Origin of the sequence: Sphingomonas sp. (assembly GCF_024508665.1) — a bacterium.
Taxonomy (GTDB): Bacteria; Pseudomonadota; Alphaproteobacteria; order Sphingomonadales; family Sphingomonadaceae; genus Sphingomonas.
Window position 1 is genome coordinate 503,530 of sequence record NZ_JANINP010000007.1, and the last position, 756,864, is coordinate 1,260,393.

General features: G+C 64.6%; 707 protein-coding genes, 10 tRNA genes, 2 other RNA genes, 4 pseudogenes and 1 riboswitch. Of the genes and pseudogenes, 433 read left to right on the plus strand and 290 right to left on the minus strand.

Features of this window, described 5'->3' with window-relative positions; translation table 11 throughout:
• Positions 1-296: 296 nt before the first annotated feature.
• Entirely contained in the window at positions 297-1,166 is an 870-nt protein-coding gene (locus Q0L25_RS17640) for a CDP-alcohol phosphatidyltransferase family protein (RefSeq protein WP_296616545.1), read from the minus strand.
• 464 nt (positions 1,167-1,630) lie between these two features.
• On the opposite strand from Q0L25_RS17640, the gene Q0L25_RS17645 reads away from it, so the two are divergent.
• Positions 1,631-2,845, plus strand: coding sequence for a glycosyltransferase (locus Q0L25_RS17645; protein WP_296616547.1), 1,215 nt, complete (start codon positions 1,631-1,633; stop codon positions 2,843-2,845).
• Here the strand turns inward: Q0L25_RS17645 and Q0L25_RS17650 are convergent.
• The 11 genes from Q0L25_RS17650 to Q0L25_RS17700 form a co-directional block, all read right to left on the minus strand.
• Complete coding sequence (locus tag Q0L25_RS17650) at positions 2,842-3,966, minus strand: polysaccharide biosynthesis/export family protein (RefSeq protein WP_296616549.1); 1,125 nt, start codon at positions 3,964-3,966, stop codon at positions 2,842-2,844. The two genes, Q0L25_RS17645 and Q0L25_RS17650, sit on opposite strands and share 4 nt — an antisense overlap.
• Positions 3,956-5,068 carry a hypothetical protein gene (locus Q0L25_RS17655; RefSeq protein ID WP_296616551.1) on the minus strand — a complete coding sequence of 371 codons (1,113 nt, stop codon included), beginning with the start codon at positions 5,066-5,068 and terminating at the stop codon, positions 3,956-3,958. Before Q0L25_RS17655 ends, Q0L25_RS17650 begins: the two co-directional genes overlap by 11 nt.
• Entirely contained in the window at positions 5,055-5,783 is a 729-nt protein-coding gene (locus Q0L25_RS17660; protein ID WP_296616554.1) for an ABC transporter ATP-binding protein, read from the minus strand. Before Q0L25_RS17660 ends, Q0L25_RS17655 begins: the two co-directional genes overlap by 14 nt.
• On the minus strand, positions 5,773-6,954 hold the full coding sequence (locus tag Q0L25_RS17665) for a hypothetical protein (protein ID WP_296616556.1): 1,182 nt from the start codon (positions 6,952-6,954) through the stop codon (positions 5,773-5,775). Before Q0L25_RS17665 ends, Q0L25_RS17660 begins: the two co-directional genes overlap by 11 nt.
• 3 nt (positions 6,955-6,957) lie before the next feature.
• The gene (locus tag Q0L25_RS17670) at positions 6,958-7,740 is read right to left on the minus strand and encodes an ABC transporter permease (protein ID WP_296616558.1); all 783 of its coding nucleotides are present in this window, start codon (positions 7,738-7,740) and stop codon (positions 6,958-6,960) included.
• Positions 7,741-7,748: 8 nt separating this feature from the next.
• Positions 7,749-8,801 carry a hypothetical protein gene (locus tag Q0L25_RS17675; protein WP_296616560.1) on the minus strand — a complete coding sequence of 351 codons (1,053 nt, stop codon included), beginning with the start codon at positions 8,799-8,801 and terminating at the stop codon, positions 7,749-7,751.
• 83 nt (positions 8,802-8,884) lie between these two features.
• Positions 8,885-10,399, minus strand: a complete 1,515-nt coding sequence (rfaE1, locus tag Q0L25_RS17680) for a D-glycero-beta-D-manno-heptose-7-phosphate kinase (protein ID WP_296616561.1) — start codon at positions 10,397-10,399, stop codon at positions 8,885-8,887.
• The gene (locus tag Q0L25_RS17685; RefSeq protein WP_296616563.1) at positions 10,396-11,616 is read right to left on the minus strand and encodes an AGE family epimerase/isomerase; all 1,221 of its coding nucleotides are present in this window, start codon (positions 11,614-11,616) and stop codon (positions 10,396-10,398) included. Before Q0L25_RS17685 ends, rfaE1 begins: the two co-directional genes overlap by 4 nt.
• Positions 11,617-11,622: 6 nt before the next feature.
• Complete coding sequence (locus tag Q0L25_RS17690) at positions 11,623-12,687, minus strand: methyltransferase domain-containing protein (protein ID WP_296616565.1); 1,065 nt, start codon at positions 12,685-12,687, stop codon at positions 11,623-11,625.
• Positions 12,688-12,851: 164 nt separating this feature from the next.
• The gene (locus tag Q0L25_RS17695) at positions 12,852-13,481 is read right to left on the minus strand and encodes an HAD family hydrolase (protein WP_296616567.1); all 630 of its coding nucleotides are present in this window, start codon (positions 13,479-13,481) and stop codon (positions 12,852-12,854) included.
• Positions 13,478-14,620, minus strand: a complete 1,143-nt coding sequence (locus Q0L25_RS17700) for a glycosyltransferase family 9 protein (RefSeq protein ID WP_296616569.1) — start codon at positions 14,618-14,620, stop codon at positions 13,478-13,480. Before Q0L25_RS17700 ends, Q0L25_RS17695 begins: the two co-directional genes overlap by 4 nt.
• 141 nt (positions 14,621-14,761) lie before the next feature.
• Between Q0L25_RS17700 and Q0L25_RS17705 the strand changes: the two genes are divergently transcribed.
• Together Q0L25_RS17705 and Q0L25_RS17710 are read left to right on the plus strand one after the other, a co-directional pair.
• Complete coding sequence (locus Q0L25_RS17705; RefSeq protein ID WP_296616571.1) at positions 14,762-15,241, plus strand: hypothetical protein; 480 nt, start codon at positions 14,762-14,764, stop codon at positions 15,239-15,241.
• Between the two features lie 392 nt (positions 15,242-15,633).
• Entirely contained in the window at positions 15,634-17,337 is a 1,704-nt protein-coding gene (locus Q0L25_RS17710) for an SH3 domain-containing protein (RefSeq protein ID WP_296616573.1), read from the plus strand.
• A 40-nt stretch (positions 17,338-17,377) separates the two neighbouring features.
• Here Q0L25_RS17710 and Q0L25_RS17715 read toward each other — a convergent pair whose 3' ends face one another.
• Positions 17,378-18,112, minus strand: a complete 735-nt coding sequence (locus Q0L25_RS17715) for a LuxR family transcriptional regulator (RefSeq protein ID WP_296616574.1) — start codon at positions 18,110-18,112, stop codon at positions 17,378-17,380.
• Between the two features lie 461 nt (positions 18,113-18,573).
• Between Q0L25_RS17715 and Q0L25_RS17720 the strand changes: the two genes are divergently transcribed.
• Genes Q0L25_RS17720 through Q0L25_RS17830 form a run of 23 tightly spaced genes read left to right on the plus strand, consistent with a single transcriptional unit; the run spans position 18,574 to position 50,802 of the window.
• Complete coding sequence (locus Q0L25_RS17720) at positions 18,574-18,918, plus strand: hypothetical protein (protein ID WP_296616576.1); 345 nt, start codon at positions 18,574-18,576, stop codon at positions 18,916-18,918.
• Positions 18,918-19,511, plus strand: coding sequence for a DUF4255 domain-containing protein (locus Q0L25_RS17725; RefSeq protein WP_296616578.1), 594 nt, complete (start codon positions 18,918-18,920; stop codon positions 19,509-19,511). Before Q0L25_RS17720 ends, Q0L25_RS17725 begins: the two co-directional genes overlap by 1 nt.
• On the plus strand, positions 19,504-20,403 hold the full coding sequence (locus Q0L25_RS17730; RefSeq protein ID WP_296616580.1) for a hypothetical protein: 900 nt from the start codon (positions 19,504-19,506) through the stop codon (positions 20,401-20,403). Before Q0L25_RS17725 ends, Q0L25_RS17730 begins: the two co-directional genes overlap by 8 nt.
• A 32-nt stretch (positions 20,404-20,435) precedes the next feature.
• Positions 20,436-22,664: a phage tail sheath subtilisin-like domain-containing protein gene (locus Q0L25_RS17735; RefSeq protein ID WP_296616581.1), complete on the plus strand. Its 2,229-nt coding sequence runs from the start codon at positions 20,436-20,438 to the stop codon at positions 22,662-22,664.
• A gap of 11 nt (positions 22,665-22,675) precedes the next feature.
• Positions 22,676-23,128: a phage tail protein gene (locus Q0L25_RS17740; protein ID WP_296616583.1), complete on the plus strand. Its 453-nt coding sequence runs from the start codon at positions 22,676-22,678 to the stop codon at positions 23,126-23,128.
• Positions 23,129-23,135: 7 nt separating this feature from the next.
• Positions 23,136-25,937 (plus strand): phage tail sheath C-terminal domain-containing protein, encoded by a 2,802-nt coding sequence (locus tag Q0L25_RS17745; protein WP_296616584.1) that lies wholly within the window; start codon positions 23,136-23,138, stop codon positions 25,935-25,937.
• Positions 25,937-26,419 carry a phage tail protein gene (locus Q0L25_RS17750; RefSeq protein WP_296616585.1) on the plus strand — a complete coding sequence of 161 codons (483 nt, stop codon included), beginning with the start codon at positions 25,937-25,939 and terminating at the stop codon, positions 26,417-26,419. Before Q0L25_RS17745 ends, Q0L25_RS17750 begins: the two co-directional genes overlap by 1 nt.
• Positions 26,416-27,273 (plus strand): peptidoglycan-binding protein, encoded by an 858-nt coding sequence (locus tag Q0L25_RS17755; protein ID WP_296616587.1) that lies wholly within the window; start codon positions 26,416-26,418, stop codon positions 27,271-27,273. Before Q0L25_RS17750 ends, Q0L25_RS17755 begins: the two co-directional genes overlap by 4 nt.
• A 10-nt stretch (positions 27,274-27,283) precedes the next feature.
• A complete protein-coding gene (locus tag Q0L25_RS17760; RefSeq protein ID WP_296616588.1) occupies positions 27,284-27,445 on the plus strand; it encodes a hypothetical protein in 162 nt (53 codons plus the stop codon).
• Between the two features lie 18 nt (positions 27,446-27,463).
• Positions 27,464-28,531, plus strand: coding sequence for a phage late control D family protein (locus Q0L25_RS17765; protein WP_296616591.1), 1,068 nt, complete (start codon positions 27,464-27,466; stop codon positions 28,529-28,531).
• A complete protein-coding gene (locus Q0L25_RS17770; RefSeq protein WP_296616593.1) occupies positions 28,528-29,250 on the plus strand; it encodes a phage baseplate assembly protein V in 723 nt (240 codons plus the stop codon). The genes Q0L25_RS17765 and Q0L25_RS17770 overlap by 4 nt, the downstream gene beginning before the upstream one ends.
• The gene (locus tag Q0L25_RS17775) at positions 29,247-31,379 is read left to right on the plus strand and encodes a hypothetical protein (RefSeq protein WP_296616596.1); all 2,133 of its coding nucleotides are present in this window, start codon (positions 29,247-29,249) and stop codon (positions 31,377-31,379) included. Before Q0L25_RS17770 ends, Q0L25_RS17775 begins: the two co-directional genes overlap by 4 nt.
• Positions 31,376-31,756 (plus strand): GPW/gp25 family protein, encoded by a 381-nt coding sequence (locus Q0L25_RS17780; RefSeq protein ID WP_296616598.1) that lies wholly within the window; start codon positions 31,376-31,378, stop codon positions 31,754-31,756. Before Q0L25_RS17775 ends, Q0L25_RS17780 begins: the two co-directional genes overlap by 4 nt.
• 13 nt (positions 31,757-31,769) lie before the next feature.
• Positions 31,770-34,043, plus strand: coding sequence for a baseplate J/gp47 family protein (locus tag Q0L25_RS17785; protein WP_296616600.1), 2,274 nt, complete (start codon positions 31,770-31,772; stop codon positions 34,041-34,043).
• On the plus strand, positions 34,043-36,850 hold the full coding sequence (locus Q0L25_RS17790; protein WP_296616602.1) for a phage tail protein: 2,808 nt from the start codon (positions 34,043-34,045) through the stop codon (positions 36,848-36,850). Before Q0L25_RS17785 ends, Q0L25_RS17790 begins: the two co-directional genes overlap by 1 nt.
• Before the next feature lie 34 nt (positions 36,851-36,884).
• Positions 36,885-38,183 (plus strand): hypothetical protein, encoded by a 1,299-nt coding sequence (locus tag Q0L25_RS17795; protein ID WP_296616604.1) that lies wholly within the window; start codon positions 36,885-36,887, stop codon positions 38,181-38,183.
• Entirely contained in the window at positions 38,183-39,472 is a 1,290-nt protein-coding gene (locus tag Q0L25_RS17800) for a hypothetical protein (protein ID WP_296616606.1), read from the plus strand. Before Q0L25_RS17795 ends, Q0L25_RS17800 begins: the two co-directional genes overlap by 1 nt.
• Positions 39,473-39,500: 28 nt before the next feature.
• Positions 39,501-40,778 (plus strand): IPT/TIG domain-containing protein, encoded by a 1,278-nt coding sequence (locus Q0L25_RS17805; RefSeq protein WP_296616608.1) that lies wholly within the window; start codon positions 39,501-39,503, stop codon positions 40,776-40,778.
• 30 nt (positions 40,779-40,808) lie between these two features.
• Entirely contained in the window at positions 40,809-42,827 is a 2,019-nt protein-coding gene (locus tag Q0L25_RS17810; RefSeq protein ID WP_296616610.1) for a hypothetical protein, read from the plus strand.
• A gap of 4 nt (positions 42,828-42,831) precedes the next feature.
• Positions 42,832-44,661 carry a hypothetical protein gene (locus tag Q0L25_RS17815; protein WP_296616612.1) on the plus strand — a complete coding sequence of 610 codons (1,830 nt, stop codon included), beginning with the start codon at positions 42,832-42,834 and terminating at the stop codon, positions 44,659-44,661.
• Positions 44,658-46,637 (plus strand): ATP-binding protein, encoded by a 1,980-nt coding sequence (locus Q0L25_RS17820; RefSeq protein WP_296616613.1) that lies wholly within the window; start codon positions 44,658-44,660, stop codon positions 46,635-46,637. Before Q0L25_RS17815 ends, Q0L25_RS17820 begins: the two co-directional genes overlap by 4 nt.
• Positions 46,638-46,640: 3 nt before the next feature.
• Positions 46,641-50,204 (plus strand): DUF4157 domain-containing protein, encoded by a 3,564-nt coding sequence (locus Q0L25_RS17825; protein ID WP_296616615.1) that lies wholly within the window; start codon positions 46,641-46,643, stop codon positions 50,202-50,204.
• Between the two features lie 16 nt (positions 50,205-50,220).
• Positions 50,221-50,802: a GAD-like domain-containing protein gene (locus tag Q0L25_RS17830; protein ID WP_296616616.1), complete on the plus strand. Its 582-nt coding sequence runs from the start codon at positions 50,221-50,223 to the stop codon at positions 50,800-50,802.
• A gap of 902 nt (positions 50,803-51,704) precedes the next feature.
• On the opposite strand, the gene Q0L25_RS17835 is transcribed toward Q0L25_RS17830, so the two are convergent.
• From Q0L25_RS17835 to Q0L25_RS17860, 6 genes are all read right to left on the minus strand, one after another.
• A tRNA-Glu gene (locus Q0L25_RS17835) sits at positions 51,705-51,779 on the minus strand.
• 72 nt (positions 51,780-51,851) lie between these two features.
• A complete protein-coding gene (gene recJ / locus Q0L25_RS17840; RefSeq protein WP_296616618.1) occupies positions 51,852-53,606 on the minus strand; it encodes a single-stranded-DNA-specific exonuclease RecJ in 1,755 nt (584 codons plus the stop codon).
• Positions 53,607-53,759: 153 nt separating this feature from the next.
• A complete protein-coding gene (locus Q0L25_RS17845; RefSeq protein WP_296616620.1) occupies positions 53,760-53,906 on the minus strand; it encodes a hypothetical protein in 147 nt (48 codons plus the stop codon).
• A 263-nt stretch (positions 53,907-54,169) separates the two neighbouring features.
• On the minus strand, positions 54,170-54,853 hold the full coding sequence (locus tag Q0L25_RS17850; RefSeq protein WP_296616622.1) for a 2OG-Fe(II) oxygenase: 684 nt from the start codon (positions 54,851-54,853) through the stop codon (positions 54,170-54,172).
• Positions 54,854-54,937: 84 nt separating this feature from the next.
• Entirely contained in the window at positions 54,938-55,912 is a 975-nt protein-coding gene (locus tag Q0L25_RS17855; RefSeq protein WP_296616623.1) for an RcnB family protein, read from the minus strand.
• Between the two features lie 110 nt (positions 55,913-56,022).
• Positions 56,023-56,562, minus strand: a complete 540-nt coding sequence (locus Q0L25_RS17860) for a (2Fe-2S)-binding protein (RefSeq protein ID WP_296616625.1) — start codon at positions 56,560-56,562, stop codon at positions 56,023-56,025.
• A 77-nt stretch (positions 56,563-56,639) separates the two neighbouring features.
• On the opposite strand from Q0L25_RS17860, the gene Q0L25_RS17865 reads away from it, so the two are divergent.
• The 3 genes from Q0L25_RS17865 (at position 56,640) to Q0L25_RS17875 (ending at position 59,288) form a co-directional block, all read left to right on the plus strand.
• Positions 56,640-57,440 (plus strand): class III extradiol ring-cleavage dioxygenase, encoded by an 801-nt coding sequence (locus tag Q0L25_RS17865; RefSeq protein WP_296616627.1) that lies wholly within the window; start codon positions 56,640-56,642, stop codon positions 57,438-57,440.
• 108 nt (positions 57,441-57,548) lie between these two features.
• The gene (locus Q0L25_RS17870; RefSeq protein WP_296616628.1) at positions 57,549-58,856 is read left to right on the plus strand and encodes a sugar MFS transporter; all 1,308 of its coding nucleotides are present in this window, start codon (positions 57,549-57,551) and stop codon (positions 58,854-58,856) included.
• A gap of 57 nt (positions 58,857-58,913) precedes the next feature.
• Positions 58,914-59,288, plus strand: a complete 375-nt coding sequence (locus Q0L25_RS17875) for a protease inhibitor I42 family protein (protein WP_296616630.1) — start codon at positions 58,914-58,916, stop codon at positions 59,286-59,288.
• 18 nt (positions 59,289-59,306) lie between these two features.
• On the opposite strand, the gene Q0L25_RS17880 is transcribed toward Q0L25_RS17875, so the two are convergent.
• Positions 59,307-59,501, minus strand: a complete 195-nt coding sequence (locus Q0L25_RS17880) for a hypothetical protein (RefSeq protein WP_296616632.1) — start codon at positions 59,499-59,501, stop codon at positions 59,307-59,309.
• 110 nt (positions 59,502-59,611) lie between these two features.
• Complete coding sequence (locus tag Q0L25_RS17885; RefSeq protein ID WP_296616633.1) at positions 59,612-60,796, minus strand: acyl-CoA dehydrogenase; 1,185 nt, start codon at positions 60,794-60,796, stop codon at positions 59,612-59,614.
• A 60-nt stretch (positions 60,797-60,856) separates the two neighbouring features.
• Here Q0L25_RS17885 and Q0L25_RS17890 point away from each other — a divergent pair, with 60 nt between their 5' ends.
• The 5 genes from Q0L25_RS17890 (at position 60,857) to Q0L25_RS17910 (ending at position 66,838) form a co-directional block, all read left to right on the plus strand.
• Positions 60,857-61,669: a CoA ester lyase gene (locus Q0L25_RS17890; RefSeq protein ID WP_296616635.1), complete on the plus strand. Its 813-nt coding sequence runs from the start codon at positions 60,857-60,859 to the stop codon at positions 61,667-61,669.
• Positions 61,666-62,547: an ROK family protein gene (locus tag Q0L25_RS17895; protein WP_296616640.1), complete on the plus strand. Its 882-nt coding sequence runs from the start codon at positions 61,666-61,668 to the stop codon at positions 62,545-62,547. Before Q0L25_RS17890 ends, Q0L25_RS17895 begins: the two co-directional genes overlap by 4 nt.
• A gap of 92 nt (positions 62,548-62,639) precedes the next feature.
• Positions 62,640-64,520: an EAL domain-containing protein gene (locus tag Q0L25_RS17900; protein ID WP_296616642.1), complete on the plus strand. Its 1,881-nt coding sequence runs from the start codon at positions 62,640-62,642 to the stop codon at positions 64,518-64,520.
• Entirely contained in the window at positions 64,520-66,388 is a 1,869-nt protein-coding gene (locus Q0L25_RS17905; RefSeq protein ID WP_296616644.1) for a CHASE4 domain-containing protein, read from the plus strand. The genes Q0L25_RS17900 and Q0L25_RS17905 overlap by 1 nt, the downstream gene beginning before the upstream one ends.
• An 81-nt stretch (positions 66,389-66,469) precedes the next feature.
• Entirely contained in the window at positions 66,470-66,838 is a 369-nt protein-coding gene (locus Q0L25_RS17910) for a hypothetical protein (protein ID WP_296616646.1), read from the plus strand.
• Between the two features lie 96 nt (positions 66,839-66,934).
• Here Q0L25_RS17910 and Q0L25_RS17915 read toward each other — a convergent pair whose 3' ends face one another.
• The 3 genes from Q0L25_RS17915 to Q0L25_RS17925 form a co-directional block, all read right to left on the minus strand.
• Positions 66,935-67,069: a hypothetical protein gene (locus tag Q0L25_RS17915; protein ID WP_296616648.1), complete on the minus strand. Its 135-nt coding sequence runs from the start codon at positions 67,067-67,069 to the stop codon at positions 66,935-66,937.
• A gap of 102 nt (positions 67,070-67,171) precedes the next feature.
• On the minus strand, positions 67,172-68,530 hold the full coding sequence (locus Q0L25_RS17920; protein WP_296616649.1) for a PLP-dependent aminotransferase family protein: 1,359 nt from the start codon (positions 68,528-68,530) through the stop codon (positions 67,172-67,174).
• Positions 68,523-68,954 carry a DUF983 domain-containing protein gene (locus Q0L25_RS17925; protein WP_296616651.1) on the minus strand — a complete coding sequence of 144 codons (432 nt, stop codon included), beginning with the start codon at positions 68,952-68,954 and terminating at the stop codon, positions 68,523-68,525. The genes Q0L25_RS17920 and Q0L25_RS17925 overlap by 8 nt, the downstream gene beginning before the upstream one ends.
• A gap of 277 nt (positions 68,955-69,231) precedes the next feature.
• Between Q0L25_RS17925 and Q0L25_RS17930 the strand changes: the two genes are divergently transcribed.
• Positions 69,232-69,705 carry a hypothetical protein gene (locus Q0L25_RS17930; protein WP_296616653.1) on the plus strand — a complete coding sequence of 158 codons (474 nt, stop codon included), beginning with the start codon at positions 69,232-69,234 and terminating at the stop codon, positions 69,703-69,705.
• Positions 69,706-69,753: 48 nt separating this feature from the next.
• Here Q0L25_RS17930 and Q0L25_RS17935 read toward each other — a convergent pair whose 3' ends face one another.
• The 4 genes from Q0L25_RS17935 to Q0L25_RS17950 all read right to left on the minus strand — a co-directional run bounded on the left by Q0L25_RS17935 (position 69,754) and on the right by Q0L25_RS17950 (position 74,324).
• Positions 69,754-71,784: an SPFH domain-containing protein gene (locus Q0L25_RS17935; RefSeq protein ID WP_296616655.1), complete on the minus strand. Its 2,031-nt coding sequence runs from the start codon at positions 71,782-71,784 to the stop codon at positions 69,754-69,756.
• Between the two features lie 73 nt (positions 71,785-71,857).
• A complete protein-coding gene (locus Q0L25_RS17940) occupies positions 71,858-72,529 on the minus strand; it encodes a hypothetical protein (RefSeq protein ID WP_296616657.1) in 672 nt (223 codons plus the stop codon).
• 79 nt (positions 72,530-72,608) lie between these two features.
• The gene (locus tag Q0L25_RS17945) at positions 72,609-73,745 is read right to left on the minus strand and encodes an SET domain-containing protein (protein WP_296616659.1); all 1,137 of its coding nucleotides are present in this window, start codon (positions 73,743-73,745) and stop codon (positions 72,609-72,611) included.
• 192 nt (positions 73,746-73,937) lie between these two features.
• Positions 73,938-74,324, minus strand: a complete 387-nt coding sequence (locus tag Q0L25_RS17950) for a helix-turn-helix domain-containing protein (protein WP_245661884.1) — start codon at positions 74,322-74,324, stop codon at positions 73,938-73,940.
• A gap of 136 nt (positions 74,325-74,460) precedes the next feature.
• Here Q0L25_RS17950 and Q0L25_RS17955 point away from each other — a divergent pair, with 136 nt between their 5' ends.
• Positions 74,461-75,015, plus strand: coding sequence for an NAD(P)H-dependent oxidoreductase (locus tag Q0L25_RS17955; protein WP_296616663.1), 555 nt, complete (start codon positions 74,461-74,463; stop codon positions 75,013-75,015).
• Between the two features lie 75 nt (positions 75,016-75,090).
• Here Q0L25_RS17955 and Q0L25_RS17960 read toward each other — a convergent pair whose 3' ends face one another.
• A complete protein-coding gene (locus Q0L25_RS17960) occupies positions 75,091-78,519 on the minus strand; it encodes an autotransporter domain-containing protein (protein ID WP_296616665.1) in 3,429 nt (1,142 codons plus the stop codon).
• Positions 78,520-78,858: 339 nt separating this feature from the next.
• On the opposite strand from Q0L25_RS17960, the gene Q0L25_RS17965 reads away from it, so the two are divergent.
• Positions 78,859-79,908: an acyltransferase gene (locus Q0L25_RS17965; RefSeq protein WP_296617796.1), complete on the plus strand. Its 1,050-nt coding sequence runs from the start codon at positions 78,859-78,861 to the stop codon at positions 79,906-79,908.
• Here Q0L25_RS17965 and Q0L25_RS17970 read toward each other — a convergent pair.
• Genes Q0L25_RS17970 through Q0L25_RS17995 form a run of 6 tightly spaced genes read right to left on the minus strand, consistent with a single transcriptional unit; the run spans position 79,905 to position 82,084 of the window.
• Positions 79,905-80,150 carry a hypothetical protein gene (locus Q0L25_RS17970; RefSeq protein ID WP_296616667.1) on the minus strand — a complete coding sequence of 82 codons (246 nt, stop codon included), beginning with the start codon at positions 80,148-80,150 and terminating at the stop codon, positions 79,905-79,907. The two genes, Q0L25_RS17965 and Q0L25_RS17970, sit on opposite strands and share 4 nt — an antisense overlap.
• Positions 80,137-80,595, minus strand: a complete 459-nt coding sequence (locus Q0L25_RS17975) for a hypothetical protein (RefSeq protein WP_296616668.1) — start codon at positions 80,593-80,595, stop codon at positions 80,137-80,139. Before Q0L25_RS17975 ends, Q0L25_RS17970 begins: the two co-directional genes overlap by 14 nt.
• Positions 80,595-81,260: a glycosyl hydrolase 108 family protein gene (locus Q0L25_RS17980; RefSeq protein WP_296616670.1), complete on the minus strand. Its 666-nt coding sequence runs from the start codon at positions 81,258-81,260 to the stop codon at positions 80,595-80,597. The genes Q0L25_RS17975 and Q0L25_RS17980 overlap by 1 nt, the downstream gene beginning before the upstream one ends.
• Positions 81,253-81,537: a hypothetical protein gene (locus Q0L25_RS17985; protein WP_296616672.1), complete on the minus strand. Its 285-nt coding sequence runs from the start codon at positions 81,535-81,537 to the stop codon at positions 81,253-81,255. Before Q0L25_RS17985 ends, Q0L25_RS17980 begins: the two co-directional genes overlap by 8 nt.
• Before the next feature lie 32 nt (positions 81,538-81,569).
• Positions 81,570-81,818, minus strand: coding sequence for a hypothetical protein (locus Q0L25_RS17990; protein ID WP_296616674.1), 249 nt, complete (start codon positions 81,816-81,818; stop codon positions 81,570-81,572).
• The gene (locus tag Q0L25_RS17995) at positions 81,818-82,084 is read right to left on the minus strand and encodes a hypothetical protein (protein WP_296616676.1); all 267 of its coding nucleotides are present in this window, start codon (positions 82,082-82,084) and stop codon (positions 81,818-81,820) included. Before Q0L25_RS17995 ends, Q0L25_RS17990 begins: the two co-directional genes overlap by 1 nt.
• 113 nt (positions 82,085-82,197) lie before the next feature.
• Between Q0L25_RS17995 and Q0L25_RS18000 the strand changes: the two genes are divergently transcribed.
• The 3 genes from Q0L25_RS18000 to Q0L25_RS21830 all read left to right on the plus strand — a co-directional run bounded on the left by Q0L25_RS18000 (position 82,198) and on the right by Q0L25_RS21830 (position 84,223).
• The gene (locus Q0L25_RS18000; RefSeq protein WP_296616677.1) at positions 82,198-83,325 is read left to right on the plus strand and encodes an acyltransferase; all 1,128 of its coding nucleotides are present in this window, start codon (positions 82,198-82,200) and stop codon (positions 83,323-83,325) included.
• Positions 83,326-83,374: 49 nt separating this feature from the next.
• A complete protein-coding gene (locus tag Q0L25_RS18005) occupies positions 83,375-83,716 on the plus strand; it encodes a hypothetical protein (RefSeq protein ID WP_296616679.1) in 342 nt (113 codons plus the stop codon).
• A 159-nt stretch (positions 83,717-83,875) separates the two neighbouring features.
• On the plus strand, positions 83,876-84,223 hold the full coding sequence (locus Q0L25_RS21830) for an FkbM family methyltransferase (protein WP_367184170.1): 348 nt from the start codon (positions 83,876-83,878) through the stop codon (positions 84,221-84,223).
• On the opposite strand, the gene Q0L25_RS18010 is transcribed toward Q0L25_RS21830, so the two are convergent.
• From Q0L25_RS18010 to Q0L25_RS18035, 6 genes are read right to left on the minus strand one after another with little or no spacing between them, the layout of a single operon-like run.
• Entirely contained in the window at positions 84,181-85,128 is a 948-nt protein-coding gene (locus Q0L25_RS18010; RefSeq protein WP_296616681.1) for a hypothetical protein, read from the minus strand. The two genes, Q0L25_RS21830 and Q0L25_RS18010, sit on opposite strands and share 43 nt — an antisense overlap.
• The gene (locus Q0L25_RS18015; protein ID WP_296616683.1) at positions 85,125-87,251 is read right to left on the minus strand and encodes a hypothetical protein; all 2,127 of its coding nucleotides are present in this window, start codon (positions 87,249-87,251) and stop codon (positions 85,125-85,127) included. The genes Q0L25_RS18010 and Q0L25_RS18015 overlap by 4 nt, the downstream gene beginning before the upstream one ends.
• A 34-nt stretch (positions 87,252-87,285) precedes the next feature.
• Positions 87,286-90,282, minus strand: coding sequence for a phage tail protein (locus Q0L25_RS18020; RefSeq protein ID WP_296616685.1), 2,997 nt, complete (start codon positions 90,280-90,282; stop codon positions 87,286-87,288).
• Positions 90,282-90,710 (minus strand): NlpC/P60 family protein, encoded by a 429-nt coding sequence (locus tag Q0L25_RS18025; RefSeq protein WP_296616687.1) that lies wholly within the window; start codon positions 90,708-90,710, stop codon positions 90,282-90,284. Before Q0L25_RS18025 ends, Q0L25_RS18020 begins: the two co-directional genes overlap by 1 nt.
• Positions 90,707-91,573, minus strand: coding sequence for a DUF2163 domain-containing protein (locus Q0L25_RS18030; RefSeq protein ID WP_296616690.1), 867 nt, complete (start codon positions 91,571-91,573; stop codon positions 90,707-90,709). The genes Q0L25_RS18025 and Q0L25_RS18030 overlap by 4 nt, the downstream gene beginning before the upstream one ends.
• Before the next feature lie 2 nt (positions 91,574-91,575).
• Positions 91,576-92,232 (minus strand): DUF2460 domain-containing protein, encoded by a 657-nt coding sequence (locus Q0L25_RS18035; RefSeq protein ID WP_296616691.1) that lies wholly within the window; start codon positions 92,230-92,232, stop codon positions 91,576-91,578.
• A 303-nt stretch (positions 92,233-92,535) separates the two neighbouring features.
• Here Q0L25_RS18035 and Q0L25_RS18040 point away from each other — a divergent pair, with 303 nt between their 5' ends.
• Positions 92,536-93,156: a hypothetical protein gene (locus Q0L25_RS18040; RefSeq protein WP_296616693.1), complete on the plus strand. Its 621-nt coding sequence runs from the start codon at positions 92,536-92,538 to the stop codon at positions 93,154-93,156.
• Between the two features lie 32 nt (positions 93,157-93,188).
• Here the strand turns inward: Q0L25_RS18040 and Q0L25_RS18045 are convergent, their stop codons facing one another.
• The 10 genes from Q0L25_RS18045 to Q0L25_RS18090 all read right to left on the minus strand — a co-directional run bounded on the left by Q0L25_RS18045 (position 93,189) and on the right by Q0L25_RS18090 (position 102,796).
• Positions 93,189-96,134 (minus strand): hypothetical protein, encoded by a 2,946-nt coding sequence (locus tag Q0L25_RS18045; protein WP_296616694.1) that lies wholly within the window; start codon positions 96,132-96,134, stop codon positions 93,189-93,191.
• A gap of 310 nt (positions 96,135-96,444) precedes the next feature.
• Positions 96,445-96,816 (minus strand): hypothetical protein, encoded by a 372-nt coding sequence (locus tag Q0L25_RS18050; protein ID WP_296616696.1) that lies wholly within the window; start codon positions 96,814-96,816, stop codon positions 96,445-96,447.
• A 1-nt stretch (position 96,817) separates the two neighbouring features.
• The gene (locus Q0L25_RS18055) at positions 96,818-97,579 is read right to left on the minus strand and encodes a hypothetical protein (RefSeq protein ID WP_296616698.1); all 762 of its coding nucleotides are present in this window, start codon (positions 97,577-97,579) and stop codon (positions 96,818-96,820) included.
• Positions 97,580-97,645: 66 nt separating this feature from the next.
• Positions 97,646-97,879, minus strand: coding sequence for a hypothetical protein (locus tag Q0L25_RS18060; RefSeq protein WP_296616699.1), 234 nt, complete (start codon positions 97,877-97,879; stop codon positions 97,646-97,648).
• Positions 97,880-97,897: 18 nt separating this feature from the next.
• On the minus strand, positions 97,898-98,329 hold the full coding sequence (locus Q0L25_RS18065) for a hypothetical protein (RefSeq protein ID WP_296616701.1): 432 nt from the start codon (positions 98,327-98,329) through the stop codon (positions 97,898-97,900).
• Entirely contained in the window at positions 98,326-98,814 is a 489-nt protein-coding gene (locus Q0L25_RS18070) for an HK97 gp10 family phage protein (RefSeq protein ID WP_296616703.1), read from the minus strand. Before Q0L25_RS18070 ends, Q0L25_RS18065 begins: the two co-directional genes overlap by 4 nt.
• A complete protein-coding gene (locus Q0L25_RS18075) occupies positions 98,811-99,371 on the minus strand; it encodes a phage head-tail connector protein (RefSeq protein ID WP_296616705.1) in 561 nt (186 codons plus the stop codon). Before Q0L25_RS18075 ends, Q0L25_RS18070 begins: the two co-directional genes overlap by 4 nt.
• Before the next feature lie 4 nt (positions 99,372-99,375).
• Positions 99,376-99,570, minus strand: coding sequence for a hypothetical protein (locus tag Q0L25_RS18080; RefSeq protein ID WP_296616707.1), 195 nt, complete (start codon positions 99,568-99,570; stop codon positions 99,376-99,378).
• Between the two features lie 168 nt (positions 99,571-99,738).
• Positions 99,739-101,268 (minus strand): hypothetical protein, encoded by a 1,530-nt coding sequence (locus Q0L25_RS18085; RefSeq protein ID WP_296616708.1) that lies wholly within the window; start codon positions 101,266-101,268, stop codon positions 99,739-99,741.
• A 64-nt stretch (positions 101,269-101,332) separates the two neighbouring features.
• Positions 101,333-102,796 carry an HK97 family phage prohead protease gene (locus tag Q0L25_RS18090; RefSeq protein ID WP_296616709.1) on the minus strand — a complete coding sequence of 488 codons (1,464 nt, stop codon included), beginning with the start codon at positions 102,794-102,796 and terminating at the stop codon, positions 101,333-101,335.
• Positions 102,797-102,914: 118 nt separating this feature from the next.
• Here Q0L25_RS18090 and Q0L25_RS18095 point away from each other — a divergent pair, with 118 nt between their 5' ends.
• The gene (locus Q0L25_RS18095) at positions 102,915-103,178 is read left to right on the plus strand and encodes a YrhB domain-containing protein (protein WP_296616711.1); all 264 of its coding nucleotides are present in this window, start codon (positions 102,915-102,917) and stop codon (positions 103,176-103,178) included.
• Here the strand turns inward: Q0L25_RS18095 and Q0L25_RS18100 are convergent.
• Positions 103,175-104,497: a phage portal protein gene (locus Q0L25_RS18100; protein ID WP_296616712.1), complete on the minus strand. Its 1,323-nt coding sequence runs from the start codon at positions 104,495-104,497 to the stop codon at positions 103,175-103,177. The genes Q0L25_RS18095 and Q0L25_RS18100 overlap by 4 nt on opposite strands.
• A gap of 84 nt (positions 104,498-104,581) precedes the next feature.
• On the opposite strand from Q0L25_RS18100, the gene Q0L25_RS18105 reads away from it, so the two are divergent.
• Positions 104,582-104,842 carry a hypothetical protein gene (locus Q0L25_RS18105; protein ID WP_296616714.1) on the plus strand — a complete coding sequence of 87 codons (261 nt, stop codon included), beginning with the start codon at positions 104,582-104,584 and terminating at the stop codon, positions 104,840-104,842.
• 298 nt (positions 104,843-105,140) lie between these two features.
• Here the strand turns inward: Q0L25_RS18105 and Q0L25_RS18110 are convergent, their stop codons facing one another.
• The 5 genes from Q0L25_RS18110 to Q0L25_RS18130 all read right to left on the minus strand — a co-directional run bounded on the left by Q0L25_RS18110 (position 105,141) and on the right by Q0L25_RS18130 (position 110,228).
• Positions 105,141-106,835, minus strand: a complete 1,695-nt coding sequence (locus tag Q0L25_RS18110) for a hypothetical protein (protein ID WP_296616715.1) — start codon at positions 106,833-106,835, stop codon at positions 105,141-105,143.
• The gene (locus tag Q0L25_RS18115) at positions 106,832-107,191 is read right to left on the minus strand and encodes a hypothetical protein (protein ID WP_296616717.1); all 360 of its coding nucleotides are present in this window, start codon (positions 107,189-107,191) and stop codon (positions 106,832-106,834) included. Before Q0L25_RS18115 ends, Q0L25_RS18110 begins: the two co-directional genes overlap by 4 nt.
• A 362-nt stretch (positions 107,192-107,553) precedes the next feature.
• Positions 107,554-109,071: an FAD-dependent monooxygenase gene (locus tag Q0L25_RS18120; protein ID WP_296616718.1), complete on the minus strand. Its 1,518-nt coding sequence runs from the start codon at positions 109,069-109,071 to the stop codon at positions 107,554-107,556.
• Between the two features lie 215 nt (positions 109,072-109,286).
• Positions 109,287-109,937 (minus strand): hypothetical protein, encoded by a 651-nt coding sequence (locus Q0L25_RS18125; RefSeq protein WP_296616720.1) that lies wholly within the window; start codon positions 109,935-109,937, stop codon positions 109,287-109,289.
• A gap of 123 nt (positions 109,938-110,060) precedes the next feature.
• Positions 110,061-110,228, minus strand: a complete 168-nt coding sequence (locus Q0L25_RS18130) for a hypothetical protein (protein ID WP_296616723.1) — start codon at positions 110,226-110,228, stop codon at positions 110,061-110,063.
• Positions 110,229-110,312: 84 nt separating this feature from the next.
• Here Q0L25_RS18130 and Q0L25_RS18135 point away from each other — a divergent pair, with 84 nt between their 5' ends.
• The 11 genes from Q0L25_RS18135 to drmB all read left to right on the plus strand — a co-directional run bounded on the left by Q0L25_RS18135 (position 110,313) and on the right by drmB (position 128,383).
• A complete protein-coding gene (locus Q0L25_RS18135; protein ID WP_296616724.1) occupies positions 110,313-110,648 on the plus strand; it encodes a helix-turn-helix transcriptional regulator in 336 nt (111 codons plus the stop codon).
• A gap of 224 nt (positions 110,649-110,872) precedes the next feature.
• Entirely contained in the window at positions 110,873-111,232 is a 360-nt protein-coding gene (locus Q0L25_RS18140; protein WP_296616726.1) for a hypothetical protein, read from the plus strand.
• A gap of 66 nt (positions 111,233-111,298) precedes the next feature.
• Positions 111,299-111,964, plus strand: a complete 666-nt coding sequence (locus Q0L25_RS18145; RefSeq protein ID WP_296616727.1) for a hypothetical protein — start codon at positions 111,299-111,301, stop codon at positions 111,962-111,964.
• Positions 111,965-113,509: 1,545 nt separating this feature from the next.
• A complete protein-coding gene (gene drmD / locus Q0L25_RS18150; RefSeq protein WP_296616729.1) occupies positions 113,510-116,728 on the plus strand; it encodes a DISARM system SNF2-like helicase DrmD in 3,219 nt (1,072 codons plus the stop codon).
• The gene (locus Q0L25_RS18155) at positions 116,725-119,559 is read left to right on the plus strand and encodes a DNA methyltransferase (RefSeq protein ID WP_296616731.1); all 2,835 of its coding nucleotides are present in this window, start codon (positions 116,725-116,727) and stop codon (positions 119,557-119,559) included. The genes drmD and Q0L25_RS18155 overlap by 4 nt, the downstream gene beginning before the upstream one ends.
• Complete coding sequence (locus Q0L25_RS18160) at positions 119,474-120,661, plus strand: type IIL restriction-modification enzyme MmeI (protein WP_296616732.1); 1,188 nt, start codon at positions 119,474-119,476, stop codon at positions 120,659-120,661. The genes Q0L25_RS18155 and Q0L25_RS18160 overlap by 86 nt, the downstream gene beginning before the upstream one ends.
• Before the next feature lie 8 nt (positions 120,662-120,669).
• Positions 120,670-121,419: a hypothetical protein gene (locus Q0L25_RS18165; protein ID WP_296616733.1), complete on the plus strand. Its 750-nt coding sequence runs from the start codon at positions 120,670-120,672 to the stop codon at positions 121,417-121,419.
• Positions 121,420-121,458: 39 nt separating this feature from the next.
• Positions 121,459-122,562 (plus strand): XRE family transcriptional regulator, encoded by a 1,104-nt coding sequence (locus tag Q0L25_RS18170; protein ID WP_296616734.1) that lies wholly within the window; start codon positions 121,459-121,461, stop codon positions 122,560-122,562.
• Positions 122,563-122,565: 3 nt separating this feature from the next.
• Complete coding sequence (locus Q0L25_RS18175; RefSeq protein WP_296616736.1) at positions 122,566-123,069, plus strand: hypothetical protein; 504 nt, start codon at positions 122,566-122,568, stop codon at positions 123,067-123,069.
• On the plus strand, positions 123,066-126,512 hold the full coding sequence (gene drmA, locus Q0L25_RS18180) for a DISARM system helicase DrmA (protein ID WP_296616737.1): 3,447 nt from the start codon (positions 123,066-123,068) through the stop codon (positions 126,510-126,512). The genes Q0L25_RS18175 and drmA overlap by 4 nt, the downstream gene beginning before the upstream one ends.
• Complete coding sequence (gene drmB, locus Q0L25_RS18185) at positions 126,509-128,383, plus strand: DUF1998 domain-containing protein (RefSeq protein ID WP_296616739.1); 1,875 nt, start codon at positions 126,509-126,511, stop codon at positions 128,381-128,383. Before drmA ends, drmB begins: the two co-directional genes overlap by 4 nt.
• Positions 128,384-128,465: 82 nt before the next feature.
• Here drmB and Q0L25_RS18190 read toward each other — a convergent pair whose 3' ends face one another.
• From Q0L25_RS18190 to Q0L25_RS18210, 5 genes are all read right to left on the minus strand, one after another.
• Positions 128,466-131,588 carry a helicase-related protein gene (locus Q0L25_RS18190; RefSeq protein WP_296616741.1) on the minus strand — a complete coding sequence of 1,041 codons (3,123 nt, stop codon included), beginning with the start codon at positions 131,586-131,588 and terminating at the stop codon, positions 128,466-128,468.
• Positions 131,578-133,434: a phospholipase D family protein gene (locus tag Q0L25_RS18195; RefSeq protein ID WP_296616743.1), complete on the minus strand. Its 1,857-nt coding sequence runs from the start codon at positions 133,432-133,434 to the stop codon at positions 131,578-131,580. Before Q0L25_RS18195 ends, Q0L25_RS18190 begins: the two co-directional genes overlap by 11 nt.
• Positions 133,427-134,602: a DUF6361 family protein gene (locus Q0L25_RS18200; RefSeq protein ID WP_296616744.1), complete on the minus strand. Its 1,176-nt coding sequence runs from the start codon at positions 134,600-134,602 to the stop codon at positions 133,427-133,429. Before Q0L25_RS18200 ends, Q0L25_RS18195 begins: the two co-directional genes overlap by 8 nt.
• A 777-nt stretch (positions 134,603-135,379) precedes the next feature.
• Positions 135,380-136,009 carry a hypothetical protein gene (locus Q0L25_RS18205; protein WP_296616745.1) on the minus strand — a complete coding sequence of 210 codons (630 nt, stop codon included), beginning with the start codon at positions 136,007-136,009 and terminating at the stop codon, positions 135,380-135,382.
• Positions 136,006-136,215 (minus strand): hypothetical protein, encoded by a 210-nt coding sequence (locus Q0L25_RS18210; protein ID WP_296616747.1) that lies wholly within the window; start codon positions 136,213-136,215, stop codon positions 136,006-136,008. Before Q0L25_RS18210 ends, Q0L25_RS18205 begins: the two co-directional genes overlap by 4 nt.
• A gap of 364 nt (positions 136,216-136,579) precedes the next feature.
• On the opposite strand from Q0L25_RS18210, the gene Q0L25_RS18215 reads away from it, so the two are divergent.
• Positions 136,580-138,142 carry a recombinase family protein gene (locus Q0L25_RS18215; RefSeq protein WP_296616748.1) on the plus strand — a complete coding sequence of 521 codons (1,563 nt, stop codon included), beginning with the start codon at positions 136,580-136,582 and terminating at the stop codon, positions 138,140-138,142.
• A 53-nt stretch (positions 138,143-138,195) separates the two neighbouring features.
• Here the strand turns inward: Q0L25_RS18215 and Q0L25_RS18220 are convergent.
• Positions 138,196-138,271, minus strand: a tRNA-Ala gene (locus Q0L25_RS18220).
• Between the two features lie 252 nt (positions 138,272-138,523).
• Between Q0L25_RS18220 and Q0L25_RS18225 the strand changes: the two genes are divergently transcribed.
• On the plus strand, positions 138,524-139,522 hold the full coding sequence (locus Q0L25_RS18225) for a DUF2171 domain-containing protein (RefSeq protein WP_296616750.1): 999 nt from the start codon (positions 138,524-138,526) through the stop codon (positions 139,520-139,522).
• Between the two features lie 51 nt (positions 139,523-139,573).
• Here the strand turns inward: Q0L25_RS18225 and Q0L25_RS18230 are convergent, their stop codons facing one another.
• On the minus strand, positions 139,574-140,707 hold the full coding sequence (locus Q0L25_RS18230) for a citrate synthase (protein ID WP_296616751.1): 1,134 nt from the start codon (positions 140,705-140,707) through the stop codon (positions 139,574-139,576).
• 78 nt (positions 140,708-140,785) lie between these two features.
• Between Q0L25_RS18230 and Q0L25_RS18235 the strand changes: the two genes are divergently transcribed.
• Entirely contained in the window at positions 140,786-141,850 is a 1,065-nt protein-coding gene (locus tag Q0L25_RS18235; protein WP_296616753.1) for a citrate synthase/methylcitrate synthase, read from the plus strand.
• Here the strand turns inward: Q0L25_RS18235 and Q0L25_RS18240 are convergent.
• Both Q0L25_RS18240 and Q0L25_RS18245 read right to left on the minus strand, forming a co-directional pair.
• The gene (locus tag Q0L25_RS18240; RefSeq protein ID WP_296616754.1) at positions 141,847-142,869 is read right to left on the minus strand and encodes an oxidoreductase; all 1,023 of its coding nucleotides are present in this window, start codon (positions 142,867-142,869) and stop codon (positions 141,847-141,849) included. The genes Q0L25_RS18235 and Q0L25_RS18240 overlap by 4 nt on opposite strands.
• 110 nt (positions 142,870-142,979) lie before the next feature.
• Positions 142,980-143,762 carry a M15 family metallopeptidase gene (locus Q0L25_RS18245; protein WP_296616755.1) on the minus strand — a complete coding sequence of 261 codons (783 nt, stop codon included), beginning with the start codon at positions 143,760-143,762 and terminating at the stop codon, positions 142,980-142,982.
• A 71-nt stretch (positions 143,763-143,833) separates the two neighbouring features.
• Between Q0L25_RS18245 and Q0L25_RS18250 the strand changes: the two genes are divergently transcribed.
• From Q0L25_RS18250 to Q0L25_RS18295, 10 genes are all read left to right on the plus strand, one after another.
• A complete protein-coding gene (locus Q0L25_RS18250) occupies positions 143,834-144,487 on the plus strand; it encodes an RluA family pseudouridine synthase (RefSeq protein ID WP_296616757.1) in 654 nt (217 codons plus the stop codon).
• Positions 144,480-144,899, plus strand: coding sequence for an alternative ribosome rescue aminoacyl-tRNA hydrolase ArfB (arfB, locus tag Q0L25_RS18255; protein WP_296616758.1), 420 nt, complete (start codon positions 144,480-144,482; stop codon positions 144,897-144,899). The genes Q0L25_RS18250 and arfB overlap by 8 nt, the downstream gene beginning before the upstream one ends.
• An 11-nt stretch (positions 144,900-144,910) precedes the next feature.
• Complete coding sequence (locus Q0L25_RS18260; protein WP_296616760.1) at positions 144,911-145,588, plus strand: hypothetical protein; 678 nt, start codon at positions 144,911-144,913, stop codon at positions 145,586-145,588.
• Between the two features lie 82 nt (positions 145,589-145,670).
• A complete protein-coding gene (locus Q0L25_RS18265; protein WP_296616761.1) occupies positions 145,671-146,156 on the plus strand; it encodes a GAF domain-containing protein in 486 nt (161 codons plus the stop codon).
• Positions 146,157-146,289: 133 nt separating this feature from the next.
• Positions 146,290-147,225: an RcnB family protein gene (locus Q0L25_RS18270; RefSeq protein ID WP_296616763.1), complete on the plus strand. Its 936-nt coding sequence runs from the start codon at positions 146,290-146,292 to the stop codon at positions 147,223-147,225.
• 331 nt (positions 147,226-147,556) lie between these two features.
• Complete coding sequence (locus tag Q0L25_RS18275; protein WP_296616765.1) at positions 147,557-149,809, plus strand: TonB-dependent receptor; 2,253 nt, start codon at positions 147,557-147,559, stop codon at positions 149,807-149,809.
• A gap of 13 nt (positions 149,810-149,822) precedes the next feature.
• Positions 149,823-151,007 (plus strand): MFS transporter, encoded by a 1,185-nt coding sequence (locus tag Q0L25_RS18280; RefSeq protein WP_296616766.1) that lies wholly within the window; start codon positions 149,823-149,825, stop codon positions 151,005-151,007.
• Positions 151,004-151,690: a TetR/AcrR family transcriptional regulator gene (locus Q0L25_RS18285; protein ID WP_296616768.1), complete on the plus strand. Its 687-nt coding sequence runs from the start codon at positions 151,004-151,006 to the stop codon at positions 151,688-151,690. The genes Q0L25_RS18280 and Q0L25_RS18285 overlap by 4 nt, the downstream gene beginning before the upstream one ends.
• A gap of 24 nt (positions 151,691-151,714) precedes the next feature.
• Positions 151,715-152,995 (plus strand): D-arabinono-1,4-lactone oxidase, encoded by a 1,281-nt coding sequence (locus tag Q0L25_RS18290; protein ID WP_296616770.1) that lies wholly within the window; start codon positions 151,715-151,717, stop codon positions 152,993-152,995.
• Positions 152,996-153,000: 5 nt separating this feature from the next.
• Positions 153,001-154,146, plus strand: a complete 1,146-nt coding sequence (locus Q0L25_RS18295) for a DSD1 family PLP-dependent enzyme (RefSeq protein WP_296616772.1) — start codon at positions 153,001-153,003, stop codon at positions 154,144-154,146.
• Positions 154,147-154,179: 33 nt separating this feature from the next.
• On the opposite strand, the gene Q0L25_RS18300 is transcribed toward Q0L25_RS18295, so the two are convergent.
• Positions 154,180-155,475, minus strand: coding sequence for a M20/M25/M40 family metallo-hydrolase (locus Q0L25_RS18300; protein ID WP_296616774.1), 1,296 nt, complete (start codon positions 155,473-155,475; stop codon positions 154,180-154,182).
• Positions 155,476-155,680: 205 nt separating this feature from the next.
• Between Q0L25_RS18300 and Q0L25_RS18305 the strand changes: the two genes are divergently transcribed.
• A complete protein-coding gene (locus Q0L25_RS18305; protein WP_296616776.1) occupies positions 155,681-155,872 on the plus strand; it encodes a hypothetical protein in 192 nt (63 codons plus the stop codon).
• 6 nt (positions 155,873-155,878) lie between these two features.
• Here Q0L25_RS18305 and Q0L25_RS18310 read toward each other — a convergent pair whose 3' ends face one another.
• Positions 155,879-156,334 (minus strand): universal stress protein, encoded by a 456-nt coding sequence (locus tag Q0L25_RS18310; protein WP_296616778.1) that lies wholly within the window; start codon positions 156,332-156,334, stop codon positions 155,879-155,881.
• 142 nt (positions 156,335-156,476) lie between these two features.
• Here Q0L25_RS18310 and Q0L25_RS18315 point away from each other — a divergent pair, with 142 nt between their 5' ends.
• The 8 genes from Q0L25_RS18315 (at position 156,477) to Q0L25_RS18350 (ending at position 163,388) form a co-directional block, all read left to right on the plus strand.
• Positions 156,477-157,784, plus strand: a complete 1,308-nt coding sequence (locus Q0L25_RS18315; protein ID WP_296616780.1) for a pyruvate dehydrogenase complex dihydrolipoamide acetyltransferase — start codon at positions 156,477-156,479, stop codon at positions 157,782-157,784.
• Positions 157,785-157,794: 10 nt separating this feature from the next.
• Positions 157,795-158,007, plus strand: coding sequence for a hypothetical protein (locus Q0L25_RS18320; RefSeq protein ID WP_296616782.1), 213 nt, complete (start codon positions 157,795-157,797; stop codon positions 158,005-158,007).
• A gap of 56 nt (positions 158,008-158,063) precedes the next feature.
• Entirely contained in the window at positions 158,064-158,399 is a 336-nt protein-coding gene (locus tag Q0L25_RS18325) for an acyl-CoA thioesterase (RefSeq protein WP_296617798.1), read from the plus strand.
• Complete coding sequence (locus Q0L25_RS18330) at positions 158,396-158,758, plus strand: hotdog domain-containing protein (RefSeq protein ID WP_296616784.1); 363 nt, start codon at positions 158,396-158,398, stop codon at positions 158,756-158,758. The genes Q0L25_RS18325 and Q0L25_RS18330 overlap by 4 nt, the downstream gene beginning before the upstream one ends.
• A complete protein-coding gene (locus Q0L25_RS18335) occupies positions 158,755-159,237 on the plus strand; it encodes an endonuclease domain-containing protein (RefSeq protein ID WP_296616786.1) in 483 nt (160 codons plus the stop codon). Before Q0L25_RS18330 ends, Q0L25_RS18335 begins: the two co-directional genes overlap by 4 nt.
• 19 nt (positions 159,238-159,256) lie before the next feature.
• Positions 159,257-160,654, plus strand: a complete 1,398-nt coding sequence (gene lpdA / locus Q0L25_RS18340; protein ID WP_296616788.1) for a dihydrolipoyl dehydrogenase — start codon at positions 159,257-159,259, stop codon at positions 160,652-160,654.
• An 82-nt stretch (positions 160,655-160,736) separates the two neighbouring features.
• Complete coding sequence (locus Q0L25_RS18345) at positions 160,737-161,930, plus strand: S41 family peptidase (RefSeq protein WP_296616791.1); 1,194 nt, start codon at positions 160,737-160,739, stop codon at positions 161,928-161,930.
• Between the two features lie 48 nt (positions 161,931-161,978).
• Positions 161,979-163,388 (plus strand): hypothetical protein, encoded by a 1,410-nt coding sequence (locus tag Q0L25_RS18350; protein ID WP_296616793.1) that lies wholly within the window; start codon positions 161,979-161,981, stop codon positions 163,386-163,388.
• On the opposite strand, the gene Q0L25_RS18355 is transcribed toward Q0L25_RS18350, so the two are convergent.
• Entirely contained in the window at positions 163,385-163,837 is a 453-nt protein-coding gene (locus tag Q0L25_RS18355; RefSeq protein ID WP_296616794.1) for a GFA family protein, read from the minus strand. The two genes, Q0L25_RS18350 and Q0L25_RS18355, sit on opposite strands and share 4 nt — an antisense overlap.
• Before the next feature lie 57 nt (positions 163,838-163,894).
• Between Q0L25_RS18355 and Q0L25_RS18360 the strand changes: the two genes are divergently transcribed.
• Positions 163,895-164,359 (plus strand): MAPEG family protein, encoded by a 465-nt coding sequence (locus Q0L25_RS18360; protein WP_296616797.1) that lies wholly within the window; start codon positions 163,895-163,897, stop codon positions 164,357-164,359.
• A gap of 25 nt (positions 164,360-164,384) precedes the next feature.
• Here Q0L25_RS18360 and Q0L25_RS18365 read toward each other — a convergent pair whose 3' ends face one another.
• Entirely contained in the window at positions 164,385-164,873 is a 489-nt protein-coding gene (locus Q0L25_RS18365) for a polymer-forming cytoskeletal protein (protein ID WP_296616800.1), read from the minus strand.
• A 53-nt stretch (positions 164,874-164,926) separates the two neighbouring features.
• Positions 164,927-165,691, minus strand: coding sequence for a hypothetical protein (locus Q0L25_RS18370; RefSeq protein WP_296616802.1), 765 nt, complete (start codon positions 165,689-165,691; stop codon positions 164,927-164,929).
• 352 nt (positions 165,692-166,043) lie between these two features.
• Between Q0L25_RS18370 and rpsL the strand changes: the two genes are divergently transcribed.
• From rpsL to rplQ, 33 genes are all read left to right on the plus strand, one after another.
• The gene (rpsL, locus tag Q0L25_RS18375) at positions 166,044-166,415 is read left to right on the plus strand and encodes a 30S ribosomal protein S12 (RefSeq protein ID WP_022691828.1); all 372 of its coding nucleotides are present in this window, start codon (positions 166,044-166,046) and stop codon (positions 166,413-166,415) included.
• A 31-nt stretch (positions 166,416-166,446) separates the two neighbouring features.
• Positions 166,447-166,917 carry a 30S ribosomal protein S7 gene (gene rpsG, locus Q0L25_RS18380; RefSeq protein WP_066584022.1) on the plus strand — a complete coding sequence of 157 codons (471 nt, stop codon included), beginning with the start codon at positions 166,447-166,449 and terminating at the stop codon, positions 166,915-166,917.
• Between the two features lie 121 nt (positions 166,918-167,038).
• Positions 167,039-169,132, plus strand: a complete 2,094-nt coding sequence (fusA, locus tag Q0L25_RS18385) for an elongation factor G (protein WP_296616807.1) — start codon at positions 167,039-167,041, stop codon at positions 169,130-169,132.
• Between the two features lie 98 nt (positions 169,133-169,230).
• Positions 169,231-170,427 (plus strand): elongation factor Tu, encoded by a 1,197-nt coding sequence (tuf, locus tag Q0L25_RS18390; RefSeq protein ID WP_296616809.1) that lies wholly within the window; start codon positions 169,231-169,233, stop codon positions 170,425-170,427.
• Between the two features lie 161 nt (positions 170,428-170,588).
• On the plus strand, positions 170,589-170,897 hold the full coding sequence (gene rpsJ / locus Q0L25_RS18395) for a 30S ribosomal protein S10 (protein ID WP_007406109.1): 309 nt from the start codon (positions 170,589-170,591) through the stop codon (positions 170,895-170,897).
• A gap of 341 nt (positions 170,898-171,238) precedes the next feature.
• Positions 171,239-171,997: a 50S ribosomal protein L3 gene (gene rplC, locus Q0L25_RS18400; RefSeq protein ID WP_296616811.1), complete on the plus strand. Its 759-nt coding sequence runs from the start codon at positions 171,239-171,241 to the stop codon at positions 171,995-171,997.
• Between the two features lie 2 nt (positions 171,998-171,999).
• Positions 172,000-172,629, plus strand: coding sequence for a 50S ribosomal protein L4 (gene rplD / locus Q0L25_RS18405; RefSeq protein ID WP_066584006.1), 630 nt, complete (start codon positions 172,000-172,002; stop codon positions 172,627-172,629).
• On the plus strand, positions 172,622-172,945 hold the full coding sequence (locus Q0L25_RS18410; RefSeq protein ID WP_296616814.1) for a 50S ribosomal protein L23: 324 nt from the start codon (positions 172,622-172,624) through the stop codon (positions 172,943-172,945). Before rplD ends, Q0L25_RS18410 begins: the two co-directional genes overlap by 8 nt.
• A complete protein-coding gene (gene rplB / locus Q0L25_RS18415) occupies positions 172,945-173,796 on the plus strand; it encodes a 50S ribosomal protein L2 (RefSeq protein ID WP_296616816.1) in 852 nt (283 codons plus the stop codon). Before Q0L25_RS18410 ends, rplB begins: the two co-directional genes overlap by 1 nt.
• 6 nt (positions 173,797-173,802) lie before the next feature.
• Positions 173,803-174,081 carry a 30S ribosomal protein S19 gene (gene rpsS / locus Q0L25_RS18420; protein ID WP_296616818.1) on the plus strand — a complete coding sequence of 93 codons (279 nt, stop codon included), beginning with the start codon at positions 173,803-173,805 and terminating at the stop codon, positions 174,079-174,081.
• Between the two features lies 1 nt (position 174,082).
• Positions 174,083-174,460, plus strand: coding sequence for a 50S ribosomal protein L22 (gene rplV, locus Q0L25_RS18425; RefSeq protein ID WP_296616820.1), 378 nt, complete (start codon positions 174,083-174,085; stop codon positions 174,458-174,460).
• The gene (gene rpsC / locus Q0L25_RS18430; RefSeq protein ID WP_066583990.1) at positions 174,460-175,167 is read left to right on the plus strand and encodes a 30S ribosomal protein S3; all 708 of its coding nucleotides are present in this window, start codon (positions 174,460-174,462) and stop codon (positions 175,165-175,167) included. The genes rplV and rpsC overlap by 1 nt, the downstream gene beginning before the upstream one ends.
• Positions 175,168-175,179: 12 nt before the next feature.
• Positions 175,180-175,614, plus strand: a complete 435-nt coding sequence (gene rplP, locus Q0L25_RS18435) for a 50S ribosomal protein L16 (protein WP_296616825.1) — start codon at positions 175,180-175,182, stop codon at positions 175,612-175,614.
• Position 175,615: 1 nt separating this feature from the next.
• Positions 175,616-175,819 carry a 50S ribosomal protein L29 gene (rpmC, locus tag Q0L25_RS18440; RefSeq protein ID WP_296616827.1) on the plus strand — a complete coding sequence of 68 codons (204 nt, stop codon included), beginning with the start codon at positions 175,616-175,618 and terminating at the stop codon, positions 175,817-175,819.
• Between the two features lie 10 nt (positions 175,820-175,829).
• Positions 175,830-176,102, plus strand: a complete 273-nt coding sequence (rpsQ, locus tag Q0L25_RS18445; RefSeq protein ID WP_296616828.1) for a 30S ribosomal protein S17 — start codon at positions 175,830-175,832, stop codon at positions 176,100-176,102.
• A 146-nt stretch (positions 176,103-176,248) separates the two neighbouring features.
• Entirely contained in the window at positions 176,249-176,617 is a 369-nt protein-coding gene (rplN, locus tag Q0L25_RS18450; protein ID WP_066583980.1) for a 50S ribosomal protein L14, read from the plus strand.
• Positions 176,617-176,934, plus strand: a complete 318-nt coding sequence (gene rplX / locus Q0L25_RS18455; RefSeq protein WP_066583978.1) for a 50S ribosomal protein L24 — start codon at positions 176,617-176,619, stop codon at positions 176,932-176,934. Before rplN ends, rplX begins: the two co-directional genes overlap by 1 nt.
• On the plus strand, positions 176,927-177,511 hold the full coding sequence (rplE, locus tag Q0L25_RS18460) for a 50S ribosomal protein L5 (RefSeq protein WP_296616831.1): 585 nt from the start codon (positions 176,927-176,929) through the stop codon (positions 177,509-177,511). Before rplX ends, rplE begins: the two co-directional genes overlap by 8 nt.
• A gap of 19 nt (positions 177,512-177,530) precedes the next feature.
• Positions 177,531-177,836, plus strand: a complete 306-nt coding sequence (rpsN, locus tag Q0L25_RS18465) for a 30S ribosomal protein S14 (protein WP_066583975.1) — start codon at positions 177,531-177,533, stop codon at positions 177,834-177,836.
• A 10-nt stretch (positions 177,837-177,846) separates the two neighbouring features.
• Positions 177,847-178,242 carry a 30S ribosomal protein S8 gene (rpsH, locus tag Q0L25_RS18470; protein WP_066583973.1) on the plus strand — a complete coding sequence of 132 codons (396 nt, stop codon included), beginning with the start codon at positions 177,847-177,849 and terminating at the stop codon, positions 178,240-178,242.
• The gene (rplF, locus tag Q0L25_RS18475; RefSeq protein WP_296616832.1) at positions 178,242-178,775 is read left to right on the plus strand and encodes a 50S ribosomal protein L6; all 534 of its coding nucleotides are present in this window, start codon (positions 178,242-178,244) and stop codon (positions 178,773-178,775) included. Before rpsH ends, rplF begins: the two co-directional genes overlap by 1 nt.
• Positions 178,775-179,131, plus strand: a complete 357-nt coding sequence (rplR, locus tag Q0L25_RS18480) for a 50S ribosomal protein L18 (protein WP_296616834.1) — start codon at positions 178,775-178,777, stop codon at positions 179,129-179,131. The genes rplF and rplR overlap by 1 nt, the downstream gene beginning before the upstream one ends.
• 2 nt (positions 179,132-179,133) lie before the next feature.
• Positions 179,134-179,871 carry a 30S ribosomal protein S5 gene (gene rpsE / locus Q0L25_RS18485; protein WP_296616836.1) on the plus strand — a complete coding sequence of 246 codons (738 nt, stop codon included), beginning with the start codon at positions 179,134-179,136 and terminating at the stop codon, positions 179,869-179,871.
• 6 nt (positions 179,872-179,877) lie between these two features.
• Positions 179,878-180,078, plus strand: a complete 201-nt coding sequence (gene rpmD, locus Q0L25_RS18490; protein ID WP_296616838.1) for a 50S ribosomal protein L30 — start codon at positions 179,878-179,880, stop codon at positions 180,076-180,078.
• Between the two features lie 177 nt (positions 180,079-180,255).
• Positions 180,256-180,810: a 50S ribosomal protein L15 gene (gene rplO / locus Q0L25_RS18495; protein WP_296616840.1), complete on the plus strand. Its 555-nt coding sequence runs from the start codon at positions 180,256-180,258 to the stop codon at positions 180,808-180,810.
• Between the two features lie 122 nt (positions 180,811-180,932).
• Positions 180,933-182,297, plus strand: coding sequence for a preprotein translocase subunit SecY (secY, locus tag Q0L25_RS18500; protein ID WP_296616841.1), 1,365 nt, complete (start codon positions 180,933-180,935; stop codon positions 182,295-182,297).
• Between the two features lie 30 nt (positions 182,298-182,327).
• Entirely contained in the window at positions 182,328-182,978 is a 651-nt protein-coding gene (locus tag Q0L25_RS18505; RefSeq protein ID WP_296616843.1) for an adenylate kinase, read from the plus strand.
• A 181-nt stretch (positions 182,979-183,159) separates the two neighbouring features.
• A complete protein-coding gene (locus Q0L25_RS18510) occupies positions 183,160-183,717 on the plus strand; it encodes an SRPBCC family protein (RefSeq protein ID WP_296616845.1) in 558 nt (185 codons plus the stop codon).
• Between the two features lie 69 nt (positions 183,718-183,786).
• A complete protein-coding gene (locus Q0L25_RS18515; RefSeq protein WP_296616846.1) occupies positions 183,787-184,062 on the plus strand; it encodes a hypothetical protein in 276 nt (91 codons plus the stop codon).
• A gap of 188 nt (positions 184,063-184,250) precedes the next feature.
• A complete protein-coding gene (gene rpsM, locus Q0L25_RS18520; RefSeq protein ID WP_066583942.1) occupies positions 184,251-184,619 on the plus strand; it encodes a 30S ribosomal protein S13 in 369 nt (122 codons plus the stop codon).
• A gap of 56 nt (positions 184,620-184,675) precedes the next feature.
• Positions 184,676-185,065 carry a 30S ribosomal protein S11 gene (gene rpsK / locus Q0L25_RS18525; protein ID WP_066583941.1) on the plus strand — a complete coding sequence of 130 codons (390 nt, stop codon included), beginning with the start codon at positions 184,676-184,678 and terminating at the stop codon, positions 185,063-185,065.
• 98 nt (positions 185,066-185,163) lie between these two features.
• On the plus strand, positions 185,164-186,225 hold the full coding sequence (locus Q0L25_RS18530; protein ID WP_296616849.1) for a DNA-directed RNA polymerase subunit alpha: 1,062 nt from the start codon (positions 185,164-185,166) through the stop codon (positions 186,223-186,225).
• Positions 186,226-186,443: 218 nt separating this feature from the next.
• Positions 186,444-186,866 carry a 50S ribosomal protein L17 gene (rplQ, locus tag Q0L25_RS18535; protein ID WP_296616851.1) on the plus strand — a complete coding sequence of 141 codons (423 nt, stop codon included), beginning with the start codon at positions 186,444-186,446 and terminating at the stop codon, positions 186,864-186,866.
• A 140-nt stretch (positions 186,867-187,006) separates the two neighbouring features.
• Here rplQ and Q0L25_RS18540 read toward each other — a convergent pair whose 3' ends face one another.
• Together Q0L25_RS18540 and Q0L25_RS18545 are read right to left on the minus strand one after the other, a co-directional pair.
• A complete protein-coding gene (locus Q0L25_RS18540) occupies positions 187,007-187,819 on the minus strand; it encodes an NIPSNAP family protein (RefSeq protein WP_296616852.1) in 813 nt (270 codons plus the stop codon).
• Positions 187,816-188,235, minus strand: a complete 420-nt coding sequence (locus Q0L25_RS18545) for a DUF1579 domain-containing protein (RefSeq protein ID WP_296616854.1) — start codon at positions 188,233-188,235, stop codon at positions 187,816-187,818. Before Q0L25_RS18545 ends, Q0L25_RS18540 begins: the two co-directional genes overlap by 4 nt.
• A gap of 12 nt (positions 188,236-188,247) precedes the next feature.
• Here Q0L25_RS18545 and Q0L25_RS18550 point away from each other — a divergent pair, with 12 nt between their 5' ends.
• Entirely contained in the window at positions 188,248-188,412 is a 165-nt protein-coding gene (locus tag Q0L25_RS18550; RefSeq protein WP_296616855.1) for a hypothetical protein, read from the plus strand.
• A 145-nt stretch (positions 188,413-188,557) separates the two neighbouring features.
• On the opposite strand, the gene Q0L25_RS18555 is transcribed toward Q0L25_RS18550, so the two are convergent.
• On the minus strand, positions 188,558-189,061 hold the full coding sequence (locus tag Q0L25_RS18555; protein ID WP_296616857.1) for a glycine zipper 2TM domain-containing protein: 504 nt from the start codon (positions 189,059-189,061) through the stop codon (positions 188,558-188,560).
• A 133-nt stretch (positions 189,062-189,194) separates the two neighbouring features.
• Here Q0L25_RS18555 and Q0L25_RS18560 point away from each other — a divergent pair, with 133 nt between their 5' ends.
• Together Q0L25_RS18560 and Q0L25_RS18565 are read left to right on the plus strand one after the other, a co-directional pair.
• A complete protein-coding gene (locus Q0L25_RS18560; protein ID WP_296616859.1) occupies positions 189,195-191,342 on the plus strand; it encodes a prolyl oligopeptidase family serine peptidase in 2,148 nt (715 codons plus the stop codon).
• Between the two features lie 65 nt (positions 191,343-191,407).
• Positions 191,408-193,222, plus strand: coding sequence for an NAD(P)/FAD-dependent oxidoreductase (locus Q0L25_RS18565; RefSeq protein WP_296616861.1), 1,815 nt, complete (start codon positions 191,408-191,410; stop codon positions 193,220-193,222).
• A 109-nt stretch (positions 193,223-193,331) separates the two neighbouring features.
• On the opposite strand, the gene Q0L25_RS18570 is transcribed toward Q0L25_RS18565, so the two are convergent.
• Positions 193,332-193,679 carry a hypothetical protein gene (locus tag Q0L25_RS18570; RefSeq protein WP_296616863.1) on the minus strand — a complete coding sequence of 116 codons (348 nt, stop codon included), beginning with the start codon at positions 193,677-193,679 and terminating at the stop codon, positions 193,332-193,334.
• Positions 193,680-193,845: 166 nt separating this feature from the next.
• On the opposite strand from Q0L25_RS18570, the gene guaA reads away from it, so the two are divergent.
• Complete coding sequence (gene guaA / locus Q0L25_RS18575) at positions 193,846-195,402, plus strand: glutamine-hydrolyzing GMP synthase (RefSeq protein ID WP_296616865.1); 1,557 nt, start codon at positions 193,846-193,848, stop codon at positions 195,400-195,402.
• A gap of 247 nt (positions 195,403-195,649) precedes the next feature.
• Here guaA and Q0L25_RS18580 read toward each other — a convergent pair whose 3' ends face one another.
• The 3 genes from Q0L25_RS18580 to Q0L25_RS18590 form a co-directional block, all read right to left on the minus strand.
• The gene (locus Q0L25_RS18580) at positions 195,650-196,180 is read right to left on the minus strand and encodes a VOC family protein (RefSeq protein ID WP_296616866.1); all 531 of its coding nucleotides are present in this window, start codon (positions 196,178-196,180) and stop codon (positions 195,650-195,652) included.
• Between the two features lie 93 nt (positions 196,181-196,273).
• The gene (locus Q0L25_RS18585; RefSeq protein WP_296616868.1) at positions 196,274-197,122 is read right to left on the minus strand and encodes an alpha/beta hydrolase; all 849 of its coding nucleotides are present in this window, start codon (positions 197,120-197,122) and stop codon (positions 196,274-196,276) included.
• 50 nt (positions 197,123-197,172) lie between these two features.
• Positions 197,173-197,997, minus strand: a complete 825-nt coding sequence (locus Q0L25_RS18590; RefSeq protein WP_296616869.1) for an oxidoreductase — start codon at positions 197,995-197,997, stop codon at positions 197,173-197,175.
• Positions 197,998-198,099: 102 nt separating this feature from the next.
• Between Q0L25_RS18590 and Q0L25_RS18595 the strand changes: the two genes are divergently transcribed.
• From Q0L25_RS18595 to Q0L25_RS21835, 3 genes and pseudogenes are all read left to right on the plus strand, one after another.
• Positions 198,100-198,960 carry a LysR family transcriptional regulator gene (locus tag Q0L25_RS18595; RefSeq protein ID WP_296616871.1) on the plus strand — a complete coding sequence of 287 codons (861 nt, stop codon included), beginning with the start codon at positions 198,100-198,102 and terminating at the stop codon, positions 198,958-198,960.
• Between the two features lie 370 nt (positions 198,961-199,330).
• Positions 199,331-200,062: pseudogene (locus tag Q0L25_RS18600) on the plus strand (alpha/beta hydrolase); the annotation flags it as partial.
• Positions 199,971-200,237 (plus strand): annotated as a pseudogene (locus tag Q0L25_RS21835) (hypothetical protein); the annotation flags it as partial. The pseudogenes Q0L25_RS18600 and Q0L25_RS21835, both read left to right, overlap by 92 nt.
• 202 nt (positions 200,238-200,439) lie before the next feature.
• Here Q0L25_RS21835 and Q0L25_RS18605 read toward each other — a convergent pair.
• The 6 genes from Q0L25_RS18605 to Q0L25_RS18630 are packed head-to-tail and all read right to left on the minus strand — an operon-like array spanning position 200,440 to position 209,282.
• Positions 200,440-201,792: a DUF1254 domain-containing protein gene (locus Q0L25_RS18605; RefSeq protein ID WP_296616874.1), complete on the minus strand. Its 1,353-nt coding sequence runs from the start codon at positions 201,790-201,792 to the stop codon at positions 200,440-200,442.
• 13 nt (positions 201,793-201,805) lie between these two features.
• The gene (locus tag Q0L25_RS18610; RefSeq protein WP_296616876.1) at positions 201,806-203,338 is read right to left on the minus strand and encodes a long-chain-fatty-acid--CoA ligase; all 1,533 of its coding nucleotides are present in this window, start codon (positions 203,336-203,338) and stop codon (positions 201,806-201,808) included.
• Complete coding sequence (locus Q0L25_RS18615) at positions 203,335-204,159, minus strand: hypothetical protein (RefSeq protein ID WP_296616878.1); 825 nt, start codon at positions 204,157-204,159, stop codon at positions 203,335-203,337. The genes Q0L25_RS18610 and Q0L25_RS18615 overlap by 4 nt, the downstream gene beginning before the upstream one ends.
• A complete protein-coding gene (locus Q0L25_RS18620) occupies positions 204,156-206,111 on the minus strand; it encodes a PQQ-binding-like beta-propeller repeat protein (protein ID WP_296616880.1) in 1,956 nt (651 codons plus the stop codon). Before Q0L25_RS18620 ends, Q0L25_RS18615 begins: the two co-directional genes overlap by 4 nt.
• Positions 206,098-207,078 (minus strand): PHB depolymerase family esterase, encoded by a 981-nt coding sequence (locus Q0L25_RS18625; RefSeq protein ID WP_296616881.1) that lies wholly within the window; start codon positions 207,076-207,078, stop codon positions 206,098-206,100. Before Q0L25_RS18625 ends, Q0L25_RS18620 begins: the two co-directional genes overlap by 14 nt.
• An 11-nt stretch (positions 207,079-207,089) precedes the next feature.
• Positions 207,090-209,282, minus strand: coding sequence for a TonB-dependent receptor (locus Q0L25_RS18630; protein WP_296616883.1), 2,193 nt, complete (start codon positions 209,280-209,282; stop codon positions 207,090-207,092).
• A gap of 145 nt (positions 209,283-209,427) precedes the next feature.
• Between Q0L25_RS18630 and Q0L25_RS18635 the strand changes: the two genes are divergently transcribed.
• The gene (locus tag Q0L25_RS18635; protein WP_296616885.1) at positions 209,428-210,030 is read left to right on the plus strand and encodes a TetR/AcrR family transcriptional regulator; all 603 of its coding nucleotides are present in this window, start codon (positions 209,428-209,430) and stop codon (positions 210,028-210,030) included.
• A gap of 153 nt (positions 210,031-210,183) precedes the next feature.
• On the opposite strand, the gene Q0L25_RS18640 is transcribed toward Q0L25_RS18635, so the two are convergent.
• A complete protein-coding gene (locus tag Q0L25_RS18640) occupies positions 210,184-210,882 on the minus strand; it encodes a Crp/Fnr family transcriptional regulator (protein WP_296616886.1) in 699 nt (232 codons plus the stop codon).
• Between the two features lie 319 nt (positions 210,883-211,201).
• Here Q0L25_RS18640 and Q0L25_RS18645 point away from each other — a divergent pair, with 319 nt between their 5' ends.
• From Q0L25_RS18645 to Q0L25_RS18660, 4 genes are read left to right on the plus strand one after another with little or no spacing between them, the layout of a single operon-like run.
• Positions 211,202-213,307, plus strand: coding sequence for a TonB-dependent receptor (locus Q0L25_RS18645; RefSeq protein ID WP_296616888.1), 2,106 nt, complete (start codon positions 211,202-211,204; stop codon positions 213,305-213,307).
• A 28-nt stretch (positions 213,308-213,335) separates the two neighbouring features.
• Positions 213,336-214,631, plus strand: coding sequence for a citrate:proton symporter (locus Q0L25_RS18650; RefSeq protein ID WP_296616889.1), 1,296 nt, complete (start codon positions 213,336-213,338; stop codon positions 214,629-214,631).
• Positions 214,632-214,641: 10 nt separating this feature from the next.
• Entirely contained in the window at positions 214,642-216,042 is a 1,401-nt protein-coding gene (locus Q0L25_RS18655) for an acyclic terpene utilization AtuA family protein (protein ID WP_296616891.1), read from the plus strand.
• On the plus strand, positions 216,026-216,331 hold the full coding sequence (locus tag Q0L25_RS18660) for a DUF4387 domain-containing protein (RefSeq protein ID WP_296616893.1): 306 nt from the start codon (positions 216,026-216,028) through the stop codon (positions 216,329-216,331). Before Q0L25_RS18655 ends, Q0L25_RS18660 begins: the two co-directional genes overlap by 17 nt.
• Before the next feature lie 635 nt (positions 216,332-216,966).
• Here Q0L25_RS18660 and Q0L25_RS18665 read toward each other — a convergent pair.
• On the minus strand, positions 216,967-217,221 hold the full coding sequence (locus Q0L25_RS18665) for a hypothetical protein (protein WP_296616894.1): 255 nt from the start codon (positions 217,219-217,221) through the stop codon (positions 216,967-216,969).
• A gap of 19 nt (positions 217,222-217,240) precedes the next feature.
• On the opposite strand from Q0L25_RS18665, the gene Q0L25_RS18670 reads away from it, so the two are divergent.
• The 5 genes from Q0L25_RS18670 to Q0L25_RS18690 all read left to right on the plus strand — a co-directional run bounded on the left by Q0L25_RS18670 (position 217,241) and on the right by Q0L25_RS18690 (position 222,854).
• Positions 217,241-218,413 (plus strand): hypothetical protein, encoded by a 1,173-nt coding sequence (locus Q0L25_RS18670; RefSeq protein WP_296616896.1) that lies wholly within the window; start codon positions 217,241-217,243, stop codon positions 218,411-218,413.
• 108 nt (positions 218,414-218,521) lie between these two features.
• Positions 218,522-219,628: a phosphotransferase gene (locus tag Q0L25_RS18675; protein WP_296616898.1), complete on the plus strand. Its 1,107-nt coding sequence runs from the start codon at positions 218,522-218,524 to the stop codon at positions 219,626-219,628.
• Positions 219,625-220,623 (plus strand): T3SS effector HopA1 family protein, encoded by a 999-nt coding sequence (locus Q0L25_RS18680; RefSeq protein WP_296616899.1) that lies wholly within the window; start codon positions 219,625-219,627, stop codon positions 220,621-220,623. Before Q0L25_RS18675 ends, Q0L25_RS18680 begins: the two co-directional genes overlap by 4 nt.
• Positions 220,620-221,969: a lanthionine synthetase LanC family protein gene (locus tag Q0L25_RS18685; protein WP_296616901.1), complete on the plus strand. Its 1,350-nt coding sequence runs from the start codon at positions 220,620-220,622 to the stop codon at positions 221,967-221,969. Before Q0L25_RS18680 ends, Q0L25_RS18685 begins: the two co-directional genes overlap by 4 nt.
• Positions 221,970-222,077: 108 nt before the next feature.
• Positions 222,078-222,854 carry an alpha/beta hydrolase gene (locus tag Q0L25_RS18690; RefSeq protein WP_296616904.1) on the plus strand — a complete coding sequence of 259 codons (777 nt, stop codon included), beginning with the start codon at positions 222,078-222,080 and terminating at the stop codon, positions 222,852-222,854.
• 79 nt (positions 222,855-222,933) lie between these two features.
• Here Q0L25_RS18690 and Q0L25_RS18695 read toward each other — a convergent pair whose 3' ends face one another.
• Positions 222,934-223,758: an aldo/keto reductase gene (locus Q0L25_RS18695; RefSeq protein WP_296616906.1), complete on the minus strand. Its 825-nt coding sequence runs from the start codon at positions 223,756-223,758 to the stop codon at positions 222,934-222,936.
• Between the two features lie 185 nt (positions 223,759-223,943).
• Between Q0L25_RS18695 and Q0L25_RS18700 the strand changes: the two genes are divergently transcribed.
• A complete protein-coding gene (locus Q0L25_RS18700) occupies positions 223,944-224,867 on the plus strand; it encodes a Gfo/Idh/MocA family oxidoreductase (protein ID WP_296616908.1) in 924 nt (307 codons plus the stop codon).
• A gap of 39 nt (positions 224,868-224,906) precedes the next feature.
• The gene (locus tag Q0L25_RS18705; protein ID WP_296616910.1) at positions 224,907-225,743 is read left to right on the plus strand and encodes a ThuA domain-containing protein; all 837 of its coding nucleotides are present in this window, start codon (positions 224,907-224,909) and stop codon (positions 225,741-225,743) included.
• Between the two features lie 194 nt (positions 225,744-225,937).
• Here the strand turns inward: Q0L25_RS18705 and Q0L25_RS18710 are convergent, their stop codons facing one another.
• The gene (locus Q0L25_RS18710; protein ID WP_296616911.1) at positions 225,938-227,224 is read right to left on the minus strand and encodes a sugar MFS transporter; all 1,287 of its coding nucleotides are present in this window, start codon (positions 227,222-227,224) and stop codon (positions 225,938-225,940) included.
• Between the two features lie 178 nt (positions 227,225-227,402).
• Between Q0L25_RS18710 and Q0L25_RS18715 the strand changes: the two genes are divergently transcribed.
• Positions 227,403-229,199: an IlvD/Edd family dehydratase gene (locus Q0L25_RS18715; RefSeq protein ID WP_296616914.1), complete on the plus strand. Its 1,797-nt coding sequence runs from the start codon at positions 227,403-227,405 to the stop codon at positions 229,197-229,199.
• Positions 229,200-229,243: 44 nt separating this feature from the next.
• Here Q0L25_RS18715 and Q0L25_RS18720 read toward each other — a convergent pair whose 3' ends face one another.
• The 3 genes from Q0L25_RS18720 to Q0L25_RS18730 are packed head-to-tail and all read right to left on the minus strand — an operon-like array spanning position 229,244 to position 232,548.
• Positions 229,244-229,957, minus strand: a complete 714-nt coding sequence (locus Q0L25_RS18720) for a FadR/GntR family transcriptional regulator (RefSeq protein WP_296616916.1) — start codon at positions 229,955-229,957, stop codon at positions 229,244-229,246.
• A gap of 42 nt (positions 229,958-229,999) precedes the next feature.
• Positions 230,000-230,971 carry an AraD1 family protein gene (gene araD1, locus Q0L25_RS18725; RefSeq protein ID WP_296616918.1) on the minus strand — a complete coding sequence of 324 codons (972 nt, stop codon included), beginning with the start codon at positions 230,969-230,971 and terminating at the stop codon, positions 230,000-230,002.
• Positions 230,968-232,548, minus strand: coding sequence for an aldehyde dehydrogenase (NADP(+)) (locus Q0L25_RS18730; RefSeq protein WP_296616920.1), 1,581 nt, complete (start codon positions 232,546-232,548; stop codon positions 230,968-230,970). Before Q0L25_RS18730 ends, araD1 begins: the two co-directional genes overlap by 4 nt.
• A gap of 224 nt (positions 232,549-232,772) precedes the next feature.
• Between Q0L25_RS18730 and Q0L25_RS18735 the strand changes: the two genes are divergently transcribed.
• On the plus strand, positions 232,773-235,487 hold the full coding sequence (locus Q0L25_RS18735; RefSeq protein WP_296616922.1) for a TonB-dependent receptor: 2,715 nt from the start codon (positions 232,773-232,775) through the stop codon (positions 235,485-235,487).
• 116 nt (positions 235,488-235,603) lie between these two features.
• On the opposite strand, the gene Q0L25_RS18740 is transcribed toward Q0L25_RS18735, so the two are convergent.
• Together Q0L25_RS18740 and Q0L25_RS18745 are read right to left on the minus strand one after the other, a co-directional pair.
• Positions 235,604-236,737, minus strand: coding sequence for a CaiB/BaiF CoA-transferase family protein (locus Q0L25_RS18740; RefSeq protein WP_296616924.1), 1,134 nt, complete (start codon positions 236,735-236,737; stop codon positions 235,604-235,606).
• On the minus strand, positions 236,734-237,843 hold the full coding sequence (locus tag Q0L25_RS18745) for an extracellular solute-binding protein (protein ID WP_296616926.1): 1,110 nt from the start codon (positions 237,841-237,843) through the stop codon (positions 236,734-236,736). Before Q0L25_RS18745 ends, Q0L25_RS18740 begins: the two co-directional genes overlap by 4 nt.
• Positions 237,844-237,963: 120 nt before the next feature.
• On the opposite strand from Q0L25_RS18745, the gene Q0L25_RS18750 reads away from it, so the two are divergent.
• Genes Q0L25_RS18750 through Q0L25_RS18785 form a run of 8 tightly spaced genes read left to right on the plus strand, consistent with a single transcriptional unit; the run spans position 237,964 to position 246,189 of the window.
• Positions 237,964-239,148, plus strand: coding sequence for a CaiB/BaiF CoA-transferase family protein (locus tag Q0L25_RS18750; protein ID WP_296616928.1), 1,185 nt, complete (start codon positions 237,964-237,966; stop codon positions 239,146-239,148).
• Positions 239,145-239,594 carry a MaoC/PaaZ C-terminal domain-containing protein gene (locus tag Q0L25_RS18755; protein ID WP_296616930.1) on the plus strand — a complete coding sequence of 150 codons (450 nt, stop codon included), beginning with the start codon at positions 239,145-239,147 and terminating at the stop codon, positions 239,592-239,594. The genes Q0L25_RS18750 and Q0L25_RS18755 overlap by 4 nt, the downstream gene beginning before the upstream one ends.
• A gap of 3 nt (positions 239,595-239,597) precedes the next feature.
• Positions 239,598-240,599 (plus strand): sugar ABC transporter substrate-binding protein, encoded by a 1,002-nt coding sequence (locus Q0L25_RS18760; protein WP_296616932.1) that lies wholly within the window; start codon positions 239,598-239,600, stop codon positions 240,597-240,599.
• Complete coding sequence (locus Q0L25_RS18765; RefSeq protein ID WP_296616934.1) at positions 240,581-242,083, plus strand: sugar ABC transporter ATP-binding protein; 1,503 nt, start codon at positions 240,581-240,583, stop codon at positions 242,081-242,083. The genes Q0L25_RS18760 and Q0L25_RS18765 overlap by 19 nt, the downstream gene beginning before the upstream one ends.
• On the plus strand, positions 242,080-243,240 hold the full coding sequence (locus tag Q0L25_RS18770; RefSeq protein WP_296616936.1) for an ABC transporter permease: 1,161 nt from the start codon (positions 242,080-242,082) through the stop codon (positions 243,238-243,240). The genes Q0L25_RS18765 and Q0L25_RS18770 overlap by 4 nt, the downstream gene beginning before the upstream one ends.
• Positions 243,240-244,409 (plus strand): extracellular solute-binding protein, encoded by a 1,170-nt coding sequence (locus Q0L25_RS18775; protein WP_296616937.1) that lies wholly within the window; start codon positions 243,240-243,242, stop codon positions 244,407-244,409. The genes Q0L25_RS18770 and Q0L25_RS18775 overlap by 1 nt, the downstream gene beginning before the upstream one ends.
• Positions 244,406-245,455 (plus strand): Gfo/Idh/MocA family oxidoreductase, encoded by a 1,050-nt coding sequence (locus Q0L25_RS18780; protein WP_296616938.1) that lies wholly within the window; start codon positions 244,406-244,408, stop codon positions 245,453-245,455. Before Q0L25_RS18775 ends, Q0L25_RS18780 begins: the two co-directional genes overlap by 4 nt.
• An 11-nt stretch (positions 245,456-245,466) precedes the next feature.
• A complete protein-coding gene (locus Q0L25_RS18785; RefSeq protein WP_296616940.1) occupies positions 245,467-246,189 on the plus strand; it encodes an SDR family oxidoreductase in 723 nt (240 codons plus the stop codon).
• Positions 246,190-246,236: 47 nt separating this feature from the next.
• Here Q0L25_RS18785 and Q0L25_RS18790 read toward each other — a convergent pair whose 3' ends face one another.
• A complete protein-coding gene (locus tag Q0L25_RS18790) occupies positions 246,237-247,037 on the minus strand; it encodes a FadR/GntR family transcriptional regulator (RefSeq protein WP_296616942.1) in 801 nt (266 codons plus the stop codon).
• A gap of 202 nt (positions 247,038-247,239) precedes the next feature.
• Between Q0L25_RS18790 and Q0L25_RS18795 the strand changes: the two genes are divergently transcribed.
• Positions 247,240-248,301 (plus strand): hypothetical protein, encoded by a 1,062-nt coding sequence (locus Q0L25_RS18795; protein WP_296616943.1) that lies wholly within the window; start codon positions 247,240-247,242, stop codon positions 248,299-248,301.
• A gap of 9 nt (positions 248,302-248,310) precedes the next feature.
• Here Q0L25_RS18795 and Q0L25_RS18800 read toward each other — a convergent pair whose 3' ends face one another.
• Positions 248,311-252,384 (minus strand): glycosyl hydrolase, encoded by a 4,074-nt coding sequence (locus Q0L25_RS18800; protein WP_296616945.1) that lies wholly within the window; start codon positions 252,382-252,384, stop codon positions 248,311-248,313.
• Positions 252,385-252,532: 148 nt separating this feature from the next.
• Between Q0L25_RS18800 and Q0L25_RS18805 the strand changes: the two genes are divergently transcribed.
• Complete coding sequence (locus Q0L25_RS18805; protein WP_296616946.1) at positions 252,533-254,134, plus strand: alpha-L-fucosidase; 1,602 nt, start codon at positions 252,533-252,535, stop codon at positions 254,132-254,134.
• A 70-nt stretch (positions 254,135-254,204) separates the two neighbouring features.
• The gene (locus Q0L25_RS18810; RefSeq protein WP_296616948.1) at positions 254,205-256,445 is read left to right on the plus strand and encodes a hypothetical protein; all 2,241 of its coding nucleotides are present in this window, start codon (positions 254,205-254,207) and stop codon (positions 256,443-256,445) included.
• Positions 256,446-256,598: 153 nt separating this feature from the next.
• Here the strand turns inward: Q0L25_RS18810 and Q0L25_RS18815 are convergent, their stop codons facing one another.
• Both Q0L25_RS18815 and Q0L25_RS18820 read right to left on the minus strand, forming a co-directional pair.
• The gene (locus tag Q0L25_RS18815; RefSeq protein ID WP_296616950.1) at positions 256,599-257,801 is read right to left on the minus strand and encodes an SGNH/GDSL hydrolase family protein; all 1,203 of its coding nucleotides are present in this window, start codon (positions 257,799-257,801) and stop codon (positions 256,599-256,601) included.
• The gene (locus tag Q0L25_RS18820) at positions 257,798-259,891 is read right to left on the minus strand and encodes a beta-galactosidase (RefSeq protein WP_296616952.1); all 2,094 of its coding nucleotides are present in this window, start codon (positions 259,889-259,891) and stop codon (positions 257,798-257,800) included. The genes Q0L25_RS18815 and Q0L25_RS18820 overlap by 4 nt, the downstream gene beginning before the upstream one ends.
• Before the next feature lie 196 nt (positions 259,892-260,087).
• On the opposite strand from Q0L25_RS18820, the gene Q0L25_RS18825 reads away from it, so the two are divergent.
• From Q0L25_RS18825 to Q0L25_RS18845, 5 genes are all read left to right on the plus strand, one after another.
• Complete coding sequence (locus Q0L25_RS18825) at positions 260,088-264,131, plus strand: glycosyl hydrolase (RefSeq protein WP_296616953.1); 4,044 nt, start codon at positions 260,088-260,090, stop codon at positions 264,129-264,131.
• A 136-nt stretch (positions 264,132-264,267) separates the two neighbouring features.
• Complete coding sequence (locus Q0L25_RS18830) at positions 264,268-265,023, plus strand: FadR/GntR family transcriptional regulator (RefSeq protein WP_296616955.1); 756 nt, start codon at positions 264,268-264,270, stop codon at positions 265,021-265,023.
• Positions 265,024-265,156: 133 nt separating this feature from the next.
• On the plus strand, positions 265,157-266,956 hold the full coding sequence (locus Q0L25_RS18835; protein ID WP_296616957.1) for a beta-L-arabinofuranosidase domain-containing protein: 1,800 nt from the start codon (positions 265,157-265,159) through the stop codon (positions 266,954-266,956).
• Positions 266,956-268,224, plus strand: a complete 1,269-nt coding sequence (locus Q0L25_RS18840; RefSeq protein ID WP_296616959.1) for a ribulose-bisphosphate carboxylase large subunit family protein — start codon at positions 266,956-266,958, stop codon at positions 268,222-268,224. The genes Q0L25_RS18835 and Q0L25_RS18840 overlap by 1 nt, the downstream gene beginning before the upstream one ends.
• A complete protein-coding gene (locus tag Q0L25_RS18845) occupies positions 268,221-269,495 on the plus strand; it encodes a four-carbon acid sugar kinase family protein (protein ID WP_296616961.1) in 1,275 nt (424 codons plus the stop codon). The genes Q0L25_RS18840 and Q0L25_RS18845 overlap by 4 nt, the downstream gene beginning before the upstream one ends.
• 159 nt (positions 269,496-269,654) lie before the next feature.
• Here Q0L25_RS18845 and Q0L25_RS18850 read toward each other — a convergent pair whose 3' ends face one another.
• The 15 genes from Q0L25_RS18850 to Q0L25_RS18920 form a co-directional block, all read right to left on the minus strand.
• On the minus strand, positions 269,655-271,748 hold the full coding sequence (locus Q0L25_RS18850; protein ID WP_296616963.1) for a beta-galactosidase: 2,094 nt from the start codon (positions 271,746-271,748) through the stop codon (positions 269,655-269,657).
• A complete protein-coding gene (locus Q0L25_RS18855; RefSeq protein ID WP_296616964.1) occupies positions 271,745-273,010 on the minus strand; it encodes an MFS transporter in 1,266 nt (421 codons plus the stop codon). The genes Q0L25_RS18850 and Q0L25_RS18855 overlap by 4 nt, the downstream gene beginning before the upstream one ends.
• Positions 273,007-273,675 carry an aspartate/glutamate racemase family protein gene (locus tag Q0L25_RS18860; protein ID WP_296616966.1) on the minus strand — a complete coding sequence of 223 codons (669 nt, stop codon included), beginning with the start codon at positions 273,673-273,675 and terminating at the stop codon, positions 273,007-273,009. The genes Q0L25_RS18855 and Q0L25_RS18860 overlap by 4 nt, the downstream gene beginning before the upstream one ends.
• A gap of 20 nt (positions 273,676-273,695) precedes the next feature.
• Positions 273,696-276,815, minus strand: a complete 3,120-nt coding sequence (locus Q0L25_RS18865) for an alpha-L-rhamnosidase (protein ID WP_296616969.1) — start codon at positions 276,813-276,815, stop codon at positions 273,696-273,698.
• A 2-nt stretch (positions 276,816-276,817) separates the two neighbouring features.
• Entirely contained in the window at positions 276,818-277,723 is a 906-nt protein-coding gene (locus Q0L25_RS18870) for an amidohydrolase (RefSeq protein WP_296616970.1), read from the minus strand.
• Position 277,724: 1 nt separating this feature from the next.
• Positions 277,725-278,474, minus strand: a complete 750-nt coding sequence (locus Q0L25_RS18875) for an SDR family NAD(P)-dependent oxidoreductase (protein WP_296617800.1) — start codon at positions 278,472-278,474, stop codon at positions 277,725-277,727.
• Complete coding sequence (locus Q0L25_RS18880) at positions 278,471-279,328, minus strand: fumarylacetoacetate hydrolase family protein (RefSeq protein WP_296616972.1); 858 nt, start codon at positions 279,326-279,328, stop codon at positions 278,471-278,473. Before Q0L25_RS18880 ends, Q0L25_RS18875 begins: the two co-directional genes overlap by 4 nt.
• 9 nt (positions 279,329-279,337) lie before the next feature.
• A complete protein-coding gene (gene rhmD, locus Q0L25_RS18885) occupies positions 279,338-280,525 on the minus strand; it encodes an L-rhamnonate dehydratase (protein WP_296616975.1) in 1,188 nt (395 codons plus the stop codon).
• 70 nt (positions 280,526-280,595) lie between these two features.
• Positions 280,596-281,903: a glycolate oxidase subunit GlcF gene (glcF, locus tag Q0L25_RS18890; protein ID WP_296616977.1), complete on the minus strand. Its 1,308-nt coding sequence runs from the start codon at positions 281,901-281,903 to the stop codon at positions 280,596-280,598.
• Entirely contained in the window at positions 281,903-283,042 is a 1,140-nt protein-coding gene (glcE, locus tag Q0L25_RS18895) for a glycolate oxidase subunit GlcE (RefSeq protein WP_296616979.1), read from the minus strand. Before glcE ends, glcF begins: the two co-directional genes overlap by 1 nt.
• Positions 283,042-284,535 carry an FAD-linked oxidase C-terminal domain-containing protein gene (locus Q0L25_RS18900; RefSeq protein ID WP_296616981.1) on the minus strand — a complete coding sequence of 498 codons (1,494 nt, stop codon included), beginning with the start codon at positions 284,533-284,535 and terminating at the stop codon, positions 283,042-283,044. Before Q0L25_RS18900 ends, glcE begins: the two co-directional genes overlap by 1 nt.
• 11 nt (positions 284,536-284,546) lie before the next feature.
• Positions 284,547-285,311: an SDR family NAD(P)-dependent oxidoreductase gene (locus Q0L25_RS18905; RefSeq protein WP_296616983.1), complete on the minus strand. Its 765-nt coding sequence runs from the start codon at positions 285,309-285,311 to the stop codon at positions 284,547-284,549.
• Between the two features lie 11 nt (positions 285,312-285,322).
• Positions 285,323-286,462: an FMN-dependent L-lactate dehydrogenase LldD gene (lldD, locus tag Q0L25_RS18910; protein ID WP_296616985.1), complete on the minus strand. Its 1,140-nt coding sequence runs from the start codon at positions 286,460-286,462 to the stop codon at positions 285,323-285,325.
• A gap of 38 nt (positions 286,463-286,500) precedes the next feature.
• Positions 286,501-287,481: a TIM barrel protein gene (locus Q0L25_RS18915; RefSeq protein ID WP_296616987.1), complete on the minus strand. Its 981-nt coding sequence runs from the start codon at positions 287,479-287,481 to the stop codon at positions 286,501-286,503.
• 54 nt (positions 287,482-287,535) lie between these two features.
• Complete coding sequence (locus Q0L25_RS18920; RefSeq protein WP_296616989.1) at positions 287,536-288,321, minus strand: DeoR/GlpR family DNA-binding transcription regulator; 786 nt, start codon at positions 288,319-288,321, stop codon at positions 287,536-287,538.
• 314 nt (positions 288,322-288,635) lie between these two features.
• Here Q0L25_RS18920 and Q0L25_RS18925 point away from each other — a divergent pair, with 314 nt between their 5' ends.
• From Q0L25_RS18925 to Q0L25_RS18940, 4 genes are all read left to right on the plus strand, one after another.
• A complete protein-coding gene (locus Q0L25_RS18925; RefSeq protein ID WP_296616991.1) occupies positions 288,636-289,424 on the plus strand; it encodes a transketolase in 789 nt (262 codons plus the stop codon).
• Entirely contained in the window at positions 289,421-290,377 is a 957-nt protein-coding gene (locus Q0L25_RS18930; protein ID WP_296616993.1) for a transketolase C-terminal domain-containing protein, read from the plus strand. Before Q0L25_RS18925 ends, Q0L25_RS18930 begins: the two co-directional genes overlap by 4 nt.
• Complete coding sequence (locus Q0L25_RS18935) at positions 290,377-291,864, plus strand: FGGY family carbohydrate kinase (RefSeq protein WP_296616994.1); 1,488 nt, start codon at positions 290,377-290,379, stop codon at positions 291,862-291,864. The genes Q0L25_RS18930 and Q0L25_RS18935 overlap by 1 nt, the downstream gene beginning before the upstream one ends.
• Before the next feature lie 65 nt (positions 291,865-291,929).
• A complete protein-coding gene (locus Q0L25_RS18940) occupies positions 291,930-294,986 on the plus strand; it encodes a TonB-dependent siderophore receptor (RefSeq protein ID WP_296616996.1) in 3,057 nt (1,018 codons plus the stop codon).
• Positions 294,987-295,335: 349 nt separating this feature from the next.
• Here Q0L25_RS18940 and Q0L25_RS18945 read toward each other — a convergent pair whose 3' ends face one another.
• Positions 295,336-296,220 carry a LysR family transcriptional regulator gene (locus Q0L25_RS18945; protein ID WP_296616998.1) on the minus strand — a complete coding sequence of 295 codons (885 nt, stop codon included), beginning with the start codon at positions 296,218-296,220 and terminating at the stop codon, positions 295,336-295,338.
• A gap of 102 nt (positions 296,221-296,322) precedes the next feature.
• Here Q0L25_RS18945 and Q0L25_RS18950 point away from each other — a divergent pair, with 102 nt between their 5' ends.
• Positions 296,323-297,141: an alpha/beta hydrolase gene (locus Q0L25_RS18950; RefSeq protein WP_296617000.1), complete on the plus strand. Its 819-nt coding sequence runs from the start codon at positions 296,323-296,325 to the stop codon at positions 297,139-297,141.
• Between the two features lie 451 nt (positions 297,142-297,592).
• Here the strand turns inward: Q0L25_RS18950 and Q0L25_RS18955 are convergent, their stop codons facing one another.
• Entirely contained in the window at positions 297,593-297,808 is a 216-nt protein-coding gene (locus tag Q0L25_RS18955) for a tautomerase family protein (RefSeq protein WP_296617002.1), read from the minus strand.
• 74 nt (positions 297,809-297,882) lie between these two features.
• Here Q0L25_RS18955 and Q0L25_RS18960 point away from each other — a divergent pair, with 74 nt between their 5' ends.
• Together Q0L25_RS18960 and Q0L25_RS18965 are read left to right on the plus strand one after the other, a co-directional pair.
• Positions 297,883-298,602: a helix-turn-helix domain-containing protein gene (locus Q0L25_RS18960; RefSeq protein WP_296617005.1), complete on the plus strand. Its 720-nt coding sequence runs from the start codon at positions 297,883-297,885 to the stop codon at positions 298,600-298,602.
• Positions 298,603-298,779: 177 nt separating this feature from the next.
• A complete protein-coding gene (locus Q0L25_RS18965; RefSeq protein WP_296617007.1) occupies positions 298,780-300,627 on the plus strand; it encodes a S8 family serine peptidase in 1,848 nt (615 codons plus the stop codon).
• Positions 300,628-300,848: 221 nt separating this feature from the next.
• Here the strand turns inward: Q0L25_RS18965 and Q0L25_RS18970 are convergent, their stop codons facing one another.
• Together Q0L25_RS18970 and Q0L25_RS18975 are read right to left on the minus strand one after the other, a co-directional pair.
• A complete protein-coding gene (locus tag Q0L25_RS18970) occupies positions 300,849-302,003 on the minus strand; it encodes a glycosyl hydrolase family 28-related protein (protein WP_296617008.1) in 1,155 nt (384 codons plus the stop codon).
• 399 nt (positions 302,004-302,402) lie between these two features.
• Entirely contained in the window at positions 302,403-303,353 is a 951-nt protein-coding gene (locus tag Q0L25_RS18975; protein ID WP_296617011.1) for a LysR family transcriptional regulator, read from the minus strand.
• 225 nt (positions 303,354-303,578) lie between these two features.
• On the opposite strand from Q0L25_RS18975, the gene Q0L25_RS18980 reads away from it, so the two are divergent.
• The gene (locus tag Q0L25_RS18980; RefSeq protein ID WP_296617013.1) at positions 303,579-304,361 is read left to right on the plus strand and encodes an NAD(P)H-dependent oxidoreductase; all 783 of its coding nucleotides are present in this window, start codon (positions 303,579-303,581) and stop codon (positions 304,359-304,361) included.
• Between the two features lie 104 nt (positions 304,362-304,465).
• Here Q0L25_RS18980 and Q0L25_RS18985 read toward each other — a convergent pair whose 3' ends face one another.
• Together Q0L25_RS18985 and Q0L25_RS18990 are read right to left on the minus strand one after the other, a co-directional pair.
• The gene (locus Q0L25_RS18985; protein WP_296617015.1) at positions 304,466-305,863 is read right to left on the minus strand and encodes a glycoside hydrolase family 140 protein; all 1,398 of its coding nucleotides are present in this window, start codon (positions 305,861-305,863) and stop codon (positions 304,466-304,468) included.
• A gap of 20 nt (positions 305,864-305,883) precedes the next feature.
• Positions 305,884-307,143 (minus strand): MFS transporter, encoded by a 1,260-nt coding sequence (locus Q0L25_RS18990; protein WP_296617017.1) that lies wholly within the window; start codon positions 307,141-307,143, stop codon positions 305,884-305,886.
• A 218-nt stretch (positions 307,144-307,361) separates the two neighbouring features.
• Here Q0L25_RS18990 and Q0L25_RS18995 point away from each other — a divergent pair, with 218 nt between their 5' ends.
• A complete protein-coding gene (locus Q0L25_RS18995) occupies positions 307,362-308,951 on the plus strand; it encodes a DUF5060 domain-containing protein (protein WP_296617018.1) in 1,590 nt (529 codons plus the stop codon).
• A gap of 131 nt (positions 308,952-309,082) precedes the next feature.
• Here the strand turns inward: Q0L25_RS18995 and Q0L25_RS19000 are convergent, their stop codons facing one another.
• Positions 309,083-310,891, minus strand: a complete 1,809-nt coding sequence (locus Q0L25_RS19000) for a diguanylate cyclase (protein ID WP_296617020.1) — start codon at positions 310,889-310,891, stop codon at positions 309,083-309,085.
• A 134-nt stretch (positions 310,892-311,025) separates the two neighbouring features.
• Between Q0L25_RS19000 and Q0L25_RS19005 the strand changes: the two genes are divergently transcribed.
• The 6 genes from Q0L25_RS19005 (at position 311,026) to Q0L25_RS19030 (ending at position 315,089) form a co-directional block, all read left to right on the plus strand.
• Positions 311,026-311,535 (plus strand): DUF892 family protein, encoded by a 510-nt coding sequence (locus Q0L25_RS19005; protein ID WP_296617021.1) that lies wholly within the window; start codon positions 311,026-311,028, stop codon positions 311,533-311,535.
• A 235-nt stretch (positions 311,536-311,770) separates the two neighbouring features.
• Positions 311,771-312,721 carry a manganese catalase family protein gene (locus Q0L25_RS19010; RefSeq protein WP_296617023.1) on the plus strand — a complete coding sequence of 317 codons (951 nt, stop codon included), beginning with the start codon at positions 311,771-311,773 and terminating at the stop codon, positions 312,719-312,721.
• A gap of 29 nt (positions 312,722-312,750) precedes the next feature.
• Positions 312,751-313,278 (plus strand): ferritin-like domain-containing protein, encoded by a 528-nt coding sequence (locus Q0L25_RS19015; protein WP_296617025.1) that lies wholly within the window; start codon positions 312,751-312,753, stop codon positions 313,276-313,278.
• 51 nt (positions 313,279-313,329) lie between these two features.
• The gene (locus Q0L25_RS19020; protein ID WP_296617026.1) at positions 313,330-313,596 is read left to right on the plus strand and encodes a DksA/TraR family C4-type zinc finger protein; all 267 of its coding nucleotides are present in this window, start codon (positions 313,330-313,332) and stop codon (positions 313,594-313,596) included.
• 219 nt (positions 313,597-313,815) lie between these two features.
• Complete coding sequence (gene gntA, locus Q0L25_RS19025) at positions 313,816-314,502, plus strand: guanitoxin biosynthesis heme-dependent pre-guanitoxin N-hydroxylase GntA (RefSeq protein WP_296617028.1); 687 nt, start codon at positions 313,816-313,818, stop codon at positions 314,500-314,502.
• Positions 314,499-315,089 (plus strand): urea carboxylase-associated family protein, encoded by a 591-nt coding sequence (locus Q0L25_RS19030; RefSeq protein ID WP_296617030.1) that lies wholly within the window; start codon positions 314,499-314,501, stop codon positions 315,087-315,089. The genes gntA and Q0L25_RS19030 overlap by 4 nt, the downstream gene beginning before the upstream one ends.
• On the opposite strand, the gene Q0L25_RS19035 is transcribed toward Q0L25_RS19030, so the two are convergent.
• A complete protein-coding gene (locus Q0L25_RS19035) occupies positions 315,071-316,015 on the minus strand; it encodes a LysR family transcriptional regulator (RefSeq protein ID WP_296617031.1) in 945 nt (314 codons plus the stop codon). The genes Q0L25_RS19030 and Q0L25_RS19035 overlap by 19 nt on opposite strands.
• 116 nt (positions 316,016-316,131) lie before the next feature.
• Between Q0L25_RS19035 and Q0L25_RS19040 the strand changes: the two genes are divergently transcribed.
• Both Q0L25_RS19040 and Q0L25_RS19045 read left to right on the plus strand, forming a co-directional pair.
• Entirely contained in the window at positions 316,132-316,659 is a 528-nt protein-coding gene (locus tag Q0L25_RS19040; RefSeq protein WP_296617033.1) for a hypothetical protein, read from the plus strand.
• A gap of 58 nt (positions 316,660-316,717) precedes the next feature.
• The gene (locus Q0L25_RS19045) at positions 316,718-316,972 is read left to right on the plus strand and encodes a hypothetical protein (protein ID WP_296617035.1); all 255 of its coding nucleotides are present in this window, start codon (positions 316,718-316,720) and stop codon (positions 316,970-316,972) included.
• Here the strand turns inward: Q0L25_RS19045 and Q0L25_RS19050 are convergent.
• Positions 316,938-317,750, minus strand: a complete 813-nt coding sequence (locus tag Q0L25_RS19050; RefSeq protein ID WP_296617036.1) for a LytTR family DNA-binding domain-containing protein — start codon at positions 317,748-317,750, stop codon at positions 316,938-316,940. The two genes, Q0L25_RS19045 and Q0L25_RS19050, sit on opposite strands and share 35 nt — an antisense overlap.
• A 120-nt stretch (positions 317,751-317,870) precedes the next feature.
• On the opposite strand from Q0L25_RS19050, the gene Q0L25_RS19055 reads away from it, so the two are divergent.
• The 4 genes from Q0L25_RS19055 (at position 317,871) to Q0L25_RS19070 (ending at position 319,851) form a co-directional block, all read left to right on the plus strand.
• The gene (locus Q0L25_RS19055) at positions 317,871-318,446 is read left to right on the plus strand and encodes a hypothetical protein (protein ID WP_296617038.1); all 576 of its coding nucleotides are present in this window, start codon (positions 317,871-317,873) and stop codon (positions 318,444-318,446) included.
• Positions 318,447-318,553: 107 nt separating this feature from the next.
• Complete coding sequence (locus Q0L25_RS19060) at positions 318,554-318,901, plus strand: ArsC family reductase (protein WP_296617039.1); 348 nt, start codon at positions 318,554-318,556, stop codon at positions 318,899-318,901.
• Between the two features lie 73 nt (positions 318,902-318,974).
• Positions 318,975-319,415 carry a hypothetical protein gene (locus Q0L25_RS19065; protein WP_296617041.1) on the plus strand — a complete coding sequence of 147 codons (441 nt, stop codon included), beginning with the start codon at positions 318,975-318,977 and terminating at the stop codon, positions 319,413-319,415.
• A 4-nt stretch (positions 319,416-319,419) separates the two neighbouring features.
• Complete coding sequence (locus Q0L25_RS19070) at positions 319,420-319,851, plus strand: hypothetical protein (protein ID WP_296617042.1); 432 nt, start codon at positions 319,420-319,422, stop codon at positions 319,849-319,851.
• 96 nt (positions 319,852-319,947) lie between these two features.
• Here Q0L25_RS19070 and Q0L25_RS19075 read toward each other — a convergent pair whose 3' ends face one another.
• Positions 319,948-320,175 carry a helix-turn-helix transcriptional regulator gene (locus tag Q0L25_RS19075; protein WP_296617044.1) on the minus strand — a complete coding sequence of 76 codons (228 nt, stop codon included), beginning with the start codon at positions 320,173-320,175 and terminating at the stop codon, positions 319,948-319,950.
• Entirely contained in the window at positions 320,168-320,596 is a 429-nt protein-coding gene (locus Q0L25_RS19080; protein ID WP_296617045.1) for a hypothetical protein, read from the minus strand. Before Q0L25_RS19080 ends, Q0L25_RS19075 begins: the two co-directional genes overlap by 8 nt.
• Before the next feature lie 124 nt (positions 320,597-320,720).
• On the opposite strand from Q0L25_RS19080, the gene panB reads away from it, so the two are divergent.
• The 5 genes from panB to Q0L25_RS19105 all read left to right on the plus strand — a co-directional run bounded on the left by panB (position 320,721) and on the right by Q0L25_RS19105 (position 325,930).
• The gene (gene panB / locus Q0L25_RS19085) at positions 320,721-321,593 is read left to right on the plus strand and encodes a 3-methyl-2-oxobutanoate hydroxymethyltransferase (protein ID WP_296617047.1); all 873 of its coding nucleotides are present in this window, start codon (positions 320,721-320,723) and stop codon (positions 321,591-321,593) included.
• A gap of 126 nt (positions 321,594-321,719) precedes the next feature.
• Positions 321,720-322,403, plus strand: coding sequence for a tetratricopeptide repeat protein (locus tag Q0L25_RS19090; protein ID WP_296617802.1), 684 nt, complete (start codon positions 321,720-321,722; stop codon positions 322,401-322,403).
• Between the two features lie 5 nt (positions 322,404-322,408).
• On the plus strand, positions 322,409-323,737 hold the full coding sequence (locus tag Q0L25_RS19095) for a PQQ-like beta-propeller repeat protein (protein ID WP_296617049.1): 1,329 nt from the start codon (positions 322,409-322,411) through the stop codon (positions 323,735-323,737).
• A gap of 279 nt (positions 323,738-324,016) precedes the next feature.
• A complete protein-coding gene (gene der / locus Q0L25_RS19100; RefSeq protein ID WP_296617050.1) occupies positions 324,017-325,378 on the plus strand; it encodes a ribosome biogenesis GTPase Der in 1,362 nt (453 codons plus the stop codon).
• A gap of 141 nt (positions 325,379-325,519) precedes the next feature.
• A complete protein-coding gene (locus tag Q0L25_RS19105) occupies positions 325,520-325,930 on the plus strand; it encodes an Hpt domain-containing protein (RefSeq protein WP_296617053.1) in 411 nt (136 codons plus the stop codon).
• 195 nt (positions 325,931-326,125) lie between these two features.
• Here the strand turns inward: Q0L25_RS19105 and bfr are convergent, their stop codons facing one another.
• The 6 genes from bfr to purL form a co-directional block, all read right to left on the minus strand.
• Entirely contained in the window at positions 326,126-326,614 is a 489-nt protein-coding gene (gene bfr, locus Q0L25_RS19110) for a bacterioferritin (RefSeq protein ID WP_296617055.1), read from the minus strand.
• 105 nt (positions 326,615-326,719) lie between these two features.
• Positions 326,720-326,890, minus strand: coding sequence for a (2Fe-2S)-binding protein (locus tag Q0L25_RS19115; protein ID WP_066591365.1), 171 nt, complete (start codon positions 326,888-326,890; stop codon positions 326,720-326,722).
• Positions 326,891-326,953: 63 nt separating this feature from the next.
• A complete protein-coding gene (locus tag Q0L25_RS19120) occupies positions 326,954-328,237 on the minus strand; it encodes a DUF418 domain-containing protein (RefSeq protein ID WP_296617056.1) in 1,284 nt (427 codons plus the stop codon).
• Positions 328,234-328,668, minus strand: coding sequence for a hypothetical protein (locus Q0L25_RS19125; RefSeq protein ID WP_296617058.1), 435 nt, complete (start codon positions 328,666-328,668; stop codon positions 328,234-328,236). The genes Q0L25_RS19120 and Q0L25_RS19125 overlap by 4 nt, the downstream gene beginning before the upstream one ends.
• Positions 328,669-328,683: 15 nt before the next feature.
• Positions 328,684-329,130, minus strand: a complete 447-nt coding sequence (locus Q0L25_RS19130) for a hypothetical protein (RefSeq protein ID WP_296617060.1) — start codon at positions 329,128-329,130, stop codon at positions 328,684-328,686.
• Positions 329,131-329,224: 94 nt separating this feature from the next.
• Positions 329,225-331,441: a phosphoribosylformylglycinamidine synthase subunit PurL gene (gene purL / locus Q0L25_RS19135; RefSeq protein ID WP_296617061.1), complete on the minus strand. Its 2,217-nt coding sequence runs from the start codon at positions 331,439-331,441 to the stop codon at positions 329,225-329,227.
• Positions 331,442-331,551: 110 nt separating this feature from the next.
• Here purL and Q0L25_RS19140 point away from each other — a divergent pair, with 110 nt between their 5' ends.
• Complete coding sequence (locus Q0L25_RS19140; RefSeq protein WP_296617063.1) at positions 331,552-332,205, plus strand: hypothetical protein; 654 nt, start codon at positions 331,552-331,554, stop codon at positions 332,203-332,205.
• A 298-nt stretch (positions 332,206-332,503) separates the two neighbouring features.
• On the opposite strand, the gene arsC (Q0L25_RS19145) is transcribed toward Q0L25_RS19140, so the two are convergent.
• The 5 genes from arsC (Q0L25_RS19145) to Q0L25_RS19165 are packed head-to-tail and all read right to left on the minus strand — an operon-like array spanning position 332,504 to position 335,515.
• A complete protein-coding gene (gene arsC / locus Q0L25_RS19145; RefSeq protein ID WP_296617064.1) occupies positions 332,504-332,842 on the minus strand; it encodes an arsenate reductase (glutaredoxin) in 339 nt (112 codons plus the stop codon).
• The gene (locus Q0L25_RS19150) at positions 332,839-334,065 is read right to left on the minus strand and encodes an MFS transporter (RefSeq protein ID WP_296617066.1); all 1,227 of its coding nucleotides are present in this window, start codon (positions 334,063-334,065) and stop codon (positions 332,839-332,841) included. The genes arsC (Q0L25_RS19145) and Q0L25_RS19150 overlap by 4 nt, the downstream gene beginning before the upstream one ends.
• 26 nt (positions 334,066-334,091) lie before the next feature.
• Positions 334,092-334,754, minus strand: coding sequence for a hypothetical protein (locus Q0L25_RS19155; RefSeq protein ID WP_296617068.1), 663 nt, complete (start codon positions 334,752-334,754; stop codon positions 334,092-334,094).
• 39 nt (positions 334,755-334,793) lie between these two features.
• Positions 334,794-335,045, minus strand: a complete 252-nt coding sequence (locus Q0L25_RS19160) for a hypothetical protein (protein ID WP_296617070.1) — start codon at positions 335,043-335,045, stop codon at positions 334,794-334,796.
• Positions 335,042-335,515, minus strand: a complete 474-nt coding sequence (locus tag Q0L25_RS19165) for a hypothetical protein (RefSeq protein WP_296617073.1) — start codon at positions 335,513-335,515, stop codon at positions 335,042-335,044. Before Q0L25_RS19165 ends, Q0L25_RS19160 begins: the two co-directional genes overlap by 4 nt.
• A 252-nt stretch (positions 335,516-335,767) precedes the next feature.
• Here Q0L25_RS19165 and Q0L25_RS19170 point away from each other — a divergent pair, with 252 nt between their 5' ends.
• Together Q0L25_RS19170 and Q0L25_RS19175 are read left to right on the plus strand one after the other, a co-directional pair.
• A complete protein-coding gene (locus Q0L25_RS19170; protein WP_296617075.1) occupies positions 335,768-337,363 on the plus strand; it encodes a tyrosinase family protein in 1,596 nt (531 codons plus the stop codon).
• 20 nt (positions 337,364-337,383) lie between these two features.
• Positions 337,384-338,025 (plus strand): DJ-1/PfpI family protein, encoded by a 642-nt coding sequence (locus Q0L25_RS19175; RefSeq protein ID WP_296617077.1) that lies wholly within the window; start codon positions 337,384-337,386, stop codon positions 338,023-338,025.
• 21 nt (positions 338,026-338,046) lie between these two features.
• Here the strand turns inward: Q0L25_RS19175 and Q0L25_RS19180 are convergent, their stop codons facing one another.
• The 4 genes from Q0L25_RS19180 to aroQ form a co-directional block, all read right to left on the minus strand.
• Entirely contained in the window at positions 338,047-338,556 is a 510-nt protein-coding gene (locus Q0L25_RS19180) for a hypothetical protein (protein ID WP_296617079.1), read from the minus strand.
• A gap of 31 nt (positions 338,557-338,587) precedes the next feature.
• The gene (gene accC / locus Q0L25_RS19185; RefSeq protein ID WP_296617081.1) at positions 338,588-339,940 is read right to left on the minus strand and encodes an acetyl-CoA carboxylase biotin carboxylase subunit; all 1,353 of its coding nucleotides are present in this window, start codon (positions 339,938-339,940) and stop codon (positions 338,588-338,590) included.
• A gap of 114 nt (positions 339,941-340,054) precedes the next feature.
• Positions 340,055-340,543: an acetyl-CoA carboxylase biotin carboxyl carrier protein gene (accB, locus tag Q0L25_RS19190; RefSeq protein WP_296617084.1), complete on the minus strand. Its 489-nt coding sequence runs from the start codon at positions 340,541-340,543 to the stop codon at positions 340,055-340,057.
• Between the two features lie 48 nt (positions 340,544-340,591).
• A complete protein-coding gene (gene aroQ, locus Q0L25_RS19195; RefSeq protein ID WP_296617086.1) occupies positions 340,592-341,026 on the minus strand; it encodes a type II 3-dehydroquinate dehydratase in 435 nt (144 codons plus the stop codon).
• 63 nt (positions 341,027-341,089) lie between these two features.
• Here aroQ and thiS point away from each other — a divergent pair.
• The 4 genes and pseudogenes from thiS to Q0L25_RS19215 all read left to right on the plus strand — a co-directional run.
• Positions 341,090-341,305: pseudogene (gene thiS / locus Q0L25_RS19200) on the plus strand (sulfur carrier protein ThiS); the annotation flags it as partial.
• 114 nt (positions 341,306-341,419) lie between these two features.
• The gene (locus tag Q0L25_RS19205; RefSeq protein WP_296617088.1) at positions 341,420-342,217 is read left to right on the plus strand and encodes a bifunctional sulfur carrier protein/thiazole synthase protein; all 798 of its coding nucleotides are present in this window, start codon (positions 341,420-341,422) and stop codon (positions 342,215-342,217) included.
• 45 nt (positions 342,218-342,262) lie between these two features.
• A complete protein-coding gene (locus Q0L25_RS19210) occupies positions 342,263-343,060 on the plus strand; it encodes an alpha/beta hydrolase (RefSeq protein ID WP_296617090.1) in 798 nt (265 codons plus the stop codon).
• Positions 343,061-343,151: 91 nt separating this feature from the next.
• Positions 343,152-343,355: a CsbD family protein gene (locus tag Q0L25_RS19215; RefSeq protein ID WP_296617092.1), complete on the plus strand. Its 204-nt coding sequence runs from the start codon at positions 343,152-343,154 to the stop codon at positions 343,353-343,355.
• 259 nt (positions 343,356-343,614) lie between these two features.
• Here Q0L25_RS19215 and Q0L25_RS19220 read toward each other — a convergent pair whose 3' ends face one another.
• Positions 343,615-344,520 carry an AraC family transcriptional regulator gene (locus Q0L25_RS19220; protein ID WP_296617094.1) on the minus strand — a complete coding sequence of 302 codons (906 nt, stop codon included), beginning with the start codon at positions 344,518-344,520 and terminating at the stop codon, positions 343,615-343,617.
• 186 nt (positions 344,521-344,706) lie between these two features.
• Between Q0L25_RS19220 and Q0L25_RS19225 the strand changes: the two genes are divergently transcribed.
• Positions 344,707-345,672, plus strand: coding sequence for an SDR family NAD(P)-dependent oxidoreductase (locus Q0L25_RS19225; RefSeq protein WP_296617095.1), 966 nt, complete (start codon positions 344,707-344,709; stop codon positions 345,670-345,672).
• A 62-nt stretch (positions 345,673-345,734) separates the two neighbouring features.
• On the opposite strand, the gene Q0L25_RS19230 is transcribed toward Q0L25_RS19225, so the two are convergent.
• The 4 genes from Q0L25_RS19230 to Q0L25_RS19245 all read right to left on the minus strand — a co-directional run bounded on the left by Q0L25_RS19230 (position 345,735) and on the right by Q0L25_RS19245 (position 350,772).
• Positions 345,735-346,709, minus strand: a complete 975-nt coding sequence (locus Q0L25_RS19230) for a hypothetical protein (RefSeq protein ID WP_296617097.1) — start codon at positions 346,707-346,709, stop codon at positions 345,735-345,737.
• Between the two features lie 100 nt (positions 346,710-346,809).
• Entirely contained in the window at positions 346,810-349,149 is a 2,340-nt protein-coding gene (locus Q0L25_RS19235; RefSeq protein WP_296617099.1) for a TonB-dependent receptor, read from the minus strand.
• Positions 349,118-350,074, minus strand: a complete 957-nt coding sequence (locus tag Q0L25_RS19240; protein WP_296617101.1) for a FecR domain-containing protein — start codon at positions 350,072-350,074, stop codon at positions 349,118-349,120. The genes Q0L25_RS19235 and Q0L25_RS19240 overlap by 32 nt, the downstream gene beginning before the upstream one ends.
• 74 nt (positions 350,075-350,148) lie before the next feature.
• Complete coding sequence (locus Q0L25_RS19245) at positions 350,149-350,772, minus strand: sigma-70 family RNA polymerase sigma factor (protein WP_296617103.1); 624 nt, start codon at positions 350,770-350,772, stop codon at positions 350,149-350,151.
• On the opposite strand from Q0L25_RS19245, the gene Q0L25_RS19250 reads away from it, so the two are divergent.
• The gene (locus Q0L25_RS19250; protein ID WP_296617105.1) at positions 350,771-351,931 is read left to right on the plus strand and encodes a glycosyltransferase; all 1,161 of its coding nucleotides are present in this window, start codon (positions 350,771-350,773) and stop codon (positions 351,929-351,931) included. The genes Q0L25_RS19245 and Q0L25_RS19250 overlap by 2 nt on opposite strands.
• Before the next feature lie 6 nt (positions 351,932-351,937).
• Here the strand turns inward: Q0L25_RS19250 and Q0L25_RS19255 are convergent, their stop codons facing one another.
• Entirely contained in the window at positions 351,938-352,906 is a 969-nt protein-coding gene (locus tag Q0L25_RS19255; protein WP_296617106.1) for an MlaA family lipoprotein, read from the minus strand.
• A 228-nt stretch (positions 352,907-353,134) separates the two neighbouring features.
• Between Q0L25_RS19255 and Q0L25_RS19260 the strand changes: the two genes are divergently transcribed.
• The 5 genes from Q0L25_RS19260 to Q0L25_RS19280 are packed head-to-tail and all read left to right on the plus strand — an operon-like array spanning position 353,135 to position 357,316.
• On the plus strand, positions 353,135-354,052 hold the full coding sequence (locus Q0L25_RS19260) for an SMP-30/gluconolactonase/LRE family protein (RefSeq protein ID WP_296617108.1): 918 nt from the start codon (positions 353,135-353,137) through the stop codon (positions 354,050-354,052).
• A gap of 5 nt (positions 354,053-354,057) precedes the next feature.
• Positions 354,058-354,798, plus strand: coding sequence for a glutathione S-transferase family protein (locus tag Q0L25_RS19265; protein ID WP_296617110.1), 741 nt, complete (start codon positions 354,058-354,060; stop codon positions 354,796-354,798).
• Between the two features lie 11 nt (positions 354,799-354,809).
• Positions 354,810-355,907, plus strand: coding sequence for a DUF2855 family protein (locus Q0L25_RS19270; protein ID WP_296617111.1), 1,098 nt, complete (start codon positions 354,810-354,812; stop codon positions 355,905-355,907).
• Positions 355,904-356,560: an HAD-IA family hydrolase gene (locus Q0L25_RS19275; RefSeq protein ID WP_296617113.1), complete on the plus strand. Its 657-nt coding sequence runs from the start codon at positions 355,904-355,906 to the stop codon at positions 356,558-356,560. The genes Q0L25_RS19270 and Q0L25_RS19275 overlap by 4 nt, the downstream gene beginning before the upstream one ends.
• Positions 356,561-356,617: 57 nt before the next feature.
• Positions 356,618-357,316 carry a VIT family protein gene (locus Q0L25_RS19280; RefSeq protein ID WP_296617115.1) on the plus strand — a complete coding sequence of 233 codons (699 nt, stop codon included), beginning with the start codon at positions 356,618-356,620 and terminating at the stop codon, positions 357,314-357,316.
• A gap of 247 nt (positions 357,317-357,563) precedes the next feature.
• Here the strand turns inward: Q0L25_RS19280 and Q0L25_RS19285 are convergent, their stop codons facing one another.
• Positions 357,564-358,160, minus strand: a complete 597-nt coding sequence (locus Q0L25_RS19285; RefSeq protein ID WP_296617117.1) for an outer membrane beta-barrel protein — start codon at positions 358,158-358,160, stop codon at positions 357,564-357,566.
• Between the two features lie 239 nt (positions 358,161-358,399).
• Between Q0L25_RS19285 and Q0L25_RS19290 the strand changes: the two genes are divergently transcribed.
• The 19 genes from Q0L25_RS19290 (at position 358,400) to Q0L25_RS19380 (ending at position 374,651) form a co-directional block, all read left to right on the plus strand.
• Positions 358,400-359,110, plus strand: a complete 711-nt coding sequence (locus Q0L25_RS19290; RefSeq protein WP_296617119.1) for a CoA transferase subunit A — start codon at positions 358,400-358,402, stop codon at positions 359,108-359,110.
• A complete protein-coding gene (locus tag Q0L25_RS19295; RefSeq protein WP_296617121.1) occupies positions 359,107-360,240 on the plus strand; it encodes an HAD family acid phosphatase in 1,134 nt (377 codons plus the stop codon). Before Q0L25_RS19290 ends, Q0L25_RS19295 begins: the two co-directional genes overlap by 4 nt.
• Positions 360,237-360,560, plus strand: coding sequence for a DUF5076 domain-containing protein (locus Q0L25_RS19300; protein ID WP_296617123.1), 324 nt, complete (start codon positions 360,237-360,239; stop codon positions 360,558-360,560). Before Q0L25_RS19295 ends, Q0L25_RS19300 begins: the two co-directional genes overlap by 4 nt.
• A complete protein-coding gene (locus Q0L25_RS19305; RefSeq protein ID WP_296617125.1) occupies positions 360,560-361,222 on the plus strand; it encodes a CoA transferase subunit B in 663 nt (220 codons plus the stop codon). The genes Q0L25_RS19300 and Q0L25_RS19305 overlap by 1 nt, the downstream gene beginning before the upstream one ends.
• Before the next feature lie 60 nt (positions 361,223-361,282).
• Complete coding sequence (locus tag Q0L25_RS19310) at positions 361,283-362,230, plus strand: NAD(P)-dependent oxidoreductase (RefSeq protein ID WP_296617127.1); 948 nt, start codon at positions 361,283-361,285, stop codon at positions 362,228-362,230.
• Positions 362,231-362,312: 82 nt separating this feature from the next.
• Entirely contained in the window at positions 362,313-363,752 is a 1,440-nt protein-coding gene (gene leuC, locus Q0L25_RS19315; protein ID WP_296617129.1) for a 3-isopropylmalate dehydratase large subunit, read from the plus strand.
• Positions 363,753-363,861: 109 nt separating this feature from the next.
• Positions 363,862-364,491: a 3-isopropylmalate dehydratase small subunit gene (gene leuD, locus Q0L25_RS19320; RefSeq protein ID WP_296617130.1), complete on the plus strand. Its 630-nt coding sequence runs from the start codon at positions 363,862-363,864 to the stop codon at positions 364,489-364,491.
• Positions 364,454-365,455: an NADPH:quinone oxidoreductase family protein gene (locus tag Q0L25_RS19325; RefSeq protein ID WP_296617132.1), complete on the plus strand. Its 1,002-nt coding sequence runs from the start codon at positions 364,454-364,456 to the stop codon at positions 365,453-365,455. Before leuD ends, Q0L25_RS19325 begins: the two co-directional genes overlap by 38 nt.
• A gap of 234 nt (positions 365,456-365,689) precedes the next feature.
• Positions 365,690-366,013, plus strand: coding sequence for a DUF1476 domain-containing protein (locus Q0L25_RS19330; RefSeq protein WP_296617134.1), 324 nt, complete (start codon positions 365,690-365,692; stop codon positions 366,011-366,013).
• Between the two features lies 1 nt (position 366,014).
• Complete coding sequence (locus Q0L25_RS19335; RefSeq protein ID WP_066590447.1) at positions 366,015-366,245, plus strand: BolA family protein; 231 nt, start codon at positions 366,015-366,017, stop codon at positions 366,243-366,245.
• A 13-nt stretch (positions 366,246-366,258) separates the two neighbouring features.
• The gene (gene grxD, locus Q0L25_RS19340; protein ID WP_296617136.1) at positions 366,259-366,591 is read left to right on the plus strand and encodes a Grx4 family monothiol glutaredoxin; all 333 of its coding nucleotides are present in this window, start codon (positions 366,259-366,261) and stop codon (positions 366,589-366,591) included.
• 30 nt (positions 366,592-366,621) lie between these two features.
• Positions 366,622-367,908 (plus strand): glycosyltransferase, encoded by a 1,287-nt coding sequence (locus Q0L25_RS19345; protein WP_296617138.1) that lies wholly within the window; start codon positions 366,622-366,624, stop codon positions 367,906-367,908.
• Between the two features lie 624 nt (positions 367,909-368,532).
• Positions 368,533-368,901, plus strand: coding sequence for a BlaI/MecI/CopY family transcriptional regulator (locus Q0L25_RS19350; protein ID WP_296617140.1), 369 nt, complete (start codon positions 368,533-368,535; stop codon positions 368,899-368,901).
• On the plus strand, positions 368,898-370,433 hold the full coding sequence (locus tag Q0L25_RS19355; RefSeq protein ID WP_296617142.1) for a M56 family metallopeptidase: 1,536 nt from the start codon (positions 368,898-368,900) through the stop codon (positions 370,431-370,433). The genes Q0L25_RS19350 and Q0L25_RS19355 overlap by 4 nt, the downstream gene beginning before the upstream one ends.
• Before the next feature lie 143 nt (positions 370,434-370,576).
• Positions 370,577-371,431, plus strand: coding sequence for an MBL fold metallo-hydrolase (locus tag Q0L25_RS19360; RefSeq protein ID WP_296617143.1), 855 nt, complete (start codon positions 370,577-370,579; stop codon positions 371,429-371,431).
• The gene (locus Q0L25_RS19365) at positions 371,416-372,129 is read left to right on the plus strand and encodes a DUF4230 domain-containing protein (RefSeq protein ID WP_296617145.1); all 714 of its coding nucleotides are present in this window, start codon (positions 371,416-371,418) and stop codon (positions 372,127-372,129) included. Before Q0L25_RS19360 ends, Q0L25_RS19365 begins: the two co-directional genes overlap by 16 nt.
• A gap of 261 nt (positions 372,130-372,390) precedes the next feature.
• Positions 372,391-373,110, plus strand: a complete 720-nt coding sequence (locus Q0L25_RS19370; protein ID WP_296617146.1) for a hypothetical protein — start codon at positions 372,391-372,393, stop codon at positions 373,108-373,110.
• A 51-nt stretch (positions 373,111-373,161) separates the two neighbouring features.
• A complete protein-coding gene (gene nadA, locus Q0L25_RS19375) occupies positions 373,162-374,160 on the plus strand; it encodes a quinolinate synthase NadA (RefSeq protein ID WP_296617148.1) in 999 nt (332 codons plus the stop codon).
• Between the two features lie 2 nt (positions 374,161-374,162).
• Complete coding sequence (locus tag Q0L25_RS19380; protein WP_296617150.1) at positions 374,163-374,651, plus strand: hypothetical protein; 489 nt, start codon at positions 374,163-374,165, stop codon at positions 374,649-374,651.
• Positions 374,652-374,669: 18 nt separating this feature from the next.
• Here Q0L25_RS19380 and ppk2 read toward each other — a convergent pair whose 3' ends face one another.
• Positions 374,670-375,425, minus strand: a complete 756-nt coding sequence (ppk2, locus tag Q0L25_RS19385; protein ID WP_296617152.1) for a polyphosphate kinase 2 — start codon at positions 375,423-375,425, stop codon at positions 374,670-374,672.
• Between the two features lie 35 nt (positions 375,426-375,460).
• Here ppk2 and Q0L25_RS19390 point away from each other — a divergent pair, with 35 nt between their 5' ends.
• A complete protein-coding gene (locus tag Q0L25_RS19390; protein WP_296617154.1) occupies positions 375,461-376,597 on the plus strand; it encodes an acyltransferase in 1,137 nt (378 codons plus the stop codon).
• Between the two features lie 13 nt (positions 376,598-376,610).
• Here Q0L25_RS19390 and Q0L25_RS19395 read toward each other — a convergent pair whose 3' ends face one another.
• Positions 376,611-377,126, minus strand: coding sequence for a DUF1697 domain-containing protein (locus Q0L25_RS19395; protein WP_296617156.1), 516 nt, complete (start codon positions 377,124-377,126; stop codon positions 376,611-376,613).
• Positions 377,127-377,306: 180 nt separating this feature from the next.
• On the opposite strand from Q0L25_RS19395, the gene Q0L25_RS19400 reads away from it, so the two are divergent.
• From Q0L25_RS19400 to Q0L25_RS19415, 4 genes are read left to right on the plus strand one after another with little or no spacing between them, the layout of a single operon-like run.
• On the plus strand, positions 377,307-378,401 hold the full coding sequence (locus Q0L25_RS19400) for an acyltransferase (RefSeq protein ID WP_296617158.1): 1,095 nt from the start codon (positions 377,307-377,309) through the stop codon (positions 378,399-378,401).
• A 41-nt stretch (positions 378,402-378,442) separates the two neighbouring features.
• On the plus strand, positions 378,443-379,294 hold the full coding sequence (gene nadC / locus Q0L25_RS19405; RefSeq protein ID WP_296617160.1) for a carboxylating nicotinate-nucleotide diphosphorylase: 852 nt from the start codon (positions 378,443-378,445) through the stop codon (positions 379,292-379,294).
• Positions 379,295-379,329: 35 nt separating this feature from the next.
• Positions 379,330-379,740 carry a hypothetical protein gene (locus Q0L25_RS19410; RefSeq protein ID WP_296617162.1) on the plus strand — a complete coding sequence of 137 codons (411 nt, stop codon included), beginning with the start codon at positions 379,330-379,332 and terminating at the stop codon, positions 379,738-379,740.
• Positions 379,737-380,447, plus strand: a complete 711-nt coding sequence (locus tag Q0L25_RS19415; RefSeq protein WP_296617163.1) for a ribonuclease T — start codon at positions 379,737-379,739, stop codon at positions 380,445-380,447. The genes Q0L25_RS19410 and Q0L25_RS19415 overlap by 4 nt, the downstream gene beginning before the upstream one ends.
• 230 nt (positions 380,448-380,677) lie before the next feature.
• On the opposite strand, the gene Q0L25_RS19420 is transcribed toward Q0L25_RS19415, so the two are convergent.
• The gene (locus tag Q0L25_RS19420; RefSeq protein WP_296617165.1) at positions 380,678-381,100 is read right to left on the minus strand and encodes a DUF4112 domain-containing protein; all 423 of its coding nucleotides are present in this window, start codon (positions 381,098-381,100) and stop codon (positions 380,678-380,680) included.
• 8 nt (positions 381,101-381,108) lie between these two features.
• Positions 381,109-382,572 (minus strand): ABC transporter substrate-binding protein, encoded by a 1,464-nt coding sequence (locus Q0L25_RS19425; RefSeq protein ID WP_296617167.1) that lies wholly within the window; start codon positions 382,570-382,572, stop codon positions 381,109-381,111.
• A gap of 593 nt (positions 382,573-383,165) precedes the next feature.
• On the opposite strand from Q0L25_RS19425, the gene Q0L25_RS19430 reads away from it, so the two are divergent.
• On the plus strand, positions 383,166-384,071 hold the full coding sequence (locus Q0L25_RS19430; protein ID WP_296617169.1) for an OmpA family protein: 906 nt from the start codon (positions 383,166-383,168) through the stop codon (positions 384,069-384,071).
• Positions 384,072-384,270: 199 nt separating this feature from the next.
• Here the strand turns inward: Q0L25_RS19430 and Q0L25_RS19435 are convergent, their stop codons facing one another.
• Positions 384,271-384,639, minus strand: coding sequence for a VOC family protein (locus Q0L25_RS19435; RefSeq protein ID WP_296617171.1), 369 nt, complete (start codon positions 384,637-384,639; stop codon positions 384,271-384,273).
• 108 nt (positions 384,640-384,747) lie between these two features.
• Between Q0L25_RS19435 and Q0L25_RS19440 the strand changes: the two genes are divergently transcribed.
• Positions 384,748-385,311, plus strand: a complete 564-nt coding sequence (locus Q0L25_RS19440; RefSeq protein WP_296617173.1) for a TetR/AcrR family transcriptional regulator — start codon at positions 384,748-384,750, stop codon at positions 385,309-385,311.
• Between the two features lie 161 nt (positions 385,312-385,472).
• Here the strand turns inward: Q0L25_RS19440 and Q0L25_RS19445 are convergent, their stop codons facing one another.
• Positions 385,473-386,192: a Crp/Fnr family transcriptional regulator gene (locus Q0L25_RS19445; RefSeq protein WP_296617174.1), complete on the minus strand. Its 720-nt coding sequence runs from the start codon at positions 386,190-386,192 to the stop codon at positions 385,473-385,475.
• Entirely contained in the window at positions 386,189-386,434 is a 246-nt protein-coding gene (locus Q0L25_RS19450) for a hypothetical protein (RefSeq protein WP_296617176.1), read from the minus strand. Before Q0L25_RS19450 ends, Q0L25_RS19445 begins: the two co-directional genes overlap by 4 nt.
• A 231-nt stretch (positions 386,435-386,665) precedes the next feature.
• Between Q0L25_RS19450 and Q0L25_RS19455 the strand changes: the two genes are divergently transcribed.
• Positions 386,666-386,938, plus strand: a complete 273-nt coding sequence (locus Q0L25_RS19455) for a hypothetical protein (RefSeq protein WP_296617178.1) — start codon at positions 386,666-386,668, stop codon at positions 386,936-386,938.
• Between the two features lie 496 nt (positions 386,939-387,434).
• Here the strand turns inward: Q0L25_RS19455 and Q0L25_RS19460 are convergent, their stop codons facing one another.
• From Q0L25_RS19460 to aroA, 10 genes are all read right to left on the minus strand, one after another.
• Entirely contained in the window at positions 387,435-387,773 is a 339-nt protein-coding gene (locus tag Q0L25_RS19460; RefSeq protein ID WP_296617180.1) for a transcription initiation protein, read from the minus strand.
• Between the two features lie 258 nt (positions 387,774-388,031).
• Positions 388,032-389,135 carry an acyltransferase gene (locus tag Q0L25_RS19465; protein WP_296617182.1) on the minus strand — a complete coding sequence of 368 codons (1,104 nt, stop codon included), beginning with the start codon at positions 389,133-389,135 and terminating at the stop codon, positions 388,032-388,034.
• A 72-nt stretch (positions 389,136-389,207) separates the two neighbouring features.
• Positions 389,208-389,293: transfer RNA gene (locus tag Q0L25_RS19470), tRNA-Leu, on the minus strand.
• A 164-nt stretch (positions 389,294-389,457) separates the two neighbouring features.
• On the minus strand, positions 389,458-389,739 hold the full coding sequence (gene ihfB / locus Q0L25_RS19475; protein WP_066812710.1) for an integration host factor subunit beta: 282 nt from the start codon (positions 389,737-389,739) through the stop codon (positions 389,458-389,460).
• A gap of 212 nt (positions 389,740-389,951) precedes the next feature.
• Positions 389,952-391,664 carry a 30S ribosomal protein S1 gene (gene rpsA / locus Q0L25_RS19480; RefSeq protein WP_296617186.1) on the minus strand — a complete coding sequence of 571 codons (1,713 nt, stop codon included), beginning with the start codon at positions 391,662-391,664 and terminating at the stop codon, positions 389,952-389,954.
• Between the two features lie 286 nt (positions 391,665-391,950).
• Positions 391,951-392,697 carry a hotdog domain-containing protein gene (locus Q0L25_RS19485; RefSeq protein ID WP_296617188.1) on the minus strand — a complete coding sequence of 249 codons (747 nt, stop codon included), beginning with the start codon at positions 392,695-392,697 and terminating at the stop codon, positions 391,951-391,953.
• Entirely contained in the window at positions 392,697-395,012 is a 2,316-nt protein-coding gene (gene metE / locus Q0L25_RS19490) for a 5-methyltetrahydropteroyltriglutamate--homocysteine S-methyltransferase (protein ID WP_296617190.1), read from the minus strand. The genes Q0L25_RS19485 and metE overlap by 1 nt, the downstream gene beginning before the upstream one ends.
• Positions 395,013-395,119: 107 nt before the next feature.
• Positions 395,120-395,338, minus strand: a riboswitch (cobalamin riboswitch).
• A gap of 191 nt (positions 395,339-395,529) precedes the next feature.
• Complete coding sequence (gene cmk / locus Q0L25_RS19495) at positions 395,530-396,171, minus strand: (d)CMP kinase (protein ID WP_296617191.1); 642 nt, start codon at positions 396,169-396,171, stop codon at positions 395,530-395,532.
• Positions 396,172-396,194: 23 nt separating this feature from the next.
• Positions 396,195-397,187, minus strand: a complete 993-nt coding sequence (locus Q0L25_RS19500) for a proline iminopeptidase-family hydrolase (RefSeq protein WP_296617193.1) — start codon at positions 397,185-397,187, stop codon at positions 396,195-396,197.
• Positions 397,184-398,515, minus strand: a complete 1,332-nt coding sequence (gene aroA / locus Q0L25_RS19505; protein ID WP_296617195.1) for a 3-phosphoshikimate 1-carboxyvinyltransferase — start codon at positions 398,513-398,515, stop codon at positions 397,184-397,186. The genes Q0L25_RS19500 and aroA overlap by 4 nt, the downstream gene beginning before the upstream one ends.
• A 100-nt stretch (positions 398,516-398,615) precedes the next feature.
• On the opposite strand from aroA, the gene Q0L25_RS19510 reads away from it, so the two are divergent.
• The 3 genes from Q0L25_RS19510 to Q0L25_RS19520 all read left to right on the plus strand — a co-directional run bounded on the left by Q0L25_RS19510 (position 398,616) and on the right by Q0L25_RS19520 (position 400,529).
• Entirely contained in the window at positions 398,616-398,936 is a 321-nt protein-coding gene (locus Q0L25_RS19510; protein WP_296617197.1) for a TIGR02300 family protein, read from the plus strand.
• A 90-nt stretch (positions 398,937-399,026) separates the two neighbouring features.
• A tRNA-Ala gene (locus Q0L25_RS19515) sits at positions 399,027-399,102 on the plus strand.
• Positions 399,103-399,665: 563 nt separating this feature from the next.
• Positions 399,666-400,529, plus strand: a complete 864-nt coding sequence (locus tag Q0L25_RS19520; RefSeq protein ID WP_296617199.1) for a PAS domain-containing protein — start codon at positions 399,666-399,668, stop codon at positions 400,527-400,529.
• Between the two features lie 209 nt (positions 400,530-400,738).
• Here the strand turns inward: Q0L25_RS19520 and Q0L25_RS19525 are convergent, their stop codons facing one another.
• Positions 400,739-400,981, minus strand: a complete 243-nt coding sequence (locus tag Q0L25_RS19525; RefSeq protein WP_296617201.1) for a hypothetical protein — start codon at positions 400,979-400,981, stop codon at positions 400,739-400,741.
• Between the two features lie 198 nt (positions 400,982-401,179).
• Here Q0L25_RS19525 and Q0L25_RS19530 point away from each other — a divergent pair, with 198 nt between their 5' ends.
• Entirely contained in the window at positions 401,180-401,848 is a 669-nt protein-coding gene (locus tag Q0L25_RS19530) for a Crp/Fnr family transcriptional regulator (protein ID WP_296617202.1), read from the plus strand.
• 127 nt (positions 401,849-401,975) lie between these two features.
• Here Q0L25_RS19530 and Q0L25_RS19535 read toward each other — a convergent pair whose 3' ends face one another.
• On the minus strand, positions 401,976-402,227 hold the full coding sequence (locus Q0L25_RS19535) for a hypothetical protein (protein WP_296617204.1): 252 nt from the start codon (positions 402,225-402,227) through the stop codon (positions 401,976-401,978).
• Positions 402,228-402,573: 346 nt separating this feature from the next.
• Here Q0L25_RS19535 and Q0L25_RS19540 point away from each other — a divergent pair, with 346 nt between their 5' ends.
• The 8 genes from Q0L25_RS19540 (at position 402,574) to Q0L25_RS19575 (ending at position 411,931) form a co-directional block, all read left to right on the plus strand.
• On the plus strand, positions 402,574-403,332 hold the full coding sequence (locus Q0L25_RS19540) for a nucleotide-binding protein (RefSeq protein ID WP_296617206.1): 759 nt from the start codon (positions 402,574-402,576) through the stop codon (positions 403,330-403,332).
• 126 nt (positions 403,333-403,458) lie between these two features.
• A complete protein-coding gene (locus Q0L25_RS19545) occupies positions 403,459-403,989 on the plus strand; it encodes a hypothetical protein (RefSeq protein ID WP_296617209.1) in 531 nt (176 codons plus the stop codon).
• A gap of 101 nt (positions 403,990-404,090) precedes the next feature.
• The gene (locus tag Q0L25_RS19550; protein ID WP_296617211.1) at positions 404,091-405,233 is read left to right on the plus strand and encodes a helix-turn-helix domain-containing protein; all 1,143 of its coding nucleotides are present in this window, start codon (positions 404,091-404,093) and stop codon (positions 405,231-405,233) included.
• Positions 405,234-405,506: 273 nt separating this feature from the next.
• The gene (locus tag Q0L25_RS19555; RefSeq protein ID WP_296617213.1) at positions 405,507-407,315 is read left to right on the plus strand and encodes an AAA family ATPase; all 1,809 of its coding nucleotides are present in this window, start codon (positions 405,507-405,509) and stop codon (positions 407,313-407,315) included.
• A 329-nt stretch (positions 407,316-407,644) separates the two neighbouring features.
• A complete protein-coding gene (locus Q0L25_RS19560; protein WP_296617215.1) occupies positions 407,645-409,795 on the plus strand; it encodes a TonB-dependent siderophore receptor in 2,151 nt (716 codons plus the stop codon).
• The gene (locus Q0L25_RS19565; RefSeq protein ID WP_296617218.1) at positions 409,795-410,100 is read left to right on the plus strand and encodes a ketohydroxyglutarate aldolase; all 306 of its coding nucleotides are present in this window, start codon (positions 409,795-409,797) and stop codon (positions 410,098-410,100) included. The genes Q0L25_RS19560 and Q0L25_RS19565 overlap by 1 nt, the downstream gene beginning before the upstream one ends.
• The gene (locus Q0L25_RS19570) at positions 410,097-411,617 is read left to right on the plus strand and encodes a PepSY domain-containing protein (RefSeq protein ID WP_296617220.1); all 1,521 of its coding nucleotides are present in this window, start codon (positions 410,097-410,099) and stop codon (positions 411,615-411,617) included. The genes Q0L25_RS19565 and Q0L25_RS19570 overlap by 4 nt, the downstream gene beginning before the upstream one ends.
• Entirely contained in the window at positions 411,614-411,931 is a 318-nt protein-coding gene (locus tag Q0L25_RS19575; RefSeq protein WP_296617222.1) for a DUF3325 family protein, read from the plus strand. The genes Q0L25_RS19570 and Q0L25_RS19575 overlap by 4 nt, the downstream gene beginning before the upstream one ends.
• 159 nt (positions 411,932-412,090) lie before the next feature.
• On the opposite strand, the gene Q0L25_RS19580 is transcribed toward Q0L25_RS19575, so the two are convergent.
• Positions 412,091-412,444, minus strand: a complete 354-nt coding sequence (locus Q0L25_RS19580) for a RidA family protein (RefSeq protein ID WP_296617224.1) — start codon at positions 412,442-412,444, stop codon at positions 412,091-412,093.
• Between the two features lie 29 nt (positions 412,445-412,473).
• Positions 412,474-413,379 (minus strand): dihydrodipicolinate synthase family protein, encoded by a 906-nt coding sequence (locus Q0L25_RS19585; RefSeq protein ID WP_296617225.1) that lies wholly within the window; start codon positions 413,377-413,379, stop codon positions 412,474-412,476.
• Positions 413,380-413,519: 140 nt separating this feature from the next.
• Here Q0L25_RS19585 and Q0L25_RS19590 point away from each other — a divergent pair, with 140 nt between their 5' ends.
• From Q0L25_RS19590 to Q0L25_RS19620, 7 genes are all read left to right on the plus strand, one after another.
• The gene (locus tag Q0L25_RS19590) at positions 413,520-414,215 is read left to right on the plus strand and encodes a GntR family transcriptional regulator (RefSeq protein WP_296617227.1); all 696 of its coding nucleotides are present in this window, start codon (positions 413,520-413,522) and stop codon (positions 414,213-414,215) included.
• A 59-nt stretch (positions 414,216-414,274) separates the two neighbouring features.
• Positions 414,275-415,306, plus strand: a complete 1,032-nt coding sequence (locus Q0L25_RS19595) for a proline racemase family protein (protein ID WP_296617229.1) — start codon at positions 414,275-414,277, stop codon at positions 415,304-415,306.
• Between the two features lie 242 nt (positions 415,307-415,548).
• A complete protein-coding gene (locus tag Q0L25_RS19600; RefSeq protein ID WP_296617231.1) occupies positions 415,549-416,340 on the plus strand; it encodes a pyrroline-5-carboxylate reductase in 792 nt (263 codons plus the stop codon).
• A complete protein-coding gene (locus tag Q0L25_RS19605; RefSeq protein ID WP_296617233.1) occupies positions 416,337-417,065 on the plus strand; it encodes a LuxR C-terminal-related transcriptional regulator in 729 nt (242 codons plus the stop codon). The genes Q0L25_RS19600 and Q0L25_RS19605 overlap by 4 nt, the downstream gene beginning before the upstream one ends.
• A 341-nt stretch (positions 417,066-417,406) precedes the next feature.
• Positions 417,407-418,507 (plus strand): pyridoxal phosphate-dependent aminotransferase, encoded by a 1,101-nt coding sequence (locus tag Q0L25_RS19610; RefSeq protein ID WP_296617235.1) that lies wholly within the window; start codon positions 417,407-417,409, stop codon positions 418,505-418,507.
• Between the two features lie 19 nt (positions 418,508-418,526).
• A complete protein-coding gene (locus Q0L25_RS19615; RefSeq protein ID WP_296617236.1) occupies positions 418,527-419,489 on the plus strand; it encodes a threonine/serine dehydratase in 963 nt (320 codons plus the stop codon).
• Positions 419,490-419,802: 313 nt separating this feature from the next.
• On the plus strand, positions 419,803-421,494 hold the full coding sequence (locus tag Q0L25_RS19620) for a hypothetical protein (protein WP_296617238.1): 1,692 nt from the start codon (positions 419,803-419,805) through the stop codon (positions 421,492-421,494).
• A gap of 187 nt (positions 421,495-421,681) precedes the next feature.
• Here the strand turns inward: Q0L25_RS19620 and Q0L25_RS19625 are convergent, their stop codons facing one another.
• Positions 421,682-422,113, minus strand: coding sequence for a hypothetical protein (locus tag Q0L25_RS19625; protein WP_296617240.1), 432 nt, complete (start codon positions 422,111-422,113; stop codon positions 421,682-421,684).
• 284 nt (positions 422,114-422,397) lie between these two features.
• Between Q0L25_RS19625 and Q0L25_RS19630 the strand changes: the two genes are divergently transcribed.
• Entirely contained in the window at positions 422,398-422,808 is a 411-nt protein-coding gene (locus tag Q0L25_RS19630; RefSeq protein ID WP_296617242.1) for a VOC family protein, read from the plus strand.
• A gap of 112 nt (positions 422,809-422,920) precedes the next feature.
• On the opposite strand, the gene Q0L25_RS19635 is transcribed toward Q0L25_RS19630, so the two are convergent.
• The 4 genes from Q0L25_RS19635 to Q0L25_RS19650 all read right to left on the minus strand — a co-directional run bounded on the left by Q0L25_RS19635 (position 422,921) and on the right by Q0L25_RS19650 (position 428,749).
• Positions 422,921-423,178 carry a hypothetical protein gene (locus tag Q0L25_RS19635; RefSeq protein WP_296617245.1) on the minus strand — a complete coding sequence of 86 codons (258 nt, stop codon included), beginning with the start codon at positions 423,176-423,178 and terminating at the stop codon, positions 422,921-422,923.
• 149 nt (positions 423,179-423,327) lie between these two features.
• Positions 423,328-426,387, minus strand: coding sequence for an efflux RND transporter permease subunit (locus tag Q0L25_RS19640; protein ID WP_296617247.1), 3,060 nt, complete (start codon positions 426,385-426,387; stop codon positions 423,328-423,330).
• Positions 426,384-427,409 carry an efflux RND transporter periplasmic adaptor subunit gene (locus tag Q0L25_RS19645; protein ID WP_296617249.1) on the minus strand — a complete coding sequence of 342 codons (1,026 nt, stop codon included), beginning with the start codon at positions 427,407-427,409 and terminating at the stop codon, positions 426,384-426,386. Before Q0L25_RS19645 ends, Q0L25_RS19640 begins: the two co-directional genes overlap by 4 nt.
• The gene (locus tag Q0L25_RS19650) at positions 427,406-428,749 is read right to left on the minus strand and encodes a TolC family protein (RefSeq protein WP_296617251.1); all 1,344 of its coding nucleotides are present in this window, start codon (positions 428,747-428,749) and stop codon (positions 427,406-427,408) included. Before Q0L25_RS19650 ends, Q0L25_RS19645 begins: the two co-directional genes overlap by 4 nt.
• A gap of 137 nt (positions 428,750-428,886) precedes the next feature.
• Between Q0L25_RS19650 and Q0L25_RS19655 the strand changes: the two genes are divergently transcribed.
• The 4 genes from Q0L25_RS19655 to Q0L25_RS19670 are packed head-to-tail and all read left to right on the plus strand — an operon-like array spanning position 428,887 to position 432,519.
• Positions 428,887-429,552: a response regulator transcription factor gene (locus tag Q0L25_RS19655; protein ID WP_296617252.1), complete on the plus strand. Its 666-nt coding sequence runs from the start codon at positions 428,887-428,889 to the stop codon at positions 429,550-429,552.
• Between the two features lie 2 nt (positions 429,553-429,554).
• Positions 429,555-430,922, plus strand: a complete 1,368-nt coding sequence (locus Q0L25_RS19660) for a HAMP domain-containing sensor histidine kinase (RefSeq protein WP_296617253.1) — start codon at positions 429,555-429,557, stop codon at positions 430,920-430,922.
• Positions 430,923-430,957: 35 nt separating this feature from the next.
• Positions 430,958-431,692 (plus strand): hypothetical protein, encoded by a 735-nt coding sequence (locus Q0L25_RS19665; protein ID WP_296617255.1) that lies wholly within the window; start codon positions 430,958-430,960, stop codon positions 431,690-431,692.
• 56 nt (positions 431,693-431,748) lie between these two features.
• Complete coding sequence (locus Q0L25_RS19670; protein ID WP_296617256.1) at positions 431,749-432,519, plus strand: hypothetical protein; 771 nt, start codon at positions 431,749-431,751, stop codon at positions 432,517-432,519.
• A gap of 194 nt (positions 432,520-432,713) precedes the next feature.
• Here Q0L25_RS19670 and Q0L25_RS19675 read toward each other — a convergent pair whose 3' ends face one another.
• Positions 432,714-433,562: a hypothetical protein gene (locus Q0L25_RS19675; RefSeq protein ID WP_296617258.1), complete on the minus strand. Its 849-nt coding sequence runs from the start codon at positions 433,560-433,562 to the stop codon at positions 432,714-432,716.
• 304 nt (positions 433,563-433,866) lie between these two features.
• On the minus strand, positions 433,867-434,472 hold the full coding sequence (locus Q0L25_RS19680; RefSeq protein WP_296617259.1) for a hypothetical protein: 606 nt from the start codon (positions 434,470-434,472) through the stop codon (positions 433,867-433,869).
• Positions 434,473-434,856: 384 nt separating this feature from the next.
• On the opposite strand from Q0L25_RS19680, the gene Q0L25_RS19685 reads away from it, so the two are divergent.
• Positions 434,857-436,308 (plus strand): hypothetical protein, encoded by a 1,452-nt coding sequence (locus Q0L25_RS19685; RefSeq protein WP_296617260.1) that lies wholly within the window; start codon positions 434,857-434,859, stop codon positions 436,306-436,308.
• A gap of 281 nt (positions 436,309-436,589) precedes the next feature.
• On the opposite strand, the gene Q0L25_RS19690 is transcribed toward Q0L25_RS19685, so the two are convergent.
• On the minus strand, positions 436,590-438,284 hold the full coding sequence (locus tag Q0L25_RS19690; RefSeq protein ID WP_296617261.1) for a hypothetical protein: 1,695 nt from the start codon (positions 438,282-438,284) through the stop codon (positions 436,590-436,592).
• A 358-nt stretch (positions 438,285-438,642) separates the two neighbouring features.
• Here Q0L25_RS19690 and Q0L25_RS19695 point away from each other — a divergent pair, with 358 nt between their 5' ends.
• The gene (locus Q0L25_RS19695; RefSeq protein ID WP_296617805.1) at positions 438,643-439,659 is read left to right on the plus strand and encodes an alpha/beta hydrolase; all 1,017 of its coding nucleotides are present in this window, start codon (positions 438,643-438,645) and stop codon (positions 439,657-439,659) included.
• On the opposite strand, the gene acnA is transcribed toward Q0L25_RS19695, so the two are convergent.
• The gene (gene acnA / locus Q0L25_RS19700) at positions 439,660-442,230 is read right to left on the minus strand and encodes an aconitate hydratase AcnA (RefSeq protein ID WP_296617263.1); all 2,571 of its coding nucleotides are present in this window, start codon (positions 442,228-442,230) and stop codon (positions 439,660-439,662) included.
• A complete protein-coding gene (locus Q0L25_RS19705; protein WP_296617265.1) occupies positions 442,227-443,510 on the minus strand; it encodes an MFS transporter in 1,284 nt (427 codons plus the stop codon). Before Q0L25_RS19705 ends, acnA begins: the two co-directional genes overlap by 4 nt.
• 91 nt (positions 443,511-443,601) lie before the next feature.
• Between Q0L25_RS19705 and Q0L25_RS19710 the strand changes: the two genes are divergently transcribed.
• Positions 443,602-444,777 carry a lactonase family protein gene (locus tag Q0L25_RS19710; RefSeq protein ID WP_296617266.1) on the plus strand — a complete coding sequence of 392 codons (1,176 nt, stop codon included), beginning with the start codon at positions 443,602-443,604 and terminating at the stop codon, positions 444,775-444,777.
• Positions 444,778-445,056: 279 nt separating this feature from the next.
• Here the strand turns inward: Q0L25_RS19710 and Q0L25_RS19715 are convergent, their stop codons facing one another.
• The gene (locus Q0L25_RS19715) at positions 445,057-446,742 is read right to left on the minus strand and encodes a tannase/feruloyl esterase family alpha/beta hydrolase (RefSeq protein ID WP_296617268.1); all 1,686 of its coding nucleotides are present in this window, start codon (positions 446,740-446,742) and stop codon (positions 445,057-445,059) included.
• Between the two features lie 83 nt (positions 446,743-446,825).
• Here Q0L25_RS19715 and Q0L25_RS19720 point away from each other — a divergent pair, with 83 nt between their 5' ends.
• Positions 446,826-447,746, plus strand: coding sequence for a Gfo/Idh/MocA family oxidoreductase (locus Q0L25_RS19720; RefSeq protein WP_296617269.1), 921 nt, complete (start codon positions 446,826-446,828; stop codon positions 447,744-447,746).
• 74 nt (positions 447,747-447,820) lie between these two features.
• On the opposite strand, the gene Q0L25_RS19725 is transcribed toward Q0L25_RS19720, so the two are convergent.
• Both Q0L25_RS19725 and tcuC read right to left on the minus strand, forming a co-directional pair.
• Positions 447,821-448,192 carry a hypothetical protein gene (locus Q0L25_RS19725; protein ID WP_296617271.1) on the minus strand — a complete coding sequence of 124 codons (372 nt, stop codon included), beginning with the start codon at positions 448,190-448,192 and terminating at the stop codon, positions 447,821-447,823.
• 228 nt (positions 448,193-448,420) lie between these two features.
• Positions 448,421-449,713, minus strand: a complete 1,293-nt coding sequence (gene tcuC, locus Q0L25_RS19730; RefSeq protein ID WP_296617272.1) for a tricarballylate/proton symporter TcuC — start codon at positions 449,711-449,713, stop codon at positions 448,421-448,423.
• 166 nt (positions 449,714-449,879) lie between these two features.
• Here tcuC and Q0L25_RS19735 point away from each other — a divergent pair, with 166 nt between their 5' ends.
• The 18 genes from Q0L25_RS19735 to Q0L25_RS19820 all read left to right on the plus strand — a co-directional run bounded on the left by Q0L25_RS19735 (position 449,880) and on the right by Q0L25_RS19820 (position 472,301).
• Positions 449,880-451,031: a C45 family peptidase gene (locus tag Q0L25_RS19735; RefSeq protein WP_296617274.1), complete on the plus strand. Its 1,152-nt coding sequence runs from the start codon at positions 449,880-449,882 to the stop codon at positions 451,029-451,031.
• On the plus strand, positions 451,024-452,619 hold the full coding sequence (locus Q0L25_RS19740; RefSeq protein WP_296617276.1) for an ABC transporter substrate-binding protein: 1,596 nt from the start codon (positions 451,024-451,026) through the stop codon (positions 452,617-452,619). The genes Q0L25_RS19735 and Q0L25_RS19740 overlap by 8 nt, the downstream gene beginning before the upstream one ends.
• On the plus strand, positions 452,616-453,560 hold the full coding sequence (locus Q0L25_RS19745) for an ABC transporter permease (RefSeq protein ID WP_296617280.1): 945 nt from the start codon (positions 452,616-452,618) through the stop codon (positions 453,558-453,560). The genes Q0L25_RS19740 and Q0L25_RS19745 overlap by 4 nt, the downstream gene beginning before the upstream one ends.
• A complete protein-coding gene (locus Q0L25_RS19750; RefSeq protein ID WP_296617282.1) occupies positions 453,557-454,363 on the plus strand; it encodes an ABC transporter permease in 807 nt (268 codons plus the stop codon). Before Q0L25_RS19745 ends, Q0L25_RS19750 begins: the two co-directional genes overlap by 4 nt.
• A complete protein-coding gene (locus tag Q0L25_RS19755; RefSeq protein WP_296617285.1) occupies positions 454,363-455,976 on the plus strand; it encodes an ABC transporter ATP-binding protein in 1,614 nt (537 codons plus the stop codon). The genes Q0L25_RS19750 and Q0L25_RS19755 overlap by 1 nt, the downstream gene beginning before the upstream one ends.
• Before the next feature lie 124 nt (positions 455,977-456,100).
• Positions 456,101-458,341, plus strand: a complete 2,241-nt coding sequence (locus tag Q0L25_RS19760) for a TonB-dependent siderophore receptor (protein WP_296617287.1) — start codon at positions 456,101-456,103, stop codon at positions 458,339-458,341.
• An 88-nt stretch (positions 458,342-458,429) separates the two neighbouring features.
• A complete protein-coding gene (locus Q0L25_RS19765; protein WP_296617290.1) occupies positions 458,430-459,791 on the plus strand; it encodes an amidohydrolase family protein in 1,362 nt (453 codons plus the stop codon).
• 97 nt (positions 459,792-459,888) lie between these two features.
• Positions 459,889-460,143: a hypothetical protein gene (locus Q0L25_RS19770; RefSeq protein WP_296617293.1), complete on the plus strand. Its 255-nt coding sequence runs from the start codon at positions 459,889-459,891 to the stop codon at positions 460,141-460,143.
• Between the two features lie 31 nt (positions 460,144-460,174).
• Complete coding sequence (locus Q0L25_RS19775; protein ID WP_296617295.1) at positions 460,175-460,543, plus strand: hypothetical protein; 369 nt, start codon at positions 460,175-460,177, stop codon at positions 460,541-460,543.
• A gap of 93 nt (positions 460,544-460,636) precedes the next feature.
• Positions 460,637-460,912, plus strand: a complete 276-nt coding sequence (locus Q0L25_RS19780) for a hypothetical protein (protein ID WP_296617297.1) — start codon at positions 460,637-460,639, stop codon at positions 460,910-460,912.
• 100 nt (positions 460,913-461,012) lie between these two features.
• Entirely contained in the window at positions 461,013-462,272 is a 1,260-nt protein-coding gene (locus Q0L25_RS19785; protein ID WP_296617299.1) for a TolC family protein, read from the plus strand.
• The gene (locus Q0L25_RS19790) at positions 462,269-463,498 is read left to right on the plus strand and encodes an efflux RND transporter periplasmic adaptor subunit (RefSeq protein ID WP_296617301.1); all 1,230 of its coding nucleotides are present in this window, start codon (positions 462,269-462,271) and stop codon (positions 463,496-463,498) included. The genes Q0L25_RS19785 and Q0L25_RS19790 overlap by 4 nt, the downstream gene beginning before the upstream one ends.
• Positions 463,495-466,635: an efflux RND transporter permease subunit gene (locus tag Q0L25_RS19795; RefSeq protein WP_296617303.1), complete on the plus strand. Its 3,141-nt coding sequence runs from the start codon at positions 463,495-463,497 to the stop codon at positions 466,633-466,635. Before Q0L25_RS19790 ends, Q0L25_RS19795 begins: the two co-directional genes overlap by 4 nt.
• 11 nt (positions 466,636-466,646) lie before the next feature.
• On the plus strand, positions 466,647-467,012 hold the full coding sequence (locus Q0L25_RS19800; RefSeq protein WP_296617304.1) for a copper-binding protein: 366 nt from the start codon (positions 466,647-466,649) through the stop codon (positions 467,010-467,012).
• A gap of 376 nt (positions 467,013-467,388) precedes the next feature.
• Positions 467,389-468,312: a GntR family transcriptional regulator gene (locus Q0L25_RS19805; RefSeq protein ID WP_296617306.1), complete on the plus strand. Its 924-nt coding sequence runs from the start codon at positions 467,389-467,391 to the stop codon at positions 468,310-468,312.
• A 230-nt stretch (positions 468,313-468,542) separates the two neighbouring features.
• On the plus strand, positions 468,543-469,550 hold the full coding sequence (locus tag Q0L25_RS19810; protein WP_296617308.1) for an ornithine cyclodeaminase family protein: 1,008 nt from the start codon (positions 468,543-468,545) through the stop codon (positions 469,548-469,550).
• Positions 469,543-470,586 carry a proline racemase family protein gene (locus Q0L25_RS19815; protein WP_296617309.1) on the plus strand — a complete coding sequence of 348 codons (1,044 nt, stop codon included), beginning with the start codon at positions 469,543-469,545 and terminating at the stop codon, positions 470,584-470,586. Before Q0L25_RS19810 ends, Q0L25_RS19815 begins: the two co-directional genes overlap by 8 nt.
• Before the next feature lie 23 nt (positions 470,587-470,609).
• Positions 470,610-472,301 carry a hypothetical protein gene (locus Q0L25_RS19820; RefSeq protein WP_296617311.1) on the plus strand — a complete coding sequence of 564 codons (1,692 nt, stop codon included), beginning with the start codon at positions 470,610-470,612 and terminating at the stop codon, positions 472,299-472,301.
• Between the two features lie 161 nt (positions 472,302-472,462).
• Here Q0L25_RS19820 and Q0L25_RS19825 read toward each other — a convergent pair whose 3' ends face one another.
• Together Q0L25_RS19825 and Q0L25_RS19830 are read right to left on the minus strand one after the other, a co-directional pair.
• The gene (locus tag Q0L25_RS19825) at positions 472,463-472,924 is read right to left on the minus strand and encodes a carboxymuconolactone decarboxylase family protein (RefSeq protein WP_296617313.1); all 462 of its coding nucleotides are present in this window, start codon (positions 472,922-472,924) and stop codon (positions 472,463-472,465) included.
• Positions 472,925-473,095: 171 nt separating this feature from the next.
• Positions 473,096-473,785 (minus strand): hypothetical protein, encoded by a 690-nt coding sequence (locus Q0L25_RS19830; protein WP_296617315.1) that lies wholly within the window; start codon positions 473,783-473,785, stop codon positions 473,096-473,098.
• Between the two features lie 213 nt (positions 473,786-473,998).
• Here Q0L25_RS19830 and Q0L25_RS19835 point away from each other — a divergent pair, with 213 nt between their 5' ends.
• The gene (locus Q0L25_RS19835; protein ID WP_296617317.1) at positions 473,999-474,454 is read left to right on the plus strand and encodes a pyridoxamine 5'-phosphate oxidase family protein; all 456 of its coding nucleotides are present in this window, start codon (positions 473,999-474,001) and stop codon (positions 474,452-474,454) included.
• Between the two features lie 64 nt (positions 474,455-474,518).
• Here Q0L25_RS19835 and Q0L25_RS19840 read toward each other — a convergent pair whose 3' ends face one another.
• Positions 474,519-475,970, minus strand: coding sequence for a serine hydrolase (locus Q0L25_RS19840; protein WP_296617319.1), 1,452 nt, complete (start codon positions 475,968-475,970; stop codon positions 474,519-474,521).
• Between the two features lie 172 nt (positions 475,971-476,142).
• Here Q0L25_RS19840 and Q0L25_RS19845 point away from each other — a divergent pair, with 172 nt between their 5' ends.
• The 4 genes from Q0L25_RS19845 to Q0L25_RS19860 are packed head-to-tail and all read left to right on the plus strand — an operon-like array spanning position 476,143 to position 480,063.
• A complete protein-coding gene (locus Q0L25_RS19845; protein ID WP_296617321.1) occupies positions 476,143-477,279 on the plus strand; it encodes a PepSY domain-containing protein in 1,137 nt (378 codons plus the stop codon).
• Positions 477,276-478,316 (plus strand): isocitrate/isopropylmalate family dehydrogenase, encoded by a 1,041-nt coding sequence (locus Q0L25_RS19850; protein WP_296617322.1) that lies wholly within the window; start codon positions 477,276-477,278, stop codon positions 478,314-478,316. The genes Q0L25_RS19845 and Q0L25_RS19850 overlap by 4 nt, the downstream gene beginning before the upstream one ends.
• Positions 478,313-479,674 carry an NAD-dependent succinate-semialdehyde dehydrogenase gene (locus Q0L25_RS19855; RefSeq protein ID WP_296617325.1) on the plus strand — a complete coding sequence of 454 codons (1,362 nt, stop codon included), beginning with the start codon at positions 478,313-478,315 and terminating at the stop codon, positions 479,672-479,674. Before Q0L25_RS19850 ends, Q0L25_RS19855 begins: the two co-directional genes overlap by 4 nt.
• Complete coding sequence (locus tag Q0L25_RS19860; RefSeq protein ID WP_296617327.1) at positions 479,671-480,063, plus strand: cupin domain-containing protein; 393 nt, start codon at positions 479,671-479,673, stop codon at positions 480,061-480,063. The genes Q0L25_RS19855 and Q0L25_RS19860 overlap by 4 nt, the downstream gene beginning before the upstream one ends.
• Before the next feature lie 158 nt (positions 480,064-480,221).
• Here the strand turns inward: Q0L25_RS19860 and Q0L25_RS19865 are convergent, their stop codons facing one another.
• Complete coding sequence (locus Q0L25_RS19865; RefSeq protein WP_296617328.1) at positions 480,222-480,641, minus strand: Lrp/AsnC family transcriptional regulator; 420 nt, start codon at positions 480,639-480,641, stop codon at positions 480,222-480,224.
• Between the two features lie 118 nt (positions 480,642-480,759).
• Here Q0L25_RS19865 and Q0L25_RS19870 point away from each other — a divergent pair, with 118 nt between their 5' ends.
• The gene (locus Q0L25_RS19870; protein WP_296617329.1) at positions 480,760-481,821 is read left to right on the plus strand and encodes an ornithine cyclodeaminase; all 1,062 of its coding nucleotides are present in this window, start codon (positions 480,760-480,762) and stop codon (positions 481,819-481,821) included.
• A 109-nt stretch (positions 481,822-481,930) separates the two neighbouring features.
• Positions 481,931-482,095, plus strand: coding sequence for a hypothetical protein (locus tag Q0L25_RS19875; RefSeq protein WP_296617331.1), 165 nt, complete (start codon positions 481,931-481,933; stop codon positions 482,093-482,095).
• Positions 482,096-482,258: 163 nt separating this feature from the next.
• Here the strand turns inward: Q0L25_RS19875 and Q0L25_RS19880 are convergent, their stop codons facing one another.
• Positions 482,259-483,545 carry an MFS transporter gene (locus Q0L25_RS19880; RefSeq protein WP_296617333.1) on the minus strand — a complete coding sequence of 429 codons (1,287 nt, stop codon included), beginning with the start codon at positions 483,543-483,545 and terminating at the stop codon, positions 482,259-482,261.
• Positions 483,546-483,698: 153 nt separating this feature from the next.
• Here Q0L25_RS19880 and pgsA point away from each other — a divergent pair, with 153 nt between their 5' ends.
• Genes pgsA through Q0L25_RS19895 form a run of 3 tightly spaced genes read left to right on the plus strand, consistent with a single transcriptional unit; the run spans position 483,699 to position 484,944 of the window.
• Positions 483,699-484,250, plus strand: coding sequence for a CDP-diacylglycerol--glycerol-3-phosphate 3-phosphatidyltransferase (gene pgsA / locus Q0L25_RS19885; RefSeq protein ID WP_066585217.1), 552 nt, complete (start codon positions 483,699-483,701; stop codon positions 484,248-484,250).
• Positions 484,250-484,504, plus strand: a complete 255-nt coding sequence (gene moaD, locus Q0L25_RS19890) for a molybdopterin converting factor subunit 1 (RefSeq protein WP_296617335.1) — start codon at positions 484,250-484,252, stop codon at positions 484,502-484,504. The genes pgsA and moaD overlap by 1 nt, the downstream gene beginning before the upstream one ends.
• A complete protein-coding gene (locus Q0L25_RS19895; RefSeq protein WP_296617336.1) occupies positions 484,501-484,944 on the plus strand; it encodes a molybdenum cofactor biosynthesis protein MoaE in 444 nt (147 codons plus the stop codon). Before moaD ends, Q0L25_RS19895 begins: the two co-directional genes overlap by 4 nt.
• 240 nt (positions 484,945-485,184) lie before the next feature.
• On the opposite strand, the gene Q0L25_RS19900 is transcribed toward Q0L25_RS19895, so the two are convergent.
• Together Q0L25_RS19900 and Q0L25_RS19905 are read right to left on the minus strand one after the other, a co-directional pair.
• On the minus strand, positions 485,185-485,814 hold the full coding sequence (locus Q0L25_RS19900; RefSeq protein WP_296617338.1) for a fasciclin domain-containing protein: 630 nt from the start codon (positions 485,812-485,814) through the stop codon (positions 485,185-485,187).
• Between the two features lie 97 nt (positions 485,815-485,911).
• Positions 485,912-486,814: a hydrogen peroxide-inducible genes activator gene (locus Q0L25_RS19905; RefSeq protein ID WP_296617340.1), complete on the minus strand. Its 903-nt coding sequence runs from the start codon at positions 486,812-486,814 to the stop codon at positions 485,912-485,914.
• Positions 486,815-486,973: 159 nt separating this feature from the next.
• On the opposite strand from Q0L25_RS19905, the gene Q0L25_RS19910 reads away from it, so the two are divergent.
• Both Q0L25_RS19910 and Q0L25_RS19915 read left to right on the plus strand, forming a co-directional pair.
• On the plus strand, positions 486,974-487,519 hold the full coding sequence (locus tag Q0L25_RS19910) for a peroxiredoxin (protein WP_296617342.1): 546 nt from the start codon (positions 486,974-486,976) through the stop codon (positions 487,517-487,519).
• Between the two features lie 165 nt (positions 487,520-487,684).
• Positions 487,685-488,206: a carboxymuconolactone decarboxylase family protein gene (locus tag Q0L25_RS19915; protein ID WP_066812277.1), complete on the plus strand. Its 522-nt coding sequence runs from the start codon at positions 487,685-487,687 to the stop codon at positions 488,204-488,206.
• A gap of 173 nt (positions 488,207-488,379) precedes the next feature.
• Here the strand turns inward: Q0L25_RS19915 and Q0L25_RS19920 are convergent, their stop codons facing one another.
• On the minus strand, positions 488,380-489,150 hold the full coding sequence (locus Q0L25_RS19920) for a sulfite exporter TauE/SafE family protein (protein ID WP_296617346.1): 771 nt from the start codon (positions 489,148-489,150) through the stop codon (positions 488,380-488,382).
• Positions 489,151-489,311: 161 nt separating this feature from the next.
• Here Q0L25_RS19920 and epsC point away from each other — a divergent pair, with 161 nt between their 5' ends.
• Both epsC and Q0L25_RS19930 read left to right on the plus strand, forming a co-directional pair.
• Positions 489,312-490,001, plus strand: coding sequence for a serine O-acetyltransferase EpsC (gene epsC, locus Q0L25_RS19925; protein WP_296617348.1), 690 nt, complete (start codon positions 489,312-489,314; stop codon positions 489,999-490,001).
• Positions 490,001-490,345 carry a DUF2794 domain-containing protein gene (locus Q0L25_RS19930; protein WP_296617350.1) on the plus strand — a complete coding sequence of 115 codons (345 nt, stop codon included), beginning with the start codon at positions 490,001-490,003 and terminating at the stop codon, positions 490,343-490,345. Before epsC ends, Q0L25_RS19930 begins: the two co-directional genes overlap by 1 nt.
• Positions 490,346-490,379: 34 nt before the next feature.
• Here the strand turns inward: Q0L25_RS19930 and Q0L25_RS19935 are convergent, their stop codons facing one another.
• The gene (locus Q0L25_RS19935; RefSeq protein ID WP_296617352.1) at positions 490,380-490,976 is read right to left on the minus strand and encodes a hypothetical protein; all 597 of its coding nucleotides are present in this window, start codon (positions 490,974-490,976) and stop codon (positions 490,380-490,382) included.
• Between the two features lie 87 nt (positions 490,977-491,063).
• On the opposite strand from Q0L25_RS19935, the gene Q0L25_RS19940 reads away from it, so the two are divergent.
• The 7 genes from Q0L25_RS19940 to Q0L25_RS19970 all read left to right on the plus strand — a co-directional run bounded on the left by Q0L25_RS19940 (position 491,064) and on the right by Q0L25_RS19970 (position 495,728).
• Positions 491,064-492,140 (plus strand): transcriptional regulator, encoded by a 1,077-nt coding sequence (locus Q0L25_RS19940; protein WP_296617354.1) that lies wholly within the window; start codon positions 491,064-491,066, stop codon positions 492,138-492,140.
• A 54-nt stretch (positions 492,141-492,194) separates the two neighbouring features.
• Positions 492,195-492,518, plus strand: coding sequence for a helix-turn-helix transcriptional regulator (locus Q0L25_RS19945; RefSeq protein WP_296617356.1), 324 nt, complete (start codon positions 492,195-492,197; stop codon positions 492,516-492,518).
• Positions 492,515-492,925, plus strand: coding sequence for an SRPBCC domain-containing protein (locus tag Q0L25_RS19950; RefSeq protein WP_296617358.1), 411 nt, complete (start codon positions 492,515-492,517; stop codon positions 492,923-492,925). Before Q0L25_RS19945 ends, Q0L25_RS19950 begins: the two co-directional genes overlap by 4 nt.
• Before the next feature lie 33 nt (positions 492,926-492,958).
• Positions 492,959-493,186: a hypothetical protein gene (locus Q0L25_RS19955; protein ID WP_066585175.1), complete on the plus strand. Its 228-nt coding sequence runs from the start codon at positions 492,959-492,961 to the stop codon at positions 493,184-493,186.
• An 18-nt stretch (positions 493,187-493,204) separates the two neighbouring features.
• Entirely contained in the window at positions 493,205-493,603 is a 399-nt protein-coding gene (locus Q0L25_RS19960) for a DUF1801 domain-containing protein (RefSeq protein WP_296617361.1), read from the plus strand.
• A gap of 180 nt (positions 493,604-493,783) precedes the next feature.
• On the plus strand, positions 493,784-494,215 hold the full coding sequence (locus Q0L25_RS19965; protein ID WP_296617364.1) for a hypothetical protein: 432 nt from the start codon (positions 493,784-493,786) through the stop codon (positions 494,213-494,215).
• Complete coding sequence (locus Q0L25_RS19970) at positions 494,208-495,728, plus strand: hypothetical protein (RefSeq protein ID WP_296617366.1); 1,521 nt, start codon at positions 494,208-494,210, stop codon at positions 495,726-495,728. Before Q0L25_RS19965 ends, Q0L25_RS19970 begins: the two co-directional genes overlap by 8 nt.
• Positions 495,729-495,737: 9 nt before the next feature.
• On the opposite strand, the gene hmgA is transcribed toward Q0L25_RS19970, so the two are convergent.
• On the minus strand, positions 495,738-497,027 hold the full coding sequence (gene hmgA, locus Q0L25_RS19975; RefSeq protein WP_296617369.1) for a homogentisate 1,2-dioxygenase: 1,290 nt from the start codon (positions 497,025-497,027) through the stop codon (positions 495,738-495,740).
• Positions 497,028-497,216: 189 nt separating this feature from the next.
• Positions 497,217-498,281: a 4-hydroxyphenylpyruvate dioxygenase gene (gene hppD / locus Q0L25_RS19980; RefSeq protein ID WP_296617371.1), complete on the minus strand. Its 1,065-nt coding sequence runs from the start codon at positions 498,279-498,281 to the stop codon at positions 497,217-497,219.
• A gap of 202 nt (positions 498,282-498,483) precedes the next feature.
• Here hppD and Q0L25_RS19985 point away from each other — a divergent pair, with 202 nt between their 5' ends.
• The 4 genes from Q0L25_RS19985 to Q0L25_RS20000 all read left to right on the plus strand — a co-directional run bounded on the left by Q0L25_RS19985 (position 498,484) and on the right by Q0L25_RS20000 (position 507,177).
• Complete coding sequence (locus Q0L25_RS19985; protein WP_296617373.1) at positions 498,484-498,945, plus strand: MarR family winged helix-turn-helix transcriptional regulator; 462 nt, start codon at positions 498,484-498,486, stop codon at positions 498,943-498,945.
• 74 nt (positions 498,946-499,019) lie between these two features.
• Positions 499,020-501,233, plus strand: coding sequence for a BamA/TamA family outer membrane protein (locus tag Q0L25_RS19990; protein ID WP_367184184.1), 2,214 nt, complete (start codon positions 499,020-499,022; stop codon positions 501,231-501,233).
• A complete protein-coding gene (locus Q0L25_RS19995) occupies positions 501,233-505,441 on the plus strand; it encodes a translocation/assembly module TamB domain-containing protein (RefSeq protein ID WP_296617375.1) in 4,209 nt (1,402 codons plus the stop codon). The genes Q0L25_RS19990 and Q0L25_RS19995 overlap by 1 nt, the downstream gene beginning before the upstream one ends.
• Before the next feature lie 272 nt (positions 505,442-505,713).
• A complete protein-coding gene (locus Q0L25_RS20000; protein ID WP_296617376.1) occupies positions 505,714-507,177 on the plus strand; it encodes an NAD(P)/FAD-dependent oxidoreductase in 1,464 nt (487 codons plus the stop codon).
• An 81-nt stretch (positions 507,178-507,258) separates the two neighbouring features.
• Here the strand turns inward: Q0L25_RS20000 and rsmD are convergent, their stop codons facing one another.
• Together rsmD and Q0L25_RS20010 are read right to left on the minus strand one after the other, a co-directional pair.
• Positions 507,259-507,795, minus strand: a complete 537-nt coding sequence (rsmD, locus tag Q0L25_RS20005) for a 16S rRNA (guanine(966)-N(2))-methyltransferase RsmD (RefSeq protein WP_296617378.1) — start codon at positions 507,793-507,795, stop codon at positions 507,259-507,261.
• Positions 507,796-509,031: a pseudouridine synthase gene (locus Q0L25_RS20010; protein ID WP_296617380.1), complete on the minus strand. Its 1,236-nt coding sequence runs from the start codon at positions 509,029-509,031 to the stop codon at positions 507,796-507,798.
• A 130-nt stretch (positions 509,032-509,161) separates the two neighbouring features.
• Between Q0L25_RS20010 and Q0L25_RS20015 the strand changes: the two genes are divergently transcribed.
• The 5 genes from Q0L25_RS20015 (at position 509,162) to Q0L25_RS20035 (ending at position 513,680) form a co-directional block, all read left to right on the plus strand.
• Complete coding sequence (locus Q0L25_RS20015; RefSeq protein WP_296617381.1) at positions 509,162-509,602, plus strand: response regulator; 441 nt, start codon at positions 509,162-509,164, stop codon at positions 509,600-509,602.
• Between the two features lie 241 nt (positions 509,603-509,843).
• A complete protein-coding gene (gene gatB, locus Q0L25_RS20020; RefSeq protein ID WP_296617383.1) occupies positions 509,844-511,331 on the plus strand; it encodes an Asp-tRNA(Asn)/Glu-tRNA(Gln) amidotransferase subunit GatB in 1,488 nt (495 codons plus the stop codon).
• A 96-nt stretch (positions 511,332-511,427) separates the two neighbouring features.
• On the plus strand, positions 511,428-512,099 hold the full coding sequence (locus Q0L25_RS20025) for a peptidylprolyl isomerase (protein WP_296617385.1): 672 nt from the start codon (positions 511,428-511,430) through the stop codon (positions 512,097-512,099).
• Positions 512,100-512,202: 103 nt separating this feature from the next.
• Positions 512,203-512,817, plus strand: coding sequence for a hypothetical protein (locus Q0L25_RS20030; protein WP_296617387.1), 615 nt, complete (start codon positions 512,203-512,205; stop codon positions 512,815-512,817).
• Positions 512,814-513,680 (plus strand): hypothetical protein, encoded by an 867-nt coding sequence (locus Q0L25_RS20035; RefSeq protein WP_296617388.1) that lies wholly within the window; start codon positions 512,814-512,816, stop codon positions 513,678-513,680. Before Q0L25_RS20030 ends, Q0L25_RS20035 begins: the two co-directional genes overlap by 4 nt.
• Before the next feature lie 23 nt (positions 513,681-513,703).
• On the opposite strand, the gene Q0L25_RS20040 is transcribed toward Q0L25_RS20035, so the two are convergent.
• Both Q0L25_RS20040 and Q0L25_RS20045 read right to left on the minus strand, forming a co-directional pair.
• Positions 513,704-513,928, minus strand: coding sequence for a hypothetical protein (locus Q0L25_RS20040; protein WP_296617390.1), 225 nt, complete (start codon positions 513,926-513,928; stop codon positions 513,704-513,706).
• Positions 513,929-513,933: 5 nt separating this feature from the next.
• The gene (locus Q0L25_RS20045) at positions 513,934-514,101 is read right to left on the minus strand and encodes a hypothetical protein (RefSeq protein WP_296617392.1); all 168 of its coding nucleotides are present in this window, start codon (positions 514,099-514,101) and stop codon (positions 513,934-513,936) included.
• A gap of 108 nt (positions 514,102-514,209) precedes the next feature.
• On the opposite strand from Q0L25_RS20045, the gene Q0L25_RS20050 reads away from it, so the two are divergent.
• The 3 genes from Q0L25_RS20050 to Q0L25_RS20060 all read left to right on the plus strand — a co-directional run bounded on the left by Q0L25_RS20050 (position 514,210) and on the right by Q0L25_RS20060 (position 517,147).
• A tRNA-Leu gene (locus Q0L25_RS20050) sits at positions 514,210-514,294 on the plus strand.
• 63 nt (positions 514,295-514,357) lie between these two features.
• Positions 514,358-516,019, plus strand: a complete 1,662-nt coding sequence (gene tig, locus Q0L25_RS20055) for a trigger factor (protein WP_296617393.1) — start codon at positions 514,358-514,360, stop codon at positions 516,017-516,019.
• Positions 516,020-516,220: 201 nt separating this feature from the next.
• Positions 516,221-517,147 (plus strand): glycosyltransferase family 2 protein, encoded by a 927-nt coding sequence (locus tag Q0L25_RS20060; protein WP_296617395.1) that lies wholly within the window; start codon positions 516,221-516,223, stop codon positions 517,145-517,147.
• Positions 517,148-517,276: 129 nt separating this feature from the next.
• On the opposite strand, the gene Q0L25_RS20065 is transcribed toward Q0L25_RS20060, so the two are convergent.
• Positions 517,277-518,176 (minus strand): AraC family transcriptional regulator, encoded by a 900-nt coding sequence (locus Q0L25_RS20065; RefSeq protein ID WP_296617397.1) that lies wholly within the window; start codon positions 518,174-518,176, stop codon positions 517,277-517,279.
• A 95-nt stretch (positions 518,177-518,271) separates the two neighbouring features.
• Here Q0L25_RS20065 and Q0L25_RS20070 point away from each other — a divergent pair, with 95 nt between their 5' ends.
• On the plus strand, positions 518,272-519,021 hold the full coding sequence (locus Q0L25_RS20070; protein ID WP_296617399.1) for an SDR family oxidoreductase: 750 nt from the start codon (positions 518,272-518,274) through the stop codon (positions 519,019-519,021).
• Between the two features lie 48 nt (positions 519,022-519,069).
• The gene (locus tag Q0L25_RS20075) at positions 519,070-519,237 is read left to right on the plus strand and encodes a hypothetical protein (RefSeq protein WP_296617401.1); all 168 of its coding nucleotides are present in this window, start codon (positions 519,070-519,072) and stop codon (positions 519,235-519,237) included.
• Between the two features lie 36 nt (positions 519,238-519,273).
• Here the strand turns inward: Q0L25_RS20075 and Q0L25_RS20080 are convergent, their stop codons facing one another.
• Both Q0L25_RS20080 and Q0L25_RS20085 read right to left on the minus strand, forming a co-directional pair.
• Positions 519,274-519,663 (minus strand): DOPA 4,5-dioxygenase family protein, encoded by a 390-nt coding sequence (locus Q0L25_RS20080; protein ID WP_296617402.1) that lies wholly within the window; start codon positions 519,661-519,663, stop codon positions 519,274-519,276.
• Positions 519,660-520,685, minus strand: a complete 1,026-nt coding sequence (locus Q0L25_RS20085) for an aldehyde reductase (protein WP_296617404.1) — start codon at positions 520,683-520,685, stop codon at positions 519,660-519,662. Before Q0L25_RS20085 ends, Q0L25_RS20080 begins: the two co-directional genes overlap by 4 nt.
• 175 nt (positions 520,686-520,860) lie before the next feature.
• Here Q0L25_RS20085 and clpP point away from each other — a divergent pair, with 175 nt between their 5' ends.
• From clpP to Q0L25_RS20110, 5 genes are all read left to right on the plus strand, one after another.
• On the plus strand, positions 520,861-521,538 hold the full coding sequence (gene clpP, locus Q0L25_RS20090; RefSeq protein ID WP_296617406.1) for an ATP-dependent Clp endopeptidase proteolytic subunit ClpP: 678 nt from the start codon (positions 520,861-520,863) through the stop codon (positions 521,536-521,538).
• Between the two features lie 21 nt (positions 521,539-521,559).
• Complete coding sequence (locus Q0L25_RS20095) at positions 521,560-521,871, plus strand: ribosomal protein L7/L12 (protein WP_296617408.1); 312 nt, start codon at positions 521,560-521,562, stop codon at positions 521,869-521,871.
• Between the two features lie 104 nt (positions 521,872-521,975).
• Complete coding sequence (gene clpX / locus Q0L25_RS20100) at positions 521,976-523,247, plus strand: ATP-dependent Clp protease ATP-binding subunit ClpX (protein WP_296617409.1); 1,272 nt, start codon at positions 521,976-521,978, stop codon at positions 523,245-523,247.
• A 75-nt stretch (positions 523,248-523,322) separates the two neighbouring features.
• Positions 523,323-523,568: a DUF1272 domain-containing protein gene (locus tag Q0L25_RS20105; RefSeq protein ID WP_296617410.1), complete on the plus strand. Its 246-nt coding sequence runs from the start codon at positions 523,323-523,325 to the stop codon at positions 523,566-523,568.
• Entirely contained in the window at positions 523,565-524,146 is a 582-nt protein-coding gene (locus tag Q0L25_RS20110; RefSeq protein WP_296617412.1) for a GNAT family N-acetyltransferase, read from the plus strand. The genes Q0L25_RS20105 and Q0L25_RS20110 overlap by 4 nt, the downstream gene beginning before the upstream one ends.
• Before the next feature lie 140 nt (positions 524,147-524,286).
• On the opposite strand, the gene Q0L25_RS20115 is transcribed toward Q0L25_RS20110, so the two are convergent.
• Together Q0L25_RS20115 and Q0L25_RS20120 are read right to left on the minus strand one after the other, a co-directional pair.
• Positions 524,287-524,892, minus strand: coding sequence for an isoprenylcysteine carboxylmethyltransferase family protein (locus tag Q0L25_RS20115; protein ID WP_296617413.1), 606 nt, complete (start codon positions 524,890-524,892; stop codon positions 524,287-524,289).
• A 41-nt stretch (positions 524,893-524,933) separates the two neighbouring features.
• The gene (locus tag Q0L25_RS20120; RefSeq protein ID WP_296617415.1) at positions 524,934-526,631 is read right to left on the minus strand and encodes a M1 family metallopeptidase; all 1,698 of its coding nucleotides are present in this window, start codon (positions 526,629-526,631) and stop codon (positions 524,934-524,936) included.
• Positions 526,632-526,725: 94 nt separating this feature from the next.
• On the opposite strand from Q0L25_RS20120, the gene lon reads away from it, so the two are divergent.
• The 3 genes from lon (at position 526,726) to Q0L25_RS20135 (ending at position 529,959) form a co-directional block, all read left to right on the plus strand.
• A complete protein-coding gene (gene lon / locus Q0L25_RS20125; RefSeq protein WP_296617417.1) occupies positions 526,726-529,122 on the plus strand; it encodes an endopeptidase La in 2,397 nt (798 codons plus the stop codon).
• A 369-nt stretch (positions 529,123-529,491) separates the two neighbouring features.
• Positions 529,492-529,764 (plus strand): HU family DNA-binding protein, encoded by a 273-nt coding sequence (locus tag Q0L25_RS20130; protein WP_066585106.1) that lies wholly within the window; start codon positions 529,492-529,494, stop codon positions 529,762-529,764.
• A gap of 120 nt (positions 529,765-529,884) precedes the next feature.
• Positions 529,885-529,959: transfer RNA gene (locus tag Q0L25_RS20135), tRNA-Val, on the plus strand.
• A gap of 59 nt (positions 529,960-530,018) precedes the next feature.
• Here the strand turns inward: Q0L25_RS20135 and arsH are convergent.
• From arsH to Q0L25_RS20165, 6 genes are all read right to left on the minus strand, one after another.
• On the minus strand, positions 530,019-530,747 hold the full coding sequence (gene arsH / locus Q0L25_RS20140; protein ID WP_296617422.1) for an arsenical resistance protein ArsH: 729 nt from the start codon (positions 530,745-530,747) through the stop codon (positions 530,019-530,021).
• Positions 530,744-531,811 (minus strand): ACR3 family arsenite efflux transporter, encoded by a 1,068-nt coding sequence (gene arsB, locus Q0L25_RS20145; RefSeq protein ID WP_296617424.1) that lies wholly within the window; start codon positions 531,809-531,811, stop codon positions 530,744-530,746. Before arsB ends, arsH begins: the two co-directional genes overlap by 4 nt.
• 11 nt (positions 531,812-531,822) lie before the next feature.
• Positions 531,823-532,251: an arsenate reductase (glutaredoxin) gene (gene arsC, locus Q0L25_RS20150; protein ID WP_296617425.1), complete on the minus strand. Its 429-nt coding sequence runs from the start codon at positions 532,249-532,251 to the stop codon at positions 531,823-531,825.
• On the minus strand, positions 532,248-532,601 hold the full coding sequence (locus Q0L25_RS20155; protein ID WP_296617427.1) for a helix-turn-helix transcriptional regulator: 354 nt from the start codon (positions 532,599-532,601) through the stop codon (positions 532,248-532,250). The genes arsC (Q0L25_RS20150) and Q0L25_RS20155 overlap by 4 nt, the downstream gene beginning before the upstream one ends.
• A 186-nt stretch (positions 532,602-532,787) precedes the next feature.
• Positions 532,788-535,412 (minus strand): TonB-dependent receptor, encoded by a 2,625-nt coding sequence (locus Q0L25_RS20160; protein WP_296617429.1) that lies wholly within the window; start codon positions 535,410-535,412, stop codon positions 532,788-532,790.
• A gap of 197 nt (positions 535,413-535,609) precedes the next feature.
• Complete coding sequence (locus Q0L25_RS20165) at positions 535,610-536,287, minus strand: 2OG-Fe(II) oxygenase (protein WP_296617432.1); 678 nt, start codon at positions 536,285-536,287, stop codon at positions 535,610-535,612.
• Positions 536,288-536,367: 80 nt separating this feature from the next.
• On the opposite strand from Q0L25_RS20165, the gene Q0L25_RS20170 reads away from it, so the two are divergent.
• The 8 genes from Q0L25_RS20170 to Q0L25_RS20205 all read left to right on the plus strand — a co-directional run bounded on the left by Q0L25_RS20170 (position 536,368) and on the right by Q0L25_RS20205 (position 542,571).
• Positions 536,368-536,444, plus strand: a tRNA-His gene (locus Q0L25_RS20170).
• 104 nt (positions 536,445-536,548) lie between these two features.
• The gene (locus Q0L25_RS20175; protein ID WP_296617433.1) at positions 536,549-537,601 is read left to right on the plus strand and encodes a Glu/Leu/Phe/Val dehydrogenase dimerization domain-containing protein; all 1,053 of its coding nucleotides are present in this window, start codon (positions 536,549-536,551) and stop codon (positions 537,599-537,601) included.
• A gap of 104 nt (positions 537,602-537,705) precedes the next feature.
• Positions 537,706-538,428, plus strand: a complete 723-nt coding sequence (gene ccmC, locus Q0L25_RS20180; protein WP_296617435.1) for a heme ABC transporter permease CcmC — start codon at positions 537,706-537,708, stop codon at positions 538,426-538,428.
• Positions 538,429-538,534: 106 nt separating this feature from the next.
• Positions 538,535-538,969: a cytochrome c maturation protein CcmE gene (ccmE, locus tag Q0L25_RS20185; RefSeq protein ID WP_066585634.1), complete on the plus strand. Its 435-nt coding sequence runs from the start codon at positions 538,535-538,537 to the stop codon at positions 538,967-538,969.
• Positions 538,966-540,900: a heme lyase CcmF/NrfE family subunit gene (locus Q0L25_RS20190; protein WP_296617440.1), complete on the plus strand. Its 1,935-nt coding sequence runs from the start codon at positions 538,966-538,968 to the stop codon at positions 540,898-540,900. Before ccmE ends, Q0L25_RS20190 begins: the two co-directional genes overlap by 4 nt.
• Positions 540,897-541,424, plus strand: a complete 528-nt coding sequence (locus Q0L25_RS20195; RefSeq protein WP_296617441.1) for a redoxin family protein — start codon at positions 540,897-540,899, stop codon at positions 541,422-541,424. The genes Q0L25_RS20190 and Q0L25_RS20195 overlap by 4 nt, the downstream gene beginning before the upstream one ends.
• Positions 541,425-541,543: 119 nt before the next feature.
• Positions 541,544-541,927 carry a cytochrome c-type biogenesis protein gene (locus tag Q0L25_RS20200; protein WP_296617808.1) on the plus strand — a complete coding sequence of 128 codons (384 nt, stop codon included), beginning with the start codon at positions 541,544-541,546 and terminating at the stop codon, positions 541,925-541,927.
• Positions 541,927-542,571, plus strand: coding sequence for a hypothetical protein (locus Q0L25_RS20205; protein ID WP_296617443.1), 645 nt, complete (start codon positions 541,927-541,929; stop codon positions 542,569-542,571). Before Q0L25_RS20200 ends, Q0L25_RS20205 begins: the two co-directional genes overlap by 1 nt.
• A gap of 37 nt (positions 542,572-542,608) precedes the next feature.
• Here the strand turns inward: Q0L25_RS20205 and ald are convergent, their stop codons facing one another.
• Positions 542,609-543,715: an alanine dehydrogenase gene (gene ald / locus Q0L25_RS20210; protein WP_296617445.1), complete on the minus strand. Its 1,107-nt coding sequence runs from the start codon at positions 543,713-543,715 to the stop codon at positions 542,609-542,611.
• A 124-nt stretch (positions 543,716-543,839) separates the two neighbouring features.
• On the opposite strand from ald, the gene Q0L25_RS20215 reads away from it, so the two are divergent.
• From Q0L25_RS20215 to Q0L25_RS20245, 7 genes are all read left to right on the plus strand, one after another.
• Positions 543,840-544,283: an Lrp/AsnC family transcriptional regulator gene (locus tag Q0L25_RS20215; RefSeq protein WP_066585647.1), complete on the plus strand. Its 444-nt coding sequence runs from the start codon at positions 543,840-543,842 to the stop codon at positions 544,281-544,283.
• Positions 544,284-544,443: 160 nt separating this feature from the next.
• Positions 544,444-546,360: a potassium transporter Kup gene (locus Q0L25_RS20220; protein WP_296617810.1), complete on the plus strand. Its 1,917-nt coding sequence runs from the start codon at positions 544,444-544,446 to the stop codon at positions 546,358-546,360.
• 119 nt (positions 546,361-546,479) lie between these two features.
• A complete protein-coding gene (locus Q0L25_RS20225) occupies positions 546,480-546,986 on the plus strand; it encodes a 2'-5' RNA ligase family protein (RefSeq protein ID WP_296617448.1) in 507 nt (168 codons plus the stop codon).
• A gap of 55 nt (positions 546,987-547,041) precedes the next feature.
• Positions 547,042-547,118, plus strand: a tRNA-Met gene (locus tag Q0L25_RS20230).
• A gap of 512 nt (positions 547,119-547,630) precedes the next feature.
• Positions 547,631-550,657, plus strand: coding sequence for a TonB-dependent receptor (locus tag Q0L25_RS20235; protein WP_296617450.1), 3,027 nt, complete (start codon positions 547,631-547,633; stop codon positions 550,655-550,657).
• A 101-nt stretch (positions 550,658-550,758) separates the two neighbouring features.
• A complete protein-coding gene (locus tag Q0L25_RS20240; RefSeq protein ID WP_296617451.1) occupies positions 550,759-552,108 on the plus strand; it encodes an oligogalacturonate lyase family protein in 1,350 nt (449 codons plus the stop codon).
• A 163-nt stretch (positions 552,109-552,271) separates the two neighbouring features.
• On the plus strand, positions 552,272-553,057 hold the full coding sequence (locus Q0L25_RS20245; RefSeq protein WP_296617453.1) for an IclR family transcriptional regulator: 786 nt from the start codon (positions 552,272-552,274) through the stop codon (positions 553,055-553,057).
• Between the two features lie 36 nt (positions 553,058-553,093).
• Here the strand turns inward: Q0L25_RS20245 and Q0L25_RS20250 are convergent, their stop codons facing one another.
• Together Q0L25_RS20250 and Q0L25_RS20255 are read right to left on the minus strand one after the other, a co-directional pair.
• Positions 553,094-554,998 (minus strand): hypothetical protein, encoded by a 1,905-nt coding sequence (locus Q0L25_RS20250; RefSeq protein WP_296617454.1) that lies wholly within the window; start codon positions 554,996-554,998, stop codon positions 553,094-553,096.
• Positions 554,999-555,026: 28 nt separating this feature from the next.
• The gene (locus Q0L25_RS20255) at positions 555,027-557,741 is read right to left on the minus strand and encodes a Tat pathway signal sequence domain protein (RefSeq protein ID WP_367184187.1); all 2,715 of its coding nucleotides are present in this window, start codon (positions 557,739-557,741) and stop codon (positions 555,027-555,029) included.
• 278 nt (positions 557,742-558,019) lie between these two features.
• Here Q0L25_RS20255 and Q0L25_RS20260 point away from each other — a divergent pair, with 278 nt between their 5' ends.
• Genes Q0L25_RS20260 through Q0L25_RS20270 form a run of 3 tightly spaced genes read left to right on the plus strand, consistent with a single transcriptional unit; the run spans position 558,020 to position 561,023 of the window.
• A complete protein-coding gene (locus tag Q0L25_RS20260; RefSeq protein WP_296617458.1) occupies positions 558,020-558,820 on the plus strand; it encodes a rhamnogalacturonan acetylesterase in 801 nt (266 codons plus the stop codon).
• Positions 558,811-560,043, plus strand: a complete 1,233-nt coding sequence (locus Q0L25_RS20265) for a rhamnogalacturonan acetylesterase (RefSeq protein ID WP_296617460.1) — start codon at positions 558,811-558,813, stop codon at positions 560,041-560,043. Before Q0L25_RS20260 ends, Q0L25_RS20265 begins: the two co-directional genes overlap by 10 nt.
• Positions 560,043-561,023 carry an alpha/beta hydrolase gene (locus Q0L25_RS20270; RefSeq protein WP_296617462.1) on the plus strand — a complete coding sequence of 327 codons (981 nt, stop codon included), beginning with the start codon at positions 560,043-560,045 and terminating at the stop codon, positions 561,021-561,023. The genes Q0L25_RS20265 and Q0L25_RS20270 overlap by 1 nt, the downstream gene beginning before the upstream one ends.
• 37 nt (positions 561,024-561,060) lie before the next feature.
• Here Q0L25_RS20270 and Q0L25_RS20275 read toward each other — a convergent pair whose 3' ends face one another.
• Complete coding sequence (locus tag Q0L25_RS20275; RefSeq protein ID WP_296617464.1) at positions 561,061-562,977, minus strand: rhamnogalacturonan lyase; 1,917 nt, start codon at positions 562,975-562,977, stop codon at positions 561,061-561,063.
• 333 nt (positions 562,978-563,310) lie between these two features.
• Here Q0L25_RS20275 and Q0L25_RS20280 point away from each other — a divergent pair, with 333 nt between their 5' ends.
• The 9 genes from Q0L25_RS20280 to Q0L25_RS20320 all read left to right on the plus strand — a co-directional run bounded on the left by Q0L25_RS20280 (position 563,311) and on the right by Q0L25_RS20320 (position 579,670).
• Entirely contained in the window at positions 563,311-566,457 is a 3,147-nt protein-coding gene (locus Q0L25_RS20280) for a TonB-dependent receptor (protein WP_296617466.1), read from the plus strand.
• Positions 566,458-566,574: 117 nt separating this feature from the next.
• On the plus strand, positions 566,575-568,128 hold the full coding sequence (locus tag Q0L25_RS20285) for a glycoside hydrolase family 28 protein (protein WP_296617467.1): 1,554 nt from the start codon (positions 566,575-566,577) through the stop codon (positions 568,126-568,128).
• A gap of 70 nt (positions 568,129-568,198) precedes the next feature.
• A complete protein-coding gene (locus Q0L25_RS20290) occupies positions 568,199-568,513 on the plus strand; it encodes an L-rhamnose mutarotase (protein WP_296617469.1) in 315 nt (104 codons plus the stop codon).
• Complete coding sequence (locus tag Q0L25_RS20295; RefSeq protein WP_296617471.1) at positions 568,506-571,559, plus strand: beta-galactosidase; 3,054 nt, start codon at positions 568,506-568,508, stop codon at positions 571,557-571,559. Before Q0L25_RS20290 ends, Q0L25_RS20295 begins: the two co-directional genes overlap by 8 nt.
• A gap of 101 nt (positions 571,560-571,660) precedes the next feature.
• A complete protein-coding gene (locus Q0L25_RS20300; protein WP_296617472.1) occupies positions 571,661-572,776 on the plus strand; it encodes a glycoside hydrolase family 88 protein in 1,116 nt (371 codons plus the stop codon).
• A gap of 85 nt (positions 572,777-572,861) precedes the next feature.
• On the plus strand, positions 572,862-574,412 hold the full coding sequence (locus Q0L25_RS20305; RefSeq protein WP_296617474.1) for an MFS transporter: 1,551 nt from the start codon (positions 572,862-572,864) through the stop codon (positions 574,410-574,412).
• Between the two features lie 80 nt (positions 574,413-574,492).
• Positions 574,493-575,260 (plus strand): FadR/GntR family transcriptional regulator, encoded by a 768-nt coding sequence (locus tag Q0L25_RS20310; protein ID WP_296617477.1) that lies wholly within the window; start codon positions 574,493-574,495, stop codon positions 575,258-575,260.
• Positions 575,261-575,482: 222 nt separating this feature from the next.
• A complete protein-coding gene (locus Q0L25_RS20315; protein WP_296617479.1) occupies positions 575,483-577,033 on the plus strand; it encodes an alpha-L-arabinofuranosidase C-terminal domain-containing protein in 1,551 nt (516 codons plus the stop codon).
• 183 nt (positions 577,034-577,216) lie between these two features.
• On the plus strand, positions 577,217-579,670 hold the full coding sequence (locus Q0L25_RS20320) for a TonB-dependent receptor (protein ID WP_296617480.1): 2,454 nt from the start codon (positions 577,217-577,219) through the stop codon (positions 579,668-579,670).
• Positions 579,671-579,708: 38 nt separating this feature from the next.
• Here Q0L25_RS20320 and Q0L25_RS20325 read toward each other — a convergent pair whose 3' ends face one another.
• Positions 579,709-580,248, minus strand: a complete 540-nt coding sequence (locus Q0L25_RS20325; RefSeq protein ID WP_296617482.1) for a rhodanese-like domain-containing protein — start codon at positions 580,246-580,248, stop codon at positions 579,709-579,711.
• A gap of 78 nt (positions 580,249-580,326) precedes the next feature.
• On the opposite strand from Q0L25_RS20325, the gene Q0L25_RS20330 reads away from it, so the two are divergent.
• Together Q0L25_RS20330 and Q0L25_RS20335 are read left to right on the plus strand one after the other, a co-directional pair.
• Positions 580,327-581,112, plus strand: coding sequence for a quinoprotein dehydrogenase-associated SoxYZ-like carrier (locus Q0L25_RS20330; protein WP_296617484.1), 786 nt, complete (start codon positions 580,327-580,329; stop codon positions 581,110-581,112).
• 2 nt (positions 581,113-581,114) lie between these two features.
• Positions 581,115-582,062 (plus strand): quinoprotein relay system zinc metallohydrolase 1, encoded by a 948-nt coding sequence (locus Q0L25_RS20335; protein ID WP_296617812.1) that lies wholly within the window; start codon positions 581,115-581,117, stop codon positions 582,060-582,062.
• On the opposite strand, the gene acs is transcribed toward Q0L25_RS20335, so the two are convergent.
• The 4 genes from acs to Q0L25_RS20355 form a co-directional block, all read right to left on the minus strand.
• A complete protein-coding gene (gene acs / locus Q0L25_RS20340) occupies positions 582,052-584,001 on the minus strand; it encodes an acetate--CoA ligase (RefSeq protein WP_296617485.1) in 1,950 nt (649 codons plus the stop codon). The two genes, Q0L25_RS20335 and acs, sit on opposite strands and share 11 nt — an antisense overlap.
• 1 nt (position 584,002) lies before the next feature.
• Complete coding sequence (locus tag Q0L25_RS20345; protein WP_296617814.1) at positions 584,003-585,970, minus strand: TonB-dependent siderophore receptor; 1,968 nt, start codon at positions 585,968-585,970, stop codon at positions 584,003-584,005.
• A gap of 120 nt (positions 585,971-586,090) precedes the next feature.
• Entirely contained in the window at positions 586,091-587,476 is a 1,386-nt protein-coding gene (locus tag Q0L25_RS20350) for a porin (RefSeq protein WP_296617488.1), read from the minus strand.
• A 110-nt stretch (positions 587,477-587,586) separates the two neighbouring features.
• On the minus strand, positions 587,587-588,546 hold the full coding sequence (locus tag Q0L25_RS20355) for a PQQ-dependent catabolism-associated beta-propeller protein (RefSeq protein WP_296617489.1): 960 nt from the start codon (positions 588,544-588,546) through the stop codon (positions 587,587-587,589).
• A 143-nt stretch (positions 588,547-588,689) separates the two neighbouring features.
• Between Q0L25_RS20355 and pedF the strand changes: the two genes are divergently transcribed.
• From pedF to Q0L25_RS20375, 4 genes are all read left to right on the plus strand, one after another.
• Positions 588,690-589,106, plus strand: coding sequence for a cytochrome c-550 PedF (gene pedF, locus Q0L25_RS20360; RefSeq protein WP_296617815.1), 417 nt, complete (start codon positions 588,690-588,692; stop codon positions 589,104-589,106).
• A complete protein-coding gene (locus tag Q0L25_RS20365) occupies positions 589,103-589,966 on the plus strand; it encodes an ABC transporter substrate-binding protein (RefSeq protein ID WP_296617491.1) in 864 nt (287 codons plus the stop codon). Before pedF ends, Q0L25_RS20365 begins: the two co-directional genes overlap by 4 nt.
• A gap of 160 nt (positions 589,967-590,126) precedes the next feature.
• A complete protein-coding gene (locus Q0L25_RS20370; protein ID WP_296617817.1) occupies positions 590,127-591,875 on the plus strand; it encodes a methanol/ethanol family PQQ-dependent dehydrogenase in 1,749 nt (582 codons plus the stop codon).
• Positions 591,876-591,877: 2 nt separating this feature from the next.
• Positions 591,878-592,624 (plus strand): response regulator transcription factor, encoded by a 747-nt coding sequence (locus Q0L25_RS20375; RefSeq protein ID WP_296617492.1) that lies wholly within the window; start codon positions 591,878-591,880, stop codon positions 592,622-592,624.
• Between the two features lie 59 nt (positions 592,625-592,683).
• Here Q0L25_RS20375 and Q0L25_RS20380 read toward each other — a convergent pair whose 3' ends face one another.
• The 4 genes from Q0L25_RS20380 to adh form a co-directional block, all read right to left on the minus strand.
• On the minus strand, positions 592,684-594,939 hold the full coding sequence (locus Q0L25_RS20380) for a NahK/ErcS family hybrid sensor histidine kinase/response regulator (RefSeq protein ID WP_296617494.1): 2,256 nt from the start codon (positions 594,937-594,939) through the stop codon (positions 592,684-592,686).
• Positions 594,939-596,102 (minus strand): FIST N-terminal domain-containing protein, encoded by a 1,164-nt coding sequence (locus tag Q0L25_RS20385; RefSeq protein WP_296617495.1) that lies wholly within the window; start codon positions 596,100-596,102, stop codon positions 594,939-594,941. The genes Q0L25_RS20380 and Q0L25_RS20385 overlap by 1 nt, the downstream gene beginning before the upstream one ends.
• 49 nt (positions 596,103-596,151) lie before the next feature.
• Positions 596,152-596,541: a DUF779 domain-containing protein gene (locus Q0L25_RS20390; RefSeq protein ID WP_296617498.1), complete on the minus strand. Its 390-nt coding sequence runs from the start codon at positions 596,539-596,541 to the stop codon at positions 596,152-596,154.
• A 108-nt stretch (positions 596,542-596,649) separates the two neighbouring features.
• Positions 596,650-598,170 (minus strand): aldehyde dehydrogenase, encoded by a 1,521-nt coding sequence (adh, locus tag Q0L25_RS20395; protein ID WP_296617501.1) that lies wholly within the window; start codon positions 598,168-598,170, stop codon positions 596,650-596,652.
• Positions 598,171-598,353: 183 nt separating this feature from the next.
• Here adh and Q0L25_RS20400 point away from each other — a divergent pair, with 183 nt between their 5' ends.
• The 7 genes from Q0L25_RS20400 (at position 598,354) to Q0L25_RS20430 (ending at position 604,411) form a co-directional block, all read left to right on the plus strand.
• Positions 598,354-598,824, plus strand: coding sequence for a pseudoazurin (locus tag Q0L25_RS20400; RefSeq protein ID WP_296617503.1), 471 nt, complete (start codon positions 598,354-598,356; stop codon positions 598,822-598,824).
• A 173-nt stretch (positions 598,825-598,997) separates the two neighbouring features.
• Positions 598,998-599,780: a universal stress protein gene (locus Q0L25_RS20405; protein WP_296617505.1), complete on the plus strand. Its 783-nt coding sequence runs from the start codon at positions 598,998-599,000 to the stop codon at positions 599,778-599,780.
• Between the two features lie 15 nt (positions 599,781-599,795).
• On the plus strand, positions 599,796-600,464 hold the full coding sequence (locus Q0L25_RS20410; protein ID WP_296617507.1) for an NAD(P)H-dependent oxidoreductase: 669 nt from the start codon (positions 599,796-599,798) through the stop codon (positions 600,462-600,464).
• 48 nt (positions 600,465-600,512) lie between these two features.
• Positions 600,513-601,826 carry an NRAMP family divalent metal transporter gene (locus Q0L25_RS20415; RefSeq protein WP_296617509.1) on the plus strand — a complete coding sequence of 438 codons (1,314 nt, stop codon included), beginning with the start codon at positions 600,513-600,515 and terminating at the stop codon, positions 601,824-601,826.
• Positions 601,827-601,933: 107 nt separating this feature from the next.
• Positions 601,934-602,158 carry a hypothetical protein gene (locus tag Q0L25_RS20420; protein ID WP_296617510.1) on the plus strand — a complete coding sequence of 75 codons (225 nt, stop codon included), beginning with the start codon at positions 601,934-601,936 and terminating at the stop codon, positions 602,156-602,158.
• A gap of 22 nt (positions 602,159-602,180) precedes the next feature.
• On the plus strand, positions 602,181-603,524 hold the full coding sequence (gene hemN / locus Q0L25_RS20425) for an oxygen-independent coproporphyrinogen III oxidase (RefSeq protein ID WP_296617512.1): 1,344 nt from the start codon (positions 602,181-602,183) through the stop codon (positions 603,522-603,524).
• A 74-nt stretch (positions 603,525-603,598) separates the two neighbouring features.
• Positions 603,599-604,411 (plus strand): universal stress protein, encoded by an 813-nt coding sequence (locus Q0L25_RS20430; RefSeq protein ID WP_296617513.1) that lies wholly within the window; start codon positions 603,599-603,601, stop codon positions 604,409-604,411.
• Between the two features lie 51 nt (positions 604,412-604,462).
• Here the strand turns inward: Q0L25_RS20430 and Q0L25_RS20435 are convergent, their stop codons facing one another.
• Positions 604,463-605,110 carry an OmpW family protein gene (locus Q0L25_RS20435; protein ID WP_296617515.1) on the minus strand — a complete coding sequence of 216 codons (648 nt, stop codon included), beginning with the start codon at positions 605,108-605,110 and terminating at the stop codon, positions 604,463-604,465.
• Positions 605,111-605,247: 137 nt separating this feature from the next.
• On the opposite strand from Q0L25_RS20435, the gene Q0L25_RS20440 reads away from it, so the two are divergent.
• The 6 genes from Q0L25_RS20440 (at position 605,248) to Q0L25_RS20465 (ending at position 610,857) form a co-directional block, all read left to right on the plus strand.
• Complete coding sequence (locus Q0L25_RS20440; protein WP_296617516.1) at positions 605,248-606,774, plus strand: PAS domain S-box protein; 1,527 nt, start codon at positions 605,248-605,250, stop codon at positions 606,772-606,774.
• Positions 606,767-607,381, plus strand: a complete 615-nt coding sequence (locus Q0L25_RS20445; protein ID WP_296617518.1) for a response regulator transcription factor — start codon at positions 606,767-606,769, stop codon at positions 607,379-607,381. The genes Q0L25_RS20440 and Q0L25_RS20445 overlap by 8 nt, the downstream gene beginning before the upstream one ends.
• Before the next feature lie 54 nt (positions 607,382-607,435).
• Positions 607,436-607,828: a response regulator gene (locus Q0L25_RS20450; RefSeq protein WP_296617519.1), complete on the plus strand. Its 393-nt coding sequence runs from the start codon at positions 607,436-607,438 to the stop codon at positions 607,826-607,828.
• A gap of 5 nt (positions 607,829-607,833) precedes the next feature.
• Positions 607,834-608,565 (plus strand): Crp/Fnr family transcriptional regulator, encoded by a 732-nt coding sequence (locus tag Q0L25_RS20455; protein ID WP_296617521.1) that lies wholly within the window; start codon positions 607,834-607,836, stop codon positions 608,563-608,565.
• A gap of 216 nt (positions 608,566-608,781) precedes the next feature.
• Complete coding sequence (locus tag Q0L25_RS20460) at positions 608,782-609,603, plus strand: universal stress protein (RefSeq protein WP_296617522.1); 822 nt, start codon at positions 608,782-608,784, stop codon at positions 609,601-609,603.
• Between the two features lie 3 nt (positions 609,604-609,606).
• The gene (locus Q0L25_RS20465; RefSeq protein ID WP_296617524.1) at positions 609,607-610,857 is read left to right on the plus strand and encodes a DUF4010 domain-containing protein; all 1,251 of its coding nucleotides are present in this window, start codon (positions 609,607-609,609) and stop codon (positions 610,855-610,857) included.
• 26 nt (positions 610,858-610,883) lie between these two features.
• Here Q0L25_RS20465 and Q0L25_RS20470 read toward each other — a convergent pair whose 3' ends face one another.
• Together Q0L25_RS20470 and Q0L25_RS20475 are read right to left on the minus strand one after the other, a co-directional pair.
• Positions 610,884-611,462 carry an NAD(P)H-dependent oxidoreductase gene (locus tag Q0L25_RS20470; protein ID WP_296617526.1) on the minus strand — a complete coding sequence of 193 codons (579 nt, stop codon included), beginning with the start codon at positions 611,460-611,462 and terminating at the stop codon, positions 610,884-610,886.
• Positions 611,459-614,140 carry a bifunctional acetate--CoA ligase family protein/GNAT family N-acetyltransferase gene (locus tag Q0L25_RS20475; protein WP_296617527.1) on the minus strand — a complete coding sequence of 894 codons (2,682 nt, stop codon included), beginning with the start codon at positions 614,138-614,140 and terminating at the stop codon, positions 611,459-611,461. Before Q0L25_RS20475 ends, Q0L25_RS20470 begins: the two co-directional genes overlap by 4 nt.
• A gap of 165 nt (positions 614,141-614,305) precedes the next feature.
• On the opposite strand from Q0L25_RS20475, the gene hemA reads away from it, so the two are divergent.
• The gene (hemA, locus tag Q0L25_RS20480; protein ID WP_296617529.1) at positions 614,306-615,532 is read left to right on the plus strand and encodes a 5-aminolevulinate synthase; all 1,227 of its coding nucleotides are present in this window, start codon (positions 614,306-614,308) and stop codon (positions 615,530-615,532) included.
• Positions 615,533-615,538: 6 nt separating this feature from the next.
• Here the strand turns inward: hemA and Q0L25_RS20485 are convergent, their stop codons facing one another.
• From Q0L25_RS20485 to ccoN, 9 genes are read right to left on the minus strand one after another with little or no spacing between them, the layout of a single operon-like run.
• Positions 615,539-615,775 (minus strand): hypothetical protein, encoded by a 237-nt coding sequence (locus Q0L25_RS20485; protein WP_296617531.1) that lies wholly within the window; start codon positions 615,773-615,775, stop codon positions 615,539-615,541.
• A complete protein-coding gene (ccoS, locus tag Q0L25_RS20490) occupies positions 615,768-615,917 on the minus strand; it encodes a cbb3-type cytochrome oxidase assembly protein CcoS (protein ID WP_066590482.1) in 150 nt (49 codons plus the stop codon). The genes Q0L25_RS20485 and ccoS overlap by 8 nt, the downstream gene beginning before the upstream one ends.
• On the minus strand, positions 615,914-618,058 hold the full coding sequence (locus tag Q0L25_RS20495) for a heavy metal translocating P-type ATPase (protein WP_296617533.1): 2,145 nt from the start codon (positions 618,056-618,058) through the stop codon (positions 615,914-615,916). The genes ccoS and Q0L25_RS20495 overlap by 4 nt, the downstream gene beginning before the upstream one ends.
• On the minus strand, positions 618,055-618,513 hold the full coding sequence (locus tag Q0L25_RS20500; RefSeq protein ID WP_296617535.1) for a FixH family protein: 459 nt from the start codon (positions 618,511-618,513) through the stop codon (positions 618,055-618,057). Before Q0L25_RS20500 ends, Q0L25_RS20495 begins: the two co-directional genes overlap by 4 nt.
• A gap of 4 nt (positions 618,514-618,517) precedes the next feature.
• Positions 618,518-620,005, minus strand: coding sequence for a cytochrome c oxidase accessory protein CcoG (gene ccoG, locus Q0L25_RS20505; RefSeq protein WP_296617537.1), 1,488 nt, complete (start codon positions 620,003-620,005; stop codon positions 618,518-618,520).
• 1 nt (position 620,006) lies between these two features.
• The gene (ccoP, locus tag Q0L25_RS20510) at positions 620,007-620,927 is read right to left on the minus strand and encodes a cytochrome-c oxidase, cbb3-type subunit III (RefSeq protein ID WP_296617539.1); all 921 of its coding nucleotides are present in this window, start codon (positions 620,925-620,927) and stop codon (positions 620,007-620,009) included.
• On the minus strand, positions 620,920-621,081 hold the full coding sequence (locus Q0L25_RS20515) for a cbb3-type cytochrome c oxidase subunit 3 (RefSeq protein WP_296617542.1): 162 nt from the start codon (positions 621,079-621,081) through the stop codon (positions 620,920-620,922). Before Q0L25_RS20515 ends, ccoP begins: the two co-directional genes overlap by 8 nt.
• Positions 621,078-621,818, minus strand: a complete 741-nt coding sequence (gene ccoO, locus Q0L25_RS20520) for a cytochrome-c oxidase, cbb3-type subunit II (protein ID WP_296617544.1) — start codon at positions 621,816-621,818, stop codon at positions 621,078-621,080. Before ccoO ends, Q0L25_RS20515 begins: the two co-directional genes overlap by 4 nt.
• Positions 621,819-621,824: 6 nt before the next feature.
• Complete coding sequence (ccoN, locus tag Q0L25_RS20525) at positions 621,825-623,486, minus strand: cytochrome-c oxidase, cbb3-type subunit I (protein ID WP_296617545.1); 1,662 nt, start codon at positions 623,484-623,486, stop codon at positions 621,825-621,827.
• A 258-nt stretch (positions 623,487-623,744) separates the two neighbouring features.
• Between ccoN and Q0L25_RS20530 the strand changes: the two genes are divergently transcribed.
• Together Q0L25_RS20530 and pdxH are read left to right on the plus strand one after the other, a co-directional pair.
• Complete coding sequence (locus Q0L25_RS20530; protein ID WP_296617819.1) at positions 623,745-624,518, plus strand: sterol desaturase family protein; 774 nt, start codon at positions 623,745-623,747, stop codon at positions 624,516-624,518.
• A complete protein-coding gene (pdxH, locus tag Q0L25_RS20535; protein ID WP_296617547.1) occupies positions 624,511-625,086 on the plus strand; it encodes a pyridoxamine 5'-phosphate oxidase in 576 nt (191 codons plus the stop codon). Before Q0L25_RS20530 ends, pdxH begins: the two co-directional genes overlap by 8 nt.
• On the opposite strand, the gene Q0L25_RS20540 is transcribed toward pdxH, so the two are convergent.
• The gene (locus Q0L25_RS20540; RefSeq protein WP_296617548.1) at positions 625,064-626,353 is read right to left on the minus strand and encodes a hypothetical protein; all 1,290 of its coding nucleotides are present in this window, start codon (positions 626,351-626,353) and stop codon (positions 625,064-625,066) included. The two genes, pdxH and Q0L25_RS20540, sit on opposite strands and share 23 nt — an antisense overlap.
• Positions 626,354-626,472: 119 nt before the next feature.
• Here Q0L25_RS20540 and Q0L25_RS20545 point away from each other — a divergent pair, with 119 nt between their 5' ends.
• From Q0L25_RS20545 to Q0L25_RS20555, 3 genes are all read left to right on the plus strand, one after another.
• Positions 626,473-627,078, plus strand: a complete 606-nt coding sequence (locus Q0L25_RS20545) for a CGNR zinc finger domain-containing protein (protein WP_296617550.1) — start codon at positions 626,473-626,475, stop codon at positions 627,076-627,078.
• A 178-nt stretch (positions 627,079-627,256) separates the two neighbouring features.
• Entirely contained in the window at positions 627,257-630,151 is a 2,895-nt protein-coding gene (locus tag Q0L25_RS20550) for a TonB-dependent siderophore receptor (protein WP_296617552.1), read from the plus strand.
• 31 nt (positions 630,152-630,182) lie between these two features.
• Positions 630,183-631,565 (plus strand): serine hydrolase, encoded by a 1,383-nt coding sequence (locus Q0L25_RS20555; protein ID WP_296617553.1) that lies wholly within the window; start codon positions 630,183-630,185, stop codon positions 631,563-631,565.
• On the opposite strand, the gene Q0L25_RS20560 is transcribed toward Q0L25_RS20555, so the two are convergent.
• Positions 631,521-632,729, minus strand: coding sequence for a retropepsin-like aspartic protease (locus tag Q0L25_RS20560; RefSeq protein WP_296617555.1), 1,209 nt, complete (start codon positions 632,727-632,729; stop codon positions 631,521-631,523). The two genes, Q0L25_RS20555 and Q0L25_RS20560, sit on opposite strands and share 45 nt — an antisense overlap.
• Positions 632,730-632,805: 76 nt before the next feature.
• Between Q0L25_RS20560 and Q0L25_RS20565 the strand changes: the two genes are divergently transcribed.
• The 5 genes from Q0L25_RS20565 to Q0L25_RS20585 all read left to right on the plus strand — a co-directional run bounded on the left by Q0L25_RS20565 (position 632,806) and on the right by Q0L25_RS20585 (position 639,291).
• On the plus strand, positions 632,806-635,463 hold the full coding sequence (locus Q0L25_RS20565; protein WP_296617556.1) for a valine--tRNA ligase: 2,658 nt from the start codon (positions 632,806-632,808) through the stop codon (positions 635,461-635,463).
• A gap of 242 nt (positions 635,464-635,705) precedes the next feature.
• Complete coding sequence (locus Q0L25_RS20570; RefSeq protein ID WP_296617558.1) at positions 635,706-637,175, plus strand: MATE family efflux transporter; 1,470 nt, start codon at positions 635,706-635,708, stop codon at positions 637,173-637,175.
• Between the two features lie 51 nt (positions 637,176-637,226).
• Complete coding sequence (gene hemB, locus Q0L25_RS20575; protein ID WP_296617559.1) at positions 637,227-638,216, plus strand: porphobilinogen synthase; 990 nt, start codon at positions 637,227-637,229, stop codon at positions 638,214-638,216.
• Positions 638,213-638,764 (plus strand): GNAT family N-acetyltransferase, encoded by a 552-nt coding sequence (locus Q0L25_RS20580; RefSeq protein WP_296617561.1) that lies wholly within the window; start codon positions 638,213-638,215, stop codon positions 638,762-638,764. The genes hemB and Q0L25_RS20580 overlap by 4 nt, the downstream gene beginning before the upstream one ends.
• Positions 638,761-639,291 carry a GNAT family N-acetyltransferase gene (locus Q0L25_RS20585; RefSeq protein WP_296617562.1) on the plus strand — a complete coding sequence of 177 codons (531 nt, stop codon included), beginning with the start codon at positions 638,761-638,763 and terminating at the stop codon, positions 639,289-639,291. Before Q0L25_RS20580 ends, Q0L25_RS20585 begins: the two co-directional genes overlap by 4 nt.
• Before the next feature lie 240 nt (positions 639,292-639,531).
• Here Q0L25_RS20585 and Q0L25_RS20590 read toward each other — a convergent pair whose 3' ends face one another.
• Positions 639,532-640,026, minus strand: a complete 495-nt coding sequence (locus tag Q0L25_RS20590) for a hypothetical protein (protein WP_296617564.1) — start codon at positions 640,024-640,026, stop codon at positions 639,532-639,534.
• Positions 640,027-640,108: 82 nt separating this feature from the next.
• Here Q0L25_RS20590 and Q0L25_RS20595 point away from each other — a divergent pair.
• A tRNA-Arg gene (locus Q0L25_RS20595) sits at positions 640,109-640,185 on the plus strand.
• A gap of 79 nt (positions 640,186-640,264) precedes the next feature.
• On the opposite strand, the gene Q0L25_RS20600 is transcribed toward Q0L25_RS20595, so the two are convergent.
• The 3 genes from Q0L25_RS20600 to Q0L25_RS20610 all read right to left on the minus strand — a co-directional run bounded on the left by Q0L25_RS20600 (position 640,265) and on the right by Q0L25_RS20610 (position 643,483).
• Positions 640,265-640,675, minus strand: coding sequence for a MerC domain-containing protein (locus tag Q0L25_RS20600; protein ID WP_296617565.1), 411 nt, complete (start codon positions 640,673-640,675; stop codon positions 640,265-640,267).
• A gap of 132 nt (positions 640,676-640,807) precedes the next feature.
• Positions 640,808-642,979 (minus strand): TonB-dependent receptor, encoded by a 2,172-nt coding sequence (locus Q0L25_RS20605; protein WP_296617567.1) that lies wholly within the window; start codon positions 642,977-642,979, stop codon positions 640,808-640,810.
• Between the two features lie 96 nt (positions 642,980-643,075).
• Positions 643,076-643,483 (minus strand): DUF2946 family protein, encoded by a 408-nt coding sequence (locus Q0L25_RS20610; RefSeq protein ID WP_296617569.1) that lies wholly within the window; start codon positions 643,481-643,483, stop codon positions 643,076-643,078.
• Between the two features lie 172 nt (positions 643,484-643,655).
• Here Q0L25_RS20610 and rpiA point away from each other — a divergent pair, with 172 nt between their 5' ends.
• From rpiA to Q0L25_RS20640, 6 genes are all read left to right on the plus strand, one after another.
• The gene (rpiA, locus tag Q0L25_RS20615; protein ID WP_296617571.1) at positions 643,656-644,336 is read left to right on the plus strand and encodes a ribose-5-phosphate isomerase RpiA; all 681 of its coding nucleotides are present in this window, start codon (positions 643,656-643,658) and stop codon (positions 644,334-644,336) included.
• Between the two features lie 100 nt (positions 644,337-644,436).
• On the plus strand, positions 644,437-646,512 hold the full coding sequence (tkt, locus tag Q0L25_RS20620) for a transketolase (protein WP_296617572.1): 2,076 nt from the start codon (positions 644,437-644,439) through the stop codon (positions 646,510-646,512).
• A 115-nt stretch (positions 646,513-646,627) separates the two neighbouring features.
• Complete coding sequence (gene tal, locus Q0L25_RS20625; RefSeq protein WP_296617574.1) at positions 646,628-647,740, plus strand: transaldolase; 1,113 nt, start codon at positions 646,628-646,630, stop codon at positions 647,738-647,740.
• 127 nt (positions 647,741-647,867) lie between these two features.
• Positions 647,868-648,854: a phosphogluconate dehydrogenase (NAD(+)-dependent, decarboxylating) gene (gene gnd, locus Q0L25_RS20630; RefSeq protein WP_296617576.1), complete on the plus strand. Its 987-nt coding sequence runs from the start codon at positions 647,868-647,870 to the stop codon at positions 648,852-648,854.
• Positions 648,851-649,675, plus strand: a complete 825-nt coding sequence (locus Q0L25_RS20635) for an HAD family hydrolase (protein ID WP_296617577.1) — start codon at positions 648,851-648,853, stop codon at positions 649,673-649,675. The genes gnd and Q0L25_RS20635 overlap by 4 nt, the downstream gene beginning before the upstream one ends.
• Positions 649,672-650,418 (plus strand): HAD-IIB family hydrolase, encoded by a 747-nt coding sequence (locus Q0L25_RS20640; RefSeq protein WP_296617579.1) that lies wholly within the window; start codon positions 649,672-649,674, stop codon positions 650,416-650,418. Before Q0L25_RS20635 ends, Q0L25_RS20640 begins: the two co-directional genes overlap by 4 nt.
• A 157-nt stretch (positions 650,419-650,575) precedes the next feature.
• Here Q0L25_RS20640 and Q0L25_RS20645 read toward each other — a convergent pair whose 3' ends face one another.
• Positions 650,576-651,718, minus strand: a complete 1,143-nt coding sequence (locus Q0L25_RS20645; protein ID WP_296617580.1) for an aromatic ring-hydroxylating dioxygenase subunit alpha — start codon at positions 651,716-651,718, stop codon at positions 650,576-650,578.
• Positions 651,719-651,780: 62 nt separating this feature from the next.
• Between Q0L25_RS20645 and Q0L25_RS20650 the strand changes: the two genes are divergently transcribed.
• Both Q0L25_RS20650 and Q0L25_RS20655 read left to right on the plus strand, forming a co-directional pair.
• Positions 651,781-653,472, plus strand: a complete 1,692-nt coding sequence (locus Q0L25_RS20650) for an MFS transporter (RefSeq protein WP_296617582.1) — start codon at positions 651,781-651,783, stop codon at positions 653,470-653,472.
• Positions 653,472-654,233 carry a tetratricopeptide repeat protein gene (locus Q0L25_RS20655; protein WP_296617584.1) on the plus strand — a complete coding sequence of 254 codons (762 nt, stop codon included), beginning with the start codon at positions 653,472-653,474 and terminating at the stop codon, positions 654,231-654,233. Before Q0L25_RS20650 ends, Q0L25_RS20655 begins: the two co-directional genes overlap by 1 nt.
• 23 nt (positions 654,234-654,256) lie before the next feature.
• Here the strand turns inward: Q0L25_RS20655 and Q0L25_RS20660 are convergent, their stop codons facing one another.
• From Q0L25_RS20660 to Q0L25_RS20705, 10 genes are all read right to left on the minus strand, one after another.
• Positions 654,257-654,700: a DUF6628 family protein gene (locus Q0L25_RS20660; protein WP_296617586.1), complete on the minus strand. Its 444-nt coding sequence runs from the start codon at positions 654,698-654,700 to the stop codon at positions 654,257-654,259.
• A gap of 66 nt (positions 654,701-654,766) precedes the next feature.
• On the minus strand, positions 654,767-656,095 hold the full coding sequence (locus Q0L25_RS20665; protein WP_296617588.1) for a folylpolyglutamate synthase/dihydrofolate synthase family protein: 1,329 nt from the start codon (positions 656,093-656,095) through the stop codon (positions 654,767-654,769).
• 116 nt (positions 656,096-656,211) lie between these two features.
• Positions 656,212-657,069: an acetyl-CoA carboxylase, carboxyltransferase subunit beta gene (accD, locus tag Q0L25_RS20670; protein WP_296617591.1), complete on the minus strand. Its 858-nt coding sequence runs from the start codon at positions 657,067-657,069 to the stop codon at positions 656,212-656,214.
• Entirely contained in the window at positions 657,066-657,869 is an 804-nt protein-coding gene (gene trpA, locus Q0L25_RS20675; RefSeq protein WP_296617592.1) for a tryptophan synthase subunit alpha, read from the minus strand. Before trpA ends, accD begins: the two co-directional genes overlap by 4 nt.
• Positions 657,870-658,053: 184 nt before the next feature.
• Positions 658,054-659,295: a tryptophan synthase subunit beta gene (gene trpB / locus Q0L25_RS20680; protein ID WP_296617594.1), complete on the minus strand. Its 1,242-nt coding sequence runs from the start codon at positions 659,293-659,295 to the stop codon at positions 658,054-658,056.
• A gap of 93 nt (positions 659,296-659,388) precedes the next feature.
• Positions 659,389-660,024 carry a phosphoribosylanthranilate isomerase gene (locus Q0L25_RS20685; RefSeq protein WP_296617597.1) on the minus strand — a complete coding sequence of 212 codons (636 nt, stop codon included), beginning with the start codon at positions 660,022-660,024 and terminating at the stop codon, positions 659,389-659,391.
• 103 nt (positions 660,025-660,127) lie between these two features.
• Complete coding sequence (locus Q0L25_RS20690; protein ID WP_296617599.1) at positions 660,128-660,634, minus strand: GNAT family N-acetyltransferase; 507 nt, start codon at positions 660,632-660,634, stop codon at positions 660,128-660,130.
• A 10-nt stretch (positions 660,635-660,644) separates the two neighbouring features.
• The gene (pyrF, locus tag Q0L25_RS20695) at positions 660,645-661,319 is read right to left on the minus strand and encodes an orotidine-5'-phosphate decarboxylase (RefSeq protein WP_296617601.1); all 675 of its coding nucleotides are present in this window, start codon (positions 661,317-661,319) and stop codon (positions 660,645-660,647) included.
• On the minus strand, positions 661,316-661,678 hold the full coding sequence (locus Q0L25_RS20700; protein WP_296617603.1) for a hypothetical protein: 363 nt from the start codon (positions 661,676-661,678) through the stop codon (positions 661,316-661,318). The genes pyrF and Q0L25_RS20700 overlap by 4 nt, the downstream gene beginning before the upstream one ends.
• A 93-nt stretch (positions 661,679-661,771) precedes the next feature.
• Complete coding sequence (locus tag Q0L25_RS20705; RefSeq protein WP_066589905.1) at positions 661,772-662,428, minus strand: alpha/beta hydrolase; 657 nt, start codon at positions 662,426-662,428, stop codon at positions 661,772-661,774.
• Positions 662,429-662,529: 101 nt separating this feature from the next.
• Between Q0L25_RS20705 and Q0L25_RS20710 the strand changes: the two genes are divergently transcribed.
• From Q0L25_RS20710 to ffs, 5 genes are all read left to right on the plus strand, one after another.
• Positions 662,530-663,606 carry an aminotransferase class V-fold PLP-dependent enzyme gene (locus Q0L25_RS20710; RefSeq protein ID WP_296617606.1) on the plus strand — a complete coding sequence of 359 codons (1,077 nt, stop codon included), beginning with the start codon at positions 662,530-662,532 and terminating at the stop codon, positions 663,604-663,606.
• Complete coding sequence (locus tag Q0L25_RS20715; protein ID WP_296617820.1) at positions 663,603-664,682, plus strand: cysteine desulfurase family protein; 1,080 nt, start codon at positions 663,603-663,605, stop codon at positions 664,680-664,682. The genes Q0L25_RS20710 and Q0L25_RS20715 overlap by 4 nt, the downstream gene beginning before the upstream one ends.
• Positions 664,679-665,011, plus strand: a complete 333-nt coding sequence (locus Q0L25_RS20720) for a 2Fe-2S iron-sulfur cluster-binding protein (RefSeq protein WP_296617607.1) — start codon at positions 664,679-664,681, stop codon at positions 665,009-665,011. Before Q0L25_RS20715 ends, Q0L25_RS20720 begins: the two co-directional genes overlap by 4 nt.
• Before the next feature lie 111 nt (positions 665,012-665,122).
• The gene (locus tag Q0L25_RS20725; protein WP_296617608.1) at positions 665,123-665,323 is read left to right on the plus strand and encodes a hypothetical protein; all 201 of its coding nucleotides are present in this window, start codon (positions 665,123-665,125) and stop codon (positions 665,321-665,323) included.
• A gap of 50 nt (positions 665,324-665,373) precedes the next feature.
• Positions 665,374-665,471: signal recognition particle sRNA small type (gene ffs, locus Q0L25_RS20730), an RNA gene on the plus strand.
• 1 nt (position 665,472) lies between these two features.
• On the opposite strand, the gene Q0L25_RS20735 is transcribed toward ffs, so the two are convergent.
• Complete coding sequence (locus Q0L25_RS20735) at positions 665,473-665,886, minus strand: NIPSNAP family protein (RefSeq protein ID WP_296617610.1); 414 nt, start codon at positions 665,884-665,886, stop codon at positions 665,473-665,475.
• A 167-nt stretch (positions 665,887-666,053) separates the two neighbouring features.
• Here Q0L25_RS20735 and Q0L25_RS20740 point away from each other — a divergent pair, with 167 nt between their 5' ends.
• The 4 genes from Q0L25_RS20740 to Q0L25_RS20755 all read left to right on the plus strand — a co-directional run bounded on the left by Q0L25_RS20740 (position 666,054) and on the right by Q0L25_RS20755 (position 668,796).
• Positions 666,054-666,410: a hypothetical protein gene (locus Q0L25_RS20740; RefSeq protein WP_296617612.1), complete on the plus strand. Its 357-nt coding sequence runs from the start codon at positions 666,054-666,056 to the stop codon at positions 666,408-666,410.
• A 40-nt stretch (positions 666,411-666,450) separates the two neighbouring features.
• On the plus strand, positions 666,451-668,085 hold the full coding sequence (locus Q0L25_RS20745; protein WP_296617614.1) for a DNA polymerase III subunit gamma/tau: 1,635 nt from the start codon (positions 666,451-666,453) through the stop codon (positions 668,083-668,085).
• Positions 668,082-668,405, plus strand: coding sequence for a YbaB/EbfC family nucleoid-associated protein (locus Q0L25_RS20750; protein WP_296617615.1), 324 nt, complete (start codon positions 668,082-668,084; stop codon positions 668,403-668,405). The genes Q0L25_RS20745 and Q0L25_RS20750 overlap by 4 nt, the downstream gene beginning before the upstream one ends.
• Positions 668,406-668,529: 124 nt before the next feature.
• Entirely contained in the window at positions 668,530-668,796 is a 267-nt protein-coding gene (locus Q0L25_RS20755) for a hypothetical protein (protein WP_296617617.1), read from the plus strand.
• Between the two features lie 37 nt (positions 668,797-668,833).
• On the opposite strand, the gene Q0L25_RS20760 is transcribed toward Q0L25_RS20755, so the two are convergent.
• The 5 genes and pseudogenes from Q0L25_RS20760 to Q0L25_RS20780 all read right to left on the minus strand — a co-directional run bounded on the left by Q0L25_RS20760 (position 668,834) and on the right by Q0L25_RS20780 (position 673,407).
• Positions 668,834-669,259, minus strand: a complete 426-nt coding sequence (locus Q0L25_RS20760) for a hypothetical protein (protein WP_296617618.1) — start codon at positions 669,257-669,259, stop codon at positions 668,834-668,836.
• Positions 669,260-669,396: 137 nt separating this feature from the next.
• Positions 669,397-670,104, minus strand: a complete 708-nt coding sequence (mtgA, locus tag Q0L25_RS20765) for a monofunctional biosynthetic peptidoglycan transglycosylase (RefSeq protein ID WP_296617822.1) — start codon at positions 670,102-670,104, stop codon at positions 669,397-669,399.
• Between the two features lie 117 nt (positions 670,105-670,221).
• Positions 670,222-671,415, minus strand: a pseudogene (locus tag Q0L25_RS20770) (flavin monoamine oxidase family protein); the annotation flags it as partial.
• A gap of 68 nt (positions 671,416-671,483) precedes the next feature.
• Positions 671,484-672,386, minus strand: coding sequence for an RNA polymerase sigma factor RpoH (gene rpoH / locus Q0L25_RS20775; protein WP_066589889.1), 903 nt, complete (start codon positions 672,384-672,386; stop codon positions 671,484-671,486).
• Positions 672,387-672,456: 70 nt separating this feature from the next.
• Positions 672,457-673,407 (minus strand): RluA family pseudouridine synthase, encoded by a 951-nt coding sequence (locus Q0L25_RS20780; RefSeq protein WP_296617620.1) that lies wholly within the window; start codon positions 673,405-673,407, stop codon positions 672,457-672,459.
• An 18-nt stretch (positions 673,408-673,425) separates the two neighbouring features.
• On the opposite strand from Q0L25_RS20780, the gene Q0L25_RS20785 reads away from it, so the two are divergent.
• From Q0L25_RS20785 to Q0L25_RS20845, 13 genes are all read left to right on the plus strand, one after another.
• Entirely contained in the window at positions 673,426-673,899 is a 474-nt protein-coding gene (locus Q0L25_RS20785; protein ID WP_296617621.1) for a M67 family metallopeptidase, read from the plus strand.
• 1 nt (position 673,900) lies between these two features.
• Positions 673,901-674,545, plus strand: a complete 645-nt coding sequence (locus tag Q0L25_RS20790) for a histidine phosphotransferase family protein (protein ID WP_296617623.1) — start codon at positions 673,901-673,903, stop codon at positions 674,543-674,545.
• 57 nt (positions 674,546-674,602) lie between these two features.
• Positions 674,603-676,915 (plus strand): chemotaxis protein CheW, encoded by a 2,313-nt coding sequence (locus tag Q0L25_RS20795; RefSeq protein ID WP_296617624.1) that lies wholly within the window; start codon positions 674,603-674,605, stop codon positions 676,913-676,915.
• Positions 676,912-677,352, plus strand: a complete 441-nt coding sequence (locus tag Q0L25_RS20800; protein WP_296617626.1) for a chemotaxis protein CheW — start codon at positions 676,912-676,914, stop codon at positions 677,350-677,352. The genes Q0L25_RS20795 and Q0L25_RS20800 overlap by 4 nt, the downstream gene beginning before the upstream one ends.
• A gap of 91 nt (positions 677,353-677,443) precedes the next feature.
• Positions 677,444-677,809 carry a response regulator gene (locus Q0L25_RS20805; RefSeq protein ID WP_296617628.1) on the plus strand — a complete coding sequence of 122 codons (366 nt, stop codon included), beginning with the start codon at positions 677,444-677,446 and terminating at the stop codon, positions 677,807-677,809.
• 16 nt (positions 677,810-677,825) lie between these two features.
• A complete protein-coding gene (locus Q0L25_RS20810) occupies positions 677,826-678,884 on the plus strand; it encodes a chemotaxis protein CheB (protein ID WP_296617630.1) in 1,059 nt (352 codons plus the stop codon).
• Positions 678,878-679,696, plus strand: a complete 819-nt coding sequence (locus Q0L25_RS20815; protein ID WP_296617632.1) for a protein-glutamate O-methyltransferase CheR — start codon at positions 678,878-678,880, stop codon at positions 679,694-679,696. The genes Q0L25_RS20810 and Q0L25_RS20815 overlap by 7 nt, the downstream gene beginning before the upstream one ends.
• 56 nt (positions 679,697-679,752) lie before the next feature.
• The gene (locus Q0L25_RS20820) at positions 679,753-680,442 is read left to right on the plus strand and encodes an N-acetylmuramoyl-L-alanine amidase (RefSeq protein WP_296617633.1); all 690 of its coding nucleotides are present in this window, start codon (positions 679,753-679,755) and stop codon (positions 680,440-680,442) included.
• Between the two features lie 3 nt (positions 680,443-680,445).
• Entirely contained in the window at positions 680,446-680,802 is a 357-nt protein-coding gene (locus Q0L25_RS20825) for a hypothetical protein (protein ID WP_296617635.1), read from the plus strand.
• Between the two features lie 41 nt (positions 680,803-680,843).
• Positions 680,844-681,209, plus strand: an RNA gene (gene rnpB / locus Q0L25_RS20830) — RNase P RNA component class A.
• A 199-nt stretch (positions 681,210-681,408) separates the two neighbouring features.
• Positions 681,409-683,376 (plus strand): hypothetical protein, encoded by a 1,968-nt coding sequence (locus Q0L25_RS20835; RefSeq protein ID WP_296617636.1) that lies wholly within the window; start codon positions 681,409-681,411, stop codon positions 683,374-683,376.
• A gap of 40 nt (positions 683,377-683,416) precedes the next feature.
• Entirely contained in the window at positions 683,417-683,956 is a 540-nt protein-coding gene (locus tag Q0L25_RS20840; RefSeq protein ID WP_296617638.1) for a J domain-containing protein, read from the plus strand.
• Positions 683,938-684,315, plus strand: coding sequence for a (2Fe-2S) ferredoxin domain-containing protein (locus Q0L25_RS20845; protein WP_296617640.1), 378 nt, complete (start codon positions 683,938-683,940; stop codon positions 684,313-684,315). The genes Q0L25_RS20840 and Q0L25_RS20845 overlap by 19 nt, the downstream gene beginning before the upstream one ends.
• Here Q0L25_RS20845 and Q0L25_RS20850 read toward each other — a convergent pair.
• Entirely contained in the window at positions 684,282-685,433 is a 1,152-nt protein-coding gene (locus Q0L25_RS20850; RefSeq protein ID WP_296617642.1) for a glycosyltransferase family 1 protein, read from the minus strand. The two genes, Q0L25_RS20845 and Q0L25_RS20850, sit on opposite strands and share 34 nt — an antisense overlap.
• A 69-nt stretch (positions 685,434-685,502) precedes the next feature.
• On the opposite strand from Q0L25_RS20850, the gene Q0L25_RS20855 reads away from it, so the two are divergent.
• Positions 685,503-686,213, plus strand: a complete 711-nt coding sequence (locus tag Q0L25_RS20855; RefSeq protein WP_296617643.1) for a glutathione S-transferase N-terminal domain-containing protein — start codon at positions 685,503-685,505, stop codon at positions 686,211-686,213.
• Between the two features lie 71 nt (positions 686,214-686,284).
• Here Q0L25_RS20855 and Q0L25_RS20860 read toward each other — a convergent pair whose 3' ends face one another.
• On the minus strand, positions 686,285-686,665 hold the full coding sequence (locus tag Q0L25_RS20860; protein WP_296617645.1) for a hypothetical protein: 381 nt from the start codon (positions 686,663-686,665) through the stop codon (positions 686,285-686,287).
• Between the two features lie 138 nt (positions 686,666-686,803).
• Positions 686,804-687,478 carry a trimeric intracellular cation channel family protein gene (locus Q0L25_RS20865; RefSeq protein WP_296617647.1) on the minus strand — a complete coding sequence of 225 codons (675 nt, stop codon included), beginning with the start codon at positions 687,476-687,478 and terminating at the stop codon, positions 686,804-686,806.
• 131 nt (positions 687,479-687,609) lie between these two features.
• On the opposite strand from Q0L25_RS20865, the gene radA reads away from it, so the two are divergent.
• From radA to Q0L25_RS20890, 5 genes are all read left to right on the plus strand, one after another.
• Entirely contained in the window at positions 687,610-688,980 is a 1,371-nt protein-coding gene (radA, locus tag Q0L25_RS20870; protein ID WP_296617649.1) for a DNA repair protein RadA, read from the plus strand.
• Positions 688,981-688,994: 14 nt separating this feature from the next.
• On the plus strand, positions 688,995-689,636 hold the full coding sequence (locus tag Q0L25_RS20875) for a CvpA family protein (RefSeq protein ID WP_296617651.1): 642 nt from the start codon (positions 688,995-688,997) through the stop codon (positions 689,634-689,636).
• Between the two features lie 64 nt (positions 689,637-689,700).
• Complete coding sequence (locus tag Q0L25_RS20880) at positions 689,701-690,141, plus strand: iron-sulfur cluster assembly scaffold protein (protein ID WP_296617823.1); 441 nt, start codon at positions 689,701-689,703, stop codon at positions 690,139-690,141.
• The gene (locus tag Q0L25_RS20885; protein ID WP_296617653.1) at positions 690,141-691,976 is read left to right on the plus strand and encodes a cation:proton antiporter; all 1,836 of its coding nucleotides are present in this window, start codon (positions 690,141-690,143) and stop codon (positions 691,974-691,976) included. Before Q0L25_RS20880 ends, Q0L25_RS20885 begins: the two co-directional genes overlap by 1 nt.
• Positions 691,973-692,311: a DUF423 domain-containing protein gene (locus tag Q0L25_RS20890; protein WP_296617656.1), complete on the plus strand. Its 339-nt coding sequence runs from the start codon at positions 691,973-691,975 to the stop codon at positions 692,309-692,311. Before Q0L25_RS20885 ends, Q0L25_RS20890 begins: the two co-directional genes overlap by 4 nt.
• 18 nt (positions 692,312-692,329) lie before the next feature.
• Here the strand turns inward: Q0L25_RS20890 and Q0L25_RS20895 are convergent, their stop codons facing one another.
• From Q0L25_RS20895 to Q0L25_RS20910, 4 genes are read right to left on the minus strand one after another with little or no spacing between them, the layout of a single operon-like run.
• Positions 692,330-693,085 carry an energy transducer TonB gene (locus tag Q0L25_RS20895; protein ID WP_296617657.1) on the minus strand — a complete coding sequence of 252 codons (756 nt, stop codon included), beginning with the start codon at positions 693,083-693,085 and terminating at the stop codon, positions 692,330-692,332.
• 40 nt (positions 693,086-693,125) lie between these two features.
• Positions 693,126-693,557: a hypothetical protein gene (locus Q0L25_RS20900; RefSeq protein ID WP_296617659.1), complete on the minus strand. Its 432-nt coding sequence runs from the start codon at positions 693,555-693,557 to the stop codon at positions 693,126-693,128.
• A complete protein-coding gene (gene aroB / locus Q0L25_RS20905) occupies positions 693,554-694,651 on the minus strand; it encodes a 3-dehydroquinate synthase (protein WP_296617661.1) in 1,098 nt (365 codons plus the stop codon). The genes Q0L25_RS20900 and aroB overlap by 4 nt, the downstream gene beginning before the upstream one ends.
• Entirely contained in the window at positions 694,648-695,187 is a 540-nt protein-coding gene (locus Q0L25_RS20910) for a shikimate kinase (RefSeq protein ID WP_296617662.1), read from the minus strand. The genes aroB and Q0L25_RS20910 overlap by 4 nt, the downstream gene beginning before the upstream one ends.
• A gap of 100 nt (positions 695,188-695,287) precedes the next feature.
• On the opposite strand from Q0L25_RS20910, the gene Q0L25_RS20915 reads away from it, so the two are divergent.
• From Q0L25_RS20915 to Q0L25_RS20930, 4 genes are read left to right on the plus strand one after another with little or no spacing between them, the layout of a single operon-like run.
• A complete protein-coding gene (locus tag Q0L25_RS20915) occupies positions 695,288-695,425 on the plus strand; it encodes a hypothetical protein (protein ID WP_296617664.1) in 138 nt (45 codons plus the stop codon).
• Complete coding sequence (locus Q0L25_RS20920; protein ID WP_296617665.1) at positions 695,406-697,232, plus strand: hypothetical protein; 1,827 nt, start codon at positions 695,406-695,408, stop codon at positions 697,230-697,232. Before Q0L25_RS20915 ends, Q0L25_RS20920 begins: the two co-directional genes overlap by 20 nt.
• Positions 697,232-698,143: a tyrosine recombinase gene (locus tag Q0L25_RS20925; protein WP_296617667.1), complete on the plus strand. Its 912-nt coding sequence runs from the start codon at positions 697,232-697,234 to the stop codon at positions 698,141-698,143. Before Q0L25_RS20920 ends, Q0L25_RS20925 begins: the two co-directional genes overlap by 1 nt.
• A gap of 11 nt (positions 698,144-698,154) precedes the next feature.
• Complete coding sequence (locus tag Q0L25_RS20930) at positions 698,155-699,102, plus strand: acetyl-CoA carboxylase carboxyltransferase subunit alpha (protein ID WP_296617668.1); 948 nt, start codon at positions 698,155-698,157, stop codon at positions 699,100-699,102.
• 203 nt (positions 699,103-699,305) lie between these two features.
• Here the strand turns inward: Q0L25_RS20930 and Q0L25_RS20935 are convergent, their stop codons facing one another.
• Positions 699,306-699,473, minus strand: coding sequence for a Flp family type IVb pilin (locus tag Q0L25_RS20935; RefSeq protein WP_066590201.1), 168 nt, complete (start codon positions 699,471-699,473; stop codon positions 699,306-699,308).
• A gap of 136 nt (positions 699,474-699,609) precedes the next feature.
• Complete coding sequence (locus Q0L25_RS20940) at positions 699,610-699,783, minus strand: Flp family type IVb pilin (RefSeq protein ID WP_296617670.1); 174 nt, start codon at positions 699,781-699,783, stop codon at positions 699,610-699,612.
• Positions 699,784-699,876: 93 nt separating this feature from the next.
• Here Q0L25_RS20940 and Q0L25_RS20945 point away from each other — a divergent pair, with 93 nt between their 5' ends.
• Positions 699,877-700,281, plus strand: a complete 405-nt coding sequence (locus Q0L25_RS20945) for a (deoxy)nucleoside triphosphate pyrophosphohydrolase (RefSeq protein WP_296617672.1) — start codon at positions 699,877-699,879, stop codon at positions 700,279-700,281.
• Here Q0L25_RS20945 and Q0L25_RS20950 read toward each other — a convergent pair.
• Complete coding sequence (locus Q0L25_RS20950) at positions 700,252-701,088, minus strand: class I SAM-dependent methyltransferase (protein WP_296617674.1); 837 nt, start codon at positions 701,086-701,088, stop codon at positions 700,252-700,254. The two genes, Q0L25_RS20945 and Q0L25_RS20950, sit on opposite strands and share 30 nt — an antisense overlap.
• 44 nt (positions 701,089-701,132) lie before the next feature.
• On the opposite strand from Q0L25_RS20950, the gene Q0L25_RS20955 reads away from it, so the two are divergent.
• The 5 genes from Q0L25_RS20955 (at position 701,133) to Q0L25_RS20975 (ending at position 703,507) form a co-directional block, all read left to right on the plus strand.
• Positions 701,133-701,849 carry a ComF family protein gene (locus Q0L25_RS20955; RefSeq protein WP_296617675.1) on the plus strand — a complete coding sequence of 239 codons (717 nt, stop codon included), beginning with the start codon at positions 701,133-701,135 and terminating at the stop codon, positions 701,847-701,849.
• A gap of 34 nt (positions 701,850-701,883) precedes the next feature.
• On the plus strand, positions 701,884-702,141 hold the full coding sequence (grxC, locus tag Q0L25_RS20960) for a glutaredoxin 3 (protein WP_296617677.1): 258 nt from the start codon (positions 701,884-701,886) through the stop codon (positions 702,139-702,141).
• Entirely contained in the window at positions 702,138-702,971 is an 834-nt protein-coding gene (locus Q0L25_RS20965) for a carbon-nitrogen hydrolase family protein (RefSeq protein WP_296617678.1), read from the plus strand. Before grxC ends, Q0L25_RS20965 begins: the two co-directional genes overlap by 4 nt.
• The gene (locus Q0L25_RS20970; RefSeq protein WP_296617679.1) at positions 702,968-703,396 is read left to right on the plus strand and encodes a DUF1178 family protein; all 429 of its coding nucleotides are present in this window, start codon (positions 702,968-702,970) and stop codon (positions 703,394-703,396) included. The genes Q0L25_RS20965 and Q0L25_RS20970 overlap by 4 nt, the downstream gene beginning before the upstream one ends.
• 34 nt (positions 703,397-703,430) lie before the next feature.
• Positions 703,431-703,507, plus strand: a tRNA-Arg gene (locus tag Q0L25_RS20975).
• 11 nt (positions 703,508-703,518) lie between these two features.
• Here the strand turns inward: Q0L25_RS20975 and Q0L25_RS20980 are convergent.
• Positions 703,519-704,211 carry a YafY family protein gene (locus Q0L25_RS20980; protein WP_296617681.1) on the minus strand — a complete coding sequence of 231 codons (693 nt, stop codon included), beginning with the start codon at positions 704,209-704,211 and terminating at the stop codon, positions 703,519-703,521.
• A gap of 105 nt (positions 704,212-704,316) precedes the next feature.
• Between Q0L25_RS20980 and Q0L25_RS20985 the strand changes: the two genes are divergently transcribed.
• Positions 704,317-704,949: a glutathione S-transferase family protein gene (locus Q0L25_RS20985; RefSeq protein ID WP_296617682.1), complete on the plus strand. Its 633-nt coding sequence runs from the start codon at positions 704,317-704,319 to the stop codon at positions 704,947-704,949.
• Between the two features lie 69 nt (positions 704,950-705,018).
• Here the strand turns inward: Q0L25_RS20985 and Q0L25_RS20990 are convergent, their stop codons facing one another.
• On the minus strand, positions 705,019-705,279 hold the full coding sequence (locus Q0L25_RS20990; protein WP_066590217.1) for an SWIB/MDM2 domain-containing protein: 261 nt from the start codon (positions 705,277-705,279) through the stop codon (positions 705,019-705,021).
• 385 nt (positions 705,280-705,664) lie between these two features.
• Here Q0L25_RS20990 and Q0L25_RS20995 point away from each other — a divergent pair, with 385 nt between their 5' ends.
• From Q0L25_RS20995 to fghA, 3 genes are read left to right on the plus strand one after another with little or no spacing between them, the layout of a single operon-like run.
• Entirely contained in the window at positions 705,665-706,774 is a 1,110-nt protein-coding gene (locus Q0L25_RS20995; RefSeq protein ID WP_296617685.1) for an S-(hydroxymethyl)glutathione dehydrogenase/class III alcohol dehydrogenase, read from the plus strand.
• 30 nt (positions 706,775-706,804) lie between these two features.
• On the plus strand, positions 706,805-707,185 hold the full coding sequence (locus Q0L25_RS21000; protein ID WP_296617686.1) for a VOC family protein: 381 nt from the start codon (positions 706,805-706,807) through the stop codon (positions 707,183-707,185).
• Between the two features lie 10 nt (positions 707,186-707,195).
• Positions 707,196-708,029 (plus strand): S-formylglutathione hydrolase, encoded by an 834-nt coding sequence (gene fghA, locus Q0L25_RS21005; RefSeq protein WP_296617688.1) that lies wholly within the window; start codon positions 707,196-707,198, stop codon positions 708,027-708,029.
• Positions 708,030-708,585: 556 nt separating this feature from the next.
• Here the strand turns inward: fghA and Q0L25_RS21010 are convergent.
• The 3 genes from Q0L25_RS21010 to Q0L25_RS21020 all read right to left on the minus strand — a co-directional run bounded on the left by Q0L25_RS21010 (position 708,586) and on the right by Q0L25_RS21020 (position 716,473).
• A complete protein-coding gene (locus Q0L25_RS21010; RefSeq protein WP_296617690.1) occupies positions 708,586-711,900 on the minus strand; it encodes an RHS repeat-associated core domain-containing protein in 3,315 nt (1,104 codons plus the stop codon).
• Between the two features lie 1,086 nt (positions 711,901-712,986).
• The gene (locus Q0L25_RS21015) at positions 712,987-713,214 is read right to left on the minus strand and encodes a hypothetical protein (RefSeq protein WP_296617692.1); all 228 of its coding nucleotides are present in this window, start codon (positions 713,212-713,214) and stop codon (positions 712,987-712,989) included.
• A gap of 313 nt (positions 713,215-713,527) precedes the next feature.
• On the minus strand, positions 713,528-716,473 hold the full coding sequence (locus Q0L25_RS21020; RefSeq protein WP_296617693.1) for a TonB-dependent receptor: 2,946 nt from the start codon (positions 716,471-716,473) through the stop codon (positions 713,528-713,530).
• Positions 716,474-716,703: 230 nt separating this feature from the next.
• Between Q0L25_RS21020 and folE the strand changes: the two genes are divergently transcribed.
• The 4 genes from folE to Q0L25_RS21040 are packed head-to-tail and all read left to right on the plus strand — an operon-like array spanning position 716,704 to position 719,029.
• Positions 716,704-717,336: a GTP cyclohydrolase I FolE gene (gene folE / locus Q0L25_RS21025; RefSeq protein WP_296617695.1), complete on the plus strand. Its 633-nt coding sequence runs from the start codon at positions 716,704-716,706 to the stop codon at positions 717,334-717,336.
• Positions 717,333-718,112, plus strand: coding sequence for an SDR family oxidoreductase (locus tag Q0L25_RS21030; RefSeq protein WP_296617697.1), 780 nt, complete (start codon positions 717,333-717,335; stop codon positions 718,110-718,112). The genes folE and Q0L25_RS21030 overlap by 4 nt, the downstream gene beginning before the upstream one ends.
• On the plus strand, positions 718,105-718,464 hold the full coding sequence (locus Q0L25_RS21035) for a dihydroneopterin aldolase (RefSeq protein ID WP_296617698.1): 360 nt from the start codon (positions 718,105-718,107) through the stop codon (positions 718,462-718,464). The genes Q0L25_RS21030 and Q0L25_RS21035 overlap by 8 nt, the downstream gene beginning before the upstream one ends.
• Before the next feature lie 43 nt (positions 718,465-718,507).
• Complete coding sequence (locus Q0L25_RS21040; protein ID WP_296617700.1) at positions 718,508-719,029, plus strand: DUF1993 family protein; 522 nt, start codon at positions 718,508-718,510, stop codon at positions 719,027-719,029.
• A gap of 125 nt (positions 719,030-719,154) precedes the next feature.
• On the opposite strand, the gene leuA is transcribed toward Q0L25_RS21040, so the two are convergent.
• Complete coding sequence (gene leuA / locus Q0L25_RS21045; protein WP_296617701.1) at positions 719,155-720,819, minus strand: 2-isopropylmalate synthase; 1,665 nt, start codon at positions 720,817-720,819, stop codon at positions 719,155-719,157.
• A 259-nt stretch (positions 720,820-721,078) separates the two neighbouring features.
• Here leuA and Q0L25_RS21050 point away from each other — a divergent pair, with 259 nt between their 5' ends.
• Entirely contained in the window at positions 721,079-721,471 is a 393-nt protein-coding gene (locus Q0L25_RS21050) for a BLUF domain-containing protein (RefSeq protein WP_296617702.1), read from the plus strand.
• A 61-nt stretch (positions 721,472-721,532) separates the two neighbouring features.
• Here the strand turns inward: Q0L25_RS21050 and Q0L25_RS21055 are convergent, their stop codons facing one another.
• The 5 genes from Q0L25_RS21055 to miaA all read right to left on the minus strand — a co-directional run bounded on the left by Q0L25_RS21055 (position 721,533) and on the right by miaA (position 726,701).
• On the minus strand, positions 721,533-722,135 hold the full coding sequence (locus Q0L25_RS21055) for a TMEM175 family protein (protein WP_296617704.1): 603 nt from the start codon (positions 722,133-722,135) through the stop codon (positions 721,533-721,535).
• A gap of 57 nt (positions 722,136-722,192) precedes the next feature.
• Complete coding sequence (gene ilvC / locus Q0L25_RS21060) at positions 722,193-723,212, minus strand: ketol-acid reductoisomerase (protein WP_296617706.1); 1,020 nt, start codon at positions 723,210-723,212, stop codon at positions 722,193-722,195.
• A gap of 113 nt (positions 723,213-723,325) precedes the next feature.
• On the minus strand, positions 723,326-723,841 hold the full coding sequence (gene ilvN / locus Q0L25_RS21065; RefSeq protein WP_296617707.1) for an acetolactate synthase small subunit: 516 nt from the start codon (positions 723,839-723,841) through the stop codon (positions 723,326-723,328).
• A gap of 105 nt (positions 723,842-723,946) precedes the next feature.
• A complete protein-coding gene (locus tag Q0L25_RS21070; protein WP_296617709.1) occupies positions 723,947-725,695 on the minus strand; it encodes an acetolactate synthase 3 large subunit in 1,749 nt (582 codons plus the stop codon).
• An 85-nt stretch (positions 725,696-725,780) separates the two neighbouring features.
• The gene (gene miaA / locus Q0L25_RS21075; RefSeq protein ID WP_296617710.1) at positions 725,781-726,701 is read right to left on the minus strand and encodes a tRNA (adenosine(37)-N6)-dimethylallyltransferase MiaA; all 921 of its coding nucleotides are present in this window, start codon (positions 726,699-726,701) and stop codon (positions 725,781-725,783) included.
• 111 nt (positions 726,702-726,812) lie between these two features.
• On the opposite strand from miaA, the gene serB reads away from it, so the two are divergent.
• A complete protein-coding gene (serB, locus tag Q0L25_RS21080) occupies positions 726,813-727,685 on the plus strand; it encodes a phosphoserine phosphatase SerB (protein ID WP_296617711.1) in 873 nt (290 codons plus the stop codon).
• 285 nt (positions 727,686-727,970) lie between these two features.
• On the opposite strand, the gene Q0L25_RS21085 is transcribed toward serB, so the two are convergent.
• Complete coding sequence (locus Q0L25_RS21085; RefSeq protein ID WP_296617713.1) at positions 727,971-729,116, minus strand: SPOR domain-containing protein; 1,146 nt, start codon at positions 729,114-729,116, stop codon at positions 727,971-727,973.
• 179 nt (positions 729,117-729,295) lie between these two features.
• Here Q0L25_RS21085 and Q0L25_RS21090 point away from each other — a divergent pair, with 179 nt between their 5' ends.
• Genes Q0L25_RS21090 through Q0L25_RS21100 form a run of 3 tightly spaced genes read left to right on the plus strand, consistent with a single transcriptional unit; the run spans position 729,296 to position 731,988 of the window.
• Complete coding sequence (locus Q0L25_RS21090; protein ID WP_296617714.1) at positions 729,296-730,021, plus strand: ParA family protein; 726 nt, start codon at positions 729,296-729,298, stop codon at positions 730,019-730,021.
• Between the two features lie 13 nt (positions 730,022-730,034).
• On the plus strand, positions 730,035-730,640 hold the full coding sequence (locus Q0L25_RS21095; RefSeq protein ID WP_296617716.1) for a hypothetical protein: 606 nt from the start codon (positions 730,035-730,037) through the stop codon (positions 730,638-730,640).
• A 16-nt stretch (positions 730,641-730,656) separates the two neighbouring features.
• Positions 730,657-731,988: an SPOR domain-containing protein gene (locus tag Q0L25_RS21100; protein ID WP_296617717.1), complete on the plus strand. Its 1,332-nt coding sequence runs from the start codon at positions 730,657-730,659 to the stop codon at positions 731,986-731,988.
• Between the two features lie 171 nt (positions 731,989-732,159).
• On the opposite strand, the gene Q0L25_RS21105 is transcribed toward Q0L25_RS21100, so the two are convergent.
• Together Q0L25_RS21105 and Q0L25_RS21110 are read right to left on the minus strand one after the other, a co-directional pair.
• Positions 732,160-733,356, minus strand: a complete 1,197-nt coding sequence (locus Q0L25_RS21105) for a dihydroorotase family protein (protein WP_296617719.1) — start codon at positions 733,354-733,356, stop codon at positions 732,160-732,162.
• The gene (locus Q0L25_RS21110; RefSeq protein ID WP_296617721.1) at positions 733,353-734,342 is read right to left on the minus strand and encodes an aspartate carbamoyltransferase catalytic subunit; all 990 of its coding nucleotides are present in this window, start codon (positions 734,340-734,342) and stop codon (positions 733,353-733,355) included. Before Q0L25_RS21110 ends, Q0L25_RS21105 begins: the two co-directional genes overlap by 4 nt.
• A gap of 118 nt (positions 734,343-734,460) precedes the next feature.
• On the opposite strand from Q0L25_RS21110, the gene Q0L25_RS21115 reads away from it, so the two are divergent.
• Together Q0L25_RS21115 and Q0L25_RS21120 are read left to right on the plus strand one after the other, a co-directional pair.
• Positions 734,461-735,366, plus strand: coding sequence for an AraC family transcriptional regulator (locus tag Q0L25_RS21115; protein WP_296617723.1), 906 nt, complete (start codon positions 734,461-734,463; stop codon positions 735,364-735,366).
• A 148-nt stretch (positions 735,367-735,514) separates the two neighbouring features.
• Positions 735,515-736,417 carry an AraC family transcriptional regulator gene (locus tag Q0L25_RS21120; RefSeq protein WP_296617724.1) on the plus strand — a complete coding sequence of 301 codons (903 nt, stop codon included), beginning with the start codon at positions 735,515-735,517 and terminating at the stop codon, positions 736,415-736,417.
• Here Q0L25_RS21120 and ruvX read toward each other — a convergent pair.
• The gene (ruvX, locus tag Q0L25_RS21125; RefSeq protein ID WP_296617726.1) at positions 736,414-736,881 is read right to left on the minus strand and encodes a Holliday junction resolvase RuvX; all 468 of its coding nucleotides are present in this window, start codon (positions 736,879-736,881) and stop codon (positions 736,414-736,416) included. The two genes, Q0L25_RS21120 and ruvX, sit on opposite strands and share 4 nt — an antisense overlap.
• On the minus strand, positions 736,878-738,029 hold the full coding sequence (locus Q0L25_RS21130; RefSeq protein ID WP_296617728.1) for a DUF3089 domain-containing protein: 1,152 nt from the start codon (positions 738,027-738,029) through the stop codon (positions 736,878-736,880). Before Q0L25_RS21130 ends, ruvX begins: the two co-directional genes overlap by 4 nt.
• A gap of 86 nt (positions 738,030-738,115) precedes the next feature.
• Between Q0L25_RS21130 and gatC the strand changes: the two genes are divergently transcribed.
• From gatC to Q0L25_RS21145, 3 genes are read left to right on the plus strand one after another with little or no spacing between them, the layout of a single operon-like run.
• Entirely contained in the window at positions 738,116-738,403 is a 288-nt protein-coding gene (gatC, locus tag Q0L25_RS21135) for an Asp-tRNA(Asn)/Glu-tRNA(Gln) amidotransferase subunit GatC (RefSeq protein WP_296617729.1), read from the plus strand.
• Positions 738,403-739,887 (plus strand): Asp-tRNA(Asn)/Glu-tRNA(Gln) amidotransferase subunit GatA, encoded by a 1,485-nt coding sequence (gene gatA / locus Q0L25_RS21140; RefSeq protein ID WP_296617731.1) that lies wholly within the window; start codon positions 738,403-738,405, stop codon positions 739,885-739,887. Before gatC ends, gatA begins: the two co-directional genes overlap by 1 nt.
• A gap of 50 nt (positions 739,888-739,937) precedes the next feature.
• On the plus strand, positions 739,938-740,321 hold the full coding sequence (locus tag Q0L25_RS21145; RefSeq protein ID WP_296617733.1) for a hypothetical protein: 384 nt from the start codon (positions 739,938-739,940) through the stop codon (positions 740,319-740,321).
• Positions 740,322-740,338: 17 nt separating this feature from the next.
• Here the strand turns inward: Q0L25_RS21145 and Q0L25_RS21150 are convergent, their stop codons facing one another.
• Both Q0L25_RS21150 and Q0L25_RS21155 read right to left on the minus strand, forming a co-directional pair.
• Positions 740,339-740,548, minus strand: a complete 210-nt coding sequence (locus Q0L25_RS21150) for a hypothetical protein (RefSeq protein ID WP_066590278.1) — start codon at positions 740,546-740,548, stop codon at positions 740,339-740,341.
• Between the two features lie 87 nt (positions 740,549-740,635).
• The gene (locus tag Q0L25_RS21155) at positions 740,636-741,880 is read right to left on the minus strand and encodes a cysteine desulfurase-like protein (protein WP_296617735.1); all 1,245 of its coding nucleotides are present in this window, start codon (positions 741,878-741,880) and stop codon (positions 740,636-740,638) included.
• Positions 741,881-741,991: 111 nt separating this feature from the next.
• Here Q0L25_RS21155 and Q0L25_RS21160 point away from each other — a divergent pair, with 111 nt between their 5' ends.
• The 3 genes from Q0L25_RS21160 (at position 741,992) to Q0L25_RS21170 (ending at position 744,272) form a co-directional block, all read left to right on the plus strand.
• Positions 741,992-743,020 (plus strand): aspartate-semialdehyde dehydrogenase, encoded by a 1,029-nt coding sequence (locus Q0L25_RS21160; RefSeq protein ID WP_296617736.1) that lies wholly within the window; start codon positions 741,992-741,994, stop codon positions 743,018-743,020.
• Positions 743,021-743,190: 170 nt separating this feature from the next.
• Positions 743,191-743,838 (plus strand): 2-hydroxychromene-2-carboxylate isomerase, encoded by a 648-nt coding sequence (locus tag Q0L25_RS21165; RefSeq protein ID WP_296617738.1) that lies wholly within the window; start codon positions 743,191-743,193, stop codon positions 743,836-743,838.
• Entirely contained in the window at positions 743,835-744,272 is a 438-nt protein-coding gene (locus Q0L25_RS21170) for a GFA family protein (protein ID WP_296617739.1), read from the plus strand. The genes Q0L25_RS21165 and Q0L25_RS21170 overlap by 4 nt, the downstream gene beginning before the upstream one ends.
• Positions 744,273-744,282: 10 nt before the next feature.
• Here Q0L25_RS21170 and Q0L25_RS21175 read toward each other — a convergent pair whose 3' ends face one another.
• Genes Q0L25_RS21175 through Q0L25_RS21185 form a run of 3 tightly spaced genes read right to left on the minus strand, consistent with a single transcriptional unit; the run spans position 744,283 to position 747,392 of the window.
• Positions 744,283-745,860 carry a DHA2 family efflux MFS transporter permease subunit gene (locus tag Q0L25_RS21175; protein WP_296617741.1) on the minus strand — a complete coding sequence of 526 codons (1,578 nt, stop codon included), beginning with the start codon at positions 745,858-745,860 and terminating at the stop codon, positions 744,283-744,285.
• Positions 745,853-746,947 carry an HlyD family secretion protein gene (locus Q0L25_RS21180; RefSeq protein WP_296617742.1) on the minus strand — a complete coding sequence of 365 codons (1,095 nt, stop codon included), beginning with the start codon at positions 746,945-746,947 and terminating at the stop codon, positions 745,853-745,855. Before Q0L25_RS21180 ends, Q0L25_RS21175 begins: the two co-directional genes overlap by 8 nt.
• On the minus strand, positions 746,940-747,392 hold the full coding sequence (locus Q0L25_RS21185; protein WP_296617744.1) for a MarR family transcriptional regulator: 453 nt from the start codon (positions 747,390-747,392) through the stop codon (positions 746,940-746,942). Before Q0L25_RS21185 ends, Q0L25_RS21180 begins: the two co-directional genes overlap by 8 nt.
• 80 nt (positions 747,393-747,472) lie before the next feature.
• On the opposite strand from Q0L25_RS21185, the gene Q0L25_RS21190 reads away from it, so the two are divergent.
• Genes Q0L25_RS21190 through Q0L25_RS21200 form a run of 3 tightly spaced genes read left to right on the plus strand, consistent with a single transcriptional unit; the run spans position 747,473 to position 750,543 of the window.
• Positions 747,473-747,916, plus strand: a complete 444-nt coding sequence (locus tag Q0L25_RS21190) for a GFA family protein (RefSeq protein ID WP_296617745.1) — start codon at positions 747,473-747,475, stop codon at positions 747,914-747,916.
• Positions 747,897-748,658: an alpha/beta fold hydrolase gene (locus tag Q0L25_RS21195; RefSeq protein ID WP_296617746.1), complete on the plus strand. Its 762-nt coding sequence runs from the start codon at positions 747,897-747,899 to the stop codon at positions 748,656-748,658. Before Q0L25_RS21190 ends, Q0L25_RS21195 begins: the two co-directional genes overlap by 20 nt.
• A gap of 55 nt (positions 748,659-748,713) precedes the next feature.
• Complete coding sequence (locus Q0L25_RS21200; protein WP_296617748.1) at positions 748,714-750,543, plus strand: M2 family metallopeptidase; 1,830 nt, start codon at positions 748,714-748,716, stop codon at positions 750,541-750,543.
• Positions 750,544-750,763: 220 nt separating this feature from the next.
• Here the strand turns inward: Q0L25_RS21200 and Q0L25_RS21205 are convergent, their stop codons facing one another.
• The 4 genes from Q0L25_RS21205 to Q0L25_RS21220 form a co-directional block, all read right to left on the minus strand.
• Positions 750,764-751,354, minus strand: a complete 591-nt coding sequence (locus Q0L25_RS21205) for a hypothetical protein (RefSeq protein WP_296617749.1) — start codon at positions 751,352-751,354, stop codon at positions 750,764-750,766.
• A gap of 93 nt (positions 751,355-751,447) precedes the next feature.
• Positions 751,448-752,884: an AMP nucleosidase gene (locus Q0L25_RS21210; protein ID WP_296617751.1), complete on the minus strand. Its 1,437-nt coding sequence runs from the start codon at positions 752,882-752,884 to the stop codon at positions 751,448-751,450.
• Positions 752,885-752,942: 58 nt separating this feature from the next.
• The gene (locus tag Q0L25_RS21215; protein ID WP_296617752.1) at positions 752,943-753,266 is read right to left on the minus strand and encodes a hypothetical protein; all 324 of its coding nucleotides are present in this window, start codon (positions 753,264-753,266) and stop codon (positions 752,943-752,945) included.
• Between the two features lie 101 nt (positions 753,267-753,367).
• Positions 753,368-753,850, minus strand: a complete 483-nt coding sequence (locus tag Q0L25_RS21220) for a peroxiredoxin (RefSeq protein ID WP_296617754.1) — start codon at positions 753,848-753,850, stop codon at positions 753,368-753,370.
• Positions 753,851-753,961: 111 nt separating this feature from the next.
• Here Q0L25_RS21220 and Q0L25_RS21225 point away from each other — a divergent pair, with 111 nt between their 5' ends.
• Both Q0L25_RS21225 and Q0L25_RS21230 read left to right on the plus strand, forming a co-directional pair.
• Positions 753,962-754,525 carry a YqgE/AlgH family protein gene (locus Q0L25_RS21225; protein ID WP_296617756.1) on the plus strand — a complete coding sequence of 188 codons (564 nt, stop codon included), beginning with the start codon at positions 753,962-753,964 and terminating at the stop codon, positions 754,523-754,525.
• 62 nt (positions 754,526-754,587) lie between these two features.
• A complete protein-coding gene (locus Q0L25_RS21230; protein WP_296617757.1) occupies positions 754,588-755,271 on the plus strand; it encodes a GNAT family N-acetyltransferase in 684 nt (227 codons plus the stop codon).
• Between the two features lie 55 nt (positions 755,272-755,326).
• On the opposite strand, the gene Q0L25_RS21235 is transcribed toward Q0L25_RS21230, so the two are convergent.
• On the minus strand, positions 755,327-756,187 hold the full coding sequence (locus Q0L25_RS21235) for a sigma-70 family RNA polymerase sigma factor (protein ID WP_296617759.1): 861 nt from the start codon (positions 756,185-756,187) through the stop codon (positions 755,327-755,329).
• On the minus strand, positions 756,175-756,630 hold the full coding sequence (locus Q0L25_RS21240) for a carboxymuconolactone decarboxylase family protein (RefSeq protein WP_296617760.1): 456 nt from the start codon (positions 756,628-756,630) through the stop codon (positions 756,175-756,177). Before Q0L25_RS21240 ends, Q0L25_RS21235 begins: the two co-directional genes overlap by 13 nt.
• Between the last annotated feature and the right edge of the window lie 234 nt (positions 756,631-756,864).

Consider the following 756,864-nt stretch of genomic DNA (forward strand, 5'->3'; position numbering starts at 1 on the left):
TCAGTCCCCTGTTGCTCCAGATGAACACCCGGCGGACCGTTATCGAGCAAGGGGTAACCGATGTCGCGGAAAGGCGCGCAAAGCTGTTAGCAGCGGAAGGGGCGGCGCGGATGGACGCGACTGCGGTGAAATCACACCGCGACGCTTGGCAGAGCGCGGTAGACCCGTCAGGAAGCCGCGAAGATCATCCGCCACCTTGTTGGCGTGATCCGCGGTAAGCGCGAGCAGCGCAAGAGCCGTCTATGGGGGCAAGACCTGACCCAAGCGCCTCCCTTCGGCGATGGGCCAGGAACGGCTTACCTGTCGAGGATGGGTCGGAATCGCCTGGTATCCGACCAGACCTTCCACATGAAGGCCAGAAACACCAAGGACCACAAAGCGAAAATCGTAATGTCGATGCGACGCAGGCCCATGAAACTGGCGTCGATCAGCCCGGGGCCGTACCAAAGCGCGAAGAACGACCAAGCCGCCACGAGCAGGCGTAACTCGGTCGCCCCCATGCCGTAATAGGAGAGGTGATGGGTCTTGAGGATCAATACCTTGAGATAGGTGAAGCTGGTCATCAGCAGATACATGGAGAGTGCGAGCAGGCCGGAAAACACGGTGAAATAGGGTGACAGCCCCAACCCGACGAAAATGAAGGTCTGCGAAATCAGATCGCAGGAATGATCCAGGAAATAGCCGAAGTCGGGCCGTTCGATCTTGCGATGGCGAGCGAGCGTGCCATCGAGCGAGTCGCCAAGCCAGTTCAGGAAAAGCCCCAGGATCGCCAGGGACATGAACCAGGGCGAAAGGCGGCAGGCGACGAATCCCGCCATGACCAAGACGGCACCGACCAGCCCCAATAGGGTCAGATGATCGGGGGTCACTGCCGATGGCGTCCGCGCGGCCAGCCACAGCAATGCTTTGCGTTCCTGGGTTGCCAGAAAGCTGTTATTCACCCGCACATGATGAACAGGTTCAGCCGGTTGCTTGATCGGCGCAACTTCCTCGGGTTCGGCCGGCTGCGCAGAGACCGGGCCGGTTTCCTGAAGAACACGGAAGCGGATTGCAGTCGAGTGAACCAGCGGCCCAAAATCGGGGCCGAGATTTCCCCGACCTGATTCATCGATTGGGTAGTGCTTCAACTGCAAATCCTTTGAGTGTGAATCTGTGGCGGCGACCACAGGGCCTCGACATGGGTTATTGCCGGCGCATTATTCCTATCTACCAGTGCCTTATGAAGAATCTCGCTGCGCTGCACAATAGTCTGGGGGTCAGGCGGCGACAAGCTGAACAATTCATATCGGACACAAAACCGGGGCGAACCGATCCGATAAGTCGTCGCCTCCCCATGAAACATGCCGGAGCCTCAATAATAACTTCACACCTCCGGCGGCGATGAACTATGGGTCGCCCTGGAAGATCGGCCCTAATTTTCTGCTCTCCCCAACCACCTCCGTAACCGGTTGAATGTCTTAGGTTATACCCATACATCGCACGGCATATCTTTAAAAGGCATATTTTTCAATTGGTTGACGGAATTGCTACCGACGAAGTCGGCACACTAAACGCGCGTCCTGTGATAGCTTACGATGTAGTGAGACTATTTATCGGCCCGGCATTCTTGACGCCGCGCGGAATAGATAGAGTGGATCTGGCACTCGCCCGTCATATTTTCAGCAACGAATCCAGTCGGGATGTTGGCGTGTTGCCGACGCCGGCGGGTGTCTATGCTTTTTCGGCGGCACAGGTCAGGAATCTGTTGGCATATATTCAAGAGCTATGGGCGGAAGATGCCGGATTCGGCCGCGACCCCCAATTACAATCGCTGTTGGATAGAATTGCCCGCCGGCGGGGAGACGCGCTACAGCTGCCGTCGGTCCGTCGTCTTTTGTTGCGGCAGAAGGTTTGGCGCATGCTCCGCATGCTTCAGGCGACCAGCTTGTTTCCTCGGCGCTTCGCGGGCCGAGCGGTGCCTGCCAACGCTGTCTATCTCAATATCGGCCAGTTGGGGCTGGCGATGCCATCCTTCTTCAACTGGCTCGCCAAGCGCCCCGACATCAGTCGCGCCATGATGATGCACGACGCTATTCCCGTCGATTATCCGCATCTTGTCGGGGAAAATGCACCCAAACATCATCGGCAGATGATCCGCACTGCGGCTGAGCATGCGGATTGCATGATCTTCAATTCGGCATACACACGCGACAGCGTAAGTGCGGTGATGGCGGATCTGGGCCGGCCTTGCCCGCCGGCGCTGGTGCGGTCGCTGCCCCTGCCGGCAGCCTTCGCTGATGTCGAGGCCAGCGTAGCGGAATTGGCCGGCACGCGCTATTTCCTGGCGGTTTCGACCATCGAGCCGCGCAAGAATTTCGCCCTGCTCTTGCGGGTCTGGCAGCGTTTCGTCGCGGCCATGGGGGAGGAGGCGCCCCATCTCGTTATTGCCGGCTCTCCGGGGAACGATGCCGACAGCATCTTGGCGCCGTTGGAGTCCGACCCTGCTTTGGCCAGCAGAGTGCACCATGTGGCCGGCCTGTCGAGCCCGGCGCTTGCCTCGCTATTGCTGGGAGCCGCCGGCATGTTGTGCCCATCGCTTGCGGAGGGTTTCGGACTACCTCTGCTCGAGGCGAACGCCCTGGGCGTGCCTGCGATTGCGACGGACATTCCAGCGCATCGTGAATTGGCCTCCGCGACGACAGTGCTGTTGCCGGCGGACGATGAGCAGGGATGGGCACGCGCGATCGAGGCGACGCCCGACGCGGCAATGCGCCGGCGCCCGCATATACCCTTTGCCATGACCGAAGGCGCCTATTGCGCGGACATCGTCGATTTCATCACGCGCATTCGGGGCAGGACAGCTTAATTGACCGCGTTCTTGACCAGGAAAAACGGTGTGAAGATCTGTCCGATGGTTTGAAGAAGCTTTGTCGGTTCATTCGCCCTGGCACCTGCGATGTAGATCACGTCCTTGTTCTCGAGCGTGAACCTCTGCGCTAGAAAATAGCTCTCCGGCTTCATCATGTTGACGTGATAAACGGTGGGCCGGTCTTTGCCGTCCGGAGTCTTTACATAACGAAACAGGAAGACCGCGGCGGGGTCGGCGAGATTATCGTTCGGCCCTCCGGCGAGCGCCAGCGCTTCGATCAGGGAAATCTGGCGGGTTGGGAGATCATAGCGATTGATCCGATTGCTGGCACCCATCACGGAATAGCTGCGGGGTTCGCGCAGGACTTCCACCCGGTCTCCGGGCTCCATTTCCATGCCGCCGCCGTTGGAATAGTCCAGCCCTTCCAGGGGTGCTTCCGAAACTAGTCCCTGGCGATAGACGCGAACCACGAGGTCGGACATGCCCGTCCCGCGATAGCCGCCGGCGAGCGTTATAACGTCCAACAGCTTTTCGTGCGCGGGGCTGAGGCGGAAGCGCCCGGGATTAGTGACTTCGCCGCCGACGATCACCGCGCTGCCGACGGCGGTGTTCTGTCTTACGATCACCTTGGGATTTTCCGATCGTCCGGCCATGCGGGCCTCGATGTCGCGCTCCACTTCACTGGGACGTTTGCCGGCGACGGCAATCACACCGAGATAGGGCAGGCGGATGGTGCCTGCGCTGCTGACTTCCAGCGGCCCGATCTGCTGCTTGGTCGCTGCCGGATCGAAGCCGGTGTCGCTATTGGTCTGGCCGCCAGCGGAAAAGAGCCGCACGCCGACTTCGTATATCGAGATGGTGAGCTCGTCTCCCGGCGCGAAGGTATCGACGTCGGGTGATGCCCGCGGCGGCAGCGGCTGGAAAGTCGCCGGCTCCGGAGCGGCTGGCACGGCGTCGGCGCGATCCACCTCCACCAAGGTGTAGGTGCCTTTGGTCGCATCCCTGACGACCGCATGGCCCTGCGGGCCGGCCTTCGGCAGGGCGGCGCAACCCGCTAGAGACAACAGCGCCAGCGTCGCGAGGACCCGGCCTTTGCGAGGAGACAAATTACTGATCATTCGAGGTATCTGCGTTAGTTCCCTGGGCGACCGAGGGGCGATCGCGGTTGAGCCATATTCCCGCGGGCCGAAAGAAGCCACCTATCGAACCTTCCGCCAGAATAGCCCGATTTTCGACCGGCAGCCGGGATTCTTGCATGTCGAATTCGCAATCGAATCCGAATTTTCCGGCGCCCTCGACCAGAACGCGGTGCGAGACGAGCACGTTCGTGCCATTCACGATGTCGAACTCCATCAAATTGCCGGCAAGGTGCTGGTCCACCTCGAAATGATAGCGCGCATTCCAGTGGCCCGGCGGCAAATGCAGGAAAGGGCCGAAGGTCAGCATCCGAGCCGGGCCGGTCAGCGAGATCGCGTCGGCGACCGGAAAGGCCGGCTCCCCGGGTTCGAGGATGGAGTCCGCGGGCCAGACTATCGAGTCAATCCAACCGGAGCGGTAGCAGCGGCCCAGCGTTTCGAAGAGCGCGAGGGTCGCGGTGGGGAGCTGTTCCCGGTCAGCAGAGGCGGTATCGGCGAATTCGACCAAAGCATGGATCGCCGCTTCCGCGGTCGGCCAAGCGGCGTAATCGGACAGCATCTGTTGTCGGGCGGTTTGCCAGGTCGAGGGCTGAAGGTCCAGCCAAGCGGCAACCTGGTCGATCCAGTCCGCCAGGTTGGCCTTTCTGTCGACGGCGACGCAGCGGACACCGTCATGCCGATAGAGCGGCTCCAGACAGGAAAAGGATTGGGAAACGAAGCGCGCTGCCTGCAACGCATCCAGATCACGCGCAACCATGCAGAAACGGGCTGTTTCCGTGAAGTCGCCCGCTATCAGGACGATCGGTGCCTGCGTTGCCAGCAATGCCTCTCGCGCCCGGCCGTCGGGCGTGTCGAAAAACGGAATTGTTGGTTCGCCGGAATTTGCGTCGGCCATTCGCTCGGCGTCGTCTCCGGTGTTGAACGGGATGACGTTCACTTGGCCTTGTGTGCGCCGAACGATCTCCGAGACGCAATGAATCGTGAAGATACTTTCCGGGGAAGGCAGGCCACCAACCGCCAGGGGAATGGCGTCGGACCGCTGCGTGAGCACGCTCAGTTCGCCGCCGGCTTCAGAGTGTGGCATATATGCTGATCGCGAGGTCGAGGTCGTCGAATACCCGGCCATGGCCGCGTTTCAGCACCAAGCCGGAACTGCAATATTCCCGGATGATGCCGATGTCGTGGCTGACCAGGATCATCGCTGCATCCTTGCGTTCCACAAACAGCGCATCGTGGCATTTGCGGTGGAAGCGCTGATCGCCGACGGAAATCACCTCATCGATCAAATAGCAGTCGAAATCGATGGCAAGCGTCAGGGCGAAGGCCAGCCGGGCGCGCATGCCCGACGAATATTGTCGCACTGGCAACAGCAGATTGGATCCCAGTTCGGCGAAATCGTCGACCCGTTCGATCGTCTCGCGGATCGGTCGATCGTAAAGGCGGGCGATGAACCGGATATTGTCGAGCCCGGTCATCGCCACTTCGAAACCGCCGCCGAATGCCAGCGGCCAGGACAAGGACATTTTCCGCCGGATCTCGCCCCGGCTGGGCCGCTCGACTCCGCCGACGATCTTGACCAGGGTCGACTTGCCGGCGCCGTTGCGTCCCAACACCGCCATTTTCTCACCAGGGGCAATAGCGAAGCTGATGTCCGTCAACACATGTTTTGGGCCGGTCGGAGTGTCGTAGCTCTTGTAGATGCCATCGGCGATGATCCGCGCGCCGTCCTGCCGGGAGGGCAGGGCGCGCGGCCGTGACGGCGGCGTCGCAAGGAAAGGGACGGTCAACTCATTCATCATCGAATACCAATTCGGCTAACGACGAAGCGATCCACAACAGGCAGCCGGAAACCAAAATGGTCATCAGCAGGTTGAGCCAGCGACGGGGATAGCGGGCCTCATCGGAGAGGTTCGGGCGCGCGATTTGCTCGAGATAAAGCTGCTGGCGGCTGGCACCGGCCTGGGCGCTGATGAGCTGCAGGCTGGAGGCCATCAATTGCTTTTCCGCTATGTCCCGCCGTGCCGCAAGCTCTTCATAGGCGCGGAGCCGATCCGCGAGCGATCCACTGCCGCCTGCCGTCGCGCCGATCTGATGGCCGAGTTGCCTTTCCAAGGCGCTCCGGCGAGCTCGCAACTGCCCGATCAGCGGGCTTTGCGGCGCGACCCGGAGAGTTTGATCGAGCTGCACCTCGATCTGGGCGAGTTCAGCTGCGGTGCCGGATTGCAGCTTGACCGATGCCCCTGCATCCAACTCGGGCTCGATAATGCGGTCTCGATTGCGCACCTCGTTCATCTTGGCGAGCACGCTCTCAAGTTGGCGCGATGCCTGGGCGGCATCCCGTTCAGCGCCGCCAACCAGATTCGCTCGAGCCCGCTGGTTGAGCCGGTTGACCATGGCCTCGGAGGCGCCGAGCAGGCGCCGGGCTATCTCCCGAGCGTCGGCGGCCGTGAACGACTGCACCTGGACGTGAATGATGTCGGTAGCGCGATCGAAGTCGGAATGCACATAGCCCTGAAAATGCCTGTAGAAATCTTCTCTACTGGAGCCCGTCAAGAGAGACGGAAAAGCCGCGATCGGATCCAGGCCGCGGCCGCTGAAGGTGCGGGTGACGAGTCCGTCGCGATCGATACTGCTCAACACGTCGCGGGATTGCAGATAGGCGACAACGGCTTCGCTGTCGTCCGAGACGCCGACGCTCCCCCCCTGGCCAAGGCTGACTATGCTAAGCCGATCGCGCGCGCCTTGGCTGGAGCGGACAACAAAGCTGATCTCTGAGGCATAGCGAGGAGTTGCGACGATGAAATTGTAAACGATCGCGCAGACCACCGGCGCGACAAAGACAAGCCAGACCAATCCTCGCCGCAAGCGTCGCAGGCGTTGCCGGGGCGGATCGCTGTCCTCGATCGGAACATTACGCGACGAAGTGTCGTCGAGCCGGACCAGGGCGCTGGTGGAAGGGGGCCTGGCCATTGGCTATTCCATCTCGATATGTTTTTGGGCCTTGAGTACCAGAACCCAGCCTATTGCATTGGCGCCAATGCCCCACAGCAGGATGTACCAAGGGTCCCAGAACGTGGGCATGGCGTGACCGAACAACCCGGCGCGATACATCTCGCAGGCCTGGACCAGTGGCGAGAGCACCACGACCTCACGTGCGGCGGGCGGTAGCCAATAGACCATGTAGAACACGCCCGTCAGTGGCAGGATCAGGTACATGACCGGCTGAACAAAGCGTTCGATCGTCTCGGACAGGTGCGTGACCCCGGTAATGATCAAGGCCACGCCGAAGGTGAGAAAGCATATCAGTGCCCAGGCGCCAAGCAGAACGAGATAGTCGTCCACCGGATCGATGATGCCCAACAACGCCAAAGGGATGTAGGCCGCGAAGAAAGCCATCAGCACCCCGATCGACTCCAGCATGCCGCGAGCGATCAGGATATCGATTGGCTTGACCGAGCGATGAAACAACAGCCCGGATGCCTGCCGGAAGCTGTTGCTCAGGCGCGCGGTCATATGGCGCCACAAAGTGAGGTAGGTGTAACCGGTCAGCACAAGCGGGATCACCCGGACCCCATGGTTGCGCTCTCCGTAGATCAGCGACCATGACGCCATGACCCCCAGCGCCAGCACCAGAGGCTCCAGTACCTGCCACAGAAAGCCGAGATTGCTGTGCCCGAAGCGGGCCATCAGCTCGCGGATGAACAGAGCGTTGATGACCCGCATCTTGAGCCTGATGCGATCAAGATAGCCGCGCATGATCCGCCTCAGTCAAGATTGAGGTGCTCGCGGCTGCCCGATACCAGCAGGTACAGCATCAGGAACGCCCAGCAGCTCAAGAGAGCAACGGTCAAGAAGTAGCGCCAGCGTCGCGGCTCGAGCGGTTCGTCGGGCAGATTTGGGCGGACGACCGTTTCGATATAGATCTGCTGCCGCATGGCTTCCTGCCGCGCGGTTTCCATCTGCGATTGTGCGGTTTCATAGACCTTCGCCGCCAATTCCTGTTTGACCTTCAGATCCTCATAATTGCCCAGTTTTTCGGAAAGACCGTTCTTCGGCCCGGTCAAATCTCCCTGTTGTCGCGCGATCTGGCTTTCCAGCGCGGCGATCCGCTGGCGCACCGCGGGAATGGCGGGGTTGTCGGGGGCCTTGGCCAGCATCGTCTGGAGATTGACCCGCAGCATTGCCAGGCTCCGGTTCAACGTGGAGCTCCGATCGACGGCTGCTCCGGCGCTCTTCATCGGATCGACATTTTCCGAAGCGTTACGATAACGGGTGAGCGCGAGCGTGGCGTCCGTCAGGCCGGTTTCGGCTTGCGCGAGGGTCTGTTCGGCCTGACCCAACGTATCGCGGCGGGCGCGACTGTTGAGGACGTTGATCTGCTCTTCGCTCAGGGTGACCAAGGCGTCCATGATCGCCTTCGCGTCCGCTGCGCGATAGGCGCTCACCTTTACCGTGGTGATGCCGGTTTCGTCGTCCTTTTCTACGGTCAATTGTCGCTTGAAATAGCGGTAGAGCCTTTCGTCCGTATCGCGGTCGCCGGGGTGATAGCGGGTGATGGGATCGGCTCCGGCGCGGGTGTAGACGGCGCGCAAATTCACCTTGCGCATCACCCCCTTCATCACGTCGCGGGAATAGAGATATTCCTGGATCGCATAAGCGTCGTCATTGGCGCGAGCGATGCCGAAGTCGCGCAGATAGGCGGAAATGCCTTCCGATGCTGGCTTGTTGACGCTGCGAACGAGAAAGCGGCTTTCCGAAACATAGCGATCGGAGGCGATCAGGCCGTAATAGATTGCCGCCAGGAGGGTTGGCAGCACAAAAACGCCCAGGAACAGCGCCCGGCCATAGTGGCGCGTCAGATAACCGCGCCATTGTGTCCATCTAGATGCGGTGACCATCACTATACGTTCTCAGGAGCCGAGCTTTCCTGTCTCTCTCTGACTCGTGCGATCGCCGCAGTGGTGGAGAGCCCGGGCAAAAGGGCGATCAGATGCACCGCACCGCCATTCGACTTCACAATGTCAGCCCCTACGACTTCGTCCTCTTTATAGTCTGCCCCCTTTATCAGATCGGTTGGCAGTAATCGTTCGATGAGGGAATGCGGCGTATCTTCATCGAACACCACTACCAGATCGACCGCGCCCATCGCCGCCAGGACGGCGGCGCGCGAGGCCTCGCTTTGGACGGGGCGCGTCGGGCCCTTGAGCCGTGAGACGGAGGCGTCGCTATTGAGGCCCACCACGAGCCGGTCGCAACGGGCGCGGGCTTGACGGAGAATCTGGATGTGGCCGGCATGGACGATATCGAAGCAGCCGTTGGTAAAGCCTACGCGCAGGCCGTCGCGCTTCCACGCCCTCACCACCTGAACGGCCTCCTCCACCGTACAGATCGCGCCGGGAGCCGGTTGCTCAGTCTCTTTCCCAGTATCGGCCAGGTCCGCCACGGCATGGGCAAGTTCGGTGCCAGAGAGCGTCGCGGTGCCCAGCTTCCGAACTACGGCCCCGGCGCCAGCGTTGGCGACCAAGGCAGCGTCTTCCATTTCGAGCCCGCTCGCAATTCCAGCGCAGAAGATCGCCAGCGCCGTGTCGCCGGCGCCTGATACATCGAACACCTCGGTAGCGGTAGCATGGAGATGGGCGATCTCGCGGCCGGGGCGGAACAAGGCCATTCCGTCCTCGGAAAGGGTCAGCAGCAGGGCGGCGCCGGTCGTTTCCATCGCAAGCGCTGCGGCCGTCGCGCTACTTGCGAGATCGCGGCAGGGCAGGCCGCTATAGGCGGCAAGTTCGCTACGGTTCGGTTTGATGACCGTGGCACCGGCATACGCTGAGAAATCGCGTCGTTTGGGGTCTACGATCACCGGCTTGCCCATGTCGCGGCACCGCGAAATGGCATGGCGCAGCACACGATCGGTAAGTAGGCCCTTCGCATAGTCCGAAAGCGCGACAACGTCATAGTCGCCCAGCGCGCGGTCGAAATGGGCGATGATCCGATCCTCGAGGGTTTCCGGCAGCGGCGAGGAATCCTCCTCGTCGCAGCGCAGCAATTGCTGGCTACCGCTGATGAAACGTGTTTTGAGAGTGGTGGGCCGCGTGGGGCTTTCCACCAGAAGAGCTGGATCTCCACCCTTGCCAGCGATTAATTCGGAGCAAAGGCGTCCAGCGTCATCTGAGCCGATCGCTGCGATCAGTCCGGCTCGGCCTCCCAGCGACACAATATTCGCCAGAACATTGCCCGCCCCGCCCAGCATCTTTTGTTCGCGAATAATGTGCAGCACCGGCACCGGAGCCTCGGGCGAAATGCGCGAGACCGATCCATAGCGGAAGCGATCGAGCATGAGATCGCCAACCACGAGGATGCGCGCGTTCTCGAACTGATCGGCTGCGAAGGGGGTAAGGGACACGATCGCTCCGATCACCAGGGATTGCCGCTGAACGGGCCGTGGCCGCCGGTATGGCGCAGTACCTCAGCAAAACCGAACATGATGTGATACATGGTCGACGCTGGAACATGATCGCATTTGGGCTCTAGCGACGGGTGCTCAAGATAGTCAATCCATAGTCCGTCGGGCAAATGGGCCGCGGGCCCGGTCCCCCGCGGCGTGAGGAAGTGTCGGAAAATTCGCAAAAGATTCGCTGTCAGCGCGGCGTCGTCATATCCTAAACCTTCACCGAAGCGCTCGCGCATGGCGACCTGCGCCTTTAGATATTCTGTGTTGGGCCAGATGCGCAGATCAGATCCCAGGACGTTCCCCACAGGGTCGACCGCATCCCGGATCAGGCCCGTAGCCGGATCGTGCCCGTGCGCATGCGCGAACGCGAACAAGCGGTCGGCGATAGCGAAGGCTTCCGGTTCTCCTGCCAACTGACCATAACGGCATAGAAGCCAGACCCATTCATAATGATGCCCCGGCTCGACCCGGATAGGGCCCGAGTGCGCATCAGGACGCCATTCGGCATCGAAGAACTCTGCGAGCGTGCCCGTGGACGGATCGTAAAGGCAGCTTCTGGCCAGATCGAACAATTCTTCGGCTAGCATCCGGGCTTTCCGGCTCCCGGTGAAGGCGGAGAGAAAGATCGCCGCCTCGAACAAATGCATGTGCGGGTTCTGCTCATGTCGTCCGAAGTCGCCCGCGCGCGCGACAAAGCCGTGCCCCGAAGGCGAGCGCATTGTGTCGAAAAGCTGTGCAAGCGAGGCCTCGGCTATGTCCACCGCCTGCGCGTCACCGGACAGCCTGTGCCACCAGGCGAGAGCGAAGAGTCCGAAGGCAATATCGTAGAGATCGGCAGTCGCGTCGAGCATCGCGCCGGAGGTCGCCAGGCGCGATGCAAATTGGCCATCGGCACGCAGGCAGCGGCATTTGAGAAACATTGCGCCGTGGCTTGCGGCCTCATCCGCCCCGACGACGCCGCCAATTGCTGCGTGGGAAAAGACATAAGTCTGTCGCCCGGTAACCCGGATCCTCTTGAATCCGGGATCGAGTGGCGCGCCCGACCAGTCAAAGCGTTCCACATAGCCGCCCTGGTGATGATCCCGCGCAGCATCGATGAGCGCGAGAATGGCTCCGTTCGTCCATTCTCGCGTGTCACTGAGTGCATTCTGCAGGAACACATCCTGAAGGATTGCCTGTTGCATGGCGTGTTACGGCTTACGGGCGATGATACCGAAGCAGGTGGCCAAGAAACCATCCACGGCTAACTTTACGTGCGGCGTCCCGCCTGCCGCCCAACTTTCCGCTTGGTCGAAATGCCAGTCATGAGCATATGGCGGGATGTCTATAAACTTGTCCATCGGAGCACTGCCAACATCGAAATTGAGCGGCGCCACTTCATAGCCTTTAGCTTCCAGCCGTCGTGCCATTTCTCGGAAATGCTGTTTCTGGAACAACACTGTCGGCCAGTTATCGATCGTTTCCTGGTCATCGATGAAGTTGAATTCGGTGGTGTGAACGGAGACGCCGCCTGAGACGAGAACGTCCATTGAATTTTCGATGAAGCTGATTCCCTTTTCGATCGAGCCCAAATGCTCAAAGGCACAGATCGACCAGCAGAAGTCATAACCCCTGACATCGTCCGGGATAGCCGTCATGTCGACATAGCGGAAATCGACTCGCTCCTCGTAGCTGGCGCGGTCGATGAACTGTTCCTTGTAAGCCTTGTCGAGCGAGGCGAGTTGAGCAGTCGTGGCCCAGCCGGATGCTCGCTGGTCGTCGGGCGGGAGGTCAGTCACGGTAATGTGACAACCCTTTGCAGCGAGATAGGAGGGGAGGGGCTCCTCGCCGCAGCCAAAACCCAGACCTCGCTTGCCTGGGGCCATGTTGCCGCTCTGCCAAATGGTCTGTAGCACATAGGCTAGTTCCCAAAGCTTACGGTGAAAGACGTGGGCGACCCCCAACTGCGCCGTCCAGTAGCGGGTCCATTCTGCTTCCAGATCAGCTTGGGTCGAAGGTTTTGAGAGCAGCTCGATTTCGTAAGGTCCACCGGTAGGCGCGGGCGGTAATTGCTCCGCGAGCTTGCGAGCCATTTCATAGCCGAAGAATTTAATGTTGAACTTCATGGCCGTAAGATCACGCAGAACTTCGTTCAGCGCATTGATATTTGGCGTCGCGTCGGATTGCGTCAGGCGTAACAATGAGCGCAGTTCGTCCGGCAATTCGGCCTGACTTATTCCCGGGGTAGGCCGGGCAAGAAAAGAAGGGCTGCTCATCAACCGTGCTCCAATAAATGTAAATTTTATTACGAAGATGCAACAAGCGATCCCGAGAGATCAGTCGTCGTTTTATAAAGATCGATCGGGCGATCGTAGCAGATAAAGCCAATCGAGCGAGGCGCAACTTGATAGCCGCCTCTCGCTGCGAAACGACTCCGTATTCACCTGCTCACCTCTGCCGGAACGAGTTCGCTAAGTGAAGCCGTGAACGCCAATTGCGAAAAATGCCCGCTCTTCAGTTCCCTGGCCCATGCTTTGACAGCGGCCCGTTCGTCGCCGCCATGCCCGGTCCCCACGTGCCTTAGCATGCCGACCCCGGCTGCCGCTCCGGCCTTCATGTCGGCCAGCGTGTCGCCTACCATGACCGATCCGGCTAGGTGCAACCCAAAGTCCCGCGCCGCCGCGAGCAGCATCCCGGGCTCGGGTTTGCGCCAAGGGTGCTGGGCCAAGAATGGGCAGGCATAGGTAGCGTCGATCAGTCCGGGGCCAAGCGCCTCAATTACTGCCGCTTCCACTGCCCGGTATTGCTCAGGTGAGACCAAGCCGCGTGCGACGCCCGATTGATTGGTGATGACGATCACGGCGTAACCGCTGTTCCGGAACGCTGCGATCGTTTCGCGCACACCGGGGACAAGGGCGACTTGCGCGGGGTCGTTGAGATAGGGCACATTTTCGATTACGGTGCCATCCCTGTCGAGGAACAGGGACGGTTTACCCGCTAGATCGGACCAGTCACGTTCCAGGCCATGGCGCGTGGCCCAGCCGCGGTCAAGCGAGTCGGCTGTAATCATGTCGCAAGCATTTCGCCGAGTGCGGAAAGCACTTCGTCGGTGCGGATAGCGGCCATGCAAGGGCTGACCGAGCGCAGGCCAGATACTGCGCAGGCCTTGTCCTCGTTGCGCCAGCACGGCACGCAGGCAAAATTATCCTGCCGCCAGAGCGTCTTGACCCGCCGGTGATGGCGAGTCAGCGTGCGCGCGTCGGTCGGACCGAACAGCGCCACGACCGGTACGTCGAAGGCGGAAGCGGCGTGAAGGAACGCGCTGTCCACGCTCACCATCGCCTCGATACGCGAAACCAGCGCCAGCGAGTGTCCCAGCGGTAGTCCAGCGGTGGTGACGATGCCTTCGCCCTCCGGCAGTCCGTTGGCGACGTGGTGGAAGATCAGAACGTCATTGTCCTTTGCGATCGCACGGATCATCTCGGCGATATTGGGATGATCCTTATAGCTGTCGCGTGAAAAGGGTTGGACCCCCACGAGAGGACGCTTGCCTCCACCGGCCTTGCCGATCCCATGGCGCTTCAGGAAATCGTCGCAAAAAATCTCGTCGTCGGTGGAAAGGAAGTGATTGATCCTCCAGCCCTGTTTGAGCAGCCGGTTGCGGCTTACCTGCATTCCCTGTGCAAACGTCTCGACCCGGCCTTTCTTGATTTCCGGTACCCTGGGGCTTTCGTAGCGTGTCGCCGGGCACTGGCTGAGATTGAAGAAGCGGCGATACGTGGAAATGTCGATCGGCGGGCCGTCGATATCAATCAAATTGACGTGGGGATTGTGCTCGAAGATTGGAAAGAACTTCCGCGGAATAGCGAAGTCCACGGGCTGCCTATAACGGATAGCGTTGGCCTCGAGGCCGGGCTCCATCATCAGAAGATCGCCGATTCCACCCATCGCGCGCGCGACTAGCACGCGGCCGTTGGGGTTGCGCGTCAAGGAGAATGGATCGCCGGTCTTGCCACTGCTTGTTAGCGAGCGATAGCATTGGTCCAGGATCAACATCCACCATAGCAACTGAATTTTGGCGAGCACGAAGCTGAGCGGCCGCCGCCTTCCACGCAGGCAATTGAGATAACCTTGCGAGGCCCGGCGGATCAGCGCCGAACGCAGCGGCGCTGCCGGTTCGTTGCGTCCCAATGCGACGAACGGCGCCATTCGGATGCCGGCGCGGCGCGGGGACAGCCGACGGACATTGGCGGCGAACCAACGCCCCAGCGCGATGAAAGACATGCTGGTGTCCGCCAACGTGCCCTGCAGCAGATGGGCTTGTGCGAATAACTCGACGAGTTGGAGGAAATGCCCCGGATTGTCTTCCAGGGCATAGGGGCGCTGGGCGTGATACGAAACGAGTTCGAGTACGCCTTTCGCATCCCCCATGAACAGCCGAACCCGGGCGCGCAGCAAGCGCACGCCCATCGCCTCGCCGGGATAGATGCGCTGGCAGAAGTCGTGGAATTGGCCGATCAGCTCTTCGAACCGCGCGGTCAGGCTCTGGTCATGCGTTCGGAAATGGGGTCGGCTGGCTTCGAAAACATCGGCAAGGGTGACGGTGATTCGCCCGCAATCGGCGGGGCGGACGATCGGATAGCCGGCGACCGTCATCCCCTGGCTCTTCAGCGATTCTACAAGCCGTTCGGCCTTCCGGAAATCGGCAAAGGCCGCCTCATCCAGAAATTCCGAGAAGAACTCGCCCAGCAGGTTCTGATCCGGCGGGATAGGCCGAGAATCCGCCTTCTTGGCGGCAAGCTGGTTCATGGGAATTTCGAGCCATTATAAACTGATAGCGGTCGGGCCTTTATTGGCAGCAGATTCACTCTGAGGCAAGGCTGTGCGTCAAATCAGTTCAATGTCCGTCGTGCTGGATTCTCCTCAAGACCGGCCACATTTCAATGGACGCCTCATCGACAGCATTTCCCGCGGACCTGCGGGTCCACTGGGCGTCTGTTGCGGGCCTCGAGGCGGGGTTAACATCACGTCGCGGGATGGCGAACAAGAATGAATGGAAAAGTGTTCATTTCGGTAGGGTTCGGTTGAGCCGCGCGAATGGGCGTGATACCAAATAATCACCGGGCGCCGTGGAGCGTCGGCCGCTGAACGAGCGGGCGTCCCACGAAGAACATAAGTATTTTCGTCACAATTATACAAGCATTCTCGAGAGGGAAGGCCGCATGACGGATACGGGGGATATCGCCTGGTTCAAGGGTCAGTTTGCGGATGCGGTCGCGTCCGCAATTGCGGGCACGCCGCTGGACATCGACCTGATCACAGCGATTGCTTGTCAGGAGACCGGTTATATCTGGAGCCGGCTACGGCGCGACGGTCTCCCGGTCGATCAGATATTGATGCTGTGTGTTGGCGACACGATCGATGCGCGCTCCGCTTTCCCGCGCAGCCGCGCCGAACTCGAAGCGCGCGACCGCGGGCCCGAGATGTTCGCAATCGCCCGGCAGGCACTGGTCGACATTGCCAGATACGCGGCGGACTATCGCAAAGTGGCACAGCGGCCCGACAAATTCTGCCACGGCTATGGCATCTTTCAATATGACATTCAGTTCTTCCTGAAGGACCCGGACTACTTCCTCGAGCGGCGCTGGGGGCGGTTTGACGCTAGCCTGGCAAAGTGCCTTGCCGAACTCGATCGGGGTCTCAAGAATCTGGGTTGGGAAAACCGGGACAGCCTCACCGACATGGAAAAGGCCGCGCTTGCCATCGCATATAATTGCGGCCGCTACACTCCGTCTCGTGGGCTCAAGCAGGGATTCAAAGACGCCGACGGTCGTTATTATGGCGAGAACTTCTTCGCGTTCCTGCGGCTGGCACACACCGTGCCGACGCCCGGCCATCCGTCCACCCCGATCGCGTCACCCGCGGCCAATGCCGCGCCCATCGCTCCACCATCCGCGGTCACCGCGGGCGATGCGACGCATCAGGCCCGTGTCGACGCGGCCATGCTCAACGTCCGCAGCTCGCCGTCGCGCGATCCCGATCATCCGAATGCCAACGTGGTCGCGACGCTCCCGGAGGGGCAGAGGGTCGCGGCGGTCGGTACCGCTCGCCAAGGATGGATCGAGATCGAGACGAGCTTACGCGGCGCGCTCGTCCATGGATTTGTGGCAGCGAAATATCTGCAGCCGCTGGAAGCGACGACGCCGATCGAGACGGAGGAACCGGCCACGCAGATGCCGGCAAATGGCATCGTCGCTGTTGTCCTGCCGCTGACCGGTATCAGTACCGCGAAACGCGTCCTGCCCGCCAACGCGCAGTCGCTGGCGGAGCCGGGGCAGCCCGCCCGAAGCGGCGCCACCCCCGCCGAACTCACGAGGTCGCTTGGCACGCTCATCGACTGGCTCGCGGTCGATAACTCTCGATATCTGCGCTACAAGCCGCGTGGCGGTTTGACCTTCTGCAACATATACGCACACGATTATTGCCATCTCGCAGGAGTGTACCTGCCGCGGGTCTGGTGGAACGCTGCGGCGATCGAGCGGCTCGCCCGGGGTGAGAACGTGGCGCCGGCTTATGGCAGCACGATCGACGAGGTGCGCGCCAATGACCTGTTTCGGTGGCTGCGCGACTTCGGACTCCGGTTTGGATGGCGACGAACGGTCTCGCTGACCGAACTTCAGACCGAGGTGAATGTCGGCGCAATCGGTGTCATCGTGGCGCGACGCAAGGAGGATGGCCGCTCCGGGCATATCGTAGCAGTGGTCCCCGAAACCGACGACAACCGAGCGAAGCGTAACAGCGCCGGGGAGGTCATCGCTCCTCTCCAGAGCCAGGCGGGCAGTGTGAATTTCAAATACGGTACCGGCCGCACCAACTGGTGGCTCGAGGGCCAGTTCGCCGAGAGCGCTTTCTGGATTCATGCGTGAAAGGGTCTGGCAGAAGCGCGGCGTAACCAGCCGCGTTTTGTCAGCCCAGAAATAGCTCCTGCGGCCTGCCGGGGGCGCCCGATTCAGACTGCGCCGGCAGCCTCGGGTTGGGTCCATGCAGCGACGACCTGCGCAAGTCCTCGCGCCGGTTGAAGCCAAGCGATCGCCCGATCGCATTGCGCCGGGAGACGTTGAGTTTCTCCAGGATGGTGTGGACGTGGTTTTTTACCGTCGCCGGACTGATCTTGAGCGACCCGGCGATCTCCTTGTTCGACAGGCCGTGATCGATCAGACACGCAATCTCCTGCTCGCGGCGTGTCAGTGTCGCATTGGGTGGACTATGCGAATCGGATAGCGCGGCGATGCGCTGGACGAGCAGGGCTGCCAATGTCGGCGAGAGCACTGCCTGGCCCTGCAGCGCCAGCAATGCCGCCTGAGCCAGATCGTCGATCGTTCCGTCGGCGCCGACAAAGGCGCTGATCCCTGCCTCGGCACAGGCGAGCGCCTCGTCGTGGCTACCGACACCGAAACCGATGATCGGTATGCCGTCGAGCATCGGCACCAGCGTGCGCGACAGTGCCAGCGCGGTTGGCCTCGTCATATCGAGGAAAACAACGTCGGGTTCGTTGTCGGCAAATACGTCGAGCACATCGGTCGAGCCGGCGACGCAGATTGGCGCGAACGCGCCCGCGCGAGCAAGGCCCGCCGCGACGCCGTCACGATAAAGCAAGACGTCACTGACGACGATCGCCCGATGTCCAGCCTGTTGCGTCAAGTCAACGCCCCCGCCGTTCAAGCCGAATAATCGGCTCGGTTAATAAAGATTAACTCAGCATAATGACCGCGATTGTTCGCGATTCGTTGCATAAAAACGACCTGACTTCCGAATACTAATCGGAATTGGACGATTCGGAAAGGCCCTCATTAGCTTCGATCGGCTCATCTGTTGCGTCAGAGTGCCGAAATACAACCATTCTGAACCTAGTGCAGTCCATGAACTGGATCATTCGGTCCGGACCAGAAGGATTCCGGCCGGACGAAGCGAGCCGGCTCAGCGACCAAAAGCGAAAGCCGAGGCCGAGTCGACCTCAAGCTCAATGGTTGGATAGGGACCATCGCGGGGACCACCTTCTAGTCCGAAGCGCTCATGCGCGATTTGTGGCGTCTCCTAGCATCGGCCCACTGCATTGCGTCCGGGGGACGCGCCCGAGAGGTCCGATGCAAAGGATTCGCGTGATGCTTCGCGAAATGTCGCCGATGTTGTCGTCGCTCGTCGCCGAGCAGCTCGGCGACGTGGAGTTGGTCCAGCCGCGGCCGGGGGTGCCGCTGGAGGAGGCGATGGCATCCGGTGAGATCGACGTTCTGCTGATGCGCGCGGAGACCGTGACGGACTGCGAGGCCTTGCTCATAGACATCGCCCGCGCGGCCCCGATTGGCGTCGTCGCGATCAGTTGTAGCGGCCATTCGGGCACAGCCTATCGCCTCGACAGCCAACCAGTCGCCGCCTCGCCCGAAGGACGGCTCGATCTGATCGGCGCGATAGCCCTGGCCGCCGGCCGGCCAACGAGAGTCCGGCACTGATGGCAAAGCACCAGGCCTTGGCGGCGATCGGCGCCGCGATCCGCGGCCTGGTGATGGAGCGTTACCCGCGCGACGAATTCGACACGCTCGATGTCCAGCTTATCCAGTTCAGCGATATCGAAAAGGGCTTGGCGGGCGAGGGATTCGGCATCCTGTTGTGGCGCGTTGCAATCAACTTGCAGCGTCGCGCGCGCGGCCCGCGCACCGACATTTTCGGCAATCGCTTCCGACCGTCGTTGCCGGTCGATCTGAGCTTCCTCATTGTTCCCTATACCAATGATGCCGAAAAGCATTTGCGCATGCTCGGCTGGGTAATGCGCGCGCTGGAGGATGCCGGCACGCTGACCGCCAGCCAGCTCAACCATTACCTCCAGGAAAGCGACGTCTTCGCGCCGGAGGAGGATGTCGAACTGGTCTGCGACCCGCTCGCGATCGGCGACCATCTGTCGATGTGGGACCGCATGCGCAAGCACCCACCGATCGGCGCCTTCTATCTCGTGCGTATGGCGTTGCTCGACAGCGACCAGCAGATCCACGAATATCCTCAGGTTGTCGAGCGCGACTTCCAGGCCGGAGCGATGGCCAATGGATGAGTTCGCCGATCCGGCCACGGTCGACACGGTCACGCTGGCGCAGCCGGTGGCGCTGATGTTCCGCGACGCGTCGGATCTCAGCCAGGTTACCGACGGCATCCAAGTCACCGTTCACGATAGCAAATTGCCAATGACCAAATGCAATTTGCAGGTGGTGCCGTCGGGTTGGTGGACCGCGCCGCGATTGCCCGGGTTCGCTGGCTGGCCTTCCGACCGCGACCGCAGCTTCGTTGTCGAAGTCAGCGACTCCTATGGCCGCTACCTGCCCACCCGCTTCGGCTTCGACATAGGCAAGGCGCCACCGGCGGTGCGTCCCGGAGCCCCCGGCGAGATCAGCCCTTGGACCAACTGGGCCGGCCTCAATGCCGCGCGTACCCGGCCGATCCGCCCCGATGTCGCTCCTGCGGGATACCAGCCCGATTACCTCCCGCTGTTCCCTACGGTGGCACGTGCCACGGCCGGCCCGCGCGCCGAGATCCGCGCGCAATTGATGGTGCTCGCCGCCGACGATTCGCTGCGTCCGGCACGCTGGGCGGCGATGACCGTGCAGATCGGTACCAAGATCGTAGGATTGGGAGTCGCCGATGCCGGCGGTGCGCTGGTCACCGCGTTCGGCTACCCGCCTTATCCCGCGCAGACGCCATCGAGTGGCCCGCGCCCGGCCATCAGCTGGCCCGCCAATATCAGCGTCTATTTCGACGATCTGGCTGACCCGCAGCCTGATCTCGGGATGATTCTGAAACAGCTCAACGGCACCGCGGCGACTGCGCTCGCCAGTCTGCCTGCGATAGCGCTGGGGCCGCAGGACCTCACTCTCGGCCAACCCCTGGTGCTGAGGACCGCGCTCTCGCCCACCGAAACCGCCTCCAGCCTGTACCTGAAAACCGCATGAGCTGGCGCAACTGAAGACGAAGGAGACGCCGAATGCCTGAATATCTAGCGCCGGGAGTCTTTGTCGAGGAAGTCTCTTTCCGCGCCAAGTCGATCGAAGGGGTGAGTACCACCACCACTGGCTTCGTCGGCGCCACGCGCTACGGCCCGCTCGATATCGAGCCCGACATCGTCACCTCGCTGGTCGAGTTCGAGCGCGTCTATGGCGGCAAGCAGAAGCTCGCCTTCACCGACGCCGGGCTGCCGATCGACAATTATATGTGGAACGCCGTGCGCGCCTTTTTCGAGGAAGGCGGCAAGCGGCTCTACATCGCCCGAGCATTCGATTTCGGCGTCGGTGGCGACGATACGCCGCAGCAGATCATCAACAAGATCGAGGCGAGCTACGCCAAGGTCGTGAATCCGGTGCCGCCGGCGAATGTCGCGATCCGCGCGCGCTTTCCGGGACTGGCCGGCCAGTCCCGTGTGCGGCTGATGTTCGCCGTTTCGCAGAACCGGTTGACGATCAGCGATGGCAGGGCCGTGCTGCAGGCCTCCGCCAATCGCGACGTGGTCTCGGTCACCGGCGCCGATGTCAATACCGTGGCCGGAGAGGCCAAGCTCTATGTCCTCAATCGCAACGACCAGAACGACACCTGGACGTTCGACGACGAGAGCGGACTCCCCGCCAACAGCTTCGAGCTCCAGCATCTTGCGAACCAGCCCACGGCCAAGGTGCAGACTGTCACCGCCACGGTCTATGTCGAACCGACAGTTGAGGGACTGCCGTTCTTTGCCGCGGCGGATCTCGCGCTCGACACCGGGCACCGGGTCGCCGGCAAGCCGGATTCTCTGTTCGACTATTTCGCCGCCGAGCCGGCCAATCTGTCGGATTCGCGGATGATCCCCATCGTCATTCGCGCGCTGACCGTCGACGAGGCGACGGTCGAGCGCGACAATGCCGCTGCGGCACAGACGGCTGCGGGAACCGCAGTCACCGATGCGGCGGCAGTGGTGGCGCAGAAAACGCAGGACCATCAGGACGCGCTCGATGCCCAGGCGGCGCTGCCGGGCGGTGCCACGGCGCAACAGAAAAAGGACGCGCAAAAGGCGGTAGACGATACGGATAAGGCTCTCAATTTGGCTAATGCGGCAAAGGCCGCGGCCGATACGGCCAAAGCCAATGCCGATCAGATCAAGGCTGCGGCCGATGCCGCCTTTGCCGCCGCCAATGTCGATGAGAGTCCGAGCGGCCTTGCGTTCCTGAGAGGGTATGTCGTTCCCGCACCGACCGCCAACCGCTTCACATTGGAGCAGCTGTTCGCTCTGGCCGATCCGACCAAACCCGACATCGTGATGGACGCGGCCTTCTATCTGACCGGCGGCAATGACGGAGTGATCCCCCGCCAAGCCGCCTATGAGGGCGAGGAAGATCCGACGACCAACCGCAAGTCCGGGCTGGTCGCGTTCGAGGATATCGAGGACATTTCAATCGTCGCCGCACCCGGCTCGACCTTCGTCGACACCGATGCACAGGCGGTCGCCAACGTGCTGATCGCGCATGCGCAGAACATGCGCTACCGGATCGCAGTCCTCGATTCGATCAAGGGTCAGTCGATCGCCGATACGCGCGCCTATCGCGCCAAGTTCGATAGTTCCTATTCGGCTTTCTACTATCCCTGGGTGCGCATCGTCGATCCGGAAACGGGTCAGGAGAACCATTATCCGCCATCGGGATTCGTGTCGGGCATCTATGCGCGAAACGACATCAACCGCGCGGTCTACAAGGCGCCCGCCAACGAAGTGGTGACGCTCGCCCTCGGCTTCGAGAAGCAGATCAACAAGGCGCAGCAGGAAGTGCTCAATCCTGAGGGGGTCAATTGTTTCCGCTATTTCGAGGGACGGGGGATGCGCCTGTGGGGCGCGCGCACGATGTCGAGCGATCCCGAATGGAAGTACGTCAACCTCCGACGCTATTTCGCCTATCTTGAGCGCTCGATCGACAAGGGTACGCAATGGGCGGTGTTCGAGCCGAATGGCGAGCGCCTGTGGGCGAACGTCAAGCGCACGATCAGCGATTTCCTGCTCAACGAATGGCAATCCGGCGCGCTGCTCGGCGACAAGCCCGAGAAGGCGTTTTTCGTCAAATGCGACCGTTCGACGATGACGCAGAACAATCTCGATAACGGACAACTCGTCTGTCTGGTCGGCGTCGCGGCGCTGAAGCCGGCCGAATTCGTCATCTTCCGCATCGGCCAATGGACGGCCGACAGCAAGGCCTGAGGGGAAGTACCATGGCTGTCAAACGCGACCGTCCCTACGTCCAGTTCAACTTCCTGGTCGACCTGGGCGACGGCAATACCGAAGGACCCGATGCCGGCTTCCAGGAAGTCTCCGGCATCGGCATGGAGGTGACCGTTTCCGAATATCGCACGGGCAATGCGCGAGAAAATTCGGTGATGAAGATCACCGGGCTCAACAAGATGAGCGACGTGACGATGAAGCGCGGCGTGATCGGCTCGCTGAACCTCTATCAATGGCTCGACGACATCCGCAACGGCAACCAAAACGCTCTGCGCAACGTCACCGTCCAGCTCCAGAACGAGGACCATACCGCGGTCGTCGCCACCTGGAAGCTGCTGCGCGCGCGGATCATCAAGAACACCAATGGCCCGTTCAACGCCAAGGGCACCGATGTCGCGATGGAAGAGCTGACGCTCTCCTACGAACGGCTGGAAATGGAGTGAGCCACGCGTGAAGCCGCTCGCCCGCCTTCCCGGCATCTATGTCGACCGCGTCGATCCGCCGGCACCCGAAGGATTGCCGCGGATGGACGTCGCGGTCTTTGTCGGGTTGGCAGCGAGCGGACCGGTGCACCGCGCGATAGCACTCGAAAGCGTCGCCGCGTTCGAAGCGGTGTTTGGTGATGATCTGCCGCTGGCGTTCGATCCGGGGCGAGGGGAGACGATCTTTTCCAACCTCGCGCGGAGCGTGCGGGCGTTCTTCTCGAACGGCGGGCGGCGCTGCTGGGTCGTGCGCGTGGCGATGACGGCGGACCTGGCCGACCTGTGGGCAGCGACGGCCAGCGGCGCGACGCGCTCTAGCTTCGCGCTGTCGGGCATCCTCGCCCGCGCGCCGACCAGCGGCGGGGCAGGCTCGACCGTGCGTCCGGCCTTGCTGGCGGCGCGCAGCCTCGGCTCCTGGGCGGACGAGACGTCGCTATCGGCCCGCGTCCTGCGCGAAAGCGTGACGATCGACGCTCCCAAGGCGCTCGCCGCGCGCGGCTTCACTTTCGTCGATCGCAACGGGCTCGCCGCCGGCGACATGCTGGAGCTTGCTGCGCGCAACGGCTCGTCGGTGCGCTACGCCAAGGTGGTGCGCGTCGACAGCGGCATTGTCTGGGCGCTGTGGATCGCCGGCTTCGTGCCGCTCGATACCGGCGGCGCCAGCGAGACCGGCCAGGCCCAGGTGGCGGGCGATTCCCGCTTGTACGACGCGACGATCACCGAGGGCGAGGTGACGTCGCTGACGATAACCGAAGCAGTGGCGACGAGCCCGCTCGTCCTCGGCCGCTGGGTCAAGTTCGAACGCCAGGGCAAGGCCGACTGGCTGATGATCGACCGGATCGATCCCAAGGACCGCAAGACCGCGATCGGCCGCGCCTGGCGGCAGGTCGGATCGCAAATGCCGCAAGGCGATTTCGCCGCGCGCCGCTGCACGCTCGAGATTGCCGAGAATGCCGGTGATGCGCGCAGTTCCACGTCAGGTATCGGGCTTGCCCGCGAGCACCCGGCGGCGATCCAGGCGGTGCTCGACGACGATCTGTTCTACGCCCCTGCCGACAGCCGCGCCGGCGCGCGTCGCGCCGCTTTCGCGCTGACCGAGGCCGAGCGGGTGCGGCTCGCCGCCGCGACGCCGCGGCCCGAGGCTGTATCACTGTTCGGCGGTCCGGACTTCACTGCCGCCGACCGCGTGGCGCTCCGCACCGGCTGGCTGCCGCTTGGGCTCGGCGCGGCGTTCGGCGAGCCTGCGCGCGCGATCCACTCGGACGCCGACGCGCTCGCGCGCGATGGGCTGGACGCGATCGACGAACGGCTGTTCCTCGATCCGCGGCTCGCTTCTCTCACCCTGACCGGGCTTGCCGCCGAGGCCGAGCGGTTGCGCGATCTCGAAGAACAGCAATTATTCGGAATCCACGCCGCGATCGACATTCCGAGCGATCTCTACTCGCCCGCCAGCCTGATCGCGGTGCCCGATGCTGCCCAGCCGGCGATCGCGCCCGCCGCCGACCGCCATCAGCCGCCTGCGCCCAAGCCCGGCGAGCAGGACCTGCCGCGCTGGATCAACCATCTCGACGGTTGTCCGCCGGTAACGCCCGTCGGCACGCTGACCGGCCCCGACTGGAGCCGCTTCCTCGACGGCGAGACCGAGGTGCTCGCCACGCCGGTCTTGATCGATCCGCCCACATCGTCGCCCGACGGTAATTATGCGATCGAATGGCAAGCCGACGTCACGGGCACGGTCTATGTGTTCGAGGAGGCAGCCCGCTTCGATTTCGCCGACGCCGCGGAGGTGCTGCGCGCCCCCAATGCGACCAGCTACGCGGCGACCGCGCGGGCCGAAGGCACCTATTATTACCGCCTCCACGTCGAGCGAGCGGGCAACACCAGCCAATATACCGCCTGTCGAGTGGTGGTGCGCAAGACCGGCATGGTCGTCGTCGCCGACGATAGTGACGCGATCGGCGAACGGTTGCGGCGGGTCCAGGTGCCGTTGCTTCGGCTGTGTGCCGCGACCCAGGATTTCTTCGCCTTGCTCTCATTGCCGCGCGATTTCCGCGCTGCCGAAGCGGGTGATCACGCACGAGCGCTGTCGAAACTTGCCCCGGGTTTCGGCGATACCGATGCCCTCGGTGCTGCGGAAAGCCGGGTGCTCAGCTACGGGGCACTCTATCACCCCTGGCTGGCGGCGCGGCAGGATCAGGGCCTTTCCGCCACCGCGCCCGATGGCGCGATCGCCGGGCTCTATGCGCGTCGCGCAACCGCCCGCGGCGCCTGGATCGCACCAGCGAATGATACACTAGCCGATATCCTGGGGCTCGACCCGGCGATTCCGGACGGCGACCTTGCTGGCCTCGATGCCGCGCAGGTGAATGTGCTCCGCCGCCTGCCGGCGGGCTTCACCGTTCTCGACGAGGACACGCTGTCCGAGGATGCCGATTGGCGGCAGGTCCATGTGCGCCGGCTGATGATGCTGATCCGCCGCACCGCGCTGCGCCGCGGGTTCACCTATGTCTTCGAGCCCAATGGCGACGTCACGCGCCGCGCCGTCGAGCGCAGCTTTTCGACGATGCTCGACGACCTCGAGACGCGCGGGGCGTTCGCCAGCGAACAGCCGGGTGGGGCCTGGCGGGTGCAACTGCCCGAGGCGGCCAATGATCGCGACGAGGGCAGGTTGACGGTCGAGATCGCGGTCGTGCCGGCCAACGCCCTGCGCACGCTCGTCCTGCGGCTCACCCAGGTGGGCAACCGCCTGACCATCGGGGAGGTCGCCTGATGGCCGACAACGAGCCCCTCGTCTATCCGTACACCAACTTCAGCTTTTCGGTGGAGATCTACCCCGACGGCGACAGCGCGCCGCTGGTCGGCGGCGCCTTTTCCGATTGCGACGGCCTCGAGATGACGATGGACGTCAAGACCATTCGCGAAGGCGGCGCCAACGATCGCGCCTATCGCGTCGCCGGGCCGGTCAGCTACGGCAACATCACGCTCAAGCGCGGGATGACCAATTCCTACGATCTCTGGAAATGGTTCCAGCGCTCGGTCCAGGATCCGGCGCTGCGCGCGGACGCCGAAATCGTGCTGACCGCGCCCGACGGCCCGCGCACCGAACGCGCCCGTTTCCAGCTCTATCGCTGCCTGCCGATCAAGCTGAAGGCCCCACCGCTCAACGCCAAGGACAGCCAGATCGCGATCGAGGAATTGCAGATCGCCTATGAGCGGTTCGAGCTCGGCCAGATCGCGGGAGGCGGCGCATGACCACCCCCGCGCTCGTCAAGGCCCAGCTCATCGAGATGAAGGAGGATCTGAAGTCCGAACTGCCGGAAGGCGAAGGCGGCAAGAAGATCGACGTCCAGTTCAATCCCGATTCGATGAAGGTCAGCTTTGCCAACCAGCTCGTCCAGCCGTCGGGCGGCGACCAGTCGGGTGGCACCAGTGGGCGCCAGTTCGTCGGCGCGGGAACGACCAAGCTCGCGCTGACCTTGTGGTTCGACATCACCCAGCCGGCCAAGACCCCGGTCGACGACGTGCGGCGGATGACCAAGGACGTCATCCACTTCATCACCCCGCGCAAATCGAAGAAAGATCCCAAGAAGATGACGCCGCCGGCAGCGCGCTTCGTATGGGGCAGCTTCATCTTCGACGGGATGGTCGAGAGCCTCGAGGAATCGCTCGAATACTTCTCACCGGACGGCAAGCCGATCCGTGCCAGCGTCGCCATCTCGCTCAGCCAGCAGAAAATCCTGGTGTCTGATTTCAGTGCCAATCCAAACGCGCCCCAGCGTCCCGGCCAGCGGCCGATGACCCCGGCGAAGCAAGGCGATTCGATCCAGGACATGGTCAGTGGCCAGGGCACGGGGGCCGGCGGCGCCTCGGGCGACACGGGCGGCGGGGGACCGGGCGGCGGCTGGCAGGGAGTCGCGGCGGGCAACGGCATCGAGGATCCGCTGCGGCTCCAGCCCGGCGCGCTGGTCGACCTCAGCCTGACCGCCGATGTCGGCGGCGGGTTCGGGGTGGGCGGCGCGGTCGGCTCGCCACCGGCGACCGGCGCCAGCCTGCCGTCGCTCAGCATCTCGATCCAGCCGCCACGCCCACAACTCGGCCTCGCCTGAAGGAGTCACTATGTCGGTCGTCATCAACGAATTCGAAGCGGTCGCCGAAACCGTTCCGCCCGCCGGAGGTGGTGGCGGCGAGGCCAGCGGCAGCAAGGCGATCAAGCCGCACGATCTAGTTCGCCCATCCTCGCGCATCGCCCGCCGCAAGGCGCGGGTCTGGGCGCACTGAAGGGAGATCGGACCGATCATGGCGACCGCCGTCCAGAGCCAGCCGATGCAATCCTCGCGGCCATCGATCGAGATCGACGGCAAGCCGCAGCCGCGGCTCGAGGCAGCGTTGGTCTCGTACGAGCTTGCCGATCGCATCGACTCGATGGCGCGTGCCGAACTGTGCTTCGGCAATTGGGGTGGCGAGGATCAGCCGGGCTTCCAGCATTTCGACCGCAAGACGATCGAGTTCGGCAAGGCGCTGGTGGTCAAGCAGGGCGACGCCAAATTGTTCGAGGGGCGGATCACCGCGATCGCCGCCGAATATCCGGAAGGGGCGACGCCGCAAATCTCGGTGCTCGCCGAGGACCGGTTGCAGGATCTCAGGATGACGCGGCGCACGCGCTGTTTCGCGCAAGCCTCGCTCGCCGATGTCGCGCGCTCGATCGCGCAGGATCACGGGCTGACGGCGCAAGTCGACGTCAATGCGCCGACGGTGCCGTTGCTCGCGCAACTCAACCAGAGTGACCTCGCTTTCCTCACCGACACCGCACGCCGTTACGACGCGGATGTCCACGTCGAGGGGCAGACGCTGATCGTCGCCGCCGCGCGCCAGTTCACCGCGGCGAAGCTCGCCTGGGCGGGGACGTTGCGATCGTTCAGCGTGATCGCCGACCTCGCCAACCAGCGCAGCGCGGTGGTCGCGGCGGGCTGGGACGTCGCGCGCAAAGAGGGAGTCAGCCACCGCGCGGCGAAGGACGCCGCCATTCAGGAAATCGGCCAGGACGATGCGGGCGGCGATATCCTCTCTCGCGCGCTGGGCGACCGCGTCGAAACGCTCGCGCATCAGCTGCCGGCCAATGAGAGCGAGGCGCGCCAAGTCGCGGAAGCTGCCTATCGTCACATGGCGCGTAATTTCGTCACCGGCGAAGGCGTGTGCGAGACCAGCGCGCTAATCCGTGCGGGTGCCAAGCTCGAGCTCGCCGGGCTCGGTCCGTTGTTCGACGGTACCTATCGCGCGATGTCGGTCACCCACCTGTTCGACCCGGAACATGGCGCGCGCAGCGAATTCCGCTGCAACCGGGCCGGGCTGGGACGCGCGCAATGAGCGGCGGGCTTCCCCATGACGAACGCCTCTACCGGCAATGGGACGAGCGCACGCCGCGCGGCTTTGGCGGGCTTTGGCACGGCGTCGCGCCCGCGACTGTGCTCGACAATCAGGACCCCGATGGCCAGGCGCGGGTCAAGGTGGCGCTGCCCTGGACGCCTGATTCGGGCAGCGCGCGCTACGAAGCCTGGGCGCGGCTGGCGACGCTCTATGCCGGCCCCAATTGCGGCAGCTTCTTTGTCCCCCATGTCGGCGACGAAGTGCTGGTCGCGTTCGAGCATGGCGACCCGCGCCGGCCCTATGTGCTCGGCATGGTGTGGAACGGCTCGGATTCGCCGCCGGAGACAATGAACCGCCAGAACACCCACAAGACGCTCAAGTCGCGCAACGGCGTGACGATCACGTTGCTCGATCAACAGGGTCAGGAATCGCTGATGCTGGAGACGCCGGGCGGGCAGAAGATCACGCTCAAGGACGGACCGGGGTCGGTCGAGATCGACGATTCGAACGGCAATTCGGTCAAGATGGAGACTGCCGGGGTCACCGTCACCGCCGCGATCAAGCTCACCGTCAACGCCCCGATCGTCGAGGTCTCGGCGTCGATGGTCAAGGTCAGCGCCGGCATGTCGACCTTTTCCGGCATTCTCCAGGCCGACACCGTCATCACCAACACGATCATCGCCGCGACCTACACGCCCGGCGCGGGGAACATCTGGTGAGCGCGCTCGACCACCCGGTCACCTGGGCGTCGCCGCGCCCGTTGTGGCGCGGCGCGGTGCGCCCGTCGCGCGCGCCGTCGATCCTGCGGTTCGCGCAGGACGACTTCATGGAGCAATTGCTCGGCCTGCTGGCGAGCGATCCGGCGGCGCTCGGCGGGCATGTCGCGCGCTATGAGACCTGGCGCACCCCGGCTTCCGCGCTGGCGACGACCGATCATGTCGAGCGCGTGCCGCTGCCCGCGCCGATCAGGCAGGCCCGTCTCTCGCGCCTGCTCGGCCGCGCCGGCGATCCGGCGCCGGTGTCGCCCGAGCCGGCCAAGACGCTCAAACTCTATCAGCCCGCCAGCCAGCGCTTCTACGTCGCCGCCGCCACGCTCGCCTGCGCGATCCCCGGTCTGCCCGACCGTACCCCGACCGGCGGGCATGAGCGCACCGGCTTCGTACTGCGCCGCTTGCTGCCGCGGACCACCCAGGTCGCCGACCAGGGCAACCTCACCGAATTCGCCTTCGTTAAGGCGGCCGACGGGTCGCGCTGGCAGCTCGTATCGGCGGGCGATCCGGCGCAGCTGGCGCCCGGTGAGGAACTGCTCCCGGTATTCCCGCTCACGCATGGCGACAGCGCGCAAGTGCGCCGGCGGATCTGGGGCGGGCTCGTGCCGGTCGGGCGGCGCGAGGAATATATGGCGGGCAAGGTCTCGCGCGATGTCGTCAGCCTGGTGGCCGGCCAGACCGATGCGCTGCGCCCGCCGCCACCGGCCCCGCCGCGCGACAGCACGATCGCGCGGATGACCGAGTTCAAGATGGACGTCGCCGAACCGTGGAAGATGATGATCCGCACGGCGCAAAAGGCCGCCGCCGACATCGCCGCCGATCCCGACGACACCGACAATGCCAAGGTCCCCGGACCCCAGCGCCGTCAGGCGCGGGCGCGCGAGGCGAACCTGAAACTGCAGATGCAGTCTTGGCTGATCCTGCTCGACTTCGCCAAATATCTTCAGCGCAATCTGTTGACCGTCTACACTGCGGTGAAGGGCAATTCCGCGGCGGGGCTGACGGGCGGCAAGCTCACCCTGTTCAACTGGCTCAAGCAGACGCTGCCCGCGAGCGATGTCGACGCGCTCAAAAAGGGGTTCCGCGACTTCGGCAGCGCGAGCGATGCCTTGCCCTATGATACCAGCCTGTTCGACGCGTTGCGCGCGATCATCGGCAATGGCGACGGTAGTGTCGAGACCCTGCTCGAGGCGGCGGAGACCGTCTATCAGGCGAATACCGACCCGGCGGTCAAGGCGCTGTGGCCCGGTTTCCACTGCCTGCTCGCCGGCGTGGGCAGCGACGGTTTCGGTGGTGCTGCCGCCGCCAAGGGGCCCTTTACGCTCGTCGCCTCGCTGGCCGACAAGGCGACCCCGCCGCTGCCCGACTACCCGGCCGACGCCGACCCGTCGGGTATTCTGACTGCACTTCCCGAACTCGCGCCGTCGGGAACCTTCGACATCAACGACATCGACAAGGTGACGGCGCTGGTCGCCCGCGCGCTCGATCGCAGCGACGAGAGCGGCGCGCGGCCGGTTCCGTTCGCACAGTCGCTGGCCGCGGACATGGAAGAGACGGCCGCGGACGCCGGCCTGTTCGTCATCCGCTTCGTTCACTTGAACGAGGATTGCGGCCCGCTTCACCCGCCGACCTTGTCCGAGCCCACCGAGCGGTTCCAGCTCGCGAGCTATTTCGACCCCGACGCGCCGGTCCGCCCGATCCGAATCATGCTACCCGCCGACACCAGCCCGGCGGGCCTGAGGAAGCACGCTCGCGGCACCGCGTTCGTCATGTCGAACATGCTGTGCGGGCAAGTCCAGCGCGCCAAGGGCATGGGGTTCATCGACCTGGTGCTGAGCGTGTTGCCCTGGCCGCTCAACAAGGCGCTGTCCAAGAATGACGGCGGCGGCTGCAAATCCGGCACTGTCGACATCGGGATGATCTGCTCGCTGTCGATTCCGATCATCACGCTGTGCGCTTTCATCCTGTTGATCATCTTCGTCTTCTTTTTCGAGCTGATCTTCGCCTGGCTGCCGTTCTTCATGCTGTGCTTCCCGGTGCCGAAGCTCAAGGGCAAGCAGGGGGGAGGGGGCGCATGACCAGTCCCTTCGGCAAATCCCTGGCCTTCCCGCCGCGTGTCGGCGCCAACGGGCGAATGTTGTGGTCCGAGGGCGAGGACAATATCCGCGAATCGATCGCGATCATCCTCAAGACGATGCAGCGCGAGCGCGTGCAGCTGCCGGGTTTCGGCGCCAATCTCGGCGGCTATCTGTTCGAGCCGAACAATGCCGGCACCCATGCCCGCATCGCGCGCGACATCGAGGTCGCGCTGGGCCAGTGGGAGCCGCGCATCGCGCTCGACGACGTCGCGGTCGCCCCCGATGCGGGCAACGCCGTCGTCACCATCAGCTATCGGCTGGTCGCCAGCGGTGCGGCCGAGAGCATCGCGGTCGCCGTGCCGCTCGGCGCACAATAGGGGGCCCGCGACAATGCCGCTTCCCGCCCCGCCCATCGACAGCCGCCGCTACCAGGACCTGGTCGACGAGCTGATCCAGCGCATCCCGGTGCACACACCCGAATGGACCAATTTCAACGCGTCCGATCCGGGCATCACCATCGTCCAGCTGTTCGCGCACATCACCGAAAGCCTGCTCTATCGCGCCAATCAGATTCCCGAGCGCAACCGGGCCAAATTCCTTTCGCTCCTCGGAATCCAGCTCAATCCCGCGCAGGAAGCGCGCGGGCTCGTCGCGTTCGACAATGCGCAGGGGCCGATCGACACTACGCTGATCCAGGCGGACACCGAATTGCTCGCGGGCAAGATGCCGTTCCGCACCACCACCAGCCTCGACGCGCTGCCGCTCGAGGCCAAGCTCTACGTCAAGCGGCCGCTGGCGAGCGTCGACGATGCCACCGCCGACTATTACAATCTGCTCTACGCCTCGTACAACCGGCCGGCGCCACAGACGCTGTCTATGTACGAGAGTGTCGAGGTGACCGGCGGCGACGTCGTCAATCTCGGTGCCAGCGTCGATCGCGCGGTGTGGATCGCCTTGCTCGGTCGCGACGGCGACCAGGATACGGTGACCACCGCCCAGCCCGACCCCTGGCGCACGTTGCGCGGCAAGCTCGCCAACCGCGTGCTGTCGCTCGGCATGGTGCCCGAGGAGCCGATCGGCACGCGGACGCTCGGTCCCGTCGCGCAGGGTGCCGCCAACAGCAACGTCCTGCAATATCATATGCCGAGCGTCGTCGTGCCGATTCCGCGGGTCAACGACGCGCCCGCGCCCGGCTATCGCCAACTCGCGCCGCGCGCCGATTTCGATCCAATCGCGACGCCCGGGATCGTCGAGCTGACCCTGCCGCCCGCCTCGGGCATCGGCACCTGGCAGGACCTCGATCCGCTCGAAGCGGGGGTGGGCAACCTGCCGCCGTCGATCGACGATGCCAAGGTCGCCGGGCGCGTGGTGACCTGGCTCCGGATCAGTGCGAGCAGCGGCAGCGCGCCGCGCTTCACCTGGATCGGCATCAACGCGGCCCAGGCACGCCAGATCATCCACGTCACCTCCGAACGGCTCGCCGATGGCGACGGCACGCCCGATCAGATCCGCAAGCTGGGCCGGGCGCCGGTACTCGCCGGCTCGGTCAAACTGCTAGGCTTCGTCGGCTCGACCCCGCGCGACTGGCAGCCGATCGACGACATCCTCGCAGCCGATCCCGAGGTGCCCGTCTATCCGGCCAAGGCGCGCGCCGAACCGCTGACCGACGTTTTCGTGCTCGACGCCGAAGCCGGCACGATCCGTTTCGGCGACGGGCTTACCGGCCGCCGCCCGCGCGCGGGCGAAGTGCTCTATGCCAGCTACGATTATTCCGAAGGCGCCGAGGGCAATGTCGCCACGGGATCGATCACCGCCGGGCCGATGGTGCCGACCGGCATCGCCGCGACCAATCCGGTGCAGACCTGGGGCGGCGCCGATGCGGAAACCGTCGCGCAAGGTGAGAAGCAGGTGCCGCGCGTCATCCAGCACCGGGAGCGGTTGGTCACCGCCGACGACTTCCGCACGATCGCCTGGCGCGCCCCGGGGGTGTCGATCGGACGGATTGAAGTGCTCGCCGCGACGCATCCCGATATCGCGCCGGTCGCGGCCGGGACCGCGCCGGGCGTCGTCACCTTGATGGCGATCCCGCACGACGACCCGCTTCATCCCAACGCGCCGCGCTCCGACGCGCGGTTCATCGATGCCTTGTGCGCCTATCTCGACCCGCGCCGGCTGGTGACCACCGAGTTGGTGCTGCGCGGCGCCGATTATCTCGGCATCTGGCTGTCGATCGGAATCGAGGTCGAAGCGAACCATCAGACCGCCGAAGTGGTCGAGGCGGTCAAGGCGCGGATCGAGCAATATCTGAGCCCGCTGCCCGACCCGGGCGTCGCGCTACCCGACTTGCTGGTCCCGCTCTATGCCTCGGAAACAGACCCGGCGCTGCGCGGCTGGCCGCTCGGCAAGCCGGTCAATGCCCGCACATTGCTCGCCGAGGTGGCGCGCGTTGCTGGGGTCGTCTCGGTCGCCGACGTTCTGTTAGCGAGCGGCAACGGCCCGGCGGTCGACCAAGTGGCGATCAGCGGCCTGCAATTGCCCGAAATCCTCGGCATCTCGGTGGTCGCGGGCGATCCGCTGCCGCTCGACACGGTGCGCGGCACCAGCCCAGGCACGACGCAAACTCCGCCGCGCCTGCCGGTCCCCGTCGTCGCGGAGACCTGCTGATGAACGTCAACGGCTCCCGCTATCACTTGCTCTACGGCATGGAAGACTGGGGCGACTGCACCGTCATGCTCGCGGGCAAGCGGCGCAAGCTGTCGGCGCAATGGAAGCTCGCCGCCCCGCCCGAGGACGTGCCGGCGTGGAACGACGATCGCGGCTATCTCGGTCTCGCCCAGCTCGACGCGGAACTGCCGGCAACACCGGGCGAACGCGCTTACCTCCCCGCCGACCACCGCGGGCTCGCCGCCGACGCTTATGGCAACATCTACGTGGTCAGCGACAGTCGCCACGGCATCGACGTGTTCTCGCGCGACGGCAATGCGACCAGCGTGTTCTGGCCCGTCGACACGCCGACGCGGCGCGTGCGACCGGGTGACTTTGCCGCCGCTGATCCCGATCCCGGTTTCGACGGTGCCATCGCCGGGCTCGCGATCACCTCGGACAGCTATCTCGTCGCCGCCTTTGCCACCGGGTTGCTGCGGTTCGATCTGGTCGGCGGTGGGCCGCCCGAGCGCTTCGCTTTCCCCGCGTCGCTCGGCACGATCGCGCCGACCGATCTCGCTCCCGGCCCGTGCGGCGGCATCTGGCTGCTCGATGGCGCGGCAGCCAAACTCTACCGGCTCGACCGCAACCTCGCGTTCGTCGAGGCGGCGGGCAATGCGCCGGTTCCGTCGGTGTTCCAGCCGGAAACTGGTCCCGCGACGCACAACGACCGGCCGACCGGCGTCGCGATCGTGCCGCTGCCCGGCGCCATGGATCCGCTGGCGATCGCCGCCACCGATCATTTCGAGGCGATCGTGCTGTGCGCCGACGGCGATGCCACGCGCCTGCTCGTCGTCGCGCCCGGCGATACCGCCGCCAGCGTGCTGATCGACGTGCCGCATGCCTGTTATTGCCTGGCCGCGCTGCCGACCAAGGCGGGCGAGGATCTGATGCTCGCCGATGTCGACGGCAATCAGGCGCACCGCGTGCTCCTCATGCGCCCCGATACCGGTCTGTCGGCCAAGCTCGATCCGACGACGATCGCGATGCGCCGGTTCGGCGGACGCGGTCTCGTCGCCGCCAATGGTTATGTGCTCTACGATAGTGGGCCGGTCGATCCGCTGTGGGTGCCGCTGATCGCGCAGAAGCGGCAATCGTTCGCCAGCGCCAACACCTTCCTGTCGCCACGCTTCGACAGTCAGATCCCGCAATGCGTCTGGGACCGTATCCGTATCGACGGCTGCATCCCCCCGGGCACGTCGGTAACGATCGAGGCGCGCGCATCCGACGATCTCGCGCTGATGGGCGCCGCGGCGGAGATCGGCTGGACGCTGCAGCCGCGACCTTACCTCAACCGCGATGGTGGCGAATTGCCCGGCAAGCGCGACACCGCCGGCAGTGTCACCGATCCCGCCGTGGGCATCGGCTGCTGGGACCTCCTGCTCCAGGGCGTAACCGGTCGCTATTGCGAGTTGCGCATCACGCTCGGCGGTGACGGGCGCTTCACTCCGCATTTGCGCGCTTTGCGGCTATGGTACCCGCGCTTCTCCTGGCCCGCGCGCTTCCTGCCCGGCGTCTATCGCGAGGATCCGGCGCCCGCCGATTTCCTCGAACGCTTCCTCGCCAACATGGAAGGTATCGACACCGTCGCCGAAGGACGTATCGCGGCGGCGCAGATATTATTCGACACCCGCACCGCTCCGGCTGACTCGCTCGACTGGCTGGCAGGCTGGTACGACATGGCGCTCGACCCGCGCTGGGACGAAAACCGCAAGCGGCTCTTCGTACGCAACGCCGCGCGCTTCTTCGGCTGGCGCGGCACCGCGCGCGGGATCGATGCGGCGCTGCGGCTCGCTTTCGATGTGGCACCCGACGACAGCCTGTTCGCACTCGAGCAAGCGCAATGCCGGCAGGCAAACGGCGTGCGCATCGTCGAAGGCTTCTCGACTCGCGCACCGCTCCCCGCCTGGCCTGCGACCGAAGCTGACGGCAACCTTCCGACGCAGGACCTGGCGAGCGCGACCTGGTCCCCCGCCGAGGGTGCGCAAGGTCTGGCGCGTCGTTGGGCGCTGGCGACGACCGGCACGGTACCCGCGCAGCTTCCGGCCAGCGTCGATCTCGATGCCCATGCATATAGCGACGGCGATTGGGCGGCGTTCGCCGCGGCGCAGATCGGGTTCATCCCGGCGGCTGGCGCCGCAGAACGCGCTCGCTGGACCGCCTTTCAGCAGGCGACCGGCGTCGCCGCGCCGATGACGACGCTTCCGGTGGGCTCGGTACCGGCCGCGCAGCACGACGCCTGGCGCGCCTTTGTCGCGCTTGCCTCGCGCGAACGCACCTTGTGGGTACGCTGGCTGACTGAGAGCTATCGCCGAATCGACCGGCTCAACGCCGCTTGGACCACCGGCTGGGACGATTTCGATGAGATCGCGTTGCCCGATCGCGTGCCCGATACCTTGGCGGCGATCCGCGACTGGCTGGTGTTCGAGGGTCAGATCCTCGCAGTCGACGCCAGCGCCCATCGTTTCAGCGTGCTGCTGCCGCGCCGGTCGGTCGACCAGGGATATGACGAGGAGCAGGACATGCTCGCCGTCGCCAGGCGCCTTGTCGCGATCGAGAAACCCGCGCACACGACCTTCGACGTCCGCTTCTATTGGGCGATGAACCGCGTCGGCGAAGCACGCGCGGGCATCGACACGCAACTCGGCCAGGGCAGCCGCGCACCCGAGCTGGTGCCGACCGCGACGATCGGCCGCGCCTATCTCGGGGCCAGTTTCATCGGCGGGCCGGGCGATCCCGGTCCGACAAGGAGCGTGCTCGCATGTTGACGCCAAGTTCCACGCATCTGGGGGAGCGATAACCATGGGATGCGCTTGCACCACTTTCTCGCCAATTCTCGGAGTCGCTCAAGGTGACCCGTCGCGGCACGTCAATTTCGTCACCGGCATGGTGCTCGGCGTCGACGATTACGCGCAGGAATTCGCCTATCACGCCGAACGCGCCAAGCGGATCGTGCGGGAGTTTCTGGGCTATGGCACCGTCTCCGGGCTCGCGATCAGCCTGGAGGACAGCGCCGATGGTCCGCGCGTGCGCGTCGCCGCGGGGTCGGCGGCGGCACCGAGCGGACAATTGATTTGCGTCGGGCGCGATCAGTGCGGAGAGATCGACGCCTGGCTCAAGCGGCCCGAAGTCAAGGCCGAGCTCGACGCGCGCGCCGACGGCGCCAACGCGCTCGACCTCAGCATCTACCTTACCTTGTGCTACACCGATTGCGCGGTCGATGCGGTACCGATTCCCGGCGAGCCTTGCCGCAGTCCGGACAATCTGATGGCGCCGTCGCGGGTCGCGGACGATTATATCCTCGCTTTCGCCTTCGATCCGCCACGGCAAACCGAGCTGGACGCGCTTTCCGTGTTCGACGCCTGGCTCGCCGATACGGAGGCCGCGATCAATGCCGGGGGCGAGAACAGCCCGGCCAATTTCGGACCATTATTGGCGCGAGCCAAGGCGCAGATCATCGCCGCACTCGGCATCGCGCCGGGGCCGGTCGATCCCGGCGATCTCGCGCCGGTGGTGCTTACTGCAGCGGCGTTCCCGGCCTTCGTGCTGGCAATGCGCAAGGCGTGGATTACCGTGTTGCGCCCGCTTGTCCTCGCACAGAGCGGCGGGTCGCTCGATCTTCCCGCCAACGACTGCGTGCTGCTCGGCGAGCTTCGCTTCGAGGCGACGCGCGGGATCGTCCCGGACTGGGCGGCTCCTCTGATCGCGGATATCATCCTGGACGAGGACGCGCGGCCGTTCATGCTGTCCGCGATGGCCACACAGAGCTCGCTCGCGCCGCGTCTCGCACCGCCCCCCGATCCGGTTACGCTCGCTTTCTACAACGACGCCAGCCCGGACTTCAAACCGAAGTGGCCGGTCTCGGTGATCGCCGCGGCGGGCGCTGCCGACATGACCTTGGTAATGCCGGTAGGGGACGCCAGTCAGGCCAAGGGCGATACGCTGACCCTGCAGCATGCCTCCGCCAACAAGCTGACGCTTACCAACGCCAAGAGCAAGGACGCCGACCCGTTCGTGTCGACCAAACGCGGCAGCTATCGGCTCACCTATAACGGCATCGATAGCTGGTCGGTTGCCGTCCTCACCGAGGAGCAGCCCTGATGGCCGACATCCTCGCCCTACAACAGCCGGTCGGTGATGGCGGCATTGAGACGGTCAATTTCTTCAACGGCCGTCTGCTCACCGCTGCCGACATGTCGCGCGAGCAGGACGCGCGGCGTCAGGCCGATGCGCGGTTGGGCCTCGCGCTAGGCGATGGGGTCGCGTTTGGACTGGAGGTGAGCGCGGGCAGCATCGTCGACGATACCACCGGATCGCCGATGCCCTCGGTCGCGATCGCGCCGGGTCTGGCGATCAACCGCGCCGGCCAGGTGTTGCGGCTCGGTTATGACGAGCAGGTGCGGCTGTCGCGCATCGGTGCGAGCAGCCCGACGCCGGCCGGCAATTCCTTTGCCGATTGTGTTCCAGTGATCGGCGGCTCCTATGTCGCGGGGCAGGGCCTCTACATCCTGACGATCGCCCCGTCGGAGATCAGCACGGGGCGAGCCCCGACCAACGGTCTGTCGGGCGCCGCAGCCGCCTGCAACATCGACCGCGTGATCGAGGCGGTGCAGTTCCGGCTGATCGCGGTACCTCCCCACCTCTATTCCCAGCTCAACGCCGCCGCACCGCGCTTCCGCAACGATGTCGCTTATGCGTGCTTCGGCGCCGGCGTTACCGCCTCGTGGGCGACCGCCCTGTTCGGCCAGGCCGGACGCGACGAAGGCCTGATCGACAAGATGCGCGGCTATGGCCTGACCGATTACGATGTCCCGCTCGCGATCCTCGCCTTTGCCGGCGCGGCAAGCATGGTCTTCCTTGATACGTGGGCGGTGCGCCGCCCGGTCAGTGCGCCCGACACGATGCTGGGGCCCTTGCCCTCACTCGTCGCGCCCCGCCGGATCGCTACCGGCAAGGCGATGCTCCAGCAATTCCAGGCGCAGCTGTCCGAGCTCGTGGGCACCACGGGTGCACTAGGCGCGGTGACCGCGAAGACGCATTTCCCGACCTTACCTCCGGCCGGCCTGCTGCCGTTCTTCACGCTTGACATGGTCAAGGCCTTCTTCGCCGGGATGGAAGTCCGCGGGCCGCAATATATCAACGCGCCACAGCTCGAGCCATTGGTCCGTGACAGTCTTGCCGTGCCTGCCTTCTCAGCCGGCGCGCCGGAAGTGTTCTGGCTCTACGCCGTCGCCGACAATGCGATGGCGATCGAATTGCCGCCACCGCCCGACGCGCCGCTGCCACCCGTGCGCTATTACGCCTTCGCCAGCGCCAACCTCGCTTACCGCGCGGACGCGCGCTTCAACCTTCACCACTGGGATTACGCCAACCTTGCGCTGAGCGCCTGAGCCTCGTCACGAAAGGACCCCAAGTCCCATGACCGCCACCCTGTCCGAGATCCTAGATGCGGTCGGCAGCCTGCTGACCGAGGACCAGAAGGACCAGCTTGCCGCGCAATTGATCGGCTCGCAGCTCAAGCTGGTCCAGCCCGGCGACCTGATCACCGCCGATTTGTTCAACGGTATGCTCGCGAACGTCGCCGACCTTGCGATTCGCGTGTCGGCGCTCGAGGGGGCGACGGGTGGCCCGGTGATCGACCATATCGAGCCGCAGGGGATCGATATCCCGGTCGGCTCGCTGATGACCATTGTCGGCCAGAACTTCCATCCCGGCAACAGCGACACCATCGCCTATATCGACACCGTCGCGATTTCCGCATTCAACCTGGGGTCCGATCCCAATCGCTTGGTCTTCACGGTGCCCGACGCCTTCGCGCAATTGCCGCGGGTCGCGCAAGTCAAGGTCAAGGTCGGCGATGCGACATCGAACTCGGTGTCGGTCGGGATCGATCCTCAGGTGCAGACGCAAGGCGGCATCTTGGCGATCAAGTCGATCGGCCCGGCGCTCGGCACGATCACGATCGGTGCGACCTATACGATCATTTGGCAGGTGATCCCGGCGGCAAAGCTTCCCGGCAACTACACTTTCATGCCGCTGGTCACCGATGTGAACGGCACGACGGTCAAGGCCTGGACCGACAATATCCAGGTCGCCACGCCCGGCCCGATCCAGATTGCCCCGGGCATGCCGCTGCTGGTGACGATGACGGTCAAGGTACCGGCAAGCGCCGTCTCGGCCAACATCTCGCTGGCCGGCACATCGGACGACTCGATCGTCAAGGGGTCGGCATCGCCCATCGCTTTTATCGTCGGGGCGCAGCCTGAGCAGTCCGACGATCGCGCGGCGGTCAAGCTCCAGGCGATTCCACCGATTTTCAACGGTTCGCCCAATGCGCTCAAGGCAGCGACTATCGCCGGCGTTTCGGGGGTTACGCTACTCAAGAGCGCGGCGAGCGAACTGCCGCTCGAATTATCGATCAAGGCGGGCGATCCGAGCGCGCAGGGATTCTATAAATTCCGCGCCGTGGTTGAGGGAGAGACTGCGCGCTGGACGCTCGGCGCACCCAATCCGCCGAGCCAAGCCAATGTCACCTCGGCCAATCGCCCGACCATCACGATCCCGATCCAGTCGAACAACTCGGCCGACACGACGACCGTGTCGAACATCGTCGTCTACGCCGAGAAGTACACCAATCAGGGCGACCCGGCGCCCGCGTTCAAGTCCTTCGTTCGTTTCCCGATCAAGGGCGCGTGAGCGCCGCAGTACAAAAAAGGAGCCTTCACCATGGCCGCTCATGACACACTCATTTTTCGCGATTGCGACGCCGGTGTTGCCGGCAAACCCAATGTCGACGGTTATGTCCACGACGACCAGGGCGTCTTCACCGGTGAGACCGCCGAAACCGGCTATGTCAACGGCTCGCGCATCTATCTCGGCGGCGCCGGCTCGGGCCTCCAGCCGGTGATCGCGCAGGTGGTCAAGGACGGCAACAGCCTGGTGTTCGGCTTCTTTTGTCGCGGCGACTTGAGTTTCGACGATTCCGACGTGGTCGTGCTGGCGCTCAGGCCCAATGCGGGCTCGGCCAATATGGAAGCCCGGCGCATCGATATCCGGCCGGTCTGGGGCGTCAATGGCGGCAATCCGAACGATATCGGCTTCGGTGCTGGCGAGCCCAATGCCGCCGATCAAACCATTCCCGAGCCATGGGTCGATAACCCGCCCTATCAGGTCCGCACCAAGAAGCATGCGCGTGCCGTGCAATTCTACAACCAGGCGTCGGGCTCGGCGAGTTGGAATCCCTACACGCCGGCGGGCTTTGTTCCGCCGGGGCCGGGAGATCCCGCGGACGACAATGGCGCTAACTACCGGATTCGCGTCCGGTCGTGGCAACCGGCGGTCGCGGCCGGTTCTCCGCTCGAGGCGGCGTGGAGCATCGAGGTCAGGCTGCCGATCGACAAGGCCACTGGCGGTGGCGACTGGATCGACCTGGCGGCTGGAGGGTTCGGACTCTATTTCAACATCGCCCGGTCGGGTCGACTGCCCGATTCAGGCAGCGATTTCCTCGACGGCTGGTATTGCACCCAGCTGCGCTTTCCTGATTTCGGCGCTGCGGTGCCGCCGGTCGGCACCAATTCGCGGCTGACCGGCAACCTCGGGGCCAGCACGCTTATCGATCCGTCATGGTATGGTACCGCGCTGATCAACCCGCCGGCCAACGCAGGTGCTGGCGTGCGTTTCAAGAACGGCGTCTGGGGCGTCGGGCGCCGCGAACATCTCGACACCACCACCGCACCGGGAAGCACGATCGCGGTCAACAAGACCAACGACATGGTCGCGATCCTTGAGAATACCGGCCCGGCGGTGAATGGCATCGAGGCGGTGTTCCGGATCGGCAAATACGGCCTTGGTAGCTGGGGCGACTTCAAGATCCCGAACGGGATGGCGACCAATGCGACCGATGCCAACCTGGCTGGCGGAACCCCCGGGACGCCCTCGCCGGAGCAGACGTCGGTACGCACGTTCGACGTCGCAGCGGCCGATAAACCCGATTATCTCGCCAATAGCCATCGCTGCATGGTGGTCGAGCTGACCAGCCCCAATCCGGTCACCTTCACGCAATCGAGCGTCCGGCGGAACATGGATTTCGCGACACTGTCGGACGTCGAAACAACGGCTGAGGTGAGCGGTCGCGGCTATCCGACTCCCGCCTCAGGCGATCATGACTTCCTGCTGTTCACGCGTTGCCGCGCGATCAGCGTGCAGCGGCTCGTGTCCTGGTATCGCGAACATCCCAACTTCGACCCTGAAACGATCGCCATGGTTGCCGGTGCGCTCCAGCACGCGGCCGACAAGGCCGATGGCGTAGCCGGCGCCATCGTCAACCACGATCACATGCGTACTACATCGGTCGATTACGGCAATGTCGTGGTCTATGCCTGGATCACCGAAGGGTATCGCCGCACCGACACCTATCTTCAGGTCGACGACAAGAAGATGGTGGTGCTCGACGAAACGCCGGGGGCCTTCGGCCTCGCTGCGCACCATGTAGGCGAGCAGGACCGGCTTTCCTGGTCGTTCGACGCGCCGGGCCTGAGCAATCATGGCAACGGCATCCATGCGCTCAAGGTTCCCGATGGCGGCGCGGTGACGCTCAACATCCGGCTGTCGGCAAGCCCCGACGGACCGGCCGGCGACGTCTCGAAGGACCCGCCGGCATCGGGCGGTCACGGCGTCGGCCCTGGCCCCGACTTGCCCAAGGGCTGTCTCGCTTTCCTGACGACGCTGTTCAAGAAGAGCAGCTGAGCCGATGACAGGCGCGCTTTCCCTCGCGGCGAGTGGCCTTGCCGTCGGCCGCGCCCGGCTGTCCGGGCCGGGGGCAAGCCGCTCGCTGCTCGAGCAGGCGCTGAGCGAGGTCGCGATCGATCGCCTCGGATTAGGGCCGCAGGAGGTGCTGTATATCCCGCATCTCACCGGTCCGGGCCGGTTACGCGCGGGTGCGACGCGGCATTTCGCCAATGGACTCGGACTCGTGCTCGGCGAAATTGTCGGGCGTGCGGCGCGCGATCCTCCCGGTGGTGCCGCGACCGGCCATCCATGCCGATTCAGCAGCCGTGCCGCCTTTGCCGCCTGGCTGATTGGTTCGGTAATCGAAACCGGATCGGCTGACGCCGTGGCGCTGGTGCGTGCCGCTACCGGCCGCGCCAGCGCACGGGATTGGTGGCGCCGCGACGTATTGGGCGAAGGTCGCGATCTGGTGCCGGTGCTCGTCCGCCTCGCCGAAACGGGGAGGGCGGTGCGCTGGCTTGCCAGGCTTGATCCGGCTGAGGTTGACCTCGCGACGGCCTCGCTCGCTCGCGATTATGGACTGGTGTTCGGGCGGCCCGCCGATCGCGAGGCGCCATCGCGCTCGCAAGGCGCGCGCTCCGTTCCGCCGGTCCGTCGTTACGATACCCCTCCCGACCGACAGGAACGCGCGGCGACCGAAGGCGTCCGCGCGGCCTGCGCTGTGCTCGTGGCGCGGGGTGAGGCGCTCGCCGACCTGCCGGTCGCGGCGCGTGGATTACTCGTCGCTGCCGTCGTCCTGGCACGAACGCCTGCCATTTCCCGAAACGCGCTGGTCCATGCGATCACCCGTCAGATCGATGAGGTTCGCCCGGCGCCGGACCTGACGCAGCGTGTCGGCGCCACTGCCGTCGCCCCCACGCCGGCAGCGGCGCCGGAGGGCGTGGCGGCGATTTCCCTGGTTCCGCGCTCGTCCGAGCAAGCGCCGTATCGGCCGATCGTCGTGTCGCCCGTACGCGACCGCGTCGCGGTGCCCACGATCGCCGACCCGCCTGCATCGGCACTACCGGCCGATTCCCGGAGGGCGGCTGCGTCCCCGGCGCCCCACGCCGCAGCCGCTCCGCAACCCGCCTGGAATCCCTTCGCCGATCCAATCGATGCACCGCGCCCGACAATATGGTCCGAGCCGCAAACGAGCTTCAACACGGCGTTCGGTGGACTGGTCTTCCTGATCAATGCGTTTCTGGCGATGGGCCTCTATCCGGATTTCACCCGGCCGCTTGACCCCGCGCTGCCATTGCCCCCCCTCGCGCTCGCCGATCGTCTGGGACTCCACTGGTTTGGCGCGCGCTACCGCCGCGATCCGCTTCATCGCTGGATCGCGCAAGGTGGACCGCAAGTGCCATTGCCCAGACGCTGGCGGGTCGAAGCAGAATGGCTGGCGCCGTTCCCGGGCGACCGTGCGTGGCACGACGGGTCGACGCTGTGGCATTCGGCCGGCTTCGCACTCGCCAACCGCAGTGCGACGCCGGCGGCACGCCGACTGGCGCGGGTGCTTGGCGTGCGGTTGGGCTCCAGCGAGGCCGGACGATCCGCGGCGCGGGCGCGACATGATCCCGATTGGCTGACCTGCCTGGCCTTGTTCCTGGCCGCGCGCTTGCGCCGCGCCGCGCCTGACGACTTGCTGACGCCGGCCGCCTTCGCGATCCCGGGGCGTGTCGTCACCGAGGAAGCGCGGCTCGATGTGCACTTCGCGCTCGCCGGGCTGCCGATCGCGTTGCGGCTTGCCGGGCTCGATCGCGATCCCGGCTGGCTTCCCAGCGAAGGGCGCGACGTCAGGTTCCACTTCGAATGACTCGCCCGCTCGCCTTTGCGCCCACCCCCGACGCCGCCACGCATTTCCGTCTGACGGTGTTCGGCGCGGTGCTTCATTTGCTCGAGCAGCGTCCGGAGGCCTGCGCCGACCTTCCCTTCCTCGTCGCTTATCAGGCCGAGATAGCGCGATTGACGGGGCGCGACACGGCGCCGCGGGCGGCGGAATGGTCCGCCGCGCTCGACGCGATCGGCACCGATGCCGCGCTCCCGTTCAGTCGCCTGGCAAGAGCCGGCTTCACGCCGCTCGCGCGTCAATTGCTGGCGACGCTGGCGATGATCGAGGAAGACCCCGCGCTCGCCTATCTGGTCGAACCCGATGGCGGCCTGCCGACGCTCGGGGGCCTGGTCGCGCAATGGCGGACCGGCGCCGAGGGCGATCGGGCCGGCGCCGTGCGCGATGCGCTGCGCGACTTGGAAGCGGCCGGACTGGTCGAGGTCGCCGATCCCGAGGCGCTGCGCGGCGATCGTCGGCTGCGCTTGCCCGGGCCGCTGCTCGATGTCCTCGCGGGAGCGCCACCGCGGCTCGATGGCGCGCGGTTCGAGGCGTGCGCCATACTGCCTCAGTCCGACGACTGGATCGCGCCCGCCATGGATGCGATCCACCCCTTGCGCCTCGGCGCCTTGATCGCGCGCGATCCTGCCCGTCTTGTTCTCGTCCGGGGGCCCGGGCGCAATGGCCGACGGATGCTGCTGCGTGCCGCCGCGCGCGTCGCCGGCCTGGACGTGCTGATCGTCCCGCAGACGATGCTGACCGATCCCGTGCAATGGCGCTGCGCGGCGGCAACCGCGCACCTTGCCGGCGCGATGCTGATAGCGGCAGTCGAGCCGGCCCCCGGCGAGACGCTGTCGATCGCCACGCATCCTCTGTTCGCCGGCCCGGTCGGCATCGCCATCGGCGCGAGCGGATCGATCCGCCAGGAAGGGCTGGCGACGACGCTGGCAATCGACTTGCCGCTGCCCGATGCCGCTGCCCGAGCCCGCCAGTGGAGCGCTTGCGGGCTCGGTTCGATCGCCGCCGAACTGACCAATTTGTCGATGACGCTCGGTAACATCGCCTGCGCTGCGCGCGGCACCGCCGCTGCCGCCGAACTGGCGGGCCGTCCGGGTGTACCGATCCGCGACGACGTGCGCGCGGCCGCGCGGTCGCTGCGCGACGCCCGGCTCGACGCGCTGGCGTCGCCGGTCGATCACAGCGGGGAACCCGAGCCGCTGTTCCTCGACCCACGCGAGCGCCAGGAATTCGACGCGCTGCTGCTGCGGAGCCGCCACCGCGAGCGGCTTGGCGCTGATCTGGGCAATGGCCGCGGCGTGCGCGCCTTGTTCGCGGGCGCGAGCGGCACCGGCAAGACGCTCGCCGCGCGCCACATCGCGGCGCGGCTCGGCAAGGACCTCTACCGCATCGATCTCGCCGCCACCGTCAGCAAATATATCGGCGAGACCGAGAAGTGCCTCGACCGCGCGCTGTCCGCCGCGGAGGAGCTAGACGTCGTGCTGCTGCTCGACGAAGGCGACGCATTGTTGGCACGGCGCACCGATATCGGCAGCTCCAACGACCGCTACGCCAATCTCGAAACCAATTTCCTGCTCCAGCGGATCGAGAGTTTCGAAGGTATCATCCTCGTCACCACCAACGATGTCGAACGGATCGATCAGGCATTTGCTCGCCGGCTCGACGCGGTACTGACCTTCCGCTCGCCCGATGCGGTGATGCGGCGCGATATCCTGGCGCGTCAACTCGGCGAACATCAGGTCAGCGCCTGGCTGATCGACGACATCGCCTGCCGCTGCGTGCTGACCGGTGGCCAATTGCGCAACGTCGCGCTGCACGCACGCCTTCTTGCCATGGAGCGCGATGGCGGCGTCGACGACTCCGCGCTGCGCGCCGCGATCGAGCGCGAATATCGCAAGACAGGCGCGTTCTGCCCGCTCAAACCCCTGCTCGCCGCAGCGGACTAATCGATGGCAACCGCCGCCGCTGCCCCGCGCACGACCGCCGAGGCCGACCATGCGCAGGAAAGCGGCGCGGCGCATGCCGCCGCCGCGGCGAAGCGGCTGCACGCGAACGTCAAAGCCAAGACCAAGCCTCTTCGCGGCAGGCTCGATCACCACCACAGAGGGGCTCGCCACGCCCACGATTCGGTGCACCCGCTGACTCATCCCGAGCGGTCGGCGTTGCTCGCGCGCACGGGCATCCAGCCGGCGCTACTGATCTCGCAGCCTGGCGACGCCGCCGAGGCGGAGGCCGATCGCGTCGCCGATCGCGTCGTCGCAATGAAGGATCCACCGGCCGCCCCGGCGCGGGCGTTGCGGGGCGATCTCCAGCGCAGCCCGCTCGTCGTCCAGCGCGCCCCGGCGCGCGCGTCGGCACCGCCCATGCCACAACCGGCCGCCGAGAATGTCGCCGACGCGGCCACCGAGACGGCGGTCAAGGCCGAACTGTCGGGCGGCGCGCCGATGGCGGCGGATGTCGCCGGCTTCTTCGGCCGCCGGTTCGGGGCGAATTTCGGCGATGTCCGCATCCATACCGACGACAAGGCGGCCAACCTCGCCACCCGGCTCGGCGCCCGCGCATTCACCTATGGCCGCCACATCTTCTTCAATGGCGGCCAATACAATCCCGACAGCGAGGACGGCACCAAGCTGATCGCGCACGAACTGGCGCACACTATCCAGCAATCGGCGGTGATCCAGCTCAAGGAGGATGCGGCGGCACCGCCGCGCGTCACGTCGCGCTCGGCGCCCCAGGCGCAGCGCGGGATCGTCTCGCGCGCACTCAACTGGATCGCCGATAAGGCCAATTACATCCCCGGCTTCCGCCTGTTCACCATCGTCATCGGAGTCAACCCGATCAACATGGCGACGGTGGAGCGATCGGGCGCCAACATCCTGCGCGCATTGATCGAGTTCATCCCCGGCGGCGGCCTGATCGTCGATGCCCTCAACAATCACGGCATCTTCGAAAAGGGCGGCAAGTTCATCGAGGATCAGTTCCGTTCGTTGGGCATGGTCGGCGCGGCGTTCCGCGATGCGCTGATGGAGTTCATCGATTCGCTGAGCTGGAGCGACGTCTTCCATCTCGGCGACGTGTGGGACCGCGCCAAGCGCATCTTTACCGCGCCGGTCGACAAGCTGATCTCGTTCGGCAAGGGCCTGGTCGTCGGCATCGCCGAGATCGTCAAGGACGCCATCCTGAAGCCGCTCGGCCGCTACGCGGCAAGCATCATCCCGAAATTCGACATGCTCGCGGGCGTGTTCGGCAAGAACCCGATTTCCGGCGAAAGCGTATCGCCAGCCAATGCGCTGATCGGCGGCTTCATGACGCTGATCGGGCAGCAGGAGATCTGGGAGAACATCCAGAAATCGGGCGCGGTCGGCAAGGCGTGGAACTGGTTCAAGGGCGCGCTGTCGGGGGCGCTGGCGCTGGTCAAGACGATCCCCGATCGCTTCATCTCGACGCTCAAGAGCCTGACGATCTTCGACATCGTCACGATCGTCGGTGCCTGGGGCAAGTTCGCCAAATTGTTCGTCGGGTTCGTCGTCGATTTCGGGGGCTGGGCGCTCAAGCAGGTGCTCAAGCTGCTCGAGATCATCCTTGAGGTCGTGGCGCCGAGCGTCATCCCTTACCTCAAGAAGGCCGGCGCCGCCTTCAACACCATCATCAAGGCGCCGGGCCGATTCATCGGCTTCCTAGTCAAGGCCGGCAAGGCCGGTTTCAACATGTTCAAGACCAATATCCTTGCGCATCTCCAGCGCGGGATACTCGACTGGCTGCTCGGCTCGCTGGCGGGTGCCAATCTCTATATCCCCAAGAGCTTCGCGCTGCTCGAACTGCTCAAATTCGGGCTCTCGGTGATCGGTGCGACATGGGAGAACGTCCGCGCGAAGCTGGTCGCGGCGACCAACGAGACTACGGTCAAGGTGCTCGAGACCACCTTCGATCTCGTCAGGACCCTGGTCACCGAAGGACCGGCCGCGGCCTGGCAGCAGCTGCTCGAAACCCTATCCAACCTCAAGTCGATGGTGATGGATGCGATCATCGATTACGTGAAGGGCAAGGTGATCGAGATCGCCATCGAGAAAGTGCTCTCGTTCCTCACTCCCGCCGGCGCCTTCATCCAGGCACTGCTCGCGATCTATCGCACGATCACCTTCATCGTCGGCAAGCTTCAGCAGATCGGCGCTGTCGTGGCAGCGCTGATCGACGGGATCGCCGCGATCGCCGCGGGCAATATCGGCCCGGCCTCGGCCAAGGTCGAAAGCGTGCTGGCGCGCGGGCTCAGCCTGGCAATCAACTTCCTCGCCAACTTCGCCGGGCTGGGCAACGTCAGCAAGAAGGTCATCGAGATCATCAACAAGATCCGGAAGCCGGTCGACAATGCGCTCGATAAACTGGTGACCTGGATCGTTGCGAAGGCGAAGGCGCTCGGCAAGATGTTGATCGGCAGCGACAACAAGCCGGTGCCCCCTGCGCAGAAGGACACGCCTGGCGATGGCGAGCTCGGAGAATCGGTGGCGTTCGAGGCCGGCGAGGAATCGCACCGACTGTGGATCAAGCAGAGCGGCGAAAGCGCGCATATCATGCTTGCCAGCACGCCCAAGCTACTCACTGCCCATCTGAGCGACTTTTCGGGCAAGGCAGCGAAGCTCAAGGATGCCGATACCAAGAAGAAGGTCACCGCTGCCATCGGCTTCGTTTCGCCGATCGCCACGCAGATCGAGGCTGACGCAAAGACGGCCGCGAGCAAGAAGATCGGTGCGCCCGATCGCGACAAGCTCGACAAGAAGATCGAGGTCAACGAAAAGAAGATCCGGCCCCAGCTGAAGGTCATTCTCGATGGGCTAGGCGTCAACGTCCCGGACAAGATCACGCAGATTCCCTGCACTTTCATCCGGGGTACCGGCGCAGCGCTCCCGGCCAATGCCGGCGAATATACGCGGCAGCTCACACGCCAGCAGAACCAGATCAATGCCATGAGTGTCCACATCTGGATGGAGCGCCGGCGGCAGTTCGCGGTCTTCAGCAAGCAGAAGGATCGCAAGTCGCTCGATGACAACGCGCGCAAGGCGGTGCGCGCGCGGATCACCAGCGCCATTGCCGAGCGGCTGACCTATCCGATCAACGAGCCGGCCACGACGCCCGCCGTCCGCAAGGTCGCCAAGATCGAAGGCGCGCAGATGATCGTGGATGCGATCTGGGCTGGCGTCGCATCGAGCACGCGGTACAAGGGTCTTTCCGCTGGAACGGCACTTGCCAAGGCCGCCGACGGCATGAAAGGCAAGGCTGTGCTGCACGAGCCCGATAAGGTCGCTGGCGGCCGCTATGATGAGATTCAGGACATCGGCTCGGGCGTCGTGAACAGCGATATCGGCGCAAATTGGGGCGGCGTATCGTTCGAACCCGCAACGGCCGGGCGTATCAACATTCCCAACATGGTCGAACAAAAGATCAAAGCTGAAATGAAGTCGAAAAAGGTCACGCAAGCGTTGTGGCGGGCGGTCAAGATGGACCTTCTGCTCCAGTAATGAACAAGAGGTGCCGATGTCCTCCAAAGCCGCGATCAAGTTCCGCAAGAAGCACAAGGCCGATCCGGCCTATCGGCCCTTTACCGACGAAGACCGCATGCGTCTCGCCGGCCGGTTGTCCGAAGCGATGCTCGCGTTGCTCGATGCAGATGGCTGGTGTTCGTATGACGGACAGGTGATCTGGTTGTGCGATCCCGATGATTGGGTGGAAGTAGGCAAAGAATGGCTACCGCGAGGACGCAAGGCGACCGATGTGATCGTGCGTTCGGCGTTCGGCGATCTCATCGGTTGGGACGGCGAGCAGTTCTGGCTGGTCCTTCCGCACGATTTGGCCCGCATCAGCCAGACCGCGGATCCGGAATGGCTGTTTGGCGTCGAGTTCGAGAATCCCGATTTCCACTTCAACGCCGATCTGTCGAAGGAAACGAAGGCAGCGCGCAAGGCTTGCGGCGATCTCGAATGGACCCAGATGTTCAACTTTGCGCCAGCGCTCGCGCTCGGCGGAGATCGTAACCTGTCGCAGATCGCGAAGGAAGACGCGCGTGTCGCGCTCGACATTCTCCACCAATTGGGGGCCATCCAATCGATCGAAATTTAGCAGACCGGCACTGAGTCACGCGGACAAGCTGCGAAAGAAGGCGTCGGCGGCATGGGGGCCTTGCTGTAGATTAGTCGCAGCCTCCGTTGCAGTAGCAATCGATAATGCGTTCGCGTCAGCCTCGCACGCCCGCAGACAGATTTTCGCGCCCGGTCCTCGAGTCGGCCAAACCATCTGCCATGGGTGAGCCGTCGCCGTTCTAGATCAAATACCTACCGCGCTTGACGATTGCAGGTTGCAGGCAATCCGCGAGAGCGTGCGTTGGGATGAATGCCGTTCGCGAGCCGCTCTTGGCGCCGATCTGGATCGACCGACGGCAAAGCGTCTGCCAATTGCCGTTCGAGCGGTGCTCGGATCAGCCTGAAATGCAGCCGCTCGAAAGGTTGTACTTCGGCCTAAAGCGATAGTGGGAATGATTCCGCCTTCGGTACGGCGCGGCACGGTGGTTGCTGCTGCAAGGGAACTGGCGAGAAAGGCTACCATCGCGCCGATTTCATCCGCCTCGATGAAGCGGCGGATGAAGGGAAGCGGTCGCACCTTTTCGAAGACAGGTGTTCCGCTCCCGCGTCCGAGTGGCTACCCGCAACACGCTCTTGACGAAATCGACGATGCTTTTCGGATCGGGTGCCGGGGCATCACCAAATTGACGGTCACGCCGGCGCCTTTGGCCTGGGCGGCTAAGCCTCGGGCGATTGCAAGCTGGGCCGTTTTGGTCATGCCGCGGTGGATCATTTCCTCGGGAATGGCGAGGCTGCTTGAGAGGGCGTCGTTGATGCAGGCGGCGCCCGACGCGACCACAACCGCACTCAGGAGAAGCCGCCCACTGCTGTGTCGGAACTGGCGGCGCCGTCCGGCGACATCGTCGTCGTTATTGCGCAAATCAATGCGATAAATCGCTTGATTGGTGACCCCTACGGGAATCGAACCCGTGTTTCAGCCGTGAAAGGGCCGCGTCCTAACCGCTAGACGAAGGGGCCGAGCGTGTCGGCGCGGGGGAGCGGTTAGGGAAAGCGAGGCCTTCGGTCAAGCGTTGTGCGCGTTTGCCGTGTTCAATCCGCCCAGGCGGCATCATCGAGATGCAGTTCGGCGGCGGGACGCGACCCCCAATCGTCGACCTTGGGGCGGCCGGCGAGCCATAATTTCCGATCCCGCGGCGCCTGTAGCAGCGTCTGGCCGAGCAACGTGTCGGCGGAGCGGAACGCCATGGCCTTCAGGCTGCGGCCGTCATCGCCGGCGACGATGGCACGGACATGGCCATTGCCGACGACGTCGACACGGACGATTCGGAATGGCCCCGCCGCAACGCGCGGCGCGGGCCAGCCCATACCATAAGGGCCGCCCGCCTCCATCGTCTCGCACAGGTCTGGAGTCACCCCGCCCGGCGCGAGAAGGGCGTCGACCAGCAAGGCACGATCTTCGCGCGCATTGGCAACTGCCGCAGCGAGGCGCTCTTCCAGGAATGCGGCGAATTCGGGGATACGATCGACGTCGATCGTCAGCCCGGCCGCCATGGCATGACCACCGCCGGCGACGAGCAGACCCATCTCCTTCGCGGCCAGAACGACGGCGCCGAGATCGACACCGGTAATCGACCGGCCAGATCCCTTACCCGTGCCGCTATCATCGATGGCGATGACGATTGCCGGAATGCCAAGCTTCTCCTTGAGCCGCCCAGCAACAATGCCGATCACGCCGGGATGCCAGCCCCGGCCAGCGACCACCGCGACGGCGCTCCCATGCGGCAGCAGTTCTGCTTGTTCCTGAACCATGGCCTCGATCGCGCGACGCTCTTCATTGAGCCGGTCGAGTTCGGCGGCGATGCTGCGCGCTTCGTTCACGTCCTCGGTAGTGAGCAGCCGCACGCCGAGATCGGCGCGGCCGACGCGGCCACCCGCGTTGATTCGCGGCCCCAGCGCAAAGCCGAGATCGCTGCACGTCGGCGCACGCGTCAGCCGGGATGCTTCGACCAGCGCTGCCAGGCCGATATTGCCACGCTGCGCCATAACCTTCAGGCCTTGCGCGACGAACGCGCGATTGAGGCCCTTTAGCTGTGCGACATCGGCGACCGTGCCGAGCGCGACCAGGTCGAGCAGGTCGAGCAATTTCGGCTCGGCCCTCGGGGCGAAAAAGCCGCGTCCGCGCAACTCGCGCAGCAAAGCAGCCCCGAGCAGAAAGGCGACTCCAACCGCCGCGAGGTGGCCATGGGCGGCGCCGTCGCCTTCATCGAGCCGATTGGGATTCACCAGGGCGTGCGCATGGGGCAAAGCGGCGGCGCATTTATGATGATCGACGACGATGACGTCGACTCCGGCATCGCGCGCCATATCAAGCGCTTCGAACGCCTGCGCGCCGCAATCGACCGTGACGATCAGCGTGGCGCCGCCACTGGCGATCCGCACCAAGGCTTCACCCGATGGGCCATATCCCTCCATCAGCCGGTCGGGGATATAGACTTGCGGTGCGAGCCCCAGATCGCGCAGCAAGCGGATCATCAATGCCGCAGACGTCGCGCCGTCGACGTCATAGTCGCCGAATATCGTGATCTGCTCACCGGACTGGACGGCGTCGGCTAAGCGGCGGGCGGCCTTGTCCATGTCGTTGAAAATCGACGGATCCGGCATGAAACCCCGGATGCTCGGCGTTCGATTGGCCTGGAGCGCATCGCGTCCCACGCCACGCGCGAGCAGCAACTGGGTCACCATATCATCGGGTTGGAAGCCCGCATCGCGGGCGTCGGCTGCCAGCGCCCGCCAACGCCAGGCCTGGCCGAGAAACGATCGGGTGATGCCGGCGACATTGTCCATCGCCGCTCGTTTAGCCGCGCCCGCTCGGCTACGCTAGGCGGCTCTCGGCGCGTTTAGCGTCACCCCAAAATGGATACCGGCCATCCACGAAAGCCGATGCGGCCGCGAATACCGGGGGCACATTCCCGAGTCAGAGATCGACCTCGTGAGACCTCAAAGTTGGGTGACGCCGGCATCGCTGCGGCGGCGATCGAGTTTCCAACCCGACAGGGTCCACATCATGGGTCGGCCACAGCCGACGCATTCGCCGATATATCGGCCACCCTCGGGCCGCGAACTGGCCGGGTCGCGGCGATGCATCCCGACGGCGCATCCGAGCAATTGCATTGACATTACGCTATACCTTGTCCCGCACGATCCGCTCAACGAGTCCGAACCGGCCAAGTTCCCGCACTGCAGCAAACTCGCTCCGCCTCGTGGCGCAAACAGGGCTGTTGGTCGTGGAAAGGGTCAGGCCTCGGCCCGACCACCCGTCTTATCCGCGCTCACAGGCGCCAACGGAGGCTACGGGATCAGCGCACGGATCATCGGCGGCGACTAGCGCGCGGGTCCGCGCGGCGGGCTCAATAAACTGCCCAATCGTTCTCGCGGAACCATTTGGTGATGATGTATTTGACGCCCTTCACCACTGGCATGCCCTCGTGCAGCGTCAGCGTGTTGGGGCTGCCATCCGGGTTCATGTTGTTCCAGGCCAGCAACAGGCCGCGGCGCGGCGCGACGCGCAGGCCAGCTTGCGGGAACCAGGTCGCGCCGCCTTCCTCGACATCGTTGAGATAGATCATCGCGGTCCAGGTGCGTTGGCCGCCGGTCCGCTTCATCTCGGCCCAATATTTCTGATTTTCGTGGAAGAAATCGTGATGCGCGCGGAAATGCTGGCCGGGAGCATAACGCTGCCCCTGCATCGTCTCGCCTTTCGCCGGTGGGATACCGAGTAGATTGGCGATCGAGGTGTCGATCGGCGCGACATCGGGGGAATAACGGTCCATGTCGCAGCTTTCGCTGGTGCGGAACCCGTAATCCTCTCGATCGGCCAGCAACGTCGACGGACGGCGATTGCCGTCGATCATCCTGATCAGCATGTCGCACTGCGCAGGCGTGAGGAAGTTCATGTAGTAATAGGCTTGCGCCGCGCCGACCATCGCCGCCTGGACGTTGGGGTTGGCGTCCAACCGCGCCGCCACTTCGCTACCGACGCGGGCGCGCTCCTTGGATGCGCCGCCCGAGGGATTCTTCTTCCTGCCGAACATGGCGCGGTTTCTTCTCGCCTCGGGCGAAAAAGGCAAGGGCCCGGGAATAAATCCCCGAGCCCTCGTCCCCACGTGACGATCGTCTTACCAGAAGATGTCGTAAACCGTGTCGACCACTTCGCCCGTGTAGATGTCCACGAGCAAGGCATCGTTGTAATAGCGCACCCAGCGGTACGGCCCGTATACTTCCGGCAGACGGTAGTCGTACGGATCGTCGATCCAATAGCTCTGATTGAACAGGATCGAGTCGAGGATTACGCCGACCGAGAAGCGGCGATAGCCGTAGCTCCAGCCATAAGGCGCGTAGTAGCGCGGCAGGCGATAGGCATTGCGATTATACGAGCGGTAGCGTTGCCAGTCGTAACGCGTGTTTCCGCGCCAGCCGCGATTCCAGGTGCCGCCGCGATCGCGATCATTGTCGCGCCAGCGGCTGTCGCCGCCACGCCAGTTATTGCCGTTCCAGTTGCGGTTGTCGCCACGATTGCCCTGCCAGTTGCGGTCGGGGCGGTTGTCCCCATCGCGCCAGTTGCGATCGCGATTGTCGTTGCCGTCGCGCCCGCGCCAGCCACGATTATCGTCATTGCCACCGCGGTTACGCCAATCGCGATTGCCGTCGCGCTGCCCGTTGAGCTGAGGTGCCGGAGCAGGGACGGGGACCGCAGTCGCACCGTCGCCGCGATTGCCGCGGAAACCGCGCCAGCCGCCATTGTCGCCGCCGCGCCAATTGCGCTCGCCGCCGGCGTTCGGCACGGTCGCCCCGCCATTGCCACCGCGCCAGCCGCCGTTGTTGGCGCCGCCGTTGTTGCCGTTCCAGCGCGGCGCGGGGGCGGGCGCAGGAGCGGGAGCCGGGCTCGGCGCGGGCGAGGCATTGCCGCCATTGCCACGCCAGCCGCCATTGCCGCCGTTATTGCCACGCCAGCCGCCGCGATCTCCGCGCTGACCCGAATTCGCGTTCTGGTCGCCGCCACGGCCGCGCCAGTTGTCGCGATCCGCCGCCGAGGCGATCGCGGGCGTCATCGACACCGCCGCCATCAGCGCGAAAAGGATAGACTTACGCATTCGATTTTCTCCACTCGCCGGCGCACGAGCCGACCCTACGATAGCGCTTTTCTAGGCGAGTCGCGCTGACGGGTTTCTGAATTGGGCTGACAGCCAATTGAAAGGAATCGCTAGGGCTGAGGAGTCAGCGCCGGCACCACCCTGGCCGCGTCCTTGGGGTCGATGCCCGGACGAGGGCCGGTCGCGACGGTGTCGTCGCCGCGCTGGATGCGCCCCGCGCGCTGGATCGCCTCGACTAGCCGGGGATAGACGCCGCAGCGACAGATATTGGCGATGCTCTGGCGAATCTGCTCCTCCGAGGGACGCGGATTGTTCCGGAGCAGGACCGACGCGGCCATGATTATCCCGGGGATGCAGAAACCGCATTGGCTGACATTCTCGGCCAGGAACGCCACCTGGATCGGATGACTGCGGTCATGCGACAGGCCTTCGATCGTGGTGACGACACTGCCTTCGATCGATCCGATCGGCACCAGGCACGATTTTTTCGCCGCGCCATCGATATCGACGATGCAAGCGCCGCAATGCCCGGTGCCGCAACCATATTTGGTCCCGGTCAGGTTGGACGCGTCGCGCAACGCCCACAGCAGCGGCGTTGTCGGGTCCATGCGGTATTCGACCGGCTGATTGTTGACGGTGAACTTGGTCACGCACGAAATGTAGGCGGAAACGCGCCGTTTCCGCTAGCGGCATTGTTGGGTGTCGAGGCCGGGGCGATATTCTCTACATGACCTTACCCACTTTGTTCATTCCGCACGGCGGCGGCCCCTGCTTCTTCATGGATCCGGATGGCGGCCCGCCGGATCCGATGTGGCAGCCGATGGAGCATTATCTCGCCGGATTGATCGAGAGCCTGCCCGAACGGCCCCGCGCGATCCTACTGGTATCAGGCCATTGGGAGGAGAATGAGATCACCGTCCATACGGGCGCACGACCCGAGCTGTTATTCGACTATTACGGCTTTCCCGAACACACCTATCACCTGCGTTGGGATGCGCCTGGCGCACCTGAAGTTGCCCGGCGCGCTGCGTCGCTGTTACGTGGCGCTGGGTTCGCCACGCGAGAGGAAAATGCGCGCGGCTGGGATCACGGCGTGTTCATTCCGATGAAGGTCGCGGTGCCGGAGGCGAACATTGCACTCGCGCAGATATCGTTACGCGCCGATCTCGATCCCGCCGACCACATCGCGATCGGGCGCGCGCTGGCGCCATTACGTGACGAGGGCGTATTGATTGTCGGCTCGGGCATGAGCTTTCATAATTTGCGGGTTCGGGGTTCCGCGGCGGTCGCGCCCTCGACCGAATGGGACAGTGCGCTGACCGATGTCGTGACCGATCCTGATCCTGTGCGCCGTGCCGAACGCGTCGCCGCCTGGCGGGAATTGCCGCACGCGCAATTCGCCCACCCTCGCGAGGAGCATCTGTTGCCGCTGATGGTGGCGCTGGGGGCGGGCGGAGATGGTGCCGCCACGCGCGATCACGCGAGCAACGTGCTCGGTTGGGCGGTGTCGGGCTACCGATTCGGCTGATAACCTTCGCGGTAATACGTATTCGCAGATTGCCGCGACCGCTAAGCTGCGCCATCAAGGCATTCGAAACCGGTTCCAATTCGGTGACCCCAGCGGAGAGTGCTTTCAATGGCAATAAATACGGGCGCCGCGGCGGCAAACCCGGGCGGGACGGGCGATACGCATCAGGGGATCAACGCCCCCGGCCTGCAGGTGTTCGTCTTCGCCTTGTTCTTCATCTTCGGCGGCATCACCAGCCTGAACGATGTCATCATCCCGAAGCTGAAGGAGCTGTTCACGCTCAACTACACGCAGGCGATGCTCGTGCAGTTCTGCTTCTTCACGGCCTATGCCTTGATCGGCATTCCGGGCGCGATGCTGGTCAAGCGCATCGGCTATATGCGCGGCGCGGCAGCCGGCTTGCTGACCATGATGGTGGGCTGCCTGTTGTTCATCCCGGCGTCCAACACCGCCACTTATGGCCTGTTCCTGTTCGCCTTGTTCATTCTCGCGACCGGCGTCGTGCTCGTCCAGATCGTCGCGAACCCGCTGATCACGTTGCTCGGCAAGCCGGAAACGGCGTCGAGCCGACTCACTTTCGCTCAGGCGTTCAATTCGTTCGGGACGACGATCTTTCCGATCGTCGGCGCGATCCTGATCCTCGGAAGCCTGACCAAGGTCAGCGCGGCAGACCTATCCGGTCCCGCGCTCGACGCGTATCGTACCGCTGAAAGCCAGGCGATCGTCCACGGCTACCTCGGGCTGGCGGTCGCATTGGCGATCGTTGCGGCGGTCGTGTGGATGTTCCGCGACAAGCTGAAGGGCGAGGCGCATCAGGCGGGCGCCGGATTTGCCGGGGTCGATCTGCTCGGGCGCCCGCGTTTCGCGTTCGGAGCGTTGTGCATCTTCCTCTATGTTGGGGCAGAGGTTTCGATTGGCTCGCTGATCGTTAACTACCTGAAGCAATCCAGCGTGATGGGCTTGTCCACCGAATCAGCGGGCAAGCTGATCTTCGTCTATTGGTTCTGTGCCATGATTGGCCGCTTCATCGGCGCGGCGGTGTTGCGGTTCGTCAACCCGGGCAAAGTCCTGGCGGGCGTGGCGGTGGGCGCGATCGTTCTGATCCTCGTATCGACGCACACGACCGGCACGACGTCGGGCTACAGCTTGTTGCTGATCGGCCTGATGAACTCCATTATGTTCCCGACGATCTTCACGCTCGCTTGCGAAAAGCTGGGCGCTCGTGCGGCCGACGGTTCGGGGATCATCAACGTCGCCATCTTCGGTGGCGCGGTCCTGCCGGTCGCGACCGGTTTTCTCGCCGACACGACCGGCAGCCTCGCGCTGGCGCTGATCCTTCCGGCGGCATGCTATGCGGTTATCACGGCGTTCGGCATTTATGCGCGTAACCCCGCGCAGGATTATGCTGACGCTTGATCACGCCTAACGTGCCTTGGCGAGGGGCACGGGACGGCAAACAGGAAAGGGCGGGCGATGCGAACGGGATTGTTCATGGCGATCGCGATGTCGGTGATCGCGCCCTTGGCCAGCGCCGCGCCTGCCGACATTCCGCTGGTCAGTGCGAACAGCGGCAAGGTGACGACGCTGCGCCGCGGCCAACCCGCCAGGGTCGACCTGCAGACCAATGCCAGCACGGGCTATATGTGGAAGGTCGACGCCGATCGCGGGATCAGCGTCACGCTGGTCGCGACGGTCCCTACGCGGCCCGCTATGGTCGGCGCACCATCGGTCGCGACGTATCGCATCGTCGGCGCTAGGCGGGGCACGTACCGGATCGTGTTTCGGTATTTGCGACCTTGGGAAGGAAGAGCGGTCCGGACGGTCAGGTACACCGTCCGGATCGTCTGACCCCTTATCCGCTAATGTTCAGGCCGGCTTGGCGCCCGGTGTGCCGCATTTCACGAAGTGGCCTTTGGCGTTACGGCATTTCTTTCCGGTGACGGCGGGCTTGGGCTTTGGACAAGCAATAAAGTGCCCCTTGGCGTCACGGCAACGGTTGGCGGCGATCGATGGCGTCGCGACCATCGCGACGGCGGCAAGCGCGAAAGCGATCCGTAGCATAAACGACTCTCCTGCCCCTGAGTGGGATGTCGAGACTGCGCTCGATGCCGACCGTTCGCAAGCTTGCCTTTCTCCGCTGTCGCCAGCGGAGCGATACGACGGGTCAAGCCCTAGAATGCCGCGATACCGGTGATCGCCCGGCCCAGGATCAACGCATGGACGTCATGCGCCCCTTCATAGGTGTTGACCGTCTCCAGGTTCATCAGGTGGCGCATCACCTGATATTCGCCCGAAATGCCGTTGCCGCCATGCATGTCGCGGCTCATCCGCGCGATATCGAGCGCCTTGCCGACATTGTTGCGCTTGACGATCGAGATCATCTCCGGCGCGAACCGACCCTCGTCCATCAGGCGACCGACGCGCAAAGATGCCTGCAGCCCGAGCGCGATCTCGGTCTCCATGTCGGCGAGCTTCTTCTGGAAGAGCTGGTTGGCGGCGAGCGGCTTGTCGAACTGCTTGCGGTCGAGCCCATATTGCCGTGCCGCGTGCATGCAGAATTCGGCCGCGCCCAGCGATCCCCAGCTTATCCCGTAGCGTGCGCGGTTGAGACAGCCGAACGGCCCTTTCAGTCCCTGCACCTCCGGCAGCAGCGCATCCTCGTCGACCTCGACCTCGTCCATCATCACCATCCCGGTGATCGACGCGCGCAAGCTCAATTTGCCTTCGATCTTGGGCGCGCTGAGGCCTTTCATGCCCTTTTCGAGCACGAAGCCGCGAATGCCCCCGCCATGCGCATCGGACTTGGCCCAGATCACGAACACGTCGGCGATCGGCGCGTTGGAGATCCACGTCTTGGCGCCCGACAGCGAATAGCCATTGGCGGTCTTGGTCGCACGCGTGGTCATGCCGCCGGGATCGGAGCCGGCATCGGGCTCGGTCAGGCCGAAACAGCCGATCCACTCGCCGCTGGCGAGCTTGGGCAGATATTTATGCTTCTGTTCCTCCGAGCCGTAAGCATAGATCGGGTACATGACCAGGCTCGACTGGACCGACATCATCGACCGGTAGCCGGAGTCGATCCGCTCGACCTCGCGCGCGACCAGCCCATAGGACACGTAATTCGCGCCGACGCCGCCATATTCTTCCGGGATCGTCGGCCCGAGCAGGCCCAGCGCGCCCATCTCGCGGAAGATCTCCGGATCGGTCGTTTCGTTGGCGAACGCGTCGATGATGCGCGGTGCGAGCTTGTCCTGGGCATAAGCGCGCGCGGTGTCGCGGATCATCCGCTCATCCTCGCTCAACTGATCGTCGAGCAGGAATGGGTCCGCCCAGTCGAAATGCGCCATGCCAGCCATGATAATCTCCTTGTTGCCGTCCGCATTGTCCCGCCCGGCGGCTTGAGGCAAGGGGGTGGCATGAGCTTTCGTCCCCGCCGCAGCGCGCTGTTCCTGCCCGCGAGCAATCCGCGCGCGATCGAAAAGGCGAGGGGACTCGCCGCCGACGTCGTGATCCTCGACCTCGAGGATGCCGTTGCTCCCGACGCGAAAATAACAGCGCGCGCGGCTGCGATAGCGGCGGCCGATCAGGGGTTCGGGACGCGCGAAACGGTTATCCGGGTGAACGGCGGCGATACCGAATGGGGAGCCGCGGACCTGGCGGCAGTGCGGGATAGCGGGGCGATCGCATTGGTGCCCAAGATTCGCAATGCGGATGACGTCAGGACATGCCGCGATCGTCTCGGTTGCGGCACGCCGCTCTGGGTGATGATCGAGACGTGCGAAGCGCTCGGCCGATTGCAGGATATCGCCGAGGCCGACGTACAGGGATTCGTTCTTGGCGTGAACGATCTCGCGCTGGAGCTGGGTGCGCGGCCGGGTACGGATCGCGCCTGGCTGGCGCCGGTTCAGGCGATCGTGCTGGCGGCGGCGCGGTCACGTGGGGTGGTCGCACTCGACGGCGTCTGCAACGACTTTTCGGACGATGTACGGCTTGAGGCCGAATGCACGGCGGCGGCGGCTATGGGATATGACGGCAAGTCGCTGATCCATCCCCGCCAGGTCGATATCTGCAACGCGGCATTCGGTCCCGATGCCGCGGCGATCGAATGGGCGACCCGCGTGCGCGACGCATTCGCCAGTAGCGATGGTGGAGTGATCCAGGTCGACGGCAAGATGGTGGAAGCGCTTCACCTCGTTCAGGCGGAGCGGATTTTGGGGATGGTGTCGTGAGGATAGCAGGCGTCGAGCTCGGCGGGACCAAGTGCGTGTGCGTGCTGTCGCAGGATGGCGCGACCATCGTCGAGGCGCAACGGGTCGACACGACCGATCCCGAAACGACCATGTCGGCGATCGAGCAGGCGCTCGATCAGTGGCGCGGGTTCGACGCGATCGGTATTGCCAGCTTCGGGCCGATTGGAATCGATACCGGCGCCGCGACTTATGGCCACATCACTGCGACTACAAAGCCGGGCTGGGCTAATACCGATGTCGCGGGGCGATTGCGGCGCCGATACGGAGTCCCGACCGCATTCCACACCGATGTGGTCGGCGCCGGCTTGGCCGAGGGGCAATGGGGTGCGGCCAAAGGGCTGCACGACCACGCTTATATCACCATCGGCACCGGCGTCGGTGTTGGCCTGATCAGCCAGGACAAGCCGGTGGTCGGGCTGACTCACCAGGAACTCGGGCATGTGCGTCCGGTGCGGATGGCGGGCGATGATTGGCCTGGCATCTGCTCCTTCCACGGAGATTGCGTCGAGGGATTGGCCTCGGGTCCGGCGATCAAGGCACGCGCGGGAGTCGCCGCCAACGAGATTGCCGAGCATTCGCCGATCTGGCCCCAGATCGCGCATCCAGTGGCGCAACTCTGCCATACGCTGGTGTTGACCGGCATTCCGCGGCGGATCGTCTTTGGCGGCGGCGTGGCGCTGGGCGTGCCCTGGCTGCTGCCGATGGTACGTCGGATGCTCGATGAAAGCCTGGGCAGCTACGGCGACCGCTCGCTGCTCGGCGATCTCGATGCCTATATCGTCCCGGCTGCGCTGGGTGCCGAAGCTGGGCCGCTCGGCGCGATCCTGCTGGGGCAGCACGCGTTCGCCGCGAAATAAGATCGTTTACGGCGCCTTAACCCCGTTCGCTTACGTCTCCGCAATGACCTTGGGGCGTCGTGTACGTCCCACCAAGCGAGGGACTGCGCGCGGTGCGAATTCTGATCGTCGACGACGAACCGGCAATGCATGAGTCCTACCGGCACTGTTTCGAGCCGGTGGTGACCAATCATGACGCCCTGAGCGACATGGCCGTGGAACTGTTCGGCGATGCCTCCGTGCCGGTCGCGGGAGCAGCCGGCGCGACGTTCGACACCGTCCATTGCAATCAGGGTCTGGACGCGGTTGCCGCGGTCGAGGATGCGATCGCCGATGGCAATCCTTTCGCGGTCGCCTTTATCGATGTCCGCATGCCGCCCGGAATCGACGGCAAGGAAACCGCGATGCGCATTCGCGCACTCGATCCCAACATCAATCTCGTCATCGTCACCGGCTTTTCCGACTTCTCGCCGATCGAGATCTCGAGGGCAGCGGGGCCGGCCGACAAGATTTTCTACATCGCGAAGCCGTTCGAGATCGCCGAAGTAGTGCAGACCGCAACCGCGCTCGCCCATCGCTGGCAGGCCGATCGGGAGCTCGCCGCGGCAATGGCGAAGCTCGAGGAACAGGCGGTCGAGCTCGCCGCCAATGAGTCGAAGGCGCTGCACTTGGCGACGCACGATTCGCTGACCGAGGCGCCCAACCGATTGGCATTCCTGAAAGCTCTGACCGACAAGTCGCGCGGCGGCGGGATGTTCGCCGCGGCGATGATCGATCTCGACCGTTTCAAGATCGTCAACGACACGCTGGGGCATCTCGCGGGGGACGAACTGATCCGCGCGATTTACGCCATCCTGCAGCAATCGGCTCCGCCAGGCGCGATCGTCGCGCGGCTGGGCGGAGACGAGTTCGGTATCTTGTTCGATACGCTCGGCGAGCAGGCCGCTGTCATGGCGTGCGATCATATCATCGCCGCCTGCACCTCCAGCTTTCGCATCATCGGCCATTCGGTCCAGGCATCTGCCTCGATCGGGCTTGCGATCGCCGAAATCGACGGCAATCGCGACCCGACCGACCTTATGCGCAAGGCCGACCTTGCGCTCAACGATGCCAAGAAATCGGGTCGTGGCGTCGTCCGCGCCTATAATGACGGCATGGACGAAAGCGTCCGTTTCCGCCGTCGCATCGAAGGCGGACTGGGCCAGGCGATCGAGCGCGGCGAACTGAGCCTGGCTTATCAGCCGATCGTCGCGGGGCACGATATGGAAGTCGTTGGGTTCGAGGCGCTGTTGCGCTGGAACACCGACGAATTCGGCCCGATCAGCCCGGCGCTCTTCATTCCCATCGCCGAGGAATCAAACTTGATCCATGAACTCGGCGACTGGGTTCTGGACGAAGCGTTGAAGGTACTCGACCAATGGCCTGGGCAATATGTCTCGGTCAATTTCAGCCCGCGCCAATTCCGCCGCCTGAACTTTGTCGGCCAGGTCGTCGAACGCGTGATGCGTGCAGGCATCGCACCTGCGCGCGTCCAGATCGAGATCACCGAAACCGCGATCTTCGACAATGCCGAGCGCGCGGCCGAGACGCTCTACAAATTGCGCCAGATGGGCTTCCGCATCGCGCTCGACGATTTCGGAACGGGCTATTCGTCGCTCTACAATATCCGCAAGTTCGCGCTCGACTGCCTGAAGATCGACAAGAGTTTCATCGACGGCATGGGGCGTGAGCGTGAATCCGCCGCGATCGTCCAGTCGATCGTCCACCTCGGCCGCGCGCTGGGGCTGGGCGTAGTGGCCGAAGGGGTCGAGACCGACGCGCAGGTCCAGGCGTTGCGCCTCGCCGGGGCGAGCCATTTGCAGGGTTACTATTTCTCGCGACCGGTTTCGGCCGACATCGCGCGCGAGATCGCACACGAACGCTATATTGGCGGCGAGGACGATCTCGAGGGCGACGAATTCGCGATCCGGGCAGGCGACGGGACCAACGGCTGATGGCTTGGCTGCGCGCCACGCGCGGGCGCCGACTGTCGTTCGCATCGCTCGGCGGCAAGCTGCTCCTGATCCTCGCGTCGGTTGGGCTCATCGGCTCGATCGCACTGACTGTACTGCTCGCCCTGGTCATCACGCCCAGCTTCAATGCGCTCGAACGCCAGGCGATGGACGGACACGTCCAGCGGACGCGCGCCGCGCTCACCGATTTCGCGAGCAAGGTCGAAAGCTCGGTGCGCGATTATGGCGACTGGAATTCCAGCTACGATTATATCGTCAAGCCGACGCGCGCGTTCGAGCAGGAAAGCTTTTCGCCGCTGGCGATGGCCAATCTCGACGTCGACGCCATGGCCTATCTGCGCCCCGATCGCAGCCTGGTGATTGCGCGTTGGATCGACCCGCGCACCGGCAGGGAGAATGACGCACTACGCGACGCGATGGTCGCGGCGATCCGCCGGGCGCCGCTCGACGGCGCTATGAAGGGCAGCAATTCGGGCCATTTCTATATCCGCCTCGGCAAGATCGTGGCAGCGATTGGCGTCGCCAAGGTCAGAAAGAGCGACGGTACCGGCGTGCCGCGCGGTTATGTCGTCATGGCACGCCGGATCACGTCGGAGCAGTTGGCAAAGTTACTTCAGGTGCCGGCGCGTCTCGATCTCGACGGCGCCGGTGGTGACCTCGTCACGACCAGTTCGACGACGATGCAGATCGCGGTGCCGGTGACGGGAGCGGAAGGCAGGCCGGTGGCCGTCGCCAGCTTCGTGGTGCCGCGTGACGTTTCGCAACTCGGCCGCCACATGCTTTGGCTCGCGGTACTGGGATCGACCATTCTGCTCGCGCTCGTGCTCGCGGTGCTGAGCCGGATGTTCTCACTTCTCGTGCTCAAACCATTGGGTCTGGTCGAGGGGCATATGCAGCGCGTTCGCAACTCCGGCTCATTGACCCTATTGCCCGAGGATGTCGGTCGCCGCGATGAGATCGCCTCGCTCGGCCGCAGCTTCAACGCGATGCTGGTCCAGCTCAAGGAGCTACGCGAACAGGTCGAGGCGCAGGGTTTCGAGCTCGGTCGATCGGAAAGCGCGGTTGCGGTGATGCACAACGTCCGGAACGCGCTGAATCCGGTGTCGACGATCTTGTCGACCGGGATCGGCCAAGGCGCGCCGGTCGACCGTGCCCTGATCGAACGCGGCTTGGCCGAGCTGGCCGCCGCGGATGTCGCACCCGAGCGGCGGGAAAAGCTGGTCTCGTTCATCGCCGCCGCCCTCGATGCCGAAGACCGGCAGCGCGAAGACCGAAGCCGGCAGCTCGAAATCGGTCGCGACGCGATGCGCCAGGTGTTGGAGATCATTGGCGCGCAGCAACGACTCGCGCATGAGCGGCCGCCGCTCGAAGAATGCGATGCGACGCAGATCATCGCGCAGAATGCGACGATCGCGCGGCACTCCGGGAAGGGTGCCTCAATTGCGTTCAACTTCCCCGCGAAGAAATATCCGGTGATGGCCAATCGTGTGCTGCTGAGCCAGGTCGTCGGGAATCTGTTTTCCAACGCCGCCGAGGCTATCTCGGCGGCAGGCGGGTCGGGCAGCATCAATGTGACGATCGCCGAGACGAATGACGGCCGTGTGGAAATCGCGATCCACGATACGGGAGAGGGGTTCGATCCGGGCGGGACGCCACAATTGTTCCAGCGAGGCTTTTCGACCCGCCAGCATAAATCGGGCGGATTTGGTCTCCATTGGTGCGCCAACTCGGTGGCCGCGATGGAAGGTTCGTTGAGTCTCGAAAGCGATGGCGTCGGCCGTGGCGCGACCGCGCGATTGGTGCTTCGCGCGCCGGTAGGGAAAGCGACAAAGACCGATCTCGCTGCCTGATGGCGTCCTTGCTGTCGCGCTAAAGAAAGCGCGGCTCGCTTGCCGTTCTCACGCGTTTAAACGCCGTGAGAGGAGCAGACGATGACGGACGATCACAAGCGAGTGGTGCAACCACCGGCCCATACAGCCATGGAGAGCACACCAATCGACGTGCAGTGTGGAGAGATCGGAAACGGTCCAGGCTATTCGGGCCAGGAATATGACGCGAATGATTTCGCCGCCGACCGGGTGTCGAAGCAAAGCGCCGAAATGCCGACGCATTCCACCGAATTAGCCGACGACCGTTTCCCATCGGAAAATGGCCGCCGCGCGTCTTTCGATGCGCGAACCGGGGAAGTGTACGGAAGCGGCGTTGGCGCGGGGGGTGGCAATCCCGGAGAGGATTACGCCAGCGATCCGGCAGCCGGGGACGGCTACCCGCAGACCGGTCGCGGATCGGCGGAGAAATAACGAGGGTCTTGACGCCAAAGACGCCCGCCAGGGTGGCGGGCGTCGCATGGTAATCAGTTTCGAATGATCAGCCTCAGCTTATCGAGCGACCAAGCCTCAGAGCGGCGACACGTGAAAATATTTCAGCAAGCCGAGCACGAGCAACAGGACAGCAATCGCCACGATTACATTGGCGACATTGAAAGTGCTGCGTTCGACCACGGTGCGATCGTCGGTACGAATATCTGCCATCTGAACCTCCTACTGGCGCAATAGAACGCGATCGTAACGCCCGCGGTTCCGTTGCCGGCAGAGACCTGACTTAATCGCTGCCTGCCAGGAGCATGCTCGCTGTCAGACCAGCGGGCGTTGCTGTCGCGTATCGAAATGACCGCGTATAAGATGGAGGGCCCGGGCCAGGCGCGGTGTATCGATCAGGCCGCCCAGCGATATCCGTACCGCCTGATCCGCGCCTGGCGCGACACGGAAACGATCACCGGCGACGACCGACAAGCCACTCGGTCGCATCGCGTCGGCGAGTTCGGCCCCGTCGAGCCCGGCGGGCAGCGGAAGCCAGAGATGATAGCCTTGGCTATGCGCCCGATAGGGCAATCCTTCCAGGATATCGGCGGCGATAGCCTGCCGCCGCATCGCCTCGTTCCGCATCGCCTCGACCAACCGATCGTACCGTCCGTTGTCGAGCCAGGTTCGCACCATCGCCGCGTTGAGCGGCGGTGCCATGATCGCGGTTTCGTGAACATCGGCGGCGAGGCGGAGGGCGCTGCCGATATCGGGCGCGCGTACATAAGCGACGCGCAATGCTGGAGATATGGTCTTGGAGACGCTCGCGACATACCACGTTCGCTCGGGCGCGAGTGCGGCGATTGGCGGCGCGGGCGCGGTGCATAGCGCGCCGTACACATCATCCTCGATCACCGTCAGACCGTTCGCTCGCGCCGCCTGCGCGAGCGATTGACGCGTTGTTGCATCGAGTGTCGCCGCGGTCGGATTGTCGTTGGTCGGCACGATATACAATGCCCGGATCTGTTGCGCGCGACATGCGGCCGCCAAGACATCGCCGTCGATCCTGGGCAAGGGCACCAGCCGCAATCCCAGCCGCGCAGCCAGCACCTTGAATCCTGAATAGACGAATCGTCCGCACGCGACCGCGTCGCCGGGGCCGAGCGCTGTATTCGCGATCGCATGAAGTGCGTTTTGCGCACCGGGAGTAACGACGATTTGATCGTCCGATGCATCGACGCCGGCGCGGGCAATCAGCCTTGCCCCGGCGGCGCGGTCCGCCGTGCTTCCACCGGTAGGCTGGTATTGCATCCGCAACCCCGACCCATCGGCAAGCAAGGTCGCGATCGTGTCGCGCATGGTGCGGCCCAGCATGTCGCCAGGCAATTCGGGCGGCATGTTCATGCCGGTATCGATTCGCGCGGCATCCTCGATCTGGGCGGGCGAGGCGCCGCGCACGAAGCTGCCGGCGCGGCCATGCGCTTCGATCAGCCCGCGTTGCCGCGCCGTTTCATACGCCCTGGTTACGGTGGTGAGGTCGACGCCGAGCCGTGCCGCGAGATCGCGCTGTGGTGGCAAGCGATCGCCGCTCTTCAAATTGCCGCGCTCGATTGCCGATCCGAGCGCATCGGCTATCACGAGATATTTTGGCGCGCGCGTTTTGGTCAGGTCGGGCAGCCAGCCGTCAGTCATCGAAATTGTTGCCCTTGGTGCGGCCATGCAACTGGTTCCAGAGACGTTCGGTGCCCGCTTCCTGCGAGCGGTTCACATATTGTGATGCGACGAGCCAGCCTTTGATCGGGCGTAGCGGCAACAGGCAACCCGCCACCATGATCGGCACCGACGTTACCAAATGCACCCATATCGGCGGATTGTATGCCACTTGAATCCATACAACGATGAAGATCAGTGGTAAGGCGATCAGGCAGAGCGAGAAGAACGCCGGGCCATCGTCGGGCGCCGCGAAACGATAGTCCAATCCACAGCATTCGCAGGTATCGGTGACCTTCAGCCACGATTTGAACATATGCCCCTTGCCGCATCGCGGACAGAGCCCCTTCCAACCGGTTTCGAGGATCCAGCGGAACTTGTCGTTGCTATTCTGCGGGGGCGGCATTCGCTATCTCGGGTTATGTATGGAATGAGGTCCATACATAGTACAGCTTTGCGGCCAGCGCGAGGCCTTTCGAATTGCAAAACGCCGACATGCGGCTGCACGCCATGCACCGGGCGGATCGGACTGCGGGAGCCGGTCTCACGGTTGGTCGCGTTTAGGTCGCGATATCGGACGAACTGTGTGCGGGCGACTTGCCGGTGCAACACGCCGAGCCTATCGCTTCGGCAGCGAACCGAAAACAGCGGCGCGATCGAAGGGGTGTCTGGAAGGAAGCCCTATGCGTTTCGCATTTTCACCCACAGCCGTCTGGACCGTCATCGACAGCGCTAGGCATTGGCGGATCGCGCGGGATGCCGGCGATCCGGTTCAGCCGAGTCTGTACAGACGGCTGGAACGCTTCGGTGCCGGTCTGCTTGCACCGGTTTTCGATAGCGTGATGACCTTGTTCGAAGCAGGATTCCGGCGGCGTTTCCGTGCAGGCAGCCCGCTGGAGATCGGATTCTCGCGCGACGAACGTCATTTGGTCGCGCTGCTGGAGGGAGCCCGTACCGATGCAATCGAGCGGTTCGAACCCAGTCTCGCGAGCGCGATGCGCATAGCGCTCAACTCCGCTCGGATCATGCTGCTGTCGATCATAGGCGAGGTGGTCGGGGGCGAATCCGCATCCAACCCGGCCCCGCTCTTCTTTCCTGTGACGGCTCCACAGCGGATGCCGTCGCCTGACGTCATTCCCGTCCATTTCGGGCAATGAGCAGACGCTCGCGGCAGGGGTGCACCCAGCCGCGAGCCGTCTCGGCCGCTATTCCGCCGCAACCTCGGCGTCCTCGTCGGGCAGTGCGACGGGGCCGCGATCATTGGCCGCAGGCGTAGCCAGCATCGACATGCCCTTTTCCGACAGCAGCATGCCGATCAGCGCCTGAAGCGCGCCGCCGCCGGCACCCGCACCGGTCTCGCTGCCGGTGTTGATCTGCACCCTCGGCACGATATCGACACCCGACGTTTCCAGCGCTTGGGCCAGTCGTTCGATCACCTGACGCGTCAGCTGGAACTGCGCGCCGCCCGAAGCAGCCGCCTGCTTCTCGATCGTCTCGGCGGTGGCCAAGCCGGTCTTGGTGATACGGTCGGCCTCGGCGCCTGCAAGCGCCACGACTTTCGCCGCTTCACCCTCACCGACGATGCGGATTCGATCGGATTCGGCCTTGGCGAGCGTGCGCGTCTGTTCGGCTTCCTGCGCCGCCCGCTTTACCGCCGCCTTGCCCTGGTTCTCCTGTACAGTGATCGAGAGTTCGGATTCGGTGATGGCGGTTTGCTGATGCGCGCGCGCCTGTGCTTCACGCAGTTCCTTCTCGCCCTCGGCCGCGACGCGCTGTTTGGCATAGGTCGTGACTTGCTCTTCGGCGACTTGGCGCTCGCGCAATTGCTGCAGGACCTTTTCGATCTGGTCGTTGCCCGCGGCAGCGCGGGGTGTCCCGATCAGCACTTCCTGCAGCTCGAGATTATAGGCGGTGAATTTCGCGCGCATCTGATCGCCCGCCTGTTCCTGGATATCTGAGCGTTCCTGGAGCAACTGGATCAGCGTCTTTTTCTGCGCGACGTTCTTGAAATAGGCCGAGACCATCGGGTCGAGCGTCTGCTCGACCAGTTTCTTGATGTCGCCGAACCGCTGCACGACCAATGGCGCCTTGCGATAGTCGATATGAACGACGACCGAGAGCGGCAGGGTGGGTTCGAACGCGTCCTTGGTGATCAGCGACACCTCGGACAAATTCTCGTCGAACTTGTGCTGGCCGGTCATCTCCTGATCCCATTTCAGGATGAAGTTGGTCGTGGGTACGACCAGGATCTTCCCGGCATAGGTGTTGAACGCATATTTGCCCGGCAAGAGGGGCTCGCTCCACACGCCCCGCGTACCGCGATCGACCAACTCGCCATGGCGATAATCGTCGCCCGAAGTATCGGCACCGCTGTCGCCGGTATAGCTGATGACGACGCCGACATGGCCGACCTCGATCACGGTCTTGGCGACCATCTCGACCGTCGCGAACAGGCGGTTGATGAAATAGCTGCCCTCGACCAGCACCTGGAGTTGGCGGCCGCGCCGGCCGCCGGCCGCGATGAACTTCTCCGGATCCTGGAAGCTGTTGTGGAACGTCGCGATGTCGTCCTGGTCGGTGCCGACTTCCGGTGCGATGATCTGGTCGGCGGTCAGCGCCGGACCGTCATGCACCGTGACGATGCCGATCATGTCGGACGCGTCCTTGATCACGACCGATTCGAAACCCGATCGTTCTTCGATTACGCGTTGCATGTTGCTGAACAGATCGAAGTCGTTCGCTTCGAGCATCAGGCCGTAGAGATGTTCGCGCGTGATGATGACGAACTGCGCTAGGTTGATGGCATAGGTGCCTTCGCGCAGGATCGCGCGCTGCGGACCCTTCTGCCCTCCATCTTCCAGGAAGCGGCGCACGTCGAGGAAATCGGCGGTGCGCAAATTGCTCGCCAGCGTCTGGGTCGGCCCCAGCGGGGCGCCGTCGCGCGCGAAGACATAGCCGATCTGGCCCTGGGGAATGGTCACCAGCGGCTGCGAATGGACGCGATACTGGAACGGCATGAAGAAGTGATAGCCGCCGCGCAGGACGATCGGCTGATAGCCGGCCTCGCCATTGAGGGCGATCAGGCCGGAGGTGACGGAGCCGTTGCGACTCCACAATTTCTCGACGATCGCGACGCGGTTGTTGCGCACGTAGCGAACGCAGCGAGAGAGGACGAACAGACAAGCGACGACGAGGGCCACGACGGCCGAAGCGCCGAGCACATACATATTTGTCATCTGTGGTGGGTGTCCTTGGGACCTAAAGAAGAGCGCACGATCACGCTCCGCCTCTATTTAATGCGCCCCAAGTCTAGCTGCCAGCGAAATCGGAAGGGCCGTACCGATTTTCGACGTAGCGCGCCACCGCGCGCGCGTCACCATGGTCGAGTCTACTTTGCTCGGCGAGCAAGCCGCTCAACGTGTCTGCGATCCGTTGCAGTGACCGAGTCGCAAGTGCCAGAATGTCGGGTCGGGATTCGTCGGAAGCAGTGGCGTTCGCCACCGCCATAGCGTGGACGACTTGCGCGAGGTCGCGCGACAATGCTTGATACCTTTCGTCGTCATGGTTCCACCTTGGTTGGGCGAGGGTATCGACGAGGCGGCGAAGGCCGGCATCGGGTAGCGATCGTGCCTCGGCCAGCGCGTTTGTGACCCGCATTCTGGAGTCGGTCGCGGTGCGACTGGAATTGGTCGTATCACGGCCATGGCGGCGAAGGCCGAGCAACGGTTCGACAGCAGCCGCGGCAAATGTCGCTGCCAGCGCCAGCGTCGCATAGCCTGCGAGGAACCAGCCGCTATACCCAAGCGCGAGGCGGGCGAGTTCGCCAAGCGGGGCCCCCGCCGGCGCGGCAAACAGCGTAGCCACCGCGACTGTCACCAAGTAGACGGGCACTGCAAAATGCAGGAAAGCGCCGCCGACGATGCGCCAGGCGCGGATCGGAGCTCTAGCGATCAGGGTAGGGCGTACCGACACGCTGTTCATGGACGTTGCGGCCCTCCTTCGAGCCCGCGACCAACCGCAGCGAATGTGGGGAAAATCTGGCGGGCCGCAAGAGGGAGTCTCAGGCCGCGCGGTCGCGGCCGACGTCGTCCTTCCGCCGAAGATACGGCGCGACCAGATTGCGCGATCGGAACCATTCCTGACGCTCGGGGCTCAGCGTCGCGAAATTGCCGATCACGCGCCGGCAATCGGGCGCCCTGCACTGGCAGATCATGTGCCAGTTCGATTCCGCCAGCGTGGTCGAATAATCCCAGCAGATCTCCTCGCCCGGCGCGATGTCACGGATCGCCACCAGCACCACGCCCTGATCGGTGAAACGCAGCCCGGCATTGGGCGCGCAACTATGGTTGACCAGGTCGTCGATCCGGCCGGATGGGCCCATATAATGATCGGGCGTGACCTGGACGTACCGGTCCGATTGGCCGCGCATCAGGCTGGGAATGCGGTCGGCGCGGAAGCGGCGCCCGGTGAACGACATCAGCCGGTCGCCTTCGGCGAACGGCACGGCTGCGAACACCGCCTTGCCGAGATGGTTCTCGCCCACCGCGAACAGGTTGGTGGGAGTGCGGACCGCATCGAGTATGTAGAAGCGGCCCCTTCGGAAGCCCAGCGAGCGTAATGGATTGATCGTCGCCAGCCCGACCATGAACCAGATGCTCGCGTGGCAGACCAGTTCGATCAGGATATAGGCATATTCGCCGACCGGGCTGCCCGGTGTGCGTGCGGCGACCATCAACGTCGCGAGGTCGCCCAGCGTCCAGAGGCCCCAGGCAGGCGAGCGCTCGCGCCCGCGATCGGCGACGACGCTGGCCCAGGTCGGCCAGAAGCTCACGGGCACGGCGGCCACCACCAGCATATGCGCCCAGAAAGCATCGCGGAACATCGCCCAGATCGCCAGGGCGCCAAGGCTGGTCGCGATGCAGAATATTTCAGTGTGCGTCGGGACGGTCCAGGCGGACCTGCGCCACAAGGCGATCGTGATCGCCACACAAGCGACGGTCGCGAACAGGAACACCCAGCGCTGCAGTCCGTCGGGGTTCACCGCGGCGTAGGTCGACGCCTCGACCGCGGTCGCCGCCGACCAGATCAGCCACGATGCGCGATTGGGCTCGACCAGATCCCGCTTCAGTCCCGTCAAATAGGCCGCATAGCCCGCGAAACTCGCGGCCAATGCCAATAGGAACAGGACCTGGACCATTCACCCCCGCTCGGCATGTCCGTCATGCACAACGCGGTATTTACCATGTTGCCAGGAATCCGTCTATTCGAAACCCAAGGAGTCAGCACGAGTCGTTAAGACCCCGGTGTTCGATTCCGTTGTTAGGGGACAGGCGAAGCGGCAGGGTATTAACCGCCGACCAAGCCCGATATTGGCCGGCCCGACACAATCTCAATACGGATTGAGCTTGCCGTCGTCGCGCGCATCGGCCGCCAGATCGAAGCGCTGTTGCGCGGCCTGGATCACCGTCAGATGGTCGACCGCCCAGCGCGCGAGTTCGCCGACCGGCTGCTGCAAGGATTGGCCGAGTTCGGTCAGTTCATAATCGACCCGGGGTGGAATGCTGGGGGTGACGGTTCGCGTGACCAGACCGTCTCGCTCCAACCCGCGCACCGTCAGTGTCAGCATGCGTTGCGAGATGCCCTCGACCGAACGCCGCAATTCGCTGAACCGCTTCGGCCCATCTGCCAGCGCGTTGATCGTCAACATACTCCATTTGTCGCCGACGCGCTGGAGTACGCCGGTCACGCCGCGGCATTGCGGTCCATGGGGATTCACTATCGGACCCTTCGGTTACATCGTTGATACCGGGGCACATAATTGATCCTCATCGCCAAAAATGTGCCTTCTTGTGACGCGAATGATGACGGTTATCTAGCGTGCCTCAGTAACTAATCAATACCAGCGAGGCACCATGATCATCCTTCATGTCGACAGCAGCATCACTGCCGAAAACAGCGTCACCCGCTCGATCGGGGAGGCGGCGATCGCCAGGTTGAGGACGCTCCACCCCGATGCCGAAGTCCGGCGTCGCGACCTCGCCTCGGATCCGCTTGGGCATGTGACCCTGGGTGATCTCGGCGACGCGTCGATCGCCGAGGAATTCCTGTCCGCCGACGTCATCGTGGTCGGCGCGCCGATGTACAATTTCAGCATTCCCTCCAACCTGAAGGCGTGGATGGACCGTCTCGCGATCGCCGGCATCACCTTCCGCTACAGCGATAAGGGTGCGGAAGGATTGGCCGGTGGACGCAAGCTGATCATCGCGTCGGCGCGTGGCGGCTTTTACGGGTCGGACACCCGGCAGGCCTGGCTCGACCATCAGGAAACCTATCTCCGCGGCTTCTTCGAGTTCCTGGGCGTGACCGACATCGCTTTCGTGCGTGCGGAGGGGATTGCGATGGGCCCTGACGCGCGGGCCAAGGCGCTCGAGGATGCGAAGACCCAAGCGGCCGCGATCGCGGCCTAGCCTCGGACGGCGGACACAAAAAAAGCCGCCTTCCCCGAAGGGAAGGCGGCTCGTTTATCCAGCAATTGAACCGGATCAGAAGCGGAAGGTGATGCTCCCGCGATAGCTCTGGTTCTTCACGTCGCTGCGATCGATGGTCGTGTCGGCACCGACCGACAGCGTGACGTTCTTCATGTCGATGGCAAGCCCGCCAGAGGCTTCCCACCAATCCTTGTCGCGGCCCGCCAAAGCGAATTGCGCGGCAGGCCCGACGCCGCCAACGAAGTTCGCGCCGAACGACGCCGGCTGATTGTCGAAGTCATGGACGTAATAGCCGGTCAGATAGGGCCGCACCTTGCCCTTGCCGCCACCCAGCGTCAGGCCCAGGCGGCCTTGGGTCGAGTGCACCCCTTCGCGATCGATGCGCAACGCCATCGGGCCTCCGCTCTCGGCGGTGTCGGAAAAGCCGATATCGCCGTAACGGATTGCTGCGCGCGGCCCGAGCTTGAGCCCGCCCAGGTTCGCCGTCCAAGACACGCCCACTTCGCCGCTGACGGCCAACGCCTGATCATCCGAGCGCAGCGTGTAAGGCGTTCCGACCAGGTTGGCCGATCGCACCATATGCGTATCGAACAGGCCGGCGGAAAACACGCCATCGAGCCCGAAGCCGTTCTTCAGGCCGAGCTTGCCGTACAGCGTGCCCTGATAGAGTTCGCCCTTGGCGGTCGCGCCGGTCGTCGTGCTGCCCTGCGTGTTGGTGTAGGACAAGGCGAAGCCGATCGTCGCGGTCGAACTCACCTGCTTTTCGACACCAGCCGCACCGTACCAGCCGTCGAACGTGTCGCGCCCGCCGGCGGGGATCGCAGTCGCCATCGGCGCGCTGTTGCCGTTCAGATAGCCGCCGGCGAAGAACACGCTGACGTCGTCGGGCACCTTGCCGGTCGATATGCTGGTGGCCTGAGCTCCGCCGGCGACGCCCGGCTCGTAGGATCCCATCGGGCCGACATTGTTCAAATTGGCGGTGACGCTGAGCGGCTGACCGATGATCGCCACCGTGCCTCCCAGGTCGTCATTGCCAAGTGCCTGGAGCCGATCGCGATAGAAGCGCGCCATATTGTCGGTGGCGGCGGTGCCGAGCGCGGTCTTGAGCGTCTCCGTACGCGGCGCCCAGCTTTCGAGCGTCGAGCGGATCGTCGCCGCGTTCTGCAGATCGAGCGGCCCGTACAGCCCCGCCAAGGCGTTATAGCTGCCGGAGCGATCGCCATCGAGCAGCTTGGCATAAGCCGTCTGCACCGGCGAATTGGCCGACACCACGTCGGCATATTTGCCGGCGACGATCTTCACCTTCACGTCGTTGGCCGAATAGAGGAATTTCGGCGTCAGGATCGCGCTCAGCGCTGTCGTGCTGAACGTCCCGGTCAACTGGTTCTGCGCGGTCAGGATCTGATAGGTGTCGCCATCGCGGATCATATAGCCCGATGCGGGTGCGAACAGCACCGTGCCGCCGATCGACGCCAGCCCGTCCACCGCGACGCCCGGTGCGCTGAACTGATTGGCGACCACCGCCAGCTTATCCGACGCCCCATTGGCGCCGAGGTCGATCAGCAGGACGTTGCCCGACGACAGCACCAGATTGCCGCCGACCGTCAACATGCCGATCGTACCGGCCGTACCCGGCGCGATCATGCCGGTCACGCTGGTCAGATACGGCGTATTGATGCGGCCCCGGCCGTCCAGCGCGCCGGAGAACAACAGGTAATCGCCGACCGAGTTCATCGTCCCGTCGACCGTGATGCGGCCGTTGGTCTGGGTGATGTCGATCAGGCTGGTCAGCGATCCGCCATTGGCGATGTTCAGCCGCGCGCCGGATCCGGCGACCGTCAGGCGATCGACCGTGGCGTGGGTATCGAGCGTTGTCGTACCCGCCGCGGCCAAGGTGACGTCGAAATAGGCGGCACGGGTATGCGTCGCCGCATCCGGATCGCGGTCGTTGGGCACGAAATTGGTCGCGCCCGGCAGTCCGTTATCCAGCGTCGGATCGGGAATCGGGCTGGTGCCCGGCTGCCCGCCGGCGGGCGTGAATTGATATTCGGTCCCGTTATATGTCTCGACGCCGGTCGTGGTGTTGTAGCAGTCGCTGTTGTTGCCCTGCTGAATGCAGATCTCGCCGAACTTGCCCGACGTGCCATTGACGCCGTCGCCCAGCGTCGAGGGGACGCCGTTGACCAGATTGCCATCGACGATCGTCATGTAATTGGGATCGATGTTGGTGACCCAATGCGTCGGGTCGGCCCAGTTGGCGTCGCCAGCCTTCGAGCCGACATAACGGTAATTGTTGTTCGCCGCGATCCAGTCCCAATAGAGATAGAGCGGCTGATAGAAGGCTGACGTGCCATAGCTCGCCGAAGGCTGGCTGTTGAAATACCGGCTGCCGCCTGACAGGACGCCAATCACCAGCTTCTTCGAAAATGTGTCGTCCAGGATCAACGGCCCGCCTGAATCGCCGGGCGCGGTAATGCCTTCCTTCGGCAAGGCGTTGTCGCGGAACAGGTTGAAATCATAGATGCTCGCGTTCAGCGCACCACGGCGCGGGTCGTCGAAATCGAGCTGATAGAGATTCTGCGGCAGGCCGTCGTTGACCCCGAACAGGAATCCGTCGACGTCGTCGAGCGATCCGAGCAGGCCGATATAATTCTCCGCCACACGCCGGCGGAAATCGACCCCTCGCGTGTCGCCGGTATTGCCCGTACCGCTGTCACCATAACCGGTGATCGTGACGTGATAGCCGGTCCCCTTGGTAGCATCGATCGACGCCGGCGCCGGCAGTTGCGACAGCAGGATGGCCCAGGTCGGGACATTCGCCGCCGGGGTATCGAGCGTCGCTATCGCGATGTCGCCCTGCAGGAAGTTGTTGCCGACGCCAAGCGCGGTGGACGCCGGATTATAAGTGACCTGATTGACGTTGTAGAGATAATTGGCGACGTCGGTCTGGTACCCGCCGTACAACCAGTTGCCGAAGGCGGAATTGCCGGCGGCATTGTTGTTGGCGCGGAATCCGAAGGCGATCGGCCGGCCGCCATTGGCGGCGCCGTAACCCCAGGGATCCTGGAAACCAGTGTCGTCCGGATTCTCGTTGACGCAATGCGCGGCGAAGATGACCGTGCGGGGATTGATCAGGGTGCCGGTGCACAGACCGATAAAGCCGTTCTGCTGGTCGATGATCATCTCGCCGATGCCGGTCACGTCATTGGCGTCGAGCGCGCCATTGGGCGGCGTCGACGAATTGGGATTGCCGGGCTGTGAAATCACGATCTGCGGCTCGCGGATCGACGTCTCGGGCGGCGCCACCGACGTCGCGTCCTGCGGCGAATAATAATTGCCGGTCGGCGCGCCCGCGCTCGAATTGGCAACGGCTCCGATGGTCTGCGCGTGCGCCGTCGCGGCGGCGACCAACGAACCCAGTGCGGCGGACGTATTCAAGATGAAGCGAAGACGCGCGCTGTGGCGCGCGGAACGGTGCGACATGTTTATCCCCTTCTTGTTGGTCCTGTTTCCCGCAGGGCCAAGAAAGGATCGCTAGCGCGGGTGGCGGTCCGGTCAATGTGAATTAGACAGCAATTCGGACATATCGGACGTAGGATATATATAACCTTGGTCGATTGTTTGCCGGATGTGGCCCGCCGAACACAATCTCGATCAGGACGTGGTATCGTGTCGCGCAAACCTCTGGACGCGGCCCCATAAAGCCGCGGCTGCATGCGTTGCGCCAGGAAGGCGTATTCGGTACGGGACTGCCGCGCACATCAACGGGCGCTATGGAGGCCGATGGCGCGGGGAACGGACGGCTTTACGCTGATCGACGGTATGCGAGGTTTAGCCGCCATTGCGGTCGCCTCCTTGCATTGGCAGGCCATCAGCGCGCCCTGGTTTTTTGCCGCGAGCGGAGGCCTTGCAGTAGACTTGTTCTTCCTGCTGAGCGGCATCGTGATCGCTCACGCCTATGACGGCCGAATTGCCAGCGGAGAGCTGAACGTCGCCCGCTTCATGCTGACGCGGATCATCCGCTTCTGGCCGCTCTACGCATTGGGAACAGTACTCGGCGGTGCCGCGGTTTTCGTGGCAATCGCGACCGGACGCGGCGGCTATTACCATTCGTACGGCGAGCTTTTGTCGGCGGTCGTGTTGACGCTGATGTTTATCCCTCAAGGCTGGGGCGGGAAACTGTTCGAGCTCAATTCGCCGTTCTGGTCGCTGCTTTGGGAATTGGTAGCCAATTTCATATTCGTGCTGTTCTGGCATCGATTGTCGGCCAGGGTCATCGCCGCGATAGTCGCCATCGGGGCGGTCGGCGTGGTTGCGATCACGCTGATCCATGGCCAGCTCTCCGCGGGTAGTCTGTGGCAGACTGCCGAGGCGGGCCCAATTCGCGTCATGTTCTCGTTCTTCCTCGGCGTGGCCATATATCGAACCGTCCCGCGCGCAAGGGCGCGGTCGCAGTTGATCGGGCTGGCGTGCGCGGCGGTACTGATCGGCCTGTTCGCGTTGAGCCCCGGCAAATGGACGGCATTGTACCACCTGCTCTGCGTGCTGGTGATCTTTCCGGCGGCCGGCGTGCTGGCCATGCGGGTCGACGTGGACGGCGCCACGGCCTGGGTTTTCCAAAAACTCGGAGACGCGTCCTATGGCGTATATGTGCTCCATATGCCGGCGCTGATCGCCGTCAGCTGGATCGTCAGTCACGCCGGTCGCGCCGGCACGTTCCCGCTGCCTGTCCTGTTCCTCGTCTGCTGCCCGCTTTTGGTCGGTGCCGTCTTGCTTCTCGACCGCTGGTTCGACCGGCCCCTGCGCAAGCGAATGATGGACCGGTTCGGCCTCAGGACAAGACGGTCGGTGCCGGATCCGGAACCGATTTAGTTGGGGTTGGCCTTCGGGCAGCCCGCCGGCGTCTTGCCGGTCTCGAATATGGCTTTGACGCAGCGGTCATAGGCGTTGCGCGCGCCTTGCCGGTTGTTGAGCCGCGCCACCGCGCCGATCGCTTCGGCCAGCAGGTCCAGTTGCTCGCCATATTCGCCCTTGTCGATCAGGATCAACTCGCCCGATTTCTTGCCGGTCAAGGTCGGCAGGCGCTCGGTCCCGATAGTCTCAGCGCTCGGCATCGGCGGCATCGGCCGATCGATTCGCATCGACGACGAGAGCGTTGAGGTGGTCCCGCATGCTGTCAGCGTCGAAAGGAGCAGCGGAACGAGGATCGCCGGCGAGCGGCCCCGGCTTCGCATCGAGCGCATTGTGCATCTCCCTTATCTTGGTTCGGACGAGGATATCGGTTTTGTCGTCGGCCGCCGCGACGCGTTTGCCGATGGCATCGACGGTCGCTTGCGCCTGGCGTTCGTCGGCGCGCGCGACCTCGATCGTCTTGGCGTGCGCTTTCTCGGCCTGCACCGCGGCCTTGGTCTTGCCGATGGTTTCGCCTTGACGATAGATCAACGTGACGATGGCGCCTGCGGCCGCGACTGCTGTCAGCACCGGTGCTGCCCAGCCGAACAGGCGAGCGGCCCAGCCGGGCCATTTCCAACTGAGCGCCAGGGAAATGAGGAATCCCATCAGCCGCCTCCCTTGCCGCAGGATCGGCGATCAACATTCCCGATCCGGTTCCGTAACCATCCCTTGAGAAACGCTCGAAGCTTGGGGTTTGCGGCGGCCAGCCGGCGATATTCCGCTGCTTGCCGGCCATCGAGCGCGTCGAGCGTCGCGATGCAAGCGGGGACGACGCCGAGCTTTGCCTGGAGCATCCGATATGCCGTAACGTCGGCCGGCCCCAATGCCGCCGTGCTGTCGGGCAGCCGCGTCCGGCCGAGCACGTTCATCGTCAGCCGGTACCAGCGATTGGGTCGTCGTGGCCCCATATTGACCGCGGTGTCGATCAACTCGGCCGCAACCGCCGGCTCGATCTCCACCAGCGGCATATAGCCGGGGGCGGCGATATAGCTGCGTACATAGACGGCATCGGCGCAAATGGTCGCGGGGCCGTCGCAATGTTGCGGGAACCGGCGCATGTCGCCGCGATATCCGTAATCGCGAGCGACTTGCTCGGTGACGCCATAGCTGGTCGCGCCGCCCGGATCGCGCGGGTCTTTCACATATCCGCCCTCCACGGCATAGACGCCGGCGAGGATGACCGCGATGGCCATGGCGACGGCGCCCTTGCTCGCCCAGCCGGCGCGCGCCGCGGCGTCGCCTTCGACGAAGCTGTCGATGCCTTCAGTCATCGGGCATCGCCTTCTTCTGCGCGACGATCCGCGCAATCATGATGGCGACGAACAGGGCGACTGGAATCGAATGGAGCAACGGTGCCGGAAGATAGGCCCGCATGTCCGGCGGCACGGCGTTCCACGCGGCAGAGAGGACGTCGGGAAACCACTGCGCCAGCGCGGTGGCGACGGCGCCGAACGCAGCCAGGCGCATGCTCCAGAAACGCCACCACAGGCGTGCATCATCGATCAGGCGGGCGCGGAGCGGCGCCCACCACTTGCGTAGCAGGTTCATCATTTCCTCCACTTGCGGCAGCGCCGCGGGCGTCAGGCTTGGTCGTAGGCCTTGGCGATCGCCGCGGTCGCACGGATGAGAGGGTCGCTGGCGAGGGCGTTGTCGGCCAGGCGAACCAGCTCGCCGCGATCGGTCGCCGGCGCCGACGGCGGAACTGAATCGCGCACCATCGGCGTGACCTGAGCGATGCTGATCCGCGGCCTCGCAAAGGTCGCGTGGATCGGGGACACCATCATCAGGGCCAGTGCGAAGAGGATGAGCATGGAGCCGGGATCGAACATCAAGGTTGTCCTGTCCTGGTTTGGCCGGGTGAGGGGACGAGCACCTCGAGCTTCGCCTCGATCCGTGCGGTCCGCTCATTGATCTTGTCGAGCTTGTCGGCGTCGGACTCGCGTCGCGTTTCCAGCGCGGCCAGACGGCGCTCGTGCTCGGCCAGTTCATTCATCTTGCCGCCGCCCGCCCACAGGAAGCCCGCAATCAGGAAGATCGTCGTGACGACGGGAAGCCAGGCCAGCCATGCCGGCGGAACTTTGGCAGGGGTGGTCATTTGGGGGGTACTCGCACTGGGAAGTGGTTTGAAGGTGTTGCGATCGGACTAAGTGAGCGTCGCGTAGCGGCGCGGAGCTTTCCCCGGACCGTCGAAGCGGATACCGCGTCGACATGTCAGAAAGCGCGAATCGAGCGGCACGGCGTACGCGTCGAACGGAAGCGGGCGCCGCCAGCGCAAATCTCATTAAGCCACTGACCAGTATCCGCTTCTTCGCAGCAATTTTTGTTGTGATGTATCATTCCGGCTCTGGGTTCCTCACCGCACAGCCACATATTCCTGGCATAATTAAATCAGCGCTGTTGAACGGGTACACCGGCGTCACGTTTTTCTTCGTGCTGTCCGGCTTCATTCTGCACCACACTTACCGCTGCAGGCTGGTCACGTGGGAAGACATCAAGCGATTCGCCATTGCCAGGTTCGCTCGCATTTACCCGGTGTACTTCATCACGGTGATCGTGATGTTCCCTTTTGCGGGCGTGAACTACGACTGGCGCGATATGCCCCAGTTCTTGCTTTTGCATTGGTGGATCACAGCGCCATGGCCGCTACTCGGCATCTGGAACGGGCCATCGTGGACGATCTCGGTAGAGACGTTCTTCTACCTCTGGTTCCCTTGGCTCACGACCGTCGCGACTAGGCTGTCCACAGGATCAATCTATATGACCCTTCTGGCCCTAGTGGTACTGGACTTTGCTACCGGCAGCTCAGCATTTTTCTCGTTGCATCCGGCTTATTTCGAATGGCTCCGATGGGTACCGACGCCGATCATCCGGTTGCCTGAATTCATTATCGGCGTACTGGTCGGCGAGTTGCATTTCAGGCGTGATGGCAAACGCTTTCCCTTGCCGCCATGGGTGCCGATCGCGGTGCTATTATTGGTGCTATGTATATCGCATCAGCCGTGGGTCGCATCAGCCGTGACAGTCTTGGCGGCGCTCCTTATCTTTGCCATTGCGGGCGATCGTGGCTCGATCGTTGCTAGAGTTCTCCAACAACGCTGGCTCGTGTTACTTGGCGCGGCGAGCTATTCTCTATATCTACTGCACCAGCCGGTACACTTTTACATGACCTGGCTATTAGGCGAGAACAAATGGCTCGTGCCGCTGCAGTATTTGGTAGTCGTTGGCGGTTCCATCGTCGTTTTCCGGTATATCGAAGAGCCGGCACGCGAGTGGGTCCGATCGCGTGTGCGTATGAAGCCATCCGCGATCGAGGAAGTCGCTGACCCTCCACGTTGAGCGCAATTATCATTGGCCGACCGCGGCAGCGCTGATAGGCCATTGTGCCATGACAATCCCACTCTCTGCCAGGCTCGCTAAATCGCTCGGTTTCATGCGCCACGTTCGCGGATGGCCGGCGATTGCTACCAAACTCGCGAAGCATGATGCCGAATTCGAATGTCGGCGGGGTGAGACTCGCTTTGCAGGCAATCTCAAATCGTCTATCGATCGCGAGGCCTATCTCTACGGATCATACGACTGGCACAAAATTGCGCCATTCCTCGCCCAGGCAAGCCGGCGCGGAACAATCGCCGATGTCGGTGCGAATATAGGGAACCACGCGCTAGCATTCGCCCGCCATTTCAATCGCGTTATCTCGTTCGAGCCAATCCGCAGGTTTGGCCGCTGATCGAGCGGAATATCGCGATTAACCCTTGGGCCAAGGTAGAATTGCGCAAAGTCGGGTTGGGGGACGCGGTTGCCGACTTACCGATCTTCGTCAACGACAATCACGGCCTGTCTACCTTTCTCGACGGAGAACGCTCGTGCCCTCAGTGCGCACATTGCCGTGGGCGACGAAGAATTGCGCGGCGTAGCCGTCGACGCAATTAAGATCGACGTTCAAGGGTTCGAACCGAACGTGCTCCGCGGACTTCGCGAGACAATCACTGCTAACCGCCCACTTATTTGGGTGGAGATTAGCGAGACCACTCTGCACACGCCGACCACCTCGGCGCTCGCGGAGCTGATTCCAGTTCCGTTTCGATTAATGCTGTACACGAGTCGAAAGGGAGCGCTCCTCAATCGCACGGTGCTTGTCGAACACAAATCCGAGAGCTTGCCGGTCGGGGATTATCTGGTCATTCCTGAGGGCTATAATACCTCGCCGGCGTCGGACAAAATATCTCGCCAGTAACTAAAGGCGTCGTCCAACTCCGCGCCCGACAGCATCTTAGTATATATCGCGATCCCTGCGATCGTCGCGCTAGGCGTTGTAGTGGTATAGAGGTGCGTCCGCAGCTTGCGAGTGATACTTCCCATTGGGTTGGCGGCCCTTGTAGTCGCGAACGCCGACGAACTACGTGCCGCGCCGGACCGTTGGGTGAAGCCTTGGGCGGTGACCGTGTTATACTCCGATACGCCCATACTCCAGGTCGCGGCGCCGCTGGCGAAACCTGAGCTGGTGGAGACATTAACCACAGTGCCAACACTGTCGCGGCCGAAGGTTTGGACCTCGAACGAGCCGGGCACTAGCATGCCCAATGAACCGCCATTAGTGTCGTCCGACAAGATACCTTGGTTGATCGCAGATTTGTAGATGGCGACCAAGGTAAGTGCGCTGCCGACATTGAAGATGTCGCGCACGAACCCCGGCACCTCAAAAAAGCGGGTGAAGGCGCGCAACGACTGGGACGAGGTATTGACGCCGCCGGTGAGATTATAGGTACCGGCGCCGCCGGCCCCGGTCCCGAGCGAGGAGATGACGCCCAGAATTCCGCCCGCGCCGGTGGCCAGTTCAATCGTTTGGCCGACTGCGAGGGGATCGCCGGTCACGGTTCCGGTAACTGTCAGCAGATTGCCGCCCGTAACCGCCCCGCTAAAGGCGGTCGCCATCGGACCGCCGACTAGCCCGACAGCTCCTGGCGTGCCAATCAGCCGCCCATCGTTGGCACCAGTGAATAGGTTGACTGTGGGCGCGTCGTTGAGCGACGTGCCGAACATATAGGCGGCATAGCCTGCACCGAATGCTGGACATGACCGAGTGCGGCCAAAGCCGAACCCAGAGGCATCGACACCGCCGAAAGGAATAGCAATTCTCATGTCAGGGGCACCTCACATATAGGAAGCCAGCGATACATCGGCAGGCGCAGGGCATAGGGGTCGAAAATAAGTGTGGAGTCCGCTCGAGTTTCGGCAATGTTGGTCCACGCTTTGGTGGTGTTGCCGGTATAACCGCAGCGAAACTTCCAAGTGTTTGCTGGAGCAGCAGGCGCATCCCATACGATGCGGTCGCGTGCGACCGCGCGAGGATTACTCAGCGTTTTCGCGATTCCGTTTGCGTCGACAGCTGCGACACCCCAGTTAGAGAGAACGGTGGTGTCAGCAACTGTCAGGCCGCCAGCTATTGTGTGACCCGGACGGACTGGGAAGGTCGCGACGATCTGCGAGTTCTGCGCCGTAAATGTCGGTACCATCGGTCCAATACGCAGACCATCAAACATAAGGCGCTTGAGGTGCCATCCGAAATAAGCACCCATTTGTTTGCTGCCAGCGCCGGTCATGTGGATGTCGTTGACGCCGTTCTGCACCCCGTATTGGATGCAGGCTAGGATGAACTCTGGTTTATCAATCGCAAGCTGGAGCTGATCGAGTGCAACGTGAGGGATCGGCGCATTGAAAACTGGGTTGGTATGTGTCGCAGTTTGGCCGATCAGCAACGGTAACCGTGCGTTCGGACTAATGAGCCTGAGGGCGATTGCCTTGGCTTGGCGTTGCAGTTGAACGGTCTGAGCTCGAGTGTAGAACCATTTCGTATCCGCCCCGCTCGGATAATTTGTACTGTCGGAGGCGTTGTCGTTCGTTCCAGTGATGATCATCTGAGCTGCCGGCGCATAGGATTTGCCGAGCGCGCTATAGAGCGCCTGGGCTTGCCCAAAGCTGGCGTAGACGCGCTGCGCCGTCAGGCCAGTGAGCGTTGCATCTTCGGTCGTTATACTGCCGCCGTTGCGACCATCATCGGAAAGCAAGAAGCGCATCCCGGCCGCGAGGAAGTCGATGCCGTCTTCGTCCTTCAGGAGCTGCACAATCATCTGCGCACAGCCCGTGAGTGGCGTTTCGCCGTGACTGGTCCAGTCATCGGCGTCGGCACTGTAGCTGAGTTCAACGGCTGGCGTAAGCGCGGCACGGTTCGAGATCAGGTCGGAGTCTGACGCGCTTGAGATGTCGCCGATGTCGTCCGGGACGATGCTGGCTTTCGTAAGCTCAGCGTTGCCGAACATATCGGAGGTCGCGCTTGCGCCTACTGTGATGACCGGCGAGCCATGCCCCAGCGACAGCGATTCGCCAGACATATGCAGGCCAATCCGCTCTGCAATGATGCGCATATTGGCGATCGATGGATCAGGGGGGCCACGAAGGGCGGCCACAATCCGGTTTGACATTGCTTCGATGACCTTGTGCTGCAAGGTCGTCGGCGTGGCCTTCAGCCAGTTGTAGCCGTTGTTGTCGACTAGCGAAAAGGTCGCGGCGCCGGGCGCGCCGATTAGAGGCAGCTTGGCGGTATAGGCTTCTAGCGCCGCCAGTCGCGATTTGATCAGGTCGATCGCGACGTGCTTGATGTCTGTCAGCGTGACGTTGAGCCAGCGATAGCCCGCCGTATCAATCAGAGCGAAACCGGAAGGGCCGCGGAAGAACCACCCTATAGAGGCAGCACTAGCCGCAGCTGCCGCAGCGGAGGACGCCGCCGCTGCGGCACTGGATATCGCCTGTCTGATCAACGACGCGCCGCCCAGGGCGAGGTCTGCCGCGACCACTGCTATATTGCTGGCGCCGCTCAACAAATCCGCAGCCACCGTGCCGATCTTGCTTGCCGCGCCTAGTGCCAGATCGGCAGCAACCGCGAGAAATCCCGGAGCGGTCGTAGCAGCTGTGACCGTCGCCACCTTCGCGTCCAGCTGGGACAGGTCGTAGAGCTGCAGGTCATGAACCTTGGGCGCGAGATACGAGCCGTCTGCCGACGCTATCTGTATGTCATAGGCGCCATTGGCGGCGGCAAACCCCACCAGGCCGGAGGGCGCCGCGGTCGTTGGATTCGCCAGGCCGGCACCCGCGCTGTCATAGATCGATGCCAGCGTAGCCGTGCCCGCCAGAAACACGGTGACCTTGGCAAGCGGCAACACGGCCCCCGTGTCGCCGCGGGAGGCGATGAACTCGTAATATTGCATGGTGTGGCCAATCCTCTGGGAAGGCGTTGTGTGGTTACGCTGCGGCCCCGGTCATGGTGCCGTTGTTGGTGACGGTGACCGTGTTGCCGTTCTTGCGGACAGCGAAGCCGGCATCGCCGCCCGGCGTTCCTCCGCCCGACGCGCCACCTGCCATGGCATAGTTGCCACCGGCGCCGCCATTAGGTGAACCGCCGGCACCTCCAGCGGACCAGTTCTGACCGTCGTCCCCAGCCGTGAGGTAGCCATCGCTTCCCGCACCGCCCTGGCCGTTGGGCGCGCCGCCACCGCCGCCGCCGGTTCCGACCTTGTACGGGGACACCATCGAGTTCGATCCGCCGCCGCCGCCGCCGCCACGCACCGCCCCGCCGGCGTCGACCGTGATCCCGCCCGTCATCGGTACCCGAACATAGACGGCATCGCCGCCGGCCAACCCGGGACCGCCGCCGCTCCCGCCATTGCCGCCGCCGCCGCTGACCGATCCGCCATTCTGAACGACCAGAGTCAGAGCGATCGCATGGGACGCGGTCGGCCAGCTTCCGGTGTCGATACCGATGCCGCCGCTCGCCAGCCCGGTGACGTTGACGCCATTGGGGACATTGAACGTCACCGTCGCGTCCGAATTGCCGGTATAGCCGGCCGCGTCGGCCAGCGAACGCAGGTTCACCGCCGATCCCGACGGCACGCTGATCGTTGCGCTGAATGCCCCCGGCGGCACGGCGGGCGTCCCGGCGCTGCCGGGCGCGGCCAGCACGTCCCAATAGGCATTGGCCTGGCCGGTACCGGTCGGCGCATGGCCGCTGAACGCATCCTGCGTCGCGACATAGCTGCCGCCGCCATAGGCGACGCTGTTGTTCAGGAAATAGGTCGCGCTGCCGTCGTAATCGCCGCGGGGCGTCAGGCCGGACAGCGATTGCGGCGCGGTCCAGATGCCCAATAACGCTCCGCTAGCGGTCTTGAGTGCGGTGCTGGACCAGATCGTCGCCATGCCGGCCGGCACGCCGTCATACCAGCCGGATGGATTATCGCCGCTCGGCGTCGCGGGCTGCGCGTAGGACCGCATGAACTTGATGTCGCGATAGGCGGCGCGCGCCGGCGCCGAATTGATCGCGATCGAATAAGCGGTGGCACTCGCCAGGTCCTCGAGCCCACGGCCGTAGATGTTGAACGACGGCAGCTTGACGTAGATCGTGTCGCCGACATTGCTGGCGTCATAGCCGAACTTGAAGATCGCATCGTCGATTCGGGCGAAACTCGTTCCACTCGCATGTGCGCCGGAACCCGTACCGCGCTGACCGCGACGAAGCTGGGTCAGGGTGTAGCGATTGGCCGCTGTCAGGGTCGCCGTCTGGTAAGACACGACTTCGTCCCCGACCATGCACAAGGTCACGCCCGCGTCACGGTCGGATAGGCCGACGCTGTCGAGTTGTCCCAGGCTGGTCGACAGATCGACCGCAAGCATGTTCGTCGTGTCCGGGTCGGTGCCTGCTGCGAGCGGCGCCGTAAGCGTGCCGTAGCGCGCAGGGCCATCGATCGTGCCGACCATCGAATAATTACTATTGTCGGTACTGATCCAGACCTGACAGCCGCCCCAGGTCGGCGATGTCGACGCTGCCGCCAGCCAAACCTCCGCATCGAGCCCCGCGAGGTTCGCCGGCGCGATGGACAACCATGGCGCCGATACCGATCCCGGCGCGATATCGCTGTTCGGCTTGTATCCGTCGGAGCCGGAGTGAGGGGCATAGAGCGCTGCTGAAGCAACCCCGATGGGAACGCCTTCGGCCGTGATCGCCAGCAACCCGTCGGCGTCCTCGCCAATCTCGGTTATCCGCACCAGGGTACGGTCGAGCAGCAATGAATCGGTGGTCGTCGTCAGCGTGACGAGGTCGGTCGGTTCGAGCAGCGCGAAGTTCCACGGCAGCTTGAATGTGTATTTCTCGCGCGTGTAGAGGACCCGCTGGGCATAGAGTTGCACCGCCTTGCGCGCGATGTCCGCATCGCAGATGCAATGGACTGTCGTCGGATCCTGCTTTCGCCGCCCGAATGTGATGATATTGTTCAGGTCCTGCGCGGTCGCGATGCCGACATTATATTGCTGGCTGCGGTCGAGGAACTCGAACTGGACGATGTTATAGGCGTCGGACTGGTCGACGATCTCGATCGACACGGCGTTGCCGTTGTCGTCGACGATCAGATCGTCCTCGGTCAGGTCATAGGCAGGCGTGAGGTTAGGATTCCAGGTGACGCCGTTGCCGGATGCCGGCGCATCGCCATAGGGCCGGATCTTGAGCATGCCCTCCGACCAGAACGCCGCCGAGTTCGTCGCGGTCAGCCATTCCTCGAGGACCGACGCCGCGCCCGACTGCGATTCGAGCACGGGCGACAAGAGGAGGTTGTTGGCTCGGCAATAGAGAGAATAATCCGACAGATCGCCGATCAGGCCCGACCCCCACATCGGTACGCCATAAGCCGGGTTGATCAGGAAATCGGTGATGATGTCCCTGGGGTCGGCGTCGCCGTTGGCGGCGCCGCTCAACTGCACGCCAAAGTCGATCTCGAAACTGTGGTTGGACAGGGTCGCGCTGTCGGCAAGGTCGTAATCCTGGGCATAGACATAGGCGATGCCGCTATAGGGGATCGCCTGAGCCGGAGCCTTTGAGGTCAGGTAGCTCCACACCGCTTGCGTCGGCGTGCCGGTCGCCAGGCTCAACCCCGCCGCCGACAGCGACGTCAGCACCGCCGTGTCCTTGTAGATCGTGCGAATGCCGCGGATGCCGCCGGCGCCGCCCTCGCAAATCCCCATCATGATCGACGCGGTATAAGTGTAGGTCGTGTTCTTCGATCCACCGCCCAGGCCTTTGCCGCTGCCGGTCCTGGTGGTGTGCGCGATCGCGGTGAAGGCGCCGTACCACATCAGGTTGCACTTCATCCGGCCGCGGCCCCAGCCAAGGGAGATGGGCAGGCCCAGGGTAGACGATTGCACCTGCAGCCCGTTGAGCTTCGGTGACGTGGTCGAGGTGGTCTTGCCGCCCATCATTGATCCTCGAACAGGGTGAAGAACTTGACCGGCCGGGAGCGCAACTCCTCGTCGCGATCGGCGTTGCCGCGCACCACGCCGCCGCCGCGGATTACGGCGTGCAACACTTCGGGCAGGTCGATGACGATCGCCGAATGCGAATAGCAGCGGCCGTATTTCCAGATCGCGAGGTCGCCGGGTTTTACGGCGCCGCGCGGGATCTCGCGCGCGAACCGCGTGATCCAGCCCAGGAACTGCTCCTCGTCACGATGCAGCATCCATTGCGGCGAGTAATCGGGCTCGACCCGCGGGATCAGGCCGACCGCTTCATAAATCGCCGCCGGCAGCATCGCGCAATCGACCCCGACGCCGCGCAAGCGCGCCCGGTGATGATAGGGCGTGCCTTCCCAGCCGAGTGCCTCGCGCACCACCTCCTCGCGCGTCATCCGAACGCGGTCTCCGGCACCGGAACATAGGGTGTCGCCTTGAACCGCCCGAGGTTGTTGAAGCGGACCGAGCAGCGGCTCTGCGTCAGGTCGCATCCCGGATAAGCGGTAAACGTGTTGCCCGGGACCGGCAGCGCGGGGAGGGGCGAGACGAGCTGGAACAGGCCTGCCCCGTCGTTCGACATGATCGTCGCCGAGATGCCGGTGTTCGGTCCCGACGTGAACACGATGCGTCCTTGCGCGAAATCACTGGACGGCGGCGTCAGGCTGGTGTCGAACACCGTGCGTGTCGGGGCGGGCGACACGCCGACCATGCCCGTCACCGCGAAGGCTGCCGGATCGAGCGCGCAGCCGGAGTCGTAGACGGCATGCAGGCAGGCCGCCTGATAGAGATTGGCCGGCATGTTGGCGTTGAGCAACACGGTCCAGGACGACACCGTGATCGTCGCGCCATTGCCGGCGATCGCGCTGATCGCGGTAACGCGGCCCGAAAATCTCAGCACCGTGCCGACCACCGGCAGGTTCCAGTCGGTCAGGAAGGCGCGATCAAGCCGGACATTGGCGCCATCGAAGCCATGCCCCCGAATGAATGGGATGATCGGCACGCCGTTGATCAGATCGTCCGGACTCGCGGTGATCGCCATGTCGACGGTGGTGACGTCGAGCCCGATCTTCTCGCTGATATCCTGCCGCTCGATCATCGGGCCAAGCGCATAGACATGGCCGCCAGAGACGATCGGGACATCCCCGCCTGACCACCTGATGACGGCGCCGCCGACCAATGTGATCGTCCACAGGTCGACCATCTGAAAATCCGCGCCGCCGTTGAGCAAAGTGATCAGCGCGGGGGACGCAGCTTTCATGGTTAGCCCTTGGTCGTGGTGAAGGAGAGCCCGTCCTGCGACCACAGGCTCTGCATCATCTGGTTGAGCTCGAGCGCGTCGTCGTCGAAGCGGCACACGAACATGAAGCGCCCGGTCCAGGTCAGCACTTTGCCGGCCGCGGGCGCGCTTGCGAACGTGATCGATCCTCGCGGACCGACGGTGAAGCTGGCGATCGGCGCGGTGTCGGCAAACACGGTCGGTGTTCCGAGCACGGCTCCTACCGGCTCGGTAAAGGTCGCGCTGCCGAAAGCCATGCTCCGGCTCAGCTGGAACGAGGTCGTGATGCCGTCGCCGACACCGAACCGCTGCCCGGCAACCGTGTTGTCCCCGGGATCGAAGAAAAGGAATTCCTGATACTGCCCGGCGTGCAGCAGGAAGAACGCGGTCAGGCGTTCGAGGTCGGGTGTGGCCGGAAGGTCGCGCAGGACCTCGTACGACACCTTGAATTGCCACCGCGGATACGACCAGGTCTTGCGTCGCCGCTCGCGGCCGGACGACGCCGTCGCGATCTTCGTCGCCCAAGTCGGCGTCTTCGCGACCAGGAACGATTGCCCGATCAGCGTCGGGAACACGTCGGGATCGTCGATCGACGGATCGGATGTGACGAGCCATCGCGTCGGCAGGTAGAGCGTGGGCAATCTCGTCTCCAATCGAAATGGGCTGCGCGGACTATGACCGTGCTAGGCAATGGCGCCGTTATGGCCGGGCGACGGACGCGGTTATCACGCGTGCTCGGACGCCTCGGTTGGCATCATCTTCATTTGCGGAGGGCCACAGTCGGTGGTCGGGTGCGAAGTACGGGCACGGATGTCGTCAGTTGGCGTTCGAAGTTTTTGGGTCCGTTTTCGATCCATCGACGTGCAGATGGCCTTGCGGAGGCACCGCCGGGCGATAGTGTGGCACTTCAGCGGCGGGATCGATCCGGCGCGTGATTGGATCGGATGAAGCGCATGATCAAATGGTTGTTGTTGCCGGCGGCGTACCTAGCGGCGGGGGCGGCGAATGCGCAGGCGCTGCCGACGGTCTTCGGTGTGCAGTTGGGGACTCCGGTGACGCTGCCGGAGTGCCAACATATCGAGGGCGCCCCTCCCGGTCCGGATGGGATGCCCTTGTATAAAACCAAACAGCCAGCCACCTGCGTGACGCGCCCGCGGCAATTGACCAGGTCACCGTTCAGGGAAGCCGATATCTTCTTTCCCCACGACAAGACGCCCGAACTCAGCGTCGTCGACTTGATCGGGACCTATCTCTCGAAAAGCAGCGACAATGTCATCGCAATCGAAGCAGCGACCCCGGGATATGCCCGTGCCGACTGGATCATTGCGCAGCTGACCGCCAAGTTCGGCAAGCCCATCCAGGTCCTCGAATCCCGCAGGATCATCGACGACGTGCCGGTACCGGCCAAACATGCCGTCTGGCGGGGGAAGGGCTTTACCGTCGATTATCAGTCCTTCGCGCCCTCCGATGCGAGTTCGGGCGAACTTCTCGTTTCGACCGACGAATACGATCGGCTGGCGATCGACGATCTTGAGGCGAAGGACGCCAAAAAGACGCCACTTTAGGACGTCAGGCGGCAAACGGGGCGGTTGCCGATCTAGTTCGACGGAAGAGCGAAGCCGAGCTTGCCGGCACGGTGCGCTTTCTTGATCGCTCGGGCGAAAGCGTCGAGGTTCGCGGTAATGTCGTCTGGCGTCCGCGTGCCGGCATGGTCATGATAGTGGAACGCTGTGCCGCCGTCGTTCGCCGCAGGCGGCGCATTGTTGTTCGCCGCGCCGCCTGACAGCAGCATCTGCCGGAGCGGTATCGCGAGACTGGCCGGGAGGACCATCTCGCGGGCATGGGCGCTGATGAGCGTTCCGTCCTCGGGCACCTCGCCCAGGCCGCCTTCCGCGCTCAGCACCGACTTGCCGAGCGAATAGACGCCGTACAGCGCGGCGGCAGCGGCGGCCGGCGCCAGAACGGGGCCGACATAGGGAATGCGCGCGATGGCGGAATAAGCGCCGGCGGCGGCAACCGCGGCCTGGTGGACGATCTGCTTCAGCGCGGTGATCGCGCTCAGGGCGATCGATTTGACCGACGCCGCCTCCTCGATCCCGGACCGCGCGGCGGCGCCCGCCTCGGTCGCCGCCGTCTTCGTCGCTTCGTTGACCAGGAACCGCGTCAGGACCTTGCCCATCCACTCGAACGCTTCGGTCTCGATCGCATTGCCGATGCTCAGCAGTGCCTTGCGGAGGTTGGTCGTGCCGTTGACCATCCCCTGCAGCGATTGCGTCCAGGCCTGGGTGATCGGCTGGAAGATGCTCTGCCATTTCGCGCGGATGGCGTCGGCCTTGGCGTTGGCGTCCTTGAGCATCGCAGACGCGTTCTGTGCGCTGATCGTGCGCATCCGGTTTTCGTGCTCGGCCCGGAGCTGCTCAATCTGACGATGGATATTGGCCTTCTCGGTAACGCCGAGATGGTCGATGTTGAACTCCGCGTTCAATGCATCGAGCTTCGCCTGGTAGTCGTCGTTCTCGGCCTGCTCGTCGAGCTGTCTCAATTCGCGATTGACGTTGTTGCGCAGCGTCACCGCCTGGACCGCGCCGATCCTCTCTGCGCGAGCATCTTCGTCGATCGCCTCCAGCTTGTCCTGGAGCTTGGCCCTGGCGATCGTCGTCTCGGTCTTGGCCAGGTCGGTCTTGATCGCGAGCGCGGACTTGATATCGGCGATCTCTTCCTGCTGGGTTTCCTTTGCGACGGCGAGCTGCGCCCGTTGGACCTCGCGGTTGATCGCTTTCCACTGATCGGTGCCGGCTTTCGTGGCTGCCAGCTTGTCCTGCCAGAAATGCAGCTCGAACTGCGCGGTATCGACGCCCCAGTTCTTCTCTTCCAGCAGTTGGTCCTGGAGTTCCGTCCGATACTGGCCGACGACGTCGGGTTTGTCGCTCTTGGCTGCCCTGGATCTCGGCGCGGCCCTGGACGCGTTTCCGCTGCCGTCGCCTTCACCGTTGCCGGTGCCCTTTATCCCGCCCGAAGCGGGCGCCTTCGGCTTGCGGAAATCCACATCCCATTTGGCGTAGGCGAGGTCGACCTGAATGGCGGCGAGCACGTTCTGGGCGGCATCGGCCTTCGCTTTCGCCGCCGCCGCGGCAATCATCGCCCCGCGGCGCGTGACGACATCCTGGATCTGGGCCATGCCCTTGTCCCAGGTCGAGGCAATGTCGCCCCATTGGAAGTTCAGCGCCTGCTGCACCACCATGCCGAGCAGTTTGACCTTGGCGACGAGTTCGTCGACGCCCAGCATGAAATTGTCATAGGTCTGCCGGACGTCCGCCCACCAGGTTTCGGTGTGATAGGCGGAAAGGTAATATTGTTCTTCGCACTTGGCGACGAACCAGACGATCTGCTCGATGAGGTCCTTGAAGTCGGAGACCGCTTCGTCGATCGTGTCCTTGATCTCCTTGCCCCAGTCGACGCTGTCGCCGCCGGTGACCGAGAACAGACCCTCGAGACCGCTGAGCAGGTCGCCTGCCATCTGAAGCAACGCAGAGAACGCCTCCGCCAGACCGTCGAAGATGATCTTCGCCGCGCCGCCCGATTGATACGACTGGGTGATCGCCTTGATCAGCGAATTGAAGTCGTCGACGGCCTCCTTCAGCACTGGGCCGAAGGCGACGGTCAGCGTCTGGCCGAGCCCAGACCAGGCGAGCTTGGCCTCGTTGACGCTGCCGGCGAGTGCGAGGCCCTTCTGAACCGCATCGTCGTTGACGGCGCCATATTCCTCCGCCTTTTTCGTGAGGTCCGCGAGCCCTTGCGCGCCCTGGTTGAGAAACGGAACCATCTCCGCGCCGCTACGGCCCATCAACTGGAACGCCATCGCGGTCTTTTGCGGCCCGTCGGCGGTCTTGGCGAACTTGTCCGCGACCGCCGCCAGGATCGCCATCTGGTCTGACCCGGCCTTGATATCGATGCCGAGCCGCCTGAACCCTTCCGGGCTTTTGGCGAAATTCTTGCTGAGCGTGGAGGTGCTTTGCGCCAGTTTGTCGAAATCGGCTCCGGTCGCCTTCGACATCGCCTGGAGTGTCTGCACCTGGTGCGTCGACAGGCCGAGACGCTGGCCGAGCTGGCTCGTCTTCTCCGCCGCCTTGCCCATCTCGACCGCGATGTCGGCGACCTTCTTGCCCGCATCGAACAATTGCTCGCCGATCGCGAACGCCGCGCCGAGCGCGGTGCCGAACCCCGCGATCGCAGTCGCGGCGCTGTGCGTTTCCGTCGCGGTATCCTTGGTCGCCTTGGCGTGCGCGCTGGCCGCCTGTGTGGCCTTGTTGACGGCGGCGGCGAATTCCTCGGGCCTGGCGGCGTGCAGACTCGCGCTGAACTGGTCGATCGCCTGCGCGCCGCGCGCCGCGGCGTCGCGCATGCCGTCGAAGCCCTGCTCGAAGCCGGCGGCCATGCCCTGGACGACGCTCTTCAACTCGCCCAGGTCGCGCTTGATCCCATCCAACGCGACGCCCATGCCGGATGTGTCGGCGACGATCCGGATGAACACCGCGTCGGTCATGTCATTTCCTTCAATTTCGTCAGGATAGCGCGCGAGGCCGCCAGCGTGTCGCCTCCGGCGATCGGCATTGCGACATCTGTGGCCAACTGCGTCAGCGTGGGGCGGTCGGGGTCGAGGTCGCGAGGATCGCTTTGCGGCGCATCGTCATCGGATCGCGTCAGATCGACCCCCAGCGATCGCGCGATAGCGATCGCGGTGATGTTGAGCGGGGGGCCGGTTCGGCGCCAAGTGCGATGCTGCTCTTCGACGTCGGCCAGCCCCCAATCCTCCTCGATCGCCCGTTTGGATCCGCCCTCGATACCCGCAGCGATCAGATCGTGGACGAGGTCGGCAAGTCCTCGTTCGAGGCTCCCTCCGGCGCCGGCGCCGGGGGAGCCGTTGCTTCCCCCTTGCGCGTGAGCCCCGATTCCTCGCTCAGCGCCACGAACGCGGCTTGCAACCGGACGAACTCGTCCATCGACACGTTCGCCTCGAGATAATCGGGGGTGAGCATCGGGTCGATCTTGACCAACCCGATCGACAGCACGTTGAGCAGGTCGAGCGCTGAGTCCATGAGCCCGCTCAGCGAGCCGCCGTCGCTGTTGCGTTGGATGTTGTCGATATAGGGCGCGGCCCGGCGCAGCTCGCCGAGCTTGTAGGGCGCGATCGCGAAATCGCGCCCCAGGATGTGCATGATCGCCATGTTACTGCGCCGACCCCCATTTCAGCACGTTGCCCGACGGATCGGCGAACGCTGAGAAATCGAGTTCCGGGATCATGAAGTCGTCGATCTTGGTCTGCAGCGCGAGCTTGTTCGACACGCACGCGAACAAGGTCAATGCCAGCCCGTTACCGCCCAGCTGGTTGAAGAAGTCGGCACGGAAAGTCGGCGCCTGGCCCATCTGGATGTTCTGCACGACCGAGGTCTTCGCGACGGTCGATGTCGCGGTGTAGCTGTAATTGATGAAGACCGTCTTGCCGGTGTCGGCGGATGCGAACAGATAGGCGCCGGCAGTGACGCTATACTGGCCGGCAGTGGGGGCGGAGGCGACGCGGGTCATGGGGTTACCGGTCGCGTCTCGCACGCCCAGGTCGCCCGCCCAGGAGCCGCCGCCCGGCACGGTCGGGGTGATCGTGAATGGCGTTGCCGGAATGGCTGCCCCCGTCACGTCATTGACGATGCTGTAGAGGCTGGATGTTACCGTCTGGCCGAAGAACAGGCTGTTCATCACCGCGCCGTTGAACTGGCCGTATTTGGCCTTCCCGGTGATCTTCATCTTGCCGCGGCCGACCGCGACAGGGAACTGGTTGGAACCGTACAGCTCCTTGATGTCGCCCTGGATGTCGATCGAGACTTCCTGCGTCACCGCCAGCATCAGGGGAGTGGGGTTGGCGATCGCCGCGCCCGTCGCGTCAAAAGTCGGGGTGCCCCACAGCACCCCGGCACCGAAATTGTACATGGCCATGCCATTTCTCCATAAAAAAGCCCGCAAGAAGCGGGCATTGGCGTTCCTGTTTGAAAGTGATTCTAATCAGCTGGCGGTGAATCCCGCCCGCACGATCTGGCGTCGCTCTTCGTCGCTCAAGTCGTCGGGCGCGCTAAGCATACCGTCCTCGACGCGGATTTCGCGCGCGGTCGACAGCGTGATCGCGCTGACATGGGCGGGCGCCGTGAAGCGTAACGGCGTAGGGGAGATCGCCGGATCGCCGTCCGCCTTCGGCATCGGGGGATCGGTGTCGGCCGCGGCGGATTGCGATCGTGCCATTTGTTGCTCCATTTGTGATCAGGGAAGGATGATGGTGATCGGCACGATCAGCATGGCCTGACCGTCCAGGTCGCCATTGTCCTTTTGGATCGTGCCATCGATGAACGCCCGATAGGCGAGCTCGCCGAGCGTTTGCCGCGCGCCGGGCAGCGCCGGCCGGAACGCGGCCCCGATTGCGTCGAGGATCGCATTGCTGGTTTCGGCGGGGGTCGCCCCCTGGTCCTTGCCGCCGCGATGATAGATGATCCAGCTCGCCCGCAGGCTGTGTTTGTCGAGCTGGCCGTCGAGCGAGGCAATCGTCTCGCTGCCCTCGATCTGGTACAGGGCGGGTACCGGCGCCTTGTCCCACATCTTGAGCCGCCGCGATCGCTCGACGAACGCCTCGTCATTGCCCCAACGTACATCGGCCAGCGCGAGGAGCGCGTCGAACACCTGATTGCGAATGGTCATCCGATCGCCTCCTGCGCGGCGGTTATGGCTGCTGATTTCAACGCCGCGGCGATCTCGTCGGTCTCATCGTTCAGCGCGCTCGTCAGATAGGGACGCGCCGGGAAGTGGGATCCGGGATGGTGCACCATTCGCGCGAAGACGTGCTTGCCGCCCACAGCGAAGGCGAGCGCCTTGGCCTTGTCAGGCACGATGTCGTGCGGTGCCGTGCTGCCACCATGTTCGAGGATTGCTGCATAAGGCACGCTGTCGTTGACGAATATTTCGCCGACGATGCTGCCGCCCTTGACCTCGACCTTGCGCTCGACCGCGCTTGCCAGCCGACCGGTTCGCGCGTTCAACATCTGGCCGTGAAGCTTGTCGTCGATCACATGCCGTTGCAATTCGGCGGCCGCCGCCGCCACCTTGGCTTCGACCGCCGCCGACACTTGCAAGGGCAGACGATCCAGCGCGGCACTCAGCGCCTCCGCATCCAGCGTCACGCTCATATTGGCGCCGCCAGCATGTAATTGCCGAGCCGTGCCAGCACCGCCTGGTGCATTGCTTCGCGGCTGAACGCGACGGTGGTCGCGCCCGAACTCGCATGGCTGGTCTCGCCGATATGCGTGCGTGCCGAATAGGCTTCGCCCACCAGCTCGGTGACCGCCAGCATCAGATCGGCAGGCACCGCGTCATATCCCGCGACATACGTCACCCGTACCGGCCGGTCATAGGGCGTGCGCGATCCGACCAGAATCACGCTGCGCCCATCGGTCGCGACGCCCGATTCATTGCCGATCGCATCGACCGCATTGCCGATCCGCGTCTCGCCCCATTCGACCGACGTCACCGACTGGACCGGCCAGTTTCGCAACAAAAACCGCGACCCGCCGTTGCCGCGATAGGTTTCGATATGGGTCGCCGTCAGGATGCTACGCTGAATGGTGCTCTCGACGAACGCCGATACCTGGGTGACCAGATCGGTCAGCAATGCATCGTCATTGTCGCTCGAAATGTTGAGCCAGCGTTTGACCGCCGACAAAGTGGTAAGGTCGCCCGCCGCCATGACGTCATCCGCCCACGAAGCTGAAGCCGTGCGCGATCAGGTCGCCCGCCGCCGCGATCGGCACGGTCACGACGCCGTCGGCATCGGCGGCGAAAGATTGTCCGCGCCAGCTGCAGCCCGTGCCGTCGGGATGACGCATCGCGACGCCGTCGACGGGTGCCGTCTTGGACGTGTGGCGCCGGGAGGGATTGTCGGCCATGGGCGTCTCCTTTCGGAAAATGAAAAGGCCCCGCCGGTCATCGCGGCGGGGCCAGCATGCTGTTCCCCTCCCGCGACGCGGGAGGGGTTAGGGGAGGGCATGACCCATCGCTATCGGAACAAGCCCTCCCCCGGCCCCTCCCGCGAGCGGGAGGGGAGGGAGGAGGGCTCAGCCGTTGGCGATGTTGGCGATCACGCCCATCGCGAATGGCGCATAGACCGCCAGCGTTTCCTCGACATACACGCCCGACATTTCGGCGCGCGTCGTGATCGGCCAGTCGATCTGATAGTAATCGCGGCGCACCTTCATCTCCGCGACATTGGGCACCTCGCTCGACTGATATTGGACCGGCAAGTCGCCCGCCCAGCCCAGGATCGTCCCCGCCGACACATTGGGGTGCAGGCGGATCGGAATCTTCTTGTTGAGGTACGGATTGTAATAATATTCGACCACGCCGCCGGCGGTCAGCGCGACCTCACCCGCCTTCGGATCCTGGAAGTAATTGAGCAGCGACGCGGTGCCGGACGCCAGCACCTTCTTGGTGATGTTCCGCTGCTCCTGGCTGTTCACGTACAGCACGTCGACGGAGCATTGGTAATTGTCCCACATCGACTGCATCATGACGTCGATCTCGGTCACCGATCCCTGGCCCGAAGAGGTCAGCGTCGTGCCCGCGCCCGGCGTGCCAGTGGCGAGATAATTGACGTACGCGCCCGATCCCGGTTTCAGCGCGGTGGTCAGCAGGCCATCGAATGCGGTCGAGTTGGTCGAGCAATCCGCGCTGACCGCGCTCGCCGCCTGCCCAGTTCCGGCAAGCGGCTTGGCGAACACCACGCTGTTGGTCGAGCTGATCGCCTCGAGCTTTTCGCTGCCCGCGGTGCCGACGAACCAGGCATAACCGGCCGCGCCCTGGATGGCGGGAACGCTGCACGACAAGGCCTGGCCAGCCGTCGTCGCCTGACTTGCCGCCGCCGATTTCATCGACGACCCGCCGTTGATCGTGAAGCTCTTGCCGTCGGCGCCGGTTACCGACTTCGACGTCGCGACGCCGCTCGACACCGTGCTGTTGCGCATGCCTTCCATCGTCAGCGCGACGACGATCACCGAATAGGTCACCGATCCCGGCAAGGTCGATCCGGTACCGCCGGCGCTCAACGTTGGCGCACTCGGCGTACCGAGTGCCAGCGAGGCGTTGCCGAAGATCACGCCCGCTTCTTCCTTCAGCATCGTCTTTTGCAGCAGGCGCTGCGTCATCGATGCCTTGATGTCCTCGAACGTACGGCCGGCGGAGATCGCTTCGAACGTTGCCTGGTCTTCCTCACCAAGGGTGCGATACGGCGCCGCACGATCGGCGGTAGTGTACGCCATCTGCCCGGCGCGCTGGCCCTCGGGGACCCATGGCGTGTTGTCGAAGCCCGAACCGGTCAGCGCGGTGACCGACTTCCAGTTGGTCGCGGTGCCGCCGCCACCGCCGACGCGGGGCAGCGATTTGATGATCGGCGTGTTGATCGGATACAGGTTCTTGGCCGGCGCCTGCAGGTCATAGGCGACCAGGCCGGTGCCGGTCGAAATCGCCTTCTCGACCATGTCGGGGCGTCCGCCCGCCATCAGCATGATCGCGCGCGAGATGTTCTCGTCGGGATTGGAAAGGCTGGTGACGAGCGATTTCTTGATCTCGTCGGGAGTAAGGTTGGTCATTGCTATCCGTCCTTTGGATAGGCGCAAGGAGCGAGGCCCGGGCGCGATGCCGCGGGCGACAGGGTCAGGCGGCTGCGCGGGCCGCGTGAACCAGGGTCGGATTGGACAAGGCGATGCGCAGCAGGAACTGGCCGCGTTCCTGCTCTGGCAGCGTGTCGATCACTTTCTTCAGCTCGTCGGCGCTGATCGCCGACATGCCATTGGCGGAATTGGGGGAGGCGTCCTCGGCCTTGCTCACCGCGCGCAGCGGCCCGGCGGCGGTCTTTGGTGCGGCGGGCTCCGCCTCGACTTGTTCCAGACGCTTGGTCAGATCGCCGATCGTCGCGTTCAGCATCGCGATCGTGTCGCCAAAGCGCTTGGCCAGATCGGCCATCATGGCGTCGCCCAATGCGTAACCGCGCCGCAGCTTCTCGGTGTCTTCCTCAGGATCGGGAACGGGCGGCGCTGCCTGTGGGCCAGGGCACGCGGCCGCATCGGACGGCGGCTGATCCGCGTCGCCGCAACCGTCTTTACGGTACTGTGCACCCAGCGCGACGAGGTGATCGTGTGCAGCCTGGATGCGATCGGCATCGGCTTGGGCAGCCCCAGCATCATCGTTTCCGGCGTCGTCGCTGTCGATGCCATCTCCGCTAGCCGCGACGCGCTTTACGCTATCCTTGTCACCGGACGCTGGCTTGGTTTTAGGCTTAGGCGGCGATGCGTCGTCGTCGGCATCGGCCGGAACGTCGCTGTCGCGCGCCGCGTCGGAAGTATTCGTGTCGGCATCGCTGTCGGCTCCTTGGTCGGCTGACTTAAGTTTCGGTCGCGGCTTGGCGGAGGGCTGCTTGTCCTGATTCTCCGGCTTGCCATGGTCGACATCTGCGGCGGGAGCATCGTCGTTGTCATGGGCGTCGGCCGCCTCCGCGTCCGGCTCGCGATCCTCGTCCTGATCGTCCTCATCATCGTCGTCCGGGTCGCTCGCCAACGCCGCGGCGATCAGCCGTTCGCGCGCCTTGAACAGGAAGTCCTTGTACCGCCGCGACCCCGCGTCGTCGGCCAGCTGGCGGGCCTTTGCGACCACTTCGTCGCTGGTCGGAACATAATCCATATCGGCCTTCCACATGTTGATGACGGCATCGGGGTTGCAGGGGCTGTCGACCAGGCTGATCTCGACAAGCTTCAGCGCGGTAATCACGCTGCGATCGGCGGTGTCGCGCTTCAGCACCTTCCCGCCGATCGAAAAGCCGGCATAGACGCCGGCCCGCACCTTGGTGATTGCCAGCGGATCGACGACATGCGCGCAGATCTGGGTGACGCCGTGGTCGTCGACCTCGGCTTCGATCACGCGACCGGCGGCGCTCGGCTCGTGCATCTCGCGCAAAGCCGGAAAGCGCCCGTAATCGGGCAAGGCCGCCTTCATCGCTTCAGCGGTGATCGTCTCGCCCTGCTGGTCACGCGTCTCGGACGAGGCGACGCCCCAGACCTTGATGCTGCCGTCGTCCTGATCCTCGATCTTGGTGATCGCGCCAAACTGGCGAAACCGCGTCATGGGATGGCTGTCCTTTCGGGATGTAGGATGTGCTGGGATTGTGCAGCGAGCGTACCGACGATGAGGTGGACCGTCGCGCTCACCCACTGTATCGCTTGCACCGATCAGTGAGGGGCAGATGGAAAAGGAAAAAGCAGCTGAAGTCTTCGGCTTGTTCTTGGCGAACAAGGAGAAGCAGATCGGCCAGCAATTATCTGAAATTGCCTCGGCTGAGCGTGTGTCGGACGGATGGGCATTCTATTATCAGGCACGTGCCTATGTGGACACTGGCGACTTCAATGAAATGCTGATTGGCCATGGTCCGGTAGTTGTTCGTGACGACGGCTGCCTCATCGAAGGTGGATCTCTTGATCACCATCCGGAAGCGTTGCTGAATCGCTAAGCGACCGAAGAAGGCCCCGGGCCGACCGACAAATCGCTTAACATCGTCGCACCCTGCGTCGTGTAGATCATCGGTTTCGCCCCTAGCCCACCAGACAAGGGATCATCCCCCCGCGCATGCCGCACCTCGTCGATCGTCCGTGACCCATTCCGCAGATCGCGATCGTCGATTTCAGACTGTACCTGCGGGTCGATGCTGGTCGCCTTGACGAAAGCGAACTCCAGGTCGGGATAGCCGAACTCGATCTGGATTACGTCGTCGATCCAGCGCTTCATCCATAGCTGCAGGGGTTCGAGCCCCTCTTCGAGCGAGCGCTCCTGGTCTTCCATCGCGGTCGACCGGTTCATTTGCCGTACGAACGGGGTGGGGGGCAGGGAGAAAGCGAAGGCGACGATCCGCGCCAGCCATTCGTCGAACTCGTCCTTGATCGGGGCGGCCTTGAACGCGGTGAATTGCGATCCGTGCGGGCCCCAGATCAGCTTGTTCTGCTCGGCGGCATTGCCCGCGATCCGATCGTCGAACCATTGCTGCAATTCCTGGATCTTCGCCGCGTCCCAGCCTTCGGGCGCGTTGAGCAGCCCCGCCGGCACATTGCCTTCGGTGAAATAGCTCAATTGCGCCGCCTGCCGCCGAAGGATCGTGTTGATCGTGACGATAATCTGCTCGACCGGCCCGAAGCCATAGAGATGGTGCGGCCGCACGTTGCGGGGCACGTAGAGCAGGTCGGCATTGGTCAGGTTCGCCCACACCACGCCCTTGATCACTTGCTGATACGCGATGTGATTGGCTCCGCGCGGCCTCCTTCCGGTATCGTCGACCATCGGATGGATCGTGTCGCCCGGCACGATCTCCAGCGCGATCAGCTTGCCGCCGCGATTGCGCCGTTTCTCGAACGCCGGCGCGTCGAGCGTCAGCAGGTCCTCAAGGCTCGACCGCATGAAGGTGGCGAACGGCGTGACTCCATCAGGCTTGCGCCAGAACCGCGTCAATACGGCGATGCGCGGATCGTCGGCGACCTTGGCGGCGCCGTCGACCGGCTTGATCTGCCAGTCGAGCCGCTCGACCTGGTCCTTGCGCGTTTCGATCGCCAGCCGAACCAGCTCGACATTGGCGAACGCGCGCAGCGCCGGAAATCCAGTCTGCTCGTAAGCGCGCGGCTGCAACGTCGCGTTGATGTTCGGCTTGAAATCGTAACCGCGTACTGGCTGCTGAACGACCGGCGTGAGCGGGAAGCCTGGCGAGAACGGGCCCCAGGCATTCTCGTTGCTGCTGTTGCCCCAGCTATAGGTGACATTGGTTTGCACGCCGCCTTTGGGCATGTGTTTCTCCTTTGGCGGCGCGCAATGGCGCCGATTGTTCGTCAGGGATGGAGCAGAGGCTCGCGCTGGCCTAAGCGAAGCAACATGACCGACCGCAACCGCTGGATCCTCCACATCAAGAAGCTCCGCGCCGAACACGGTGTTGGCTTGAGCGAGGCAGAGCGCATGGCCCTGGTCGACCCTCAATGGCGTCGTTGGGTTGAACACCAGGTCAACACCGACGACCAATGCCGCCGCATGGCGCTTCGTCACATCAGAGAGTGGAGTGCCAACGCGCTAATTGAGCGCGATGGCGATCGACTTCGCGTCATCGGCGAGCCGGGCGCTGAGGTGTCGCGATGTTAGTTACCGCGACCGAAACCTACATAAGTACGGCCGGCGAACGCCGGGGCCGCGTTTGCGAGCGTGAAGATGGTCTGTGGGTGTTCGTGACCGAACATCTAACGGATGAAACCGACGAGTGCCTACCGTATTGGGTCAACGATTGCCCGCCATCGGGGCTCTATCGGAGTAGCGAGGACGCGACCGCGGCCCTCCAGTCTGATCTCGGCGAAATGCAGCGCTTGTGCGTCGGTCGGTCGCCCGCTTTCAATACTGACAGAGGGCCTTATCCCGAGCCGTGACGGCTAATCGCGCGCCGCCATCACGGGTCTACCGCATTCGCCGCACGCACCAACTCCAGAAATCCCGCCGACGCCACCGCATCTTCCGCCGGCCAAAACGCCATTACCAGCGCATCGGCCTTGTTGGGCGATCGCGTACCGTCGGGTTTCTTGTCGACCACCAGCTTCAGCGCGCCATTCACTGCTCGCGTCGCCTGGCTCAATTCCTTCCGTAGCGACGCCAGCCCCGGCATCCCGCGCGGCAGACTAATCAGGTCGGCGGGGTCATAGACCTGGCCAGTAGTTACTGCCTTGTGGGTCCGTTCGAAGCGCAAACGCAATTGCCACCAGGCTTGCGCCTTCAAATTGGCGTAGAAGTCTCCGTTGATCGGGGTCTCGCCATCCCCCGGCACGACATGCTCGCGCGGCCGAAGCGGCGCGGCGCCGGCATTCCAAGGCCGGAACGTGATCCCCGCGGGCAACAGGGCTTGCCCGTCCGCGTCGACCTCGTCGCGCAGTCGATTGGCCTCCGCCTTCACGCCCGCGCCGACGCCGATACTGTCATATTGCAGCGCCACCGTTCGTCCGCGCAGCCGGTCGACCGCGAGCCGCGTCGCCTTGCCGACATCGCCTTCGCCCCAATCGTCCACCGAATGCACGATCGATCCCTTGGCGATCGCCAGCGCATGCCGGTCGCCGCCCTCATCGGCCGGGTCGAGCGCCGCGCGCCATGCGCCCTCATCGTCGAACCCCAGCATCACGTGCGCGTCGATCGCGCTCGCTACCCAGTCGCCCGGGATGATGATCCCCTCGACCGCCGCGGTGTAATTGCGGTCGACTTCCTGCGCGAAGATATGGAGCAGCCCGTCCGCCGCCGCCTTGGCACGCCGCCCGGCATACCAGGCGGCATCCTTGGCCGGATGGTCGCGCCAGTCCATCACGAACACATTGACCCGATCGGTCGCAAGCGCGGCACCGGGCGCCCATTCGACCCCGCTCTCGCGCCGCCGATGGAATACATTGCCCGGTCCGTTGACCGAGCTGATGTCGATCTGCACGTTGGTCGTATCGGCCAGCGCCGCCTCGATCTTCTCGGGCCGCTCGTAATGCGCGCTCTCGTCTTTGAAATAGATCAGCTTGCGCCCGCCGCGCCCGATATTATCGCCGCACTCGCCGGTGATCGTGGCGCCGGTCGCGCGGTTGATGATCTTCATGCTGGGCATGTCGTCGCGCGGGTCGAACCCGGCTGGCAGCATCAGTCGCGGCAGGTGGCGGATGAGAATCCGCATCTTCTCGAAGATGCTGTCGGGGTCGCCGATCTTGTCGACCAATTGTTCCTTGCGAGAGCCCCAGCCGATCGCGGCGCCCGGCCTGTACAGCCAAAGCCACACCGAGAAAGCGCAGGCCAACCATGTCGCGCCCATGTCGCGCGCCTTCTCGATCAATCCGCTCTGCTGCTCGTCGACGCTCGCTTGCAAGAATGCGATCATCTCGACCTGCCGGGGAAAGGGCACGAACGGCATCACCGTCGGTGCATCGCTCGCCGCGTTGCGTGGGTCGTATGTCACTGCCCAATGCGCGATCCACCCGGCTGGATCGTCGCGATACCGCTCGATCAAGCCCATGCGCAGCCGTACATCCGCCTTCAGCCGCCGCAACCGGTGCTGCCGCGTCATCAGCTCGGCGACATAGTCCGGCGGCCAGGCCGGGGCAGGCGGCGCGGAAATCGCCGTCATCCCAATTCTTCCCGATAGCGTTCCGCAGCCTCTCGCGCCGACATATCGGGTGTGATCGTCTCGACGGTGCGCGAGCCGATGCCGTGCGGATCGGCCGCCGCGCCCTCGCGTCGCCCGGCACGTGTCTTTTCCCACCATAGCAACGCGGTGGTGTTCCCGTTCATCGCGGTTTCGAACAAGGTTAGCGCGATCCGCGCATTGGCCACTTCGACCCCCGCATCCAGCTCGGCGCGGCACCGCCGTTTCAATGTCGTCGCGCTCATCCCCATGATCCGCGCGATCACGGCGTAGGGCGTTCCGATCTCGGCGAAACGCCGGACGTCCGCGCGCATCGCGGCGGTAATTTCGATCGTCACCCGTGCGCTTGCACGCGGGGTTTCGGGCGAGTGCGGCAAGCCCGACCCGACAGGAGCCGCAGCGTCTTGGGCCGAATTTCCCGCCCCGGTACGTTTCCGTTCCGCCATCCGAACTCCACCCGATCGCCATCCGCCCGGCATGCCGCAACACCCCGCTACGGCAACGTTCGGACGTTGCCGAATGAGTGTCCCGGGACCGGAGAATTTTCTGCGAGAAACTGCGCGACGCCGCTGTGGTCGAACGCAAATTTGGATGATTGCCGTATACATGTTTTTTCGTGGCAGTCAAGAAGTTTTCTCTTTTTGTTCTCATTTTCTCGGGTGGATGGAGGAGCAGCCGGGCCGCCCCTCCTTCCGGTCGGTCAGGTAGTCGCCGCCGGCCCGAACCAGGTCGCCAGCGCCTCGCCCAGGCCCTCGTCGCTGCCGTCTCCTACCCAGGCGACATGGCCATCGGGCCGGACCAGCACCGCGGCAGGAGCGGGGACCACGCCGATCACCGGCAACTCCCAGATGCCTCCGTAATGCGCATCCAATAGCTTCACGCGCTCCGCCCAGGGCGCGATGTCTATCGCACCGGGTTCCCCAAGATTGATCAGCACCGGTCGCGCGTCGTGCAGCAATGCGAACACCTGTATTGGGCCGCCGGCGGCAATGAGGTCGAGGTCCGGCATCCGCCGCCCGAGCAGTGCGTGGCCCTCGCCCAGATCGTACCGCATATCCAGTCCAGACATCATCCCCGCGATCCGCCGGCGTGGTTCGCCCATGTCCAGCAGTTCGCTGACGATCTCGCGCAAAGCGCCGGTGCGCTCGTCCGCGCGCCGAAGGGCGACTTGCGCCATCGTGTTGCGCAGCACTCGCGCGGCGACGGGATGACGCTCGGCATGATAGCTGTCGAGCAGGCTGTCGGGCACCGTGCCCTTGGCGACCTGCGCCAGTTTCCAACCCAGGTTTACCGCATCGTGCAGCCCGATGTTGAGGCCTTGCCCACCGTCGGGCGAATGGACGTGCGCGGCATCCCCGGCCAATATTATCCGCCCCTTGCGATACGTCGCCGCCTGTCGCGTCATATCGCTGAAGCGCGAGATCCAGCTCGGATTGTGCACACCGTAATCGGTGCCGTAGACCGCGATCAGCCCTTCGCTCAGATCACTGAGTCCTGGGTCTCCGATGCGCCCGGCCCGCTGCTCGGTGATCATGACGCGCACCGTCTTGCCGTCGTCCATTCGGCTCAGGCCATGCAATCCGATCGCGTCGCGGCGGATGCCCCACTCGGGTTCCTCTTCCAGTTCGACCTCGGCGATCAAGTTGCTGGTGGTGGGATCCCAACCCGGAAAGTCGATCCCCGCGGTCTTGCGGATCAGGCTGCGGCCGCCATCGCAGCCGACCAGATAGCCGGTCCGTAGCGAACTCCCGTCCGACAGCGCGACGTCGACGCTTGCTTCATTCTCGACGAACCCGACCACGTCGCGCGCGCGATAGGTCGGAACGCCCAGTTCAGCGACCCATTCGGCCAGAATGCGTTCGATATGGTTCTGCCACAAAGCCAGACCGTAATTGTGCCGCGTGGGAAAGTCGCTGATGTCGAGCCGATTGAGCGCGAAGCCCGTGACCTGCATCGCCTCTCCGGCGGCCAGGAACCGGTCGGCAATGCCGCGTTGATCAAGCAACTCGATCGATCGCGCGTGCAGCCCGCCCGCGCGCGACCCCGCCAGGTCCTGGTTTGGCCGTCGCTCGACGATCGCGACATCGGCGCCTGCCAGTGCCAGTTCTCCGGCCAGCATCAGTCCGGTTGGCCCGCCGCCGCAAATCACAACCGCATGGTCGATCGCCTTCGTATCGGCGTCTTCGATCAGGTCATAAGTAGATGATACCGCCCGCATATCGCGCCTCCCTGCGAATCGATGGGGCAGGGGCTTTACGGCAAGGGGCGGGCCTTGAAGCAAGGCCCTTGCGAACTATATCTCGAAAGTGCGGGGAAGGGGTGTCTGCCGCGCACTCCCAAAATTTCGGCATGATAGGTTAGCGAATCGCCCTAATGGGCAGCTTGGCGGCGGCCGCTCGTAACCGCGTGCTGCCGGCCCATTCACCATTGCGATTACAGCAATTCGCCCGCGCCCAGCCGCGCGTACACCGCCTCGACATCCTCCCGATCCACGTCCCGCCGCGCTGCCGCCGCCATCTCGGGCCACATCCGCAATGCGGTGATCAGCCGCTTGCGCGCCGTCCGCCATTGCATGCCGTGCGCGCGCGCCAATTGCACGAACGACTGGTCGCTCAGGACCATCTCGAGCACCATTGCGCGCGGCCGAGGGATCGCTTCGCACCATGTGCGATAGGCGACTTCGAGCCGTACGCGTTTCAGGGATTCGACCAATTGATCGCGCCCCGAATTGGCGAAGTCGACACGTGTTTCCAGGGATACTGACCGGATCGATCCGGCGCGCCGGATGCGTTCGGCGACGCCGGCAATCTCTTCCGCTGCGGCGCGCTCGTCCGCGCTGATCTTGCCCAGCCGTTCCATCCGGTGGAGCGGCGATTGCCGCCGCCGCTCGGGCAGAGCATTCGCCTTTTCGTGCGTCTCGGGGGTGCCCTCGTTCTTGTGCCGCCATCGCGCGACCATTGCCTCGTGTCGCCGGTCGGCCTCCTCGCGACGGTGCAGCGCGGCGGCCAGACGATCGCCGGCGTCGGGCCGCTTGCCGACTTTTGGAAGCGCGGCCAATCGGCGCTCGGCGCTGGCACGGATCATTGCGAGCCGGTCGCTCGCGGAACCGCCATCACGTCGATCGCTCACCTGTCGGGTCTTCGCACTGCTATCCGCCAACGTCTTTTCTCCTGATAAATCGATGTCTGATTTGGCTGGCGCGAGCGTTCAGCCCTCTCGCGCTTCGACCTCGGGCCGGAGGTGAGGCGAGGGGACGATGCCGCCATAGATCGGATCGGGATGGTCGCAGATCGCGCGCCCACATTCGGCGCATCTGGTCTCCAGTTCGTCCTTCGGCGATCCGCTGGGGCGTTCGAAACAAACAGCGTTGATCATCGACGGAGTATTGGACATATTGTCCAACACTTCAATCGTCAGTTGTCGCCTTGCCTTCGATCGCGACCGTGGTACAATTTGTCCATGCCCGACCCGATCACACCCGAGGAATTCGACGCCCTTTACATCGCCAGGGTGAAGGCGCTTCGCCAGCTCAGGGGAATGACGGCCGGACAGATGTCGACGCTGTTGGGCGTCCCTGCCGAGCGCTATCGCAAATACGAATCGCGCACGCCGATGCCGCATGCGCTGATGGAGCAATTCGCCTTGATCACAGGCGTATCGGTCGAGTTTCTTCTCACCGGGCGGCGCGTGGCGGGCAAGGGGCCTTATCCTGACGTGCCCGGTCCGCACATGATCGAACAATGGCGTGCCGACCGGCTTGCCAATGGCGGCAAAAGTGCGCGGAAGCACGACTGATTTGGCCAGATCGTCCCATCTTTAGCGGCAATAGGTCTGACAGAAATCGTCAATCGCAATGTTGAATAGTTGGACAATATGTCCCACATATCGCGCTCGCCGCTTTTCCGGTGTGGGAGCAATCATTGCCGCCTGCCGCTCTTCAGCCGCCGCCCGGTCTCCATCCCGAAAGCGCGCGTTTGCTCGCTGTCGACTGTTGGACCGGCGACCCGGCGGTAGCCGCGTTGATCGACGCCGCGCGCGCCCTGATCCCGGTCGCGGAGACGCTCCGTGATCTGTGTACCCGCCGTCCTTCGGTCGATCGGCTGATCGCCGACGAAATCGGAGCGCTCGTTTGGGAAGCAACCGAAATGGGGCGGGTCAATGTCTGGCGGCGAGAACCGCGCGCCAGTGGCGTCATCGGCGCGATCTGGATCGAGCTGGAAAGCCTGCGCACGCGCTGGATCCACGCCCGATTACAGTCAGAGGAGCTTTCGCCGACGACGCAGAACATCGGGCAGTGGTATGATCGATTGCAGGCGCTCGAAGAGGAAGCGCCGACGGTCGCGGTGGTGTGGAACAACGGCCCCACGCGTCCGTGCTGACACGCAAACCGGGCGAGTTTGGCTTTATCCTCTTGCCGCTGGCCCTCGGCCGATCACAGTCTGGCCATGCCGACGCAGCGTGTCCGATCTGGCGTGGGCGGCTGGTGGACCCGGCAGGAAGAAAATGGGTACTGGTGTCTCATTGTTTCTAAACAAGATTTTCAGATTGGCGTGGATCCGTGGGGCTTCCGGCCTGGGGAACTCGCCAGCGCTGTCCGTGCCCTTGTTCCTCGGCCGCCTGAAATCATCACGTCAGCCGCAATCGCCGAGCAGCTATATCGCGACGGTGGAGAGCCCACCCGTCGGTTCATGAAGGCTATTCACTATCACCTGCGGCTCCTCCGCAAAAAAGGATTCGCTCAATCAGTGCCATATGGCGAGGCTCCGCAGCTTGGCTGGCATACGGCGGTTGCAGGCCTTGGCAGCAGGCCTCACCGGGTCATTGGGCCGCCCGCATCGCACAACCGTACGCGCGCTGTGTTGACCCCGAAGGTCGATAAGGAAAACTCAGTGGGGCCCGGCCTCCAGGGCCGAGTGCTTGCAATTATTGCTGCTTCGCCAGCCCCGCTTTCTGCGTCAAGCATCTCGGCGGAGATCGAAGCCTTTTACCGGCTGCCTGTTGGCTCGGCTCTTAAGGCGACCCGGAACGAACTCGTTGCACTTCATCGGCTCAAGCATGTCCAGATGATGGCCGGATCAAACAGTGAAGAGATCGAATGGACCCGCCTGTAGCCGACACTCAACGGTGATCATGAAGCCTCTATGTCAAGCCTACACTTGACATAGAGGCTCCTTTTTGCTATAATCATCGTCATTCTGAAATAGACGGGCACCAACCCACTGCTAGACGACCGATCGTCGCGGGAGGGTGGTTTCGTTCTCACATACATGGATATTTCAATGAGTGTCAGGTTTGTCGCTCAGCAGAGGATGCTGGGACTGTCCGAGTGCGAGCGTTTATGCGCTACTTGGTCGAGGAATACAGAAGAATTAGCCATCCGTGCTGGTTGGCGGGGCATGTCAGGGGATCGTCTCAGCGTAACTGTTGGGACTGCCGTAAACATGCTGGTTCTCTCGGTAGGAAGCAATCACGGTATCGAGTGGGCGGCGATGGGCTCTTGGCTGCCTAGCTTGCGCAACGAGGCTCTTCTGAAACTTGGTGAGGATACGTCCAATTGGTCATTTGATGGCACTGGCGAAGCAGAAAAGCAGTTCTGGCCGATTCTGTATGGGAGGCCTGAAGCCGTCCGACCGCGGATCGCCTCGCTACTTTCCTGCTGCCCGAGTACCACGGCCCGTCAGCTGCGGTTTCATACGCAAAATGATGTTGAGCTCTTGCCCAATGCACAATACAGTTCTGGCACATCCAGTCGCACGCCTCGGTTCACTATTGATGCGCACAATTTAGCGGCCCGCGTGCGCGAATCCTCCGCAGGTCCTCTGTTCACAGCGAAAGCTGCGCCGCCTTTTAGCTTGTAGTTCGCCTGGGCGTGCAGCCGCTACACTAAAGTCTAGCGTTAACTCGAATTTGGACGGTCAGTTCGCCAGGAGGCGGCAGACGCGGCAGCAATGGAAACGGACCTTCATTCAGTTAAAGGTCGGAGGCATATATCTAGAAGTGCCCGTTCGGACCTGCCTCGCCACAATTAGAAGCGGATGCTCATTCATCTCGGCAAGCACGGCCGCCAAGCACGCAGGTTCGCCTCGCGATATAACCGCAGCAGCTTCTTTTGCTTCATCACAATGCTCTCGCAGGCCAGCATGATCCCCAGCTGCCGATATCCGAACTGACGGCGCTCAGGCCCGATCTCGCGAAGACGCGACCGCTGGTCGCCATCATCACTACGCCGATATGCAAAACGCATCGACGATCGATCCACACCAAGGATGGCGCACGTCCGCCGTTTTCGACCCCGCCTCCTGCCCTCGCAGGATCCCAGTGATCTGCACCTTGGAAGACCTGCTGCTCTTCGCCATCGTCCTGCTTGGCGAAGGACCCTAGCTCAGACTGGCGGAGTTCAGGGGAGCACGTCAATTAGCGCGAGCTGGATGTGATGTAGAGCGGCGCCCTGTTGGACATCATGTGCGACCCTTGTCGCTCCGACAATAGTCTCTCAGCACTCGATCTTGGCTGGCGCTCCGACATTGCGCCACCCCTGTAGCAGCGGCTACGGTCATAAGAATTTAGTGAGCCGTCGTGCTGACCGGTTCGACACTCGATAGGGCGGCGGCAAACCTGAGAAGGATACCAGCTGCTTGGCTGGATGCAGGGGGCTGATGCGGACGGAACATATTACTGAAGGGCAGTTTGTTTCCCTTCGAGGACGGACCTGGCTGGTCGAGAAGAGTCCCCACCCGCACGCGCCTTTGGCAGCCTGCAGCCTCTCGTGTGTCGATGATGACGCTCAGGGCGAGGAAGTCGAAGTCCTACCGCCGACCGAGGTGGGCGGGACTCTCCTAGACGAGGAGGCATGGTCGCAGCTCGGCGCCCGCGGCGGCGACGATGCACGAGCATTCGCAGCTTATCTAAGGACCATCGGCTGGCGCACTGCCACGGCCGCAGATCGGGATCTGTTCCAGGCGCCGTTCCGCGCGGGAATTCGGCTGGATCCTTACCAGCTCCTGCCGCTTCGAAAAGCGCTTCGTCTCCCGCGCGTCAACATGCTGATCGCGGACGACGTTGGGCTGGGGAAGACTGTCGAGGCCGGTCTCATTCTGCGCGAGCTGTTGCTGCGACGGCGGGTTGACCTTGCGGTGGTGATCGCGCCGGCAGCGATGACCCTGCAATGGAAAGATGAGCTAGCGGCCAAGTTTGGCCTCTCCTTCGATATCGTCGATCGCGCATACCTCGAGGAGCTCAGGCGGCGGCGCGGCTTCAGCGTGAACCCCTGGGCGACGGGTTCGCGCTTCATCCTCTCACAAAGCCTCGTCAGCGACGAGACTTACGTCGGCGGTTTGCGGGACCTGCTGGAAGATTTCCGCGCCCGCTCGCTCCTGATCCTGGACGAAGCGCATCACGCCGCGCCAGCGAGCGGCGGCCGTTACGCGATCGAGAGCCAGTTCACTAAGGATCTGCGCGACTTGGCTAGCCGCTTCGAACACAGAATCTTCCTGAGTGCGACACCCCACAACGGCCATCCGAATAGCTTTGCGACGCTGCTCGAACTGCTGGACCCGCAGCGCTTTACACGCGGCATGGACATTCGGCCGGCTGACCTCGAGCCGGTCATGGTCCGCCGGCTCAAGGGCGATCTGCGCAGGCTCGGCGAGGCATTTCCGGAGCGCGTGGTCGAGCCGATCAGGTTGGCCAATCTACCGGCGGACGCGCCCGAGCTGCAGCTTGCGACAATGCTTGCAGAATATGGCATACTGAGGGAGCGAAGGATTGGCGGCCTCGCCCGCGGCAAGGCGGCGCAGGCGCGGCTCGCCTTCGTCGGGCTGCAGCAGCGGCTGTTGTCGTCGGTCCCAGCCTTCGCGCGGACGCTTGCCAAACATCTGACCGGACTCGATCGCTTACTCGCGGGCGCGGCCCCGGCTGCCCGGCCGGTCGCTGTGTCGGAACGGGAGACTGTGCCGGTCAATGCGGCCGACGAGGCCGAGGAGCTGCGGCTGCTTGACGAGGAGGAAGACCTCGCCGCCGAAGCGGCGGCAACCTTAGCCACGGAAGAGGTCGATCGCGCCCAGCTCGAGGCGGAGCGTTACCATGCCTCTGCCATGCTCGCCATTGCCGAGGCGACGCGCGGAAAGCCCGATGCGCGCATCCAGTGGCTGGAGCAATGGATACGCGCCCATCTTCTGGAAGGGGAGCGCTGGGGAAGCAGGCGGCTGCTGCTGTTCACGGAATATGAGGACACGCGCCGCTACGTCGAACGACAGCTGAGCAGCCTTCTCGCCGACGTGCTCGACGACGATCAGGATGGCGATGCTCGTATCGACAGCTTCACCGGCGCCACCTCGGCGGAACGGCGCGAGGCAATTAAACGTGCCTTCAACGATCCTAAGTCGCCGCTGCGCATCCTGGTTTGCACTGACGCCGCGCGTGAGGGCATCAACCTTCAGGCCCAATGTCACGACCTGGTTCATATCGACCTTCCGTGGAACCCGGGCCGCCTTGAGCAGCGTAACGGCCGCATCGACCGCAAGCTGCAACCGAGCCGCACCGTCACCTGTCGCTACTTCCTCTACGAGCAGCGCCCTGAGGACGTCGTGCTCGATGCGCTGGTCCGGAAGACCGAACTGATCCACCGTCAGCTCGGATCGGCTGGCCAAGTGCTGGAGAAGCGCATCGCCGATCGGCTGGAGCGACAGGGCATTACACGAGCCGACGTCGCCGCAATGGCGGAGCGCATCCGCGACGAAGAGGCCGACGAGCGGGTGCGCGCGGCTGTGCGAGACCTCGATGACGCTGAGGACCGGCGGCTGGCTCGCCTCAGACGCGAGGGTGAGGAGCTTTCGCGAGCGCTGGAGCGGGCACGGGCACGGGTGGGCGTCGCGCCTAATGAACTGATGGAGGTAATCGGCCTCGCATTGAGGCGCGGCGGCGCCGGCTGGTCGGACGAAGGAGCAGTCGGTGTTGTGCCGGTGCTTGCCCTGGATCCGGAGGCCGATGCATTCGCCCGCGATCCAAGCTGGCGGCCGGTATTCGACGAGCTGCGCGCCCGTCCCATGCGGCGGGGTGAGCGGCCTGCCCAATGGCGCGCCGCCCCCGACGCGCCTGTGCGGCGGATCAGCTTTGCGCCGGCAGTCCTACCTGACGGCAGGGATGCCGGCGATGTGGTTCAGGTGCATCTCGAGCATCGGCTGGTGCGGAGGCTTCTCTCGCGCTTCTTGTCAGCCGGCTTTCAGCAGGGGCTGGCCCGCGCCTGCATCCTGAAGACTCGTGAAGCGGGTCCGCCACGTGTGATCCTGATCGGCCGGTTGGCTCTCTATGGCGAGGGCGCGCAGCGTCTGCATGAGGAGCTGGTGACGGTGACGGCCGAATGGCGCGATCGCGCGCGCGCGCCGGGGCCGCTGCGCCCGCTTGCCGAAAGCGGCGAGGCCGACGCTCGGGTGCTTGACCAGCTCTTTGCCAACCTGTCCGACGCCGCCAATGCCGATGATGCGACGGTGGAGCGTCTGACGGGCGGCGCGGCCGCCGATGTCGCTGACCTGCGCCCGGTGCTGGAAGATCGCGCTGCCGCGCGTGCGGCCCGCGCCGAAGCTGAGCTCCGCAAACGCGGGGAAGCCGAGGCAAGAGATCTGGAGAAGCTACTGCAGGAGCAGATAGATCGCATCCGCCGCGAGCAGGGCAAGGATGATCGTCAGCTCACCCTGCTCCTCGACGAGACCGAGGCACGACAGAGAGCGGCTGATCGACGCTCTTGGGAAAGGGCCGTGACGCGCCTCGATGATGAGCTGGTGCGCGAGCCCGAGCGGCTGCGGCGCTCCTTTGATATCAAGGCGCGCCGGGTCGAGCCGGTCGGCATCGTCTATCTCTGGCCGGAGGTGGCAAATTGAGCGGCGGCCCGCACGATTGGCTTGGGCATGTGCAGCCCACCGGACTGGTGGTCGCGCCGGCCAAGCTCGACGAGCTGGGTCTCGCCCCGCTGCCGCAGCACCAGACTGACAACGACGCCGTCAAGGCGCTGCTCGGCGAAGACGAACGGTCGTTGCCAGATGCTTGGGCGTTCCTGTCAGAGGTTCTCGGCTGGCCCGAAAGTCGCGTTGCCGGCACGGCCGGGGGGCCTCCCCTCCCCGAGGAGCTCACGATCTCGCTGCGGGATGGCGAGACCGTTCTCAGCCCGACCTATGCTGTGCGCGTTTCCGACGGCGAGAATTGGCAACTGCTGGTCCGGGTTGAGGCGCCCGATGTCGTGCTCGACCGACGGGGCGCGCTGGATGGATGGGAGGCGACTCCGCACCAACGGTTCGAGCGACTGCTGCGCGAGACCGGCTTCAGCGCCGGCGTTCTGATCGGCTCGCGGGCGACCGGACGGCGCGATGAGGACGTGGCCGAGCCCGAGCTTCGCCTCGTCGTGGCGCCCAAGGGCGAGACATCCGGCTGGATCGCTTGGCCGCTGCCGAGCCTCGCCACCGTCGCCGGGCGTGAAATGCTGGGCGGACTCAAGATGCTGCTCGATCGCTCGACGTTGTGGACGAACCCACCGCAGCTGCGTCTGCCGAACATCCTCGCCGAGAGCCGGGCGAGCCAGGCCGACGTTTCGAAGGAGCTCTCCGGGCAGGTGCTCGCCGCGCTGCACGAGTTGCTGCGCGGCTTCGACGCCGCCGACCCCGCGCTCGTCCGCGAGCTAGCCGGGCGCGATCCGCATCAACTCTACGAGGGGCTGCTGACGGTGCTGATGCGCCTCATCTTTATCCTCTACGCCGAGGACCGCTCGCTGATGCCGTCCATTACCGCCCATGGCGGGGCCGAGCTCTACGAGCGCGGCTATTCGGTCGGCGGGCTGTTTGTGAAGCTCGGCGACGACGATGCGCTCTATCCGGATACGATGGACGAGAGGCGCGGCGGCTGGGGACGTCTGATTGCCTTGTTCCGGCTGGTCAGTCGGGGCCATGACGGCTTCATGCAGCGCCGTGGCGGCCGGCTGTTCGACGAGGATCGCTTTCCGTTTCTGCTCGGGAAGCGCGAGCCGAGCGATGCTGAGCGCGTGCTGCCGGTGTCGGACGGCTGCATCCTGCGCGTGCTCACCGCCCTCATGACCCTTGAGCGGCGTGGCACCCGCGAGCGGTTGTCCTACCGCACCCTAGACGTCGAGCAGATCGGGTCGGTCTACGAGACGGTGATGGGCTTCATCGTCGACACGGCCTCTGCCCCGATGCTGGCGGTCAAGGCGGGCAAGAACAACAAAGTGCCCGTCTTCGTCGATCTTGCCGCTTTGGTCGCCGACAAGCCGGCCGATCGCCCGAAGCGGCTGAAGGAGGCAACAGGGCGCGGCCAATTCCCGGCCGCCGTCTCGCGCGGGGTGCGCGACGCCGGGGACGTGGCCGCAATGGCAGCGGCGCTCGCGCCGATAGCTGATCCTCGCGGGAGCACAAGGCAGGAGCCAGTTGCTCACGGCACGCCGATCCTTCAGCCGACCGACGAGCGGCGCCGCACCGGCAGCCACTACACGCCGCGTTCGCTGACCGCCCCGATCGTGACGCATGCTCTAGAGCCGGCGTTCGAGAGAATCGGCGCTGATGCGACGCCGGCACAGGTGCTCGACCTGAAGGTCTGCGATCCGGCGGTCGGCTCCGGCGCATTTCTCGTCGAGGCGTGCCGACAGCTCGGCATCCGGCTGGTCCAGGCATGGGAAGCGCATCCTGATCTCAAGCCGCCGATCCCGGGCGACGAAGATGACGAGCTCCACGCCCGCCGCTTGGTGGCGCAACGTTGCCTTTACGGCGTCGACCGCAATCCGATGGCGCTTGATCTTGCCAAGCTGTCGCTATGGCTTGCGACGCTTGCGCGGGACCATGAGTTCAGCTTCCTCGACCATGCGCTAAAAGTAGGCGACAGTCTCGTCGGTCTTAGTCGCACCCAGATCGAGAGCGCGAGCTGGGAAGAAAATGCCGTTCCTGGCCTCTGGCGCGCGCGTGTCCGCCAGGACGTGAGCGAGGCGCTCGCACATCGCGACGCGATCCGTAACGCGCCCGACGAGGTGGCTCTGGCGATGCAGGAAGCGCAGCACGACCGCGTCGAGCGTGGCCTCGCCAATATCCGGCTAATCGGCGACGCGGTGATCGCCACGTTCTTCGCGCACGACAAGCCGCGTCCCCGCCGGAACGCGCTCGCCGAGGTCGGCGACCGCGCAGGCGGAGGTGGTTGGGAATGGCTGCGCCAGCGGGCGATCAGCCTGGAAGGTGGCGAGCATCGGGTGCGGCCGTTCCACTGGGAGATCGAGTTCCCTGAAGTGTTCGCTCGCGACAACCCCGGCTTCGACGCGATCATCGGCAACCCGCCTTTCGCTGGCAAGAACACGATTATCGCCGGCAACCGGTATGGCTATCTCGATTGGCTACAGACACTCCACTCGGACGCTCACGGCAACGCCGACCTATCGGCCCATTTCTACCGTCGCTCCTATGCTCTGCTGCGCGAAGGCGGCGTCTTCGGCCTGATCGCGACAAACACGATCCGCCAAGGCGATACTCGAGAGCGGCCTCCGTCGGATCATAGAATCGGGGGGCAGCATCTACCGCGCCGTCTCGCGTCACAAATGGGACACTGGCGATGCCGCCGTCACTGTGAGCTTCGTGTTCGTGAGCAAGGGCGACCTCGGCACCGCGATTCTCGACGGGCGCCCGGCGCAGCGGATCTCAGCCTACCTGGTCGACGGAGACCTTGACAGCTCACCGGCGACGCTGCGCTCGAACTCCGGCAAATCTTTCCAGGGCTCCATCCTGCTCGGGATGGGATTCACCTTCGACGACGTGAATGCGGCCAAGGGCAAGGCCACACGCCTCGCGGAAATCGAGCGGTTAACCGCCGTTGAACCGCGCAACGCCGAGTTGATCGAGCCGTTCCTGGGTGGCGAGGAGGTGAACAACTCCCCGACCCATGCCCATCACCGTTATGCGATCAATTTCCTCGACTTGCCCTTGTGCCGGAAATGCGACGGGCCCGGCTGGCTCGCGCTGACCGACGATCAGCGCCGAGAGGCGCTTCGGCAGGGAATAGTTGCTCATGACTATCCTCGCGAAGTGGCCGCGGATTGGCCCGACCTGCTTGCGATCGTCGAGCGCCTGGTGAAACCGGAAAGACTTAAGCAATCGGATGAGGGCGGGAAGCGCTTGTGGTGGCGATATCTACGTCCTCGGGAGGAGATGTATCGCGCGATTGAAGACCTCCCCGATGTCTTGGTGATAAATTGCGGAGCCACGCCTCACATGATGTTTGCTCAAGTACCCTCAAATCAGGTCTTCGCCCACTCCCTTTTCGTCTTCTCGACTGGAGGAATGGCGCAGTTCTGCACCCTCCAGTCGAGGGTGCACGAAATCTGGGCAAGGAGCTTTACTTCTACGCTCGAGGATCGGCTTCGTTATGCAGCGTCCGACTGCTTCGAAACCTTCCCCCTCCCGGATGGCTTCGATGATTCAGTTGCGATGAGCTCGGCGGGGCAGGCCTATCTCAGCCATCGCGCCGCTCTAATGGTCGCACGCAATCAGGGCATGACACCGACTTACAACCGGTTCCACGACCCTCAGGACAGCGCCGAGGATATCACCGACTTGCGTCGCCTCCACGCAGCAATGGATGACGCGGTGCTGCGCGCCTACGGCTGGGACGACCTCGCCGACCGCGCCGCTCCGGAATTCCTGACCGAGGAAACCGAGGACGACCACAGCTATCAGGGCCGCCTGTTCTGGCCCGCCCCCTTCCGCGACGAGCTCCTCGCCCGTCTCCTCAAGCTCAACGAGGAGCGCGCCGCCGAGGAGCGGCAGGGCTGATGCCATGCTTGAATTGCGGTGCCAATGACACGATCAGGGCTCACCTGATCCCGCAAGCGTTCGTCAGAGAGGTGCGGGGCGATGACAAGGGCTATGCGCTCACCAACCGCAATGCGTCATCTTTCCAGCCGAGCCAGAACGGCCGCTACGACGACGCCATTCTCTGCACCGCCTGCGACAATATTCTTGGCAAGGACGAGAAATATGCGGTCGAGACACTGGCGGCGATCCGCCGTTCGACCCAGCATGTCGTCGACAGGACATTCATGGTCGACGGTATAGAGGGCGACCGCCTGCTCCGCTTCGCGGCTGGAACTGTTTGGAAATTTGCGCTGACCAAGCCGCATTACGGCCGCATCGACATTGGGCCCTACGCAGCGATCTTGCAGTCGCTGCTCTATGATCGCGCTGATAGCGGTGGTGCGGTCGACGCGTTCCTGATGAAGCTGCACAGCGGCGATGACAAATCGTATTTCAACCGGGCACCCTCACCCGAACGTTACGAGGGCCTGAACTTCGTCCGCTTCGCTGTCGGCAGCTTTATCTTCCTGGTGAAGCTCGACCGGCGGCCGGCCACCAATCTGCCTGCTGCTGCCTGGCTTCGCGGGAGCACCAGCATTCTGATACCAGCCATAGCGTTCAACCAGATAGAAGAAGGGAGGACGGTCCTCAGCGCGCGGCAGGCCAATGGGCGCTTGGATGCCTATCTGCAGCGGGTCAGCGTGGCCGCAACAGCGAACAAGAACCTTGCATCTTAGGATTTGCAAGCTTACTTAGAAGGGCAGGAGCAGCCCCCCATGACCACAAACCTTATCGGACCGCGCCTCAAGGCGCTCCGCGAGACTCACGGATTCGACCAGGAGAAAGTCGCCGCCATCCTGGGGGTCGGCAGCCGCCAGATTGTCTCCCAAATCGAGACGGGCGAACGGCGTGTCTCCGGCGAGGAGCTCACGCGCCTGATCGACGGCCTCGGCGCCGACCTCGACTATTTCACCGACCCCTTCCGTCTCGAGGGTGAAGGCGCTTTCTCGTGGCGACAATCACAGTGCGGGACCGCCACGCTATCAGCCTACCAGACCAAGGCAGGCGCTTGGCTCGCGGCGTATCGCCATTTGGCTGAGCAGACCAACAAGCCATCTAGCTTTCGCCGAAGCTTGCGGCTCGACCGGAGCTCCAGCTTCGACCAAGCCGCCGCCGAAGGCGAACGCCTCGCGACCGAGTTCGACTTGGGGGATGTTCCTGCGCTGCGCCTCGGCGAGGTGATGGAACAGGCTTTCGACATTCTTGTGCTGATGGTCGATGCGCCTGCCGGAATTTCCGGAGCTGCCTGTCGCCTCACGGAGCTTGATGCCGTGCTCGTTAACCGCCTGGAGGTGCCCGGGCGGCGCTATTTCGACTTGGCGCACGAGCTGTTTCACCTGCTCACTTGGGACGCGATGCCGCCAGATCCAATCGAGGCTATCGACGCCAAGGGACACGTGGAGAAGCTGGCAAATGCATTCGCAGGCGCTCTGCTGATGCCTCGTTCAGTGATTGAAGGTGACTGGCGGAAGGCAGGTAGCGTCCCTGCGCTCGCTGCGATGATCAACGAGCGCGCCGATACTCTCCAAGTCACGGCGCAGGCGCTCAAATGGCGGCTGGTAACCGCAAAGCTCCTGTCGCGGCAGCGCGCGACCGCAATCCCTGACGAGATGCTCCGGCACAATGGTCGGTCAGCGGTAGCGGTAAACACTCAGCCGCCGCTTTATTCGCATCGTTTCATGGAGGTTCTGGGACGCGGCATCGACCACGGCTTCGTTTCACGTCGCCGGGCTGCTCGGCTGCTCGAGCTTAGCCCCCATGGCCGCGACCTTGCGGAGCTATTCGAAGCTCACGGGCTCCCGGTGCCTGAAGGCCTATGACCCGTGGCCAAGCACCGCGGGCCTATACTCCTCGACAACAATGCGATCGGCGATGCTGTCGATCTGGGCGTTTGGAATGCCCTGATCGGAGCCTACCGAGGTCAGCTCGAAACCGTTCGAGAGGTGGAAAGGGAAGCCGGCACCTACTTTCGAGAACTCAGCGATCCAGCGACGCTGATGGCAAGCCTGAAGCTGGTCCAAGTGCATGACGTTACTCCGCAGGAGCGGAACAACCTCGCTGTTCGCACCCAAGGTATCGCACTCGACCCAGGCGAGCGTGATCTGTGGGCCAATGCGCTCGGGCGGAAGCCTGGCTGGATCCTTTGCGGGCCTGACAAGGCGAGCATGCGTGCCGCAGTGCGCCTTGGACTAGCCGAGAAGCTGGTGTCACTCGAGGAGCTCCTCCAGAACGCAGGCCTTTCGACCAAGGGGCTGCCGGACAACCATACGAACAAGTGGCTGCGGCGGGTGGTGGGCGAGCTGATCGTCGAGGAGATCTTGAAGTGAACTCCATCGAAGTGCGAGACGAACTCGTCCACCGCCTCCGCCGCAATCTGGTTGGTCCGAGCGATTTTCCGCACGACGAAGACCTCGCCAGGGAAAAGCTTCCGACGGGCGAGAGCCCGTCGCGCTGGTATCTCACAGGCTTCATCGCACCTGCAGGCGACGAGATCGCTCACACTCAGGAGGACGAACAGGAAGAGGAGGAACTCACGCAACTCGAACCTGCCGGACATGGAGCCGGCGGCGCCGCGGGCGACGACGAGGAACCCGAACCGCCGGTCGCGAAGCGGCGCTTCCTGCCTTCGTCGATAGGCATCACGACCATGCTTGACCCCGGTGTGACGGAAATCGAAGCTGAGGTCCGTTGGGGCGACTATGTTCCTGAACCGCCGCTGCCCCGCGAAGTGCTGGAAGGCGACAGCGATCCGAAGCAGCCCGTCGAGTGGCGCCGCGTGCCGCGCGGCGAACGGGTCAGCCTCGCGATTCCCGGCGAACGCGAAGGGCTCCGGACCGTGCTCGTGCCCAATAGCGGCGCGACTGCGCGCCCCGTCGGTGCGCTCGAGATCGGAATCCGCGCGCGGCCGTTCACGATGTCGCTACCAGATGGCAGCACGCAGAGAGTGCGGGTTGTCACCGTATTCTTGGTGAACAAGCGAGACACACGCGTGGGCCGTCGCTTCCAGGACCTTGCCTACGCCTACCAGGTTCGCCTCGACCTGCATTGTCCGTCCGGGTTCCTGCCGCAGCACGACCTCTCACGAATAGACCGCTCTGATTGGGACGATCAATTGGCCGATCTGCACTACCGGGATGCCGCAGCCTATGCGGTGGGCCTCGGCTGCGCGACCGGGCATAAAATGGACGCAAAAGGTCTCGTCCAAACAGTCCACACAACCGCAATGCCTCGCGCCAGCGTCGAGCGGACCGTTGCCTCCAATGAGGTTGGAGAGGTTGAGCTTGGCATCGATGCCCTAGCCAATCTCGCCGCTGACAGCGGAGCCGCTTTGGCAGCGCGCCTGCAGCCTCTCATCAACGCTTATGCCGAGTGGAGCGGGCGACAGGAGCAGGCGGCCAAGGCAGATGACATCGCCCACGCGCCGCAGCGTCGCGCTACCGCCGCGACCCTGATTGCGGGGCAAGCGGAGGCCCGCGCGCGTATCGCCGCCGGGATCGACCTGCTGGCCCGCGACGACAAGGCTCGACGTGCGTTCGAGATCGCAAATCGGGCGATCGCAGATGCCGCCCGCGCACGTCGCCCAGAGGAACAGAAGCCGGAGTGGCGACCATTCCAGCTCGCGTTCATCCTCCTCAACCTCGAAGGCCAAGCCGACCGGCGCCACCGCGACCGCGACATCGTTGACCTGCTCTTTTTCCCCACCGGCGGCGGCAAGACCGAAGCCTATCTTGGGCTAGCCGCCTTCACCATCGCTCACCGGCGCCTCTGCGGGCCGGGCGTTCTCGGCGCGGGCGTTTCGGTCATCATGCGCTACACGCTGCGCCTTCTGACGCTGGACCAGCTCGGCCGTGCGGCTGGCCTCATCTGCGCGCTAGAACTGCTGCGGACCAGCGATCGCTACATAGCCGAAAATGGACGTCGCCTGCTTGGAGACTGGCCGATCGAGATCGGATTATGGGTGGGCTCGGACGCCTCGCCGAACCGGCTTGGTGGTACCGGCAATACTGGTGAGGGCACGGCCGTCACACGCGTCCGCCAGTATCAGAGCGGCCGCGACAGCCGAGCGCCCGCGCCGATCAAAAATTGCCCTTGGTGCGGTCACGCATTCGAGCCGCAAAGCTTCAGGTGCGTTCCCAACATGGCCGCGCCGACGAACCTTGAACTCCGCTGCGCGAACATTGATTGCGCCTTTACCGGGGATCGGCCGCTGCCCGTCGTGACGGTCGACGAAGCGATCTATCGGCGCCTGCCTGCTTTCATGATCGCGACTATAGATAAGTTCGCCTCACTCCCGTGGCGTGGCGACGCAGGCGCGTTCTTCGGTCATGTCGATCGCGTTGATGAAGCGGGGTTCTACGGCGCGAGCCGCCCGCGCGTCGGCCGGCCTCTCGACAATGGTCACAGGTTGGATCCGCCCGATCTCATCATCCAGGACGAACTTCACCTGATCTCCGGGCCTCTGGGAACGGTCGCGGGGCTATACGAGGCCGCCATCGACCGACTTGCCACCCGCCACGAGAGCGGCGTCCGCGTGCGGCCGAAAATTGTCGCGTCCACGGCCACCGTCCGCCGGGCAGATGCCCAGATTCGTGCCCTGTTCGATCGTAGCGAGACCCGGATCTTCCCGGCGCCCGGAATAGACCGCCGGGATAGCTTTTTTGCCGTGACAGTGCCCGAGAACGAGAGTCCTGCACGCTGGTATGTGGGCCTCGCGGCCGCAGGCCGCGGACCGAAGCTGGTCTTTCTTCAGGCACTCGTGACGGTGCTCTCCGGTGCGCAGGGTCTCGCCGACGAAGGCGGCAAGGCAGATCCCTATTTGACCGCTCTCTGCTACTTCAACGCCCTGCGGGAGCTGGGTGGTGCCCGCCGAATCGTTGAAGACGAGGTTGCGGCGCGTGTAGCGACGTACGGCTCGGAGAGACGCCGGAGCGAGCCAGCCGATGCGCCATTTGGAGATCGCGAGGTGGGCGAGCCGATCGAGCTCACTTCGCGCGTCTCCACCGATCAGGTTGCGGCGGCCAAGCGTCGACTCGAGACACTCTTCTCAGATGAAGGGGGCGAGCCGGTCGATGTAGCCCTGGCGACCAACATGATCTCGGTCGGGCTGGACATTACCCGCCTCGGCCTGATGCTGGTTCAAGGTCAGCCGAAGACAGCAGCCGAGTACATCCAGGCCACCAGCCGGGTCGGACGCGACCATGAGCGACCGGGTTTGGTCGTCGCGGTGCTCAACGTGCACAAGCCTCGCGACCGGATGCATTATGAGCAATTCTGCCATTTCCACACGACCTTCTATCGCGCGGTTGAGGCAACCAGCGTGACGCCGTGGTCGGCGCGAGCGCTCGACCGAGCGCTTGCTGCAGTGGTCGTCGCGATCGCGCGGCACCTGGACCCAGGCCTCACCCCTTCGGGCGCAGTCGCGGCGCTAGATGGCCACCCGGACACCAGGCAAGCTGTCGTGGACCATCTCGTTGCCAGAGCCCCGGGCGATATAGTCGGCGGGACGGCTGCCCTGCGGTCTCTGATCGAAGGCCTGCTGGATGACTGGATCGAAGTCGCGGCGGAGCAGACCGCGGCGGGCGGCAGCTTCACCTACGACATCGGCGCTCAGAAGCTACTGCACGCTCCGCTCGACCCCGCAATCGGCAACCTTCTTTCGCCACACGACCGGTTCCAGGCGGGCTGGAGCATGCGCGACGTGGAGCCGGGCGTGCTCGTGAAGCCACGCGATCCGTATGGCAACCCGATCAGCGGAGCCCCCGACCTGTGAAGTCATCATCGAAGCGCGTCCACCTGCGCCAATCGCAGCTCATCACGACCTTTGGTCCCGGCGCGATGGTCGACCTGCCGACGCGATCCGTCATCATCGGCGGCTTAGACCTGTGGCACATGCGCGAGAGGGGGAGTTGGCAGGCCATCCAGGAACCACGAGCGCTCAGCATTCTCGAAAAGGTCTTGAGCGAGAATGGTCGTCTCAAAGAGGGTGCCCACCTGTCTCTGCGATCGCCCCCGGTCGATTGGGGGCGCCAAACCTTTGGCGAGCCCCCTGGTATCGAGGCAAAGATCTTCCCCGCCTGGTTCGTCACGAGGGATGCAGCGGATGTCGGCGGCGGAGCACGGCGACGGCGGCTTGTCCGTTGGCGTGACCTAAACCCCAAGGGCGGGCGCGCCGACTTCACCGGTGACGACGGCAAGAGGACGCCGGTCACTCCCATTCGATTCGTGGCCGGATGCAAAAAGGGCCACATTCAGGACGTCGACTGGAGCTTCGCCGTCCACGGTGCGGGTAAGAAGTGCACAGAGGCGCTTTGGCTGGAGGAGCGCGGCACGTCCGGCGATCCTCGATCTACGCGCATCGTTTGCGGATGCGGATCTGCCTTGTCGTTGCACGACGCCCAGGCGCCAGGGCGCTTTGGGAAGTGCCGCGGCGCCCGGCCTTGGCTCGACGGGCGAGAACCGGAAGGGTGCACTGAAGATCTTCGCTTCCTAACTCGAACGGCCACCAACGCCTACTTCCCGCAGGTTCTGACAGTGATCTCCCTTCCGTCGGCGGAGGACGAGCTGACGCGCCTTGTTGAGGCCCACCTCTCCATTCTGGCGCGAGCCGCCGATCCAGCCGGCATCGGGATGGCACGATCCTTCAACGACGCTGTTCGTGCTGCCCTCGAAGGGTACAGCGACGACGATGTCTTCGCCCGCGTCCAGCAGCTCCAGGCCGTGCAGCGGCAGAATCTCGAGAAGGCGCCTAAGGTCGCCGAATTCGAGCTGCTGGCTTCAGACCTCCCCGTCATTGGTGCCAACACTCCCGATTCAAAGCTGTTCGCAGAGACACTGCCCCGCGGAGCGTGGGGCGGCGAAGATCCGCGGCTGGCGCCGATTGCCTCTGTCGTGGCCGTCCACCGGCTGCGGGAGGTGGCATGTCTCTACGGCTTCACCCGCTTCGAGGCAGCGCCCACGTCGATCGATGGCGACCTTGAGGAGCTGTATCTGGCTGTCGAAGGCGCGGCATTGGCGAGTGAGCTCGAATGGCTGCCTGCAATCGAACAGCTGGGCGAAGGGATCTTCCTGCGGTTTGACGAGGCGGCACTTACCGATTGGCTCGCTCGTGACGAGGTCAAGCACCGGGTCGCAGATCTGTCCGCGGGATATCAGGGATGGCGGGCGCACCAGCCGCAAGCGGACCGCCTGCGCTTTCCCAACGGCCCCTATTACATGATGCATGCCTTCAGCCACGCGCTCATGAATGAAATCGCGTTGGAATGCGGCTATCCCTCAACTGCGCTGAAAGAACGCATCTATCCGCTCTACGATGAGGCTGGTGGCGGTCGTTTTGGTCTCCTGATCTACACTGCGACGGCTGGCAGCCAAGGAACGCTCGGTGGGTTGCTCGCCGTATTGCCGCGCCTGAGTTCGATCATCAACGCGGCACTGGATAAGCTCGCCCTCTGCTCAAGTGATCCAATTTGCGCCGAGCACCGCCCGCCCAGCCAGACTGATGAGCGCGCCTTGGCGGGTGCGGCGTGCCATAGCTGCCTCCTGGTCGCCGAGACGAGCTGCGAGCAGCGCAATCTCTATCTGGATCGGGCGTTGGTCGTGCCATCGATTGCGGTGGAAGGCGCCGCATTGTTCGAGCAGAGGTGATCTCGCTGAGTCCCCGGGTCAGGTCTCGGGCTGCGTCATAGCCACAGCCCATGGGGTCCACGCATTGCGCTTCGTACCGCTTTTAAGGGCGCAGGCGGATCTGTAGTCCCTCGAAGGCGGTCGCGTCGGCTCCCTCGCCCAACAGGCGCACCAAGTGAGCGAGGAGGTCGTCCTGCCGCGGCTGCCCGAACGCGAGGCGGTAGACGGTCAGGCTCCGCTTTAGCCAGGCGAGCCGTGTCACCTCGCGACTGAACGGAAGCATCGGCACCCGCCGCTCGACCTTAGTCGGGCCCTCGTAGATCCAATAGGGAACGAGTTCGTCCCGACTCCGGGTCGCGCGCCGCGCTGCCTCGAACATCGCGGCCCACGGATCGGCCGGCGGCTTTCGGCCCTCGCGAACAGCGTCGGCGTGGGCAGCGGCGACGTTCAGCCGCACCGCATGCCCCTTGAAGCGGTGCACGCGCCCCTCGCGTTGTTCGAGATCCACCGGGTTGCTGGGCAGGTTCCAGTGGTACACGCGGTGGCAGTAAGGATGAAAGTCGAGCCCTTCCTGCCCAATCGAGGTTGTGGCGAGCACGAAAGGGCGGAACGGCGAGTTAAAGGCCTCTCGGACGCTTCCGAGCCGGACCGCGCCGCCCTCCTCGTCCTTGAGCTCGGCAAGGCGCATAGCGAAGCGGCCTCGCATCCTAATGGGGCTCCGAAACACGATGCGACCGTTTTCCACACCGACGTCGTCGAGCTCGATCTGAGATGGGCGGATCGAGAGCGCGTTCGCCATCGCCTTGGCCACGCCGCCGATCCGCTCGGCGGGCGCCGCGGCGGCTAACCCCTCTCCTTCCAGGAGGTAGTGCGCGTATTCGTCGAGCACGGCCTGCAGGTTGTGGGTCGCGCAATGGGTGAGCACGGAGCGCCAGTAATGCTCCTCGCTCTCCTGCCTCAGCAGCGCAATGGCCTCATGTTGATTGAACAGCGTGCGGAAGCCCCAACCGACCTGGGCTGCAGCTTCGAGCAGCACGGGGTCGTCCCAGGCGACCTCCGGGGCGATGCGGCGCAGCGCCCGGACAGCGCATACCGCCGGGCTTCCGAGCGCAATGTCGGTGAGCAGATCGAGCGCTGCGCCCTCGGTCGGGACCGGGGCGCCGGCGGCCGACGCACGCAGGAGTTCCCCAAGATGCTCTCTGAATCCAGCCTCGCCGCCGGTCCAGGCGAATGCGCCGCCGTCCGCCAACCAGCCGTACGCCTTCGTTTTCAAGGCCGCGTCGACCGATGCGGGAAGGGACCACTCCCAGTCACGTGAACCGCTCGGCTCCTCCGCAGCAGTGCAGGCCAGGCCCTTGAGCGCGTCCGCCAGTTTTTCCCTAACGGAACGGCGCGCGTCCTCAAACGAAGGACGCTCAACGGCGCCGGCGAAAATCGCGAGCGGGTCGCCCAATCTGGCCAGCGTGGGTGACGGATAGAGGAGATTGAGCGTCCTGAGCGCCCCCGGCCGGCCACGCTCGAGCTTGAACTGAAGCGGGCGCCGGCGCGTTGCCTCGGAATAAGATCCAGCTGCGGCGGCGCCCATCCGACGCTCCGCCTCGTAGGAGATCAGCGCCGCCAACGCGTCGGGCACCATCTGCCACTCGGAGAACACCAGCGCCTTGGTCTCAGATACGCCGCTCGGCGAGGGACCATAATAAGGGAGGGCCGGCGGGATCCATAGCTGCTGGTGCAGATTGGCGTCGAACAGGTCCGACATCAGTGCGCGGAGCCGGCCGTTGCCTGCCTCGATCCGATGGTAAGCCTCGATCGCGTCCCTGTGGATCGAGTGGCGCTCCGCCTCTGCGAGCGCGTCGAGAAGAGCCGGGTCGGGCTTCTCCGAGAGCTCTTTCAGCCGGCGCTTAAGCGTGTAGTCGCGCATGAAGTTTAGGAGGTAGGGCGCAGATTTCCAATATTCGGTGATACCAGGCGCATCCGCGGCTCGCGCGACCTTCGACACCGCTGCGGCATGATGGAGGTCCGCCGGCGCTATCTCCGCCACCACGATTGTCTCGGTGAGCATCGAGTCTCTCTCGCTCGTGCTGTCCACGCGCTCCGTGCGGCTCATCACGCGCCGCAGCCTGCGCTCGATGTCACCTCGCGCCCGGCGGGCGGCGCGCGTGCTGACCGGCAGTTGCTGTAGAAAGCGGCGGAACCGCCTCATCTCCAGATCCAGCTCGGCCGCAACTTCCGCTGCCTTACCGCGACCATGGAGGAAGCCGATGGTGTGGAGGAAGTCGGCGTAATGGTCGCCATCGTCAGGTGCGTCGTCCGACAGCGTCAACATCTTGTAGGGAGTCGCGGAAAGCAGGAGCGTCCGCGCGCCGGTGCTCTCGTCGCCGTATTCGAACAATGAGCGCGCAAGCTCGGCGGCGTCGCCGTCGCCCTGCAACAGCGCGCGGAAGCGCTGAAACTCGTCGAGTATGATGAGGTCAGGCTTGAGGGCGCTCACACAGGCGTGCGAAAGGAGCTTTCTGAGTTCGCCGACAAGTGCGTTTCGCGCTGCCACGGCCGCGTCCGGATAGCTTGGTCGACGGCGGGCGAACAGTCGACAGACCTCGTTCAAAGACTCGAGAAGCTGTTCGCTATCTTGAACTCCCTTCCGGAAGCGGCGCACGATGACCTGGTCGATCCCCTCGAGCGACATCTGCCGGACATGCCAGTCCCAGTTGCCGTTACCGGCACCTACCTGCAGCGCGTTCCGGAGCGGCGTGAAGCGCGCAAACGGCTCCATTAGGCGCACCAGCAGCGCGCGCTCGTCGATGACGCCTGTGGTCGAGCGGAGGTTGAACGTTGTGTTCGGCGTGAGGCTGATGAAGTTCACTTTGTTCGATCGGAGGGAGTCATCACCCCGCAGCTGCAGCGGCACGAGGGTGATACGCGTCGGCAGCGCGAGCGCCTGCTTCCCAAGCACATTCAATTTATTGAGGTTCTGCCCCGCGATTGCCTGATTGGAGCAAATGTAGAGGATGTCGATGCGCTTGGCCTCGGGCCAGAGCTTCTCAATCGTCTTGGCGATGAGGCCGCGCGCCACCATCGTCTTGCCCAACCCGACCTCGTCCGCGACGAGGAAGTGCCTGATCTGATCCGGCCCGTGGAGGCGGTCGAACACGTAGTCCACGGTCCTGCGCTGGAATCGCTTCAGCTGCGCGAGCGCCGGCGCCGCGTTGAACGGTTCACCGTGCATCGGCCGCTCCACTCAGGGCGGCCCTGAACACCTGCCAGAGCGAAAGGAATTCGTCCGGCACACCCTGCTCGCCTGTTGCGCCGCTCGCCTCCAGCCGCGCCACAAGTCGCTCGACGGCTTCGAGCCGCCCGTCGTCCGCGCAGAGAGATCGGATTAGGTCCTCCAACAGAGGCTCGTCGTCCGCTCCAGCGCCCCAGTCCTTGCCCGCGGCACCCTCGTTCGCAGCAAGCGCGGCGCCCAGCGGGTCCCCTAGTTCCGCCAACAGCAGCCGGAGGTAGCGCAAGAATGTCTCGCGGCTGTTGATAACCCACTTCAGGATGGCGCCGTCGCGCTCGGCTGGCATGCCATCAACCGGCACACCGGTGCTGAAGAGTTCCGTTCGCCCAGTCTCGGACTCAGTAATCTCGATTGCCAGGAAGCGCGTGACGTCTACGAGTGCAACCTCTCCCAAGTCGAGGACGCAGCCGGATCGAATGGCATCGAGCGCATCGCGATGATGCCCTTCTCCCAAGGTGATCAGCCAGACACGGATGCGCCCGATGCGGCCGACCTCCAGACCCCCTTCTGGAGGGACCAGCCACATCCGCCACCGAGCGTCTCCTTCCTCGTTCACCGCCTCGCAACGAAGGCGCAGTCCGCCTCGCGCCAAGACACGCCGGGCGTCGAGCAGCGCCCGTTCGGCCGAGATGTCGGTCGACTTTGGCTTCGCGACCTCCCCACGCTCGAAGGGGCGGGTCAGACGGCCAAAGCCACTCACTCCTAATATGTCGTCGATGCCGCCTAATCGCGAGCGCATGCCATGCAGAGTTGCGAACACCTCCACGTTGACGGTTGGCTTCCGGCCGGCCGCGAGAAGCGCAGCGCCCGTGGCGTTGCCGGAACCAAGCGTCAGTCGCGTCCGCCAGCCTTGCTCCTGAATATAGATCTTCGCGTGCAGACCCCGTTGCTCTCCGGCTCGGGTCTCCTCGCCGTCCTCACTCTCTGCGAGCTCATCGAGCACGGCAACTCGCTCGAACTGGTCCAACGTTTCATCGTCGACGCAGACAAGTTGGTCGGGCCGGCTGATCAGGATCGGCCGTTCACCGGCCAAGCTGGCAAGATGGTCTAGTGCCGCGCCATCGCAGAATGGCGATACGACGGCGATGCGCCTGCTCGGCTCCGGCGTCCACCTCGATCGCCCGATGCCGTTCACCGCAAACGTCACCTCGTCGCAGTTTTCGGGCGGCTCCCAGCGGGTGTGACTTAGATCCTCAGCGATTTCCGCCGTCAGCATGCGACGATGCTCGTCGACCTCGCCCACGGTCATCGTCGGCAGTGCGGCCACGAGGTTCCGCAGTGGTCGATTACTTGCGACGGGCCTCCTTCCGCGCTCACCGTCCAAGCGGACGATAGCGTCCCAGGATCTGTCACGGGTCAGATTGCGCGAAAGGATTAGCAACCGCATGAGGGTCGGTCCCTCGCCTTGAAGCGGCCGGAAACGAAGCGCCCAGAGCTTCGGGTGAAAACTCCCTCCGCCTAGAGCTTCAACCTCGACAATCACCCGTTCCAGCAGCGAGGAGAGTCGGTTGCCCGGGCCGTGTTCGGCGTGAATCTGCCCGGCGTCCACATAGACCGCCAGCTTGCCGGCTATGCGCTCGGTGCCCTCGAGCAGCGCAATCGGATGGCTAAGGATCTCGTCGCGGTTCTCTGCGGCGAACAGCGCGAGACTTACGGGGACTGCCAGGGCAGTGGCAAAGTCCAGTGAGAAGGTCGTCGCGATGCCGCCGTCGAAACGATAGCCAAGCGGCGCCTGAAGGCTTTCTCCGTAGAGCAGCCGCGTCTCTGGATCGAGCGTAGATCTAGCCACGCGCGAGATCCTGCAGGTGGCGACGGGCCTGCGGCCAGCGGAATTGCAGTCGGTACGCGCCGGACGAACCCTGCCATCGGTCGCGCGCCGCCCGGTTAGCAAATCGTGACTGGGGCCCCTTAAGTCGCCGCTCTCGCGTGACGATCGCACCGTCGGCCTGCGCTCGGCCCCGCGCGAGTCCTCGTCTTGTCCGAAGCAGGTCCACCCACTGCGTAACAAACCTTCTCGTCGGCTCGAGTATCTGGTGGGCGGGGTGGCGAATCTCGGCCCAGAAGTCATCTAACGACCAGTTGCGCAGTCGGGCAGCATCGAAAGCTTCTCGCCACCGATCGAGTTGTCCTTCGTAGCGGTCGACCCATTGTTCGTTGTTACGTAGCTCGCTGAGCAGCAAGTTGTAGAGGAGGGATGCGCCGTGCATGGCCTCGGAGAAGATCTCCGCGTGGAGAATAAGCCGGCGGACGCGGCCTGGAAAGTCCGCGAGGTGCGGGTGCGTCCAGACATCATCCGCATCTGCCCGATCGCCGCGGCCCGCCAAAAACGCCAGAAGGCTATCGGGATTGCTGTCGACGAGCCGATCTACGATGAATGCGGCTTCATGGTCCTCAAGTTCGAAGGTTGTGATTTTCAGCAGATCTGTAGGAGGGTCGGGCAGGCGCGAGTGCCATGCTGAGACCGCACGACCACCGGCACCATGATCGTCATTCGGATGATCCTTCGCGGGCACATTCCGCCAAGCGGGTAGCGAGGCGATGTAGGCCTCGATTGAGCCTGGGAACCGCCGGATCCCCCAGTTGCCCAGGCCTGACCAGTACACGCTCGCCGGTAATCTCTTCAGCTTCGGCCCGGCGTTCACCCCAATGACGCCATTGTTCTGCTTTCCGGCGACGAGAGCGTCGCGGAGCCTTATCTGGTCCACCCGTGCCTGCGCCACGATTTCGCGCGTGTCGCGTCGGCCGTGAAGGCCGGAGAAAATCCATGGGATGAAGAGCATGTAGCGCAGGCGCGTTTGAATGGTACTCGTGCCAGGGAAGAGGTGATCTGAGATTGAGTCGCGGATGGCACCGAGCCCGAGTTCGTCGCGGGTGTCCTGCTCGGTGAACAACTGCATGAGGCGCTGCGCTCGCTCACGCTCCGCCTCGTCGAAATCAACCCACGCGATTGCCGACACCCGACGCCCCCTTTCTTATTTGGTACCAAGAGGATGGTCCGGTGCATATGGTAGAGCATCCGAACCGGCCCCCGGTCCGGTGGTCTGTTGTGCTGCGACTTCGCTGAAGAAACAGTATCGGCGACATAGCCAGCATTGGTCTCGGATCGTGCATTCCCTTCGACCGATGTCAATTGGCCTGCTGAAGATCCGAGAGCTTGAGAGCCCCCCCCCCCGGGTCGCGAGAAAGAGCGGCATCTACTCCCACTTTTCGCCGTCATCTGTTGGGGGGGGCAACAGTCGAAGTCCGATCAGAGATGAAGGTGAGTTAACCGGCCGAACGATAGGCGCCTTGCGACGGGACCGTAGCCTTTTTCGCTTGGAGGGGGCTGCGGTCTAGGTCCAGATTGCGTCCACGCACCCTGGGCTGCGGACGAACCGGGCTGCGGACGAGAGGCAGAGATTTAATGCCGGCACCTGACGAGAGTAGCGCAACCTCGGTGAGCACCTATTCGATCAGATTACTGGCTGAGCATGAACGCCCGGCCACTTTCAGGAACATCAGCAACAAAGCTAATTGACCGCGTTGACGGCGCAAAGCGGGCACGGTCGTAACCCGCAGCTGTCGTCGCGCACTGCAGGCTAAAGTGGCACTCGCCGCCGCTTGCGGCTGCGCCTCGAGTTGCACAGCCCACGACCATGACCATTCCCCGGCGCTCGGGAGCCGCATACCGGTCGGCGACGCGCGCAGCTTCTGGAACGTGTTCGGCTGCGGCTGCTGGGCAGTCTGACGCGCCGCTATTTCGCCGTTCGTGCTCGTCGGCCCTGTGTCAATCGGCGAGTAGACTTGGTGCTGCCTTCTGATGGCAATGACACCGAAACGAGCGGTCGCTCGGCGCGCTCGGCTAGCTGGCTTCCCGCGGCAATCAGGTCGAGGAAGAAATGAGCGACGTACCCACCATCTTCCACGATCTGCGCGATGTCACGAACGAGGGAGGCCGCGCCACCATCGCCCCGCCAGAGATATGCAAATTGCTCTGGAGACCCGGCGATCTCGGAAGCGATTGCTTCGCTAGCCTCAAACGCAGACAGAAAATCCGATTGGGCAGCTTGATCGCCTCGGACCTCACACGCGCCGTCGTGGTTCAAGAGCGAGAAAAGCAGCACCAGCCTGGCCGCGGCCGCGCCGATCTCTCCGCTCTCTGATGGCGCAATCCCATTCAGTGACAGCAAGTAGCGCACCTGTATCTCAGCTACCTCGAGCGAATCAAACGACGCCCGCTTGCCACTACCACCGGGAAGCTGCCCTCTGGCACGCCACGCTCTTTGCAGCGGCAGCGGAATGCCCGCTATCGTCGCAAGTTCGCTGGCGGAGAACCTGGCCAGCTCCCAAGAGCCGCCTTGCTCGGCGATCGCCCGCCGCTTCATAACGTAGTAGCTTCCGCAATCATCTGGATGCGCGAAATCGGGATCAGAACGCGCACGGGTTCGTATCCGGTAGCCTCATCCGCCACACAGCCTTCCAAGAAGCGGTTGGTCTGAAACTGCCGACTCAGTTCGCCAATATCGTTAGCATCAACCTCAACGGTTGGAGCGTTCTGGGCGCCGACCAGAAAGATACGAAAAGCCGCCATGCAACGGCTTTCGCACGACTCCTCGTCACGCGCAACGCCTGATGTTGCGTGCTACTGTATCAGTATGACGCAAAGCGCTTCAGGAGCATGCTTTGCGTGCGATTGTAACGTTACAGCGATTACTGTAACGGAGTACTCGCGTCAGACGGGATTGGCCGGCTGGTCGGTAAAACGGAGGTTAACAGATGGAGCCTAACTTGCCCGTGGGTCGCCGCGAGCGCCAGCTTCTTCGGTCTCACACGTCGGCCGCTCGTCGTCGGCTCACGATCAGTTTCCCTGCCGACATTGTCGTTTCTACGGCGGAGGTGGAGGTGTTCGGCTCGCTGATTGCGGCGAATGACAATCTGCTCGTGGACCAGACGCAGTGAACGCGATTCCTGTCGCCTCGTACCTTCGCGTATCGACGGGCCGGCAGGCCGAGGAAGGTCTCTCGATCCTCGACCAGCGAAACAGCATCCAGAAGTACGTCGACGAGAAGGGCTGGCTGCTGGTGCAGGAATTCGAAGAGCGGGGAGCGAGCGGCCGCACGGACCAGCGCCCGGTATTCCAAGCGATGATCGATCAAGCGCTTCAGAAGCCGCCGCCGTTTCGCAAACTGCTCGTCCATAGCTACTCGCGCTTCGCCCGCGATGAGATGCTGTTCGAGTGGTACGGGCGCAAAATGCGCAAAAATGGTGTCGAACTAGTCTCCATCACCCAGGACTTTGGGGATGGACCCGCTGGTGACCTGACCCGCCGCATCATGGCCCTTACCGACGAGTTGAACAGCGCAGAAACCGCTAAACACGTACGTCGAACGATGCTGGAGAACCATCGTCAGGGATTCTGGAACGGCTCAGCTGCCCCATTGGGCTACCGCTCAGTGGTCGCCGAGATGCGCGGCCATAAGGCGAAGAAGAAGCTGGAGGTTGACCCTGAAGGTGCAGAGACGATCCGGCTGATCTTCCAGCTCTACCTTGAGGGTGACGGTGTCAACGGCCCGCTGGGGATCAAGAATACGGTTCGCTATCTCAACGATCATGGCTTCAAGAACGCAGCCGGTCGGACCTTCCAGGTGAGTCTTGTTGAGAAGATCCTCAAGGACGAGGTGTACGTTGGTCGGGCGTACTACAATGTCAGGGACAGCCAAACCCGCACGATCAGGCCGAGAGAGGAGTGGATCTGTCAGTCTGTGCCGCCCATCATAAGCGAAGAGACGTTCCAGCGCGTCCAAACGAAGCTGGCGCTTCAGGCTCCGGCGAATTTCGCTCCCCGGTTGGTGAATGGCAATCCTCTTCTCAGCGGTCTCGTGATCTGCGGCGGTTGCGGCTCTCCCATGAGGCGCCTGACCGCCAAATATGGACGCTTCGCATACTTCCGGTGTGGGACCCGGGCGCGGACTGGCAGTTGTCCTGGAGGAACTACGGCAGGAATCAACGAAGCCCAACTCGACGCCTTGGTGATGGAAGCACTTCTGGATCGCTTGCTGACTGCCGAACGCGTGCAGACCATCATCGGAGAAGTGTCGGCAGCGAGGAAATCAGGGGCCGAAAATGCCACAACCACGTTAGCTCGGCTGAAGTCCCAGTTGACGGAGTCCAGCAACAAGCTGGCACGTATGATGAGCGCGCTCGCCAATGGGGTGGTGCAGCCGTCCGAGACGTTCAAGAAAACTGTGCAATCAATCGAAGCGGAGCGTACGCGGGTCGCCGACCTGATTTCGGCGCAAGAACGCCTCGTCGAAACAGAGGTACGCGCGGTAACGCTCGAAGAAGCCGCCCAACTGGCCAACGTGCTTCGAGTCAAGCTAGAGGGAAGCAAGCCCGCACTGAAGAAGCGCATCGTTCGCTCATTCGTGCAGCAAATTATCGTCGGCGACGAGGAGATCGCCATCGTGGGCGCTAAATCAGACCTCTGTGAGGTCGTTACTGGAGGAGGAAAGAAGTGAGCGATTTCAATCAGCGGCAATCACCACGCCCGGTACCTACTTTTGACCGGGCGTGGTGGAGCTGAGGGGAATCGAACCCCTGACCTCTGCAGTGCGATTGCAGCGCTCTCCCATCTGAGCTACAGCCCCGCCCACGCCGCAAGGGCGCTTCCGCCCTTGGGAGCGCGAGCCTCTAGCGACCATTTTCCGGCTTTGCAACACGCGGTCTGCCGCGTTGGCCAAACAGGTCGCGCCCAGCTGACGGACAACCTCGTTAATCTGCATCAAGCGGTCGCTGAATTGCGGAACTGGCTGCCTCTGCACCCCGTTTAGGAGCGCAGGCGGGCGCGGTTCCCCCCTTTGCCGCGCCCGCCGTCCAAACCCGATGAGAGGACCCGCCAGATGGCATATGAACGCTACCCTCGCGGCAATTCGCTGCAAGGCGATTATTCCGCACCCGGCGACGACAATTACGGTCGCGATTATGGCTCGGGCCAGGATCGCACCTATACCAGCGCGCGCGAATATGAGGCCGCCGGCATGATCGGCCCGCGCCGAGGCGCGGATTATGATCGCGACGATTATGACCGCGGCTATTACAGCCGGGGCCGCAGCTCGAACTTTGCCAATCGCGAATATGATTACGGCTCGGGCTCACGCTATCGCGGCGGCTACGCGTCCGATCGCAACCGCTTCACCGACCCCGGCGATCGCCGCGACGACGATCGCGATTACGGGCGTTCCGATATGTATCGCGGTCGGCGGAGCTTTGGTCGCGGATATGACCGTGACCCCCGCGACTATAGCTATGACGACCGCAATTTCTTCGCGCGTGCCGGCGACGAAGTACGGTCTTGGTTCGGCGACGAAGAGGCTGAGCGCCGGCGTGAAGCGGATCAGCGCTATGATCAGCGTTATGGCGGTCAGGGCGGCTATCGCGGCGACGACGACTATCACAGCTGGCGCGCCGGTCAGATCGCTGCACTTGATCGCGATTATGACGAATATCGCCGAGAGAATCAGCAGCGTTTCTCGAACGAATTCGGCAGCTGGCGCAACGAACGGCAGACGCAGCGATCGAGCCTGCAGCGCGTCACCGAGCATATGGACGTGGTCGGCTCGGACGGCGAACATATCGGCACGGTCGACAAGGTCCGCGGCGATCGCATCCTGCTGACCAAGAGCGATGCAGACGCCGGCGGGCGCCATCATTCGATCCCGTCGCGCTGGATCGACCGCGTCGACGACAAGGTGATCGTGCGCAAGACAGCCGAGGAGGCCAAGGCGCATTGGCGTGACGAAGAGCGGAGCGCGTTCTTCGGCGGTGACAGCGCCGGCCGTGATCAGGAGGAGGGCGGCGATGGCCGCATCCTCAATCGCAGCTTCTCGGGCACCTATTGAGCAAGCCGCAGGGGCTCGGACAACACCGTCCGGGCCCCATTTCATGTCCCGCTATTGGCCCTTTCCAGCCGCATCGACCGTCAGCCCTTGATAATAAGCTCGCGGCCGGATCACCGCGGCGCTGGCCGATTGCTCGATGGCGTGTGCCGCCCAGCCGACCCCGCGCGCGGTGGCAAAGAGCTGGAACGGCGCGTCGGCGGGCAGGCCGGCGGCGACCGATATTGCAAGCAGGGCAAAGTCGATATTGGGCAGAGCCTCGGTCGCATCGACGACGGCGTCGCGCAGCTCGACGAGCGCCGGGTCGAGCGTGACCAGCGGCAGCAGAGCGGCGGCGCGCGGATCGCCGTGCGGGTAGAGGGGATGTCCGAACCCCGGCAGGCCGTGCCCGGCCGCCAGCCACCGTGCCACCGCCGCCTCGACACCATTCGCCCTGGCTTCCGCCGCCAGCGCGGCGAGCGCGGTACCGGCACCGCCATGTTTCGGCCCCGACAAGGTCGACAAACCTGCCATCAGGCACGCCGCCATTGGCGATCCGGTCGACGCCGCGATCCGCGCGGCAAAGGTCGAGGGATTGAGTTCGTGATCCGCGAGCAGAACCAATGCGCGCCGGACGAGGTCGGTGCCGGCCGCATCAAGCGACCAGCCGCGCGCCAGGCGCTCGTGGATCGGCCCGTCGCCGACCGCGCCGAACGTGCCGGCGATCGCCGCGATCGCAGCGGCCGCTTCCTGCGCGAGCTTGCTCGACGCGCGACCGATCATCGGCTTGGCGCCCGCTATCAGCGCCGCCAGCGCTCGGAAGGGATCGCTATCGTCCGACCCCATCGGGAACGCTGCTACCGGCCGTTCCCACAGTAACGCCGCGACGTCTTCCAGGGTCGCGTGATCGGCCAGTTCGCTTGCCCGGTGTCCGCGAAAGATCAACTGGCCGTGCGCCACGGTCGAAATCCGCGTCGGGATGACCGGCTCGCCCCAGGCCATGGCCGATGCCGCGATCGATGCCGTCCGCCGTCCCCGCGCCCGCCGCTTGGTCAGCGCCAGGATGTCGTCGCCGCGATATTCGCTGCGGCGCGGATCGGCCGCCTCGGCGCGCCGCTCGATCAATCCACGGCTGACATAGGCATAGAGCGTCTGTGGTCGCACGCTCAGCATTGCCAATGCTTCTTCGCGGGACAGCCATTCGCGCATGATTGATTCACTTGATCAAGATTGATTGACGGTTGCGACACGACCATGTGGCCCGCGTCACGTCAAGGAGGTCGATCGATGAACGGTCTGGAAGATGTCGTCGCGGCGGAAACCGTGCTCTCCGATGTCGATGGCGAAGCGGGGCGGTTGATCATTCGCGGGCATCCGTTGGAGGCGCTCGCCGGACATTGGACGTTCGAACAGACCGTGCATCTGTTGTTCGGCGGTTTCTTTGACGACCTGCCAGACCCCGAGCGCTTGGCCGCGACGCTGGGGCAAGCGCGCGTCGACGCGTTCGACCGCGCGCGTCCGTTGCTGCCGCTGCTGGCGGACCTGCCCGTTTATGATGCGATGCGTGCCGCGCTCGCGCCGCTGCCCGACGGGATAACGCTCGACGACGCGCTACGCCTGGTCGCCGCGCCTGCCGTGCTGATCCCCGCTCTGCTTCGCCAGTCGACCGGAGAGGGTCCAATGGCCCCCGATCCATCGCGCGGGCACGCCGAAGATGTGGTGCGGATGCTTGGCCGCGATACAGGTGGTGCGGCGCTTGACGCCTATCTGGTCACCGTCAGCGACCATGGCCTCAATGCTTCGACCTTTGCCGCGCGCGTCGTCGCGTCGACCCAGGCCGGGCTGACGTCGGCGGTGCTGGCGGGACTGGGTGCGCTGAAGGGCCCGCTCCATGGCGGCGCCCCCGGGCCGGTGATCGAAATGCTCGATGCGATCGCGGACGAAGGAGACGCGCGCGCCTGGATCGACCAGGCGCTCAATCGCGGCGAGCGGCTGATGGGCTTCGGCCACCGCATCTATCGCGTCCGCGATCCACGCGCAGATGCCTTGAAGGCCGCACTCCACACGATCGATCGTGTCGGCGGCCGGCTGGAATTCGCCGAGCAGGTCGAACGCGTCGCGCTCGCCGCCTTGCGCCAGCGCAAGCAAAGCCGTGTCATCAAAACCAATGTCGAATTCTACACCGCATTGCTGCTTGAAGCGGTCGGCTTTCCAAAGGAAAGCTTCACCGGCGTGTTCGCGATGGGCCGCGTGGTTGGCTGGATCGCTCATGCCCGCGAGCAAGCGCTCACCGGCCGTTTGATCAGGCCGAAGTCGGTCTATGTCGAGGAGGGCAGGGCCCGCGCCGCTTAGAGCGCAACCTCCACTCGCATGGCGGCGCTGCGCAGGCCGGCGTCGAGCACTTCCATCACCGTAGTCGCTTCGCTCGGCGGCACGGGGTTTGGGCCGTCACCACGTATCGAGGCGGCGAGCGCCCGCCAGAACTGCCGGTAATCGCCACGCTCGTTGGGAACGGATATTGTGGCGCCATCCTCGCCGATCGTAAGCGCGCCTTCGATCGGATCGACTCCCCAATCCTCTCCCTCGGGCGCGCGCCCGGCGAGTGTCGCGGCTTCCTGCGGATCGCTGCCATGCTTGATCCAACTCGCGCGGATGCCGTGCACCGCGAAGCGCAGGCCGTGTTGCGCAGCAAGCTTGGTCGCGTGCAGGATCACGCGTCGCTGCTCATAGCGCAACACGGCATGGAAATAGTCGGGCGAGGGTGCGCCCTCGCGCAGGGTCGCCAGGTCGAGGTTGATGCCGTCGGGCCGCCCGAACAGCATCACCGCCTGATCGACGAGATGGGGGCCCAGGTCGAGCCAGACACCGCCCTCTCGCGCTTCTTTCCACAGACCGGTGGGCGTTGGGCGCCAGCGGTCGAAATGGCTCTCGAACTGGACGATTTCGCCCAGCAAACCTTCCGCGATCAAGCGTCGCAATGTCAGGAAATCCGCGTCCCAGCGGCGGTTCTGGAATATGGTCACTTGCTTGCCCGCCGTTTCGCCCGCCATTGCTACCCGGCGTGCGTCGGCTAGACTGGTGGCAAACGGCTTGTCGATCAGCACATGCTTGCCGGCCTCGAGCGCCGCAATTGCATGTTGGGCATGGAGCGGATCGGGGCTGGCGACGATGATCAGATCGATCTCCGGCTCGGCCAACAGTGCCGCGACGTCTGGAACGACGGGCATGTCTGGCAGGTCGACATGAACCTTCGCCGGATCGCGCGTGACGACCGCGCGCAATGCCATCCCTGTGGTGGCACGGACATAGGGCGCATGAAAGGCCCGGCCCGCCAGGCCGTAGCCGATCAAACCGACGCCGATGTCCCGCATTGCCGTGCCCGCTCTTTCGTCAATCGTCCGTCTGTGCTCGGTCGATGAAGTACAGGAGGATCGTGTTTAGTCTCGAACCTCCGCGTATATAACCGCCGCAGATCGTGAATCTATTTCGGCCAGGTTTGCGTTGGCGCCGGCGGGACAAGCGGCGAGGGCGATGGTTGAATCGCCTCTCGCCATTCGGGCGATAGATCGGGAATGCCCGGCGATGCTGGAAAGCGCGTGCGCGCCGTGGCGAACACGGTTCGCGCCGTCGCCGCGCCCGGCACGGTCGCACTGACGCCCACCCAACGCCAGTGCCACGGCTCCCACGTCACGCCTTGCTCGTTGCCCGGCGGAAACGACAATTCGAAACCGAATTCGGTTGCATGCGCCAACAGCCATTTACCCGGCGGCGAATTGGCGATGCAATCGCTGACATCGCCGCAGCCGGGTGCCAGCGGCCGAACCGCGAAATCGAGCGCATAGCCCGTGGCATGCTCGCTATAGCCGGGCGGGGCCGAGCTCTTGGCGCGCTCGGCGGCGTCCTTGCATCTTTTGCCCGGCCCGATTTGGCTGCAGAAGATCTGGCGTTGGCGTTCGGTCGTGCGGAAACAGGATATGCCGCGCAGCCTGCCTTTGACCCCCGGCACCTGATCGGCGGCGGCGAGCAACTGGGTCACTGCGGCTGCGGCATCACGATGAAGTTGGCAGGGCCGGCCCATCCCGAAATTCCCGGGAATCGTGACCATGTCGGCCGGATTGCCATCGGGATAGGGAATATGCCCAAGTACACGGCCGTCGGGCAGCGGCTCGACAGTCTGCCCGTTGCACAAGGTAACGGGGGTCAGCGCGAGAGCCGTGGCAGGAGCGAACAGGGAAAAGGCAACCAGCAGCCACCGCAACGGCATCAACACGCTCCTGGGGAAACAAAGCACGCAACCACTGGCACGGGCGCGGCTTGAGTGGCAAGGGGTAGGCCATGCTGGCGGATAAGGTGTTGTTTCTCGACGGCGAGGCGATGGTGATCGACAAGCCCGCGGGCCTGCCGGTCGATCCGCCGCGCCGTGGCGGGATCAGTCTGGAGAACCATCTCGACAGCCTGACGTTCGGTTTCCGACGCTGGCCGATGGCGGTGCATCGGCTCGACCAGGATACGTCGGGCTGCCTGCTGCTCTCGCGCAACCCCAAGGCTCACGCCCGGCTGCAACAGGCGTTCGAGGCCAATCGCGTCGAGAAACGCTATCTAGCGGTGCTCGAAGGCGTGCCGGATGGAACGGAAGGCGTGATCGACCTTCCGCTCGCGAAGGTCTCGTCTCGCGAAGAGGGGTGGCGGATGACGGGTTCGCCCGATGGCAAAGCCGCGCGCACTGCCTGGCGCGTGCTCCGCACTGCCGGCGAACGCGCCCTGGTCGAGTTCCGTCCAGCGACCGGCCGCACCCATCAGATTCGCGTCCACGCGCTCGAGGGGCTTGGCATCCCGGTGGTCGGCGACCCGGTCTATGGCCGCGCTGACAAGGCCGGGATGCTGCTCCACGCCGCTGAATTGATCGTCCCTCGTGACGGCAAGCCGGCGATCCACGCAGTCGCTCCGATCCCCGAGCGGTTCGCTGCTGCGGGCTTCGGTCATGAGTGACGGAGACGGCTGGGTCGACCGAGTCGATACGGCCATTGTCGAAGAACGCTTCCTCGCCGCGACCGGGCCGGGCGGGCAGAACGTCAACAAGGTCGCGACCGCGGTTCAGCTTCGCGTCAACGTCTTCGCGCTCGGCCTTCCGCCTTATGCCTATGAGCGGCTCAAGGAACTGGCCGGCAGCCGGATGACCGGCGGGGGCGAACTGCTCGTCACTGCGCGGCGTTTCAGGACGCAGGAGGCCAACCGCCAGGATGCGCGCGAGCGGCTCGCCGACCTGGTCCGCTCTGCGCATGTCCGCCAGGCCAGGCGCGTGAAGACCAAACCATCGCGCGCGGCCAAGGCGCGGCGGGTCGACGAGAAGAAAGGTCGCAGCACAGTGAAGGCTGGACGCGGCAAGGTCCGCATCGACTGAGGGGATAGAGGATGGCCAAGCCCAGCCCGAGCCTGCGCCGTTACACCAGCCTGCCGGTGGCGATCGACATGCTGATGAACGAGCGGATCACGCTCGTCAGTCCGTCCGCCTGGGTCGATGCCAACGATCGCAAGGCGATGGCGGTCTATCAGGAGCATCTCGGCCACGGTTTCGTCGGCGCCGTTTGCCTGACCGAGGCGCCCGAAACCTTCCACCATTGGCAGGTATTCGCCGGCGGATCGGCCGGTGTCTGCGTTCATTTCGACAAGGCGCGGTTCTGCGCGATGTTCGACGGTCGCCCCAATTGCCTGATCGGGCCGGTCGACTATGTCCGCATCGCCGACATCGCGACGATCGACGCCAGCGACATCCATCGGCTGCCGTTCATGAAGCGCGCGGGGTTTCGCGACGAGGCCGAATTTCGCGCGGTCGCGGTCGGCGGGGACGATGAGGACGTGATCCACATCCCGCTCGACCGGAGCGCCGTCAGCCGTATCACCTTCAGTCCGACCATCCCGCCGGTGCTGGTCGACACCACGCGGCGCCTGCTCCATCAGCTCCCCGGCTGGGAAAAGCTCCGCATTGTGCAATCCCGTCTGACCGACAGCGTTTCGTGGCAGCGTGCCCTGGAGAAGTACCCGGTGCGGCATGCTGGCGGGACCGGAGGGACGGAAAAGAAACCCGCTTGAGATCCACCCAATCCCTGGCGTTCCGGGCTGGCGAACATTCCACCCCTCCCGCTCGACCGCTGCGATCGCTACATCGCGCATCATGTACGCCTTCGACATCGCCGCCGGCTCAAAGCCCGACCTCTATCGCGACCTGCTCGCCGCTTGTGACGCGGTCACGGCGGGCGAACCCGACGGCGTTGCCAACATGGCCAACGTCGCCTCTCTGCTCTGGCAATATCTGCCGGACCTGAATTGGGCGGGCTTCTACCGCAATGTCGGCGACGAGCTCGTGCTGGGACCGTTCCAGGGTAAGGCAGCATGCATCCGCATTCCGTTCGGCAGGGGAGTCTGCGGTGCCGCGGCGGCGACGCGGCAGACCCAGCTGGTTGCCGACGTCCATGCATTTCCCGGTCATATCGCTTGCGATGCCGCGAGCCGCGCCGAATTGGTGGTGCCGATCGTATCAGGCGATCGCGTCGTCGCGGTGATCGATCTCGACAGTCCCGAACCCTCTCGCTTCGATGAAGAGGATGCTGCCGGAATCGAACAGATCGCCCGATTGTTGACGGATAGGGTTAACAGCTGAATCCTGATCCAGATCGGGACAAACATAACGCTGGCGAAAAACTGGCGGAAAATCGGGGTTTTTGGTACTCATTCCCAAGATTGATCGCGCCGGCTTGGTTAATAGTCGCGCCGAGTAACAGGGAGTGTTAACCATGCGAACCCTCGTGATTGCTGCGGTTGCGGCCACTTTGGCCTTTGGCGGCGGCGCCGCCGATGCCCAGCGACTCGGCGGCAGCGGGGCGCCCGCCGGCGGCTGGAGGGGCGGCCAGGCTGCGCCGCAAGGCCGGCCCATGCCTCGCCCAAATCCCGGCCAATGGCAGGGACCGCGTCCGGCCAACCCGGGCGGCTGGAACGGCAATGGTCCACGTCCCGGCAACCCAGGAAACTGGAACAATGGCGGCCAATGGCGCGGAAACTGGAACGGCCATCACAGCCGTTGGGGCAATCGCGTCGGCGGCTATTGGTGGGCCGGCGTCCAGGCGCCCGGCGGCTGGAACGGCTATTCGCGCATCAAGCGCGGCAAGCGCATCCCGAATTATTGGCTGTCGTCCAATTTCATCATCGGTGACTGGCAGCTCTACGGGCTGATGACGCCGCCCGCCGGCTATTATTGGACGCGCTATTACAACGACGCGTTGCTCGTCGACCGTTATGGCGTGGTCTATGACGGCGCCTATGACGTCGATTGGGACCGTTATGACGACGGTTACGCCTATGACGACAGCTATGGCTATGTCTCCGGGTCGAATTTCGGCGGCCCGGCTCCGGCTTATGGCGCCGACTATGCCGCGCCGGGCTATGGCGGCAACAGCAGCTATTACGAAGAGCGTACGGATTATCGCGCCGTGCCGCCGCCCCCGCCTGCGCCGGCCATCGCCTATCGCGGCGGCTATGCCGGCACCTATTTTACGCCGCCAGGAACCACGACCACCATTGTGATCCCGGGCGCGACGACCACGACGACCACCACCGAATATATCACCGAGACGTACCGCCCGGTGGCCCGCAAGGTCTACCGCGCGCCGGTGAAGAAGAAGTGGCGGCCCAGGGTGCGGTGCACCTGCACCTGCACCTACGTCTGCCGCTGATCTGACGGTTCCTTGGGGGGACGCTGCCCGTCGTCGCTAGCGCGACGGCGGGCAGTTCCGTTTCAGGGCGGCTCCGCGCCTGCCGCGAACAGGGCAATCCGGCTTTTCGCGATCAAGCTCACGATGACAAGACGCCTGATTCGCGGACGCCATTTCGCGAGCTTTCTGATTGTGCCGACAGCAAAATTATTTGCCCCCGGTCTGCCGTCGACCCTGAACAAGCATCCGTAACATTACGTATTGCAAAGGGAATTGCGCGCAAACGTCTCCACCTTGCAGTTACGATAGTTCATGCTACCGTTAGGCGTCCTCACTCGAAAAAGGAGTGGTTATGCGTCGAGCAGTCGGGGTTGGTGTTTCGCTGGTGGCCCTTGCATGGGCTGGATCAGCTTCGGCGCAGGACGCGCCGCAGAGTAACCCTCCGGCAGCGGCGGTTGTCCCGCCCGACGATAATGCGCCGCGGGTCGGTGACATTATCGTCACGGCGCAAAAGCGCTCCGAAAATCTCCAGGACGTGCCGGTCGCGGTCAGCGCGGTGACCGGCAAGACGCTGGAGAACAAGCGCATCCTTGATCTGGTCGACCTGTCGAACGCGACCCCCGGTCTGCAGATCAAGTCGGACGATAACGGCGCCAATCCGCGCATCTTCATCCGCGGCGTCGGGGTCAACGACTTCAACCCGGCAACCGCCAGCGCGGTCGGCATCTATGCCGACGGCGTCTATGTCGGATCCCCATTGGCGCAGCGTTTCGCATTCTTCGACCTCCAGCAGGCCGAAGTGCTGCGCGGTCCTCAGGGAACGCTTTACGGTCGCAACACCACCGGTGGCGCCGTCAACGTCACCAGCCGCAAGCCGGGCAACGCAGTCGAGGCCGACTTCCTGGGCGAGTATGGCAATTTCAATTCGGTCAATCTTCAGGGCGGGGTCAGCCTGCCCCTGGCCAAGGACCTGCTGTCCGTGCGGGTGGCCGGCCTCTATCAGCGCGATGACGGCTATTCGGTCAACCGCCTGACGGGCCATCGCGGCAACGACACCGACCGTTGGGCGGTGCGTGGCAGCCTGCATTTCACGCCGTCGAGTTCGATCACCGACGATCTCGCCGTTACCTTCGGCAAGTCGCGCGGGGGGTCGATCTGGGCCTATAACCGCACCCTGTTTCCGGTCAGCCCGGACGTCGCGGGACCCGACGGCCTTTGTGCGCCGGCTTATTACGGCACCGCGAACTGTACCAACGTGCTCGGCTACGCCAATGCCAGCAAGAACCTCTATGAAGGCGATTACAGCTTCGAGGGGAAGGACAAGGTCGACCTCTTCACCGTCGCGAACACGCTGACCATCAATCTCGGTTCGGCGGACATCATCTCGGTGACAGGCTATCAGCACGCCAAGCGCAACGACCAGGAAGAGACCGACGCCAATCCGCTGCCGGTCATCACCGCCAGTTACATCGCGCGGCAGAATACGTTCAGCCAGGAATTGCGCTTGCAATCGAGCGGCAAACCGGCGCTGCGTTATGTGTTCGGCCTCTATTACGCCCATGACGATCTGACCAATAATTCCGCTTATGACGTGCTCGCGATCCTGCCCGCCGATCCATTGTCGGGGATCGGGCGTTTCGTCTGGCCGTTGGCGCAGAAGACCGACAGCTATGCAGCTTTCGGCCAGCTCGACTACGACCTGACCAGCCGGCTGACCGCGACGGTCGGACTCCGCTATTCGGCCGACCATAAGGACTTCCACTATTTCAGCGGAGAGACGAATACCGCCACGCCGTTCTTCACCTTCGACGGCTCCAAGACATTCGATTCGGTGTCGGGCAAGTTCGGGCTGCAATATCGCTTCACCCGCGACGTAAACGCCTATGCGAGTTACAGTCGGGGAACGAAAAGCGGCGGCTTCTTCAGCGGCCAGACCGGAAATATCGCCGATATCGGACCCTATAAGGATGAAACCGTCAACGCCTATGAGGCCGGCCTGAAGACCGAGTTGCTCAACCGCACCCTGCGCGCCAACCTGGCCGCCTTCTATTACGACTATCAGAACCTTCAGGTGTACACGACGGTCATCGACGGCTTCATCACGCGCCAGCTGTTCACCAACGCGTCCGCCGCGCGCATGTACGGCGGCGAGCTCGAGCTGGAGGCGACCCCGGCGCGCGGTCTGACCATCTCGATGAACGCGGCCTATCTCAACGCGACCTACCGCAACTTCGTGTCGGCCGGCGCCAATTATACGGGCAACACCCTGCCGTCGGCGCCCAAGATCAGCATTCAGACCGCGGTCGACTATACCCAGCCGGTATCGTTCGGCGCCATCGTCGCGAATGTCAGCGCGAGCTATCGCAGCAAGGTGTTCTTCGACACCGCCAATACGCCCCGGCTAAGCGATCAGGGGAGGGTCTATGTGGACGGGCGGCTGGGTGTGCAGCTCGTTCGCAACAAGCTCGAGATTGGCGTGTGGGGCAAAAACATCTTCGGAGAGACCAACATCTCCGACATCACACCGATCGCGAGCCTGGGTTTCGACGTTGTCAGTGTCGGGCCGCCGCGCACCTATGGCCTCTACCTCCGCGCGCATTATTGAGCGGCGCAACGGAATGACCGTCATCGCCAGTGAGAGCGAATATGGTTGGATCGGACCACGCCCCGGCGCGGCCCAGATCGGCGCGATTTTGTTCGCGGGCGTCGCCGGCATCCTGTTCGCGGGAGTAGGCCCGCTGCTGCTCGGCGGATTGGAAGCGTCGGGACGGATCAGCCCGGCGCAGCTGGGTCAGGCAGGAACCGCCGAATTGCTGGCGATGGGCGTTGCGGCGGGGCTGACCGGGCCGCTCTATGGCATCAGGAACCTACGGCTTCTGACCATCCTGTGCGGCTTGGCGATGGCCGGGCTCAACGCACTATCGGTCGTCGTCGACGGTTGGACAGTGGTCCTCGTCCGCGGCCTCAACGGTATTCCGAGCGGTGCGCTGATCTGGCTGATGACCGCGATGATCGTGCGTTCGGCACGCCCCGACCGCTGGGCCGCGATCTACCTGACCGTCCAGACGCTGGCGCAGGCGGTGATCGTCGCGGCGTTGGGCGCTCTGGTCGAGGGGCCGGCTGGGGTGGGGGCGGGGTTCGCCGTGCTTGCCGCGATCGGCGTCGCGACCGGGCTCGCCGGATTGCTGGTGCCCAACAGCCTGGCGGTGTTGCCGGTCGACCCCGACCAGCCGACCGGGCGGTTGAGCACGCGCGGTCTGGTCGCGCTCGCGGCCGCCTTCGCGTTCAATGCCGGCATCCTGGCGGTGTGGATCTATGTCGAGCCGTTGTCGCGCCAGTCGGGGCATCCCGCGGGCACGGCAGGGCTGGCAATGGCGCTGTCGCTCGGTGCGCAAGTCGTAGGCGGGTTGCTCGCCACCCTCGCTGCGGGGCGTATTCCGACCACACTCATGCTCGTCGTTTCACTGCTCGGCATGGGTGCCGCGATGGTCGTCTTCGCCTATCTGCCCGGCGTCACCGTTTTCCTGACCGTATCGGCGATGTTCGGCTTCCTGTGGATGTTCGCTTCGCCTTTCTTCACGCCTCTCGTGATCGATGCCGACCCGACACGGCGCGCGGCGATGTTCGGGTCGGGCGCGGCCCTGCTTGGCTGCAGTGCGGGCCCGTTCCTGGCGTCGCTGTTCGTGGGTGAGACGGAGATGCGCCAAAGCCTCATTTTGGGCGTCGGCCTTCTCGCGACGTCTTTGGTGATCGTCATGCTGCTGTACTTTGTGCGGGCGAAAAGCCACTCCCTCGTCGCATGATGACAGCCTCCTCACCTTCGCAGACCGCAGCAAAGCCGGCCGGCAAGCGCCGGCGCCGAGCGATTCCACTCGCGACCAAGCATCGCCCGATCCAGGCGCGCGGTCAGGACACGTTCGAACTGATCCTCGATGTGGCCGGCGAATTACTGCGCGAGATCGGGTTCGAACAGCTCACCACCAACCTGATCTGTCAACGTGCCGGTCTGACTCCGCCGGCGCTCTATCGCTATTTCCCGAACAAATATGCGGTGCTGAAAGAGCTCGGCGACCGCTTGATGCGCGCCCAGGACGACGAGGTGCTGATATGGGCCGCCGAGGGCGGTCTGACCGGCGCGACGTTCGAAGAACGACTCGCCAAGAGCATCGCGATTCAGGAGCGAATGGTTGCGGTCCACCGCGAATTCCCCGGCGGCATCGCGATCGGGCGCGCGTTGCGCGCCGTGCCGCTGCTCAACGATCTGCGTATCCGCTCGCGCGACATGGTGGCGGCCGCGTTCGCCGAGACGTTGCGAGATCAATATCCCAATACCGATGAGCGCCGGATCCAGGTCGCTTGCCGCCTGATCGTCGAACTCGGTTACTCGGCCAGCGAGATGGTGGTCGAGGAACCCGATCGCGACGCCGACATCATCAACCGCGAAGTGTGCGTGATGTTCGCACGCTATCTCGAGCATTTCGACTGACCGCTGCCGATGGAGAGAGCAGGCATGGAGTGGCACAATTGGTCGGGCAGCGTCGCCGCCCGTCCGCAGCGTATCGAGCGTCCGAAGACCCGGGTCGAACTGGCGGGCCTGATCCAGGCTGCCGACAAAGTGCGTGTCACCGGCGCCGGCCATTCCTTCATGCCGCTGTGCGAGACCTCCGGGACCTTGCTCAGCATGCGCGATTACGAAGGCGGGATCGACATCGCGCCCGACCGCCGCACCGCCTGGGTGCCGGCCGGCTGGGGGCTCGATCGGCTGACCGAGGCCTTGTGGGCCGAGGGGCTGTCGCTGATCAATCAGGGCGACATCAACCCGCAATCCCTGGCCGGCGCCACGGCTACCGGCACGCACGGCACTGGGGCGGAGCTCGGTAGCCTGTCGACCCAGGCCTGTGGCTTTGAGCTGATGCTGGCCGACGGCAGTCTGGTCGAGTGCGGGCCCGATCGGAATCCCGACCTCTATCAGGCGCAGCGTCTGTCGCTCGGGCTGTTCGGGGTCGCCACGCGGATCCGCATCAACGTCTTGCCGGCTTATTATCTCGAGGAACGGATCGAGCGCCGCCCGCTCGCCGAGATGGCCGAGCGCTGGGAAGAATTCGGTGCTGCCACCCGCCATTTCGAGTTCTTCGTCTTCCCGTACGCCGACTATGTGATCTTCAAGACGCTCCACCCGGTCGAGGGCAGCGGCGACTTGAAGCACACCACCGACATCGACGAATCGATCTTCCGCAATATCTGCGAAATCGGGCGCCGCGTGCCCAAGCTGATCCCGACGCTGCAGCGCTTCATGATGAGGATGAGCGCCAAGCCGACCCAGCGGACCGGGCCCGCCTGGCGCGTCTTTCCGTCCGACCGCACGATCCGGTTCGAGGAAATGGAATATGAAATGCCGCGCGCGGCCGGCCTGCCGACTTTGATGGAGGCGATCGCCTATATCCGCCGCCGCAAGCTCCCGGTCGCTTTCCCGTTCGAATTCCGCCTGACGGCAGGCGACGACATCTGGATGAGCCCGTTCCACATCGGCCCGGCCGCTTCCATCTCGTTCCACCAATATGCCAGGATGCCCTGGCGCGACCTGTTTACCGAGATGGAGCCGGTGTTGCGCAGTTCGGGCGGTCGCCCGCATTGGGCCAAGCGCCACACCATGACCGCTGACGATGTCGCTCGCCTCTATCCGCGCACCGGCGACTTCCTGCGCGTCCGCGAAACCGTCGATCCGGGCCAGAAGTTCGTCAATGACGACCTTGCCCGCCTGTTCGGCCTGACCCCTCCCGCACGGAGCTGACCTACGTGAACGATCTGGAACTGCATGCCCATTTGATCGGTCGCCAGGGGTCTCGGCGCGACCTCAACACGCCGGTACTTGTGCTCGATCTCGACCGGTTGGACAGCAATATCGCGCGGATGGCGACGTTCGCGGCCGCGCACGGACTCAAGCTTCGCCCCCATGCCAAGACCCACAAGAGCGTCGACATTGCCAAGCGCCAGATCGCGGCAGGGGCGATCGGGTTGTGTTGTGCGAAGATCGGCGAGGCCGAAGCACTGGCCGATGGCGGGATCACCGGTCTGCACATCACCTCTCCGGTCGTGCCGGCGCCGGCAGTCGATCGGCTCGCTGCGCTCAACCTGCGGTCGGCGGACCTGATGATGGTGGTCGACAATCCGGACAATGCGCGCGCCATCGCGCAAGCGGTCGAGCGGGCTGGCGACGCCAAATTGTCGGTGATCATCGATGTCGATCCCGGCATCCACCGCACCGGAGTCGCGTCTCCAGAGGCCGCGGTGGAACTGTTCGAGGTCATCCGCTCGCTCCCGGCGCTGGTCTATCGCGGTGTGCAATTCTATTGCGGCTCGCACCAGCACATCCATGCCTTCGCCGAGCGCGAAGCAGCGATGCGTGAACGCGCCGACTATCTCCGCACCATCATCATAGCCCTGGCCGAGGCCGGCGGCGCGCCGGAGATCGTCACCGGAGGCGGCACCGGGACGCACCGTATCGATGTTGGCCTCGGCATCTTCACCGAGCTCCAGGTCGGCTCCTATATTTTCATGGACGACGAATATCGCGCCTGCGATCTGACCGGCGAGGAGGGCGTAGCGATCCCATTCGAGACCTCGCTGATGATCGACACCAGCGTGATCAGCGCCAACACGCCCGGCCTTTTCACTCTCGACGCCGGGATCAAGTCGATGGCGACCGACGCGCCGCTCCCCTCCGTGGAGACCGGGGCAGCCGATGGCGCGCGCTTCTTCCTGATGGGCGACGAACATGGTGCGCTGTTGACCCTGCCGGACTCGCTCGCGCTCGGCGATCGCGTCTCGCTCCGCACGCCGCATTGCGACCCGACGGTCAACCTCTACGACAATTACCATGTCGTGCGCGGCCAGACGCTCGATGCGATCTGGCCGGTATCGGGGCGAGGGCGGTCGCGGTAGCCGAAGTCGTTCGGTGCCGGAAGGTGTCGCGCTCTACCGCCGCGGTGCCGGCCCGGCGAACGTCACCAGGCTTTCCGATCCGTCCGCCGCCACCGCTGAGACGCCGACGAAATTGTCGTCGATCGGCACGTTCTTGAGCACTAGCTCGGTCGCGCCGGCAACATCGCGGCTGGTTGTCCAATTCTGCGTATCGGCGCGGCGCCAATACACGCGATATTTCGCGGCGCCATCGACCGGTTGCCAGCGAACAGTCGTGTCGCGCGATAACGCACCCTGGACCGTCACGCCCTCCGGCGCGGCAGGCGCGGCGGCGAGCCGGCGGATCGTCGCGATGTTGATCGCCGCTACCTTGGCCAGATAGGCGAAATCCATCTTGTCGATCGTGTCGCCATAGGCGACGCCATTCTCGCTTCGGACATATTGGTGTTGGCCGTCCCAGCGCTCGGCGGCGACAGTGAAGCGCACCGCGGGATAGCCGAGCTCGAGAAAGGGCAAGTGGTCGCCGCCGCGGCCGAACCGGTCGGGCCTGCGCACGATGAACGCGTCCAGCCCGCCTGGAATGCCTGCCGCGACCTGGTCGATCGTCTTGGCCAGCGCGCGGCTGGGACCGTCATCCTCGCCGCCATTCATCCGCCGCGCGAGATCGGCCTTCAAATCCTCGCTCTCGCGAATACCCTCGGAAAATACCCGCACGCTCTTGTTGGCGATCACGCCGCCTTGACCGATCGAATTGCCGACGATGTCGTTGTTGAGCATCGCGCTGACCTTCCAGCCGCGCTCCCTGGCAGTGTCGGCGAGAAGCTTTCCGCCCCACAATCCCTGTTCCTCGCCGGAGAACACCGCATAGACGATCGTCGCGCGGAATTTCCGTTTCGACAGGATTCGCGCCGCTTCCAGAACGACCGCGACACCCGATGCGTCGTCATTGGCCCCTGGCGCGTCAGCCTTGGCGTCCATGACATCACCGACGATCGAATCGATATGCCCGCCGACGATGATCACGCGATTGGGATCCGAACCCTTTTGCACCCCCAGGACATCGACGATGTTCACCCCGTTGGGCGCGCGTGGACCGGTGAAATTGCGCGCGATCGTCTCACTCGTCAGGCATCCGCCGCATGCTGCCCCGATTGCATCGAACTGCGCTTTCGCCCAGGCTCGGGCTGCTCCGATTCCGCGTTTGGGATCGTCGGGATCGGAGAGCGAGTGTCGCGTGCCGAAGCCGACCAGCGCGCTCACGGTCGCTTTCATGCGAAGCGGAGAGGGGCGCTCGACCGCGGGAGCTGCGGAAACGACGAACAGCGGGGCGAGCATCAGGACTTTGCGCATGCGATAGCCTGACGCGATGCCATCGTCCGCGCAACGAAATTAGACGTTGGCCCCGCTAGCTGTGCCGGTCTTCTGCCGAGCAGGCGGATTCATCGAACCGCGGGGCAGAATAACCCAATATGAACAATATTTGCGCAACGCCTGCGAAACGATTGGCACTTACGTAGTTAAGATACGTTCGTCTCAATAACAGGAGGCGTGCGTTATGGCCACGGAACGCGTAGTCGCGTTCGGGTTTCTGACGAACAGGGACCTGGAATTGTTGGGTGGTGGCTTTACGCGCCATTTTCCCGTTACGGACGACGACTTGTTTGCGGAACTGATCGACAAGCTCGATCAGGTAGAAATCGCGCCGGCCGATCGCGGTATTATTTTGCGGACCAGGGATGGCGGATGAGGGCGCTCAGCTGAGCCGATCGATCGCCTCGCGATCCAGGCTTCCCGGGATCACCATGATTGGAACTGGCAGCGTTCCGGCCTCGCTTCCGGCGAAATGACTGACCAACGGCCCCGGCGATCCGCTCGGCGCGGCACCGAGCACCAGTGCGGCAATCTCCGGATTGCCTTCGATGGTCTCGCGAATGACCTTGGGCGCATCGCCTTGCTTCAGCGTGATCGCCGGCTTCAGCCCCGATTCCTCGAACAACGTGCCCGCCGCGCCGGCGATAATGGCTTCGGCATGCTGCCGCGCTTCGGCCTCGATCGTTGCCTGGACGCCGCCAAAGGCGATGAATTCTTGTGGTGCCAGGATCGACAGGATCTCGACGCCGCCCCCGGTCTTGACCGCACGCCGGGCCGCGAAGCGCAGTGCGACTTCCGCTTCGGGACTGTCGTCGACCACCACCAGATAGATGCGCATGTGCGCCCGGCTCCCCTCGTTCGTGCGATAGGTGACGCGGAACGCGCGCTCGCGCAAGCGCCGCGGTCTTGACCCGGAGCGTGTCGGGCGCGAAGGAGCCGCTTCCTAGTCCGCCTCCCCAGGACGCCCGAGAGGACGCAGAATGCCCATCGAGATCAAGATGCCCGCGCTTTCACCGACGATGGAGGAGGGCACGCTGGCAAAATGGCTGGTCAAGGCCGGCGACACCGTCAAGTCGGGCGACCTGATGGCCGAGATCGAAACCGACAAGGCGACGATGGAATTCGAAGCGGTTGACGAAGGCGTGATCGCCGAGATCGTCGTTCCTGAGGGCACCGACAATGTGAAGGTTGGCCAGGTCATCGCGATTCTGGCGGCTGAAGGCGAAGACGCGTCGGCGGCGAAGACGGCACCCAAGGCCGAAGCTCCGAAAACGGAAGCACCGAAGGCCGAAGCTGCTCCCGCTTCTGCTCCGTCACCGGCGCCAGCAGCTCCTGCGGCGGCGCCGGCTCCGACTCCGACACCCGCGACGGTGGCGCCTGGCGATCGCGTCAAGGCCAGCCCGCTCGCTCGCCGCATCGCGGCCGAAAAGGGTGTCGATCTCGCCTCGGTGGTCGGCTCGGGACCCAATGGCCGCATCGTCCGCGTCGATGTCGAAGGCGCGAAGCCCGGTGCTGCCGCTCCGGCATCGGCACCGGCCCCGGCTGCGACCGAAGGCGCCGCCGCGCCGGCTCCGGTCAAGCCTGCCACGATCCCCGATATCCCGCACGAGGCGACCAAGCTGTCGAACGTGCGCAAGACGATTGCGCGCCGCCTGACCGAATCGAAGCAGCAAGTCCCGCACATCTATCTGACGGTCGACATCCGTCTCGACGCGTTGCTCAAGCTCCGGGCCGACCTCAACAAGAGCCTCGAGCCGCGTGGCGTGAAGCTCTCGGTCAACGACTTGCTGATCAAGGCGCTCGCCGCCTCGCTGATCCAGGTGCCGAAGTGCAACGTCATGTTCACGCCCGACCAGCTGATCAGTTTCCAGCGGGCGGACATCTCGGTCGCGGTTTCGACGCCGTCGGGCCTGATCACGCCGATCATCACGCACGCCGACACCAAAGGCGTGGCGGCGATCTCGACCGAGATGAAGGACCTCGCCGCGCGGGCGCGCGACAACAAGCTGAAGCCCGAGGAATATCAAGGCGGCACCGCCTCGATCTCGAACATGGGCATGTTCGGGATCAAGCAGTTCGAGGCGGTGATCAATCCGCCCCAGGGCATGATCATGGCGATCGGCGCGGGTGAGAAGCGTCCGTACGTGATCGACGATGCGCTCGGCGTGGCCACCGTGATGTCGGCGACCGGCAGCTTCGATCATCGTGCGATCGACGGAGCCGACGGCGCCGAGCTGATGCAGGCGTTCAAGGCGCTGATCGAAGCACCGCTCGGCATGCTCGCCTGAGGCACGGGCGATGTCCGCGCGGACTCTTGCCGAGGCGTGTTACATGGTCGCGAGCGCGATCGTAACGTACCTTATCACCGCGACGGCGGCGTGGGGCTATCCGCAGGGCGCCGCCGCGATCTGGCCGATCGGCCTGATCGCGATGGCGTTCGTCATCGGCTTCGGCTTCAAGCCGTTCCTTGTTTCCTGGCGCGCCGATCGCAGCGGGCGGCGCGACGCGTGAGCGACGCGGCCTCCGTTAGCCCGCCGGCCCGCGAGCCCGCGATCCGGGTCACCGCGATGCCGGCCGACGCCAATGCCTATGGCGACATTTTCGGCGGCTGGCTGATGAGCCTGATGGACTCCGCCGCCGGCCTGGTCGCCGCGCGCCACTCGCACGGTCGCGCGGTCACGATCGCGATGGACGGCATGCAGTTTCACGCCCCCGTGCATATCGGCGACGAAGTGTCGGTCTATGCGCAACTGGCCAGGGTCGGGCGCACGTCGATGACGATCGACGTCGAATGCTGGGCGCGCGATCGCCACCGCGACGATCATCGCAAGGTGACCGAAGCGCGCTTCACCTTCGTCGCGATCGACCAGGACCGCAAACCGCGGCCGGTGGTCGTCGAATGACCGACGCTCCCATCTCGCCACCGGAGCGCATGCCCGACATCCGCGTGACGGTGATGGCCGCCGACGCCAATCCCTACGGCACCGCGTTCGTCGGCTGGCTGTTCGGCCAGATGTCGCTCGCCGGCGGCAGCCTCGCCTCACGCCGCACGGGCAAACGCGCCCCGGTCGTCGCGGCCGACGGCTTCAAATTCCTCGCGCCCGCCGATATCGGCGACGAACTCTCTGTCTGGGCCGAGGTTGTCGGCGAGGGCCGCACCTCGCTCACTATCGCCACCGAAGCCTGGAAACGCGACCGTCATGGCGAGGCGATGGCCAAGGTGGCGGAGGGGCGGTTCGTGTTCGTCGCGGTGGAACGATGAGCGAGCCGAAGCCTTCACCCTCCCCCTTTACGGGGGAGGGAGGGGCCCGCCGCCGCAAGGCGGTGGGAGGGAGAGGGCGCGCGCTCGCCAGAGCGCGCGAAATGCGACGCAACCCGACCGAAGCAGAAGCGGTATTGTGGCGCCTGTTGCGCGCCAAACGACTAGCAGGTTGGAAGTTTCGTCAGCAGCAACAACTCGATAGCTACATCGTCGATTTCGTCTGCTTCGAAGCGCGGCTGATCATCGAAGCGGACGGTTCGCAGCATATCGACAACGACTACGACGCCGAACGTGACGCCTATCTTCGGGCGCAAGGCTTTCGCATCGTACGCTACTATAACAACGACATCTTGGCGCGGCGAGAAGCCGTGCTCACATCCATTCTCGACGTGCTGAATAGCGGCGCGACCGGCGTCGAGCCGGTCCCGCCGCTAACCCCTTTCCCCGGCCCTCCCCCGCAAGGGGGGAGGGAGCAGTAAGACGAAGGACACCTCCCCAGTGGCTGAAACCTACGACCTCATCGTGCTTGGCTCGGGCCCCGGCGGCTATGTCGCGGCGATCCGCGCGGCGCAGCTCGGCATGAAGACCGCGATCGTCGAGCGCGAATTACTCGGCGGCATCTGCCTCAATTGGGGCTGCATCCCGACCAAGGCGCTGCTGCGCTCGGCCGAAATCTATCATTACATGCAGCACGCCAAGGATTATGGCCTCGTCGCCGACAAGATCAGCGCCGATCTCGACGCGGTAGTGAAGCGCTCGCGCGGCGTTGCCAAGCAGCTCAATCAGGGCGTCACGCACCTGATGAAGAAGAACAAGATCACCGTGCACATGGGCACCGGCAAGCTGACCGGAAAGGGCAAGCTGACCGTCACTGCAGAGGACGGCAAGGCAACCGAACTGACTGCGAAGAACATCATCGTCGCGACCGGCGCCCGCGCGCGCGACTTGCCCTTCGCCAAGGCCGACGGCAAGCGCGTCTGGACCTATCGCCACGCCATGACGCCGACTGAAATGCCGACCAAGCTGCTGGTCATCGGTTCGGGCGCGATCGGGATCGAGTTCGCCAGCTTCTACAAGGATATGGGCGCCGAGGTTACCGTGGTCGAGATGCTGGACCGCCTGGTCCCGGTCGAGGATGCCGATGTGTCGGCTTTCCTAGAGAAGCAGCTGAAGAAGCAGGGCATGACAATCATGACCAAGGCAGGCGTCGACAAGCTCGAGGTCGGCGCCAATGGCGTGAAAGCCTCGATCAAGGACAAGGACGGCAAGGTCACGACCGCCGACTTCAGCCACGTCATCGTCGCGATCGGCATCCTGCCGAACACCGAGAATATCGGGCTCGAGGAGCTCGGCGTGAAGACCGACCGCGGCCACATCGTGACCGACGGCATGTGCAAGACCAATGTCGACGGTATCTACGCCATCGGCGACGTCACCCAGCCGCCCTGGCTCGCGCACAAGGCGAGCCACGAAGGCGTGATCGCGGTCGAGGCGATCGCCGGCAAGCATCCGCATGCGATGGACCCGAAGAACATTCCCGGCTGCACCTATTGCCACCCGCAGATCGCCAGCGTCGGCCTGACCGAAGCCAAGGCCAAGGAAGCGGGCTACGAGGTCAAGGTCGGGAACTTCCCGTTCATCGGCAACGGCAAGGCGATCGCGCTCGGCGAGCCTGAGGGTTTCGTGAAAACGGTGTTCGATGCCAAGACCGGAGAATTGCTCGGCGCGCACATGATCGGCGCGGAAGTCACCGAGCTGATCCAGGGCTATACGATCGGCAAGACCGGGGAACTGACCGAGGCCGAGCTGATGGAAACGGTGTTCCCGCACCCGACCTTGAGCGAAATGATGCACGAAAGCGTCTTGGGAGCATACGGAAGGGCGCTGCACATCTGACGATGTGATTTATTCCTCCCCGAGCCTGTCTCGGGGAGGGGGACCATATGCGGAGCAAATGGTGGAGGGGCAGGGGAATTCGATGCGCCGTACCGCAACACTCGCGATCGTCAGCCTGTTGGTCTTGACCGCCTCCGCGCCCGCACCCGAATTCTCCGCCGCGGACTATGCCGCCGATGCCAAGGCGCTGCCCGACCTGATCCGCGACAATTACGCCTATCTCGACGATCTGCCCGGCGGGAAAGTGCCGTCCTCGCCGCAACTCGATGCCGAGCGCGACGACGTGCATGATGCGGACTCGCTGCTCCATTATGCCGAGGACATGATCACCGCATTGGCCGACAGCCATGCGCTGACCGCCAAGTCGTTCAGGGACGATTGGGCGATCGTACCGAGCTATTCGGACTTATGGATCGACGAGAACGGCGGCTTTGTCGTTGGCGCGGTTCGGGAAGGGAGCCCGGCAGCGTCGGCGGGCGTGAAGCCGGGGGACTATCTGCTATCGATCGACGGCGTCCCGCCGGAGGTCGCGGTGAAGGCGTTCTGGGATCGGCTGGGGCTGCCGCAAGTGGCGAAGGGCGGGCGCTACGACAATCCCGAGCGCTACGCCATCCAGGTGCTGGTGGCGGGACGCCGCGACCGGCCGCGTAAGCTTGTCTTCAAACGCGGCAACCAGGTGCGCGACCTGACGCTCGACAATCTCTATACTTGGTCGGCGCACCAGCCCGATCGGCCTGCGCTGACCGTCACCAGGGCCGGCGGTGTGACGACGATCCGCTTCAACAATTCGATCGGCGATCTCGACACGATCAAGGCGTTCGACACGGCGATGGCGACGGTTCCTGCGCATGCGCCAATAGTGATCGACCTGACCGACACGCCTTCGGGCGGCACGTCCGCGATCGCCCGCGCGATCATGGGCTGGTTCGTGACCAGGCCGATGCCCTATCAGATGCATCAATTGCCCTCGGAAGAGCGCGAAACAGGCATCAAGCGACAATGGGTCGAATACGTCCTGCCTCGCCCGGGCAAATATCATCCCGGCCCGGTCAGCGTCCGTGCCGGCCATTGGACGGGCAGCATGGGAGAGGGTCTGGCCGTCGGCTTCATGGCTCTCGGCAAGACCGCGTGCGGATCGAGGATGGCGGGACTGAAGGGGGCCGTCTATGATTTCGACCTGCCCCGCACCGGGCTGCGTGTGAAGTTCCCTGCGGAACGGATCTATACGATCGCCGGAAGGCCGCGTGAGAACGTCGATCTCAAGCCCTGTCGATAGCCAATCGGAGGTCGCGCCGCCGAGCATGATGTGCTGATTGCTCAGGATATGCGGACGTTAGGTCGATACTGGTTCCCATGGGCGGCTGCGTTGCTCGCCGTGACGATGGTCGCGGCGGGTTGGCCGGGGCTCGCCGAATATGACAGCGACGAGCAATTCCGGCAGGTGCTGAGCGAGCAATATGATGATTGGCATCCGCCGGCCATGGCGCGACTCTGGTCGCTGCTCCACGTCCTGGGTGGGGGCGCAGGGCCGATGATGGCCCTGCAGATCGTGCTCTATTGGTTGGGGCTGGGTTTGCTCGCTGGCGGATTGGTACGCACCGGCCGTCCGCGCGCGGGCGCGCTGGTGCTCGGCATCGGAGCGCTGCCCGGATTCGCGGTGTGGCAATGGGCCGTGCTCAAGGACGTCCAGATGGTCGCGGCGATGCTGGCGGCGGTCGGCACCGTCGGATGGTGGCGTCTTCGCGGCGAGCGCGTGCCCTGGGCGGCCGCGGCATTCGCCATCGTGCTGTTGGGCTATGCGACATTGGTCCGAGCCAATGCGCTGTTCGCGACCGTGCCGCTGGCGGTGATGCTGCTGCCGCGTGGAAGATGGCCCGTCCGGATGACGCTGGCGCTCGTCGGGATGGCGGCAATCATAGTGCTGACGCCCTTGATCGACGCGGACCTGTTCGGCGCGGCCCCCAGTGGCGTGCGCACGACCGAGCCCTTGTTCGATCTCGCGGCGATCGCGGTGCGGACCGGCGATGCCGATGCGACCGGGATAGATGTGGCGGGGATCGCCGCGCTCCGGCGCGACCGATGTGTAAAGACCTATTTCTGGGACACGCTGGGCGATGGTCCGTGTGCCGATGCCGTCGAAGATCTCGCGTCGCGACCGGTTGGCGCGATGTATCTGCAGCTTGCCCATGCCGCGATCCGCCATCCTTTGGCCTATGCCGAGCATCGACTGGCGCATTTCAACATGACGCAGCGTTGGCTGGTCGGCAGAGGGCTGATGAACGATTGGCCTCCTTCACAATCCCAACCCAATAAGCTCGGCTTGGGCGATCCCGGCCGGCTGGCGTCATGGTGGATCGTCCGGACGGAGGGTCTGGCGGATACGCCGCTCGGCTGGCCGATCGTCTGGCTGGCGCTGGCGGTGGCCGCGCTGGTCGAGGCACTGCGCCGTGCCGCTTCCCCGGCGCGCGACCTGGCCTTGGCGCTGGTAATATCCGCGCTCGCGCTCGAGGCGAGTTTCATCGCGATCAGCATCGCCGCCGATCTGCGCTATCATCTGTGGCCGATGATCGCGGTGGCGTTGGGCGTCGTTTTGCTGGTCGCCGAAGCGCCACCCTCCCGTCGCGTGCTGATCGCGAGCTTGGCTGCGGTAGGGCTGGTAGTGGCAGGCGGCATCGTCGCGCGGGCAACGCTACCGCCCGCGCCGAGCGATTATCCCGAAATGCTGACGAGCTAAAGTCGCGCGAACTCGGCAAGCAGCGGCTGATACTCCTCCATCGACGGGAACTTCTCGTACGAATGCGGAGAATCGACCAATGCCCAGGGCAGGGCCTCGCTGGTGTAATTCTGGACGAACGGCGTCACCCAGCTCGGATCGTCGAGCATCGTCGCGCGGACGTTGACGAAGCCCATGTCGGGCTCGAAATCGGTATAGACCCAGCTCTTGCAATAGTCGCAATGCTGATGATGCAGCCGCTCGCCATGCAGGCCGCCGATCACCGTCTCGCCCTTGGTCAGCGCGAAGCCCCCGCGCGGCACCGCTACGGTGGTCGAATAGGCGCCGCCGGTCATTTTCTGGCATCCCGTGCAATGGCAAATCGCGGTGAACATGGGCGCCGCGCTGACCCGAAAGCGCACTTCACCACAGCGGCATCCACCTTCCATCGGCAATGTCCACTTCGCCATTCCATTCCTCCATGCCTTGGGGCAGCCTGATGCTAACAAAAATGGGGAGCAAAGAGGATGCAGACTTTCGCGATCTTGTGGCCGGCGATCGCGCTCGCGGCGCTCAGCTTCGTGGTGATGGTGTGGGTGGCGGTCGCGCGGGCCGGCTATATGAAGACGAACCCGCCGCGCCCTGAAGACTTCGCCACCGGTGAGGCGGCGATGCGCTATTTCCAGCCGGTCGAGATGCCGGCCAACAATCTCCGCAACCTGTTCGAAGCGCCGGTCCTGTTCTTCGCGCTCATCCCTCTACTGCTGGTCACGCATCAGGCCAGCCACGTGCAAGTCGCGCTTGCCTGGGTCTATGTCGTGCTGCGCGTGGTCCACAGCGTCGGCCATGTTGTGCTGCGTAAAATCTCGATCCGAGCACCCGCTTTCTGGGTGTCGGTGATCGTCCTGATGGCGATGTGGATCGGTTTCGCGGTCGATATCGCCAGTGCCCAGTCTGCTTACGACGCGGCGATGGACAATATGACGATCTGACCGCGGGCGTACCCGCGCCTTGGTATCAGGCGGCTTCCTCCTCGCTCGGCGCGTCGATCATCTTGAATTCGCGCGGGGAGCCCAACACCGGCGTGACAGTCACCTCTGCCGCGGTGGCCTGCGCGGAGAAATGCTTGAGCCGGCCGTCGACATGCGCGCCGGTTTCGAGCGAAATCGTTTCGTATTCGACATCGCCGGTGATCCGCGCACCCGCTTCGACCGTCAACTGGCGGATCGACACCGCGCCCTCGATCCGGCCGGCGATGCGCGCGGTCTCGGCGCGGACTTGTCCCTGGATCAGCGCTTCCGCCCCGACGACAAGGCTGCCGCAGTCGAGATCGCCCTCGATCCGTCCCTCGATGTGCAGGTCGGCCGAGGCGCGGACATTGCCCGTCACGACGACATCGGCGCCGATTACCGAGAAGCCGGCGCCGGAGCTGCCGTTGGTCCGGCGCGCCGTGGTGGCCGCAGGCTGATAGGTTGGCGCCGGCGCGGCGTCACGCTTGTTGAACATCCCATACCCCTTTGTGCGAGTCCCGAGTCCCGCGCGCCAGCCTAGCCAACTCCTCATCCGGCGGGATAGGGCCGAACCGGGTTGAGCGGCAGGCCGTTGTCGTTGGCAGGCGAGACGAGCATAGGACGCAGCGAAAGCAGGGTCGCGGCAATCATCGGCACAGCGCCCAGCATTGCCCAGCCCGGCATTCCGGTCAGATGCCCTGCCAGACCCAATGATGTTCCGGCCAAGGTCAGCGCCGCGATGTGCCAGGACCTACGGTTCTCGATCAGCAGCGCCACCAACACAGTGAGGGCCGTGACTGGCAGGAAGCTGTTCCAATGCATTCCGGGCAGCAGCCCGACCAACAGGAGGCTCGTCGCCGTCCCGCTCGCGACCAGATCACGATCGCTCGGACGACGCCAGGCGAACCGCGCTGCGAGCCATGCCGCAACCCCGATCGCCGACGCGAGTGCCAGTCCGCCGAACGGCAAAAGATTGATCCAGGGCAGTGCCTGGATAATCGCCCAGAGCGAGGGGGCGTCGTTCGACAGCCGCGGCGACGTTTCGGCCTGACCGATATAGAGGTGGGACCAATCGATCCACGGCAGGCCGGCTAGCCGGAAGGCCGTCACCGCGGCCAGGCAGGTGAGGGGAGCGATCAGCCACAGCCGAAGCGGAGCACGCTTTCCGATCAGGAACCCCAGGACCAGCGGCAGCAATGTGGCGTTGATCGGACTCCCCGCGATCGCCAGCCCCACCAGCGCCAACATCGCCGCGTGGGGCAGCGGCTTGCTGGGCGCCACGATGGCGGGAAGGGAATAGCCGGGAGGTTGCACGCCCGCGCCTTAGCGGGAGGTGAGTTAGCAGCGCGTAAAATTCCGTTGACCGCATCGACCGCAATTGACCGATCGCCCTCGCGGCTTGCATCGCGTAGAGGAACCTCGCGTTTCCCGGAAGGACCGTTGACCTTTACCCGCCGCCCCCCGTTGACCGTTTCCGACTCCCCGTCTATAGGCGCGCCCGCTCACTCGGCATTCGTGCCGCGCGGGTAAGAGCTGAACGTTGCCGGAAGACGCGGACCCGGGAAGCCGAAAGGCGCTCCCTTGGTCCTTTTTCGCATTCGCTAACAATGGCTCCCGGCAAAGTAACCGCCAGAGGTTTCTGGTAACATAAAAGGTGAAGGGCTTCATGCCGACGATTAACCAGTTGGTCCGCAAGGGCCGTGACCCGCAGAAGGCCAAGTCCAAGGTCCCTGCGATGGAGCAGAATCCGCAGAAGCGCGGCGTCTGCACCCGCGTCTATACGACGACTCCGAAGAAGCCGAACTCGGCTCTGCGCAAGGTGGCCAAGGTTCGCCTGACCAACCAGCGCGAAGTCATCAGCTACATCCCCGGTGAAGGCCACAACCTTCAGGAGCACTCGGTGGTCCTGATCCGTGGCGGCCGTGTGCGCGACCTTCCCGGTGTGCGCTACCACGTGCTGCGCGGCGTGCTCGACACGCAGGGTGTGAAGGATCGCAAGCAGAGCCGTTCGAAGTACGGCGCGAAGCGTCCGAAGTAAGCTGTCTCGGTACTAAGGAAGGAATGGAGCAATGGCTCGTCGTCGTCGTCCCGAGAAGCGGGAAATCCTACCTGATCCCAAGTTCGGGGATGAGGTGCTGTCGAAATTCATGAATTCGGTGATGCTGGACGGTAAGAAGTCGGTCGCCGAAGGCATCGTCTATACCGCGCTCGACACCGTCGAAACCCGCGCCAAGAAGGACCCGCTCGCGGTGTTCCACGAAGCGCTCAACAACATCAAGCCGGGCATCGAGGTCCGCAGCCGCCGCGTCGGTGGTGCGACCTATCAGGTTCCCGTCGAGGTGCGTCCCGAGCGTGCTCAGGCGCTCGCGATCCGCTGGCTGATCTCGGCCGCGCGTTCGCGGTCGGAGAACACCATGTCGGCGCGCCTGTCGGGCGAGCTGCTCGACGCGTCGAACAACCGCGGCAACGCGGTCAAGAAGCGCGAAGACACCCATCGCATGGCCGAAGCGAACCGCGCTTTCAGCCATTATCGCTGGTAAGCAAGACTGGATCGGCCGGCTCCGCTGAGGTGGGGCCGGCGGTCTGGTATTGGTAATTTAATTACCTACATAGCGGGTAGCCGGATCGGCCGGCTCCCCACATTCCAAGGAAGCTACGACCATGGCCCGCAGCCATCCGCTCGACCGCTATCGCAATATCGGCATCATGGCGCATATCGACGCCGGCAAGACGACGACGACCGAGCGCATCCTCTATTACACCGGCAAGTCCTACAAGATCGGCGAAGTGCACGAAGGCACCGCGACGATGGACTGGATGGAGCAGGAGCAGGAGCGCGGGATCACGATCACCTCGGCTGCGACCACCTGCAAGTGGCGCGCGAATGAGGGTAAGGGCGAAGAGCACCTGATCAACATCATCGACACGCCGGGTCACGTCGACTTCACCATTGAAGTCGAGCGTTCGCTGCGCGTGCTCGACGGCGCGGTCGCCTGCTTCGACGGCGTTGCCGGCGTCGAGCCGCAGTCGGAGACCGTGTGGCGTCAGGCGGACAAGTACAAGGTTCCGCGGATGTGCTTCGTCAACAAGCTCGATCGCACGGGCGCGGACTTTTATTATTGCGTCGATTCGATCGTCGAGCGTCTCGGCGCGCGTCCGGCCGTGCTGTATCTCCCGATCGGCATCGAGGGCGGCTTCAAGGGCCTGGTCGACCTGGTCGAGAACCGCGCGATCATCTGGCTTGAAGAAAGCCTGGGCGCGAAGTTCGAATATCAGCCGATCCCCGAGGATCTGGTCGAAAAGGCTGCCAAGTACCGCAACGATCTGATCGAGATGGTCGTCGAGCAAGACGACGATGTCATGGAGCAGTATCTTGAGGGCAACGAGCCCGACGTCGCGACGCTGAAGCGCCTTATCCGCAAGGGTACGCTCGCCATGGCGTTCGTGCCGATCGTCTGCGGCTCGGCGTTCAAGAACAAGGGCGTGCAGCCGCTGCTCGACGCGGTCGTCGACTATCTGCCCAGCCCGCTGGACATTCCGGACGTGCAGGGCGTGAAGCTCGACGGCGAGACGCCGGATTCGCGTCCGGCGACCGACAACGCGCCGCTGTCGCTGCTCGCGTTCAAGATCATGAACGATCCGTTCGTCGGTTCGCTCACCTTCGCGCGCATCTATTCGGGTACGCTCAGCAAGGGCAGCTACCTGAACTCGGTGAAGGACAAGAAGGAAAAGATCGGCCGTATGCTCCTCATGCACGCGAACTCGCGTGAGGACATCGAAGAGGCGCGCGCCGGCGACATCGTCGCCATTGCGGGCCTCAAGGAAACGACCACCGGCGACACGTTGTGCGATCCGGCGGCGCCGATCATCCTCGAGCGGATGGAGTTCCCGGACCCCGTCATCGAGCTGTCGGTCGAACCGAAGACCAAGGCCGACCAGGAAAAGATGGGCATCGCGCTCAACCGGCTGGCTGCCGAGGACCCCTCGTTCCGCGTCTCGACCGATCACGAATCGGGCCAGACCATCATCAAGGGGATGGGCGAACTCCATCTCGAGATCCTGGTCGACCGCATGAAGCGCGAGTTCAAGGTCGAGGCCAATGTCGGCGCGCCGCAGGTGGCGTATCGCGAGTATCTCGGGAAGAAGGTCGATATCGACTACACCCACAAGAAGCAGTCGGGCGGCTCGGGCCAGTTCGGCCGCGTGAAGGTGACGGTGATCCCGGGCGAGCGTGGTTCGGGCTTCCAGTTCTTCGACGAGATCAAGGGCGGCAACATCCCGCGCGAATATATCCCGTCGGTGGAAAAGGGCTTCCGTGAGACGGCGGAGACGGGCTCGCTGATCGGCTTCCCGATCATCGATTTCGAAGTCCACCTGACCGACGGCGCCTATCACGACGTCGACTCGTCGGCGCTGGCGTTCGAAATCTGCGCGCGTGGCGCGATGCGTGAAGCGGCCCAGAAGGCCGGCATCAAGCTGCTCGAGCCGATCATGAAGGTCGAGGTCGTCACCCCGGAAGATTATCTGGGCGACGTCATCGGCGACATGAACAGCCGTCGTGGTCAGATCCAGGGCACCGACGCGCGCGGCAACGCGCAGACCGTCGAGGCGATGGTTCCGCTGGCCAATATGTTCGGCTACGTGAACCAGCTCCGCTCGTTCACCCAGGGCCGCGCGAGCTACTCGATGCAGTTCTCGCATTACGACGAAGTGCCGCAGAACGTGGCCGACGAAGTGAAGGCCAAGCTGGCCTAACGAGGGCTGGCATAACGTTAAAACACCCGCTATGGGGCCGCCTTCGCGCGAGTCCCATGGCGGATTTCACGAAACGATTTTCCAGAAGGTAGGAAAAAATGGCGAAGGCAAAGTTTGAGCGGACGAAACCGCACATGAACATCGGCACCATCGGTCACGTCGACCATGGTAAGACGTCGCTGACCGCGGCGATCACCAAGGTGCTGGCTGAAAACGTCGCGGGCAACGCTGCGGTCGACTTCGCCAACATCGACAAGGCTCCGGAAGAGCGCGAGCGCGGCATCACCATCTCGACGGCGCACGTCGAGTATGAGACCGCCAACCGTCACTATGCGCACGTCGACTGCCCGGGTCACGCCGACTATGTGAAGAACATGATCACCGGTGCCGCCCAGATGGACGGCGCGATCCTGGTCGTGTCGGCGACCGACGGCCCGATGCCGCAGACCCGCGAGCACATCCTGCTCGCCCGTCAGGTCGGCGTGCCGGCGATGGTCGTGTTCATGAACAAGGTCGACCTGGTCGACGACGCGGAAATCCTGGAGCTCGTCGAGCTCGAGGTTCGCGAGTTGCTGTCGGCTTACGATTTCCCGGGTGACGATATTCCGATCATCAAGGGCTCGGCGACTGCCGCGCTCAGCGGTTCGGATCCCAAGCTCGGCACCGAAGCCGTGCTCGAGCTGATGAAGGCGGTCGACGAGTACCTGCCGCAGCCGGAGCGTCCGCTCGACAAGCCGTTCATGATGCCGATCGAAGACGTGTTCTCGATCTCGGGTCGCGGCACCGTCGTGACCGGCCGCGTCGAGACCGGTGTGGTCAAGGTCGGTGAGGAAGTCGAGATCGTCGGCATCCACCCGGAAGTCCGCAAGACCACCGTCACGGGCGTCGAAATGTTCCGCAAGCTGCTCGACCAGGGCCAGGCTGGCGACAACATCGGTGCGCTGATCCGCGGCGTCGGCCGTGAGGAAGTCGAGCGTGGCCAGGTTCTGGCCAAGCCGGGCTCGATCACCCCGCACACCGACTTCAACTCGGAAGTGTACGTCCTGTCGAAGGACGAAGGCGGCCGTCACACGCCGTTCTTCGCGAACTATCGTCCGCAGTTCTACTTCCGCACCACCGACGTCACCGGCACCGTCGAACTGCCGGCCGGCACCGAGATGGTCATGCCGGGCGACAACGTCGCTCTCGGCGTGAAGCTGATCGCGCCGATCGCCATGGACGTCGGCCAGCGCTTCACCATTCGTGAGGGTGGCCGCACCGTCGGTTCGGGCATCGTCTCGGGCATCAGCAAGTAAGCTGATCCCCAAACGACCGCCCCGGCGCCCAAAAAAAGGGCGCCGGGGCGGTTGCTTTTTGTAGGAAGCGCCTGTATCCGCGCGCCTCCAGTTTAGTTTGAACAGCAAGAGGCGGCCCCCGTTTCGGGGAGCTGCCCCGCTCTTTGGCATCGGTAGGAACCATGGACAGCAATATCCGTATTCGCCTCAAGGCGTTCGATCATCGTGTGCTCGATCAGGCGACCGGCGACATCGCCGACACCGCCCGCCGTACCGGCGCCCTCATCCGTGGTCCCATCCCGTTGCCGACGCGCATCGAGAAGTTCACCGTGAACCGCGGCCCGCACATCGACAAGAAGTCGCGCGAGCAGTTCGAGGTTCGCACCTACAAGCGCATGCTGGACATCGTTCAGCCGACCCCGCAGACGGTCGACGCGCTGATGAAGCTCGATCTCGCCGCGGGCGTTGACGTAGAGATCAAGCTGGCCTAAGGGCCCGCATCCTTCGAGAATCTTCCGATTCTCGTCGTCCCGGCGAAGGCCGGGACCGCTATGTAGCTGGACGATGCGTTAAATCATCCAGCGGCCCCGGCCTTCGCCGGGGCGACGAGTGGGGCCGGAGGCCTTCTCGCTACGACATAGAGATACCGCCAGCAGCTTCGGCCGCTGGGTCAGCGTCTCCCGTCACGTTCCCTGGCTCAGGCCATCGAACAACCAGCCCGGGACGGGGGCTCGCTTCGCATTTTCCGGGCTGGATCGATCGATGCTTAGGCATCGGTCACAAGCACCCCTGGGATGGGCCCTGGGGTGCCTCTGTTTAGGAGCTACGGATCATGCGCACTGGCGTGATCGCGAAGAAGTTGGGGATGACCCGCCTGTTCCAGGACGACGGCCGCCACGTGCCGGTCACCGTCCTGTCGCTCGAAGGGCTGCAGGTTATCTCCCGTCGCGAAATGGATAAGGACGGCTACACCGCCGTTCAACTCGGGGCCGGCACGGCCAAGGCGAAGAACGTCGCCAAGCCGCAGCGCGGTCATTTCGGCAAGGCGGAAGTCGAGCCGAAGGCGATCGTCGCGGAATTCCGTGTCGACGAGGACGGTCTGCTCGACGTCGGTGCCGAAATCTCGGCCGATCATTATGTCGCCGGCCAGCTCGTCGACATCCAGGGTCGGACCCAGGGTAAGGGTTTCGCCGGCGCCATGAAGCGCTGGAACTTCGGCGGTCTGCGCGCCACGCACGGCGTGTCGGTCAGCCACCGTTCGCACGGTTCGACGGGTAACCGTCAGGATCCCGGCAAGGTCTTCAAGAACAAGAAGATGGCCGGCCACATGGGTGACAAGAACCGCACCCAGCAGAATCTCGAGATCGTCGGCACCGACGTCGAGCGCGGCCTTATCTTCGTCAAGGGCTCGGTCCCTGGCTCGAAGGGTGGCTGGCTGTTCGTCAAGGACGCCGTGAAGGTCGCGGCGCACAAGGATGCGCCGTTCCCCGCCGGCCTCAAGGCCGCCGCCAACAGCAACACCGCCGCTCCGGCCGATACGCCCGCCGAGGACGTCCAGGCTCCCGAAGCGACCGAAGGCCAGGAGGGCTGAACGTGAAGGTCAAGGTTCAATCCTTCGACGCCAAGGCGAAGGCCGCGGACATCGAGCTCAACGACGAGGTGTTCGGCCTCGATCCGCGCGCCGACATCCTGCACCGCGTCGTCACCTGGCAGCTCGAAAAGCGTCGTCCGACGGCGCGCGGCACGCGTGAGCGCGCCGACGTTGCTCGCACCGGCAAGAAGTACGGTCGCCAGAAGGGCGGCGGTACCGCTCGTCACGGCGATCGCCGCGCTCCCGTCTTTATCGGCGGTGGTAAGGCTCACGGTGCCCGCGTTCGCGACTTCAACCCGTCGCTGAACAAGAAGATCCGTGCGCTCGGTCTCAAGATGGCGCTGTCGACCCATGCGAAGGCCGGGTCGCTAATCGTCATGGACTCGATCGCGGTCGATGGCGGCAAGACGAAGACGCTGAAGGGCGACATCGCCAAGCTCGGCTTCGGCAAGACCGCATTGGTGATCGATGGCGATGCCGTCGAGAACACCTTCGCGCTCGCCGCCGGCAACCTTCGCGAGATCAACGTTCTCCCGGCCGCCGGCGCGAACGTCTACGACATCCTGAAGCATGACACGCTGGTGCTGACGCGCGCTGCTGTCGAAAAGCTGGAGGCGCGTTTCAATGGCTAAGAAGCCGACCAAGGGCGCGGTCGACATCCGTCACTATGACGTGATCGTCGCCCCGCACATCACCGAGAAGTCGACGCTCGTCAGCGAGCAGAACGCGGTGGTGTTCAAGGTTGCGCGCGACGCGACCAAGCCGGAGATCAAGGCTGCCGTCGAGGCGCTGTTCAATGTCAGCGTGTCGAACGTCAACACGATCGTCCAGAAGGGCAAGACCAAGAAGTGGAAGGGCGCTCCGTACCAGCGCTCGGACATGAAGAAGGCGATTGTCACCCTCAAGGAAGGTCAGTCGATCGACGTGACCGAAGGGGTCAAGGCGTAATGGCACTCAAGCATTACAATCCGACGAGCCCGGCCCGCCGTGGTCTGATCCTCGTCGACCGTTCGGCGCTGTACAAGGGCAAGCCCGTCAAGGCGCTGACCGAAGGCAAGCGCAAGACCGGCGGCCGCAACAACAAGGGTCATGTCACCTCGCGCGGCATCGCCGGCGGTCACAAGCAGCGCTATCGCATCGTCGATTTCAAGCGCCGCCTGTGGGACGTCGAAGGCAATGTCGAGCGGATCGAATACGATCCCAACCGTACCGCGTTCATCGCTCTGGTGAACTATGGCGCGGGTGAGGACGGCAAGGATCGTCTGGCCTATATCATCGCGCCGCAGCGTCTGGCGGTCGGCGACAAGGTGATCGCCGGCAAGAAGACCGACGTGAAGCCGGGCAACGCCATGGAACTGGCCCAGATGCCGGTCGGCACCATCGTCCACAACGTGGAGATGAAGCCGGGCAAGGGCGGTCAGATCGCACGTTCGGCCGGCACCTATGTGCAGGTCGTCGGTCGTGACCGCGGGATGGTGATCGTTCGCCTCAATTCGGGCGAGCAGCGCTACATCCCCGGCAATTGCATGGCGACGGTCGGTGCGGTGTCCAACCCGGACAACCAGAACACCAACCTCGGCAAGGCTGGCCGCAATCGCTGGAAGGGCATCCGTCCGCTGACCCGCGGCGTCGCCAAGAACCCGGTCGACCACCCGCATGGCGGTGGTGAAGGCCGGACCTCGGGCGGCCGTCATCCGGTCACCCCGTGGGGCAAGCCGACCAAGGGTGCGCGCACCCGTCACAACAAGCAGACCGACAAGTTCATCATCCGGTCGCGTCACGCGAAGAAGAAGGGCTAATTCGAAATGGCTCGTTCCGTTTGGAAGGGTCCCTTCGTGGACCTCAGCCTTCTCAAGAAGGCGGAAACCGCTCAGGAAGCCGGCACCCGCGCTGGCCCGATCAAGACCTGGTCGCGTCGCTCGACCATCCTGCCGCAGTTCGTCGGCTTGACCTTCAACGTCTACAACGGCCGCAAGTTCGTGCCGGTGTCGGTCAATGAAGAGATGGTCGGCATGAAGCTCGGCGAGTTCGCGCCGACCCGGTACTTCCCGGGTCACGCGGCCGACAAGAAGGGCAAGCGTTAAGATGTCGAAGCCTCAGGCTCCCCGCAAGGTCGGCGACAAGGAAGCGCTGGCCGTTGCCACCCAGATCCGTGGTTCGGCGCAGAAGCTGAACCTGGTTGCTGGTCTGATCCGCGGCCGCAAGGCCGGCGACGCGCTGAACATCCTCGCTTTCTCGAAGAAGGCGATGGCGGTCGATGCGCGCAAGGTGCTCGCCTCGGCGATCGCCAACGCGGAAAACAACCACAACCTCGATGTCGACGCGCTTGTCGTCGCCGAGGCGTCGGTCGGCAAGTCGATCACGATGAAGCGCTTCGCGACCCGCGGCCGTGGCAAGTCCACCCGCATCCTGAAGCCGTTTTCGCGCCTTCGCATCGTCGTCCGCGAGCAGGAAGAAGCATAATGGGTCACAAGAGCAATCCGATCGGCCTGCGCCTGCAGATCAACCGTACCTGGGACAGCCGCTGGTTCGCGGAAGGTCAGGATTACGGCAAGCTCCTCCTCGAGGACCTGAAGATCCGCAAGTACATCCTCGACACGCTGCCCCAGGCGGCGATCTCGAAGGTCGTGATCGAGCGTCCGGCCAAGCTGTGCCGCGTCTCGATCTATGCCGCGCGCCCCGGCGTGATCATCGGCAAGAAGGGCACCGACATCGAGAAGCTGCGCCGCAAGCTCGGTTCGATGACCGGCTCGGACGTGTCGCTGAACATCGTCGAGATCCGCAAGCCCGAGATCGACGCCAAGCTCGTCGCGCAGGGCATTGCCGACCAGCTCGAGCGCCGTATCGCATTCCGTCGCGCCATGAAGCGCGCGGTGCAGTCGGCGATGCGCCTGGGTGCCGACGGCATCCGCGTGCAGTGCGGCGGCCGTCTCGGCGGTGCCGAGATCGCTCGCACCGAGAGCTATCGTGAGGGCCGGGTGCCGCTGCATACGCTGCGCGCCCACCTCGATTATGCCGAAGCGCAGGCACACACCGCTTATGGTGTCTGCGGCGTCAAGGTGTGGGTCTTCAAGGGCGAGATTCTCGGCCATGACCCGATGGCGCAGGAGCGGTTGATGATGGAGGCTCAGACCTCCGGCGTGCGCCCGGCGCGCGAAGACCGCCGCTAAGGACAACAGGACATGCTGCAACCAAAACGCACCAAGTTCCGCAAGGCGTTCAAGGGCCGTATCCACGGCGACGCCAAGGGCGGCGCGACGCTCAACTTCGGCTCCTATGGGCTGAAGGCGATGGAGCCGGAGCGGATCACCGCTCGTCAGATCGAGGCGGCTCGCCGCGCGATCACGCGTCACATCAAGCGCCAGGGCCGCCTCTGGATCCGCGTCTTCCCGGACGTGCCGGTCTCGTCGAAGCCCGCCGAAGTCCGCATGGGCTCGGGTAAGGGTTCGCCCGAATTCTGGGCCGCCCGCGTCAAGCCGGGCCGCATCCTGTTCGAGTTGGACGGCGTTCCCGGTCCGCTCGCGGCCGAAGCGTTCAGCCGCGCGGCGATGAAGCTGCCGATCAAGACGAAGGTCGTGGCGCGCCTCGGCGACACCTCGCACCTCGGAGGCGAGTAAGATGGCGAATAAGATCGATTACAGCGGTATGGACGAGGCCACCCTCGACCAGGAACTGGGCAACCTGAAGCGCGAGGCGTTCAACCTTCGCTTCCAGGCGGCGACCAGCCAGCTCGAGAAGCCGAGCCGCGTGCGTGAAGTCCGCCGCGACATCGCGCGCATCAAGACCCTGCAGACCGCGCGTTCGCGCGCTGCGGCAAAGTAAGGAAACGGACATGCCGAAGCGCGTGCTGACCGGACAGATTGTCTCGGACAAGGGCGACAAGACGGTGGTCGTGAACGTGGAGCGCAAGGTCAAGCATGCGCTCTACGGCAAGATCATCCGCCGCTCGAAGAAGTATCACGCCCATGACGAGGGCAACGAATACAAGCAGGGCGAAACCGTGCGGATCGAAGAGACCGCGCCGATCTCCAAGCTGAAGACCTGGAAGGTGATCGAGCGGGTGAACACCCACGCGACGCCGGAGCGGATCGACGTCGACGCCTGAACCCAGGCGTCACCCCGGCGAAGGCCGGGGTCGCTGCGTGAGAGCGCGGTGACCGAAACCTAGCGGCCCCGGCCTACGCCGGGGCGACGATTTAGCAGGAACCGCCGGGCCCGTCCCGGTAGGCCAAACGAGAAGGAACCGGATCGATGATCCAGATGCAATCCAATCTCGACGTCGCTGACAATAGCGGCGCGAAGCGGGTGCAGTGCATCAAGGTGCTGGGCGGCTCGAAGCGCCGCACGGCCGGCGTCGGCGACATCATCGTCGTCAGCGTCAAGGAAGCGCAGCCCCGCGGCCGCGTGAAGAAGGGCGACGTTCACCGCGCGGTGATCGTGCGTACCGCCAAGGACATCCGCCGTCCCGACGGTTCGGTGATCCGCTTCGATTCGAACGCGGCGGTCCTGGTCAACAAGAACGAGGAGCCGATTGGCACCCGCATCTTCGGCCCGGTCGTGCGCGAACTGCGTGCCCGTGGTCACATGAAGGTGATCAGCCTGGCTCCGGAGGTGCTGTAATGGCTGCTGCGAAGATCAAGAAGGGTGACCAGGTGATCGTCCTGTCCGGCAAGGACAAGGGCCGCACCGGCGAAGTCATCAAGGCGATGCCGAAGGACGGCAAGGTCGTCGTCTCGGGCGTCAACGTGCACGTTCGTCACGTCAAGCCGAGCCAGACCAACCCCCAGGGTGGTCTCGATCGCTCGGAAGCGCCGATGCACGTGTCTAAGGTTGCCCATGTCGTGGACGGCAAGCCGACCCGCGTCCGTTTCGAGACGGGCAAGGACGGCAAGAAGGTCCGCGTCGCGGTCAAGACCGGGAAGAAGATCGATGGCTGACAAGTACAAGGCCCGCATGCAGGGCATCTACGAGGACCGCATCATCAAGGCGATGACCGACAAGTTCGGTTACAAGAACGCGCTTGAAGTGCCGCGGCTCGAGAAGATCGTGCTCAACATGGGCGTCGGCGAGGCGACCCAGGACAAGAAGAAGGTCGAGCAGGCCGCTTCCGAGATGGAGCTGATCGCGGGCCAGAAGCCGGTGATCACCAAGGCGAAGAAGTCGATCGCGCAGTTCAAGCTGCGTGAGGGCATGCCGATCGGCGTGAAGGTCACCCTTCGCCGTGAGCGCATGTACGAATTCCTCGACCGCTTCATCACGATCGCGCTGCCGCGCGTTCGCGACTTCCGCGGCCTCAACCCGAAGTCGTTCGACGGTCGCGGCAATTACGCGATGGGTCTCAAGGAACAGCTCGTGTTCCCGGAGATCAACTATGACCGCATCGACAAGGTGCGCGGCATGGACGTCATCGTCACCACCACCGCGAAGACCGACGACGAGGCTCGCGAGCTTCTTCGCCTCTTCGGTTTCCCGTTCCCGCAGGATGCGGACGGCGAAGCGAAGCAGGCGGCATAAGGGAAAGAGAACTTAAGTCATGGCGAAACTGAGTTCCGTGAACAAGAATGAGCGTCGCAAGAAGCTGGTGGCGAAATATGCCAACCGCTATGCGAAGCTGAAGGCGCAGGCCAACGACAAGTCGGCCGACGAAACCGAGCGTCTGATCGCGCGGCTGAAGATGGCCGAGATTCCCCGCAACGGGAATCCGACCCGCATCCGCAACCGTTGCGAAGTGACGGGCCGTCCCCGCGCTTACTACCGCAAATTCCGACTCTGCCGTGTGCAGCTGCGCGAGCTGGCCAACAAGGGCCTGATCCCCGGCGTCACGAAGTCGAGCTGGTAAGGACACGAAGATGGCAGTGACCGATCCCCTGGGTGATATGCTCACCCGCATCCGCAACGGCCAGCGCGCGCGCAAGGACTCGGTCCTTTCGCCGGCGTCGAAGCTGCGCGTCCGCGTGCTCGATGTTCTCCAGCGTGAGGGCTATATCCGCGGTTATTCCGAGGAAGAGATGGGGCCCGCCAAGGGCATCCGTATCGAGCTCAAATATTTCGAAGGCCAGCCGGCCATCAAGCATGTCGCGCGCGTCTCGAAGCCGGGCCGTCGCGTGTACAGCGGTTCGCAGGAACTGCCGCGCGTGATGAACGGCCTGGGCATCACCATCGTGTCGACGCCGCGCGGCGTGCTCTCGGATGCCGAGGCGCGCGAGCAGAATGTCGGCGGCGAAGTGCTGGCGGAGGTGTTCTGATGAGCCGCATTGGTAAGAAGGCGGTCGCGATCCCGAGCGGTGTCACCGCCACGGTCGCCGACGGCACGCTCAGCATGAAGGGCCCGAAGGGCACCCTCAGCATGCCGATGGCCGATGAAGTCGTCTATGACGTCCAGGCGGACTCGATCGGCGTCAAGCCGGCCAACGAGACCAAGCGCGCTCGCGCGTTCTGGGGCATGCAGCGCACCCTGGTGCAGAACCTTGTGACCGGCGTGACTGACGGCTTCACGAAGAAGCTGCTGATCACCGGCGTCGGCTACCGCGCCAACGCCCAGGGCAAGAAGCTGAAGCTGCAGCTTGGTTACTCGCACGATGTCGACATCGACGTGCCGGAAGGCCTGACGGTCAACACGCCCGACCAGACCACGGTCGAGATTTCGGGCGCTGACAAGCAGAAGGTCGGCCAGCTGGCCGCCGAGATCCGCCGCTGGCGTAAGCCCGAGCCGTACAAGGGCAAGGGCATCAAGTACGACGGCGAGTACATCTTCCGTAAGGAAGGGAAGAAGAAGTAATGACCAAGGGTCTTTCACTTTTCGAGAAGCGCCGCCGGCGCAACCGCACCGCTCTTCGCGCGCGTGGCGGCGGTCGTCCGCGCCTCTCGGTGCATCGTTCGGGCAAGCACATCTATGCCCAGGTGATCGACGACGAGAACGGCAAGACCGTCGCCTCGGCCTCGACGCTGGAGCAGGGCGTGCGCGACAAGTCGGGCGCGAATATCGAAGCGGCGACCGAAGTCGGCAAGCGCGTGGCGGAAGCCGCGGTGAAGGCCGGCGTCAAGCAGGTCGTGTTCGATCGCGGCGGCTTCCTGTTTCATGGCCGCGTCAAGGCGCTGGCCGATGCGGCTCGTGAAGCCGGACTGGAGTTCTGAGAATGGCTGACGAAACCAATCCGACGGTCGACGCTCCCGTCGATGCGCCTTCGGCCGAAGCGACCACCCATGACGCGCCGCAGGGCCGTGGTGGCGGTCGTGGCGGTCGTGGCCGTGGCGGCCCGGGCGGCGGCGGCGGTCGTGGTGGCCGTGACGGCGGCCGCGGCGGACGTCGCGACGACCGGCGTGGTCAGGGCAATGACGATGGCGGCGAAGAGCTGATCGAGAAGCTCGTCCACATCAACCGCGTCTCGAAGACGGTGAAGGGCGGCAAGCGCTTCGGCTTCGCGGCGCTGGTCGTCGTGGGCGACGGCAAGGGCCGCGTCGGCTTCGGTCATGGCAAGGCGCGCGAAGTGCCGGAGGCGATCTCCAAGGCGACCGCGTCGGCCAAGAAGAAGATGATCCGCGTTCCGCTGCGCGAAGGCCGTACGCTGCACCATGACGGCAATGGCCATTTCGGTGCGGGCAAGGTCACGCTGCGCTCGGCGCCGCAGGGTACCGGCATCATCGCCGGCGGCCCGATGCGCGCCGTGTTCGAATCGCTCGGCGTCGCCGACGTCGTGACCAAGTCGGTCGGCACGTCGAACCCCTACAACATGATCCGCGCCACCTTCGAGGCGTTGGGCGACCAGACTTCGCCGAAGTCGGTTGCGCAGCGGCGCGGCAAGAAGATCGCCGACCTGCTCGGCCGCGGTGGGTCGCAGACCGCCGAGGCCGATGCCGCGGCGATCGCGGAGTAAGCGAACATGGCTGCCAAGAAAGACGCCGCGACCGGTACGGTGAAGGTCACCCAGACCGGTTCGCCGATCCGTCGCACCAAGGACCAGCGTGCCACGCTGATCGGCCTGGGCCTCAACAAGATGCACCGGACCGTCGAGCTGAAGGACACGCCCGAGGTTCGCGGCATGATCAAGAAGGTCGCTCACATGGTGAGCGTCAGCGAGTAACATACTGCCGTCATCCCCGCGAAAGCGGGGACCCATCTCCCGATCGTGGGGCTGGGTTCGACGGCAGTGAGTTGGGCCCTCGCGCTCGCGAGGGTGACGAAGTTGGGGAACCGCGTCCCCCAGTTGCGCGACCCCCGCTTTCGCGGGGGCAGGCAAAAGCGAAAGCGAGTGCACGATATGAAATTGAACGAACTGCGCGACAACCAGGGCGCGCGTCATCGCAAGATCCGCGTCGGCCGTGGCATCGGCTCGGGCAAGGGCAAGACCGCCGGGCGTGGCCAGAAGGGCCAGAAGAGCCGTGAAGGCGTCTCGATCGCGGGCTTCGAGGGCGGCCAGATGCCGCTCCACATGCGTCTGCCGAAGCGCGGCTTCAACAACATCTTCGCCAAGGACCATGCCGAGGTCAACGTCGGCGCGATCCAGAAGGCGGTCGATGCCGGCAAGCTCGATGCGTCCAAGACCGTCGACCACGCCGCGCTGAAGGCGGCCAACCTTGCCCGTGGCGGCAAGGACGGCGTCCGCCTGCTCGGCAAGGGTGAGCTGACCGCCAAGCTCAGCTTCCTGGTCGCCGGCGCGTCGAAGGGCGCGATCGAGGCGGTCGAGAAGGCCGGTGGCAAGGTCGAGGTGATCGAGATCGTCTCCGCCGCCGACAAGGCTGCCGCCAAGAAGGGCGTCAAGTATCGCGAGCGGAAGGCCGACAAGGAGGCCAAGCAGGCCGCCGCGAAGAAGTAATCCACACCGGTCCGTCGCTTGTGCGACGGGCGACAGGTGACAAGGCCGAATGGGCGCCTATATGAGCGGCGGGGGCGCGGAACACGCATCTCCGCCGTTTTTATTTCGGGACGATCAAATAAATGGCATCCGCAGCCGATAGTCTGGCCTCAGGGCTCAACCTTTCCAAGTTCGCCCAGGCGACCGACCTCAAGAAGCGGCTGTGGTTCACGATCGGCGCGCTGATCGTCTTCCGCCTTTTGAGCTACGTGCCGCTGCCCGGCGTCGATCCGACCGCGCTCGGCGTGCTGTCGAACCAGACCAACGGCGGCGTGCTCGACTTCTTCAACAATTTCTCGGGCGGGTCGCTCAAGCGCATGTCGCTGACCGCGCTCGGGGTCATGCCTTATATCACCGCCTCGATCGTGGTGCAGCTCGCGACTTCGCTGTCGCCGACGCTCGCCGCGATCAAGAAAGAGGGCGAGAGCGGGCGCAAGCGGCTCAACCAATATACCCGCTACGGCACGGTCGCGCTGACCGCGGTGCAGGGCTGGTTCATCGCCGTCGGGCTCGAGGCCTATGGCGCCAATGCCGGCGTCCAGGCAGTGGTCGAACCCGGCATGCTGTTCCGCGTCGGCGCGGTGATCAGCCTGATCGGCGGCACGATGTTCCTGATGTGGCTGGGCGAACAGATCACCAGCCGCGGCATCGGCAACGGTGTCTCGCTGATCATCATGGCCGGCATCGTCGCCAACATGCCGACCAACATCTATAACCTGGTCAATGGCAGCCGCACCGGCAGCATGGACAGCTTCCAGGTGCTCGGGATCATCGTCGCTGTGGTTGCGATCATCCTGTTCATCTGCTTCATGGAGCGCGCACAGCGGCGCATCCTGATCCAATATCCCAAGCGACAGACCCAGCGCGGCGTTCAGTCGGACCGCAGCCATTTGCCGCTGAAGCTCAACACCGCCGGCGTAATCCCGCCGATCTTCGCCTCGTCGCTGCTGCTGATGCCGCTGACCATCACCCAGCTTGCGGGCAACAAGGTGAAGGGCGACACCTGGTGGGGCGATGTCGTCATCAGCCTCAACCAATATCTCCAGCACGGCTCGATCCTGTACATGACGCTGTACGGCCTCGGCATCATCTTCTTCTCGTTCTTCTACACCGCCGTGGTGTTCAATCCCGAAGAGACCGCGGATAATCTCAAGCGCTATGGCGGGTTCATCCCGGGCATCCGCCCCGGCAAGAACACCGAAGCCTATTTCGACTATGTGCTGACGCGCATCACCGTGATCGGCGCTGCCTATCTGGCGGTGATCTGTCTGGTGCCGGAATATCTGGTGTCGGCGCTCAAGATCCCGTTCTACCTCGGCGGCACCAGTCTGCTGATCGTCGTCAACGTGACGATGGACACGGTGACCCAGATCCAGTCGCATCTGCTGGCGCACCAATATGGCGACCTCATCAAGAAGGCGAAGCTGAAGGGTGGCCGCCTCCGTTAAGAGGGGCGGCGCCAACAGGGAGACAAGGGCTTGAACATCATCCTCCTCGGCCCACCGGGCGCCGGCAAGGGCACCCAGGCGGCGAAGCTCGTCGCAGACCGCGGCATGGTGCAGCTGTCGACCGGCGACATGCTCCGCGCCGCGGTGAAGGCGGGGACGCCCACCGGCTTGAAGGCCAAGGCGATCATGGACGCCGGCGAACTGGTACCCGACGAGGTGGTATCGGGCATCATCGGCGAGCGGCTCGACCAGATGTCTCCGGGGGAGGGCGCGATCTTCGACGGCTATCCGCGCACCGCCGCGCAGGCCGAAGCTCTCGACCAGTTGCTCGCCGATCGCGGCCGCAAGCTCGACCGTGTCATCGAGTTGACGGTCGATGAGGACGCGCTCGTCGAGCGCATCACCGGCCGCTACACCTGCGCCAAGTGCGGCGAGGGCTATCACGACAAATTCAAGCAGCCCAAGGCCGCCGGCGTCTGCGACGTCTGCGGATCGACCGAGTTCAAGCGCCGCCCCGACGATAATGAGGAAACCGTCCGCACCCGGATGGCCGAATATCGCGGCAAGACCGCGCCGATCATCCCGATCTACGAAGCCCGCGGCATCCTGACGCGGGTCGACGGCATGGCGGATATCGACCAGGTCAGCGCAGCGGTGGCGGCGGCGCTCGACGGGGAATAAGGCGTCGGGCTTCGGTCCGATCTCGTCCCGCGCAATAACCGTCGTCATGCCGGGCTTGTCCCGGCATCCAACGTGCAACAACGGACGGAATCCGTTGTGGAGGATTGGACCCCGGCACAGGGCCGGGGTGACGGATAGCTTGTGGCACGATAGTCTCCCTCCATCCTGAGGGGGATCCGCCATGTTCCGCACCGCAATTGCCGCCGCCTTGCTTTCCTACGTCGTCGCACCCGCCGCTGCCGACGTCGTCAAAACCGAAGCCGCGGGCTTCGTCGTCGAAAAGACCGTCACGATCGACGCCGCCCCCGACGCGGTGTGGGAGACGCTGCGCGCCCCGCAACGCTGGTGGTCGAAGGAGCACACCTGGTCGGGCGATTCCGCCAATCTCTATATCGACAGCCAGGCGACCGGCTGCTTCTGCGAGAAGCTGCCGGGCAGGGGAAGCGTCCAGCACGCCCGCTTGGTCTTCGTCGACAAGGGCAAGCTACTCCGGATGGAAGGCGCCTTCGGCCCGCTGCAAGGAGAGGCGATCGTCGCGACGCTGACATTCGAACTTTCGCCGGAAGGAGACAAGGCGACCAAGGTCAAGATGACCTATGTCGCCGGCGGCTACTCGCCGACCGGCTTCGACAAGCTGGCGCCGGCGGTCGACAGCGTCATGAGCGCGCAACTGGACGGATTGAAGGCGGCCGCCGAGGGCCCGCCGCCCGCGCCCCTGGCCCCATCCTCCGACAGGTAAGCGGCGCGGGGCGGGAACGCGAATTGCGGGTCCTGCGTTCGGTGCGGCGGGCTTGAAGGAGGATGGCCGATGCGCATCGATGGCGGCAACCGTTGGGCATTGGGACTCGGTCTTGGTGTCTTGGCGGCAATCGCCGGCGGGATGGTCGCCGCCAATGAGACGGTCGCGGCGATGAACCCGTTCTACACCAACCAATCCATCGCGTTTGACCGGTCGGCCCGCGATGCCGAGATCGTCGATACGTCCTTCGTACAGCCCAACGACGCGCTACCCGATACCGGCGATCTCAGCTATGGCCGCGGCCGGGCCGACGATATGCAATATGCCGCGCTCGATTCGCGCTGAACCGCCTGGCGCGATCCACGGGCGATGCTTGACACTGCCGCGACTCAACCCTAAGTGAGCGCCCTTCCGATACACCGGCTGACCGGCGGCGCTTGCGCGTCCGCCGCTGTCGTGCGTTTCGGGCATCGCGATGAGATGGGGTGCGTGGCAGCCATGCCGCACTCCGTGGAGCTAGGAGAACAAGGTTCATGGCACGTATTGCGGGTGTCAACATCCCGACCAACAAGCGCGTAGTGATCGCGCTTCAATATATCCACGGCATTGGCCCGGCCAAAGCCAAGGAAATCACCACGAAGCTGAACATCGCTCCCGAGCGTCGCGTTCAGGACCTGACCGACCAGGAAGTGCTGCAGATCCGCGAAGCGATCGACGCCGGCTACACGGTCGAAGGTGATCTTCGTCGCGAGACCGCGATGAACATCAAGCGCCTGATGGATCTGGCCTGCTATCGCGGCCTGCGCCATCGCAAGGGTCTGCCGGTCCGTGGCCAGCGCACGCACACCAATGCGCGCACTCGCAAGGGCAAGGCCAAGCCGATCGCCGGCAAGAAGAAGTAAGCAGGCGCGCTCGTTGCGCACCGCGACTTCCCAGCTTCGAGGGTTAGGATAGAAAAATGGCACGTGAACCGCAGCGCCTTCGTCGGCGCGAACGCAAGAACATCACCGCCGGCGTCGCCCATGTGAACGCCAGCTTCAACAATACCATGATCACCATCACCGATGCCCAGGGCAATGCGATCAGCTGGTCGTCCGCCGGGATGATGGGGTTCAAGGGATCGCGCAAGTCGACCCCGTACGCGGCGCAGGTTGCCGCCGAGGACGCGGGCCGCAAGGCCGCCGAACACGGCGTCCGCACGCTTGAGGTCGAGGTCAAGGGTCCGGGTTCGGGTCGTGAGTCGGCGCTTCGCGCGCTGCAAGCGGTCGGCTTCCAGATCACCTCGATCCGCGACGTTACGTCGATCCCGCACAATGGCGTGCGTCCGTCGAAGCGTCGCCGCGTCTGAATTCGTCTCGCCGGCGCGCGGTTGATCGCGCTGCGCCGGCATTCGCCCACGGCCGCAGGGTTTAGCCCAAGCCCCCGGCCCAACAGAGGGAAGCCCCCGTGTCTGTCAATGCAAAGAACTGGCAGGAATTGAAGAAGCCCAACGCGCTCGAGAAGAAGGGCGGCGACGGGAAGAGCAAGGCGACCTTCGTTGCCGAGCCGCTCGAGCGCGGCTTTGGTCTCACCCTTGGCAACGCGCTGCGCCGCGTTTTGCTGTCGAGCCTGCAGGGCGCGGCGGTCACCTCGATCAAGATCGAGAACGTGCTGCACGAATTCAGCTCGCTTGCCGGCGTCCGTGAGGACGTGACCGATATCGTGCTCAACGTGAAGCAGATCGCGCTCAAGATGCAGGGCGAAGGTCCGCGTCGCCTCCAGCTCGCGGCCACCGGCCCGGCAGAGGTCAAGGCCGGCGATATCGCCGTGTCGGGCGACATCGAGGTGATGAACCCCGATCTGGTGATCTGCCATCTCGACGACGGCGCGACGCTCAACATGGAACTGACCGCCGATGTCGGTAAGGGCTATGTTGCCGCGGTCGCGAACCGTCCGGCCGATGCGCCAATCGGCCTGATCCCGGTCGACGCGCTTTACTCGCCGGTGCGCCAGGTGTCGTACAAGGTCGAGAATACCCGCGTCGGGCAGGAGCTCGATTACGACAAGCTGACGCTGACGGTCGAGACCGACGGCACGGTGACCCCGGAAGACGCGCTCGCTTATGCCGCGCGCATCCTCCAGGACCAGCTGGCGCTGTTCGTTCACTTCGACGATTCGGCGATCACCCGCTCGGCGCCGATCGGCGTCGCCGCAGCGCCGTCGGACGCCGGCGTCTCGGGCGACACGCAGCAGATCAACCGTTACCTGCTCAAGAAGGTCGACGAGCTCGAGCTGTCGGTGCGTTCGGCCAACTGTCTCAAGAACGACAACATCATCTATATCGGCGATCTGGTCGGCAAGACCGAAGCCGAGATGCTGCGCACGCCGAACTTCGGCCGCAAGTCGCTCAATGAGATCAAGGAAGTGCTGTCGAGCATGGGTCTCCGTCTCGGGATGGAAATCCCGGGCTGGCCGCCCGAGAACATCGAAGAGATGGCGAAAAAGCTCGAACAGGAGATTATGGGCTGATTTTCCACCGGCACAGCGACAGCTGCGCCGGAGAGAAAATCAGCCCGGCCGGCGGGGCTGAAAGCTCCGTCCGACGGCGCGGGATTTACTCCCGCGTCGGGCCGGCAACAAAGAGATCCCAGCTTTCGCTGGGATGACGGAATAAACGGTGGGCTCATCCGTCCCCACCTGGCCCGGGGTACCTCAAACGGCCCCCTGACGAACGAGAAGGAAATACCATGCGTCATAAGGTTGGCGGTCGTAAGCTTCAGCGTACTTCCGCGCATCGCCTCGCCCTGTTCCGCAACATGGCGGCCGCGCTCATCAAGCACGAGCAAATCACCACCACCACGGCCAAGGCGAAGGAGCTTCGCCCCTATGTCGAAAAGCTGGTGACTCTGGCCAAGAAGGGCGGTCTCTCGAACCGTCGTCTGGCGCATGCGCGTCTGCTCGACGATGCGCAGCTGGTGAAGCTCTTCGACGTGATTGGCCCGCGCTACGCCTCGCGCGCCGGCGGCTATACCCGCATCATCAAGGCCGGCGTCCGCGCTTCGGACGCCTCGCCGATGGCGATCATCGAGTTCGTCGATCGCGACGTCTCGGCCAAGGGTCAGGATTCGGGCCCGGTCATGACCGACGAGGATTTCGATCAGGCGGCGTAAGCGTAGCGTAGCTACGCGCCGGAGCCGGCCTGGTCCGGCCGGCGGGCGTCAGCCCGACCGACGACGCGGCCTAGCCGCGGCGTGATCGCTAAAAAGGGGCCGCGTTCCAGTATCGGAACGCGGCCCCTTTTCTGTCAGGCTCACCGCAGCAGCGAGCGCGGTGTGGGCGACAGCATCAGCACTTGCGGCGTCCGCTCGCGGTAATTGGCCAATGCCGGCTGTATCGACCCGCGCCAGACCGCCGTGGCGCGCAATTTGCGCTGTGCGGCCTGATAGGCGGCGAGGCTCGCGACCCGTGTGAACCACACCAGCACTCGTTCGCTTTGGCGGACATAGAGGCGCGGAAAATTGTTGGGCTCGGTCTCCGGGCCGTATGCGGCAAGGATAGGGAGTCCGGCCGCGCGATAGGCGGGCGCCAGCGTGTCGCGGAAATAGGCCGCATACCCCTGGTCGGGCTGCTTCCACAGATATTCGATCGTCGCCACCGCCATGCCCGCTGGCCGTGCGGGTGCGCCGGGTGCCGGGCGCTGTCCGGTTGCCGGACCGAAGCCCGATCCCGGCCAGGCCGGACGCAACAACAGGACATCGTCATTGTCGTCGAGCAATGGGTTGGCTTCGCCGCGATGCGCTTGCCAGACGGGCCCGAAATAGAAGGCGTTGAGCGCCTTGCCGCGCGCCTCCATCGATGGGAAGGCGCGGATCCAGGTGAAGCGGTTGGGATCGTCGCGATCGCGGAACTGGCCGACCAGCCGCATGCCAAGCTCTTCCTGGCTTTCCACGAACTCGCGCTCGAACAACGCGATCATCGCATCACGTTTGCCCGCCACGATCTTGTACTGGCGCAACTCAATGACCGGATGTGGCGCCACATCGTCAGCGGCACTGCCCGGAATAGGGGCGGCGAGGGCCGCGATGCCTGCAGCGGCGCGCGTCAAAACAGGAATGCGTTTCATGCGCGGCTGAACTCCATGATCCAATTCGTTTCCCAAGTGACGCCGCCATCGGCCGAAAAAGCCTGGTTCCAGCGCGCCGTAGCCAGCGTCGGCCGCTCCCAGACGAAGCGCAGCCGAATCGGACGGCCGCGCACGCTGTCCTCGCCGAAGAAGGTGCCGACTCCGCCCTCGAATGCCCCGTAGAGCGGTGGATCGATCTTGGGATCGCGCCCGTCGACCCAATGCAGCGACCATTGCCCGGTATCGGGATGGAACAAGCGCAGGGTACAGGCTTCGTAGCGCCCCTCGGGTTGGTCGATGACGTTACGGTCGAAATTGCCCAATCCGCCCAGAATCGGATCCGCGTGCATCGTGCCGCCGAACTCGGCCCAGTCGGTACAGCCTGCAAGCCGGTCGCGCAGCTTGCGGTGACGCACGCGCCACGATCCATGGATGAAATCGAAGTCGCCGCGGGTGCTGCAAGGGAAGGCATCCCGCTGGTGGTTCGTCGCTGGCATCGTTCATCCTCCTCCCCCTCTCGTTCGCCGCAAAACAGACCGGGCAACCTGTTTTGTCAATGGCTGTTCGACGAAAGGCGTGAGGAGGTCGGATAAAAGGAAAGGCCATGCCCGGATGGGACATGGCCTCTCGTAAGTCGGGCAGCAGCGGAAACGAATTCCGCGCCATCGGTAGGGCGGCACTCCGCCCATCCGCGCCGGCGCCGGCTCATGGGCTAGCGTCCGCTAGCCCATTTGCGCTTCAACGGCAGCGATATTGGTCGTTCGACTGCTCGACCTTCTTGCCCAGGATGGCGCCCAGGGCACCACCGATCAGCGTACCTGCGACGCGGTTGCGGCCGCCGTCGATCACGTTGCCGACGATGCCACCGGCGGCGCCGCCGATAAGCAGGCCGGTCGTGCCGTCCGAGCGCTTGCAGTAATAGCGGCCATCCGAGCCGCGATAGACCTGGTCGTTGGAGGTCAGCACGCGCTCCTGATATTGCGGCCCGTCGCGATAGTAACGCGAGGCATCGTAATCGGTCGCATAGCGGCTGTCGTCGTAGCGGGGGTCGTTATAGCTATAGCGCCGGTCGCGGCGTTGGGCTGCTTCGTAATCGGCGCGGGCACGATCATAGATCGCGGTTTCGTTGTCGTAACGCCGTTGCGCGGCTTCCCAGCGGCGCTGTTCCGAATAGGTTTGCGCTGTTGCCGGAATCGCGACCGCCGATAGCACGATTGCGGCGAGCGGGAGGGAGCGGATCATTCTTCTTCTCCTTGTTACAGGGCGGACAACGCCTTTAAGCCGTTATGGGTCCGAAACGGCGCCATTTCCAGCCATTGAACGCGACGTGCCGCCTGATAGACATGATGACCCACGCTAGCTTGCGGAGCCCTGAATGCGTCCCATCTTGCCGCTTGCCCTGATTGCGCTTGCCGCACCTGCTCTTGCCCAGACGAGTTCCCCCAAAGACATGACCACCATCACCTATCCCGCGACCGAGCGAGGCGACACCGTCGACGAGCAATTCGGCGTCAAGGTCGCCGATCCCTATCGCTGGCTCGAAAACGACGTCCGCACCGATCCCAAGGTTGCCGCCTGGGTCGAAGCGGAAAACAAGGTCACCGACGCCTATCTGGCGACGCTTCCCGGCCGCGACGTTTTCAAGGACAGACTGAAGAAGCTGATCGACTATGAGCGGTTCGGACAGCCCGAGCGCAAGGGCGGACGCTATTTCTACCTGCACAATAGCGGTCTGCAGAACCAGGCGGTGCTGTTCGTCCGCGACGGTGTCGACGGGCAGGGCAGGGTGCTGATCGATCCCAATGGCTGGTCGAAGGATGGCGCCACCGCGCTCGGCGAATGGGCGCCGAGCGAGGATGGCAAGAAGCTGGTCTATGCGATCCAGGACGGCGGCACCGATTGGCGCTCGGTCAAGGTGCTCGACGTCGACACGGGGAGGGTGCTCGACGACAATGTCGAATGGGTCAAATTCTCCGGCCTGTCCTGGGCCAAGGACGGATCGGGATTCTATTATTCGCGCTTTCCGGCGCCGCCCGAGGGCAAGAAGTTCCAGTCGACCAACGAGAATCAGGCCGTCTATTTCCACAAGCTCGGCACGCCGCAATCGGCCGACGCGCTGGTCTATGCGACTCCCGATCATCCGAAATGGGGTCATGGCGCGAGCGTCACCGACGACGGCAAGTGGCTGGTCATCTACACGACGGAGGGTACCGACAACCGCAATGACGTGACGGTCATCGACCTGACCGCCCCCAATCCGACGCCGCGAAAATTGTTCACCGGCATGGCCAATATGTGGGGTCTGATCGGCAATCAGGGCGGCAATTTCTACTGGCTGACCAACAAGGATGCGCCGCGCAACAAGGTGGTGATGACCAACCTCTACGCGCGCTCGGCCGTCCCGCCCGAGGTCGAGGTCGTGCCCCAGGACAAGGCCGTACTCGACACCGCCAGTCTGATCGGCGGCAAGCTGATCGGCGAATATATGGTCGACGTGAAGAGCGAGGTCCGCCGCTTCGCCCTCAATGGCAAGCCCGACGGAACGGTTCCGCTGCCCGGCATCGGCGCGGCGGGCGGGTTCGGCGGCGAGGCCGACAATCCGGAGACCTTCTTCACCTTCACCAGCTACACCACGCCGACGACGATCTACCGCTATGACGTCGCGACCGGCAAGGCGAGCGTCTGGGCCCAGCCCCAGGTCGCGTTCGATCCGGCCGGTTATGAAGTCAGCCAGGTCTTCTATCCGTCCAAGGACAAGACGACGGTGCCGATGTTCATCGTGCGCAAGAAGGGCGTGACCGGGCCGGCGCCGACTCTTCTCTATGCCTATGGCGGGTTCAACATCTCGATGACGCCGGCCTTCTCGGCGGCGCGCGTCGCATGGCTCGAACAGGGCGGGGTGCTCGCGGTCGCCAATATCCGCGGCGGCGGCGAATATGGCAAAGCCTGGCACGACGCCGGGCGGCTCGCCAACAAGCAGAACGTGTTCGACGATTTCATCGCCGCGGGCGAATATCTCAAGGCCAAGGGCTATACCGGCAAGGATCAGCTCGCTGTCCAGGGCGGATCGAACGGCGGCCTGCTGATCGGCGCGGTGGTCAACCAGCGGCCGGATCTGTTCGCGGCCGCCTTGCCGCAGGTCGGGGTGATGGACATGCTGCGCTTCGACCGCTTCACCGCCGGCCGCTATTGGGTCGACGATTACGGCTATCCGTCGAAGGAAGCCGATTTCAAGACACTCTACGCCTATTCGCCCTATCACAATATCCGCGCGGGCAAGTCCTATCCGGCGATCCTCGCGGCGACAGCTGATACCGACGATCGCGTCGTTCCCGGGCACACGTTCAAATATACCGCTATGCTCCAGTCGATGGACCTTGGTCCGAAGCCACGCCTGGTCAGGATCGAAACCCGCGCCGGGCACGGATCGGGCAAGCCGACCGACAAGATCATCGACGAAACCGCGATCGACTGGGCGTTCATCGCCAGATGGACCGGCCTCGATGTGAAGCCGGTCGACTAAACGAAGTTCACGGTCCGGCGCTTTGCGACTTGCGCCGGACCGTTTTTCAAAGATAGGGTATGGTCATGAACGACCAGACCCCGCTCAAGAAGCCGATCGACAAAAAGGCGCTGCTCGCCAAATATCTCGCCGAGCGCGACAAGCGCCTGCGTGACGACGGCAACGCGCAATATCTCAATCTTGAGGGCCATCTGGCGCATTATGCCGCCGATCCGCACACGCCGTTCATCGAGCGCGACCCGGTCACCGATCATGTGACCTTCGCCTTTGTCGGCGGCGGGTTTGCCGGCCTGGTGACGGGGGCGCGGCTCGCCGAAGCGGGGATCAGCGACTTCCGCATCATCGAAAAGGGCGGCGACTTCGGCGGTACCTGGTATTGGAACCGCTATCCCGGCGCGCAATGCGACACGGCCTCGATGATCTACATTCCGCTGCTCGAAGAAACCGGGCACATGCCGACCGAAAAGTACGCGCATGGCCCCGAGATCCTCGAACAATGCCAGCGGATCGGACGCCAATACCATCTCTACGAAAAGGCGCTGTTTCACACCCAGATCCGCGAGATCGCCTGGGACGCCGATCAGTCGCTGTGGGTAATTACCACCGACCGCGACGACCGCTTCACCGCCAAATATGTCGGCATCGGCACCGGACCGCTCCACGTCGCCAAGCTGCCGGGCATTCCCGGTCTCACCAGCTTCAAGGGCAAGTCGTTCCACACCAGCCGGTGGGATTATGATTATACCGGCGGCGACGCCAGAGGCGCTCTGATGACCGGTTTGGCCGACAAGCGCGTCGCGATCATCGGCACCGGCGCGACCTCGGTCCAGGCGGTCCCGCACCTCGCGCGGGCGTGCAAGGAACTTTACGTCGTTCAGCGCACGCCGTCATCGGTCGATGTGCGCAACAACGTGCCGATCGACCCCGACTGGTTCGCGAGCATCGCCACGCCGGGCTGGCAACGCCGCTGGCTGGAGAACTTCACCGCCAACCAGACGCCCGGCAACATGATCGAGGAGGATTGGGTCCAGGACGGCTGGACCGATCTGTCACGCCGGATCAAGGCGCGGGTAGCGACCCTGCCGCCTGACAAGCGCAGCCTGGCCGACATCCTGTCGGTATGGGAGGATTCCGACTTCGAGAAGATGGAGGAGATTCGCGACCGCGTCGATGCGATCGTCGAGGACAAGGAAACGGCCGCGAAGCTCAAGGCCTGGTACCGCCAGCTCTGCAAGCGACCCTGCTTCCACGACGCCTATCTCCAGGCGTTCAACATACCGGGCACGCACCTGATCGATACCGACGGGCAGGGGGTCGAACGGATCGACGAGACCGGCTTCGTCGTCGCCGGCAAACATTACGAGGTCGATTGCATCATCTATGCATCCGGCTTCCATGTCGGCACCAATTTGCAGAGCTTGCTCGGCTTCGATGTGATCGGCCGCGATGGCGTGAAACTGACCGACAGCTGGGCGCAGGGGATGCGCTCGAAGCACGGCATCCACGTCCACGACTATCCGAACATGTTCGTCGTCACGCCGACACAGGGCGCGAACCTGATCTCCAACGTTCCGCACAATCTGACCGAGTCGGCGCGCGCGATCGCCGCGGTCGTTCGCCACGCCGAAGAGATCGGCGCCAAGGAAGTCGAAGTGACGCAGGAGGCGCAGGACGCCTGGGTCGAGCTGCTGCTGACCGGGCCGGGAGCGTCGTTACGCAACGCGCCCGATTGCACGCCGGGTTATTACAATAACGAAGGCAAGGATCCTGGGCCGGCTGCGGCGCTGGCGGTAGGCTATCCGCTCGGCGCTTTCGCCTATTTCCGGTATCTCGACGACTGGACGCGGTCGGGCAAGTTCGAGGGCCTGACCTTCAACTGAGAGGTTGCCTGGAACCATCCCCCTCCCGCAAGCGGGAGGGGAGCAGCGGGCCATATCGCGAAGATGCCGCTACCCGGCCCCCAGTGGAGGCCGGGTGCGCCCCGCTGAATCAGCGCGAGGACATCTGGGGGAAACGTACCAGCGCGGCGCGCGCTACGTTGCGCGACCAGACAGCGTCGCCGGTCTTGGTTTCCATCATCTCGTTGTCGAGCGTCAGCGCATGACGATACGCCGCAGCGGCGTCCGCAGGGCGGTCGGCGCGTACATAGGCCTGGGCGAGCTCGATATAGGCGCCGCCATCCTTGGGCGCCACGCGGGTAAGCGCTTCGGCCGACCGGACGTCGGCGTCGCGCGCCGTGATCCGTGCCGTGGTCGTGCCGTCATCGGAGGCCGCCGCTGCCGGAACTGCCGCCAGCGGCGACGCGACAAGCAACGAGAAAAGCACCGTCTTGATCATATCTGCATCCTTCCAAAACCACCGCTTGATCGCGATGTTACAGAATCATGACACATTTGCGTATGTTTTGTGAAACAAAAATTTCACGGCTCGTCGCGTCGTGCGCAAAGCGGCCAATTCGCGCAGGTGAACTGGCGTTCCCGGGGATCAGTCGTTATCGGGCGCCATGAACCAGCACAGCGACTCGATCCTCATCGTAGATTTCGGCAGCCAGGTGACGCAGCTCATCGCGCGCCGCGTGCGAGAGGCGGGGGTCTATTCGGAAATCGCCCCTTTCCAGTCCGCCGCGGACGCCTTCTCGCGGATGAAGCCTCGCGGGATCATCCTGTCGGGCAGCCCGGCGAGCGTATTGGACGACGACAGCCCGCGCGTCCCTCAGTCGATCCTCGACAGCGGCCTACCGATCATGGGCATTTGTTACGGCCAACAAGTGATGATGCATCAGCTGGGTGGGACCGTTGAGCTGGGCGACAGCGGCGAATTCGGTCGCGCCTTTATCGACATCGACGACGGTTGCGAGCTGTTCGATGGTTTGTGGACCGAAGGCGAAACGCACCAGGTGTGGATGAGCCATGGCGACAAGGTCACCGCGCTCGCCCCCGGCTTCCGCCCGGTCGCGGCCAGCGCCGGCGCACCGTTCGCGGTGATCGCCGACGACACCCGCCGCTATTATGCGATGCAATTCCATCCGGAAGTCGTTCACACGCCCGACGGTGCCAGACTGATCGCCAATTTCGCGCGCCATGTCTGCGGACTGACCGGCGACTGGACGATGGCCGAATTCCGCGCCGCCAAGATCGCCGAAATCCGCGCCCAGGTCGGCGACAAGCGCGTCATCTGCGGCCTGTCGGGCGGCGTCGACAGCGCGGTCGCGGCGGTGCTGATCCACGAGGCGATCGGCAGCCAGTTGACCTGCGTGTTCGTCGACCACGGACTGATGCGCGCCGGCGAGGCCGACCAGGTCGTCAGCCTGTTTCGCGGCCATTACAACATTCCGCTCGTTCACGTGAACGCGGAGACATTGTTTCTGAGCGGGTTGGCAGGCGTCACCGACCCCGAGGCCAAGCGCAAGTTCATCGGCAAGACCTTCATCGACGTCTTCGAGGACGAAGCGAAAAAGATCGGCGGCGCTGATTTCCTCGCGCAAGGGACGCTCTATCCCGACGTGATCGAAAGCGTGTCGTTCACCGGCGGCCCGTCGGTGACGATCAAGAGCCATCACAATGTCGGCGGCCTGCCCGAGCGGATGGACATGAAACTGGTCGAGCCGCTACGCGAATTGTTCAAGGACGAGGTCCGCGCGCTGGGCCGCGAACTCGGCCTGCCCGACATCTTCGTCGGCCGCCATCCGTTCCCCGGGCCCGGCCTCGCCATCCGCATTCCTGGCGAGGTGAGCAAGGAACGCTGCGACATCCTGCGCAAGGCCGACGCGATCTACCTCGAGGAAATCCGCAACGCCGGCCTCTACGACGCGATCTGGCAGGCGTTCGCGGTGCTGCTGCCGGTCCGCTCCGTAGGCGTGATGGGCGACGGCCGCACCTACGACAACGTCTTGGCTTTGCGCGCGGTGACGTCGGTCGACGGCATGACGGCGGACGCCTATCATTTCTCCGGCGAGTTCCTGTCGCGGGTCGCCACTCGCATCATCAACGAAGTGCGCGGAATCAATCGCGTCACCTACGACTATACGTCGAAGCCGCCCGGGACGATCGAGTGGGAGTGATTTTGGCCGCTTCGGGATCGGCTAGGCGAGGTCAGATCGCGGCGTAACTGGCTGCAGAAATAGTTCCTGTCGCTAACGTTCGGCGGCAATCCGGTGGTACGAGACAGGCGCTCAAGCAGGTTAGGCTCACTCGCATGAGCTGACCGCCGCCGCGATCCGTCACACCAGCCGTCGAAGTGCGCACCGTCGAACTTCGGAGAGCGCCGGCATGGCCGTGGCTCACCGCTCCTTCCTTCTTCGTGCCTGCTCAGTCCGCGTCCTGCCACCTGCGCAGATCCGTTTGGTCATGATAGCCCATGCGGTCCGGCGTGGTGATGAATTCCATCGTCGTGCCCCAGGGCATTCGGCAATAGCAGACCTTATTTCCCGGACCTTTCTCGGTTGCATAGGGAATAGCGCGCGGCGCGGTGAGCGGTGTGCCTCCCGCCTTCTCGAAGCGCTCGACCGATGCGTCGATGTCATCGGTATAGAGAGCGAAGTGCGTAATGCCGAAATCGCTCGCCCGGATTGGCTCGGCTTGCTCGGGACCATGCATTTCAAAGAGTTCGATATCGGGCCCGGTTCCGATCTTGACCATCGCCTGTGCCCGCACGACCGTTCCGGGAAAAGCGCCGACTGCCCTCTCGAATTCGGCTCCCTGCCGCGGCGGATCCTGCGGTCCGAAGGACTGATAGATCACCTGGCCGCCGAGAGCTTCTACCAGGAACGATTTTGCGGCTTCGATGTCTGGCACCGTGATGCCGATATGATTGACGCCGCGAATAACTGGTGAGGTCATGATAGTCTCCTTCGCTGCTTGTTCGAACCATTGCGATCGCTGCGAGTCCAAGCCGCCCGCAACTTCGCCGCCCGCCGGGCCGCCCCGCGAGTTTCAATTGGTCCTGAGGAACTCGATCAGGGCGGCGGCGACGTCCTCCGGCCGCTCATCGGCGACGTAGTGACTGCATCGCGCGATCGAGCCGCCCGTCACATGGGTGGCGAACTCTTTGAGCATCGGCACCATCTGCGCACCGAACCGCTGGTCTCCACCCAGACCGAGCACCGGTATCTTGAGCGGTTGCCTCTTGTACTCGAGTGCAGCCGCATGATCGGCGGCGAGGGTGCGGTACCATTCCATGCCGCCACGGGTGCGGCCGGGAAGCGCCATTGCCTTGGCGTAGATCTCGATGTCCGCCGGATCGAAGCTGCTGTGATCGTGGAACCGTTCCGCCATGAAGGCGGAAATATAGTCATATTCACGGCCATGGATCAGGCGTTCGGGCAGATCCCGGTTCATATGGAAGCCGAAGTGCCAGAGCCTGGCGGTCGTCGCTTCCCATCCGGTCCAGCCGGGGAGCGGAACGTCGAGCACGGCGAGGTGGGTAACAGCCCGTCGATAGAGGGCGGCCTGCGGCAAGGCGACCATTCCCCCGATGTCATGGCCGCATAAGGCGTAGCGTTCATGTCCAAGGGCCGCCATGACTTCATGCGCGTCGCGCGCCATCGTCGCCTTGTCATAGCCGCTCTGTGGGCAGTCGGAAAAGCCGGCACCGCGCAGGTCGATGGCGACCACGCTGAATTGATCGGCCAGCAGCGGCATCACCTTATGCCATTCCCACCATGTTTCCGGCCAACCGTGAAGCAGAAGGATCGGCGGGCCTGAGCCTCCCGTGACAGCGTTGATCTTGATTCCATTCACCGGCACCAGCTGTTGGGTAAACCCGCTCAAAGTTGCGATCATGATCGCTTTCCAGTCAGTTGATGAGGTTCGAGCAAGCGCGCGGCCAGCACTCAGGGCTGCTCGAAGTCGGTAGCGATGGTGATGTGGCGCCAAGCGTCGATATCGCGACGGAAGGCAGCCAGCTTTCGCTCGGCGATCGAGTGCGCGATGCGGCCAAGGGGTAGATGAAGCGGAGCATCATCGGCGTCGACTGCCTGCAGCATTACCGCGATCGCTTTGTCGGGATCGCCCGGCTGATTGCCGTTGCTGGTTTCGCGATAGCGCTTGCGCGAACTCCCAGCGTATTCCGGCATCTCTTTGGCCGCCATGGCGATCGAACGGCCAAGGAAATCGGTGCGAAAGGGCCCCGGTTCGACGATCAGCACGCGAATGCCAAACGGCGCCAGTTCGCCCGCGAGCGCTTCGGAAATTCCCTCTACCGCGAACTTGGCGGCGTGGTAATAACCGCCGCCGCCGCGGCCCTCGATGCCCGCACCAGACGACATGTTGACGATCGTGCCGCCCGAACGTCGCAGGACGGGTAGGGCGGCTCTGGTGGTTTCGATCAGACCAAAGACGTTCACCTCGAACATTGGCCGATATTCCTCGGGTGTGCCTTCCTCGATCGCGCCGAACAGCGCGTAGCCTGCATTGTTCACCAGCACGTCAAACCCGCCAAAGGTCTCGACCGCCTTGGCGATCGCGGCCCTGGCTGCCGCCGCATCCGTCACATCAAGGGACAAGGTGATCATCCGGCCGTCCAACGGCTCGGCCATGTCCTCAATCGTCTCGACTCTGCGGGCCGTCGCGATGACCTGATCGCCGCGCTGTGCCGCGGCGAGCGCGAGCCGCCGGCCGAACCCACTCGAGCAGCCGGTGATGAACCAGGTTTTCATTACATTGCGCCTCCAGATGATGGAGGGGATTTAGGCGTTTAGATTTGTTCTAGAACTGACAGAACTGTATTCTCTGCGTTCAATTTTGTGTGGGCAATCGCGATGGAATGGAGCGACGTCAGAATCTTTCTTGCTGTTGCGCGATCCGGCACGCTTGGCGCCGCAGCACGGTCTCTTCGGACAAGCCATCCGACTGTCGGCAGACGCCTTCGCGCCCTTGAGCAGGCGATAGGACACACGCTCTTCCAGCGCACGGCGGACGGCCTAATTCTGACCGATGAAGGCCACGGGATCATCGCCCTGGCCGAGCAAATGGAAGAAAGCGCGCTCGCCATGGAGCGCCGGCTTGCGGAGCAGGAGCGGAAACTCACAGGCAGTCTGCGCATTTCGTCAGCGGACTGGTTCGGCGCCTATGTCCTCCCACCTATTCTGGCGGATTTCTCGAAGACCTATCCGAATGTCGACGTCGAGATTCTGACCGGCACGCGTCTGTTCAGCCTTGCTCAACGGGAGGCAGACGTCGCCTTTCGGATCGTGCCGTTCGACACTGCCGATGTCGTTCAGCGGCGGCTCTTCAGGCTCGAATATGGCGTCTATATCGCCGAGGAGGCGCCTGATCCCAAATACGGCGACGGGACCGGTTTCCGGCTGATCACCCATGACACATCCACGGGTCATTTCCCTGACATCGCCTGGCTCATCGAGAGCTTCCCCAACGCGAGACCAATCTTGCGATCTAATAATCGCAACGTTCAGGCGCGCATGTGCAGACAAGGCGTTGGCATCGCTGTCCTGCCCCGGGTGATCGGCAATCAGATTCCGGGCATCCGCCGACTGGACCTGCCGAAGCCGCCGCCGGCGCGAGATATTTGGATGGGATACCACCGCGACCTACGGCGTCTTCAACGTCTTCGCGCGTTCATCTCGACGATATCGGACCATCTTGTCAACGCGACCGTATGACGTGGCGCCCGCGAATGACTCAAGGTTGCGGAGGGACTCCGGGATCGCTGCAATCTTCTCGACCGAGCGTTCTTCGGCAGACCAGCGCCGGCCTTCTTGAATTCAATCATCGTCGCAGGCAGGGAGCGCCGGACGAGACAGGTAGGCGGCGCGATCGGCAACATCGGACCTGCTATCTTGAGACTGTCACGAGTAGCGTATTGAAATGAGCAACCAGAAAAAGGGCGTCGCAGTTGAAAGCCGTCTGATCCCCTTTCCTTCGTCCATCAGCGCGGAGGCGCGCGCCAGTCTCGCACGACTGGTTAGCGACGATGGCGTTCCGCTGAATGCGCTATACGCGATGCCAATGCCCAACGATCACGCAGGCTGGATGAAGATCAAGGCGGCGGCGGACGATCAATATGCTGCGGTGGTGAAAGGGCTCGCCGGCTCGTCGCGAGCAGGCGTCGAGACGATCCGAAGCGGTGACGCCACCATCCACGTCGCGACGCCCGAAACCATCGTAGAGCCGGACTGCGCCTACCTCGACTTCCACGGTGGCGCATTCGTGTTCGGCGGCGGAGAGGCGTGTCGCGCTCAGGCGCAAATGCAAGCGGATCAGCATGGGACGCTCTGCTACGGCGTCGATTACAGGATGCCGCCCGAGCATCCATATCCGGCGGCGCTGGACGATGCGGCGGCCGCGTATCGCTATATACTGGAACGCCATGGGCCATCGCGCATCGTTATTGGCGGTCGATCGGCTGGCGGCAATCTAGCCGTTGCGATGCTTCTACGCGCCAGAGATGAAGGTCTTCCTCTACCCGCAGGGTTAGTCTTGCTCTCCCCAGAGGTCGATCTGACCGAGTCTGGCGACAGCTTTCAGGTCAACCAGATGGTCGACGTTGTGCTGCCCGGCTCGCTGATGCGGAACAACGAGTTATACGCCGGCGGGGCCGACCTTTCTGACCCCTATCTCTCGCCCTTGTTCGGTAATTTTAGCGGCTTTCCGCCAACCTTCCTCCAGTCAGGTACGCGTGACCTTTTCCTGTCCAACGCGGTACGCATGCATCGCGCGTTGCGCCGGGCGAGCGTGGACGCCGAACTGCATATCTTCGAAGCCATGCCGCACGGTGGATTTCAGGGGAACACACCGGAAGACCGCGAACTGGCGGCCGAGGCGTCCCGGTTTGTCAAAGCTTGCTGGAGGTGAGTGGCGACCAATCCCAATTAAGCCCAACCGAGCCGCCGATGCCATCGATGACGTCCCCGCTCGACAGGCAGCGACTGGGTTATGAGCAGGGTGTTCAAAGCTTCGAAGCAACGTCACGGGCCGTGTGCTGAAAATCGTTGCTGAGCGGATTGCCGAAAAGGTGCGCCAGAAGCCGGCGGCGATTGCCGCGAGCCCGGTCGGAAACCGGAATACGCGCCGCTTTCCCGTGCAACGTTCCCTGCAGGGCCAGGCTGATCCGATCCGCGCGTGCTCGGGGCGTGCCCGCCTTATGACGTCGGCATGCGCTCGAGCGGCGGCACGCGCCAGCGGCGTTCGATCAGCGCGGCGTCGGGCAGATAGGCGCGCAACGCCAGCCGCATGGGGCCCTTGGGCGCGGGCAGCCAGTTGGCGGCGAGCGGCCCTTGCGGCTTGTCGTGCTGGATCAGGATGTCGATGCTGCCATCGGGGTTGCGCACCAGACCGGGCGTGCGATCGCCGATCGAATAGCGATCGATCGGGTTTTCGACCAGGAAGTAACGCCCGTCGGGCTGCGGATCATACATCGTCAGCGACCAGAAGCCGTGAACCGGCACGCCGCCGGGCGGGACGCGCCAGCGATAGGAATGCTCCCCTGTCAGCCGCGCGCCGCCTTTTTCGAAATTGGCGTGAAAATACATCGCCTCTTTCTCACCCAGCGCGGCAATGCCGCCGAGCGCGATCATCGCGCGCAGATGGTCGTTGGTGCCGAACTCTCCGACCCCGCGCGGCTGGTAGCTCCAGCCGTCCGAAACCAGATCGCGGAACAGGAAGCCCTCACGCAAGTCGGCGATTCCAGTGGGGAGGTAGTCGCCCCAGCGCTTGAGCAATGGGGGCGAGGGCGGCGCATCCGCGCCGATGCCGAGCGGGTGAAAACGGGCGGCGCGCGCCAATTGTCCCTTGCCGCCGGGGGACCGTCGCAGCATTTCGTTGACGACGGCCAGAAACACGGCCGGATCCTGCGGCACCGTCGTTGCCGCGGTGACGAAACCCCGCGCGGGCGGGCGGCCCGGCGGCACGATCACCTTGATCTGCGCCTGGATCGCCATCGCCGCCGCCAGGTCGGCAGGGCCGTCGACGAGCACGCGCGCCAGCATCCAGACGTCATTGCCGATGGATCGGAACAGTGTGACTCCGCTTGGGGTGCGGCCCGCCCATTGCGGTCCGGCGATCCAGAAACGCCCGCCGCGTCCGTCCGTCGCGCGGGTACCGACATAGGCGAAATTGTCGGTCAGCAGGTCCATGAACGCGCACGAGAAATAACGGTCGCGCACGTCCGGCACCTGCACTTCGACCGGCCCCGACGACAGGTCGAGAAACGCGGAGGAATAGATCGTGTCGTTGTTCGGCGCGGTGACGTTCCGCGAGCTGGCGTCGGCCAGTTGCGCACGCTGCTTCAAGACGTTGATCAGCCCCGGCGCGCCGACGGATTGGGTAATCGTCTGCTCGCTGCGCGCGAATTCGTAGAGCGGATAGGCGAAATAGAAAGCGGCGCGCAGGTCGGCGTCGCCGTCGGCGGCGAGCAGCCGGCCGCCGACCCCGACCAGCGGTAGCGTCGCCGCGGCGCGCAGCATCGTCCGCCGCCCGATAGGATTGTCGATCATCGCCTCTCTCCTCTTAGCCGACCAGCCGGTCGCGGTTTTCCCAGAACGGCTTGCGGATCTCGCGCCGCAATATCTTGCCCGCCGCGTTGCGCGCGATCGTGTCGGTAAAGCGGATGGTCTTCGGGCATTTGTAGGCGGCGATCCGGGTGCGGCAGAAATCGAGGATCGCCTGGGCGTCCTCGGGCGCGTCGGCGGAAGGGACGACCAGCGCCAGGACCGCCTCGCCCCAACGGTCGTCAGGCACGCCGATCACCGCCGCGTCCGCTACCCCGCCATGTTCGAGCAAGGCATTCTCGACCTCGACCGGGTAGATATTCTCGCCGCCGGAAACGATCATGTCCTTCACCCGGTCACGGATGAACAGATAACCTTCCGCATCGAGATAGCCGGCGTCGCCGGTGTAGAGCCAGCCGTCGCGGATCGTCGCGGCGGTTGCGGCGGCGTCGGAAGCATAACCCGCCATGGTGATCGCCCCAGAGACGATGATCTCGCCCGTTTCCCCGGGCGGCACGTCGCGCCCGTCGCCGTCCACCACCCGGATCGCGATGTCGCCGGCGGCCTGCCCGCACGACAGCAACAATGTTCGGCCGGGCGCGTGGTCGTCCGGCGTCAGGATAGTGATCGGCCCTGTCGTCTCGGTCAGGCCGTAGCATTGCACGAAGCGGCAGCCGATCCGCGCCGTCGCTTCGCGCAGCACTGTCTCCGCAATCGGTGCGCCGCCATAGACGATGACGCCCAGCGCGGAGAGGTCGGCGTCGGCGAAGGACGGCGCAGCCAGGCACGCCTGGATCATCGCGGGGGCGAGCGTGGTGTAGCTGACCCTCTCGCGGGCCATTACCTCCACCGCCTCGTCGGCGGCGAAGGCGGCGCTCACCACCAGTCGTGCACCGGACTGCGCCATCCGCAGGACGGGACCGATGCCGGTGATGTGGAACATCGGTGCGGGTGCGTAGATCACGTCGCCGGGAGCGAGGTCGAGCGGCGGCCGGCTGAAGATCGCGACCGAGGCGACGACATTGGCGTTGGTCAGCATCACGCCTTTGGGGAGCCCGGTCGTGCCGCTGGTATACATTTGCAGCGCAACGTCGGCGGCGGTGCCGGATCGCGGTACCGGAACGTTTGACTGCCCATCGCGCCATGCCGCGAATTCACGGTCGATGACCATGATCGGGATCCGGCAATCGGCACAGGCCAGTTCGGCCGCCGGCAGGAACGCCTCGTCCACGAACAGCCGCGTCGCGCCCGAATGGTTCAGGATATAGGCGATCTCGGCCGGGACCAGCCGCCAGTTGACCGGCAGCACGACCTGACGCGCGCGCAGGATGCCGAACATCAGTTCGACCTGCTCGTTCGAATTGCGGCCGAGGATAGCAATGCGATCGCCGGCCTTGCCTTCTGCGAGCAGCCCGTTGGCGATGCGGTGGACGCGTGCGTCCAGCGTAGCGAAATCGATCGCCTCTCGCTTCATCCCCAATGCCGCTTCCTCCGGATATTCGGCGGCGGTATCGCGCAGCATGTCGTCGATGGCGGATGTGGAAACGGTCACGGAATCACCCGGTCGTCGTGGATGAAATCGATGTCGGGATTCTCGCCCAGGAACATCGAAACCGTGTCGTGGAAGGGAAACTTCCCGCCCCAGGACGGTGCGGTGAAACGCGGTTCGGGGGTCAGAAATGCCGCGTGCCATGCGGCGTAATCGTCGAACCACAACTCCATGACACGCGGATAGTCGGCGCGCTCCGCCACCGCCCTGTACAGTCCGAACCGCTTCAGCCCGGGCAGGGCGGCGACCTCCTTGGCGTGAACGCCATCGAACCACGTGTCGGCATCGGTCTGCGTCACTCCGGCCGGTGGGCGCAGGAAGACGATCCAGCGCAGATAGGGAAGCTCCTTGGGCGGGGTCGGCTTCGAAACGTACAGCACGTCCGGATTGACCGGTATCGTTGCGGTGGTGGTGCGGAACAGCGTGTTGCCGCGCCAGCCGCCCGGCGGCGGCGTGAAGCTCTGGAGGTCGCCGCCGTAAAGCGGGTTCTTCCGGCTCTCCCGGAAATCCTCGATCGCGTCGAAGTGGATCTCGGTCATCCGGCCATAGGCGACGCGATAGCGCTGAACCGCATCGGCCGGCGGCAGATAGGCGCGGAACGACAGGTAGTCGCGCTGCCACGCCTGATAGGCGCGCCGCACCTGTGGTGCATGGAAGGTCATATACCAGCGATCGAGCGCCAGCTGGTCGGCACCAGGCAGCAACTCGATCAAGATGTAGTGCTTGATCGCGCCGGCGGCGAAGGCGGGCGCGGCCCATAGCATCGCCGCAGCGCCCGCCGCGCCTGTCATCAGGGTGCGGCGGGTGACGCCGTAATCGGTCATGCCGTCTTCTCCTGGGGCAGGGCCAGCGCGACCAGGCGGTGCGGCGCCTTGTTGAAGCCCATGCCGCACACGATGAACTGTCGCCCGCCGGCCATGTAGGTCATCGGCGGGCCGTGGGTGTGGTCGGGCAGTGCGATCTCCGCGACGACGGCGCCCGTCGCCTTGTCCCAGGCGCGCAGAACCTTTTGCGCGACGCCCGGTCGGTGCGGTCCTTCGCCGAGGAACAGCAGCGTCTTCGTGAGCAACGGTCCGGTGCGGGCGGTGTGCCCGATCCAGCCGGGATTGTAGGGCTTGAATTGCGGCGCGTCCTTCGCCCCCGGTCCGCTGGCGTGGGTCCAGGCGATCGTGCCCTTGTTCAGGTCGATCGCGGTGATGCGGCCATAAGGCGGCTTGAGCAGCGGCAGCCCCCGCGGGCCGCGCACGATGGCGGCCTGCCCGGCGATCTCGCTCTCGCCGTCGGCGGCGTCGGTGCGCTTGCCGTTCTGGTCGAGCGCCATCGCCACCGCCGCGGTGATCGAGGGAACGTAAAGCATCCCCGTCTCCGGATCCGCCGCCGCGCCCCACCAATTGGCGCCGCCGACCCAGCTGGGCAGCACGATCGTCGGCCGGGTGCCGAGCGGGGTGAAGACGGGGCCATGTTCGTATCCCGCCAGGATCGCACGCGCCTCAGCCTTCAGTTCCGGCGTGAAGTCGATGAGATCGTCGTCGGCCACGCCCTGCCGCTCGAACGCGGGCGGTTTCGTCGGCACCGGCTGCGTCCTCGCACTATGCTCTGCGGCGATCGTCGATTGCGGGACCGGGCGCTCTTCGATCGGCCAGACCGGCCGTCCCGTGCGCCGGTCGAACACGAAGCAAAAGCCCTGTTTCGTGACCTGCGCGATCGCCGGGATGCGGCGGCCGTCGACGGTCACGTCGATCAGGTTGCCCGCGCAGGGCAGATCATAGTCCCACACGTCGTGATGGACGATCTGGAAATGCCAGCGCCGCTTGCCGGTCACGACGTCGACCGCGATCAGGCTGTTGCCGTACAGATTGTCGCCCGGCCGGTCGCCGCCGAAGAAATTGTTGGTCGGGCAACTGCCCGGCACATAGACCAGGCCGAGCTCGTCGTCCGCGCTCATCGGCGCCCATGCATTACCGTTGCCGGTGCGCGCCAGCGATCCCGGCGCCCAGCTTTGCGATCCCGGTTCGCCTTCGCGCGGGATCGGTCGGAAGGTCCATTTGTGCCGCCCGGTCGCGGCATCGAAACCCATGATCGTACCACCCGGCATCGGGGTGCGGTCGGGGCGGTCGTTGATATATTGTCCGACGATCACCGTGTCGCGGCACACCACCGGCGGCGAGGTGACGCCGATCAGTCCGGCGGGCTCGCCGGCCCGGCTCTCCCCGGCGGCGGCGCGCAGATCGGCCGCGCCGCCGTCGCCGAAGCCGGGCACGGGCCGTCCGGTCGCCGCATCGAGCGCGATCAGACGGTTGTCGCCGGTGCCGATCAGGACGCGCTTGTTCCAATAGGCGACGCCGCGGTGCAGGAAACCCTTGCTGGTCGGATAGCCCTGTTTCCAGCTGCCGGGGTCATAGACCCACAATGTCTTGCCGGTGATCGGGTCGATCGCCGCCACTTGCGACATGGCGGTCGACGTGAACAACCGCCCGTCGACCATGATCGGCGTCGCCTGAAATTCGCCGGGGCGCAGGTCGGGACGATCGGCCAGGATCGCCGCGTCGGGCGACGTCCATTCCCACGCAATCTCGAGCGCCGCGACGTTCGCAGCGTTGATCTGGTCGAGCGGAGAATATTTGGTCGCGGCGTTGGTCGCGCCATAGACCGGCCATTCGTGTGCCCTGCGCTTTGCCGGCGCCGCGTCGGCCGGCCCTGGATCGAACGCGGCCGCCGCCAGCAGCGCCGTGCCGGTCGCAAGGACCTCCCGGCGGTTGGCCTCAGGACCGGACATGGCGCTTGAAGAACGTCCAGGCGGCGTCCGTCGCGTCGATCGCGTCATAAGGCGTCATTTCCAATATCCGGCTGGCGCCGGCCGGCGCCTTCGCGCCGGGCCAGGTGTGGGTGGCGGAGGCGAGGCGATAGAACAGCACTTCCGATCCGGCCGAGCATGAGGACCAGTCCTGGGTCTGCACCTCGCCGGCTGGAGACGTCTTTGACGGAGTCGCGCAGCCATCGGCTTTCACCCAGAATGCGACGGTCTTTTCCACCGCCTGGAAATCGCGGCTCTGGGCGCTGGCGACGAAGCCGACCGGGCTGGGCCCGCCGGCGTAGGGGACGATCTGGTCCTTCACGCCGTGCATGATCAGTACCGGCACTGGACCCGCGGGGGCGGCTTCGTCGCCGAACATCGCGCCCGCCACCACCGCCGCCGCCGCGATCTTGCCGGACAGCGCGATCGCGACCTTGTGCGTCAACATGCCGCCGTTCGACATTCCGGTCACATAGACGCGCTTCGGATCTGCAACACCGCTGCGCACCAGTTCGTCGATCAGCGCGCCGATAAAGCCGACATCGTCACTCTTCGTCGCCATCGCCTGGCCGCAGCAACCGCCGGCATTCCATGTCGCCATCCGCCCGTCGCGGCCGACGCCATCGGGGAAGGCGACGACGATGCCTTCCGCCTGCGCCTTGTCGGCCCAGCGCGGCACCATCGTCTTGCCGTTGCCGCCGCCGCCGTGCAGCGCGATCACCAGCGGCGCCGGCGCCTTGTCACGCCGCGCATCGAGCAAAAGATAATCGCGCGTCGCCGCTCCCGTCGCCAGCGTTCGCCGATCGACGCCGGTCGGCAGCGACGTGTTGTCGGACGCCGCCATCCGGGCGCGTAACCGCTCGCGCAACCCGGCCCGGTCCATCTGGGCGGTGATCGGAGATCCGGTGACGACAATCGCCGTCGCCAGCAGGACATGAAGGGTCCGCATCGCGTGTTTCCTTACCATTCGAAGGATAGGGTCGCGCCGTAGGTGCGCGGCGTGTTGTAGTAATCGTTCCCGCCGACCGAGACGATGTAATAGAGGTCGTTGGTCACGTTCTTGATCGACCCGAGCAACTTCCAGTTGCGCCCGCGCACGCCCGCCGACAGGTCGAGGATCGAGTAGTTCTGGCTCTTGCGCGTCAGCGTCGCGTCGTCCCAGCCGCCCGCCGCGGTCTGGTAGCTGGCGGTCAGCATCAGGTCGATGCCGCGCACCAGAGGATGGTCGTACATCCCGTTGATGTTGACGATATAATCGCGTGTGCGCGGCGTCCGTTTGCCCGACAGGTCGAGCACCGCGCCGTTGGACAGGATCGACGACCCGTCGGTCCAGGTTCCGTGGCTGCCCGAAACGTTGGCGCTCGCCGACAGCCGGCCACCGCCCAGCGGTACGGTGCCGGACAGCTCGAACTCGGCGCCGTAGATGCGGTTGCCGCCGACATTCTCCAGCGTGAAGGCGGGATTGGTGGTCGATAGCGTGGTTGTCTGCTGCACGTTGCGCGTCCAGCTCATGTAGAACGCCAGCTGCGAGCGGAAGCGGGCGGCGCCGACGCGAAAGCTGCCCTTGGCGCCGATTTCGCCGGAGGTGACGTCTTCGGGGTCGTACGGCACGCGGTCGAAAAATCCGGTCGCCGGCGATTGATTGAACCCGCCGGCGCGATAACCGGTGGCCAGCCGGCCGTATAAAGTCAGGCGGTCGCTCGCCTTCCAGGTGAGCGATCCGGTGGGCAGGAAACGGCTCCAGTTACGCGAGAACCGGGTCAGCGGGATCGTTTCGTTGGTGGTCGCGTCGAGGTCGATCTGCTGGAAGGCGAATTGCTTGCTGTCGATTTGGTAGCGCGATTCGAGCGACACGGTGAGTGTCGGAGCCAGCTCGAAGCCCACCTGGCCATAAGCGGAATAGGACGAGACGTTTTCGGTCGATTCCTGCCGCCGCAACTGCCGCCGCAACGATATGACGGTCGCGCCGCTGCCGGTCACGCTGCCGGTGCGGTTCGAGTAGACGCGCGACACGAAGGTCAGGAAATCGACGCCGCCCAGCCAGGTGATTGGCCCGTCGCCTTTCGAGCCCCAGCGCGCCTCCGCGCCATAGCGCTCGAACTTCTCTCCTTGCGCGTCGAGCAACAGCACGTTGGGCAGGCGGATGCCAAGATAATGGTCGAAATCCGCCGGGCTGCGCGCGCCGTCGCGGCCCTTGTAATCGGCAAGCACGGTCAATTCCGACGTGCCGAAATCGTGGCGAAACTCGCCGATCGCCTGAGTCTGATCGATCGCGACGCGATCGATCGCATCAAGCCCGGTGCGCACGAAAATGTCAGGATCGAGCGTGCGGTTGCGCCCCAGCGACGTGAAGCCGGGAGCTTCCGATCGGGAATGTTCGATCGTCAGCGTGGCGCTCGTATCGGTGCCGATCCCGGCGCCGATCGCGCCGCGCACGCCCCAGTCGAGCGTATTGTCGATCACGCGGCCGGTGACCTGGTCGATGTAGAACCCGCCGCTCTGCTTCGAATAGAAGCCGCCGGCGCGGATCGCGACCGTATCGGTCAGCGGCACGTTGACGGTTAGCTGCGTGTCGAGCTTGTCGACCGAATCGTAGCCGACTTTCGCACGCAATTCGGTGTCCGCCAGCGGCTGGCGGCTGATGACGTTGACCGCGCCGCCCACTGCGTTGCGGCCGTACAAGGCGCCCTGAGGCCCCCGATACACTTCCACCCGGTCGATGTCGTAAAAGTCGATCTGGCTGTAGCTGCGCCCGCCGAAGCCGCCGCCCGCCACATAGATGCCGTCGCGGTAGATGCCGGTCGAGGATTCGGAAAAGCCGAGCCGCCCGCCGCCCTGGCCCCGCAACGCGATGTCGTTGAGATATTTGGGTCCGGAGCCAACCAGAATCGCGCCCGGCGTCAGCCGCGTATAATCGACCACGTCGCGAACCGCGAGGCGTTCCATCTCGGCACTGTCGAGCACGCTGACCGATGCCGGCACGTCCTCGATCGACTCGGAACGGCGACGGGCCTGAACGAGAATGTCGTCCGATGGGTTGGTGGCGACTGTCTCAGGAGCCGACTGCGCCCGCTCCTGTGCCAGGACTGGCGATGACAATAACATGCCTGTCAGCACGCCGATCCGCGTCATGCCGCGTCGTTCCAGACCCATATATCCCCTCCATAGATGCTGGAGGCGCCGACATCGGACGCCCCTCTGTTACTCGCCGGTAACATGTAGTATCTGCGAAGTAAACACATGATCCTCTCGAGTACGCAGGATTTGCATTCTCCGCCGTCTTGGGCGAGCAACGCGCATGGAACCGAGCTATTCCGAGATGATGGACGCCCATCGCGAGCGCCGGCGTGAGCACCTTTTGCTGGCGGCGGCCGACGTGATGGACGCGCGCGGCTTGCGCCAGGCCACGATGGACCAGATCGCCGAGGGCGCTGGCGTGTCGAAGATCGTGTTGTATCGCTATTTCAAATCGAAGGACGCGTTGGTTCACGCGGTGCTCGACGATATCGTCGACGGCATCCTCGATGCCGACTCGGCCGAACCCGGGATGTGGTGGGCCGCTCGGATGCGGTTGACCTTGAAGGTCGCGCGGACGCGCGGGTCCGCGATGCGCCTGCTCATACGCCATGCCGCACACGACCCGGTGTTCGGCGTGCATTTCGAGCGGCTGACGGCGGCACTGATCGCGCGGATCGAGGAACGCCAAGTCGAGATTCTTGGTCCCGGCGATATGGTCGCAGGCAAGATCGGGGTACTCGACGCGTCCATCGCGGCATTCATGCTCGACGCCTATGTGCGCTGGATCGACAGCGGCAGGCCGGAGGAGGATGAACGCTTCCTGGAATGGCTCGGGAAATCCGTGCGCGCGATGGTCTATTACTGGCGCGGGTTGACGCCTTGAAAATTGTGCTCGTCCATCAGGCGTGTCGGCATTTCGGTTAGCGACGAAATATTCGGTTAGCGACGAAATATCCTCGTCGCGTTGGTGTTATGCACAGGCGAAGATCCCAAACCCATCACAACTCTACGCACACGACCCGTCGATGCCCCGACCTCACATGGGCATGAAATATCGCCGCAAGCGTTCCCGGTCATGGACGATCCATTGGCCACTGACCTTGTCGATCAAGCCCAGACCGCGAAGCTCGACGAGTTCGCGATGGACGCTCTGGCGTGTCACGTCGAACAGGGTCGCGATGTCCTGCTGCGTGATCGGGAAGCCGATCGTCACGTCGTTGCCTCGCGTTGCGGCGGCGCAATCCGTCGCGAAGTTGAAGAACATCATTGCGATACGCTGGCCCAACTTCATCGTCGCGCGAGCCTCGCGGCTGGAAATCTGGCGGGTGATCGCACCGGCAAACTTGCGGCAAAGCGCTTCGGGGATGGCGGGATATCGATGGTAGAGGTCCCAGAAGTCTTCCGCCTCGAGTACGCGCAGACGGCAATCGACAAGAGCCGACGAGCTATGGTTGTAGGGGCGATGCGCGACGAGTGCCGTTTCCGCATAGCAATTGCCGGAAATGTAGATGGTGATCAGTGCCTCGCTGCCATCGACGTGCAAGCGAGACAGCCGAACATAGCCGGTCTCCACCTGAAACATGCGGTTGCACGGGTCGCCGGCGCGCGCGATCGGGGCGCCGGCCGGGACATCGAGCCGGTGCATCCGCGCGGTTATGGCGTCGTGCACTTCGACCGGCATTGCTCCGATCCAGTTCTCGCGGGTCAGGACGCTAAAAGCCGCCGCCTGATCCATCAGCAGCCTCCGAGTTTTATTTTCTGAAATGTAACATTCGCGACATCGGTTTTGCCAGCGGCCGTTGCATGACACCTCCTACACGACCGAACGGCAGCGTTTCGATCGTGCCATAGAAAGCGACTGCAATCAAAGTCGTGACATAGGGGAGGCCCGGGATATGCTTGCTTTCAGGCAGCTGTTGTTGTGCGGTATTGCTTCTATCGGGGTCGCGTACCCCAGCGCTCTATTCGCGCAAAGTTCGGGCAATACTGCCGACACTACAGAAAAGAGCGCGGAATCTAGTTCCACTGCGGCTAGTGAAGGCGATGGCCAGATCGTGGATATCGTCGTCACGGCGCGCCGCCGCTCGGAATCACTCCAGCGCACACCGGTGACTGTCACCGCGTTCGATGGCGCGGTCCTCAAGGAAAAGGGCATCACCGACTTCACCCGGCTGGCCCAGGCAACGCCCGGCATCAACTTTGACGCGTTCCCCAAGGCCGCGCCGCGTCCCTTCTTCCGGGGCGTCGGAAGCAGCAACCAGGGAGCGGGGGGCGATCCGTCGTCGGTCGCATTTCTCGACGGCGTCTATCTGGCCCGCGCCGCGATGCTGGGGATCGATTTCTACGACATGGAGCGCATCGAGGTCCTCAAGGGTCCGCAGGGAACGCTCTGGGGCAAGAACGTGGTCGCGGGGTCGGTGAACTTCATCACCGCCAAGCCAACCGACAAGGGCGAGGCGAGCGCGCAGCTCACCTTTGGCGAATATGGCCAGCGCAACGGCAACCTGATGCTCAATGCGCCCATTGCCGATGGGGTCGCTACCCGCATCGTGCTCGGCGCCGTGACCAATGACGGCTTCCGCCGAACCCTGACCGGAAAGCCGCTCGACGACGAGAACAAGGTGAGCGGGCGGATTGCGCTGCGCGCCGATCTCGGCGCATCGACGAAGTTGCTGGTGTCGGCGGACGTTGCGGACCAGGACCTGGGCGAGAATTCGCGTTACAACGTGATCGTCAATCCGTTCACCCCGGGCGTCGGCTATGCGGACTACGAGCACCCGCGCTACGCCAATCCCGATCGCCCCGGCTTTACCAAATCGCGGACCGGCGGCGCGAGGGCGGAGTTGACGACCGATGCTTTAGGCTTTGCCACTTGGACGACCGTCGCGGCGTGGCGGACGCTGAACTACGATTTCAACAGCGACCTGGACGGTACCGACCCGGCGACCAATGCACGAAACGGACTGCCGGTGACGGGTATCCAGACACTGGCTCGAGAGAAGGCCAATTCCTATTCGGTCGAGACGCGATTGACGTCGAACGACAGCGGTCCGTTCAGCTGGGTCGCGGGTCTCTATTACAATCGCGACAAGATCCACCGCGAGCGCGAGACGCAGCAATCGGCGACGCCGACCACGATCAACCGCTTCTTCGGCGATTCGACCAACGACAGCTACGCCGTGTTCGGAGAGGGGCAATACAAATTCGATTTTGGCCTGAGGCTGTTTGCCGGCGGGCGCTATACCAAGGAGAAGAAGAGCTACGCGGCGCGGCGGCTGACCGGAGCCTTAGCGTCTCCCACCGTCAGCTACGACACGGCAAGCAATCCCGGCATATTCGACAAGGGGCTCGCTACTTACCGGGTCGGTGCAGACTTCCAGCTCAGCAAGAACATCTTCGCGTTCGGAACGGTTTCGACCGGCTTCAAGTCGGGCGCGTTTCAGGAGCAGCCGACCAGCGCGGCACTGGCCCGCAGTCCGACCGCGCCCGAAAGGGTCACCAACTACGAGATCGGCCTGAAAACCGACTGGCTCGACCGACGCCTGCGCGTGAACGTTTCCGCGTTCTGGATGGATTATCGCGACTTTCAGACGATCAAGGTGGTTCCCGATGCGAGCCAGGGGCCGGTGGGCACCCGCGTGACCATCGATACCGCCGACGCGACGATCAAGGGCGTCGAGACCGAGTTCGTCGTCGCACCGGTAAAGTGGTTCGATGCGACGGTGCGCTATACGTACCTGCACCCGTTCTTCACACGGTTCATCCAGACATCGGCGTTCCTCGCCGACGGCTCTCCGGTCTTCAAGGATGGAGCCGGCAACCGGCTCAGCCGAACCCCCGAGCACGCGGTAGTCGCCGACCTCGGCGTGCAATCGGCTCGCGACGCGAGCTGGGGCTGGCTTCGAGCAGCGGTCACGATGGATTATCAAAGCGACGCTTTCGAGAACAATATCAACGATTACAAGGAGTATCGCCGCGCCAGGACGCTCTGGGACGCGAGTCTCACCTACAATATCAACGAGCGCTTCTCGGCCCAGGCCTGGGTGCACAACCTGACCAATGTCACCTATCGCATCTGGCAGACCAACGGCGGTTTCTATCAGTTCGTCCAATATGGCGCGCCGCGGCAATATGGTCTGACGCTGAGCGCGAAATTCTGACCGCGGGCCACCAACGGGAAATTAGACGATGCTGATGTGGCTGGGTTACCTGATGGTCGCGACGTTCATGATTCTGATCATGACGAAGCGGCTGTCGGCGCTCGTCGCGCTTATTCTGGTCCCGCTCGTCTTCGGCGTGCTTGCCGGACACGGTCCCGATCTCGGCACGATGGCGCTGGATGGCCTGGGCAAGCTCGCGCCCACCGCGACCTTGCTTCTGTTCGCCGTCCTGTTTTTCGCGGTGATGATCGACGCTGGCCTGTTCGAGCCCCTGGTCGACCGTGTGCTACGGTTCGCTGGCGATGATCCGATGCGGGTCGCGCTCGGCACTGCGGCAATGGCGACGATCGTGTCGCTCGACGGCGACGGCGCCACCACCGCGCTCATCACCATAACCGCGTTGCTTCCCGTTTACCGGCGGCTTGGCATGAATCCGCTGGTCCTCGCGGTCATCCTTGCGTCGGCGAACACGGTGGTCAATCTGATGCCTTGGGGAGGGCCGGTCGGCCGCGTCGCGGCGTCGCTGCGGCTCGATCCGGCCGCCGTGTTCGTGCCTCTGTTGCCGACCATCGCCGCGGGTCTCGCCGGCACGTTCTTCATCGCCTGGTCGCTCGGCCGTTCGGAACGCAAACGCCTCGCGGCAACGTCCGGGGAGGTCATAGCTTGCGAATCCGGCATGGGTGCGACGAAGCCAGTCGATTCATCGATAAGGCGACCGCGCCTCCTGCCGTTCAACCTGGCCCTGACCCTTTCGGTCCTCGTGCTAGCGGTAATTCATCTTGTGCCTTTGCCGCTGCTGTTCATGGTGGCGCTCGCGGTCGCGCTCGCCGTCAACTATCCTTCGCTATCCGATCAGCGCGCGCGGCTCGCGGCGCACGCGGAAAATGCACTGCCGATATCGATCCTGATCCTCGCCGCCGGCGTGTTTACCGGCGTGCTCGCCGGGACCGGCATGATCGACGCGATGGCCAAGGGAGCGATGGCGGTCGTGCCGCCCGGGATAGGACAGGCGCTGGGACCGATCACCGCCTGCCTGGCCGCGCCGCTGACCTTCGTGCTCTCCAACGACGCTTATTATTTCGGCGTGGTGCCGATCATCGCCCAGACTGCCACGCAATATGGCGTTACGCCGGAACAGATCGCGCGGGCCTCCCTGCTCGCCCAGCCGATCCACGCGCTGAGTCCGCTCGTCGCGGCGATCTATCTCGTATCCGGGCTGCTCGGGGTCGAGGTCGGCGCGTTGCAGCGCTTCTCGCTCAAATGGGCCTGCCTGCTCACGCTCATTCTGATCGTCACCGCATGCGTCACTCGCGCGATCATTTGAAGGACGAAGCATGATTCTGGAAGCGGGCTCGACGATTAACGTCATCGTACCGGTCGGAGCGGTCGGCGCCGGCGTGCGCTCATCGGACATGGCGGCGGGAATTGCGATGGGCGCGCACGCAATCGCGTGCGACGCCGGATCCACCGATAGCGGCCCCGCCTATCTCGCCACCGGCAAGTCGAAATATTCGCGCGACGCGGTGAAGGCCGACTTGCGCATCCTGATGGTGACACAGTCGCGGGCCAAGATCCCGCTGCTGATCGGATCGTGCGGTACCAGCGGTTGCGACATGGCGCTGGACTGGATGCTTGAAATCGCGCTGGAGATCGCACGAGAGGAAGATCTCAATCCCAGGATCACGCTGCTCTATTCCGAGCAGGATGCGGCGACGCTCGACCGCTACGTGCAGCGGGGCGCGATCCGACCGCTCGCTCCGGTCATGTCGGTCGACCGCTCGATTTTCGAACGCTGCGACCACATTGTCGCGCTGATGGGTCCCGAGCCCTATGTGGCCGCGTTGCGCGACGGCGCCGACATCGTGCTGGGCGGACGCACGACCGACACGGCGGTCATTGCGGCAGTCCCGCTGATGCTGGGCGCCGGGTCGGGGCCGGCATGGCATGCCGGCAAGACGGCGGAGTGCGGCGGGCAATGCACGGTCTTTTCGCGCGACGGGGGCGTGATGGTTCGCGTCGGGCGGGAGCATTTTGAGATCGAGCCGCTATCGGCCAACAACGCCTGCACCCCGGCGACGGTGTCTGCGCACATGCTTTATGAGAATAGCGACCCGTTTCGGCTGATCGAGCCGGGCGGCATTCTCGATGTGACGAAGTCGCGTTACCGCGCGATCAGCGACCGGGTTGTCCGCGTCCAGGCGTCGGTCTTCGAGCCCGCGCCCTACACGATGAAATTGGAAGGCGCGGCGGGCGGGCCGTTCCAAACCATCATGCTTGTCGGGATCCAGGATCCGAAAGTCCTCGCCGAGATCGATCGATTCACGGCACAGATGCATGAGCATCTGGTCGCTCGCGTCCTCGCCTCGATGGGAGACCGCGCGGGCAAATTCGACATCTCGCTTCGTCCGTACGGGTGGAACGCCATATCCGGAATGCCCGTCGAGACAGGCTCCGCCCCGCCTCGCGAGATCGGCCTGCTGTTCGTCGCGACAGCCGCGACGCAGGAGATCGCCACGCAGATCGCGAAGACCTGCAACCCGGCCTTCTTCCACATGCCGCTCGACCTAGAGCAGGAACTGCCGAGCTACGCTTTTCCCTTCTCTCCATCGGAAATCGAGCGGGGACAGGTCTACGAATTCCTGCTCAACGATATCGTCGAAGTCGCCGATCCGATGGAACTCGTTCGCGTGCGCCATGTCTTCCTGGAGGAGCCCAGCAATGCCCAAGCTAGGTGACGTCTGCCGCCACGTGCGGTCGAAAAATGCAGGGCCATATTGGATTACTGTCGATCTGTTCTTTTCGGATGTCGACGACCTTATGCGGTACGCTGACAGCATCGCGATCGACGACGCCGCGATCGGGCGGATGTTCCAGGTCGATCCCTCGCGCATCAAGCGCTTCGTCGTTCCCGATCTTGCGGTCCTCAAAATATCCTATCCACGCAGCGAGCCGCAGGGCGGTGTGCTCGAACGCGATATGCACGGCGGGCAGCAATATGTCCGCTTGCTCGATCTCGACATCTAGGTCAGCACGGCAGGCCGAGACGCCATTGCGTGCGAGACCAGCGCTGTTCCGGCAGAGTAAGTTGGTGCCGAGTTCAGGCCACAGATTCGCGGACTAGCGGGGCGCGCGAGCGCCGCGACCTTTGCCCGCGTCGGCCCAATCGTGACGGTGTGATCCGCCGTGACGACATCAACAAGGTTAGCGGTTTCGACCGCAAGCTGCCGAGAAGACGCAGCCTTTGGTCGCAGAACACGCCCAGAACCATGATGACCAAGTGACGAACGCTGAACTCAAAAGTCCCCCGACGCCGATGTTCGATCGCTTTGACACCAAACCGGCCAGCTGGCGAAGCGACGAAAAGTCACGGGTGTCGGCCGTCGCGCCTATGCCACGATCGCGCTTCCGCCGGATCAGGCGGCGCTGTCCGCGCGCCCACCATCGGCCGAAAAGCGGCGGTACCGGGGTTGCTATCCATTTTGGTGCGCTAGGTGAAATCGCCATTCGAGCCTGAATGGTGCCATCCGCGGACAATAGAGCGCCATAGAGGAGGTCGCTCTAAGACTGTTGATAATAGATATGTCCATTTCGGAGCAAAATTATTGGATTACTCGTATGTTCACTTTCTAATTGCTTGCTCGTCAATGCGATGTCTGTCATCAATTTATCCAGTCAAATCGGGCGAGTCGCTGTAGATTGTGACTATACAATGAAATATTTGTTTCGAGTTGCTTTGCGTTTGCAACGTAAATCGTAATGCTCATCTCGTTGCTGGGCAGGTCCTGCCCTGCGCGTTCCGCGAGCGTGACGAAAAAGTGCTTATCATCTTTGTCGATGGACGGCGCCGGCCGTCCAGCCTGGACGTTCCGTGCGGGGGAAACCGTGCGTCCAGTGTCACCCAGTACCGGCATCACCGGAACAAGGAGAAGGCGAATGACTGGCTTTCCTCAAGGTTATCTAAGCGGTCCACTGCAACAACATTACGGCGGAGCCGGCGCGTCCGGCGCCGACTGCTTGATGTTGACCGCGACCACGCTGTGTACTGTCGGCGCCAATATAGCCACTGCGCAGGGTGGCGTCGGCTGCAAGGACGTGATGTGGACCGCGGGCTGCACCTTCGCCGGTCAGCAGGCTGGCGCAGCGGATTGCGGCAAGGTGCTGACTACCCTGGCCTGCACGCTTGCCGCACCGCAGGGTGCGGCGCTGCTCGCGGCCGGTTGCAAGGACGTCATGTGGACCGCTGGCTGTACCTTTGCGGGCCCGCAGGGCGGAGCCGCGGATTGCGGCAAGGTGTTGACTACGTTGGCGTGTAGCCTCGCGGCTCAGCCCGGAGCCGGGGCGCAGGCTCAGGCTCAGGCGGGCTGCAAGGACGTGATGTGGACGGCGGGCTGCACCTTCGCTGGCCAGGCGGGAGCAGCGCAGGCGCAGGCTGACTGCAAACATGTGATGTGGACGGCTGGCTGCACGTTTGCCGGCGCGCAGCAGGGCGGTGGATACCAAGCCGATTGCGGGAACGTCCTCACCACGCTGGCCTGTACGCTCGATATGCCGGCGGCCGGCGAGGGTGGGCCCATGTGCATCACCCTGCTCACCGCTCACCCGACCTTTTGTTCGCCGGTCACGGCAGGCGAGGCAAAGGCAGACTGCAAGCACGTCATGTGGACCGCGGGCTGCACCTTCGCGGGCCAGCAGGTCGGCGCGGCGGGTTGCGTGCAGATCATGAACACCACCTTTTGCACCGTGGGCATGGATGCCAAGGGCACGGCGGCAGCCGATTGCGGCAACGTCCTCACCACATTGGCCTGCACCCTCGCCGCCGAACAGAGCGACAAGCTTGGCGCCGGGGCCGACTGCAAGGACGTGCTGTGGACCGCCGGCTGCACCTTCGGTGCCGCGGAATCGGCTGAGGATTGCGGCAATGTGCTGACTACTTTGGCCTGTACGTTGCTCGCTGTCCCGGAGGAAGGCGAGGCGGGTGCCGCCAATGCTGCGGACTGCAAGCATGTGATGTGGACTGCGGGCTGCACCTTCGCGGCCGTGCCGCAGCGACCGGAAACCCCGCTCGACTGCAAGCATGTGATGTGGACCGCGGGCTGCACTTTCTAGGCAGCTCGTGACGTGGGCCGCCGGGCTCCCCCGTCCGGCGGCCTCGTGTCGCGCATTTGTCCTCCAATTTTTGGACGCCTTATGGACCCAGTCGTCACACGCAATCTTGTGCGCTATCTCATCGGCAAGGGCCTGCTGACCCGCCAGGAAGTCGTCGATGGCGGCCTTGCCCTCACCATGAGCCGCAGCCGCAACCGCTTTGTCATGCTCAAGCGACGGAGCGGTGCTTCCTATTTCATCAAACAGGCGATCGAAACCGAGCCTGGCACTCGTGAGACGATCGCTCGCGAAGCAGAGGTCTATCGCGGTGCGTTCGGCGATGAGCGGTTGTTGCCGCTGCGCGAGTTGTTGCCCCGGTTCCGCCTCTATGACGGCGAACAGGGCATCCTGATCAACGACCTGATCCCCGACGGTGAGACTGTCGCCGCAGTGCATAATGCGCTCGGCGCCTGCCCGGTCGATCTTGGCGGACGGATTGGCGCTGCGCTCGCAGCCTATCACCGCGTCCGCTTCGTCGAGGGCGCGCCACAGGCCGCGCTGTTTCCGCAGCAGGAACCCTGGATCCTAAGGCTCCATGCCGAGCGCGATCTGGCCGGCATGCGCCGCAGTCCCGCGGCGTCGGCGCTTCTCGATATTCTGCTCGCGGCGCCGCGCGCCGGCGAACTGCTCGGCGCCCTGCGCGCAAGCTGGCGGCGTGACACGCTGATCCATACCGACATGCGCTGGGAGAATTGTCTTCTCGCGCCGCACGACGTGTCGCTGCCGTTGCGCCACTTATATGTGATCGACTGGGAGCTTGCCGATATCGGTGACGCCGCCTGGGACGTTGGCAGCATGCTGCAATCCTATCTTGCCTTCTGGATCGCCTCGATGCCCAAGGACTCCGACCCAGAGGCGATGCTCGCGGGCGCGAAGATTCCGCTTGCCGAAGTCCAACCGGCGATCTGCGCGTTTTGGGACGGCTATATAGCGGCGAGCGACGCTTACCGTGACCAGGAAGCACAATTCCTCGATCATTGCGTGCGGCTGCTCGCGGCGCGGATGATGGTCACCGCGTTCGAGCGCTGTGCCTGGGCCAGCCAGATCGACCCGACTGCGCTGGTATTGGTCCAGACCGCGCTCAACATCCTCGAAAGGCCCGAACCGGTTGCACTGGAGTTGCTCGGCATCACCGAACCGGGACGGGATAAGCGCCAGACGGCGAGGGCGGCATGAGCGACGCGCTGGACATGCTCGCGACGTTCGTGGCGGCGCTGGCGTTGGACGCCGATGGCACGATTCGTCTTGCCGGCGAGTCGGTTGGCCGGCTCGCCGGACCGCGAGAAGACCGACCCGCCTTAGCCACGGCGTTGACGTCGATCGTCTATGAGCATGGCTATGCCCGGGCTTTCCCGACAGCGGCCGCCGATAGTGGCGGTCCGGAAGATTTTACCGCGGCACTCGCCCGCGCCAATGCCGGCCGCGCACGCGACGAGGCGGGTTGGCGGAGCGCGGGCCTCGATGCCGGCGGTGGAGTCACCGCCACGCGTCACGGCCATACGCGCCGCTTCGCACCCGGCCAGTTCGTTGCGGCGGATGGCGAATTCCCGATCAAGCCGGGGACGCCGCTCACGGTCCATATTCCCGTCGGCTCGAAAGTCGCTCAACCGGGCTTCTATTATTGCTTCGGTGAAGCGAGCCGAGAGATCAACGATCTCAGCCCAACGGTGCGCTTCTACTGGAACGTCACGCGCGCCGGCGCGGAGCGGTTGGTCCGTACGTTGACCGCTCTGCTCAACCGGTATCGCGTCCCGTTCGAGTTCAAGATCGCGGTCCGAAGCCAGGATTATGTCCGCCGCGACAATGCCGTGCTCTATATCGCGCAGGATCTATTCCCCGCAGTGATCACGTTGCTGACGGCGGCGTGGCCGGCACTTGCCGACCTGCTGGACGACGACGTCCCGTTGTTCGCGAAATGCGTAGCGCCTGGTCTCGGCTTCGCCGAGGATCCGGGGAACGGTGAAAGCTTCGGCATGGCGCGCAGCCGCCTGGTCGCTTCCGCGCTGGCTGCGGCGCATGAAGACCAGGGCTTTGCGCCGACCCGCTTCGAGGCGGAACTCGCCTCGGGAATCGAGGAAGCCGGGCTTCGGCTCGACGCGCTATGGCGCAATCCGGGCGCCGACGACATCTACGTTTTTCCTTCGCTCACCCCGGAAAGAGCCGCGGTATGACCACTCGCAACGCCTGTCTCGAAACTGCCTTCCACATCGGCGCGCGGCTCGCCCGCGACGCGATCTGGGACGGCGAACGCTGCAATTGGTTCGCGCCGGTGTATGAGAATTTCAACGGCAGCCAGCAGCTCGCCTGCGGCACGCTTGCCGCGACGTTGTATGACGGCACGGCAGGCATCGGTTTGTTCCTCGCCGAACTGCATCGCGCGACCGGCGATCCGCTCGCCGCGCGCACTGCCGCTGGTGCGATCGAGCATGCCCTCGACCGCGCGACGGACATTCCCGAAGCGTTACATCGCGGCTTCTACACCGGCTTTCTCGGCATCGGCTTTGCGGCAATGCGCATCGGCACGGCACTCGGACGCGACGATTTCTCCGCGCGCGGGCTGGCGATGGTGCGCCGCGCCGTCGCGCTTCCGCCCGACGGAAAACTGGCGATCGACGTAATGTCGGGCAATGCCGGCATGATTCCCGTACTGCTCAGTCTGGCCGAGGTTTGCGGCGATAGCGGGCTCTGTGACGCGGCGGTCGATGCCGGCGGACGGTTGCTCGACATGGCGGAGCGCAGTGAGCGCGGGCTATCCTGGAATGCGATGGGCGAAATGGCCGAATTGGTCGACTTATCGAGCCTGTCGGACGACCTCGTTGCGGAGTTTCGCGAAAAGAGGCGCCCCAATCTCACCGGCCTGTCGCATGGCGCTGGTGGCGTAGGCTGGGCGCTGCTCGAACTGGGCGCCGCGACCGGCGAGAAACGCTTCACCGAAGCCGGGCGCGATGCCTTCTCCTATGAGGACAGCTGGTTCGACGCCGCGACCGACCGCTGGCCAGATTTGCGTAAGCATGACCATGACGATCCGGGTGGCCCGGCGCCCGCCGCTTGGTGTCATGGCGCGGTTGGTATCGGCCTTGCGCGTATCCGCGCGCTGCGGCTGCTCGGCGACCGCGCGTTGCTGCCGGGCATCGAAGCGGCACTGCGGATCAGCGCGCGCTCGGTCGTGGCGCAGCTTGCGCGTCGGAACGCCAATTATTCGCTCTGCCACGGCGTGGCCGGCGATGCGGAGCTATTTCTCGACTGGACACGAGCGACGGGCGATGCGGAAGCCTGGACGCTGGTCGAGGAGATCGCGCGGCAGGGCATGACCGAATATGGCGATTCCGGCCGCGCCTGGCCTTCCGGCACGCCGGGTGCGGGCGAGTCGCCCGGCTTGATGCTGGGTCTGGCCGGGACCGGCTATTTCTATCTGCGGGTGTTCGATCCTGCACAGGTTCCGTCAATCCTGCTCGTTGCGCCGGCGACAGTGGCTCAGAGCGATGCAAATACGCACGAAGCTCTCGTAGCGAGCTGAACGTCAAGCCAACGAACACGATTGAATTACGCTTCTATTCAGCGTCAGTCGCCGCCAATTCTGATATCGCTCTCGTCTCACCGACGCATGCCGTGAAGGAGAATCGAGATGATAAACAGGCGAACCTTCGCTGCCGGAGTGGTTGCCGGCGCTGCCGCTCCGCTGGTCGTCACTCGCGACGCGGCCGCGATCCCCGTCTCGACCAAGGCGCGCAATGTCGTCCTCGTGCACGGGCTGTTCGCCGATGGCTCGTGCTGGTCCGAAGTGATCGCGCGGCTGCAGGCAGCTGGGCTCAATGCCACGTCCGTGCAAAACCCCCTGACGACGTTGCCCGAAGCGGTCGCATCGGCACAGCGCGTGCTGGACCGGCAGGACGGTCCGACGGTGTTTGTCGGTCATTCCTTCTCCGGGATGATCCTCACGGAAGCCGGCGTTCATCCGAAGGTCTCCGCGCTCGTCTATGTGGCGGCGCGGGCGCCGGACGCCGGTGAGGATTATACGGCCCTGGCGAAGACTTATCCGGCGCCGCCGGCTTCCGCCGGGATCGTCTATGACGGCGATGAGGGGCGCCTCAGCGAAGCGGCGTTCCTGCGCGATTTCGCGGGCGACCTGCCGAAGGAAAAGGCCCGGATCCTCTATGCCGTCCAGCAGCCGTTCCAGAAGGCCTTGCTGACGGGAAAGACTACGCATGCTGCCTGGCGATCGAAACCGAGCTTCTATGCGGTGTCGACCGAAGATCGAACGATCAACCCCGACCTCGAACGCTTCATGGCCAAGCGGATGGGGGCGAAGACCATCGAAGTGAAGGCAAGTCACCTCTCCCTGATCTCTCATCCGGGCGAGATCACCCGGCTCATTCTGGAAGCCGCCGGACAAGGCGGATAAACCTAAACGGAGACCTCGGTTGGCCCTGGGGGAGGCGAAGAACGCCCGCGTTCGCCGCCTTAATCGACACCCGCCAGGGTCATTCAAACGTCAGCGGGTTGGGGCCCATCCGCCCCTCGGGATCGTCGAGAGTCGCGATCTTCGCCATATCGTCGGCATCGAGCGTGAACGCCAGAATGTCGAGGTTCTCGCGCATCCGGTCTTCGTTGATGGTCTTGGGTATGACGATCAGGCCGTTCTGCACATGCCAGCGCAGGATGATCTGCGCGACGGTACGACCGTGCTTCTCCGCCAGGCCCTTCAGCACCGCGTTGCCGAGAAGCTCTCCCTGTCCCAACGGGCTCCAGGATTGAACGGCGACCTTTCTTTTCGCATTCTCGGCGCGCGCCGAAACCTGTTGAAAGTCCGGATGGCATTCGATCTGATTGACGACGGGCACGACACCCGTCGCTTCGATCAGGCGATCGATCTGGTCGGGCAGGAAGTTGGAGACGCCGATAGCGCGTGCCAGCCCTTCCTCGCGCAGCTCGATCAGAGTCTCCCACGATTCGACGTAGAGATCGCGCGCGGGCACCGGCCAGTGGATCAGGTACAGGTCGACATAATCGAGCTTCAGCCGATCGAGACTGGCGTTGAAAGCAGCGCGCGCCGAGTCTCTGCCCTGGTCGGTGTTCCACAATTTGGTGGTGATATAGACCTCTTCGCGCGGCACGCCGCTGGCGCGCAGGCCGTCTCCGACTCCCGCCTCGTTGCGATAGATCATCGCCGTATCGATGTGGCGGTATCCGATGCCGATCGCCGCTTCGACCATCTTTGCCGTACGGTCTGCGGCCGCTTGATAGGTGCCGAGGCCGATCTGGGGGATTTCGCTGCCGTCATTGAGGGTGATGAAAGGCTGAGGCATCTCGGACTCCGATAGGGGTGCCGGCGATATAGAAGTGCCACGTCCAATCGTATAGTATGATTAATTACAAGGGGGCATCGCGTGGTGTCAGCGAATGGCGGCCCGGCCTTGCCGATACGCGGTTGCTAGCAGCACGGCCGATCGGTAGGAATATGTATGAGTATTTATTTGGGCATGGAGCAGGCATGAAGAAGTTGCGGATCGGACTGGTTGGACTCGGCAAGATCGCGCGGGATCAGCATCTACCGGCGCTCGCCGCGGACCCCGATTTCGATCTTGTCGCGATTGCCAGCCGCAACGCGACGCTCGACGACGTCGCCAACTTTCCCACGATCGAGGCGATGCTCGACAGCGATGTCGCACTCGATGCCGTATCGCTCTGCACCCCGCCGCGTGGCCGGTTCGATCAGGCGCGCAGGGCGATCGAGGCGGGGTTGCACGTGATGATGGAAAAGCCGCCCGCCGCGACCGTTTCCGAAGCGGTCGCGTTGGCCGAACTGGCGCAAGCGAAGGGCGTGGTGCTGTTCGCGACATGGCATTCACGCGAAGCAGCCGGTGTCGAGCCGGCGCGCGCCTGGCTCGTGGGGCGGCGGATCGATGCGGTGCGGATCACGTGGCGCGAGGACATCCGCCGCTGGCATCCCGGGCAGGACTGGATTCTGGAAGCCGGCGGGTTCGGCGTGTTCGATCCCGGCATCAATGCCCTCTCGATCGCGACCCGGATCCTGCCCGATCCCTGGCACGTGGACGCCGCGACGATCACCGTTCCCGCCGGGCGACAGGGACCGCTCAAGGCGACGTTGGGGTTGTCGGCGGGCGCCGTCCCGGTATCCGCCGAATTCGATTTCCTGCAGACCGGCCCACAGACCTGGGACATCGAGATCGATACCGATGCCGGCACGCTGGTGCTGTCGATGGGCGGCTCGATCCTGTGCCTTCCCGGCGAGCCGCCGCGCGAGGCGAAGGACGCCGAATATCCCAGCCTTTATCGTCGCTTCGCGGAGCTGGTCGCGACGGGGAAAAGCGATGTCGACTTGCGGCCGCTTCAGCTCGTGGCGGATGCGTTCCTGATCGCGGATCGTACGACCGGCGATGCATTCGAGTGGTGAGAGTCCGGCGACGGCGGGAAAGATTGGGGGAGTGAGGCTATGATGTTGCGTGCTGCACTGGTGTTGGCGATCGCGCTCCAGGCCACCGCTCCGGCGCCTGACGCGTCTCCGCCGCGCGATCCGCGCAACTGGCCGACGCCGGTCATGGACACCGTCCCGCCGACGGTCCCGGCATTGCGCAAAGGCGCGGTGCTGGTTCTCTCCAAGACCAACGGCTTTCGCGATCCCGATCAGATCGCGGCGGCGAACAAGGCTGTGGGCGAGATCGTTCGGGGCATCGGGTACGACATATTCGTGACCGAGAATGCCGCGGTCATGAATCCCCGCGACCTCGCCAGATTTTCGGTCGTCGTGCTGAACAGCACGAGCGGAACGATCTTCGATGACAAGCAGCGCGCGGCGTTCAAGACCTGGATCGAGCAGGGCGGTGGGGTCGTGCTGCTTCACGGCGCGGGCGGCGACCCGAGCTACGACTGGGCCTGGTATCCGCAAGTGCTGATCGGCGCGCAGTTCATCGGTCATACCGGCCGGCCCAAGCAATTCCAGCAGGGGACGATCGACGTGATCGACCGCAGCAACCCGGCGACCCGCGACCTGCCGGCCAAATGGGTACGGACCGAGGAATGGTATTCGTTCGATCGGGTACCGACCGGTTACGGCACGCGCATCCTCGCGACGCTCGACGAGACCAGCTACGAACCGTTCCCCGAGCGCGTGCGGATGGGCAGTCCGCATCCGATCATCTGGACGCGCTGTATCGGCAAAGGAAGGATGTTCTTCTCCGCGCTCGGCCACAAGGCCGAGACCTATGCCGAACCCCTCCACCGCAAGCTGATCGCCGGCGCGATCCGCTGGGCCGCCGGCCGCAAATGCTGAAGAGCTAGAATCGTTTTCAGTTTCGCTATCACGGTGCCGGCCCGCTCCCCCACCCGACCTCCCAATCAGGATATTCTATGGGAGGCCGGGTGGGGGAGCGGGCGCAGAAGCCCAAGGTTCCGGCGATGCGTAGCATCGTTGGAATGGCTGCGGAGGGCGGCACCGCGACCGTTTCAGCTTCGCTGAAACAAACTCTACGCCGGCTTGGCCGGCTTGCTCCCCCAGAGGGCGTAATAGAGCACATAGAGCTCGCACAGAGCCGTGACGATGAACGCCCATTGGATGCCGAAATTGTCGGCGACGCTACCCTGGACGAAAACCAGCGCGCCGCCCGCGATCGACATGATCAGCAGCCCCGAACCTTCCTCGGTCAACGGGCCCAGTCCGCGGATCGCCAAGGCGAAGATGGTCGGGAACATGATCGAGTGGAATAGGCCGACCAGGATCAGCGCGTACATCGCCGCGGGACCCTGTATGAAAGTGGCTCCGAGCGCGGACAGCAAGGCGCCGGCAGCGAACACCGCGAGGACGCTCTCTGGCTTGAACCGGCGCATGATCCACGCGCCGGCGAAGCGGCCGACCATCATCCCGCCCCATACGAACGTCAGGTAGAACGCGGCCTGCTCGTGGGTGATGTTGGCGATGTGCGGCTGCGAGGCGAAGTTGATGAACAAATTGCCGACACCAATTTCCGCCAGCACGTAGAGGAAGATTGCGCCGCAGCCGAGGATCAGGTTGCGGTGCTTCCACAGCGACAGATGCCTGCGCTCCTCGGCATTGGCACGCTGCGTCGCCGCGCCCAGCGCGGGCAGCTTGGCGCGCGCGATGATGACGGTCAGCACGGCAAGCACGATCGCGACGATCAGATAGGGAAGCTCGGTCGCCTGCGCGTCGGCCATGCGCTGCGCGTGGCTCAGCTGGACGCCCTCGGCCGAGGTGCCGGCGGTAGTGCGAGCGAGGATCAGATATCGGCCGAACACGATCGCCAGCACGTCGCCGGCCGTGTTGAACGCCTGAACCAGGGTGAGCCGCGCCTCGGCCGTCTGGGGCGAACCGATCACCGCGACATAGGGATTGGCGGCGACCTGGAGCAACGCGATGCCGCACGACACGATGAACAGGGAGGCGAGGGTGACGCCATAGGACGGCAGGCTGGCGGCCAGGATCATGCCCAGCGATCCCACCGTCATCACCGCGAGGCCGACCGCGAGCGCTTTCTGATAGCCGATCCGCTCGATCAGCTTGGCCGCCGGAATCGAGGCGACGAGATAGCCGACGAACCAGGTCGATTCGATCAACGTGGTCTGCAGGTAATTGAGTTCGAAGACGCTCTTCAGGTGCGGCAGCAACGTGTTGTTGATGACCGTGATGAAACCCCACATGAAGAACAGGCTGGCGAGCAGCGCGAGTGCCGGCCCGTAGCTGCCGCCCGCCGGCATTTCGACCTGCTGACGCGGGGTAGTTGCCGCGGGACCTGCCATCTTCCTCTTCCTTCAAACGAGCGCAAAGCTTGTGTGTTTGCTAATTGTCTGATTATATATCGCTCGTGCCGCGGTCAATCCGGTTGGCATCGAAAGGAGGGGCGGCATGCGTAGAGACTTGAGATTCATGACATTCGCGGCCGCCTTGCACCTCGCTCATTCTCCTCTGGAGCCCTGAATGCCCTTCGACAAAATGCCCAAGCTCCGCAGCCGCGCCTGGTTCGACAATCCCGACAATGTCGACATGACCGCGCTGTATCTCGAGCGCTACCTGAACTTCGGTCTCAGTCTCGAGGAGCTGCAATCGGGCAAGCCGATCATCGGCATCGCGCAGACGGGGTCCGACCTCAGCCCGTGCAATCGCCATCATCTCGTGCTGGCAGAACGCGTGCGTGAGGGGATACGGGAGGCGGGCGGCATCGCGCTCGAATTTCCGGTCCATCCGATCCAGGAAACGGGCAAGCGTCCCACCGCCGGGCTCGACCGCAACCTTTCTTATCTCAGCCTGGTCGAGACGCTGTACGGCTATCCGATCGACGGCGTGGTTCTGACGATCGGCTGCGACAAGACGACGCCGGCCTGCCTGATGGCGGCGGCAACGGTGAACATCCCCGCGATCGCCTTGTCGGTCGGGCCGATGCTCAACGGCTGGCACAAGGGCGAGCGTACCGGGTCGGGCACGATCGTCTGGAAGGCGCGGCAGATGCTCGCGGCCGGCGAGATCGATGATGCCGAATTCATCCGCCTGGTCGCCTCGTCGGCGCCTTCGACCGGCTATTGCAACACGATGGGCACCGCGACGACGATGAACTCGCTGGCCGAGGCGCTGGGCATGGCGCTGCCCGGATCGGCGGCGATTCCGGCCCCGTATCGCGACCGCCAGGAAGTCGCCTATCGCACCGGCAAGCGTGCCGTCGAGATGGTCGCGGAGGATCTCAAACCCTCCGACATCCTCACCAAGGACGCTTTCCTCAACGCCATCGCGGTCAATTCGGCGATCGGCGGATCGACCAACGCGCCGATCCATCTGACCGCGATCGCGCGCCATATCGGCGTCGATGTGCCGCTCAAGACCTGGCAGGACCATGGTCATGCCGTCCCGCTGCTGGTCAATCTCCAGCCCGCCGGCGAATATCTCGGCGAGGATTATTACCGCGCGGGCGGCGTCCCCGCGGTGGTCGCGCAATTGATGCAGCACGGGTTGATCGCGGAGGGCGCGATGACGGCCAACGGCCGCACCATCGGCGACAATTGCCGCGACGCCGCGATCGAGGACGAGAAGGTCATTCGCCGGTTCGAGGATCCGTTGATGCAGGATGCCGGCTTCGTCGTCCTGTCGGGCAATCTGTTCGACAGCGCGATCATGAAGACCAGCGTGATCTCGGCGGAATTTCGCGAGCGCTACCTGTCCGACCCCGACGATCCGGACGCGTTCGAAGGCCCGGTCGTGGTGTTCGACGGGCCGGAGGATTATCATGCGCGGATCGACGATCCCGCCACCGGCATCACGCCCGCGACCCTATTGGTGATGCGCGGCGCGGGACCGATCGGCTATCCGGGCGCGGCCGAGGTTGTGAACATGCGCCCGCCTGCGCACCTGATCCTCGACGGCGTCCATGCCTTGCCCTGCATCGGCGACGGCCGCCAGTCGGGCACGAGCGGCAGCCCCTCGATCCTGAACGCGTCGCCTGAGGCCGCGGCGGGCGGTGCGCTGGCGCTGCTGCGCAGCGGAGATCGCGTGCGCATCGACCTCCAGCGCGGAACCGCCGACGTGCTGATCGACGATGCCGAACTCGCCGAGCGGCGCCGCGCCCTGGAAGCAGCGGGCGGCTATCGCTATCCGGCATCGCAAACCCCGTGGCAGGAGATCCAGCGCGCGGTGGTCGGCCAGCTCGGCAGCGGCGCCATCCTGGAGGGGGCGGAGGCCTATCAGCGCATTGCCCAGACCAAGGGCCTGCCGCGCGACAATCATTGACACTCCAATTTCCCCTCCCTTGCAGGGAGGGGCGTCCTTTGGCCTCACTTTCGACCCGGCAATTCCATATCCGTCAGCGCCAGCCGCAGCAGGTCGGTCATCGCACGCCGCGCGCCCTCCGCATCCTTCGCCGCGATCGCTTCATGGACGCGGTGGTGATCGGGCAGCGGGTCACGCGGCAGGCCGCGTTGACGCTGCTTGAATTTGGTGGTCCAACTCACTGCCGCGCCGACGGTGCTGGCTAGCGCGGTCAGCGGCTCGTTGCGCGCGGCGGCCAGGATGGCGCGATGGAAACGCTGGTCGGCGGCGCGCCCGCGCTCGTCGGCCAAACCAAAGACTTCCATGCCATGGAGCGCGTCGGCCATTTCGGCCAGGTCCTGCTCGCTGCGCCGTTGCGCCGCGAACGCGGCGGCAGCTGGCTCGATCACCTCGCGCAGCTCGAACAGGTCGACGATGAACTGGGTGTCGGGCTCGCCCTCGAACGTCCAGGCGAGGATATCGGGATCGAGCAGGTTCCAGCGATTGCGCGACGTGATTCGCGTCCCCGCCTTGGGCCGGCTTTCGACCAGCCCCTTGGCGGCCAGGATGCGGATCGCTTCGCGATAGGCAGTGCGCGAGATGCCGAGCTCCTCGCTCGCCTCGATCTCGCCGTCCAATATGTCGCCCGGCCTGCGGATGCCGCCGACGATCTCGATGCCGATCTTGCGCGCGATCGTACCATGGATGCGTGGCGCGGGAGGGGGACGGTCGTCATCCATCGACCGTCCCAGCCTATGCGGTCGCGATCCGGCTGACAATGCTCACAAGCTGCGCACCGCGATCGGCACTGCCGCCGCCCGAGCGAGCGGGTTGCGGGCCGGGAGGGTGAAGGGCGGTGCTTCGACCTCGAACACATCGCCCGGCTCGGTCTGCACTCCGTCGCTGAACGACAAAGTCGCGGTGCCGAAGAAATGGACATGCAGGTCGCCGGGGCGGCGAAAGCCGGCATATTTGAAATGATGGTGCTCGAGATTGGCGATGCTGTGCGACATGTTCGCCTCGCCAGAGACGAACGGCTTCTCCCAGATCACCGTGCCGTCGCGAAGGATACGGCTGGTGCCGCGCACATCTTCGGGCAACTCGCCGAGCAGCAATTCCGGGCCGAGCGCGGCGGCGCGCAGCTTGGAATGCGCCAGCCAGAGGTAATTGCCGCGTTCGGTGACATGGTCGGAAAATTCGTTGCCGAGCGCGAAGCCGATCCTGACCGGCGCGCCGTCGGGGGCGATCAGGTAGATGCCGGCAATCTCCGGTTCCTCGCCGCCGTCCAGCGCGAAATCGGGCATGGCAAGCGGCGCGCCTGGCGCGGCCAGGATCGCGCCATCACCCTTGTAGAACCATTCGGGCTGGACGCCGACCGAACCCGTCTCCGGCTTGCCGCCTTCCACTCCCATCAGGAACATCTTCATCGAATCGGTCGGCGCCGGATTCTCGATCGCCGCGCGGTGCATCTTGTCGCGCCCCTCGGCCGATCCGAGATGGGTGAGGCCGGTGCCGCTGACCAGCAAATGCGCGGGATCGGCATGGTCGATCGGGCAGAGCAGGGGGACGCTGCCGAGATCGATCGCCTCCCCGAGCCGCCCGCCGGCGAGGTCCGCGAGCGAGACGCCGGTCGCGATCGCTTCCTCCGCCAGCGCAAGGATTGTCGTCGCACCCGACACGCGCCGCGCGCCATCGTCACCCAGCGCCGCGACGCCGCGCGCACCGTCGTCGAACTGGACCAGGGACCGGATCATTTCGGCGACTCCTCGCGCTGGCCGTCGATACGGCGGGCAATTCCCCATTCATTCGCGTCGCCGATCGCGGCGGGGATCAGGCCGGCCGGCAAATTCTGGAAACAGACCGGGCGCAGGAAGCGCTCGATCGCCTTGCTGCCGACCGAGGTGGTGCGGGTGTCGCTGGTCGCGGGGAAGGGGCCGCCATGAACCATGGCATGTGCGACCTCGACGCCGGTCGGCCAGCCATTGGCCAGGATGCGGCCGACCCGGCGAGCCAGCAGCGGCAGGATTTCGGCCGCGGCGGGTTCGTCGGCCGGGTCGATCTGGATCGTTGCGGTCAATTGCCCTTCGAGCCCGGAGATGACGTTCGCCAACTCGGCGGTGTCGCGGCAACGCACGACGATCGAGGACGAGCCGAATACCTCGTTGCCCAGCGCCGGATCGGCGAGGAACTGGGCGGCGCTCGTCTTGAACAGCGCGCCCACGGCCTGGTTGACCCCGCCGTTCGTTCCCCCGCGCGCGACGGTGCGCACTGCGTCATGTCCGGCGAGTGCGCCGACACCCTTCTCGAACGCGGCGTGGATGCCGGGAGTCAGCATGGTCGCGGAACTGGTGCCCTGGAGCGCCTGACCGGCGGCCGCGACGAAGGCGTCGAGCTCCGGACCGTCGAGCCCGATGACCAACCCCGGATTGGTGCAGAACTGCCCGGCGCCCATCGTCAGCGAGGCGACGAACGCCTCGGCCAGGGCCGGCCCGCGCGCGGCGAGCGCGGCGGGGAACAGGATGACGGGGTTGATGCTCGACATCTCGGCATAGACGGGGATCGGTTCGGCGCGTGCCGCCGCGATCCGGACCAGTGCCAGCCCGCCGCCGCGCGAGCCGGTGAAGCCGACCGCCTTGATCCGCGGATCGGCGACCAGCGCCGCGCCCAGCGCGTTGGTCTCACCGGGAAGATAGGAGAAGACGCCCGCCGGCAAGCCGCTCGATGCCACCGCCGCGGCGATTGCGCGTGCTACCAGTTCGCCCGTGCCGGGATGCGCGGGATGGCCTTTCACCACGACCGGACAGCCCGCCGCCAGTGCCGATGCGGTGTCGCCGCCGGCAACCGAAAAGGCGAGCGGGAAGTTCGACGCGCCGAACACCGCAACCGGCCCCAGCGGCAGATTCATCCGCCGAAGATCGGGGCGCGGTAGCGGCTGACGGTCGGGAAGGGCGGGGTCGATCGTCGCGTCGAGCCAGTCGCCCTGGCGGACGACGGACGCGAACAGGCGGAGCTGTCCGACGGTCCGCGCGCGCTCGCCTTCGAGCCGGGCGCGGGGAAGGCCGCTTTCCTGCATCGCGCGAACGATCAGGTCATCGCCAATGTCGAGGATCGCCTGCGCCACGGCATCGAGGAACGCACCGCGCGCCTCGGGCGTCGTCGCCGCATAGATTGGGAAGGCCGCTTCGGCCAGCGCGCAGGCCGCGTCCACCGCTTCGGCGCCGGCGGAGGAGAAATCGGGCCGCAAAGCCTCGCCGGTCGCCGGATCCACCGCGCTGAAGCGGGTGTCGGCCTGGCGCGCCTCGGCGCCGATCAGCATGGAACCGTCTATCAAGGAATCTCTCCAATAACTCAGACATAATTAGCGGTGTTGATCGGCGGCATCAAGCTTGTTCGGTGCGCCGTCGAATATCTTGGTTTATCAGATGGTAAGGCCGGGTTTGCCCGAGGGGCGGCTACGTTGTCGGCGGGATTGACAACCATATAATCATACAATATGACGTTAATTAGTAGTACAAATCAAACGCGGCGGAAAGCCGAATGCCTGGGAGGAGAGGAATGAACTATTCCGGTCAAATTCGTTGTGGAGTCGCGCTCGGCGCGATGATCATCGGCCTCGCAGCCGGTACCGCGCATGCGCAGGACGCAGCCACGCCGGCGCCCCAGGCGGCCGATCCGGCGCAGACTGCCGATGGATCGGCTCCCGCGGAGATCGTCGTGACCGGCGTTCGGGCGAGTCTTCAGTCGGCGCAGAACGTCAAGCGCAATGCCGCCTCGATCGTCGACTCGATCGTCGCCGAGGATATCGGCAAGCTTCCCGACAATAACGCGACCGAGGCATTGCAGCGCATTACCGGAGTGCAGGTGTCGCGCGATGTCGGCGAAGGCGGGTCGATCGCCATCCGTGGCCTTCCTCAGGTCGAAACCACGCTGAATGGCCGTGAAACCTTCACCGCCGGTGGCGGCCGCACGTTCAATCTTCAGGATCTTCCCGCCGAGCTGATCGGCCGCATCGACGTCTACAAGTCGCCGACCGCCGACCTCATCGAAGGCGGTCTGGGCGGCACCGTGGACATACGCACCCATTTGCCGTTCGATTTCGCGCACGCGACGGTCAGTGCCACGCTGCGCAACGTCTATGCCGACCGCATCAAGAAGTCGGAGCCGATGGCGTCGCTTCTCGTGTCGGACCGGTGGCAGACCGGGATCGGCGAGATCGGCGTGCTGGCCGCGGTTTCCTATCAGGAGCGCTCCTATCGCCAGGATCTCGATTCGACCGGCGCGCCGACGCCGCGAGTCCCCGGCCTGGCTAGCCAGATCGATCCCACGCGCACGGTCTTCGCGCCGAACGGCAATTATCAGGTGCTGATCAACGGCAACCGCCAGCGCATCGGCGCCAATGCCGCCTTGCAATGGCGCCCGGCGTCCAATCTCGAATTCTCGCTGGAAGGGCAATATCAGCGCTTCCGCACCAATCAGCAGCAATATTCGGCGAACATTCCGACGGCTGGTTCCGCGTACATCCCGGGTAGCGTCAGCTATTTCGGCAGCACCAACGACGTCAGCCAGGCCAGCTACAGCAACCAGATCATCACGGCGGGCGGCACGGAACGTGACTTGCGCGACGTCAACAAGCAGCTATCGCTCAAGGGCAAGTGGACCAGCGGCAATTTCACGCTGACCGGCGATGGCAGCTATACCAAGTCGAAGAGCGACCTCTGGTACACCGAACTCGATCTGGTGACGCACGCGCCGGTGTTCACCCAATATGCCGGCACCAATCCGCCGTCCTCGTCGACGCCGGGCTTCGATCTGTCGAACATCTCGAACTACACGGTCGGCGGCCTGACGCGGAACGAAAACCATTATGTCGGTCACGAATGGGCCGGCCGCCTGGACGGCGAATATAAGTTCGACGCAGGTCCGCTGACGGCGATCGACGTCGGCTTCCGTTTCTCCGACCGCGCCGTCGCACAGCAAAATCCGGTGCGCTATACGGGACAGACCAAGGCGACCAACCCCGCTCTCTATCCTTCGCTGTTCACCGCGAACCAGTTCGGCGATTTCTATTCCGGCGTCGGTTCGGGCTTGGATTTCCAGCGCAACTATCCGTACGCACTGCCAGCGAATCTGAAGAACAACTTCAGCGGGGTGGTGAGCGCTCTGGGCCTGGCCGCGCCGGACCCCAATTCGATCAGCAATCAGCTCGCGGGCTTCGCCGCGGACGAGAAGAGCTACGCCGGTTATGTCATGGCGAAGTTCAACTTCAACGACGTGGTCGACGGCAATGTCGGCGTGCGCTGGGTCCGCACCGAGGACAGCATCAACGGCTTCCAGCTGCGGAGGCACGCGGTCACCGTCAATAACGTTACCACTTACGTCGTGGACAGCCCGCAGGCCGTCGATCCGGTGATCGTCGACAATTCGTACGACAAGTGGTTGCCTAGCGCGAACATCCGCATCCACCTCACGCATAATCTGCAGCTTCGCCTGGCGGGTTCGAAAACGCTGACGCGGCCGGACTTCAGCCAGCTGTCGCCGGCGGTGACAGTGGTGCCGGGCCAGCTCGCCGCGTCGAGCGGCAATCCGAACCTGTCTCCGATCACCTCGACCAACGCCGATGCGTCGCTCGAATGGTATTTCGGCAAGTCGAGCTCGCTCTACGTTGCGGGCTTCTACAAGCGGGTAAAGGGGTTCATCTTCACGCGCGCCACGCCTGGGCAGACGATCGACGGAGTGAGCGGCTACACGGTCTCGCTTCCGGTCAATTCCGATCCGGGCACGGTGAAGGGCGTCGAAGTCGGTTACCAGCAGTTCTTCGACTTCTTGCCGGGGGCGTTGTCGGGCCTCGGCCTGCAGGCCAATTACACCTATGCCGACAGCAAGGCGCCGAGTTCGCTCGTCGGCTTCACCGCGCCACTGACGCAATTGTCGAAGAACAGCTTCAACATTGCCGGCATCTACGAGAAATACGGCGTCTCGGCGCGCGTTGCCTATAATTACCGGTCGAGTTTCCTGTCGAGCATCCTGGCCGGCGGCTACACGCCGCCGGGTGGAACGACAGTTTCCTATGTGTTCCCGGTCTACACCAAGGGGTATGGTTGGCTCGATGCCTCGCTCAACGTGGACGTCGGCAAGCACTTCACCTTGACGTTCGATGCGCAGAACATCCTCCGCACGCAGATCCAGCAATATTACCAGGTCGCGACGCAACCGGGTCAGTTCACGATCGACGATCGTCAGTTCATGGTCGGCGTGCGCATCAAATACTGAACCCGGACCAACTCCACCGAGCCGGGCCTTCGCGCAGGGCGGAGGTTCGGCCGGCAACTTCCCGAACCTCCGACTGGGCGCGAACCTTCCCGTTCGCGCCCATCTTGTTGCGCGACTCAGTCGTCGAGCGAGAATTCGCGAATGATCGCGTCGCTATGCTCGCCGATCCGGGGCGCCGCTGTCGAAGCGCCGACGCGCCCCCCATCCACGCGCACGGGCGCGCGCGTGGTGGTGATCGGGGTGCTGCCGCGCGCGACGCGCTGGAGCATATCGAGCCGCCTGAACGCCTCTTCGCCGAGCAAGGTCGGCCAGTCGCCGACCGGCGCGCACCAGATGCCGTCGGCGCGCAGGCGATCGATCCATCGTCCGGTCGTGCCGTCCTCGAGCCGTGCCGCGATCTCCGCCTTGATCGCATCGCGCTCGGCAAAGGCATCGCGCCCCGCGAGCGGAAGGTCGAGTGACCGTCCGAGCAGGTCGAGCGGAGTCATCGCCAGCCCTATCCAACCGTCGCTCGCCCGATACACGCCATAGGGTGCCGCCAGATAGGCATGAGCGTTGTCGACCGCCGCGCGCTGTGGGAGGCGGCCGCCGTCGTTGAGATGCGTGGTCAGGACCTCGAACTGAAGGTCGACCATCGCCTCGAGCAGGCTGGTCTCGACCGTCGCGCCGTCGCCGCTGATCCCGCGCCGGACCAGCGCGGCCAATATGCCTTCGACCAGGATATGGCCGGCGAGCATGTCGGCGACCGACAGTCCGAACGGGACGGGTCCATCCGACGCGCTGCCGCTCAACCACATCGCTCCGGACACGGCCTGGGCGAGCAAATCCTGCCCGGGAAGGGCGGCCCAGGGACCATCCTCGCCATAACCCGAAATGCTGCCGACGATCAGCCGCGGATTGCGTGCGCGGAGTGCCGCCGGTCCGAAGCCCAGGCGATCGGCGACGCCGGGGCGGAAATTCTGAATGACGACATCGGCTTGATCGATCAGCCGATGGACGCGCCGTGCGTCAGTCGGATCCTTGAGATCCGCGGCAAGGCTCTGCTTGTTGCGGTTGATCGCGTGGAAGAGAGTGGAATCGCCCGCCAGATCGGTGTCGCTGAGGTACAAGGTGCGACAGATGTCGCCGCCCTCGGGCCGTTCGACCTTGATCACCCGCGCGCCGAGATCGGCGAGGCGCAGCGCCGCCGACGGGCCCGACAGGAACTGGGCCATGTCGATGACGAGGAGGCCGGCGAGCGGTGCGGTCATCGGCTTGCGCGATAGAGTTGGTTGAGACCAGCGATCGCCTCGGCCGCGGGCTCGCCGCCGCGCAACGCGTGGTTGATCCGCTCGGACGCCGCATGTTGGAACGGCATATACCCGTCATGCCGCGGTCGCACCCAGGCTCGGTCGAGCGTCGCGCGGGTGGCGCGATAGAAATCGTTGGTCGCGGCGTTGACGCTGTCCGCGTCCCAGGCATCGGCATGGCCGGGCTGGCCACCGTGCGGCGCGATCAGGTCGCGCTGCGCTTTGCCGTTGGCGACCCAGGCGGCGAAACGCGCCGCGGCGGGCGGATTGCGGCCATAGGCCGACACCGCGATGCCGGTGCCGCCGAGCGTCGATCCCGTAGGGCCATTGCCGAGCGCCGGAATGTCGGCGAAGCGCACGGTCTCCGACCGGAAGCCGTCGATCGAATAGCTGACATAGCCGTAAATCAACGGCGCCACTGCCAGTTCGCCGGCGGGATCGGCCATTACCTCGAGCATGTCGATCGGGTCCATCGCATAGGCCTGTGCGTCGACCTGTCCGGCCAGCGTCGCGAGCAGATCATAAGCGCGCGTGGCAGCAGCCGGAAAGAGGTCGTCGCCCGCGTCCTCAAGCGTCACGCCGGTGAGGCCGCACAAGGTGAAGAGACTCATCAGGCTGTGCGGCGGCTTGAGCGGAAGCGAGGCACGCCCATCGGCGGCGAGTGCGGCAAGCGCGCGCCAGTCGGTCACCGGTGCCGCGATCCGCGACGGCACCCAGGCCTGTACCTGCGCGGCGGCGTCGATCGGGAGCGCCCATTGATGTCCCGCCCAAGTGTAGCTCTCGTACGATCCGCCGATCGAGCCCGTCGCGATCCCCTCTAGCGTGGAGCGATCGATCGCCTCGTCGATCGGCAACAGGCAGCCGCTGGTGGCGACTTGTCCGACATGCGGATGATCGATCACGATAAGGTCGTAGCGCCGCGCGAGATCCTCGACCGGATAGCTTTCGAAATCCTGGAGCGAGCGCTGGTCCCACTCGATCGTCTCGCCGGTCAGCGCCTTCCATTCGGACGATGCGGCAACCAGCGGGTCGATGCCGCGAGAATGATTCCAGGTCATGCCGCGCATGTTGCGCCTTGCTCCATCGATTTGAATCGTCGCCCGTTCGGGAAACGGTTGACTCGCCACACCGACGCCAATAGCAGTTCAGAAAAGATAATATAGTCATACTTTTTAGGAGATGATCGAGTGGAAGCGGCGGCGGGGAACGAGGGCGGGAATGAAGCGCCCGACGCGTCGCCGCTCGACGGCATCACCGTGCTCGATTTCAGTCAGTTCCTTGCCGGTCCATCCTGCGCATTGCGCCTAGGAGATCTCGGCGCGCGGGTGATCAAGGTCGAACGGCCCGACGGAGGCGATGCCAGTCGGTCGCTGTTCCTCGCCGAAACGGCGTTCGACCAGGACAGCGCGCTGTTCCACGCGATCAATCGCGGCAAGCAAAGCTACACCGCCGACCTCAAGCAGGAGGGCGATCTCGCCGCGGTAAAGGCACTGATCGCGCGCACCGACGTGCTGATCCACAATTTCCGGCCCGGCATCATGGACCGGCTCGGGCTGGGCTGGGACCAGGTGTCCGCGCTCAACCCTCGGCTGATCTATGCCGGCGTCAGCGGATACGGTCCCGAGGGACCGTGGCGCGATCGCCCCGGACAGGATCTCCTCGTCCAGTCGCTGTCGGGCATTGCCTGGTTGTCGGGCGATGCCGGCGGCGCGCCGGTGCCGGCGGGGCTGTCGATCACCGACATGATGGCGGGCGCGCAGCTCTGTCAGGGCATATTGGCTCTTCTCGTGCGGCGCGGTGTGACGGGCAAGGGTGGGCGGGTCGACGTCAGCCTGATCGAGACCGCGATCGATCTCCAGTTCGAACATCTCTCGGTATATCTCAACCGCGCCGGCGCGATGCCGGCGCGCAGCGACGTGGCCAATGGCAACGTCTATCTCGCCGCGCCCTACGGCATCTACGCTACCGCCGACGGCTATCTCGCGCTGGCGATGACGCCGGTCGATCGACTGGGTGCGGTGATCGACCTGCCCGCGCTGGCGGATTTCCCGGCGGATCGCTGGTTCCCCGATCGCGACGCGATCAAGGCATTGATCCGCGACCATCTCGCGACACGCGCGACGGCCGACTGGCTGGCCTTGCTCGAACCTGCCGGAATCTGGGCGGCGCCGGTCCTCGACTGGCCGGCACTGATAGCCGAGCCGGCTTTCGCCGCTCTCCATGCGACGCAACAGGTGCGCTCGCCCGATGGCGCCGCTCTGACGCTGACCCGCTGCCCGATCCGCGTCGATGGCGCGATCCTCACGTCCCCGCGCGCGGCACCCCGGCTCGGTGCCGACCGCGCATCCATCGACCAGGAACTTGGCCAATGATCGTCGAGCAATATTTCGAGGACTATGAGATCGGCAGCGAGCGCACGTCGTTCGGCCGCACCATCACCGAGACCGATTTCGTCGTCCATGCGGGCCACACCGGCGACTTCTTCCCGCACCACATGGATGCCGAATGGTGCGCGACGCAGGACATCGGCCAGCGCATCGCCCATGGCACGATGGTCTTCGCCATCGGCATCGGGCTGACCGCGACGACGATCAACCCGCATGCAATGTCCTACGGCTACGACCGGCTGCGCTTCATCCGCCCGGTGCATATCGGCGACACGATCACGACCATCACGCGCATCGCCGACAAGCGCGACCATCCCAAAAGGACATCGCATGGCGTCGTCACCGAGGCGGTCGACATCCGCAACCAGCGCGGCGAGACCGTGCTGGCGTGCGAGCATCTCTATCTCGTGGCGCGCCGCCCGGCGGACTGAGCGATGCGGCTGCGCCCGATCCCGACGATCCTCTGCGTGGCGGTCGCCGCGGTGGCGGCGGCGTCGCTGACCGGCGTGCGGCAGGCGGCGCGGGCGGAAGCGGGCGTGGTTTCGAGCGGTAAAGCTGCCGGGCCGCGCTACGGCCTGTCGACGGTCGGGTTGAGCTATCCGTTTGCCGCCGCGATCGCCAAGGGATTCAGCGACGCCGCGGCGCGGGCCGGGGCGAGCGCGGTGGTGCTCGACGCCAAGGGCGACGTCCAGAAACAGGCCAACGATATCGACGATCTGATCGCCCAGCACGTTGCCGGGATCGCGGTGATGCCGCTCGACTCCGTCGTCGCGCAGGGCTGGGTGCGCCGTGCCAACGCGCAAAACGTGCCGATCGCGGCGGTCGCGGCGCTGGTCGGCGATCCCAAGACGCGATCGGTCGAGGACGTCTATCCGGGCCTCATCGCGCTCGCCTCGCAGGATGAAGTGGCGGCGGGACGCGCGGCGGGGAGCCTGGCGTTGCGCTGGCTGCCGCGCGGCCGGCCGGCGCGGATCGCGATCATCGAAGGGGCCGCCGGGTTCCCCGAGGTCGAGCAGCGCGCGCGGGGTTTCCGCGCGGCGCTCGATACGGCGGGGGCACGCTATGACGTCGTCGCATCGCAGCCCGGCAATTGGACCAGCGAGGGCGGCGAGGCGGCGTGCCAGAACATCCTCGCGGCGCATCCCGATATCGACCTGTTCTACAACGAGGCCGACGACATGATGATCGGCTGCGCGCGAGCGGTCCGCGCTGCCGGCTCCCCGGCGCGGATGATCGGAGTGGGCGGATCGAAGCTCGGCATCGCGTCGATCAAGGCTGGCGCGGTCGACGGCACCGTCTGCTTCAAGCCGGAAGCGCTCGGCGCCCTGGTGTTCGCCGCGCTCCATGACAAGAACGGCGCCGCGCCGCGCTTCCGCACCTATCCGATCCCCGCGGTCACGCGCGCGACGATCGGCGAATGCGTCGGGCAATGGTAGAAGCGCCGCTCCTCCAATTGCGCGGGCTCGAAAAGGTCTGGCCCAATGGCACCGCCGCGTTGCGCGGGGTCGATCTGACCGTGCATGCGGGCAGCGTCCATGGATTGCTTGGGGCGAACGGCGCCGGCAAATCGACCTTGATCAAGGTCCTTGCCGGAGCGATCCCGGCGAGCGGCGGCGATATTATTTGGCGCGGCGAGACGGCGCGCTGGACGAATCCGCGTGCCGCCCGCGCCGGCGGTATCGCGACGATCTACCAGCATATCCCGCTCGTCCCGACATTGTCGGTGCTCGAGAACATGCTGCTCGAACAGGCCGGCGGATGGCGCATCGACCGCGCCGCGCGCGATCGGGCCGCGGCGGTCGCGCGGTCGCTGGGCGATCCGTTCGATCTCGATGCCATCGTGGGCGATCTGCCCATCGGTACGCGCCAGATGGTTGCTATCGCCCAAGGACTGATGAGCGATCCTGCCTTGCTGATCATGGACGAGCCCACCGCCTCGCTGGCCGGGGACGAGCGCGAGCAAGTCTATCGCACCATCCGCCGCCTGGCCGGCGAGGGGCGGGCGGTGCTGTTCGTGTCGCATTTTCTCGACGAGATCGTCGCGCTGACCGACGAAGTCACCGTGCTGCGCGACGGCCGCGCTGTGCTTGGCGCGCGGACGGCGGATTTGAATGAAGCAGCGATCGCGGCGGCGATTGCCGGGCGCTCGGTCACCGCGCTCGAACGGGTCGAGCGGCAACCTCGGACAGGTGGCGCTTTACTCGACGTCCGTGACCTCGCCTCGCCCGGCAAGCTCAAGCCGGCACGTTTCTCGATCGCGGCTGGGGAGATCGTCGGCGTCGCCGGCATGCTCGGCTCCGGCCGCAGTGAATTGCTTCACGCGATCTTCGGTGCCGATCCCGTGGCGCGAGGCACAATCCTGCTCGGGGGCGATAGAACAGGCCGCGATCCCGCCGAAGCGGTGGCTGCGGGCATAGCCTTGGTGCCGGAGGATCGCGCCGCACAGGGATTCATTCCCGGCATGACGATCGCCGAGAATATCGCGCTGCCGCATGACGGCTGGCTGATCGCGCCGCGCCGCGAGCATGCTGTGGCGACGGCTGCGATCGACGATCTCGCGATCAAGGCGTCCGACGCCGACGCTTTGGTCGGTGAGCTGTCGGGCGGCAATGCGCAGAAAGTGGTGATCGCCAAATGGTTGACCCCGCGCACCCGCGTGCTGCTGCTCGATGAGCCGACCGCCGGGATCGATATCGGCGCACGCACCGATATCTTGCGGCTGGTCCGTCGCCTTGCCGATCGGGGATTGGCGGTATTGCTGGTCAGCTCCGAATTCGAGGAATTGCTGGCCGTCGCCGACCGCATCCTGGTGATGCGCGACGGCGCGATCGTCGCCGAGGTCGATCCTGCCACGATCGACGAGGCCGGGCTGATCCAGCTGGCCAGTGGAACCCAATCCAGAACGGAAATCGCCGCATGACCCGATCCATCGACTGGCGCCGGACCTTCGGATTGCGCGAGGCTGGCGTCTATTACGCGCTGCTGATCCTGCTCGTCTTGCTTGCGGCGATCGCGCACTCGCGCGGCCTGCCCAATTACCTGTCGCCGCAAAATCTCGGCAACATCGTCTACCAGGCGTCCTTGGTCGGGATCATGGGCGTGGCGATGACGGTGATGCTGATCACCGGCGCGTTCGACCTGTCGGTGGCCTCGGTTGCCGCGCTCGCCGCGGCAGTGTTGGTCGGCCTGGCGCCAAGCATCGGCTTCCCGATGGCGGCCGGCGCCGCGATCGTCACCGCCATCGCAATCGGCATCTTCAACGGCGCGGTGGTCCAGTTCGTCGGGATCAATGCCTTCATCGTCACGCTCGGCACGCTCACCGCGGTCAGGGGGCTGGTACTGGTGCTGACCGACGGACGCTCGCTGATGGTCGAACGCCCCGACGTGCTCCAGCAGATGCTGGCGTTCGAAAGCACCCGCGTGCCGATCTTCTGGGCGGCTCTGCTGTTCGCGGCAACGCTGTTGGCGCTCGCGGCATGGAAGAAGCGGCCGCTGGACGCGTTGGCGGGCATTGTCGTCGGCGCGTTGGCGCTGCTCGCGGGTCGCGATTTCACCGTCGCGGCGCCCGTCGTCTATCTCGCGCTGTTCACCATCGCCGTTTGGGCGGTCCTGCGCTTCACCGTCATAGGCCGGCGCATCTACGCGGTCGGCGGCAACGCCGAGGCGGCGCGGCTGTCGGGGATCAACGTCCACGCCTACAAGCTCGGCGCCTTCGTCCTGTCGAGCGCAGCGGCCGGGTTCGCCGGCGTGCTGTTCGGTTGCCGGTTGGGTGCGATCAACCCGACCGCGCTTCAGGGCACCGAGCTCACCGTGATCGCTGCCGCGATCCTGGGCGGCACGTCGCTGCTGGGCGGCGCGGGCAGCGTGCTCAAGACCGTCATCGGTGCCCTGCTGCTGTTCACCCTCACCAACGGGTTCAACGTGCTCGACCTCGGAGCGAGCTATCAGGGGCTGATCGAGGGCGCGGTGGTGATCGCCGCTGCGGCGATCTACACGGTCGGCGGCGATCGCCGACGGGCGCGCCGCGCTACGGTCGATACGGCACCCCAGGCGCCGGCCGTGGCGGAGGCGGGTTGATGACGAAGCTCCGCATCGCGGTTCGCCGCTTCGGACCGTTCGAAAGCGCGATCGCCGCGCAATTCGCCGATTTCACGCGCAGTCATGGCGTCGAAGCCGAGCTCGAAGCGGTGGCGATGGACCTCAACCCGCTGCACGAAAGCGCGATCGCTGAGCGCGGGCTCGCGACCGGCACATGGGACATCGCCTTCCTCAACACCGATTGGCTGGCCGAGGCGGTCGCCGACGGTCTGCTCGAGGATCTGACGCCGCACATGGCCCGCGCGCCGATCGCGGACTTCCCTAACGCCTGGAGCCCGTCGCTGACCGGGCTGCAGCGGTTCGATGGCGGCTTTTGGGCCATGCCCTATCACGATGGTCCGGAATGCCTGATCTATCGCAAGGACTTGATCGCCAAACCTCCGACAACGTGGGAGGAATTTCACGCCCTCGCGCGACAGCACCATGATCCCGCCAGCAGGCGCTACGGCACCGTGCTGGCGTTGTTCCCCGACGGCCACAACAGCTTCTACGATTTCTGCATCCACATCTGGTCGCGCGGCGGCGAAGTTTTCGATGCTGCGGGCCGACCCGATTTCATCTCGCCGGCCGCGCATGCCGCGCTCGACTTCCTGCGAACGCTGGCGACCGACCAACAGGCGATCGCGCCGGACTGCAGGTCGCTCGACAGCGTCCAATCGGGTGCCCTGTTCGCAGAGGGCAAGGTCGCGCTGATGGCGAACTGGTTCGGCTTCGCGGCCTATGCCGACACCGCCGCGGACAGCAAGGTGCGCGGGCTGGTCGATGTCGCACCGCTGCCGGCGGGGCCGGGCGGGCGCAGCGTGTCGCTCAATGTCTTCTGGGTGCTGGCGATCGGGGCGGGGTCGGCGAACAAGCAACTCGCCTGGGACTTCCTGCGCCATTGCGCGACGGCGCCAATGGATCGGCTGACCACGACCGAAGGCGCGATCGGGGTGCGGCGCTCGACCTGGATCGATCCCGACATCAATGCGCGCATGCCCTATTACCACAAGCTCGAATGGCTCCACGAACATGCCCGCGAGATGCCGCTGACGGCCGATCTGGCACGGATCAGCCATATCGTCGACGACCTGATGACCGCGGCGGTGACGACCGACCGCACGACCGCCGACCTGCTCGCCGATGCACAGGCGAGGGCGACGTCATGACCGCGCTCCAGCAGCAATGGCCGATTCCGTCGAAGCCGCGGCCGATCGTGATCATCGGTACCGGCGGCATCGTCGCCGACGCGCATTTGCCCGCCTATCGCAAGGCGGGATTCGAGGTCTCCGGCCTGTTCGATCTCGATCGGGGCCGCGCGCGGTCGCTCGCGGCGCGATGGGACGTGCCGCATGTTTTCGCTTCAATCGAGGAAGCGGCACGGGCGGACGCCGTGTTCGACGTCGCCGCGCCGCCGGTTGCGCACCGCGCGATCCTTGAGGCGCTGCCCAAAGGGGCGGCGGTGCTGTTGCAGAAGCCGATGGGGCTCGACCTCGCAGAAGCGACCGCCATCCGCGATACGGCGCAGGCGCGCGGGCTGACCGCCTCTGTCAATTTCCAACTGCGTTATTCGGCGATGATGCTCGCGATTGCCGATGCGATCCGCCAAGGCCGGCTGGGCGAACTCGTCGAGGTCGAGGTGCGCATCAACCTCGTCACCCCCTGGCATCTGTTCCCGCACCTCAAGCCCAATCCGCGGGTCGAGATCGTCAGCCATTCGATCCATTATCTCGACACGATCCGCGCGCTGATCGGCGATTCGCAAGGCGTGTTCGCGCGCAGCTTCGGTCATCCGTCGAGCGAATTGGCCGATACGCGGACGTCGATCCTGCTCGATTATGGCGACAGGCTCCGGGTGCTCCTGTCGATCAACCACCATCATGATTTCGGCCGCCGCCACCAGGAAGCGAGCTTCCGGGTCGAGGGTGCCGACGGCGCGGCGCAGGCCAAGCTGGGCGTGTTGCTCGACTATCCGGCCGGCGAAGCCGACGAACTCTGGCTGGCCCGGCGTGGCGGGCCCTGGGAGCAAGTCGCGCTTGCCGGCGCCTGGTTTCCCGACGCGTTCATCGGCCCGATGGCCAATCTCCAGCGTTTCGCCGCGGGCGAGGACACGGTGCTTGCCACGCGCGTCGATGACGCCTGGCGCACTATGGCGCTGGTAGAAGCCTGTTATAGCGCGGGCATCGTGCCCGGCACTCCAATCCCCCAACCTTGAGGACCCAGACGTTGATCGACCTGACCGGAAAGACCGCCCTCGTGACCGCCGCGGCACAAGGCATCGGCCGTGCCTCGGTCCTAGCGCTCGCCGCGGCTGGCGCGCGCGTCATTGCGACCGACGTCAACGAAGCGGGGCTGGAAGGTTTGGCCGGCGAGCGGATCGAGACGCGCCGGCTCGACGTGCTCGACCCCGAAGCAGTCGCGGCACTCGCCGGCGAGACGATCGACGTGCTGTTCAATTGCGCGGGCGTCGTTCATGGCGGAACGGTGCTCGAGACGAGCGACGCCGATCTCGATTTCGCATGGCGGCTCAATGTGGTCGCGATGACGCGGACCTGTCAGGCGGTTCTGCCGGGCATGGTCGAGCGCGGCGGGGGCGCGATCATCAACATGTCGTCGGTGGCGTCGAGCGTGAAGGGTGTGCCCAATCGCTTCGCCTATTCGGTGACGAAGGCGGCGGTGGTCGGGCTGACCAAGTCGATCGCCGCCGATTTCGTCGGCAGCAACATCCGCGTCACCGCCATCTGCCCGGGAACGGTAGAGACGCCGTCCTTGCAGGATCGCCTGTCCGCCGGCGGCGATTATGACGGCGCGCGCGCCGCCTTCATCGCGCGCCAGCCGATCGGCCGGATCGGTTCGCCCGAGGAGATCGCCGACCTCGTCGTCTATCTGGCGGGGGCGACCTACACGACCGGACAGGTGCAGATCATCGACGGCGGGTGGAGCATCTGAGGTTGAGTCCTTTCCCCTCCCTGTACTGAAGGGGGCCAAGGGGCAGATCAAGTCACCAGCCCGGCATCCGCGTCCCCCACGCCGCGGACGATCACGGCGTCCATCGCCACCGCGGCGGCATGGGGGTCGCGCGCTTCGATCGCGTCGACGATCCGTTCGTGCTTGCGCACTACCGTCTCGTGCTGGGCGAGATTGCGGACCGGCGAACTCAAGGTGAAGGACTCGACCAGAGCGGTCTCGATCACCGCCGACAGGGCGCGCATCAGCATGTTGCCCGACGCGGCCCCGATCGCGCGGTGGAACTCCAGGTCGGCTTCGGCGAACTGCCGCCGGCTGTCGGTCGCGGCGCGCATGTCGGCGATGCAGCGGCGCAGCTGAGCGATGACGTCGCGATCCGCATGCTCCGCGGCGAGCGCAGCCGCGCGCGGCTCGATCGCTCGCCGTATCTCGGCCAGGTCGTTGCTCAATTTCTCGTCGAAACCCTGCGCAACCTTCCACGACAGCACGTCGGCGTCGAACAGGTTCCAATGCGTCGCGTCGAGCACTTTGGTACCGACCCGCGACTTTGACGCGATCAGCCCCTTGGCGGTCAGTGTCTTCAGCGCCTCGCGCAGCACGGTGCGCGAGATTCCGAACCGCTCGAGCACATCGGCCTCGTGGGGCAGGCGCGTGCCCGGCGGATAGACGCCCGACATGATCTCGATGCCCAAGGCGCGGGCGACCTGGTCGTGGTTCGAGCGCGCCTTGCGGTTGAATTTGTGGAAGCTGATCTCGGCTTCCATCGGGCTTGCCGGCCTGTGCGAGGCGGCGCGGGCTCGACCCTGATAGGGCATCTCGCGGTCAGACATCGACCGAGGTCCGGAATGCGATAGCGCTTGTCCCCATGTTCTTCTTCCCCCGCCGACTATGACGCCGACGACGCATAAAGCAACCGCACGCGCCCCCGCCAAGCGACAATTCGTATGATTAATTTACTTGGTCCTCGGCGAGCGGGACGATAGCGTGATTCTCGCACGGCCGGATGCGCGGCTGGGATACGGGAGCAGGATGATGGAAAGCGCCAGGTTCGACCGCCGGGGCATTCTCGGCATGACGGCGGGCGCTGCCGGCGCGCTGGCGCTGCCCGCCTTCGCGCGCGCCACTACCGATCCGGTCGCCGACTATCGCACGCCGTACAAATATCCGAAGCTGATCCTGGGCGGTTCGGGCGTTTCCGGCGATTTCGACGCCAAATCCGTCGATTGTCCATTTGTCTTCTCAGCCAATGGCAAATTCTATCTGACCTATGTCGGGTTCGATGGGCAGGGCTATCAGACCGGGATCTGCGAATCGACCGACCTGCTGCACTGGACGCGCAAGGGTATTATCCTCGCGCGCGATCCCAACGACCCGGTCACTCGCTACAATGTTGCCTGCGCCTCGATCCTGCGCGAAAATGAACTCCAGTCGCCCGCGCGGCTGATCAAGGTCGGCGGGCGCTATCTCGCCGCCTGGCATGCTTATCCCGGCGCAGGATATGAGCAGGGCGCGGCGGTGATCGGGCTCGCCTGGAGCGACGACTTCCTTCACTGGCAACGCGGCCCGGTGATCCTGCGCCCGGAAGACGGCGCCGAATGGGAACGCGGCGGGCTCTACAAGCCCTATCTCATCAAGGAAGGCGACACCTTCTACCTCTACTACAATGCCAAGACCATGGGTACGCCGTGGTTCGAACAGACCGGTCTCGCCACGTCGAAGGACTTGAAGACCTGGACGCGCCACCCCGGCAACCCGCTGATCCGCAACGGCGCCAATGGCGCTCCCGACGCGCGCTTCGCGAGCGACCCGGTCGTGGTCAAGCATCGCGGCACGTGGGGCATGTTCTATTTCGGCCGCGCCAATGACGGCCCGTGCCGCGAACTGCTCGCGCTCGGACGCACGCCGACCAGCTTCGAGAAAGTCGACGAAGTGCTGATCGACATCGGCGCGCCGGGCTCGATCGACGAGAAATTCGCGCATAAACCCGCCGTGATCTATCACGAAGGCGCGCTCTATCACTTCTATTGCGCGGTCAGCGGCAAATGGCCCAACGACACGCGGGGCCTGGCGGTGGCGCGATCCAGGCCCTGGTAGATGATGCGCTCAGCGCAATCGAACGAACCGGGCGCTTCGCAGCAGGACGGGTCCGAGCAACCCGGATTCGAGCAGCGGCGAGTCCGCCGAATAATGCTTCCAGGTCGTGAAGGCGATCCGCTGGCCCGGCGGCTTGGGACGGCCTTGGCGATACCAATCGGGTAGCCGCTCGATCCCGCCATCCCAGCCGAATGCGTTGACCGTATAGGCATTCTCCGGCGGGAAATGTTCGTCTCCGATCAGGCGGTTGGGCCACAAATTGGTCACCTGGACTTCGAGCAGATTGTCGCCGGGCCGTACCGCGTCGGTTATGTCGATGCGATAGGGCGGCTTCCACAGCGCGCCCAGCGGCCTGCCGTTGACGGTGACGCGGGCGATCACCTCGACGCGCCCGAGATCGATGTACAAGCGCCGGTCGCTGCCCAAGGAGGACGCCGGAACCGCGAACCGCGTTCGCCAGGTCGCCGTGCCCGAAAAGTGCCGGATGCCGAAATCGGCATGGCGATGGAGCGATGTGAGGCGATCGAGCGTGACCTGGGCAGGTGCGCCGAGATCGGGCGGGAAGGAAACTTGCCACGGCCCGGCGAGACCGACCGGCGGAGCGATCGCGCCGGCGTCGATCTGGCGATCGCCGAGGCTGTGGCGCCCGGTTTCCCAGATCAAAAGGCCGCCCGATACGATTTCGCTCGCCGGCGGTGCGGCGGGGGCGGGGAGCTGCCCGGCGGCGAGGCGGCTGATCGCGGCTGGGTCGAGCACTTCGCGATGCAGCGTCACCCCGGCACTGTCTCCCTCGAATAATCGCGGCTGATTGATCGTCACGTTGAGCAGCGCGTGGAGGTGAGCGTTGCTTGGCACCCCGGCGGCGATAGGCTTCCCGTCGAGGAACAATGCGGTCCGACCGTTATCGGCGGTCAATGCCAGGTGGGTCCATCCCGCGATCGGCGTCGGAGCAGCGAGCACCGCGCGATAGCTGTCGCCCTCATTGGCATAAACGATGACGCCGTTGCGGCCCGCCGAGATAGCAAGAGTGGCATGACCCGCACCATAGATCGTCTTGCCGGCGGGAGGATCGATGAGGAAACTGGCACCGGCAATTCCCAGCGTCTCCACGCTCCCGCCACGGGCGAGTGCTGTGGCGCGTGCCGCCGCCATACGGGGTTCGGGATCGGGCACGGCCATGTCGGGGCTGATCGGCCACAGCTCGACTTCGGGCTTGATCCAGGCCGAGACGCTGAAACGTCCCTCGGCTTCTTCGCGCGGGGCAATGGGATAGGCCGCCGTTCGCAGCAATTCCGCTGCCGGTCCGCGCAGCGCTGCCGCACCGGGCGCTGCGATCGGCTTGCGGAATATGACGAAGCACGAACCTGCCTCGTCGAGACGGAGCGCGACGCGAGTGAGGCCGCCCGCATCTTGATATACCGGAAGCGGGTAGGTCTCCCCGGTCATCGGGTCCCAGCATTCGGGCTGGCGGCCGGAGACGCGAAAGGTCGCGACCAGCTCTTCAGGGCGCCGGCGCGCGTTGGAGATGAAATAGATTTCCGCGTCGGCGGTGCGGCGATGGATCCAATGGATCTTGGCGTCGCTCGCGCGTGCCGAGATCGCAACGTCCGCCGCGAGTCCGGCCTCGGCCAGCACCCGTTCGAGCGGCAAGCCCCAAAAGACGCGCCCCTTGCCGCATGCGCGCGACGTTCGCGCCTTGCCGTCCAGATCGCCCCACAGCCCGCTTGCCAGCCGCTTCACTTCGGCGTCGCTGTCGGGATAGTCGCGCAGGCCGTGCGAGCGTTCCACGGGCGCGCCGACCAGCCACATGCCCGCGCGGACCAGCTCGTCGATCCGGGCCAAGGTCTCGCGCGTGATGCGCGGATCGTCGGGCATCACCAGCAACCGGTACCGCATGCTGTCGGGCAGCACGATATGATTGCCTTCGACCCGAGCGCGCTCGTGCAGCACGTCGGCGCCACAGACGTCATAATCATATCCCGGCGGCACCGAATGCGGCAGCCGCGGCCGCGGGCCGGACAGGGTCGCGGCGATCGGCTCCTCGATATCGACCGGGCATTGCACCGGCGAATTCTCGCCCGTGAAGAACAGGAGGTCGGCGGCGAAATTGCCCGAGGACAGCATGTGCTGGCAGCGCGTGGCATAGCTCAGCCACGGTCCGGCTTCCTCGAACCACGTATTGGTGCGGTCGAAATGGAATCCCCAAGGCCCCATCGTCATGCCCGGCCGCGCAGTGGGGTGCGGCTGCTGGGCGTAGCGATGGAACACGAAATGGTTGAGCCCGAGCGAGTACATCTCGTCGCCCAGGCCCTTCATCGCATAGGGATGCTCCTGCCAGCGCGATTGTGCCGGGCGGCCGGTGAAGGATTCCGCGCCGACAAAGGTCTTGCCCTGGACATGTGCGGTGGTCGCCGCGACCTTGACCGAATAAGCGGCGGCGCCCCCGCGCACCCAGAATTCGCCCATCAGACTGTCGACCTTCGCGCCGGGACGCTGGTCGTCGAACGGTCCGTTGCCATAGGGCTCGGTGAAGGAAAGCAACCCGTGCTGGCGGCAAAGATCGTGGAAACGGCCGTAATAAAGCTCTTCCATCAGGATCGCCTGAAGTCGGCGCATGTCCCAAAGAAACCGCTCGGTCCTCTCGGGATCGCCGACCACCCGCCCGGTCAAAGCAGGCATGTATCGCGTCAGGTCATAGCCGCGGCGCGCTTCGAACTCGCGCGGCATGGCCGCGGTCCAGTTCTGCATGCCGACTTCGTAACTGTCGATCAGCACGCCCGCGAGCTGGCGCTCGCCGAGCCGTTCGAGCGCGGGGAGCAATTCGCGGAAATAGGTGTCGAAATGGAAGTCGAGCGCGTCGGCGCTGAATTTGTCGCATTCCAGCCCGATGCCCGCGGTCGCGGCCGATACGTTGCGCGCGCCGGTCGGTGTGTGGCCGAAGCGCAGGATGGTCCAGGCGCCCTTGGGGGGCGTCCAGCGCAGCCGACCATCGGCATCCATGAAGCGGCTGATGTCGATCACTTGCGCCGGATCGATCGTGGCGGCGGGCGCAGGGGCGTCGGGCGTCTCGCCGATATTGGCATAGCGGCCCCAGCCGCCCTTGGCGCCAAGGTCGGTGACGCGCGGATCGGCCGATAGCCGCAGTTCCGACAGGCGACACGCAGCTGGTACGCCAATACGGTAAAAGCGCGCCGTGGTCTCGGTGAAATTGGCGACGATCGGTGGCGTGGTGTGGACGCGCCATGTCGGTACCGGCGCCTGGGCGAGCCGGCGCCAGGTCGATCCGTCGTCCGACGCCTCGATCGTGAAGGCGGCCGAAGGGGAAAAGTTGGCATTGTCCTCCGGTGGCGCCGCCTGCAGCAGAAGCGAACCGGCGCGATACGGCGCGGCGAATTCCAGCACGATCTCGGACGGCGAGTCCCCAGGTTTTATGTCGAGCGCGGTCGAATCGTCGCCGTCGGTGATCAGCCGGACGTCGGCGGGCGCGCCGTTCAACGTGGCACGGACGATCTGGCCGCGCGCGGCGGCGCGATCGCCCGGGAGCGCGGGATAGGCGATCACCATCGCGTCGCGATAATATTCGAGCCGGGAGAAGGGACGCGGCAGCACGCGGTCGACCGCGGCGCCATCCTCGACCGTCAGTTCGCTCCACACGAGTTGCTGCATTCCGCGCTCGGGTGTGATCCATGGACCACCGCTCGACGACCAGCCCGGGCAATTGTGCAGCACGAGCGTCAGGCCCAACCGGCCGCATTCGTCGGCGGCGTGGCGGATCATCGTCACCCACTCGTCGCTCAGTGTCGTGGCCGGGCCTTGCGGGATGCCGCAGCCGACATCGAACATGTGCACGCCACCGACTCCGACGCGAGCAAGCGCCTCGAGGTCGAGCGTGATTCCCTTGGCGGTGACGTTGCCGTTCATCCAATGCCACCAGGTGTGCGGGCGCGCATCGGGTCCCGGCGAGCGGAACTGGTCGAGCAGCATATCGCCGGTCGCCGCCTCGCTCGTGTCCGGCCAGTTCAACGCGACCGCGAAGCTTCCTGCAGCGGCGCCCGCCAGGAACTCCCGACGTCCGATTCCCATAATCCTCTCCCGCCCATCGCTGGCGCTAGGTTGCTGCGATAATGTAATATGATACGATAATAAAGCTTGATCGGCGCGGGCGCGCTGATTTAAGCCATGAGCCATGGCGACGCGCATCAGCCGCGCGCATTTTGACCGGGAGAGAGCGATGGGCAGGCTGATCAGGAGCGTCGCGCGTGGAGCGGCGGCATGTGCCGCACTGGCTTTGGCGGCCTCGTCGGCGTCGGCCGAAATTCCGGGCTATCAGGCGAAGCTCGCCACCAAATTGGCCAATGTCAAAGCGGGGATCGCGAAGGGGCCGTTCAAGTCCGACTGGGATTCGCTCCGCGCCGGCTATCGCACGCCCGATTGGTTCCGCGACGCCAAGTTCGGCATCTTCATCCATTGGGGAGTCTATTCGGTCCCAGCCTTCGCCAACGAATGGTATTCGCGCAACATGTACGTGCCGGGCAACGCCGCCTACGAGCACCAGGTCGCGACTTACGGCCCGCAATCGAAGTTCGGCTACAAGGACTTCATCCCGATGTTCAAGGCGGAGAAGTTCGATCCCGCCGCCTGGGTCCAGCTCTTCTCCGACGCCGGGGCGCGCTATGTCGTCCCGGTCGCCGAGCATTGCGACGGCTTTGCCATGTACAAGTCCGATCTGACCGAATGGGATGCCGCCGAGATGGGGCCGCATCGTGACGTGGTCGGGCTGATCGCTAGGGCGGCGCGGGCGCGCGGCATGCATTTCGGCCTGTCGTCGCACCGTGCCGAGCATTGGTGGTGGTATTATATGGGCCGCACGTTCGATTCCGACGTCAACGATCCGAAGAATGCCGGGCTCTACGGTCCTGCCGCGCCGATGGGGCTGCCCGCCGACGGTCCGACCAACTGGCCCGACGGCAACCAGCTCCAGGAATGGCTGCCGCCGAGCAAGGCGTTCATGGACGACTGGATGGGGCGCACGTCGGAGCTGATCGACAAATATCATCCCGAGCTGATCTATTTCGACTGGTGGACCGCCGCCCCGATGTTTGAAACGCGGATGCGCGACACCGCGGCTTATTATTACAATCGCAGCGCGAGCTGGGGGGCGCCGGGGATCATCGCCTATAAAGGCGGCCAGTTCGCCGAGGGCAGCGCCATGTTCGACATGGAGCGCGGCAAGACCGACCAGCTCCGGCTGACGCCCTGGCAATCGGACACGTCGGTCAGCCTCAAGAGCTGGGGCTATGCGAAGAACGACACGTATCGCACCCCGCAATCCTTGATCGCCGACCTGATCGACATCGTCAGCAAGAACGGCAATCTGCTGCTCAATGTCGGGCCGAAGTCGGACGGCACGATCCCCGACGAGATCGTCTCGGTCCTCAAGGGGATGGGCAGCTGGCTCAGAGTCAATGGCGAGGCGATCTACGGCACGCGGCCGTTCAAATATTTCGGCGAAGGCCCGACCAAGTCGGGCCAGACCCGCGTCGGCGGTCAGGTCGAGCAATCGGCGATCAAGGGCTTCACGCCGGCCGACATCCGCTTCACCACCAAGGGCAATGTTGTCTACGCGCTTGGCTTGGCACGGCCCAAGGACGGCGCGGTGCTGATCAAGACGCTCTATGCCGGCACGCCCTATCTCGATGCGCCGATCAAGAGCATCGAATTGCTCGATGGCGGCAAGATCAGCTGGCAGCAGACGCCGCAGGGGTTGAAGGTCAGCCTGCCTCCGGCGGCGGATGGGTCCTTCCCCTACGCGCTACGAATCCGGACGCATTGATCTCTCATTGAACGGCCGCCGGCACGGGGCCGGCCGCCATGAGCCACAACGATGGGCATCGGGGGTTGTGATGGGAAAGCAGGGCCGACTGGTAGGCTGGAGCCGTTGGGCGGCGATCGCCACGGCATTGCTCGGCGCGAGCGCGGTGGGTGCGCAGTCGGATGCGCCGGCGCTGCAGCCTTTCACCGTCGACCACGAGGTCCGGGTCGATTCCGCCGCCGATGCGCGCTTCGTTCACGACGGTCCGGCCGGCAGCCAAGGCTTCATCCGCGTCCAGGACGGCCATCTCTATCGCGGCGACGGCAAGCGTTTCCGCTGCTGGGGCTTCAACATGACCGGGTTCGCCAAGGGTTCGGCGGAATTGCCCGACCATAAGGCGGCGGAAACCTATGCGGCAGCGCTTGCCCGGCTCGGGGTCAATTGCGTTCGCCTCCATTTCCTCGACCGCCCCGATACCGCGCTGCCGCTGCGCAACGAAGGTGCTGCTATCTCGCCCCAGGCGGGGCCCTTCACCCACGCGCCGCGCGGACTGATCCGCGGCGACCTGCCCGACAGTCAGCATTTCAATCCCGACCAGCTCGACCGGCTCGATTACTGGATCGCCCAGCTCAAGAAGAACGGCATCTATGCCGACTTCAACCTCAATGTCGGGCGGGTGTTCAAATCCGGCGATAACGTCCCTGATGTCGACCTGATCAACAATGCCAAGGCGTTCACCTATTTCGGGCCCGAGCTGGTCGCGCTGCAAAAGGATTACGCCAGGCAGCTGCTCGGCCATCGCAACGCCTATACCGGGTTGCGCTATGCCGACGATCCGGCGGTGGCGCTGGTCGAGGTGGTGAACGAGAATTCGCTGCTCGAATTCTGGGCGCGCAACTGGCTGCGCGGCGAACGGACGAAGGACGGACCCAACTACCAGCTCGACATGACGCCGCATTACGAGGCGCTGCTGGTCAGGATGTACAACGACTGGCTAGCGAAGAACCGCACGCCCGCTCAGGTCGCCGAACTGCACCGCTTGGCGGGCGTTGGCGACGGCCAACCGGTGCCGTTCATGCGCCGCGGCGACCATCCCGATGCGCCGCGGCTGCGGCTCGATGCCGAGATCGCGTTCCTGACCTCGGTCGAAATCGGCTTCCACGCCGAGATGAAGCGGTTTCTGAAGGACGAGGTCGGGGTGAAGGTGCCGATCATCCCGATGGCCGACCACACCTATTTCATGGCCAACCAGCCGCTGCTGCGGACGCTGATCAAGTCCGACATCGTCGATGCGCACGTTTATTGGCAGCACCCGGCAATCTACGGTCAACGCAACGAGCCGATGGTCAATTCACCCGAGCTCTCCACCATCCTCAAGCTGGCGCGCAGCGCGGTCGCGGGCAAACCGTTCACGGTCAGCGAGGTCAACGAGCCGTTCCCGACCGATTACGGCGCGGAGATGATCCCGATCCTGGCCTCCTATGCGTCGCTGCAGGATTGGGACGCGGTATTCTTCTACACGTTCGAGACCAAGGTCGCGGGCGAGTGGACCCCGATGATCACCGACCATTTCGACATGACGCTCGATCCGGTGAAGATGGCGCAGATGCCGGTCGGCGCGATGATCTTCCTGCGCGGCGACGTGTCGGCGGCGAAGACGATGCTGACGCGCTCCTATTCGACCGATCAGATCAGCGAAGCGGCGCGGCTGCCGCGCGCGGCGATGCCCTATTACACGCCCGGCTTCGATGTGCGCATTCCGCTCGTCCACGGCTCGCGCGTGTCATGCCTCGACTGCAAGCCGAGCCTTCCGGCGCCGCTCGGGCCGATGAACCCGATCGTCTCGGACACCGGCGAGCTCAGCTGGCTGACCGACGGCGGCAAGAACGGTCTGGTCAGCGTCGACAGCCCGCGCAGCCAGGCCTTGGTCGGCTTCATTTCGGCCAACAAGGTCGAGACGCGCAACCTGTCGGCGCAGATCCGCAACAGGTTCGCGGTGATCACGCTCTCCTCGCTCGACGGCAAGCCGCTCGATTTGTCCAATCGCATCCTGATGACGACGACCGGGCGCGAGGAGAATACGGGCCAGAAATGGGACGAGCGCGGGTCGAACCTGACCGTTTGGGGCACCGCCCCGACCTTGATCGAGCCGATCACCGGCTGGGTAACGCTCAAGGGACTGGAAGGCGCGGTCGGCGTGTTCGCCCAGCCGCTCGACGGGTCCGCGCGGCCGATCGGCAAGGAGATCGCCGGCAAGATGATCGAACCCGGCTGGGAGATCCCGGTCGGCAGCCCGGCGACGACGAGCTATCTGATCCGCGTCGAACGGTGATCGCGTCGAAAGTACCGACACTTCCGTCAACGTCATGCCGGACTTGTTCCGGCATCCAACGAGCAACAACGGAGGGATTCCGTTTGGGAGGGTTGGACCCCGGCACAGGGCCGGGGTGACGAAGTAAATGAAAACTCGCCGGGAGCCGACCTCTTAACGGCAACCCTGCGCCACAATCACTGGCAGCGCGGTCTTCGCCATCCGCGCGTAGCCGGCATCGTTCGGATGCAGATGATCCCCGATCTGCTCGGTCAGCCGCATCACGGTCGGCTTGCCGGGCTCGCCCATCGCCGCGTCGAAGTCGATCACGCCATCGAACCGTTTGGCATTCGCCCGTATCCACGCATTGACCGTCTCCCGCCGCTGTTCCCCGGCCGCGTCGGCATAGGCCGCCCCTTCATAGGGTAGCAGCGTCCCGATGATCACCTTGAGCCCGCGCGCCTTCGCCCGCGCCAGCATCTGCTCATAGGCCGCGATCAGGTTGGCGGCGGGAGGCTGCCAGTCCTTTGGGTCGCGCACCTTGCCGATATCGTTGATGCCTTCGAGGATCACGACATGGGTGGCATTGGGCACGGCGAGCACGTCGCGGTCGAAGCGTGACAGGGCATCCGGTCCGCGCCCCATGCTGAGCAGCCGGTTGCCGCTGATCCCTTCATTGACGACCGCCCAGCAGCGACCGCGCGGATTGGCGGCGAGCAGGCGGCCGAGCTGGTCGGGCCAGCTCATTGCCTTGGATGCGCCGGCGCCCTCAGTGATCGAATCGCCGAACGTCACCAAAACGCGCGTCGCGGCCGTGCCGGTCACCTCCAGGCCGCTGACCACGCCCGGGGCTCGCGCGCGCTGCGGATTGGTCAACGTGACCGAATTGGTGCCATTGCCGGCGACAACGTCGACCATTTGCGCATGCGCGGGCGGCGCCGCTTCCTCCGGATAATAGACCGTGATGGCCAGCCGTTCCCCGGCCGCTACCGGATAGGCGATCGGATCGGACAGCATGGGTGCGCGCACCGGGATGACCGTATCGGTGGCGCCCGAGAAGGTCAGCGAGCGCAGGCTGCCGGCAATCGGCTTATCCTGCGCGTCGAGCCGCACGATCGACGCCGCGCCGATACGCAAAGGCTCATCCGACAGCTCATTGGAGAAGCGCACGCGGATCGCCCGGCCGGCGATCCCCGCGCGGAGATCCTGCCGGACGCTCTCGTCCTTGAACGGACGGCCGAGCGCTTCCTTGATCTTGGGCTCGTAGCCGATCGGCGGCGCGGCCCAACCGGGCACCCAGCGTTCCGGTGTTCCGGCAGCGGCGACGGCCAGCAGGCCGATCAGTGGCAAGGCGAGGGTGAGGCCAGGTTTCATCATTTTCCTCCGCGAGCGAATTCGAACAGGGCCACGCCATGCGCGGCGATCCGGCCGTCGGCCCAGTCGCTTTCGACAGGAGAGGCGCCGGCGGGCAGGGTGATCGGATGCGCGACATTGCCATGATTGATGACGATCACCAGGCGTTTGCCAGCGCCGGCGCGCTCGGCGATCTCCAGGTCGGGATCGGCGCTCGCGACGATCGGCGCGATCCTGGCATCGGCGAGCAGGTTGGCGGCGAGCTTTGCCATCGTCGCGGCATCGAGCCACGCACCGACATAGGTAATGCTGCCGCGACCGACCCTGCGCGTGACGATGGCAGGCTTGCCGTCGAGCCAGCCGCCGGCATCGCGATACGTGGCGAGCGTCCGGACGTCGGGCGCGATTGGCGTCAGCGCTTCCGCCCAGATCGAGGCGTTCCCGTCGATACTTCCGGTAATGCCGACTCCCTGATCCAGCGCGTAGAATTGCTCGACCCGCGCGCCGAGCAGATCGACCAGCGGCCCGGGCTGCCGTTGTGGCCACAAGGCGTCGGCATCGTCCTTCATCCCCGAGCGTGGGCCGAGCACGAGATGCCCGCCGGCGCGGACATAGCGTTCGAGCGCCCTGGCCTGATCCTCGGTCAGCACATTGAGATTGGGCGCGACGACCAACGGGTAGCGCGACAGATCGGCCTCCGCCGGCACGATCGCCACACCTTGCGACTGGATGCGCAGTGGGCGGTAGAAATCGGTGAACGCCTTGACCGGGTCGAAGTCGCGATGGAGCCGCTGCAGGTCGATCGCCCAGCGGCTGTCATAGGAAAAGATCATCGCGACCCGCGCGACCGGCTGAGTGTCGGCGAGCAGCGGCGCGACCTTGGTCAGTTCGTCGGCAGTCTTCGCGATCTCCGGCTGGATTGGGTTGGGCTCGCCATCCTGACCCAGGATCGCGCCATGATAGGTTTCCTGGCCGTTCGCGGCCGGACGCCATTGCCAATAAAGTACGGCATCGGCGCCATGCGCGACCGCCTGCCACGCCATTTCGCGTACCTGACCGGGATCGAGCGCGCGATTGACCGTGACCCAATCGACGCGCCCCGGTTGTGTTTCCATCAGCCAGAAATTGCGCTGCTTGTAGCCGCGGACAAGGTCGTGATTGGCGCCGTTCGCCACCCAATCGGGCCGCCCGTCGGGAATGTAATTGTCCCATGAAGCGATATCGAGGCCGCGGTGCATCGCGAAATGGTCGAACCCGGCGTTCCAGAACATCGTGTTGGTGGTGACGAACATCCGCGGATCGATCAGCGGGCGGATCGCCTGCACCTGGTTCTGGATGTAATCGATCCACGTCGCGGTGGCGAAATGCTTGAAGTCGAGCAGCAGGGCCGGGTTCTGCTGACCGGTGGCGTGGAGCGGCACCTGGTCGAAATCGTTATAATATTGGCTCCAATATTGGGTCGCCCAGCGCCGGTTGAGCACGTCGATCGCGCCATAGCGCGCCTTGAGGAAAGCGTGCCAGGCGGCCAGAGCTTCGTCGTCGAAAGAGGGCGGGCCGATCTCATTGTCGATCTGCCAGCCGACCACCGCGGGATTGTGCCCGTAACGTTTCGCCAACTCGATCGCGATGCGGCGGCTGAGGTCGCGATAGCGCTTGCTCGCGAAGGAGAATTGGCGGCGCGCGCCATGGCCGGCGCGCGCGCCGTTCTCGTCGACGCGCAGCACGTCGGGATATTTCTGGGTCAACCAGGCGGGCGGTGCTGCGGTCGGCGTGCCGAGCACGACCATCATGCCGTGGCGTTCGGCCGCCGCGATCGCGCGGTCGAGCCAGGCGAAATCGAACCGGCCCTCTTCGGGCTCCATCCGGCTCCACGCGAACTCGCCGATGCGTACCGTGTTGAACCCGGTCGCCTTCATCATGGCGAGATCGACGTCCCAGCGCGCCTCGGGCCATTGTTCGGGATACCAGGCGGTGCCGACCGCGATCGCCGGACGCGTTGCGAAGGCGGTCGCACGTTCGGGAAAGGGGAGCGGCGTTCGCTGTGGCACCGACGCGGCGGGCATGCTCGTCAGCAAGCTTGCCGCCAGCAGGGCAAAGATTCCGCGACCCGACATCCTATCCCTTTGATATTGGCTATCTGTTCTATTCGGCGCGTCAGCTTGCCGGCGCGACGGCAACCATCCTAGCGAAATCATGGCTTTGCGCCAAATAATATGTTTATATGATGTTTGCGCAGTCGCGGCAGGTGATCGCGATGGTCGGAGAGGAACGGGAATGACGGGTATCGGGCGATTCGCGGCTGGGTGCGCCATGGTTGCGCTGGCAGCGGCAGCCTGGGCGAAGGATGCACCGGTGTCCGCCCCGGTGCCTGCGGCAGCGCCAACCGATCCCGATGCGGCGACCTTTCGCAATCCGCCGGCGGACGTCCGGCCCAACACGCTCTATTTCTGGATGAACGGCAACGTCTCCAGGGAAGGGATCGACGCCGATCTCACGGCGATGCGCGATGCCGGGCTTGGCGGCGCGATGATGTTCGACGGCAGCAGCGACGTCCCCAAGGGGCCGGTCGACTATCTCAGCCCGCAATGGCTTGAGCTGATGACGCATATGATGGAGCGAGCCAAGGCGCTCGGGCTGAAGGTCGGGCTGCACAACGCGCCGGGCTGGTCGTCGTCGGGCGGGCCGTGGATCACGCCCGACCGCTCGATGCAACAGATCGTGTGGAACGAGACGACGATCGCCGGCGGCAAGCCGGTCGCGATCAAGCTCGCCCGGCCCTATGCCAAGCAGGATTTCTACCGGGACGCGGCAGTGCTCGCTTTCCCCGCGAGCGACGGCGACGAGAGCGTCTATCGTGACGCGATCGCCGCGATGCGCGTCGGCGGCCCGGTTGCGACGGGCATGTTGACCGACCGCGACCTGCACAGCTCGGTCGACATCGCCCCCGATGCGCCGCTGGTGATCGAAATGAAGGGGCCGTTCACCGCGCAGGCGGTCACGCTCTACGGCGATATCGACGCCAAGGCCTTTTCCGCGACGATCGAGGCGTCGGACGACGGCAAGGACTGGAAGAAGATTGGCGAGGTATCGGCACCGGTCCAGCACGAGCGCGGGATCGAAGCGCCGGGCAGCATCAATTTTCCGGCCGTCACCGCACGCTATTTCCGCGTCACGCCCAAGGACAAGCTCAAGCTCGCCGAGGCCCTGTTCTACGCGACGCCGCGGATCGACGATTGGGGCAACAAGGGCGAACATCTGTTTCACATGCTGCCCGCGGTCGAGGCCCGGCCGTCCGACCTGCTGGCCCGCTATGCGATCGACCCGAAGACGATCATCGACCTCAGTGCCCGCGTCGACGCCTCGGGCACGTTGCGCTGGACGCCGCCGCCGGGCCGCTGGACGATCCTGCGTTTCGGCCACACCACGACCGGGCACCTCAACGTCTCCGCCTCGGATTCGGGGCGTGGGCTCGAGGTCGACAAGCTCGACGCCGCGGCGACCGACTTCCAGTTCAAGAGCAGCGTCGATCGACTGGTCAAGGCGTCGGGGCCGCTCGCCGGCTCGACCTTCGACATGCTCGAGATCGACAGCTACGAGGCCGGGCTGCAGAACTGGACCGCCGCGCTGCCCGCCGATTTCCAAAAACGTAACGGCTATTCGATGCTGCCCTATCTGCCGGCGCTGACCGGGCGGATCGTCGGCGATCTCGACACCTCGAACCGCTTCCTGTTCGATTTCCGCCGCACGCTCGCCGACCTGATGGCCGACAATTATTACGGCCGGATGCAGGCCAATGCGAATGCGGCGGGCTTGCGGTTCCATGTTGAGGGCTACGGGCCGGGACCGTTCGACGAACTGCAGGTATCTGGTCGCGCGCAAGTGCCGATGACCGAATTCTGGACGCGGACGCCCTGGACCGACAACCGTTCGGTCAAGATGGTCTCGTCGGCGGCGCATGTTTACGGCAAGCCGGTCATCGCTGCCGAGGCATTCACCGGCGAGGCGGAGACCAGCCGGTGGCAGGATTATCCCTATGCGATGAAGCTGTTGGGCGACCAGATGTTCGCGCAAGGGTTCAACCAGATCTTCTTCCACCGTTACGCCCACCAGCCCGATCCCAATGCCGTTCCGGGCATGAGCATGGGACCATGGGGGATCAATCTCGAACGCTCGAACACCTGGTTCGCGCAGTCTAAGGCTTGGATGGACTATCTCGCGCGCAGCCAATATCTCCTGCGCCAGGGGACTTATGTCGCCGACATCCTCTATTTCGTCGGCGAGGAAAGCCCCAACGAATCCGAATATGTCCGGCCCGATGTGTCGCCCGACACCAATCCGAAGATCGGGCAATATTTCGATCCGCAGATGCCGCCGGGCTATAATTACGACCTGGTCAATGCCGAGGTGTTGCTGACCCGCGCGCATGTCGAGGACGGCGCGATCGTCCTGCCCAACGGTGCGCGTTACCGCTTGCTGGTGCTGCCCGCGACCTTGTCGAGCATGACGCCGGCGCTTGCCGAGCGGCTCCATGCCCTGGTCGAACAAGGTGCGACGATCCTGGGCCCGCGGCCGCAGCATTCGCTCACGCTCGTCGGCAAGTCGGCGGGCGACCGCGCCTTCGATACGGCGGTCGCGGCGCTGTGGGGCAGCGGTCCCGCCGCATCGCCGGCCCGTGCGGTGGGCAAGGGCAGGGTGTTGTCGAGCGGCAGCATTGCCGACGCTCTCGTCGGCCTGAAGGTGGCGCCCGACGCGCAATGCCGCACCGACAGCCCGGATGGCCAGGTGGTATGGCTGCACCGGCGATTGTCCGCGAGCGACATGTATTTCGTCGCCAACCGTCAGCGCCGTGCGGAAACCGTGCGTTGCACCTTTCGCGTCGGCAATGCCGTGCCGGCCTTATGGGATGCGGAAACGGGCAAGGTCGCCCGTCCGGCTCTGTTCGACAGCGACGCGATGGCTACCACCGTGTCGTTCGACTTGTCGCCGGCCGGCTCGACCTTCGTCATGCTCGATCCGGGCAGCATGGCGCGAAGCATCAAGTGGATCGCGCGCGATGGCCGGCGCGTCGCCGATCTCGACGCCGCGCCGGTCAAGGCGCCGCCCGCGCCTTCGGACAGTTTCACCCTCTCGCTCTGGGCCAAGCCCGACATCGATCTCCGTGTGATGCCCGACGAGAAGGTCGACGGGCGGATCAATGAGACCGGCAAGAATTATCTGATCAACGCGCGCTCGGGCCGCGACCTGCACGGCGAGGGAACGGCAGTGGCCGGGCTCGCGATCGGCCGCAACGGCGCGATGGTGATCGAACGTGTTTCGCCCGATGTCGTGCCGGCCGTTCTGGTCAGCCGTACCCCGATCAGCGGCTGGACCCACGTCGTCCTGGTCTATGACCGGGGCGTGCCGAACTTCTATCTCAACGGCAAGCTGGTGCGCACCGGCCTGAAGAGCGGGCGCCGCGTCTATGCTGGCGGAAGCGACGCGCCATCGCCGACCGGTGTGACCTATTTCTTCGAGGGCAATGCGACTCCGCTCGCGACCGTGCCGCGCGCCTTGACGCCGGCCGAAATCGCCGCGGATGCCGCGATGGGGCCGCCGCTTCCGGCCATCGGCGCCTCGCCCGTGACGCTGACGCGGCGCGACAGCGGAAAGCTCGACGCGCTGGCCTGGCAGACCGGCAAGTACACGACCGATAACGGCGCGAGCTTCACGGCCACAGTGCCGGAGCCGATCATGGTCGACGGACCGTGGGCGGTGCGGTTTCAACCGGGCAGAGGGGCGCCGGCTAGCGCGACGTTGCCGCGTCTGGACTCGCTTAGCCGCAACGCTGATGACGGCATCCGGCACTTTTCCGGCACCGCGACCTACGAGCGCGAGATCGCCATTCCCGCCACGGCGTTACGCAAGGGTCGGCGCGTCTTCCTCGACCTCGGCCGCGTCGAAGTGCTGGCCGGGGTCACGGTCAACGGCAAGGATCTCGGCGTCGTGTGGAAAGAGCCGTATCGCGTCGACATCACCGATGTCGTCCATGCCGGCGCCAACACGGTCGCGGTCGCGGTCACCAACCTCTGGGTCAACCGCATGATCGCCGACGCGGCGCTGCCCGAAGATGGCAAATATGTCGACGGCGATTGGGCGATCGGTGAGCGCGTCGGGGCCGACGGCAAGAAGGTACCGATCATGGCGCGCAAGATCACGGCCTTCCCCGATTGGTACAAGGCCGGCCAGCCAAAGCCGCCCGGCGGTCGCGTCACCTTCTCGCCCTGGACCTTCTATTCGAAGGACGAGCCGCTGGTGGATTCGGGACTGCTCGGCCCGGTTCGCGTGGTGTTCGCCGACGAGATCGAGCTGAGGTGACGCCCGTCAGGTCTCTCGGCTCCGGGGCTGCGATGCGGCTGCCGCTTGCGCGTATCGAGTTCCGGCCCTTATTGTCATACGGTTTACGACCCCGATCGGATTTCCGGCCCCGGGCGATCGCAGGAGACCAATGACGATGCAGCCCCGTCCTGATTTCGGAAGGATCGTCGACGCGACCCTGTCGAACGCGGATCAGGTCGCACGCTCGATCGGCAGCGATATCCTGTCGGGTGTCTTCCCGCCGGGGTCGAAATTGCCGTCCGAAGCGGAGATGCTGGCGCGCTTCGGCGTGTCGCGCACCGTGCTGCGCGAAGCGTTCAAGACCTTGACCGCCAAGGGTCTGATCGTTGCCCGGACACGCGTCGGCACCACTGTGCTCGACAGCGCGCACTGGAACTTCTTCGACGCCGACATCCTGGCATGGAAGGTCGCCCAGGGACTGGATGTGGACTTCATCCGCGACATTGCCGCGATCCGCATGGCGATCGAGCCGGCGGCGGCCGAAGCCGCGGCCGAACAGGCCACGCCGGAAGACATAAAGATCCTGCGCGGCTGCCTCGCCCGCATGGCCCAAGCGACGAACAGCGCGAGCGACTTCGCCCATGCCGATCTCGATTTCCACAAGGCGGTCGGATACGCCTCGGGCAACGTGCTGATGCGGTCGCTCGCGGCGGTGATCGAAACCGCGTTGCTCGCGTCGTTCCGGCTGAGCTCGCCGGTGCGCGAGGCAGAAGTGCACGAAGAGAGCGTGCAGGGCCATACCCGCATCGTCGACCTGATCGAGGCGGGCGACGGTCCCGGCGCAGCGCAGGCGATGCGCGCGATCATCACCCATGGTCTCGACCGGCTCGAGCGCGCGAGTGCGCCGCGCAAGCGCAAAGCGGCGAAATAGTCCTTCACCCGACTCCACCGCCTTGCGGCGCTAATGATACTATTATATTAGAAGATCGGACCGGCTTGGCCGCGCTGTTCGCGGATCGCCGAGTTTAGAGAGGATTGCCATGACAGGCTTGAAAAAGGCCGAAATGTCCCGTCGCGACTTCGTTCATTGCGCGGCGTGCGCGACCGCGGCGGCTGGATCGCTCGCCGCCTCGCCGATGGCACTCGCGGCGCAGCAGGCGGTGTTGCGCGGCAAGGAAGCGGTGCGCGAATTCCCCTATGGCGCGGTCCGTCTGACCGGCGGACGGATCAAGCAGCATTACGACCATATCGCCGCGCATTATCTCGCTCTCGACAACGACCGTCTGCTCAAGGTCTTCCGCCAGAATGCCGGTTTGCCAGCGCCGGGTCCCGACATGGGCGGCTGGTATGACGCGGACGGATTCGTGCCCGGCCTCGCGTTCGGCCAATATGTCTCGGGGCTCGCGCGGATCGGTGCGACTACGGGAGACAAGGCGGTCCATGCCAAGGTCGCGGCCCTGGTCGACGGCTTCGGCAAGGCGATGATCGCCGCCAAGAACCCCTATGCTGGACCCAAGGCGCAGGAGCAGTGGGCGGCCTATGTCATGGACAAATATGTCGTCGGGTTGGTCGATGCCTATCGCTTGAGCGGAGTCGAGCAGGCCAAGAGCCTGCTGCCGATGATCATCGACAAATGCATGCCGTACATCTCGCCGGTCTCGCGCGATCGCATCGGCAAGGTCGATCCGCCCTATGACGAAACCTATGTCCTTCCGGAGAATCTGTTCCACGTCGCGGACATCACCGGCGACGACAAATATCGCGCGATGGCGGTGCATTACCTGCTCAACAAGGAATGGTTCGATCCGCTCGCGGCCGGCCAGGACGTGCTGCCGACCAAACATGCCTATAGCCACACCATCGCGCTGAGCTCGGGCGGCCAGGCCTATCTCCATCTCGGCGATCCCAAATACCGCAAGGCGCTGGAGAATGCCTGGACGTTCATGGAGCCGCAGCGTTTCGCCAGCGGCGGCTGGGGGCCGGAGGAGCAGTTCGTACCGCTCCATCAGGGCAAGCTCGCCGCCAGCCTCAAAACCTCCAAGGCACATTTCGAAACGCCGTGCGGCAGCTTCGCCGACATGAAGCTCGCGCGCTATCTGACGCGTTTCACCGGCGCGCCGGTTTATGGCGACGGGCTCGAGCGCACGCTCTACAACACGATGCTGGCGACGCGGCTGCCCGACAGCGACGGCGATTATCCTTATTATTCGAATTACGGCGGCGACGCCGAGAAGCTCTATTATCAGAAGAAATGGCCGTGCTGCTCGGGCACGTTGGTCCAGGGCGTCGCCGACTATGTCCAGGGCCTCTATTTCCACGACGACAATGCCCTGATGGTCAACATGTATGCCGGATCGGAAGTCCGTTGGGATCGCCCCGGCGGCGCGGTCGAGCTGGTGCAGGAAACCGATTATCCGGCGACCGACCATATCCGCCTGACCGTGCGCAAGCCCGGCAATGGCCGCTTCGCGCTGAAGTTGCGCATCCCCGCCTGGACCAGGAACGCGTCGCTCCGCGTCAACGGCGCGCCGCAGCCGGTCGCGCCCGGCACCCTGGCCACGGTCAGCCGTACATGGAAGGCCGGCGACGTGGTCGAGCTGACCATAACGCAGCCGCTGCGCACCTTGCCGATCGACGACCAGAATCCGAACCTGGCCGCGGTCATGCGCGGCGCGGTGATGTATGTCGGGCTCAATCCCTGGGCGGGGATCGGCGATCAGGCGATCGCCTTGCCGGCCGCGCTCGAGCCGATGCCTGGCCAGAACCAGTCCTATCGTGCGCATGTCGGCGGTCGGGACCTGGTGTTCGTGCCGTATTTCAACGTCGATACCGAACGCTACAACACCTACTTCAAGACTGCCTGATGACCGAACCTCGGATCACCGCAACTTACTGGATCGAAACCGCTTTCCCGCTGCAGCAGGCGGCGGAAACGATGGCCGGCGAGCAATCGACCGGCACGTTCGTCCGGGTGCCCGGCGAGACTGACGAATTGCGCGAGGCGCATGCCGCGCGCGTCGAGGACCTGATCGAACTGGGCGAGGTCGCGGCGCCGTCGCTGCCGGGGTCGGGTCTGCCCAAATCGGGCGACGCCACCCGCCGCGCCGCACGCGTGACCTTGTCCTGGCCGGTGTCGAACATGGGGCTCTCGCTCCCCAACCTATTGGCGACGATCAACGGCAATCTCAGCGAGCTCAAGGCGTTTTCCGGGCTGCGGCTGATCGACCTGAAGCTGCCGCCCGAATTTCTCGACCGCTATCAGGGGCCGCAATTCGGTGTCGCCGGCACGCGTAGGCTGGCGGGCGTGTTCGACCGTCCGATCATCGGCACGATCATCAAGCCGAGCGTCGGCCTCTCGCCGGAAGCGACCGCCGAACAGGTCCGCACCCTGGTCGACGCCGGGATCGACTTCATCAAGGACGACGAGCTCCAGGCCGACGGTCCGCATTGCCCCTTTGATGCCCGGATCTCGGCCGTGATGCGCGTGATCAACGACCATGCACAGCGCACCGGCAAGAAGGTGATGTACGCCGCCAATCTGACCGGCGAGATCGACGAGATGCTCGCGCGCCACGACCATGTCGTCGCAGAGGGCGGCACCTGCGTGATGGCGAGCATGAATTCGATCGGGCTGCCGGCGATGAAAATGCTGCGCGCGCATTCCCAGCTGCCGATCCACGGCCATCGCAACGGCTGGGGGATGCTCGGCCGCTCGCCGGCGATCGGGATGAGCTACATCGCCTTCCAGAAATTGTGGCGCCTCGCCGGGATCGACCACACCCATGTCAACGGCATCGACAACAAGTTCTGCGAGAGTAACGAGAGCGTGATCGCCTCGGCGCGCGAGTGCCTGACGCCGATGTTCGACCCGCCGCACCCCGGGTGCGAGATCATGCCGGTCTTTTCGTCGGGCCAGTCGGCCAGACAGGCCGCGCCGACCTTCGCCGCGCTGGGCTCGGTCGATTGCATGTTCGCCGCGGGCGGCGGGATCATGGCGCATCCCGGCGGCCCAGCCGCGGGTGTACGGGCGCTACGCCAGGCATGGGAAGCGGCGGTTGCCGGCGTGCCGGTGACCGACGCCGCGCGCGATGCGCCCGAACTGGCGGCGGCGCTGGAGGCCTTCGGGGGGTGACGCCACTCTACGCCTTTTATGGCGACGATTTCACTGGATCGACCGACGTGCTGGAGCAATGCGCCGAAGGCGGCGTGCCGGCGGTCCTGTTCTTGCGCGAGCCCGATGCCGCGTTGCGCGCGCGCTTTCCCGATGCCCGGGCGATCGGCCTCGCCGGCGACAGCCGCAGCCGTTCGCCCGACTGGACGGACGACAATCTGCCGCGCGCTTTCGCTAGCCTCGGCGACGCCGCGATCGTTCATTACAAGACATGCTCGACGTTCGATTCCAGCCCGCATACCGGGTCGATCGGTCGCGCGCTGGAGCTCGGCGTTGCCGCGTTCGGCGGCCCGGCGGCGATCGTCGTCGGGGCGCCGCATCTTCGCCGCTACGTCGCTTTCGGCAATCTCTTCGCGGCGGCGGGCGCGGAGGTGTTCCGCATCGATCGCCACCCGACCATGTCGCGTCACCCGGTGACGCCGATGCACGAGGCGGACCTGATCCGCCATCTCGGCGAGCAGACCGACGCGCGGATCGCGCTGGTACCGATCGATCGTATCCATGCCGACGAAGCCGACGCCGCGTTCGCGGAGGCGGGCGATGCCGCCGGCATTCTGTTCGATGGGCTGTCGGTCGAGGACCTCGTCGCGACGGGCGCGGTCTTGCTCGGCCGCAAGGTGAAATTCGCGGTGGGCAGTTCGGGCGTCACGCGGGCGTTGGTGCTGGCGTGGCGCGCCGTCGGGATCGTCAAGGGCGAGCCGGACCAGGTTCGCGCCCCCGAAGTCGACCGGCTGCTCGTCGTGAGCGGTAGCTGCTCGCCGGTGACGGCGGCGCAAATCGCGCGCGGCACGGCGGACGGCTTCGCGACGATACGGGCGGATGTCGATGCCTTGCTGCGCGGAGAAAGCGCGGAAGAAGAGCGGTTGGTTCGTGCGGCCGGCAGCGAACTCGGCAAGGGCGGCCGTGCGGTGATCCATTCGGCGGAAGGTCCGCTCGGCGCGGTCGCCCCGGCGGCAGGCGATCGGCTCGGTTCCGCGCTCGGCCGCGTGGCGGGAGCGGCGATCCGCGAGGGCGGTCTGCGCCGTGTCCTGTTCGCTGGCGGGGACACGTCGAGCCATGGCGTCGCGCAACTCGGCATCGATGCTCTGACCTGGGCCGCGCCGATGGAACGCGGTGCGCCGCTGGTACGAGCGCATGCCCAGGATGCGGCAATCGACGGGTTGGAATTGGTCCTCAAGGGCGGCCAGATGGGCGGCGAGGGGTTCTTCGAGACGGTACGGCGCGGCGGGTAGGAGCCAATTCCTCCCCGGAACGGGGAGGGGGACCGCTCGCGAAGCGAGTGGTGGAGGGGCCTGCGACTAACGAGCAACTGGCGAGGAGGTGGCCGAAGGATGGGCCCCCTCCACCAAGCCGCTGCGCGTGTTGGTCCCCCTCCTCGTGCCGGGGAGGAATTACGGTCTCGGGCGCACTTCCCCAGACAAAACCGCAACGCCCTGCGTCTCCAACGTAACCGACCGCACCGGACCGCCTGCCAGCACATCCGTCATCGCTTCGGGCAGTGTCACCGTCCGGCTCTCGCGCCCATGATTGATCAGGATGACGATCGACCGGCCCTGGCCCTGACGCGTCATCAGCTCGACATCGGCCGGCACCGCGAAGTCGCGCACCACGCCGGCATCGCGCATCGCGCTACCGATCAGCTCGTCCATCACATGGTCGTCGATCAGCGCGCCGACATAGCTGATGCTGCCCTTGCCGACCTTGCGGGTGATCGCCGCCGCCTTGCCGTCGAGCCAGCCATTGGCCTTGCCGTACGTCAGCAGCACCCGCGTGTCCGGTGCCGTCGGCGTCAATTGCTCGGCCCAGATCGAGGCGGTTCCGTCGCCGACCGCGACCTTGTCGTCGAGCGCATAGAATTGCTCGACTCGGCCGCCCAGCAATGCGGCGAGCGGGCCCGGCTGACGCTGCGGGTCGAGGCGGTTGAATTCGTCCTTCATCCCCGATCTCGGTCCCAGGATCAGGTGACCGCCGCCGCGCACGTAATCGGCCAGCCGCTTCGCCATGGCGTCGGTAATCACGTTCAGGCTCGGCGCGACGACCAGTTTGTAGCCGTCGAGTGGCGCCGTGGCGGCCTCGACGATGTCGACCGCGCCCAGCGCGTCCTTCAGCGGGCGATAATAATCGAGCAGCACCTCGATCTGGTCGTAATCGCGGTGATGCAGCTGGAAGTCGATCGCCCAGCGGCTCGGATAATCCTGCAGCAAGGCGACAGGCGATACCGGGCTGGTGCCGGCCAGCACAGGAGAGGCCTTGGCGAATTCGCGGCCCAGTGCCTGGATCTCGGGATAGACCGGCAGCGGCTTGCCGTCGGGCCCGACCACCGATCCGTGCATCGTCTCCTGGCCGTTCAACGCATTGCGCCACTGCCAATAGAGCACTGCGTCCGCGCCATGCCCGACCGCCTGCCAGGCCATCGCCCGCGTTTCGCCCGGATAGAGGATGTTGCTGACCGGCGCCCAGTTCACGAAGCCGGGCTGCGTTTCCATCACCCAGAAATTGCGTCGTTTCCAGCCGCGGACCAGGTCATGCGTCGCGCCGTTGCGATAGGGCTTGAGATGCCCGGTCCCGACATAATCGTCCCACGAGGCGAGATCGAGGTCGCGGTTGATCGCATAACGGTCGAAGCGATCGGCCCATCCCAGCCCGCCCAGATTGACGGTGATGAACGGCTTCGGCCCGACCACCGCGCGGATCGCGTCGCGTTGGTTGCGGTGGAACTCGCCCCATTGCGCGGTGATGAAGCGCTTGAGCTCGAGCATCCAGCCCGGATTGCCCTTGTCGCTGTTGAACGGCACCTGATCCCAGGCCGTATAGGTCTGCGACCAGTAAGCCGTGGTCCACGCGTCGTTGAGCGTGTCGAGCGTGCCGTAACGCGTCTTGAGCCAGGCGATCCAGGCGGTGCGCGCCTCGGGATCGTAGCTTTCGTCGGTCGGCTCGTTGCCGATCTGCCAGCCGATGACATTGGGCTCGTCCTTGAGCGCCTGCGCCATCCGCGTGACGATGTCGCGGGCGAGTGCGCGGTACCGCTGCGACGAAATCGAGAATTGCCGGCGTCCGCCATGGCCCAGCCTCTTGCCCGTCCCGTCGACTTGCAGCGTGTCGGGATATTTCCCGGTCAGCCAGGCGGGCGGCGTATCGGTCGGCGTGCCGACCACGACCTTGATGTCATATTTGGCGGCGAGCCGGACGGCGCGGACCAGCCAGCCGAAATCATATTGGCCCTCGCTCGGCTCCATCCGGCTCCAGGCATATTCGCCGATCCGGACGACATTGGCGCCGCTCGCCTTCATCAGCCGGAGATCCTCGGGCCACGCGCTTTCCGGCCATTGCTCGGGATACCAGGCCGATCCGAGCCACAGTCGCTCGTTCGCCACCGGTACCGGCGCGGCGGCCGGTTGCGGACGGGCAAATGCGAAAGGGGTGGGGATCGTGGCGAGCATCGCCGCCAGACCGAGCGATAGACCGAGCTTGCGCACCATCGTCATGCCGCGATCGCATCGGCTTGGGGCGCGACCTTGCGATCGAATCCCTTGGTGCAATCGATCAAGGTGAAGATACCGGCTGCGATCAGCACCATGACGGCGACGCCCTGCAACGGCAGCGCGTAATTGCCGGTTGCCGCGACGACATGGCCGAACGCGACAGCGCAGACGAAGCCGCCGATATTGCCCGCCGTGTTCATCACGCCGCTGGCGGTGCCGCCATGCCGGCCGCCGATCGCCATGCACATCGCCCAGGCCGAGGGCAGCATCAGGTCCATCACCATGAAGGCGGTACCCGACAGCAGCAGAACCGCGAGCTTGGACGTCGCCAGGCTCATCGCCACCAGCAGCACAGCGGTCAGCGTCAGGCAGATGCCGGCGATCGCGCGATAGGCACGGCGAATGCCGATCCGCGTCGCCAGCCGGTCGCAAAGCACGCCGCCGGCGAGATTGCCGACCACCCCGAGCAGGAACGGGATGGCGCCGTACACGCCCATCTCCGCTTCGCTGAAATGCGCGCCCTTGACCATCCAGGTCGGAAACCAGCCGAAGAAGAACCAGCTGCCGAAGGCATAGAAGAAATAGGCGAGCGCGATCAGCCAGAGCTGCGGCAGCGAGAGCAGGCGTCGCCAGGGTGTGCCCTTATGCCCGGCGCCATCGTCGCTGCCGATCTCCGCGACTTCCTCGGCGGTGATGCCGGGCTGTTCGGCGGGGCGATCGCGAAACCAGGCGCGCCAGGCGACCGCCCAGCACAGGCCGACCGCACCCAGGACGACGAATACCGCTTGCCATCCGAAATGGCGGTCGAGCGGCACCAGCAACAAAGGCGCGAGCGCGCCGCCGAAGCGGCTCGCCGCCCAGATCACGCCCTGGCCACGCGCCCGCTCGCGCGCCGGCAGCCAGCGATAGAGCACGCCTGACATATTGGGATAGGCGCCCGCCGCGCCGAGCCCGAACAGGAAACGCGCGGCGAACAATTGCCAGAAATTGCGGCATACCGCGGTCGCCGCAGTGAACACCGACCACCAGATCGTAATCCGCGTCAGCTCCCGGCGATAGCCATGCGCGTCGCCCATCGCTCCCGAAGGGATTTCGAACACCGCGTAAGCGATGACATAGGCCCCGAGGATCCAGCCCCATTGCTCGGGCCCGATGCCGAGATCCTTCTGGATCGACGTCCCGGTGACCGCGATCGCCATGCGGTCGATGAAGGTGATGATCGACAGGAGCGCGAGCAACCCGACGACCGCATAGCGCTTTTTCACCGGCCGAGTCCGGCCAGCACGTCGCGTGCATGCAGCATGCCGAGCTCGGGGCTCGAATAGACCGGTGCCGACACCGCGCCTTCGGGCAGGCTGGCGACGACACGCGCCATCGATGCCTGGGCGAGCACGATCGCGTCGACGCCCTTCATCCCTTCGGTCAGCCCTTCGCCGACGATGCGATCGTGAGTCGCACCGTCACCCGCCATCACCGCATCGAACGCGCCCTGGCAGAGATGTTCGACGATCTCGATCTGCTTGCCCTGTTCGTCGGCGACGCGGCGGACCAGCTCCGCGGTCGGTTCGAGCGTGGTCGACAGCGTCGCGACTACCCCGATCCTGTTGCCGGTGGCGACCGCCTTTTCCGCCATCGCGCGGTCGACGCGCAGGACCGGCTGGTCGTAGAGTTCGGCGGCCATATCGACCGCGCGCCCGATCGACGAACAGGTCACCAGCGCGACATCGCATCCGGCGTCGAACGACGATCCGACCAGCCGGATGACCTGGCGCATGGTCGATTTCTGCAAATGACCCGCGGCGATCGTGTTCTTGATCGTGCTCTCATCGACGAAATGGAGCAGCCGGACGTCGGGCATTACCCGCGCGGCGATCTCGTTGAACACGGCTGCCAGCATCGGCGAATTGTGAATGAGTCCAAGCGTGGCCACGGATATGTCCTCTCGAGAGCTTATGTCGTGAAATCGTAGCGTCCGGCGCCGACCTCGAAGCGGATCGTTTCGCCGTCATTGGTGAGCGCGCGGATGGCTGGGTGGGCGTCGAGCGTCTGGCCGCTGTCGCGCCATTCGCCCGCGGGCAGTTCGACCTCCGCGACCGTGTTGGCCGGGATCGACAGAGTGAACCGGGTCAGCCGCTCGGCATCGCCTTCGGTGCTCGTCTCGATCGGACCGACCAGCGAGACGTAGCGCGCCGAGACGCGGCCGATCTGCGGCAGCCATAGCGGGCGGGCGGCGATCCGGCGGAAACCCGGCGCGGCAGGCGCGATGCCGGCGAGGCGGCGGTAGAAGAAGCCGACGATCGCACCGAAGGCATAATGGTTGTAGCTGTTCATCGACAGGTCGCCGGTGTCGCCATTCCATCGCTCCCACATCGTGGTCGCGCCCTTGCTCGGCATATAGCCCCAGCTCGGATAGCCGGTCTGGAGCAGCAGCCCGGCGACTTCCTCGAGCCGGCCGCGATCGGCCAGCACATCGAGGATATACGGCGTCCCGAGAAAGCCGGTCGACAGCTTCATGCCTCGCCGATGGATATCCGCCGCCAGCACATCGGCGGCAGCGTCGCGGCGGTCGATGGGCACCAGATCCATGAACAAGGCGAGCACCTGGCTGGCCTGGCTGCCATTGCCGGCCGTGCCATCGGCGGCGACGAATTCGGCGGCAAAGGCTTCCCCGATCCGCTCGCGCAGCGCCCGATAATGCTGGGCCTCGGCGGCGCGGCCGGTCGCTTCCGCCATTTCGGCCATCAGCGCCGCCGACCAGGCCCAATAGGCCGTGGCGCACAATATGCGCGGCGTCGTCTCGTCGTCGGGCTCGATCGCGTCGACCGACAGCCAGTCGCCAAGGTCGAGCCCGCGGTCGTTGCGCCAGATATGATCGGGATTGTTGCGCGCGACGAAGTCCATCCAGGCCTGCATCGCGTCCCAATTCTCGTCGATCACCGCGGTGTCGCCGTATCGCTGCCAAAGCTGCCACGGCAGGATGATGCCCGCCTCGCTCCAGCCGGCCGTCACCACGTCGGGGAAGGACAGCGGCTGCGGCACGACGATCGGATAAGCGCCGTCGGGCCGCTGCGCCGCGCGCGCCTCGAGCAGGAAGCGGCGGATGAAGGGATCGACCTCCATGTTGAACGCGGCGGCGTCGAGAAACACCTGGATGTCGCCCATCCAGCCCATCCGCTCGTCGCGCTGCGGGCAATCGGTCGGCACCGAGAAGAAATTGGAGCGCTGGCTCCACAGCGCATTCTGCCAGATCGTCTGGAGCAGCGGCGCGTCGGCGAAGGTCATCGTGCCGGTTTCGCGGCACGCGCTGTGAACGACGATTCCCAAGATATCGTCCGCCGTCGGCACACCGGGATAGCCGGCGACCTCGACATAGCGAAAGCCGTGATAGGTGAAATGCGGCTCGAACACTTCCTCGCCCGACCCCGCGAGCGTGAAGCTGTCGGTCGCCTTGGCGAGGCGAAGGTTGGACAGGTCGGCGGTGCCGTCGGGATTGAGCAATTCGGCGAATTTGGCGGTGATCGTGGTGCCGGCAGCACCGGCCGCGCGGATACGCACCCAGCCGGAGAAATTCTGGCCGAAATCGAAGATGTAGCGACCAGGAAGTGGCTCGCTTATCGCGACCGCGGTGCGGGTAGCGACGGCCTTCAGCGCGGGAGAAGTCTGTGCGACCAGGCGCGTGTCGGGCGTTTTCCCGACCGTAACGTCTAGCCAATTCCCGGCATCGAAGCCGGGTTCGTCCCAACCGGCCTGTTCCAGCCGAGCATCATAGCTCTCGCCGTCATAGATTTCCGACTTGAGGATAGGCGAGGGGGCGATCTTCCATCCCGGGCCGGTCGTCACCCAATCGCTCGTACCATCGGCATAATCGAGGCGCAGTTGCGCGCGCAGCCGGCGCGGCGCGGGACCGAACCCATAGCGCTCGATCCGCCAGCCGAACGGACTTGCGTACCAGCCATCGCCGACCGTCGCGGCGAGGGCATTGACGCCCGGCGCGATCAGGTCGGTCACGTCATATGTCTGGTACAGGATATGATCGCGGGCGACCGTCATCTCGGGTGCAAGCAGCGCATCCGATACTTTCCGGCCGTTGATCCGCGCGTCATAGGCGCCCAGCGCGGTGGCATATAGTCGCGCGGCAACGACCGGCCCGCGCGTGTCGAACTCGGTGCGCAGCAGCATTGCCGGTTCGGACGGACGCGGATCGTTATGGACGTTGGCGCCGCTTGGTCGAGCGGGGCCCCAATCCGCAGTATCGGCTTGGAGTGACGTCCAGTCGGCCGGCGGACTGGGCCGTACTTTCCACGCCGGCCCGCTGACCAGGCGCTCGATGCTGCCATCGGCGCGATGGAGCCGGATCAGCGCGGCGAAGGCACCGCCATCGACCGGAAAGAAGCCGGTCGTGTCTGCCTCGACCAGGGCGCAGACGCTGTTGCGGCCCGGGCGTATCTCGCCCGCATAGGGCGCCAGCGTGCCCCAGAAGGGAAGGTAGGTGTCCCAGTCGAAATGGCGGTCGAGCGGCGAGGCCGCGCCGTTGATCCACACGCCGCGCAAATGATCCTTGCCCGCCAGCAAAACCTCGGCGAAGATCAGATCTTCGGGGGCGTGGAAATCGATGCGGAAAGCGTGCGGACGCTCGTCGAGCGCCGTCTCGCTCCACACCCAGGCGAGTCCCGCGGCTCGGTCGGCGGCGGCATCGGCATCCTCGGCCTCGATCCAGTCGGCGTGCCAGGAATCGGGCGCGGTCAGTCCGGTTTCGAACCAAGCGGGCGCCGAGCGGGCGCTGGTGCCGATATCGTCCGTCGCTTCGACCGACCACCAGACGCGCTGCATCGGGGTGAGGGCAGGGCCGCCATATGCCACGTCGAACGTCGCATCGCCCGCGACCTCGCCACTGTCCCACAGCAATGCGCCGCTATCGAGCGCCTCGGCAGTTGCCGCGGCACGGACGCGATAACGCGCCTGACGCGTGCCCGCCCGGTCGCTCTCGATCCGCCACGACAGGCGCGGACGCTCGACATCCGTGCCGAGCAGGTCACGCGTATATTCGGTGCGCAGGTCGACGACGCGCATGGTCAGAGCGTCAGGCCGAGGCGGTAAAGCCGATTGGCGTTGCCTGCGAACAAGGCACGGCGCTCGTCGTCGCTGAAATCGGCGACCACGGCGTTATAGGCGTCGAGATGCTGATCGAACCCACCGAACAATTTGTCGGTCGGAAAATCGCTGGCGAACATCGCGCGATCGGTGCCGAACAGCTCGATCGTCTCGAGCACATAGGCGCGCATCTGCTCGATCGTCCACGGGCGGAAGGCGAAGCCGATGCCCGAAATCTTGACCGACACATGCGGGATCGCGGCGAGCGCCCGCATTCCCGCGCGCCACTCTTCCCGGCCGACCTCGCCGACCATCATGCCGGCATGGTTGACCATGACCGGCACCTCGGGATGGCGCTCGAGCAATGGCGCGAGGCCGGGAAACTGACCGGGATAGGCCTGCAGATCGAAGCTCAACCCGTGCTTGCCGAGCAGCGCGAAGCCCGCTTTCCAGGCTTCGTCGCCGGTCACGTCGCGCGGCGTATAGGTACGCACGGGATCGGGGTGCCAGTTGACGATGTGGCGGATGCCCCGCACCGACCGCCGCTCGGCATGCGCGGCAAGCAGCGCCTCGACCTTCGGGTCGTCCAACGCGGCGAAAGCGACGATCGCGTTCGGCATAGCGCGCGCGTCGGCCATCGCCTGCAGCCAGTCGGTTTCCTTCAACGCGTCCGCCGGGTCGGCGCCCGCGTCGATATGAACGATGCCGCGAACGTCCCAGCCGCGCGCATCGCTCAGATAATCGTCGAGCCCATAATCCCTGGCGATCGGCTCGACGCTGCCGTTCGGACCGTCCTCCGCAAAGGGCGGCGTCAGCCACGGATAGCGGATATGGGACAAGTCCCACAGATGGACGTGTGCGTCGACGAAGGGCAGCCGCTCGGTCATGTCAGAAGGTCGTGCGGCCGCCCGACGTGTCGAAGGTCGATGCCGTGGTGAAGCTGCATTCCTCGCTGGCCATGAAGCAGACCATCGCGGCGGATTCGCTCACCTCGCCCAGCCGGCCCATCGGGATTTTCGAGCGCATGTAATCGACCTGGCTCTGCGGCAGCTGCGCGAGGATCGGACTCTCGAACGTCGCCGGGGTCAGCGCGTTGGCGATCACGCCTTTCTCGGCGAGTTCCTTGCCCAGGCTCTTGGTGAAGCCGATCACGCCCGCCTTCGACGCCGAATAGGCGCTGGCATTGGGATTGCCTTCCTTGCCGGCGACCGATGCGATGTTGACGATGCGGCCATAACCATTGGCCAGCATCAGCGGCACCACCGCCCGGTTGCAATAGAACAGGCCGTTCAGATTGATGTCGATCACGCGCTGCCAGCTGTCGATCGGGAATTCGTGCACGGGAACGGTCGCGCCGGTGATTCCGGCCGAGCAGACAAGCACGTCGACCTTGCCGAGCGCGGCGGCGCTGGCCTTGGCCGCCGCTTCGACCGCGACGGGATCGGACACGTCGAGCGCCTGCGTGTCGGTCGCGCCGACTTCCTGCTTTGCCGCAGTCAGGGTCTCGGGATTGAGGTCCCAGAGTGCTACCGTGCCGCCTTCCTCGACGATACGCTTGGCGACGGCCTTGCCGAGGCCCGATGCGCCGCCGGTGACGATCGCCGCGCGCCCGGCGAAGCGGCCCGCATAGACGCTCACTTCGCGGCGTCCCACGCGACGAATTGCTGGCGCTGCTCGCCCAGTTTCTCGATGCCGAGTTCGACCACGTCGCCCGCCTTCAGATACCAGGGCTCGGGCTTCTGGCCGAGACCGACGCCCGGCGGCGTCCCGGTGGTGATCACGTCACCCGGCAGCAAGGTCATGAATTGCGAGCAATAGGCCACGATCTGCGCGACGGTGAAGATCATCGTCTTGCTGCTGCCATTCTGCATCTTCTTGCCGTTGACCGACAGCCACATGGCCAGGTTCTGCGGATCGCCGACCTCATCCGCGGTGACCATCCACGGGCCGATCGGGCCAAAGGTCGGGAAACCCTTGCCCTTGTCCCAGGTCAGGCCGCGCTCGATCTGCCAGTGGCGTTCGGACACGTCGTTGACCACGCAATAGCCCGCGACATGGTCGAGCGCGTTCGCCTCATCGACATAGGAAGCGGCAGTGCCGATCACGACGCCCAGCTCCACTTCCCAATCGGTCTTCTTGGAATCCTTTGGAATGGTGACGGGATCGTTCGGCCCCTGGATGCAGCTCACCCACTTCTGGAACACGACCGGTTCTTCGGGCACCGGCAGGTTCGATTCCGCCGCGTGATCGGCGAAGTTGGTGCCGATCGCGATGAACTGACGCGTGCCAGTCACGCAGGCGCCATAGCGTACCTCACCTTCGACCAGCGGCAGTGAGGCGGGGTCGATCGCCGCCAGCTTGGCCAATGCGTCCTTACCCAGCTCGGCCGGACCGATGTCCGCGACATGGCCGGACAGGTCGCGAATGCGACCGTCCGCGTCGATCAGACCGGGCTTCTCGGCGCCCATGGCACCATAACGGCAGAGCTTCATGGTTATTCCTCAGTTTGAATAGGGACGGTGCAGCGCGATATCGCGATTGAGCTCCACGCCAAAACCCGGTTTGTCGAGTTCGCTCGCACGGATGCGGCCGTTCACCGGCACCGGCTCGCCGAGCAATTGCGGCGCGAACATCGGCACCACCTCGGTCGGCCCCGGGTGCATCATCAGGAACTCGGCGAACGGCGAATTGTGGCGCGTGATGACGAAGTGATAGGAATAGACCGACGATCCATGCGGCACCATCAGAACGCCCCGGCTGTCGGCATAATTGGCGATCTTGATCAGCTCGGTGACGCCGCCGCACCATCCGACATCGGGCTGGATGATGTCACAGCATTCCATGTCCATCAGCATGCGGAAGCCCCAGCGCGTCGCCTCATGCTCGCCGGTGGTGACGAGCAGGCCCCTGGGGGCGTTCTTCTTCAACTGGGCATAGCCCCAATAATCGTCGGGGCTGAGCGCCTCCTCGATCCATTTGAGCCCGCATTCGTGCCAGGCGCGCTGCGCGAGCCGGGTCGCATAATCGAGGTCGAGGCTCATCCAGCAATCGTACATCAGCCAGAAGTCGTCGCCGCACTTGCTGCGCATATCGGCGAGCAAGGCGATGTTCTTCTCCATCCCTTCGAGCCCTTCGGCCGGGCCGTGATGGAGCGGCAGCTTGCCGCCGATAAAGCCCAATTGCTTCGCGACATCCGGCCGCGAACCGGTCGCGTAGAATTGCAGCTCGTCGCGCACCGCGCCGCCCAGCATGTGATAGACCGGCTCGCCGCGCAGCTTGCCGAGCAGATCCCAGAGCGCGAGGTCGACGCCCGAAATGGCGTTCACCACCAGACCCTTGCGTCCGTAATATTGGGTCGCGAAGTACATCTGGTCCCAGATAATCTCGTAATCGGCCGGGCTGCGGCCGACCAGGAAGCGCGACAGGTGCTTCTCGACGATGAATGCGGCGGGCTCGCCGCCGGTCGTCACCGCGAAGCCGATCGTGCCGTCATCGGCCTCGAGTTCGACCAGCAGGGTGCCGAGCACGTTGATGCCGAAGCTTTGCCGCGACTGGCGATATTCGGGATAGCGCGCCATCGGCGTCGAAATATGGTCGTCGATCCAATGGCCGTCGCCCTGGTCGTGATAATCGGCGCCACCGCCCCTGACGGTGAACGCGCGAACATGCTTGATCTTCGACAGGCCCATCCGAATCCTTCCCCCGCGACGTCTTGAGCGGCATCGCTTCGCGCCTGATTGTATAATATGACTATTGAAGTCAACCGTCCTTGGGGGTGTCGCGCCCTGCAAGTTGCGGCGGAACGGGGCCGCCGGTGGCCCAGTCGAGCAGCTCGATCGTATGGACGACGGGAATGCCGAGCCGCGGCGCGAGCTGCATCGCGCAGCCGATATTGCCGGTGGCAATGACATCGGCTTCCAATCGCGCCAGATTGGCCGCCTTGCGATCTCCGAGCTGGCCGGCGATCTCGGGCTGGAGGATATTGTAAGTGCCCGCCGACCCGCAGCAGAGATGCGCCTCGATCGGCGTACGCACGATATAGCCGGCACCGGCCAGCAAGCGCTTCGGCGCGTCGGTTACTTTCTGCCCATGCTGCAGCGAGCAGGCGGCGTGATAGGCGACCGTCAGGCCGCGGCCGTCGCCCAGCGGCAGGCCGGCATCGATCAACACTTCGCTGATGTCTCGCGCCAGGGCAGAGACCCGCGCCGCTTTCTCGGCATAGGCCGGATCGTGGCGCAGCATGAAGCCGTAATCCTTGATCGTCGTGCCGCAGCCCGATGCGGTGACGATGATCGCCTCTAGGCCGCCCGTCTCGATCTCGCGCGTCCAGGCATCGACATTGCGCCGCGCCGCCTCGAGGCTGGCATGTTCGCGCCCCATATGATGCACCAGGGCACCGCAGCATTGTTCGCCCGGGGCCAGCACCACGTCATAGCCGGCACGATCGAGCAGGCGGATGGCGGCGGCGCGGAATTCGGGGCGCAGCACGAGCTCGGCGCATCCCTGCAGCAAGGCGACGCGCGGGCGCGTGCCGGCGGTCGGACCGGGCTTCGGCGGAGCAGCTGGGATATTTTTCGGCGCCAGCGCCAGCATGGCGGCGATAGGGCGCAGCGCGCCGACCTTCGCGAAGAGCGGGGCCATTGGCCGACCGATCCGCGCCAGCCGCAAGGCGGTCCGGAAACGACCTGGATGGGGAAGCACCCAAGCCAGAATGCTGCGCAGCATTTGTTCGTGCCACGGGCGGTCGTAATGCTCGTTGATATAGGCCCGGGCATGGTCGACCAAGTGCATATAGTTCACGCCCGATGGGCAGGTCGTCATGCACGACAGGCAGGACAGGCAGCGATCGACATGCTTGACGACCTCGGCGCTCGGCGCGCGTTCGTTCTCGAGCATGTCCTTGATCATGTAGATCCGCCCGCGCGGGCTATCGAGTTCGTCGCCGAGCAGGACATAGGTCGGACAGGTCGCGGTGCAGAAGCCGCAATGGACGCATTTGCGGATCACGCCTTCGGACGACGCCATCGCCGGATCGGCCAATTGCGCGGGGGAGAAGTGAGTCTGCACTAGAAGCGTCCAGTCTCGAACACACCCGCCGGATCGAAGGCGCGGCGCACCCGCTCTTCCAGCGTTGCGAGCGCTTTAGGTTGCGGATGCAGCGCCGGCACGACGGCGCGGGTTTCGGCGTCGGCGCGCACGAGCATGGCGTGCCCGCCCATCTGGGCCGCGGCCGTGCGGATCGCCTGCGGGTCGTCCGCGCTCGCCAGCCAGAGCAGGCCACCGGCCCAGTCGAGCAGCCACCTGCCGCCGACCCCGGCGATCACGTCCGGCATCCGGGCGGCGGGGGCAACGATGCGCCACAGCGGCACGTCCGTGGGCAAGGGTGCGGCGGTCGTGATCGCGGGCCAGAGGCGCGCAGCTTCCGCATCGGCGACCGGCGCGACGCCGTCGATCAGTGTCGTCACTATCGCAGCGCGCGCTTCGACCGAGCTGGGGAAACCGTCGAGCCGGATCGCGGTGAGCGGGGCGCCGTTCCAGTCCTGCAGATGCGCCGCCGCGGACACCTCGGCGGCCGATCCCATAGCGCGGGCCATCACCGAGATCGCGGCGGCAGGATCCAGTCCGGCGACGCCGAGCGTGACCTGCAGGCGCGGCGCCGGCAGCACCTTCAGCGTCACTTCGGTGATCGCGACGAGCCGGCCCCAGCTCCCCGTGACCAGCTTCGAGAGGTCGTAGCCGGTGACGTTCTTGACGACTTTCGCACCCGAGACGAAGCGTTCGCCGCGTCCCGATACGCCGACGAAGCCGAGCAGATGGTCGCGCGCAGCCCCGCGGCTGACGCGGGTCGGTCCCGCCACGCCCGCCGCGACGATGCCGCCGATCGTCGCCTCGCCATCGGCGCCGCCGAGCATCGCGCCGTGATCGAAAGGGTCGAACGCCAGCATCTGGCCCTTGTCGGCGACCAAAGCCTGGATTTCGGCGAGCGGCGTCCCCGCCTTGACCGTCAGCACCAGTTCCGGCGGGTCGTAATCGACCACGCCCGAAAAGCCGCGCATGTCGACGATCCGCGCATCGGGCGTCGGCGCGCCGATCGCGTCCTTGCTGCCGCCGCCGCGCAGCCGCAACCGCGTGCCGTCGCTTGCCGCATCGGCGATGATCGCGGCGAGCGCATCGGCGCTGTCGGGACGGATCGCGTCGGCCATCATCAGAAGCGTGGCAGATCGGGAAAGGGCAGGGCGCCGCGATGCACGTGCATCCGGCCGAGCTCGGCGCAGCGATGCAGCTCTGGGAACATCTTTCCGGGATTGAGCAGCAGGTCGGGATCGAACGCGCATTTGACGCGCTGCTGCTGGGCGAGATCCACGGGCGAGAACATTACCGGCATCAGGTCGCGTTTCTCGACCCCGACGCCGTGCTCGCCGGTCAGCACGCCGCCGACCTCGACGCACAATCTCAATATGTCGGCGCCGAACGCCTCGGCCTGTTCGAGCTCGCCGGGCTTGTTGGCGTCGTAGAGGATCAGCGGATGGAGATTGCCGTCGCCGGCATGGAAGACATTGATCACCCCCAGGCCATATTGTTCGGACAGCGCGCGCATCCGCGTCAGCACGTCGGGCAGGCGGCGGCGCGGGATCGTCCCGTCCATGCAGAGGTAATCGGGCGCGAGCCGGCCTGCGGCCGGGAAGGCGGCCTTGCGCCCCGCCCAGAAGGCGACGCGTTCGGCGTCGTCGGTCGAGATGCGGATCGACACCGCGCCATTGGCCCGCGCGATCGTCTCGACCTCCTCGAGCAAATGGCTGCATTCGGCGGCGGGGCCGTCGAGCTCGACGATCAGCAATGCCTCGACGTCGAGCGGATAGCCGACCTGGACGAATGCCTCGGCGGCATGGACCGCGGGCTTGTCCATCATTTCCATGCCCGCAGGAATGATGCCGGCGGCGATCACGTCGGCGACGCAGCGCCCGGCGCCCTCGACCTCGGGGAAACCGATCAGCAGCGCGCGCGCCGTTTCGGGCCGGGGCAGGATGCGCACCGTCACTTCGGTGACGACGCCAAGCAGCCCTTCCGACCCGACGATCAGCCCGAGCAGATCGAGCCCCGCCGGCTCCAGCCCACGCCCGCCGACCCGCAGCACTTCGCCCTCGATCGTGACGAATTCGACGCCGAGCACATTGTTGGTGGTGAGCCCGTATTTCAGGCAATGCACGCCGCCCGAATTCTCGGCGACGTTGCCGCCGATCGTGCAGGCGATCTGGCTCGACGGATCGGGCGCGTAATAGAAACCCTCGTCCTCGACCGCGCGTGTGATGGCGAGGTTGGTGACGCCGGGCTGCACTACCGCGACCCGGTCGGCATAATCGACCTCGAGGATGCGGTTGAACCGCGCCATGCCCAACAGCACGCCGTCCGCCAGCGGCAGCGCGCCGCCCGACAGCGATGTGCCCGCGCCACGCGGCACCACCTTGACGCGATTGGCATGGCACCAGCGCAGGATCGCTGCGACCTGTTCGGTCGTCTCGGGCAGCACCACGACCATCGGCGGCTGGCGATAGGCGGTCAGCGCGTCGGATTCGTAGGGACGCAATCCGTCGGGAGTGTCGATCACGCCTTCGCCCGGCACGATCGCGCGCATCGCGGCGACGATCTCCCCGCGGCGCGCGAGCACCGTTTCGTCGGGGGCGGGCATTGTGATCGACATGGTGGCCGATGTTATTGCAGGTTCACGAACATGCCGCCATCGACGAGCAACGCCGCGCCGGTGACATAGGCCGCCATGTCGGACGCCAGGAAGACGATCGGACCGGCGAGATCCTCGGGCATGCCGAGCCGGCCGAGCGGGGTGCGCGCTTCCATATATTTGCGCTTTTCCGCGTCGGCGAGATCGTCCTTGTTGATCTCGGTCAGGATCGTGCCGGGCAGCACCGAATTGCAGCGGATACCGTGCTTGCCGAGCGCGATGGCGGCGGACTGCATCAGCGAATGCACGCCGGCCTTGGTCGGAGTGTAATGCGTCTGGAACTCTCCGCCGACCAGAGCCGAGATCGACGACACCGCGACGATCGCGCCGCCATCGCCCTGCTTGACCATCTGGTTGGCGGCGGCCTGGACCATGAAATAGGCGCCGTGCAGATTGACGCGGAAGGTGCGCTCGACCGTCTCGACCGGCATGTCGAGAAAGGCGTGGAACGGGCAGATTCCGGCATTCGACACCATCACGTCGACGCGGCCCAATTCGGCCACCGCGCGCGCGACGAAATCGGTCGCGGTCTCCGGCAAGGCGACGTCGCCCTTGATCGCGATACCGCGCCGGCCGAGCGCCTCGATCTCGGCGATGCACGAATGCGCCTTGTCGTCGCTCGACACATAATTGATCGCGACGTTCGCGCCATGCTGCGCGGCACCGATCGCCGCGGCGCGGCCGATGCCGGTCGATCCGCCGGTGACCAGCACCGTCTTGCCTTCCAGAAGCTTCATCTGTTTCCTCGTTATGTGATCGGCTCGGCCAGGATCGACCGGTCGATCGCGTCGATCCGGTTGACGCCGGTCAGGGTCATCGCGACCGTCATTTCCTTGGCGATCAGTTCCAGCAATTTGGCAACGCCGGCCTCGCCTTGCGCCGCCAGCGCGTAGACCCAGGCGCGCCCGAGCAGCACGCCCTTCGCACCCAGCGCCAGCATCCGCACCACGTCGAGCCCGTTGCGCACGCCGCCATCGGCCAGCACGGTCAGCGCGTCACCGACCGCATCGGCGATCGCGGGAAGCGCGCGCGCGCTCGACAGCACGCCGTCAAGCTGGCGTCCGCCATGATTGGACACGACGATGCCATTTGCGCCGATCGCCGCCGCTTCGCGGGCATCCTCGGGGTCGAGGATGCCCTTGATGATCAGCGGCCCGTCCCATTCGGCGCGGATCCAGTCGAGGTCGCGCCACTGGATCGACGGATCGAAATTGGTGCCGAGCCAGCCCATATAGTCGTTGAGCCCGCTATCCTTGCCGAGCACAGGCAGCAGATTGCCGAGCGTATGCGGCCGGCCGCGCAAGCCCACGTCCCACGACCAGGCCGGCTTGCCCATCGCCTGCAGTACGCGGCGCAGCGGTGCGTTGGGTCCCGACATGCCCGAATGCGCATCGCGATAGCGCGCGCCGGGCACCGGCATGTCGACGGTGAACACCATCGCGCTCGCGCCGGCTGCCTTTGCCCGCGCGATCAGGTCCTTCATGAAGGCGCGGTCGCGGATCACGTAGAGCTGGAACCAGAATGGATCGGCGACCCGCGCGACTTCCTCGATCGAGCAGATCGACACGGTCGAGAGACACGCGGGGATGCCCGCGGAACGGGCGGCACGCGCGGCCTGGATCTCGCCACGCCGGGCATACATGCCGCTGATCCCGACCGGCCCCAAGGCGACCGGCAGGCCGAGCTGCCGCCCGAACAGGCTGGTGCTCAGGTCGATCGTCGCGACGTCCTTGAGCACGCGCTGGCGCAGCGCGATGCCGGCCAGATCCTCGACGTTGCGGCGCAGAGTTACCTCGGCATAGGCGCCGCCATCGGCATAATCGAACAGGAAGCGCGGCAAGCGCCGCCGCGCCGCTTCTCGAAAATCACTAGCCGAAGAAATAATCATATTATTTCCCTAGCGGCGATGCGCGGCGCCGTCACCCCTCAATAAGACGTGAACAGCGCCTCGCGCGCAAGCTTGAGCGCGGTCACCGCATCATGCTCGTCCTGTGCCTTCTGCATCGCCGCGAAATCGAGCTTGTCGAGGGCGCGTTCGACGACCTTAAGGAAGTCGATCGCCGTATTGGCGACGGCAACGCAATCCTCGCGGAACGGGAATTGGTCGAGCTGCCACACGCCTTCCCATTTGTTCTTGCGCAGCGTGTAGAAGAATTCGAACAGCTCGATCGGGTGGACCGACCCGGCGATCAGGTCGTCGTCCCAGCTGCGGAAATTGTCGTTCACGTCCATGCCGAACAGCCGGCCGTGATCGATCGCCAGTTGCGCGGCGTCGGCCGGACTTTCGCCACCGTAAAGCGAATGGCCGAAATCGAGCAGGATGCCGACATTGGGCACGCCCATCTTCTCGATCCCGAGCAGGGTGCGGGCGACGCTGTCATAGCTCATATGCACGCGCGGCTCGCGCGGCTTGTATTCGATCACGAACTTGAGGTCCGGATTCTGCGACGCAAGCTCGCCGATGCCGTCGATACTGTGCCGCCACAGCGTCTTGTGGTCGACCTGGAACGGATAGTCCCAGCCGTCCTGGCCGGGCCAGAGCTTGACATAATCGGCGCCGAAACGGCGCACGACGTTGGCGGCGTCGTTGACCATCTCGTTGGCCAGCTTGCGTATGCCCGGATCGGGATTGGTAAAGGCGCCCTTGGCGAATTGGCGGGTGTAGATTTCCGGGGTGATGCCGATCACCGACAGGTTGTTGCGCTTGAGCGCTTCCTCGACCTTGTCGAACGAGGTTTCGCCGCCGGGGAAGGGATAGTTGATGTCGACCACCGAGAGATCGTCGACCTGGCCGGCGAGATCGATCATCTCGATCAGCGAGCGCGACGGCCCGTAGCCATCGGTCGCATAGCGGTCGACATAGGTTGCGAAATGCCAGATCCCGGCGCCGTACCGTTGCTTGCTCACGTTCGATCCTCACCCATTGTTTCGAAAATTTACGAAAATTACGCGCCCGAAAGCTCAGGCGACGATCACTTCCACGCCGATGTTTTCGATTGCTGCGCGATCCTCGTCGCGGATCGCGTCGTCGGTCACCAATGTGCGGACCAGTTCCAGTCCGCCCAGCGACGTGAACGAGCGCTGTCCGATCTTGCTCGAATCGGCGACGAGGATGACCGTCTGCGCGGCGTCGATCATCGCCCGCTTCACCGCGATGTCGGACATCGCCGGATAGGTCAGGCCGGCTTCGAGATCGATCGCGGCGGTTGCCAGGAACAGTTTCTGGACGAACAGCCCGCGGAAATAATCGGCCGACCGCTCGCCCGACAGCGACAGGGTAGGGGCCTTGAAATGGCCGCCGGTCATATGGACCTCGAACCCGGGTTCGGCCCCGAGCATCAGCGCGATGTTGAGCGCGTTGGTGATCACCGTCATGTCGCGCTTGCCGATCAACTGCGCTGCCACCTCGGTCGTGGTCGATCCGGAATCGAGGATGATCGTCTCGCCGTCGTTCGCCAGCGCCGCGGCGGCGCGGCCGATGCGGCGTTTGGCGTCCATATTATCGAGATGCTGGAGCGCCATCGAGCGCACCTGCTGCGTCACCGACTTGAGGAAGGCGCCGCCATGCTCGCGCACGATATGGCCATCGGTCTCCAGCTTCTCGAGATCCTGGCGCATCGTCACTTCGGACACCTCGAAGGCTTCCGCGAGCGTGCGCACGCGCGCGCTGCCTTCTTCCTGCAGCCATGCGAGGATCCTGGCGCGCCGAGCTTCGCCGAGCAGCCGCGACCGCGACCCCCCGCTCACCGGCCGGTCTCCGTTGCTTCCGTCGGGCAGGGCTGCCGACGCTGCCCTATCGGCATGGCTCTCCATGATCCTCTGCTGGCTCGCTTCCAGTTTCGAGTTCGATAGGTCGAGTTTTTGCTTTTTGTCAATCTCTTCGCCTTTTGGCGGAGAAAACGAAAGCAAACGTAAGCAAATGGCTTGTGTTTGGATATAATCACACTTATAGCCCTTCGCAGGAGAGGTAACCAATGGATCATCAGGCGCTTCGGTCTTCCGATGCGAACGCTCATACGCTGGAAGAACGCGCGGCGCACGTCCGTGGGCGTGCCAATTGGATGCGTCAGCGGCTGCTCAAGATGATCGTCGATGCCGGCCAGGGCCATCCCGGCGGCGACCTCTCGGCGAGCGACATCGTCGCCAGCCTCTATTTCGATATCCTGCGCGTCGATCCCGGCAACCCGGCCGCGCCCGATCGCGACCGCTTCATCCTGTCCAAGGGCCATTGCACCGGCGCGCTCTATACCGCGCTGGCGGGAGCGGGATTCTTCCCCGAAGCGGAGCTCGACACCTATCTCAAGCCCGAATCGCGGCTCAACGGCCATCCCAATCGCGTCTATCTACCGGGTGTGGAAACCAATACCGGCCCGCTCGGCCATGGGTTTCCGGTCGGCGTCGGCGTCGCGGTGGCGGGGCAGATCGACGGCGCCGGATATCGCGTGTTCGTGCTGACCGGCGACGGCGAGTTGCAGGAAGGCAGCATGTGGGAAGCGGCGATGTTCGCCGGCCACCGCAAGCTCGGCAACCTCACCGTGATCGTCGACCGCAACCGCTTGCAACAGGGCGCACGCACCGAAGACACCAACGCGCTCGAGCCGCTCGCCGACAAATGGCGCGCGTTCGGCTGGGACGTGGTAGAGGTCGACGGACATGACGTCGGCGCTTTGCTCAAGGCGTTCGACGACGCCGCGCAGCCGCGCGACACGCCGCGCGTGCTGATCGCCAATACGTTCAAGGGCAACGGCGTCAGCTACATGCGCGACCAGGCCGGCTGGCATCATGGCGTCCCCAGTGCGGACCAGCTTGCCCAGGCGATCGCCGAACTCGAAGCGGAGAAGAGCGCGTGAACGCCCCGGCCAACCTTCCCGGCATGTTCGACTGCCGCGACGCTTATGTTGCGGCGCTGGAGGAGCTTGCTGCCGCCGACGATCGTATCGTCGCCGTGTGCAACGATTCGGTCGGCTCGTCCAAGCTCGGCAAGTTCCGCGAGCGCTTTCCGGCCCGCCTGGTCAATGTCGGTATCGCCGAACAGAATATGGTCGGTGTCGGCGCCGGCCTGGCCAATGGCGGCAAGGTGCCGTTCGTCAGTGGCGCTGCCTGCTTCCTGACCGCGCGCGCAATGGAGCAGATCAAAGTCGACTGCGCCTATAGCCAGGCCAATGTGAAGCTGTGCGGCATTTCGAGCGGCGTCGCCTATGGCGAGCTCGGCGCGACGCATCACAGCATCGAGGACGTCGCCTGGCTGCGGGCGATCGACAAATTGACGGTGATCGTGCCGTCCGATCCGTGGGAAACCGCGGAAGCGATCAAGGCCGCCGCCGCGCATGACGGCCCGGTGTTCATCCGTATCAGCCGCATGCCGGTGCCGGCGATCGATCGGCCGGAGAGTGCGGCGTTTTCGATCGGCAAATCGGAATTGCTGCGCGACGGCGGCGACGTCGCGATCATCGCCAGCGGCACGTTGGTCCATCGCGCGCTCGATGCGGCCGACACGTTGGCCGGACAGGGGATCGCCGCACGCGTGATCAACATGGCGACCGTCTCGCCGCTCGATACCGACGCCGTTGCCGCCGCCGCCGCGACCGGCGCGATCGTCACCGCGGAAGAGGGGCTGGCGCGCGGCGGACTAGGCGGCGCGGTCGCCGAATATTGTGCGCAGCATCGGCCGGTGCCGATGCGGATGCTGGGCTTCCAGGGGTTCGCGCCGACCGGATCGGCGAGCTGGCTGATGGAGCATGCCGGGCTCAACGCCGCCGGCATCGCCGCGGCCGCGCAAGAACTGGTCGCCGGGAAAAGCTGATGGACGACCGGCTCATCCTCGCGATCGACCAGGGCACGACCAACACCAAGGCGCTGCTTGTCGCGCCTGACGGTTCGGTGCGCCTGTCGCGGTCGCGGGCGATGCGCGTCGATTATCCGCAATCGGGCTGGGCCGAGCAATCGGCCTCGGACATTTGGGAAGGCGTCGCGGCGCTGATCGCGGAACTGGCCGCCGCGGTGGAGCCGTCGATCATCGCCGCCGTCGCGATCTCCAACCAGCGCGAGACGATCGTGCTGTGGGACGCCGAAACCGGCCGGCCGGTCGGCCCCGCGATCATCTGGCAATGCCGGCGCTCGGCCAATCGCTGCGCCGCCTTGCGCGCTGCCGGGCATGAAGCGGAGATCGTCGCGCGCAGCGGGCTGGGGATCGATCCGCTGTTCCCTGCCGCCAAGATCGCCTGGCTGCTCGACACGATCCCCGATGCGCGGGAGCGGGCGGAGCGCGGCGAACTCCGTTGCGGGACGGTCGACAGCTGGCTGTTGTGGAATCTGACCGGTGGCGCGGTGCATGCGACCGACCATAGCAACGCCTCGCGCACGCAACTCTTCAACATCGGCACGCTCGAATGGGATGCCGAACTGGTCCGCCTGTTCGGCGTTCCGCTCGGCTTGCTGCCCAAAGTGATGCCGTCCGACAGCCGGTTCGGCGCCGTCGCTCCGGGATTGACCGCACTCGCCGACGGCACGCCGATCCTGGCGGTGATGGGCGACAGCCATGCCGCGCTGTTCGAGCACAGCGCCGACGGGACGCAACGGGTCAAGGTGACGATCGGCACCGGCAGTTCGCTGATGGCGGCGACCGGGGAGCGGTTGCACTCGGCGCAAGGCCTGTCGAGCACGATCGCGTGGAGCCGCGGCGACCGCGTTCAATATGCGCTCGAGGGCAATATCCTGGTCTCGGGGCACGCCGCGGCTTTCGCCACGACGATGCTCGGCCTGCCCGACGAGGCGGCGCTGACGGCGCTGGCCGGGAGCGTGGAGGATAGCGGCGGCGTCGTGTTCGTGCCTGCGCTGGCCGGCCTCGGCGCGCCGCATTGGTGCAGCGATGCCCGCGGCACGATCACCGGTCTCTCGTTGGCGACGCAACCGGCGCATATCGCCCGCGCGACGTTGGAAGCGATCGCGCTCCAGATCGGAGATGTGGTGGCCGCGCTCGATGCCGATCTCGGCGCTCCGGTGGCCGAATTGTCGATCGACGGCGGCGCCGCGCGCAACGCGCTGCTGATGCAAATGCTCGCCGATGTGACGGGCCGGCGCATCGTCCGATCCGCCATTCCCGAAGCGAGCGCGCTCGGCGTGGCGCGGCTGGCGGCGCACGGGATCGGCGTGACATTGCCGGCAAGTAACCAGGAGCAAAAGGAATTTTTCGATCCGGTGATGCCGGCGGAGCAGCGCGATCGGCTGCTTGCTCGCTGGCGTGCGGCGGTAGCCGGCGCGGTGCGCGCGGCCGGATCGAGCGAGACGTAACGCCGGGCGGAGATCCGGGAAGCTGGTGTGATTGCGAAAAACACGGACCAAAAGGGAGTGGGACAATGAAGGTATATCTGAAGAAACCGGGACTCGAACGGCGCGCCGCGCATGCCGCCTTGCTCGCCGGCGCGAGCCTGATGACGATGATCGCCGTCCCGGCATTCGGGCAGGACGCGCCGGCGCCCGCGCCGGCCGCGGACGTTCCCCAGGATACGGCCGCTGCGCCGCAGGGCGAGATCGTCGTCACCGGCAGCCGCATCAAGAGCCCGACCCTGACCTCGCCGTCGCCGCTTCAGGTCATCACCAGCGAAGACTTGCGGAAGCAGGGCACGACCAACGTCCAGGATATCCTGCAGATCAACCCCGCGGTGGGCATTCCGGGCAAGAGCCGCAACACCACCGGCAACGATACCGATCCCGGCCTCGCCACCATCAACCTCCGCAACCTCGGTCCCGACCGCACGCTGGTGCTGATCGACGGGCGCCGCACCGTGGCTGGTATTCCGGGCACCGCGCAGGTCGACGTCTCGATGATCCCGCCGTCCTTCGTCGACCGTATCGACGTGCTGACCGGCGGCGCTTCGGCGGTCTACGGGTCGGACGCAATCGCGGGCGTGGTGAACTTCATCTACAAGAAGAAGTTCGAGGGCATTCAGCTCAACGTCCAGGACGGCATTTCCGAAAAGGGCGACGACCACGAACTCGACGCCAACGTCACGTTCGGGTCCAATTTCGCCGGCGGCCGCGGCAATGTCATGGCCTATGTCGGCTGGAACCAGGCCAGCGCCGTGTTTGCCGCCGATCGTGATTTCAGCCGCTTGTCGGCCTTGAGCCTGGGTACGACCGAACGCGTCGCCGGCAAATCCGACCTCAACCTCAAGGCGGCGCAGGACATCTTCAAGCGCGCTTATGTGCCGTCGAGCGTGGGCCCGGGCGGTGCGTTCGTGATCGGCAGCAAGTCGAACCAGATCATCGGCCCGGATGGTTCGTTCCATAACTACAACGCAGCGACCGACGGCTTCAATGCCGCGCAATATGGCCAGATCGCGCCGCCCACGAAGCGCCTGACCTTTGCCCAGCGCACCAATTTCGACGTCACCGACAAGGTCAACGTCTTCCTCGAGACGACCTATGTGAATGTGCGCACCAACGGCGAACGCGAAGCATCGCCGATGCGCACCGACAGCGCGCTCGGTGCGTTCAGCGGGACCGGCGGTTTCTACCCGATCCAATATGCGGTGACCAACCCGACCACGGGCGCGACGGTGATCGTCAACAACCCGCTGGTGCCGACCGCGGTCTTCAACGCCGCGACCGACCGCTACACCAACGATGCGATCGGGTCGAAGGACCTGAGCATGCTGATCCGCACGACCGCGTTCGGCTCGCGCAAGACGCCGACCGAGCGCGACAATTTCCGGATCGCCGCCGGCGGGTCCTGGGACATTGGCGGCAGCTGGAGCCTCGATGGCTATTACCAGTATAGCTACACCAAGCAGCACCAGGAAATGACCGGACTGGCGAACCTCTACAACCTCGCCAACGCGCTCCAGGTCATGCCGGACATCTTCGACTATAATAAGAACGGCAACACCACCGAAGCGGTGTGCGTCGATGCCAATGCCCGTGCGGCGGGCTGCGTGCCGGTCGACATTTATGGCCTGAACCCGGATGGCTCCTCGAAGATCTCGGCGGCCGCGGCGAAATACCTGCAGACCAACCTCATCCGTGACTCCAAGCAGGAAATGCAGGTCGCCTCGCTCAACCTCGGCGGCAATCTGTTCAAGCTGCCCTACGGTCCGCTGCAGATCTCGGTCGGGGCCGAATATCGCACCGAATCCAGCCGCGATATCTTCGATCCGCTGAGCAACCAGGCGAAGAATGGCTACGTCCAGGAATTGAACACGTCGGGTTCGTTCAACGTCAAGGAAGCCTATGGCGAAGTGGTCGCGCCGATCCTGGCGGACTTGCCGTTCTTCAAGGCGCTGACCCTGCGTGGCGCTTACCGCCTTTCGGACTATTCCACTGTCGGCAGCTTCTCGGCGTGGAATATCGGCGGCGAATGGGCGCCGACCTCCGATATCCGCTTCCGCGCGGTCTATGCTCACGCCGTTCGCGCGCCGAACATCGGCGAGCTGTTCTCGGCCGCCTCTTCGGGCATCACTACGATCACCGACCCCTGCCAGGGCATCACCCTGACATCGACCGGCACGACCGCGGCCAATTGCCTGGCTGTCCCGTCGATCGTTGCGAACATCAACGCCAACGGCAAGTTCACGCTGACGCCGTCGGACCAGAGCGGCGTCGGCAGCGTGTCGGGCAGCAACCCGAACATCAAGCAGGAAACCGGCAAGACCTTCACCGCGGGCGTCGTGATCAATCCGCGGTCGATCAACGCCCTTCGCAACCTGACCTTCACGGCGGACTATTTCGACATCCAGCTGCAGGGCGCGATCAGCCGTCTGTCGACAACGACCATCCTCAACAAATGCTACGTGCAGGGCATTTCCGACTTCTGCCAGTTCATCACCCGGCGCGACCAGCCGTCGGGCGCGTTCAGCATCGGGTCGGTCCAGCAGATCTTCACGACCTTGGTGAATAGCGGCGGCGCATTCACGCGCGGCCTCGACTTCACGCTGAACTATCGCCAGGCGGTGTTCGGCGGGACCGCCACGTTCGAGGGCAGCTGGACGCATCTCCTGAAGAACGGTGTCGTTCCGCTCCAGGGCGACAAATACGACAATACGATGGGCGAGTTCGGCAATCCGCGCGACAAGGCCGTCCTGACCCTCGACTGGTCGAACGACATGTTCGGAGTGACGGTCACCAACCAGTATATCGGCAAGCAGATGCTGGATTATGAGAACTTCCAGACCACCTACGTGCTCGCCGATGGCTCCTTGCCGCCCAAGAGCCTCTTCACGCTCGGCGCGCGGGTCTACACCGACGTGCAGGTCCGCTTCGACGTGAAGAAGAACTGGGAATTCTACCTCGGCGCGAAGAACGCGTTCGATGTGAAGATGCCGCCGCTTTACGGCAATGTCGGCAACTTCAACCCATCGACCATCTACGATCCGATCGGCCGCCGCTTCTACGCCGGTTTCCGCATCAAGATGTAGCCGCGCGACCCGTTTCCTCCCCTGGGCGGTGGACGCAGTTTCGGCTGCTTCCGCCGTCCTTTTTTTACTGGCGCACAGGATGCCGTGGATGGCGTGCGCCTAGACGTCCCAATGGCAGTCGTCCGACCGATGAGCTGACATTCCTAAAGACGCCGTTCGTTCATCCCGCCCCACGCGCGTTCGGAACGACCGGCATGGGGACGTTGCTGCCGTGTCCAGAGCGGACCCAGCCTGGTGAGGTTGAAAGCCGCCGTGTTCAGCTGATCGGAATTACCGAGCTAGAGAAATTCCGGTTGTCGATTTGCAGGCGCTTGGAGGTGGATCGCGGGTGTTTCCGGCGCGTCGTGAGCTAATTCGCTTTCACTATGTGATTCGTCCGAGTCAGCAGCTTCTGCAGCAGACGCGAACTGTTCGCCGGGCTGTAACCCAGGGCAAGCTCGATTGTCGGGGGTGTGCCCGCCAGCGGCCGCGCGACTACGTTTGGGGTCAAAAGATCCTCAGCGTAGGCCGGGATGAGCGTAACTCCGCCACATGACACAACCACGGATATCGTCGCGGAAAGGCTTCCGGCATCGAATCTGGGGTTGAGGTCTATGCCGGCCTTCACAGCATATTTTTTGACGATTGCATCTACCGCTGGAGAGGCGGTCGCCGAACCAACGTAAATTTCTTCAGCAAGCTCCTGCGGTGTAATTGTCTCGCGTGTGGTCAAATGGTGGTTAGCGGGCAACATCACGATCAATGGTTCCGCGAATAGGCTTTTGAAGCATAGGTTGGCGACGTTCTCCTCTCGCCGCATGAGTGCGGCATCCAGACTCCCTCGTACCAATGCGAGGGCGAGTTCAGGCGAGGACTGGCTCGAAAGTTTGAATTCAACGCCGGGGGCCTCTTCCCGGAGAATGCGCATCACGCTTGGCAGCCAGGCCTCATGACCCGCGAGAAATCCGATAGCGAACACTGGCCGCTCTGGTCGGCCCGCGCGCTGGGCACCTTCGACCGCGGCTTCGACCTGCGCAAGCGCCAGTCTTGCGTGATCCAGAAAGACTTTCCCAGCTTCTGTGAGTGAGACGCCCCGCGCTTGCCGGTCCAGCAATTTCACACCGATCTCGGCCTCAAGATCGCGGATTTGACGGCTCAGCGACGGCTGTGAGGTGTTGAGCTGCTGTTGCGCGGCCGCGAGCACGCTCCCGCGCTCGGCGACCGCGATGAAATAGCGAAGATGGCGCAGATCCATGAACCACGTGCTATACCGCTCAGGCATAGCTTGGCCAGACAAGGTCTTTGTCGGCGTCGGAACCAGCAGTTATTTCGCGCCTGCCTCAACCAGGAGAGCGGAATGCCCACGATCATCACCAAAGACGGCGTAAACATCTTCTACAAGGACTGGGGATCGGGTCAGCCGATCGTGTTCAGCCATGGCTGGCCGCTGTCGGCGGACGACTGGGATGCCCAGATGATGTTCTTCCTGCAGCACGGCTATCGGGTGATTGCCCACGACCGGCGCGGCCATGGCCGGTCCGACCAACCGAGCACGGGCAACGACATGGAGCATTGGGTTGCTGACCTTGCTGCCCTGACCGAACATCTCGACCTGCGCGACGCGATCCATATCGGGCATTCGACTGGTGGCGGTGAAGTCGCGCGTTATGTCGCGCGTCACCAGGACCGCGTCGCGAAGGCGGTGCTGGTCGCCTCGCTCACGCCCAATATGTACCGGAGCGACGACAATCCGTCCGGTCAGCCGCCGGAGTGGTTCGAGACGATCCGCGCGGGCGTGCTGGGCAACCGGGCGGAGTTCTTCCGTTTCGTGCCGGAGAATCCGTTCTACGGCTACAACCTGGATGGCGCCAAGCCTTCGGAGGCGGTCATCGCGAACTGGTGGCGCCAGGGCATGGCCGGCGGTGCCCTCGCCCATTACGCGACGGTCGACTCCTGGCTTGAGGACTATTCAGAAGACCTCAAGACAATCACCGTGCCGGTGCTGGTGATGCATGGCGAGGCCGATCAGGTCGTACCCTTCGCCAGTTCGGTGCCGCGCGCGGTCGATCTGCTCGAAAAAGGGTCGCTCAAGACGTATCCCGGCTACCCCCATGGCATGCTGACCACCCATGCCGATGTCCTCAACCCAGACCTGCTCGCGTTCATCAGGTCTTGATGACGTTTCTCATTTCGCCACCGGAGAGACCACCGCGAGGTGGTCTCTTTCGCAATTGGTCGCCGCTGCTGCGTCCCGATCGCCCAACATCGCTCGCAACGCACCCCGATTCAGACGTTAGGCTGCGGCGCTACTGACCCCGAGCCCGAGCGGGGCGAGACCTCGCCGCCATGACAATGGCAGCCGAGCCGAGCAAGGCTGTCGCGATCATAACACCGATTCCCAGGAAGCCCCTGGCGGTGACCGCGCCGTCCACAGCGACGGCTTTGCCGATCCGCAAGGACATTTGCGCGTCGCTGCTCGGCTTCAGAACGTCCTGTGGCATGGCGACCTTATAGCGCATACGGTGGGATTGAACATCGTCGATGCATCGGCGGGAACCCGCCATGAAGTCGGCCGTCGGGATGGATCGTGTTCCATCCCGACGGCGGCGATCGGCTATACTCGCCGACTAGCCTCCAGCCATGTTACGTACGTCGGCCGCCTGCAGGGGCTGGCCGCCGATCGCCCAGTCGCCGCTTTCGACCTCGTTGATCTTGACCCAGGTAACACCGCGGAGATTGTCCCCTTCGACCGCGACCATCGCGTCGGTCACGCCCGCGATCATCGCCGACTTCTGTTCCGGCGTGAACACGCCTTTGATGACGTGGATATCTACGAGTGGCATCGATTTGCTCCCTTGTGCGTGGAGAACGCACGATGTCACAACGGGGCGGGCCGGCTAGTTCAGGAACTGAAGCGATGGGACAGCAGCTTGCCGAAGGATCTATCGACGAGCAATTGACGGCGCCGTCCGGCGACGGTTCGATCTATGGCCAATTCTGTCCGGTCGCGATGGCGGCCGAACTCCTGGCGACACGATGGACGCTGGTCGTGCTGGGCGAGATGCTGTCGGGCTCGACCCGTTTCAACGAGATACATCGCGGCGTGCCGCGCATGTCCACAGCGTTGCTCAGCAAGCGTCTGCGCGAGCTGACGGCGGCGGGCGTGATGACCCGGCAGGGCAGCGAGTACGTCCTGACACCCGCCGGACGCGATCTTGCACCGATCGTGCAGGGTCTGGGACGCTGGGCATTGAGGTGGGTCGACACCGACTGTTCGCTCGGCAACCTCGATGTTCGGCTGTTGATGTGGAACGTGCGCCGCAACTTGCGCCCCGATCCGTTGCCGCCGCGTCGCGTGGTCGTCGAGTTCCACTATCCCGAGCTTTCGCCGGACGAGCAGCGTTTCTGGCTGATCGTCGCGCCCGGCTGCGCCGTGGACTTGTGCTCGATCGAACCGGGCCGTGAGGTCGACGTGCTGGTAACGGCCGATCTGCGCGCGATGACGTCGGCCTGGATGGGAATCAGCACTTTCGCCGAAGAGATCGACGCGGGGCGTATCAATTTGGATGGCGATGCGAAGCTCGCGCGGAGCTTTGCGTCATGGATTGGCCGGAGTGGACTGGCGCGTGTCGAATGACGGCCAATGTTCGATCGGAGCTATGCGCCCCAATTCCTGCCATTTTTCGGTCAGCTCGCAGTTCCGTAAGCGGTCGTTCAAAATTGAATGCGCGAATAAACGCGGCCTAGCCTCGACGATATTGAAGCAAGGATGCAGTCGTCATAAGGTTGCCGACAATTGCTTTGGGGGAAAGGCATGCGTTTCATCACAGTGGTTCTCGCATTAGCTGCGGGATCGGCCGCGGCTTCGAATCGTCCCGTCATCCACACTGAAACCGATCTTCCGCAGACCCGGCTCGAATTCAGGCGGCCCCCGAGCGAAACGATGATGCACGACGAGCTGGTCGCGATGCTCCCGTCCTTGCGCGCCGAAGGGGAGCGATTGCTTCGCGACTATCAGATTGACGATAATACCGTGACGCAGCAGTTGCGCCTTGGGCTTGCCAACATCGCCATCTTGCAGGGCCGCAAGGCGGATGCGCTTCAATTGATTGCGGCGTACCGGATTGGAGAGACGAAGCCGCAAACGAAATTGCTGGGGGCGATCTGGACCGACGTCGCGGCCGTCATGCTCGACACAACCGCGGATCGGCGCTGTGCCGCGGGTGCGGCCCACGTCACCGACCTCGTATCGGGGGCCGATCCCGCCGTAATCCGCGATCAGTTTATCGGATCCTACAGCGGCATTCAAACGGTCAGCACTTCATTCCTCGCTGCTACTGCGGTCGGGATGCTCGATCCCGTCGCCAAGGAGCGTGGCTCGCTCAACGTTCTGCAGGCGATGAACCTTGTCCGGTGGCGCGTGAACGCGACATTCCTGCCGCCATGCCGCGAGCTCCTCAGCGCCGCGGCCCGCCGCTGGATCGATGCACCCGCAAACCAGCCGGTGGACATCTGGCCAGCGCGACAACCCACGGCGAGCGCGTTCGCCGGGGCAAAGCCTGTGGTGGTCGCCGTTTGGGACCGTGGCTATGATGCCACGCTGTTCCCCGGTCAACTCGCGCGCGACCCGGCTGAGCCGCTGGATGGTCGCGACAACGACGGCAACGGCGTCGCCGACGACTGGAATGGCCCGACCTATGAGGTTGATCTGAGGCCGACCGCCGCGTCGATGCAACTTCCCACGAAATTTCTTCAACGCCGCCTGGCGATACAAATGGCGCTGGACAAAGGGGAGCTCGATCTTCGCTTCGGCCTCGACACGCCGGAAGCGGCGATGTTTGCGGAGTTCGCGCGGACAGCCCCGACCGACGAGCAGGCCGACGAATATCTGGCGCAGATGGAGAACAGTTCTCGATCGCATGGCACCGCTTGCGCCAGCGAGATCGCAGACGGCGCGCCATACGTCCGCTTGTACAACGTGGCGGCACTTCCCTGGGGCCGCGGCGAAGACAAGCGCGACATACCCTATGAAGAGGCGACGATCGCCCGGTGGGCGTCGGCGATCGATCGCATTGGCTCGCGCATGCGGGGTGCCGGCGTCCGCGTGGTGAGCATGAGCTGGGGCCTGACTGCGGACGAGATTACGCAACAGCTTCTCGACCATGGATTGGAACGCGACGCGGCGCGCGCCAAGGCGCGTGGGCTTGCGATGCGACAGACGATTGCCGACGCGCTCCGACGATTGATGACCTCGTCGCCCAATATCCTGTTCGTTGTTGCGGCTGGAAACAGCGACCAGGCCGACGATGTCCAAGGAGACGCCGTCAAAGGCTTTACCCTGCCTAACCTCATGATTGTCGGCGCCACCGGGACCAACGGTCGCCCCACGGCCTTCACGGTGTTTGGCAAGTCGGTCGCGATCTATTCGCAAGGCGAGGCCGTGCCGCTTCGCTGGCCCGGTAACATTCCGGTCCGCGAATCCGGAACGTCGATGGCGGCTCCGCTTGTTGCCAGAGCCGCGGCACAGATGCTCGCGGTCCGGCCGACTTTGACCGCGGCGGCTGTCCGTGACGGCCTCTTGGCATCTGCGACCTTGGCCGACGGCGGGTTAAAGTTGGTGCACCCTGCAGCCGCCGTCTCTTGGGCGCGCAGACATCATTGATGACCGCTAGGCGCCCTGATAGCAGTCGTTAGACATCGGCTTCGCTCTTCCTGAAACCAGCCGTCGGCAAAGTTTGGACGCCGGGTTACAGCGCGGAGGGAGCCGACCCTATCCCATCGCCACCTCGTACACATGTTAGCTAACGGCCGCGGTCAGTTTACCATTAACCGACCGCGGCCACGTCTTATTGGACGTACAGTTCGCTATCTCGACAAGCCTGGCTACGCGCCCAGGCAATCGGCCAGCAGGACGCTCGTTCCCGCGCCATTGAAGGCGCCGCCAGCCTTATTTCCGCGAAGATCCATCCCGCAAATCAACGCTTGGCCTGCATATGTACCGCCAAATACGATGCCGTATTTTTGGTTATTTGCATCGCCGCTATAGCCACCGCTTCGCCCACCGGAAAAGACAACGCCGTTGCCGCCAATGACGTTCACACCGTACGTTTCGGTGGCGGCATTAGTGGCATTATTTCCCAGGAATGCTGCGTTCGAGAACTGCGCGTCCTGGACGTTGCCGATCACCAAGCCATGGCTAATGTTTTTCTCAGATCGAAGATTGGAAAACTGAAGATCCTGAGTTTGACTGCCGTCAATGACCAAGCCGCGAAAGCCGCCGAACCCAATACGACTCCCGTTCCAGTTCACGGTCGTAATGCGCCCGCCAGCCGTCCCGCTGTCGAAGACGACGCCGTCAGAAGCTGAGTTGTCGAAATCACAGGCGTTGATCCAAAGGTCCGTTACATATTGCGTCGCACCTGGCACAACCCTCATCCCGTACGATGCTCGTTGCGACACGCAGGTGTCGAACCATGCGCCGTCCGTCTGCGTAACCAGGAATGCGACAGTACCTCCACCCTGCGCGTTTCTGAATGTGGTACAGGTGTGAAGATATTGATTCCCGCCTCCGCCGATTACGAAGCCGTTGCCCAGATGATCACTGATATCGACATTGCGAATTCGACAGGCGCGATTGTCGCCCTCTAGAACAACTCCTTGAAACGGCGTCCGGATCCAAATGTTCTCGACCCCAATCGACCGCTGTCCGTTGATGCGGATTGCGGCGCCGGCGGTTGCTGAGCCGCTGACTTCGAGGGTCATGTCTCTGACGCCGCCGCCCGAGAAAGCCGGTGAAGCGTAGAAGTTTAGAATGTCAGCCGCGGTATTGGTCGATACTATCTTGGTCGCATCCACTCCTTCACCGATCAACATCACGTTGGCGGATGAGATCGTCAACGTGCCGCTGATCTTGTAGGTCCCGGCTGGGAAAGACACGATCCCCCCGGTAGCGCCGGCTGCTGTGATCGCATTGCGGATAGCGGTAGTATCGTCGGTCACGCCGTTGCCGACAGCTCCATAAGTAAGCACGGAAATCATGGGTTCTCCAGCTTTTTGAGACGGGAAGTGTCTCCCGAACAAAGCAAGAACATTTGAAATCCTACATTGCAATCGGCCTTAGCCGAGAGCGCCCCCTCCAGGCCCCGACTCATCAGCCAGATCGTTGGATTGCTATCCGCGAGCTAACTGTCGGCGACCGATTGCAAGTCAATGTGGTCCGAAGGCGATCGGTGGGGGCTGCTACGCGCCCTAATTTCGGTCGTTCAGGCGCTACCTTCCTGCTCTCAAAAGCCGTCGCGGCCGGCGCCCGGACAAATCCGCCATCCGCACATGTGTCGCCAAACGGCGGGATCAACCGAGAGCTGCCGTTCGCGAGCGTCCCGAAAAGAATCGTGTTTTGGGAAAATGGACCTAGTTTTCTATACGTTGGGCGGAACGTCATGCCAACGCAGCGAGCCTGTCACGGAGCCAGCTTTGTACCGGATGGTTGGTCGTGCGTTCGTGCCAGATGCTGGTGATGACAAATCCGGGTATCTGGAGCGGCGGTTCGAGCACCTGCACCCGGTCCGACCAACCGTCCGCGATCCGGCGTGGGATTAGCGCGATCATATCGGATCGTGACACGATCTCCGGCACAATCAGGAAGCCCGACGTGGACAACGCGACGGTACGACGGCGGCCGATCGCCTCAAGAGCCGCATCGGTCGGCCCGGTAAAGCCGCCGCCCTGAGGCGAAACGACGACATGGTCCAACGCGCAGAACAAGTCCAGATCAAGGACACCGCGTATGGCTGGATGTCCCTGTCGCGCGACGACCACATACTCCTCCTCGAAGAGTCGGCGCTGGCGCATCGCCGCCGGCGCGTGCTCGGGCGTTGCCAACGCCAGGTCCACCTCGCCACGCTCCAACTGTGTCGTGAGAGCCATCATATCGAACGCCCGCCAGGCGATGCGGATCATCGGCGCCTCGGCCCGCAAGGCGATCGAGTAGCGTGTCAGCAGCGCATACTGGACGTAGTCACTCGCCGCGATCACCACGGTCGCACGCAGGGTCTCCGGATTGATCGGCGCTCCTTGCTCCACGACGCGGCGAACACCCTCCAGCGCCTCGTGCAGCGGCTGCATCAGCTCGAGTGCCCGCTGGGTCGGGATCATTCCGCGCTGGCCCGGGATCAGGAGCGGATCGCCGAGTGCATCGCGAAGTCTTGCCAGCCGTGCCGACAAGGCTGGCTGACTGAGGTTCAGCCGGCGCGCGGCGTGCGTAACGTTGCGCTCCGCAAGCAGGGTCTCAAGCGTAACGAGAAGTCCGAGATCGAGGTTTCTGGTATCCATCGTTTCGATAACGACACGTAAAACGTTCGATTTCAATACCCAAGTTGGCCGCACCATTTACGTGGGGAGCAGGCTAAATCCTGCGGCGCTTCAATCGACGGCACGGATACCAGTTCACCTATGAAAGCTATCCAGGCTTTTCCGCACCAAGGGCTCGACTGCCCGACGCTAAGGACCTCCCCGACCACGTCGAACCCGGACCGGCTCCAGGAATCTGTCGGCCATTTTGGCGATATTGTCGTCGAATGCTGACTACCCCCCCACCATCAAGAAGAGATCATCATGAAAGTTCTCGTTGTTTACGCGCACCCCGAACCCACTTCGCTGACGCGGCAGTTGGTAGATGTGACTGCTGAGACGTTGTCGGCATCGGGGCACACCGTGATCCATTCGGACCTCTACGGCATGAAGTGGAAGGCGGTGTACGACGCCGATGACTTTCCGGTGCGCGACAACCCTGAACGGCTGTCGTTCATCATGGAATCAGGCCATGCTTACGCGAACGGGCATCAGACGGCCGACGTGATCGCGGAGCAGCAGAAGCTGGTTGAGGCCGATGCTGTGGTCTTGCAATTCCCGCTGTGGTGGTACGGCGTGCCCGCGATCCTGAAGGGCTGGATAGAGAGAGTCTATGCCTTCGGTTTTGCCTACGGGTATCAGAATGGCTCCAACGAGTTTCGCTTCGGGGACGGCATCCTCAAGGGCAAGCGAGCGCTGGTCAACGTGCAGGCAGGCGGCCCAGTGGCCGATTATGGCCCGCGGGGTATCAACGGGCCGATAGAGCAACTGTTGTTCCCGCTGACTCATGGCGCGCTGTTCTACCCCGGCATGGACGTGCTCCCCACGCACGCGGTCTATGGCGCCGGTCATGTTTCGACGGCGGAGGAAGTGGAGGCGATCAAGGCAGAATGGCGTGTGCGTCTCGCCGGGCTATTCACCGACAAGCCGATTCCCTTCCGTCCGCAAAACGACGGCGACTTCCCCGATCGCCACACCATGGCCGATCACGTTGCGCCGGGGCAAACCGGCATCGCCGCGCACTTTGCCGATCAGGTCGACGCATAAAGAGCAACACCGATGTCGCCTGCATTGTTCGCGCTTGCTGTGGCGGCCCTAGCCATCGGCACGACGGAGTTCGTCATGACCGGGCTCGCCCCGGGATAGCAGCGCTACTTCCCGGCCCCCGCCGACGCGTCGTCGAGCAGCAATGCCCAGTCGTTGCCCGGAGCCGGCTTGCCGGGCGGAGTGAACGGGCGTGTGCCGCGATTGGCGAACGTGCCGATCGCCTGTGTCCGGCCCGTACGCGGGTCGTACCACGACGCGCGTACGCGCTTGCCGGTGATCCTGCCCATCCGCACGCGGAACGGTTTGCCGGTATAGCTATAGGCGATCGCATAGCTTGTGCCGCGCGACGCCGCGACGCGGTCGTAGCGTGTGCCGTTGCCGACGATCAGCGACTGATCCGGGACCCGTTCGTAATAGGGGCGCGAAAGGATCAGGTCCTTGAGGAACCGCATCTGCCCACCGCCGGGCGTCTGCAAACCTTCCTGCCACGAGATCTTTGGCCAATAGGCGGCCTTCTCGCCCGGCGTGTGGAATTGCATCACGCTGTTCTCGCCATAGGTGTGCCCGAACGCGCCGGCGAGGACCGACCACCAGGCGTAGCGGCGCGCGTCCGCCGCCCGCCAGATCGGAAACTGCACGAAATCGAGCCCGTGCGGGATATTCTCGTAACTCGGTTCGCCGTCGATCGCCGGCTTGGCCGGGCGGCGTTTCCAGTCATCCTCGACATAGCGCCAATTGTCCTCGCCATAGGCGCAGCGCTGGGTGTCCTGCGCATAATCCTGGTGCCCCGACTGGAACATGTCGAAGTCGAGCCAGGCGGCGTCGTGGAAGACCCAGGACGAGTCCGTCCGGCCGAACGGATGGAAGGTCATCAGATGATTGTGGTCGATCGCCTTGATCGTCTCGCCCAGCGCGCGCCAGGTCAGGGTCGCCATGTCGGCATGGGTGTCGCCGCCGTTGATCCAGACGATGTTGGGCTTGTCCTTGTAGCGTTCGGCAAGGAAGCGGCCATAGATCGGGGCAGTGTCGACCGTCAGCTTGCGCATCTCCGCGAACGTGCCCCAGGCGGGCACCAACGCGATGTACAGATGATGCGCGGCGGCGCGGTCGACCACCCAATCGAGATGGTCCCAATAATCATACTCGCCGGGCTTCGCGGGATCGTTGCCCGGCGTAACCCGCGGTCGCGCGACATCGCCATCGACCAGCGCCGGTCCGGTCAGCGGGTTCGCCATTTCCGGGCGGTGGAGCACCATGATCTGGATCACGGTGAACCCCTGGCGCTCGCGGGCGGTGAAATATTGCTCGACCTGCTCGCGATCGAGCTTGGCAAGGAGAAGCCAGCCGGTGTCGCCCAGCCAGAAGAACGGCTTGCCGCCGGCTTGGAGATAGCGGCCGTTGCTCGATACCTTGAGCAGCGGCATGGGCTCCTGCGCCGCGGCCGGAAAGGAGATCGCCGCAGCTAGCGCGAGCGCCGCGGTCGCCGACTTGGTCCAGCGCATTTTCCCCTCCTCCGCGCACCTCAGCGCGCCGGCTTCATCCCGGCCTCGATTTCCTCGAGCGACTTGCCCTCGTTGCGTGGCGCGCCGAGGAAGCCGATCAACCCGCTCACCACCAGGAACCCGACCAGGATCCAGGCGAGCGTGGTGAAGCCGGTTGCCGTCAGCGCCGGGACGAAGAAGCTGAACGCGCCGAGCGACACGCGCACCACGGCGAACATCACGCCTTGGGCGGTCGAGCGCAGCAGCGTCGGGAACATCTCCGCGCTCCACAATTGGAAGAAGCTCTGCGCGCCGAACCCGCCGCCGAACGACATCAGGAATACGTGAATGATCGCGACCGGCAGGGTGAGCGGGAAGATCGCCAGCAGCGACATGCCGATCACCTGGATCACAGCCGAAATACCGAACATCAACCGCTGGTTCACCCGGTCGGAAAATTGCATGAAGACCAGGTAGATCGACATCATGCCGATGAAGAAGCTCAGCGTCTGCACGGCGACCGACGTGAATTGGCCGAAGTTGCCGACCGTCCGCAGGATATAGGGGAAGAAGAAGCCGTTGGTCCCCGCCCAAAGGTTCCAGATGCCGTACATGCCGATCAGGAACGCCATCGAACGGATGTTCTGCCAGGTCAGCAGATCGCTCAACTTGCCGCGGCGCCGTTCCTCGGCAGGGAGCGCCTGCGCTTCGAGCCAGCGCTTGGATTCGTGCATGCGGGCACGGAGAAAGGTGAGACCGACCGCGAGGATCGCGAGATGCGCGAAGACGATACGGGCGCCGAGCAGGCCCAATGGCGAGAGCGCCGCGAACATCAGCAACACGACGGTCGGGCCGAGATACCACAGCACCTGCGCGGAGCCACTATGCTTGCCTCGCGAATCGTCGGGGGCCTGTTCGGCGATCAGCGACCAGGACGCCGGAATGTCGGCACCCACCGCCAGGCCGACCAGGAAGAACCCCAGCACGACCATCCAGCCGTTGACCGCGAATACCAGCCACAACATGCCGAACGCGTAGAACAGCATATCGTATTGGTAGATCTTCTTGCGGCCGAGCAGGTCGCACAACCGCCCGCCGATCAGCGCGCCGATCCCCGCCGATATCGCATTGGGTCCGAACGCCCCGAGAATGCCGAGCGTAGTGTTGCTGAGCCCATAGGCTTCCTGCCACAATGCCAGCGCGACCGAGCCCGCGACGATCGATCCCGCGTCGATATAATTGGCCAGACCCGCCAGGATCGTGTCCCGCCAGCTTCCTGTAGCGGAGCCCCCCGTGGTCATCGACATGCTCTCCATTTAAAGCGTATGATAATATTATTTTCCAAGTGTAGCATCGGCGCCGATCGACGCAAGCCTTCACGCGGTGGCAGGGTTCGCCAAGGGCCTACCGCGTTAAATGATCATATTATAATCTCAAAATTGACTCGATCGGCGGCGCCCGATACCTCACCGAAAACCGGACCGAAATCGGCATGCGGTCGCCAGGAAGAGGATGAGCGATGGGATTTTCGCGGCGCGCGGTGCTGGCCAATGCCATGATGCTGGGAGCGGCAGCCGCCACCGGTCCGCTGACGGCGGCGACGAAGCGCTCGTCCGACGGACGCGTCGAGCGATGGGGCGTCTACGAGATCTCGCTCGACGGACCGCGCAGCGGCAACCCGTTCGACGACGTCGCGGTGTCGGCGAGCTTCACCGGCGACGGACGGACGATCCGGGTGCCCGGCTTCTACGATGGCGACGGCGTCTATCGCATCCGCTTCAGCCCGCCCGAACTCGGCAATTGGCGCTGGTCCAGCGAGAGCAACGCGCCGGCGCTCAACGGGCGCACCGGCGCGTTCGAGGCGATCGCGCCGGGTGCCGGCAATCATGGTCCGGTACGCGTCACGAAGGACGGCTATCATTTCGAATATGCCGACGGCACGCCGTTCCGCCAGATCGGCACGACCAGCTATTCCTGGGCGCTGCAATCCGACGCCAAATGCGCCGAGACGTTGAAGACGCTGGCCGGCGCGCCGTTCAACAAGATGCGCATGCTCGTCTTCCCGAACGTGGAATCGGTCGCGACCAATCCGTTCGCGCGGACGGGCGAGGGGCCCAAGGCCTGGGATCCCGCGCGGTTCGATCCCGCCTATTTCCGCCGCTACGAGGATCGCATCGTGCGGCTCGGCGCGCTCGGCATCCAGGCCGACATCATCCTCTTTCATCCCTATGACGCGACGCGCGGCTATTCCGACATGAAGCGCGCCGATGACGAGCGTTACCTGCGCTACGTCGCCGCGCGGTTCGGCGCCTATCGCAACGTGTGGTGGTCGATGGGCAACGAGTACGATGCCATCAAGACCAAGACGATGGACGATTGGGACCATCTGTTCCAGCTGCTGGTCGCCGCCGATCCGCACGACCGGCTGCGCTCGATCCACCAGATCCACACCTATTACGACGCGCGCAAGCCCTGGATCACCCATGCCAGCATCCAGAATGGCGCGGCGGTGCTCGACGATGTCCGTGCCGAACTGCACCGCGACTTCGCGCTCAAGCCGGTGATCTTCGATGAGGTCGTCTATGAGGGGAATTCGGACAAACGCTGGGGCCAGTTGACCGGCGAGGAGATGGTCGAGCGCTTCTGGTACGGGCTGATCGGCGGCACCTATGTCGGCCATAGCGAGACGTTCGACGCCAATCGCAACGCCGATTTCTCGTGGCTGGGGCAGGGCGGCAAGCTGGTCGGGACCAGCCCGCCGCGGCTCGCTTTCCTGCGCAAGATCATGGAAGAGGGGCCGGTTCCCGGGATCGAACCGGTCCAGGCGTGGTGGAACTATCACCTCGGCGGCAAGGCCGATCACTATTACCTGCGCTATTTCGGCGCCGACCGCCCGACCGAATGGGACGTCATATTGCCGGGCCGTGGCGAGGAAGCGTTGCAGAGCTATCGCATCGACGTGATCGATACCTGGAACATGACGATCACTCCGGTCGACGGCGTTTTCAGGATGGCGCGCAAGAACGATTATGACGTGCAGGATCCGGCCCGCCCAAAGGTCGCGCTGCCGGGCAAGCCCTGGATCGCGCTGCGGATGATAAGGGTCTGATCCGGGCTCCTTCGCTTACCTTGCGCAAAGGGGAGCGAACAGGGTCGTCGATCGTCCCACGCGTCGCCGCGCTTCTTTAGCGCGCGTCGGTCCGGCGACCCGAGGGACGCAGAATGGACGTCCCGATCAGGTCACGCCACGTTCCTGCCATGGCGCGTCGCGGCGACTTCCACCCGGTCGCGCCCATGGGCCTTTGCCCGCAGCAGCGCGGCGTCGGCGGTCTGCACCAGTCGATCCGCGGTGCAGTGAACCGGCACGGCCGCTACCCCGACCGACACGCTCACCGCGCCAAGCCGAGTCCCGTTATAATCCAGGGTGAGGCCCGCCACCCGTTCCCGGATGTGGTCGGCGCGCGCTGCTGCCTGTTGCGCGTCGAGCCCCGGGAGCAATATCAGGAATTCCTCGCCGCCATAGCGAAACGCCAGTTCCCGATCGCGTACACTGTCGCGTAGCGCCGCGCCGACCTCGCGCAATACGACATCGCCGGCGTCGTGGCCGAAGCTGTCGTTGAAGCGCTTGAAATGATCGACGTCGAGCATCAGGCAACTGACCGGCAGGTCGGCGCGCTGCGCGTCCGACAGCACTTGCGCGAGCGTCGCGTCCAGCTGGCGGCGGTTGCCGAGACCAGTCAGCGCATCTCCCATCGCCATCGCGCGCAACTGCTCGCGCAAGCGAATGTTGGCGATCGCCAGGCCGATATTCTCGGCAAGCATCGTCAGATAATTCTCCGATGTCGACCCTGTTTCCGGCGACCCCGGCGCGCGCTCCAGATACAGGAGGCCAAAGGTCTCGCCATGCGCGATCAGCGGCAGGCACAAGGTATCGATCGCCAGGCGATCCTCGACATCGAGATGCTCGCACGGAATATCGATCGTGGCGGCGCCCGGCCGGTGCGGCAGCCCCCGACGCAGGGCCCAGCAGGCGGATGGCGCGAATTCGTGCCGGGACTGTTTCGGGTCGAGCCAGTGACACGCTTCGACGACCGCGTTGCGCTTCGCGTCGAGCAGATAGAGGCGGCCGGCGAGATCGGGTGCGATCTCGGGAATGAATCGTCGCGCGATCTCGCCTATGTCGTGCAATGTATCGCACCCTTGCATGCGTTGCGTCATGCGCGACAGAAGATCGCGCTGCAGGCGATCGGCGTCGCGCTCCTCCTGCAATCTTTGCCGCTCGAGCCCGTTTTCGCGGAACACGCGGATCGCCTGGGCCATATCGCCGATCTCGTCGACCCGGCTGATATCGGGCGGTTCCACGGCATAATCCTGCGCCGCCAGCCGGTTGACGATGTCGCTCAGCCGGACGACGGGCTTGAGCACGCGCTGGCGGAAAACGAAGTACAGCACGAACAGGAACAGCAGGGCGGTGATGGCAAGGGCGGCCTCGGACGCTCCTTTCCACGCCCGCGCGACGGCCGTCGCGGCGGCGACCTGCGCCTCGGTCCGCTGGTCGAGCCGATATTGGAACCGCTCGATCAACGACCTGATCCGATCCAGCTCGCGCTCATATTCGCCGCCGAAGACGATGGCGCGCGCGCGTTGCTTGTCGTTGGTGTCGAAGGCAGCGATCGCCGCCCTTTGTTCGTCGCGCAGCGTGTCCGCCCAGCGAACGGCTTCCTTCAAACTATTGAGTTCGTCGGCCGTGGCGCCGACGTCGCGTATGCCGGCAATCCGTTGCTCGACGGACCCGAGCGCCGCGGCCTCGCGATAATAGACGAGGCGATAGGTCGGATCGCCCGTGTCGAGATACTGGCGCGCGCGGTCGGACAGCGCAAAGACGTCCTCGTCCAGAGTCTCGGTCGCCTGGTCCAAACGATAGCGCTGCTCGATCGCGCTCCGTTCACGCTCGCCCGCATTGGACGCGAGGATCATCGTCATGCCCGACAACAGGGTAAGGGCAACGGTGCCGCCATAGGCCCAGTTGGTGATCGTCGCGAGTTTCATAGCGCTGAATTAGCGGCATAGGGTCACACAAAGATTAAATACGGTCTCGTGAATGGCCGCAAAATTGTGGCTCGCGGACAGAGCAAACCGCTCGGCGGATGCAACCTGACGGAGACAGGTCGCGTTTGAGAGGCATGTCCCAGCTCGCCACCACGCCGCTCGATCTCTTCATTCTTGCGTTGCAGGACCTCCACGACGGCGAATGCGCCTGGACCGATCGAGTGCCGGGAATTGCCGAGCGGATCGAGGATGAGCGCTTGGCCGCGGCGCTGCAGTCCGCGACCGGACAGGGGCGCGAGCGCGCGGATCGCCTTGCGGCGATCGCCACTGCCCTGCGCGTCGACATAGCCGGCGCCGAGAATATCTGGCTGCGCGCCATCCTGGAGGACGCGCATCGCGACACGACGATGATCGAGCAAGGTCCCCTGCTCGATATCGCCCTGATCGGCGCCTTCCGGAAAGGCGTTCAGGCCGACCGCGTCAGCTACGAAACCGCCATCGCGCTCGCCCGCTCGCTCGGGCTGGGCGACGCCGAACGCGCAATGACGCTGAGCCGGGACCAATTGACGGGAACGGACGAAACGCTCGCCGGGCTGCTCCAGGAAATCGCCGCGCGATCCGTACTCCCAGCGGAGTCACGTTGATTTTGCAGGCACGCAACCCGATCGGCGCGTCTATTTCCGCGACGCGGTTGCTATCGAACCCTAACAGCCGGCTAGGGTACATGCTTTACTCGGCGACCGGCTTTTGCCGGCCCTTAGCTGCAATCTGTCAGCCCCATCATCCATCTGAAATATCGTCATAACCCACGTTAACACCCGCGGAAATCGCGGAACGTCCTGTCCCTTGGCTGGTTGCCGGTCGGACAGGAGACGATCGATGTTCATGCACAACAAGCGCCTGCAATATACCGTTCGCGTATCCGAGCCCAACCCGGTCCTCGCCTCGTTGATGCTCGAGCAATTCGGCGGGCCGGACGGCGAATTGGCGGCGGCGATGCGCTATTTCACGCAAGGCCTCGCCGACGACGATCCCGGCCGCAAGGATCTGCTGCTCGACATCGCGACCGAGGAGTTGAGCCATCTCGAAGTGATCGGGTCGATCGTCGCGATGCTCAACAAGGGCGTTAAGGCGCAATTGGCCGAGGGAGCGATGGAAGAGGCCGAGCTCTACATGTCGCTGACCAAGGGCGGCGACAGTCACACCCAGGCGATCCTCTATGGCGGCGGCCCGGCGCTGACCAATTCCTCGGGCGTGCCGTGGAGCGGCGCCTATGTCGACAGCCGCGGCGATCCGACCTGCGACCTGCGCTCGAACATCGCCGCGGAAAGCCGCGCCAAGATCGTCTACGAACGGCTGATCAACATCACCGACGATCCCGGCATCAAGGATGCGCTCGGGTTCCTGATGACGCGCGAGATCGCGCACCAGAAGAGCTTCGAAAAGGCGCTCTACACGATCGAGAACAACTTCCCCCCGGGCAAGCTTCCCGGCCTCGCCCAATTCGCCAGCACCTACGTCAACACCTCGCAAGGGGAGGGCGACGCTACCGGCGCATGGAACGAAGGGGAGCAGTGGGAGCGGATCGACGACGTCGCCGGCAGCATCCCGCTCGATGGCGGCAGCGGCGACGCCAGCGTCGAGCTGGGCGGCAGCGATGCGGAAGTAGCGGCGGCGCTGATGCAGCGAACCGCGTCGCGACCCGATTATAATCCGACGACGGGGGCGGATCTCGGAGCCGGCCCGGGCGCGGGGCGGATGACCGACGAGGATCTCGGCGGCGCGGCCGACATGGCGGACGCCACGATGATCAGCGAGCCCGCCGAGTAACGCCCCCCTCTAAGATGATGGAGTAGATGATGGCTGATACGCTGGAACGTACCGACGTGGTCCAACACGTCTTCGTCGTGGGGCTGCGCAACGCCCATGCCGTGGAGCATCAGGCGCTCGCCTTGATGGACCGGCAGATCGATCATTTGAGCCACTATCCCGAAGTGGCGCAGCGGCTGAAGGCGCACCGCGCCGAAACCGAGGGACAGATCGAACGGCTCGAGGAAATCCTCCATTCGCTCGATGAAAAGGCGTCGGCGGTCAAGGATGCCACCCTGGGATTGGTCGGCAACCTCGCTGCGCTGGGCCATGTCTTCGCCCCCGACGAGATCCTCAAGAACAGCTTCGCCAATTTCGCGTTCGAGAATTTCGAGATCGCGAGCTACAAATCGCTGATCACGGTGGGGGAAACGGGCGGCTTCGCCAACGCCCTCCCGCTGCTGCAACGAACGCTCGACGAAGAACTCGCCATGGCGCGGTTCTGCGACGAGAGCCTGCCGGCCATCACGCGCAAATATCTCGAATTGCGCGCCGAGGGCGAGACGGCGAGCCATTGAACGGCATGGCGATCATGGACACCTGGATCCGCCGCCCTGCGGAATGCAGCCATGGCTAATGGCTGGGCACCCGATTCTGCGGTCCAGGACCAGATCGAGGACAGCATTCGCGACGCCGTCTCGCGAGCCCGGTCGTTGTTGCCGAGCGGCGAAAGCGCCGAGGATTGCGAGCGATGCGGCGAGCCGATTCCGGCCAAGCGTCGCGCCGCAATTCCCGGCGTTCGCACCTGCATTGCCTGCCAGGCGGAACGCGATGCCAAACAGGCGGCCTTCGGCGGAATCAACCGGCGCGGAAGCAAGGACAGCCAGTTGCGATAATGTCCAGGCGCCTGAAGAACCGCGACACCAATGCCGGACTATGAAGCTAGTCCGGGCCGGGAATCGTACTGAGCGACGTTAGACGACCCGAAACATCTGCGGTGGCGGGGCGTTGGAAGGTGATGTGATGCTGCCCGAGTTGCATCGCACTCAGTCGCGCGTTTCTTCGCGCCGACCACCACGTGATTATTAATTTCCAAAAGGATTTGCAAAACCTCCATGTTTCATTGGACTCACACCGCCCAGGATGCGTTGGAGCGCAAACTGTTCGCCCATGTCGAAGCGGCCTCATTTCCCTGTGTCGGCGCGAAATCGGCGCTGGCGCGGGGCCGCCTGACGGTCCTTGCCTGCGACAATATCGACAGCGCCTGGGACGATCTGCGCATCCATGAGGGATTGTTGCGCTTTGCACAGGCGTATCGCGAGGATCCGGCACTGTTCCAGAGCTTCGCCGTCGTGTTCCAGGGGCCGGACGATCTCGACGAGGAAGCGTTCGAACGCGCCTTATGGGATCGTGTCCAATCGCTCCACGACAAGGACGTCTGGCGTGGTCAATCCTATGATCCGCGCGTCAGCGCCGATCCGGGCAACCCGCATTTCTCGCTGAGCTTCGGCGGCGAGGCATTCTTCATCGTCGGCCTGCATCCCAAGGCCAGCCGTCCGGCTCGACGCTTCGAACAGCCGACGCTCGTCTTCAACCTCCACGACCAGTTCGAGCGCCTGCGCGAGGCCGGCAAATACGAGGGGCTGCGCGAGAAGATCCTGGTCCGCGACGATCATCTTGCCGGGTCGCGCAACCCCATGCTGGCGCGCCACGGCGAAATCAGCGAGGCGCGGCAATATTCCGGCCGCGCGGTGGAAGAGGATTGGGAGCCTCCGTTCGAATATCGCGGCGACGCGAAATGAGCGGCGAGATCGTCATTCCCGAGCGCAGCGGCACCGCTTTTCCGCTGCCGCGCGGCGCGCAGCTGACGGTGATCGATCCCAAGGGCGAGCAAGTCGCGGACCTGCTCGCGTTCAACGCCGAGGACGTGGACGAGGTGATTTCGTCGGGCCGCACGCTGGATTATGCCGAGACGATCGCGCTGACGACCGGACACAAATTATACTCCAACCGCTCGCGCGTCCTGCTGACGATCGTCGAGGATACGGTCGGCTGCCACGATTTCCTGCTGACCCCGTGCTCGGTCGACACCTTCCACCATTTCTACCCAGATCTGCCGCCGCATCGCGGCTGCTTCGGCAATCTGGCCGAGGCGCTGGCGCCTTATGGTATCGGACCCGATCGCATCCCGGTCGCGTTCAATTGCTTCATGAACGTGCCGGTCGATGGGCGGACGGGGAAGCTGAAAGTGCTGCCGCCAAAGAGCAAAGCGGGCGACCATATTACGTTCCTGGCGGAGATCGACCTGATCATCGGCCTGACCGCTTGTTCGGCGCCGGATTCGAACGGCGGCACGTTCAAGCCGATCCATTACCGGATTGATGCCTGATCGCCCGGAGCGGCGCCTGCTCGGGGCGCCTTCACATGGTCGATGAACGCGCGGAGTTTGGGCAGCATCTGACGTTTGCCGGAATGATAGAGGAAGACGCCGGGCGTCATGACCGCGAACGGCGTCAGCAGCCTTTGCAGCCGGCCGTCCGCAATCGCTGCCTCGGCGATGGGGCCGGGGACTTGCGCCAGCCCCAGGCCCTGTATCGCGGCGCCGAGCAGGGTAGGATAATCGTGCGCGATCAGCGGCCCCGCCACCATGGCTTCGATTACCTCGTTACCGGTCGCGAACGTCCAGGGCGCGATCGCTCCGCTCCAGCGGCGCAGGCGAAGGCAGGCATGGCCGCCAAGCTCCTCGATCCGCGCCGGCGCTCCATGGCGGCGTAGATAATCGGGGCTGCCGACGACGACGAAAGGGAAGGGCGGGGTCAGCCGCACCACGACCATGTCGGCGGCAATGAGTTCGCCGAGGCGGATGCCGGCATCGAAACCGCCGGCGGCGATGTCGACCATCTCGTCGCTCGCGGCGATCTCCAATTCTATCTCCGGATAGGCGTCGCAGAACGAGGCGATCACCGGCTCGAGGATCAGCGGGACGACGGAGCGGGGCACGGCCAGGCGCAACAATCCGGCCGGGCGCTGGCCCAAATCTCGCGCCGCCTCGCTGGCGGCGACGAGCTCGTCAAAGGCGGGCCCCGCGCGATCGAGGAAGCGCTGGCCGGCTTCGGTCAGCCCGACGCTGCGCGTGGTCCGGATCAACAGCGCTGCGCCGATCCGCGCCTCGAGCGATCGTACCGACTGGCTGACGGCGGATGGCGTAACGCCGAGCGCGGCGGCGGCGCGGCGAAAACTGCGATGGCGGGCGACGCTCAGGAAGGTTTCGACGCCATCCAGCGCACCGTGCCGGACTGTGAAGTTCTGCTTCATGGTTCATAGAGATTATCGCCGATAGTCGTCCGGGGAAAGCGACCATAGATGCGATCGCGACCTCAACCGCCGGCGGTACCGGCCCCGCCGCAATCGACTCAGGATCGGAGATCGCCATGTCGACGACGCATATCTTCCAGACGCATCTCGTCCTCGGTTACGCGGCCTGGCTGTTGTGCTTCGGCGCCTATATCCTGCCCCGGCTCAAATCGATCGATCGTGTCGCGGCGCATCGCGCGATCGCGACCTTGCACAGCTTCCGCTTCTTCGGGCTCTCCTTCATCGTCCCGGGCGTGGTGGGCGGCGGCCTGCCGGCGCATTTCGCCATACCCGCCGCTTATGGCGATCTTGCCACCGGACTGCTCGCGATATCGGCGCTCGCAACTATTCGGATCCGGCCCGTTTTCTGGCTGCTCGTGGTCGCGTTCAACCTGGTCGGCCTGGTCGATCTGTTGCTTGCTTACGGCCACGCGATCCAGGCCGACCTCCCCGCGCATGCCGAGGAGCTGGGCGCCGCCTATGTGATCCCGATTCTCTATGTGCCGCTGCTGATGATCACCCATGTCGCCGCATTCTACTTGCTGGCGCGTTCTCGGCCTGGCGCGGCGTCGTCATCGTCCATGGAGTTGCATCCGCTCCGCTAAAGTCCGTTTTGCGGTGACGGCTGGACGGCGGCGGCGAACCGCGTCATCGGCGGATCGCATGACGGCGGAACGCATCATCATCGAAACGATCGGCTGGACCGGCGCCGCGCTGATCCTGGTCGCCTATCTCCTGCTGTCCGCCGGGCGGCTCGGCGGGCAATCGCGGCTCTACCAATGGATGAACCTGGTCGGGGCAGCCTGTTTCGTCGTCAATAGCGGCTATAACGGCGCCATCCCGTCGGCGGTGCTCAACGTCGTCTGGGCGGGGATCGGACTCTTCACGCTGTGGCGGATCGCGCGCCGTCCGGCCTAGGGTCCGGAAACAGACGCGCGAGCGCCGGCACCGCGCGGACCGCCGCGACGCGATTGCGGGCGACGGGAACGCTCAGGCCGCCGTCCAGCCGCAGCCTTATGTTGCGCCCGTCGCGCTCGATCGCTCGCACCGCCGACACCGCCACCCACCAGCTGCGATGCGTCCGGATCCCCACGCTGCCATAGCGCGCGATCGCCTCGGCCATCGGCATCAGTTCGAGCCGGCTGCCGCTGGGCCCGTGCACCCGGACATAATGATCCTCCATCTGCAAGCAGATGACGCCGCCATCGGCGAAGTCCCGGGGCGGTGCCTCGGTCCGAGCGCCTTGCGTCGGCGCGGCCGCGGGACGCCGCCGCGATTCGGCCGCCAGCCAGAGCCCGACGACCATTGCCTCGACCAAGGCCGTCTTCACATACCAGTCGATGAGCGACATGCGTCCCGCTTCGCCCGGCCATGCCCAGCGGCCGAACCCCGCCGCCGCCAGGCTGACCGGCAGCGCGGCGGTGAGGATCGCGATCGCCAAGGCGAGCGGCATGGGAACATCGCGGGCGCGCAGCATTCGGACCGCCGGCGGTACGATCAGTCCGGCCAGCCCGGCGCCGATCACCATCATCCCGGTCCAGTTGAACAGGCAGATCAGCAGATCGCCGCCGAGATAGCCGAGAAAACCGACCACGCCACCCGCGACCGCGCCGAAAGCGAGAAGCCGCAGCCAGCCGCCGGCCGAGCCGATCCCGGCCTCCCAATGCCCGATATCGCGCCGCGCATCGTCCGCCATGCCCACTCCCGTACCCGTTCGCCCAGTCGCGAATATCCGCTGGCAAGTCGCTGTCCCGCCGAGGTTAGCAGGCTGCGCCAGGCGGGAAAGCTCCTTTTCCCGAAGGCGAGGGAGAGAGCGATGACGAAGCTGATACGACCGGCACGGCGCGACCTGCTGACGGGAGCGCTCCTGGCCGGCGGGCTGGGCCTGGCGGGGCGAGCGATCGCCGCGCCGGCGGCGGCGGATGGCCCGACCGGCGACATCCATGATTTCGATTATCATGTCGGCCGCTGGACCGCGGTGCAGCGGCGGCTGAAGCAGCGCTGGGTCGGCAGCAAGGCGTGGGACGAGTTCCCCAGCACCACCACCTACACCCAATATCTCGATGGGCTGGTCAGCGCCGATCAGACCGATTTCCCGACCAAGGGCTGGGCCGGGCTGACCGTCCGCACCTTCCAACGCGAGCGGCGGCAATGGTTCATCTATTGGATCAACAGCCGCGACGGCGTGATGGGGACGCCGGTGATCGGCGGATATCGGGGCAATGTCGGCCTGTTCTATGGCGACGACACCGACGACGGCATCCCGGTCAAGGCCCGCTTCATCCGCACCAAGCAACCGCCCGATCGCGAACGCTGGGAACAGGCCTTTTCGCGCGACGGCGGAGCGACCTGGGAAACCAACTGGACCGCCGACTTCACGCGCGTGCGCTGACGGGTATCGGCCCACGATCGATCGGCGAGACCGGATTTCGGCGCTATATCGTGCCGGCCGGGCTTGCCCGATTGCCTGATCAGGGAGCCCGGCCTAAGGGCGCGGCCATGCTTACCCTTTACGGCATCCCCAATTGCGACACCGTCAAAAAGGCGCGCGCCTGGCTCGATAGTCATGGCGTCGCCTACGCCTTTCACGATTACAAGAAGGCCGGGATCGACGCGGCGTCGCTCGGCCGCTGGACCGATGCGTTGGGCTGGGAAACGGTGCTCAACCGCGCAGGCACGACGTTCCGCAAGCTCTCGGACGGCGACAAGGCCGATCTCGACCGGGAGAAAGCGATCGCGCTGATGCTTTCCCAGCCGTCGATGATCAAGCGCCCGATCGTCGAAGGCGACGGCGTGCTGGTAGCGGGGTTCAAGCCCGATGCCTGGCAGGCGGCCGGCATCGCTTAGGCCGGCATCGCTTGGACTTGTCAGCCACCGCAACGAGGCGCAGTCTATTCCCCGTCTGAACGGGGAGGGGATGATGGCTGATAATATCAAGCCGCCGGTCTGGTTCTGGATCGTCGCGATCCTGTTGGTGCTATGGAACGCGATCGGCTGTTATTTCTGCGTCGAGCAGTTCCGGCTCGGCGCCGCCTCGGCGATGTGGGAGCAGGATCCCTATCATCAGGCGCTCTATCAGTCGCTTCCGGCCTGGTACAATTACGTCTACGCCGTCGCCACGTTCGGCGGATTGCTCGGCGGCCTCGCCTTGCTGCTGCGCGAGCGCCGCGCGATCATCCTGTTCTGGATCTCGCTGATCGCGGTGATCGTGCAGTTCGGCTACACGTTCGCGATGACCGACCTGATCGCGCATGAAGGCGCCGCCAAGGTCGTGCCGTTCCCGGTGTTCATCGCCGTGGTCGGCCTGTTCGCGATCTGGTTTTCGGGCATGGCGGCGAAGAAGGGCTGGATCGGACGTTAGAGTGATGCGCATCTCCTATTTTATCCCGATCCTTTTAATGGGGAGCAGTGCCGTGGCGCCTGCTAGCCGGGTCGACGCCCAACCGGGCGGCAGCTGGATCAAGGACGGAAGGCGGTTGTGCACGTTCGATGACGCGTTACGAGAAGTGGAATGCATCCAATATCATCAACTTATCGAGCATCATTTGAAGTCCGGCGGAAGTTGGCGTGAGTATCGATGGTTGTGGCGCGGGCCAAATCGGGCCGAGGTGCGCTACACATCGCGCATCGGTCTCGTCGGCGTTAGCAATTTCACTATCGGCGAATTGATCGACCCCCATTCCACGCTGCCTGAGCACGCGAGTAAAAATGCGGTTTCATACGCGCCGAGCAGGGATGAGCTAATTATTGGGGTGCCGGGCGAGGGATACGAATTCTCCGTGAAAGGCGGGACCTAGCCATAAGGGCGCCGGGATCGGTCGGTATTGAGCCGACGCTGACCTATGAAGCGCGTGTCGGCAGACCGCGTCATAATTTTACTATCCAGGTAATCCTCACCCCTCCCACTGGAACACCTCGTCCAGCGGCTTGCCGAATACCTGGGCGATGCGGAACGCGGCCTCGAGCGTGGGCGAATATTTGCCCGCCTCGATCGCCGCCACGGTCTGGCGGGTCATGCCGATCCGCTCGCCAAGCTCGGCCTGGGTCATCTCGTTCGCCATGAAGCGCAGCAGGCGGATCTGGTTGACCACGCGGCCGGGAAGCGGCTTGGCCCTAACCATGCCAGCCCCTCCGATAGCTCATGACGATCACGCCGTACCGCACGATTTCCGACGCGACGAGCGCGAGCAGGGCGGCGTTGACGATGTGCCAGCCGCCGGCGCTGAACGGCATCACGCAGCCCACCACGATGATCCCGACCATCAGCACGAAATAGGCGATCGCGGCCCCGCGCCGGGCGATCGCCCGCTCGCGTTCGTCGGCCGGCGCATTGGCGTCGCGGCCGGTCTGGATCGCCAGCACGATGCTGGCGATCGCCACCAACACCGCTTGGACGACCAGGATGCCGCCGAGCAGCGCCAGGAAATACCCCGTCGATGCCCCGGCCGGCAGAAAGGCCGGGGATACCAAGGTGAAATAGACGCCATAGGCGACGACCATCGCGATCAGCGACAGCCAGGCGATCTTCTCTCTGAACGACATTGCTGACCTCATGTTCGACTCGATAGCCATCATGTTAGGTAAAACTAACATTGAGTCAAGAGGAGAGAACAATCGCATCTCTCCGCGCTGGCAGCGGGCGCGGGGAAGGGCTAGGGAGCGCGCCATGTCCACGACCTTCACGATCGACACCTCGACCAGCCGCGCCAACCCGACGCCGGCGCCGATGAAGCGGCTGACCGTGCCCGCCATCCAGCGCCGCAAGTTCGAGGGAAAGACGCAGGAACCGCTGGTCATGCTGACTGCGTACACGGTCCGCATGGCGCAATTGCTGGACCCGCATTGCGACATATTGCTGGTCGGCGATTCGCTCGGGCAGGTCGTCTATGGCTTGCCCTCGACCTTGCCGGTCACGCTCGACATGATGTGCGCGCATGGCGCCGCGGTGGTGCGCGGCAGCTATCATGCCGTCGTCGTCGTCGACATGCCGTTCGGCAGCTACGAAGCCTCGCCCGAACAGGCCTTCATGAATGCGAGCCGCGTCTTGGCCGAAACCGGCTGCGCCGCGATCAAGATGGAGGGCGGCGCGGCGATGGCGCCGACCATTCGCTTCCTGACCGAGCGCGGCATTCCGGTGATGGCGCATATCGGCCTGACGCCCCAGGCGATCAACGCGCTCGGCGGCTATGGCGCGCGCGGACGCAGCCAGGAGGAAGAGGCCAAGATCAAGGGCGACGCCCAGGCGGTCGCCCAGGCCGGCGCCTTCTCGGTGGTGGTGGAAGGCGTGGTCGAGCCGATCGCGCGCTCGCTTACCGAAACCACCGACATTCCGGTGATCGGGATCGGCGCCTCGGCGGCCTGCGATGGCCAGGTGCTGGTCGCCGAGGACATGCTCGGCCTGTTCGAACGCACCCCGCGTTTCGTGAAGAAGTTCGACGACATGGCCGGCCGCATCACCGATGCGGTCACCCGCTATGCCGAAGAGGTGCGCAATCGAACATTTCCGGGAGTGGAGCAGACCTACCTCCCAAAGACCTAAGGCGCGTTGCTTTTGAATGGCGCGCCGCTAAGGGCGGTGGCCCATTACGGCCATTGCGAGAGCCGAAGCCGGTCCCTAAGGTCCGCCGACTTATTTTTGCCCCCAATTGGAGCCTACCCCTTGGCTGTGACGCCGAACACCGATGAAGCTTTCCTGCGCGAGGTCGATGAGGAACTCCGCCGCGATCAGATCGTGGGCGTATGGAAGAATTATGGTCGCGTGATCGTCGGCCTGATCGTGGCGGCGCTGGCGATCTTCGCCGCCGTGCTCGGTTGGCGGGCATGGAGCCACGGCGCCGCCGAGAAAAAAGCAATCGAGCTGCAACAGGCCTATGATTCGATCGCTAGCGGCAATACCCAGGCGGCCAAGGCGCCGATCGACAAGCTCGCGGGCGACAGCGCGCCCGGCTATCGCGCGCTCGCCAAGATGCTGCAGGGCAATGACCTGCTCGCGGCCGGCAAGACCAAGGAAGCCGCGGCGAAATACGGCGAAGTCGCCGGCGACAGCAGCGTCGGACAGCCGATCCGCGACCTCGCCACGATCCGCCAGACCCAGACCGAATTCGACGGACTCGCGCCGCAGGTGGTGATCGACCGGCTGAAGCCGCTCGCCACCTCGGACTCGGCCTGGCTCGGCAGCGCCGGCGAGATGATCGCGGCGGCCGACCTCAAACTCAACCGCACGGCGGAAGCGCGCGCGATGTTCAAGCTGATTGCCGAGAGCGACAAGGTTCCGGACAGCATCCGTCAACGCGCGGTTCAGGCGACCCAGGCTCTGGATCCAGGCACGAACGTTCAGAAGGGCAAGTAGATAGCATGACGACCAAGTGGAGGATGCCGATTGCGCTGGTGGCGCTGACCGCGCTCGGCGCGTGCGGCGCGTTTAAGGGCGGCGGCAAGAAGACTCCGGTGCTGGGCGACCGCGTGCCGATCCTGGTTTCGGAAAGCGATGCCAAGGTCGATCCGGCGATTTCGGGGCTCGACGTTCTGTTGCCGGCGCCGGTCGCCAACGCCGAATGGGCGCAGCCCGGCGGCAATCCCGAAAAGTCGATGGGCCATCTGGCGCTGGGCGCGAACGTTTCGCGTATATGGACGGTATCGATCCCTGCCGGGTCGAACCGTCAACGGCTGGCGGCGGCGCCGGTGATCGGCGACGGCAAGCTCTACGCGGTCGACGTCGATGGCGCCCTCCATGCGTTCGATGCCAATTCGGGCGCGTCGCTGTGGACCGTGCCGATCGCCAAGGCGGAGAAGAGCAAGGCCGCGCGCTTCGGCGGCGGCGCGACCTATGATGGTGGTCGCGTCTACGCGACCGACGGTCTGGGCGACATCGTCGCGTTCGATGCCAAGACCGGTTCCGAAATCTGGCGCGCCAAGCCGGGACCACCGCTCCGCGGATCGCCGACCGTCGTCGGTGATCAGCTCTACACGCTGAGCCAGGACAATCAGCTTTACGCATTGTCGACCGCCAACGGACAGCAGGTCTGGTCGGCCTCGGGCAGCCTCGAGACGCAGGGCGTGTTCGGCGTCGCGGCGCCGGCAGTGGCCCACCAGACGGTCGTCGCCGGCTTCTCGTCGGGCGAACTCAACGCCTATCGCGTCGAGAATGGCCGCGCGATCTGGGGCGACGCCTTGTCGCGCACCAGCATTTCGACCTCGGTGTCCAGCCTTGCCGATATCGATGCCGATCCGGTGATCGACGACACCAATGTCTATGCTCTGGGGCAGGGCGGTCGCCTGATCGCCGCCAATCTCGCCACCGGCCAGCGCCTGTGGGAACAGAATTTCGCCGGTATTTCGACGCCTTGGCTGGCGGGCGAATGGCTGTTCGTGGTGACCGACGAAAGCAAGCTCTATTGCTTGCAGCGCTCGACCGGAAAGATCCGCTGGATCAGCCAGTTGCGCGCCTTCCAGGTCGAGAAGAAGAAAAAGAAGAAGAATCCGCTGACGTGGTACGGTCCGGTCCTGGCGGGGAACCGCCTGGTGCTGGTCAATTCGCTGGGCGACATGGTGTTCGCTTCGCCGAGTGACGGCACCGTCGGCCAGACGATCCCCGGCAAGGACGGTTTCAGCCTGGGTCCGGTCGTCGCCAACAACACGCTGTACGTGCTCGACGGCCGCGGACGCATTTCTGCTTATCGGTAAGAGTCGGGGGGCTTCTCCCTCCCGCTTGCGGGATAGGATTGGGGCCGCGAGCCGCTCTTACATGCAATTGTGGAGCAGCGCTGTACTTAAGCCCCTCCCCTTCAGGGGAGGGGTTGGGGTGGGGGCTAGCCACGGGCGATTAGCTTGCGGCGCTTCCCCACCCCCAACCCCTCCCCTGAAGGGGAGGGGCTAGGATATTGCTATTCCGCTTCATCCGATTGCTTTGGCCGTCCACCTGAAGGCGTTGCCGCTTGCGTGCACACGCCCTACAGCGCCAGCATGTCTCTACCCACCGTCGCCATTATCGGCCGTCCCAATGTCGGCAAGTCGACGCTGTTCAACCGGCTCGTCGGCAAGAAGCTTGCCCTGGTCGATGACCAGCCCGGCGTCACGCGCGACCGGCGCGAGGGTGACGCGAGCCTGCTCGGGCTGGAATTCCGCGTCATCGACACCGCGGGTTACGAGGATCTCGACGCCGCGACCTTGCCCGGCCGGATGCGGCAACAGACAGAGGCGGCGGTGGCACAGGCCGATGTCGCCTTATTCCTGATCGATGCCCGCGCCGGGATCGTGCCGCTCGACGAGGAAATCGCGCGCTGGCTGCGCGGCTCGACCACCCCGGTCATCCTGGTCGCCAACAAGGCGGAAGGGCGCGCGGGAGAGGCCGGCGTGCTCGAATCGCTCGCGCTCGGCTTTGGCGATCCGGTCCAGCTGTCGGCCGAGCATGGCGAAGGGATCGCCGATCTGTTCGAGGCGCTCGTCCCGTTCGTTCCCGAGCCCGAAGAGTTGGAGCAAGAGGAAGACGAAAGCCCCAACGCGCCGCTCAAACTGGCGATCGTCGGCCGTCCCAATGCCGGCAAGTCGACCCTGATCAACCGCATGCTGGGCGAGGATCGCCTGATTACCGGCCCGGAAGCGGGGATCACGCGCGATTCGATCGCGATCGACTGGACGTGGCACGATCCGAAGAACGGCCCGCGCGCGGTGCGGCTGATCGACACCGCCGGCATGCGCAAGCGCGCCAAGGTGCAGGACAAGCTCGAGAAACTGTCGGTCGCCGATGCGTTGCGCGCGGTCGATTTCGCCGAAGTCGTCGTGCTGTTGCTGGATGCCACCCTGGGGCTGGAAGCGCAGGACCTCAGGATCGCCGACCGTGTGCTGCAGGAAGGCCGTGCGCTGATCATCGCGCTCAACAAATGGGATATCGCCGAGAACGCCTCGTCGCTGTTCAATGGCGTCAAGAAGGCGCTCGAGGACGGTTTGAGCCAGGTGAAGGGCGTCATCGTCATCACCGTCTCGGCGGCGACCGGCAAGGGTATCGACCAGCTGCTGGGTGCTGCATTCGAAACGCGCGAGGCCTGGTCGAAGCGCGTCTCCACCGGCGAGCTCAACCGCTGGTTCGAACGCGCGATCGAGGCCAATCCGCCGCCCGCGCCGGGGGGCAAGCGGATCAAGATGCGCTATGTCACCCAGATCAAGACGCGCCCGCCCAGCTTCGTCATTTTCGGCACTCGGGTCGATCAGCTTCCGGCGAGCTATGAACGCTATCTCGTCAATTCGATGCGGCGCGATCTCGGTTTCGGCGCTGTCCCGGTTCGGCTGACGTTCCGCGCGCCGAAAAATCCATTTGATCGGGAATGAACTCGATTTGCGCGAAAGCCGTACGGTAGCAAGATCTTACCCACCCGCGGCGGACAACGCCATCAACCGCTCGTTTACTTAGGCAGGGTACAGCGGACACATCGGATCAGCGGCGGGGTGCCGATACCGGTGGAGGATGTGGTGACGATCGACAGCGGGCAATTGGTGGACTGGAGCGCGTTTCAGGCCGCCCGTAGCGAGCTTGGGGCGGGGTTCGTCCGTATTCTCGGCTATTTCAAGGAAGATGGCGTCAAGTCCGTCGCCGCGATCGAGGACGCGATGCGCGCGGGCAATGCCGCCGCGATCGTGCTGCCGGCGCACACGCTGAAGGGCGAGTCGCGTCAGTTCGGCGCGGAGCAACTCGCCGCCATCGCCGAGGCGATCGAAGTCATCGGGCGCCAGTGCGTGGAAACGCGCGACGCGCCCGACCAGGCGCTGGAACATGTCGTCAAGCTGCGCCCGACGTTCGAAGCGACCCTCGCGATGCTCGAGCGCGAGGCCAACCCCTTGGTCGAACGCCGCCCGGCCGCCTTCGGCCGCCGCGCGGTATAGGACGTATCTTCCCGTCGTCATCCCCGCGCAAGCGGGGACCCATCTCGTGTCCTCTCCACCATCGCACCGGCAGTTATGGCGGCAAGCGCCGGAGATGGGTTCCCGCTTGCGCGGGAATGCCGAGGTTGCAGATGGATCACTTCAAGAACAACGGCTTATCCAGGTTCTTGGCCTAAGCTCGGCTATCGGTAGCGTTCAGCCCTCGCTGTCTTCCGCTGATTTCGCGTTGAGCTGGATGTAATTCTCCAGCCCCATGCGCTCGATCATGTCGAACTGGCGCTCGAGCGTGTCGACATGTTCCTCCTCGCTGTCGAGGATGCGGCGGAACAAGTCGCGGCTGACATAGTCGCGCACTTTCTCACAATGTTCGATCGCGTCGCGCAGCAGCGGCAGCGCTTCCATCTCGAGTTCGAGATCCGACTTCAACACCTCTTCGACCGTCTCGCCGATGCGTAGCCGCCCGAGCAGCTGAAAATTGGGCAAGCCGTCGAGGAACAGGATGCGCTCCGCCAGCCAGTCGGCATGCTTCATTTCGTCGATCGATTCGTGGCGCTCGAACTCGGCCAGCTTCTGCACGCCCCAATGGTCGAGCAGACGGTAGTGCAGCCAATATTGGTTGATCGCGGTCAGTTCGTTCTTGAGCGCGCTATTCAGGAAATCGATGACCTGCGGATCGCCCTTCATCTTGCTGCCCCTTGGCTGTTTGTCGGGCATGACCATAAACCGGTGAGGTCGCCGGACATAGTCCCCAAAAACGGCTGATTTCCGCAGTTCTGGTTGCTGCAGATATTATGCGGCAGCGCGCTCTTCATCGATAATGGAGCGGGCGAAGGGCACGCACTGGCCGCATTTGGGCTGCCGCCCGAGCGAGCGATAGGCCTGACATGCGGTCATCGATCCGTTGCGGGCGGCCTCGCGCACCTCGCGTTCGCGGATCGCATTGCACACGCACACCATCATGAGACCGATCATCCCTCGCGCTCGTTGCCAGCGAGTTAGCGATAGTGAGAGCGATTCGCAATACTATTGCGACACGTTTGCAACTTGCCTCGCGCGTAGGAACGGCTGCCATTGGCCGCGCGCGGCGCTCCGCCACAGCCATTCGAACGGACCATAAGCGAATCGATCGAGCCAGGGTTTCGACCACGCGAGCATCAACAGCCACATCCCGGCGACGACGATCAAGCACTGCCAACGCTGCAGATAGCCATACCAGCCCAGGCCATAGCCGTTGAAGATCAACGTGCAGACGATCGAGGTGCCGAGATAATTGGAAAAGGCCATCCGTCCCGTGGCGGCGAACCGATCCGCCAGCCCGGGCAGGCGCCCCGATTGCACGAACAGGATCACCAGGGCGGCATAGCCTAGGCTGAGCCACGGCCGCAGCAGCGTGAGCTGGATCGCCTCGGTCGCGATCATCGTCAGCGGCGACCAGTGGGTGGCGCTTAGCCAGTCGATGAGCGGAATATAGCCCGCCCAGGCCAGCGGCACAGCGGCGGCGGTCAGCCAATAAGCGCGCCGCGACCAGGTTCCGGAAAAGAATCCCCAGCGGAACAGCGCCATGCCGATCAGCATCAGCGCCAGCGTGTCGACGAACGCGATGCGGTTGATCACCGTCTGGAAAAAGATCGCTGTCCGCGCCCGGACGGCCAGCGCGTCGGCATAGTTGTCGCGATAGCCGGCCAGTTCCCGCGCGATCCCGTCGCGATGCGGGTCGGCCTGTTGCACGAACGAACGCCAGTCGGCGACCATCTGCGGATCGGCGCCGGGTTGCGTGGACGCGACCCGGGCCGCCTCGATATGCTGATAAGCGAGCATCCCGTCGGCAAATTTGAACGCCAGCAGCAACAGGCCGATCGTCGCCAGCATCCGCGGCGGCGCGCGCCAGCCGATGAACGCGATCATCCCCGTCAGCGCGTAGAGCACCAGGATGTCGCCTGCCCAGATCAGATAGGCATGGACCATGCCGAACACGAACAGGGTCGCCATCCGCGCATAATGGACCTTGGCCGGCTGCTGGCCGCTCGACAACGCGCGATCGGCGATCAGCAGGGTCGATGCGCCGAACATCATCGTGAACAGCCCGCGAAACTTGCCGTCGCCGATCGCATAGGCGATCGCCCATTCCCACCAGTTCGCGCCGGTCGATCCGCCGTAGAAGCTGGGGTCGATCTCGGCATAGCCCGGCATCGCGAAGTCGATGATGTTGAGCAGCAAGATGCCCAGCACCGCGACCCCGCGCACCGCGTCGAGCGTGCGCAGCCGCTGCGGCGCGGCCGCGCCATCGCTCGCCGGCAGGTCGGTCACCGTCGCGCGAACCAGGAGATCGGGATGCCGACCAGAACGATATGGCTAAAGAATTGCTCGGCCAGGCCGAGCGGCGTGAACGGATGCCAGCCGAAGCGCAGCGGCAGGACGACCAGGTTCATCACTGCCCATAGGCCGATGCCATATGCAATGCCCGCGAGCAGCCAGCGCGCCTTGAGTACCGGCAGCCGGTTCGCCGCGGTCACGAAGAATGCCGCCATCACCGCCATGATCGCGAAATGCAGCAGCAGCCCGACCAAAGCCACGCCGGCCCCGCCCGTAACCGCCCCATTGCCCAGGACCGCGCTCGCCAAGCCCTTGAGCATGGTTATCGGCGCTCGTCCGGCGATCAGCGTGTAGACGCATGCCGACAGGATATCGAGCGTGCCCGCGACCAGGGTCGCCACCAGGATTTTACGGCCGGTCCCCATCATCCCGCTCCCCCTTCACCGCAATTCGCGGCGTATCACCAGTTTGAGTCCCGACCAGATCGCGTCGACCGCGCACACTTTCACGTCGACGAGCCCGGTCGGCAGCGCCACCGCGCGGATCACATCCTCGGTGACGTCGGTCGGCACCCTGGACGCCTTTTTCGGCCATGACACCCAGATCTGTCCGGCCGGAGCGATCATGGTCCGCAGTTTCAAGGTCAGCCGCTCCAGCTCGGCGCGGTCGGTCACGAATATATGTGCGGCTTCGAGCCCCGTAACCGGCGCATCGAGTTCGACCACGCCGATCGCAACGGGATCGATCTCCGCCCGCACGCCGTCCGGCATGGCGTGGAACCAGGCGCGCATACCCGGCGCGAGCGATAATTTCTTCGCCAGCGGCGTCCCCGAATAGCCCGCGGAGCCCGCATGCGGGTGCGAAGACGAAGCGTCGGGCGATGCCATGGCGCCGACGCTATCACCAACCCGCTGTTCTACAACAGCCCCATCCATTCCCCTCCCGCTTGCGCGCAAACCGGATGGGGAGGAGATCCTCCGATCAAGCGATCGTGTCGCCCATCAGTTCGGGGAAAAAGCCTTCATGCGCCGCGCGCAGATCGGCGATGGAAACGCACCAATCGCCTTCGTCGAGTTCGAAGATCAGCCGGTCCTTGATCGTCCGTCCGATCGGATCGGCGGGGACGTCGGCGGCGGCGGCATCGGCGAGGAATTCAGCCAGTCCCTCGTCGGGTACGGTGACCAGATAGAGGCCCTGATCCTCGCCGAAGAACGATCCCGCCACGCCGAACGGCTGCGCCTCGTTGATCATCGCGCCGATCCCGCTGGCCAGCGCCATCTCGGCCAGCGTCACCGCCATGCCGCCATCGGAGACGTCATGGCACGCGCTGATCAGGCCGCGTTCGATTGCCGAGCGGATGAACTCGCCGGTACGCCGCTCTGCCTTGAGGTCAACCGGGGGCGGGGGGCCGTCCTCCCGGCCATGGACCTCGCGCAGCCAGATCGACTGGCCGAGATGGCCGCCGCGCTCGCCGACCGCCAGGATCGCGTCGCCGGTATGCTTGAACGCGATCGTCGCACTCTTGGTGTAATCCTGCAGCAGCCCGACCCCGCCGATCGCCGGCGTCGGCAGGATCGCCGACCCGGTGCCGTCGTCATTCTTGGTTTCGTTATAGAGCGACACGTTGCCGCTCACGATCGGGAAGTCGAGCGCGGCGCAGGCCTCGGCCATGCCTTCGATCGCGCCGACGAACTGGCCCATGATCTCGGGCCGCTGCGGGTTGCCGAAATTCATGCAGTCGGTCGTCGCGAGCGGCTTCGCACCAACTGCGCAGATATTGCGATAAGTCTCAGCAATCGCTTGCTTTCCACCTTCGAACGGGTCGGCCAGGCAGTAGCGCGGGGTGCAATCGGTGGTGATCGCCAGGCCTTTTTGGGTGCCATGGACGCGGACCACCGCGGCGTCGCCGCCCGGGCGCTGAACGGTGTCGGCGCCGACCATGTGGTCATATTGCTCCCAGATCCAGCGGCGGCTGGCGATGTCGGGCGATGCCATCAGCTTGAGCAGGTCGCCGGTCAGGTCGGTGCATTCGGGTTCGTCCGTCAGCTCCGCCGGCGGGGGCGTGCGCACGAACGGCCGGTCATAGGCCGGGGCCTCGTCGGCGAGCGGGCCGAGGGGGATATCGCACACCGTTTCCCCGTTGAATTTCAATACCATGCGGCCGGTATCTGTCACGGTTCCGATGACCGCGAAGTCGAGTTCCCATTTGCGGAAGATCGCTTCCGCTTCCGCCTCTCGGCCGGGCTTCAGCACCATGAGCATGCGCTCCTGGCTTTCCGACAGCATCATTTCATAGGGGGTCATGCCCGTCTCGCGACACGGCACCGCGTTCATGTCGAGCTCGATCCCAACCCCGCCCTTTGACGCCATCTCGACCGATGACGAGGTCAAGCCCGCCGCGCCCATATCCTGGATCGCGACGATCGCGTCGGACGCCATCAATTCCAGGCATGCCTCGATCAGCAATTTCTCGGTGAAGGGATCGCCGACCTGCACGGTCGGGCGCTTTTCCTCCGAATCCTCCGAGAAATCGGCTGACGCCATGGTGGCGCCGTGGATGCCGTCGCGCCCGGTCTTGGAGCCGACATAGACGATCGGATTGCCGATGCCCGATGCCGCCGAATAGAAGATCTTGGCGGTTTCCGCGACGCCCACGGTCATCGCATTGACCAGGATGTTGCCGTCATAGGCGGTGTGGAAATTGACCTCGCCGCCGACGGTCGGCACGCCGACGCAATTGCCGTAGCCGCCGATGCCGTGAACCACGCCGGCGATCAGGTGGCGCATCTTGGGATGATCGGGGCGTCCGAAGCGCAAGGCGTTCAGGTTCGCGACCGGCCGCGCGCCCATCGTGAAGACGTCGCGCAGGATGCCGCCGACTCCCGTCGCCGCGCCTTGATAAGGCTCGATGTACGACGGATGGTTGTGGCTCTCCATCTTGAAGATCGCCGCCTGGCCGTCGCCGATATCGATCACGCCGGCATTCTCGCCCGGGCCCTGGATCACCCAGGGCGCCTTGGTCGGCAGCTTTTTCAGATGGATACGCGACGATTTGTACGAACAATGTTCGGACCACATCACCGAAAAGATACCCAATTCGGTGAGGTTGGGCTCACGTTCCATGGCGTGCAGGACGCGCTCATATTCCTCGGGCGACAGGCCGTGTTCGGCGACGATTTCGGGCGTGATTCCGGTCATGCCGCACGCCCTTAGCGGCCTCGCTCGCATCCGTCACCCGTCCAGACCGTTTCGGAACCGCTTCGCCGTAACGATCGTTGTGCGGCGGTTCCAAAGGACAGGAGAGTAACATGCGTTTCCCAACCATTCTGGCGTGCGTATCGGGGGTCGCACTTGTCGCCGCGTCACCGGCGTTGGGGCAGGGGAAAAAGGATCGGGCGCGCGAAGCTGTCGCCGCCGCTCAGGCCAAAGTCGATGCGGCGAGCAAGGTCGGTGCCGCGGGCGAAGTGCCCCGGTTGCTGGCCCAGGCGCAGGCCGCGCTTCGTACCGCGCAGGAGGATCTGGCGGGCGATCATAAGGAACAGGCGATCGCCGACGCCAATCACGCTTCGATGCTGGCCGACCAGGCGCTGGGCGAGGCGCAGCGCGCCAAGCTCGCTCGTGCCCGCGACGACAAGCAGGCGGCCGACGCCGCTGCCGCGGACGCCGCGCGATCGGCGGCCGATGCCAATGCCCGGGCGGCCGCGGCGGAAGCCGCCGCCGACGCCGCGCGCAACGCCCCGCCGCCGGCTCCGGTCGTGATCGCGGCGCCGCCGCCACCCCCGGCGCCCGCGCCGACCAGCACGACGGTAACGACCGAGACGGTCGCTCCCGCCGCGCCGGCGAAGGTCGTCACCAAGACGGTCCCGCGCAAACGCGTGGTGACGCGACGCCACGTCGTCCGCAAGGCGGCGCCGGCCACGGTCAAGACCAAGACCACGGTCACGACCGCCACGAACCAATGAGACATCGGGCCCGGGCTGCAGTCCGGGCCACCTAAACCAGCCAAGTGTCCCCTCTCCCGTGTGCGGGCGCATCAGGTCGGTCATGCCCCCGGCATGACCTAAACAGCGCGGGGCGCTGTTTACCTGATGCGGGAGGGGCCCGGCGCGTAGCGGTGGGAGGGTGAGGGTCTTCTTTCTTCTGTCTCGACACACGCTTGAAAGAAGAAAGAAGACCCTCACCCAACGCTCTCCCGCGTGCGGGAGAGGGCTCGAGAACGGGAAAGGCCGCACCCTGGCAGGATGCGGGCTTCGAGCGCAGTCAGAGGATCTCGCGCACCTTTTCCGGCGGCCGGCCCAACCGTACCCCTTTCGGCGTCTCGACCAGCGGGCGCTCGATCAGGATGGGATCCGCCGCCATCGCGTCGAGGATGGCGTCGTCCTCGGCGCCCTTGAGCGCCTTTGCCCCGTCCTCGCCCTTGCGCAGGCCCTCCACGGGGGTCATGCCTGCCGCGGCATAAAGCGCCGCCAGTTCGTCGCGCGACGGCGGATGCTTGAGATAGTCGATCACCTCGACCTCGACGCCAGGTGTCGCTTGCAGGATCGCCAGCGTCTCGCGCGATTTCGAGCAGCGCGGATTATGCCAGATCGTTGCCTTCAATTGGTCTTCTCCGTCAGGAAATCGACATCGGTGCGCTCGGGTCCGATCGCCGTCCATACGACCAGGACGACAACGGTAATGCCCGCCACGATCGCCATGGCGAGGCCAAAATTGCCGCCATGGCTCTCCGCGATGGATGCCTGGATCGGGCCGTTCCGCGACGCGATCAGATTGCCCAGCTGATAGGCGAAGCCCGGGAACATGCCGCGCACCAATGCGGGCGACAATTCGTTGAGATGCACCGGTACGATGCCCCAGGCGCCCTGGACCGCGACCTGGATCAGGAAAGCGCCCAGGCCGAGCATGACCGGCGTGCTGGCGAACGCCCATAACGGAATGATCGGGATGGCGAGCAGGCTGGCGATGATGATCGCGCGCTTGCGTCCGATATGTTCGGACCAGATACCGAAGGAGATTCCGCCCACGATCGCACCGACATTGCCGATCATCGCGAGCAGCCCGATCGTCTTGGTGTCGAAGTGATGCTGTTCCTTGAGGAACGTCGGATACAGGTCCTGTGTGCCGTGGCTGAAGAAGTTGAACGCGGTCATCAGGATGACGAGGTAGAGCGCGATCTTCCAGTTCCGCACCAACTCGCCGATCGGATTTGCCGGCCGTTCGTGGCGGCGTTTCTCGAACGCCGGACTTTCGTCGACATGCATGCGGATCAGGAAGACCAGGATCGCCGGCGCGATCCCGACCATGAACAGCCCGCGCCAGCCGATCGCGTCGAACAACAGGAAATAGACCAGGCTCGCGAGGAAATAGCCGGTCGGATAGCCTGACTGCAGCAGCCCGGAGACGGGACCGCGCAGCTTGATCGGGATCGATTCCATCACCAGGCTGGCGCCGATTCCCCATTCGCCGCCCATGCAGAAGCCGAACAGGGTGCGGATCACGAACAGACTGGTCAGCGACCAGGCGAAGGCCGAGGCGAACGAGAAGAGCGAGAACAGCAGGATCACGATCATCATGATCGGCCGCCGCCCGAATCGGTCGGCCATCCAGCCGAAGACGAACGCGCCGAACGGCCGCGCGGCGAGCGTCAGGAAGGTCGCTTCCGACACCGTCTTGATGTCGGTGCCATATTCCTTGGCGATCGCCGACAGCATGAACACGAGCAGGAAGAAATCGAACGCATCGAGCGTCCAGCCAAGATAGCTCGCCCAGATCGAATGGACCTGCTTGCGCTGCAATCCCTTGAGCTCTGCGACCAACGACATCCGGTTCTCCCCGATTTGGGGAGGGGCTACGCCAAACGCCGCGTCCGCGCCACCCACCAGGCGAGCACCGCGAGGACGCCATAAGCGAACAATCCCAGCCAGCCGGTGGAGGCGGGGGCGGGCCCGGCCTCGGTCGGTTGCGGAGTCGTCCAGTTGATCGCCTGCAATGCCGCCATGCCGATCGCCAGCGCCCAGGGCGACCATTTGCCCATCGCACCGGTCGCGCGCGTCCGGCTGACGAAGAACCATAGCCCGCCGAACGCGAAGGCGAGTTCGAGCGGAATCTCGATCCACGGATGGTTCCACAGCCCGAAGCCGAGCTTGGGCGGGCTGCCCGCAAGAGTCAGGTCGGGGCGATGGACCAGCAGGTCGATCACCCAATGCGATACCACCACCGCACCGCCGATCGCGCCGGTGGTCCAGCTGCCGCCCAGCGCTTTCACCGCGACGGCGAACAGCATGCCCCAGCCGATCGCCCCGGCCAGGCTGTGCGTCCAGGGCATGTCGTACAGATCCATCGCATTCATCACCGTCGCACCGGGCAGCAACCGCATCTTCTCGACGCCCAGGATCAGGAAGCTGAAGAAAGCGATGTCGACCAGCTGCGCGGCGACGAACAGGGCGCCGAGCCGCGGCGATTTGGGTGACGTCGCGGCGGCGAAGGCCGGCGCGTAGTGACCGATGAACATTGACCCCTCCCGTCCCGGCGTGCGGCCGGTGCGGCTAATCTAGGTCGGCCTGGCCTTGCGGGCCAGCCGTGTCTCGCGCGTGCAGGCGGCGTGCGCGCAGAGGCTGTGCGGGCGATCATCGCGCATGGGACGGCCAGGATCGCGCGGCACCGCTATCCAATGCGTCTCGCCCCCCGAACAGAGCGGCAGCCACAATTGCCCCGGCACTGCGGCGGTCACCGGCGCCGCCGCCAGGATCGCCAGCGCGGGCAGGCCGCCGAGCGCGGCGATTCGGCGCGGCGCGGTCGTCACGACCCGGTGGTCGCGGCGCCGCCGCCTGGTTGCGAAGTCGACGAGACATCGGATTGACGGACCGCGACGAACGAGGCGGTAACGCCGGCCGGGGCTCCCGGGCCATGCGCATGGACCCGCACCACGCTGCCCACCAGACAGGGGATCTGGTTGACGCCCTCGGGCCAGGAATAGGCCGGAACCCCGCGATAATCATATCGCCAGCCGGCGGTCGGCGTACCGTCGATGCCGAGCCCAATCAGCGCGAAGACCGGCGGAGCATCCTCGCGATCGGCGCATCCCGCGGTGCCGCTGACGGCAAGGGCATAGCCGCCGCCCATATCGAGCGTGCCCTGCACCTTGCCGGTGCCGTCCTCGGTGAAGTCGAACACGCCCTCGCCGAAGATCAGCGCCAGCGCCGCGGCGGCATCGTCCCCGACCAGGGCGGTCGAGTTGTGATAGCTGCGATAGGTCCATTTGCCATCAAGCATCGCACCACCGCTCCAAGAGAATCGAAGTAAAGATTAACATTCATATGAGCGCCAGCAAAGGTCGACACCAAAATAAATTGCCTTGTGGCTTTACATGAGGAAGTATTATGCTCGAGTCGATGTCGATATCCAGTCAAAATGGACATAATATTTATGTCTAAAATGGACATATCGACTGTAACTTGACCGTAATCGGCGTGTACCTGCCTGTATTCTGACATCGCCGTTAGGCACGTTGAGGGGATTCGACGCATGAGCACGCCTGCCGCACCCGGGATTCGCCGTTCGATCGCCGATATCCAGGCCGATTACGACGCCGGCAACACGGCCGAGCTCGAAAATCTGATGCGCGCATGGAAAGGGATCAAGGAACTTCCTCCCGGCGATCCGAACTCGTTTTTCACGCTCGGCGGCTTCCATGGCGAGCCGTTCCGCGGTCCCGGCGCTTATGCCAATGCCTGGTGGGGCGGCTATTGCCAGCACGCCACCGTGCTCTTTCCCACCTGGCACCGCGTCTATCTCTACAAGCTGGAAAAGGCGTTGCAGAGCATTCCGGGGTGCGAGAGCGTCACGCTGCCATTCTGGGACGAGTGCAGCGCCGATTCGCAGGCGAACGGCATCCCGCGCGCGCTGACCGACGAGAAGTTCGAGCTCGACGGCGTGCTGATCGACAATCCGCTGCGCTCGTTCGTGCTGCCCATGGCGATCGTCGACCAGGTGTCGCAGGACAGTGGCAGCGATCCCAACAGCCCGAGCTACAGCAAGCCGCAGGGGTATGAGACCGTGCGCTACCCGCTATCCGGCCTGGTCGGCACGCCGGCCGATCAGTCGGCGACGCAGGATCACAATGCCGGCTTCCCCAATTATGCCGCGAACGTGAAGACGCTCGACGCCAACATCATGGCGTGGCTGACCATGCCGGTCTATTCGGGCGCGGTGACGCGCGGGCTCGTCGTCAACCAATTCCAGAAATGCCTGGACGCTCCCAATTACACCTTGTTTTCGAACACGACCTCGATGCGGGCGTGGAACAAGGCCAATCCCGACAAGCCGGTGGTCGCGCTCGAATCGCCGCACAATTACATCCACCTTGCGGTCGGCGGGTTCGATATCCCGGCCTATAACGCCTCGCCGATCGCCGGTGCCAACGGCGACATGGGAGAGAATGACACCGCCGCACTCGATCCGATCTTCTTCTTCCACCATTGCTTCATCGATTACGCCTTCTGGATCTGGCAGCGGCGGCAGGGCGCTACCCGGGATTTCACGATCGACATGCAGGATCCGGGTGCATCCTATGCCAACAACCAGCCGCCGGCGGGCGCCAATCAGGGCGACATGCTGACGATGGCGACCCCGCTGATTCCGTTCCAGCGCGCCGACGGCAGTACGTTCGTCAGCAGCGATTGCGTCGATATCGAAGGCCAGCTCGGTTATACCTACGGCCCCGGCTCGCTCGACGCGTTCGCGGCCCCGTCGCCGCCGGTCGCGATGTTCGCGGCGGGCGAAGCGACGCGGCAGGTCCGGGTCAGCGGAATCGACCGGTCGAAGATCGCGGGCTCGTTCATCATCGCCGCTTATGCCGAGGTCGATGGCGCGCATCGGCTCGTGGGCGCCGAGGCAGTGCTCAGCCGCTGGAACGTGACCGGCTGCGCGAATTGCCAGACGCGCCTGAGCGCGGGCAGCGAATTCCAGGTCGCCGCCGACCGCGCCGCGAGCGGGGTCAACGTCGTCGTGCACACGCGCAACGGGCCGATCGGTGACGTACCGCCGTCGTTCCAGTCGGCCGGGCAAGTGCGCGCGCTGGCCACCCAGGCCGAGGTGCCGTTCAAGGTAGAGATCGTCTGACGCGGGCGGAGGGGGGAACCATGCGTATTCTGATGCCGCTCTATCAGGGCTTCGACCTGCTCGACGTGTGCGGGCCGTCGGAGATGTTCTCCTGGGCGGGATATACGGTCGACCTCGTCGCCGAAGTGCCGGGCAAGGTGGTCGCCAACAACGGCTTCGTGTTCGACGTGCCCAACGGTCTTCCCGCCCAGGCCATTCCCTATGATGCGCTGTGGATACCGGGCGGCAGTCCCGACCAGCTGTCGCGGATCATCCACGATCCGGCACGCGACCTGCTCGATTTCCTCGACAAGCAGGCGGCGCAAAGCAGCTGGGTGTGTTCGGTGTGCGAAGGCGCTTTGCTGGCGGCCGCGGCCGGGCTGCTCCATGGATACACCGCGACCACGCATTGGGCGTTCATCCCGTACCTGATGCAGAATTATCCCGATGTGACGGTCGCCGACGGGCATCCGCGCTTCGTGGTCGATCGCAACCGGCTGACCGGCGGCGGGATCTCGTCTGGGCTGGACGAGGCGCTCAGGCTGATCGAATTGCTGAGCGGCACCGCCGCCGCGCAGGACGTGCAGCAGACGACGCAATATTATCCCGATCCGCCGGTTACGAGCGCGATCCCCAACACGATCACTTCCCCGATGCCGCCTTACCCCCCAATGGCGGCATGAAGCGGTCGGGCAAGACCGGCGTCAGTCGGTCTTGCCCGATCTCCAGGCGTCGATCGCCCCCTTGTATTGGCTCGACCCTTTCAGTCGCGCCATGTAGCCGATCGGCCGTTTCGACGAGAGCGGGATGAAGTCGAACCCGCTAAGCGAGCCGCGCGCACCGCAATAGCTCCGGCAGCTGCCATCACCGTCATCGAGCAGCAAGCTCTTGCCTTTGGTCGTGATCGTCAGGCGGCAGGTCGGGCCGCCATCGTACGACGGTTGTTTCTCGCTATATATCAGCTTGTTGCCAGCCGTCTTTGCGATGCCGGCAATGGAGCAAGTATGGCCGTTGTAGAAAGCCAGCTCGGCGCGGAAATACGCGTGGGTCGCGTCGAGCGGCACGATCTCGATCACATCGTCGGACCAGAATTTGGATCCGTCGACCATGCCGTTCTGGAAATGCTTCGAATAGCGTCCGGCCAGCGAGGTGACGGGGGAGGCGGGGGCGGCGGCCACTGCCGCCAGGCCCAGCAGGATGATCGCCTTTCTCACGCCGCTCTCCTCCTCTCATCCCGCCGGCCGCTCAGGCCTCTTGCTTGGCCAGCCACTCCTCGAGCCATTTGATCGTATATTGGCCCTGGAGGAATTCGGGATCCTCGATCAGCGCCTGGTGGAGCGGGATGGTGGTCTTCATCCCCTCGATCACGAATTCCTCGAGCGCACGGCGCAGGCGGCGGATCGCGCCCTGGCGGGTAGTGCCATAGACGATTAGCTTGGCGATCATCGAATCGTAATAAGGCGGCACGCGATAGCCGGCATAAAGGCCGCTATCGACCCGGACGTTCATCCCGCCGGGCGCGTGATATTGCTTCACCAGCCCCGGCGACGGCGCGAAGGTGCGCGCATCCTCGGCGTTGATACGGCATTCGATCGCGTGACCGCGGAACTGCACGTCTTCCTGGCGCAGCGTCAGGCCGTGGCCCTCCGCCACGCGGATCTGCTCGCGCACCAGATCGAGGCCGGTGATCGCCTCGGTCACCGGATGTTCGACCTGCAGGCGGGTGTTCATCTCGATGAAGTAGAACTCGCCGTCTTCCCACAGGAATTCGATCGTGCCGGCGCCGCGATAGCCCATCTCGGCCATCGCCTTGGCGACGATCCCGCCCATCCGCTCGCGCTCTTCGGGCGTGATGACAGGCGAGGGGGCTTCCTCGAGCACTTTCTGGTGGCGGCGCTGCAGCGAGCAGTCGCGCTCGCCGAGATGGATGGCGTTGCCGTTGCCGTCGCCGAACACCTGGAATTCGATGTGGCGCGGATTGCCGAGATATTTTTCGAGATAGACGGTGGCGTCGCCGAACGCGGCCTTGGCCTCGCTGCCGGCCTGCTGCATCTGGGTTTCGAGCTCTTCGGGCGAGTTGACGACCTTCATGCCGCGCCCGCCGCCGCCTGATGCCGCCTTGATGATCACCGGATAGCCCGCCGCCTCGGCGATTGTCTTGGCCTCGCCTATATCGCTGATCGCGCCGTCCGATCCGGGCACCAGCGGCAGGCCGAGCGCGCCGGCGGTGCGCTTGGCCTCGATCTTGTCGCCCATCGTGCGGATATGCTCGGGCTTGGGCCCGACGAAGATGATGCCGTGCGCCTCGACGATTTCGGCGAAACGGGCATTCTCGCTCAGGAAGCCATAACCCGGATGGATCGCATCGGCATGGCTGATCTCGGCCGCCGAGATGATGTTGGGGATGTTGAGATACGATTCGGTCGCCGACGGCGGCCCGATGCAGATCGCCTCGTCGGCCAGCCGCACGTGCATGGCGTCGGCGTCCGCGGTCGAATGGACCGCGACCGTCTTGATCCCCATTTCGTGGCACGCGCGATGGATACGCAGCGCGATCTCGCCACGATTGGCGATCAGCAGTTTCTTGATTTCCGGCATCGGTCGTTTTCCTAGGCGGTGCCGGCCCGCTCCCCCACCCGGCCTCCCAACGGCAGCATCATATGGGAGGCCGGGTGGGGGAGCGGGCCGGAGCGGCACATCGGCAAAAATTGCTTACTCGACCACGACGAGCGCCTGGTCGAACTCGACCGGCTGGCCGTTCTCGATCAGGATCGCCGACACGGTGCCGGCGCTCGGCGCGGTAATCGGGTTCATCACCTTCATCGCTTCGATAATCACCAGGGTATCGCCCGCGGCAACCTTCTGGCCCACCGCGATGAATGGCTTGGCTTCGGGATTCGCCGCCAGGTAGACGGTGCCGACCATCGGCGACTTGACGGCATTGGCGCTGCTCGCGGCAGGCGCGGACTCGGCGGCCGGGGCCGAAGCGACCGGCGCGGCGGCGGGAGCGGTGGCCGCCGGCGGTGCGGCATAGCTTACCGGCGCGGCGGCGACCGAATGGACTTCGCGCGCGACGCGAATGCGCCGGTCGTTATCCTCGACCTCGATCTCGGTCAGGTTGGTTTCGTCGAGCAGAGTCGCGAGCTGGCGGACCAGCTCGACATCGACTCGCATGCCCCCATCATTCTTATTGTCTGCCATTCGACCCTTCTTCGCCCTGTTGAGGCTGACTCAAAGGCGCGCCCTCTGTCAGAGTCGGGCGGCGGCTTCAAGCGCCAGCATATATGAAAGTGCGCCGAACCCCGAAACGGTTCCGCGCGCGGCACGGCCGACAAAGCTCTGGTGACGGAATTCCTCGCGCGCCAGCGGGTTGGACAAATGCACCTCGATCACCGGCACCTTGATGCCCTTGATCGCGTCGTACAGCGCGATGCTGGTATGGGTGAGCGCCCCGGCGTTGAGCAGGATCGCCTTGACGTCCGACCCCTGCGCCTCGTGCATCCAGGTGATCAGATGCCCTTCGTGGTTCGACTGGCGCATGTCGATCTCGAGATCGAGTTCGCGCGCGCGCTCTTCGAGTCTCGCCGCGATGTCGTCGAGCGTGTCGGCCCCATAGATTTCCGGCTCGCGCGTTCCGAGCAGGTTGAGGTTGGGGCCGTTCAGCACCAGGATCGTTTCGGTCACCCTTGCCCTTTCGGTTGTGGCGCTATCGGTCTCGCCCCTATATCGCGATTTGCCATGAATACCATGCACACCGACGGAACCGTCTCGATCCGCGTCAATGGCGAGCATCGCCGCGTCTTTGCCGGGCTGACGCTCGCGCAGCTTGCCGAGGAGCTCGGACTGGCTGCCGAGAAGGTGGCGGTCGAGCGCAATCTGGAAGTCGTGCCGCGGTCGACGCTCGGCCAGGTGCTGGTCGAGGATGGCGATGAGATCGAGATCGTCCACTTCGTGGGTGGTGGCTGAAACTCGCCGTGCTCCTGCGAAAGCAGGAGCCGAGGGTGACATTACGGGCCAATGGTTGCTTGGCCCTGGGGTTCCTGCTTTCGCAGGACCACAAGCTAGCAGGACTGGACAATGAACATCGCTACCCCCGTGACCGCCGCCGCCGACACCTGGACCGTTGCCGGCAAGACTTTCCGCTCGCGGCTGATCGTCGGGACGGGCAAGTACAAGGATTTCGCGCAGAACGCCGCCGCGCTCGAGGCATCGGGGGCCGAGATCGTCACCGTCGCGGTGCGGCGCGTCAATGTCAGCGACCCCAAGGCGCCGATGCTGACCGACTATATCGATCCCAGGAAGGTCACCTACCTGCCCAACACCGCCGGCTGCTTCACCGCGGAGGATGCGATCCGCACCTTGCGGCTGGCGCGCGAAGCCGGCGGCTGGGACCTGGTCAAGCTGGAGGTGCTGGGCGAGGCGCGCACGCTCTATCCCGACATGGTCGAGACGCTCCGGGCGACCGAGATCCTGGCCAGGGAAGGCTTCAAGCCGATGGTCTATTGCGTCGACGATCCGATCGCGGCGAAACGGCTGGAGGACGCCGGCGCGGTCGCGATCATGCCGTTGGGCGCGCCGATCGGCTCGGGCCTGGGCATCCAGAACCAGGTGACGATCCGCCTGATCGTCGAAGGCGCCAAGGTTCCCGTGCTGGTCGATGCCGGAGTCGGTACCGCGTCCGATTCGGCGGTGGCGATGGAGCTCGGCTGCGACGGCGTGCTGATGAACACCGCTATCGCGGAAGCCAAGGATCCGGTGATGATGGCGCGCGCGATGAAACTCGCGGTCGAGAGCGGGCGTTTGGCCTATCTCGCCGGGCGGATGGGCAAGCGGCGTTACGCCGATCCGTCCAGCCCGCTTGCGGGATTGATTTGAACAGACTCTCCCGCTCGCCGGACTGATTTGACCCAAGGAGGCTCGATGCGCCGTTTCGTCCCGCTGATCCCGCTCGCGATCCTTGCCGGCTGTCACAAGCCCGCGCCAAAGGTCGACAATGCGCAGGCGCTGATCAACGAAAGCGCGCCGGTCGAGGAGCAAGCGCCGCAGCCGGTGACCTTGACCGCGCCCGACGGCGTTACGGTCTACGGCACCTATTACCCCGCGACCAATGCGCGCGCGGTGATCCTGCTGTTCCATCAGGCCGGATCGTCGAAGGACGAATATACGACCATCGCGCCGCAACTTCAGCGCGCCGGTTTTGCCGGGCTGGCGATCGACCAGCGCGTCGGCGGTAGCCTCTACGGCACCAATCAGACGATGGCGGCCTATAAGGGCAAGACCGATTATCTCGGCGCGCTCCCCGATCTCGAGGCGGCGCTCGCCTGGGCCAAGGACAAGGCGCAGGGCCGTCCCATCCTCCTCTGGGGATCGAGCTATTCGGCCAGCCTTGTGTTCCTCGTGGCCGCGTCGAAATCCGCGGAAGGTAGCGTCAAGGGCGTGCTCGCTTTCTCGCCGGGCGAATATTTCGACGACAAGACGATGGTCGAAAAGGCCGCGGCCAAACTGACTCTCCCGGTCTTCGTCACCTCGGCAAACACGCTCCAGGAGGAGCAGGAAGCAAAGGCGATCCTGTCGGCGACCAAGAGCACCGATCGCCAGCAATTCATCCCCAAAGCGGGCGTGCACGGCTCGTCGACCTTGATCGCCGCCAAGAATCCCGGCGGTGCCGACGATAACTGGCAGGCGGTGTTCGCCTTCCTGAAACGCGTCGCGCCTTAGCTCGCAGGAACCGCCGACCCGCCAAACCGTTCTATTTCCGCAATTTCAACGCGCCGGCGCCCCGCCGCCGCGAACGGAGAGGAACGACCCGATGGGTGAACTGACCGACAAGATCAAAGGCAATGTCAACGAAGCGGTGGGCAAGGTGAAGCAGGCGATGGCCGGCGACGCCAACGACCCCAACCGCACCCGCAAGGATGACCAATTGGAAGCCGAAGGCGCCGGCCAGGAATTGAAGGGCAAAGCCCAACAGTTCGTCGGCAAGGTGAAGGGCGCGCTGGGCGACGACATCTAGTCGCTGTCCGGCTAGCAGCGCTCACCGCGCTGACGTGGGGGCCGTGCGGTACCGCACGGCCCCCTTCTTATATGTTACAGGTACGCCATAACCAAATAGCCCTCTCCCGCTTGCGGGAGAGGGTTGGGTGAGGGTCTTCTTTCTTCTTCCAAGTGGCTGAGGTCCCAGAAGAAGAAAGAAGACCCTCACCCTCCCGCCGCCTCCGGCGGCGGGCCCCTCCCTCTCCCGCTTGCGGGAGAGGGGTTTCTGACTTCCTCGTTCACGCCAGGCTTGCCATCTCTGCGTGATCCGCTGCCGGCATGCCGCGCAGCCGCTCGGCGTCGCGCGACGGCGGCGCGCCGAACATTCGGGCATATTCACGGCTGAACTGAGAGGCGCTTTCATAGCCGACCGAATAGGCCGTGCGGCCGGCATCGTTACTCGCGACCAGCATGCGCCGCGCCGCGTGGAGCCTGAGCGTCTTCTGATATTGTAACGGGCTCATCGCCGTCGCCGCCTTGAAATGGCGGTGGAACGACGGAATGCTCATCCCCGCAATCTTCGCCAGCTCCTCGACCCGCATGGCCTGGTCGAAATGCGCCCGGATCCAATCGATCGCACGCCGCACGCGCGACAATTGGCTGTCCTCGCGCGCGATCTGGCGCAACAGGCCACCCTGTGGTCCCTGCAGCAGGCGATAGAGGATCTCGCGTTCGCGCAAGGGTGCCAGCACCCCAATATCCTGGGGCGCGTCGAACAAGGCCAGCAATTGCGCCCAGGCGTCGAGCAGATCGGGCGTGACCGGTGTCACCGCAAAGCCCGCGGTTTGCCCTTCGGGAGAGGCGGGCATGGTCGCGAGCAGATCGGTCAGGATCGCGCGATCGATCGTCAGGCTGGCGGCGATATAGGGCTTGTCGGGCGACGCCTCGACCACGCATCCCGACGCCGGCAGTTCGAGCGAGGCGATGAAGGTGCAGGCCGGATCATAGCGCACCGTCCGGTCGCCGATCATCACCTGCTTCGCTCCTTGCAGCACCAGGCAGATCATCGGTTCGTACACGGTCGCCATCGGCCGGCTCGGTCGATCCACGACGCCGATACCTACGCGCGGGATCGCGGTCACCCGCGCCAGCCCTTGCGTTTGACGCATGACGCGCCGGCTCATCTCGTCGAGTTTGTCCTGCATGATAGCCAAGATGGTCTCGGCGGAGGAAGCCGCAAGCGCTTTCGGCCGGAAATCCCGCACGACTGATAGGATTGGGCAAGCGATCGAGACGATCGGGCGCTCGTCGGAAGGGCCCGCCCCTAAATGGCTGACGAGGGCGCACGGCGATTGCGCCGCGCCCTTTGACGACATTCATGGAGAATGAAGATGACGACCCAATTCGGCGAGAAATCGACCACCGAGGACGTGCTCGCTGGCATCGACCTGTCGCGCAAGCGCATCCTGGTCACCGGCGTTTCGGCCGGGCTTGGCGTGGAAACCGCGCGCGCGCTCGTCGCGCATGGCGCGGAAGTGGTCGGCGCCGCGCGCGACGTCGCCAAGGCGGAACGCGCGACGACCGAAGTTCGCGCCGCGGCGGAAGCGGGCAAGGGCGCCTTTTCGATCGTCGAGCTCGACCTCGCGTCGCTCGCCAGCGTGCGTGCCTGCGCCGACGCGCTCAACGCCGACGGCCGTCCGTTCGACGTGATCATCGCCAATGCCGGCGTGATGGTCCCGCCGTTCGGCCACACCGCCGATGGCTTCGAAACCCAGTTCGGGACCAACCATCTCGGCCATTTCGTCCTGATCAACCGCATCGCGCCCTTGCTCAAGGACGGCGGGCGCCTGGTGAACCTGTCCTCGGCCGGTCATCGCTTTTCGGACGTCGATCTCGACGATCCCAATTTCGAGCACACGCCGTACGAGCCCTGGATCGGCTATGGCCGGTCGAAGACCGCCAATGTCCTGTTCGCCGTCGAATTCGACCGCCGCCATCGCGATCGTGGCGTCCGCGCGACGGCGGTCCATCCGGGCGGCATCCAGACCGAGCTCGGCCGCCACATGGACGAAGGGCAAATGGCCGCGCTGGTCGCCTCGATCAACGAAACCGCGGCCAAGGCCGGCACCCCGGCCTTCGAGTTCAAGACCATTCCCCAAGGCGCCGCCACTTCGGTCTGGGCGGCGGTCGTCGCCGATCCTGCCGAAATTGGCGGGAAATATTGCGAGGACTGCCACGTCGCCGAACTGCAGGAAGGCGAAGGTATCCGTGGCGGGGTGCGCGCCTATGCGCTCGACGCCGAGCACGCCAAAGCGCTCTGGGCGAAGAGCGAGGAACTGGTCGGCGAACGCTTCTGATCGTAGCCGTCAAAAATAGCCCCTCTCCCGCTCGCGAGAGAGGGGGGCAACTGTGTTGCGGATCATCCGAAGCTGGGAGCCGTTGGCGGTTTTTGGCGATGCCGGCGGGCAAGATCATGGATGCCGGTCGCGAGGCCGACGAGCGCGTGCAGCGTGAATATCAGGCCGGCGACCGTTGCGAGCGCGCCCACGATCATCGCATCGCTGCCCAGCAGCGCCAATGCGCCGCCGGCCAACAATGCGTCCTTGCCGGGGATGAGCGGGACCCGAGACAGCATCATCCGCATCGTGCCCAGGACCAGCAACATTCCCAGCGTCGCGCCGGGAATGAGCATCGCCCACAACAGCGCATTGAGCACCAGCATGACGGCGATTCGCACCATGTGGCCAAGAAAAATTCCCGCGAGCGCCGGCCGCGACAGCGAAAATTTGAAAAAAGCCTGCCGCGCCGCGAAAATGCCCAGCGAACTCACGACGATGACGAGCGTCGCCAAGACCGCGCCGTGAAGCAATGGCCCGCTCGCCACGCGGCTGAGCGCTGGATAGGCCATCGCCATCAGGATCAACGTGGCCAGATTGCCGGCCAGCGCAGACAGGATCGACATGTCACGCAGCGTCGCGAACGTTGCCTCCTGCGTCGGCATCGCACTCCGCGCCCAGCAATAGAATTGCGCGTCGCCCGAATAGCCGAGCACCAATTCGTTCGCGACCTGCTTGCGTAACAGCGGCACGAGCCCCGCGACCGGCAGCTTCCAGAGGCGTCGCAGGATCATCCAGTCCAGCGCAGGCGAGAGCATATAGGCGGCCGCGAGCAGCGCCCAGAATAATGGCGTCTTCGGAAGGTTGGCGAACAACGTTCCGACATCCAACCGCCCGAACGCCGCGGCGACGCACGCCAGGATGCCGAACGACACCGCCAGGCCAGCAAGGGCGCTCGCGCGATCGCGCACCTTGGGCCGATGCAACGGCTCGGTCAGGTCCTGGACGTTGGAAAAGCTGGAAGCGTTAGCGGCGACGGGAAGCGAGGTCGATGGCAATGCGCGGCCTTTGTCGATCGAGCCACCGCGATGGCGGCTGTTGGTCTCGATGCAACGACGCCACCAGACCGCCGCACCTCAGCCGGCACCGCGGAAATGATCAGAATTCGCGCGACAAGGTGACGGAAAACATGCGCGGGCGGAGCGGCGTGTATTGCGGCAGGGCCCGTACGGAAAAGGGATTGCCATAGGCGAAGGTGTCGGCGCGGGTGTCGAGCAGATTGTCGACATCGAACCGCACCGTCAGCGGAGATAAGATCGCGGTCGCTCCTGCGCGCAGGATCGCATAGCCATCGGTGCGTCGATCGAGCCCGTCGTCGAAGCTTAGCCGCGTGCTGCCGGTAAAATTGATTCCGGCATAAGGGCGCAATTCCATTCCTCCCAGCCGGACCGAGCGTTCGGCCGTCATGCGATAGGCGATGTCTGGCGTGATCGGCAGGCGTCGGTCCTTCGGCAGTCGCGTGCCGTCCGGGGCGGTCTGCAGCCGGGCGCGCTGCACGGTCATTCCGGCCCGGAACCGCCAGGACGCGCTCGGCCGCCAATCGAGCGAGCTCTCCAGGCCCAGGACGAAGGCGTCGCCGGCGTTGCGGGTAGCGATCAGCCCGTTCGCTTCGAGATAGTCGGACTGCATGTCGCGCCATTGCGCTACGTACAGGGCGGTATCGAGCGACAGCCGATCGCCCGCCAGGCGCAGCCGCGCGCCGAGGTCGAGGTTGCGGACCTCATCGGCTTGATACCGGCCGGTACGCGCATTGCCGGGGTCGAGGCCTCCGGGGCGAAATGCCGTGGCGATACGCGCATAGATCGTGCCCGATGCGCCGAGATCGTAGGACAGGGAAAGATTGGGCGTGAAGCCCGTCAGGCCGCGTGCCCCGGCCTTGGGCGCCGAGGGTTCGGTGCGTTCGTCCTCGGCCGCAGAGCGGAAGATCCGGAACCCGCCCGCCAGGGTCAGGCGGCCGCCGATCGGCAGCGATCCGTCGGCGAAGACCGCCGTTTCGGTCGCCCGGCGATGCAGCGTGAAATAGGGCGTCCAGCTGGCCGGCCCGACTTGCGCATCGCCCTCTGCCTTGGTCGTCGCCGAAAGATAGGACAGCCCGGCGGTCCAGGCGAACCGGTCGCCCGGCGCGGAAACCAGCCGGACCTCCTGGTCGAACACACCATAGGACCGGCGGTCGCGCCACGCGACGGCGCCCGGGATACCGAGCACGTCGGGCGCGAACGACAGGTCGAACAGGTCGTTCTGATCCTGCCAGGTCTGGCTGGTCGCGATAACCAGCTGCAGCCGTCCGATCGGGCCCTCGGCACGGAACTGGGCAAGCCTGAAGTCGGTCGCACTGGGTTCGCGCATCGCGGCGGGTCGCGCCAGATCCTCGCCCGCGCGATAGACATATTGGCTATCGGCGGAGGCACGATGCTGGATCGCGCCGGTCAGGTCGATCGACCAGCCCGCCGCCGGCGCGATCCGCAACGAGGCGCGCCCGCCGGCAAGCGTCTTGCGGTTGGCGTCGTCTGGCGCCGGCCGGTCGTCGATCCAGCCGCCGCCCAGCGCCGCATAGCCGACCAGCCGTATTGCCGCCGCGTCGGTCACCAGCGGCAGGTTGAGGACACCCTCGGCCGATCCGCCGGGACCGCCGTCGGACAAGACATTGAGCGAGAAAGCGGCGGCGCCCGACACGTCGCCCAGGATCGGACGATTGGTGACGATGCGATAGACGCCCCCCAGCGCACCGGTGCCATATAGCGGTCCTTGCGGTCCCTTCAGCACTTCGACCCGGGCGACATCGACCAGCCGCAGCGCGGGTTCGGGAGCGTCATAGGTGATGCGTCCGTCATCGACCTGGACGCTGACCGTCGTCTGGCTGAACCCGTTGAAGGGGCTGTCCGCCAGACCGCGGATGAAGGTGCGATCGCTGCCTTCGTCGCGCCCGGCGACGACCAGGCCGTCGACCGACCGCGCGACCTCGCGTTGGCCGCTCTCCGCGCCGGCCGGCGCCGTCGAATCGGGCACATACACCGCGATCGGCGCCGGGACGCGCGACAACATCTCGGGCAGTTTGCGGCCGGTGATGATGATGTCGGGTTGCGGCGACGCGGGCGAATCCATGACCAGCGCCGGGCCGCCCGATACTGGCCGGGGCGAGTGCTGGCGGCGGACCAGGCGGAACGCCGACGGGCCGATCCTGACCGCCTTGATCGGCGTGTCGCGCAGCAGCCTGTCGATCGCGTCGTGCGGCGACATCCGGCCGTTGACTCCCCGCACGCGCAGGGGCGGCAGCGCCGCGTCATAGCCGAACGAAATGCCGGTCTGGGCCGCAAGCGAGGCGAGGGCATCGGTCAGGTTGCCGGGCGGGATGGCGATGGAAACGGCGGCATCGCGAGCGGCGGCCGGACTGGTCGCCAACAGGGCGCTAGTCGCCAGTGCCGCCCAGCAATACCGCATCGCCCTCCCTTCGTACGCTCACACCGGCGAGCTGCCGGACCGACGCGACCATCGAATCGCGATCGCCCGGCGCCAATACGCCGGAGAAGCGCCGCTGCGCGACCCCTTCGGCCACCGTGACGGGATGGCCGGTATAGCGGGCGATATCGGCGGCGACCAAGGAGAGCGGAACCTGATCGTAGATGAAGCGACCGGTGCGCCAGGCGCCGACCGAGGCGGGCGCGGTCGTCTCCAGCGTGACCGTACGGCGGGCAACGTCACCAAGGACGGCGTGGCCGGCGGTGACTTCGGTCGCTGCCGCCGCGCCGGGGGCCGATACCGATACTTTTCCCTCGGCGACCGCGATGCGGATGGTCTTGCCGTCGCTGTTGATGTCGAACCGCGTGCCGACGTCGCGCACTTCGAACCCGGACACCTTGACCGTCAACGGGCGCGCCGGATCGTGGCGGACGTCGAAATAGGCCGAACCGGCGAGGGTCAATGCCGCACCTTTGGCGACGTCCAGCCGCGAGCCGCCCGCCAGCGTGGCGGTCGCGCCATCGGCGACGGCGACGGTGCGCGTCTGGCCTGCCGCGGCGGCATAGCTGGTCGTGGCGGGCGCCGACGGCCCGCTTGCCCACCAGCCTCCGGCCGTGACCGCGACCAACAGTGCCGCCGCGATTCCACCCCAGGCGAGATACGGGCGACGCGCCGGGGATCGCGCTTCGATATAATCTTCGCTCGCCTCGCCGTCGTTGGCCGGCAGGCGGGCCAGAATCGCGGTGCGTTCAGCATCGACGCGCTCGTCGAGCAGCGCGATATCGTCATAGGCTTCGCGATGGCGAGGGTCCGCCTCCAGCCACGCGGTGAAGCCGTCCCAGTCCATGTCGTCGCGCGACTGCTGTTGAAGCCACAGCGCAGCCGCCTCCAATATCCCGTCGTTCATCGTTCGTGCCGCGACGGGCCGTTTCCGGTCCGTCGTCCCTGTCCGATCGAAAGACGCCGCGTCGTTGCCATACCTCAGTCCTTCAACGCGCGACGAAGATGCGTCATCGCCACGGCGATGTGTTTTTCCACGCCGCTGCGGCTGATGCCGAGCCGCGCTGCGACCTCTGCATGCGGCAGCCCTTCCAGTTTGTGCAGGCGGAACGCGCGCCCGGCGCCTTCCGGCAGCGCCGCGATCGCCGCGGCAAGCGCCGCCGCGTCCTCGCGTTCGATGATCGCGTCCGCCGCGCTGGGCCGGGCATCGGCGGCTTCGCCGGCGACCTTGATCGTCTGGCTATCGGCCCATTCGCCGTCCCGCCGTTCGCGGCGGCGGCGTTCGCGGACGCGATCGAGCACCAGATTCTGAGCGACGCGATAGAGGTAGGCGCGGCCATTGGCGATCGGTCCCGGGTCGACGGTCGAAACCCGCAGCCACAATTCCTGGACCAGATCCTCGGCCTCGCTTCGGTCGCCGGTGCGGGCCGCAAGGAAGCGCAGGAGTTCACCGCGCAACTCCCCGAACAATTGCGTCAGACCGGATGGCGAGGTCGAGATGGGCGGCTCCTTGAACGGATCGAGGCCATGCCCGATGCGCGCTTTTTCGACAAGGTTCGGGCGGCCGGACTGCGGTTGCTCAATGCCGTGCCGTCTGTGCGGCATGAGGATCGTCGATGTCTGCGCTTTCTACACGCCCCATGGCGGCGGCGTACGTACCTATGTCGAGCGCAAGCTGAAGGTGGCGAGCGCGCTGGGCCACGAAATGATCGTGCTCGCGCCCGGCGCCGATGATGCGGTGGTCGAGCGCGCGCCCGGCGCGGTGCTGGCGACAATAAAGGCACCGACCTTCGCGCTCGATCGTCGCTATCGCTATTTCGACGACGAGGCCGCTCTCCATCGCGCGCTCGATGCGTGGCGCCCCGACGTGGTCGAGGCATCGTCGCCATGGAGCAGCGCCTCGATGGTGGCGCGCTGGCGCGGCGACGCGGTGCGCTCGCTCGTCATGCATGCGGATCCGCTATCGGCCTATGCCTATCGATGGTTCGGCACCGTGGCGAGCATCGGCGTCATCGACCGTACGTTCGAGCGCTATTGGCGGCATCTGCGCCGGCTCGATCAGGCTTTCGACCTGGTCGTGACGGCGAGCGACAATCTGACCCGGCGCCTGCGCGGCGGCGGTCTCGGCAAGGTCGCGACGATCCCCATGGGGGTCGAACCTGGCTATTTTTCGCCCGAACGGCGCGACCCGCTGCTGCGCGAAGAGCTGCTGGCGCGATGCGGCCTCGGGCCAGAGGCGACCTTGCTGCTCGGCGTCGGGCGCTATTCGCCCGAAAAGCGCTGGAGCATGGTGATCGACGCGGCGATCGCCGCGGGCGTTCACGCGCCGGTCGGCCTGGCGCTCGTCGGCGAGGGGCGTCATGGCGATCGCCTCATCGCGCGGGCAGGGGGCTCGCCGCACGTCGTGGTCGGCCAGCCGGTCAAGGATCGCGCGAGGTTGGCGGCGATCATGGCGAGCGCCGATGCGCTCGTCCACGGCTGCGAGGCCGAGACTTTCTGCATGGTGGCGGCGGAGGCCAAGGCGAGCGGGCTGAAGTTGATCGTGCCCGATCGTGGCGGCGCCGCGGATCATGCGACGGGCGAACGCGATCGGCTGTACGAGGCGGCCGATGGCCAGTCGCTGCGCGACACGATCCTGGCCGCGGCGGCCGACCGCAGACCGGTCACGCTGTGGCAACGTCCGCGGCAGATGGACGAGCATTTCGCCGAGCTTTTCGGGCGCTATTCAGCATTGTGCGGATCGAGCGACCGCGAGGCGGCCTGACCGCGCTCATTTGACCGGCTGGGCGGGCGCCGGCGTTGCGGCTGGGGGTACCGGCTTGGCGGTGACCTCCGATATCGAGCGTTTCCCGAGATCGAGATCGAACGGCGCGATCTTGCGGCCGTGCAGGCCGTCGATCTCCGCCTGGCGACGCCACAGATAATAAGAGCGCGTCGCGATATAGGGATTGCGCGCCGCTCTTAGCTGGTTGAGCTGGTCGTCGAATTCGGCGCGGCGATCGAGCATGTGGACGCCCCCCGTTCCGATATTGAAGACCGGCTTGTTGAATGGCGCGCCGAGATAGAGCGGCATCATCATGCGGTCGACGCCGCCGCCGATCAAATCGCGCAAGGTCGTCGGGCCGATCAGCGGCAGGAACAGGAAGGGCCCCGGTTTCACGCCGTAATAGCCGAGCGTATCGGCGAAACTGTTCTTGCGCCGGGGGAGGTTGATCGGGTGCCGTTTCGCGACATCCACCAGTCCGGCGACACCCACGGTCGAATTGATCACGAAGCGACCCGCCGTCTCCGCCGCCTTGCCGGGCTTCAACTGCAACAGGTAGTTCACGAACACGATCGGCTCGTGCAGGTTGATGAAGAAGTTGCGCAATCCATCGCGTGCCGGTTTCGGTACCGTGCGTTCGAACGATCGCGCGACCGGCCCGACGACGGCGCGATCGACCGCCTGGGTGGCCTCATAGGATTGCTGGTTGATCGCGGCCAGCGGATCGCCCGGGGCGTGCCGCCGTCCCGACACGACGATGTCGGTATCGGGCGTCGTGCTCTGGGGCGGCGGCACGTCGGCCTGCGGCGCGCCGGCGACCGGACTCGCGGCTGTCGGTGCCGACTGGTCCGGTGCGACCGAACCGGCGGCCACCGGTTGGGCGATCGTCGTCCCCGCTACGGCCTGGTCCGCCCCGCCCATATCGGCCGGCGGACACGTCAACATCATCACGGCAGCAAATGCGGCAGCGCTCATCGTCACCCTTGTCGGTTGTCTGTCGGGATGACGCCGCGGCGGATCCTTTCCGCAGTTCCGGGATAGGCCGATCGAGGCGATTACGTCGGTGGGCATGCCGCAACGCGCTTGTCATTGCCTGCCGGGGTTCTGTGTGGAGCGGCAGAACCGCATCCGGCCGAATTGTTCTTGGAATTGCCTTGGTCGCGGCGTACCGAGATTTCGAAATAGACCAATGAGAGGGTGTCAATGCATATCGTGGCGCAGGGTTTGCGTTTTCCCGAAGGTCCGGTGGCGATGGCCGATGGCAGCGTCATCCTGGTCGAGATCGAGGCCGGTCGCATCACGCGGGTCCGGCCCGACGGGTCGAAGGAGACGGTGGCCGAACCCGGCGGTGGCCCCAATGGCCTGGCGATCGGACCCGACGGCAAGCTCTATTGCTGCAACAATGGCGGCTTCGACTATGTCGAGAATAACGGCATGCTCGCCCCGCACGGCATTGCCCATGATTATTCGGGCGGGCGGATCGAGCGGATCGACATCGCCACCGGCGCGGTCGAAGTGCTCTACAAATCGGGCGATTTCGGCTGCGTGCTGCGCGGGCCGAACGACATCGTGTTCGATGGCGAAGGCGGCTTCTGGTTCACCGACCACGGCAAGGTCGATTATGCGAAACGCTGCCACGACATCGTCGGCATCTTCTACGGTAAGGTCGACGGCAGCCATCTCGAGGAAGTGATCTTCCCCAGCCAAAATCCGAACGGCATCGGCCTGTCGCCCGACGGCAAGCGGCTCTATGCGGCGGAGACCTATACCTGCCGGCTGATGGCCTTCAACGTCATCGCCCCCGGCAAGGTAGACGACAGCGCCGGGCCGGGTGGACCCGGCATCCCGCTCTACCGTCCCGCCGGCTACAAGTTCTTCGACTCGCTCGGCGTTGAGGCGAATGGCAACATCTGCGTCGCGACGATCGGCGAAAGCGGAATATCGGTGATCTCGCCCGCGGGCGAACTGGTCGAATTCGTCCCCACCGACGACATCTTCACCACCAACATTTGTTGGGGCGGGGACGATATGATGGATGCGTATATCTGCTTGTCGGGTACCGGGCGGCTGGCCAAGGTGCGCTGGCCGCGCCCGGGGCTCAAACTGAAATATAACGGATAGACAGCATGATCCGCATCATCGGCAACCACGTCTCGCCTTATGCGCGCAAGGTGTTCCTGGCGCTCGACCATAAGGGGGTGGAATACGAGATCGATCCGATCGTCCCGTTTTTCGGCGGCGACGAATTCACCCGGCTCAATCCGCTCAGGCGCATTCCGGTGCTGATCGACGGCGATCTCGTCATCCCGGATTCGACCGTGATCTGCGAATATCTCGACGATCGCTATCCGGAGAAGCCGCTCTATCCGGCCGATCCCGCCCAACGCGCGCGGGCGCGCTGGCTGGAGGAATTCGCCGACAGCCGATTGGGCGACGTGATGATCTGGAAGCTGTTTTTTCAGCGCAACGTCAAGCCGCGCGTGTGGAAACAGGAAACCGATGAAGAGCAGGTCGCCGCCGTCGTCACGCGCGACCTCCCCGAGATCATGGATTGGCTCGAGCCCCAGGCGCCGGTCGCCGGGTTCGTATTCGACGACCTGTCGATGATCGACCTGACGTTCGCCAGCTTCTTCCGCAACGCGGCGCTGGCCGGCTGGACGTCCGACGCCACCCGGTGGCCGCGCATCGCCGCCTGGATCGACCATATTTGGGCGACCCCGCTCTTCGCGCGATCTGTGATGCTCGAACAGATCATGCTGACCACCCGCGGCGCCGATCAGCGCGCGGCGCTGGAGGCGGCGGGCTTGAAGGTCGCGGAGTCGAGCGTGCGGGGCGACATGCCGCGGCGCGGGCCCATGTCGGTTTGATGGAGAAAATCGTGAGCCGCTGGCAGATCGAGATCGCGCGCGACGACATTGCCCAGGCCGCCATCGCCGACCTGCCCGACCGCGCGCCCGGGCCGGGCGAGGCCGAATTCGCGATCGATCTCGTCGCGCTGACCGCCAACAACGTCACCTATGCCGCTTTGGGCCAGAAGACGCCGTTCCTCGGCCCCGACGCGGGCTATTGGGACTTCTTTGCCGAGCGCGACGAGCCCGGCCGGCTGCCGGTCTGGGGCTTCGCGACGGCGACGCGGTCGGCGGCCGAGGGGATCGCTGTGGGCGACCGCTTCTACGGCTATTGGCCGCTCGCCAGCCACACGGTGCTCGCCGCCGATCAGATTCGCGGCACGGGATTCACCGAAGTTACGCCGCGCCGCGCATCCCTGCCGGCCGCCTACAATCAATATGCGCGGCTCAAGGCGCTGGGCGATCATCGTGAGGCGGATCACTATTGGTGGCCGGTCTATCGTCCGCTGTTCCTGACCGGCTGGCTGATTGCGGATCAGTTCGAGGACGAAGACGATTTCGGCGCGGAGGCGATCATCGTCAGCGGCGCGTCGAGCAAGACGGCACTGGCCTTCGCGCATGTGATGAAGGCGCGGGGCGATTGCCCGCGGCTGGTCGCGCTCGCCTCGCGGCGCAGCGCCGATTTCACCGCCGGCACCGGCTTGTACGACCAGGTCGTCGATTATGACGCGATCGACACGATCGCGGCCGAGGGCAAGGTCGCCCTAGTCGACTTCGCCGGCAATCCGGCGGCGACGCGCGCGGTGCACGAACGCTTCGGCGACGCGCTGACGGTCGATATGATCGTCGGCATCACCCATTGGGACGCGGAGCGCGGCGGCGGTCCGCTACCGGGGCCGCGCCCGATCGGTTTCTTCGCGCCTGGCAGGATGAAGAAGCGCTCGGCGGACTGGGGAGCGCATGGGTTTCGTCGGCAAACCGAAGAAGCATGGCTCGACTTCATGCCGGCAGCGAAGCGCCTGACCGCGATCGATCGCCGTTCGGGCGCCGAGGCCGCGCTTGCCGCCTATCGCGACGCCGTCGCGGGCAAGGTCGATCCGCGCGTCGGCGTGCTCATCGAACCATGACGCGCGACACCGTCATCTTCGACTTCGGCGGGGTGATCACATCCTCGCCGTTCGAGGCGTTCAACCGGATGGAGGCCGAACGCGGCCTGCCGCACAATCTCGTGCGCCGGATCAATTCGGCCAATCCCGACGGCAACGCCTGGGCCCTGTTCGAGCGCGCCGAGATCGACGCCGCGCGGTTCGACTCGCTGTTCGCTCAAGAAGCGCGCGCCTTGGGCCATGACCTTCCCGGCCGCGATGTCCTCGCCTTGCTCTCGGGCGACATTCGTCCGGACATGGTCGCGGCGCTCGATTGGCTGAAGGCGAACGGCTATCGCATCGGCTGTATCACCAACAACGTCCCCTCCGGCCATGGCGCCCAGATGTCGTCGACCGCGCAAAAGGCGGAGGCGATCGCCGCGATCATGGCGCGGTTCGACCATGTCGTCGAAAGCTCCAAGGTCGGAATCCGCAAGCCCGACCCGGCAATCTATCGCCTGGCCTGCGATGCGCTGGGCGTGGTGCCCGGCCAGTGCGTCTATCTCGATGATCTCGGGATCAACTGCAAACCCGCGGCGGTGCTCGGCATGGCGGCGATCAAGGTTTCGGCCAGCGAGCAGGCCTTGGCCGATCTTGAGATCGCGCTCGGCCTTGAAGGTGGCGCGCTAAGCTGACAGTTGGGCTGGGACGCCCGGATTGTTTCGGTCCGGGAACCATCTGCGAGGCAAGCTATGGCGATCCGACGGCACCGCGAACGGCATCTGGTCCAGCGTATCGGCTGGCTGCGCGCCGCCGTGCTCGGCGCCAATGACGGCATCCTGTCGACCGCCAGCCTGATCGTCGGCGTCGCCGCCGCCAATGCCGACCGCACCACATTGCTGCTGACCGGGATTTCCGGCCTCGCCGCCGGCGCCTTGTCGATGGCGGCCGGCGAATATGTTTCGGTCAGCAGCCAGGCCGATACCGAGCGCGCCGATATCGCGCGGGAAACGGCGGAATTGGCCGACGAACCCGAGGCCGAACGGCAGGAGCTCGCCGCCATCTATCGCCAGCGCGGGTTGGATCACGACCTGTCGCTTCAGGTCGCCGACCAACTGATGGCGCATGACGCGCTGGGCGCCCATTTGCGCGACGAACTCGGGATCAGCGAGGATCTCGCCGCGCGGCCGGTCCAGGCGGCTTTGGCCTCGGCCGCCAGTTTCGCCACCGGTGCGATCGTCCCGGTGCTGATGACCCTGCTGTTCGGCGGCCGTGCACTGGTCCTGGCTGTAATGGCCGTCACGTTGTTGCTGCTCGCGGCGACGGGGGCGATCGGGGCGCATGCCGGCGGCGCGAGCCAGATACGCGGCGCGATCCGCGTCGTGTTCTGGGGGGCGCTGGCGATGGCGGTTACCGCTGCCATCGGTCACCTGTTCGGTACGCAGGTCTAGTTTGAGAGTCACGATAAACCGTTGTTTCGAAGCGACCCGTTTCCACACGCGTCATCCCCGCGAAAGCGGGGACCCATCTCCTGCCGGCTCCAGCTTTCCTGACAGCTGTGGTGCGCTTGACTGCTCTCCGAGCTGGGTCCCCGCTTTCGCGGGGATGACGGCAGAAATATGAGCACCCCAACCAAGACGGAAAAGGCCGCGCGAGTTTCCCCGCGCGGCCCTGCTGTCCGTTCAGTCGATCGTCAGATCAGAACTTCACGCCGAAGCCGATCAGGCCCTGGTGACGGGCCAGGTCGGTGTCCGAATAGTTGGTGTAGCGATATTCGGCGCGCACCAGCATGTTCTTGGCCACCGGCAGTTCGACGCCGGCGCCGACGCGCCAGCCGTCCGAATTGCTGCCGTCCTTGGTGGTGGTGCCGCCGGCCGTGTAGGTCGCGTTGATGCGGCCATTGGCATAGCCGCCCTTGACGTAAAGCAGCGCCTTGTTGCCGACGACGACACCGGCGCGGACGCCGGCATAGAGGTCGCGGCCGGCCTTGATGCACAGGCGGTCACCTGCGGCGAAAGCATTGCTGACGCAATCCTTGGCGGTCGAACCGTCGATTTCGCCTTCGACGCCGAACACAGCCTTGCCCGACTGATAGTCGTAGCCGATGACGCCGCCATAGGAGAGGCCGGTCTGGTTATCGCCCGAGCTGGTGACATGGTCGATGCCGGTCACGGCGAGGATCTTGAAACCCTGGAACTCCTTGCCTTCGGGAGCCGAGGCGGGGGCGTCCTGCGCGAGGGCAGGGGTGGCGATGGCGGCACTGGCCAACAGGGCGGACGCGATGAGAAAACGCATGAAAACTCCTGACAAAATAAAAACCGGGAGGCTTGCGACCCCCCGGTTCGTCGCGTGTTGGACACGGTTCGTGGCGGGAATTGGGCGAATGCGATGAACGCTCGCCGCGATTTTGCCGCACATGCGAACAGATTTATCGCACTTGCGAACATCGGCTCCGGCCCTGCCGCGAGTCGGTGCGCGCGCTTGCTCCTTGTCGCGACGCCATCTATTCGGCGCGCGTCACCCAAGGAGTCCGCATGGCCCGTAAGCTTTATTCCGATGCCGCCTCGGCGCTCGACGGCGTGTTGTTCGATGGCATGATGATCTGTGCCGGCGGGTTCGGCCTGTGCGGCATTCCGGAACGCCTGATCGACGCGATCCGCGACGCCGGTACGAAGGACCTGACGATCGCCAGCAACAATGCCGGCATCGACGGGGAGGGGCTCGGCAAGCTGTTGCGCACGCGCCAGGTCAAGAAGATGATCTCGTCCTATGTCGGCGAGAACAAGGAATTCGAGCGCCAATATCTGTCCGGCGAGCTCGAGGTCGAATTCTGCCCCCAGGGCACGCTGGCCGAACGGTGCCGCGCGGGCGGCGCGGGCATTCCCGGCTTCTACACCAAGACCGGCGTCGGCACCCAGGTCGCCGAGGGCAAGGAAGTGAAGACGTTCGACGGCGAGGACTATATTCTCGAACGCGGCATCCGCGCCGACCTGGCGATCATCAAGGGCTGGAAGGCGGATGAGGCGGGCAATCTGATCTTCCGCAAGACGGCTCGCAACTTCAACCAGCCGATGGCGACTGCCGGCAAGGTCTGTGTCGCCGAGGTCGAGGAAGTGGTGCCGGTCGGCAGCCTGGATCCCGATCAGATCCATCTGCCCGGCATCTATGTGAACCGCCTGATCGTCGGCAGCCCCTACGACAAGAAGATCGAATTCCGCACCGTGCGCGAGCGGGTCGCGGCGTGACCAGGGGGCGCCTGGCGCTGCTGATGCTGCTCGTCGGCAGCACCGTGAACAGCGGCTGCGTTGCCGCCGCCGTGCCGGTTCTGGCGGCGGGAGCGATCGGCAAGAAACAGTTCTTCGGCAAGAAGGACGAGGATCTGCCGTCGGCCACCCCACCCGCGGTCGCCGCCGCCAGCGTGCAGGCCGCGCCGGCCGGAATTCCGGCCTCCGACGCGATTCCTTCTTCGGGCCCGGTGGCGGCCCCGACGCCGCCTCCGCCAGGCACCGTGCCACCGGGGATGCAATATCTCTACGGCTCCGGCGAAGCCTCGGCGGTGTCGATTCAGGCCTATCTTTCGCTGACCGACTTCCTGGTCGCGCGGGGCGGCGATTTCGCGGTCGGCCATCCGATCTCGTCGGTCGTGCTCGCCCCCGACGCGACATTGGACGCGCCCAAGTTCCTCAAATGCGGCCCCAGGCAGCGCCCGGCGGTCGTGCTCGACATCGACGAGACCGCCTTGCTGAACCTCGGCTACGAAGCCGACGACAGCCAGCGCAGCGGCGCCTATGACCAGAAACGTTGGGATCGCTGGGAAGCCAGCGGCGTGACCGCGGTCGATCCCGTTCCGGGCGTGCTGGACGCGGTACGGGCAGCGCGCGCCAGCGGTATCGAGGTGGTGTTCAATTCCAACCGCGCGTCGGCCAATGCCGCGGCGACGATCGATGCGCTTACCCTGGCCGGGCTGGGCCCCGTGGTTCACTTTCAAAACCTATGGTTGAAAGGCGACGACGCGAGCGGCGGCAGCGGCAAGGACGCCCGGCGCTGGGCGATTTCGGCCAAATATTGCGTGATCGCGATGGTCGGCGACCAACTCGGCGATTTCAGCGATCTGTTCAACCTGCCTGGCACGACGCCCGCGCAACGCCGCGCCCAGACCAATTCGCCCAAGCTCAGGATGCTGTGGGGCCATGGCTGGTTCGTCCTGCCGAACCCCGTCTACGGCACCGCGCTCAAGGGCGATATCGACGACGTATTCCCCAAGGACCGGCGGTGGACCGATCCCGGCGCGCAGCCGATTTCCGCCGCGCCGCCGTCCACACCGTCGGTGCCGACGCCCGCCGAAGTCCCAGCTTCTCCGGCGGTGAAGAAGTGAGCGAGAAGCCGATCCCGATCGACCTCGTGCCGTTTGCCGAAACGCTCGGGGACAGTCGCGAATTCCTCCGCGTCTGGGCGAAGCAAGGCGGTACCTTGTGCTTCGTCAATCCGCGCCCGCTCGGCGCCGACCCGGCCTTGTTCGGCATCGCCATGGTCGACGTCATCCGCAATGCCGCGGCGAGCTATGCGAAGGCGATCGGCGTGTCCGAGGAGCAGGCGCTCGAACGGATCTGGATGGGGCTCGATGCCGAGCGCAGCGCGCCCGCCGAAGATGATGCTTTGCCGCCCCCCGTGGTGGTTGCCAGGAAGGATGATTGATGGCCCAGGAAAACAAGGGTTGGACTCGTGACGACATGGCCGCCCGCGCCGCCAAGGAACTGCGCGACGGTTATTATGTGAACCTGGGTATCGGCATCCCGACCCTGGTCGCGAACCACATTCCGGCCGGCGTCGAGGTGACGCTGCAGTCGGAGAACGGCATGCTCGGGATCGGGCCCTTTCCCTATGCGGGGGAGGAAGATCCCGACCTGATCAATGCCGGCAAGCAGACGATCAGCGAACTGCCGCAATCGGTCTATTTCTCGTCCGCCGACAGCTTCGCGATGATCCGCGGCGGGCATATCGACCTGACCGTGCTCGGCGCGATGGAAGTCGCCGAGAATGGCGACATCGCCAATTGGATGATCCCCGGCAAGATGATCAAGGGCATGGGCGGCGCGATGGACCTTGTCGCCGGCGTCAAGAAGATCATCGTCGTGATGGAGCACACGTCCAAGAATGGCGATCCCAAGTTCATTCCGGCCTGCACCTTGCCGCTGACCGGCAAGAACGTCGTCGACATGGTGATCACCGACCTCGCGGTGTTCCAGCGGCCCGATCATCACTCGCCGTTCCGCCTGATCGAGCTTGCGCCGGGCGTCACCGAAGAGGAAGTCGCCGCGAAGACGACGGCGAAGTACGAGGCGCTGGCCACGGCGTGACGCGGGGTGCGCGCGACCGGAAGGACGCCGGAAACCGGCGCGACTGAGGACGGATAGCAGATGCGCGTGTTGCTGACGGGATCGACCGGCTGGCTGGGCCGCCATCTCGCGCCGATGCTGCGCGATGCCGGGCACCAGGTGGTCGGCATGGACGTCGCCCCCGGGCCCGATACGCGGGTCGTCGGCAGCGTCGCCGATCGCGCCCTGGTCGAGCGCGTGATGTTCAGCCATGGGATCGAGGGCGTGATCCACGGCGCCGCGCTGCACAAGCCGGACATCGTGCGCTATCCGCGTCAGGCGTTCGTCGACGTCAATGTGACGGGGACGCTGAACCTGCTCGAATGCGCGATCGCGGCGGGCGCGGACCGTTTGGTCTTCACCTCGACGACATCCCTGATGATCACCCAGGCGATCCGCGACGAAACGGCCGACGAGGCGGCGTGGCTCGACGAGAACAGCGGACCGCTCAGCCCCCGCAACATCTATGGCGTAACCAAGCGCGCGGCCGAGGAATTGTGCCGCCTGGTCCATGCCGAGACCGGCTTGCCGATTGTCATCCTGCGCACCTCGCGCTTCTTTCCCGAGGATGACGACACGCATCGCGATCTGTCGGGGGAGAATATGAAGGCCAATGAGTTCCTCAATCGCCGGCTGACCGTACAGGATTGCGCACGCGCCCATATCGCCGCGCTCGATCGCGCCCCGGCGATCGGCTTTGCGACCTATATTGCCTCGGCACCGACGCCGTTTTCGCGCGACGATGTCGTCGAGCTGAAACGCGATGCGCGAGCGGTGATCGCGCGGTTGTTCCCCGATGCCGCCGAATTGTTCGCGGCGCGCGGCTGGTCGCTGCCGGCGAGTATCGGCCGCGTGTACGACGCCTCGGCGATCGAGAGCGGGCTCGGTTTCCGCTGCACGACCGATTTCGCCGCGATACTCGCCGCGATGCGGGCAGGAGAGGAAATACCGTTCGACCACGACGCCACCTACGTCTCGCCCAAGGAATGACGGCGCCGTTTCTTTCAATCTGACCGGCTGACAGTTTTCCTTTGTTGCTTGCGATTGGGCGCGGAGCGAGTAAGCCGCCGCCATGACTGCCCGCCCACAAACCCTCTATGAGAAGATCTGGAACGCGCATGTCGTCGAACGCCGCGACGACGGAACCTGCCTGATCTATATCGACCGCCACCTGGTCCACGAAGTCACCAGCCCCCAGGCGTTCGAGGGGCTTCGCGCCGCCGGCCGTGCCGTGCGCCGGCCCGATCTCACGCTTGCGGTGCCGGATCACAACCTGCCGACGACGCCGCGCGTGGACGCTGCCGGCCACGCGATTCCGATCGCCGATCCCGAAAGCGCCAACCAGCTCGAGACGCTGCGCCGCAACGTCGCCGAATTCGGCGTGCCCTATATCGATGCGCTCGCCGCGGCGCAGGGCATCGTGCATGTCGTCGGACCGGAACAGGGCTTCACGCTGCCCGGCACGACTTTGGTCTGCGGCGACAGCCATACTTCGGCGCATGGCGCGCTCGGCGCGCTGGCGTTCGGCATCGGCACCAGCGAGGTCGAGCACGTCCTCGCCACCCAGACGTTGCTGCTCCAGCAATCAAAGACGATGGAAATCCGCGTCGACGGCAACCTCGGCTTCGGCGTGTCGGCCAAGGACGTCGTGCTGGCGATCATCGGCCGGATCGGAGCGGCGGGCGGCACCGGCTATGTCCTCGAATATACCGGCGACACGATCCGCAACCTGTCGATCGAGGGACGGCTGACGGTCGCGAACATGTCGATCGAGGGCGGCGCGCGTGCCGGCCTGATCGCGCCTGACGACACCACCTTCGCCTATCTGAAGGGGCGCCCGATGGCGCCGACGGGCGAAGAATGGGACAAGGCGGTGGCCTGGTGGCGGACGCTGCCGACCGATGCCCAGGCGGTCTATGACGCGACCGTTAGCCTCTCGGCCAGCGACATCGCGCCGTCCCTGACCTGGGGCACCAGTCCCGAAGACGTGGTGCCGATCACCGGATACGTGCCCGATCCCGACAGTTTCGCCGATCCCTCGAAGCGCGTCGCGGCGCAAAAATCGCTCGATTATATGGGCCTGACTCCCGGTACCGCGATGCAGGACGTCGGCGTCGATCAGGTCTTCATCGGCAGCTGCACCAACAGCCGGATCGAGGACCTGCGCGCCGCCGCCTCGGTGGCCAATGGCCGCCATGTCGCTGACGGCGTCCGCGCCCTGGTCGTGCCCGGCTCCGGACTGGTCAAACGGCAGGCGGAAATCGAGGGGCTCGATCGCATCTTCATTTCCGCCGGATTCGAATGGCGTGAGCCCGGATGCTCGATGTGCCTGGCAATGAACCCCGATAAAGTACCGGCTGGTCAAAGATGTGCTTCCACCTCGAATCGTAATTTCGTAGGAAGGCAGGGCCCGGGGGCGAGAACACATCTATTATCCCCGGCAATGGCGGCGGCGGCGGCGGTAACGGGCCGATTGACCGACGTCCGCGAGTTGATGGGGGATCGCCAATGAAGCGCGTACTCGTTCTGCTGGTCGCCGGTTCAATCCTCAGCGGTATCGCCGCTTATGCCGCGATGGCGATGCCCGCTCCTCCCGAAAAGCCAAGCGAAAAGCCCAATAAGTGACCCCAGTCCGCAAGGTCGAAGGCCGCGCCTATCCCTGGGGCGCGAAGAATGTCGATACCGACGTCATCATCCCGGCGCATTGGCTGAAGACGATCAGTCGCGCCGGCCTGGGGAAGGGCGCGTTCGAGACGGTGCGTGCCCAGCCCGACAACATTTTCGACGATCCGCGTTATGCCGGCGCGCCGATCCTGATCGCGGGCGACAATTTCGGCTGCGGCTCGAGCCGCGAACATGCCGCCTGGGCGCTCAAGGACATGGGGATCCAGGCGATCATCGCGCCGAGCTATTCGGACATCTTTTCGGGCAATGCGGTCAAGAACGGGATCGTACCGGTGGTTCTGCCGCAGGAGGCGATCGATCGGCTGGTCGAGGTCGCCAAGACCGACGAGGTCCATGTCGACCTGGAGACGATGACGGTGACGACGCCGTTCCAGGACCGGTTCGAATTCTCTCTCGACCCGTTTCGTCGCCAATGCCTGATGGAAGGGCTGGACGAGGTGGGATTGACGCTGGCAAGGGATACCGCGATTTCGAAATACGAATCCGCGGTCTCGTCAGAACGGCCGTGGCTGAGCCGGGAGAGAGACTATGCGGGCCTTGCTGTCGAAAGCGCCGGGCGGACCTGAAACGCTAATTATGGACGAACTGCCCGATCCCGTCGCGGGGCCGGGCCAGGTCGTCGTCGCGGTCAAGGCCTGCAGCATCAATTATCCCGATGTCCTGATCATCGAGGACAAATACCAGATGAAGCCGCCGCGCCCGTTCGCCCCGGGCAGCGAGATTTCGGGCGTGGTCGAAAGCGTTGGTGAGGGCGTGACCGAGTTCAAGCCGGGCGACCGCGTGCTGTGCACCACCGGCGCCGGCGGCCTGGTCGAGAAGATCGCGGTTCCCGCCGCGTCGCTTTACCCGCTCCCCGCCGAACGCAGTTTCGAAGAAGGAGCCTCGCTGCTCCTGACCTATGCCACCAGCATCCATGCGCTGCTCGATCGCGGTCACCTCAAGGAAGGGCAGACCCTGCTCGTCCTGGGCGCTGCAGGCGGGGTGGGCCTGGCCGCGGTCGAACTCGGCAAGGCATTCGGCGCACGCGTCGTGGCGGCGGTATCGTCCGAGGAGAAGGCGCAGGCCTGCCGCGATGCCGGCGCCGACGATGTGGTGATTTACGGCCGCGCGCCGTTCGACAGGGATCAGTCGAAAGCGCTGGCGGATCAGTTCAAGGCGGTGCTCGGCGCCGGCGGTGCCGACGTGATCTACGACCCGGTCGGCGGCGATTATGCCGAGCCGGCGTTGCGCTCGATCGGTTGGGAAGGGCGCTATCTGGTGGTCGGCTTCCCCGCCGGCATCCCGAAATTGCCGCTCAACCTGACCCTGCTCAAGAGCTGCGACGTGTGCGGCGTGTTCTGGGGCGCGTTCGCCGCGCGCGATCCCCAGGCCAATCGCGCCCATGTCGATCGCCTGTTCCGCTTGTGGAAGGACGGCAGCATCGCCCCCCGCGTGACCGAGGTCTTTCCCTTCGAGAAGGGCGGCGACGCCATTGCGAAGATGGCCGCGCGCGGCGCGATCGGCAAGCTGGTGGTGAAGGTCGCGGACTGAATCCCGCTAATTCCTCCCCCGAGCTTGCTCGGGGAGGGGGACCGCGACGCGTGAGCGTCGTGGTGGAGGGGAAATGTCCCGTCCTCGCGGCTACGCCGCTGCGGCCCCACCACCGTCCGCTCCGCGGCCGGTCCCCCTCCCCAAGCAAGCTTGGGGAGGAATAAGATGGACCCCTTCCCATACCCGCCGCGCAATCCTATCTCCCCAGGCGTAACGAAACGCCAGGGAGCAACCATGACCACCTTCGACGACCGCGAACGCGCCTTTGAATCCAAGTTCGCGCGCGATGAAGAGATGGCGTTCCGCGTCATCGCCCGGCGCAACAAGCTGCTCGGCCAGTGGGCCGCGGGGCTGATGAAGCTCACGCCCGAAGAAACCGACGCTTATTCCAAGGCGGTGGTCCAGGCCGATTTCGAGGAAGCCGGAGACGAGGACGTCGTGCGCAAATTGTTCGGCGACCTGACCGCGGCCGGGATCGAGATCGAGGAAAGCGATGTCCGCAAGGCGATCGAGGACCAGACGGTCGAAGCGCGCCGGCAGCTGATGGAATCCAGATAACATGCCGATGGCGGCCGACGATATACGCGCCCTGATCGTTGCCGGGATTCCCGATGCTCGGGTCGAGATCACCGATCTCGCCGGCGACGGCGATCATTATTCTGCACGGGTGGTGAGCAAGTCGTTCAGCGGCCTTTCACGCGTGAAGCAGCATCAGGCGGTCTATGCCGCGTTGGGCGGCCGGATGGGCGGAGTGCTCCATGCGCTCCAGCTCACGACCGCCGCCGAATGAAGGAGTGAAGACGATGACCGACGCCGCGCAGGCGCGTATAGCGGAACTGGTACAGCGTTCCGACGTACTGCTATTCATGAAAGGCAGTCCCTTATTCCCGCAATGCGGCTTTTCGAGCCGAGCGGTGGCGATTCTCCAGCATCTCGGGGTCGAGTTCGACAGTGTCGACGTGCTCCAGGATCAGGAAATCCGCCAGGGAATCAAGGCATTCAGCGACTGGCCGACCATTCCCCAGCTTTATGTGAAGGGCGAATTCGTCGGCGGGTCGGACATCATGATGGAGATGTACGAGAGCGGAGAGCTGTCCCAGCTGCTCGCCGAACAAGGAGCGGCCCCCGCCGCCTGATCGGCGCGCCAACATAAAAAGGGAATAAACATGCTACTGCAAGGCGACCCCCCGCGCCGCGCAGGAGAGAGCGGTGCGCCGCTGATCCTTTGCGATTTGACCCAGAGCTACGCGCCTTCGGGCGGCGGCGGTATCAGCACCTATCTGCGTGAAAAGCGCGATTATGTGCTGACTCACACCCCGCATCACCTGCTTCAGATCGTGCCCGGCCCGGAAGACAAGATCACGGTCAACGGCCGTCACATCTTCGCGGAAGTGGCCGCGCCGCGCGTCCATGGCAGCCCCAATTACCGCTTCATCCTGCGCACCGGCGTGGTCCGCGACATCCTGGCGAAATACCGCCCGGACGTGATCGAGTCGCTCTGTCCCTGGGTTCTCCCCTGGACCGCGATCAATCATCGCAAGAAGTTCCCGCACACGACGTTGGTTGCCGGCTATCGTACCGATTTCCCCAACGCCCATGTCTATCGCGTCGGCCGCGAGAAATTCGGCGAAACGATCGGTCGGGGCTTGCAAAAAGTGAGCTACGGCTATGCCGAGCTCACCTATCGCGAGTTCGACTGGGTCTATACGCTGAGCGAGGACGCCCGGGCGGCGCTGGGGCGGCGCAGGATCACGCGGACCGACGTGTTGCCGCTGGGCGTCGATATCGACATGTTCTCGCCCGCCAAGCGCGACCCCGCATTTCGCCAAGAGCTCGGCTTCGATTTTCGCGGTCCCTTGCTGGTCTATGCCGGACGCGTCGATAACGAGAAGCGCGCGGACCGCCTGGTCGCGATGTTCAAGCAATTGCCGCGCGATTTGGACGCGGCGATGGTGATGATCGGCGATGGCAAGCTGATGGACCGGCTCAAGGCACAGGCAAGCGGACTGCCGATCGCTTTTCCCGGGTTCGAAAAGGACCGCGCCGAACTCGCTCGCGCGCTGGCGTCGTCGGACATCTACGTCTCCGCGATGGCGGACGAGACGTTCGGCATCTCGGTGCTTGAGGCGCAGGCTTGCGCGCTGCCGGTGGTCGGTGTCGCTTCGGGCGCGATGCCCGACCGCGTGCCTCCGGGCCTCGGTTTGCTGGGTCCGGTCGACGACACGGCGGCAATGGCTGCCAACGTGGCCAGGATCTGGCGCGACGATCACCAGGCGATCGGTATCGAGGCGCGGCATCACGTCGAAACCAATTTCAGCTGGAAGCGAACCTTCGAGCGCTTGCTCGGCGACATCTATCCCAAGGCGATGGCGCGGGCCGCCGGGCGGGCGACCGCTCGAAAAAGCGGGTGGTTCGGCGGCGTGCGCGAGCCGCAACCGCTCCCTGCGGAGTGAACGCACGCTAGGTTGGGGATTCATATTTCCCTAATCCTCCCGCGGATTTTTCCGTCACCCCAGCGAAAGAACATCGGGTGGAGCATGCCCCGCATGCTCAAGGATGGTCCGGGGGGCGATCCGACTCGATGTTGGTCGCAGGTGGAGACGCGACGCGGCTTGAGATCCCAGCTTTCGCTGGGATGACGAGTTGAAATTGGATCGCTTTAAGAACGCCGGCTTATCTGGGTTCTCAACCAAAATCTGATCTGGTGGGAAGCCGGGTGAGGGCGGACCGGTGCAAGATCGGGGGAGCGACCGGTCCGCCCTGCTGAAGCGGAAGACCGCTCGGGCACATGATACTCTGCAGGGGGCGTGCCAGTCCGTGCCAGTCGCGGATTCCCGCGGGACTCGGTGGTTAATGGCCATCAGGCCGCCTCCGAGCTTGTAAGGAATCCCGACGGTTTTCCCCCAACCCTGCGACGTCACCCCGGACTTGTTCCGGGGTCCAACCATCCGCAACGGAATCCTGCCTTCGTTGCACGTTGGATGCCGGCACGAGCCCGGCATGACGGAGATGGCGCCCGCTATTGACTACACCCGTAATCAATGCGATTACATCCGTAGTCATGAGGGAGACGAGTCGTGGCCGAGCGTATCAGTGATGCCGAACATGCCGTGATGGAGGTGCTGTGGGAGGAAAGCCCGCTCACGGCGCAAGACGTCGCCGAACGCGTCCCCGCCGAGCGCGGATGGAGCGCGAACACCGTCAAGACCTTGCTCGGGCGCCTGCTCGCCAAGAATGCGATCGCGCATGAGGAAGAGGGGCGGCGCTATCTCTATCGCCCGCTGGTCCAGCGTGAGGATTATGTTGCGGGAGAATCGCAGCGGCTGATCGACCGTCTGTTCGGCGGCAAGCTCACTCCGCTCGTCGCCCATCTCGCCGAGCGCGACCAATTGACCGCGCAGGACATTGCCGAGATCGAGGCGATCCTGAAGGAGCTCAAGGCGTGATCGCCTGGGCGATCGAGGCGCTCATCGCCTCCGCGCTGCTGATGGCGGTGGTTCTCGTCATCCGCGCGCCCGTCCGCCGGCATTTCGGCCCAGGCGTCGCCTATGCGCTCTGGGCGCTCCCCGTGATCCGGCTGATCCTGCCGCCGCTCCCGCAACTCCACAGCGCGGCGCCGCAATTGCTCAGCCGCGCGAGCGATACCGTAACCATCTATGTGATCGAGCCGCTCGGAGGCTCGGCCGCCGCGCCCGTTTCCCTTTACTCCTCGCTTGGCACGGTCCTCGCCGTGCTCTGGGGGACGGGTGCGGCGGCGTTTCTCTGCTGGCACGCGCTCGGCCATTGGCGGTTCTGCCGGCGGATGATCGACGCCAGCACCTATAGCGAGCGCGCCGGGGATATCGAGGTGATCGAGACGTCGGCGGCGTCCGGGCCGCTCGCCTTCGGCATCTTCCGCCGCTACGTCGCCTTTCCGCGCGATTTCGCCGAGCGTTACGATGCCGACGAGCGCGAACTCGCGTTGCTGCACGAGCTTGGCCACCACCAGCGCGGCGACCTGATCGCCAATTGGATCGCGTTGGCGGTGCTCGCGCTCCACTGGTTCAACCCGTTGGCCTGGCGCGCCTTCCGGGCATTCCGCGCCGACCAGGAAATGGCCAATGACGCGCTGGTCCTGGCCGGCCGCTCGGCGATCGACCGCCACACTTATGCCTGCGCGATCGTCAAGGCGGCGCATGGCGGCGCGGTGTCGGCGGCGTGCCATCTCCATACCGTACAAGATCTGAAAGGACGTTTGAGGATGCTTACCACCGGACGCCGTTCGCGGCTTCGACTGACGCTGGGCGGCACCGCCGTCGCGGCGCTGATGGCCGGCGGCCTGGTCGCGACCGCCAGCGGCACGCCCGCCGCCGCCACTGTCCGTGCCGGAGTCGAAAAGGCGACGGGGATCGACATCGCGGCGATCGACGCGCGCGTCGCGGCCAAGCTGCAATCGACGCCGCCTGCGCCGTCCGCGCCGGCGCCCGCCGCCGAGCCCGAAGGCGCCGACTTGCCGCCGCCTCCGCCGCCTCCCGCCAATGTCGCGCCGCCGCAACGGCCCGACGACGCCGATGTCGCGACCAGTGACGGTGGCACCAGGAAGATGTCCAAGCGCTTCAAGATCGTCCGCGTCGACAAGGACGGCAAGGCGGTCACCGAGGATTGGGTCGGTCCGATCAACGTACCCGACGTGCGGTCGCGCAATTGCGGCGGTGGCGACGATCACAACATGGTCGTCAACAAGACCCGCGGCGACAAGCACATCATCATCATCTGCAACGACCGCATCGAACGCGTCGTCGCGATGAGCACCGCCAACATCGAGAAATCGAAGGATATCCAGCGGATGGCCTATACCCGCGCGCTGGAAGGCCTGAACCGCGCCCGCGCGCGGATCTCGAGCGACGATCGGATGGGCGCCGAAGAAAAACGCGACGCGCTGGAAAGCATCGATGAGTCGATCAAGGAGATGCAGGCCAACCTGGCCAATCCCGATTGACGGCTTTGCCCTCTCCCGCAAGCGGGAGAGGGGCTTGCAGTTCAGGGAGGGGCGGGCGGCGGCCCACAGCACCGCCGCCGCCCGACCAACCTTCTGACCGCCAAGCCTTGCCAAGCCTCGCTCCAGCCGCCATCTCGACTGGCATGGACGAGCAGAAGCCCGGCGTACCGCAGGTCCTCGAACCGCTGGTGACGCGGGTTCTCGCGGACAATCCGTCGCCGTTCACGCACACCGGCACCCAGACCCACCTGGTTGGCACTGCCGATCTCGCGGTGATCGATCCGGGCCCAGACGATCCCCGGCATATCGACGCACTGGTCCGCGCGATCGCCGGCCGCCCGGTCACCGCCATCGTCATCACCCATACCCATCGCGATCACAGTCCGGGCGCGGCGCCGCTCAAGGCGCGGACCGGCGCTCCGATCGTCGGTTGCGCGCCGCTCGCGCTCGACGATCTCGGTCCGCGCGCCGATGCCAGTTTCGACGCCGATTACGCGCCCGACGCGGTGATGGCGGAGGGCGACAGCGTGTCGGGCAGCGACTGGACGCTGACCGCGATCGCCACGCCGGGGCACACGTCGAACCATCTCGCCTTCGCGCTTCCCGAGACGAAGGCACTATTCACCGGCGATCATGTGATGGGCTGGTCGACCACCATCGTCTCGCCGCCCGATGGCGACATGGCGGCCTATATGGACAGCCTCGCCAAGCTGCAGGCGCGCGACGACCGCATCTATTACCCGGCCCATGGCGACCCGGTCGACAAGCCGCAGCGGCTGGTGCGCGGCCTGATCGGCCACCGCAAGCAGCGCGAGGGGCAGATATTGCGCCTGCTCGACGCCGAACCACGAACGATCCCGGCGATGGTGGCGAAAATGTATGTCGGCATCGACCCGCGCTTGTTTCCCGCCGCCGAGCGATCGGTTCTCGCCCATCTCTACGAACTGCGCGACCGGCACATCGTCGCCGACCGGGGGGATCTATGGCGGAAGATCTGAAGCACAGCCGGAAAGGCGCCGCGACCAGCTTCCTGATCAAGTTCGGCGGCGCGTTGGCGCTGATCGCCTTGTTCTTCGCCGGCGGATTGTGGGTGGTGCAGTCGTACATCACCGCGCGGGTCGATCCCGATCCGGTGACGATCGCCACGGCCAGCATCCAGGGCCTGCGCGAACAGAACAAGCTGTCGGCGTTCCAAGCGAGTTATGTCGCGGTCGTCACCTCGACCCAATCGCGGTTCGGCCTGTCGACCGAACGGACGGTGATCATGCCCGGCACCGTCGATTACGAGGTCGACCTCAGCAAGCTCACCCGGCGCGACGTGGTGTGGGACGCGAAGAGCAAGACCCTGGGCGTGACCTTGCCGCAGCCGATGCCGTCGGCGCCGCGCATCAATATCAACGCGATCAAGACCTATGGCCGCGACGGCGTGCTCGGCACCTTCACCGATGTCGGATCGCAGCTGGACAACACCAACCGTGTCGCGGCGCAAAAGGAACTGGCGAGCCAGGCGCTCCAACCCGAGCCGATGAAGCTGGCGCGCGACGCTACCCGGCGCGCGGTCGAGCAGAGCTTCGCGCTGCCGCTCAAGGCCGCCGGCCTCGATGCGACCGTCCGCGTGCGTTTTGCGGGGGAGGGGCGGAATGACGAGATCTGGGACATGTCGAAGCCGCTCGACGGCGTGAACTACAGAAAATAGCGCTTGGGCGCCGGATCGGGGCAATAAAATCCTCCCCGGCACGGGGAGGGGGACCGCTCGCGTAGCGAGTGGTGGAGCGGGCCCGCGATCAACGAGCGAAGGGCCGGGAGGTTAGTGCGGAGGGCCCCCTCCACCAAGCCGCTTCGCGTCTTGGTCCCCTTCCCCGTGCCGGGGAGGAATTCGCAGACCGCTCTCGCTCTCTCCCTAGTGCATCGACAGTAATACTGCTAAATCCCCACCAACATTTTCCGGGGGGAAATCATGGCCACGACAGCTGACACGCAGATGCATCCGCTCGTCCGGGAGCGCCTGTTCTTCTTCGTCATGGCGCTGGTGATCGCGGCGACGGTCGTCAGCGGCTTTTCGCTTCAGCTGGCGATGGGGCGCTCGAGCTTTGGCGCGCCCTGGTGGGTGCACGTCCACGGCCTGACCTTCATGGGCTGGATCGGCATCTATCTGGCGCAGAACTTCCTGATCTGGCGCGGGGAATTGACGCTCCACCGCCGGCTCGGGCGCGTCGCCGCTGTCTATGTCGGCTGGATGGTGCTGGTCGGGCTCAGCGTGAATACGCTGACGGCGATCAACCACCGCATTCCGCCGTTCTTCGAACCCAATGTCTTCCTGGTGATGGATTGGCTGACCGTGCTGACCTTTGCCGGACTGACTCTCGCCGGCGTGGCGATGCGCGGACGGACCGATTGGCACCGCCGGCTGATGCTGTGCGGCGCGATCCAGGTGATGACGCCGGGCGTCGGGCGCCTGTTGCCGCTGCCGTTGATGGGGACCTGGATCCTGTGGGGCATCTGGGCGGTGATGCTGGTCTATGTCGCGGTCGCGATGATCTATGACCTGCGCACCCGCGGCAAGCTGCATCCGGCCTATTTCTGGGGGTTCGGCGCAATCACGATAGTGGTGGCGTTGATGCGCCCGATCGCGTTTAGTCCGCCGATGCTCAGCTTGACTCATCACCTGATGGGTTGATCCGCTCCCCGCCCGGGGCCATGTGGGCGCCGACACTTGGCGGAGCGGATCATGGAACAGCGGACCAACCTCACGGGCCTCGATTTGCGCGCCGAAATCGATCGGCTGCGCAAGGAACGCAACGCCGTCATCCTGGCGCATTATTACCAGAAGCCCGAAATTCAGGACATTGCCGACTTCGTCGGCGACAGCCTGGATCTCAGCCGCAAGGCGCAGGCGACCGATGCCGAGGTCATCGCCTTCTGCGGCGTGCGCTTCATGGCCGAGACGGCGAAGATCCTGTCGCCGGAGAAGGTCGTGGTGCTGCCCGACATGAACGCCGGCTGCAGCCTGGAGGACAGCTGCCCGCCCGAGCAATTCGCCGCGTTCCGCGCGCAGCATCCCGACGCGATCGCGCTGACCTATATCAATTGCTCGGCGGCGGTGAAGGCATTGAGCGACGTCATCGTCACCAGTTCGTCGGCGGAAAAGATCCTCAGCCAGATCCCCAAGGACCAGAAGATCATCTTCGGCCCCGACCGCAATCTCGGCGGCTATCTCGCGCGCAAGACCGGGCGCGACCTCATCCTGTGGCCGGGCGTGTGTATCGTGCACGAGGCGTTCAGCGAGACCGAATTGCTCAAGCTCAGGGCGCAGCATCCGGGCGCCCCGGTCGCCGCGCACCCCGAATGCCCGCCGGTGATCCTCGACCATGCCGATTATGTCGGCTCGACCAGCGGCATCCTGAAATACGCCCAGGAATTCCAGGGCGACACTTTGATCGTCGCGACCGAGCCGCACATCATCCATCAGATGGAAAAGGCGCTGCCGGACAAGCATTTCATCGGTGCGCCGGGCGCCGACGGCAACTGCAACTGCAACATCTGCCCGTACATGGCGCTCAACACGATGGAGAAGCTCTACGTCGCGCTGCGCGACCTCGAGCCGCGCATCGAGATGGAGGAAGAGCTGCGCCTCAAGGCGAAGAAGAGCCTCGACGCGATGCTCGCGATGGCGAGTGGGACGGTGGGGATGGGGGACCTCGGGCCGGCGAAGGTGACGGGGGACTAGGCATGTGGGCCGCCGGTTATTCGCAAGAAGAACTGGATCGCGCCCAGGAAGAATTCGGCCTGGTCTTTCCGCCGGATCTGGTCGACCTGCTACGCGATCGTCGCCCCGCGAACGGCTATGACTGGCGTGTCGATCGAGAGAAGATCAGGGAAATGCTCGCCTGGCCGCTCAAAGGCATGCTGTTCGACATCGAACAGAATGGCTTTTGGATGGACGAATGGGGTGTGATCCCCGAACGCGAAGCCGATCGACGTGAGATCGCGACCGCCGCTGTCCGGGCAGCGCCGAACCTCATTCCGCTTGTCAGCCACCGCTATCTTCCCGCTGAGCCCAGCGAGCCCGGCAATCCGGTTTTCTCGATCTACCAAACCGACATCATCTATTACGGCGCTAATCTGGAGCACTATTTTCAAAACGAATTCGGCAGTTGGTCGTCGCTGGAAGAGACAGCCTATCGCTACATCCGCTTTTGGTCCGATATCGCGGGCTGACGGATTGACGGCCGCACGCTACCGAAACAGCCGTCCATCCTCTGCTGCCGCCGCCTCATATCCAAACAGGACCTTGATATCCGGCGCGCCGATGTTTTCGGACACCTCCGGCGTCCCCAGCGTCCGGAGCAGATACCGGATGATCGCCTTGTGCGCCTTCTTCTTTGCGTTGGCGCGGACGCACGTCCAGGGCGCGGCTTCGCAGTCTGTCATCGCGAGCATCGTGTTGCGCGCCCGGGTATAATCGTCCCACTTCTTCTGCGCGACGTCGTCGAGCGGTGAGGTCTTGAGCGCCTTGAGCGGATCGATGCGGCGATCCTTCAGCCGCGCGGCCTGTTCGTCCTTCGATATGTCGAGCCACAATTTGACCAGCCGGATACCGCTCTCGACCAGCATCCGCTCGAACCCCGGCACGTCGCGCAGGAACTGCGCCTGCTCCTCGGCGGTCGAGAAGCCGTTGACGACTTCGACGCCGGCCCGATTGTACCAGCTGCGGTTGAAGATCACGAGCTCTCCCGCCGCCGGCAGATGCGCGACATAGCGTTGGAAGAACCATTGCGTGCGCTCGCGGTCGCTCGGCTTGGGCAGGGCGACCACCCGCGTGTTGCGCACCGACAGGTGCTCGGTGATCGCCTTGATCGTGCCGTCCTTGCCCGAGGCGTCGCGCCCCTCGAGCACGAGGACCGCGCGCTCGCCGCTCTCGACCATCGCCTGCTGGAGGCGGACCAGCCCGAGTTGCAATACGTCGCCGACGTCCATCTTGTCCTTGGCCATCGCTGTCCTCCGTCGGCGCGAGCTTGTCGAACCTCATGACTTTGTACAAGCTGCGCAGCGGGCATGCGGGGGAAGCGTTCTTGGGAGAGATCACCGGACGTCGCGATGCGGTGCTGATCGCGCCGCTGACGACCACCCGCTTCATCGCTGCGGCGCTCGTGGTCTTCTACCATTCGGGCGCTACCTGGGTGCTGTCGCATCCGCAGGCGCCGGCGGTGCTCCGCACGCTGCTGCTCAACTTCTATGTCAGCGTGACCTATTTCTTTACGCTGTCCGGCTTCATCCTGCATTTCACCTATCGCGGCGGCGTGGTCGGCGCCGCGAAATGGAAGAATTATGGTGTCGCGCGGTTCGCGCGGATCTATCCCGTTTACCTGCTCGCCGTCCTGGCGATGCTGCCATTCGCGCGGTGGCGGGGGCTGAGCGACCTGCCGCAATTCCTGCTGATCCATTGGTGGCTGCCCGACCATCTGTGGCATTGGCGCGCCTGGAACTTGCCGACCTGGACTCTATCGATCGAATTCTTCCTTTATCTCTGCTTCCCGTTCCTATCGCGCCTGATTGCCGGCCTGGAGTCGCGATGGGTGTGGGCGACGATCGCGGCGGCGGGCATATTCGTGCTGGTGAGCGGAAGCGCCGCGATCTTCGCCAATAGCGAGGGGCGTTATGGCTGGATGCTGTGGACGCCGATCCCGCTATTGCGGCTGCCCGAATTCGTCATCGGCATCTGCGCGGGCGAGTTGCACCTGCGGCGTGAGGGGCGGCGGTTCCCGGTCCCGTCCTGGCTGTTGGCGCTCCTGTTGCTGGCCGGACTCTGCATCAGCCGCGCGCAATGGGTGGCGGGGTTCACGACGCTGACCGCGGCGGCGTTCATGTCGGCGGTCGCGTCCGAACGAAACACGCGGCTCGCGCGCTTCCTCAGCGTTCGGGCGTTCGTCCTTCTGGGGGGCGCGAGCTACGCTTTCTACCTGTTTCACCAGCCGGCGCACTTCGCGATGCTGCGGCTGGCCGGCGGGTCTAAATTGATCCTGGCCCTGCAATATCCGGTGCTGCTGGCGTCGGCGCTGCTGATCTTCCTGTTGGTCGAGGAGCCGGCGCGCGAATGGGTCAGGAAGCGGGCCGGCATGAAACGGTCGGTGATCGGTGAAGCGGTGGCGCTCCCGGCGGGCTGACGTGGCGCTGCCGCTAGAGCTTCCCGGCCATCTCCGCCAGCTTCGCCACCGTGTTCATGTTGCGCCCGGTGCCGGTCCTCGCGGCGGGGATTTTGAGCTTCGAATCCGCCATGCCGTGATCGGTGTAGCGGATGTAGATTTCGCGCTCGCCGAGCGCCATTTTCTCGCCGTTGATATTGGTCGCCTGCGCGATGGCATCCTTGGGCGGCGCCTCGTCCAGGAACGTGGCGACCACGCGGTTGCCCGGCGCATCCGGAAACGGATTGGCGTCGCGGACCCCCGCCATTTCCTCGGCGGTTCGCACCATCACGCCGACCGCCTTGCCGGCATATTTCTCCATCGCCGCCTCGAGCGCGGCTTTCACCGCTTTCTCGCTCTTGCTCGAGGTGAAGACGACATTGCCGCTGGCGATATAGGTCTTCACCTTGCCGAACCCGGCGGCTTCGCACATCGCCGTCAATTCGGTCATCGGCAGCTTGCCGGTCCCCCCGACATTCACCGCACGGAGCAGGGCGATATAGGCGGTCATCTCGGTCTCTCTCCCCCTCTCGATGGTCTCGGCCGCTCCCGCGCCTCGTCATCGATCTTGCCTGGAATATGGCCGGAGACAAAGGTTTTTGGCCGTGAATTCAAAATCGACCTGCGCCGATTGACCTGGATCGATGCGCACGGCACGGGATGACGCTAGTTGGGGCCGGGGGGACCACGAGTGAACGATCGGGAAGCGCGTACGGCCGTGTTGCGGCCGCTGGTGGGAATCAGGTTCATCGCCGTCGCGGCGACGGTATTTCATCATTCGGGATCGAGCTGGCTTTCGGCGCAGCCCTGGGCGCCCAAGATACTCGCCAATTCCGCCTTGCATGCGCAGATGGCGCTGGGTTTCTTCTTCGTGCTCTCCGGCTTCATCCTGCAGACACTGTATCGCGGGCGGCTGAGCGAGGCGGGGGCGTGGCGGCGCTACGGCGTCTCGCGGGTCGCGCGAATCTATCCCGTCTATCTGATCGGCGTGCTGCTGATGGCGCCTGCCTATGCCGTGATGGCGTGGAGTGCGCTGCCGCAATTCGCGCTGATCCAGTGCTGGGCGACGCTCGGCAACACTTGGGGATGGCAGAATTGGAACCCGCCGGCCTGGATGCTGTCGGTCGAGTTCTTCTTCTATCTCTGCTTTCCGCTGCTGTGCGGCCTGGTCGAACGCGCCCCGCGCTATCTTCTGTTCGCCAGCGTCGCCCTGGTGGCGGTGTTCGCCATTGTCACCGGCAGCGTCGACCCGCCCACGGAAGTGCAGCGTTTCGCGTGGATGAACTACCTGCCGCTGCCGGTGTTGCGTCTGCCCGAATTTTTCGCCGGCATGTTGCTGGCCGAGTGGCAGGCGCGCCGCGGCGTCCGCGCGCTGCCGATCCCGCCCGAGCTTTCATTGCTCGTGTTCGTCCTTGTGCTCGGCCAGGATTCCTTCGGCTTGCAGGCCGCTTGCGCCGTCATCCTGGCGACCTTGGTCATCCTGGGACTGGTCAACGCGCCGCGAGCGCCGTTCACCCGATTGATGAACACGCGCGGCTTCATGCTGCTGGGGGCGGCGAGCTATGCCCTCTATATCATCCACGAACCGGTCAATTTCGCCTTGCGCGCGATCGCCGGCGGACGGTCGCTGCTCATGCTGCAATATCCGATCGATCTCGCGCTCTCGATCGCCATCCTGTTCCTGGTCGAGACTCCGGCGCGGAAATGGATCAACGCGCGCTTCGCCACGATCGGAAGGAGGCGTCCGAACGGCGCGGTAGCGGCGGTCGCGGAAGCGGCGGCCTGACGATTATGGGGTCGCGCGCCCGATCGCGGCGCGCTACCAGCATGGTCATGTTCGCCCTGCCCGGTTTCGACCTCTCCGCTTTCGTTCGCGCCACGCTCGCCGAGGATCTGGGCGAGGGCGGGGACATTACCTCCGCTGCCGTCATTCCGGCCGAAGCGCGCTTCACCGGCGTGATGGACAGCCGCGACGCGATCGTCGTCGCAGGCCTGCCGATCGCCGAGGCGTTCTTTCGCGCGCTCGATCCCGACGTGGCGATCGATCGGCTGGTCGCCGATGGCCAGCGAGTCGCGGCCGGCACCGACCTGATGCGGCTCGAAGGCATGGGCCGCGCGATGCTCACCGCCGAGCGCTCGGCGCTCAATACCATCCAGCATCTGTCGGGCATCGCGACGATGACGCGCGCTTATGTCGACAAGATCGCCGGCACCGGCGCCATTCTGCTCGACACGCGCAAGACCATTCCCGGGCTCAGGCTGCTCGAGAAATACGCCACGCGGATGGGCGGCGCGACCAATCATCGCATGGGCCTGTGGGACGCGGCGATGATCAAGGACAATCACGTCGCGGTGGCCGGATCGGTCGCCGAGGCGGTGCGCCGCGCCGTCGCCGCCGGGATCGAGCGGATCATCGTCGAGGTCGATCGCGTCGACCAGATCGAGCCGGCGCTGGCGGCGGGCGCGACCCATTTGCTGCTCGACAATATGGACGTGCCGACCCTGCGCGGGGCGGTGACCCTGGTCGGCGGACGCGTGCCGACCGAGGCATCGGGTGGCGTCCGCCTCGACACGATCCGCGCGATCGCCGAAACCGGCGTGACCTATATCAGCGTCGGCCGGCTGACCCAGTCGGCGCCGGCGGCGGATATCGGCCTTGATTTCGCGGCGATCGGCTGACCATTATAAGGATATCAGTGGTTTAGGGGGATTTCATGGTTAGACCGAAGTCGATCCGGCTGTTCGAACTTTTCTATCTGGGATCGGTGCTGGTCGAGGCGGTTAACACTGCCATGACCTGGGCGGACACCAATACCAACCCGCAGACGATGCAGGTCAAGCAGATGCTCGGTCCGTGGTTTCCGACCTTGCTGACCGTCTTCACCTTCACTCTGTGGCTGCTGCTCTGGTATTTCACCGCGCGCGAGCGCAGCAATGTCGCGCGTTGGGCGATCGTCCTGTTCTATGCGCTCGGGTTGATCGGCTTCGTCTTTTCGCTCGCCGTTGGCGCGGCGCCGGCGGCGGTTCCGCTCGGCCTGGCGGTCGTGTCGCTGGTGTTGACCACGATCGCGGTCTTCTTCCTGTTCCGCCGCGACGCGGTAGCCTGGTTCGGAGCATCGGCATGAAACTGCGTCTGTCGTTCGCGGCGGCAATGCTCGCCTCGCTGCCGGGCGTGGCCAATGCCCAGGCCCTGGTCTGCACGCCGAGTGCCAATCCGCCGCGGCCCAACCCCGACTTGCCGACCGCCGACCAGCCCCAGCGCATCCTGCCGATCGGCAGCTATACGCTGGCGATTACCTGGGGACCGCAATTCTGCCGCAACGGCGGGTTCACGCCCTCGGCGCGCTTTCAGTGCGGCAGCGGCAACCGGTTCGGCTTCACGCTGCACGGCCTGTGGCCCGACGGCGTCGGCAAGGACTGGCCGCAATATTGCACCGCAACCGATCTCGTGCCGCCGGCCGTGATCAAGGGAATGCTCTGCACGACCCCGTCGGCGCAATTGATCCAGCACGAATGGGCGAAGCACGGCACGTGCATGGGGACCACTCCGGCCGCCTATTTCGCGCGGTCGAGCGCGATGTACGCCAAGCTGCGTTATCCCGACATGGACGCGCTCTCGCGTCGTCCGCTGACCGCCGGCCAGTTCGCGGCCGCTTTCGCCGCGTCCAATCCGGGCATTCCCGCCAGCGCGATCCGCGTGACCGCGAAAGCCGGCTGGCTCGACGAATTATGGCTGTGTCTCGACCGGCGCTTCGCGTACGAGCGCTGCAAGCCCAATACAGGCGGACTTCCCGGCAATGCGCGGCTGAAGATCTGGCGCGGCCGGCGCTAGCCGAAAACCTTGCATCTAGAGATATGGAATCGGCCTGATCCATAATCTCCCTCACCCTTCCGGCGCTTCGCGCCTCCCTCCCTCTCCCGTTGGGAGAGGGAAGGGGCCCGCCGCCGAAGGCGGTGGGAAGGGTGAGGGTGAAGGGAGCAAGTCGATTTCACCCCGCTCCAACAGTTCGTTGTTTGCGATCAGCCTTCGCCGTCATGCCGGACTTGTTCTGAGATCCAACCCTAACCCTCGACCACCGCCGTCGACGGGTGATGCTTGTCGAGATGCTTGCGGATGATCTTCAGATTGCGGCTGTTCGAACGGAAGAAGAAGTCGGGCACCGCGCCTACCCAGGGGATCAACCCCAGCGCGAAGTCGACGCCGACATTACCGAACATCCGCGCCATCTGCGCTTTCGACATGCCCAGGTTGCGCGCTTCCCACACCATGTAGGACCCCAGCGCCGCGCCGACCAAATCGCCGATGCCGGGGACCAGGTCCAGGATCACGTCCAGTCCCAATTTCTGCTTGGTGCCGGGGATCGTGAACAATCCCTCCAGCAGATGCTCCAACCCCTCGATGCGCTTGCGCACGGAGGCGGGATCGCGCCCCATCGGGACGATCTGGCTGATGTCGGGACGCGGGATACGGGTCGTGTTGGCCATGGTCTGATCTAGTTGGTGTCGTTCCGTAGTCGATTCAACGGGTGCCACGCGCGGGGGTTCCCCTGCCATTGCTGCAGCCGCAGCGACACCAGCGACCAGCGGAGCGGCGTGGCGATCGGAATGAACGCGACATCGGCGGCCAGCGCGGCGTCGGCTTCGGCGATGTGCGTGGCGCGCTCCGCCATGGTCGGAGCATCGCGCGCGGCGGTCAGCGCGGCTTGCGCATCGTCGCTGCACAACGCGCAAGCGGTGGCGAGATACCAGCGCGCGCTGTCATAGGGCGCGACCTCGTCGACCAGCCGCAGGTCCGCCTCGGCGCGCATCGCGACACGGACCGGCCGGATCCCGATCGCCGCCAGCCGCGCGCCGATCTGGCCCCATAGCAGGTTGCCGCCCGGGCTATCGGGCAACGCCACCCGCAGCGCGATCTCTCCGGGATTGGCGAGGCGATAGGCCGCCACTTGCTGGCGGGCGTCGGCCAGACGGGCATCGGACGTCAGCGTCGCCCAGGTCGAGACCGCGGGCGCGCTCGCCGAATCGAGCTTGTCGGGCAACAGGCGCTCGACCGGCTGCCCCCAATCCGGTGTGAAAGCGGCGATCAGTGCGGTGCGATCGATCGCCTCGGCGATCGCTGCACGTCCCGCCGCCGCGGCGAGAAACCCGTCGCGCCTGACGATCGCCAGGCCGAAGAGTCCTGCCGCGGGATCCAGCCGAATATTCGTCGGCGCGACCTTGGTCATCGCGATCAGCGGCCAGTCGCCGACCGACCCGCCGGCCACGAAATCCGAATCCTTGTGGGTGAAGCGCAGCACCGCGCGCGCGGCGCTTTCGCCGATCAGCTGGACATTCTGCTCGGGGCCCGGCTCGGCGACCTCGTCGTCGGGCGACCGCGCCGGATCGAAGGCGGGGCGCAGCATCACCGAATTGGCGGCGGCTGCGGAAACCCGGAACGGCCCGCTCCCGCCCGGCGGATTCTCGCGCCGCACGGCGAGTTCGGGCTGGGCGAACAGCTTGAGCAGATCGGGACGCGGCCGGCTGAGCCGCACCTCGATCACCTGATCGGTCATCGCCACGATATCGTCGATCGCGGTCAGGAACGGCTTCAGCGGATTGCGCGATTGCGGAGCGATCGCGCGCTTCAGGATGATCGCGACATCCGCCGCGGTGACCTTGCCGCCATCGCTCCATTCGGCCTCGCGCAGACGGAAGATATAGGTGCGGCCCTGGTCGACCACGATCCAGCGCTCGGCCAGCCCCGGTTCGATCTGGCCGCTGGCGTCGAAGCGCACCAGTCCCTGCGCGGTGGAGTCGAGCAGCAGGCGCTGCGTGGTGTCGGCGGGACGCTTGTTGACGTCGGGATAGGACGGCCGCCCGCCGATCGCGCTCACCACCACCGGTCCGGTGTCGGGGCGCGGATTGCACGAGGCGAGCAGCAGGAGGAGCAGGGCAGGGATGCGGCGCGGCGCGGTCATCGGCACGTTGTGCCAAACTCCGCGACGTGGCGCCATGGTGCGAACGGCGCGGCTGGAAACCCGTTGGGGCAGTGGGCAGGCACTCGGCAGCCTTAAAAGCTGAGCGCTTTCCGTTGCCTTTAAGTCATTGCAAGATTCTCCGCTCTTTCGATTGGTCCTGCCATTGCTCATGATAGTCTGTGTTCGCGATTCGATTGCAACGACAACTATCGATTTCGATTCCGATGGTTCGACATGACCGCGATTGATCGTTGAAGCTGCACTAGACTGTCATCGGCCGTCCTTCCGCCGATCGGGGTCGGCGGACCAGTGGTACCTATTGCGCCTTTGCGTTGCCCGATTTCATCGGCTCGCCGCGCAATGCGCTCCAATTATCCCTGCAATCGCCAGCATCACCGGCGCCGTTCATGTGCGCGAAAGGTTGGCCCGAACACCCAGAACGTCCCTGATGTTCGCGTACGGCGGCGCGTCGCACTTCCGGAGGGAAACTGGTGTGGCGCGCTCAAACTGCCCGATGGGCAACACGGAAAGGACGGCCGGACGATGCGTGCGATCACCAATGCCCGGCTGGTCAGATTTCAAGGAGCAATGCGATGACTGCCATTTCCCGAACCCCCAGAATGCTTTTCATGCTCGCCCTGCTTACCGGCACGGTGTCGGCCGGCGTGCATGCGCAGCAGACTCCGCAGGATAGCGCTCCGGCCCCGGTTGCGGCGCCCGCCAACCCGGACATCACCGTGAACGGCACCGTGCCCGCCGATCTGTCCGGAATGCCGGACGGCCCCGAGGTCGAAGGCTTCATTTCGGCGCGCAACGACCAGAAGATGCAAGTGACCACCGCCGGCGGAGCCAAGACGGTGGTCCTGCTCAGCGACGCGACCCGGATCAAGTCCAAGGGCGGCCTGCTCGGCATCCGCAGCAACAAGCTTGCCGCCGACCAGCTGCTCAACGGCCTGCCGGTCAGCATCAAGACCGTGCAATGGGGCGGGGGCCTGGTGGCGAACCAGATCGCGCTCAAGAGCAAGGATCTGCGCACCGCGTCGATGATCCGCAACGGCACCGACCAGCGCTTCGGCGAACAGGCAGCGGCAACCGAGGCGCTGCGCGGCCGCGTGGCCGATATCGACCAGTATAACGTCAAGGGCACGACCAACGTGACCTTCGCCACCGGCAGGGCGGATCTGTCGCCCCAGGCGAAGGCCGATCTCTGCGCCGCCGCACAGCAGGCCGAAGGGATGAACAACGCTTTGCTTCTCGTCGTCGGCTACACCGATTCCACCGGCAGCCAGGATTTGAACCAGACGCTCAGCGAAAAGCGCGCCAGCCGCGTCGTCAATTATCTCCAGCAGGCGTGCCACTGGAAGCCCTATCGCATGCTGACCCCGACCGGCATGTCGGAGGCGGATCCGGCCGCACCCAACGACACCGCCGCCGGCAAGGCGCAGAACCGCCGCGTCGCGGTGAACGTGATGGTCAGCAAGGCCGTCGACGGCATGTAAGACGCTCCGGGGTGGGCAACGCCCACCCCCGTTTCGTGGCACTTTGAGGCGGCGCGGGAGACGAACTGCGTCACGGCAATGCCATGAAAACGGAATGACGCCGGATCGGATCGATCGCGACCGGCTCAAGCTTTGCTGCGCGCCGCCTTCCTTGGGACGGCACCATCCATGAAGGCCGTTGAGGACGTGTCGGCGATGCTCAGGCCGGTGGCTTGAAGAAGTTGATCGCGTTGCCGTCCGGGTCGCGGAAAAGCATCGACCGATTGCCCCACGGCATGTCCCTGGGCTCCTGGATCCAGTCCGTCACAAAACCTTCGAGCCGCTCTCTTTCGGCGTCGACGTCCTCCACGGAAAATTCGAGGATCGCCGATCGGTTCGCCGCGGCACTCCATGATCCGCCGTGCATGAATTCCGCCGCCTTGCGGCTGGCGAGCGCAAGGATCGCGCCCCCTGGACGGAATTCGACATATTGGTCGTCGCCATGAGCCGGCGTGCCGATCACACGTTCATAGAATGCCGCGAGGCTCCCGACGTCGTCGGTGATGAGGCGTGTGTAAGCGAACTTCATGGGACACCTTCCTGACTTGCAACGCCGTTCGCTGGGTTCGATAGTGAACGGAAGCGTTCTTATAGTACGATACGGTATCGTTCTGTTTCGAGTCAAGCGGAAGGCGTGATGGAGGAAAGTGGAGTGTCGGATAAGCGGGTCGAGCGCTCCAAGGCGAAGGTTCTGGCGGAAACCTATCGCCAGATGGCGCAGAGCGGCATCGGTGGACTGAGCATAGACGAGGTGTCCAGGGCGTCCGGCATTTCGAAAACGACGATCTATCGCCACTGGCCGTCCCGTTCGGCCCTGCTGATCGATGCCTGCTCGCGTCTGGGGAGCGCGTCCGAAGCGCCCGATACGGGAAATGTCGAACACGATGTCCGGCTGCTGTTGTCGTGCCTTGCCGACCAGCTTCAAACGGCCAATTGGAGCGCGATCTATCCTTCGATCCTCGACGCGGCCGAGCGTGATCCTGAACTCTCCGCCATGCAGCAATCGTTGCACGACAGGTTCATGGACCCATTCCTTACCGTGCTGACGCGAGCGACGGATCGGGGCGAAATCTCCGCGGATCGTCCGCACCGTGAAACGATCGCGATGCTGGTCGGTCCATTATTCTTTCGACGCTGGTTTTCGAGGGAAACGATCGACGAAGCGTTCATCGACAGGCTTACAAGGACCGTTCTTGGATGATCCGGTCGACGGTCACTGACCTATGGGCAGGGCTCGCCATGGCCAAAAGTGGGTCCCTAGCGACGGGGCGCTGTGCGCCGGCTGATAAGGCGGGGCCGGGCCGCCAAGCGGGGGCAGGGGACTAGGTTTTGCCCACCCCGCGTACCGCTCGCCGCACGTGGCTATCGAGCCTCCCGGTCCAGATAGAGATATTCGGTTGAGAATTCCGCGATGCGGCGCATTCGCGCCAGATCTCGGATTACGACGCGTCTGTTGCGGAACTCGACGACATCCTGATCTCTAAGATCTTTCAGCGTGCGGTTCATATGGACGGGCGTCATTCCCAGGCACTCGGCGAGATCGACTTGCGTCAGCGCCAGGTCGAAGCCCTTGTCGTCTGCCAGCCCGACGATGCCGAGCCGGACCTGAAGCTCGCAGAAAAGATGCGCCGTCCGGGAAATGGCCGTCCGCCGGCCCAGCGACAATTCCCATTCGCGATGCACGGCAGCATCCAGGTTTGTCGTAAACCAATAGAGCCGGGTCAGGTGAGGGGCTTCCTCTGTCATCCGCTTCAGATCGGCGTGATCCACTGTCGCGATAACGCAGGGCGTCATCGCCATGATGTTGTGGTCGAGGCGCTTGAGCGTAAAGCTGTGCAGGTCAACAAAATCGCCGGCGACGTGCAATTCCGTGATCTGCCGTGACCCGTTCGCGAGGTCCTTGTAGCGGCACATCATGCCTTCGAGCAGCAGAGTAGAGCGCGACAGGCGATCACCGGCGCGAATAATGGTTTTCTTCGCGGCAATTTCGGTCGCTGGAGACACGAACGAGCGGATCAAGCTCTCCTCGACTTCGCTGACATCGTCGCGCGCTCGGAGCTTGAGCAGATGCTTGTCGATCATTTTGGCTGGTTCACCGCGACGGCATCGCTGAACGGGATCGTGAAGAGGATTTCGCGGTTCTCATTCAGTACCTCCATCCGGCCATCCAAATCGATCGATCCGTTCGCAACCTCGGCCCCCAGGACAGACCTGATGCCGACGAGGGCTTCCCTCCTCGCTTCGTCATTATCCTCCAATTCGCGGCCCTCTTCGTCACGGGTAAGCCCAGATCCGTTGTGCAAATCAAAAAAGTAGCGAGCCATGACTAATCCGCGGCCTGGTGAATCGCGCGGTCAAGGCATTCGTCGACAGCGCTTGATCCTACAACACGAATTCGGGGATCGCGTTCCTGCCCACGATCTGCCGAGGAGCTGGCGCGGGCGATGCAGGCCGGCAATCGTATTAACCCAGATGAAGTTCAGCGGCCCACTAAACTTACGTTGTTTTCCCGAACCTTAATATCGCCAAGACCGCGCCTATTGAAAGGATCGGGCATGGGTTTACTGATCATATTCGGCATTGGCGCGGGCATAGGATTGGCGATGTCACTTGCCAGGCGCGTGGGGCAGGCCCTGGCCTTCGTGTCTGTCGCTATCGGCATCGTCGGAGCGATGGTCGGCGGAATTCTTGCTCCCACTCTCGTCGGTTCCCCAGCCTTCGAGCCGGACAATTTCCATGGAAGTCTGGCCTTATGGGCCTGCGCGGGCGCCATCATGTTCGTGGCGGGTCTGACCGCTATCGATTGGTTGACCGGCAGCCGGCGCTGACGCCTCGATCTTCGATCATGCCCAGTCCTTCCGTCACCTGATCCGTACGCTGCCGGCCAGGACCATCGTCCTTAATCTAAGTGATGGAACGGCCTCCCGGAATCACAGAAATATTCTCCAGCAGGGGGTCAGGATGCCGACACGGAACGAACGTGACTATTACGCCAAGCGTGCCGCAGAAATTCGGCAGTTTGCGGACAATACACAAGACCCCGAAACCCAAAAGACGCTCCGCGCCATGGCGGAGTCGTACGACAGACTTGTCGAGGAAGCAGACCGAATCGTGACGTTGAGGGACAGGCTGGATCAAGCTTAGCCGTCTTGGTCCCTTGTCGACCTCTTCCGCGGCCCGACCTTTCCCGCGTCGTATCCGTTCCTCAGGCGAGCGGCTGCTAGGCGCCACAATATCGGTCGTTTCCCGAGCCCCTCATAGATCCCGAAAGCAGACGTCCGTTAAGGTAGGGTCGTTGGCCAAGAGCGCGCGGGGCGCGGACCGTCAGCTCGCTGGATCGTACATGAACTCGCGCAACTCTTGCGAGCAGCGGCAGGCAACGGCGATCTTCCTCGCCCACTCCACAGCATCTTGGCGCGTCGGCAATTCCAGGACAGTGAACCCGCCGGTCAGGCGGCTGCCGGCATAGGTGTCCGGCCTTACCGAGCCGTCTGCCGATACCAGCTCCGGAGCGACGCCTTCATTGATCCCGCCGCCGAAGACATAGACGCCGGACGCTTTGGCTTCATCGATCACCGCACGGGCATCGATACCGGCTTTCCTGAATTCCTCTTCGCTCAGACGCATGGCTTCGCTCGGGAACGAGATAAGGTACTTGGTCATCCCGGTATGATGGACCGCGTTCCCCATGTCGGCAACAGCGGCGGGGTCACTTTGCGTCGAGTTTGAATGGCAGCTATCGCCAAGCGGGCTCCGGAAGGCTGTCAGTCCGAAAGTCGGGCCAATTTCAGACAACGCCTTGGCAAACCCATTGCCTTTGGCTCCCGTGGCATAGGGTGTCTTGCTCGCCTACCATGGACGAGGGACGGTAGATTGGGGTCCATCTGGTCACGGGCTCGCCATGGCCAAGCAGGATCACCCCTAAGAATTGCCGTCCGCCGCCTGATAAGGCGCAACCGCGCCGCCGAGCGCCGTCACCGGATAGCGTTTGGCCCACGCGGCGCGCACAGCCCTGCGGCCGGGGCGCTCGACCAGATGGAGCGCGACATTTGCCAGCGCCAGAACGACGATCGAGAAGGTGGCATAGAGCGCGATGACGCCCATCCAGCTGGCGTGCGACTTGCCGAGCGCGGCGAAAAACAGGTTCAGGACCGGATAATGCACCAGATAGATCCCATAGCTGCGGTCCCCCAGCCACAATAGCGGGCGCGCTTCGAACGTCCTGATGCGCAGCACCAGCAAAAGCGCCGACGGCCAGGCCAGCAGATCCAGCGGCAGCAACGGGCTGTAGGAGCCGACATTGATCGTCGCGCCGGTCGCCAATGTCAGGACGAGGACGATGGTCGGCACCCGCGCCAATATTGCGCGATGCTGCCACATCAGCTGACCGATGAAGAACCCGAGCACCCCGCCGATCAGATAGTCGGCGCCCCACGGCCCGCCGGGCAATCCGAGCAGGGCGAGTTTCGCCACGATGAGCGCGACCAGGGCGACCGAGACCCAGGTGACCGCGCGCTTGCCCGAACCGGCCGCCAGCGCGAACAGGAAGTAGCAGAGGATTTCGACCGAGATCGACCAGCTCGGGCCGACAAAGCCGCTGTCGGCCCCGGGCACGATCCCTTGCAGCATGAACAAATGGCACAGGAAGATCGGGAAGGTGTTTTCCGGCCGCCCCCAATCCAGCACGGCGACGATCAGCAACATGGTGAGGTGAAGCGGATAGAGCCGCGCCACGCGCGCCACCGCGAAGTCGCCGAACTGGCGCGCGGTGCGCAGGTCCGCGCCGCCGCGATAGACATGGGCGAAGATGTAACCGGAGATCAGGAAGAACAGATCGACGAAGGTCCAGCCCCAGCGAAAGAACCAGCCGGCAACGCCGCCAAAGAAGTCGCTGAGCCCGTTATAGAAGAAGATCTGCAGGTGATATCCGGCGACGACGCACGCGGCGATCCCCCGCAGTCCGTCAAGCCGCGCCAGACGGGGAACGGCCGAGGCATTGCCGGGGATATCTGCGCGCGGCTCCATCAGCATCCGCGCTAACGACCCGACACTATTTTATGATTAACGCGGGTTGCTCGCGCGCCAGTCTTTCAAATCTGGTGCGGACGGCGGGACTCGAACCCGCACACCCATAGGGCGAGGGATTTTAAGTCCCGTGCGTCTACCAATTTCGCCACGTCCGCGTGGCGGCACAGGTCGCGCAGGCGCGCGCCTGGGTCAAGCCGAGAGTCGAGATGTAGGGTGCCGTCACGCGTAAATCGCGTGACGTCGGTCAGGCGCCGAGCGCCTGCCGGCCGGCCTGCGGCGGAGTCCTGGTTCAAGCTTGCTTGAACCAGGCCGCCTTGGCTCAGGAAACGTTGAGCCGGACGCGCATTTCCTTGCCGGGCTTGAAATAGGGAACACGCTTGGCGTCGACTTCCACTACTTCGCCCGTCCGCGGGTTGCGGCCGGTGCGCGCGCCGCGCGCGCGGGTCGAAAAAGCGCCGAAGCCCCTCAGCTCGACGCGGCCATCGGCCGCCAGGCGCCGCGAAATCTCATCGAAGAACGTCGTGACGATCGCTTCGACGTCGCGGAGCGCCAGATCTGGATTGGCTTCTGCCAGCTTTTGAATCAGTTCCGAACGAATCATACGAACACGGTCTCCCCAAAGTCGAAGGACCACCGGGACGTTTCCCGGTCTTCTCCATCGACTACCCGTTTTCCGAGAATTTCCCCCTCGCGGAAAAAGGGCCCCCACCGACGCATATCATAAAGAAAATCGGTCGAACGCAATAGGACCGATTCGACAGTCAAAGTGTAACAAAAAGGGTAGCATCCTCAGGATGCTACCCAATCTGAGCCTCACTTCTTGGTGTCGCGGGCCTTGAGCGCTTCGCCCAGGATGTCGCCCAAGGATGCGCCCGAATCGGACGAACCGTACTGAGCGACGGCCTGCTTCTCTTCGGCGATCTGCATCGCCTTGACCGAGAAGGTCGGCTTCTTCGAACGATCGAAGCCGGTGACCATGGCGTCGAACTTCTGGCCGACCTGGAAACGCTCCGGACGCTGCTCGTCGCGGTCGCGGCCGAGGTCGGTGCGCTTGATGAAGCCGGTCGCGCCATCCTCGCCGACCTGAACCTCGAGGCCCGCGTCGCGGACTTCGAGCACCGTGACGGTGACGATCGAGTTCTTGTTGAGCTTGTCGCCGGCGCCCGCGACGACCGCGGCCGACGGACCGCCACGCTCGAGCTGCTTCATGCCGAGCGAAATGCGCTCCTTCTCGGCGTCGATGTCGAGCACGATCGCCTTCACCATCTCACCCTTGCGGTGCAGGTTGAGCGCGTCCTCGCCCGAAATGCCCCAGGCGATGTCCGACATGTGGACCATGCCGTCGACGTCGTTGTCGAGGCCGATGAACAGGCCGAACTCGGTGGCGTTCTTGACTTCGCCCTCGACGGTCGAGCCGACCGGGTGCGCCGCGGCGAACGCTTCCCACGGATTGGCCTGGGCCTGCTTGAGGCCGAGCGAGATGCGACGCTTGTCCTCGTCGACCTCGAGCACGACGACATCGACTTCTTGGCTGGTCGAGACGATCTTGCCCGGATGGACGTTCTTCTTGGTCCAGCTCATTTCCGAGACGTGAACCAGGCCCTCGATGCCCGGCTCGAGTTCGACGAACGCACCATATTCGGTGATGTTCGTGACGCGGCCCGACATCTTGGCGCCGACATGGTACTTGGCGGCGGCGCCGTCCCACGGATCGCTCTCGAGCTGCTTCATGCCCAGCGAGATGCGCTGCGTGTCCTTGTTGATGCGGATGATCTGAACCTTGACGGTGTCGCCGATGTTCAGGACCTCGCTCGGGTGCTGGACGCGCTTGTAGCTGAGGTCGGTGACGTGGAGCAGGCCGTCGATGCCGCCCAGGTCGACGAACGCACCGTAATCGGTGATGTTCTTGACCACGCCGTCGATGATCTGGCCTTCATGCAGGCTCTGGATCAGGCCCGAACGCTGCTCGGCGCGGGTTTCCTCGAGCACCGCGCGGCGCGACACGACGATGTTGCCGCGCTTGCGGTCCATCTTCAGGATCTGGAAGGGCTGCGGGATGTCCATCAGCGGCTGCACGTCGCGGACCGGACGGATATCGACCTGCGAGCCGGGCAGGAACGCCACGGCGCCGTCGAGGTCGACGGTGAAGCCGCCCTTGACGCGGCCGAAGATGACGCCTTCGACGCGGGCCGACTGAACGAACTCGGCTTCGAGCTTGTCCCAGGCGGCTTCGCGGCGCGCACGGTCGCGCGACAGCATCGCTTCGCCATTGGCATTCTCGACGCGGTCGACGAACACTTCGACTTCGTCACCGACCTTCAGGTCGGCCTTCTGGCCCGGCGCGGCGAATTCACGCAGCGGCACGCGGCCTTCGCTCTTCAGACCGACGTCGATGACGGCCATGTCGTTTTCGATGCCGGTGACGGTGCCGTGCACCACGCGGCCTTCGAAGCCATCGGCGTCGCCGAGGGTCATTTCGAGCATTTTCGCGAAATCGTCGCGCGTCGGGTTTGCCGTAGTGGCCATAAAAATGTGGTTCCTGATCAACTGTTTCCGGCCAACCGGTTGTCTCCGGTGGTCTTGGCCAAAACGCCGCGGCGGCCGTATGCCGGCACGGCATCCGATGGGCAGGAAACCGCGGAGGAGGGCTCAACGCTAAAATGCGAAAAGGGCGCGAGAGGACACCTCCGCGCCTTCCTCCGCGAGAACCTGCTCGCCGGACGGGCGGGCTCTTAGCGCCAAAGGGGGACGAAGACAAGCTGGCGCACATCGTCCGGCAAGGGCTTGCGACGAGGCGAGAGGAGGGCGCGGATCAGCCGAATGGCTTCGGCCGCCCGGCCTCATCCACCGCGACCATCACGAACTCGGCCGTCGCGGCGCGGCGGCGGTCGGCGCTGAGCAGGTTCTCCGCCCAGAGCTCGACCCCGACGCGGACCGAAGAACGCCCGCTCGTCACCACGCGCGCGATCAGCTCGACCATCTCGCCTTCGCGTACCGGCGAGCGGAAGTCGATCCGGTCCGACGCCGCCATCACCATCACGGCGCGAGCGTGGCGGGTAGAGGCGATGAAGGCCGCCTTGCCCAGCATGCTCAGCGCGTCGCCGCCGAACAAGGTGCCGTAATGATTGGTCTGCGGCGGGAACACCATGTCGACCATGTGAAGCCGGTCGTCAGCCGCTTCCGCCACGCGATCGAGCGGCGGCAACGGCAGGTGCGTGTCGGGGCCCTTGACCGCGACCAGGGTGAACATCCCGCGCGTGCACAGCCGCCGGGCACCGCTCAGCAACGCCTCGGCGGTCAGCTCGACCTCGACATCGACCGACCGCGTGCCGGCACGAACGATGCGTCCCGTCGCCTCGATCAGTTCGCCCTTCAGCGCCGGAGCGGTGAAGTCGATCTGTTCCGAGGCGGCGGTGACGAAGGGCGCCCGGCCATGGCGCGAGGCGGCGAGGAACGCCACCTTGTCCATGTGTGCGAGCGCCACTCCGCCGAACAACGTGCCGTGATGGTTGGTGTCGCCCGGGAACACCATGTCGATGAGGCGGACGACCCCCGACATCAGGCCGGTTCCGCCACGCGGACCCGCAAGGCGTGTGCGGCGGCGACCATCGCATCGATCGCCGGCTTCACTTCCTCCCATTTGCGCGTCTTGAGCCCGCAATCCGGGTTCACCCACAATTGCTCGGGGCGGAGGTGGTCCTGGGCCAGCCGCATCAACGCGACCATCTCGTCGACCGTCGGCACGCGCGGGGCGTGGATGTCGTAGACGCCGGGCCCGATCGCGCTCGGGTAGCGATAGCGCGCGAAGCCTTCGAGCAGCTCCATCTGCGATCGTGCGGTCTCGATCGAGATGACGTCGGTGTCCATCGCACCGATCGAGGGCAGGATGTCGTTGAACTCCGAATAGCACATATGCGTGTGGATCTGCGTCGCGTCGCCGACCCCGGCGGCGGACAGGCGGAAGCAGTCGACCGCCCAGTCGAGATAATGCTGCCAGTCGCGCCGCCGGAGCGGCAGGCCCTCGCGCAGTGCCGCCTCGTCGATCTGGATCGCCCTGGCGCCGGCTTTCTCCAGGTCGATGACCTCGTCGCGGATCGCCAGCGCGATCTGGCGGCACGACGCTTCGCGCGGCTGGTCGTCGCGGACGAACGACCAGTTGAGGATCGTCACCGGCCCGGTCAGCATGCCTTTCATCGGCTTGTCCGTCAGGCTCTGGGCATAAAGCCACCAATCGACCGTCATCGGCCTGGGCCGCGACACGTCGCCGAACAGGATCGGCGGACGCACGCAGCGCGAGCCATAGGATTGCACCCAGCCGCTGACGGTGAAGGCGAAGCCCGACAATTGCTCGCCGAAATATTGCACCATGTCGTTGCGCTCGAACTCGCCATGGACGAGCATGTCGAGCCCGGCGTCCTCCTGCCAGCGGATCGCGCGTTCGGTCTCCTCGCGGAGGAACTGTTCATAGGCCGCGGCGTCGAGCGTCCCGCGATTGTGATCGGCACGCGCGCGGCGCACTTCGGCGGTCTGCGGGAACGATCCGATCGTGGTGGTCGGAAAGGCCGGCAGGCCGAGCGCGTCCGCCTGTGCCGTGGCGCGGACGGGGTAGGGGGAGTGCCGCTCGCGATCGGCCAGGGTGATCGCGGCCAATCGCTCGGCCACGGCGTCGTTGTGGATTCGCGGCGAGGTCTTGCGCGCAGCCGCCGCCGCGCTCGCCGCCGCCAGGTCGTCGGCGACGCTGTCGCGGCCTTCGTTGAGCGCGCGCTTCAGCATCGCGAGTTCGCCGACCTTCTGCACCGCAAAAGCCAGCCATTGCGCGACTTCCGGATCGATCTTGCGTTCGAGCGCGAGGTCGACCGGCGTGTGGAGCAGCGAGCAGGACGGGGCGAGGACGATGTCGCGCCTGGCGGCGATCGGCTCCAGCCGGTCGAGCAACGCGGCGAGATCGGCCCGCCACACATTGCGCCCGTCGATCACGCCGAGCGAGAGCAGCAGCGACTTCGGCGCCTTGGCCAGCACGGTATCGAGTTGCTGGGGCGCGCGGACCAGGTCGACGTGCAATCCCGCGACCGGCAAATGCACCGCGAGGTCGAGATTGTCTTCGAGCCCGCCGAAATAGGTCGCCAGCATCAGCTTCACGCCGGCGCGCGGCAGCTTGGCGTAAGCGCGGGTGATCGCATTGCGCTGACGCTCGCTCAGGTCGAGCACCAGCACCGGCTCGTCGATCTGCACCCATTCGGCCCCGGCCTGGCCGAGCTGGGTCAGCACGGCGGTGTAGAGGCCGAGCACTTCGTCGAGATAGTCGAACGGATCGACCCCGCGCCCCTTGGCCAGGCTCAGCCAGGTGACCGGGCCGAGCAGCACCGGGCGCGTCTCATAGCCCTGCGCCTTCGCCTCGCGAAATTCGTCGACGATCTTCGCCGAGCTCAGCGCCAGCTTCTGCCCGGCGACCAGTTCGGGGACCATATAATGGTAATTCGTGTCGAACCATTTGGTCATCTCGCACGCGGTCAGGCTGCCCTGAACTGACTGGTGCCCGTGTCCGCAGCCCGGATCCTCACCGGTCGTGCCGCGCGCCATCGCGAAATAGGTGGCGAGGTCGGCATCGCCCGCCGCCTTGCCATAGCGCTCGGGAATCGCGCCCAGCATCAGGCTGGTGTCGAGGACATGGTCGTAGAGCGAGAAATCGTTCGACGGCAGCCAGTCGGCGCCGAGCGATTTCTGCCGCGCCCAGGCGGCGGTGCGCAAGGCCGCGGCGGCTTCGAGCAGTTCGGCCTCGGACGATTGGCCCGACCAGAAGGATTCGAGCGCGACCTTCAATTCGCGGCGCGGCCCGATGCGTGGAAATCCGAGTGTGGCAACAGTGACGGTCATGGTCTTCATACCCCGATGAAGGGCAGGGCAGGAACCAGACACGAGCACGCACGGACGACGCGCGCCGACCGCAGGATGCAAGCGGCCAGCCCGGACACCCCGCCGGTGGACGTTATCGCGTCGGAGGCAGGTCTCCTGGCTCACGGGTCAACACGGACGATCCGTCTTCCCGGGACTTACGCCCCAGTGACATGAATGGATCGCCGCTCGCCGCTTACAGTTGCGGGGGCAGCGCCGGCTTTGGTTCCGCAGGGACCGCACCGGCTTCCCGTCTTAGCTTCGGCGCGGGCGAACCCGTCCGAAGAACCTCGACGCCAGCCTTATCCTGCTGAAAATGCGTCAGGTCAAGCGAGATATAAAGAATTCTTTATATCACTCCTCCCCGCATGCGGGGAGGGGGACCAAGACGCGTGAGCGGCTTGGTGGAGGGGCGGTGCGGCAAGCGAGTCCGGCGCGGCCCGGCCCCTCCACCACTCGGCTGACGCCGAGCGGTCCCCCTCCCCGGAACGGGGAGGATTTACCGCCCCTTCGCCGCCTTCAGCTGCACTTGCCGCTCGACCAGTTCGATCGCGCGCTTCACCGCGGCCTCGATCGACAGGAAGCTGGTATCTAGGATCCCGGCATCGGCGGCCATCACCAGAGGCGCCGCGTCGCGCCCCATGTCGCGCTGGTCGCGCACGCGGATATCGGCCAGCACCTTGTCGAAGCTGAGCGTGCTGCCGCGCTCCTTCAATTCGGCGTGGCGGCGGCGCGCGCGGATCTGCGGCGTCGCCTTGACGAACAATTTGGCGTCGGCGTCGGGGGCGATCACGGTGCCGATGTCGCGCCCGTCGAGCACCGCGCCGCCTTCCTGCTGCGCGAACTTGCGCTGGCGCTGCAGCAACGCCGCGCGAACCAGAGGGTGCGCCGAGACGATCGAGGCGAGCTGCCCCGCTTCGTCGGTGCGCAAGGCGGGGTCGTCGAGCAAGGCGTCGTCGAAATTGCTGGCCGCGACCGCATCGGCTTCGCGGGTCGGGTCGAGGTCCATCCGCCGCACATTCTCGCCGACCGCGCGGTAGAGCAGCCCGGTGTCGAGATGCGGCAAGCCATAATGTTTTGCCAGGGCGCGGGCGACGGTGCCCTTGCCGCTGGCGGCGGGACCGTCCACGGCGATGATCATACGCTTAACTCCATCGCGGTTCTCTAGGACTTGGCATCCTGTCGCGCCAGCCAGCCGCGGATCAACGCGACCGTTTCCAGCGTCCGGTCGGCGAAGATGCCATGCGCCGATCCCGGGATGGTGGCAAACTCGGCGCCCGGCACGCGCGCGGCGAATCCGGCCAGGGTCGTGGGGCGGGCCTCGTCATACTGCCCGCCCAGGAAGATCGTGCGCCGCCCGTCGAGCTTCGCCAGCAAGGGCTCGCCGTCATAGTCCTTCAGGCTGCCAGTGCAGGCGAATTCGCTCGGTCCCCACATCGCATTGTAGAGTTTGGGATTGAAGCCATTGGGATGCGCGCCGGCATAGGCGATCGCCGCGGGCTTGGCCGGCTCGCGGCCGTTATAGGCGCGGTAGAAGGCGTTGACGCCGTCGTCGCACGTCCGGCTCGGCCCCTTGTCGCAACTGGCGATCTCGGCCTGGACGTCGGCCGGCAATTGGCCGCGCAAGGCATTGGCGTCGGCGATCCAGCTCCGCGTCGAGACCAACGGACTGGCCAGCGCCAGCCCGCGCAGAGCCGCCGGCCGCCGCGCTCCATATTCGAGCGCGAGCGTCCCGCCCCAGCTATGCCCGAGCAGATGCCAGCGCTCGACGCCCAGCGCCTTCCGCACCAGCTCGATCTCGTCGACGAACCGCGCGACCCGCCAGTTCTTCGGATCGTTGGGCCGGTCCGACTGCCCGCTGTCGAGCTGATCGTACAGGATCACCGCGCGCTCGTCAGCCAGGGCGACCGCCGGCATGAAATGCTCGTGATCGCCGCCGGGCCCGCCATGCAGCATGACGATCGGCGGCTTGGCGCCGTTGAGCTTGCCGTTGACCCGGACATAGACGCGCCCGCCTTCGACCGGGACCATCGTCTCCAGATCGGGCGCCGGATAGCCGTCCGCCTTGCGCGCGAACAGCGGGTGGGGGAGGGCGAAGCTGGCCCCGAGCGCGAGGCCGCCCGCGAGCAATTCGCGGCGGCCGATCATCCGCGTCATGCCCGGCCCGCCAATTGCTCCAGCGTCTCGAAGAACACCGGATAGCTTGTCGCGACCGGGGCGACGTCGTCGATCGTGATCGGCCGCCGCGCGACCAGCCCCGCCACCGTCATCGCCATCGCGATACGATGATCGAGCAGCGAGGCGACCGTGCCGCCGCCCGGGATCGGCTCGCCGCCGCTGCCGGTGATCGCGAGGCCGTCGTCGAACTCCTCGACCGTCACGCCGCATGCCTGAAGCGCGTCCTTCATCGCCGCGATCCGGTCCGATTCCTTGACCCGCAATTCGTGCGCCCCGCGCGCGACCGTCCGCCCCTCGGCCAGAGCCGCGGCGACGAACAGCACCGGATATTCGTCGATCATGCTCGGCGCGAGGTCGGGCGGCACGTCGATCGCCTTGAGCGCCGCATGCCGCACGATCAGGTCGGCGACCGGCTCGCCGCCGACGGTCCGCGGATCGACCTCGGTGATGTCCGCCCCCATCATGCGCAATGCGGTGAAGATGCCCGCGCGCGTCGGGTTCAGCCCGACATTGGCGATCGTCACTTCGCTCCCCGGCACGATCGACGCCGCGACTGCCCAGAACGCCGCCGAGCTTGGATCGCCCGGCACGACGATCTGCTGCGGCTGCAACTCGGCCTCGCCATGGATCGAGATCACCCGCCCGCGATTGCTCGCCTCGACCGTCAGGTTGGCGCCGAACCCGGCCAGCATCCGCTCGCTATGGTCGCGCGTCGGCACCGGCTCGATCACGCGCGTGATCCCCGGCGTATTGAGTCCGGCCAGCAGCACCGCCGACTTGACCTGCGCCGACGCGACCGGGAGCGTGTATTCGATCGGCACCGCCGGACAGAGGCCGCGCACCATCATCGGCAACCGGCCTCCGGGGCTGGAGGTGAATTCGGCCCCCATCAGCGACAGCGGATCGATCACCCGGCCCATCGGCCGCTTGCTGAGCGAGGCGTCGCCGACAAAGGTCGCGGTGATCGCATGGCTCGCGACCAACCCGGCGAGCAGGCGCGTCGACGTTCCGGAATTGCCCATATCGAGCGCACCCGCCGGCTGCAGCAATCCGCCGACCCCGACGCCCCACACGCGCCAGATGCCGTCCTCGCTGCGTTCGATAGTCGCCCCCATCGCGCGCATCGCGGCGGCGGTCGCGAGCACGTCCTCGCCTTCCAGCAATCCCTCGATTCGGCTCTCGCCGACCGCCAGGCTCGACAGCATCAGCGATCGGTGGCTGATCGACTTGTCGCCGGGAACGGTGACGCGGCCCGACAGGCGGGCGGACGATTCGATTTGCAGGGATCTGGCGGGGGCTTGCGACATCGGTCGCGGGCTTTGACAGCCACCTTGCGCTATGGCAAGGCGCGCGCCACTTTAGGGTCCAAACCCCGACAATCGCATAAATCGAAAGGTACAAATCGGCATGGTCAAGCCGGAATGGGGCACGAAGCGTACGTGCCCGAAATGCGCAACGCGCTTTTACGATCTTGGCAAGGACGACCCGGTCACCTGCATCAATTGCGGCACCGCCTGGGCGCCCGAGCCCATCCTGAAGTCGAAGCAGCCGCTGCCGTTCGAGGTCATCAAGGCCGAGAAGCCCGAGAAGGACGATTCGGATCTCGAGGGTGACGATCTGGACATCGAGATCGAGGACGAGGGTGAACCCTCGGCCGACGACGAAGTCGATCTGGGCGGTGACGACGATCTCGGCGTAGAGACCGGCGGCAACGAAGACGACAGCTGATCGACGTAATTTTTTAAGGCAAGCGGGCTAATCACCCGCTTGTCAAAGGGACGCCGTCCGGTTAGGGGCGCCTTCCTTCCCGGAAAGTGTGGGGCCGTAGCTCAGCTGGGAGAGCGCTGCAATGGCATTGCAGAGGTCAGGGGTTCGATCCCCCTCGGCTCCACCACCCCCCTTGAAATCGCTGTTTCACCGGCCTTTGCGCGCGGTCCTGACTGCCGCGGGTCGGCCAGGTGGCCGGACGGTCGGCATGTCGGCCTGATCGCGCTTGCGATCGGTAGGCCGATGACGGCCACGCGCGAGAAGGGGAGCATCGCAGTCAGACCCTCACCCTTCCGGCGCTTCGCGCCTCCCTCCCTCTCCCGCATGCGGGAGAGGGAAGGAGCCCGCCGCCATAGGCGGTGGGAAGGGTGAGGGTCTGTCGCAACCGAGGCATCAGCCGACCTTCCCGACCATCTCACGCTAGGCGGCGGCGGGCGGCGGCGACACGTGCGTCTCGCCCTCGCCCTCGCCCTCGGCCTCGGTCGCCACGATCCCGCGATCCATCGATCAGAGGCCGGCGGATCTCGCCGCGGATTCGCCGTGCGTCATTTGATTCCAAACACATGTTATTTCGGAACCGGAACGATAGGCGCACGATAGGCTTGATAGCTTGATCGTGCCCGCAGGTGTTCGACCCAGGGTGTTCGCGCTGTCCGTTTGTTTGGCTCACGTGGCCGAAGGGGAGGCACGGTGCAGGGGATTTTCATCCGAGCGTCCGAATTTCCGCGTCAATTCGGTCATTTAAGCCAGACGGGTAGGGCGGTATTCGTTACCCATCACGGCCGCGAAACGCACGCGCTTCTTCCCATCGCCGAATACAACGAGTTCGTCGCCACGACCAAGAGTGACGAACAGCATGCGGCGGTCTCCGATCAGGATCTTGCCGACTGGCTGCCGTTGATGCTGGTCGTCGCCGACGACTCGGGCACGATCGTGATGGCCAACCGCACCGCGCATGCGATGGCGCGCAAGGCGGACAAGTCGTTGCCGGGATGCGGCTTGTTCGAGGCATTGCCCGCGCTCCGCGAAACGATGTTCCAGAGCTATTTCAACCGCACCGCGCGGACCGGCGAGCCATGCTTGTTCGAACTGCCCGCCTTGTTCGGCGCGGATACCTGGCATCGGGTCGAGACGTTTCGCGTCGGTCAGGGGACCGCGCTCCTGGCGCGCGACGTGACCGAAGAGACGAAAGCGTTTCGTCTGGCCGACAGCAAGAAAACGCTGATCGAGGCGATGCTGGCGCATGGCGGGATCGGCCATATCTGGATCAACGTTCGCGGCCGCATCGCGGAGATCAATCCGGCGATGAGCGAATTGCTCCAACTCCCGCGCGAGCGGCTCAACAACATTCCCGTCGCCGACCTCGTCCCAATCAGCCGGCGGGTCACGCTCAGGGAGACGATCGAGGACGTGCTGTCGCACGGCACCACGCGACGCTTCGAAGCCGAATTCCTGCGCAACGACGGGACCACGGTCGATACGGTGGGCGCAATCAAGGATTTGCGCGGCATTTACGGTTCCGAAGGCGCTGTCATGGTGGTGACCCGCAAATAATAATCCGCCGGCAAGGCGAAAGCTCGCCTCATGCCAACCTATGCTAGCCATGCGATTGCTGATCCAGGCCAATGCGGCGGCATCGCTTCCGGCCCATCGCTCAACGGTCGCGGCCGGGCCTCCCCCTCGTTCGGCCGCGGCATCCCACCGGACCGGCCACGCTCGCTCACTCGACGACGCCCTAATCGCGACCGTCGGAGCTGTCGGCCCTAGTCGGCCATTATTCGCACGGCATCCGCGAAACTCAGCGAATGGACCAGCTTTCCCGCTTCGTCTTCGATCTCGATCCGTTGCCGCAGGTTGATTTCCCCCTCCAGCGCTTCCTGCGAGACCACGGCACGCGCTTCCTTCAATGCCATGCGTTCGAGCTGCGCCGGATCGTCCACGTCGACGCCCTGGGGGTCGAGCAGGCGTTCGCCGCCGTCGCGTAGGTGGAAATAGTACCTCACCACGTACCTTCCCGAATGGCGCCCCGACATTTCCCGGCGCATGCTGATCAACGGCTGATCTATGATAGCCGAAAACTGTCTAACCCAAAGCGTGGCCCCGGCAACTAGCGTCATTAGGCCGAATGCATGACGATGACCGAACGAGCTTCCGATATGTCTCCGCTCGAAACGTGCGTGCGGCGCCTTCGGTTGCATTCTCCGTTGTCCGATGCCGACGCTCGGTTATTCAAGGCCTTACCGTTCAAATTGTCGAAACTGTCGCCCAATTCGCAGCCCGTGCGCGAAGGAGACCCGACGACCAGCTGCATGATCCTGGTGTCGGGCTACATGCACCGCTTTCGCCTGACCGAAAGCGGTGATCGCCAGATCATGGCGATTTATGTGCCCGGCGACCCGATCGATTTCGACCGCCTCTATCTCCCCGTCGCCGATGACAGCCTGCAGACCATCCGCGAGACCGTCGTCGCGCGCGTCTATCAGTCGGATCTTCGCGAATTGATGGCCCGCCGACCGGCGATCGCCGAGGCGGTGATCCGCTTGCTGTTGGTCGATTCGTCGATTTTCCGCGAGTGGACGCTCAATGTCGGACGCCGCGACGCCCGCGCGCGCATCGCCCATCTGTTTGCGGAGATAGCCGTGCGCCTGGACGCACAGGGGTGTGATCTCGCGCGCGTGCCGTTGCCGCTGACACAGGACCATATCGCCGACGCCACCGGCCTGACGCCGGTTCACGTCAACCGGACGCTGAAGACGTTGCGGGCGGAGGGATGTATCGAGCGGCTCGCCGGCGGGCTGGTCGTGATTCCCGATTTGGATGCGCTGAAGGCGGTGGGCGGTTTCGACGGGCGGTATTTGCATCTCGTCGAATGACCAACACGGGCGAGCCCTCGGCCGCCCATATCGCACCGGCAATACGGCAGCGGCCACCTTCACCGACGTGTCGACCGGATGGCTCGCTGCCGGGCTCCAGGCTTATCGCTGGATAACAGGAAATCGGCTAGCAGCTGCCGCGATGGTTGGCGCTGACGGCGAAGCCCCGGAACCCCAGCGGCCCGCCGACCGAAACGGTTTCGGTGCCCGGAATGCATTTGGTCGTGATGCAGGTGTGGATGCGTTTCGCCCGCTTCTTCGCGGCGGCGTTCGCGTCGGCGCAGGCGGCCTGCGGCGACTTCCCGTTAGCCCAGTGATAGGTGCCGGCAAATGCCGGTGTCGCGACGCAGAGTAAAGCGATCCCAAATACGATACGCATAGGCCCCTCCTTATGGAGGTGGTAAGTTGCCATCGCCCGCAGAGGTCGTCGATCGGAACTGCTACCGGAATGGGGGTAATGGGTTGGAATCAGAAAAGGCTAGGCGCGCATTTCCCACAGCGAGCTTTTCGTGCCCGTTTAACTGGCGCGAACCTCTTTTCCATTACGTATCGCGCGGTTATCTAGGAGCGGACAGGAGGATTTTTTGGCAAGGCAATCATCTACTCCGCTTCCCGCTGGCCCGGCATTGTTGCTGACCTCTCGCGACGATGCTCGGAACAAGCTGCTTTCCAGAATTGAGCTAGGAATTGAGTTACGTAATCGCGACATAGGATCTCAGCCGGCGTTGGACGCAGCCAACAACGACTATAAGCGCTGGTCTGAATACAATGAAGAGCTTCTCCGTCGAATGTTTTCTTCTGCCGAGTACGCTACGTCCTATAGCTCCGTTTATGGTGGTTCTATGGTCGTGGTGTGGGGTGGGCGTCAATTTCACGAGGACGTTCAAGAGTTTCGCGAGAGTGTGGACGCCAAGATCAATAACATCCGCTCTTTGGCAGAGCGACTGGATCTGATTGCGGAAGCGCCGTCGGCTGTGGACGCTGACGCAGTGCCGCAAACTCGGCGCGTGGTGCACAGCGGCGGCAAGAAGGTCTTCGTGGTCCACGGCCGGGACGAGGAAGCAAAGCAAGTTGTCGCTCGGTTTCTAGAGCGGTGCGATTTGGAACCTGTCATCCTTCATGAGCAGGCGGATCAGGGCCGAACAATTATCGAGAAGTTTGAAGATGAAAGTGACGTTGGTTTTGCGGTCATCCTGTTGACGCCGGATGACGTTGGCGGGCTCGCGGCTGCTGACGGACAGCCCGTTGGGGGCAGCCTCCAGTTCCGGGCGCGGCAGAACGTCGTTTTGGAGCTTGGGTACTTCATTGGTCGTCTGGGCCGGTCCCGTGTGTGTGCGCTAAAGCGCGGCGACTTAGATTTGCCGTCTGACATCAGTGGAGTGATTTACACTCCCTACACTGCGGATGAGGCCTGGAAAATGAAGCTTGCGCGCGAACTGAAAGCTGCGGGCTATAATGTCGATTTGAATAGCGCCCTCGGTTAGGGTCTTTCAGGAGCTTAATAGGTATGAAGCACTGGCTTGTGCCTCAGCCGAGCCAGCGAAGCGGGATGGATCGATACCGACTCAGATAGTAAGATCCTCAGCGAAATAGCCGGGGGGAGGGCGCGCGTGAAAATCGCTGGCTGGATCTTGTTGGTTGTCGGTCTGCTATGCACAGCGGCGTCGTTCTTGATGCCTACGGCGGTTGACAGTTCATCCGGTATTTCGATGTTCGGCGGCACGCTGAACCTTGGCCTGCTTCAAAACCAAATGATGGTTCTGCACGTCGGGCTAACCGGGTTCCTCGCTGGCGCGGTCTTGATGGGGGCAGGCGAGATCGCAGAGCGGCTGGGGCACTGGACAGACAGGGGGCCTGTAGCAGAAGCGCCGCCGCCTGCTGCGTCCGTCGAGGCTAAGGAGGCCACGCCAGGTGAGATCGCGATATCCGAGCAATGGGAGGCCGCGGATGGCCTAGCGATCAAGCTCATCTTGGGCCTGATCGCAGTGGGTCTTATGGTGTTGCTGTTCATTTGGTTCAGCAACCACCCTCAGCCAACGGCAGCTAGCGCAGCCTCCGACGCGGTCGCTGACAATTTGGCGGCGGAAGCCGATCGGCTTAGTAATGAGGCGAGCGCGATGGCTAATAAAACACGACCTTGAGTCAGCCCTATTCGATTTTGTGCCCCAGCGCAGAATCTATTTCGTCAGCAATCCGGTCGACCCCTCCCCTCAGGCTCTAGTACTATAAATGAGGCAGCGAGATGATTCAGGGACCCATTGATGCGGTTGACCGCGGGGCGCTTGAGCGTTTGATTGCTAATGGCGTCGTTGAAAGCCGGACGCTCGAGTATAAACGTGATCTGCCGAATCCTAAGGACAAGGACAGCAAGCGGGAGTTTCTGGCTGATGTTACCTCCTTCGCCAACGCACAGGGCGGGGACATCCTTTATGGAATTGATGCGCCCAAAGCAGTCCCGTTAGGTATTCCTGGTCTATCGGTTGAAGACCCCGACGCGGAGCTTCGACGGTGGGAGGACATTTTGCAGGACGGTGTCGAGCCGCGCTTGCCGGGCCTCCGACTGCGATGGATACCGCTCGAGAACGATCACGGAGTCATGCTGATCCGCGTGCCGCCTAGTCCGATCGGTCCACATCGTATTACGTTCAGCAATTGGAGCCGATTCTATGGGCGGCGTTCTAATGCGAAATACGAGATGGATGCGCAGGAGTTGCGTGAGGCTTTCACGGCAAGCGAGGGGCTGCCGACACGGCTTCGCGCTTTACATTTCGATGCTGTCGAGGCCGCGCAACGCGGGGAGCTTCCAATCGCCATAGGCAGCGATCCGCGCGCGATCGTATCGGTCATTCCGATGTCCGTTTTTCGCGACGCCCGCGATCTTGAAATCACGCAAGAAAACGCGCTCGCCCCGGTCAAGCCCTCGGGATATATGGACGCCGTCGATATGATCGAAGGTGTTATGCTGCACACCAACCGGGGCGAGGACGGTGGCGTCCGCTCGTACGCGATCACATATCGAGCTGGTCGCACCGACACGGTGTGGACTGTCGGACGGGTCGTCAACGAACTCAGTAAACAGGAGCTGAGGCTGGTCTGGCCGAAGCGATATGAAGACGGTTTGTTAGATTGTGCTATTTCAACCGCGGCCAAGCTTCAGCCCTTCGGCATTGAAGGGCCCTGGATCGTATTCGTCACCCTAACTGGTATTCGGAACTATTGTCTGTGCGTTAGTGAGGAGTGGCGTTCTGAACTTGCGTGGCGCGATGAAGTCTCGTTGCCGCCGCTACGAGTGGAGACGATGAACCGTGCCGCGCTGCTGCCACTGTTGAAGACTTTTTGGCTCGCCTTCGGAGTGCGCCGCCCACCCAATCCCTTTGGCGAGTAGAGACTGCGACGGTGACAATCGCGTAGTTCGCCGAAGTTCCTGTTTCGGCGCATCGGCACTGGCTGGGCTGTTTTGCCGCTGCCCGCCTCTCCACGAGGCGTAGCGGCTTTAGGCGTTCCCGGACCACCACGGCGAAATGCTCATGAGGATCGAGGCCGTCCCCGCCGAAGCATGCTATTTTGTGCCAGTCTAAACTGGCACGCATCTTCCCCATTGTGGCGTCGAGGTTGCACCTTCGCCTCAGCCACGCCAAGCTGCATTATCCTTTACGTCATGTATCAACCGAAAAGGTGGCGGCGGGTGGCAGAATTATGTAGGTTTGGGGTCGATATTACGCCGAATCCTGCGGGGTATAAGTCTATCAAAACGCTCCAATGGAGAGACATTCCAGGGTTTTCGATACTAACCGGCCGAAATGGTTCGGGAAAAACCCAGCTACTCGAGATCTTGGCTTATTATTTAACAGGTACACGACCCAACCAGGGCGGGTTTGGAGTTAACGTATCGATAGACGGCTTAGCTTTAGATGCCGATGAAGTAGGATTCGTCCCAAGTACAGGACGCTTCAGCGGTGGCGGATCATCAATAGAGCACATGCAGAATACGAGACGGAGTTTCTACCAACAAGTTCGGCAGATGCACAGTTATCAGCACGATCCGGCCCAGATGGCTAGAGCACGGCGCGCTGAGAAATTGCTGCGAGGGAAGGATTGGGAAGTTGTCACTAATAACGGGCAACGAGGTCTTTCGGAAAATGAATTTGACGATCTTTTGGTGGATGTGGATGTTTCTGCAAGTCTCGCGACTATTTTCATCGCATATAGGGTAAAGAGGGCCGAGGCAATTGAGCGCGGAACGCCTGGCATTGGCAAAGACGGGAAATCAATCGGGCCGGCACCTTGGGATATTGTCAATGAATCATTACGGGTTGCCGGATTTCCTTATATCGTTTCGGATCCAACGAAAGTATCTTTTACAGAATACTACGAACTTTCCCTTGTTGATACGGCGTCGGCATTGGAAATACGCCCGAGCGATCTCTCGTCTGGTGAGCAAGTGCTTTTGCAGCTCACGTTGTGGTTATTCAGCTCCGCAAAGGATGGCGTCTTCCCGAAGCTCTTACTCCTAGATGAGCCCGATGCCCATTTGCACCCGTCGATGACGGTGCAGTTTCTTGATGTGATATCGGAGGTGCTCGTCAGGAACCATGGAGTTCGCGTGATAATGACGACGCATTCCCCTTCGACAGTGGCGCTTGCCCCAGAAGGAGCCGTGTTTCAGATGGAGCGCGGCGGTCCAGTTGTTTCGCCGGTTACGGATCGAGCAGCTGCAATTAACTCGCTGACTGCCGGTCTTGTCACGGTAAGTGCAGCGACGCGCTTCTGCTTTGTCGAGGACGACGGCGATGTCGCGTTCTACAACGCGGTGCTCGATATCCTGTCAGATGCGGGGCCGAGCAAAGATCCGTGCGCCATAGGCAGCTCGCCATCGCTTGTTTTCATTGCTGCCTCCGTAGGGCGAGGAGTTGAAAAGATCTCTGGCGGTAAGACGATCGTCGAGAAATGGGTTGATAAGCTCGATGCCCCACCATTGAGTACAACGTTCGTAGGTGTGATGGATCGAGATCTAAGCAATCAACCGACCAACCGCGTCAGGGTGATTGGACGATACAGCTTTGAAAACTATCTGCTTGACCCGATCAACGTCTTTGGGCTTTTGCTCGAGAACGGCACCGCGCCTGCAATAGCCAGTGTCTCGGTAACCTCGGGTGATGAGCACCTCTTGCGGTTATTACCTACGATCGCATTGCAGGCAATCTCAGACGCTATTACAGAGAAGGTTCAGGCGTTGAGCACTTCCCTAATTGTAGAGCCACGTATAAAAGTTGAATACACTAGGGGAAGTGTTGTCGAAGTTCCGGCGTGGGTCGTTAATCATCGGGGGCATGATCTCTTATCGATGTACCAGCGAGCCTGGGGAGGTCATCAACTGATCAATCCGCCCAGATTGGTTCGGTCGCTAAGGCGTGTCCGACTGATACCGCGGGAATTGGCAGCGCTGTATTCAGACCTCCAATCTTAGCATAAGGTGCCGCCACTCTCCGAGCGATGCGCGCGAAACGTCTGCTTCCGACGCTGCAGGACCAACCGGTAATTCGGCAATCGGCGCAGAGCCGGCCATTAAACAAAGCTCCCAGCCTCGATTGCGCTCTCCCATCTCAAATTTTTCTGCGGCCTCCTAAGCAGCTGCAATTGCCCCGGCAAAACCAATCGGGAGTTACGCTACCTGTCGGCACTTTCGCCAACAGAGCCGCTGACATGCGGCTAGCCATTTATTGATAATGACATTGACTCGCAATAGCGACAATCATACGAGCCGCGCTTCCCGATCGCATCATGGAAGGCTCGTCGATGACCATTGCCCGCAGGCACCTCGCTCTCTCCGCCATGCTGGCGATCGCCTGGAGCCATCCGGCCTGGGCGGCGGGGCCTGAGGAAGAGGGGGACGATCAGGCCAAGCCGGAGATCGTCATCACCGGCACGCTGCCCGCCAATCAGAGCGCGTCGTCGACCGGGCTGCCGCTGACGCTGCGCGAGACGCCGCAATCGGTCACCATCATCGACCGCGGCCGGATCGACGATTTCGCGCTGACCGACGTCAACGATCTGCTCGACCAGGCGGTCGGCATCAATGTCGAGCGGGTCGAGACCGACCGCACCTATTTCAACGCGCGCGGCTTCGACATCACCAATTTCCAGGTCGACGGGATCGGTATGCCGCTGATCTGGGGGCTGCAATTCGGCGCGCTCGACACGGCGCTTTGGGATCGGGTCGAGACGGTGCGCGGCGCCAATGCGATCATGACCGGGATCGGCAATCCATCGGCGACGATCAATTACGTCCGCAAGCGCCCGACCGAGGACTTCCGGGCCTCGGCCTCGGTCATGGCGGGGTCGTGGAACCAGCTGCGCTTCGAAGGCGATGTGTCGGGGCCGCTCGACGCCTCGGGCAATGTCGCCGCGCGGCTGATCTACGCGCACGACAATCATGATTCCTGGCTCGACTTCAACAACGTCAACCGCAACGTCTATGGCGGCATCCTCTCGTGGAAAGTCACGCCGCGCCTGACCGCGACCGCCGGCTATACGCGTCAGGACAATCATGCCGACGGCGTGCTGTGGGGGGCGTTGCCGCTGACCTATAGCGACGGCACGCGGATCGATTATCCCGTCTCGGCCTCGACCTCGGCGCCCTGGACCTATTGGAACGTCACCGATCAGAGCGCGTTCGGCGAGCTCGCCTACGATCTCGGCGGCGGCTGGTCGGCCAAGGGGGTGTTCACCTACAAGCGCTTCGAGGAAGAGGCGAAGCTGCTCTACGCCTATAATTTCCCGGACCGCGCGACCGGGCTGGGCGTCGCGGGCATGTCGGGCATCTACCCCTCGACCTATGACCAATATCTCGGCGATTTCTACGCGTCCGGCCCGTTCACGCTGTTCGGCCGCCGGCACCAACTCGCGTTCGGCGTCTCGACCGCGCGCTCGCATGGCCGCGAGTGGGAGAATTTCTCGACCGACGCGATCGCCTATCCGGCGGTCGGCGACTGGGGCAAGGTGGTCGTCCCCGAGCCAAGCTATCCCGGCGCCTATCTCGCCGCCGATTATACCGACCGGCTGACTCGCGCTTACGGCGCCGCGCACCTCGATCTCACTGGTCGGTTGAAGGCGGTGGTCGGCGCCAGCGCGATGTGGCTCAAGTCGACCGGCACGTCCTACGGCACCGACCAATCGCGCGACGCCCACGCGGTCAGCCCCTATGCCGGCGCGGTCTATGACCTGACCGGCAATGTCTCGCTCTATGCGAGCTATACCGGCATCTTCAATCCGCAGAACGAAGTCGACGCCAACAACCGCAAGCTCGACCCGGCGCGGGGCACCAGCATCGAAGGCGGCATCAAGAGCGAGTGGTTCGGTGGCCGGCTCTATGCCAGCGCGTCGCTGTTCCGCGCGAAGCAGAAGGGGCTGGCCTCGGCGATCGGCGCGTTCGGCGATCCCAACGGGCCCTGCGTCAACGGGCCGGTCGGCGGCACTTGTTATGCCGGGGTCGACACGACCTCGCGCGGATTCGAGATCGAGATCGCCGGCAAGGTCACCGAGAATTGGCGCGTCAGCGGCGGCTATACCGGGCTGGAGATCGAGGACCAGGCCGGCAATCCGACCCGCACCTTCCTGCCGACCAAGTCGCTCAAGGTGTCGACCACTTATACGGTGCCGCGGCTCAACGACCTCAAATTCGGCGCGCAGCTCCGCTGGCAGAATGCGATCCGCTATGCCGACAGCACGGTGCAGGCGATGGGCGTGGTCACCGGCGACGTCCTGCTGCGTCAGGACAGTTACGCCGTGCTCGACCTGATGGCCGGCATCCGGCTGCTCGATCACGTCCGCGCGACGGTCAACCTGCGCAACGTCACCGACACCAAATATCTCGCCAGCCTGATGTGGGGCCAGGCCTATTACGCAGCGCCGCGCAGCGTGGCGGTGACGATCGGGCTAGATTTCTGATGGGCGCACGAGCACCCGATCGGCGCGGCTGGCGCTATCGCGGCAATGTCGCCGCGCGCGTGCTGGCCGGCAGCCTGGGTGCCTATGGCGTCGCCGCGTTGCTGGCGATGGCGGTCGCGCGCCTGGCCGGCGGCGGGCGGATCGACGGCGTGATCGCGGGGACCTTGAGCGCCTATCTGGCGGTGCCCGCGGTCGCGATCTGGGCGTTCCTGGCGCGCGGGCCGTGGCGCGCCTGGGGCGGGGTGGTGGTGCTTGGCGCCGCGTTCGGCGCGCTCGCCTGGATGATCGGGCCGCCGGCGCGATGAGTGCGATCCGTGAGGGCACGCGGCAGGTCATGGCCTGGCTGCACGGCTGGACCGGGCTAATGCTCGGCTGGGTGCTGTTCGTGATGTGCCTGGCCGGCACGATGAGCGTGTTCAAGCCCGAGATCGGCCGCTGGATGCGCCCGGAGGCGACCGCGAGCGCGGACCGGGTTCAGGCGATCGCGGCCGCGACGACTTGGCTGGCGAGCGACGCGCGCGGCTCGACCGGCTGGTACCTGACCGCGCCCGACGATCGCGCCAACACGGTCGAGGCGACCTATGACAGCGGCGGCGATTATGTCGCACGCGCGCTCGACCCGGTCAGCGGCGCGCCGGTCGCGCGCGAGACATTGGGCGGGGAGTTCTTCTACCGCCTCCATTTCGAGCTTCAGCTGCCCTTTCCCTGGGGCCGCTGGCTGGCCTCGATCGCCGCGCTGGCCATGCTGACCGCGCTCGTCACCGGGATCATCGCGCACCGCCGCATCTTCCGAGACTTCTTCACCTTTCGCCCGCGCAAAGGGCAGAGGTCATGGCTCGACGCGCACAATGCGCTCGGCGTGCTGGCGATGCCGTTCCATCTGATGATCACGTTCAGCGGGCTGCTCACCCTGGCCTCGCTCAACATGCCCTGGGGGATCGTCGCCAATTACGGCAGTGATCTCGCGGCGGCCTATCGCGACCTCACGCCAGGCGCGGTCGACCGGCCGGCGGCGAAGCGTGCCGCGGCTCTGGCGCCGATCGCGCCGATGCTGCGCGAGGCCGAGCGGCGGTTCGGCGGCGCGCCCTTCTCCCGCGTGGCGATCGCCAATCCGGGCGACGCCGCCTCGGTCGTCACCGTCTATCGCAGCGACGCGGCACAGATCGGCGCGACCGTGGCGGAGGTCAGTTTCGACGGCCCGAGCGGCCGGGTGATCGGCGCCTGGAGCGAGGCGCGGCCCGCGGTCCGCAGCTATGCCGTGATCTACGGCCTGCACATGGGGCGGTTCGCGAATGGGGTGCTGCGCTGGCTCTATTTCCTCGGCGGCGCGATGCTGACCCTGGCGGTGGCGAGCGGGATGATCCTGTGGGTGGTCAAGCGCCGAGAGCGCGCACCCTTGTCGCTCGCCAATCGCATCGTGGAGCGGCTCAATGTCGGCATCATCGCCGGCGTGCCCGTCGCCTTCGCCGCCTATCTCTGCGCCAACCGGTTGTTGCCGCTGGGACTGGCCGATCGCGCGCAACAGGAAGTGACGATCGCGCTCGGCACCGCCGGTCTCGCCCTGCTCGCCGCGCTCGCCGTGCCGCCGCGCCTGGCCTGGCCGCTGCTGCTGGGAGTCCTGGCGTTGCTCTGCCTCGCCGCACCGGTCGTCGGGGGCGGGCTGACCTATCTGTCGCAGGCCCTGGCCCGCGGCGACTTTGTGCTGCCCGTGACCGACGCATTGCTCGTCGCCGCCGCCCTGGCCGCGTCGGTCTGCGTGCGCACCGTAACCCGCCGGCGCACCGACGTTCGCCGCACCGCGCGGGCGAGAGCGATCGCATGACCTTCGCCCTGCTGGAATTCCTAGGCCTCTATCTGCTCGCCGCCTCGCTGCACCCGCATCGCGGCGTCCTGCTCGGCAACTGGCGCAATATCGCCACCCCCCGCGCAACCGTGATCGTCGGCTGGTCGCTGCTGGTGCTGTCGCTAGGGCTTGCCATCGTTGGGCACCGGCCGACCGAAATCGTAACCTGGTTCGGCCTGCTCCCGCTGGCGAGCGGCGCGATCCTCATAGGCCTGAGCTTCACCCCGCATCTGGTACGCGCGGCGATGATCGCCGGACTAGCGGGTGGTTTGGCCGCGATGGTCCTGCGCTGATCCCGTCACGGCAGCACGTCCTATCGTCATCCCCGCGAAAGCGGGGACCTATCTCCGAGAGAAGTCACGCGCCTCACAGCCGTTTGGCAGGTCGGAGCAAGCAGGAGCTGGGTCCCCGCTTGCGCGGGGATGACGAGTCGGAAAATGGATTGCTAGCCCTCACCCCGCCGCGATCACGCTGATCTCCACCGCATATTCCGGCCCGGTCAGCCGCGCCTCGACCGTCGCCCGCGCCGGCATAGCATCGCGCGCAACCCAGGCGTCCCACACGCTGTTCATCTCGGCGAAGCTGGCCATGTCGGTCAGATAGATGGTCGCGCTCAGGATGCGGCTCTTGTCGCTGCCGGCTTCGGCCAGCAGGCCGTCGATATTGCGCAGGATCTCCGTGGTCTGCTCGGCGACGCTCTTGCCGGCATTCTCCTCCGCGACCTGGCCGGCGGTGAAGATCAGGCCGTTATAGGCCGTCATCTGGTTCATGCGCGCGGTCGGGTGCCAGCGTTTGATCTCGGTCATGCGATTGTCCTTGGATTAGGGGGGCGGGCTCAGGCCCAGGCGGAGGCGGCGAGCTGATCGATGGCGCCGCGGACGGTGTCAATCACGAACGCCCGCTCTTCGTCGACCAGCGGCAGCCGCGGCGATCGCGTCCATTCGGGCGCGCCATAGACCAGGTTTTCCGCGAGCTTGATATACTGGACCAGCTTGACGTGCGTATCGAGATGGAAGCTCGGCGTAAGCATCCGATAGAGCTCGCGCGCCTCCGCGAACTTCTCCGCGCGGCACAATTCGAACAGCGCGACGCATTGCTTCGGCCAGACATTGGTCATGCCCGACACCCAGCCGGTCGTGCCCAGCGCCATGCTCTCGACGATCAGATCGTCGACGCCGCAGAACACGCTGAACCGGTCGCCCAATGCCACGCGCAGATCGGTGACGCGGCGGATGTCGCCGCTCTCTTCCTTGACGCAGACGATCTCGGGCACGTCGGCCAAGGTCTCGAGCACCGCCGGCGTGACGTCGACGCCATAAGCGATCGGGTTGTTGTAGATCATGATCGGCAGGTCGGACGCGCCCGCCACGCCCCGATACCATTCGGCGGTCTCGCGCGGATCGCTCTTGTAGCCCAGGCTGGGGAACACCATCAGGCCCTGCGCACCCCATGACTGGTAGAGCTTCGCATTGGCCTGCGCGGTGTCGAGCGTGATCTCGGCGAGGCCCGACAGGACCGGGACGCGCCCGGCGACGGTTTCGACCGCGGTGCGGATGACGGTCTCGCGTTCGGCGAGGGTCAGCGAGGCATTTTCGCCGAGCATCGGCAGGACGATCACGCCCGACACGCCGTTGACCACCAGCCGGTCGATACTTGCGCGAATCATGTCGAAATCGAGCTTTCCCGCTTGTGTCATTTTCGTCGTCACCGCTGGAAAAACGCCCGTCCACGCCTTGGTCATGCCATCTTGCTCCATTGCATAATTGTATTGGATACATATAAAATACAAACTAGGATGTCGATAGCGATTGCTGGAGGGGGTCGATTGCGGCAGATCGGCTCGGCGAGCGGCGGTTGTTCGCCAAGGCAAAGGACAGGGTCATGACAATGCTGGAGTCGCCATCGGAGCGGCGTGAGATCGAGCGGCGGAGCCTCCCCGAGGATATTCGCGAATCGCTGCAGGAACGGATCCTGAGCGGCGAGTTCCGCGACGGCGAGGCCCTGGTCCAGGATGTCCTCGCCGAGGAATATGGCGTCAGCCGGATGCCGGTGCGCGAGGTGCTGCGGCAATTGGAAGCGTGCGGGCTGGTGTCGATGCGGACGCACAAGGGCGCCGTCGTCACCTCGATCCCGACCGAGCAAGTGGAAGAATTGTTCGAATTGCGTGCCTTACTGGAGGCCGACATGCTGGTGCGCGCGTTCCGGCGGATGACCGATAGCGATATCGAGGAGGCGCGCGGCGTCCTGGGCGAGCTCGAACAATCCTATCGGCGCGGCGACATGGCGAGCTGGGGACGGCTCAACTGGGAATTCCACCGCCGACTCTATCTGCCCGCCGGACGGCCCCAGACCCTGTCCGTCCTCCACGGCATCAACCTCCGTGTCGAGCGCTATATCCGGCTCCATCTGCTGATGACCGACGGCCTCGACACCGCCGAGCGCGAGCATCGCGAGATCCTCCGGTTGTGTGCGCTGCGCGACGCCGAAGCCGCGGTCGCCTACCTCAAGCTGCACATCCTCGATGCCGGCCGAACGCTGGTCGCCGCGCTGCGCCAGGAGCGGGCCAAAGCGCGCTGAAAACGCATCGTCTCAAAAATTGTATCCAATATCCAATCCGACTCCCTGAAAGGTAGATTATGCGCCTGCAACAGCTCATCACGGTCGTCGGCGCGCATGCCGAGGGAGAGGTCGGCCGGGTCATCACCGGCGGCGTCATCGCCCCGCGCGCCGCATCAATGTTCGAGCGACAACAAGCACTTATTCGCGATCAGGACTGGCTCCGCGGCATGCTGCTGTCCGATCCGCGCGGCAGCGTGAACGCCGCCGTCAACCTCGTGACTCCGCCAATCGCGCCCGACGCAGAAATTGGCATGATTGTGATCGAATCTGACCATTATCCTGCAATGTCGGGCTCCAACCTGATGTGCACCGTCACCGCCGTGCTCGAAACCGGCATGGTGGCGATGGTCGAGCCGGTCACGCGCCTGATCGTCGATACCCCGGCCGGACTCGTCCATGTCGAAGCCGAGTGCGACAACGGCAAATGCCGCCGCGTCTCGTTCCGCAACGTGCCCGCCTTCGTCATGCATCGCGACGCCGCGGTCGAGGTGTCCGGCCTCGGCACCGTGACGGTCGACGTCTCCTATGGCGGAATGATCTATGTCATCGTCGACGCCGAGCGGCTCGGCTTCACCCTAGCCCGGGACGAGGCGCGCGCGCTGGTCGAGATGGGCGAGCGCATCAAGCTCGCCGCAGCCGAGCAACTGCCCTCGGTCCATCCCGAAAATCCCGGCATCCACACGATCAACCAGACCCTGTTCGCCGGGCCGCTGATCGAGCGCGACGGGGTCAAGACGGCGAAGAATGCGGTCGTCGTCTCCCCCGGCCGCATCGACCGCAGCCCGTGCGGCACCGGCAGCTCGGCGCGCATGGCGCTGATGCACGCGCGCGGCGAGCTGGGGGTGGGGGAGCGTTTCGTCCACACCTCGATCCTCGACACCGAATTCCTCTGCGGGATCGAGGCGGAGACCAGGGTCGGCGGCGTAGCCGGCGTAGTGACGCGGGTCGCGGGGCGGGCGTGGCTGACCGGCGTTTCGCATTACGGCACCGATCCGGACGACCCGTTCCCGCAGGGGTATCGGCTTAATGATACCTGGCTGGCGTGCTGATCAAATCGACTCCCCTCCCTGCAAGGGAGGGGCCGGGGGTGGGTGCGCGCGTCTGCGCGCCCAAAAAGACTGGTGTACCGATCGTCAACAGCGCCAGCCGAGGCATCGAGCCTCGTCCGCCGCTCACCCACCCCTAACCCCTCCCTTGCAGGGAGGGGAATTTATAGGGCCCTTTCGCGTTGGCATCGACAGCGCGGAAATTGTACTGTAAATATCATTAGAACAATTAGAGCGAGGCATAGGTGGCGGCAATCGGAACATTGGGCTTCGTCGGCACGGGTACGATCGCGGCGGCGATGATCGAGGGGCTGGCGCTGTCGGGCAGCGAGGCGATCGTCGTGTCGCCGCGCAACGCCGATATCGCCGCCGGCCTTGCCGCGCGCTTTCCCAACGTCACGATCGCGGCGGACAATCAGGCGGTGGTCGATGCCAGCGACATGGTGGTGCTGTCGGTCCGCCCGCAAATCGCCGACGAAGTGCTGCGGCCGCTCGCGTTCCGCGCCGATCAGCATGTGCTCAGCCTGATCGCGACGATCTCGCTCGACTATCTGCACGAAGTCACCGCGCCGGCCGCGACCGTGACCCGCGCGGTTCCGTTGCCGCCGGTCGCGCGCGGGCAGGGGCCGACCGCGATGTTTCCGCCCAACGCGGCGGTGAAGGCGCTGTACGACCGGCTCGGCACCGCGATCGAACTCACCGACGAGAGCGAGTTCGACGTGTTCAGCACGGTGACCGCGACGATGGGCGCCTATTTCGCGTTCGCGCACACCATCGCCGCGTGGATGGTCGACGAAGGGGTGGACGCGGCGCGGGCGCATGCCTTCACCGCGCAATTGCTCGAAGGCCTGGGCAGTGCCCCGCGCGCGACGCCGGGCAAGGACTTCGCCGAACTCGCCGACGAGCATCAGACGCGCGGCGGTATCAACGAGCAGGTGTTCCGCGCGATCACGCGCGACGGCGTGTTGCCCGATCTCGACGCCGCGCTCGACGGCGTGCTCGCGCGGTTGCGCGCGGGCCGCGGGATCAAGGCGTGACGCGCGCGGCCCACAGCCTGATCGGCGACGTGATCGCGACGATCGGTGCGCCCGATTTCGTGTCCGCGACGGCGGACAGCGTGCGGCGCTTCGCCGGCTTCGACCTCGCCGCGATCGTGCTGCATCCCGAGGGCGAGCGGCCGCGCGTGCTGTTCGACGATTTCGACCGGATCGGGCGGCGCGATGCGATCGAGACCTATGCGCGCGTCACGCATCGCATCAACCCGATGCTCGCGCGGCCGGGCGTGGTCCGCGCGCGCGATTTCGCCGGTACCGCGCCCGACCGCATCGCGGCATTGCGCCCCTGGCTGGTGCCGGCGCCCGAGGAGGAACTGGGCTTCCGCACCGCCGGCTGGCCCGAGCGGCAGGAAGAACTCGGCCTCCATCTGCGCGGCTGGGGCGGGACGATCGAGCTCGGCCTCTATCGCGAGCGCGGCCGCCATGCGGCGCCGGCCGCGATGCTGCGCGCGCTCGACGCCGCCGCCACGCCGATCGCCGCGGCGTTCGAGCGCCATGGCGCGCTGACCGGCGAGGGCGCCGCGTTGCGCGCCTGCCTGACGCCGCGCGAGAACCAGGTCTGCGACCTGCTGCTGCTCGGCTGTTCGAGCGACGCCATCGCGCTGCGGCTCGGGATCAGCCGGCATACGGTGAAGGACCATCGCAAGCAGATCTTCCGCAAGCTGGGGATCGCGTCGTTGGCGGAGCTGTTCGCGTCGGTGCATTGAGGCGGAGAACCCAATAAGCCGCTGTTTTTAAATCGGATCCATTCTCATAATTCGTCATCCCAGCGAAAGCTGGGATCTCATGCCGTATCGCGTCACCGCCAGAGACCCCAGCTTTCGCTGGGGTGACGGAAGGGTGCTCTGGGGCAGCAGGAGGATTCTTGGTCCGACGCTGTTTTGGCGAGTGGCTATTGAGTCTTTTAGGCGCGCGGACGCGCGCACCCACCCCCGGCCGCTCCCTGAAAGGGAGGGGAGTAAGGCACCCCCCTCCCGAGAGGGATGGCGTCGCCACCGCAATCCGGCACAATCGCGCGTGCCCGTACGGGGCCAGGAAAGGGAAGACGATGCGTTACGTCCGGATGCCGATCGAGGTCGAATCGCCCGAAGAATATGGGTACGGCAACATCCGCAACAATCTGTCCGAGAGCTCGATCGTCGATCAGTCGATCGGCAGCCTGGGCCTGACCGTCCCCGACCTTACCCTGCTGTACGGCGAGCATCGCGGCAGCGAGCGGTTGCGGTCGCTGATCATCGACGAAGCGCCGGGCCTCGCCGTGGACGACGTGCTGATCTGCGGCGGCGCGGCGGGGGCGCTGTTCATCATCGCCACGGCGTTGCTGGGCAAGGACGACCATCTCGTCGTCGTGCGCCCCAATTACGCCACCAATATCGAGACGCCGCGCGCGATCGGGTGTGGCATCGGCTTCGTCGATCTCGAGTTCGAGAGCGGTTTTGCGCTCGACCTCGACAAGGTCGCCGCGGCGATCACGCCCGCGACCAGATTGATCAGCGTCACCTGTCCGCACAACCCGACCGGCGTGATGATGAGCGAGGCCGACCTCTCCGCGCTGGTCGCGCTGGCGGCGGAGCGCAAGTGCCTGTTGCTGGTCGACGAGACCTATCGCGACCTCGCCATCACCACCAGGCTGCCGATCGCGGCGTCGCTGGGCAAGCATGTGATCAGCGTCGCGTCCTTGTCCAAGGCGTTCGGCGTCCCCGGCATCCGCGTCGGCTGGATGATCAACAGCGACCCCGCGCTGATGGAGATATTCCTCGCCGCGAAAGAGCAGATCAGCATCTGCGGCAGCGTGATCAACGAATGGGTCGCCGAGGAAATCCTCGCCAGGCGCGATGCTTTCCTGACCCCGACGCTCGCCGAATGGCGCCGCCGGCTCGATCGCGTCGCCGACTGGATGGCGGGCGAGGAATTGCTCGAATGGGTGCGCCCGTCGGGCGGCGTGGTGTGCTTTCCGCGGATGAAGGCGGACCCGCCGGGCGGCACCGACGCTTTCTATCGCCGCCTGCTCCAGAATCACGGCACCTATGTCGGGCCGGGCCATTGGTTCGAAATGTCCGACCGTTATTTCCGCATCGGCTATGCCTGGCCGACGGCCGACCAGCTCGAGGCCGGGCTCGCCGGCATCTCCGCCGCATTGCGCGGCTGACCCCAAGCCAAGGACCGACATGACCGCCCTGATCGACCGCATCCGTGACGCGCATGTCGCGATCCGCCCGCACGTGATGGTCTCGCCGCTCCAGCGCAGCGACGCGCTGTCGGAGGCGCTCGGGTGCGACGTCCGGCTGAAATGCGACCATGTCCAGCCGACCGGATCGTTCAAGCTGCGCGGCGCGACCAACATGGTGCGGCTGCTAGCGCCCGATCACGCCGAAGTATTCACCGCCTCGACCGGCAATCATGGCCGCGCGGTCGCGCATGCCGCCGCCGCGTTCGGGATCGGCGCCACCGTCTATGTCAACGACAGCGCGCCGCAGATGAAGCTCGACGCGATCCGCGCGCTCGGCGCCAGATTGGTGACGGTCGAGGGCAATTCGCTCAACGGCGAGTTGCAGGCGCGGGCCGAGGCCGAGCGGCGCGGCGTGCCGTATATCCCGCCCTATAACGATTACGACACGATGGGCGGGCAGGGGACGATGGGGCTCGAACTCATCGAGCAGGCGGACGACCTCGACGCGGTGTTCATCTGCACCGGTGGCGGCGGCCTGACCGGCGGCGTGGGGACGGTGTTCAAGGCGCTGTCGCCCGGGACGCGGATCGTCGCGGTGTCGCCCGCGGCCTCGACCTGCATGCTCGACTCGCTCGAGGCTGGCGAGATCGTCGAGACGCCCGAAAGTCCCACGCTGTCCGACGGATCGGCGGGCGCGATCGAGCCGGGATCGGTGACGTTCGAAATCTGCCGACAAGTGATCGACGAGACGGTCCGGGTCAGCGAGCTGGAAATTGCCCGGGCGATGCGCCGGCTCGCCGAGAGCGACCGATGGATGGTCGAGGGCGCGGCGGGTGCGGCGCTGGCCGGGCTGGTCCAGGTGGCGGAGCGCTATCGCGGCAAGACGGTGGCGGTGGTGCTGTGCGGGCGGAATGTGGCGCTCGATACGTATCTGGGGGCGCTGGAGATGGGGCGGGGGTGATTGGGGCGCGCGGGCCCACTAACCCGATCACTAGCCGGGCAGCGGCTCATAAAGCGGTCTGTCTGCAAGTGACCCGGTTGCGGTCGTTCGATCGCCGCCAAAAGGAATGGCAGGAAGTGGGCCGGTAGCGGACCGACCGCCTTTCGGGCGATGAACTCGAATAGCAGTCATTCCAGAAATGGTAGAGCGATGTCTGCTCCCGCCTCGAAGCGACATTTGGCCGATGCGTTCGCCTGGTTTGCTGGTGAGCCCAGCCCTATGCGAATCAGCTCTGTGATTGCCTTACCGTCAGGCCGCCGCCATCTTGCACAGCATGACAATCCATCTCGTTCAAGAGGAGATCGGACGATTCCTGTCCGATGAGCAGGCCGGGGTTCTCGTCGTTTCCGGCAAGTGGGGCGTGGGCAAGACGTTCGCTTGGGATCGATTTCTCCGCGCCGCAAAAGCTGAGGGGCAAATCTCGTTCGAGCATTATGCTTATGTGTCGCTATTCGGACTAGGAAATCTGGAAGACCTGCGCAGCGCGATATTCCAGAATACGGTCAAACGAGACGACATCGGCAAGGTGGTTGGCCTTGAGACACTTGAGGGCGTCGTAGACTCGGCGCCGCTGCTTTGGCGGAAGAGCGGTAAGCTTGCTCGTCTAATCCCAGGCGTAGACAAGTATACCGCCGCGTTCGAAAAGATCGGGTTTTTCTGGGTCAAACGCCAGATCGTGTGCATCGATGATCTCGAACGCAAGAGCGCATCCTTGGACATGCGCGATGTGCTCGGCCTCGTTTCCCAGCTCAAAGAGCAACGCGGATGCAAAGTCGTTTTGCTCTTAAATGATGAGCGCTTCCAAGGAGAGGATGAAGCTGAGTTCCGCGAACAGCTTGAGAAGGTCGCGGACGTAACGCTACGCTTCGAGCCCACGCCAGAAGAGGCTGCAGCGATCGGCGTCGACGGCGACGTTCCCTTCCGCGAGAAGCTTCGGCAGAACTGCGCAGCCTTAGGAATCGTGAACATCCGAACGATCAAGAAGATTGAGAGGATGGCGAAGCGCCTGCACGCCGAATTCGTCGATTTCGACCCGCGCGTATTTGAGCAAGCTTTGCACACACTCTCACTGCTAGAATTCGCAAGGCTGCAGCCGGCAGAAGCTCCGTCGCTCGACTACATACGGAGCCTGAACGATTTCAGCACCGCGTTTGACGAGCTCTTTGCCGAGCAGGCGCAGCCGCCGGAGCGTGCAGAGTGGCAAGCGCTACTAAGCTCCTACAGTTTTAATCAAATGGATGAGCTCGATGGCGTGATTTTCAAGGCAGTGTGCGAAGGACACGTAGACCCCGAATTGCTCAGGAAGGAAGCAGCGGCGCTCGAGAAACGTCTCAAAGCTTCGGACGCGGACCAATCGTTCCAGGAAGCTTGGGATCTGTATCACGACTCCTTCGACGACAATGCAGCTGAGGTCGCTGGCGCCCTCGCGGACGCCGTTAGGAAAACACCACATGCAATCTCGCCCATGAATCTTTCAGGCACTATAGGCTTGCTTAAAGATCTTGGGTGGGGAGGCGATATCCAAGAACTAATTGACGAATACGTAGTCGCGCGCGCTGACGAGCCTAAGGACTTCTGGGACTTGCCGCATTCTACCTTTGGTGGTGAGGTAAGAGATTCGGATGTTCGCCAAGCGTTCGCTGAGAAAGTAGCGACGTTTAGTGAAGGTCGAAATCCAGTTGCAGTGCTGCAAGAGATTTCGCGAGGGACAGGGTGGAACCCAAATGACGTGACGTTCCTCGCCTCGTTGTCAGCCGACGACTTCTATGCAATCTTCAAGGGTCTTCGAGGGATTGATTTAAGGCGTGCGATATCTGGAGCGCTTTGGTTCAGAAACGTGGGCAACGCCGACGAGACAATGACGACAGTCACCGCGAACGCCGTCGCGGCACTCCAGCGGATAGGCCAAGAATCCGAGATCAATCGACGCAGGGTCACGCAACGGGGTGTTGATGTGCCGGAGTAGGAAGATACGGGCGAGAACGGCAAATAGCGCCGAATGTTTGTTTTCCACTGTCGGAAACAGACATTCGCCGAGGCGAGCGCGAACGTCCGCTCGAGGGAAAGCGCCGACGCTCTTGGCCGGCGGCAATTGGCGCGCGAGGCTGACGGACAACCCGGAGCGGCTCACGGCCCATAGCGGACATTTGGCGTCACTCTGCCTCGTTGAGCATTTCGATAAGCTTAGTGCCTAAGGTTGATGCAGAAGCTGGAAGTGCGACTGCTACATTTGGCTGCGGCTCAAAGCCCTCTTTCCCGCCGAGGTTGCGGTATGGGGTGATCTTTAGCACGTCACCATCAAGCGAAACGCTGATGTGTTTGGACAACTTCATGAACGTTGCCCACGAACTCACACCAGCTGCCCTCAACAGCGGCTTGTCGGGTCGCGCTGTTGGCGGCGGCGTGGCAACACCATCTTGCGAGCGAGCCAGTGCCGCTTCGACGGCTCGGCCCAAATCTTCGGGCATGGGTCGATCGAGAGTGTCTACCCGCTCGTCGTCAATCCAGAATCCTGCAATTGTTCGATGGGCGGCCGTGACAAACAACGCGCCCTTTCGCTCGTAAATTGCCGCAAGTTTTCTCATTTCTTTATGCTGCGGAAGTCGGACGCCGCTGTCCAGATCTGCGGCAGCTAACTGCCCCATCACCCAATTGAAGACTCTCGTGGCCGGACCGATCTAACGACCGGTTTCGGATATGCCGCAGTCGCCGGCGAACGGCCGAAATTGAGGCGCCTTGCTGACGAACCATCCAACGCGGCTCGCATAACTACTCCCGACCAATCCTTGCCGTCCGGGCTGCCGACGCTTAGGCTCGATCATCATAGCCGACAGAGCTGCTTGCAACGAGCAGGCTGGAGATTGGGACGATGCCCGAGCTGAATGGTGTTGCGCCTTATTTCGAGGTCTTCGACATGATCTCGTCGGTTTCGTTTTACCGCGATCAACTTGGCTTCAGAGTGCTCTTCGCTTCCCCGGAGGTGGACACGAACGAAGGCCGTTTTTCGCATTTCGTGCGGCTTGGCCGGGGTGGAGCGGAGATCATGCTCAATACGGCATATGACTCCAATGAGCGGCCGGCGGACCGGCATGAGCCGCGGTGGCAAGGAACCCGGCACACGCGCCTTTATTTCGATTGCGACGATGTGCGCGCCTTGCACGAAGAGTTCACGGCTCGGGGCGTAAAGGCAGACCCGCCCGAGATGACCGGGTACGGAATGCTCGGTTTTTCGATGACCGACCCGGACGGCTATGGCCTGACATTCCATCAAGCCGTGTGACGCGGTGGGGCGAACCCAGCCGCGGTTTAGGAAGGCTGCGCTGTAGGCACGTGTCACACGTTATACCGTGTTACCATTATCCATACGATGCCGTTCAGCACGTGGCGGGTGCCTATGCTGATCTGTCGGTCGCATCGAGTTCTGTTGCCGGCACGAACTCAGTCACGAAGCCTTCCTGCCACCCGGTCACTCCGAGCGTGACCGGGTAGGTGTTGAACCCCTCGGGAAAGTCGCGAAATCCTGGCTGATCGCGCAAACGGGCGACCGCTTCAGCCGCGCCTGCTTCGGTCGCATAGATGCCGATGTGCAGTTCCGTATCCTCACGATCCGGATACGCGCGCTCGAACCACAGATCATAAACGACCGTCATAGCGACTAACTACCCGACCGTAGCCGTGTGTGACAATGAGATTGCAGCCGACCAGCACTCCTATCGACCTCGGTTTACGGGTTTACGGCGTTCGCTAAAACGCTTCCCCGGCCTTCGCCGGAGAGGCGTGAAGTTGGCGGCTTGGCGCTTTAGGCCGTCGCAGGCCGCCGCACGTTGGCGATCGACCACAAGGCGGCCGGCAGGAACAGCAGCACCAGCGGCACCGCCGCGACCAGCCCGAAGATGATCGCGGTCGCCAGCGGCTGTTGCAACCCCGCGCCGCGGCTGACGCCCAACGCCAGCGGCGCGAGGGTCAGCACCGCGATCAGCGCCGACATCAGGATCGGGCGCAGGCGCTTGGTGCCCCCTTCGCGCAGTGCCTCCAGGGTTAGCGGGGCGTCGCGGTCGATTTCGGCCAGGAAAAAGATCACGAGTTCGGTGACCATCCCGACCACCATGGTCAGCCCCATCAGCGCCGAGATGTTGAGCTCGATCCCGGTCGCCCAGAGCCCGGCGAGCACTGCGGCGGCGGACAGCAGGATCGTCGCCAGCGCCGCTCCCGTCCAGGCGAGGCGCTCGAACAACAAGGTCAGCAGCAAGGCCGTGAGCAGGACGGCGGCGGCGAAGACCAGGCTGAGGTCGGCGAAGCTCTTCTGCTGTTCGGCATAGAGGCCGCCATAATCGACGCGGACCGAGGCGGGCAGGTGGAGGCCGTCGACCGTCGCCTTCACGTCGCGCATGCCCGAGCCGAGGTCGCGCCCTTCGAGCCGCGCGGTCACGGCGATGAACGGCGCGAGATCCTCGCGGGTCAATTGCTGCTGGCCGGGATCGATCGAGACTTTCGCGATCGAACCCAGCCGGACGGCGTGGCCGTCGGGCGCGGTCAGCACGAGCGCGGCGATCTGGTCGGTGCGGCGGCGCAATTCCTCGGGCGCGCGGACGCGGACGCCGACCAGCTGCTCTCCGGCGCGGACATTGGTCGCGGCCGATCCGCCGACCAAAGCTTCCACCTGGCTCGCCACCGCGTCGGGATCGAGTCCCTGTTGCGCGGCCATGCCCGGGTCGACGCGCACGCTCACGGCATCGCCGGCGACGCGCAGGCCGTCGACCACTTCGACGACGCCGTCGATCTTGCCGATCGCGGTGCCGACCCTGGCGGCGGCGTCGGCGAGCTGTTTGGGGTCGTCGCCGAACAATTTGACCTCGATCGGCTCGGGCACCGCGGTGAGGTCGCCGATCAGATCCTCCATCAACTGGATCAGCTCGACCTCGAGCCCCGGCACCTTGGCCGCGATCTGCTGGCGGATGTCGGCCATCACCTCTTCGATCGGGCGGCGCGATCCGCCCTTGAGGCGGATGAAATAATCGCCCTCGTCGGCTTCGGTCAGGCCGCCGCCGAGCTGGAGCCCGGTGCGGCGCGAATAGCTGGCGACTTCGGGGGTGGCGCGGATGATTTCCTCGACCTGGCGGAGCAGGCGGTCGGTATCCTCCAGGCTGGCGCCCGATTGCGCCTTATAGTCGAGCACGAAGCCGCCTTCGTCCATCGCCGGCATGAAGCCCGAGGGGACATGGCTCCAGGCGAGCACGCCGAGCAGGACTAGCGCGGCGGCGACGATTCCGGCGAACAGCGCGGGTCGTTTGAGGGCGCGGTCGCCGGCCGCGGAGTACCATTTGCCCAGCCGTCCCATGAACCCGCCGGCGCGCTCGGCGGCCTCGGCGTCCTTGTCGCGCAGCCAGTGCGCGGCGATCAGCGGGATGACGTAGCGAGCATAGAGCAACGACACCGCGAGTGCCGCGACCATCGTCACCGCGAGCGCCTGGAAGAAGCCGCCGGTCACGCCGCTGACGAAGGCGAGGGGCAAGAAGACGATGATCGTCGCCAGCGTCGATCCGACCAGCGGGCGGCCCATTTCGGCGGCGGCTTCGAGCAGGGTCGGCGGCGTGGTCGCGCGGCCTTCCTGCATGCGGCGCATGACGTGTTCGAGCATCACCACCGCGTCGTCGACGACGAGCCCGACCGCGGCGGCCATGCCGCCCAGCGTCATCATGTTGAAGCTCATATGGAGCGCGAACAGAGCGAGGCAGGTCGCGGCGAGCACCGCCGGCAACATCAACCCGGTGATCAGCATCAGCCGGCCCGAGCGCAGGAACAGGAACAGGACGAGGCCGGCCAGGATCGCGCCGAGGATGATCGCGTCGCGCACCGCATCGGCGGCGCCGGTGACGAGCTCGGACTGGTCGTAGAAGGGCGTCGCCTTGACGCTCGGCGGGAGGCCGGCCTGTTTGAGCCGCGCGTCGACCGCCCTGACGATCGTCACGGTATCGCCGGTCAGCGCCTGGCGGACATTGACCAAAACGGCGTTGCGGCCGTTCGACGTGACCTTGGTGAAATCGGGCGCCGCGGCGGGGTGGATACGCGCGATCTGGCCGAGCGTGACGAGGCCGGCACCGCTGGTCTGGCCTGCCTTGACCGGGATCGCGGCGATGTCGGCGGCGGAGGCGACGCGGTTTTCGACGAGCACGAGGTAGAGCCGGTGGCGGTCCTCCAGCTTGCCGACGCCGCGCACGCTGTTGGCCTTGCCGATTGCCGTCGCGACATCGGGCAGGGTGAGGCCGAGCGCCTGGAGCCGGCCGGGATCGACATCGACCGCGAATTCGCGGGGGGAGCCGCCGAGCACGTCGACGCCGGCGACGCCGGAGACGGTCGACAGCGCGGGCAGCACCTTGAGCTCGGCGATCTGGCGCAGCGCCTGCTGGTCGAGATTGTCCGAGGTCAGCGCGATGCCGAGCACCGGGAAGATCGTCGGGTCGGAGCGGCGGACCTCGAACCGCGTGCCGGCGGGAAGGTCGGGCAGGATCGTCGCGATCGCGCCCTGGGTCGCGAGCGTGGCTTGCGCCATGTCGTCGCCCCAGTCGAAATTGAGCGCGACCTCGGCCGAGCCGCGGCTGGTGGTCGAGCGGATGCGGGTGACGCCGGGGACGGCGCGCAGAGCGACCTCGATCGGGCGCGTGATCTCGGCCGCCATCTGCGCGGCGTCGCGATCGCCGGCATCGACCGCGACGACGACGCGGGGATAATCGATATGCGGGAACAGGCTGACCGGCAGTTTGCTCGCGGCGAGCAGCCCGCCCAGGGTCAGCAAGGCAACCGCGAGCCAGATCGACCGCGCGTGGCGGGAGAGGAAAGTGGTCGTTGGGGCGGCGGTCATTTGGTGCGGACCTGCATGCCGTCCTCGAGCGCGGTGCCGCCCTCGGTCACGACCTTCTCGCCGGGCTTGACGCCCTTGACGATGACGATGCGGTCGCCGCTAACCGGCCCGGTCTCGACATCGCGGCGATGCGCGACGCCCTTGGCGACGACGAAGACATAGGGCTGGCCGGCGTCGTCGAGCAGCGCGGCATAGGGGATCGTCAGCGCCGCGCCGCCAGCCGTGCTGCCAAGATCGAGCTGGCCGTTGAGCGCGGCATTGGTGCCGATGCCCGAGCCGGCGGGCACATTGACGAACAAGGCGGCGAGCTTTGTCGTCGGGTCGACCACGGGATCGACCGACAGAACCGGCGCGGAGAAAGCAATGCCGCTCGGCGGCGTGACGCGCAGCACCATGCCGGGCCGGACGCGCGAGGCCTGGGCCGGATCCACGCCGAAGCGCGCACGCAGATTGCCCGCGCCGGCGATCGAGGCGACGGCGGTGCCGGGGGCGACGAGATCGCCCGGCGCCGACGCGACGCTTTCGACGAAACCGGCGGCCGGTGCGCGCAAGGTCAGCGCGCCGTTGCGGGCGCCGAGGCTGGCGCGGGTCGCGGCAGCGCTCCGGGCGGCGGCGCGGGCGGTCTCGACATCGGCGTCGCTGGCCAGGCCGTCGGCGCGCAGCCGCTGCGCGCGGGCATAGGCCGCCTGCGCGGTCGCGGCGTCGGTGGCTGCCTTGGCGTAATCGAGCTTGCTCGTCGGGCTCGGCGCGAGGCGGACCACCACCTGTCCGGCGGCGACCTTGGTGCCGACCGGCGCCTCGATCGCGACCACCGTGGCCTCGGCCGGCGCGGCGAGGACATGCTTGCCCATCGCCCCGGCCTCGACCGCGCCATAGACGGTCAGCGTCTCGTCGACCGCGCCCTGTTGCGCGGGCGCGAGCGCGACCAGGGCGACCGGCTTGGCCTCGCTGTCGGTGGCATCCTCGCCCGAGCCGCAGGCGGCGAGCAGGATCGCCAGGGTCAATGCCAGTCCGGCCTTCATTTCCAATCCTCCCTGGGCACGCCCGTCAGCAATTCGAGCGCGATCATCGCTTCGTCGATCGTCTGGTCCGCGGTCGCGAGTTCGACCCTCTTGTCGCGCAGTGCCCCCTCCGCGGTTTCGGCGGTGGCGCGCGACACGTCACCGCGCGCGGCAGCGGCGTGGCTGACGCGCGCGAGCCGGTCGAGTTCGGGCAATTGCGTGCGGACGGCATCCCGCTGGCGCCGCGCCAGGCTCACCGCGCTCGCGGCGGCGGCGATGTCGGCGCGGGTCTGGAACAGGCGCGCGTCATATTCGGCCTTGAGCTGTTCGCGCGTCGCGCGCTCGACCGCGATCCCGCCGCGGTTGCGGTTCCACAGCGGCAAGGTGAAGTCGACCGTCGGCCCGAGGATGTTATTGCCGCCGGTGTCGCGCGTGAAATTGAGGTTGAGCGCGAGGCTGGGGAATTGGTCGAGGATCGCCTTGTGCACCGCGGCTTCCTGCGCGTCATAGCCGGCGCGCAACGCTTGCAGATCGAGGCGGTTGTCGAGTGCGATCTGCGTCAGCTTGGCGGGATCGAGCGCTGGGGCAGTGTCGACGCTGGGGGCTAGCCGCAACTGGGTTTCGGGCGGCAGGCCGAGCAGTTTGACCAGTTCGAGCCGTGCGGCATCGAGATCGTGTTCGGCAGTGCGCAATTTGTCGGCGGTGGCGGCGGCGTCGGTCCGCACCGCCTCGACTCCGGTCGAGGCGATATCGCCGCGCGCCGCGGCGTGCAGGTTGCGCGCGAGCAGGGATTGCGCGGCGGCGTCGTCGATCCTGAGCAGGTCGATCGCGCCTTGCAGCCGGCGGATGCGCACGGCCTGCAGCCGCGCTTGGCCGGCGGTCTGCCATTCGGCCCAGGCGAGATCGAGCCGCACTTGCCGGGCCTGCGCCTCGGCGGCCTGGCGGCGGACCTTGCCGGTGCGCAGCGCATTGAGATCTAGCCCGAGCCCGCTGGCGATCTCGCTGAACGGATCCGGCCCCGACAGGATACCGCCCAGGCCGAGGCTGAAGGTCGGATCGGGCAACAGGCGCGCGGAGAAGACCTGGGCGTCGGCGACGCCGGCCCTGGTCCGCAGCGCCTTGAGATCGGGATTGTTGAGCACCGCGATCACCGCGATCGCGTTGTCGTCGAGCGGCGCGGCGAGATCGACATTGGCGGGCTTGAGATAGGGCCGGTCGATCGTCGCGGCGTCGCGACTCAGCGCGGCGATGTCGCCGTCGGACGGCGCGGTCGCGAGCGGGCGCGTCGTATAGGAAGCGCACCCGGCGAGCAGAAGCAGGGCGAGCGCCGGGCCGGAACGGGAGGCGAGCGATTGCAACATGACTCGTTCCTAGCAAAGCTCTACTGACACGGTCCTGACGAATGCAAAAATACAATCTGTCAGCCGGCTGTCAGCAAACCGGGCGTATGGGAGGCCGTGATGACGATCATTGGGCATCATCCTGAGGAGCGGCGCTGATGCGCGCGCTGGTGGTCGAGGACGACCCCGATATCGGGATCGACGTCGAAAACGGCCTGGCTGACGCGGGGCTGGTGGTCGACCGCATCACCAATGGTCCCGACGCCTGGTTCGCCGGCGATACCGAGGATTATGCGATCGTCGTACTCGACCTCGGCCTGCCCGGGCTCGACGGGCTGACGGTGCTGCGGCGCTGGCGGGCATCGGGGCGGACGATGCCGGTGCTGATCCTGTCGGCGCGCGGCGACTGGACCGAGAAGGTCGAGGGGATCGAGGCCGGCGCGGACGATTATCTCGCCAAGCCGTTCCAGCTCGGCGAATTGGTCACGCGGGCCCGCGCCTTGCTGCGCCGGGCAGGGGGCCATGCCGCGCCGGTGCTCGAAATCGGGCGGCTCAAGATCGATACGCGCCATCGCCGCCTGCTGGTGCGCGATGTCGAGACGCGGGTCTCTCCGCTCGAATTCCGGTTGATCAATTTCCTCGCGCACCAGGCCGACCGGACGATCGCGGTCGGGGAAATCGCCGACCATCTCTATGGCACGTCGGAGATCGGCGACGTCAACGCGATCGAGGCGCTGATCATGCGGCTGCGGCGCAAGATCGGCAGCGACAGTATCGAGACGCGGCGCGGCTTCGGCTATCGCCTGACCGGCGGGGCGAGCTGAGCATGCGGTCGATCCGCCTCCGCCTGATCGCCTTCGCCGCGCTGGCGATCGCGGTCGCTCTATGGGCGGCGTGGCACGTCATGGGGCTGCTGTTCGAACATTATACCGAACGCCGCATGGCCGACGCGCTGGTCCGCGACGGCAATGCGGTGGCGGCGGCGGTGCGGGTCGATGCGCAGGGGCGGCCGTCGGTCGATCCCGGCGACCTCGACGCGCGGTTCCGGCGGCGCGCGAGCGGTCTCTATTGGGAAGTGCGCGCGCCGGGCGGCATCGCGGGCTCGCCATCGCTCGGCGGCAAGACCCTGTCGGCGGACGAGGACGATCGCGCGGCGACCGGCACGGCCTGGCAGGAAGCCGAGGTGCCGGGCCCCTATGAAGACGATCTGATCGTGGTCGAGCGGCGCGTGTCGGTCGGCGGCACATCCGTGCTGGTGCGCGTGGGCGAGGATGACGAGCCGATCGATCGCGCCGGCGCGTCCTTCCAGCGCGAGATGGGGATGTTCCTGCTCGCGCTCGGGGCCGCGCTGGCGCTCGCCGCCTGGGTGCAGGTCGAATTGGGGCTGTGGCCGCTGCGTCGCGTGCGGCGCGAACTGGCGGCGATGGCGCGCAACCCGGCGCAGCGCCTGTCCGCCGACCATCCCCGCGAGATCGACGATTTGGCCCAGGCGATCAACACGCTCGCCGATGCGCGCAGCGACGATCTGGGGCGCGCTCGCCGCCGCGCGGCCGACCTTGCCCATGCGCTCAAGACGCCGCTCGCCGCGCTCGCCGCGCAAAGCCGGGTGGCGCGCGCGGCCGGCGCCACCGCCGCCGCCGATGCGATCGACCAGACGCTGAGCGCCGCCGCCGCCGTGCTCGAGTCCGAGCTCGCCCGCGCGCGCGCCGCCGCGAGCCGGGTCGGCGAGGGGGTGGCGGCGACGCGGCCGGCGGCGCTGGTCGAGGGCTTGTTCGCGGTGCTCGAACGCACCGATCGCGGCATGAGCCTGGTGTTCGACGCGGATATTCCCGGCGATTGGGAGATCGGCATCGACGCCGGCAGCTTCGCGGAGATTTTCGGCAATCTACTCGACAATGCCGCGCGCCATGCCCGCCGCGTCGTGCGCGTCGATGCCGCGCACGATGCCGGGCGCTTGCGCTTCACGGTCGACGATGACGGCCCGGGCATTCCCGCCGGCGAGCGCGACGGCGTGCTGCGCCGCGGCGTGCGGCTCGACGAGAGCGGCAGCGGACACGGCCTGGGCCTGTCGATCGTCGCCGATCTGGTCGAGGCGACCGGCGGCACGATCGTGCTTGGCGACGCGCCCGAACATGGCCTGCGCGTCACGCTGAGCTGGCCCGACACTCTCCTCACCCGCGCCGAGCCGAGCTGATCGGCACGCGCCTTTCCCCCATCAAGGAGTTCCCCATGCAGATTGCGCATATTCCGAAGGTCAACGCGCGCTATTGGTCGGCGATCACCTTTGCCAGCCTGTTCGGCACCAATATGGGCGATCTCTATTCGCACGAGCTCAAGCTCGGCATCGTGCTGGGGACCGCGATCCTGGCGGCGCTGGCGGCGGCGGTGTTCCTGGTCGAGCGGCGCGATCATGCCCCGCGCGAACTCTATTACTGGCTGGTGATCATCATCATCCGCACCGGCGCGACCAACATCGCCGACTATTTCAAGAAGATCATCTATTGGCCGGCGTTCGCCGCGATCCTGACCGCGTTGCTGGCCGGGTTCGCCTGGCTCTCGTCCCGCAGCGACGCCAAACGCGAAGCCGAATCCGAGGCGCAGGGCATGCCGATGACGGGCACCGCTTACTGGCTGGCGATGCTGAGCGCGGGCGTGTTCGGCACGTTCATCGGCGATGTCTGCTCGAAGCTGATCGGCAAGGGGTTCGCCTCGCTGAGCCTGGGCGCCTTGCTGATCGTCGCTTTGGCCGCGTGGCGGCGCGACAGCGGCAATCGCTTCTGGTTCTACTGGATCGCGCTGGCGGTCGCGCGCACCGCGGGCACGGCGATGGGCGATTGGCTGGCGGAGACCCCGGCGCTCGGCATCGGCCTGCCGCTGTCGACGCTGATCACCGGATCGATCTTCGTGCTGATCCTGCTGCTGTGGCCGCGCAAGGGCGGCGCCGCGGTGCCGATCCACGCCTGATTCCCCTGCCGCCTCGCTCGTTCGCGCGGGGCGGCTTCCTTTCGAAAGAAGACGCCATGGCTGTCCGCTCGTCCCTGTTGGCCCTCGCTCTCGCCGTCCTGGCGCTGCTTGCCGCTTTTCCCGCCGCCGCGCAGGATGAGTTGCAGGATGGCCCCAAATCGCTGGTGATCAGCTATCGCACCAGCGCCGCGCATCGCGTCGCGTTCCGGCGCTATCTCGCCACGAACCTCGCGCCGCGGCTGCGGGCGATGGAGGCGAAGGGAGAGATCAGCGATTTCCGCATCTTCTACAGCTGGTATCGCCAGCCGGCGGTGTGGGACGGGCTGGTCATCCTGCGCTTCCCGACCTTCGCCGCTGTGAGCGGGTGGAACGCGATCGAGCATAACGAACCGGGCGGACTCGACGCCGCCGGGATCGCGCTGGCCGATCCGGTCGCGAGCTATTCGAGCGACCTCGCCTGGTCGCGCAATCCCGACGAGCTGAAGGACGGCGACGTCTATTACGTCATCCCGTACGAGTACCGGAACGAGGGCGAATATCGCGATTACGTGAAGGCCTATGTGCTGCCGCAATTCGACGGCTGGATCGAGACCGGCGCGCTGCGCGGGTACGAGATCTACATGAACCGCTATGGCACCGGGTCGCCGTGGGATTCGCTGTTCATCCAGCATTATCGTGGGCTGGCGGCGTTCGGGAAGCGCCAGCAGATCACCGCGAGCGTGCGCGACACATTGCGGAACGACCCGGTGTGGAAGGCGTGGAGCGACAAGAAGGCCGGCATCCGCACCGAAAGCGAGAACAGCATCGCGGAGTTGGTTGCGCATTGAGGTGGGGGTGGGCGGAAGGCTGGGTTGGGTTGGAAGCTGTCATTCGGCGGTAGCTCGTCGCCGGCTTATCTATATCCTGCGGGTCGGGACTGGTCGTGGCGCGAAACCGGCCTGGGATGGCTGCAACGCGTCCTAATTTCAGTTGCTAGACCGTGCGTGGCAAAAGTCTGAAGGCAGCCGTTCGTTGGTACACCCTATTCGCCTTCGGGCCACCGGCGCTCGCGAATGGACGCAAACCGACGTTTAGCCCGAGCTGCGCGCTGTTCATCTGCGCGCCCTAGCAACTGCGTCAGACCGTAATGAACGTACCGCCGACGTATGATCGAGGGCCGCGGTGCAATTAGAGCGAGGACGTTTAAGATTATTGCTACCGCTACGATTAAGCGGGCAACCAAGGTCGTGGGATATGCAGTATGCCAGACTTCGATCATCAAGATGACCTGCATTGCGATGGTGCCTATCGCCCATGCTACAGCGATCAGCATTACAAGGGCGAGCGGCAGAAGTTGACCCATGTCGCTGCCAACAGGGAATAAGTCTTTCGGATATCCGATGTTGGCCCGCGAGAAAGTGAAATACTGAAACGCCTCAGGATAGCGCAGATATAACCAGGCCTTGCGCGGCGGTTTGGCTAACTTCGCCTGTTGCTCAAACCAAGTTCGCAATAGGCTAAATTTAGCGAAAATTGTTGCGAACCAGAGCGACGTTAATGCGGTTCCTATCAAGGCAACTGGTAGGAAGCCGTTCCGGCTTATTGCCACACCACCGAAGTTAGCAGATTCAACCACGCCATAGATCGATAGGAATGCCAGTGAAAAAGCAGCCACCCACAAGCCAACGGCTTTGCTTAGGCTACTGCGCAGCTGAATGAGTTCTCCGTAAATCGCATCGCGCATGTCTTCGGTAATCGGCGGGCCCTGCTCCAGCAGCATGTGCTGGACTTCTCCGTCGTTCATCTCCCGCGTTTTCGTTAGCCAATCCTCTTTAGTGCGCACCCATGGGCGCCGATCATTGATCGTTTCAAGCCAGCGAGTGATTCCCATACTTACGCCTTACACCTAAATTCGGCCGGAATGTCTATCACTCGGTACGTCATTAAGGGAGCTGTTGGGGATGGGTTTAAAGGTCAGTCGCCAACCTGCACGGCGTCTGACTTTAGACTTTGGAACATAGCCTAGGGCTGCTTTGCGCCCCAATTTCAGTCATTCAGCGATCGATCACCGATGCCCAAGACCCGCCATTCACTCACGCAGCAATCCAATGGCCGTTTCTGAGTGGCTCTCGGTCGGTCTGCTTCCAGGAAGCGCTCCGATGTAGCAGCCGTCCGTGAAGCCGGGGTGATCGGCGCTAGGCAGGCCATTCGATTAAGGCCAAGGCCTGGAGATTTCGCTGCATTTCTTCACGCCACGCACGCTCTCGATGGCGGAAAGCATAGCCGATGTGGAGCACCTCCCCGATGATGCGCGCTGCCAGCTTCGCGATCTCAGGAATCCCTGACACCTCGATTGACCAGCCCATAGGCTCAAAGTGCACGAACTGGTTCCGAACATCCTCGTGAAAACGACACAACCAACTCAGTTCGGAGTCACTGATAGCGATGCCGGCAACGTTGCTGCGGTCCCCGGCCGAATAGGGCTGCCGCACCGCTTTAAGGAGGCCTGGCAGACTCATTAAATGGGTCTTGGGCGGTTTTGCGTTCGGATTGGTACGAGAGTCCTCAAAAAAAGCCAGCCACTCGCCAGCGTTACGCTTTGTGACTGCGCCGACGGGTGTCGCTGTCGTAGTGAGGTGACACACGCATGTTCCCTGCAGAGCTGAATGCAGAGCCATTACCACCCATTTCCATTCCTGGGCATCCTCGCTTACAAATTGAGCGGCGCGTATAATGTGTCGGATCGATCCAGCTACATCCTCAGTCTCATCCGTCTGAATCCAATGTTCCGCCACCGACACCTCCCGGTCTCTTCGCTTCACTCGACCTTAGGTCAATCGATGGTGAAATGAACGCATGGCCGCTTTCGGGCGACGGGCGCACCGCTCGGCCACGCTATTCGGCATCAGCTTCGCGCCCCAGAATCGGTCGTCCGAGCCTCTCTCAGACAACCCAAAAGCAACCATTCGCTCAGTTTACGCCCCAATATCCGGTATGGATGGAGATCGGACGTTGCCCGCTGGCCAGCTGGCAAACAAGGGTCTCTTCACATGTAGTCAGCTGCTAAGGCTGTAACGGTTGCAGGTAATAGCTAAGTTAGCCCGGCGCTTCTCGCGAGCGAATGTATTTGGTCGCCGACTCCTATATGAGGTCGCTATGCATTTTCGATATCCCGAGTAACGCTGTTGCGTAAGCTGACCGGACTCTTTCTTGGCGCGGGTGCATCATACGAAGCCGGGATGCCGTTAGTCTGGGAGCTCACCGCCGAACTCAAGGGCACGTTGCTGCCTGATAGGGTTCGCGAAGAGAATGGGCGCGCCCGTGCGAGGGGCTTAGGCTTTCATGAGGCGGTCGTCGAGGACTTCTTAAACGTCCTGCAGAATGATACGATGCATTACGAGGCTGTCCTCGGTTATCTTGAAGCTCAGTTCATTCGGAAGCGCGAATTTACTCAGGATTACCGCGCTGCTTATTCGTGGATCGTCTCTTGCGTTTACGGCATGCTCTACAACAGATTGATCAATCAGAAATCTTACCTTGAACGTTTTCTGCCTTTCTACGACGGCACTGCGAGACTAGCAGCGGCGAATACTCCACTTTGGATCTTCTCGCTTAACCACGACGTAATCGTCGAGGCGATCGCAGCTCGGTTGAAGCTTCCGCTCTATTACGGCTTCGATCCGTCCAACGTCATCATTCTTCCTCGCCGTGACCCCCATGGCTGCAAGATCGGCGAACTTCGCGCCGAGGTGCTGACCCACGACGAATTGCAGAATAGTGCCATGCATTTCCCGAATCCTGGCAGGCCAGGAATCTACCTGTTGAAGTTACACGGCGCCCTCGATCAGTTTGTCTTCAACGACGGGAGTGATTTACTGCGCCTCCTCCCGGATACGCAGGATGTCGACGGTCTCACGGGAGCATTGCAGGCGGCGAACGAGGAACTGATCTACCCTCTTCCCGGAGCTCCTGATGGGATTGCCAATGCGATGAACGAGATAGCCTACGCCGATCAGGACGGGGTCATGCAGTTCCTACGCCGAAGCTTGCTTGCTGGGGCCCACAAGTTCGACACCCGGCACCGGCAGGTGCTGCCAACCGGCATGCTCAAGCACTTTGAAGGAAATATCAACTTCGTCTCCCGTTTGGTCGTGATCGGCTACAGCTTCGGAGACAATCATATCAACAAGGTCCTCTGTAACTGGCTCGAATTCTCTGAAGATCGTTCCATGCACATTGTTGACGTGGCCGAGGGAGGTGTGCCGCCGTTCCTTCTTCATCTAAGCCCACAGGTGACGAGGGAGCGCGCGACGGCAACCGAATTCCTGGATCGGGAGGCTGGAATTGAACGATCGCCCAATGAACTTCTTGAGCGGCGGCTCGCAGCCGTCACACGCAAACTCGGCAAGAAGGCTCGCGATCTGACGGAATCGTTCCTCCGAGAAGACCGAGACCGCGCGGTCGCTACGTTGGTCACGAAGCTTAAAGGTCTACCGATCCTGGACGGCCAGCCAGACTTCTCGAGCCTTGGCGAGCCTGAAATGGTCGCGCAGGAGTGGGCTTCGGCAGCAGACCTCGACAATGACGTCGCCCTCCGACGAATGGTCGACTATCTTGAAAAGGCGGTCCCCGCATAAGCGCGGGATCCAGCCCCGCGGATATCGAAATCACCGCGAGGATACTCAGGGTCTGATTTGGTGTCCCGGCCCTTCCGTAAATTTCGCTCCGCTCACCAAGCCGCTCGAAACTCGTGTGTCACCTGACGTCCCATGTCCCGGCTTGTCCGGCCAACGCCCATTCTTAGCCATTCCACCTGACTCGCAGTGACTCAAAAAAGCACCATTCGTTCACGCAGCGGCGAAATGGCCGCCATTGGTTGAGAAAGCGCTATTCAACTCGGTGAATTAGGGCTTTGTCTTTATGGTAAATCGCGCGCCGCTAGTACGTTGTCCGTCGCCACGCCGGGCACTATGAATCGGTTGCGCGCTTGGACCGGGGCAGAAAATTCGCCGCCGTTTGAGTCAAGCATCGGAATCTCGCACACACCTCCGCTGACGCCGATTAGGCCGATCCTCGACCCGCAGATACCGCACTGGCACACGAGGGTTCCGGCGGCGGTAGCATAATCGACTTGCGTACCGCAGTTGCACTGGATCCTGACTGTCATGCAGCGTTCAAGTGACTTAGACGGCACGAAAGCGCGAAGCGTTGCGTCGGTGCCCGGTAGCGGCGCCGCCGTGATTTGGGTGCCGACCTCGAGCGTGTCCACGTCACACCGGGCGAGATCGGTGATGAGTTTAAATCGAACGTCAGGCCCATCGCGTGTCGGCTTGTGTCTTCTGACAATTCGCTTGAGCTTGTCCTTGAGCGCGGGGTCGAGCTCGGCGATTTTCGGGGCGTCGTTCCCGAGCACGTCACCTGCGCCTAGGTCCGAGATGACGTAATCGACCTCATCGGGCAGTTCGAGCAACACGAAACGCGCGCCACATGAGCCGCAGAATCGGTTCCACTCGAAATGTGGTGAGATGAGGTCACAATGTCCGCCGCAACTGCACTCGATACGGGCGGTTTGTTCACCAGTGATGACGCTCGCGCGGATCGGTTCGACGAGCTGGCGGCCAAGAATGTCGCGCGTCTTGCCGATCGCGACCCGGTGACGATCGAGCAGTTCGGTCCAGTCGTCGGTCACGGTACTAAGCATGGTGCGCATGGCGTGCCCGAGCACCGGCAGGAGCAGGTCCGCATAGGCGCCCGCGCAGGTTTCCAAGACTCGCTGTTTGACCTCGGCGAAATTCTCGGCGCGCGGAACGAATGCGTCGCCGTCATAGCCGAGGATGACGGCGCCGCCGCTGTCGTCTAGCGCGAGCGTCGAGATATAGCCGGCGTGGATCATGTCCGAGCAGAAGCAGAAAATCAGTCGGATATTCTGCCGCTGCGGGCTGGGTAAAGCCGCGAGATCGGCTGCGACCTCGAGACGCTGCGGGAATTGTTTGTGCGCGTCTTTCGTGAACGCCGAGTTTGTACGGTCGCGTGATGGGAGCGCCATGAATGCGTCAAGTGCCGCCTGTATCTCCGGTGAGACGATATTGGCGTGTAATGCCGCCGGCGCAACGCCCGCGAAGCTCATCAGTGACTGCAGGAATTTGTAGTTGAGCTGGCGACCGTCGAATGTGGCAAGCTGGTAGGCAGTCTGGACGAGCGCATCAAGAAAGCTCCGCGCCGCCACCCCGAGTTTGAGGAAATCGCTGCTCAACGGGGCCGTCTCACCCGCTCGCTCGACGCCGACCGGACCGACCGGGCGGCTTTCGGCCAGTAGGAAATCCGCCGAGCGATGCACGTTATCGACTAAGGTGGGCGCGATAACCTTGTAGGGATGATTTGTCGTGCCGGGGGCGACGAAATCAGGCGCTACACGGACATCGTCGGCCAGCGCCGTGCGCCACTCGCCGACCAAACCGCCGATCTCGGCGACGGCGGCGCTGAGCGTGTCGTGGATGTTCTGTGTCTGGATCCTGAGCGTAGGATAATGGGCGTACGCTGCATCGGTACGTCTCGCTTCGATCCGGTCGGCAATCGCCTTGAGAACAGTATAGGTATCAGGTGAATTGCTCATAACGGTACCGGAATCTGCACTCTGTCGAGCGGCCGCTCAAGCCTGCTGCCATTATCGCGAACGCGAGATGTTTGGACGAACAATCTCGCAACGTCTGCTGTTGTGGACTACCGAGCCAAAAGCCGCCAGTCCCTAACCGGCCCCACTTCCCGCCATTCATTTTGGCGGCGATCGAACGACGGCACCGGGGTCGATAACCGACCGGCCGCTTCATACGCCTACTCCGAGTTGCTTGCGGCCTTCGAGCCGCTAACGTGGCCGTTTCCTTTCCCGAACCAGCTCGCGTTAACGCCATGTTTGCAGATCGTATTATTGTGCCTATGAGTGCAATATCAGGTTTGAACGCGAGGTGATCGATATGCGGTGGCGGCTCGTGGCATTGGCTTTGGCGGCTACCCCCGGCTTCGCGACGGCGGGTACGGGCAGGCAGCCGGCAATCTCGGCCAAGTCGGTGCGCGACGATACCTTTCCCGCGGTCGAGGCACGCTATCCCGGCGGGATCGTCGCGCGCGGGCATGTCGAATATGCCAATTATGTCGGCTATCGGCCGCTGCAGCTCGACCTCTATCTCCATGCCGATCGCGCGACGGCGAAGCCGCGGCCGCTGGTGATCTGGGTGCATGGCGGGGGCTGGAGCCGGGGCGATGCGCGGCAGTCGGGGGCGTTTGCCGACTGGCCGGGCGTGCTCGCGATGCTGGCGGCGCGCGGCTATGTCGTCGCTTCGGTCGATTACCGGTTGAGCGGGGAGGCGACGTTTCCGGCGCCGGTGCAGGATGTGAAAGCGGCGGTGCGCTTCCTGCGCAGCCAGGCGGGCGCCTACGGCATCGATCCGGCGCGGGTCTATCTGTGGGGAGGATCGGCGGGCGGGCATCTGGCGGGGCTGGCGACGGTGACGTGCGGGGTGGCCGCGTTCGATCCGCCGGCATCGACCGGGCGGTTGCCTGGATCGCAGGCCAGGACCGCGAAGCCGTTACCGCAGTCGGATTGCGTGCAGGGCGCGGCGCTGTGGTACGGCGCTTTCGATTTCGCGCTGGGCGGCGGGACGGCTCTCAATGCGAAGACGCTGACCGGCTTGCTGGGATGCGATCCGGCGGTGTGCCGCGATACGGCCGTGGCCGCGAGCCCGATCAGCTACGTCAAGCGCGAGACGCCGCCGCTGCTGCTGATCCACGGCACCGCCGATGAGGAAGTCGGCTTCGGCCAGAGCGAGGCGATGGCGGCGAAGATGAAGGCGGCTGGCGCCCCGGTCGAGTTCGTGCCGGTGGCCGGCGCCAATCACGGCTTTATCGACGCGACGCCCGAGGCGACGCAGCGCGACAGCCTGATGGCGCTGGATCGGACGTTCGCGTTCTTTGACCGGCTGTCGAGGCGCTGATCAGCGCCGGTGCGCTGCCCGCAAGATCAGCGGGATGATGCCGCCGGCGCGGAGGACCGACAGTTCGAGCGCGGTTTCGATCTGGGCCGCGGCCTCGAACCGCTCGACGCCGCCGTCGCGGCGATGGATCGCGACGGGCACGGTCGCGCGCGGGGTGAGCGTCTCGGCCGGCGCGTCGATCTCGATCCGGTCTTCGGGGGCCAGCGCGAGCTTGGATGGATGGCGGTCGGGCGGGAGACGCAGCGGGAGGATGCCCATGTTGACCAGGTTCGAGCGGTGGATCCGCTCGAAGCTCGCCGCCAGCACCGCGCGCGCGCCGAGCAGGCTCGCGCCCTTCGCCGCCCAGTCGCGCGACGATCCCATGCCGTAGCGCTCGCCAGCGACGATCACGATGGGCTGGCCGGTCTCTGCATAATGCGCGGCCGCGCGCCACAAGGGCAGGGGCGCGCCGCCGGTCGCCGTCACCGTGCTGCCGGGCGGGATCGCCTCGCCGAGCAGGTTGCGGACGGTGCGGTTGGTGAACAGGCCGCGCAGCATCACTTCCCAATTGCCGCGGCGCGACGAGAAGACGTTGAGATCGGCCGGGTCGGCGCCGTGCTCGATCAGCCAGCGCGCGGCGTCGCTGTCGCTGGGGATCGCGCCGGCGGGGGAGATGTGATCGGTGGTGATGTCGTCGCCGAGCACGATCAGCGGCGCCGCGGCATAACGGCCGAGCCGGTCGTCGCGCTCCATCCTGGCAAAGGGCGGCGGGCGCAGATAGGTCGAGCCGGGATGCCAGGGGAAGAGCGCGGTGTCGGGCGCGGGGAGCGCGGCCCAGGCCGGGCTTGCCTCGGCCGCATCGAACGCCGCGGCATAATCTTCCGGCCGTATCGCGAGCGCCGCGGCGGCGTCGATCTCGGCGCCGGTCGGCCATAGGCGGTCGAGCGTGACCGGGGCGCCGCCGGGGTCGTGGCCGATCACGTCGCGGGCGATGTCGATCGCGGCGTCGCCGGCCAAAGCGTAAGCGACGGTCAGCGCGGGCGAGGCGAGGAAGGCATGCTCGATCTGCGGATGGACGCGCCCGGGGAAATTGCGGTTGCCCGACAGGATGCCGACCGGGCGCGCGCCTCCGGCCTCGATCGCGCGCAGCATCGGTTCGGCGAGCGTGCCCGAATTGCCGATGCAGACGGTGCAGCCATAGCCCACGATCGCGAAGCCGACCGCCTCCAGATCCTCGAGCAAATTGGCGCGGGCGAGCATCCGCTCGGCGTTCGGCGATCCCGGCGCCAGGCTGGTCTTGACCCAATCGGGCGGCGTCAGGCCCAGCGCGCGGGCCTTGCGCGCGACCAGGCCGGCGGCGAGCAATTGGCGCGGGTCTGACGTGTTGGTGCAGCTGGTGATCGCCGCGATCGCGACGGGCCGCTCGGGCATGCCATCGCCGCGGCCTCCGCCGAGCAAGGCAGGCACGTCGGCGGTCGCGACGAGATCCTGCGGACGGCGCGGACCGGCCAGCGCAATGCCGATCGCGGACAAGTCGATCTCGACCGTCCCGGCATAGGCCGGGGAGGCCGCGGGATCGAACCATAGGCCGGTCGCGCGGGCATAGTTCTCGACCAGCGCGATCCGCGCCTCGCTGCGTCCGGTCTGGCGGAGATAATCGAGGGTCGCGCCGTCGATCGGGAAATAGCCGGTCGACGATCCATATTCGGGCGCCATGTTGGCGACCACCGAGCGCTCTCCGGCCGACAGCGCCGCCACGCCGGGACCGAAATATTCGACGAAGCGGCCGGCCAGCTCGATCTCGCGCAACCCGCGGGTGACGACCAGCGCGAGGTCGGTCGCGGTGACGCCCTCGCGCAGCCGCCCGGTGAGCCGTACGCCGACCACTTCGGGGACGCGCATCATCACCGGCATGCCGAACATCACGCTTTCGGCTTCCAGCCCGCCGACGCCCCAGCCGAGCACGCCGATGCCGTTGACCATCGGGGTGTGGCTGTCGGTGCCGATCAGCGTGTCGGGCATCGCCCAGCGCGTGCCGTCGCGTTCCTCGCTGGTGACGATCGTCGCCAGTTGCTCGAGGTTGATCGTGTGCATGATGCCGGTGCCGGGCGGGTGCACGGTGAAATTGTCGAGCGTCGCCGAGGCCCATTTCATGAAGCTGTAGCGCTCGGCATTGCGATCGAGCTCGCGCGCCATGTTGCGCGCCGCGGCGTCGCGGCTGCCGTAGACGTCGACCGCCAGGCTGTGGTCGGTCGAGACGTTGACCGGGAGGACGGGGTTGAGCGCATCGGGGTCGCCGCCGGCATCGGCCAGCGCCTGGCGCGCGGCGGCGATGTCGACCAAAGCGGGGCCGCAGGTCGTGTCGTGCATCATCACCCGGCCCGGCCAGAAGGCGATTTCGGCATCGCTCGTGGCTCGCGCGATCCACTGCTCGACCAAGGCGAGCGTCGCCGGATCGTCGCCGCTTCGGCGCAGCAAATTCTCGATCAGGATGCGGTGGACGACGGGCAGCTTGGCCAGGCCGAGCGCGGCGAGGTCGACGATCGTGTAGCTGGCGCCGTTGCTCGCCAGCGTGCGGGTCGGGACGGTCATGCGGACTCCTTGCGCGAGGTCAGCGGCGCGGCGAGCACCATCACGAACGCGACCAGGGTGAGCCCGGCCAGGAATATCAGCCCGGTCGCCGGCTTGCCGGTCGCCTTGGCGACCACGCCGACGACATAGGGGCCGACGAACCCGCCGAGATTGCCGATCGAGTTGATCGCGGCGATCGACACCGCGGCGGTGGCACGCGAGAGGAACAGGCCGGGTAAAGTCCAGAACGGCGCCTTGAAGGCGTAGAAGCCGGTCAGTGCCGCCGCGAGCAGGATGGTCGCCGGCACCGGACCGGCAACCCAGGCGACGCCGCCCAGGGTTAGGCCGGCGAGGAGCAATGGCCAGGCGGTGTGAAAGCGCCGCTCGCCGGTGCGGTCCGACCGCCGCGACCACAAAACCATGCCGATCGTCGCGACGATATAGGGCAGGGTGGCGATCAGCCCGGTCTCGACATTGCTGAGCGATTTGCCCGAATGCTTGACGATCTGGGGCAGCCAATAGCCGACGCCCAGGCTGCCGGCCTGATAGACGAAATAGATCGCCGCCAGGTACAGAACGCGCGGCTCGGTGATCGCGCGCCAGGTGTTGAGATGGCGCACGCCGGTCGCGGCATGCTCGCGCGCGATCTCCGCTTCCAGCCAGTCGCGCTCGTTCGCCGTCAGCCAGCGGGCATTGGCGGGGCGATCGACCAGCAAGCGGTACGTGAACAGCCCGCCGATCACCGCGGGCAGTCCCTCGATCAGGAACATCCAGCGCCAGCCGGCCAGGCCAAGCCCCTGGACGTGATCGATGATCCAAGTGCTGAGCGGCGTGCCGATGATGTACGATACCGGGATCGCCGCGGTGAACATCGCCACCACCGTCGCCTGCTCGCGGGCACGGAACCAGGCGGTCAGATAGATGATGATCGCGGGGAAATAGCCGGCTTCGGCGACTCCGAGCAGGAAACGCAGGCCATAGAGTTGCGAGGTCGATTGCACGAAGGCGGTGGCCATCGACACCACGCCCATGCCGATCAGGATGCGGGCAATCCAGATGCGCGGGCCATAGCGGGCCATCAGCATGTTGCTCGGCACTTCGAACAGGAAATAGCCGATGAAGAAGATACCCGCGGCGAATCCGAACGCCTCGTCCGAAATCCGCAGCTCGGCATTCATCTGGAGCGCGGCATAGCCGATGTTCGCGCGGTCGATGTACGACACGATGTAGAGCACGAAACACAAGGGCACGATCCGCCAGAACACCCGGCGCATGATCCTGCGGTCGTCGGCCTCGGTCACTGGCGGGGGTGGGGGGCTCTCCATAAATATGTTCTTTGACATTCAGAAATACAAAGAGCAAGGCTTACCTGTCTCGAGACGGAGGTAGGCAATGCAATCCAGGTCCGGACCGCCCGCGTGGCGCGCGTCGCGGCGCACGATCGTCGCCGGCCTGGCCGTCGGGGTTGCGATGGGAAAAGAGGCCGCATGGGCGGCCGGGGGAGGATCGATGCCGGGTTTCGCTTATGTCGGGTGCCGTACCAGCCGCGAGCGCAACGCGCGGGGCGACGGCATTTCGGTCTATCGGATCGGCGCGGACGGCGGCTGGACGCGCGTCCAATTGGTCGGCGACCTGGTCAATCCATCCTATCTCGCCTTCGATCGCAGCTGCAGTTTCCTCTATACCGTCCATGGCGACGGCAGCGAGGCGAGCGCGTTCCGGATCGATCCGGAGTCGGGCCAGCTGAGCTTTCTCAACCGGGTATCGACCGGCGGCCGCAACCCGGTGCATCTGATGCCCGATCCGACCAACCGCTTCATGGTGGTCGCCAACCATATCGTTGCCGACGGGGTGAAATCGGGCATCGCCAGCCTGCCGATCCATGAGGACGGGCGGCTTGGCGCGCCGGTCGATGTCGTGCCATTCGACGGCAAGATCGGCCCGCACCGCGTCGAGCAGCCCTTTCCCAAGCCGCATCAGGTCGAATTCGATCCGAGCGGCCGGTTCATCGTCGTGCCGGACAAGGGCTGCGACCGCGTATTGGTCTTCACCATCGACGCGGCGGGCAAGCTGCATCAGGCGGCCGAAACGCCGGCGCGCGAGACGTCGGGACCGCGCCACGTCGCCTTCCATCCGACCGTGCCCTACGCTTATGTCGTCAACGAGCTCGATTCGACCGTCGTCGCCTATCGGTTCGATCGCCAATCGGGCGCGCTCACCCCGTTCCAGATCGTCTCGGCGCTGTCGGAGGATTTCACCGGCAACAGCCGCGGCTCGGAAATCGCGGTGTCGCGCGACGGGCGCTATCTCTACGCATCCAACCGTGGAGCGGACACCGTCGCGACATTCGCGATCGACCGCGCCAACGGGCGGCTGGAGTGGCGGGGCTCGGTCCCCGCCGGCGGCAGGACGCCGCGCTTCTTCGCGCTGAAGGGTGACGCGATGTTCGTCGCCAACGAGGAGGGGCACAATATCGTGCGCTTCGCGATCCGGGTGGACGGCAGGCCGCGCGATCCGGTGGTGGTGGCGGAAACGGGAAGTCCGACGTCGATCGTGTTTGGCGGCTGACCGCACCTCTGCAGTCGTCATCCCCGCGGAATTCTCCCGCCACCCGAGCGCACCTCCCGTCGTGCCAGCGCACCTCCCGTCACCCCACCGAAAGAACATCGGGTTGAGCATGCCCCGCATGCTCAAGGATCGTCCGGGGGACGATCCGACCCGATGTTGGTCTCTGGCGATGACGCGATGCCGCTTGAGATCCCAGCTTTCGCTGGGATGACGAATTGGGAAAATGGATCGCCCTAGAAGAACGCCATATTCAAGTTCACCTGTGGAACGTCTCCGCCGTCAGGGAGCGCGACTTGCCGCTGACGGCACCGCGCAGACGAAGCTCGACGCCAGCTTGCTATCCCCGCCGCGATAGAGCGGCGCTTTCGGCCAGGCGCAGATCGGGCGCTGGAATGCGATCGCGCGCTTGGCGGTCGGCGTGTCGTCGCTGCCCGCGGCATAGCGCGTGGCGATCAGGCTCTGCGGCGCGCGGGCCTTCTCGACCCAGGCGTAGAGGGCCAGCGTCATGTCATGTTCCGGGTCGCGCACCGGCGGTGTGGAATCGCGCGTCGCGGTCGAGAAATTGGTTGCGCCGGGGCCGCCCGCGCAATGGTCCATGCCGGGGACCATGAACAGGCGCGCGAAGGCCTGCGTCGCGGCGAGCCCGCCGGCGCGCGCCTCGACCGCGCGGTAATAGTTGATCGCCTCGAGCGGGGTGCCGACCGGATCCTGCCAGCCCATGAACATGATGAGCTTGCCGCCGGCGCGGGCGAAGGGCGAGAGGTTGGGATCGTTGGCGTCGAAGATCGGGCCCAGCCGCGCGCGCATCGTGTCGACGTCGCTGCCCCAGTTGAAGCTCCACCAATTCCAGTCGGGATTGTCGAACACCCAATATTTGAACATGTCGGCGCGCGACGGCTCGGCCGGATTGTCGGATTCGGACCAATAGCCGCTCCACCCGGGATGCTTGTCGCCGGGGCCCGACATCACGCCTTCGGTGCCGACCGGATAGCCGGGATAGATCGCCTTGCCGGTGCGGGCGTCGCGCGGGCCGGCATAGATCTTGTCGGCCGCGGCGACCTGTTCCGGGGTCAGGCAGGAGCCGGCTGACGCGCCGGGCCGGCACAGCAATTGCGCCGGCTTGAACCCGCATTGCCGCGGGTCGGCGATCACCCCGTCCTCGACGCCGTCGAGTTTGTCGCACGCCGCGACCGCCGCGCGGTTGATCAGCAACAGGTCGCCGACCGACAGGATCGGGTGGCGGTCGTCGCCCGGGCGGTGATTGGCGAGATAGTTCCACAGGAACGACATGGTCAGGCTGGTGCGGTTGTTGCCCGGCGCGCCGGCGATGATGCCGTCGAAATCATGCGGATAGCGTTGCGCGGAGGCGAGCCCCTGATAGCCGCCGGTCGAACAGCCGCTGAAATAGGACCAGCGCGCCGCGCGGCTGTAATAGGCTCGGGTGATCGCCTTGGCCGCGACGACCGATTCATGGACCGCGCGATAGCCGAAATCCTTGATCTTCTCCGGATTCCTCCAGCCGAACTTGAGGTCGGTGCCGCTGTGCCCGGTATCGGTGCCCACCGCGACGTCGCCATCGTCGAGCCGCGGGATCATCTGCTTGTACTGCATGTTCGATACGTAGGCGCCGTTGCCGATCATATGCAGGCGACCCGACCAATCGCGCTTCGCCGGCAGCCAGATTTCGAACCCGATCTCCGATCCGCGAACCGGACGGCTGACTCCGCGCACGCGGCAAAAGGGCTTGAGACCGGTATAAGTGCGCGGCGCGCGCTCGACGACCATGTCCTCGGTGAAACTGCCGTCGACCGGCGTTGCGACCAGGATCCGGACATGAGGGATGGCCAGTTTCTTGAGTGCGGCACAGGCATCGGGCGCGGCCTGCGCCGCCGGCGCCAGCGCGATCGTCGCCGCCGATGCCGACAAGGCCGCCGCCAAGCGTTGAACCGTCCGACGTGCGACCATGTTTATCTCCCTAGAGGCTGGCAATCGCCAGAATGTCTCCTTATGATCGAAAAAACAATATCAAACACGAGGTGGACGCCTTTATGCGGATTTTCACGCGCGAGGAGATCGTGGCGGCACTCGACGAGACGGCGGCGCTGGCCGCGGTCGAGCGCGCGATCGTCGCCTTCGCGGCGGGCCAGGCGCAGAGCGGCGATGCCGGGCATTTCAGCTTTCCCGCGCCGGGCGACGCGCATGTGAAGGTCGCGCATCTGGCCGGTGAGGACGTGTTCGCGCTCAAGGTGTCGGCGAGCTTTTACGGCAATCCGGCCAAGGGGCTGTCGTCGAGCCAGGGCTTTTCGGCGGTGATGAGCGCGACGACGGGCGAGGCGCTGGCGCTGTTCGCCGATGGCGGCTGGCTGACCGATGTGCGCACCGCGATGGCCGGAGCGATCGCGGCGCGGGCGATCGGCTATGAGGGCGGTACGCTGGGGATCGTCGGCGCCGGCATCCAGGCGCGGATGCAGGCCGAGATGATCCGCCGCCATCTCGGCGCCGATCGCGTGCTGATCTGGGGCCGCGACCCGGCCAAGGCGCGGGCATTGGCGGTCGAGATCGGCGGCGAGGCGTACGGCGAGTTGGCCGATCTGGTGCGTGCGTCCGACCTTGTGGTCACGACGACGCCGTCGACCGAATGGCTAATCGACGATGCATGGGTGCAACCCGGCACGCGGATCGTCGCGGTGGGATCGGACGGCGGCGGCAAGCGCGAGCTCGACCCGCGCATTCTTGGCCGCGCGACCGTGATCGCGGACTCAGTCGATAAATGTCTGGAGAATGGCGAGGCGGGCTGGGCGGTCCGTAGCGGGCTGCTTGCCGCCGATGCTCTTGTCCCGCTCGGTGCGTTGCTCGCCGAACCGCGGGTTTTCGCGGCGGACGTGATCGTCGTCGCCGATCTGACCGGATTGCCGGTTCAGGACGCGGCGATCGCCGGCGCGGTCTGGCGCGCGCTCGCTTCCAGCTAGGTCGTTAGTTCATAAACGGGAACGTCCGAATGTGGGTGGGAAGCGTCAAGGCAGCTTTCGAGCGGTGTGATCGATTAAGGGACATGAACCGACATGATTTCCACCGTAAGCGGTTCGGTGTCGTGGAGCTTGGCGTGAAGTGTGAGATCGCTCACGTCCTCGCCCTCGGTCGTCAAATCGACCAGCATCTGCCAATATTCGCCCATCCAACGGTAGACCGCATATTCCCACGTGGACGGGTTTAGGGGGGCCAATTTGTCTCCGTAAGCCGTCACACTGTCGGCAATTGCTTTCGCCGTCAAAGGATCAACCTCGCGCACACCCCTGATCGCGTGATCGCGCAGGAAATAATCTCCGACCGCGAAGGCGGCTGCGACTTCATGGAAAGTGGCACGTAGCTCCGACGGCACGGCATGTTCGTCGTCGTCTTTTGCCAGCATACCCACTTAGCCCTCCGTCCGCTCGCGGCAGACCTGCATCGGCGCATCAACGGCGGCAAGTGGGTCGGTTCCCGACTGGCCGCTTTCATGTGTCTACGGCCAAGTACGAAGTAATCCCACCCCGGCGAAGGCCGGGGCCCAGCTGCGGCGTACTCGTAGCGGCAGGATGCCGGCGCCAATTTCATCGATACTGCGCCCCGGCCTTCGCCGGGGTGGGGCTTTTATTCTGTTGGATCAAACGCTCGCGTAACGCCGGCTATACAACGCCGCCGCCAGGCTGATCGCCGCGATCGCGGTCAGCCATACGCCGGGCATCGCCAGATTACCCGTCGCCGAGATCAGCGCGGTCACCACGAACGGGGTGAACCCGCCGATTGCGGTGGCCAGGCTGTAGGCCAGGCTGAACCCGGAGGCGCCGGCTTCCTCGGGCACGATCTCGGTCAGGTGGACGACCATCGCGGAATTGTAGCTGGCGTAGATCGCCGACAGCCACAGTTCGACGACCAGCAATTTGGTCACGCTCGGATCGGACGCGAGCCAGGCCATCGCCGGATAGGCGGTCACGATCGCCAGGACGGTGCAGGCGATCAGGATCGGCAGGCGTCCGATACGGTCTGACAAGGCGCCCATCAGCGGCAGCCAGATCAGGTTGGACAGGCCGACCCCGGCGGTGATCAAAAGGTTGGCGCGCTCGGGCAGATGGAGCAATTTGCCGAAGGTCGGGGTGTAGGCGGTGATCATGTAGAAGCTGACCGTGGTCATCAGCACCAGCGCCATACCGGTCAGCACGCGGGCGCGCGCGATCCACAAATGCCCCATGATCTGACGCATCGTCGGCCGCGTCGTGCGCGCGGCGAACAGGTCGGTTTCGCGCAAATGGCGGCGCATCAGGAACAGCAAGGGGATGATCAGGCAGCCCAGCCCGAGCGGGATGCGCCAGCCCCAGGCGGCGAGCTGGTCGACGCTCAAGGTCATGCCCAGCACAACGCCGATCATCGCGGCGAAGACGACCGCGACCTGTTGCGAGGCCGATTGCCACGACACGTAGAAGCCTTTTTTCCCCGGCGGCGCGATCTCGGCGAGATAGACCGAGACGTTGCCGAGCTCCGCACCGGCCGAAAAGCCCTGAAGCAGGCGTCCGAACAGGACGAAGAGCGGGGCGGCGATGCCGATCGCGGCATAACCGGGCGTGAAGGCGATGGTCGCGATTCCGACGCTCATCAGGGCGAGCGTGACGATCAACCCGGCGCGGCGGCCATGATGGTCGGTATAGGCGCCGAGGACGATCGCGCCCAAGGGCCGCATCAGGAAGCCGACGCCGAACGTCGCCAGCGCCTTGAGCAGCGTGCCCAGTTCCGAACTGCCGGGGAAATAGGCCGATCCGATGGCGGCGGCGAAATAGCCGAACACCATGAAATCGTACATCTCGATGAAATTGCCGCTGGCGACGCGCAGCACGTCCATCGCGCGGCCGGAACGCGGTGCCGAGTCGGTTACGGCCGTGGCCGGGCGTGGCGTGGTCGGCATGCAATTCCCCTTCCGTCGCGGCGCTGTCGGTCGCGCGCCTGATCTCCGCCTAGCCGGATTGTCGCCAAAATGCACGCAGATTTACGCATAATGCATTTTTGTCTTTTTAAACTCAGCAAGACAGTGCTACCGGTCGCTGCAACGACAAATCGGGGGATGCCGATCGATGACCAATGCTTGCCGTCTTCTCGAAATCTGGGGAAGCCCCCGGGATCGCGGCATTCGCTATGGGGAAGGCGCGGCTGTCGAGATCCGGCGTGGAACCTCGCATTATATCAACCAGATGGGAAGCCTCGGCCTGTCCGAGGCGGCGCTGGGCGATCTGGTCGAAGCCTATCTGCCGATCATCGCCGATTTCGACGCCGACCATGTCGAGGAAATGCGCGGCATCGCGGAGGGCGCGGACCTGCCGCTGTCGCACATCGTGCTGATGAACGCGCGGACCGAGCTGTTGAAGCTGGCCAAGGAGCCGGTGCTGCGCGCCGGGCTGCTCGCCGAACGCGCGTCCGAGGGATGCACGACGATCATCGTCCAGCCCGAGCGCGCGCCCGACAATGTGCTGATCCATGGGCATAATTGGGACTGGAAATCGTCCTGCGCCGATGCGTGCATCATCCTGCGCATCCGCAACGACGACGGTCCCGACATGCTGACCTTTACCGAAGCGGGCGGATTGGCGCGGTTCGGATTCAACAGCATCGGCGTCGCGATCACCGGCAATTATCTGGAATGCGAGCGCGACTATCGCAATCTGGGTGTTCCGCTGGCGCTGATCCGGCGCAAGGTGCTGCAGCAGGACAATCCCTCGCTGGCGTTCGGCGCGGCCTATGCCACGCCCAAATCGGCGTCGAACAATATCGCGATCAGCCACGCGCCGACCGGGATCGTCCACGACCTGGAATGCGCGCCGGACGAGACTTTCGTGGTAGAGCCGCGCGATGGCCTGCTCGTCCATAGCAACCATTGGCTCAGCCCCGTCGGGCTGGCGAAATTGCGCGAAACCGGCATTCCGGATTCGCCGTGCAGCTATTGGCGGCAGCAGCGCGCCGAGCGGTTGCTGGCGCCGCACCGCCGGATCGGGCTCAACGAGGTGCGAGAGGTATTGCTCGATACCGCCGGCGCGCCGCTGTCGATCTGCGTCCCGCCGCGGGCGTCATCGGTCACCGGACACACCGCGACCGTGGCGTCGTTCCTGATGCGGCCTTCACTGGGCGAGATGCAGGTGGCGATGATGCCGCATGCCGGCGCGGACTATGTCCGCTACACGCTCGCCGCCGACGCCGCGGCCGATGCGCGGCGACCGACCGCCGATGCGTAAGACGATCGCCGGCCTGATCCTGATCGCGGCCGGCGTCGGACTTGGCCTGGCGTTCCTGCATCCCAAGGCGCCGCCGCCGCCCGGATCGATACTGCGCGCGCGGCTCAATGCCGATATCGCCTCGTCCGATCCGGGAATGAAGCGCGACGCCAATACCGATGCGGTGCTCCTCCATGTCGTCGAGGGGCTGGTCGCTGTGCGCGAGGACGGATCGATCGCGCCGATGCTGGCGAGCGGCTGGACGGTATCGCCCGACGGACGGACCTATCGCTTCGCGCTGCGCCATGGCGTGCATTTCCACAATGGCGCGTTGCTGACCTCGGCCGACGTCAAATGGTCGCTCGACCGTTACCTCGCGCCGGGCAGTGCCTGGCGGTGCAAGCCCGACCTGAGCGCGAAGGGGATCGCCGCGGTGACCGCGGTCCGGACGCCCGATCCCGACACGGTCGAGATCGTGCTCGACCGTCCGGCGCCTTTATTCCTGCCGACCCTGGCGCGGCTCGATTGCGGCAGCACCGGGATCAGCCATCGCGCCTCGATCGGACCCGACGGCAAATGGCGCTACCCGATCGGCACCGGGCCGTTCCGCTGGGGCGAATGGCGGCACAACCAATATATCGATCTGGTCAAGTTTGACGGCTACCGGCCGCTGCCGGGCGGGACCGACGGCAATGCCGGGGGCAAGCACGCCCTGGTCGACCGCATCCGCTTTTCGGTGATCCCCGACGGCTCGGCGGCAAGCGCGGCATTGCTGCGCGGCAGCCTCGACGTGCTCGATGCATTGGCGCCCAACGAGCTCGGCACGATCGAGGGCGCGCCGGGCATAAAGCTCGATTCGGCGAAGTCGTCCGATTTCTACGGCATCCTGCTGCAGACCGGGAAACCGCCGCTTTACGACGTACGGCTGCGCCGGGCGCTGGCGCTCAGCCTCGACGTCGCCGCGCTGACGAGGGTGGTGACGCACGGCACCGGCGTGCCGGACAGCTCGCCGATCCCGGTGGTCAATGCCTTCCATGGGCCGGCCGAGCAGGTGCTGGTCAAGCGCGACCTCGCAACCGCGCGCGCTCTGGTCAGGGCGTCGGGCTATCGCGGCGAGCCGATCCAGTTGCTGACCAGCCACAGCCCGCCAGAAATGTATGATGCCGCAATCCTGGTCCAGGCGATGGCGCGCGACGCCGGGATCAACGTCCAGGTGGTCAGTCTCGATTGGGCGACCCAGTTATCGCAATATTCGAGCGGCGACTATCAGGCGACGATGTTCGGTTTCTCTGCGCGGCTCGACCCGTCGCTGATGTACAATGTGCTGATCGGCGACCGCGCGGTCGACCCGCGCAAGGTGTGGAATTCTCCAGAGGCGATCGATTTGCTCCACCAGTCGGTGGTGACCGGCGATCGCGCCCAGCGCCAGCAGATCCTCGACACGCTGGAGGAGAAGTTCCGCGCCGATGTGCCGGCGATCGTGCTCTACAATACGCGGCGCGTGACGGCATTGCGCGCGCCGGTGACCGGCTATCGCAGCTGGGCGGCGCAGACGCAGCGGCTGTGGAATGTCGGGCTGGCCAATGCCGGACTGGGGGGTGCGCGATGATCGCGTACATCCTGCGCCGGCTGCTGCTGGCCATCCCGACCCTGTTCATCGTCGCGTTGATGGTGTTCTTCCTGGTCCGCATGATCCCCGGCGATCCGGCGCAGGTCATGCTGGGCGAGGGCGCCGATCCGGCGGCGATCGCCGCGCTTCACGCCGAACTCGGGCTCGACAAGCCGATCTATGTCCAGTTCGCGGCCTGGCTGGGCCATGTGTTCAGCGGCGACCTCGGCAATTCGATCACGACGGGCGAGCCGGTGTCGATGTTGCTGATCACGCGCGCCGAGACGACCGGCATCGTCGTGCTGATCTCGGTCGGGCTGGCGACCTTGATCGCGATCGCGGCGGGGACGCTTGCCGCGTGGCGGCGCGGCGGGAAGCTCGATCTTGCGGTGATGAGTGGGGCGAGCCTGATCCTCGCGGTGCCGAGCTTCTGGCTCGGGCTCTTGCTGCTGCTCGTGTTCGGCGTGTGGCTGCACTGGCTGCCGGTGGTCGGCTATATTCCCTTCTCGGAGGATCCGTGGGGCGCGATGCTGTTCCTGATCCTGCCGATCGCGACGCTGACGATTTCCGAAAGCGGGGTGCTGATCCGGATGATGCGGTCGAGCGCGATCGACGTGCTGCGGCTCGACTACGTCACGCATGCCCGCGCCAAGGGGCTGAGCGAACGCGCGGTCCTGTCGCGCCATGTCTTCCCCAATGCCTTCGCGCCGACCTTGACCCTGGTCGGGCTAACGCTCGGACGGCTGTTCGGCGGAATCGCGGTGATCGAGACGGTGTTCACGCTCCCCGGCCTCGGCCGGCTGATGGTGACCGGCGTGCTCAGCCGGGATTATCCCGTGGTGCAGGGCTGCCTATTGTTCACCGCTTTAATCTATGTCGTCGTCAATCTGATCGTCGACCTGCTCTATCCCTTGTTCGATCCGCGGGTGACGGTGGAATGAAGCGCTCGGTCCACGCGCTGCTCGGGTTCGGGCTGGTCGGTGCCTTGCTCGGCGTGGTGCTGCTCGGCCTGGTCTGGCTGCCTTACGATCCGCTGGCGATCGACCTCGACCATACGCTGGCAGCGCCGTCGCTGGCGCATTGGCTCGGCACCGACGAATTCGGCCGCGACGTCGCCTCTCGTGCGATGCTCGGGGCGAGGATCAGCCTGCTGATTGCGGTACAGACCGTTGCCATCTCGGTCGTGATCGGCACCGCGCTCGGGCTGGTCGTCGGCTTCCTGCGCGGCTGGACCGAGCGCGTGATCATGACCTTTAGCGACGCCTTGCTCGCCTTTCCCGGCATATTGCTCGCGCTCGCCTTGATCGCGGTGATCGGGTCGAGCCGGCACAGCATCGTCATCGCGCTCGCCATCGCCTATCTGCCGGCGACGATCCGCGTGGTACGCGGGTCGGTCATCTCGATCCGCGAGCGCGAATATGTCGAGGCGTCGCGGGTCGCCGGCGACAGCGCGCTCTACACGATGTGGCGGATCGTCCTGCCAAACGCGCTGCCGCCGATCCTGGTGCTGGCGACCAGCCTGTTCGGATGGGTGATCCTGTCGGAGAGTGCGCTGAGTTTCCTCGGCGTGGGCGTGCCGCCGCCGCTGCCGACCTGGGGCAATATGCTGTCCTCGGCGCGGCCGTATATGTACGCGGCGAGCTGGCTGAGCATCGCGCCCGGCCTGTGCATCGTCGCGACCCTGCTCGGCATCAACATGCTCGGCGACGCGTTGCGCGACCGCCTCGACCCGCGAGACGAATGATGCCGGAGCAGCTTCTCTCCATCGACACTCTCAGGATCCGGGCGGGCGAACGGGTGTTGCTCGAAGGGCTGAGCTTTGCCGTCGCCGCCGGCGAACGGCTGGCGATCGTCGGCGAATCCGGCAGCGGCAAGACGCTGGCGACGCGCGCCATTCCCGGGCTGCTGGCGCCGGGTCTCGAGCTTGTGTCGGGGACGATCCGGTTCGAGGGCCGCGAGCTGACGGCGCTCGGCGAACGCGGCTTGCGGGCGGTGCGCGGGGCGGGGATCGGGCTGGTGTTCCAGGAACCGATGACCTCGCTCAATCCGGCCTTGCCGATCGGGGTTCAGCTGGCCGAAGGGCTCAAGCTGCATCGCGGGCTGGACGATGCCGAGGTCCGGCGGCGCAGCATCGACATGCTGGCGCGGGTCCAGATCGCCGATCCCGAAAGCTGCCTGGCGCGCTATCCGCACGAATTTTCCGGGGGCATGCGCCAGCGGATCATGCTCGCCTCGGTCCTGTTGCTCGAGCCGCGGTTGCTGATCGCCGACGAGCCGACCACCGCGCTCGATACGCTCAGCCAGCGCGAGGTGCTGCAATTGATGGTCGCGCTGACCCGCGAGATGGGGACGGCGCTGTTGCTGATCACCCACGATCTCGGGCTGGTCGCCGAATATACCGATCGCGTCATCGTGCTCGAAAAGGGCGTGATGGTAGAGGAGGGGGCGACCGCCGAGGTGCTGGCGCGGCCCAAGCACCCCTATACCGCCAAGCTGGTCGGGTCGCTGCCGCGCAAGGACGGGGCGCGCGCGGCGATCGCGCCCGACGCGCCGGCGATCCTGCGCATCGAGCATGCCTGCGTCGACTATCCGGGCAAGCCCGGCCTGTTCCGTGCGGGAGTGCCGAAGCGCGTGATCGACGATGTCAGCCTGGACGTGCGCACCGGCGAGATCGTCGCTTTGGTCGGCGCGAGCGGGTCGGGCAAGACCACGCTGGGCCGCGCGGCATTGGGGCTGAAACCGCTCGCCGGCGGACGCATCCTGTTCGACGGCAAGGATATCGCCAGGCTCGATCGCGCCGGCGAGCGGGCCTTCCGCCGCGACGCGCAATTGGTGTTCCAGGATCCCTTTTCGTCGCTGCCGCCGCATCTGCGCATCGGCGAGATCGTCGGTGCGGCGTTGCGCCACATTCCCGGGCTGAGCGCCGCCGAACGGCGCCAGCGGGTGCAGGCCACGCTCGACGATGTCGGCCTCGCCGGGTTCGAGGATCGCCGCCCGCACCAGATGTCGGGCGGCCAGCGCCAGCGCGTGGCGATCGCGCGTGCCATCGCGTCCGAGCCGCGGCTGGTCGTCGCCGACGAGCCGGTCTCGGCGCTCGACGTCACGATCCAGCTCCAGGTGCTGACCTTGCTGCAGCGGATCCAGCGCGACCGCGGTTTCGCCTGCCTGTTCATCACCCACGACCTCGCGGTGGTCGAGCAGATCGCCGATCGCGTGATCGTTCTGGAGAAGGGCCGGATCGTCGAACAGGGGCCGACCGACGCGGTATTCGCCGCGCCGACGCACGATTATACGCGCCGCTTGCTTGCCGCCTCGCCGGCGCTCGCGCTGACGGAAGCGCTCGCCGCGCAGCAATAATGTGTATTTTCCAGTTTACAAAATACAATTAAACATTATTGCTACTAAAAATACACGAATCTGACACGGAGAGGTCGGGGTTGCGGTGGGTGCTTCGGCGCCTGACTAGGGGAGTGAGACGAGCATGAAGCTTTCGCGTGTTTTGCTATTGGGCACATCGATGCTGGTTTCCGGCGCGATGCCGGGATTGGCGTACGCCCAGGCGACCGACGCGCCGCCGCAAGCGGCCCCCGCCGATCAGTCGGCGGCTACCGACAAGGACGGCGCGCCCGCCGAGGACATTGTCGTCACCGGCGAACGCAACAACCAGTTCGGCACCGACACGGCGCAATCGGGCAGCTTCCGCAACGCCAAGATCCTCGACATTCCGATGACCGTTTCGGTCATTCCCGACGCCTTGCTGAAGTCGCAGCAGGCGGTCGACCTGATCGACGCGGTGCGCAACACCGCCGGCGTCTCGTCCTCGGGTGTCGGTCCGGCCTCGTACAACAACATCACCATCCGCGGCATCACCGTCGACACGCGGTCGAGCTACAAGCTCGACGGCACGCTCAACATCCTGTCGTCGACCGCCTTTCCGCTCGAGGACAAGGATCGCGTCGAGATCCTGAAGGGTGCGTCGGCGATCTATTACGGCTTCTCGCCGCCGTCGGGCATCGTCAATTTCGTGATGAAGCGGCCGACGCCGGAATTGTATGTGGGCGTGCGCGCGTTCGGCGACAGCAATGGCGGCTATGGAGGCCATCTCGATCTCGGCGATACGGTCGGCATCTTCGGCTTCCGCATCAATGCGGTCGCCGCGCGCCAGGATACCGGCATCACCTTCGCCAAGGGCGACCGTTATCTGGCATCGGGCACGTTCGACCTCAAGCCGACATCCAACCTGACGCTGTCGGCCGATGTCGAATGGTTCAAGCGCGGCATCGTCGAGCCGGCGACGTTCATCATCCCGAACGGTGCGACCAAACTGCCGCCGCTCGCCTATCTCGATCCGAGCAAGAATATCGGCGGGCTGTCCTGGGACACCAACCGCACCGAAGAACTCAACCTGTTGTTCAAGGGCGTGTGGAAGGTCGCCAAGGATTGGGACGTCACCGCGTATTGGGGCCGCTCGCATCTGAACCGGCTGCGCTACAATCCCGGTTTCGTGCCCGGCAACGTGACCTCGCTGCAGACCGCTACGCAAATCGCGACCTATAACGCCGCGGTCACGCCCGGCAGCCCGACCTTCGGCGCGGGCGCGGTGCGGTTCGGCACCAACATCCAGAACGCCATTTACGAGAATATCAGCTACGCGGTCGAACTGCATGGCAAGATCACGACCGGCGACATCACCAACAATATTTTGATCGGCGCCTCGCGGTCGCTGCGCAGCCTGGGCGGTTCGCCGGCGACGCCGCGAACCCTGGTCACGGGCGACAATTTCCTCAACCCGATCATCGTGCCCAATCCCTATGCGCTGGTCGCCAAGCCGCCGATCCCGTCGACGATCGACGACAAGGGGCTCTACGCATTCGACGATCTGAGCTTCAAGAACATCATCCACCTGACCGGCGGCGTGCGCGTCACCGATTACACCAATGACGGGTCGACCAATTCCAACACCAAGGCGCCGTACAATGTGAAGCCGACGGCATGGTCGGGCGGCGTGATCGTCAAGCCGATGGAATGGGCGAGCCTGTACGGCACCTATATCCAGGGCCTGGAAGAGAATGCGATCGCGTCGAACAATGTCGACAATGCGCAAGCGGTGTTCCCGCCGATCTCGAGCACGCTCTACGAAGCCGGGCTGAAGCTGCAGCCGCGCAAGAACCTGCTGATCCAGCTCGCCTATTTCGACATCAAGCGCGAGGGCGCGTATAACGAACGCATCGATCCGGTAACGAAGGTGCTGCACGGTTTCGGCGACGCGACCCAGACCTATCGCGGGTTCGAGGGCAGCGTCAGCGGCTATGTGATCCCGGATCTGGCGATCAACGCCACCTTGATGCTGCTCAAGGCGCGGACGTTCCAAGCGGCCAACCCGAATTCGCCGCATACCTTCCCGGGTGGCACGCCGGACGTCAGCTGGTCGCTGTCGGGCGAATATACGGTCTCTTGGCTGACGCCGAAGCTGAAGGTGTCGGCGGGCGCGTTCCACACCGGCAAGCAGGCGGTCGACGACACCAACAAGGCGTTCACCGACCCCTATACCACCTTCGACATCGGCGCGTCGTACGCGTTCGAACTGGGCGGCCACAAACTGGTCGCGCGGGTCAACGGCCAGAACATCACCAACAAGCGCTATTGGGCCGCGGTCGGCGGCGGCGCGCTGGCGGAATCGCTGCCGAGCACGGTCAAATTCTCGCTCGCCTTCAATTACTGAGGGCGGCGATAGCGAAGCACGACACCGGGGGCGCCGAGCGCTCCCGGTTTTTTTGTGCGCATCTCAGGCCTGGTCGGAGAAACGGAAGATGAACCGGAAACGCAAGTGGATCGGCGCGCTGGCGATGCTGTCACAAGCCTGCTCTCCCGCTTTGGCCGGCCGCTACGCCATCCGCGACGTCACGATGATCGACGGCACGGGGCGCCCCGCTGTCCGGCATCGCACGATCCTGATCGACAATGACCACATCGCTGCCGTGGGCGGGCCGCGGCTGCCGATCGGCAAGGCGAAAGTCATCGACGGCCGCGGCAAATATCTGATCCCCGGGATGATCGATGCGCATATCCATCTTCGCGACACCGGCCCCGACGGCAAGAAGCACAGTATGGATGTCGCGACAGCGCAGGCCGCGCTCGCCGGCTTCCTCGCGCTTGGCTTCACCACCGTCGCCGATCTCGGCAACCTTCCGGGCACGGTGCAGATCATGCGCAATGCCGATCCCCGCATCTCGGCGCGACTGCTGATCGCCGGCCGCCTGTTCACGTCGCCGGGCGGACGCAATGCGGATATCGGCATCGCGCTTACCTCGGCCGATCCCGCGGTGCTCGCGCGCCATCGCCTGGAAGAGCATCCCGATCTGATCAAGATGGTCGAGGATAATGGCGGGTTCGGCGGGCAATCCACTGCCACCGCGCTGTCGACCGAGCTCCTGCGGGCGATCGTCGAGGAGTCGCACCGCCATGGGCTGCGCGTCGTCGTGCATGTCGCGCGCGAGACGGATGCGCGCAATGCCATCGCCGCGGGCGCCGACGGGCTGGCGCATCCGGTCTGGGCGGAGGCCGAGTCCGAGGATTTCGTGCAGCTCATGGCGCGGCGGCGCATTCCCTTCGCGACCACGCTTGCCGTCGCCGATCAATATGGCCGGCTGATGCGGCATCCCGAATATCTCGATCGCCCGGACTATTTGCTCGTGCTCAGCGAAGCCGAACGCAACCGCATACGGGCCGGGCAGCGCGCGCAATTCCTGCGCCAACCGGTCGCCGCGTGGCGCGAACAGACCCTGCCGACCGAGATGCGCAATGTGGTCCGCATCGTCCGCGCCGGGGGTATCGCCGCGCTCGGCACCGATTTGGTCTCGGGCGCGTCGTCGCATCGCGAAATGCAGTTGCTGCGTCAGGCGGGATTGTCTCCGCTCGAGGTGATCCGGATCGCCACCTTGAATGCGGCGGTCTTTCTAGGACGCGACCGCGATCTCGGCAGCATCGCGCCGGGAAAGATCGCCGATCTGGTCCTGCTCAACCGCGACCCGATGGCCGATATCGACGCGACCGAGGATATCGCGATGGTTATGCACGATGGCCTTGTCGTCGATCGCGCGGCGCTACCGGTCGCGGGAAGTAAAGAGCTTCTGCGCCGCGACCTGCGTGCAAACCAGGCTGTGAACTCATGAACGCCCGCATACGCACAACGGCTGAGCGGTTGAAAATGGGTGGGCAGCCGACAGGCAGTTTTGGTGGACGAACGGGAAAGGAGCGGGGACCCGTTATATGCCCAACGGCGAAACGCACGAGATGAAGTTTCTTATCGACGGTGAGGCCGCCGAAGTCCGAAGCTGGACCTTCAAGCACCGGCGCTTTCACGGCGGCGGCTTTCGGGCATTACGATTCGCACCAATGCGCTATTTCGAGTCGGGCGCGCCGTTTGGTATTGCGCCCCAAGCCGATGTTGACCTCGCATCATCGGACGCGATCGGAGCGAGGGTAGCCAAGCCTGTAACCTGCATCCAACGTCCGCCGAATTGACTCCGGTAACCTGAAGGAGCACCTGCGCTCTGTGCTGAAGCTGCTGCGCCACCTTTTGTGCCTTGGCATCCTGTTCGCCCTTGCGGGCAACGGGGTGGCAGTAGCTGCGCCGTGCATGTTCATGAACGATCAGGCCGCGACCAGCGCTGCGATGCCTGACTGCAACATGCCCACCGACTGCCCGGACTGCGCGTCGAAGGCCGGCAAGAGCGGAAAGGATTCCAAATCCTCGGGCTGCCTGCTGATGGTCGCTTGCGGCGCGGTACTCGGCGTGGCGGAATCTCAAGCGCCATCGCTGGCGCGAGCGATGCCGATAACGGCGGCATTCTGGCCGCGGACCGCCATTCTTGCGGGCCGCAACACCGGACCCGAACCGGAACCACCCACTTTCCTTGGCTGACTTTTGCGCGCGGGCTCGCGCCGCATGAAGCCGTGACCGGCTGACGCGGCCCGATCGCTCACGCTGGCATGTTTCAGTTCAAGGAAACCAGTGATGAAGACGTTCAATCTATCGGCCGCGGCGTGCGCGGTCGTGCTTTCCACCTTCGCTGCCATCGCGCCTGCTCAGGCGCAGAACGCCCGGATGTCGGGTGCGCGGGGCCATTATGAATGGCAGGCCGCTCCGCAGTCCGGTCCGCGTGCGGCTCTTCGAGCGCCGGTCCGCGTTTGGGTGCCCGCCGCTCAAGACATCGCCGACCGCGATTGCGCGATGATGCGCGCGAAAGCCACCGATTGCGTGAGCAGCAAGGCGATGCCCGGAAACGGCTGATGCCAGCTTAGGCGTCCATGAAGGCGGGTCGGATCGGCAATTGCCGATCCGACCCGCCCGAGGACCCAGCGCCGCTTATGCGCGGCTGAAGGGGATAACCATGAGGACTTTGCCAAGGCGTGCCGCACGCCTGATGACGACGGCTGGTGCGGCTGCGCTCGCGCTCGCCGTGGTATCGGCATCGGCCGATCCGATGACCTATGATCAGGCGCTGTCACGCGCCGCAGCAAGCGCCCCCAGCCTGAAGGCGCGTGCCGCGACGACGGCAAGCGCTCGATCCCTGGTCATAGCGGCCGACCGCCTGCCCGATCCGACGCTCGACCTCGGATTTCAGAACTTTCCGGTCACCGGCCCCAATAGCGGCAGCTTCACGCGGGATGACTTCACGACCACCACGATCGGGTTCAGCCAGACGTTTCCCAATCTCGCGAAACGGCGCGCGCGGGGGGCCAGGGCAAGCGCGGACGTCGGGATCGCTCTTGCGGCCGAGCTGACCGAAGCCCGCCGCGTTCGGCTCGAGACGGCCTTGGCTTGGATCGATCTCTATTATGGCCAGCGGCGCCTCAAACAGCTCGACCTGCTCGATACCAGTCTCGACGATCTTCAGAAGACGGTTTCGGCGCGCCTCGCTTCGGGTAACGCGCGACCCAGCCAGGCGCTCGAACCTGCCCAGCTTCGCGCTGCTATCGCCGATAGGAGAGCGGAGATGGCAGCCGTGGTCGCACAAGCCTGCACCCGGCTGGCCCGCTATACGGGCGATCCTGATCCTGACGTTTCAGGTGATCCACCGTCGTTCGACGTTGATCCCGTCAAGCTCCACGCCAATATTGATGCGCTGCCCGCGATGCGCGCGCAGGACGCGTCGATCGCGGGGGCCAATGCCGACGTCCGGCTCGCGCGGGCGGAAAAGCGTCCCGACTGGAAAGTTGGCGTAAGCTATGGCCGGCGCGATCCGAGGTTCGGCGACATGGCATCGGTCGGGGTCTCCATCAATCTGCCGTTGTTTGCCGGCAAGCGTCAGAATCCCAGGATTGAGGCCAGCGAGAGTGCTGCCAACGGCGCGCGTTTTGATCGTGATGCCCTCCGGCTGGAGTTGATCGCGGCGCTTGATGCCGATCTCGCCGATCACGCGATGCACCACGAACGGCTCCGCAATGCGCGCGAGACTCTGGTGCCGCTCGCAAAACGGCGGGCCGAACTCGACCGCGACAGCTATGCGGCCGGCAAGCTCGATCTGGGCACCGCGCTCCTGTCGACGCTGGCGCTCGCCGAAGCCGAGGTCGAGGCGCTCAACCGCGAAGCGGACGTGGCTCGCGACGCCGTTCGCATCAACATCACCTATGGGGAAGAACTGGCGTGACGCTCGAACTGAGAGCGCCGCATTGGCGCGCATTGATGCTGGTCACCGCACTCGCAGCGGGCGGTGGCGGGTTCTGGCTGGGTCATCACCAGACGGCCGAACAGACGGCCGCCTCGCCGGCCGGGTCGGGGCAACCCCTCTATTACTATGACCCGATGTTCCCGAACCAGAAGTTCGACAAGCCCGGCAAATCGCCGTTCATGGACATGCAGTTGGTGCCCAAATACGCCGACGGCGCCGCACCCGGCGGTGCGCCGGCCGTGACCATCGACCCGGCCTCGCGCCAGAGCCTCGGCCTGCGCGTGGTCGAAGCGAAGATGGGCAACCTTGCCACGACGCTCAACGTCACTGGGACGATCGACTTCAACCAACGCGATGTCGCGATGATTCAGGCGCGTTCCGGCGGGTTCGTGCAACGCGTTTATGCACGGGCGCCCGGCGACGTGGTACGCGCGGGCGCGCCGATCGCCGACCTGCTGCTGCCCGAATGGGGCGGCGCGCAAACGGAGTTCCTGAGCGTCAAACGGCTCGGCAAGCCCGATTTGACGGCCGCCGCGCGGCAGCGGCTCCGCCTGATGGGAATGTCGGAAGGGCTGATCGCGAAGGTCGAGCGAACCGGAAGGCCGAACGGCGTCGTGACTATCACATCGCCGATCTCCGGCGTGATTCAGTCGCTCGACGCGCGCATCGGCGTGACGCTGGCGACGGGGCAATCACTGGCGCAGGTGAACGGGCTCGGCACGGTCTGGCTCAACGCCGCGGTGCCCGAAGCGCAGGCCGGTCAGGTGCGGATTGGTCAGAATGCCTCGGCGATGCTCGCCGGTTTTCCCGGCGAGACCTTTGCGGGGCGGGTGATTGCAACTCTTCCGACAACGCAGGCCGACAGCCGAACGCTGACGGTTCGTATCGAATTGCCCAATCGCGGCGGTCGTCTGCGGCCCGGCATGTTCGCCCAGGTAGCGTTAGGAGGCGATGCGCGATCCGTTTTGCTCGTGCCGAGCGAAGCGGTGATCCGCACCGGCAAACGAACATTGGTGATGCTCGCCTCCGGCGATGGCCGCTATCACCCAGCCGAAGTCACGATCGGCAATGAGAGCGGGGGACAGACCGAGATCATCGCCGGCCTGTCGCCGGGCGAGAAGGTGGTCGCCTCCGGCCAGTTCCTGCTCGATTCGGAAGCCAGTCTGACCGGCATTCCGGTCCGGCCGATCGGCGGTAGCCAATGATCGCCCGGATCATTGCCGGGGCAATCCGTGCCCGTTGGATGGTGGTGCTCGCCGCCCTCGTGCTCGTGGCTGTGGGGATCGGCGCTATCCGCACGACCCCGGTCGATGCGCTTCCCGACCTGTCCGACGTTCAGGTCATCATCCGTACGAGCTACCCCGGACAGGCCCCGCAGATCGTCGAAAATCAGGTCACTTATCCGCTGGCGACGACGATGCTGTCGGTGCCCGGCGCGCGCGCGGTGCGGGGTTATTCGTTCGTCGGCGACAGCTTCGTCTATGTGCTGTTCGACGACGGCACCGACCTGTATTGGGCGCGCAGTCGCGTGCTCGAATATCTGAGCCAAGTGCAGGGCCGCCTGCCGCCGGGCGCGACTGCCTCGATCGGCCCCGACGCAACCGGGGTCGGCTGGATCTACGAATATGCGCTGGTCGATCGGACGGGGCAGCACGATCTCCAGCAGCTCCGCAGCCTGCAGGACTGGTTCCTGCGCTACGAACTCAAATCGGTGCCCGGCGTCGCCGAAGTCGCCAGCATCGGCGGCATGGTAAAGCAATATCAGGTGTTGCTCGATCCGCAGAAACTGGCTTCCTACGGCGTCACTCAAACCCAGGTCGCCGACGCCTTGAAGCGCGCCAATTCGGAGACTGGCGGCTCGGTGGTCGAAATGGCCGAAGCCGAATATGTCGTGCGCTCGGGCGGGTATCTGAAGTCGCTCGATGACTTCCGCGCCGTGCCGATCCGCACCGCCACGGGCGGGGTGCCGGTGACGCTGGGTGATGTCGCGACGGTCCAGATCGGTCCCGACATGCGGCGCGGGATTGCCGAACTCAACGGTGAAGGTGAAGTCGCCGGTGGCGTCATCGTCATGCGCCAGGGCAAGAATGCGCGCGACGTGATCGACGGGGTCAAGGCGAAGCTCGCCGATCTGCGCAAGAGCCTGCCGCCGGGAGTCGAGGTCGTCACCACCTACGACCGGTCGGGCCTGATCGACCGCGCCGTCGACAATCTGACGGGCAAGCTGATCGAGGAGTTCCTTGTCGTCGCGCTCGTCTGCGCGCTGTTCCTGTGGCACGTCCGCTCGGCGCTGGTCGCCATCATCACCCTGCCGCTCGGCATCCTCGCCGCGTTCGTCGTGATGCGGGTGCAGGGCGTCAACGCCAACATCATGTCGCTGGGCGGCATCGCGATCGCGATCGGCGCGATGGTCGATGCGGCGGTGGTGATGATCGAGAACGCGCACAAGCATCTGGAACGCTGGGAACACGAGCATCCCGGCGAAAAGCTCGCGGGAGCGGAGCGATGGGGCGTGATCGCCGCCGCTGCTGTGGAGGTCGGGCCGGCGCTGTTCCTGAGCCTGCTGATCATCACTTTCTCGTTCATCCCGATCTTTTCGCTTCAGGGGCAGGAGGGGCGGCTGTTCGCGCCGCTCGCCTTCACCAAGACCTATGCGATGGCGGCAGCCGCGATCTTCTCGATCACGCTGGTCCCGGTATTGATGGGCTGGCTGATCCGCGGCCGGATTCCGAGCGAGGAAGCGAACCCGGTCAATCGCTGGCTGACGCGAGCCTATCGTCCGGCGCTTGATTGGGTGCTGAGACGGCCGAAGACGACGTTGCTGATCGCGGCATTGGTGTTTGCATCGAGCATCATCCCGATTGCGCTGACCGGTGGCGAGTTCATGCCGGCGATGAACGAAGGCGATCTGCTCTACATGCCCTCGGCCTTGCCGGGCATTTCGACTGCCAAGGCGGGGCAATTGCTCCAGCAGACCGATCGCCTGATCAAGACCGTGCCCGAGGTCGAGAGCGTGTTCGGCAAGGCGGGCCGCGCCGACACCGCGACCGATCCCGCGCCGCTCGAGATGTTCGAGACCACCATCCGCTTCAAACCCAAGGCGCAATGGCGGCCGGGGATGACGCCGGAAAAATTGATCGAGGAACTCGACGCCCGCGTGAAGGTGCCGGGCCTCGCCAACTTCTGGATTCCGCCGATCCGCAACCGGATCGATATGCTCGCGACCGGAATCAAGAGTCCGATCGGGATCAAGGTCTCGGGCTCGGACCTCGCGCAGATCGATCAGGTGGCGCAGCACATTGAGGCGGCCGCGAAGACCGTTCCGGGGGTCAGTTCGGCACTGGCCGAGCGACTGACCGGCGGGCGTTATATCGACGTGCAGGTCAACCGTGCTGCTGCTGGCCGCTACGGGATGAACGTCGCCGACGTGCAGGACGTCGTATCTGGCGCGATCGGCGGCGCGGTGGTCGGCGAGACCGTCGAGGGGCTCGCCCGCTATCCGATCAGTCTTCGCTACCCTCGTGAGTTGCGGGACAGCCCCACGGCGCTGGTCAATCTCCCGGTACTGACGCCATCGGGGCAGCAGATCACGCTCGGGACGGTGGCGGACATCAGCGTGACCTCCGGGCCACCGATGCTGCGGAGCGAGAATGGCCGGCCGGCAACATGGATCTATGTCGATGCCCGTGGCCGGGCGCTGACCGACATCGTCGGCGACCTGCAGCGCGCGATCGCCGCCAAGGTCTCGCTGCCGCCCGGCATCGGAATAGCCTATACGGGGCAGTTCGAGTTTCTCGAGCGCGCCACCGCACGGCTGGAGATTGTGGTGCCGGCGACGCTCGCGATCATCTTCCTGCTGCTCTACCTCACCTTCAGGCGGCTCGACGAAGCCGTGCTGATCATGGCGACCTTGCCGTTCGCGCTGACCGGCGGCGTCTGGCTGCTATGGCTGCTGGGCTATAATCAGTCGGTCGCGACCGGGGTTGGCTTCATCGCACTCGCGGGCGTTGCCGCCGAGTTCGGCGTGGTGATGCTGATCTACCTCAAACATGCGCTGGACGAGCGTGGCCCGAACCCTCGCTCCGAACAGGTCGAGGCAGCGGTACGTGAAGGCGCAGTGCTTCGCGTGCGCCCGAAGGCGATGACCGTCGCGGTGATCCTCGCCGGCCTGCTGCCTGTCCTGCTCGGATCGGGCACCGGTTCCGAGGTTACGAGCCGCATCGCGGCACCGATGGTCGGCGGCATGCTGAGCGCGCCGCTCCTGTCGATGTTCGTCATCCCCGCCGCCTATCTGCTGATGCGGCGGCGCCACCGGCCCTCTTCCGGGCCCCAAACAAACTGAAGGAGACCATTATGGAAGCCCTGTATCTCATCCCGCTGGTCGCCACTGTCGCATTGCTTTCGGCCTGCGGAAAGAGCGACACGAACACCACAGCTGCTCAGCCGACCGTCGACAACGGCGCCGCAATGGGGAACATTGCGATGCCCGGCGAAGCAAGGAAGGCGAAGGGCATCGGCACGGTCACCGCGATCGACAAAGCGGCCGGCAAGATCACGCTCGACCATCAGGCCATTCCGGAAGTCGGCTGGCCCGCGATGACGATGACCTTCGATGCGAAGCCGGCAGTCTTGGGCGGCATAACGGTCGGTGATAGCGTCGCCTTCGACGTCACAATCCGCGGCAGCGCCGGGGAGATAACCTCGGTGACAAAGCGGTAGCTAAGGTAATTGGGGCGCAACACCGGCGGTAATGCGCCCCAAGCCGGTCATTCGGCTGCGGCGGGATGATTCATGTCAGCCTGGCTCGGGGCTCAATGTCGAGTGGGCGCGCGAACCGCGCCGCGCGGCTGTTGGCGTGACGAGCTGCCGACCCTCACGATCCTGTTTCAGTCGTGTGCTCAGCTGACGAGACGTCTGCTTTCGGAGGGGTTGAGTTTCGACAAGAATGCCTGCCATTGGGTCGCTTGCCGATAAACCGCTTTCCAAGTCCACAGCCCAACTCAAACCGCGAGCGCGCCGATCGCGGACTTTGCATCCTTGCGCGCGAAAGTGTAATCCGCGAAATCTGACGGACCTGGTGAAAGATCGAGAGAAAATGGCGGGAGCGGCTGCGCGCAAGATGGATATCGACAAGGCGCCGCCGCGCGCCAGCCGGCTGCAGGCCGATCTTGCCGCCAGGATCCTCAGGATGCTCAAGGACCAGGGCGCGGGCCCCGGCCATCATCTCGTCGAACTCGATCTCTGCCGGCATTTCGACGTGTCGCGCACGCCGGTGCGCGGCGCGCTCAAGCTGCTTGCCGAGCAGGGCGCGGTCGAGGCGCGCGCCAATCGCGGCTATGTCCTGCGCAGCCCGGTCACCGAGGCGCCCGATCTCGACGTCACCAATCCGGAGGACGAAGAGGACCAGCGCCTGTTCATCGCGATCGCCGAGGCGCGCAACCAGGGCCGCATGCCCGACCAGTGCAGCCAGCTGGAAGTCGCGCGGCTGTTCGACGCCAAGTTGCCGACCGTGGTGCGCGTGCTGCGCCAACTCGCCGAGCTCGGACTGGTCGAGCGCAAGCCGGGCAATGGCTGGTCGTTCACGCTGCCGATCAACTCGGCGCGGGCGCGTGCGGAGAGCTATGCCTTTCGCGCGGTGATCGAGCCCGCCGGCCTGCTCGAATCCACTTTCGAGCTCGATCGCGAATGGCTTGATCGCATTCGCGCCGAGCACCTCGCGTTTCGCAAGCGCAAATGGCGCGACACGCTGGCGGTCGAATTGTTCGCGATCAACGCCGATTTCCACGAAGGTATCGCGCGCTGTTCGGGCAATCGCTATTTTCTCGACGCGGTGCAGCGGCAGAACAAGCTGCGTTCGTTCATGAACATCCAGTGGGTCAACGGCGCCGAGCGCGTGATCGATTCGATCGACGAGCACCTCGAGATCCTGGACGCGTTGGAAGCGGGCGATAACCAGAAGGCGCATGACCTGATGAAAGCGCATCTGGTGCTGGCGCGCGACGTCGAGGCGACTGTCTGAGTAGTTCCGGAGCGGCCGGCGCCAAACGTCATCCCGGACTTGTTCCGGGGTCCAACGGGAGGCGACGGAAAGGATCGAAGCTCCAGCGATTCCGTTGCGGTTGGTTGGATGCCGGAACAAGTCCGGCATGACGATCCGGATTTAGATACCGCACTCCAAGCCGGATAAAGCTGTTGTATTTTGAAATCCAATAGGACAAAGTTGCCGCTCGATCGGGAGCGACGGCGACGATGCGATTGGACGATCCGGCGGCTGGACAGGGGAGTGATACGGGAGACGCGACGATCCCGGTGATCGGCCCGGCGGAAACGCGCCGCGCCTTGCCGTTCGATGCGCTGATTCCGGCGCTGAAGGCCGCCTTTGCGGCCGGCGCGACGGTGCCGGAGCGGCATCACCATCATATTCCGCATCCCGATGGCGACGGCGTCCTGCTGCTGATGCCGGCGTGGAATGCCACGCTTCTTGGCACCAAGATCGCCACCATCCATCCCGCGAACGGCGCGCGCGGATTGCCGAGCGTTCACAGCACCTATCTGCTCGCCGATGCCGCGACGGGCGCCCCGCTCGCCTTGCTCGACGGCAACGAGATCACGACGCGCCGGACGATCGCGGTGTCGGCGCTCGCTGCGTCGTTCCTTGCGCGCACAGACGCGGCCGATCTGCTCATCGTCGGGGCGGGGCTGATCGCGGCGCTTGCCGCCGAGGCGTTCGCGGTCGTTCGCCCGATCCGATCGGTGTCGGTGTGGAACCGTGACAGGGCCAAGGCCGAGCGGCTCGCCATGGAATTGCGCGCGAGGGGGTTCGAAGCGGAGGCGGCGGCATCGCTCGAAGCCGCCGCGCGCCGCGCCGACATCATTACCTGCGCGACGCCCTCCATGGCGCCGATCATCCATGGCGACTGGCTGCGGCCGGGGACGCATCTCGACCTGATCGGAAGCTTCACCCCCGCCATGCGCGAGGCCGACGATAGCTGCTTCGCGCGCGGGCAAATCTATGTCGACACGCGCGATGCCCTGGCCGAGGCCGGCGACCTGACCGGCCCGATCGCTGCGGGCGTCGTCACGGCGGAGGACATAAGGGGCTCGCTTGCCGATCTGTGCACCGGGCGCGTCGCGGGGCGGACGTCGGACGATGCCATCACCATCTTCAAATCGGTCGGCACCGCGCTCGCCGATCTCGCCGCCGCGGCCATGGTCCATGCGCGGTGCGGTACCTCGGGAGTCTCCGATCTTGGCTGAAGCTCGAACCCTTCAGGTCGTCGACCTGCATACCGCGGCCGAGCCGGTACGGATCGTCGAGCACGGCTATCCCGAGCTTCGCGGAGCGACGATCCTCGACAAGCGCCGCGACGCGCTGGAGCGGTTCGACGATCTCAGGCGCATGCTGATGCTCGAGCCGCGCGGCCATGCCGGCATGTACGGCGTCATCCCGACCGCGCCTTGCCATCCCGACGCCGACCTCGCGGTGCTGTTCACGCACCAGGAAGGCTACAGCACGATGTGCGGTCATGCGACGATCGCGATCGGCCGCTGGGCGGTCGATACTGGTCGCGTCGCGATGGTCGACGGGCATGCCAGCTTCGGATTGGAGGCGCCGTGCGGCGTCGTTCGGGTCGAGGTCGAGGCGGCGGCCGATGGCGGTGCGCCTTTGGTCGCGTTCGAAAGTGTCGAATCCTTTGCCAGCCATCTCGACCAGAGGGTCGATGTGCCGGGGTTCGGACCGGTCGGCTTCGATATCGCGTTCGGCGGCGCCTATTACGCGATCCTGCCGGCCTCGCGGATCGGCCTGTCGCTGATGGACACGCCGCTCGCCGAGCTCGTCGCGGCGGGCGTGGCGATCACCGGCGCGGTGCGCGCGGCGATTGCGATCGAGCACCCGACCGAGCGCGATCTGTCGTTCCTGTACGGCACGATCCTGACCGACGACGTGGCGCTCGGCGATCATAATGGCCGGCCGAGCTACAATCTCTGCATCTTTGCCGAGGGGCAGATCGATCGCTCGCCGACCGGCAGCGGAGTGACGGCGCGGATCGCGCTCGCGGCCGCGCGCGGCGAGGTGACGGTCGGCCAGCAATGCGAGATCCGCGGCGTGTCGGGCGAAGGCTTTGCCGGCACGCTGGCCCGGCACGAGCAACGCGATAACGGCGCGGTCTCGCGCGTCCGCGTCGCCGGCTGTTCCTATTATGCCGCGCGCAGCGAGTTCATCGCCGAACCCGGCGACCGTTTCGCCCATGGCTTCGAGCTGCCGGCGCGGTTCGCCGATCTGCCCCGATAGAAAATTCCGAGCTGGAGAGCGACATGAAGAGATGGACCGCTGCCTTGCTTGCCATATTGGGCGCGGTGACATGCGTGACGGCCGCCCAGGCCAAGGACCATGGCAAGCACGCCAAGCACATGAAGCCGCTGGCGGTTCCCGCGGCGATGTTCCCGCCGGCCGAGTGCGAGGCCTATGTCGCCTATGACCGCGACATGAAGCTGCCCGGCTATATCCTGCCGACCAAGGCGGGTCCCCGGACGTGCATTCCCTTCACCAGCGTCGCGGCGCACAAGCCCAAGGGCTATCGCGGCGACTTCTACGTCACCAACTTTACCGACGATAAGCTCCGCAAGCGCTGGAAGAAGTGCAAGGAGGACAAGAAGTGTCACAAGCGCGTCTATGAGCAGGTGCTCAAACGGCATCCGCCGAACAAGGAATATGCGCTGAAGGACGCGCACGCGCGGTACCTGCTCGGCAAGATCGACGAGAAGGGCGGGGATACCGACCTCAGCCAGATCCGCCGGCCCGGTTTCTTCGCGCGGGCGCCCTATAACGAGCCGATCGCGGCGGCCGATGGCGACACGCAGATCGTCGAATTCACCGCGCCGGTGGAGGCGTATGAACGCATCCACATGAAGATGACCGGCGATATCCGGCTGCGCGGCTGGTACATCCGCGGCGCCGGGATCGATGACGGCAAGGGCGGCCGCAAGCGCGCGCTGATCGTCATGAACGGCGGCGGCGGCGACCGCGTCACCGCGCTCGATGACCCCAAGGACGTCGCCTATTCCATCGACCCCAAGACCGGCGTGACCATTCCCGACGACGACTGGCCGAAGGGCGGCACCGGCGTGCAGGGCGAGCGCTTCTGGCGCCAGGCCTGGTATCGCCTGCACCAGGCGGGATTCGACGTGCTGGCGATGGACCGCCGCGGCGTCGGCATTTCGGGTGGCTATAGCGACACCAACACGCTGCAGCAGGGGCACGATCTGCTCGACATCGTCGCCGCCTTGCGGAGCGGGAAGGGGATGCGCGCGCTCGGTCCCTACGGCCGGCTGACCCGGGGCGCGGACGCCGCCGCGGCAGCCTATGGCGGCGATCCGAGCGGGGGCCTGCCGGTCTTCTTCATGGGCAGTTCGCGCGGGACCATGGCCAGCGGCTGGGCGATGACGATCAATTTCGACAAGGATTGCAGCTACGATCTGCCGAAGATCGCCTGCACTGCCCCGCGCCGCGACCCGCACATCAAGGGCGCGATCCTGGTCGCCGATTTCTCGAGCGGCGTCGGCTATCTCGAATCCGAAACCAGCCCCAAGGACGACGGACGCGGGCCGGGGCGCGATCGCGGGCTGTTCATCGGCGGGATCGAGGAAGAGAACAACATCGTCTTCTTCCCCAGCTCGGCGATCCTGGCGGGGATGCGCAAATGGCCGAGTGCCTTCTTCGCGCGCGGGCTGTGGTGCTATGCCGATGGGCTGGAAGGCGAGATCGCCTCGTACGAACGGATCAAGGGGCTGAAGGATCTCGTCGTGGTGCGTGGCCCGCACGCCTGGGAAACCTGGCCAGCGGAAGAGAAGCAGCGCGTCCAGGACCGGATCATCGCTTATGCCCGCGCGGTCGTTCTCGGCGAGCCGTCGATCCCGGGGCGGCGGACGTGGCGCAACATGAAGGAACTGGTCGCGACGAGCAGCGACGTGTGGGAGCCGTCGACCAAGCCGACTTTGGTGCCATAGGGGCGGGTTCAGGAACGGCATCTGATTAAATGCGTCCGCTACGCGGACATTCTTGGCAAAACGGAAGCCGCTGAAGCTACGCATCCAGCGGCCCCGTCCAGATTCCCGATAGCTCCCGTTCGGGCTTCGCATTCGTTGAAACGTCCGTTTCGGAAATGGGCTCAGACCCGGGCCTTGACGGGCAACCGAAACGGCACACCAAGGCGATTGAAGGCATTCATCGCCGCAATGGCGATTGTGAGATCCACCAGGTCCTTTGACTCAAATGCTGCCGATGCGGCTGCATATGCTTCGTCCGAAGCATGGGTTTCGCTGACGAGTGTAACCTCTTCGGCCCAGGCCAGCGCAGCACGATACTGCTCCGGGAAAAGATGCGGCACTTCTGCCCAGACCGGGATCAGGGCGACCTTGTCGACCGACATCGTCTTGAGCAGGTCGCGCGTGTGGAGGTCGATGCAATGCGCGCAGCCATTGATTTGCGAAACCCGCAGGAACACGAGATGGATCAGTTCCTCGGGCAGGTTGGTGCCCGTCGTGACATAGTGGTGGATGCCGAACAGCGCCTTCGCGCCCTGCGGCGCGACCTCGTGCCAGATCAGCCGTTTAGTCTCGCTCATGATCATGTCCTTAACTGCGGCGCCATCAGCGGCGCTCGCGGACGTGACGAGGCAGGACGAGCAAGTGTGACGTACTCAGGGAATTTTTCGCGAGCCTGGCCGGCATGTCGCCACTGGGCACGCCGCTTCCTCTTGGACACAAGGCGAGTGCTTAGCAGGCGTTCTCTAGGTCCGAGGCTAGACCGGCGCGCCGGCCCCTCGGGCGATCGCGGCGAAAGTATCGCCGGTCGCCCAGACCGTGCCCGCGTGAATGGTCACGAACGCCACCAGCATCACCGGAAATGGCCAGAGCCGACGGCCCCGGCGAAGGTCGAACAGGATCGCAGCCACGAGGATCGCCTCGATCGTCCACAACGCCCATGTCAAGGCGCCGGCGAGGCCATGGGCGGCCGGGATCTGTTGGGCATACAGTCGCGCGAGCGCCGGACCCAATCCGATGAGAATGGTCGAGCCCATCAGCCGCGAATGCACTCTTCGCTCGCGGCGGAACCACAAACCCGCGGCATAGGCTCCGACGAATAGAATCAGGAATCCGATATCGAGGAATGTGAGGCTCAGCCGCAAGTCGCGCGGAAAATCGGGATCGCCGACGAGTTCGATCCAGACCATGTAACTGCTGGTTCCCACCAAGATGACGACGAGTCCCAGCGATGCCCAGCCTAGGCGCCGATGCCATCGGTGCTGTCCCCGCCCGACAAGCAGCGACTGCGTTATGAGCAGGATGACCCAAAGCGTAGAGACAATGCCATGGGCCGTGTGCCAGAAATCGCTGCTGAGCGGATCGCCGAAAAAGGTGCGCCAGAAGCCGGCGATGATTGCCGCAAGCCCAGCCAGAAACCAGATGTACGCCCCGCCTCGCTTCGCCATGCAACGTTCCCCGCAGGGCCACGCTAGCACGATCCTGGGCACTCAATAAGCCCTCAGCCGAAGCGCCGATGCATTCCGGGATCAACGGCCGCCCGGAACAAAGGCGACCATAGGAGAGCGGTCCCGCCGATCAGCTGCCGCCCATGTGAACCGCCGGTGATAGGGTCTTTACGTAATGCGCCGCGGCAGATGCCGGCATACTCCATGCTCGCTATGATCGAACCGCCCATGAAAGAGAAAATCCAGTCCCTGCTGGACCAGCATCGCATCATGACGATCGCGACGCTGCGACCCGATGGCTGGCCCCAGGCGACCACCGTGGGGTACGTCAACGACGGATTGAAAATCTATTTTCTGTGCGGCCTGGAAAGCCAGAAGGCGAAGAACATCGCGTTTGACGATCGCGTGTCCCTTACCATCGATCATGACACCGCCGAGCTCACCGAAATCACCGGATTGTCGATGGCTGCTCGGGCGAGACGCGTTACCGATCGGGACGAGGCGGCCGCCGCCCTGCAGAGACTCCCGTCGAAATATCCCGAGCAACCGGAGTTGCCGGTGCCGATGCCCGGCCCCGACGACGTCTGCATCTTCGAGGTCGTACCCGTCGTGATATCCGTGCTGGATTACACGAAGGGGTTTGGCCACACGGACCTCGTCACTTGTTAGCTGCCTCGACGGACTGCTTCCGGTAGCGAAGCGCGTCTTCGCCTCGCCAGGTGCTCACCCTCAACTATCCCGCTCGTACCGCCGTCATTGTCGGCCAGGCGCGGGCGCCGGAATTGATGTTGACCGTGCGGTCCATCACCAGCCGGTCGCCGTCGACGGTGAACACGAACGTGTCGCGGAACGCCGCCTCCAGGAAGTGCACAACCAGCTCGATCCGGTTCTCTGCGATCCAGCGCAAGCCCGCTGCGGCCGGCATACCCTCCATGCGATAGCCGTGATGGAGATCGGCACCGGGCAGGTAGGTCGGGGCGATCGTCCAGCCATCGCGCCCAGCAATCAGAAGATGTTCGCCCCCGCCATCGCTTAGCGCGATGCGCGCCTCGTCTTGGTCGAAGGCGAACGCGAGTTCGGTCAGTCCCTTGTCGTTCGCCGCCATCGTCCAGCGGCCGGCGAAGGCGGCGGGCTCTGCCGGCACGGTCGAGACGAAGGAGGGGCGTTCTCTCCATCCCTTGAGGCGTTCGGCCAGCGCTGCATCGGCGGCGGCATCGGTGCCGTTCTGAAACGCCGCGGGAAAATGCCGGTCGAGATACGGTGCGACGACCTTGCTCTCGTCCATCGCGGCGTTGAACGCCAGGACCGCGTTCGATCCCGGAAACACCCGCACCATCTGCACGAACACGCCGAGCATCGCGAAATAGCCGTCGCCGACCACCCAGTGATAGCCATATTGGTCGCCAGGCTCGCCGGCGTGGATGCGCGTCGCCTCGGCCACCCAGCGTTCGGACAGGATGCGTTGGCCCTGCCACAGGCCGCGCTGGGCATGGAGGATGCCGATCTTCAGGCCGTCCGCGGTGGTGAAGCTGATGCCGTTGCCGCCCGGATTGATGCCGTCTGGCCCGATATCCCAGCGGATATTGGTGATGCCGAGCGGATCGAACAATCGCGGTTTGAGGAAATCGTGGATCGTCTGTCCGGTGATGCGCGTGACGATCGCCGACAGCATGTAGCTCGCCGCGCTCGAATAGACATAGGTCGTGCCGGGCTCGTGATCGAACGCGATGCGGAAGAATTCGGCGATCCAGCTCGTGGCGATGCCGCGCCAGATCGATCCCGACACTTCGGTGCCCTGGCCCGAGCGCATCGTCAGCAGATCCTCGACCGTCATCCGCGCGGCGCGGCTGTCCGGGTCGATCGCGATTTCGGGAAAAAGCGGCGCGACTTTCTGATCGAGCGTCAGCCGGCCGGCATCGACCAGCATGCCGATCGCGCAAGCGGTGATGCTCTTGGTCATCGAATGCGTCATGCGCAGCCGGTCGCCGCTGTAGGGCCAATGCCAACCCTCGGCGACGACGACGCCGTCGCGCCACAGCATCAGATCGTGGAGCTCGAGCCCGGCCGCTTCGATATCGTCGATAAACCCCAGGATTTCGCGCGAATCGACTCCCGCGCTCGACGGTGAACCGCGGCGCAGGCCGTCCGGGGAAGAGGATGCAACAGACGGGGAAGAAGAGGCCACGCAGGGGTCCCGGACAGGGGCTGAAAAGGTGCGGAACGGTTACCGTCCGCCCGGTCCAGCGTCAATGATTTTGTATTATTCTTGTCAATAGTTCAAAATTTGCCTATCGGGCCTGAACGGGCTCGGGCGCCCTCTCGCGCTCGTTTCCGACTTTCAGTCTTCGGGGTGCGGCGTGATCCGAAAACCAACCTATCTCAAATGGCACCGCTGGCTGGGGCTGACGGTCGGGCTGTTCCTGATGGTCCAGGGATTGACCGGCGCGATCATGGCGTTTCGCGATGCGCTCGAGCCGGTCGTCGTGCCGTCGCTGATCGTGGCGGAGCGTCCGGCGCGGTTGCCGGTACAGGGGCTGCTCGACGCGTTCCATCGCGCGCATCCCGATGCCGATCTGACGCGCGTCGAATTTCCCGACGCCGCGAACCAGGCGGTGATCGTCAAGTCCAACATCAGGAAGGCGCGCTGGCTGACCGCGATCGATCCGTTCGACGGCCATGTCGTGCATGACGGGACCGCCACCGCCTGGCCGCTCGAATTCATCTTCAATATCCACGAACAATTGCTGTCGGGACCGGTTGGCGAAACGCTCATCGGGATCGAGGGAGTTGCGCTCCTGGTCCTGACGATCATCGGGCTTTCCTATTGGTGGCCCGGCATGAAGCGGCTGAAGCAGGGTTTCCGCGTCAAGCTCGACGGGAGTGCCGATCTGCGCTGGCGGACGCTGCACCGCGCGGTGGGCGGCGGGGTCGCGGTGATCCTGCTGATATCGGCGACCACCGGCGTGCTGATGGTGTGGAAGGAACAGGTCCGCGCCGGCATGAACCTGGTGGCGAAGACCGAAAGCCGGCCGTCGCCCAAGGTCGCCAAGAGCGATGGCGCGACGATGCTGCCGGTCGATCCGCTGATCGCCCAGGCCAAGGCGAAATATGGCGACACCGCGCTGCGCCAATTGCGCTTTTCGAGCGGCGGGCGGGTCGTCGCGGTGTTCCTCGACGGCAATCACACGATCCGCGCCGACGGCACCAATCAGGTCTATTTCAATCGCTACGACGGACGCGAGCTCGCGCATTACGTTGGGGGCCGGCAGTCGGGCGGGGCGGAGTTCCTCGACTGGATCTACACCGTCCACACCGGATTGTGGGGTGGAGCACCGACCCAGGCGATCATGCTGCTCACCGGCCTCGTCCTTTTCGGCATGGCGCTCAGCGGAATGTGGCTGTGGTTCACGCGCACGCGGCGCGAGCGGGCGCGCAAAGCCGCGCGCGCCAAAGACCAACGGGAGAAAGTTCAGATGAAGGCTGTCGGCCAATGACGCGGTTGCTGGTGTTACCGGGCGACGGGATCGGGCCGGAGATCACCGAAGCGACGATCGCGGTGGTGCGCGCGGCGACGGACGGCGGCGTGACGTTCGAGGAGATGGCGATCGGCGAGGCCAGCCTGGCGGCATCGGGCTCGACGCTGCCGGACGCGGTAATGGCTGCGGTGCCGCAAGCCGACGGCGTGATCCTGGGGCCGGTGTCGCATTATACCTATCCCGCCGGCCAGCCCAATCCGTCGGCAGCGTTGCGCACGGGGTTCCAGCTCTATGCCAATGTCCGACCGTGCCGGTCGCGCGCGGGGCTCAGCATCCTGCCGAAGCCGATGGACCTGGTGATCGTGCGCGAGAATACCGAAGGCTTCTACGCCGATCGTTCGATGCATGCCGGTCCCGGCGAATTCATGCCCGATCCCGACAGCGCGTTCTCGATCCGCAAGATCACCGCGCTCGCTTCGCGCCGGGTGGCACGCGCGGCGTGCGAGATCGCTGCGGCGCGGTCGGGCAAGCTGACCGTGGTGCACAAGGCGAACGTGCTCAAGCTGACCGACGGCCTGTTCCTGCGCGAGGTTCGCGCCGTCGCCGCCGAGTTCCCGAGCGTGACGCTCGACGAAGTGATCGTCGACGCCGCCGCAGCCTTGCTGGTGCGCGATCCGGCGCGGTTCGACGTGATCGTCACGACCAATATGTTCGGCGATATCCTGTCGGATGAGGCATCGGAGCTGAGCGGCAGTCTGGGCCTGGGCGGCTCGATCAATGCCGGCGACGACATTTGCGTGGCCCAGGCGCAGCACGGTTCGGCGCCTGACATTGCGGGGAAGGGCGTGGCCAATCCGACTTCGCTGATCCTGTCGGCGGCGATGCTGCTCGACTGGCTGGGGCGGCGGAAGGCGGATGCGGCGCTGACCGACGCGGGCGCGCGGATCGAGCGCGCGGTCGACCGCGTGCTCGACGATCCGCAAAGCAGGACGCGCGATGTCGGCGGGCCGCTCGGCACCGAGGCGTTCGCGCAAGCGGTGGTGGCGGCGCTGTGACCGTTACGATCAATCCCGCGACCGGCGAGACGATCGCCGAGTTTGCGCCGCACGACGATCGCACGGTCGATGCCGCGCTCGACCGCGCGGCGGCGGCGCAGCGGGCGTGGCGCTGGACGTCGCATGACGAACGCCGGGCGTTGCTCCAGCGGCTGGCGGAAGGCTTCCGGCGCGAGCGCGATACGCTCGCCGCATTGATCACGCTGGAAATGGGCAAGCCGATCGCCGAGGCGCGCGCCGAGGTCGAGAAATGCGCGCTCAATTGCGATTTCTACGCCGATGCCGCCGCCGGCATGCTCGCTGATGCGCCGGTCGCGAGCGCGCCGGGCGCGTTCATTGCCTATGAGCCGCTGGGAGTCGTGCTCGCGATCATGCCGTGGAATTATCCGATCTGGCAGGTCGTGCGCTTCCTCGCGCCCGCCTTTGCCGCGGGTAATGGCGCGATCCTCAAACACGCCGCCAACGTCCCGCAATGCGCGATGGCGATCGAGCGGATCGTCGCCGAAGCCGGCGCGCCCAAAGGGCTGTTCGCCAGCTTGCGCGTCGAGCCCGAGACGGTCGCCCGCCTGATCGCCGACCCGCGCATCGCGGCGGTGACGCTGACCGGGTCGACCCAGGTGGGCATGATCGTCGCGGGCCAGGCGGGCCATGCACTCAAGAAGCAAGTGCTCGAATTGGGCGGGTCTGACCCGTTCGTCGTGCTCGCCGATGCCGATATCGAGCACGCCGCGGCGATGGCGGTGACCGCGCGCTTCACCAATGCCGGGCAAAGCTGCGTCAACGCCAAGCGCTTCATCGTCGACCGGGCCGTGGCCGACGATTTCGTCGAGGCTTTCGCGGCCAAGGCGAGCGCCTTGGTCATGGGCGATCCGGCCGCGGGCAGCACGACGCTCGGCCCGCTGGCGCGCGCCAATCTGCGCACGGCGATCGCCGATCAGGTCGAGCGCAGCGTCGCGGCCGGCGCCCGCGCGGTGATCGGCGGCGCGGCGGGCGAGGGGGCGGGGTTTTTCTATCAGCCGACGATCCTCGACCAGGTCGTGCCGGGCATGGCCGCGTTCGACGAAGAGACGTTCGGACCCGCCGCCGCGATCATCCGCGCGCGCGATAGCGAGGAAGCGGTGGCGCTCGCCAATCGTACCGCATTCGGGCTCGGTGCCTCGATCTGGACGCGTGATACGCAGCGCGGGCTGGAGCTGGCGCGGCGGATTGATGCCGGCGCGGTGTTCGTCAACGCGATGGTCGCGTCCGACCCGCGCGTGCCGTTCGGCGGGATCAAGGCCTCGGGCTATGGCCGCGAGCTCGGCGACCTGGGCCTGCGCGAATTCACCAACGCCAAGACCATCCGGAGCGCCGCATGACTCCGATCGTTCTCACGCCGGCCGGCCTGCCGGCCAAGGACCGCGGCGGCGGCATCGTCACCACGCCGCTCGTCACGGCCGGCCGCGGGTCGCGCGCGATGCTGACCGGGATAACGCGGATCGCACCGGGCGCCGCGGTGCCGCTCCACACGCATAATTGCGAGGAATGTGTCGTCGTGCTGTCCGGCAGCGGAGTGGCGCATATCGACGGCGTCGACCATCCGGTGTCGCCCAACGATACGAGCTGGATTCCGGCGGAGATCCCGCATTGCTTCCGTAACATTTCAGACAGCGAGGAGATGGCGATCTTCTGGACCTACGCCTCGATCGACGCGACGCGGACCATTGTCGCGACCGGGGTGACGACACGGATCGACGAGGAGAGGTAGGGGCGCTCCCGCGACCTTTTTGCCCGTCACCCCCGCGAAAGCGGGGGCCCATCTCCCGGACGGGCACCAAAACTGCCGGCCGTGATGACGGCGAGCGTCGGAGATGGGCCCCCGCATTCGCGGGGGTGACGGGTTTGGGGCGAGGTGAATCCTGTCCCTCAAGCCGAGCTCAGCAACAAGCTCGTCTCGCTGTTCAGCACGCCGTCGATCAGCCGCACTTCGCGCAGTACGCGGTCGAAATCGCCCAGGTTGTCGGCACGCAATTCGGCGATCAGGTCCCAGCCGCCATTGGTGGTGTGGAGCGTATGCAGCTCCGGGATTTCCTTCAGGTTGCGGATCACCGCGCTGGTCGCGCGTCCAGCCACTTCGATCATCATCACTGCGCGGATGCTCGACGTCTCGTCGCGCGCGCGGACGGTGAAGCCCAGGATCGTGCCGTTCTCCATCATCCGCGCCACGCGCTTCTCGGCGGTCGCGCGCGAGATGCCGATCCGCGCCGCGAGCTGCGCCATCGGTGCCCGGCCATCCTTGCGCAATTCGGCGATCAGTCGACGGTCGGTCGAGTCGAGCTCTTGCATGATCGAAATGCTCCTTGCGGCTGAGCATTTTGCATCATCGTTGTATTTTTATCCAGCAGTAATGCAATTATGCGCGGCAGTCCGCCTGCCTAGCATTCCTCTTCGAAAGGATGAGGTCATGCGCTTAGTCGAGGTAGGTCACGTGGTCGAACTGGTCCGGCGCAAGGGGTTGGGGAACCTGCTTCGCGAACTCGCCGATTATATCGCGGCGGATTATGGCCGCTGGCCCGAGTTCGACAAATCTCCGCGCTATGCCAGTCATTCGCCGGGCGGCGTGATCGAACTCATGCCGATCGCCGACCGACAGGATTTCGGCTTCAAATATGTCAACGGCCATCCCGCCAACCAGGCGGCCGGGCTGCAGACGGTGACCGGGTTCGGCGTGCTGGCCGACGTCGCGACCGGTTATCCCCGGTTGATCGCGGAAATGACGATCATGACCGCGCTGCGCACCGCGGCGATGTCGGCGCTGGCCGCGACTTATCTCGCCCGGCCCGGCGCGCGGACGATGGCGATCATCGGCCTGGGCGCACAGGCCGAATTCCAGGCCGAGGCCTTCCGCGCCTTGCTCGGCATCGACCGCCTGCGCATCTACGACGTCGATCCGGCCGCGACCGCGAAGTTCCGCGCCAACATGACCGGGCGCGATTTCGCCATCACCGTCGCACCGTCGGCGCAGGAAGCGGTCGAGGGCGCCGACATTGTCACCACGGTGACCGCGGACAAGAAGCGCGCGACGATCCTGTCGGACAACATGATCGGCTCAGGCGTGCACATCAATGCGGTGGGCGGCGATTGTCCGGGCAAGACCGAATTGCAGGAGGCTATCCTCGACCGGGCTAGCGTGTTCGTCGAATATCTGCCCCAGACGCGGATCGAAGGCGAAATCCAGCAGAAGCCGGCCGACTTTCCGGCGACCGAATTGTGGCGAGTCATCGCCGGCGAAACGCCGGGCCGCGCGCATCGCGACGAGATCACCCTGTTCGACTCGGTCGGCTTCGCGATCGAGGACTTCTCGGCGCTGCGTTATCTCGACGACGTGGTGGGCGAAGCGGGTCTCTACACCACGATCGATCTGCTCGCGCGGCCGAGCGATCCGCGCGACCTGTTCGGCGTGCTTGCCGGATCGGGATCGGCGATTGCGCACAAAACCGACGTCCTACTCGCTCGGCGAGCTTGAGTTCCCTGCTGCAACCCGAAAATTACGTCCGCGACCGTCCCATTCGCGGACAGTGGTTAACCATTCTTAACGATGGCCGAAATCGTAAACGGCGCGTTAACTACTGGCCATGCCAGGGTATCTCCAACTCGCCCCACGAGGGGCCAGCCACCCTTTCCGCCGCCGGCTCGGGCTCGACGGAACAGTCCGGCGACGCAATGACGACGGCGACCTGAAGCTCTTCGTGATGAGCTTCACCGCCTTCTTCATCTGCATCTACACGCTCATTCTCTGATCCGCACCGCGAGCGCGAGGCTGTCTGCTAGACTCTGTTTCAGCAACGCTGAAACGGTTGCGGCACCGGCCCGCTCCCCCACCCGGCCGCCCAACAGGGTATGTTATGGGCGGCCGGTTGGGGGAGCGGGCCGGTGCCGATTCAGCGAAGCTGAAAAACGACCCTAGTCGCAGGCCTTGTGCAGCTTCTGCGCGAGCCAGGCCGACACAGGACACATCGCGGCCACGACGAACAGCATGTTGGTCGGGGTCACGCCGGCATGCGACAGCGCGGTGACCATCGCCGCGCCGATCGCCATCGATCCCGAATTGACGACATTGTTGGCGGCGACCGTCCGTGACGTCTCGTCCTTGGTCACCGTCGTCGTCAGGAAGGCGTAGAGCGGCACCACGAACATCCCGCCGAAGATCGCGATCCCCATCAGCGCGCCGATCACCAGCAGCGCGCGCGGCATGGCGATGAATTCGAGCCAGCCATAATAATGGCCGACCGCGGGCGGCCACGTCTTGCACAGGATCGAGAACAAAACGACGAACGCGCCCATGATCAGCACCGAAGCGGGGCCGTATTTAGCCGAGGTATGGCCCTTGAGCAGCGAGTTGATCGCAACCGACCCGATCGCAATGCCGATCGAGAAGAGAGCGGTCAGCAAGGTGGCGACATGCTTGTCGGCGGTCAGCACATTCTTGGCCAGCGGCGTGAAGATGATGATCAGCACCGCGCCCATCGTCCAGAAGAAGCTGATCGCGCAGATCGCCAGGAACAGGCGGGGAATGTGCATCGTCCCGCTGATCAGCCGCCACGAGGCGGTGAAGGGGTTGTAATTGATCTTGAGCTCGGGACCGACGCGCGGCGCCGGCGGAACCCGCCGTCCGGCGAACCAGCCGATCGCCGCGACGACCAATGTGCCGATGACGGCATGCTCCACCTTCATGAAGCCGGCGAGCACGGTCCCGAGCAGGATCGCGAGATAGGTCGCCGATTCGACCAGCCCGGTACCACCCAGCACCTCATCCTCGTCGAGATGCTGCGGCAGGATCGCGTATTTGATCGGACCGAAAAAGGTCGAATGGATGCCGAGCGCCAGCACCGCGGTCAGCATCGATGCCATGCCGATCGTGGTATAGCCCGCCTTAGCGAGCAGCAGCCCGGCGCCGCCGACCAACATGATGACGATTTCCGCGGTCTTGACGATGCGGATGATCTTGCTCTTGTCGTTGGCGTCGGCGAGCTGTCCGGCCAGCGCGGACAGCAGAAAGAACGGTATGATGCTGATCGCGGTGGCCAGCGCGGTGAAGCTCTGTTCGTACTGTGGGTTGTTGTAAATCTGATAAACCACGACGATGACCATCGCCTGTTTGAACAGATTGTCGTTGAAGGCACCGAGGAACTGCGTGACGAACAGCGGCAGGAATCGGCGCTCCTTCAACAAGCCGAGCGCACTATGCATTACGAGTTTGGGGCCCCGTCGTGGCGAAAGAAGCCGGTCCCTTAGCCGAGCGGCATAGGCAGCGACAATCGTTCAATTGGTAAATGTGGTTTGGCGCGGGGCACTTTTGGCCGACATTGCCGGTTGAGCCTACACGCCTTAGGACGTGCGAACATGTGGACGCTGCCCAACATCCTGACCCTGTCGCGCATCCTCGGCGTGCCGCTGCTCGTCGCTTTCTTGTGGTGGCCGGGCTGGGAGCTCGGCTACGCGTTCGCCTTCGTCCTCTACGCGCTGATCGCGTTGACCGATTATCTCGACGGCTATCTCGCCCGTGCCCAGGGGACGGTGTCGAAGCTCGGCATTTTCCTCGATCCGATCGCCGACAAGATCATGGTCGCCGCGGTCATCCTGATGCTGGTGGCGACTCGCGACATCGGCGGATGGCATGTGATCGCCGCGATCATCATCCTGGTGCGCGAAATCATGGTGTCGGGATTGCGCGAGTTCCTCGGCGGGCTGCAGGTTTCGGTCCCGGTGTCGCAACTCGCCAAATGGAAGACGACGCTCCAGCTCGTCGCGCTCGGCGCGATGATCCTGGCGGGTGCGCTCCCGGCTTGGCCGATCGTCCACAGCATCGGACTGGTCGCTTTGTGGGGCGCCGCCGCGCTCACCATGGTCACCGGGTGGGACTATCTGCGCGTCGGCCTGAAGCACATGGACTGATGATCGACCTGCTCTATTTCGCGTGGGTGCGCGAAAGCATCGGCCTGGGCCAGGAACGCGTGGCGCCGCCGGACGACGTCGCCGACGTTGCCGGCTTGATCGACTGGCTCGCGATGCGAGGCGGCGGTTATGCCGAGGCGCTGGGCGACAAGGCCAGGCTGAGGGCGGCGGTCGACCAGCTGTTCGTGCCGCTCGACACGTCGATCGCGGGCGCACGCGAGATCGCGCTGTTTCCGCCGGTGACCGGCGGATGATCCGGGTGCTGGTTACCGAAGTGGCGATCGACGTGGCCGCCGAGCTGGACGTGCTCGAACGCGCCGGCGGCGGCGCGGTCGCGACCTTCACCGGACTGGTGCGGGACGACGACGGGGTGGAGGAACTGTTCCTCGAACATTATCCCGTCGCCACCGAAAAGGCGCTGGGCGACCTGGCGGTGGAAGCCGCCCAACGCTGGTCGCTGGCGGCGGCGACCGTGATCCACCGCGTCGGCGCGATGAAGCCCGGCGAGCGCATCGTCCTTGTCGGCGCAGCGGCAGCCCATCGCGCCGCGGCGCTGGAGGCGTGCGCCTTTCTGATCGATCGGCTCAAGACCGACGCGCCGTTCTGGAAGCGAGAGACGCGCGGGCAAGACGCGCGCTGGGTCGGCGAGCGCGAAAGCGATCGCGACGCAGCAGATCGCTGGAAGCGGTCATAACTGCGCCGCTCGGAGATATGTCCAGACCATTCCTTCCGCGTCATGCCGGACTTGTTCCGGCATCCAACCAACCGCACCGGAATCCTTAGAATATCTGGCTTTTCCGCTGCCGCCCGTTGGACCCCGGAACAAGTCCGGGGTGACGGAAGGCAACGACGAGAGCCTTACCACCACCCCGGTCATGTGCGATGGCCCCGTTCCTGGCGGGAGGGGGTTGGTTGAAAGTCGCTTGCGCAGCCGTCAGTTCAGCTTGGGCAGCAGCACGCCGTTGACCACGTGGACAATGCCGTTCGACTGATGGACGTCGGGCGTCTCCAGATAGCTGACATTGCCGTTGACGCTGGTCAGCGTGACGATGTTGTTGCCGGTGATCGTCACCTTGAGCGGCTGGCCGGCGACGGTGGTCAACGTGGCGGTGCCGTTGCCGGCGGTGATCTGTGCCTTCAACTGCGCGAAATCGATCGTGCCGGGGACGACGTGATAGGTCAGCACCTTGGCCAGCAGCGCCTTGTTCTCGGGCTTCATCAGCTGCGCGAGCGTGTCGGGCGGCAGCCGCGTGAAGGCGTCGTTGGTCGGCGCGAACACGGTGTACGGGCCTGGGCCCGACAAGGTGGCGGTCAAATCCGCGGCGGTAATCGCCTTGACCAGGGTCGAGAGATTGGGCGCCGCGGAGGCATTGGCGACGATCGTCTTGCTGGCATCCATCGCCGCGCCGCCGACCGACGGATTGGGAGCGGTCACAGCGGCGGAGGCAGGAGCGGCGGTCTGTGGGGCGGGCCCGGCCGGCGGCGCGGCGGGCGTGGTCTGCGCAAGGGCGGGAAGGGCAAGGACCGGCGCGAGAGCAAGTGCCGGGATACGTAACAGCCTCATTCTATGAGCATCCTTTCATCGGTGCACCCGTCCCGGGTGTCCTAAAGGATACGCTCGGATGGCCGGTAGGTTTCCCTTCGCCCGACGCGGAAAAGCGTCAGGCCGCCGCCTTGAGGATGTCGGCCAGCAGCCGGAAATCGCGTTCGCGCGGCGATGCGCGACGCCACACCAACGCGATCGTGCGCGTGGCGTGATCCCCCGCGAGCGGACGCGCCGAGATTTCGGTATTGTCCAATATGCCCGCCTGTACCGCCATTTCGGGCAGCATCGTCACACCCAGGCCATTGTCGACCATCTGCACGATGGTGTGGAGCGACGTGCCGAGCATCATCGCGTGCGCGCCGAGTTCGGGACGGTTGCAGGCGGCCAGCGCATGGTCCTTCAGACAATGCCCGTCCTCGAGCAGCAGCAAGCGGTCCTCGTCGATATCGGCCGCCGCGATCACTGAGGGAGGATTGGGCAGTTCTGCATCGGGGAAGGCGACGAACAGGCGATCGTCGAACAACGGCGCCGCGGTCACCTCGCCACAGGCATAAGGCAGCGCCAGCAGCACGCAGTCGGTGCGCCCGTTGTGCAGGCCTTCGCATGCCGTGCCCGTCGTCTCCTCTCGCAGGAACAGTTTGAGATCGGGATAATCGCGACGCAGCGCGGGCAGGATGTGGGGGAGCATGAACGGCGCGATCGTCGGGATCACGCTCATCCGCATTTCCCCCGACAACGGCCGCCCGGCGGCGCGCGCCATGTCGCCCAATTCCTCCGCCTCGCGAATTACGCGCCGCGCCTTGTCAGCGATGCGATCGCCGAGCGGCGTGAACCGCACGACGCGCCGCGTCCGCTCGACCAGCGTCACGCCGATCAGCGTCTCGAGCTCGCGAATCCCGGCCGACATGGTCGATTGCGTGACGAAACAGGCCTCGGCCGCGCGGCCGAAATGGCCATGGTCCTTTAGCGCGACCAGATATTGCAGCTGCTTGAGCGTCGGAAGGTAAGTCGTACTCATTTATCGCCTCAGTCGATCAGGACTACGTAAATAACCTATTGGATCGCTCAATAGCCAGCCTATATGCGGCCGTGACGGAAGAGGCCCGAAGGCCCGCCGATCCTCGAGAGGATGTCCAAGAAGGCCGACCCCAATTCCTTTGGCAGGAGGCCCAAGATCATGTTGACCGTCGGAGACAAGTTCCCCGCCATCACCGTTCCCGTCCAGCAGGGCACCGACGCCTTGCCCGCCGGCGAGACGATCGATGTCACCACCCACGCTCCGGGCAAGTGGAAGATCGTATTCTACTGGCCGAAGGACTTCACCTTCGTCTGCCCGACCGAGATCGTCGGCTATGCCGGGCTCAAGGGCGATTTCGAGGATCGCGACGCGGTGCTGATCGGCGCCTCGACCGACACCAGCCATGTCCATCTGGCGTGGCGCAAGTCGGATCCCGATCTCGCCGCTGCCGATTTCCCGTGGATCGCCGACAATGGCGGCAAGCTCGCCGCGGCGCTCGGCATCCTCGATGCGGATGAGAATGTCGCCTATCGGGCCACCTTCACCGTCGATCCCGACGGCGTGATCCAGGCCGTGCAGGTCAACGGCCTCAATGTCGGCCGCAACCCGCAGGAAACGCTGCGCGTGCTCGACGCTCTGCAGACCGACGAGCTCTGCCCGTGCAATTGGAACAAGGGCGACGACGTCCTCAAGGTTGCCGCGTAACGACTTCGTCTAACAGGTGCGGCCTTTGAATCAGGGGCCGTATCCCCCGGCGCGGGGTCTTTCCCCCCCCTCGGCCCCGCGCCACCTATTTTCCCAACTTTCGCCCCGGCTTCGGCCGGGGCCTCATCCCAACGCCGGCGATCATCGCCGCGAGGAGCCTATCGCATGTCGCTCAAGGATTTCGCCCAGTCGCTGCCCGATTTCGCCAAGGACATTCGGCTCAATGTCGGATCGTTGCTCAACGAAGCGTCGCTCGGCGATCAGCGTAAGTACGGCTTGATCCTGGCCTGCGCGCATGCCTCCGGCTACAAACCGCTGGTCGAGGCGGCCGAGGCCGAGGTCGCCGACAAATTGTCGCCCGAAGCCGCCAATGCAGCGCGTGCGGCGGCGGCGGTAATGGCGATGAACAACGTCTATTACCGCTTCACGCATCTCGCCGGGAACAAGGAATATGCCAACATGCCGGCCAAGCTGCGCATGAACGTGATCGGCGCGCCGGGGATCGAAAAGGACGATTTCGAGCTGTTCAGCCTGGCGATCAGCGCGATGAACGGCTGCGGCCTGTGCATCGACGCGCATGAGAATGTGCTGAAGAAAGCCGGCGTGACGGCGCAGGCGATCCAGGACGCGGTGCGTTGGGCGGCAGTGATGAAGGCAGTGGCGACGGTGCACGCCGCGGTCGCGTAGAGGCTGTTGAACTCCCCTCCCTGCAAGGGAGGGGCTGGGGGTGGGTGCGCGCGTCTGCGCGCCCAAAAAGACTCAAATGCGGTTCAACAAAACAGCATCGACGAGGCATCGAACCTCGCCGACGCTCACCCACCCCTTTATCCCCTCTCTGCGAGGGAGGGGAGTTGAAGTAATTACCTGGCCAACGCCTGATAGATCGAGAAGGCGCTGGTCAGCGTCAGCAGCACGCCGACCATCGCCATCAGCGGGCGTGCCGGCACCTTCTTGGCGAGCCAGCCGCCGAGCGGCGCCGCGAGCAGCCCGCCGATCAGGATACCGAGCGTCTGCAGGGTGAAGGCGGCGAAGCCCAGGGTGAAGATGAACGCCGCCGAGATCGTGGTGGTCAGGAAGAATTCCGCCGTGTTGACCGTGCCGATCGTCTCGCGCGGGCTGGCGCCCTGAACCAGCAGGTTGCTCGTCACCACCGGCCCCCAGCCGCCGCCGCCCGCCGCGTCGAGAAAGCCGCCGACAAGCCCCAGCGGTTCGATTACCTTGGGCGTCCGCGGCTCGACGCGGCCGCGCCAAGCGCGATACAGCAGATAAAGACCGATCGCGCTCAGATAGGTCATCACGAACGGGCGCGCGATCGAGGCGTCGATCGACGACAGCACATAGGCGCCGAGCACGCCGCCGATCATGCCGGGAATCACCAGGCGCGCGAACAGCCGCCAGTTCACGTTGCGATGCAGGACATGGCTGATGCCCGACGCGGCGGTGGTGAAAGTCTCGACCGCATGGACGCTGGCCGAGGCGACGCGCGGCGGCAGGCCCATCACGCTGATCAACAAAGTCGAATTGATCAGGCCGAATGCCATGCCCAGCGCGCCATCGACCAATTGTGCGGCGAACCCGATCGCGATGAACGGCAGGATCGCCTCGATCGAGGCCAGCGAAACATCGACCATCAACAGCGCAAACTCCTCGCGATCCTGTCCGTTGCATGACGCGTGGAGCTAATTCCTACAACAAAGATGGGCTTTTGTCCGACGAAGTTGCGACAGGCCGGTTATGGAAATCGTCGGCATGGCGTCCTAGATATAGCGAAATCGGCGAAGGGGACGCGCCAATGCTTGCTGGCCTCAGGGCTTATCTCGACTCGATTCGGGCGCGCGACCCAGCGCCACGATCGAATGTGGAAATCCTGCTGTATCCGGGCGTCTGGGCGCTCGGCTATCACCGTATCGCGCATGCTCTGTACAATGCGCGGCTGTTTTTCCTGGCGCGCTGGGTGAACCATATCGCGCGCTTCTTCACCGCGATCGACATCCATCCCGGTGCCAAGATCGGCAAGTTCTTCTTCATCGACCATGGTTTCACCGTCATCGGCGAGACGGCGGTGATCGGCGACAATGTCACGATCTATCAGTGCGTCACGCTCGGCGGGACCAATCCGGCCGACGGCGTTGCCGGCAAGCGTCACCCGACGCTCGAGGACAATGTCATCATTGGCTCGGGCGCACAGATCCTGGGTCCGATCACCGTCGCGACCGGGGCGCGTGTCGGCGCCAATGCGGTGGTGACCAAGGACGTGCCGGAAGGCGCGGTGATGGTCGGCATTCCGGCGCGGCCGACGATGGTCGAAGGGAAGGGCGAAAAGCCGTTTCTCGCCTACGGCACGCCGTGCAGCGAGATGTTCGATCCGCAGACGCAGAAGGTCGAGTTGCTCCGTTGCGAGATCGAGACCTTGCGCAAGCGCCTCGACGCGTTGCTCGCCGAACACGAGCCCAACCACCTACCGGAGCGTGACCGCGCCTGATGGGAACGGTCACTCCGTTTCCTTTGCAGGGGCGTCAACCGAGCCAGATCGGTTTCGAGCGGCTCGAACTCAACCGGATTCTCGACCTATATGGCCGCATGGTCGCCGCCGGGCATTGGCGTGACTATGCGATCGAACTTGGCCAAGCCGCGGCTGTGTTCGCCGCCTTCCGCCGCAGCGCGGAGCGCCCCGAATTCAGGATCGAAAAACGCCCCGATCTGCGCAACCGCCAGGGCATGTGGGCGCTCATCGCCGAACACGGCCAGGTAGTGAAACGCGGGCATGAACTCGGCCCGGTGCTGGCGCCGATCGAGCGGCGGCTGATGAAGCTGATCGAAGATTGAAGCCGCGCGCGATCTTGGGATGGCGGTGTCGCGGTCACCTGGGATCGGTGTTTGGATGGGAGTCATCAGACCTGCCCCCGCTTGCCGCCGCGATGCCGAACAACCACGCCGCCCCCAGAAACAGCAGGACGAAAAAGCCGTTCAGCGCGACCAGCCCGACAATGCCGGGCGGTTCATTGCGGCCTGCCGCGGCCGCTACCACGCCGACCAATGCATTGGCGATGGCCGCCACCGTCATCGCGCGCGCCGCACCCTTTGCCCGGAAGCGGGCCCAAGCCATGCCGCCGAACGCAATGGCGATGACGCCGACGTAAAGCAGGTTGAGCGGGTTATCCTCGTCGCCGATGATGCCGACCGCTCCGTTGATCCAGAGGAGCAGGAACGCGGCGGCCAGCGCGATCGCCAGGGCGCCGCGATAGGCGGTGTTGCGCGTCGCCCTTACCGTCACCTCGAACGCGATGCCGACGGCGCCGATCATCGCCGCCGCGAACGCGAAGTCGAAGGGCGTCCAGTTCACTTCCGCCGTGAAGTGCATTGCCACCAGCGGCAGCAGCAGCAGTGTCGCGGCAAGACTCCACCCTGCGATCCTCCAGGGGTTCGCTCCGCCTCTGCGCTCGATCGCCTTTGCCATCGTCTCGTCTCCATGCTTGAATAGGGCATGATCCTGACGGACTCGCCGGTCAGCGGCATGAGCAACTCCTGAGGTTTCGCTGAAAAAATGGCGTCCGGCAGCTTTCGCTTCGACCGTTTCGAGCTCGACCCGGCCCAGCGCCGGCTGTCGCGCGATGGCGTCACGGTCGAGCTCAACGCACGCTATTTCGATGCGCTCGTCCTGTTGCTGCGGGAAAGCGGCAAGCTCGTCACCAAGAATCGCTTTCTGGGGGAGGTGTGGCGTGGGGTGCCGATCACCGACGAAGCCTTGACCCAATGCGTCAAGACATTGCGGCGGCAACTCGGGGACGATGCGAGCAATCCGCGCTTCATCGAGACGATTCCCAAACACGGCTATCGCTTCGTAGCGCCGGTCGAGTGGGTGGAACAGGCAAGTATCGAGCCGGTCGCGACGACCGGGATGCCGGCAACCCCGCCCTATGCGTGGCGCGATTTCGTGTTGCTCGGCGGCGCTGGAACGATCGGGGCGGCTATTGCCGGCGCAATCGCCGGGCTGTTCTACGGCTTCGTCGCCGCGTCGCAGCCGCCGGAGTCCGGGGGCGGGGCGTCGGTGCTGTTCGTGCTGCTGTGGCTGACCATCGTCGTGGCGCTGGTCGGCGGTGCCGGCGTGAGTTTCGGGATTGCCGCGGCCGGGTTCGCCCGGCGCGGTTGGTCGATCATCCTCGGCGGCGCGCTTGGCGGCATGGCGATCGGCGGCATGGTCAAATTGCTAGGCCTCGATGCGTTCAGCTTGCTGCTCGGCCGTTCGCCCGGAGGCATCGCCGGCGCGCCTGAGGGATTGTTGCTCGGCGGCGCGGTGGGGCTCGGCGCGTGGCTGGCGGGCCGGAAGCGATCGACCTCGATGCGACGCAGGATCGCTATCGCCGGGTTGGCCGGTGCGGCGGGAGGCGTTCTGGTGCCGCTATCGGGCGGAAGGTTGATGGGCGGCAGTCTCGACTTGCTGGCGCGAACCTTTCCCGGCTCGCATCTGCGGCTCGGTGAGCTGGGGAGAGTGCTGGGCGATCACGACTTCGGTCTGGTCACACAACTCGTGACGGGGGGAGCCGAAGGCGCGCTGTTCGCCGCGTGTATCGTGGGGGCGCTCTTCCGGGCGTGCGATCGGCTCAACGTCGCGCTTGACTAACGCATAACTGGATGGTTATGGGTTCAATCCATAGCCAGTGAGTTATGCGTTTTCATGCCGACACCACACGATCTCATTTTCAGCGCTCTTGCGGATCCCACGCGTCGTGGAATTTTCGAGCGGCTGTGCCGGGGCGGCGAGCAGACCGTTGGCGGACTGACGGCGGCAGCGGGCGTCTCGCAGCCGGCGGTGTCCAAGCATCTCGGCGTGCTGAAAAAGGCCGGGCTGGTGCTCGACCGGCATGAGGGGCGGCAAACCCACTACACGGCGCAGCGGCAGGCGCTCGCGCCACTGGTCGACTGGACCAGCCAGATGACCGAATTCTGGGAAAGCCGGTTCGACGATCTCGATGATTTGCTGAAAAGGATGGACCAATGACGACGACCTCGACCGAAACGCGTTCCGTCGTGATCGAGCGCGATTTCGCGCACGCGCCGGACAAGATCTGGCGCGCGCTGACCCAGCCGCACCTGATCGCGGAATGGCTGATGAAGAACGATTTCGTGCCAACGCTCGATCATCGCTTCACGTTGACCGGCGATTGGGGATCGGTCGATTGCAAGGTCCTCGAGATCGAGCCGCAGCGGGCGCTCGCCTATAGCTGGGACGCGATGGGGCTGGAGAGCGTCGTCACCTGGACGCTGACGCCGTCGGCCGCCGGCACGCATGTGCGGATGGAGCAGGCCGGTTTCCGCCCCGATCAGCAGCAGGCCTTCGCCGGTGCCAAGTTCGGCTGGCAGAAATTCCTCGCCAATCTGGACGAGGTGGTGGCGCGGATCGACTGATCGGCGCGCGTTCGATCATTAAGGGAGGAAGAGATGAACGGGAATTCGGGTCTCCGGCAATTTCACCGCTGGACGTCGATCGTCTTCACGGCGGCGGTGATCTTCAACACGATCATGCTCGTGATCGGCCGGCAGGCGACATGGGTTGGGCTGACGGCGCTTTTCCCCTTGATCCTGTTGATGTTAACCGGTCTCTACATGTTCGCGCTGCCTTATCTGGCGAAGAGCCGCACCCCGTCGCGCGCAAGCGACGTCGCCTGAGGATCGAAAGGAAGAACGATGACCACGGCCGAAGCGGGCGCCAAATCGCCGTCCGAATTGATCGACGATCGGGTCGCGTCGCTGGACGACTGGCGCGGGGCCACGCTGGCCAGGATCCGTGCCTTGATCCACGAAGCGGAGCCCGATGTCGTCGAGGAATGGAAATGGCGCGGCGTGCCGACCTGGTACGCCAACGGCAAGATCGTCTGCACCGGCGAGACCTACAAGAACGCGGTCAAGACCACCTTCGCCAAGGGCGCGGCGCTCGACGACCCGAAGGGATTGTTCAACTCGAGCCTGGACGGAAATGTCCGCCGCGCGATCGACTTTCACGAGGGCGACACGATCGACGCGGAAGCATTCAAGGCACTGGTCCGCGAAGCGGCGGCGGCGAACGCGAGCAGCAAGAAGGGCTGATCGCCTTCCCCCGGTCGCGGATTGACTCCACGCATTGTCGTGCAATCGTCATTCGATCCGGCCATAAAGGCCGGAAACATGGGGAGAATGTCGATGCCCGCAGTCAGCACCTGCCTCGCGCCGTCATGCCGTAACCAGGTCGAGGGCAGTGTGGCCACTTGTCCGACTTGCGGCGGAAAAATGCGGACGCCCCGGACGGTGAGGGTCGCGGGCTGGGTGTTGCTGGTGTGCGGCGTCTTCCTCGCCGGGTTCATGAGCTATCTCTGGTCCGTGCTCGCGCCCTCGATGGCGCATCCTGGCGCCACCACGGGCGGCACCACCTTCACCGGCACCGCGGAGCAGGCACAGACGATCTTCACCGTATTCGCCGCCGTGATCGTGTTCGGGCTCGGCTCGATCGCTTATGGCTTGTGGATGATCGTCACGGGTCGGCGCAGCATCGCCATGATGATCGGCGTGCTGGTCCTCGCCGCGGTGTTGATCGCGATTAGCTGGCGCGCGATGGCGGTGCTGCCGGCTGAGGTGCCGGAGAACGATCACGCTTTTGCTAGGAAGTCGCCTCGCTTATCTAGCTCGCTTCGGGGGTATTTTCGGGGGGGCAGTTATGCGTAACTTGATCGTGGCGATCGGGATGATCCTGACAATGGCTTCCCCGACCCGGGCCGAGTGGCGACAAGCGCGAACCGACCATTTCATCTTGACGATCGACGACACGGAGAACGGCGCACGCGATTTCGCGATCCGGCTAGAACGATTCGATGCGGCATTACGCAAATTGTATAATGTCGGGAGCAGCGGAGAGAGGCTTCGTCCGATCACGATATACGCGTTCGGTAATGATCTGTTCAATGCAACGTGCCGCTGCCCCGGGGCACTGGCCTATTACAAGCCACGCGCCGGTGGTTCGTTCATTCTGACGCAGTTTGTGCCCAACGTCGATCGCAAGGCGAAGATCGGCGGGTGGAGCACGCAGGCGTTACTGCTGCATGAATATACGCATCATTTCACTTTCTCGAATTTCCCGATTGCCTATCCGATGTGGTTTCAAGAGGGTTTCGCTGAATTCAATGCCAACAGCAGCTTCGAGGATGATGGGTCGATCATCATCGGTTATCCGGCCAATTATCGCGCCGAAGGGCTCCAGAACGGCGGCGACTTTCTGTCGATGAAGCGTTTGCTCGCACCGGAGCGGTTCGGCTATCCGGATGGTGATACGCTCTACGGTCGCGGTTGGCTCCTTACCCATTATCTAATGCTCAACCCGGCGCGCAGCGGTCAACTCGCCACCTATCTCTCCGAAATGAACAAGGGCGTTCCAAGCCTGGAAGCTGGACAGAAGGCGTTTGGCGATCTGAAAAAGCTCGACGCTGAACTCGACGCCTATCGCAGGAGGTCTCTGTTCGCGCCGTTGCGCGTCTCGCCGAGCGGCCCGATCACCGTTACGGTGGCGACGATGAGTCCGGGAACAGGCGCGATGCTGCCGACCTACGCATTAATGCTCGACGGGGTGGAGAAAGACCGTCGGCTTGGAATCGCGATGACGGCGGAAGGAATTGCTAAACGATATCCGGACGATGCGGTCGTACAGGCTGAACTCGCTGAAATCGAATATATGGCTCAGCGGTACGATAGGGCCGACTCTGCTGCAGATCGCGCGCTCGCGATTGACCCCAAGAACATCTCGGCTCTGGTGCGCAAAGGACAGGTCGCCGTGGTACGGGCGAACGTCGCCAAGTCTAAAGATGGAGCAGTGTGGAACGCCGCTCGCGGATGGTATCTGAAGGCTAACCGGATCGACCCCAATCGGGTGATGCCACTTTATCTCTATTATCGCAGTTTCGTCGCGGCAAAAGAAAAGCCATCTGTCAGCGCGGTCAACGCCTTACGCCGGGCAATGGTGCTCGCGCCGGAAAGCACAGGCATCGCATTGGCGCTAGGTCGGCAGATGCTGCTCGATGGCGACGCAGCCTTCGCGCGCAGATTGTTCGAACCAATTGCGTTCGCACCGCATGGAATGCGCGAAAAGAACACGCCCCTGGCGGTTATCAAGCTGATCGATGCCGGCAAGATCGATGAGGCCAAAGCGCAACTGAGCGACGACAAGAATAACGACGATTCCGAGTGAGTAGGGCCCCTACGGCAATTCCGCCTTTGGAAATCCCGACCACACCTGATCGTAATCCTCGTCGAGTGCGCTCGTTTCCAGGGCGTAGTCGGTGCAGTGGAACACCCAGCGGCTCTCGATCATGAAGGCCATCGTCCCGTCGATCTTGTGCGGCTTGAGCTCGGCCTCGCTCGCGCCTTTCCATGAGGCAAGGTCGGGGCCGTGGCCGGACATCATATTGTGGAGCGACATCGCACCGGGCCGGAATCCCTCGGCCTTGGCGTCATAGGCGCCGTAGAGCAGGCCCATGCATTCGCTCATCACGTTGCGGTGGAACCAGGGCGGGCGGAACGTGTCCTCGGCGACCATCCAGCGTGGCGGGAAGATGACGAAATCCGCATTGGCGGTGCCCGGCACGTCGCTGGGCGAGGTCAGGACGGTGAAAATCGACGGATCGGGATGGTCGAAGCTGACCGTACCGATCGTGTTGAAATGCTTCAGATCGTAACGGTAGGGCGCGTACGTGCCGTGCCAGGCGACGACGTCGAGCGGACTGCGGCCGAGCTGGGTTTCCCACAACGCGCCTTCGAACTTCTGGATCAGCGCGAAGTCGCCCTCGCGATCCTCGAACCACGCGACCGGAGTCTCGAAATCGCGGGCATTGGCGAGGCCGTTCGAGCCGATCGGCCCGAGCTCGGGCAAGCGGAAGGGCTGGCCGTGATTTTCGGCGACATAGCCGCGGGCGGCGCCGTCGGGCAGCTCGACACGGAAACGGACGCCGCGCGGAATCACCGCGACCTGGCCGGGAGCAAGGTCGATCCGGCCCATCTCGGTGAGCAGGAGAAGCGCGCCCTGTTCGGGCAGGATCAGCAACTCGCCATCGGCCGAGGCGAAAGCGCGGTCGGTCATGTCGCGCGTGGCGTGATAGAGATGCATCGCCACGCCAGCCTGGGTGCGCGGGCCGTCGCCGGCGACGACCATCGTCGTCAGGCTGTCGAGCCAGTCGGCGTCGATCGCTTCCTCTAACGGGCGCCAGCGCAGGCGATTGGGGGCGAGGGGGGACTTGCTGAGGCCGGGGGCGAAGCGCTTCGCACCCTGGTAGCGGGTAAAGGCCGGGTGCGCTGCCGAGGGGCGCAGGCGGTAGAGCCAGGTGCGGCGATTCTCGTGGCGCGGCGCGGTGAAGGCGGTGCCGGAGAGTTGTTCGACGTAGAGGCCGAACGCGGGCTTTTGCGGCGAGTTGCGGCCGACGGGGAGAGCGCAGGGGATCGCCTCTGTGGCGAAATGGTTGCCGAAGCCGGTTAGGTAGTTCTGGTCAGCCATGCTTCGCTCCAAAAACCCCTCTCCCCTTGTGGGAGAGGGAGGGGCCCATCGCGTCAGCGATGGGAGGGAGAGGGGGCGAGCCGCAGGCTCGCGCGGCGCTTTGCGCCGCTCCCCTCATCCAAGCTTTGCTAGGCAGCAAGCTGCCAAGCTACGCTATCCTTCTCCCACAAGGGGAGAAGGAAGAAAGACTCAAACCTCCGCTTTCGCCGGCACCACCCCCCGGCGGATCTGGTCGAGTTCGATGCTCTCGAACAGCGCCTTGAAATTGCCTTCGCCGAAACCGTCATTGCCCTTGCGCTGGATGATCTCGAAGAAGATCGGTCCGACCATGTTCTCGGTGAAGATCTGCAGCAGCAGGCCGCCGCCGGTCTCCGGGGCACCGTCGATCAGGATGTGGCGCTTACGCATTTCCTCGACGCTATGGCCATGGCCCGGCAGGCGCTTGTCGATCATGTCGAAATAGGTGTCGGGCGCGGTCTGGAAGCGGATGCCGTTGGCGCGCAGCTGGTCGATCGTCGAGAAGATGTCGTCGGTCGCCAGCGCCAGATGCTGGATGCCTTCGCCTTTGTAATCCTTGATGAATTCCTCGATCTGCGAATGCTCGTCCTGGCTTTCGTTCAAGGGGATGCGGATCTTGTCGTCGGGCGCGGTCATCGCCTTGGAGAACAGGCCGGTCGCCTGACCCTCGATGTCGAAATAGCGGATCTGGCGGAAGTTGAAGATGCGCTCGTAATAATCGGCCCAATAATCCATCCGCCCACGGTTCAGATTGTGGGTCAGGTGGTCGAGCGTGTGCAGGCCGACGCTGTTGTCGTCGACGCCCTTGCCGGTCGGCACGAAATCGGTCTCGTAGATCTTGGACTTCTTGTCGACGAGATAGAGGTTGGCGCCGCCGATCCCCTCGATCGCCGGAATGTCGAGTTCGCCCGGGCCATGCTCGCCCTTCACCTCGGTCGCACCGCGCTCGAGCGCGAGGTCGCGCGCCTTCTCGCCGTCGGCGACGCGGAAGGCCATCGCGTTGGCGCTGGGGCCGTGCGCGTTGCGGAAGCCCGCGACCTGGCCGGCATCGTCCATGTTGAGCAGGAAATTGATGTCGCCCTGGGCATAGCGGCGCACGTTCTTCGACTTGTGCGTGCCGACATGGGTGAAGCCCATTTTCTCGAACAGATCGGCCATCTTCTCCGGGTCGGGCGAGGTGAATTCGACGAATTCGAACCCGTCCAGGCCCATCGGATTGTCGTGCGCGTCGGTCATTGGAACATGCTCCAGGGGGAAAAGTCGTTTCAGGTGAAACTATATAGCGTTTGTGCCGATTGGTCAAAACGTTCCAAAGCCGTCATGCCGGACTTGTTCCGGCATCCAAGGTGCCACAACGGCTGGATTCCGTTGAGGAAGCTTGGGCCCGGAACAAGTCCGGGGTGACGAATGGGCATGGTCAGGCTAGCGTCGCAAAACGATGGCCGATTTGAAGCTCGATCTGTTCCTGCCTTACCGGCTGTCCGTCGTGTCCAACCGCGTGTCGGCGGCGATCGCCACCGCTTACGACCGGCTGTTCGGGCTCAAAATTCCGGAGTGGCGCCTGATCGCGGTTATTGCCGAAGGACCCGGGATCACGCAGCAGGCATTGGGTGTGGCGACGCGGATGGACAAGGTGACGGTGAGCCGCGCCGCGCAGGCCCTGGTCGAGCGCGGGCTGGTCGCGCGCACGCCCAACGAGAATGACAAGAGGTCGCACCTGCTGGCGCTGACCACGACTGGCCGCACGCTCTATGATCAGGTGGCTCCCAAGGCGCTCGAGCTCGAGGCCAAGATCCTCCAACGGCTCGATCCGGCCGAGCGTCTCGCCCTGTCGGCAATGCTCGATCGCATCGAAGCGGCGGCAAGCGAAGTCGCTCCCGAGGGCGTCGGAGCGTTTTGAGCGTGAACCGATCGGGCCGCGGCGCGTTGGCACGCGCAACGGGGGCGAAGGACGACCCCCAAAAAGGGGCCGTCGTGTCGCGTCTAGTATCGCATTGTTGTCTGGCTATCGCGGCATGCGCAGTCGTTCCCGGCGCGTTGGTCGCGCAACAGGTGCGGCCCGCCGCCCGCACCGACGGCGCGCAGGCCAATGCGAAGAGCCAGGATCAGGCGCGGCAATCCGGCGAGCCCAAGCCGGTGCCGACTCCGACCAGCGATCCGCTCGGCGACAAGCCGATCGTGCCGGACGATCAGTTCGACAAGTCGCTGCCGCCTTTGTCGAACGACATCAACGCGCCGCTGGAGCCCATCCCGCAGGAAGCGCCGTTCACCCCGCAGACTGCCGACAAGGCGCCGCCCAGCGTCACGCCGCCGGCAACGCCCGCGCCCGACGTTCCGCCCGGCACGCTTCCGCCGGCGCCAGAGCCCGCGCCCGAACTCGCAGCACCTCTGCCGACGCTCGACAGCTACAATACGACGCCGGTGACCGAGGTCGCCGACGTTCCGAACGGCAAGAGCGCGGAGATACGCTACGACACCGTCGTCAACGGTTTGGGCGATCTGGGCCTTGATAACGACTTCAAAACCTTCTCGTCGTTGAAGAAAGGCGGCGGCAAGGCCGCCAATGCGGCGATGGTGGCGGCGCGCGGACGCGAGGACGAGGCATTGGCGGTCAGGCTTATGCACTCGCGCGGCTATTACGATGCGACGGCCTTGTCCTCGGTCGAGAGCGTCCCCAACCAGCCTGGCCGCGTCCGCGTGGTGGTGAACGCGGTGCCCGGCAAGCAATATACTTTCTCATCGGTCAACGTCGATTCACAGCCGGTGGTGCCGGGCGACCTCATCACCAGCAACCTGCCGCTCAAGGTCGGCGAGCCGATCGACACCGTCCGCGTCCAGGGGGCCGAAGCCAATGTCACCCTGGAGATGGGGCGCAACGGCTATCCGTTCGTGCGGCTTGGAACGCGTGACATCCTGCTCGACGAGAATGCCTTCACCGGGGATTATACCTTGCCGGTCGATACCGGACCGCGATCGAGCTTCGGCAATGTCAGCACGAGCGGCCGTCTTGCCTTCGGACCCGATCACATCCGCATCCTGCGGCGGTTCAAGGAAGGCGAACTCTACAATACCGACAAGGTCGACGATCTTCGCAAGGCTTTGGTCGCGACGGGCCTGTTCTCGACGGTGACGGTCGAGCCGGTCGATACCGGCAAGGACGCGCCCGACGGCACCCGGATCGTCGACCTGGCGGTCACCCAGCGGGTCGGGCGGACGCGCTCGATCGCGGCGACCGGCGGCTATAGCACCGGCGAGGGAATCAAGCTGGAAGGCACGTTCACCGCGCGCAACGCCTTTCCGCCCGAAGGCGCGTTCATCGTCGGCGCGGTCGCGGGCACGCAGGAACAGAGCGGCACGGTCACCTTCCGCCGGTCGGACTGGAAGCAGCGCGACCGCACATTGTCGTTCGGGCTGAGCGCAGGGCACAACAATTACGATGCCTTTGACGCCACGACCTTGTCGCTGTTCGGCCGCGTCTCCTACGATTCGACCCCGATCTGGCAGAAGCGGATCACCTACGGTTACGGCTTCGAGCTGACCGGCACCAACGAAAGCGTCTATAATTTCAACGCGGGCAAGCGTCAGCGCGGCACCTATTTCATCGCCGCGCTGCCGCTCAACATCCAATGGGACACGTCGGACGATCTGCTCAACCCGACCAAGGGCTATCGCCTGAAATTGACGCTGAGCCCGGAAACGTCGGTGCGCGGGCCGATCCGCCCCTATGCCCGCACGCAGATCGACGCGAGCGTCTATTATCCCGTGACAAGCAGTATCGTCATCGCCGGGCGCGGGCGAGTGGGATCGATCCTTGGCATTGCCCGCGACGACCTCGCGCCGTCGCGGCGTTATTATGGTGGCGGCGGCGGGTCGGTGCGCGGCTATGGCTATCAGCGGCTCGGACCCTTCGATCCCAATGGCGATCCGGTCGGCGGGCGCAGCGTCAACGAATTCGCGCTGGAGGCACGGTATCGCTTCGGCAATTTCGGCATCGTGCCGTTCGTCGATGCCGGCAATTCCTATGAAAGCTCGATGCCCAAATTCACCGACTGGAAATTCGGCGCGGGCATCGGCGGGCGCTTCTACACCAATTTCGGGCCGGTCCGTATCGACGTCGCGACCCCGCTCAACAAGCGCAAGGGCGACTCGCGGATCGCGCTCTACATCTCGATCGGCCAGGCCTTCTGATGGTCGAAGAGACGCCCGCAGGCGAAACGCCCGATACCGAGGTCGTCGTGGTCAAGCGGCCATGGTGGCTGCAGCTCGCGCGCGGCGTGGTTATCGTTTGCGTGGCGATCATCGCGCTGTTGGCGGTCGTCTATTTCGGGCTCGACACCGCGCCCGGGCATCGCTTCATCGTCTCGCGGCTGGAAAGCTACAAGACCGAGACGGGGCTGAACATCAAGGTCGGGCGGATTCGCGGCTCGATCTACGGCAAGATGGAATTGCTCGACCTGAGGGTCAGCGATCCCCAGGGCATTTTCCTGACCGCGCCGACGGCGACGATCGACTGGAATCCGTTCCAGTTCCTGTGGAACCATATCGACGTCAATTCGATGGCCGCGCCGACCGTGGTGATGCACCGTTCGCCGTCCTTGCTGCCTGGCGATCCGAACGCGCCGATCCTGCCCGATATCGACATCGATATCGGCAGGCTGAAGGTCGATCGGCTGCTGCTCAAGGCGCCGGTAACCGGGCAGCAGCATATCATCCGTCTCGACGGCATCGCGCATATCGCCGACCGGCGCGCGCAATTGATCGCCAATGCCGACGCGGTGCGTGGGCCGGGAATTGCCGGCGGCGATACGTTGCGGCTGGTGCTCGACGCGCAGCCCGACGCCAACAAGCTGGGCATTCGGGTCAGGTTCGACGCGCCCGCCGATGGCGTCGCCGCGAGCATGACCGGGGTCAAGGCGCCGATGGCGATCCGCATCGGCGGCGCCGGCGATTGGAAATCGTGGAAAGGGAAGGGCGTCGCTGCGCTCAACGGCCAGTCGCTCGCCAATCTCGATCTCGGCGCGCAGAACGGCACCTTCACCATCAAGGGCGTGACTCATCCCGGCCTGTACCTGAAAGGACCGGTCGAGCGGCTGACCGCGCCCGGCCTGAATGTCGACATCGTCTCGACCCTCGAGAAGCGCAAGGCGACGACGCGGATGACGCTCAAGTCGGATGCGCTGGCGGTGGCGGCGAGCGGGTTGCTCGATCTCGGCGAGAATAGATTCGGCAATTTCGTGATCGACGCTCGGCTGCTCACGCCCGGCGCGATGCTGCCCAATTTGTCGGGCCGCGACGTGATGACGCACTGGACGCTCGACGGCCCGTTCGCGACCCCGACGATCGGCTACAATCTCAGCGCCGCGGCAATCGCGTTCGGCGGCACGGGTCTGGAAGGGCTGACCGCATCGGGCAAGGCGACGGTCGATGCCAAGCATGTGCTGATCCCAGTCAATGCGCGGGCGCGACGCGTCACCGGACTGAACGCAGCGGCCGGCATGTTGCTGACCAATGTCTCTGCCGTCGGCGATTTCGCTTATTCGAACGGCAAGCTGCTGTCCGACAATCTGAAGCTCAAATCCGACAAGATCGACGCGACCGCGATCGTCGTCGCGGACCTGCCGAGCGGGCATTATACCGGCGCGCTGAAGGGACGGGTCAATAATTACACGATCGACGGAATCGGCATCGTCGACCTGACGACCGACGCCAAGCTCGTGTCGATGGCCAAGGGCGGTTTCGGCATCACCGGTCGGATCGCGGCCCGGACGCGCAAGATATTCAATTCAGGGGCGGAAAGCTTCCTCGGCGGCCAGGCGATCGTCACGAGCGATATCGGCTATGGTACGGATGGGGTCTTCACTTTCTCCAACGTCAAGCTCGCCGCACCGCGGCTCAGCATCTATCGCGGTTCGGGCAGCTATCGCCCCGACGGCCAGATCGCGTTCGCCGGCGACGCGCATTCGAAGGATTACGGTCCGATCAATGCACGGGTGACCGGAACCGCCGCCGCGCCGGTGATCGTGATCCATGCGCCGCGCCCGGGGGTCGGCGTCGGTCTTGCCGGGCTCGAAGCCACGATCCGCGGCAAGGGCGATGCTTATGCCATCGTCGCCAAGGGCACGACCAATTACGGGCCGTTCGCGGCCAACGTGCTGGTGCGCAGCGGCAAGACGCTGGCGATCCAGGTCAATCAGGGCAGCACCTTTGCCGGCATGAACCTGACCGGTGCGCTGCAACAGACCGCGGCCGGGCCGTTCGCCGGGAAGCTGCAGTTCGCCGGATCGGGGATCAATGGCACCGCGACGCTGGGCGCCGAGGGCAAGGTGCAGCGCGCCGACATCGCGGCGCGCGCCTATAACGCGACCATCCCGGGCAATCAGGATTTCACTATCGGCCGTGCGATCGTCAGCGCCAGCGTCGTGCTCTATCCGAACGCACCGCGCGTGTTGGCCGATATCCAGATCGGCAACATGCGCTACGGCGCAACGGTGTTCCAGGCGGCGCGCGCCAAGATCAATTATTCGAACGGCAGCGGCACCGCGCAGGCCGTGTTGGCGGGGTCGTCGGGCGTGCCGTTCAGCATGGGGATCAACGCGCGGCTGCAGCCCAAATTGTGGCTGGTGGCGGTGTCGGGCAAGGCCAATGGCATCGGCTTCCGCACGCCGCGCGCGGCGCAGATCGAGCCGCGGGACGGCGAGTATCGCCTGCTCCCGACACAGGTCGATTTCGACAAGGGCAGCGCGCGGATCGCCGGCACCTATGGCAAGGGGATGTCGCTGCAGGCGCGGCTCGACAAGCTCGATTTGTCGGTGGCCAACGCGCTGGTGCCCAATCTTAATATCGATGGCAGTGCCACCGGCAGCATCGACTACGTCCAGCCGGCGGGCGCGGCGGTGCCGAATATCGATACGCGGCTGGCGATCGCCAACTTCACGCGATCGAGCGCGGTGATCGTCTCCGAGCCGGTCGACATCCAGGTGGTCGCCCGCTTGACCGAGGCGGGCGCGGATGCGCGCGCGCTGGTCAAGCGCGGGGTGACCACGGTGGGTCGATTGCAGGCGCGGCTGGCGCCTTTGGGTGGCGGCGCGAGCTGGATGGATCGGCTCTATGCCGCGCCGCTGTCGGGCGGGATCCGCTATAATGGCCCGTCGGGCGTGCTGTTCTCGCTATCGGGTCTGGCCGGCCAGCAGGTCGCGGGCGGCGTCGTCGTGGCGGCGGATTTCTCCGGCCGGTTGGGCGCGCCGCAGCTCAACGGCATCGTGCGCGGCGACAATCTGACCTATATCAACTCGAACTACGGCACCAAGCTGACCCAGATGAAGCTCGCCGGGCGGTTCACCAACGACCGGCTCGAGATCAGCCAGTTGAACGCGAAGGCGGGCGACGGCACGGTCGAGGCGAGCGGTTGGGTCGGGCTGTCGGCCGAGCAGAATTTCCCGATGAACCTCAATGCCAAGCTCAACAACGCGACCCTGGCGAGCGGCGATGCGCTCGGAGCGACGGCGACCGGCACGCTTGCGGTCACCAACGGACCGCAGGGCGGGCTGATCAAGGGCGACCTGCGAATCCCCAACGCACGCTACGAGGTCGTCTATCAGGGGCAGGCCGAGGTCGAGGAGCTCAAGGGCATCCGTCGCAAGAGCGATCCGCCACGTCCGCATATCGCGCCCAAGCCGCCGAGCAGCTATGCGCTCGATATCCGTATCCGCGCCGACGACCAGGTGTTCGTCACCGGCATGGGGCTCGAATCCGAATGGCGGATGTTCATGCGGGTCAGCGGCACGTCGACCACGCCGATCGTCTCCGGCAACGCGACGATCGTGCGCGGCACCTATAATTTCGCCGGCAAGCGCTTCGACATCGATCGCGGCACGGTCCGCTTCAACGGCGGCGCGCTGTCGGACCCGACGATCGATATCTCGGCCTCGACCAACACCAACGGCATCAACGCGATCATCAACATCACCGGCACCGGACAGCGGCCGCAAGTCGCGTTCACGTCGTCGCCGGCACTGCCGCAGGACGAAGTGCTGAGCCGGTTGCTGTTCGGATCTAGCCCGCAGAATCTGTCGGCGACCGAGGCGATCCAGCTCGCCGCCGCGCTCAACTCGCTGCGCGGCGGGGGCGGCGGACTCAACCCGCTCGGCAAGCTGCGCAGCGCGGCGGGGATCGACCGGTTGCGTATCCTGAGCGCCGATCAGGCGTCGGGCCGCGGCACCGCGCTGGCTGCGGGCAAATACATTACCGACAATATCTATGTTGAGATCATCACCGACGCGAAGGGCTTCACCGCGACCCAGCTGGAGATCGCGCTGACCCGCAGCCTCAGCATCCTGTCGCAGACCGGATCGTTCACCGGATCGGGCGCGAGCATCAAGTATCAGAAGGATTTCTGAGCTGGTCCTCAAATCCTTCTCCCCTTGTGGGAGAAGGATAGCGTAGCTTGGCAGCTCGCTGCCTAGCGCAGCTTGGATGAGGGGAGCGGCGCGAAGCGCCGCGCGACCGCTGTGCGATCGCCCCCTCACCCTCCCACTCGGCTAACGCCGAGCGGGCCCCTCCCTCTCCCACAAGGGGAGAGGGAGTCGGAGGCTAACTGACACCTATGTCAACAAGCCTCTTTGCAACCCGCGCAAAATCGAATATCCGGTATGGCGGAGAGGTAAAGCATATGGAGCATTTCGACGTCCTGGTCGTGGGCGCGGGCATCTCGGGGATCGGCGCGGGCTATTATCTGCAGTCGCAGAGTCCCGACCGCAGCTATGCGATCCTGGAAGGGCGGCCGCAGATGGGTGGCACGTGGGACCTGTTCCGCTATCCCGGCATCCGCTCGGATTCGGACATGTACACGCTGGGCTATGCGTTCAAGCCATGGACCGATGCCAAGGCGATTGCCGACGGGCCGGCAATCCTGAAATATCTCAAGGAAACGGCGGCCGAATACGGCATCGACAAGCACATCCGTTACAATCACCACGTCAAGAAGGCATCCTGGTCGACCGAAGATGCGCGTTGGACGGTCGAGGCCGACACCGCCGACGGACCGGTCACGCTGACTTGCAATTTCCTCTTCATGTGTTCGGGCTATTACAATTACGCCAAGGGCCATTCGCCCGAATTCGCCGGCGCGGAGGATTTCAAGGGGCGCATCGTCCACCCGCAATTCTGGCCGCAGGACCTCGATTATTCGGGCAAGAAAGTGGTGGTGATCGGCTCCGGCGCGACCGCGGTGACGCTGGTCCCGGCGATGGCCGACACGGCCGAGAGCGTCACCATGCTGCAGCGGTCGCCGACCTATATCGTCGCCAGGCCGGCCGAGGATAAATTGGCCAATTGGCTGCGCGCCAAGCTGCCGGGCAAGCTGGCCTATAGTCTGGTGCGCTGGCGCAATGTCCTGTTCGGGCTGTTCTTCTTCAATCAGGCGCGGAAGCATCCGGCGAAGGCGAAAGAGCGGATCATCGACATGGTCCGCGCCGAACTGCCCGGTCAAGACATCGAGACGCATTTCACGCCGCGCTACAATCCCTGGGATCAGCGCCTCTGCCTGGTCCCCGACGGCGACCTGTTCCGCGCGATCCGCGAGGGCAAGGCCGATGTCGTGACCGACACGATCGAGCGGTTCGTGCCCGAAGGACTCCTGCTCAAGTCCGGCAAGACGCTTCCGGCCGACGTGGTCGTGACCGCGACGGGGCTGGAACTGCAATTGCTGAGCGACGTCCAATTCTCTGTCGACGGCGAGGTCAAGGACCTGTCGCGGACGATCAATTACAAGGGCATGATGTATTCGGGCATCCCGAACATGGCCTCCTCGTTCGGCTATACCAATGCGTCCTGGACGCTGAAGGCGGACCTGACCTGCGCCTATGTCTGTCGCTTGCTCAACACGATGCGCAAGCGCGGGCTGCGTCAGGCGACGCCCCAGCCGAACGCGCCCGTCGGCGAGGAGCCGTTCCTCGATTTCACCTCGGGCTATGTCCAGCGCTCGATCGACAAATTCCCGCGCCAGGGCGACCGTAAGCCGTGGCGCGTCCACCAGAATTACATCCGCGACCTGATGGCGCTGAAATTCGGATCGGTCGACGACGAGATGAAATTCTCCAACCCTGTACCGAAGCCGGCGAAGAAGGCGGCGTGATAGTCGTCGCCCCGGCGCAGGCCGGGGCCTCAGGCGAAGGCGCGGTACGGCCAGCGGCCCCGGCCTTCGCCGGGGCGACGGTCAAGCCATCCGCAGCAGGGTCACGCGGGCTTTGCCGTAAATCTTCTCCGCATCGACCTCGAACCCCGCCATCTCGACGACCTCGTTGCGCGCGGTTTCGATGCTGACCCAGGTAGCTGGCCCGACCCAGCCGAGCCGGGCAAGCTTGTCCAACGCGACCATGCCGGCGCCGGTGCCGTAAGGGGGGTCCATCAGGATCAGGTCGAGCGGCGCTCGCGCCGGACCGAGCGCCAGGACCGATTGCGCGCGGACATCGGCCTTGGCGCCGAGCCTGGCGACGTTGGCGCGCAGGGCCTCCAAAGCGGCCTTGTCCTGCTCGACGAACAGGCAGGAGGCCGCGCCGCGCGAGAGCGCTTCCAATCCCAACGCACCCGAACCGGCGAAGAGATCCGCGACGGCCAGGCCCTCGAAGCTGCCAAGGCGGCTCGTCAGCATCGAGAACAAGGCTTCGCGCGTGCGGTCCGCGGTCGGGCGAGTCGCGTCACCTTTGGGGGCGACAAGCGGGCGGCCGCGCCACTGTCCGGCAATGATCCGCATCTATCGCGGCTTTCGCGGCGGGCGCGGTCCGCCGCGGGGGCTGGATGGGCCGCGCGACCCCGGCGAGCCCGAGGGACGCGCCGGGCCCGAAGGGCGCGTGGGGCCTCGCGATGAAGTCCCAGCGGGGCGAGCCGGGCGCTCCGGCCGTTCGGTCGTATCGCGCTCGCCGCGATCCTTGCGAAAATTGCGGGAGCGATCATTGCGCGTACCGGTCGAGCGCGTTGCCAGCGTTCCGTCGGCACGCTGGCGCGGGCCGGCTTTTGGCTTACCGGGGCGACCGGGCCGAACACTTTCTCCCTCGCCTCTCGGGGGGGAGGGTTGGGGAGAGGGCGCGCGGCGGGGGGCTTCAGCCTGCCAGCGCGGCCGTTCGGGCTCCGTCCGGGATCGGGGATTTCCTTGCCGGTTTGGTCGAGCGGGACGCGACCCGGCTGAAGGCGATGACGGCGATGGGGTCGCATGCGCGCTCGTCTGCTTGCGCGCCGGTTGCGGCAGATCGAGCCGGGTCGGATCCTTGCGGAACGAATCGATGTCGTGCGCGCGGACTTCGCCGATCGCGCCGACGGGCAGGTCGCCGAGCACGAACGGGCCGTAACGCGTGCGGATCAGCCGGCTGACCTCGAGCCCGAGATATTCCAGCACGCGCCGTACTTCGCGGTTCTTGCCTTCGGTCAGTTTGAGTTCGATCCAGACATTGGCGCCGGTGCGACGCTCCATATTCGCGTCGATGGCGCCGTAACGGACGCCCTCGATCTCGACGCCATGGATCAATTCCTCGAGCTGCGTCTGGGTCACATTGCCATAGGCACGGGCACGATAGACGCGCTCGACGCCGGTCGCCGGCAGTTCGAGCTGGCGCTTGAGCCCACCATCGGTGGTCAGCAGCAACAGCCCTTCGGTCGCGAGGTCGAGCCGGCCGACCGGAACCAGCCGCGGCAAGCCTTTGGGCAAGCGATCGTAGATCGTCGGACGACCCGCCGGATCGCGTTCGGTGACGAGCAGACCCTTGGGCTTGTGATAGAGGAACAGCCGCGCGGCTTCCGCCTCGCGCACCGGGTTGCCGTCGACGGTGACGCCGGCCAGCGAGGAGAGCAAGGTCGCGGGCGTCTCGATGACGACGCCATCGATCGCGACCCGGCCTTCGGCGATCATGCGTTCGACTTCGCGCCGCGAGGCGATTCCGGCACGCGCCAACATTTTTGCGATCCGCTGATCGTCGGGAGTCTTGGAGGGAGGCATTGGCGCGCCAATATACCGATTGGCAGGGGAACGGGGGAAAATTTACACCGGACCCGTTGCCGGGCGTTAAGCCACGCACACGTAACGACGCGCGGACGAAACGATCTGCGCGCGACTGGGTTGAACGATCATGGTGTTCGGACACGCAAAAAGAGTCATTACGCGCCTCCTCGTGTGCGAGGACGAGCCGCTGATCGCGTTCGAAAACGAACATTCGCTGATCGAACAGGGGTTCGAAGTCGTCGCCACGGTCGATCGCGTCGCCGACGCCATCGCGGTGCTGGCATCGGGTGTCGATGTCCATCTCGTCCTTGTCGATATCACCCTGGCCGATGGCAGCGGCATCGACGTCGCACGAGCGGCGCACGCCCGCGGCGTCTCGGTCGTCTTCGTTACCGGCGAATGCCCGGAGGGTGGCCGCGCCTTTGCTCGCGGCTGCCTCGCCAAACCCTATCGGCCGGCCGACCTGATCGCCGCGATCGCCGCGATCGACGGCCAGATCCAGGGACGGCCGCGCCCTCGCCGCCTGCCGCGCGGCTTCTCGCTGTTCGATCAGGAAGCGGCCGCGTAAGGTCGGTAGCCAAAACCGTCATCGAGCGAAAGTTGCGGTCTCATACGGTATTGCGCTTTCGTCCCAATAGCCCGTCATCCCAGCGAAAGCTGGGATCTCAAGCGATATCACGATGCGGCGGGAGACCCCAGCTTTCGCTGGGGTGACGATAGGGGCTTTTGCCGGAACGACGATCAAGCTTTCGTTTGGATGACGGTGTTGGGCTTGATGCGTGGTGACCCAAACGTCTATCTGCGCCGGCATGACCGAACCGCTCAGCACTGCCGCTCCCTCGACCTACCGCATCCACGGCGCCACCGGCGACTGGGAAGTGATCATCGGGCTCGAGGTGCACGCGCAGGTCACCTCGCAGGCAAAATTGTTCTCCGGCGCGGCGACCGCGTTCGGTGCCGAGCCCAACACGCAAGTGTCGCTGGTCGACGCGGCGATGCCCGGCATGCTGCCGGTGCCCAACCGCGAATGCATCCGCCAGGCGGTGCGCACCGGCATGGCCATCGACGCCAAGATCAACACATGGTCGCGGTTCGACCGCAAGAATTATTTCTACGCCGATCTGCCGCAGGGCTATCAGATCAGCCAGCTCTACCATCCTTTGGTCGGGGAGGGCGCGATCGAGATCGAGCTGGAAGGCGAGGCGGAGGCGACCAAGAAGATCGGCGTCGAGCGCATCCATGTCGAACAGGATGCCGGCAAGCTGATGCACGACCAGCATCCGACGCGCTCCTATGTCGACCTCAATCGCTCGGGCGTCGCGTTGATGGAGATCGTCAGCAAGCCCGACATGCGCTCGCCGGCCGAAGCCGGGGCCTATCTGACCAAGCTGCGCTCGATCCTGCGCTATGTCGGATCGTGCGACGGAAATATGGACCAGGGCTCGATGCGCGCCGACGTCAACGTCTCGGTCCGCAAGCCGGGCGGCGAGTTCGGCACGCGCACCGAGACCAAGAACGTCAACTCGATCCGCTTCGTCATGCAGGCGATCGAGCATGAGGCGTCGCGTCAGGTCGACGTGCTCGAATCGGGCGGCCAGATCGTCCAGGAGACGCGGCTGTTCAATCCTGACACCGGCACGACGCGGTCGATGCGGTCGAAGGAAGACGCGCACGATTACCGCTATTTCCCCGATCCCGACCTGCTGCCGCTCGAGCTCGACGACGCGTTCCTGGAAGCTTGCCGCGACAGTCTCCCTGAGCTGCCCGACGCCAAGCGTGCGCGGTACGAAGCGCAGGGAATCACGCCCTACCAGGCCGCGGTGCTGACCGCCGAAGTCGAAACCGCGCGCTGGTTCGACGCTTTGCTCGACGAAGGCGCCAAGCCTGTCGCCGCCGCGAACTGGGTGTCGTCGGAATTGTTTGGGGCGCTCAACCGGCTGGGCAAGGACATCACCGAATCGCCGGTCACCCCGGGCCAGGCCGCGGAATTGCTCGCGCTGGTCGCCAACGGCACCTTGTCGGGCAGCCTTGCCAAGCAGGTGTTCGAGGTGATGCTCGAAACCGGCGACGCGCCGGGCAAGATCGTCGAGGAGCGCGGGCTCAAGCAGACCAGCGATACCGGCGCGATCGAGGCGGTGATCGCCGACGTGCTGGCGAAGAATCCGAACCAGCTGGAGCAGTATCGCGGCGGCAAGGAGGCCCTGTTCGGCTTCTTCGTCGGCCAGACGATGAAGGCGATGGGCGGCAAGGCCAATCCCGGCGTGGTCAACGAATTGCTCAAGAAGGCGTTGTCCTGAGGAGTAGCGCCGTTCGAGCCGCCGGGGGGTGCCGCTAAGGGCAGTTGCCGCCGCATGTCCGGCGAAATAGGCTGACTCTCAAAAGGAGTGAGGATTATGCGGCGACTGATCACCATGACGCTGGGCCTGTTGGCGACGCCGGTGCTGGCGCAGACAAGTCCCGCGCCTGCGCCGCAGCCCGCGCCTGCGCCTGCGCCTGCCGTCGCGCCGACACCTGCGCCTGCCTTGCCGCGCGTGAAGATCGACACCACGGCCGGCAGTTTCACGGTCGAGGTCGAGACGGTGAAGGCGCCGGTCACCGCCGCCAATTTCCTGCATTATGTCGACCAGAAGAAGCTGGACGGCATCACCTTCTATCGCACGTGCAAGGTCGCCGACAAATTCGGCTTCGTGCAGTTCGGCACCAATGGCGATCCCAAGCGGACACTGCCGCCGATCAAGCACGAGCCGACTACGATCACCGGCCTGAAGCATCTCAACGGAACGCTCTCGACCGCGCGGCTGGAGCCGGGCTCGGCGCGAGGGGACTTCACCATCAGCGTCGGCGACCAGCCGTCGTTCGATGCCGATCCGTCCAAACCCGACGACGCGCTCAAGACCAATCTCGGCTATGCCGCGTTCGGCCGTGTGGTCGACGGCATGGACGTCGTGCTGAAAATCTTCGACGCACCGATTGACCCCAATGCAACCGTGCGCGGGTCGTTCAAGGGAGAGGTCCCTGCGGCGCCGGTGCGCGTCCTGAGCGCTCGCAGGCTGCCCAAGGGCTGACCTGCCACAACGGGTCGGGCGCCTACTTGTCCGGCCTTTACCGCTGGTTATGGTGCGCCCCCGGGGGACGCGGCGATTCGCCGCATCCGAAATGGGGGATCGCATGAAAATGCATGATTTGGCCGCGGTCGCGGTCATGGTCGCGCTGCCGTTCGGCGGAACGCCGGCAGCGGCACAGGAAAAGTCCGTCTATCTCGCCGACAGCGCGTCGCCGTTCGGCGTCCCGACGGTGACCAATGCCGACGCGCAATCGGTGACCATGCCGAAGCTCGATTATACTCCGAGCGGTACCGAAGCCGCAGATTTCGACAAATATTACGTCTTTCACCGCGCCGATACGGATTTTGCCACGGCCTATGGCGACATTGCCGAGTGCGATAATTATGCGCGCGGCCTGCAGAGCGGTATCAGCGACGTGCAGGTGCCCTATCCCTATGCCGGGACGATGGCCGGCGCGCTTGGTGGCGCGATCGGCAGCGCGGTGGCGATGGCGATCTTCGGCTCGGCCGAAAAGCGCCGCCTGCGTCGCGTCAACATGCGCACTTGCATGAACTTCAAGGGCTATGACCGCTATGGTTTGCCCAAGGCGCTGTGGGACGAGTTCAACTTCGAAGAAGGTCTGTCGGGCGTCAACGAGGAGAAGCGCCAGCATTACCTCAAGCAACAAGCGCTGGTCGCTTCGTCGGGCAAGCTGCAGGGAAAGGTTCTTGGGCTGTGAAGACATTGTTGCCCTGTGCGCTGATTGCGCTCTCGCTCGCCGTTCCCGCGATTGGCAAGGAGAAGGCGCCGGTCTTCGTCGAAACCGTCGCGGTCAAGGACAAGCCCGCCGTCGCTCTCAATCCGACCAAAGCCTATGTCATGCTGCGGTCGGACATGGCTGTATCGCTCTATTTGATGAAGGTGCCCACCGCCGACGATCAGGCGAGCTACGACAAGTTTCGCGCCGACGCGCTGGCCAAGGCGCATGAGAAATACGTCAAGAAGCAGGCGCAATATGATGCGGCGGTGAAGGAAAAGGCTAGTGCCCCGAAGGGCGCGGCGCTGCCGCCTTTGCCCGACAAGCCGATCGAACCCACCGAAGCGAACTTTCAGTTCACGCCGTTCCCGTTACTGGCTGGCGTCTCGATCGGTCCGATGAATCGCTTCGCCAAGGCCGATGGTGGCCTGTCGACCTACCTCCAGGAGCTGACGCCCGGCGAATATCGCATCTACGGACCGCTCGCCATGGCGCCTAATGGCGCGGTGGGCAGCTGTTTCTGCATGGGAAGCGTGGCCTTCGCGGCGAAAGCGGGCGAGATCGTCGATCTTGGCGTCATCGCGGCCAAGGCCAATCTGACGGTCAAGCGTCCGGAGGGCGATTCTTCGGCACCCGTCATATTGGATGGACCGTTTCTGGTGCCGGCGGGCGCCAGCGTCGTAGTCGATCCGCGGTTGAGCAGTGCGCACGTCGTGCCTGCGCGTTTCCGGCCAGTCGGCAAGTTGCCCAATTATTTCGGGCTGACGATCAACCGGATGCCGGCGATTCCGGGCGTGATGCGCTATGACCGCGATCGCATCGTCGATCTGACTGCCGGGAACTGATCGATCCGCAGGGCGGCGGCGCGCTATTGCGCGTCGTCGTCCTGGTTCTTGGTCTCGCCGCCCGTGCCGGCATTGCCGGAGAACAGGCCGGGCGCGGTCATGCTGTCGGGTTCGGGGCCGCCTTCGCCGCGTTCGACCGCATCCTTGCGAGCTTCGACTTCCTGCTGGAGGTCGCTGCGGGGGTCGCCCTTGCGAGCGTCTCGTTCGCGTTCGCCGGCAGCATCTGCTTGCGTGTTTCGATCGGTCATCGGGATCATCCTTGCGGGTTGGCGGGGCCGGTCGGCTGTTCGCCGGGGGAGGGCACGTCGATGTCCGGCATCGGTGGCGCGATCTCGGGCGGAGCGGGGGTCGGTTGGGCCGGCTGACTCGGTTCGGGCGGTTGGCTGGGCGGCGGTGTTTCGGGTGGGGGATTAGTGGCCATGATGGGTTTCCTCTCAACCCATCAACGCCTTTATGCTCCCTCAGGTTGCCAAGCGGGTTGCTCCCGGTGCGGCAGTTGCTATAGACGCCGCCGACCGGCGGTCCTCTCGCGGGCGTGGCGGAACTGGTAGACGCGCTGGATTTAGGTTCCAGTATCGCAAGATGTGGGGGTTCGAGTCCCTTCGCCCGCACCAGTCCCCGCGCTTTTGGGCGGGGTTGGCCACCAACAAGATTTCCGGAAAAGAAGAAGGCCTGAAATGCAGACTGTCGAGACGTTGAACGAAGGGCTCAAGCGCGCCTACACGCTGACGATCACCGCCAAGGAGATCGACGCCAAGGTCGATGCCGAGGTGAAGCGCGTGGCCCCACAGGTCCGTATGCCCGGCTTCCGCCCCGGCAAGGTGCCCGCCAATCTGGTGCGCAAGATGCACGGCGAGGCGCTGACCCAGGACGCGCTCAACGCTGCGATTCAGGAAGGCATCCAGACGCTGATCGGCAAGGAAAAACTGCGTCCGGCGATGCAGCCCTCGGTCAAGCTCGAGAATGATTATGAGAAGGGCAAGGACGCCGAGCTCAAGATCGAGCTCGAAATCCTGCCCGACGTGCCGACGCCCGCGATCGACAAGCTCAAGCTCGACCGCCTGACCGTTCCGGCCGGCGAGGACGAGATCCAGGCGCAGCTCGAGAAGTTCGCCGCGCAGCAGAAGAATTGGGAAGACACCAAGGACGGTTACAAGGCCAAGCAGGGCGACCTCGTCACGCTCGACTTCGTCGGCAAGGACAAGGACGGCGTCGCGTTCGAGGGCGGCACCGGCACCGACATGGCGGTCGAGATCGGCTCGGGCCGGCTGATCCCCGGCTTCGAGGACCAGGTCGTCGGCGTGAAGGCGGGTGACGAGAAGACCATCAAGGTGACCTTCCCGGACGATTATCCCGCCGAGAATCTGGCGGGCCAGCCGGCGACGTTCGACCTGACCGTCAAGTCGGTGAAGACTGCGGGTGAGACCAAGATCGACGACAGCCTGGCCAAGTCGCTCGGCCTCAACGATCTCGAGCAGCTCAAGGGTCTGCTCAAGGGCCAGATCGAGCAGGAACTCAACGGCCTGACGCGCACCCATATGAAGCGCAAGCTGCTCGACCAGCTCGCTGCCGGCCATGATTTCCCGGTGCCGCCGTCGATGGTCGCCGCCGAGTTCGAGCAGATCTGGGAACAGCTCAAGCACGAAGCGACGCACGAGCCGGATCCCGAAGCGGCGCTGGCCGAGATGGAAGCCGAGCGTGAGGATTATCAGGCGATCGCCGAGCGCCGCGTGCGCCTGGGCCTGTTGCTGTCCGAGATCGGCCAGGCCAACGGCATCGAGGTCACCAATCAGGAGATGAGCCGGCTGATCAGCCAGGCGGCCGCGCAATATGCGCCGCAGGACCAGCAGCGCTTCGTCGAATATATCCGCAACGAGCCGATGGCCGCCGCTCAGCTGCGCGCGCCGCTCTATGAGGACAAGGTCGTCGACTTCCTGTTCTCGACCGCGGACATCACCGACCGCGAAGTGACTCGCGCCGAGCTCGAGGAAGCGATCGAGTCGGAAGACGGCTTCGCCACCGGCACGCATCATCACGACCACGACAATCACAAGCCCAAGGCGAAGAAGGCCGCCGCCAAGAAGGCGCCGGCCGCCAAGGCGGACAAGGCCGAGAAGGCAGACGACGCCAGGGCCGAGGAGCCGGTGAAGAAGGCAGCGACCAAGAAGGCGCCGTCCAAGTCGGACGAGAAGGTCGAGGCGCCCGCCGACGAGTTGAAGGCCGAAGAACCGGTCAAGAAGGCCGCGACCAAGAAGGCTCCGGCCGCCAAGGCGGAAGCCGCCGAGGAAGCTCCTGCCAAGAAGCCGGCCGCCAAGAAGGCTCCGGCGAAGAAGGGGTAATGGAATAATCCCTCTCCCCTTGCGGGAGAGGGATGCGTAGACTTGGGTTTCGCGCAGCGAGACCCTAGTCGGAGCTGGGAGAGGGGTGCGGTCCGCGGGACCGCGCGGAGCTACGCTCCGCACACCCTCTCCAAGCTACGCTAGGCAGCAAGCTGCCAAGCTTCGCTATCCTCTCCCGTCAAGGGAGAGGAAGGGGTGGGAATGACCGAACCACGTATCGCAGTCCTGCTACCCTGCTATAACGAGGAAGCCGCGATCGCGCAGACCGTCGCGGGGTTCCGCGCCGCGCTGCCGAGCGCGACGATCTACGTTTACGACAACAATTCGAAGGACCGCACGGTCGAGGTCGCGCATGCGGCCGGCGCGGTCGTGCGATCGGAGCGGATGCAGGGCAAGGGCAATGTCGTCCGCCGCATGTTCGCCGATATCGATGCGGACGTCTATGTCATGGCCGATGGCGATGCGACCTATGATGCCGAGGCCGCGCCACAGCTTGTCCGGCGGTTGATCGAAGAGCAACTCGACATGGTGGTCGGCAGCCGCGTGACGCAGCAGGACGCCGCCTATCGCCGCGGGCATGTCATGGGCAACAAGCTGCTGACCGGCATGCTCGCGAAATTGTTCGGGCGGAGTTTCACCGATATTCTATCGGGTTACCGCGTTTTTTCGCGACGCTTCGTAAAGAGCTTCCCAGTCCTCTCCGGCGGGTTCGAGATCGAGACCGAGATCAGCGTCCACGCGCTCGAACTGCGTATGCCGGTGGGCGAGGTCGAGACGCGCTATTTCGCGCGGCCCGAGGGATCGGCGTCGAAACTGTCGACCTATTCGGACGGCTTCCGCATCCTCAACACGATCGTCACCTTGTACCGGATCGAGCGGCCCTTGCTGTTCTTCGGCGCGATCGGCGGCCTGCTCGCGCTGCTGGCGCTGGCGCTCGGCATCCCGCTAGCGATCACCTATTATCACACGCATCTGGTGCCGCGCCTTCCGACAGCGATCATGGCGACCGGACTGATCATCCTGGCCGCCTTGTGCCTCTTTGCCGGACTGATCCTCGACACTGTGGTGCGCGGGAGGCGTGAGGTGAGGCGGCTGGCCTATCTCGGGCATCCCGCGCCGGGTGGGTGAGTCGGCTTTCGGGTGCGAAGTCGAAGCCCCGCCGACGACTGAAATTGGCTTCAGCTGTGGGTCGGTCGCTAACCTGCCAACCGCTTGTGGATGTTCGGAGCGGGTAGAAAGTGCTCGCAGGCATTGACCTCAAGCGACGGCGCGCGCGAACTTGCCGGGCGGGCATCCGACGCGCTTACGAAACGCAGTGCTGAAGGCGCTCGCCGATTCGTAGCCTATCTCTTCTGCGATCCGATCTAGCGTCTTCTCGCCGCGGGCCAGAGCGTCCTTGGCGATCGCCATGCGCCAGCGCATCAGATACTCGATTGGCGCGCATCCCAACACTTCACCGAACCGGGCCGAGAAGGCAGAGCGCGACATGCCCGCGATGCTCGCGAGTTCGGCCACCGTCCAGTTGGCGCGGACATCGGCATGGATCGCCTGTAGTGCGTGGGCGATCGCCGAGTCCTGCATCCCGCTAAGCAGGCCCGCCGGAACGGCCTCGTTGCCAAGGCTGCGCCAGCGAAGCGCTTCGACCAGCAACGCTTCCAGCATTCGCTGAATGATCAGTTCCTTGCCGGGATAATCGGTGGCGCATTCCTCGGCCAGGAGATCGATCAATCGTCCGAACCGCGTCGAACGGCCTTCCGACGCCGGGATATGGATACGCTCGGGCAAAAGCGACAGCAGGAGGGGGCTGTTCACCCGTTCGAAGGCAAAGCTGCCACCCAACGCGATGAAGTCGGGCGTACCATCGGGGTCGCCATGCCGGACGGCTTCGTGACGCGGCGCGACAGGCGTGCCGGCGATATGGGGTTCGCTCGCCAGCGAGAAAGCAGGCGTGGTCGGCAGCAACAAGAAATCGCCCTCGGTCAGGCGCAGCGGCTCTTTTCCGGGAAAGGTTAGCCATGCCTCACCCAAGAGGATGATCGTAAAGCCAGGCGCGTCATGCGCGTCGTAACGAACAGCCCAACGCCCCCTTCCCGATATCGGCTTCGAAACCGCGGCGCTCGGCCGCAACAGCGCAATGATGTCACTAAGCGGATCCATATTCTGGACGATCCATAAAGTAATTTGGAGCAATCATTATGGATCGTACGAGGCAACATGTCTATCTCCCTATCATCGCACTCAAGGAGACTGACATGACCAGGACAATCCTCATCACCGGAACCTCGTCGGGTTATGGCAAGGCGATCACCGAACATTTCCTCGCGCGGGATTGGAACGTGATCGCCACCATGCGGCGGCCCGAAGCGGCCAATTTTGGTGGCAATACCAACCGCTTGCGGGTTCTGCCGCTCGACGTCACCGACGAAGCAAGCATAGCGACGCTGTTTGAGAGCGCTGGTCCTGTCGACGTGCTGGTGAATAACGCCGGCATCGGAGCGGTCGGGGCGTTCGAAGTGACGCCGATGTCGCTGGTCCGCCAGCTGCTCGAGACCAACACGATCGGCGTTATGGCGATGTGCCAGGCGGTCATCCCGCAGATGCGTGCGCGCCGCTCGGGCATCATCGTCAATGTGACCTCGAGCGTCACGCTGGGGGCTTTCCCGCTGGCTGCCGCCTACACCGCGAGCAAACAGGCCGTCGAGGGCTTCACCGGCTCGCTTGCCCATGAGCTCGGCTATTTCGGTGTCTCGGTAAAGCTGGTTGAGCCTGGTTACGCACCGACCACCAACTTCGGCGCGAACGCTATCATTCCGTTCGACCAGCTGCTTCCGGGCGAGTACGCCGATTTTGCCAAGCCGATCATGGAAGGCTTTGCCTCACCAGCGCTGACCACCCGCGAGAGCGATGTGGCCGATGGCGTCTGGAACGCGGTGCATGATGCAAGCGGTCGGCTTCGGTTCGCCGCTGGGCCTGATGCTGTAGCGCTTGCTGAAGCACGTTGACGCCCGTCCTATGCCGCGTCGCGGAATGGCATGGCCCTACTTATTCCAATGCCTGTTCGGACGGTGGCGCGCAGCCGCCGTTATGGCCATCTGCCTGTCACTTTCCTGCATGTCATGCACGCGATGCGCCAGGACCGGGTCGCCGCGCACCCAGATTACGCAATCGAGCTCAAGCCCGTTCCGCGCGGTATCAGGATCGGCCTGGCGTTAGGGTGAACGAGCGATGGTCGCTTGCCGAGCTTGCCCCAATTCCTAGAAGTCACTGATCCCGAACCGAGCGACCCCCTGATTATGCCCCGGCGGATCGAGGACGCTGATGTCGAGCTCGAGCGGCTGACCGATCCAGTGCGCGAGTGTCGTATGGTCGGCGACATCGTCGTCGGTCAGAGGATGGACCAGGGCGCGGAGGCCGGTGGTTTCGATCGCGCGCGACACCATTGCGCCGGCGCTGGCGGAGAAATGGATCTCGAACTGCGCGATCGGATGCGGTCCGACCGGGCCGTCGGTCATCCGGCCGATGAACAGGATGGGCGCTACATCGTCGACCATCATGTCGGCAAAGGTCGCGCGCAGTCTCTCCGCGGCGCTGCGTTCCGACGCATCGTAATAGATGTGCGCATGCCAGGGCGCATTGTCGTTCATGCCACGATCCCGAGCCGGATCAGGCTTTCGCCCGAGGCAAGAATCGCTTCCTCATTCGATCGGAATTGCCAGCCGAGCAGCTCGCGCGCCTTGGCATTGCTCGCTTCGCCCTTGATGCCCAGCCGCGGCAGCGCCTCGCGCGCCAACGGATTGAACAATGCGACCACGCGAACAAGCCAGTCGGGCAGCTTGCGCAGCTTCGCCCTGGCGGCTTTCTCGCCCAGGCCGCGCTGGAGCATCTCCGACACGTCATATGCCGACACCACGTTCCCCGCGACCGCCAGGAAGCGTTGGTTCTTCGCGGCAGGGGCAGTCATCGCCTTGACCTGCAGGCCGGCGACGTCGCGCACATCGACCGCGCCGAAATAGAGGCGTGGCGCGCCGGGCACCTTGCCGAGCAGCATCTGGCGCAAGAGCTCGATCGAACTCGACAGATCCTCGTTGAGCGCCGGACCGAAGATGCCGACGGGATTGATCACCGCCAGCTCCATCGCGCCGCCCTCTCGTTCGATGAAATCCCAGGCCGCGCGCTCGGCCAGCGTCTTCGACTTCTGATAGGCCTGGACGCCCGGACCATCCACGTCGGTCCAATCCTCTTCGGTGAAGACCTTCTCGCCTTTGCCATGGCCATATCCGATCGCGGCGTAGGAGGAGGTAAGGACGACGCGCTTCACGCCGGCGTCCCGCGCCGCGCGCAGCACGCGAAGCGTGCCGTCGACCGCCGGGCGGATCAGCTCGTTTTCGTCCCTGGGCTGCTGCAGCGGAAACGGGGAGGCGACGTGCTGGACGTAGTCGCATCCCGCAACCGCGTCGGCCCAGCCGGCATCCTGGTTGAGATCGGCCGCGACGAAGCTCAGCCGGTCGAGGTTCTTCGCCCCGGCCTGCGCGAGCGTGTCGCGCACCTTCTGCTCCTTCGCCAGCGACCGCACGGTCGTTCGGACGTCATGCCCTGCGTCGAGCAATTGCAGGATGACGTGCCCGCCGACGAAACCCGATCCGCCCGTGACCAGAACCTTGCTCATATCCGCCCCTCCTTCTTATCGAGAGGGACGTGGGGCTGCGGATATGGCGATGCAAGGCTCCGAGCGGAGCGCCGAAAACCGCGCCGCGTCGCCGTTCACCATCGCGCCCCCTTGCGCCCCGCCGGACGAGCGCCGATGTAGGGCCGGCAAGGCATAAGGACCTGAGAGACTTCACATGCATAATCCGTTCGAAACCGGCCAGTTCGCTCCTCCCGGCTTCCGCGTCGACCCCGTGACCGGCGGCCTCGTGCCGATCGTCATCGAGCAGTCGAACCGCGGTGAGCGCAGCTTCGACATCTATTCGCGGCTGCTGCGGGAGCGGATCATCTTCCTGGTCGGCCCGGTCGAGGACCATATGGCCTCGCTGATCACCGCGCAGTTGTTGTTCCTGGAATCGGAGAATCCGAAGAAGGACATCTACATGTACATCAACTCGCCGGGCGGCGTCGTCACGGCGGGCATGGCGATCCACGACACGATGCAATATATCCGTCCGCGCGTCGGCACGGTGTGCATCGGCCAGGCGGCGTCGATGGGCAGCTTCCTGCTCGCGGCGGGCGAGCCCGGCATGCGGGTCGCGCTGACCAATGCGCGGATCATGATCCACCAGCCGTCGGGCGGCGCGCAGGGCATGGCTTCGGACATCGAGATCCAGGCCAAGGAGATTCTGCGCATTCGCCAGCGGATGAACGATCTCTATTCGAAATATACCGGCCAGCCGATTGACGTGATCGAGCGCTCGATGGACCGCGACAATTTCCTCGAGGCCGAGGAGGCCAAGGCTTTCGGTCTCGTCGACGAAGTGTTCGACAAGCGTCCGGCGCCGGCCGACGATCAGGCGCAGGCGGCTTGAGGTTGCGGCAGGGGCGGGGGAATGTTCGTTCCGCTGCCCCTGCTGATCCTTGCGGGACTGGTCTTTCTGGTCTTGCTGGGGATGGCGTTGCCGCGGCGCGGTCGATCGGACGATTTGATCGCGCCGCCACGGCCGCGCGAGCAGCCGGTGGCGGTCCTGGCCGGACAAAAGCTGGAATTATCCGGCGAAACGCGGGTAGAGGTCGAACGGTTGCTGGCCAACGATCAGGTAATCAACGCGATCAAATTGGTCCGCGAAGCGACTGGATCGGGACTGAAAGATGCCAAGGACGCGGTCGACGAAATGCGGCGATCCGTCCCGCTATCGCGATAACGCGGTTAAGGCGACGTGATTTTTATTGTGGGTTTACGGTGGTGCGCTAACATGCTCGCCCGAAAACGGTACGCGCCCGTATCCGCGCGTGACGAGGTGATTGAATGCCAAAGTTAGATGGCGGCGATTCGAAGAGTACGCTTTATTGCTCGTTCTGCGGGAAATCGCAGCACGAAGTGAGGAAGCTCATCGCCGGCCCGACCGTGTTTATCTGCGACGAGTGCGTGGAGCTCTGCAACGACATCATCCGTGAGGAAACCAAGTCGGCATTGGTCTCCAAGAAGGACGGTGGCGTCCCCACGCCGCAGGAAATCTGCGACGTGCTCGACGATTATGTGATCGGCCAGAAGCAGGCCAAGCGCGTGCTCTCGGTCGCGGTGCACAACCATTACAAGCGGCTCAACCACGGCGCCAAGGGCGCCGATGTCGAGCTCGCCAAGTCGAACATCCTGCTGGTCGGCCCGACCGGGTGCGGCAAGACGTTGCTCGCCCAGACGCTGGCGCGCATCCTCGACGTGCCGTTCACCATGGCCGATGCGACGACGCTGACGGAGGCCGGCTATGTCGGCGAGGATGTCGAGAACATCATCCTCAAGCTGCTCCAGGCCTCCGACTATAATGTCGAGCGGGCGCAGCGCGGCATCGTCTATATCGACGAGATCGACAAGATCAGCCGCAAGGCGGAGAATCCCTCGATCACCCGCGACGTGTCGGGCGAAGGCGTGCAGCAGGCGCTGCTCAAGCTGATGGAAGGCACGACCGCGAGCGTCCCGCCGCAGGGCGGCCGCAAGCATCCGCAGCAGGAATTCCTCCAGGTCGACACGACCAACATCCTGTTCATCTGCGGCGGCGCCTTCTCGGGACTCGAGAAGATCATCGGCGACCGCCTGCAGGGCAAGTCGATCGGGTTCGGCGCGCATGTCGCCGCGCCCGACGAGCGCCGCACCGGCGAAGTGCTGAAATCGGTCGAGCCCGAGGATCTGCTGAAGTTCGGCCTGATCCCCGAATTCGTCGGCCGCCTGCCGGTGATCGCGACGCTCGAGGACCTCGACGAGGTGGCCCTGGTCAAGATCCTGGCCGAGCCGAAAAACGCCTTGGTCAAACAGTATCAGAAGCTGTTCGACATGGAGGACGTGAAGCTCGGCTTCACCGACGACGCGCTGTCGACGGTCGCGCGCAAGGCGATCGATCGCAAGACCGGCGCGCGGGGTCTGCGTTCGATCCTGGAGGGCATTCTCCTCGACACGATGTTCGACCTGCCCGGCATGGACGGCGTAGACGAAGTGATGATCGACAAGGACGTGGTCGAGGGCCGCAAGGACCCGATCCGCGTCTATGCCAAGAAGGAAAAGGAAAAGGCTGGCGACGCCGCCTGATCCGGATTTCCGATGGTGATATAAGATACGGGCGCCGATCGTTTCGACCGGCGCCCGTTTTCGTTGGAGGGGGCGATGCTCGAACTGAGACCGAATTGCGAATGCTGCGGCCACGACTTGCCGCCCGACAGCCCCGACGCACGCATCTGCACGTTCGAATGCACTTTTTGCGCGGATTGCGCCGAAGGCGTGCTCGGTGGCGCCTGTCCCAATTGCGGCGGTAACTTCGCGGCCCGGCCGATCCGTCCGGCGGCGATGCTCGCACGCTATCCAGCGTCGACCAAGCGGGTGTTCAAACCCGACGGGTGCAAGGCGGCATGATCCGAGTCGCGACCCGGGCGGATCGTGACGCCGTCGCCGTGACGCTCGCGCGCGCCTTCGCCGATGACCCGGCGACCTCGTACATCTTTCCAGACCGCGCCGATCGCGTGAAGCGGCTGCCGCGCATGTTCCGGCTGATCTTCGACGAGGATGCGGGCGGCATGCCGCTCGTCACCGGGAGCGGCGAGGCGGCGACCTTGTGGCGCCGCCCGGGACAGGCCGAGATCGGCAAGCTCGAGATGCTCAAGCAATTATTCCCGTTGATCGGCGCGTTCGGGTCGTCGCTGGCGCGCGCGATGCGTGTGGGCGATGCGATCGACGCGCATCATCCTTCGGGGACCTATTGGTATCTGCATATTGCCGGGGTCGATCCCGCGCACCAGGGCAGGGGCCTGGGCTCGGCGTCGATCCGTCAGGGGCTCGCCAAGGCGCGCGAGGACGGTGTGCCGGCGTTCCTCGAGACCGCGACCCCGCGCAATGTCAGCCTCTACCAGTCGCTGGGGTTCGAGGTGATCGACGAATGGGATGTGCCCAAAGGTGGGCCGCATTTTTGGTCGATGCTGAATCCGAGGCCATAAGGCGCATCGCGCATCCTGCCGTCATCCCCGCGCAAGCGGGGACCCATCTCCGGCAGGAGCCCCAGATACGACCGGCTGTATGGGGGAGGGTTTTGGAGCTGGGTCCCCGCTTGCGCGGGGATGACGGTTTGACGACGCGTTCAAAAAACTCCCGGCACGAACCGTTTCACCCGCGCCGCATAATCGTCATACGCCGCGCCGAATTGCGCCCTGAGCAGGCGCTCCTCGTGCGCGACCCGCATCCAGGTGCCGAGCGCATAAAGCGGTATGCCGACGATCAGGTTGCGCGTGTGGCCGAACGCGATCGCCATCGCGATCATGAAACCGAACAGCGCGACATAGATCGGATTACGGACGACCGCGAAAGGCCCCGACTGGACCAAAGTGTGATCGGCGCGCGTCCGCGCGACCAATGCCCAATTCTTGCCCATCGCATAGGACGAGGCGTCGAACAGCCACACCGCGCCGAGCATCAGCGCCAATACGACCACGGCCTCGACGATCGCCATGGCGGATAACGGATCGAGCTCGACCTGCACCGGGCCAAAGCCCACAATGCCGATGCCGATCCCCTGGACCACGATCCAGAGCCAGGTGATCGAGGCGCGCTGCGACAAGGGGGCGGTCCCGGCTTTTGCCGCGCGATGCCGTGCCGCCATCAATGCGACGAAAAAGGCCAGGAAACCGACCATGATCGCGGCGAGGCCGGGCAGGGCGACGGCGTCGTTCGGGAAAGCGTGCTGCATCGCCCGCATTATGCTCGAAGCGTATTAGGTGCGCAATACACTTATTGGCGTTTTCGCAAGCCTGCCTGATAATCCTCGACCGCGCGCGACCTTTTGAGCACGCGCGCATAGGGATCGACCACGACATGGGCGCCCGCTGACACGTCGATCGTCGCGGTGCCGTCGGGCATGTCGACCTTCATCAGCCGGTCGTCGACCAGCACTTCGATCGGCATCGGGAAGGGGAGCTTGTCGGGCGTCAGCCAGAACAGGTTGAGCTTGTCGTCGCTCCGCGCCTCGACAAGTTCGGGCAGGTCGGCCTTGCGCAGATAGATGTCGAAGAACCAGTCTAGATTCTTGCCGGTGACCTTGCGGACATTGTCTTCATATTCCCGGGTCGAGCCGAAGCGCGGCGTGAAATTGCCGGGTTTGGGATCGGGGCGGCCATAGACTTCAAGGCGCGTGACGTCCCAGAATGCCTTGTCGCCGATCAGCCAGCGCAGGGTGTGGAGCATCCACGCGCCCTTGTAATAGATATCGCCGCCGGGGCCGCCCTTGCTCGGCTCGTACACCTCCTCCTCGGTGATCCAGCGGCCGCGCGTGATCGGCACGGCGTCGACGATCTTGTTGCGCTGATCGTCCATCATCGTCGCATAGCGGGCGTAGCCTTCGCGCCACAGGCCATAGGCGGGCTGCATATATTCGCCATAGCCTTCGTGGATCCAGTAATCGTCCCAATTGGCGGCAGTCACCTGGTTGCCGAACCACTCATGGCTGAATTCGTGCTGGAACAGCCAGTCGAAGCCTTCCGGCGCCTTTTTGTAGGCGTTGCCGTACGCGTTGATCGTCTGATGCTCCATGCCGAGATGCGGCGTTTCGACCACGCCGACCTTCTCGTCGCCGAACGGGTAGGGGCCGACATTGCTTTCGAAGAAATCGAGCGTCGGCGCGAATTCGGCGAACAGCTTCTTCGCCTGGTCCTCTTCGCCCGGCAGATACCAGTAGAACATCGGAATGGTGTTGCCGAAGCGGCTCTTGTACTCGCCCGAAATGACCTCGTAGGGCGCCACGTTGAGCGCGATCGCATAGGTGTTGGGATGCTTGATTTCCCAGTTCCACGTCTCGCGGCCGTCGGCCCCGGTGTCGATGCCCTTGAACACGCCGTTGGACGGGGCCTTGAGCCCCTTGGGAACGGTGATGTGCAGCGCGACCTTGCCAGGCTCGCCTTCCGGAAAGTCGAAGCACGGCCACAATATGTCGCAGCCATAGCCTTCGCTCGTGGTGGCGAACCACAGCCGGCCGTCCTTGGTCTTCGACCAGACCACGCCATCGTCCCACGGCGCGTTGACCGCGACATGCGGCACGCCGCCATAGGAAATCGTCGCCGTGACGCGTTCGCCCGCGGCATAGGTCCGTGGGAGCTTGATCGTCAGGCGCCCATCAGGATTGCTCCAGTCGCTCGCGGCCAGCTTTTTCCCGTCGATCGCGATCGCGCTCGGTCCCAGGTTCTTGTCGAGATCGATCACCAATTTGTCGGCCGGCGCCTTGGGCGTGAAACTTTCCACCGCAACCGCCTTGAGTTGCTCGGTTTCCGGCAGCACCTCGAACGACAGATCGGCGCTGTCGAACTGCATTTTCGCCTGGTCGGGATCGACCGGCCCACCCGATCGCTGGGTCTGCGCGGTCAGCGGCGGCTCGCCTTTCTTGGGCAGGCTGGCCGCGCCGGCGGTGGCGGCGGCGATCAGGCTTATCCCCACCAATCCGGCCGCGAAAAGGCCTGGGAGATTGATGGAACGCTCACGCTTCCCATATAGAAAGACAAAAGCGCCCCGGTTGGGCGCCCCCGGAGTATCCATGACTACCCAATCCTTCCCCGTATTGCCGCTGCGCGACATCGTGGTGTTTCCCCATATGATCGTGCCGTTGTTCGTCGGCCGCGACAAGTCGGTTGCCGCGCTGGAAAGCGCGATGGCGGCCGACAAGGAGATTTTCCTGGTCGCGCAGCTCGACCCCGCGCAGGACGACCCGCAGCGCGACGACCTGTACGACATGGGCGTCGTCGCGACGATCCTGCAGTTGTTGAAGCTTCCCGACGGCACGGTCCGCGTGTTGGTCGAGGGTAAGGCGCGCGCCACCTTGAAGACCTTGTCCGGCACCGGCGACCATCTCACCGCCGAGATCGAGCGGATCGACGAAGAGGCCGTGACGGGCGTCGAGATCCAGGCGCTGATGCGCTCGGTGGTCGAACAGTTCGAATCCTATTCCAAGCTCAATCGCAAGCTGCCGGCGGAGACCGCGGTGCAGCTGGGCGAGATCGAGGAACCGTCGCGGCTGGCCGATTCGATCGCCGGCAATATCGCGATCAAGGTCGCCGAGAAGCAGGCGTTGCTGGTCGAGCTCGACCAGTCGAAGCGGCTCGAGATGGTCTATGCCTTCATGGAAGGCGAACTCGGCGTGTTGCAGGTCGAGAAGAAGATCAAGTCGCGGGTCAAGCGCCAGATGGAGAAGACCCAGCGCGAATATTATCTCAACGAGCAGCTGAAGGCGATTCAGCGCGAACTGGGCAACGAAGCCGAGGAAGGCGACGGCGACGAGATCGCCGAGCTGACCCAGAAGATCGCCACGCTCAAGCTGTCGAAGGAAGCGCGCACCAAGGCGACTGCCGAGCTCAAGAAGTTGAAGACGATGGCGCCGATGTCGGCCGAAGCGACCGTCGTGCGCAACTATCTCGACGTCCTGCTCGGCCTGCCCTGGGGCAAGAAGTCCAAGCTCAAGAAGGATATCGCGGCGGCGCAGGCGGTGCTCGACGAGGACCATTATGCGCTGGAGAAGGTCAAGGACCGGATCGTTGAATATCTCGCGGTCCAGGCGCGCACCAACAAGCTGAAGGGGCCGATCCTGTGCCTCGTCGGCCCTCCCGGCGTCGGCAAGACCTCGCTCGGCAAGTCGATCGCCAAGGCGACCGGGCGCGAGTTCATCCGCCAGTCGCTGGGCGGCGTGCGCGACGAGGCCGAGATTCGCGGCCACCGCCGGACCTATATCGGCTCGTTGCCGGGCAAGATCGTCTCGAACCTGAAGAAGGCGGGGACGTCGAACCCGCTGTTCCTGCTCGACGAGATCGACAAGCTCGGCCAGGACTTCCGCGGCGATCCCGCCTCGGCGCTGCTCGAGGTGCTCGACCCGGAGCAGAACAGCAAGTTCAACGACCATTATCTCGAGATCGACATCGATCTGTCCGACGTGATGTTCGTGACCACGGCGAACACGCTCAACCTGCCGCAGCCGCTGCTCGACCGCATGGAGATCATCCGGCTCGAGGGCTATACCGAGGACGAGAAGGTCGAGATCGCCGAGCGGCATCTGATCGCCAAGCAGGTCGAGGCGCACGGGCTGAAGGAAGGTGAATTCACGCTGACCAACGAAGGCCTGCGCGCGCTGATCCAGCATTATACCCGTGAAGCCGGCGTCCGCACGCTCGAGCGCGAGATCGCCAAGCTGGTCCGCAAGGCGTTGCGCCAGATCCTGGAAGGCAAGGCCGAGAGCGTGACGATCACGCCCGAGAACCTCCACGAGTTCGCCGGCGTGCAGAAATACCGCCACGGGCTCAGCGAGAAGGAGCATCAGATCGGCGCGGTCACCGGGCTGGCCTGGACCGAGGTCGGCGGCGAGTTGCTGACGATCGAGAGCGTCACGGTGCCGGGCAAGGGCATGGTCAAGACGACCGGCAAGCTCGGCGACGTGATGAAGGAGAGCGTCCAGGCGGCGATGAGCTTCGTCCAGGCGCGCGCGCCGTCCTATGGCATCAAGCCGAGCCTGTTCGCGCGCAAGGACATCCATGTCCACTTGCCCGAAGGCGCCGTGCCCAAGGACGGACCGTCGGCGGGCATCGGCCTCGTCACCTCGATCGTCTCGACGTTGACCGGCGTGCCGGTGCGGCGGGAAGTTGCGATGACCGGCGAGGTTACCCTGCGTGGTCGCGTGCTGCCGATCGGCGGTCTCAAGGAAAAGCTGCTCGCCGCCCTTCGTGGGGGTATCGAGACGGTGCTGATCCCCAAGGATAATGAGAAGGATCTCGTCGAGATCCCGGCCAATATCCGCCAGGGGCTCAAGATCATCCCGGTCGAGCATGTCGACGAGGTCCTGCGGCTCGCGTTGACCGAGCCGCTCGAGGCGATCGACTGGACCGAGGCCGACGAGCTGGCGGCGCAACCGCCGGCGAACATCGCCCCGGCAAGCGAGCTGCCGCATTAAGCGTTTGCAGCTACGCTTAGACGGTGCCGCCCTCCGCAGCCATTCCAACGATGCTGCGCATCGCCGGAACCTTGGGGCTGCTCCGCCCGCTCCCCCGCCCGGCCACCCATAGAATATCCTGTTGGGTGGCCGGGCGGGGGAGCGGGCCGGCACCGCAACAGTTTCAGCTCTGCTGAAACCAAGTGACTCGTGCTGAAACGGGACGCGACGAAACCATCCGCCGCAAATTCGATCGTTACGGTCGGGTTTGGGGCGGATTTGTTTTGACTCGTTCCCCCGGAGCGGCGTTACTGCGCGCCCGGCCTCGGGCCGCGAGTCTTATTCCAGTAGCAAACGTGTAACGCACTCTAAACGGGGGTTTCGAGGACGATGAACAAGCAGGAGCTGATCAGCGCCGTTGCCGACACGGCAGGCCTCAGCAAAGGCGATGCCAGCAAGGCCGTGGAAGCCGTTTTCGACGTGATCGGGGGCGCGCTCAAGAAGGGCGACGAGGTTCGCCTGGTCGGTTTCGGCACTTTCTCGGTTTCGAAGCGCAAGGCGTCGACCGGCCGCAATCCCCGCACCGGCGAGCCGATGACGATCAAGGCGTCGACCCAGCCCAAGTTCAAGGCCGGCAAGGGTCTGAAGGATTCGGTCAACTGATCGCCGACCGGCCCTTTCGGGGGCTGGACAAGATCACGGGGATCGTCTTAAGGCGATGACAACGGGGCGGCGCTAAACGTCGCCCCCTTCCTTTTGCGATGCCGGGATCGGCTCGCGATCGGGCGCGTAGCTCAGCGGTAGAGCACACCCTTCACACGGGTGGGGTCACAGGTTCAATCCCTGTCGCGCCCACCATCGCTTTCGGCGATTGGTCGGAAGAGCGGCCCTGCGGGTCCCTTTTTCGGTGTCGCCGATCAAATCTCGGCGACAGGGTCGACCGTAGTGCCCGCGGCCTTACGTTCCGAGTAGCGATCGACCAACTGCGCCGTGTGCGGACGCAGCAAGATCGTGAAGCGGACCAGTTCCTCCATCACGTCGACGATGCGATCGTAATAGCTGGAGGGCCTCATCCTGCCCGCTTCGTCAAATTCCTTATAGGCCATAGCGACCGAGGATTGGTTGGGGATGGTGTACATCCGCATCCATCGTCCCAATAACCGCATCGTGTTGACCGCGTTGAACGATTGCGATCCGCCGGAGACCTGCATCACCGCGAGGGTGCGCCCCTGAGTGGGACGCATGCCCTTCGACTCGAGCGGCAGGTGGTCGATCTGCGCCTTCATGATGCCGGTGATCTGGCCGTGCCGTTCGGGGCTGCACCAGACATGACCTTCCGACCATAGCGACAATTCGCGTAGCTCGTTGACTGCGGGATGATCGTCGCCGGGTATTTGATCAGGCAGCGGGAGATCGGAAGGATCGAATATCCGCGTCTCGGCGCCGAAGAATCGCAACAGGCGTGCCGCTTCTTCGGTGGCCAGCCTGGAAAAGGAACGCTCGCGCAGCGACCCGTAGAGCAGCAGGATGCGCGGGGCAGGCTCGTCGGGGCCGAGTCCGACGGCGGGACGCCGATGAGCGAAACGCTGATCGAGCGCCGGGAGAAGATCGGGCTCGGGGAGCGGGCGAACGCGGTTGATCGTCATGCCGAGCTCGCTTCGTACCAGGTGCGGGTCCGCTTCACGATCGCAACCACCGAGAGCATGACCGGAACTTCGACCAGCACGCCGACGACGGTCGCCAGGGCGGCACCGGATGTGAGGCCGAACAGCGAAATCGCGGCAGCCACCGCCAGCTCGAAGAAATTGGACGCGCCGATCAGCGCTGCCGGTGCGGCAACGCACCACGCGACGCCGAATTGGCGCGATAGCCAATAGGCCAGACCGGCGTTCAGATAGACCTGGATCAGGATCGGCACCGCGATCAGCGCAATGACCAGCGGCTGGGCGAGGATCTGCTGCCCCTGGAAGCCAAACAGCAGCACAAGCGTCGCCAGCAATGCCGACAAGGACACCGGGCCGATCGCCTTGAGGAATCGGTCGAGCGCTGCCTGTCCGCCAGAGGCCAGCAATGCGCGGCGAATCACCTGCGCCACGATGACCGGGACGACGATATAGAGGATTACCGACAGCAACAGCGTATTCCACGGCACGCTGACCGAGGCGACGCCGAGCAGCAACGCGACCAAGGGCGCGAACAGGAACACCATCAGCACGTCGTTCAACGCGACCTGGCTGAGCGTGTAATTGGGCTCGCCGTCGCACAGGTTGGACCAGACGAACACCATTGCGGTGCAGGGCGCGGCCGCCAGCAGGATCAGTCCGGCGATGTAGGACGGGATCGCGCCGGCCGGGAGCAGGGGCGCGAACAGCCAGCCGAGAAACACCGTCCCAAGCGCCGCCATCGAAAAGGGCTTCACTGCCCAATTGATGAACAAGGTGACCCCGACGCCTTTCCAGTGCCGCCGAACCGAGCCCAGCGAGCCGAAGTCGATCTTGAGCAGCATCGGGATGATCATCAGCCAGATGAGGACGGCGACGACCAGATTGACCTTGGCCACTTCCATCGCGGCAATCGTGCCGAACAGGCCGGGAAGGGCATAGCCGAGCGCGATGCCGACAAGGATGCACAGCGCCACCCAGACGCTGAGATAGCGTTCGAAGAAGCCGATGCCGGGCCGTGCGCTCGGTGCTGGGGAAGCGGTCGCCATGGTCGTTTCGCTCATGGATTCGCGCGCCGGCCGTGCTTATCGACGACCTGCTCGCCGTCCTCCTTGGCAAAGGCCCCCCGCTGCGGCGTCGGCAGGATATCGAGAACGACTTCGGACGGCCTGCACAGCCGCACGCCAAGCGGCGACACCACCAGCGGACGGTTGATCAGGATCGGATGGGCCATCATCGCGTCGACCAGCGCTTCATCCGACAGGCTCGCTTCGCTAAGTCCGAGCTCCGCATAAGGCGTGCCCTTCTCGCGCAAAATTTGGCGGGGCATCAGTCCCGCACGCTCGATCAGCTGCGACAGCATCGCACGCGAGGGCGGGGTCTTGAGATATTCGATGACGTGCGGCTCGATGCCGGCATTGCGGATCATCGCCAGCGTGTTGCGCGATGTGCCGCAATCTGGATTGTGATAGATGATGATGTCGGTCACGCGGCGCCTCCCGCGCCGCAGCGCCCACGCAGCGCCACGTCCGCCAGCGACGCGCAGATTTCGGGCGATCCGCCGCAACAATCCTCCATCAGATATTCGAGCAGGGCGGTCATCGTCTCGTATCGCGCCGAGTAGATGATCGATCGCCCCTCGCGGCGGCTGTCGACCAGCCCGGCATGGCCGAGGATGGTGAGATTGGCCGAAAGCGTGTTTGCCGGCACGTCCAACCGGCGCGCGATCTCACCGGCTGGAATGCCCTCGTGACCCGCCTGCACCAGCATACGGAACACGGACAAACGGCCTTGATGCGCGAGTGCGGAGAGGGCTGTGACGGCAATCTTGATTTCCATATTTCCACGATAGTGGAATTAACGGGTGCGGGGAAGGCAAAAGATGGCCGGGGTGCGTGTTTCGACCTTGGGCGGGGCAGAAGCCGAGAAAATGGCGGCCCATCGACGATCGGGCGTTTCGGAACCGCACAAAAAAGGCGGCCTCCTTTCGGAAGCCGCCTTTCCCCTTTTATCCTGATCCGGGGATCAGAACTTCGCGCTGAGCTCGAAGCCCCAGGTCCGCGGCGAATTGAAATTGCCGTAGTCGCCCAGGATGCCGCCATAGTTGGTCGAAACCAGCGTGGTCCCGTTGTAATTGAGGACCGGCGACGAGTTCGCTGCCGAGCGACGATAGACATAGGTATGGTCGAGCAGGTTGCGCGCCCACACGGAGAGCGTGACCTTGTTGCTCGCATTGATGGCGATGTCGGTCAGCGCAAGGCGGCCATTGACGACGAAGCTCGGATCGGTCTTCGTCGGTTCAAGCTGGAAGCTGTACTGGCTGCTCGCATAATTGGCGTCGAGGTGCAGGCTGACCGCCGTGTCGCCCTTGCCGATCGGGATCGAGTAATCGATCGAGCCCGATGCGGCATTCTTCGGCGTGTAGACGATGTAGAGCTGCTGCGGCAGGCCGCCGGTGATCGAATTCACCGCGCTCGGCGCCTTCCAATAGGTATAGGCATAGGAGGCGGCGAGCGTCAGCCCGGCAACCGGCCGGACCGTCAGATCGGCTTCGATGCCGCGGATCTTGCTGTTGCCGGCATTCTGGGTCTGCTCGATGTGCGACCCGTTGGTCGGGCTTTGCGCGTTGGTGTCGTAAAGGTCGAAGTCGAACTGTGTATTGGTTCGATCCATGATGTACCCGGCCAGGTTCAGACGAACGCGGCGGTCGAGGAACTCCATCTTGGCGCCGATTTCATACGACTTCACCGCTTCCGGACCGAAGGCGTTGAAGCTCTGCGACCGGTCGTTGGCACCACCGGCGCGGAAACCGGTCGAGTATTTGGCGTAGAAGTGAATGTCCTTGCTCGCATCGAACGCGATGTTGAACATCGGGTCGAAGCGGCTGATGCTGTTCGAAAAAGTGAACGGCGAGGCGACCGTCGTAACGCCCGGATTCGCCAGGTTGGACTTGTTGTTGACGACGTAGAGTTGCCCACGGCGCTTGTCCTTGGTCCAGCGGCCGCCGGCGGTGAAGTGCAGGAAGCTCGCGCCTTCGGGTGTGTAGGTCAGATTGCCGAACACCGAGTAATTGTGATCGTACGCTTCGCTGGCGCGGGTGATGAATTGGCAGCTGTTCGCGAATTGCGGCACGGTCGCCGCCAGCGTGTTGATGCACGAGGGGTCATAGGGCTGATAGCCCGAATTCGCCGAGGTGATGGTGCCGGGAGTGATCGGGCTGCGAATAGTGTTGCCCGTGCCGTCCACGTTCCACAGATTGCTGAGCGGCGTGGCGGCGTATTCCGTCGCATGCTCGGTGAAATAATAGGCGCCGACGACATAGTCGAAGCCGTTCGAACTGCCGACCGCCTGGAATTCCTGGCTGAACTGGTGCTGGCGCAGGAACGACAGGCTGTAGCGGCTGAAATTCGCGTTCGGAGCGAAAGTGCTGCGCGCCGCGCCGCCCGAATTGTCCCATTGGTCGGTCGAAACGCCGCGCCACGCGGTGATCGAGCGCAGCTCGAGCCACGGTGCCACTGCATACTTCAGATTGGCCGAGACACCGTGAGTGATGTCGACGCTCGGTTGCTGCGGTACGCCGATATCGGCCACTGCCTGCCGATCCGGGCGAACCTTTTCCTGCGGCGCGAGCGGCGCAATGCAAATTGGCTTGGTCGAACCGGCCGCGATCGTGCCGCCGCAAGCGACGCCGCCGGTGGCGGAAGTCATCAGCGTGTAGACCGGCGCCGCACCCGCGGCGGCGGTGTTGACGTAGACGCCGACCGGATAGTGGTTCGGGTTGTAGCTCAGCAACTGGCTGTAGTTCGGCGTATTCTCGTCCTTGGCATAGTCATAGGCGAAGTCCGCCGTGAAGCCTTCGAACGGGGTCCAGCGGGCCGCCGCGCGGCCGCCCTTGCGGTCGTAGAAGTTCCAGCCGGTCGAACCCGCGAGCGGATCCTTCACGGTCGGATCCTGGTGCTGATAGACGCCGTCGAGCTTGATCGCGATATTGTAGAATGCCGGCAGGTCGAGATGGATCTCACCGGTGCGGCTGCCATAATTGCCCACGCCGCCCTCGATGCGCCCGCCGAGCTCGCCGGTCGGGGCCTTGGTCACCAGCGAGAGCGCGCCGCCTTCGGTATTACGGCCGAACAACGTCCCCTGCGGGCCCTTGAGCACCTCGATCCGCTCGATGTCGAACAGGGCGGCGTTCAGGCCCTGGGTTTTTCCGAGCGCTACGCCGTCGATATAGACGCTGACGCCGCCGTCACGGGCAGTCTGGTTCTGGTCGTAGGGGACGATGCCGCGGATGCCGATGGTCAGCGCCGACTGGCGCGCTTCGAACGTGGCGACGCGCAGCGACGGCACCGAGCCGTCGGCGAGGTTGAACAGGCTGAGAACGTGGCGCTCGGTCAGGGCTTGGCTGTCGAGCACGCTGATCGAGATCGGCGTCTTCTGAAGGTTGGTCGCGCGCTTCGTCGCGGTGACGACGATGTCGGCCAGGCCGTCATTGTTGGCGGCCTGGTCAGCAGGCGCCGGGGCGGCGTCCTGCGGCGCGGCGGCGGGCGTTGCGGCCGGTGCCTTCGGGTCTTCGGCGGCGAAAGCCGGGCTGGCGGTAACCGCGATCAGCGCGCTGGCCAGCAGCGTGCTCCGCAAGGTCGAGATCCCCATTTAAATAGCTCCACTGGGTAAGGCGGCGGCTGGTTGCCGTCCGTCCGTTCGCGACGATCGTTCTGCGAGTCGGTGATTCCCGCCCGCCACGTCGTCGCGTTGGCCCCTATGAGTGGATTGCGTCGGCGCAGTTGCACTTGCGTGACTCAGCCGTGGCGGTTCGATGAAAGTCTTGTGACAATCGGCCCCGCAGGCCCTTACTCCCAGCCCCAGGGGCGTTCCCTGAACCACTTGGTAATGACGTACTTCGTGCCGGCGCGGACTTTCATGCCCTGATGGATGGTGCTCGGATTGGGGCTGCCGTCGGGACGCAGATTGTTCCAGCAGAGCAATTTGCCGGTTTCGGGCTGGACGATCTTGTCGATCGCCTTGAACCGCGTGGCGCCGCCGGCTTCCGGCTCGTTCAGATAGATCATCGCCGTCCAGGTGCGGTTGCCCGCGACCGACGTATAGGTGTCGAAGTCGATGCCGCCGGGCTCGAAATAGTCCGTGTGCGCCTTGAACTCCTGACCCACCGCATAACGCTGGCCCTGGATGGGTTCGCCATGCGCCGGGTCGAGGCCGACGAATCGGGTGATCAACCGCTCCAGTTCGGCGACGACGGGAATCGCCGCATCGAGGTCGCAGGTTTCGCTCGTTCTAAAGGCAGCGTCGCCATTATAATCCGACACGGTCGACGGTCGCCGTTGCGCGTCGATCAACGCCATCAGCGCCTCGCACAGGTCGGAAGCGATGAAGCCGCGCCGTTGGAACAAAGTGAGCTTGGGGCTCGGCGTGCGCTGAACGCCGGGCTGCGTCATGATATGCGCGATTACGGGTTCGGAGGGATGGCCCGAGCCGAGATTGACCGGAGCCGGGGCATGTGCGGACGACATGAAGCCGATCGTAATCAAATCATCCCGCGTCGTCAGCCTTGACCTGCACCGGTCGGTGCCGCTAGGGGCGCGCGTTCACGGCGACCGTAGTTCAATTGGTTAGAGCGCCGGCTTGTGATGCCGGAAGTTGCGGGTTCAAGTCCCGTCGGTCGCCCCATCATCCCAGCCATTTTGGCGCTCCCGGCACATTCGGGCTGGCCATTGCCGCTCTAAAACAATATTACGCGGCTTAGTAATTTTCTTTGCCGGGCCGGAGCGAGCATGACATCCGTTTGGGACCTCCCCGATTTCGACGACCATGAGGGCGTCCATCTGTTCCGCGACCCCGCAGCGGGGCTGACCGCGATCATCGCGGTGCATTCGACTCATCTCGGCCCGGCGGCGGGCGGCGTGCGATTCTGGCATTATGCCGATGCCAATCGCGCCATCACCGACGCGCTCAGGCTTTCGCGCGGGATGAGCTACAAGAATGCCATGGCCGGACTTCCGCTGGGCGGCGGCAAGGGCGTCGTACTGGCGTCGAAGCCGGGCGAGGTGATCAGCCAGGCCCAGCTCGAGGCGTTCGGCGCCGCGGTCGAGTCGCTCGGCGGGCGCTACGTGACGGCCGAGGATGTCGGCATGTCCGAAGCGAGCATGAAAATCATCGCGACGCGGACCAAGCACGTCTCCGGCCTGCCGGTGGCCGCCGGCGGCGCGGGCGGCGATCCGGGCCCGTTCACGTCGAGCGGCGTCTATCAGGGCGTCAAGGCGGCGGCGAAGCGTGGCCTCGGCGTCGATTCGATGGCGGGCGTGCATGTCGCGATCCAGGGCGTGGGCAGCGTGGGCGGCGGTCTCGCGCGGCTGCTCGCCGCCGACGGGGCCAAGCTGACGCTGGCCGACGTCAACATCGACAAGGCGAAGGCGCTGGCGGCCGAACTGGGCGCCGCGACCGTGCCGACCGAAGAGATCCTCACGCTCGAAGCCGACATCGTCAGCCCCAACGCGCTCGGCGCGATCCTGACCGCCGAGACGATCGCGGCGCTCAACACCAAGGTGATCGCGGGCGGCGCCAACAACCAGCTCGCGACGCGCGAGGACGGCTCGCGACTCCATGCGCGCGGCATTCTCTACGCGCCCGATTACGTGATCAACGCCGGCGGCATCATCAATGTCGGCCTGGAATATCTCGGCCAGGGCGACCGCGCCGAGGTCGAGGCGCGGATCGCGCGGATTCCCGAGCGCCTGGTCGAAGTGTGGGACGAAAGCGACCGTACGGGCGAACCGGCATCGGACGTCGCGGATGCGATTGCCCGGCGACTGATCGGGCGGGGCTGAGGCGCGCAAGCCAAGCGCAGCGTCGTTACCGCCGCTCGTTTCGGGTCGATATAAGTAGATGGACGGGGTGACTGTCGGTCGAACTTTGCGTAGGGCCGTCAGCCGTGGCTAGTCTTCACGCCCTCGCCAATCCCGCGCGTTTCCTGCGCCTGGCACGTCCGCTGACGCCGGCCCTCCTGCTGGTGGGCGCGGTGTTGACGCTGTTCGGCTGCTGGGCCGGACTCACCCAGACGCCGCCCGATTATCTGCAGGGCGACAGCGTGCGGATCCTGTACATCCACGTGCCGACCGCCTGGTTGGGGATGGGCGGTTGGAGCGGGATCGCGATCGCCAGCCTATCCTATCTCGTCTGGCGGCATCCTTTGGCGCGTATCGCCGCGCGTGCGATCGCCTTGCCCGGCGCGGTGTTCGCGTTCCTGTGCCTCGCCACCGGATCGATCTGGGGGCGGCCGACCTGGGGTACCTGGTGGGAGTGGGACGGCCGGCTGACCAGCATGTTGCTGCTGTTCTTCGTCTATCTCGCTTATATGGCGCTGGCGCGCGCAGACGCCGATCGTGGCGGGGACGGGCGGCTGCCGGCGATCTATGGCATCGCGGGCACGGTGCTGCTGCCGATCATTCGCTATTCGGTGGTGTGGTGGAATACCCTCCATCAGGGCGAAAGCATCGGGCTGACCAACTCGACGATCGACTCCTCGATGCTGTGGCCGCTGTGGTTCACGCTCGCTGGCTTCACTTTCCTGTTCGCCGGCATCGTATTGATGCGGATGCGCGCGATGCTGGCGCGCGAACGGCGCGAGGCGAGGATGCGGAGGATGGCGGCATGAACCAGTGGCTGTTCGTGGCGGCGGCTTACGGCCTGACGCTCGGCGCGACGATCGCGCTGATCGGCTGGAGCTATGCCGCGATGCGCGCCGTGGAGCGCGAGCGCAAGTGAAGCCGAAGCATCAGCGACTATGGCTCGCGGGGCTGGCGATCCTGGCGATCGCCGGGGCAAGCGCGCTCGCCTTGTCCGGGCTCAAGGACCAGGCGGCGTTCTTCTACGCGCCGTCCGACGTGAAGAAACAGGGGCTGCCCTTGGGCAAGGCGGTACGGCTCGGCGGCCTGGTCGAGGCCGGGTCGATCAAGCGCGCCGCCGACGGCGTGACGCTCGACTTCGTGGTGACCGACGGCGCCGCCAGCACGCCGGTGAGCTTCAAGGGCATCGCGCCCGATCTGTTCCGCGAGAAGTCCGGCGTCGTCGCCGAGGGGCAGTTCCAGCCCGACGGCAGCTTCGTCGCGACCAATCTGCTCGCCAAGCACGATGAGAAATACCAGCCGCCAGAAATGGCCGGCAAGCTCCACGAGACGAGGTCGCTCAAGCAATGATCGCCGAAGGGGGACTGGCGGCATTGTGGCTCGCCGCCGTCATGGCGGTGTTGCAACTCGTGCTCGCATCGAGCGCGGTGCTTGGCGGTCGAGCGGAGATGGCGCGGGCGGTGCGTCCGGTGGCGATCGCGCAAGGCGTGCTGACGGCGCTGGCGATGCTGTGCCTGATCCTGGTGTTCGTCCAGTCCGACATGTCGGTGCTGCTGGTCGCGGAGAACAGCCATTCGCTCAAGCCGATGATCTACAAGATCGCCGGCGCCTGGGGGAATCACGAAGGATCGATGCTGCTCTGGGTGACGATCCTGGGGCTGGCCGGCGCGGCCGTGGCGATCTTCGAACGGCAGCTCGATACGCGCACGCTCAACGCGACGATCGGAGCGCAGGCACTCATCGCGATGGGGTTCTACGCCTTCCTGCTGTTCGCCTCCAACCCGTTCGCACGGCTGTTTCCGTCGCCGCCCGACGGCAACGGCCTCAACCCGCTGCTTCAGGACCCCGGCTTGGCATTCCATCCGCCGACCTTGTACGTCGGCTATGTCGGCATCTCGGTGGCGTTCTCGTTCGCGGTCGGCGCGCTGGTCACGCGCGACGTCGGACCGGCCTTTGCCCGCGCGATGCGCCCCTGGGTGCTGGGCGCCTGGATTTTCCTGACGATCGGCATCACCGCCGGGAGCTATTGGGCCTATTACGAGCTCGGCTGGGGCGGCTGGTGGTTCTGGGATCCGGTCGAGAATGCCAGCCTGATGCCCTGGCTCGCGGCGACCGCCTTGCTCCATTCGGTGTCGGTGCTGGCGACGCGCGACGGCTTGCGCGCCTGGACGATCATGTTGGCGGTGGTTGCCTTTTCGATGAGCATGATCGGGACGTTCTTGGTCCGCTCGGGCATATTGACCAGCGTGCACGCCTTTGCCGTCGATCCGAAACGCGGCGCGTTCCTGCTGGCGCTGCTGGCAATCTATATCGGTGGCGCGCTGGCGCTGTTCGCGGCGCGGATCGGCACCGTGCGGCAAGGCAATACCTTCGCGCTGGTCAGCCGCGAAGGCGCGCTGGTGGTCAACAACCTGCTCCTGTCGGTGATCCTGGGGATCGTGCTGATCGGCACACTCTATCCGCTCGCGGCGGCGGGCTGGGGCGTACAATTGTCGGTCGGCAAGCCGTTCTTCGACAAGACCGTGGGGCCGGTGGCGCTGGCACTGGTCGTGTTCGTCGCGATCGGGCCGCTGCTGCGCTGGCGGCGCGACGAGACGCAGGCATTGCTCAAGCGGATGACCTGGCCGGTCGCGGCATCCTGCGCCGCCCTGATCGTGCTGGTGCCGTTCGCCTGGGGCGCGGGCGTGTTGCCGCTGGCGGCCCTTGTGCTTGCCGCCGGGCTCGCGGTGGCCAGCGTCGCGCCGTTATGGGGACGCAATTTGCGCCGTACCCCGCTTTTCACCTGGGGCATGGTGGTCGCGCACCTGGGTGTCGCGGTGAGCCTGGCGGGGATGGCGAGCGACAGCGCCTTCACCAAGGAAACCCTGGCGGTGCTGCGGCAGGGCGAGACGCGCGCCGTCGGGCCCTATCTGGTCACCATGACCGGCATACGTCCGGTGGTCGGGCCCAATTGGTCGGCGATCGCCGCCGATCTCAGCATCCGCCGCGGCGAGAACGGCAAGCCGTTCATCCTGTCGCCGCAGTCGCGCTTCTTCGCCAGCCCGCCGACAACGACCAGCGAAAGCGCGATCGCGACCCGGCTCGACGGCCAGCTCTACACCGTGCTCGGCCAGGCCGACGGCAAGGGCGGATGGCAGGTCCGCTTGTGGTGGAAGCCGTTCGTCACCTTGATCTGGCTGGGCGGGGCATTGATCGGGCTCGGCGGCGCCTTGTCGTTCCTTGGCCGGATCCGCCGTCGCAAGCGGGCCGTCTACGACGAATATGAGGAGGCAGGGGCGTGAGGCGCATGCTGCTCTGGCTGCCGCTCCTGCTGTTCGCGGCGCTGTTCGGCCTGGTCGCGCTCGGGCTGTTCAAGCCGGCGGACCGCACCGTGCGCTCGGCGATGGTCGACAAGCCGCTGCCCGATTTCACGCTGCCGGCGATGCTGCCGAACAAGCCGGGCGTCGCGCGCTCCAGCTTCGGTGGCGGCAAGCCGCGCCTGATCAACGTGTTCGCCAGCTGGTGCGTACCGTGCATCGCCGAGGCGCCGGAATTGATGAAATTGAAAGCCGCCGGCGTGCCGATCGACGGTATCGCGATCAACGACACGCCCGAGGCGATACAGACGTTTCTCGACCGCAACGGCGACCCCTATCAGCGGATCGGCAACGACAAGGCCAGTCAGGTCCAGATCGCCCTGGGCTCGTCCGGCGTGCCGGAGACCTTCCTGATCGATGGGCGCGGGCGGATCGTACGGCAATATGTCAGCAATCTGCAGGATGATCAGGTCGACGACATCCTCAAGACGTGGCGGGGGATGAAGTGAGTCTCTCCAACCGTCATGCCGGCCTTGTGTCGCCACTCGACGAGAGGCGGGCGAGTCGCGTGAAGTCGAAAGGCCTGCGCTTGCGGCGCGATGGACCCCGCCACAAGGCCGGGGTGACGATGGCTTTGGGGCTGATGTTGGCCGCAATCACCCCCGCGCTCGCCGAAAAGGCCCCGCTCGCCGACACCCAGCTCAGCGACCCAGCCAAGGAGGCGCAGGCCAAGGCGCTGATGGAGACGATCCGCTGCGTCGAATGCCAGGGCCAGGCGATCTCCGACAGTAATGCCGACATCGCCGGCAACATGCGCTCGCTGATCCGCGAGCGGATCAAAGCCGGGGAGAGCCCGGAGCAGGTGCGCGGCTGGCTGATCCAGCGTTACGGCGATTATATCAGTTATGACCCGCCATTGGGCGGCGCGACCTGGCCGCTCTGGGCGGCGCCTTTCGTGCTGCTCGCGATCGGAATCGTCATCGCGCGCTCGAGCTTCAGGAGGAAGCGCTGATGGGCTGGATCATGCTCGCGCTGATCGGGCTGATGACGGCGGCGCTGCTCGCCGTGTTGCGCTTGCCGCGGACGCTGTGGCCGCTGGCCGGGGCCGCCTTGATGCTGGGGGCGGCGGGCTATGCCTGGCAGGGTCAGCCGGATCTCGCCGCGCAGCCGGTCGCGGCCGACGCGGTCAAGCTGCCGCCGAGCTTCGCGTACAAGAAGCTGCGCGACACCTTCTTCGGCCGTTTCGGTGGCGAATCGATGTATTTCGGCATTTCGGACGTCGCACTGGCCAATGGCGATCCCGACTTCGCCGCGCGCGCTCTGACCGGCGGGGTCGATTATGCTCCGCAGAACGCGGCGATGTGGAGCGAACTCGGCAACGTGATCGCGCTGCACGATCGCGGCGTGGTGTCGCCTGCGTCGCTGCTGGCGTATCGCCGCGCGATGATGCTGGCGCCGCAGAATCCGGGGCCGCCCTTGTTCCTCGGGCTCGCTTACATTCGCGCCGGAGAATTCGCCAAGGCGCGGCCGCTGTGGAAGCACGCGCTGGATCTGACCCCCAAGGATGCGAGCTATCGCGACGAGATCGTGCGCCGGCTGGCTTTGCTCGACGCCCTGCTTGCCGAAATCGCCCGCGAACAATCCGCCCCACGCTGAACGCGGGGCGGATCGTCAGAGAGGGCCTTCGGCCTGATCAGGCGCGCCAGGCCTCGAACGGGAGATCGAGCGCTTCGGCCACCGCCTGATGCGTGATCTTGCCCTTGTAGACGTTGAGACCGTTGGCGAGATGCGCATCGGCCTTCATCGCCGCCTCGGCGCCCAGATTGGCGAGCTTGAGCGCGAAGGGCAGGGTGGCGTTGTTGAGCGCGAAGGCCGAGGTGCGGGCGACCGCGCCCGGCATGTTGGCGACGCAATAATGGATCACGCCGTCGACCTCGAACACCGGATCTTCGTGCGTCGTCGCGTGGCTGGTCTCGAAACAGCCGCCCTGATCGATCGCGATGTCGACCAGCACCGATCCGCGCTTCATCGTCTTGACCATCTCGCGCGTGACGAGCTTGGGCGCGGCCGCACCGGGAACCAGCACCGCGCCGATCACGAGGTGCGCGTTCCTGACCGCCTGCGCGATCGCCGACTTGGACGCATATTGCGTCTTGATTTGGCTCGAGAAGAACATGTCGAGCTCGGCCAGGCGATCGTTGTTGATGTCGTAGATGGTGACGTCGGCACGCATGCCGACCGCCATCTGCGCGGCGTTGACGCCCGAGACGCCGCCGCCGAGGATCGCGACCTTGGCCGGCGCCACGCCGGGCACGCCGCCGAGCAGGACGCCGCGGCCGCCTTGTTCCTTTTCGAGATAATGCGCGCCGACCTGGACCGACATGCGGCCGGCGACTTCGGACATCGGTTTCAAAAGGGGCAGACCGCCGCGCGGCGCTGTAACCGTCTCATAGGCGATGCAGGTCGCGCCGGACTTCATCAGGCCCTCGGCCTGCGGCTTGTCGGCGGCGAGGTGGAGATAGGTGAACAGCAGGTGGCGCGGCTCGAGCATCGCCACTTCCTGGGGCTGCGGCTCCTTGACCTTCACGATCATGTCCGACTCGGCGAACACGGTCTTCGCATCGGGCACGATCCGCGCGCCGGCGTCGATATAGGCCTGGTCCTCGAAATCGATGCCCATGCCGGCCTTGGTCTCGACGATGACCTCGTGACCGGCGGCGTGCAGTTCGGCGACCGACGATGGGGTCAAACCGACGCGATATTCGTGATTCTTGATTTCCTTGGGAACACCGACTCGCATGTGAACTCTCCTGAGGGGTTTGGCTGCAAATAGCGCCGACGAGCCGAGAGAGGTTCGCAAGTTTTTTGACAGGGGCGACCCCTGGCAGGATATGTTTGCGTGATTATATCTCGGTGAGAGAAAAATGCTCGACCATCTCGATCGCAAGATCCTCAAACAGCTCGTCGTCAATTCGGACCTGACAAGTGCGGAACTCGGCGAGGCGGTAGGCCTGTCGGGAAGCGCTGCTCACCGCCGTGTCGGCAGCCTGCGCGATCGCGGGCTGATCGCGGGTTTTCGCGCGGTGCTGTCGCATGAAGCCCGGGGACATCCCGCGGTGGTCATGGTCAACGTCACGCTCCGCGACCAGCGGCAGGAGACGATGGCGGCATTCGAGGCAGAGATCAAAGAATGTCCGGAAGTACGCGACTGTTTCCTGATGAGCGGCGAGGCCGATTACATGCTCCATGTCGAGGTGACGCGCGACGACAGTTTCGAGCGGATCCATCGCGAAACGCTGTCGCGCCTGCCCGGCGTGACGCGGCTGGCGTCGCATTTCGTCATTCGCGAGGTCATCCGTCGCCCATGAGCGGCCGGCTGACCCATAACGAGTTGGCGCATCCAATGCGCCGTTGCGAGCGTTCCTGCGCAATGCTAGGGCGCCGCCACCGTAAACAGGGGCTTCATACGGTCATCATGACCTTTCGTGCGAACGCGCGGCGCGTGCCGTGAGCGCGGCCAATCCTTCCATCGCAGTAACCGACGGGCGCGACGACGACGCGCACGCCGGCCACGCGCATGCCCATGGCAATGACGGGCTGATCAAGCTCGCCGTCGGTGCGATCGGCATCGTCTTCGGCGATATCGGCACCAGTCCGCTCTATGCCTTTCGCGAGACCTTCGCCGGGCATCACAAGCTCAGCCTCGACCACGCGCATATCATGGGCGTCACCAGCCTGATGTTCTGGTCGATGATGGTGGTGGTGACGATCAAGTACGTCGCGATCATCATGCGCGCCGACAATAAGGGCGAGGGCGGCAGCCTGGCGTTGCTCGCGCTCATTTCCAGCAAGGCGCAGACCAAGAAATGGACCGCGGGCATCATCCTGCTCGGCGTGTTCGCGACGTCACTTTTCTATGGCGACTCGATGATCACCCCGGCGGTGTCGGTCTTGTCGGCGGTCGAAGGTCTCGCGGTGGCGCAGCCGGGCATGGCGCATTTCGTCCTGCCGATCGCGATCGCGATCCTGATCTTCCTGTTCGCGATCCAGCAGAGCGGCACGGCCAAGGTGGGGCTGTTCTTCGGTCCGATCATGCTGTTCTATTTCCTGGCGATCGCGCTGCTCGGCGCGCTCAGCGTCGCCAAATCGCCCGAAGTGCTGTGGGCATTCTCGCCGACTTATGCCGTCGAATTCTTCCTGCTCGATCCGGTCCGCGCCTTCCTGGCGCTGGGCTCGGTGGTGCTGGCGGTGACCGGCGCGGAAGCGCTTTATGCCGATATGGGGCATTTCGGGCGCAGGCCGATCGGCATGTCCTGGCTGTGCTTCGTGCTCCCCGCGCTGATCCTCAATTATATGGGGCAGGCGGCGTTACTGACGCGCGACGGAGCGCCCGCGCTGGAAAGCCCGTTCTATCTGCTGGCGCCGGTGTGGTTGCAGTTGCCGCTCGTCATCCTGGCGACCGCGGCCGCGGTGATCGCGTCGCAGGCGGTGATCTCGGGTGCCTTTTCGGTGACGCAGCAGGCGATCCAGCTCGGCTTCGTGCCCCGCCTCCGGATCGAGCATACCAGCGCCGCGACCGCCGGCCAGATCTATATCCCGCTGATCAACTGGCTGCTGATGTCGATGGTCATCATCCTGGTGCTGTTCTTCCGCACCTCGTCCAACTTGACCAGCGCCTATGGTATCGCGGTCACCGGCGCGATGACGATCGATACCTGCCTGTTGGGGGTCGTACTGTTCCGCCTGTGGCATTGGCCGAAATGGGCGGCGATCCCGCTGCTCGGCCTCTTCTTCCTGGTCGACGGCGCCTATCTGACCGCCAATCTGACCAAGATTCCGGATGGCGGCTGGTTCCCGCTCCTGGTCGGGCTGATCGTCTTCACCATTCTGACGACCTGGGCCAAGGGGCGGCATCTGATGATGGCGCGGTTGCGTGAGGCGGCGATGCCGATCAAGGTGTTCATCTCGTCGGCCGCGACGTCGGCGACCCGGGTGCCCGGGACAGCGGTGTTCATGACCTCGACCGCCGACGGCGTGCCGCATGCGCTGCTCCACAACCTCAAGCACAACAAGGTACTGCACGAGCGTATCGTCCTGCTGACGGTCAAGATCGCCGACGTGCCGTTCGTGCGACAGGCCGAGCGGGTCAAGCTCGATCATCTCGGCCACGGCTTCCATCGGCTGGTGTTGCGTTACGGCTTCATGGAAGAGCCCGACGTGCCCGCGGCGCTGGCGCTGGTCACTGGATGCGGCGACAAGTTCAAGATGATGGACACCAGCTTCTTCCTCGCACGCCAGACACTGTTGCCGTCGAGCAAGCCGGGCATGGCGATCTGGCGCGAGAAACTGTTCGCCTGGATGCTCCGCAACGCCGAAAGCGCGATGGAATTCTTCCGACTGCCCACCAACCGGGTGGTCGAGGTGGGAAGCCAGGTCGAGATCTGAGACTTCCGGCTACATATAGCCGTCACCCCCGCGAAAGCGGGGGGCCATCTCCCGAGGTTGCGCGGCGGATGAGGGCAGGAGATGGGTTCCCGCTTTCGCGGGAATGACGGAGGGAAAAATTGGACCCGCCAGCGCCGATAATTGTGACGGCTGTGTTGGGACGCGAGGATCAAGCGTGGCTCGATGCCGAGCGCCAAGCGCATTTCCCGCCGGAGCGCAATTTCCTCGCCGCGCATCTGACGATGTTCCACCATTTGCCGCCGTCGCTGGCGGATGAAGTGCGTCAGCGGCTTGGCGATCTCGCGCGGGAAGGGGCGCCGGCCGCGCGGATCGCGGGACCGATGTCGCTCGGCCGTGGGGTGGCTTATCGTATCGACTCCCCGGAATTGGAGGACCGCCGCGCCTGGCTCGCCGATTGCTGGGCCGATGTGCTGACGCCGCAGGATCGCGCGCCGTGGCGCCCGCACGTCACGATCCAGAACAAGGTCGAGCCGTTGGAAGCGAAGACATTACTCGATCGGCTCAGGCGCGACTTCCAGGCGCGACCCCTGGCGATCGCGGGTTTCGCCAGCTGGTATTACCGCGGCGGACCCTGGGAGACGCTTTCGCGCCACATGGTCGCTTGACCGCGTCGGGAGCGCTACTTATAGGCCGCCGCTCGCGGCAACGCGGGCCTTTCGGGGCGGAGTAGCTCAGCTGGTTAGAGCACGGGAATCATAATCCTGGGGTCGGGGGTTCAAGTCCCTCCTCCGCTACCAAGGGACGGTCTGATCGGACGTCCCACGACGAGATTTGGCGGCGGCACCGCCCCTGTCGATGCTCTTACCTTCCGCTCCCGCGCCTTCTGCCTCAACGGGGCTGCACTGCCCTACTGGGGGCGCCTTTCTCGAATTCGGATGCCTTGGCATCGGCGGCGAGCTTCGCCCCGTCGCGAGAGCCGGCCGCGACACGCCGCCACGGCTGCGCGCATTCAATCGACCGCGAGCCTCGGTACCGTGCCGTCAGGGTGGTCCCGATGCAATCACTTGCGACCGAAACACCTCAAGGCGAAAAAAGTTTACTGAATCCCACAGTATGGGACATAGACGCAATATTTGGTCTTTACAGCCTGTACCAATCTGTCTGACAATCGGATTGCGCGTGATGGCGCATGGGAGGTGATGCGAACCTCGCAGTGTTTTCGCTCTGGAGGGGCGGCTCGGCTGTCGACGGCGCATCCGAAAATGAAAAGAGAGGCGGCTCACCGAAGCTGCCCTCATCGGGAGAGGGTATGGGGATGACTCTGAAGAGCATTGGCCAGAGCCGCGCGCACATTCTGCGGCCGTCGCTATTGGCGCTGGCGACGGCGTCGATGGGCTTTTCCGGTTCCGCTTATGCGCAAGCGACGCCGCCAGCGGGTTCCGCCGAACCGGAAAAGGCGGCGTCCGGCGACCAGGACACAAGCGCCGCGAACGATATCGTCGTGACCAGCTACCGTGCCTCGCTCGAAAGCGCGATCGACAGCAAGCGCAGTTCGGTCAATATCGTCGATGTCATCAAGGCCGACGACATGGCCAGCTTTCCCGACGCCAATCTGGCGGAGTCGATCCAGCGTATTCCCGGTGTATCGATCACGCGAGACGGCGGCGAAGGACGCAACGTGACTGTTCGCGGGCTTGGCGGCGATTTCGTCCGTACCTTGCTCAACGGGATCGAGGCCTATTCGGCGACTACCGGATCGACCTTGGGCCAGGTCGCCGGCATCAACCGGACGCGCGGCTTCGATTTCTCCACCTTCGCGTCCGAATTGTTCAGCGGCGTCACCGTCAGCAAATCGCAATCGGCGGAAATGGACGAGGGATCGCTGGCGGCGACGATCGATCTCCAAACCGCGCACCCCTTCGACAAAAAGGGCTTTCGTTTCGCGGTCTCGGGGCAGGGGGCCTATTACGACAACAACAAGACCTTCGCTCCGCGCGTTGCCGGATTGATCAGCGACACGTTCGGCGATTTCGGCGCGCTGGTGTCGGTCGCCTACAGCACGCGGAAAGCGCAGGAAGACGGCTATAGCGATACGTCGCAATCGGACTATTCGGACGCGCTCAACGGCTTTTGCGGGCGCGCGACCGACGACCCCAACCAGCCCGGAAGCCAAGTGGTGAATACGCCGATCCCGTATGTGAACCCGCTTTCCGGAACGGGCAATCGGCCGGCCAACCAGTGCTTCTCCGGCCTGCCGTCGAACGACGAAGCCTATTCCAAGGTCAACCAGCCGAACGTCTTCCTGCCGCGAAATCCGGGGCTGGGGCGGTTCACGCTGGACCAGAAGCGGCTCGGCATCACGGTCGCGCTGCAATACAAACCGTCCGAGAAAACGCAGATCACGCTGGACGGCGTCTATTCGCAATTCGACCAGAATCGCAAGGACTTCGCCTTGTCGCTGGCGTCCAACAACCGCAACGTCAACGGCGCGACCGCGGCATTCCCGTTATTCGCGGGACGGGTCGATACGCAGCTGCTCGACGTCAATGTCGATCCGACCGGGCAGGTCGATTACATGAAGCTCAACAACGTCGACATCAAGCAGATCCAGGAGGTCAGCAAGACCCGCACCAAGACATATGAATTCGGACTGACGCTGAAGGAGCAGCTGTCCGACGATCTGACGTTCGATGCGAAGATCGGTGCCGCCGGATCGGACTTCAATCAGCCTTACGACGTCTTCATTTCCTATGATGGCTTCAACAAGAACGGCTATATCTATGACGCGCGCAACGACAGCCGGCGCCCGCTGATCAACTATGGCTATGACGTCAACAACGTCGCGAACGTCACGTTCACCAATGCCGGGACGGGGCTGACGCCGGACATCCGGCTGGTGAATGCGCGCGTGAAGAACAATCTGTTCACCGCCGCCGCCAACTTCACCTATCGTGCGAACAGCGCTTTGTCGTTCAAGGCAGGCGCCCAATATAAGCGCTTCAACTTCAATGCGCGTCAGAATCAACGGCCGGCGGCCAGCGGCAACAACACACCAGATCTGACGAAGTTCGGCTTTGCGCAATTCGCCGCGGACTTCCCGAACCTGTCGGCGCTCAGCACCAGCGTGACCGGATTCGGCCAGGGGCTCGGACTGCCGTCGGGCTCGGTCACCAGCTGGGTGGTGCCCGACGTGAACGCCTTCATCAGCAAGCTCGATCTGCTGTGCAATTGCGTCAACAAATATGGCGATTTCACCGTCAACAGTTCCGCCGCGCTGGCCCAGAACCGGGACGTACGCGAGGAAGACAAGGCGCTTTACGGCCAGGTCAATTTCGACTTCGACGTCCTGGGCGGCCGCTCGCTACGAGGCAATATGGGCCTGCGGTATGTTCGCACCGATGTCGTGTCGGCCGGCTTCACGGGCGCTACGCGGGTCAGCGTGCCCAACGGCTATGACGACTTCCTGCCCTCGGCGAACGTTTCGCTGGATATCACCGATCGTCTGATCTTGCGTGCCGCGGCAGCCAAGGTCATGGCGCGGCCTGGCTTGGGCAATCTCAATCCGGGCGGATCGATCAATACGACCTTCGGCGCGCAGGTCGCGACGATCGGCAACCCGTTGCTCCAACCGTATCGCGCGAAGAATTACGATCTGAGCCTGGAATATTATCCGCAAAAGGGCGCGTTCTACGGCATCGCCTTGTTCTACAAGGACGTCGGCAGCACGATCCAGACGCTGGCTTCGCTCGAGCCCTATGGGAACACCGGGCTGCCGCTCAACCTATTGCCCGCGGGGCAAGATGCGACGACGATCTACACCGTCACGCGGTCGCGCAACACGGCTGGCGGCTATATCGAAGGCGTCGAGGTCAATCTTCAGCAGCCCTTCACCTTCCTGCCCGGATTCCTTGGGCATTTCGGGGCAGCGGTGAACTACACCTATGTGAAGTCGTCCGTGCTCTACTTCCTGTCGACAGCCGCCAATGCCGCGGCAACGCACGATCAGTTCGTCAACGTGTCGCCGCACTCCGTCAACGCGACGCTGTTCTACGATGACGGACGGTTCTCGACCCATGTCTCCGCGGCCTATCGGAGCGCCTATCTGATCGGCCTGCCGTTCAAGCCCGGCGTGGCGGATGGCTATTACAGCTACGGCACCCTCAACGTCGACGCTTCGATGTCGTTCGCGGTGACCAAAAGGTTCAAGATCACGGGCGATTTCCTGAATCTCACCGATCAGAAAGGCGACCAATATAGCGGCAAGGATCGCAAGGCGCAGCGCGTCTTCAGCACGACCGGGCGCTCCATCTTTCTTGGAGCGGCCTATAGTTTCTGACCGGGCCGTGCGGGTCCTGCCACCGCGCGGGCACAGTCCGAAAACGACGGAGAGCTAGCGGCCGCGCGGCAGGGCGCGGCCGTATTGCAGAGGTGGAAGACATGAAGCTGGTGGTTGCCGCATTGCTCGCTTTGACCGCTGTCGCGGCGCCGGTCGCTTTAGCCGCTGCGGATACGCCGCGCGAATGGGTCGACGCCAAGACCGGTCACCGGGTGGTCCGGATATCGACCGGCCCCGGCATGTCGAGCCTCTATTTCCATCAGCAGGCCTTCACCCCGCAAGGGGACAAGATGGTCATCTCGACGGCGCAAGGGATCGCCGCAGTCGATATGAAGACATGGAAAATCTCGCCCATCGTCACCGGCAAGGGACTGCAATTGCTCTTTACCGGCCGCAAGACGCGCACCGTCTATTACTCCATCCGCGCCCGCTCGGGCGACGGCGCGGGTGCGGCGGATCGCGATGGCCAGACCGGCGCGATCGAGGTGTGGGCGGCGGATATCGACAGCGGAAAGGCGCGGAAGATCGCCGACGTGCCGGCGGGCGGCATCGCGACCATCAATGCCGACGAAACCTTGCTGGCCGGAGCGGTGACCGAACGCGCGATGCCGCTGCAGCCCGGCACCGCAGGCCGCGATGCCCGTTTCGATCAGGCACCTTATGCGGCGAACGGTCCTGACGGTAAGCCGCTGACGTTCGCCGAGGCCAAGGAAGTGCGGCTGAACGAACGGCTTGAAGCCAAGATACCGATGGAGATCTTCACGATCGATATCCGCACCGGCCAGCGCAAGACGGTGATCGCGTCGACCGACTGGCTCAACCACCTTCAATTCTCGCCGACCGATCCCGGCCTGCTGATGTTTTGCCATGAAGGCCCCTGGCACAAGGTCGACCGGATCTGGACGATCAGGATCGACGGCACCGGCCTGACCAAGATCCATGCTCGTACGATGAACATGGAGATTGCCGGACATGAATTCTGGTCACCCGACGGCAAGACCATCTGGTACGATCTGCAAACGCCGCGCGGCGAAGTTTTCTGGCTCGCGGGATACGATCTCGCGACGGCCAAGCGGCGCTGGTACAAGGTCGACCGCAACCAATGGTCGGTCCATTACAATATCTCGCCCGACCAGACTGTGTTCTCCGGCGACGGCGGTGACAGCGAAATGGTCGCGCACGCGCCGGACGGTAAATGGCTATATCTGTTCCGTCCCAAGGCGATCCCCGATGTCGCGGGCATCCATGCACCGGGCTCGGAGGCGCTGATCGCGCCCGGCACATTGGAGGGCGAGAAGCTGGTCGACATGTTCCGGCAGGATTATCGGCTGGAGCCCAACGCCCGTTTTTCACCCGACGGCAAATGGCTGATCTTCCGCTCGAACATGGAAGGTGAGCCGGGCATCTACGCGGTCGAGATCGCGCGCCAAGCCGTCGCAACACGATCATGAACCTCGCCGGCATCGAGGATGCGCAACGCGGGCGGCCCCTTTCTCTTCCGTTTCATGCCGCGGACAGCTAGTGAAAGGGCGGGGAGGAAACTATCTCGTTCCGCGACCCTCAGACTAATCAGCATTCACCAGTGCGCCGACGTTAGCGCGGAGATAGAATTCGATGTCGAAAGATACTGACGTCAAGGATCCCTACGCTTCGTTGAAGGGCGCGCAATCGCTGATGCGCGCGTTGGACATTCTCGACCAGGTAATCAACGGCCCGGTGAAATCGGCGGACTTGGCGCGAAATCTCGATCTCACGCGATCAACGACGCATCGACTTGCCCAAGCGCTGCGGGCGCGCGACTATCTTGCGATCACGCCGGACGGCTATTCGCTGGGTCCCAAGCTTCTCCAGCTCGGGTCGATGGCGCAAGAGCAGACCGATTATGTGCGGGTCGCCAGGCCGCATCTCGAGGCACTTTCGGCCGAAACCGGATATTGCGTGTTTCTCGGCAAGCGCGAGGGGGACTGGTCTCGCCACCTCGACCGCGTGACCGGGCGGCAGCGGCTGCGCGTGGCGACGGCGCCCGGCGATCGGCGATTGATCGTCGAAACCGGCATCGGCAAGGCGCTGCTGCTCGACCAGTCGGAAGACTCGCTCACCAAATTGTTCCAGGCCGAAAAGCCCGACGCCAGCGCGAAGAAGCTGAAGGACTGGCTCGACGCCATGCGGGCGAACAAAGAGCGAGGCGTGGTGCTGCACGAGAGTGAGGCCGGCGATTTCGTGCGCTCCGTCGCGGCGCCCGTGCGGAACGACAAGGGCAATATCGTCGTCGCCATCAGCATCGCCGGAGCAGCCGCCTATCTGACCGACAAGGTCCTCGACGAGCTCGCCGCCCCGGTGAAAGCGGCGGCGGCGAGCATCGGTGCCTCGCTTGGATATCGAGCGTCCGCGTCCGATTAGACCCGCTCTCGGCGGGTTGGAAAGAAGCGTTACCCGTCAGGGATTCGGCATCGTGAACAGTCGGTCATAATCGCGCCAATGCGCATTCATGGTGCGGACCTTTTGCCGCAGCACGGACTGGAAATTTGGCCCAAGCTTCATGATCGTCTCCTCACCGTCACTGGCGGCAAGGTCGAGCAGGGGGCGGCTGCTGCTCGACATCAGCGCGTCGAGCGCCACCGCCGTATCGATCTCGCGCCGCGCGGTGTTGATCATGTCGGCGCGCGCCCAATCGTTCTGTGTGCCCAGCACCGGATGGCCTTCGGGTTTCACGCCCAGCGCCGTGATACGGTCCAGCTGGGCCTGATAGCCGACCATGTTGTCGGCCGACTGCAATAAATAGCCGAGCGCCTGAACGCGCTTGCTCGTGAGTCGCCAATAGTCCGCCGCCTCGGGAGCGGTTGCCGAGGCCGCGAGCGCGTCGAAATCCTTCTGCGCGCGCCGGATGCGCGGCATGGATATTTCGATGGCGCGCTGGAACAGCAGGTGCGCGCCCCATCCTTCGTACATGCGCATTGCCTGGATGTCGGCCAGGTTTGACGCCGATTCTTCGGTTCCCGCCTGAAAGAGGAAACGGCGATAGCCGGCCTTTTCGGCATCGGTCAGCTCGGCCGGAAACGGCACCATCGGCCGTTCGATCCAGCGATTGAGCACGTGACCCATGCGCAGCATCGGACCGAAGTCGAGTACGTCGAGATATTTGCGGACATCGTTGAGCGCGCTCCAGGCATCGATCAGCGTGTCGGCCTTGCCGTCTCCTACTTCGGACACCGCGAACCGCCGCAGCGCCGAGAGCCGCTCGGCCGTCGTCGCCATCGGTTGATCCCGCGTCGATCGGAACAGCCGGAACGCGAAATCCTCGCTCTCGCGATCGCCGAGCAGATAGGCTTTGTGTGTTCCGCTCGATGTGGCGACCGGATCGAAACTCGGAACGACGAGGCCGATGACGGGCGAAAATGCGCCGTCATCGATCCGGGTGAGGCCGATCTCGAATGGATGTCCGTCGGGACCTTCCTTGCCGTTTACGGCGAGATCGGCGGGGAGCTTGCGCTGGATGTTTTCGAGCACGTCCGGACCAAAGGTCGCGATCATCCAGGGCCGGGGCGGTATCTGATTGATGTTGATGCGGATGCGATGACCCGACGCGGCCGCCGCCTGCTGGATGTTGGTCATGAAGCCGATCACGCGGTCCGCGAGCGGCACGTCGCGCTTGTCCGAAGCGCCATTCGCGCCGGGATACAGGCCGGGCGCCCAGTCGAAGCCCGATCCGGCATCGGTCGTGACCCACAGAAATGTTTCGACCTGGGGGCATGCCGACAGGAGTGCATTGGTCGCCTCGCGGTACATCGCCAGCACATCGGGATTGGCCACATTGGGCGCGAAATAGACCTTCTTCGATCGCGTGACCTGATCGATGCGCGGGCCGCGATATTCGGGATGCGCGGCGAAGAACGCCTCGGGCAGGACGCCGGGCTCGTTCGCGCTCCAGATGGCCTTCAGATCGTATTTGCCGAGAATGCGGCAGCGCTCCGTTACGATATGCTGGACGCGCGCCGCATAGGCCGCGTCCATGAATGGACGGACCAGGGCGGGCGGGAACATCTTGAACAAGGTGGCATGGTGCGCGAACCACGCCGGATAGGGATCCTCGGCGTCCAATTCCCAATAGGCGATCGGAAGCCCTTCGGTGACGACTACCTCCGTCGCACCCAATTCGTGCGCCATCCTGGCGCGGCGGTCGAAGTCGGCGAGATCGTCGGCATCCCGGCTCGCCATCGAAGCGCCGGTCGACTTTTCCCTTGCGGCGGGGATCTTCCGGGCATCGGCGGGCGGGGCGATCGTCGACGTCAGGGCCACCAAAAGAGGCACCGCCAAGGCGCGCCAAACCAACAGACGTTTCATAAACTTACTCCGATCGTGCGGCTGCGACCTAGTCGCGGCCGGAATCGCCCCGCCGCCGGCGTCCGGGAGCGTCGGGCGCGACAATCGGCACGCGGTCGAGCGCTTCCGGTATGAGGGCCAGGCATTGGATCGCCGCCAGTCCCCATTGTGCCGAGGCATTGGTCGACACGCCCGGCCATTCGACCACGCCATCGACCATATGCCGCGGGTCGCGCGGCCATGTCCCGAGCCCGGCATCGCCCGACAGGAACTCGCCGGCCGCGCGCGTCGCCAGCGCCGTGTCCTTTTCCTGAAACGCGGCATAAGCGGTCAGCCGCGAATGTCCCTCGCGCAGGTTGCGCGGTCCGAACGGCGGCCCGAATTTCGCCAGATATTCGGCCTGCGGCGCGTTGTACCAGCGGCAATATTCGAGCCATGCGGCGCGATAGGAAGGAACGTCGAGCAGGCGCAGCAGCTCCGAACTGACTTCCACCGCGCCGAATACGGCATTGAGATGCGACAATCCGATCCCGCGCTTCTGGTCGATGAAACGCCCCGTAGCCAGTTCGAACGGCGCGCTTCCGGTCATCCAGCCGTGCGGCAGGCGGCCGATCGTCTCCAGCCCGGCGACGATGCGATCGCGCCATTTGGTGTTGCCCGTCCGCTCCCATTCGGTCAGCCAGGCCGCGGCGAGGGGGCACCAGGTCGTGCCGAACGTCATTTCGACGGTACCGGGCGGGAGTTGCGGCTTCTTGGCGCCGGGGACCTTTCGCCCGATCTCGACATCGATCAACGCGTGATCGGAGGTGATCAGCGCCCGCATCAGGTCGCCAACCCGCTCGTCGGCGGTCAGATAATAAAAGATCCGCCGATAGGTGGCGTTGCTGACGCGCGGTTGTTTCGAGCTGTCGCCCCAATGCTGCACGCCATGGCGCGTGCCGAGGCCGGCGAAACGCCCGGTGTGATAGACGTCGACCTCGCTGGTGTGGCGGGTCATCGCTTCGGCCAGGCGCCATGTCTGGGCGTCGCCGGTCCGCAGCGCCTGGTACCAGAGCCACAGATCAGTCGACAGCTCGCTATTGTCCCAGGCGAAGCCGCCAATGTCGTAGCGCCAGCGATGGCGGTCGCTATCATAGGTGTGCATCACATCGCCATGGTTCCAAAAACCATACCAGGAGCGACGATCGACCTCTCCGGCGTAGAAATCGACCAGGTTGGACAGTTGGTTCTCGATCGCAGTGCGATTGGGAGTCGAACGGTCGGGCAGGCCATAATCGGCGAATATCCCGGCGGCATGGAGGTGGCCGGGCGCGGCCATCAATTGCGGCGGTTGCGCCTGAAAAGCGGACATTGCCGCCAACGTGTCGTGATCGGGCGTGGCGGGCAGCGCCCACAGCATCAATTCGCTGGTGCGCGCGATGCCCGAGGCGTCGTCCCAGCCCGGCTCATAATCCTCATAGGTGACCGACAGCCCCTCGTTCTGCGCGTCATACCCCTCCATGCCCATCGTGCCGTGATAGGGGCGCAGGTTCATGGCGGGCGCCTCGGGCGACCAGAGCCAGGCGGTCAGCCTTGCGGTGTCGCTCGTCGCGCCGTCGATGTGCAGCGCGGTCGGATGGCGTTGCCAGAAATAGCGCACGCCGATCGCGGTTCCTCCCTCCGGCCCGCCGACATAAGCCAGGCCGGGCGCGCGTCGTCCTTCCTCCGCGTCGATCCAACCTTGATCGGGACCAGTGCGCTTGGTCAGCGCCCAGCCATTGGCGGTCGGCTGCTCCAAGCGGAAGTCGCCCCAGGCGGGAATGCGGTTCAGCGTCGCACGGACCGCTCCCGCCATCTGGCCGAGCGGGGGGACGGCGCGGCCGGCTATCTGCGCGTCGCGAAAGGCCTTGCCGGGATCGCGGCGCAGCCCGGTCAGCGGGCGGACGGCTTCGGCGAACATCTGGCCGTCTGTTGCGACGCGGATGTGACGATCGTGAAGCTCGCCGCGCATTGGCACCGCCGCACTTATGCCGAGCGAGGAAACGAAGTCCTTGCTCGCGCTGCCGTCGAACACCACCGAATGGACGATGCGCAGGCCAGCCGATCCGGCGTAGGCGTAGAGCCGGACGGTGAACGGTATCCAGGCGCGTTTGCCCGAAATATGGTGACCATCGATCCGCACCACCGCACGAACCGGGCCGCGCTGCTCGACCGTCACCGTGTCGATCCGACCGGTGAACGGCGTATCGGCACCGTGGAGTGGTTCGGTGCGCGACGATCCGACCAATGAGACGGGGCCGAGCACCGTCTTGCCGCCCTGCGTCGCCGATCGGATCAGCGCGTCGCCGCTCTTCGCGATTTCCCAAGCGAGGTTACCGACGCGGATCGTGATTGTTGCTGGGTTCTCTGCGACTGCGACAGGCTGGGCCGGCGGGACGGGCCGGCCGCGCGTGACGGTCAGCGCGTCTGGCGATAGGTCGGCCGGGATCGCGTGCGCAGTCCACTTGACCGACCCATCGGGCCAGGTCGCGGTGATCCAGGTTTGTGATGGTACCGGCTTTCCCGCGCCATCGAGAACGGTCAGCGGCGTATCGCGCTTGACGGTCCCGCGCGGCCAGGCGACGCCAAAGGTCTGGCCGCCATGCGTGATGGGGGGTTGCCCGTCGATCCAGCGCACCGGTGCAGGGGCGACGCTGGCGCGCGCAGCGTCAAGTCTGAACGGAAGCAGGGTCGTCACGCCCGCCAACAAGCCGGCCTTCAGCGCTTCGCGACGGCTCAGATGCATCTCTCTCTCCATCAACGGCTGAGGACGGCGACCATATGGGTCACAGGGCGCGCGCCGAAGGGCATGCATGCCAGCCGGATTATACCCATCGCGTCGTCGCCCCTTCGCTTTCCTCTCCACGCTGTTATCGCGCGTTTGTTCTATTAGGTCGCGTAGCACGTCCCGAAATATAGAAGCAACGTCTACATAATGGGAAAAATTGTAGCAAAATATCGCAGCCTGTTGCGGTGTGTAGGACGTGGTCGCATAATGCGGAACAGGGTGACGAGGAGAGAAGGATGCGGGTTTCCACCGTGTTGGCCGGGGCCTTGGCCTTGTTTGTGGCGGCAAGCTTGCCGGCATCGGAGCCCGCCCCGATGCGCATCTTCATCGCCAGCGATTCGACCGCGCAGGATTACAAACCCGACAAATATCCGCAGTCGGGATGGGGCACGATGTTGCGGTGCGCGGTGGGGCCGGGCGTGACGGTCGAGAACCGCGCGATCGGCGGGCGCAGCACCAACAGCTTCATCCGCGAAGGCCGGCTCGACAAGATCGCCGCCGATCTGAGGAAGGGCGACACCCTGCTGATCCAGTTCGGCCATAACGACGCAAGCATCGACAAGCCCGAACGGTACACCACTGTCGAGCAATATATCGCCAACCTCCACCGCTTTCTCGACGTGGCGAAAAGGGCGGGAGCGAGGGCGGTGATCCTGACCCCGGTCGCACGCCGCGATTTCAAGGACGGCGTCGAACAGCGGAGCTTCCCCCTTTATGCCGATGCCGCGCGCCGCGTGGCGAGGGAAACGCGCACGCCCTTGATCGACCTGGGCAAGAGCTCGCAGGCGATGGTCCAGGCGCTGGGTCCGGATGCCGCCAAGGGTTATTATCTGCATTATGACGGCGCGGCAGGGGCGCCGGGTTATCCCAACGGCGTATCCGACGACACGCATTTCAGCGAGGTCGGCGCACGCCATATCGCCGACCTGGTGGCGACCGGCCTCAAGGCGCTGCGCTTGCCGATCTCGAAGCGGGTGACGCCGCACACCCCGGCGCTGACCCGCACTATTCCGGCGGGCGGGCCGTCATGCGTCTGATCGCGATCGTCGCGATGATCGCCGCCGCGACGATCCAACCGGCTAGCGCCCAGGTCCGCCGCTTTGCGCTGGGGGCTACGCCGGCATCCCCCGATACCGTCGCGGTCGCGCCAGGGCGCGCCTATGCCGATGGATATGGCTATGAAGCCGGCAGCGACCGGTTGTTTTCCGTCGCGGCGGCTCCGGGCAATTATCGCGTGACAGTGACGGTCGGACTGCCGAACATGGCGACCGAGACAACGATCAAGGCGGAGTCGCGCCGCCTGATGGTGGATGCGCTGAAGGTCGCTGCCGGCCGACACGCGACCGTCAGCTTCATCGTCAACGTGCGCGATGCCAGCTTGATCCCGCCGCCGCCCAATGCGCCGGGCGGATCGCTGGTGCTGCTGAAGCCGCGCGAGAAGAGCTCGTTCAGCTGGGACGACAAGCTGACGCTCGAGATACTCGGCGAGCATCCCGGCGTGACGGCCATCGCGATCGAGCCGGTAATCGTGCCAACCGTGTTCCTGCTCGGGGACTCGACGGTCACCGACCAGCCGGCCGAGCCGGCCGCCAGCTGGGGACAGATGCTTCCCGCCTTCTTCGCACCCGACATTGCCATCGCGAATTACGCCGAAAGCGGCGAAACGATGAAGTCATTCATGACCGAGTTGCGCCTCGCCAAGGTGCTCGAGCTTGCCAAGCCCGGCGACTGGGCGTTGATCCAGTTCGGCCATAACGACCAGAAGGCGAACTGGCCGCAAACCTATGCCGCGGCCGCGACGACCTATCGCGATTACTTGCGCGCCTGGATCGCAGAGTTCCGCGGGCGCGGAGTCACGCCGGTGCTGGTCACCTCCCCCGAGCGGCGTTTCTGGGCGGGGACGAAAATCCGACCGACCCTGAGCGATTATGCCGCCGCGGCGAAGGCGGTCGGTGCTGAACTCAAGGTGCCGGTGATCGACCTCAACGCCATGAGTACGACCTTTTACGAGGCCTTGGGGCCGGATCGCGCACCCATTGCCTTCAATGACAATGGCAAGGATGCGACGCATCATGACAATTACGGCGCCTGGGTGCTGGCGCGGTGCGTGGTGAAGGGATTGGCGGATGCGAAGGTAATGGTGGCGCGGCATTTGAAACCCGATTTGGGGTCGTTCGACCCGGCTCGTCCGCCCGATCCGGCGCGCTTCAAGCTGGCGCCCAGCATCGCGCACGACGCGCGCCGTCCGGACGGCAATTGATGACGACACGCCGTTCGTTGATCACCGGCTCGATCGCCGCATCTCTTGCCCTTCCCGCCGCGCTAAGCGCCGCACGGGAGGCGGCGGGCGAGGGCGCCACGGTCGATCGCTTCCCGATCTGGCCCAAGGCCCCGCCCGGCGCGCCGACACCAGCCGTGGTCGAGCAATGGGTCAAAAGATCGCCCAATGGCGGTGCCGATGACATCGCATGGCCGCACGTCGCGTCGCCGATGCTGACGATGGTCAAGCCGGCCAAACCGAACGGTGCGGCGGTGCTGATTTGCCCGGGCGGCGGCTATGCCCGCGTCGCCGTGGGCCGTACCGGCGGTGCCATCGCCCGCGACTTCGCCGCGCGCGGGATTACCGCGTTCGAGTTGCTCTATCGGCTGCCGCACGACAATTGGGCCGCTGGTCCCGACGCACCGCTCCAGGATGCGCAACGCGCCATGCGAGTGATCCGCGCCGGCGCGGGTACGCGCTGGAGCATCGATCCGGCGCGCGTCGCGGTGACCGGTTTTTCGGCTGGCGGGCATCTCGCGGCGCGGCTGGCGAGCCGATCCGGGCTTTCGACCTATCAGCCGCAGGATGCCGCCGATCGGCTGTCGGCGGCGCCTATCGTGGCGGGGCTGTTCTTTCCGGTCATTACGATGATGGACGACGGCGTTCATGCCCAGTCGCGCCGCGAGCTATTGGGCGGGCACGCTGCGGATGCGCAATGGCAGCGACGTTATTCGGCGCAATGTGATCTGCCGGCGTCGATGCCGCCCAGTTTTGTCGCCTGTAACGGCGACGATCCGGTGGTGCCGTTTCGCAATGCGATGCTGATGTTCGAGGCGTTGAAAGCGGCGCAGGTCCCGGCCGAATTGATGGTATTCGAAAAGGGTGGCCACGGGCCGCCGGTCAACCACAAGGATGGCGCGCCGGTGCCATGGCTGGACCTGTTCATCGCGTGGAGCCGCGATCACGGCTGGCCTGGCTGACGGTCGTCGACTTGAACCGAGCGCGGTGGCGACCCCGTCATTGCGCTGCCGTCTCGCTCGGTTTCAACGCGCCGGGAAAGTAGCTCAGATGGGGAGGCTGGTTGTAGGCGGTGTTCTGCCACGCCACGCCGGCGCGATAGACGGGGTCCTGCATCAGCGTGACCAAACGATGCGTGGTCGGATAGGGCGTGGTGTAGATGCGAAGCTCGCGGTTGTCGGCCGAGCGCCACACTACTTCCTCGCGCCAATCCCCCAGGATGTCGGCCTGCAAGGCAGGCGTCGCCTTGGTACCGTTGTTCGATGCGACGTCGTCGGGATGCAGCAGCGTGACGGCGGTGCTGGTCTTCCAGTCCCATTTGCTGATCGTCGTGCCGTCGAGCAATTCCTGCAGCAGATCGCCGTCCCAATAGATAGCGAAGTTGGTCTGACGCGGCGCCGGGCCGATCACATTGCCGTGGACGTCGAACAGGTCGCGGCTGTTGGATCCCCAGAATTCGTCGCCGACATAGCGCGGATCGATATCGGCGGCGACGCCGCGGCCGGTGTCGCTCTCGGCCGGTTTGGTCCACAGGATCTCGCCGGTGCGCGCGTCGAGCAGGCCCGAGCCGAGCCCACCATTCGCCTTCACTTCCTCGAACACGCCCCATTTCTCGAGGCCTGGCCGCAGCGGGTCGAGGTCGCCGACATGCATCGTGTCGCCGTGATAGAGCGGGTCGCTCCATAGCCCCTTACCGTTGTCGTCGACCGCCATCGATCCGTAGATCACCTCGTCGCGGCCATCGCCATCGACGTCGGCGATGCTGAGCTGGTGATTGCCGCGATTGCCATAATCGCCATTGCCGGGCGCCGCCGAATCGAACAGCCAACGCTCGGTCAGCTTGCCGCCGTGATAATCCCAGGCGGCGATCGCCGTCCGAGCATAATAGCCGCGCCCGAAGATCATGCTGGGATGCCGCCCGTCGAGATAGGCGGTGCCGGCCAGGAAGCGATCCGCGCGGTTGGCGTAGCCGTCGCCCCAGGTGTCGCGCAATTGTTCGAAGGTTGGATTGCCGCCGGGATAGCGGGGAGGGTCGTAGGGCGCGGTGGCCAGCGCCCGGCCGGTCCGGCCATCGAACACGGTGAGATATTCTGGGCCTTTGAGGATCCGGCCCTTCAGCGGGGCTACCTTGGTTCCGTCGGCGAGTAGCTTAGCGCCGGTGCGGTCGGGCTGCGGCACCTCGCCGTCACGGCTGCGCCAGTCGGCCTTCGCATGGCCAATGACCTTGCCTGTGCCGTCGACCGTCCCGTCGGCCGTTTTCATCGCCACTTCGGCGCGGCCATCGCCGTCGTAATCGAACACCTGGAATTGGGTGTAATGCGCGCCGGCGCGGATATTCCTGCCGAGATCGATCCGCCAAAGCCTTTTGCCGTCCAGCGTATAGGCGTCGACGAATACGTCGCCGGTATAGCCGGCCTGGCTATTGTCGTGGCTGTTGGTCGGGTCCCACTTCAGGATCAGCTCGTACCGGCCGTCGCCGTCGAGATCACCCGCCGATACGTCATTGGCGGTGTAGGTATAGGATTCTCCATCGGGCTCCGTTCCGCCCTGCGGCGGGGTCAGCGGGATCGACAGATACCCCTTGGGCAGCATGATTGCCGGCGCGCTCGCCTTTTGCCGGGCGCCAATACCAGCGACACGCACCGTATAATGCACAGCAGCCGATCCGTCGGGATCGACGAACGAGGTCGCTTCGGAGATCGGTGTGCCGTTGATGCGGCGCCCGTCGCGATAGACGTCGAAGCCGACATTTCGTGGATCACTCTTCAATAAGCGCCAGCTGACCAGCCAGCCGCCGCCCTTGGCCGGGGAGGCGATCAGCCCGCGATCGAGTCGCTCGGCCTCCCGCGGCGGCGCCGCGCCGACGACGCTCGCCACGGCCAGCAGTCCGCCAAGCGCGGCCGTCGCAATCAGCATTTTCCTGAAGCCCCGCATGACATCCTCTCTCCACCTGCGTGATATTATCCTACTTAATAGGATTGCATTCCACGTTTTGGCAACATAGAGTGAAACGACTGCTCACAATGTGGACAGCTAAAGCGAAGGCCGGACGACGGTAAAGAGCCGCGTCACGAGGAGGGATGATGATGAAGGTGCGATTTTTTCCGGCAGGAATCACTACGGGCCGTGGCCGCCCGGCCGCTACCGCCCGCATCGTCGTCGACGCCAGATAATCATAAACGCGAAAATTCGCACCGGGCCGGGAGGGCGCCGGGACAATGCGAAGCGCGGTACAGGAGAGAGACACCGATGACTGCAGATCGCCGGCGGATGGGGCGCCGCCTGACCACCACTTCCGTTCTCGCTTTGACGCTGGGCTGCGCCATCGCTCTGCCCGCGCAGGCCCAGACGGCACCTGCCACTCCGCCGCAGACCGATCCCGCACCTTCACCCGCAACCGCCGCTCAGCCGCAGACCGAAGATCAGGCCGACACGACGCCCGGCAATGACAAGGGCGAGATTCTCGTTGTCGGCACGCGCGCGTCGCTGCGCTCGGCGATCGCGCGCAAGCGCAATGCCGGGACGGTGGTCGATTCGATCGTGGCCGACGACATCGCCAGCTTCCCTGACAAGAATGTCGGTGACTCGCTCGCTCGCGTGACCGGCGTGCAGCTCAGCCGCGATTTCGGCGAAGGCGTCCAGGTGTCGATCCGTGGTGTCGAGCCGGATCTCAACCGCGTCGAAGTCAACGGGATGAGCCAGGTGTCGGCGCTCGGCACGCGTGGCGGCGACTTTCGCGAGCTGGCGACCGAACTGGTCAAGTCGATCGACGTCTATAAGGGCTATACCGTCGACCTGACCGAGGGCGGGATAGGCGGAACAGTGTCGATCGAGACGCGCAAGCCGCTGGAGCTGACCAAGGCTCTCGGCAGTATCGTGCTTTCGGAGCAGCATCTCGACACGAGCCAGGATTGGCGGCCGCGCGGCACCTTCGTGATCGGGACGCCGCACCTGTTCACCGACAAGTTGGGCGTGCTGCTGAACGTCACCTATGACGACGTCACGACGCGTCAGGATTATGCCAGCAATACCAACTACAAGCGCTTGGCCGATTTCGATCATTCGGACCAGAAGACGGTCGCCGACCCGAACTATGCCGACTTCAACACCTACGCGAGCTGCGCGAACGTCGGCTTCACCGCGAAGGCGAGCTTCGCGACGCGCCGCGCGGCGTGCGAGACGCAGTTCTTCGACTGGGTGGCGACGGTGCCGCGCTATCGCAATCTCGTGCGGCGCGACAAGCGCTTGTCGGGCGACTTCACGATTCAGTACGAGGTCGCGCACAATTTTCGCTGGTATGCCGAAGCGCAGATCAACAACCGCGACCAGCGGCTGATGGACACGAATTATTCGCTCGATATCGGGCGTTACCAGCGTTTCCAGCTCGACCCTTCGCTGGGCACGAGCTCGACGCCGCAGGTCAAGGTCGGGACCTCCACGGTCGACGGAAACCATGTGGTGACGAGCTACACCACCGCCTTGAATTCGGTGAACATCGGCACTGCCGCGGCGCCGGTCTATAGCGGTTCGAGCAACATCCTCGGCGTCCAGCGCCGCGATTTCCAATACAACCAGAAGTCGCAATATTTCACCTCCGGCTTCGATTGGGATTTCGGCCGGCTCAAGATCAAGGGCATGGGGTCGTACGCAAAGGCGACCACGATCGGTGAGACGAACCTCATCTCGCTGAGCACCGGCATCGCCGGTGCGTCGGTGGATACGCGAAACGACCTGGGCATCCCGGTGCTGACCTACCCGAGCAGCGTTGATCCCGCCGATCCCAATATCTATGTCGACTATAACCGTGCCGGAAATGTGGGGCAGGCGGGGCCGGTGCTGCAATATCGACCCTCTCAGTCGAGCAACACCGAGAAGCAGCTGAAGCTCGACGCCGATTGGCAAGTCGATCTCGGCCCCCTGAAGATGATCGAATTCGGCGGCCAGGTCCGCTGGCAGGACTATATCTCCTATACCGGCGGCGGTTCGCGCCTGATTTCCGCGCCCGGAGTTACGCCGCTCGTCTATCAGAGCAGTGCCAACGTCTCGTACACCACCAACGTGGTGGACGCGGCCACCGTGCCGCAGCGCGTGAATGGCACCACTTACTACATCACGCGTGCCGAATATGCCGGGCTGATCGATGCGCTCGGGACGGTGAGCGGCGGCGCGCCATTGTTCACTGGCCTGCAGGGCGCACCGAACACGATCCCGGGCCGCATATCCTACGCCAATTTCAATTCCGACATCCTCGGCAAATATTATGACCTGTCGGGCTTCGACCAGGATCTGGTGCTGAAGGCGAATGGTCTGCCGCAAATCCCGGCCTACCAGATCAGCGAGACGGTTGCCGCAGGGTATCTGAAGGCGGATTTCGCCACCCATGTGTTCGGCATGCGACTGACCGGCAATGGCGGCGTTCGCTATACCTTCACCAGGGACAGCGGCATCGGCACCAATATCAGCCGCGTCACTCGCTTCAACTCGACCGGGGGCACCGAGACCGTGGTGCTGGCCGCGCAACAGGCGACGCTGAAGAACAGTTATGCGGACGTGCTGCCGGCGTTCAACGCCGCGCTGGAGTTCACCCCCAATCTGGTGCTGCGCGCCAACTGGGCAAAGAACCTGGCCCGTCCGAAACCGACCGACCTCGTGCCGAACATCAACTGTCTCGACGACGCCACCGTCGCCGCGGCCGACGACGTCTGCACGGCCGGCAACCCAGATCTGAAACCGTATCGTGCCGATCAGTGGGAGCTCAACCTCGCCTGGTATCCTAACAAGGATACATTGGTCAGCCTTGGCTATTACAAGAAATACGAATCGAGCTTCGTCGTTCCGAACGTGACGCGGAGCGGAGTGGACCTGTTCCACGACGGTGTCACCTATACCGTCCGCCAGCCGATAAACGGGTTCGGCGCGCTGCTCGACGGCATCGAGGCGAGCGCGCAAACGGTCTTCAGCTTCCTGCCCAAGCCGTTCGACGGCTTTGGCGCATCCGGGAACCTGACCTACGCCCGGGCGATCCGCACCAACCTGACCAATTCGGCGACCGGCGCTCCACTGAAGGAATATCCCGGCCTGTCGACCTGGACCTGGAATGCCAGCGTCTTCTACGACAAGGGGTTCCTCAACGTCCGGATGAACTACAATTACCGGTCGGATTGGCTGGTGACGATCGCCGACTCCAACAACGGCAACCTCCCGATCTATCGCAAGGCCGAGGGGTATCTGGACGGCAAGATCACCCTCCGTTTCCCCAAATGGCACTTCAGCGTGTTCGCCGAGATGCAGAACATCAACAAGGAATATTCCAAGTCCTATGTGAAGGGCATCGGCACCTCGGAAGTCTATTATCCCGGGCAGCGCTTCTTCCTCGGCGTGCAGGCCAAGTTCTGACGCGGAAGGGCTACACTTTCCTCCCCTCGACCGGCTGCCCAGCGGGCTGCCGGTCGCCTTTTCGCGGGCGGGATCGGGCGGTTGACGCGAAAATCTGCCGCATGGACGAAGCAGGGCATGCGACGTCGTAAAAGAGCGAGCGAAGCGGCGTTGACGCGCAGGGATCTGAGCCTCGGCCTCGTCGCGGGTGCATTGCTCCCGTTTCCGGCCCGGGCTGGCCAACTGTTTGACGTTAGGGCGTTTGGTGCGAAAGGCGATGGCCGCACCATCGATAGCGGCGCCATCAACGCAGCGATCGCTGCGGCCGCGCGTGCCGGCGGCGGTGCTGTGCTGATTCCGCCCGGTCGCTATCTCTGCTTTTCGATCGAATTGAAGAGCCGTGTCACCATCCAGTTGGCGAAGGGCGCGGTAATCGAAGCGGCCGATCCGGCACGGCACGCCGGCCAATATGACCTGCCGGAAGATGCCGACCAACTCTATCAGGATTTCGGACACAGCCATTGGCGCAACAGCCTGATTTGGGGAGAGGAAGTCGAGGACGCCGCGATCGTCGGCCCCGGCCTGATTCACGGCCTGGGATTGACGCGCGACGGACCCGGCGCGCGATGGAAGGCCCAGACGGGGGAGCGTCCCTTGTCGATGCAGGGCATGACCGACGCGCAGATCGCCGCGCTTGAGCCCGCCGCGACGGCGATGCGCGGAAAAGGCAACAAGGCGATCGCGTTCCGCAACGGCCGCAACATCCGCCTGGCCGGATTCTCGATGCTGAAATGCGGGCATTTCGCGATCCTCGCGACGGGTACGCGCGACCTGACGATCCGGGACCTGACGATCGACACCGAGCGCGACGGCATCGACCTGGACTGCGTACAGGATGCGCTGGTCGATAATTGCCACGTCAATACGCCCAATGACGACGCGATTGTGGTCAAGGCCAGCTACGCGCTCGGCCGGGCGATTGCCGCCGAGCGCGTGACGATCCGGCGTTGCGCGGTATCGGGCTACGATCTCGGCACGATGCTCGACGGTAGCCGGCGTATGACGCAGGAACTGGCCCCCGACCGCGATCGCGTCACCGGCCGTATCAAGCTGGGGACCGAGAGCAACGGCGGTTATCGCGATATCCTGATCGAGGATTGCAGCTTCACCCATTGCCGCGGTCTTGCGCTGGAGACCGTCGATGGCGGGGTGATGGAGCATGTCGTCGCGCGGCGGCTGACGATGCGCGATATTACCACCGCGCCGATCTTCCTGCGGTTGGGCGATCGCCGGCGCGGACCGCCCGGAACCGGGATCGGCGCCATCCGCGACGTCACGATCAGCGACGTGGAGGCGATCGGTATCGACCACCGCTATCCAGCAGCGATTGCCGGGCTGGCCGGCCACCCGATCGAGAATGTGAGGCTCGCGAATATCCGGCTGACCTATGACGGCGGAGGCACAGGCGCCGATGCCGCGCGCCGTCCGGAGGAGCATCCCGGCGCGTATCCCGAACCGAGCATGTTCGGCCCGTTGCCCGCCTGGGGATTATGGGTGCGGCACGCGCGCGGGCTGACGATCGACGGGCTCCAACTGGCCGTGTCCGCGCCCGATGCGCGACCGCCGATCCTGCTCGACGATGCTCCGAATTCGACCATTTTCAGGACGCCGTTTTGGCGCGGTCGAGATTGACCGGCGAGGCAATGTCGGATACCAGATTTTGAACATATATACCACATAATGGGTTTTTTAGGGAGGGTTGGTGTCGGTCTGGGCGTTCAAGATGCAGCTGAATCCCGGTGCGATCGACGAATATCGTCGGCGTCATGACGAGATATGGCCGGAACTATCGGCGCTGCTGACCGAGGCCGGGATCTACGATTATTCGATCTTTCTCGATGAGGATACGCTCACGCTGTTCGCCGTGCTGAAGCTGCGCGACGACAATGATCGCGATGCGCTGCCAGACCATCCGCTGATGAAGAAGTGGTGGGATTATATGGCGCCGCTGATGGAAGTCGAAGCCGACAACCGGCCGAAGGAATGGCCGCTTCCGCTGATCTTCCACCATGCGTAGGATCGTCCGGCTATCGAACGGCCTGAGCGCACTGGCTGGGTTCCTTCTGGCGAGCGCCGCGCCGGCGCAGACCGCGCGACCGACCGAGAATTTGGGCGCGCCGGTGAAGACGTTCGGTCGCGTGTCCTATGATGCGCGGTCGCTGATGATCGACGGCAAGCGCAAGGTCATCTGGTCGAGCGAGTTTCACCCGTTTCGCCTGCCCAGTCCCGACCTGTGGCGCGACATCCTGCAAAAGATGAAGGCGAGCGGGTTCAACACCGTCGCGCTCTATTTTGACTGGGGCTATCACACCGCGAAACAGGGACAATACGACTTTACCGGCATCCGCGACATCGATCGCGTGCTGACCATGGCGGAGGAAGAGGGGCTCTACGTCATCGCTCGCCCTGGGCCGTATGTGAATGCCGAATTGTCGCGCGGCGGCTTTCCCGGGTGGCTGGTCAATCAGAAGGCGCGCGCGCGGACCGACGACCCCGCATATCTCGCGGCGGTCGACGAGTGGATGAGCAGGATCGATGCGATCGTCGCGCGCCACCAGATCAACGGTGACGGCAAGGGGCATCGCGGGACGATCATCCTCTATCAGATCGAGAACGAGCTGCCGCTGACCACGTCCGCGCAGCGGCGCTACATGGATCACCTCTATGCCAAGGTGCGCGCCGATGGCGTTACCATCCCGCTGTTCCACAACGATCAGGGGCGCAACGGCTATTGGGTGCCCGAGAGCTCGCCCGTCGCCGATGTGGTTAAGGGGCCGAACGACCTGTACGCGTTCGACGGCTATCCCGGCGGCACCTGCACCGCGACCGGAAAGGTCACGCGCGGATCGGCCGCGCCCGATTGGGGCTTCTACGGCGCCGGTGGCGCGAGGGGCGGGGCCTCGGCCTCGCCCGACACGCCCGCCTTCCTCGCCGAATTCGGCGGCGGCTGGTTCGATTATTGGGGTTCGAACGGCGGCTATGAGTGCAATTCGATCCAACGCGGCAAGCGGTTTCAGCGTGTCTTCTACGGCACCAATCTCGCCAACGGCATCGACATCCAGAGCTTCTATATGGGCTATGGCGGGACGAGCTGGGGCTGGTTGCCGGCGCCCGTGGTGTTCACCAGCTACGATTACGGCGCGGCCATTTCCGAAGCGCGCGAGCTGCGCGAAAAGGCCGAGGAATTGAAACAACTCGGCGGCCTGATCGCCGTCGTGCCCGATCTTGCCGGCATGGTCCCGGCCGGGCCGGCGGTTGCCTCTTCGCCCAATATCCAAGTGTATCACAACAAGAGCCCCGAGAGCGGCGCGCGCTTCCTGCTGGTCACGCATCGGCCTTCGAACGGCCAGACCGACGACCGGTTCACGATCGCCGCCGATCTGCCCGATGGCCGCTACACCTTCCCACAGGCCGCCCCGATGCGGCTGCACGGGTTCGACGCGAAATGGCTGCTCGCGGGAGTCGATCTGGGCGCACAGCGACTGGTCTATTCGACGTCCGAACTGCAATCGTCGATGACGGTCGACGGCGGGGACTTGGTCCTGCTTTATGGCCGGCATGGCGAGGACGGGGAGACCGCCCTGCGCTATGCGTCGGCACCCAGGGTCGAAGTGCTTGAGGGACAAGCGACGAGCGTGTTCGACGCCACGAAGGGCGACCTTCGGCTGAACTACGCCCACGACAGCCGAACCGTGGTCCGCGTGACCGGCGGTGGGCGTCCAGCGCTCACGCTGTTGCTCACTGACGAGGCCGAGGGCGTACGATATTGGCGGCGGGATACGGCCGCTGGCCCGGTGCTGGTGCGCGGTCCCGCGCTCGTTCGTCGCGCCGATGCCAGCCGCGGCCTGTTGATGCTGACCGGCGATACCAGGGCCGAGACGCCGCTCGAGCTTTGGGCCCCAGCGGCAATCAAACAAGTGCGCTGGAATGGCGCGGCGGTGGCGCTGAAGTCGGGCACGGTCGGCAACCGCCTCGCGCTGCGGCCGCTGGCCGGCCCGGCCGATTTCGCGCTTCCCGCGCTGACCGCCTGGCGGATGGCGGCAGGATCGCCCGAAACCGATCCGGCATTCGACGATCGCAAGTGGCAATCCGTCGACAGTCGCGGGACGGCGACGATCACCGCCAAGCCCGATGGTCAACCGACCCTGGACATGGACCCGTACGGCTTTCACGACGGGGACGTCTGGTATCGCGGCCGTTTCACCGGATCCCCGGAAGCGCAGCAGATCGCCTTGTTCTACGGCGCGGGCGGAGCGGGGATGTTGCAGCTCTTTCTCGACGGCAAGCTGGTCGGCCAGGACGAACTGGCGAGCGGCCTGCCGCGGCCGATCACCACCGGACTGGCGCGTTTCGCATTGCCCGATGCCGCGCGGGCGCCTGGCGAGCACGTGCTGTCCGTCATGGTGCGCAACAACGGGCATAATTGGGACCTCGGCGCCGACGAATTGCACAAGGAAGCGCGCGGGCTCGTCTCGGTCTCGGTCGAGGCACAGGGTGGGCGCAGCTTCGCGGTTCCGGTCGCATGGAAGATCCAGGGCAAGGCGGGCGGCGAGGCGCTGCCGGACCCGGCGCGCGGACCCGCCAACAATGGCGGCCAATATGGCGAGCGGATGGGCTGGCATCTTCCCGGTTTCGACGACACGAAATGGCTAGCCGCGACGGTCCCCGGGGTAGCCCCGTCCGCCGGCACCACCTGGTTTCGCACACGCTTCGATCTCGCGGTACCGAAAGGGCAGGACGCAACGATCGCGCTGGCGTTCGGCGACACCGCCACGCCGCGATCCAAGGCGCGCTATCGCGTACTGATCTTTGTCAATGGCTGGAACATGGGACAGTTCATCGCCCATGTCGGTCCGCAGCGCATATTCGCGATTCCCGAAGGCATCCTGAATCATCGCGGCAGCAACACGGTCGCGCTGGCCGTCACCTCGGATGGCGCGCCGGGCGATGCGCTGGAGGCGGTCAAGCTGGTGACGTTGCGCAACGTGGCCGGCGGGGTGCCGGTGCGACCGGTACCGGCGCCGGCAAGTCCCGCCGAACTCGATCCGGTCGCCGCGCGATGATCGGCGACGTCCTAACCCGGCGCCGGCCGTTCCATCGCCTTCATATCGCGGCGCACGGCCAGGCTCTGCCACCCTCGCGCCTCATCAACAGGAGAAATTGATTGGCCGCCGTTACCCATGACGTGCCGCACGGTGACGTCACGACAGCGATCGATAAGCTGATCGACAATTTGCTTAACATCAAGGACGAGACCGGCGAGTTCCTGCTCCACCTCGAGGATGGGCGGGTGATCGACACCAAGGGCTGGGCCGGTTGGGAATGGACCCACGGCGTCGGCCTGTTCGGCCTGTGGCGCCTGTTCGAACAAACCGGCGACAAGAAAGCGCTGGCGATCATCAAACAATGGTTCGACGATCGCTTTGCCGAAGGCACGCCGACCAAGAACATCAACACCATGGCCCCGTTCCTGACGCTGGCCTATCTCTACGAATACGAAGCGGATCCGCGGTACGTCGCCTATCTCGACACCTGGGCCGAATGGCTGATGGCGCCCGACGGGCTGCCCAAGACCGAGGAAGGCGCGTTCCAGCACCTCGTCTACAATGACGAGAATCCGGGCGAATTGTGGGACGACACCTTGATGATGTCGGTGCTTCCGCTGGCCAAGATCGGTCTGTTGCTCAACCGTCCTCAATATATCGAGGAGGCGAAGCGCCAGTTTCTCGTCCACATCAAATATCTGTACGACAAGACGACCGGGCTGTGGTTCCACGGCTGGAATTTCAACGGCCGGCACAATTTCGCGGAAGCGCTGTGGGCGCGCGGCAATTGTTGGGTGACGATCGCGATTCCCGAGATCATCGAAATCCTCGATCTGCCGCCGGACGACGCCTTTCGCATCTTCCTGATCGACACGTTGGCGGCGCAGGTCAGGAAATTGGCGGAGACACAGGATGCCGATACCGGCCTGTGGCACACGCTGATCGTCGATCCCACCAGCTATCTGGAGGCATCGGCCACCGCCGGCTTCGCCTATGGCATTCTGAAAGGGGTGCGTAAGGGCTATCTGCCACGCCATTACGAGGCGGTCGGGATCAAGGCGGTAAAGGGCGTCCTCGCCAATATCGACGCGACCGGGGAACTGAAGCAGGTCTCTTTCGGCACGGCGATGGGCGACACGCAGCAATTCTACAAGGACATCGCGCTGACCTCGATGCCTTATGGTCAAAGCCTGGCGGTGATTGCGCTGGGCGAGTTCCTGCGGACGTACATCTGATGATGGCGGTAGTAGAGTTCCGGCGCGGCGACCGCATGGCTTGCCCTCGCTCTGCCGCGTCCCTGGCACCGGGAGCGCGTTGAAGATGACCGGCGCGCCAATCGCGGAGACCCCGGCAATGCCGCTACGGCCGGTGCGCTGGTACAATTTGCTCTTCTACGGGTCGAACGACATCCTCGGCGCCGGGTCGATGGCCGTCATCAGCACCTGGATCCTGATCTTTTATACGAGCTTTTGCGGCCTTTCGGCGGCGGAAGCGACGATCATTTTCGGCGTCGCGCGCTTCTTCGATGCCTTCACCAGCCCGCTGATCGGCCATCTGTCGGACAATCTCGGTCGCACCTGGCTGGGCAGGACGTTCGGCAGGCGGCGGTTCTTCATCCTCGCGGCGATTCCGCTCCTGCCCTCGTTCGCGCTCATGTGGGTCGCGGGGCAGGGCTTCTGGTATTACCTCATCACCTATGTGCTGTTCGAGATGGTCTATGCGATGGAGATCATCCCCTACGAGACTCTCGCCAGCGAGATGGCGACCGATTACCGGATCAAGGCGAAGTTCGCCGGTGCGCGCATCCTGTTGGGGCAATGTTCGGCGATCGCCGCCGCGTTCCTCCCCGGCCAGCTGATCAATTATCTTGGCCCGGGCTCGCCGCGGACCTTTCTTTACATGGGCATCATCTTCTCGGCGATGTTCATGGCAGCCGCCGCGCTTCTCTATGCCTTCAGCTGGGAGCGCCACCGGCCGCGAGGGCTCGAGGAAGCGGAAGCCGCTGCGCGGCCGTCACTGGGTGCCGCGTTCGCGGCGCTCTATCGCAACCTGTTCTCGACCCTTCGCATCCGGGCATTCCGGCTGCATCTCGGCATGTATCTCGGCGGCTATATCAGCCAGGACATCTACAATGCGGCGTTCACCTATTTCGTGATCTTCGCCTTGGCGGGTTCGACCACGATCGTCGCCAACTTGGTCGGCGTGACCTATGTCGTCCAGTTGATCGCGGTGGTGCTGGCGATCAATTTCGCATTGCGGATGTCGCCGTCCGCCGCCTACCGGCTTGCCGCGGCGAGCTTCGCGATCGGCGTCGTCATCTTTCTGGGCATGTATTGGGCCGGTTATACCGCGACCTCGGCGCTGTTCTGGTTGCCGGTGGTGTTCGTCGGCCTGGGCCGGGGTGCGCTCAACTACATTCCCTGGGCGACGTACAATTACATGGCCGACGTCGATGAAATCGTGACCGGCCGACGCCGCGAGGGCGCATTCGCGGGAGTCATGACGTTCGTGCGCAAGATGAGCCAGGCGCTGGCCGTGATCCTGGTGGGTCAGGTGATGGAGGCGTCCGGTTTCGTGCCGAAGGCCGCGACCCAGAGTCCGCAAACGATCGTCGCGATCGCCGCAGTGCTGGGAGTGGGGACACTTGTGGTGCTTGCGTTCGGCGTATTGGTCGCCGCGCGCTTCCGCCTCGATCCGCACACCCACGCCATCCTGCTCGACGAAATCGAGCATTTCCGCGGCGGCGCGCGCAGCCCGACCGATGCGCTGCATGCGAAGGTCGTGGAGGATCTGTCGGGTTGGTCTTATGACAGCCTGTGGGGCAATAATCGCGTGGCGGGACCGGAGTCCCGAAGAGCGTCTCGACAGTAATGCGCTCCATACAATTGGTCGCTACCGTTCCTTTTTTGTAATTCGCGAGGCTCCTTATTTCCAAGTCACCGTCACCCAGGGTGCTGATCTCCGACCAGGCGATCAATGCCGCGCGCGGCATAAGGTCGATCAATATGCCGTCGACCACCAGGATCGCGCGCGCCATCGCGATGGAAATAATCGGCGGCACCCTGAAACCGGGCGACAGGATTTCGGGTGAAGAGGAAGCGCTCCAGCGTTTCGGCGTATCGCGCACGGTATTGCGTGAAGCGATCAAGATCCTCGATGCGAAGGGGTTCGTCACCGCAAAACCCAAGGTCGGCACGAGGGTCCGCGATCGTCACAGCTGGAATTTCCTCGACCCCGACGTGCTTGCGTGGCGTATTGCCGTCGGGCTCGACCCAGATCTGCTCCAGACGCTTCGCGAGGCGCGCCTTGCCGTGGAGCCGTTCGCTGCCCGCCTGAGCGCGCAACGGGCATCGATCAGCGATCTCGCCGAGATGGAGGCGAGCGTGCGGTTGATGGACGAGGCGATCGGGAACCGGCAGCTGTTTGCCGAAGCGGACCTCAAATTTCACCGGGCAGTGACCGCGAGCACGGGCAATTTCATCCTTGGGTCCTTCTCGGCCATCGTCGAGACCGCCCTGGTATGCGCGACCTTGCTTCTTCCGCTCGAAGACGAGCAGCTGCGCAGCGAAGCGGTGCGCAGGCATGCCGAGTTGTTCCAGGCGATCGTGGACCATGACGGCGACCGCGCCTTTCAGTTGATGACCGACATGATCGCCTTTGGCGGGGAGGTCGGCGAATTATCGTCCAAACCCAACCGGCCGCGGTCGGGACAATCCTAGCATCCGCTTCGGCAAGGCTGGCACGCTAGGCGAACGATGCCGATCGCTGCGGGGCGATCGCGGTCTGCACGGCCATGTTTCCACCGCGGCGGCCCGCATCGGACGAAGCAGACAGCATAATTCGCACTCAAGATCACCATTGCGTTAGATTATGTCTGAGTTAAAAAGAGCGGACCGACTGGGAGAAAGGTCCCAGCGACCCGGTTCCTAGGGGAGATGGAAATGCGCCTGTTGCTCGCCGCCTTGGCTATTTGCGTTGCCGTGCCTTCGACTGCCTATGCGGTGGGGGATGAGAATGCCGACACGGTGGTCGTTCATGGCGACCGGCCTGCTCCGAAGTTCGACCGGCATATTTTCGGCCAGTTTGCCGAGCATCTCGGCCACGGCATCTATACCGGAATCTGGGTCGGACCGCGCAGCAAGATTCCCAATATCAAGGGCTATCGCAAGGACGTGCTCGAGGCGCTCAAGGCGATTCGCGTGCCCGAGATCCGCTGGCCCGGCGGATGCTTCGCCGACGAATATCATTGGCGCGACGCCATCGGGCCGCAAGCCAATCGCAAGGTCTCGATCAACACCCATTGGGGCGGGGTCACCGAGGACAATGCGTTCGGCACGCACGAATTCATGGATTTCTCCGAACTGGTCGGGGCGGACGCCTATGTATCAGGCAATGTCGGCTCGGCGGCCCCGGTGGAGTTGGCCGAGTGGGTCCAATATATGACCTCTCCGGTCGGATCGACGCTGGCCGACGAACGTGCGGCGAACGGCCGGAAGGAACCCTGGCGGCTTCCCATGGTCGGGCTCGGCAACGAACTGTGGGGATGCGGCGGGAGCATGCGCGCCGAATATGCCGCGGACTTGACGCGGCGCTACGGCACCTTCGTGAAGATGCCGGCGGGCCAGCACGTCATGAAGATCGCCAGCGGCGCCAATTCGGGCGATACCGATTGGACCGACACGATGATGCGCATCGCCGGAAAGAATATCGACGGCATTGGCGTGCATTATTACACGGTGCCGAACAGCTGGGAGCATAAGGGAGCGGCAACCGGTTTCGACGAGGACCAATGGGCCCGCACGCTTGCCGCAACCGTCCGGATGGACAAGATCATCGCCGAACATGCGGCGATCATGGACAAATATGATCCAAGCAAGCGAGTAGCGTTGCTGGTCGACGAATGGGGGACCTGGTACGATGTCGAGCCGGGCAGCAATCCCGGCTTCCTGTACCAGCAGAACAGCCTCAGGGATGCGCTCGTCGCCAGCTTGAATTTCGACATCTTCGCGCGCCACACGGATCGTCTGCGCGGAGCCAACATCGCCCAGATGGTCAATGTGCTCCAGTCACTGCTCCTCACCCAGGGCGACAAGATGGTGAAGACCCCGACCTATTGGGTATTCGACATGTACAAGGACTATCAGGATGCGACGGTCTTGCCCGTCGATGTCGATGCGCCGACGTACAGCAAGAACGGGTCTTCGCTGAAAGCCATCAGCGCCAGCGCCGTTCGCGACGCGGCCGGGGTCGTGCATGTGGGTCTGACCAACGTCGATCCGAACCGCGCCGCAACGGTCCGCGTCAAGCTCGACGGCCTCAACGTCACCCGCATGTCCGGCCGCATTTTGACCGCCGCGGCGATGGACGCACACAACACCTTCGGCGCTCCCGACACGGTCAGGCCGGCGCCTTTTGGGGGCGCCACGATCAATGGACAGACGTTGAGCGTTTCGCTGCCACCCAAATCGATCGTGATGTTGGATTTGCACTGAGCCGGTCCCGGCTGAATTCTGACCTCAACGAAGGGCTAGGCAGAGGCCGTCCCGCTTGGGGCGGCCTCCTCTTTTTCGGCGGTAACGGAGAGCTGTTCGGAATCCGGTTTCGGCAGGATCCTCAACGCGCCACCTGCCCAAAGTAGGATTGCCACCTGAACAGAGGCGCCCGACAACGCCGGGATGGCGTGGTTCCTCCCCCTCATTGCCGCCACGACGCCGCTGCCGTCCGCTGAACCGGATCGTGAGGCGAGCGATATCGTCATCACCGCGACGCCGCTCGATAACCGCGGCGACCAGGTGCCCGCGCCGCCGGCCCAAACCGCGCTCGCTGCCGATATCGAGCGCGCGCACGCGCTCGACCTAACCGACTATCTTCGCCGCATGTCGGGCGGCGTATTCATCAACGATGTCCAGAACAATCCGCTGCAGCCCGACGTCAACTACCGCGGTTTTACCGCGTCGCCGCTGCTGGGGACGCCGCAAGGCCTGTCGGTCTATCTCGATGGCGTCCGCCTCAATCAGCCGTTCGGGGATGTCGTCAGTTGGGACCTCATTCCCAAGTCGGCCATTGCGCGAATAAGCGTCGTGCCGGGATCGGATCCCCTCTTTGGGCGCAACTCGCTGGGCGGCGCCATCGCGATCGCGACCAAGGACGGCGCGGCCGATAAAGGTGTCGAGCTGGAGGTCAGCCGCGGATCGTGGGGGCGCCACACCGTGGAGGCCCAGGCCGGCGGGCCGATCGGCGGGGGCTTGGACCTTTTCGCCAGCGGCAATTGGTTCGAGGAGCGCGGTTGGCGCGATGCCTCGCCTTCGCGGGCTTTCCAGGCGTTCGGCAAGCTGCGCTGGCACGGCGCGGACACGTCCGTCTCACTGTCGGGGAGCCATGCCGACACCGATCTCAACGGCAATGGTTTGCAGGAAATGCGGTTGCTGGCGGCCGACCGCGCCAGCGTCTACAGCCAGCCCGACACCACCCGCAATCGGGCCTGGTTGGCCAACCTGTCGGCCGAGCACCGCTTTTCCGATCGGCTGTCGCTTTCCGGCACTCTGTTTTGGCGGCGCATCGACACCGATACGATCAATGGCGACATCAATGACGATGCGCTCGGCGAGAATGTTTATCAACCCGACGCCGCCGAGCGCGCAGCGCTGGCCGCCGCCGGCTATTCCGGATTTCCCTCGAGCGGGGAGACGCAGGCGAACACCCCATTTCCCAAATGGCGGTGCATCGCGAATATCCTGCTCAACAGCGAACCCAACGAGAAGTGCGATGGGCTGCAAAACCGATCGAAGGACCGTCAGCGCGAATGGGGTGCTTCCGCGGAACTGACCTGGGCAGCGCGCCTGGCCGGTGCGCGAAGCCGAACGACGCTGGGCCTCGGTTACATCCGATCGGTGGTCGATTTCGCGCAACAGTCGCAATTCGGCTATCTCACGCCCGATCGCGGCGTGGCGATCGTCGCCGGACCCGGCGCGTTCGCCGACGGCTCGCAGGATTCGGAGAATGCGTTCGATGCCCGCGTCGATCTCAATGGCCGGACGTCGACGTTCAGCGCTTATGGACTGGAATCGATCACTATCGACACGCTGACGATCGACCTGTCGGCGCGGTACGACCGTACGGCAATCCGCAACCGCGATCGCATTTCTCCCGGCGGCGGCACCGGCAGCCTGGATAGCGATCAGGTGTTCGCGCGCGTCAACCCGTCCGCGGCCGCGCGCTGGACACCGGTTCATGGGGTGACGTTCGACGCTGCGCTCGGCCAGGCGAGCCGGGCGCCATCGGCAGTGGAACTGGGGTGTGCGGATCCCGCCAGTCCATGCCGGCTGCCCAATGCGCTGGCCGGCGACCCGCCGCTCAAACAGGTGATCGCGACGACGATGGAGACGGGAATCGGCCTGACAGTCACGCCATTCGCGCTACGGGTCGGGCTGTTCCGCACGGTCAGTCGCGACGACATCCTGTTCGTCGCCAGCGATGTTTCGGGGTTCGGCTATTTCCGCAATTTCGGGCGTACCCGGCGCCAGGGGATCGACATCGACCTGACCGGCACGATCGGTCCGCTACGCGTGTCGGCACATTACACGCTGCTCGATGCCACCTATCGCAGCGCGGAGCTGGTCGACGGGTCGGCGAACAGCAGCGCGGATGGTGTCGCCCCGGGTTTTGGCGGCACGATCGCCATCGCCAAGGGGGACCGCATCCCGCTGGTTCCGCGCAATCTATTCAAGGCGGCGATCGGCTGGGACGTCGCGCGCTTCCTCACGCTCGACCTCGACATGATCGCCTCGTCCGGCGTCTATGCGCGCGGCAACGAGAACAACGCGCATCGACCCGACGGTGTCTATTATCTCGGCCCGGGGCGAACCGCCGGTTATGCATTGCTCAATGCCGGCCTGGAATTGAGGCCGGGCAAGGGCGTGCGCTTCTTCGTCCAGGTCAGCAATCTCTTCGACAAGCGTTATGCGACCGCCGCCCAGCTCGCGGCGACAGGGTTCGACGCGCAGGGGAGTTTCGTCGCCCGGCCGTTCGCCGGACCGGTAATCGGCGGCGAGCGACCGCTGCAATATTCGACCTTCAGCGCGCCGGGCGCTCCGCGATCGCTCCGCATCGGCGCACGCATCCGCTTCTAGGCTTGGCTGCCGCGAAGCCGAGACGGGCGCGGGGCGGGCTAACGCTCGGGCGTCGCCGTAACGGTCGGCAGGTCCATGTCACGCCAGCCATCGAGCCCCTCGGCATACCAGCGCACGTCGCGGATACCGGCCCGCCGCAGCCGCAGCGCGGCGTTCCAGCTCATCCAGCAATCGGCATAGCAGAACACCACCACGGGCCTCCCGCGATGGCTCGCTTGCAGGCGGCGGACTCCCTGCGTCAGCCAGCGGTCGATTCCCTCCGCAAGCACGCCGCGTCCGCTATCCGGAAACCAATGCGCACCGGGGATCGTGCGATGCGAATCATATAGCGTCCATCGCCCGGTCGCGGCGTCGCGGACGCCTGCCACCGGGCTTGCGTCGACGAAGACAGCGCGGTGCGTACGCCAAAGCGTCCGTACCGCTGCGCCATCCGCTTGCGTCACGCCGTCGGGTGGGGCGGGTACGACGCCGCGATAATGCGTCAGGCGATACCCCTGGACGGGATCGAACAGAGGCGCGGTGTCCTGCGCCAGGCTCAATCCCAGCAGTCCCATCGCGGCGACCACGCTCCAGCTCATCCGACCCGCTCCTTGGACCAAGGTTCAATATAGCCTGGTAGGCTGGGTCGGTAACTTGGCCTTTGGGAGAAGGATAAGATGAGCAGGTTTGCGTGCTGTCTGGCGGCGGTGTTGGCGATGATCGCGGCGGCGCCCGCCCAGGCCGCATTGCCGGCCGACCCGCTCGGCTCCCCGATGTGGCAGCGTCTCGGCAAGACCCTGTTCGGCGACGCGCCGGTGCGGTTCGATCCGCGCGTCCGAGTGATTTTCCCCGACATTGCCGAAAATCAGCGCCAGTTTCCGGTGGCGATCGACGCGCGCGGCATCGTCGGCGTGAAGCGGATTCTGCTGTTCGCCGACCTCAATCCGATCCCGCTGGCGGTGGACTATACGCTGGACGCGGCGCAACCCTATTTCTCGACGCGCATCAAGCTCGACCAGCGCACGCCGGTGCGCGGGGCCGTGCAGCTTGCCGACGGCAGCTGGCTGGTCTCCGGTGGGTGGATCGACGCGGCCGGCGGTGGGTGCTCGTTGCCGCCGATCAGTCGGGTCAAAGGCGATTGGGCGGAGCATCTGGGCGAGGTGCGGGGAGTCGCCCGATGGGGCACGGGCGGGATGCGTATCCGCCTGGCGTTTCGCCACCCGATGGATACCGGATTGATCGACAATATCCCGACCTACAATCTCGAGGAGGTCGCGCTGACCGGCGGGGAGGGGCGGCGGTTCGGCGATTTGCGGATCGAGGCGTCCGTCGCGGAGGATCCGGAATTTACGATGATCGTCGACGCATCGCAGAACGAAGAGGTGGTCATGACCGGCCGCGATACCAACGGTATCGACTATGCCGCGCGCCTGACGCCGGCCGCCGCTGCCGCGCCGCGATGACCATGATCGATCGCCGTGCCGCGCTCGCCATGGTCGCGGCCGGCCTGGCGAGTCCGCTTCGTGCCGCGCCATTGCGCTACACGATCGATCCCCTGCCGGTTGCGCGGAATATATGGGTGGTGCGAGGCAAGGATGCCGCGATCGACGGGGCCAATGGCGGTGCGATCGCGAATATCTCGATCCTGCGCACAACCGTAGGGACGGTGCTCGTCGATTGTGGTCCGTCGCTGCGTTATGGTCAGCAGCTCAAGGCGGCGGCCGAAGCATTGACCGGCATGCCCGTGATCCGCGTGTATCTGACCCATTTGCACCCCGATCATATCTATGGTGCGGCAGCATTCGATCCCTCGATCGTCGCGGTGACGCCCGCTCTGGCCAGATCGCTCGAAACCCTCGGCCCGAGCTTTTCGGACGGCATGTATCGTCTGCTCGGCGATTGGATGCGCGGCACCGAGTTTGCCGCGCCTGGGAAGGTGCTCGGCGAAGATCATGAGACGTTCGGTGATCGACGCCTGGATCTCTATCCGCTCGCCGGACACAGTGAGGCCGACCTCGCGATCGTGGATAATGAAACGGGCGTGCTGATCGCCGGAGACCTGGTATTCCACGATCGCGCGCCCTCCACGCCGCACGCCGATATCGGACGATGGCTGGCCTCGCTCGATCGCTTGGGGACTATCCGCCATCGCGCAGTGATACCCGGCCACGGACCGGTCGATTCGACGCCGAGCGCGGCCATCGATCAGACGCGCGATTGGCTGTCATGGCTCCGCGAAACGCTCGATCGGGCCGTCGCCGAAGGGCTCGACCCGGTCGAGGCCGGGAATCTGCCGATCCCCGAGCGTTTCGCTGCGCTGAAAGCGGCGCGCTACGAACTACAGCGGTCGGTCGCCCATCTCTTCTCGCGGATCGAGGAACAGGCGCTTCCCCGGGTCGACCTCAAGCGGTGACCGGCTGACCGCCGACCCGGTTCGTTACCAGATCTTCGACCACTGTCGGATCGGCCAGGGTCGAGGTGTCGCCAAGGCTCGATACGTCCCCCTCGGCGATCTTGCGGAGGATGCGGCGCATGATCTTGCCCGAGCGGGTCTTGGGCAGGCTCGGCGCGAATTGCACCGCGTCGGGCGTGGCGATCGGACCGATCTCCATCCGCACCCATTTGACCAGGTCGCGTCGAAGCTCTTCCGAGAACTCCTCGCCGACATTCAGGGTGACATAAGCGTAGATGCCCTGACCCTTGATATCGTGCGGGAAGCCGACCACCGCCGCCTCCGCGACCTTCGGATGCAGTACCAGCGCGCTTTCCACCTCGGCGGTGCCCATGCGGTGCCCGCTGACGTTGATCACGTCGTCGACGCGGCCGGTGATCCAATAATAGCCGTCCTCGTCGCGGCGCGCGCCGTCGCCGGTGAAATATTTGCCCGGAAAGGTCGAGAAATAGGTCTGGAAGAACCGCTCGTGATCGCCCCAGACGGTGCGCATCTGCCCGGGCCAGCTGCGCGCGATGACCAAAGCCCCTTCGGTTGCGCCATTCAGCACGTGACCTTCGCTATCGACCAACTGCGGTTCGACTCCGGGGAGTGGCCAGGTCGCGGATCCCGGCTTGAGCGGGGTCGCACCGGGCAGGGGAGCGATCATCCCGGCGCCGGTTTCGGTCTGCCACCACATGTCGATGATCGGGCAGCGATCCTCGCCGACGACATGATGATACCAGCGCCAGGCTTCGGGATTGATCGGCTCGCCGACCGAGCCGAGCAGGCGCAGCGACTGACGGCTGGTCCGCGCGACATGCTCGTCGCCCTCACGCATCAGCGACCGCAGCACGGTGGGCGCGGTAAACAAGGTCGCGACCTTATGGCGGTCGACCACATCCCAGATCCGGCTTGGGGTCGGCCAGTTGGGCACGCCTTCGTACATCAACGTGGTCGCGCCATTCGCCAGCGGGCCATAGACGATATAGCTGTGCCCGGTGACCCAGCCGACATCGGCGGCGCACCAGAACACTTCGCCGTCGCGATAATCGAAACATTGGTCGTGAGTCAGGCTGGCCCAGAGCAGATAGCCGCCCGAACTGTGGACTACGCCCTTGGGCTTTCCCGTCGAGCCCGAGGTGTAGAGGATGAACAACGGATCCTCTGCATGCATCGGTTCCGGGTCGCACGTAGCGGGCGCCGCGGCCATGGCTTCGCCATACCAAAGGTCGCGGCCCGGCTGCATCGCGACCTGTCCGCCGGTGGCGCGGACCACGACGATCTTCTCCAGGCTGGGCGTATGCGTCGCCGCCAGGTCGGCATTGGCCTTGAGCGCGACCTTCTTGCCGCCGCGTCGGCCTTCGTCGGCAGTGATCAGGATGGTCGAATCGCAATCGACGATGCGGCCGGCCAGGGCCTCGGGCGAAAAGCCGCCGAACACGATCGAATGGATCGCGCCGATCCGCGCGCAGGCCAGCATCGCCACCGCGGCTTCCGGGATCATCGGCAGATAGATGGTTATACGGCTACCGCGATGTGCACCGAGCTCCTTGAGCACATTGGCGAAGCGGCAGACCTCCGCGTGAAGTTCGGCATAGCTGATCGCTCGCGACGGCTCGGCGGGATCGTCGGGTTCCCAGAGAATCGCGGTCTGGTCGGCGCGCGTCGTCAAATGGCGATCGAGGCAATTGGCGGCGACGTTCAGCACGCCGTCGGCGAACCAGCGGACCTGGAAATCGGCTTCGTCGAAGCTGCTTTCGTCCGCGACGGTCGGCGCGACGATCCAATCGAGCCGCCGCGCCTGGTCGAGCCAATAGGCCTGCGGTTGGGCAAGCGCCCGGGCAGCTTGCGCGTCGTAACCGGCGCGCTGCATCTTCGCTTCGCCCGCCCAACCGGGAAGTGCTACGATCTGGTCCATTCTATCCTCCGAAGCGAACGCCGACCCACAGCGTTCTGGGCGTGCCGAGGTCGATCGATCCCGCCTGGTTGCGAGTGATGACCTGGGCATCGAACATATTCTCGGCGCGGACGACCGCGCTGAAGCCGTGCGCGATCGGCAGCTTGCCGAACAGGTCGACGGTGGTCGCCGCGGCCAATTTGTCGGTCTGCAAATCGTCCTCATATTGGTCGCCGACATAGCGCAGGGTCGCGGACAGGATGGGTCCGGCCTTTGGCGACCAGGCGATCGTCGCGCTGGCCGCATGGCGGGGGCTTTGTGCCGGGGCCAGGCCGTCGAACGCATTGCCCGGCGCGCGGACCTTGCTGTCCGAATAGGCATAGGAGGCGGACATCATCATCGCGCCGCGCCGCCAGACGATGTTCGCCTCGACCCCTTTGGCTTCAACGGCGTCGACGTTGCGGCGTTGGCGCAGGTTGGTGCCGATCGTCACGTTGGCGATCGCGTCCGCCAGTTTGTTGTAGAACAGGGTGCCGGAAACGGTCAGCCCGGGTAAGGGTGTGACGTCTATTCCCGCTTCCACGCCACGCAGCCGTTCGGGTTTAAGACCGGCATTGGCTTGAGTGGTGACGGGAAAGACCGTGAAGGGCCGATAGAGCTCGTTAAGCGTCGGCAGGCGAAAACCTGTATAGGCGGCGGCGCGCAGAGCGACCGCGTCGGCGGGGTGGAAGAGCAGGCCTGCTCGCCCGGTGAACTCGGTCCCGCTGCGATCGGGAAAAGCCTTGTTGCTGGTCGCGACGCCGGCGCCGTTGCGTTCGTGGAAGAAGCCGCGGGTCAAGGTCCAGCGATCGAGCCGCACACCGCCAGTCAGCACCAATTTGCCGACCGTCCAGTCATCCTCGACGAACACTCCCGCCACGCTCGAATTGCCACCGGCATTGCGCCGCGCGGTCACCGCGCCGGCGCTGTTATAGGCATCCTCGAACAGTTCGCCATCGGCCAGCCTGACGTCGCCGCCGATCCTGACGACCTGGTCGTGACCGACCGGCGGCCGCAACTCGATCTTGCCCCCGATGCCGGTCGCGGGCGTGTTGCGCTGGTCGAGCGTCAGTTTGAAGCTGGTGGCGCTGATCACCCTGTTGGAGAAATTGCGCACCTGGACATAAGCCAGTGCGTCGACCTGCCAGCCGCCGCGATGGACCAATCGGATGCTCGCATCCTCGCCCTCCGAGCTCGAATCGGCTCCGCGGAAACGCAGCGTGCGATTGTCGCCGAACACCAGGCCGTGGAATTGCAATTCGGTTTCGGCATCGATCGGCGCTACCGCGCGTGCGGATGCCGACCAGTCGCGGTAACGCGCGGGAACGCTTGCCGCGACGCGTTGGTCGTCGGGCGTGGTGTAGAATCCATCGCCGCGCTCGAACCGGCCCGATAATGTCGCGAAGCCGCGGCCGAGGTTTGGTGACAGGCTGGCCGAAAGGCTCTCTGATTCCCGGCTGCCGTACAATGCTTCCGCGCTCAGCAGCGGCAAGTCGCGCCGCCCGGCGCTGACCAGTTCGATCGTGCCGGCAACCGCGCCCGCGCCGAACGGGCCCGATCCGCCACCCCGCGTCACGCGAATGCCCGCGAGGCGATCGGGCACCAGCGCGTTGAACGGCAGATAGCCGAAAAAGGGATCGGCGATCGGCACGCCGTCGAGCAGCACCAACGTCCGGCTCGAGGCGTTGCCGCCGAGCGCACGCAACGTCGCGCCTTGCGCCGACGGATTGGCCGAGCGGCTGTCCGAGCGGCGGAATTGCTGAAAGCCGGCGACGTCGGCCAGCACGTCCTCGACCCGGCCCGAGGCGTCGTTGGTCAGGCGGTCGCGGCCGATCGTCGTCGCGCCATAAGCCGGCGTGCCGGGCGGCAGATCGAGCCCGGTACCCAGCACCACGATATCGTCATCCGCCTTTGCCGGGGCGGCGGACTGGCTCTGCGCCTGCGCGGCCATCGGGCAGGCGATCGACGCGATGAGAGCAAAGCGCGCGGTGCGTAACGACATCGGCTGACCCTTCGAGGTTGGAGCGGCGGCCGGAGCGGTGGCCCCGGACGCCGCCCTTGGCAAGCGGGACTAGAAGAACAGGATCGCCCCGGCGGCGACCGCATTGGATGTCGCCTGGTTGGTCCCCTGCGCTTCGGCCTTGGTGTGGACGTATTCGCCGAGCAGCGTCACCCAGGAAGTCAGGCCGTAACGCGCCTGACCGACCCAGCTTGAATTCTTGCGGACCAGGATCGGATTGATCTCGCCCGGCGCCAGGTCGAGGCGACTCTCGCCATAACTGCCGCCGAGCGTGAACTTGCCGATCGTATAGGTTGCCTGGCCATAGAAGCCGTCGCTGTCGCGCTTGCGGCCGTTGGCGGCCGTGGACAGCAGGAACAGGCCGGTCGTGCCGACGCCGCTGCCGGTGTAATAATAACCGAGCGCAGTGAAGCCGGCGACGCTGAACTTGGCGCCGACATCGATGGCATTGCCGGTGTAGCTGGGGAATCCGCTGATGCCGTCATGCTTCTGGGTGATGCCCGACACCCAGAGGTGTCCGGCGACACCAGCTGCCTTGAAGTCATAGACCAGCTTCGCCTGGAACCCCGGTGTGCCGTTGACCTCGCCCGAGCCGATCGTGGTGAGCGGCTGGAACACGCCGAACGACGCCTGGAAGCCGCCGAGCTTGGGGGTGGTATAGGTGATCTGCGGCTGGAAATCGGTGTAGATATAGCCGATGCCGATACGCCCCAGTGTCGTGTTGGACGGAGCCGCATTGCCGGCGGGCGTACCGCTCGACAGCAGGGTGATGTCGTTCAGGATGGCTTCCGATCCGAACAGGCCGATGTCGCGGCCGATCTTGAATTCGCCGATATTGGGCTTGCCGAACGTCAGATAGGTCTGGCGGAAATCGATCCCGCTGGTCCCCAGGGCGGTCGGATTGCCCCCCGAATTCGCGCCGCCGACGCCGGTCACGCTGTTGATGCCCGGATACAGGCCGAAATGCGCGCCGATGTCCCAACCGGCCTGGCGGGTGGTCACGTCGACCTTGAGAAAGCCCGGCAACAGGCCGTTGCGCACCGACGAGCTGTTGTTGCCTACCGTCGCCAGCCCGCCGGCGACGGTGGTGTTGGCGGCCGACTTGTCGCCACTGTCATGGACGTAGAAGCCGTTGACCGAACCGGAGAATTTGAGCGTAACGCCGGCCATTTCGAAACCGACGCCGCTATCGCTCATCCGCACTATCTTCTTGTCGTCGAGCGCCGCTGCCGCCGCTTGCGGCGCGGGCTGGGCGGGAGCGGCCTGCGCCTGGTCGCGCGCCATCAGCTGCTGATATTCCTCATCCGACAGGATGCCCTTTTCCTTGAGCTTGAGCAGCAGATCGGCATTGGCGCTTTGCGCGAGTGCAGGCGTAGCCCCCAAGATCAAGCACGCAGCCGCGCTCGCGGCGGCGAGCCTCATGGCCCGTCCCTTCATCGAAATCCTCCCTCTGTGTCAGCGGCGGTGTAGGTCGCCGTCGAGCGGGAAGGTGCCGGTGTCGGCGATTGTCGGAAATTGAACTTTAGGTCCGTGCCGGCCGCTCGCGGTCATTCCGCGATGACGACTCCCCATGGCGCCTTGTCGACCGGGATGGTGGCGACCACCTTTCGACTGGCGATATCGACGACCGAGACATCGTTGGTCAGGCCGTTGGCGGTGAAAGCCCGCCGCCCATCGGCGCCGATCGCGAGGTGCCAGACGCGGCCACCGACCGGGACGTAGCCCGTCACCTTGCGCGACGCGACGTCGACGAACGCGATGCTATTGCCGCGTCCCAACGCGACCAGCGCGGTCTTGCGGTCAGGCGTGAAATTCACGCCCACCGGCATGATCGTGCTGCCGAGAACACCGGGCGGAGCAAAAGTAATGCGGTCGATCACCTTGCGGCTGGCGACGTCGATCACGGAGACGTCCCCGCCTATTTCGGCCGACACCCACAATTGCTTGCCGTCGCCGGTGAATTCGGCATGGCGCGGCCGGGCTCCGACCTCGGTCACCGCGACGTCGCTGCGGCTGGCAAGGTCGATCCAGTGGATCGAATTGTCGGTTTCCGAGGTGGAGATGACGGTCGTGCCGTCGGGACTCGTCGCCATCCCCTCCGGCTCGACACCGACGACGAGCTGGAAGGCCACGGACTTGCTCGGCACGTCAATCGCGGTGACCGCCGCGTCGCGTTCGTTGGCCGCGAACAGCATCCGCCCGTCGACCGATAGCGCGAATTGCTCGGGGTCTTCGCCCGAGGGCAGGTCGGCGATCACCTTGCCGTTTGCCCGGTCGATCACCTGCACGGCATTGGCGTCGCTCGCGCAGACGTAGAGATACTTGCCGTCGCGCGACAGCAACAGCCCGCGAGGCCGCTTGCCGACGGGCCAGGTGGCGGCGACCTTGAGCGTCGCGCCGTCGATCACCGAGATCGTCCCCGCCTTTTCGTTGGTGACGTAGATCGTCTCTGCGCGAGCCGTTGCCGGCAGCAGCGAGAAAGCGAGAAGAAGCGAGAGCCTGCGCATGGCACCATAGTATTACGCCCAGGGTGATCGCGCTTCACTACCAAAGTACAATATGGAGGCGGCGCAGGTTCGATAGGGTGTCGCGGGCTGGAATTCCGGCCTGTGGAGAGGGTATCATGAACAAGGTTTTCAATCGCTTGGCGATGGGCGTGTCGTTCGCGCTGTTCGCCGGCGCCACGGCGACGCAGGTCATGGGGCACGGCCCGGTCACGCCGCAGCCGGTCGACACCAGCAAGTTGCCGGACATCAAGCCCGACAATGACACCTGGCTGACGCACAATCCGTATCGCGGCAACCCCGATGCCATCAAGATCGGCGAGTTCGCCTATGGTCAGAATTGTGCGCGCTGCCATGGCCTCGAGGCGATCAGCGGAGGTATCGCGCCCGACCTGCGCTATCTCGAGCTCGGCGATACCGGCGACGAGTGGTTCGTCCAGCGCTATCACCATGGTTCGGCCCGAGACGGCAAGGTCTATATGCCGCCGATGGGTGAGATCCTCGGGCAAAAGGCCGGTTGGGCGATCCGCGCCTGGCTCGAGACAAAGCATACCGACGAGTGAGCGCTCTCCTTTCCCGTCGCCACGCGCTGGCTGCGTTGGGCGGTGCGCTCGCGGGTGCCGCCATCGGCATCCCCGGCGCCTGGGCGAGCCCGCTCGACAAGGTGAAGGCCAAGGGCGTGCTGACCGTCGCGGTCTACAAGGATTACGAGCCCTGGTCGTGGATGGCCGAGGGGCGGCTGACCGGCATCGATGTCGATCTGGCGGGGCTGCTCGCCGAAGGGATCGGCGTCAAGACGGATGTCCGCCAGTTCCTGGCGGGCGACGATCTCGGCGACGACCTGCGCAACATGGTCTGGAAGGGCACTGTCGTCGGCCAACCCCCCTGCGACCTGATGATGCACGTGCCGGTCGACCGCAAACTGCAGATCGACAACGACCGCGCGGTGATCGCCGGCCCCTATTATCGCGAAACCTTCGAAATGGCCTGCAATCGCGAAACGACCGATTGCGAAGTCCCGCCGCCCCAGCTCAAGGGCAAGCGCCTGGTGGTCGAGACCGCGAGCATTCCGGATATGTATTTGTCGGGGGCGTTCGGCGGTTCGCTGCGCGCCGACGTGCGGCATGTCTATACCGGTGCCGACGCGGTGGCGGCGGTCGCCTCCGGCGACGCCGACGCAACGGTCGCGACTCGCGCGCAGATCGAACACGGCATGAAGCCCGGAGGGCGCCTGATCGAGCGAAAGGGGCTGGTTCCGCTGATCTTCAATCCCGGATGGAATGTCGGGTTCGCGGTCAGGGATGACAGTCGCGACCTTGCGGATGAACTAGAAAGACAGTTGGCCGCGGTCATTGCCGACGGCAGAATGAAGGCGATTTTCGCAAGCTACGGGGTGGTGCACCGGGAACCCATCCTGAGCTAAGGGGCGTCTTGGGACATTCACGTAGTCCCTAGGTCCAATTGCTCCGGATACACCCGCACATAAGCATCGTCCCCGACCGATCTGGATCGGTAGACAAATGAGGGGAAGGATAATGAAGAGGCTCCACCGGCTGATAGCGACGAGCGCGCTGGCTGGCTTGATGATTTCCGGTCAAACGGGTGCGGCACTGGCGGCCGACGGCCCTGCGGATCCCCCGAAGGCGGCCGCTCCGGCACCGGCTCAGTCGGGACCGACCGACGACGACCTGATGGCCTCGGCGACCAACACCAGCTCGGTCCTGACCTATGGCATGGGACCCAAGGCGCAGCGCTTCAGTCCGCTGACCACGATCAACGCCGACAATGTCGCGAAGATGGTACCCGCTTTTGCCTCGTCGCTGGGTGGCGAGAAGCAGCGCGGGCAGGAATCGCAGCCGATCGTCTATGACGGCGTGATCTACGTCACCGGATCATACTCGCGGCTGTTCGCCTTCGACGCGCATACCGGCGAAAAGATGTGGGAATATGATGCCCGTCTGCCCGACGGCATCATGCCGTGCTGCGACGTCGTCAATCGCGGCGCCGCCATTTACGGCGACAAGATCATCTTCGGCACGCTCGACGCGCATCTGGTCGCGCTGAACCGCAAGACCGGCAAGGTGATCTGGAACAAGACGCTGGCCGATTATTGGGCAGGCTACAGCTTCACCGCCGCGCCGATGATCGTGAAGGGCAAGGTGATCTACGGCAATTCGGGCGGCGAATTCGGCATCATCGGCAAGGTCGAGGCGCGCGACGTCAATACCGGCGAGCTGCTGTGGTCGCGGCCGACGGTCGAGGGCAATATGGGGATGCTCAACGGCAAGGAGAGCACCATGACCGGCAAGCTCAACGCGAGCTGGCCGGGCGACATGTACAAGAATGGCGGTGGCGCGACCTGGCTCGGCGGCACCTATGACCCCGACACCAATTCGCTCTTCTTCGGCACCGGCAACCCCGGTCCCTGGAACAGCAACCTGCGCCCGGGCGACAACCTTTACACCTCGTCGCTGCTGGCGATCGATCCCGACACCGGCGAGATCAAGTGGCACTATCAATACACGCCGCATGACGGCTGGGATTTCGACGGCGTCAACGAGTTCATTCCCTTCGACGCGACGATCAATGGCAAGCCGATGAAGCTCGGCGCCCAGGCCAATCGCAACGGCTTCTTCTTCGTGCTCGACCGTACCAACGGCAAGTTCATCTCGGCGACGCCGTTCGTGTCGAAGGTCACCTGGGCGACAGGCTATGACAAGAAGGGCCGGCCGATCTACGATCCGGCCAATCGCCCCGGACCGCCGACCGGCGAGAAAGGCAATACGGTGTTCTCCGCGCCGAGCTTCCTGGGCGGCAAGAACTGGATGCCGATGGCGTTCAGTCAACAGACCGGCATGTTCTACGTCCCCTCCAACGAATGGGGCATGGACATCTGGAACGAGCCGATCACCTACAAGAAGGGCGCAGCCTATCTCGGCGCCGGCTTCACCATCAAGCCGCTCTACGACGACCATATCGGCGTCCTGCGCGCGATCGATCCGACCACCGGCAAGATCAAGTGGGAATATAAGAACAAGGCCCCGCTGTGGGGCGGCGTTCTGACCACGGCCGGCAACCTGGTCTTCACCGGCACGCCCGAAGGATATCTGAAAGCGTTCGATGCCAAGACCGGCAAGGAATTGTGGAAATTCAATACCGGTTCGGGCGTGGTCGGATCCCCGGTCACCTGGGAACAGGATGGCGAGCAATATGTGGCCGTGATGTCGGGCTGGGGCGGCGCGGTGCCGCTCTGGGGCGGCGAAGTCGCCAAGGCGGTCAAGGAAATCAGCCAGGGCGGGGCGCTCTGGGTGTTCAAGCTGCCAAAGCAGTGACGATGACGGGACCCCTGGGGGCGGCGCTACCGAGCGCCGCCCCAGCTTCCCCGGTCCCACCGGCTGCGGTACGCTATGCGAGCCAGGGAGGGCAGGGGTACGTGGAACGGGTCCTGATCGCAGACGATCATCCGATGGTCCGTGATGGCCTGAGAACGGTCATCGCCGTCGCCTTTGACCAATGCGAATTGTTCGAGGCCTCGTCGATCGACGAAGCGGCCGCGATCGTCGAGCGCGAAGGCGATTTCGACCTGGTGATGCTCGACCTCAACATGCCCGGCACGACGGGATTTTCGGGACTGGTCGCCATGCGCGACCGCTTTCCCTCGCTGCCGATCGTGATCGTTTCGGCCGCGCAGGAGAGGGGCCTGGCGCGATCGGCGATCGCCGCCGGCGCCGCCGGCTTCATCCCCAAGTCGCTCAGGCGCAGCGCGATCGTCGACGCGTTGAAGACGATCCTGTCGGGCGACATCTTCCTCCCCGAGGTCGAGGAGGGCGACGAGGCGGCCGACGCCGAAACGGCCGATATCCTGGCCAGGATCGCCAGCCTCACGCCGCAGCAAAAGGTGGTCCTGCGGCTGATCGTCGAAGGCAAGCTCAACAAGCAGATCGCCTATGATCTCGACGTATCGATGACCACCGTCAAGGCGCACGTCTCCGCCATCCTGAGCAAGCTGCGTGTATTCAGCCGCACCCAGGCGGTGATCCTGGTGGGCAAGGTCAATTTCGCCGCCGACGGGCGCGCTTGAGGCCTTTGCGAAAATAGCGCCGCGCGCTGATCGCCGGCGTAGAACGGAGCTCGATTGTCTCAGCCGGTCGCGAGCCGCGTCAGCAAGGCGCGCAATTGCGCCGGCTTGACCGGCTTGGTCAGCAAATGGAGTCCCCGCGCCGACAGCGCCTCGCGAAGCTCGGGCGTGCGGTCGGCGGTGATGACGACCGCGGGAACTTCGACGCCGCAATGCGCGCGCGCATCCGCGATCGCCGCGTCACCCGTCGCACCATTGTCGAGATGGTAATCGGCGACGATCACGTCAGGACGATCCGCGCCGAGCGCAGCCATGGCGGATGCGGCGTCCGTCGCCGATCGCACCTCGCAGCCCCAGCCTTCGAGCATGGCTTCCATGCCGTCGAGGATCGATTGGTCGTTGTCTATGACCAGGATCCTGCGTCGGGCGAGCTGGCCGCGCCGCAGGGGCGTGGCAAGTTGCTGCCGCGCATCGCGCGCGGTCGCCAGCGGTACCGTCACTCCGAAGCGCGAGCCCTTGCCCGGTGCGGAGTCGAGCGAGACGGGATGATCGAGCATCTTGCTGGCGCGCTGGACGATCGCCAGCCCCAGGCCAATGCCGCGATCGCGCCCGGTTTCGCCGACACGCTGGAATTCCTCGAAGATGCGCTGATGATCGACCGCCGCGATGCCGATGCCGGTATCCGCGACCTGGATCGTCAAGTCGCGGCCGGTCGTGACGCAGGTCACTTCCACACCGCCTTCGGTGGTATAGCGCAAGGCGTTGGAAATCAGATTCTGCAGCATCCGGCGCAGCAATCGCGAATCCGACCGCACCCAATGACCGCTCGGTTCGATCCTGAAGCTCAGTCCTCGGGCGCGCGCGATCGGCGCGAATTCGGCACGCATGCTTTCGAGCAGTTCGTCGAGCGCGAGGTCGACGGGCTCGGCGACGATCGACCCGGCATCCAGTCGGGAAATTTCGAGCAAGGCCTCGAGCAGGTCCTCCACCGAATCGAGCGCCGAGCCGGTCTGCCGCACCAAGGCGCGGGTCGGTAGCGCGAGCCGGCGATCGCCCAGCGCGGCGACGAACAAGCGCGCCGCATTGAGCGGTTGCAGCAGATCGTGGCTGGCGGCAGCCAGGAAGCGCGTCTTGGACAGATTCGCTTCTTCCGCGGCGGTCTTGGCGGATCGCATCGCGGCTTCGGCCGCCTCGCGTTCGGCGACCTCGCGCTGGAGCCGCGCATTGACCGCGGCGATATCGGCGGTGCGCTGGAGCACGCGCCGTTCGAGCGATTCATTGGCCTCGCGGAGCACCTCAGCCGCGCGCAGGCGCTCGGTGATGTCTTCGAAGCTCATCACCATGCCGCCGCCCGACATCGACGATCGGCGCACTTCGACCGTGCGTCCGTCGGTGTGACGGCGTTGGGTGACCATATCGGCCGAGCCCGGCGGCAGCCAATCGAGCGGCCGATCGGCCTGCATCGGACCGTTGATACGCTCGCAGGTAGCGACGAGTCCGTCATGCGTCATCACCAGCGGCATGCCGTCGGCGGGCAGGCCGATCGTCGCCAGCAGCGGGCCGTTCCAGGCGATAAGCTTGCGGTCGGCGTCGTAGACGCACACGCCGAGGCGGATATTGTCGAGCGTCGCTTGCAGGATCGCGGTCTTTTCGGCGAGTTCTAGCGTGCGTTCCCGCGCGTCGTCCGCCTTTACCTGGGTGATATCGGTATAGACCCCGACGATGCCGCCCTCGCTCGTGCGTAGTTCGTTGATCTGGATCCAGCGTCCGTCGGCCAGCGCATGGACGTGACCACCTTCGGCGACGCGATGCTGCGCGACGCGTTCGGATACCCAGCGATCGGGAGCGACGAGCGCGCCGAGCGTGGTGCCATCCTGGCCGATCAGGCGGGCAATCTCGTCGAAGCCCATGCCGGGCACGATACGATCGGCGATGTTCGGCCAAAGTCCGAGATAGGTGCGATTGCACAAGACCAGCCGGTCGTCGGCGTCGAAGATCGCGAACCCCTCGTTGATGCTCTCGATGGCGTCACGCAACCGGCGCTGCGCGTCGTCCGCCGCTTCCTTGGCGGTCGCCAGCGCGGCATTGCTGCTGGCCAGAGCATCCAGTGCCCGTTCGAGATCGAGCGTGCGCTCGCGGACCTTGCCCTCCAGGCTGATCGCGGTTTCGAACAACGAGAAGGCATTGCCCTGAAGATCGGTCGAGCGTTCGACGCGATCCATCAACGCGGCGTTGATCCGCTTGAGCTTGCCGATCTCGGCTTCGAGCGCGGCGATGCGCTCGGCATCGGTTGGCGGTTGCAATGCGCGGGTCGCCATCAGCGGCCACCCCCGATCGCCAGGCCGCTGAACGTCTGATTGACGTGGAGGGCGTGATATTGCTCGCCATAGGTGTTGAACCCGGTGACCCGATTGTCGACCATCAATTTGGACACCTTGCGGGTCAACTGGCGCTGTTCGATCTCGACCTTGTTGAGCACGCAGTCGAACCCGATGATGCGATCGATTCCGCCGACCGATCGATCGAGATCGTCGAACAGGTCGGACAGTCCCCCGACGATGTCGCTGCCTTCTCCCAATGTCAGCACGACGCCCTCGTCGATCGCGCAATAGAAGGTCAGGCTGTCGTCGGGATTGGCGCTCTGGATCGACCGGACATAATATTCGCCGCCGGCCCGGACCATCGGCGGATGCGCCGCGAAGACGTTCGATCCCAATTGGTCGACGGTCACGCCGGTCAGTCGCGCATATTCCTGCGCCGCGGGTTCGGCATTGATCTCGGTCACCACGCGTCCGACTGGATCCGCCCCGGTGATCACCATCTTGGTGCTGCCGGGGTGATAATGCTGCGCGCGGAACACCTTCAACGGCCGCGACGAAGAGAGGATGGCGACCAAGGCCGCATCGCGGCGGAACTGCCCGCTTTCGAAGATGAAGGTTTCCTTGAAGGCCAGCCCGTCGCCCGACGATCCGCCGATCAGGGGTATCTTGCCGAGCGCATCCTGAACCGTGACGGTCAACATTTCCTCGCGGTGCGACAAGCCGTCGACCAGGAAGATCGCGGCATGATCGACCGCCGGTCCCAGGCCTCGCGACGCCGCCACTGCCGAGCCTACCAGCTCTCGGACGACGCTTTGCGCCGCGCCTTCCTCGAAGGCGTCGAGCTCGTCGAACCGAGCCGAGGTCAGCGTGAAATGGCTCGCCGGGAAGCCGATCGCCGTAATGGTGCCTTCGGCGGTGCCCTCGCTCGTTATCTCTCCTGACGAGGTGCAGCCGATGACCGTGAGGCCCTCGGAACACGCGTTGATCGCGGCGGCGAGTTCGGCAAGCGGGTAGCGGCTCGAACAGAATAGCAGCACCCCGGCCAGGCTCGGCGGGTCGAGTTCGCGGAACAATTGCTGCGCAGCATCGCGCGGGTGATCGGCACAGGTCCACGCAACGCGGACTGGGTCGTCGCAAGGCGGAGCGGGTCGCGGAGCCATCGCCACCATGATGTCACGCTCCGGTCGCCTCGTCACCGTCATTCGCGCGTCAGCTATCTCCGCGCGGCGGGTCGCCGGCCGCCTCGAGCGCATCGGCTTCCTCATCGGTGAAGATGCGGCTGCGGATGACGAAGCGCACGCCTTCCGGCCCTTCGAGCGAGAAACCGGCACCGCGGCCCGGAACCACATCGATCGTCACCTGCGTATGGCGCCAATAGTCGAATTGGGCGGCGCCGATCCAGACCGGCACGTCTCCCGCTACCCGGCCGAGCAGGACGTCCTGCGTCCCCACGCGGAACTCGCCGGCCGGATAGCACATCGGCGCGGACCCGTCGCAGCATCCGCCGGATTGATGGAACATCAAGGGCCCGTGCTTGACGCTGAGCGCGGCGATCATCGCAGTCGCGGCGTCGGTGGCGAGAATGCGAGGAGGGACCATCGTTGCTCCTTGGGCGGCGAAAAGAGCGGCGGGCCGCGAAGCCCGCCGCCGGAGTCCGGACGCGATCGGAGAGTGGAGTGACCGCGTCGGGGATGGATCGCCGCCGGCTCAGAAGAAGCCCAGCGCCTTCGGCGAATAGCTCACGAGGAGGTTCTTGGTCTGCTGATAGTGATCGAGCATCATCTTGTGCGTCTCACGGCCAATGCCCGACTGCTTGTACCCGCCGAACGCGGCATGCGCGGGGTAGGCGTGATAGCAATTGGTCCACACGCGGCCCGCCTGGATGCCGCGGCCCATGCGATAGGCGCGCGTCCCGTCGCGGGTCCACACGCCGGCGCCGAGGCCATAGAGCGTATCGTTGGCGATCGCGAGCGCGTCGGCATCGTCCTTGAACGTCGTGACAGCGACGACCGGGCCGAAAATCTCCTCCTGGAACACGCGCATCTTGTTGTGGCCCTGAAGGATCGTCGGCTCGACATAATAGCCGGTGTCGAGTTCGCCGCCGAGCTGCGCCCGCTTGCCGCCGGTCAGCACCTTGGCGCCTTCGTCGCGGCCGATGTCGATATAGGACAGGATCTTCTCGAGCTGATCGTTCGAGGCCTGCGCGCCGATCATCGTCGCCATGTCGAGCGGCGACCCCTGTTTGATCGCCTGCACCCGGGCGATCGCCTTTTCCATAAAGCGGTCGTAGATCGATTCGTGGATCAGGGCGCGGCTCGGGCAAGTGCAGACTTCGCCCTGGTTGAGCGCGAACATCGCGAACCCTTCGAGCGCCTTGTCGAGATAGTCATCGTCTTCGGCCATGACGTCGGCGAAGAAGATGTTGGGCGACTTGCCGCCGAGTTCGAGCGTGACCGGGATCAGATTCTCGGTCGCATATTGCATGATCAGGCGGCCGGTGGTGGTTTCGCCGGTGAAGGCGATCTTGGCGATGCGCTTGTTTTGCGCGAGCGGTTTGCCCGCCTCGATACCGAAGCCGTTGACGACGTTGAGCACGCCCGGCGGCAACAGGTCGCCGATCACGTCCATCAGCACCATGATCGACATCGGGGTCTGCTCGGCGGGCTTCAGCACGACGCAATTGCCCGCGGCGAGCGCCGGCGCGAGCTTCCACGTCGCCATCAGCAGCGGGAAGTTCCACGGGATGATCTGGCCGACGACACCCAGCGGCTCGTGAAAATGGTACGCGATCGTGTCGTGGTCGATCTCCGCGATCGACCCTTCCTGCGCGCGCAGGCAGCCGGCGAAATAGCGGAAATGGTCGATCGCCAGCGGCAAATCGGCGGCGGTCGTCTCGCGGATCGGCTTGCCGTTGTCGATCGTCTCCGCAAGCGCGAGCAGAGACAGCTTCTCCTCCATCCGGTCGGCGATCTTGAGCAGGATGCCGGCGCGCTCGGCAGGACTGGTCTGGCCCCACTTTTCCTTCGCCTTGTGCGCGGCGTCGAGTGCGAGCTCGATGTCTTCCGCGGTGCCGCGTGCGACCGAGCAGACGGTCTTGCCGGTGACCGGCGAGGGGTTCTCGAAATATTGTCCCCTGACCGGGGCGACCCACTCGCCGCCGATGAAATTGTCGTACCGCGACCTGAAAGCGATCTGTCCCTTCAGCTCGTCGAGCGCCTGCTGCAACATCGAATTTCTCCTTGGCCGAACTTGGCCCGTCACGCACGGCGGGCACCTCTTCTGATCGCATTCTGACCTTTCCGGCGGCGCGCGCCATTGGACCAAGGACCAATTGTTCGCGGGAGCGGCCACGGCATGTTTGGAGCAGGAGTGGCGGCCGCGGAGTCGTCCGTTGAAGATTGGGAGAAGGACATGAAGTTCATTCTGGCCGCATGCGCTGCCACACTGGCGACCGCGGCGATCGGCGTCGCGGTTGCGCCCGCTCCGGCGGCGCCGGCACCGGCCGGACGCATCATCACGGTACACATGAAGGACATGGGTGCGGACGGCGCGATGGTCTTCGAACCCGGATTCGTGAAGGCGAATGTCGGCGACACGATCCGTTTCGTGCCGCAGAACGCGATGCACAATGCCGAGACGATCCCGTCGATGCTACCGGCTGGCGTCGCGCCGAGTGCCGGGGCGATGGGCAAGCAGTTCGATCTGAAGCTGACCGCCGCCGGCCTTTATGGCGTCAAGTGCAAGCCGCATTACGCGATGGGCATGGTCGCCTTGATCCAGGCCGGCAAGGGGCCGTCGCCCAACCTGGCGGCCGCCAAGGCGGTTTCGTTACCGCCTTTCGCCAAAAAGCGCATGGCCGCCTATCTGGCCAAGGCGAGCTGACCCCACGCGCCGGCAGCCGCGAGACCTCGTCGCGACAACGCTCGGCAAAAGACATCGGCAATGGGCGAGCCGAGCCCCTATCGGGGATAACGCGTATATCCGGCGCGCCTGTGCGACCAGTACATAATGACCGATCCCGGACCGCTTAGGCGGCTCAAAATCAGGAGAAAGTCATGCGCGAGGTGCTGGTGCCGATCCACGACGACGTCGGACAGCAATCCCGCCTGCAGGCCGCGTTCGACCTCGTTCGGGCAAGCCAGGGAAGGCTTCTGTGTCTCGATCTGGCCGGGACGGATGCCAAAGGGACAGGGGCGGCGGGCGGCAGTTCGCTGGTGATGGAAGCGGAGGTCGCTCCGCTCAGCACGGTGCGCGACCAAGTCGCAGCGAGTGGCCTATCGGTCCACTGGATCGAGAGCCGCGAAGAGATGCTGCCGGCGATCGCCAAATTCGCGGCGCAGGCCGATCTGATCGTGATGAGCGCGCCGCGCGCTGATCTCTTTCCTCCCACCTATGCCGCGATCAGCGAATTGTTGGTCGCTGCCAACGCGCCGATCGTTGCGGTGCCGCCGGAATCGCCCGGCATAACGCTGAACGGCGAGGTGCTGATCTGCTGGGACGGATCGCGCGAGGCGCATCATGCCATGGTGGCGGCCATCCCGCTGTTGCGGCGCGCATCCGCCGTCACGATCGTCGAGATCGACGATGGCTCGCTCAAGCTCCCCGCCAGCCAGGCGCAAACGCTGCTCGCGCAGCGCAACATCGCGGCACGCGTCCGTTCTGACCTGGCATTCGGCGAAAAGGCGGGTTTCGTGCTTCTCGAGCAAATCGAGTTGCTCAAGGCCAATTATGTGGTGATGGGCGGGTTCGGGCACTCGCGCTTGGTCGAAAACATCTTCGGCGGCGTGACCGCGCGACTCCTGCACGAAAGCCCCGTGCCGATCTTCCTCAAACACTGACGCCGGGAGCAGATCATGGCGATCGACCCTATCCGACATCTGGTGGTACTCGCCCATCCGCGACGCGGCAGCTTCAACCACCAGATCGCGCAGACCTATTGCGACGCGGTCGAGGCGTGCGGCCAGCGCGCGTTCCTGCGCGACCTGTACCTCAACCGTTTCGATCCGGTACTCGAATATCTCGGCGAAGCTCCAGAGCTCGAGGTCGTTTATGACCTCACCGAAATCCGGCATTGCGATGTCCTGGTCTTCGTCTACCCGATCTGGTTCGGCGGGCCGCCGGCGATGATCAAGGGCTATGTCGATCGTGTCCTCGGTGCCGGATTCAAACCGAGCCACGATCACGCCCAGGCTCACAATCCCTTCCTCAAGGGGCGGCACATGATCAGCTTCTCGACCTCGGCATCGTCCGAGGCGTGGCTTGGCGAGCAGGGTCAGCTGACGTCGCTGCGCGAAGGGTTCGACCGCTATCTCGGCACGATCTTCCAACTGGCAGCAACCGATCACGTCCATATCGACGCGGTCGTCGAAGGACTGAGCGCGCAATATGCCGCCGAGCAGCTCGAGCGCGTGCGCCAGGCGGCGCGCAACACTTGCGCGACCGTACTCGGCGCGGCACACCGCGCAGAAATGGCGAAGCTTACCGACGGGGAGACGCGGCAGGATGCCGCTCGCAAAGACTGAACGCCGGCTTCGCCTCTCGGGCGGGACCGGATACCGCCCTTGCAGCGGATGACGGTGCCGCCGCGGCCGGCTGAGCCGGCATCACCATTGGATGGCAATCCCACGAAGTCGCTCGACCGGCTGAAACGGCATCCGCTCGCCCATGTCGGGCCGGGATTGATCACGGGCGTCGCGGACGACGATCCCAGCGGGATCGCCACTTATTCGCAGGCCGGCGCAGCCTATGGCTTAGGCATGTTGTGGACGATGCCGGTGGCCTACCCGCTGATGTCCGCGATCCAAATCCTTGCCGCCCGCCTCGGTCGCGTGACCGGCAAGGGGCTGGCCGCCAATATGCGGCAAGCCTTCCCCGGTTGGGTCGTCACGACGCTGGTGATCCTGTTGCTCGTCGCCAACACGCTCAACATCGCGGCCGACATCGCCGCGATGGGGGAAACCGCCGAGATGGTCGGCGGCGTCAGCCGTCACGTGATGATCGCGCTGTTCGTCGCGGTGACCCTGCTTCTCCAGATATTCGTACCCTATCATCGCTACGTCTTCTTCCTGAAGTGGCTCACATTGTCGCTGCTGGCCTATGCGGCGGTGCTGTTCGCGGTGCATGTGCCGTGGGGCGAAACGCTGCGGCAGACGGTCCTTCCGCACTTTCGCCTCGACGGGGCGGCAGCGACCATGATCGTGGCGATCTTCGGCACCACCATCAGCCCCTATCTCCTGTTCTGGCAAGCGTCCGAGGAGATCGAGGACATGCGTGGCGCGCCGTCGCTGCGGGACGATCCGAGCGCCGCGGGCGCGGAGCTGAGCCGGATCGGCTGGGATACGTGGAGCGGCATGCTCTATTCCAATCTTGCTTCCTACTTCATCATCCTCGCCACCGGCGTGACGCTTCACGCTGCGGGAATCACGCAGATCGACACCGCCGCCGAGGCCGCCGCGGCGCTGCGCCCGCTCGCCGGTGCCGAAGCGTCGATCATCTTTGCCGCCGGAATCCTCGGCGTCGGCTTTATCGGCGTGCCAGTCTTGGCGGGTTCGGCCGGCTATGCCTTGTGCGAAGCGATGGGGTGGGAGTGGGGGCTCGACCGCAAGGCGACCGACGCGCGCGCCTTTTACGCGATCATAGCGATCAGCGTTCTGCTCGCGCTGGTGCTGCAATTTCTGCCGATCAGCCCGATGCGCGCCTTGTTCTGGAGCGCCGTCATCAACGGCGTCGTCGCAATCCCGCTGATCATCGTGCTGATGGTCCTCGCTTCGCGAGCCGGCGTCATGGGCGCTTTCACCGCATCTCGGCCTCTGATCTGGCTGGCCGGCGTCGCAGCCGGCTTGATGGGCGTCGCGGCTGTCGTGATGGTGGCGGGGTTCTTCTAGGCAAGCGACAGCGAAATTTCGGCACGCTGCTGGCTACGTATGATCCCCGATAGGCCCGGCGGGGAGGTGCGTCCTATCCCACGATCGCTCGACGAGGGAGAAGACCGATGGAGCAAGCCGCACCGGAAGCGCCGCCAGGCGATGTCGCCGAACAGTCTTCGATCTGCGGCGACTCGCTTTGGCTCAGCCCCCTGGAATGGTGGGTGGCGTGGTGGAACGCGTGGAGCGTTCCGACCGTGCCGCATCCTCACGCGCACCTGTCGATGACCGGCCGCCCGCTCACCGTGCCGGAGCCAATCGCGAGCGCTCCCGAGCAGGATTTGTTCGCGTGATTGCGCTCAAAAGGAAATTTTGATGGCCGTCTTTCACGCCGATCTCGCCGCCCGTTCGGTGCCGCGATACACGAGCTATCCCACCGCCGCCGAATTCACCGAAACGGTGGGCGCCGCCGAGCATCGCGCAGCGCTGGACGCGCTCCGGCCGAGCGACAAAATCTCGCTCTACCTGCACATTCCCTATTGCCATGAAATCTGCTGGTATTGCGGCTGTAATACCGGGGCCGTCGGTCGAGCCTCGCGTCTGGACGCCTATGTCGACACGCTGGTCGCGGAAATCGGCCTGGTCGCGGAGCGGACCAAGGGCAGCGTCAGCCACGTCCATTTCGGCGGCGGCAGTCCCAATGCCTTGTCGCCCGAGCAGTTCGAGCGCGTCGCCGCCGCGGTTCGAAACGGTTTCCGAGTTCAGCCCGACGCCGAATGGGCGGCCGAACTCGACCCGCGACATCTCGATGCCGATTTCTGCCGAATGCTCGCGGCGAACGGCGTGTCGCGGGTAAGCCTGGGTGCGCAGACGTTCGACCTGGGTATTCAGGCGAAGATAAACCGGCTGCAGCCCTTTCGCATGGTTGCGCGGTGCGTCGAGGATTTGCGGCGCGCGGGGATCGCGCACATCAACCTTGACCTGATGTACGGGTTGCCCGGCCAGACGCTCGACACGATCGCGCGGACGATCACCTTGGCGCGCGATCTGGCGCCCGATCGGGTGGCGATGTTCGGCTATGCCCATTTGCCGCGGATGTTGCCGCGCCAGCGGATGATCGAGGACAGTCAGTTGCCTGATGCCCATGCGCGTTTCTGGCAAAGCATCCTGGCGCGCGACCTGTGGCTGGAAGAAGGCTTTCGACCGATCGGTTTCGACCATTATGCCCGGCCCGACGACAAGCTAGCGCTCGCCGCGGGTAATGGCACGTTACGGCGCAATTTTCAGGGGTTCACCGACGACGACGCCGATGCGGTGATCGGCCTCGGCGCATCTTCGATCAGCCTGTTTCCGGGGCTGATCACCCAGACCGAAAAGCATGTCGGACGATATCGGATGAAGGTCCAGAACGGCCGCCTCGGCACCGTAAGGGGAATCCGGCGCTCGCCTGACGATCAACAACGCGGCGCGGTGATCGAGCGGCTGTTGTGCGACGGGCGCGTCGACCTGGTCGAACTTGGTTGGTCGCCCACTGCGGCGGCGCAGGCAATGGCGGACACTGAATCGGGATTGGCGCCGATGGAGGAACGAGGCCTGATCCGCCGTCACGACACCGGGTTGGTCATCCTGCCGGATGGCGAGCCCTATGCGCGGCTCGCCGCGGTCGCGTTCGATACGTTCCGGACGGCTGGCGGCGACCGCTTCAGCAAGGCGGTCTGATTACGTAGCTATCCCGATATTGCGGTCCCGCGGCCAGGGATAGCGTGCTTCCGTCCCGGACTGAGGAGGCTGTCATGAAGAACATCCTGGTGCTGGTACATGACGATTGCGGCCAGGAAGCGCGGCTGCGGGTGGCGATGGACATCACGCGAGCGATCGATGGGCATTTGACCTGTCTCGACGTCGCCATGACCTCGCTCGTCGCCCCCGACTTCAACGGCACCTATACCGGCACCGCGCTGATGGCCGAAGAGCGGCAGGCCGAGGCCGCCAATGGCGCGGCGATAAAAGCGCGGCTCGACAGGGAAGGTCTTTCCCACGTTGTAATCAATGCCACGGGCGATCCCGCGACCTGTCTTCGCCGGGCAGCCAAACTCGCCGATCTGGTGGTGGTCAATCGCGGCCTGGACGACAAGTCGGCCTATCCCAATATGTTCGACCTCGCGGGCGATCTGATCCTGGAAGGTCATACGCCCGTGTTCGCGGTGCCCGAGAAAGTACGGTCGCTCGATCTGCAGGGAAGGGCGGTGATCGCCTGGGACGGATCGAACCATGCCGCCGCCGCGCTGCGCGCCGCGGTGCCGCTGCTCAAGCTCGCGCGCTCGGTCACCTTATTCTATGCGGAGGACGGGTCGCTGGGACTGCCTCTGGAAGAAGCGGCCGCGTATCTTTCCCGGCACGGCGTCCATGCGACGATCCGCCGCGAGAAATGCCTGATGGACCGGCCGGGTTCGGTGATCATGGCTGAAGCGATGATCGAACATGCCGATTATGTGGTGATGGGCGCATTCAGCCGGTCGCGCTTTCTGGAAGCGGCCTTTGGCGGCGCCACCCAGCGGATGCTGAGCGAAAGCCCGGTGCCGATCTTCATCGTTCACCAGGCGTAACCGTGGCTTAAAAAAGGGGGCGATACGCATCGCCCCCTTTTCCTTACCTGCTCAGAACCGGAAGCCGATACCCATACCGGCGACGATCGGGTCGATCTTGACGCGCGCCGTACGCAGGGTCGCGCCGCTGGTCAGGCGAGCGGTTGTCTTCATGTCGATATATTTGATGTCGAAATTCACGAACACCTTCTTGCTCACCGGGATGTCGACGCCGGCCTGCAGCGCATAGCCGAAACTGTCGTCGATCTTGACCTTGGTCGCGCCCAGCGCGCTGTTGAGCGAAGGCGTCGCCTTCGCCGAATAGAAGACCGAATAGTTGATGCCCGCGCCCAGATAGGGGCGAATTTTGCCCTCAGGCGCGAAGTGATATTGGAGAGTCAGGGTCGGCGGCAGCACCCAGGTATTGGCGACATCGCCAAGGCCCGAGATCGTTCCGCGGCCCGATACGCTGTGCTTGGTCGTCGCCAGAATCAGCTCCGCGCCGATATGATTGGTCGCCATATAGGTGAAGTCGACTTCCGGCATGACGCTATCGCCGACTCCGACCTTGCTTCCCGGGATGCCGGATACCTCGCCGGAGCGTTCGTTCGGCGCGACCACGATGGCGCGGGCGCGGACCAGCACGTCGCCTTCTTTTGCCAAGGCCGGCGTGACGGCAAACGCCGCAGCCACACCCGCGAGCAAGATTACTTTCCTCATGAATATACCTCCAGTTGACGGCGTGTCGCTATCCGCTGGAAGCCGCGGGCACTTTGATCGCACGCAACAAATGCCGCTACGTAAATTCCCGTATGGGCGGTGCCGGCATCTTGGCCGATCAGCGACGCGTGCATGCCATGACCATCATCGATCCCGATTTGCCCGGCTCTTCGCTCGACGCCGAGCTCGCATCGTTCGTCGCCAGCGCGACCGACCGCGCGCTTTTCCTGACCGCGCCGGACGGCAGGATCGCGAGCTGGAACCGGGGTGCCGAGCTACTCACCGGGTGGCGTGCGGACCAAGTCAAAGGGCAATCGGTCGCCTTGCTCTACACCGTGCAGGATTCGGGAGCGGGCAGGCCCCTCGACGATCGCACGGCAGCCGCTGCCTCGACATCGCCACTGCGGTTCGAAGGCTGGCGAATCCGCAAGGACGGATCCGAATTCCTCGCCGATGTCACGATCTTCGCCTTGCGCAACGAGGACGGATCGATCCGGGGGTTCGGCCAGAGCGTGCAGGACGTGACCTCGCGGAAGGCGACCGAACAGGGTCTTGCCGAGCGCGAGATGCACGTCCGCTCCATCCTGGCGACCGTGCCGGACGCGATGGTGGTGATCGACGAACGTGGCATCATCGTCTCGTTCAGTGCCGCCGCCGAACGGCTGTTCGGCTTTGCCGAAACCGAGGTCGTCGGGCGCAACATCAGCATGCTGATGCCCAATCCCGACCATGACCGGCACGACGATTATATCGCGCGCTATCTGGCAAGCGGCGAACGCCGCATCATCGGAATCGGCCGCGTGGTCGTGGGGCGGCGGCGCGACGGCAGTTCGTTTCCGATGGAATTGTCGGTCGGAGAGGTCAATGCGGACGGCTATCGCATTTTCACCGGCTTCATCCGCGATCTCACCGAACAGCAGCAGTCCGAACTGAAGCTCAAGGAACTGCAATCGGAATTGATCCACGTCTCCCGGGTGAGCGCGATGGGGACGATGGCCTCGACTCTGGCGCACGAGCTGAACCAGCCCCTGACCGCGATCGCCAATTATATGGAAGCCGCTCGTGAGCTGCTCGATCGGCCAGGCGAGGATGTGCGCGAATATATCGAGGAGGCGATCGAACAGTCGGCCAAGGAAGCGCTAAGGGCCGGGCAGATCGTTCGCAGGTTGCGCGATTTCGTCGCCCGCGGGGAAATGACGCGCCGCGTCGAAAGCCTGCCGGCGATGATCGAGGATGCGAGCCGCCTGGCATTGACCGGCGCGCGCGAGCGTGGCGTTCGGGCGTTCTTCCATCTCGATCCTGCGGCGAGCGAGGCCTTTGTCGATCGCGTTCAGATCCAGCAGGTGCTGGTCAACCTCATCCGGAACGGCGTCGAGGCGATCGGCGATCGGAAGATTCGCGACATCACCATATCGACATCGCGCGAACCGAATGGAATGATCCGCTTGTCGGTAGCGGATACTGGGGCCGGACTTGATCCAGAACTGGCGCCGCAATTGTTTCAGGCGTTCGCGAGCACGAAGGAAAGCGGCATGGGCCTTGGTCTGTCGATCTGTCGCACCATTGTCGAAGCGCATGGCGGCCGGATATGGGCCGAGGACAATGCCGGCGGCGGTACGATTTTCAATTTTACTGTTCAGAGCGGGGAGACCGACGATGAGTGAGCGGCGATTGGTTCATATCGTCGACGATGAGGATTCCATCCGGCGGTCGGCAAGCTTCATGCTGCGCACTTCCGGGTTCGACACGCGGACCTATCCGTCGGGCGTCGAATTCCTGAAGGAGGCCAAGCACGCCAATCCGGGATGCGTGCTGCTGGACGTCCGCATGCCGGAAATGGACGGCATGGAAGTTCAGCGCGAACTGAACGAACGCGGTATCGGGCTGCCGGTCATCGTCCTGACCGGCCATGGCGACATTTCTATCGCCGTGCAGGCAATGAAAGCCGGCGCGGTCGACTTCCTCGAAAAGCCGTTCGAGAAGGGGCAATTGATGCTCGCGCTCGATGCGGGCTTCGCCCGGCTGGAGCGACGCGAGGAGGCGGCGACCACCACGCACGACGCAGAAGTGCGCATCGCCGCGCTGACCGCGCGCGAGCAGGAAGTATTGCAGGGGCTCGCACGCGGGCATCCCAACAAGACGATTGCCTATGACCTGGGCATCTCGCCGCGCACGGTGGAGGTGCACCGCGCCAACCTCATGACCAAGCTGGAGGTCCGCAGCCTTTCGGAAGCGCTGCGTATCGCGTTCGCGGCCGGTTTGGAAAGCTGATCTGCGGATCATTACGTAACGACGGCCCCTGACGACCATGCGACGGATGCGACCATGAACAATGGCGCATCCCCCCATTCGGACCCGGCGGTAGACCTGCAGCGAGTGGTCCTGTTGATCGAAGATGACGAAGCCGTGCGGCGATCGTTGCAGATGCTGCTCCACTGGCGTGGCTATGACGTGCGCTCGTTCGCGGGTGCGGCGCCAGTGCTCGAGGGGCATGTCATGGACGATGCGGACGTGCTGATCGCCGATTACCGCCTTCCCGACGGCGACGGCCTCAGCGTGCTGCGCGCACTCCGCAGGGCGGATTGGAAAGGCAAGGCCATTCTGATCACCGCCTTTCCTTCACCCACGCTGACGGAAGCGGCGCGCGCCGCCGGGTTCGACGCCGTACTCGAAAAGCCGTTGCGTCAGCACGACCTGATCGGCGCCCTGGCGGGCTGACCTCGATGGCATCCGTCGCTTTAGCCTGGCCCGAGACAGACGGCCGTGCAGCTCCGGCACCCGATCCGCGTTGCTTGCGATGCATCGGCCGGCAACAGTCGATCTGCGCCGACCTGCCAGCCGATATCTTGCAGGAATTGGCGCGCATCGGTCGCGTGCGCCAGTTGCGCCGCGGCGAGGTATTGTCGTGGGAAGGCGACGAAGTCTACGACGTCGGTAACGTACGCGACGGCGCGCTCAAACTTACCGCTTCGCTTCGAGACGGTCGCGAACAGATACTCGGCGTCGCCTGGCCCGGCTCTTTCGTCGGCGAATTGTTCGCGGGCCAATGGGCTTACAGGGCGACCGCGCTGGCTGCGACGACGGTCTGCGTGTTTCGGCGCACGGACCTCAATATCCTGGCGGCAGGCCGCCCCGCCGTCGCAACTTCGTTGCTGCGACGTCTTTCGAACGATCTCGACACCGCGCGCCGATCGATCCTTTTCCTCGGCCGCAAGACCGCCGAGGAACGCGTCGCATCGCTGCTGATCGACATGCGCCGATCGATGCCGTGCGATGCCACCGGAGCGACTCCCATGTCTCTGAACCGCCAGCAGATGGCGGACCTTCTCGGCCTGACGATCGAAACCGTCAGCCGAAAAATACGCCGGTTCGAACGGGCGGGGATCATCCTGCTGGTCGAGACGCGCTTGTTTCGCGTGCTCGACGATGTCGGCCTTGCCAGGTTGGCCGGCTAAAACAATGATCTGATCCGGGAATCTACGCATCGTCCCGACGGCAGGGCGGGTGCAGGATCACCAACATGCCCTGGTTGCCGGCGACGGCCTGCTTCCACCTCGCAGCGCACTCGCTCCTTCCGGGCGGGTATGTGACGGTGCGGAAGCAGCAGGCGGCGGATCTGGTGTGAATGACGCGGTAAAACGAGCTTTCCCTTTCAGCCTGAGGATGATGCGATGACCGGAACGATGCTGGCGGTGATAGACGACGTCGAGAGCGGCGCAGGCACCATCCGTACGATCGCGGCACGCGCGGAGCGTCACGATGCGCGCCTGATCATCTATCTGCTGACGCCAGGGCCGCTTGCCGCGCCGGAGCTTGCGCCCTTCGGCGTCCTCTATCTGCCGGACCAGGTGTTGCAGGCCGATTCCGAGGAACAGGTCGCGAAACTGCGTTCCAAACTCGTCGGCTCGCCGGTGGACTTGGACATTCGAGGATTGTTCGACGACGTCGCCTGGCTGGCCGGCGACGTGCGGCGCGCGCGACCGATCGCCGATCTCGCCATCATCGGCTCGCACGAAACCTGGGCGATCCCTTATCTGTACCGGCGTGTCACCGAGATGCTGGCGCTGGCTTCGGGCGGGCCGCTCGTCATCCTGCCGCCGGGCCGCTCGCTGGCCACGGTCAACCACGCGGTCCTTGCGTGGAAGCCTTCGGTCGAAGCCGTTCGCGCGCTCCACGACCTGGTCAGCCTGCTCGAGCCCGGCGCACGCGTCGATATCGTGAGTTGTGGCGACCAGCCGAGCCATGACGACGATTCACGCGGGCATGGCGTGGTCGCGGATTATCTCGAACATCACGGCTTCGAGGCGGGATCGGTCTGGCTTGAGCAGCGGTACGATGTCGCCGAGCAGCTCCAGACCTATGCGCTTGAAATGGGTGCCGACTTGCTGGCGGCCGGAGCATTCGCGCACAGTCGGTTGCGCGAACTGGTATTCGGCGGCGTCACTGCCGGCTTGATCAGCCAGACGCGAATTCCGGTTCTGCTGTCGCGATAGGTGATGACGGGCGCCGGCCAATCACTGCTGTCGCTCGGCTTCGCGGTCGCGATCGGTCTGTTGGTCGGCCTCGAAAGGGGCTGGACGGGGCGCGGCGAGGACGATGGCCACCGCGTCGCCGGCATCCGGACCTTCGGCCTCCTCGGACTTGTCGGCGGTGTCGCGGGGTTGATGGCCGAGTGGATCGGGCTCGCGATCGTCGCGTTGAGCGGCATCGTCCTGATCGTCGGTTATTGGCGACAGACGGCGGCCAGCGACGGGCAGAGCGCGACCGGAGCGGTCGCCGGACTCCTGGTTCTGGGCCTGAGCGCGCTGGCCGCGTCCGGCCAGCCCGAAACGGCATTGGCCGGCGCCGCGATCGTGATGTTCCTCCTTTCGTCGCGCCAGACTCTCCACAAGCTGGTCAGCGACCTCACGGGCCAGGAAATACGCGCGGCAGCCGAGTTCGCCATCGTCGCTCTGGTCCTGTTCCCGCTTGCGCCCGATCGCGGCATGGGCCCGTTTGCAGCGATCAATCCACATCATCTGCTGCTCGTCGTAGTGCTGGTAAGCGGCATTTCCTTTGCCGGCTATCTGGCCGGCCACCATGTCTCGCGCGCGAAAGGCCCGATTCTCACGGCAGCCGTGGGAGCGCTCGTTTCGTCGACCGCGGTGACTGCCGCCCTTGCCCGCAGGATGCGGGGCGACGGCGATGAAACGGGTGGTCTGAGGGTCTCGTTGCTGATCGCCTCGATCATCGGTGGGCTGCGGGTCCTGGTGCTGATTGCAATTCTGGCGCCGGCCGCGCTCGCCAATGCCGCCTATGCGATCCTTCCCGGTCTGGCGATCCTCGTCGCGGCGGCAGCCTGGTCCGGAGGCGGCGAAGCGCCGGCGACCGACGAAGGGCCGCCTGTCGGCAATCCGCTTGAACTCGGCGCGGCAGTGACATTCGCGGCGATCGCTGCGCTCGCGACCGTTGGTGCGCGACTGGCATCATCGACGTTCGGGTCCTCCGGCTCACTGATCGTTTACACCGCGACCGGCATGGCCGACGTGGATGCGGCGGTTCTCGCTTTCTCGTCCTTGACGATCCCCGAGCAAGCCGTGCTGGCGGGCCCGGCCTTGGCTGCCCCGGTCGCCGCCAACATGCTTTTGAAGGCAGTCGTCACCATGATATTGTCGCGCAATCGGGCCGGGGTGGTGGCGGCATTACCGCTCTTCGCCTGCGCCGCGATCATCGTGTTCGCTGCAGCAATTATTTGGTTCCGCACCTGATCGGCGCAGGCGGCGTCGAACTCACCTCAGCCGCCGCCGCTTCCCAGGACGAACATGTTGTCGAGCCATCGCTCGCGCTTCGCCGCGCTCTGTTCCACTGCGCCGTATAGAATGTGATGGACGGGCCTGATCCCGACGAACCGCAGGATGTTGCGCTCCAAGCTTTTCACGCTGTGCGAGCGGAACCACAGCGCATAGAACGCCGCGGGCATTCCCATCGTCACGACGACCGTGGCCGATTTGCCGCGCAGAAGGCCGCCGCCCAGCGACGCCTGGTCGTTCAGCGCAAATCCCGGGCGCATGACCTGTTCAAGGAACGCCTTGAGCAGAGCCGGCACGTCGCCGAGCCAGAGAGGATAGAAGAATACGATATGGTCGGCCCAGGCGATCGATGCCTGGGCGTCGACGATTGCCGGCGGCGGCTGTCGCTTTGCCCATTCGTCCCTCGATCGCAGGATCGGGACGTCTGTCTTCGCGAGATCGATCCGGCGTACCTCATGGTCCCAGGCAAGGGCCCCTTTGACGTAGCGATCGGCGAGCGCATGGATCAGTCGAGCCGGATCGGGATCGGGGTGGGCGTCAATCACCAGGATGCGCCGCTTCATTGCGCCGGCTCCATTGCCGCCGCACCAGGCTGCCGCAGCGTGCGACGCAACAATACCTCCGAGCCAAGGTCGGTGCCCGGCACCGGCGCGAAGCCGGCCTCGCGCTCGAGCATCAATGCGGCACGGTTCTCGCTACTCTCGACCGCCTCGATCGCGCCGATCCCCTCGGCCTCGGCATAGCGGACGACATGCTCGACCAGCGTCCAGCTGACGCCCTTGCCCTTGAAGTCCGCACGGACCGAAACCGCCAATTCGGCGCGCTCGCGATCCGGATCGCACGCCAGCAGCGCCGATGCGATCGCCGTGCCGTCGGGCGCAAATGCAAGGAAATGCATCGTCCGCCAATAGTCGATCTGGGTCATCGCCACGAGCCGATCGCGGCCGACATCGCGCAGGCCGGTCAGGAAGCGGAACCGCAAATCGTCGGTCGTAACGTGGTGGAAAAGATCGGCCAGCGCATCCTCGTCGTCGGGCAGGATCGGCCGCACGTGCATCGTCACGCCGCCGCGCGTCGTCAGATCGGCGGTCCATTCCATCGGCGCCGGCCGGATAACGAGCTGCGAACCCGCATCGTCGAGCGACAGCCCGATGCGGGCGTCGAGCGCGATCGCGCCATGCTCGTCGACGAGCAGCGGATTGATGTCGAGCTCGGCGATCTCGGGCAGGTCGATGATCAGCGCAGAGACCGCGCTGAGCGCCCGCACTACGGCATCCGTGTCGACCGCGGGCACGTCGCGATAGGCGCCGAGCAGCGCCGCCACGCGCGTATTCTCGATCATTTCGCCGGCCAGCACGCTGTCGAGCGGGGGTAGCCCAAATGCGACGTCGCGCGTTACCTGGACCGCCTTGCCACCAGCCCCGAAGGCGATCACCGGCCCGAAGGTCGGATCCCGCGCGATGCCGATCAGCAGTTCGCGGCCCGAAGGGGACTTGACCATGGTCTCGATCTCGAACCCGGTGATCGATGCTTCTGGATGACCGTGTTTCAACATGGCCGTCATGTCCGCAGCGGCGCGCCGCGCGTCTTCGGCAGTGGCGACGTTGAGCGCGACCCCGCCGACGTCCGATTTGTGCGGCAATTGCGGCGAGACCACCTTCACCGCATAAGGTGGCGGAAGATCGGCGCAGACTTGCGTTATCGCATCATCGTCACGCGCGAGCATCCCCCGGACTACCGGGATGCCATAAGCGCCGATCACCGCTTTCGCCTCGGTCGCGGAGAGTTGCTGGCGGCCGGCATTGCGCGCGCCGACAATGACGGCGCGCGCCCGGGCGCGGTCACTGGCGGGAACGAGTTGGTGGGCAGGGGCGCGCATCAGCGCCTCGCGGGCGGCGCTCGCCTTGGCGAGATAGCCGAACGCGCGGACGGCATCGTCCAGATTATCGAAGACGGGAATGCCGGCATCGTCGAACAATGTTCTCGCCGCTTCGGTGTTGCGCGGCCCCATCCAGCACGCGATCAGCGGCTTGACCGCGCCCGCTTCGGCGCGTGCGGCAATCACGCCCCTGGCGATCTCTTCGCCCGTCGCGACGGCGGTCGGGCAATGGATGATCAGCGCTGCGTCGACCGCCGGATCGGCAAGGACGGCGCGCGTGGCGGCCGAGAAACGCTCGGCCCGCGCGTCGCCGACGACATCGACCGGATTGGCGCGCGACCATCCCGCGGGCAGGTCCGGGTCAAGTGCGGCGATCGTACCGGCGGACAGGGTTGCCAGGCTGGCGCCGACGCCGGGCAAAGCATCGGCGGCGAGCACGCCCGCTCCGCCACCATTGGACACGATCGCCAGGCGATCGCCATAAGGCGGACGGTAGCGTGACAGAATCTGCGCGGCGTCGAACAATTCGCCCAGCGTATCGACCAGGATGATGCCCGCGCGGCGGAAGGCGGCGGCATAGACGTCGTATGCTCCGGTCAGAGCGCCGGTATGCGAGAATGCCGCCTTGCCGGCGGCGGCGTTACGGCCGGCCTTGATCGCGATCAGCGGCTTGATGCGCGATGCCGCTCGCGCTGCCGACATGAACTTGGCCGGATTGGTGACCTGTTCGACATAGAGCAGGATCGCATCGGTGTGCGGGTCGCCGGCGTAGAAGTCGATCAGGTCGCCGAGATCGACATCGGCCATATCGCCCAGCGATACGACGCCGGAAAAGCCGACATGACGGTCGGCCGCCCAGTCGAGCATTGCGGTGACGAGCGCGCCGCTCTGCGACAGGAAGGCGAGTCTTCCGGCCGCCGCATTGCGCGGCGCGAACGAAGCGTTGAGCCCCGCATGCGGCAGCAGCAATCCCAGGCAATTGGGACCGATGATACGGACGTCATGCGGCCGCGCGGCGTCGAGTATCGCCTGGCGCGTCGCGGCGTCGTGGGGGACCGTCGAAATGACGGTGACGACCCGCGTGCCGATCGCTCCCAATTGTTCGATGATTGCGGGAATGGTCGCTGCCGGCGTCACGACGATCGCCAGATCAGGCTTGCGCGGCAGGTCGGCGATCGATGCCACCCACCAGACGTCATCCAGCTCGACCTTGTCGGGATTCACCGCGAACACCGTCCCGGCAAAGCCGCCGTCGATAATATTCTCCAGCACGCGCGTGCCGAGCGAGCCGGCCTTGCTCGAGCCGCCGATAACGGCGACCGATTGCGGGTGGTTGAGCGCGTCGAGATGTCGGATCGTCATGATGCAATTTCCGCCAAAGCCAGTGGGTCGGGCGGACTGTGCCGGGCGGACCAATCGATCTCCATCCGTATTGCCCCGGATGCAAGTCGACCCATCCTACGGGTTACTACGCATTTGGATTTGGCCGGGATTCGCGCATGCCGCGCCGACACCGGGAGAGCACATTTGCCGTACCAACGATTATTCACCCAGGCGATCGACCGGCTGCATGCCGAGGGGCGGTATCGCGTGTTCATCGACATTTTGCGCAACAAGGGGATGTTCCCCAATGCGCGGTGTTTTGCCGGCCATAACGGGCCGATGCCGATCACGGTGTGGTGCTCGAACGATTATCTGGCGATGGGCCAGCACCCCAAGGTGATCGCGGCGATGGAAGAAGCGCTGCACGATGTCGGTGCGGGCTCGGGCGGCACGCGCAATATCGGCGGCAACACGCATTACCATGTCGATCTCGAAGGCGAACTGGCCGACCTCCACGGCAAGGAAGGGGCCTTGCTGTTCACCTCGGGCTATGTCTCGAACGAGGCGACCCTGGCGACCTTGGGCAAGATCCTGCCTGGCTGCGTCATCTTCTCGGACGAACTCAATCACGCCTCGATGATCGCGGGCATCCGCAATTCGGGTTGCGAGAAGCGCGTGTTCCGACACAACGACCTGGCGCATCTGGAAGAGCTGCTCGCGGCCGAGGATGCCAACGCCCCCAAGCTGATCGCGTTCGAGAGCGTCTATTCGATGGAAGGCGATATCGCCCCGATCGCCGCGATCTGCGATCTTGCCGACAAGTATAACGCGCTGACCTATCTCGACGAGGTCCATGCCGTCGGCATGTACGGCCCCAGGGGCGGCGGCATTTCGGAGCGTGACCAGGTCGCCGACCGGATCACGATCATCGAGGGGACGCTGGGCAAGGCGTTCGGGGTGATGGGTGGCTATATCGCCGCCGACCAGACGATCATCGACGTCATCCGCAGCTACGCGCCGGGCTTCATCTTCACGACCAGCCTGTCGCCGGTGCTGGTCGCCGGCGTGCTCGCCAGCGTGCGCCATCTCAAGGCGTCGAGCGCCGAACGCGACGGCCAGCAGGCCTCGGCCAAAATGCTCAAGGCGATGCTGACCGAAGCCGGGCTGCCCGTCCTGCCGGGCGACACCCATATCGTGCCACTGATGGTCGGCGATCCGGTCAAGGCCAAGCGCATCAGCGACATCCTGCTCGCCGAATACGGCGTTTACGTCCAGCCGATCAATTACCCGACCGTGCCGCGCGGCACCGAACGCCTGCGCTTCACCCCAGGCCCCGCCCATGACGAAACCATGATGCGCGACCTCACCAAGGCACTCCTCGAAATCTGGAACCGGCTCGAACTGGAATATCCCGTCCGCCTCGCTGCGTGACGGCGATTAGCAATCCGGGCAGTCTTCACTGTCGGTCGCAAGCTTCCGGCTGCAAACCGCATGGCATCCCGTAGGCGATTCCTCGCGCGGGGCTTTCTTTCGATCGAGCGGAATCGCGATCCGATGGCTGCCGTCGCCGCACAACGGCAGCGTCAGCACCTGTGATGGCGGGCAGCAAGCAATAGCCAGCGCCAGCCGGGCAATCGCCGCAATCCCCATCCAGGCCGCCACGCCCTCAGTCATCCCGGTCATCCTCGATCAGGATACGCATGGAGGCGCCGTCCAGGTCCTCGAACTGGCCGTCGCGCACCGCCCAGAAGAACGCCGCGAGACCGGCCAGGCCGAGGCCGAGCGCAAACGGAATGAGCAACAGGATACCGTTCATCGTACCGCTCCCCTCAACCGCAGCGCATTGGCGACGACCAACAGCGACGATCCCGACATCGCCGCCGCGGCGATCAACGGCGTCACGTGGCCCAGGATCGCGAGCGGCACGGCGATCGCGTTATAGCCGATGGCCAGCACGAAATTCTCGCGTACGACCCTCATCGTCCGTCGCGCGGCCGCGATCGCCAGCGGAACGGGCATCAGCCGGTCGCCGAGGAAGACGATATCGGCAGCGAGCGTGCCGACATCGCTGGCAGTGCCCGGAGCCATCGCGACCTCAGCGCTCTTGAGCGCCGGCCCGTCGTTGAGCCCGTCGCCCACCATCAGCACGTGGTGTCCCGCGGCCTGAAGCTTGCCGACATAATCATATTTGTCGCCCGGCGACATGCGCGCCTGGGCGGCGACGCCGAGCGAGGCGGCAAGCTCCGCGACCGCGGCCGGCGTGTCGCCCGACAACATCTCCACGCTCAATCGCGAACGATGGAGCCGGTCGATCGCTTCCGCCGCATCCGGCCGGGTTTCGTCCCGCAGCGCAATGAGGCGGGGTGGCTCTTCGCCGATGCGATAGGCGATGGCGGTGCGATCATGGTCGAGCGCGCCGTCCCCGGCGATCCAGTCCGGCCGACCCAGCCGGCAACGAACTCCGGCGATTTCGCCTTCGAGCCCCAGCCCGGCCTGCTCGGTCAGGTAAACGGCTGGCAGCGCCACGCCGCCGGCGTCTTGCGCCGCCGCCGCGATCGCGCGCGACATCGGATGCGTGCTGCCGCGCGCCAGAGTGAACAGGATCGACAGGGTGGTGACGTCGTCGGGCATGCCGCTGACCGGCACGAAGCGGCCCAGCGTCGTGGTCCCGGTCTTGTCGAGCAGCACGGTATCGACGCGCGACAGGCGTTCGATCGCGCTGCCGTCCTTGACCAGCATGCCCGCGCGCATGAACGCGCCCGAGGCGACGACGTGCGCGATCGGCACCGCCAGTCCCAGCGCGCAAGGGCAGGTGATGATGAGGACGGCCACCCCGATCGTTGCTGCATGATGGACGCCGGCGCCGGCGATCAGCCAGCCGAGGAAGCTGAGCGCGGCCAGCGTATGGACTGCGGGCGCATAAAGGCGCGACGCGCGATCGGCGATCCGAACGTAGCGCGATTTGACCTGGTGCGCCGACTCCATCAGCCGCGCGATATCGGCGATCGCGGTGTCATCGCCCGCTCGGGTCACCCGGACCACCAGCGGGGCGGCGACGTTGATCGTCCCGGCCAGCACCTCGCCGTCGGCCCCGACAGGATCGGGAGCGCTTTCGCCGGTCACCAGCGACCGGTCGATCACGCTGGTGCCCGTCTCGACGCGACCGTCGGCCGGGATGCGCTCGCCGGCCGCGACCAGCACGCGCATGCCCGCGGACAGTTCTGCGATAGGGCGGCGCGAGGACGATCCGTCGGCCGCCAGCACCAGCGCATCAGCGGGGACCTGGTGCAGCAAGGCGGCGACGCTGTCGCGCGCACGGGCGCGCATGACGCTGTCGAGGAAGCGCCCCGCGAGCAGGAAGAACAGCAGCATGACCGCGCCGTCGAAATAGGCATGCTCGCCGCCGGTCGCGGTTTCGTAGAGACTCATCAGCGTGGTCAGCACGACGCCGATCGAGATCGGCACATCCATATTGGTGCGGCCGCGGCGCAGCGCGCTCCACGCATTGGTGAAGAACGGCCGGCCGGCAAACGCGACCGCGGGGATTGCGATCAACGCCGACAGCCAGTGGAACAGCCCGCGCGTCGCATCATCTGCGCCCGACCAGACCGAAACCGACAGCAGCATGATGTTCATCGCGGCGAACCCGGCCACGCCGAGCGCGAGCAGCAGGCGGCGGCGTTCGCCGTCCTCTCCGGTGGTCTCGGCGGCGGCGAACGGATGCGCTCGGAAACCCAGCCCCTCGACCGTGCGGACCAGCATTTCCGCATCGATCGCCGGCACATGGGCGACATGCAGCCTATGCGTTGAGAGGTTCATCCGGGCGGTCGCGATTCCCGGCAGGGCATGCAGGCCGCCCTCTATCTTGGCGATGCACGAGGCGCAATGCACGCCCTCGACGGTCAGATCGGTCGTCGTCAGGCTGTCGTCGCGGCGGATGACGGCCAGTGCGTTCATACCCTGATCTCGTCGTCGAACGCCGCGCGCTGGGCACCGGCATTGACCTCGATGCGGACCAGCCACCGGCCGTGCGGCAAGCGCCCGTCGGAGCGATAGACGCCACCGCCCATAGCGCGCAGGCGAAGGCTCCGTTGAGCGACCAGCCCGACGGGATGGTTGGCAATGATGCTGACCGTGGCACCGTCGATCGCCTGGCCGGCGCGCGACAGGCGCAGCGAGACCGCGCCGCTGCCATCCGCCGTCGGCGTTGCCTGCCAGCCTTCGCGTTCCTGCTGCCGGCCCTCGGCAAGCCAGCGATTATAATGCGTGGTCGCGACATAGGAATTCTCGACGACCAGCCCGCCGAACGTCCGGATCGCGTCGGTCGCCATGACGGCATTGACCCCGATCACCACGCCGAAAAAGCCGATCATGATCGCCAGCATATGCCAGCCGGTGAAGCGTGCGGTCATCATCCTACTCCGGGCGTTCGAAGAAGCTGGGCGCCGATGCCGAACCGCCTTCACGGTCGAGTGCGCGCGCGGTGAAGGTGATCGTCGTGCGCTGGTCGCCCGTCGCGGGGGCCGCGGCGAACAACGATACCTTGGCGACCTGATCGGCCGGCACTGTCAGCCGGACCGTGCGCGACGCTCGCTGGCGCGAACCATCGGCGGTCCAGATGGCGGCATCCAGGCCTTGCAGGCCAAGTTCGACGGTGCGCGGCCGTGCCTCCATGTTGCGGACCTTGATCGAATAGCTGTTGCGGATGGTGCCGTCCGACAGGCGCACCCACATCGGATTGCGGGTCTGCAATGCCTCCACCGTCAGCCGCGTCCGCGTGCCGAGCGAGAAGAGCATGGCGAGCCCGACCGCCGACCAGGCAGTGAGATAGATCAAGGTGCGCGGCCGCAGCAGCCGGCGCAGCGGCGGCAATGCCGGCTTGCCCGCCGCCTCGAGCTGTCCGTCGAGTTCGGTCGTGTAGCCGATCAGCCGCGGCGGCCGTCCGACCCGCTTCATCACGTCGTCGCACGCGTCGATGCACAGGCCGCAGGTGATGCAGCCGATCTGCGGTCCTTCGCGAATGTCGATCCCGGTCGGACAGACCGCCACACAGGCGTTGCAGTCGATGCAATCGCCGATCCGCGTCGCGCCGGTGGCGAGGTCGGCCAGCACCACATTGCCGCCGCGCGCTTCGGCAGCGCGCTTGACGCCATGGCTGCGCGGTTCGCCGCGCCAGGTCTTGTAGGTCACCGCGAGCGTGCGCTCGTCCATCATCGCGCCCTGGATGCGCGGCCATGGACACATATAGATGCACACCTGCTCGCGCATCAGCCCGCCGAGCGTGAAGGTGGTGAAGGTCAGGACCCCGATCGTCGCATAAGCGACGAACGGCGCGGTGCCGTTGACGAGCTCGCGGGCGAGGGTAGGCGCGTCGGTGAAATAGAAGACCCAGGCGCCGCCGGTGGAAACGGCGATCAGCAACCACAGGACGATCTTGCTCGTTCGCTTGGCGATCTTCGCCGGGCCCCAAGGCGCGCGATCCAGACGGATCTGCGCGTTGCGATCCCCTTCGATCATCCGCTCGACATGCACGAAAAGGTCGGTCCACACCGTCTGCGGGCAGGCATAGCCGCACCACGCGCGACCGACCGCCGACGTCACCAGGAACAGGCCGATCGCCGCCATGATCAACAACCCGGCCACGTAATAGAATTCGTGCGGCCAGATCTCGATCGAGAACATGTAGAAGCGGCGATGCGCCAGATCGACCAGCACGGCCTGGTCCGGGGCGTAGGGCCCGCGGGTCCAGCGCAGCCATGGCGTGACGTAATAGATGACCAGCGCCACCGCCATCACCGCCCATTTCAACCGGCGGAAGGTGCCGTCGATTTTCCGGGGAAATACCTTGCGGCGCGCGGCGAAGAAATGCTCCTCGCCGTTGGTCAGATCGCGCGGATCGGCCATCTCACTTCGCCGCGACGGTGGCGGCGGGCGCAGCCGCCGGCGCCGGAAGTGCCTCCCCGCCACCCAGCGAATGGACATAGACGGCCAGCATCTTGAGCGTCACCGGGTCGAGCTTCTTGCCCCAGGCCGGCATGATCCCATAGCGGGCATTGGTGACCGTCTGGGTCAGTGTGTCACGATCGCCGCCATAGAGCCAGATTGTGTCGGTCAGGTTGGGCGCTCCCACGGTGCGGTTACCGCGGCCATTGGCGCCATGACAGACCGCGCAATTATTGGCGAAGATCGCACTGCCGCGCTTGGCCGACGGGCTCATCGCTTCCTGGTGCGAGATGAAGCGCACATAGGAGACGGCGTCCTGAACCTCTTCGGGCTTCAGGATCTCATCCTTACCGAAGGCCGGCATTTGCGACATGCGGGTAGCATCGTCGCCGGGGAAGCGTACGCCGTCGAGCAGGGTCTGCTGGATCGACTTGATGTCGCCGCCCCACAGCCAGTCGTCGTCGTTCAGGTTGGGATAGCCCTTGCTGCCCGCAGCGCCCGATCCGTGGCATGCCGAACAATTGATGCGGAACGCCGCGCGCCCGCCGTCGATCGCGGCTTGCTTTAGCGTCGGGTTCTTCTCGATATCCTCGATCGGCAGTCGATCGATCGCCGCGAACGTTGCCGCCTTGGCCTTTTGATCGGCGGTGAGTTCCGCCTCCAGCTGGCCCTTGCTCGTCCAGCCGAGCAAGCCCGGCGTAGCACGGGTCAATAGCGGCCAGGACGGGTAGGCGATGCAATAGCCGATCGCGAACACGATGCAGGCGTAGAAGATGTACAGCCACCACCGCGGCATCGGCGTGTCGAGTTCCTCGATCCCATCCCATTCGTGACCGACGGTGCTGGTGCCGGTCGCCTGGTCGATGCGCTTATTGTCAGCCATCGGCCTGATCCTCTTCGAAAATGCTGGTGGCGGCGCGGCGGGTGGCCGCGGCGGAATTGGGGCGGAAGGCCCAGCCGACGAAGGCGACGAAGCCGACACCCATCAGCACGAGACCCCAACTATCGGCGAATTGCCGGAGCGCTTCGTAGCTCATTTGGCGGTCTCCCGTGCCGCCGCCTTCTTGAAGTCGACCTGGGTGCCGAGCATCTGAAGATAGGCAATGAGCGCATCCATCTCGGTCAGGCGACCGGGATTGCCGTCGAAATCGCGCGACTGCGCGCCGGGATAGCGCTTGGCCAGTTCGGCCTTGTCGCCGTCGCCGAAATCGCCCTGGGTGAGGACGTCGGTGACCGCCTTTTTGATATCGTCGTCGCTATAGGGAACGCCGACATCGCGCAGCGCCGTCAGATCGCGGTCGATATGCGGCAAATCCAGATTGCGGTCCGCCAGGAAGGCATAACCGGGCATGATCGACTCCGGCACGACCGAGCGCGGATCGGTCAGATGCTGGCGGTGCCATTCGTCCGAATAGCGTCCGCCGACACGCGCCAGGTCCGGTCCGGTACGTTCCGACCCCCAAAGGAAGGGGTGGTCGTACATGCTTTCCGACGCCAGGCTGTAATGCCCGTAGCGCTCGACCTCGTCGCGGAACGGACGGATCATCTGGCTGTGGCAGAGTGAGCAGCCTTCGCGGATGTAGATGTTGCGTCCGGCGAGCTCGAGCGGCGTGTACGGCCGCACGCCGTCGACCTTGGGCACCGTCTCCTTGATCCAGAACAAAGGAGCGATTTCGACGATCCCGCCGACCGCGACGACGAGCAGGGCGAAGACCATCAGCAACATGACGTTGCGCTCGATGACCTTGTGCTTCTGAAGGAATGAAATGGCCATTGCTGCTTACTCGGCGGCAAGAGGAAGGGGAGCCATGGCGGCTGCCGGTACGACCGGACGGTCCTTGGCTGGATCGAAGGCGGCCGTGGTCATAGGCGCTTCGTCGCGCAGCTTGCCGGCGATCGTCATCCAGACGTTCCACACCATGAAGATCGCGCCGGCGAAGTAGAGCAGGCCGCCTGCGGTGCGGATCACGTAATAGGGATGGAGCGCCGCCACGACCTCGGCGAAGGAATAGACGAGGTATCCGTCCTCACCATATTCGCGCCACATTAGGCCCTGGGTGATGCCCGCGACCCACATCGAGGACGCGTAGAGGACGATGCCGAGGGTCGCGCACCAGAAGTGCCAATTGACCATGCGGAGCGAATAGAGCCGCTCGCGGCCCCACAGGCGCGGCGTCATGTAATAGATCGCGCCGAAGGTGATCATGCCGTTCCAGCCGAGCGCGCCCGAGTGGACATGGCCGATGGTCCAGTTGGTGTAGTGCGACAGCGAGTTGACGCTCTTCACCGACATCATCGGGCCTTCGAAGGTCGACATGCCGTAGAAGGCGAGCGCGAACACCATCATGCGGATGATCGGGTCGGTGCGGATCTTGTCCCATGCGCCGTTGAGCGTCATCAGGCCGTTGATCATGCCGCCCCAGCTCGGCATCCACAGCATCACCGAGAACACCATCCCGAGCGTCTGCGCCCAATCGGGCAGCGCGGTATAATGGAGGTGGTGCGGGCCGGCCCAGATGTAGAGGAAGATCAGCGACCAGAAGTGAACGATCGACAGGCGATAGCTGTAGATCGGCCGTTCGGCCTGCTTGGGCACAAAATAATACATCATGCCCAGGAAGCCGGCGGTCAGGAAGAAGCCGACCGCGTTATGGCCATACCACCATTGCGTCAGCGCGTCCTGGACCCCCGAAAAAGCGGAGTAGGATTTCGATCCCAGCCACGATGCCGGCATCGAGATGTTGTTCACCAGGTGGAGCATCGCCACGGTGATGATGAAGCCGAGATAGAACCAGTTGGCGACGTAGATGTGCGGCTCGGACCGCTTCACGATCGTGCCGACGAAGACCACCAGGTAGCTGACCCAGACGATCGTCAGCCAGATGTCGACATACCATTCGGGCTCGGCATATTCCTTGCCCTCGGTGATGCCCATCATATAGCCGGTCGCTGCCAGGACGATGAACAGCTGGTATCCCCAGAACACGAACCGGGCGAGGGCTGGCGCGAACAGCCGCGCGCGGCAGGTCCGCTGCACGACGTAGAAGCTAGTCGCGATCAGCGCGTTGCCGCCGAACGCGAATATCACCGCGGACGTGTGAAGGGGGCGCAGCCGTCCGAACGACGTATATTCGAGACCGAGATTGAAGATCGGCCAGGAGAGCTGCGACGCGATCAGGATACCGACCAGAAATCCGGCGACACCCCAGAACACGGTCGCGATTACGCCCCAGCGTATCACGTCGTCATAATAACGGTCTGGGCGTGCCGCTTCCGGCTCGCGCCCGATCTGCCGCAGCGTGTAGAAGGCCGCGATCGTCGCCGCGACGGCGCAGATCATCATATGCACGGCAAAGCCGGTGTCGGCCGCGAATCCTGCTGCGCTGACGCACAGGAATATCAATAGGAGCCAGCCCCCGGCCCTGGTCACGACGTCGTCCAAATCGACCCCCTGAAATGCGTTGTCACCCCGGTGAATGGGGATAAGCGGCGGCTTAGCCGGGGGGGTGAGCAGCGCTCTATGCGTAGTTTCCCCAAGGCCTTGCCGACGCCAGGGGCGGTGGTCGCCAATGCGCACGATTTCCTTGACCGCGATCAAATCCTCGCCGTGGGCCAGGGGTCTATCGGTCTTCGTGACGAGGCGGCAGAGGGGGCAATCGGGCCGCCTCGTCAACTTCTATCAGCCGAGGCAACACCCGCCATGCAGTCCGACGAAATGCTCGCCACGCCGTTCTGGCGCCGATCCCACTATCTCGATCGTATGACGTTGCGCGATCTCGCCGGCGCCTATTTCCACCATTATGCGATCGTGACCTATCTGCTGCTCGCGACGGCGATGGTGGGTGTGTACGCGTACCGGCCGGCCTCGCCGATCCAGACCGCTGCGACGGTCGCGCTCATCGTTCTGGCCTATCCGCTGGTCTGGTACTCGCTCCATCGCTGGGTGCTGCACAGCAATTGGATGTTCAAGGTGCCGTTCCTGGCTCCGGCATGGAAGCGCATCCATTACGACCACCATCAGGATCCCAATCATCTCGAAGTGCTGTTCGGCGCGCTCTACACGACACTCCCGACTTTGCTGCTGGTCGCGGCGTTGCCCGGGTGGCTGATCGGCGGGGTGGGCGGGGCTGCCGCCGGTTTTGCCACCGGCCTGCTCGTCACGTGCTTCTACGAATTCGCGCATTGCATCCAGCACCTGTCGTACAAGCCGCGGCTGCGGTTCCTGGCAGTGATGAAGGCGCGCCATCTCGAGCATCATTTCCACGACGAACGCGGCAATTTCGGCATCACCAATTTCGTCTGGGACCATGTGTTCCAGACCTATTACACGCGGCCGCAACGTCCCGCCAAAAGCGCCACGGTTTTCAACCTGGGCTATGACGACAGGATGGCGCAAATTTATCCCTGGGTTGCGCGCCGGTCGGGCGGAGTCGCCGCCGGTCACCCGCGATATCGGGCCGGTGCCAATGACTGAACCGTGGCCGATGCTCGAGCGATGGTTCGCCGAGGCCGAGGCGAGCGATCCGGCCCTCTACAACGCCGCGGCACTGGCGACAGCGGATCGCGATGGACGGCCTTCGTCCAGGATCGTGTTGCTGAAACGGCACGATCGGCACGGCGTGGAATTCTTCACCAACCTGGCCAGTCGCAAGGCTCGCGACCTCGCCGATCGCCCGGACGCCGCCATCTGTCTGTTCTGGCCCGGGCTTGGCCGCCAGTTGCGGATCGAGGGGCCGGTCACGCCGACCAGGAGCGAACGCAGCGACGCCTATTTCGCCTCGCGCGACCGGGACTCGCAGATAGGTGCCTGGGCGTCTCGGCAATCCGAACCGCTGGCCGATCGTGCCGCCCTGGTCGCGCGGATCGCGGCACAGGCCGAGCGGTTCGAAGGGCGAGAGGTCGCTCGGCCGCCTTTCTGGGGCGGCTATGTGATGCATCCGACGGTGATCGAATTCTGGTCGGACGGCGTGGCGCGATTACACGAGCGACAGGAATATCGTCGGCGCGGCGACGAATGGACTATTCAGTCGCTATTCCCTTGACGGCACCCATGTCCCGCCCGCCGGCGTCGTTGCTGGCCGGAGCGAGCGCAAGGCAAAGCAGCGGGAGCGCCAACGCATAGGCATATTGGGTGAGCGTCACGCCGATATTGAACGGGAACCAGATGGTGGGAATGCCCAACCGGGAAAGCTCGTTGATGAACAGCGCGGTCGCGATAACGGCCATCGTTGCGAGCGCCAGCAATCTGCGTTCGCCGCGCACGATTATCCGCACCGCGATAACCACGAACAAGACAGCGAAGACGGCGCGGCCGATAGACACCAACGCATCTGCGTGAGTAACGGCTGCAACGACCCTTAACGCCCAAGCCGCGATGGCGATCAGCAAGACGACGCGCCGGTCGCGTCCTTCCGCCCAGTCGTTCCACGCAGCCGTCCATGCCAGCATGGCGAGCGGCGACAGCAGGATGGCATTCTGCCGATCCAGGGTCGAAATACCTATCAGATCGGTCCAGGCAGCCGCGGCATTCCCCAGCCTGAGACAAGCGGTCGCCACGAGCGCGACCGCCAGCCATCGGGCAAAGCCCGGCCTGGCGGTCGACCGAGCCATGACGAGCGCGATGCCGGCAAGCAGGAACATCATGATCGGCAGCGCCAGCTCGACGATATAGCCGGCAATCGTTCGATGCCATTGGGCACTGTACAATGTGTCGCCGAACGGGGCGGAGGCGAGGGTAGGGGCGCTCCGGAGTCCGCCGCTCTGATCGTCCCGGCCCAATCCGGGCTGCATGAAGGCTCTGATCGCCAGTACGCCGGCATGCTCACCCGGCGATGGCGGAAGCCGGACCAAATAGGGTCGGGCGCCGACCACCTTGGGGTGATCGCCCAGCCTGCCGATGCCGCCGATCGGCTTGCCGTTCCAGAACATCTCGTAACCGTCATCGACCATCGTCGGGCCGAGCAACGTCCAGTCTCCGGGCGCCGGCAAGGCGACATGACGGCGATACCAGCCATAGCCCTCGAGATCGGGGTGGCCGCGCGCGTGCCAGCCCGCGAGGTAGCCGGGAAGGCCGACGTCGAAATCGCGATTGCTCGGCAGGGAAACCAGGTCGATCCGATCCCAGCCGCTATCGTCTATCCGCGGATCGGCCCAGCGCGGATCGTCGCCGGGATGGAAGCGCCATGTCCCGTCCAGCACCTTTGCCGGGCCGACCGGATCGGGGCGCCCGCCGATGGCGAGTGTCGCCACTGTGACGAGCAGCATCGCCAGGCCGAGAGAGAAGAACCAAAACCGCAGTCGATGAGGCACGTCGCTTCCCCTACAAGCTGCGCGAACGGAGGTGCATTTTTTTGGAAGTTTAAGCTGGTAGATGAGTCTGCACCAGTTAAATGAGTTTCACTGGTGTAGTCAACGGAGTGCAATGTTGGATGGCCGTTTCCCTTCCCCGTCCGGTTTCCGCGATCCGCCTGGATGGTGGCCGTCTGGCGATCGACTTCGCCAACACGATCCATGACCGGTTCGCGGCCGACGTGGAGGATTATATCGCGACGCCAGAACGCTATGTGGAATGGGCCAGGCGCTCCGGCGCGATCGCCGTCGGCGAGGCGATCGACGTGTCGCGATTGGAAGGAGAGAGTGAAGGGCTCATGGCGGACGTACGCTCGCTGCGGGATGCCACCTATCGTCTCTTGTCGGCCTGTGTCGACGTTGCCCCGCTTCCCGAGGGTCCATTGCTCGTTGCAAATGCGTGGCTGTTACGCGCTCGCCAGAGCCAGTCGCTGACCGACGACGGCCTGCTCAGGTTGCTTGCGAACCCGGAGGATTTGCGCATCCCGCTCAAGCGGATTGTCTTGGACCTCGTGGATACCATGGCCGGCGCGCGGGCCGGCGAATTCAAGCTCAAGCGTTGCGCGAACCAGAGTTCCTGCGGGTGGATATTCGCCGACACCAGCAAGAACGGCAGGCGTCGCTGGTGCGCGATGCAAACTTGCGGCACCGCCAGCAAAAGCGAGGCTCGCCGGCATAGGCGCTAACGCCGGACACGGCGCATGCTGGATTCAGGCAGGCAGTATTGAACAGCGCCGGGATCATAACTCCGGGTTATCGGCGCAAGACGTAATTGCGGATTGATTCCTCGGCCCCGCTCACGGACCTTGCACTTGCCCGGTCGGCAATACGACCGAGAGCAAAATAAACATCAGGGGGAAAATCATGGCACTTCATTCGTGTTCCCACCTCGTGCGTCTGCGCTCCGCGTACCTTGCCGGTAGCGCCGCGATCCTGCTGGTATCTTCGCCGGCATTTGCCGCGAGCGCCGACAATTCGGCACCGACCGCGCAGGAAGCGCCCCCCGCTGCCCAGCCGAGTGACGATCAGCCGCAAAAGGACATTGTCGTCACCGGCTCGCTGGTGCGCAGCACCGGTTTCACCGCACCGACGCCGGTCACCGTGCTCAATGCCGACACGCTGGCGCGGGTCTCCGCGCCCAACGTCGCCGACGCGATCAACCAGATGCCGGCGCTGCGGCCTTCGCTCACCCCGACCAGCGCGGTCAACGCCGGCGGCGGCACCCAGGTCGGCGGCAATTATCTCGACCTGCGCGGTCTCGGCTATGCCCGCACCTTGGTGCTGCTCGATGGCCGGCGCTACGTGCCGTCCAACCCGACCGGTGCGGTCAATCTCAACAACATTCCCCAGGCGTTGATCGATCGCGTCGACATCGTCACGGGCGGTGCCTCCGCCGCTTATGGCGCCGATGCCGTGGCGGGCGTGGTCAATTTGCAGACCAAGGCGAACCTGGAGGGCCTCAAGGCGACGCTGCAGGCAGGCGAGGCCGGAGCGGGCGATTACCGCAACGTGCTGATCTCGGTGGCGGCGGGGACGAAGCTGACCGACAGCATGCACCTGGTGCTCGCGGGCGAATATTCCGACAATACAGGCATCGCCCGCTTGTCCGCGCGGCGCTGGGCGGCGGCCGGTGCTGGCCTGCTCGCCAATCCCAATGCCGGAAATGGCGGTCTCGGCACGCCGAGCCAGCCGCGCCAGTTTCTCGTCACCAGCGGCCTGCGCAACAGCAATTCCACGGCCAATGGTGTGATCACCGGCGTGACGTTCCGGCCCGGCTCCGGCTCCCCGATCAATACTATCACCGGACTGCCGGCCTATCTGAAAGGCATCCAGTTCAACGATGCCGGCCAGGCGGTGCCGTTCTCCCTGGGCACCATGACGACTTCGGGCACGGCGCTGGGCGGCGACGGCGTGAACGGCATGGCCGACCAGGTCGGGGCGACGCCGATCACGCGCTACACCGCCTATGGCAAGCTGAGCGGCGACGTGGCGCCCGGCTGGACGGCGTTCATCGAGAGCTCCTACAGCCATTTCCATTCGCTGCAGGACGGTATCCCCTCGACCTTCAGCTACACGATCGCGGCGGACAATTTCTATCTGCCGACCGACCTGGCGGCGACTCTGGCGGCCAATAAGGTGTCCTCAATCACGGTCAACAAGCTCGCCGATCAGAATGCGCGGACGCTGACCAGCTACAATACCGACGTCTATCAGATCACGCTGGGCGTGCATGGCGATCTCGGCAAGAGCTGGTCGTTCGACGGCTATTACGGCCACGGCCGCAACTACAATGACAATATCAGCCGCAACAATCGCATCCTCGCCAATTACGCGCTGGCGATCGACGCGGTGGCCGATCCCGCTCACCCGGGTTCGGCGATCTGCCGGTCGACGCTGACCAAGCCGGGCAATGGCTGCATTCCGCTCAACATCATGGGCAAGGTAGATCCCAGCAATCCGGCATTGGGCTACGTCAATGGGGTCGCCGAAACGATCAACGATATCGAGCAGGACGAGCTGTCGCTTACGCTTCGCGGCGAGCCCTTCTCGACCTGGGCGGGGCCGGTCTCGCTGGCCCTGGGCGGCGAATATCGCAGCCAATCGCTGAGGGTGAATTTCGACAGCGCCTCGCGGGCCGGCGCCTATTCCGCTCCGGCGCTGCCTTATTCCGGCAGCGTCGACGTCAAGGAAGCGTTCGGCGAATTGCTGATCCCGTTGCTGGCCGATTCACCGTTCGGCAAGCGGCTGAGCGTCGATGTCGCAGGGCGCGTCACCAATTACACGACCTCCGGCACGGTCGAGACGTGGAAAGCGGGTATCGATTACACTATCAACAATTCGATCCGGCTGCGTGCGACCGAATCCCGCGACATACGCGCGCCCAACCTGGCCGAATTGTATCAAAAGAGCGGCAGTTCGTTCCTGACCGTCACCGATCTCGACCCGCGCTATCTCGGGCAAAGTTATCTGGTCACGGCGCTGACCGCGGGCAATTTGAACCTGAAGCCGGAAATCGCCAGGACCTTCACGGGCGGGGTGGTGCTGACCCCGAGCTTCATTCCGCGGCTGAGTATCTCGGTCGACTATTACAATATCGATATCAAGAAGGCGATCATTCAGCTGACGCCGGCGACGATTGTGCAGCAATGCTTCACCACCAATACGGCGGCTTGCCAATATATCACTCGCGACAATAGCGGGCTGATCACCACGGTGTTCAGCGGGCCGACCAATCTTGCTTACGCCATGACTCGCGGCATCGACGTCGAGATGAGCTACGTCCTACCGGTCGGGCGCGATCGCGTCGTCTTCCAGGGCCTGGTCAATTACCTGATCAAGACCGAGACGTATGACGGGGCGGTGCATGTGCGCCTGGACGACAGCGTGGTCCAGCCGACCGTGGCGGGCATGGGCGGCAACCCGCGATGGAAGGCGAACGCCAATATCAGCTATATCGCCGGCGACTGGCGTCTCAGCGCCACCGCGCGCTATGTCGGCGGCGGCTTCATCGACCGTACCTTGACTGCCAGCAATATCGACAAGCTGACCGTCAACGGACGGCTCTATGCCGATGTCTCGGGCGAGGTGACGATCTTCCATCCGCGTGGCGCGGGCAGCAAGGTCGCCCTGTTCGCGGCGGTCCAGAACCTGTTCGACAACGATCCGCCGATCACCGGCGCCGGCGGCTATGGCACGACGCGCGCGCTGTACGACACGATCGGCCGCCAGTTCATGGGCGGGCTCCGCGTGAAATATTGAGGCCGATGGCCGCGAAAAGGGGGAGGGTAGCGTGACTCGGATTGCACATCTGCCACTGTTCGCGCTTGTCGCGGCGTCATTTGCCACGGCCCCGGCCTTGGCCGACAGCCCGGTCGAAGCTGGGTCGGCCAAGGCGGCCGCGGTCAAGGCCGCGCTCGCCGTGCCGGCCGGCTCGGCCGCTCCCGGCTGCGCGGTCGGACTGTTTCGCGGCGGCAAGCCTGAGTTTCTGGTGAGCGACGGCTATGCCGATGTCGCGACCGGACGCCGGATCGACGGCGACACGCAATTCTACGCCGCTTCGGTCTCCAAACAGTTCACCGTCGCCGCGCTCATGCAATTGGTCGTGGCCGGGAAGGTGCGCCTCGACGACGACGTGCATCGCTATCTGCCCGAATTGCCGTCTTATCCCGATCGGCTGACGATCCAGAACCTCTTGAACATGACGAGTGGCGTGCGCGATTCGCTCGTGCTGCTGCAACTCGACGGGATCGAACCGCTTTCGCGTGCCAGCCGGGCCGAAGCGCTGGCCGAGATGTTTCAGCAGCGGGATACCAAATTCAAACCCGGCACCGCTTATGACTATACCAATGGCGGCTATCTGCTGCTGTCCGAGGTGGTCGAGCGCGTCTCGGGCGAGAAGTTCGAGGCCTATGTCAACGCGCATGTGTTGAAGCCGCTGGGGATGACCCGCAGCTACGTCATGTTGGGCAGCCGCAGTTCCGACGCCAATGCCGCGCGGGGCTATACCATGCCGGGAGGCAAGGTGACGCTGACCGACGAAATCCCGCTGTTCGGAGGGAGTGGCGGGTTGATCACCACGGTCAACGATCTCGGCAAATGGTATGCCGATATCGACAGCGGACATAAGGTCTGGACCCGGGAATTGACTCGGCTGATGACCACTCCTGGACGGTTTGCGGACGGCAGCCCGGTGCGCGATCACGGCCAGGGTCCGGTCTATGGCAATGCCTTGTTGATCGGTCCGCACTGGTTCCACCACACCGGTGCCGCGGGGGGATTCAAGACCCTTTTCGGCTATAATCGAGAGCAGCGGTTCGGCGTGGCGCTGCTCTGCAACAATGGCGACTACAACCCCGATAAAGTCGCGGATACCGTGCTTGCCGCGTTTGACAGCAGCGTGCCGCGCGTGAGCGAAGGCGCTCCGCCATCTTCGCTCGACGGCCGCTACGGCAATCCCAACCTCAAGGCGGTCTATTCGATTGCCCTGACGGAAGCCGGTGGTACGGTGACCGTGACCGATCGCAACGGCAAGCCGGGCGCGCCGCAACCGCTGGAAGCCACCGGACCCGGCCAATATAAGGGTCGAGGCTATACGTTGAGTTTCGACGACAATGGCATGGGCTTCACGCTAACGATTCCGCGCGTGGCCCTGCATTTCACGCGATTGCCCTGACGCGTTGCCATTGCCGTCGCGCGGTATCGCCTGCAGCGTCATCGTCGCGAAGTCGATCGTCAGCAATTTGAGCTGGACGATCATGTCGCTGCCGACGCGCCCGGCGCTGCTGTCATTGTCCTCGATATTGACCTTGAGCGCCTTCAGCGGAACGCCATCGATCGTATAGTCGAGCTGGGGCAGCACGCGGACCTTGGTGGTAACGAAGCCGCCGGCGCCGCCGATCGTCGCGTTACGCTCCGCCGCGCTTGCGAGCTGATCCTTGCTCAACAACGCAAGGCCCGGTCTGCGCAACGCGGTCGAATCGGCGCCGCTGTCGAATTGCGCGCCGGCGGTACCGAGCGGCGTGGTGATCGGGATGCCGAGCCCATCCTCGTGCCAATAGACGCGTACCGTCTTGCCCTTGGGCAGTGGCGCGGCGGTGCCGAGCGCGAGCTTGGTGCCGCCGTCCAACCAGGCGATCCGGCCGAGCGCGGCGAAGGCGGGCAGGCCGAGGATGGCCGGGATCGTGTAGTCCTTGCCGAGCTTGAGCATCGCGTCCGGCAGAATCAGCACGGGCAGGTTCTCGACCGTAGCGCCGCCGATCATCGCCTTGTCGATCAGGCCCATCTTGCCGGTCACGCGGGTGGTCGACGTGCCGACATCGCTAGACCCGGGCAGGATGCGCACTCCCAGCTGCGTGGCGGTGCTTTCGGTGACGACGGAAATCTCGGCGCCCGTGTCCACGAACCAGGGCAGGGTGATGCCGTTGACGGTAACGTTCGCGCTCTTGCTGCCGAGTGGATTGGCGATGGTCGGCACTGTGGTAGCGCCGCGCGCGCGGATCGGCGGCGCGTCGCGAAAGGCTTCCGCGATCTTCTCGTCGCTGGCATCCTCTCCGTCGGGAGCGAGCTTGTTCGCCTCTGCGCAGGCGGCGACGCGTTTCGCACCGCCGACCGTCACGCCATAATCGTTGCACAGGCGGTGAAACAGCATCGCGCGCACTGGAGCGGATGCATCGGCATGCGCCCGCAGCCAGGCTTCGATCGCGGCATCCTCGGCCGCACCGCCAAACTGGGCATCATAGGCTAGCCGTTCCGCCGTTCCCGGACTTGGGGGCGGCGCATAGGGATCGGGTTGGGGCAGAGCGGCCTGGGCGAGGAGCAGCGCGATCGTCGGAATCATGGGGCCCTCTCTATCGACTGTCTTAGCCAAGTGCTACACGGCTTGTGTCGCCGGGGACAGTGGGTAAAGGCGGCGCATGACCACCGAATTGCCCAAGACCTTCGACCCCGCCGAGATCGAGACGCGCTGGTATCAGCATTGGGAGACGAACGGCCAGTTCCACCCAGATCGGCCGGGCGCGGAGCCGTGGACGATCGTCAACCCGCCGCCCAACGTGACGGGGTCGCTGCATATCGGGCATGCGCTCGACAACACGCTGCAGGACGTGCTGGTCCGCCACGCGCGGCTCAAGGGCAAGGACGCGCTCTGGGTGGTCGGCACCGATCATGCCGGCATCGCCACGCAAATGGTGGTCGAGCGCCAGATGGCGGAGAAGCAGCAGAAGCGCACCGATTTCACTCGCGAGGAGTTCGTCGCCAAGGTCTGGGAATGGAAGGCCGAGAGCGGGGGCGAGATCACCCAGCAGCTCCGCCGCCTCGGCTGCTCGATGGACTGGGCCAATGAGCGCTTCACGATGGACGAGGGCTTTTCCAAGGCCGTCCTCAAGGTGTTCGTCGACCTTTACAATCAGGGCCTGATCTATCGCGACAAGCGGCTGGTGAATTGGGATCCCGGTCTCGGCACGGCGATCAGCGACCTCGAGGTCGAGACCAAGGAAGTGAAGGGCAGCTTCTGGCAGATCCGCTATCCGCTGGCGGATGGATCGGGCTCGGTCACCGTCGCGACGACGCGGCCGGAGACGATGCTCGCCGACATGGCTGTCGCGGTCCATCCCGAAGACGAGCGCTACAAGGCGATGATCGGCAAGCAGGTGAAGCTGCCGATCACCGGGCGGTTGATCCCGGTCATTGCCGACGAACATGCCGACCCGACGCTTGGCACCGGCGCGGTCAAGATCACGCCGGGACACGATTTCAATGACTTCGAGGTGGGCAAGCGCGCCGGCATGAAGGCGGGCGAGATGCTCAACATGCTCGACGCCAAGGCGCAGGTCACGCAGACCGCCGACGGGCTGATCCCCGAGGATCTGCTCGGCATCGATCGCTTCTGGGCGCGCAAGCTGGTGGTGGAGCGGTTGAAGGAAGCCGGTCTCCTCGTCCCCTATATCGACAAGGAAGGCGTCGAGCACGACGCCGAGCCGCGCACGATCCAGACGCCCTATGGTGATCGCTCGGGCGACGTGATCGAGCCGTGGCTGACCGACCAATGGTATGTCGACGCCGAGTCTCTGGCAAAGAAGCCGATCGAGGCGGTTCAGTCGGGCGCGATCAAGATCGTGCCGAAGAGCTGGGAGAAGACCTTCTTCAACTGGATGGAGAATATCCAGCCCTGGTGCGTGAGCCGTCAGCTTTGGTGGGGGCATCGCATTCCGGCCTGGTTCGCCGAGGATGGCAGGATTTTCGTCGCGCTGACCGAGGAAGAGGCGCAGGCCCAGGCCGGCGCTGGCGTTGCGTTGAAGCAGGATCCCGACGTCCTCGACACCTGGTTCTCCTCCGCGCTCTGGCCGTTCGCGACGATGGGCTGGCCCGAGGATACCGATCCCAAGCTCCACGGCCGCTATCCGAACGACGTGCTGATTTCCGGCTTCGACATCCTGTTCTTCTGGGACGCGCGGATGATGATGCAGGGCATGCACTTCATGAAGGACGTGCCGTTCCGCACGCTCTATCTGCACGGCCTGGTGCGCGCTGCCGACGGGCAGAAGATGTCCAAGTCGAAGGGCAATGTCGTCAACCCGCTCGGGCTGATCGACAAATATGGGGCCGACGCGCTGCGCTTCTTCATGGCGGCGATGGAGAGCCAGGGCCGCGACATCAAGATGGATGAGAAGCGGGTCGAGGGGTATCGCAACTTCGCCACCAAGCTGTGGAATGCCGCGCGTTTCTGCCAGTCCAACGGGATCGGCGCGTCGAAGACGATCAAGGCGCCCGAGGCGACGCTCGCCGTCAACAAGTGGGTCATCGGCGAGACGATCCAGACCGTGCAGGCGGTCGACCTCGCGCTGGCCGATTACCGCTTCGACGGCGCCGCCAACGCGATCTATCAATTCGCCTGGAGCCGGTTCTGCGACTGGTATCTCGAACTGATCAAGGGCGCGATCGACGACGAGACCAAGGCGGTCGCGGGCTGGGTGCTCGACCAGATCCTGGTCATGCTCCACCCGTTCATGCCGTTCGTGACCGAGGAATTGTGGTCGAAGCTCGGCGAGCGCGACTACGATCTGATCGTCGCCAAATGGCCGATCGCCGACGCGCGCGCGATGGACCCCGAAGCGGGCAAGGAGATCGACTGGCTGATCCGGCTGGTCAGCGAAGTGCGGTCGAGCCGCACCGAACTCAACGTGCCGCCCGGGGCGCGGCTTGCCGTGCATCTGCGCGATGCCTCCGGCGAGACGCAGGCGCGGTTCGAGCGACTGGCGCCTGCGATCGCGAGGCTCGCGCGGATCGATCGCGCCGACGGCGAAGCGTCGGGAGGCGCGGCACAGGTGGTGGTCGATGAAGCGACGTTCGTTCTGCCGCTCGAAGGCGTGATCGACCTCGCCGCCGAACGCACGCGCCTGACCAAGGCGATCGAAGCGGCGTCCAAGGAACGTGACGGCCTGGCTGGCCGCCTCAACAATCCGAGCTTCGTCGAGCGTGCCAAGCCCGAGGCGGTGGAGAAGGCGCGCGCGGATCATGCCGAGAAGGCGGCCGAGGCTGAACGGTTGACGGCGGCCCTGGCGCGGCTGGGCTAGTTCAATGACTACGTCACCCCGGACTTGTTCCGGGGTCCAATTCTCCCCAACGGATTCCAGCCGTTGTTGCGCGTTGGATGCCGGAACAAGTCCGGCATGACGTTATGGGCTGGAACAACTTGGTGCCGCGCGCTTTATGTCGCGCCTGGGCTAGGCGAACCGCCAAGCATTCCCTATCGGAATGTCCGACAGCGAAACGATCAGTACATCAGGCCGTGCGGGCCGAGGAAAGGCATCCCCACGTGGCGCAGCCGCCGCACCAGCAGCAGCGAGGCCCGGGAGGCCGCCGCGATCTGACCGTCGGGCCGATCGGCCCGACGCTGCTCGCCTTTGCTCTGCCGACGCTCGCCTCGAACATCCTCCAGTCGCTCAACGGGTCGATCAACTCGATCTGGGTCGGGCGCTTCCTGGGGGAGAGCGCGCTGGCGGCAACGTCGAACGCCAACATCATCATGTTTCTGATGTTCTCGGCCGTATTCGGCTTCGGCATGGCGGCGACGATTCTGATCGGCCAGTCGGTCGGGCGGCACGATATCGAGGGCGCGCGGCGCGCGTTCGGATCGGCGGTCGGGCTGGTGATGGGCGGCGCGGTGGTGATCGCCATCCTCGGCTGGTTGTTCGCCCCGCAGATATTGCGGTTGCTCGCGACGCCGGGCGAGGCACAGAACATGGCCCGCGACTACCTTCGCGTGATTTTCCTGGGTCTGCCCTTCTCGATGCTCGGCGTTCTCATCCAGATGAGCCTGCGCGGTACCGGCGATTCGGTCACGCCTTTGTGGTTCATGGGCCTGAGCGTGGCAATCGACAGCACGTTCAATCCCTTGCTGATCGACGGCATCGGGCCGTTCCCCAGGATGGGCATTGCCGGATCGGCGACGGCGACCTTGCTGGCGGGCATCGTCTCGTCGGCCGGGTTGCTCATCTACGTCTATTGGCGCGATTTGCCGGTGCGGTTGCGCGGTAGAGAACTGCGCTATCTGATCCCCGAAAAGGCCCTGGTGAAGACGATCATCGCCAAGGGTCTGCCGATGGGCGCGCAGATGCTGGTCATGTCGACGGCCGGCCTCACGATGATCGGCCTCGTCAACCGCCACGGCGTGGACACCGCCGCCGCCTACGCCGTCTCGCAACAGCTCTGGACCTATATCCAGATGCCGACGATGGCGATCGGCGTGGCGGTAAGCTCGATGGCGGCGCAGAATATCGGCGCGGGCAAATGGGAACGCGTCAACGCGATCACGCGGTCGGGTATCGTCTACAACACGATCATCACTTTGGTCGTCATCACCGCGATCATCCTGTTCGACCGCCAGGTGATGACGCTGTTCGTCGGCAGCGGCAGCCCCGCGATCCCGATCGCGCGGCATATCCAGCTGATCTCCAGCTGGACCTTCGTGATGTTCGGCGTGACGATGGTACTGTTCTCGACCGTCCGCGCCAACGGCGCGACGATACCGCCGCTGATCATTCTGGCGATCGCCTTCTACCCGGTCCGCCTGGGCTTCGCGATATTCGGCCAACCGCTGATCGGCGTCGATGCCTTGTGGTACGCTTTCCCGATCGGATCGCTGGTCTCGATGTCGCTTGCCGCCTGGTATTACCGCAACGGCCGCTGGCGCGAGCAATCGCTGATCGTCCCGCCCGAGCCCGAAGGGGAGGAACAGGCGCACGCTTCCGGCGAGCCGGCGGGGCGATTGCATCCGACGGGCTGACCGGTCGCTTCGCCCTTGCGTGCAGCGGCGCGCAGGCTCAAATGCGCGGCCATGAGCCACTATCCTGCGATCCGTCTCCGCCGCACGCGCGCCTCGGCGTGGAGCCGGCGGATGCATGCCGAAAACACCCTGACCGCGGCCAATCTGATCTGGCCGCTGTTCATCGCCGAAGGACAAGGGGTCGAGGAACCGATCGCCAGCCTGCCCGGCGTGTCGCGCTGGTCGGTCGACAATATCGTCGCACGAGCGAAGGAAGCCCGCGATCTTGGCATTCCCTGCATCGCGTTGTTCCCCAACACCCAGCCCGATCGCCGCAGCGATGACGGTAAGGAAGCCCTCAACCCCGACAATCTGATGTGCCGCGCGATCCGCGCGCTCAAGGATGCGGTGCCCGATATCGGCGTGCTGACCGACGTCGCGCTCGACCCCTATACCAGCCACGGCCATGACGGCTTGCTCGACGCGAGCGGCTACGTCCTGAACGACGCCACCGCCGAAGTGCTGGTCGGTCAGGCGCTCAACCAGGCCGCGGCCGGCGCCGACATCATCGCGCCGTCCGACATGATGGACGGCCGGGTGGGGCAGATCCGCGAGGCGCTGGAGGGCGCGGGCCATGTCAACGTCCAGATCATGTCCTACGCCGCCAAATATGCCAGCGGCTTCTACGGGCCGTTCCGCGACGCGGTCGGTTCGCGCGGGCTGCTTAAGGGCGACAAGAAGACCTATCAGATGGACCCGGCCAATACCGAGGAGGCGCTGCGAGAGGTCGCGCTCGATCTCGCCGAGGGCGCCGACAGCGTGATGGTCAAGCCGGGTTTGCCCTATCTCGACATCATCCTGCGCGTGAAGGATCGCTTCGAAGTCCCTGTATTCGCGTATCAAGTGTCCGGCGAATATGCGATGATCGAGGCGGCAGTCGCGGCCGGTGCGGCCGAGCGCGACGCGGTCGTGCTGGAGACGCTGCTGGCGTTCAAGCGCGCAGGGTGTTCGGGCGTGCTGACCTACCATGCGCTCCACGCGGCGAAGCTGCTGGCGAAATGATCGAGACGCCGCGCCTGATCCTCCGCCCGTGGCGCGAGGACGACAAACATGCGTTCGACGCGATCATCAACACGCCGGCGATGATGAAGCATTTCGGCGGCGTCGCGCCGCGCGAGAAGATCGACGGGCTGATCGACCGCCAGATGGAGAAGCAGGCCGCAGACGGCCATTGCATGTGGGCAGTCGAGACCAAGGCCGACGGCCAATTGGCGGGGATTTGCGGGCTGAGGCTCGGTGGGCATCCCGATACGCCGGTCGACGGCATGTACGAGCTTGGCTGGCGCATCGCCGAGAAGCATTGGGGGCAGGGGATCGCTCGCGAGGCGGCCGAGGCAAGCCGCGACTGGGGCTGGGCGAATACGCCGGCCGAAACGATCGCGGCATGGACAAATCCCGACAATGCGCCGTCCTGGGGGCTCATGATCCGGATCGGCATGACGCGGCGGCCCGACTTGGATTTCCGCCACCCGCTCTATCTCGATAATGACGACGTGATCGGCGACATGATCGTCTATGCGTTCGATCGGCCGGCAGGAGCCGGGCGATGATCGATACCGATCGCCTGGTCCTGCGCGGCTGGCGCGACAGCGACATCGCGCCGTTCCATGCCATGTGCAACGATCCGGAAGTCATGCGCTATCTCGGGCCGCCGCTGAGCCGCGAGGACGCCGAAGCCGCCGCGGCGCGGCAGAACGGCTTCGTCGCCAGCCACGGTTATTGCTTCTGGGCGGTCGAGCGAAAGGCCGACGGCGCTTTCCTGGGCTTTTGCGGGCTCAAGCCGGGGCCCGAAGGCACGCCGCTCTTCGACCAGGTCGAAATCGGCTGGCGGCTGGCGCGGGACGCCTGGGGCCAGGGCTATGCGCGCGAAGCGGCCGAGGCGTCGATCGCCTGGGGCTGGGCGAATACCGACGCCCCCGGCATCGCCGCGATGACCAATGTCGACAATATGCGCAGCTGGGGGCTGATGGAGCGGCTCGGCATGGTGCGCGATCTTGACGGCGATTTCGAGCATCCGGCGGTGCCGATCGGCGACCCGTTGCGGCCGCACATCGTCTACCGGATAAAGCGGCCCTAGGTCTCCTAGCCCTCTCCCGCTCGCGGGTGCACCGGGTAGGTCATGCCCCCGGCATGACCTGAACAGCGCGGGGCGCTGTTCACCCGGCGCAGGTTGGGTGAGGGTCTTCTTTCTTCTTCCGGGCGAATGAAATTCAGGAAGAAGTAAGAAGACCCTCACCCTCCCGCTGCGCGGGCCCCTCCCTCTCCCGCAAGCGGGAGAGGGGTGAGTTGATCGGCAGCTTTTGAAAGGCTTGAGGGCCTATTTCTCGCCCAGGATCGCCTTGATCGCGGCGATCTTCGTCTGCTGGGCGTCCAATTGCGCCTGCGCCTTGGCGCGCGCATCCTCCAGCGCGGGATAGGGCGGGTCGCCGGCGACGCCGCGCTCGCTCGTCAATTGGTCGAGATCGGTGATTGCGCCAAGCGTGTCGACGCGGAGCGAATCGAGGTCGGCCAGCGCCGATTCGGCGCGCACCCATTCGTTGCTGCCCACCGCCTGTGCGGCCGGGCTACGCGCGGCGCTCTCCGCGGTGGCGGCGCTGGCGGCGAACGCCGCGTCGGACGCGCTCAGCTTGGCGTCGATCGCCGCGATCTTCTTATCGAGTTCGGGATCCGGGGCGGCGACGGGCGTCACCACTTCAGGTTCGGCGTCGGAGCGCGATTCGATCGGCCGCAGCGCCAGCGACGGGTAGACTCCGGGCGCTTCGGTGCAGCCGACAAGGCCGAGTGTAAGGAGTATCGCGATGCGCTTTGACATGACATCGCTCTAGGCGGCGAAAAACTATGGCGCAACGCACTTGCGCTTCGCGAAACACCTCTCTAAAGGCCGCGTCTCCCAGGCGCCCGTAGCTCAGCTGGATAGAGCATCAGACTACGAATCTGAGGGTCGGACGTTCGAATCGTTCCGGGCGCGCCATTTCCCCGACAGGCTAGAAATTTCCCCGTTCGGGGGTCCTCACGCGCGAGCGGACACCGCTACGCCGTTGGCGCTGGATTCACGCGTGATGATGATGGTGCAGGTGGCGCAGCCGCCAATTGGCAATATGCGCATAGGCGAGGCACAGGCTGCCCATGATCGTCACTGGCGTCTCCCACCGCCCACCGAGCAGCAACAACGCACCAAACGCCAGCAGCATCAGCCCCGCCGCGCCAATCATCAGCGGATAGACGTGGCGATGATGGCGCCGGCCGGTGAACAGCGCCAGCGCGGAGGTTGGCACGGCAAACGCCAGCACCCAGACATGAAAGCTCTCGGGCACGGCAACCAGCGACGATAGGGCGGGCAGGGCGGCCAGCAACAAGGGCAGGCCGGCGCAATGGATCAGGCAGAGCGCCGACGCGCCGACCGCGGCGCGTTCGACCCAGTCGATCGCGGCCGCACCTGGCGCAGGGTCACTGTCGGGCATGTTGTTCTCCAATGTTCGGTACGCCCGCCGTGAAGGTCGGTCGGAAACGCGCACGAAGCAAGCCGCCGCGGACGCGCCGCGACGGCTGGCAATTCCGGCGGGGTGCGCCACCGGCACGCCCCCGATCCTTGCTCAGAACTTCTTGGTGATGCCCGCGAAGAAGCCGCGCCGCGCGCCATATTGCGGTGCACCGACGCCGACGCCGGATCCGTCGCGGATCAGGTAGCTCTTGTCGAACAGGTTCACGACATCGAAGCGGATCGACAGCCCCTTGAGCGCGCCCGGCCCGTCGAAATTCTGCGCGATCCCGATATTTGCGGTGACGTATGAGGGCAACTTGCCGCCATTGGGCACGATGCCGGCGGGATCGTCCGCGCGCAGGCCGTCGCCGTAGAGGAAATCGACCGCCGGAACGAGCGTGCCGATTCCGTCGTGGATCGTGACGCTGCCGCCGCCCGATGCAGTCCAGTTCTGCGAATGGTCGGTGAAGATGTAATGGTTGGAGATGTAGGCAAGCTCATCCGGCGCGAAGAAATATTGGCTCGAGATGATGTTGCGGCCTTTCTCCCTACCGCGGGCGACGTTGGCGTAGAGGTCGAACGGCCCCTTGGTGTAATTGGCGCTCAGTTCGACGCCCCAGGCATAGCCCTTGGCGTAGTTGAACGGCGACAGCACCAGCGAGGTGCCGAACTGGCCTTCGTCGAGCAGGTTGCGCTTGATCTTGTAGTAAGCGTCGATCCCGACCTTGAGACCTGGCAGGAGGTACTGCTCGATCCCGGCATCGAAATAATGCTCGCGCTCGGCGCGCACCGGATCGGCCACGGTGAGCGTGGGCTCCTTGGTCGTGCCGGCGAACAGCGCCAGCGTCGGCGCAGCGATCAGCTCTTGGGGCGGCGGCGTGAAGTTGCGCGCATAGCCGAGGTGGAAAGTCGTGCCGCCACCCGGTTTCCAGACGAAGTTGACGCGCGGGCTGACCTGCTGCTCGTTCGTGTAGGCCCTGACAGCATCGAAGCGGGCGCCATAATTCAGCGTCAGCGTCGGGGTCAGCGACCATTCGTCCTGGAGATAGACACCATAAAGCTGCCCGTTGCGGCCGCCCTTGTCGGTGATCGTGATCGGCGCATCCGATGTTTGGTCGCCGTCCGCATCGACCGGAAACACGCGCGACGTCACCAGCGACCGGGTGCGCTCGTTCTGGAAGAACAGCCCGAAGCGCAGCGTATGGGTATCCGACAGCTTGTAGCTGCCGTCCGCCTGGATGCCGGTGGCCAGGCTCGACAGCCGCGACCGATCGGCAACGCCGCTGAAGATCAGGTCGCCGCCTTGTGGGTCTGGCGTGAACCGCGTCTGCGAATAGCGCACGAACGGCGCGACCTGGAAATTGAGCGCCCCGCCAGCATATTGATAGGCCAGCACGCCGTAATGCGTGATCTCGCGCTGGTTCTGATCGAGCTTGGCCGAATCGAACGTCGATTGACCGTTGAGCGTGAACGCGGGCGTCTGCCCGGGATTGTTGGGAATCTGGAAGTAGCCGATCGAGGTGCCGCCGAACGCGGTGAGCCGGCTGGTATCGGAGAGAATGGCCGAGACATAGCCGAACCCACGATACTGGCGGGTGCGATCGTGGATCGCGTCGCGCGTCGCGATCGGGTTCTCGACGCCGAGATCGTTCTGCAGATAACTGCCAGAGAAGAAATAGCTCAGCGGCCCGCTCGACCCATGGAGCGACGCGCTGGGATTGATGGTGTTTCGGCTGCCGCCGTAATACCCAATGTCTCCGCCGTTCGAGAATCCGCCGGAACTCGTCTTCAGGCTTACCACGCCTGAGGTCCGATATCCGTATTGCGCGGGCAACGTGCCGGTGATCAGTTCGACCGAATCGGCGATCCTGGGATCGAACGTCTGGCCGAAGCCCGAGATGCTCTCCGGCACGATCACGCCGTTCAAGCGGTATTGCAAATTGCCGTGCTCGTTACGGACGTGCACGGCGCCATAGCTGTCGAGCGTTACGCCCGGTACCTGAGACAGGATCTGAACAAGGCTGACATTGGCGCCGCCCGGCTGCTTTGCGAGGAGCGCCTTGTCGATCGTGTACGCACTCGCGCCGAGCGAGGGGAGGATGGCGTCGCGCGCGGCGTCGAGCCGCTGCGCGGTGATCACGATGTCCCCCGGCTGGTCCGCAGACGCGGGGGCAGGCGCGGGGGAGGGGGTAGCCGGCGGCGGATTGGCCGGCGCGTCCTGGGCGTTGGCGATGGCGGGCAACAGCGCGACGGATGCCGCGCCCAGCAGGAAGAGGTGTCGCATTCGAATAAACTCCGGGAACCTTGGTCGCGGATTCACGGCGGAATCCACGGGACGCGACTGGGCACATCGTCGTGCCTTCGCGTCGCGGCGATAGTGTCAGGCCTGGAGTTGGATAGGAGGTGCGCGGCTATGCCAGCCGAGCGAGCGGCGCTCGAGGATCAGGCCGAACGCGAGTCCGGCGACGAGCCAGACGAGCATCGCGGGGGGCGCCGGAAGGACGACCGGCGCCGGCGGCAGATAAGCGGCGCTCTGCGCGATTTCCCGGCAGATCGGACAATTTGCCGGGGAATCGAACGGCGAATTCGGATCGGACGTAGGCTTCGCGGCGGCGTTCGCCGTAGAGATTTGCGCACGGGCGAAATGATTGTGGGTCTCGGCGACGAAGCTCTGCCACGAGAACACCACCAACATGGCCAGCAGCACGGCGCCCCAGCCAGCACCCAGCCGCCGCCCCGAACGGAGCGGACGCGACGTGCTGCCGATGCGCCTTGCTATAGTTGCCATAATCTCCGGCCGGTCGTTCGACGAACGGGTTGCGGTCGCATCCTGCTATGTTGCATTGTTACATAGATCAAGCCGTTTCGTTGCGGTGCACCATTCCGCTGGGTTATAACGGCGGCGCATTGCCAACGCGCCGGGCGTTTGCGTGCGCGCCGTTTCGCGCTACGCCCGTTCCATGATCGACGACGACAAAAGGATCGCCGCCGATGCGGCGGTCGCCGAAATTCGTGACGGCATGCTGGTCGGCATCGGCACCGGATCGACCGTGGCGTTCGCGATCCGCGCGATTGCCGCGCGCCTGCCGGACCTCCGCAAGACAATATTCTTCGCCACGTCGATCGCTACTGAGCAAGCAGCGCGCGACGGCGGCATCCCGATCGGTCGATTCGCGCTCGCCTCGCGGCTCGATCTGACGATCGACGGCGCCGATGAGATCGATCCGGCGCTACAGGTCATAAAGGGCGCGGGCGGCGCGCTGTTGCGCGAGAAGATCGTCGCCGAGGCGTCGGACCGGATGGTCGTGATCGCCGACGCGTCGAAACGGGTCGCTCGGCTCGGTGCCGCGCCGTTGCCGGTCGAGGTCCTGCCGTTCGCGCGGAGCTTCGTCGCTGCCCGGCTCGCGGCGCTGGGGGCCGAACCCGTCCTGCGCATGGCGGACGAGGGCGCGTGGCGCAGCGACCAGGGCAACGTAATCTTCGACTGCCATTTTGCATCCTTCCCGGAGCCGGCCGGACTAGCGGCCGGGTTACAGGCGATTCCGGGCGTGATGGGACATGGCCTGTTTCTGCGCGAAGTCGACGCCGCCTATGTCGCCGATCGAGGAACCGTTACGAAAATGGAACGCAAGATCACCTGACGGGTGGCAAGCGCGCGATGCTCCCCATATAGGGCGTGGAAATGGCGCAACCGCGATGCGGCCTGCGCGTTCCTCCACCCGAAGCGGGAGCCCGAGAAGAATGTCCGATACCCAGACCGCCGACGTGGATCAGTTGAAAGAAGACGGCTCGATCGAGCGCCTGACGATCGACACGATCCGCACGCTGTCGATGGATGCGGTGCAGAAGGCCAATTCCGGGCATCCCGGCACGCCGATGGCGCTGGCGCCGGTCGGCTATACGCTCTGGTCGCAATTCCTGCGATACGATCCCTCGACGCCGACCTGGCCCAATCGCGACCGCTTCGTGCTGTCGGTCGGACACGCCTCGATGCTGCTCTATTCGCTGATCCACCTCGCGGGCATCGAAGAGGTCGATGGCACCGGCAAGAAGACCGGCAAGGAAGCGGTCAGCCTCAACGACATCGAGAATTTCCGCCAACTCGGCTCGAAGACGCCGGGTCATCCCGAATATCGCCACACCACCGGGGTCGAGACGACGACCGGCCCGTTGGGGCAGGGCTGCGGCAATTCGGTCGGCATGGCGATCGCCGAGCGCTGGCTCGCGGCGCGCTATAACAAGCAGGGCTTCACGCTGTTCGATCACGCCGTTTATGCTTTGTGCGGCGACGGCGACATGATGGAGGGCGTCTCGGCCGAGGCGGCGTCGGTGGCCGGGCACCTCAAGCTCTCCAACCTCTGCTGGATCTACGATTCGAACCATATCTCGATCGAGGGCGACACCGCGCTCGCGTTCGACGAGGATGTCGGCAAGCGCTTCCAGGCCTATGGCTGGAACGTCATCCATGTGAACGATGCCAATGACTGCGCCGCGATGGCGCAGGCGCTGGAGACGTTCCGCAAGACCGACGACAAGCCGACGTTCATCGTCGTCCATTCGGTAATCGGCTGGGGCAGCCCGCGCGCCGGCAGCGAAAAGGCGCATGGCGAACCGCTGGGCGTCGACAACGTCAAGGCGACCAAAGAGGCCTATGGCTGGCCGCAGAAGGACTTCTACGTTCCCGAGGGCGTCGAGCAGCATCTCAACGGCGCGATCGCGGGCCGCGGCCGGCCGTTGCGCGAGCAATGGGAAGCGACCTTCGCCAAGTACAAGTCGGCTTTTCCCGATCTCGGCAAGGAACTCGAGCTGATCCTGTCGGACAAATTGCCTGAGGGCTGGGACGCCGACATCCCCACCTTCGACGCTGACGAAAAGGGCCTCGCAACGCGCGATTCGGGCGGCAAGGTGCTCAACGCGATCGTCGGCAAAGTGCCGTGGCTGCTCGGCGGTTCGGCCGATCTCGCGCCTTCGACCAAAACCGATATCAAGGGCGCGCCGTCGTTCGAGGCGGACAATTACGGCGGCACCAATTTCCACTTCGGCGTGCGCGAACACGGCATGGGCGCGATCGTCAACGGCATGGCGCTGTCGCACCTGCGCGCCTATGGCTCCACCTTCTTCGTATTCCTCGATTACATGCGCCCGCCGGTCCGGCTGTCGGCGCTGATGGAATTGGGCGCGGTCTGGGTGTTCACCCACGATTCGATCGGCGTCGGCGAGGATGGTCCGACTCACCAGCCGATCGAGCAGCTCGCGATGCTGCGCGCGACGCCGGGGATCGACACGATCCGCCCGGGCGACGCCAATGAGGTGGCGGAGGCGTGGCGTGCGCTGATGGCGGACGGCAAGCACCCGACCGCCTTGGTCCTGTCGCGCCAGGCGCTGCCGACGCTCGACCGCTCGAAATATGCCAGCGCGGCGGGCGTCGCCAAGGGCGCCTATGTCCTGGCCGATAGCGACAACCCCGAGGTAATCCTGATCGCCAGCGGGTCCGAAGTCAGCCTGGCGGTCGCCGCCTACGAACAGCTGAAGGGCGAGGGCGTCGCCGCGCGGGTGGTGTCGATGCCCAGCTGGTTCCGCTTCGAGCGGCAGGATCAGGCCTATAAGGACAGCGTGCTGCCGTCTGGCGTCACCGCGCGTCTCGCGATCGAGATGGCCGGGGAAATGGGCTGGGATCGCTATGTCGGTCCGAAGGGTTCGACCATCACCATGTCGACCTTCGGCGCCTCGGCTCCGCTCAAGGGCCTGCAGGACAAGTTCGGCTTCACGGTCGAGAATGTGGTGAAGAAGGCGAAGGCGCTGATCGGTAGCAATTAAGCCGTCATGCCGGGCTTGTCCCGGCATCCAACGCGCAACAACGGAAGGAGTCCGTTGGGGAGGGTTGGACCCCGGAACAAGTCCGGGGTGACGATCGGACCAAGTGGAGAATATTATGGGACGGATCAACGATCTGGAAAAACTCGGTCAGGCGATCTGGCTCGATTTCATCGACCGCAAGTTCTTGGCCGAGGGCGGGCTCAGGAAGCTCGTCGAGGAAGATGGCGTGACCGGCGTGACGTCGAACCCCTCGATCTTCGAGAAGGCGATGGGTCATGGCAACGCCTATGACACCGATCTCGCGGCGTTCGACAATGCGCATCCCGGCGCACCGGCGATGGCACGCTACGAGCATCTCGCGATCCAGGACATTCAGGATGCGGCCGATACGCTGCGTCCGATCTACGACCGGCTGAACGGCAAGGACGGCTATGTCAGCCTGGAAGTGTCGCCCTATATCGCCAACGATACCGACGAGACGGCGTCCGAGGCCGAGCGGCTGTGGAAAGCGGTCGACCGGCCCAATTTGATGATCAAGATTCCCGGCACCCCGGCCGGCGTGCCCGCGATCGCGACGACGATCGACAAGGGGATCAACGTCAACGTCACTTTGTTGTTCTCGATCGAGGCGTACAAGGCAGTCGCTTTGGCCTTCGTCGAAGGGCTCGAGAAACGTGCCGCGCGTGGCGAGCCGATCGATCGCATCGCCAGCGTCGCCAGCTTCTTCGTCAGCCGCATCGACACCAAGATCGACGACGCGATCGATGCCGGCACCGGCGGGGATGAAGCCAAGGCGCTGAAGGGCAAGGTGGCCATTGCGAACGCCAAGGCGGCCTATGCCTGGTACGAGGAGTTTATCGCGTCCGACCGCTGGCAGGCGCTCGCCGCCAAGGGCGCGATGCCGCAGCGGCTGCTCTGGGCCTCGACCGGCACCAAGAACCCGGATTATTCGGACGTTCTCTATCTCGACACGCTGATCGGCCGCGACACGGTCAATACCGTTCCGCCCAAGACGCTCGACGCGTTCCGCGACCACGGCACCGCGGCCGAGACGCTGACCCAGGATGTGGACGGCGCCCGGCACGTGCTGGCCGAGGCCGAACGGCTCGGGCTTGATTTGCAGGGCGTGACCGAAACCCTGGTCGAGGAAGGCGTCGCGTCATTCTCCAAGGCATTCGACGACCTGCTCGGCGCGATCGCGGCCAAGCATCCCGCCGAGGCGACCTGATCCAGCATCGTCATGCCGGGATCGACCCGGCATCCAACGGGCTTCAGGCGATATCGCTCGTGGAGGATCGGACCCCGGAACAAGTACGGGGTGACGTTGGTAGAGATCGGCGCTTCGGGAGATTTACATGAAAATCGGAATCATCGGCCTCGGCCGCATGGGTGGCAATATCGCGCGGCGGCTGATGCGCGGCAATCACGAGACGGTCGTCTATGATCGCGCGCCCGAAGCGGTGAAGGAAGTCGTGGCCGATGGCGCGATCGGCGCCGGATCGCTCGAGGAACTGGCCGGTAAGCTCGACAGCCCGCGCGTCTTCTGGGTGATGTTGCCGGCAGGCGCGCCGACCGAGAGCACGATCGAGGCACTGACCGGGCTCTGTTCGCCGGGCGATATCATCATCGACGGCGGCAATACCTTCTACAAGGACGACATTCGCCGTTCGAAAGCGCTGGCCGAGAAGGGCCTCAAATATGTCGATGTCGGGACGTCGGGCGGCGTCTGGGGGCTCGAGCGCGGCTATTGCATGATGATCGGCGGCGAGGACGCCGTGATGCGCCATCTCGATCCGATCTTCGATACCCTGGCACCGGGCCTCGGCACGATCCCGCGCACGCCCGACAGGATGGCGCAGGAAGGCGAGGACCCCCGCGCCGAAAAGGGCTATATCCATGCCGGACCGGCTGGCTCCGGGCATTTCGTCAAGATGGTCCATAACGGCATCGAATACGGGCTGATGCAGGCCTATGCCGAGGGCTTCGACATCCTGTCGTCCAAGAATTCCGACAAGCTGCCCGAGGACGAGCGGTTCGACCTGAACCTGACGGACATCGCCGAAGTCTGGCGCCGGGGATCGGTCATCTCGTCCTGGTTGCTCGACCTCTGCGCCTCCGCGCTCGCCAAGGACATGGCGCTCGATCAATTCTCCGGCCGCGTGGCGGATTCGGGCGAGGGGCATTGGACGATCGAAGCGGCGATGGAAGAAGCGGTGCCGGCGCACGTGCTGACGGCGGCGTTATTCGCGCGCTATCGTAGCCGCGTCGAACATACTTATGGCGACAAATTGCTATCGGCGATGCGCTTCGGGTTCGGCGGGCATGTGGAGATGCCGCAGTGACGCAGGTCGGTCCGGCGATCCGCCTGGTCATTTCGGACGTCGACGGCACGCTGGTCCGCAAGGATAAGTCGCTCAGTCCCCAGGTCATCGCCGCGGTCCAGCGCTTGCGTCAGGCGGGCGTCGCCTTCACGCTGATCAGCGCACGCCCGGTGTCGGGCGTGTTGCCGCTGATCGCGCCGCTGGGGATCGATATTCCGCTGGCGGCGGTGAACGGCGGCATTGTCTTCCGCCCGGACGGCAGCCTGATCACCAGGCATCGTATCGACCCCGAAACCGTGCGCGGCATGTTCGCGCTTGCCGAGGGCGTCCCGGTCGACATCTGGGTCTTCGCGGATGGCAAATGGTACGCCTCCAATCTGGCGGGTGCCCATGTCGATCGCGAGCGTGTCGCCTCGAACGAGGAGCCGATCCTGCGCGACGATTTCAGCGAATTCTACGATCGCGCCGACAAGATCACTTTCGTCAGCGACGATGCGCCGGTGCTCAAGGATCTCGCCGATCGCGGCGCTGCCCTGTTCGGACAGCGCGCGACGATCGGGCAGAGCCAGACCTATTATCTCGATGTCACCGACCTCCACGCCAACAAGGGCGATGGCGTGACCGAGCTGGCCGCCATCCTGGGCGTCGACCTCGCGCATGTCGCGGTGTTCGGCGATATGGAGAATGATATTGCGATGTTCGCCCGCGCGGGCATGTCGGTGGCGATGGGGCAGGCGCCCGATACGGTGAAGTCCGCCGCCGATTTCGTCTCGTCGAGCAACGAGCAGGATGGCGTGGCGCACGCGATCGAGGCATTCGTGCTGGCGCGGGCGGCGGCATGAAGAAGCTGGTCGCCTTCGACCTCGACGGCACGCTCGCGCTCAGCAAGCAGCCGCTCGACGAGGACATGGCAGGGCGAATCGCCGATTTGCTCGACGTCTGCATGGTCGACATCATCTCGGGCGGCGATTGGCCGCAATTCGAGAAGCAAGTCGTCTCGCGGCTGCCCGAACGCGCCAAGCTCGCCAATTTGTTCATCCAGCCGACGACGGGGACCAAGCTCTACCGCTGGTCGGGCGAGTGGAAGCCGGTCTACGCCGAGTTGTTTACCGGCGACGAGCGCCGCCAGATCGAGACGGCGCTCGACGATGCCGTGAAGGCGGAAGGGCTCGACGAGGGCCAGACCTGGGGCGACCGGATCGAGGATCGCGGCAGCCAGATCACGTTCTCGGGGCTTGGGCAGGAAGCGCCGCTCATCGCCAAGAATAATTGGGATGCCGACCGTTCGAAGCGCGAAGCGCTGCAAAAACGATTGCGCCAGGCGCTTCCCGACCTGTCGATCAATATCGGCGGCTCGACCTCGATCGACATCACCCGCAAGGGCGTCGACAAGCAATATGGGCTGACCAAGCTGCTGCCCGTCGCCGGTGTCGGCAAGCAAGAGGTGTTGTTCGTCGGGGACGCCATCTTCCCGGGCGGGAACGACTATCCGGCAAAGGAAATGGGGCTCGACACGATCAAGGTCGACGAGATCGAACAGACGCGGCTGGTGATCTCGACCGTGGCGACGGTGCTGAAGGACTAAGTAAATCCTCCCTACGCGAAGCGTGGGGAGGGGGACCGCCGCCGGAGGCGGTGGTGGAGGGGCCGCAGCCGCGTGAGCGGCGAGGACGGGGCTTTTCCCCTCCACCATCGCTTCGCGATGGTCCCCCTCCCCAAGCGAGCTTGGGGAGGATTTAAGTTTACCCCGCCAACGCCTTCTCCACCGCATCGTGGAACAGACGGATTCCGCTCTCCATGCTGCCCAAGGTCAGCCGGTCGATCGCGCCCGACATCAACCCTTCCTGACACAAGGCCGCTGCCCGAAAGTCCTCGGCTCCGAAGACGCCGCCGTCGAGCAGATTCCAGCTCTTCTCCCAATGCGCCAGCGCCTTGTCGGTCGCGGGCGGTTCGGGGATCAGCATGAAATCCTCGACCAGCACGCGGTCGACGCCGCGCGGCATCAGCGTCATGAGGTTCACATAATCCGGGCTGACGATCAGCACGGTCGCGGGGAACATCTGGTAAGTGTAAGTGATTGCGCGGCGAAGCGTCGGCCAGTCCTCAGCAGCGCAGTCGTTCGCCGACACGTCGCGCCCCACCGCCGAGCGCTGGTGCGCACCGATCGTATCGGCCGACGCCACGCCATCCTTGAAGAAGGGGCCGATCGTCGCGGCATGGAGGCGCTGGACGTGATAGCTCTCCAGAAACGCGTCCATGATCTGCTTCCAATTCGCCGCGACGTCATGGGTCCGGCGACGGAATAGATACTGGCCGGCGAGATCGAAGGCGTCGAAATCATGGCCGAGCGTCTCGGGTTCGGAGAAATCCGCGCCTTCATCGAACGCAAACCAGATCAGTCCTCCGGCCTCGAGCGTCGGCAGGCGACGTAGTCCGAATTCGCTCTTCTCGAGGTCGGGGAAGGCATCGGTGCGCGGGAGCGCCAGCAGTTTGCCGTCGAGACCGTAGGTCCAGGCGTGATAGGGGCAGACGAGCCGCGACGCACAGACTGGCTCCTGTCCTTCGACCAACCGCGTGCCGCGATGGCGGCAGACATTCATGAAAACGTGTGCCTTGCCCTCGCGATCGCGCGTGATCAGCAACGGCTTGCCATAGCCGTCGTGCGGGATCGCCATGCCGGGGTCGGGCAGCAGCGCGGACGGCGCGATCACCAGCGGGCGTTTGGCGAAGATCTTCGCGCGCTCCGCGTCGAACCGTGCCGGATCGGTATAAGCCGCGGCGTCGACAAAGGTTATTCCCCCGGCGCGGCCTTCGCCGCCCTCGGCCAGTTTCTTCGCCAGCGCGAGTTGCCCCGCGGTCGGAGCGATCCTGGTCGCCACGTTCATGGGCTTCCTCTCCCGATTTTTAAGGTTAGTGTCGGCTCTAACGAGATGGGGAGCAAGCCTGAATGAGCGGTAGTGCGGTGACACGTCCCAAGGGATGGCGGCTGTTCGTCGCCGCGCTTCGGACGCGCAAGTCGGCGTCCATGCTTGCGCTCGGCTTTTCCTCGGGCCTGCCCAATGCCTTGCTGATCGGCACACTGACCGCATGGCTGGGGGAGGTCGGGGTCAAGATGGCGACGATCGGCGTGCTGTCGTGGATCGGCCTGACCTATGCGTTCAAATTCCTGTGGTCGCCTTTGGTTGATCGCCTGCAATTGCCGATTCTCGGCAAGCTCGGCCGCCGCAAGAGCTGGATCGTGTTGTGCCAGGGGCTGATGATCGTCGCTTTGCTGGGCATCGTCGTCACCGACCCGGCGCAGCAGATCGGCACATTCGCGATGTTCGCGTTCCTCGGCTCGCTCGGTTCCGCGACGCAGGACATTGCGATCGACGGCTGGCGGATCGATGTCGCGGACGAGGATGCGCCGGTTGAGTTGCTGTCCGCGGTCAACCAATTGGGCTATCGCGCCGCGAGCATCGTCGGCGGGGCGATCGCCCTCTACATGGCCGCGCGCATGTCGTGGCCGACCGTCTATCTGGTCATGGCGGTGATCATGGGGCTGATGCTGCTGATCGCGCTCGGCGCCCCTGATACCAAACGCGTGCCGAGCGAGGCGGTGCAGGCGCTTTCGGAAGCTGGCGAGATCAGGCCGCGGACACGCGCGGTCGCGCTCCTGATCGTCGGCATCAGCTGGATTTGGGCGATCGGCTCGCTGATCGGGTTCATGATCTCGATGCTGGCCGATACCCCCCCCGGCGCGCCCCGACCGTCACCTAGCGACTTCCTCAAATATCATGGTCCGGCGATCGTGATCGCGACCGTGCTCGTGCCGCTCGCCGTCGCCGCCGTCCTCAACTGGTTGAAAACGCAGGGACGCCAGGTCCAGAGCGAGCGCGATACCGTGACGTCGCCGGCGCGCACCGCGGCCAACCATCTTTACGGGGCGCTGGTCGCGCCGCTCGCGGACCTCGTCGCGCGGCTGGGTTGGGGTGTGCTGATCGTGATCGGGCTGATCCTGACCTATGCGCTCTGCTATAACGTCTGGGGATCGTTCGCTTACCCCTTCTATCTGGAATTCATGCATTATTCGAAGGACGAAGTGGCCTTCGCGTCCAAGGTCTTCGGCATCATCATGTCGATCATCGGTGTCAGCCTGGGCGGATATCTGTTCGCCAAGATCGGGCGATTTCCGACCGTGTTGATCGGGGCGATCCTGCCGATCTTCGGCAATTTCGTGTACGCCGACCTGGCCGACGGATCGCCCCATATCGACCCGGTGATGCATGTGTTGCGGCTCGATTCGCTTGCGGTAGCGTTCGGCAGCGACGAGCGGATGGCGCGGCTACTTTTGACGATCAGCTACGAGAATATCTCGACCGGGCTTGCGCTCGCCGCGTTCGTCGCGTTCCTGTCGGGGATCGTCAGCAAGAAATTCGCGGCGGTCCAATATGCGGTGCTGTCGTCACTCACGTTCCTGATCGGCTCGCTCGGCAAGGGCATGGCGGGGGAGATGATTGACAAATACGGTTATGCCGACGTGTTTCGCTATGTCGCCGCGGTCGGCCTGCTCGCGATCCTGTTCGTCCTGCTCGAATGGTGGCGCGCCTCGCGCGTTCCGACGGTGATCGAGGCCGGCAATACCGGCGAGCCCGCCTGATGCTGTTCCTGATCCTGTCCGGCGGGACGATCATCTGCCAGATCGCGTGCGTGGTGCATTGCGTGCGCAATGGCCGCAACACCTTCTGGATCTGGCCGTTGGTGTTCTTTCCGATGGTCGGCTGCATCGCCTATTTCATCGTCGAGGTGCTGCCCGGCATGCAGGGCAATCGTCACGTCCGCACGATGCGCGCGCAGGCCGCCAGGGCGATCGATCCGGAGCGCGAAGTGCGTGCCGCGCGCGATGCGCTGGGCCTAGCCGACACGATCGCCAACCGCATCCGGCTGGCCGACGCGCTGTCGGCGGTCAATCGGCCGGTCGAGGCGATCCCGCTCTATCGCGAGGCGATCGCCGCGCAGCCACTGCCCGATCCCCGCACCGAAACCAAGCTGGCACGCGCGCTGTTCGAGGAAGGCAAGATCGACGAGGCGCAGCATGTCATCGACGCGATCGCCAAGCCGTCGGGGCAGAGCGACCGCGATCGTCTCGACCTGCTGAGGGCGCGGATCTACGACCATCTCGGGCGCAGGGACGACGCTCTGGCCATCTATCGCGATATCGTCACGCGCATGCCGGGCGAAGAGGCGCGGTGTCGTTATGCCGCATTGCTGATCGAGCTTGGCCGCAAGCGCGAGGCGCTGGGCGTACTCGAGGAAGTCGAGGACCGGATGAAGCGGCTCGATCGCCACCAACGCCAGGCGGAGGGCGACATGTACCGCTGGGCGACCGACAAATTACGCGAGTTGCGCGCGGCCGGGTAATACCCCTCCGGGAATCATTCGACCTAATCGACGACCAGCGGCAGACCCGCATCCGCAAACGCCGCGGATAAGGCCGCCGCCGTGGCCACGATCGCATCGGCGCGACGTTGTGCCATCAGGTCGGCGAGCAACAGGCGAGCGGTTTCGGGGCGCCGCTCGGCCTGGCCGATCGTGGTGATCATCGTCTGCTCTGCCCATGTCATCCGCGCACAACAGCATGGCGCGATTGGAATAGACGTGGTCGAGGTCGCGGCGAGTTCCGCCATGAAAGCGCGCGCGAGCAATAAAGGCCGGCGGAACCCCGCGCCGAATGTGCTCATGAAGGTGTTGGCGGCGATAGCGTCGTTCAGTCCATGCGCGCCCATCCGCCGAATCGCGAGCAGCAACAGGCGCGCTGCCGTGGTTTGGGGAAGGCTGTACGGCAGAGCTTCGCTGACCAGCGAGGCGGGCATTGGGGAAGGGGCCATCGGGCGACTCCGTGGTGGAGCCGCATAGTCGGAAACTCGCTATTGATAGTCAATCGCAATAATTTATCATGCCGGCGCTTCGCCGTTCCCTGCGAGCACTTGGCCTGCCAGATAAAGCGAGCCGAGGATCATCACTGTCACTTGTCCCTCGGCGTCATCGGCGATCGCGTGCAGGGCGGTCTCCACTGTCTCCGCAGCCTGCGGCCTGATGCCGATGTCGCTGGCGACCGCGCCCAGCACCTCGGCGCTATGACATTCATGGCCGGCGACCGGAACGGCGTGAAAGCTCGTGGCCAACCCCGCGAACGGGCGCAACAGTCCTGCTGGATCCTTGTTGGACAGCATGCCGACGATCATGTGCGCACCGTCGGTGCCGCGACGATCGAGCACCTCGCGCAGCGCCTCGGCAACGCTGGCGCCGGCGGCTGCGTTGTGGCCGCCATCGAGCCAGATCTCGCTGCCCGCTGGCAAGATCCGCGTCAGCGGCCCATCGCCGAGCAATTGCATCCGCGCCGGCCAGGTCGCGTGTTCGGCTGCAGCAATGAAGGCTTCCGGTGGAATGGTCAGCGTCTTCTGATGATGGAGCATGGCGATCGCCAAAGCGAGGTTGCCAGGCTGGTGCGGCCCGACCAGCACGGGCAGCGGCGTCTGCACCTTGCCCGCGGCGTCGCGATAGGTGAGGTGGCCATCGTCCGCGGCCCAGAACCAGTTCCGGCCTTCAGGCGACACGGGAGCCCCGGCGGTTCGCGCGACCGCGTTGATCCGGGCTTCGACCGACGGTGCGTAGCGCATGGTGACCAGGGGCACTTGCGGCTTCGCGATCCCGGCCTTTTCGGCGGCGATGTCCTCGATCGTCGTGCCGAGGAAACGCTCGTGATCGATTCCCAGCTGGGCAATGCCGGTCACGATCGGCTGCGCGATGACATTGGTCGCATCGAGGCGTCCGCCCAGTCCGACCTCGACGATACAGGCATCGGCGGCAGTACGAGAGAAGGCAAGGAATGCCGCGGCGGTCGTCACTTCGAAGAAGCTCGCGCCGATATCGCCGCCGGCATCCAGCACTTCCTCGAGCAGCGGCGCCAGTTCGGCGTCCTCGATCAGCGTGCCGGCGAGCCGGATACGCTCGTTGAAGCGCACGAGATGCGGGCTAGAATAGACATGGGTGGTGTAGCCCGCAGCTTCGATCGCCGCGCGCAGGAAGGCGCAGGTCGATCCCTTGCCGTTGGTGCCAGCGACATGGAGCACCGGGGGCAAACGCTCGTGCGGGTTGCCGACGCGGTCGAGCAATTCCGTGATCCGCTCGAGCCCGAGAATGTCGGCACCGGGAGAAAGAGCCCAAAGGCGGTCGAGCTGGCGCTGGACCGCCGGGTCGGAGGAGACGGCGTGGTCAGGCATAATAACTCCCTCTCCCCATCGGGGAGAGGGTGGGGGAGAGGGGCAGTGCGGCAAGCGCGTCGCCCGTGACTCCCCCTCTCCCCGACCCTCTCCCCAGAGGGGAGAGGGAGAATTGTTCAGGCCGCTTTCCGCTGCCCGCCGACATAATCGATCAGCCGCGCCAGGGTCGGGCGCAGCTCCGAGCGCGGCGTGACCATGTCGAGCATGCCATGAGCGAGCAGATATTCGGCGCGCTGGAATCCCTCGGGCAGCTTTTCGCGGATCGTCTGTTCGATCACCCGCTGGCCGGCGAAGCCGATCAGCGCGCCGGGCTCCGAAATCTGCACGTCGCCGAGCATGGCATAGCTCGCCGTGACGCCGCCGGTGGTCGGGTCGGTCAGCACGACGATATAGGGCAGCCCGACGTCGTGGAGCATCTGGATCGCGACCGTCGCGCGCGGCATCTGCATCAGGCTCAATATGCCTTCCTGCATCCGCGCGCCGCCGGCCGCGGTGAAAATGATGTAGGGCGCCCCTTCGCCGATCGCCGCCTCGACTCCGCGGACGAACGCCTCGCCCACGGCCAGGCCCATCGATCCGCCCATGAACGCGAAATCCTGGACGCCGACCACAGCCTTGCGGCCCTCGATCGTCCCGGTCGCGTTGATCAGCGCGTCGCTTTCGCCGGTCGCGGCGCGCGCCGTCTTGATGCGGTCGGTATATTTCTTCTGGTCGCGGAACTTGAGCGGGTCGTCCTGCACCTTGGGCGGCGTCAGCGTCGTAAACGAACCGGCGTCGAAAATCTGCGCGAACCGCACGTCGGGCCCGATCCGCTCATGAAAGGCGCAATTGGGGCAGACGTAGAGATTGTCGGCCAATTCCTTGGCGAACACCATCTGCCCGCACCCCTTGCACTTGTGCCAGAGATTGTCGGGACTTTCCTTCTTGGGGATGACGTACGACAGCGCATTGCGGACGTTGGTCAGCCAGCTCATGCTATTTCCTTCCTTGCGGCGCGGATCGCGCCCGCGAGACTCTCGATATAGACGCGCACCGGCTCGGCTGCATCCTTGCCATGCCGACCGACCAGTTCGACGATCGCCGAACCGACCACGACGCCGTCTGCGACGCGCGCTATCGCCGCGGCCTGATCGGGGGTGCGTACGCCGAAGCCGACCGCGACGGGCAGGTTGGTCGCGGCCTTGAGCCGGGCGACGGCGTCCTCGATCGAGGCCTGCGCCGCTTGCTGCTTGCCGGTGATGCCCGCGACCGAGACATAATAGAGGAAGCCGCTGGCGCCATCGAGCACCTGGGGCAGGCGAGCGCCATCGGTGGTCGGGGTCGCGAGACGGATCAGGTCGATGCCGTTCCCGCGGAGCGCCGGTCCGAGCGAATCATCCTCTTCGGGCGGGATGTCGACGCAGATCACGCCGTCGACGCCGGCTTCCTTGCAGCGTTCGGCGAACCAGTCGGCGCCGCGCCGGGTCATGGGATTGGCATAGCCCATCAGCACCAGCGGCACGGTCGGATGGCGCTGGCGAAACGCCATGGCGATCGCGAGGATGTCCGCCGTCGTCGTGCCCGCCGCTAGGCTGCGCAAATTCGCTGCCTGAATGGCCGGGCCGTCCGCCATCGGATCCGTGAATGGCATGCCGAGCTCGATCACATCGGCGCCGCCCTCGACGAGCGCGTCGAGAATCGGCCCCGTGGCGAACCGCCCCGGATCGCCCGCCGTAACGAAGGCGACGAGAGCTGGATGGCCCTTGGCGAAGGCGTTGGAGAGGCGATTGCTCATTCCCCTCTCCCCTTGCGGGAGAGGGAGGGGCCCGCTGCCGAAGGCAGTGGGAGGGAGAGGGGGGCGAGCGCAACGCGCTCGCGCGGCGCGAGGCGCCGCTCACCCTCTCCAACCTTCGCTAGGCAGCAAGCTGCCAAGCTACGGTATCCTCTCCCGTCAAGGGAGAGGAGGTTATTCTGGGCCGTCATATCTTCACTCCCAGCGCTTCGGCGACGGTGAAGATATCCTTGTCGCCGCGACCGCACAGGTTCGCCAGGATGATTTGGTTCTCGTCCATTTCCCGCGCTTTCTTCGTCACAGCTGCGATGGCGTGCGAAGGTTCGAGCGCGGGGATGATCCCCTCGGTGCGGCACAGGAGCTGGAAGGCGTCGAGCGCTTCTTGGTCGGTCGCGGAGGTGTAGTCGACGCGGCCGGTTTCCTTGAGCCATGCGTGCTCGGGACCGATGCCCGGATAGTCGAGCCCCGCCGAGATCGAATGCGCTTCCGCGATCTGGCCGTCCTCATCCTGGAGCAAATACGTCCGGTTGCCGTGGAGGATGCCGGGGAAGCCGCCCGCCAGGCTCGCGGCGTGCTTGCGCTCGAGCCCTTCGCCGGCCGCCTCGACACCAAGCATCTTGACGTCGGGATTGTCGAGAAACGGGTGAAAAAGCCCGATCGCGTTCGATCCGCCACCGATCGCCGCGACCAGCAGGTCGGGGAGGCGATTGATCCGCGCCAGCATCTGCGCGCGCGCTTCCTTGCCGATCACAGACTGAAAATCGCGGACCAGTTCGGGATAGGGATGCGGCCCCGCCGCGGTGCCGATGATATAGAAAGTGTCGTGGACGTTGGCGACCCAGTCGCGCAGCGCCTCGTTCATCGCGTCCTTCAGCGTGTTGGCGCCGCTGGTGACCGGAATCACTTCGGCGCCGAGCAGCTTCATCCGGAACACATTGGGCTGCTGCCGCTCGACGTCCTTGGCGCCCATATAGATCACGCAAGGCAGGCCGAAGCGGGCGCAGACCGTGGCGGTGGCGACGCCATGCTGGCCGGCGCCGGTTTCGGCGATGATCCGCGTCTTGCCCATGCGACGCGCGAGCAGGATCTGGCCAATGCAATTGTTGATCTTGTGCGCGCCGGTATGATTGAGCTCGTCGCGCTTGAACCAGATCTGCGCGCCCTTGCCGGGCTCGGAACCCGCGCGAATCGCGGCAGTCAGGCGTTCGGCAAAGTAGAGCGGGCTGGGGCGGCCGACATAATGTTCGAGCAGATCGTCGAATTCCTGCGCGAAGGCGGGATCGGCCTGTGCCGCGCGATATTCGCGTTCGAGGTCGAGGATCAGCGGCATCAGCGTCTCGGCGACGAAGCGGCCGCCGAACTGGCCGAAATGGCCGCGCTCGTCGGGCTGGGCGCGAAACGTATTCGACAAATGGGTAGAGTCCGTCATCACCGTTATTTCCTCGTCACAACATGGGTCCAATCGCTTCGAACAGCGATCAGCGCCATCGTTGCGGAATGCACAGGGCAGGGAGGATCGGCATCAGCATTGCGCCACCGCTTTAAGGAACGCGGCGATCTTGTCCACATCCTTGACACCAGGCGCCGATTCCAGCCCGGATGACGCGTCGACCAATGTCGCGCCGGTCCGCGCTGCGGCTTCCGCCACGTTATCGGGCGTGAGTCCTCCCGATAGCGCCCAGGGCATGACGTGGCGGAACCCGTCGAGCAGGCTCCAGTCGAATCGGATCCCCATGCCGCCCGGCCGGGTTGCGCCTTCGGGGGTCTTGGCGTCGAACAGAATCCTGTCGGCCGCGCCGCGATAGTCGAGCGCGCTATCCAGATCGGCTCGCGTCTTGACCGCGATGGCCACCCACACCGGAATACGTGCCTGGATAGCGGCGGCACGAGCGGGCGTCGCGCCATGGAGCTGAACCGCGTCGAGCTTGCCGGCTGCAATCGCCGCTTCGAGCAGGGCGTCGTCCGGGTCGACGAACACGCCGACGCGCGACACGCTTGCCGGTATGCGGGCGGCGAGGCCCGCAGCGGTGTCGAACGACAAATTGCGCGGCGAAGGGGCGAAGAACATCAGCCCGACATGACTCGCCCCACCGGCAATCGCGGCGTCGAGCGTTTCGGGCGTGCTGAGGCCGCAGATCTTGGCGGTGACGCGAGGCATGGCGGCGCTATATAGGCGTCGAGCGACAAATGACCATGCGGGCGCGGTCCGACGCAGGGGGCTCAATAGCCGATCGTCTCCAAGCGGCGGTTTGATACCTGGCTCAGTCGAGCCGCTTTTCCAGCACGACCATGTGAAGCGGCGGGTCGACAACGATCGGGAAATCTCGGGTGCCCGCAGTGGCGTAGCCCCGGCGCTCATAGAAGGCGATCAGTTCGGCACGCCGGTCGATCACCGCCATCTCTATCCGGTCGGCGCCGAACGCTTCGCGCGCGGTCTCTTCCGCGGATGCGATCAATTGCTTGCCATAGCCGCCCGCCTGTAATTGCGGATCGACGCAAAGCAGACCGAGATAAGCGAGCCCGCCGCCGCTGTTCGCGACCCGGACGCAGCCGATCATCCGCTCGCCATCGAACCCGACGAGCAGGCGCTCCGCCGGATCGGCGATCATCGCTTCCAGTTCGTCGATACCGATCCGTTCGCCATCGAGCAGATCGGCCTCGTGCGTCCATCCGGCGCGCGCGTCATCGCCGCGATAGGCGCGCTGGATCAGCGGCTGAAGCGTTGCGAGATCGTCGCGTCGGGCGACGTGGACCGCCAAATCGGACATCGCAGCTGACCTAGAGCGTCGCGCCGATCTCGCGCGCGGCGAGGTCGGGATCTTCCGCCGCGGTGATCGGCCGTCCCACCACCAGGATCGAAGCACCGGCATCGACGGCGGCGCGCGGCGTTACCACCCGTTTCTGGTCGCCGATGGCGCCGTTGGCCGGCCGTACGCCTGGTACGACGAAAAAGCCCTTAGGCCACAATTTGTGCGCCGCGCGGACTTCCTCGCCCGAGCAGACGATGCCGTCGACTCCCGCGTCCATGGCCAGTTCGGTTAGCCGCAACACCTGATCGTGCGCCGACCCCGCCACGCCGGTCGCGCGCAGGTCATTTTCGTCGAGGCTGGTCAGCATGGTCACCGCGACGACCTTGGTATTGCTCGGCGCCGCCGCCTTGGCATCCTCGAGCATCGCGCGGCCGCCGCTGGCATGGACCGTCAGCACCGCGGGCTCGAGCCCGCGCAGCGCCTGGATCGCCTTTCCGACCGTATTGGGAATGTCGTGCAGCTTGAGGTCGAGGAAGATCGGCAGCCCGAGGTCGTGCATTTCCAGCACACCATGACGGCCATTGGCCATGAAGAATTCGAGGCCCAGCTTGATGCCGCCGACATGGTGGCGGACGCGCGTGGCGATCGCCTTGGCCTTGTCGATATCGGGAGTGTCGAGCGCGACGTAGATGCGGCTGGTCATGGAGTCAGCTCAAGCGGCGGCTGTTTCGGCGGCTCGGGAGGGGCCGGCGGTGCGGTCGCTGCGACCGGCGCGGCAAGCGTGGGGCCCGGATCGGCGCCCATCGGCACCACGGGCTTGAGATCGGCGATGATGCGCTCCGCCGTCGTCAGCCGCTGCGTCAGGCGCCAGCGGATCGTCCGGTAATAGAGCCAGGTCGGGATTACCCCGGCGAGAAACATGAACAACATCATGAAGGGAAGGTTCACTTCCGCGACCAGCCCTCCCCAAAGGTTGATCGTCACCCAGCTCCAATTGCCATAGGTGAAGATCGCCGCGGCGAAGCTGATCAGGCACCAGAAGAGGATCTTGAGGAACTGCATGGGCGGGACGCTAGCGGGACCGGTCCAGTTTGGCCAGACTTCCCGCGATCCTCCCGTCGGCGACAGGGAGGACCGAAGGGGTTGGCTTCAGCCTCACCGAATCGGCGAGTTCGGGTCGAGCCGCATATCCAGATACTTGTCCACGCTGCCCATCAGCTCGCCCATTTCGTGCTCGAAGAAATGGTTCGCCTTGGGGATCGTGTCGTGGTGGATCGTGATGTGCTTCTGGGTACGCAACTTGTCGACAAGCTTCTGCACCGCGATCGGCGTGACGACCTCGTCATTCTCGCCTTGGATGATGATCCCCGAAGCAGGGCAGGGAGCGAGGAAAGTGAAGTCGAACATGTTCGCCGGCGGAGCGATCGAGATGAAACCGCGGATTTCCGGGCGGCGCATCAGCAATTGCATACCGATCCACGCGCCGAATCCAAATCCGGCGACCCAGGTGGTCGACGCCTCGGGGTGAAAGCTCTGCACCCAGTCGAGCGCCGAGGCGGCATCGCTCAATTCGCCGATCCCGTTGTCGAACACGCCCTGGCTCTTGCCGACGCCACGGAAATTGAAGCGCAACGTCGCGAAGCCGCGGCGCTGGAAGGTCTTGTAGAGTTCGATCACGATGCGATTGTTCATCGTGCCGCCCGACATCGGGTGCGGATGCAGGATCATCGCAACCGGCGCACGCGGCTTGGGCGCGGGGGCGAAACGACCTTCGAGACGGCCCTCGGGGCCGGGAAAAATGACTTCGGGCATCGTATCCTGTTCTTTTAGCCGCAGAGGCGCCGGTGTGGCGCTAAAGGTTGCGCGCTATATAGGCAGAAGGCCCCAACACGCAATTGGAACGAATCGGACCGATGGTCACAAAGCGCATCTATCTCGACCATGCCGCGACCACGCCGCTCCTGTCGGCGGCGCGCGACGCCATGGCCGACGGATTTGCGCGCTGGGCCAATCCGTCGTCGCCGCATGCCGAGGGCCGCGCGGCCAAGGCGATGCTGGAAAGGGCACGGACGCAAGTCGCCGCGGCTTATGGCTGGGCAGGCGAGGTCTTGTTCACCAGCGGATCGAGCGAGGCGCTGGCGATCGCCCTGACGCGCTCGACGGTGACGCGCCGATTGGCGAGTGCGGTCGAGCACGATGCGGTGCTGCGCGCCGCCTACGACATCGCGCTGGTTCCCGTAGATTCGGCGGGGCTGGTCGATCGGGCCGCGCTCGAGTCAGCCATGGCCGGCGACGGACGGGCGGTGGTTGCGATCCAATGGGCCAATAGCGAGACCGGCATCCGCCAGCCGATCGCCGAGCTGGCCGACCAGGTTCACGCCGCGGGCCACCTGTTGCTGGTCGATGCAGCGCAGATGCCGGCCGACACCGACCGCGAGGTCGCGCGGCATGCCGATTTCGTCGCGCTGTCGGCGCACAAGCGCGGCGGGCCGATCGGTGTCGGGGCGCTGCTCGTCCGCGATCTCGCGGCGCTCGATCCGACCGGCGGTCAGGAACGCGGCTATCGACCGGGCACCGAGAACATGCCCGGCATCGTCGGCTATGCAGCAGCGCTGGCTGAACCCGAGGATGTCGCCACTTATCGGCAATTGCGCGATCATCTCGACGCCGAGATCAGGGCAGCGGGCGGCGAACCGGTGCTTGCCGAGGCTTTCCGCCACCCCGCGATCGGGTCGTATCGCATGCCCGGCGTCGCGGCGACGACGCAGCTGATTCGCTTCGATATGGCCGGGATCGCCGTATCGGCGGGGAGCGCCTGCGCGAGCGGCAGCATGAAGCCGAGCCACGTCTTGTCGGCGATGGGATGGGACGTGCAGGCGTCGCAGCAAGTGGTACGGGTCAGTTTCGGACGGTCGACTACGCGCGCCGATCTCGACGCATTCGTCGCGGCGTGGCGCGAAATCGCGACATCGCTGGCGCGCGCGGCATGATCTATCTCGACTATCAGGCGACCACGCCGCTCGCGCCCGAGGCGCTGGACGCGATGCTGCCCTGGCTGCGCGACCAGCACGCCAATCCGCATTCGGCGCATGGACCGGGGCGCGCGGCCAAGGCGGCGATCGAGGTGGCACGTGCGCAGGTTGCCGCGTTGCTGCCCGCCGGGGGCGCCGTCAGCTTCACCGGCGGCGCGACCGAGGCGCTCAACTGGGCGATCAAAGGCGTCGGCGGTCCGACCGTGACCATCGCCACCGAACATGCCGCGGTGCTCGACGCCGTGGAAGCCGTAGGGGACTCGCTGGTGCTGCCGGTGCAGCGCGACGGGCTTGTCGATCTCGACGCGGCGCGTGCGGCGATTCGCCCTGGCGTGAAGCTGGTCGCGGCGATGCTGGTCAATAACGAGATCGGGGTGATCCAGCCTATCGCGGAACTGGCCGCGCTGGCGCATCAGGCCGGCGCCCTGTTCCTGTGCGATGCGGTGCAGGGCTATGGCCGCGTGGCGATTCCGGAAGGCTGCGATCTCATCGCCTTGTCGGCGCACAAGATCCACGGGCCAAAGGGGATCGGCGCGCTATGGATCCGCGAAGGGATAGAGCTGGCACCGCTGCTCCACGGCGGCGGGCAGGAGCCTGCAGGGCGATCTGGCACGCTTAGCCCCGCTCTGTGCGCCGGATTTGGCGCTGCGGCGGCACTGATGGCGGCGCGGCGCGATTCCGACGCGGCGCATGTCGAGCGGTTGTGGACGACGGCGCGTGCAACGCTGGGTGCGGACTGGATCGTCAACGGATCGGTCGAGCATCGCTATCGCGGCAATCTCAACGTCCGGCGCGACGGGCTGGACGTCGCGCGGTTGATGTCCGACCTGCGCGACATCGCCTTCTCGGCCGGCTCGGCTTGCGCCAGTGGGTCAGGGCGGCCGAGTCATGTGCTTGAGGCGATCGGGTTGAGCGATGCGCAGGCGCGCAACAGCATCCGTATCGGTTTCGGACGCTATACTACCGAGGAGGAATTGGTGGACGCGCTACAGCGCATCGACGCCGCGGCACGGGCGCAGAGAATCGCGGCATGACGCGCGTGATCTTCATCGAGCGCGACGGCGCCACGCGCGAAGTCGAGGCGCGGCAGGGCGATCGGCTGCTCGACCTCGCCCAGAATGCCGGCGAGCCGCTTGAAGGGACGTGCGAAGGCCAGATGGCCTGTTCGACCTGTCACGTTATCATCGACGCCGACGACTTCGCGAAATTGCCTCCCGCGGTGGAGGAGGAAGAGGACATGCTCGACCTTGCGGCCGGCGCCACCCGATACAGCCGTCTTGCGTGCCAGATCTGGCTGAGCGACGTGATCGAGACGCTGACCGTGCGCATTCCGGCCGACGCCAAAAACATGCAGGGACGCTGACCTAAATTTCGTCCAAAGCGGCGCGATCCATTATTATTCCGTTCCTGGAACGGCCCGCCCATGGTAAGCGTTGGCGCACGCCGGGGGGCGAAAAACATGGAGAGATACGCCATGAAATTCCTCGCTGTCGTTGCTGCCGGAGTTCTCGCCGCGTCGGCATTCACGCCGATTACGTCTGCCAGCGCGGCGCCTGCGCCCGATCGCTGGAGCCACGGTCATCATCATGGATGGAAATGGAAGAAGGTGTGCAAGGTCCGCTGGCATCATGGCCGCAAGATCCGGACTTGCCGCAACGTGCGCGTGCGCTGGTAAGCGCCGAATTCTAATCGCTTGAAAGCGCCGCCCGATCCCGCCATATGCGCGGCGGGAGTCGGGCGGACGCAATCGTCGCCAACCCGGTCAGGTCCGGAAGGAAGCAGCCGTAACGATTTCGTTGCGGGTCGTTCCGGCTCCCACCCATCTCAATGGAATGGCGGCGAATAGTCGGTCAGCCGCATCGTGCGATCCTCTATCTCGCCCATGATCGGCGCGTCGGGAGAGTTCGTCTCGCGCTTGATCCGGCTCCATTCTTCATCGGCCCGGAAGGCAGCCCACGACGCTTTCATCGTCGCTTCGTCCTTCCACCGCAGCAGATAGACGAACTCGGGTTTGCCATCGCGCGTGGCCTCCCAAGTCGCGACGATGTCGAAACCGTGCCGACGCATGATCGCCATGGCGTGGTCGCGAAACCGGGCATGGAAAACGGCCTTGCTCGGCTCGAACAATTGATAGGCGCGCAATTGATAGACAGGTGCCGGCGCGGTCTCGGCCACGGCCGCAGGAATCGTCCCGATCGCCAGGGCGAAAGACAGGATCAAACTGCGAGCCAGGATCATGTGACGTCTCCCCCTTACGGAACGCGGTGCGTGGCCGACAATGAGAGTTACATCCAGAATGCGGCTAATCAATCGACTCATGCGCCGGTTTTGATACGATATCGGAACGCGACGGCGCTTTCGCGCATTGCGACAGTGCCTCTGACCCATGAGGAAAGGAGTCCTGTATGCGTATCGCTCATTTGTTCACCGTGCTGCTGGCCGTCGCCGGCGCCTCGGCCGCTACTCCAGCCGCGGCGGAAACCGCGCTGACCCGGCCTGCCTCGATCGCCACGCCATTGGCTCAGCCGTCCGGTACCACCGCCACCGCCGATCAATATCGTGATCGTGGCCGCCATTATGGCTGGCGCAACGGCAATCGCGGGTGGCATGGCGGGTACCGCTCGGGCTGGCGTGGCGGCTATTATCGCCCGCGTTACGCCTATGGCTATGGACGCCCGTATCGTTGGCGCGGCTCGCGGCTCATGTGCCGCACCTCGTGGCGCTGGGGCCGACCGCATCGCGTGTGCTTCCGTCGCTGGTAAGGCTTCGACAATCAGGCTCGCCGACCCTAGATAAGGGGTGATGTCCGACTCTTTCGATCTCGGCGAGCCGCCGCAGCCCAAGGATACCGCGTACCGCGTGCTCGCGCGCAAGTACCGGCCGCAGAATTTCGATCAGCTGATCGGCCAGGACGCGATGGTCCAGACGCTGGCCAATGCGATCCGGCGCGGACGGCTGGCGCACGCCTTCCTGCTCACCGGCGTGCGCGGGGTCGGAAAGACCTCGACCGCGCGGCTGATCGCCAAGGCGCTCAATTGCATCGGACCGGACGGGCAGGGGGGTCCCACGATCGACCCCTGCGGCGTGTGCGAGCCCTGCGTGTCGATCGCCGAAGGGCGCAATATCGACGTGATCGAGATGGACGCCGCCAGCCATACCGGCGTCGACGATATGCGCGCGGTGATCGATGCCGCGCGCCTCGCCGCCTTCGGCGCGCGGTTCAAGATCTACATCATCGACGAAGTCCACATGTTGTCGAAGAATGCGTTCAATGCACTTCTTAAGACACTTGAAGAACCTCCTGAACATGTGAAGTTTCTGCTGGCGACGACCGAAGTGCAGAAGGTGCCCGTCACCGTCCTGTCGCGGTGCCAGCGGTTCGATCTCAGGCGCATTCCGGCGGACAAATTGGCGGCGCATTTCGCACATGTCGCCGAACTCGAAGGCGCCGAAGCGGAGCCCGAGGCCCTGGCGCTGGTCGCGCGCGCGGCGGACGGATCGGCGCGCGACGGCCTGTCGATCCTCGACCAGGCGATCGCCCATGCTGGGATGGAAGGCGGCGGCGTGACCGCCACTGCCGTGCGCGCGATGCTCGGCCTGTCGGATCGCGCCGCGATTCGGGACCTGTTCGCGCTGCTGCTCGACAGCGACGCGCCCGGTGCGCTCGCAGCGTTGCGCCGGCAATATGATCTCGGCGTCGACCCGCAATCGGTACTGCGCGGCCTGCTCGAGACCGTCCATGCGGTGACCCTGGCGAAGCTGGGCGGTGATGCCGATCCCGCGCAATCGGCGGAGGAGCGTGACGCCTATCAGGGCTGGGCGCGGTTATTGTCCTTTCCGGCGCTCCATCGCTTGTGGCAATTGATGCTCAAGGGGCATGAGGAAGTCGCGCGCGCAGCGCTGCCGATCGAGGCGGGCGAAATGGCGTTGCTCCGCGTCGTCCATGCGTCCAGCCTGCCCGATCCCGGCGAACTCGCACGCCAGATAGCGTCGGGTATTCCGCCATCCGTCGCGCCGCCCTCAACGAGCGTCGCTCCGTCGTCCGCTCCCGCTCCCGTTGCCGTCCAGACACTGCCCGCCAGCTTTGACGCAATGGTCGAGCTGGTCCGCGCCAATGGCGGCGGCTCCCTGCTGTCGCATTTGACCGCCAATGCCAGGGTGGTGCGCTACGAGGCGCCCGAACTGGTGCTCAGCACATCGCGGCCTTTGCCCGCCGACCTGCCGACGACTCTCGCCGCACGCTTGGGCGAGCTGACCGGCGCCAAGTGGAAAGTGACGACCGAGGACGCAGAGGGCGAGGCAACGCTTGCCGAACGTCGCAAGGCCGAGGAAGAGGCCGAACGCGCCGCGGTCATGGAAACCCCTATCGTGAAGGCAGCGTTGGAGACATTCCCCGACGCGGTGCTCGAACGGATCAACAAGGAAGCATTGGGATGAAGAGTCTCGAAGACATCATGGCAATGGCGCAGAACGTCCAGGCCGAACTGGCCAAGGCGCAAGACGGGCTCGATCAGATCGAGGTCGAGGGTGCGTCGGGCGGCGGCATGGTCAAGGTCAAGGCCTCGGCCAAGGGGCGGATCATCGGCATCGACATCGATCCGTCGCTGCTGCAACCGTCCGAGAAGCAGATGCTTGAGGATTTGATCGTCGCCGCGTTCAACGACGCGCGGGCAAAGGCCGATTCTGCGTCCAACGACGCGATGGCGAAGATGACTCAGGGCCTGCCGCTGCCGCCGGGGTTCAAGCTGCCGTTTTGATCGATTCGGACGAATCTAGGTAAGGCAGCGTTCGGTCCCTGCGGAGCAAGGCATGGTCGATGAGATGTCCCGTCGTGGACCTAGCGACGGCCGGCACGTTGTCCGAGACGGCGGGATAGGTTGCGTGATCGCCCTGATCGCGCTCAACGCTCTGCTAATGGGGTTGCTGGTTTCGGCGTTCGCTTTCGGCCAATATTCGAGCGTCGGACAGGAAATCTGGTATCGTTATGGTTCGTTGGGATTCTTGTTTGGCGGCGCAATACTGCCGGCCGTAGCGCTGGCGTTGGGTGCGCGCCGGTCGCAAGCGTTCATGCGGGCCTTAATATCGTGGATGCTGGCCGCTCTCTTCGCGTGTTGCGTTTACGCGATGATGTCCGGTGGCGGTGTCTGACGTTAACGAGCGGCACGGCTTGAGCGAACGCGCACCGCTATTTCGGGTCGGCGGGCGCATCTGCCGGCGGCTGGTGGAATTTCGCGGCGCGACACTTGGCAGAGGCATTTCTGACGACCTTCACCGGCCCGGCAGCAATGACCTGATAGTCGGTCAAGACCGACGCATCACGATCAAACGTCAGACGGCGCGTCTGACCGCCTCGATCGAGGTCGGCAAGCTTCATGGGGTTCGACGTCGCATCGCTGATCGCGTAGCTCTGCTCACGACGGCATTTGTCGTAGCAATATGATTTGCGCACCAAGTCGGCGCTGAAATTGAGCGAATATGCGAGCGTCTGCGGCGGCTGCGTTCCGACCTGGACAGTTTCGGTTCCGGTGCAACGTTCGGCGACCCGGTCCGCTGCGAAAAGCGAGGTTGGCCCGATCGAGACCAATGCAAGGGCCATGGCGATCAGCTTCATCGGATTTCCTCGCACACGGTAAGTCTGTGGCTATGACCGTAATTCGGTCTGACTATCCGTACCATTCGAAATTGTAGTGCGGTTATACGCCTGACCAGTTTCTCATCGAAGATGGCGGAACGCGCGTCTACGTCTGTCTATCGCACGCAGCTGTCGAGCCCGTTGCCGCGCACCACGTTGACATACCTCGCCAGCGCATTGCCGTGACGCCGCACGAAGCCGCGCGGGTCGATCGCGGCACGCTTCTTGGGCAGCGGCAGGACGGCGGCGATGCGCCCGGCTTCGGTCGGCGACATGCGCGACGCGTCGTGGCCGAAATAGCGGATCGAACCGGCATTGGCCCCGTAGGTGCCGATCCCCGTCTCAGCGACGTTGAGATAGACTTCCATGATCCGGCGCTTGCCCCACAGATGCTCGATCAGGAACGTGAACCACGCCTCGAAGCCCTTGCGGACATAGCCGCCGCCCTGGATCAGGAAGACATTCTTCGCGGTCTGCTGGCTGATCGTCGAGCCACCGCGGATGCGCCCGCCTTTCTGGTTACGCTGATAGGCCTGCCTGAGCGCGTTGAAGTCGAACCCGTCGTGCAGGCAGAAGCGCGCATCCTCGCCGGCGATCGCGGCGCGCGGCATGTTGGGATCCATGCGGTCGATCGACATCCATTGCTTGGTGATCAACTGGCCGTGCAGCACGTCGCCCAGCATCGTGAAGGTGAAGGGCGGGTTGATGAAGCGGTAGATGCCGACCCACAGCACGCTGACGACCAGGAAGGCGAGCGCGCCTTTCCAGATCCAGCCGAACAGGCGGCGTAGGAAGGAGCGTCGGGGTTTGGCTCTGGCGGGCATGGGATCGGGATCGGCCTGTGTCGTCGCGATGTCGGCGGGGTTGGGCGAAGGCGCCGTCATCAACGGCATGCTCGCCACTATGCGCGGTCGGCGGTCGGCGGCAAGAGCATCTTCCGCGGCGGCGATGCCGGTCTCGTAAGCGCCGTGGGCGGTGGAGAAATCGCTGGCCGAGCAGGCCTCGCCGGAAAAGAAGATGCGGTCGTCATGCGGCTGGGCGAGCACCCGGCGCTGCCCGGCCTGGCCGACCCGGGCATGCGAATAGCTGCCGCGAATGAAGCGTTCGGCGCGCCAGCGCGTCCGGGCGAGCGGCTGCAGTCGCAGCCGCCAGTCGTTGCCGAGCAGGCGGGCGAGCTCACCGATCGCGAAATCGGCGGCGCCAGGGTCGCTTTCGCGCTCGATCGCTTCGGCGCAGTCGCCGCCGAAAAAGGCTTCGACCACCGGCTGGCCGAGATAGCCGATCTGATAGCTGGCGGTCCATGCCGCATGCGGGTTGCCGATCACGTGAGCATTGTGCGGATAATCGTCGCCGCGAATGCCCAGGAAGATCTTGTCGGCGAGCCCCAGCGGAAGCGCGGTGGCGGCCTCGCGCTTGGCGTCGAGCGGCGGGTCGAACGTCAGGTCCCCGTCGGCAATGATCGGCGTCGGCACCGCGACGATCACGCGGTCGGCCTCGATCAGCCCTTGCGGCGTGACCAGGCGTATCCGCGGGCCACGATGATCTATCCTCGAAACGGGGCAATCGAGCCGGACGGGCAGGCGCTTGCCATGAGCGGCAATGAGCGTGCCATAGCCCTCTACCAGGCGCCAATTGTCGTCGCTCGCGGCGTCTTCATACGCCGCCCAGTCGTGCAGCGAGACGGCGCTCAGATTGGCGCCATTGGCATAACCCGAAATCGCATCGATCAGCGGGCGCCACGGATTGTCGGGCTGGATGAAGTCGGACAGCGGCCGATCGGGCCCGTCGCGATAGGCCAGAGCGCGCTCGGAGAATTGCCGATACGCCGCCTGAAACGCCTGCTGATCGGCGGCCGGGAACCCGAGATTGCGCCATTGCTCGCGCCAATGTGCCGGAGTGCGGTCGATCTGGAACCCCTCCGCCAGCGCGATCCGCGTCCAGGGATTGCGATCGGCTGAATGCAGCCAGGCACAGCCGAGATCGAGCGCCTCACGGCCGACGCGTACGCTGTGCGCCCGTCCACCGATCCGCCCGCTCGCTTCCAGCAACAGTACGTCGGCGCCGGAATCGAAGAGGCGCCGTGCGGCAGCGATGCCGGCGGCGCCTCCTCCGATGACGACGAACTTGCTGCTCATCCGCCCGGTCTACGGTCCGCGCCTCGTACCGGCAATGGCGGTAACGAAGCGTAGACGCCGGGGACGAACTAGGCCGCGATCAGCCGTTTTTCACCGGCCAGCCGCATCATCACCTTCTGCAGCTTCTCGAACGCACGAACCTCGATCTGACGGACGCGCTCGCGCGACACGCCATAGACCTGGCTCAATTCCTCGAGCGTCTTGGGATCGTCGGTCAGCCGGCGTTCGGTCAGGATGTGACGCTCGCGCTCGTTCAGGCCATCCATCGCTTCGGTCAGCAGGTTGTGGCGGACATCCGCTTCCTGCGCTTCGGCGACGACCGAATCCTGCAGGGGCGACTCGTCCTGCAGCCAATCCTGCCACTGGCCTTCCCCGTCCTCGCGCATGGAGACGTTGAGCGACGTGTCGCCGCCCATCGCCATGCGGCGGTTCATCGAGTTGACCTCGTCCTCGGTCACGCCGAGATCCTTGGCGATCTTCGCGACGTTCTCGGGGCTGAGATCGCCATCCTCGAACGCGTCGAGCTTCGACTTCATCCGGCGCAGGTTGAAGAACAGCTTCTTCTGCGCCGCCGTGGTGCCCATCTTCACCAGGCTCCACGAGCGCAGGATGAATTCCTGGATCGAGGCGCGGATCCACCACATCGCATAGGTGGCGAGGCGGAAGCCGCGGTCGGGCTCGAATTTCTTCACGCCCTGCATCAGGCCGATATTGCCTTCGCTGATCAGTTCCGAGACGGGCAGGCCGTAGCCGCGATAGCCCATCGCGATCTTGGCCACGAGACGCAGGTGTGAGGTGACGAGCTGAGCCGCCGCCTCGGTATCGCCATGCTCCGAAAAGCGCTTGGCGAGCATATATTCCTGTTCCGGGGTCAGGATCGGGAACTTCTTGATCTCGGCCAGATAGCGGTTGAGGCTTGCCTCTCCGCCGAGAGCAGGAATCGTCGCGGGGACGTTGCTGCGATTTGCCATGATCTAGTCTCCCTTACCTTAGCAGCCGTCACGCCCCTTCGAGAGGCGACGTGCCGCACTGCAACAAAACTCAATCGCTGAGTGTATCGAACAGTTCCCGCATGTCCGCTGGGATTTCACTATCGAACGACAAAGCGTTTCTTGTGATGGGGTGGATGAACCCGAGATGCGCCGCGTGCAATGCCTGGCGGCGGAAATTCAGGGTTTCCAGAACCTTCCTGTGAACCTGTTTTGTTCTACCATAAACCGGGTCGCCAATCAAGGGGTGGCCGATCGACGCCATGTGCACGCGCACCTGGTGGGTACGGCCGGTCTCCAGCTTGCACTCGACCAGATCGGCCTCATGCAAGCTTCTGATCTTGCGCCAATGCGTTACCGCCCGCTTGCCGGTACGTACGATCGCGACTTTCTTGCGGTTCTGCGGACTGCGCGCCAGCGGTGCATCCACCGTGCCGCTGGCGGATGTCAGATGACCCGAGACCAGCGCGCGATAGCGACGATCGATCGAGTGGTCGGCGAACTGCTTGGCGAGGCCTTCATGCGCGCGATCGGTCTTCGCCGCTACCATCAGACCCGACGTATCCTTATCGATGCGATGCACGATCCCGGGCCGCGCGACGCCACCGATCCCCGACAGGCTGCCACCGCAATGGTGGAGCAGGGCGTTGACCAAGGTGCCGTCCAAATTGCCGGCGGCGGGGTGGACGACCAGCCCGGCGGGCTTGTCGATCACGATCAGATGCTCGTCCTCGAACGCGATATCGAGCGGGATGTCCTGCGCTTCGTTATGCGCGGGCCGCGGGACCGGCATGGTGACGGTGAATGTTTCGCCACCCGCGAGCTTGCGCGCCGGGTCGCGCATCAGCGTACCCGACGGGTCGCTGACCGCGCCCGACGAAATGAGCGCCTTCAACCGCTCGCGTGACAGCGTAGGCACGGCATCCGCCAGCGCCCGATCGAGCCGCCAGCCTTTGGCTGTGCCCGAAACCACTGCTTCGATGATGGAAACCCCCGGAACCATTCGTGTAGGGAGATGGGGATGAGGTTGGAAATTTCAAGGTCCGCGGTGGACGCCATCGTGGTGGAAGCGGCGTCTCGTGCCGACCGCGAGGTATGCGGGCTGTTGCTGGGACGTGGAATGCGGGTCGAGCGCGTCGTGCCGTGCCGAAACGTGGCTTCTGATCCTGCGGTCGCGTTCGAGATCGACCCGGCGGCGCTGATCTCCGCGCATCGCAGCGCAAGAGAAGGCGGCCCTGCGGTGATCGGCCATTATCACTCGCATCCTTCCGGTTCGCTCGTGCCTTCTCAACGCGACGCGGAGGCTGCAGCCGCAGACGGCTCCATCTGGGCCATCGCGGCACGCGGCGCGCTTGCCTGGTGGCGCGCCGTGCCGAATGGATCGATCAAAGGCGCATTCGAGCCGATAAACTGCGACTTGCTGCCGGAAGGTTGCACGACCGTCGCCCCTCCGCCAGAAGAGCAAAGTCCAGTGCGACCAATGAAAGCATATTGAAATGACCATGACCTCGGTCGACTTCGCCAGCCTGCTCTGCTCGCGTCTCTGCCACGACCTGCTCAGCCCCGTGGGCGCGCTCAACAACGGGCTCGAATTGCTTGCCGACGAGCATGATCCGGAGATGCGCGCGCGCTGTCTCGAATTGCTCAACGAAAGTGCGCGGGCGTCGGCCAACAAGCTCAAATTCTTTCGCCTGGCGTTCGGAGCGGCCGGCGGGTTCGGCGAGACGGTCGACACGCGCGAGACGCGCTCGGCGATCGAGGGATTGTTCAGCGACAACGCGAAGCTGTCGATCGGCTGGATGGTCGAGGAAGCGACCTTGCCCAAACCGGCAACCAAGGTGTTGCTCAACCTTGCGCTGATCGCAGGCGACGCGCTGGTGCGCGGCGGCCAGCTCGATATCGGTGCCGAGGAGAATGCGGGAAACATCGAAATCGTCGTCCGCGCGGAGGGGCCGCGGCTGGTGCTCGATCAGGAATTGCGCACGACGTTGCTCGGCGAACAGGGCGATGCGACGATCACGCCGCGTGCCGCAGCCGCCTATCTGGTCCATTCGCTAGTCCGCGATGGCGACGGGAAGGTCCAGATCTCCGAACCGGATGCGCCCGTTCTGCTGTTCGGTGTGACAATTCGCGCCGGGTAAACGTCTCTTTTACCACTGTTCGTCCAAGGTCGTCCCGCGCATCAAGCCCGGGGACCCATGGACGATCTGCTCCAGGAATTCATTGCCGAAACCCGCGAGACGCTCGACGCTCTCTCGGGCGAGATCGTCGCGTGGGAAGCCGATCCGGCCGACCGCGCGCGGCTCGACGCGATTTTTCGGTTCGTCCACACCGTCAAGGGAAGCTGCGGATTCCTCGATCTGCCCCGTCTGGCGCGCCTGAGTCATGCCGCGGAAGACGTGCTTGCCGCGGTTCGTTCGGGCGAGCGGACGCCTGACCAGAAACTGGTCACCGCAGTGCTGGCGATCGTCGATCGTATCGGCGAGATCGTCGAGGCGATCGACGCCGGTGCCGCGCTCGACGATAGCGGCGAGGAATTGCTGATCGCCGCGCTCAATTCGGGCGCCGAAGCGGCTGCTCCCGCCGCTCAACAGGCCCCCAGCGGCCAGCGTGTCGGCAATCGCAGCGTGCGGCTGTCGACCGATCTGCTCGATCGCATGATGTCGGGCATGTCGGACATGGTGCTGGCACGAAACGAACTCGCGCGCCGCATGCGCGATCAGAATGTCGATCCGACGATCGAAGCCGCGCTCGACCGCCTGTCGCTGACGGTGGCGGAGATGCGCGACACCGTGACCCGGACGCGCATGCAGAAAGTCGATGCGTTGTTCTCCGCCTTGCCGCGGATGGTGCGCGATACGGCCGCTGAGGTCGGTAAGTCGGTGCAACTGCAGATCGAAGGATCCGACGTCGAACTCGATCGCGAGATGATCGAGATGATGCGCGATCCGCTCGTCCACATCATCCGCAATTCGATCGACCATGGCATCGAAAGTGCCGAGGAACGCCGTGCCCTGGGCAAGCGCGAAGTCGGGCGGCTGGTCGTTTCCGCGCGCCAGTCGGGCAATCAGATCATCCTCGAAGTCGCCGACGACGGCCGGGGAATCGATACCGATCGGCTGGTTCAGAAGCTCACCGTCTCGGGCCAGTCGCGCGGTCGCGATCTGTCGATGCTGAGCGAACGCGCCAAGCTCGACCTGATCTTCGAGCCTGGCCTGTCGACCAAGGACGAAGTCACCGCGATTTCCGGACGGGGCGTCGGGATGGACGTCGTGCGCGCCAATATCGAACAGATCGGCGGACGGATCGATCTGGTCAACGCCAAGGACCGCGGACTGCGAATCCTGATCCACGTGCCGCTGACATTGTCGATCATTCCCGCGATCGTGATCGGTATCGCCGGCCAGCGTTTCGCGGTCACGCGCCAGGCGATCGAGGAGATCGTCCACGTCTCCGGCGACACGATCCGCGTCGACCTGCTTGGCGATACGCCGGCGGCGACGGTGCGCGATCGCCGCATGCCGCTGGTCGATCTCGCCGCATTGCTCGGGCTGCGTGCCACCGATCCGATGGCGGCCGACATGCTGGCGATCATCAGTGCCAGTGGTGGCAGTTTCGCCGTCGCGGTCGATTCGGTGCTCGATCACGAGGAATTGGTGATCAAGCCGGCGTCGCCGGCGGTCATGGCGACGGGCATCTATGCCGGCCAGACCTTGCCCGACAGCGGCTCGCCGATGCTGCTGCTCGATTGCGCCGGGGTCGCCGCGGCGGCCGGCATCAACTTCGCGCGCGACACGGCGGTCGAGGAAGAGGAGGCAAGCGAGCCAGAGGCGATCTCGGCCGACGCACTGCTGTTCAACGATCTCGACGGGCGCCGCCGCGCGGTGCCGCTGGCGATCGTCGACCGTGTCGAGACGGTCCATAGCTCCAATGTGCGGTTCAGCGGTGGCCGGATGCGTCTGTTGGTCGACGATCGAATCGTGCCGCTTGCCGCGCTCGGCGAGACCGACGGTCATACCGAACTCGCGGTGCTGAGGATCAAGGATGGCGATGCGGAGATCGCTTATGCGATCGCCGAGCCGGTCGACATCGTCGCCATTCCGCCCGAAATCTCCCCGTCGGCGCAACCCGGGCCGATCCTGGGGGTCGTCGTGATCGGCGACGAACAGGTCGAACTGATCGATCCGCAATGGCTGCTGGGTCCTGATGCGGAGGACATCGTCCGACCCGGTGCGCCGCTCTGCCTGATCGACAGCCAGTCGGACAGCTGGATCGCGACCTTCCTGAAGCCGGTACTCGAACAAGCCGGGTATCGTGTTTCGACCAAGGCGAATGCGGACGAACAGCCGGCGGTGATCCTGACCACGGATGCCGCGCAGGCCGCTGCACGCGATGGCCGGGTTCTACGTCTCAGCAATGATCGGCGCGACACTGGCGGCGATGATCGCGTCTATCGCTATGACCGCGCCGGGTTGCTCGCGGCGGTCGCCAAACGGGTAAATGTGGCATGAGCGAGCAACTTTTCCTGATCGCCCATATTGCCGGCCGCGGAGTCGCGATCGACTCGGCGCAGGTCGAGTCGGTAGTCGATATCGGTGCGGTCGTCCCGACGCCGCGGGCCGCGCCGCATATCCGCGGCCTGGCCGCGTTGCGCAGCCGGGTAGTGACGGTCATCGATACGCATGCCGCGCTCGGCCTGCCCAAGCTCGCCATCGCCGGATCGCGCGCGGTCATCACGGTGGTCGACGGACATCATTACGCCGTGCTGGTCGATAGCCTGGAGGACGTCGCGCCGTTCGTCGCCGCGCCGCTGCCGTCGGGGATCGGGCTGGACGCGGGCTGGCGTGAGGCCGGTTGCGGTGCAGTCGAGCGCGACGGCGAGCCGATTCTGGCGATCGACCTCACCGCGCTCGTCCACGGGCCGTCGAACGACGCGAATGCAATCTAGGCTGCAGAGCGGATCTGCACGCTAATTAACCGAGTGATCACGGTTTGGCGGGTAAGCCCTTGGATGGGCCTAGTAACGGGGTGTTTCGGTCATGAAGACGTGTCTGGTTGTCGATGATTCCAAGGTGATCCGCAAGGTCGCCCGCCATATCCTCGAGACGTTGAATTTCGAGGTGAACGAGGCCGCCGACGGCAAGGAGGCGCTCGACAGCTGCATGACGTCGGTTCCCGACGTGATCCTGCTGGATTGGAACATGCCGGTGATGAGCGGGATGGATTTCCTGCGTGCGCTCCGCGACACCGCATTGTCGAGCCGGCCCAAGGTCGTGTTCTGCACGACCGAGAACGGCATGGCCTATATCCGCGCCGCGATCGAAGCGGGCGCCGACGAATATGTGATGAAGCCGTTCGATCGCGAAACGCTGGAATCGAAGCTGCAGATCGTCGGCCTGGCCTAAACTCACTGGTGCCGTGATGGCGAGCAAGGCTCCCGACATTCCCCATTTCGAGGCGCCACCCTCGGTCCTGATCGTCGACGATTCGGTCGTTGCACGCGCCGTGATCGCGCGGGCGATCGACAGCGGTGGCCGCTTCCTGGTGGCCGGCGCGGTCCAGGACGCCAAGGCGGCGCTCGCGTTCCTGGCGCGGCACCGCGTCGACATAATCCTGCTCGACATCGAAATGCCGGGAATCGACGGCCTGACCGCCTTGCCCGACCTGATCGCGGCGGGCCAGGGTGCCCGCGTACTGGTCGTGTCCTCGGCATGCGCCGACGGCGCCGCCTCAACGGTCCAGGCCTTGGCGTTGGGCGCCGCCGATACGCTGGTCAAACCCGAGGTCGGGGCCTTTGCCGGGCGCTTCGGCGATCAACTCAACGAACGCCTCATTCGACTGGTAGAGGCCGATGAGGTCGTCGCGCCGCGGACTCCGGCGGCGGCCATCGCGCCGGGAAACGACTATGATATCGTCGCGATCGGTGCCTCGACCGGTGGCATCCACGCGCTCAGTCAATTGCTCCGGGCAATCCCCGCCGAGTTCCGCTTGCCGATCCTGATCACCCAGCATCTGCCCGAATCGTTCATGCCCTATTTTGCCGCGCAGGTCGCGGTGCTGGCCAATCGTCCCTGCGAGGTGGCGGAGGACCGCGTTCGCATACGTCCCGGCCGCATTCTGATCGCGCCGGGCCGCGCGCATATGCGCTGCGTCGCGATGGGCGATGACGTCGTGATCCGTCTATCCACCGTGGCATCGGCCAGCGGCTGTCTGCCATCGGTCGACCCCATGCTGCAATCGGTAGCCGAGGTCTATGGCGCACGCGCGCTCGGCGTGATGCTGAGCGGCATGGGCCGCGATGGCGCGATCGGCGCGGGGCAGCTGGCCGCCGCCGGCGGCAGCGTCGTCGTGCAGGACCGCGCATCCTCGGTGGTCTGGGGCATGCCCGGCGCCGTGGTCTCCGGGGGGATCGCGGACGCGATCCTGCCGCCGGACGAGATCGGCCAATTGATCGCGCGCCGTCGGCGGCCTTCATGCTGACGCCGCGCCCCGCCGGCGCGGTCGCGGAATTCATCGCGCTGCTCGAGGCGCGCACCGGGCAGCAAATGGCGGCCAACCGCAATTGGCGCATCGAAACCGCGCTGAAGCCGGTGATGCGCGATACCGGCCACCACACGCTGGAGAAGCTCGCCGAAGCGATCCGCGCGGACCGTGGCGGACCGCTCGCCGACCGGGTGGTCGACGAATTGCTCAACCAGGAGAGTTCGTTCTTCCGCGACGCCGCGGTATTCGACATCGTCGAACAGGCAGTCTCGGCTATTCCCGATACGCGGCGTCCGCGGATCTGGTCGGCGGGTTGCTCGAACGGACAGGAGCCGCTCAGTCTGGCGATGCTTTTCGCCGAAAAACTCGACCGCCAAATGCCCGAGATCCTCGCTACCGACGTCTCCGAAGCGGCGTTGAACAAGGCACGCGCCGGACGGTACACCCAGTTCGAAATCCAGCGCGGCTTGCCGATCCGGCGGATGATGCAATGGTTCGATTCGGTCGATGGCGACTGGATCGCCAATCCCGGGCTGACGCGGATGGTTTCGTTCCGCCGGATGAACCTTGTCGCCGATTCGCTGCCAATCGGTCGCTTCGACGTCATCCTGTGCCGCAACGTGCTATTGTATTTCTCGCTCGAGATGCGTCGCGCGGTTCTCGGGCGGCTCGCGCAAGTGCTGCGTCCCGACGGCGTGTTGGTGCTCGGCGCCGGTGAGACGGTGATTGGCCAGACCGATGCCTTCCGCCCCAGCCAACGCTACCGCGGCCTGTACGAGCCGAACTGGGCCGCCGCCGCGGCTGCGTGATTCCGGAGGCGGCGGGACGGTTTACTTTCGCCGCGCTTGGCCGCAATTCAGCGCGTGTGAAGATCATCGATACCCCGTCGCCCAATTTCAACGAGCGGCAGCTGCCGGTCTCGATGATCGTGCTGCACTATACCGGCATGGAAAGCGCGGAGGCGGCGCTGGCGCGGCTGACCGATCCGGCAGCCGAGGTGTCGGCGCATTATCTGATCGACGAGGACGGGACGATCCATCGCCTGGTGGCTGAGGACAAGCGCGCCTGGCACGCCGGCAAATCGCATTGGCGCGGGATTACCGACGTCAATTCGGCCTCAATCGGGATCGAACTGGTCAATCCCGGTCACGAATTCGGCTATCGCGACTTCGCGCCCGCGCAGATCGAGGCGCTGATCCCGCTACTCGGCGAGATCAAGGATCGCCATGAGATCACGCGGGGCAATATCGTCGGCCATTCGGACGTCGCGCCGACCAGGAAGCAGGACCCGGGCGAGCTGTTCCCCTGGGGCCAGCTTGCGCGGTTGCGGCTGGCATTGCCGCGCCCGACCAAGAATCTGATGGATCCCCTGTGGAGCGACGCCGGCTTCCTGTTGGCACTCGAACGCTTCGGCTATGAAGTCACCGACAAGCTCGCAGCGGTGGTCGCGTTCCAGCGCCGTTTTCGCCCCGAACTGATCGACGGCGAGATCGATGGCGAGTGCCGGTGCCTGTTGCTCGCGCTGCTGCTGCCCAAACCGCAGGGCGACGAGTAGCGCATGACCAGACTACCTGGATACCTCCAGGTGCGCCGCTGGGTGGATCGCGATCTCTCGGATAATCGCCTTAGGTCCGTCGCGATGTCGGCGACGTTCCTGCCGATCTTCACGATTGTCCTGATAGCGCCCCTTCTTCCCGGATCATTGAAGGTTGCGGGCTGGATCGTGGCGCTCGGGACCGGTAGCTCTTGGGGGGTCTTTATCATTTGGCGGGCGTTCAAGTTGGCCAAAGCCGCGCTTATCCGAGGCGACCGCGCCTACGATCAGACCGGCAAGTTAGCCCTTCCTCCTGAATACCGTGACACCGAAAGCGCGGCGCGTGCGCTCAAGCGCCGTGGTCCCAGAGGTAAGAGTTAATGAGTAGGAATCCGGTCAGCCTTCCGCTAAGTCGGCTGGCGCCAGAGGGTCGGGCGGCCGCGGGTGCGCAAGCACGCGAGGAAAGTCCGGGCTCCGCGGAACGACGGTGGCGGGTAATGCCCGCCGGGGGTGACCCCAGGGACAGTGCCACAGAGAGCAGACCGCCAACCCGGTTCGCCGGGAGGTAAGGGTGAAAGGGTGCGGCAAGAGCGCACCGCGCTTCTGGTAACAGCGGCGGCATGGCAAACCCCACCGGGAGCAAGACCGAATAGGGGCGGCATATGGGTGTGTTCCCACCCGTCGCCCGGGTTGGTTGCTGGAGGCGGCGCGCGAGCGTCGTCCTAGAGGAATGGTCGCCCATCCGCGCAAGCGGTGGACAGAACCCGGCTTACAGACCCTCTGGCGCTCATGCGCGGCGATTAGCGGAAGCTAATCGCCGAAGCGCGATGCGCACGCATGAGCGCGGCCGGCTTCGCAAAGCGAGGACCGACGGCGCGCGATTAACTCGCGCGCCGCATCCTGCCTTTTCCATCAAAAGTCCAGTTTCCCGCCATCTTTTCCTGATATCGAATGTCGGCTAACCTGCGGCAAAAGCGGGGGGAAATTATGCGCGGATTGCTTCTCGGCGCGGCTGTGCTTGCGATGGTTCCGATGCTGGCACTGGCGGACACCACCGCGCCGCCGCTCACCATTCAACAGGCATTCGACGCCGCCACGGTGCTGCAGGATAGCGGCAAGTATGTCGACGCGTTGGCCGCCTGGGAAAAACTGGAACCGCGCGTCGCGAACAAGCCGCGCAGTCTGGCCATCGTCCGGTTGCGCAAGGGCCTCGCGCTCTATCGGCTCGATCGCCGTGACGAAGCGGTGATAGCTACGCGCGCCGCGCTCGAGGTTCTGCCGGCAACCGAGCCGGCGCTGCGCGACGATCGCATCCAGGGCTATAATGTGCTCGCCAAGGTGGCCGAAGCGTCGCTGGACTATGCGACCGCAGCCGATAATTACCGCCGCGCCGAAGCATTGGCGATTACGCCGATCGAGCATCTCGGTGCGCTGCGCGGGATTGTCGAAACGGAGACGTTTTTCGACTCCGACGCGGCGGTCGCCGACCTCGCTCGCGTCCAGCCCTGGCTCGCCGACAAGTCGGTCGAAAACGTCTCGCGGGCGGCGCTCAAGCGCGTGGAAAGCCAGTTACTGCTCAATCGCGGCGATTTCGCAGGCGCGCGGACTGCCGCAGGAGAGGCGGTCAAGTTGCTCGGCGGACTGACCAGCAGAACCGACTTGAACGATGTCGCCGCGCGATCGAATTACGCGATCGCGGCGATGATGCTGGGCGACCGCGACGATGCCCGCAAATATATGGCCTATACCGGTGCCGGGCGGGTTCAGTCCGGGTCGTTCGACCCCGCGGTGCAAATGACGCCCCCCGATTGCGGCGGCGATTCGGACCTTGGGCCCGACGACACCGCGGTTGTGGAATTCTCGATCGCCGACGATGGCGCGGTCAGCTATGCCGCGCCCGTTTATTCGTCGCGCGGAGGCAAGGTTGCGCTGCCCTTTGCCCGGGCGGTGCGCAACTGGTCGTGGACGCCAGAGCAGGTCAAAGCGCTTCCGGCTTTCTTTCGCTACCGCGCACGCGTTGAACTGCGCTGTTCGACCGAATTTCCCAAGCCGTCGCTGCTCGATTATCTCGACAAGAGGCTGTCGAAATGGCTCGATGAACGCGGCATCGATACGCCGTTGAAGCGCGACGGCGCCGATGCGGCCTTGCTGGCCGACGAGCGCAGGGAATTAGCCGATCTCGAAAAGGCTAAGGGTGCCGACGCTCTCGCCCTGGTCCCGATCCTGCACGTTTTGTCGCGCAATTCGGTGCTGCAGATCGAGGAGGCCGCAAGGTTGGCGCAGCGCGAGGCCGCGATCCTGACGGCCAATAAGGCACCGGCCATGGCGCGGCTGTCCGCCGACTTGAAGGGTTGGCAGAGCAAGAATTCCGATAGTTGGGGTGGCCGGCGCTATTTCCGGATGCTCGAAGCCGCCGCTTCGAACGGACCCTACGCCGAAGATCCAGAGGCTCGCGCGGTACTCCGGCTGATGATGTCCGACGCGTCGCGTGGGTTCGACAAGGAGCGCAGCCTGGTGTTGCTCGACCAAGTCGCCACCGACGCGGCGCTGCCCGCGGAGGATGGATTCAAAGTCGGCGCGCTCATCCGCAAGGCGTCGATCCTCACCCAGCGCGGCGACCTTGCTGCCGCCAAGGCCGTCTATGCGCAGACCGGCACGACCGCCGAACAATGCTCGCTGATCGATTCGGCGCCCCGCCTGGTCGGTGTTGGCGGGACTTTTCCCGACGAAGCCAAGATGTGGGGTTTCGAGGGCTGGGTGTCGGTGCAATTCGACGTCGGTGCCGATGGCCGGACGATCAACCAGCGCGCGGTCGTCTCCTACCCGCCATTCATCTTCACCAAGGCGGGCGACGATACGCTCAAGACCGCGCGTTACGAAAAGGCGTTTCGGCCCGACGGTGGGATAGGATGCGGTGGCGTTACCCAGCGCGTCAGGTTCACGATGCGTAACTGAGCGCGCTTGCGCTCGCACGCCCAATGCCTATGTCGCGCACATGGCGCGTCCGACCCGATCCGACAATTGGGGCTTTCCCCGCTGGGGCAGCTATGGCTCGACTCGCGAGGCGACTCGCGTACGGATGTGCGATCGCCATGGATGCGATCAACCGGGCAATTGCCCCGCGCCCAAATCCCCCAACAGCCCCGAGCGCTGGTATTTCTGCCAGGATCATGCTGCCGAGTATAATCGCGGCTGGAATTATTTTGAGGGCCTGAGCGCGGAAGAAGCCGCCGAACGCGAGGCCGCCGAAACGCGGACGGCGAACGGCTATGCCGAATCGCGACATTATGGCTGGGGCGGATCGGGCGACGGCAGCCGGTCGCGCGACGAAATGCGTGCGCTCGATGTTCTCGAACTCGATGCGGACGCCGATTTCGAAGCGGTCCGCGCGGCCTGGCGCAAGCTGGCCAAGGAATGGCATCCCGACGTGCGCCAGGGGGACGAGGAGGCCGCGAAACGCTTTCAGGCGATCCAGGCTGCCTATGACGTCTTGCGCGCCGCCGAGGAAAACCGAGCGTGGCGACCGACGAGCTAGTCGATCAAGAGCTGGGCGCGTTGGGACGAGGGCTTGCGAGTCGCTGGTCGGGCGCGATTCTGGTTTGCTCCAAATGCTCTAAGAAGCTCGGCGGCGGGTTCGGTCGCAAGGGTAAGACCAGCCTGGGCAAGGCGCTGCGCAAGCGTTTTGGCCTGAAGAAGGGGCGCAAGTCGCCGGTCGGACTGATCGAGGTCAAATGCCTGGGCGTCTGTCCGAAAGGCGCGGTGACGTTGGTCGATACCAGCCGGCCCGGCACCTGGAGACTGGTACCCGCGGGCGCCGATGTCGAAGCGATCGGCCGCGACCTGGGACTCGAACCGGGTGGTCAGGCGCCGCGACGCGCCATCACGTCGAGATAAGTCTGCAGCATCACTTCGTTGACCGGGCCCCAGACATAGGCCTGTGCCTTGGCATGGCCCGAAGCGCCGGCCGACGCGCGCAGCGAATCGTCTTCGATCAGCCGTTGAATGGCGTCGGCATAGGCGTTGACGTCGCGCGGCGGGACCAGGAAGCCGTTGACCCCCTCTTCGACCAGATCGACCGCGCCGGTCGCGCGCGCCGCGACCACCGCGACGCCGGCCGCCATCGCTTCCGATGTGACATTTCCGAACGTCTCGGTGACGGAAGGATTGAAGAACACATCCATCCCGGCCACAGCGCGGCCAAGATCGTCACCGCTCTGAAAGCCAGCGAATACCGCGTCGGGCACGCGATCGGCGAACCAGTCGCGCGCAGGGCCGTCACCGACCACCAGTACCTTGTGACGGATGCCGCGCCTGGTCAGCTCGTTGACCACGTCGGCAAAGATATCGAGACCCTTTTCGAGCACGAGCCGGCCGAGAAAGCCGACCGCCACCTCGTCATCGGCGATGCCCAGCGAGCGGCGCCAGGCCAGGTCGCGCCGGCCGGGATTGAAGCGTTCGTGATTGACGCCGCGCGACCAGATACTGACGGGCACCGTCACGCCCCACGACTTGATCAGCTCGGCGACCGAGGGAGAGGGCACGACCACTTCGTCGACGCGATTGTAGAAGCGGGTCAGCATGCTGGTCAGCAACGGCTCGACGAACCCGATGCGATAATAGCGCGGATAGGTTTCGAACCGCGTGTGGAAAGAGGCGACCGAGGCGATGTCGTGCCGCCGCGCCCAGGTCACCGCGCGATGGCCGAGGATTTCGGGCGCAGAAACATGGACGAGGTTGGGGGCGAACGCCTCAAGGTCGGCGCGCACCTTTTTCGGCAGGCCGCGAGCCAATTTGTATTCGGCGCGGCCGGCCGGCATCGGGATCGCCGGCACACTCACGAGGTCTCCGGTTGGCGCAAAGGCCGGCTCGTCGACGGTCGGCGAATAGACGCGCACCTTCACACCGCGATCGAGCAGGTGGCCGACCAACAGGTTGAGCGCCTGATTGGCGCCATCCCGCGTGTAATTATAGTTACCGCTGAACAGCGCGATACGAAGATCGCTTGGTTGCATGCCACCGCCCATAGCGGCGCGGGGGCGGCTTGCCTATCTACTCGCAATCGCAACTCGAGGAGGCGCCGCGTGGCTGATCTATCGTCCTTCCCCATCACCAGGAAATGGCCGGCGGCCGATCCGAACGTCATCCAATATTACGGCTTGCCAACGCCCAACGGGGTCAAGGTGACGATCATGCTGGAGGAATTGGGCGTACCGTACGAGGCGCATCTGGTTGATTTCGCCAAAGACGATCAGAAATCGCCCGAATTCGAAAGCCTCAACCCCAATGGCAAGATTCCGGCGATTATCGATCCCGACGGGCCCGGCGGCAAACCCATGGGCTTGTTCGAAACCGGCGCGATCCTGCTCTATCTTGCCGACAAGACCGGCAAGTTCATCCCCGCCGATCCTGCCCGACGCTGGGAAACCATCGCCTGGCTGATGTGGCAGATGGGCGGGGTAGGGCCGATGTTCGGCCAACTCGGCTTCTTCAACAAATTCGCCGGCAAGGACTATGAGGACAAGCGTCCGCGCGACCGCTACGTCGCCGAGAGCAAGCGGCTGCTCGGGGTGCTCGACCGGCGGCTGGATGGCCGCACCTGGATCATGAGCGACGAATATACCATCGCCGACATCGCCACCCTGGGCTGGGTGCGGAATCTGATCGGCTTCTACGAAGCACGCGACCTCGTCGAGTTCGACACGTTCAAGAATGTCGGGGCGTGGTTGGAGCGCGGGCTGGCGCGGCCGGCGGTGCAGAAGGGACTGACGATCCCGGCGCGGCCGGGAAGCTAAGGATAAGGCGGCAGAGACGCCCAGCTCTCATCGACGCGCCATCATTATCGTCCGGAGCCGCTGGCCTCGTGTTAATCCGGGGCCATTTGGCAATTGGGGCCAACCCATTTATTGATCGACGTATCGAGTTCGTTGTCCATCATTGCGGCCGTGCAGATCGGATAGCGACCATCCCCTCTGCGTGCCATGCTGCGGTCTCTATAGATACGCAGGAGCGTATCTCGATCGGGCGGCTGCTGTCTGTCCTGAGCCAGCGAAAGCCGCATCACGCAGTTTGCGAATGCATCTGTGCCCGGCTCGAAACCATAGTCTGCGCAACGCGCCTTGTTCTTGTCCGTTCTTTTATCTGCATGCGCTACAGTCACGGCAATTCCCGAAAATCCTACCGCCGCCAAGATCGAAAAGGATAAAGCGCGCATCGTCTGTCCCTTCGTCGAGTTAAGGCCTTCCATTTTCGAATGAATTTTGTGCTGGAAGCTATCGGCAATTGCAACAAGATCCAGGACCTTGTGGTGGCTTCGAGGCCTGGATTGCTCCGATCCGGGCACGCGTCCTTCGCGGCGAGCCGGCAAGCCGATCGCTGCGTTCGGTCATCGGCCGGTCGGCAGGTGCAAATTATATCGGTAGGCCAAGATCCTCAGGCCAAAACAGGCAGCGCCTGCGCCGATTGCGGCTAGTCTCGGCGGTAGGCCAAGCTTGCGGGCAACGATAATCATGCACGCTGCCGCTGTCGCGGCGCTGGCGTAAATATCTGTGCGCAGCACGCGGGGGACCTCGTTGATAACGACATCGCGCAGTGTGCCTCCGCCAGCGCCGCTGACGGTACCGATGAACAAGGCGACGAAAGGATGTATGCCGTGATCAAGGGCTTTCTCTGTGCCCGCGATGGCGGCAAGGGAGAGACCGGCGGCATCGAGTATGATCATCATTTCGGCAGGGATGGCGAGGATGGACGCGTTCAGCCCCCATACGGCCGCGGCCGCGATCAGGACCGTAGCACCATAATGCCAGTCCTTCACGGCGGCAGGTGGAAGGGACCCGATAAGAACGTCGCGTATCAGGCCGCCACCCAATGCGGTAAGAAATGCCAAGACCAGAACGCCCACCGGGTCGAGCCCGACTTGCAGTCCAACGAGACCGCCCTCTACCGCGAACACGAATGTTCCGCTCAAATCCGCCACACGCGTGATCGCAACCGATTTTAGTCCAGGCATTAACACCTCTTTTTGCGCGAGCCGAAAACGCGTGAGGTCGATTACCGCCACATTATGGTTGTGCCGCCATTCGGACAGGCAAAAAAGGAGGTCGCGACCCTTGCTCCTTAAAATCGCGCGAAAGCGGCAATTTATCCGATATCGATGTTCCCTAATCGTTCCGTTTCGGATAAACATCCGCCATGGCCAAACCCCAGAAGCGCTACGTCTGTCAGGCTTGCGGATCGGTCGCGAACCGGTGGCAGGGACAGTGTGTCGACTGCAGCGAATGGAACACCCTGGTCGAGGAGGTCGGTGGCAACGTCACGCCGTTCCAGGCCAAGCATAATCTGCAATCGGGTGGGCGCGCGATCGCGCTGATCGGGCTCGATGCCGAAGTGAAACTGCCGGATCGCCTGGCGACGGGGATCGCGGAGCTCGACCGCGCGCTGGGCGGCGGGTTCGTCGAAGGGTCGGCGACCTTGATCGGCGGCGATCCGGGGATCGGCAAATCGACGTTGCTGCTGCAGGCGGCGGCGTGCCTGGCGCGGCGTGGCGAGCGTGTCGTCTATGTCTCGGGAGAAGAGGCGGCGGACCAGGTGCGGTTGCGAGCGCGGCGGCTGGGGCTGGGCGATGCCCCGGTCGAACTCGGTGCGGCGACCTCGACTCGCGATATCCTGACGACTTTGGGTCAGGGCCAGCGGCCGGCATTGCTGGTGATCGATTCAATCCAGACCATGCATTCGGACCTGATCGAGGGCGCGCCGGGTACGGTCAGCCAGGTGCGCGCGTCGGCGCAGGAATTGATTCGCTTCGCCAAGGAACGCGGCAGCGCATTGGTGCTGGTCGGGCATGTCACCAAGGACGGCTCGATCGCCGGGCCGCGCGTGCTCGAGCATATGGTCGATACCGTGCTCAGCTTCGAAGGCGAGCGCAGTCACCAATATCGCATCCTGCGCGCGATCAAGAACCGTTTCGGCGCCACGGACGAGATCGGCGTCTTCTCGATGGAGACATCGGGACTGAACGAGGTCTCCAATCCCTCGGCATTGTTCCTGACTCATCGCGAGGAGGGGATGACGGGCGCGACGGTATTCCCGGCGCTTGAGGGCACGCGGCCGGTATTGGTCGAGATCCAGGCGCTGGTCGTCCGGCTCGCTTCGGGTGCGACGCCGCGGCGCGCGGTCGTGGGCTGGGATTCGGGCCGGTTGGCGATGATCCTGGCGGTGCTTGAAGCCAGATGCGGGCTCAGCTTCTCGACCTGCGAAGTCTATCTCAACATCGCCGGCGGCTATCGAGTGCAGGATCCGGCGGCGGACCTTGCCGTCGCGGCGGCGCTGATTTCGGCACTGAGCGAGCGGCCGGTGCCCGCCGATGCGGTCGCGTTCGGGGAGATCGCGCTGTCGGGCGAAGTCCGTCCCGTCGCGCATGCGCCGCTCCGGATGAAGGAAGCCGCCAAGCTGGGCTTCGACCGCGCGCTGGGACCGGCCGCGACCAAGAGCGAGAATGAAATCAAGATCAGTGGTTTCCGAACGCTGGGTCAGCTCGTTGACCATATGCTGGGTCGGGGCTAGCTGTCGGGCCGGGTATGGGGCTGACTGGATTAGATATCGCCGTCCTTCTGGGCGTCGGCGCGGCCGCGGCGCTCGGCTGGTGGCGCGGTTTCGTGACCGAAGTGCTGTCGCTGCTTGCCTGGGTGCTGGTGGTGCTCGCGCTGAAGGCGTTGCACACGCCCGTGACCGCGGCGCTGACCGGGATCGTCGGGACGAGTTCGGGTGCCGCCATTCTCGCCTTCGCGTTGATCGCGGGCATCGCCTATTTCGGTGGACGCATGCTGGCGCGAGCCATGGGGAGGCGTACCAAGCAATCGATCCTGGGGCCGCTCGATCGCGCGATGGGGTTCGGATTCGGCGCGCTCAAGGGCTTGATCCTCGCCAGTCTCGCTTTCCTGTTGCTGGTGTTGGTCTACGACACAATCGATGGTGGGCCGAAGCTGCGTCCGTCCTGGTTGACCAAGTCGCGAACCTATCCCTTGCTCAATGCGACCAGCGCATTCGTCGCCGATTTCGTCGCCAAGCGCCGCAAGGGGCAGCCGATCTTCAGCAGCGATAATGCCAGCGACTTTACTACCAACGCCGACGATGCTGCGGATGCCGGGAATCCGGCCGATGCACCGGCCCCAAAGAAGACCAGCAAGGCCGGACCGCATCGTTCACGACCCGCGCATTAGGATCGCATCCTAATTCGTCGAAGGGGTCGCGCTTTTCGTTACGCTCGCTTACATGGCGGTCAGGATGAACGCGCCGCTCTACAACACTGAAATCCTGCGGCTCGCAGCGTCGATTCCGCATCATCAGCGCCTTACCGAGCCGATGGGGTCGAGCGAGAAGCGCTCGCCGATTTGCGGCAGCCGAGTGACGGTCGACGTCAATCTGGTCGATGGCCGTGTCATCGAAGTCGGGATGCTGGTGCGTGCCTGCGCGCTGGGCCAGGCATCGTCCTCGCTGCTCGCCGCGAACATCCTCGGCAAGACCCCGGCCGAACTCGCAACGGCGCGCGACGAGCTTACGGCCTGGCTGGCGGGAGAAGGTCAGGCGCCGAGTTGGCCCGATCTCGACATCTTCATCCCTGCGCTGACCGTCACCGCGCGCCATCCGTCGATCCGCCTGGCGTTTGAAGCCGCGGCGGAGGCGGCGGCGATTGCCGCGACGTCAACGACCGGAAACGACGCCTGATGCACGGCGCTTCGATGCTCCGCGACGGCGTCGTCATGCTCGGCGTCGGGATGGTGTTCGTCCTGTTGTTTCGCCGTCTCGGCCTGGGCGCGACCCTGGGCTTCCTGGTCGCGGGTGCGCTGATCGGGCCACAGGCGCTCAACCTGATCGGCGATGCACAAGGAAAGATCAGTGTAGCCGAGCTCGGAATCACACTCCTGCTGTTCATCGTCGGCCTCGAGCTCAATTTGTCGCGCCTGTGGAAGATGAAACAGGACATCTTCGCGATCGGTCTGATCCAGGTACTGACGTGCGGCGCAGCGGTGGCCTTGATCGTTCACGGCGTCGTCGGCTTCTCATGGCAAGCCGCGTTGGTCCTGGGCCTGCCGCTGGCCCTGTCCTCGACCGCGCAGGTGCTGCCGATGCTGCAGTCGGCCGGGCGGCTGCGCACGCCGTTCGGCGAACGCGCGTTCGCGGTGCTGCTGTTCCAGGACCTGTCGATCGTGCCTTTGATCACGCTGGTCACGATCCTGTCGCGCAATCCCGCGGATCAGCAGGGTCCGCCGGGCTATCTACTGTTCATCTATACCGTCCTGGCGATTACCGGACTGGTGCTGGCGGGCCGGTACCTGCTGCGGCCGATGTTCCGCGTGATCGGCAATCTCGGCGAGCGCGAAATGTTCGTGTTCGCCGCCCTGTTCACTGTCACCGCATCGGCAGCGGTGATGGAATATCTGCATTTGTCGACCGCTTTGGGCGCGTTCGTCGCGGGCGTGATGCTGGCCGATTCGCCGTACCGCCACGAGCTGGAAGCAGACGTGGAGCCGTTCCGCTCGATCCTGCTCGGATTGTTCTTCCTCGCGGTCGGCATGTTGCTCGACCTGCATATCATCGCCGAGCGCCCGTTCTTCGTGATCGGCATGGCGCTGGCGCTGATCGCGACCAAGGGAGCGATCATCTTCGCGATCGGCATGGCGTTCCGAATGAACTGGCGCGGTGCGCTGGCGCTCGGATTGTTGCTGAGCCAGGGCGGCGAGTTCGGCTTCGTGCTGTTCGCCCAGGCACAGCGCGCGTTCCTGATCGAGCCCGCTGCGGTCAGCATCTTCAGCGCGGTGGTCACCCTGTCGATGGCGACGACGCCGTTCCTGATGATGGTGACCGCGCGATTCCGGGAAGCGCCCCAGGTTACCGGCGACCGCGAAGGGCCGCGCGCCGACGGCGCCAATGCGCTGATCGTCGGCTATGGCCGATTTGGCCAGACCGTGGCGCAGATGCTGATCGCCGCCGGCATACCGGTCACGCTGATCGATACCGATATCGAGATGATCGACGTCGCCGCCGAATTCGGCGCCAAGGTCTATTATGGCGACGGCACGCGGCTCGATCTCTTGCGCCAGGCCGGCGCGCATGAGGCGGAACTGATCCTGTTCTGTATCGATGGCGACCAGTTGGACGCCGACCTGATCGAGGGTGTGCACGAGGCATTTCCCAAGGCCGCCATATTCGCGCGCACCTACGACCGGCGGGCGCTGATCAAACTCAAGGGCTCGCCGATCGCCGGCGTGGTTCGCGAAGTGATGGAATCGGCGATCAAGATGGGGCGGATGGCGATGAATGCGATCGACATCGATCCGGCCGAAGCCGACCTCGCCGAGGACATGTACCGTGCGCGCGACAAGGAGCGGCTGAAGCTCCAATATGAAACCGGCGATCTGCGCGCCGCGCGCGACCGCATCATCACCAGCGACGAGCGCGAGGAGATTTTCGCCGCGACCCGGCGCGAACTCGCGGCCGACGCCGACGCCGCGTCCGAGCCGGTCGGCGCGGAGGAACTGGGGCGAGGGCAGGAACCATGAACTGGATTGCGATCCTGGCCACTTTGTCGGGCGCGCTGGCGGTCGGGGCGGGCGCCTTCGGTGCGCACGGCGCGACCGGGCAGGCGGCCGAGTGGCTGAAGACCGGCGGCCAATATCAGCTGGTTCACGCAGTTGCCGCGTTGGTGGCGTTGAAGATGGCAGCGAAAGGACCTGCCGCGCTGTTCGTGATCGGCGGATTGATCTTCGCCGGCACACTCTACCTGATGGCGGTCGGCGCCCCGCGCTGGTTTGGCGCGATCACGCCGATCGGAGGCCTCGCGCTGATCGGCGGCTGGTTATGGCTGGCGTGGAGCGTGGCGAAAAGCAGCGCGTGATAGGGGCGATCGCTGATCCTACAGCGACCAATGGACTGCGAGAACCGAAAAACGATCTGCCCCATCCTTGCGAACATAACGGGCATGTGCCCGCGCCACGTCACAGGTTCCCTTGTCCAGATCTGCGTCGCCCGTAGTGGCCACGATGCGGCATCCTTTTACCTCGCCGTTGGGGTCGACAGTAAGGACGATAGTGGCGTTTCCTTGCACATGCCGTCGGGCTGCTGCCGGGGGATAGTCATCATCAGTAAACCACTGGCCAGGGTTGCCTAACGGTGCCGCCCTCGCAGCCGGATCGACGCCCCAGCTTCGCATAAGGTCATCGTTGCACTTCTCCGCAGCGTCGATCACCGGTTGAAGCTTTCCCGTCTCCAGTGTTACCTCTTCCTTTCCGGCAGTGATCGCCAAGCTTGTCGCCTGCCCGATCTGAGCCATCGTGCCTGCGTCCAACGACATTTCGTAACTTCGAGCCCCATCAAGTTGGGAGTCGCGGCTGACATATCCGAGCGTCTTTTCGGTGCTAGCAGGTTGCAGCGAGATTTTAGCTGTTCCGTTCCTGACACCACTTCCTTCGATATTCGGTGCCACGAGGATCAGCTTTGCGCCTATGACATCCAGCGATACGTACGGCTGGAGCGCTATATAGGTGGCGGGTTCGGCACCGAATGGGCGCGATGCGACGCACTTGTCGGCACGATAATCGACTGTCCATTTCCCTGATGGCGCCAACCCGGCGTCGGTGCCGGCAAGTGCGAGCAAGCTCGTCAAAAGCATCGAACCCTCCTTAAGTCATGACCGCGGCGATATCCGGAAATCAGCCTCCTGTATCGAGCTTTGGTGAGGGAGCAGGGGGGGCATAAACCGGGCGAAGCCGCCCCTGGCGGTCGCGGTACAGATAGCGATCCTCGTCCTCCTCGATCGCGTGCGGCGACACGCGATCAGGCGCCGTCGCGAACTCGCCGGCGATCGCTTCGGCCTCGCGATCGGAACGCCGGCTGCGGCGAATCCAGATAATCCCGATCCACAGTAGCACGGGGCCGGTGACGATGATCGGCGCGATCTGGATCGCCGTCGCCAGCACGTTCCAACCGTTGCAATCGCCTGCGCATCGACCGGCCAACCAGTCGAATAATGCCTGGAGGTCGGTCGGCCCCGCCACCTGAATGGTCATCAGGATCATCGCCGGCAGATAAACCATGCATCCCAGCGCCAGCAGCGCCACACGAAATAGATGCTTTCTGGTCACCGCTGCTCGTCGAGGAACGCCTCGACATCGGCGAGATCGACCGAATGGTCGAGATAGGTCCGGCCGATGCCGCGCGCGAGCAGGAAAGGCAGGGTGCCCGCGTCCATCTTCTTGTCGTGGCGCATATGGTCGACCAATGTCGCGCCGCTAGCCGTTATTCCGGCGGCCTTGACCCCGTCAGGGAGGCGGACCGCGCGCAGATGCGCCGCGACGCGCTCGGCATCCTGACCCGGACACAGGCCGCGCCGCGCCGAATAGGCGAAGGCCAGAGCCATACCCGCCGCGACGCCTTCGCCATGGAGCAAACGATCGGAAAATCCTGTTTCCGCTTCCAGTGCATGTCCGAACGTATGGCCGAGATTGAGCAAGGCGCGCTTGCCGGTCGTCTCGCGTTCGTCCTCGGCAACGATCCGCGCCTTGGCGGCGACCGAATGCGCGATGGCATATTCGCGCGCCTCGGGATCGCCGGCGAGCAGCTTGTCGCCATTCGCCTCGCACCATTCGAAGAAGGCAAAATCGTCGATCAGGCCGTATTTGACGACTTCGGCGTAACCGGCGCGCGTCTCGCGGGCGGGCAAGGTGTCGAGCACGTCGGGATCGATCAGCACTAAACCGGGCTGGTGGAACGCGCCGATCAGATTCTTGCCGGCGCGCGTATTGATCGCGGTCTTGCCGCCGACCGAACTGTCGACCTGGGCAAGCAGGGTCGTCGGGATCTGAACGAAGCCGCACCCGCGCTTGACGATCGAACAGGCGAACCCGACCAGGTCGCCGATCACGCCACCGCCCAAGGCGATGACATGGTCACCACGCTCGACGCCGTGCGCGAGCAGCCGGTCGGTCAGGGCTTCGAGTTGGGCCCAGCTCTTGGTGCTTTCGCCGGGGGGCAGCACGATCGCCTCGCTCGCGACGCCGGCGGCGGCGAGCGTGGCCTGCAGCGTCGCCAGATGCGGCGCGACATTCGCGTCGCTGACGATCGCCATCGACCTGCCGCGCGACAGGGGCAGCAAATGCGCTGCCGCGCGGCCGAGCAGACCACGCTCGATCACGATATCGTAGCTGCGCGAACCGAGCGAAACGGGGACGATGGTCACAGGCCGAGGGCTTTCAGGATGGCGTTGACGGCCGATTCGTGCGGCGCCTGGTCGCTGGCGATGCGAATCGGAGCCTGGGCATAGATCGGATTGCGGACGGCGGCGAGTTCGTCGAGCACCTCGCGCGGGTTACGGTTGCGCAGCAAGGGACGCGTATCGCGGCGGCCGACGCGCTCGGCCAGGATCCTGGTCGGCGCATCGAGCCAGATCGCGATCGATTGGTCGAGGATCAGCGCGCGCGTTTCGTCGTTGATGAATGCGCCGCCGCCGGTCGCGATCACCTTGGGTTTGCCGTCGACCAGCCGGGCGATGACGCGCCGTTCGCCGTCGCGGAAATACGCTTCACCGAATTTCTCGAAAATCTCGCTGACCGTCATGCCGGCGGCTTCCTCGATTTCGGTATCGGCATCGACGAAGGGCAAATGCAGTCGCGCCGCGAGGCGGCGGCCGACGGTCGACTTGCCGACGCCCATCAATCCGACGAGCACGATCGGCTTGCCGGTCCAAGAAAGAAAGGGAGGAGCGCTTTGCAACATGGGTTTGGGGGCTATACAGCGCACCGCACGCTCGGGCACAAGCGGCGAGCCGGGCGGCGTGCCAGTTTGAGCGCCGAAAGAGTGTAAAGGTTATTGTCGCATGTCGCGAATGTTGGTGGTGCTGATCGTCGTGTTGGTGGTTCTGGTAGGGGGAATGTTCTTCCTGTCGAACCGGGCGCACGAGACGCAGCAGACACGGGTGGAAAAGGCTGTCTCGCTTGCGAATCTCCAAGGCTAGCGTTGGCGCGTCGGCGCTGGCGATAGCGCTGGTCGCCGCAGGCGGCGCCGCGCTTGCGCAGAAGAAACCCGAATCGATCCTGCCGCCAGGGTTCGACCAGCCGGTCGCGCCTGCTCCCGCGCCGCGTCCATCGCCGCGTCCCCAGACTCCTGCGCCGGCATCAACTCCGGCGCCCACGGCCGCGCCAACGACACCTCCCGCCGTTAGCGCAGCGCCGACCGCGAACCCGACGGCTCCGGCGTTGCCGCTGCCCGCGCCAGCCGCGACCGATCCGCTGACCGGCCTGCCAATCGCGGCACCGACGCCTGCGGCGACACCCGGCCAGGTGCATTACACCTTGCCCGAATCGTCACGCCGCAATCTGGCGATGATCGGCATTTTGCCGACGGCCGAGCGGATGTTGAATCCCGCGGCCTTCGGCAATGCCGATGGGCGCTATATCGAACGGCTGATGCGCGATACGCGCGCACCGATCGCCTCGCGCTGGGTATCGATCGCGCTGCGCCGCTTGTTGTTGCAGCCGATCAGTACGCCACGCAACGTCAACGGTGCGGATTTCGCCGCCGAGCGCGCCTGGCTGCTGCTGCGCATGGGCGAATCGGTCGGTGCGCGCGCGATGGTGCAGTCGGTCGATCCGCAGGATTATACGCCGAAACTTTATCAGGTCGCGATGCAGGCAGCGCTGGCAACCGGCGATGTCGGCGCGATGTGTCCGTTGGCCAACGACGCCATCAAGGTATCGAGCGAGCCGGCCTGGGTGCTGGCGCGCGCAATGTGCGCCGCTCTATCCTCGGCTCCGAGCCAGGCGACGCCATTGATGAACCAAGCCAAGCGCGTCGCCGCCGGTGTCGACTTGGCGCTCGCGCAGAAGATTGCCGGCCGCGGGTCGAACAAGGGCGACGTGGTGATCGAATGGGACGGCGTCACCAATATCAATTCGTGGCGCTATGGCCTGGCAATGGCCGCGGGCGAAAAAATTCCCGATGCGCTGTTCGAGGGCACCGGCCCGCAGATGCGCTATTGGCAGGTGCTGGCGCCGCAGGAAACACCGGTCGAGCGGTCGCAATTCGCCGATCAGGCGGCGGCTCAGGGCATTCTCTCCAACCTCGCCTTGGTCGATCTCTACGGCCTGATCGATGCGGGCGACGATCAGGGCAATCCGGCCAACGGCGTCGCCAGCGATTTGCGTAACGCCTACACGGGCGAATCGCGCGATGCGCGCCTGGGTGCGCTGCGGGGACTCTGGGGCCAGAATAGCAACGGCCTTGCCGGCTATGGCCGGTTGGTGCTGACGGCGCGGGCGGCCAAGCGCATTCCGGTCGCGACCAAGACCGACGGCAGCGACCAGCTGATCGCCTCGATGCTCAGCGCCGGCCTCGATCGCTCGGCAGCGCGATGGCGCAATGCCGTGGCGCGGGGCAGCCTGGGGTGGGCGCTGATCCTGGTATCCGATCCCGACAGCAACGCGCGCTATGGTTCGGGCGAAGTCGGCGCTTTTTCGGCCGATGCGACCAAACAGCGGATGTTCGCGGCCGCGCTTGCCGGGCTCGCCAGGCTCGATCCGGCAGTGGCGCAAAGCTATGGAGCGGACGTGCAAGGCGGCAATAGCTGGACTCGTGCGATCGATCGCGCCGCGGCGCAGCGCCATCCGGGTGAAGTGCTGGTGCTGAGCGCGGTCGGTTTGCAGACGCAGGACTGGCGCGGCGTATCGCCGGCGGCAGTATTCCACATCGTCAACGCATTGCGGGTCGTGGGACTGGGCAGCACCGCGCGGATGGTCGCGGCCGAGGCCGTGACGCGGGCCTGATGGCCGCGACCGACCTTCAGGATCATGCGCTGATCGAGCGGTTCCTCGAAATGCTGGTCGCGGAGGCCGGCGTCGCCAAGAACACGGTCGCGGCCTATGCCAGCGACTTGCGGCTGGCCTCAGAAGCGCTGAACGGGCGATTGGCCTCCGCGGACGTGAAGGACGTCGAACGACTTGGCAACGGCTGGCGCGACCTTTCGCACGCGACCGTCGCGCGCAAGGCGGCCGCGTTGCGTCGATTCTTTGCCTTCCTGGCCGATGAAGGCCATCGCGCCGACGATCCCGGCGGCGCCTTGCCGCGGCCGGGCGCACGGCGACCCCTGCCCAAGGTGCTGAGCCATCAGGATATCGACCGCCTGTTCGCCGCGATCGCCGAGCGGCAAGCGCGCGTTCCGCCCGATCCCAACGACCTGCGTCTCTCGGCGCTGATCGAATTGCTCTACGGATCGGGGCTGCGCGCGACCGAACTCGTATCGCTGCCGCGCAACGCCATCCAGCCCGACCGGCCTTATATCATCCTGAAGGGCAAAGGCGGCCGAGAGCGGCTGGCGCCGATTTCCGACCGCGCGCGCGCTGCCGTCGCGGCGTGGCGCGCACATCTCGAGAGCGACAGGCCATGGCTGTTTCCCTCGGGTAAAGGGCATCTGTCGCGCGTCCGCCTCTATCAGTTGATCAAGGCGTTGGCGGCCGATGCCGGCATTCCTCCCGACCGCATCAGCCCGCACGTGCTGCGCCACGCCTTCGCCACCCACTTGCTGGAAGGGGGCGCGGACCTGCGCGCGCTCCAGGCGATGCTGGGGCATGCCGATATCGCGACGACCGAAATCTACACGCATGTCGACAGCAAACGGCTGATCGAGTTGGTCAACACCCGTCACCCGCTCGTTGACGTTGCCCCGAGGCGGGCCTAACCCGCCCGGCCATGGCTACCTTCCTTGAATTCGAGAAGCCGATCGCTGAGTTGCAGGGTCGGATCGACGAACTTCGCGACACCGCTTCGGACGGCGCGATCGACATCGATTCCGAGGTCAAGCGGCTGCAGGCCAAGTCGGACGCGTTGCTGAAGGCGACTTATGCCAAGCTGACGCCGTGGCAGAAGACGCAGGTCGCGCGCCATCCGGATCGGCCGCATTTCGGGGATTATGTCGCCGGGCTGTTCGAGGATTTCATGCCGCTGGCCGGCGACCGCGCCTTTGCCGACGACCAGGCGATCCTGGGCGGTTTCGCGACGTTCCGCGGCCAGAAGGTGATGGTGATCGGCCACGAAAAGGGCAACGATACCGCCAGCCGGCTCAAGCATAATTTCGGCATGGGCAAGCCCGAAGGCTATCGCAAGGCGATCCGTTTGATGGAACTCGCCGACCGGTTCGGGCTGCCGGTGCTGACTTTGGTCGACACGTCGGGCGCCTTCCCCGGCGTCCAGGCCGAGGAGCGCGGCCAGGCCGAAGCCATTGCCCGCTCGACGGAGGCGTGCCTGAAGCTTGGCGTGCCGATGGTCGCCGCGGTGGTCGGCGAGGGCGGGTCGGGCGGCGCGATCGCGCTCGCGGCGGGCAATCGCGTGCTGATGTTCGAACACGCCGTCTATTCGGTGATCTCACCCGAAGGCTGCGCCTCAATTCTGTGGCGCACGGCCGACAAGGCGCCCGACGCCGCCGAGGCGATGAAGGTCACCGCGCAGGACCTGAAAGGGCTGGGCGTGATCGACACGATCGTGTCCGAGCCGCTAGGCGGCGCGCATCGCGACCCCGACACGGCGATAGCGGCACTGGGCGACGCGATGGCTGACGCGCTGAGCGGGCTGCACAATCTCGGTCCCGACGACTTGCGCCGCGACCGTCGCGACAAGTTCCTGGCGATGGGCCGGCTTTAAAATCCCTCTCCCATTGGGAGAGGGAGGGAGCCGCGCGTTGCGCGGCGGAAGGGTGAGGGTAGGCGCTTGTCGCTCCACTCGACCCTCACCTTCCCACTCGCTGCGCGAGCGGGCCCCTTCCTCTTCCAATAGGAGAGGAAACAAAGAAAGGGCGGCGGAACCGAAGTTCCGCCGCCCCGCTTTTCGGCTGTAAGCGTTGGAGCTTACGAAGCCTTCATGTTCGACGACACGTTGGTGAACGTGGTCTTCAGCTGGTTGCCCAGGCCCTGCATCGCGGCAATCGCGGCGACGGCGATGAGCGCGGCGATCAGGCCGTACTCGATGGCGGTGGCACCCTTCTTGTTGGTGAAAATCTTGCGAACGGTCTTCATATCCGGTCTCCAGTGGTTCGAACTACTTCAGTCACCCGGCTGAACCAGGATATGCCCCCGTCCAGCAGTCCGAATCAGTAGGGCAGGGCGGTTGAGAAAAGCTTAAAGCCGGAACGGATTGTTCCGGATGTCCCCATCAATGCGGATTCTGGACCTTGTCCGACACGTTGTTCCACATGCCGGTTGTCGTGCTGGCCAGCCCTTGCAAGGCGGCGAGCATCGTCAGAACGACCAGCGACAGGATCAGCCCGTACTCGACGGCGGTCGCGCCTCTTCGACTCCTGGCCAGTTGGCGTAGGACATGGATCATCGCTTTTTTGCCGCGTACGGCTCCCCAATCTAGACGGGAATGGTAGGTACGTTTCGTTAACGAATGACCAACAGCGCAAAGGGACGGCGCCAAATGGACTTGTTGCCCGTCGTTGCCGTGGCGCTGACCGACGCCCAAGGCCGCGTGCTGATCGCGCAACGTCCGTTCGACAAGGAGCATGGCGGCCTGTGGGAATTCCCCGGCGGCAAGATCGAACCCGGCGAGTCTCCTGAGGCGGCGCTGGTGCGCGAACTGCACGAGGAACTTGGTGTGACTGTCGTGCCCGAGCAACTCGAGCCATTGACGTTTAGCAGCGTCGATAGAGGAACACGGCATCTGCTCCTGTTACTTTACCGATGCGGCTCATGGCAGGGCGAGCCCCGCGCGCTCGACGCCGCCGCGATCCGCTGGGTCGAGCCCGACACGCTGGCGAATTACGACATGCCGGCTGCCGACCGCCCGTTCGTATCAATCCTTGCGGCCGAGCGCCGCGGCTAGCGAGACGGTGGCACTGCCGCGCCGAGCCGGCTTGGGCTGGTCGGGCGAAGGTGCCCAACCGGTCAGGAAGATCAGGTCGAATCGCTCCGTCGTGCGGCCATCGGGCTCGGCGCGTTCGGCAAAAGCAGCGGCGGCGGCAGCCAGCGCGGTCCGGGCGAGCGGTGTGCGTCCGCCCAGCACATTGGTCGCCGCCATGCCGCGCAGGTCGCCGATCAGGCGGAACAGGTCGGAATAGCGAACGCTGAGCGTTTCGCTGTCGGCAACCGGTAAGGCAAAGCCGGCGCGAACCAGCAGATCGCCCGCCGACCGCACGTCGATCATCGGATGGAAGCGGGCGGCAGGGCGATCGGCTTCGGCATGAAGAAAGCAGGCGCGCATCACCGGCAGGGATGTGCCGCCGACGAACGCGCCCAGAAACAGGCCGTCTGGCCTGAGCGCGCGCCTGATCTGCGCCAGCGCGCCGGGCACGTCATTGACGCTGTCGAGCACGCCCGCGGACACGACCAGGTCGAAGCTTTCCGGTTCGACCGGCAATCGATCCTCGTCCGCCTGGATGCCACCCGCTTGCGCGGCGAACAGACGGCCCGCATCGATCCGCGTAACCGCGGTGTTCGGCGGCGGCACGAATGCGCCGTCGAAGCATCCAAGATCCAACGTGTCGGCGAAGGTCCGCTTCACCCCCTCCAGCCGCTCGGCGATTCCGTCGAGCATCGCCGCGCGGAGGAAATCGTGATCGGCATAGATCGGCGCGGCACGGTCGCGGCGCAGTCGCCGTGCGGTGCGATCGAAGATTTCGGGAGAGTCCATCGGTCGCGCTTGTGCCGTCGCGGCGACCGCGCGACAAGAGCGCGATGGGGGTCAAGCAAGTCTTCGCGGATACCGTGTCGCTGGCGCTGCCGCCGCGCTGTCCGGGATGCGGCGCGGTGGTGCGGGGCGACCACAATTTCTGCGCGGCGTGCTGGGATTCGCTCGATCTGCTGGGTGCGCCGTGGTGCGCGACCTGCTGCACGCCGTTCGAGGTCGATCGCGGACCCGACGCGCAATGCGGCGCGTGCCTCGCCAATCCGCCGGCTCATGCCGGCGCGCGTGCCGCCGTCGCTTACGGCCCGGTGGCGAAGACTGTCGCGCTGCGGCTCAAATATGGCGGCCGGCTCGCCTTCGCGACGACGGCGGCGCGCCTGTTGGCGCGGCACATGCCGTCGGACGCAACCCTGCTGGTACCGGTTCCGCTACATCGCTGGCGGTTGTGGAGCAGGGGATATAACCAGGCCGCGCTGATCGCCGATGCCTTATCCGCGGCGAGCGGCATCGCGCATGATCCTATGCTGTTACGCCGGACGAAGCGAACGCCTGCGCTGCGCGGGATGAATCCGCGCCAGCGCCGCGATGCAGTTCGGGCTGCGTTCGCGGTCGAACGCCGGATAGAGGAGGGGCATGTCGTGCTGGTCGACGACGTCTATACCAGCGGCGCCACGGCGGATGCCTGCACGCGCGCGCTGCTGAAGGCGGGCGCCGGCAAGGTCACCATCCTGTGCTGGGCCCGCGTCGTCGGCGAGACCTCCGATTGACAAGCCGCGCGACGCTCTCCACCTCTCTCGGACTATGGCGAAGGTAGAAATCTACACCAAGGCGTGGTGCCCCTATTGCGTGCGAGCGATGAAGTTGCTCGCGTCCAAGGGCGTCGAGCCGATCGAATATGATGTCACGATGGGTGGCCCCAAAAAGGCCGAGATGGTCGATCGCTCGGGCGGTCGCATGACGATGCCCCAGATATTCATCGACGGAAAGCATATCGGCGGATCGGACGATCTCGCCGCGCTCGATGCGCGGGGAGGGCTCGACCCGCTGCTTGCAGCATGACCATCTCCGGCAAGATCGCCGTCCTGCAGATGACGAGCGGGATCCACCCCGCCGCCAATCGAGCGACTATGGTCGATGCCGTGGCGGACGCCGCGGCAGGTGGCGCGATGATGCTGTTCACGCCTGAAGTGTCCGGGCTGGTCGACCGCAACCGGGAGCGCGCTGCGCCGAACCTGTTCGGCGAAGCGGACGACCCTGTGCTGGCGGCGGTTCGTGCGGCGGCCTCGCAGCACGGTATCTGGGTGCATATCGGGTCGCTGCTGATCCGACGCGACGATAGCAAATTGGCCAATCGCGGCTTCGTGATCGATGCGGGCGGCGAGATTCGGGCACGATACGACAAGCTGCACATGTTCGACGTCGACCTGCCGACCGGTGAGAGCTGGCGCGAATCCGCTTCTTACACTCCGGGCGAAGGTGCCGTGGTGGTGGCGACCCCCGTCGGGCGCCTGGGTATGTCGATCTGCTACGACATGCGCTTCCCGGACCTTTACCGCGCGCTGACCAATGCCGGGGCGACGATCCTCGCCATGCCGGCGGCGTTCACTCGGCCGACCGGTGCGGCGCACTGGCACGTGCTGTTGCGCGCGCGAGCGATCGAGGGCGCCTGCTTCGTGGTCGCAGCAGCACAGACTGGCGTGCACGAGGATGGCCGCGCGACCTATGGCCATTCGCTGGTGATCGACCCTTGGGGCGAGGTACTATTAGATATGGGAGAGGCGCCAGGACTCGGTTTTGCCGAGATCGATCCGGTCCTGCAGCAAGATGTGCGCACGCGAGTGCCCGCGCTCAAGCACCGCCGAGCCATTCCCGAGGTGGTGTTGGCATGATCGTATTCGACCTCAAATGCGGTAGCGGCCATGTGTTCGAGGCCTGGTTCGGCTCGTCGTCGGACTATGACGACCAGCGCACGCGCGGTCTGGTCAGCTGTCCGATGTGCGGCAACAGCGCGGTGGAAAAAGCGGTGATGGCGCCCAACGTCGCCGCCAAGGGCAATCGCCAGGCGGAAGTCACGCCCGCTGCCGTGAAAGCGGCGATGGCGACTCTGGCCAAGGCGCAGCAACAGGCGCTGGCCAATTCCGAATGGGTCGGCACCGCCTTCGCATCGCGGGCGAGGGCGATGCATTCGGGCGAAGAGGATCATGCGCCGATCCATGGTCAAGCCTCGATCGAGGAAGCCAAGGCATTGGTCGAGGACGGTGTTCCGGTCGCGCCCTTGCCCTTTCCGGTCGTCCCCCCCGAAGCCTGCAATTGACCCTTTCCCTCGCGCTCGGTACCAGACCCGGCGTGGTTCCGTAGCTCAGCCGGATAGAGCGCCACTTTCCTAAAGTGGGCGTCGGGGGTTCGAGTCCCTCCGGGACCACCACCTCACCATCGCTAGGAATGATGCGCCTGCGCCAACCCGCGCTTCCAGCGCGATCGCAATTCGCCCGGACGTGCGGGATAGCGTTCGTCGAGAAACTGAGCCGCGACGACGCGGTCGGTGCGGAAGTGGCGGAAATCCTCGCGCAGTTCGCACCAGGCGGCAATCACGCGCGCCTGATCGAAGAAGCCGATGATTACCGGCCAGATCACGCGATCGCTGATCTGGCCGCGTTCGTCGCGATAGTCGATGCGGATCTTGCGGCCTTCCCGAATCCAGGTGCGGGCAATCCCCAGGTCGATCGCGTCGGGCGGCGCCTTTGATCGGGGCGGCGTGCCGATGGAGGGATCGGCGAGGAAGGGGCGCAGCCGTTCGGGCACGACGGACGTGATCTTGGCGATGAGGTCGCGCGCGGCCGCGGCCAGTGCCGGATCGCCGCGCCCGGCCACCCATTGGGCGCCGAGCACGGCCGCCTCGATCTCGTCCGATGTCAGCATGAGCGGCGGCATGTCGAACGCATCGTCGAGAATATAACCGAAACCCGCTTCGCCGCGGATCGGCACGCGCTGGCCGATCAGATCGGCGACGTCACGATAGACCGTGCGCGGAGAGACTTCGAGTTCTTCGGCGATATCCTGCGCCGTGATCGGGCGCGACGATCGCCGCAGAATCTGGATGATCTGGAACAGCCGATCGGCACGACGCATGGGTTTCGACCTCCTGCTGACAGAATGCTGTCAGCAGGGTCCGCCTACAAGCCTTTTCATCGGGAGCGGCGATGGGCCGCCGCTACGAGCGAAGGAGCCGCTATCATGATCACACTCTACCATGCCCCGCAATCGCGGTCGTCACGCATCATCTGGCTACTCGAGGAAGTGGGCGCGCCGTATGAGATCCGCCCGGTGTCGATCTTCCGGCCAATGACGGGGGAGGGCGTCCCCGATCCCGCCAATCCGCATCCGGACAAGCGCGTGCCCGCGATCGAACATGACGGCGCTTTGGTCGCCGAATCGGTCGCGATCCTGCAATATCTCACCGACGCATTTCCCCAAGCCGGCCTCGGGCCGCGCGTCGGGGCGCCGGAACGTGGCGCCTATCTCACCTGGCTCGCCTGGTACGCCGCCGAGATGGAGCCGGCGATGTTCGCGGCAATGATGGGCGAACTGGTCGGCGCGCCGAACAAGCAGCGTAATTACGATGCGGTCGTCGCTCGGCTGGAACGGGCGCTGGCGGACGGCCCTTACGTGATGGGCTATGCTTTTTCGGGTGCAGACTTGTTGATCGGCAGCGCGCTGGCATTCGCGCGCCACGCTTTCCCTGAGAGCGCGGCTATCGATGCCTATATCGAACGGTGCCGTGCCCGGCCGGCGGCGGAGCGAGCAGGAAAGCTGGACGATGCGTCGGGCATTCAAATCGTGACGACGGCGGAGCCTGTCCCGGCCTGATTTGCTCCTGACAATAAAAAGGGCGTCGCGCGGTCTCCCGCGCGGCGCCCTTTCGGTTTGAGGTCCGGCTTACGCCTTGACGTGCTTGGAGATGTGCTTGTTCATCTCGAACATCGTGACCTTGTCGGTGCCGAAGACCTTCTTCAGCTTGTCGTCGGCCAGAATCTCGCGCTTGTTGGCGGGGTTCTGCAGATTGTTCTTCTTGATGTGGTCCCACACCTTGCTGATCACCTGGCTGCGCGGCAGCGGCGCCGTCCCGACAATCGCGCCCAGTTCGGGCGACGGGGTGACGGGCGCATGAATTCCGCCGGTCTTGGGTGCAGTAGCCATTGCATTCCTTCCTGTTCATTGGGCCGGTGTTCCGGCCCCAGACTCGTTACGCCTCATGGAGCGCGCGCCTCTTGTGCGCTGCCTTTTTGCGCTTGTCACGCCTTAGGATAGGGCTCGGAGCGACTTTTGACATGCGGATGACGTGACCCGCCGCTTGCGGCGCGCTGCTTTGCGTCGACTGAGCGCGAAGATGGCAGGCGCCCATATCGAATCCGCCGACGCTCGACGGGCGGCGTGCGGCGCCATGCATTCGCGGCGGCGACGCGGCCAATTTCGACCGCGCGCGCAGGCACGACGGACGGTGATCGAATTGACGGTATGCTGGAGGTTGCCCCCGCCGCGCCAGTGATTAGAAGCGGGCGCGACAATCAGGGAGCCGATACCGATGAAGACCCGCGCCGCCGTCGCATTCGAAGCGAAGAAACCGCTGGAGATCGTCGAGGTCGACCTGGAAGGTCCCAAGGCGGGCGAAGTCCTGGTCGAGATCATGGCCACCGGCATTTGCCATACCGACGCGTACACGCTAGATGGCTTTGATTCTGAAGGGATTTTTCCGTCGATCCTGGGGCATGAAGGCGCCGGGATCGTGCGCGAGGTCGGTCCGGGCGTGACCAGCGTCAAGCCCGGCGACCACGTCATCCCGCTCTACACCCCCGAATGCCGGCAATGCAAAAGCTGCCTGTCGGGCAAGACCAATCTCTGCACCGCGATCCGCGCGACCCAGGGCAAGGGCTTGATGCCCGACGGCACGACGCGCTTTTCGTATAAAGGGACGCCTATCTTTCATTATATGGGCTGTTCTACTTTTTCGAACTTCACGGTCCTACCGGAGATCGCGGTAGCGAAGATTCGCGAGGACGCACCGTTCCAGACAAGCTGCTATATCGGCTGTGGCGTGACCACCGGCGTAGGGGCCGTGGTGAAGACCGCGAAGGTCCAGGCCGGCGACAATGTAATCGTGTTCGGATTGGGTGGAATCGGCCTCAACGTCATCCAGGGCGCAAAAATGGTCGGTGCCGACAAGATTATCGGCGTCGATGTGAACGATTCGAAGGAGGAATGGGGACGCCGATTCGGCATGACCGACTTCGTCAATCCGAAGAAGGTGGAGGGCGATCTGGTCGCGCATCTGGTCGCGCTGACCGATGGTGGGGCCGACTACACGTTCGACGCGACCGGCAATACCGACGTCATGCGCGTCGCGCTCGAGGCGTGCCACCGCGGCTGGGGCACCAGCATCATCATCGGGGTGGCGGAGGCCGGCAAGGAAATCTCGACGCGTCCGTTCCAGCTGGTCACTGGGCGCAACTGGCGCGGCACCGCGTTCGGGGGCGCGAAAGGTCGCACCGACGTGCCCAAGATCGTCGACTGGTACATGCAGGGCAAGATCGCGATCGATCCGATGATCACGCACGTCCTCAAGCTCGACGAGATCAACAAGGCATTCGACCTGATGCATGCGGGCGAGAGCATCCGCAGCGTCGTGGTCTTCTGAAAATCACTTTCATCCGGGGAGGAAAAAGACATGTTTTCGCACATGATGGTCGGCAGCAACGACCTCGATCGATCGAAGAAATTCTACGACGCGTTGTTCGGCGCGGTCGGCGGGAAGCCGGCGATCGTCGACCCCAAGGGTCGGCTGATGTATCTGCACAATGGCGGCATCTTCATGGTCACGGCGCCGATCGACGGCCAGCCGGCGTGTCACGCGAATGGCGGTACGATCGGCTTCGCGATGGAAACGCCTGAACAGGCGGATGCCTGGCATGCCGCCGGCGTCGCCAACGGCGGCACCGCGATCGAGGAGGATCCGGGCGTGCGGGAAGGGAGCAGCATGAAACTGTATCTTGCCTATCTGCGCGATCCCGACGGCAACAAGCTCTGCGGGCTTCACCGGCTGGGCTGATCGCGTGTCGTTGACCGTCAAATCCACCAATCGCGCGTTCGGCGGCGTCCAGGGCGTGTACGAACACGCCTCGGCCGCCACCGGCACGCCGATGACGTTTTCGGTGTTCGTGCCGGACCACGAAGCGGGCACGCGGCTGCCGGTGCTCTGGTATCTGTCCGGACTGACCTGCACGCACGCCAACGTCACCGAAAAGGGCGAGTATCGCCGCGCCTGCGCCGAGCATGGCGTGATCTTCGTCGCGCCCGACACCAGCCCGCGCGGCGACGACGTGCCCGACGACGAAGCCTATGATTTCGGCAAGGGCGCGGGTTTCTATGTCGACGCGACCCAGGCGCCCTGGTCGACCAATTTCCGGATGCGGTCCTATATCGAGGACGAGCTCCCCGGGCTGATCGCGGCCGAATTCGCGATGGCGGACATGGCGCGGCAAGGCATCACCGGCCACTCGATGGGCGGCCACGGCGCGCTGACGATCGCGCTACGCAACGCAGGGCGCTTTCGCAGTGTATCGGCCTTTTCGCCGATCGTGTCGCCGCTGCATTGCCCCTGGGGCGAGAAGGCGCTGTCAGGCTATCTCGGCGAGGATCGCGCGGACTGGCGCGCCTATGACGCCTGCGCGCTGATCGATGACGGCGCGCGCGTGCCTGAGATCCTGGTCGACCAGGGCGACGCCGACGCATTTCTCGCCGACCAGCTCAAGCCGGAATTGCTGGCGGACGCATGCCACCGCGCAGGGATCGACCTGACGCTGCGACTGCAGCCGGGCTATGATCACAGTTACTATTTCATCTCGACCTTCATGGCCGATCACATCGCCTGGCACGCGGCGCGGCTGGGCTAAGCCTGTCCGGCGAAGCAGAGCAATGCTTCCTAAAAGTGCAGTCTAGACACCGAGCCGGTGGCGCGGGCGAGACTAGCACTAAATAATATTTAGTTTTTATAAAAACTGTCTATCGACAAAGCGTAAGTTCTGCATTTGTATAACTTCGCCTAAATGTTATCAAGCGTTAATATAAATCTAGCGCCTATGATAGAAACTTCCCTTAGTAAATCGTTGCTTAAAGATATATACGACAAATCACGATCATTGCGAATAACGATCTCTATGTATAAATCCAGCACGTCTTCATTATACATCATCATTTTAATTGATTCTCTTCCGCCCCATTGTTCAATTAGCTTTCTAATAGCATGATCCAAATCTTCACATTGAACATTGTCTATACAATTAAACACATATGATTTAGAATTACTAGTATTTGGTCTGTTTCGATACGGGCCGGATTTTGATCCATGATGTCTATATACTAATTTATACTTTTCAACGATTCGACCGGAATCTTCTTGAAAATCTCGCATTGTTATCGAGAGTTTTATCGTCATAGTTTGCTCGATTGTTATAGTTCATCTTTTTCTGAGCCCGGTTCCCCGTCCCAGACCCAATATTTCCCTGTTGTCTTATCTCGGAAAATGTCGATTTGTCCACCACCTCTGCCGTCTTTTGCATCATGTGCGTCGTCATAACCATGATCCTGCGCAACGCCGTTAGCGTCGCGATCTTTTACCTTAACTAAATCTTTTTCGTCGGGCTGCTCCAAAAACGATTTAATCCAGTTGACCGCATTTCGCAAAAACTGGGGTGCTCGAATTTTGAGTTTCGGTAACGTTGGCGTCGCGTGAGCTGGAATGGGCGGCATTATACCGGCATGACATTGCATGCATTGTTGAGGTTGCGCCATTGTTTGATTTCTACTGGCGCTGACGATGATATCGCTTTGATTTCCCTCGTTGGTCGCCGACGATCGAGTTCCGGTCACCACAATATCCGGAATGCTCTTAATTTGAACTCCGGATATGGATGCTAAGCTCTGCACAAAAGTAAAGGTTGTTAACCTTGTACTCATCTTTGTGCCTGTTATGACAATTTCAGGACCTGGATCGGGCGCAGGAACGGCTGCGCCAGGGCCTTTATCTAGATAGTTTTCGGTACCCGTCGGATCTGATCTATTGGCTGGATCACCTCCGACATAATTATACCAATTCATTCCATCGACATAGCCGATCGGATCGGTCTGCATGAACCGCCCGAGGGTCGGTGAGTACATCCGCGCCTTGTAGGAATAGAGGCCAACCTCCGAGAGCCAAGCCTGCCCGGTATATTGGAACCGCCCCAGATTGCTCGCGGCCGGGATGCCATATTCGTCATAGGTGTTGATGTTGGTGGCGCTGCCGCTGGCATTGGTGACAGCGACCACGGAGCCGCGCTCGTCGGCTACCAGCCAGCGCTTATCGCTCGTGCCGTTGCCTTCGTACCAGACCAGCGGCTCGTCCGCACTTGCCCCATAAACATAACGGCGTTGTAGGGTAATCGGCGATCCCCACAGGTATTCTGAAACGATATTGCCGCCGTCGCTGGCGAACCGAGGATAGCTCGACGGGAGATTGTATCCCTGCAGCTCGTCCAGCGAGCCATATTCCAAAAGGCTAGCCGCGCCGTTCGTCGTGGTGAGGTGGTTGACCGCATCATAGCCGTAGGTCGAACTGCCCGACGCGTTGAGATTGCCCCGCCCATCATAGCCCAGCGCCACGCTGCCCGAGGCGGTATATTGATTGAGCCCGTTCGCAGTGTAGACGCGGTTGACGTTTACGCTACCCGTCCAGGCGTAAGCGGTGTTTGCACTGGTGCGTGACACGATCTGGCCTGCAGGATTATAGCCGAAGGTGATCGCATTGTCCTGGCCGCTCGCCGTCGGATTACAGTCGAGCGTGCCACCGCCGGCAAGATCGAACCGCAGGCAGGTCAGGCGCGAGGCGCCGTCATAGCTGTAATACGTAGCGGTGCCGTTGCCTCGCGTCAGGCTCGTACGGCGGCCGAAATCGTCATAGCCGTATGTGGCGAGCGTCGTCGACCCGTTCTCGAGGACGGTCGTCATCTCGTTCAACAGGTCGTAATTATAACTGGCATATAGGCCATCGGGCCAGGTTACGCGCGTGCGACGGCCGGCGGCATCATATTGATAGCTCAGCGTCGTGTAAGGCTCGGCGCGCGAAGTCAGCCGGCCCAACGCGTCATAGGTCAACGTTTCGGGTGAACCGCCGTTCGGCCAGCTTGAGCTCGTGAGCTGACCGAAGAGATTATAGCCGTACTGCCTGGCCAGCGAGCCGTTCTCAGTGCGCGAGGTCACCCGGTTGAGATTGTCAATGCCAAAAGCGATCGGGATGCCATCTCTCGCGCGCTTGTTCGTGACGTTGCCATTGGCGTCGTACGTCAGCTGCTCATAGTCCGTCGTGGAACTGGTGCCTGAACCTTTGGTGGTCGATGGATAGTTGGTTTTCCACAGCCGGTCGAATCCATCATAGGTATAGGTGGTCTTGTTGCCATTGGCGTCGGTCGCGGTCGCGACCTTGCCGTTATCGGTGTAGGTTACCGTGGTATCGTCCGATGCGTCCGCCGTTCCGTAGGCCGAGGTGGTCTTGGCGACGCGATTAGCATTGTCATAAGACATCTTGGTGATGCGGTCGATGTCGCCGGGGCCGCTCGTCGCCGTGCAGGCCGAGGGAAGTGAACCATAGGCGCTCGGCTTCATCCGCATCGCCGTGCAATCTAACCGGCCATCGGTATCGTAGTTGTACTGCGCGAGGCTATATGTCGTACCATTGCTGCTAATCCTGTCAGTCTCCCTTCGCGCATTGACGTCATAGGTCGTGGCTTGCTGCTGAAGCGAAACGAACGCCGACCAGTCACTATCCGTAGTGCCGTTCACCGTCCCAGCTTCGATGAGGGTTGGCTGTCCATTATTGTTGTAGGTCGTTCTTATGGCGCGTCGCTTGAGCGCGCCGGCGCCGTCAGGGTCGGGCGAAATCGCCCCAACGCGCTCGCGATCGGCGTCATAGCGATAAGTCACGGTGTCACTGCTACCGGCCAGAGGGCCGTCAATGCTGGCCACGTTACCAACATCATCATAGGTGAACGCTGTGGTTGCGCTCACCGATCCGTCTCCGGCGGCGTCCGTCTGCGAAGTTAATGTCAAATTGTTTGTGATGCCGTTTCCAGCGTATGCAAGGGTCGTACGCGTTTCGTCGGCTGTGCCGATGCAGCTCGACAAAGTCTGGCAACTGGAAATCGACGTCCGCTTGTAGGTGGGGAACCCAGAAGTAACAATTGCGCCCGTGCTATTCTTATACACTGCCTGCAACGCGGTGTAGCCGTACCGCGTTTGAGGGTTCACACCCCCCGAGCTGGCAGCAGGCGAAGTAACGGTAAGCACGCCTCCGTGGGTGGCATCATAACTGAACGTGGTGGTGTTGCTCTTGGCATCGACGACCGTCAGAGGTTGATTGCATGTAAGAGCGTTGGTGCAATTGCTCGGATAGGTCGCTGACAATACGATATTAGCAAGACCGGAGCCGGGTTTGGCCGCTTCGGTTACGCTAAGGAGGTTGCCCCGCCCATCGTATGCGTAGGTTTTGGTATCACCTTCTGGATTATGTACAGACGTCAAGCGCCCGGCGACATCATAACCATAGTCCGTTTGGTGGGATAGTGGATCTATCACGCTGGTGATTCGACCCGAATTAGCCACGAAATCCGCCGCTTTATAAGTGATACTCGCGCCGGTCGGATTCGTCCTGACTATGGTGCGTCCAGAAACGATTAGAAATCCCTGGTCGGCGCCTGTATAGGTATCGGTGGTGCTATAGTTGTATGTCACACCATCGTTCGTAATCGAGGTCACTCTATCTGGATTATTAGAATCTCCGTAGGTAACGGATGTGGAATTACTTACATCGCCTGGCCGAAGAATACCGATAATCCTATTGTAATAGGACGGAGATACAAAATATTGATTTAAGGTGTAAGTCGTCGTTCTGCCCATTGCATCCGAGACATTAACGTACCATGGGTCGCCGTATTGGGCCGGTGGGCTGGAATAGACGTATGACAGTCTAGGAAGATTCGTTGGCGGAGCAGAGCAGTGATCAGCTTGAGGATCGCAGTAATTAGTCGCCAGATTGTATCCGGTAACACTCTTAATTCTGTTATAGTCTGTGTCGCTGCTAAGTGAAAATGAGGGGATATCAGCCACATATTCGAATTTCAATTCGTAGCCGTTACTGCTAACGGCGCTGGATATTCTATGCCCGATATCAAAATAGTAAGGTGGTGTTCCTGGATTGACTTTATAGTATAAAGTTATATGTTCTCCGGAAGGTTTAATAATTGCGCTCGCTATAAATTGATGGCCCGATGATCCGGAATTACATCCACAAGTTATGTCTCTATCGAATACTATCTTTGTACCATCTTTAAGAGTTATGATATATCCTGTTCCAGAAGGAGTGACGGTGTTTCCCGATTCGGAAGAATCAAGGTAGTTCGTTCCATCCCAGTAAAAGTTCACTCTATTCTTGCCGATCACGCCTGATATGGAGCCCAAGTTCCGATATTCCGGACTGGCATATGGAGGTGCAACGGATAGCTCAAAGTTATAATTGTGAACCCATGCCCCGTTAGTCCAAGTTCTTTGAAAAGTTAGGCCCGTGTCGGCGTCACCAACAGTTAGCGATTCCGCCTGTTTCTGGTAGCTTGTCGACAGCAGATCGAAGCCTTGATCATCAGCGACCAACTCATCAGGTACTGATGGCAGGGAGGTAGTCTGAGCTCGCGACGGTGCCGCGAGGCATCCTCCCGCTAACGCAGTCGATGCGAGAATTACGCGCGCGAACTTATGGCCGAACATCGTTCGTCCTCCCCAGTTAGCCCAATAAAGGTTGAAAGCGAGAAGCTGCCGGTGCGGTTATGGCGCGCCGGTCACGTTCACATTGACGCGGTTATCCGCCTTGTCGAAGCTGTAGTTCGAGACGACGTTGTTGTTGACCGTACCGGTATGCACGACCTTCACCAGGCGTCCCTTGGCATCGTAGGTGTAATTGACCGTTTCGGAGGCACCGGCCATGCCGGTTGCCATCGCGGCGAGCACCATCGAACCGGCGCAGACAGTCAGCGCCGTAGCTAGTCGAGCCATGATTGCCCCCTGATTCGGAACTTGATTGAGGCTGCTCTAGATTACTCCGATTGGCAATTGACGAAACGAAGTAAATCCAAAATTTCGTATTCATTTCGGATAGATACAGTCTCTCGCCGTCGAATTGGGAGTGGAGACGAAATTCTTCTACGCGGCTAGCTGCGGTGGAGCGATATTGCCTATGCCCGCCGCAGGTATGTCGGGACAACCGGAGGCGGGGATAGAATTAAAAAAGGCCCCGGATTAAACCGGGGCCTCAGGTGGTGCGTGCTGCGCCGTTAGGCGTAAGCGATGGTGCTGTTTCCGCGTCGCCTCAGAACTTGAAGCCGGCGGCGAGGCCGTAGCGGCGCGGTTCGAGCGTGAACGCGTTGGTGAACAGGCCCGACGACTGGTCGGTCACGTAGAGACCCGTGATCGCGTTGTTGTTGGCCAGGTTCTGGATGAACGCACGGACATAGAATTTGTCGCTCGGCCCGTTCAGCTGGACCTGGGCGTTAATCACTTCATAGCCCTGGATCCGGTTCACGTTGTTGTTGAAGATGCTGCCGTAATAGCCGCCGGTATAGGCCAGGTCGGCGCGCGGGACGATCGTCCAGTCACCGCCCAGATGCCCGGTCCACTGAATGCCCGCCGAGAACTTGTAGTGCGGCGATTGCGGCAGTTCGTTGCCCTTGATGTTCACGGCGACGCCTGACGGAAGAACGGTGACCGCCGGCGATGCTGCAGAAGCGGCCAACAAAATATCGCAAACGCTGAACGCACCGGTCGTGTTGGTGCCCGGGATTGGCGTCGTGCCCTGGAAGTTGCCCGCTTGGGCCGGGATGCCCAGGGCGGCGAACTGGCCGCTGTTGATTGCCGTGTTCACGCCATTCACGAAGCCGTTCGAGATTGCTGCGTTGCCCGAATTGGACACGACCGCGCAGTTCGAACCGTTGGTGACATCCTTGATGATCACCGCGTCGGATCGGCCGCCCGACGGATCCTGCGGGTTTGCGAGGAACTTGTCGGTGGAAACCTTGGTGTGCAGGTAGCTGGCCGACAGGTTGATCAGCACCGAATCGCTCGGCTTGATGATCGCTTCGGCCTCGGCCCCGTAGATATCGGCGTCGACGTTATCGTTGACCGACGTGCGGGCGACGATGCGGCTCAGCTGCAACTGCTTGTACTGGTAGTAGAAGGCCGTGAGGTTGAGGCGCAGCGTGCCGCCCAGGAAGGTGTTCTTCGAGCCGATTTCGAAGGCGTTGACCGTTTCCGGACCGAAAGTCAGCGGGACGCTGAACCCGGCGGCCAGCGACGGGTTGATGCCGCCCGACTTATAACCACGCGAATAGGAGAAGTAGAGCAGGTTGCGCGAGGTGATCTGCCAATCGAGCACCGCACGGCCGGTCAGGCGCCCGAAGCTGACGTTGTTGATCGCCAGCGGCTGGTTCCCCGCCCGCACCGGATCGGCGTCGTAGCAGGAGAACAGCGGTGACGAATAAGCGTTCGCGGCGCCGATCGGAACCCCGCAGTTCAGCAGGTTGGTACGCGACTGATAGTCTTTCTCGTCATGATTGTAGCGCAGACCGGCGGTCAGCTTCAGATTGTTGCTGAAGTTGAAATAGCCCTCACCGAAGAAACCGTAGCTCTTCAAATGATAGAATTCTGAATCGTTGCGGTAGAAGGGCGTGCCGAGCACGTTGCCGGTGCCGCCGCCGAGCAGGCCCGCCGCGTAATCGAGCGCGAACGAGTTCACGTAATAGCTGTTGTCGGTGACCTTATAGTCGAGATAGCCCGCACCGAGCAGGAAGTTGAACGGACCGTCCAGCTTGGACGAGATGATGCCTTCACCGAACCACTGCTTGCCGCTCGCGGTCGATCGGTCGAAGTCGAGGCTGGTGGGCGCGCAGATCTTGTGGCCGCTATAGACGCCGGTGCCGGTCGGCTCCGCGAGCGACTGACAGAGAGTCGAGGTATTGCCGTTGGGCAGCAGGATGTTGCGAACCGCCAGATAGCCCGGCCCGAGAAGGCCCGCACCGGCCACCGCGTTGAAGGCATTCAGGCCCGGGTTCGTCGCATAGGACCGCTCGATGCCGATATTATAGTCGACCGTCGAGTCGGTGCTTCCTTCGGTATATCCGCCGTCGAGCTTGAAGAGGACCTTGCCGAAATCCTGGCTGAAATTGACCAGGACCTGTTTTTCGTTGGTCTTGAAGCGCGGCAGCGAGTCGATATTGACCGTGCGCATGTCGGCGGGATTGGTGTAGCCGGTATAGCTGTCGCCGTCGCTCGCATAGACGCTGCCGAGCGCGAACGGCGCGAGCGCTGCCGTCGAGGCGCGCAGGCGCAGGAACTGGCTCGAAGTCAGGACCGATGCCAGGGTGGCATCGCCATTGACCTGCTCGAACGCGAGACGGTCGGGCAAGCAGCCCAGCACGCCGGTCGGATCACGATGGCACAGCTGCTTCTGGACGCGCGAGCGATCGTCATCTTCCTTGAAATAATGGCCGACGATGTCGAGCGTCGTGTTCGCGGTCGGCTGGAAGCGCAGCGACACACGGACGTCATATTGGTTGCGGCCGTCGATATTGCTGTTGGTGGAAAGGTTCTTGGTGAAGCCGTCGCGGTTCAGATAATAGCCCGCGACGCGGACGCCGAACACGTCGCCCAACGGCAGGTTGAACATGCCCTTGACGCGGACGCTGTTGTAATTGCCGTATTCGACGTCGCCCGAGGCATGGATGCCCGACAAATCCGGCTTCGCCGTGATGAAGTTGATCACGCCGCCGGTCGCGTTGCGGCCGAACAGCGTGCCCTGCGGGCCGCGCAGGACTTCGACGCGCTCCATGTCGAAATATTCGTTCTGGAAGATCGGCGAACCGAGCACCGGCACGTCGTTGACGTGGATCGCGGTCGCCGCGTCGCAGGTGACGCCGACGCAGAGGTCGCCGATGCCACGAATGTTGAACGACGAGGACGAGGTGAAGTTGCTCTTGGTGAAGGTGATGTTCGGCAGCGTCAGCTGAAGGTCGCTGGTCGTGTTGATCTGTTGCGCCTTCAGCGCTTCCGAGCTGAACGCCGAGACCGCGATCGGCACGGTCTGGAGGGTTTCGGACTGACGCTGCGCGGTGATGACGATGTCACCGATCTGATCCTGGTCGTCGGCCTGTGGCGCGGGTGCCGGTGCCGCGGTGGCGGGAGCCGGCGTGTCCTGCGCCATGGCTGGCGTGGCTGCGATCAGCGCGATGGCCGATGCGGCGAGCAGTTCGAACTTCCTCATGATACATCCCCTCATGCAGTCGCCCCGATCTTTGTGCCGGTTGGCGTGGTTTTCCGAGTTAGTGGACGGAGCCTAGGTAGCTTGGTCTTGCGGCGTCAATGGGGTTCAGGCACGAAATAGGCGGGTTTCGTAGTCTGTTGCTTAAAAGAAACAGTATGGAACATACCCAAGTCTCTATTTTGCGGCCCTGACGTAACGTCACGCAGGTTTGAAAGACCGGATCGACAGCGATGAATGACCATGACGATGATTTGAATGACGGCGATCTGGTGGCGCCCGCGCCGAAGATTCCGGTCCCGGACGAGGTCGCGGAGGCCGTGCGGACGCTGATTCGCTGGGCTGGCGACGAGCCCGGACGCGAGGGGTTGCTGGATACGCCGTTGCGCGTGGCGCGGGCATGGAAGGAATATTGCGCCGGCTATCTGGACGATCCGGCAGTGCATCTGAAGCGGGTGTTCGAGGAAGTGGGCGGGTATGACGACATCGTCCTGCTCCGCGACATTCCCTTCCAATCGCATTGCGAACACCATATGGCACCGATCATCGGCAAGGCGCACATCGCCTATCTGCCGAAGAACCGGGTGGTCGGGATTTCCAAGCTGGCGCGCGTGCTGCACGGTTTCGCGCGGCGGCTGCAGGTGCAGGAACGGCTGACCGCCGAGGTCGCCGATTGCATCTGGGACAATCTCAAGCCCCAGGGCGTGGCCGTCGTGATCGAGGCGACGCATGCCTGCATGACCGCGCGCGGCGTCCGTACGCCTGGCGTGTCGATGGTCACCAGCCGCATGATGGGCGTGTTCCGCGACGACGAACGCAGCCGGCGCGAAGTCCTGGCACTGATGGACATGCAGGGCAGGGCGTGACGCGCATTCGCACGGTTCTGGTCACTGGTGGATCGCGGCGGATCGGCGCAGCGATCGTCCGCGCGCTGGCGGGGGCGGGGCATCGCGTGGTGATCCATCATCACCATCTGCACGACGAGGATGCCGTATCGCTGGCGCAGAAGCTCGATCCGTCGGGCGATCGCGTCGCCACGGTAGCCGGCGACCTTGCCGCGCCCGATTCCGCCTCGGTGATCCTGCGCGCGGCGCGCAACGCCATGGACGGTCCGATCGACGGGCTGGTCAATTGCGCATCGGTCTTCGAGTTCGACCGGCCGCCGTATGTCGATCCCGCCTTGCTCGCCCGGCTGACTGCGGTGAACCTCGCCGCGCCCACCGCGCTGGCTTGTGCGCTGGCCGAACAGGACGGGCTGGAGGACGGCGCGGTGGTCAACCTGCTCGACCAGAAGGTCGCCAACCTCAACCCGGATTTCTTCAGCTACACGCTGACCAAGATCGCACTGGAAGGCGCGACGACGATGCTTGCCCAGGCGCTGGCGCCGCGCGTGCGGGTCAATGCAGTGTCGCCTGGGCTGACACTTCCGAGCGGCGATCAGAGCGAGGCGGAATTCCGGAGCGTCGCCGACGAGAATCTGTTGCGCCGGCCGGTGCCGATCGAGGAAGTGGCGCGCGCGGTCGAGTATCTGCTCACGACGCCGGCGGTGACGGGGCACAATCTGTTCCTCGATAATGGCCAGCGGTTCCTCAAGCGGCAGGGAGATGTGATGTTCTCGACCCCCGGGCGCCGCGATGGCTGAGGCGACCTACACGATCCGGCTCGACGGGCTCGAGCTACGGATGGGGCTGGGCATTCACGAGGTGGAATTGGCCGGTCCGCAACGCGTCCTGGTCTCTGTGTCGATGACTTGCCGTTATCCCGCGATACCGGAAGATCGGATCGAGGGGGTGGTCGATTACGACCATATCCGCGAAGGTGTGCTGGCGATCGCTGCCAGCGGGCACGTGATGTTGCAGGAAGTGCTGTGCGAACGCATCGCGGCGCTGTGCTTCGCCGATCGCCGCGTGGTCGCGGTGACCGTGCGATCGACTAAGCCCGATATCTATCCCGATGCGCAGATAGGGTGTGAGATCACGCGCACGCGCGATTGAGGCGGATTAGCGCCATAAACGGACATCCAGCAGGGAGAATGATATGACCTTGTCGCTCTATTCCGCCATCATTCCCAATTACGTGCAGATCCTGGGCGCCGTGCGCGGTTTGCTCGACAAGGCGGAGGCGCATTGCGCCGAGACCGGCTGCGATCCTGCCGATCTCCACGCCGCACGGCTTGCCGACGACATGCTGCCGTTCGGCTATCAGGTGAAGTCCTGCTCGGCGCATTCGATAGGGGCGATCGAGGGTGTGCGGGCCGGCGTTTTCTCTCCCGACAGGACCCCCTGGCCGACAACATTCGGAGGACTGCGAGAGGCCGTCAGTCATGCGCTGGCCGCGGTTGAGGCGCTCGACCCCGAGGAGATCAACGGCTTTGTTGGCCGCGATATGCGCTTCACGATGGGAGAGATGACGATGCCGTTCACCGCGGAAGACTTCCTGCTCTCCTTCTCCCAGCCCAACTTCTATTTCCACGCGACGACGGCATACGACATTCTGCGCTGGAAAGGCGTCAAGCTGGGCAAACGCGATTTCATGGGCCGCCCGCGCCTGAAGATATGACTTGAGTCCCGTCTTCGATCCATCCCCTTGGACTTAGTGCCGGGGATCATGGCGCCGCGATCCGCGGACAAGAAACTCAAGGCAGCCGAGCCGGTCGGGATAAGCGCGACTGGGCGAACGAGACCTCAGCTAGCCCGGTTCGCCGCGCTCAGCACCGCGCGGACGCTCGCGGTTGCCACGTCCTCGTCGATGCCGACACCCCAGACCGTGCCGCCGTCCGCCGCGCGGCATTCGACATAAGCGGCGGCTTGCACGTCGGTGCCGTGGCCGATCGCGTGCTCGACATAGTCGACCACCTCAAGCTCGATGCCGAACCCGTCGCGGATGCCGGCGAGGACGCTGGAGATGAGGCCGTTGCCGCGCCCGCTCACCGATTTGACGCTGCCCGTCTCGGCGATGCTGCCGGCGAAGATGCGTTCGCCATTGGGCGCGCGCGTCTCGTCATAAGCCTGGAGCTGCAGCCGTTCGCCGCCATAGGGCAGGTAGGTGCGCCGGAAGAGCTGCCAGATATCGTCGGCATCGAGCTCGCGGCTGGTCTGGTCGGCCAAGACCTGGACGTGCTTGGAGAAATCGGCCTGGAGCCGCTTCGGCAGCTTCAGTCCCTTGTCCTGCTCCAGGATCCAGGCGACGCCGCCCTTGCCCGATTGCGAGTTGACCCGGATCACCGCTTCGTAGCTGCGGCCTAGATCGGCGGGATCGATCGGCAGATAGGGCACTTCCCAGACATCGTCATTCTGGCGCTCGCGCGCGGCGAACCCCTTCTTGATCGCGTCCTGATGCGAGCCCGAGAAGGACGTGTAGACCAGCTCGCCGGCATAGGCATGGCGCGGGTGCACCGGCAAATTGGTGCAATAGGTCACCGTGTTGATGATCTGGTCGATGTCGGAGAAGTCGAGCTTCGGATCGACGCCTTGCGTGTACATGTTGAGCGCGACCGTCACCAGGTCGCAATTGCCGGTCCGCTCGCCATTGCCCAGCAGGCAGCCCTCCACGCGGTCGGCCCCAGCCATTAGGCCCAGTTCGGCGGCTGCGACGCCCGTGCCGCGGTCGTTATGCGTGTGCAAGCTGATGATCACGCTGTCGCGATTGGGGATGGTACGCCCGAACAGCTCGATCTGGTCGGCATAGACGTTCGGCGTCGCGCACTCGACCGTCGCCGGCAGGTTGAAGATGATCGGCTTGTCGGGCGTCGGCTGCAGTACGTCCATCACCGCGGCGCAAACCTCGACCGAGAAGTCGACTTCGGCGGTGGAGAAGGTTTCGGGGCTGTATTCGAACCGCCAATCGGTTCCCGGCCGCGCCGCGGCGCAATCGCGCAGCATCTTGGCACCCTCGATCGCGATCGCCTTGATCTCGTCCTTGGTCATGCCGAACACGATCTTGCGCCAGGCGGGCGAGACCGCGTTGTACAAATGCACGATCGCGGTGGGCGCGCCGACCAAACTGTCGAACGTCGTCTCGATCAGGTCGCGGCGCGCCTGGGTCAGTACCTGCAGCGTGACGTCGTCGGGCACGCGGCCGGACCGCACCAGGTCCTGGATATAGTCGAAATCGGTCGCGCCGCTCGCTGGGAAGCCGACCTCGATTTCCTTGATCCCGGTCTTGACGATCAGGTCGAAGAAACGCGTCTTCTTCTCGGCGTCCATCGGATCGATCAGCGCCTGGTTGCCGTCGCGCATGTCGGTCGACAGCCAGATCGGCGCCTTGGTGATCGTCCGAGACGGCCATTGCCGGTCGGGCAGGTTGATAGGGGGGAAGGGGCGGTATTTCGTCGATGGATCGCGCAACATGGCTATGGCTCTTCTCGTCGTCAGGAGCGGCGGGGAGGGTCAGGCCCTTAGGCGCGGTGCGCGCCGTTGCCGGCACGCGGGATGAAGTACGCGCCTAAGGGCGCGTAAGTCGAAGCAGGGTAAGGCCGAGTCCGATCGTCATCTCGCGATCAGCCCTAGCGCGATGAGGTTAACGAAGTCCAGCGCGTTTCTGCACTGATCCACGGCAAGGTTTTCTATCGCGGGTTAGGGCAGATTGGCTGTCCTGTAAGGAGTAACCATGCGTCAGATCATTTATCGCAGCACCACCACCGCCGATAGCGGCCGAGCCGCGGACGACATTCCCGGCATCCTGCGGCAGGCGGTGGCGCGCAATGGGATCGATGGCATCACCGGGTTGCTCTACACCGAGGAAAGCGAGTTTCTGCAGGCGATCGAGGGCCCTGCCGACAGCATGTCGGACTTGCTCGCGCGGCTTCACGGCGACGACCGCCATCGCGAGCTCGAGATTCTGGTCGACCGGCCGATAGAGCATCGCGAGTTCGGCGACTGGACGATGATCTATCGTGATCGGCGGGAATCGGTGGACGCATTCGACGATCGCTTGCGCGTGCTGCTCTCGGGCGTGTCGGACGAGACCGTGCGGCACTTCCGAGCGCTGCAACCAGCCTGACGGTTAAAGCCCTTTCCCGCGAGCGAGAGAGGGGTAAAGGGTGCGCGAAGATTGCGTGACTTCAATCGCCGAACAGCGCGTCGAATGGGCTCTTGGGCAGGCACCAGAGGAACGCGACCAGCGCAGCTGCGGCGATACCGAGCCACGGGGACAGGAAGGTGAGAGCCGCTCCGGCCAGATAGATCAAGACCGCGGCGATGCCCTTGCGCGAGGTCTGGCGATGATAGGTGTCCGCCTGCGGGCCATGGACGCCGGTGCGCCGGATCTCGCCCTGTAACGGCACGTAGACCAGACCGGGCAAGACCATCGAGGCAAGGTAGACCAACGTCGCCTCGCGGCTGAAATGCTGTTCGCCGAGATAGGCCGCGGTGAATGGAATCAACGACAACGTGAAGAGCAGTCCGAGGTTCAGCCAGATCAGCAGGTTGGTGACCCGCATGGCGTGGCTGAACAAGCGGTGGTGGTTCGCCCAATAGATGCCGACATAGGCGAAGCTCAGCACATAAGCGAGGAAGACCGGCCAGAGGTGGACCAGCTTGTCGAGCCCGGGCAATTCGGGTGCGTGCAATTCGAGCACCATGATGGTGACGATGATCGCCAGCACCCCGTCCGAAAAAGCCTCGACACGGCCGATCCCCGGCCTGCCTTCCCCGACTTCGCTCATTCCGCCTCCGGCCCCGCGTTGATGACGGGGCCGGGTTTAGACGAAATCAGCGACGCGTCAGTTCTTTTCCTTGTCGACCAGCTTGTTCGCGCCGATCCATGGCATCATCGCGCGCAGCTCGCTGCCGATCTTCTCGATCGGATGCGCGGCTGCCGCCTTGCGCGCCGCCTTGAGCTCGGGCTGGCCGGCGCGATTGTCGAGGACGAAGTTCTTGACGAAACGGCCCGACTGGATGTCGGCCAGCACGCGCTTCATCTCGGCCTTGGTCTCGTCGGTGATGATCCGCGGGCCGGTGGTGATGTCGCCATATTCCGCAGTGTTGGAGATCGAATAGCGCATGTTGGCGATGCCGCCCTCATAGAGCAGGTCGACGATGAGCTTGGTTTCGTGGAGGCACTCGAAATAGGCCATTTCCGGCGCATAGCCGGCTTCGACCAAAGTCTCGAACCCGGCCTGGATCAAGTGGGTGATGCCGCCGCACAGCACCGCCTGTTCGCCGAACAGGTCGGTCTCGCATTCTTCCTTGAAGTTTGTTTCGATGATGCCCGACCGGCCACCGCCGACGCCCGAGGCGTAAGCGAGCGCGATGTCATGCGCATTGCCGCTGGCATCCTGATGGATCGCGATCAGGCAAGGCACGCCGCCGCCGCGGACATATTCGCTGCGTACCGTGTGACCGGGGCCCTTGGGCGCGATCATGATCACGTCGATGTCCGACGGCGCTTCGATCAGGCCGAAATGGACGTTGAGGCCGTGTGCGAAGGCGATCGCCGAGCCCGGGCGCATATTGCCCTTGAGGTCGTTCTCCCAGATCGCGGCCTGGTGCTCGTCGGGCGCGAGGATCATGAGGATATCGGCCCAGTTCGCCGCGTCCTTGTTCGACAGCACCTTGAAGCCGGCGCCTTCCGCCTTCTTCGCGGTGGCCGAGCCTTCGCGCAGCGCGATCGCGACATCCTTCACACCGGAATCGCGCAGGTTCTGAGCATGGGCGTGGCCCTGCGACCCATAGCCGACGATGGCGATCTTCTTGTCGGTGATCAGGTTCAGATCGGCGTCGCGATCGTAATAGACACGCATTTGGTTCCCTTTCGAACTTAACCGTCATGCCAGCGGAAGCTGGCATCTCATGAATTGATTCCCCTGCGGCGCGAGATCCCAGCTTCCGCTGGGGTGACGCGATCTCTCGATCGCTACGCCGCGTCCTTCCCCCGCGAAATGGCGACGATGCCGGTGCGCGCGACTTCGATCAGGCCGACCTCGTTCATCAACTCGACGAACTTGTCGATCTTCTCGGTCCCGCCGGTCACCTCGAACACGAAGCTCGATATCGTCGCATCGACCACGCGGGCGCGATACACTTCGGCCAGCCGCAACGCCTCGATCCGCGCCTCCCCGGTGCCGCGCACCTTGACCAACGCCAATTCGCGCTCGACATGCGCGCCCTCGGCGGTGAGGTCGCGGACCTTGTGCACCGGCACCAACCGGTCGAGCTGCGCCACGATCTGTTCGAGGACATGACTGCTCGCCGACGTCACGATCGTGATCCGGCTGACCTGCTTGTCCTCGGTGATCTCGCTCACCGTCAGGCTCTCGATATTATAGCCTCGTGCGGTGAACAGACCGGCGATCCGCGCCAGGATGCCCGGCTCGTTGTCGACGATGACCGCGAGCGTGTGACGCTCGGATTTTTCTTCCTTGATGTGCATAGGTTCAACTCGTCGCCCCGGCGGAGGCCGGGGCCGGTGAATGGGTCGGGCGGACGCGCAGCAACGCGGCGGCCCCGGCCTTCGCCGGGGCGACGAACAGGCTCATCACACTAGCGCCTTGGCTTCGTCGTCGAGCGTGCCCGCGACCTTGTCGGTCTGCAGGATCATCTCGGTGTGCGATGCGCCCGACGGGATCATCGGGAAGCAATTTGCCAGCTTGGCGACGCGGCAATCGACGATCACGGGGCCGTCATGCGCGATCATGTCGGCAATGCCGCCGTCGAGCTGCGACATTTCCTCGATCAGGATGCCTTTCCAGCCATAGGCTTCGCCGAGCTTCACGAAATCGGGCAGGCTGTCCGAATAGCTTTCGGCGTAGCGGCCCTCATAGGTCAGTTCCTGCCACTGGCGGACCATGCCCATATATTCGTTATTCAAGATGAAGATCTTGACCGGCAGCCGGTATTGCGTCGCCGTTGCGAGTTCCTGGATATTCATCTGGATCGACGCTTCGCCGGCGATATCGATGACCAGCGACTTGGGATTGCCGAGCTGCGCACCGATTGCGGCCGGCAGGCCATAGCCCATCGTGCCGAGCCCGCCCGAGGTCAGCCATTTGTTGGGCGCTTCGAAATCGAAATGCTGCGCCGCCCACATCTGATGCTGGCCGACTTCGGTGGTGATGATCGGCGATTGGTCCTTGGTCGCTTCCCACAATGCGCGGATCGCGCGTTGCGGCATGATCTCCTTGCCGTTGCCCTCGGGGAAATCGAGGCTCCTGACCGCGCGCCAGCCCTCGATCCGGCGCCACCATTCGCTGGTGTCCGGCTTGGGATGCTGGCGCGCTTTCCACACGCGCACCATGTCCTCCAGCACACGGCCGACATCGGCGACGATGCCGAGATCGATGCGCACGGTCTTGTTGATGCTCGACCGGTCGATATCGACATGGACCTTGCGCGCATTGGGCGCGAAGGCGTCCAGCCGCCCGGTGACGCGGTCGTCGAACCGCGCGCCCAGGGCGAGGATCAGATCCGCCTGGTTCATTGCCCAGTTCGCTTCATAAGTCCCGTGCATGCCGAGCATGCCGAGCCATTGCGGGCTGGAGGCAGGGAAAGCGCCCAGGCCCATCAAGGTCGAAGTGACCGGCGCGCCGGTGATCTTGGCCAATTCGCGCAGCAATTGCGACGCGGCGGGTCCCGAATTGATGATCCCGCCACCCGTGTAGAGGATCGGTCGCTCGGCCGCCGCCAGCATGTCGACCAACTGCTCGATTACCGCCGGATCGGCCTTGATCTGCGGACGATAGGTCTTGTGCTGGATCGGGCCGGGCCGCGTGTACTTTGCGGTGGCGACCTGGACGTCCTTGGGGATGTCGATGACGACCGGCCCCGGGCGGCCCGAGGTCGCGATATGGAACGCCTCATGGACCGTGGCGCCGAGCCGCGCCGGGTCCTTCACCAGATAATTATGCTTGGTGCAGTGCCGCGTGATCCCGACGGTATCGGCTTCCTGGAAAGCATCCGACCCGATCAGGTGCGTCGCTACCTGGCCGGTGATGACGACCATCGGGATCGAATCCATCAGTGCGTCGGTGATCCCGGTGACCGCATTGGTCGCGCCGGGCCCGGAGGTGACGAGCACCACGCCCGGCTTGCCGGTCGACCGCGCATAGCCCTCGGCGGCGTGGGTCGCGGCCTGTTCGTGCCGGACCAGGATATGCCGCAGCCGCTTCTGCTTGAAGATCGCGTCATAGATCGGAAGCACCGCGCCGCCGGGATAGCCGAACACGACTTCCACGCCGAGATCGCACAGCGCCTCGACCAGGATATCGGCTCCACTTTTTTCGGCCACGACAATGTCCTCCTTCTTCGCATACGCAACATGATTGCAGACGGGCGGCTCTACGTGCATGAAAACTACGCGTCAACCGAGAATGCTATAATCTTATTGCTATTTCGCTACCAAGCTTGAAACTATCTGTCTCTTCCGTGCGAATCCAGTCCGCCGGCGGCTGATTGCGGAACCAGGTATATTGTCGCTTGGCATATTGACGCGTGGCGAGACTGGCGCGTTCGATCGCATCAGCCAGCGTGATCTCTCCGAGCACAGCGGCAGCGAGCTCGGGCATGCCGATCGCGCGGCGGATCGGGGCGTCGAGTGGCACGTCCTCGCGAGCGATCAGGTTTGCCACTTCCTCCATGGCGCCGGTATCGACCATCGCGGCAAAGCGGCGGTCGATGCGCTCGTTCAGCCAGTCGCGTGGCGGTAGCAGGATCGTGGCGACTAGATTTATGCGCTCGCCGATTCCGCCCATGCGCTCGCGCCGCCACTCGGCGATCGGGCGCCCGGTCGAGCGAATGACTTCCAGCGCGCGGCAGATGCGCGTGGTGTCGGCCGGGTTGAGCCTTGCCGCTTCAGCCCGGTCGACGATGGTAAGTGCCGCATAGGCATCGGAGAGGTTCATCGCGCGCACGTCGGCGCGGATCGCAGGGTCGATCTCGGGCACCGGCGCGATGCCGTCGATCAGCGTGCGGAGATAGAGTCCGGTGCCGCCGGCCAGGACCGGCAAGCTGCTGGCGGCCAGTGCGCGCTCGATCTCGATCCGCGCTTCGGTTGCCCAGCGCGCGGCGGAATAGCCGGTGTCGGCGGCATCGACATGGCCGAACAGACGATGCGGCGCCCGCGCTTCTTCTTCGGGGGAGGGGCGGGCAGTGACGATGCGCAAGTCGCGATAGACTTGCGCGCTGTCGGCGTTGATGATCGTGCCGCCGAACCGCTCGGCCAATTGCAGCGCGAGCGCTGACTTTCCGCTCGCGGTCGGGCCGGCGATCAACGCGACCTTCGGAAGCGTCGCCATTTCTAGAGCCGTCCGTATCGAACGAAGCCAGGGACAGGCTCGCGACAACCAAAGGTGTCTCGACTTCGCGCGACGCGAAGGGGTAGGGCGGCGGCTTCAAGGAGACCCGGCTTGTTCATCGCGACCCTGATAGCCCCCGATCTGCCCCAGGGCGAGGTCACTGCCGCGCGCGACCGGCTCGACGCCGCCGGGTGCCTGCCCGTGGCCCATGTCTGGGTGGAGGAAGGGGAGGCGATCGATCTCCAGTTCGGCCGCGAGCCCGACGCCGCGCGCACGGCGCTGGAAGGGCAGGGTTATGACATCGTCGTCCAGCCGGCCGAACATCGCCGCAAGAAACTGATCGTGGCCGATATGGATTCGACCATGATCACGGTCGAATGCATCGACGAGCTCGCCGATTATGCCGGAATCAAGACCGAGATAGCCGCGGTGACCGAAGCGGCGATGCGCGGCGACCTCGATTTCGGCGAGGCGCTCGATGCAAGGGTTGCCCTGTTGAGGGGGCTCAACGAGGCGGTGATCGCACGCTGCCTGGCCGAGCGCGTCAAGATCATGCCCGGTGCGCGCGAACTGGTCCGCACGATGCGCGGCTGGGGGGCGACCGCGATCCTGGTATCGGGCGGCTTCACCCGCTTCGCCGAGCCGGTCGCCGCGGAGATCGGCTTCACCCGCGCGATCGCCAATGTGCTCGAAATCGCCGAGGGCAAGCTCGCCGGCACCGTGACCAAGCCGATCGTCGACGCATCGACCAAGCTGGCGACCTTGTCAGAGGCCGTGCTCGACCTCGGTCTGTCGCGCGCGGAGACGCTGGCGGTCGGCGACGGCGCCAACGATCTGGCGATGATCACCCAGGCCGGGCTGGGCGTCGCCTATCACGCCAAGCCGGTCGTGGCAGCGGCGGCGGGAGCACGGATCGACCATGGCGACCTGACGACGCTTTTGTTCGCGCAGGGTGTTGCGCGGAAGGATTGGGCGGCGGTCTGAGTGTGAATCCCCCGCGCATGGCAATCGGCTGGCGCGATAAAAGACCTCTCCCGCAGGTCGGAGAGAGGCTGGTCATCTTTCCTCGGAGCGGGTTCACCTCGACCCGGCTGTTGGACAGAAGGCGTTGAATTGGAATAGCGAGCGTTCACAATCGCTGGATGTCTGGCCGTAGTGTTCTTCGTCCAGCTCATCCTATTCGACGGGACATCGCACCGCGACATCTGCCAGGCGGTGTACGGACCGGATTATACCGGCCTGACCGCCTGATACGGTTGCGCCCCGGCGTTACGGCCTGACCGGCACGCACTCCGACCCGGCGCGCTTGACCGTGCCGCACAATCGGGCCGCATCGGCCTGCGAACGGATCGGGCCGGCCTGGAGCTTGGTGATCGGCCCGACACGACGCAGATAAGGCTGCATGCCGGCAAGACCGCCGACCTCGCCCTTGAGCCGCGTCCACAGAGCCTTGGCATTGCCCTCGTCGCGGAAGGCGCCGAACTGGACGCGCCAGCCGCCGCCGCTCGCGACCGCGACGGGTGCGGGTTCCGGCGCGGGCCGGACGGGCGCCGGCTTCGGGCGCGGGGCAGGCTGGGCTGCTGACGCAGGAGGTGGAGTGTTGGCCGGTCCGGGAGTGTAGGCGGGCGCCGGATTGTAGGTCTGCGGCGGATTGGCCGTCAGGACCGGCGGCTTGTTCTTGCCCGGCCTGGATCCCTTGCCGGGTGCCGGATAACTGGTGCCGGGCAATCCATAAACCGGCCCCGGCGCCGAAGACGGCGGAACGGCGGTCGGCGCGATGGTGGGGCCGACGGGGCCGCCGCCGGTAATCTCTGACCCGTAATTGCCGTTGCTCGCGACCTGCGCATCCATCTTGTGGGCGAGTTCGATGCCGCGCTGACGCTGGTCGGCGGGGATGTATTTGTCCATTTCAGCGAGCGTCTGCGATCCCTGGGGCAAGCCTGCCCCCGACGAACGCGTCATCAGCGCATAGGCACGCACCCAGTCGCGCTCGACCCCGTCGCCATTGAACAACATCGTGCCGAGTACGAGTTCGGCCCGCGGCTCGCCGCGCGCGACCGACTTTTCGAGCCACGGCACGGCTTCGGCGCGCTTGCCGTCCTGGAATAGGGCGAGGCCGTAATTGTCCTCCGCCTGTGCGTGACCCTGCAGCGCCGCCTTGCGATACCAGCTTTCCGCCATCGGCAAATCGACCGGCACTCCGCGCCCCAGCTTGTAGGCCTGGCCGAGATTGAACTGTGCGTCGGCGTCGCCCGCGATCGCCGCCTTGCGCCATTCGTCGACCGCCGCCTTATAGTCGCCGCGGTTCCAGGCATCGACTCCCGCCTTGGTGTCGGCCATGGCCGGCGCGCCGATGCCGACAGTCGCCGCGATAGCGGCAAGGGAAAGCGCCGCAGCGCCGATCAGCATTCGCATGTTACTTGTGTCCCGCCCAAAATACACTTTCAGGGATAATATCGCGCTGTAACGGGCGAATGGCAAAGAAAAGGTTATCCATGATCGTTTCGGGTCACAACTGAATATCACGGCGTTAACCTGTTCTTAGTTCGCCCCGTGGCACCTCGCTTCCCGAATAGCGGGGAGTAACAGGATCAATGCGCGTTCTCGCGATGGCATCGCAGAAGGGCGGATCGGGCAAGACGACGCTGTCTGGGCACCTGGCGGTGCAGGCACAGCTCGCCGGAGCCGGCCCCGTTGTGCTGATCGACATCGACCCCCAGGGATCGCTGTCGGATTGGTGGAATGAGCGAGAGACGGAATTTCCGGCCTTTGCCCAGACTACTGTGGCGCGGCTCGCCGCCGATCTCGAAGTGCTGCGTCAGCAGGGTTTCAAGATGGCGGTGATCGATACGCCACCAGCCATCACCATGGCGATCCAGAGCGTCATCCAGGTGGCCGAGCTGATCGTCATTCCGACGCGTCCCTCGCCGCATGACTTGCGCGCGGTCGGTGCCACGGTTGATTTGTGCGAGCGTGCGGGCAAGCCGCTGATCTTCGTCGTCAATGGCGCGACGCCCAAGGCCAAGATCACCTCGGAAGCCGCAGTCGCGCTGTCGCAGCACGGCACGGTCGCTCCGATCACGATCCACCATCGTACCGATTTCGCCGCTTCGATGATCGACGGCCGCACGGTGATGGAGGTCGACCCCAAAGGCCGATCGGCCGCGGAAATCGCCGAGTTGTGGGCCTATATCTCCGACCGTCTCGAAAAGAATTTCCGTCGAACCGTATTTGCCGCGCCGACCGCGATGCAGCATCCCGGCTTCGGCGTGCGTCCGCAGGCCGGCGGTGGCGGCTTCGGCCGCCGAGTGATGAGCTGAGGGCGGCGCGATGATGAGCGACCCCAAGCCCTTCGCCTCCTTGTCTTCCGGCCTGCTCGCCCGCAAGGGGCAGGCGCGCCCGGCGATGCGTCCGCAAGGCTTCACCGGCGGTTATGCGTCGCTGGCCGGGCTCGAGGATCTCGGCTGGAATGACATGGGCCATGTCCCCGAGCCGGTAGCCGACGTGCATCCTTTGCATCAGGACGATCAGATCCAGCCGCCGCCCGAAGGCGTGCCGCCGGTGCTGGCGCAGCGCCATGCATTGAAACAGGAATTCGAGCCGGTGCTCGAGGAACTGCCGAGCGAGGAGGCCGAGATTTCGGTTGAAGCGCCGGCCGAGACCTTGGTCACCGCGCCGGTGCCCGTGCTCGAAACGTTCGAACCGCGTCCGGTCTCGGTCACGGCTGCGAGTCGCATCGCGCGCGCCACCAAGCACAAGCACAAGGCCGCGTTTACCTTGCGTTTGGACGAGGAGCGCCATTTGCGGCTGCGCCTGGCCAGTGCGGTCACCGGCCGTTCGGCCCAACAGATTGTTACCGGGGCGCTCGACGCCTTTTTGGAATCGCTGCCCGAAGTCGCCGAGCTGGCACGTCAGCTTCCGACCCGGGCCAAGGGGTGAATTGGGGGACGTTGCGATGAAGTCGAAGCGATTGACGATGGGGCTCTCGGCGGTCGCGCTTTGCGCCGCGTTGGGCGGCATCTATCAGGGCGCCGCGCTCGCCGGCTCGAAGTCGAGCGCGGTCGATGACAAGGCCGCGGCAACGGATATCGCCAAGGCGCGCAAGGCGCTTGCGGACCGCCAGGGCAACGACGCCGTGCGTTGGGCCGAGGCCGCGGTGGAACTTCGTCCGCAGATCGCGGACTATCGCGCCGTGCTGGGCCAGGCCTATCTGCTCGCCGGTCGCTTCGCGTCGGCCCGCACCACGTTCAATGATGCGCTGACGCTGTCGCCTGGCGATGGCAAGGTCGCGCTTAACCTGGCGCTCGCCCAGATCGCCGAGGGCGATTGGACCGGCGCGCGCCAGACGCTCGACAGCAATTCTGGATCGATCCCAGTCAGCGACCGGGGTCTCGCCATGGCGCTTGCGGGTGACCCGATCAGCGCGGTCAATCTTCTGTTGCCGGTCGCGAAACAGCCGGGTGCCGACGCCAAATTGCGTCAGAATCTGGCGCTCAGCCTGGCGCTCGCCGGCCGTTGGCAGGATGCCCGCATGGTCGCCGGCATGGACTTGTCGCCCGCCGACACCGACAAGCGGATCACCGAATGGGCCGCATTCGCGCGTCCCGCATCGCGTTACGATCAGGTAGCGACTTTGCTCGGTGTCACGCCGGCGGCCGATCCCGGCCAGCCGGTCGCGCTCGCACTCAACGCCAGCACGCCGGTCGTCGCCAGCGCGCCGGCGCCGGTCGATGCCTATATGCCCAAGGCGCAGGCAGAGGTTGCGGTCGCGTCCGCGCCGGTCAGCACCGGCACTGCTGCTCCGGTCGCAGTCGCTTCCGTCGCACCGGCGCCGACGGTCAGCACGGTGGTTTTCGGGCCGCGTGCCGAAGTAGTTCAGCCTTTGCCGGTCCAGCCGGCGGTAGGCAGCAAGGCGCCGCTCATCAAGGCGCCGAAGACGGCCATCAAGGCCGCAGCATTCGTCAAACCCATGGCTGCTCCAACCACCCCGGGCGCCGCCAAGGTCAGCGTGAGCAAGGGCAATTTCTATGTCCAGCTCGGTGCCTATGACAGCACGGGCGTCGCCCGCGATGCCTGGGCCCGGGCCTCACGCGCTTATTCGGGCTTCGCCGGCCATGCCCCCACGGGTATGTCGGTGACGGTCAAGGGCAAGAACTTCTATCGCCTGTCGGTCGGCGGGTTCGACCGCGCCGGCGCCGCGCAGCTCTGCGCCAGCTATCGCGCCAAGGGCGGCACTTGCTTCGTTCGCGAAAATGCCGGCGATCAGGCGGTGAGCTGGAAGAAGTAAGGAACCACTTCGCCGTTAAACCCCTCTCCCGCATGCGGGAGAGGGAGGGGCCCGCCGCGAAGCGGTGGGAGGGTGAGGGTCTTTTTTACTCCTCCGGGACTTTGGCCGCTCAGAAGAAGAAAGAAGACCCTCACCCAAACCCTCTCCCGCAGGCGGGAGAGGGCTTTTATTTTAGGCCGAAATCTCTTTCCCGCCTTTCCACAAGCGGAGTACTTTTCCTTGGGTCGGCAACCCGTCGAACGGCGTGTTTCCGGCCCTCGCTTTCATGGCCTCGCCACGGATCTGCCAGGATGCTTGCGGATCGAGCAGCATCAGGTCGGCAGGCTGGCCGGGTAGCAGCCTGCCGGTATCGACACCCAGCAGCTCTGCCGGATTGATCGCGAGCATCGCGAACAGTCGTTCGACCGGCAGGTCGAGTCCCAAGCTTAAAGCGAGCAATGTCTCGGCGCCCGATGCTCCGGGAGACGCGTCGGCGAAGGGCAACCGCTTTTCCTCGGGTCCACGCGGATCGTGGCCCGAGCACAGCACGTCGATGGTACCGTCCGCCACCGCGGCCAGCGCGGCCTTGCGATCGTCTTCGGATCGCAGGGGAGGGGACAGATGGGCGAAGGTGCGGAAATCGCTCATCGCGTTGTCGGACAGCAGCAAATGAGCAGGAGTGACGCCGCACGTCACCTGGACACCGCGACGTTTTGCCGAGCGAATCAATTCGAAGCCGGCTGCCGTCGTGACCTGGCGGAAATGGAGCCGCGCGCCTGTCTCTTCGGCCAAGGCGATGTCGCGCGCTATCGCTAGTGCCTCGGCGATGGAGGGCGCGGCGGGCAGGCCGAGCCGCGTCGCGGCTTCGCCTTCGGTCGCGACTGCGTTGGCGGTCAGACCACCGTCCTCCGCATGCGCGATAACGGTCAGGTCAAGATCGCGCGCATAGGCCAGCACTTTGCGCATCACGCCCGAATCGGCGATCCAGCGCCGTCCGGTGCCGACCGCTTTGGCGCCCGCACCTTTCATGATCGCCATTTCGGCGAGATCGGCCCCCTGGAGGCCTTTGGTTGCCGCCGCGATCGGGTGGATCCACAGCAAGGGCTTACCGACCAACGACGATCGCTGGACGATGCCGGGATCGTCTAGCACCGGCGATTGGTCGGGCATCAGCCCGACGCGAACGATGCCGCCGGCGCGGAACGCCTCGCGATCGATCGCGAACACGCCGAGATCGACGATTGCCGGTGCAAGCAGCTTGCCCCGACAATCGATGACTTCCGCGTCGGGGGCAGTATCGACGATACGGTCGCCGACGACGTGCAATTCGCCATCGGCGACACCGTCGGGCCGCATGATCCGGGCGTTGACGAAGCGGAGTGCGGTCATGCCCAGCCCTCCACCTTGCGCGCTCGCCGGGTCAGCACATCCAGGCAGGCCATCCGCACGGCGACGCCCATTTCGACCTGCTCGGTGATGGCTGAGCGCTCGATATGATCGGCGACATTCGAATCGATCTCGACCCCGCGGTTCATCGGTCCCGGGTGCATTACCAGCGCGTCGGGTTTGGCGAGCGCCAGCCGGTCGAGCGTCAGCCCGTAGCGTAAGTGGAATTCGCGTGTGGAGGGAATGAACGCGCCAGACATCCGCTCGTTCTGGAGGCGCAACATCATCACCACGTCGGCGCCATCAAGCGCGGCGTCGAAATCGGCGTAGGGCGTAACGCCCATCCGTTCGATGGCTGCGGGCATCAGCGTTGCCGGCGCCACGACGCGCACTTCGGCGGCCAGCGCGGTCAACGCCAGGATGTTCGACCGCGCCACGCGGCTGTGGAGGATATCGCCGCAAATCACCACGCGCTGTCCCGCGATGTTGCCGCGCCGGCGCCGGATCGTGAGCGCGTCGAGCAGCGCCTGGGTCGGGTGCTCGTGGCTGCCGTCGCCGGCGTTAAGCACCGGGCAGTCGACCTTGCCGGCGATCAGCCGCACGGCGCCCGAACTCGAGTGGCGGATGACGATGACGTCGGCGCGCATCGCGTTGAGGGTCATCGCGGTGTCGATCAGCGTCTCGCCCTTCTTCACGCTCGATTGCGCGACCGCCATGTTGACGACATCGGCGCCCAGCCGCTTTCCCGCAATCTCGAACGACAGCAACGTCCGCGTCGAATTCTCGAAAAACGCATTGATCAGCGTGAGGCCGTCGAGTCGCTTGTTGGGCTTGGCGCGGTTGCGGTTCGCCTCGACCCATTGTTCCGCTTCATCGAGCAGGAACGCGATCTCGTGTGGTTGCAGGCCGGAAATGCCCGTCAGGTGCCGGTGCGGAAAGACGGCGCCGCCCTCGATAAGGGCGGCGGGACGATGATCGGAATGTCGCATTAAAGCCGTCGCCTAAACCCGCCTGAGGTGCGGTGCAAGTCCGCAACATCACTGATAGTCTCCAATGCCTTTTGCGAGTCCTCTGCACGCTCCTGATAAACCTGGGGACCGGTGGAGCATGGCTAGCATTCAAACGATCAGCGCTCAGCGCGATGCTGTCGATATCCGCGTCTACGCGCCGGATGAAAGCCTGCGCCCGCTCGTTTCGTCTTATTACTTTCTCGAATCGATGGGGCCATTGGCCGATTTCGCGCCGCCCGAACAAGCCAATATTCGTTTCGCGATCGAAGGCGTGTGGAGGCTGGGGGGCAGCGACGGCAAGGAGCCGATCAAACCGTCCAACGCGTCCCTGTTCGGTCCCAGCGATCGCGCCCGTCGCTTCGCCACCGATGGCGGGCTGCTGATGGGGGTCGGGCTTACGGCGAGAGGTTGGCTCACGCTCATCGGTGGGCATGCGTCGGACTTCGCCAACCTGATCCTTCCGTTGGGGAGGCAATTGGGTCCGTCCGGACTCGAGATCCTGGGACGGCTTGCGCACGCGTCCGGCGACTCCGAGCGCGTCGCGATCCTCGACGCGATCCTCCGCGACAGGCCAGCGCGACAGAACGCCTATTGTGCGATCGCTGCCCAGGTCCAGGATGCCATCCAGTCCGGACGAATCGAGGATGTCGCCGACTTGGCCGAGACGGTCGGCGTCGAGCATCGCAGGCTCTTGCGGGTTTGTACGTCCGCATTCGGTTTTCCGCCGGTCCGCCTGCTGCGTCGCCAGCGCTTCCTGCGGACGCTGAACCGGATGCGGGATCGGCGGGATCAACCGATCGGTAAGCTGATCGATCCGAGCTATTATGACCAGGCGCATTTCAACCGCGAGTTCAAGGCGTATATGGGGATGACGCCGCGCGCCTATTTTGGGATGCCGCACGAAATCGTCGATCGCGTGATGGAGGCCAATGACGGAGCGTCCGATCGGTGGCGTGGGGATCGACGCGAACCGTCGCAGGCAATGGGCCGGGAGCGATACTGACGCAGAAGACGCGGTTCCTGTCCCAAGGACTGGTAGCGGCGTCGGCCGACCAATCGCGCGGGCCGCATGCGGCCGAGCTGACCTTCATCCAATCTTGGGGGCTTACCTCCGTGTTCGTTTTTGGACAAAACGGACGCAGAGGAAAAATATGACCAGTCCGCCTGTGATCGGTGCGTCGCGCGGCGCACCGGAAATTCGCTTCTACTTGCCTTCCGAAAGGCTGCGTCCCCTGGTCACGTCCTATTATTTCCTCGAATCGGCGGGGCCGTTGGACGATTTCACCCATCCTGAATGGGCCAATATACGCTTCGCTCTGAATGGCGTGTGGCGGTTCGAGGACGGCGGCATCAAGGATGCGATCGAGCCGTCGCGGGCGGCATTGTTCGGCCCTACCGATCGCGCACGGCGCTTCACGACTGATGGCGGATTGGCGCTCGGCATCGGCCTGACGCCGCTTGGTTGGCTGACGCTGATCGGTAGCGACGCGTCCGACGTTGCCAACCTCATTGTCCCGCTGGATAGACAATTGGGCCCGTCGGGTCCGGCCATCCATTCGCGGCTACTCGAAGCGCGTACCGACGCGGAGCGCATCGCTGTCGTCGATGCCATCCTCGCGGCGCGCCCGCCAACACAGAGCGTCTATCGCGAGCTGGTGGTCAAGGTGCAGCAGGCGTTGCTTTCGGCAACGGCCGACCAGGTCGGGGATCTCGCCGAGCAACTGGGCATCGAACAGCGCACGCTGCACCGCGTTTGTACCGCCGTGTTCGGGTTTCCGCCGGTGCGATTGTTGCGCCGTCAGCGCTTTCTGCGCACCTTGGCCAAGGTCCGCGACCGGCTCGACCAGCCGCTCGGCGAGCTGATCGATTCGGGCTATTACGACCAGGCGCATTTCAATCGCGACTTCAAGGCCTGTATGGGGATGACCCCGCTCGCCTATTTCCGCTTGCCGCGCGAAGCGTTGCGTAGGGCGGCGGAGGAACGCCACCGCGTGCTAGGTGCGCCGGTCCAGGGCCTGCACGTAGACCAAGATGAGACCGGGAAGGGCGATTAGGGCTTAACGGCAACGAGCCCGTCGATCGCGCCCTGCAGGATGTAGCTCGCCGCCAGCTTGTCGACGCGTTCGGCGCGCTTGGCGCGGCTCAAGTCCTCGGCGATCATCTGACGTTCGACCGCCTGGGTCGACCAGCGTTCGTCCCACAGCAGGATCGGCAGGCCGAGATCGGCGATATTGCGCGCGAAGGCGCGCGTCGACTGGGTGCGCGGCGAGTCGGTGCCGTCGAGGTTGAGCGGCAGGCCGACGACAATTCCCTTGACCGATTGAGCGGCGGCCAGCGCTACCAGCGCCGCCTTGTCGGCAGTGAACTTGGTGCGGCGGATCAATTCGGCCGGGCTGGCGAAGCTCCAGCCGGCATCACACAGGGCCGTACCGATCGTCTTCGTCCCGACGTCGAGCCCGAGCAAGCGTCCGCCGGTGGGCAAAGCGGCACGGAACGCGGTGCGATCCTCGGTAATCATCGGTTCTTCGCGCTTGGGGAAGGGGTGGAGGCCGCTACAGGCTTGTCACCGGCGAAGGTCGCAAACCGGCGCGCGGCATCTTTCCGGACGTTCACCCAGAACATCGAATAATCGAACACATGGTAATTATTGCCGGGCAGGACATAGCCGCCGAGATTGACCGGCTGGCCGATCGACAGGAAACCGCGCCCGAAACATTTGGCGGGGACGCCGGGCACGCCCAAGATCGCGCTGCCCAGATCCTTGGACGGGATCAGCGTTCCGAGATTGTCTTTCGCTTTCGCAGCGGCGCCAGGCGTCCCGGTGACCGGATTGGTGCAGACCATGTCGGTGCCCTTGCGCGGCTTGCCGTCGAATCCGGAGGTCGCGTCGTAGACGTCGGTGATCATCGACGGATCGGCGGGCTCGGCGAAGCTTTGCCACGACAGGATGCAGCCGGCCTGCTCGGCGGTAGCGCATTCGGGCAAGCCGAGCGCGGGAAGGTCATGGAGCTTCGAGATCGGCCAGCCGACGACGTACGCCGCGACGATCCGCTTCGCGAGCGGCTGGCCCGCTACCCGTTCGCGCAACAGGCGTTCGAGATGAAGCGCGCCCTGGCTGTGCCCTGCCAGGATGATCGGACGATCCGGGCCCACCTCCTTGAGGAATTCGTCGAACGCCGCGAGCACGTCGCGATAGGCGAAGTCGAGCGCCTTCCGTGCCTCGGCCCGGCTGGTCAGGAATGCGCCGAACGTCGCCTGGCGATAGCGCGGCGCCCAAATCTCGCCGGTCTCGTTGAACGCCGAAGCCTGGCCGCGAAGGAAGACCGCCGCGGTATTGTTGGCCTGGGCATCGTCGAGCGGGGCGTTCCAGTGCGCGCGGTCGATATACGAGGTGGGGTGAATGAAGAAGACCGCGGCCGCTGGTTTCTCGCCCGGTTTGAAATCGGCCGGCGTCCATAGCGCGGGATTGTTCGGGATATCCGGCCGCGCCAACCACATGGCGGGCTTTTCATAAGCTTCTGCTGGGGTAATCGGCCCGCCTTCGAATTGCGCGCTCGGGATCAACGCCGCCTTCATCAGGTCTTTGCCGTAGAAGCGGTAAACGAACGCACCTGCGCCGACGAGCAGGATCAGGACGATCATCAAATACAGAAATTTGCGGGCCAAGAACGCGCTCCGATTGTCGTCCGGGTCCCGTGCCCCATCGTCGCGGCGGTTGCAATCGTGGCGGCCGCTCTGCTAGCCGCGCGGCCATGTCCGTAGACGCTGCAACCGTGAAGAAGATCGCGAGCCTCGCCCGCATCGCGATCACCGACGAGGAAGTCGCGAAGATCGCGCCCGAACTCGACAACATCCTGGGCTGGATCGAGCAATTGGGTGAGGTCGACACGTCCTCGGTCGAGCCGATGACCGCCGTCATTGCCAATCATCTCCGTCTCCGCGACGACGTTGTCACGGATGGCGGCAAGCGCGACGCCGTGCTGGCCAATGCCCCCCAGGCCGAACACGGCTTCTTCACCGTGCCGAAGGTGATCGAATAATGACCAATCTCACCGATCTCGGCGTCCGCGAACTTCGCGACGGCGTCCGCGCGGGCACTTTTTCGGCGCGCGAAGTGGCCGATGCGCACATCGTCGCCGTCAGCAAGGCGAAGCAACTCAACGCCTTCCTGGTCGAAACCCCCGATCACGCGATCGCGGCGGCCAACGAAGCCGATGCCGCCCGCGCCGCGGGCGAAACGCTCAAGCCGCTGGCCGGCGTGCCGATCGGCATGAAAGACCTGTTCTGCACCAAGGGCGTGCAGTCGGCGGCCGCGAGCCATATCCTCGAGGGGTTCAAGCCCGAATACGAATCGACCGTCAGCCAGAAATTGTGGGATGCGGGCGCAGGCATGTTGGGCAAGCTCAACATGGATCAGTTCGCGATGGGATCGTCGAACGAGACCAGCTATTTCGGCAACGTCATCTCGCCCTGGCGACGCGCGGACGGCGGCAACGCGCCGCTCGCGCCCGGCGGATCGTCGGGCGGCAGTTCAGCGTCGATTGCGGCGCGCTTGTGCCCCGCGGCGACCGGGACCGACACCGGCGGCTCGATCCGCCAGCCTGCGGCCTTCACCGGCATTGCCGGGATCAAGCCGACTTATGGCCGCTGCTCGCGCTGGGGCATCATCGCCTTCGCTTCGAGCCTCGACCAGGCCGGGCCCATGGCGCGCGACGTACGCGACTGCGCAATCATGCTCGAGGCGATGAGCGGGTTCGATCCCAAGGATTCGACCAGCCTCGAGCTCGACGTGCCCAAATGGGAGGCCGGGCTCAACGCCAGCCTGGCGGGCAAGCGGATCGGTATCCCGAAGGAATATCGCGTCGACGGCATGCCTGCCGAGATCGAGGCGCTCTGGCAGCAGGGCATCGACTGGGTGAAGGATGCTGGCGCCGAGGTGGTCGAGGTGTCGTTGCCGCACACCAAATATGCGCTGCCGGCCTATTACATCATCGCTCCAGCCGAGGCGTCGTCGAACCTCGCGCGCTATGATGGCGTGCGCTACGGCCTGCGCGACTTGCCGGAGGGCGCCAACCTCCAGGAAATGTACGCCGCGACCCGCGCGGCCGGCTTCGGGGCGGAGGTCAAGCGCCGCATCCTGATCGGCACCTATGTGCTCTCGGCAGGCTTTTACGACGCTTATTACACTCAGGCGCAGAAGGTGCGCACGTTGATCGCACGCGACTTCGACCGTGCCTGGGAAACCTGCGACCTGCTGCTCACCCCGACCGCGCCCTCGGCGGCGTTCGCGCTCGGCGAGAAGTCGGCCGATCCGATCGCGATGTATTTGAACGACGTCTTCACCGTGCCGTCGAGCCTGGCTGGTCTGCCGGCGATGTCGGTGCCGGGCGGCCTCGACAAGGCCGGGCTGCCGCTCGGGCTCCAGGTGATCGGCAAGGCGCTCGACGAACAGGGCGTGCTCGATGCGTGCCTGGCGATCGAGGAGCGCGCCGGGTTCACGGCACGACCGGACGCCTGGTGGTAGCGGCAGCCTAAACGCCTCTGCTACTGCATGTTTGGACACCGGAGGTTCGATTGACCCGAACGCTGGGGCAGCCGCCGCAACATGCCATTTCGGTCGACCGCAAGCGGTCGCTGGTGATCCTGCGGCTTGCGGGGTTTCTGGCGCCTGCCGATGTACAGCGCATCTCCGCCGAAGAGCAGGCTGCCGTCCGAAGCCTGGGCGTGCCCGCCGGCACCCACAATTTCCTGATCGACGCTCGTGCCCTCGATGCTCAGTCGGCGGATGTCGTCGCCATGATCCAGCACACGACCGACATGGTACCGATCAAGCCGCGACGTCTCGCGATCGTCGCGCGCTACGGGCTCAACAAGATCCAGGCCAGGCGCATGATCGGCGAGCGTGAGATCGGCCTGTTCGACAGCGAGGAAGAGGCGCTGGCCTACCTGATGGAGTGAACTGGCGCTCGGCCGGCTCAGTTCCGCTCGACCGAATCCAAGATCCGCGCCCCGGCCATGAACACAGCGATGGGGCAGACGGAGAACAGCATCCAGCCGCCGAACCCGGGATATTGCTGGACGTAATGCACCCCGCGCTCGACCGCGCCGAGGCCCAGGCCATAGATCACCATGAAGGCCTCGAACTTGGTCTTAATGACGAACAGGCGGGCAATCTTGGCGAACATGCCAATCTTCACGCATGACCCGTGCCAATGGCGGAAACGCGTCATTTCGCGTTAACGAATATGGTTACCTGTAAATTTACCCGACAGTCACGAGCGCTGGATCTCGGTCAGTGCGGCGATCAAGCGGTCTACCTCCTCGGCGGTGTTGTAATGGCACAGGCCGACGCGAAGGAGGCCGCCCGTGTCGGCCATGCCGAGCCGAGCGAGAACTTCGACCGCATAGAAATGGCCGGCCCAGGCGAAGATGCCGCGTTTCGCCAGATGCTGCGCGATCTCTGGGGCGGTGTGGCCGGACAGCGTGAAGGAGAAGGTCGGGACACGCCCCTCCATCGTCGGCGGACCCCAGAGCCGAAGGCCGGGGATTGTCGCGAACCCTGCAAGGAGGCGGTTGCCTAGGTCATGTTCGTAGGCTGTGGCGGCGGTCATCGCCGCGACCAGCCGCGAGCGCCGGCTATTCGCAGTTGGATCGGCGGTTTCGCCCAGCCATTCGAGATAGGAGATCGTACCCAGCACGCCGGCCTGGCCTTCGAACGACGGCGTCCCGGTTTCGAAACGATGTGCGCCCTCGTCCCCGGCGGGGCGGACCTTATAGGCGCGGACGCGATCGTCGAGGCGTGGGTTCATCCACAGCACACCCTGATGCGGTCCGAAGAATTTATACGGCGAACAGGCGACGAAATCCGCGCCCATCGCGGCAACGTCGGTGACCAAATGCGGAACCGATTGCACCGCGTCGACATAGACGAGGGCGTCGCTTCGCTCGCGAACCAGCTTCACCGCCTCGGCGATAGGATTGACCGTGCCGAGCGCGTTGCTGGCGACGCCGAGCGCCACCAGCCGCGTCTTCGGTCCCAGCAATGCGGCAAGGTCGTCGAGCGTCCAGCGGCCGGTCGCCGGATCGAAATCGAGCCAGCGCACCGTCATGTCGCGATCTTCGGCGATTTGCAGCCAAGGCGCGACATTGGCGTCGTGGTCGAGCCGCGTGACAATCAGTTCGTCGCCGTCATGCCAGTCGCGAGCGAGCGCGCGCGACACGGCGAAGGTGAGGGAGGTCATGTTGGGCCCGAACGCGATCTCTTCGGGCTGGGCGCCAAGGAGATCGGCGATCGCCGCATGCGCGTCTGCGGACAGGCGGTCCGTTTCGATCGACGTGGCGAACGGTCCGCCCGAATTGGCGGTGCCATCGGTCAGATGCGCCGTCATCGCCCGGATCGCAGCGTCACAGGCTTGCGTGCCGCCGGGAGCGTCGAAATAGGCTGCCGGCTGGCCCTCGACCTCCCGCGACAGAGCGGGAAAATGCGAGCGGACGGCATCGATCGGGAAATTCTGCATCAACCTGACCTTGCTGAGGCGACAAGAAATTGCGCGCTTCCATTCTTACCTGTGGAGCCTAAAGAGCAAGCGCCGCCGCAAGGGTGGTTACGCAAAATTGGGATCGAAGTGATGGGTTACCGTGTGGTCGTCGCTGGCGCGACCGGCAATGTCGGGCGCGAAATGTTGAACATCCTGGCCGAGCGGGAATTTCCCGCCGACGAGATCGCCGTCCTGGCGTCGTCGCGCTCGACCGGCGATATTATCGACTTCGGCGAGACCGGCAAAACCCTCAAGATCCAGAATATCGACCATTTCGACCCGACCGGCTGGGACATGGCGCTATTCGCGATCGGCAGCGAGGCGACCGCGATCCACGCGCCGCGCTTCGCCGCCGCGGGCTGCACGGTGATCGACAATTCGTCGCTCTACCGGATGGACCCCGACGTGCCGCTGATCGTGCCCGAGGTTAACCCGGACGCGATCAACGGCTATACGAAGAAGAACATCATCGCCAATCCGAACTGCTCGACCGCGCAGATGGTCGTGGCACTGAAGCCGCTGCACGATGCCGCGACAATCAAGCGTGTCGTCGTCGCGACCTATCAATCGGTGTCCGGCGCCGGCAAGGCGGGGATGGACGAACTGTTCGAACAGTCGCGCAACATCTTCGTCGGCGACCAGGCCGAGCCGTCCAAGTTCACCAAGCAAATCGCCTTCAACGTCATTCCGCACATCGACAAGTTCCTCGAGGACGGGTCGACCAAGGAAGAGTGGAAGATGGTCGTCGAAACCAAAAAGATACTCGATCCCAAGATCAAGGTCACCGCGACCTGCGTCCGCGTGCCGGTGTTCGTCGGCCATTCGGAAGCGATCAACATCGAGTTCGAAGACGAGATTTCGGCCGAGGAGGCGCAGAATATCTTGCGCGAGGCGCCGGGGGTGATGCTCGTCGACAAGCGCGAGGACGGCGGATACGTGACGCCGGTTGAGTGTGTCGGCGAATATGCGACCTATATCAGCCGTGTGCGCGAGGATTCGACTGTCGATAACGGCCTGTCGCTGTGGTGCGTGTCGGACAACCTCCGCAAAGGCGCCGCGCTGAACGCGGTGCAGATCGCGGAACTGCTCGGTCGCAGGCACCTCCAAAAGGCGGCTTGACGGCAGCGGCCCATTAGAAAATCCTCCCCATCGAAGATTGGGAGAGGGACCTAGACGCGACGCGGCTTGGTGGAGGGGCCGCAGCCGCTTAGCGGCGAGGACGGGACGTTCCCCTCCACCACCGCCTTCGGCGGCGACCCCTTCCCCAAGCGATCTTGGGGAGGATTTCAATGCATCGGGCCGACCTCTATTTCTCTTTTCGTAGCCCCTATAGCTATCTCGCGCTGCCTAAATGGCGTGCGATCGTGCGGGACTACGACCTGACGATCGACCTCAAACCGGTCTATCCTCTCGCGATCCGGCAACCCGATTTCTTCGAACGCAATCACCCCAATTGGCTGCGCTATACGATCCGCGACGTGATGCGCGTTGCGCAGCATCAGAACATTCCTTTCGGGCCGCCGCGGCCCGATCCGATCATCCAGAATATCGCCACGCGCGAGATCGCGGCCGAGCAGCCCTATATCCGCCGCCTCGTCCGCACCGGCCAGGTTGCCGCGCGGCGGGGCAGGGGGTTCGCCTATGCAGATGAAGTGGCGCAGCTCGTCTGGGGCGGTGCGGCCGATTGGCATCTCGGCGATCACCTGGCCGGCGCTGCCGCCCGGGCCGGGGTCGACATGGCGGACCTGGATGCCGAAGCCGAGCGCGATGCCGAGGCGCTCGACGCCGAAGTGGCCGCCAATCAGGAAGCGCTCGAGGCCGCCGGCCATTGGGGGGTGCCGACGCTGGTTTTCAACGACGAGCCCTTTTTCGGCCAGGATCGGATCGACCTGGCCTTGTGGCGGATGGAGCAGGCGGGGTTGGAGAAGCGCGCATGACGTTCACCGGTGCCTGCCGTTGCGGCGCGACGCGCTACGAAGTCGCGGTCGACAGTCTGACCGCGATCTATTGCTGCCATTGCACCGATTGCCAGCGCTGGTCGGGCAGCGCATTCAGCGAGCAGGCGGTAGTACCCGAAACCGCGATCAGCGCGACCGGGCCGGTGGTCGAATTCACGATTACGAATGAGAGCGGAGCGCTGTCGCACCAACGCGCCTGTGGTGTGTGTCACAACCGATTGTGGAACACGAACAGCTCACGGCCGGGGATCGCCATCATCCGCGCCGGCACGCTCGACCATAATCGTACCCTGGAGCCGCGCGTGCACATCTGGGTCAAGAGCAAGCAGCCCTGGGTAGTGATCGCGGAGGACGTTCCCTGTTTCGAGCAAACTCCTCCGCCGGCCGAGTTCGCCGCCATTCTGTCCCGGTGAACTGTCGCGCTTATTCGGCGTGAACGACCTCGACCTTACCCTTGGGCTTTTGGAGCAGCAGGACCAGCGGTAGCACCGCGATCGAGATCCAGGCCATCAGGTAAAAGTCGTCAATATAAGCGATCATGGCGGCCTGTTTGTTGATCATGCCGTCGACCATCTCGAACACCGCGTCGGACAGGATTCCGTATTGGAATATCTGGCTGAGGTTGAGCCCCGGCATGACATGGTCGGTGATGTGCTGCGCAAGGTCGGCATGGCTGGTCTGGATGTTGCGCGCGAGGAATACGGTGACCATCGAGATGCCGGCCGACTGACCGATCGAACGCATCAGGTTGAGCAGGCTGGAACCGTCGGTGCGGTAATTCTGCTCCAGAGTCGCGAAGGCCAGGCTGTTGAGCGGCATGAACACCAAACCCATGCCCAGCCCCTGGATGAAGCCGGACGTGATCACCGGCCAGGAATCCATCTCCAGCGACCAACTCGCCATCGTCCTGAGTGACCAGGCGAACAGCACCAGCCCGACGGCGATCACGATCCGCGTGTCGACCTTGCCGATCAGGCGGCCGGCCAGCCACATGGTGAACAGGACGCCGACGCCGCGCGGCGCCATCATCATGCCGGTCTGGACCACCGAATAGCCGAACAATTGCTGCAGCATGGGGGGCAGCAGCGCCATCGGCGCCATGGTCGACACGCCGATGATGATCATGAAGAACATCGCCGTGACCAGGTTGCGGTTCTTGAACAGATGCCGGTCGAACAGCGGTTTCTTGGCCGTGGCGAGATGGATCAGCGCTACCCAGGCCGCGGCGATCGCGATCAGTCCTTCGAGAATGATTTCCCAGCTCGAGAACCAGTCCTGGTTTTGGCCGCGGTCGAGCATCAGCTGGAAGCTCGCGACAGCCAGGCCGACAAAGGCAAAACCGGTGAAATCGAACGAACGCGTCGCCTTGGGCCGTGACGGCAATAGAAACCAGAGAATGGCGAAAGTCAGCGCGCCGACCGGCACGTTGACATAGAACACCCAACGCCAATTGAAATTGTCGGTCAGATAGCCGCCAAGCACCGGGCCCAGGATCGGGCCGACCATCACGCCCATGCCCCAGACCGACATGGCCTGGGCCTGGCGTTCCTTGGGGTTGATGTCGATCATCGCGGTTTGCGACAACGGATTGATGAACGCGGCGAAGATACCCTGGAAGGCGCGGAAGACGACCATCTCGCCTAAATTGACCGCGGTCCCGCACAAGGCCGAGGCGAGGACGAAGCCACCCGTCGCGATCAGGAACAGGTTGCGGCTGCCTAGCCGGTCGCTCAGCCAGCCGGTCGCCGGCAATGCGATCGCGGTCGCCACGATATAGCTCGTCAGCACCCAGGTGATCGTGTCGGTGGTCGCCCCCAGCGCGGCCGTCATATGAGGCAGCGCGACGTTGGCGATCGTGGTGTCGAGAATCTGCATGACCATCGCACCCATGACCCCGACGGTCAGGAGCGGACGGTTCGAGGTTGCCAGCAGCGGCGGGCTCAGCGCCGGCTGGGCCGGTGCCGCCGCCCGCGGCAATGCTGGCGCGGCGGCACTAGCCATTGGGCTTGGTGTCGACGCTGACGTCGGTCGACAGCCCGGTGATTAACGGACGGTCGGCCTTGCAGGTGATGCTGATGCGCACCGGTACGCGCTGCGTCACCTTGACCCAATTGCCGTTGGCATTCTGGGCCGGCAGGATCGACGAGGACGAGCCCGTGCCGGCGCCGATGCTTTGAACCTTGCCGCACAATTTCATGCCAGGATAGGCATCGAACTTCAGCTCGACCGGCTGGCCGACGCGCATGTTGGCGAGCTGCGTTTCCTTGAAGTTCGCGGTGACCCAGGGCGACGTCACGACCAGGCTGAGCGCGGGCACACCCGACGGGGTGATATTGCCGACCTGCAGCCGGCTGGTCTGGGTGATGATGCCGTCATGCGGCGCGCGCACCACCGTGCGCGTCAGGTTCATCATCGCTTTGTCGCGCTCGGCCATCGCGGCCTGAACCGCGGCGGGAACGCCCGACCCTGCGACGCCGCTGCCGAGCTGGACTTGCGCCTTTTGCGCAGCGGCACGCGCCGTGGCGAGACGCGCCTTGGCGGCAAGGACCTCGTGCTGAGCGGCGTCGAGCGCTGCCTTGGTGGTGAAGCCCTTCTTCCACAAAGCGTCCTGGCGCTGCCAGGTCGCCTGGGCCAGAGCGATATCGGCATTGGCACTTTCGATATCGGCAGCGGCGCTGCCCGTGTCGGTCGCCTTGGTCGAGACATCGACCTTTGCGCTGGCGATCGCCGCATTCGCCTGTTCGAGCGCGATGCGGTACGGTTCAGGGTCGATCACGAACAGAACGTCGCCTGCCTTGACCCGCTGGTTCTCCTTCACGCGTACATCGACGATGCGACCCGACACGTCGGGGCTGATCGACACCGTGTCCTGCTCGACATAGGCGTTGTCGGTGCTCTCGTAACGGCCGCCGGTCAGGTAGAAATAGCCGGCGACCGCCGCGATCAGCAGCGGGACGCTGATCATCAGCGCAAGGCGGATCCAGTTCCGCTTCTTCGCCTGCGGGGCGGGCGCCTCGACGGTTTCGATGACGTTGGCGGCGGCGACCTGTTCGCCCTTGGCCGCTATTTTCGGATCGGCATCAGCCATGGGCAGTCTCGGTCGTACGGGGAGAAGGAAGTGTCAGGAGGTTCGCGCGCATGCGCTCGAGCGATTTGCCCAGCGCGGTCCGCTCAGCCTCACCCATGCCCGACAGCACCTGAACGAACAGGTCGTCAGCCATGCGGCGCAGATCGGCGAGGATCGGCTTCGACTTGTCGGTCAAGAATAGCTGCCAGGCGCGCCGGTCGGCGGGGTCGCGACGGCGCTCGACCAGCCCCGATTCCTCAAGCCGGTCGATCATCCGGCAGAGCGTGATCGGCTCAACCTCGAGCAAATCGGCCAAAGCGCCCTGGTTCAGCCCTTCGTTACGGCTAAGTGTGGTCAGGGTTCGCCACTGCGCGCGCGTCGCACCGACTTCGCGCGCACGCTCGTCGAAACGGCGGCGCATCAACCGCGATACGTCGCTAATCAGGAATCCGAGTGAGTCGCTCATGACGTCACATATAATGAGTATGCTTATATAAAATAGACTCTGACGCAAAAAATTTCGCAGTTGCAGCATGGAGACGGGCGATGGCCGACACGATGACCGGAGGATGCCAGTGCGGGAGGGTGCGATACGCGGCCGCAATAGACAGCGACGATGCCTATCTCTGCCATTGCCGGATGTGCCAGCGGGCGACAGGCGGTGTGTCGATCGCCTTTCGCAACGTTCCCAAGGCAGCCGTCACCTGGGAGCGCGAACCCGATCGCTATCGGTCCTCGCCTTTTGCGCAACGCGGCTTTTGCTCGGCTTGCGGAACGCCGCTGACCTTCGAGTTCGACGAGGGCGAGAATCTCGACCTCACCGTGGGCAGCTTCGACGACCCGTCGCGCTTCAGGCCGACCAGCCATTTCGGCAAGGAGAGCTGGCACGAGGCATGGCTTGACACCAGCGCGCTTCCGGCCAAGCGCACCGACGAGCATCCGCTCCTGGTCGACAAATGGATGAACAGCGTTGGCAAACTCCCCGATTGAGCCGCAATATTTCGACAGTTTCGACGGCCAGCGCATCGCTTGGCGAGAGACGGGGGAGGGGAGGCCCGTTATTCTGATCCACGGCTTCTTTTCCGACGCCGTGACCAATTGGATCCGCTATGGCCATGCGGCCGCCATCGCCGTCAGGGGGTTCCGGGTGATCATGCCCGATCTGCGTGGCCATGGTTCGAGCGCGCGGCCGCATGACGCATCCGCTTATCCCCCCGACGCATTGGCCAAGGATGGCCATGCGCTGATCGCGCATCTGGGCCTCACCGATTACGATCTGGGCGGTTATTCGCTCGGCGCGCGGACGACTTGTCGGATGCTGGCTACAGGGGCCACCCCGCGGCGCGTGGTCTTCTCGGGGATGGGGCTCGAGGGGCTCACCGACACCGGGCGCCGCGCCGGGCATTTCCGCAACATCCTCACCAACCTCGGCAAGCACGAGCGCAACAGCCCCGAATGGTTCGCCGAGGCCTTCCTCAAAACGACCGGGGGAGATCCCCAGGCGCTGCTGGGCGTGATCGACACGTTCGTCAGCACGCCGGTAGACCAGATCGAGCGGTTCACCTGGTCGACGTTATGCGTCAACGGCGTCGACGACGATGACAACGGCAGCGCCGCTGCACTTGCCGACGCGTTGCCGAACGCGCGTTACGTCGAAGTTCCGGGCAACCATATGAGCGCGGTGATCAAGCCCGAGCTCGGTCAGGCGATCGCCGACTTCCTAGCTGCTTGACCGCGGGCTTCCGGCGGGATCAGTGTCGCTCCCATAAGTCAGGGAGTCGTTGAACATGATCCGTACTGCGATGGCGTCGGGCCTTGCGCTTGCGCTGGTTCTTTCCGGGGCCGTGGTTCTCGCCACCGCGCCCGACAAGAATGCTCCTGCGACTGCGTCGGATGCGGATACGTTCGTCGCCAGGGCGGAGAAGGATCTCGCCGACATTTCCGTCGACTCCAATCGCGCCGGCTGGATCAACGCAACCTATATCACCGACGATACCGACGCGATGGCAGCCGAGGTTGGGGCGCGACAGACCGAGCTTGCCGTCAAATATGCGGGCGAGGCCGCAAAATATCTCAACGTTCCCGGCCTGTCCCCGGACACCAAGCGCAAGCTCGACCTGATCCGCAACGGGATCACCCTGCCGGCGCCGTCCCGTCCCGGTGCCGCGGACGAACTCTCGACGATAGCGACCCGGCTCCAGTCCGAATACGGGAAGGGCAAAGGCACGCTGGACGGCAAGCCGATCAACGGATCTGATATCGAGGCGGCGATGGGGACGACCCGCGACCCTGCCAAGCTCAAGGAAATGTGGGTCAGCTGGAACGACAATGTCGGCGTGCCGATGAAGGCCGATTACGCACATCTGGTCGACATCTCGAACCAGGGTGCCAAGGAGCTCGGTTACGCCGATGTCGGCGCGATGTGGCGCTCGGGCTACGACATGCCGCCCGACGATTTCGCCAAGATGACCGACCGGCTGTGGAAGCAGGTCGAACCGCTCTATCTCTCGCTCCACACCTATGTCCGCTGGAAGCTCAACGAGAAATATGGCGATGCGGTCCAGCCCAAGACCGGCCCGATCCGCGCCGACCTGCTCGGCAATATGTGGGCGCAGGAATGGGGGAATATCTACGACGTCGTCGCGCCCAAGGGATCGGGCGATATCGGCTACGATACCGAGGCGCTGCTCAAGGCCAAGGGATATGATCCGATCAAGATGGTGAAGACGGGGGAAGGCTTCTATTCCTCGCTCGGCTTTGCGCCGCTGCCGGACACGTTCTGGGCGCGATCGATGATCGTCAAGCCGGCCGATCGCGAGGTCGTCTGCCACGCCTCGGCCTGGGATATCGACAACAAGCAGGATGTGCGCATCAAGATGTGCACCAAGGTCAATGCCGACGACTTCGTGACGATCCATCACGAGCTCGGGCATAATTACTACCAGCGGGCCTATATGAACCAGCCGTTCCTCTACGAGAACGGCGCCAATGACGGCTTCCACGAGGCGATCGGCGATTTCGTCGCTTTGTCGATCACGCCGAATTACCTCGTCCAGATCGGCCTGCTCGACAAATCGCGCGTGCCGAGCGCGGACAAGGACACTGGCTTGCTGCTGCGCCAGGCGATGGACAAGGTGGCGTTCCTGCCGTTCGGACTACTGGTCGACAAATGGCGTTGGGGCGTGTTCGACGGTTCGATCAAGCCCGACCAATATCAGTCGGCCTGGGATGCGCTGCGGCTGCAATATCAGGGTATCAAGCCGCCCCTCGCGCGCGACGCCTCACGGTTCGACGCGGGCGCGAAATACCATATCCCGGCGAACACGCCGTACATGCGCTATTTCCTCGCCCGACTGCTCCAGTTCCAATTCTACCAGGCCGCGTGCAAGCAGGCGGGCTGGACCGGCCCGCTTCATCGCTGCTCGTTCTACGGCAACAAGGATGTCGGCGCGAAGTTGCAGAAGATGCTGGAGATGGGCCAGTCCAAACCCTGGCCGGACGCACTTCAGGCCTTCACCGGCAGCCGCGAGATTTCGGGTCAAGCGCTGGTCGACTATTTCGCGCCGCTCAAGAAATGGCTCGACGAGCAGAATAAGGGGAAACCGAGCGGGTGGTGAGGTGAGGGGCCTCTCGTGTGACCGTTCTCGCCGTGCTGCCGACCTAGAAACTCGAGGCCGAACCTAACCCCAATCGTCATGCCGGGCTCGTCCCGGCATCCACCGGGCAATAAAACCGCATCTCGGTTTGGGTGGAGTGGACCCCGGCACAAGGCCGGGGTGCCGGCGTAGAAGATGCGAGGTCAGCCCACCCAGTTCTAGCGAACTGACCGATAAAAGTTCAGGAATTCTCGTCCTTCGGCTCGGTCTTGCGGCTGCTGCTGCGCAGCGTGAACAAAGCCGCTACGGCACCAATCGCGCCGGCGATCCCGGCGGCAATGCCGCCCCGCTTGGCGATCGTCGCAGCACGGCTTGGTGCTGCGGACGCTGGCGCGGGTGCCGGCGCGGCGGGGGCCGGCTTTGGCGCAGGCTTGGGAGCCGCAGCGGCTTTGGGAGCGGCGGACGCCTTGGGCGTGGCCGGAGCCTTGGGAGCCGCGGCGGCCTTGGGCTTCGCTGCAGGCTTGGCCTTCGCCGCGGGTTTGGCGGCAGTCTTAGGTGAAAGCGTGGTCGCAGCCGCGGCGCCGGCCGCCTTGGCGACGGGTTTTGCTGCCGCCTTCTGTTTCGCTGCAGCCTTCGGCTTGGCCGATGCCGCCTTCGCAGGCGCCTTGACGGGCGCCTTCGTCGCGGCGGCGGCCTTCACTTCTGGCTCTGCCGTCGGTGTGACGGGGGCTACCGCCTTGGATGCCGCTTTCGGTTTCGCTGGCGTCTTGGCTTTCGCAGCCGTTTTGCCGGCGGCGGGCTTGGCAGGCGTCTTTTTCGGCGTCGTGGCCATGAGAGCTGATCCCCTGTTCTCGTTGGTCGCTAACGCCCGCGCATACCAGATTGTTTCAGGGTCGTGATAGCCCCGTGACAGCTGGGCTCGCGATTAACGGAACGGCGGCTCGTTGAACGCGCGCAATTTGCGGCTGTGGAGCTTGGCGCCTTCCTGGCGAAGCTCCTCGCAGGTCTGGATGCCGATCCGCATATGCTCGTTGATCGCGCGTTCGTAGAAGCGGTTGGCTTGGCCCGGCAGCTTGAGCTCGCCATGGAGCGGCTTGTCCGAGACGCAGAGCAAGGTGCCGTAGGGCACCCGGAAGCGATATCCTTGCGCGGCGATCGTCGCCGATTCCATATCGATCCCGACCGCGCGGCTGAGCGAGAAGCGCAGCGCCGACTTGGTGTAGCGCAATTCCCAATTGCGGTCGTCGGTGGTGACGATCGTGCCGGTACGCAGGCGGCGCTTCAATTCCTCGCCCGACTGGCCGCTGATCTTCTCGGCGGCGCGTGCCATCGCGACCTGGACCTCGGCAATCGCCGGGACCGGAATTTCGGGGGGCAGCACATCGTCGAGAACATGATCGTCGCGCAAATAAGCGTGCGCCAGGACGTAGTCGCCGATCCGCTGGCTGGGACGGAGGCCGCCACAATGCCCGATCATCAGCCACGCCTCGGGACGGAGCACGGCCAGGTGATCGCAGATTGTCTTGGCGTTGGACGGTCCCACGCCGATATTGACCAATGTGATGCCGGTGCGGTCATCGGCCATCAGATGGTAGGCCGGCATCTGGTGCCGCCGCCACGCGCTGGTATCGGCCAACGCTGCTTCGATATCGTCCCCCGCGCGCAGCATCACGCCGCCGGCGCCGGACACACCGGTGAAACGGCTACCCTCGCCTAGCTGGTCGAACGCCCAGCGGACGAATTCGTCGACATAACGATGATAATTGGTGAACAGCACATAGCGCTGGACGTGCTCGGGCGGCGTGCCGGTATAATGCCGCAGTCGCGCCAGGCTGAAATCGGTGCGCAATCCGTCGAACAGGGCGAGTGGCCGTGCCTCCCCCGGCGTCGGCAGACCGTCGGCGATCTCGTCACCGATATGCGCCAGCTCGGTCGCCGGAAACCAGCGCGCAAGTTCGACCGCCGACACTTCGTCGAGATTGAGTGCATGACTCGGATCGAGCACGTACGGAAAGGGAATTTCCTGCCGCCCCGGCACCGCCGTGACCTCGACGTCGTAATCCTCGATCAGCAAGGTGAGCTGCTCGGTCAGATAATCGGCATAGATGGCCGGCTTCGTCACGCTGATGCGATAATTGCCCGCTTCCGACAGCCGGCCGAACGATCGGAGCGGCGTCGGCCGATCATGGTCGCCGCGATAGATCAGCTGGATTTCGGGATAAGCGAACGAGCCGTCGGTGCGCGATTTGGGATCGGGCGTCTTGCCACTGGTGAGATAGGCCGTCAGCGCGTCCTGAAGACGTTCGACCGAGGCGGAATAGAGCCGATCAAGTTCGGCGACGATATCGGAAGCCTGCGTCATCCGCTGCAGCTAAAGTACGCGGATGACGCTGGCAAGTCGCGGTCGTGACGTGGGCGCGTCAGCTCTTCTTCTTTGCGCCCTTGGATCCGGTCGTCCCGGTGTCGTCGTCCGACAAGAGTTTCGACGCTCCATAAGCAGCGCCCGCGACGGCCGCTGCAGCACCGGCTGCGATTCCCGCAGCGGCGATCGGATGTTCCTTGACTGCATTGACTGCCGTCCCAGCCGCGCTGGTCAGCGTCTCCTGCGCCTTGGACAAGAAGGACTTCGATTCGGCCAGCGCCGTATCTAGCGCGCTTTCGGCAGTCTCGATCGCGCTGTCGACAAGCGACGATTCGGCGGCGCTCGCCTTGGTGTCGATTGTGGTGGTGGTGTCGTCGGCCATGAGTATCTCCACAATAACAGGACGCCGCGAGAACGCGGGGCTACCCCTGGCGTTCCCGCGGCCGTGTCCGTTTGTTTCGCTCGGGCGACGATCCGAGTTCGTCAGAGTTGTTCGAGCAGATGCTCCGCCGAACTGACCTTGAACTCGCCGGGGGCTTCGACGTTGAGTTGTTCGACGACGCCGTCGTTGACGATCATCGAATAGCGCTGGCTGCGCTCGCCCATGCCGAATTTGGAGCCATCGAACGTGAGACCGACCGACTTAGCGAAATCGGCATTGCCATCGGCGAGCATGGTGACCTTGCCGGCAGCGTCATTGGCTTTGCCCCAGGCGCCCATGACGAAAGCGTCGTTGACCGAAGTGAAGGCGATTTCGTCGACGCCCTTGGCCTTGATATCGTCAGCCTTCTCCAGGAAGCCGGGAAGGTGGCGGGCCGAGCAGGTCGGGGTGAAGGCACCCGGTACGGCAACCACTGCGACCTTGCGGCCGGCGAAGAATTCGTCCGAGCTGACCTGTTCGGGACCGTTCTCGGTCGCCTTGACGATCGTGGTGGAAGGCAGTTTGTCGCCGACGGCGATGGTCATGTCATTCTCTCCCGATAGGCGCATCAGCGCGCCGCGCGACCGGCACTTGGCATCGCCAGCAGGAAATTCAAGCCGTGACGGCGGCGGTCCGACCGGCTTAAAGTATTGACGATGGAATCGGCCGCCCCTTTTCTGACCGGACAATTTCTGCTCGCCTTGCCGGGTATCGGCGATCCGCGGTTCGAGCACGCGGTGATCGCGATGTGCGGGCACGATGCGGAAGGCGCGATCGGTATCGGCATCGGCGCGACGATCAATGGGCTCGGCCTGCATGACGTGCTCGACCAATTCGATATAGAGCCCGGTGAGGCGCCCGACGCGCCGGTTCATTTCGGTGGACCGGTCGAGCCGCGCCGGGGCTTCGTGCTCCACTCGACCGACTGGTCGGGGCAGGACACGATCGAGGTCGCCGGGCGCTGGTCCTTGTCGGGCACGATCGACATATTGAAGGCGATCGCGGAAGGACAGGGGCCTAGCCGCTGGCTGGTGGCGCTCGGCTATGCCGGCTGGGGGGCGGGACAGCTCGACGGCGAGATGTTGCGCCATGGCTGGTTCAATATCGCCGGCGATGAGCGCTTGCTGTTCGACACCGAAGCGAGCGACCGCTGGACCGAGGGGTTCGAACGCGCCGGAATCGATCCGCGGCTGCTCGCGAGCCAGACGGGCACTGCCTGACGCCCGTCCACTCCTGGCGTCCGCTCTTGGCGATCGCCGAGACAAAGTTTAGCGCCTGATCTATGGGGTACGGGCAACTCGATCGACCGGTATGGAGCGCGCTGACGTCGCGCTGGGCGCGAATCGCGGAAGGGGATGCGCGCGCCTGGCGGATCGATCGCGATTATGGCGTGTTCGGCGCGGCCGCCGACCGCTCGGCCGAAAGTCTTGCCGCGCTTGCCGCTCTGGTGCCCGAACAGGGCGAATTATGGATGGTCGAGCGCGAGGACTGGCCCGCGCCGCCCGGGACGCGCTTCGTTCGGCAAGCCGAATGCGTGCAGATGATCTGCGAGAAACTGGTTGCCGGGGAAGCGCCGGCGTTCGAAGTCGTCGAACTCGATGAGGGCGACGCGCCCGCCATGTATGCTCTCGCGATGCTCACCCAGCCGGGGCCTTATGCTCCCCATACCAATCGCCTCGGCGATTTCATCGGGGTGAAGCAGGACGGCGCGCTGATCGCGATGGCGGGCGAGCGGATGAAGATGCCCGGCCTGAGCGAAGTCAGCGGCGTCTGCACGCACCCCGACCATCGCGGCCGCGGTTATGCCGGCGCGCTGATGCGCGTGGTGGCGGAGCGCATGCTGGCGAGGGGGGAGACGCCCTGGTTGCATGCTTATGCCAGCAACGCAGGGGCGATCGCACTGTACGAGAGCCTGGGGTTTCGGCTCCGTGGTACCGTCACGGCGAGTGTGCTGGTGCGGGTTTAGGGCAGCGTTAGCCTTATAAATCCTCCCCGTTCCGGGGAGGATTTTACGCATCCCGCTAGTGCAGCGCGCCTTCCAGATGTCGCAGCTTGTCGGGATTGCGCATCACGTAGATCGCCTTGATCCGCCCCTGCTCGATCAGCAGCGCTGTGGTCTGCAGCACGCCATCGGCTTCGCGGGTGACGAAGCCGGGCAGGCCGTTGATCCAGGCGAAGCGAACCAGCTCGCCGAACCGGCCCTGGAGCAGGCGCTGGATCGCCGCATAGGTGCGCCTGACCTCGTCCGCCCCAAGCATGACGCGTGCCGCAGCCGGCCGTTTGCCGCCGCCATCCGAATAGAGGCTCACATCGTCGGCGAGCATCGCTCCTAGGACGCCGATCTCACCGCGCGTGGCGGCGAAGAAGGCCTGGGCGATCTCCAGGCCATGCTCGCGCTCGACCGGATATCGGGGCTTTTCCGCGCGGACATGTTCGCGCGCCCGGCTGGCGAGTTGGCGGCAGGCCGCCGCGTCGCGACCGAGGCTTTCGGCGACGTCGTCGAAGCTCTCTCCGAAAACGTCGTGGAGCAGGAACGCCGCGCGTTCGAGCGGGGACAGCCGTTCGAGGGCGAGCATGAGGGGCAGAGTGACGTCCTCCACTTCCTCGGTTTCGACCATCGGCTCGGGTAGCCATGGCCCGATATATTCCTCGCGCTTCACTCGCGCCGACTTGAGCTGGTCGAGGCACAGGCGCGTGACGATGCGGCGCAGGAACGCCTCGGGCACGCGAACCGCGTCACGGTCGGTATCGGCCCAGCGCAGCCAGGCATCCTGCACCACATCCTCGGCATCGGCGACCGAGCCGAGCATGCGGTAGGCGACGCGCATCAGCCGGGGCCGAAGCGCGTCGAATTGGGCGGCGGCGTCGCTCACGCCTTCCATCCGAGGCTCGGCTCGAACAGGTGGAAAGCGACCGCCAGACGGTTCCAGCCGTTGATCACGTTGATCATCATGGTGAGCTTGACCTGCTCCTCCTTGCTGAAGTGCGCGTCGAGCGCGGCATAGACATCGTCCGGCGCGCCCTTGTCGGCGATCAGCGTCAGCGCCTCGGTCCAAGCCAGCGCCGCCCGCTCGCGATCGGTATAGCACGGGGCCTCGCGCCATGCCGAGGTCAGATAGATTCGCTGTTCGGTCTCGCCGGCCTGGCGCGCCTCGAACGTGTGCATATTGATGCAATTGGCGCAGCCATTGATCTGCGACGAGCGGATCTTGACCAGTTCGAGCAGCGGCTTTTCAAGACCGCTCGCAGCCACCGTATTGGAGAGCGTCAGGAATGCCTGAATCATTTCGGGCGAGGCGGTGTAGGGATTGAGGCGAGGCGTCATGGTCGGTCCTTTCATCTGGGATGCGCAGACCTGACGAGCCAGCATCCGCGGATGTGACATGACCCGAGAAAAAAACCGTTCGGCACATCATATAAAGAAATCTTTATATCGAGATTGCAATCGCGCCGTCGGTTGGCTAGGGGAGCCGCATCAACCGACTTTTCCGGAGATTTTTGACGTGGCCACCGTGCTCGACCGTACGACCGATTATGTCGTGAAGGACCTATCGCTTGC

What these genes read in the sequence shown, in the direction of transcription:
- Q0L25_RS17650 (WP_296616549.1), bottom strand. Translation starts at nt 3,966, where the DNA reads ATGATCAGTAATTTGTCTCCTCGCAAAGGCCGGGTCCTCGCGACGCTG.
- Q0L25_RS17655 (WP_296616551.1), bottom strand. Translation starts at nt 5,068, where the DNA reads ATGCCACACTCTGAAGCCGGCGGCGAACTGAGCGTGCTCACGCAGCGG.
- Q0L25_RS17660 (WP_296616554.1), bottom strand. Translation starts at nt 5,783, where the DNA reads ATGATGAATGAGTTGACCGTCCCTTTCCTTGCGACGCCGCCGTCACGG.
- Q0L25_RS17665 (WP_296616556.1), bottom strand. Translation starts at nt 6,954, where the DNA reads ATGGCCAGGCCCCCTTCCACCAGCGCCCTGGTCCGGCTCGACGACACT.
- Q0L25_RS17670 (WP_296616558.1), bottom strand. Translation starts at nt 7,740, where the DNA reads ATGCGCGGCTATCTTGATCGCATCAGGCTCAAGATGCGGGTCATCAAC.
- Q0L25_RS17685 (WP_296616563.1), bottom strand. Translation starts at nt 11,616, where the DNA reads ATGCAACAGGCAATCCTTCAGGATGTGTTCCTGCAGAATGCACTCAGT.
- Q0L25_RS17690 (WP_296616565.1), bottom strand. Translation starts at nt 12,687, where the DNA reads ATGAGCAGCCCTTCTTTTCTTGCCCGGCCTACCCCGGGAATAAGTCAG.
- Q0L25_RS17695 (WP_296616567.1), bottom strand. Translation starts at nt 13,481, where the DNA reads ATGATTACAGCCGACTCGCTTGACCGCGGCTGGGCCACGCGCCATGGC.
- Q0L25_RS17700 (WP_296616569.1), bottom strand. Translation starts at nt 14,620, where the DNA reads ATGGCGCCGTTCGTCGCATTGGGACGCAACGAACCGGCAGCGCCGCTG.
- Q0L25_RS17705 (WP_296616571.1), top strand. Translation starts at nt 14,762, where the DNA reads ATGCCCCGGATTGTCTTCCAGGGCATAGGGGCGCTGGGCGTGATACGA.
- Q0L25_RS17710 (WP_296616573.1), top strand. Translation starts at nt 15,634, where the DNA reads ATGACGGATACGGGGGATATCGCCTGGTTCAAGGGTCAGTTTGCGGAT.
- Q0L25_RS17720 (WP_296616576.1), top strand. Translation starts at nt 18,574, where the DNA reads ATGCTTCGCGAAATGTCGCCGATGTTGTCGTCGCTCGTCGCCGAGCAG.
- Q0L25_RS17725 (WP_296616578.1), top strand. Translation starts at nt 18,918, where the DNA reads ATGGCAAAGCACCAGGCCTTGGCGGCGATCGGCGCCGCGATCCGCGGC.
- Q0L25_RS17730 (WP_296616580.1), top strand. Translation starts at nt 19,504, where the DNA reads ATGGATGAGTTCGCCGATCCGGCCACGGTCGACACGGTCACGCTGGCG.
- Q0L25_RS17735 (WP_296616581.1), top strand. Translation starts at nt 20,436, where the DNA reads ATGCCTGAATATCTAGCGCCGGGAGTCTTTGTCGAGGAAGTCTCTTTC.
- Q0L25_RS17740 (WP_296616583.1), top strand. Translation starts at nt 22,676, where the DNA reads ATGGCTGTCAAACGCGACCGTCCCTACGTCCAGTTCAACTTCCTGGTC.
- Q0L25_RS17750 (WP_296616585.1), top strand. Translation starts at nt 25,937, where the DNA reads ATGGCCGACAACGAGCCCCTCGTCTATCCGTACACCAACTTCAGCTTT.
- Q0L25_RS17755 (WP_296616587.1), top strand. Translation starts at nt 26,416, where the DNA reads ATGACCACCCCCGCGCTCGTCAAGGCCCAGCTCATCGAGATGAAGGAG.
- Q0L25_RS17760 (WP_296616588.1), top strand. Translation starts at nt 27,284, where the DNA reads ATGTCGGTCGTCATCAACGAATTCGAAGCGGTCGCCGAAACCGTTCCG.
- Q0L25_RS17765 (WP_296616591.1), top strand. Translation starts at nt 27,464, where the DNA reads ATGGCGACCGCCGTCCAGAGCCAGCCGATGCAATCCTCGCGGCCATCG.
- Q0L25_RS17770 (WP_296616593.1), top strand. Translation starts at nt 28,528, where the DNA reads ATGAGCGGCGGGCTTCCCCATGACGAACGCCTCTACCGGCAATGGGAC.
- Q0L25_RS17780 (WP_296616598.1), top strand. Translation starts at nt 31,376, where the DNA reads ATGACCAGTCCCTTCGGCAAATCCCTGGCCTTCCCGCCGCGTGTCGGC.
- Q0L25_RS17785 (WP_296616600.1), top strand. Translation starts at nt 31,770, where the DNA reads ATGCCGCTTCCCGCCCCGCCCATCGACAGCCGCCGCTACCAGGACCTG.
- Q0L25_RS17790 (WP_296616602.1), top strand. Translation starts at nt 34,043, where the DNA reads ATGAACGTCAACGGCTCCCGCTATCACTTGCTCTACGGCATGGAAGAC.
- Q0L25_RS17795 (WP_296616604.1), top strand. Translation starts at nt 36,885, where the DNA reads ATGGGATGCGCTTGCACCACTTTCTCGCCAATTCTCGGAGTCGCTCAA.
- Q0L25_RS17800 (WP_296616606.1), top strand. Translation starts at nt 38,183, where the DNA reads ATGGCCGACATCCTCGCCCTACAACAGCCGGTCGGTGATGGCGGCATT.
- Q0L25_RS17805 (WP_296616608.1), top strand. Translation starts at nt 39,501, where the DNA reads ATGACCGCCACCCTGTCCGAGATCCTAGATGCGGTCGGCAGCCTGCTG.
- Q0L25_RS17810 (WP_296616610.1), top strand. Translation starts at nt 40,809, where the DNA reads ATGGCCGCTCATGACACACTCATTTTTCGCGATTGCGACGCCGGTGTT.
- Q0L25_RS17815 (WP_296616612.1), top strand. Translation starts at nt 42,832, where the DNA reads ATGACAGGCGCGCTTTCCCTCGCGGCGAGTGGCCTTGCCGTCGGCCGC.
- Q0L25_RS17820 (WP_296616613.1), top strand. Translation starts at nt 44,658, where the DNA reads ATGACTCGCCCGCTCGCCTTTGCGCCCACCCCCGACGCCGCCACGCAT.
- Q0L25_RS17825 (WP_296616615.1), top strand. Translation starts at nt 46,641, where the DNA reads ATGGCAACCGCCGCCGCTGCCCCGCGCACGACCGCCGAGGCCGACCAT.
- Q0L25_RS17830 (WP_296616616.1), top strand. Translation starts at nt 50,221, where the DNA reads ATGTCCTCCAAAGCCGCGATCAAGTTCCGCAAGAAGCACAAGGCCGAT.
- recJ (WP_296616618.1), bottom strand. Translation starts at nt 53,606, where the DNA reads ATGGACAATGTCGCCGGCATCACCCGATCGTTTCTCGGCCAGGCCTGG.
- Q0L25_RS17845 (WP_296616620.1), bottom strand. Translation starts at nt 53,906, where the DNA reads ATGCATCGCCGCGACCCGGCCAGTTCGCGGCCCGAGGGTGGCCGATAT.
- Q0L25_RS17850 (WP_296616622.1), bottom strand. Translation starts at nt 54,853, where the DNA reads ATGTTCGGCAGGAAGAAGAATCCCTCGGGCGGCGCATCCAAGGAGCGC.
- Q0L25_RS17855 (WP_296616623.1), bottom strand. Translation starts at nt 55,912, where the DNA reads ATGCGTAAGTCTATCCTTTTCGCGCTGATGGCGGCGGTGTCGATGACG.
- Q0L25_RS17865 (WP_296616627.1), top strand. Translation starts at nt 56,640, where the DNA reads ATGACCTTACCCACTTTGTTCATTCCGCACGGCGGCGGCCCCTGCTTC.
- Q0L25_RS17870 (WP_296616628.1), top strand. Translation starts at nt 57,549, where the DNA reads ATGGCAATAAATACGGGCGCCGCGGCGGCAAACCCGGGCGGGACGGGC.
- Q0L25_RS17875 (WP_296616630.1), top strand. Translation starts at nt 58,914, where the DNA reads ATGCGAACGGGATTGTTCATGGCGATCGCGATGTCGGTGATCGCGCCC.
- Q0L25_RS17880 (WP_296616632.1), bottom strand. Translation starts at nt 59,501, where the DNA reads ATGCTACGGATCGCTTTCGCGCTTGCCGCCGTCGCGATGGTCGCGACG.
- Q0L25_RS17885 (WP_296616633.1), bottom strand. Translation starts at nt 60,796, where the DNA reads ATGGCTGGCATGGCGCATTTCGACTGGGCGGACCCATTCCTGCTCGAC.
- Q0L25_RS17890 (WP_296616635.1), top strand. Translation starts at nt 60,857, where the DNA reads ATGAGCTTTCGTCCCCGCCGCAGCGCGCTGTTCCTGCCCGCGAGCAAT.
- Q0L25_RS17905 (WP_296616644.1), top strand. Translation starts at nt 64,520, where the DNA reads ATGGCTTGGCTGCGCGCCACGCGCGGGCGCCGACTGTCGTTCGCATCG.
- Q0L25_RS17910 (WP_296616646.1), top strand. Translation starts at nt 66,470, where the DNA reads ATGACGGACGATCACAAGCGAGTGGTGCAACCACCGGCCCATACAGCC.
- Q0L25_RS17915 (WP_296616648.1), bottom strand. Translation starts at nt 67,069, where the DNA reads ATGGCAGATATTCGTACCGACGATCGCACCGTGGTCGAACGCAGCACT.
- Q0L25_RS17920 (WP_296616649.1), bottom strand. Translation starts at nt 68,530, where the DNA reads ATGACTGACGGCTGGCTGCCCGACCTGACCAAAACGCGCGCGCCAAAA.
- Q0L25_RS17925 (WP_296616651.1), bottom strand. Translation starts at nt 68,954, where the DNA reads ATGCCGCCCCCGCAGAATAGCAACGACAAGTTCCGCTGGATCCTCGAA.
- Q0L25_RS17930 (WP_296616653.1), top strand. Translation starts at nt 69,232, where the DNA reads ATGCGTTTCGCATTTTCACCCACAGCCGTCTGGACCGTCATCGACAGC.
- Q0L25_RS17935 (WP_296616655.1), bottom strand. Translation starts at nt 71,784, where the DNA reads ATGACAAATATGTATGTGCTCGGCGCTTCGGCCGTCGTGGCCCTCGTC.
- Q0L25_RS17940 (WP_296616657.1), bottom strand. Translation starts at nt 72,529, where the DNA reads ATGAACAGCGTGTCGGTACGCCCTACCCTGATCGCTAGAGCTCCGATC.
- Q0L25_RS17945 (WP_296616659.1), bottom strand. Translation starts at nt 73,745, where the DNA reads ATGGTCCAGGTCCTGTTCCTATTGGCATTGGCCGCGAGTTTCGCGGGC.
- Q0L25_RS17955 (WP_296616663.1), top strand. Translation starts at nt 74,461, where the DNA reads ATGATCATCCTTCATGTCGACAGCAGCATCACTGCCGAAAACAGCGTC.
- Q0L25_RS17960 (WP_296616665.1), bottom strand. Translation starts at nt 78,519, where the DNA reads ATGTCGCACCGTTCCGCGCGCCACAGCGCGCGTCTTCGCTTCATCTTG.
- Q0L25_RS17965 (WP_296617796.1), top strand. Translation starts at nt 78,859, where the DNA reads ATGCGAGGTTTAGCCGCCATTGCGGTCGCCTCCTTGCATTGGCAGGCC.
- Q0L25_RS17970 (WP_296616667.1), bottom strand. Translation starts at nt 80,150, where the DNA reads ATGCCGAGCGCTGAGACTATCGGGACCGAGCGCCTGCCGACCTTGACC.
- Q0L25_RS17975 (WP_296616668.1), bottom strand. Translation starts at nt 80,595, where the DNA reads ATGGGATTCCTCATTTCCCTGGCGCTCAGTTGGAAATGGCCCGGCTGG.
- Q0L25_RS17980 (WP_296616670.1), bottom strand. Translation starts at nt 81,260, where the DNA reads ATGACTGAAGGCATCGACAGCTTCGTCGAAGGCGACGCCGCGGCGCGC.
- Q0L25_RS17985 (WP_296616672.1), bottom strand. Translation starts at nt 81,537, where the DNA reads ATGAACCTGCTACGCAAGTGGTGGGCGCCGCTCCGCGCCCGCCTGATC.
- Q0L25_RS17990 (WP_296616674.1), bottom strand. Translation starts at nt 81,818, where the DNA reads ATGTTCGATCCCGGCTCCATGCTCATCCTCTTCGCACTGGCCCTGATG.
- Q0L25_RS17995 (WP_296616676.1), bottom strand. Translation starts at nt 82,084, where the DNA reads ATGACCACCCCTGCCAAAGTTCCGCCGGCATGGCTGGCCTGGCTTCCC.
- Q0L25_RS18000 (WP_296616677.1), top strand. Translation starts at nt 82,198, where the DNA reads ATGTCAGAAAGCGCGAATCGAGCGGCACGGCGTACGCGTCGAACGGAA.
- Q0L25_RS18005 (WP_296616679.1), top strand. Translation starts at nt 83,375, where the DNA reads ATGACAATCCCACTCTCTGCCAGGCTCGCTAAATCGCTCGGTTTCATG.
- Q0L25_RS18010 (WP_296616681.1), bottom strand. Translation starts at nt 85,128, where the DNA reads ATGAGAATTGCTATTCCTTTCGGCGGTGTCGATGCCTCTGGGTTCGGC.
- Q0L25_RS18015 (WP_296616683.1), bottom strand. Translation starts at nt 87,251, where the DNA reads ATGCAATATTACGAGTTCATCGCCTCCCGCGGCGACACGGGGGCCGTG.
- Q0L25_RS18020 (WP_296616685.1), bottom strand. Translation starts at nt 90,282, where the DNA reads ATGGGCGGCAAGACCACCTCGACCACGTCACCGAAGCTCAACGGGCTG.
- Q0L25_RS18025 (WP_296616687.1), bottom strand. Translation starts at nt 90,710, where the DNA reads ATGACGCGCGAGGAGGTGGTGCGCGAGGCACTCGGCTGGGAAGGCACG.
- Q0L25_RS18030 (WP_296616690.1), bottom strand. Translation starts at nt 91,573, where the DNA reads ATGAAAGCTGCGTCCCCCGCGCTGATCACTTTGCTCAACGGCGGCGCG.
- Q0L25_RS18040 (WP_296616693.1), top strand. Translation starts at nt 92,536, where the DNA reads ATGAAGCGCATGATCAAATGGTTGTTGTTGCCGGCGGCGTACCTAGCG.
- Q0L25_RS18045 (WP_296616694.1), bottom strand. Translation starts at nt 96,134, where the DNA reads ATGACCGACGCGGTGTTCATCCGGATCGTCGCCGACACATCCGGCATG.
- Q0L25_RS18050 (WP_296616696.1), bottom strand. Translation starts at nt 96,816, where the DNA reads ATGGCGATCATGCACATCCTGGGGCGCGATTTCGCGATCGCGCCCTAC.
- Q0L25_RS18055 (WP_296616698.1), bottom strand. Translation starts at nt 97,579, where the DNA reads ATGGCCATGTACAATTTCGGTGCCGGGGTGCTGTGGGGCACCCCGACT.
- Q0L25_RS18060 (WP_296616699.1), bottom strand. Translation starts at nt 97,879, where the DNA reads ATGGCACGATCGCAATCCGCCGCGGCCGACACCGATCCCCCGATGCCG.
- Q0L25_RS18065 (WP_296616701.1), bottom strand. Translation starts at nt 98,329, where the DNA reads ATGACCATTCGCAATCAGGTGTTCGACGCGCTCCTCGCGCTGGCCGAT.
- Q0L25_RS18070 (WP_296616703.1), bottom strand. Translation starts at nt 98,814, where the DNA reads ATGAGCGTGACGCTGGATGCGGAGGCGCTGAGTGCCGCGCTGGATCGT.
- Q0L25_RS18075 (WP_296616705.1), bottom strand. Translation starts at nt 99,371, where the DNA reads ATGGCGGCGGGCGACCTTACCACTTTGTCGGCGGTCAAACGCTGGCTC.
- Q0L25_RS18080 (WP_296616707.1), bottom strand. Translation starts at nt 99,570, where the DNA reads ATGGCCGACAATCCCTCCCGGCGCCACACGTCCAAGACGGCACCCGTC.
- Q0L25_RS18085 (WP_296616708.1), bottom strand. Translation starts at nt 101,268, where the DNA reads ATGACCAACCTTACTCCCGACGAGATCAAGAAATCGCTCGTCACCAGC.
- Q0L25_RS18090 (WP_296616709.1), bottom strand. Translation starts at nt 102,796, where the DNA reads ATGACGCGGTTTCGCCAGTTTGGCGCGATCACCAAGATCGAGGATCAG.
- Q0L25_RS18095 (WP_296616711.1), top strand. Translation starts at nt 102,915, where the DNA reads ATGGAAAAGGAAAAAGCAGCTGAAGTCTTCGGCTTGTTCTTGGCGAAC.
- Q0L25_RS18100 (WP_296616712.1), bottom strand. Translation starts at nt 104,497, where the DNA reads ATGCCCAAAGGCGGCGTGCAAACCAATGTCACCTATAGCTGGGGCAAC.
- Q0L25_RS18105 (WP_296616714.1), top strand. Translation starts at nt 104,582, where the DNA reads ATGACCGACCGCAACCGCTGGATCCTCCACATCAAGAAGCTCCGCGCC.
- Q0L25_RS18110 (WP_296616715.1), bottom strand. Translation starts at nt 106,835, where the DNA reads ATGACGGCGATTTCCGCGCCGCCTGCCCCGGCCTGGCCGCCGGACTAT.
- Q0L25_RS18120 (WP_296616718.1), bottom strand. Translation starts at nt 109,071, where the DNA reads ATGCGGGCGGTATCATCTACTTATGACCTGATCGAAGACGCCGATACG.
- Q0L25_RS18125 (WP_296616720.1), bottom strand. Translation starts at nt 109,937, where the DNA reads ATGATCCGTGCCAGCGCCGAGCGCCGATTGGCCGCGCTTCCAAAAGTC.
- Q0L25_RS18130 (WP_296616723.1), bottom strand. Translation starts at nt 110,228, where the DNA reads ATGATCAACGCTGTTTGTTTCGAACGCCCCAGCGGATCGCCGAAGGAC.
- Q0L25_RS18135 (WP_296616724.1), top strand. Translation starts at nt 110,313, where the DNA reads ATGCCCGACCCGATCACACCCGAGGAATTCGACGCCCTTTACATCGCC.
- Q0L25_RS18145 (WP_296616727.1), top strand. Translation starts at nt 111,299, where the DNA reads ATGCCGACGCAGCGTGTCCGATCTGGCGTGGGCGGCTGGTGGACCCGG.
- drmD (WP_296616729.1), top strand. Translation starts at nt 113,510, where the DNA reads ATGCGGACGGAACATATTACTGAAGGGCAGTTTGTTTCCCTTCGAGGA.
- Q0L25_RS18170 (WP_296616734.1), top strand. Translation starts at nt 121,459, where the DNA reads ATGACCACAAACCTTATCGGACCGCGCCTCAAGGCGCTCCGCGAGACT.
- Q0L25_RS18190 (WP_296616741.1), bottom strand. Translation starts at nt 131,588, where the DNA reads ATGCACGGTGAACCGTTCAACGCGGCGCCGGCGCTCGCGCAGCTGAAG.
- Q0L25_RS18205 (WP_296616745.1), bottom strand. Translation starts at nt 136,009, where the DNA reads ATGAAGCGGCGGGCGATCGCCGAGCAAGGCGGCTCTTGGGAGCTGGCC.
- Q0L25_RS18210 (WP_296616747.1), bottom strand. Translation starts at nt 136,215, where the DNA reads ATGGCGGCTTTTCGTATCTTTCTGGTCGGCGCCCAGAACGCTCCAACC.
- Q0L25_RS18225 (WP_296616750.1), top strand. Translation starts at nt 138,524, where the DNA reads ATGGCATATGAACGCTACCCTCGCGGCAATTCGCTGCAAGGCGATTAT.
- Q0L25_RS18230 (WP_296616751.1), bottom strand. Translation starts at nt 140,707, where the DNA reads ATGCGCGAATGGCTGTCCCGCGAAGAAGCATTGGCAATGCTGAGCGTG.
- Q0L25_RS18235 (WP_296616753.1), top strand. Translation starts at nt 140,786, where the DNA reads ATGAACGGTCTGGAAGATGTCGTCGCGGCGGAAACCGTGCTCTCCGAT.
- Q0L25_RS18240 (WP_296616754.1), bottom strand. Translation starts at nt 142,869, where the DNA reads ATGCGGGACATCGGCGTCGGTTTGATCGGCTACGGCCTGGCGGGCCGG.
- Q0L25_RS18245 (WP_296616755.1), bottom strand. Translation starts at nt 143,762, where the DNA reads ATGCCGTTGCGGTGGCTGCTGGTTGCCTTTTCCCTGTTCGCTCCTGCC.
- Q0L25_RS18250 (WP_296616757.1), top strand. Translation starts at nt 143,834, where the DNA reads ATGCTGGCGGATAAGGTGTTGTTTCTCGACGGCGAGGCGATGGTGATC.
- arfB (WP_296616758.1), top strand. Translation starts at nt 144,480, where the DNA reads ATGAGTGACGGAGACGGCTGGGTCGACCGAGTCGATACGGCCATTGTC.
- Q0L25_RS18260 (WP_296616760.1), top strand. Translation starts at nt 144,911, where the DNA reads ATGGCCAAGCCCAGCCCGAGCCTGCGCCGTTACACCAGCCTGCCGGTG.
- Q0L25_RS18265 (WP_296616761.1), top strand. Translation starts at nt 145,671, where the DNA reads ATGTACGCCTTCGACATCGCCGCCGGCTCAAAGCCCGACCTCTATCGC.
- Q0L25_RS18270 (WP_296616763.1), top strand. Translation starts at nt 146,290, where the DNA reads ATGCGAACCCTCGTGATTGCTGCGGTTGCGGCCACTTTGGCCTTTGGC.
- Q0L25_RS18275 (WP_296616765.1), top strand. Translation starts at nt 147,557, where the DNA reads ATGCGTCGAGCAGTCGGGGTTGGTGTTTCGCTGGTGGCCCTTGCATGG.
- Q0L25_RS18280 (WP_296616766.1), top strand. Translation starts at nt 149,823, where the DNA reads ATGACCGTCATCGCCAGTGAGAGCGAATATGGTTGGATCGGACCACGC.
- Q0L25_RS18285 (WP_296616768.1), top strand. Translation starts at nt 151,004, where the DNA reads ATGATGACAGCCTCCTCACCTTCGCAGACCGCAGCAAAGCCGGCCGGC.
- Q0L25_RS18290 (WP_296616770.1), top strand. Translation starts at nt 151,715, where the DNA reads ATGGAGTGGCACAATTGGTCGGGCAGCGTCGCCGCCCGTCCGCAGCGT.
- Q0L25_RS18300 (WP_296616774.1), bottom strand. Translation starts at nt 155,475, where the DNA reads ATGCGCAAAGTCCTGATGCTCGCCCCGCTGTTCGTCGTTTCCGCAGCT.
- Q0L25_RS18305 (WP_296616776.1), top strand. Translation starts at nt 155,681, where the DNA reads ATGGCCACGGAACGCGTAGTCGCGTTCGGGTTTCTGACGAACAGGGAC.
- Q0L25_RS18310 (WP_296616778.1), bottom strand. Translation starts at nt 156,334, where the DNA reads ATGCGCATCTATCTGGTGGTGGTCGACGACAGTCCCGAAGCGGAAGTC.
- Q0L25_RS18315 (WP_296616780.1), top strand. Translation starts at nt 156,477, where the DNA reads ATGCCCATCGAGATCAAGATGCCCGCGCTTTCACCGACGATGGAGGAG.
- Q0L25_RS18320 (WP_296616782.1), top strand. Translation starts at nt 157,795, where the DNA reads ATGTCCGCGCGGACTCTTGCCGAGGCGTGTTACATGGTCGCGAGCGCG.
- Q0L25_RS18325 (WP_296617798.1), top strand. Translation starts at nt 158,064, where the DNA reads ATGCCGGCCGACGCCAATGCCTATGGCGACATTTTCGGCGGCTGGCTG.
- Q0L25_RS18330 (WP_296616784.1), top strand. Translation starts at nt 158,396, where the DNA reads ATGACCGACGCTCCCATCTCGCCACCGGAGCGCATGCCCGACATCCGC.
- Q0L25_RS18335 (WP_296616786.1), top strand. Translation starts at nt 158,755, where the DNA reads ATGAGCGAGCCGAAGCCTTCACCCTCCCCCTTTACGGGGGAGGGAGGG.
- Q0L25_RS18345 (WP_296616791.1), top strand. Translation starts at nt 160,737, where the DNA reads ATGCGCCGTACCGCAACACTCGCGATCGTCAGCCTGTTGGTCTTGACC.
- Q0L25_RS18350 (WP_296616793.1), top strand. Translation starts at nt 161,979, where the DNA reads ATGCGGACGTTAGGTCGATACTGGTTCCCATGGGCGGCTGCGTTGCTC.
- Q0L25_RS18355 (WP_296616794.1), bottom strand. Translation starts at nt 163,837, where the DNA reads ATGGCGAAGTGGACATTGCCGATGGAAGGTGGATGCCGCTGTGGTGAA.
- Q0L25_RS18360 (WP_296616797.1), top strand. Translation starts at nt 163,895, where the DNA reads ATGCAGACTTTCGCGATCTTGTGGCCGGCGATCGCGCTCGCGGCGCTC.
- Q0L25_RS18365 (WP_296616800.1), bottom strand. Translation starts at nt 164,873, where the DNA reads ATGTTCAACAAGCGTGACGCCGCGCCGGCGCCAACCTATCAGCCTGCG.
- rpsL (WP_022691828.1), top strand. Translation starts at nt 166,044, where the DNA reads ATGCCGACGATTAACCAGTTGGTCCGCAAGGGCCGTGACCCGCAGAAG.
- rpsG (WP_066584022.1), top strand. Translation starts at nt 166,447, where the DNA reads ATGGCTCGTCGTCGTCGTCCCGAGAAGCGGGAAATCCTACCTGATCCC.
- fusA (WP_296616807.1), top strand. Translation starts at nt 167,039, where the DNA reads ATGGCCCGCAGCCATCCGCTCGACCGCTATCGCAATATCGGCATCATG.
- tuf (WP_296616809.1), top strand. Translation starts at nt 169,231, where the DNA reads ATGGCGAAGGCAAAGTTTGAGCGGACGAAACCGCACATGAACATCGGC.
- rpsJ (WP_007406109.1), top strand. Translation starts at nt 170,589, where the DNA reads ATGGACAGCAATATCCGTATTCGCCTCAAGGCGTTCGATCATCGTGTG.
- rplC (WP_296616811.1), top strand. Translation starts at nt 171,239, where the DNA reads ATGCGCACTGGCGTGATCGCGAAGAAGTTGGGGATGACCCGCCTGTTC.
- Q0L25_RS18410 (WP_296616814.1), top strand. Translation starts at nt 172,622, where the DNA reads ATGGCTAAGAAGCCGACCAAGGGCGCGGTCGACATCCGTCACTATGAC.
- rplB (WP_296616816.1), top strand. Translation starts at nt 172,945, where the DNA reads ATGGCACTCAAGCATTACAATCCGACGAGCCCGGCCCGCCGTGGTCTG.
- rpsS (WP_296616818.1), top strand. Translation starts at nt 173,803, where the DNA reads ATGGCTCGTTCCGTTTGGAAGGGTCCCTTCGTGGACCTCAGCCTTCTC.
- rplV (WP_296616820.1), top strand. Translation starts at nt 174,083, where the DNA reads ATGTCGAAGCCTCAGGCTCCCCGCAAGGTCGGCGACAAGGAAGCGCTG.
- rpsC (WP_066583990.1), top strand. Translation starts at nt 174,460, where the DNA reads ATGGGTCACAAGAGCAATCCGATCGGCCTGCGCCTGCAGATCAACCGT.
- rplP (WP_296616825.1), top strand. Translation starts at nt 175,180, where the DNA reads ATGCTGCAACCAAAACGCACCAAGTTCCGCAAGGCGTTCAAGGGCCGT.
- rpmC (WP_296616827.1), top strand. Translation starts at nt 175,616, where the DNA reads ATGGCGAATAAGATCGATTACAGCGGTATGGACGAGGCCACCCTCGAC.
- rpsQ (WP_296616828.1), top strand. Translation starts at nt 175,830, where the DNA reads ATGCCGAAGCGCGTGCTGACCGGACAGATTGTCTCGGACAAGGGCGAC.
- rplN (WP_066583980.1), top strand. Translation starts at nt 176,249, where the DNA reads ATGATCCAGATGCAATCCAATCTCGACGTCGCTGACAATAGCGGCGCG.
- rplX (WP_066583978.1), top strand. Translation starts at nt 176,617, where the DNA reads ATGGCTGCTGCGAAGATCAAGAAGGGTGACCAGGTGATCGTCCTGTCC.
- rplE (WP_296616831.1), top strand. Translation starts at nt 176,927, where the DNA reads ATGGCTGACAAGTACAAGGCCCGCATGCAGGGCATCTACGAGGACCGC.
- rpsN (WP_066583975.1), top strand. Translation starts at nt 177,531, where the DNA reads ATGGCGAAACTGAGTTCCGTGAACAAGAATGAGCGTCGCAAGAAGCTG.
- rpsH (WP_066583973.1), top strand. Translation starts at nt 177,847, where the DNA reads ATGGCAGTGACCGATCCCCTGGGTGATATGCTCACCCGCATCCGCAAC.
- rplF (WP_296616832.1), top strand. Translation starts at nt 178,242, where the DNA reads ATGAGCCGCATTGGTAAGAAGGCGGTCGCGATCCCGAGCGGTGTCACC.
- rplR (WP_296616834.1), top strand. Translation starts at nt 178,775, where the DNA reads ATGACCAAGGGTCTTTCACTTTTCGAGAAGCGCCGCCGGCGCAACCGC.
- rpsE (WP_296616836.1), top strand. Translation starts at nt 179,134, where the DNA reads ATGGCTGACGAAACCAATCCGACGGTCGACGCTCCCGTCGATGCGCCT.
- rpmD (WP_296616838.1), top strand. Translation starts at nt 179,878, where the DNA reads ATGGCTGCCAAGAAAGACGCCGCGACCGGTACGGTGAAGGTCACCCAG.
- rplO (WP_296616840.1), top strand. Translation starts at nt 180,256, where the DNA reads ATGAAATTGAACGAACTGCGCGACAACCAGGGCGCGCGTCATCGCAAG.
- secY (WP_296616841.1), top strand. Translation starts at nt 180,933, where the DNA reads ATGGCATCCGCAGCCGATAGTCTGGCCTCAGGGCTCAACCTTTCCAAG.
- Q0L25_RS18510 (WP_296616845.1), top strand. Translation starts at nt 183,160, where the DNA reads ATGTTCCGCACCGCAATTGCCGCCGCCTTGCTTTCCTACGTCGTCGCA.
- Q0L25_RS18515 (WP_296616846.1), top strand. Translation starts at nt 183,787, where the DNA reads ATGCGCATCGATGGCGGCAACCGTTGGGCATTGGGACTCGGTCTTGGT.
- rpsM (WP_066583942.1), top strand. Translation starts at nt 184,251, where the DNA reads ATGGCACGTATTGCGGGTGTCAACATCCCGACCAACAAGCGCGTAGTG.
- rpsK (WP_066583941.1), top strand. Translation starts at nt 184,676, where the DNA reads ATGGCACGTGAACCGCAGCGCCTTCGTCGGCGCGAACGCAAGAACATC.
- rplQ (WP_296616851.1), top strand. Translation starts at nt 186,444, where the DNA reads ATGCGTCATAAGGTTGGCGGTCGTAAGCTTCAGCGTACTTCCGCGCAT.
- Q0L25_RS18540 (WP_296616852.1), bottom strand. Translation starts at nt 187,819, where the DNA reads ATGAAACGCATTCCTGTTTTGACGCGCGCCGCTGCAGGCATCGCGGCC.
- Q0L25_RS18550 (WP_296616855.1), top strand. Translation starts at nt 188,248, where the DNA reads ATGGATGAAATCGAAGTCGCCGCGGGTGCTGCAAGGGAAGGCATCCCG.
- Q0L25_RS18555 (WP_296616857.1), bottom strand. Translation starts at nt 189,061, where the DNA reads ATGATCCGCTCCCTCCCGCTCGCCGCAATCGTGCTATCGGCGGTCGCG.
- Q0L25_RS18560 (WP_296616859.1), top strand. Translation starts at nt 189,195, where the DNA reads ATGCGTCCCATCTTGCCGCTTGCCCTGATTGCGCTTGCCGCACCTGCT.
- Q0L25_RS18565 (WP_296616861.1), top strand. Translation starts at nt 191,408, where the DNA reads ATGAACGACCAGACCCCGCTCAAGAAGCCGATCGACAAAAAGGCGCTG.
- Q0L25_RS18570 (WP_296616863.1), bottom strand. Translation starts at nt 193,679, where the DNA reads ATGATCAAGACGGTGCTTTTCTCGTTGCTTGTCGCGTCGCCGCTGGCG.
- guaA (WP_296616865.1), top strand. Translation starts at nt 193,846, where the DNA reads ATGAACCAGCACAGCGACTCGATCCTCATCGTAGATTTCGGCAGCCAG.
- Q0L25_RS18580 (WP_296616866.1), bottom strand. Translation starts at nt 196,180, where the DNA reads ATGACCTCACCAGTTATTCGCGGCGTCAATCATATCGGCATCACGGTG.
- Q0L25_RS18585 (WP_296616868.1), bottom strand. Translation starts at nt 197,122, where the DNA reads ATGATCGCAACTTTGAGCGGGTTTACCCAACAGCTGGTGCCGGTGAAT.
- Q0L25_RS18590 (WP_296616869.1), bottom strand. Translation starts at nt 197,997, where the DNA reads ATGAAAACCTGGTTCATCACCGGCTGCTCGAGTGGGTTCGGCCGGCGG.
- Q0L25_RS18595 (WP_296616871.1), top strand. Translation starts at nt 198,100, where the DNA reads ATGGAATGGAGCGACGTCAGAATCTTTCTTGCTGTTGCGCGATCCGGC.
- Q0L25_RS18605 (WP_296616874.1), bottom strand. Translation starts at nt 201,792, where the DNA reads ATGATCGACAATCCTATCGGGCGGCGGACGATGCTGCGCGCCGCGGCG.
- Q0L25_RS18615 (WP_296616878.1), bottom strand. Translation starts at nt 204,159, where the DNA reads ATGACCGATTACGGCGTCACCCGCCGCACCCTGATGACAGGCGCGGCG.
- Q0L25_RS18620 (WP_296616880.1), bottom strand. Translation starts at nt 206,111, where the DNA reads ATGTCCGGTCCTGAGGCCAACCGCCGGGAGGTCCTTGCGACCGGCACG.
- Q0L25_RS18625 (WP_296616881.1), bottom strand. Translation starts at nt 207,078, where the DNA reads ATGCGGACCCTTCATGTCCTGCTGGCGACGGCGATTGTCGTCACCGGA.
- Q0L25_RS18630 (WP_296616883.1), bottom strand. Translation starts at nt 209,282, where the DNA reads ATGGGTCTGGAACGACGCGGCATGACGCGGATCGGCGTGCTGACAGGC.
- Q0L25_RS18635 (WP_296616885.1), top strand. Translation starts at nt 209,428, where the DNA reads ATGGAACCGAGCTATTCCGAGATGATGGACGCCCATCGCGAGCGCCGG.
- Q0L25_RS18640 (WP_296616886.1), bottom strand. Translation starts at nt 210,882, where the DNA reads ATGGATCAGGCGGCGGCTTTTAGCGTCCTGACCCGCGAGAACTGGATC.
- Q0L25_RS18650 (WP_296616889.1), top strand. Translation starts at nt 213,336, where the DNA reads ATGCTGATGTGGCTGGGTTACCTGATGGTCGCGACGTTCATGATTCTG.
- Q0L25_RS18655 (WP_296616891.1), top strand. Translation starts at nt 214,642, where the DNA reads ATGATTCTGGAAGCGGGCTCGACGATTAACGTCATCGTACCGGTCGGA.
- Q0L25_RS18660 (WP_296616893.1), top strand. Translation starts at nt 216,026, where the DNA reads ATGCCCAAGCTAGGTGACGTCTGCCGCCACGTGCGGTCGAAAAATGCA.
- Q0L25_RS18670 (WP_296616896.1), top strand. Translation starts at nt 217,241, where the DNA reads ATGACTGGCTTTCCTCAAGGTTATCTAAGCGGTCCACTGCAACAACAT.
- Q0L25_RS18680 (WP_296616899.1), top strand. Translation starts at nt 219,625, where the DNA reads ATGAGCGACGCGCTGGACATGCTCGCGACGTTCGTGGCGGCGCTGGCG.
- Q0L25_RS18685 (WP_296616901.1), top strand. Translation starts at nt 220,620, where the DNA reads ATGACCACTCGCAACGCCTGTCTCGAAACTGCCTTCCACATCGGCGCG.
- Q0L25_RS18690 (WP_296616904.1), top strand. Translation starts at nt 222,078, where the DNA reads ATGATAAACAGGCGAACCTTCGCTGCCGGAGTGGTTGCCGGCGCTGCC.
- Q0L25_RS18695 (WP_296616906.1), bottom strand. Translation starts at nt 223,758, where the DNA reads ATGCCTCAGCCTTTCATCACCCTCAATGACGGCAGCGAAATCCCCCAG.
- Q0L25_RS18700 (WP_296616908.1), top strand. Translation starts at nt 223,944, where the DNA reads ATGAAGAAGTTGCGGATCGGACTGGTTGGACTCGGCAAGATCGCGCGG.
- Q0L25_RS18705 (WP_296616910.1), top strand. Translation starts at nt 224,907, where the DNA reads ATGATGTTGCGTGCTGCACTGGTGTTGGCGATCGCGCTCCAGGCCACC.
- Q0L25_RS18710 (WP_296616911.1), bottom strand. Translation starts at nt 227,224, where the DNA reads ATGGCAGGTCCCGCGGCAACTACCCCGCGTCAGCAGGTCGAAATGCCG.
- Q0L25_RS18715 (WP_296616914.1), top strand. Translation starts at nt 227,403, where the DNA reads ATGCCCTTCGACAAAATGCCCAAGCTCCGCAGCCGCGCCTGGTTCGAC.
- Q0L25_RS18720 (WP_296616916.1), bottom strand. Translation starts at nt 229,957, where the DNA reads ATGGATGACGACCGTCCCCCTCCCGCGCCACGCATCCATGGTACGATC.
- araD1 (WP_296616918.1), bottom strand. Translation starts at nt 230,971, where the DNA reads ATGATCCGGTCCCTGGTCCAGTTCGACGACGGTGCGCGCGGCGTCGCG.
- Q0L25_RS18735 (WP_296616922.1), top strand. Translation starts at nt 232,773, where the DNA reads ATGAACTATTCCGGTCAAATTCGTTGTGGAGTCGCGCTCGGCGCGATG.
- Q0L25_RS18740 (WP_296616924.1), bottom strand. Translation starts at nt 236,737, where the DNA reads ATGACCGCACCGCTCGCCGGCCTCCTCGTCATCGACATGGCCCAGTTC.
- Q0L25_RS18745 (WP_296616926.1), bottom strand. Translation starts at nt 237,843, where the DNA reads ATGCGCGGCATGACCTGGAATCATTCTCGCGGCATCGACCCGCTGGTT.
- Q0L25_RS18755 (WP_296616930.1), top strand. Translation starts at nt 239,145, where the DNA reads ATGATCGTCGAGCAATATTTCGAGGACTATGAGATCGGCAGCGAGCGC.
- Q0L25_RS18760 (WP_296616932.1), top strand. Translation starts at nt 239,598, where the DNA reads ATGCGGCTGCGCCCGATCCCGACGATCCTCTGCGTGGCGGTCGCCGCG.
- Q0L25_RS18765 (WP_296616934.1), top strand. Translation starts at nt 240,581, where the DNA reads ATGCGTCGGGCAATGGTAGAAGCGCCGCTCCTCCAATTGCGCGGGCTC.
- Q0L25_RS18770 (WP_296616936.1), top strand. Translation starts at nt 242,080, where the DNA reads ATGACCCGATCCATCGACTGGCGCCGGACCTTCGGATTGCGCGAGGCT.
- Q0L25_RS18775 (WP_296616937.1), top strand. Translation starts at nt 243,240, where the DNA reads ATGACGAAGCTCCGCATCGCGGTTCGCCGCTTCGGACCGTTCGAAAGC.
- Q0L25_RS18780 (WP_296616938.1), top strand. Translation starts at nt 244,406, where the DNA reads ATGACCGCGCTCCAGCAGCAATGGCCGATTCCGTCGAAGCCGCGGCCG.
- Q0L25_RS18790 (WP_296616942.1), bottom strand. Translation starts at nt 247,037, where the DNA reads ATGTCTGACCGCGAGATGCCCTATCAGGGTCGAGCCCGCGCCGCCTCG.
- Q0L25_RS18795 (WP_296616943.1), top strand. Translation starts at nt 247,240, where the DNA reads ATGGAAAGCGCCAGGTTCGACCGCCGGGGCATTCTCGGCATGACGGCG.
- Q0L25_RS18800 (WP_296616945.1), bottom strand. Translation starts at nt 252,384, where the DNA reads ATGGGAATCGGACGTCGGGAGTTCCTGGCGGGCGCCGCTGCAGGAAGC.
- Q0L25_RS18805 (WP_296616946.1), top strand. Translation starts at nt 252,533, where the DNA reads ATGGGCAGGCTGATCAGGAGCGTCGCGCGTGGAGCGGCGGCATGTGCC.
- Q0L25_RS18810 (WP_296616948.1), top strand. Translation starts at nt 254,205, where the DNA reads ATGGGAAAGCAGGGCCGACTGGTAGGCTGGAGCCGTTGGGCGGCGATC.
- Q0L25_RS18815 (WP_296616950.1), bottom strand. Translation starts at nt 257,801, where the DNA reads ATGATGAAACCTGGCCTCACCCTCGCCTTGCCACTGATCGGCCTGCTG.
- Q0L25_RS18820 (WP_296616952.1), bottom strand. Translation starts at nt 259,891, where the DNA reads ATGTCGGGTCGCGGAATCTTTGCCCTGCTGGCGGCAAGCTTGCTGACG.
- Q0L25_RS18825 (WP_296616953.1), top strand. Translation starts at nt 260,088, where the DNA reads ATGGTTGCGCTGGCAGCGGCAGCCTGGGCGAAGGATGCACCGGTGTCC.
- Q0L25_RS18830 (WP_296616955.1), top strand. Translation starts at nt 264,268, where the DNA reads ATGCAGCCCCGTCCTGATTTCGGAAGGATCGTCGACGCGACCCTGTCG.
- Q0L25_RS18835 (WP_296616957.1), top strand. Translation starts at nt 265,157, where the DNA reads ATGTCCCGTCGCGACTTCGTTCATTGCGCGGCGTGCGCGACCGCGGCG.
- Q0L25_RS18840 (WP_296616959.1), top strand. Translation starts at nt 266,956, where the DNA reads ATGACCGAACCTCGGATCACCGCAACTTACTGGATCGAAACCGCTTTC.
- Q0L25_RS18850 (WP_296616963.1), bottom strand. Translation starts at nt 271,748, where the DNA reads ATGACGATGGTGCGCAAGCTCGGTCTATCGCTCGGTCTGGCGGCGATG.
- Q0L25_RS18865 (WP_296616969.1), bottom strand. Translation starts at nt 276,815, where the DNA reads ATGCGCGTCGTCGACCTGCGCACCGAATATACGCGTGACCTGCTCGGC.
- Q0L25_RS18870 (WP_296616970.1), bottom strand. Translation starts at nt 277,723, where the DNA reads ATGACCGAGCGGCTGCCCTTCGTCGACGCACACGTCCATCTGTGGGAC.
- Q0L25_RS18880 (WP_296616972.1), bottom strand. Translation starts at nt 279,328, where the DNA reads ATGAAGCTCTGCCGTTATGGTGCCATGGGCGCCGAGAAGCCCGGTCTG.
- rhmD (WP_296616975.1), bottom strand. Translation starts at nt 280,525, where the DNA reads ATGGGCCTGTCGAAGATCAAGCATGTTCGCGCGTTCACCGTCAGGGGC.
- glcE (WP_296616979.1), bottom strand. Translation starts at nt 283,042, where the DNA reads ATGATGGCCGACGCGATCCGTCCCGACAGCGCCGATGCGCTCGCCGCG.
- Q0L25_RS18900 (WP_296616981.1), bottom strand. Translation starts at nt 284,535, where the DNA reads ATGTCGATCACAATGCCCGCCCCCGACGAAACGGTGCTCGCGCGCCGC.
- Q0L25_RS18905 (WP_296616983.1), bottom strand. Translation starts at nt 285,311, where the DNA reads ATGAAGCTTCTGGAAGGCAAGACGGTGCTGGTCACCGGCGGATCGACC.
- lldD (WP_296616985.1), bottom strand. Translation starts at nt 286,462, where the DNA reads ATGATTATTTCTTCGGCTAGTGATTTTCGAGAAGCGGCGCGGCGGCGC.
- Q0L25_RS18925 (WP_296616991.1), top strand. Translation starts at nt 288,636, where the DNA reads ATGCGTCAGCGGCTGCTCAAGATGATCGTCGATGCCGGCCAGGGCCAT.
- Q0L25_RS18935 (WP_296616994.1), top strand. Translation starts at nt 290,377, where the DNA reads ATGGACGACCGGCTCATCCTCGCGATCGACCAGGGCACGACCAACACC.
- Q0L25_RS18940 (WP_296616996.1), top strand. Translation starts at nt 291,930, where the DNA reads ATGAAGGTATATCTGAAGAAACCGGGACTCGAACGGCGCGCCGCGCAT.
- Q0L25_RS18945 (WP_296616998.1), bottom strand. Translation starts at nt 296,220, where the DNA reads ATGGATCTGCGCCATCTTCGCTATTTCATCGCGGTCGCCGAGCGCGGG.
- Q0L25_RS18950 (WP_296617000.1), top strand. Translation starts at nt 296,323, where the DNA reads ATGCCCACGATCATCACCAAAGACGGCGTAAACATCTTCTACAAGGAC.
- Q0L25_RS18955 (WP_296617002.1), bottom strand. Translation starts at nt 297,808, where the DNA reads ATGCCACTCGTAGATATCCACGTCATCAAAGGCGTGTTCACGCCGGAA.
- Q0L25_RS18960 (WP_296617005.1), top strand. Translation starts at nt 297,883, where the DNA reads ATGGGACAGCAGCTTGCCGAAGGATCTATCGACGAGCAATTGACGGCG.
- Q0L25_RS18965 (WP_296617007.1), top strand. Translation starts at nt 298,780, where the DNA reads ATGCGTTTCATCACAGTGGTTCTCGCATTAGCTGCGGGATCGGCCGCG.
- Q0L25_RS18970 (WP_296617008.1), bottom strand. Translation starts at nt 302,003, where the DNA reads ATGATTTCCGTGCTTACTTATGGAGCTGTCGGCAACGGCGTGACCGAC.
- Q0L25_RS18975 (WP_296617011.1), bottom strand. Translation starts at nt 303,353, where the DNA reads ATGGTGCGGCCAACTTGGGTATTGAAATCGAACGTTTTACGTGTCGTT.
- Q0L25_RS18980 (WP_296617013.1), top strand. Translation starts at nt 303,579, where the DNA reads ATGAAAGTTCTCGTTGTTTACGCGCACCCCGAACCCACTTCGCTGACG.
- Q0L25_RS18985 (WP_296617015.1), bottom strand. Translation starts at nt 305,863, where the DNA reads ATGCGCTGGACCAAGTCGGCGACCGCGGCGCTCGCGCTAGCTGCGGCG.
- Q0L25_RS18990 (WP_296617017.1), bottom strand. Translation starts at nt 307,143, where the DNA reads ATGACCACGGGGGGCTCCGCTACAGGAAGCTGGCGGGACACGATCCTG.
- Q0L25_RS18995 (WP_296617018.1), top strand. Translation starts at nt 307,362, where the DNA reads ATGGGATTTTCGCGGCGCGCGGTGCTGGCCAATGCCATGATGCTGGGA.
- Q0L25_RS19000 (WP_296617020.1), bottom strand. Translation starts at nt 310,891, where the DNA reads ATGAAACTCGCGACGATCACCAACTGGGCCTATGGCGGCACCGTTGCC.
- Q0L25_RS19005 (WP_296617021.1), top strand. Translation starts at nt 311,026, where the DNA reads ATGTCCCAGCTCGCCACCACGCCGCTCGATCTCTTCATTCTTGCGTTG.
- Q0L25_RS19010 (WP_296617023.1), top strand. Translation starts at nt 311,771, where the DNA reads ATGTTCATGCACAACAAGCGCCTGCAATATACCGTTCGCGTATCCGAG.
- Q0L25_RS19015 (WP_296617025.1), top strand. Translation starts at nt 312,751, where the DNA reads ATGGCTGATACGCTGGAACGTACCGACGTGGTCCAACACGTCTTCGTC.
- Q0L25_RS19020 (WP_296617026.1), top strand. Translation starts at nt 313,330, where the DNA reads ATGGCTAATGGCTGGGCACCCGATTCTGCGGTCCAGGACCAGATCGAG.
- gntA (WP_296617028.1), top strand. Translation starts at nt 313,816, where the DNA reads ATGTTTCATTGGACTCACACCGCCCAGGATGCGTTGGAGCGCAAACTG.
- Q0L25_RS19030 (WP_296617030.1), top strand. Translation starts at nt 314,499, where the DNA reads ATGAGCGGCGAGATCGTCATTCCCGAGCGCAGCGGCACCGCTTTTCCG.
- Q0L25_RS19035 (WP_296617031.1), bottom strand. Translation starts at nt 316,015, where the DNA reads ATGAAGCAGAACTTCACAGTCCGGCACGGTGCGCTGGATGGCGTCGAA.
- Q0L25_RS19040 (WP_296617033.1), top strand. Translation starts at nt 316,132, where the DNA reads ATGTCGACGACGCATATCTTCCAGACGCATCTCGTCCTCGGTTACGCG.
- Q0L25_RS19045 (WP_296617035.1), top strand. Translation starts at nt 316,718, where the DNA reads ATGACGGCGGAACGCATCATCATCGAAACGATCGGCTGGACCGGCGCC.
- Q0L25_RS19050 (WP_296617036.1), bottom strand. Translation starts at nt 317,750, where the DNA reads ATGGCGGACGATGCGCGGCGCGATATCGGGCATTGGGAGGCCGGGATC.
- Q0L25_RS19055 (WP_296617038.1), top strand. Translation starts at nt 317,871, where the DNA reads ATGACGAAGCTGATACGACCGGCACGGCGCGACCTGCTGACGGGAGCG.
- Q0L25_RS19060 (WP_296617039.1), top strand. Translation starts at nt 318,554, where the DNA reads ATGCTTACCCTTTACGGCATCCCCAATTGCGACACCGTCAAAAAGGCG.
- Q0L25_RS19065 (WP_296617041.1), top strand. Translation starts at nt 318,975, where the DNA reads ATGGCTGATAATATCAAGCCGCCGGTCTGGTTCTGGATCGTCGCGATC.
- Q0L25_RS19070 (WP_296617042.1), top strand. Translation starts at nt 319,420, where the DNA reads ATGCGCATCTCCTATTTTATCCCGATCCTTTTAATGGGGAGCAGTGCC.
- Q0L25_RS19075 (WP_296617044.1), bottom strand. Translation starts at nt 320,175, where the DNA reads ATGGTTAGGGCCAAGCCGCTTCCCGGCCGCGTGGTCAACCAGATCCGC.
- Q0L25_RS19080 (WP_296617045.1), bottom strand. Translation starts at nt 320,596, where the DNA reads ATGTCGTTCAGAGAGAAGATCGCCTGGCTGTCGCTGATCGCGATGGTC.
- panB (WP_296617047.1), top strand. Translation starts at nt 320,721, where the DNA reads ATGTCCACGACCTTCACGATCGACACCTCGACCAGCCGCGCCAACCCG.
- Q0L25_RS19095 (WP_296617049.1), top strand. Translation starts at nt 322,409, where the DNA reads ATGACGACCAAGTGGAGGATGCCGATTGCGCTGGTGGCGCTGACCGCG.
- der (WP_296617050.1), top strand. Translation starts at nt 324,017, where the DNA reads ATGTCTCTACCCACCGTCGCCATTATCGGCCGTCCCAATGTCGGCAAG.
- bfr (WP_296617055.1), bottom strand. Translation starts at nt 326,614, where the DNA reads ATGAAGGGCGATCCGCAGGTCATCGATTTCCTGAATAGCGCGCTCAAG.
- Q0L25_RS19115 (WP_066591365.1), bottom strand. Translation starts at nt 326,890, where the DNA reads ATGATGGTGTGCGTGTGCAATGCGATCCGCGAACGCGAGGTGCGCGAG.
- Q0L25_RS19125 (WP_296617058.1), bottom strand. Translation starts at nt 328,668, where the DNA reads ATGGGGACCGGCCGTAAAATCCTGGTGGCGACCCTGGTCGCGGGCACG.
- Q0L25_RS19130 (WP_296617060.1), bottom strand. Translation starts at nt 329,130, where the DNA reads ATGGCATCGCCCGACGCTTCGTCTTCGCACCCGCATGCGGGCTCCGCG.
- purL (WP_296617061.1), bottom strand. Translation starts at nt 331,441, where the DNA reads ATGACCGGAATCACGCCCGAAATCGTCGCCGAACACGGCCTGTCGCCC.
- Q0L25_RS19140 (WP_296617063.1), top strand. Translation starts at nt 331,552, where the DNA reads ATGCGTTTCCCAACCATTCTGGCGTGCGTATCGGGGGTCGCACTTGTC.
- Q0L25_RS19150 (WP_296617066.1), bottom strand. Translation starts at nt 334,065, where the DNA reads ATGTCGTTGGTCGCAGAGCTCAAGGGATTGCAGCGCAAGCAGGTCCAT.
- Q0L25_RS19155 (WP_296617068.1), bottom strand. Translation starts at nt 334,754, where the DNA reads ATGTTCATCGGTCACTACGCGCCGGCCTTCGCCGCCGCGACGTCACCC.
- Q0L25_RS19165 (WP_296617073.1), bottom strand. Translation starts at nt 335,515, where the DNA reads ATGCTTGATGGCAAATGGACCTATCGCAGCTATCACAACTCGACCGCC.
- Q0L25_RS19170 (WP_296617075.1), top strand. Translation starts at nt 335,768, where the DNA reads ATGAGCACGCCTGCCGCACCCGGGATTCGCCGTTCGATCGCCGATATC.
- Q0L25_RS19175 (WP_296617077.1), top strand. Translation starts at nt 337,384, where the DNA reads ATGCGTATTCTGATGCCGCTCTATCAGGGCTTCGACCTGCTCGACGTG.
- accC (WP_296617081.1), bottom strand. Translation starts at nt 339,940, where the DNA reads ATGCCGGAAATCAAGAAACTGCTGATCGCCAATCGTGGCGAGATCGCG.
- accB (WP_296617084.1), bottom strand. Translation starts at nt 340,543, where the DNA reads ATGGCAGACAATAAGAATGATGGGGGCATGCGAGTCGATGTCGAGCTG.
- Q0L25_RS19205 (WP_296617088.1), top strand. Translation starts at nt 341,420, where the DNA reads ATGAACATCGCTACCCCCGTGACCGCCGCCGCCGACACCTGGACCGTT.
- Q0L25_RS19210 (WP_296617090.1), top strand. Translation starts at nt 342,263, where the DNA reads ATGCGCCGTTTCGTCCCGCTGATCCCGCTCGCGATCCTTGCCGGCTGT.
- Q0L25_RS19215 (WP_296617092.1), top strand. Translation starts at nt 343,152, where the DNA reads ATGGGTGAACTGACCGACAAGATCAAAGGCAATGTCAACGAAGCGGTG.
- Q0L25_RS19220 (WP_296617094.1), bottom strand. Translation starts at nt 344,520, where the DNA reads ATGCAGGACAAACTCGACGAGATGAGCCGGCGCGTCATGCGTCAAACG.
- Q0L25_RS19225 (WP_296617095.1), top strand. Translation starts at nt 344,707, where the DNA reads ATGACGACCCAATTCGGCGAGAAATCGACCACCGAGGACGTGCTCGCT.
- Q0L25_RS19235 (WP_296617099.1), bottom strand. Translation starts at nt 349,149, where the DNA reads ATGCGGTATTGCTGGGCGGCACTGGCGACTAGCGCCCTGTTGGCGACC.
- Q0L25_RS19240 (WP_296617101.1), bottom strand. Translation starts at nt 350,074, where the DNA reads ATGAACGACGGGATATTGGAGGCGGCTGCGCTGTGGCTTCAACAGCAG.
- Q0L25_RS19250 (WP_296617105.1), top strand. Translation starts at nt 350,771, where the DNA reads ATGAGGATCGTCGATGTCTGCGCTTTCTACACGCCCCATGGCGGCGGC.
- Q0L25_RS19245 (WP_296617103.1), bottom strand. Translation starts at nt 350,772, where the DNA reads ATGCCGCACAGACGGCACGGCATTGAGCAACCGCAGTCCGGCCGCCCG.
- Q0L25_RS19255 (WP_296617106.1), bottom strand. Translation starts at nt 352,906, where the DNA reads ATGAGCGCTGCCGCATTTGCTGCCGTGATGATGTTGACGTGTCCGCCG.
- Q0L25_RS19260 (WP_296617108.1), top strand. Translation starts at nt 353,135, where the DNA reads ATGCATATCGTGGCGCAGGGTTTGCGTTTTCCCGAAGGTCCGGTGGCG.
- Q0L25_RS19265 (WP_296617110.1), top strand. Translation starts at nt 354,058, where the DNA reads ATGATCCGCATCATCGGCAACCACGTCTCGCCTTATGCGCGCAAGGTG.
- Q0L25_RS19275 (WP_296617113.1), top strand. Translation starts at nt 355,904, where the DNA reads ATGACGCGCGACACCGTCATCTTCGACTTCGGCGGGGTGATCACATCC.
- Q0L25_RS19280 (WP_296617115.1), top strand. Translation starts at nt 356,618, where the DNA reads ATGGCGATCCGACGGCACCGCGAACGGCATCTGGTCCAGCGTATCGGC.
- Q0L25_RS19285 (WP_296617117.1), bottom strand. Translation starts at nt 358,160, where the DNA reads ATGCGTTTTCTCATCGCGTCCGCCCTGTTGGCCAGTGCCGCCATCGCC.
- Q0L25_RS19290 (WP_296617119.1), top strand. Translation starts at nt 358,400, where the DNA reads ATGGCCCGTAAGCTTTATTCCGATGCCGCCTCGGCGCTCGACGGCGTG.
- Q0L25_RS19305 (WP_296617125.1), top strand. Translation starts at nt 360,560, where the DNA reads ATGGCCCAGGAAAACAAGGGTTGGACTCGTGACGACATGGCCGCCCGC.
- Q0L25_RS19310 (WP_296617127.1), top strand. Translation starts at nt 361,283, where the DNA reads ATGCGCGTGTTGCTGACGGGATCGACCGGCTGGCTGGGCCGCCATCTC.
- leuC (WP_296617129.1), top strand. Translation starts at nt 362,313, where the DNA reads ATGACTGCCCGCCCACAAACCCTCTATGAGAAGATCTGGAACGCGCAT.
- Q0L25_RS19325 (WP_296617132.1), top strand. Translation starts at nt 364,454, where the DNA reads ATGCGGGCCTTGCTGTCGAAAGCGCCGGGCGGACCTGAAACGCTAATT.
- Q0L25_RS19330 (WP_296617134.1), top strand. Translation starts at nt 365,690, where the DNA reads ATGACCACCTTCGACGACCGCGAACGCGCCTTTGAATCCAAGTTCGCG.
- Q0L25_RS19335 (WP_066590447.1), top strand. Translation starts at nt 366,015, where the DNA reads ATGCCGATGGCGGCCGACGATATACGCGCCCTGATCGTTGCCGGGATT.
- grxD (WP_296617136.1), top strand. Translation starts at nt 366,259, where the DNA reads ATGACCGACGCCGCGCAGGCGCGTATAGCGGAACTGGTACAGCGTTCC.
- Q0L25_RS19345 (WP_296617138.1), top strand. Translation starts at nt 366,622, where the DNA reads ATGCTACTGCAAGGCGACCCCCCGCGCCGCGCAGGAGAGAGCGGTGCG.
- Q0L25_RS19360 (WP_296617143.1), top strand. Translation starts at nt 370,577, where the DNA reads ATGGACGAGCAGAAGCCCGGCGTACCGCAGGTCCTCGAACCGCTGGTG.
- Q0L25_RS19365 (WP_296617145.1), top strand. Translation starts at nt 371,416, where the DNA reads ATGGCGGAAGATCTGAAGCACAGCCGGAAAGGCGCCGCGACCAGCTTC.
- Q0L25_RS19370 (WP_296617146.1), top strand. Translation starts at nt 372,391, where the DNA reads ATGGCCACGACAGCTGACACGCAGATGCATCCGCTCGTCCGGGAGCGC.
- nadA (WP_296617148.1), top strand. Translation starts at nt 373,162, where the DNA reads ATGGAACAGCGGACCAACCTCACGGGCCTCGATTTGCGCGCCGAAATC.
- Q0L25_RS19380 (WP_296617150.1), top strand. Translation starts at nt 374,163, where the DNA reads ATGTGGGCCGCCGGTTATTCGCAAGAAGAACTGGATCGCGCCCAGGAA.
- ppk2 (WP_296617152.1), bottom strand. Translation starts at nt 375,425, where the DNA reads ATGGCCAAGGACAAGATGGACGTCGGCGACGTATTGCAACTCGGGCTG.
- Q0L25_RS19390 (WP_296617154.1), top strand. Translation starts at nt 375,461, where the DNA reads ATGACTTTGTACAAGCTGCGCAGCGGGCATGCGGGGGAAGCGTTCTTG.
- Q0L25_RS19395 (WP_296617156.1), bottom strand. Translation starts at nt 377,126, where the DNA reads ATGACCGCCTATATCGCCCTGCTCCGTGCGGTGAATGTCGGGGGGACC.
- nadC (WP_296617160.1), top strand. Translation starts at nt 378,443, where the DNA reads ATGGTCATGTTCGCCCTGCCCGGTTTCGACCTCTCCGCTTTCGTTCGC.
- Q0L25_RS19410 (WP_296617162.1), top strand. Translation starts at nt 379,330, where the DNA reads ATGGTTAGACCGAAGTCGATCCGGCTGTTCGAACTTTTCTATCTGGGA.
- Q0L25_RS19415 (WP_296617163.1), top strand. Translation starts at nt 379,737, where the DNA reads ATGAAACTGCGTCTGTCGTTCGCGGCGGCAATGCTCGCCTCGCTGCCG.
- Q0L25_RS19420 (WP_296617165.1), bottom strand. Translation starts at nt 381,100, where the DNA reads ATGGCCAACACGACCCGTATCCCGCGTCCCGACATCAGCCAGATCGTC.
- Q0L25_RS19425 (WP_296617167.1), bottom strand. Translation starts at nt 382,572, where the DNA reads ATGACCGCGCCGCGCCGCATCCCTGCCCTGCTCCTCCTGCTGCTCGCC.
- Q0L25_RS19430 (WP_296617169.1), top strand. Translation starts at nt 383,166, where the DNA reads ATGACTGCCATTTCCCGAACCCCCAGAATGCTTTTCATGCTCGCCCTG.
- Q0L25_RS19435 (WP_296617171.1), bottom strand. Translation starts at nt 384,639, where the DNA reads ATGAAGTTCGCTTACACACGCCTCATCACCGACGACGTCGGGAGCCTC.
- Q0L25_RS19440 (WP_296617173.1), top strand. Translation starts at nt 384,748, where the DNA reads ATGGAGGAAAGTGGAGTGTCGGATAAGCGGGTCGAGCGCTCCAAGGCG.
- Q0L25_RS19445 (WP_296617174.1), bottom strand. Translation starts at nt 386,192, where the DNA reads ATGATCGACAAGCATCTGCTCAAGCTCCGAGCGCGCGACGATGTCAGC.
- Q0L25_RS19450 (WP_296617176.1), bottom strand. Translation starts at nt 386,434, where the DNA reads ATGGCTCGCTACTTTTTTGATTTGCACAACGGATCTGGGCTTACCCGT.
- Q0L25_RS19455 (WP_296617178.1), top strand. Translation starts at nt 386,666, where the DNA reads ATGGGTTTACTGATCATATTCGGCATTGGCGCGGGCATAGGATTGGCG.
- Q0L25_RS19460 (WP_296617180.1), bottom strand. Translation starts at nt 387,773, where the DNA reads ATGACCAAGTACCTTATCTCGTTCCCGAGCGAAGCCATGCGTCTGAGC.
- Q0L25_RS19465 (WP_296617182.1), bottom strand. Translation starts at nt 389,135, where the DNA reads ATGGAGCCGCGCGCAGATATCCCCGGCAATGCCTCGGCCGTTCCCCGT.
- ihfB (WP_066812710.1), bottom strand. Translation starts at nt 389,739, where the DNA reads ATGATTCGTTCGGAACTGATTCAAAAGCTGGCAGAAGCCAATCCAGAT.
- rpsA (WP_296617186.1), bottom strand. Translation starts at nt 391,664, where the DNA reads ATGGCCACTACGGCAAACCCGACGCGCGACGATTTCGCGAAAATGCTC.
- Q0L25_RS19485 (WP_296617188.1), bottom strand. Translation starts at nt 392,697, where the DNA reads ATGTCGGGGGTCGTCCGCCTCATCGACATGGTGTTCCCGGGCGACACC.
- metE (WP_296617190.1), bottom strand. Translation starts at nt 395,012, where the DNA reads ATGACCGTCACTGTTGCCACACTCGGATTTCCACGCATCGGGCCGCGC.
- cmk (WP_296617191.1), bottom strand. Translation starts at nt 396,171, where the DNA reads ATGATCATCGCCGTGGACGGTCCCGCCGCCAGCGGCAAGGGCACCGTC.
- Q0L25_RS19500 (WP_296617193.1), bottom strand. Translation starts at nt 397,187, where the DNA reads ATGACGCGGATGATCGGCCGCCGCGAATTGCTCGCGGGCGGCCTCGCG.
- aroA (WP_296617195.1), bottom strand. Translation starts at nt 398,515, where the DNA reads ATGTCGCAAGCCCCCGCCAGATCCCTGCAAATCGAATCGTCCGCCCGC.
- Q0L25_RS19510 (WP_296617197.1), top strand. Translation starts at nt 398,616, where the DNA reads ATGGTCAAGCCGGAATGGGGCACGAAGCGTACGTGCCCGAAATGCGCA.
- Q0L25_RS19535 (WP_296617204.1), bottom strand. Translation starts at nt 402,227, where the DNA reads ATGCGTATCGTATTTGGGATCGCTTTACTCTGCGTCGCGACACCGGCA.
- Q0L25_RS19550 (WP_296617211.1), top strand. Translation starts at nt 404,091, where the DNA reads ATGATTCAGGGACCCATTGATGCGGTTGACCGCGGGGCGCTTGAGCGT.
- Q0L25_RS19555 (WP_296617213.1), top strand. Translation starts at nt 405,507, where the DNA reads ATGTATCAACCGAAAAGGTGGCGGCGGGTGGCAGAATTATGTAGGTTT.
- Q0L25_RS19560 (WP_296617215.1), top strand. Translation starts at nt 407,645, where the DNA reads ATGACCATTGCCCGCAGGCACCTCGCTCTCTCCGCCATGCTGGCGATC.
- Q0L25_RS19565 (WP_296617218.1), top strand. Translation starts at nt 409,795, where the DNA reads ATGGGCGCACGAGCACCCGATCGGCGCGGCTGGCGCTATCGCGGCAAT.
- Q0L25_RS19570 (WP_296617220.1), top strand. Translation starts at nt 410,097, where the DNA reads ATGAGTGCGATCCGTGAGGGCACGCGGCAGGTCATGGCCTGGCTGCAC.
- Q0L25_RS19575 (WP_296617222.1), top strand. Translation starts at nt 411,614, where the DNA reads ATGACCTTCGCCCTGCTGGAATTCCTAGGCCTCTATCTGCTCGCCGCC.
- Q0L25_RS19580 (WP_296617224.1), bottom strand. Translation starts at nt 412,444, where the DNA reads ATGACCGAGATCAAACGCTGGCACCCGACCGCGCGCATGAACCAGATG.
- Q0L25_RS19585 (WP_296617225.1), bottom strand. Translation starts at nt 413,379, where the DNA reads ATGACCAAGGCGTGGACGGGCGTTTTTCCAGCGGTGACGACGAAAATG.
- Q0L25_RS19590 (WP_296617227.1), top strand. Translation starts at nt 413,520, where the DNA reads ATGACAATGCTGGAGTCGCCATCGGAGCGGCGTGAGATCGAGCGGCGG.
- Q0L25_RS19595 (WP_296617229.1), top strand. Translation starts at nt 414,275, where the DNA reads ATGCGCCTGCAACAGCTCATCACGGTCGTCGGCGCGCATGCCGAGGGA.
- Q0L25_RS19610 (WP_296617235.1), top strand. Translation starts at nt 417,407, where the DNA reads ATGCGTTACGTCCGGATGCCGATCGAGGTCGAATCGCCCGAAGAATAT.
- Q0L25_RS19615 (WP_296617236.1), top strand. Translation starts at nt 418,527, where the DNA reads ATGACCGCCCTGATCGACCGCATCCGTGACGCGCATGTCGCGATCCGC.
- Q0L25_RS19620 (WP_296617238.1), top strand. Translation starts at nt 419,803, where the DNA reads ATGACAATCCATCTCGTTCAAGAGGAGATCGGACGATTCCTGTCCGAT.
- Q0L25_RS19625 (WP_296617240.1), bottom strand. Translation starts at nt 422,113, where the DNA reads ATGAGAAAACTTGCGGCAATTTACGAGCGAAAGGGCGCGTTGTTTGTC.
- Q0L25_RS19630 (WP_296617242.1), top strand. Translation starts at nt 422,398, where the DNA reads ATGCCCGAGCTGAATGGTGTTGCGCCTTATTTCGAGGTCTTCGACATG.
- Q0L25_RS19635 (WP_296617245.1), bottom strand. Translation starts at nt 423,178, where the DNA reads ATGACGGTCGTTTATGATCTGTGGTTCGAGCGCGCGTATCCGGATCGT.
- Q0L25_RS19640 (WP_296617247.1), bottom strand. Translation starts at nt 426,387, where the DNA reads ATGACCGCCGCCCCAACGACCACTTTCCTCTCCCGCCACGCGCGGTCG.
- Q0L25_RS19645 (WP_296617249.1), bottom strand. Translation starts at nt 427,409, where the DNA reads ATGAAGGCCGGACTGGCATTGACCCTGGCGATCCTGCTCGCCGCCTGC.
- Q0L25_RS19650 (WP_296617251.1), bottom strand. Translation starts at nt 428,749, where the DNA reads ATGTTGCAATCGCTCGCCTCCCGTTCCGGCCCGGCGCTCGCCCTGCTT.
- Q0L25_RS19655 (WP_296617252.1), top strand. Translation starts at nt 428,887, where the DNA reads ATGCGCGCGCTGGTGGTCGAGGACGACCCCGATATCGGGATCGACGTC.
- Q0L25_RS19660 (WP_296617253.1), top strand. Translation starts at nt 429,555, where the DNA reads ATGCGGTCGATCCGCCTCCGCCTGATCGCCTTCGCCGCGCTGGCGATC.
- Q0L25_RS19665 (WP_296617255.1), top strand. Translation starts at nt 430,958, where the DNA reads ATGCAGATTGCGCATATTCCGAAGGTCAACGCGCGCTATTGGTCGGCG.
- Q0L25_RS19670 (WP_296617256.1), top strand. Translation starts at nt 431,749, where the DNA reads ATGGCTGTCCGCTCGTCCCTGTTGGCCCTCGCTCTCGCCGTCCTGGCG.
- Q0L25_RS19675 (WP_296617258.1), bottom strand. Translation starts at nt 433,562, where the DNA reads ATGGGAATCACTCGCTGGCTTGAAACGATCAATGATCGGCGCCCATGG.
- Q0L25_RS19690 (WP_296617261.1), bottom strand. Translation starts at nt 438,284, where the DNA reads ATGAGCAATTCACCTGATACCTATACTGTTCTCAAGGCGATTGCCGAC.
- Q0L25_RS19695 (WP_296617805.1), top strand. Translation starts at nt 438,643, where the DNA reads ATGCGGTGGCGGCTCGTGGCATTGGCTTTGGCGGCTACCCCCGGCTTC.
- acnA (WP_296617263.1), bottom strand. Translation starts at nt 442,230, where the DNA reads ATGACCGTCCCGACCCGCACGCTGGCGAGCAACGGCGCCAGCTACACG.
- Q0L25_RS19710 (WP_296617266.1), top strand. Translation starts at nt 443,602, where the DNA reads ATGCAATCCAGGTCCGGACCGCCCGCGTGGCGCGCGTCGCGGCGCACG.
- Q0L25_RS19715 (WP_296617268.1), bottom strand. Translation starts at nt 446,742, where the DNA reads ATGGTCGCACGTCGGACGGTTCAACGCTTGGCGGCGGCCTTGTCGGCA.
- Q0L25_RS19720 (WP_296617269.1), top strand. Translation starts at nt 446,826, where the DNA reads ATGCGGATTTTCACGCGCGAGGAGATCGTGGCGGCACTCGACGAGACG.
- tcuC (WP_296617272.1), bottom strand. Translation starts at nt 449,713, where the DNA reads ATGCCGACCACGCCACGCCCGGCCACGGCCGTAACCGACTCGGCACCG.
- Q0L25_RS19735 (WP_296617274.1), top strand. Translation starts at nt 449,880, where the DNA reads ATGACCAATGCTTGCCGTCTTCTCGAAATCTGGGGAAGCCCCCGGGAT.
- Q0L25_RS19740 (WP_296617276.1), top strand. Translation starts at nt 451,024, where the DNA reads ATGCGTAAGACGATCGCCGGCCTGATCCTGATCGCGGCCGGCGTCGGA.
- Q0L25_RS19745 (WP_296617280.1), top strand. Translation starts at nt 452,616, where the DNA reads ATGATCGCGTACATCCTGCGCCGGCTGCTGCTGGCCATCCCGACCCTG.
- Q0L25_RS19750 (WP_296617282.1), top strand. Translation starts at nt 453,557, where the DNA reads ATGAAGCGCTCGGTCCACGCGCTGCTCGGGTTCGGGCTGGTCGGTGCC.
- Q0L25_RS19755 (WP_296617285.1), top strand. Translation starts at nt 454,363, where the DNA reads ATGCCGGAGCAGCTTCTCTCCATCGACACTCTCAGGATCCGGGCGGGC.
- Q0L25_RS19760 (WP_296617287.1), top strand. Translation starts at nt 456,101, where the DNA reads ATGAAGCTTTCGCGTGTTTTGCTATTGGGCACATCGATGCTGGTTTCC.
- Q0L25_RS19765 (WP_296617290.1), top strand. Translation starts at nt 458,430, where the DNA reads ATGAACCGGAAACGCAAGTGGATCGGCGCGCTGGCGATGCTGTCACAA.
- Q0L25_RS19770 (WP_296617293.1), top strand. Translation starts at nt 459,889, where the DNA reads ATGCCCAACGGCGAAACGCACGAGATGAAGTTTCTTATCGACGGTGAG.
- Q0L25_RS19780 (WP_296617297.1), top strand. Translation starts at nt 460,637, where the DNA reads ATGAAGACGTTCAATCTATCGGCCGCGGCGTGCGCGGTCGTGCTTTCC.
- Q0L25_RS19785 (WP_296617299.1), top strand. Translation starts at nt 461,013, where the DNA reads ATGAGGACTTTGCCAAGGCGTGCCGCACGCCTGATGACGACGGCTGGT.
- Q0L25_RS19795 (WP_296617303.1), top strand. Translation starts at nt 463,495, where the DNA reads ATGATCGCCCGGATCATTGCCGGGGCAATCCGTGCCCGTTGGATGGTG.
- Q0L25_RS19800 (WP_296617304.1), top strand. Translation starts at nt 466,647, where the DNA reads ATGGAAGCCCTGTATCTCATCCCGCTGGTCGCCACTGTCGCATTGCTT.
- Q0L25_RS19805 (WP_296617306.1), top strand. Translation starts at nt 467,389, where the DNA reads ATGGCGGGAGCGGCTGCGCGCAAGATGGATATCGACAAGGCGCCGCCG.
- Q0L25_RS19810 (WP_296617308.1), top strand. Translation starts at nt 468,543, where the DNA reads ATGCGATTGGACGATCCGGCGGCTGGACAGGGGAGTGATACGGGAGAC.
- Q0L25_RS19820 (WP_296617311.1), top strand. Translation starts at nt 470,610, where the DNA reads ATGAAGAGATGGACCGCTGCCTTGCTTGCCATATTGGGCGCGGTGACA.
- Q0L25_RS19825 (WP_296617313.1), bottom strand. Translation starts at nt 472,924, where the DNA reads ATGATCATGAGCGAGACTAAACGGCTGATCTGGCACGAGGTCGCGCCG.
- Q0L25_RS19830 (WP_296617315.1), bottom strand. Translation starts at nt 473,785, where the DNA reads ATGGCGAAGCGAGGCGGGGCGTACATCTGGTTTCTGGCTGGGCTTGCG.
- Q0L25_RS19835 (WP_296617317.1), top strand. Translation starts at nt 473,999, where the DNA reads ATGATCGAACCGCCCATGAAAGAGAAAATCCAGTCCCTGCTGGACCAG.
- Q0L25_RS19850 (WP_296617322.1), top strand. Translation starts at nt 477,276, where the DNA reads ATGACGCGGTTGCTGGTGTTACCGGGCGACGGGATCGGGCCGGAGATC.
- Q0L25_RS19860 (WP_296617327.1), top strand. Translation starts at nt 479,671, where the DNA reads ATGACTCCGATCGTTCTCACGCCGGCCGGCCTGCCGGCCAAGGACCGC.
- Q0L25_RS19865 (WP_296617328.1), bottom strand. Translation starts at nt 480,641, where the DNA reads ATGCAAGAGCTCGACTCGACCGACCGTCGACTGATCGCCGAATTGCGC.
- Q0L25_RS19870 (WP_296617329.1), top strand. Translation starts at nt 480,760, where the DNA reads ATGCGCTTAGTCGAGGTAGGTCACGTGGTCGAACTGGTCCGGCGCAAG.
- Q0L25_RS19875 (WP_296617331.1), top strand. Translation starts at nt 481,931, where the DNA reads ATGCCAGGGTATCTCCAACTCGCCCCACGAGGGGCCAGCCACCCTTTC.
- Q0L25_RS19880 (WP_296617333.1), bottom strand. Translation starts at nt 483,545, where the DNA reads ATGCATAGTGCGCTCGGCTTGTTGAAGGAGCGCCGATTCCTGCCGCTG.
- pgsA (WP_066585217.1), top strand. Translation starts at nt 483,699, where the DNA reads ATGTGGACGCTGCCCAACATCCTGACCCTGTCGCGCATCCTCGGCGTG.
- moaD (WP_296617335.1), top strand. Translation starts at nt 484,250, where the DNA reads ATGATCGACCTGCTCTATTTCGCGTGGGTGCGCGAAAGCATCGGCCTG.
- Q0L25_RS19895 (WP_296617336.1), top strand. Translation starts at nt 484,501, where the DNA reads ATGATCCGGGTGCTGGTTACCGAAGTGGCGATCGACGTGGCCGCCGAG.
- Q0L25_RS19900 (WP_296617338.1), bottom strand. Translation starts at nt 485,814, where the DNA reads ATGAGGCTGTTACGTATCCCGGCACTTGCTCTCGCGCCGGTCCTTGCC.
- Q0L25_RS19905 (WP_296617340.1), bottom strand. Translation starts at nt 486,814, where the DNA reads ATGAGTACGACTTACCTTCCGACGCTCAAGCAGCTGCAATATCTGGTC.
- Q0L25_RS19910 (WP_296617342.1), top strand. Translation starts at nt 486,974, where the DNA reads ATGTTGACCGTCGGAGACAAGTTCCCCGCCATCACCGTTCCCGTCCAG.
- Q0L25_RS19915 (WP_066812277.1), top strand. Translation starts at nt 487,685, where the DNA reads ATGTCGCTCAAGGATTTCGCCCAGTCGCTGCCCGATTTCGCCAAGGAC.
- Q0L25_RS19920 (WP_296617346.1), bottom strand. Translation starts at nt 489,150, where the DNA reads ATGGTCGATGTTTCGCTGGCCTCGATCGAGGCGATCCTGCCGTTCATC.
- epsC (WP_296617348.1), top strand. Translation starts at nt 489,312, where the DNA reads ATGCTTGCTGGCCTCAGGGCTTATCTCGACTCGATTCGGGCGCGCGAC.
- Q0L25_RS19930 (WP_296617350.1), top strand. Translation starts at nt 490,001, where the DNA reads ATGGGAACGGTCACTCCGTTTCCTTTGCAGGGGCGTCAACCGAGCCAG.
- Q0L25_RS19935 (WP_296617352.1), bottom strand. Translation starts at nt 490,976, where the DNA reads ATGGCAAAGGCGATCGAGCGCAGAGGCGGAGCGAACCCCTGGAGGATC.
- Q0L25_RS19940 (WP_296617354.1), top strand. Translation starts at nt 491,064, where the DNA reads ATGGCGTCCGGCAGCTTTCGCTTCGACCGTTTCGAGCTCGACCCGGCC.
- Q0L25_RS19945 (WP_296617356.1), top strand. Translation starts at nt 492,195, where the DNA reads ATGCCGACACCACACGATCTCATTTTCAGCGCTCTTGCGGATCCCACG.
- Q0L25_RS19950 (WP_296617358.1), top strand. Translation starts at nt 492,515, where the DNA reads ATGACGACGACCTCGACCGAAACGCGTTCCGTCGTGATCGAGCGCGAT.
- Q0L25_RS19955 (WP_066585175.1), top strand. Translation starts at nt 492,959, where the DNA reads ATGAACGGGAATTCGGGTCTCCGGCAATTTCACCGCTGGACGTCGATC.
- Q0L25_RS19960 (WP_296617361.1), top strand. Translation starts at nt 493,205, where the DNA reads ATGACCACGGCCGAAGCGGGCGCCAAATCGCCGTCCGAATTGATCGAC.
- Q0L25_RS19965 (WP_296617364.1), top strand. Translation starts at nt 493,784, where the DNA reads ATGCGGACGCCCCGGACGGTGAGGGTCGCGGGCTGGGTGTTGCTGGTG.
- Q0L25_RS19970 (WP_296617366.1), top strand. Translation starts at nt 494,208, where the DNA reads ATGCGTAACTTGATCGTGGCGATCGGGATGATCCTGACAATGGCTTCC.
- hmgA (WP_296617369.1), bottom strand. Translation starts at nt 497,027, where the DNA reads ATGGCTGACCAGAACTACCTAACCGGCTTCGGCAACCATTTCGCCACA.
- hppD (WP_296617371.1), bottom strand. Translation starts at nt 498,281, where the DNA reads ATGACCGACGCGCACGACAATCCGATGGGCCTGGACGGGTTCGAATTC.
- Q0L25_RS19985 (WP_296617373.1), top strand. Translation starts at nt 498,484, where the DNA reads ATGGCCGATTTGAAGCTCGATCTGTTCCTGCCTTACCGGCTGTCCGTC.
- Q0L25_RS19995 (WP_296617375.1), top strand. Translation starts at nt 501,233, where the DNA reads ATGGTCGAAGAGACGCCCGCAGGCGAAACGCCCGATACCGAGGTCGTC.
- Q0L25_RS20000 (WP_296617376.1), top strand. Translation starts at nt 505,714, where the DNA reads ATGGAGCATTTCGACGTCCTGGTCGTGGGCGCGGGCATCTCGGGGATC.
- rsmD (WP_296617378.1), bottom strand. Translation starts at nt 507,795, where the DNA reads ATGCGGATCATTGCCGGACAGTGGCGCGGCCGCCCGCTTGTCGCCCCC.
- Q0L25_RS20010 (WP_296617380.1), bottom strand. Translation starts at nt 509,031, where the DNA reads ATGCCTCCCTCCAAGACTCCCGACGATCAGCGGATCGCAAAAATGTTG.
- Q0L25_RS20015 (WP_296617381.1), top strand. Translation starts at nt 509,162, where the DNA reads ATGGTGTTCGGACACGCAAAAAGAGTCATTACGCGCCTCCTCGTGTGC.
- gatB (WP_296617383.1), top strand. Translation starts at nt 509,844, where the DNA reads ATGACCGAACCGCTCAGCACTGCCGCTCCCTCGACCTACCGCATCCAC.
- Q0L25_RS20025 (WP_296617385.1), top strand. Translation starts at nt 511,428, where the DNA reads ATGCGGCGACTGATCACCATGACGCTGGGCCTGTTGGCGACGCCGGTG.
- Q0L25_RS20030 (WP_296617387.1), top strand. Translation starts at nt 512,203, where the DNA reads ATGAAAATGCATGATTTGGCCGCGGTCGCGGTCATGGTCGCGCTGCCG.
- Q0L25_RS20040 (WP_296617390.1), bottom strand. Translation starts at nt 513,928, where the DNA reads ATGACCGATCGAAACACGCAAGCAGATGCTGCCGGCGAACGCGAACGA.
- Q0L25_RS20045 (WP_296617392.1), bottom strand. Translation starts at nt 514,101, where the DNA reads ATGGCCACTAATCCCCCACCCGAAACACCGCCGCCCAGCCAACCGCCC.
- tig (WP_296617393.1), top strand. Translation starts at nt 514,358, where the DNA reads ATGCAGACTGTCGAGACGTTGAACGAAGGGCTCAAGCGCGCCTACACG.
- Q0L25_RS20060 (WP_296617395.1), top strand. Translation starts at nt 516,221, where the DNA reads ATGACCGAACCACGTATCGCAGTCCTGCTACCCTGCTATAACGAGGAA.
- Q0L25_RS20065 (WP_296617397.1), bottom strand. Translation starts at nt 518,176, where the DNA reads ATGGATCCGCTTAGTGACATCATTGCGCTGTTGCGGCCGAGCGCCGCG.
- Q0L25_RS20070 (WP_296617399.1), top strand. Translation starts at nt 518,272, where the DNA reads ATGACCAGGACAATCCTCATCACCGGAACCTCGTCGGGTTATGGCAAG.
- Q0L25_RS20075 (WP_296617401.1), top strand. Translation starts at nt 519,070, where the DNA reads ATGCCTGTTCGGACGGTGGCGCGCAGCCGCCGTTATGGCCATCTGCCT.
- Q0L25_RS20080 (WP_296617402.1), bottom strand. Translation starts at nt 519,663, where the DNA reads ATGAACGACAATGCGCCCTGGCATGCGCACATCTATTACGATGCGTCG.
- Q0L25_RS20085 (WP_296617404.1), bottom strand. Translation starts at nt 520,685, where the DNA reads ATGAGCAAGGTTCTGGTCACGGGCGGATCGGGTTTCGTCGGCGGGCAC.
- clpP (WP_296617406.1), top strand. Translation starts at nt 520,861, where the DNA reads ATGCATAATCCGTTCGAAACCGGCCAGTTCGCTCCTCCCGGCTTCCGC.
- Q0L25_RS20095 (WP_296617408.1), top strand. Translation starts at nt 521,560, where the DNA reads ATGTTCGTTCCGCTGCCCCTGCTGATCCTTGCGGGACTGGTCTTTCTG.
- clpX (WP_296617409.1), top strand. Translation starts at nt 521,976, where the DNA reads ATGCCAAAGTTAGATGGCGGCGATTCGAAGAGTACGCTTTATTGCTCG.
- Q0L25_RS20105 (WP_296617410.1), top strand. Translation starts at nt 523,323, where the DNA reads ATGCTCGAACTGAGACCGAATTGCGAATGCTGCGGCCACGACTTGCCG.
- Q0L25_RS20110 (WP_296617412.1), top strand. Translation starts at nt 523,565, where the DNA reads ATGATCCGAGTCGCGACCCGGGCGGATCGTGACGCCGTCGCCGTGACG.
- Q0L25_RS20115 (WP_296617413.1), bottom strand. Translation starts at nt 524,892, where the DNA reads ATGCAGCACGCTTTCCCGAACGACGCCGTCGCCCTGCCCGGCCTCGCC.
- lon (WP_296617417.1), top strand. Translation starts at nt 526,726, where the DNA reads ATGACTACCCAATCCTTCCCCGTATTGCCGCTGCGCGACATCGTGGTG.
- Q0L25_RS20130 (WP_066585106.1), top strand. Translation starts at nt 529,492, where the DNA reads ATGAACAAGCAGGAGCTGATCAGCGCCGTTGCCGACACGGCAGGCCTC.
- arsH (WP_296617422.1), bottom strand. Translation starts at nt 530,747, where the DNA reads ATGACGATCAACCGCGTTCGCCCGCTCCCCGAGCCCGATCTTCTCCCG.
- arsB (WP_296617424.1), bottom strand. Translation starts at nt 531,811, where the DNA reads ATGGCGACCGCTTCCCCAGCACCGAGCGCACGGCCCGGCATCGGCTTC.
- Q0L25_RS20155 (WP_296617427.1), bottom strand. Translation starts at nt 532,601, where the DNA reads ATGGAAATCAAGATTGCCGTCACAGCCCTCTCCGCACTCGCGCATCAA.
- Q0L25_RS20160 (WP_296617429.1), bottom strand. Translation starts at nt 535,412, where the DNA reads ATGGGGATCTCGACCTTGCGGAGCACGCTGCTGGCCAGCGCGCTGATC.
- Q0L25_RS20165 (WP_296617432.1), bottom strand. Translation starts at nt 536,287, where the DNA reads ATGTCGTCCGCACATGCCCCGGCTCCGGTCAATCTCGGCTCGGGCCAT.
- Q0L25_RS20175 (WP_296617433.1), top strand. Translation starts at nt 536,549, where the DNA reads ATGACATCCGTTTGGGACCTCCCCGATTTCGACGACCATGAGGGCGTC.
- Q0L25_RS20190 (WP_296617440.1), top strand. Translation starts at nt 538,966, where the DNA reads ATGATCGCCGAAGGGGGACTGGCGGCATTGTGGCTCGCCGCCGTCATG.
- Q0L25_RS20200 (WP_296617808.1), top strand. Translation starts at nt 541,544, where the DNA reads ATGGCTTTGGGGCTGATGTTGGCCGCAATCACCCCCGCGCTCGCCGAA.
- Q0L25_RS20205 (WP_296617443.1), top strand. Translation starts at nt 541,927, where the DNA reads ATGGGCTGGATCATGCTCGCGCTGATCGGGCTGATGACGGCGGCGCTG.
- ald (WP_296617445.1), bottom strand. Translation starts at nt 543,715, where the DNA reads ATGCGAGTCGGTGTTCCCAAGGAAATCAAGAATCACGAATATCGCGTC.
- Q0L25_RS20215 (WP_066585647.1), top strand. Translation starts at nt 543,840, where the DNA reads ATGCTCGACCATCTCGATCGCAAGATCCTCAAACAGCTCGTCGTCAAT.
- Q0L25_RS20235 (WP_296617450.1), top strand. Translation starts at nt 547,631, where the DNA reads ATGGGGATGACTCTGAAGAGCATTGGCCAGAGCCGCGCGCACATTCTG.
- Q0L25_RS20240 (WP_296617451.1), top strand. Translation starts at nt 550,759, where the DNA reads ATGAAGCTGGTGGTTGCCGCATTGCTCGCTTTGACCGCTGTCGCGGCG.
- Q0L25_RS20245 (WP_296617453.1), top strand. Translation starts at nt 552,272, where the DNA reads ATGTCGAAAGATACTGACGTCAAGGATCCCTACGCTTCGTTGAAGGGC.
- Q0L25_RS20250 (WP_296617454.1), bottom strand. Translation starts at nt 554,998, where the DNA reads ATGAAACGTCTGTTGGTTTGGCGCGCCTTGGCGGTGCCTCTTTTGGTG.
- Q0L25_RS20255 (WP_367184187.1), bottom strand. Translation starts at nt 557,741, where the DNA reads ATGCATCTGAGCCGTCGCGAAGCGCTGAAGGCCGGCTTGTTGGCGGGC.
- Q0L25_RS20260 (WP_296617458.1), top strand. Translation starts at nt 558,020, where the DNA reads ATGCGGGTTTCCACCGTGTTGGCCGGGGCCTTGGCCTTGTTTGTGGCG.
- Q0L25_RS20265 (WP_296617460.1), top strand. Translation starts at nt 558,811, where the DNA reads ATGCGTCTGATCGCGATCGTCGCGATGATCGCCGCCGCGACGATCCAA.
- Q0L25_RS20270 (WP_296617462.1), top strand. Translation starts at nt 560,043, where the DNA reads ATGACGACACGCCGTTCGTTGATCACCGGCTCGATCGCCGCATCTCTT.
- Q0L25_RS20275 (WP_296617464.1), bottom strand. Translation starts at nt 562,977, where the DNA reads ATGCTGATTGCGACGGCCGCGCTTGGCGGACTGCTGGCCGTGGCGAGC.
- Q0L25_RS20280 (WP_296617466.1), top strand. Translation starts at nt 563,311, where the DNA reads ATGACTGCAGATCGCCGGCGGATGGGGCGCCGCCTGACCACCACTTCC.
- Q0L25_RS20285 (WP_296617467.1), top strand. Translation starts at nt 566,575, where the DNA reads ATGCGACGTCGTAAAAGAGCGAGCGAAGCGGCGTTGACGCGCAGGGAT.
- Q0L25_RS20295 (WP_296617471.1), top strand. Translation starts at nt 568,506, where the DNA reads ATGCGTAGGATCGTCCGGCTATCGAACGGCCTGAGCGCACTGGCTGGG.
- Q0L25_RS20305 (WP_296617474.1), top strand. Translation starts at nt 572,862, where the DNA reads ATGACCGGCGCGCCAATCGCGGAGACCCCGGCAATGCCGCTACGGCCG.
- Q0L25_RS20315 (WP_296617479.1), top strand. Translation starts at nt 575,483, where the DNA reads ATGCGCCTGTTGCTCGCCGCCTTGGCTATTTGCGTTGCCGTGCCTTCG.
- Q0L25_RS20320 (WP_296617480.1), top strand. Translation starts at nt 577,217, where the DNA reads ATGGCGTGGTTCCTCCCCCTCATTGCCGCCACGACGCCGCTGCCGTCC.
- Q0L25_RS20325 (WP_296617482.1), bottom strand. Translation starts at nt 580,248, where the DNA reads ATGAGCTGGAGCGTGGTCGCCGCGATGGGACTGCTGGGATTGAGCCTG.
- Q0L25_RS20330 (WP_296617484.1), top strand. Translation starts at nt 580,327, where the DNA reads ATGAGCAGGTTTGCGTGCTGTCTGGCGGCGGTGTTGGCGATGATCGCG.
- Q0L25_RS20335 (WP_296617812.1), top strand. Translation starts at nt 581,115, where the DNA reads ATGATCGATCGCCGTGCCGCGCTCGCCATGGTCGCGGCCGGCCTGGCG.
- acs (WP_296617485.1), bottom strand. Translation starts at nt 584,001, where the DNA reads ATGGACCAGATCGTAGCACTTCCCGGTTGGGCGGGCGAAGCGAAGATG.
- Q0L25_RS20345 (WP_296617814.1), bottom strand. Translation starts at nt 585,970, where the DNA reads ATGGCCGCGCAGGCGCAGAGCCAGTCCGCCGCCCCGGCAAAGGCGGAT.
- Q0L25_RS20350 (WP_296617488.1), bottom strand. Translation starts at nt 587,476, where the DNA reads ATGAAGGGACGGGCCATGAGGCTCGCCGCCGCGAGCGCGGCTGCGTGC.
- Q0L25_RS20355 (WP_296617489.1), bottom strand. Translation starts at nt 588,546, where the DNA reads ATGCGCAGGCTCTCGCTTCTTCTCGCTTTCTCGCTGCTGCCGGCAACG.
- pedF (WP_296617815.1), top strand. Translation starts at nt 588,690, where the DNA reads ATGGGCGTGTCGTTCGCGCTGTTCGCCGGCGCCACGGCGACGCAGGTC.
- Q0L25_RS20370 (WP_296617817.1), top strand. Translation starts at nt 590,127, where the DNA reads ATGATTTCCGGTCAAACGGGTGCGGCACTGGCGGCCGACGGCCCTGCG.
- Q0L25_RS20375 (WP_296617492.1), top strand. Translation starts at nt 591,878, where the DNA reads ATGACGGGACCCCTGGGGGCGGCGCTACCGAGCGCCGCCCCAGCTTCC.
- Q0L25_RS20380 (WP_296617494.1), bottom strand. Translation starts at nt 594,939, where the DNA reads ATGGCGACCCGCGCATTGCAACCGCCAACCGATGCCGAGCGCATCGCC.
- Q0L25_RS20385 (WP_296617495.1), bottom strand. Translation starts at nt 596,102, where the DNA reads ATGGCTCCGCGACCCGCTCCGCCTTGCGACGACCCAGTCCGCGTTGCG.
- Q0L25_RS20390 (WP_296617498.1), bottom strand. Translation starts at nt 596,541, where the DNA reads ATGGTCCCTCCTCGCATTCTCGCCACCGACGCCGCGACTGCGATGATC.
- adh (WP_296617501.1), bottom strand. Translation starts at nt 598,170, where the DNA reads ATGTTGCAGCAGGCGCTCGACGAGCTGAAGGGACAGATCGCTTTCAGG.
- Q0L25_RS20400 (WP_296617503.1), top strand. Translation starts at nt 598,354, where the DNA reads ATGAAGTTCATTCTGGCCGCATGCGCTGCCACACTGGCGACCGCGGCG.
- Q0L25_RS20405 (WP_296617505.1), top strand. Translation starts at nt 598,998, where the DNA reads ATGCGCGAGGTGCTGGTGCCGATCCACGACGACGTCGGACAGCAATCC.
- Q0L25_RS20410 (WP_296617507.1), top strand. Translation starts at nt 599,796, where the DNA reads ATGGCGATCGACCCTATCCGACATCTGGTGGTACTCGCCCATCCGCGA.
- Q0L25_RS20415 (WP_296617509.1), top strand. Translation starts at nt 600,513, where the DNA reads ATGACGGTGCCGCCGCGGCCGGCTGAGCCGGCATCACCATTGGATGGC.
- Q0L25_RS20420 (WP_296617510.1), top strand. Translation starts at nt 601,934, where the DNA reads ATGGAGCAAGCCGCACCGGAAGCGCCGCCAGGCGATGTCGCCGAACAG.
- hemN (WP_296617512.1), top strand. Translation starts at nt 602,181, where the DNA reads ATGGCCGTCTTTCACGCCGATCTCGCCGCCCGTTCGGTGCCGCGATAC.
- Q0L25_RS20430 (WP_296617513.1), top strand. Translation starts at nt 603,599, where the DNA reads ATGAAGAACATCCTGGTGCTGGTACATGACGATTGCGGCCAGGAAGCG.
- Q0L25_RS20435 (WP_296617515.1), bottom strand. Translation starts at nt 605,110, where the DNA reads ATGAGGAAAGTAATCTTGCTCGCGGGTGTGGCTGCGGCGTTTGCCGTC.
- Q0L25_RS20440 (WP_296617516.1), top strand. Translation starts at nt 605,248, where the DNA reads ATGACCATCATCGATCCCGATTTGCCCGGCTCTTCGCTCGACGCCGAG.
- Q0L25_RS20445 (WP_296617518.1), top strand. Translation starts at nt 606,767, where the DNA reads ATGAGTGAGCGGCGATTGGTTCATATCGTCGACGATGAGGATTCCATC.
- Q0L25_RS20450 (WP_296617519.1), top strand. Translation starts at nt 607,436, where the DNA reads ATGAACAATGGCGCATCCCCCCATTCGGACCCGGCGGTAGACCTGCAG.
- Q0L25_RS20455 (WP_296617521.1), top strand. Translation starts at nt 607,834, where the DNA reads ATGGCATCCGTCGCTTTAGCCTGGCCCGAGACAGACGGCCGTGCAGCT.
- Q0L25_RS20460 (WP_296617522.1), top strand. Translation starts at nt 608,782, where the DNA reads ATGACCGGAACGATGCTGGCGGTGATAGACGACGTCGAGAGCGGCGCA.
- Q0L25_RS20465 (WP_296617524.1), top strand. Translation starts at nt 609,607, where the DNA reads ATGACGGGCGCCGGCCAATCACTGCTGTCGCTCGGCTTCGCGGTCGCG.
- Q0L25_RS20470 (WP_296617526.1), bottom strand. Translation starts at nt 611,462, where the DNA reads ATGAAGCGGCGCATCCTGGTGATTGACGCCCACCCCGATCCCGATCCG.
- Q0L25_RS20475 (WP_296617527.1), bottom strand. Translation starts at nt 614,140, where the DNA reads ATGACGATCCGACATCTCGACGCGCTCAACCACCCGCAATCGGTCGCC.
- Q0L25_RS20485 (WP_296617531.1), bottom strand. Translation starts at nt 615,775, where the DNA reads ATGACTGAGGGCGTGGCGGCCTGGATGGGGATTGCGGCGATTGCCCGG.
- ccoS (WP_066590482.1), bottom strand. Translation starts at nt 615,917, where the DNA reads ATGAACGGTATCCTGTTGCTCATTCCGTTTGCGCTCGGCCTCGGCCTG.
- Q0L25_RS20495 (WP_296617533.1), bottom strand. Translation starts at nt 618,058, where the DNA reads ATGAACGCACTGGCCGTCATCCGCCGCGACGACAGCCTGACGACGACC.
- Q0L25_RS20500 (WP_296617535.1), bottom strand. Translation starts at nt 618,513, where the DNA reads ATGACCGCACGCTTCACCGGCTGGCATATGCTGGCGATCATGATCGGC.
- ccoG (WP_296617537.1), bottom strand. Translation starts at nt 620,005, where the DNA reads ATGGCCGATCCGCGCGATCTGACCAACGGCGAGGAGCATTTCTTCGCC.
- ccoP (WP_296617539.1), bottom strand. Translation starts at nt 620,927, where the DNA reads ATGGCTGACAATAAGCGCATCGACCAGGCGACCGGCACCAGCACCGTC.
- Q0L25_RS20515 (WP_296617542.1), bottom strand. Translation starts at nt 621,081, where the DNA reads ATGAGCTACGAAGCGCTCCGGCAATTCGCCGATAGTTGGGGTCTCGTG.
- ccoO (WP_296617544.1), bottom strand. Translation starts at nt 621,818, where the DNA reads ATGGCCATTTCATTCCTTCAGAAGCACAAGGTCATCGAGCGCAACGTC.
- Q0L25_RS20530 (WP_296617819.1), top strand. Translation starts at nt 623,745, where the DNA reads ATGCAGTCCGACGAAATGCTCGCCACGCCGTTCTGGCGCCGATCCCAC.
- pdxH (WP_296617547.1), top strand. Translation starts at nt 624,511, where the DNA reads ATGACTGAACCGTGGCCGATGCTCGAGCGATGGTTCGCCGAGGCCGAG.
- Q0L25_RS20545 (WP_296617550.1), top strand. Translation starts at nt 626,473, where the DNA reads ATGGCCGTTTCCCTTCCCCGTCCGGTTTCCGCGATCCGCCTGGATGGT.
- Q0L25_RS20550 (WP_296617552.1), top strand. Translation starts at nt 627,257, where the DNA reads ATGGCACTTCATTCGTGTTCCCACCTCGTGCGTCTGCGCTCCGCGTAC.
- Q0L25_RS20560 (WP_296617555.1), bottom strand. Translation starts at nt 632,729, where the DNA reads ATGATTCCGACGATCGCGCTGCTCCTCGCCCAGGCCGCTCTGCCCCAA.
- Q0L25_RS20565 (WP_296617556.1), top strand. Translation starts at nt 632,806, where the DNA reads ATGACCACCGAATTGCCCAAGACCTTCGACCCCGCCGAGATCGAGACG.
- hemB (WP_296617559.1), top strand. Translation starts at nt 637,227, where the DNA reads ATGAGCCACTATCCTGCGATCCGTCTCCGCCGCACGCGCGCCTCGGCG.
- Q0L25_RS20580 (WP_296617561.1), top strand. Translation starts at nt 638,213, where the DNA reads ATGATCGAGACGCCGCGCCTGATCCTCCGCCCGTGGCGCGAGGACGAC.
- Q0L25_RS20585 (WP_296617562.1), top strand. Translation starts at nt 638,761, where the DNA reads ATGATCGATACCGATCGCCTGGTCCTGCGCGGCTGGCGCGACAGCGAC.
- Q0L25_RS20590 (WP_296617564.1), bottom strand. Translation starts at nt 640,026, where the DNA reads ATGTCAAAGCGCATCGCGATACTCCTTACACTCGGCCTTGTCGGCTGC.
- Q0L25_RS20600 (WP_296617565.1), bottom strand. Translation starts at nt 640,675, where the DNA reads ATGCCCGACAGTGACCCTGCGCCAGGTGCGGCCGCGATCGACTGGGTC.
- Q0L25_RS20605 (WP_296617567.1), bottom strand. Translation starts at nt 642,979, where the DNA reads ATGCGACACCTCTTCCTGCTGGGCGCGGCATCCGTCGCGCTGTTGCCC.
- Q0L25_RS20610 (WP_296617569.1), bottom strand. Translation starts at nt 643,483, where the DNA reads ATGGCAACTATAGCAAGGCGCATCGGCAGCACGTCGCGTCCGCTCCGT.
- rpiA (WP_296617571.1), top strand. Translation starts at nt 643,656, where the DNA reads ATGATCGACGACGACAAAAGGATCGCCGCCGATGCGGCGGTCGCCGAA.
- tkt (WP_296617572.1), top strand. Translation starts at nt 644,437, where the DNA reads ATGTCCGATACCCAGACCGCCGACGTGGATCAGTTGAAAGAAGACGGC.
- tal (WP_296617574.1), top strand. Translation starts at nt 646,628, where the DNA reads ATGGGACGGATCAACGATCTGGAAAAACTCGGTCAGGCGATCTGGCTC.
- gnd (WP_296617576.1), top strand. Translation starts at nt 647,868, where the DNA reads ATGAAAATCGGAATCATCGGCCTCGGCCGCATGGGTGGCAATATCGCG.
- Q0L25_RS20640 (WP_296617579.1), top strand. Translation starts at nt 649,672, where the DNA reads ATGAAGAAGCTGGTCGCCTTCGACCTCGACGGCACGCTCGCGCTCAGC.
- Q0L25_RS20645 (WP_296617580.1), bottom strand. Translation starts at nt 651,718, where the DNA reads ATGAACGTGGCGACCAGGATCGCTCCGACCGCGGGGCAACTCGCGCTG.
- Q0L25_RS20650 (WP_296617582.1), top strand. Translation starts at nt 651,781, where the DNA reads ATGAGCGGTAGTGCGGTGACACGTCCCAAGGGATGGCGGCTGTTCGTC.
- Q0L25_RS20655 (WP_296617584.1), top strand. Translation starts at nt 653,472, where the DNA reads ATGCTGTTCCTGATCCTGTCCGGCGGGACGATCATCTGCCAGATCGCG.
- Q0L25_RS20660 (WP_296617586.1), bottom strand. Translation starts at nt 654,700, where the DNA reads ATGGCCCCTTCCCCAATGCCCGCCTCGCTGGTCAGCGAAGCTCTGCCG.
- Q0L25_RS20665 (WP_296617588.1), bottom strand. Translation starts at nt 656,095, where the DNA reads ATGCCTGACCACGCCGTCTCCTCCGACCCGGCGGTCCAGCGCCAGCTC.
- accD (WP_296617591.1), bottom strand. Translation starts at nt 657,069, where the DNA reads ATGAGCTGGCTGACCAACGTCCGCAATGCGCTGTCGTACGTCATCCCC.
- trpA (WP_296617592.1), bottom strand. Translation starts at nt 657,869, where the DNA reads ATGAGCAATCGCCTCTCCAACGCCTTCGCCAAGGGCCATCCAGCTCTC.
- trpB (WP_296617594.1), bottom strand. Translation starts at nt 659,295, where the DNA reads ATGACGGACTCTACCCATTTGTCGAATACGTTTCGCGCCCAGCCCGAC.
- Q0L25_RS20685 (WP_296617597.1), bottom strand. Translation starts at nt 660,024, where the DNA reads ATGCCTCGCGTCACCGCCAAGATCTGCGGCCTCAGCACGCCCGAAACG.
- Q0L25_RS20690 (WP_296617599.1), bottom strand. Translation starts at nt 660,634, where the DNA reads ATGTCCGATTTGGCGGTCCACGTCGCCCGACGCGACGATCTCGCAACG.
- pyrF (WP_296617601.1), bottom strand. Translation starts at nt 661,319, where the DNA reads ATGACCAGCCGCATCTACGTCGCGCTCGACACTCCCGATATCGACAAG.
- Q0L25_RS20700 (WP_296617603.1), bottom strand. Translation starts at nt 661,678, where the DNA reads ATGCAGTTCCTCAAGATCCTCTTCTGGTGCCTGATCAGCTTCGCCGCG.
- Q0L25_RS20705 (WP_066589905.1), bottom strand. Translation starts at nt 662,428, where the DNA reads ATGCCCGAAGTCATTTTTCCCGGCCCCGAGGGCCGTCTCGAAGGTCGT.
- Q0L25_RS20710 (WP_296617606.1), top strand. Translation starts at nt 662,530, where the DNA reads ATGGTCACAAAGCGCATCTATCTCGACCATGCCGCGACCACGCCGCTC.
- Q0L25_RS20715 (WP_296617820.1), top strand. Translation starts at nt 663,603, where the DNA reads ATGATCTATCTCGACTATCAGGCGACCACGCCGCTCGCGCCCGAGGCG.
- Q0L25_RS20720 (WP_296617607.1), top strand. Translation starts at nt 664,679, where the DNA reads ATGACGCGCGTGATCTTCATCGAGCGCGACGGCGCCACGCGCGAAGTC.
- Q0L25_RS20725 (WP_296617608.1), top strand. Translation starts at nt 665,123, where the DNA reads ATGAAATTCCTCGCTGTCGTTGCTGCCGGAGTTCTCGCCGCGTCGGCA.
- Q0L25_RS20735 (WP_296617610.1), bottom strand. Translation starts at nt 665,886, where the DNA reads ATGATCCTGGCTCGCAGTTTGATCCTGTCTTTCGCCCTGGCGATCGGG.
- Q0L25_RS20740 (WP_296617612.1), top strand. Translation starts at nt 666,054, where the DNA reads ATGCGTATCGCTCATTTGTTCACCGTGCTGCTGGCCGTCGCCGGCGCC.
- Q0L25_RS20745 (WP_296617614.1), top strand. Translation starts at nt 666,451, where the DNA reads ATGTCCGACTCTTTCGATCTCGGCGAGCCGCCGCAGCCCAAGGATACC.
- Q0L25_RS20750 (WP_296617615.1), top strand. Translation starts at nt 668,082, where the DNA reads ATGAAGAGTCTCGAAGACATCATGGCAATGGCGCAGAACGTCCAGGCC.
- Q0L25_RS20760 (WP_296617618.1), bottom strand. Translation starts at nt 669,259, where the DNA reads ATGAAGCTGATCGCCATGGCCCTTGCATTGGTCTCGATCGGGCCAACC.
- mtgA (WP_296617822.1), bottom strand. Translation starts at nt 670,104, where the DNA reads ATGCCCGCCAGAGCCAAACCCCGACGCTCCTTCCTACGCCGCCTGTTC.
- rpoH (WP_066589889.1), bottom strand. Translation starts at nt 672,386, where the DNA reads ATGGCAAATCGCAGCAACGTCCCCGCGACGATTCCTGCTCTCGGCGGA.
- Q0L25_RS20780 (WP_296617620.1), bottom strand. Translation starts at nt 673,407, where the DNA reads ATGGTTCCGGGGGTTTCCATCATCGAAGCAGTGGTTTCGGGCACAGCC.
- Q0L25_RS20785 (WP_296617621.1), top strand. Translation starts at nt 673,426, where the DNA reads ATGAGGTTGGAAATTTCAAGGTCCGCGGTGGACGCCATCGTGGTGGAA.
- Q0L25_RS20790 (WP_296617623.1), top strand. Translation starts at nt 673,901, where the DNA reads ATGACCATGACCTCGGTCGACTTCGCCAGCCTGCTCTGCTCGCGTCTC.
- Q0L25_RS20795 (WP_296617624.1), top strand. Translation starts at nt 674,603, where the DNA reads ATGGACGATCTGCTCCAGGAATTCATTGCCGAAACCCGCGAGACGCTC.
- Q0L25_RS20800 (WP_296617626.1), top strand. Translation starts at nt 676,912, where the DNA reads ATGAGCGAGCAACTTTTCCTGATCGCCCATATTGCCGGCCGCGGAGTC.
- Q0L25_RS20805 (WP_296617628.1), top strand. Translation starts at nt 677,444, where the DNA reads ATGAAGACGTGTCTGGTTGTCGATGATTCCAAGGTGATCCGCAAGGTC.
- Q0L25_RS20810 (WP_296617630.1), top strand. Translation starts at nt 677,826, where the DNA reads ATGGCGAGCAAGGCTCCCGACATTCCCCATTTCGAGGCGCCACCCTCG.
- Q0L25_RS20815 (WP_296617632.1), top strand. Translation starts at nt 678,878, where the DNA reads ATGCTGACGCCGCGCCCCGCCGGCGCGGTCGCGGAATTCATCGCGCTG.
- Q0L25_RS20825 (WP_296617635.1), top strand. Translation starts at nt 680,446, where the DNA reads ATGACCAGACTACCTGGATACCTCCAGGTGCGCCGCTGGGTGGATCGC.
- Q0L25_RS20835 (WP_296617636.1), top strand. Translation starts at nt 681,409, where the DNA reads ATGCGCGGATTGCTTCTCGGCGCGGCTGTGCTTGCGATGGTTCCGATG.
- Q0L25_RS20840 (WP_296617638.1), top strand. Translation starts at nt 683,417, where the DNA reads ATGGCGCGTCCGACCCGATCCGACAATTGGGGCTTTCCCCGCTGGGGC.
- Q0L25_RS20850 (WP_296617642.1), bottom strand. Translation starts at nt 685,433, where the DNA reads ATGCAACCAAGCGATCTTCGTATCGCGCTGTTCAGCGGTAACTATAAT.
- Q0L25_RS20860 (WP_296617645.1), bottom strand. Translation starts at nt 686,665, where the DNA reads ATGGAAGGCCTTAACTCGACGAAGGGACAGACGATGCGCGCTTTATCC.
- radA (WP_296617649.1), top strand. Translation starts at nt 687,610, where the DNA reads ATGGCCAAACCCCAGAAGCGCTACGTCTGTCAGGCTTGCGGATCGGTC.
- Q0L25_RS20875 (WP_296617651.1), top strand. Translation starts at nt 688,995, where the DNA reads ATGGGGCTGACTGGATTAGATATCGCCGTCCTTCTGGGCGTCGGCGCG.
- Q0L25_RS20880 (WP_296617823.1), top strand. Translation starts at nt 689,701, where the DNA reads ATGAACGCGCCGCTCTACAACACTGAAATCCTGCGGCTCGCAGCGTCG.
- Q0L25_RS20885 (WP_296617653.1), top strand. Translation starts at nt 690,141, where the DNA reads ATGCACGGCGCTTCGATGCTCCGCGACGGCGTCGTCATGCTCGGCGTC.
- Q0L25_RS20890 (WP_296617656.1), top strand. Translation starts at nt 691,973, where the DNA reads ATGAACTGGATTGCGATCCTGGCCACTTTGTCGGGCGCGCTGGCGGTC.
- Q0L25_RS20895 (WP_296617657.1), bottom strand. Translation starts at nt 693,085, where the DNA reads ATGCTTTTGACGAGCTTGCTCGCACTTGCCGGCACCGACGCCGGGTTG.
- Q0L25_RS20910 (WP_296617662.1), bottom strand. Translation starts at nt 695,187, where the DNA reads ATGTTGCAAAGCGCTCCTCCCTTTCTTTCTTGGACCGGCAAGCCGATC.
- Q0L25_RS20915 (WP_296617664.1), top strand. Translation starts at nt 695,288, where the DNA reads ATGTCGCGAATGTTGGTGGTGCTGATCGTCGTGTTGGTGGTTCTGGTA.
- Q0L25_RS20925 (WP_296617667.1), top strand. Translation starts at nt 697,232, where the DNA reads ATGGCCGCGACCGACCTTCAGGATCATGCGCTGATCGAGCGGTTCCTC.
- Q0L25_RS20930 (WP_296617668.1), top strand. Translation starts at nt 698,155, where the DNA reads ATGGCTACCTTCCTTGAATTCGAGAAGCCGATCGCTGAGTTGCAGGGT.
- Q0L25_RS20935 (WP_066590201.1), bottom strand. Translation starts at nt 699,473, where the DNA reads ATGAAGACCGTTCGCAAGATTTTCACCAACAAGAAGGGTGCCACCGCC.
- Q0L25_RS20940 (WP_296617670.1), bottom strand. Translation starts at nt 699,783, where the DNA reads ATGATCCATGTCCTACGCCAACTGGCCAGGAGTCGAAGAGGCGCGACC.
- Q0L25_RS20945 (WP_296617672.1), top strand. Translation starts at nt 699,877, where the DNA reads ATGGACTTGTTGCCCGTCGTTGCCGTGGCGCTGACCGACGCCCAAGGC.
- Q0L25_RS20950 (WP_296617674.1), bottom strand. Translation starts at nt 701,088, where the DNA reads ATGGACTCTCCCGAAATCTTCGATCGCACCGCACGGCGACTGCGCCGC.
- Q0L25_RS20955 (WP_296617675.1), top strand. Translation starts at nt 701,133, where the DNA reads ATGGGGGTCAAGCAAGTCTTCGCGGATACCGTGTCGCTGGCGCTGCCG.
- grxC (WP_296617677.1), top strand. Translation starts at nt 701,884, where the DNA reads ATGGCGAAGGTAGAAATCTACACCAAGGCGTGGTGCCCCTATTGCGTG.
- Q0L25_RS20965 (WP_296617678.1), top strand. Translation starts at nt 702,138, where the DNA reads ATGACCATCTCCGGCAAGATCGCCGTCCTGCAGATGACGAGCGGGATC.
- Q0L25_RS20970 (WP_296617679.1), top strand. Translation starts at nt 702,968, where the DNA reads ATGATCGTATTCGACCTCAAATGCGGTAGCGGCCATGTGTTCGAGGCC.
- Q0L25_RS20980 (WP_296617681.1), bottom strand. Translation starts at nt 704,211, where the DNA reads ATGCGTCGTGCCGATCGGCTGTTCCAGATCATCCAGATTCTGCGGCGA.
- Q0L25_RS20985 (WP_296617682.1), top strand. Translation starts at nt 704,317, where the DNA reads ATGATCACACTCTACCATGCCCCGCAATCGCGGTCGTCACGCATCATC.
- Q0L25_RS20990 (WP_066590217.1), bottom strand. Translation starts at nt 705,279, where the DNA reads ATGGCTACTGCACCCAAGACCGGCGGAATTCATGCGCCCGTCACCCCG.
- Q0L25_RS20995 (WP_296617685.1), top strand. Translation starts at nt 705,665, where the DNA reads ATGAAGACCCGCGCCGCCGTCGCATTCGAAGCGAAGAAACCGCTGGAG.
- Q0L25_RS21000 (WP_296617686.1), top strand. Translation starts at nt 706,805, where the DNA reads ATGTTTTCGCACATGATGGTCGGCAGCAACGACCTCGATCGATCGAAG.
- Q0L25_RS21015 (WP_296617692.1), bottom strand. Translation starts at nt 713,214, where the DNA reads ATGGCTCGACTAGCTACGGCGCTGACTGTCTGCGCCGGTTCGATGGTG.
- Q0L25_RS21020 (WP_296617693.1), bottom strand. Translation starts at nt 716,473, where the DNA reads ATGAGGAAGTTCGAACTGCTCGCCGCATCGGCCATCGCGCTGATCGCA.
- folE (WP_296617695.1), top strand. Translation starts at nt 716,704, where the DNA reads ATGAATGACCATGACGATGATTTGAATGACGGCGATCTGGTGGCGCCC.
- Q0L25_RS21035 (WP_296617698.1), top strand. Translation starts at nt 718,105, where the DNA reads ATGGCTGAGGCGACCTACACGATCCGGCTCGACGGGCTCGAGCTACGG.
- Q0L25_RS21040 (WP_296617700.1), top strand. Translation starts at nt 718,508, where the DNA reads ATGACCTTGTCGCTCTATTCCGCCATCATTCCCAATTACGTGCAGATC.
- leuA (WP_296617701.1), bottom strand. Translation starts at nt 720,819, where the DNA reads ATGTTGCGCGATCCATCGACGAAATACCGCCCCTTCCCCCCTATCAAC.
- Q0L25_RS21050 (WP_296617702.1), top strand. Translation starts at nt 721,079, where the DNA reads ATGCGTCAGATCATTTATCGCAGCACCACCACCGCCGATAGCGGCCGA.
- Q0L25_RS21055 (WP_296617704.1), bottom strand. Translation starts at nt 722,135, where the DNA reads ATGAGCGAAGTCGGGGAAGGCAGGCCGGGGATCGGCCGTGTCGAGGCT.
- ilvC (WP_296617706.1), bottom strand. Translation starts at nt 723,212, where the DNA reads ATGCGTGTCTATTACGATCGCGACGCCGATCTGAACCTGATCACCGAC.
- ilvN (WP_296617707.1), bottom strand. Translation starts at nt 723,841, where the DNA reads ATGCACATCAAGGAAGAAAAATCCGAGCGTCACACGCTCGCGGTCATC.
- miaA (WP_296617710.1), bottom strand. Translation starts at nt 726,701, where the DNA reads ATGGCGACGCTTCCGAAGGTCGCGTTGATCGCCGGCCCGACCGCGAGC.
- Q0L25_RS21085 (WP_296617713.1), bottom strand. Translation starts at nt 729,116, where the DNA reads ATGCGAATGCTGATCGGCGCTGCGGCGCTTTCCCTTGCCGCTATCGCG.
- Q0L25_RS21090 (WP_296617714.1), top strand. Translation starts at nt 729,296, where the DNA reads ATGCGCGTTCTCGCGATGGCATCGCAGAAGGGCGGATCGGGCAAGACG.
- Q0L25_RS21095 (WP_296617716.1), top strand. Translation starts at nt 730,035, where the DNA reads ATGAGCGACCCCAAGCCCTTCGCCTCCTTGTCTTCCGGCCTGCTCGCC.
- Q0L25_RS21100 (WP_296617717.1), top strand. Translation starts at nt 730,657, where the DNA reads ATGAAGTCGAAGCGATTGACGATGGGGCTCTCGGCGGTCGCGCTTTGC.
- Q0L25_RS21105 (WP_296617719.1), bottom strand. Translation starts at nt 733,356, where the DNA reads ATGACCGCACTCCGCTTCGTCAACGCCCGGATCATGCGGCCCGACGGT.
- Q0L25_RS21110 (WP_296617721.1), bottom strand. Translation starts at nt 734,342, where the DNA reads ATGCGACATTCCGATCATCGTCCCGCCGCCCTTATCGAGGGCGGCGCC.
- Q0L25_RS21115 (WP_296617723.1), top strand. Translation starts at nt 734,461, where the DNA reads ATGGCTAGCATTCAAACGATCAGCGCTCAGCGCGATGCTGTCGATATC.
- Q0L25_RS21120 (WP_296617724.1), top strand. Translation starts at nt 735,515, where the DNA reads ATGACCAGTCCGCCTGTGATCGGTGCGTCGCGCGGCGCACCGGAAATT.
- ruvX (WP_296617726.1), bottom strand. Translation starts at nt 736,881, where the DNA reads ATGATTACCGAGGATCGCACCGCGTTCCGTGCCGCTTTGCCCACCGGC.
- gatC (WP_296617729.1), top strand. Translation starts at nt 738,116, where the DNA reads ATGTCCGTAGACGCTGCAACCGTGAAGAAGATCGCGAGCCTCGCCCGC.
- gatA (WP_296617731.1), top strand. Translation starts at nt 738,403, where the DNA reads ATGACCAATCTCACCGATCTCGGCGTCCGCGAACTTCGCGACGGCGTC.
- Q0L25_RS21150 (WP_066590278.1), bottom strand. Translation starts at nt 740,548, where the DNA reads ATGTTCGCCAAGATTGCCCGCCTGTTCGTCATTAAGACCAAGTTCGAG.
- Q0L25_RS21155 (WP_296617735.1), bottom strand. Translation starts at nt 741,880, where the DNA reads ATGCAGAATTTCCCGATCGATGCCGTCCGCTCGCATTTTCCCGCTCTG.
- Q0L25_RS21160 (WP_296617736.1), top strand. Translation starts at nt 741,992, where the DNA reads ATGGGTTACCGTGTGGTCGTCGCTGGCGCGACCGGCAATGTCGGGCGC.
- Q0L25_RS21165 (WP_296617738.1), top strand. Translation starts at nt 743,191, where the DNA reads ATGCATCGGGCCGACCTCTATTTCTCTTTTCGTAGCCCCTATAGCTAT.
- Q0L25_RS21170 (WP_296617739.1), top strand. Translation starts at nt 743,835, where the DNA reads ATGACGTTCACCGGTGCCTGCCGTTGCGGCGCGACGCGCTACGAAGTC.
- Q0L25_RS21175 (WP_296617741.1), bottom strand. Translation starts at nt 745,860, where the DNA reads ATGGCTAGTGCCGCCGCGCCAGCATTGCCGCGGGCGGCGGCACCGGCC.
- Q0L25_RS21180 (WP_296617742.1), bottom strand. Translation starts at nt 746,947, where the DNA reads ATGGCTGATGCCGATCCGAAAATAGCGGCCAAGGGCGAACAGGTCGCC.
- Q0L25_RS21185 (WP_296617744.1), bottom strand. Translation starts at nt 747,392, where the DNA reads ATGAGCGACTCACTCGGATTCCTGATTAGCGACGTATCGCGGTTGATG.
- Q0L25_RS21190 (WP_296617745.1), top strand. Translation starts at nt 747,473, where the DNA reads ATGGCCGACACGATGACCGGAGGATGCCAGTGCGGGAGGGTGCGATAC.
- Q0L25_RS21200 (WP_296617748.1), top strand. Translation starts at nt 748,714, where the DNA reads ATGATCCGTACTGCGATGGCGTCGGGCCTTGCGCTTGCGCTGGTTCTT.
- Q0L25_RS21205 (WP_296617749.1), bottom strand. Translation starts at nt 751,354, where the DNA reads ATGGCCACGACGCCGAAAAAGACGCCTGCCAAGCCCGCCGCCGGCAAA.
- Q0L25_RS21210 (WP_296617751.1), bottom strand. Translation starts at nt 752,884, where the DNA reads ATGACGCAGGCTTCCGATATCGTCGCCGAACTTGATCGGCTCTATTCC.
- Q0L25_RS21215 (WP_296617752.1), bottom strand. Translation starts at nt 753,266, where the DNA reads ATGGCCGACGACACCACCACCACAATCGACACCAAGGCGAGCGCCGCC.
- Q0L25_RS21220 (WP_296617754.1), bottom strand. Translation starts at nt 753,850, where the DNA reads ATGACCATCGCCGTCGGCGACAAACTGCCTTCCACCACGATCGTCAAG.
- Q0L25_RS21225 (WP_296617756.1), top strand. Translation starts at nt 753,962, where the DNA reads ATGGAATCGGCCGCCCCTTTTCTGACCGGACAATTTCTGCTCGCCTTG.
- Q0L25_RS21230 (WP_296617757.1), top strand. Translation starts at nt 754,588, where the DNA reads ATGGGGTACGGGCAACTCGATCGACCGGTATGGAGCGCGCTGACGTCG.
- Q0L25_RS21235 (WP_296617759.1), bottom strand. Translation starts at nt 756,187, where the DNA reads ATGGAAGGCGTGAGCGACGCCGCCGCCCAATTCGACGCGCTTCGGCCC.
- Q0L25_RS21240 (WP_296617760.1), bottom strand. Translation starts at nt 756,630, where the DNA reads ATGACGCCTCGCCTCAATCCCTACACCGCCTCGCCCGAAATGATTCAG.